This is a genomic window from Nocardioides massiliensis, from assembly GCF_030811215.1.
GTDB classification, from domain to species: Bacteria; Actinomycetota; Actinomycetes; order Propionibacteriales; family Nocardioidaceae; genus Nocardioides_A; species Nocardioides_A massiliensis.
The window spans coordinates 2,714,241-3,629,070 of sequence record NZ_JAUSQM010000001.1 but is presented as its reverse complement, the minus strand read 5'-3'; the positions used below and the strand labels follow the sequence as shown (position 1 = coordinate 3,629,070).

Annotated in this window: 862 protein-coding genes, 3 tRNA genes, 3 rRNA genes, 16 pseudogenes, 3 riboswitches and 1 other annotated feature (2 of these 888 only partly in view); of the genes and pseudogenes, 470 read left to right on the top strand and 414 right to left on the bottom strand. The window is 70.4% G+C overall.

The window, feature by feature from the left end; translation table 11 throughout:
• The 7 genes from gatA to J2S59_RS17860 form a co-directional block, all read left to right on the top strand.
• Positions 1–912 carry the 3' portion of an Asp-tRNA(Asn)/Glu-tRNA(Gln) amidotransferase subunit GatA gene (gene gatA / locus J2S59_RS17890; protein WP_306825357.1) on the top strand. 639 nt of this gene lie to the left of the window's left edge, so the window shows 912 of its 1,551 coding nt (coding positions 640–1,551); its start codon lies beyond the left edge, outside the window; it ends in the stop codon at positions 910–912.
• Positions 909–2,468, top strand: a complete 1,560-nt coding sequence (gene gatB / locus J2S59_RS17885; RefSeq protein WP_068120680.1) for an Asp-tRNA(Asn)/Glu-tRNA(Gln) amidotransferase subunit GatB — start codon at positions 909–911, stop codon at positions 2,466–2,468. Before gatA ends, gatB begins: the two co-directional genes overlap by 4 nt.
• 33 nt (positions 2,469–2,501) lie before the next feature.
• Positions 2,502–2,598: riboswitch (cobalamin riboswitch) on the top strand.
• 103 nt (positions 2,599–2,701) lie between these two features.
• The gene (locus tag J2S59_RS17880) at positions 2,702–4,360 is read left to right on the top strand and encodes a prenyltransferase/squalene oxidase repeat-containing protein (protein ID WP_068121901.1); all 1,659 of its coding nucleotides are present in this window, start codon (positions 2,702–2,704) and stop codon (positions 4,358–4,360) included.
• Between the two features lie 4 nt (positions 4,361–4,364).
• Positions 4,365–5,312 carry a hypothetical protein gene (locus J2S59_RS17875; RefSeq protein ID WP_068121897.1) on the top strand — a complete coding sequence of 316 codons (948 nt, stop codon included), beginning with the start codon at positions 4,365–4,367 and terminating at the stop codon, positions 5,310–5,312.
• Positions 5,309–6,400 carry a CbiQ family ECF transporter T component gene (locus tag J2S59_RS17870; protein WP_306825356.1) on the top strand — a complete coding sequence of 364 codons (1,092 nt, stop codon included), beginning with the start codon at positions 5,309–5,311 and terminating at the stop codon, positions 6,398–6,400. Before J2S59_RS17875 ends, J2S59_RS17870 begins: the two co-directional genes overlap by 4 nt.
• On the top strand, positions 6,400–7,998 hold the full coding sequence (locus tag J2S59_RS17865) for an ABC transporter ATP-binding protein (protein WP_306825355.1): 1,599 nt from the start codon (positions 6,400–6,402) through the stop codon (positions 7,996–7,998). The genes J2S59_RS17870 and J2S59_RS17865 overlap by 1 nt, the downstream gene beginning before the upstream one ends.
• Positions 7,999–8,068: 70 nt before the next feature.
• A complete protein-coding gene (locus J2S59_RS17860) occupies positions 8,069–8,797 on the top strand; it encodes an ECF transporter S component (protein ID WP_181641541.1) in 729 nt (242 codons plus the stop codon).
• Here the strand turns inward: J2S59_RS17860 and J2S59_RS17855 are convergent.
• Positions 8,784–9,932: a PQQ-dependent sugar dehydrogenase gene (locus J2S59_RS17855; RefSeq protein ID WP_220138294.1), complete on the bottom strand. Its 1,149-nt coding sequence runs from the start codon at positions 9,930–9,932 to the stop codon at positions 8,784–8,786. The genes J2S59_RS17860 and J2S59_RS17855 overlap by 14 nt on opposite strands.
• A gap of 43 nt (positions 9,933–9,975) precedes the next feature.
• On the bottom strand, positions 9,976–10,914 hold the full coding sequence (locus J2S59_RS17850) for an alpha/beta fold hydrolase (RefSeq protein WP_306825354.1): 939 nt from the start codon (positions 10,912–10,914) through the stop codon (positions 9,976–9,978).
• 116 nt (positions 10,915–11,030) lie between these two features.
• Between J2S59_RS17850 and J2S59_RS17845 the strand changes: the two genes are divergently transcribed.
• Complete coding sequence (locus J2S59_RS17845; protein WP_181641794.1) at positions 11,031–13,001, top strand: fatty acid desaturase; 1,971 nt, start codon at positions 11,031–11,033, stop codon at positions 12,999–13,001.
• Between the two features lie 73 nt (positions 13,002–13,074).
• Here J2S59_RS17845 and J2S59_RS17840 read toward each other — a convergent pair whose 3' ends face one another.
• Entirely contained in the window at positions 13,075–13,233 is a 159-nt protein-coding gene (locus J2S59_RS17840) for a hypothetical protein (RefSeq protein ID WP_181641793.1), read from the bottom strand.
• A gap of 104 nt (positions 13,234–13,337) precedes the next feature.
• Complete coding sequence (locus J2S59_RS17835) at positions 13,338–13,538, bottom strand: hypothetical protein (RefSeq protein ID WP_068119857.1); 201 nt, start codon at positions 13,536–13,538, stop codon at positions 13,338–13,340.
• Between the two features lie 78 nt (positions 13,539–13,616).
• Between J2S59_RS17835 and map (J2S59_RS17830) the strand changes: the two genes are divergently transcribed.
• Entirely contained in the window at positions 13,617–14,465 is an 849-nt protein-coding gene (gene map, locus J2S59_RS17830) for a type I methionyl aminopeptidase (RefSeq protein ID WP_181641792.1), read from the top strand.
• A 61-nt stretch (positions 14,466–14,526) separates the two neighbouring features.
• Here the strand turns inward: map (J2S59_RS17830) and J2S59_RS17825 are convergent, their stop codons facing one another.
• Complete coding sequence (locus tag J2S59_RS17825; protein WP_246360231.1) at positions 14,527–14,985, bottom strand: tetratricopeptide repeat protein; 459 nt, start codon at positions 14,983–14,985, stop codon at positions 14,527–14,529.
• A 79-nt stretch (positions 14,986–15,064) separates the two neighbouring features.
• Between J2S59_RS17825 and J2S59_RS17820 the strand changes: the two genes are divergently transcribed.
• Positions 15,065–15,580: a DUF5956 family protein gene (locus J2S59_RS17820; RefSeq protein ID WP_068119856.1), complete on the top strand. Its 516-nt coding sequence runs from the start codon at positions 15,065–15,067 to the stop codon at positions 15,578–15,580.
• 148 nt (positions 15,581–15,728) lie between these two features.
• Here J2S59_RS17820 and panB read toward each other — a convergent pair whose 3' ends face one another.
• Positions 15,729–16,610, bottom strand: a complete 882-nt coding sequence (gene panB, locus J2S59_RS17815; protein WP_068119854.1) for a 3-methyl-2-oxobutanoate hydroxymethyltransferase — start codon at positions 16,608–16,610, stop codon at positions 15,729–15,731.
• A 120-nt stretch (positions 16,611–16,730) separates the two neighbouring features.
• Entirely contained in the window at positions 16,731–18,491 is a 1,761-nt protein-coding gene (locus tag J2S59_RS17810) for an NAD+ synthase (RefSeq protein ID WP_306825353.1), read from the bottom strand.
• A 94-nt stretch (positions 18,492–18,585) separates the two neighbouring features.
• On the opposite strand from J2S59_RS17810, the gene J2S59_RS17805 reads away from it, so the two are divergent.
• Genes J2S59_RS17805 through J2S59_RS17795 form a run of 3 tightly spaced genes read left to right on the top strand, consistent with a single transcriptional unit; the run spans position 18,586 to position 23,342 of the window.
• Positions 18,586–19,929 carry a glutamine synthetase family protein gene (locus tag J2S59_RS17805; protein WP_068124064.1) on the top strand — a complete coding sequence of 448 codons (1,344 nt, stop codon included), beginning with the start codon at positions 18,586–18,588 and terminating at the stop codon, positions 19,927–19,929.
• A 21-nt stretch (positions 19,930–19,950) separates the two neighbouring features.
• Complete coding sequence (locus tag J2S59_RS17800; RefSeq protein ID WP_181642508.1) at positions 19,951–20,358, top strand: hypothetical protein; 408 nt, start codon at positions 19,951–19,953, stop codon at positions 20,356–20,358.
• Positions 20,355–23,342 carry a bifunctional [glutamine synthetase] adenylyltransferase/[glutamine synthetase]-adenylyl-L-tyrosine phosphorylase gene (locus J2S59_RS17795; protein ID WP_068124067.1) on the top strand — a complete coding sequence of 996 codons (2,988 nt, stop codon included), beginning with the start codon at positions 20,355–20,357 and terminating at the stop codon, positions 23,340–23,342. The genes J2S59_RS17800 and J2S59_RS17795 overlap by 4 nt, the downstream gene beginning before the upstream one ends.
• A gap of 19 nt (positions 23,343–23,361) precedes the next feature.
• Here the strand turns inward: J2S59_RS17795 and J2S59_RS17790 are convergent, their stop codons facing one another.
• The 5 genes from J2S59_RS17790 to J2S59_RS17770 all read right to left on the bottom strand — a co-directional run bounded on the left by J2S59_RS17790 (position 23,362) and on the right by J2S59_RS17770 (position 28,801).
• Positions 23,362–24,567 (bottom strand): ABC transporter permease, encoded by a 1,206-nt coding sequence (locus tag J2S59_RS17790; RefSeq protein ID WP_068124068.1) that lies wholly within the window; start codon positions 24,565–24,567, stop codon positions 23,362–23,364.
• Complete coding sequence (locus tag J2S59_RS17785; RefSeq protein WP_068124070.1) at positions 24,564–25,448, bottom strand: ABC transporter ATP-binding protein; 885 nt, start codon at positions 25,446–25,448, stop codon at positions 24,564–24,566. Before J2S59_RS17785 ends, J2S59_RS17790 begins: the two co-directional genes overlap by 4 nt.
• Positions 25,449–25,542: 94 nt before the next feature.
• A complete protein-coding gene (locus tag J2S59_RS17780) occupies positions 25,543–26,199 on the bottom strand; it encodes a response regulator transcription factor (RefSeq protein WP_181642510.1) in 657 nt (218 codons plus the stop codon).
• 5 nt (positions 26,200–26,204) lie between these two features.
• Entirely contained in the window at positions 26,205–27,512 is a 1,308-nt protein-coding gene (locus J2S59_RS17775; protein WP_068124075.1) for a sensor histidine kinase, read from the bottom strand.
• A 20-nt stretch (positions 27,513–27,532) separates the two neighbouring features.
• Positions 27,533–28,801: an NAD(P)/FAD-dependent oxidoreductase gene (locus J2S59_RS17770; protein ID WP_306825352.1), complete on the bottom strand. Its 1,269-nt coding sequence runs from the start codon at positions 28,799–28,801 to the stop codon at positions 27,533–27,535.
• A gap of 89 nt (positions 28,802–28,890) precedes the next feature.
• On the opposite strand from J2S59_RS17770, the gene J2S59_RS17765 reads away from it, so the two are divergent.
• From J2S59_RS17765 to J2S59_RS17755, 3 genes are all read left to right on the top strand, one after another.
• The gene (locus J2S59_RS17765; RefSeq protein WP_068124373.1) at positions 28,891–30,474 is read left to right on the top strand and encodes a PucR family transcriptional regulator; all 1,584 of its coding nucleotides are present in this window, start codon (positions 28,891–28,893) and stop codon (positions 30,472–30,474) included.
• Positions 30,475–30,484: 10 nt separating this feature from the next.
• Positions 30,485–31,267, top strand: coding sequence for an enoyl-CoA hydratase/isomerase family protein (locus J2S59_RS17760; protein WP_068124375.1), 783 nt, complete (start codon positions 30,485–30,487; stop codon positions 31,265–31,267).
• Between the two features lie 178 nt (positions 31,268–31,445).
• Positions 31,446–32,855 (top strand): DEAD/DEAH box helicase, encoded by a 1,410-nt coding sequence (locus J2S59_RS17755; protein WP_246360591.1) that lies wholly within the window; start codon positions 31,446–31,448, stop codon positions 32,853–32,855.
• Positions 32,856–32,891: 36 nt separating this feature from the next.
• Here the strand turns inward: J2S59_RS17755 and J2S59_RS17750 are convergent, their stop codons facing one another.
• Complete coding sequence (locus J2S59_RS17750) at positions 32,892–35,180, bottom strand: MMPL family transporter (RefSeq protein WP_306825351.1); 2,289 nt, start codon at positions 35,178–35,180, stop codon at positions 32,892–32,894.
• Positions 35,181–35,320: 140 nt separating this feature from the next.
• Here J2S59_RS17750 and J2S59_RS17745 point away from each other — a divergent pair, with 140 nt between their 5' ends.
• On the top strand, positions 35,321–35,920 hold the full coding sequence (locus J2S59_RS17745; protein WP_181642616.1) for a TetR/AcrR family transcriptional regulator: 600 nt from the start codon (positions 35,321–35,323) through the stop codon (positions 35,918–35,920).
• On the opposite strand, the gene J2S59_RS17740 is transcribed toward J2S59_RS17745, so the two are convergent.
• The 3 genes from J2S59_RS17740 to J2S59_RS17730 are packed head-to-tail and all read right to left on the bottom strand — an operon-like array spanning position 35,889 to position 38,623.
• Positions 35,889–36,299 carry a hypothetical protein gene (locus tag J2S59_RS17740; RefSeq protein ID WP_068124781.1) on the bottom strand — a complete coding sequence of 137 codons (411 nt, stop codon included), beginning with the start codon at positions 36,297–36,299 and terminating at the stop codon, positions 35,889–35,891. The two genes, J2S59_RS17745 and J2S59_RS17740, sit on opposite strands and share 32 nt — an antisense overlap.
• Before the next feature lie 35 nt (positions 36,300–36,334).
• Positions 36,335–36,772 (bottom strand): SRPBCC family protein, encoded by a 438-nt coding sequence (locus J2S59_RS17735; protein ID WP_068124783.1) that lies wholly within the window; start codon positions 36,770–36,772, stop codon positions 36,335–36,337.
• A gap of 42 nt (positions 36,773–36,814) precedes the next feature.
• Positions 36,815–38,623: a BCCT family transporter gene (locus J2S59_RS17730; RefSeq protein WP_068124786.1), complete on the bottom strand. Its 1,809-nt coding sequence runs from the start codon at positions 38,621–38,623 to the stop codon at positions 36,815–36,817.
• Between the two features lie 206 nt (positions 38,624–38,829).
• Here J2S59_RS17730 and J2S59_RS17725 point away from each other — a divergent pair, with 206 nt between their 5' ends.
• Complete coding sequence (locus J2S59_RS17725; protein ID WP_068124788.1) at positions 38,830–39,942, top strand: dihydrolipoyllysine-residue succinyltransferase component of 2-oxoglutarate dehydrogenase complex; 1,113 nt, start codon at positions 38,830–38,832, stop codon at positions 39,940–39,942.
• Here J2S59_RS17725 and J2S59_RS17720 read toward each other — a convergent pair.
• Together J2S59_RS17720 and J2S59_RS17715 are read right to left on the bottom strand one after the other, a co-directional pair.
• The gene (locus J2S59_RS17720) at positions 39,917–41,065 is read right to left on the bottom strand and encodes a cytochrome P450 (RefSeq protein WP_306825350.1); all 1,149 of its coding nucleotides are present in this window, start codon (positions 41,063–41,065) and stop codon (positions 39,917–39,919) included. The two genes, J2S59_RS17725 and J2S59_RS17720, sit on opposite strands and share 26 nt — an antisense overlap.
• A complete protein-coding gene (locus J2S59_RS17715) occupies positions 41,062–42,189 on the bottom strand; it encodes an NAD(P)-binding domain-containing protein (protein WP_068120341.1) in 1,128 nt (375 codons plus the stop codon). Before J2S59_RS17715 ends, J2S59_RS17720 begins: the two co-directional genes overlap by 4 nt.
• A 46-nt stretch (positions 42,190–42,235) precedes the next feature.
• Here J2S59_RS17715 and J2S59_RS17710 point away from each other — a divergent pair, with 46 nt between their 5' ends.
• Positions 42,236–42,544: a hypothetical protein gene (locus J2S59_RS17710; protein ID WP_068120333.1), complete on the top strand. Its 309-nt coding sequence runs from the start codon at positions 42,236–42,238 to the stop codon at positions 42,542–42,544.
• A 40-nt stretch (positions 42,545–42,584) separates the two neighbouring features.
• Here the strand turns inward: J2S59_RS17710 and J2S59_RS17705 are convergent, their stop codons facing one another.
• The 4 genes from J2S59_RS17705 to J2S59_RS17690 all read right to left on the bottom strand — a co-directional run bounded on the left by J2S59_RS17705 (position 42,585) and on the right by J2S59_RS17690 (position 47,145).
• Positions 42,585–43,265, bottom strand: coding sequence for an alpha/beta fold hydrolase (locus tag J2S59_RS17705; RefSeq protein WP_068120338.1), 681 nt, complete (start codon positions 43,263–43,265; stop codon positions 42,585–42,587).
• A 4-nt stretch (positions 43,266–43,269) separates the two neighbouring features.
• Positions 43,270–44,520 (bottom strand): cytochrome P450, encoded by a 1,251-nt coding sequence (locus tag J2S59_RS17700; RefSeq protein WP_220138422.1) that lies wholly within the window; start codon positions 44,518–44,520, stop codon positions 43,270–43,272.
• Between the two features lie 198 nt (positions 44,521–44,718).
• Positions 44,719–45,756, bottom strand: a complete 1,038-nt coding sequence (locus J2S59_RS17695; RefSeq protein ID WP_181641880.1) for a L,D-transpeptidase family protein — start codon at positions 45,754–45,756, stop codon at positions 44,719–44,721.
• 123 nt (positions 45,757–45,879) lie between these two features.
• On the bottom strand, positions 45,880–47,145 hold the full coding sequence (locus J2S59_RS17690; RefSeq protein ID WP_181641881.1) for an MFS transporter: 1,266 nt from the start codon (positions 47,143–47,145) through the stop codon (positions 45,880–45,882).
• Between the two features lie 193 nt (positions 47,146–47,338).
• Here J2S59_RS17690 and J2S59_RS17685 point away from each other — a divergent pair, with 193 nt between their 5' ends.
• The 4 genes from J2S59_RS17685 (at position 47,339) to J2S59_RS17670 (ending at position 51,047) form a co-directional block, all read left to right on the top strand.
• A complete protein-coding gene (locus J2S59_RS17685; RefSeq protein ID WP_306825349.1) occupies positions 47,339–48,679 on the top strand; it encodes an MFS transporter in 1,341 nt (446 codons plus the stop codon).
• Positions 48,680–48,849: 170 nt separating this feature from the next.
• A complete protein-coding gene (locus J2S59_RS17680; protein WP_068119269.1) occupies positions 48,850–49,725 on the top strand; it encodes an alpha/beta fold hydrolase in 876 nt (291 codons plus the stop codon).
• 15 nt (positions 49,726–49,740) lie between these two features.
• Positions 49,741–50,247, top strand: a complete 507-nt coding sequence (locus J2S59_RS17675) for an aromatic-ring-hydroxylating dioxygenase subunit beta (RefSeq protein ID WP_068119274.1) — start codon at positions 49,741–49,743, stop codon at positions 50,245–50,247.
• Positions 50,244–51,047, top strand: coding sequence for an SDR family NAD(P)-dependent oxidoreductase (locus J2S59_RS17670; protein ID WP_068119266.1), 804 nt, complete (start codon positions 50,244–50,246; stop codon positions 51,045–51,047). Before J2S59_RS17675 ends, J2S59_RS17670 begins: the two co-directional genes overlap by 4 nt.
• Before the next feature lie 79 nt (positions 51,048–51,126).
• Here the strand turns inward: J2S59_RS17670 and J2S59_RS17665 are convergent, their stop codons facing one another.
• Both J2S59_RS17665 and J2S59_RS17660 read right to left on the bottom strand, forming a co-directional pair.
• Complete coding sequence (locus J2S59_RS17665) at positions 51,127–52,323, bottom strand: NAD(P)/FAD-dependent oxidoreductase (RefSeq protein WP_068119264.1); 1,197 nt, start codon at positions 52,321–52,323, stop codon at positions 51,127–51,129.
• Between the two features lie 2 nt (positions 52,324–52,325).
• The gene (locus tag J2S59_RS17660) at positions 52,326–52,739 is read right to left on the bottom strand and encodes a non-heme iron oxygenase ferredoxin subunit (RefSeq protein WP_220138364.1); all 414 of its coding nucleotides are present in this window, start codon (positions 52,737–52,739) and stop codon (positions 52,326–52,328) included.
• Positions 52,740–52,895: 156 nt separating this feature from the next.
• On the opposite strand from J2S59_RS17660, the gene J2S59_RS17655 reads away from it, so the two are divergent.
• From J2S59_RS17655 to J2S59_RS17635, 5 genes are all read left to right on the top strand, one after another.
• The gene (locus J2S59_RS17655; protein WP_220138363.1) at positions 52,896–53,867 is read left to right on the top strand and encodes a zinc-binding dehydrogenase; all 972 of its coding nucleotides are present in this window, start codon (positions 52,896–52,898) and stop codon (positions 53,865–53,867) included.
• 125 nt (positions 53,868–53,992) lie between these two features.
• Positions 53,993–54,910, top strand: a complete 918-nt coding sequence (locus tag J2S59_RS17650) for an IclR family transcriptional regulator (RefSeq protein WP_068119260.1) — start codon at positions 53,993–53,995, stop codon at positions 54,908–54,910.
• A complete protein-coding gene (locus J2S59_RS17645) occupies positions 54,900–55,619 on the top strand; it encodes a dienelactone hydrolase family protein (RefSeq protein ID WP_068119258.1) in 720 nt (239 codons plus the stop codon). The genes J2S59_RS17650 and J2S59_RS17645 overlap by 11 nt, the downstream gene beginning before the upstream one ends.
• A 36-nt stretch (positions 55,620–55,655) precedes the next feature.
• The gene (locus J2S59_RS17640; protein WP_068119254.1) at positions 55,656–56,981 is read left to right on the top strand and encodes an aromatic ring-hydroxylating oxygenase subunit alpha; all 1,326 of its coding nucleotides are present in this window, start codon (positions 55,656–55,658) and stop codon (positions 56,979–56,981) included.
• Positions 56,982–57,005: 24 nt separating this feature from the next.
• Positions 57,006–58,070, top strand: a complete 1,065-nt coding sequence (locus J2S59_RS17635) for a DODA-type extradiol aromatic ring-opening family dioxygenase (RefSeq protein ID WP_068119251.1) — start codon at positions 57,006–57,008, stop codon at positions 58,068–58,070.
• Positions 58,071–58,076: 6 nt separating this feature from the next.
• Here J2S59_RS17635 and J2S59_RS17630 read toward each other — a convergent pair whose 3' ends face one another.
• Positions 58,077–58,922 (bottom strand): IclR family transcriptional regulator, encoded by an 846-nt coding sequence (locus tag J2S59_RS17630; RefSeq protein ID WP_068119249.1) that lies wholly within the window; start codon positions 58,920–58,922, stop codon positions 58,077–58,079.
• 103 nt (positions 58,923–59,025) lie between these two features.
• Here J2S59_RS17630 and J2S59_RS17625 point away from each other — a divergent pair, with 103 nt between their 5' ends.
• The gene (locus J2S59_RS17625) at positions 59,026–60,054 is read left to right on the top strand and encodes an amidohydrolase family protein (RefSeq protein WP_068119245.1); all 1,029 of its coding nucleotides are present in this window, start codon (positions 59,026–59,028) and stop codon (positions 60,052–60,054) included.
• The gene (locus J2S59_RS17620; RefSeq protein WP_068119242.1) at positions 60,051–61,805 is read left to right on the top strand and encodes an AMP-binding protein; all 1,755 of its coding nucleotides are present in this window, start codon (positions 60,051–60,053) and stop codon (positions 61,803–61,805) included. Before J2S59_RS17625 ends, J2S59_RS17620 begins: the two co-directional genes overlap by 4 nt.
• A 29-nt stretch (positions 61,806–61,834) precedes the next feature.
• On the opposite strand, the gene J2S59_RS17615 is transcribed toward J2S59_RS17620, so the two are convergent.
• Positions 61,835–62,311 (bottom strand): MaoC/PaaZ C-terminal domain-containing protein, encoded by a 477-nt coding sequence (locus J2S59_RS17615; protein ID WP_068119240.1) that lies wholly within the window; start codon positions 62,309–62,311, stop codon positions 61,835–61,837.
• A 143-nt stretch (positions 62,312–62,454) separates the two neighbouring features.
• On the opposite strand from J2S59_RS17615, the gene J2S59_RS17610 reads away from it, so the two are divergent.
• Positions 62,455–63,681 (top strand): FAD-dependent oxidoreductase, encoded by a 1,227-nt coding sequence (locus J2S59_RS17610; RefSeq protein WP_068119237.1) that lies wholly within the window; start codon positions 62,455–62,457, stop codon positions 63,679–63,681.
• Here the strand turns inward: J2S59_RS17610 and J2S59_RS17605 are convergent.
• Genes J2S59_RS17605 through J2S59_RS17595 form a run of 3 tightly spaced genes read right to left on the bottom strand, consistent with a single transcriptional unit; the run spans position 63,573 to position 69,417 of the window.
• Positions 63,573–65,603, bottom strand: coding sequence for an alpha-glucosidase (locus J2S59_RS17605; RefSeq protein ID WP_306825348.1), 2,031 nt, complete (start codon positions 65,601–65,603; stop codon positions 63,573–63,575). The two genes, J2S59_RS17610 and J2S59_RS17605, sit on opposite strands and share 109 nt — an antisense overlap.
• The gene (locus tag J2S59_RS17600) at positions 65,600–67,027 is read right to left on the bottom strand and encodes a glycoside-pentoside-hexuronide (GPH):cation symporter (RefSeq protein ID WP_246360147.1); all 1,428 of its coding nucleotides are present in this window, start codon (positions 67,025–67,027) and stop codon (positions 65,600–65,602) included. The genes J2S59_RS17605 and J2S59_RS17600 overlap by 4 nt, the downstream gene beginning before the upstream one ends.
• Entirely contained in the window at positions 67,024–69,417 is a 2,394-nt protein-coding gene (locus J2S59_RS17595) for an alpha-galactosidase (RefSeq protein ID WP_306825347.1), read from the bottom strand. Before J2S59_RS17595 ends, J2S59_RS17600 begins: the two co-directional genes overlap by 4 nt.
• 260 nt (positions 69,418–69,677) lie before the next feature.
• Between J2S59_RS17595 and J2S59_RS17590 the strand changes: the two genes are divergently transcribed.
• Positions 69,678–70,790: a Fic family protein gene (locus tag J2S59_RS17590; protein WP_220138322.1), complete on the top strand. Its 1,113-nt coding sequence runs from the start codon at positions 69,678–69,680 to the stop codon at positions 70,788–70,790.
• A 580-nt stretch (positions 70,791–71,370) separates the two neighbouring features.
• Here the strand turns inward: J2S59_RS17590 and J2S59_RS17585 are convergent.
• The 3 genes from J2S59_RS17585 to J2S59_RS17575 form a co-directional block, all read right to left on the bottom strand.
• Positions 71,371–71,829 carry a VOC family protein gene (locus J2S59_RS17585; RefSeq protein ID WP_107766946.1) on the bottom strand — a complete coding sequence of 153 codons (459 nt, stop codon included), beginning with the start codon at positions 71,827–71,829 and terminating at the stop codon, positions 71,371–71,373.
• A 113-nt stretch (positions 71,830–71,942) separates the two neighbouring features.
• Positions 71,943–72,434, bottom strand: a complete 492-nt coding sequence (locus tag J2S59_RS17580) for a luciferase domain-containing protein (RefSeq protein ID WP_068119904.1) — start codon at positions 72,432–72,434, stop codon at positions 71,943–71,945.
• Positions 72,431–72,847: a DoxX family protein gene (locus tag J2S59_RS17575; protein WP_068119906.1), complete on the bottom strand. Its 417-nt coding sequence runs from the start codon at positions 72,845–72,847 to the stop codon at positions 72,431–72,433. Before J2S59_RS17575 ends, J2S59_RS17580 begins: the two co-directional genes overlap by 4 nt.
• Positions 72,848–72,966: 119 nt before the next feature.
• Between J2S59_RS17575 and J2S59_RS17570 the strand changes: the two genes are divergently transcribed.
• On the top strand, positions 72,967–73,329 hold the full coding sequence (locus J2S59_RS17570) for a winged helix-turn-helix transcriptional regulator (protein ID WP_068119928.1): 363 nt from the start codon (positions 72,967–72,969) through the stop codon (positions 73,327–73,329).
• Positions 73,330–73,583: 254 nt separating this feature from the next.
• Here J2S59_RS17570 and J2S59_RS17565 read toward each other — a convergent pair whose 3' ends face one another.
• The 4 genes from J2S59_RS17565 to J2S59_RS17550 all read right to left on the bottom strand — a co-directional run bounded on the left by J2S59_RS17565 (position 73,584) and on the right by J2S59_RS17550 (position 76,082).
• Positions 73,584–74,222, bottom strand: a complete 639-nt coding sequence (locus J2S59_RS17565) for a maleylpyruvate isomerase family mycothiol-dependent enzyme (protein ID WP_181641808.1) — start codon at positions 74,220–74,222, stop codon at positions 73,584–73,586.
• A gap of 124 nt (positions 74,223–74,346) precedes the next feature.
• The gene (locus J2S59_RS17560) at positions 74,347–74,832 is read right to left on the bottom strand and encodes a PaaI family thioesterase (protein WP_068119911.1); all 486 of its coding nucleotides are present in this window, start codon (positions 74,830–74,832) and stop codon (positions 74,347–74,349) included.
• Complete coding sequence (locus tag J2S59_RS17555; RefSeq protein ID WP_306825346.1) at positions 74,825–75,445, bottom strand: TetR/AcrR family transcriptional regulator; 621 nt, start codon at positions 75,443–75,445, stop codon at positions 74,825–74,827. The genes J2S59_RS17560 and J2S59_RS17555 overlap by 8 nt, the downstream gene beginning before the upstream one ends.
• Before the next feature lie 265 nt (positions 75,446–75,710).
• The gene (locus J2S59_RS17550; protein ID WP_220138396.1) at positions 75,711–76,082 is read right to left on the bottom strand and encodes a winged helix-turn-helix transcriptional regulator; all 372 of its coding nucleotides are present in this window, start codon (positions 76,080–76,082) and stop codon (positions 75,711–75,713) included.
• A gap of 152 nt (positions 76,083–76,234) precedes the next feature.
• Between J2S59_RS17550 and J2S59_RS17545 the strand changes: the two genes are divergently transcribed.
• Positions 76,235–76,720 (top strand): DoxX family protein, encoded by a 486-nt coding sequence (locus J2S59_RS17545; RefSeq protein ID WP_246360244.1) that lies wholly within the window; start codon positions 76,235–76,237, stop codon positions 76,718–76,720.
• A gap of 55 nt (positions 76,721–76,775) precedes the next feature.
• Positions 76,776–77,267, top strand: a complete 492-nt coding sequence (locus tag J2S59_RS17540) for a peroxiredoxin (RefSeq protein WP_068119915.1) — start codon at positions 76,776–76,778, stop codon at positions 77,265–77,267.
• On the opposite strand, the gene J2S59_RS17535 is transcribed toward J2S59_RS17540, so the two are convergent.
• The 3 genes from J2S59_RS17535 to J2S59_RS17525 all read right to left on the bottom strand — a co-directional run bounded on the left by J2S59_RS17535 (position 77,264) and on the right by J2S59_RS17525 (position 80,257).
• Entirely contained in the window at positions 77,264–78,955 is a 1,692-nt protein-coding gene (locus J2S59_RS17535; RefSeq protein ID WP_068119917.1) for an MDR family MFS transporter, read from the bottom strand. The two genes, J2S59_RS17540 and J2S59_RS17535, sit on opposite strands and share 4 nt — an antisense overlap.
• Complete coding sequence (locus J2S59_RS17530) at positions 78,952–79,410, bottom strand: MarR family winged helix-turn-helix transcriptional regulator (protein ID WP_181641810.1); 459 nt, start codon at positions 79,408–79,410, stop codon at positions 78,952–78,954. Before J2S59_RS17530 ends, J2S59_RS17535 begins: the two co-directional genes overlap by 4 nt.
• A gap of 202 nt (positions 79,411–79,612) precedes the next feature.
• A complete protein-coding gene (locus tag J2S59_RS17525; RefSeq protein WP_181641811.1) occupies positions 79,613–80,257 on the bottom strand; it encodes a TetR/AcrR family transcriptional regulator in 645 nt (214 codons plus the stop codon).
• A gap of 1,277 nt (positions 80,258–81,534) precedes the next feature.
• On the opposite strand from J2S59_RS17525, the gene J2S59_RS17520 reads away from it, so the two are divergent.
• Entirely contained in the window at positions 81,535–81,975 is a 441-nt protein-coding gene (locus tag J2S59_RS17520; protein WP_306825345.1) for a GbsR/MarR family transcriptional regulator, read from the top strand.
• Between the two features lie 129 nt (positions 81,976–82,104).
• Here the strand turns inward: J2S59_RS17520 and J2S59_RS17515 are convergent, their stop codons facing one another.
• Together J2S59_RS17515 and J2S59_RS17510 are read right to left on the bottom strand one after the other, a co-directional pair.
• Positions 82,105–84,444: an MMPL family transporter gene (locus J2S59_RS17515; protein WP_068119924.1), complete on the bottom strand. Its 2,340-nt coding sequence runs from the start codon at positions 84,442–84,444 to the stop codon at positions 82,105–82,107.
• A 38-nt stretch (positions 84,445–84,482) separates the two neighbouring features.
• A complete protein-coding gene (locus tag J2S59_RS17510; RefSeq protein ID WP_068119926.1) occupies positions 84,483–85,085 on the bottom strand; it encodes a TetR/AcrR family transcriptional regulator in 603 nt (200 codons plus the stop codon).
• A 769-nt stretch (positions 85,086–85,854) separates the two neighbouring features.
• Here J2S59_RS17510 and J2S59_RS17505 point away from each other — a divergent pair.
• The gene (locus J2S59_RS17505) at positions 85,855–86,316 is read left to right on the top strand and encodes an enoyl-CoA hydratase/isomerase family protein (protein WP_306825344.1); all 462 of its coding nucleotides are present in this window, start codon (positions 85,855–85,857) and stop codon (positions 86,314–86,316) included.
• Here the strand turns inward: J2S59_RS17505 and J2S59_RS17500 are convergent.
• Entirely contained in the window at positions 86,287–87,288 is a 1,002-nt protein-coding gene (locus J2S59_RS17500) for an IS3 family transposase (protein ID WP_068124538.1), read from the bottom strand. The genes J2S59_RS17505 and J2S59_RS17500 overlap by 30 nt on opposite strands.
• Positions 87,285–87,692 carry a transposase gene (locus J2S59_RS17495; protein ID WP_292606269.1) on the bottom strand — a complete coding sequence of 136 codons (408 nt, stop codon included), beginning with the start codon at positions 87,690–87,692 and terminating at the stop codon, positions 87,285–87,287. The genes J2S59_RS17500 and J2S59_RS17495 overlap by 4 nt, the downstream gene beginning before the upstream one ends.
• A gap of 74 nt (positions 87,693–87,766) precedes the next feature.
• On the opposite strand from J2S59_RS17495, the pseudogene J2S59_RS20390 reads away from it, so the two are divergent.
• Positions 87,767–87,997, top strand: a pseudogene (locus tag J2S59_RS20390) (enoyl-CoA hydratase-related protein); the annotation flags it as partial.
• Here J2S59_RS20390 and J2S59_RS17490 read toward each other — a convergent pair.
• Positions 87,947–88,561 (bottom strand): integrase core domain-containing protein, encoded by a 615-nt coding sequence (locus J2S59_RS17490; RefSeq protein WP_181642272.1) that lies wholly within the window; start codon positions 88,559–88,561, stop codon positions 87,947–87,949. The pseudogene J2S59_RS20390 and the gene J2S59_RS17490 overlap by 51 nt on opposite strands.
• 1,056 nt (positions 88,562–89,617) lie before the next feature.
• Between J2S59_RS17490 and J2S59_RS17485 the strand changes: the two are divergent.
• Positions 89,618–89,914, top strand: a pseudogene (locus J2S59_RS17485) (IS3 family transposase); the annotation flags it as partial.
• On the opposite strand, the gene J2S59_RS17480 reads toward J2S59_RS17485, so the two are convergent.
• The 7 genes and pseudogenes from J2S59_RS17480 to J2S59_RS17450 form a co-directional block, all read right to left on the bottom strand.
• The gene (locus J2S59_RS17480; protein ID WP_306441362.1) at positions 89,864–90,829 is read right to left on the bottom strand and encodes an IS3 family transposase; all 966 of its coding nucleotides are present in this window, start codon (positions 90,827–90,829) and stop codon (positions 89,864–89,866) included. The pseudogene J2S59_RS17485 and the gene J2S59_RS17480 overlap by 51 nt on opposite strands.
• Positions 90,768–90,953 (bottom strand): annotated as a pseudogene (locus J2S59_RS17475) (hypothetical protein); the annotation flags it as partial. The gene J2S59_RS17480 and the pseudogene J2S59_RS17475, both read right to left, overlap by 62 nt.
• Before the next feature lie 35 nt (positions 90,954–90,988).
• Positions 90,989–91,303 carry a transposase gene (locus J2S59_RS17470; RefSeq protein ID WP_068122668.1) on the bottom strand — a complete coding sequence of 105 codons (315 nt, stop codon included), beginning with the start codon at positions 91,301–91,303 and terminating at the stop codon, positions 90,989–90,991.
• A 92-nt stretch (positions 91,304–91,395) separates the two neighbouring features.
• A pseudogene (locus J2S59_RS17465) lies at positions 91,396–92,462 on the bottom strand (IS256 family transposase).
• Between the two features lie 214 nt (positions 92,463–92,676).
• Positions 92,677–92,931: a putative antibiotic biosynthesis monooxygenase gene (locus tag J2S59_RS17460; RefSeq protein WP_068122666.1), complete on the bottom strand. Its 255-nt coding sequence runs from the start codon at positions 92,929–92,931 to the stop codon at positions 92,677–92,679.
• Between the two features lie 168 nt (positions 92,932–93,099).
• The gene (locus J2S59_RS17455; protein WP_068122664.1) at positions 93,100–94,317 is read right to left on the bottom strand and encodes an NAD(P)/FAD-dependent oxidoreductase; all 1,218 of its coding nucleotides are present in this window, start codon (positions 94,315–94,317) and stop codon (positions 93,100–93,102) included.
• On the bottom strand, positions 94,314–94,511 hold the full coding sequence (locus J2S59_RS17450) for a ferredoxin (RefSeq protein ID WP_068122660.1): 198 nt from the start codon (positions 94,509–94,511) through the stop codon (positions 94,314–94,316). The genes J2S59_RS17455 and J2S59_RS17450 overlap by 4 nt, the downstream gene beginning before the upstream one ends.
• Positions 94,512–94,900: 389 nt before the next feature.
• Between J2S59_RS17450 and J2S59_RS17445 the strand changes: the two genes are divergently transcribed.
• Genes J2S59_RS17445 through J2S59_RS17415 form a run of 7 tightly spaced genes read left to right on the top strand, consistent with a single transcriptional unit; the run spans position 94,901 to position 100,975 of the window.
• The gene (locus J2S59_RS17445; protein WP_068122657.1) at positions 94,901–95,836 is read left to right on the top strand and encodes an ABC transporter substrate-binding protein; all 936 of its coding nucleotides are present in this window, start codon (positions 94,901–94,903) and stop codon (positions 95,834–95,836) included.
• Between the two features lie 5 nt (positions 95,837–95,841).
• Positions 95,842–96,651 carry an ABC transporter ATP-binding protein gene (locus tag J2S59_RS17440; protein WP_068122654.1) on the top strand — a complete coding sequence of 270 codons (810 nt, stop codon included), beginning with the start codon at positions 95,842–95,844 and terminating at the stop codon, positions 96,649–96,651.
• Between the two features lie 47 nt (positions 96,652–96,698).
• Positions 96,699–97,418 carry an ABC transporter permease gene (locus J2S59_RS17435; protein ID WP_181642269.1) on the top strand — a complete coding sequence of 240 codons (720 nt, stop codon included), beginning with the start codon at positions 96,699–96,701 and terminating at the stop codon, positions 97,416–97,418.
• Positions 97,415–98,251 (top strand): ABC transporter permease, encoded by an 837-nt coding sequence (locus J2S59_RS17430; protein ID WP_181642267.1) that lies wholly within the window; start codon positions 97,415–97,417, stop codon positions 98,249–98,251. The genes J2S59_RS17435 and J2S59_RS17430 overlap by 4 nt, the downstream gene beginning before the upstream one ends.
• A gap of 55 nt (positions 98,252–98,306) precedes the next feature.
• Positions 98,307–99,296, top strand: coding sequence for an ABC transporter substrate-binding protein (locus tag J2S59_RS17425; protein WP_220138540.1), 990 nt, complete (start codon positions 98,307–98,309; stop codon positions 99,294–99,296).
• A 52-nt stretch (positions 99,297–99,348) separates the two neighbouring features.
• Complete coding sequence (locus J2S59_RS17420) at positions 99,349–100,611, top strand: cytochrome P450 (RefSeq protein WP_068122641.1); 1,263 nt, start codon at positions 99,349–99,351, stop codon at positions 100,609–100,611.
• 1 nt (position 100,612) lies between these two features.
• A complete protein-coding gene (locus J2S59_RS17415) occupies positions 100,613–100,975 on the top strand; it encodes a non-heme iron oxygenase ferredoxin subunit (protein WP_068122632.1) in 363 nt (120 codons plus the stop codon).
• A gap of 42 nt (positions 100,976–101,017) precedes the next feature.
• Here J2S59_RS17415 and J2S59_RS17410 read toward each other — a convergent pair whose 3' ends face one another.
• Positions 101,018–101,404, bottom strand: coding sequence for an acyl-CoA thioesterase (locus tag J2S59_RS17410; protein ID WP_181642261.1), 387 nt, complete (start codon positions 101,402–101,404; stop codon positions 101,018–101,020).
• A gap of 194 nt (positions 101,405–101,598) precedes the next feature.
• Here J2S59_RS17410 and J2S59_RS17405 point away from each other — a divergent pair, with 194 nt between their 5' ends.
• The 10 genes from J2S59_RS17405 (at position 101,599) to J2S59_RS17360 (ending at position 112,286) form a co-directional block, all read left to right on the top strand.
• Positions 101,599–102,741, top strand: coding sequence for an MFS transporter (locus J2S59_RS17405; RefSeq protein WP_306825343.1), 1,143 nt, complete (start codon positions 101,599–101,601; stop codon positions 102,739–102,741).
• Between the two features lie 119 nt (positions 102,742–102,860).
• Positions 102,861–103,679 (top strand): PaaX family transcriptional regulator, encoded by an 819-nt coding sequence (locus tag J2S59_RS17400; protein ID WP_181642259.1) that lies wholly within the window; start codon positions 102,861–102,863, stop codon positions 103,677–103,679.
• A gap of 101 nt (positions 103,680–103,780) precedes the next feature.
• On the top strand, positions 103,781–104,245 hold the full coding sequence (locus tag J2S59_RS17395; RefSeq protein ID WP_306825342.1) for a MaoC/PaaZ C-terminal domain-containing protein: 465 nt from the start codon (positions 103,781–103,783) through the stop codon (positions 104,243–104,245).
• The gene (gene fabG, locus J2S59_RS17390; protein WP_306825341.1) at positions 104,242–104,991 is read left to right on the top strand and encodes a 3-oxoacyl-ACP reductase FabG; all 750 of its coding nucleotides are present in this window, start codon (positions 104,242–104,244) and stop codon (positions 104,989–104,991) included. Before J2S59_RS17395 ends, fabG (J2S59_RS17390) begins: the two co-directional genes overlap by 4 nt.
• A 77-nt stretch (positions 104,992–105,068) precedes the next feature.
• Positions 105,069–105,785 carry an alpha/beta fold hydrolase gene (locus J2S59_RS17385; protein ID WP_306825340.1) on the top strand — a complete coding sequence of 239 codons (717 nt, stop codon included), beginning with the start codon at positions 105,069–105,071 and terminating at the stop codon, positions 105,783–105,785.
• Positions 105,782–106,969: a thiolase family protein gene (locus J2S59_RS17380; RefSeq protein WP_306825339.1), complete on the top strand. Its 1,188-nt coding sequence runs from the start codon at positions 105,782–105,784 to the stop codon at positions 106,967–106,969. The genes J2S59_RS17385 and J2S59_RS17380 overlap by 4 nt, the downstream gene beginning before the upstream one ends.
• Positions 106,962–108,566, top strand: coding sequence for a bifunctional 3-(3-hydroxy-phenyl)propionate/3-hydroxycinnamic acid hydroxylase (locus tag J2S59_RS17375; RefSeq protein WP_306825338.1), 1,605 nt, complete (start codon positions 106,962–106,964; stop codon positions 108,564–108,566). The genes J2S59_RS17380 and J2S59_RS17375 overlap by 8 nt, the downstream gene beginning before the upstream one ends.
• Positions 108,563–110,293: an acetate--CoA ligase gene (locus J2S59_RS17370; RefSeq protein WP_306825337.1), complete on the top strand. Its 1,731-nt coding sequence runs from the start codon at positions 108,563–108,565 to the stop codon at positions 110,291–110,293. The genes J2S59_RS17375 and J2S59_RS17370 overlap by 4 nt, the downstream gene beginning before the upstream one ends.
• Positions 110,290–111,111 (top strand): enoyl-CoA hydratase/isomerase family protein, encoded by an 822-nt coding sequence (locus J2S59_RS17365; RefSeq protein WP_068122044.1) that lies wholly within the window; start codon positions 110,290–110,292, stop codon positions 111,109–111,111. Before J2S59_RS17370 ends, J2S59_RS17365 begins: the two co-directional genes overlap by 4 nt.
• Positions 111,111–112,286 (top strand): acetyl-CoA C-acyltransferase, encoded by a 1,176-nt coding sequence (locus tag J2S59_RS17360; RefSeq protein WP_068122041.1) that lies wholly within the window; start codon positions 111,111–111,113, stop codon positions 112,284–112,286. Before J2S59_RS17365 ends, J2S59_RS17360 begins: the two co-directional genes overlap by 1 nt.
• Positions 112,287–112,640: 354 nt before the next feature.
• Here J2S59_RS17360 and J2S59_RS17355 read toward each other — a convergent pair.
• Positions 112,641–113,232: pseudogene (locus tag J2S59_RS17355) on the bottom strand (IS256 family transposase); the annotation flags it as partial.
• 33 nt (positions 113,233–113,265) lie between these two features.
• Between J2S59_RS17355 and J2S59_RS17350 the strand changes: the two are divergent.
• Together J2S59_RS17350 and J2S59_RS17345 are read left to right on the top strand one after the other, a co-directional pair.
• A complete protein-coding gene (locus J2S59_RS17350; protein WP_306825336.1) occupies positions 113,266–113,775 on the top strand; it encodes a transposase in 510 nt (169 codons plus the stop codon).
• Positions 113,658–114,311 (top strand): transposase, encoded by a 654-nt coding sequence (locus J2S59_RS17345; protein WP_306825467.1) that lies wholly within the window; start codon positions 113,658–113,660, stop codon positions 114,309–114,311. Before J2S59_RS17350 ends, J2S59_RS17345 begins: the two co-directional genes overlap by 118 nt.
• Positions 114,312–114,470: 159 nt before the next feature.
• On the opposite strand, the gene dmpG is transcribed toward J2S59_RS17345, so the two are convergent.
• The 3 genes from dmpG to J2S59_RS17330 are packed head-to-tail and all read right to left on the bottom strand — an operon-like array spanning position 114,471 to position 117,246.
• Positions 114,471–115,481, bottom strand: a complete 1,011-nt coding sequence (gene dmpG, locus J2S59_RS17340) for a 4-hydroxy-2-oxovalerate aldolase (protein ID WP_068118289.1) — start codon at positions 115,479–115,481, stop codon at positions 114,471–114,473.
• A complete protein-coding gene (locus J2S59_RS17335; protein WP_068118288.1) occupies positions 115,478–116,443 on the bottom strand; it encodes an acetaldehyde dehydrogenase (acetylating) in 966 nt (321 codons plus the stop codon). The genes dmpG and J2S59_RS17335 overlap by 4 nt, the downstream gene beginning before the upstream one ends.
• Positions 116,440–117,246, bottom strand: coding sequence for a 2-keto-4-pentenoate hydratase (locus J2S59_RS17330; RefSeq protein ID WP_068118286.1), 807 nt, complete (start codon positions 117,244–117,246; stop codon positions 116,440–116,442). The genes J2S59_RS17335 and J2S59_RS17330 overlap by 4 nt, the downstream gene beginning before the upstream one ends.
• Positions 117,247–117,366: 120 nt before the next feature.
• Between J2S59_RS17330 and J2S59_RS17325 the strand changes: the two genes are divergently transcribed.
• The 5 genes and pseudogenes from J2S59_RS17325 to J2S59_RS17305 form a co-directional block, all read left to right on the top strand.
• A complete protein-coding gene (locus J2S59_RS17325) occupies positions 117,367–118,167 on the top strand; it encodes an IclR family transcriptional regulator (protein WP_220138335.1) in 801 nt (266 codons plus the stop codon).
• A gap of 39 nt (positions 118,168–118,206) precedes the next feature.
• A complete protein-coding gene (locus tag J2S59_RS17320) occupies positions 118,207–118,590 on the top strand; it encodes a helix-turn-helix domain-containing protein (protein WP_306825335.1) in 384 nt (127 codons plus the stop codon).
• A 37-nt stretch (positions 118,591–118,627) separates the two neighbouring features.
• Entirely contained in the window at positions 118,628–119,035 is a 408-nt protein-coding gene (locus J2S59_RS17315; protein WP_292606269.1) for a transposase, read from the top strand.
• Entirely contained in the window at positions 119,032–120,033 is a 1,002-nt protein-coding gene (locus J2S59_RS17310) for an IS3 family transposase (RefSeq protein ID WP_068124538.1), read from the top strand. The genes J2S59_RS17315 and J2S59_RS17310 overlap by 4 nt, the downstream gene beginning before the upstream one ends.
• A gap of 37 nt (positions 120,034–120,070) precedes the next feature.
• Positions 120,071–120,484: pseudogene (locus J2S59_RS17305) on the top strand (IS630 family transposase); the annotation flags it as partial.
• A gap of 147 nt (positions 120,485–120,631) precedes the next feature.
• Here the strand turns inward: J2S59_RS17305 and J2S59_RS17300 are convergent.
• Positions 120,632–121,979: pseudogene (locus tag J2S59_RS17300) on the bottom strand (IS1380 family transposase).
• A gap of 172 nt (positions 121,980–122,151) precedes the next feature.
• Between J2S59_RS17300 and J2S59_RS20385 the strand changes: the two are divergent.
• The 7 genes from J2S59_RS20385 (at position 122,152) to J2S59_RS17270 (ending at position 127,800) form a co-directional block, all read left to right on the top strand.
• Positions 122,152–122,808: an IclR family transcriptional regulator gene (locus J2S59_RS20385; protein WP_368668667.1), complete on the top strand. Its 657-nt coding sequence runs from the start codon at positions 122,152–122,154 to the stop codon at positions 122,806–122,808.
• Positions 122,798–123,715 (top strand): LysR family transcriptional regulator, encoded by a 918-nt coding sequence (locus tag J2S59_RS17295; RefSeq protein WP_181641504.1) that lies wholly within the window; start codon positions 122,798–122,800, stop codon positions 123,713–123,715. Before J2S59_RS20385 ends, J2S59_RS17295 begins: the two co-directional genes overlap by 11 nt.
• A 567-nt stretch (positions 123,716–124,282) precedes the next feature.
• Complete coding sequence (locus tag J2S59_RS20380) at positions 124,283–124,711, top strand: transposase (protein ID WP_370871547.1); 429 nt, start codon at positions 124,283–124,285, stop codon at positions 124,709–124,711.
• A complete protein-coding gene (locus J2S59_RS17285) occupies positions 124,594–125,676 on the top strand; it encodes an IS30 family transposase (protein ID WP_442417834.1) in 1,083 nt (360 codons plus the stop codon). Before J2S59_RS20380 ends, J2S59_RS17285 begins: the two co-directional genes overlap by 118 nt.
• 25 nt (positions 125,677–125,701) lie before the next feature.
• Positions 125,702–125,851, top strand: a sequence feature (AL1L pseudoknot).
• Positions 125,747–125,887, top strand: a complete 141-nt coding sequence (locus J2S59_RS17280; protein WP_181642420.1) for a hypothetical protein — start codon at positions 125,747–125,749, stop codon at positions 125,885–125,887. Its footprint overlaps the feature before it by 105 nt.
• A 9-nt stretch (positions 125,888–125,896) precedes the next feature.
• Positions 125,897–126,718 carry an IS3 family transposase gene (locus J2S59_RS17275; RefSeq protein WP_181642421.1) on the top strand — a complete coding sequence of 274 codons (822 nt, stop codon included), beginning with the start codon at positions 125,897–125,899 and terminating at the stop codon, positions 126,716–126,718.
• Between the two features lie 326 nt (positions 126,719–127,044).
• Entirely contained in the window at positions 127,045–127,800 is a 756-nt protein-coding gene (locus J2S59_RS17270) for an SDR family NAD(P)-dependent oxidoreductase (protein WP_181642131.1), read from the top strand.
• 363 nt (positions 127,801–128,163) lie between these two features.
• On the opposite strand, the pseudogene J2S59_RS20375 reads toward J2S59_RS17270, so the two are convergent.
• The 4 genes and pseudogenes from J2S59_RS20375 to J2S59_RS17255 all read right to left on the bottom strand — a co-directional run.
• Positions 128,164–128,334: pseudogene (locus J2S59_RS20375) on the bottom strand (transposase); the annotation flags it as partial.
• Positions 128,335–128,353: 19 nt separating this feature from the next.
• Positions 128,354–128,665 carry an integrase core domain-containing protein gene (locus tag J2S59_RS17265; RefSeq protein ID WP_246360415.1) on the bottom strand — a complete coding sequence of 104 codons (312 nt, stop codon included), beginning with the start codon at positions 128,663–128,665 and terminating at the stop codon, positions 128,354–128,356.
• A 65-nt stretch (positions 128,666–128,730) separates the two neighbouring features.
• A pseudogene (locus J2S59_RS17260) lies at positions 128,731–130,018 on the bottom strand (IS256 family transposase).
• 56 nt (positions 130,019–130,074) lie between these two features.
• Positions 130,075–130,527: a helix-turn-helix domain-containing protein gene (locus J2S59_RS17255; protein ID WP_306825334.1), complete on the bottom strand. Its 453-nt coding sequence runs from the start codon at positions 130,525–130,527 to the stop codon at positions 130,075–130,077.
• 432 nt (positions 130,528–130,959) lie between these two features.
• Here J2S59_RS17255 and J2S59_RS17245 point away from each other — a divergent pair, with 432 nt between their 5' ends.
• From J2S59_RS17245 to J2S59_RS17205, 9 genes are all read left to right on the top strand, one after another.
• On the top strand, positions 130,960–132,042 hold the full coding sequence (locus J2S59_RS17245) for an SDR family NAD(P)-dependent oxidoreductase (protein WP_220138375.1): 1,083 nt from the start codon (positions 130,960–130,962) through the stop codon (positions 132,040–132,042).
• A 39-nt stretch (positions 132,043–132,081) separates the two neighbouring features.
• Positions 132,082–133,050, top strand: a complete 969-nt coding sequence (locus J2S59_RS17240; protein ID WP_181641745.1) for an alpha/beta fold hydrolase — start codon at positions 132,082–132,084, stop codon at positions 133,048–133,050.
• Positions 133,050–133,886, top strand: a complete 837-nt coding sequence (locus J2S59_RS17235; RefSeq protein ID WP_068119516.1) for a DODA-type extradiol aromatic ring-opening family dioxygenase — start codon at positions 133,050–133,052, stop codon at positions 133,884–133,886. The genes J2S59_RS17240 and J2S59_RS17235 overlap by 1 nt, the downstream gene beginning before the upstream one ends.
• A 311-nt stretch (positions 133,887–134,197) precedes the next feature.
• Positions 134,198–135,547 carry an aromatic ring-hydroxylating oxygenase subunit alpha gene (locus J2S59_RS17230; RefSeq protein ID WP_068119504.1) on the top strand — a complete coding sequence of 450 codons (1,350 nt, stop codon included), beginning with the start codon at positions 134,198–134,200 and terminating at the stop codon, positions 135,545–135,547.
• 2 nt (positions 135,548–135,549) lie between these two features.
• The gene (locus tag J2S59_RS17225) at positions 135,550–136,056 is read left to right on the top strand and encodes an aromatic-ring-hydroxylating dioxygenase subunit beta (protein ID WP_306825333.1); all 507 of its coding nucleotides are present in this window, start codon (positions 135,550–135,552) and stop codon (positions 136,054–136,056) included.
• 158 nt (positions 136,057–136,214) lie between these two features.
• Positions 136,215–137,147 carry an alpha/beta fold hydrolase gene (locus J2S59_RS17220; RefSeq protein WP_068119510.1) on the top strand — a complete coding sequence of 311 codons (933 nt, stop codon included), beginning with the start codon at positions 136,215–136,217 and terminating at the stop codon, positions 137,145–137,147.
• The gene (locus J2S59_RS17215; protein ID WP_306825332.1) at positions 137,135–138,088 is read left to right on the top strand and encodes a DODA-type extradiol aromatic ring-opening family dioxygenase; all 954 of its coding nucleotides are present in this window, start codon (positions 137,135–137,137) and stop codon (positions 138,086–138,088) included. The genes J2S59_RS17220 and J2S59_RS17215 overlap by 13 nt, the downstream gene beginning before the upstream one ends.
• A complete protein-coding gene (locus J2S59_RS17210) occupies positions 138,088–138,432 on the top strand; it encodes a bifunctional 3-phenylpropionate/cinnamic acid dioxygenase ferredoxin subunit (RefSeq protein ID WP_068116311.1) in 345 nt (114 codons plus the stop codon). The genes J2S59_RS17215 and J2S59_RS17210 overlap by 1 nt, the downstream gene beginning before the upstream one ends.
• A 184-nt stretch (positions 138,433–138,616) precedes the next feature.
• Positions 138,617–139,960: an MFS transporter gene (locus J2S59_RS17205; protein ID WP_068116310.1), complete on the top strand. Its 1,344-nt coding sequence runs from the start codon at positions 138,617–138,619 to the stop codon at positions 139,958–139,960.
• Positions 139,961–140,718: 758 nt separating this feature from the next.
• Here the strand turns inward: J2S59_RS17205 and J2S59_RS17200 are convergent.
• Both J2S59_RS17200 and J2S59_RS17195 read right to left on the bottom strand, forming a co-directional pair.
• Positions 140,719–141,720 (bottom strand): IS3 family transposase, encoded by a 1,002-nt coding sequence (locus J2S59_RS17200; protein ID WP_068124538.1) that lies wholly within the window; start codon positions 141,718–141,720, stop codon positions 140,719–140,721.
• Positions 141,717–142,124: a transposase gene (locus tag J2S59_RS17195; protein WP_292606269.1), complete on the bottom strand. Its 408-nt coding sequence runs from the start codon at positions 142,122–142,124 to the stop codon at positions 141,717–141,719. Before J2S59_RS17195 ends, J2S59_RS17200 begins: the two co-directional genes overlap by 4 nt.
• A gap of 103 nt (positions 142,125–142,227) precedes the next feature.
• On the opposite strand from J2S59_RS17195, the pseudogene J2S59_RS17190 reads away from it, so the two are divergent.
• Positions 142,228–142,398 (top strand): annotated as a pseudogene (locus J2S59_RS17190) (transposase); the annotation flags it as partial.
• 6 nt (positions 142,399–142,404) lie between these two features.
• On the opposite strand, the gene J2S59_RS17185 reads toward J2S59_RS17190, so the two are convergent.
• Positions 142,405–143,562, bottom strand: a complete 1,158-nt coding sequence (locus tag J2S59_RS17185) for an IS30 family transposase (RefSeq protein WP_306825331.1) — start codon at positions 143,560–143,562, stop codon at positions 142,405–142,407.
• 58 nt (positions 143,563–143,620) lie between these two features.
• On the opposite strand from J2S59_RS17185, the gene pglX reads away from it, so the two are divergent.
• The 4 genes from pglX (at position 143,621) to J2S59_RS17165 (ending at position 151,992) form a co-directional block, all read left to right on the top strand.
• A complete protein-coding gene (gene pglX, locus J2S59_RS17180) occupies positions 143,621–146,365 on the top strand; it encodes a BREX-1 system adenine-specific DNA-methyltransferase PglX (protein ID WP_281366692.1) in 2,745 nt (914 codons plus the stop codon).
• The gene (pglZ, locus tag J2S59_RS17175) at positions 146,362–148,860 is read left to right on the top strand and encodes a BREX-1 system phosphatase PglZ type A (RefSeq protein WP_068117770.1); all 2,499 of its coding nucleotides are present in this window, start codon (positions 146,362–146,364) and stop codon (positions 148,858–148,860) included. The genes pglX and pglZ overlap by 4 nt, the downstream gene beginning before the upstream one ends.
• An 11-nt stretch (positions 148,861–148,871) precedes the next feature.
• Positions 148,872–151,043, top strand: coding sequence for a BREX system Lon protease-like protein BrxL (gene brxL / locus J2S59_RS17170; RefSeq protein WP_306825330.1), 2,172 nt, complete (start codon positions 148,872–148,874; stop codon positions 151,041–151,043).
• Between the two features lie 145 nt (positions 151,044–151,188).
• The gene (locus tag J2S59_RS17165; RefSeq protein ID WP_220138485.1) at positions 151,189–151,992 is read left to right on the top strand and encodes a restriction endonuclease; all 804 of its coding nucleotides are present in this window, start codon (positions 151,189–151,191) and stop codon (positions 151,990–151,992) included.
• Between the two features lie 129 nt (positions 151,993–152,121).
• Here the strand turns inward: J2S59_RS17165 and J2S59_RS17160 are convergent, their stop codons facing one another.
• Positions 152,122–153,309, bottom strand: a complete 1,188-nt coding sequence (locus J2S59_RS17160; RefSeq protein ID WP_068121768.1) for a site-specific integrase — start codon at positions 153,307–153,309, stop codon at positions 152,122–152,124.
• Positions 153,310–153,414: 105 nt separating this feature from the next.
• Complete coding sequence (locus J2S59_RS17155; RefSeq protein ID WP_082807513.1) at positions 153,415–153,690, bottom strand: helix-turn-helix transcriptional regulator; 276 nt, start codon at positions 153,688–153,690, stop codon at positions 153,415–153,417.
• Between the two features lie 47 nt (positions 153,691–153,737).
• Here J2S59_RS17155 and J2S59_RS17150 point away from each other — a divergent pair, with 47 nt between their 5' ends.
• Complete coding sequence (locus J2S59_RS17150; RefSeq protein ID WP_155993199.1) at positions 153,738–154,052, top strand: hypothetical protein; 315 nt, start codon at positions 153,738–153,740, stop codon at positions 154,050–154,052.
• Positions 154,053–154,070: 18 nt separating this feature from the next.
• On the opposite strand, the gene glnA is transcribed toward J2S59_RS17150, so the two are convergent.
• On the bottom strand, positions 154,071–155,492 hold the full coding sequence (gene glnA, locus J2S59_RS17145; protein WP_068121771.1) for a type I glutamate--ammonia ligase: 1,422 nt from the start codon (positions 155,490–155,492) through the stop codon (positions 154,071–154,073).
• Positions 155,493–155,714: 222 nt separating this feature from the next.
• Between glnA and J2S59_RS17140 the strand changes: the two genes are divergently transcribed.
• Complete coding sequence (locus tag J2S59_RS17140) at positions 155,715–156,140, top strand: RDD family protein (RefSeq protein ID WP_306825329.1); 426 nt, start codon at positions 155,715–155,717, stop codon at positions 156,138–156,140.
• A gap of 25 nt (positions 156,141–156,165) precedes the next feature.
• Here the strand turns inward: J2S59_RS17140 and J2S59_RS17135 are convergent, their stop codons facing one another.
• Positions 156,166–156,888, bottom strand: coding sequence for a DUF4191 domain-containing protein (locus J2S59_RS17135; RefSeq protein ID WP_068125005.1), 723 nt, complete (start codon positions 156,886–156,888; stop codon positions 156,166–156,168).
• 533 nt (positions 156,889–157,421) lie between these two features.
• Between J2S59_RS17135 and J2S59_RS17130 the strand changes: the two genes are divergently transcribed.
• On the top strand, positions 157,422–158,138 hold the full coding sequence (locus J2S59_RS17130) for a putative endonuclease domain-containing protein (protein ID WP_181642653.1): 717 nt from the start codon (positions 157,422–157,424) through the stop codon (positions 158,136–158,138).
• On the opposite strand, the gene lipA is transcribed toward J2S59_RS17130, so the two are convergent.
• The 4 genes from lipA to lipB all read right to left on the bottom strand — a co-directional run bounded on the left by lipA (position 158,056) and on the right by lipB (position 161,780).
• Positions 158,056–158,985 carry a lipoyl synthase gene (gene lipA / locus J2S59_RS17125; protein WP_068125008.1) on the bottom strand — a complete coding sequence of 310 codons (930 nt, stop codon included), beginning with the start codon at positions 158,983–158,985 and terminating at the stop codon, positions 158,056–158,058. The two genes, J2S59_RS17130 and lipA, sit on opposite strands and share 83 nt — an antisense overlap.
• Before the next feature lie 33 nt (positions 158,986–159,018).
• Positions 159,019–159,984, bottom strand: a complete 966-nt coding sequence (locus J2S59_RS17120; protein WP_068125002.1) for a hypothetical protein — start codon at positions 159,982–159,984, stop codon at positions 159,019–159,021.
• Positions 159,981–160,931, bottom strand: coding sequence for an ABC transporter ATP-binding protein (locus tag J2S59_RS17115; RefSeq protein WP_068125000.1), 951 nt, complete (start codon positions 160,929–160,931; stop codon positions 159,981–159,983). Before J2S59_RS17115 ends, J2S59_RS17120 begins: the two co-directional genes overlap by 4 nt.
• A 117-nt stretch (positions 160,932–161,048) precedes the next feature.
• The gene (gene lipB / locus J2S59_RS17110) at positions 161,049–161,780 is read right to left on the bottom strand and encodes a lipoyl(octanoyl) transferase LipB (protein ID WP_068124999.1); all 732 of its coding nucleotides are present in this window, start codon (positions 161,778–161,780) and stop codon (positions 161,049–161,051) included.
• Positions 161,781–161,845: 65 nt separating this feature from the next.
• On the opposite strand from lipB, the gene J2S59_RS17105 reads away from it, so the two are divergent.
• Positions 161,846–162,553: a hypothetical protein gene (locus J2S59_RS17105; protein WP_068124997.1), complete on the top strand. Its 708-nt coding sequence runs from the start codon at positions 161,846–161,848 to the stop codon at positions 162,551–162,553.
• On the opposite strand, the gene J2S59_RS17100 is transcribed toward J2S59_RS17105, so the two are convergent.
• The 3 genes from J2S59_RS17100 to lpdA are packed head-to-tail and all read right to left on the bottom strand — an operon-like array spanning position 162,528 to position 166,800.
• On the bottom strand, positions 162,528–163,421 hold the full coding sequence (locus J2S59_RS17100) for a TIGR01777 family oxidoreductase (protein ID WP_068124996.1): 894 nt from the start codon (positions 163,419–163,421) through the stop codon (positions 162,528–162,530). The two genes, J2S59_RS17105 and J2S59_RS17100, sit on opposite strands and share 26 nt — an antisense overlap.
• A 45-nt stretch (positions 163,422–163,466) precedes the next feature.
• Positions 163,467–165,371 (bottom strand): 2-oxoglutarate dehydrogenase, E2 component, dihydrolipoamide succinyltransferase, encoded by a 1,905-nt coding sequence (gene sucB / locus J2S59_RS17095; protein ID WP_306825328.1) that lies wholly within the window; start codon positions 165,369–165,371, stop codon positions 163,467–163,469.
• Between the two features lie 46 nt (positions 165,372–165,417).
• Positions 165,418–166,800, bottom strand: a complete 1,383-nt coding sequence (gene lpdA, locus J2S59_RS17090; protein WP_181642651.1) for a dihydrolipoyl dehydrogenase — start codon at positions 166,798–166,800, stop codon at positions 165,418–165,420.
• A gap of 110 nt (positions 166,801–166,910) precedes the next feature.
• Here lpdA and J2S59_RS17085 point away from each other — a divergent pair, with 110 nt between their 5' ends.
• Positions 166,911–167,258 carry a hypothetical protein gene (locus tag J2S59_RS17085; RefSeq protein WP_068124992.1) on the top strand — a complete coding sequence of 116 codons (348 nt, stop codon included), beginning with the start codon at positions 166,911–166,913 and terminating at the stop codon, positions 167,256–167,258.
• Between the two features lie 11 nt (positions 167,259–167,269).
• Here J2S59_RS17085 and J2S59_RS17080 read toward each other — a convergent pair whose 3' ends face one another.
• Positions 167,270–168,760 (bottom strand): leucyl aminopeptidase, encoded by a 1,491-nt coding sequence (locus tag J2S59_RS17080; protein ID WP_306825327.1) that lies wholly within the window; start codon positions 168,758–168,760, stop codon positions 167,270–167,272.
• Positions 168,761–168,865: 105 nt separating this feature from the next.
• Between J2S59_RS17080 and gcvT the strand changes: the two genes are divergently transcribed.
• Positions 168,866–170,002 (top strand): glycine cleavage system aminomethyltransferase GcvT, encoded by a 1,137-nt coding sequence (gcvT, locus tag J2S59_RS17075; RefSeq protein WP_068123744.1) that lies wholly within the window; start codon positions 168,866–168,868, stop codon positions 170,000–170,002.
• 30 nt (positions 170,003–170,032) lie between these two features.
• Positions 170,033–170,284, top strand: coding sequence for a hypothetical protein (locus J2S59_RS17070; protein ID WP_068123740.1), 252 nt, complete (start codon positions 170,033–170,035; stop codon positions 170,282–170,284).
• 28 nt (positions 170,285–170,312) lie between these two features.
• Here J2S59_RS17070 and J2S59_RS17065 read toward each other — a convergent pair whose 3' ends face one another.
• A complete protein-coding gene (locus J2S59_RS17065; RefSeq protein WP_068123737.1) occupies positions 170,313–171,320 on the bottom strand; it encodes an aldo/keto reductase family protein in 1,008 nt (335 codons plus the stop codon).
• 45 nt (positions 171,321–171,365) lie between these two features.
• Entirely contained in the window at positions 171,366–171,980 is a 615-nt protein-coding gene (locus J2S59_RS17060) for a DUF3043 domain-containing protein (protein ID WP_181642470.1), read from the bottom strand.
• A 99-nt stretch (positions 171,981–172,079) separates the two neighbouring features.
• Between J2S59_RS17060 and J2S59_RS17055 the strand changes: the two genes are divergently transcribed.
• The 5 genes from J2S59_RS17055 to J2S59_RS17035 are packed head-to-tail and all read left to right on the top strand — an operon-like array spanning position 172,080 to position 175,858.
• Positions 172,080–172,853: a PspA/IM30 family protein gene (locus J2S59_RS17055; RefSeq protein ID WP_181642469.1), complete on the top strand. Its 774-nt coding sequence runs from the start codon at positions 172,080–172,082 to the stop codon at positions 172,851–172,853.
• Positions 172,850–173,128, top strand: a complete 279-nt coding sequence (gene pspAA, locus J2S59_RS17050; protein ID WP_068123731.1) for a PspA-associated protein PspAA — start codon at positions 172,850–172,852, stop codon at positions 173,126–173,128. Before J2S59_RS17055 ends, pspAA begins: the two co-directional genes overlap by 4 nt.
• Positions 173,128–174,099: a zinc metalloprotease HtpX gene (gene htpX, locus J2S59_RS17045; protein WP_068123728.1), complete on the top strand. Its 972-nt coding sequence runs from the start codon at positions 173,128–173,130 to the stop codon at positions 174,097–174,099. The genes pspAA and htpX overlap by 1 nt, the downstream gene beginning before the upstream one ends.
• Positions 174,096–174,662, top strand: coding sequence for a PspA-associated protein PspAB (gene pspAB / locus J2S59_RS17040; RefSeq protein WP_068123725.1), 567 nt, complete (start codon positions 174,096–174,098; stop codon positions 174,660–174,662). The genes htpX and pspAB overlap by 4 nt, the downstream gene beginning before the upstream one ends.
• Positions 174,641–175,858: a sensor histidine kinase gene (locus J2S59_RS17035; protein WP_068123722.1), complete on the top strand. Its 1,218-nt coding sequence runs from the start codon at positions 174,641–174,643 to the stop codon at positions 175,856–175,858. The genes pspAB and J2S59_RS17035 overlap by 22 nt, the downstream gene beginning before the upstream one ends.
• A 15-nt stretch (positions 175,859–175,873) precedes the next feature.
• Here J2S59_RS17035 and nadA read toward each other — a convergent pair whose 3' ends face one another.
• Positions 175,874–177,037 (bottom strand): quinolinate synthase NadA, encoded by a 1,164-nt coding sequence (gene nadA / locus J2S59_RS17030; protein ID WP_220138573.1) that lies wholly within the window; start codon positions 177,035–177,037, stop codon positions 175,874–175,876.
• Positions 177,038–177,101: 64 nt separating this feature from the next.
• Here nadA and J2S59_RS17025 point away from each other — a divergent pair, with 64 nt between their 5' ends.
• A complete protein-coding gene (locus tag J2S59_RS17025) occupies positions 177,102–178,199 on the top strand; it encodes a glycerate kinase family protein (protein ID WP_068123716.1) in 1,098 nt (365 codons plus the stop codon).
• 110 nt (positions 178,200–178,309) lie between these two features.
• Positions 178,310–178,669 carry a HesB/IscA family protein gene (locus J2S59_RS17020; protein WP_068123714.1) on the top strand — a complete coding sequence of 120 codons (360 nt, stop codon included), beginning with the start codon at positions 178,310–178,312 and terminating at the stop codon, positions 178,667–178,669.
• A 77-nt stretch (positions 178,670–178,746) separates the two neighbouring features.
• On the opposite strand, the gene J2S59_RS17015 is transcribed toward J2S59_RS17020, so the two are convergent.
• The gene (locus tag J2S59_RS17015; RefSeq protein ID WP_068123711.1) at positions 178,747–179,361 is read right to left on the bottom strand and encodes a hypothetical protein; all 615 of its coding nucleotides are present in this window, start codon (positions 179,359–179,361) and stop codon (positions 178,747–178,749) included.
• Positions 179,361–179,603, bottom strand: a complete 243-nt coding sequence (locus J2S59_RS17010; protein WP_068123707.1) for a hypothetical protein — start codon at positions 179,601–179,603, stop codon at positions 179,361–179,363. The genes J2S59_RS17015 and J2S59_RS17010 overlap by 1 nt, the downstream gene beginning before the upstream one ends.
• A 62-nt stretch (positions 179,604–179,665) precedes the next feature.
• On the opposite strand from J2S59_RS17010, the gene J2S59_RS17005 reads away from it, so the two are divergent.
• Positions 179,666–180,652 carry a carbohydrate kinase family protein gene (locus J2S59_RS17005; protein WP_246360537.1) on the top strand — a complete coding sequence of 329 codons (987 nt, stop codon included), beginning with the start codon at positions 179,666–179,668 and terminating at the stop codon, positions 180,650–180,652.
• Positions 180,653–180,758: 106 nt separating this feature from the next.
• Here J2S59_RS17005 and J2S59_RS17000 read toward each other — a convergent pair whose 3' ends face one another.
• Positions 180,759–181,010, bottom strand: a complete 252-nt coding sequence (locus J2S59_RS17000; protein WP_306825326.1) for a sulfurtransferase TusA family protein — start codon at positions 181,008–181,010, stop codon at positions 180,759–180,761.
• On the bottom strand, positions 181,007–182,140 hold the full coding sequence (locus tag J2S59_RS16995; RefSeq protein ID WP_306825325.1) for a cysteine desulfurase family protein: 1,134 nt from the start codon (positions 182,138–182,140) through the stop codon (positions 181,007–181,009). The genes J2S59_RS17000 and J2S59_RS16995 overlap by 4 nt, the downstream gene beginning before the upstream one ends.
• A gap of 91 nt (positions 182,141–182,231) precedes the next feature.
• Here J2S59_RS16995 and ctaC point away from each other — a divergent pair, with 91 nt between their 5' ends.
• The 3 genes from ctaC to J2S59_RS16980 all read left to right on the top strand — a co-directional run bounded on the left by ctaC (position 182,232) and on the right by J2S59_RS16980 (position 185,343).
• Positions 182,232–183,119 (top strand): aa3-type cytochrome oxidase subunit II, encoded by an 888-nt coding sequence (gene ctaC, locus J2S59_RS16990; protein ID WP_438361606.1) that lies wholly within the window; start codon positions 182,232–182,234, stop codon positions 183,117–183,119.
• Between the two features lie 68 nt (positions 183,120–183,187).
• Positions 183,188–184,948 (top strand): aa3-type cytochrome oxidase subunit I, encoded by a 1,761-nt coding sequence (ctaD, locus tag J2S59_RS16985; RefSeq protein ID WP_306441370.1) that lies wholly within the window; start codon positions 183,188–183,190, stop codon positions 184,946–184,948.
• Positions 184,945–185,343 (top strand): cytochrome c oxidase subunit 4, encoded by a 399-nt coding sequence (locus J2S59_RS16980; protein WP_068123877.1) that lies wholly within the window; start codon positions 184,945–184,947, stop codon positions 185,341–185,343. The genes ctaD and J2S59_RS16980 overlap by 4 nt, the downstream gene beginning before the upstream one ends.
• A 238-nt stretch (positions 185,344–185,581) precedes the next feature.
• On the opposite strand, the gene istB is transcribed toward J2S59_RS16980, so the two are convergent.
• Positions 185,582–186,427 (bottom strand): IS21-like element helper ATPase IstB, encoded by an 846-nt coding sequence (istB, locus tag J2S59_RS16975; protein ID WP_306825324.1) that lies wholly within the window; start codon positions 186,425–186,427, stop codon positions 185,582–185,584.
• The gene (gene istA, locus J2S59_RS16970; protein WP_306825323.1) at positions 186,424–187,776 is read right to left on the bottom strand and encodes an IS21 family transposase; all 1,353 of its coding nucleotides are present in this window, start codon (positions 187,774–187,776) and stop codon (positions 186,424–186,426) included. Before istA ends, istB begins: the two co-directional genes overlap by 4 nt.
• 102 nt (positions 187,777–187,878) lie before the next feature.
• On the opposite strand from istA, the gene J2S59_RS16965 reads away from it, so the two are divergent.
• Positions 187,879–188,265 (top strand): immunity protein CdiI family protein, encoded by a 387-nt coding sequence (locus J2S59_RS16965; protein ID WP_181642442.1) that lies wholly within the window; start codon positions 187,879–187,881, stop codon positions 188,263–188,265.
• Between the two features lie 201 nt (positions 188,266–188,466).
• Here J2S59_RS16965 and qcrB read toward each other — a convergent pair whose 3' ends face one another.
• The 5 genes from qcrB to J2S59_RS16940 form a co-directional block, all read right to left on the bottom strand.
• Positions 188,467–190,218 carry a cytochrome bc1 complex cytochrome b subunit gene (gene qcrB / locus J2S59_RS16960; protein ID WP_068123432.1) on the bottom strand — a complete coding sequence of 584 codons (1,752 nt, stop codon included), beginning with the start codon at positions 190,216–190,218 and terminating at the stop codon, positions 188,467–188,469.
• Between the two features lie 3 nt (positions 190,219–190,221).
• A complete protein-coding gene (gene qcrA, locus J2S59_RS16955) occupies positions 190,222–191,247 on the bottom strand; it encodes a cytochrome bc1 complex Rieske iron-sulfur subunit (protein ID WP_068123441.1) in 1,026 nt (341 codons plus the stop codon).
• Positions 191,248–191,294: 47 nt separating this feature from the next.
• Positions 191,295–192,134 carry a cytochrome bc1 complex diheme cytochrome c subunit gene (qcrC, locus tag J2S59_RS16950; protein WP_370871505.1) on the bottom strand — a complete coding sequence of 280 codons (840 nt, stop codon included), beginning with the start codon at positions 192,132–192,134 and terminating at the stop codon, positions 191,295–191,297.
• 135 nt (positions 192,135–192,269) lie between these two features.
• Positions 192,270–192,917: an aa3-type cytochrome oxidase subunit III gene (gene ctaE, locus J2S59_RS16945; RefSeq protein ID WP_068123438.1), complete on the bottom strand. Its 648-nt coding sequence runs from the start codon at positions 192,915–192,917 to the stop codon at positions 192,270–192,272.
• A 38-nt stretch (positions 192,918–192,955) separates the two neighbouring features.
• Positions 192,956–193,513 (bottom strand): Rv1443c family protein, encoded by a 558-nt coding sequence (locus J2S59_RS16940; protein ID WP_306825322.1) that lies wholly within the window; start codon positions 193,511–193,513, stop codon positions 192,956–192,958.
• Positions 193,514–193,562: 49 nt separating this feature from the next.
• On the opposite strand from J2S59_RS16940, the gene J2S59_RS16935 reads away from it, so the two are divergent.
• Together J2S59_RS16935 and trpD are read left to right on the top strand one after the other, a co-directional pair.
• A complete protein-coding gene (locus J2S59_RS16935; protein WP_306825321.1) occupies positions 193,563–193,979 on the top strand; it encodes an Rv3143 family two-component system response regulator in 417 nt (138 codons plus the stop codon).
• Positions 193,979–195,091, top strand: coding sequence for an anthranilate phosphoribosyltransferase (gene trpD, locus J2S59_RS16930; protein WP_306825320.1), 1,113 nt, complete (start codon positions 193,979–193,981; stop codon positions 195,089–195,091). The genes J2S59_RS16935 and trpD overlap by 1 nt, the downstream gene beginning before the upstream one ends.
• Here the strand turns inward: trpD and J2S59_RS16925 are convergent.
• From J2S59_RS16925 to J2S59_RS16915, 3 genes are all read right to left on the bottom strand, one after another.
• Positions 195,043–195,321 carry an Lrp/AsnC family transcriptional regulator gene (locus J2S59_RS16925; protein ID WP_306825319.1) on the bottom strand — a complete coding sequence of 93 codons (279 nt, stop codon included), beginning with the start codon at positions 195,319–195,321 and terminating at the stop codon, positions 195,043–195,045. The two genes, trpD and J2S59_RS16925, sit on opposite strands and share 49 nt — an antisense overlap.
• 14 nt (positions 195,322–195,335) lie before the next feature.
• The gene (locus J2S59_RS16920) at positions 195,336–196,385 is read right to left on the bottom strand and encodes an IS110 family RNA-guided transposase (RefSeq protein WP_306825318.1); all 1,050 of its coding nucleotides are present in this window, start codon (positions 196,383–196,385) and stop codon (positions 195,336–195,338) included.
• Positions 196,386–196,627: 242 nt separating this feature from the next.
• Positions 196,628–198,415, bottom strand: coding sequence for a DEDD exonuclease domain-containing protein (locus tag J2S59_RS16915; RefSeq protein ID WP_306825317.1), 1,788 nt, complete (start codon positions 198,413–198,415; stop codon positions 196,628–196,630).
• 136 nt (positions 198,416–198,551) lie between these two features.
• On the opposite strand from J2S59_RS16915, the gene J2S59_RS16910 reads away from it, so the two are divergent.
• The 6 genes from J2S59_RS16910 (at position 198,552) to J2S59_RS16885 (ending at position 205,257) form a co-directional block, all read left to right on the top strand.
• The gene (locus J2S59_RS16910; protein ID WP_306825316.1) at positions 198,552–199,895 is read left to right on the top strand and encodes an NYN domain-containing protein; all 1,344 of its coding nucleotides are present in this window, start codon (positions 198,552–198,554) and stop codon (positions 199,893–199,895) included.
• A gap of 114 nt (positions 199,896–200,009) precedes the next feature.
• Entirely contained in the window at positions 200,010–200,216 is a 207-nt protein-coding gene (locus tag J2S59_RS16905; protein ID WP_370871503.1) for a hypothetical protein, read from the top strand.
• 220 nt (positions 200,217–200,436) lie between these two features.
• On the top strand, positions 200,437–201,444 hold the full coding sequence (locus J2S59_RS16900; protein WP_181641857.1) for a C40 family peptidase: 1,008 nt from the start codon (positions 200,437–200,439) through the stop codon (positions 201,442–201,444).
• Between the two features lie 18 nt (positions 201,445–201,462).
• Complete coding sequence (locus J2S59_RS16895) at positions 201,463–202,782, top strand: basic secretory protein-like protein (RefSeq protein WP_306825315.1); 1,320 nt, start codon at positions 201,463–201,465, stop codon at positions 202,780–202,782.
• Positions 202,772–204,073 (top strand): M48 family metallopeptidase, encoded by a 1,302-nt coding sequence (locus J2S59_RS16890; protein ID WP_306825314.1) that lies wholly within the window; start codon positions 202,772–202,774, stop codon positions 204,071–204,073. The genes J2S59_RS16895 and J2S59_RS16890 overlap by 11 nt, the downstream gene beginning before the upstream one ends.
• 5 nt (positions 204,074–204,078) lie before the next feature.
• Positions 204,079–205,257, top strand: coding sequence for a glycosyltransferase family 4 protein (locus J2S59_RS16885; RefSeq protein ID WP_246360266.1), 1,179 nt, complete (start codon positions 204,079–204,081; stop codon positions 205,255–205,257).
• A 1-nt stretch (position 205,258) separates the two neighbouring features.
• On the opposite strand, the gene J2S59_RS16880 is transcribed toward J2S59_RS16885, so the two are convergent.
• The 8 genes from J2S59_RS16880 to cpaB form a co-directional block, all read right to left on the bottom strand.
• Positions 205,259–205,492: a Flp family type IVb pilin gene (locus J2S59_RS16880; RefSeq protein ID WP_068120196.1), complete on the bottom strand. Its 234-nt coding sequence runs from the start codon at positions 205,490–205,492 to the stop codon at positions 205,259–205,261.
• A 372-nt stretch (positions 205,493–205,864) separates the two neighbouring features.
• Complete coding sequence (locus J2S59_RS16875; protein ID WP_068120197.1) at positions 205,865–206,500, bottom strand: response regulator transcription factor; 636 nt, start codon at positions 206,498–206,500, stop codon at positions 205,865–205,867.
• Positions 206,497–208,089, bottom strand: a complete 1,593-nt coding sequence (locus J2S59_RS16870) for a sensor histidine kinase (protein ID WP_068120199.1) — start codon at positions 208,087–208,089, stop codon at positions 206,497–206,499. Before J2S59_RS16870 ends, J2S59_RS16875 begins: the two co-directional genes overlap by 4 nt.
• 48 nt (positions 208,090–208,137) lie before the next feature.
• Positions 208,138–209,076 carry a type II secretion system F family protein gene (locus tag J2S59_RS16865; RefSeq protein ID WP_068120201.1) on the bottom strand — a complete coding sequence of 313 codons (939 nt, stop codon included), beginning with the start codon at positions 209,074–209,076 and terminating at the stop codon, positions 208,138–208,140.
• Between the two features lies 1 nt (position 209,077).
• Entirely contained in the window at positions 209,078–211,030 is a 1,953-nt protein-coding gene (locus J2S59_RS16860; RefSeq protein WP_068120203.1) for a type II secretion system F family protein, read from the bottom strand.
• Positions 211,027–212,412 carry a TadA family conjugal transfer-associated ATPase gene (locus J2S59_RS16855; protein WP_068120205.1) on the bottom strand — a complete coding sequence of 462 codons (1,386 nt, stop codon included), beginning with the start codon at positions 212,410–212,412 and terminating at the stop codon, positions 211,027–211,029. The genes J2S59_RS16860 and J2S59_RS16855 overlap by 4 nt, the downstream gene beginning before the upstream one ends.
• Before the next feature lie 5 nt (positions 212,413–212,417).
• A complete protein-coding gene (locus J2S59_RS16850) occupies positions 212,418–213,599 on the bottom strand; it encodes a CpaE/TadZ family protein (RefSeq protein ID WP_306825313.1) in 1,182 nt (393 codons plus the stop codon).
• 21 nt (positions 213,600–213,620) lie between these two features.
• Entirely contained in the window at positions 213,621–214,346 is a 726-nt protein-coding gene (cpaB, locus tag J2S59_RS16845; RefSeq protein WP_068124525.1) for a Flp pilus assembly protein CpaB, read from the bottom strand.
• 183 nt (positions 214,347–214,529) lie between these two features.
• Between cpaB and J2S59_RS16840 the strand changes: the two genes are divergently transcribed.
• Positions 214,530–215,111 carry a TMEM165/GDT1 family protein gene (locus J2S59_RS16840; protein WP_068124528.1) on the top strand — a complete coding sequence of 194 codons (582 nt, stop codon included), beginning with the start codon at positions 214,530–214,532 and terminating at the stop codon, positions 215,109–215,111.
• A gap of 119 nt (positions 215,112–215,230) precedes the next feature.
• On the opposite strand, the gene J2S59_RS16835 is transcribed toward J2S59_RS16840, so the two are convergent.
• From J2S59_RS16835 to J2S59_RS16825, 3 genes are all read right to left on the bottom strand, one after another.
• On the bottom strand, positions 215,231–216,478 hold the full coding sequence (locus tag J2S59_RS16835) for an HNH endonuclease signature motif containing protein (RefSeq protein ID WP_306825312.1): 1,248 nt from the start codon (positions 216,476–216,478) through the stop codon (positions 215,231–215,233).
• A 594-nt stretch (positions 216,479–217,072) separates the two neighbouring features.
• Complete coding sequence (locus J2S59_RS16830) at positions 217,073–218,335, bottom strand: hypothetical protein (protein ID WP_068116535.1); 1,263 nt, start codon at positions 218,333–218,335, stop codon at positions 217,073–217,075.
• A gap of 192 nt (positions 218,336–218,527) precedes the next feature.
• Positions 218,528–220,345 (bottom strand): AMP-dependent synthetase/ligase, encoded by a 1,818-nt coding sequence (locus J2S59_RS16825; protein WP_068116533.1) that lies wholly within the window; start codon positions 220,343–220,345, stop codon positions 218,528–218,530.
• Positions 220,346–220,456: 111 nt separating this feature from the next.
• Here J2S59_RS16825 and J2S59_RS16820 point away from each other — a divergent pair, with 111 nt between their 5' ends.
• From J2S59_RS16820 to J2S59_RS16795, 6 genes are all read left to right on the top strand, one after another.
• Complete coding sequence (locus J2S59_RS16820; RefSeq protein WP_068116531.1) at positions 220,457–220,897, top strand: SRPBCC family protein; 441 nt, start codon at positions 220,457–220,459, stop codon at positions 220,895–220,897.
• Positions 220,898–220,914: 17 nt separating this feature from the next.
• Positions 220,915–222,135, top strand: a complete 1,221-nt coding sequence (locus tag J2S59_RS16815; protein WP_306825311.1) for an ArsA family ATPase — start codon at positions 220,915–220,917, stop codon at positions 222,133–222,135.
• Positions 222,132–222,560 carry a hypothetical protein gene (locus J2S59_RS16810; protein ID WP_068121678.1) on the top strand — a complete coding sequence of 143 codons (429 nt, stop codon included), beginning with the start codon at positions 222,132–222,134 and terminating at the stop codon, positions 222,558–222,560. The genes J2S59_RS16815 and J2S59_RS16810 overlap by 4 nt, the downstream gene beginning before the upstream one ends.
• Positions 222,557–223,507 (top strand): ROK family glucokinase, encoded by a 951-nt coding sequence (locus J2S59_RS16805; RefSeq protein WP_068121676.1) that lies wholly within the window; start codon positions 222,557–222,559, stop codon positions 223,505–223,507. Before J2S59_RS16810 ends, J2S59_RS16805 begins: the two co-directional genes overlap by 4 nt.
• A 7-nt stretch (positions 223,508–223,514) precedes the next feature.
• Positions 223,515–224,336 carry an ROK family protein gene (locus tag J2S59_RS16800; protein WP_181642072.1) on the top strand — a complete coding sequence of 274 codons (822 nt, stop codon included), beginning with the start codon at positions 223,515–223,517 and terminating at the stop codon, positions 224,334–224,336.
• 265 nt (positions 224,337–224,601) lie between these two features.
• Positions 224,602–225,111, top strand: coding sequence for a peptidylprolyl isomerase (locus tag J2S59_RS16795; protein WP_068121682.1), 510 nt, complete (start codon positions 224,602–224,604; stop codon positions 225,109–225,111).
• Here J2S59_RS16795 and J2S59_RS16790 read toward each other — a convergent pair whose 3' ends face one another.
• Positions 225,112–225,549: a hypothetical protein gene (locus tag J2S59_RS16790; RefSeq protein ID WP_306825310.1), complete on the bottom strand. Its 438-nt coding sequence runs from the start codon at positions 225,547–225,549 to the stop codon at positions 225,112–225,114.
• Positions 225,546–226,304 carry an alpha/beta hydrolase gene (locus J2S59_RS16785; protein WP_246360584.1) on the bottom strand — a complete coding sequence of 253 codons (759 nt, stop codon included), beginning with the start codon at positions 226,302–226,304 and terminating at the stop codon, positions 225,546–225,548. The genes J2S59_RS16790 and J2S59_RS16785 overlap by 4 nt, the downstream gene beginning before the upstream one ends.
• A gap of 83 nt (positions 226,305–226,387) precedes the next feature.
• On the opposite strand from J2S59_RS16785, the gene J2S59_RS16780 reads away from it, so the two are divergent.
• Genes J2S59_RS16780 through J2S59_RS16760 form a run of 5 tightly spaced genes read left to right on the top strand, consistent with a single transcriptional unit; the run spans position 226,388 to position 230,450 of the window.
• Positions 226,388–227,134 carry a lysophospholipid acyltransferase family protein gene (locus J2S59_RS16780; protein ID WP_068124274.1) on the top strand — a complete coding sequence of 249 codons (747 nt, stop codon included), beginning with the start codon at positions 226,388–226,390 and terminating at the stop codon, positions 227,132–227,134.
• 5 nt (positions 227,135–227,139) lie between these two features.
• Positions 227,140–228,312, top strand: a complete 1,173-nt coding sequence (gene macS / locus J2S59_RS16775; RefSeq protein ID WP_181642532.1) for a MacS family sensor histidine kinase — start codon at positions 227,140–227,142, stop codon at positions 228,310–228,312.
• Positions 228,309–228,857 carry a flavin reductase gene (locus J2S59_RS16770; protein ID WP_068124276.1) on the top strand — a complete coding sequence of 183 codons (549 nt, stop codon included), beginning with the start codon at positions 228,309–228,311 and terminating at the stop codon, positions 228,855–228,857. Before macS ends, J2S59_RS16770 begins: the two co-directional genes overlap by 4 nt.
• Complete coding sequence (locus J2S59_RS16765; RefSeq protein WP_068124278.1) at positions 228,854–229,555, top strand: response regulator; 702 nt, start codon at positions 228,854–228,856, stop codon at positions 229,553–229,555. Before J2S59_RS16770 ends, J2S59_RS16765 begins: the two co-directional genes overlap by 4 nt.
• A complete protein-coding gene (locus J2S59_RS16760; RefSeq protein ID WP_068124280.1) occupies positions 229,548–230,450 on the top strand; it encodes a hypothetical protein in 903 nt (300 codons plus the stop codon). The genes J2S59_RS16765 and J2S59_RS16760 overlap by 8 nt, the downstream gene beginning before the upstream one ends.
• Positions 230,451–230,480: 30 nt before the next feature.
• On the opposite strand, the gene glpK is transcribed toward J2S59_RS16760, so the two are convergent.
• Positions 230,481–231,962 (bottom strand): glycerol kinase GlpK, encoded by a 1,482-nt coding sequence (gene glpK / locus J2S59_RS16755; protein ID WP_068124282.1) that lies wholly within the window; start codon positions 231,960–231,962, stop codon positions 230,481–230,483.
• A gap of 106 nt (positions 231,963–232,068) precedes the next feature.
• Here glpK and J2S59_RS16750 point away from each other — a divergent pair, with 106 nt between their 5' ends.
• The 5 genes from J2S59_RS16750 (at position 232,069) to J2S59_RS16730 (ending at position 239,301) form a co-directional block, all read left to right on the top strand.
• Positions 232,069–233,097, top strand: coding sequence for a 6-phosphofructokinase (locus tag J2S59_RS16750; protein WP_306825309.1), 1,029 nt, complete (start codon positions 232,069–232,071; stop codon positions 233,095–233,097).
• Positions 233,098–233,184: 87 nt separating this feature from the next.
• Complete coding sequence (locus J2S59_RS16745) at positions 233,185–234,636, top strand: APC family permease (RefSeq protein WP_068120875.1); 1,452 nt, start codon at positions 233,185–233,187, stop codon at positions 234,634–234,636.
• 79 nt (positions 234,637–234,715) lie between these two features.
• The gene (locus J2S59_RS16740) at positions 234,716–236,836 is read left to right on the top strand and encodes a RecQ family ATP-dependent DNA helicase (RefSeq protein WP_068120881.1); all 2,121 of its coding nucleotides are present in this window, start codon (positions 234,716–234,718) and stop codon (positions 236,834–236,836) included.
• Positions 236,837–236,869: 33 nt separating this feature from the next.
• Positions 236,870–238,249, top strand: coding sequence for a class II 3-deoxy-7-phosphoheptulonate synthase (locus tag J2S59_RS16735; protein WP_370871502.1), 1,380 nt, complete (start codon positions 236,870–236,872; stop codon positions 238,247–238,249).
• A gap of 32 nt (positions 238,250–238,281) precedes the next feature.
• Positions 238,282–239,301: a threonine aldolase family protein gene (locus tag J2S59_RS16730; protein ID WP_068124860.1), complete on the top strand. Its 1,020-nt coding sequence runs from the start codon at positions 238,282–238,284 to the stop codon at positions 239,299–239,301.
• On the opposite strand, the gene aroF is transcribed toward J2S59_RS16730, so the two are convergent.
• The 5 genes and pseudogenes from aroF to J2S59_RS16710 all read right to left on the bottom strand — a co-directional run bounded on the left by aroF (position 239,229) and on the right by J2S59_RS16710 (position 244,158).
• Positions 239,229–240,293, bottom strand: coding sequence for a 3-deoxy-7-phosphoheptulonate synthase (gene aroF / locus J2S59_RS16725; protein WP_068124862.1), 1,065 nt, complete (start codon positions 240,291–240,293; stop codon positions 239,229–239,231). The two genes, J2S59_RS16730 and aroF, sit on opposite strands and share 73 nt — an antisense overlap.
• Positions 240,294–240,461: 168 nt before the next feature.
• Positions 240,462–241,331: a deoxyribonuclease IV gene (locus J2S59_RS16720; protein ID WP_068124864.1), complete on the bottom strand. Its 870-nt coding sequence runs from the start codon at positions 241,329–241,331 to the stop codon at positions 240,462–240,464.
• Between the two features lie 7 nt (positions 241,332–241,338).
• Positions 241,339–241,527: a PASTA domain-containing protein gene (locus J2S59_RS20440; protein ID WP_438361617.1), complete on the bottom strand. Its 189-nt coding sequence runs from the start codon at positions 241,525–241,527 to the stop codon at positions 241,339–241,341.
• Between the two features lie 24 nt (positions 241,528–241,551).
• Positions 241,552–243,294, bottom strand: a pseudogene (gene pknB / locus J2S59_RS16715) (Stk1 family PASTA domain-containing Ser/Thr kinase); the annotation flags it as partial.
• Between the two features lie 51 nt (positions 243,295–243,345).
• Positions 243,346–244,158, bottom strand: coding sequence for a transglycosylase SLT domain-containing protein (locus J2S59_RS16710; protein WP_181642629.1), 813 nt, complete (start codon positions 244,156–244,158; stop codon positions 243,346–243,348).
• 185 nt (positions 244,159–244,343) lie between these two features.
• On the opposite strand from J2S59_RS16710, the gene J2S59_RS16705 reads away from it, so the two are divergent.
• Entirely contained in the window at positions 244,344–244,721 is a 378-nt protein-coding gene (locus J2S59_RS16705) for an Rv2175c family DNA-binding protein (RefSeq protein WP_068124870.1), read from the top strand.
• Between the two features lie 42 nt (positions 244,722–244,763).
• Here the strand turns inward: J2S59_RS16705 and J2S59_RS16700 are convergent, their stop codons facing one another.
• Positions 244,764–245,828, bottom strand: coding sequence for a polyprenyl synthetase family protein (locus J2S59_RS16700; protein ID WP_068124872.1), 1,065 nt, complete (start codon positions 245,826–245,828; stop codon positions 244,764–244,766).
• A gap of 37 nt (positions 245,829–245,865) precedes the next feature.
• Here J2S59_RS16700 and metF point away from each other — a divergent pair, with 37 nt between their 5' ends.
• Positions 245,866–246,771 (top strand): methylenetetrahydrofolate reductase [NAD(P)H], encoded by a 906-nt coding sequence (metF, locus tag J2S59_RS16695; RefSeq protein ID WP_068124874.1) that lies wholly within the window; start codon positions 245,866–245,868, stop codon positions 246,769–246,771.
• Positions 246,772–246,900: 129 nt separating this feature from the next.
• On the opposite strand, the gene J2S59_RS16690 is transcribed toward metF, so the two are convergent.
• Genes J2S59_RS16690 through J2S59_RS16680 form a run of 3 tightly spaced genes read right to left on the bottom strand, consistent with a single transcriptional unit; the run spans position 246,901 to position 249,292 of the window.
• Positions 246,901–248,202 carry a phytoene desaturase family protein gene (locus J2S59_RS16690; protein ID WP_068125031.1) on the bottom strand — a complete coding sequence of 434 codons (1,302 nt, stop codon included), beginning with the start codon at positions 248,200–248,202 and terminating at the stop codon, positions 246,901–246,903.
• Between the two features lie 57 nt (positions 248,203–248,259).
• Positions 248,260–248,790 (bottom strand): GNAT family N-acetyltransferase, encoded by a 531-nt coding sequence (locus J2S59_RS16685; RefSeq protein ID WP_068125030.1) that lies wholly within the window; start codon positions 248,788–248,790, stop codon positions 248,260–248,262.
• A gap of 7 nt (positions 248,791–248,797) precedes the next feature.
• Complete coding sequence (locus J2S59_RS16680) at positions 248,798–249,292, bottom strand: YbaK/EbsC family protein (protein WP_068125027.1); 495 nt, start codon at positions 249,290–249,292, stop codon at positions 248,798–248,800.
• Between the two features lie 40 nt (positions 249,293–249,332).
• Positions 249,333–249,396: riboswitch (guanidine-III (ykkC-III) riboswitch) on the top strand.
• 13 nt (positions 249,397–249,409) lie between these two features.
• Between J2S59_RS16680 and J2S59_RS16675 the strand changes: the two genes are divergently transcribed.
• From J2S59_RS16675 to J2S59_RS16655, 5 genes are all read left to right on the top strand, one after another.
• On the top strand, positions 249,410–249,727 hold the full coding sequence (locus J2S59_RS16675; protein WP_068125024.1) for a DMT family transporter: 318 nt from the start codon (positions 249,410–249,412) through the stop codon (positions 249,725–249,727).
• A gap of 102 nt (positions 249,728–249,829) precedes the next feature.
• Complete coding sequence (locus J2S59_RS16670) at positions 249,830–250,294, top strand: SAV_6107 family HEPN domain-containing protein (RefSeq protein ID WP_181642660.1); 465 nt, start codon at positions 249,830–249,832, stop codon at positions 250,292–250,294.
• A 27-nt stretch (positions 250,295–250,321) separates the two neighbouring features.
• Positions 250,322–251,101 (top strand): methyltransferase, encoded by a 780-nt coding sequence (locus J2S59_RS16665; protein WP_181642659.1) that lies wholly within the window; start codon positions 250,322–250,324, stop codon positions 251,099–251,101.
• A 30-nt stretch (positions 251,102–251,131) separates the two neighbouring features.
• Entirely contained in the window at positions 251,132–252,403 is a 1,272-nt protein-coding gene (gene dinB, locus J2S59_RS16660) for a DNA polymerase IV (RefSeq protein WP_181642658.1), read from the top strand.
• Between the two features lie 21 nt (positions 252,404–252,424).
• Positions 252,425–252,931 carry an SCO2097 family morphological protein gene (locus J2S59_RS16655; protein ID WP_246360654.1) on the top strand — a complete coding sequence of 169 codons (507 nt, stop codon included), beginning with the start codon at positions 252,425–252,427 and terminating at the stop codon, positions 252,929–252,931.
• 26 nt (positions 252,932–252,957) lie between these two features.
• Here the strand turns inward: J2S59_RS16655 and J2S59_RS16650 are convergent, their stop codons facing one another.
• From J2S59_RS16650 to J2S59_RS16640, 3 genes are read right to left on the bottom strand one after another with little or no spacing between them, the layout of a single operon-like run.
• Complete coding sequence (locus tag J2S59_RS16650) at positions 252,958–255,360, bottom strand: transglutaminase TgpA family protein (RefSeq protein ID WP_306825308.1); 2,403 nt, start codon at positions 255,358–255,360, stop codon at positions 252,958–252,960.
• On the bottom strand, positions 255,357–256,619 hold the full coding sequence (locus tag J2S59_RS16645; protein ID WP_068120416.1) for a DUF58 domain-containing protein: 1,263 nt from the start codon (positions 256,617–256,619) through the stop codon (positions 255,357–255,359). Before J2S59_RS16645 ends, J2S59_RS16650 begins: the two co-directional genes overlap by 4 nt.
• Positions 256,612–257,622, bottom strand: a complete 1,011-nt coding sequence (locus tag J2S59_RS16640; RefSeq protein WP_181641896.1) for an AAA family ATPase — start codon at positions 257,620–257,622, stop codon at positions 256,612–256,614. Before J2S59_RS16640 ends, J2S59_RS16645 begins: the two co-directional genes overlap by 8 nt.
• A gap of 364 nt (positions 257,623–257,986) precedes the next feature.
• On the opposite strand from J2S59_RS16640, the gene mraZ reads away from it, so the two are divergent.
• From mraZ to J2S59_RS16510, 26 genes are all read left to right on the top strand, one after another.
• Complete coding sequence (mraZ, locus tag J2S59_RS16635; RefSeq protein WP_068116326.1) at positions 257,987–258,418, top strand: division/cell wall cluster transcriptional repressor MraZ; 432 nt, start codon at positions 257,987–257,989, stop codon at positions 258,416–258,418.
• Between the two features lie 276 nt (positions 258,419–258,694).
• Positions 258,695–259,660 (top strand): 16S rRNA (cytosine(1402)-N(4))-methyltransferase RsmH, encoded by a 966-nt coding sequence (gene rsmH, locus J2S59_RS16630; RefSeq protein WP_306825307.1) that lies wholly within the window; start codon positions 258,695–258,697, stop codon positions 259,658–259,660.
• The gene (gene ftsL / locus J2S59_RS16625) at positions 259,657–260,196 is read left to right on the top strand and encodes a cell division protein FtsL (RefSeq protein ID WP_068121412.1); all 540 of its coding nucleotides are present in this window, start codon (positions 259,657–259,659) and stop codon (positions 260,194–260,196) included. Before rsmH ends, ftsL begins: the two co-directional genes overlap by 4 nt.
• Entirely contained in the window at positions 260,193–261,950 is a 1,758-nt protein-coding gene (locus J2S59_RS16620) for a peptidoglycan D,D-transpeptidase FtsI family protein (protein ID WP_246360363.1), read from the top strand. The genes ftsL and J2S59_RS16620 overlap by 4 nt, the downstream gene beginning before the upstream one ends.
• 64 nt (positions 261,951–262,014) lie before the next feature.
• Complete coding sequence (locus J2S59_RS16615) at positions 262,015–263,553, top strand: UDP-N-acetylmuramoyl-L-alanyl-D-glutamate--2,6-diaminopimelate ligase (RefSeq protein WP_306825306.1); 1,539 nt, start codon at positions 262,015–262,017, stop codon at positions 263,551–263,553.
• Positions 263,550–265,022 carry a UDP-N-acetylmuramoyl-tripeptide--D-alanyl-D-alanine ligase gene (locus tag J2S59_RS16610; protein ID WP_306825305.1) on the top strand — a complete coding sequence of 491 codons (1,473 nt, stop codon included), beginning with the start codon at positions 263,550–263,552 and terminating at the stop codon, positions 265,020–265,022. The genes J2S59_RS16615 and J2S59_RS16610 overlap by 4 nt, the downstream gene beginning before the upstream one ends.
• Complete coding sequence (mraY, locus tag J2S59_RS16605) at positions 265,019–266,089, top strand: phospho-N-acetylmuramoyl-pentapeptide-transferase (protein WP_068121621.1); 1,071 nt, start codon at positions 265,019–265,021, stop codon at positions 266,087–266,089. The genes J2S59_RS16610 and mraY overlap by 4 nt, the downstream gene beginning before the upstream one ends.
• Positions 266,086–267,552 carry a UDP-N-acetylmuramoyl-L-alanine--D-glutamate ligase gene (gene murD, locus J2S59_RS16600; RefSeq protein WP_068121628.1) on the top strand — a complete coding sequence of 489 codons (1,467 nt, stop codon included), beginning with the start codon at positions 266,086–266,088 and terminating at the stop codon, positions 267,550–267,552. The genes mraY and murD overlap by 4 nt, the downstream gene beginning before the upstream one ends.
• A 42-nt stretch (positions 267,553–267,594) precedes the next feature.
• The gene (gene ftsW, locus J2S59_RS16595) at positions 267,595–268,836 is read left to right on the top strand and encodes a putative lipid II flippase FtsW (protein WP_246360378.1); all 1,242 of its coding nucleotides are present in this window, start codon (positions 267,595–267,597) and stop codon (positions 268,834–268,836) included.
• A gap of 4 nt (positions 268,837–268,840) precedes the next feature.
• Positions 268,841–269,929 (top strand): undecaprenyldiphospho-muramoylpentapeptide beta-N-acetylglucosaminyltransferase, encoded by a 1,089-nt coding sequence (gene murG, locus J2S59_RS16590; RefSeq protein WP_306825304.1) that lies wholly within the window; start codon positions 268,841–268,843, stop codon positions 269,927–269,929.
• A complete protein-coding gene (murC, locus tag J2S59_RS16585; RefSeq protein ID WP_068119399.1) occupies positions 269,926–271,344 on the top strand; it encodes a UDP-N-acetylmuramate--L-alanine ligase in 1,419 nt (472 codons plus the stop codon). Before murG ends, murC begins: the two co-directional genes overlap by 4 nt.
• Complete coding sequence (locus J2S59_RS16580; protein WP_068119401.1) at positions 271,341–272,096, top strand: cell division protein FtsQ/DivIB; 756 nt, start codon at positions 271,341–271,343, stop codon at positions 272,094–272,096. Before murC ends, J2S59_RS16580 begins: the two co-directional genes overlap by 4 nt.
• 280 nt (positions 272,097–272,376) lie before the next feature.
• A complete protein-coding gene (gene ftsZ, locus J2S59_RS16575) occupies positions 272,377–273,669 on the top strand; it encodes a cell division protein FtsZ (protein ID WP_068119404.1) in 1,293 nt (430 codons plus the stop codon).
• A complete protein-coding gene (locus J2S59_RS16570; RefSeq protein ID WP_246360202.1) occupies positions 273,666–274,409 on the top strand; it encodes a purine nucleoside phosphorylase YfiH/LACC1 family protein in 744 nt (247 codons plus the stop codon). Before ftsZ ends, J2S59_RS16570 begins: the two co-directional genes overlap by 4 nt.
• Entirely contained in the window at positions 274,406–275,134 is a 729-nt protein-coding gene (locus J2S59_RS16565) for a YggS family pyridoxal phosphate-dependent enzyme (RefSeq protein WP_068119407.1), read from the top strand. The genes J2S59_RS16570 and J2S59_RS16565 overlap by 4 nt, the downstream gene beginning before the upstream one ends.
• A gap of 55 nt (positions 275,135–275,189) precedes the next feature.
• Positions 275,190–275,690, top strand: a complete 501-nt coding sequence (locus J2S59_RS16560) for a cell division protein SepF (protein ID WP_068119410.1) — start codon at positions 275,190–275,192, stop codon at positions 275,688–275,690.
• 9 nt (positions 275,691–275,699) lie between these two features.
• Positions 275,700–275,999, top strand: a complete 300-nt coding sequence (locus J2S59_RS16555; protein ID WP_306825303.1) for a YggT family protein — start codon at positions 275,700–275,702, stop codon at positions 275,997–275,999.
• A gap of 191 nt (positions 276,000–276,190) precedes the next feature.
• The gene (locus tag J2S59_RS16550) at positions 276,191–276,955 is read left to right on the top strand and encodes a DivIVA domain-containing protein (RefSeq protein ID WP_068116321.1); all 765 of its coding nucleotides are present in this window, start codon (positions 276,191–276,193) and stop codon (positions 276,953–276,955) included.
• Positions 276,956–277,299: 344 nt separating this feature from the next.
• Positions 277,300–280,617 carry an isoleucine--tRNA ligase gene (gene ileS, locus J2S59_RS16545; RefSeq protein WP_306825302.1) on the top strand — a complete coding sequence of 1,106 codons (3,318 nt, stop codon included), beginning with the start codon at positions 277,300–277,302 and terminating at the stop codon, positions 280,615–280,617.
• A 110-nt stretch (positions 280,618–280,727) separates the two neighbouring features.
• On the top strand, positions 280,728–281,879 hold the full coding sequence (locus J2S59_RS16540; protein WP_306441368.1) for a TraR/DksA family transcriptional regulator: 1,152 nt from the start codon (positions 280,728–280,730) through the stop codon (positions 281,877–281,879).
• Positions 281,852–282,400: a signal peptidase II gene (lspA, locus tag J2S59_RS16535; RefSeq protein ID WP_068122976.1), complete on the top strand. Its 549-nt coding sequence runs from the start codon at positions 281,852–281,854 to the stop codon at positions 282,398–282,400. The genes J2S59_RS16540 and lspA overlap by 28 nt, the downstream gene beginning before the upstream one ends.
• Positions 282,397–283,335, top strand: coding sequence for an RluA family pseudouridine synthase (locus tag J2S59_RS16530; protein WP_068122979.1), 939 nt, complete (start codon positions 282,397–282,399; stop codon positions 283,333–283,335). The genes lspA and J2S59_RS16530 overlap by 4 nt, the downstream gene beginning before the upstream one ends.
• Complete coding sequence (locus J2S59_RS16525) at positions 283,304–283,867, top strand: GNAT family N-acetyltransferase (RefSeq protein ID WP_068122980.1); 564 nt, start codon at positions 283,304–283,306, stop codon at positions 283,865–283,867. The genes J2S59_RS16530 and J2S59_RS16525 overlap by 32 nt, the downstream gene beginning before the upstream one ends.
• Before the next feature lie 155 nt (positions 283,868–284,022).
• Positions 284,023–287,586: a DNA polymerase III subunit alpha gene (gene dnaE / locus J2S59_RS16520; protein WP_306825301.1), complete on the top strand. Its 3,564-nt coding sequence runs from the start codon at positions 284,023–284,025 to the stop codon at positions 287,584–287,586.
• Between the two features lie 51 nt (positions 287,587–287,637).
• Positions 287,638–288,246, top strand: a complete 609-nt coding sequence (locus tag J2S59_RS16515; RefSeq protein WP_068122514.1) for a hypothetical protein — start codon at positions 287,638–287,640, stop codon at positions 288,244–288,246.
• A gap of 45 nt (positions 288,247–288,291) precedes the next feature.
• On the top strand, positions 288,292–290,061 hold the full coding sequence (locus tag J2S59_RS16510) for a DUF3352 domain-containing protein (protein ID WP_068122515.1): 1,770 nt from the start codon (positions 288,292–288,294) through the stop codon (positions 290,059–290,061).
• 36 nt (positions 290,062–290,097) lie between these two features.
• On the opposite strand, the gene ybaK is transcribed toward J2S59_RS16510, so the two are convergent.
• Both ybaK and J2S59_RS16500 read right to left on the bottom strand, forming a co-directional pair.
• A complete protein-coding gene (ybaK, locus tag J2S59_RS16505; protein ID WP_306825300.1) occupies positions 290,098–290,589 on the bottom strand; it encodes a Cys-tRNA(Pro) deacylase in 492 nt (163 codons plus the stop codon).
• A 4-nt stretch (positions 290,590–290,593) separates the two neighbouring features.
• Positions 290,594–291,337 carry an LON peptidase substrate-binding domain-containing protein gene (locus J2S59_RS16500; protein ID WP_181642236.1) on the bottom strand — a complete coding sequence of 248 codons (744 nt, stop codon included), beginning with the start codon at positions 291,335–291,337 and terminating at the stop codon, positions 290,594–290,596.
• A gap of 75 nt (positions 291,338–291,412) precedes the next feature.
• Between J2S59_RS16500 and hisD the strand changes: the two genes are divergently transcribed.
• The 19 genes from hisD (at position 291,413) to pyk (ending at position 313,740) form a co-directional block, all read left to right on the top strand.
• On the top strand, positions 291,413–292,735 hold the full coding sequence (hisD, locus tag J2S59_RS16495) for a histidinol dehydrogenase (RefSeq protein WP_306825299.1): 1,323 nt from the start codon (positions 291,413–291,415) through the stop codon (positions 292,733–292,735).
• A gap of 5 nt (positions 292,736–292,740) precedes the next feature.
• Positions 292,741–293,871, top strand: coding sequence for a histidinol-phosphate transaminase (locus J2S59_RS16490; protein ID WP_068117528.1), 1,131 nt, complete (start codon positions 292,741–292,743; stop codon positions 293,869–293,871).
• A complete protein-coding gene (hisB, locus tag J2S59_RS16485) occupies positions 293,868–294,488 on the top strand; it encodes an imidazoleglycerol-phosphate dehydratase HisB (protein ID WP_068117525.1) in 621 nt (206 codons plus the stop codon). The genes J2S59_RS16490 and hisB overlap by 4 nt, the downstream gene beginning before the upstream one ends.
• Positions 294,485–295,135, top strand: a complete 651-nt coding sequence (gene hisH, locus J2S59_RS16480; protein ID WP_068117521.1) for an imidazole glycerol phosphate synthase subunit HisH — start codon at positions 294,485–294,487, stop codon at positions 295,133–295,135. The genes hisB and hisH overlap by 4 nt, the downstream gene beginning before the upstream one ends.
• Positions 295,132–295,434: a hypothetical protein gene (locus tag J2S59_RS16475; protein ID WP_068117517.1), complete on the top strand. Its 303-nt coding sequence runs from the start codon at positions 295,132–295,134 to the stop codon at positions 295,432–295,434. The genes hisH and J2S59_RS16475 overlap by 4 nt, the downstream gene beginning before the upstream one ends.
• Before the next feature lie 124 nt (positions 295,435–295,558).
• Positions 295,559–296,311, top strand: a complete 753-nt coding sequence (gene priA, locus J2S59_RS16470) for a bifunctional 1-(5-phosphoribosyl)-5-((5-phosphoribosylamino)methylideneamino)imidazole-4-carboxamide isomerase/phosphoribosylanthranilate isomerase PriA (protein WP_068117514.1) — start codon at positions 295,559–295,561, stop codon at positions 296,309–296,311.
• A gap of 116 nt (positions 296,312–296,427) precedes the next feature.
• Positions 296,428–297,207 (top strand): imidazole glycerol phosphate synthase subunit HisF, encoded by a 780-nt coding sequence (hisF, locus tag J2S59_RS16465; RefSeq protein WP_068117513.1) that lies wholly within the window; start codon positions 296,428–296,430, stop codon positions 297,205–297,207.
• Entirely contained in the window at positions 297,204–299,054 is a 1,851-nt protein-coding gene (locus J2S59_RS16460) for an ABC transporter ATP-binding protein (RefSeq protein WP_306825298.1), read from the top strand. The genes hisF and J2S59_RS16460 overlap by 4 nt, the downstream gene beginning before the upstream one ends.
• On the top strand, positions 299,051–300,859 hold the full coding sequence (locus J2S59_RS16455) for an ABC transporter ATP-binding protein (RefSeq protein ID WP_068123274.1): 1,809 nt from the start codon (positions 299,051–299,053) through the stop codon (positions 300,857–300,859). The genes J2S59_RS16460 and J2S59_RS16455 overlap by 4 nt, the downstream gene beginning before the upstream one ends.
• Positions 300,860–300,910: 51 nt before the next feature.
• On the top strand, positions 300,911–301,267 hold the full coding sequence (gene hisI, locus J2S59_RS16450) for a phosphoribosyl-AMP cyclohydrolase (RefSeq protein ID WP_068123276.1): 357 nt from the start codon (positions 300,911–300,913) through the stop codon (positions 301,265–301,267).
• Positions 301,264–301,929, top strand: a complete 666-nt coding sequence (locus tag J2S59_RS16445; protein WP_306825297.1) for a Trp biosynthesis-associated membrane protein — start codon at positions 301,264–301,266, stop codon at positions 301,927–301,929. The genes hisI and J2S59_RS16445 overlap by 4 nt, the downstream gene beginning before the upstream one ends.
• Before the next feature lie 67 nt (positions 301,930–301,996).
• Positions 301,997–302,194, top strand: a complete 198-nt coding sequence (locus J2S59_RS16440) for an HGxxPAAW family protein (RefSeq protein ID WP_068119349.1) — start codon at positions 301,997–301,999, stop codon at positions 302,192–302,194.
• 5 nt (positions 302,195–302,199) lie between these two features.
• Positions 302,200–302,988, top strand: coding sequence for an indole-3-glycerol phosphate synthase TrpC (gene trpC / locus J2S59_RS16435; RefSeq protein ID WP_068119346.1), 789 nt, complete (start codon positions 302,200–302,202; stop codon positions 302,986–302,988).
• Positions 302,985–304,238, top strand: coding sequence for a tryptophan synthase subunit beta (trpB, locus tag J2S59_RS16430; RefSeq protein ID WP_068119344.1), 1,254 nt, complete (start codon positions 302,985–302,987; stop codon positions 304,236–304,238). Before trpC ends, trpB begins: the two co-directional genes overlap by 4 nt.
• A complete protein-coding gene (gene trpA / locus J2S59_RS16425; RefSeq protein ID WP_181641728.1) occupies positions 304,235–305,056 on the top strand; it encodes a tryptophan synthase subunit alpha in 822 nt (273 codons plus the stop codon). Before trpB ends, trpA begins: the two co-directional genes overlap by 4 nt.
• Positions 305,043–305,999 (top strand): prolipoprotein diacylglyceryl transferase, encoded by a 957-nt coding sequence (gene lgt / locus J2S59_RS16420; RefSeq protein WP_246360201.1) that lies wholly within the window; start codon positions 305,043–305,045, stop codon positions 305,997–305,999. The genes trpA and lgt overlap by 14 nt, the downstream gene beginning before the upstream one ends.
• Positions 306,000–306,126: 127 nt before the next feature.
• Positions 306,127–310,659 carry a glutamate synthase large subunit gene (gltB, locus tag J2S59_RS16415; RefSeq protein WP_068119370.1) on the top strand — a complete coding sequence of 1,511 codons (4,533 nt, stop codon included), beginning with the start codon at positions 306,127–306,129 and terminating at the stop codon, positions 310,657–310,659.
• Entirely contained in the window at positions 310,652–312,115 is a 1,464-nt protein-coding gene (locus tag J2S59_RS16410; protein ID WP_068119340.1) for a glutamate synthase subunit beta, read from the top strand. The genes gltB and J2S59_RS16410 overlap by 8 nt, the downstream gene beginning before the upstream one ends.
• A gap of 161 nt (positions 312,116–312,276) precedes the next feature.
• Positions 312,277–313,740, top strand: a complete 1,464-nt coding sequence (gene pyk, locus J2S59_RS16405; protein WP_068119339.1) for a pyruvate kinase — start codon at positions 312,277–312,279, stop codon at positions 313,738–313,740.
• 23 nt (positions 313,741–313,763) lie between these two features.
• Here pyk and J2S59_RS16400 read toward each other — a convergent pair.
• Positions 313,764–313,837, bottom strand: a tRNA-Leu gene (locus J2S59_RS16400).
• A 43-nt stretch (positions 313,838–313,880) separates the two neighbouring features.
• Here J2S59_RS16400 and J2S59_RS16395 point away from each other — a divergent pair.
• From J2S59_RS16395 to J2S59_RS16375, 5 genes are all read left to right on the top strand, one after another.
• Positions 313,881–314,528, top strand: coding sequence for an ANTAR domain-containing response regulator (locus J2S59_RS16395; protein ID WP_181641727.1), 648 nt, complete (start codon positions 313,881–313,883; stop codon positions 314,526–314,528).
• A 176-nt stretch (positions 314,529–314,704) separates the two neighbouring features.
• The gene (locus tag J2S59_RS16390; protein WP_220138368.1) at positions 314,705–315,994 is read left to right on the top strand and encodes a branched-chain amino acid ABC transporter permease; all 1,290 of its coding nucleotides are present in this window, start codon (positions 314,705–314,707) and stop codon (positions 315,992–315,994) included.
• A gap of 8 nt (positions 315,995–316,002) precedes the next feature.
• Positions 316,003–317,154, top strand: coding sequence for a branched-chain amino acid ABC transporter permease (locus J2S59_RS16385; RefSeq protein WP_246360200.1), 1,152 nt, complete (start codon positions 316,003–316,005; stop codon positions 317,152–317,154).
• Entirely contained in the window at positions 317,147–318,163 is a 1,017-nt protein-coding gene (locus tag J2S59_RS16380) for an ABC transporter ATP-binding protein (protein WP_181641726.1), read from the top strand. Before J2S59_RS16385 ends, J2S59_RS16380 begins: the two co-directional genes overlap by 8 nt.
• Positions 318,160–318,948 (top strand): ABC transporter ATP-binding protein, encoded by a 789-nt coding sequence (locus J2S59_RS16375; RefSeq protein ID WP_068119331.1) that lies wholly within the window; start codon positions 318,160–318,162, stop codon positions 318,946–318,948. Before J2S59_RS16380 ends, J2S59_RS16375 begins: the two co-directional genes overlap by 4 nt.
• A gap of 623 nt (positions 318,949–319,571) precedes the next feature.
• Here J2S59_RS16375 and J2S59_RS16370 read toward each other — a convergent pair.
• Positions 319,572–320,921, bottom strand: a complete 1,350-nt coding sequence (locus tag J2S59_RS16370) for an ABC transporter substrate-binding protein (protein WP_220138367.1) — start codon at positions 320,919–320,921, stop codon at positions 319,572–319,574.
• Between the two features lie 314 nt (positions 320,922–321,235).
• Here J2S59_RS16370 and J2S59_RS16365 point away from each other — a divergent pair, with 314 nt between their 5' ends.
• Positions 321,236–321,829, top strand: coding sequence for a GNAT family N-acetyltransferase (locus J2S59_RS16365; protein WP_068120733.1), 594 nt, complete (start codon positions 321,236–321,238; stop codon positions 321,827–321,829).
• 7 nt (positions 321,830–321,836) lie between these two features.
• Here J2S59_RS16365 and J2S59_RS16360 read toward each other — a convergent pair whose 3' ends face one another.
• Positions 321,837–322,235, bottom strand: a complete 399-nt coding sequence (locus J2S59_RS16360; protein WP_181641950.1) for a PaaI family thioesterase — start codon at positions 322,233–322,235, stop codon at positions 321,837–321,839.
• Between the two features lie 70 nt (positions 322,236–322,305).
• Between J2S59_RS16360 and polA the strand changes: the two genes are divergently transcribed.
• The gene (gene polA / locus J2S59_RS16355) at positions 322,306–325,026 is read left to right on the top strand and encodes a DNA polymerase I (RefSeq protein ID WP_068120729.1); all 2,721 of its coding nucleotides are present in this window, start codon (positions 322,306–322,308) and stop codon (positions 325,024–325,026) included.
• A gap of 1 nt (position 325,027) precedes the next feature.
• Here the strand turns inward: polA and J2S59_RS16350 are convergent, their stop codons facing one another.
• Positions 325,028–326,290 carry a lipopolysaccharide biosynthesis protein gene (locus tag J2S59_RS16350; RefSeq protein WP_068120727.1) on the bottom strand — a complete coding sequence of 421 codons (1,263 nt, stop codon included), beginning with the start codon at positions 326,288–326,290 and terminating at the stop codon, positions 325,028–325,030.
• Between J2S59_RS16350 and J2S59_RS16345 the strand changes: the two genes are divergently transcribed.
• Genes J2S59_RS16345 through J2S59_RS16325 form a run of 5 tightly spaced genes read left to right on the top strand, consistent with a single transcriptional unit; the run spans position 326,256 to position 331,309 of the window.
• A complete protein-coding gene (locus tag J2S59_RS16345) occupies positions 326,256–327,248 on the top strand; it encodes a decaprenyl-phosphate phosphoribosyltransferase (RefSeq protein ID WP_181641949.1) in 993 nt (330 codons plus the stop codon). The two genes, J2S59_RS16350 and J2S59_RS16345, sit on opposite strands and share 35 nt — an antisense overlap.
• Complete coding sequence (dprE1, locus tag J2S59_RS16340; protein ID WP_306825296.1) at positions 327,241–328,581, top strand: FAD-binding oxidoreductase; 1,341 nt, start codon at positions 327,241–327,243, stop codon at positions 328,579–328,581. Before J2S59_RS16345 ends, dprE1 begins: the two co-directional genes overlap by 8 nt.
• 28 nt (positions 328,582–328,609) lie before the next feature.
• Entirely contained in the window at positions 328,610–329,368 is a 759-nt protein-coding gene (dprE2, locus tag J2S59_RS16335) for a decaprenylphospho-beta-D-erythro-pentofuranosid-2-ulose 2-reductase (RefSeq protein ID WP_068120802.1), read from the top strand.
• 37 nt (positions 329,369–329,405) lie between these two features.
• Positions 329,406–331,100 (top strand): MmpA family trehalose lipid delivery protein, encoded by a 1,695-nt coding sequence (locus J2S59_RS16330; RefSeq protein WP_068120800.1) that lies wholly within the window; start codon positions 329,406–329,408, stop codon positions 331,098–331,100.
• A gap of 50 nt (positions 331,101–331,150) precedes the next feature.
• The gene (locus J2S59_RS16325) at positions 331,151–331,309 is read left to right on the top strand and encodes a DUF2613 family protein (protein ID WP_181641960.1); all 159 of its coding nucleotides are present in this window, start codon (positions 331,151–331,153) and stop codon (positions 331,307–331,309) included.
• A 10-nt stretch (positions 331,310–331,319) separates the two neighbouring features.
• Here the strand turns inward: J2S59_RS16325 and J2S59_RS16320 are convergent, their stop codons facing one another.
• Complete coding sequence (locus tag J2S59_RS16320; RefSeq protein ID WP_068120798.1) at positions 331,320–332,471, bottom strand: glycosyltransferase family 4 protein; 1,152 nt, start codon at positions 332,469–332,471, stop codon at positions 331,320–331,322.
• A gap of 61 nt (positions 332,472–332,532) precedes the next feature.
• On the opposite strand from J2S59_RS16320, the gene J2S59_RS16315 reads away from it, so the two are divergent.
• Positions 332,533–333,285, top strand: coding sequence for a class I SAM-dependent methyltransferase (locus J2S59_RS16315; RefSeq protein ID WP_246360317.1), 753 nt, complete (start codon positions 332,533–332,535; stop codon positions 333,283–333,285).
• Entirely contained in the window at positions 333,282–337,412 is a 4,131-nt protein-coding gene (locus J2S59_RS16310) for an alpha-(1->3)-arabinofuranosyltransferase domain-containing protein (protein ID WP_068120794.1), read from the top strand. Before J2S59_RS16315 ends, J2S59_RS16310 begins: the two co-directional genes overlap by 4 nt.
• Here J2S59_RS16310 and J2S59_RS16305 read toward each other — a convergent pair.
• Positions 337,313–338,512 carry an acyltransferase family protein gene (locus J2S59_RS16305; RefSeq protein ID WP_306825295.1) on the bottom strand — a complete coding sequence of 400 codons (1,200 nt, stop codon included), beginning with the start codon at positions 338,510–338,512 and terminating at the stop codon, positions 337,313–337,315. The two genes, J2S59_RS16310 and J2S59_RS16305, sit on opposite strands and share 100 nt — an antisense overlap.
• Entirely contained in the window at positions 338,509–340,347 is a 1,839-nt protein-coding gene (locus J2S59_RS16300; RefSeq protein ID WP_181642197.1) for a hypothetical protein, read from the bottom strand. Before J2S59_RS16300 ends, J2S59_RS16305 begins: the two co-directional genes overlap by 4 nt.
• Before the next feature lie 150 nt (positions 340,348–340,497).
• Between J2S59_RS16300 and pgfA the strand changes: the two genes are divergently transcribed.
• The gene (gene pgfA, locus J2S59_RS16295; protein WP_068122302.1) at positions 340,498–341,400 is read left to right on the top strand and encodes a cell envelope lipid trafficking protein PgfA; all 903 of its coding nucleotides are present in this window, start codon (positions 340,498–340,500) and stop codon (positions 341,398–341,400) included.
• A gap of 29 nt (positions 341,401–341,429) precedes the next feature.
• On the opposite strand, the gene J2S59_RS16290 is transcribed toward pgfA, so the two are convergent.
• Positions 341,430–342,311: a class I SAM-dependent methyltransferase gene (locus J2S59_RS16290; protein ID WP_181642198.1), complete on the bottom strand. Its 882-nt coding sequence runs from the start codon at positions 342,309–342,311 to the stop codon at positions 341,430–341,432.
• Between the two features lie 258 nt (positions 342,312–342,569).
• Here J2S59_RS16290 and rpsA point away from each other — a divergent pair, with 258 nt between their 5' ends.
• On the top strand, positions 342,570–344,036 hold the full coding sequence (rpsA, locus tag J2S59_RS16285) for a 30S ribosomal protein S1 (RefSeq protein WP_306825294.1): 1,467 nt from the start codon (positions 342,570–342,572) through the stop codon (positions 344,034–344,036).
• A gap of 132 nt (positions 344,037–344,168) precedes the next feature.
• The gene (locus J2S59_RS16280; RefSeq protein ID WP_068120476.1) at positions 344,169–345,845 is read left to right on the top strand and encodes a fibronectin type III domain-containing protein; all 1,677 of its coding nucleotides are present in this window, start codon (positions 344,169–344,171) and stop codon (positions 345,843–345,845) included.
• A gap of 13 nt (positions 345,846–345,858) precedes the next feature.
• Here J2S59_RS16280 and J2S59_RS16275 read toward each other — a convergent pair whose 3' ends face one another.
• On the bottom strand, positions 345,859–346,014 hold the full coding sequence (locus J2S59_RS16275; RefSeq protein WP_181641913.1) for a hypothetical protein: 156 nt from the start codon (positions 346,012–346,014) through the stop codon (positions 345,859–345,861).
• Between the two features lie 112 nt (positions 346,015–346,126).
• Here J2S59_RS16275 and J2S59_RS16270 point away from each other — a divergent pair, with 112 nt between their 5' ends.
• A complete protein-coding gene (locus J2S59_RS16270; RefSeq protein ID WP_068120474.1) occupies positions 346,127–347,083 on the top strand; it encodes a GlxA family transcriptional regulator in 957 nt (318 codons plus the stop codon).
• A 38-nt stretch (positions 347,084–347,121) separates the two neighbouring features.
• Entirely contained in the window at positions 347,122–347,718 is a 597-nt protein-coding gene (gene coaE / locus J2S59_RS16265; protein WP_068120472.1) for a dephospho-CoA kinase, read from the top strand.
• A gap of 6 nt (positions 347,719–347,724) precedes the next feature.
• Here the strand turns inward: coaE and J2S59_RS16260 are convergent, their stop codons facing one another.
• The 3 genes from J2S59_RS16260 to J2S59_RS16250 all read right to left on the bottom strand — a co-directional run bounded on the left by J2S59_RS16260 (position 347,725) and on the right by J2S59_RS16250 (position 352,395).
• Positions 347,725–348,681 carry a sigma-70 family RNA polymerase sigma factor gene (locus tag J2S59_RS16260; RefSeq protein WP_246360296.1) on the bottom strand — a complete coding sequence of 319 codons (957 nt, stop codon included), beginning with the start codon at positions 348,679–348,681 and terminating at the stop codon, positions 347,725–347,727.
• Between the two features lie 176 nt (positions 348,682–348,857).
• Complete coding sequence (locus J2S59_RS16255) at positions 348,858–351,038, bottom strand: S9 family peptidase (protein WP_306825293.1); 2,181 nt, start codon at positions 351,036–351,038, stop codon at positions 348,858–348,860.
• Positions 351,039–351,048: 10 nt separating this feature from the next.
• Entirely contained in the window at positions 351,049–352,395 is a 1,347-nt protein-coding gene (locus J2S59_RS16250; protein WP_068123982.1) for a DNA polymerase IV, read from the bottom strand.
• Positions 352,396–352,536: 141 nt separating this feature from the next.
• Between J2S59_RS16250 and J2S59_RS16245 the strand changes: the two genes are divergently transcribed.
• Together J2S59_RS16245 and J2S59_RS16240 are read left to right on the top strand one after the other, a co-directional pair.
• Positions 352,537–353,601: a DUF4192 domain-containing protein gene (locus J2S59_RS16245; protein ID WP_181642494.1), complete on the top strand. Its 1,065-nt coding sequence runs from the start codon at positions 352,537–352,539 to the stop codon at positions 353,599–353,601.
• Positions 353,602–353,665: 64 nt separating this feature from the next.
• The gene (locus tag J2S59_RS16240; protein ID WP_068123969.1) at positions 353,666–355,135 is read left to right on the top strand and encodes a glutamate-cysteine ligase family protein; all 1,470 of its coding nucleotides are present in this window, start codon (positions 353,666–353,668) and stop codon (positions 355,133–355,135) included.
• On the opposite strand, the gene J2S59_RS16235 is transcribed toward J2S59_RS16240, so the two are convergent.
• Positions 355,087–355,656 (bottom strand): hypothetical protein, encoded by a 570-nt coding sequence (locus J2S59_RS16235; protein ID WP_181642495.1) that lies wholly within the window; start codon positions 355,654–355,656, stop codon positions 355,087–355,089. The two genes, J2S59_RS16240 and J2S59_RS16235, sit on opposite strands and share 49 nt — an antisense overlap.
• A gap of 133 nt (positions 355,657–355,789) precedes the next feature.
• On the opposite strand from J2S59_RS16235, the gene J2S59_RS16230 reads away from it, so the two are divergent.
• The 3 genes from J2S59_RS16230 (at position 355,790) to J2S59_RS16220 (ending at position 358,472) form a co-directional block, all read left to right on the top strand.
• A complete protein-coding gene (locus J2S59_RS16230) occupies positions 355,790–356,185 on the top strand; it encodes a universal stress protein (RefSeq protein WP_068123972.1) in 396 nt (131 codons plus the stop codon).
• Positions 356,186–356,226: 41 nt separating this feature from the next.
• Complete coding sequence (locus tag J2S59_RS16225) at positions 356,227–356,820, top strand: HhH-GPD-type base excision DNA repair protein (RefSeq protein ID WP_068123974.1); 594 nt, start codon at positions 356,227–356,229, stop codon at positions 356,818–356,820.
• Positions 356,821–357,023: 203 nt separating this feature from the next.
• Positions 357,024–358,472: an RNA polymerase sigma factor gene (locus tag J2S59_RS16220; RefSeq protein WP_370871545.1), complete on the top strand. Its 1,449-nt coding sequence runs from the start codon at positions 357,024–357,026 to the stop codon at positions 358,470–358,472.
• Between the two features lie 115 nt (positions 358,473–358,587).
• Here the strand turns inward: J2S59_RS16220 and J2S59_RS16215 are convergent, their stop codons facing one another.
• Together J2S59_RS16215 and J2S59_RS16210 are read right to left on the bottom strand one after the other, a co-directional pair.
• A complete protein-coding gene (locus tag J2S59_RS16215; protein WP_068123978.1) occupies positions 358,588–359,064 on the bottom strand; it encodes a DUF456 domain-containing protein in 477 nt (158 codons plus the stop codon).
• Positions 359,065–359,172: 108 nt separating this feature from the next.
• Positions 359,173–359,385, bottom strand: a complete 213-nt coding sequence (locus J2S59_RS16210; RefSeq protein WP_068123980.1) for a DUF7455 domain-containing protein — start codon at positions 359,383–359,385, stop codon at positions 359,173–359,175.
• A gap of 373 nt (positions 359,386–359,758) precedes the next feature.
• Here J2S59_RS16210 and J2S59_RS16205 point away from each other — a divergent pair, with 373 nt between their 5' ends.
• From J2S59_RS16205 to J2S59_RS16195, 3 genes are all read left to right on the top strand, one after another.
• On the top strand, positions 359,759–361,825 hold the full coding sequence (locus J2S59_RS16205) for a DNA gyrase/topoisomerase IV subunit B (protein ID WP_068120784.1): 2,067 nt from the start codon (positions 359,759–359,761) through the stop codon (positions 361,823–361,825).
• A 62-nt stretch (positions 361,826–361,887) separates the two neighbouring features.
• Entirely contained in the window at positions 361,888–364,059 is a 2,172-nt protein-coding gene (locus J2S59_RS16200) for an acyl-CoA dehydrogenase family protein (protein ID WP_068120786.1), read from the top strand.
• Between the two features lie 36 nt (positions 364,060–364,095).
• Positions 364,096–364,953 carry a phosphatase PAP2 family protein gene (locus tag J2S59_RS16195; protein ID WP_306825292.1) on the top strand — a complete coding sequence of 286 codons (858 nt, stop codon included), beginning with the start codon at positions 364,096–364,098 and terminating at the stop codon, positions 364,951–364,953.
• 27 nt (positions 364,954–364,980) lie between these two features.
• On the opposite strand, the gene J2S59_RS16190 is transcribed toward J2S59_RS16195, so the two are convergent.
• Genes J2S59_RS16190 through J2S59_RS16170 form a run of 5 tightly spaced genes read right to left on the bottom strand, consistent with a single transcriptional unit; the run spans position 364,981 to position 371,486 of the window.
• Positions 364,981–365,475: a beta-class carbonic anhydrase gene (locus tag J2S59_RS16190; RefSeq protein WP_068122785.1), complete on the bottom strand. Its 495-nt coding sequence runs from the start codon at positions 365,473–365,475 to the stop codon at positions 364,981–364,983.
• Between the two features lie 21 nt (positions 365,476–365,496).
• Complete coding sequence (locus J2S59_RS16185; protein WP_246360480.1) at positions 365,497–366,498, bottom strand: ferredoxin family protein; 1,002 nt, start codon at positions 366,496–366,498, stop codon at positions 365,497–365,499.
• On the bottom strand, positions 366,495–368,291 hold the full coding sequence (locus tag J2S59_RS16180; protein ID WP_246360478.1) for an MFS transporter: 1,797 nt from the start codon (positions 368,289–368,291) through the stop codon (positions 366,495–366,497). Before J2S59_RS16180 ends, J2S59_RS16185 begins: the two co-directional genes overlap by 4 nt.
• Entirely contained in the window at positions 368,288–369,004 is a 717-nt protein-coding gene (locus J2S59_RS16175) for an LppX_LprAFG lipoprotein (protein ID WP_068122782.1), read from the bottom strand. The genes J2S59_RS16180 and J2S59_RS16175 overlap by 4 nt, the downstream gene beginning before the upstream one ends.
• A 4-nt stretch (positions 369,005–369,008) precedes the next feature.
• Positions 369,009–371,486: a DNA gyrase/topoisomerase IV subunit A gene (locus J2S59_RS16170; protein ID WP_068122779.1), complete on the bottom strand. Its 2,478-nt coding sequence runs from the start codon at positions 371,484–371,486 to the stop codon at positions 369,009–369,011.
• An 81-nt stretch (positions 371,487–371,567) separates the two neighbouring features.
• On the opposite strand from J2S59_RS16170, the gene J2S59_RS16165 reads away from it, so the two are divergent.
• The 3 genes from J2S59_RS16165 to J2S59_RS16155 are packed head-to-tail and all read left to right on the top strand — an operon-like array spanning position 371,568 to position 376,234.
• On the top strand, positions 371,568–374,384 hold the full coding sequence (locus tag J2S59_RS16165; protein ID WP_181642299.1) for a bifunctional acetate--CoA ligase family protein/GNAT family N-acetyltransferase: 2,817 nt from the start codon (positions 371,568–371,570) through the stop codon (positions 374,382–374,384).
• A gap of 45 nt (positions 374,385–374,429) precedes the next feature.
• Positions 374,430–375,095 (top strand): DUF5998 family protein, encoded by a 666-nt coding sequence (locus J2S59_RS16160; protein WP_068122777.1) that lies wholly within the window; start codon positions 374,430–374,432, stop codon positions 375,093–375,095.
• On the top strand, positions 375,092–376,234 hold the full coding sequence (locus tag J2S59_RS16155) for an alkaline phosphatase family protein (protein ID WP_068122774.1): 1,143 nt from the start codon (positions 375,092–375,094) through the stop codon (positions 376,232–376,234). Before J2S59_RS16160 ends, J2S59_RS16155 begins: the two co-directional genes overlap by 4 nt.
• A gap of 124 nt (positions 376,235–376,358) precedes the next feature.
• Here J2S59_RS16155 and J2S59_RS16150 read toward each other — a convergent pair whose 3' ends face one another.
• Positions 376,359–377,012, bottom strand: a complete 654-nt coding sequence (locus tag J2S59_RS16150; RefSeq protein WP_068122770.1) for a thymidine kinase — start codon at positions 377,010–377,012, stop codon at positions 376,359–376,361.
• A gap of 58 nt (positions 377,013–377,070) precedes the next feature.
• Between J2S59_RS16150 and J2S59_RS16145 the strand changes: the two genes are divergently transcribed.
• Complete coding sequence (locus J2S59_RS16145) at positions 377,071–377,397, top strand: sulfurtransferase (RefSeq protein WP_306441367.1); 327 nt, start codon at positions 377,071–377,073, stop codon at positions 377,395–377,397.
• A gap of 60 nt (positions 377,398–377,457) precedes the next feature.
• Positions 377,458–377,904 carry a sulfurtransferase gene (locus J2S59_RS16140; protein ID WP_306441366.1) on the top strand — a complete coding sequence of 149 codons (447 nt, stop codon included), beginning with the start codon at positions 377,458–377,460 and terminating at the stop codon, positions 377,902–377,904.
• On the opposite strand, the gene J2S59_RS16135 is transcribed toward J2S59_RS16140, so the two are convergent.
• The 4 genes from J2S59_RS16135 to J2S59_RS16120 all read right to left on the bottom strand — a co-directional run bounded on the left by J2S59_RS16135 (position 377,796) and on the right by J2S59_RS16120 (position 381,035).
• Positions 377,796–378,296: a hypothetical protein gene (locus tag J2S59_RS16135; RefSeq protein ID WP_068122768.1), complete on the bottom strand. Its 501-nt coding sequence runs from the start codon at positions 378,294–378,296 to the stop codon at positions 377,796–377,798. The two genes, J2S59_RS16140 and J2S59_RS16135, sit on opposite strands and share 109 nt — an antisense overlap.
• Before the next feature lie 149 nt (positions 378,297–378,445).
• On the bottom strand, positions 378,446–379,504 hold the full coding sequence (gene sepH / locus J2S59_RS16130; protein WP_068122765.1) for a septation protein SepH: 1,059 nt from the start codon (positions 379,502–379,504) through the stop codon (positions 378,446–378,448).
• Positions 379,505–379,608: 104 nt separating this feature from the next.
• Positions 379,609–380,490 (bottom strand): hypothetical protein, encoded by an 882-nt coding sequence (locus tag J2S59_RS16125; RefSeq protein ID WP_306825291.1) that lies wholly within the window; start codon positions 380,488–380,490, stop codon positions 379,609–379,611.
• A complete protein-coding gene (locus J2S59_RS16120) occupies positions 380,457–381,035 on the bottom strand; it encodes a DUF6318 family protein (protein WP_068122758.1) in 579 nt (192 codons plus the stop codon). Before J2S59_RS16120 ends, J2S59_RS16125 begins: the two co-directional genes overlap by 34 nt.
• A 421-nt stretch (positions 381,036–381,456) precedes the next feature.
• Here J2S59_RS16120 and nrdR point away from each other — a divergent pair, with 421 nt between their 5' ends.
• Complete coding sequence (nrdR, locus tag J2S59_RS16115; RefSeq protein WP_068122755.1) at positions 381,457–381,978, top strand: transcriptional regulator NrdR; 522 nt, start codon at positions 381,457–381,459, stop codon at positions 381,976–381,978.
• 124 nt (positions 381,979–382,102) lie between these two features.
• On the top strand, positions 382,103–384,994 hold the full coding sequence (locus J2S59_RS16110) for a vitamin B12-dependent ribonucleotide reductase (RefSeq protein ID WP_306825290.1): 2,892 nt from the start codon (positions 382,103–382,105) through the stop codon (positions 384,992–384,994).
• 95 nt (positions 384,995–385,089) lie between these two features.
• Here the strand turns inward: J2S59_RS16110 and J2S59_RS16105 are convergent, their stop codons facing one another.
• From J2S59_RS16105 to J2S59_RS16055, 11 genes are all read right to left on the bottom strand, one after another.
• Complete coding sequence (locus J2S59_RS16105) at positions 385,090–385,296, bottom strand: hypothetical protein (protein ID WP_068120266.1); 207 nt, start codon at positions 385,294–385,296, stop codon at positions 385,090–385,092.
• Between the two features lie 47 nt (positions 385,297–385,343).
• Positions 385,344–386,645, bottom strand: coding sequence for an MFS transporter (locus J2S59_RS16100; protein ID WP_246360277.1), 1,302 nt, complete (start codon positions 386,643–386,645; stop codon positions 385,344–385,346).
• Between the two features lie 85 nt (positions 386,646–386,730).
• On the bottom strand, positions 386,731–386,946 hold the full coding sequence (locus J2S59_RS16095; RefSeq protein ID WP_068120264.1) for a hypothetical protein: 216 nt from the start codon (positions 386,944–386,946) through the stop codon (positions 386,731–386,733).
• 184 nt (positions 386,947–387,130) lie between these two features.
• A complete protein-coding gene (locus tag J2S59_RS16090) occupies positions 387,131–388,510 on the bottom strand; it encodes an IS1380 family transposase (protein WP_370871479.1) in 1,380 nt (459 codons plus the stop codon).
• Between the two features lie 120 nt (positions 388,511–388,630).
• The gene (locus J2S59_RS16085) at positions 388,631–390,247 is read right to left on the bottom strand and encodes an ABC transporter permease (protein WP_068116473.1); all 1,617 of its coding nucleotides are present in this window, start codon (positions 390,245–390,247) and stop codon (positions 388,631–388,633) included.
• The gene (locus J2S59_RS16080) at positions 390,244–391,167 is read right to left on the bottom strand and encodes an ABC transporter ATP-binding protein (protein ID WP_306825289.1); all 924 of its coding nucleotides are present in this window, start codon (positions 391,165–391,167) and stop codon (positions 390,244–390,246) included. The genes J2S59_RS16085 and J2S59_RS16080 overlap by 4 nt, the downstream gene beginning before the upstream one ends.
• Positions 391,164–391,826, bottom strand: coding sequence for a TetR/AcrR family transcriptional regulator (locus tag J2S59_RS16075; RefSeq protein WP_068121798.1), 663 nt, complete (start codon positions 391,824–391,826; stop codon positions 391,164–391,166). Before J2S59_RS16075 ends, J2S59_RS16080 begins: the two co-directional genes overlap by 4 nt.
• Positions 391,827–391,976: 150 nt before the next feature.
• On the bottom strand, positions 391,977–392,285 hold the full coding sequence (locus J2S59_RS16070) for a DUF202 domain-containing protein (RefSeq protein WP_068121802.1): 309 nt from the start codon (positions 392,283–392,285) through the stop codon (positions 391,977–391,979).
• Positions 392,282–392,653: a YidH family protein gene (locus tag J2S59_RS16065; protein WP_068121805.1), complete on the bottom strand. Its 372-nt coding sequence runs from the start codon at positions 392,651–392,653 to the stop codon at positions 392,282–392,284. The genes J2S59_RS16070 and J2S59_RS16065 overlap by 4 nt, the downstream gene beginning before the upstream one ends.
• Positions 392,654–392,694: 41 nt before the next feature.
• On the bottom strand, positions 392,695–394,017 hold the full coding sequence (mgtE, locus tag J2S59_RS16060) for a magnesium transporter (protein ID WP_306825288.1): 1,323 nt from the start codon (positions 394,015–394,017) through the stop codon (positions 392,695–392,697).
• 34 nt (positions 394,018–394,051) lie between these two features.
• Positions 394,052–395,737, bottom strand: coding sequence for a ribonuclease J (locus J2S59_RS16055; protein ID WP_068116906.1), 1,686 nt, complete (start codon positions 395,735–395,737; stop codon positions 394,052–394,054).
• Between the two features lie 95 nt (positions 395,738–395,832).
• Here J2S59_RS16055 and J2S59_RS16050 point away from each other — a divergent pair, with 95 nt between their 5' ends.
• Complete coding sequence (locus tag J2S59_RS16050) at positions 395,833–396,054, top strand: hypothetical protein (protein WP_068116908.1); 222 nt, start codon at positions 395,833–395,835, stop codon at positions 396,052–396,054.
• Between the two features lie 15 nt (positions 396,055–396,069).
• Here J2S59_RS16050 and J2S59_RS16045 read toward each other — a convergent pair whose 3' ends face one another.
• The 3 genes from J2S59_RS16045 to J2S59_RS16035 all read right to left on the bottom strand — a co-directional run bounded on the left by J2S59_RS16045 (position 396,070) and on the right by J2S59_RS16035 (position 397,534).
• A complete protein-coding gene (locus tag J2S59_RS16045; RefSeq protein WP_181641493.1) occupies positions 396,070–396,333 on the bottom strand; it encodes a hypothetical protein in 264 nt (87 codons plus the stop codon).
• Between the two features lie 71 nt (positions 396,334–396,404).
• Positions 396,405–396,914, bottom strand: coding sequence for a VOC family protein (locus tag J2S59_RS16040; RefSeq protein WP_068116915.1), 510 nt, complete (start codon positions 396,912–396,914; stop codon positions 396,405–396,407).
• A 44-nt stretch (positions 396,915–396,958) separates the two neighbouring features.
• A complete protein-coding gene (locus J2S59_RS16035; RefSeq protein WP_068116917.1) occupies positions 396,959–397,534 on the bottom strand; it encodes an NADPH-dependent F420 reductase in 576 nt (191 codons plus the stop codon).
• Between the two features lie 150 nt (positions 397,535–397,684).
• On the opposite strand from J2S59_RS16035, the gene J2S59_RS16030 reads away from it, so the two are divergent.
• A complete protein-coding gene (locus tag J2S59_RS16030) occupies positions 397,685–398,659 on the top strand; it encodes an ERCC4 domain-containing protein (protein ID WP_068116921.1) in 975 nt (324 codons plus the stop codon).
• 4 nt (positions 398,660–398,663) lie between these two features.
• Here J2S59_RS16030 and J2S59_RS16025 read toward each other — a convergent pair whose 3' ends face one another.
• The 3 genes from J2S59_RS16025 to J2S59_RS16015 form a co-directional block, all read right to left on the bottom strand.
• Positions 398,664–399,197 (bottom strand): hypothetical protein, encoded by a 534-nt coding sequence (locus J2S59_RS16025; protein ID WP_068116923.1) that lies wholly within the window; start codon positions 399,195–399,197, stop codon positions 398,664–398,666.
• Entirely contained in the window at positions 399,190–399,693 is a 504-nt protein-coding gene (locus tag J2S59_RS16020) for a hypothetical protein (protein WP_306825287.1), read from the bottom strand. Before J2S59_RS16020 ends, J2S59_RS16025 begins: the two co-directional genes overlap by 8 nt.
• 63 nt (positions 399,694–399,756) lie before the next feature.
• The gene (locus tag J2S59_RS16015) at positions 399,757–400,323 is read right to left on the bottom strand and encodes a hypothetical protein (RefSeq protein WP_068116926.1); all 567 of its coding nucleotides are present in this window, start codon (positions 400,321–400,323) and stop codon (positions 399,757–399,759) included.
• A gap of 271 nt (positions 400,324–400,594) precedes the next feature.
• On the opposite strand from J2S59_RS16015, the gene J2S59_RS16010 reads away from it, so the two are divergent.
• The 5 genes from J2S59_RS16010 to J2S59_RS15990 all read left to right on the top strand — a co-directional run bounded on the left by J2S59_RS16010 (position 400,595) and on the right by J2S59_RS15990 (position 405,858).
• A complete protein-coding gene (locus J2S59_RS16010; protein ID WP_181642040.1) occupies positions 400,595–400,975 on the top strand; it encodes a response regulator transcription factor in 381 nt (126 codons plus the stop codon).
• 30 nt (positions 400,976–401,005) lie between these two features.
• A complete protein-coding gene (locus tag J2S59_RS16005) occupies positions 401,006–403,861 on the top strand; it encodes a DEAD/DEAH box helicase family protein (protein ID WP_306825286.1) in 2,856 nt (951 codons plus the stop codon).
• A gap of 148 nt (positions 403,862–404,009) precedes the next feature.
• Positions 404,010–405,143 carry a hypothetical protein gene (locus J2S59_RS16000; RefSeq protein ID WP_068124463.1) on the top strand — a complete coding sequence of 378 codons (1,134 nt, stop codon included), beginning with the start codon at positions 404,010–404,012 and terminating at the stop codon, positions 405,141–405,143.
• Between the two features lie 54 nt (positions 405,144–405,197).
• Positions 405,198–405,431 (top strand): hypothetical protein, encoded by a 234-nt coding sequence (locus J2S59_RS15995; protein WP_068124464.1) that lies wholly within the window; start codon positions 405,198–405,200, stop codon positions 405,429–405,431.
• A gap of 46 nt (positions 405,432–405,477) precedes the next feature.
• Entirely contained in the window at positions 405,478–405,858 is a 381-nt protein-coding gene (locus J2S59_RS15990; RefSeq protein ID WP_068124466.1) for a PIN domain-containing protein, read from the top strand.
• A 14-nt stretch (positions 405,859–405,872) separates the two neighbouring features.
• Here the strand turns inward: J2S59_RS15990 and J2S59_RS15985 are convergent, their stop codons facing one another.
• From J2S59_RS15985 to J2S59_RS15975, 3 genes are read right to left on the bottom strand one after another with little or no spacing between them, the layout of a single operon-like run.
• Complete coding sequence (locus J2S59_RS15985; protein ID WP_068124468.1) at positions 405,873–406,139, bottom strand: hypothetical protein; 267 nt, start codon at positions 406,137–406,139, stop codon at positions 405,873–405,875.
• The gene (locus J2S59_RS15980) at positions 406,136–407,146 is read right to left on the bottom strand and encodes a hemolysin family protein (RefSeq protein ID WP_220138604.1); all 1,011 of its coding nucleotides are present in this window, start codon (positions 407,144–407,146) and stop codon (positions 406,136–406,138) included. Before J2S59_RS15980 ends, J2S59_RS15985 begins: the two co-directional genes overlap by 4 nt.
• Complete coding sequence (locus J2S59_RS15975) at positions 407,143–408,561, bottom strand: hemolysin family protein (RefSeq protein WP_068124470.1); 1,419 nt, start codon at positions 408,559–408,561, stop codon at positions 407,143–407,145. Before J2S59_RS15975 ends, J2S59_RS15980 begins: the two co-directional genes overlap by 4 nt.
• Before the next feature lie 185 nt (positions 408,562–408,746).
• Here J2S59_RS15975 and J2S59_RS15970 point away from each other — a divergent pair, with 185 nt between their 5' ends.
• The 5 genes from J2S59_RS15970 (at position 408,747) to rlmC (ending at position 414,305) form a co-directional block, all read left to right on the top strand.
• Positions 408,747–409,766: an LLM class flavin-dependent oxidoreductase gene (locus J2S59_RS15970; RefSeq protein WP_068124472.1), complete on the top strand. Its 1,020-nt coding sequence runs from the start codon at positions 408,747–408,749 to the stop codon at positions 409,764–409,766.
• A 121-nt stretch (positions 409,767–409,887) separates the two neighbouring features.
• A complete protein-coding gene (locus tag J2S59_RS15965; RefSeq protein WP_068124475.1) occupies positions 409,888–410,244 on the top strand; it encodes a DUF2695 domain-containing protein in 357 nt (118 codons plus the stop codon).
• 45 nt (positions 410,245–410,289) lie between these two features.
• On the top strand, positions 410,290–411,849 hold the full coding sequence (locus J2S59_RS15960; RefSeq protein ID WP_306825285.1) for an HNH endonuclease signature motif containing protein: 1,560 nt from the start codon (positions 410,290–410,292) through the stop codon (positions 411,847–411,849).
• Positions 411,850–411,861: 12 nt separating this feature from the next.
• Positions 411,862–413,142, top strand: a complete 1,281-nt coding sequence (locus J2S59_RS15955; protein WP_306825284.1) for an IS1096 element passenger TnpR family protein — start codon at positions 411,862–411,864, stop codon at positions 413,140–413,142.
• Complete coding sequence (rlmC, locus tag J2S59_RS15950; RefSeq protein ID WP_246360117.1) at positions 413,139–414,305, top strand: 23S rRNA (uracil(747)-C(5))-methyltransferase RlmC; 1,167 nt, start codon at positions 413,139–413,141, stop codon at positions 414,303–414,305. The genes J2S59_RS15955 and rlmC overlap by 4 nt, the downstream gene beginning before the upstream one ends.
• 9 nt (positions 414,306–414,314) lie before the next feature.
• Here rlmC and J2S59_RS15945 read toward each other — a convergent pair whose 3' ends face one another.
• The 4 genes from J2S59_RS15945 to J2S59_RS15930 are packed head-to-tail and all read right to left on the bottom strand — an operon-like array spanning position 414,315 to position 419,331.
• The gene (locus tag J2S59_RS15945; protein ID WP_068117345.1) at positions 414,315–414,620 is read right to left on the bottom strand and encodes a hypothetical protein; all 306 of its coding nucleotides are present in this window, start codon (positions 414,618–414,620) and stop codon (positions 414,315–414,317) included.
• A 59-nt stretch (positions 414,621–414,679) separates the two neighbouring features.
• Positions 414,680–417,028, bottom strand: a complete 2,349-nt coding sequence (locus tag J2S59_RS15940) for a DUF6351 family protein (protein ID WP_068117344.1) — start codon at positions 417,026–417,028, stop codon at positions 414,680–414,682.
• A 39-nt stretch (positions 417,029–417,067) separates the two neighbouring features.
• The gene (locus J2S59_RS15935) at positions 417,068–418,846 is read right to left on the bottom strand and encodes a DUF429 domain-containing protein (RefSeq protein WP_306825283.1); all 1,779 of its coding nucleotides are present in this window, start codon (positions 418,844–418,846) and stop codon (positions 417,068–417,070) included.
• A gap of 5 nt (positions 418,847–418,851) precedes the next feature.
• A complete protein-coding gene (locus J2S59_RS15930; RefSeq protein ID WP_181641800.1) occupies positions 418,852–419,331 on the bottom strand; it encodes a DedA family protein in 480 nt (159 codons plus the stop codon).
• 83 nt (positions 419,332–419,414) lie between these two features.
• Here J2S59_RS15930 and recC point away from each other — a divergent pair, with 83 nt between their 5' ends.
• From recC to recD, 3 genes are read left to right on the top strand one after another with little or no spacing between them, the layout of a single operon-like run.
• A complete protein-coding gene (recC, locus tag J2S59_RS15925; protein ID WP_068119887.1) occupies positions 419,415–422,837 on the top strand; it encodes an exodeoxyribonuclease V subunit gamma in 3,423 nt (1,140 codons plus the stop codon).
• A complete protein-coding gene (locus J2S59_RS15920) occupies positions 422,834–426,205 on the top strand; it encodes a UvrD-helicase domain-containing protein (protein ID WP_068119889.1) in 3,372 nt (1,123 codons plus the stop codon). Before recC ends, J2S59_RS15920 begins: the two co-directional genes overlap by 4 nt.
• The gene (gene recD / locus J2S59_RS15915; protein ID WP_181641802.1) at positions 426,198–427,967 is read left to right on the top strand and encodes an exodeoxyribonuclease V subunit alpha; all 1,770 of its coding nucleotides are present in this window, start codon (positions 426,198–426,200) and stop codon (positions 427,965–427,967) included. The genes J2S59_RS15920 and recD overlap by 8 nt, the downstream gene beginning before the upstream one ends.
• Here the strand turns inward: recD and J2S59_RS15910 are convergent.
• Positions 427,960–431,322: a phosphodiester glycosidase family protein gene (locus J2S59_RS15910; RefSeq protein WP_306825282.1), complete on the bottom strand. Its 3,363-nt coding sequence runs from the start codon at positions 431,320–431,322 to the stop codon at positions 427,960–427,962. The genes recD and J2S59_RS15910 overlap by 8 nt on opposite strands.
• A 188-nt stretch (positions 431,323–431,510) precedes the next feature.
• Here J2S59_RS15910 and J2S59_RS15905 point away from each other — a divergent pair, with 188 nt between their 5' ends.
• A complete protein-coding gene (locus J2S59_RS15905; RefSeq protein WP_068117116.1) occupies positions 431,511–431,885 on the top strand; it encodes a hypothetical protein in 375 nt (124 codons plus the stop codon).
• Positions 431,886–431,895: 10 nt separating this feature from the next.
• Positions 431,896–432,324, top strand: a complete 429-nt coding sequence (locus J2S59_RS15900; RefSeq protein ID WP_068117114.1) for an NUDIX domain-containing protein — start codon at positions 431,896–431,898, stop codon at positions 432,322–432,324.
• Here J2S59_RS15900 and J2S59_RS15895 read toward each other — a convergent pair.
• Positions 432,314–432,883 (bottom strand): mismatch-specific DNA-glycosylase, encoded by a 570-nt coding sequence (locus J2S59_RS15895; protein ID WP_068117110.1) that lies wholly within the window; start codon positions 432,881–432,883, stop codon positions 432,314–432,316. The genes J2S59_RS15900 and J2S59_RS15895 overlap by 11 nt on opposite strands.
• Positions 432,884–432,974: 91 nt before the next feature.
• On the opposite strand from J2S59_RS15895, the gene J2S59_RS15890 reads away from it, so the two are divergent.
• The 3 genes from J2S59_RS15890 to J2S59_RS15880 all read left to right on the top strand — a co-directional run bounded on the left by J2S59_RS15890 (position 432,975) and on the right by J2S59_RS15880 (position 434,785).
• Positions 432,975–433,313 carry a PadR family transcriptional regulator gene (locus J2S59_RS15890; RefSeq protein WP_068117107.1) on the top strand — a complete coding sequence of 113 codons (339 nt, stop codon included), beginning with the start codon at positions 432,975–432,977 and terminating at the stop codon, positions 433,311–433,313.
• Complete coding sequence (locus tag J2S59_RS15885; RefSeq protein WP_068117104.1) at positions 433,310–434,353, top strand: HAAS signaling domain-containing protein; 1,044 nt, start codon at positions 433,310–433,312, stop codon at positions 434,351–434,353. Before J2S59_RS15890 ends, J2S59_RS15885 begins: the two co-directional genes overlap by 4 nt.
• Before the next feature lie 105 nt (positions 434,354–434,458).
• Positions 434,459–434,785: a hypothetical protein gene (locus J2S59_RS15880; RefSeq protein WP_068117101.1), complete on the top strand. Its 327-nt coding sequence runs from the start codon at positions 434,459–434,461 to the stop codon at positions 434,783–434,785.
• On the opposite strand, the gene J2S59_RS15875 is transcribed toward J2S59_RS15880, so the two are convergent.
• The gene (locus J2S59_RS15875; RefSeq protein WP_181641515.1) at positions 434,775–436,175 is read right to left on the bottom strand and encodes a WS/DGAT/MGAT family O-acyltransferase; all 1,401 of its coding nucleotides are present in this window, start codon (positions 436,173–436,175) and stop codon (positions 434,775–434,777) included. The genes J2S59_RS15880 and J2S59_RS15875 overlap by 11 nt on opposite strands.
• Before the next feature lie 209 nt (positions 436,176–436,384).
• On the opposite strand from J2S59_RS15875, the gene J2S59_RS15870 reads away from it, so the two are divergent.
• Together J2S59_RS15870 and J2S59_RS15865 are read left to right on the top strand one after the other, a co-directional pair.
• Positions 436,385–437,773, top strand: a complete 1,389-nt coding sequence (locus J2S59_RS15870) for a hypothetical protein (RefSeq protein WP_306825281.1) — start codon at positions 436,385–436,387, stop codon at positions 437,771–437,773.
• Positions 437,774–437,869: 96 nt separating this feature from the next.
• Positions 437,870–439,234 carry a threonine/serine exporter family protein gene (locus J2S59_RS15865; RefSeq protein ID WP_306825280.1) on the top strand — a complete coding sequence of 455 codons (1,365 nt, stop codon included), beginning with the start codon at positions 437,870–437,872 and terminating at the stop codon, positions 439,232–439,234.
• Here J2S59_RS15865 and J2S59_RS15860 read toward each other — a convergent pair.
• Positions 439,201–439,791, bottom strand: coding sequence for a DinB family protein (locus tag J2S59_RS15860; protein WP_068121849.1), 591 nt, complete (start codon positions 439,789–439,791; stop codon positions 439,201–439,203). The genes J2S59_RS15865 and J2S59_RS15860 overlap by 34 nt on opposite strands.
• 62 nt (positions 439,792–439,853) lie before the next feature.
• On the opposite strand from J2S59_RS15860, the gene J2S59_RS15855 reads away from it, so the two are divergent.
• On the top strand, positions 439,854–440,885 hold the full coding sequence (locus J2S59_RS15855) for a helix-turn-helix transcriptional regulator (protein WP_306825279.1): 1,032 nt from the start codon (positions 439,854–439,856) through the stop codon (positions 440,883–440,885).
• On the opposite strand, the pseudogene J2S59_RS20460 reads toward J2S59_RS15855, so the two are convergent.
• From J2S59_RS20460 to J2S59_RS15830, 5 genes and pseudogenes are all read right to left on the bottom strand, one after another.
• Positions 440,873–441,112: pseudogene (locus J2S59_RS20460) on the bottom strand (DUF402 domain-containing protein); the annotation flags it as partial. The gene J2S59_RS15855 and the pseudogene J2S59_RS20460 sit on opposite strands and share 13 nt — an antisense overlap.
• A gap of 184 nt (positions 441,113–441,296) precedes the next feature.
• A complete protein-coding gene (locus tag J2S59_RS15845) occupies positions 441,297–442,136 on the bottom strand; it encodes an SDR family NAD(P)-dependent oxidoreductase (RefSeq protein WP_068122130.1) in 840 nt (279 codons plus the stop codon).
• Positions 442,133–443,698 (bottom strand): flavin-containing monooxygenase, encoded by a 1,566-nt coding sequence (locus tag J2S59_RS15840; protein WP_068122134.1) that lies wholly within the window; start codon positions 443,696–443,698, stop codon positions 442,133–442,135. The genes J2S59_RS15845 and J2S59_RS15840 overlap by 4 nt, the downstream gene beginning before the upstream one ends.
• 160 nt (positions 443,699–443,858) lie before the next feature.
• Positions 443,859–444,002 carry a GPGG-motif small membrane protein gene (locus J2S59_RS15835; RefSeq protein WP_181642148.1) on the bottom strand — a complete coding sequence of 48 codons (144 nt, stop codon included), beginning with the start codon at positions 444,000–444,002 and terminating at the stop codon, positions 443,859–443,861.
• Between the two features lie 106 nt (positions 444,003–444,108).
• The gene (locus tag J2S59_RS15830; RefSeq protein WP_068122138.1) at positions 444,109–444,393 is read right to left on the bottom strand and encodes an iron-sulfur cluster assembly accessory protein; all 285 of its coding nucleotides are present in this window, start codon (positions 444,391–444,393) and stop codon (positions 444,109–444,111) included.
• A 113-nt stretch (positions 444,394–444,506) separates the two neighbouring features.
• On the opposite strand from J2S59_RS15830, the gene hrpA reads away from it, so the two are divergent.
• A complete protein-coding gene (hrpA, locus tag J2S59_RS15825; RefSeq protein WP_306825278.1) occupies positions 444,507–448,400 on the top strand; it encodes an ATP-dependent RNA helicase HrpA in 3,894 nt (1,297 codons plus the stop codon).
• Between the two features lie 3 nt (positions 448,401–448,403).
• Here hrpA and J2S59_RS15820 read toward each other — a convergent pair whose 3' ends face one another.
• On the bottom strand, positions 448,404–448,853 hold the full coding sequence (locus J2S59_RS15820; RefSeq protein ID WP_306825277.1) for a type II toxin-antitoxin system PemK/MazF family toxin: 450 nt from the start codon (positions 448,851–448,853) through the stop codon (positions 448,404–448,406).
• Positions 448,854–448,914: 61 nt separating this feature from the next.
• Here J2S59_RS15820 and J2S59_RS15815 point away from each other — a divergent pair, with 61 nt between their 5' ends.
• Together J2S59_RS15815 and J2S59_RS15810 are read left to right on the top strand one after the other, a co-directional pair.
• Positions 448,915–449,532: a hypothetical protein gene (locus J2S59_RS15815; protein WP_068120943.1), complete on the top strand. Its 618-nt coding sequence runs from the start codon at positions 448,915–448,917 to the stop codon at positions 449,530–449,532.
• Positions 449,533–449,726: 194 nt separating this feature from the next.
• Positions 449,727–451,127, top strand: a complete 1,401-nt coding sequence (locus J2S59_RS15810; protein WP_181641978.1) for an extracellular solute-binding protein — start codon at positions 449,727–449,729, stop codon at positions 451,125–451,127.
• Here the strand turns inward: J2S59_RS15810 and J2S59_RS15805 are convergent.
• Both J2S59_RS15805 and J2S59_RS15800 read right to left on the bottom strand, forming a co-directional pair.
• Positions 451,124–452,425 carry an HRDC domain-containing protein gene (locus tag J2S59_RS15805; protein ID WP_068120938.1) on the bottom strand — a complete coding sequence of 434 codons (1,302 nt, stop codon included), beginning with the start codon at positions 452,423–452,425 and terminating at the stop codon, positions 451,124–451,126. The two genes, J2S59_RS15810 and J2S59_RS15805, sit on opposite strands and share 4 nt — an antisense overlap.
• Entirely contained in the window at positions 452,425–453,024 is a 600-nt protein-coding gene (locus J2S59_RS15800) for a DUF3000 domain-containing protein (RefSeq protein ID WP_068120936.1), read from the bottom strand. Before J2S59_RS15800 ends, J2S59_RS15805 begins: the two co-directional genes overlap by 1 nt.
• A 94-nt stretch (positions 453,025–453,118) precedes the next feature.
• Between J2S59_RS15800 and hemE the strand changes: the two genes are divergently transcribed.
• The gene (hemE, locus tag J2S59_RS15795) at positions 453,119–454,192 is read left to right on the top strand and encodes a uroporphyrinogen decarboxylase (protein ID WP_068120934.1); all 1,074 of its coding nucleotides are present in this window, start codon (positions 453,119–453,121) and stop codon (positions 454,190–454,192) included.
• Here hemE and J2S59_RS15790 read toward each other — a convergent pair whose 3' ends face one another.
• Entirely contained in the window at positions 454,193–455,116 is a 924-nt protein-coding gene (locus tag J2S59_RS15790; protein ID WP_068120931.1) for a DUF4349 domain-containing protein, read from the bottom strand.
• A gap of 73 nt (positions 455,117–455,189) precedes the next feature.
• Here J2S59_RS15790 and J2S59_RS15785 point away from each other — a divergent pair, with 73 nt between their 5' ends.
• From J2S59_RS15785 to J2S59_RS15770, 4 genes are read left to right on the top strand one after another with little or no spacing between them, the layout of a single operon-like run.
• Positions 455,190–456,575: a protoporphyrinogen/coproporphyrinogen oxidase gene (locus J2S59_RS15785; protein WP_246360331.1), complete on the top strand. Its 1,386-nt coding sequence runs from the start codon at positions 455,190–455,192 to the stop codon at positions 456,573–456,575.
• Between the two features lie 21 nt (positions 456,576–456,596).
• Positions 456,597–457,316 carry a hydrogen peroxide-dependent heme synthase gene (gene hemQ, locus J2S59_RS15780; protein ID WP_068120930.1) on the top strand — a complete coding sequence of 240 codons (720 nt, stop codon included), beginning with the start codon at positions 456,597–456,599 and terminating at the stop codon, positions 457,314–457,316.
• A gap of 25 nt (positions 457,317–457,341) precedes the next feature.
• Positions 457,342–458,058 carry a VOC family protein gene (locus J2S59_RS15775; RefSeq protein ID WP_306825276.1) on the top strand — a complete coding sequence of 239 codons (717 nt, stop codon included), beginning with the start codon at positions 457,342–457,344 and terminating at the stop codon, positions 458,056–458,058.
• Between the two features lie 57 nt (positions 458,059–458,115).
• On the top strand, positions 458,116–459,000 hold the full coding sequence (locus J2S59_RS15770) for a hypothetical protein (RefSeq protein ID WP_068121378.1): 885 nt from the start codon (positions 458,116–458,118) through the stop codon (positions 458,998–459,000).
• Here the strand turns inward: J2S59_RS15770 and msrB are convergent.
• A complete protein-coding gene (gene msrB, locus J2S59_RS15765; RefSeq protein WP_068121376.1) occupies positions 458,969–459,382 on the bottom strand; it encodes a peptide-methionine (R)-S-oxide reductase MsrB in 414 nt (137 codons plus the stop codon). The two genes, J2S59_RS15770 and msrB, sit on opposite strands and share 32 nt — an antisense overlap.
• 83 nt (positions 459,383–459,465) lie before the next feature.
• Between msrB and J2S59_RS15760 the strand changes: the two genes are divergently transcribed.
• From J2S59_RS15760 to J2S59_RS15740, 5 genes are all read left to right on the top strand, one after another.
• Positions 459,466–460,545, top strand: coding sequence for a ferredoxin reductase (locus tag J2S59_RS15760; protein WP_068121372.1), 1,080 nt, complete (start codon positions 459,466–459,468; stop codon positions 460,543–460,545).
• Positions 460,546–460,561: 16 nt separating this feature from the next.
• Positions 460,562–461,761, top strand: coding sequence for a fatty acid desaturase family protein (locus tag J2S59_RS15755; protein WP_068121369.1), 1,200 nt, complete (start codon positions 460,562–460,564; stop codon positions 461,759–461,761).
• Complete coding sequence (locus J2S59_RS15750; RefSeq protein WP_068121366.1) at positions 461,751–462,221, top strand: hypothetical protein; 471 nt, start codon at positions 461,751–461,753, stop codon at positions 462,219–462,221. The genes J2S59_RS15755 and J2S59_RS15750 overlap by 11 nt, the downstream gene beginning before the upstream one ends.
• An 11-nt stretch (positions 462,222–462,232) precedes the next feature.
• Positions 462,233–463,315, top strand: a complete 1,083-nt coding sequence (locus tag J2S59_RS15745) for a DNA polymerase domain-containing protein (RefSeq protein ID WP_068121363.1) — start codon at positions 462,233–462,235, stop codon at positions 463,313–463,315.
• 227 nt (positions 463,316–463,542) lie between these two features.
• Positions 463,543–463,833: a DUF4193 domain-containing protein gene (locus J2S59_RS15740; protein ID WP_068121361.1), complete on the top strand. Its 291-nt coding sequence runs from the start codon at positions 463,543–463,545 to the stop codon at positions 463,831–463,833.
• Positions 463,834–463,964: 131 nt separating this feature from the next.
• On the opposite strand, the gene J2S59_RS15735 is transcribed toward J2S59_RS15740, so the two are convergent.
• On the bottom strand, positions 463,965–464,264 hold the full coding sequence (locus J2S59_RS15735) for a DUF4235 domain-containing protein (protein WP_068121358.1): 300 nt from the start codon (positions 464,262–464,264) through the stop codon (positions 463,965–463,967).
• Between the two features lie 38 nt (positions 464,265–464,302).
• Complete coding sequence (locus J2S59_RS15730) at positions 464,303–464,776, bottom strand: DUF3093 domain-containing protein (protein ID WP_306825275.1); 474 nt, start codon at positions 464,774–464,776, stop codon at positions 464,303–464,305.
• Between the two features lie 51 nt (positions 464,777–464,827).
• Here J2S59_RS15730 and dut point away from each other — a divergent pair, with 51 nt between their 5' ends.
• From dut to J2S59_RS15710, 4 genes are read left to right on the top strand one after another with little or no spacing between them, the layout of a single operon-like run.
• The gene (gene dut / locus J2S59_RS15725; RefSeq protein ID WP_068122166.1) at positions 464,828–465,292 is read left to right on the top strand and encodes a dUTP diphosphatase; all 465 of its coding nucleotides are present in this window, start codon (positions 464,828–464,830) and stop codon (positions 465,290–465,292) included.
• The gene (locus J2S59_RS15720) at positions 465,289–465,993 is read left to right on the top strand and encodes a DUF3710 domain-containing protein (RefSeq protein WP_306825274.1); all 705 of its coding nucleotides are present in this window, start codon (positions 465,289–465,291) and stop codon (positions 465,991–465,993) included. Before dut ends, J2S59_RS15720 begins: the two co-directional genes overlap by 4 nt.
• A gap of 18 nt (positions 465,994–466,011) precedes the next feature.
• Positions 466,012–466,383 carry an OB-fold nucleic acid binding domain-containing protein gene (locus tag J2S59_RS15715; RefSeq protein ID WP_068119193.1) on the top strand — a complete coding sequence of 124 codons (372 nt, stop codon included), beginning with the start codon at positions 466,012–466,014 and terminating at the stop codon, positions 466,381–466,383.
• Complete coding sequence (locus J2S59_RS15710) at positions 466,380–467,117, top strand: DUF3159 domain-containing protein (protein WP_246360199.1); 738 nt, start codon at positions 466,380–466,382, stop codon at positions 467,115–467,117. The genes J2S59_RS15715 and J2S59_RS15710 overlap by 4 nt, the downstream gene beginning before the upstream one ends.
• On the opposite strand, the gene J2S59_RS15705 is transcribed toward J2S59_RS15710, so the two are convergent.
• Positions 467,095–467,763: a potassium channel family protein gene (locus J2S59_RS15705; RefSeq protein ID WP_068119190.1), complete on the bottom strand. Its 669-nt coding sequence runs from the start codon at positions 467,761–467,763 to the stop codon at positions 467,095–467,097. The genes J2S59_RS15710 and J2S59_RS15705 overlap by 23 nt on opposite strands.
• 1 nt (position 467,764) lies before the next feature.
• The gene (locus J2S59_RS15700; RefSeq protein ID WP_068119186.1) at positions 467,765–468,427 is read right to left on the bottom strand and encodes a potassium channel family protein; all 663 of its coding nucleotides are present in this window, start codon (positions 468,425–468,427) and stop codon (positions 467,765–467,767) included.
• A 60-nt stretch (positions 468,428–468,487) separates the two neighbouring features.
• Here J2S59_RS15700 and J2S59_RS15695 point away from each other — a divergent pair, with 60 nt between their 5' ends.
• Together J2S59_RS15695 and J2S59_RS15690 are read left to right on the top strand one after the other, a co-directional pair.
• A complete protein-coding gene (locus tag J2S59_RS15695) occupies positions 468,488–470,545 on the top strand; it encodes an APC family permease (protein ID WP_068119184.1) in 2,058 nt (685 codons plus the stop codon).
• 38 nt (positions 470,546–470,583) lie between these two features.
• Entirely contained in the window at positions 470,584–471,732 is a 1,149-nt protein-coding gene (locus J2S59_RS15690; protein WP_220138360.1) for a class I SAM-dependent RNA methyltransferase, read from the top strand.
• Between the two features lie 185 nt (positions 471,733–471,917).
• Here J2S59_RS15690 and J2S59_RS15685 read toward each other — a convergent pair whose 3' ends face one another.
• The 7 genes from J2S59_RS15685 to J2S59_RS15655 form a co-directional block, all read right to left on the bottom strand.
• Positions 471,918–473,162 carry a tyrosine-type recombinase/integrase gene (locus J2S59_RS15685; RefSeq protein WP_068119178.1) on the bottom strand — a complete coding sequence of 415 codons (1,245 nt, stop codon included), beginning with the start codon at positions 473,160–473,162 and terminating at the stop codon, positions 471,918–471,920.
• Between the two features lie 28 nt (positions 473,163–473,190).
• Entirely contained in the window at positions 473,191–473,628 is a 438-nt protein-coding gene (locus J2S59_RS15680) for a helix-turn-helix transcriptional regulator (protein ID WP_181641711.1), read from the bottom strand.
• Positions 473,612–474,847 carry a hypothetical protein gene (locus J2S59_RS15675; RefSeq protein ID WP_181641710.1) on the bottom strand — a complete coding sequence of 412 codons (1,236 nt, stop codon included), beginning with the start codon at positions 474,845–474,847 and terminating at the stop codon, positions 473,612–473,614. Before J2S59_RS15675 ends, J2S59_RS15680 begins: the two co-directional genes overlap by 17 nt.
• A gap of 47 nt (positions 474,848–474,894) precedes the next feature.
• Positions 474,895–475,215, bottom strand: coding sequence for a hypothetical protein (locus J2S59_RS15670; protein ID WP_068119172.1), 321 nt, complete (start codon positions 475,213–475,215; stop codon positions 474,895–474,897).
• Positions 475,216–475,340: 125 nt separating this feature from the next.
• Positions 475,341–475,970, bottom strand: a complete 630-nt coding sequence (locus J2S59_RS15665) for a hypothetical protein (protein WP_306825273.1) — start codon at positions 475,968–475,970, stop codon at positions 475,341–475,343.
• Between the two features lie 2 nt (positions 475,971–475,972).
• On the bottom strand, positions 475,973–476,410 hold the full coding sequence (locus J2S59_RS15660; RefSeq protein ID WP_068117132.1) for a single-stranded DNA-binding protein: 438 nt from the start codon (positions 476,408–476,410) through the stop codon (positions 475,973–475,975).
• Between the two features lie 261 nt (positions 476,411–476,671).
• Positions 476,672–480,325 carry a PIN domain-containing protein gene (locus J2S59_RS15655; protein ID WP_068117134.1) on the bottom strand — a complete coding sequence of 1,218 codons (3,654 nt, stop codon included), beginning with the start codon at positions 480,323–480,325 and terminating at the stop codon, positions 476,672–476,674.
• A 1,095-nt stretch (positions 480,326–481,420) separates the two neighbouring features.
• On the opposite strand from J2S59_RS15655, the gene J2S59_RS15650 reads away from it, so the two are divergent.
• Complete coding sequence (locus tag J2S59_RS15650) at positions 481,421–481,966, top strand: hypothetical protein (RefSeq protein WP_181641519.1); 546 nt, start codon at positions 481,421–481,423, stop codon at positions 481,964–481,966.
• Positions 481,967–482,102: 136 nt separating this feature from the next.
• On the top strand, positions 482,103–482,501 hold the full coding sequence (locus J2S59_RS15645) for a hypothetical protein (protein WP_181641520.1): 399 nt from the start codon (positions 482,103–482,105) through the stop codon (positions 482,499–482,501).
• 193 nt (positions 482,502–482,694) lie between these two features.
• Here the strand turns inward: J2S59_RS15645 and J2S59_RS15640 are convergent, their stop codons facing one another.
• The 9 genes from J2S59_RS15640 to J2S59_RS15600 are packed head-to-tail and all read right to left on the bottom strand — an operon-like array spanning position 482,695 to position 491,569.
• Positions 482,695–484,452 carry a type IV secretory system conjugative DNA transfer family protein gene (locus tag J2S59_RS15640; protein WP_068117140.1) on the bottom strand — a complete coding sequence of 586 codons (1,758 nt, stop codon included), beginning with the start codon at positions 484,450–484,452 and terminating at the stop codon, positions 482,695–482,697.
• Entirely contained in the window at positions 484,449–484,976 is a 528-nt protein-coding gene (locus tag J2S59_RS15635) for a hypothetical protein (RefSeq protein ID WP_068117143.1), read from the bottom strand. The genes J2S59_RS15640 and J2S59_RS15635 overlap by 4 nt, the downstream gene beginning before the upstream one ends.
• 56 nt (positions 484,977–485,032) lie before the next feature.
• Positions 485,033–486,109 (bottom strand): ArdC-like ssDNA-binding domain-containing protein, encoded by a 1,077-nt coding sequence (locus J2S59_RS15630; protein WP_068117146.1) that lies wholly within the window; start codon positions 486,107–486,109, stop codon positions 485,033–485,035.
• A gap of 6 nt (positions 486,110–486,115) precedes the next feature.
• The gene (locus J2S59_RS15625; RefSeq protein ID WP_181641521.1) at positions 486,116–487,651 is read right to left on the bottom strand and encodes a putative type IV secretion/conjugal transfer ATPase; all 1,536 of its coding nucleotides are present in this window, start codon (positions 487,649–487,651) and stop codon (positions 486,116–486,118) included.
• Complete coding sequence (locus J2S59_RS15620; RefSeq protein ID WP_068117149.1) at positions 487,648–488,040, bottom strand: hypothetical protein; 393 nt, start codon at positions 488,038–488,040, stop codon at positions 487,648–487,650. Before J2S59_RS15620 ends, J2S59_RS15625 begins: the two co-directional genes overlap by 4 nt.
• 52 nt (positions 488,041–488,092) lie before the next feature.
• Positions 488,093–489,562: an SCO6880 family protein gene (locus J2S59_RS15615; protein WP_068117152.1), complete on the bottom strand. Its 1,470-nt coding sequence runs from the start codon at positions 489,560–489,562 to the stop codon at positions 488,093–488,095.
• Entirely contained in the window at positions 489,559–490,827 is a 1,269-nt protein-coding gene (locus tag J2S59_RS15610; RefSeq protein WP_181641522.1) for a TrbL/VirB6 family protein, read from the bottom strand. Before J2S59_RS15610 ends, J2S59_RS15615 begins: the two co-directional genes overlap by 4 nt.
• A gap of 53 nt (positions 490,828–490,880) precedes the next feature.
• The gene (locus J2S59_RS15605) at positions 490,881–491,198 is read right to left on the bottom strand and encodes a DUF6112 family protein (protein ID WP_068117160.1); all 318 of its coding nucleotides are present in this window, start codon (positions 491,196–491,198) and stop codon (positions 490,881–490,883) included.
• A 59-nt stretch (positions 491,199–491,257) separates the two neighbouring features.
• Positions 491,258–491,569 carry a DUF6112 family protein gene (locus tag J2S59_RS15600; RefSeq protein WP_246360097.1) on the bottom strand — a complete coding sequence of 104 codons (312 nt, stop codon included), beginning with the start codon at positions 491,567–491,569 and terminating at the stop codon, positions 491,258–491,260.
• 205 nt (positions 491,570–491,774) lie between these two features.
• Between J2S59_RS15600 and cmtR (J2S59_RS15595) the strand changes: the two genes are divergently transcribed.
• The gene (gene cmtR / locus J2S59_RS15595; RefSeq protein ID WP_068117166.1) at positions 491,775–492,134 is read left to right on the top strand and encodes a Cd(II)/Pb(II)-sensing metalloregulatory transcriptional regulator CmtR; all 360 of its coding nucleotides are present in this window, start codon (positions 491,775–491,777) and stop codon (positions 492,132–492,134) included.
• Positions 492,131–492,730 (top strand): cadmium resistance transporter, encoded by a 600-nt coding sequence (locus tag J2S59_RS15590; RefSeq protein ID WP_068117169.1) that lies wholly within the window; start codon positions 492,131–492,133, stop codon positions 492,728–492,730. The genes cmtR (J2S59_RS15595) and J2S59_RS15590 overlap by 4 nt, the downstream gene beginning before the upstream one ends.
• Before the next feature lie 177 nt (positions 492,731–492,907).
• Here J2S59_RS15590 and J2S59_RS15585 read toward each other — a convergent pair whose 3' ends face one another.
• From J2S59_RS15585 to J2S59_RS15505, 17 genes are all read right to left on the bottom strand, one after another.
• The gene (locus tag J2S59_RS15585) at positions 492,908–493,999 is read right to left on the bottom strand and encodes a M23 family metallopeptidase (RefSeq protein ID WP_306825272.1); all 1,092 of its coding nucleotides are present in this window, start codon (positions 493,997–493,999) and stop codon (positions 492,908–492,910) included.
• Positions 494,000–494,010: 11 nt separating this feature from the next.
• On the bottom strand, positions 494,011–494,697 hold the full coding sequence (locus J2S59_RS15580; RefSeq protein ID WP_068124725.1) for a hypothetical protein: 687 nt from the start codon (positions 494,695–494,697) through the stop codon (positions 494,011–494,013).
• A 14-nt stretch (positions 494,698–494,711) separates the two neighbouring features.
• On the bottom strand, positions 494,712–495,731 hold the full coding sequence (locus J2S59_RS15575) for a ParB N-terminal domain-containing protein (protein ID WP_068124727.1): 1,020 nt from the start codon (positions 495,729–495,731) through the stop codon (positions 494,712–494,714).
• Positions 495,724–496,569, bottom strand: a complete 846-nt coding sequence (locus tag J2S59_RS15570; protein ID WP_068124729.1) for a hypothetical protein — start codon at positions 496,567–496,569, stop codon at positions 495,724–495,726. Before J2S59_RS15570 ends, J2S59_RS15575 begins: the two co-directional genes overlap by 8 nt.
• A 404-nt stretch (positions 496,570–496,973) precedes the next feature.
• Complete coding sequence (locus tag J2S59_RS15565; RefSeq protein ID WP_306825271.1) at positions 496,974–497,900, bottom strand: bifunctional DNA primase/polymerase; 927 nt, start codon at positions 497,898–497,900, stop codon at positions 496,974–496,976.
• A 154-nt stretch (positions 497,901–498,054) separates the two neighbouring features.
• The gene (locus tag J2S59_RS15560; RefSeq protein WP_068116674.1) at positions 498,055–500,973 is read right to left on the bottom strand and encodes an AfsR/SARP family transcriptional regulator; all 2,919 of its coding nucleotides are present in this window, start codon (positions 500,971–500,973) and stop codon (positions 498,055–498,057) included.
• A complete protein-coding gene (locus J2S59_RS15555) occupies positions 500,970–501,392 on the bottom strand; it encodes a pilus assembly protein TadG-related protein (RefSeq protein ID WP_068116670.1) in 423 nt (140 codons plus the stop codon). Before J2S59_RS15555 ends, J2S59_RS15560 begins: the two co-directional genes overlap by 4 nt.
• The gene (locus tag J2S59_RS15550; protein WP_068116668.1) at positions 501,389–501,817 is read right to left on the bottom strand and encodes a TadE family protein; all 429 of its coding nucleotides are present in this window, start codon (positions 501,815–501,817) and stop codon (positions 501,389–501,391) included. Before J2S59_RS15550 ends, J2S59_RS15555 begins: the two co-directional genes overlap by 4 nt.
• Positions 501,814–502,221, bottom strand: a complete 408-nt coding sequence (locus J2S59_RS15545; RefSeq protein ID WP_068116666.1) for a TadE/TadG family type IV pilus assembly protein — start codon at positions 502,219–502,221, stop codon at positions 501,814–501,816. Before J2S59_RS15545 ends, J2S59_RS15550 begins: the two co-directional genes overlap by 4 nt.
• Positions 502,190–502,375 carry a hypothetical protein gene (locus J2S59_RS15540; protein ID WP_068116664.1) on the bottom strand — a complete coding sequence of 62 codons (186 nt, stop codon included), beginning with the start codon at positions 502,373–502,375 and terminating at the stop codon, positions 502,190–502,192. The genes J2S59_RS15545 and J2S59_RS15540 overlap by 32 nt, the downstream gene beginning before the upstream one ends.
• 23 nt (positions 502,376–502,398) lie before the next feature.
• Entirely contained in the window at positions 502,399–503,304 is a 906-nt protein-coding gene (locus J2S59_RS15535) for a type II secretion system F family protein (RefSeq protein WP_068116662.1), read from the bottom strand.
• Positions 503,301–504,158, bottom strand: coding sequence for a type II secretion system F family protein (locus J2S59_RS15530; RefSeq protein WP_068116659.1), 858 nt, complete (start codon positions 504,156–504,158; stop codon positions 503,301–503,303). The genes J2S59_RS15535 and J2S59_RS15530 overlap by 4 nt, the downstream gene beginning before the upstream one ends.
• Positions 504,155–505,630 (bottom strand): TadA family conjugal transfer-associated ATPase, encoded by a 1,476-nt coding sequence (locus J2S59_RS15525; RefSeq protein ID WP_068116657.1) that lies wholly within the window; start codon positions 505,628–505,630, stop codon positions 504,155–504,157. Before J2S59_RS15525 ends, J2S59_RS15530 begins: the two co-directional genes overlap by 4 nt.
• Positions 505,620–506,309: a P-loop NTPase family protein gene (locus J2S59_RS15520; RefSeq protein WP_306825270.1), complete on the bottom strand. Its 690-nt coding sequence runs from the start codon at positions 506,307–506,309 to the stop codon at positions 505,620–505,622. Before J2S59_RS15520 ends, J2S59_RS15525 begins: the two co-directional genes overlap by 11 nt.
• A 91-nt stretch (positions 506,310–506,400) precedes the next feature.
• Complete coding sequence (locus J2S59_RS15515) at positions 506,401–507,075, bottom strand: SAF domain-containing protein (protein ID WP_220138267.1); 675 nt, start codon at positions 507,073–507,075, stop codon at positions 506,401–506,403.
• A gap of 27 nt (positions 507,076–507,102) precedes the next feature.
• Complete coding sequence (locus tag J2S59_RS15510; RefSeq protein ID WP_181641451.1) at positions 507,103–508,053, bottom strand: hypothetical protein; 951 nt, start codon at positions 508,051–508,053, stop codon at positions 507,103–507,105.
• Positions 508,050–508,757: a hypothetical protein gene (locus J2S59_RS15505; protein WP_181641450.1), complete on the bottom strand. Its 708-nt coding sequence runs from the start codon at positions 508,755–508,757 to the stop codon at positions 508,050–508,052. The genes J2S59_RS15510 and J2S59_RS15505 overlap by 4 nt, the downstream gene beginning before the upstream one ends.
• Before the next feature lie 210 nt (positions 508,758–508,967).
• Between J2S59_RS15505 and mobF the strand changes: the two genes are divergently transcribed.
• From mobF to J2S59_RS15485, 4 genes are all read left to right on the top strand, one after another.
• Entirely contained in the window at positions 508,968–512,390 is a 3,423-nt protein-coding gene (gene mobF, locus J2S59_RS15500; RefSeq protein ID WP_306825269.1) for a MobF family relaxase, read from the top strand.
• 128 nt (positions 512,391–512,518) lie between these two features.
• Entirely contained in the window at positions 512,519–512,830 is a 312-nt protein-coding gene (locus J2S59_RS15495) for a hypothetical protein (RefSeq protein WP_306825268.1), read from the top strand.
• Positions 512,831–513,039: 209 nt separating this feature from the next.
• Positions 513,040–513,528 carry a fluoride efflux transporter FluC gene (locus J2S59_RS15490; protein ID WP_181641797.1) on the top strand — a complete coding sequence of 163 codons (489 nt, stop codon included), beginning with the start codon at positions 513,040–513,042 and terminating at the stop codon, positions 513,526–513,528.
• Between the two features lie 13 nt (positions 513,529–513,541).
• Positions 513,542–513,916 carry a fluoride efflux transporter FluC gene (locus J2S59_RS15485; RefSeq protein WP_068119873.1) on the top strand — a complete coding sequence of 125 codons (375 nt, stop codon included), beginning with the start codon at positions 513,542–513,544 and terminating at the stop codon, positions 513,914–513,916.
• A 131-nt stretch (positions 513,917–514,047) separates the two neighbouring features.
• On the opposite strand, the gene J2S59_RS15480 is transcribed toward J2S59_RS15485, so the two are convergent.
• Entirely contained in the window at positions 514,048–514,452 is a 405-nt protein-coding gene (locus J2S59_RS15480; RefSeq protein WP_246360237.1) for a four-helix bundle copper-binding protein, read from the bottom strand.
• Between the two features lie 129 nt (positions 514,453–514,581).
• Between J2S59_RS15480 and J2S59_RS15475 the strand changes: the two genes are divergently transcribed.
• Both J2S59_RS15475 and J2S59_RS15470 read left to right on the top strand, forming a co-directional pair.
• Positions 514,582–515,019, top strand: a complete 438-nt coding sequence (locus J2S59_RS15475; protein WP_181641799.1) for an ArsR/SmtB family transcription factor — start codon at positions 514,582–514,584, stop codon at positions 515,017–515,019.
• 57 nt (positions 515,020–515,076) lie between these two features.
• Complete coding sequence (locus tag J2S59_RS15470; protein WP_246360235.1) at positions 515,077–515,757, top strand: DUF305 domain-containing protein; 681 nt, start codon at positions 515,077–515,079, stop codon at positions 515,755–515,757.
• Positions 515,758–515,945: 188 nt separating this feature from the next.
• On the opposite strand, the gene J2S59_RS15465 is transcribed toward J2S59_RS15470, so the two are convergent.
• From J2S59_RS15465 to merA, 4 genes are all read right to left on the bottom strand, one after another.
• Positions 515,946–516,485: a DinB family protein gene (locus J2S59_RS15465; protein WP_068119872.1), complete on the bottom strand. Its 540-nt coding sequence runs from the start codon at positions 516,483–516,485 to the stop codon at positions 515,946–515,948.
• Between the two features lie 215 nt (positions 516,486–516,700).
• Complete coding sequence (gene merB, locus J2S59_RS15460; protein WP_181641796.1) at positions 516,701–517,060, bottom strand: organomercurial lyase; 360 nt, start codon at positions 517,058–517,060, stop codon at positions 516,701–516,703.
• Positions 517,027–517,209 carry a hypothetical protein gene (locus J2S59_RS15455; RefSeq protein WP_068119868.1) on the bottom strand — a complete coding sequence of 61 codons (183 nt, stop codon included), beginning with the start codon at positions 517,207–517,209 and terminating at the stop codon, positions 517,027–517,029. The genes merB and J2S59_RS15455 overlap by 34 nt, the downstream gene beginning before the upstream one ends.
• A gap of 162 nt (positions 517,210–517,371) precedes the next feature.
• Positions 517,372–518,763: a mercury(II) reductase gene (gene merA / locus J2S59_RS15450; RefSeq protein ID WP_068119866.1), complete on the bottom strand. Its 1,392-nt coding sequence runs from the start codon at positions 518,761–518,763 to the stop codon at positions 517,372–517,374.
• A 95-nt stretch (positions 518,764–518,858) separates the two neighbouring features.
• On the opposite strand from merA, the gene J2S59_RS15445 reads away from it, so the two are divergent.
• Positions 518,859–519,248: a heavy metal-responsive transcriptional regulator gene (locus tag J2S59_RS15445; RefSeq protein WP_068119863.1), complete on the top strand. Its 390-nt coding sequence runs from the start codon at positions 518,859–518,861 to the stop codon at positions 519,246–519,248.
• 82 nt (positions 519,249–519,330) lie between these two features.
• Here the strand turns inward: J2S59_RS15445 and J2S59_RS15440 are convergent, their stop codons facing one another.
• A complete protein-coding gene (locus J2S59_RS15440) occupies positions 519,331–520,179 on the bottom strand; it encodes a hypothetical protein (RefSeq protein WP_306825470.1) in 849 nt (282 codons plus the stop codon).
• Here J2S59_RS15440 and J2S59_RS15435 point away from each other — a divergent pair.
• Positions 520,117–520,770, top strand: a complete 654-nt coding sequence (locus J2S59_RS15435) for a cation diffusion facilitator family transporter (RefSeq protein WP_306825464.1) — start codon at positions 520,117–520,119, stop codon at positions 520,768–520,770. The two genes, J2S59_RS15440 and J2S59_RS15435, sit on opposite strands and share 63 nt — an antisense overlap.
• Positions 520,771–520,814: 44 nt before the next feature.
• Here J2S59_RS15435 and ccsB read toward each other — a convergent pair whose 3' ends face one another.
• The 4 genes from ccsB to J2S59_RS15415 are packed head-to-tail and all read right to left on the bottom strand — an operon-like array spanning position 520,815 to position 524,707.
• Positions 520,815–521,840, bottom strand: a complete 1,026-nt coding sequence (ccsB, locus tag J2S59_RS15430; protein WP_068118902.1) for a c-type cytochrome biogenesis protein CcsB — start codon at positions 521,838–521,840, stop codon at positions 520,815–520,817.
• The gene (gene resB / locus J2S59_RS15425; RefSeq protein ID WP_068118905.1) at positions 521,837–523,489 is read right to left on the bottom strand and encodes a cytochrome c biogenesis protein ResB; all 1,653 of its coding nucleotides are present in this window, start codon (positions 523,487–523,489) and stop codon (positions 521,837–521,839) included. Before resB ends, ccsB begins: the two co-directional genes overlap by 4 nt.
• 8 nt (positions 523,490–523,497) lie before the next feature.
• Positions 523,498–524,256 (bottom strand): cytochrome c biogenesis CcdA family protein, encoded by a 759-nt coding sequence (locus J2S59_RS15420; RefSeq protein WP_068118908.1) that lies wholly within the window; start codon positions 524,254–524,256, stop codon positions 523,498–523,500.
• Entirely contained in the window at positions 524,249–524,707 is a 459-nt protein-coding gene (locus J2S59_RS15415) for a TlpA disulfide reductase family protein (protein ID WP_246360193.1), read from the bottom strand. Before J2S59_RS15415 ends, J2S59_RS15420 begins: the two co-directional genes overlap by 8 nt.
• A 478-nt stretch (positions 524,708–525,185) precedes the next feature.
• Between J2S59_RS15415 and J2S59_RS20370 the strand changes: the two genes are divergently transcribed.
• On the top strand, positions 525,186–525,866 hold the full coding sequence (locus J2S59_RS20370; RefSeq protein WP_370871544.1) for a M15 family metallopeptidase: 681 nt from the start codon (positions 525,186–525,188) through the stop codon (positions 525,864–525,866).
• Between the two features lie 5 nt (positions 525,867–525,871).
• On the opposite strand, the gene J2S59_RS15410 is transcribed toward J2S59_RS20370, so the two are convergent.
• The 3 genes from J2S59_RS15410 to J2S59_RS15400 all read right to left on the bottom strand — a co-directional run bounded on the left by J2S59_RS15410 (position 525,872) and on the right by J2S59_RS15400 (position 528,295).
• On the bottom strand, positions 525,872–526,897 hold the full coding sequence (locus J2S59_RS15410) for a M56 family metallopeptidase (RefSeq protein ID WP_068117796.1): 1,026 nt from the start codon (positions 526,895–526,897) through the stop codon (positions 525,872–525,874).
• Positions 526,894–527,250 carry a BlaI/MecI/CopY family transcriptional regulator gene (locus J2S59_RS15405; protein WP_438361587.1) on the bottom strand — a complete coding sequence of 119 codons (357 nt, stop codon included), beginning with the start codon at positions 527,248–527,250 and terminating at the stop codon, positions 526,894–526,896. Before J2S59_RS15405 ends, J2S59_RS15410 begins: the two co-directional genes overlap by 4 nt.
• A gap of 211 nt (positions 527,251–527,461) precedes the next feature.
• On the bottom strand, positions 527,462–528,295 hold the full coding sequence (locus J2S59_RS15400; protein WP_306825267.1) for a DUF3152 domain-containing protein: 834 nt from the start codon (positions 528,293–528,295) through the stop codon (positions 527,462–527,464).
• Between the two features lie 416 nt (positions 528,296–528,711).
• Here J2S59_RS15400 and J2S59_RS15395 point away from each other — a divergent pair, with 416 nt between their 5' ends.
• The gene (locus J2S59_RS15395) at positions 528,712–529,290 is read left to right on the top strand and encodes a DUF411 domain-containing protein (protein ID WP_181642530.1); all 579 of its coding nucleotides are present in this window, start codon (positions 528,712–528,714) and stop codon (positions 529,288–529,290) included.
• A 6-nt stretch (positions 529,291–529,296) separates the two neighbouring features.
• On the opposite strand, the gene J2S59_RS15390 is transcribed toward J2S59_RS15395, so the two are convergent.
• Together J2S59_RS15390 and J2S59_RS15385 are read right to left on the bottom strand one after the other, a co-directional pair.
• Complete coding sequence (locus tag J2S59_RS15390) at positions 529,297–530,409, bottom strand: sensor histidine kinase (RefSeq protein ID WP_068124252.1); 1,113 nt, start codon at positions 530,407–530,409, stop codon at positions 529,297–529,299.
• The gene (locus J2S59_RS15385) at positions 530,406–531,131 is read right to left on the bottom strand and encodes a response regulator (RefSeq protein ID WP_068124270.1); all 726 of its coding nucleotides are present in this window, start codon (positions 531,129–531,131) and stop codon (positions 530,406–530,408) included. Before J2S59_RS15385 ends, J2S59_RS15390 begins: the two co-directional genes overlap by 4 nt.
• Positions 531,132–531,271: 140 nt before the next feature.
• On the opposite strand from J2S59_RS15385, the gene J2S59_RS15380 reads away from it, so the two are divergent.
• The 3 genes from J2S59_RS15380 to J2S59_RS15370 all read left to right on the top strand — a co-directional run bounded on the left by J2S59_RS15380 (position 531,272) and on the right by J2S59_RS15370 (position 533,717).
• Positions 531,272–531,508 carry an SHOCT domain-containing protein gene (locus J2S59_RS15380; RefSeq protein WP_068124255.1) on the top strand — a complete coding sequence of 79 codons (237 nt, stop codon included), beginning with the start codon at positions 531,272–531,274 and terminating at the stop codon, positions 531,506–531,508.
• Positions 531,509–531,628: 120 nt separating this feature from the next.
• Positions 531,629–533,047 carry a multicopper oxidase family protein gene (locus J2S59_RS15375; protein WP_306825266.1) on the top strand — a complete coding sequence of 473 codons (1,419 nt, stop codon included), beginning with the start codon at positions 531,629–531,631 and terminating at the stop codon, positions 533,045–533,047.
• A 58-nt stretch (positions 533,048–533,105) separates the two neighbouring features.
• Complete coding sequence (locus J2S59_RS15370) at positions 533,106–533,717, top strand: DUF305 domain-containing protein (RefSeq protein ID WP_068124259.1); 612 nt, start codon at positions 533,106–533,108, stop codon at positions 533,715–533,717.
• Positions 533,718–533,816: 99 nt separating this feature from the next.
• On the opposite strand, the gene J2S59_RS15365 is transcribed toward J2S59_RS15370, so the two are convergent.
• Together J2S59_RS15365 and J2S59_RS15360 are read right to left on the bottom strand one after the other, a co-directional pair.
• Complete coding sequence (locus J2S59_RS15365; RefSeq protein WP_068124260.1) at positions 533,817–534,092, bottom strand: heavy-metal-associated domain-containing protein; 276 nt, start codon at positions 534,090–534,092, stop codon at positions 533,817–533,819.
• A gap of 32 nt (positions 534,093–534,124) precedes the next feature.
• Positions 534,125–536,101: a heavy metal translocating P-type ATPase gene (locus J2S59_RS15360; RefSeq protein WP_220138595.1), complete on the bottom strand. Its 1,977-nt coding sequence runs from the start codon at positions 536,099–536,101 to the stop codon at positions 534,125–534,127.
• Between the two features lie 6 nt (positions 536,102–536,107).
• Here J2S59_RS15360 and J2S59_RS15355 point away from each other — a divergent pair, with 6 nt between their 5' ends.
• Positions 536,108–536,350: a hypothetical protein gene (locus tag J2S59_RS15355; protein WP_220138596.1), complete on the top strand. Its 243-nt coding sequence runs from the start codon at positions 536,108–536,110 to the stop codon at positions 536,348–536,350.
• A 237-nt stretch (positions 536,351–536,587) separates the two neighbouring features.
• On the opposite strand, the gene J2S59_RS15350 is transcribed toward J2S59_RS15355, so the two are convergent.
• From J2S59_RS15350 to J2S59_RS15340, 3 genes are all read right to left on the bottom strand, one after another.
• Entirely contained in the window at positions 536,588–536,869 is a 282-nt protein-coding gene (locus tag J2S59_RS15350; RefSeq protein WP_068124262.1) for a cupin domain-containing protein, read from the bottom strand.
• A 25-nt stretch (positions 536,870–536,894) separates the two neighbouring features.
• Positions 536,895–537,155: a hypothetical protein gene (locus J2S59_RS15345; RefSeq protein ID WP_068124265.1), complete on the bottom strand. Its 261-nt coding sequence runs from the start codon at positions 537,153–537,155 to the stop codon at positions 536,895–536,897.
• A gap of 403 nt (positions 537,156–537,558) precedes the next feature.
• Entirely contained in the window at positions 537,559–537,837 is a 279-nt protein-coding gene (locus J2S59_RS15340; RefSeq protein ID WP_306825265.1) for a helix-turn-helix domain-containing protein, read from the bottom strand.
• A gap of 176 nt (positions 537,838–538,013) precedes the next feature.
• On the opposite strand from J2S59_RS15340, the gene J2S59_RS15335 reads away from it, so the two are divergent.
• The gene (locus J2S59_RS15335) at positions 538,014–539,465 is read left to right on the top strand and encodes an IS1380 family transposase (protein ID WP_306825463.1); all 1,452 of its coding nucleotides are present in this window, start codon (positions 538,014–538,016) and stop codon (positions 539,463–539,465) included.
• 89 nt (positions 539,466–539,554) lie between these two features.
• Here J2S59_RS15335 and J2S59_RS15330 read toward each other — a convergent pair whose 3' ends face one another.
• A complete protein-coding gene (locus J2S59_RS15330) occupies positions 539,555–540,004 on the bottom strand; it encodes a MarR family winged helix-turn-helix transcriptional regulator (RefSeq protein ID WP_181642505.1) in 450 nt (149 codons plus the stop codon).
• Positions 540,005–540,496: 492 nt separating this feature from the next.
• Positions 540,497–541,675, bottom strand: coding sequence for a cytochrome P450 (locus J2S59_RS15325; RefSeq protein WP_068124024.1), 1,179 nt, complete (start codon positions 541,673–541,675; stop codon positions 540,497–540,499).
• A gap of 683 nt (positions 541,676–542,358) precedes the next feature.
• On the opposite strand from J2S59_RS15325, the gene J2S59_RS15320 reads away from it, so the two are divergent.
• Entirely contained in the window at positions 542,359–542,958 is a 600-nt protein-coding gene (locus J2S59_RS15320) for a TetR/AcrR family transcriptional regulator (RefSeq protein WP_181642504.1), read from the top strand.
• 29 nt (positions 542,959–542,987) lie between these two features.
• Positions 542,988–545,306: an MMPL family transporter gene (locus J2S59_RS15315; protein ID WP_068124021.1), complete on the top strand. Its 2,319-nt coding sequence runs from the start codon at positions 542,988–542,990 to the stop codon at positions 545,304–545,306.
• Positions 545,307–545,887: 581 nt separating this feature from the next.
• On the opposite strand, the gene J2S59_RS15310 is transcribed toward J2S59_RS15315, so the two are convergent.
• From J2S59_RS15310 to J2S59_RS15295, 4 genes are all read right to left on the bottom strand, one after another.
• The gene (locus J2S59_RS15310; RefSeq protein ID WP_068124018.1) at positions 545,888–546,523 is read right to left on the bottom strand and encodes a hypothetical protein; all 636 of its coding nucleotides are present in this window, start codon (positions 546,521–546,523) and stop codon (positions 545,888–545,890) included.
• A 58-nt stretch (positions 546,524–546,581) separates the two neighbouring features.
• The gene (locus tag J2S59_RS15305) at positions 546,582–547,169 is read right to left on the bottom strand and encodes a TetR/AcrR family transcriptional regulator (protein WP_068124016.1); all 588 of its coding nucleotides are present in this window, start codon (positions 547,167–547,169) and stop codon (positions 546,582–546,584) included.
• Positions 547,170–547,393: 224 nt separating this feature from the next.
• The gene (locus J2S59_RS15300) at positions 547,394–547,888 is read right to left on the bottom strand and encodes a PaaI family thioesterase (protein WP_068124015.1); all 495 of its coding nucleotides are present in this window, start codon (positions 547,886–547,888) and stop codon (positions 547,394–547,396) included.
• A 1-nt stretch (position 547,889) separates the two neighbouring features.
• On the bottom strand, positions 547,890–548,501 hold the full coding sequence (locus J2S59_RS15295; RefSeq protein WP_179516878.1) for a TetR/AcrR family transcriptional regulator: 612 nt from the start codon (positions 548,499–548,501) through the stop codon (positions 547,890–547,892).
• A 100-nt stretch (positions 548,502–548,601) separates the two neighbouring features.
• Between J2S59_RS15295 and J2S59_RS15290 the strand changes: the two genes are divergently transcribed.
• The 3 genes and pseudogenes from J2S59_RS15290 to J2S59_RS15280 all read left to right on the top strand — a co-directional run bounded on the left by J2S59_RS15290 (position 548,602) and on the right by J2S59_RS15280 (position 551,241).
• Positions 548,602–549,699: a BtrH N-terminal domain-containing protein gene (locus tag J2S59_RS15290; protein ID WP_068124011.1), complete on the top strand. Its 1,098-nt coding sequence runs from the start codon at positions 548,602–548,604 to the stop codon at positions 549,697–549,699.
• A gap of 710 nt (positions 549,700–550,409) precedes the next feature.
• Positions 550,410–550,715: pseudogene (locus J2S59_RS15285) on the top strand (hypothetical protein); the annotation flags it as partial.
• 55 nt (positions 550,716–550,770) lie between these two features.
• A complete protein-coding gene (locus tag J2S59_RS15280; RefSeq protein ID WP_246360344.1) occupies positions 550,771–551,241 on the top strand; it encodes a transglutaminase-like domain-containing protein in 471 nt (156 codons plus the stop codon).
• An 11-nt stretch (positions 551,242–551,252) separates the two neighbouring features.
• Here the strand turns inward: J2S59_RS15280 and J2S59_RS15275 are convergent, their stop codons facing one another.
• Positions 551,253–552,263, bottom strand: coding sequence for an AraC family transcriptional regulator (locus J2S59_RS15275; protein WP_068121191.1), 1,011 nt, complete (start codon positions 552,261–552,263; stop codon positions 551,253–551,255).
• Positions 552,264–552,389: 126 nt separating this feature from the next.
• Here J2S59_RS15275 and J2S59_RS15270 point away from each other — a divergent pair, with 126 nt between their 5' ends.
• The 9 genes and pseudogenes from J2S59_RS15270 to J2S59_RS15230 all read left to right on the top strand — a co-directional run bounded on the left by J2S59_RS15270 (position 552,390) and on the right by J2S59_RS15230 (position 562,928).
• Positions 552,390–552,710 carry a 2Fe-2S iron-sulfur cluster-binding protein gene (locus tag J2S59_RS15270; protein WP_068121188.1) on the top strand — a complete coding sequence of 107 codons (321 nt, stop codon included), beginning with the start codon at positions 552,390–552,392 and terminating at the stop codon, positions 552,708–552,710.
• A 31-nt stretch (positions 552,711–552,741) separates the two neighbouring features.
• Positions 552,742–554,118: pseudogene (locus tag J2S59_RS15265) on the top strand (cytochrome P450); the annotation flags it as partial.
• 11 nt (positions 554,119–554,129) lie between these two features.
• Positions 554,130–555,332, top strand: a complete 1,203-nt coding sequence (locus J2S59_RS15260; protein WP_068121180.1) for an NAD(P)/FAD-dependent oxidoreductase — start codon at positions 554,130–554,132, stop codon at positions 555,330–555,332.
• Between the two features lie 119 nt (positions 555,333–555,451).
• Positions 555,452–556,159, top strand: a complete 708-nt coding sequence (locus J2S59_RS15255; RefSeq protein ID WP_246360343.1) for a lysophospholipid acyltransferase family protein — start codon at positions 555,452–555,454, stop codon at positions 556,157–556,159.
• Between the two features lie 66 nt (positions 556,160–556,225).
• Complete coding sequence (locus tag J2S59_RS15250; protein WP_246360341.1) at positions 556,226–556,837, top strand: TetR/AcrR family transcriptional regulator; 612 nt, start codon at positions 556,226–556,228, stop codon at positions 556,835–556,837.
• 132 nt (positions 556,838–556,969) lie between these two features.
• The gene (locus J2S59_RS15245) at positions 556,970–558,067 is read left to right on the top strand and encodes a BtrH N-terminal domain-containing protein (protein ID WP_306825264.1); all 1,098 of its coding nucleotides are present in this window, start codon (positions 556,970–556,972) and stop codon (positions 558,065–558,067) included.
• A 710-nt stretch (positions 558,068–558,777) separates the two neighbouring features.
• Positions 558,778–559,128 (top strand): annotated as a pseudogene (locus tag J2S59_RS15240) (transglutaminase domain-containing protein); the annotation flags it as partial.
• 437 nt (positions 559,129–559,565) lie between these two features.
• A complete protein-coding gene (locus J2S59_RS15235; RefSeq protein WP_306825456.1) occupies positions 559,566–561,023 on the top strand; it encodes an IS1380 family transposase in 1,458 nt (485 codons plus the stop codon).
• A gap of 552 nt (positions 561,024–561,575) precedes the next feature.
• The gene (locus J2S59_RS15230; RefSeq protein WP_220138607.1) at positions 561,576–562,928 is read left to right on the top strand and encodes an ISL3 family transposase; all 1,353 of its coding nucleotides are present in this window, start codon (positions 561,576–561,578) and stop codon (positions 562,926–562,928) included.
• 355 nt (positions 562,929–563,283) lie between these two features.
• On the opposite strand, the gene J2S59_RS15225 is transcribed toward J2S59_RS15230, so the two are convergent.
• The 3 genes from J2S59_RS15225 to J2S59_RS15215 all read right to left on the bottom strand — a co-directional run bounded on the left by J2S59_RS15225 (position 563,284) and on the right by J2S59_RS15215 (position 564,848).
• Positions 563,284–563,520 carry a toxin gene (locus J2S59_RS15225; RefSeq protein WP_068121151.1) on the bottom strand — a complete coding sequence of 79 codons (237 nt, stop codon included), beginning with the start codon at positions 563,518–563,520 and terminating at the stop codon, positions 563,284–563,286.
• A complete protein-coding gene (locus J2S59_RS15220) occupies positions 563,517–563,762 on the bottom strand; it encodes a ribbon-helix-helix domain-containing protein (RefSeq protein WP_068121148.1) in 246 nt (81 codons plus the stop codon). The genes J2S59_RS15225 and J2S59_RS15220 overlap by 4 nt, the downstream gene beginning before the upstream one ends.
• Before the next feature lie 165 nt (positions 563,763–563,927).
• On the bottom strand, positions 563,928–564,848 hold the full coding sequence (locus J2S59_RS15215; protein ID WP_306825263.1) for an MBL fold metallo-hydrolase: 921 nt from the start codon (positions 564,846–564,848) through the stop codon (positions 563,928–563,930).
• A gap of 221 nt (positions 564,849–565,069) precedes the next feature.
• Between J2S59_RS15215 and J2S59_RS15210 the strand changes: the two genes are divergently transcribed.
• The 5 genes from J2S59_RS15210 to dxs all read left to right on the top strand — a co-directional run bounded on the left by J2S59_RS15210 (position 565,070) and on the right by dxs (position 571,780).
• On the top strand, positions 565,070–567,892 hold the full coding sequence (locus J2S59_RS15210; RefSeq protein WP_068116935.1) for an aconitate hydratase: 2,823 nt from the start codon (positions 565,070–565,072) through the stop codon (positions 567,890–567,892).
• A 123-nt stretch (positions 567,893–568,015) separates the two neighbouring features.
• Positions 568,016–568,324, top strand: coding sequence for a thiamine-binding protein (locus J2S59_RS15205; RefSeq protein ID WP_068116936.1), 309 nt, complete (start codon positions 568,016–568,018; stop codon positions 568,322–568,324).
• Between the two features lies 1 nt (position 568,325).
• Positions 568,326–568,733 carry a secondary thiamine-phosphate synthase enzyme YjbQ gene (locus J2S59_RS15200; protein ID WP_068116938.1) on the top strand — a complete coding sequence of 136 codons (408 nt, stop codon included), beginning with the start codon at positions 568,326–568,328 and terminating at the stop codon, positions 568,731–568,733.
• A 121-nt stretch (positions 568,734–568,854) separates the two neighbouring features.
• Complete coding sequence (locus J2S59_RS15195) at positions 568,855–569,784, top strand: SMP-30/gluconolactonase/LRE family protein (RefSeq protein ID WP_068116940.1); 930 nt, start codon at positions 568,855–568,857, stop codon at positions 569,782–569,784.
• 55 nt (positions 569,785–569,839) lie between these two features.
• On the top strand, positions 569,840–571,780 hold the full coding sequence (gene dxs, locus J2S59_RS15190) for a 1-deoxy-D-xylulose-5-phosphate synthase (protein WP_306825262.1): 1,941 nt from the start codon (positions 569,840–569,842) through the stop codon (positions 571,778–571,780).
• 20 nt (positions 571,781–571,800) lie between these two features.
• On the opposite strand, the gene J2S59_RS15185 is transcribed toward dxs, so the two are convergent.
• Together J2S59_RS15185 and J2S59_RS15180 are read right to left on the bottom strand one after the other, a co-directional pair.
• Positions 571,801–572,997 carry a hypothetical protein gene (locus tag J2S59_RS15185; RefSeq protein WP_306825261.1) on the bottom strand — a complete coding sequence of 399 codons (1,197 nt, stop codon included), beginning with the start codon at positions 572,995–572,997 and terminating at the stop codon, positions 571,801–571,803.
• A complete protein-coding gene (locus J2S59_RS15180; RefSeq protein ID WP_068122501.1) occupies positions 572,994–573,527 on the bottom strand; it encodes a SigE family RNA polymerase sigma factor in 534 nt (177 codons plus the stop codon). Before J2S59_RS15180 ends, J2S59_RS15185 begins: the two co-directional genes overlap by 4 nt.
• A 153-nt stretch (positions 573,528–573,680) precedes the next feature.
• Between J2S59_RS15180 and J2S59_RS15175 the strand changes: the two genes are divergently transcribed.
• Together J2S59_RS15175 and J2S59_RS15170 are read left to right on the top strand one after the other, a co-directional pair.
• Positions 573,681–574,604, top strand: a complete 924-nt coding sequence (locus J2S59_RS15175; protein WP_068122504.1) for a proteasome assembly chaperone family protein — start codon at positions 573,681–573,683, stop codon at positions 574,602–574,604.
• 1 nt (position 574,605) lies between these two features.
• On the top strand, positions 574,606–575,466 hold the full coding sequence (locus J2S59_RS15170) for an acyl-CoA thioesterase (RefSeq protein ID WP_068122507.1): 861 nt from the start codon (positions 574,606–574,608) through the stop codon (positions 575,464–575,466).
• Positions 575,467–575,484: 18 nt separating this feature from the next.
• On the opposite strand, the gene J2S59_RS15165 is transcribed toward J2S59_RS15170, so the two are convergent.
• Both J2S59_RS15165 and J2S59_RS15160 read right to left on the bottom strand, forming a co-directional pair.
• Positions 575,485–576,384 carry a MaoC/PaaZ C-terminal domain-containing protein gene (locus J2S59_RS15165; protein ID WP_246360459.1) on the bottom strand — a complete coding sequence of 300 codons (900 nt, stop codon included), beginning with the start codon at positions 576,382–576,384 and terminating at the stop codon, positions 575,485–575,487.
• A 1-nt stretch (position 576,385) separates the two neighbouring features.
• A complete protein-coding gene (locus tag J2S59_RS15160) occupies positions 576,386–577,723 on the bottom strand; it encodes a 3-oxoacyl-ACP reductase (protein ID WP_068122509.1) in 1,338 nt (445 codons plus the stop codon).
• Between the two features lie 217 nt (positions 577,724–577,940).
• Between J2S59_RS15160 and J2S59_RS15155 the strand changes: the two genes are divergently transcribed.
• Positions 577,941–579,221 carry an acetyl-CoA C-acetyltransferase gene (locus J2S59_RS15155; RefSeq protein WP_068120685.1) on the top strand — a complete coding sequence of 427 codons (1,281 nt, stop codon included), beginning with the start codon at positions 577,941–577,943 and terminating at the stop codon, positions 579,219–579,221.
• Between the two features lie 4 nt (positions 579,222–579,225).
• Here J2S59_RS15155 and J2S59_RS15150 read toward each other — a convergent pair whose 3' ends face one another.
• Complete coding sequence (locus J2S59_RS15150; RefSeq protein ID WP_306825260.1) at positions 579,226–580,728, bottom strand: ATP-dependent DNA ligase; 1,503 nt, start codon at positions 580,726–580,728, stop codon at positions 579,226–579,228.
• A 44-nt stretch (positions 580,729–580,772) separates the two neighbouring features.
• Between J2S59_RS15150 and J2S59_RS15145 the strand changes: the two genes are divergently transcribed.
• The 10 genes from J2S59_RS15145 to J2S59_RS15100 all read left to right on the top strand — a co-directional run bounded on the left by J2S59_RS15145 (position 580,773) and on the right by J2S59_RS15100 (position 590,975).
• The gene (locus tag J2S59_RS15145) at positions 580,773–581,705 is read left to right on the top strand and encodes a DNA-3-methyladenine glycosylase family protein (RefSeq protein ID WP_306825259.1); all 933 of its coding nucleotides are present in this window, start codon (positions 580,773–580,775) and stop codon (positions 581,703–581,705) included.
• A gap of 71 nt (positions 581,706–581,776) precedes the next feature.
• Positions 581,777–582,712: an SCP2 sterol-binding domain-containing protein gene (locus J2S59_RS15140; protein ID WP_068117246.1), complete on the top strand. Its 936-nt coding sequence runs from the start codon at positions 581,777–581,779 to the stop codon at positions 582,710–582,712.
• Positions 582,709–583,524 carry an MlaE family ABC transporter permease gene (locus J2S59_RS15135; RefSeq protein ID WP_068117249.1) on the top strand — a complete coding sequence of 272 codons (816 nt, stop codon included), beginning with the start codon at positions 582,709–582,711 and terminating at the stop codon, positions 583,522–583,524. Before J2S59_RS15140 ends, J2S59_RS15135 begins: the two co-directional genes overlap by 4 nt.
• The gene (locus J2S59_RS15130) at positions 583,524–584,387 is read left to right on the top strand and encodes an MlaE family ABC transporter permease (RefSeq protein WP_068117253.1); all 864 of its coding nucleotides are present in this window, start codon (positions 583,524–583,526) and stop codon (positions 584,385–584,387) included. The genes J2S59_RS15135 and J2S59_RS15130 overlap by 1 nt, the downstream gene beginning before the upstream one ends.
• 5 nt (positions 584,388–584,392) lie before the next feature.
• Entirely contained in the window at positions 584,393–585,478 is a 1,086-nt protein-coding gene (locus tag J2S59_RS15125) for an MlaD family protein (RefSeq protein ID WP_181641530.1), read from the top strand.
• Entirely contained in the window at positions 585,478–586,497 is a 1,020-nt protein-coding gene (locus J2S59_RS15120; protein WP_306825258.1) for an MCE family protein, read from the top strand. Before J2S59_RS15125 ends, J2S59_RS15120 begins: the two co-directional genes overlap by 1 nt.
• Positions 586,494–587,474 (top strand): MCE family protein, encoded by a 981-nt coding sequence (locus J2S59_RS15115; protein ID WP_068119644.1) that lies wholly within the window; start codon positions 586,494–586,496, stop codon positions 587,472–587,474. The genes J2S59_RS15120 and J2S59_RS15115 overlap by 4 nt, the downstream gene beginning before the upstream one ends.
• Positions 587,471–588,559 (top strand): MCE family protein, encoded by a 1,089-nt coding sequence (locus J2S59_RS15110; protein WP_068119646.1) that lies wholly within the window; start codon positions 587,471–587,473, stop codon positions 588,557–588,559. Before J2S59_RS15115 ends, J2S59_RS15110 begins: the two co-directional genes overlap by 4 nt.
• Positions 588,556–589,893, top strand: coding sequence for an MCE family protein (locus J2S59_RS15105; protein ID WP_306825257.1), 1,338 nt, complete (start codon positions 588,556–588,558; stop codon positions 589,891–589,893). Before J2S59_RS15110 ends, J2S59_RS15105 begins: the two co-directional genes overlap by 4 nt.
• Positions 589,890–590,975 (top strand): MlaD family protein, encoded by a 1,086-nt coding sequence (locus tag J2S59_RS15100; protein WP_068119607.1) that lies wholly within the window; start codon positions 589,890–589,892, stop codon positions 590,973–590,975. The genes J2S59_RS15105 and J2S59_RS15100 overlap by 4 nt, the downstream gene beginning before the upstream one ends.
• 79 nt (positions 590,976–591,054) lie before the next feature.
• Here the strand turns inward: J2S59_RS15100 and J2S59_RS15095 are convergent, their stop codons facing one another.
• The 5 genes from J2S59_RS15095 to J2S59_RS15075 form a co-directional block, all read right to left on the bottom strand.
• Positions 591,055–591,732, bottom strand: a complete 678-nt coding sequence (locus tag J2S59_RS15095; protein ID WP_068119611.1) for a TetR/AcrR family transcriptional regulator — start codon at positions 591,730–591,732, stop codon at positions 591,055–591,057.
• Positions 591,729–592,280 carry a carboxymuconolactone decarboxylase family protein gene (locus J2S59_RS15090; RefSeq protein ID WP_068119613.1) on the bottom strand — a complete coding sequence of 184 codons (552 nt, stop codon included), beginning with the start codon at positions 592,278–592,280 and terminating at the stop codon, positions 591,729–591,731. The genes J2S59_RS15095 and J2S59_RS15090 overlap by 4 nt, the downstream gene beginning before the upstream one ends.
• Positions 592,277–593,182 carry an SDR family oxidoreductase gene (locus J2S59_RS15085; protein ID WP_068119615.1) on the bottom strand — a complete coding sequence of 302 codons (906 nt, stop codon included), beginning with the start codon at positions 593,180–593,182 and terminating at the stop codon, positions 592,277–592,279. The genes J2S59_RS15090 and J2S59_RS15085 overlap by 4 nt, the downstream gene beginning before the upstream one ends.
• Positions 593,183–593,256: 74 nt before the next feature.
• Entirely contained in the window at positions 593,257–594,468 is a 1,212-nt protein-coding gene (locus J2S59_RS15080) for a phospholipase D-like domain-containing protein (protein ID WP_370871543.1), read from the bottom strand.
• A 131-nt stretch (positions 594,469–594,599) separates the two neighbouring features.
• The gene (locus J2S59_RS15075; RefSeq protein ID WP_068120304.1) at positions 594,600–595,049 is read right to left on the bottom strand and encodes an META domain-containing protein; all 450 of its coding nucleotides are present in this window, start codon (positions 595,047–595,049) and stop codon (positions 594,600–594,602) included.
• A gap of 106 nt (positions 595,050–595,155) precedes the next feature.
• Between J2S59_RS15075 and uvrB the strand changes: the two genes are divergently transcribed.
• The 7 genes from uvrB (at position 595,156) to J2S59_RS15040 (ending at position 602,172) form a co-directional block, all read left to right on the top strand.
• The gene (gene uvrB, locus J2S59_RS15070) at positions 595,156–597,261 is read left to right on the top strand and encodes an excinuclease ABC subunit UvrB (RefSeq protein WP_068120325.1); all 2,106 of its coding nucleotides are present in this window, start codon (positions 595,156–595,158) and stop codon (positions 597,259–597,261) included.
• 196 nt (positions 597,262–597,457) lie between these two features.
• Complete coding sequence (locus J2S59_RS15065; protein WP_068120306.1) at positions 597,458–598,459, top strand: TerC family protein; 1,002 nt, start codon at positions 597,458–597,460, stop codon at positions 598,457–598,459.
• Between the two features lie 29 nt (positions 598,460–598,488).
• A complete protein-coding gene (locus J2S59_RS15060) occupies positions 598,489–599,049 on the top strand; it encodes a hemerythrin domain-containing protein (RefSeq protein ID WP_068120308.1) in 561 nt (186 codons plus the stop codon).
• A 130-nt stretch (positions 599,050–599,179) separates the two neighbouring features.
• Entirely contained in the window at positions 599,180–600,166 is a 987-nt protein-coding gene (locus tag J2S59_RS15055) for an NAD(P)/FAD-dependent oxidoreductase (protein WP_068120310.1), read from the top strand.
• Between the two features lies 1 nt (position 600,167).
• A complete protein-coding gene (locus J2S59_RS15050; protein ID WP_068120312.1) occupies positions 600,168–600,362 on the top strand; it encodes a ferredoxin in 195 nt (64 codons plus the stop codon).
• Between the two features lie 83 nt (positions 600,363–600,445).
• Positions 600,446–601,354, top strand: a complete 909-nt coding sequence (locus J2S59_RS15045; RefSeq protein WP_068120314.1) for a 3-oxoacyl-ACP reductase — start codon at positions 600,446–600,448, stop codon at positions 601,352–601,354.
• A gap of 62 nt (positions 601,355–601,416) precedes the next feature.
• Positions 601,417–602,172 (top strand): glucose 1-dehydrogenase, encoded by a 756-nt coding sequence (locus tag J2S59_RS15040; protein ID WP_068120315.1) that lies wholly within the window; start codon positions 601,417–601,419, stop codon positions 602,170–602,172.
• 32 nt (positions 602,173–602,204) lie between these two features.
• On the opposite strand, the gene kstR is transcribed toward J2S59_RS15040, so the two are convergent.
• Positions 602,205–602,804, bottom strand: coding sequence for a cholesterol catabolism transcriptional regulator KstR (gene kstR, locus J2S59_RS15035; RefSeq protein WP_181641876.1), 600 nt, complete (start codon positions 602,802–602,804; stop codon positions 602,205–602,207).
• A 148-nt stretch (positions 602,805–602,952) separates the two neighbouring features.
• Between kstR and J2S59_RS15030 the strand changes: the two genes are divergently transcribed.
• Genes J2S59_RS15030 through J2S59_RS15020 form a run of 3 tightly spaced genes read left to right on the top strand, consistent with a single transcriptional unit; the run spans position 602,953 to position 606,141 of the window.
• Positions 602,953–604,296, top strand: coding sequence for a glycosyltransferase family 4 protein (locus tag J2S59_RS15030; RefSeq protein WP_181641877.1), 1,344 nt, complete (start codon positions 602,953–602,955; stop codon positions 604,294–604,296).
• Positions 604,296–605,042, top strand: a complete 747-nt coding sequence (locus J2S59_RS15025; RefSeq protein WP_068120319.1) for a class I SAM-dependent methyltransferase — start codon at positions 604,296–604,298, stop codon at positions 605,040–605,042. Before J2S59_RS15030 ends, J2S59_RS15025 begins: the two co-directional genes overlap by 1 nt.
• A gap of 7 nt (positions 605,043–605,049) precedes the next feature.
• Entirely contained in the window at positions 605,050–606,141 is a 1,092-nt protein-coding gene (locus J2S59_RS15020; RefSeq protein ID WP_068120322.1) for a glycoside hydrolase family 15 protein, read from the top strand.
• Here the strand turns inward: J2S59_RS15020 and J2S59_RS15015 are convergent.
• A complete protein-coding gene (locus J2S59_RS15015; RefSeq protein ID WP_246360286.1) occupies positions 606,138–606,788 on the bottom strand; it encodes a class I SAM-dependent methyltransferase in 651 nt (216 codons plus the stop codon). The two genes, J2S59_RS15020 and J2S59_RS15015, sit on opposite strands and share 4 nt — an antisense overlap.
• A 55-nt stretch (positions 606,789–606,843) precedes the next feature.
• Between J2S59_RS15015 and J2S59_RS15010 the strand changes: the two genes are divergently transcribed.
• Complete coding sequence (locus J2S59_RS15010) at positions 606,844–608,952, top strand: acyl-CoA dehydrogenase family protein (protein ID WP_306825255.1); 2,109 nt, start codon at positions 606,844–606,846, stop codon at positions 608,950–608,952.
• A gap of 9 nt (positions 608,953–608,961) precedes the next feature.
• Positions 608,962–609,432, top strand: a complete 471-nt coding sequence (locus J2S59_RS15005) for a GNAT family N-acetyltransferase (protein ID WP_068125014.1) — start codon at positions 608,962–608,964, stop codon at positions 609,430–609,432.
• Positions 609,433–609,490: 58 nt separating this feature from the next.
• Here the strand turns inward: J2S59_RS15005 and J2S59_RS15000 are convergent, their stop codons facing one another.
• The gene (locus J2S59_RS15000) at positions 609,491–609,793 is read right to left on the bottom strand and encodes a helix-turn-helix domain-containing protein (protein ID WP_068125012.1); all 303 of its coding nucleotides are present in this window, start codon (positions 609,791–609,793) and stop codon (positions 609,491–609,493) included.
• Positions 609,794–609,858: 65 nt separating this feature from the next.
• Here J2S59_RS15000 and J2S59_RS14995 point away from each other — a divergent pair, with 65 nt between their 5' ends.
• The 4 genes from J2S59_RS14995 (at position 609,859) to J2S59_RS14980 (ending at position 618,823) form a co-directional block, all read left to right on the top strand.
• Positions 609,859–612,990, top strand: a complete 3,132-nt coding sequence (locus tag J2S59_RS14995) for a BPTD_3080 family restriction endonuclease (protein ID WP_306825254.1) — start codon at positions 609,859–609,861, stop codon at positions 612,988–612,990.
• A 182-nt stretch (positions 612,991–613,172) separates the two neighbouring features.
• Positions 613,173–614,525 (top strand): ISL3 family transposase, encoded by a 1,353-nt coding sequence (locus J2S59_RS14990; RefSeq protein WP_220138607.1) that lies wholly within the window; start codon positions 613,173–613,175, stop codon positions 614,523–614,525.
• A 108-nt stretch (positions 614,526–614,633) separates the two neighbouring features.
• The gene (locus tag J2S59_RS14985) at positions 614,634–617,201 is read left to right on the top strand and encodes a site-specific DNA-methyltransferase (protein ID WP_306825253.1); all 2,568 of its coding nucleotides are present in this window, start codon (positions 614,634–614,636) and stop codon (positions 617,199–617,201) included.
• A 68-nt stretch (positions 617,202–617,269) separates the two neighbouring features.
• Entirely contained in the window at positions 617,270–618,823 is a 1,554-nt protein-coding gene (locus tag J2S59_RS14980) for an HNH endonuclease signature motif containing protein (RefSeq protein WP_068120507.1), read from the top strand.
• A gap of 29 nt (positions 618,824–618,852) precedes the next feature.
• On the opposite strand, the gene J2S59_RS14975 is transcribed toward J2S59_RS14980, so the two are convergent.
• Genes J2S59_RS14975 through kstD form a run of 5 tightly spaced genes read right to left on the bottom strand, consistent with a single transcriptional unit; the run spans position 618,853 to position 623,346 of the window.
• A complete protein-coding gene (locus J2S59_RS14975) occupies positions 618,853–619,266 on the bottom strand; it encodes a mycothiol transferase (RefSeq protein WP_220138431.1) in 414 nt (137 codons plus the stop codon).
• The gene (locus J2S59_RS14970; RefSeq protein ID WP_220138432.1) at positions 619,263–619,424 is read right to left on the bottom strand and encodes a DinB family protein; all 162 of its coding nucleotides are present in this window, start codon (positions 619,422–619,424) and stop codon (positions 619,263–619,265) included. Before J2S59_RS14970 ends, J2S59_RS14975 begins: the two co-directional genes overlap by 4 nt.
• 58 nt (positions 619,425–619,482) lie before the next feature.
• Positions 619,483–620,736: an alpha/beta hydrolase gene (locus tag J2S59_RS14965; RefSeq protein WP_068120508.1), complete on the bottom strand. Its 1,254-nt coding sequence runs from the start codon at positions 620,734–620,736 to the stop codon at positions 619,483–619,485.
• 4 nt (positions 620,737–620,740) lie between these two features.
• Complete coding sequence (chsH3, locus tag J2S59_RS14960; RefSeq protein WP_068120511.1) at positions 620,741–621,619, bottom strand: enoyl-CoA hydratase ChsH3; 879 nt, start codon at positions 621,617–621,619, stop codon at positions 620,741–620,743.
• Entirely contained in the window at positions 621,619–623,346 is a 1,728-nt protein-coding gene (gene kstD / locus J2S59_RS14955) for a 3-oxosteroid 1-dehydrogenase (RefSeq protein WP_068120513.1), read from the bottom strand. Before kstD ends, chsH3 begins: the two co-directional genes overlap by 1 nt.
• A gap of 137 nt (positions 623,347–623,483) precedes the next feature.
• Here kstD and hsaA point away from each other — a divergent pair, with 137 nt between their 5' ends.
• Genes hsaA through J2S59_RS14935 form a run of 4 tightly spaced genes read left to right on the top strand, consistent with a single transcriptional unit; the run spans position 623,484 to position 627,197 of the window.
• Entirely contained in the window at positions 623,484–624,650 is a 1,167-nt protein-coding gene (gene hsaA / locus J2S59_RS14950; protein ID WP_068120515.1) for a 3-hydroxy-9,10-secoandrosta-1,3,5(10)-triene-9,17-dione monooxygenase oxygenase subunit, read from the top strand.
• Positions 624,651–625,604 (top strand): 4,5:9,10-diseco-3-hydroxy-5,9,17-trioxoandrosta-1(10),2-diene-4-oate hydrolase, encoded by a 954-nt coding sequence (gene hsaD, locus J2S59_RS14945; protein WP_068120519.1) that lies wholly within the window; start codon positions 624,651–624,653, stop codon positions 625,602–625,604.
• A complete protein-coding gene (hsaC, locus tag J2S59_RS14940) occupies positions 625,604–626,542 on the top strand; it encodes an iron-dependent extradiol dioxygenase HsaC (protein WP_068120520.1) in 939 nt (312 codons plus the stop codon). The genes hsaD and hsaC overlap by 1 nt, the downstream gene beginning before the upstream one ends.
• 13 nt (positions 626,543–626,555) lie before the next feature.
• A complete protein-coding gene (locus tag J2S59_RS14935) occupies positions 626,556–627,197 on the top strand; it encodes a flavin reductase family protein (protein WP_246360297.1) in 642 nt (213 codons plus the stop codon).
• A gap of 54 nt (positions 627,198–627,251) precedes the next feature.
• Here J2S59_RS14935 and J2S59_RS14930 read toward each other — a convergent pair whose 3' ends face one another.
• From J2S59_RS14930 to J2S59_RS14915, 4 genes are all read right to left on the bottom strand, one after another.
• Positions 627,252–628,304, bottom strand: coding sequence for an acyl-CoA dehydrogenase family protein (locus J2S59_RS14930; protein ID WP_068120521.1), 1,053 nt, complete (start codon positions 628,302–628,304; stop codon positions 627,252–627,254).
• Between the two features lie 13 nt (positions 628,305–628,317).
• A complete protein-coding gene (locus J2S59_RS14925; protein WP_068120523.1) occupies positions 628,318–629,274 on the bottom strand; it encodes an acyl-CoA dehydrogenase family protein in 957 nt (318 codons plus the stop codon).
• The gene (locus J2S59_RS14920) at positions 629,271–630,428 is read right to left on the bottom strand and encodes an acyl-CoA dehydrogenase family protein (protein WP_068120524.1); all 1,158 of its coding nucleotides are present in this window, start codon (positions 630,426–630,428) and stop codon (positions 629,271–629,273) included. The genes J2S59_RS14925 and J2S59_RS14920 overlap by 4 nt, the downstream gene beginning before the upstream one ends.
• An 88-nt stretch (positions 630,429–630,516) precedes the next feature.
• Positions 630,517–632,067: a FadD3 family acyl-CoA ligase gene (locus J2S59_RS14915; protein ID WP_306825252.1), complete on the bottom strand. Its 1,551-nt coding sequence runs from the start codon at positions 632,065–632,067 to the stop codon at positions 630,517–630,519.
• A gap of 56 nt (positions 632,068–632,123) precedes the next feature.
• On the opposite strand from J2S59_RS14915, the gene J2S59_RS14910 reads away from it, so the two are divergent.
• From J2S59_RS14910 to J2S59_RS14890, 5 genes are all read left to right on the top strand, one after another.
• Entirely contained in the window at positions 632,124–633,329 is a 1,206-nt protein-coding gene (locus tag J2S59_RS14910) for an acyl-CoA dehydrogenase family protein (protein WP_068122212.1), read from the top strand.
• Positions 633,326–634,186: an SDR family oxidoreductase gene (locus J2S59_RS14905; protein ID WP_181642172.1), complete on the top strand. Its 861-nt coding sequence runs from the start codon at positions 633,326–633,328 to the stop codon at positions 634,184–634,186. Before J2S59_RS14910 ends, J2S59_RS14905 begins: the two co-directional genes overlap by 4 nt.
• A 1-nt stretch (position 634,187) precedes the next feature.
• On the top strand, positions 634,188–634,778 hold the full coding sequence (locus J2S59_RS14900) for a TetR/AcrR family transcriptional regulator (RefSeq protein WP_306825251.1): 591 nt from the start codon (positions 634,188–634,190) through the stop codon (positions 634,776–634,778).
• A gap of 51 nt (positions 634,779–634,829) precedes the next feature.
• Entirely contained in the window at positions 634,830–635,981 is a 1,152-nt protein-coding gene (locus J2S59_RS14895) for an acetyl-CoA C-acetyltransferase (protein ID WP_068124690.1), read from the top strand.
• Between the two features lie 172 nt (positions 635,982–636,153).
• Positions 636,154–637,176, top strand: coding sequence for a GNAT family N-acetyltransferase (locus J2S59_RS14890; RefSeq protein WP_068124688.1), 1,023 nt, complete (start codon positions 636,154–636,156; stop codon positions 637,174–637,176).
• Here the strand turns inward: J2S59_RS14890 and J2S59_RS14885 are convergent.
• From J2S59_RS14885 to J2S59_RS14865, 5 genes are all read right to left on the bottom strand, one after another.
• Entirely contained in the window at positions 637,173–638,507 is a 1,335-nt protein-coding gene (locus J2S59_RS14885) for a CehA/McbA family metallohydrolase (protein WP_068124686.1), read from the bottom strand. The genes J2S59_RS14890 and J2S59_RS14885 overlap by 4 nt on opposite strands.
• Before the next feature lie 71 nt (positions 638,508–638,578).
• The gene (locus tag J2S59_RS14880) at positions 638,579–639,646 is read right to left on the bottom strand and encodes an NAD(P)H-dependent flavin oxidoreductase (protein ID WP_068124685.1); all 1,068 of its coding nucleotides are present in this window, start codon (positions 639,644–639,646) and stop codon (positions 638,579–638,581) included.
• Entirely contained in the window at positions 639,643–640,425 is a 783-nt protein-coding gene (locus tag J2S59_RS14875) for a CoA-transferase subunit beta (RefSeq protein ID WP_068124682.1), read from the bottom strand. Before J2S59_RS14875 ends, J2S59_RS14880 begins: the two co-directional genes overlap by 4 nt.
• Positions 640,422–641,318 (bottom strand): CoA transferase subunit A, encoded by an 897-nt coding sequence (locus tag J2S59_RS14870; RefSeq protein WP_220138623.1) that lies wholly within the window; start codon positions 641,316–641,318, stop codon positions 640,422–640,424. Before J2S59_RS14870 ends, J2S59_RS14875 begins: the two co-directional genes overlap by 4 nt.
• Entirely contained in the window at positions 641,315–642,091 is a 777-nt protein-coding gene (locus tag J2S59_RS14865; protein ID WP_068124681.1) for an enoyl-CoA hydratase family protein, read from the bottom strand. The genes J2S59_RS14870 and J2S59_RS14865 overlap by 4 nt, the downstream gene beginning before the upstream one ends.
• Before the next feature lie 101 nt (positions 642,092–642,192).
• Between J2S59_RS14865 and J2S59_RS14860 the strand changes: the two genes are divergently transcribed.
• The gene (locus J2S59_RS14860) at positions 642,193–642,999 is read left to right on the top strand and encodes an SDR family oxidoreductase (protein WP_068124679.1); all 807 of its coding nucleotides are present in this window, start codon (positions 642,193–642,195) and stop codon (positions 642,997–642,999) included.
• On the top strand, positions 642,996–643,877 hold the full coding sequence (locus tag J2S59_RS14855; protein WP_068124677.1) for an SDR family oxidoreductase: 882 nt from the start codon (positions 642,996–642,998) through the stop codon (positions 643,875–643,877). The genes J2S59_RS14860 and J2S59_RS14855 overlap by 4 nt, the downstream gene beginning before the upstream one ends.
• Before the next feature lie 131 nt (positions 643,878–644,008).
• On the opposite strand, the gene J2S59_RS14850 is transcribed toward J2S59_RS14855, so the two are convergent.
• Together J2S59_RS14850 and J2S59_RS14845 are read right to left on the bottom strand one after the other, a co-directional pair.
• Positions 644,009–644,953, bottom strand: a complete 945-nt coding sequence (locus J2S59_RS14850) for a type IV toxin-antitoxin system AbiEi family antitoxin domain-containing protein (protein WP_068124676.1) — start codon at positions 644,951–644,953, stop codon at positions 644,009–644,011.
• Positions 644,954–645,173: 220 nt separating this feature from the next.
• Positions 645,174–646,337 (bottom strand): steroid 3-ketoacyl-CoA thiolase, encoded by a 1,164-nt coding sequence (locus J2S59_RS14845; RefSeq protein ID WP_306825250.1) that lies wholly within the window; start codon positions 646,335–646,337, stop codon positions 645,174–645,176.
• A 239-nt stretch (positions 646,338–646,576) separates the two neighbouring features.
• On the opposite strand from J2S59_RS14845, the gene J2S59_RS14840 reads away from it, so the two are divergent.
• Positions 646,577–647,821, top strand: coding sequence for a cytochrome P450 (locus J2S59_RS14840; RefSeq protein ID WP_068123359.1), 1,245 nt, complete (start codon positions 646,577–646,579; stop codon positions 647,819–647,821).
• Between the two features lie 78 nt (positions 647,822–647,899).
• Here the strand turns inward: J2S59_RS14840 and map (J2S59_RS14835) are convergent, their stop codons facing one another.
• Positions 647,900–648,661: a type I methionyl aminopeptidase gene (map, locus tag J2S59_RS14835; RefSeq protein ID WP_068123365.1), complete on the bottom strand. Its 762-nt coding sequence runs from the start codon at positions 648,659–648,661 to the stop codon at positions 647,900–647,902.
• 136 nt (positions 648,662–648,797) lie between these two features.
• On the opposite strand from map (J2S59_RS14835), the gene J2S59_RS14830 reads away from it, so the two are divergent.
• The gene (locus J2S59_RS14830; protein ID WP_306825249.1) at positions 648,798–649,880 is read left to right on the top strand and encodes an IS110 family RNA-guided transposase; all 1,083 of its coding nucleotides are present in this window, start codon (positions 648,798–648,800) and stop codon (positions 649,878–649,880) included.
• A 285-nt stretch (positions 649,881–650,165) separates the two neighbouring features.
• Here the strand turns inward: J2S59_RS14830 and J2S59_RS14825 are convergent, their stop codons facing one another.
• Genes J2S59_RS14825 through J2S59_RS14815 form a run of 3 tightly spaced genes read right to left on the bottom strand, consistent with a single transcriptional unit; the run spans position 650,166 to position 653,465 of the window.
• On the bottom strand, positions 650,166–651,329 hold the full coding sequence (locus J2S59_RS14825; protein WP_068119535.1) for a thiolase family protein: 1,164 nt from the start codon (positions 651,327–651,329) through the stop codon (positions 650,166–650,168).
• Entirely contained in the window at positions 651,326–652,393 is a 1,068-nt protein-coding gene (locus tag J2S59_RS14820) for a thiolase family protein (protein WP_068119532.1), read from the bottom strand. Before J2S59_RS14820 ends, J2S59_RS14825 begins: the two co-directional genes overlap by 4 nt.
• Positions 652,394–652,424: 31 nt before the next feature.
• On the bottom strand, positions 652,425–653,465 hold the full coding sequence (locus J2S59_RS14815) for a Zn-ribbon domain-containing OB-fold protein (protein WP_068119529.1): 1,041 nt from the start codon (positions 653,463–653,465) through the stop codon (positions 652,425–652,427).
• A gap of 122 nt (positions 653,466–653,587) precedes the next feature.
• On the opposite strand from J2S59_RS14815, the gene J2S59_RS14810 reads away from it, so the two are divergent.
• Positions 653,588–654,634, top strand: a complete 1,047-nt coding sequence (locus tag J2S59_RS14810) for an LLM class F420-dependent oxidoreductase (RefSeq protein ID WP_068119525.1) — start codon at positions 653,588–653,590, stop codon at positions 654,632–654,634.
• A 12-nt stretch (positions 654,635–654,646) separates the two neighbouring features.
• On the opposite strand, the gene J2S59_RS14805 is transcribed toward J2S59_RS14810, so the two are convergent.
• Positions 654,647–655,216, bottom strand: a complete 570-nt coding sequence (locus J2S59_RS14805; RefSeq protein WP_068119521.1) for a LemA family protein — start codon at positions 655,214–655,216, stop codon at positions 654,647–654,649.
• Positions 655,216–655,530 (bottom strand): DUF3137 domain-containing protein, encoded by a 315-nt coding sequence (locus tag J2S59_RS14800; protein ID WP_181641746.1) that lies wholly within the window; start codon positions 655,528–655,530, stop codon positions 655,216–655,218. Before J2S59_RS14800 ends, J2S59_RS14805 begins: the two co-directional genes overlap by 1 nt.
• A gap of 219 nt (positions 655,531–655,749) precedes the next feature.
• On the opposite strand from J2S59_RS14800, the gene J2S59_RS14795 reads away from it, so the two are divergent.
• Positions 655,750–656,958: an IS110 family RNA-guided transposase gene (locus J2S59_RS14795; protein ID WP_306825248.1), complete on the top strand. Its 1,209-nt coding sequence runs from the start codon at positions 655,750–655,752 to the stop codon at positions 656,956–656,958.
• A 403-nt stretch (positions 656,959–657,361) separates the two neighbouring features.
• Here J2S59_RS14795 and J2S59_RS14790 read toward each other — a convergent pair whose 3' ends face one another.
• The gene (locus J2S59_RS14790; protein ID WP_068118355.1) at positions 657,362–658,150 is read right to left on the bottom strand and encodes a crotonase/enoyl-CoA hydratase family protein; all 789 of its coding nucleotides are present in this window, start codon (positions 658,148–658,150) and stop codon (positions 657,362–657,364) included.
• 113 nt (positions 658,151–658,263) lie between these two features.
• Here J2S59_RS14790 and J2S59_RS14785 point away from each other — a divergent pair, with 113 nt between their 5' ends.
• Complete coding sequence (locus tag J2S59_RS14785) at positions 658,264–659,904, top strand: acyl-CoA synthetase (protein WP_068118359.1); 1,641 nt, start codon at positions 658,264–658,266, stop codon at positions 659,902–659,904.
• Between the two features lie 3 nt (positions 659,905–659,907).
• Positions 659,908–661,008, top strand: coding sequence for an NAD(P)H-dependent flavin oxidoreductase (locus tag J2S59_RS14780; protein WP_068118372.1), 1,101 nt, complete (start codon positions 659,908–659,910; stop codon positions 661,006–661,008).
• Positions 661,009–661,078: 70 nt separating this feature from the next.
• Here the strand turns inward: J2S59_RS14780 and J2S59_RS14775 are convergent, their stop codons facing one another.
• Both J2S59_RS14775 and J2S59_RS14770 read right to left on the bottom strand, forming a co-directional pair.
• Entirely contained in the window at positions 661,079–662,194 is a 1,116-nt protein-coding gene (locus J2S59_RS14775; protein WP_068118374.1) for an acyl-CoA dehydrogenase family protein, read from the bottom strand.
• 35 nt (positions 662,195–662,229) lie between these two features.
• On the bottom strand, positions 662,230–663,411 hold the full coding sequence (locus J2S59_RS14770) for an acyl-CoA dehydrogenase family protein (protein WP_068118378.1): 1,182 nt from the start codon (positions 663,409–663,411) through the stop codon (positions 662,230–662,232).
• A gap of 150 nt (positions 663,412–663,561) precedes the next feature.
• Between J2S59_RS14770 and J2S59_RS14765 the strand changes: the two genes are divergently transcribed.
• From J2S59_RS14765 to J2S59_RS14755, 3 genes are read left to right on the top strand one after another with little or no spacing between them, the layout of a single operon-like run.
• Positions 663,562–664,737, top strand: coding sequence for a 3-ketosteroid-9-alpha-monooxygenase, oxygenase component (locus tag J2S59_RS14765; RefSeq protein WP_068118412.1), 1,176 nt, complete (start codon positions 663,562–663,564; stop codon positions 664,735–664,737).
• Positions 664,737–665,033, top strand: coding sequence for a hypothetical protein (locus J2S59_RS14760; protein WP_068118381.1), 297 nt, complete (start codon positions 664,737–664,739; stop codon positions 665,031–665,033). The genes J2S59_RS14765 and J2S59_RS14760 overlap by 1 nt, the downstream gene beginning before the upstream one ends.
• Positions 665,023–666,126 (top strand): ferredoxin--NADP reductase, encoded by a 1,104-nt coding sequence (locus tag J2S59_RS14755; protein WP_068118384.1) that lies wholly within the window; start codon positions 665,023–665,025, stop codon positions 666,124–666,126. The genes J2S59_RS14760 and J2S59_RS14755 overlap by 11 nt, the downstream gene beginning before the upstream one ends.
• Positions 666,127–666,198: 72 nt before the next feature.
• Here the strand turns inward: J2S59_RS14755 and J2S59_RS14750 are convergent, their stop codons facing one another.
• Positions 666,199–666,873 carry an MBL fold metallo-hydrolase gene (locus tag J2S59_RS14750; RefSeq protein WP_068118415.1) on the bottom strand — a complete coding sequence of 225 codons (675 nt, stop codon included), beginning with the start codon at positions 666,871–666,873 and terminating at the stop codon, positions 666,199–666,201.
• 175 nt (positions 666,874–667,048) lie between these two features.
• Here J2S59_RS14750 and uvrA point away from each other — a divergent pair, with 175 nt between their 5' ends.
• From uvrA to J2S59_RS14695, 11 genes are all read left to right on the top strand, one after another.
• Positions 667,049–670,066 (top strand): excinuclease ABC subunit UvrA, encoded by a 3,018-nt coding sequence (gene uvrA / locus J2S59_RS14745; protein ID WP_068118386.1) that lies wholly within the window; start codon positions 667,049–667,051, stop codon positions 670,064–670,066.
• 25 nt (positions 670,067–670,091) lie between these two features.
• Complete coding sequence (locus J2S59_RS14740; RefSeq protein ID WP_181641642.1) at positions 670,092–670,541, top strand: Rieske (2Fe-2S) protein; 450 nt, start codon at positions 670,092–670,094, stop codon at positions 670,539–670,541.
• 48 nt (positions 670,542–670,589) lie between these two features.
• Positions 670,590–672,596, top strand: coding sequence for an excinuclease ABC subunit UvrC (gene uvrC, locus J2S59_RS14735; protein ID WP_068118391.1), 2,007 nt, complete (start codon positions 670,590–670,592; stop codon positions 672,594–672,596).
• A 5-nt stretch (positions 672,597–672,601) separates the two neighbouring features.
• On the top strand, positions 672,602–673,480 hold the full coding sequence (rapZ, locus tag J2S59_RS14730; protein ID WP_181641643.1) for an RNase adapter RapZ: 879 nt from the start codon (positions 672,602–672,604) through the stop codon (positions 673,478–673,480).
• Complete coding sequence (locus J2S59_RS14725) at positions 673,477–674,460, top strand: gluconeogenesis factor YvcK family protein (protein WP_181641644.1); 984 nt, start codon at positions 673,477–673,479, stop codon at positions 674,458–674,460. Before rapZ ends, J2S59_RS14725 begins: the two co-directional genes overlap by 4 nt.
• 22 nt (positions 674,461–674,482) lie before the next feature.
• Complete coding sequence (gene whiA / locus J2S59_RS14720) at positions 674,483–675,463, top strand: DNA-binding protein WhiA (RefSeq protein ID WP_068118394.1); 981 nt, start codon at positions 674,483–674,485, stop codon at positions 675,461–675,463.
• Between the two features lie 102 nt (positions 675,464–675,565).
• A complete protein-coding gene (gene gap / locus J2S59_RS14715) occupies positions 675,566–676,570 on the top strand; it encodes a type I glyceraldehyde-3-phosphate dehydrogenase (RefSeq protein WP_068118395.1) in 1,005 nt (334 codons plus the stop codon).
• Between the two features lie 11 nt (positions 676,571–676,581).
• Entirely contained in the window at positions 676,582–677,775 is a 1,194-nt protein-coding gene (locus J2S59_RS14710) for a phosphoglycerate kinase (RefSeq protein WP_068118397.1), read from the top strand.
• Between the two features lie 46 nt (positions 677,776–677,821).
• Positions 677,822–678,619 (top strand): triose-phosphate isomerase, encoded by a 798-nt coding sequence (gene tpiA / locus J2S59_RS14705; protein WP_068118399.1) that lies wholly within the window; start codon positions 677,822–677,824, stop codon positions 678,617–678,619.
• Between the two features lie 37 nt (positions 678,620–678,656).
• Positions 678,657–678,893, top strand: coding sequence for a preprotein translocase subunit SecG (gene secG / locus J2S59_RS14700; protein ID WP_068118402.1), 237 nt, complete (start codon positions 678,657–678,659; stop codon positions 678,891–678,893).
• Between the two features lie 65 nt (positions 678,894–678,958).
• On the top strand, positions 678,959–679,318 hold the full coding sequence (locus J2S59_RS14695) for an RNA polymerase-binding protein RbpA (protein ID WP_181641645.1): 360 nt from the start codon (positions 678,959–678,961) through the stop codon (positions 679,316–679,318).
• On the opposite strand, the gene pgl is transcribed toward J2S59_RS14695, so the two are convergent.
• Genes pgl through tkt form a run of 4 tightly spaced genes read right to left on the bottom strand, consistent with a single transcriptional unit; the run spans position 679,315 to position 685,016 of the window.
• Positions 679,315–680,058: a 6-phosphogluconolactonase gene (pgl, locus tag J2S59_RS14690; protein ID WP_068118409.1), complete on the bottom strand. Its 744-nt coding sequence runs from the start codon at positions 680,056–680,058 to the stop codon at positions 679,315–679,317. The two genes, J2S59_RS14695 and pgl, sit on opposite strands and share 4 nt — an antisense overlap.
• Positions 680,055–681,737, bottom strand: a complete 1,683-nt coding sequence (locus J2S59_RS14685) for a phosphoglucose isomerase-related protein (protein WP_306825247.1) — start codon at positions 681,735–681,737, stop codon at positions 680,055–680,057. Before J2S59_RS14685 ends, pgl begins: the two co-directional genes overlap by 4 nt.
• Positions 681,734–682,843, bottom strand: a complete 1,110-nt coding sequence (gene tal, locus J2S59_RS14680) for a transaldolase (protein WP_068119618.1) — start codon at positions 682,841–682,843, stop codon at positions 681,734–681,736. The genes J2S59_RS14685 and tal overlap by 4 nt, the downstream gene beginning before the upstream one ends.
• 49 nt (positions 682,844–682,892) lie before the next feature.
• Complete coding sequence (gene tkt, locus J2S59_RS14675) at positions 682,893–685,016, bottom strand: transketolase (RefSeq protein WP_068119622.1); 2,124 nt, start codon at positions 685,014–685,016, stop codon at positions 682,893–682,895.
• Positions 685,017–685,213: 197 nt separating this feature from the next.
• Between tkt and J2S59_RS14670 the strand changes: the two genes are divergently transcribed.
• Positions 685,214–686,152, top strand: a complete 939-nt coding sequence (locus tag J2S59_RS14670) for a heme o synthase (protein WP_068119624.1) — start codon at positions 685,214–685,216, stop codon at positions 686,150–686,152.
• Positions 686,153–686,239: 87 nt separating this feature from the next.
• Here J2S59_RS14670 and J2S59_RS14665 read toward each other — a convergent pair whose 3' ends face one another.
• From J2S59_RS14665 to J2S59_RS14655, 3 genes are read right to left on the bottom strand one after another with little or no spacing between them, the layout of a single operon-like run.
• Positions 686,240–687,118, bottom strand: a complete 879-nt coding sequence (locus J2S59_RS14665) for a COX15/CtaA family protein (RefSeq protein ID WP_068119632.1) — start codon at positions 687,116–687,118, stop codon at positions 686,240–686,242.
• A gap of 8 nt (positions 687,119–687,126) precedes the next feature.
• A complete protein-coding gene (locus J2S59_RS14660; protein WP_068119627.1) occupies positions 687,127–687,903 on the bottom strand; it encodes an ABC transporter permease in 777 nt (258 codons plus the stop codon).
• Positions 687,900–688,844: an ABC transporter ATP-binding protein gene (locus J2S59_RS14655; RefSeq protein ID WP_246360218.1), complete on the bottom strand. Its 945-nt coding sequence runs from the start codon at positions 688,842–688,844 to the stop codon at positions 687,900–687,902. The genes J2S59_RS14660 and J2S59_RS14655 overlap by 4 nt, the downstream gene beginning before the upstream one ends.
• A 153-nt stretch (positions 688,845–688,997) precedes the next feature.
• Here J2S59_RS14655 and J2S59_RS14650 point away from each other — a divergent pair, with 153 nt between their 5' ends.
• From J2S59_RS14650 to J2S59_RS14610, 9 genes are all read left to right on the top strand, one after another.
• Positions 688,998–689,696, top strand: coding sequence for a helix-turn-helix transcriptional regulator (locus J2S59_RS14650; protein WP_246360219.1), 699 nt, complete (start codon positions 688,998–689,000; stop codon positions 689,694–689,696).
• Positions 689,693–691,150 carry a Fe-S cluster assembly protein SufB gene (gene sufB / locus J2S59_RS14645; protein WP_068119630.1) on the top strand — a complete coding sequence of 486 codons (1,458 nt, stop codon included), beginning with the start codon at positions 689,693–689,695 and terminating at the stop codon, positions 691,148–691,150. The genes J2S59_RS14650 and sufB overlap by 4 nt, the downstream gene beginning before the upstream one ends.
• 70 nt (positions 691,151–691,220) lie before the next feature.
• The gene (gene sufD, locus J2S59_RS14640; RefSeq protein ID WP_068121446.1) at positions 691,221–692,408 is read left to right on the top strand and encodes a Fe-S cluster assembly protein SufD; all 1,188 of its coding nucleotides are present in this window, start codon (positions 691,221–691,223) and stop codon (positions 692,406–692,408) included.
• Positions 692,409–692,481: 73 nt separating this feature from the next.
• Positions 692,482–693,240 (top strand): Fe-S cluster assembly ATPase SufC, encoded by a 759-nt coding sequence (sufC, locus tag J2S59_RS14635; RefSeq protein WP_068121448.1) that lies wholly within the window; start codon positions 692,482–692,484, stop codon positions 693,238–693,240.
• A gap of 109 nt (positions 693,241–693,349) precedes the next feature.
• Positions 693,350–694,651, top strand: coding sequence for a cysteine desulfurase (locus J2S59_RS14630; protein ID WP_306825246.1), 1,302 nt, complete (start codon positions 693,350–693,352; stop codon positions 694,649–694,651).
• Complete coding sequence (gene sufU / locus J2S59_RS14625) at positions 694,648–695,169, top strand: Fe-S cluster assembly sulfur transfer protein SufU (protein WP_068123629.1); 522 nt, start codon at positions 694,648–694,650, stop codon at positions 695,167–695,169. Before J2S59_RS14630 ends, sufU begins: the two co-directional genes overlap by 4 nt.
• Positions 695,166–695,525: a metal-sulfur cluster assembly factor gene (locus tag J2S59_RS14620; RefSeq protein ID WP_068123627.1), complete on the top strand. Its 360-nt coding sequence runs from the start codon at positions 695,166–695,168 to the stop codon at positions 695,523–695,525. The genes sufU and J2S59_RS14620 overlap by 4 nt, the downstream gene beginning before the upstream one ends.
• A gap of 2 nt (positions 695,526–695,527) precedes the next feature.
• On the top strand, positions 695,528–696,151 hold the full coding sequence (locus J2S59_RS14615; protein WP_068123622.1) for an acVLRF1 family peptidyl-tRNA hydrolase: 624 nt from the start codon (positions 695,528–695,530) through the stop codon (positions 696,149–696,151).
• A gap of 11 nt (positions 696,152–696,162) precedes the next feature.
• Positions 696,163–697,044, top strand: coding sequence for a phosphotransferase (locus J2S59_RS14610; RefSeq protein WP_068123621.1), 882 nt, complete (start codon positions 696,163–696,165; stop codon positions 697,042–697,044).
• A 5-nt stretch (positions 697,045–697,049) separates the two neighbouring features.
• Here the strand turns inward: J2S59_RS14610 and J2S59_RS14605 are convergent, their stop codons facing one another.
• Genes J2S59_RS14605 through J2S59_RS14585 form a run of 5 tightly spaced genes read right to left on the bottom strand, consistent with a single transcriptional unit; the run spans position 697,050 to position 701,052 of the window.
• Positions 697,050–697,658, bottom strand: a complete 609-nt coding sequence (locus J2S59_RS14605) for an energy-coupling factor transporter transmembrane component T family protein (protein WP_306825245.1) — start codon at positions 697,656–697,658, stop codon at positions 697,050–697,052.
• Positions 697,655–698,356: an energy-coupling factor ABC transporter ATP-binding protein gene (locus J2S59_RS14600; protein WP_068124351.1), complete on the bottom strand. Its 702-nt coding sequence runs from the start codon at positions 698,354–698,356 to the stop codon at positions 697,655–697,657. The genes J2S59_RS14605 and J2S59_RS14600 overlap by 4 nt, the downstream gene beginning before the upstream one ends.
• Positions 698,350–699,495, bottom strand: a complete 1,146-nt coding sequence (locus J2S59_RS14595; RefSeq protein WP_068124353.1) for a thiolase family protein — start codon at positions 699,493–699,495, stop codon at positions 698,350–698,352. The genes J2S59_RS14600 and J2S59_RS14595 overlap by 7 nt, the downstream gene beginning before the upstream one ends.
• A complete protein-coding gene (locus tag J2S59_RS14590; protein ID WP_068124354.1) occupies positions 699,492–700,448 on the bottom strand; it encodes an acyl-CoA synthetase family protein in 957 nt (318 codons plus the stop codon). The genes J2S59_RS14595 and J2S59_RS14590 overlap by 4 nt, the downstream gene beginning before the upstream one ends.
• Entirely contained in the window at positions 700,441–701,052 is a 612-nt protein-coding gene (locus J2S59_RS14585; RefSeq protein ID WP_068124356.1) for a biotin transporter BioY, read from the bottom strand. Before J2S59_RS14585 ends, J2S59_RS14590 begins: the two co-directional genes overlap by 8 nt.
• A gap of 65 nt (positions 701,053–701,117) precedes the next feature.
• Here J2S59_RS14585 and J2S59_RS14580 point away from each other — a divergent pair, with 65 nt between their 5' ends.
• Entirely contained in the window at positions 701,118–701,747 is a 630-nt protein-coding gene (locus J2S59_RS14580) for a TetR family transcriptional regulator (protein WP_068124358.1), read from the top strand.
• A 59-nt stretch (positions 701,748–701,806) separates the two neighbouring features.
• Positions 701,807–703,357, top strand: coding sequence for an ABC-F family ATP-binding cassette domain-containing protein (locus tag J2S59_RS14575; protein ID WP_281366795.1), 1,551 nt, complete (start codon positions 701,807–701,809; stop codon positions 703,355–703,357).
• A gap of 11 nt (positions 703,358–703,368) precedes the next feature.
• On the opposite strand, the gene J2S59_RS14570 is transcribed toward J2S59_RS14575, so the two are convergent.
• Positions 703,369–705,453, bottom strand: a complete 2,085-nt coding sequence (locus tag J2S59_RS14570) for an MMPL family transporter (protein ID WP_306825244.1) — start codon at positions 705,451–705,453, stop codon at positions 703,369–703,371.
• A gap of 84 nt (positions 705,454–705,537) precedes the next feature.
• Here J2S59_RS14570 and J2S59_RS14565 point away from each other — a divergent pair, with 84 nt between their 5' ends.
• Genes J2S59_RS14565 through J2S59_RS14550 form a run of 4 tightly spaced genes read left to right on the top strand, consistent with a single transcriptional unit; the run spans position 705,538 to position 709,620 of the window.
• On the top strand, positions 705,538–706,062 hold the full coding sequence (locus tag J2S59_RS14565) for a MarR family winged helix-turn-helix transcriptional regulator (protein WP_220138512.1): 525 nt from the start codon (positions 705,538–705,540) through the stop codon (positions 706,060–706,062).
• A 21-nt stretch (positions 706,063–706,083) separates the two neighbouring features.
• Positions 706,084–706,899 carry an enoyl-CoA hydratase/isomerase family protein gene (locus J2S59_RS14560; RefSeq protein ID WP_068121742.1) on the top strand — a complete coding sequence of 272 codons (816 nt, stop codon included), beginning with the start codon at positions 706,084–706,086 and terminating at the stop codon, positions 706,897–706,899.
• Between the two features lie 34 nt (positions 706,900–706,933).
• On the top strand, positions 706,934–708,826 hold the full coding sequence (locus J2S59_RS14555; protein WP_306825243.1) for an ABC transporter ATP-binding protein: 1,893 nt from the start codon (positions 706,934–706,936) through the stop codon (positions 708,824–708,826).
• A gap of 20 nt (positions 708,827–708,846) precedes the next feature.
• The gene (locus tag J2S59_RS14550) at positions 708,847–709,620 is read left to right on the top strand and encodes an SDR family oxidoreductase (RefSeq protein WP_068121965.1); all 774 of its coding nucleotides are present in this window, start codon (positions 708,847–708,849) and stop codon (positions 709,618–709,620) included.
• On the opposite strand, the gene J2S59_RS14545 is transcribed toward J2S59_RS14550, so the two are convergent.
• Positions 709,512–710,399 carry an SURF1 family cytochrome oxidase biogenesis protein gene (locus J2S59_RS14545; RefSeq protein ID WP_306825242.1) on the bottom strand — a complete coding sequence of 296 codons (888 nt, stop codon included), beginning with the start codon at positions 710,397–710,399 and terminating at the stop codon, positions 709,512–709,514. The two genes, J2S59_RS14550 and J2S59_RS14545, sit on opposite strands and share 109 nt — an antisense overlap.
• A gap of 46 nt (positions 710,400–710,445) precedes the next feature.
• Between J2S59_RS14545 and moaA the strand changes: the two genes are divergently transcribed.
• Positions 710,446–711,477 (top strand): GTP 3',8-cyclase MoaA, encoded by a 1,032-nt coding sequence (gene moaA, locus J2S59_RS14540; protein WP_181642415.1) that lies wholly within the window; start codon positions 710,446–710,448, stop codon positions 711,475–711,477.
• Between the two features lie 19 nt (positions 711,478–711,496).
• Here the strand turns inward: moaA and J2S59_RS14535 are convergent, their stop codons facing one another.
• Both J2S59_RS14535 and J2S59_RS14530 read right to left on the bottom strand, forming a co-directional pair.
• A complete protein-coding gene (locus J2S59_RS14535; protein ID WP_068123173.1) occupies positions 711,497–711,721 on the bottom strand; it encodes a hypothetical protein in 225 nt (74 codons plus the stop codon).
• Between the two features lie 176 nt (positions 711,722–711,897).
• A complete protein-coding gene (locus tag J2S59_RS14530) occupies positions 711,898–712,218 on the bottom strand; it encodes a DUF3099 domain-containing protein (protein WP_246360513.1) in 321 nt (106 codons plus the stop codon).
• A gap of 76 nt (positions 712,219–712,294) precedes the next feature.
• On the opposite strand from J2S59_RS14530, the gene J2S59_RS14525 reads away from it, so the two are divergent.
• The 4 genes from J2S59_RS14525 (at position 712,295) to J2S59_RS14510 (ending at position 714,637) form a co-directional block, all read left to right on the top strand.
• Positions 712,295–712,507, top strand: a complete 213-nt coding sequence (locus J2S59_RS14525) for a dodecin (RefSeq protein ID WP_068123178.1) — start codon at positions 712,295–712,297, stop codon at positions 712,505–712,507.
• 69 nt (positions 712,508–712,576) lie between these two features.
• A complete protein-coding gene (gene fabG / locus J2S59_RS14520; protein ID WP_068123182.1) occupies positions 712,577–713,302 on the top strand; it encodes a 3-oxoacyl-ACP reductase FabG in 726 nt (241 codons plus the stop codon).
• Positions 713,303–713,331: 29 nt separating this feature from the next.
• Positions 713,332–714,102: an enoyl-ACP reductase FabI gene (gene fabI, locus J2S59_RS14515; RefSeq protein ID WP_068123190.1), complete on the top strand. Its 771-nt coding sequence runs from the start codon at positions 713,332–713,334 to the stop codon at positions 714,100–714,102.
• A 19-nt stretch (positions 714,103–714,121) separates the two neighbouring features.
• Positions 714,122–714,637: a SixA phosphatase family protein gene (locus J2S59_RS14510; protein ID WP_068123191.1), complete on the top strand. Its 516-nt coding sequence runs from the start codon at positions 714,122–714,124 to the stop codon at positions 714,635–714,637.
• Positions 714,638–714,646: 9 nt separating this feature from the next.
• Here J2S59_RS14510 and serB read toward each other — a convergent pair whose 3' ends face one another.
• Complete coding sequence (gene serB / locus J2S59_RS14505) at positions 714,647–715,885, bottom strand: phosphoserine phosphatase SerB (RefSeq protein WP_068123193.1); 1,239 nt, start codon at positions 715,883–715,885, stop codon at positions 714,647–714,649.
• 12 nt (positions 715,886–715,897) lie between these two features.
• Positions 715,898–716,620, bottom strand: coding sequence for an Rv1486c family protein (locus tag J2S59_RS14500; protein WP_068123196.1), 723 nt, complete (start codon positions 716,618–716,620; stop codon positions 715,898–715,900).
• 118 nt (positions 716,621–716,738) lie between these two features.
• Here J2S59_RS14500 and J2S59_RS14495 point away from each other — a divergent pair, with 118 nt between their 5' ends.
• Both J2S59_RS14495 and J2S59_RS14490 read left to right on the top strand, forming a co-directional pair.
• Positions 716,739–717,539, top strand: coding sequence for an ABC transporter ATP-binding protein (locus tag J2S59_RS14495; RefSeq protein WP_068123199.1), 801 nt, complete (start codon positions 716,739–716,741; stop codon positions 717,537–717,539).
• A complete protein-coding gene (locus J2S59_RS14490; RefSeq protein ID WP_068123202.1) occupies positions 717,539–718,126 on the top strand; it encodes a TetR/AcrR family transcriptional regulator in 588 nt (195 codons plus the stop codon). Before J2S59_RS14495 ends, J2S59_RS14490 begins: the two co-directional genes overlap by 1 nt.
• Positions 718,127–718,155: 29 nt before the next feature.
• Here the strand turns inward: J2S59_RS14490 and J2S59_RS14485 are convergent, their stop codons facing one another.
• The 13 genes from J2S59_RS14485 to J2S59_RS14425 all read right to left on the bottom strand — a co-directional run bounded on the left by J2S59_RS14485 (position 718,156) and on the right by J2S59_RS14425 (position 733,945).
• Positions 718,156–719,556, bottom strand: coding sequence for an HNH endonuclease signature motif containing protein (locus J2S59_RS14485; protein WP_068123206.1), 1,401 nt, complete (start codon positions 719,554–719,556; stop codon positions 718,156–718,158).
• A 364-nt stretch (positions 719,557–719,920) separates the two neighbouring features.
• A complete protein-coding gene (locus J2S59_RS14480; RefSeq protein ID WP_068123220.1) occupies positions 719,921–720,520 on the bottom strand; it encodes a cadmium resistance transporter in 600 nt (199 codons plus the stop codon).
• Positions 720,517–720,876 (bottom strand): Cd(II)/Pb(II)-sensing metalloregulatory transcriptional regulator CmtR, encoded by a 360-nt coding sequence (gene cmtR, locus J2S59_RS14475; protein WP_068123217.1) that lies wholly within the window; start codon positions 720,874–720,876, stop codon positions 720,517–720,519. Before cmtR (J2S59_RS14475) ends, J2S59_RS14480 begins: the two co-directional genes overlap by 4 nt.
• A gap of 101 nt (positions 720,877–720,977) precedes the next feature.
• Positions 720,978–721,463 (bottom strand): hypothetical protein, encoded by a 486-nt coding sequence (locus J2S59_RS14470; protein ID WP_068123211.1) that lies wholly within the window; start codon positions 721,461–721,463, stop codon positions 720,978–720,980.
• Positions 721,460–722,626 carry a 3'-5' exonuclease gene (locus J2S59_RS14465; protein WP_068123214.1) on the bottom strand — a complete coding sequence of 389 codons (1,167 nt, stop codon included), beginning with the start codon at positions 722,624–722,626 and terminating at the stop codon, positions 721,460–721,462. Before J2S59_RS14465 ends, J2S59_RS14470 begins: the two co-directional genes overlap by 4 nt.
• Positions 722,623–724,644 (bottom strand): hypothetical protein, encoded by a 2,022-nt coding sequence (locus tag J2S59_RS14460; RefSeq protein WP_306825241.1) that lies wholly within the window; start codon positions 724,642–724,644, stop codon positions 722,623–722,625. The genes J2S59_RS14465 and J2S59_RS14460 overlap by 4 nt, the downstream gene beginning before the upstream one ends.
• A gap of 292 nt (positions 724,645–724,936) precedes the next feature.
• Positions 724,937–726,316, bottom strand: coding sequence for an IS1380 family transposase (locus J2S59_RS14455; RefSeq protein WP_370871479.1), 1,380 nt, complete (start codon positions 726,314–726,316; stop codon positions 724,937–724,939).
• Between the two features lie 120 nt (positions 726,317–726,436).
• Positions 726,437–727,582 carry an Ig-like domain-containing protein gene (locus J2S59_RS14450; protein WP_068124147.1) on the bottom strand — a complete coding sequence of 382 codons (1,146 nt, stop codon included), beginning with the start codon at positions 727,580–727,582 and terminating at the stop codon, positions 726,437–726,439.
• A 49-nt stretch (positions 727,583–727,631) separates the two neighbouring features.
• Positions 727,632–729,818 (bottom strand): hypothetical protein, encoded by a 2,187-nt coding sequence (locus tag J2S59_RS14445; protein ID WP_068124149.1) that lies wholly within the window; start codon positions 729,816–729,818, stop codon positions 727,632–727,634.
• Positions 729,815–730,927, bottom strand: coding sequence for a hypothetical protein (locus tag J2S59_RS14440; protein ID WP_068124151.1), 1,113 nt, complete (start codon positions 730,925–730,927; stop codon positions 729,815–729,817). Before J2S59_RS14440 ends, J2S59_RS14445 begins: the two co-directional genes overlap by 4 nt.
• Positions 730,924–731,733, bottom strand: coding sequence for a heme ABC transporter ATP-binding protein (locus J2S59_RS14435; RefSeq protein ID WP_068124152.1), 810 nt, complete (start codon positions 731,731–731,733; stop codon positions 730,924–730,926). Before J2S59_RS14435 ends, J2S59_RS14440 begins: the two co-directional genes overlap by 4 nt.
• Positions 731,730–732,851, bottom strand: a complete 1,122-nt coding sequence (locus J2S59_RS14430) for a FecCD family ABC transporter permease (protein ID WP_246360576.1) — start codon at positions 732,849–732,851, stop codon at positions 731,730–731,732. The genes J2S59_RS14435 and J2S59_RS14430 overlap by 4 nt, the downstream gene beginning before the upstream one ends.
• On the bottom strand, positions 732,848–733,945 hold the full coding sequence (locus tag J2S59_RS14425; RefSeq protein WP_181642517.1) for a heme/hemin ABC transporter substrate-binding protein: 1,098 nt from the start codon (positions 733,943–733,945) through the stop codon (positions 732,848–732,850). Before J2S59_RS14425 ends, J2S59_RS14430 begins: the two co-directional genes overlap by 4 nt.
• 174 nt (positions 733,946–734,119) lie before the next feature.
• On the opposite strand from J2S59_RS14425, the gene J2S59_RS14420 reads away from it, so the two are divergent.
• The 4 genes from J2S59_RS14420 (at position 734,120) to J2S59_RS14405 (ending at position 737,288) form a co-directional block, all read left to right on the top strand.
• Complete coding sequence (locus J2S59_RS14420) at positions 734,120–734,821, top strand: biliverdin-producing heme oxygenase (RefSeq protein WP_068124157.1); 702 nt, start codon at positions 734,120–734,122, stop codon at positions 734,819–734,821.
• Between the two features lie 29 nt (positions 734,822–734,850).
• The gene (locus J2S59_RS14415; RefSeq protein WP_068124159.1) at positions 734,851–735,309 is read left to right on the top strand and encodes an NfeD family protein; all 459 of its coding nucleotides are present in this window, start codon (positions 734,851–734,853) and stop codon (positions 735,307–735,309) included.
• A gap of 72 nt (positions 735,310–735,381) precedes the next feature.
• Positions 735,382–736,530 carry an SPFH domain-containing protein gene (locus tag J2S59_RS14410; RefSeq protein ID WP_068124162.1) on the top strand — a complete coding sequence of 383 codons (1,149 nt, stop codon included), beginning with the start codon at positions 735,382–735,384 and terminating at the stop codon, positions 736,528–736,530.
• Entirely contained in the window at positions 736,527–737,288 is a 762-nt protein-coding gene (locus J2S59_RS14405; RefSeq protein ID WP_068124164.1) for a sulfite exporter TauE/SafE family protein, read from the top strand. The genes J2S59_RS14410 and J2S59_RS14405 overlap by 4 nt, the downstream gene beginning before the upstream one ends.
• Here the strand turns inward: J2S59_RS14405 and J2S59_RS14400 are convergent.
• Positions 737,269–737,817, bottom strand: a complete 549-nt coding sequence (locus tag J2S59_RS14400; RefSeq protein WP_068124166.1) for an RDD family protein — start codon at positions 737,815–737,817, stop codon at positions 737,269–737,271. The two genes, J2S59_RS14405 and J2S59_RS14400, sit on opposite strands and share 20 nt — an antisense overlap.
• A 126-nt stretch (positions 737,818–737,943) precedes the next feature.
• On the opposite strand from J2S59_RS14400, the gene J2S59_RS14395 reads away from it, so the two are divergent.
• Positions 737,944–738,444, top strand: a complete 501-nt coding sequence (locus J2S59_RS14395) for an NUDIX domain-containing protein (RefSeq protein ID WP_068124168.1) — start codon at positions 737,944–737,946, stop codon at positions 738,442–738,444.
• A 17-nt stretch (positions 738,445–738,461) separates the two neighbouring features.
• On the opposite strand, the gene J2S59_RS14390 is transcribed toward J2S59_RS14395, so the two are convergent.
• The gene (locus J2S59_RS14390; protein WP_068124170.1) at positions 738,462–738,983 is read right to left on the bottom strand and encodes a YbhB/YbcL family Raf kinase inhibitor-like protein; all 522 of its coding nucleotides are present in this window, start codon (positions 738,981–738,983) and stop codon (positions 738,462–738,464) included.
• A gap of 608 nt (positions 738,984–739,591) precedes the next feature.
• Between J2S59_RS14390 and J2S59_RS14385 the strand changes: the two genes are divergently transcribed.
• From J2S59_RS14385 to J2S59_RS14370, 4 genes are read left to right on the top strand one after another with little or no spacing between them, the layout of a single operon-like run.
• The gene (locus J2S59_RS14385) at positions 739,592–740,287 is read left to right on the top strand and encodes a hypothetical protein (RefSeq protein WP_068124171.1); all 696 of its coding nucleotides are present in this window, start codon (positions 739,592–739,594) and stop codon (positions 740,285–740,287) included.
• 1 nt (position 740,288) lies between these two features.
• Positions 740,289–740,951, top strand: a complete 663-nt coding sequence (locus J2S59_RS14380) for a class F sortase (RefSeq protein ID WP_306825240.1) — start codon at positions 740,289–740,291, stop codon at positions 740,949–740,951.
• A 28-nt stretch (positions 740,952–740,979) separates the two neighbouring features.
• Entirely contained in the window at positions 740,980–742,239 is a 1,260-nt protein-coding gene (gene cobA, locus J2S59_RS14375; protein ID WP_068120004.1) for a uroporphyrinogen-III C-methyltransferase, read from the top strand.
• A 2-nt stretch (positions 742,240–742,241) separates the two neighbouring features.
• A complete protein-coding gene (locus J2S59_RS14370) occupies positions 742,242–743,048 on the top strand; it encodes a TrmH family RNA methyltransferase (protein WP_068120006.1) in 807 nt (268 codons plus the stop codon).
• Positions 743,049–743,096: 48 nt separating this feature from the next.
• Here J2S59_RS14370 and def read toward each other — a convergent pair whose 3' ends face one another.
• Positions 743,097–743,693, bottom strand: a complete 597-nt coding sequence (def, locus tag J2S59_RS14365) for a peptide deformylase (protein ID WP_068120008.1) — start codon at positions 743,691–743,693, stop codon at positions 743,097–743,099.
• Between the two features lie 97 nt (positions 743,694–743,790).
• Between def and J2S59_RS14360 the strand changes: the two genes are divergently transcribed.
• Both J2S59_RS14360 and J2S59_RS14355 read left to right on the top strand, forming a co-directional pair.
• The gene (locus J2S59_RS14360; RefSeq protein WP_181641823.1) at positions 743,791–745,167 is read left to right on the top strand and encodes an acyl-CoA dehydrogenase family protein; all 1,377 of its coding nucleotides are present in this window, start codon (positions 743,791–743,793) and stop codon (positions 745,165–745,167) included.
• 28 nt (positions 745,168–745,195) lie between these two features.
• On the top strand, positions 745,196–746,419 hold the full coding sequence (locus J2S59_RS14355; RefSeq protein ID WP_068120010.1) for an acyl-CoA dehydrogenase family protein: 1,224 nt from the start codon (positions 745,196–745,198) through the stop codon (positions 746,417–746,419).
• 30 nt (positions 746,420–746,449) lie between these two features.
• Here the strand turns inward: J2S59_RS14355 and J2S59_RS14350 are convergent, their stop codons facing one another.
• A complete protein-coding gene (locus tag J2S59_RS14350; RefSeq protein WP_068120011.1) occupies positions 746,450–746,740 on the bottom strand; it encodes a YiaA/YiaB family inner membrane protein in 291 nt (96 codons plus the stop codon).
• Between the two features lie 97 nt (positions 746,741–746,837).
• On the opposite strand from J2S59_RS14350, the gene J2S59_RS14345 reads away from it, so the two are divergent.
• The 3 genes from J2S59_RS14345 to J2S59_RS14335 all read left to right on the top strand — a co-directional run bounded on the left by J2S59_RS14345 (position 746,838) and on the right by J2S59_RS14335 (position 749,032).
• Entirely contained in the window at positions 746,838–748,271 is a 1,434-nt protein-coding gene (locus J2S59_RS14345; RefSeq protein ID WP_306825239.1) for a GuaB1 family IMP dehydrogenase-related protein, read from the top strand.
• A 17-nt stretch (positions 748,272–748,288) separates the two neighbouring features.
• Positions 748,289–748,864, top strand: a complete 576-nt coding sequence (locus J2S59_RS14340) for a nucleosidase (protein ID WP_181642061.1) — start codon at positions 748,289–748,291, stop codon at positions 748,862–748,864.
• Between the two features lie 80 nt (positions 748,865–748,944).
• Positions 748,945–749,032 (top strand) — tRNA-Leu (locus J2S59_RS14335).
• A gap of 56 nt (positions 749,033–749,088) precedes the next feature.
• On the opposite strand, the gene J2S59_RS14330 is transcribed toward J2S59_RS14335, so the two are convergent.
• Positions 749,089–749,352: a hypothetical protein gene (locus J2S59_RS14330; protein ID WP_068121645.1), complete on the bottom strand. Its 264-nt coding sequence runs from the start codon at positions 749,350–749,352 to the stop codon at positions 749,089–749,091.
• Between the two features lie 144 nt (positions 749,353–749,496).
• On the opposite strand from J2S59_RS14330, the gene J2S59_RS14325 reads away from it, so the two are divergent.
• The 10 genes from J2S59_RS14325 to J2S59_RS14280 all read left to right on the top strand — a co-directional run bounded on the left by J2S59_RS14325 (position 749,497) and on the right by J2S59_RS14280 (position 757,505).
• Positions 749,497–749,940, top strand: a complete 444-nt coding sequence (locus J2S59_RS14325) for an RpiB/LacA/LacB family sugar-phosphate isomerase (protein ID WP_306825238.1) — start codon at positions 749,497–749,499, stop codon at positions 749,938–749,940.
• Positions 749,941–750,010: 70 nt separating this feature from the next.
• The gene (focA, locus tag J2S59_RS14320; RefSeq protein ID WP_181641903.1) at positions 750,011–750,883 is read left to right on the top strand and encodes a formate transporter FocA; all 873 of its coding nucleotides are present in this window, start codon (positions 750,011–750,013) and stop codon (positions 750,881–750,883) included.
• Between the two features lie 58 nt (positions 750,884–750,941).
• Positions 750,942–752,477 carry a molybdopterin-dependent oxidoreductase gene (locus J2S59_RS14315; protein ID WP_068120452.1) on the top strand — a complete coding sequence of 512 codons (1,536 nt, stop codon included), beginning with the start codon at positions 750,942–750,944 and terminating at the stop codon, positions 752,475–752,477.
• A gap of 5 nt (positions 752,478–752,482) precedes the next feature.
• Positions 752,483–752,728: a hypothetical protein gene (locus J2S59_RS14310; RefSeq protein WP_306825237.1), complete on the top strand. Its 246-nt coding sequence runs from the start codon at positions 752,483–752,485 to the stop codon at positions 752,726–752,728.
• A 34-nt stretch (positions 752,729–752,762) separates the two neighbouring features.
• The gene (locus J2S59_RS14305) at positions 752,763–753,377 is read left to right on the top strand and encodes a class I SAM-dependent methyltransferase (protein ID WP_068118581.1); all 615 of its coding nucleotides are present in this window, start codon (positions 752,763–752,765) and stop codon (positions 753,375–753,377) included.
• Between the two features lie 82 nt (positions 753,378–753,459).
• Complete coding sequence (locus tag J2S59_RS14300; protein ID WP_181641657.1) at positions 753,460–754,383, top strand: phytoene/squalene synthase family protein; 924 nt, start codon at positions 753,460–753,462, stop codon at positions 754,381–754,383.
• Positions 754,380–756,002 carry a phytoene desaturase family protein gene (gene crtI, locus J2S59_RS14295; protein ID WP_068118574.1) on the top strand — a complete coding sequence of 541 codons (1,623 nt, stop codon included), beginning with the start codon at positions 754,380–754,382 and terminating at the stop codon, positions 756,000–756,002. Before J2S59_RS14300 ends, crtI begins: the two co-directional genes overlap by 4 nt.
• On the top strand, positions 756,002–756,328 hold the full coding sequence (locus J2S59_RS14290) for a lycopene cyclase domain-containing protein (RefSeq protein WP_068118571.1): 327 nt from the start codon (positions 756,002–756,004) through the stop codon (positions 756,326–756,328). Before crtI ends, J2S59_RS14290 begins: the two co-directional genes overlap by 1 nt.
• Positions 756,325–756,633 carry a lycopene cyclase domain-containing protein gene (locus tag J2S59_RS14285; RefSeq protein WP_068118562.1) on the top strand — a complete coding sequence of 103 codons (309 nt, stop codon included), beginning with the start codon at positions 756,325–756,327 and terminating at the stop codon, positions 756,631–756,633. The genes J2S59_RS14290 and J2S59_RS14285 overlap by 4 nt, the downstream gene beginning before the upstream one ends.
• Positions 756,630–757,505, top strand: coding sequence for a prenyltransferase (locus J2S59_RS14280; RefSeq protein ID WP_068118560.1), 876 nt, complete (start codon positions 756,630–756,632; stop codon positions 757,503–757,505). The genes J2S59_RS14285 and J2S59_RS14280 overlap by 4 nt, the downstream gene beginning before the upstream one ends.
• 21 nt (positions 757,506–757,526) lie before the next feature.
• Here J2S59_RS14280 and J2S59_RS14275 read toward each other — a convergent pair whose 3' ends face one another.
• Together J2S59_RS14275 and J2S59_RS14270 are read right to left on the bottom strand one after the other, a co-directional pair.
• The gene (locus tag J2S59_RS14275; RefSeq protein WP_068118558.1) at positions 757,527–758,255 is read right to left on the bottom strand and encodes a glycosyltransferase family A protein; all 729 of its coding nucleotides are present in this window, start codon (positions 758,253–758,255) and stop codon (positions 757,527–757,529) included.
• Positions 758,252–758,785, bottom strand: coding sequence for a DUF2238 domain-containing protein (locus J2S59_RS14270; protein ID WP_068118551.1), 534 nt, complete (start codon positions 758,783–758,785; stop codon positions 758,252–758,254). Before J2S59_RS14270 ends, J2S59_RS14275 begins: the two co-directional genes overlap by 4 nt.
• A 22-nt stretch (positions 758,786–758,807) precedes the next feature.
• On the opposite strand from J2S59_RS14270, the gene J2S59_RS14265 reads away from it, so the two are divergent.
• Positions 758,808–759,401, top strand: a complete 594-nt coding sequence (locus J2S59_RS14265; protein ID WP_181641656.1) for a LysR substrate-binding domain-containing protein — start codon at positions 758,808–758,810, stop codon at positions 759,399–759,401.
• A gap of 35 nt (positions 759,402–759,436) precedes the next feature.
• Positions 759,437–760,780 carry a M20/M25/M40 family metallo-hydrolase gene (locus tag J2S59_RS14260; protein ID WP_068118548.1) on the top strand — a complete coding sequence of 448 codons (1,344 nt, stop codon included), beginning with the start codon at positions 759,437–759,439 and terminating at the stop codon, positions 760,778–760,780.
• Here J2S59_RS14260 and J2S59_RS14255 read toward each other — a convergent pair.
• Positions 760,773–761,027: a DUF5703 family protein gene (locus tag J2S59_RS14255; protein ID WP_220138339.1), complete on the bottom strand. Its 255-nt coding sequence runs from the start codon at positions 761,025–761,027 to the stop codon at positions 760,773–760,775. The genes J2S59_RS14260 and J2S59_RS14255 overlap by 8 nt on opposite strands.
• Positions 761,024–761,974, bottom strand: a complete 951-nt coding sequence (locus J2S59_RS14250; RefSeq protein WP_068118546.1) for an aldo/keto reductase — start codon at positions 761,972–761,974, stop codon at positions 761,024–761,026. The genes J2S59_RS14255 and J2S59_RS14250 overlap by 4 nt, the downstream gene beginning before the upstream one ends.
• A 61-nt stretch (positions 761,975–762,035) precedes the next feature.
• On the opposite strand from J2S59_RS14250, the gene J2S59_RS14245 reads away from it, so the two are divergent.
• Genes J2S59_RS14245 through mshC form a run of 5 tightly spaced genes read left to right on the top strand, consistent with a single transcriptional unit; the run spans position 762,036 to position 766,228 of the window.
• Entirely contained in the window at positions 762,036–762,860 is an 825-nt protein-coding gene (locus J2S59_RS14245; RefSeq protein ID WP_306825236.1) for an undecaprenyl-diphosphate phosphatase, read from the top strand.
• Between the two features lie 18 nt (positions 762,861–762,878).
• Complete coding sequence (locus J2S59_RS14240) at positions 762,879–763,589, top strand: MSMEG_4193 family putative phosphomutase (protein WP_068117830.1); 711 nt, start codon at positions 762,879–762,881, stop codon at positions 763,587–763,589.
• Positions 763,590–763,621: 32 nt separating this feature from the next.
• Entirely contained in the window at positions 763,622–764,197 is a 576-nt protein-coding gene (locus J2S59_RS14235; RefSeq protein ID WP_068117828.1) for a DUF3090 domain-containing protein, read from the top strand.
• On the top strand, positions 764,190–764,981 hold the full coding sequence (locus J2S59_RS14230) for an SCO1664 family protein (protein ID WP_246360143.1): 792 nt from the start codon (positions 764,190–764,192) through the stop codon (positions 764,979–764,981). Before J2S59_RS14235 ends, J2S59_RS14230 begins: the two co-directional genes overlap by 8 nt.
• Positions 764,982–765,004: 23 nt before the next feature.
• On the top strand, positions 765,005–766,228 hold the full coding sequence (mshC, locus tag J2S59_RS14225) for a cysteine--1-D-myo-inosityl 2-amino-2-deoxy-alpha-D-glucopyranoside ligase (protein ID WP_068117825.1): 1,224 nt from the start codon (positions 765,005–765,007) through the stop codon (positions 766,226–766,228).
• A 16-nt stretch (positions 766,229–766,244) separates the two neighbouring features.
• On the opposite strand, the gene J2S59_RS14220 is transcribed toward mshC, so the two are convergent.
• A complete protein-coding gene (locus J2S59_RS14220; RefSeq protein WP_068117823.1) occupies positions 766,245–767,099 on the bottom strand; it encodes a PAC2 family protein in 855 nt (284 codons plus the stop codon).
• A 163-nt stretch (positions 767,100–767,262) separates the two neighbouring features.
• Here J2S59_RS14220 and metH point away from each other — a divergent pair, with 163 nt between their 5' ends.
• Together metH and J2S59_RS14210 are read left to right on the top strand one after the other, a co-directional pair.
• Entirely contained in the window at positions 767,263–770,904 is a 3,642-nt protein-coding gene (metH, locus tag J2S59_RS14215; RefSeq protein WP_246360144.1) for a methionine synthase, read from the top strand.
• 2 nt (positions 770,905–770,906) lie between these two features.
• Positions 770,907–771,581 carry an HAD family hydrolase gene (locus J2S59_RS14210; RefSeq protein WP_246360142.1) on the top strand — a complete coding sequence of 225 codons (675 nt, stop codon included), beginning with the start codon at positions 770,907–770,909 and terminating at the stop codon, positions 771,579–771,581.
• On the opposite strand, the gene J2S59_RS14205 is transcribed toward J2S59_RS14210, so the two are convergent.
• Both J2S59_RS14205 and J2S59_RS14200 read right to left on the bottom strand, forming a co-directional pair.
• Positions 771,575–772,162, bottom strand: coding sequence for a hypothetical protein (locus J2S59_RS14205; protein WP_306825235.1), 588 nt, complete (start codon positions 772,160–772,162; stop codon positions 771,575–771,577). The two genes, J2S59_RS14210 and J2S59_RS14205, sit on opposite strands and share 7 nt — an antisense overlap.
• 61 nt (positions 772,163–772,223) lie before the next feature.
• A complete protein-coding gene (locus tag J2S59_RS14200) occupies positions 772,224–773,048 on the bottom strand; it encodes a RecB family exonuclease (RefSeq protein ID WP_246360139.1) in 825 nt (274 codons plus the stop codon).
• Between the two features lie 51 nt (positions 773,049–773,099).
• On the opposite strand from J2S59_RS14200, the gene J2S59_RS14195 reads away from it, so the two are divergent.
• The 10 genes from J2S59_RS14195 (at position 773,100) to J2S59_RS14150 (ending at position 783,230) form a co-directional block, all read left to right on the top strand.
• Positions 773,100–774,041 carry a tRNA (adenine-N1)-methyltransferase gene (locus J2S59_RS14195; protein WP_068117810.1) on the top strand — a complete coding sequence of 314 codons (942 nt, stop codon included), beginning with the start codon at positions 773,100–773,102 and terminating at the stop codon, positions 774,039–774,041.
• A 121-nt stretch (positions 774,042–774,162) separates the two neighbouring features.
• On the top strand, positions 774,163–775,917 hold the full coding sequence (gene arc, locus J2S59_RS14190; RefSeq protein WP_370871542.1) for a proteasome ATPase: 1,755 nt from the start codon (positions 774,163–774,165) through the stop codon (positions 775,915–775,917).
• Positions 775,918–777,432: a depupylase/deamidase Dop gene (gene dop / locus J2S59_RS14185; RefSeq protein ID WP_068117804.1), complete on the top strand. Its 1,515-nt coding sequence runs from the start codon at positions 775,918–775,920 to the stop codon at positions 777,430–777,432. It begins immediately after the preceding gene.
• 45 nt (positions 777,433–777,477) lie between these two features.
• Positions 777,478–777,678 carry a ubiquitin-like protein Pup gene (locus tag J2S59_RS14180; protein WP_068117801.1) on the top strand — a complete coding sequence of 67 codons (201 nt, stop codon included), beginning with the start codon at positions 777,478–777,480 and terminating at the stop codon, positions 777,676–777,678.
• Entirely contained in the window at positions 777,675–778,502 is an 828-nt protein-coding gene (prcB, locus tag J2S59_RS14175) for a proteasome subunit beta (protein ID WP_306825234.1), read from the top strand. The genes J2S59_RS14180 and prcB overlap by 4 nt, the downstream gene beginning before the upstream one ends.
• 10 nt (positions 778,503–778,512) lie before the next feature.
• The gene (gene prcA, locus J2S59_RS14170; protein WP_068124975.1) at positions 778,513–779,214 is read left to right on the top strand and encodes a proteasome subunit alpha; all 702 of its coding nucleotides are present in this window, start codon (positions 778,513–778,515) and stop codon (positions 779,212–779,214) included.
• A complete protein-coding gene (locus J2S59_RS14165) occupies positions 779,211–779,762 on the top strand; it encodes an NUDIX hydrolase (RefSeq protein ID WP_068124973.1) in 552 nt (183 codons plus the stop codon). The genes prcA and J2S59_RS14165 overlap by 4 nt, the downstream gene beginning before the upstream one ends.
• A 33-nt stretch (positions 779,763–779,795) precedes the next feature.
• Entirely contained in the window at positions 779,796–781,157 is a 1,362-nt protein-coding gene (pafA, locus tag J2S59_RS14160) for a Pup--protein ligase (RefSeq protein WP_068124972.1), read from the top strand.
• Between the two features lie 75 nt (positions 781,158–781,232).
• Positions 781,233–782,198, top strand: coding sequence for an FKBP-type peptidyl-prolyl cis-trans isomerase (locus tag J2S59_RS14155; RefSeq protein WP_068124970.1), 966 nt, complete (start codon positions 781,233–781,235; stop codon positions 782,196–782,198).
• A gap of 51 nt (positions 782,199–782,249) precedes the next feature.
• Positions 782,250–783,230: a helix-turn-helix transcriptional regulator gene (locus J2S59_RS14150; RefSeq protein WP_068124969.1), complete on the top strand. Its 981-nt coding sequence runs from the start codon at positions 782,250–782,252 to the stop codon at positions 783,228–783,230.
• Between the two features lie 26 nt (positions 783,231–783,256).
• Here the strand turns inward: J2S59_RS14150 and J2S59_RS14145 are convergent, their stop codons facing one another.
• A complete protein-coding gene (locus J2S59_RS14145) occupies positions 783,257–784,498 on the bottom strand; it encodes an IS110 family RNA-guided transposase (RefSeq protein ID WP_068124533.1) in 1,242 nt (413 codons plus the stop codon).
• Positions 784,499–784,743: 245 nt separating this feature from the next.
• Here J2S59_RS14145 and J2S59_RS14140 point away from each other — a divergent pair, with 245 nt between their 5' ends.
• From J2S59_RS14140 to J2S59_RS14115, 6 genes are all read left to right on the top strand, one after another.
• Positions 784,744–785,715, top strand: coding sequence for a helix-turn-helix transcriptional regulator (locus tag J2S59_RS14140; protein WP_181642183.1), 972 nt, complete (start codon positions 784,744–784,746; stop codon positions 785,713–785,715).
• A gap of 111 nt (positions 785,716–785,826) precedes the next feature.
• Positions 785,827–786,102, top strand: a complete 276-nt coding sequence (gene tatA, locus J2S59_RS14135) for a Sec-independent protein translocase subunit TatA (protein ID WP_306825233.1) — start codon at positions 785,827–785,829, stop codon at positions 786,100–786,102.
• Positions 786,103–786,106: 4 nt separating this feature from the next.
• On the top strand, positions 786,107–786,982 hold the full coding sequence (gene tatC / locus J2S59_RS14130) for a twin-arginine translocase subunit TatC (protein ID WP_068120554.1): 876 nt from the start codon (positions 786,107–786,109) through the stop codon (positions 786,980–786,982).
• Positions 786,979–787,365 carry a hypothetical protein gene (locus J2S59_RS14125; RefSeq protein WP_068120556.1) on the top strand — a complete coding sequence of 129 codons (387 nt, stop codon included), beginning with the start codon at positions 786,979–786,981 and terminating at the stop codon, positions 787,363–787,365. Before tatC ends, J2S59_RS14125 begins: the two co-directional genes overlap by 4 nt.
• 27 nt (positions 787,366–787,392) lie before the next feature.
• Positions 787,393–788,289 (top strand): diacylglycerol/lipid kinase family protein, encoded by an 897-nt coding sequence (locus tag J2S59_RS14120; RefSeq protein ID WP_068120562.1) that lies wholly within the window; start codon positions 787,393–787,395, stop codon positions 788,287–788,289.
• Positions 788,289–791,174 carry a DEAD/DEAH box helicase gene (locus J2S59_RS14115; RefSeq protein ID WP_068120566.1) on the top strand — a complete coding sequence of 962 codons (2,886 nt, stop codon included), beginning with the start codon at positions 788,289–788,291 and terminating at the stop codon, positions 791,172–791,174. Before J2S59_RS14120 ends, J2S59_RS14115 begins: the two co-directional genes overlap by 1 nt.
• A gap of 24 nt (positions 791,175–791,198) precedes the next feature.
• Here J2S59_RS14115 and J2S59_RS14110 read toward each other — a convergent pair whose 3' ends face one another.
• On the bottom strand, positions 791,199–792,116 hold the full coding sequence (locus J2S59_RS14110; protein ID WP_068120568.1) for a 5'-3' exonuclease: 918 nt from the start codon (positions 792,114–792,116) through the stop codon (positions 791,199–791,201).
• Positions 792,117–792,179: 63 nt separating this feature from the next.
• On the opposite strand from J2S59_RS14110, the gene J2S59_RS14105 reads away from it, so the two are divergent.
• Positions 792,180–792,614: an Lrp/AsnC family transcriptional regulator gene (locus J2S59_RS14105; RefSeq protein ID WP_068120570.1), complete on the top strand. Its 435-nt coding sequence runs from the start codon at positions 792,180–792,182 to the stop codon at positions 792,612–792,614.
• A 17-nt stretch (positions 792,615–792,631) separates the two neighbouring features.
• Here J2S59_RS14105 and J2S59_RS14100 read toward each other — a convergent pair whose 3' ends face one another.
• Positions 792,632–794,029, bottom strand: a complete 1,398-nt coding sequence (locus J2S59_RS14100; protein WP_306825232.1) for a KamA family radical SAM protein — start codon at positions 794,027–794,029, stop codon at positions 792,632–792,634.
• 88 nt (positions 794,030–794,117) lie between these two features.
• Between J2S59_RS14100 and kdd the strand changes: the two genes are divergently transcribed.
• From kdd to J2S59_RS14060, 8 genes are all read left to right on the top strand, one after another.
• Complete coding sequence (gene kdd, locus J2S59_RS14095) at positions 794,118–795,161, top strand: L-erythro-3,5-diaminohexanoate dehydrogenase (RefSeq protein ID WP_246360074.1); 1,044 nt, start codon at positions 794,118–794,120, stop codon at positions 795,159–795,161.
• A complete protein-coding gene (locus tag J2S59_RS14090; protein WP_306825231.1) occupies positions 795,158–796,711 on the top strand; it encodes an amidohydrolase in 1,554 nt (517 codons plus the stop codon). Before kdd ends, J2S59_RS14090 begins: the two co-directional genes overlap by 4 nt.
• Entirely contained in the window at positions 796,708–798,297 is a 1,590-nt protein-coding gene (gene kamD, locus J2S59_RS14085; RefSeq protein WP_306825230.1) for a lysine 5,6-aminomutase subunit alpha, read from the top strand. Before J2S59_RS14090 ends, kamD begins: the two co-directional genes overlap by 4 nt.
• A complete protein-coding gene (gene kamE, locus J2S59_RS14080; protein ID WP_068125158.1) occupies positions 798,294–799,049 on the top strand; it encodes a lysine 5,6-aminomutase subunit beta in 756 nt (251 codons plus the stop codon). Before kamD ends, kamE begins: the two co-directional genes overlap by 4 nt.
• Complete coding sequence (gene kal, locus J2S59_RS14075; protein WP_068125157.1) at positions 799,046–799,477, top strand: 3-aminobutyryl-CoA ammonia lyase; 432 nt, start codon at positions 799,046–799,048, stop codon at positions 799,475–799,477. The genes kamE and kal overlap by 4 nt, the downstream gene beginning before the upstream one ends.
• A 354-nt stretch (positions 799,478–799,831) precedes the next feature.
• Entirely contained in the window at positions 799,832–801,364 is a 1,533-nt protein-coding gene (gene lnt / locus J2S59_RS14070) for an apolipoprotein N-acyltransferase (RefSeq protein WP_068118074.1), read from the top strand.
• On the top strand, positions 801,361–802,122 hold the full coding sequence (locus tag J2S59_RS14065; protein ID WP_246360154.1) for a polyprenol monophosphomannose synthase: 762 nt from the start codon (positions 801,361–801,363) through the stop codon (positions 802,120–802,122). Before lnt ends, J2S59_RS14065 begins: the two co-directional genes overlap by 4 nt.
• A gap of 25 nt (positions 802,123–802,147) precedes the next feature.
• Entirely contained in the window at positions 802,148–802,615 is a 468-nt protein-coding gene (locus J2S59_RS14060; RefSeq protein WP_068118077.1) for an FxsA family protein, read from the top strand.
• A 26-nt stretch (positions 802,616–802,641) separates the two neighbouring features.
• Here the strand turns inward: J2S59_RS14060 and J2S59_RS14055 are convergent, their stop codons facing one another.
• The 4 genes from J2S59_RS14055 to J2S59_RS14040 all read right to left on the bottom strand — a co-directional run bounded on the left by J2S59_RS14055 (position 802,642) and on the right by J2S59_RS14040 (position 807,029).
• Positions 802,642–803,022, bottom strand: a complete 381-nt coding sequence (locus J2S59_RS14055) for an RNA polymerase-binding protein RbpA (protein WP_068118079.1) — start codon at positions 803,020–803,022, stop codon at positions 802,642–802,644.
• Positions 803,023–803,133: 111 nt separating this feature from the next.
• Positions 803,134–804,528: an MFS transporter gene (locus J2S59_RS14050; protein ID WP_181641607.1), complete on the bottom strand. Its 1,395-nt coding sequence runs from the start codon at positions 804,526–804,528 to the stop codon at positions 803,134–803,136.
• Positions 804,528–805,346, bottom strand: coding sequence for a glycerophosphodiester phosphodiesterase family protein (locus J2S59_RS14045; protein ID WP_246360155.1), 819 nt, complete (start codon positions 805,344–805,346; stop codon positions 804,528–804,530). Before J2S59_RS14045 ends, J2S59_RS14050 begins: the two co-directional genes overlap by 1 nt.
• A 141-nt stretch (positions 805,347–805,487) precedes the next feature.
• A complete protein-coding gene (locus J2S59_RS14040) occupies positions 805,488–807,029 on the bottom strand; it encodes a helix-turn-helix domain-containing protein (RefSeq protein WP_068118086.1) in 1,542 nt (513 codons plus the stop codon).
• 64 nt (positions 807,030–807,093) lie between these two features.
• Between J2S59_RS14040 and J2S59_RS14035 the strand changes: the two genes are divergently transcribed.
• Positions 807,094–808,110, top strand: coding sequence for a zinc-dependent alcohol dehydrogenase family protein (locus tag J2S59_RS14035; protein WP_306825229.1), 1,017 nt, complete (start codon positions 807,094–807,096; stop codon positions 808,108–808,110).
• 9 nt (positions 808,111–808,119) lie between these two features.
• Here J2S59_RS14035 and J2S59_RS14030 read toward each other — a convergent pair whose 3' ends face one another.
• Positions 808,120–808,542 (bottom strand): DoxX family protein, encoded by a 423-nt coding sequence (locus J2S59_RS14030; RefSeq protein ID WP_068120950.1) that lies wholly within the window; start codon positions 808,540–808,542, stop codon positions 808,120–808,122.
• Positions 808,539–809,336, bottom strand: coding sequence for a N5-glutamine methyltransferase family protein (locus J2S59_RS14025; protein ID WP_306825228.1), 798 nt, complete (start codon positions 809,334–809,336; stop codon positions 808,539–808,541). Before J2S59_RS14025 ends, J2S59_RS14030 begins: the two co-directional genes overlap by 4 nt.
• 70 nt (positions 809,337–809,406) lie before the next feature.
• Here J2S59_RS14025 and J2S59_RS14020 point away from each other — a divergent pair, with 70 nt between their 5' ends.
• On the top strand, positions 809,407–810,273 hold the full coding sequence (locus J2S59_RS14020; protein WP_068124510.1) for an aldo/keto reductase: 867 nt from the start codon (positions 809,407–809,409) through the stop codon (positions 810,271–810,273).
• 25 nt (positions 810,274–810,298) lie between these two features.
• Here the strand turns inward: J2S59_RS14020 and J2S59_RS14015 are convergent, their stop codons facing one another.
• Positions 810,299–811,807, bottom strand: a complete 1,509-nt coding sequence (locus tag J2S59_RS14015) for an HNH endonuclease signature motif containing protein (RefSeq protein ID WP_306825227.1) — start codon at positions 811,805–811,807, stop codon at positions 810,299–810,301.
• 152 nt (positions 811,808–811,959) lie between these two features.
• On the opposite strand from J2S59_RS14015, the gene J2S59_RS14010 reads away from it, so the two are divergent.
• Genes J2S59_RS14010 through J2S59_RS13970 form a run of 9 tightly spaced genes read left to right on the top strand, consistent with a single transcriptional unit; the run spans position 811,960 to position 817,971 of the window.
• On the top strand, positions 811,960–812,379 hold the full coding sequence (locus J2S59_RS14010) for a YciI family protein (protein WP_068116320.1): 420 nt from the start codon (positions 811,960–811,962) through the stop codon (positions 812,377–812,379).
• A 10-nt stretch (positions 812,380–812,389) separates the two neighbouring features.
• A complete protein-coding gene (locus tag J2S59_RS14005) occupies positions 812,390–813,646 on the top strand; it encodes an RNA polymerase sigma factor (protein ID WP_306825226.1) in 1,257 nt (418 codons plus the stop codon).
• Positions 813,647–813,686: 40 nt separating this feature from the next.
• Positions 813,687–816,044 (top strand): ATP-binding cassette domain-containing protein, encoded by a 2,358-nt coding sequence (locus J2S59_RS14000; RefSeq protein WP_068124912.1) that lies wholly within the window; start codon positions 813,687–813,689, stop codon positions 816,042–816,044.
• Positions 816,041–816,403, top strand: a complete 363-nt coding sequence (locus tag J2S59_RS13995; RefSeq protein ID WP_068124911.1) for a DMT family transporter — start codon at positions 816,041–816,043, stop codon at positions 816,401–816,403. The genes J2S59_RS14000 and J2S59_RS13995 overlap by 4 nt, the downstream gene beginning before the upstream one ends.
• On the top strand, positions 816,403–816,723 hold the full coding sequence (locus J2S59_RS13990; RefSeq protein ID WP_068124909.1) for a DMT family transporter: 321 nt from the start codon (positions 816,403–816,405) through the stop codon (positions 816,721–816,723). The genes J2S59_RS13995 and J2S59_RS13990 overlap by 1 nt, the downstream gene beginning before the upstream one ends.
• A 17-nt stretch (positions 816,724–816,740) precedes the next feature.
• On the top strand, positions 816,741–817,040 hold the full coding sequence (locus J2S59_RS13985) for a type II toxin-antitoxin system Phd/YefM family antitoxin (RefSeq protein WP_246360637.1): 300 nt from the start codon (positions 816,741–816,743) through the stop codon (positions 817,038–817,040).
• Entirely contained in the window at positions 817,037–817,297 is a 261-nt protein-coding gene (locus tag J2S59_RS13980) for a Txe/YoeB family addiction module toxin (RefSeq protein WP_068124906.1), read from the top strand. Before J2S59_RS13985 ends, J2S59_RS13980 begins: the two co-directional genes overlap by 4 nt.
• A gap of 14 nt (positions 817,298–817,311) precedes the next feature.
• Positions 817,312–817,764: an HIT family protein gene (locus J2S59_RS13975; RefSeq protein WP_068124917.1), complete on the top strand. Its 453-nt coding sequence runs from the start codon at positions 817,312–817,314 to the stop codon at positions 817,762–817,764.
• Positions 817,765–817,803: 39 nt separating this feature from the next.
• Positions 817,804–817,971 (top strand): hypothetical protein, encoded by a 168-nt coding sequence (locus J2S59_RS13970; RefSeq protein ID WP_181642636.1) that lies wholly within the window; start codon positions 817,804–817,806, stop codon positions 817,969–817,971.
• A 452-nt stretch (positions 817,972–818,423) separates the two neighbouring features.
• Here the strand turns inward: J2S59_RS13970 and J2S59_RS13965 are convergent, their stop codons facing one another.
• From J2S59_RS13965 to J2S59_RS13935, 7 genes are all read right to left on the bottom strand, one after another.
• Positions 818,424–818,999, bottom strand: a complete 576-nt coding sequence (locus tag J2S59_RS13965) for an ATPase (protein ID WP_068124904.1) — start codon at positions 818,997–818,999, stop codon at positions 818,424–818,426.
• Positions 818,996–819,448 (bottom strand): TA system antitoxin ParD family protein, encoded by a 453-nt coding sequence (locus tag J2S59_RS13960; protein WP_068124902.1) that lies wholly within the window; start codon positions 819,446–819,448, stop codon positions 818,996–818,998. The genes J2S59_RS13965 and J2S59_RS13960 overlap by 4 nt, the downstream gene beginning before the upstream one ends.
• 176 nt (positions 819,449–819,624) lie before the next feature.
• Positions 819,625–820,131: an SRPBCC family protein gene (locus tag J2S59_RS13955; RefSeq protein WP_068124899.1), complete on the bottom strand. Its 507-nt coding sequence runs from the start codon at positions 820,129–820,131 to the stop codon at positions 819,625–819,627.
• On the bottom strand, positions 820,128–820,490 hold the full coding sequence (locus J2S59_RS13950; RefSeq protein ID WP_068124897.1) for an ArsR/SmtB family transcription factor: 363 nt from the start codon (positions 820,488–820,490) through the stop codon (positions 820,128–820,130). The genes J2S59_RS13955 and J2S59_RS13950 overlap by 4 nt, the downstream gene beginning before the upstream one ends.
• A gap of 208 nt (positions 820,491–820,698) precedes the next feature.
• The gene (locus J2S59_RS13945) at positions 820,699–821,088 is read right to left on the bottom strand and encodes a YchJ family protein (protein WP_246360635.1); all 390 of its coding nucleotides are present in this window, start codon (positions 821,086–821,088) and stop codon (positions 820,699–820,701) included.
• Positions 821,085–821,516, bottom strand: coding sequence for a type II toxin-antitoxin system VapC family toxin (locus J2S59_RS13940; RefSeq protein ID WP_068124896.1), 432 nt, complete (start codon positions 821,514–821,516; stop codon positions 821,085–821,087). Before J2S59_RS13940 ends, J2S59_RS13945 begins: the two co-directional genes overlap by 4 nt.
• A 1-nt stretch (position 821,517) precedes the next feature.
• Positions 821,518–821,772: an antitoxin gene (locus J2S59_RS13935; RefSeq protein ID WP_068124894.1), complete on the bottom strand. Its 255-nt coding sequence runs from the start codon at positions 821,770–821,772 to the stop codon at positions 821,518–821,520.
• A 198-nt stretch (positions 821,773–821,970) separates the two neighbouring features.
• Between J2S59_RS13935 and J2S59_RS20365 the strand changes: the two genes are divergently transcribed.
• Positions 821,971–822,246: a GNAT family N-acetyltransferase gene (locus tag J2S59_RS20365; protein WP_368668690.1), complete on the top strand. Its 276-nt coding sequence runs from the start codon at positions 821,971–821,973 to the stop codon at positions 822,244–822,246.
• On the opposite strand, the gene J2S59_RS13930 is transcribed toward J2S59_RS20365, so the two are convergent.
• From J2S59_RS13930 to J2S59_RS13920, 3 genes are read right to left on the bottom strand one after another with little or no spacing between them, the layout of a single operon-like run.
• The gene (locus J2S59_RS13930; RefSeq protein ID WP_181642635.1) at positions 822,173–822,754 is read right to left on the bottom strand and encodes a GNAT family N-acetyltransferase; all 582 of its coding nucleotides are present in this window, start codon (positions 822,752–822,754) and stop codon (positions 822,173–822,175) included. The genes J2S59_RS20365 and J2S59_RS13930 overlap by 74 nt on opposite strands.
• Positions 822,755–822,764: 10 nt before the next feature.
• On the bottom strand, positions 822,765–823,322 hold the full coding sequence (locus tag J2S59_RS13925; protein ID WP_181642634.1) for a YbaK/EbsC family protein: 558 nt from the start codon (positions 823,320–823,322) through the stop codon (positions 822,765–822,767).
• The gene (locus tag J2S59_RS13920; protein WP_068124890.1) at positions 823,319–823,609 is read right to left on the bottom strand and encodes a DUF1330 domain-containing protein; all 291 of its coding nucleotides are present in this window, start codon (positions 823,607–823,609) and stop codon (positions 823,319–823,321) included. Before J2S59_RS13920 ends, J2S59_RS13925 begins: the two co-directional genes overlap by 4 nt.
• 94 nt (positions 823,610–823,703) lie before the next feature.
• Between J2S59_RS13920 and J2S59_RS13915 the strand changes: the two genes are divergently transcribed.
• Both J2S59_RS13915 and J2S59_RS13910 read left to right on the top strand, forming a co-directional pair.
• Positions 823,704–823,889, top strand: coding sequence for a hypothetical protein (locus tag J2S59_RS13915; protein WP_068124888.1), 186 nt, complete (start codon positions 823,704–823,706; stop codon positions 823,887–823,889).
• Between the two features lie 166 nt (positions 823,890–824,055).
• Positions 824,056–825,573, top strand: coding sequence for a serine/threonine-protein kinase (locus tag J2S59_RS13910; RefSeq protein WP_068124886.1), 1,518 nt, complete (start codon positions 824,056–824,058; stop codon positions 825,571–825,573).
• Positions 825,574–825,583: 10 nt separating this feature from the next.
• Here the strand turns inward: J2S59_RS13910 and J2S59_RS13905 are convergent, their stop codons facing one another.
• On the bottom strand, positions 825,584–826,486 hold the full coding sequence (locus tag J2S59_RS13905) for an oxidoreductase (RefSeq protein WP_068124885.1): 903 nt from the start codon (positions 826,484–826,486) through the stop codon (positions 825,584–825,586).
• 103 nt (positions 826,487–826,589) lie between these two features.
• On the opposite strand from J2S59_RS13905, the gene J2S59_RS13900 reads away from it, so the two are divergent.
• Together J2S59_RS13900 and J2S59_RS13895 are read left to right on the top strand one after the other, a co-directional pair.
• Positions 826,590–827,207: a flavin reductase family protein gene (locus J2S59_RS13900; protein ID WP_068124883.1), complete on the top strand. Its 618-nt coding sequence runs from the start codon at positions 826,590–826,592 to the stop codon at positions 827,205–827,207.
• The gene (locus J2S59_RS13895; RefSeq protein ID WP_068124881.1) at positions 827,204–828,226 is read left to right on the top strand and encodes an NADP-dependent oxidoreductase; all 1,023 of its coding nucleotides are present in this window, start codon (positions 827,204–827,206) and stop codon (positions 828,224–828,226) included. Before J2S59_RS13900 ends, J2S59_RS13895 begins: the two co-directional genes overlap by 4 nt.
• 4 nt (positions 828,227–828,230) lie before the next feature.
• On the opposite strand, the gene J2S59_RS13890 is transcribed toward J2S59_RS13895, so the two are convergent.
• Positions 828,231–828,926 carry a phosphatase PAP2 family protein gene (locus tag J2S59_RS13890; protein ID WP_181642633.1) on the bottom strand — a complete coding sequence of 232 codons (696 nt, stop codon included), beginning with the start codon at positions 828,924–828,926 and terminating at the stop codon, positions 828,231–828,233.
• Positions 828,927–828,946: 20 nt separating this feature from the next.
• On the opposite strand from J2S59_RS13890, the gene J2S59_RS13885 reads away from it, so the two are divergent.
• The 5 genes from J2S59_RS13885 to J2S59_RS13865 are packed head-to-tail and all read left to right on the top strand — an operon-like array spanning position 828,947 to position 836,975.
• Positions 828,947–829,816: a formate dehydrogenase accessory sulfurtransferase FdhD gene (locus tag J2S59_RS13885; protein ID WP_068124878.1), complete on the top strand. Its 870-nt coding sequence runs from the start codon at positions 828,947–828,949 to the stop codon at positions 829,814–829,816.
• Between the two features lie 35 nt (positions 829,817–829,851).
• Positions 829,852–831,054 (top strand): exonuclease SbcCD subunit D, encoded by a 1,203-nt coding sequence (locus tag J2S59_RS13880; protein WP_068124876.1) that lies wholly within the window; start codon positions 829,852–829,854, stop codon positions 831,052–831,054.
• Positions 831,054–834,104, top strand: coding sequence for an AAA family ATPase (locus J2S59_RS13875; RefSeq protein ID WP_306825225.1), 3,051 nt, complete (start codon positions 831,054–831,056; stop codon positions 834,102–834,104). The genes J2S59_RS13880 and J2S59_RS13875 overlap by 1 nt, the downstream gene beginning before the upstream one ends.
• Positions 834,073–835,599: a TldD/PmbA family protein gene (locus J2S59_RS13870; RefSeq protein ID WP_068121559.1), complete on the top strand. Its 1,527-nt coding sequence runs from the start codon at positions 834,073–834,075 to the stop codon at positions 835,597–835,599. The genes J2S59_RS13875 and J2S59_RS13870 overlap by 32 nt, the downstream gene beginning before the upstream one ends.
• Positions 835,599–836,975: a TldD/PmbA family protein gene (locus J2S59_RS13865; protein ID WP_068121556.1), complete on the top strand. Its 1,377-nt coding sequence runs from the start codon at positions 835,599–835,601 to the stop codon at positions 836,973–836,975. Before J2S59_RS13870 ends, J2S59_RS13865 begins: the two co-directional genes overlap by 1 nt.
• Positions 836,976–837,000: 25 nt before the next feature.
• On the opposite strand, the gene J2S59_RS13860 is transcribed toward J2S59_RS13865, so the two are convergent.
• The 11 genes from J2S59_RS13860 to clsA all read right to left on the bottom strand — a co-directional run bounded on the left by J2S59_RS13860 (position 837,001) and on the right by clsA (position 847,121).
• Entirely contained in the window at positions 837,001–838,275 is a 1,275-nt protein-coding gene (locus J2S59_RS13860) for a serine hydrolase domain-containing protein (RefSeq protein WP_181642047.1), read from the bottom strand.
• Positions 838,272–841,172: an aminomethyl-transferring glycine dehydrogenase gene (gene gcvP / locus J2S59_RS13855; protein ID WP_306825224.1), complete on the bottom strand. Its 2,901-nt coding sequence runs from the start codon at positions 841,170–841,172 to the stop codon at positions 838,272–838,274. The genes J2S59_RS13860 and gcvP overlap by 4 nt, the downstream gene beginning before the upstream one ends.
• Positions 841,173–841,258: 86 nt before the next feature.
• Positions 841,259–841,352: riboswitch (glycine riboswitch) on the bottom strand.
• Between the two features lie 24 nt (positions 841,353–841,376).
• The gene (locus J2S59_RS13850; RefSeq protein WP_246360458.1) at positions 841,377–841,916 is read right to left on the bottom strand and encodes a MerR family transcriptional regulator; all 540 of its coding nucleotides are present in this window, start codon (positions 841,914–841,916) and stop codon (positions 841,377–841,379) included.
• 274 nt (positions 841,917–842,190) lie between these two features.
• Positions 842,191–842,658: a bifunctional nuclease family protein gene (locus J2S59_RS13845; protein ID WP_068122492.1), complete on the bottom strand. Its 468-nt coding sequence runs from the start codon at positions 842,656–842,658 to the stop codon at positions 842,191–842,193.
• Between the two features lie 31 nt (positions 842,659–842,689).
• Positions 842,690–843,391, bottom strand: a complete 702-nt coding sequence (ftsR, locus tag J2S59_RS13840; RefSeq protein ID WP_068122484.1) for a transcriptional regulator FtsR — start codon at positions 843,389–843,391, stop codon at positions 842,690–842,692.
• Positions 843,392–843,435: 44 nt separating this feature from the next.
• Complete coding sequence (locus tag J2S59_RS13835) at positions 843,436–843,978, bottom strand: double zinc ribbon and FHA domain-containing protein (protein WP_068122482.1); 543 nt, start codon at positions 843,976–843,978, stop codon at positions 843,436–843,438.
• Between the two features lie 108 nt (positions 843,979–844,086).
• Positions 844,087–844,461: a glycine cleavage system protein GcvH gene (gcvH, locus tag J2S59_RS13830; RefSeq protein ID WP_068122489.1), complete on the bottom strand. Its 375-nt coding sequence runs from the start codon at positions 844,459–844,461 to the stop codon at positions 844,087–844,089.
• A gap of 37 nt (positions 844,462–844,498) precedes the next feature.
• The gene (locus J2S59_RS13825) at positions 844,499–845,320 is read right to left on the bottom strand and encodes a DUF881 domain-containing protein (RefSeq protein WP_068122477.1); all 822 of its coding nucleotides are present in this window, start codon (positions 845,318–845,320) and stop codon (positions 844,499–844,501) included.
• Positions 845,313–845,645: a small basic family protein gene (locus tag J2S59_RS13820; RefSeq protein WP_068122470.1), complete on the bottom strand. Its 333-nt coding sequence runs from the start codon at positions 845,643–845,645 to the stop codon at positions 845,313–845,315. The genes J2S59_RS13825 and J2S59_RS13820 overlap by 8 nt, the downstream gene beginning before the upstream one ends.
• Entirely contained in the window at positions 845,642–846,469 is an 828-nt protein-coding gene (locus J2S59_RS13815) for a DUF881 domain-containing protein (RefSeq protein ID WP_181642242.1), read from the bottom strand. Before J2S59_RS13815 ends, J2S59_RS13820 begins: the two co-directional genes overlap by 4 nt.
• A 43-nt stretch (positions 846,470–846,512) precedes the next feature.
• The gene (gene clsA, locus J2S59_RS13810) at positions 846,513–847,121 is read right to left on the bottom strand and encodes a cardiolipin synthase ClsA (RefSeq protein WP_068122464.1); all 609 of its coding nucleotides are present in this window, start codon (positions 847,119–847,121) and stop codon (positions 846,513–846,515) included.
• A gap of 165 nt (positions 847,122–847,286) precedes the next feature.
• Here clsA and J2S59_RS13805 point away from each other — a divergent pair.
• The 3 genes from J2S59_RS13805 (at position 847,287) to J2S59_RS13795 (ending at position 849,945) form a co-directional block, all read left to right on the top strand.
• Positions 847,287–847,360 (top strand) — tRNA-Pro (locus J2S59_RS13805).
• Positions 847,361–847,552: 192 nt separating this feature from the next.
• The gene (locus J2S59_RS13800; protein WP_068122457.1) at positions 847,553–848,383 is read left to right on the top strand and encodes a hypothetical protein; all 831 of its coding nucleotides are present in this window, start codon (positions 847,553–847,555) and stop codon (positions 848,381–848,383) included.
• A 104-nt stretch (positions 848,384–848,487) separates the two neighbouring features.
• Positions 848,488–849,945, top strand: coding sequence for an IS1380 family transposase (locus J2S59_RS13795; protein WP_306825462.1), 1,458 nt, complete (start codon positions 848,488–848,490; stop codon positions 849,943–849,945).
• 594 nt (positions 849,946–850,539) lie between these two features.
• Here the strand turns inward: J2S59_RS13795 and J2S59_RS13790 are convergent.
• Both J2S59_RS13790 and J2S59_RS13785 read right to left on the bottom strand, forming a co-directional pair.
• Positions 850,540–852,789: a PKD domain-containing protein gene (locus J2S59_RS13790; RefSeq protein WP_068122439.1), complete on the bottom strand. Its 2,250-nt coding sequence runs from the start codon at positions 852,787–852,789 to the stop codon at positions 850,540–850,542.
• Positions 852,790–852,822: 33 nt separating this feature from the next.
• Positions 852,823–853,896 carry a calcium/sodium antiporter gene (locus tag J2S59_RS13785; protein ID WP_306825223.1) on the bottom strand — a complete coding sequence of 358 codons (1,074 nt, stop codon included), beginning with the start codon at positions 853,894–853,896 and terminating at the stop codon, positions 852,823–852,825.
• Positions 853,897–854,016: 120 nt separating this feature from the next.
• Between J2S59_RS13785 and J2S59_RS13780 the strand changes: the two genes are divergently transcribed.
• On the top strand, positions 854,017–854,487 hold the full coding sequence (locus J2S59_RS13780; protein WP_281366691.1) for a CueP family metal-binding protein: 471 nt from the start codon (positions 854,017–854,019) through the stop codon (positions 854,485–854,487).
• A 283-nt stretch (positions 854,488–854,770) separates the two neighbouring features.
• Here the strand turns inward: J2S59_RS13780 and J2S59_RS13775 are convergent, their stop codons facing one another.
• Positions 854,771–855,241, bottom strand: a complete 471-nt coding sequence (locus J2S59_RS13775; protein ID WP_068117507.1) for a nuclear transport factor 2 family protein — start codon at positions 855,239–855,241, stop codon at positions 854,771–854,773.
• Between the two features lie 195 nt (positions 855,242–855,436).
• Here J2S59_RS13775 and J2S59_RS13770 point away from each other — a divergent pair, with 195 nt between their 5' ends.
• From J2S59_RS13770 to J2S59_RS13750, 5 genes are all read left to right on the top strand, one after another.
• Positions 855,437–857,056 carry an AMP-binding protein gene (locus J2S59_RS13770; protein ID WP_306825222.1) on the top strand — a complete coding sequence of 540 codons (1,620 nt, stop codon included), beginning with the start codon at positions 855,437–855,439 and terminating at the stop codon, positions 857,054–857,056.
• A 108-nt stretch (positions 857,057–857,164) separates the two neighbouring features.
• On the top strand, positions 857,165–857,833 hold the full coding sequence (locus J2S59_RS13765; RefSeq protein WP_181641398.1) for a hypothetical protein: 669 nt from the start codon (positions 857,165–857,167) through the stop codon (positions 857,831–857,833).
• A gap of 134 nt (positions 857,834–857,967) precedes the next feature.
• Positions 857,968–859,119, top strand: a complete 1,152-nt coding sequence (locus J2S59_RS13760) for an LLM class flavin-dependent oxidoreductase (protein ID WP_068116340.1) — start codon at positions 857,968–857,970, stop codon at positions 859,117–859,119.
• A complete protein-coding gene (locus J2S59_RS13755; protein WP_068116338.1) occupies positions 859,116–859,736 on the top strand; it encodes an FMN reductase in 621 nt (206 codons plus the stop codon). The genes J2S59_RS13760 and J2S59_RS13755 overlap by 4 nt, the downstream gene beginning before the upstream one ends.
• A gap of 50 nt (positions 859,737–859,786) precedes the next feature.
• The gene (locus J2S59_RS13750) at positions 859,787–860,524 is read left to right on the top strand and encodes a glucose 1-dehydrogenase (protein WP_068116336.1); all 738 of its coding nucleotides are present in this window, start codon (positions 859,787–859,789) and stop codon (positions 860,522–860,524) included.
• Positions 860,525–860,526: 2 nt separating this feature from the next.
• Here the strand turns inward: J2S59_RS13750 and J2S59_RS13745 are convergent, their stop codons facing one another.
• The 3 genes from J2S59_RS13745 to J2S59_RS13735 are packed head-to-tail and all read right to left on the bottom strand — an operon-like array spanning position 860,527 to position 864,030.
• Positions 860,527–861,663, bottom strand: a complete 1,137-nt coding sequence (locus tag J2S59_RS13745; protein ID WP_068116334.1) for an FAD-dependent oxidoreductase — start codon at positions 861,661–861,663, stop codon at positions 860,527–860,529.
• Positions 861,660–862,568, bottom strand: coding sequence for a DUF1295 domain-containing protein (locus tag J2S59_RS13740; protein ID WP_181641397.1), 909 nt, complete (start codon positions 862,566–862,568; stop codon positions 861,660–861,662). Before J2S59_RS13740 ends, J2S59_RS13745 begins: the two co-directional genes overlap by 4 nt.
• Before the next feature lie 40 nt (positions 862,569–862,608).
• Positions 862,609–864,030, bottom strand: a complete 1,422-nt coding sequence (locus tag J2S59_RS13735) for an MFS transporter (RefSeq protein ID WP_306825221.1) — start codon at positions 864,028–864,030, stop codon at positions 862,609–862,611.
• A 62-nt stretch (positions 864,031–864,092) separates the two neighbouring features.
• Between J2S59_RS13735 and J2S59_RS13730 the strand changes: the two genes are divergently transcribed.
• Positions 864,093–864,668, top strand: a complete 576-nt coding sequence (locus tag J2S59_RS13730; RefSeq protein WP_068118890.1) for an isochorismatase family protein — start codon at positions 864,093–864,095, stop codon at positions 864,666–864,668.
• 23 nt (positions 864,669–864,691) lie between these two features.
• Here J2S59_RS13730 and J2S59_RS13725 read toward each other — a convergent pair whose 3' ends face one another.
• A complete protein-coding gene (locus J2S59_RS13725; protein ID WP_068118891.1) occupies positions 864,692–868,003 on the bottom strand; it encodes an error-prone DNA polymerase in 3,312 nt (1,103 codons plus the stop codon).
• A 271-nt stretch (positions 868,004–868,274) separates the two neighbouring features.
• On the opposite strand from J2S59_RS13725, the pseudogene J2S59_RS13720 reads away from it, so the two are divergent.
• Positions 868,275–868,696: pseudogene (locus tag J2S59_RS13720) on the top strand (ISL3 family transposase); the annotation flags it as partial.
• A gap of 42 nt (positions 868,697–868,738) precedes the next feature.
• Here J2S59_RS13720 and J2S59_RS13715 read toward each other — a convergent pair.
• The 4 genes from J2S59_RS13715 to imuA' form a co-directional block, all read right to left on the bottom strand.
• Positions 868,739–868,981 carry a hypothetical protein gene (locus tag J2S59_RS13715; protein ID WP_068118894.1) on the bottom strand — a complete coding sequence of 81 codons (243 nt, stop codon included), beginning with the start codon at positions 868,979–868,981 and terminating at the stop codon, positions 868,739–868,741.
• A complete protein-coding gene (locus tag J2S59_RS13710) occupies positions 868,978–869,436 on the bottom strand; it encodes a hypothetical protein (protein WP_068118897.1) in 459 nt (152 codons plus the stop codon). Before J2S59_RS13710 ends, J2S59_RS13715 begins: the two co-directional genes overlap by 4 nt.
• 312 nt (positions 869,437–869,748) lie before the next feature.
• Positions 869,749–871,338: a DNA polymerase Y family protein gene (locus J2S59_RS13705; RefSeq protein ID WP_306825220.1), complete on the bottom strand. Its 1,590-nt coding sequence runs from the start codon at positions 871,336–871,338 to the stop codon at positions 869,749–869,751.
• Positions 871,339–871,363: 25 nt separating this feature from the next.
• Entirely contained in the window at positions 871,364–871,981 is a 618-nt protein-coding gene (imuA', locus tag J2S59_RS13700) for a DnaE2-dependent mutagenesis accessory factor ImuA' (RefSeq protein ID WP_068120502.1), read from the bottom strand.
• Positions 871,982–872,041: 60 nt separating this feature from the next.
• Between imuA' and J2S59_RS13695 the strand changes: the two genes are divergently transcribed.
• Entirely contained in the window at positions 872,042–872,515 is a 474-nt protein-coding gene (locus J2S59_RS13695) for a GAF domain-containing protein (RefSeq protein WP_220138430.1), read from the top strand.
• On the opposite strand, the gene J2S59_RS13690 is transcribed toward J2S59_RS13695, so the two are convergent.
• The 26 genes from J2S59_RS13690 to tyrS form a co-directional block, all read right to left on the bottom strand.
• Positions 872,503–872,808, bottom strand: coding sequence for a hypothetical protein (locus J2S59_RS13690; protein WP_068120501.1), 306 nt, complete (start codon positions 872,806–872,808; stop codon positions 872,503–872,505). The genes J2S59_RS13695 and J2S59_RS13690 overlap by 13 nt on opposite strands.
• 113 nt (positions 872,809–872,921) lie before the next feature.
• Positions 872,922–874,304 carry a ribosome biogenesis GTPase Der gene (gene der / locus J2S59_RS13685; protein ID WP_281366731.1) on the bottom strand — a complete coding sequence of 461 codons (1,383 nt, stop codon included), beginning with the start codon at positions 874,302–874,304 and terminating at the stop codon, positions 872,922–872,924.
• A 25-nt stretch (positions 874,305–874,329) separates the two neighbouring features.
• Complete coding sequence (locus J2S59_RS13680) at positions 874,330–875,052, bottom strand: lysophospholipid acyltransferase family protein (RefSeq protein ID WP_181641916.1); 723 nt, start codon at positions 875,050–875,052, stop codon at positions 874,330–874,332.
• Complete coding sequence (cmk, locus tag J2S59_RS13675) at positions 875,049–875,750, bottom strand: (d)CMP kinase (protein ID WP_068120497.1); 702 nt, start codon at positions 875,748–875,750, stop codon at positions 875,049–875,051. Before cmk ends, J2S59_RS13680 begins: the two co-directional genes overlap by 4 nt.
• A gap of 34 nt (positions 875,751–875,784) precedes the next feature.
• Positions 875,785–876,852: a prephenate dehydrogenase gene (locus J2S59_RS13670; RefSeq protein WP_068120495.1), complete on the bottom strand. Its 1,068-nt coding sequence runs from the start codon at positions 876,850–876,852 to the stop codon at positions 875,785–875,787.
• Positions 876,849–877,244, bottom strand: coding sequence for a chorismate mutase (gene aroH, locus J2S59_RS13665; RefSeq protein WP_068120494.1), 396 nt, complete (start codon positions 877,242–877,244; stop codon positions 876,849–876,851). Before aroH ends, J2S59_RS13670 begins: the two co-directional genes overlap by 4 nt.
• A gap of 47 nt (positions 877,245–877,291) precedes the next feature.
• Complete coding sequence (locus J2S59_RS13660; protein ID WP_306825219.1) at positions 877,292–878,089, bottom strand: pseudouridine synthase; 798 nt, start codon at positions 878,087–878,089, stop codon at positions 877,292–877,294.
• Entirely contained in the window at positions 878,086–878,694 is a 609-nt protein-coding gene (gene scpB, locus J2S59_RS13655) for an SMC-Scp complex subunit ScpB (protein ID WP_068124543.1), read from the bottom strand. Before scpB ends, J2S59_RS13660 begins: the two co-directional genes overlap by 4 nt.
• Positions 878,691–879,545 (bottom strand): segregation and condensation protein A, encoded by an 855-nt coding sequence (locus J2S59_RS13650; protein WP_220138609.1) that lies wholly within the window; start codon positions 879,543–879,545, stop codon positions 878,691–878,693. The genes scpB and J2S59_RS13650 overlap by 4 nt, the downstream gene beginning before the upstream one ends.
• 80 nt (positions 879,546–879,625) lie before the next feature.
• Entirely contained in the window at positions 879,626–879,997 is a 372-nt protein-coding gene (locus J2S59_RS13645; protein ID WP_370871493.1) for a hypothetical protein, read from the bottom strand.
• Complete coding sequence (locus tag J2S59_RS13640) at positions 879,978–880,979, bottom strand: ParA family protein (protein ID WP_370871540.1); 1,002 nt, start codon at positions 880,977–880,979, stop codon at positions 879,978–879,980. The genes J2S59_RS13645 and J2S59_RS13640 overlap by 20 nt, the downstream gene beginning before the upstream one ends.
• 283 nt (positions 880,980–881,262) lie before the next feature.
• A complete protein-coding gene (gene xerD / locus J2S59_RS13635; RefSeq protein ID WP_503124980.1) occupies positions 881,263–882,204 on the bottom strand; it encodes a site-specific tyrosine recombinase XerD in 942 nt (313 codons plus the stop codon).
• Positions 882,201–883,313 (bottom strand): alanine dehydrogenase, encoded by a 1,113-nt coding sequence (gene ald, locus J2S59_RS13630; RefSeq protein WP_068119231.1) that lies wholly within the window; start codon positions 883,311–883,313, stop codon positions 882,201–882,203. The genes xerD and ald overlap by 4 nt, the downstream gene beginning before the upstream one ends.
• 4 nt (positions 883,314–883,317) lie before the next feature.
• A complete protein-coding gene (pyrG, locus tag J2S59_RS13625) occupies positions 883,318–885,006 on the bottom strand; it encodes a CTP synthase (protein ID WP_068119228.1) in 1,689 nt (562 codons plus the stop codon).
• Between the two features lie 72 nt (positions 885,007–885,078).
• Positions 885,079–886,008: a copper transporter gene (locus tag J2S59_RS13620; RefSeq protein ID WP_181641713.1), complete on the bottom strand. Its 930-nt coding sequence runs from the start codon at positions 886,006–886,008 to the stop codon at positions 885,079–885,081.
• Positions 886,005–887,204 (bottom strand): putative cytokinetic ring protein SteA, encoded by a 1,200-nt coding sequence (steA, locus tag J2S59_RS13615; RefSeq protein WP_068119221.1) that lies wholly within the window; start codon positions 887,202–887,204, stop codon positions 886,005–886,007. The genes J2S59_RS13620 and steA overlap by 4 nt, the downstream gene beginning before the upstream one ends.
• 27 nt (positions 887,205–887,231) lie before the next feature.
• Entirely contained in the window at positions 887,232–888,920 is a 1,689-nt protein-coding gene (recN, locus tag J2S59_RS13610; RefSeq protein WP_068119220.1) for a DNA repair protein RecN, read from the bottom strand.
• Positions 888,913–889,899, bottom strand: a complete 987-nt coding sequence (locus J2S59_RS13605; RefSeq protein ID WP_068119218.1) for an NAD kinase — start codon at positions 889,897–889,899, stop codon at positions 888,913–888,915. Before J2S59_RS13605 ends, recN begins: the two co-directional genes overlap by 8 nt.
• Positions 889,896–890,723, bottom strand: coding sequence for a TlyA family RNA methyltransferase (locus J2S59_RS13600; protein ID WP_068119215.1), 828 nt, complete (start codon positions 890,721–890,723; stop codon positions 889,896–889,898). Before J2S59_RS13600 ends, J2S59_RS13605 begins: the two co-directional genes overlap by 4 nt.
• Positions 890,724–890,730: 7 nt before the next feature.
• Positions 890,731–890,925, bottom strand: coding sequence for a hypothetical protein (locus tag J2S59_RS13595; protein ID WP_068119211.1), 195 nt, complete (start codon positions 890,923–890,925; stop codon positions 890,731–890,733).
• A 61-nt stretch (positions 890,926–890,986) separates the two neighbouring features.
• A complete protein-coding gene (locus J2S59_RS13590; RefSeq protein ID WP_306825217.1) occupies positions 890,987–892,000 on the bottom strand; it encodes an HAD-IIA family hydrolase in 1,014 nt (337 codons plus the stop codon).
• Between the two features lie 80 nt (positions 892,001–892,080).
• Positions 892,081–892,197 (bottom strand): 5S ribosomal RNA (gene rrf, locus J2S59_RS13585).
• A gap of 71 nt (positions 892,198–892,268) precedes the next feature.
• Positions 892,269–895,371 (bottom strand): 23S ribosomal RNA (locus J2S59_RS13580).
• Between the two features lie 374 nt (positions 895,372–895,745).
• A 16S ribosomal RNA gene (locus J2S59_RS13575) occupies positions 895,746–897,263 on the bottom strand.
• The 16S, 23S and 5S rRNA genes sit together here, the layout of an rRNA operon.
• 523 nt (positions 897,264–897,786) lie before the next feature.
• Positions 897,787–898,869: an alpha-hydroxy acid oxidase gene (locus tag J2S59_RS13570; RefSeq protein ID WP_306825216.1), complete on the bottom strand. Its 1,083-nt coding sequence runs from the start codon at positions 898,867–898,869 to the stop codon at positions 897,787–897,789.
• 13 nt (positions 898,870–898,882) lie between these two features.
• A complete protein-coding gene (tyrS, locus tag J2S59_RS13565) occupies positions 898,883–900,172 on the bottom strand; it encodes a tyrosine--tRNA ligase (protein WP_068117695.1) in 1,290 nt (429 codons plus the stop codon).
• A 56-nt stretch (positions 900,173–900,228) separates the two neighbouring features.
• On the opposite strand from tyrS, the gene J2S59_RS13560 reads away from it, so the two are divergent.
• Positions 900,229–901,194 carry a TIGR03557 family F420-dependent LLM class oxidoreductase gene (locus J2S59_RS13560; protein ID WP_068117698.1) on the top strand — a complete coding sequence of 322 codons (966 nt, stop codon included), beginning with the start codon at positions 900,229–900,231 and terminating at the stop codon, positions 901,192–901,194.
• A 16-nt stretch (positions 901,195–901,210) separates the two neighbouring features.
• Here J2S59_RS13560 and J2S59_RS13555 read toward each other — a convergent pair whose 3' ends face one another.
• The 6 genes from J2S59_RS13555 to J2S59_RS13530 all read right to left on the bottom strand — a co-directional run bounded on the left by J2S59_RS13555 (position 901,211) and on the right by J2S59_RS13530 (position 907,536).
• The gene (locus J2S59_RS13555; protein ID WP_306825215.1) at positions 901,211–901,822 is read right to left on the bottom strand and encodes a DNA-3-methyladenine glycosylase; all 612 of its coding nucleotides are present in this window, start codon (positions 901,820–901,822) and stop codon (positions 901,211–901,213) included.
• Positions 901,806–903,230, bottom strand: coding sequence for an argininosuccinate lyase (gene argH / locus J2S59_RS13550; protein ID WP_306825214.1), 1,425 nt, complete (start codon positions 903,228–903,230; stop codon positions 901,806–901,808). The genes J2S59_RS13555 and argH overlap by 17 nt, the downstream gene beginning before the upstream one ends.
• Positions 903,231–903,317: 87 nt before the next feature.
• Positions 903,318–904,754 (bottom strand): argininosuccinate synthase, encoded by a 1,437-nt coding sequence (argG, locus tag J2S59_RS13545; protein WP_068120835.1) that lies wholly within the window; start codon positions 904,752–904,754, stop codon positions 903,318–903,320.
• A gap of 66 nt (positions 904,755–904,820) precedes the next feature.
• Entirely contained in the window at positions 904,821–905,342 is a 522-nt protein-coding gene (locus tag J2S59_RS13540; protein WP_068120837.1) for an arginine repressor, read from the bottom strand.
• The gene (gene argF / locus J2S59_RS13535; RefSeq protein WP_068120839.1) at positions 905,339–906,307 is read right to left on the bottom strand and encodes an ornithine carbamoyltransferase; all 969 of its coding nucleotides are present in this window, start codon (positions 906,305–906,307) and stop codon (positions 905,339–905,341) included. Before argF ends, J2S59_RS13540 begins: the two co-directional genes overlap by 4 nt.
• On the bottom strand, positions 906,304–907,536 hold the full coding sequence (locus tag J2S59_RS13530; RefSeq protein ID WP_306825213.1) for an acetylornithine transaminase: 1,233 nt from the start codon (positions 907,534–907,536) through the stop codon (positions 906,304–906,306). The genes argF and J2S59_RS13530 overlap by 4 nt, the downstream gene beginning before the upstream one ends.
• 245 nt (positions 907,537–907,781) lie before the next feature.
• On the opposite strand from J2S59_RS13530, the gene J2S59_RS13525 reads away from it, so the two are divergent.
• A complete protein-coding gene (locus tag J2S59_RS13525) occupies positions 907,782–909,023 on the top strand; it encodes an IS110 family RNA-guided transposase (protein WP_068124533.1) in 1,242 nt (413 codons plus the stop codon).
• Positions 909,024–909,049: 26 nt separating this feature from the next.
• Here the strand turns inward: J2S59_RS13525 and argB are convergent, their stop codons facing one another.
• The 5 genes from argB to pheT all read right to left on the bottom strand — a co-directional run.
• Positions 909,050–910,006 carry an acetylglutamate kinase gene (gene argB, locus J2S59_RS13520; protein ID WP_068122187.1) on the bottom strand — a complete coding sequence of 319 codons (957 nt, stop codon included), beginning with the start codon at positions 910,004–910,006 and terminating at the stop codon, positions 909,050–909,052.
• Complete coding sequence (argJ, locus tag J2S59_RS13515; RefSeq protein ID WP_306825212.1) at positions 910,003–911,160, bottom strand: bifunctional glutamate N-acetyltransferase/amino-acid acetyltransferase ArgJ; 1,158 nt, start codon at positions 911,158–911,160, stop codon at positions 910,003–910,005. Before argJ ends, argB begins: the two co-directional genes overlap by 4 nt.
• Positions 911,157–911,594 carry an ACT domain-containing protein gene (locus tag J2S59_RS13510; protein WP_306825211.1) on the bottom strand — a complete coding sequence of 146 codons (438 nt, stop codon included), beginning with the start codon at positions 911,592–911,594 and terminating at the stop codon, positions 911,157–911,159. The genes argJ and J2S59_RS13510 overlap by 4 nt, the downstream gene beginning before the upstream one ends.
• Positions 911,591–912,622 carry an N-acetyl-gamma-glutamyl-phosphate reductase gene (gene argC / locus J2S59_RS13505; RefSeq protein ID WP_068121574.1) on the bottom strand — a complete coding sequence of 344 codons (1,032 nt, stop codon included), beginning with the start codon at positions 912,620–912,622 and terminating at the stop codon, positions 911,591–911,593. The genes J2S59_RS13510 and argC overlap by 4 nt, the downstream gene beginning before the upstream one ends.
• An 86-nt stretch (positions 912,623–912,708) precedes the next feature.
• A protein-coding gene (pheT, locus tag J2S59_RS13500; RefSeq protein WP_068121577.1) for a phenylalanine--tRNA ligase subunit beta crosses the window boundary here: on the bottom strand, positions 912,709–914,830 show its 3' portion. It continues 377 nt past the right edge of the window; the window shows 2,122 of its 2,499 coding nt (coding positions 378–2,499); the start codon falls outside the window, past its right edge; the stop codon is at positions 912,709–912,711.

Genomic DNA, 914,830 nt, shown 5'->3' with positions numbered 1-914,830 from the left:
GTCGCGATGGCCAACTCGCTCGACCAGGTCGGCCCCGTGACCCGGACGGTGCTCGACGCCGCGCTGCTGCACGAGCTCATCGGCGGCCACGACCCGCTCGACTCGACCTCGATCGACCAGCCGATGGGCGACCTCGTGGCTGCAGCACAGCAGGGTGCGGCCGGTGACGTCCGCGGCCTGCGGGTCGGTGTGGTCAAGGAGCTGACCGGCGAGGGCTACCAGGCAGGCGTCCAGGAGCGCTTCGACGAGGCCGTCGCGGTGCTGGTCGAGGCCGGTGCCGAGGTCGTCGAGGTGTCGTGCCCGAACTTCGTCCACGCGCTCGCGGCCTACTACCTGATCATGCCGAGCGAGGCGTCCTCCAACCTCGCCCGCTTCGACGCGATGCGCTACGGCATCCGGGTGCTGCCCGACGGCGTGGACGCGCCGAGCGCCGAGGAGGTCATGCGCGCGACCCGCGACGCCGGCTTCGGTGACGAGGTGAAGCGGCGCATCATCCTCGGCACCTACGCGCTGTCCAGCGGCTACTACGACGCCTACTACGGGCGTGCGCAGCAGATCCGCACGCTGATCAGCCAGGACTTCGCGGCCGCCTTCACCCAGGCCGACGTGTTGGTGTCGCCGACGGCGCCGACGACCGCCTTCAAGCTGGGGGAGAAGCTCGACGACCCGGTCGCGATGTATCTCAACGACCTGGCGACGATCCCGGCCAACCTCGCCGGTGTGCCCGGCATCTCGGTGCCCTCGGGACTGGCCGACGGCCTGCCCGCCGGGTTCCAGGTGCTGGCGCCCGCGCTCGCCGACGACCGCGTCTACCGCGTCGGAGCCGCGGTCGAGGCGGCGCTGACCGACCGCTGGGGTGGCCCGTTGCTCGGCCAGGCCCCGGCCCTGCCGACCACGGAGGTGGCGCGATGAGTCTCGACAAGCTCGACCAGCGAGGTCAGCACGGTCAGGTGGCGCTGATGGACTTCGACGAGGCCCTCGAGCAGTTCGACCCCGCCCTCGGGCTCGAGGTGCACGTCGAGCTCAACACCGCGACCAAGATGTTCTGCGGCTGCCCGGCGGCGTTCGGCGGCGAGCCCAACACGCATGTCTGCCCGACCTGTCTCGGCCTGCCTGGCTCGTTGCCGGTCGTCAACGGCAAGGCCGTGGAGTCGGCGATCCGGATCGGCCTGGCGCTCAACTGCTCGATCGCCGAGTGGTGCCGCTTCGCGCGGAAGAACTACTTCTACCCGGACATGCCGAAGAACTTCCAGACCTCGCAGTACGACGAGCCGATCGCCTTCGACGGCTACCTCGACGTCGACGTCGACGGTGAGACCTTCCGGGTCGAGATCGAGCGCGCGCACATGGAGGAGGACACCGGGAAGTCGACCCACGTCGGTGGTTCGACGGGCCGCATCCACGGCGCCGACTACTCGCTGGTCGACTACAACCGCGCCGGCATCCCCCTGATCGAGATCGTCACCCGACCGATCGTCGGGGCGGGGGAGAAGGCGCCGCTGGTGGCGCGCGCCTACGTCCAGCAGCTGCGCGACCTGATCCTCGCGCTCGGGGTCTCCGAGGCGCGGATGGACCAGGGCAACCTGCGCGCCGACGTCAACCTGTCACTGGCGCCCAAGCCCACGTCGGTCGAGCCTGTCGAGACCAAACTCGGCACCCGCTCGGAGACCAAGAACGTCAACTCCTTCCGCTCGGTCGAGCGCACGGTGCGCTACGAGATCTCGCGCCACGCCGCCCTGCTCGCCGGTGGTGGCTCGGTGGTGCAGGAGACTCGGCACTGGCACGAGGACACCGGCATCACGACCTCGGGTCGGGAGAAGTCCGACGCGGAGGACTACCGCTACTTCCCCGAGCCCGACCTGGTCCCGGTCGCGCCGTCGCGGGAGTGGGTCGAGGAGCTGCGCGCGACGCTGCCGGAGAACCCGACCGCCAAGCGTGCCCGGCTGCAGGCCGAGTGGGGCTTCTCGGACCTCGAGATGCGCGACACCGTCGGTGCCGGAGCGCTCGGTCTGGTCGAGGAGACCATCGCCGCCGGCGCGGCCCCGCAGGCGGCGCGCAAGTGGTGGCTCTCGGAGCTGGCGCGCCGCGCCAACGAGACCGGGGTGGAGATCCACGACCTCCCGATCACACCAGCGCAGGTCGCCCGGATCCAGGCGCTCGTCGACGAGGGCAAGATCAACGACAAGCTCGCGCGCCAGGTCTTCGACGGCGTCCTCGCCGGTGAGGGTGAGCCGGACGCCGTGGTCGAGTCGCGCGGCCTGGCCGTCGTCTCCGACGAGGGTGCGCTGTCGGAGGCCGTCGACGCCGCGATCGCGGCCAACGCGGATGTCGCCGACAAGATCCGCGACGGCAAGGTGGCAGCGGCCGGCGCGCTCATCGGTGCGGTCATGAAGCAGATGCGCGGACAGGCCGACGCCGGCCGCGTCCGGGAGCTGATCCTCGAGAAGCTGGGTGCCTCAGAAGGCTGATAGCCTGCCGCTGCTCGCCATCCGGCGGGCAGCCACATCCAGCACACGCCCGTGGCGGGGAAAGCCGGTCCAAGTCCGGCGCTGACCCGCAACCGTAGGTGGGGAGACCCCACGAGCCGGAACGCCTGTCACGGACGCGTCCTCACCCCACGCTGTCGCGGAACGCAGCGGAGGATCTCTGCGGCTTCTCGGCAGGGACACCCCCGCTGCACTTGCAGCGGGAAGGAATCCCCGTGTCACACCGTCCTCAGTCCCGACGGACCAGCGTCCGTCGCGCCGGGGTCGCGGCCGTCGCCGCCTCCGTCGCCCTCACCGGTGCCCTCGCCGGAGGCGTCGTCGCCCCCGCCTCGGCCGCACCCCTCACCGCGCCGGCCTCCGCGGACCCCCGGCCGGCGAATGCTGCCGCCGGCTGGCTCGCCAGCGAGCTCGGCGCCGACGGCCTGCTGACCTACGACTCCGGCTTCGGCGACTTCCGCGACGTCGGGTTGAGCATCGACGCCGGGCTCGCGCTGGCCGCGGCCGGCGGACGCACGGGCGCCGTCTCCTCGATCCTCGGCGGGCTCGAGGACGCGCTCGGCTCCTACATCGCCTACGAGGACACCCGCTATGCGGGCTCGACTGCGAAGGCCGCTGCGTTCGTCCTGGAGACCGGGAACGACCCGGCGACCTTCAGTGCCGACGTCGACCTGGTCGAGCGGCTGGAGAGCCATGTCCTCACCGACGAGCCGGTCGCTGGCCGCTTGGCCGATCACTTCGACCCGGACTCCGAGTTCGGTGCCGACTACGCCAACACGATCGGCCAGACCTTCGCGACGCGGGTCCTGACGACCGCGGGGTCCGATCTCGCCGACGAGGTCACGGGCTTCCTGCTCGACCAGCAGTGCGAGGCCGGCTACTTCCGGCTGTACTTCGCCGATCAGGACGCCGCCGGTCAGACCTGTGACGACGCGCCCCCGGCCGGGACCCCGACGGCCGACACCACCGCCCTGGCCGTGATCCAGCTCTCCGCCATCGAGCAGCCCTCGGACGAGGTCTCCGAGGCGATCGATGACGCCGTCGCCTGGATGCTCACCCAGCAGCAGACGGGTGGCGGGTTCCTCGACAACGACACCCTCAACGCCAACACCACCGGCCTGGCCGGGTGGGCGCTGGCTGTCGCGGGCGAGGACGCCGCAGCCGCCCGCGCAGCCGGCGTGCTGCGGGCGCTGCAGGGCGCGACGATCGCTCCGTGCATCGACGCGCTCGAGACCGATCGCGGTGCGGTCGCCCTCGACCCCGCGGCGCTCGCCGCTGGCCGCAAGGACGGCGTCACGACGGCAACCCGCGGGCAGTGGCTGCGCGCCACCGCGCAGGCGGTGCCTGCGCTCGCGTGGGCGCCCGCCGGTGGGACCGCTGCGGTGAAGGCGCCCGAGTGGGCCCGCGCCGGCAAGCAGGTCGCCGTGCGCGCCAGCGGGTTCGCCCCCGGCGAGACGGTGTGCGTCCAGGTCGGTGCCAACGAGCGCCAGGTGACCGCCACCGTCGGCGGCGTGGTCCGCGCGAGTGTCCCGGTGCAGGCCAAGCCCGCGCGCCGCGTCGTGCGCGTGGTCGGTGACTCCGGCGAGCAGGCCCAGACCCGGGTGAAGGCGATCAAGGCCAAGAAGCTGCGGGTTCAGGTCGCCAAGCGGCCGCTGCGGGCCGGTGCCGTGCAGCGCATTGTGGTCCGCGGACTCGCCGCCGGTGAGCCGGTCCGGATCTTCGTCCGGGGCAAGCGCATCGCGGCCGGCACGGCCGGCCCGAAGGGCGCGTTCCAGAAGCGGGTCCGGATCACGAAGGCCGGTCCCGCACGGGTCCGCGTGGTCGGGCAGTTCCCGCAGCTGCGCAAGGGCGCTGCCGCGTTCCGCGTGGTCCGCTGACGTCGTGCAGATCCCGATGCGCAGCATGCGTGCATTCGGCGCCGCCGCCGCGACCCTCCTGGTCGCGGCGGCGGTCGCCGTGCTGCCGGCGTCCCCAGCGCAGGCAGCGCTCTGCAGCGGGTCGGGGACCAACGTCGTCGTGAGCTTCGGTGCCATCGGCGGCGGGACGCAGACCGGCTGCGGGACCGGTGACACGGCCTCGCAGGTCTCCACCTCCGCCGGCTTCCCGCTCAGCTATGCGGCGCGACAGCCGGGGTTCGTCTGCCGGGTCAAGGGTGTGCCGACCAGCGACCCGTGCGTCAACACCTCGCCCGCAGACGCCTACTGGGGACTCTTCTGGTCCGACGGGAAGAGCGGCAGCTGGAACTACTCGACGTTGGGGGCGGGTGCGCTGAAGGTGCCCGACGGTGGCTCGGTCGGGTGGGCGTGGCAGGACGGTGGGGCGCGGGACCTCCCGGCGATGGCGCCGCCCGTCGTGGCGAAGGAGCCGGCACCGGCGCCGCAGAACAAGCCCAAGCCCCAACCGCCCGCGGCCCCGAAGCCCAGCAGGCCTGCCGAGCCGGACCCGTCGCCGGCACCTGCTCCGCGGTCCGACGGCGCCGGGCGCGCACCGACCGATGAGGCTGCGCCGACGGTCGCCGCGGGACAGGAGCAGGACAAGGCCGACCGGGCGCAGCAGCGAGCCCAGAAGCAGGCTCAGGGGCAGGCGCAGAAGGAGGCGGCCTCGGCCGCTCCGAGCGCGACGCCCACCGCGTCGACCGCACCCTTGGCGGAGGAGTCGACCGGGGCGACCCCGGACGTCGACGACGACACCGTCCCGACCGCGAGCTCCGGCGATGCCGACAGCCCTGGCGGCCTGCCGTGGTGGGTGCCGGTGGGCTTGGTCGTCGTACTCGGTGCAGGCGCGGCGGTCGCCGTACGCCGTCGACAGGTGGGGGCCGGCCCTCCGTGAGCGCGACGGTGAGGCTGCCGCGCGAGCTGCACCCCGTCGCCTGGTGGATCTGGGCGGTCGGGATCGCAGCGGCAGCCTCGTTCACGACGAACCCGTTCGCCCTGCTGCTCATGGTCGCAGCGGTGGCGTGGGTGGTCGCCGCCCGGCGCGGCGACCACCCGTGGGCGCGGTCGTTCCGGATCTACCTCTGGTTCGGGCTGGCGGTCGTGGCGCTGCGGGTGGTCTTCCGAGTCCTGCTCAGCGGCGGCATGGGCACCGTGGTGTGGTTCGAGCTGCCCGCGGTCCCGTTGCCGGACTGGGTCGCCGGGGTCACGCTGCTGGGTCCGGTGACGCGGGAGTCGGTGCTCGCAGGGTTGTACGAGGGCATGCGGCTGGCGACGATCATCATCTGCGTCGGTGCCGCGAACTCACTGGCCAACCCCAAACGGTTGCTGAAGTCGGTGCCACCGGCGCTCTACGAGGTCGGCACCGCGATCGTCGTGGCCGTCACCGTCGTGCCCCAGCTGGCCGACAGCGTCCGGCGGGTCCGGCGCGCGCGGTCGTTGCGGGGGAGCGACCGCGGGCGCGTGCGCGGGCTGCGGCGGATCGTCGTACCCGTGCTCGAGGACGCGTTGAGCCGTTCACTGCGGTTGGCGGCGGGGATGGACACCCGCGGCTACGGCCGGGCCGGACAGGCGAGCCCCGCTCAGCGCCGGTTGACCGGCACCCTCATGCTCGGTGGTCTCGTCGGGCTGTGCGTGGGGGTGTACGCCGTCCTCGACCAGACCGCGCCGCGCTATCTCGCGATGCCGATGGTGGTGCTCGGCAGCGTCGTGGCCCTCGCCGGGTTCGTCAGCGCCGGGCGCCGGGTGCGGCGTACGCGCTATCGACCCGACCGCTGGCGTCCTGCCGAGCTCGCGGTTGCGGCGTGCGGTGTCGCGTTGGCGACCGCGATGGTCTGGCTGGCGCGCAACGAGCCGATGGTCGCCTATCCCGACCTGCTCGGGACGCCGGTGGTCTCGGCCCTCATGCTGGCGGCGATCCTGCTCGCCGCCGTGCCCGGTGTGCTCGCCCCGCCGGCACCGACCGGGGCGGTGAAGCCGGCGTGATGGAGCTGCGGAGCTGCACCTTCGACTACGGCGAGGACACGCGGCCGATCCTCGACGCCGTCGACCTGACGGTCGAGGAGGGCGAGCTGGTGGTGCTCGCCGGCCGCACCGGCGTCGGGAAGTCCACGCTGCTAGGCCTGGTCAACGGACTGGTGCCGAAGTTCACCGGGGGCCGGTTCCGCGGTGACGTGCTCATCGACGGCGCGAGCGTGATGCACCTGCCACCGCGCGAGCGCGCCCACCTGGTCGGCTACGTCGGTCAGGACCCGGCTGCCGGCTTCGTGACCGACACGGTGGAGGAGGAGCTCGCCTACGGCATGGAGCAGCTGGGCTACGACCCGGCCACCATGCGGCGGCGGGTGGAGGAGACCCTCGACCTGCTCGGCATCCCGGAGCTGCGGGCGCGGGACCTGCGGACGCTGTCGGGCGGACAGCAGCAGCGCGTCGCGATCGGCTCGGTGCTCACCACCCACCCGCGCATGCTGGTCCTCGACGAGCCGACCTCGGCGCTCGACCCGACCGCCGCCGAGGACGTGCTGGCGACGCTCACCCGGCTCGTGCACGACCTCGGGGTGAGCGTGCTGCTCGCGGAGCACCGCCTCGAGCGCGTGGTGCCGTTCGCCGACCGGATGGCCGTCCTGCGCGGTGACGGCAGCCTCGAGGTCGGCGACCCGCGTGAGGTCCTCCTCGACTCGCCCGTCGCGCCTCCCCTCGTCGAGCTCGGTCGCGCCCTGGGGTGGTCGCCACTGCCGCTCTCGGTGCGGGAGGCGCGGCGGGCGGCTCGCGGCCTGACCGAGAGGTTGACGCCGCCGGTGGTCCCTGAGACTGCTGCCGGCAAGGTGAGCGTGCGGACGCGGCGGCTGACCGTGGCGTACGGCGACGTCGTCGCGGTGCGCGACGTCGACCTCGAGCTGCACGCCGGCAGCGTGACCTGCCTGATGGGCCGCAACGGCTCGGGCAAGTCCACGCTGCTGTGGACGCTGCAGGGGAGCACGCGGCGTACGGCGGGTTCGGTCACCGTCGCCGGGGACGACCCGGCCACGCTGTCGGCCGCCGAACGGCGCGCTCGCTTCGGGCTGGTCCCGCAGACCGCCGCCGACCTGCTCTACCTCGAGACGGTGGCCGAGGAGTGCGCAACCGCCGACCGGCACGCCGAGGCGAGCGCCGGCACCTGCCGGGCGCTGCTCGAGCGGCTGGTGCCGGGGATCGACCCCGAGGCGCATCCGCGCGACCTGTCCGAGGGACAGCGGCTCAGCCTGGTGCTGGCGATCGTGCTGACCTCGGCGCCCGGTGTGGTCGCCCTCGACGAGCCGACTCGCGGGCTCGACTACCCGGCGAAGTCAGTGTTGGCGACGGTGCTGCGCGAGCTCGCGGACGATGGACGCACCGTCGTCGTCGCCACCCACGACGTCGAGTTCGTCGCCGCGGTCGCCGACCGCACGGTGGTGCTCGCCGAGGGGCAGGTCGTCTCGGCCGGACCGACCGCGAAGGTCGCCGTCGAGTCACCCGCGTTCGCACCGCAGACCGTGAAGGTCCTCGGACCGGCATGGCTGACGGTCGACCAGGTGCGTACGGCCCTGGACACCGCCCGTGGTTGACGCATCGGTGGTCCCCATCGGGTGGCGCTCACGCGCCGTCCTGCTGGTCGCGTCGGTCGCCGGGGTCCTGATGTTCGCCTGGCCGCTGTTCTCCCGCGTGCCGCCTGAGCAGACCGTCCAGCCGCCGTTCCTGTTCCTCATCCTGCTGCCGGTCGTCCTCGTCGTCGCGCTCGCCGAGCTGACCGAGGGCGGCATGGACGCGCGCGTCCTGGCGATCCTCGGCGTGCTCACCGCGATCAACGCCGTGCTGCGGGGTGCCAGCGCGGGCACGGCCGGGATCGAGCTGGTCTTCTTCCTGCTGATCCTCGGCGGCCGGGTCTTCGGGCCCGGGTTCGGCTTCGTGCTGGGCTGCACGTCGCTGTTCGCCTCCGCGCTGATCACCGCAGGGGTGGGGCCGTGGCTGCCCTACCAGATGCTGGCCGCCGCCTGGGTCGGCACCGGTGCGGGACTGCTGCCGCGACGGGTCCGCGGTCGCGCGGAGATCGTGATGCTGATGGCGTACGGCGTGCTGGCGGCGTACGCCTATGGGCTGATCATGAACCTCTCGAGCTGGCCCTACGCGCTCGGGATCATGGTGCCCGGGCACGAGGGCGGGCTGTCGTTCGTGCCGGGTGCGCCGTTGCTGGAGAACCTGCACCGCTTCGGGGTCTACACGCTGCTGACCTCGACGGGCAGCTTCGACACCGGGCGCGCGATCACGAACGCCGTCGTGCTGGCGATCCTCGGCCCGGCGGTGCTGGTGGTGCTGCGACGCGCGACACGACGCGTGGTGGTGGAGCGCGTCGTCACTCCCGGGTGAGCTCGACGACGAGGATCTGGTCGTCGCGCTCGGTTGGGTCGCCGCGGCCGTCGCGGTTGGACGTCGTGAGCCACAGGGTTCCGTCCGGGGCGGCCTCGACGGTGCGCAGCCGGCCGTGGTCGCCGACGAAGTGGGCGCGCGGCCTGCCTGCCGAGCCGTCCTCGCGGATCGGGATCTGCCACAGGCGGCGTCCCCGCAACGCAGCCATCCACAGCGACCCCTCGGCGTAGGCGAGTCCGGACGGGGACGCCTCGTCCGTGGCCCACTGGTGCACGGGGTCGGTGAAGCGCGCCGGGCCACCGCGGCCCTCGACCTGCGGCCAGCCGTAGTTGTCGCCGGCCTCGATCCGGTTGAGCTCGTCGGCCTCGTCCTGGCCGAACTCGCTGGCCCACAGGTCGCCGTCCTCGGTGAACGCCAGGCCTTGGATGTTGCGGTGACCCAGCGTCCAGACGACCGAGTCGCCGGGGTTGTCCGGGGCGGGTTCGCCCTCCGGCGTCATCCGCAGCACCTTGCCGGCCGGTGAACCCGGGTCCTGCGCGAGGTCCGGCTGGGCGGCGTCGCCCGTGGCCACGTACAACATGCCGTCGGGGCCGAACCTGATGCGACCACCGTCGTGGATCGGTGCGAGGGGGATGCCGTCGTACACCGTCTGGGTGCGGCCCACCTGCTCCCCGTCGTACTTCGCGCGCACGACCCGGTTGTCGACGTCGGTGGTCAGGTAGAAGTAGATCCAGCCGTCGTCCTCGAAGTCGGGAGAGACCGCGGCACCGAGCAGCCCCGCCTCCGCGCGCGGTGCGGCGGCGTCGATGGTGCCGATCTCGCGCACCTGCGTGCCCTCGATGGCGAGCACGCGGGCCGAGTCGCGCTCGGTGACGATCGCCGTGCCGTCGGGGAGGAAGGCCAGCCCCCAGGGTGTCTCGAGGTCGCGGGCGACCGTGCCGGTGATCTCGGGCGTGACCGGGCCGCTCGGCTCGGTGCTCGCGGGTCCGCTCTCGCTCGGCTCGGCGCTGGCCGACGGCGTGGGACTCGCGCTGGTCTCGTCCGTCCCGGGTTCGGATTCCTCGGCGGAGCCGCAGGCGGCGAGCACCAGCGCCAGGACGGTGGTCGGGACGATGATCCGCGGGAGGGGCCTCACGGCGCCCAGTGTGCCCGCGCCGGCCAAGCGTCAGGCCGGTGAGTCAGGCGGGCGGCACGCGGGTGAGGAACCCCCGCAGCAGCGCGTGCAACCGATCGGGGTGCTCGAGGCTGATGAAGTGGCTGGCCGGCAGCTCGACGTACGTCGCGTCGGGGATGCGGTGCGAGGCCGTGCGCATGCTCTTGGCGGAGGCGAGGACGTCCCAGCGGCCGGCGACGAACGCCGCCGGGACCTTGACGTGCCGCAGGGAGACCCGCAGGTGTCGGGCACTGGCGTGGGCGAGGTGCATGTACCAGTCCACCGGGGTGGTCAGGAACTGCTGCACCGCGACGGCGGTGAAGTCCGGGTCCGCCGAGGGGAGCATGAACCCGCTGTGGCTGAGCGCTCCGACGACCTTCGGGCCGATCGGGAGCCGGGTGGTGAGCGGTGTCAGCGGACCGCCGACGCGCCCGAGCGCCCGGGTCACGCCGACGGCGATCGGCTTGCGGATCGGCGGAGGGAGCAGGAGCGGGGCACCGATGGTGGTGAAGGTGTCGCCCGGGACGCCGGCGACGGCGAAGAGACCGCTCACGCGCTCGGGGTGGGTGACTGCGAGCTCGTACATCGTGTTGACGCCGATCGACCACCCCATCGCGGGGGCGGAGTCGAGGCCGGCGTCGTCGAGCACGGCGATCGCGTCCGCGACGAACTGGTCCATCCCGACGAGCTCGGGGTCATGCGGTCGCGCTGAGCCGCCTGTGCCGCGATGGTTCCAGGAGATGACCCGCACGCCGCAGTCGGGCCGCAGCAGAGCCGGCCAGACGTAGGGGCTGGTGCCCATGCCGTTGCACAGCAGCACGGTCGGGCCGTCGGCGTCGTTGGTCCAGGCCCGCAGGCGTGTCCCGTCGCGGGACTCGATGTCGTAGTAGCGCAGGGACAGCGGCGCACCGCCCACATGGAGTGGCGGGGGCGGCGCGGTGGCGGGGAGGGAGGGGAGTCGCACCGGGAAAGTGTGGCGCACGGGTTCGGGCGTGCGCCGCTGCGTCCAGACCCTTGACCCCACGGACGGCGACCTTTACATTCGTGGGTCAGATGTAAACCGCGAGGCAAGGGGTGTCGATGTCGGTCACACCGTCAGTGGGCCAGCCCGTCGAGCTGCGCCAGCCGGTCCAGGGACTGCCCGATCCGGGCGAGAAGGTCCCGGGGCTGGCCTGGCCCACGGCCGTCCTGTACGCCGTCACGCTCGGCCTCTTCGGGATGCTCGTCCACGGCGTGGTGTTCGCGGGCTGGTCGCTGTGGGCGACGGTGCCGCTCGGGGCGACGGTGACGTTCTTGATGTTCAGCGTCATGCACGAGGCGACGCACCACGCGATCAGCACCCGCACGCGCCTCAACGACGCGTTCGGGCACGCCGCGACGCCGTTCGTGGCGCCGTACGCGACGTTCGGCATGATCAAGTTCATCCACATCGAGCACCACCGCAACACCAACGAGCCCAAGGACACCGACCCCGACGCGTGGACCAGCGAAGGGCCGTGGTGGCAGCTGCCGTTCCGCTGGGCGACGATCGACCTGTGGTACCTCGTCTTCTACGTCCGGCGGATGCCGGAGCGCCCGCGCCGTGAGGTCGTCACGGTCCTGACGGTCCTCCCGCTCGTGCTGCTGGCGTTCGGCGGTGTCGTCCTCGCCGGCCACGGCGCGATCCTCGGCACGTTCCTGCTCGGGCAGCGGCTGGGGCTGGTCGTGCTGGCGTGGTGGTTCGACTACCTGCCGCACCACGGCCTCACCGCGACCCAGCGCGAGGACAAGTTCCGCGCGACCCGGGTCCGGGTGGGCGGCGAGACCTGGTTGACACCGCTGTTCGTCTACCAGAACTACCACCTCGTGCATCACCTGCACCCGAGCATCCCGTTCTACCGCTACGTGCGTGCCTGGCGACGCAACGAGCAGGCCTACCTCGACCGCAACGCCGCCATCTCGACCTGGTTCGGTCGTTCGCTGACGCCGGCCGAGTACCGCACCTGGCGCCGGCTCACCGACAGCCTGGGCTCCTCCTCGCATGAGTCGTCGGAGGCGTCGTCGTCGTCCGCGCGCCGCGTCAGCTTCCACCCGCTGCGGGTGGCGGCCGTCGAGCCGCTGACCGACGCGAGCGTCCTGGTGACCTTCGACGTCCCGGCCGACCTCGCCGAGGACTACCGCTACGTCCAGGGACAGCACGTCACCCTGCGCGCGGTGATCGACGGTCAGGACGTACGCCGCAGCTACTCCGTGGTCGCGCCGGTCTCCGCGCAGCGACTGCAGGTCGCGGTCAAGCAGATCGAGGGCGGTGTCTTCTCGGCGTACGTCAACCAGCGTCTCGAGGCCGGCGACATCCTGGACGTGATGACCCCGACCGGGCGCTTCCACCTGGACCTCGACCCGGACGCGGCGCGGCACTACGTCGCGGTCGCCGCCGGCTCGGGCATCACGCCGCTGATGTCGATCATCGCCACGACGCTGGAGACCGAGCCGGACAGCAGGTTCACCCTCATCTATGGCAACCGCACGCCGGAGTCGACGATGTTCCGCGCCGAGCTCGACGCGCTGGCCGACGACCGGCTTGCGCTCCACCACGTGTGGTCGACCGAGGGCGGACGCATCACCAGCGACGTCGTCGACGCACTGGTGCCCGAGCGTGACGAGGTGGACGCGTGGTTCCTGTGCGGCCCGACCGAGCTGGTGGACACGCTCGAGCAGCACCTGACCGGGCAGCGCGTGCTGACGGAGGTCTTCCACACGCAGGCCACCGCCACCCGGGTCGACGTCGACGTCGACAGCCAGGTCACGGTCGTCCTGGACGGCGCCGAGAGCACGTTCGCGCTGCGGTCATCGGGGGAGACGATCCTCGACGCCGCTCTGCAGCAGGGCATCGACCCCCCGTACTCCTGTGCCGGCGGGGCCTGCGGCACCTGCCGGGCGAAGGTCCTACTCGGGCGCGCGGTGATGGACCAGAACCACGCCCTCGACGCCGACGAGGTCGAGGACGGCTACGTGCTCACCTGCCAGGCCCACCCGGTCAGCGAGGAGCTCAGGGTCGACTACGACGCCTGATGCCGTCGAACCTGCGACATCTGGCACCGGTGTGCGCCCGGCGTTGGTGCGCGATGTCGCAAAGCCGTCCGGCTCAGGCGCTCCATCCCAGCCAGGCGCCGCCGGCGAGCATCGCGGCGAACCAGATCAGCACCGCCGGGACCGGGAGCAGCAGGACGGCGTACGGCTTCGCGGAGAACCACCGCACGGCGAGGACGAAGTGGACGGTCCACACCGCCAGCAGCGCGAACACCGCCCAGAGCGGGGCAAGGATCCCGGAGACGACGTACAGGAAGAAGCAGGAGACGAGGCCGACCAGCCCGATCCAGGGGCCGGAACGCCTCAGCTGGAGGCGCCTCAGCGCTCGGCCTCGTCGTCGAGGTCCTCGTCGTCGTTCCACTTCGGGTCGTTGTCCCAGGACTCGTTGCGCTCCTCGACCTTGTCGAGCGCGCGGGCGGCCTCGGCCTCGGTGGGATAGGGACCCAGGCGGTCCTTGGCGCGACAGCCCTCCTGGGGCTCGACCTGCTTGTGCTTGAGGCAGTAGTAGAACTCGCTCATCGTCGTTCCTCTCCTCGCCGGCGGTGCCGGACACTCCTCGCGTCGGGGCCATCTTGCCCGCTTCTTAGACTCTCTACCGTGACTGAGCTCAAGCCCGGGACCATCTCGCCACGCCGACCCGTACCCGCCCACATCGTGCGCCCGGAGTACGTCGACAAGCCGGCCCCCGCCCGCTTCGAGGGCAGCGACGTCCAGGACGCCGAGACCATCGAGCGCATGCGGGTCGCGGGGCGCCTCGCGGCGCAGGCGCTGCAGGAGGTCGGGCGGCACGTCCAGCCCGGGACGACCAGCGACGAGCTCGACCGGATCGGTCACGAGTTCCTGTGCGACCACGGCGCCTACCCCTCGACGTTGGGCTACCGCGGCTTCCCGAAGTCGCTGTGCAGCAGCATCAACGAGGTCATCTGCCACGGCATCCCGGACTCGCGTCCGCTCGAGGACGGCGACATCGTCAACATCGACATCACCGCCTACCTCGACGGCGTGCATGGCGACACCAACGCCACCTTCCTGTGTGGCGACGTCGACGAGGAGAGCCGGCTGCTGGTGGAGCGGACGCAGGAGGCGCTCAACCGTGGGATCAAGGCGGTGAAGCCAGGTCGTCAGGTCAACGTCATCGGAAGGGTGATCGAGGCGTACGCCAAGCGGTTCGGGTACGGCGTCGTGCGCGACTTCACCGGCCACGGGATCAGCACGCACTTCCACTCCGGCCTGGTGATCCCGCACTACGACGAGCCGTACTACGACACGGTGATCGAGAAGGGCATGACCTTCACGATCGAGCCCATGCTCACCCTCGGCACACCCGAGCACGACATGTGGGACGACGGATGGACGGCGGTCACCAAGGACCGCCGTCGCACCGCGCAGTTCGAGCACACGCTGCTGGTCACCGACAGCGGCGCGGAGATCCTCACGCTGCCGTAGGTCTCGGCAAGCTCGACCAGCGGATGGGCGAGCTCGACCAGCGGATGGCGAGCTCGACCGACTACTGGAGCTCGTCGTACGGCTTCTCGCCGCGCTCGGCCATCCGGCGCTCGGCACGGAGCACGGCGGTCTCGTGCTCAGGGTCGCCCGACATGGCGGCGGCCAGCCGGAAGTGGGGGAGTGCGTCGGCGAACTTCGACTGCCGCTCCAGCACGCGCCCGAGGGCGTAGCGCACCCACACGTCGGTCGGGTCGTCCTCGACGAGTCCGACGAACTCCGTCTCCGCCCGCTGCAGCTGCGCGCTCTGGAAGTACGCCCAGCCGCGCAGGGACCGCAGGGCCACCGAGTGCGGCTCCGCGTCGATGGCGGGGTCGAGCACCTTGAGGGCCTCGCGCGGCGCCCGCTCCTCCAGGAGCCCGCGCGCGGTCCGGAACGCCTCGGCCGGGTGCAACGTCGCGTCGCGGTCGATCTCGACGAACGGGCCCACCGCCATGCTGAACGGCGGCATCGACTCGGTCATGGTCTGCTCCTCTCGCTGAGCGTCATCTGCTCAACGTCGGGTGCTGACGCGGCATTCCGCGCGCCGTATCGTTCGCGGAGTGGAGGACACCTGGGGGACACCGGCGGATCCCCATCCACTCGCGTCGGAGTTCGCCGCCCAGGGCGCCGTCACCGGCCACGGATCAGTGCCGCCCGAGGTCGCGCTGATGAAGGCGCAGGGCTGGCAGCTGCTTGAGTGTGAGACTGGCGGGGCCGCGGCCTTTGCCGCCGTCTGGGAACCGAGCCAGCGCACGTGGCTTCCTGACCGGCGCATTCCGACCTGGGAGGTCCACCACGGGGACGGACGTGTGGAACAGCATGAGGTGACCGCGGCAGAGATCGCGGAGGTCGCGCGTGATCTCACTGACGCGTTGGCGAGGAGATCCCTGCCCGCCCCGCCGAGGGGGCGGCTCTGGTTCGTGCGGGTCCCCGCGCCCTGGCGCGCACTCGACGACTACGTCGAGAACCTGTACGCCCGGGCAGACGCAGCTGGGCTCCACGAGATGGCCGGACCAGCGTGGCCAGAGTTCATCCGTGAGCAGATCAGGAGCGACTTCGCAGCCGCCGCGTCCTGAAAGTGGGGGTCTCGATGCGCCCCTCACTCCGTTCGGGGCACTCGACCAACGAACTGGGGCACTCCACAAACGAGGAGGGTCTCGATACGCCCCTCACTTCGTTCGGGGCACTCGACCACCCAGGGGGCACTCGATCATCCCGACGGCGTCAGAAGGTGTGCTCCTCGGCGGGGAAGGCGCCGGTCGCGACGTCGTCGGCGTAGGCCTGTGCGGCCTGGCTCATGACGCTGCGCAGGTCGGCGTACTGCTTGACGAAGCGCGGCAGCCGGCCGGTGCGCAGGCCCATCATGTCCTGCCACACGAGCACCTGGGCGTCACACTGGTTGCCGGCGCCGATGCCGATGGTGGGGATGGCGAGCTCCTTGGTCACCTGGGCGGCGACGTCGCCGGGCACCATCTCCATCACGACGGCGAACGCGCCGGCGTCCTGGACGGCGCGCGCGTCGGCGAGGATCCGCTCGGCGGTCTCGCCGCGGCCCTGAACGCGGTAGCCACCCAGCGCGTGCTCGGACTGCGGGGTGAAGCCGATGTGGGCCATCACCGGGATGCCGCCCTTGGCCATCAGCTCGATCTGCGGTGCCATCTCGGCGCCACCCTCGAGCTTGACCGCGTGCGCGCGGCCCTCCTTCATGAAGCGCGCAGCCGTCTCGTACCCCTGCTGCGGCGACGCCTGGTAGGAGCCGAACGGCAGGTCGGCGACGACGAGTGCCCGCTTGGTCGCGCGGGTGACGCCCCGGACCAGGAACAGCAGCTCGTCGACCGAGACCGGCAGCGAGGAGTCGTAGCCGTAGACGTTGTTGGCGGCCGAGTCACCGACGAGGAGCACCGGGATGCCGGCCTCGTCGAACACCTCGGCGGCATACATGTCGTACGCCGTGAGCATCGCCCAGCGCTCGCCGCGCTCCTTCATCTCCCGCAGGTGGTGGGTGCGGATCTTGCGCGGGGTGCGGGCCGCCGGCGCTGCGCTGTCTACGGGTGCGCTGTCTGCCGGTCCGGTCCCGCCGCCGTACGGCGCGGTCTCTTCGCTCATGGGTGCATCCTTTGTGGGTGATCTCGTGGCTCCGCGTGGGAGTCCCCGGACGCACCCAGGCTAGACCCGGACGGCGGCCCCGCGACCTGTGGCTCTGCTCACGCAGACCCCGACCGCGCCTCAGTCCTCCGGTGCCACCTCGCGCCACCGGCTGGTGACCGGCAGGCGCCGGTCGCGCCCGAAGTTGCGCGCCGAGATCTTGGGGCCCGGCGGGAACTGGCGGCGCTTGTATTCGGCCCGGTCGACCAGGCGCAGCACCTGCTCGACGACGTCGGGGTCGAAGCCGTCGTCCACCAGCGCGGCACTGCCGTGGTCGTGACCGATGTAGGCGTCGAGCAGCGGGTCCAGCACGGCGTACGGCGGCAGCGAGTCGGAGTCCTTCTGGCCCGGGCTCAGCTCGGCGCTGGGCTCCTTGGTGATGGTGTTCTCCGGGATCGGCGGGGTCTCGCCGCGCCGCTCAGCCTCCGCATTGCGCCAGCGGGCCAGCTCGTAGACCTGGGTCTTGAAGACGTCCTTGATAGGGGCGAACCCGCCCACGGCATCGCCGTAGATCGTCGAGTAGCCCACGGCGAGCTCGGACTTGTTGCCGCACGCGAGCACGAGGTGGCCGTGCTGGTTGGACAGTCCCATCCAGATGACGGCGCGGATGCGGGCCTGCAGATTCTCCAGGGCGAGCCCGTCGAGCTCCACCTCGGACGTGAACGCGTCCACCATCCCGGCGATCGGCACGGTGTCGAGGTGCAGGCCCGTGCGCTCCGCCTGGTCGGCGGCGTCGGTGCGGGAGTGCTCCGACGACCAGGCGCTGGGATTGGAGACGCCGTAGACGTTCTCCGCGCCGATCGCGTCACAGGCGATCGCGGCGACCAGCGTGGAGTCCATGCCACCGCTCATGCCGAACAGCACGCTGCGGAAGCCGTTCTTGCGCACGTAGTCGCGCAGACCCACCACGACCGCCTGGTAGATCTCGCCCAGGTCGTCGAGCGGTTCGGCGATCTCGCCGGGGAGCGCGTCGTACGCCGGGAGCGGGTCGTCGTGCAGCACGGTGCGCCGCACCTGCAGGCCGTGAAAGCGCTGGTCCTCGTCGGGCAGGTCGGTGGTCGCCGCGGGCAGGTCGAGGTCGGCGACGAGCAGGTGCTCGTCGAACTGCGGCGCCCGGGCGAGCACCTCGCCGCCGGCGTCGACGACGATCGAGTCGCCGTCGAAGACCAGCTCGTCCTGGCCGCCGACGAGGTTGACGTAGGCCAGCGCGCAGTCGCCCTCGCGGGCGCGGCGGGCGACGAGGTCGAGGCGGCTGTCGTCCTTGGCGGCCTCGAAGGGCGACCCGTTGAGCACGAGCAGCAGGCCGGCACCGGCGGCGTCGGCGGCGGCAGACGGCCCGTCCTGCCACAGGTCCTCGCAGATGCACAGCGCGACGTCGACGCCGTGGACCCGGACGACCTCGATCGTGTCGCCCGGGACGAAGTAGCGCGCCTCGTCGAAGACGCCGTAGTTGGGCAGGTGGTGCTTGGCGTAGCGCACGGCGACCCGGCCGTCGTGGATCACCGCCGCACAGTTCTGCGGGGAGCCCTTCGGGACGCCCAGCCGATCGGCGGAGTCGGTGGCCTTGCCGAGGTAGCCCACCGCGACGACGAGGTCGCCGAGTCCGTCGTCTGCGAGGTCGCTGGCGAGCTGGTCGAGGGCGGCGCGTGAGGCGTCGACGAAGGAGCTGCGGAAGGCCAGGTCCTCGACCGGGTAGCCCGCCAGCGCCATCTCGGGGAACGCGACCAGGTGCGCTCCGGCGTCGGCCGCCTTCCGACACCACGCGCGGACGAGAGCCGCGTTGCCGCTCACGTCGCCCACCACCGGGTTCACCTGGGCCAGGGCAATTCTCAGCTGAGCCATTCTCCGACTCTAGAAGGTGCGCGGTGGCGCGCGACGCAGGTGCACGTCGAGGCGCTACCGTTCCCCCCGTACGCCGACAAGCAGGAGGGGCTCGATGGGCAAGCAGGAGGGCTTCGTGCTCCGGGCGCTCGAGGAGCGCGACGTCAGGTTCGTCCGGTTGTGGTTCACCGACGTCCTGGGCTACCTCAAGTCGGTGGCGATCGCCCCGGCCGAGCTCGAGGGCGCCTTCTCCGAGGGCATCGGCTTCGACGGCTCGGCCATCGAGGGCTTCGCGCGGGTCTACGAGGCCGACATGCTGGCCAAGCCCGACCCCTCGACCTTCCAGATCCTGCCGTGGCGCGGTGGCGGCGACGGCCCCGCGACCGCGCGGATGTTCTGCGACATCGAGATGCCGGACGGCTCCCCGTCGTACGCCGACCCCCGGTTCGTGCTCAAGCGCAACCTGTCGAAGGCCGCCGACAAGGGATTCACCTTCTACACGCACCCCGAGATCGAGTTCTACCTCTTCAAGGACGTCCCCGAGCCGGGCGTCGAGCCGGTCCCGGTCGACCGCAGCGGGTTCTTCGACCACACGGCGCAGTCCTACGGCTCGGACTTCCGGCGCGAGGCGATCACCATGCTCGAGGCGATGGGCATCTCGGTGGAGTTCAGCCACCACGAGGGCGGCCCGGGCCAGCAGGAGATCGACCTGCGGTACGCCGACGCGCTGTCGACGGCCGACAACATCATGACCTTCCGCACCGTGGTGCGGGAGGTGGCGCTCAACCAGGGGATCTGGGCGACCTTCATGCCGAAGCCGTTCACCACCCACCCCGGCTCGGGCATGCACACCCACGTGTCGCTCTTCGAGGGCGACCGCAACGCCTTCTTCCAGGCCGGTGCGGAGTACCAGCTGTCCAAGACCGGGCGGCAGTTCCTGGCCGGGATCCTGCGGCACGCCGGCGAGATCACCGCGATCACCAACCAGTGGGTCAACTCCTACAAGCGGCTGATCGGCGGCGGCGAGGCCCCCTCCTACATCTGCTGGGGCCACAACAACCGCTCCGCGATGGTGCGGGTCCCGATGTACAAGCCCAACAAGGGCCAGTCCGCCCGCATCGAGCTGCGCACCATCGACTCCGCGACCAACCCCTACCTCGCCTTCGCCGTGATCCTGGCGGCCGGCATGAAGGGCATCGAGGAGGACTACGAGCTTCCCCGCGAGGCCGAGGACGACGTCTGGTCGCTCACCGAGCGCGAGCGCCGCGCCCTCGGCATCGACCCGCTGCCGATGAACCTGCGCGACGCGATCGCGATCGCGGAGAACTCCGAGCTTCTCGCGGAGACGCTCGGCGAGCACGTGTTCGACTTCTTCCTGCGCAACAAGCGCGCGGAGTGGGAGGAGTACCGCGGCCAGGTCTCCGCCTTCGAGCGCGACCGCATGCTGCCGGTGCTCTGAGACCCGGGTAGGCGCGAGGCGATGAGCGGCTGGCACGACAAGGCGCCCCCGGGGCCCATGAGTGCCGCCGTCCTGGTCGTCGCCGTGCTCGTCGGGATCGGGATGATCCTGCTCGGCATCCGCGTGCTCACCAGCACCGGCCTCCAGTCGCCCGTCAACGCGGCCGTCAGCGACCGGATCGGTCGCGTGTTCCTCGTCCCCGGAGCCGTGGACACGCTGGCGGCGCTCGGAGCCCTGCTGCTGCGTCGCCGGCGCCCGGTCGTCGCCCGAGGTCTGATGGTGACCGCCGCGATCGCCCTGCTCGTCGGTGGGCTGGTCGTCATCGTCGGCGTCGTCGCGATCCCGATGCTGTTGACCGGTGCGGGCCTGCTGGTGGCGGCGTTCACCGACGAGGAGCCCGGTCCGAAGATCAGGTGGGAGGGACGATGAGCCGCCCGGCCGCGTCGTTGACCAGCCGGCTCACCCGACTCGGGTTCGTCGACGCCGAGCGCGCCGCGGCTCACGTCGAGCGCCTCGGACCGCACGGTCCGGCGCTGCTCCCGCTGGTCGCCGCCTCGGCCGAGCCCGACCTGTGCGCGCGCTACCTCGCGGCCTTGGCCGAGCGCTGCGCCGAGGTCGGCGACCACGACCTGCTGCCGGCCCTGGAGGACGACGAGGGCTGCGCCATGCGCATCCTCACCGTGCTCGGCGCGAGCCCCGCGCTGGGCGACCACCTCCTGCGCCATCCCGACCACTGGCGCGACCTGTGCGACCCGGCGATCGGGTCCACCCGCATGACCGCGTGGTGGATGCGCGACTGCCTCGTGCGCGCCGTCGGAGCCGACCCCGACGATGCCGAGCCGGTCTCGACGCTGACCGACGCCGAGGCGTGCGACGCGCTGCGTGTGGCCTATCGCCGGCTGCTGCTGCTCATCGCAGCGCGCGACCTGGCGCACCACGTCCGCGTCGACGATGTCGCCGCGGAGCTCTCCGACCTCGCCGCGGCGACGCTGGAAGCCGCCTTGGCGGTCGCGCGCGCCGCCGTCGGCGAGAGCCGTGACCGGTGCCGACTGGCCGTCATCGCGATGGGCAAGTGTGGCGGCCGCGAGCTCAACTACGTCAGCGACGTCGACGTGATCTTCGTGGCGGAGCCGGTCGATGACGACGACGAGCCGGGCGCCTTGCGCGTCGCCACCCAGCTGGCGAGCAACCTCATCCGGGTGTGCTCGGACCACACGGCCGAAGGCACCATCTGGCCGGTCGACGCGGCGCTGCGCCCCGAGGGCAAGGCCGGTGCGCTGGTGCGGACGCTGAGCAGTCACCAGGGCTACTACGAGCGCTGGGCCAGCACCTGGGAGTTCCAGGCCCTGCTCAAGGCACGCCACGTCGCCGGCGACGCGGAGCTGGGTGCGGCGTACGTCGAGACCATCACCCCGATGGTGTGGTCGGCCGTCGAGCGGGACAACTTCGTCTCCGACGTGCAGGCCATGCGCCGCCGGGTGGTCGACAACCTGCGCAGCGACGAGGCCGACCGGCAGATCAAGCTGGGTCCCGGTGGGCTGCGTGACGTCGAGTTCGCCGTGCAGTTGCTGCAGCTGGTGCACGGACGCGCCGACGAACGGATCCGGCTGCCCACGACGCTGAGCGCCCTCACCGAGCTGACCCGGGGCGGGTACGTCGGACGCGAGGACGGCGCGGCGCTCGAGGCGGCGTACATGTTCCTGCGCACCCTCGAGCACCGTCTCCAGCTGCACCGCCTGCGCCGCACCCACACCGTGCCCGACGACGCGGAGGAGATGCGGCACCTCGGGCGGGCCATGGGGTTCCGGCGCCAGCCGGTCGAGCAGCTCGAGGCAGCGTGGCGCACCCACGCCCGCGAGGTGCGGCGCCTGCACGAGAAGCTCTTCTACCGCCCGCTACTGGGGGCGGTGGCGGCACTGCCGGGCGAGGGCGCCCGACTCGCTCCCGACGCGGCCAAGCAGCGCCTGGCCGCGCTCGGGTACGCCGATCCCGAGGCCGCGTTCCGCCACCTGGAGGCCATGACCGGCGGGGTGTCGCGCTCGGCGGCCATCCGGCGCCAGCTGCTGCCGGTGATGCTGGGGTGGTTCGCCGACGCGCCGGACCCCGACGCCGGTCTGGCGGGATTCCGGAAGGTCTCGGAGGCGCTGGGCTCGACGCACTGGTACCTGCGCCGGTTGCGCGACGAGGGCCAGACCGCCAGTCGGCTCGCCCAGCTGCTCGGGACCAGCCGTTATGCCACCGACCTGATGATGCGCGCGCCCGAGGCGGTGGCGATGCTCGGCGACGAGGGGGGTCTGCTCCCGCGGTCCCGCGAGCTGCTGGTCAAGGAGTCGGTCGACTCCGGTCGGCGCCAGGCGTCGGGGGAGGACGGGATCGCCGCTGTGCGTGCCGTACGCCGCCGCGAGCTGTTCCGCATCTCGGCCGCCGACCTCACCACCGGTCTGCCGGTCGAGCGGGTGGGGGAGGCGCTGACCGACGTCACCGTCGCCGCGCTCGAAGGGGCGTTGGCGGTCGCGCAGCGCGTCGTGGCCGAGAGCCGCGGACGGGAGTTGACCACCCGCATGGCGATCGTCGCGATGGGTCGCTTCGGGGGCGCCGAGCTCAGCTACGGGTCCGATGCGGACGTGATGTTCGTCCACGACCCGCTCGACGGTGCCGACGCGGAGACCGCCGCCGGCGACGCCAAGGCCGTCGCCAACGAGCTGCGTCGGCTGCTGGCCATCCCCGGCACCGACCCCGAGCTCGAGGTCGACGCCGACCTGCGTCCCGAGGGGCGCCAGGGTCCGCTGGTGCGCTCGCTGTCGGCGTACGCCGCCTACTACGCCAAGTGGTCGGCCGTCTGGGAGGCCCAGGCCCTGCTGCGGGCGGAGGCGATGATCGGCGATGCGGACCTGTGCGCGCGCTTCACCGCGCTCATCGACCCGCTGCGCTTCCCCGCCGGGGGGCTCACCGACGACGACATCCGCGAGGTGCGCCGGATCAAGGCCAGGGTCGACGACGAGCGGCTCCCGCGCGGCGCCGACCGGGCCACGCACCTCAAGCTCGGGCGCGGCGCCCTGGCCGACATCGAGTGGACCGTCCAGCTGCTCCAGATGCGGTACGCCGGGAGCGTGCCGGGCCTGCGCACGACGCGGACGCTCGCGGCCCTGGACGCCGCGGTCGAGGCGGAGCTGATCAGCGCGCCGGACGCGGCCGACCTGGCGGCCGCCTGGACGCTGGTGAGCCGGATGCGCAACGCGATCACGCAGGTCCGCGGCAAGCCGTCGGACCACCTGCCCCGCGACGGGCGGGAGCGGGCCGCGGTGTCCCTGGTGATCGGGTACGGGCCCGAGGAGTCGGACGTGATGGCCAACGACCATCTGCGTGCGACCCGTCGGGCCCGTGCCGTGGTGGAGCGGGTGTTCTGGGGCTGACTCGCCCCAGGACCGACCGTCAGTCGCGCATCGCGAGCGCCTGGCGGTAGCCCAGCTTGCCACCGGTGCGCAGCACCGTGCGCTCGAACATCCGCTCGCCGAGCCGGACGAAGACGACCGCTGCTACCACCGTGCTGGCGATCGCGACGGCGATCTGCCACAGCGGCACGTCGCCCTCGGCGATCCGGCCGGGCATCACCATGGTCGACACGATCGGCAGCATGGAGAAGACCGTCCGCACGCTCTCGCCGGCGAGCACCGAGACGAAGTACGGCACGAACAGCAGCATCTGTCCGGGCAGCGTCGTCGACTGCAGGTCCTCCTGCTTGCTGGCCAGCGAGCCGGCCACCGACCACAGTGCGGCCAGCGAGACGAACCCGAGGATGAAGAGCACGACGTACCACGCCATGGCACCGCTGAGACCGGTGAGCAGCTCGTCGTACCCCGTTAGCGCCAGCCCGGCGAGGCTCACCGCGACCAAGATGACCACCTGGCCCAGCGCGAGCACCGTGTTGCCGACGATCTTGCCCCACAGCAGGGCTCGGATCGGGACGGCGGCCGCGAGGATCTCGACGACCCGGCTCTCCTTCTCGCGGACGACGCTCTGCGAGATCGCCATGCCGAAGCTCATGGCGGTCAGCAGGAAGACGATGGCGAAGCCGAATGCCACGGCGCTGCGGGCACCCGCGTCGGAGGAGTCCGGGTCGAGGGCGCGGTGCTCGACCGCCGCGCCGGCCGCGAGGTCGGCGAGGTCGACCCCGGCCGCCTCGGCGTTGCTGGCGTAGGCGGTCTCCGCGATCGCCGCGCGCAGGGCGGAGGCGAGCTGGCTGTCGGTGCCGTCCTCGGAGGCGATCTCGTAGCCGTCGGCGGTGGGCAGCAGTGCCAGGTCGGCGTCGCCGTCGAGCACCGCGGCCTCGGCGTCCTCGACGCTGTCGACCTGCACGGTGTCGATCTCGGCCGGTTCGTCCTCGCCGATGCTCAGCGTCTGCACGGCCGCGTCGAGGACACCGGGCGGCTCCTCGATCACCGCGACGTCGTAGGACCGCGGGCCGCCGCTCACGATGGCGCTGACGACGAAGACGCCGATGATGAGGACGACGGAGAAGAGGGTCCCGCCGAGGAACGCCTTGTCACGGATGCGGGTGCTGATCTCGCGCTGGGCGATGAGGCGCCACAGGTTGTTGGGCCGGCTCGACGTGTGGTGGTCGGCGGAGGGGGTGCTCATGACGTTGCCTCCCGGAAGATCTGGCTGAGGGGACGGACGACGCGGGCGAACTCCGTCACCGGAGCGACCGCCTGCGCCGCGACGAGTGCCTGCTCGGGGCGCACGGAGTCGAGGGCCACGAGCGCGGTGCTGCCGTCGGCGTCGAGGACGCGCAGGCCCGGGAGGTCGCGCAGTGCGCCGGCGTCGGCGCCGTCGGCGTACCGGATCCGGTAGGTCTCGTCCTGCGAGCTCTGGAGCTCCTCCACGGAGCCGGCGGCGACGAGGCGTCCGCCGGAGAGGATGACCAGGTCGTCGCAGAGCCGCTCGACGAGGTCGAGCTGGTGGCTGGAGAACAACACCGGCATCTCCGGGGTGACCTCGTCACGCAGCAGCGCGACCATCGCGTCGACCGCGATCGGGTCGAGCCCGCTGAACGGCTCGTCGAGGATGAGGGCCGTGGGTCGGTGGATCAGGGAGGCGGCGATCTGCACCCGCTGCTGGTTGCCGAGCGAGAGCGTCTCGAGCAGGTCGTTCTCCCGCTCGGTCAGACCCAGGCGGGCGAGCAGGGACTGCGCGCGGTCGCGCGCCTCGTCGCGGGTCATCCCGTGCAGCTGCCCGAAGAAGATCAGCTGGTCGAGCACCTTCTGCCCGGGGTAGAGGCCGCGCTCCTCCGGCATGTAGCCGAAGCTGCGACGCTGTTCGGTCGACAACGGTGCGCCGTTCCAGCGCACGTCGCCCGCGGTCGGGGCGAGGACGCCCACGATCATCCGCATGGTGGTGGTCTTCCCGGCGCCGTTCGCCCCGACGAAGCCGGTCATCCGGCCGGGTCGGACCTCGAAGCTCACGGCGTCGAGCACGGTCTTGTCACCGTAGGCCCGAGTGAGTTGATGGATGCTGAGCATGCGACTCACGCTAGGGCGCCCGCCGCCGGCGGCGCGTCACCCGCAAGATGGACACTCCGCCTCAACCGCTGGGGGGACCCGGCGGGCTCGGGCGTCAGTCGGCGCTGACGAGACCGGCCTGGTAGGCGACCACGACCGCCTGGACGCGGTCGCGGAGCCCGAGCTTGGTGAGGACGCGCGAGACGTGGGTCTTCACGGTCGCGGTGCCGACCACAAGGTCCTCGGCGATCTCGGCGTTGCTGAGTCCCTGCGCCATCCGCACCAGCACCTCGCGCTCGCGGTCGGTCAGGTCGTCCAGCCCCGCGACCTGCGTACGCCGCGCGCGGACCGGTCCGCTGCTGGTGAAGCGCTCGATGACCCGGCGGGTGAGCTGCGGCGCCAGAAGCGCGTGGCCCTGCGCGACACTGCGTACGGCCGCGGTGAGCTCGTCGGCCGAGCAGCTCTTGAGCAGGAAGCCCGAGACACCCGCCTCGAGCGCCGCGAAGAGGTAGTCGTCGCGCTCGAAGGTCGTCAGGATGACGACCCGGGTCTGGGGGTCGTTGGCCAGCACCTCGCGGGTCGCGGCGATGCCGTCGAGCTCGGGCATCTGCACGTCCATGAGGACGACATCGGGCTTCGTGCGGCTCACCAGCTCGACGGCCTCGCGCCCGTTGGTCGCCTCGCCGACGATCTCGATGTCGTCCTCCACCGAGAGGATGAGTCCGAAGCCCGTGCGGACCAGGTCCTGGTCGTCGACGAGGGCGACGCGGATGGTGCTCACGGCGTATCTCCGGTGCTGCTCGGCGAGGCGGGGACGGGGATGCGGACCCGCACGCGCCAGCCTCCCTCGGGCCGGGGGCCGGCCTCGACCTCACCGCCGTGGGCGTCGGCGCGCTCGCGGATGCCCTGGAGTCCGAAGCCGCAGCTGGTCTTGCCCGGCACCTGTCGCCCGCTGGGGGCGCCGTCGTCGAGGACCTCGAGCTCGACAGCGGGCTGCGCCCCCGAGCGGACGTAGCGCAGGACCACGTCGGCGCGCCGGGCGGTGGAGTGCTGGCGGATGTTGGCGACCGCCTCCTGGGCGACGCGGTAGAGCGACGACTGCACGCTCTCGGGGACCGGCCAGGGCTCGCCGACGGTACGCCAGTGCAGCGCGGGCGGGCCCGGGTTGGAGCTCACCCAGCGCTCCAGCTCGACCAGGCCGAGCCGCCAGCTCTCGTCGTCGCCGTCGTCGTCGGAGACCGAGCGCAGCAGCCCGACCATCCGGTGCATCTCCGCGACGGCCTCCCGGCTGGAGGACTCGATCGCCGCGAGCGCACCGGCACTCTTCGCCGGGTCCCGGTCGAGCACGTGTCGCGCCGCGGCGGCCTGGATGCCGATAGCGGTGACGTGGTGGGCGACGACGTCATGCAGGTCGCGGGCGATGCCCAGGCGCATGTCGTCGAGGGCACGACTGGCCTCACGCTCCTGCTGCAGACGCAGCTGCGCGGTCTGCTCGTGCAGCAGCTCGCGGTTGCGGGCGCTGCGGTGCGAGACCTGGCCCCAGGCGATGGCGCCGAAGAAGAAGGCGACGTTGACCCCCAAACTGGTGATGGCTGCGCCGACGGACGCCGGCATCCAGGAGTCACCGGCATCCGGCACCTCGGTGAGCATCGCCTGGAGCAGCCAGCCGAACATCCCGAGCACCATGACCCCGGTCGCCACCAGCAGCCGCCGGCGGTGCCGTGCCCACGCCCAGGCGGTGTAGATCGCCATGAACAGCGCGATCTGGACGACGACCGAGTAGGCGACCGGGAAGAGGCGCTCGCCCATGACGTAGTAGGTGGCCGAGCAGACGATCATCACCGTGATCGGCATGAGCCGGCGCACGGCCAGCGGCACGGTCATCAGCAGGGTCCACAGGTAGCCCTCGACCACGCGGTCGTTGATGGCTGATCCCATCGCCACGGCGCGCAGCGCCTCGAGCGCGATGACGCCGAGCAGCACCAGACCCAGCCCCAGCCATGCGTCCTGCTCGATCTGCTGGCGCGTCGGGCGGGGCCGGCGCCACGGGTCGTCCCAGCCCAGGAACGCCCGCAGCCATCGCATGGCGGGTCAGCGTAATGGGGTCAGCGCAGCGGGTCGAACGCGACCAAGGGCTGCGGCGCCGTGCCGGTCGTGATCGTCTCCGCGAGCAAGCGCCCGGTCGCGGGACCGAGGGTCACGCCCCACATGCCGTGACCACCGGCGACATACACGCGCTCCGAACGGGTGCGGCCCACCAGCGGCAGCCCGTCGGCGGTGCACGGCCGCGAGCCCACCCATTCGTCCTGGCGGTCGTCGAGGTCGACCCCGCGCAGCAGAGGGCGGGCGGCAGCGACGATCGCGTCGATGCGCCGGGCGTCGAGCGGGGCGTCGGGGGAGCGGAACTCCATCATCCCCGCGACCCGGAGCCGGCCGTCCAGCGGCGTGCACGCGACGCGCTGGGTCGGCAGGTAGACGGGTCCGGGCAGCTCCCGGTCGGGCTGGTCGAGGGCGACGCTGAAGCTGTAGCCGCGCCCGGCCTGGACGAGCGCGCGTACGCCGAACTCACGGGCCAGCGCCCCGAGCCAGGTGCCGGTGGCGAGGACGACGGCGTCGAAGGAGTCGGTGTGCCCGGAGGTGGTCCGCAGCACCACACCGTCCAGACCGTCGTCGACGTCGTCGACTGCGTCGATCCGCAGTGTGCCGCCGCGGGACTCGACGGCGTCGCCCAGCGCCTCGGTGAAGGTGGCGGGGTTGATGTAGCGCTGCCCGCGCAGCCGGATGGCCGCCCCGATCTCGGGCGAGAGCAGGGGCTGGGCGAGGCGGGCCTCGTCGCCGTCGAGGACGTCGAACTCGATCGCCTGTCCGGCCTCGTGGATGTGCTCGAGCTCGGTGAGCAACGCCGTGCGCTCCGCAGCGGTGCGGTACGCCGCGAGGAACGCCTCCGTCTCGTGGGTCGGGGCGTCCACGCCGCCCTCAGCGAGCAGGTCGAAGCTCTCCAGCGCCAGCCGGTTGATCGGCACCAGGGCGTCCATGGCACGGCGCCAGCGCGGCATCGTGCTGTTGCGGGTGAAGCGGGCGAGAAAGCGCAGGAGCCGGTGGTCGAGGGTCGGCGGGACATAGACCGGCGAGGCGGGGCTGAGCGCGGCGCGGATGCCGTACTTCAGAACGGCCGGGTCCGGCAGCGGGGTCGAGATGCCCGGGGTCAGCCAGCCGGCGTTGCCCCACGAGGAGCCCGCGGCGACGCCTTGCCGGTCGAGGACGGTGACGTCCACGCCGCGCTCCTGCAGGAACCACGCGGTGCTCAGACCCACGATGCCGGCACCGACGACGGCGACGCGCGCCGGGCTCGAACCACTGCGGTGGGTGCTCATGACCCCACTGTGCGCCGTCAGGCACTCCAGGTCAGCGTCCTGACGGCACCGTCCTTGACCGGGAGAGTGTGCGCTCAGCACACTGACGCATGGTCATGATCGACGACGTCGTCGCCGGTGTCGGGCCTGCCGTGCTCACGGTCGTGATCGCGGGGGCCGCCGACGCCGTCGTCACCGACGTGGTCGTCGCCGACCCGGGTACCGACGACCTCGGGGGCCCGGACGATCTCGTGCTCGGTGCCGGCGTCGCCGCGCCCGACGCCGCAGCTGCGCTGGTGCGGGCGTGTGCCGGCCGCGGTGCTCCCGCGGTCGTCCTCGGGGCGCACGTCGCCGGTGATCGCGCGGTGCGGACCGCGGCCGAGGCGGCGGGGGTCTGGCTGGTGGGCGTGCGGCCGTCGGTGTCGTGGGTCCAGCTGGTGTGGCTGCTGCGCAGCGTCGTCGCGTCTGGCGAGGCCGACGGGCTGGTCGGCGGTGACGCCGGCGTCCTCGACGACCTGTTCGGGGTCGCCGACGCGGTCGCCGCGATCATCGACGCCCCGGTGACGATCGAGGACAGCCAGTCGCGCGTGCTCGCCTACTCCCGGGGTCAGGACTCCAGCGACCCCGTCCGGCACTCCACGATCGTCGGGCGGCGCGTGCCGGCCCCGGTGCTGGCGCACTTCCGCGGCCAGGGGGTCTTCCGGCGCCTGACCAGCTCCGACGAGCCGCTCTTCGTCCCGGCCGAGGGTGACGTCCGCGCGCGCTTCGTCTTCCCGGTCCGCGCCGGGGAGGAGTGGCTGGGGTCGGTGTGGGCCGTCGTCGACGAGCCGGTCGCGCCGCATCTCGTCGCGGAGGTACGGCGCATCACCGCCGCACTGGCCGTGCACCTGCTGCGGGTCCGCGCCCAGGCCGACCTCGTCCGGCGTACGGCGGAGGCCGAGCTCGCGCGGTTCCTGCAGGAGCCCTCCGCGACCGCGTCGCTCCCTGCGGCGTCGGGCGCGGCGCTGGGCGCGGCGCCGTGGCGGGTCGCGCTGCTGGCGACGCTGCAGCCCGACGCCGGCGACCCGCGCCGCGACCTCGAGCTCTGGCGCACCTCGCTGCGCCGGCACGGGTGGGCCGAGCCGCGGCTGTGCCTCGTGCACGACCGGGTACACGCGGTCGTGGGTGCCGACGAGGGAGCCCCCGAGGACGGGACGCGCGCCGGGACGTGGGCGTGGCTCGTGGCGCTGGTGGCGGACCTGCACCGCTCCGACCCGGTCCACCGCGCGGCAGCCGGGGGAGCGGTCTCAGCCGTCGCGGACCTGCCCCGTTCGCGGGAGGAGGCGGCTGAGGCGTACGCCGTCCTGGGCGAGCTGGCCTGCACCACGCACGAGGAGTCGTGGGCAGCGCGGGTGCTGGCCCGGGTCCGCGCGGCGGTGACCGATGCGGCTCCCACCGGCCCGGTCGCACGGCTGGTCGAGCACGACCGCACCCACGGGACGGCGTACGTCGTCACGCTGGGCGCACACCTGCGCTGGCCGGGACGCCCGCGCGCGGCGGCGGCCGAGCTGGACATCCACCCCAACACCCTGCGGCAGCGAATGGCGAGGATCGGTCCGCTGCTCGACGTCGACCTCGATGACCCTGAGGTCCGCCTCGCGCTGCAGGTGCAGATGACGGCCTTGTCACCACACGCCGACGAGAACTCGTTCTAGTATCGCCGGCATGACGCTTCGGATCGAGGACGGCAACCGCGTCCGCACCCTGACGCTGGACCGCCCCGAGGCCCTCAACGCCTTCAACGAGGCGCTCTACGACGCCGTCGCCGAGGCGGTGTACGCCGCGGCCGATGACCCGGCGGTCGCGGTGCTGCTGCTGACGGGGGAGGGGCGCGCGTTCAGCGCCGGCACCGACCTGGTGGAGATGCACCAGATCGCCACGGACCCGGACTTCGTGATGGGCAAGCACGGCTTCACCGGGATGATCGACGCGTTCGCCGAGTTCCCGAAGCCCGTCGTCTTCGCCGTCAACGGCCTCGGGCTGGGTGCCGGCGCGACGCTGCTGGGGTTCGCCGATCTCGTGTTCATGTCGACCGAGGCGCGCCTCAAGTGCCCGTTCTCGAGCCTCGCCGTCGCGCCCGAAGCCGCGTCGAGCGTCCTCTTCCCGCACCTCATCGGCCACCAGAACGCGGCGTGGGTGCTCATGTCGTCGGAGTGGATCGGGGCGGAGCAGGCACATGCGATGGGCCTCGCGTTCGGTCTGTGCGCTCCCGATGAGCTGATGGCTGAGGCGCGCCGGCACGCCGAGGTGCTCGCCGCGAAGCCCGTCAACAGCCTGGTCGCGATCAAGCGCACGATGGTCGAGCCGCGGCGGGCCGCGGTGCGCGAGGCGCGGGACCGGGAGAACGCGGCCTTCGGCGAGCTGCTGGGCGGCCCGGCGAACCTCGAGGCGCTGACGGCGTTCGCCGAGGGTCGACCGGCCGACTTCACCGCGGTTCCGGGGGCGTGAGGGCCGTCCGCTAGGATGGGTCCATCAGCTCGTCGAGATCTCACCGCGAGTTGGTCCGCACGTCGTAGCCTCACATCTGCTCCGTGCGTAGTCGCCTCGTCACCTTCGAGATTCGCGGCTGCTGGTGAGAAACCCGCACAGATAGCGATTCCACTTGTCTTCCTTCACCACCCTTGGCGTGCCCGCACGCCTCAGCACCATCCTCTCCGGCCTCGGCATCGAGACCCCCACGCCGATCCAGGCCGCGACGCTGCCGGATGCGCTGGCCGGTCGCGACGTCCTCGGCCGCGGCCGCACCGGCTCCGGCAAGACCTACGCGTTCGTGCTTCCCCTCGTCGCGCGGCTCAGCGACGGAGCCAAGCCCCGCACCAAGGCGCCGCGCGCGCTGATCCTCGCGCCGACGCGCGAGCTCGTGAGCCAGATCGACGCCGCTCTCGCACCGCTCGCAGCCGCCGCCGGGCTGACCACCCGCACCGTCTTCGGTGGTGTCGGCCAGGGGCCGCAGGTCAACGCCCTGCGCAAGGGCGTCGACATCGTCGTCGCCTGCCCCGGACGCCTCGAGGACCTGATCGGCCAGGGGCACTGCTCGCTCGGTGACGTCGAGGTCACCGTGCTCGACGAGGCCGACCACATGGCCGACCTCGGCTTCCTCCCGGTCGTCCGCCGGATCCTCGCGCAGACCCCGAAGCGCAGCCAGCGGCTGCTGTTCTCGGCCACGCTGGACCGTGGTGTCGACGCGATCGTCAAGCAGTTCCTCACCAACCCGGTCACCCACGAGGCCGACTCGGCGCAGTCGCCGGTCAGCACGATGACCCACCACGTGCTGCACATCGACCGCGAGCACCGTGTCCCGATCCTCGTCGACCTCACCAGCGCTCCCGGTCGCACGGTCGTCTTCACCCGCACCAAGCACGGTGCGAAGGCGCTCGCGCGTCAGCTCAACAGCCGCGGAGTGCCGACGGTCGAGCTGCACGGCAACCTCGGGCAGAACGCGCGCACGCGCAACCTCGAGGCGTTCGGCTCGGGCGCGGCCACGGCGCTCGTCGCCACCGACATCGCGGCGCGCGGCATCCACGTGGACGACGTCACCCTGGTCGTCCACGCCGACCCGCCCACCGAGCACAAGGCCTACCTGCACCGTTCCGGACGTACGGCGCGCGCCGGCAGCGCCGGCACGGTGGTGACGCTCATGACCTCGGAGCAGAAGCGCGACGTGCGCGACCTGACCCGCGCAGCCGGCATCACGCCGACCACGACGCGCGTCACGGGCACCAGCCACGCCGTCCTCACCGAGCTCGCTCCGGGTGAGCGGGCGCTCCCCGGCGCCTGGGTCCCGGCCGGCGCTCCGGCAGGTGGCGCGGGCTCCGGCTCACGCACCGGCGGCGGTGGCGGCGGGTCGCGCAACGGCGGCCGCAACCGCCGCCGCTCCGGTGGCGGTTCCGGTGCAGGGCGCTCGAGCCAGCCCACGTCGTCCGGTGCCAAGAGCGGTGGCGGCGCGGCGCGTTCCGGCGGCCGACGCCGACCGGCGTCCCCCTCGTCCGGTGGCGGCCGCTCCCACAGCGCCTCGACCTTCAGCGCTGGTCGCTGACCCCGGTCTACACCCTCGCGGCCCCAAGGCCCACGCTCACACCCGAGCGTGGGCCTTCGTCGTGTCCGCGTCCTGCATGGCGACGAGCGGGTGCTCGCGCTCGAGCGCGGACCCCTCGATGTCGACGTTGGGCAGCATGCGGTCGAGCCAGCGCGGGATCCACCACGCCTTGTCGCCCAGCAGGTGCATGAGGGCGGGCACCAGCAGCATCCGGACCACGAAGGCGTCGAGCAGTACGCCGACGGCGAGGCCGAAGCCCAGCGGCTTGATCGCGGCGAGGTGGGAGAAGACGAAGCCGCCGAAGACCGAGATCATGATGATCGCCGCGGCCGTCACGACCGTGCGGCCCTGGCGGAAGCCGGCCGTGACGGCCTCCCGGGCCGGGAGGCCGTGGACGTAGGCCTCGCGCATGCCCGACACCAGGAAGAGCTGGTAGTCCATCGCCAACCCGAAGAGCACGCCGACGATGATCAGCGGCGCGAAGTTCAACAGCGGACCGGGGTCGTGGACCCCGAAGAGGCTGCCCAGCCAGCCCCACTGGAACACCGCGGTCATCGCCCCGAGGGAGGCGAACAGCGAGAGCGCGAAGCCAAGGGTCGCGACCAGCGGGACGACGATCGAACGGAAGACCACGATGAGGATCAGCAACGACAGGCCCAGGACGACCGCGAGATAGACGGGCAGGGCCTCGGACAGCCGGTCGGAGATGTCGATGTTGCCCGACGCGGCCCCCGCGACGCCGACGGCGGTCCCGTCGTCCAGCGGCGTGAGGTCGCGCAGGTCGTGGACGAGCTCCTCGGTGGACACGCTCGAGGGACCGTCGACGGGGATGACCTGGAAGGCGAGGAAGTCGCGGGCCTCCGACTGACCGGCGGGAGCCACGGCCGCCACGTCGTCGTGGTCGGCGAGCAGCTCGGCCAGCTCGACCTGGCGCGGCAGCACCTCGGCCTCGCCGAGGGGCTCCGGCAGGTCCGCGGTCACCAGCAACGGCCCGTTCTGGCCGGCACCGAACTGCTCCGCAGTGACGGTGAAGGCGCGGTACTGCGTGCTGTCGCGGTTCTCCGAGGAGCCGTCGGGCAGTCCCAGCCGCATGGAGAGCGCGGGGATGGCGATGACGGCCAGGGCGATGACCGCGCCGACGACGCGCAGCACAGCTGCGCCGGTGCGCATCGGGGTGGGCTCGGCGGGTGCCGGGAGGCCCTCGTCGACCTTGGCGCGCGTACGGCGGTCGAGGATGCGGTGACCGAGGAGTCCCAGCAGGGCGGGGGTGAGGGTCGTGGCGACCAGCACGGCGATGAGCACGCAGAATGCGCCGACGGTGCCCATGAGGCCGAGGAAGCCGATGCCGGTGACGTTGAGTGCCGCCAGCGCGACGATCACCGTCGCTCCGGCGAAGACGACCGCGTTGCCGGCCGTGCCGTTGGCGACGCCGGCCGACTCGACCAGGTCCATGCCCCGGCGTACCTGATCGCGGTGGCGGTTGATGATGAACAGCGAGTAGTCGATGCCCACGGCCAGACCGAGCATGAGGCCGAGCACGGGTGTCACCGACGTCATCTCGACGACGTCGGACAGCGCGAGCGCAACGGTCACGCCCACGCCCACGCCGATCAGCGACGAGACGATGGGGAGCATGGCGGGGCGCAGCCCGCGCAGCATGACCAGCAGGACGACCGCCGCGACTGCGAGGCCGACGACCTCGGCCGGACCGACGAGACCGTCGGTCGAGCCGGCGATCTCGGAGGAGAACTCCACCTGGACGCCGGGGATCTCCGCGCCGTCGAGCGTCTCGATGACCGCATCCTTCACCGCCTGCGGGACCGCGAAGACATCACCCTCGAACATCACCACGCCGAGTGCGGCCGTGCCGTCCTCGGACACCACCCGGATCTCGGAGGCGAGCTCGGCCAACCGGGTGCCGAGCTGGACCTGCGGGCTCTGAGCCGGTGCGGCGCGCAGCTCCTCGGCCTGCGCGGCTTGCTGTGCCTGGGTCTCGAACGGGTCGACCACGCCGGGGATCTGCTCGATCTCCCCGACCTCGGCAAGCGCCTCGCTGATGCCCGCGCGCTGCTCGTCGGTGAGAGGGGAGCGGTCCTCGGTGACGAAGACGACGCTCGCGTTGGCACCGGTGGTCCCGAGCTCCTCGGCCAGCTGCGCGCTCACACGATCGGTCTCGGTGCCGGGGATCGAGAACGTCGCGGCCAGGTTGCCTCCGAAGAGGAGGAACCCACCGATGCCCAGCCCCAGCAGCACGAGCCAGGCGGTGACGACGGTCCAGGCGCGGCGCGCGGCAGCCGCGCCGATCCGGTAGAGCAGATGAGCCACGGGGAGCGGCCTCTCGAGTCGGGGAAGGTGCCCGGACAGGGCAGGGCGGTCGGACCCTTCTAAGCTACACGTGTCGGATAACCGACAAACGTTGTCTTCGTCACGCTCGGAACGGGCAGGATCGGGGGATGGAGTCAGCCATGGACGCTCGAGTGGATCCGCGGATCCTGCGCACCCGTGCCCACCTGCGCGAGGCGTTGTTCGACCTCGCCCGGGAGCGCCCGCTGGACCAGGTGACGGTCGGCGACATCGCCGATCGGGCCGGCGTCAACCGGACGACCTTCTACCAGCACTACTCCGACAAGGACAGCCTGCTCGTGGATGCCCTCAACGTGGCGGTCGAGGGGGTCGTGGCGAAGATCGACGCGGACACCGGTCCGCAGGACGGCCACGCGATCCTGCGGGCGTACCTCGAGCACATCGACACCAACGCCGCGCTCTACCAGCGCATCCTGGGAGGGCTCGGCTCGGCGGGCATCCAGGCGTGGCTGCGCGAACGCCTCGCCGACGCACTGCTGGCGAACATCGAGGAGCACGAGGGCCTCGTCGAGCTACCGCTGGACGTCCTCGGCGCGGCGATCTCCGGCGCCGGCCTCAGCATCATCCGCGCCTGGCTCGACCAGCCCGAGCGGGTCGGCGTCGACGAGGCTGCGTCGTGGATCTGGACCGTCCTCGAGGCCCACGGCGCCATTCAGGACCGCAGCCCGATCAGGACATCGGTCCGCCCGAGTAGCCGGTGACGCGACCCGTGGGCGCCTCGGAGGGCGCGTCGGGGTCGGTCGAGGAGGGAAGGGTCGGCGTGACCCCCGCACCCTCGGCGTCGGCGGAGCTGGCGGACCCGGCAGTCTCACCGGAGCCGCCCGCCGCACCGCCGTCGCTGCTCGCGCGGTCCTTCACGTCCTCGGCGAGGCCGGACGCCTTCTCCATGACCGCCTCCTGCGCCTGCTCGGCCTTGTCCTTGGCCACCTCCTGGACCTGGCCGACCTTCTCCTGCACGCGCGGGTCCTTCCACGCCTGCTGGGCCTTGTCGGCGATCCGGTCGTAGCTATCGCGACCGGCGCGCGCACCGACCACGTAGCCGGCGGCGAATCCTGCGAGGAACGTGAGCTTGCGCATCATGGGTTCTCCTTGGTCGAGGTGACGTCTGGGATGGTTCAGCGACGCTCGGCGACGAACGCCAGGCGGCGGAGGGTCTCGATGTTGCGCCAGGCGAGCATCGGCTTGCGCAGGACGCCGGGGCCCCACGCGCCGGGGCCGCTGACGGCGTCCTCGGTGATCGAGACGTGGGTGTCGGTGCCGCGCGGCTCGAGCTCGAAGATCACCTGCGCCTCCCCGATCGGCCACGCTCGCGCGCGCAGCACCAGTCGCTCCTGGGGCACGGACTCCATGACGATCGTCTTGTCGTCGATGAGGGCGGGCCAGCCACCGACGCTGTGGTGGATCGCGGATCCCTCGGCCGGCCAGGGGTCGTCGACCTCGCGCATCCGGGACGCGCCCACGACGAAGAGCGGGTAGAGCCAGCCGTCGGACAACACGCTCCAGACCTTCTCTGGCGTGGCGTGGATGGTGCGCTCGGTGGTGGGCTTGTTCATGGTCCACGACGTACCCGGGCGAGCCCGTCGATAACCAGTGGCTCAGGTCTCGGTGTCGGGGCGCGCCCGGCCCGGCTTGCTGGGACTGGGCGTGTATTTCATCGGTCGGCTCCCGGTGCGACGGGACAGGGTCCCTGCGCTGGCCGGGAACGACGTGGTGCCGCCCGCGGCGTGCGAGGGGTCGTGCGCCTCCGGCTCGGCTACGACGTCCTCGTCGGCGTCGTACTCCTCTGCGTAGGCGTCGTCGTCGGCGGCGCGTCGCTCGATCTCCTCGGGCGGGAGCACCTTCTTCCAACGCCGGGTGCGCAACGGCGGCAGCTCGCCGGCGTCCTCACGCAGAGCGCGGCTGAGGGCATAGATCTGGAAGTAGCCCATCACGAAGAACGGCAGCCCGACCAGGATGATCGTCGTCTCCAGTGCGCCCAGTCCGCCGGTGCCGGAGAAGACGAGGAGGGTCGCGGTGATGACGCCGATCGCCACGGCCCAGAAGATCCGCTGGGGGAGCGGGTTGAAGTCCTCGTGCCCGTTGGCCATGGTGTCGACCACCAACGCGGCGGAGTCGACCGAGGTGATGAAGAAGATCATCACGATCACGATCGCGACGACAGAGACGACGGAGGCGAGCGGGAAGTTCTCGAGGAAGGCGAACAGCGCACCGGGGACATCGCCGTCGTCCACGACCCGCTCGACCAGGCCACCGTCACCGTTGAGCTCGATGTCGAAGGCCGCGAACCCGAACATGCCGAACCAGATGATCGAGAACCCGGCCGGGATGGCCAGCACGCCGGTCACGAACTGCCGGATCGTCCGGCCCCGGGAGATGCGGGCGATGAAGATGCCCACGAAGGGCGACCAGGTGATCGTCCAGGCCCAGTAGAAGACGGTCCACCCGCTCTGCCATCCGGTGTCGGCGAAGGTGTCGTTCCACAGCGCGAGCTGGGGGAGGGCATAGACGTACTCGCCCAGCGACTCGATGGTGCCCTTGATCATGTAGAGCGTCGGTCCGCTGATCGCGACGAACACCAGCAGGCCGACGGCCGCCAGGATGTTGATGTTCGAAAGGACCTTGATGCCGCGGTCGAGCCCCAGCGCGACCGAGATCAGCGCGGCGACCGTGACGACGGAGATGATGAGCAGTTGCCACATCGCGTTCTCCGGGATGCCGGTCAGCTGCGCGAGGCCGCTGTTGATCTGCAGCGTGCCCAGGCCGATCGAGACGCCGACGCCGAAGACGGTGCCGACGATCGCCACGATGTCGATCACGCGCCCGATCGGACCGTGGATCCGCTCGCCCAGCAGCGGCTGGAAGATCGAGCTCACGCGCGGGGGCAGGTTCCGCTTGTGGATGAAGTACGCGAAGCACAGCGCGGGCATCGCGAAGATCGTCCAGGTGTGGAAGGTGAAGTGGTAGAGCGTGAAGCGCATTGCGTCGACCGCGGCCTCCTGCGTGCCGGCCTCCACGCCCTGGGAGGCGCGTGGCGGGTCGCCGAGGTGGCTGACCGGCTCGGCGACGCCCCAGAACATCAGGATCGTGCCGATCCCCGCGGCGAAGAGCATCGCGAACCAGGTCGCGCGGCTGTGCTCGGGCGGCTCGTCGTCGGGTCCGAGCTTGACGCGGCCCCATCGGCTGACGGCGATGTAGCCGAGGAACACGAGGAACACCGTGACGCCGAGGATGTAGAACCACCCCAGGTTCGTCAGGAGCCAGTCCGACGCGGCGGAGACGCCCGCGTCCAGGGGGTCGGTGAACGCGATGGTGCCGACGACGAACAGCACGATGATCAGCGCGGAACCGAAGAAGATCGCCGGAGTGGTCCGGAGCCGGAGTGCGTCGTGGAGCCGGGTGAGCATGCAGGGCCTTCTGCAGGAGGGTCGGTCAAGCGAGCCGTACCCAGGTCCTGTGCGAGGCAACCGACGGACGCGAGTGCAAGCCAGACGCAAGATTGGCGTCGAGCGTCGGCAGGCTTCCTGCAAGCGCGGCGATCTGGACGTCCGACGAGGTGATGCTGTTCTTCGCCGGACCCGCGATGGACGGAGGCGGCAGAGAAGGAGACCTCGTGAAGCGCCGTACCCCCGCCCTCGTGCTCGCCGGCCTGGTGGCCGCCGGGCTGCTCACCCCTGCCGCGGTCGCCGCGCCCGACCCTGGGAAGGTCTGTGCCGGACTGAACTCCGGCAAGATCGACACGAAGGGCGATCCCGCTTCGGTCCGGGTCACCGCGCCCGCAGGCAAGCTGATCAGCGGCTACTGCGTCAAGGCCGGCAGCGTCAACCAGGGCGACGGTCCTGTCTACGTCACCCTGGCGAACCCGGTCGCCACGTATGTCCTGGAGTACATCGGCTCGGATGGGAAGCGGAAGGACGTCTCGCACTACTCGCTGTCCTACGTGTCGGCCACCCCCGAGGACCCGAAGCCTGAGGACCCCAAGCCCGAGGACCCGAAGCCCGAGGACCCGAAGCCCGAGGACCCGAAGCCCGAGGACCCCAAGCCGGAGGCCCCGAAGCCGGGCAACCCCTTCGACTGGAACTGGACCTACCCCGCGCCGCGGTGTGACGCCCTGCTCGTCACCTACCCGGCCGACATCCCTGCGGGACAGTCGAACGATGTGAACATCCGCATCCGCTGGGCGGGTGGTGAGAAGACCTTGAACTTCCACAACGACCACGGCACCTGGTCGGGCACGAACGCGTTCGTCTACAGCCAGCACCCGCAGTGGCCGGCGGGTGTCACGGCGTACGAGGTCGTCTGGATCCAGGTCGCCGGCACCAACTACCACTATGGCGAGAGCTTCCACAACCAGCCGATCGCCGAGCCCATCCGCTGCCGCATCACCTCCGACGGCAACCCGGAGACCGTGGACGTGCCGCAGGCCGTCTCGCGGGTGGTGGGGTGGCGCACCGTGACCATGGGCGTACGGCGCGGTGCTGCTGCGCGAGCCACCGACGTGATCGTCGTCCAGGCGGGCGCCGACCGCGCGACGCTGCAGCGGCGCGTGGGCAAGAAGGCGTGGAAGCCGCTGCGTCAGGTCGCGGTGAGCAACGGCCGCGCCAAGGTCGCCTTCCCCAAGGAGCGCAAGGTCGGGACCTACCGGTACCGGTTGGTCATCCCGCGGACCACGCTGACGACGGGCACCACGACGGCCGCGTTCACCGTGAAGGTGCGCCGGCGCTGATCCCGCTTCCGGCCCCGGTCGTGCTGGCATCAGTCCGCAGCACGACCGGGGCCGAGGCGTATCCACCCAGGGGTGGGTCCTCGCGCACCACCTGACCGACGGAGTCGATGCGGGTTGTCGCGTCGAGCACCTCCTCGAGCACCACGCGCAGCTCCAGGGTCGCCAGTGACCGGCCGGGACAGACGTGGGGACCGGTGCCGTAGACGAGGTTGTGCGGTGCGTTCTCCTCGGGACGGTAGGCGTCGGGGTCGCCGAACCGCGCGGGGTCGCGGTTGGCAGCGGTCCACCGCAGCTGCAGTCGGTCCCCGCGGTCCAGTGCGACGCCACCGATCTCGGTCGGCTCCGCGACGACGCGGCGGTTCGCGACGAACGGGTCGTCGATCCGGAGCATCTCGTCGATGGCGCGTTCGAGGGCCCCGCGGTCGTGGCGGGAGCGGCGTACCTGCTCCTGCACGTCGGGATGATCGGCGAGGTAGCGCACGACGACACCGACGCACAGGGCGACCGACGCGATGTCGCCGGCGGTCCAGTTCCGCAAGATCGAGACGATCTCCGCGTCCTCCAACGGGCGTCCGTCCACCGTCGCCTGCGTGAGCTCCGTGGTGACGTCGCCGGGGGCCGCCTCGCCGGCGTCGCGGCGCACACGCGTGAGCTCGGTGATGATGGCGTCGAACCGCGCGGCGACCTCGGAGGTGCGGGTGTGGTCGGCCGAGCGGGTCGCGGCATGGTTGTCGCGCATCCAGTCCAGCAGCGTGGTCTCGAGGGAGTCGGGCCAGCCCAGCCACGTGCAGGTCGCGCGGACGGCGAACGGGCGTCCGAGATCGGCGACGGTCTCGACCGGGTGGTCACGGGGGAGCGAGCGCACCACCTCGGCGGCGATCGCGCGCAGGTCCGGCTCCAGGGCGTCCATCCGGTCCTCGGTGAAGAAGGACTCCACCAGCGGCCGGAAGCGCGCGTGCTCGGCACCGTCCAGGCCGTTGGGGATCTGCAGGTGGCGCGACACGGCGCTGGAGAAGGACCGGGCGTCCTGCGCCACCGCGACGACGTCGGCGTGCCGGGTGACGTGCCATGTCGGGGGACCGGAGCTCGCAGGGCAACGGGCGGGAGGGCCGGGATCGCTCATGGCCCCATCGTGCCCGCGAGGTAGGCGAGCAACCCGTTGACCGCCTCACGTCCCGCTCGGTTGGCCCCGACCGTCGACTGTGACGGTCCGAACCCGACGAGGTGGACCCGCGGCTCGTCCGCGACCTGGGTGCCCTCCATCCGGATGCCACCACCCGCGTTCCGCAGCCGAAGCGGGTCGAGGTGCTCCAGTGACGCCTTGAACCCGGTGGCCCAGACGATGGCGTCGATCGGGGTGAGGCTGCCGTCGGACTCGCGGACGCCGTCAGGCTCGATCGCGGTGAACATCGGGCGGCGCACGAGCACGCCGCGCTCGTGCGCCGCCTGCACGTAGGGCGTCCACCCGAGGCCGGTGTAGGACACGACGCTGCCGGTGGGGCGTCCGGCCGCGGTGTCGGCCGCTACCTGAGCGACGACCTCGCGGCCCACGTCGGGGTCGAACTCGCCCTCGCGGAACTCCGGCTCACGGCGGGTGTACCAGAAGGTGGTCGCGACCCGGGAGATCTCCTCGAGGTGCTGCAGCGCCGAGATGCCGCCCCCGACGATCGCCACCCGCAGGCCCGCGAGCTGGTCGGCGCACTCGTAGTCATGGGTGTGGAGCTGGAGGCCGGCGAACGTCTCCTGCCCCGGGTAGTGCGGTCGTACCGGGTTGTCCCAGGTGCCGGTCGCGTTCACGACCACCCGGGTGACCCAGGTGCCGGCGTCGGACTCGACGATCAAGGGACTGTCGGGGTCGTCGTCCTCCGCGCGCACCGTGTGCACCCGCACCGGCCGGACGATCGGCAGGTCCGCCCACTTTTCGTAGGCGGCGAAGTACGCCGGCACGGCCTCGCTGCTCGGGGCATCGGGGTCGACCGGGGGCCGCGGGAAGCCGGGCAGGTCGAAGATCCCGTTGACGGTCGCCATGGTGAGCGACTCCCAGCGGTGGCGCCAGGCACCGCCGGGTGCGGGCTCGGCGTCCAGCACGACGAAGGTGCGGTCCGCCTCGGGCTCCTCGAGGGCGCTGCGGAAGCCGCGGCGCGCGAGATGGTGGCCGGCGGAGAGCCCGGACTGTCCGCCGCCGACGACCACGACGGTGGCACGGCGTACGTCGGGCACGGCACTCCTCGGGTCGCGGTTGCTCATCATCTCGAACGCCGGCGGGGGAGCGGTTCTTCCATGAAGTTGAAAATTGCAGCAGTTCGACCCATCTGCCCTGGCCGGCTCCACCATGGCGGCCCCCGCGCAGGGTGTCGAGCAGGCGGCGAAGCAGGGCAACCGCAGTCTGGCGAAGGTGCTCGCGGCCGACAGCGCCGTCGGCGTGTTGGCCAAGGGCCGGACCCAGGCCACCGCGTTCGTCCCCACGGACGCGGCGTTCCGTCGGCTCGTCACGGACCTGACCGGCAAGCGACCCAAGAGCAGATCGCCCACGGCATCAACGGCGTGCTGCGCCCGATCGACCTCTGAGGCGACGGCTTCAACAACGATGGAGCCGGTGTGACCCCCCGAGGCGGTCACATCGGCTCCGTCGTCACCGCGCTTCACGGGAGATCGGGCACCTCGTCGGCGAACCGCCGGATCTCGTGCGCGACCAGCTCACCGTGTGTCATAGGGACCATGTGGGCGCCGCCCGCGACGGTCAGCGACGGGGCGAGAGACGCGCACCAGTCGGCAGGAGCGATGCGGTCGTGGGTGCCGCGCAGGACCCGCACCGGGCAGCGGAGCTTCGTGAGCGTAGCGGCGAGGGAGTCGTGCCGTGTCACCCCCATCACGCGGAGCATGTTCCGCAGTCCGGTGCGCCTGTACTGACGGGTCAACGAGGGCACCTGCCGGGGCGTCTCGCGCACGGCGGTCGCCAGCAAGCGGCGTGCCAACCGGGGCCAGGTCGCGGCGCGCGGGTCGGTGGTGGGCCCGACCAACACCAGCCCCACCACCTGCTCGGGCAACAGCGAGGCGGCGTGGGCGACGACCTGGCAGCTCGACGAGTGACCCAGGAGCCCGACCCGTCGACCGGGACGGATCCACGCCTCCACCAGCCGACCGGCGGCACCCCGCGGATCGACCGGATCATCGACCCGGACCGGCTCGCCGTACCCGGACAGCGTCGCCACCGTGAGGCGGTCCCGCCCCACGCCGGCACGCACGAGGGCGCCGATCGTCGGCTGCCAGTCCTCGGGCCCCAGGCCGAGGCCGGGCACCATCAGGAGCCGGAGCGGGCCCACTGCGTCAGCCCAACCGGAAGCGCAGGCCGAAGTGGTTGAGCAGGGAGGGGAGGCTCGCGGGGTCGAGCCTGTGGGAGTCGAGCGACAGCGTGGCGCGGCGCAGGATCGCGGCGAGGAAGCTCGACGTCAGCATCAACACCAGGTCGCGCCCGGGGCACAGGCCCGGCCCGGCACTGAAGGGCACCAGGGGCCAGTCCGCACGGGTGCGCGGACGGTCCCACAGCTCCGGCGCGAAGCGATGCGCGAAGTCCAGGTGGCGGTCGTCGCGGTGGAAGAACGGGGCGAAGATCAGCACGGACGTCCCGGCCGGCATCACACCGCGGTCGAACGCGACGTCGGTGGTGGTCTCGCGCAGGATCATCGGGGTGGTGGGCCACAGCCGCAACGACTCCAGGACTGCGGCGCGCAGCCGCGGGCGAGTCGGCGCGGGGTCCTGCTGGTCATCGGGGGTCCGCAGTTCGGTCGTGTCGAGGTGCTCGGGATGGGTCGTCAACAGCGCCAGCCCCCGGAAGGCGGCCATCCCGGCCGGATCGAAGGCGAAGAGCCACTGCGGGATCTGCTGCGCAGGCTCGGAGTCGGGTGCTGGGGCGAGCTGAGACATCACGGCGGCCAGGCTGCCCGGCTCCGCGCGGTCCAGCGCCGCTTGCATCTGGTCCAGGAGCTCGGCTCGGCCGCCCTTGTCGACCGGCTTGAGGAACGCCCAGTTGCCGTCTCCCCGCAGCTTCTGGGTCAGCTCGGTCAGCGCGGTGTCGTCGCGGGCGGAGTCCCCGAGGACCACGCGTCGTACGACCCGGAACCAAGCATCCAGGAACGCCTCGTAGGCCAGCACTCCTCCGCGGCCGCGGACCTCGGCCAGCAGGGCCTCGGTTTCCTCCTCCACGACCTGGGTGAACCTGGCCCCCAGGTGGTGGACCGGGGCGCCGAGCTCCAGCGCCTGCTCGTTGAGCCGACGCCGCGGGGAGCGCTCGGCGCCGTGGGAGATAAGCGCGCCCTTCGGCTGGAAGTGCTTGAGCGCGTGCACCTTCAGCGTCTCGGCGGTGGCGAACGGCTCCGGCGAACCCTCGAGCACCTCGTGCACGTCGTCGGGGTGCAGGATCATCGCCATCGGGCGTCCGGGTGTGCGCAACATCAGTGGGCCTCGGTCGTACTTCTGCGCCAGCGCCTGCATCCTGCGCACCCCGCGGCCGTCGAGGCCGAGACGTTCGGAGGAGGCGACGACCTTCGGGCGTCTGATGGTCGGACCCTTGGCGATCATCGGACCCTGCACATCTCGAAGCGCCTGAGCGGTCTCCCGCACGGTCGCCCTCGGAAGCGGGTTCTGAACGGGAGTGGCAGATCCGGCGGCGGTCATCGTGTCCCCTGCTGTCGGTGGCACTGGCCCCTTCCACCGTAGGGACGGCGCGGACCAGATCAAAGGCGGTACGCCGCCGGCCCAGCCGAGGAAGGTGCGGCCTCAGGACCAGTAGACGATGACCGGGGTTCCGATCGGGACCACGTCGAAGAGCTTCGCGATCGCGGCGTAGTCGCGGACGTTCACGCAACCGTGGGATGCACCCGAGTAGCCGACCCGGGCGAAGTCCGGGGAGTAGTGCACGGCCTGGCCGCCGGAGAAGAACAGCGCGAACGGCATCGGGGAGTTGTACAGCGAGCTGACGTGGTCGCGGGACTTGCGGTAGACGGTGAAGGCCCCGTCGCGGGTGGGGGTGCTCGAGGAGCCGAACCGGACGTCGAGGTCCTCGCGCACCTGGCCGTCGACGACCCAGCGCACGCTCCGGCTGGTCTTGTCGATGCACAGGGCCTGACCGGTCAGGCATCGGCTGTCCAGCGGCTGGCCGTCGGAGGGGACCGAGACCTGGTTGAGGCGCTCGGCCTTGGTCGGCTTGCGGGTCGAAGCGTGCAGCAGGTCGCGGGTGCGGGGGTCGACCCTGCCGGTGACAGCGAGTCGTCGCTTGGCCTGGAAGTTGCGTACGGCGATCGCCGTGGCCCGGTCGTAGGTCTTGTCGACGTTGCGGTCGAACCAACCGATCTGACGCATCCGCGCCTCGAGGTTGAGGACCCGTGGCCCGGTGCTGCCGCGTGCCATCAGCGTCTTGCCGGGGCCGGCCTGCTCGGCCTTCGAGGGGGTGCGGGTCACCGCTGCCAACCGATCACGCGTGCGCACGTCGAGCAGGCCGGTGGCCCGCCGACCGATCGTGATCTGGAAGTTGCGCACAGCGCGCGTGGTGCCCTTGTTGTAGACGCCCGTGGGGTGACGGCGGAAGAGTCCCGCCTCCTTCAGCCGCACCTGCAGCGCGCGCACCTTCCAACCGGTCGCGCCGGGCTCGAGGAGCACCTTGGCCTTCGCGGCGGTCGACACGGTCGGATGCACGGCCGCCTGACCGGGCTGTCCGGCCGCTGTGGCGGTGCCACCGAAGGTGCCGGTGAGGACCACGAGGGTGGTGGCGAGCGAGGCGGCGGCCAGGCCGGGGGAGAGCTTGCGAGCCCGAGTCATGGGTCGTTCCGTTCGTTGCGGGGAGGAAAGGTGCTGTTCTCCAGACGCAGAAGGTCGCTGCGCGGTTGCATCTTCGCACCTCCGCGCGGGCGCGCTCGGGATTGGCCGCCGCTCAGGGGCGGATCAGACGTCCCGCAGGTGGCGGTGGGCGCGCAGCAGGAGGAGTGAGCCCAGGATCCAGACGATGAACTGGGTGGCCATGGCGACCCGGAACTCGCTCGTGCCGTAGCCACCGCTGCCGGACACCAGGTCGAGGGTGGCGCCGATGAGGAGGATGGCGACGAGGGCGGCGAAGAATCCGCCGGAGTTGGTCATGCCGGTGGCGATGCCCAAGCGCTCTCGCGGGTTGTGGGACCGCGCGATGTCGATCCCGACCATGGAGGCGGGGACATTGCTCGCGAGGGCCAGGGCCAGGAGTCCCAGCAGCCAGCCCGGCGCGGTGCCCGGCCAGGCGATGACGGCCGTCCAGGTGGCAACGGTGGCGACGAGGCACGCAACCACGAGATGCATGCGCCGCTGCGGGTGGAGCGCCGAGAGTCGCCCGAGGGCGAAGCCCATGAGGATCCCGGCGGGGACCATCGAAGCGAGCAGGGCTCCGGCGCGGCCGGGGCTCAGCCCCTGGCCCTCGACGAGGAACGGGTAGCCCCAGATCAGGACGAACAGCATTCCGGAGAACTGCACCGTGAAGTGGCACCAGAACCCGAGCCGCGTGCCCGGTTGTCGCCACGCGAGCAGCAGCGACGTCCGGGTCTCCCCGAGCCCGGTGCGGTGCAGCCGATGGTCCGAGTCCGCCGGTGCGTCGCGCAGGAGAAGCGCGGCGAGCACGAACACCAGCAAGGTGACTGCCGCGGCGCTGAGGAACGTGGTGGTCCAGCCGAACCCCGCCAGCAGCGTGATCAACGGGTAGGTCGCGGCGAGCTGTCCGCACTGGCCGACGATGGCAGTGGCCTGGGTGACCAGCGGCAGGTGCGACGGGGGGAACCAGTTGACCGCGGCGCGGATCACGCTGATGAAGGTCATCGCGTCGCCGGCGCCCACGAGCATCCGGGCCACGACGCCGACCGGGACCGAGTCGGCCACCGCGAGCAGCCCCTGGCCGAGAGCCATGAGTAGCAAGCCGCAGCTGATCAGCACGCGCGGTCCGTGGCGGTCCAGCAGCACGCCGACCGGCACCTGCATCACGGCGTACACCCCCAGCTGGAGGACCGAGAACAGTGCCAGCTGCGCGGCAGACGCGTTCAGCCGCTCCTGCGCCTCGAGGGCGGCGACGCCGAGCGAGGACCGGTTGAGCACGGCCACGGCGTAGGCGAAGACGCCGAGACCGAGGATCGCCCAGGCGAGGGGAGGCGCGCGTCGGATCGCCGGCGCCTGGGTCACGGTCGGGGACATGCCCCAACCCTGAGTGGCGCGCAGTCCGCGCGGTGAGGCGGGGTTCCGGGGGCCGGAACTCGCTCCCTGTGCGCCAGATCACGCGGAGTTCCACACCGTAGAACGATTCGTCGCGGGCGCCTCCGCCGGTTTCTACGTTCCCCCCATCAATCAAGGGGCGAGAACTTCCGTCCCCAAGCACGAGAGGTGCGCGATGTCGCAGACGTCTGAACAGCCCCACGGCCTCGGCCGGGTGGTCGGCGCGGGGTTCATGGGGACCACGATCGAGTACTACGACTTCTTCATCTACGGGACCGCGGCCGCCCTGGTCTTCCCGCAGATCTTCTTCCCGGCTCTGGGAACCGCCGCCGGGACGGCCGCGTCGTTCGCGACGTTCGGTGTGGCCTTCCTGGCCCGACCCGTCGGCGGGCTGCTCTTCGGCCACATGGGCGACCGGATCGGCCGCAAGGCGACCCTGGTCACGACGATGATGATCATGGGTGTCGCCACCGTGCTGATCGGGCTCCTGCCCTCCGGTGACAGCATCGGCGTCCTCGCCCCGATCCTGTTGATCGTGCTGCGGTTCTGCCAGGGACTCGCGGTGGGCGGCGAGTGGAGCTCGGCGGCGCTGTTCGTCGTCGAGCACGCGCCCGAAGGCAAGCGCGGGTGGTACTCCCTGGCGCAGACCCTCGGGACCACCTTCGGTCTTCTGCTGGCAACGCTCACCTTCCTCATCACCGGTCTGGCGATGAGCGACGCGTCCTTCGTCTCCTGGGGCTGGCGCCTGCCCTTCGTGCTGAGCGCCGTCCTGGTCGCGGTCGGGATGTGGGTGCGGCTCGGCGTCGCCGACACGCCGGTCTTCAAGGAGGCCATGGCGCGGGCGGCCGACGCGAAGGCTGCGAAGGCCCCGATCCGCGAGCTCTTCACCCACCAGCGCCGTGAGGTCTTCCTGGCCGCCGGCTCGGTCCTGATGTGGCTCTCGTTCTTCTACATGGGCGCCGTCTACCTGACCAACTACGGCACCGGCGTGCTCGGGTTGCCGCGGGACACCATGCTCACGATCCAGTTCGTCGCGATCGGCGGGTGCATCATCGGCCAGGTCGTGGGTGCCCGGGTCTCGGACAAGGTCGGGCGCCGCAAGGTGCTCCTGATCGGCAACGGGCTCGCTGTCCCGTGGGCGTTCGTCCTCTTCCCGCTCGTCGACACCGGCACGGCCTGGATCGTCGGCGCGGCACTGACCGTGACGCTGTTCGTCGTCGGCCTCTCCAACGGTGCGACCACGGTGTTCCTTCCGGAGACCTTCCGCACCTCCTACCGCAGCACGGGGACCGGGGTCTCCTTCAACATCGGCAGCGTAGTGGCAGGGGCGATCCCGCCGGTCATCGCGGCTCCTCTCCTCGCGTCCTACGGGAGCATCGGTTTGTCCGTGATGCTCGGGCTGCTGGCCGTCGCTGCGTTCGTCGCGGTGATCGCGATGCGCGAGACCAGCAAGGACTCGTTGTACGACGCTCCGGCGGTCGTCCCCCCGGCGGTTCGACCCAACGTCCCCGCCTGATCGATGTTCGTCCGCAGGGTCCTTCCGGCGACGTGTCGTCGGGAGGACCCTGCTCGGTTGGCCCGGGCCTCGTCTCGCGGTTCCGGGCGCCGGAACTCCCTCTGGGAGTCCAGCGACGGCGTGCTTAGCGTCACGTCGACCCTGCGCCCACACTTTCTCAGGAGGCACCCATGAGCGCCCAGCTCATCGCGGAGACCGCACGTCCCGAGCTCACCGCCGCGGACACGAGCCGCTTCGTGCAGACGTCGCGCCACCGCATCCACTACCACGAGGCGGGTGCCGGGCACCCGGTGATCCTGCTGCATGGCAGCGGCCCGGGATCGACGGGCTGGAGCAACTTCCGCGCCAACGTCGCGGCGTTGGCGGAGTCGTTCCACGTCTATGCCATCGACATGCCGGGCTGGGGCGAGAGCGACACCCAGACTCCCGAGACCGGCTACGACCACGTCGCGGCCCTGATCGCCTTCATGGACGAGCTCGGCATCGAGCGCGCCGCCCTGGTCGGGAACTCGATGGGGGGGATCACGTCGATCTCCACGGCGATCCTGCACCCGGAGCGGGTCAGCCACCTGGTCTCCATGGGCGCACCCGTCCCGGGGCAGAACACCTGGGGCGCCGCCGGCCTCACCGAGGGTCTGAAGATCCTCTTCCAGACCTACCGTGAGCCGACGATCGAGAACATGCAGCGGGTCACCGAGATCATGGCGTTCGACCCTGCCGCGGTCGGCGATGACCTGGCGGCACTGCGGCTGGAGGCCGCGCTCGCGCACCCGGAGCACCTGGCGAGCTGGAACGACGCACCGGGCGGCAACCCGCTCAGCACCGAGTACTTCACCTACGGACCCAGGCTGCAGGAGATCACAGCACCGACGCTCGCGATCCACGGACGCGACGACCGGGTTGTGAGCTACGAGCACAGCCTGCGGCTCGTCAGCGCCGTACCGAACTCACGTCTGCTCCTGCTGAACCGGTGTGGCCACTGGGCGCAGATCGAGCACGCGCGCGAGTTCAACCGCGAAGTCAGCGAATTCATCCAGCACAACTGAGTGGGAGACACCGTCATGACCGTTACATCCCAGGCCCACACGGACGCGGGTCTCGTCCGCTCGGTCGAGGACTTCCTCTACTTCGAGGCCGACCTCCTCGACGAGTGGCGACTGCACGAGTGGTTGACCCTGTTCGCCGAGACCGGTCGCTACCTCATCCCGTCCACGGACCTGCCGGACGGAGATCCGACCAAGGACCTGTTCCTGGTGCAGGACGACCGGTTCCTCCTCGAGCAGCGCGTGAACTCCCTGCAGACGCGGGCCGCGCATGCTGAGTACCCGCATTCCCGCACCCGTCGGATGGTGACCAACGTGAAGGCGAGCGAGCGGGAGGACGGCACGGTCGAGGCGCGCGCCAACTTCGCCGTCTTCCGTGCGCGGAACGGGAAGGTGGACACCTACTTCGGTCGGTACGTGCACCTGCTGGAGCGCGACGGCGCCGGCTTCCGGTTCCTGGTGCGCAAGTCGGTGCTCGACCTGGATGCGCTGCGTCCGCACGGCAAGGTCAGCATCATCCTGTGAGCCGGCTTCAGGACCTGGTCGCCGTGGTGACCGGTGCGAGCCCGAACATCGGCGGCACGCTCGCCGCGGGACTCGCCCACCACGGTGCCCGGGTCGTCTGTACGGACATCTCCAGCACCGTCGCCGAGGCGGCGGCACAGCGGATCACCGCTGCCGGCGGGGAAGCCATCGCGGCCGTGGGTGACGTCACCGACCCGACCCACGCGGACGAGGTCATGGACCTCGCCCTCGACCGTTGGGGCCGGGTCGACGTGCTCGTCAACAACGCCGTCTACTTCGACCAACGCGGATTGCTGGACATGCCGGTCGAGGACTACCGACGCCAGGTCGACATCGTCCTGGGCGGCTCGTTCCTCTTCTCCCGGGCCGCCGCGCGGGCGATGATCGCCGGGTACCGCGGCGGCAGCATCATCAACGTGCTGTCCACTGCTGCCTGGCAGGGGCAACCCGGCAACATCGGGTACTCGACGGCGAAGAGCGGGATGATCAACTTCACCCGCTCCGCCGCCATGGAGCTCGCCGAGCACGGCATCCGCGTCAACGGCTTCACCCCGACCGCGACCCAGCCCGAGGACCCGGACCTGGTGGCCAAGGTCGGTCAGCTGGGCCGGGTCGAGGGACGCTTCCCGATGGACTTCGCCGGACAGCTGCCGATGCAGCGGCTCCCGACGCCGGACGACTACGTCGGTGCCGTGGTGTTCCTCGCCAGTCAGGAGTCGGCGATGATCACGGGCAGCAACATCACCGTCGACGGGGGCGCCACCGCCAAGTACTGGCCCTGGCAGCCCCAGCGCGACTGAACCCGCCGACGACGAAGGCCGCCACCCGCGAGCGTTGCTCACGGGTGGCGGCCCTTCGTGTGGGACCGGTTCGTGCCGATCAGGCAGGTGCCGGTGAGGTCTGCGGGAGATCGAGGTCGGCGAACGCAGTCCGCTTCGTGACCGCCTTGCGCAGCTTCATGAAGGTACGGGAGTCGTCGACCACGACGGCGCCCACGGTCGACCCCGCACGGTCGGCATAGACGGCGACGAGATCCGTGGGGCCGTCGCCGGTCACGTACGCCGGCGTACCGCGCGACGGAAGTCCGACGATCTGGATGCGGTGCCCATACTGGTCCGACCAGACATAGGGGACTTGAGCGCGCGGGGCGGGTCCACCGGCGATCGCGGAGGCCACGATGGCTCCGTGCTCGTTGGCGTTCGTCCAGTGCTCGATGCGGATCGGCTCGCCGTAGTGCGGATGCGGCCAGCGGGCCACGTCGCCTGCCGCGAAGATCTCCGGGTGGCCCACCACGCTCAGGTCCGACTCGCACGCGACCCCGTCGTCGACGGGGAGTCCTGAGCCACGGAGCCAGTCCGTCGCCGGGGTGGCGCCGATGCCGACGACGACGAGATCGGCAGGGACGACCTCCCCATCGGCGAGGACCACCCCCTCGACGTGGCCGTCGCCCACGAACCGCTCGAAGCGTGCCCCGGTCCGCAGGGCGACACCGTTGGCCTCGTGGAGCGCGGCGAGGCGAGCCCCGACCCGTTCCCCGAACAGGTGGGCCATGGGGGTCTGCTGCGCCTCGACGACGGTGACCTGGCATCCCCTCGCACGGGCTGCGGAGGCGAACTCCGCACCGATGAACCCAGCCCCGATGACGGTGACCCGCGGCGTCGTCGTGAGCTGGGACCGCAGGAAGGCAGCGTCGTCCGCAGTACGCACGGTGCGGACGCCGGCCAGACCCGAGCCCGGAAGGGTCCGCGGGACGACGCCGGTGGCGATGACGAGCTGGTCGTAGGTGTGCTCACCGGCGTCGGTGTGCAGGACGCGGGCGGCGGGGTCGAGACCGGTGGCGCGCACGCCCAGGTGCAGGTCGACCGCGAGCTGCTCGAGCTCCTCGGCGGACACCAGCGCAGGCGGGTCGTGCGGTGCGTCGGGTCGCAGGTGCTCCTTGGACAGCGGCGGCTTGTCGTACGGGTGGTGCGGTTCTTCGCCGATGAGCGTGATGGCACCGGCGAAGCCCTGCATGCGCAACGCCTGTGCCGTACGGACGCCTGCGACCGAGGCGCCGACGATGACGACGCGCGCCATGGTCAGGCTCCCACTGCGGTCTGCGCCGATGCCGCAGCCGACTGCTCGCGTGAGTCCGTCAGGACGACGTACACGTCGTCACCGTCGAGGACCACCTCGTGCATGCGCAGCGCGACCGTGGCGGGGAAGCACAGGGCCCGGCCGGTCTTCAGGTCGAAGCGCGCCATGTGCAGAGGGCACACGACCTCGTCGTCCTCGAGGTCGCTGTCCGTGCCCAGGGAGAACTGCTCGTGGGTGCAGGAGTCGTCGCTGGCGAACCACGTGCCGTCCTCGGTCCGGTAGACGGCGACCGGACTCTCCCCTTCGACGGTCATGGTGCTGCCCGGCTCGAGCTCGTCGGCCTTGCAGGCGAAGATGCGCTCCATCATGTGTCCTTCCTCGACGATGAACGGGGCGCGGACGACGTTGTGTCCCACGCACGTGTTCGGTCGAGTCTGCGACCGCTCGGGAGCCCCCTCCTAGGCAGGGTTTCAGCCACCGGAACGGCCCGTCCTGTCGTGGTGTGACTGCCGCCTATGGTCGCGGCCCGGTCCGGAGTCCGGGGACGGAGGAGTGTCGTGCAGGTTCCGATGATGAGCGCCGTGCGCTACGACGGCTCGCACGTCCGGGTCGAGGAGGTCCGTCGGCTACGGCCCGCCTCGGGCGAGGTGCTCGTCCGGGTCGCCGCCGTGTCCGTCGACCGCGCTGACGCAGAACCGGAGACGGGTCCGTGGCCCGTGCGGCTCGACGCCACACCGAGTCGGACGCTGGGACGTCACCTGAGTGGCACGGTCGCTGCACCGGGAGTCGGTGTCGAGGGTTGGCCGCTCGGCCGCACCGTCGTGGTGCAGCCGGAGTTCGGGTCGCGCGGGAGCTGGCTCCGGCTCGGGGTCGAACACGACGGCGCACTCGCCGACTACGTGAGTGTGCCGGCACGGGCACTCGTGCCGGTGCCGAAGGGACTGGAGCCGTCGTACGCCGCGCAGATCGTCGCTGCCGCTCGGGTGGACAGCATGCTCGAGCACGCCCGGCTCACGGCAGGGGAGTCGTTGGGGATCTGGGGCGGCGGCGCCCTGGGTGCCGCGGCCGTCGTCGTCGCGCGAGCGCGGGGCGCTGCGCCGATCGTCGTGGTCGACCCGGACGAGGACGCACGTGCACAGGGTCGGGACCTCGGTGCGGACGTGTGTCTGGACCCGCACGTCCCGGACTTCGCGGAGCATGTGCGCGAGTCAGTCGGCAATGACGGTCTCGACGTCGCGCTGCACCTCGCACCCGACGCGCGCGCCGCCGAGCAGGCCCTCGCCGCGCTCGGCCCGGTGGGACGAGGGGTGCTGGCCGGCCCGGCACGCTGGGTGGAGTCGCCGCGCTGGGACGCGCGGACGCTGTCGGGCGTCCCCCCGCTGGACCCCGCCGCGCTGCCACGTCTGCTCCGGCTCGCCGCCCTGGGCCGGTTGGTACTGCCGGTGCGCCCGCGGCTCGACGGTGGACTCGGCGAGGCGGCCCACCTGCTGGACACGGCCGCGCGGACAGGGAGCGGCGTACGTCCGTTCGTCGTGTGCCTCTGAGCGATCACCGGTCGTGCGGGGCGGTTCCGGCCGCTGGAACAGCCCCTACCTCCTGTGGTGGGCGTCACTCGAAGGTGTGACTCCCGACGCCGCACAGCGTCGGTCGATGTCGATCAGGAGGGTTCATGAGCGTTCAACCACTCAGTCGCGAGCCCAGCACGGGGCCGGAGCTGGACACGCCCTCGTCCTCGGCGTCCAAGGTGCTCGGACTGCTCACCGTGATGCTCCGGGGCGGGAGAGGCTCCGTGAGCCTGACCGAGGTGGCCGTCGCAGCCGGGCTGCCCAAGAGCACGACCCACCGCCTGCTGAAGGTGCTCGAGGACCACGGCTTCGTCGAGCGCGAGGGCAGCCTCTACCGACTCGGCAGCTCCTTCCTCGACCTCGGTGAGGAAGCACGGCTGTCCCGCTTCGCCGACCTGCGCGATGCGGCATACCCCCACCTGGCCTCGCTGTTCCGGCAGGCTCCGGCGATCGCCGTGCACCTCGGGGTGCTGCAGGGGCGAGCCGTTCACTACGTCGACAAGTTGATGCAACCCGACGGGGTGCGACTGCCCACCCGCGTAGGGGGCCGGTTCCCGGCGGCGTGCACAGGCCTGGGCAAGGCGATGCTCGCCGTCAGTCCGGCCTCCGTCGTCGAGCGGGTGCTGCTCGAGCCGCTGCCGCGGGTCACCCCGCACTCGGTGTCCCGCCACGGTCAGCTGCTGGCCCAGATGCAACGGACCCGGCAGGAGGGGTTCGTCGTCGAGAGCGAGGAGGCCTGCCACGGTGTCGTCTGCATCGCCGCCCCGGTCCTCGTCGACGACGAGCCTGTTGCCGCGGTCTCCCTCGCGGTGCCGAGCTCGACGTTCGGCAGGTCGCGGACCGCGCGGATCACGGAGCTCGGTCGGTTGGTGACGACCAGCGCCCGCCGCATCAGCGCCGGGCTGGAGCCAACGGGCCGGGGAGGCGTTCCGACGGCCGGGACGCTCCGTTCACTGCGCTCGGCGTCGCAGCTTGACTCGCCGGCACCGACGACGAGTGAGGAGCAGGCAGTTGTCCGTTGACGTACGCATCGATCCCGAGGTCACGACCGAGACCGTCGGCGGGGTGGAGGTGCGCATCTCCGCACTCCTGCTGGGAGGCATCCCGCGCGGCGCCGCCGTCGTCCTCGCGGGTCCCGGGGGAATGCGCCCGGTCGAGGCGGTGGACACGATGAACGCCCTGGCCCAGCACGGTTATGAGTCCGTGATGGCTGAGCCGGCGGCGGACGCCTGTGGTGACGCGCTCGGCACCGAGCTCGTCGCACGACTCGTGGAACGTGTCGCGGCGCGCGACTGGACGCTCGAGCAGACGGGCCTCATCGGCTACGGCGAGGGTGCGCGACTGGCCATGCTCGCGGCAGCACGTACGACGTTCGGGGCCGCGGTCAGCGTCCCGCGCGAGCGCGCCGACATCCTCGCGCCGGAGGCCGTCGCCCTGCGGACGCCCTGGCTGGGCATGACCGGCCTCGGCCCTGGTCGCCACGCAAGCGCCGAGCTGGTGGCCCACGAGCGGCGACTGTCCGACGCGTCGACCCAGCACGTGTCACTGGTCGGCTACCCCGGGGTCGAGCACTGTCTGCAGGACTCCGTCGACGGACTCGCGCACCAAGCGGTGTTCGACTCCTGGCAGCGCACCGTCGAGTGGCTGAACATCCACGTCGCCCCTCGACCGACCCCCCTCATCCAGGCCTGGGACGAGCGCGAGGCGCTCGACCGGACCCCCCGTCACTGAACGAACACTCCACCGAGAGAAACGAAGGTGCTTCCTGTGTCCCAGTACATCGACGACGACCGTGACATGCCGCGCTTCCGGGTCAACCGGAGGGTCATGACCGACCCGGAGGTGTTCGCCCTGGAGAAGGAGAAGATCTTCAACAAGACGTGGCTCTACCTGGGTCACGAGACGGAGCTCAAGAAGCCCAACGACTTCAAGACCCGCACGGTCGGCGGACGTCCGCTGATCTTCGCCCGTGACAAGTTGGGGCAGGTCAAGGTGTGGGTGAACTCGTGCCCTCACCGTGGCGCCATGCTCTGCCGGGAGGACTCGGGCAACGCCCGCTTCATGACCTGCGCCTACCACGGCTGGAGCTTCAGCACGAGCGGTGACCTCGTGTCGATGCCGGGAGACGCGGCCTACGGACCCAACTTCGAGCGGCCCCAGCTCGCTGCGCCCGCGAAGGTCGACAGCTACCGCGGGTTCGTCTTCGTGACCTTCGATCCCGAGATCGTCGACCTGAAGACCTACCTCGCCGGTGCCGCCGAGTACCTGGACCTCGTCTCCGACATGTCCGAGGTGGGCATGGAGGTGCTGGAGGGAACCCACCACTACTCGGTGCGCGCGAACTGGAAGCTGCTCGTGGAGAACAGCTTCGACGGCTACCACGCGATGTCCACCCACCAGCGGTACTTCGAGATGATCGTGGCCGCCCGGGGTGCGATCGACGCCGGCAGCTCGCTGCTCAACTCCCGGTCCATCAACCTCGGCAACGGGCACGCCGTGACCGTCGGCGGGTCCGGCAGTGGTGACATCTTCGGTCGTCCCCTCTCCGACGAGGCCAAGGCTGAGCGGGAGGCGCGCTACGAGCGGCTGCGGGCGAAGTACGGCGAGGGCTGGGTCGAGCGACTCAACGGGATCCGCAACATGGTCATCTTCCCGAACCTGGTCATCATCGACCTCGTCATGGGCGTGGTCATCCGCAAGATCGACCCGGTGTCGCCCGACTACATGGAGGTCACGGCCTGGGAGCTCGCGCCCCCGGAGGAGGGGGCGGAGCTCAAGCGGCAGCGGCTCGACAACTTCCTGACCTTCTGGGGCCCCGGTGGCCTGGCGTCGCCCGACGACGTCGAGATGCTGGAGAGCGCCCAGAGCGCCTACGCCTCGGTCAACGAGCTGGAGTGGTCGGACATCTCCCGCGGGATGCATGCCTCGGTGCCGGTGCAGTCCGACGAGTACCAGATGCGGACGTTCTGGCGTCGGTGGAACGAGATCGTCACCGGCGAGGTGCTCCCTCCCGAGGACTACGACGAGCTGCCGGACTACTGGACGGCTCCGCGCCTCGAGCTGGAGGCGGACTCGACCGCCGTGCGGTCGTGACGCGAGAGGACAGGAGGGAACACCATGGGTGACGTCATCGGGCTGGGCATGACCCACTACCCGTTGTTGCTCGGGCCTGACGAGACGATGGCTGCGCTGTTGCACTCGACGCTCAAGGACCCCGACATCCCGGAGGCCGAGAAGGACCCGGCGAACTGGTCGGCGATGGCCCGCGAGGAGTGGTCGGACGACGGCGGCACCGCGGCTGCGGCCAAGCATCGCGCCGAGCTCCTGGCGCACCTGCGCCGGGTCCGGGCGGAGCTCGACGCCTTCGAGCCGGACGTGGTCGTGGTCTGGGGTGACGACCAGTACGAGAACTTCCGTGAGGAGGTGATCCCGAGCTTCTGCGTGCTCGCCTACGAGGACACCGAGGTGGATCCCTTCGGTGTCATCACGAAGCTCGGGTTGCCGAACGCCTGGGGGCTGCCCAACTCGCAGTCCTTCACGATGCGGGGCGCGCCGGACTTCGGGAAGCAGCTCGCCACGTCGGTGCTGGATTCCGGCGTCGACATCGCCTACTCCTACATGCCGCGTCCGGGGACGAACTTCCCGCACGCGTTCGCCAACACCCAGATCTTCCTCGACTACGAGAACGTGGGGAAGGAGTTCCCGTACCCGATCGTGCCGATCGCGGTGAACTGCTACGGCGAGCACGTGATCGCGCGCCGCGGGGGTATCGCGCGGTTCGCCGAGATCCAGGCGGGGGAGGACCTGGACCCTCCCGGCCCCACCCCTGCTCGGTGCTACGAGCTCGGGCGGGCCGTCGGCCGGATGGCGAGGGACAGCGACCTGCGCGTCGCGCTCGTCGCCTCGTCCAGCTGGTCGCACGCGTTCCTCTACGACGAGGGCTGGCATCTTCGACCGGACACCGCCGCCGACCGGGCGCTCTACGAGGCGATGCTCGCAGGGGATCACGAGCCGTGGGTGCAGCGCACGAGCCAAGAGGTCGTCCACTCCGGGCAGCACGAGATCCTCAACTGGCACTGCCTGCTGGGTGCCACGACCGAGCTGGGCATGGAGCTCGAGTGGAGCGAGCTGGTGGAGACCGAGATCTTCAACTCCAACAAGGCCTTCGCGGTCTTCCGCTGAGTGGTGCTAGTCCTCCGTGTCCGGGTCGGGAAGTCCGACTTCCCGGCCCGGCATCCAGCGTTGGTCCTGACCGGATGCCTCCAGTGCCCGCCGGATCTCGACGCCGAGCCGCGCCGTCGCGTCGCGGAGGGCGTTCGTGGCCTGCGGTCGCAGCTCCACGGCAGCCGGATAGATGAGGCTGAGGGCGCCGACCGCCTTCCCGTGGACGATGATCGCCGAGGCGATGCCGGCGACCCCCTGGCGGGTCTCGTGCAGCTGAGTGGCGAGGTTGTCGGCACGGACGGTACGCAGCTCGTCGAGCAGGACCTCCGGGTCGGTGATCGACGCCGACGTCAGTGCCGGCAGGGGCCGGGGCAGCACGGTTTCCAGGACCTCACGGGGATCCCAGGCCAGCAGCACCTTCCCCATGGCCGCCGTCGTCGCCGGCAGACGAGCTCCCACCACGACACGCTGGGAGTGCCAGGGGAGGAAGCCGACCTGGTCGAGGACCACCACGTCGATCCCTCGCAACACTCCGAGGGCGACGGTCTGTCCCGACCAGTGGTGCAGGCGCGCCATGTGGGGCAGGGCGAGCTCGCGCATCAGGTTGGCGGGCGAGAAGGACGCCAGCTGCGCGAGGCTCACGCTCACGCGGTAGCCGTCCCCGACGTGCTCGACTGCGTCGAGCTCGACCAGCCTCGCCAGCAGTCGGTGCACGGTGGACTTGGGCAGGTCAGCCGCGCGCGAGAGCTCGGTCAGGGTCATCACGCGCCGGGAGGCGTCGAACGCCCGGAGGACGTCGAAGGCCTTGGCGAGGATCGAGGGCGACTCCTGCGAGGAGGGGCCGTTCTTGGGGATGGCGGACCTCCTCACATGCGTGCGCTGCCCGGCAATGAACGAAGAATAGCCCCGCCCCTGCACGTGCGGGCCCGGACACGACCCCCGTCGCGAGCCGCGGCGTGAAGAAGGAGTCTTGATGGAGCACACCGAGCTGCCGGGGATCGTTGACAGCCATGCGCATTTCTTCCCCGCCGCGTTGGTGCCGACGCCGACTGCGGACCCGCGGTGGCCGCTGTTGCGCCCGAGCACCGAGGACCAGACACGCGGTGGGATCTACCAGGGGGACCGGCTCTTCCGCGCCGTCGACCACAGCCTGTGGGACGTCGACGCGCGACTGAGGCTCATGGACGCGCACGGCATCGCCCAGCAGATCGTCTCGCCGGTGCCCGTGATGCTGACGACCTGGGCGGACCCGGCGCCGGCCGCCCGGTTCGCCCGTTCGGTCAACGAGGGGATCGCCACCGCCGTCGGCGCTTCCCGCGGGCGACTCGTCGGACTGGCCACGGTGCCTCTCCAGGACGTCCGTGCCGCGATCAGGGAGCTGGAGCACGCTGTGGACCACCTGGGCCTGGCCGGTGTCGAGATCGGGACCCGGGTCGAGGACAGGGAGCTCGACGACCCGGAGCTCGCCCCGTTCTTCGCGACCGCGGCAGATCTCGGCGCGGTCATCTTCGTCCACCCCATGGACGGCGGTACCGGAGCCGTACGCCGTGAGGGACAGCCCTATGACTTCGGTTTCGGCATGCTCAGCGACACCGCCCTCGCCGCGACCGCGCTGCTCACCGGTGGCGTGATCGAGCGGCATCCTGACCTGCGGATGGGTTTCGCGCACGGATGCGGCACGTTGGCGTGGGCCGCGCCCCGGCTGGGCCTGGCACTTTCGATCTGGGGTGAGGAGGGCCGCAGCGACGCCTTCGACGATCTGTTGCGGCAGCTGTGGGTCGACACGCTGGTCCTCGACCCGGCACACCTGCCCCTGCTCGTCCACCGCTTCGGCGCGGATCGCGTCATGGTCGGCACGGACGCGCCGTTCATCCCGTCCCAGCTCGCCGGCGTGAGGGACCTCCTCGCGGGTGCGCGCGAGCACGGGCTGAGCACCACCCAGACCGACGCCATCGCTCGGACCAATGGCCGAGCGTTCTTCACACGAGAGGATCCACGATGACCACGACGCAGAGTCCGGCCGCCGAGCAGGGGATCGCCACCGCCGCGTACCGCGAGGCGCGTGATCATCTCCTACGGCTCCGCGGCCGCTACGAGCAGGCGGTGGAGGAGTTCCGCTACCCGGACGTCGGCGAGCGCTTCTGCTGGGCGGTCGACTGGTTCGACGCGATCGCCCGCGGGAACGACCGGCCGGCCCTGGTGGTGGTGGCCGAGGACGGCGGATCCGAGACCGTGAGCTTCGACGAGATGGCTCGCCGGTCCGATCGTGTCGCGGCGTGGTTGTCAGGACTCGGCGTCACCCGCGGCCAGGCGGTCCTCGTGATGCTCGGGAACCAGGTCGAGATGTGGGAGGTCGTGCTCGGCATCATGAAGCTGGGCGCCGTCGTGATGCCCACGGCGACGGCTGTCGGGCCGGAGGAGCTCGCCGACCGGGTCCGCCGCGGGGGTGCGGTCGCGGTCGTCACCGGGGCCGCCGACATGTCCACCGTCGACCAGGTCCCGGGAGACTTCCTGCGGATCGCCGTGGGTGCCGCGGCACCGGCTGACGGATGGCTCGACCTGGCGGACGCAGCGGCGGTGGAGACCGGACCGGCACCGCATCCGGGCACCTCCCCGGACGACCCGCTGCTCTTCTACTTCACCTCGGGGACGACGTCACGGCCGAAGCTCGTGCAGCACACCCAGCTGTCCTACCCCGTCGGACACCTCTCGACGGCCTATTGGATCGGCCTGCAGCCCGGCGACGTACACCTCAACATCTCGAGCCCCGGGTGGGCCAAGCACGCATGGTCGTCGTTCTTCGCGCCGTGGATCGCCGAAGCCACGATCTTCGTGCTGAGCTACTCCCGGTTCGACGCCGCATCGCTCATGCGGGTGCTGCGCACCCACGAGGTCACGTCGCTGTGTGCTCCGCCGACGGTGTGGCGCATGCTCATCAACGGCGACCTCTCGGGCGGACCGGGAGCGCTCCGCGAGGTCGTCGGGGCGGGCGAGCCGCTCAACCCCGAGGTGATCGACCAGATCGAACGCGCGTGGGGACTGACAATCCGCGACGGGTTCGGCCAGACGGAGACGACTGCCTCCATCGGCAACGTGCCGGGCGCGAAGCTCCGACCGGGCTCCATGGGTCGCCCCCTGCCCGGCGTGCCGGTCGTCCTCCTCGACCCCGCCACCGACGAGCCGGTGACCGGCCCGGGGGAGGGCGAGATCTGTCTGGACCGGTGGTCCGACCCGGTCTCGCTGATGGCGGGCTATCGCACCGAGGACGGGTCGCTGATCGACGGCCGGGGCGCGGAAGGCCGGTGGTACCGCACCGGTGACGTCGCGTCGATCGACGAGGAGGGCTACATCACCTACATCGGTCGTACCGACGACGTCTTCAAGGCCAGCGACTACAAGATCTCGCCCTTCGAACTCGAGTCCGTCCTGATCGAGCACCCGGCAGTCGCGGAGGCCGCGGTCGTGCCGGCACCGGACCCCGTCCGGCTCGCCGTGCCGAAGGCCTACATCGCCCTGGCTCCCGGCTTCGAGCCCGGCCCTGAGGTTGCTCGCGACGTGCTCGCCCACGCGCGAGCGCGCCTGGCACCGTGGCAGCGGGTACGCCGGATCGAGTTCGCACCGCTGCCCAAGACCATCTCCGGCAAGATCCGCCGCGTGGAGTTGCGGGGGCGCGAGGACGGACGAGCGGGGGACGAGCAGGGACGTCCCGAGCTCGAGTGGCGCGAGGACGACTTCCCGGACCTCCGGTCCTGACGCCGACGCGGGCGCTGGGTGCTCGGGGCTCAGCGCCCGCCAGGTCGGAGGGAGACCATCAGGCCGATGTCTCCGCGCTGCACGACCTCACCGTGCTGGTTCACGAGCGCGAGCCGGCGTTCGAGGATGCCGGCGTCGCCCTTGCTGGTGGTCCGTACGCCCGTGACGTCGACGGTGCAGTGGAGCGTGTCACCCACGAGCACGGGGCGCTCGAAGCGCCACCCGTCGATGCCCAGCAGCGCCACCGAGCACTTCTCGAAGACCCCGAGACGCGAGACCAGGCCGAGCGCGACCGACAGGCCGAGGAGCCCGTGCGCGATGGGGCGCCCGAACCGGCCCTGCGCGCTGTGCTCGACGTCGGTGTGCACCGGGTTGGTGTCCCAGCTCCACCCGGCGAAGGTCACGAGGTCGGCCTCCGTGATCGTCCTGCCCTGGGTGCGGAAGGACTGGCCGACCGCGAAGTCCTCGTAGTACCAGTCAACGGGTGTCTCCCTGGGGCTTGTCATGCATCGAGCATGACAAGCGACGGGGCGTCGAGGAGGTCGCGTTCCACGGGCCGGAAACGTGGGCGGCGCGCGGGGTCGGACCGTGGCGAGGATCGGCGCACGTAGCCGATCGACCAGCCGCGCCGCGGCATCGGAGGGACAACATGACCGACAGCGACGTCATCATCGTCGGAGCCGGCCCCGTGGGCCTGATCGCCGCGCTCGGGCTGGCGCGCAGCGGGGTCTCCGTGACCGTGCTCGAGGCCGCCGCCGACATCCTCGACGAGCCGCGGGGCATGACGTACCACTGGGCGGCGCTCGCCGGGCTCGAGCGTCTCGGGGTGTTGGACGACGCAATCGCCGCCGGGTACCTCAAGGACGACTGGAGCGCTCAGGTGTTCCGCACCGGTGAGCGGCTGTCCATGGACATCGGCCTGCTCAAGGACGACGTGCGCCACCCCTACAGCCTGGTACTGGGGCAGGACGCACTCGGTGGCGTCGTCTTGAAGCACCTCGTGCAGCACGAATGCGCCGAGATCCGCTGGAGCACCGCGCTCACCGGCTTCGAACAGGACGGCAGTGGCGTCACGGTGCAGGTCGCGACCGAGACAGGCCCGCAGACCCTGCGCACCCGGTGGCTCGTCGGTGCCGACGGCGCGCGCAGCGTCGTACGCCGCGAGCTCGGTCTGGACTTCGAGGGGATGACCTGGGGGGAGCGCTTCGTCGCGACGAACTGCCGTGGTCGGTACGAGGACCACTTCGTGTCGGGATACCTCATCGATTCCGAGTACGGCGCGGTGGTCCACCAGATCACCACCGACGGTCTGTGGCGCCACACGTACGCCGAGTCGCTGGACCTCCCGGAGGAGGGGATCGAGGAGCGCATGGCGGCCTACTTCCGCGCCGTGCTTCCCGAGGGGGACTTCGGGCACGAGATCCTGCGGTGGCGGCACTACCGGATGCACCAGCGGTCGGCCGAGACCTACTGCGTGGGGCGGGTGCTGCTCGCGGGCGATGCTGCGCACGTCACCAACCCGACGCGCGGGTTCGGGCTCGTGGGCGGCATGTTCGACGCCTACACGCTCACCGAGGCCCTCGTCGCGATCGTGCTGGACGGGGGAGACGAGGCGTTGCTCGACGCGTACGCCGAAGCACGCAAGCGAGTCTTCTGGGACTACACGACCCCGATCTCCAGTGACAGCAAGCGCCTCGTCTTCGAACCGACCGAGGAACGCCTGCAGGGGTTCCGCGACGTCGCCGCTGACCCGGTCAAGACGCGGAGCTACCTGTTGAGCGGCGTCGCGCTGGCGACGCCGTCGCTGCTGGGGACGATGGACGTGTGGGAGACGGTGGGCGCCACCCCCGGACTGGAGGCGGCGCGCCGCACGTAGACCCGTGCCTCGTACGCCGCCAGGCGGGCGTCCGCGGTCCCGCCGCCGGGGACGCTGCGCAGAGCCAGGGCGTAATCGGGACCCGGCGGTCGGCACCGGCGGGGCCGATCGCTGAGGTTGCACACGACCAGCACCTCGCCGTCGTCGCCCGACCGGCGGTAGCGCCACAGGTGGCCGCGGGCGGAGCGGTCGAACTCGACGGTGCCGTAGACGAGGGCGGGGTGGGCGCGGCGCAGTGCGATCAGCGCGCGGTGCCAAGCCAGGACAGAACGCTCGTCGGCTCGGGAGTCGGCCACGTTGCACTGCGCGTGGTCCCCGTCGCCCTCGATCCACGGCACCCCGGTGGTGAACCCGCCGTGCGGGCCGGCGTCCCAGGCCATCGGGGTGCGGGCGTGGTCGCGACTGCCCGCGAGCACGCCGACGAGCGCCTCCTGTTCGGTGGAGCCGGCGCTGCGCAGCTCGGCGTACCGGTTGAGGCTCTCGACGTCGCGCAGTTGGTCGATCGAGGTGAAGGCCTGGTTGACCATCCCGATCTCCTGGCCCTGGTAGAGGAACGGCGTGCCGCGCAGGGTGAGCTGGATGGTCGCGAGCAGCTTCGCCACGGCCTCGCGGTGCGCGGGCCGCGGATCCACCTTGGAGACCATGCGGGGGTTGTCGTGGTTGTCGAGGAAGAGCGCCGACCACGAGCGGTTGCCGAACGCCCGTTGGTGGCGCTCGAGGACACGCCGCAGGTGGCGCAGGTCGTAGCGGTAGTCGTCGAAGCGGACCTTCCCGGGCGCCTCGAGGTGGTCGAAGCTGAAGACCAGGTCGAGCTCGCCGCGGTCCTCGCCGGTGAGCAGCTTGCCCAGCTCGATGCCCACGCCGGGCGTCTCCCCGATCGCGACGGCGTCGTACGGCGCGAACGCCTCGCGCCGCAGCTGGCGCAGGTGCTCGTGCAGCCGCGGACCGGCGAAGTAGTGCTCCACCCCGGTGAAGCGCATCAGCTCACCGATCATCGGGTTGCCGTTGGGCAGGCCGCGGCGCTTGGAGATGTAGTTGACGACGTCGAGTCGGAAGCCGTCGACGCCCTTGTCGAGCCACCACCGCACCATCGCGATGACATCGGCGCGCATGGGGGCGTGGTCCCAGTCGAGATCCATCTGCTTGGCCGAGAAAAGGTGCAGCGCCCACACGTCGTGCTCGGGGTAGTGCCGCCATGCCGATCCGGAGAAGAACGACGTCCAGTTGTTGGGCGGCTCGCTGCCGTCCTCGCCCGTGCCGGGCCGCAGGAAGTAGTAGGGGCGGTACGGCGAGGCCGGGTCGCGCAGCGCCTCGACGAACCACGGATGTTCGTCGGAGGTGTGGTTGACGACCAGGTCCATGACCAGCCGCATGCCGCGTCGGTGCACCTCGGCGAGCAGCCGGTCGAAGTCGGCCATCGTGCCGAACTCGGCGAGGATCGCCTGGTAGTCGCGGATGTCGTAGCCGTTGTCGTCGTTGGGGGAGTCGTAGACGGGACACAGCCAGATCGCGTCGACGCCGAGATCGACCAGGTGGTCGAGCCGCTCGATGATGCCGGGCAGGTCGCCGATGCCGTCCCCGTCGCTGTCGGCGAACGAGCGGGGGTAGATCTGGTAGAACACCGCCTCCTTCCACCACGCCGGCGTGACGGGCGTCGTGTCGTCGTCGACCGGGACGTCCGGGTGCTGGGCGAGCAGGTCGACCAGGGTGTCGAGGAAGGCCGCGTCGATGCGCCCGCCGGTCAGCCGGGGGAGTCGGTCGAGTCGGAGTGCCCCGACGGCGGGGTTGGTCACCCACCGGCTGGACCTGCCCAACTGCAGGAGCAACTTGTCGATGATGTCGCGGCCCAGCGGATGGGCGTAGAGGTCGCGGATCCGGCTCCGGGTGGTGACCGGGCGGATGCTGGTGCGGACGGTGTTCACGCCTGCACCTCGTCGCTGGGGGTGGGTGCACCGTCGCGCTCGCGGACCTGCGCGACGATGGCGGCGTACCGCGTCGCGTCGAGACGGTAGAACCGGCGGTGGACGATGTAGCTGAGGACGATGAGGGCCAGCGGGATCAGCAGCATCGCGGTCTTGACCAGGGTGATCCCGGCGGCGGTCATGTCCTCGTGGCTGTCGGCCGCGCTCATCCCCGACGCGATGACCGTCCAGCCGACGATCCCGGCTGCGGCTGCTGAGCCGAGCTTGTAGATGAAGGGCTGCAACGACAGCGTGATGCTCTCGTTGCGGCGCCCGAGCTTCCACTGGCCGTACTCCACCGTGTCGGCGATGAACATCAGCATCAGCAGCTGGATCGTGGCCTGACCGGCGAAGATCGCCAGGCCCGCGACCACGACGAGCGCCAGCTGTCCGGTCGGGGTGAGGAAGAACAGCACGTAGCCACCGGCGACCAGGCCTATCGCCGTACGGAAGAGCCCTTCGCGGCCGAACCGGGCGCTGAGCCACGGGTGGATGACGAGGGCGCCGATCTGCGCGACGCCGAGCACGGCGGCGAAGACGGCGTACATCGCCTCGTCTCCCCAGACGTACTTGAAGTAGTAGATGCCGAAGCTGACGGTCGTGGTGAAGGCGGTCATGAACAGCACCAGCGCGACGGTGATCGCGATCAGCTGGTCGTTGCGGAAGATCGTCGGGGCCAGGTCACGCCAGGGCGTGCGCTGCTCGCGCACCGGGATCTCCGGGTCCTCCTCGACGAGCAGGACCATGACCGCCTGGCACGCCAGCGTCAGCACCACCACGGCACCGGCGATGGTGAGGTACGCCGTCGCGAGATCCCCGACGACATCGGCCAGGGCGTTGCTGACGGGCACGATCGCCACGACCATCGTGAACGTGCCGATGTTGGCGCAGATCCGGGCGAAGGCGCCGATCCGCTCCCGCTCGGCCTGGTCCTGGGTCAGCGCCGGCAGCATCGACCAGTAGCCGATGTCGTTGGCGGTGAAGGTGATCTCCCAGGCGAGGTAGACCGCAGCGAAGGTCAGGATGAACGCGAGGTCGCCCATCCCCACACCGAGCCCGGCGAACATCAGCACCATGAAGACCGACGAGGTGAGGGCGCCGAGCACGATCCAGGGTTTGAACTTGCCGAACCGGCTGCGGGTGTTGTCGATCAGCACGCCCATGAACGGATCGTTGACGGCGTCGAAGATCCGTACGACGACCAGCACGACGGTGACGCCGCCGAGCACGGAGTCCGACACCTCGAGCACGTCGCTGAGGTAGAAGATCAGGTAGAGGCTGATCATCGTGTAGGCGGCGTCGCGGCCCAGCGTGCCGAGGCCGAAGCCGTAGCGGTTGCGCAGGATCCGCCGGTGCTCTGCGGCGCTGGGCGAGCTGGTGGTCACGGGCCCTCCTCGAGCCGCTCCACGACATAGAGCGTGGAGCCGTGGTCCCCGAGCATCCGGATGCCGGGGTGGTACTCGGTGCCCGAGAACTGGTGGTGCAGCCGGATCCCCTGCGCCAGCAGGGCTCCGGTCCCGACGTACTCCTCGGCGGCGTCGGTGAGGCTGGTGAACTTCGCCGCGGTGCTGAGCACGACGCCGCGGGGGTCGAGGCGGATCGGCGTGACGTGGTTGATCAGGTCGCCGAAGCGGTCGATCATCAGCCGCTGCGGCTTCGACCGCACGCGGTACGTCGTCTCGGGCTCGAGACCGGCGACGGGGAGGAGGTCCGGCGCGGGCGCTGCGACCACGCGGCGCTGGAAGTTGCCGAGGATGGTCCGGTCGCCGTCGTCGACCTGCCAGACGAACCGGTCGGGGTGCGGCTTCGTGTGCCGGCGGAACCGGCCGTGTTGGAAGAGGTCGCGATGGGTGCGATAGAAGGCGATCTGCTCACGCACCTCCTTGCGCTCCTCGCTGCTGAGCAGCTCGAGGTCGTACTCATAGCCCAGGACTCCGAAGCAGGCGACGTTGAACCGCGTCGACAGCGGGGTGTTGCGCAGCGTCTGCTGGTGGGGTGCGTTGGAGATGTGTGCGCTGATGGTGCTCAGCGGATAGAGGTACGACAGTCCCTGCTGGATCTCGAGCCGCTCGATCGGGTCGGTGTCGTCGGAGGCCCAGATCATCGCGCTGTGGGCGAGCATGGCGAGGTCGAAGCGGTTGCCGCCGCTGGAGCAGGTCTCGAGCAGCACGTGTGGCCGCGGCTCGAAGATCCGGCGTAGGACGTCGTGCAGGTTGGCGACGTACTGGTGGGCGGTCATGCCGGGCGCACGGACGTGCGGCGAGTGGGTGTCGGCGAGATGCCGGTTCATGTCCCACTTCACGTAGCGGAAGTCGTGGGCGTCGAGCAGGGCGCCGACCGAGGCGACCACGTAGTCGCACACGTCCGGGTTGCACAGGTCGAGCACGTGCTGCTGGCGACCCAGGCGCGCAGGCTTGCCGGGGATGCGCAGCGCCCACTCGGGGTGGGTGCGGTAGAGCTCGCTGTCCTCGTTGACCATCTCCGGCTCGACCCAGATGCCGGCCTGCAGGCCGAGCGCGGACAGCTTCGTGACCAGGGAGCCCAGTCCGCGGGGGAACTTCGCGTCGTCGACGGCGTAGTCGCCGAGGCCGGCGGTGTCGTCCTTGCGGCCGGCGAACCAGCCGTCGTCGACGACGAAGAGCTCCATGCCGAGGTCGGCGGCACGGCGTGCCTGCTTGAGTAGGCGGCGCTCGGAGACGTCGAAGGAGAGCGCCTCCCAGCTGTTGTAGGCGACCGGGCGCGGCGTACGCCGATAGCGCGCGGGCAGCACGTGGTCGACGACGAACCGGTGCATCCGCTCCGACAGCCCGTTGAACCCGGTGTCGGCGAACGCCAGGACCGCCTCGGGGGTCTCGAACTCCTCGCCTGGTGCGAGCGGCCAGGAGAAGCCTTGCGGGTTGATGCCGCCGGCGACGCGGAGCAGACCCGTGGCGCCGCGCTCGACGCTGCCGAGGTGGTTGCCGCTGTAGACGAGGTTGAAGCCGTGGACGCGTCCGTGGTCCTCGTCGGCGTCGGCGGCCGCGAGCAGGAACCCGGGGTTGTGCCGGTTGCTGCTGGAGCCGGTGCTGCTGGAGACCCCGCTGAAGCCGGGGCCGATCGGACGGTCGTGGGCGTGGGTCTCCGCGATCCACGCACCGTCGAAGGTGATCAGCCGCGGCGCCCCGCCCAGCGATGCCTCCGGCAGGTCGAGCTGGAAGCTCAGGAGCTTCTCGACCACCACCTCAGCGGGTCCGGTGTTGCGGACGACGACCCGGCGGGTGATGACGTCGGCCGCAGCGAAGACCGTGTAATGCAGCGCCACCTCGATGCCGGCGCGCTCGTCGGCCAGGTCGATGACCAGGGTCGTGGCCTCGGCCGGGGTCCCGTGGGCCGTCGGCAGGGTGCGTGCGGCGAGGCTGCCCGCGTGGACCTCGTGGCCGCGGTAGCCGAGGTCGAGGTCGTAGCCGACGTGCGCGGTGCGGATCTCACACGGGCTCGTGCGGTAGTCGCCCTGCCCGATCCCGCTGAACTCCAGGGGAAGGGTGTCGAGGCTGTAGCGGACGTCCTCGGGTGCGTAGGCCACGGTCGAACCCCCGCGCGCGACCCGGCTCCAGCGCAGCGCACTGGGATCCTGGATCGCCAGGCGCGGCCCGTAGTGGATGTGCTCGAGGTGTCCGTGCTCGGTGACGGCGAACCAGTACGACGTGTGCGCGGTCTGCAGGTAGAACGTGCCGTCGCGGTGCTCGATCACGTGTCCGTCCCGGTCGGCAGCAGGGGAGATCCGAACGTATCCCACGCGCCGCGGCCTCGCAGGGAGTCGTGGGACTCCGCCGCCGCGTATCGAAGGACTGGCGGTCGGGCTTCCCTGATAGTCGCCCGACCCGTACACCACTTTGCTTCTATAAAGTGGTCTAACGTAATGATGTGAGCCAAGACCGAGGCGAGTTGCACCCCGAGTTCGCTGTGGGCTGGGAGACCTACCCCTGGGGCCGCGAACCGGATCACTCTGCCTCACGCCGCCAGCAACTCGCGGCCCGAGGGCCCTACCAGGCGGCAGTGCCAGCCCGCATCGCGGAAGCCGAGGTCCGGATCAACGGCGCGCTTCAGGCCGAGGCCGAGGATGCTGTCCGCGAGATCGCCCGCTTCGATGCCGAGATCACCGCGATCTCCGAGCGCCGCGCGGCGCGTGAAGGCGATGATGCGGCCACCGAGCTGGCCCCGCTGGCCTCGGTGCTATTGCGCACCGAGGCGGCGTCGTCATCGGAGATCGAGGGCGTGACTGCCGGGGCCCGAGCGCTGGCGATGGCAGCGATTGAGGCCAAGGCCGGCCCCAACGCCCAACTGGTCACTGCGAACGTCACGGCCATGCAACGTGCGGTCGAGCTGGCCGACGAGATCAGCGTCTCCTCGATCCTCGCGGCTCACCAAGCACTGCTCGATCATCATCCGTACGCCGCCCCCGGCACACTGCGTGACCAGCAGGTGTGGATCGGCAACAACGCGCTGAGTCCGCACACGGCCTCGTTCGTCCCTCCTCACCACATCGGTGTCCCTGTGGCGCTCGATGACCTCATCACCTTCGTACAGCGAGTCGACCTGCCGGTGCTGGTGCACGTCGCGATCGCGCACGCGCAATTTGAGACCATCCACCCCTTCAACGACGGCAACGGGCGCATCGGGCGCACCCTCGTCCACGCGATGCTGCGCCACTCTGGTGTCACTCGTACTCTCACGGTTCCGGTCTCTGCCGGTCTGCTCACCGACACGTCCGCCTACTTTCGAGCGCTCACGGACTATCGGGAGGGATATCCCGAGACGATCATCCGGCAGTTCATCAACGCCTCCTTCCGTGCCATCGGCAACGGGCGTCAGCTCGTTGACGACCTGGAGACGGTCTTCGAGGACTGGAGCGGGCGGTTGACGTCACGGCGAGGATCAGCCGCGCGCCGGCTGCTGCCTCATCTGCTGAACCAGCCCGCCGTCAATGTCGCCTACGCGGAAGCCGCCACAGGCGTGGCGCTCTCGGCCGCCCAGCGCGCGGTGGAGCAGCTGGAGGAAGCCGGCATCCTCAAGCGGGCGGGCGGGGGACAGCGCAACCGCGCCTGGATCGCCCCAGACGTCATCGACGCGCTCGACGCCTTCGCCGAACGCGTGGGGAGTCGGAGATAGCGAGCCTTCTGCGAGCCGTCTAGTCAGCGCGTGCAGTCTTCTCGGACGGTTGCTGACAACGGCCCCTGATCCTGCCTTTCCGCAGGTCAGGGGCCGTTCTCGGTGACGCGCCGGATCAGATGTCGTAGTACTGACTGACTGACCCATGCTGACCTGCGCAAACGTCGGAGTTGAGGAACTATTTGTACCACGCTTGTAACGAGTCATGACCTGGACGCAGCCCCGCGGAGTGGGCATTGCTAGCCAACTCTGCCGCTCATTGGAGTCCCTGGGCGAATCGCCCCCTGTGACCTCGCCAGGCACAACGCCCTTCAACACCTCCGACGCCAAGCGGCTTGATACAGGGCCGCTGATGCCCGATAGCTTTCGCTCGGAGACGACAGGGTCTGCGAGGGGTCCCAAGGTCACGTGAGACAGCACAGCGACCGGCCGCGGACAATGAGCGACAAGGCCGCGCCGGGCGGGGAACTCACAGCGCTCAAGGCTGACCCGGCAAACGTGGCGACCCGGTCGCAGGCTGGGTGACGTGCGCTCGTGTGCGGCCGGTGCCGCCCGCGATGCTTCAGGCATTCAGGGAAGGTCAGAGGCGTAGCGGACGGATCGGGGCGAAGACCAACGAGGGGTCGGCGAGCCATTCCTCGGTCGGGATCACGTCGACGTAGAGCTCGATCTCGTGCCCATCGGGGTCGGCGATGTAGAGCGAGTGGGTGATCGTGTGGTCGCTGGCGCCCTTGATGTCTACTCCGTGCTCGGTGAGGTGGTGCACGACCTCGCGCAGCTCGTCGTCGCTGTCGCCGACTTTCAGGCCGAAGTGGTACAGGCCCAGCCGGGGTCCCGGGGGCATCGCCGCCGCGGCGGAGCCCACCTCGATGAGCAACAGCTCGTGGTGAGTACGGCCGGAGGAGAACGCCGCCGCGGGGACCGGCAGTGGCACCTCCCCGCGGACCTCATCCCAGCCGAGCACGTCTCGGTAGAACCGCCGTGAGCGCTCCAGGTCCCGGACGTAGAGCACCAGGTGGCCAAGCTCGTGGATGCGCATGATGGTCGACTCCGATCTTCGTTCGGGCTGGGCCTAAGCCAGCTTCGTTCGGCTGGGCGCGGGCCCGACCGGCCCGGATGCCGGGCACACCGGTCCTCTGTCACGATGACCGGTCAGGCCGGGGCGTCCCTCGCGTACTCAAAGGACGCGGTCACGATCTGGGAGACCACCTCTGCCTCCTCCTCGTCGCGGGGTGCGTAGACCATCACGGCACCGGAGGTGATCAGGCCGCGGCGGGCGACCGGGTGCAGCTCTGCCCAGCCTGCCTGGATCAGGCCGGAAGCAACATCGGGCGGTACTACCAGGTGCAGGGACTGGTCCGGTGCGGGGTGCAGGTGGGCGAACTCGGTGCCGATCATGAAGGCCTCGGGTGGCCCATGCGCGGCCTCCGGCGGCAGGGTCAGGGCGCGGGCTCCCGGCACCGAGATCATGCTGGGGCGCCAGACCACCCCCGGCAACTGAGCGAGCCGCTTCTCCAGCAGGCTGCGCGGCCGATCGTCGTGAGGCTGTTGGTCGAGCTGGGTGTGCGGATTGCTCGGCGTGGTGCGCGGCCTGACACCGCCTCGAGCGGGGAGGTCGGCCAGGTCTGCCAGCGAGCCGGTCACGGCGTGAGCACCGAGCCGGGCACCAGCGGGTCGAGCTCGTCGCCCGGGGAGGCGAAGAAGGCGAACAGGGCAAGCGCGGCGCCCGTGAGGGATAGCTCCTTGAGGGACTGGGTCTGCTCGTTCACCTTGCCCGCAGGGTCGGTCTCGCGCCAGAAGTCGTGCATCAGCAACGCTGTCGGCACCAGAAAGCCGACCAGCAGTAGGGCCCCCAGGTCGGGCCAGACACCGACGGCCACCATGAGGCCACCAAGAATGATGACCGCGCCGGAGATGTCCACCATCAGCCCGGCTGCCGGAACACACTTGCTGACCGCGTAGCCGGCCATCATCTCGCGCTGGCTGAAGTGAGCTATCCCGGCGCCCAGGAACAGCAGCGCGAAAAGGATCCGGACGATGAGAACCAGAACGTCCATGAGAGCTCCCAGGTGTCCATTCCTTACTTACTCTTTGTAAGTGACTCTAGGACTACCATTCCGGGAACGGCATGGCAAGGGTTCTGGGAGCCGGCGTCGACGAAAGGGGGTTGGAGAGCGTGGACGAGAGGGAGAACTACTGTCCGGTCTTTCACCGCGCGGTCGAGCTGATTGGGCGGCGCTGGAACGGCCCGATCATCCGCGCACTGCTCGACGGAGCAGAGCGCTTTGGTGAGATCCGCTCGAGAATTCCGGGGCTCACGGACCGGCTGCTCGCCCAACGGCTTCGCGAGCTGGAGCGCGAGGGTGTGGTGCAGCGTGTCACGGCGGCCGCTGGACCTGTGCCGCGCTACATGCTGACGCCCAAGGGCCAGTCGCTGACGCCGGTGATCGAGTCCATAGCCCAGTGGGCTGCCATGTGGGGTGGCCTCCCGGATCCGCACCACATGGCGATCAGCCTCGACAGTCAGAGGGAGAATTGATGGTCAACTTGTCTGGACCATGGGCGCGTTGACGGGACTTCGCGCTGGCACGGACGGTGAACAGCCCGCTGAAGGGAATGGGTTCGCTGGTCGTAAGTGCCCGTGAGTCGACGCGTTTCGCCAGTTCGCGAAGTGATGGAAGTACGGAAGACCGCGCTCTGGCAGATCCAGGCCCTTCTCCCGGCCTAATTTGCTACCCCACGGACCATTCAGTATGACCACGGCGTCACTGCGGTCGCGTCATCGTCTGGACCTCACCTTTGCGCTGACCACTCGGCGAAGGAGCGCATTGCGTCGGCTGAGCCCTGAATCCCGATGTCCGCAGCCTCGCGCCTTCCGAAAGCGTGCAGGACGAGCTCGAGGGGCGCCCCCGAGAGAACGACTCCGCTCGAGTGCTTACCGATCGCGGTGAGCGCGCTGTCGTCCGGTTCGAGCCGGACAGCGACGGGCGCCTTCCGGTAGGCCCTCGTGAGGATCGGCCTTGCACGGCGCCAGAGCTCCCGGACCTCCTCCTCGTGGAGCGTGCGATGCGGCACCGGACCGGATCCGCGGCGCAGGTCCTCGTGGTGGACGACGTACTCGAGGAGATTCAAGGTCTCATCGAACCGACCCATCAACGAGTGTCGGGATGGTCCTGCCTCCAACGTGTCGACCAGGACGGCATATCCGTGGGGGCTGCCGGCCTGGGTGACGAGCGACCGCATGAAGCGCTCCTCGCCCGGCGACTTGGTGGTCACCTGGTCCCAGATGTTGCGCAGGATCGCGTGCTCGCGCTGGACCACATGTGCGAGTAGGTGTCGCGTTGTCCACCCGTCACAGAGCGTCGGCGCATCGGGATCTGCATCGCGGAAACTAGCTGCGAAGGAGCGGCGTTCCTTCGCGACCCAGGTCATGTCACTTCCCACCCTTCACCATGGTGTCGATGTCTGCTGCCCAGCCAGACATTCCTAAGGCGCCGTCTTCCGTGGCCCGTTGTCGAGGGGGGCGAGCGCTTGGTTCGCCCTTCGACACTTGCGGTCATTGCCGTTCCCGGGTGAAGTGATCGATGCCCACCGCTACGAACACCGCCGTTGATGTTCCTAGTACGGACCCATCAGGCCCGGCGATGCTGGCGACGAGGAACAACTTGCGCCCCTCGTGGCGCTGCACTTGTGCCTGCAGTCGGTAGGAGACGCCGATCATCACTGGAGCTCGATACTCGACCGTCAACTGGCGCGTGACGGCTGGTGTCCCGACGAGGTAGAGCAGGAATCCGTAAAGGTCGTCGATGACCGTGGCGACTGCGCCGCCGTGGGCGATGCCGGGAGCGCCGACGTGCCGGTTGTCAAAGGTGTGGTCGGCCACGACGCCGTCGCCATGGCGGCGAACCTGGAGGTGATGGCCGTGCGGGTTGTCGGGTCCGCAGCCAAGGCACTGCTCGTGGTGGGGCGGCAGGTCGACTCCTTCCCGGTGCGGGCGGAACTTCTCAGCCCACGTGGCAAGCATCGATGGCAGGTCAGTCATGGGATGGACGGCCTCTCAGGACTTGGGCCCAGGCGGCGAGGACCTGTTCTTGGCGGTGGCCTGGGTGGGAGGTGAGCAGGCCGCTGACCCCCCTGCCGAGGAGGAGGTCGAGGGTGAGCCGGATCTTGACCGGGTCGTCGGTGAGGTAGGTGCGACAGATCTGCGCAAGCTCGTCGTTGACGCGCTCCTCGGCTGGGATCAACTGGGCTCGCAGATCGGGATGTGAGCGGGCGGCCACCCACAGTTCCAGGGTCGCGGCGTACAGCGGACCCGAAAGCGCCTCTGCCAGCAGCCCGAGCGCAGCCTCTTGCGGCTCGATCCGACTCCGAGGCCGCTTCGCCCCTTGAGTCGTGGCCGGGGACAGGTCCGCCAACGCCTCGCGCACCCGACGCAGGCGCTTCTGCGCCAGATGCTCAACCGCCGCGACCACCAGCTGGTCTCGGGTCCCGAAGTGGTGCAGCTGTGCGCCTCGTGACAAGCCGGCCTTCTCGGCCACCGCGGCACTGGTGGTGCCGGTGTAGCCCAGCTCGACCAGGCACGCCACGGTGGCCTCCAGCAGCACACGACGAGTGGCTGCGGAGCGTTCCTCCTGTCGCCTGGCTTGGGTGGGCACACTCAGACCTTACATGCATGCACGAATGTATGTAAGGCGGCTATCGATCGCCGCTGCACGGTGATAGCGCGTTGGCGAGGCAGGTGAAGCCATGGTGAGAGTTGTTCTGGACTATCCGCATCGGATGGCGGGCCACTGCGGCACGGGCAGGTTGCGTGACTCCTCATGGAGTGGGCCGGATTCTGCTGGGACGAGTCGTCCTAGCGGTCGCTAACGACGTGAGCGGCGCGGCCCCACCCTAGGTGCACCTAGGGCTGCACTGGATTCATCGGTCGTTGCCGGCGTCGGATTGGTGCCCGGTGCCATCCCTCCATCGCGTGGTCCAGTCAGAGATCGCGTGGAGCGCTGGCACGAGCGCCTGCGCCGCCTCGGTCGGGGCATAGCCGACCAGGCCCGATTCCGTGGTGGTGCGTCGCTCGAGGAGGCCCTCGGCCTCGAGCCGGCGCAGCCGGTCGCACAGCAGCCGATCCGAGACGCCAGGAACGGCGACGCGGATGTCGCTGAACCGCCGAGATCCCGAGAGCACTGCGAGCAGGATGCTGCCCGTCCATCTACCACCGATGAGCTCCAGTGCCTGCTGCAGGCCGAGGCAGTGGCCGGGCGGCCATTGTCCGGAAGTGCTGCTCTGCTGCGTCACTGGTCCATCATGACGTCTCGGTTCGTCGCGAGGAACCTTTGGGCCGGACACCACCGCCCGCCGGGGTCGCGTCGCCGCTGGGCACACCCCCTTCAACATTCACTTACGAAGGGTACTTACGATACGTAAGTTTCCGGCCTAGGATGAAGCCGTTGGAGCGGGCGGCCTCAGTCCTGCTCCGCACCTCGACGTGGAAGGTCTGGTGGCTGACCGTGGACGTACTTGTGTTGGTGGGGCGCATCCTGTTCGCCGCCTTGTTCTTGATGTCGGGATTCGGGCACCTGACCCAGACCAAGATGATGGCCCAGTACACCGCCTCACGCGGGGTTCCCCAGGCGCTCGCCCCGGCAGCGGTCTTCGGGACGGGGCTGCTGATCGTGGCCGGCGCACTGATGGTCCTGCTGGGCGTATGGGGCGACCTGGGCGCCCTGTTCCTGGTGGTCTTCCTGGTTCCCACGGCCGTGGTCATGCACGGCCCCTGGGGCGTCGAAGATCCTCAGCAGCGGATGATGGAACAGACCCAGTTCCTCAAGGACCTGGCGCTGGCCGGGGCGGCGCTGATGGTGCTGGTCCTGTTCGGCTGGGCCGGCCCGGACCTGGGCCTCACACTGACCGACCCGCTGTTCGACCTCGACTGAGCCCGCCGTTGCACCTCGACCCGAACCGAAGCGCCCGGACCGGAGGGAGTCGTCGATGACTGGGCTGCGAGTCGGTGACCTTGCCCCGGACTTCGAACTGCCCGACCAACATGAGACTCAGGTCCGGTTGAGTCGGTTGCTCTCGGGCGGGCCGGTGGTGCTGTTCTTCTACCCGTTGGCGATGAGTCGAGGCTGCACCGCGGAAAGCTGCCATTTCCGTGACCTGGCTGCGGAGTTCGAGGCGGCCGGTGCGACCAGGGTCGGGATCAGCCGCGACTCCGTGGCTCGTCAGCGTCAGTTCGACGCCGAGCATGACCTGGGGTACCGGTTGCTCTCCGACGCCGACGGGACCGTGGCCTGCGCCTACGGTGCGCAGCGGAATCTTCCCGGGTTGCCGCCGCGGCGGAGCACCTTCGTGATCGGCGCCGACCAGCGCGTGCGGGGAGTGGTTCGTAGTGAGCTGCGGATGGAGGCCCATGCGGACGAGGCGCTGCGCATCCTCGCGGCGGACGGGGGCACGGACGCCGGGGGGACCGGGCCTGCCTAGCGACGGTGGGGTGGTTTCCCCGGGGGCGGGGGGTTCTCGGGCCGCGGGCCGTCTTCCTCGTCGGTGAGATGTGCGTCGGGGTCGACCGAGGTCTCGAACGCGGCGGCGAGATCCTCGCCGGAGCTGTGTCCTCGGGTCTCTCGCAACGGGGTCTCGCGCAGGAACAGCAGGATGACGAACCCGAGGATCGCGAACGGTACGGCGGCGAGGAACGTGGTCTGCAGCGCCTCGGCGAACCCGGTGGTGACCGCGAGATGGATGGGCTCGGGCAGCGCCGCGATCTGCTCGGGGCTGCCCTGGGTGGCCGACCCGGCGGGCATCTGGTCGGCGCTCACCCCGGCCGCCGTCAACTGCGCGGGGATGGTGTCGCGGAGCCGGTGGGTGAGGAGTGCGCCGAAGACGGCGACTCCCATCGCGCCGCCCAGGGACCGGAAGAACGTGGCTCCGGAGGTGGCGACGCCGAGGTCGGCATGGGGCACCGCATTCTGGGTCGCCAGCACGAGGACCTGCATCACCATGCCGATGCCGGCGCCGGTGATGAACATGAAAACGCCGGCCAGCCACAGCGAGGTGTCCACTGACAGTCGGCTCATCAGCGTCAGGCCGACGGCGGCGACCAGCAGGCCGACGACGGGGAAGATCTTGTAGCGGCCGGTGCGGGTGATCAGCCGCCCCGATCCGATGGAGGTGGCCAGCAGGCCGACCATCAGCGGAAGGGTCAGCAGGCCGGAGGCGGTGGGGGACTCACCCTTGACGATCTGCAGGTATTGCGGCAAGAAGATGATGGCGCCGAACATGGCGACCCCGACGACGAAGCCGGCCAGACTGGTGATGACGAAGGTGTGGTTGGCGAACAGTCGCGGCGGCATGATCGGTTCGGCCGCCCGGCGCTCCTGCCAGACCGCGAGCGCCAGCATGACCAGCGCCACCGCGGTCAACCCGTAGGTCCAGGCCGAGTTCCAGGCGAACTCCTCGCCGCCGAGCGAGAGCATCAGCAGCAGCGCGCTGATCCCGGCGACGATGAAGAACGCCCCCAGCCAGTCGATGGCGTGCCGGCGGCGTGGGAACGGCAGCTTCAGCACCCGTTCGGTCACCACCAGGGCCACGATGCCGATGGGGATCCCGACCCAGAAGGTCCACCGCCACGAGAGGTGCTCGACCAGGAAGCCACCCAGCAGGGGCCCGGCGACGGTGGCCAGGCCGAAGACCGAGCCGATGTAGCCCTGATAGCGGCCGCGTTCGCGGGGACTGACGACGTCGCCGATGATCGCCTGGGACAGTGCCATCAGCCCGCCCACGCCGAGTCCCATCACGGCCCGGGACCCCACCAGCTGCCCCATGTTCTGGGCGAACCCGGCGGCGAGTGAGGAGACCAGGAAGATCCCGATCGCGGACTGGAACATGATCTTGCGGCCGTACAGGTCCGACAGCTTGCCCCAGATGGGAGTGGAGGCGGTCGAGGTCAACAGGGTGGCCGAGACGACCCAGGCCAGTTGGTCCTGACCGCCGAGCTCGCCGACGATGGTGGGCAGCGCGGTGGCCACGATCGTCTGGGACAGGGCGGCGACCAGCATGCCGAGCATGAGCCCGACCAGGACAGTGAGGATCTGCCGGTGCGTCAGCTCCGGCATCACCTGCTCGCCGGGTGCCCCGGGGGCACCGGCTCCGGGGGAGGATGCCGTACTCATCGCTGGCCCCTTTCCGCGGTGTGCGGATCCCCGGTCAGATGCTCGTCGAGGCCGGCGTTGAACGCGGCGAGCAGGGAGGCGAAGCGCGCCAGATCCTCGGGCGACCACGACCGCAGCAGCTCCCGGACGACGCCGCGTCGTTCCGCCCGCGTCGTCGTCAACACGCCTCGGCCGTGCTCGGTGAGCCGCAGCCGGAGAGCGCGCCGGTCATCGGCGTCCGGTTCGCGCGTGACAAGGCCAGCCTGCTCCAGGGCCGCGACCTGTCGGCTGATCGTCGAGGCGTCTAGGTGGAAGTGCGCTGCGAGCTCACTGGACCGCAGTGGGCCGGTGTCATGGAGCCACGCGAGGATCCCGTAGGCGGCCCTTTCCACGACCTGCTCTGTCGGGCCGCCGCGCAAGTGCACCTTCTGGGCACGACGCACCAACAGGGTCAGCTCTTGCTCGATGGACTCCACCGAGGTCAGGTCGGTCTCCGATCCAACTGATTGCATGTACCAACCATAACGCTCTGGCGACGGCGAGCGCACCCGTGATGTCTCGGGTGGCCAGAGCCGGAGCGGCGCCGGGATAAGCGCTACTGCTCCAGGTGTAGCGGCACAGCAGTTCCACCCGCCGCAGATCGCAAGTGGGCGATGTTTGGGGACAGCCGGACGCCAGTCAGGAGATGTCGCCGACCAAGTAGCGCTGCAACGTGGGAGCAAGCGCGGCCACCAGCTCGTCCTGGCTGGCCGAGGTCAGATCGTCGAGGCCGACGACGTGGCGAGCCAAGGCGAGGCCAAGGATCTGCGACATCACGAGCGCGGCGCGCAATGGCGCCTGCGCGACCCCGAGCTGGGACACGACCGGTTCCAGCAGCTCAGTGGTGAACTTCTCGCCAACCTTGCGAGCGGTGTCGGCTTCGACCGCTGCGGTGCGAATGGTTCCGAGGATGCGCTCTCGCCGGCCCGTATCATCCAGTGCCTCGATCACCAGTCTTGCCAAGCGCTCGCCGACGAGCCTCGGGTCCCCGTCCAGGAGTCGAGCGATGAGCGCGGACGAATCAGAAAAAGGGTTGACGACTTCGTCGAACAGCTCTCGTTTCGAGCCGAAGAAATACGCCACGAGGGCGGCATCCACGCCCGCCTGTGCTGCGACCGCCCTCAGCGTGACGCGATCGTAGCCTCCAGCGGCGAACTGCTCGCGGGCTGCCCGAGCTATCTCCTCGCGTGTCGAACTGTGCCCCGGCCGGCGCCCTGGTCGTGCTCGGACCGGGCTCACGGCCGCCGCTGCCACTGCCGCCGTTCCACCAGAAGGTTGCTCCATACCCCACCTGCCTAGTTTTTCCGACCAAAGGCCGCCGTCGAAGGGCTGGGGGCTCGGAGAGCGGACGCGACACGCCGGGGCGTGGCACTCCTCATGAAGTCCAGCCTAGGCGTCGCTGGCCAGCGACCGCGTCACCTTGTCGAGGCCGGTGCCGTCATCCTGACAGTGTCGGACGATGGTGCTCAAAGGGCAACGACGACTCAAAGCGGAGCGACCCGCTGGGTGCGCCGACTCTTGGTGGTCTGACGAACTCGCTCAGCCAGACGCGGCAACGCCCGGCGACCAACGCCATCGGTATCGGTGTCGGTATCCAACAGCATGCCATTGCATAGGAGGCGCAGCGCCGTGGGCGGCTGCAACCCTCCGCATCTACCCTTTTCCTCCTATGTATTTCGGCGTAGGCTGGCGCCGACCGCTACCTACGGGTGATCGCGATCCCCCGGGTTCGGCCGCCACGGCTGGAGGTGGGTGAGGTGAGCTACGGGAATCCGTACGGGCTGGCATGGCAACAGCTGGGGAACGCCGTGTGGGATGTCTTGGCAGTCGTGTGGTGGACGCTGGTAGCTGGCAGCGTCGCGTTCGGTGCATGCTGGTGCATGGGGCAGTTCATGTATACGGAGTGGGTTCGCGACCATCCTGCGCCCCGCCTCCGGTTCTTTGCCGAACGCAGGCTGCGTCGAGACATCGCCCGCGGGCTGGGCGACCTTGAGGAGTACCTCCGCGAACGCGATCCAGCGCAGCTCGACGACGGGCCTGCCCGTTCCGCCCGGTCCCGGACCTGGAGGCGCCGGGGCTGGCACCGACCTTGAAACAGACCCCGACAGCCCGAACGCCTCCAGGATCTGCGGTTTGCAGGCGGTTCTCTGACGGCTGCCCCAAGTCCGGGCCGTTCGATGGCTGGGACCTCGCGGGTCGGACGTGTCTGCGGCGGGACGCCGACGCCAGCACGCTGGATTGCGGCCAATCTGCTCGGGGTGGCTGGAGTGCCCGGGGAAACCGCACGGGGGGCGGGATTGGTCCGGTGGGGGAGTTGGACACGTAGCAGCTCAGGTGACGTGGAGGTCGCATGCTCCGGCCGCGTCCGGACGCCCGGCGTCGGCGACCGCGCCAGACACGGGCATTCCCGGGTGCGGGGACGATATCGACGGCCCGGCACAGGCCCCGGCGGGCCGCCATCGGTATCCCAACCGGGACAGCCGGATGGGCCTGGCGCGATGAGCGATGCTGAGCAGATGATGCCGAGCCGCTGGCAGGACGAGAGCGAGGGGCTGCTTCGCGTGGTCGAGCGCATTGCCCTGATCCTGAACGAGGCCGGGATCCCACGGATGCCCGCCAGGGTGTTGGCCTACATGCTCGCCGACGACGCTGACCGCTACTCCGCCGCCGCGCTCGCGGACGGGGTCCGGGTCAGTCCGGCCGCAATCTCGGGGGCCGTGCGGTATCTCACCGCGACACGGATGGTGGTCAAGGAGAGGGAACCCGGGAGGAGGGCCGAGTTCTACCGGGTCTGTGAGGGCGACGTGTGCGGCATGATCGTGGCCGCCTGGATCCCGGTTCTCAAGCAGTGGGAGTCCGTGGTGGAGTCCGCGGCCGTCGAGCTCGGCGCGAACGGCGGTGGCCACCGATTGGCCGAGGCGACGGAGTTCATCGCGTTCCTGCGCGGCGAGACGGAGGGCATGCTCGGGCGCTGGGTCGAGTACCGCCGAGATCCTGGATGAGCGATCCTCGGTGATCGAGGCGCCAAACGTTGGCGGTCGATCGCGTTCGGGCCCTGCCGGCGGTCCGGGTCGGTGTGGTGGGGCCTCCAGGACGTGCCCCCGGCGTTCGTCTCTGGACGCTTCGGTTCCTCAGTTGCGGACCTCGATGTTTTGTCGGTCGGTGGCCTCGGCCTGCTGGTTGAGCATGGTCAGAAGTTTGTCGCCCTCGATGTCGAGGTCGGGCAGGAGGCGGTCGAGCCAGCGGGGCAGCCACCATGCTCGCTCGTCGAAGACGGCCATGAGAGCCGGGACGAGCGTCAGCCGGACGATGAAGGCGTCGATGAGGATGCCGGCGGCGAGGGCGAAGCCGATCTGCTTGATCATGATGTCGTGGCTGAAGATGAAGCCGGAGAACACCGCGACCATGATGATCGCGGCTGCTACCACGACGCGGCTGGCCTGGTCGAAGCCATGCACGACGCTCTGGCGGGCTGGCTGGCCGTGGATGTGTGCCTCGCGCATGGAGGAGACCAGGAAGACCTCGTAGTCCATGGCGAGCCCGTAGAGGATGCCGGTCACGATGATCGGCATGAAGCTCATCAGCGGGCCGCCGGTGTCGAACCCGAAGAGGCTGCTGAGCCAGCCCCACTGGAAGACGGCGGTGGTGGCACCGAAGGTGGCCAGGATGCTGAGCAGGAAGCCGGCGGTGGCCTTGAGTGGGACGACGATCGAGCGGAAGACCAGCATCAGGATCAGGACGGAAAGGACGATGATGATGCCGAGGTAGAGCGGTAGGACGTCGGCGAGCTTGTCGGACATGTCGATGCCGATGGCGGTGAACCCGGTGACGCCGAGCTGCACATCATTGGTCTGGGCGATGGCGTTGTCGGGCTCGCGCAGCGACTTCACGAGGTCGCTGGTGGCCTCGTCGCTGGGGCCGGAGGTGGGGATGACGCTGAACACGGCCAGGTCGCCGGCCTCGTTGACGCCGACCGGGGCGGCCAGCACGATGTCGTCTCGGCCCTGGAACTCGGCGAGGAGCTTGGCGGTCAGCTCGGGTGTGACGCGGTCTGTGGAGCCGGTGGGCTCTGCGGTGACCAGGAGGGGGCCGTTGAATCCCTCACCGAAGCCCTGGGAGACGGCCTCGTAGCTCTGCCGTGCGGCGGTGTCCTGGTTCGCGGTCTCGCCGGTTGGAATGCCCAGGTTCATGCTGGCCGCGGGGATCGCCATCACGCCCAGGATCGCGACCACTCCTGCGATGACGGGCCACCTGAACCTGATCACGCCCTTGACCCAGTGGTCGGCGACGCTGTGGGACTCCGCCTCCACCTTGGCGCGGCGTTGGGCTCGGGCCTTGTCGGAGCAGATCCGCTCGCCGACCAGCCCGAGCAGGGCGGGCAGCAGAGTCAGGGCGATGAGCACGGCCAAGGCGACCGTGGACGCCGCGACCAGTGCCATCGTGGACAGCATGGCGATGCCGATCACCGTCAAAGCGGTCAGCGCGATGAGGACGGTCAGGCCGGCGAAGAACACAGCACTGCCCGCAGTGCCGACCGCTCTGCCCGCTGCCTCCTGCGCGCTGAGTCCCCGATCGAGAATCAACCGTCGCTGCCGGTTGACGACGAACAGCGCATAGTCGATGCCGACGGCGAGGCCGACCATGAGGCCGAGGACGGGGGTGGCGGAGTTCATCTCGACGACCGTGGAGAGCGCGTACGCGCCACCCACGCCGATGCCGACGCCGACCAGCGCGGTGATCAGGGGCAGACCGGCCGCGATCAGCGAACCCAGGGTGAGCACCAGCACGAGGGCGGCGACGGCGAGACCGATCACCTCGCCGATGCCGACGGGGATCTCGATGGCCTTGAGCGAGTCGCTCGGGAGCACGGTGATCCCGGTTCCCTGCTCGGCACGCTCCACCACCTCGACCACCGAGGTGACGTCGTCATCTGTCAACGAGGTCGAGGCGACCGTGAACTGGAACTGGAACAGCGCGACCTGCCCGTCCGAGGACACCAGCACGCCGGGCACCGGGGCCCCGTCCACCACCAGCGGCTGGTAGGGAGGCGCCTGCCCCTGCTCCGACCCGGCTGAGGGATCGGCCGGTGCACCTTCCTGATCAGTGCCCGGTCCGCCCTGCTCCCCGGCACCCAGAGCGGCGTCCAGGGGGTTCACGACCTTCTCGAGGTCATAGACGTCGCTGACGGTGCCGCTGATCACCGCAAGACGCTCCGGCGTGTCGAGGCGCTCACCGTCCGGCACAGTGAACACGACGCTGGCCTGGCCTCCCGACGCCGCGGGAAGCTCATCGGCCACGCGGTCGAGCACGGTCTGGGCCTCGGTGCCCTCGATCTTCATCTCGGAGCTGACGTTCACCCCGTTGATGGCCACGGCACCGACGACCGCGGCGAGGACCGCCACCCAACCGGCAATGAACAGCCACGGCCGGCCGAACGCCGTCCGTCCGAGCCGGTACAAGAATGTGGACATGGGTTCTGGGTCTCCTTGAGGGGGCGGGGCGGCGGTGGCTAGAGGCCGTGGCGCAGGTAGTCGAAGGTGAGATCGAGGAACGAGGCGTAGTCCATCGATGCGGGGGTGGCGTCGTTCTCGCCGTCCAGGTGCACGTCGAGAGTTCCCTCCAAGGCGGCCATCACGGCGCCATATACGGCGCCGAACAGCAGCGGCACGTAGATGGCGGGGTACCGGTTCCCGGCTACGGATCCCAAGAGCTCCTGGGCGGTGTGACGCATGCGTTGCTGAACGCTGAGGACGTAGGGCTCGAGGGTCGGGTACTGCCGTGCCATGGCCATCAGCTCGCGCATCCTCACCAGGGTGTCCGCGGTGAACTGATCCCTCATCACGGACAACAGGGCATCGAGCAGTGGCAGGTCTTCTGGCAGGTCGGCGAGGATCGCGCTGGCGTCGTCGACACCACCGAACGCGACCGAGGCGACTGCCTCCTCCTTGCAGGAGAAGTGGTTCGCGAAGGTGCGCCGTGAGTAGCCCGCCCGCTCCACGACGTCCGCAGTGACAAACCCGAACAGCCCGCGCTCACGGGTCAGCTCGAAGGCCGCCTCGGCCAGCGCCTGCGCCGTCGCCTCCCGCTTGAGGTCCCGCAACCCACGATCCACTCCCTCAGTATCACCGTCCCTGCCCAACGAGCAAAATTGCCCAGTAGGCAGAGAATGAAGACTCGCCCGAGTCGAGCGCAGCGTGGCGGGCACTAGGAGACTGGTGATCCGCGTCCCCCAAACCTGTATTGACAGTAACTGCGATCACCCGGGTAGTGTTTACTAGCGACGGCGACGAGGGAGTTAAGGCCGAAGTGAGTCAAGGCGCCACCGTCGGTCGACGCTGTCCCTATCCCTGCACCGCCTCCCAGTGACGACCCCCAGAACGTCGTGGGTGCCATCTTCGTGCGCTTGCGCGAATCTCTCCAAGGAGTCGTCCCCGTGACTAGTGCCGACACCGGTCTCGCTTCCGTCAGTGCTCTCGCCGCGGACTGTGCTACCCCATGAGAGGCAATAGACCAGCCGTTGTCCCCCTCCACGGATGGTGCTTGAGCGGCCAGACGTGGCGGTACCCGGAACAGGCGCTTGGGTCAGCGAGGACGGTGATTGGTCCTGACATCGCAGGGTCGGTGGTTTATCAGGCCTGCCGATTTGATCGACGCCGCGGACGCTCCGGTGGGTGCCGAGGAGCGCGGACTCATCGAACGGGTGCTGGACGAGGGGCCGCGAGTCACGACCAAGGCGCTTGTCGTTCGCGGGAGGCTGGGCGAGATCGTCCCAATAGAGGTTGCGTTAGCTCGCTCCAAATCAGTACCCGATGGGGTGCGGGAGGCGGGTCGACTATCGGCGCCGCCCACCCACTCACTCGACTCATCGCCGAGGGTTCTTCGTGACGAGCACACCGGACCTGGTCGTCAGCTATGTCCGTGGCCACGTCGGCTTTTTGACCCTCAACCGGACGGCCAAACGCAACGCGGTCAACCTGGACATGGCGCGCGCCATCGCTGACGTGATGACCGACTTCGAATCCGACGCCAACGTCTTGGTCATCGTCATCTCTGCGAACGGTCCCGCCTTCTGCGCTGGTCAGGATTTACAGGCCTTGGCGAATGGAGAGCCGGAAGCGTTCATCGTCGGGCAGGGTTGGGCGGGGTTGACGGCGCGAACGGCAGCCACACCAGTCATCGCTGCGATCGAAGGGCCAGCGTTCGGGGGTGGGTTTGAGATCGCTCTGGCGTGCGATATGGTCGTTGCCTCCATGGGTGCATCCTTCGCGCTGCCAGAGGTGCGGAAGATGTCAAGCAGTCTGAGACACGTCTCGTTACGCGGTCTGTATGAGGGCCTCCGGTGAGGGCTGGTTGATCCAGGCGGCCTTGGGCAGCTTCGGCGCCTGGGGTCGGCGGTTGCCGAATCGTTCGGGGTGAGCGGCATGCGCGGCGTCGAGGGTGGCCTGACGCTGGACGCGGATCTCGGCGGCGGTGCCGTGGTGGACCGACGCAGGGGTGTGCAGCCCGATCCCGGAATGGCGGTGCTCGTGGTTGTAGTAGGTGAAGAAGGCCTCACAGAACGCCCTCGCGTCGGCCAGCGACCCAAACGCGTCGGGGAAGACAGGCGCGTACTTCAGCGTCTTGAACGCCGACTCGCTGAACGGGTTGTCGTTCGACACTCTCGGTCGGGAATGAGACCGGTCGACACCCAGGTCGAGCAGCAACTGCGCGACGGGTTTGGAGGTCATCGAGGTGCCCCGGTCGGCATGGACCGCCTCAGGGATCCCGTGGTCGCCCATCGCCTCCTCGAGCATGGTCTTGGCGATCTCGGAGTCCTCAGCGTTCTGGACGGTCCAGGCCACGACGTAGCGGGAGAAGATGTCGAGCACGACGTAGAGCTGGAACCAGACCCCGCGGCCGGGACCGCGGAGCTTGGTGATGTCCCACGACCAGATCTGCCCGGGCCCGGTGGCGAGCAGCTCGGGCTTCTTCTTCGCCGGATGGACGGCTTGCCGGCGACGTTCACCGGCCGCGCCGCAGGCACGCAGCAGCCGGTGCATCGTGGACATCGAGCACCAGTAGGTGCCCTCGTCCAGCAGGGTGGCCCACGTCTGCGCCACCGACTTGTCGCAGAACCGCTCGCTGGTCAACGCCGCGAGCACCTGCTCCTGTTCGGCGACAGTGAGCGCGTTCGGTGGCGTGGGCCGCTTCGGTGCCGGGCCATGCACCCTGGGCCGCTGGGCGCGATAGTGGCTACCCCGCGCACGTCCCAACAGGTCGCACGCCTGCTTCACGCTCGTGTGGACGGCGAGCTCGTCGACGGCAGGGTTGATCACCGCTGCGGCGGCTTCGGCGTGCCCGTGCTCTCGGAGAGCGTCTCCAAGAGCGCGTGTGCTTTTCCCACCAGGTCCAACGCGGCCTGCGTCCGGGCCAGCTCGGCCTCGGCCTTCTCCGCACGCGCCCGCAGTTGCTCGATCTCCCGGTCCCGCCGGTCACGTGACTTGGGTCCAAGCGCGGAGCTTGCGCCCGCCCGGGCGGCCTTGCGCCAGTCGACCATATGGGAGGAGTACAGGCCCTCCCGGCGCAAGATCGCGCCCCGCTCGCCGTGGTCGGCGGCGTCGTACTCGGCCAGGATCCTCGCCTTGTACTCCGCGGTGAACGTGCGTCGCTTCGGACGGTCAGCTCTCGGGGTCACCACCCCATCATCGAACGCCGTCGTATCGGCCAACGTCATGGTCATCAGGTGTCTCGCTTCTCGCCCCGTGCAGGGAAGGAACTCAGAAGTGGTGTCTCACCTCAGCCTGACGCACAGGGGTGCGGCGTGGCCTGATTGCTGCGGCGGGAGGGGCTGTGCGCCTCTCACAACGCGTGCCGATCAACATAGCCCGCGAGTTGTTGTCGACGGGTCTAGCAGTCAGTGCCGAGCGCGCCTTTCAATTGGGGTTAATCAACCGACTGACGGAGCGCGGGGAAGCCGTCAATGGCGCGTTGGACCTAGCATCCGAAATGCTGGCGAATCCGCACAACGCAGTAGCCGCTTCGCTCGAGGTCGCCGACGCTACGGTTCGGATCTCCCCGACGCACGCGGAGAGCGTCGCCGCGAAGCGGCTCGAGACGTTGCTCGCTGCTGCCGAGACCACGCCGCAGGGCCAACGCTTCGGCTTGCGCTGACGCGTCCTCGCGCTCCACTCGTGCTTGCCTTCTGTCAGCGGCAATCATTGGGGGGCTGAGTTCGGCGTCTTCGCTCGGCGGTTCGGAAGATGTCAAGCAGTCTGAGACACGTCTCGTTACGCGGTCTGTATGAGGGCCTTCGGTGAGGGCTGGTTGATCCAGGCGCACTTGTGCAGCCTCGGTGCCTGGGGGCGGCGGTTGCGGGGTGTGCAGCCCGATCCCGGAATGGCGGTGCTCGTGGTCGAAGTAGCCGAAGAACGCCTCGCAGAACGCCCGGGCGTCGGCCAGGGACCCGAACGCCTCGGGGAACACAGGGGCGTACTTCACGGTCTTGAACGCCGCCTCGCTGAAGGGGTTGTCGTTCGACACCCTCGGCCGGGAATGACTGCGGTCGACGCCCAGGTCGCGCAGGAGCTGGGCGACGGGTTTGGAGGTCATCGAGTGCCCCGGTCGGCATGACCGCGACCGGGATGCCGTGGACGCCCATCGCTTCCTCAAGCATGGTCTTGGCGATCTCGGAATCCTCGACTCTCTGCACCGTCCAAGCCACGACGTAGCGGGAGAAGATGTCGAGCACGAGGTAGAGTTGGAACCAGATCCACGTCCGGGGCCGCGGAGCTTGGTGACATGCCAGACCAGACCTGCCCAGGCACAGTGTGGCCAGCAGCTCGGGCTTCTCTTTGGCGGATGGATGGCTTGGCGGCGTCGCTCACCCGCGGCACCGTGGGCGCGCAGCAGCCGGTGCATCGTAGACACCGAGCACAGGTAGGCGCCCTCGTCCAGCAGCGTGGCCCAGGTCTGGGCCCCCGAATTGTCGCAGAACCTCTCCGACGTCAACACGCCCAGCACGTGAGCCTGTTCAGCTTCGGCGAGCGCGTTCGGCGGCGCCGGGCGTGCCGGGTGCGGCCCGTACACGAGGGGCCTGCTGGGCGCGGTAGTGGCTGCCCCTTGGTCGGCCAGCCCTCGCACGCCCGCTTCACACCGACGGGCTCGGCGAGGTCGTCGACGGCCGGGGTTATCACCGTCGCGACCGCTTCGGCGTGGCCGTGCTCTCGGAGAGCGTCTCCAAGAGCGCGTGTGCTTTCCCACCAGGGCCAACGCCGCCTTCGTCTTGGCCAGCTCGGCCTCAGCCTTCTCGTCTCGTACCCGCAGCCGCTCGATCTCGCGATCGCGGCGGTCCCTGGCCTTGGGGCACAGCGCCGACGCCGCGCCGGCATCGGCGGCCTTGCGCCACTCCACGATGTGGGAGGAGCACAGGCCCTCGCATCGCGAGATCTCTCCCCGCTCGCCGCGGTCAGCGGCGTCGTACTCGGCCAGGATCTCCGCCTTGTACTCCGCGGTGAACGTGCGCCGCTAAGCGGCTTGGATCGACCTTTCGCCGTAGAGTTCCAGTGACCAGAACCGGAACGTTGGTGCCCAGGAGCTCAAGCGGCTCCGCGGCGAGGTTGCCGAGCTCCGGATGGAGCGTGATGTCCTCAAGCGATCCTTGGTCCTGTGGGTCAAGGAGGCGACGAAGTGAGCGTGGCACGCTTCATCGCCGACCAGAGGACCAAGTACCAAGTGCCGCACACGGTCGTCTGCGCCCTGCTCGGGGTATCCCTGGCGTGGTTCTACAAGTGGGCCGGGCGGGCCTGTTCACCAGGCGCGGTCAACGGGCTGCACACGCCCCGGGACCGGCGCCGCCACACCATCGACCGGGCCGTCGCCGTGGCCTTCAGGAAGGCGCGTGGCCTGCATGGCTCACCGCGCCTGGTCCACGATCTGCGCGACGGCGGCTGGACGGTGTCGGAGAAGACAGTGGCGGACTCGACGCGTCGCCAAGGCCTCGTAGCCCGGCGGATCAAGCGTCGCAACGGCCTCACCAAGCAGGACAAGACCGCCCCGAAGGTTCCCCGACCTGCTCAAGCGGGACTTCACCGCGAGCCGTCCCAACGCCCGCTGGGTAGGGGACATGACCGAGTGGCCCTGACCCCGGACGGTGGACACGGGGTTATGCGGCTTGAGGTGCTGCCGCGGTCTGGTTGGAGTGTTGCATCTCGAAGGTGAGCGGGCTGACCTGCCCGATGGAGGAGTGCCTTCGTCGCCGGTTATAGCGGTCCTCGTCCAGTCCCCGACGGCCAGCTTGGCGCCGGCCCGGGTGGGCCAGATCCGGCGGTAGTAGAACTCGGTCTTCAACGTGGCGAAGAACGACTTAGCCATCGCGTTGTCCCAGCAGATCCCGGTGTAGCCCATCGACCTGGCGATGCCGTTCTCGGCCGCAAACGTGGTGATCTGCTCCGATGCGTACTGGGCGCCCCTGTCGGTGTGGAACACGACCCGGGCAGGGAGTTCGCCGCGCAGGGTGATCGCCATCTTCAGGGCGTCCTCGACGAGGTCGGTGCGCATGTGATCAGCGATCGCCCACCCGATCGCCCGACGGGAGTGCGCATCGATCACGGTGGCCAGGTACAGCCACCCTTCCCAGGTCCTCAGGTAGCTGATGTCGCCGACCCAGACGGCGTTGAGGACCCCGGTGTCCCACTGCCGCTTGGTCACGTCGGGCGGGTAGGGTGTCGCCGTCCTCGCGCACGCTGGTGGTGCGCGACTGCCGCGGGCAGATCCCGCGCATGCCGAGCTTGCGCATCGTCTTCGCAACCGTCTTACGCGAGATGACCTCGCCGTCCTCACGCAGATCGGCCAGGATCCTGGGTGCCCCGGAGACCTCATCGGACTCACCGTGGAACCAGGCGATCTTGGCCTCGATCCTCTCGGCCCGGACCGCCCGCTTCGAGGGCAGCCGCTTGGACCAGGCGTAGAACCCCGAGCGCGAGACCTCGAGCAGACGTGCCATCCGCGAGACCGTGTGGTTGCTCTTCTCCGCGTGCATCAGCGCGAACGCTTCTCGTTCGTATCCGATGCTTCCTGGGCGAAGAAGAGCGACGCTTTTTTCAAGAACGCCCGATCCATCTTCAGCTCCGAGTTCTCCCTGCGGAGCCGCGCGAGCTCGGCCCGCTCGGTCTCGCTCAGAGCGCCGTCACCGGCGTCCTGACGTGACTTGAACAGGTTGACCCACCGGCCGAGCGTCTGCTCCTTGACGCCGAGCTCACGAGCCACCACGGCGACCGGACGGCCGGTGTTGATCACCAACTTCACGGCCTCGTCCTTGTACTCAGGAGTGAACTCCCGACGCTGTCTTCCCATGATGAAAATCCTCTCTTACGAGGTGTCCACCACACGGGGTCAAGGCCAGAGATCCGGGACTGTTTCAGTAACGGTGTTTCTGGCGGTTTCCATTAGTAGGTCTCTGCTGCCGGCCAGCGGTCGGCGAAGGTGATCGCGAACGCGTTGAGGGCTGGCTTCCACCTCATAGTCCATCGTGCCCGCCCTTGGCCGGTCGGGTCGAGGGATCTGGTGACCAGGTAGAGACACTTCAGCGCGGCCTGCTCGGTCGGGAAGTGGCCTCTGGCCTTGACCGCCCGGCGGTAGCGGGCGTTGAGCGACTCGATCGCGTTCGTGCTGCACAGCACGGTGCGGATCTCGACGTCGTAGTCCAGGAACGGGATGAACTCCTCCCAGGCGTTGTTGGGAGTCCCTTCAGCCCGTCACAGACGACGAAGAAGGTGTCCTTCACGCCGCGGTTGCGCAGATCGGTGAGCACGCTCATCCAGAACTTCGCGCCCTCACCACCGGTCCCGACCCACAGGCCCAGGACGTCCTTCTCTCCTGCCAGAGTGACCCCGATCGCCGCGTAGACAGGGCGGTTGGCGACCTGGCCGTCGCGGACCTTGACCATGATCGCGTCGATGAAGATCGCCGCGTAGACCTCGTTCAGGGGACGGGTAGTCCAGGTCTGCATCTCATCGAGGACCTTGTCGGTGATCCGACTGATCGTCTCCTTCGACACCGAGGCGCCGTAGATCTGGGCGAAGTGCGCCGAGATCTCTCCGGTCGTCAGGCCGCGGGCGTAGAGCGACAGCACGATCTCGTCGACCTCGGACAGCCGCCGTTGTCGCTTCTTGACGATCACCGGCTCGAAGGTCCCGTCGCGGTCGCGTGGGACCTCGAGCTCGACCTCGCCTGTGGCGTGGGTCAGCACCGTCTTGGGTCGGGTCCCGTTGCGGACGTTGCCCGACTCGCGATCAGCAGGGGCACGGTTCTTCTCGTGCCCCAGATGCTCGGTCATCTCCTCATTGAGCGCTGTCTCCAGGACGCTCTTGGTGAACTGCTTGAGCAGACCCTCAGGCCCGGTCAGGGACAGCCCCTTCTCCTTCGCGAACGCCACCAGTTCCTTGGCCGCCAGCTCCTCCGCAGAGGGCTGGGCCTTCTTCTTCGCGGGCACATCGCCCAGTGTCGTGGTCATCACGGCACCTTCCCCGCTGACACTCGTCAGCGCGTCAGGCCGAAAACACCATTTAATCCACAGTCCCACAGTCCCAGAGATCCCGACCGGGGTCGATGGGGAAGGGCACGAAGCTGTAGCTGGCGACCGTGATCGACCTCTACAGCCGTCGGCTGCTCGGGCCGCGACAGGCCTGCACCCGGACGCGGAGCTGTGTCGCGCCGGTCGATTGCGGTCAGCGTGCCGCCGTCCCGAGGAGGCGCGCACGCAGCGTGTGCAGTAGTGGCATGAGGCCATAGATCACGATCGGCACGGCCACGGTCGCCAGGATGAAGGTGCGCAGTACTGTCGGCAGGGTGGCCAGCCAGCCACCGAGTGCGAGGTTGATGACGGTGAGGGTTGGGAACACGGCCACCCAGATCATCAGGGCAAGCTCATGCTTGGTCGGCGGCCCGCCGACAGGGCGGGAAGCGACGGTGATGTCATGCATTGTGGTCCTTCGAGTCGATGGTGTTGTCATAGCAGAGACATCCAGCTCGGCTATGGGGTGTTGACAACCCACGAGGAGTTGACGTCGTCGGGCCTGTCGAGGCGGACGGTGCCGATGGATCCCTTCTGAATCCCTCGGAGTGTCTGGTTAAGGGCTAGCCGTCCCGCATCATCCCTTGGCGGCCGCCGCCGAGATGGACTCACACACTTCGTCAAGAGGCGTCCCGTCGCGCAGCCCCTTGCGGCATAGGACGAGGGCGCGCGGCCAGTTGACGACCGCAGCGCCAGACATCGTCGTCCCGTCGGGGGTGTAGAGAACAGCAAACCGGTTGTCAGTGGCCGGGTCGCCGATCATGACGTGCTCGGTGCTGCCGCCGGCCGTGCGGCCCACGACCTGGATCTTCCAGTCATGCTGGTCGCTCCATACGTACTCCAGGGGGGCGTACGAGCGGGCATCTTCCGGATGCACGATGTTGTGAGCCACGCACACTGCCTGATCGACGGCGTTCGTCCAGTGCTCCACGCGGACTTCGGTGCGGTATGTCGGGTGGAACCAACGGGCGACGTCGCCGACGCCGTACACATTGTGGACGTCGACTGCTCGGCAGTACTCATCGCAAACCAGCCCGTTGTCGACGACGAGTCCGGAAGATTTGAGCCAGGCATCGTTCGGCTCTGATCCGATACCGATGACGACCACCGCGGCGGAGACGGACGAGCCGTCGGTGAGGCGTACGGTGAAGTTCCCCCGCTCGCCGTCGATGACTTCCACCCCGACGTCGAAAAGGGCTCGCACGCCATGCCGCTCATGCAGCGCAGCGAACCATTTGCCGATTTCGGGGTTGAACACCCGGCTCATCGGCACCGGAAGCGGGTCGACCATGGTGACCTCGAGGCCGAGTATGCGGGCGCTCGACGCCACCTCGGCGCCGATGAACCCGCCGCCCACCACGACGACATGCCCACCGGCCACCAGGTCCTGCCTCAGCAGCTGGGCGTCTTGGAGCGTACGGATCACGTGGATACCGGGGCGCTCCCCCCATGGCGATGGCCGGGCCCGGGCTCCCGTGGCGATGACGACCTGATCGTAGGACAATGGGTCGAGTCCCTCGAGCTCGACGCGATGAGCGGCGACGTCGAGACGGGTGGCTCGGTGACCGAGGACCAACCGGATAGAGTCACGCTCAGCGGCCTCCTGCGTGAGCAGCCGGACCGACTCGGCGGTGGCGGTGCCCACAAGGACCCCCTTGGACAGCGGCGGCTTGTCGTACGGCAGCTCCTGTTCCTCGCCGACGAGGACAATCTCGCCCTCGTACCCTTCCGACCGCAGTGACTGTGCCGTGCGTACCCCACCGACGGAGGAACCCACGATAACGGTGCGACTCACTCTTCCTCCAGTATGAGTGCGGACACCGGGCAGCTGCGGACAGCTTCCTCCACGCGCGCTCGGTTGTTCTCGGGCACGTCAACCCGCAACAGGACCACGACACCGTCGTCGTCGACGTCGAAGTAGTCATCCGCGCCCACGACACAGTTCGCGTACCCGAGGCAGGTATCGAGGTCCGCTCTCACGATTGCCATAGTTCTCAGCTCCTCTCAGTTGACCGTCGCACAGCAGCGGAAGGTCGCAGGATGCAACGTGAACCTTCCACGACCCTGACGCGGCCAGTACGGTGAAAGTAAACAGCCCACCATAGTGGCATGTCAATAAATTGTGCCCTCCTGGCTGAACCGTTGACACAAAACTCAAGTGACTGTTGACACACAACTCAAGTGAAGTGTGTAATGGGTGAGCACCTCGCGGATGCGAGGTCCATCCACCCGGAGGTCATAAAATGCGACGTACACAAGGCCAAGACAGTCGGAACGGCCGGCGGCGTAGCGCAGCAGTCGCCGGGGTAGGCCTGCTGGCGTCGGTCGCTCTTGCTGCATGCTCGGATTCCAGTGCCTCCAACGAGGGGCTTGACGAGGTGAGCGTCACGGTGTCGCACTGGCCGACCAGTGGCTACTCGGCCACGTACATGGTCGGCCAGGAGAAGGGGTTCTTCGAGGAGGAGGGAATCGCCCTCGAGGGAATCGTGCCCGGAGCGGGCGGTGGAACCACAGTTCGGAGCATTACAAGCGGCGACCTCGACTTCGGCGAGGTGTCAACCACTGGGCTCGTTCAAGCCACTATGGCTGGTGCGCCGTTGGTCGGGATCGCGACGTCGGCGGGCAGCATCGCGGACCTGGTTTGGGTGGCCAAAGAGGACTCCTCCTTTGATTCATTCGAGGACTTCTGTGGAGACGGCGTCTGGGGTATCACAGCTCCCGGATCCAACTCCGAGGCCCTGACTGCGCTGATGGCGCAAGAGGCCGGCATGAGGCCCGACTGCGTGAACACGGTCGCCACCGGTGACCTGGCCGCCGGCCTCGTTCTCGTCCGGAGCGGGGAGGTCGACGCCTCGATCCTTACAGAGCCTCTGCTGACCACCGAGCTCGCTAAGGGTGACCTCAAGCCGGTCGCGGAAGCTGTCGAGTACCTGCCGAACTTCATTCAGGTCGTGACAGTCGCCAGCCAGAAGATCATCGACGAGGACCCAGAACTCGTGCAGCGCTTTGTCAACGCGCTCGGCGCGTCACAGGACTTCATCCGAGAGAACCCTGAAGAGGCGGGTGCCATCTTCGCCGAGGAGGCTGGCGTAGACGAGGAGACGGGTGTCGAAATCATGACCCGGCTGGCCGCTGACGAGAGATTCTTCACTCAGGAACTGACCGTCGAAGGACTGACCAGCACGATCAACGGAATGGAGGTGCTCGGCCACTACGACGGCGACCCGATCGCTTGGGATCAGCTGATCGACCAGCAGTTCCTGCCCGAGGAGTCGCGAATCGACCTGAGCGAGCTCCCAGGATACGAGGGGTAGGCATCATGACCAGAAGCGAACACATTCTTGACCTGCAAGCGGTCACGAAAGAATACCCGCTCAAAGACGGCAATCTCGTCGCACTGCGAGATATCGATCTAAAGGTCGACCGCGGACAGGTCGTCTCCGTACTCGGGCCCAGCGGCTGCGGCAAGACCACGCTGCTCGAAGTGGTGGCTGGACTCCTGCCGGTAACTCGCGGGCAGGTCCTCCTTCAGGGTGAGCCCATGACGAGCCCAAGCCCCAAGGTGGGCATCGTCTTCCAACAAGATTCGACCCTGCCATGGCGCAGCGTACTCAGCAACATCGCTTTCGGTATGGAGATGACGGGTGTCCCGCGCGCACAGGCCAACCGTCGAGCTCAGGACATGCTCGACCTGGTGGGCCTGTCTGAATTCGGGCACGTACACCCACACCAACTGTCTGGCGGTATGCGTCAGCGCGTCGCGGTTGCTCGCGTGCTGGCTCTCGAGCCAGAGCTAATCGTAATGGACGAACCCTTCGGGGCCCTTGACGAGCAGACTCGGTTGCACCTCGGTCTCGAGCTGCTCGACCTGGTCACCCGGGTGGGAACCACCATTCTGTTGGTGACACACAGCATCCAGGAAGCTGCCTTATTGTCGGACCGTGTCGTAGTGCTTAGCGCCCGACCGGGTGAGATCCAAGAGAGCTTCGACGTGCCGCTCTCGAAGCCACGAACGCTCGCCACGCTCGCCAGTGCCGACTACGCCCGCATCACGCACACGCTGTGGACATGCCTCATGAGCCTGGAAGGCGTGCGGGTGAGCGATGACGTTGCGTCTGCGTCGGGGTGACCATGAATAGACGACGCCTAATCCTCTTAACGAGGACGATTATGCTGGTGGCGATCTTCGTGGTCTATGAGGCGCTCGCGCGGACCGTACTTGATCCTTTTTCGTGGGTGCCTGCGACGACCACCCTGGTGCGGGCAGGGGAACTCGTGGCCGACCCGGTCTTTTTCCTCGACACGATCTGGAAGACCGTAAGCATCATACTCTTGAGCACCATTTTGGCGATCGTGTCGGGGCTTGTCATGGGGACGGTGCTTTGGCGCTTTCCTCGGGCCTATGCCACCGCAAACCCATACCTCACGCTCTACTACTCGATTCCGGCGTTCGCGTTCTATCCGGTGCTACTCAGTCTCGTCGGGGCGGGGCCCCTCTCGCTTATTCTGCTGGCGTCGCTGCTGGGCTTCGCCGCGATGACAGCGAACGTGGTGATCGGTTTGCGTAAGACGGCCCCGATTCATGTGCGGCTTGGGCGCTCGCTGCGCCTGGGTCAGTTCCGCATGCTGCGGCGGATCTACTTCCCCTCAGCGGTACCACAGATCCTCGTCGGGGTCAGGTTAGCGATCGCATACGCAATCATTGGGGTGGTAGGTGGAGAGTTCTTGACCGGGACAAGTGGCCTCGGCTACTACATCCAGTTTTCATACAACTCCTACCAGCTGGTCGAGACCTATGCGGGTATCACGATCGTCGTGGTCACGGCGCTGGTCCTCAACGGCCTTATGTATGCGTTATCGAAGGCGACTTTTGCGATGGAGACGGTGGGATCATGAGCCAGACACACTTGAGTCGGGCTGGTTCAGCTGGTCGGAGATTGCTGCCTCGTCGCAAGCGGCCGGCTTCTCTCGCGTGGGGCCATCTCGCGCTTGTCGCCGCACTGCTGATCGGCTGGCAGATCCTCTACGTCGTTGTGGGAGAGAATGTATTCGCGTCTCCGGCCGAGACAGGAACGGCGTTCGTCTCAAACCTGCCCGACTGGTATCCGGACCTTCGCAGCACCCTAACGGTGCTAGTCATCGCGATGATTGCGACCGCCGTGCTAGGGGTGCTCATCGGGTTTCTTGTCGGGCTCAGCGAGTTCTGGACCGAGGTACTGCGTCCGATCTTGCTCACGATCTATGCCATCCCAAAGATAGCCATCTACCCGATCTTCCTGTTGGTCTTCAAAATCGGGTTCTCGACGCTGGTTCTGTTTTCGATCTTCCATGGGATCATCCCCGTGATACTGCTGGTAATGGAGGGAACTCGAGGCATTCCGGCCATCCAGATTAAGCTGGCTCGTGTGTACAACTTGTCGTTCTTGCAGAAGTGTCGCTACATTCTTCTGCCGTCGCTCGCGCCTGTAGTCGCGGAGGCCGTAAGGATGGGTGCGAGCCTCACCTTCCTGGGCCTCGTAGTCGCTGAGATGTTCGGATCCAGCAGCGGCCTCGGGAACCGGCTGGTCGCTTACCTCAACCTCAACCAGACCGAGAACATCCTGTCGGTGTTCATCCTGATCTCGCTGGTGGGCATCGTTTTGTCGGTGCTGCTCCTGCATTGGGAACGCTCTGTGCAGCGTCGAAGCGGGCTCGTGCCCGATAGCGGGCTGGCGGGGCCCAAACCGTGACTTCCGCAGGGTCCGCGCATGTAAAGAGTCAACCTCGAACAAGGAGATGCTTCGTATGGGTCTGCCCATCGATCTGGCCTGCTGGAACTATGACCGTACTCGCGCGCTCGTCGACGGTCGCGTCGCTGTCGAGGGGGTGGATCTGAACTACATCGCTATGGAGATGCCGGAGAGCTTCCACCGAATGTTGCGGCACGCCGAGTTCCACGTGTCCGAGATGAGTTTCGCGTGGTACCTAGGTTCCGTCTTCGCCGAGCGCCGTCACATGGTGGCCATTCCGGTGTTTCCCTCGCGCATGTTCCGCCACTCGGGAATCTACGTGAATTCCAAGAGCGGCATAACTGATCCGGCCGATCTCGTGGGGAAGCGCATCGGTGTCCCGGAGTACCAGCAGACTGCGGGCGTGTGGATCCGTGGCATGCTGGCAGATGACTACGGGGTCCCGATCGACTCGGTGAGCTACCACCAGGGCGGGTTAACGGAGCCTGGTCGAGTCGAAAGCGCACTGAGGCGTCCTGAAGGCATCGAGCTAACGCCTATCGGGCCGCAGGACACGCTCTCGGACATGCTGGAACGCGGGGAGATCGACGCCCTCTACACCGCTCATGCGCCCGTCGGCTTCGAAGCCGGCTCGTCGCACGTCGAGCGGCTGTTTCCCGACTACCGGCGCGAGGAGCAGGCGTACTACCAGCGGACCGGAATCTTCCCGATCATGCACACCGTGGTGATCCGGATGGATGTACTCGAGGCACACCCGTGGTTGGCAAGGTCTCTTATGAAGGCTTTTGAGGAAGCTAAGGCGTACGCGTTGGCCGACCTGTTCGAGCCAGCGGCAGCCAAGTGCAGCCTGCCATGGCTGGTCGCGGAGGCGGAGGCGACTGAAGACGCGTTCGGGACCCGGGACTTCTGGCCGTACGGCGTGGAGCAGAACCGCCATGTGATCGAGACATTCGTTCGTTATACGCACGAGCAGGGGCTGGTCCCTGAGCGGCCCTCGGTCGAGGATCTGTTCCCGCGGTCGACCATGGACATCGCCCGCATCTGATTTTTCCAGCATCGCTGTCGTGAACGCAGAATACATCGAGGAGAGGCCCACCATGGATAACCAGAAGACGTGCCCTTACAGCGGCGCCGCCGTGTCTGACCCGGGGGAGATCCCGTCGTTGACCGGCTACCGGGAGGTCGAGGAGGTCTTCCGGTCGCCGAAGATGGCGCCGTTCCTCCACGACGGCACCGAGGAGTTCCGAGGGGGGACCGTTCGTCAGATCGACGGACCCGTGCATCGCACCAGGCGGCGGATGATGGGCCGTCTCCTGCGCGGCGAGGGCGACGTGCGTTTTCGCCGGGAGGTGTTGATGCCGACGATCGAGCGCAATCTCCAGCGGGTGCTGGAAGCGCCGACCGATGACCTGCCGTCCACCGACATGGTGCTGTTCACGCGAGTGGCCTTTTTCCAGCTGGTGTCGGCTCTGATAGGGCTCGACGGGGTGGACACCACCGAGGACGCCGAGGAACTGCGCCAGTTCGCTGAGCCGATCCAGGTGGCTATGCGCTCCTGGTACATGGGGGGTGACCGGACAGCGGTGATGGCCCGCGGCATCGAGGTCCGCGAGCAGTTCCGTGAGAAGTACTTCGAGCCTGCCCTTGAGCGGCGAGTGGCGCTGGTTCAGTCCGCGACGACGCCGGAGGACGAGGCGGCACTGCCAAACGACTTCCTCACCTTGGTCGCACGTGGCCTCGACCCGGACTGGACGGCCGACCAAGCGCTCGCGCTGAGGGAGGCCGTGACGGACTTCATCAACGCCGGCACCTTCTCCAGCTCCTTCACCCTGGTGCATGCGCTCGACGAGTGCCTCACCTGGGCTGAGGAGCACCCGGACGAGCGCGAACGCCTCCTCGACGAACAGTTCCTCGCTAAAGCGGTGGCCGAGGCGCTGCGGTTGCACCCGATCGTCCCGCTCTTCTACCGCACTGCGGTCGAGCCCGTGACCCTGGCCTCGGGTCGTGAGTTCCGGGCCGGTGAGCACGTGTGCATGGAGATCGGCCCGGCCAACCGCGATCCCGAGGTGTTCGGACCCGACGCCGACTCCTTCGTCCCGGGCCGGGAGGTCCCAACTGGCGTCTACCCCTACGGTGTCGCCTTCGGGATTGGCCGGCACATGTGCTTCGGCCAGCCCGTGATCCTCGGAAGCGATGGAGTCACTGGCAGCCACGTGCAGATCCTGAAGGCGTTGTTCTCGGCCGGCGTCCGCCGCGATCCCTCCCGCCCGCCGCGCATGAACGACCAGTTCGGACGCATGGACGCGCTCTGGGACGTCTACCCCATCCAGTTTGGATCCGGCAGCACCACGGGAGGCTGAGATGACGGCTCATCGCGTGCCGTCGGCCTCTGACCTGGCCCCCGGCCGACTACGTCGAGTCGAAGTCGCCGGACGGGCGATCTGCCTGGCGCGGACCCATGACGGTGGGCTGTTCGCCATCGACGACACCTGCACCCACGAGGAGGAGTCGCTTAGCGAGGGCGAGTTGATGGGGTGCGAACTGGAGTGCCCCTTTCACTTCGCGCGCTTCGACGTCAGGACCGGCGAGGTTGTGGCGTTGCCCGCCACGGAGCCGGTTCGAACATACCGAGTCGAGGTCGATGGTGACGATGTCCTGATCGAGGATTCCCACCTGCAGAGCACCGAGGGAGCAGCCGGGGAGACGGAGAGCGGTTCCTCGTGAGCAGGCCCGGGCCGCCCAGGTTCAGGCCCGGGCCGCCCAGGTTCAGGCCCGAACTCCCGCGCCAGTGCTGTGCGCCGCCGCCGCGATCCAGTCCGGGACCGGTTCCGACATCGCGCCGGAACCGTCCAGGACGGCCCAAACGTGGGTGACCTGGCCGGTGGCCACCGCCCGCCCCGCATGCTCAAAGTCGTGGCGAACGATATAGCTCGAACGACCGTGGCGCTCGACGCGGCTGCAGACATCAACGACGTCACCCAGGCCCACGGGCGAGAGGTAGGTGCACTGCGCATCCACAACCGGCGTACCTCGACCGTCCGCGAGAATCGCTGGCAACGGATGGCCCAAGTCGGCGAGGAGCCGCGAGTACGCCAAGTCCATCCACCGGAAGTAGCTGGCGAAGTGGATCTGAACGAGGTCCACGTCGATCATCCCGACCTCGAAGCGGGTCTTCGTAACATGGGCTTGGAGCAAGTTGACCTCCGGCAGTCGTGGCTATGGCCGGTTCGGGCCCGGCATCGCAGTTCAAATATAGTACATGTGACTCGACTGGCCAGTGAATCGTGAACGTCTCTACGGCCCCGGCTGGCTCGATCCGCAAGCGCGAGTTCCACATGCTGCTCCTGGTGGGGCTGGTGGCGATCAACCTGCGCAGCGTGATCGCAGCGCCCGCCCCGTTTCTCACTCAGATCCGCGGGGACCTCGGACTTTCTGAGGCCGCGATGGGGGCTCTGGTGTCCTTGCCTGTGCTGTGCTTCGCGCTCGCGGCGCCGTTGGCGGGCGTCTTGGTCAGGTTCGTCGGACCGAGGCGGGCCCTGCTGGCGGGGCTGATCCTGGTCGTGGCGGCGACGGCAGGTCGTCCGATGGGCTCGGTTGTGTTGTTCATGGTCGGCACGTTGCTCGTCGGGGTGGGCGTGACTGTGGGGAATGTCGTCATGCCGGCTCTGATCAAGCGCGACCTGCCGCACCGCGCGGCGGCCGGAACCTCCGTCTTCACCGCCGGGATGTGCGTCGGCGCCGCAGCGGCTGCGGGACTGACGCCGATGCTGGCGCAGGCCACGGGGTGGAGGGTGGCGCTGGCGTCGTGGGCATTGCCGGCTGCGCTTGCCGCGGCGGCCTCGATGCTGGTCCTGAGGTCGGCAGCGGGGGCGGAGCCGCCGGTGTCCGTGCCGCCACCGGCCCCGCACCGCCGACTCGCGACGCACCCGCTCGCTTGGGCGGTGGCAATCTTCCTCGGCGCGCAGTCGTGGTCGTACTTCTCGGTGACGACGTGGTTACCGACGTACCTCACCCAGCAGGCAGGGACCAGCGTGACCACGAGTGGTCTGGCGCTGTCGGTCTACCAGGTCCTCGGCATCGCGGGAAGCTTTGCGGTGGCGCCTCTCGTTCGTCGCTGGAGCAGTCAGATCCCGCTGACGGTAGGAGTGTCCCTGTGCTGGGCGGCGACCACGTTGGGGTTGGCTGCCGCCCCGGCGATGTGGCCGCTGTGGACGCTTCTCGGTGGGGTGACCCATGGCGCCGGAATCACCGTGGCGATGATCTTGGTCGTCCTGCGGGCCGAGTCGTCCCGATCCGTGGAGTCGCTGTCGAGCATGGCTCAGCTGATCGGCTATGGAATCGGGGCGGTCGGACCGTTCGCCGTGGGGGCTGTCCTTGGGATCACCGGCTCGTGGACGTGGTCTCTGTCACTTGTGATCGCGGCTGCCGTAGTGATGCTGCTGGCCGGGTTGGTCGCGGGGCGTGCTGTGACGGTAGAAGGTGCGCGTTAATTGAACATTTCAAGGCTGCTCAGGAGATCCTGGGACCCCCGTTTCTCTGTGGTGCCCCGTAAAGAAAAGGAAGCGTAACGATGGTCGCCGATCCGGATCCCATGCAAGGCGCAAACCAGATGCTCAAGCCCCAGGAGCTCATCGTGACGCTCGTCGGCGAGTACGTCGAGCCGGGTGCTGACGTGTGGTCGGGCGGCCTAGTTGGCGTGATGGAGGACCTGGGATTCTCCACGGCCGGTGCGCGGGTCGCGCTCAACCGGGTGGTGACACGGGGACTGTTCGGCACTGCCAGGCAGGGCCGGTACGTCTTCTACTCCGCCACCCCGCGCCTGAGTTCCCTGCTTGCCGAGGGACACCGGCAAACATTCTGGTTCCGCTACCCCGCCCGGGCTTGGGACGGTCAGTGGACGATGGTTTGGTACGCCATTCCCGAAGAGCATCTGCTGGCCCGGCGTCGACTCAGCCGCCGGCTCGGCTTCCTGGGGTTCGCTGCGCTGCACGACGGCACCTGGCTCGCGCCGTACGACCGGTCCGATGAGACGGGCGCGGTCGTCGACGAGCTCGGGGTCGGCGGCTACGTCGTGGTCTTCGTCGGCGACACGCCGGAGTGGCTGCCCAAGGCGGTGGTGCTAGCACACGCCTGGGACCTCGATGAGGTAGCCCGCCGCTACACCGCGGTGGTGGAGGAGTTCGGCCGCTACGCCACGGCACGTGGGCGGAACGGTCTGCCCCCCAGTGAGGCTTTCCGGATCCGCACCTTGCTCATCGAGGCTATGCGGCAGGTGGCGCCCCTCGATCCGAAGATCCCCGACTCAGAGCTCGACCGGACGTGTGGCCGCAGCCGGGCCATCGACCTCTTCGAGAAGGTCGATGCGGGCCTTCGCCCGGCGGCACAGGCGTACTTCACCAGCAAGGTAGATCCGCCCACCCGGAACTAATCGTGGGGGCTGCCGATCGGTGACAGGTCGTTTCGCGATCGTCGCGTCTCGTGATCGCCCAACAGTTGACTCATGAATTCAGTCGTATGTAATATGTGGGGGTGCCTCTCTACTACGACGATCTCGAGCCGGGACAGGTCTTCACGTTGCCGGCTAGGACGGTCACCGAGACAGATCTGGTCAACTTCGCGATGCTGTCTGGGGACTGGAACCCGATTCACACCGATCAGGAGTTCACCAAGGGGACCATTTACGGGCGCCCAGTCGTGTACGGCCTGTTCAGCGTCGTGATGATGACGGGCTTGCTCGACAGAAGCGGACTGTTCTCCGGGTCGGCGATGGCGATGCTCGACATCACCGACTGGCGGTTCGAGAAGCCGGTGTTTGTGGGGGACACGTTGCACGCGACGGTAGAGATCGCTGGTAAGAGGTTGACCAGCGGGGGGGACCGCGGGATCGTCGACCGGCTTTTCCGGATCATCAACCAGCGCGGCGAGGTGGTTCAGAGTGGCCACATCGGGTTGATGATCCGATGCGGACCTCAGTCGGCGGAGAACGTGTCATGAGCCTGCTGGCCGGCAAGGTCGCGCTCGTGACCGGCGCCGCGCAAGGGATCGGTCGGGCCACCGCCGAGTGCCTCGCAGACGCGGGCGCGAGGGTCCTGGTCGCGGACATCGACGGCGAGGAGGCCCAGGCCGCTGCCGACGTTATCAACGCGAAGCACGCAGCCGACACCGCCTTAGGGCTGGCCGTGGATGTCCGGTCCCAGGTCGATGCCGAAGCCGCTGTGGGTGCCGCCGTCGAGCAGTGGGGGAGCCTGGACGTCGTCGTCAATAACGCCGGCATTACCCGCGACGCCACCTTGCGCCACATGACCCTGGAGGCGTGGCAGGCTGTGTTCGAGGTCAATCTTCAAGGGATGATGTTGGTCACCCAGGCGGGTGCCGCTGTCATGCGCGAGCAGGGCAGCGGCTCGATTGTCAATATCTCGTCCATTTCCGGCAAGGTCGGCCTCGTCGGACAGACCAACTACTCGGCGGCCAAGGCCGGTGTCGTGGGGTTCACCAAGGCCGCCGCCAAGGAGCTCGCGCACCGTGGCGTTCGCGTCAATGCGGTCCAGCCCGGCCTTGTCGACACCCCAATGACGTCGGGGCTGCGCAATGACATTCTTCAGCAGAAGCTCGCCGAGGTTCCCCTCGGTCGCGCCGCTGACCCCCGCGAGGTCGCAACCGTCGTGCTGTTCCTCGCCAGCGATCTGTCCAGCTATATGACCGGTGCCGTACTCGAGGTCACCGGTGGGAGGTTCATGTGAGAGTCCCCAGTTCCGACATGACCCGTGCCGAGACGGCACGAGGCATGTCTTATGTCCGCCGGGGTTGTGGTCGACCGGTGTTGCTCCTGCACGGGTGGTGCCTCGACGGTTCGCTGTGGGCCTACGAGGAGGAGCTGCTCGTCAACGACCACGAGGTTGTGATCCCCGATCTGCCGGGCTTCGGTCGGTCAGATGCGGTGGCCGAGCCTTACGACATGGAGGCCCATGTCGGCGCGGTTGCCGCGCTGCTGGAAGAACTGGACCTGACTGACGTGCTGATTGTGGGCTTCGCCTTCGGGGCAGCCGTGGGGCTGAGTCTCGCGGCCCGGGAGGACTCTCGCATCGCCGGCATCGTGGCCGTCGGTGTCCCGAGCTCCACCGTGTTCCCGGCCGAGCGGATGGCAAGGTCCATGCGGCGCGACTGGCCGGACTTCGCTCGGCGGTCGGCGGCCGTGCTCTGTCGGCAGCCGCAGAGCGAGGCGACGTTGGCCTGGATTGAACGGACGTTTGGCGGCACGCCTTTGCGGTCGGCACTGCAGGGCGTCAGCGTGCTGGGAGAGTTCGCCCCCGAGCCGGTGTGTTCTGCAGTCGGCGTGCCGGTGCTGTTCGTGCACGGCGAGGATGACGATGTCATCGCTGTGGACGTCGCCCGTGCCTGCGCCAAGTCGGCCCCGCGAGGTGACCTCGAGGTGCTCCCTGACTGTGGTCATCTCGTCGTCCTGGACCAGCGGGGCCCGCTGCACGAGGCAGTGCTGCGCTTTGAGCGGAACCTCAACACGGCGGGTGCCCGATGAACGCGAGCGTGGCCGTTGTCGGCCTGGGCATGACCCGCTTCGGGCGGTTCCCTGACCGGTCGCTGAAGGATCTCGGGGGCGAGGCGGTGCGCGCGGCTCTGGCCGACGCGCACCTGGAGACTGAGGACATTGAGATGGCGTTCGTCGCCAACGCTATGGCCTCGATCATCACCGGTCAGGTCAGTGTCGTGGGCCAGACCGTGCTGCGGGCGAACGGGTTTTCCGGGATCCCTGTCTACAACATCGACAATGCCTGCGCAGGTTCGTCTAGCGCTCTCAACCTTGCGGTGCACGCCGTCCGTGCGGGCGCGGCGAAGACGGTGCTCGTGCTGGGCGTGGAGAAGCTGGTCGGCAGCAGCCGGGAGGCGACATACATGGCGCTGAACGGTGCTGCGGACATCGATTTCGTGGCCGGCGCTGGCATCGACGCCTCACGCGAGAGTGTGTTCGTATCGGCCGTCTATCCTCCGCGGCTACGAGCGTACGCCGACGCCCACGGGCTGTCGGGCGACGTGCTCGCCGCAATCGCGGTCAAGAACCGCCGGCACGCCAGCTTCAACCCGATGGCCCAGTACACCGACCCGGTGACCGTCGAGGACGTGCTGGCCTCCAAGGTCATCGCCGATCCGATCACCGCGTTCATGTGCGCTCCGATCAGCGACGGTGCCTCTGCCGTGGTTGTCACCTCGGCAGCTTCGGTGCGCCCGGAGCACAAGCCGGTGTGGATCCGCGGTTCCGTGGTGGGCATGGCCAGCGCGGAAGGACCGGGTGCGGCGATCCGCGAGGTGGCTACGCGGGCATATACGGAGGCGGGGATTACACCGGGAGAGGTCGATGTCGCCGAGGTTCATGACTCCGTCTCGTTCAACGAGCTCCTTGCCTATGAAGAGCTGGGGTTCTGCGAGCGGGGAACCGGTGATCGATTGGTCGCCGAGGAGGTCACGTCGCTCGGGGGCCGACTGCCGGTCAACACCAGCGGTGGCCTCGAGTCGCGAGGGCATCCCGTCGCCGCCACCGGGCTCGCGCAGGTGATCGAGCTGGGGCACCAGATTCGTGGCGAGGCAGGCGATCGACAGGTCCCAGATGTACGCATCGGCCTGGCGGAGAGTGCCGGCGGTTTCGCGGGCGGCGATACGGCCGCCGTCGCGGTGACCGTGCTCGGAAGCGACCCGAGCGATGACTGAACGCCCCCTTCTGGAGGAGACCGACATGAAATCAGAACAAAGTCCGGTCCTCGGACGGGGTCCTTCCGATCCAGGCCGTCTCTTCGACGTGGCCATCGTGGGGATGGGCCCGGTGGGCGCGATACTCGCCGGCCTACTGGGCCGCCGCGGGGTCGACGTGATCGTGCTGGAGCGCGACCTGGAGGTCTTTCCGCTTCCCCGCGCGGCGCACATCGATCACACCGGCCTGCGGGCGGTCCAGGAACTTGGATGCCTGGCAGAGTTGCTCCCTTCCACGATCCCCAACCCCGGGATCGAGTTCCTCGCCGCCGACGGTGACGTGTTGATGCGGCTCCCCGGCGACCAGCCGACATGGTCCGGAGTGCCGACGAGCGTGTACTTCCACCAACCCGGCTTCGACCGTGCGCTGCGAGCGGCCGTCACGGCGCTGCCCAACGTGGACGTCCACCTCGAGGCTGAGGTCGTGGACGTCGCGCAGCAGCTCGACTGGGTCACCCTTCGGGCAGCCAAGCGAGGGAACGGGTCCCCTGTCGAGGTCAACGCCCGTTACGTCGTCGGCTGCGACGGCGCCACCAGTCCCGTCCGCGAGATGCTCGACCTGGCACTCGAGGACCTGGGATTTCACGAGCAGTGGCTCGTCGTGGACCTCTTGCTGGGCGAGGACCACGCGGGCCTGCCTCCGCAGGCTGTGTACGTGTGTGACCCCGCGCGCCCGCACGTGATCATCCCGATGCCGGGTCGGCGGCACCGGATCGAGTTTATGCTCCTTCCCGGTGAGGAAGCGGCTACGATGCAGCGCCCCGAGCGTGTGGACGAGGTGCTGCGCAAGCTCATCGGTGACCAGCCGGTCACCGTCGAACGTGCGGCGGTGTACACCTTCCATGGCCTCATCGCACAGAGGTGGCGTTCTGGCCGGATCCTGCTCGCTGGGGACGCGGCGCACCAGATGCCGCCTTTTCTCGGGCAGGGCATGTGCTCGGGGTTCCGGGATGCCACCAACTTGGCATGGAAGCTACACCGAGTCCTCGAGGGCGCTCCCGAGGCGCTCCTCGACACCTATGAGACGGAGCGCAGCCCCCACGTACGAGAGGTTGTGAAGCGCGCCATCGACTACGGTGCCATCGTAGGCACGATCGACCCGCAGGCGGCGCAGGAGCGTGACGCCGCGATCCGATCGGATCACCGGTCACTGCTGTTCGGACTGCCCCCGCTGCTGCCGGGGCCACTGGTGCTGGAGGGCGGGGGCGGCCTGTTCGGTCAGCCTCCCGTTGCCGGCGTGCCCCTCGACGACGCGGTGGGCCAGCGGTTCCTCGTACTCGCCCGGGACGACACCGCTCTAGGCTCTACCGCGGCCTGGTGGAAGGAGGTCGTCGGCGCATGGGTTACAACGGTTGCAGACCTCCCGGACCCGGACCCCTCCCTGGTTGAATGGCTCGATGCCCAGGGAGCCGACGTGGCCATACTCCGGCCCGACCGCTACGTCCTCGGGGCGGCCCCGGGATCTCTCGACCAGTTCACCGCCCGGGTTCGCGATCTACTCGGAGGAGATGCGGAGCCAGACCAGGTGGCGACCACGAGCTCAAGGATGTCGCGATGAAAGACACCTACCCCGATTCCACCATCCCGGCACACTGCCTGGTGCCACCGGACGAACAGCCGGAGTACACCAGCTCGGACGATCCGCGCGTGGGCGATTGGTCCAGCACCGGATGGGCACTGAGCGATGCGCAGGTCGAGGCCGGTCATGGCGACGCGGTTGCGCTGGTCCACGCCGAGTCCGGACGCTCCTACAGTTATCGCGAGGTGGCCGACGTGAGCACCCGGCTCGCGGAGGGTCTTGTTCACCGCGGCGTGCAGACCGGCGACCGCATCGCCTTCCGGGGCCCGAACGTGCCCGAGCTCATCGTCGCCATGCTGGCCGCCTGGAAGGCCGGAGCGGTCGTCGTTCCGACGCCTGTGCAGTCGCGTCCAGACGAGCTGCGTTTCTTCGTCGAGGACACCGGCGCACGCCTGCTGGTGGTGGTCGGTGGTTCCGAGATCGCCGCTGGCGTCGCCGAGGCCGTCGCGGGGACCGATGTTGAGGAGGTCCTCGTGTTCGGCGAGACCCCGCTAAAGGACTCCTCCTACCGGGACCTGCGGTCGCTGAGTAAGGATGCGGACGCCGAGGGGGTGTCCCTGCCCCGGACCCCGAGCGACGGCGTTGCCGTCATCTGGCACACCGGAGGCACTACCGGTCAACCGAAGGGCTGTTACCACACTCACCGGCGGTTCCTGCTGGGCGGCTACGCTCTCGCGGAGGTCACCGGCGCCGGTCCCGGCCAGCGGTGGGCTGCTGCAGCACCAGCCGGCCACGCGCTCGGCTTCATCTACCACACCAACTTCACACTGCTGCACGGCGCAACCGCCGTGCTCATCGAAGAATTCCGAGACCCACGGCGAATCGTGGAGGCCATCAACGACTACGAGATCAACGTCTTCACCGCGATCACCGCCACGTGGGTCCGGATGGCAGACGTGCTCGACGAGAGGTCCATGGAGCTGCCCTCGTTGCACCGGGCATACGCGATGTGGCAGTCGGCGTCGGCAACGGACGTACGCCGCCGCTGGCTTGAACGTGGCCTTGAGCTGATCAACAACTACGGCAGCACCGCCTTCGCGACCTGGCCACTGACCCCACGACACGGTGAAGTCTTCCCGCCGGGTTCCCTCGGCCGCGCACTCCCCGGCTACGAGGTCAGAGTCGTGCGTCAGACCGAGGGCCGTGTCGAACCCATCGAGTCCGGGCCGGGGCAGATGGCGGTCCGGGGTCTCACCGGCCTGACCTACTGGAACCGCCCGGAGCTGCAACGCCGCGACGTCATCGACGGGTGGTCTCTGTGTGACGACCTGATCGAGTTCGACGACACCGGCAACGCGACATACCTGGGTCGCACCGACTACCTGATCAGCACCGCGGGCTACAAGGTCGCCCCGACGGAGGTAGAACTGACACTCGGAGACCATCCGGCCGTCCGTGAGGTCGCCGTCGTGGGTGCGCCAGACCCGCTACGGCAGGAGATCGTGGTGGCGTTCGTCTCGGTACAGGACGGGGTGACGGCCGACGACGCCCTCGCCTCAGAGCTGCAGTCCTTCGTCCGAGAGCGGCTGTCACCGTACAAGTACCCGCGACAGGTCCACTTCGTACCCGAGCTGCCACGTGACGCCGTTGGCAAGGTCCAAGGGAAGGTGCTCAAGACTTGGGCTTCCGGGACGGCCGACGCGGCGCCGATGCCGACCATGGAGGGCGCCACCTCCACCCCCAATCACCTGGGAGGAATTCGGTGAACACCGATACCACACCGCTGGAGGTCCACCGCGGGGATGGGTTCGAGCGGTGGACGCTGACGAACGCGCCGGTCAACGCACTGTCCCCGGACCTGCTGAACGCCCTTGATGCCCAGCTCAGTGCCACGCAAGCGGACGAGTCCGTGGCGGTCGTCGTGCTGAGCAGTGGGTTGTCGGTGTTCTCGGCCGGTGCCGACGCCACCTGGATGGCCGAACAGGCGCAACAGGTCGGGATCGATGGGCTCATTGAGGAGTTCGTCCGGACCATGGACCGGTTTCGGGCACTGTGTGAACGGATGCGGCGTAGCCAGGTGCTGTTCATCGCTGCCCTCAACGGACACACTCTGGCTGGTGGCTTGGAGCTGGCCGTGGCCTGCGATCTGCGGTACGCCGCCGACAACGACAGGATCAAGATCGGGGTGCCGGAGATGGATCTTTTCGGTGCCATGCCCAGCGGCGGCGGTGGTGTCCAGTTCCTCGCTCGGCTGCTGACGCCGAGCAGGGCGCTCCTTTTCGTGTTGGATGCGAAGCCGGTTTCTCCTCAAGAGGCGTACGCGATCGGGCTGGTGGACCGTATTGCGCATCCTGATGAGTTGCTTGCGGCCGCCGAGTCGTTCGCAGCGGCGGTGGCCGCCAAGGCGGGCCGAACGGGTGTGTCGGCGGCCAAGCGCGCGGTCCTGACCGGCGCTGAACTGCCGCTGTACGAAGCACTTGAGTTCGACCGGGCGCTGCACTGGGACGCCTTGCGCAGGGGCAACTTCGCTCGCGGGGTGCAGTCGTTTGTCGACCAGTTCGCCTCACGCGGAGACGGCCGCTGATGCACGCCCTACGCGACGCCGTAATCGTGGACGTTCTGCGTACTCCGGTGGGGCGTGCGCATAGGGGCGCCTTGAAGGACATGCGTCCCGACGACCTCGCCGCAGGAGTTTTGCGCGATCTACTCGACCGGCACCCGGAGGTGAATGACGCCGACGTCGCGGACGTCATCACAGGTTGCGGCTTTCCCTGGGGCGAGCAGGGATACAACGTCGGCCGGAACATCGCCCTTCTGGCCGGCCTGCCTCACAGTGTGCCGGGGCAGACTGTCACGAGGCTATGTGGCTCGTCCCTGCAGGCGTTGCGCGGTGCGGGCCATGCTGTTGCAGTAGGTGAAAGTGAGGTGATCGCAGTCGTGGGGGTTGAGTCCGTCTCCCGGGTGGGACACGGTCACCACCTCGCTCAGCGGCACCCGCTGCTCGATCCCGACGCCGACGGTGAGACGGTCGGTGCGGTCTTCACGCCGATGGGGGTCACGGCCGAGAACGTCGCCGATGACTACGCTGTCAGCCGGGAGGAGATGGACCGTTTCGCCCAGCGCTCCCAGGAGCGCGCGGTCGCGGCGCAGGCCGGAGGATTCACCGACCGCGAAATTACGCCAGTAACGACTCCCGACGGGAGCGTGGTCGGAGCGGACGAGGGCCCGCGATCCAACTCGAGCCTCGACTCCCTAGCCCAGCTCCAAGCGATCTTCCGTGAAGGCGGGCGGGTCACCGCAGGCAACTCATGCCCGCTCAATGACGGCGCTGCGGCCGCGCTGGTCATGGAAGCTGGGCGGGCCAGCGAACTCGGCTTAGCGCCCCGCGCCCGAATCCTTGGCTCGGCCGTTTCTGCCGTTGATCCGTCCCGCATGGGTATCGGTCCCATCGAGGCGATCCGTCAGTTGTTGAGAGACGCCGGGCTGACCATGGCCGACATCGACGTGTTTGAGATCAACGAGGCCTTCGCGGCACAAGTCATCCCGGTCTGCCGCGAGGTCGGGATCGACCCGTTCGACGACCGCGTGAATCCCTTCGGTGGCGCCATCGCCCTCGGCCACCCGTTCGGGATGACCGGCTTAAGGATCCTGTCGACGATGCTGAACGCGTTGGAGTCGGTCGACGGCACGCTCGCCATCGAGTCGATGTGCGTTGGCGGCGGACAAGGACAGGCGATGCTCCTCGAACGCCTCGGATGAGTCGCGAGCACGTCTCAGCCTACGGTTGACCGACGTTGGCTCCGGGCGTTCGGGGACAGAAAGAGGGGCTGTGGCACGGATGGACGTCCTGGCGATGGGAGGTGTGATGGCCGGCGCCGCCGGTTCCCCCGCCTGCAGAGACGCGATCGCCAATGTCGCTGCGGCGGCGTTGTTCTCCTTCGGCCTGGCGGTCGGGAGCGCCGTACCCCTGCGTGCCGTAGATGTCGGGTATGGCGTCGGCGAGGTTGGCCTCCTCCTCGCGGCCTCGGCGATCTCCCAGATGGTGGTGAGGTTGTTCACCAGCGGGCTGATGCGCAAGCTTTCCGAGAGAGTCCTCCTCGCTGGCGCAGTCCCGTTCTTGATGCCGTCCATGTCGACGCCGACGGCGATGTGCGCGGCCTTGTTGATGACGTGCGCGCCGTCGCGGACCTTGACGACCAGCGCGTCGAGGTAGATCACCGGGTACAGCGACTCCAGCGGCCTGCGTTGCCAGGCCAAGATCTCCTCGTCGATCTCGTCGGTGATCTTGCTGATCGTCTCGTGCGAGAGCTCGGTGCCGATCGTCGTGGCGAGGTGGTGCTGGATGTCGCGGAGCGTCATCCCGCCCGCGTAGAGGCTGATGATCATCTCGTCGAGTCCACCGAGGCGGCGTGAGCCCTTCGGGACCAGCCGCGGAATGAACGTCCGGTCCCGATCCCGCGGGACGTCCAACGGCACCTCGCCGACCTGGGAGGCCAGCGTCTTCGACGTGGCGCCGTTGCGGGAGTTGGCGAACAGCGACGCCTCGGCCGAGCCCTTCTCGTAGCCCAGATGGTCACTCAGCTCGGCTTGCAGACCACGTTCGAGAGCGGCCTTGATCAGACCGGGGATGAAGCCGCCGTCCCCGGTCAGTTCCAGATCGCCCGATCCGGGCGAAGATGTCGTCCAAGGCCCCGGAAGCCGCCATCTCGGCAGCGACGTCAGAGCCACGACGACCAGATTGTTCCTCGGTCACGAGATCCATCATGTTCCTTTCAGATGGACCGATCCCTCACACAGAAAATCTGACACCTCCTATCACAAGGGACACCGATATCTCACCGTGGTCGCCGACCACGACCGCGAGGGCGCGGTGATCTGGGCGGGTGAAGGCAAGAAGGCCGCCACCCTCGAGCAGTTCTACGACCAGCTCGGCGAGACCAGATTCGCTCAACTGCAGGCCGTGAGCATGGATCTGGGTGCGGCGTTCAAGAAGGCCACCGACACCAAGACACCCCAAGCCCGCCAGTGCGCGGACCCCTTCCACGTCGTCGCGCTCGCCAACGAGGCATCAACAAGGCCCGCCGCTGGGTTTGGAGCATCGAGCGGGACAAGGCCAGGCAGGACGCCATTCTGGCCAGTCCGAAACGCCGCGGCAGACCACCGGGGGGCAGTCCACCACCTGCCCGGAACCAGGCCCGGTGGGTCAAACACACCCGATGGGCGCTGCTCAAGGATCCCGACGCGCTGAAACCCAAGCAGCTCGACGTGCTCGATGAACTACGACGCAGCGGCTCGGTGCTCTACCGCTGCTGGCAACTCAAGGAAGGGCTGCGCGACCTCTACCGGCTCGCCGCCCCACCGACGCTCCCATGCATCTGGACTGGTGGCTGGCCTGAGCCTGCCTGCCGGTCCCGCATCCCAGCATTCGTGACCCTGTCCAAGACCGTGCGCGCCAACCGCGAACGGGTCCTGGCCGCGGTCGAACTGGGGCTATCGAACTCCAAGCTCGAGGGCCTGAACTCGAAGATCCGGTTGATCAACCACCGCGGCTACGGCCACCACAGCGCCGCCGCACTCATCGCGATGATCTACCTCTGCTTCGGCGAACTCACCATCCAGCTACCACGAAAAGGTGAGGAGGACCCCAACTGGTGCTGGTCATCGGCGCGTCGGGCGGTCTCGGAACCTACGCCGTACAGCTGGCCAAGCTTAGTTCGCGCCCTTCTCGATGAGGTGCTCGATGTAGACGAGGAGGCGACGGACGTTGACGCACTTCCATCCTGACGGGGCGCCTGGTGGGTGCGCCGTAGTGGCGGGATCCGGCGAGTTGCCTTGGCAGTTGTCACGCGGGACAAGCGCAAGCTCAGCTGTCATGTCGGCGGCGCCGCGTAGGTTCACGGCATGACCGAACGTGAGGACTAAGGCCTGTTCGGCGTCGTTGGATCAGCTCTGGCCGGCGAGGGTGAGAGCGATGTCGTAGATCATGTCCTCCTGCCCACCGACCAGGCTCCGCTTCCCGCACTCGACCAGCAGGTCGCGCACGTCTACGCCGTACCGCTGGGACGCGACCTCGGCGTGCCTGAGGAACGACGAGTACACGCCGGCGTAGCCGAGGGTGAGGGTCTCACGGTCGACGCGCACGGGCCGGTCCTGGAGCGGGCGGACGATGTCGTCGGCGGCGTCCTGGAGCTTGAACAGGTCGCAGCCGTGCTTGAAGTCCATCAGATCAGCGACGGCGATGAACGGCTCGATGGGGCAGTTCCCCGCCCCGGCACCGTGGCCGGCCAACGAGGCGTCGACGCGGTAGACCCCGTTCTCTACGGCCACGACGCTGTTGGCGACCGACAGTGAGAGGTTCTCGTGGGCGTGGATGCCGATCTCGGTCTCCGGGTCAAGGACGTCGCGGTAGGCCTTCACCCGGGCGACGACGTCGTTCATGCTCAGCCGGCCACCGGAGTCGGTCACGTAGACGGCGTGTGCGCCATAGGACTCCATGAGCTTGGCCTGCTGGGCAAGCTCGTCCGGGGGTGCCATGTGGGACAGCATCAGGAACCCGGAGACGTCCATGCCGAGCTCACGCGCGGCGGCGATGTGCTGAGCCGACACGTCGGCCTCGGTGCAGTGGGTGGCGATGCGGACGGAGCGGACGCCGAGGTCGTAGGCGTGCTCGAGCTCTTGGATGGTGCCGACGCCGGGCAGGAGCAGCGTGGTGAGGCGCGCCTTGGTCAGCACGGAGGCGGCGGCCTCGATCCACTCCCAATCGGTGTGGCTGCCCGGACCGTAGTTGACCGACGAGCCGGCGAGGCCGTCGCCGTGAGCGACCTCGATGGCGTCCACGCCGGCGTCGTCGAGTGCGATAACGATGCGCTGGACGTCGTCGGTGCTGATGCGGTGCCGGACGGCATGCATGCCGTCGCGGAGGGTGACGTCCTGGACGTAGATGGGGGTGCTCACGCGTGAGCCTCCTGGGCCATGGTGGTGTCAGTCGCGGAGGCCGCGATGCGCTCGGCCATCTGGAGGGCGGCCGAGGTCATGATGTCGAGGTTGCCGGCGTACGCGGGTAGATAGTGGGCGGCTCCCTCGACCTCGAGGAAGACCGAGACCTGGTGGGTGGGCCGCTCGGCGCCGGGTTCGAGAAGCGTGTGGACCGGCTGGTCGTCCGGGACGGGCATGACCTGGACCTTCTGCTTGAGGCGGTAGCCGGGCACGTAGGCCGCGACGTCGGCGACCATCTTCTCCACCGAGGCGACGATCTGCTCGTGGGTGTCGGGGTCACGCGCACTGACGAGCGCGAACACGGTGTCGCGCATCAGCAGCGGCGGGTCGGCGGGGTTGAGGATGATGATGGCCTTGCCGCGCTGCGCGCCACCGACCTGCGTGATGGCGGCCGAGGTGGTCTCGGTGAACTCGTCGATGTTCGCGCGCGTCCCCGGGCCGGCGCTGAGGCTTGCGATGCTGGCGACGATCTCCGCGTAGGCGACCGGGACGACCTGTGTGATGGCGGCGACGACCGGGATGGTGGCCTGGCCGCCGCAGGTGACCATGTTGACGTTGGGTGCGTCCAGGTGCTCGTCGAGGTTGACCGCAGGGATGACGTACGGGCCGACGGCGGCCGGAGTGAGGTCGATGAGGCGCTTCCCGAACGGCGCGAGTTTCGCTGCGTTGGCTTTGTGGGCCTTCGCGGAGGTCGCGTCGAAGACGATGTCGATGTCGTCGAAGTCCGACAGCGCGATGAGCCCGTCGACGCCCTCGTGGGTAGTCTGCACGCCCATCCGCTTCGCCCGGGCGAGGCCGTCGGAGTCGGGGTCGATGCCGACCATCGCGCCCATCTCCAGGTGCTTGGCACCGCGCAGGACCTTGATCATCAGGTCCGTGCCGATGTTGCCGGAGCCGATGACGGCGACCTTGGTCTTCATGCGAGTGTTCCTTCCTCGAACGTGACGGACACCGAGCCGAGCCCGGCGATGGTGGCCTCGAAGGTGTCGCCGCCGGTGACGGCGACCATCGGGCCGAGGGCGCCCGAGAGCACGACCTGCCCGGCGCGCAAGGGGTCGCCGAGGTCGCGGGCGGTGCGTGCCAGCCACACGAGCGCGTTGACCGGGTCACCGAGGCAGGCGGCGCCGTTGCCGGTCGAGACGACCGCCCCGTCACGAGTCATCGTCATCTCGACGTCAACGGGCTCGACTTCGGCGAGTGTCCGCGACCCCGCTCCGAGGACGTAGCGGGCACTTGACCCGTTGTCGGCGACCGTGTCGGCGAAGGTGATGTCCCAGTCGGCGATCCGGCTGTCGACGATCTCGAGCGCCGGGACGACCTGCGCGACGGCGGCCCGCACCTGGGCGTGGTCGAGGGCGCCCTCGGCGAGGTCCGCGCCGAGCACGAACGCGACCTCGGCCTCGATGCGGGGCTGCAGCAGGTCAGCGACCGGCACAGTGGCACCGTCCGCGTCGCCCATGTCGTCGAGCAGCACACCGAAGTCTGGTTGGTCGACGCCGAGCTGCGCCTGCACAGCCGGAGACGTCAGCCCCACCTTGCGACCGACGACGACGGCGCCGGAAGCAACGCGAGAAGCGATACCAGCGCGCTGCACGGCATACGCCGCCTTGGCGTCTGCCGCGATCAGGTCGCGCACCGGGGTGCAAGGTGTGCGGGTCTGCTGGGCGAGGCTCAGGCGCCTGGACGCCTCGGCTACTGAAGAACGCTCGTGAACGGTAGTCATGCCACCCACTCTGCCCAGCCGAGGGTCCGGGGCCGTACTAGCTGGTTCCGGTCACCGGAACGCACTTGTGGGGTCGTTTCGGCCGCGCACGGTGTTTCCACTCAGCGGTACGGTGGGGACGTGGCACGACCAGAAGGCGGGTCCGACGAACAGGCGGGAAGCGCCGCACCCGACGCCTTGGACACAGTGCTCGGTAAGGCGGTCGCGGTTCTCCGGGCGTTCCGGATCGACGACCGCTACCTGCCCCTCGCGGAGCTCGTGCGCCGCACTGGCCTGCCGAAGGGAACGATCCACCGGGTCGCGGGCGACCTAGTGGCGCACCGACTGCTCGACAAGACGCCATACGGCTACCGCCTCGCCGGCGGACTCTTCGAGCTCGGCATGCGCGCGGCGACCGAGCGCACCCTGATCGAGGTCGCGATGCCCTACCTCCAGGATCTCTATGAGCGCACCCACGAGACGGTGCACCTCGGGGTCCGGGAGGGCACCGAGGTCGTGTACGTCGCCAAGATCGGTGGCCACCGCCAGGCCCGGAGCCCCTCGCGCACGGGCGGACGGATGCCGATGCACTGCACGGCGATCGGCAAGGCACTGCTGGCACACGCCGACCCGGAGGTCCGGGCGGCGGTGCTCAACGGCCCGCTCGAGCGCCACACACCGCGCACCCTGGTCGCCCCAGGGCTGCTGGCCCGTCAGCTTGACCAGGTCCTGGAAGGCGGGGTCGCGTACGAGCGGGAGGAGTCGACCGCGGGCCTGCTGTGCGTCGCCGCGCCGGTCCTCGACACCGACGGGACCACCGCTCTCGCAGCGATCAGCGTGACGGGGCGGGTGGGCCGGTTCCGCCCCGAGTCCCACGAGAACGCGGTCCGTGCCAGCGCTGCCGCCCTGGGCAGGATGCTGACACGGCGCCACCGGACCTAGTGGTGTGTCGCGCAAATAGATATATAGTGAGGTTCTGCCATGGGGTATGACCTCTGCTGCAGCTCCGTGCCGGTGACGCCGGCCCAGCGTGAAGTCCTGGATCGAGTCGCCCGCTCTGCGACCGCGGCCCATCGCGAGGTGGTGCGGGCACGCGTCTTGCTCGATGCATCCGACGGTGTTGCGAACACGGTCATAGCGGATCGTCACGGTGTGACAGCGGTGACGGTCCGCGTCTGGCGCAAGGCGTTCGCTGCCGAGAGTCTGACGGGCTGGGGCAAGGTCAAGCCCGGTCGGGGCCGCAAGCCGACACTCTCCGAGGAGAAGGTCGCCGAGATCGTGGAGCTGACCACGAAGACCACGCCACCGGGCCACACCCACTGGTCGTGCCCTGTGCGTCAGGCTGAGGTGAGACACCACTTCTGAGTTCCTTCCCTGCACGGGGCGAGAAGCGAGACACCTGATGACCATGACGTTGGCCGATACGACGGCGTTCGATGATGGGGTGGTGACCCCGAGAGCTGACCGTCCGAAGCGACGCACGTTCACCGCGGAGTACAAGGCGAGGATCCTGGCCGAGTACGACGCCGCCGACCACGGCGAGCGGGGCGCGATCTTGCGCCGGGAGGGCCTGTACTCCTCCCATATGGTCGACTGGCGCAAGGCCGCCCGGGCGGGCGCAAGCTCCGCGCTTGGACCCAAGTCACGTGACCGGCGGGACCGGGAGATCGAGCAACTGCGGGCGCGTGCGGAGAAGGCCGAGGCCGAGCTGGCCCGGACGCAGGCCGCGTTGGACCTGGTGGGAAAAGCACACGCGCTCTTGGAGACGCTCTCCGAGAGCACGGGCACGCCGAAGCCGCCGCAGCGGTGATCAACCCTGCCGTCGACGAGCTCGCCGTCCACACGAGCGTGAAGCAGGCGTGCGACCTGTTGGGACGTGCGCGGGGTAGCCACTATCGCGCCCAGCGGCCCAGGGTGCATGGCCCGGCACCGAAGCGGCCCACGCCACCGAACGCGCTCACTGTCGCCGAACAGGAGCAGGTGCTCGCGGCGTTGACCAGCGAGCGGTTCTGCGACAAGTCGGTGGCGCAGACGTGGGCCACCCTGCTGGACGAGGGCACCTACTGGTGCTCGATGTCCACGATGCACCGGCTGCTGCGTGCCTGCGGCGCGGCCGGTGAACGTCGCCGGCAAGCCGTCCATCCGGCGAAGAAGAAGCCCGAGCTGCTCGCCACCGGGCCCGGGCAGATCTGGTCGTGGGACATCACCAAGCTCCGCGGTCCCGGCCGCGGGGTCTGGTTCCAGCTCTACGTCGTGCTCGACATCTTCTCCCGCTACGTCGTGGCCTGGACCGTCCAGAACGCTGAGGACTCCGAGATCGCCAAGACCATGCTCGAGGAGGCGATGGGCGACCACGGGATCCCTGAGGCGGTCCATGCCGACCGGGGCACCTCGATGACCTCCAAACCCGTCGCGCAGTTGCTGCTCGACCTGGGTGTCGACCGGTCTCATTCCCGACCGAGAGTGTCGAACGACAACCCGTTCAGCGAGTCGGCGTTCAAGACGCTGAAGTACGCGCCTGTCTTCCCCGACGCGTTTGGGTCGCTGGCCGACGCGAGGGCGTTCTGTGAGGCCTTCTTCACCTACTACAACCACGAGCACCGCCATTCCGGGATCGGGCTGCACACCCCTGCGTCGGTCCACCACGGCACCGCCGCCGAGATCCGCGTCCAGCGTCAGGCCACCCTCGACGCCGCGCATGCCGCTCACCCCGAACGATTCGGCAACCGCCGACCCCAGGCGCCGAAGCTGCCCAAGGCCGCCTGGATCAACCAGCCCTCACCGGAGGCCCTCATACAGACCGCGTAACGAGACGTGTCTCAGACTGCTTGACATCTTCCGGTGTCGCACGATGGCCGAGCGAGTCGGAGTCAGTAAGGACACCGTCCAACGGATCTGGTCCGAACTGGGTCTACAGCCATACCGGGTCGACACGTTCAAGGTCAGCAACGACCCGCAGTTCACCGAGAAGCTCATCGACGTGGTCGGGCTCTACTTGAACCCGCCGGAGCAGGCAGTGGTGCTCTGCATGAACGAGAAGTCCCAGATCCAGGCACTGGACCGCACCCAGGCGTCCTTGCCGATGACACCGGGCCCGGCCGGCACCATGACCCATGACTACAAGCGCAGCGGCACCACCACCTTGTTCGCCGCGCTCGATGTGCTCACCGCCAAGGTGATCGGCCAGTGCCTGCCCCGACACCGGCACGAGGAGTTCCTGAAGTTCCTCAAGACCATCGACCGCGAGGTTCCCCGCGGGCTTCAGCCCGGATCCACCATCGTTGATTCGTGAGTGGTTGATTCTGCGGATCGCGGCGGGACCCGGCTCGTGGGCGTGGCTGGCCTGCCGGTCGGTGCCGGCTCTTCCACTTCGAGGTCCTCGGTCGCGCCTGCTGGGGCTGGGTGGTCAGGTCGTCGCGGTGGGTGGTGGGCCGGCGGCGAGGGCGTGCAGGGTCTCCCAGCCGTGGGCCCAGGGCCAATGGATCGGCAGGTGCAAGTCGAGTCGGCGGGCGGTGGAAGCGAGCCGGCTGGGGACTCTGATGATCCTGCGGCGCAGGGTGGCCCATCTGGCCTTGGCCAGGTCGCGGCGACGGCGGCGGCGCGGGCCATGTTGAACGCGATCACTGCCAGGGAGACCCAGGCGGCGTTGGCTGCGTAAGACCCGGACGGAGGTGTGCCAGGGCGTTGCCTTTGAGTTCGGCGATGACCTGCTCGACGATTGCGTGGTCACGGTGCCGCTGATCGGCCTCGACCATGCCGAGTGTGCTGTTGGTGATGAACGCGTGGTGTCGGTAGGCCGCGAAGAGCTCGCCTTGGGCGGTGCCATCCGATGCCAGCCGCTGGAGCTTCTTGACCCGGCGCACGATCAGCCGGCAGGTCACCTGCTCGGCTTTGCGGCGTCCGGTGAAGGCAGTGAAGGGCACTTCGGCGACCTCGGCATCAGAGATCCAGCGTTGTTCGGCTTCCTCCCAGATCGCGTGGGGGTACTTGATCGGCACCCACTCGTCCTCGGTGATGCTGGCGATCGCCGCGGTGACGGTCTTGGTCATCCGGGCGGTAAACCAGGTATTGGCGCGGATTGCGGTGCCGACGAACGCCCACCCGTAGTAGGCCGAGTCAACCCGGCACAGGACCCGACCCTCCACGCCCGCGGCCCGGGCGGTGCTGATGGCCTGGGCCAGCATCCGGCCTGCGCCCTTGGCAGATGCCGTGCTGCCCTTGCGGAGCCGAGCCCGGGCGATGACCGGCGCGGCCAGCGGCGTAGAGACGACGGCGAGCTGGATGTTCAGCCCCCGCACCCCGGTGTAGCCGTAGGCAGCAGCCTGCTTGGCATAGCCGTGCACCTCGCGGATGGTGTCGTCGACATCGATGCACGCGAACCCCCCGACGTGATCGCCACCAGAAAGCAGAGCGGGTACCCGCCCGGTCAGGCCCGCGAGGAGATCACCGCCGATGGCGTGGGCTGCTGCACATGCCCGTGGGTGAACGAGCGCAGGAATGTGCCCAACGTCGAGGGCGCCCGCACCCCGGCGAACAGCCGCGGCATCCCGCCGTGCCGCAACAAGTCGAGGTCATCGATGCTGTCCGCGCCGGCGAGCATCCCCCACCGATCACGCTGGTCGCCTTGGCTGCCGCGTTGGGCGAGGCGACGCTCAGCCGCTCCTCGAGGAGGTCGTACAGTCCGGCCGACTCGGCACCACCAGCACCAGACCCGCGTCCGACACCACGTTCGGGTCATCGAAAACGGGCCGGATCGTGTGAGAGGCTTTTACTTACGAGATGTCCCTTGCTCGGCAGCAGATCGGTCCTTAAGCAAGCCCGATTCTCCCGCCCAGCAAGGGCATTCTCGTTCTACGCCACGCTCACACCGGCACCCTCATCGGTGGATCAGGGCTGAGCGAGGAGGTCATCCCGGCTGTCGGGAGAATGCGAAGCTGCGGCGCGCGAGCTTTGAGTGTCATTGACCGGATGGACGTTCGCGGTACATTAAGGCCGGTGCTCGAAGGATTGCACGCCGAATTCCAAGAGACAGTGCACTTGGGACGTTTGGGAGGGAGTACCGTGCATTTCATCGAGGGCACGAGGGCGGTACGGGTGGGGTCCCGGGCCGGATGGTCACTGCCAGCCCACGCCATGTCCACCGGCCAACGAATGCTCAGCAAGCTCGACCCCGATGCGCTTCGCAGTGTGTATCCGCACGAGGCCCTTGAGGCCGTCACTCAGCGGTCCCTAACCGGCAGGTCACAACTGAAGGAAGCGTTCGCGTCGGGGTGCAGGGACGCGTTTGCCACCAGCAATGGGGAGAGCGAAGAGGGCGTGATGTCTGTCGCGGTCGCCGCCTACGGGGTAGGTGGAGATCTACACGCAATCAACGTCTCGGTACCGAAGCACCGGATGACCAACGATCTGCGCACGCAGATCGTTGACAGCGCGTTGAGGGCAGGCCATGAGCTAGACGGACTCAAGATATGGGGCCACGGAGCCAGAGCGAGCAGTCAAGCCCTGTGCGTGAGAAAACAATGCTGCGTGGACCAGTTGGAACCGTCACCGCCGCAGTTCATGCGGAGTCTCGATGGAGCTTAGGCAGCTTCAATACTTCATCGCGGTGGCCCGCGAGGGCACATTCCTCGGTGCGGCAGCCAATGCTGGCGTGGCGCAGCCGACACTTTGGCGTCAGGTTCGAGCACTCGAGCGCGAACTCGGCGTGACGCTTTTCGAGCGGACGGGGCGCAGCGTGCGCATCACTAGCGCCGGGACGCAGCTTCTTCCTCATGCCAGCAAGCTGCTGGCCCAAGCAAGTTCGCTACATGCGTTGGGCTCGAGCCTGTCCAAGGGTCAGGCGGGCGTGGTGACGATGTCATGTGCCCACCCGCATGTGCAGCGGTTTCTCGCACCGCTCATCGGAAGTTTTCACAGCGAGGAACCGAATGTCCATGTCGCCCTCCACGAGTCCGCTGACCTACCTCAGATAGATCGGGTTCTGACCGGCGAATCCGACTTCGTCACCACCCTCCTCCGGACGGAAAATGGGCTCGATGGGTGCCTGCTAGGCGTAGTGAGACTCGTCCTAGTCGTTCCGGACGATCACCCGTGGCGCCACAAGAACTCCATCACAACGGCTGAGCTCCAGGGCCAGCCGATTCTCACAGGCCGGCCCGGAGGGTTGACGCGCCACCTCCTGGAGCCGGCGCTGGTGACGGGTGGGATCAAGGTCAACTATGTGCTCGAATCGGCCAATGCCACGTCAGTGGTGGCGATGGCGCGGGAAGGTCTTGGTATCGGCGTGCTGGCCGATGACAACCTCCAACCGCATCCCAATGCTCCGTGGCCAGTTCTTCTTGACGAAGCACACTCGATGGCAGCCCAAGTCTGGGTGTACTGGAGCAGTGAGCATGCGCTAACTGCGGCTGCGCGGGGCTTCGCACGACACCTCCAACAGTCCACCGGTGTGAACACCCGAGGCAGTGAGGAGTTTCTGAGTTCGCGATAGAGATCCGCGGTGAATCAACAACATCGCCGGGTCCTGCGGTGGTCGTATCTTCTCGTTGCGCTCGGTGCCTGGCAAGGCGCCGCAGCCGGGCTTGCTCGAGCCCTGCTTCGCGGACCTTGCGGATGGCTTCTCCCCGCCTTCGCGCTCGTCGTCGGGGGTGACGTAACCGATGCGGTTCCCTCCGGACCCTACAGGCATCGACAATAGGGATTGCAACGTCAGAAAAGCGGAAGAAGTACGACCGGGAGTTGCGCGAGGGAACTGTTCGGATCGTCTAAGAGACCGGGGGCAGTCCCAGGACGCTTCTATGTGCTGTCAAGCCGCCGAAGGCGGGCAGTTCGGCAGCAGCGGCGGCGTTGCGGGTTCGGTGTCGATAGATCTGGCGGGTGGTGTAGCGCTTGAGGCAGCGTCGGATCTCTCGGCCCGTGAATCGCCCGGGTCTGATGGAGGCTCTCAATCCAGTGAAGGATGAGAGTCATGGCAGCACCGAGGAAAGTACAGCGCTGAGCTCCAGCAGCGGTCGACGCGGATGGCGTTGGACGCCCGGAAGGACCTTCTCATGGCGCGATCAAGCGGGTCGCCGATCAGCTCGGGGTCCATCCCGAGGCGCTAAGGAACTGGGTCCGGCAGGCCGAGATCGACGGGGGCGTTCGGCCGGGCACGACGACTGATGACGCAACCAGGCTGGCTGAGCTTGAGCGCGAGGTCCGGGAGCTGCGTCGGGCCAACGAGATGGCGGATTCAAGCGGTCAGCGCAACGAGTCCTGTGAGATGAGGCAGTCACTGATCACAGGAGGATCCGGATGCAGGGCAAGCACGGTCATCTCAGCCGGGAGCAGAAGCAGCTCGCGCTCAGGCTTCACGCGAAGGGCTGGCGGCTGGTCGACATCGCCAAGGAGATCGGCTGCAGTGCGCCGATGGTCGGCATCATGGCCCGCACCGGCAGGCACGTCGATGCCAAGCCGTTCGGCTGGGAACCACGTCAGGGCTGCCTGACGATTGACGAGCGCGAGCAGATCCTGCTGGGGATCAATCGTGGCGACACCTTCACCGCGATCGCCGAGCAACTGGGCCGCGCGGTGTCGACCGTCAGCCGTGAGGTGAAGCGCGGCGGCGGTCGCTGCGGCTACTCGGCCTGGCATGCGCACGAACGCGCCCGCGAGCAAGCACGCCGCCCGAAGCCATTCAAGCTCGCGACGGGCCGGCTGCTTGAGGAGGTCACCAGTCGGCTCGAGCAACTGTGGTCGCCCGAGGAGATCGCGGCGCGCCTACGGTTGGATCACGCCGATGATCCGGAGATGCGCGTGAGCCACGAGACGATCTACCAGTCGCTGTTCGTGCAAGGCCGGGGCGAGCTGCGCCGCGAGCTGGCGCGGTGTCTGCGGTCCGGACGAGCTGCACGCAGGCCTCGCGGAACCACTGACGGCCGCGGCCGCATCCCCGGCATGGTGATGCTCAGCGAGCGCCCCGCAGAAGCCGACGACCGCGCTGTTCCTGGGCACTGGGAAGGCGATCTCATCCTCGGCCAGGGCAGCCGCAGCGCCGTCGGCACGCTCGTTGAGCGCTCGACGCGAATGACGCTGCTGCTGCACCTGCCCGACGGCAAAAGCGCCGAGCAGGTCGAGGCCGCGATGCGCGCCGCGATCAGCAAGCTGCCGTCCTCATTGGCCCGGACGATCACCTGGGACCAAGGCGCGGAGATGTCCAAGCACGCCGCGTTCACCACGGCCACGGGCATTCCGATCTACTTCTGCGATCCCCACTCGCCCTGGCAGCGCGGGAGCAACGAGAACACCAACGGTCTGCTGCGCCAGTACCTGCCCAAGGGCACCGACTTGAGCGTCGTCAGCCGCGAGAAGTTGGACGCGATCCAAGACAGCCTCAACGGACGCCCACGCAAGACGCTGGGCTATCTGACACCATCAGAGAAGCTCGCAGAGTTCCTTGCGCCCACCGCTTGAATCCGCCGATCTTGAAGACCAGTGCTGCTTTTTTCGCGGCCGCGGAGCTCGACCGCAAGATCAAGTAGAGGTGCCCACCGCGGTGCTGGTCGACTACATCGACCAGCAGCGCGCCCGGTTCGGGGTCGAGCCGATCTGCGCGGTCCTCAAGGACGCTGGCGTGCAGATCGCCCCGAGCACCTACTACGCCGCCAAGACAAGGTCACCGTGAGCACGAAGCGTGCGTGACGCCGAGCTGGTCGCCGACATCAAGGTCGCCCACCGGGCCCACCTCGGGGTCTACGGCGCCCGCAAGGTCCACGCCGAGCTCAACCGCGAAGGCGTCCGGGTCGCTCGCTGCACCGTCGAGCGATTGATGCGCGCCGAGGGTCTGCGCGGGATCCCGCGGGAGAGGACCCGCAAGACCACCATCGGCGACGGCGCGGAGCCCGAACGGCCCGAGGACCTGGTCAATCGCAAGCTCGTCGCCACCGCACCGAACCAGCTGTGGGTGGCCGACCTGACCTACGTCAGGACGCACGCCGGGTGGACCTACGTCGCGTTCGTCCTGGACGTCTTCTCTAAGATGGTGGGCTGGCAGGTGTCGACCTCGCTGCGCACCGATCTGGCCTTGGATGCACTCGACATGGGCTTGTGGGCACGACAGCGCGCCGGCCAGGACGTCACCGGCCTGACCCATCACAGCGACCGCGGAGTCCAGTATCGAGCGATTCGCTACACCGAGCGGCTCGCCGAAGCAGAGGCCGTGTTGTCCGTCGGATCGAAGGGCGACAGCTACGACAATGCGATGGCCGAGGCGCTGAACTCGCTGTTCAAGGCCGAGTTCATCCGCAACCCGGTCATGCGCCCCAAGGGTGGCTGGAAGTCCGTGATAGACGTCGAGATCGCCGTCGCCGAGTACGTCGACTGGTACAACCACAGGCGCCTGCACGGCGAGATCGGACTCGTCCCACCGGCTGAGTACGAGACCAACCACTGGGCGGCCCCAGCCATCAGCCCCTACCGTGAGAACCCGGTCCTCACCGAGGTCGGATCCAACTAACCGAGCCTCCACGAAACCCGGGGCGATTCACCTCAACAAGTCCAACCGCCCAACAACTTCAAATCCGCGCCACTCGGACCCGGCACGCGAGCACGGCACGGCCGGGCTCGAGCCGTTGGCCGCTGACTTCGAGCACCCCTACACCGACATCTGCGCAGAGTCCAAAACGTGATCTGAATAAATTCAATCCATTTCTGTCGATGGCCGAACTGGTGCATTTCAGGTATCTTCCTCCCCAGCCATTCGCCCGAATGGCGTAGGCGGTCAACGAGTTGCTGTCGCCGCCGATTGGTGCTCCGGGGGACTGGAGGAAAGTGAAGGAAAATATGAACAGGCTCGCTGACAAGGTCGCCGTTATCACAGGCTCGGCATCGGGACAGGGGAGGGCGGCTGCATTGCGGTTCGCTCGCGAGGGCGCAAACGTCATTGTCGCTGATTTCGACGAGGAGGGTGGGCGCCTCGTTGCCCAGGAAATTGTTGACGATGGCGGAAATGCATCTTTTCGCAGGGTCGACGTCACCTCAGAAGGCGACGTGGCAGAACTGATCCAGTATACCGTCGATGCTCATGCTCAAATCGACATCATGTACAACAATGCCGGCCTCGTCCGAATGGCCCCAATCGCTGACTTGCCAACCGCCGACTGGGACTTCACCGTATTGTTCGAGCTTACGCAGGTCTACTACGGCTGCAAGTATGCTCTACGCGAAATGAAGCGGCGCGGATCCGGAGTCATTGTCAACACAGCTTCTACATCGGGACTAGTTGGTATTCCGACACATGGACCGCATGCGGCCACCAAAGCGGGCGTAATCGGGCTCACTCGCTCAATCGCCGTCGATTATGGTGCGGACGGAATCCGCTGCAACGCTATAGCACCGGGGTTCGTTCCATTCACCAAACAAACCGCGTATCTGTCAAACGACTCTTCTTTTATCGACATGATGGTTGCAGTCCAGCCCCTAAAACGGCCAGGAACTCCCGACGATGTGGCCTCCGCCGCCCTCTTCCTTGCCTCAGACGAAGCCTCGTGGATAACCGGACAGGTTCTGGCCGTTGATGGCGGGCATACGGCAATGTAGTCATGAGCGATCTTCGATCTGCCGCGTGATGGTGGCCTGACGTTGCTGCTCCTGGCCCTGTAGAAGGCTGGGTCTTCGCAACGCATTCATCAGACAGGACTATCGGCGTGTCCCAAGCCTGCGGCTGGCTCGGCCCCAACGCCCGGGACGGTGGCGGTCAGCTGGCTCATCACAGATGAGCAGTTCGGCGCCGCCTTCGGGGCGCACCGTGGGTCCGCATAGATTGTGGTGTGGGCGGTTGCGGGCTGCGGATCTCGGTTGGCTGCTGATCGTGTCCGTCGTGTCCGTCGTGGTCGACCCCGGTCACCTCTGGCGTCTGTGAGTCTGTGGATGAGCATGGTGGTGAAGGAATCCACGGATGGATCATGGATTAGTGGCTCTTTCGTACTTCCGGTGGGGGTGGGCGAGTCCGCCGCCGATGAGGAGCATCCTGAGTCGGTAGTTGTCGTAGTTGCGGAAGCCGCGTCCGACGCGGCGGTAGAGCTCGATGAGGCCGTTGACGGCTTCGGTGCCGCCGTTGTTTGTGGTTCCCCCCGAATCGTGGAGGGCTTCCCTATGCCGCTTCCCGGTCGGGGGCCGCGGTGTTCTCGTAGCTGACCGGGCTCATCATGCCTGCCGAGCTGTGCCGGCGCTCGTGGTTGTAGAACCCATAGCACCAGTCCAGCACGACGGCCTGAGCCTGTCGGGTGTTGGCGAACTCGTTGCGTGAGAGGACCTCCCATTCCAGCGAGCTGAAGAACGCCTCGACCACGGCGTTGTCGAAGCAGGACCCGCCCCGGCCCATCGACTGCCGGACCCCGAGTTGATGGCACAGCTTGGTGAACGCGTTCGCCGTGTGGGTCGAGCCTCTGTCGGTGTGAAACACGACCCGCTTTGCTTCGTCGGCGCGCCACCCGGGGAGCCTGTCAAGATTTCTGTGTAAGGGGCCGGTCATTTCAGGTGGGGGTTGATCCGGTCGGGGTAGGCCAGAGCGAGCTGCTCGAGGGCTTGCTTCCAGTTGGTGACGACCTGGCCCTCGCCGAGTCGGGGCTTGGCCTTGCGTTCGGCGGCGGGTTTGCCGCGTTCCTTCTCGCGCTCGCGTGCTCGCTTGTCTTCGATGTTGCAGATCGATAGCCACAGCAGCTTGATCACGGCGGTGTCGTTGGGGAACTGGCCACGGTTCTTGATGATCATGCGCAGCTGGTAGTTCAGCGACTCGATCGAGTTCGTCGTGTAGATCACCCGGCGAAGCTCGGGCGGGAAGGCCAGGAAGGGGATGAACCGCTCCCACTCGGCTTCCCAGGTCGCGACCGCGTGGGGGTACTTCTGACCCAGCGGCGTGGCCTTGAAGGCGTCGAACTCGACCCGGGCGGCGTCGGCGTCCGCGGCGGTGTAGATCGGCTTGAAGGCCTTCGCGATGGCCTTGCGGTCCTTGTAGTTCACGAACCGCATCGCGGCCCGGATCAGGTGCACGGTGCAGGTCTGCACGGTCGCTTGGGTCCAGGTCGCCTCGATCGCCTCGGCGAAACCGGTGAGCCCGTCGCAGCACACGATCAGCACGTCGCGGATGCCGCGGTTGGCCAGGTCGGCGCACACCCCTGCCCAGAACTTCGCGCCCTCGGTGGCCTGGATCCAGATGCCCAGGACGTGCTTGATGCCGTCCATGTCGACGCCGACGGCGATGTGCGCGGCCTTGTTGATGACGTGCGCGCCGTCGCGGACCTTGACGACCAGCGCGTCGAGGTAGATCACCGGGTACAGCGACTCCAGCGGCCTGCGTTGCCAGGCCAAGATCTCCTCGTCGATCTCGTCGGTGATCTTGCTGATCGTCTCGTGCGAGAGCTCGGTGCCGATCGTCGTGGCGAGGTGGTGCTGGATGTCGCGGAGCGTCATCCCGCCCGCGTAGAGGCTGATGATCATCTCGTCGAGTCCACCGAGGCGGCGTGAGCCCTTCGGGACCAGCCGCGGAATGAACGTCCGGTCCCGATCCCGCGGGACGTCCAACGGCACCTCGCCGACCTGGGAGGCCAGCGTCTTCGACGTGGCGCCGTTGCGGGAGTTGGCGAACAGCGACGCCTCGGCCGAGCCCTTCTCGTAGCCCAGATGGTCACTCAGCTCGGCTTGCAGACCACGTTCGAGAGCGGCCTTGATCAGACCGGGGATGAAGCGGCCGTCCCCGGTCAGTTCCAGATCGCCCGATCCGGGCGAAGATGTCGTCCAAGGCCCCGGAAGCCGCCATCTCGGCAGCGACGTCAGAGCCACGACGACCAGATTGTTCCTCGGTCACGAGATCCATCATGTTCCTTTCAGATGGACCGATCCCTTACACAGAAAATCTGACACCCCCTTGCGATACGAGACCTCGTCGACCCCGATCCGGTAGACCTCGTCGAGGCGGGCATCGTCGAACTGGTCGGCCACGACCCGACCCACGATGTTGGCCACCGCCTCCCACGAGCAGCGCAACAGCCGGGTGATCGCGGTTTGGTCCATCCGCTGGGCCAGCCACACCACCACGTCTTCGAAGTCACGAGTGAACCGAGCACCCGGCCGTGCCCAGGGCACGTCCTCGGTCCGAACACGGCCGCAGCGTCGGCACGACAGGCGACGGATCTCGGCCCGCAGGATCAGTTTGGCCGCACCGAGATCGAGCCCCCGCCACGACCGGGTCGACCGGTCGTAGACGGCCCGGGTGGACCAGCCGCACGGGCACCGCAGCCGCTTGGCGCGACGGACCAGGTCGACCACGATCCGCCTCCGGCGTGAAGGTCACCGCGGCGACATGGGCGCCAGCGATCGCGAGCATCTTGTTGAATGCAGTAGTGGCGCCCGCAACGCGAATCAGCCGAGAACCGGCCCATCCGGACCCACAGGAACCTGAGGAGTCCCCCAATGGGCTTGTCATTCTCTGCCACCGCTGAGGAGCCACCCGACGCGGTCGCCGTCATGGATCCGTTCCACGGCGTCCGTCTGGCCGGCGACGCGCTGGACCATTGGCGACTCAGGGTCCCGCCGCTGTGCGGTACCAGGCTCAAACTATTCACTGAAGAATAAAACCTATCGAATTTTGGCCATAGACGGATTCGCCCTGGATACGTAACGTGCGTCACACGCAGAAGAGTGGCCGTTGCCGCTGTGGCGACGAACCCAGATCGCTGGTGCCATTTGAGAGAGCAGAGGATGACCAACGTGGTAATGCCGGACGAGGGAGCTTCCATCCCCGCAAAGGAAGAACAGACCAAGATGCTGGACAGGGCATTTCGCGAGTGGGGAAGCGAGTTGTCAGGCCGGGTGGCAGTAGTCACCGGCGGCGCTCGCGGACTTGGCCGAACGATCGCGGAATGTCTGATGCGCTCGGGCGCCAAGGTGGTTGCGGTTGACAAGTCGTGGGAGGGCGCCGACGCGTTCCGCCAGGAGCTCGAAGCGAAGAATGGGCTAGCGGTCACGGTGGATATCACCGATGATGCTGCGCTGGATACCGCCTACGAGTTGGTGATGGCCCAATTCGGGACCGTTGACATCCTTATCAACAACGCTGCGCTAGTTTCCGAGACGCTCTTCTACCCTACGGGGCACAGAAACACCCTCGACACGACGGATGAAGACTGGCAGAAGATGTTCGACGTCAATCTTTTCGGGGCTCTCAAGGTAATCCGCCGGTTCATCGCGCCAATGAGGGCAAATGGTCGTGGGAGCATTCTGAATGTGGTCAGCAGTGGCGTCCTCTCCGTCTCTAGCGGTGGTGCGTTCTACGGCCTTCGCCCATGGACCGTGGAAATGCCGTACCAAGCCACCAAGGCGGCACTGACTGCGCTGACATTCTATCTAGCGGAGGAGGTCCGCACTGAAGGTATCGCGGTCAACGCCCTCATGCCCGGACATACTCGAACTTCATGGTTCGACGACACGGCCCGCGCATTCAATGACATTGATGTCGTCTACTTCATGAGGCCGGCGGTAGCCGAACACGTTCTTCCCTGCACCCTCTTCCTCGCTTCCCAAAATGCAGCTGGAGCCACGGGTCGCCTTTATTACGTACCGGAATGGAACTACGACTACGGGTACGGTGACTACTCGGCGTGGCTCGACCACGAACTGCCCGCTGACATGGAGGAAGGCTATGCGCGGCTAGAGGCCGCCATGCCGACATACGAGAGGTCGGGCGTCCCTCACCTTCCTTTCGACGCCCAGGGCGCCCTGTATGCCGCGGCCATGGCGAACATGGGTAGTCGGGAAGGATGGGCCGGCGGAAGTGCCCAGTAACGTCGCGGACCCTCTGGTCGAGGACCTGGGGGGAAACGGATGACCTCCAACGGGCCGGGGCAGTTGGCCGGTAGCGTCCTACAACGCGGACTCGACCAGGGGTCAACCGCACCTTCGTTCTGGGTCGAAATGCTAGGAACCGAAGTACAGTTCCGAACTGCTGACGGCCGGCGAACGCGCAGCATCGAGTCCGGACAGGGGGAAACCGTCGTCCTCCTGCACGGGATCAGTGGGCACGCCGAGACATGGGCACGCAATGTCGCCTATCTCGGGCAGTCCTTCCGCGTCCACGCGCTCGACATGTTGGGACATGGCTTCACCGACAAACCGCCGATCGAATATTCGATCCAGGCGCTGGGAGAGCATGTTCTAGGGTTCCTGGACGCGATTGGCGCTCAGCGCGCGCATGTCGTCGGTCAGTCGCTAGGGGGTTGGGTTGCCGGTTGGCTAGCTATCCACCACCCAGACAGGATCGCCTCGCTGGTCAGCGTCACCGGGGCCGGACTGCAATTGAATGAGGCCGGTGCAGCAATCACAGCAAGGGTGGGTCAAAAGGTAGGAGAGGCAACCATGCGGGCGGTGACGTCCCCGACTCTTGCGAGCGTTCGGACTCGACTGGAATGGCTCGTGCATGATCCAACCATCATCACCGACGAACTCGTGCAGACGCGTCTTCAGATGTACACGAGGCCAGACTTCCTTGCAATTGCTGACCAGCTCGTTACTTCCTTTACAACAGGGCCAGATCCGTTGGAGCTCCTCACATCTGAGCGCCTCTCAAGAATCGCCTGCCCAACTTTGGTGCTGTGGACGAAGCAAAATCCGACCATGCCATGGAGCGTAGGGAAGCGGGCGAGCGAAGTAATCCCTGGCGCAGCCTGGTACCTCATGGATCGCGCTGGACATTGGCCGCAGTTTGAGAAGCCGGCTGAGTTCAACGCGGTCCTCGGAGACTTCCTCGAGTCGGTCGTTGATCGAACCGGTGCGTGGTCAACTGGGGGAGCATGATGGGCCGGCTCATCGCCGGCTACGGCGTCTCTCACACCGCAATGATGATTCGGAAGAATCGCCTTGACAATCACGTTCACCAGTCCGTGCACAGAGCCTTCGCTCAGGTGCGAGAGGAGGTGGAGAAGCTCTCGCCGGACCTTCTCGTGGTGGTCGGCAGCGAACATCTCAAGTCGTTTGGCTACGATGCCTTCCCACAGATCTGCATTGGAATCGGGGACACCTGCGAAGGATGGGCGGACGGCGGCCTCGCGGCAGCTCGTCTGGACCTGGCCGGTGACTATGCCGGACAGTTGCTTTCCGCAGGTATAGACGCTGGATTCGACCTGGCGTTCTCCGTCAATCCGCGATTGGACCATGGCTTCATGGCGCCACTGGTCCTCATTCGTCCAGAGATGGACATACCTGTCGTCCCCATTTTTCAGAACGCCAGCACGGAACCATTGCCACCGTTGCGGCGGTCGGCTGAACTCGGCCGGCTCATCCGTGCCGTCACGGAGCAACGCCCAGACGAAGAGCGGGTGGTGATCATTGGCACGGGGGGGCTCTCCCACTGGGTCGGCACACCTCAGATGGGGCAGGTCAACTCTGAGTTCGACGAACTCTTTCTGGCGCGCGTGCGTGACGGGGACCTTGAAGGTGTGGTGGATATGACTATGTCCGACGTTGTAGCGCAGGGCGGAAACGGTGCACCAGAGATCCGAAACTGGGTGACGGTTATGTCCGCTCGGCAAGGGAAGGGGACGGTCCTTGCCTACGAAGCGGTGCGTGAGTGGGCGACTGGAATTGCGCTGGCGCGACTATTCCCGGAGGGCGTCGATGAACCTGCCACTTGACGAGTTGATCCGTAGCTTCCTGAGGGGGGAGCAACTTGGCGACGGGAACGTGGCGGGCAGCAACACCGACGTTCACCTCAGACCCAGCGATTCCACCGATATCGCTGCGATTCTTGGTGGAGATCTTCGCTACCTTCACGACCGCGGGTCGCATCCATTGCTCATCATGCAGTTGGCGGGAGTCCTGGGAATTGACGCGGCGACCCGACTTAATGAGGCTGCATCAGCCAACTCGCCCATTGAAGATGGTACTTCAATCGTTTGTTGACGTGCCGCCCTTCATTCACTACTCCTAAAGAGAAGGAACTGTCATGAAGAACATCGACGAAGTGCTTTCTGGCGTCGACTGGGAACAGGGACTGGTCAGTCCTGAGATACATTTTGATGAAGATGTATACCGCGCGGAGAGCGACAAGGTATTCAACAAGGCTTGGCTCGTGGTGGGTCACGAAGACATGGTTCCCAAGATAAACGACTATGTAACGAACTACATGGGCGACGTTCCCGTCGTGGTGACGCGTGACGGCCGCGGTGACGTTCACGTCCTCGTGAACCGCTGCTCACATCGCGGGAATCAGGTGTGCTTGTTCGACCGCGGTAACGCAAAGGGATTTACTTGCTCATATCATGGATGGAGCTTTGGTCTGGACGGCCAGTTGAATGGCGTCCCGATGGAACAGGCTCTCTATCATGGCAAGTTGGACAAATCCGCGCTGGGGCTGGAGACCGTCCCGAAAGTGGCGAACTTCCACGGACTCCTTTTCGCTTCATTCGACCCCGACGCGCCTTCCTTGGAGTCGTGGCTGGGCGAGGACGTCAGTTGGTGGCTAAAGAACTTCGTCCTCGCTGCTCCCCTCGGCGGTCTAGAGATGCTCCCGGGCTGGCACAGATATCGGTCCCCGGGCAACTGGAAGCTTGTGTCGGAGAACTTCATCGGAGACGACTATCACGTCTTTTCCGCGACCCACATCTCGTGGCTCGCGGTTATGCAGGAATTTGTCAGCAAGGGTATGGACGCGCCAATGGCGACCTATCCCGCCAACGCACAGAGCGTGTACGAGGGCGCCATTGGGGGAGCTGAAAACGCTCCCTTCGGCATGGGCATGGTGACCGTTGGTAGCGATGACCTCTTTCAGAGGGATCTCAGCGAGGCCAAGACACTCGGAACTGACGCGGTCGAGTGGATCCACCACCGGAAGCAACGCCTCGACGAAATCTCCAAGGATCTCGAGGGAGCCCCCTACAGTTTCATGAATGGCGGCCTCTTTCCGAACCTCGGGCTGATGGGTTTCTTCTCGCCAATGATTGGCCGCCAGTTCCTGATGTTTCACCCGCGTGGAGCGATAGAGCATGAAGTATGGCAGTGGAACATGGTCGAGCGAGAGGCGCCTCAGGTGGTTAAGGATCTAGCGATTCAACGGGCGCACCAAGGACAGCACATGGCGGGCATCGTCGCGCCGGACGACGTTGAGAACTTTGAGCGGATGGTGGAGGCCGGCAAGCCTACGCGCAACTGGGAACGTCCCTTCCACTACGGACTGCAGATGGGCCAGGAGGACGAAGGTCCAGCCGGGCTTCACGGAACTATGGGGCCGAATCCGAGCGAGTTCAACCAACGGCGGTTTTACCGCTTCTGGCTCCAGATGATGGAGAGGAAATGATGATGCCAGCACATGACTTGTCAACGCGGTGGCAATTGAAACAGGAAATCGAGGATTTCCTGTTTCGTGAAGCGCACATCCTGGACGAACACCGCCTTCACGACTGGTTGGACCTCTTCACGGAGGATGCGGAGTACATTCTTCCCCTCCGCGAGTATGTGGAAGGAAAGGTTGAACCCGCTGGCCACCCGATCATCAAGGACGACAAGGACATGCTTAGGATCCGCGTCGCCAAGGATGACACCGGCTACTCGCACGTTGAGATACCAGTATCCATGACATGCCATCTGATCAGCAATGTCGTTGTTGATGCCAGCAGCGACCCAGACGAAGTGATCGCCTTGAGTGCTTTCACTGTTCGGCAGGCCAGGAAGTTGCGGGACGAAGCATGGTGGGCGGGGCGCCGCGAGGACGTCTTGCGCCGGGTCGACGGCGAGTGGAAAATCGCTCGCCGCTTGGTGCACTTGGACAACACGGTTTTGCCGCGGGGCATTGCCATCTTCTTCTGAGGGCGCCACTCATGTGACAGGCGCCTGCGATTGGATCCTGCCTTCCTTGGCAGGGACACGAGCGGCCCCCAATAATCCAGACAGTTGTACGCCCCTGCGTGGGTGCACATGGTCTTATTGACTTATTTGCACCTCGCACCAGAGCAAGGAAGCCTAACATGCATAATGACGAATACGCGTCGCGCAGTGTGGTCGTGCCGCACGTGCGAGCCATGCGCGAGAACGTGTATGGAGTCCACACCCACTATGTGGAGGCGGGTGAGGGAGAACCTGTCATCCTGGTCCACGGTGGCGGCCCAGGCGCATCGGGCGCTAGTGGTTGGGGAAGGCTCCTGCCGCTACTCTCTGGCGAGTTCCGCGTCCTGGCGATCGACCTGTTGGGGTCCGGATACAGCGACAAGCCACTGGTCGACTACTCGTTCCAGACACTTGTCGACCATGTCGCGGGATTCATCGATGTCCTCGGCCTCAGCAGGGTGCGTCTTGTCGGGAACTCGCAGGGCGCCTACGTGGCGATGAAGTACGCGCTGGACCATCCCGCTCGGGTGCGACAAGTCGGTGTGATCGCTACCGGAACTCTCGCGACGGCAGTTGGTCTGCGGGATGGCGGTCACGCTCTTCCGCTTCCCAGATTCGACGGTTCCCGTGCGTCACTGGAGGACTTTCTCCGTCTCATCGTCAACGACCCGAGGCATCTCAGCGATAGGCTAGTTGACGCAAGGTACGATGTGGCGTCACTGCCGGGGCATCGTGAGATGCTGGATTCGCTTTGGGACTACCGCCGGCTTCTGGTTCAGGATTCCGATCAACAGCAGGTCTTCTCGGTGCGTGAACGGCTAGCTCAACTTTCGGTGCCCTGGACCATGATCTGGGGAGCCGATGATCGGACGGCCCCTCTGGCATCGCTTGGAACCGGGATGCGCGAGCTGTACCCGGAAGTTCCGTTCCACGTGGTCGAGGGTGCTGGGCACCAGGCCCAGACCGACGCGCCGCAGGAAGTAGCAGATGTGCTCTTGGCATTCTTTCGCTCCGTCGGCGTGATGGAAGGGCAGGGTCAACGTCCGGAGGTGGCGGACACATGGGCGAAGTAGTCGCTGGCTTGGCCTCGTCACACGCCTTCACCTTCATGCCGATCGATGACTGGGACGAGTTCCGTGAACGGAATCGGCGCATGTTTCAAGAGCGCTATGGGTTCGTGCCGGAGGTTCCCGACGGCGTCCTTGCAGAGAGTATGGAGGAGAACCGCAAGAGGTTCGCGGCTATTCAGGAGGCACTCAACGCTATTCGGGCAAAACTGGCGTCCACGCTCCCGGATGTCCTCATCGTCGTTGGCGACGACCAGGACGAGAACTTCAGTACCGCGAATATCCCTCAACTGGCAGTTTATGCTGGTGGCGATTTCACTCTCGCGAATCCCCTTATTCGCGGCTCGACTGAATACACATGTCATCGTGAGTTTGCGCGTGACCTCCTCGAGCAAGGCGTTCTCGAAGGCTTCGACCTTGCCTCGGTCGGCCGGTTCGAAGGCGATGAACTGAGGTCTCACGCACATGCGCAGGTGCTAGCCAACATCATGCCGGGCGCGGAAATCCCCGTGGTTCTCGTGTTCATGAATGCCATCCACCATCCCTCGGTCGAGCCGTGGAGGTGCACGCAATTCGGCGAGTTGTTGTCGCGCGTGACTGCGAAGCGCCCCGCGAACGAACGGGTGGCCATCTACGCGTCAGGAGGCTGGTCCCATTTCACGGCCGGGTATCCCTGGCTAAATTATCGGGGACAGGCGGGACACGGCGACATCGATGAGGACTTCGACAAGCACCTCGTGGATACCCTCACAGGCGGTGATACTCGACAGCTGAGCAAACTGTCTGGCGCAGACCTGCTCGAGCACGGGCAGGTGGAGTTGCGGGCCTGGATCGCCCTTCTGGCCGCGTTGGGAGACGAACCTCATCTTGACTTCCTCACGTACGAACCGTTTTATCGCGGACTTATGGGTATGGCGGTCGGATCATGGACACCGAGGGACAGTTGATGGGCACGACAGAGGCGGCGACCCATCAACTGGTGTGCAATGTGACCGACGTCCCTGTGGGTGAGGGGGTCCGTTTTGTGTTGGCGGAACTTCCGGAGCCGGTGGCGATATTCAATGACGATGGCCGGTTCTATGCGCTTTCTGACACCTGTAGCCACGCTGACGCGTCTCTCGCGGATGGCGAGGTCGCGGACTGCCAGGTCGAGTGTCCTCTTCATTGGGCGCGATTTGATCTGGTGACGGGTAAGGCGCTATCGCTGCCAGCCCTATTGCCGGTCCAGGCTTACTCGGTCAGCGTGATCGATGGAGCAATTTATCTCGCGCTCCCAAAGGTTGCGAATTGATGACTCTCGGGGGCGCACGCCCCGTGGTCGATTATTCACGCGTCCCCGGGCGGGTATCCTGTTGGGCGTTCAAGTCCAGTTTGGCTAGCGGCGGCGTAGTTGACCAGTATCCACTGCGTTGTGTTTCCAAGGATTCGTGGTCGCGGCGAACCGCATTCAGACACGTCCACAATGATCGTACCGAATGAGTCGTCGCCTGACTTCCACCCTTTGCTTTGGAGCAGCGCTTAACCCGCTCAACTCGACCTTAATCGCGACCGCCCTCTCGCCCATCGGCGGTGAGTTCGGGGTCGGTACGGCAGGCGTTGCATGGCTGGTCTCCGTCATGTACCTCGCCAGCGCGGTCGCTCAACCGGTCGCCGGACGCTTGGCCGACGAGTTCGGTGGCCGACGCCTCTTCGTGGCAGGCTCTGCGTTGGTCGCGGTTGCGGGCGTGGTGGGAGCCCTCGGGACATCCCTCGCGTTGTTGATGGCGTCGCGCGTGACGATGGGCCTCGGCACCGCGCTGATATACCCGGCGGCCGTCTCGGTGGTCCGAGAGCAGGCCGAGCTGTCAGGACTGCCGAATCCGGCAGGTCCACTGCGTGCTCTCAACGTGGCGGCGCTGGTGGCATTTATGGTGGGCCCCCTGCTCGGTGGTGTCGTGGTGGACACGCTTGGATGGCAGGCGGTGTTCGCTCTGAACCTGCCCCTCGGTGCTATGGGTCTTGCGGCCGGCTTGCTCTGGCTGCCGAAGACTCAGTCTGCGGCGCGTGAATACCCTGTGTGGCGGCTGATCGACGTACCGGGGATAATGTTGTTCGCGGGAACGATCACCATCTTCCAGATTTTGGTGGCAACGCTGTCGAGCTCCGCATACCTGCTTGGCCCGGCCCTTGGTCTGGCGATCTTAGCCCTTGTGCGGTTTGAACTCGCGAAAGAGGATCCGTTCCTCGACTTCCGTCTGCTAGCCAGCAATCGCGCGCTGGTGAGTACCTACTTGCGAATTGCACTGACTTTCATTGTGGTGTACGCAGTCATATTCGGCGTTACCCCGTGGCTACAAGACGAACGGGGCTTCACCGCCAGTTCGGCCGGTCTACTCCTCTTAGGGATGTCGGGAGTCGGAGCCGTGACCTCATTCGTGGGCACTTGGGGACCGGGGCTGCTCTGGTCACTACTGGTCCCGGCCCTCGCGCTCCTCGCAGCTAGCACTGCAATGTTTGCGCTGGACGGCGCGAGTTCGATCCTCTATATAGGTTGCATGATGGCTCTGTTCGGAATCCCGAATGGCATGGCCCAGGTCGCGAACCAGGTTATGGTCTATCAGGCGTCGCCTCGCGCCAAAGTAGCTGCAAGTGCTGGCCTTTCCCGAACCGCACAGTATATCGGCGCCATGATCGCGACAGGAGTGATCACGCTCGCCTTTTCCGGGGGTGGGCACCAGTCAGGCATCGGACGGCTCGCCATATGTTTGATCTTGGTGTCGGGATTACTCGTGATCGTGACCGTCGTCGACCCGAGCCTTCGACGCCAAATGGACTCGTGATCCTGACGTACGGACCTGCCGCTCGTCCGCAAGGTTGCCGACGTCAGAAGAACCAATCCCGAGCGCCGCCCGGTCCTCGACGACCGCTTGTCAGCGCCGGGTGAAACGGCGCTTCACAATCCAGCAGTTCGGCGCCGCGTTCGGGGCGCACGATGGGGCGCGAAGATTCCGACGTCCGGCGGTAGCCGTGTCGGGAGTGTCGGGTGGATGCTTAGGGTCCGTCGTGGTTGACCCCGGTCACCCTGTGCCGCGCGCGAGCCTGTAATGCAGCATGGTGCCGGAGGACTCCACGGGAACCGTGGATTGGTGGCCCTTCCCAGATGAGCGTGGTTGAGGTGTCCGTCACGGGCGGCGTGTCAGAGGGCTGAGAAGGCGTCAGGGCCTTCACGATCGACGACGACCAAGCTGCTGAACGAAAGACCCTGACGATGGCTCATTCTACGTGCGCCTGTGGGCCCTCGCCGTCTTCTCGGTGGTGCCCGCGGGCTGATGAACTCTTTGGTGTCGAGGGGATGCACCTCCTCGACGTGACCAACCTCGACGACGGCACCGTGCGGATCGATGTCGAGTCCGACGCCGACCTGACCGGGTGCCCGGACTGCGGCGTGGTTGTGAATCGCCCCGGGTCTGATGGAGGCTCTCAATCCAGTGAAGGATGAGAGTCATGGCAGCACCGAGGAAAGTACAGCGCTGAGCTCCAGCAGCGGTCGACGCGGATGGCGTTGCGGAAGATGTCAAGCAGTCTGAGACACGTCTCGTTACGCGGTCTGTATGAGGGCCTCCGGTGAGGGCTGGTTGATCCAGGCGGCCTTGGGCAGCTTCGGCGCCTGGGGTCGGCGGTTGCCGAATCGTTCGGGGTGAGCGGCATGCGCGGCGTCGAGGGTGGCCTGACGCTGGACGCGGATCTCGGCGGCGGTGCCGTGGTGGACCGACGCAGGGGTGTGCAGCCCGATCCCGGAATGGCGGTGCTCGTGGTTGTAGTAGGTGAAGAAGGCCTCACAGAACGCCCTCGCGTCGGCCAGCGACCCAAACGCGTCGGGGAAGACAGGCGCGTACTTCAGCGTCTTGAACGCCGACTCGCTGAACGGGTTGTCGTTCGACACTCTCGGTCGGGAATGAGACCGGTCGACACCCAGGTCGAGCAGCAACTGCGCGACGGGTTTGGAGGTCATCGAGGTGCCCCGGTCGGCATGGACCGCCTCAGGGATCCCGTGGTCGCCCATCGCCTCCTCGAGCATGGTCTTGGCGATCTCGGAGTCCTCAGCGTTCTGGACGGTCCAGGCCACGACGTAGCGGGAGAAGATGTCGAGCACGACGTAGAGCTGGAACCAGACCCCGCGGCCGGGACCGCGGAGCTTGGTGATGTCCCACGACCAGATCTGCCCGGGCCCGGTGGCGAGCAGCTCGGGCTTCTTCTTCGCCGGATGGACGGCTTGCCGGCGACGTTCACCGGCCGCGCCGCAGGCACGCAGCAGCCGGTGCATCGTGGACATCGAGCACCAGTAGGTGCCCTCGTCCAGCAGGGTGGCCCACGTCTGCGCCACCGACTTGTCGCAGAACCGCTCGCTGGTCAACGCCGCGAGCACCTGCTCCTGTTCGGCGACAGTGAGCGCGTTCGGTGGCGTGGGCCGCTTCGGTGCCGGGCCATGCACCCTGGGCCGCTGGGCGCGATAGTGGCTACCCCGCGCACGTCCCAACAGGTCGCACGCCTGCTTCACGCTCGTGTGGACGGCGAGCTCGTCGACGGCAGGGTTGATCACCGCTGCGGCGGCTTCGGCGTGCCCGTGCTCTCGGAGAGCGTCTCCAAGAGCGCGTGTGCTTTTCCCACCAGGTCCAACGCGGCCTGCGTCCGGGCCAGCTCGGCCTCGGCCTTCTCCGCACGCGCCCGCAGTTGCTCGATCTCCCGGTCCCGCCGGTCACGTGACTTGGGTCCAAGCGCGGAGCTTGCGCCCGCCCGGGCGGCCTTGCGCCAGTCGACCATATGGGAGGAGTACAGGCCCTCCCGGCGCAAGATCGCGCCCCGCTCGCCGTGGTCGGCGGCGTCGTACTCGGCCAGGATCCTCGCCTTGTACTCCGCGGTGAACGTGCGTCGCTTCGGACGGTCAGCTCTCGGGGTCACCACCCCATCATCGAACGCCGTCGTATCGGCCAACGTCATGGTCATCAGGTGTCTCGCTTCTCGCCCCGTGCAGGGAAGGAACTCAGAAGTGGTGTCTCACCTCAGCCTGACGCACAGGGTTGGACGCCCGGAAGAACCTTCTCATGGCGCGATCAAGCGGGTCGCCGATCAGCTCGGGGTCCATCCCGAGGCGCTAAGGAACTGGGTCCGGCAGGCCGAGATCGACGGGGGCGTTCGGCCGGGCACGACGACTGATGACGCAACCAGGCTGGCTGAGCTTGAGCGCGAGGTCCGGGAGCTGCGTCGGGCCAACGAGATGGCGGATTCAAGCGGTGGGCGCAAGGAACTCTGCGAGCTTCTCTGATGGTGTCAGATAGCCCAGCGTCTTGCGTGGGCGTCCGTTGAGGCTGTCTTGGATCGCGTCCAACTTCTCGCGGCTGACGACGCTCAAGTCGGTGCCCTTGGGCAGGTACTGGCGCAGCAGACCGTTGGTGTTCTCGTTGCTCCCGCGCTGCCAGGGCGAGTGGGGATCGCAGAAGTAGATCGGAATGCCCGTGGCCGTGGTGAACGCGGCGTGCTTGGACATCTCCGCGCCTTGGTCCCAGGTGATCGTCCGGGCCAATGAGGACGGCAGCTTGCTGATCGCGGCGCGCATCGCGGCCTCGACCTGCTCGGCGCTTTTGCCGTCGGGCAGGTGCAGCAGCAGCGTCATTCGCGTCGAGCGCTCAACGAGCGTGCCGACGGCGCTGCGGCTGCCCTGGCCGAGGATGAGATCGCCTTCCCAGTGCCCAGGAACAGCGCGGTCGTCGGCTTCTGCGGGGCGCTCGCTGAGCATCACCATGCCGGGGATGCGGCCGCGGCCGTCAGTGGTTCCGCGAGGCCTGCGTGCAGCTCGTCCGGACCGCAGACACCGCGCCAGCTCGCGGCGCAGCTCGCCCCGGCCTTGCACGAACAGCGACTGGTAGATCGTCTCGTGGCTCACGCGCATCTCCGGATCATCGGCGTGATCCAACCGTAGGCGCGCCGCGATCTCCTCGGGCGACCACAGTTGCTCGAGCCGACTGGTGACCTCCTCAAGCAGCCGGCCCGTCGCGAGCTTGAATGGCTTCGGGCGGCGTGCTTGCTCGCGGGCGCGTTCGTGCGCATGCCAGGCCGAGTAGCCGCAGCGACCGCCGCCGCGCTTCACCTCACGGCTGACGGTCGACACCGCGCGGCCCAGTTGCTCGGCGATCGCGGTGAAGGTGTCGCCACGATTGATCCCCAGCAGGATCTGCTCGCGCTCGTCAATCGTCAGGCAGCCCTGACGTGGTTCCCAGCCGAACGGCTTGGCATCGACGTGCCTGCCGGTGCGGGCCATGATGCCGACCATCGGCGCACTGCAGCCGATCTCCTTGGCGATGTCGACCAGCCGCCAGCCCTTCGCGTGAAGCCTGAGCGCGAGCTGCTTCTGCTCCCGGCTGAGATGACCGTGCTTGCCCTGCATCCGGATCCTCCTGTGATCAGTGACTGCCTCATCTCACAGGACTCGTTGCGCTGACCGCTTGAATCCGCCGATCCCCGCCGCCACCCAGCTTTTCACCCCGCATTGGATCGTCCGCTACCTCGTGGAGAACTCCCTAGGCCGACTCTGGCTGCTCAACCGACCGTCGTCTGGCCTGGTTGACCAAATGGAGTACTACCTTGCACCTGTCGAGGAGGTGACAGACTTCCTCAGGATCGCCAAGCCCGAGGACCTCAAGGTCATCGACCCAGCCTGCGGCTCGGGCCACATGCTCACCTACGCGTTCGACCTCCTGTACTCGATCTACGAGGAGGAGGGATACGGCCCCGCCGAGATTCCTAGCCTCATCCTCACCAACAACCTCTACGGCACAGAGATCGACCCGCGCGCAGGGGCCCTCGCCGCGTTCGCGCTCACGATGAAGGCCCGCGCCAGACAGCGGACGTTCTTCACCAAGCAGGTCGAGCCGAACATCTGCGCGCTGGAGCCCATCTCGTTCAGTCCAGACGAACTCGACTTCCTCCGCACTAAGGATGGGGATCGCCACGCTGAAGAAGCCTTCTGGAATCAGCTTGCCGAGGCGGACACCTTCGGCTCATTGATCCAGCCTGACCCCGACATCACGTCGCAGTTGGCCGCCCATCTGGCGACCTTCGACCACGGGGATGAGTTGCTGAGGGCTGGCACCATCGAGCGGGCACACCGGCTGGTTTACCAAGCAGAGTTCCTCCTTCCTCGGTACGGCGTTGTCGTCGCGAACCCGCCTTACATGGGCAGCAGCAACATGGGTCCGCTCCTCGCGGGCTTCGCCAGGGAGAAGTATCCGGCCGCGAAATCGGACCTCATGACGATGTTCATCGAGCGCGCGGCGTCACTGGTGCCTGAAGGCGGCGTGTTCGCGATGATCACGCTCGCCAGCTGGATGTTCAATCAAGATGCGGCGAACTTTCGCAAGGACCTCCTGGGTCGTTCGACAATCTCGTCCCTCCTGCACCTAGGGCGAGGAATCTTCGGCGTCGACTATGGAACGGTCGCCTTTGCCGCCACCCGCGGTCACGACGACCGGTCCGTCGGCGTCTACCGCAAGCTGTACGACGTCTTCTCCAGTGTCAGGACGCCCGAGGAGATCAGGGACCTATTCCTGGATCACTCACATGCTTCATACCTTGTTGCGCAGCATGCGATCGAGTCCCTGCCAGGGAAGGCGTTCGCATACTGGGTCGACCGCGAGGTCGCCGACGCCTTCAGCCGCTGCGGTCCGATTGGAAAGCGCTTCTCCTCAGGGAATGGCATCACGACGTCCGACAACGGACGCTTTCTCCGGTACTGGTGGGAGGTCGGCGCCCGCGACGTTCGCACAGAGGATTCCAATGGGCCGTGGGTGCCGATCAACAAGGGAGGTCCGTACCGGAAGTGGTCGGGCAACAGAGAGTTCGTTCTTGACTGGCGCCACGACGGCAAAGAGCTTTTCGACCTGCGGCCTACAGCGACGATGCGGAACGTAGACAAGTTCTTTGCCCCATCCGTCAGTTGGTCGGATGTGTCTATCGGGTCCGTGGTTGGGCGAGCATACGGAGCCGAGTACGCGTTCGACGCCTCTGCAAATTCGGTGTTCCCCCAGAAGCTAGAGGACCGCCATGCGCTTCTCGCGTTCTTGAACACCCGGGCAGTTGCAGAGATCTCCCTACTCCTCAACCCGGGTACTCATTTCAAGATCGGCAACTTCGAGGCGCTCCCCGCCATGCTGCGTTCGGATCCAGATCTGGTCGGAGACGTCGAGGAACTGATAGGCATTTCAGACGAAGATCTCAGAACTACCGAACTTGATCGAACCTTCGAGCGGGATCAAGTAGCCCACTACGGGGGGAGTGTCGAGGCGTCAATCGAGAGGGTGCGTGGCGACTGGGAGAAGCGCATCTCACGCATGACCGAGCTAGAGGAACGAAACAACAGGCTCGTTGCTTCGGCAGAGTCGCTCCCGGCACGAATGGCTGAAGCACCTACGCCTGAAGATGTCACCCTACGGAACAACCCAGAGTTTGAGTTTCGCAAGTTTGAACGCGGGATCAGGATTGAACTCGATACGAGGGCCAAGATCGACGACCTCGTGTCGTACGCGGTCGGATGCATGTTTGGGCGCTACAGCCTGGACGAGCCCGGGCTGATCCTCGCTGACCAGGGCGCGACGTTGCAGGACTATCTCGCGAAGGTCCCGTCGCCCACGTTCATGCCCGATACCGACAACGTGATTCCGATCGTGGATGGCGAGTGGTTCGAGGACGACATCGTGGAGAGGTTCCGGACGTTTCTTCGCGCGGCGTTCGGCCAACAGCACTTCGAGGAGAACTTGCGGTTCGTCACTGAGTCTCTTGGCTCGAAGAACCTGCGCGACTACTTCGTAAAGTCCTTCTACAAGGATCACGTCCAGCGGTACAAGAAGCGGCCGATCTATTGGTTGTTCTCTAGTCCCAAGGGCTCGTTCAACGCGCTCATCTATATGCACCGCTACTCGCCATCGACTGTGTCGACGGTGCTCAATGAGTACCTACGAGAGTTGCAGGCCAAGCTGAAGGCGAGCCTGGAGCACGCCGACCGCTCCAGCAATGCGAAGGAGGCCGACCGGCTGCGCAAGGTCTTGCTGGAGCTCGATGAGTACGAGCACGACGTGCTCTACCCCCTCGCCTCGCGGAACGTCGCCATCGACCTCGACGAGGGAGTGAAGACGAACTACCCCAAGCTCGGAAGCGCATTGAAGAAGATCGCCGGCTTGGAGGCGAGCGAATGAGTGACGTCGCCAACATCAAGCCGCACCTGGAGCGCCGCTTCGTTGACCGCCGAGTCGTGTTCTGGCACGACCCGCAGGGTCAATACGCCTCCGTGGTCGACAGCCTTGGCCTGCCGGGTGTCACGACGCTACGGGTCGCAAACGACGAGTACGCCGTCAAGTACCGACTGCTGCACGAGCAGCCCGCTGACAAGTTCTTGATCTACCGATCGGGCCCGCTGCCAGCGGGCGTCGGGAACTGGCTCTTGGATCTCGAACTCGCGTACGGCGTCTTCACCGCAGACCGGAGCTCCTTGGTCTCGGAAGAGCTCGGTCTGACCGCCGAAGGCATCGACGCGGTCGTGGCGCGGCACGAGAAGTTCTTCAACGCGGGGAAGCGCGTCGAGACCCTCAAGGGTCTGCTCACGGCCGAAGATGACGTGGCCCGCCTTCGCGCCAAGATGTCCGCGGTGGTGCTCGGGCAGAAGGAGCACAGCCTCCTTGAGATCATGCGGACGCTCTTGGTTGAGAAATCCAAGGGCCAGCACTCCAAGTACAACGCCCTCGGCGATCTCGAGCTCGCGGACTTTCTCTGGCTCGGTGCGGCTTCGATCTACGGCTACGAGTCGACCGCACCGAGTGTCGATGACTTCGTCTTGTGGATGTTCCGCGCGGCTCTCGGAGGCTTCAAGTCCGACCGCCCTGGGGGGCTGCAGAACATTCAGCTCGACTTCGCCAGCTTCCGCAACGATCGCCGCAGCCAGGCCGCGATGTCGATCCTCGCCAAGCAGGCATCGGCAGACCTCAACTACACGGCGAGCATCGAGAACGCGACGTTCCGAGATCTCGTCGCGGATGACCTGTTCGAGGAGACCGACCGCAAGATCATTGCGGACCTTGCTCGAGCGGTCACGGAACAGACTGTCACCGCTCGTGAGGTGGCCGATGTCGTCCGGGCCCGCCAGAGCAGCGTGTGGATCGATGGTTACCGCCAGCTGTATGCGGCGATCGACGCGGCCGCCGACCTGCTGTCGCGGCTGAGCACGATCGATTTCACGATCTCGGCCTTCGACGAGGGACTTGAGCGCTACCGGAGCGACTGGTTCCGCATCGACCAGCTCTACCGCCAGTTCACCTACGCGCGCCGCTCCTTCGAGGGACCGAACCCACTCGACGCGTTGCGAGACCTCGTCGAGAAGACGTACACCAACAAGTTCGTCTACGAGCTCGGCAACGCCTGGCAGAAGCAGGTCGACGCAGCAACCAGCTGGCAGTCGGTCGTCCTGCGCTCCCAGCGGTTGTTCTACGGCGACTACGTCGAACAACTGCTCCGCGAGGACAAGAAGGCCGTGGTCATCGTCTCCGACGCCCTCCGATACGAGGTCGCCGACGAGCTACGCTCCCGCATCCGCCAGGAGGACCGGTTCAACGCCGACCTCGAGGCCGTCCTCGGCGTCCTGCCGAGCTACACCCAGCTCGGCATGGCCGCGCTCCTGCCGCACCGCACTCTGAAACACTCCGTTGACGGCAAGACGGTGCTCGCCGACGGCCTGCCCACCAACGGGGTGGGCCCTCGCTCGAAGGTGCTCGAGGCCGTGGGCGGCAGTGCCATCCAGGCTGAGACCTTCCGAGCCCTGACCGCCGACGAGCGGCGGGACATGTTCAAGAACAACCGGGTTCTGTACATCTTCCACGACGTCATCGACGCGATCGGCGACAAGCCGGGCACCGAGCGCCGGGTGTTCGAAGCCGCCGAGCTGGCGCTGGCCGAGCTGGTGGACCTGGTCAAGAAGACCGCCAACGCCAACGCCACCAACATCTTCGTAACTGCCGACCACGGCTTCCTCTTCCAAGACGAGGCACTGCCCGAGCAGTTCTTCCTCTCCGAGAAGGCACACGGCGACAAGATTCTCGTCGCCAACAAGCGCTATGTGCTCGGTCACGGGCTGAAGGTCGACGACGCCTTCGCCACGTTCACCGCTGAGCAACTCAATCTCGACGGCGACATCGAGGTCCAGATTGCCAAGTCGATCCACCGCCTCAAGCTCGCTGGCGGGGGAACACGATTCGTCCACGGCGGTGCGACTCTGCAGGAGATCGTCGTACCGGTGCTCGTGATCAACAAGAAGCGCAAGAGCGACACCCGCCTGGTCAACGTGAAGGTTCTCCCGGACACCGACAAGATCACCACCGGCCAGCTGGTCGTGAAGCTATTCCAGGCGGAGCCCGTCAGCGACAAGGTGCAGGCCCGCGTGCTGCGCGCGGGGCTGTACGTGGGGGAGACGCTGATCTCCAACGACCCGCCGCCGGTGCTGACCTTCGACTCCTCCTCTCCCGAGCAGCGGGACCGCTACCAGAGCGTCCAACTGCTGCTCAACCAGGACGCCAACGACTACAACAACCGCGCCGTCGAGCTCCGCCTCGAGGAGCTCATTCCCAACACGAACCAATGGCGTGTGTACGAGAAGGCGATGTTCACCCTCAAGCGCTCCTTCACCTCGGACTTCGACTTCTAAGGGCGGCCGACATGACTGAAGAGACCGATCTCGACGTGATCGCCGCCGACCTCCTCCTCGACGGCACCATCGAGGGGCAGACGGAAGATCAGACCCCCGAGCAGACGGCGCTCGACAAGAAGATCAACCAGCACTTTGCCGGCCTCGTGGTCCGCAAGGACCTCGTCAAGGCCGTCAAGGGCAACGCGATCGTGCCCTCCTACGTCCTGGAGTACCTCCTTGGCCAGTACGCAGCCTCGGACGACGAAGCCACCATCCAGGCTGGCATCGACTCGGTGCGCAAGATCCTCGCCGACCACTACGTCCAACGGAACCAGTCCGAGCTGGTGAAGTCGACGATCAAGGAACGCGGGCGCTACAAGATCATCGACAAGGTCTCTGTCTCTCTCAACGACAAGGACGATCGGTACGAGGCAGAGTTCTCGAACCTCGGCATCAAGGGAGTAGTCGTGGAGTCGGCCACGATCAACGCTCACCCCAAGCTCCTCGTCGGCGGCGTCTGGTGCATCTGCGACATCGACTACTTCCATTTCGACGACGCCCGCGTCGTGCCCTGGCAACTCGGCTCGCTGAAGCCGATTCAGCTCTCGAACTTCGACTTCGACAGCTACACCACCTCGCGCCGTGAGTTCACCACCGACGAGTGGATCGACCTGCTGATCCAGTCGATCGGTTTCAACCCTGCCCTGTTCGGACGTCGCGCCAAGCTCATCCAGCTCGTTCGCCTGATCCCGTTCGTCGAGCGCAACTACAACCTCGTCGAGCTCGGCCCCAAGGGCACCGGCAAGTCACACATCTTCTCGGAGTTCTCACCCCACGGCATGCTGATCTCCGGGGGAGAGGTAACCGTCCCCAAGCTCTTCGTGAACAACTCCAACGGTCGCATCGGCTTGGTCGGATACTGGGACGTCGTCGCATTCGACGAGTTCGCAGGCAGGAAGAAGCGCACCGACAAGGCGCTCGTCGACATCATGAAGAACTACATGGCGAACAAGTCGTTCTCGCGCGGTGTGGAGACGCTCGGCGCAGAAGCGTCGATGGTCTTCGTCGGCAACACGTCCCATAATGTGCCGTACATGCTGAAGCACTCCGACCTGTTCGACGAGTTGCCCGAGAGCTATCACGACGCGGCGTACCTCGACCGCCTCCACCACTTCATCCCGGGCTGGGAAGTCGACACCATCCGCGGAGAGATGTTCTCCGAGGGCTACGGCTTCGTCGTCGACTACATTGCCGAAGTCCTCAAGTCGATGCGCAACGCGGACTACTCCGACCGCTACCAGCAGCACTTCACGCTGGGTTCGGACATCTCGACCCGCGACCGGGACGGCATCCACAAGACCTTTTCCGGACTGATGAAGATCCTCTACCCCCACGGGGAAGCGACCCAGGAGGAGATCGAGGAGACCCTGCGGTTCGCCATCGAGGGCCGCAAGCGCGTCAAGGACCAGATCCTCCGAATCGACGCCACCATGGCCGAGGTCAAGTTCGGCTACCTCGACAACGACGGCGGCTGGCACCCTGTCACCACCCTCGAAGAAGACGAGTACCCCACGCACTATCACCGCACCCGCCACGCCGAGGGCGCCGACGCCACCGACTCAACCGGCGAGGAGGGGAGCGGCGCCACCGCCAGCGCGGCCGACGGGGTTGCGGGCACGCCCGTTAAGCCGGAGCTGTACGCCGGGCACCGCGAATACCAGGAGAACCAGCGCGGCGTCTCCTATGCCACCATGCTGATCCCGTATCTGCGGGGGGCTACCGAGATCACCCTCACCGACCCCTACATCCGCCAGTTCCACCAGGCGCGCAATCTGATGGAGTTCGTGGAAGCGCTAGCCGCGGTCAAGGACCCGGCCGACGAGGTCGAGCTCAAGCTCATAACCACCGAGTCCTCCGACGGCCCCGAGAAGGTCCAGAAGCAACTGGAGTTCCTGCTACGCGTCAAGCAGGCCGCAGCCGTCGCGGGCATCACCCTCGACGTCGAGCTCAGCGACACCATCCACGACCGGTCGATCCGCGCCAACTCCGGCTGGCGCATCAATCTCGGCCGCGGCCTCGATATCTTCCAATTCGTCTCTAACGACACCTTCGACATCGCCGCCAAGATTCAGCAGTACCGTCAAGTCAAGGCCTTCGGCATTACCTACATCAAGGAGCCGACGACCCAGCCGATCGACTAACTCCTCCTGGGTGCGCATGATCGGCTGGCTTCACGCGCACCAGTGTGGCCGCGGCGGCTCCCGTCTCATTCGATCTCACGCAACTGGCACGGACGGGAGTTGATGAGACGGGAGTAGCCGGCCGCTGGCGTCCTAGTGTGGGCGCATGACCGACGACGGGCTCTCCTCGGCTGACGACCTTCTCCCAGAGGACCCAGCTGAGATGCTTTTGGGCGCGGTCGGCTTCGACGCACTCAGCCCGACCGACTTCGAAGAGTTCTGCTTCGACCTGATGTCAGAGACGGGTTTCGTGAACGTCGACTGGCGGAAGGGGACGCCCAAGGAATCCTCGCCGGCCGATCGCGGGCGCGACATCGTGGCTCAGCTCGAACGCCGCGACGTTGACGGGCACCAGTATCACGAGACGTGGTTCGTCGACTGCAAGCACTACACACGTGGAGTGCCGCCCGAAGCGTTACAAGGGACGATCGCATGGGCCACGGCCGAGCGGCCGGACACGGTGCTGTTTGTTGCCTCAGGATTCTTCACCAACGGAGCGAAGGACTGGATCTCGAGCTTCAACCAGACGAGGCCGGCGTTCCGCGTGAGAACGTGGGAAATGCCGCAACTGCGGAGGCTGCTGGCTGACCGGATGGATCTCGCGTTCAGGCATCAGGTTGAGACGTCTGCGCTGCGTCGTGTCTCCGAAATCATGGCGGTCGAACACGAGCTGTTCGATCGGCTCTGGTACGGGCGCTCGGAGGCTTCGATTGGTGACGAGCGCCCCGAGGGCTATTCGGCGGAGATCTGGGCGACAGCACAGGCGGCCGCCCGCCGAATTGAGGAACAGTACGGAGTCGACCTGCTCCGCAAGGACACCGAGACTCAGTTCGACTGGGGGATGCTCTCCGGGAAGATCTCTGCGATCCGCTGGGTTCTCGGGGCCGAATGGGACTTCCTCGACAGCTAGTGACGGCGTTCGACCGTGCCAAGACCTCCTAGCGTTAGACATCGAGAGGGCCCATTCCCGCAGACCATGAGCGGGTCGACCTCGGTCGCTGCGGTAGTCAGTCAACTTGCGTTGCTGGACAGGCGCCCGCTAGCCCCGAGAGGGTTGCTCGAGTTCTGTGTCAGCCTCTTTGCCCGCGTGGCGCCCGGCTGCAAAGGCCGCATCCACTGCTGCACGGGTTCGCTCCGTGCTGCTGGGCATGAGATGGGTGTAGGTGCGCAAGGTGAACCCGGGGTCGCTGTGGCCGAGGTATTCGGACACGGCGCGAATCGATTCGCCGGCGTCTAGCAGCACGGAGGCGTACCAGTGGCGTAGAGCGTGCATGCCGTTGTCACGCGATTGCTCGATGCCCACATGGGCTTGGCCGGGCTTCCAGAGCCGTGTGTTGAAGTAGTTGCGGTTGAGGGCAGAACGCTCGCGTGTGGTGAGTATGAGCCCTGCGCTCGACTTCTTGTCCGCCTGGGGCGTTCCCCACGGAAGCGTGATGCTCCGTCGCGGGTAGGTAGCGAGGTGGTTGCTGAGTTCCGTCGCGACGCTCTCGGGCAAGGGGACGGTTCGGGTCTTGTCGCCCTTCGGCAGGCCAAAGACCAGGCGGTTGCCTCCGAACACCTTGACTTGCCGCCTGACCTCCACAACTCCGCGGAGGAAGTCGACATCCTCGACCGCGAGCCCAAATACCTCGCCTTGGCGTAGTCCCAACCCCGATCCCAACGTGACTGCGATCCTGTACTGCGGCGGAAGCGCGTCGTGCATGGAGGAGACCCACGCGGTCGGCCAAGGCACCACCTTGCGGCGCGACGTTGCGGGCCTTGTCACTGAACTCGCTTTGCACGGATTCTTGGCAATCATGTCGTCGTCGACCGCAGCCGAGAAGATGGCAGACACGTTAGAGAAGATGACGCGCCGGTAGGTCTCGGCCATCTCCATCGACCGTAGGAGCTTCTGGATGGTCGACGGCTTGATCTGTCGCAGCTCGAGGTGTCCTAGCGTCGGGAACACATGGAGCCTGAGTCGCAATTCGGTCGCCTCGTAGGTCAGCGGACTGAAGGTCCGACTGTCGAGCCACTCCTCGGCATAGGCGCGAAATGAGATCCTGCCTGCGTCGACATCAAGGTAGGTTCCACGAAGTTTGTCCGCCTCGACCGTGTTGCGGAACGCAACCGCCTCGGCCTTGCGTCGGAAGGTCTTACGACGCTGCCGCCCCTCGGGATCTCGGTAGTTGACGACATAGCGAGGGCTGCCGTCGTCGGATGGTCTCCCAGAGCTAATGCTTGCCATGGCAGCCCTCGGCAGCGTCGGACCGGGTGACCAAACATGCTGATGAGCATCTGCTCGCTGGTGGCGATGGAGTCGATTCCGGGTCAGGCTGATGGCCTATCGGGATCACTGATTCTCCTCGAGTCGCACCGTCCAATTGATCACGGTTGCTGCCCGCCAGCGCAGGTGCTTGCCGACACGGAAGCCGGCCGGGCCGTAACCTGTCGTCCGCCAGGAGTAGATGGTCTGCTTTGTCACGCCAAGGTAGGAAGCGACATCGTCGATGTCCCACAGTTCTTGGGCCTCGACCAGCCTGGGTGCCCGGCTTCCGCGGTCTCCCCGCCGCCGCGGCCCAAAGATTCCCGGTTCCATAGCCGGCACGTTCGAGTTCGTTGCCATCATCCAGCCCCTCCTCGCGGCGTTGACGGACAGTTGGTCTACGGGCACCTATGTCCGACGGCGGCATGGGAGCGATCACGTCGGCGGAAACGATGTGGCAGCAAGATGACTCGGGCATCGCGGCGGTGGTTGCCCAACTGTGCGATGCCAGGCTGGTGGCTCGGGCAACCGACCCGTGCCGCGACCTACCCGAAGAGTCCCCTGAGGACCGTGTGGCAGGAGATGGCGCTACCCAAATTTGTACCGGATTTGTAACAGACGAGCGGCTACCAACAGCAAACGCCGCCGAACGACCAAAAGGTCGCTCGGCGGCGTTTGTGCAGGTCAGCGGCTGTTCTTTGCGGTCGTTCGGCGTTGCTGAATGACCGCAGCCGGAGGCCCGGTTAGATGTCGTAGTACAGCTCGAACTCGTGCGGGTGGGGCCGCTGCTGCACCGGGAGGATCTCCGCGCTGCGCTTGTAGTCGATCCAGGTCTCGATCAGGTCGGAGGTGAAGACGTTCCCGGCCGTCAGGTAGTCCTGGTCGGCCTCGAGCGCGAGGAGGGCGGCGTCGAGCGAGGTGGGGACCTGCTCGATCTCGGCCATCTCGTCCGGCGGCAGCTCGTAGATGTCCTTGTCGATCGGGTCGGCCGGCTCGATCTGGTTCTGGATGCCGTCGAGGCCGGCGAGCATGAGTGCGGAGAACGCGAGGTACGGGTTGGCCGACGGGTCGGGGAACCGGGTCTCGATGCGCTTGGCCTTGGGGTTGGCGCCCGTGATCGGGATCCGCACCGAGGCCGAGCGGTTGCGCGAGGAGTAGACCAGCGAGATCGGCGCCTCGAAGCCCGGCACGAGCCGGTGGTAGGAGTTCACCGTCGGGTTGGTGAACGCCAGGAGCGAGGGCGCGTGGCGCAGCACGCCGCCGATGTACCAACGGGCCATGTCGGACAGCCCGGCGTACCCGGACTCGTCGTAGAACAGCGGGTCCCCGCCCTTCCAGAACGACTGGTGCACGTGCATGCCGGAACCGTTGTCGCCGAAGATCGGCTTAGGCATGAAGGTCACGGACTTGCCTGCCGCCCAGGCGGTGTTCTTGATGAGGTACTTGAACTTCATCATGTCGTCGGCGGCGCGCAGCAGCGTGTCGAACTTGTAGTTGATCTCCGCCTGGCCGGCCGTGCCGACCTCGTGGTGCGCCCGCTCCACGTGCAGGCCGACGCCCTCGAGGTTCTTCACCATGTCGGCGCGCAGGTCGCTGTAGTGGTCGTAGGGCTCGACGGGGAAGTAGCCGCCCTTGAGCCGGGTCTTGTAGCCGCGGTTGTCGCCGTCGTCCTTGCCGGAGTTCCACCAGCCCTCGACGGAGTCGATGTAGTAGTAGCCCTCGTTGACGCCGGTGGAGTAGCGGACGCTGTCGAAGATGTAGAACTCCGCCTCGGCACCGAAGTACGCCGTGTCAGCGACGCCCGTGCTCTCGAGGTAGGCCAGCGCCTTGCGCGCGATGTTGCGCGGGTCGCGCGAGTAGGCCTCACCGGTGATCGGGTCGTGGATGAAGAAGTTGACGTTCAGCGTCTTGGACTTGCGGAACGGGTCGAGGTACGCCGTCGTCGGGTCGGGGAACAGCGACATGTCGGACTCGTTGATCGCCTGGAACCCGCGGATCGACGAGCCGTCGAAGCCGAGACCGTCCTCGAAGACCGACTGGTCGAACGAGGACGCCGGCACCGTGAAGTGCTGCATCACGCCGGGCAGGTCACAGAAGCGGACATCGATCATCTCGACGCCCTCGTCCTTGATGTACTTCAACAGCTCGTCGGAGTTGGCGAACATTCATCCTCCTTGTCGCCAGCGGCGACGGGGTGGGCCGGACTCCACGGAGACCGACGTCAGGGGCTCGGGTCGAGAGAGTCGCGCTGCGCTGCGCCGACCCCCTCTCCACGCTCGGTCCGAAACGTAAGCGCCACGCGTTTCTCGACCGTATCCCCATTGTTTCCAGCGTGTTACACCTGTCCCGGTGACGGAACGGGTCACATCCGCCGCTAGCGTTGCGACGTGTCCGCCCACCAGCCATCCTCGCCGTACCCCGGAGCACGCCTGGGGTTCCCGCAGTCGGGACCCGGCAGCGTCGCGAGCTGGACCCGCCGGCTCGCGGCGCTCGTGATCGACTGGATCGCGAGCACCCTGGTCATCATCGCCGTGATCGGCGCCGACCGGTGGAGCGAGACCAACGCGAGCGGGTGGACCCTGCTCGTCTTCTGGCTGCAGGCCAGCATCTTCACCGCGACGATGGGCGGTTCGTTCGGCCAGGTCGTCTTGCGCATCCGGGTGATGCGCCTCGACGGCCGTCGACTCGACATCGCCCGCGCGCTGCTGCGCTCGCTGCTGATCTGTGTCGTGATTCCGCCACTGGTCTTCAACGCCGACCAGCGCGGGCTGCACGACCTCGCGGCGGACGCCGTACCGGTCAACCTGCGCTGACCGCGGATCCGGGGAGCAGCTCGGGTCAGCGACCGCGCATGTTCTGCTGGCGGGCGCCGCGCAGGTTGGTCGGGACCGGACCCTTCGGCAGGGGGATGTTGGACCGGTTGGCGTCGAGCGCGCGCAGCCGCCCGAGCACCTCGGTCATCTGCGGACCCTTGATGTTGCGGCCGAGCTTGCGCACGTGCTTGACGAGCTTGGGGAGCGGCACGGTGCCCTCGGGGCCGTCCTTGGGACCGACGATGACCTCGTGGATGGGGGTCTCGGAGACCACCCGCTCGTGCTTCTTGCGCTCGTTGGCGAGCAGCGCCCGGAGTCGGTTCTGGTTGCCCTCGCCGACCAGGACGATGCCGGGCGGGCCGACGACGCGGTGCACGACGTCCTGCTGACGGTTGAACGCCACGGCCGGGTCGGTCTTCCACCCACGGCGCAGCATCGTCAGCGCGGCTGCGGCTGCGCCGGGCTGACCCTCCATCTGGGCGAACACCGCCCGCTGGGCGCGGCGGCCGAAGACGATCGTGACGGCGAGCACGCCGGCCAACAGCGCCGACAGGACCACGAACGGCCACCACGCGCTGAGCAGCAGCATCGGCACGGCACCGACCGCGGCGCCGATGACCAGCCACATCAGCAGGATCAACCCGATCTTCGGGTCCGACCGCTTCGTGAGCTGGTAGGTCTCGCGCATCTGACCGAAGCGCTTCTTCTTCTGCTTCGGCGGCTTGGGTGCCTTCTCGGACTTCGCCATCGGGGTGCCGGGTTCCTCTCGTACGACGGACGACCCAGTCTCTCACGCCCCGGCCCGCCAGGTTCGGGGCAGTAGCTGCAGAGATCACCCGCGATCTCCTGCAGGAAGCGCCCCGAAGTCGCGGGGCTGCTCGTCGTCCCCAGCCCTGTGCCCGGATGGCTCCCTCCACAGCCAGCAAGCGGAGCGCCGCGCCCATCTGGAAGTCCACGGAGTGTCTGCGCATGGACGAGGTCAGGCTCGGCGCTTGCCGGGCGGTCGGGTGGGTTCGGGTGACCCGCGGCGCGTACCGCCGCGACATCGCTGTGCGCGGCGACCAACCCGAGGAGGAAGGGGTCCGCCGGGCGCGACTTCGCGCCGAACGAATCAGTGAGCTGCGGGCCTGGCAGGCGGTGCTTCCACCGGAGGCGTCGTTCACGCATCTCACCGCAGCGTGGCTTCACGGATGGTGGACACCTGCCACGGAGGGCATCCCGGTCTTCGCGGTGACGTCCCGCGGCCCACGGGTCCGCCGGAGCGGGATCAGGGTCTCCCGATTGGACGAGGCGCCGGCGTACGACGTCATCGACGGTCTGCGGGTGGCGGATCCGGGCGAAGTCGTGCTCGGTTGCGCTCGTGACCTCGGCCTTCTCGACCTGGTCCCGCTGCTCGACAGTGCCGCGCGGTCGGGCGTCGACCTGGACGCGCTTCGCACGACTGCCGGGAGTGGTCGGCACGGCGGCGCCGCGCTGCGCAGGGCCTTGACCCTGGCGGACCCGCGCGCGGAGTCACCGTGGGAGACCGTGCTGCGCCTGCAGCACCAGACGTTCGAGGTCGAGGTGGTCCCGCAACTCGTCGTCGAAGACGCGCGCGGCTTCGTCGCCCGCGGCGACCTGTGGATCGCCGGGACCCGCACGCTGCAGGAGTACGACGGCGCCGTGCACCGGACCCGAGCGCAGCAGCGTGAGGACCTGCGTCGTCAACGACGGTTGAACGAAGCGGGTTGGACGCGCAACGGCTACACGTCGGTGGATGTGGTGGCCCGTCCGCATCTGGTGTTGCGTGATGCCGACCGCGTGCTCGGGCGCCCGTACGAACGCACCAGGATCGATGCGTGGCGCGCGCTGTTGCGAGGCTCGAGTCTGACCGCTCCCGGTCAGGTACGGCTGCTGAAGCGCTGGCGAACCCGCCTCAGACTGTGGCGCGGGCCTCCATCGCCTGCTGGTAGAGCCGGCCGGCGCGGTAGGACGAGCGCACCAACGGCCCGCTCATGACCCCGGCGAAGCCGATCTCGTCGGCCTCCTCCTTGAGCTCGACGAACTCCTGCGGCTTCACCCAGCGCTCGACGGGGTGGTGGCGCAGCGAGGGGCGGAGGTACTGGGTGATCGTGATCAGCTCACACCCCGCGTCGTGCAGGTCCTGCAGCGCCTGCGAGATCTCCTCGCGGGTCTCGCCCATGCCCAGGATGAGGTTGGACTTCGTCACCAGCCCGAACGCCCGGGCCTGGGTGAGCACGTCGAGCGAGCGCTCGTAGCGGAAGGCCGGCCGGATCCGCTTGAAGATCCGCGGCACGGTCTCGACGTTGTGGGCGAGCACCTCGGGGCGGGACTCGAAGACCTCGCGCAGCAGGTCGGGGTCACCGTTGAAGTCGGGGATGAGGTTCTCGACGCCGGTGTCCGGGTTGAGCTCGTGGATGGCGCGGACCGTCTCGGCGTAGAGCCAGGCGCCACCGTCGGGGAGGTCGTCGCGGGCGACACCGGTGATCGTTGCGTAGCGCAGCTCCATCTTCTGCACGCTCTCGGCGACGCGGCGCGGCTCGTCGCGGTCGAGGGGCTGCGGCTTGCCGGTGTCGATCTGGCAGAAGTCGCAGCGACGGGTGCACTGGTCACCCCCGATGAGGAAGGTCGCCTCGCGGTCCTCCCAGCACTCGAAGATGTTGGGACAACCGGCCTCCTGGCAGACGGTGTGAAGTCCCTCGCCCTTCACCAGGTTCATGAGCTCGTTGTATTGCGGGCCCATCTTGGCGCGGGTCTTGATCCACTCCGGCTTGCGCTCGATCGGGGTCTCCGCGTTGCGCGCTTCGAGTCGGAGCAGCTTGCGTCCTTCAGGTGCGACGGTCACGAGCCCCACTGTACGTGCGACGTGGCTGGTCGCTCAGGGGACGTCGCGGTGGCGGAAGGACCACACGGACAGAAGCACGGCCAGGGCGAGGAAGCAGGCGAGGTACGTCGCTCCGTGCGCCGCGCCGACGGTCAGGAACCCGCAGTTGCCGCTGTCCGGGGCGCAGGGCAACGACTGGTCGTACACCTCGACGCCGTCCTGCAGCACGGCGAACACGTTGGACGAGGGGCTGAACCGCATGCGCCCCTCGATCGGGAGCAGGCTGGTGAGGATCTCGCCCGCCACGGCGACCACGAAGACGACCGCGACGGTGCCCGTGGTGCTGCGAAACAGCATGCTCAGCGCGTAGCCGCCCAGGCCTGCCGCGGCGGAGAGCGCGACCGCGCGCAGCACGTCGCCACGGATCAGCTCCGTCGTGCCGGGGGCGACCGTGACGTCGCGCGCGGAGGCCACGGCGAAGTAGAAGCCCCACAGAGCCGCCAGCGCCACCAGGGTCAGCAGGGCGACGCCGAGGACCACGGCCAGTGCCTTGGCGAGCCAGACGCGGACCCGACGAGACTCGAACAGCAGCTGGTTCGACATCGAACCCGACGACCAGTCGGCCCCGGCGAACGTCGCGCCGACCATGATCGCGATGCCGGCGAGCACGGTGGCCGCTCCGATCCCGGACCCCTGCCGTTCCTGGCCAAGGTCCAGCGGGGTGCGGTGCAGGAACCACTCCGGCTGGGGGACGACGACGCCCTCGCAGTCGTCTGCGGGGACACCCCAGTCGCCGGGGTTCTCCCGGCATGCCTCGAGCTCGTCTTGGACGTAGGGCTGCTCGGCCTCCGCCATGGCTGTCTGCTCGGCCTCGCGCAGCTCGCGGTCGGTGACGCCGCGCGTGTTCCAGGCGGTCGCGCCCGCGACGACGACAGTGATGACGAGGCCGGTGAGCAGCAGCAGCGCGATGGCGCGCCGGCTGCGGAACCGGGTGAGCTCGACGCCCAGGAGCCTGGTCATGCGTCCTCCCGAGGGTCGGCGCCCGGCCCGGTGCCGTGGGTGAGGTCGAGGAAGAACGACTCGAGATCAGCCGTCTGCCGGCTGAGCTCGTGGACCCACATCTCGTGGCCGGCGAGCAGTCGGGTGATCCTGGCGGGGTCGTCGGTGGGCGTCGCCAGCTCGACCAGCAGTCCCTCACCCTCCCGGCGTACGCCGAAGCCTGCCGCGGCCAGGACCTCGGCGGCCCGTGCCGGGTCGGTGACGCCGACGCGGACGCTCGCGGCGCTGCCGGCGAGGAGGTCGGCGACGCGGCCGGAGGCGAGCAACCGGCCACGGCCGATGATGGAGACCGAGTCGCAGACCTGCTGGACCTCGGCGAGGATATGGGAGCTGATGAGGACGGTGACGCCGTCGTTGCCGAGGTCGCGGATCATGTCCCGGATGTCGCGGATGCCGGCCGGGTCGAGCCCGTTGGTCGGCTCGTCGAGGATGAGCAGCTCGGGGTCGCGCAGGAGGGTCGCGGCGATGGCCAGTCGCTGCTTCATGCCCAGCGAGTAGCCGCCGAAGCGCTCGTGCTCGCGCCCGCGGAGCCCCACGCGCTCGATGGCCGCGTCCACCTGGCGCGAGGAGACACCGGCGGTGCGGGCGAGCAGCTGCAGGTTGCGCCGGCCGGTGAAGGTCGGCGTGAACTTCGGGTTCTCCACCACGGCGCCGACGCGCTGCAGCACCTGCGGCAGCCGGTCGGGGACGGTCTCGCCGAACAGCGCCATCTGGCCGCGCGTGGCCCGCGAGAGGCCGAGCAGCATCCGGATGGTCGTGGTCTTGCCCGACCCGTTGGGGCCGAGGAAGCCGTGGACACCGCCGCGAGGCACCGCCAGGTCGAGTGCGTCGACGGCGACCACGTGCCGTCCGCGCCGGGTGCGGAACTCCTTGCGCAGACCGCGGGTCTCGATGACCGTGCTCGCCACGGGCTCACCTCTCGTTCAGGACCCGGGTCGTCGACGTCCCGGTGAGGACGAGAGGAATCCTGCACCCACGCGGACCACCCGCCGCGGAGGTGGCGCGGCGCGTCGGCGGCGAGCGCCTCAGCTGCCGGGGGAGAGGACCGTGATCCGGGGACCCGCTGCGCGTGCCGGGTCCGGCCGTGGCTCGTAGTCGGGGGTCGCGTCGTACGCCTCCCACGCCAACAGCTCGCGCAGGTGCGGCACGACGGCCTCGATCGCCTCGGGGACGCCGACGGTGCGGCCGAGCTCGACGCTCAGCGACGTGACCCCGGCGTCGTCGATCCCGCAGGGGACGAAGGTGTCGTACCACGACAGGTCGACGTCGCAGTTGAGCGAGAACCCGTGCATCGTCACCCCGCGGCTGACCCGGATCCCGATCGCGGCGATCTTGCGCTCGGGGCGCGGCCCGTCGGCCCGCAGCCACACCCCGGAACGGCCGGGGACGCGGGCCGTCTCCACGCCGAGGTCGCGGCAGGCACGGATCAGTGCCTCCTCGACGCGGCGGACGTAGTCGACGACCAATACGTGGTGGGGCAGCCGCACGATCGGGTAGCCGACCAGCTGGCCAGGACCGTGGAAGGTGATCTTCCCGCCGCGGTCGACGTCGATGACCTCGGCGCCGGCCGGCCGCTCGTGCGGCTCGGTGCGCTTGCCGGCGGTGTAGACCGGCGGGTGCTCGAGCAGTAGCAGCCGCCCCGGCTCGTCGTCCGCGCCGGCGACCGTCGCGTGCACCGAGCGCTGCAGGTCCCAGGCCGCGCGGTAGTCGACCGCCTCGGGCCCGATGCCGACCGTGTCCACCTCGAGCGTGCTCACGCACGCGAGCCTACGCCTGTGGATGAGTGCCGACGCCCCGCGGGCTGCTGAGCCACAGTGGAGCGATGACCCGCACGCGTCACGCCCCGGGCCGGCACGCCGTCGTCCGTGGCACGCGCGTGGCCGGGTGGAATCGCACCGGTCTGACGCTGCTCGTGGTCGCGCTCGGCGCAGGTCTCGTGCTTGCCCTCTCCCGCCCCGGCGCGCCCGAACCCGCGGATCTCGCGCCGGCTCCGGCGGGGGCTCCCTCGGCGGCGCCGGTCACTGCGCCGGTCACTGCGCCGGTCACTGCGCCGGTGACGGCGCCGGTGACCGCGCCGCCCCCGCACGACCCGTTGACCGACCCCGCGGCACCCGCCCGTGCGGTCCTGCGGGCGTGGGACGCCGAGCGCGCCTTGGCCTACGCGACCGGCCGGCCCGGTGCTCTGCGCGGGTTGTATGTCCCCGGCTCGCCCGTGGGCGGCGCCGACCTGCGCATGCTGCGCGCCTACGCGGCGCGAGGACTGGCGGTGCGCGGCGCCCGGATGCAGCTGGGCGAGATCACCGAGCTGGCCCGGCGCGGGGACCGGCTGCGGGTCGCGGTGGTCGAGCGCCTCGGACCGGCGTACGCCGTGGGTGGTGACGGTCGTCGGATGGCACTCCCGCGCGACAGCTGGCGGTCCCGCGTGCTCGTCCTGCGCTTCGACGACCGCTGGCGGGTCGTGTCCGCGCGGTCCGCCAAGGACGAGGACGTGGACGAGCGGGGCGTCAGTCCTGCAGCGCCGCGCGGATGATCGCGTCGACCCCGGGGTGGTGGAAGGTGAACCCCTCGTCCTGCAGCTTCGCCGGCACCGTGCGCAGCGAGCCGAGCAGCTCGGGGGCCAGGGGACCGGCGGCGAGCCGGATCAGCGGCCCGGGCACGGGGATGACGGTCGGGCGACCGAGCGCCTTGCCGAGCGCGCGGGTGAACTCCGCGTTGGTCGGGGGCTCGGGCGCGACCATGTTGTAAGGGCCGCTGCTGGCGTCGTTGGTGGCGAGGAATACGGTCGCGCGAACCCAGTCCTCCAGGGAGGAGATGGGGAAGTACTGCTGGCCGCCGCCGAGCCGTCCTGCCAGGCCCGACTTGAACAACAGCAGCAGCGGTGCCATCGCGCCGCCGCTGCGGTGCAGGACCGGTCCGGTGCGCAGGATGCACACCCGTGCGCCGGCGTCGGAGGCCGGAAGTGTCGCGTCCTGCCACTCGCGGGTGACGTCGGTGAGGATGCTGCCGGGCGCCGTGGCGGCGTCCTCGGTGAGGATCTCGTCACCCCGGTCGCCGTAGTAGGCCGTGCCGTTCTGGGCCAGGAACGCCGGCTTGCGCCCGCTGGCGGCGATCGCCTCGGCGAGCACCGCCGTCGTCCGCACCCGGCTCTCGCGCAGATCGCGGCGGTAGGTGCCGGAGTGCGGGTTGCCCATCAGGGGACGACCCGCGAGGTTGACCACGACGTCGGCCTGCTCCACCTGGGCGGCGTCGAGCCGGCCGGCGTACGGGTCCCACGCGGACTCGCCCGGGCCCTTGGCCTCGCCGCGCACCAGGCGGACCACGTCGTGGCCGGCCCCGGTCAGGTGCTCGCGCAGCGCGGTGCCGAGAAAGCCGGAGGACCCTGCGATCAGGAAGCGCATGGCCTCACTGTCGCAGGGTCCTCCAAGTGGTCCTTCAGCCGTGGGTCAGATCTCGAACTGTCCCGACTCCAGGCGCTGCTTGACCTCGGTCAGGAACCGGCCGGCGTCCGCACCGTCGATGAGGCGGTGGTCGTAGGTCAGTGCCAGGTAGACCATGTGGCGCACCGCGATCGTCTCCCCGAGGTTGGGGTCGTCGATGACGACCGGGCGCTTCACGACGGCACCGGGGCCGAGGATCGCGACCTGCGGGGTGTTGATGATCGGGGTGTCCCACAGCGCGCCGACGCTGCCGAGGTTGGTGATCGTGAAGGTGCCGCCCGACAGCTCGTCAGGACCGATCTTGTTGGTCCGCGTGCGCGCCGCGATGTCGGCGATCTTCTTGGCCAGCCCGGAGATCGACAGGTCACCGGCGTCCTTGATCACCGGCGTGATCAGGCCCTTCTCGGTGTCGACGGCCAGCGAGAGGTGCTCGCGGTCGTAGAAGGTGACCTCGCCGGCCTCGGTGTCGATCGTCGCGTTGAGCGCCGGGTGCTGCTTGAGCGCGTCGATCGCGGCCTTGGCGAAGAACGGCAGGTAGCTGAGCTTCACGCCCTCGCGAGCGAGGAACTCCTCCTTCTGGGCCTCCCGCATCCGGGCGATGTTGGTGACGTCGACCTCGACCACCTGGGTGAGCTGCGCGGTGGTCTGGAGCGACTCGACCATGCGCGAGGCGATGATCTTGCGCAGCCGCGACAGCTTCTCGGTCTTGCCGCGCAGGGGCGACGGCGTGCTGCTGGGCGCCGACGCCGCGGGCGCGGAGCTCGCAGCCGGAGCCTGCTGCGCCGGGGCGCTGGCCTGCTCCTTCTTCTCGGCCGCCGCGTCGAGCACGTCCTGCTTGCGGATCCGGCCACCGACACCGGTGCCCTCGATGGTGCTGAGGTCGACGTCGTGCTCGGCCGCCATCTTGCGCACCAGCGGGGTGACGTACGCCGTCGCGTCGCTGCGGTCGCCGCTCTGCTCCTGCTTCGGCGCCTCTTGCTTGGGGGCCTCTTGCTTGGGGGCCTCTTGCTTGGGAGCCTCCTGCTTGGGAGCCTCCGACTTCTCCCGCTCCGGCGTCTCGTCGCCAGGGGGCAGCTCGCCGGACTCGTCCTCGATCTGCTCCTCCTGCTCCGCCTTCTTCTCGGACTGCTGCTCGTCGGCGGGCTGCGCCTCGGGGGTGGCCGCCTTCTCGGAGGAGTCGTCGGCCCCGCCGGAGCCACCCGAGCTTGCGGACTTGTCACCGATGATGGCCAGCTCGGCGCCGACCTCGACGGTCTCGTCCTCCTCGGCCTTGATCTCGAGCAGGGTGCCGGCGACCGGGGAGGGGATCTCGGTGTCGACCTTGTCGGTGGAGACCTCGAGCAACGGCTCGTCGACGGCGACCTCGTCACCGACCTGCTTGAGCCAGCGGGTGACGGTGCCCTCGGTGACGGACTCGCCGAGCGCGGGAAGCGTGACCGGCGTACCGGAGCCACCCCCACCGCTGCTGTCGCCGCCGGCGCTCTCGCCGCTGCCGTGGGCGCTCGGACCGGAGTCGTCGGACTCCGCGCCGGCGTCGGGGTCGGTCTCGGGCGCGGTGCCCTCGTCCTCGGACTGCTCGGGGGCGGTCTCGACGCTCTCGTCGGCGGCCTCGTCGTCGCCCCCGGACGAGTCCTCGGCGGACTCGTCTTCGCCGCCGTCGCCACCCCCTTCGCTGGAGTCGCCGATGATGGCGAGCTCGGCGCCGACCTCGACGGTCTCGTCCTCCTCGGCCTTGATCTCGAGCAGGGTGCCGGCGACCGGGGAGGGGATCTCGGTGTCGACCTTGTCGGTGGAGACCTCGAGCAACGGCTCGTCGACGGCGACCTCGTCACCGACCTGCTTGAGCCAGCGGGTGACGGTGCCTTCGGTGACGGACTCGCCGAGTGCGGGAAGCGTGACGGGGGTGGCCAATGCAGTTCCTTCGGTCGGTGCTGGCGGTTGTGTTGGTTCTACTCGGTCAGGCGTGGGCGTGCAACGGGCTGCCGGCCAGGGCGAGGTGGGCCTCGCCGAGTGCCTCGCCCTGGGTCGGGTGAGCGTGCAGGAGGGGAGCGACGTCGGCGGGATGAGCCTCCCACCCGACGATGAGCTGGGCCTCGGCGACCATCTCGCCGACGCGTGCGCCGACCAGGTGGATGCCGACGACCGGCCCGTCGGTCCGGCGGACGAGCTTCACGAATCCCTGCGTCTGCAGGATCTGGCTCTTGCCGTTGCCGCCGAGGTCGTACGTCAGGACCTCGACCGCGTCGCCGTACCGCTCGCGGGCAGTGGCCTCGGTGATCCCGACCGAGGCGACCTCGGGGTCGCAGTAGGTGACCCGCGGGACGGTCTCGTCGGCGATCGGGCGCGGCTCGAGACCGGCGATCTCCTCGGCGACGAAGATGCCCTGGGCGAACCCACGGTGGGCCAGCTGCAGCCCGGGCACGATGTCGCCCACGGCGAAGACGCCCTCGACCGACGTACGGCAGCGCTCGTCGGTGACGACGAAGCCGCGGTCGAGCTCGATGCCGTGCTCCGCGAACCCGAGACCTTCGGTGACCGGTCCGCGGCCGACGGCGACGAGCACGACCTCGGCCTCGAGGACCTGGTCGTCGTCGAGCGTGAGGCGTACGCCGGAGGCGGTGCGCTCGGCGGCGCTGAACCCGACACCGGTGCGCGCGGTGATGCCGCGCTTGCGGAACGCTCGCTCCAGCGCGCGGGAGGACGCCTCGTCCTCGCCGGGCACGAGCCGGGGGAGCGCCTCGACGATCGTGACCTCGGCGCCGAACGAGCGCCACACGGAGGCGAACTCGCAGCCGATGACGCCGCCGCCGACCACGACGACCGAGGCGGGCACGCGGTACAGCCGCAGGGCGTGGTCGGAGGTGAGGACCCGCTCGCCGTCGACGTCGAGACCGGGGAGCGTGCGGGGGGTCGAGCCCGTCGCGAGGACGAGGTGGCGCCCGGTGAGCCGGCGCCCGGCGACCTCGACGGTGCGCTGGTCGACCAGCCGCCCCTCGCCCTCGACGACGGTGATGCCGCGGCCTCGGACGAGCCCGGTGAGGCCCTTGTGGAGGCGGGTGACCACGCCGTCCTTGTAGGCGTGCAGGGCGGGGACGTCGATGCCGTCGAACGTCGCCGTCACGCCGACCTTGGCGCTGTCGCGCGCGGCGTCGGCGACCTCCGCGGCGTGGAGCAGGGCCTTGGTGGGGATGCAGCCGACGTGGAGGCACGTGCCGCCGAGCTTGTCCTTCTCGACGAGGGCGACGCTCAAGCCCAGCTGGGAGGCGCGCAGCGCGCAGGAGTAGCCACCACTCCCGGCCCCGAGGATCACGACGTCGAACGCGTCCGCGCTGTTGTCCACGTCACCCTCCTTCCCCACGCAGCCATCTTCGCACTCCCTCGACCGATGTTCTCATCGGGTCCGCAGGCGTGGGGGAGCCGCGCGTACCGCCGTACGGCACACTGGGAGCCATGGGACTTCTCGACCGGTTTCGCCGTCGCGAGGGCGCCGTACGCCGCACGGGTGACGGCCCGACGACGGTCCGCACCGCCGGCAGCGCCGACACCGAGCACCTGCGCGAGTGGGCGACCCAGCGGCGTGGCGTCGAGGGGTTCGTCGAGCCCCGCACGGCCGTCAGCGACGTGACGCTGCTGCTCGTCGCCCACGACGGCGAGTGGACCCGTCGCCGGGTCCCGTCGGTGCAGTGGGCGCACGAGTTCGCCAACAAGCTCGGCATCCCGTCGTACGACGCCGCCGTGGTCGGGATCCCGCAGCGCATGCGGGACTACAACCGACGACGCAAGGAGAGCGGCCTGTAGGCCGCCCATCCCTAGACGAGACTGCGCGCCAGCTCGACCAGCGTCGCGACGGAGTGGCCGGTGCCGCCCGTGGGGATGTGGCCGTAGGGCTTCTTCTCGTTGTACGCCGGACCCGCGATGTCGAGGTGGGCCCAGCGCTGGCCCGCGGCGAACTCCTGCAAGAACGCGGCCGCATAGAGCGTCCCGCCCCACCGCTCGGCGTTGTGCTGCGCGAGGTCGGCGACCAAGCTGTTGCCCCGCACCTTCTCGGTCATCTCCGCCGGGATCGGCAGTGGCCAGACCCGCTCGCCGGCCCGCTGGGCTGCGGCCTCGAGGTCGCTCAGGAGCTCCTCGTCGTTGCCCATCAGCCCGGCGATCCGGTCACCCAGCGCGACGATGCATGCGCCGGTCAGCGTCGCGACGTCCACGATCAGGTCCGGCTTGCTCTCCGCGACCTTGACGAGCGCATCGGCCAGGATCAGCCGGCCCTCCGCGTCGGTGTTGAGCACCTCGACGGTCTTGCCGCCATACATCTTCAGCACATCGCCGGGTCGCGTGGCGCGGCCGGAGATCATGTTCTCGGCCATCGGCGCCAGCGTGGTCACCTTGATGGGCAGGCCGAGCTCGGCGATCGCGATGGTCGCGGCGACGACCGAGGCCGCACCCGCCATGTCCATCTTCATCGTCGCCATCGACCCGCCGGGCTTGATCGACAGACCCCCCGAGTCGTACGTGATGCCCTTGCCGACCAGCGCCAGGTGGGCCTTCGCCCCGCGGGGGCTGTAGGTCAGCTCGACCAGCCGCGGCGGGCTGTCGGAGCCGCGTCCCACGCCGAGGATGCCGCCGTAGCCGCCGGCCTCGAGCGTCTTCTCGTCCAGGACGGTGAGCTTCAGCTTCGTTTTGGAGTCCTTGACCGCCGCACCGACCGCGTCGGCGAAGGCCGGGGGAGTCAGGTCACCGGGAGGCGTGTTGACCCAGTCGCGCACCAGCGAGACCGCCCGCAGGACCGGATCGACGGCCTCGACGGTCTCGGCGACGGCCTTGGTCTTCGCGGCGTCGCTGAGGACGATGACCTCGGACGCGGTCTCGGCGTCCGGCGCCGACTTGTAGCGCGTGTAGGCGTAGCTGCCCAGGCGGTAGCCCTCCAGCACCGCGCGCACGTGCTCGGCGTCGGCGGCTGGCAGCGCGAGCGCCACCGAGCTGACGTTGCTCATCACCCGCGCCGCTGCGCCCGCCGCGGCCCGGACCGTCGCGGTGTCGACGCGCTCGGCCGAGCCGAGGCCGACGAGGACGAGCAGGGGGCTCTTGAGGGTGCCGCCGGTGGACACCTTGAGGACCTCACCGGTCTTGCCCCGCGCGCCCAGCGTGGCCAGCAGCGGCCCGAACGACTTGCCGTACGCGCTGGCGACCGCCTCACCGCCGGGGGCGACCCGGGGGGTGCCGGCGTCGTCCACGAGACCGACGACGACCACGTCGGCGCGGATCTTCTCGGGGCTGGCCTTGCGAACGATGTAGCTGGTCACGGGGCTTCTCGACTCCTCGGGCGTCGGACGACGCGTCGGCGGGCGGGCACTGCTGAGCACTCTACGCACCGGTGTCCGGGGCCTCACGAGGACTACCGTTGCGCCATGGCCACCTCCTCCACGCCTGCTGGGCAGTCCGACCTGCACCGCTCCCCGCTGCACGAACGGCACGCTGCGCTGGGCGCGAAGACGGCTCCGTTCGGCGGGTGGGAGATGCCACTGGAGTACGCAGGCGGCATCGTGGCCGAGCACAAGGCGGTCCGGGCGGCGGCAGGGATCTTCGACGTCAGCCACCTCGGCAAGGTCGTCGTACGCGGTCCGGGCGCGGCGGCGTACGTCAACGCGACGCTGACCAACGACCTCGAGCGGATCGGCCCCGGCCAGGCGCAGTACACGTTGTGCTGCGACGACGCGACCGGCGGCGTGGTCGACGACCTGATCGTCTACCTCGTCTCCGACCAGGAACTGCTGCTGGTGCCCAACGCCGCCAATACCGCCGAGGTCGTACGCCGCCTGGCTGCCGCCGCACCCGACGGGGTCGAGGTGCTCGACCAGCACCACGACCACGCGGTGCTGGCCGTGCAGGGACCGGCCGCCGACGCCGTGCTCGTCGACGCCGGGATGCCGACCGGCCACGACTACATGAGCTTCACCCACACCCGCATCAGCGTCGGCGATGAGGACGTCGGCGTGGTCGTCTGCCGCACCGGCTACACCGGCGAGCGCGGCTACGAGCTGCTCGCACCAGCCGGCGCTGCGGTCGCGCTGTGGGACCTGCTGCTCGCCGCGGGCGAGGACCACGCGATGGTGCCGTGCGGGCTCGGTGCGCGCGACACGCTGCGCACCGAGATGGGCTACCCGCTCCACGGCCAGGACATCGGACCCGACGTCACCCCCGTCCAGGGCCGCATCGGCTGGGCGGTGGGCTGGCGCAAGCCGGCGTTCTGGGGTCGCGAGGTCCTGCTCGCGGAGAAGGAGCGCGGCCCCGAGCGGGTGCTGCGCGGGATCCGCGCCGTCGGCCGGGGCATCCCGCGCCCGGGCATGGCCGTGCGCGACGCCGAGGGCCGCGAGGCGGGCACGGTGACGTCGGGGACGTTCTCACCGAGCCTGCGTGCCGGGGTCGGGCTGGCCCTCCTGGCGGCGTCGGTCGCCGAGGGCGACGAGGTCAGCGTCGACGTCCGCGGTCGCGCGGAGGCGTTCTCGGTCCAGCGGCCGCCGTTCGTCGACGCCGCGCCGCGCTGACTGCGGACGCTGACCTCGTAGGCTCGGCCCATGACGAACCTCCCCGACCCCGGCCTGACCCCGCCCCCCAGCCGCGCCGCCGCCGACGCGTGGCACTGGCAGCTGGAGGACGCCCAGGGGGCGGTGGTCGAGGGTCCGGCGGGTGGCGCGTTCCCGTCGCAGGGCGACGCCGAGACCTGGCTGGGCGAGAGCTGGCGCGAGCTGCGCGAGAGCGGGGTCAGCGCCGTACGCCTCTTCGAGGGCGACCGGGAGGTCTACGGCCCGATGGCCCTCGACGCCTGATCCCGGCCGCCCGCCGCTGCTTCTCGGCTCAGCCGAAGTCGCGGCTCGCCGGCGAGACCGTCTTCGCCGGGTCGCGCTCGATGTGGCCCTCGAAGATCTCGTCGATGCGCCGCATCGCGTCCTCCGACAGCCGTACGCCGGCCGCGGCGACGTTCTCCGTGACCTGCTCGGGCCGTGACGCGCCGATGATGGCCGCGGAGACGTTGTCGTTCTGCAGCGTCCATGCCACCGCGAGCTGGGCGAGGGTCAGTCCGGCCTCGTCGGCGATCGGCTTCAGCTGCTGCACGCGCTCGAGGACGTCGTCCTGCAGGTAGCGCTTCACGAAGTTGGCGCCACCCTTCTCGTCGGTCGCGCGCGAGCCGGCGGGCGGGGCCTGGCCGGGGAGGTACTTGCCGGTGAGGACGCCCTGGGCGATGGGCGACCAGACGACCTGGCCGATGCCGAGCTCCTTGCAGGTGGGGACCACCTCGGACTCGATGACCCGCCAGAGCATGTTGTATTGCGGCTGGCTGGAGACGAACGGGATGCGCAGCTCACGGGCGAGCGCGTGCCCGGCGCGGATCTGCTCCGCGGTCCACTCCGAGACCCCGATGTAGAGCGCCTTGCCCTGGCGGACGACGTCGGCGAACGCCTCCATCGTCTCCTCGAGCGGCGTCTCGTGGTCGTAGCGGTGCGCCTGGTAGAGGTCGACGTAGTCGGTGCCGAGCCGGCGCAGCGAGCCGTCGATCGACTCCATGATGTGCTTGCGGGACAGACCGTGGTCGTTGTGCTTGCCCGGGCCCGTGGGCCAGTAGACCTTCGTGAAGATCTCCAGGCCCTCGCGCCGTTCGGAGGCGAGACCCTTGCCCATCACCGTCTCGGCGGCCGTGTTGGCGTAGGCGTCGGCCGTGTCGAACGTCGTGATGCCCTCGTCGAGCGCCTGGCGGATGCACGCGAGCGCGGCATCCTCCTCCACCTGCGATCCGTGCGTCAGCCAGTTGCCGTACGCGATCGCCGAGATCTTCAGTCCGCTCGTGCCCAGGTTGCGAATTTCCATGGGCTCGACCCTAAAGGTGGCGCCCAACGACTCCGCGCGCTGAGGTCAGTACTTCTCGGGCAGCCGCTGACCGAGCTTCACGCGCGGCTTCGGCATCCGCAGGAACCGGATCTGCAGCGCACGCAGCAGGGCGTAGAACGTCGTGCCCTTGAGCGGCTCCTCGGGGAAGCGGCGCTTGAGCTGGCGGCGCAGCTGGAAGCGCAGGAGCAACGAGTCGAGAAGAACCAAGATGATGGTGATCGACCACAGCGCGTTGCTGAAGCCCATCAGCTGCTCGGTGCCGGAGTACTGCATGAACATGATGATCAGCAGCAGCGGCAGCAGGAACTCGGCGAAGCTCACCCGGGCGTCGACGAAGTCGCGGATGAACTGACGCACCGGACCCTGGTCGCGCTTGGGGAGGTAGCGCGGGTCGCCGGCCTTCATGCCCTCGCGCATCTTGGCGTTCTCCGCCGCGCGGCGCTCCCGCAGCAGCTTGGCGGCCGCCTTCTTGTCCTTCGGCAGCCGCGCGCGCGCCCGGGCGGCGGCCTCGGCCTCCTTGCGCGTCGGGGTCGGTCGACCCTTGCCACCGGGCCGGGGGTCGGTGGGGCCCTCGGTCGCGACGGGGTCGACGGTGGAGTCGAGGGTGGCGGATGCGGAGTCGTCCTTGCGGCGGAACACGCCCTCAGCCTACTGGCGCAGGAACTAACTCGGCGGGCCACCCGTTGGACCCGTAGGCTGGCGCAGACGTCACGATCACCCGAAGGGGGCACCCCAGCGATGAGCCTCATGAAGCGCATGAGCCTGATCTTCCGAGCCAAGGCCGACAAGGCCCTCGACCGCGCCGAGGATCCGCGGGAGACCCTCGACTACAGCTACAAGCGCCAGCTCGAGCTGCTCGCCAAGGTGCGCAAGGGCGTCGCCGAGGTCGCGACCAGCCGCAAGCGCGTCGAGCTGCAGATCAACCAGCTCGAGTCGCAGGCACAGAAGCTGACCGACCAGGCGCAGAAGGCGCTGGGCATGGGCCGCGAGGACCTCGCCCGCGAGGCGTTGACCCGCAAGTCCGGTCTGCAGGGCCAGATCAGCGACCTGCAGGCCCAGCACGCCCAGCTGCAGGGCGAGGAGGAGAAGCTCACCCTCGCCTCCCAGCGACTGCAGGCCAAGGTCGAGGCGTTCCGCACGCGCAAGGAGACCGTCAAGGCGACCTACACCGCCGCCGAGGCGCAGACCCGGATCAACGAGGCGTTCTCCGGGATCTCCGAGGAGATGGGCGACGTGGGCATGGCGATCCAGCGCGCCGAGGACAAGACCCAGCAGATGCAGGCCCGCGCCGGTGCCATCGACGAGCTGATCGCCTCCGGCGCGCTCGACGACGCGAGCTCGCTCGGCCAGGGCGACGACATCGCCCGCGAGCTGGAGTCGATGAGCTCGCAGTCCGACGTCGAGGCCGAGCTGCAGGCGCTCAAGGCCGCCTCCGGTGGCCAGGCGATCGAGTCCGGCCAGTCGACCCACCAGCTCGAGGCGGGTCAGCCGGAGGGAGAGGAGCAGCGATGATCGTCCGGATCATGGGCGAGGGACAGCTCGAGGTCCCCGACGCGGCGCTCGAGGAGCTCAACGCCCTCGACGCTGCGGTGGAGCAGGCCGTGGAGACCGGCGACGAGGCGGCGTTCGCCACCGCGCTCGAGCAGCTGCTGGCCGGCGTACGCAAGGCGGGCTCGCCGGTGCCGGAGGACTTCCTCCACGACTCCGACCTGATCCTGCCTCCGGGCGACGCCACCATCGACGAGGTGCGCGCGATGCTGGCCGACGACGGGCTGGTCCCCGGCTGATGGCGAGCACCCGCTTCATCAAGGACCGCGGTCTGACCGCACGCATGACCCTGGTCATGTTCCTGCTCGGCGCGTTGTTCGTCGGCCTGATCGCGATCCTCATGGCTGCCGCGGGCAGCGCCGGCTACGGCGGTCTCATCCCGATCATCGGCATCGTGGGCCTCGGCATCGCCTGGTTCCAGTGGTACAACTCCGACACCGTCGCGTTGAAGGCGATGGGGGCGCGGGTTGTCACGCCCCAGCAGGCGCCGGAGCTGCACGCGATGATCGACCGGCTCTGTGCGATGGCCGACATGCCCAAACCGCGCGTCGCCGTCTCCGACACCGACCTGCCCAACGCGTTCGCGACCGGCCGCTCCCCGGAGCGCTCGGCGATCTGCGTGACCCGCGGGCTGATGCGCCGCCTGTCAACCGAGGAGCTCGAGGGCGTCCTCGCCCACGAGCTGTCGCACGTCGCCCACCGCGACGTACTCGTCATGACCCTGGCCTCCTCGGCGGGCATCGTGGCCAGCATGCTGACCAGCGGTGCGCGCTACGGCGTCATCTTCGGCGGCAACCGACGCGACAACAACAACGGTGCGCCGTTCTGGCTCGTCGTGCTGGTCGTGAGCCTGGTGACGTACGCCGTCAGCTTCTTCCTCACCCGCATGCTGTCGCGCTACCGCGAGCTGTGCGCTGACCGCTCGGCGGCGTTCCTGACGCAGAAGCCGTCGGCGCTGGCCTCGGCACTGACGAAGATCACCGGCGAGATCGCGACGATCCCCAACCGCGACCTGCGCGCCGCGCAGTCGATGAACGCCTTCTTCATCACCCCGGCCATCAGCGGGATGAGCTTCAAGACGCTCACCTCCACGCACCCGTCCCTCGAGCAGCGGCTCCAGCAGCTCGCCGAGGTCGCCACTGCGCTCGGCCGGCCGATGGACGGCGGGCCCGGTGCCCTGGGCGACGGCAGCGTGGGGCCGCTGCGGTGAGCTTCTGGAAGTCCCTGCTCGGCAAGTCCGAGCCCAAGCGCGCCAACCTGGACGCGTTGTTCTCCCTCCCGTCCGCCGGGATCACCCTGCAGGCGGCCCTCGGGTTCACCCCGACCGGCGTCGGCTCGGTGTGCTTCCGCGCCGCCGAGGGTGCGGCGTTCGCCTCGATCCGCGCCGACGTCACGGCGATGCTCGCTGCCGACGGCACGCACGTCACCGAGCACACCGACGAGTTCGGCTTCACCTGGCTCACCGACCGCCACGACCCGTCCGACCTGAGCGGCCTGGTCACCGAGCTGCACGGCGTGAACTCCACCCTGGAGGCCCAGGGGTTCGGCCCGGGCCTGCTCTGCTCCCTGGTCCATTTCCGGGGTCCCACCGACCAACGGCTCGCGATGGTGTACCTCTACAAGCAGGGGACGTTCTATCCATTCGCGCCCAACGGTCCCCAGCAGCGCGACAACATGGTGGAGATCCAGGTCCGCGACGCCGTCAGCGGGGATCTTCCGATCGAGGGGGACATGAGCCGATGGATGGCCGTGTGGGGCGCACCCGAGCTCTGACCGGGCCGCTGACGAGCGAGGGTGTGCTCGAGCAGCTGGGCTCGATGGAGACCGTGGATCGCCAGGACCTGCGCGCGATCGTCGAGCTCGCGACCCGGATCGCCGACGTGCCGGCCGGTGTGATCAACATCCTCACCGACACCGAGCAGCACCAGATCGCCGCCATCGGGTTCGAGCCCTCGGTGTGCGCCCGCGAGGACTCGATGTGCCGGCTCGCCGTCGACGCCCAGACCTCGGTCGTGCTGGCCGACGCCAGCCTCGATGCTCGGTACGCCGACAACCCGTTCGTCACCGGCGAGATCGCCGAGGTGCGGTTCTATGCCGCCCACCTGCTCCGCACGCGCGAGGGCGAGGTTATCGGGACGCTGTGCGTCTTCGACGACCAGCCGCGGGAGCTCGACGCCGTCCGGGCGGGTGCCCTGGACGCGCTTGCCCGCCGCGTCGTCGACATCCTCGAGTTGTCCCTGCGCAGCGGCGAGCTCGAGCGCTCGATCGCGGAGCTGACCGCCATGCAGACCGAGCTGGAGCGCTCCAACGCCCAGCTCGGACGCTTCGCCGGCCAGGTCTCCCACGACCTGCTCAACCCCCTGTCGGCCGTCTCGATGTCGCTGGACCTGATCGAGGAGACCGGCGTCGCGCAGCAGGACGCCGACGCCGGCTGGGCGCTCGAGCGGGCGCGGTCCGGACTCGTGCGGATGCAGCGGCTGATCGCCGACCTGCTCGCCTACGCCCGCCTGGGTGCCTCGCTGCGGCGCGAGCCCGTCGACCTGGGCGCGGTGGTCGACACCGTGCTCGAGGACCTGTCGACGGTGCTGCAGGGCGCCGTCGTCGACATCGGCGAGTTGCCCGTCGTCGCCGGTGACGAGGTCCAGCTGCGCTCGGTGCTGCAGAACCTCCTCGCCAACGCCGCGAAGTTCACCCGCCCGCTGCGCACGCCCCGCCTCGTCGTACGCGGTGGGGTGCGGGGGAAGTTCGGTCGCGTCGAGGTGATCGACAACGGCCCCGGGATCCCCGCCGAGCGGCGCGAAGGCGTCTTCGAGCTGCTCACCCGCGAGACCACCGACGTGCCGGGTAGCGGCATCGGGCTGGCCACGTGCCGCGCGATCGTCACCGGCCACGGCGGACGGATCGGGATCGAGGACGCCCCCGACGGCCCCGGCACGCTGGTGTGGTTCGAGCTGCCGGTGCCGGACTGAGAGGTCCGCGCGCGCTCAGATCCCCGGCAGGTCCAGCATCCGCTGCAGCGCGACCTCTGCCCACTTCTGGGTCTCGGCGTCGACCTCGATGACGTTGACGACGTTGCCGGCGACGAGGTTCTCCAGCGCCCAGACGAAGTGCGGCAGGTCGATGCGGTTCATCGTCGCGCAGTAGCAGACGGTCTTGTCGAGGAAGACGATGCGCTTGTCGGGGTGGGCGTTGGCGAGCCGCTGCACGAGGTTGAGCTCGGTGCCGATCGCCCAGGACGAGCCGGCCGGTGCGTTCTCGATGGTGCGGATGATGAACTCGGTCGAGCCGACCAGGTCGGCGCGCGTGACGACCTCGTGCTTGCACTCCGGGTGCACCAGGATCTGGATGTCCGGCACGGTGGCGCGCAGCTCGTCGACGACGTGCTCGGAGAAGCGCCCGTGGACCGAGCAGTGGCCGCGCCACAGGATCATCCGGGCGTCGGCGAGCTGCGCGGAGGTGAGGCCGCCGCTGGTCCGGAACGGATTCCACACGACACAGTCGTCGAGGGAGTGGCCGAGCTCGAGCACCGCGGTGTTGCGGCCCAGGTGCTGGTCGGGCAGGAAGAGCACCTTGGTGTCAGGACCGTGCTGTTCGAAGGCCCAGCGCAGGGCGACCTCGGCGTTGGAGGACGTGCAGACCGCGCCGCCGTGGCGACCGCAGAAGGCCTTGATGTCGGCCGAGGAGTTCATGTAGGTGATCGGCACGACCTGGTCGGCGACACCGGCCTCCACGAGCGCGTCCCAGGCGTCCTCGACCTGCGCGAGCCTGGCCATGTCGGCCATCGAGCAGCCAGCGGCGAGGTCGGGCAGGATCACGCGCTGGGTGTCGGCGGTGAGGATGTCGGCGGACTCGGCCATGAAGTGCACGCCGCAGAAGACGATGTATTCCGCCTCGGGGCGCGCGGCGGCCTCGCGCGCGAGCTTGAAGGAGTCACCGGTGACGTCGGCGAACGCGATCACCTCGTCGCGCTGGTAGTGGTGGCCCAGCACGAACACCTTCTCGCCCAGCGCCTCCTTCGCGGCGCGGGCGCGAGCGACGAGGTCGGGGTCGGAGGCCGGCGGCAGCGCGCCGGGACAGTCGACGCCTCGCTCGGCGTGCGGGTCGACGCCACGGCCGAGGGTCAGCAACGGGAGATCGGTCGTCGTCACAGCCCGCATTCTCACACGATGGGGGCGCGCGGGTCCGGCAGCACCGGCGCGTAGCCTCGGGTTCGTGCGAGTCCTGATCGCCCCCGACGAGTTCGCCGGCACCCTCAGCGCGGTGCAGGCCGCCGAGGCCATCGCGGAGGGATGGCGGCGCCAGGCACCCGACGACGTACTCGACCTGGCGCCGATGGCCGACGGGGGGCCTGGGTTCGTGGAGGTCCTCCACCGCGCACTCGGTGGCCACCTGCACGTCGTGACCGTCCGCGGCCCCGGTGGTGCCTCGGTGCCGGCGACCCTGCTGCTGGTGGAGCGTGGTGGCGTCCGGGCGGCGTACGTCGAGAGCGCCCAGGCGTGCGGCCGGCACCTGCTCGACGCCACCGACCCGGAGCTCGCGTCGTCGTACGGCGTGGGGGAGCTGCTGCTGTACGCGTGGGACGCGGGCGCGACCGAGGTGGTGGTGGGGCTCGGCGGCAGCGGAATCAGCGACGGCGGAGCCGGACTGCTCGCGGCGCTGGGGGCACAGGCCGACGTCGCCCTCGACCAGGGGGTCCGGGGGCTGGCCGGCGTCACCGAGGTCGACCTGACACCGGCGCGCGAGCGCCTGCGGGGCCTGACGCTGCACGCGGCGCTGGACGTCGACATCCCGCTCACCGGACTCTTCGGGACTCTCAAGGCGGCCGGGGAGCAGCGGGGGATCGCCGAGGAACGGCTGCCGGCGCTCGACGGGCACCTCGAGGCGTGGGCCAATGCCGTCGACCGGCGGCTCTCCCTGGACAAGGGGGCCGGTGCCGCGGGCGGCCTCGGCTACGCGCTGATGCTGCTCGGAGCGACCCAGGAGCCCGGCATCGACCTCGTCGCCGGAGCCGTCCGGTTGGCCGAGCGCTGCCGCAGGGCCGACCTCGTGCTGACCGGCGAGGGCGCGTTCGACTTCTCCAGCCGCTCGGGCAAGGTGCCCTACGGGGTCGCCGACGTCGCCGCGCACGCGCTGCGCCCCTGTGTCGCCCTCGCCGGACAGGTGCTCGTGGGGGCCCGGGAGATGCGGGTGCTCGGCATCGAGTCGGCGTACGCCGTGGTCGACCTGGTGGGGGAGGAGGCGGCCTTCGCCGACCCCGCCGGGTCGCTCGCGCAGCTCGCCCAGCGGGTGGCGCGGACCTGGTCGCGCTGATGGTCGCGCTGAGGGGCGGGAATAACCGCACGTGTGCGACGATTGAGGGAGCCGAAGGACCCCGCACCGGGACTGGGGACCGCGCGCAGTCGAACGAAGGGAACCGTGCCATGACCGAGCAGGTCGAGACCACCGAGATCCGCAAGGACGGCATCAACCTGAGCCCCGTGGCGGCGGCGAAGGTGAAGAGCCTGCTGGAGCAGGAGGGTCGCGACGACCTCTCCCTGCGCATCGCCGTGCAGCCGGGCGGTTGCTCGGGTCTGCGCTACCAGCTGTTCTTCGACGAGCGCTCCCTCGACGGGGACGTTGTGACCGACTTCGACGGCGTCGCCGTGGTCGTGGACCGCATGAGCGTGCCCTACCTCAACGGCGCGATGATCGACTTCGCCGACTCGATCGACAAGCAGGGGTTCACCATCGACAACCCCAACGCCACCGGCAGCTGCGCCTGCGGCGACTCCTTCCACTGAGCGCCCCGCGCGACCACTGACGACGCCGTCGGACCCGCATGGGTTTGACGGCGTCGTCGTTCCCGGTCCGGGGCCGGTCAGCGCCGCCGTTGCTCGTAGCCGCGGCCGATGCGCCGGGCGTGCACCCAGCCGGCGCGGAAGTCGGTGGCGAGCAGGCACCAGGTCGCCGTACCGAAGCCGACGACACCACTGGCTCCGAGCGGCACGATCACGAGGCCGTCCTCGAGCGTGCCGGTGAGGGGCAACACCACGAGGCACCCCGCGAAGACCGTCGCGAGCAACGCTGCTGCCGCCACCGCCTCCCGGACCAGCCACGGCCCCGCGAGGGCGCGGTCGATCAGGCCGGCGGGCGTCGTGGCGGCACCGGCGTCACCGCGCGTCCAGCGGGAGTGGGCCTCGACCACCGTGCGGCCGGCCCGGATGACATCGCGGGCGAGCCACGCCGCGACCGCGGCGAGCGCGACCGCCAGGACGCCGGCGGCAACCGCGACGCCAACCGCTTCGGCCTCGGCCTGCTCCGCCGCCAGGGCGGTGACGAATCCCGCCGCCAGCACCAGCACGAGCGCCGACGTGCCCCCGGCGAATCGGCGCGGTGCGTTCAGCTCGGTCTCGAGCACCCGCAGCGCCTGAGCGGGGGACACGTCGTCGGCCGCTGCGAGGAAGGGCTGCGCCTCGGGCCGGATCCAGCGCATCAGTCGCGGTCGAAGACCACCGCGAGTCGCTGGGCCGCCGCGGTGACGGTGATGACGGGCTTGGTCGTCTCCCGGCGGTCGGCGTAGTGCAGGCTCGGAGCCGGCCGCACGGCGAGCTCGGCCACCAGCTCGGCGCGGCTCGGGCGCGCCGGCAGGCGCAGGGCGGAGCCGGCTGCGGAGCAGTCGTCGTGCATCTCCTGGGTGGTCGACTGGTCGTCGTACGCGCGGCGCTGGTAGGTCATGGAATCGACGGTAGGGATTACCGACGGGTACTCCGAGCTGTACCGATCGGTAGTCTTCGCGCGTGTCCTCACTCCTCATCGCCGGGTCCATCGCCACCGACCACCTGATGTCCTTCGCCGGGAAGTTCTCCGACTCCCTCGTGGTCGACCAGCTCGACAAGCTGTCGGTGTCGTTCCTGGTCGACGACCTCGAGGTACGCCGCGGGGGGTGCGCGGCCAACATCTGCTTCGGGCTGGGCAGCCTCGGCCTGCGGCCGGTGCTCGTCGGGGCGGTGGGGGAGGACTTCGTCGACTACCGGGCCTGGTTGCAGCGCCACAACGTCGACTGCGACTCGGTCCACGTGTCGGAGACCAAGCACACGGCGCGCTTCGTGTGCACCACGGACTCGACGATGGCGCAGTTCGCCTCGTTCTACCCGGGCGCGATGAGCGAGGCGCGCGACATCGAGCTCGAGCCGATCGTGCAGCGCGTCGGGGGTGCCGACTACGTCCTCATCGGGCCCGACGACCCCGACGGCATGCTTCGCCACACCCAGGAGTGCCGCCAGCGCGGCTACCGCTTCATCTCCGACCCCTCGCAGCAGGTCGCGTTCGGCGACGGCGAGCTCATCCGCCAGCTCGTCGACGGCGCCCACCTGCTGTTCTCCAACGCCTACGAGGCCGCCCTCATCGAGCAGAAGACCGGCTGGAGCCACGACGAGGTGCTGGCGCGCGTCGGCACGTGGGTCATCACGCAGGGCGCCGACGGCGTACGCGTCGAGACCGCCGACGCCGAGCCGATCGTGGTCGGCGCCGTCCCCGATGTCGCCGCCGTCGAGCCCACCGGCGTCGGTGACGCCTTCCGCGCCGGCTACCTCGCCGCCCTCACCTGGGGCCTCGGCACCGAGCGGGCTGCCCAGCTCGGCTGCGTCCTCGCGGCGTATGTCGTCGAGCGCGTCGGCACCCAGGAGTACACCCTCTCCCGCGACGCCTTCGTCGCTCGCATCGAGGCCGCCTACGGCCCCGACGCCGCCGCCGAGATCGGGAAGTGCCTCCAGGTTGGGCGCTGAGCTGCGAATTCACTACACGTGTAGTGAAGTTGTCACTGTGCACACGTTCCAGTCGGCGTGTCGCGCAACTTCGCTACACGTGTAGCGATTCATGTGACTGGTGGGACTACCGCAGCCGGCGGACGAGGTATGTCGGGACGCCGTCGGGGGCGGGCCGCTCGCCGAGGTAGGCGTGGCCGCGCATGCGACACCACGCAGGGACGTCGGCGCGGGCGGCGACGTCGGTGGCGACCACCGCGATGACCTCGCCGACCTCGACGTCGGTGACGGCGTTGGCGAGCCGGATGATCGGCAGAGGGCAGCGCATGCCGCGGCAGTCGAGTTCGAGGCGGGGGCTCTCCGGGGCGAGGTCGCTCATGGGATCCCCGCCCGTCGCCGCAGGTCGGTGACGACCTCGGGGAGTACGGCGAGCAGCCCGTCGACGTCGGCGTCGGTGGTGTCGCGGCCGACGGAGACCCGCACGTTGCCGTGGGTGAGGGCGCCCATCGCGGCGAGGACGTGGCTCGGCTCGAGGCTGCTGGCCGTGCAGGCCGAGCCGCTGGCGACGGCGTACCCCCGCCGGTCGAGCTCGGTCACCAGCGCCTCGCCGTCGACGTAGAGGCAGGAGAACGTCACCAGGTGGGGCAGGCGGTCGTGCTCGGCGCCGACGACGTCCACGTCCGGCACGGATGCGCGTACGCCGTCCCGCAGCCGCGCGACCAGGGCGTGCTGGCGCGCCGCCGCGTCGCGGTCGGCGGCGACAGCCTGCAGTGCTGCCGCGGCGGCGAGGGCGCCGGGGACGTTCTCGAACCCGATCCCGCGCTCGTCGGCGCGCTCGTCCACCGGGAACGGCGGGCGCCAGCGGGCCCCCCGGCGTACCAACAACAGACCGACGCCGGCCGGACCACCCCACTTGTGGGCGCTCGCCGCGGCGACGGCCCAACCCGACGGCAGGGGACTGCGTCCGGCGGAGGCGCAGGCGTCCACGAACAACGGCACGTCGTACGCCGCCAGGGCCGCCGCCACCTCGCCGACGGGCTGCCGCGTCCCGACCTCGTGGTTGGCGCTCTGGAGGGCGACCACGGCGGCGCCGGGAGCGGCGGCCGCGACCACCGCGGCGGGGTCGACTCGCCCGGTGGCGTCGACGGGCACCTCCACGACCTCGCCACCCCGGTCGGCGTGCCACCGGGCCGCGTGCAGGACAGCGGAATGCTCCACCGCGCTGTGGACCAGCCGCTTCGAGACGCGTCGCCGGCCAGCTGCCAGGCCGAGCAGTCCCGCGTGGACGGCGTGCGTGCCGGAGGCGGTGAACGTGACCTCGTCCGCGCGGACGCCGAGCGCCTCGGCACACGCCTCCCGGGCGTTGTCGAGCAGCAGCCGGGCGTTGCGGGCGGGGCCGTGCAGCCGCCGCGGATCGGCGTACCCGTGCTCGTATGCCGCGATCAGCACCTCGCGCGCGGCGGGGTGTAGCGGCGCGCCCGACGCGAAGTCCAAGTAGGTCTTGGTCACGTCGGCAACGTACCGGGGACCTGGACCCCGCTCGGCGGAGTGGCTGGGGTAGCGTTTGCTCGACCGTCATTCTTGAGAGGAAGGCTCGTTCGTGGGTCTGGAACTCAGCGCGCGTACCCGGCGCCTCGCCACTGGCGCCTTCGTGGCCGTCAGCCTGGTGTTGCTGTCCGCGTGCTCCGCCGAAGACACAGCGCAGATCAAGCGTTTCGCCATGCCAGAGCCGGTGACGGAGGAGGCTCCGGCCATCTTCGAGCTCTGGAAGTGGTCCTGGGTCGCCGCGCTCATCGTCGGCGTGATCGTGTGGGGCCTCATCGGGTACGCCGCTCTGCGCTTCCGTCGTCGCAGCGACGACGAGGTGCCCGTGCAGATGCGCTACAACCTGCCGATCGAGACCTTCTACACGATCGCGCCTGTCGTCATGGTCATCGTGTTCTTCTTCTTCACGGTCCAGACGCAGAACAAGGTCCTGGCCAACCCGACGCCGGACCACACGATCACCGTGGTCGGCCAGCAGTGGTCGTGGACCTTCAACTACGAGGACGAGGACGCCGTCGACGGTCAGACCGTGCACGACGTCGGCACCCCCTCGGAGATGCCCACCCTGGTCCTTCCGGTGAACCAGACGGTGCGCTTCCACCTGCACTCTCCCGACGTCGTCCACTCGTTCTGGGTGCCGAACTTCCTCATGAAGCTCGACGTCGTGCCGGGGCGTGACAACTACTTCACCGCCACCCCCGACAAGATCGGGACCTACGTCGGTCGCTGCGCCGAGCTGTGCGGCACCTACCACTCCCGGATGCTGTTCAGCGTCGAGGTCGTGGAGCAGGCGGAGTACGAGGAGCACCTGCGTGCCCTCGAGGAAGCGGGCAACGTCGGCCGGCTCATGGGCGGCGAGGGCTCTGCGAGCGCGGAGGACCGCGCCAGCGAGCAGGAGCAGCAGGACCTCGACGACGACTACGACACAGGAGACGACGAGTGACGACCGCAGCACGTAGCAGCGGCTTCGGCGACGACGCGGCGGGACGCACTGTCGCTGCGCGAAAGCCCATCGGTCAGCAGGTCGTCCGGATGATGACCACGACCGATCACAAGCTGATCGGCAAGATGTACCTGATCACCTCGTTCCTCTGGTTCTGCTTCGGCGGACTGTTGGCGATGGTGATCCGCTCCGAGCTCGCCTTCCCCGGCACGCAGGTCGTGAGCGATGAGCTCTACAACCAGATGTTCACGATGCACGGCACGATCATGCTGCTGCTCTTCGCGACGCCGCTGTTCTTCGGCTTCGCCAACGTGATCATGCCGATCCAGATCGGCGCGCCAGATGTCGCGTTCCCGCGACTGAACATGTTCAGCTACTGGCTGTTCTTCTTCGGTGGTCTCATCGCTGCGTCCGGCTTCCTCACCCGCGACGGTGCCGCCAGCTTCGGCTGGACCGCGTACACCCCGCTGTCGAACGCGGTCCGCTCGCCCGGCATTGGTGGCGACCTGTGGATCATGGGTCTCTACATGGCCGGTATCGGCACGATCCTCGGTGCGGTCAACTTCATCACCACGATCATCTGCATGCGCGCACCCGGCATGACGATGTTCCGGATGCCGATCTTCGTCTGGAACACCCTCGTCACCTCGCTGCTCGTGCTGATCGCGTTCCCGATCCTCGGTGGCGCGCTGCTCATGCTCGAGGCCGATCGAATGCTCGGTGCCCAGGTCTTCGACGCCGCTCACGGCGGCGCGATCCTCTGGCAGCACCTCTTCTGGTTCTTCGGGCACCCCGAGGTCTACATCATCGCGCTGCCGTTCTTCGGCATCATCACCGAGATCCTGCCGGTGTTCAGTCGCAAGCCCGTCTTCGGGTACGTCGGCCTCGTCGGCGCGACGCTGGGCATCGCGATCCTCTCGGTCGCGGTCTGGGCCCACCACATGTTCGTCACGGGGGCGGTCGACCTGCCGTTCTTCGCCGGCATGACGTTCCTCATCGCCGTGCCGACCGGAGTGAAGTTCTTCAACTGGATAGGCACGATGTGGGGCGGGTCGGTCTCGTTCGACACGCCCATGCTGTGGAGCATCGGCTTCCTGACGACGTTCCTCTTCGGTGGTCTGACTGGTGTCATCCTGGCCTCGCCCCCGCTGGACTTCCACGTCTCCGACTCCTATTTCGTGGTGGCGCACTTCCACTACGTGGTCTTCGGCACCGTGGTGTTCGCAATGTTCGCCGGCTTCTACTTCTGGTGGCCGAAGTTCACCGGGCGGATGCTCGACGAGCGGCTCGGCAAGATCCACTTCTGGCTGCTGTTCATCGGCTTCCACACGACCTTCCTGGTGCAGCACTGGCTGGGCGTCGAGGGCATGCCGCGCCGCTACCCGGACTACCTGCCTGGTGACGGCTTCACGGTCCTCAACCAGGTCTCGACGGTCGGCGCGTTCCTGCTGGCGGCCTCGACGCTGCCGTTCCTGTGGAACGTCTACACCTCCCGCAACCGGCCCATGGTCGGCGTGGACGACCCGTGGGGCTGGGGCCGCTCGTTGGAGTGGGCGACCACCTCCCCGCCGCCGCGCCACAACTTCCACAGCCTCCCGCGCATCCGGTCGGAGTCCCCGGCCTTCGATCTCCACCACCCGGAGATCGCCGCGCTCGAGATGGTCGAGAACGACGCCCTCCAGGAGGAGGAGACGGTCGTGGACGCCCCTGACGTCAAGGGTCGCCGCGAGCACCTCGAGGAGCAACTCGGCACCTCCGTGGAGGAGGCCGCCGAGAAGGTCCACCCCGACGCCGACACTGACGCCGACAAGAAGGACGAGGACCGATGAAGGCCGAGACTTGGATCTTCCTCGCCTGCGCCATCTTCCTGGCGCTGGTGACGCCGGCGTACTGGCTGCTCACCGCCGACTGGGCGGGCTCCACCGCGCTGACCATGACCACACTGCTGACGCTGATGGTGGCGATCTACCTCGGCTCGCACGCCCGTCGCATGGAGCAGCCGCGTCCGGAGGACCGCAAGGACGCCGAGATCTCCGACGGGGCCGGTGAGCTGGGCTTCTACCCGCCGTACAGCTGGTGGCCGCTGTGGTGCGCGCTGTGCTTCTCCATCATTGTCCTCGGCATCGTCTTCGGCTGGTGGTTGTTCATCATCGGACTCGCGTTCGGTGCCGTTGCCCTGAGCGGGTGGCTCTTCGAGTACTACCGGGGTGAGCACGCGCACTGAGCGCAGCTCCTCCCACTACGAGGCCCCGGTCGTCCGCCTGGACGGCCGGGGCCCTGTCGTTGGCGGGGGACCGTCCGGCAGGAGCCGGCAGGGGTACGCCGGCCCGCGGCTGGGCTGCTTGTCGGCGTGGTGAGATGGCGGCGTGGACGATATTGCGCGCGGTCTCTTCTGGTCACCTGATGGCGCTCGCCGAAATTCCCCAGTGATGCTCATCGAAGTTCCCCACCCTGGGCGGTGGTCACTGTAGTGGTCGGGGTGTGCCGGTGGTGGCGTGGCGGAGGGTGTCGTTCTTGGCGTGGTGGTCGCGGAGGCGGTAGGACTCGCCGTCGAGGTTGAGCACGACGGAGCGGTGCAGGAGGCGGTCGAGCATGGCGGCGGCGACGGTGGTGTCGCCGAGGACCTCTCCCCAGGAGGCGACGCCGCGGTTGGTGGTCAAGATGATGCTGGTCTTGAGGTAGCGCTGGGAGACGACCTGGAACAGCGCGGAGGCTGCTTCGCCGGGCAGTGGGAGGTAGCCGAGTTCGTCGATGATGAGCAGGGTGGGGCCGGCGAAGAACCGCATGGTGGTCGACCAGCGGCCCTCGATCGCTGCGCGGTGGCAGCGGGCGGCGAGGTCGGCGGCGGTGGTGAAGTAGACGCGGTAGCCGGCCTCGGCCGCAGCCCTGCCGAGGCCGACGGCAAGGTGGGTCTTCCCGACACCTGGTGGGCCGATCATCAGCACGTTGGTGGCTGTCTCCAGGTAGCGGCAGGTCGCGAGCTCCTCGACGAGTTTGCGGTCGACACCGGAAGCGGCATCGAAGTCGAAGTCGGCCAACGTGGCTGGTGTTGGCAGCGAGGCGAACCGCAACCGGCCGGCGAGCTTGCGGGCCTCGGTGGCCTCGACCTCCCGGGCCAGCAGACGCTCCAAGGTGGCGGTGGTCGACCACTGCTCGGCTTCAGCTTGGGCCAGGACGCTGGGCAGGTGCTCAGCTGCTGCGGTGAGCTTCAACGCAGCGAGATGGCCGCGCAGCTGCTGATAGAGGCTGCTCTGCGGGCCCGTCATCGGCGCTGTCATCGGGACGGCCATCGGGTCGGTGGTGGTCATGTGAGGGTGTTCCTTCCTTGTGCTGCTCGGTCATAGGCACCGAGATCGATCACGACATCGCCGTCGTCACGGTCGTGGCTGTCGGGCTGGTTGCGGGCGCGTAGTTGTTCGGCGGCAGCGAGTGCTGCGGGGCCCGGTGGGATGCGTTCCTTCTTGCGGTGCGGTCGGGAGGTGTCGTGCCCGGCCAGGACGTGCTGCTCGAGGGCGATGACGTGACCGTGGTCGCGCACCATCACCCCGGCCCCGGCAGGGGCGAGCTCGTGGCGGGCGATGACGATCCCGCTGGCCGTGGCAATGTCGACATGCGGTTCGCCGAGCCGTTGGGAGACGGTGACCTGCGCGCGGGCCAGCTCGGGCGGCACAGAGTAGAAGTTGCCGCGCCAGGCGACCAACGCCTGAGCCGACACCGTCCGGTCTTCGGTGATCGTGGCCGGGAACGGCGTGGACGGCACCGGCGCCAAGGGCTCGCGTTGAGCGATCGTGAGCACGCTGGCCTTGCCCCCATGCCCGGCCGCCCGCAGCCGCGCATCGCCACGCAGTTCGCAGAACCGGTCCAGGGAGGCTTGGGCTTGTTCGACACTGACGTCATCGCTCAGGGTGCGCCACCAGCGTTGCGCCGCGGTGTGGTTGGACTTCTCCACCACGCCCTTGCGGTTCCCGCGTCGCGGTGGGCAGATCGCGACCTGGACGCCGTAGTGCTTGGCCACTGCGGCGAATGTCGCCGTCACGCGACCGGTCTCGGGGTGACAGACCGTGGCCATCCGATCGAAACGCCACTTGTGGGTCAGCCCGCCCAGCTTCCGGGTGGTCTTGTCGAGTCCGTCGACGAGCTGGGCCTGATCCTGCGCCGGCGCGAGGTGGCCGCGCCAGCGACCTGAATGAGCCAGCGCCCCCACGAGCAGGTGGGCGGTCTTGCCCCACCCCCACGACGCTGGCGGGTCGGGGAGTTCGACCCAGTCCCACTGGGTCTCCTCCCCGGCCGGGTGCTCGATCACCGCCGCCGGGCGGCCCTTCGTCGCTGAGCAGGGTTCGCAGTGCGGACGCAGGTTCCTGGTGCGGATCTGGCGGGTGAACGTCGGATACGACTGGGCATAGCCGAGCGCGACGACCTCGTCGAACAACGTCACCGCCCACAGGTGCGGATCCTCGGCCAGGCGTGCGCGGACGTAGTCGACGAACGGCTCGAACCTGTCCTCGCCAGCGGGCTTGCGCACCCCGGCGACGCGTTCGTTGTTCAGATAGGCGCGGATGGTCTTGCGGTCACGGCCCAGGTGCCGGGCGATCGCGGAGATCGTCCAACCCTGCCGCCGAAGCGCGTGCGCGTCGATGTCTTCCTCCCGTGTCAGCATGGGAAGCGAGGGCTCCTTCGTGAGATGGCGTGTGGTCAGAGACCGCCATCTTCGAAGGAGCCCCACCCGCTTCCGGTGGGTGCCACGGGGTGGGGAAATTCAGTGAGCAGAACTGGGGAGATTCACCTGAGCGCCATCACACCCGAGCCGCCGCCCGGTGCGGCGCAGGAGGACGTGCCGCCGACCCACGAGGTGGCGCCCGCCGTCATCCGCGTCATGTGGGACTACGGCGTGCGCGTCGGGCTGTGGGACGACGAGGGTCAGCTGCCGGAGGACCCGGCGTGGTTGCGGGACGTCCTCGGGCTGAGTGATGAGCTCGTTGCCGACCTCGAGCGCTGGGGTGCGCACATGAGCGCCATCGACGCGGCGCCCGACGAGCGCAGGGTCATCAGCGCGTGCGACGGGCTCAACACCCGCGGCCGTGAGCTCGCCGTACGCCTCCAGACGGAGCTGGGCGAGCAGTACCGCGTCGCCTACGTGCCCTGGTGACCGCCCGGCCCCTGGAGCAGCGGAGAATGGTCACTCCCGGCCGCCAGCGCGCCGACCCAGCGCCGGTTCGTGACCATTCTCGGGCGCACTCACCTGCGTGACCCGATACGCGTGTGGGGGAGGGCGGCGTGGGGAGGGCGGCGACGGAACGACGAAGGCCCGGGACCGCTTGGTCCCGGGCCTTCGTCGAGGTGCTGTGCGTCAGTGCTTGTCGCTGTGGCGCAGCTGCTCGTCGGTGGCGTCGTGGCGACCGTCGAACTGGTGGCCGTCGGCCGAGACCCCGATCTCGCCCTGTGCATCGAGCTCGTGGGCGGCGTGCTCGCGCGCCTCCTCGAGCTCCTCGCGGGTCGGCTTCTGGACGGCGTCGCCGTACCAGTAGGCCGAGATCCGCGCCCGGAATCGGTCCTTGCGGGCCGTGGGGGAGGCGACGCCGGTCTCGTTCTCGCCACTCTCCAGCTCGTAGACGCTGTCGCGCTCACGGGCGGTGAGGGTGTAGGCCTTGTGCTCGTCGATCGGCAGGTGCCGCTCCGAGTAGGCGCCGTCGGGCGAGCGCATGATGATGCCGGTCTCGTAGCCGTGGAGTAGCACCTCGTTGTCGTGACGCTGGAGGCTGATGCACCAGCGGCGGACGAGGATGAAGACCAGGACGGGGAGGACGAACACGGCCACGCGCAGGAAGTAGGTGATGTGGTTCAGGTTGAGCCCGAACACCACCGCCAGGATGTCGTTGCCGCCACCGGCCCACAGCAGGCCGTATAGCGTCACCATCGCCGCGAAGAAGCCGGTGCGGCTGGGGGCGTTGCGCGGACGCTGCAGGAGGTGGTGCTCCCGCTTGTCGCCGGTGATCCACTGCTCGATGAACGGGTAGCCGAGGAAGGCGACCAGCATGATCACCGGGAGGATCTGACCCGGGATCAGGACGTTCCAGCTGATCGTGAACCCGAAGATCTCGGTCTCCCAGCCCGGCATGATGCGCAGCGCCCCCTCGGCGAAGCCCATGTACCAGTCGGGTTGGGACCCGGCGGTGACTTCTGCGGGGTTGTACGGACCGTAGCCCCACACGCCGTTGATCTGGAGCAGGCCACCCATCACCGCGATGATGCCGAAGACGATGAAGAAGTAGCCGCCCGCCTTGGCCATGTAGACCGGGAGCATCGGGTAGCCGACCACGTTGTTGTTCGTACGGCCGGGGCCGGGCCACTGCGTGTGCTTGTGGTAGACGAGCAGCAGCATGTGCGCGGCGATCAGGGCCAGCAGCAGACCCGGGATCAGCAGCACGTGGGCGATGTAGAGCCGGGAGATGATGTCCTCGCCGGGGAACTCCCCGCCGAAGAGGAAGAACGACATGTAGGTGCCGACGACCGGCGTCGCCTTGATCAGACCGTCGGCGATCCGCAGACCGGTGCCGGACAGCAGGTCGTCAGGCAGCGAGTAGCCGGTGAAGCCGGCGAGGACGCCCAGGATCAGCAGCACGCCGCCGATGATCCAGTTCAGCTCACGCGGCTTGCGGAACGCACCGGTGAGGAAGACGCGCATCATGTGGATGAACATCGCGCCGATGAACAGGTGGGCGGCCCAGTGGTGCATCTGCCGCAGCAGCAGACCGCCGCGCACGTCGAACGAGATGTGCAGCGTCGAGGCGAAGGCCTCCGACATGTGCAGTCCGCGCAGGGCGTCGTACGAGCCGTCGTAGGTGACCTCGGCCATGCTCGGCTTGAACCACAGCGTCAGGAAGACGCCGGTCAGCAGCAGGACGACGAAGCTCCACAGCGCGATCTCGCCGAGCATGAAGGACCAGTGGTCCGGGAAGACCTTGCGCAGGTTCTTCTTGGCGGCGCGGCCGATGCCGAGGCGCTCGTCGGCCCAGCGCGCTGCGCCGGCGCCACGGGCACCCTTCTCGGGGGTCGCGGGGGAGGTGCCGTTGGTGGAGGCGCCCGCAGTGGTCGTGCTCATAGGTCAGCCACGCTCCCAGTAGCTCGGTCCGACGGGCTCGTCGAAGTCCTGCGTCGCGATCAGATAACCCTCGGAGTCCACCGCCAGCGGGAGCTGGGGGACTGCGCGAGCCGCGGGGCCGAAGATGACGCGACCGTTGTCGGCCAGGTCGAAGGTCGACTGGTGGCAGGGGCACAGCAGGTGGTGCGTCTGCTGCTCCCACAGGGCGATCGGGCACCCCACGTGGGTGCAGATCTTGGAGTAGCACAAGATGCCGTCGACGCCCCAGTTCTCCCGCCCGGGGGCCGGGGTGATCTCCGAGGGAGACATCCGGACGAGGATCACGGCTGCCTTGGTCTTGGCGATCAGCACGTCGTGGGCGCCCATGACCGGCTCGCCCTCGGCGTCCCGCTCGAAGAAGATGGCCGGCTCGGCGTTGACGAGCTGACCGATCTGGACCTCCTCGGGACGGATGGGCGTGCCGGAGATGTCGTTGACGACCCGCATGCCCTCCTCCCAGACGGTGTGCTCGAGGACGTCACCCGGCAGCGGACCGAGGTCGCGCAGCAGCACGACCAGCGGCACCGGGAAGATCGCCAGCGCACCGAGCAGGGTGTTGCGGATGAGGGGACGCCGGGCGATGCCGGAGTCCTCCAGACCCTGCTGCAGGGCGGAGATGGCCTCCTCGCGGTCCTCCTCGGTGGAGGCTGCGGTGTGGCGGTACTCGACGATCTCGACGTCGCTCATCAGCTTGCGGGCCCACTGGATGGCACCGATACCGATGCCGAGCAGGCTCAGGCCGAGGAACAGGCCGAGGAAGAAGTTCGAGGCACCGATCCCCATGAAGGTGTCGGGGTCCTCGCCGATGTCGAAGGTGAAGTACGCGACGCAGAACAACACCGCGGCGACCACCGAGATGCCGAACAGGGTCGCGACCTGGCGCTCGGCGCGCTTCTCGGCCTTCGGGTCGATGTCGGTCGGCCGGGGTTCGTGGGCCGGGAGACCCGGGTTGTCGATCGGCTCCGCCGGGATCGGCGCGTGCGGATCCATTGCGACGGCGTCCTCGTTGCCGGGGACCGCCGGGGACGACGGCTTGCTCACGCTTCCACCTTGCCCTTCTTCGAGCGCGTCGAGTGGGAGGCGATCCAGATCGCAAACCCGACGCAGCTGCCGATGCCGACCAACCAGGCGAACATGCCGTCACTGACCGGTCCGAGGCTGCCCATGCCGAAGCCGCCGACCGAACCCTGCGGGCTCTCCTCGACGTACTTGAGGAACGCGATGATGTCGCGCTTCTCCTCGGGCTTGAGGACCTCGTCGGAGAAGACCGGCATCTGCTGCGGGCCGGTCAGCATGGCCCCGTAGATGTGCCGCTCCTCGACGCCGGTGAGCGCGGGGGCGTAGCGGCCGCCCGGCAGCGCACCGCCCGCACCGGTGAAGTTGTGGCACGCGGTGCAGTTCGTGCGGAAGAACTCCGCGCCGCGGCGTACCTGCTCCTGGGTGCGGTCGGAGACGTCGGTATAGCGCTCGTCGGGGATCGCCGGGCCGGGGCCCAGGCTGGCGATGTACGCCGACAGGGCGCGGGTCTCCTCCTCGCTGTAGACCGGCGCCTTGCGCGGGGCCTGCGAGGTGGGGTTGGCCATCGGCATGCGCCCGGTGCCGACCTGGAAGTCGACCGAGGCGGCGCCGACGCCGACGAGGGAGGGGCCGTACTGGTTGCCGCTCTTGGTCGGGATGCCCTCGGCGTTCTTGCCGTGGCACGACGAGCAGCCGACCAGGAAGAGCTGGCGGCCCTCGGCGACCAGCGCGGCGTCATCGCTGAGGTCGTCGGACGCGCCTGCGGAGCCGGCCACGAGCGCAGCGGCACCGCCGGTGACCGTGAGACCGAGCAGCATCACCACGACGCCGGCGAACCGGCTGCGCCGACGTGCGGACACGCGGTGGGTGGTGCGCTGAAGGAGTCCGCGGGGAGATCGCGGGGTGAGACGTCGCACGAGCTTCTTCCTTGTCCTGGCTCTCGAGCCTGCTCTGGCGGTCGGGTGGGGACCGGTCCCGGAACTAGCGGGGGGCGGTTACTGGATGAGGTAGATCGCGGCGAACAGCGCGATCCAGACCACGTCAACGAAGTGCCAGTAGTAGGACACGACGATGGCGCTGACGGCTTGCTCGTGGGTGAACTTGCGGGTCATGTAGGTGCGCCCGAGGACGAACAGGAAGGCGAGCAGACCACCGATGACGTGGATGCCGTGGAACCCGGTCGTCAGGTAGAAGACCGAGCCGTAGGCGGTCGAGGAGATCGTCACCCCGTGGTGGACGAGCTCGACGTACTCCAGGGCCTGGCCGCCGATGAAGATCGAGCCCATGACGTAGGTGAGGATGAACCACTCGCGCAGACCCCAGCCCTTGACCTGCCACAGGGAGCCGGAGCGCTTCACCTGGCCGCGCTCGGCAGCGAAGACGCCGAACTGGCAGGCGAAGGAGGACAACACCAGGATGGTGGTGTTGGCGGTCGCGAAGGGCACGTTGAGCAGGTCGGTCTGCTGGGACCAGAGCTCCGGGCTCACGCTTCGGATGGAGAAGTACGCGGCGAACAGTGCCGCGAAGAACATCAGCTCCGAGGAGAGCCACACAATCGTCCCGACGCTGACCATCGAGGGTCGGTCGTGTTGCCCGTGCAGACGGGAGGCTGGGATCGCAGTTGCTGTCGCCACGGGCGCCATTATGTCTCGTGGTTCCGCATGTGGCACCCCGGCCCCCGTCAATGGCGCGTCGGGCCCCCGAAACGCCGCGACAAACGCCGATGGCGGTGCCGGAACAGGGCCGTCACGATGGTGCGTACGACGCCCGCCGCGCCCGGGATCCGAGCCAGGGGGGAACGCGCGGTCGCGGTCAGTCGATCGGTCACCACACACCCGCCGGCGGGGGCATCGGTGCACACCTGGCGAGGGGTGACGGAGCGCTCGTGCTCCCAGCCCGACAGCAGCAGCATCCGGGACCGCTCGTGGAAGGAGCGGCCCTCGACGTACCCGACCAGGCGCATGTCGTCGTAGTCGACGGGCAGGACGCCGAGCAGGAACAGCCAGGCCTTGCCGAGCGGGCGGTCGAGCAGGGCGGGGGCGTCCTGGAGGGTCCTGCCGCGCAGACCCGGCGGCATCGTCATCCGGACCCACGGCCGCAGCTCGTCCTGGATGCCCTCGGGCGTGGTGACGCGGGCCCAGACCGCCGGCGCCGAAGCGGTGAGGGTGGTCGCCAACTCGACGACGACGGGCCAGCGTGGCGAGCGGGCGGAGTGGCCCGGGGAGGGAGGGGTGCTCACGCGTCCAGCCTGGCAGAGTCCGGCGGTGCGCGGGGGGTACCATCGCGGCGTGAGCCAGCCCGCATCCTCGCCCGCGCGCCCGCTGAAGGTCCTCGTCTACAGCGACGACAGCAACATCCGTCGCCAGGTGATCCTCGCGCTGGGCAAGCGCCCGCATTCCGACCTGCCCGAGTTCACGTACGTCGAGGTCGCCACCGAGCCGGTGGTCGTCCAGCAGTTCGACGCCGGGCAGATCGACCTGGCGATCCTCGACGGCGAGGCCGTGCCCGCCGGTGGCATGGGCATCGCCAAGCAGATGAAGGACGAGATCTTCGCCTGCCCGCCGATCCTCGTGCTCGCCGGTCGTCCCCAGGACGCCTGGCTCGCCACGTGGTCGCGCGCCGAGGCGGTCGTGCTGCACCCGATCGACCCGATCCAGCTGGCCGAGAGCGTCGTCGACCTGATGCGGTCGCGCGTCCCGGCTTGATGAGCGAGCCGCTCGAGCTGACCTGGCCCGACCTCCTGACGGCGCTCGTGCAGCGCCGCGACCTCAGCACCGACGAGACCGCCTGGGCGATGAGCCAGATCGTCTCCGGCGAGGCCACGCCGACGCAGGTCGCGGGCTTCGCGGTCGGCCTGCGGGCGAAGGGCGAGACCGTGGCCGAGGTCACCGGACTGGTCGCAGCGATGTTCGAGCACGCACGGGTGATCGACGTGCCGGGCCGGGCGCTCGATGTCGTCGGGACCGGGGGAGATCGCTCGATGTCGGTCAACATCTCCACGATGGCGGCGATCGTCGCGGCCGGCGCCGGGGTGACGGTCGTCAAGCACGGCAACCGGTCGGCGTCGTCGAAGGCCGGCACCGCCGACGTGCTCGAGCAGCTCGGCATCCGCCTCGACCTGCCACTCGACCGCGTTGAGGAGCTCGCCACCGAGGTCGGCATCACGTTCTGCTTCGCCGCGGCCTTCCACCCGGGCCTGCGGCACACGGCGGTCCCGCGGCGCGAGCTCGGCATCGCCACCACCTTCAACTTCCTCGGCCCGCTGGCGAACCCGGCCCAGCCGGCCACCCAGGCGATCGGGTGCGCCGACCTGACGATGGCGCCGGTCATGGCGGGGGTGTTCGCCGACCGTGGCGTCGACGCGTGGGTGTTCCGCGGCGACGACGGGCTCGACGAGCTCACCACCACCACGACCTCGCAGGTGTGGGCGGTGGGTGACGGCGGCGTCGAGCATTTCGTGCTCGACCCGCGCGCGCTCGGGCTCGAGCCGGCCACGGCCGACGACCTGCGCGGCCAGGACGCGGTCTACAACGCGTCCGTGGTGCGCGACCTGCTCGCCGGCAAGCGCGGCAAGGTCCGCGACGCGGTCGTGCTCAACGCCGGCGCGGCTCTCGCGATCCACGCGGCCGAAGCTGGTGATCCCATGGCCCGGGTCGCCGCTGGCATGCGTCGGGCGGAGGAGTCGTTGGACTCCGGCGCCGCCGCTGCCGTGCTCGAGCGGTGGGTCGAGGCCTCGGGGACTGAGTCCCGCAGCGGCGTCGGTCGCGCTCAGTCCAGCCCGAGGGAGAACGCCGACTCCAGGTCGTGGCGGGAGTAGGCGCGGAAGGCGATGTGGGTCTCGGTCGAGAGGATGCCCGGGACCTTGTTGAGCCGGTCGGCGACGACCGCCGCGACCTGATCGTGCTCGCGCACGCGGATCAGCGCGATCAGATCGATCTGGCCGGTCACCGAGTAGACCTCGCTGACCCCGTCGAGCTCCGCGATCGCCTCGGCGACCTCGGGGATCCGGGCGACGTCGGCCTTCACGAACACGATGGCGGTGATCATGGGTTTCTCCTATGTCAAGCGGCTGTGGCGAGTCCAGCCGCCACGTCGCTCGAGGGGTTGTTCTTCAGGGTCTGGAAGACGACTCGGGCGAGTCGTCTCTTGAGGCAACGCAGTGCCTCGGTCTTGGAGTCTCCGGCGGCCAGCCGCTTGTCGTAGTAGGCGCGGCCGAGGCCACCGAGACGTATCTGGGTGACGGCGATGCGGTGGAGTGCCGCGTTGAGCTGTCGGTTGCCGGACTTGTTGTGGCGGACCCTGCCTCTGGTGCGTCCGGACCAGACAGGGATCGGGGCGACACCGGCGTGCATGGCGTACTTGGCGTCGCTGGCGAACCGGTCGATCCCGGCGGTCTCCCCGAGGATCTTGGCCGCGGTCAGCGCTGCACAGCCGGGCAGTTGGACCAGTTCGGGCGCCCGGGTCTTCACCAAGGCTGTGATCTCGCGTTCCAGGTCATCGATGACCGGGGTGACCCGGTCGATGTCGGCGAGAATGTCGCGGGCCAGCCGGGCGTCGATCCCCGCCTGGCCAGCCAGCCATGCGGCCAACTGCCGACGGGTCTTGGCCCGCTTCAGCGCCTTCGACGCAGGATTGCCGGGGGCGATGCGGTGCAGGTGCCAACGCAGCCGGTTCATCATCCGGGTCCGCTCACCGACCAGGTCCTCACGCCGATCCACCAGCAGCTTCAGCTCCCGCGACTCCTCGTCGTGGCTGGCGATCGGCAGGTCGGGCTCGCGCAGTGCGGCACGGGCGACCGCGAGCGCGTCGATCGGGTCCGACTTACCCCGGGTGCGGGCGGTGCGGCGCTGCTCGGCCATCAACTTCGCAGGCACCCGCACCACCTGCTCGCCGGCCTCCAACAAATCCAGCTCGAGTCGTGCCGAGAGGTGACGGCAGTCCTCGATCGCCCACGTCAACTCGTTCCCGAACCGCTCCCGGGCCCAGCAGATCGCCTTGTCGTGCCCTTTGCTCACGGCCTTGACGGTGAGCTCCCCGACCTTGCGGCCGCCCTCGTCGACCGCGACGAACGTGTGCGTCCGCTTGTGCACATCCGAACCAACAACAACCATGGTGGTTGCCTCCTTCTCACTGCGAGTGACAGGACGGTTGGGCCGGTCGGCGGACACATCTCAGTGGGGGCGATGCCACGCTCCTATCAAGTCACGCCGGCCGGCTCCTTCACACCCGGTGCCGGCAAAACCCATGCACGCCAGACACGACGTCGGCAGGCAACCTATGAGCCAGACACCGGATGCTCAGGATCCAACCAGCCGCAGGTAGCGGCGGCCATCACCCTGACACTGACCTCAACCTAGCGCGCAGGCTGGTGCACCGGCGCGAGGCTGCGGCGCTCGTCGAACGGCACGACCGACCGCTTCGAGGCGTCCACCGCGTCGTGCTGGGCGAGGTGGCGGGCGGCGCCGTCGAGCGGCCAGGTCCAGGCGCCGTCGAGGTGGACCAGGCGTACGCCGTCGGACTCCAGCCAGCGGGCGATCAGCGCGGTCTCCTCGGCGGTGGCCGCGGGCAGCGGGCCCGGCCCGGGCAGCACGGTCTCGGCGCTGGCCTGCAGTCCCTGCACCCAGTCGCCGGCGTGCGCACCGGCGGGGATGACCCCAGCGGCGGCGAGCCGGCCATGGCGGACGACGTGGACACCCCAGCGTCCGTCGCGCTCGCGGCGCGCGGCGACCAGCTCGGGGCACGCAGCGACCGCACGCAGTCGTTGGTAGCGCGCCACCGAGCGCACCACGGTCGCCAGTCGGTCGCGCTGCAGGGCCGCCTCCTCGTAGCGCTCGTCGGCCGCAAGCGCGCTCATGCGGGTCGTCAGGGTCGCGACCACGGGGTCGATGGACCCGGTCACGCACGTGCGCAGCTCGGTTACCAGCGCGGCGTAGGCATCGGCGTCGGCGGAGGAGTCGCAGGGGGAGAGGCAGCGGCCCATCTCGGCGAGCGCGCAGGCGCTGCCGCGACCGACGGCAGGGAGCCGGCCGCTGCACTGACGGATCGGGAAGGTCTCGTGGAGTGCGGTGCGCACCGTCTCCGCCGTACGCCGTGAGCGGAACGGTCCGAGGTAGGTGGCGTCGTCGTCGCGCACCGCGCGCACCAGGGAGAGCCGCGGCCAGGGCTCCTGGGTGACCTTGAGCCAGTGGACGCGGTGCGGACGGCGCGAGCGGCGGTTGTAGCGCGGGGTGTGCTCGGCGATCAGCCGCAGCTCCCGGATCTCGGCCTCGAGCGCGGTGGTGCATGTCACGTAGTCGACGCGCTCGGCCAGGCCCACCATCTCGCCCATCCGGGAGCGGGTCTCGGAGGCGGTGAAGTAGGAGCGCACGCGGGTGCGGAGGTCGCCGGAGGTGCCGACGTACAACACCTCCTCCTTGGGTCCCCGGAAGAGGTAGACGCCAGGGGCATGGGGGAGCGCCTCGGCCAGGTGGCGCTTGCGGCGCTGGGCGGTGCTGACCCGGGTCGAGAAGGACTGCAGCTCCTCGAGCGTGTGGACGCCGAGCCCGCCGAGGCGACCGATCAGCCCGTGGAGGACGTCCACGGTCGCGCGCGCGTCGGTCAGGGCACGGTGGTCAGGTGTCGTCGCCGACCCGAAGACCCGCGCGAGGGAGGACAGCTTGCAGTTGGGCGCGTCGTCGCGGGTGATGACACGGCGCGCGAGCAGCGCGGTGTCGACCACCTCGAACCGCGGCCACGCGTAGGCGTGCTGCTCGGCGAAGTGCCGCAGGAACCCGACGTCGAACGGCGCGTTGTGGGCCACGAGCACACACCCGCGCGCGAAGTCGAGGAAGTCGGGCAGGACCGCCTCGATCGAGGGCGCTCGCGCCACCATCGAGTCGGTGATGCCGGTGAGCACGGCGATGAACGGCGGAATCGCGGTGTGGGGGTTGACCAGGGTCTGGAACTCGCCGAGCACCTCGCCGCCTCGGACCTTCACCGCGCCGATCTCGGTGATCATCGACCCGCCCGCGGCCGATCCGCCGGTCGTCTCCAGGTCGACCACGCAGAAGGTCAGGTCGCGCAGCGGGCGCCCGAGCTCGTCGAAGCCCCGCTGGGTCTCCCAGCGTGTGGCGCGGACGTCCTCCCCGGTGGTTGCTGACATGGCGCAGACCGTAGGACGCGGCACCGACAGTCGGGCGGCGGCGCGCGCGTGACCCGCTAGATCGCGTCAAGCCCGGGTCGGATCTGCGGGGTGCCCACTACGCTGGAGGGCGGCGAAGACCTGGGGAGGTGAGCGCATGGAGGCCTCGGTCCCGAGTCCCGGCGAGGTAGCAGTGCTCACCGACGCCGTGCGTGCCCGCGCCGCGACGATCGCCGCGGAGGCGCTGGGCGACATGCCGGCCGCCCACGTGCCGGTCGCGCTGCGACGGGTGGCAGTCTTCGCGCCCTCGCGACGGGCCAAGCTGGCCGGGCTGCAGGTGCTCACCGTCGCGGCGAGCGACGAGGAGTTCCGCGAACGGCTCGCTGTGCAGGTGCGCGCGAGCCATCCCGACGAGCTCAACCTGCTGGAGAAGCCGCTGGCGGCCGGCGAGCCGGTCGACCTCACGGCGGTCGCTCCGGCGGACGCCGCCGCGCTCCTGTGGCTGGTGCGCCCGGAGGGTTGGCAGGACGCCATGGCACGTGCGCTGACGGCGCTGGGGGAGCAGCAGCAGGAGCTCGTGGTCACGCGCGCGGAGACCGAGGCTCAGCGCCTGCAGGCGCGGTGGGACGAGTCGGTCGCGGAGCTGCGCACAGCCCGCGAGGAGCATCGCGCCCGCACCGGAGAGCTGAAGCAGGAGAACGCCGACCTGCGCCGCAAGCTGGGAGAGGTGCGGCAGCGCGTTCGCCAGGCCGAGGAGGCCGCGACGTCGTACGCGCAGCAGGTCGAGACGGTCCGGGCCGAGGCGGCGGCAGGCGCTGCGGACGCAGCGGCGGAGATCCGCCGGCTGCGGGCGCGCGTCGCCGAGCTGGAGCAGGCGGTGGCCGCGTCGCGGCGTACCGAGCGGACGGAACGCCAGACCGAGTCCGCCCGGGCCCGGCTGCTGCTCGACTCCCTGATCGACGCCGCGCAGGGCCTGCGTCGCGAGCTCGCGCTGCCGGCCGTCGAGGCGACGCCCGGTGAGCGCTGGGAGGCCGAGGTCGTCGGCAGCGTGGATGAAGGGCGTACGACGGGGGTCAGCGCGGTCGAGCAGCCCGGGGACCTCGCGGCCCTGCTCGCGCTGCCGCGGGTGCGCCTCATCGTGGACGGCTACAACGTCTCGAAGACCGCGTGGCCGGTGCAGCCGCTGGCCGCGCAGCGCGACCTCCTGCTGTCCGGCATGGCCGGCGTGGTCGCGCGTCACGGTGCCGAGACCACGGTGGTCTTCGACGCCGCGGACTCGACCTCGCGGCCGACGTTGAACCCGCCCCGCGGGGTGCGCGTGCTGTTCAGCCCCGTGGGGGTGATCGCCGACGATGTCATCCGCGACCTCGTGGCCGTCGAGCCGCCCGGACGGGCCGTCCTCGTGGTCACCTCCGACCTCGCGCTGGCTGCCGACGTCCGCCGCTCGGGGGCGCGGGTCGTGGAGGCCGCCGCGCTGGTCGGGCTGCTCGCCCGAGGCTGAGTGCGGGCTGACTGCGGGCTGACTGGGGCTGACTGGGGCTGACTGTCGGTGCCACCTGCCAGGGTCTGGGACGTCAGCTCGACCGACTTCCCCCGACGCCCCCTGGAGGTGGCGATGAACGTGCGCATCGACTGTGACAGCTGTCTGGTCCGTGGACCGGCCTGCTCGGACTGCGTGGTGAGCGTGCTGCTCGGACCACCCCCGGCCGTGGGCTTCGACGACGACGAGCGCGCGGCGCTCGACGTGCTCGCCGGGTCGGGGCTGGTGCCGCCGCTGCGGCTGGTCACGGCGGTGGCGGGACCGGAGAGCGAGAGCGCCTGACCGGCGATGCTGGGACCAGTGGGGCTGATGGTGCAGATGTGACCAGAGGGACGCGATTTTTGCCCACTGACCGGGAGGGGCGCGTTTGCCGGGGGTGGGGGCCCGGCTTAGGGTAGGGCGCGGTTCACGAACCTTTCACGCTCCTGTTGTGCCACTTCCCCGGGCCCTCTGGTGCGTGCCCCCTGTTGCACCCCCCGAAACGTACGGAGATCCCCCCGACGTGTCCCCCGCACGGAAGCGCACGCGCGCGGCTGCTGTGATCGGTGGTGTCGCCATGACGGTGACGCTCGCCCTGGTCAACCCCCTGCCCGGCTTCGCCGAGCCCGACGTCGACGACGTCCGGGTCAAGGTCGAGACGCTCTACAAGCAGGCGTCGGAGGCCTCCGAGCGCTACAACGACGCCCGGGTCGCACGGACCAGCGCCCAGAAGCGGCTGCGCAGCCTGCGCGCCGACCTCGCGCGCCAGCAGGAGAAGGTCGACGGCCTGCGCGACGCGGTCGCCTCGTCCCTCGTGCGCGACTTCCAGGGCCAGGCGCTCTCCACCACCTCGCGGATGGTGCTCTCCGAGGACCCCGACGCGTTCCTCGAGGACCTTTCGGCCGTCTCGACCTTCAACGACCAGCGCAGCCAGATGATGGCCGAGTTCACGGTGCAGCTGCGCCAGCTCGACGTACGCCGCAAGGCCACGGAGGGCGAGCTCGCAGCGCTGAAGAAGCTGGAGAAGACGCTCGCGGCGGAGAAGGCTGCGGTCGACGAGAAGGCGGCCGAGGCCGAGGACCTGCTCGACACCCTCGAGGCCCGCGCCGCAGCGCTCACGATCGGACCGGCGAGCCGTTCCGCGGAGCGCGCCCCGATCACGATCAAGGACGTCCCGGTCTCGGGTCGCGCCAAGGCCGCGGTCCAGTTCGCGCTCGCGCAGGTCGGCAAGTCCTACGTCTACGGCGCTGCCGGCCCGAGCTCCTTCGACTGCTCCGGGCTGACGATGTCAGCCTGGGCTGCCGCGGGAGTCGCCCTTCCGCACTCCTCGAGCGCGCAGATGGGCGCGACGACGCCGATCTCCACCTCGCAGTTGCAGCCGGGCGACTTGGTCTTCTACTACAGCCCCGTCAGCCACGTCGCCATCTACATCGGCAACGGTCAGATCGTCGACGCGGCGAACCCCTCCACCGGCGTACGGATCGCGGGGGTCTCCTCCATGCCGATCGCCGGCGCCGGACGGCCGGGCTGACCCAGCCCGCGGTCGCCGATGACGTCGGACCCTGAGCTGCGCACGGCGCGGCTGCGTCGCGCTGCCATCGCGATCGCCGTGGTGCTCGCGCTCGTCGCCGTCCCGGTGGTGGTGTGGCGGCTCAGCGGCGACGACCCCGTCGTCGACCCCGCCACCCCCGCGTCACTCTCGACGGCGGCCACCGGCGGGCCGGACAAGACCGCGACGCGTTCGGCGCAGGGCACGGCGGTCGTGCAGGCGCTCGTCTCTGCGATCGGCACCGAGGGTGCCGACATCGACCGGCTCGCCGCGCCCGGTGACAACCGCGCCCGCGACCAGCTGCGGGGGATCGCCGAGGCCAGTCGCGCGCTGGGCATCCAAGGATGGAACGGCCGGTTCGTCACCGACGATCCGTCCCTCCGCACGCACGACGCCCGGACCTGGGTCGGGCACGCGGAGTTCTCCGCGGAGGTGCCGGGACGCGGGCCACTGCGCTTCGAGACCGCGCTGCGGATCGTCGAGACCGCCGACGGGCCGCGCTTCGCAGGCAGCGGTGCGACGGCCGTCGAGGGCGAGAAGGTCGGCGCCGCGCCCGCGTGGTGGAACGAACCGCTGCGGGTGCGCCGGGAAGGTCGGGTCACCGTCCTCGCTCCCGCGGCGGCTGCCGCGAAGAACCTCGTCGCGCAGAGCAAGCGTGCGCTCCGCCAGGTCGATGCGGTGCTGCCGGGGTGGAAGGGCCGACTCGTCGTCGAGCTGCCCGTCAACCAAGCCACGACCGAGAACGCGCTCGACGCGGCGCCGGGCAGCTACGCCGGCATCGCCGCCGTGACCACGCGGCCCGTCGGCGTGCAGGCGGAGTCCGAGGCGGCGTACGTCCTGCTCAACCCGCCGGTCTGGGGCGGACTCGGCCCGCGTGCCGCACAGGTCGTGCTCACGCATGAGGCCGTGCACGTGGCGCGAGGTGCGACGCGGACGCCGGCGCCGCTGTGGGTCGTCGAGGGGGTCGCCGACTACGTCGCGCTGCGTGACGGTGGGGTGCCCGCCCGGCGGTCTGCCGCCCGCTTCCTCGACAAGGTCCGCGACCAGGGCCTGCCGCGTCGGCTTCCGACGGAGGAGGACTTCGACGCCCGCCGCCAGGGGCTGGGTGCGACGTACGAGTCGGCCTGGCTCGCCTGCCGGCTGATCGCGCAGACCTACGGCGAGCGACGCCTGCTGCGCTTCGCCGACGCCCTCGACGACGGGATGTCGCTGGAGCGGGCGTTCCGCTCGGAGCTGCGCACGACCAAGCGGGCGTTCGTCCAGGACTGGCGAGCCCACCTGGCCCGGCTCGCAGGGATCGAACGAGGCCGTGTCTCCTGAGGACCGCTCCGCCCGGCGGATCGCCTGGGTGGTCACCGCGGTCGGGGGCCTCGCCTTCATCGTCGCGGCCTGGTGGTGGGTGCCGTGGGGCTGGGTGCCCGGCGTGCGCGTCGAGGCGGCTGACCCATCGGCGCTGTTCACCGCCGAGCAGGTCGCCCGCGCCGAGGAGTACGCCGGCGTGCGCCGCGTCCTCGGCTGGGTGGCGACTGCAGTGTCGCTGGCGGTCGCCGGCTGGCTCGCGCTGTCGCGGCGGGGGCAGTCGTTGGCGCGGCGCGGTGGGGGACCGTGGCCGGTGCGCGTGGTGCTGGGTACGGCGATCGTGCTGGCCATCGGCCGCCTCGTCGTGCTGCCGGTCTCCGCGGTGATCAGGCAGCGCAACCTCGACTACGGGCTCAGCACCCAGAGCTGGGGTGGGTGGGCGACGGACGTCGCGCGGGGGTACGGCGTCGACCTCGTCGCAACCACGCTGGCACTGCTCGCGCTCGTCGGGCTGGCGCGGGCGTTCCGTCGGCTGTGGCCGTTGCTGGTCGCGCTCGGGGCCGGTGTGCTCGTGCTGATCGGGTCGTTCCTCTATCCCGTGCTGATCGAGCCGGTCTTCAACGACTTCTCCACGATGCCCGACTCCCCGTTGCGCGCCTCGATCCTCGAGATCGCCGATCGCGAGGGTGTCGAGATCGACGACGTGCTGGTCGCGGACGCCTCGCGTCGCACGACCACGCTCAACGCCTACGTGTCCGGGTTCGGCGACACCCGGCGGGTGGTCGTCTATGACACGCTCCTCGACGGGCTCACCGAGGAGCAGGCCGAGGTGGTCATCGCGCACGAGCTCGCCCATGCGCTGCACGACGACGTGCTGCTCGGCACCTCGCTCGGGGCGCTCGGCGCGCTGGCGGCGAGTGGTCTGCTGGCGGCGGTGCTGCTGGCGCCGGGGGTACGGCGGCGGGCGCGGGTCGAGGGACCCGGGGACCCGGCCGTCGTGGCGTTGGTGCTGTTCGCGTTCGCGGTCGGGTCGTTCGCGGCGAGCCCGGTCGAGAACGGCATCAGCCGCGCGATCGAGGCTCGCGCCGACGTGACGTCGCTCGAGGTGACGGGGGCGACGGATGCGTTCGTGGCGATGCAGCACGAGCTCTCGACGAGGTCGTTGGCCGACCCGGAGCCGCCCGCCTGGAGCCGCTGGGCGTTCTCCAGCCACCCGACGGCGCTGCAGCGGATCGGGCTGCTCGAGGCGCTGGGGCTAGCGTGGGAGTTCGACCCGGCGACCGACGGGTCGGCGGCGTCTCAGAAGGAGTGAAGAGCGTGGGTCGAGTGCTGGTCGTGACCAACGACTTCCCGACCCGCCGCGGCGGCATCGAGACCTTCGTCCTGCAGCTGTGCCTGCAGATGGACCCCTCCGAGGTCGTGGTCTACACCGCGTCGATGCCGGGCGACCGGGAGTACGACGCGACCCTGCCCTTCCCGGTGCACCGCGACCCCACCAGCACGTTGCTGCCGACGCCGGCGGTCGCGCGACGGGTGAAGCGCGTGCTGCGGGAGGAGGGCTGCGACCGGGTCGTCTTCGGAGCGGCCGCGCCGCTCGGACTGCTCGGGGGAGCGCTGCGCAAGGCGGGCGCGGAGCGGATCGTCGCGATCACCCACGGGCACGAGGTGTGGTGGGCGCGGGTGCCGGGCGCGCGGCAGCTGCTGCGCCGCATCGGCGATCACGTCGACGTGATGACCTATGTCAGCGAGTGGTGCCGCGACCGCATCGCACCCGCGCTCTCACCAGCGGCGCGTGGGCGGATGGCACAGCTCTCGCCCGGGGTCGACCTCGACGCCTTCCAGCCGAACTGCGGCGGCCGCGAGATCCGCGAGCAGCTCGGGCTCGCACCCGACGTGCCCGTCCTTGTGTGCACCGCCCGGATGGTCCGCCGCAAGGGCCAGGACATGCTCATCCGTGCCTGGCCGCAGATCCGTGCCCAGGTCCCGGGAGCCGTCCTGCTGTTGGTCGGGGACGGTCCCGACCGCAACCGACTCGAGCGGCTGGCGTGGGAGTACGGCGTACGGGATGCGGTGGTGTTTGCCGGCTCCGTGCCGAGCGACCAGATGCCGGCCTGGACCGACGCGGGCGACGCCTTCGCGATGCCGTGTCGCACGCGGTTGTTCGGGCTCGAACCCGAGGCGTTCGGGATCGTGTTCCTCGAGGCGGCCGCCTGTGGGCTGCCGGTTGTCGGAGGTGACTCCGGCGGCGCGCCCGAGGCGATTCGGGCTGCCGGGGGTGTGGTGGTGGAGGGACGGTCGGTGGGTGCGGTTCGCCGTGCTGTCATCGACGCGCTGCACGGACGACGCGGTCGCGATGCTGCTGGCGAAGCAATTGCCCCGGAGACGACGCCGCCCCCCGCCCAAGATCTCTCCTGGACGAGGGTCGGCGTTATTGCGCAGCTGTTCCTAGCTCACACGAAGCGTGGAGTCTCCGGGTGTTCCGCCAGCAAGACGTGACTCAGGGCGTCTTGTCGCAGCCGCCGGTCCCCGCCGCGCCCTTGCCGCCAGCCACCTTGTTGCAGGTGTCGTCGAAAATCCCAGTGATGAAGTCCCCGAGGAAGAACACGGTGGCGACGATGACTGCAGCGATGCCCGCGATAAGGAGACCGTACTCGACGGCGGAGGCGCCGCGCTCGTCGTCCTTGCGAGCGCCGAAGGTGGAGATGAAGAAGGCTTCGATGAAGTTCAGCATGATCAGGGGTCCTCTCCCGGAGGTGTGGATGGCCGCCGACCTCCCGCGGCCGACACTTCACAATTCGGCGGATGACCTCCCGACCTGACCGGCGATCGCACGAAAGGCGCGTAGTCCATTCGGGCTATGCGCGGACGCCGATCGGTTGAGCGGCGTTGGTCGAGTGCCGGCGAGGGGCTACCCGAGCCGGTGTATCGAGACCGCGCGGGGTGGGTGGGGCGTGGTCTCGATACACCCCTCACTTCGCTCGGGGCACTCGACGAGCCCGGGGGGCTCGGATCTCGATACACCGGTCTCGGCTATCGCCTCGACCGGCACTCGATCAGCCAGGGGGGTCTCGGCTATCGCCTCAACCGGCACTCGATCAACGAGTCACTGCTGGAGCTCGGTCAGCATCCCCATGCGCATGGCAGTGACGAGGGCCTGGGCGCGGTTGGCGGCGCCGAGCTTGTCGTAGATCTTCGCGATGTGGGTCTTTGCCGTGGACTCGCTGATGAAGAGCTTGGTGGCGATGGCGGTGGTGTTGAGACCCTCGGCGAGCAGGTCGAGGACCTGGCGCTCGCGGTCCGACAGCTGCGGGGTGGGGGAGTTCATCCGGCGGATCATGGCGTCAGGGAGGCCGGCACAGGTGAACGAGGCGGGCGAGACTGCGGCGTGCCGAGCGGCGGAGACGACGTCGTGGGCGGGGGCGTCCTTGCCGACGAAGGCGGAGGCGCCGGCGTCGAGGGCGGCGAAGATCTGCTCGTCGCCGGAATACATGGTGAGGACGACCAGCCCGAGGTCCTTCCGCTTCCCGCGCAGCTCGCGGACGATGTCGAGGCCGCTTCCGTCGGGCAGGCGCAGGTCGGTGACGACCACGTCTGGCTTCGTGTCCTCGACCGCGCGCAGACCACCCTGCACGGTGCCGGCCTGGGCCACCACGGTGAGCCCGTCCGCCCGCTCGAAGGACCGGGCCAGACCCTGGCGGATCAGTTCGTGGTCATCGATGAGCACAACCTTCGTCGTCAAGAGACCTCCTCGTGCTCGGGGCGGAGAACCGTGACCGATCCGGCCGCTTGCGGCTGACTGTAGGGGTGGTCGTGCGATGCGTCGAGGCGGACACTCAACGTCGTACCCCGCATCTGGCCTCCGTCGCTGAGCTCGAGGTCGGCGCCGATGCGTGCGGCGCGCTCCTGCATGATCCGCAGGCCGTGGGAGTCGGCACGTCCCTCGCCGAGCCCGTGGCCGTCGTCGCGGACGACGATCTCGGCGTACGGCGGGTAGACCGTGCACCGCACCCAGAGGTTGTGACCGCCGGAGTGCTTGCGGGCGTTGTTCATCGCCTCCTGCGCGATGCGCAGCAGCTCCTGCTCCACGTCGGGGCGAAGGCGATGCGGCGCCTCGTCGAGGGTCAGGTGCACGGTGAGGTCCGAGCGCGAGCCGATCTGGCGGGCGAAGGCCGACAGCGCGGAGCCCAACCCCTCGGTCGACTCCACCCGGTTGCGCAGGTCGAAGACCGAGAGCCGCAGCTCTGCCACGACCCGGGTCAGCTCACCGCGCAGCTCGCGGATCCGTTCGATGCGCTCGTCCTCGTCCTCGGCGAAGAGCAGGTCGTCGACCAGGTAGCCGAGCGAGGCGACGTCCTGCGCGATCCCGTCGTGCACCTCGCGCGCGAGCCGCTGACGCTCCTCTGCGGTCGCCTCGCTGCGCACGCTGTCGAAGAGCAGCGCCGTGTCCAGCCGTAGCGCCTCGGGCGCGAGCTCTCGCACCACCGCGGCGACCGCGTGCCCGGCCGGTGGCTCCTCGCAGTCGACGACCAGCACCCCGACCACGCGGTCGTCGGCGCGCAGCGGCAGCGCCTGCCGGCGCCCGCGGTTGACCATGTTGCCGGTCTTGATGCACCGCCGCACGAGCGAGTCGATGTCGGTCAGGGCCTCCGAGGCCTCACGCGAGGAGAACGACAGCGGCAGGGGAGCGGAGTCGGCATCGCCGCGGATGATCACGGCGCAGTGCAACGCGTCGAGCCGGTCGGTCGCCTTGCCCATGATCCGGTCGGTGACCGAGATCGGGTCGAGGCCGTCGGTGAGGCGGGAGGACAGGTCGCGCAGCTGCGCGAGCAGGGCGCGGGCATCGCGGTACGACGCGTCGACCTGGCCGTGGACCTTGGCCTGAGCGCGCAGCTGGGCACCGACCACACCGAGCCCGGCCCCCACGGCGATCCAGGTGATGGCGGAGCGCCAGAACGCCGCCTCACCGACCGTGCCGGCGATCGAGGTCATGAGCAGCAGCGCGGCCGCCTCGCTGACCACGGTTGCGATCGACCAGCGCCAGCCGCCGTGCACGCCGGCGACGAACGCCATGGCCGCCAGGTAGGGCAGCATCGTGTCGGCGTTGACCATGGTCGAGCCCACCAGCAGCGCCGCGCCCGTGCCCTCGCCGAGCGCGACGATCCGCGAGCGCAGCTGCGGTGCGGCCTCGAGCATGAGCCCCGCCGCGGCCAGCGCCGTACCCAGGATCAGGGTCTGGAAGACCCCCGCCCCGGGGGTGAGCAGGGCGAGGCCCAGCATCAGGGCGAGGCCGAAGGCTCGCGCCGCGGCGGTGATGCGCTGCACGTTCATGACGTGCCCATCATCACCCGAACCACGCGCGCGTGGGTCACATCTCGGTCACATGCGTCCCGAGAAGCTGTCCATCACGCTGATCACGGCCGGCCCGAGCACGGCGATGAACAGGCACGGCAGGATGCAGAAGATCAGCGGCACGAGGATCTTCACCGGCACCTTCTGCGCCTGCTCCTCTGCCCACTGGCGTCGCTTCGTGCGGATCTCGGTCGACTGCACGCGCAAGACCTGGCCGATCGGGATGCCGAACGAGTCGGCCTGCACCATCGCCGAGACGAACGAGCGCAGCTCCGGCAGCGTCGTCCGGTCCGCCAGCGAGCGCAGTGCTTCCGTGCGTCCGCGGCCGATCTGCATCTCCTGCAGCACCCGGGCGAACTCCTCGCTCAGCGGACCCTCGGTGTTGCGGGCGACGTACGACAGGGCCGCGTCGAAGCCGAGCCCGGACTCCACCGAGATCGTGAGCAGGTCGATGGAGTCGGCCAGGCCCTTGCGCAGCTCGGCATCGCGGTCGTAGGCGCGCTGGTAGAGATAGAGGTTCGGCGCGTTGAAGCCGGCCAGGGACGCGATGACCACGAACCCGAGCGTCGGACCGAAGCCGAGACCGAGCATCAGTGAGAGCAGCAGGCTGATCACCAGCGCGGCAACGAACCCGATGACCTTCAAGGCCACGACCCGGTCGATCGTCCAGCCACCCGGGTTGCCGGCGCGCTCGAGCTTCTCGCGGAGCTTGATGTTGTAGTCCGCGGGCGTCAGGCGCCGCCCGGCCGTGAGCGCGCGACCAAGCAGGGGGTCGACGACCCGCTGACGGAAGGGCTGGTCGAGCTCCTGCTCGCGCATGGCCTCGGGCGCGGAGGTGAGGGCCTCCATCACGGCGAGCGAGCGGTTGACGCCGGGCGTCTCGCGGGTGAGCGCACCGGCCGCGATCAGGCCGAGCAGCAGGGCAGTGAAGACGCAGGCGACGCCTGCGACGAGCAGCAGTGTCATCTCACACCTCCACCTTGATCACGCGCGACATCCAGAAGGTCCCCACGCCCAGCAGGACGGCGGCGAGCCCGAGCATCACCCAGCCGCGCGGGTCGGTGAAGAGCGGCCTGACGTAGTCACCGCGCACGGCGACGAGGTAGACCAGGAAGCCGGGCGGCAGGCCGCCGAGGATCCATGCCGACAGCCGGCCCTCCGCGGACAGTGCGGAGACGTGGCGGCGCAGGTACTCCCGCTCCCGCAGCGTCGCCGCGACCGTCAGCAGCAGCTCGGCCAGGTTGCCGCCGACCTCGCGCTGGATTCGCACGGCCATGACGACCCACGCGAAGTCCTTGCTCTCCATGCGTACGGCGACCTCGTCGAGCGCGTCCTCGAGGTTCACGCCGAGGCGGTTCTCCACCAGCACCCGCCGGAACTCGCCGGCGATCGGCTCCGCACCTTCCTTGACGATGGTGTCGACCGACTGCGTCAGCGAGAGGCCGGCCTGGAGGCTTCCCGCCATCAGCTGCAGGGTGTCGGCGAGACCCGCCTCGAACGCCTTGCGGCGCCGCGAGCGGCGGATGCCGAGGTAGGTCCAGGGCAGGATCACCCCGAGCACGCCGAAGAGCACGAGCAGCACCGGGCTGCCGGAGCCGAGCAGCAACCCGAGCATCGCCGCCCCCACGGCGATGCCGCCGTGCAGGAGCACCCATTCGGCGGGCTTCAGCCCGATAGCCGCGCCCTCGAGCCGGTCGGCGATCCGCGCCTCGAGGGTGCGGTTGCCGGCCAGTGCCTGGGCCGTGGCGTCCTTGGCATGGGAGAAGACGTTCGCCGGGGCCAGTGACGCTGCGGCGGACCGCGCGGGGGTGCGGTCGGCCCCCGTGGCAGCCGTCCCCTCCGCGCCGTACGCCGCGATCTGGTCGTCGAGGTCCTCGCGCCGCCTGCCCTCCGTGCCCCCGGCGACGGCGGCATAGATGAGGAAGGCGAGCGCGACGCCCACCGCGACGAGCGCACCGAGCATCAGCGGCTGCGGGATCTGCCCACCGCTCGCCGCAGGGGCGGGTGCCGCCGGGGCAGGTGCCGGAGCGGCCTCGGCTTCCGCGGTCTCGGTACGCACCTGGGCGAACGCACGCGCGCTCAGCTCGCCGTCCGGACCGTCGAGGGTGACGCTGAGGTCGCCCTCGCGGCTGGCGTCCGCGGGCAGGGTCGCGCGCACCTCGACCTGGCGGGCCAGGTCGCGCGAGGCCGCGGCGAAGAACGTGGTCAGGCTGGCCGGCGTCGGTGCCTCCAGCACCTCGCCGTTGCCGGCCTCCGCCAACGAGCGCAGGACGGCGACGGCTCCGGGGCGTTGCTGCAGCGCGATCACGTCGACCGTGGCGTCCGTGGCGCCGATGCTCGCCACGGCGTCCTCGACCGTGGTCGCGGAGGTGTCGCGGCCGTCGGAAAGGACGAGCACAGTGCGCTGTCCCTCCGTGCCAGCGGCCTCGAGCGCTGCGGTGATGCCGTCGTAGAGCAACGTGCCCTGGCTCAGCGTCAGGCCGTCCAGCACCGCCTGTGTAGCGTCCCGGTCGAGCGTGGGCTCCTGCGCGACGACGACCTCGCCGGCGTACGACACAACCCCGACGCGCACGTCGTCGGGCACGGTCGACAGGAACGCGGACGCGGCCTGCTTGGCGGCGGCGAAGCGTGCGCCGCGCATGCTGTTGCTGGTGTCGATGGCCAGCACCGTGGTGCGCTCGACGCTGACGCCGGTGTCGGTCTGCTCCGCGGTGGCGGCGAGCTCCTGGCCGTCGAGGCTGACCGTCACCGTCGCGGGGTCGACCTCGACCCCAGCAGGCACGGACACGAGCACGCGCACGGTGTCGTCGCCGGGCTCGACGTGGTCGATCGCCAGCCCCGGTGTGGGTACGGCGTACGCCGCTCCCGCGCCGAGCAGGGCGAGGAGCAGGAGGAGGGAGGCGAGGTGGCGCAGCATCATCGTGGGTCCGTCGCGAAGATCATCGGGTCGACGGTGACGTTGTATTGCGCCAGCTTGTCGAGGAACTTCGGCCGCAGGCCGGTGCCGCGCAGACGGCCGAGGGAGCGTCCCTCGGCGTCGAAGCCCGCGCCGTGGTCATAGACGAAGACGTCCTGCAGCGTGATGATGTCGCCCTCCATCCGCTCCACCTCGGTGATGTGGGTGATGTGGCGGCTGCCGTCGCGGAAGCGGGTCTGGTGGACGATTAGGTCCACGGCCGAGGCGACCTGCTCGCGGATCGCGCGGATGGGCAGGTCCATGCCGGCCATCAGCACCATCGTCTCCAGCCGCGACAGGGTGTCGCGCGGACCGTTGGAGTGCAGCGTCGCGAGCGACCCGTCGTGACCGGTGTTCATGGCCTGCAGCAGGTCGAGCGCGGAAGCGTCGCGGACCTCACCGATGACGATGCGGTCGGGCCGCATGCGCAGTGAGTTGCGGACCAGGTCGCGGATGGTGACCGCGCCCTTGCCCTCGATGTTGGCCGGGCGCGACTCCAGGCGCACCACGTGCTCCTGGTGCAACTGCAGCTCGGCGGCGTCCTCGATCGTCACGATGCGCTCGTCGTGGGGAATGAACGACGACAAGACGTTGAGCGTCGTCGTCTTTCCGGCACCGGTGCTGCCGGAGACGATGACGTTGAGCCGTCCCCGCACGCAGGCCTCCAGGAAGTCGGCCGTGCGCTGCGAGAGCGACCCGAAGGAGATCAGGTCGTCCGCGGTCAGCGGGTCGGCGGAGAACTTCCGGATCGTCAGCGCCGAGCCGTCGATGGCCAGCGGCGGCACGACCGCGTTGACGCGGCTGCCGTCGGGCAGACGTGCGTCAACCATGGGGCTCGACTCGTCGACGCGGCGTCCGATGCGGGAGACGATCTTGTCGATCGTGCGGCGCAGGTGTGCCTCGTCGTTGAAGCGCGCATCGACCCGCTCCAGCCGGCCAGCGCGCTCGATCCAGATGTCGGCGTGGCCGTTGACCATGACCTCGGTGAGGTCCGGGTCGCGCAGGAAGGGCTCGATCGGGCCGTAGCCCAGGATGTCGTCGATGATCTCCTGGGTGATGCGCCCACGGTCGGCGGCGGTCAGCGGCTGGTTGGACCGGCCCATCACGTCGCTGAGCGCGTTGCGCACCCGGTCGTCGAGCTCCGACTGCGGCATGTCGGCGTCGTACAGCTGCGGTCCGAGCTGCTGGAGCAGCTCCTTGTGTACGCCGCTCTTGAGCTCCTCGAACCGGTCGCTGTCCGGGGGCACGGGCGCGCGGCGCTTGCCGGCTGTGGTGGAGAGCGCGGGCTCGGGGTCCGGGGCTTGGGGGCGCTGCGCGGCCGCGAGGCGCTCGCTGAGGGTGCTCACGGTGACTACCTCCGGGAACGGGCGAATCGACGGGGCTTGGTGTCGGCAGCCGCTGCAGGCGCGTCAGCGTCGACGGTGGGCGCGCCGACGAGGCGGTCGGCGAACGTCTTCAGCTCCTTGCTCACCGGGTGGCCGGGGTGGGAGAGCAGGATCGGTCGCCCGGAGTTGGTGGCGCTGGCGACCTCCACCGCGGTCGGCAGGCTGACCGTGACTGGCAGGCCGAGGATGGACTCGACCTTGTCGACGCTCAGGCCCACCTCGGCATCGGCCCGGTTGAGCACGAGCCAGCGATGACCCGGCGCAACCTGCAGCAGGTCGAGGGTCTCCATCGCGATCTTGACGTTCTTCAGCGTCGGAACATCGAGCGTGGCGACCAGGACGCACTCGTCGGTCTCGTCGAAGGCCTGCAGCACGTGCTCCTCGAAGCTCGGCGCGGTATCGACGACGACGTAGTCGAAGTTGTCCTTCAGCGTCCGCAGCACCCGGCCCACGAGGCTCGCGCGGATCCGGTCCTTGGCGTCGGGCTGGGTCGGCGCCGCCAACACCATGAGGGAGTCCTCGTGGCGGGTCAGCAGGTTCTCCAGCATCTCGAAGTCGAGGTGGTCCTCGACCGGGACCGCCTCGTAGATCGTGTGGTGGGGGAACAGCTGCAGGGTGATGGCGACGTCGCCGAAGGCGAGGTCGAGGTCGACCAGGCAGACGCGGCGACGGCCGCCGTCGGACAGCGCGAGCGCCAGGTTGACCGCGGTCGTGGTCTTGCCGACGCCGCCTTTGGGGGAGAAGACCGTGACCTGCTGACCGCGCTGCGGGGAGGTCGACGCCTCCACGCCGTGGATCGCGGACCAGACCTGCTGGGCGCGGTCGACGGCCGCGGCGAGCCGTTCGGGCTTCGCGGTGTCCACCACGTCGCGTACGCCGGCGTCCATGCACGCACTCAGCACGTCGGGGTCGACGCCCTCGCGCACGACGATCACGGAGATATCGGGTCGGCGGATCCGGATGCTGTCGGCGAAGTCGGTCGCCTCGTCGAGGGGTACGGCGGGCCCGAACACCACGGCGTGCACGTTGCTGTGGGTGTCCATGTGGGCGGACAGCTCCGCGGCGGTGGCGAGGGTGGGGGTGCGCGGGGGGAGGGCCGCGGCCACCCCCGGCGGCAGCGGGGTGTCGGCGTTGACGACGACAGGCATCAGATCACGTCCTCGGGAGGGTCAGAAGAGGTTGCGCACGTCGACGCCCGGGCCGGGGGTGACCTCGGAGTCCTCGGTCAGCAGACCGAAGGCGAGCTCGCCGGATGTGGAGCCGAAGAGCACCTTCTCGGCCTGCTTCTGCGTCAGCGCGAGGGTCAGCAGGGTGCGGGGGAGCTGCTCGGTGGTCTGGCCGCCGGACCCATCGGTGGTCGTAGTCGGGACGACCGAGGTGGTGCCGACACCGATGACGGTGACCCGCGGCAGGAGCATCCGCGTGTAGGCGCCCTGGGGTCCGTTCTGCGCGGTGAGGAAGATCGAGACCTCCGCGCCAGGGTTGACGAAGCCGGCGACGCGGGCGGGGTCGGACAGGTTGACCGAGATCGCCATCATCCCCTCGGGGATGGTGAGGACCTCGGTGGCGGCGGCGGTGCCGAACCGGCTGTCGAGGATCTGCTCGCCCGGGTAGATCGTGGTGAGCGCCACCGAGCCGGTCATCCCGTCGGTGTTGGTCCGGGCACCGTCGAGGACCGCGTTGCGGCTCACGGTCCCCATCTCGAGCTTGCCGGCCGCTTGCGCCGCTTCGATCGACTCGCCGGCGGCGATCACGTCCACGGCCCGCAGGACCGAGACGGCGTCGAACTGCTCGTTGGCGCGTTCGTCGACGCTGCGGACGTAGAGGAACACCAGCAGGGTCCCGACCGCGGCGATGGCTGCGGCGACGATGAGGAGGACTCGTCGACGATCCATGGAGAGAACTTCCCTTGCGTCCAGCGGCGTGCGCGCACAGACCAGTCGGGTTCATCTCCCGAGAGGACCGGTGAGCACAGACCGGATCTCGTGTGACAGCACCCCCATCGGCGGGGCTACCACGGATCCGAGGAATTCGCCCGCCTCGTCTCGGCGCCGGCGCCCGGCGTAGAGTCGCGGCTCGTGCTCTCAGCTCTTCTGCTCAGCACCGTGGTGATCTTCATCGCGGAGCTCGGCGACAAGTCCCAGCTGATGGCGATGACCTTCGCCACCCGCTACCGGACCCGCGACGTACTCATCGGCATCACCGCCGCGACGGCGGTGGTCCACCTCGCCTCGGTCGGCATCGGCTTCTGGATCGGCGAGGCGTTCTCCGACTACCAGGGCTGGATCTCGATCGGCGCCGGCATCGCGTTCATCGGCTTCGCCCTGTGGACGCTGCGCGGCGACGAGCTCACCGAGGACGAGGCCGAGAAGGCCAAGCGCAGCACCGGCAAGGCGCTCCTCGCCGTGGGCGTGGCGTTCTTCCTCGCCGAGCTCGGCGACAAGACCATGCTCGCGACGATCACCTTGGCCACCACCGAGAACTGGTTCGGCGTCTGGATCGGCAGCACCGTCGGCATGGTCGCCGCCGATGCCCTGGCGATCGTGGCCGGCGCCGTGCTGGGCAAGCGGCTGCCTGAGAACGTCATCAAGTACGGCGCCGCGGCGGCCTTCGCCGTCTTCGCCGTGCTGCTGATCGTCGAGGGTGCCGGGCAGGTCTGATCCCTGCCGCCCCCGCCGATGTGAATGTTCGAGCACGCGCTCGTTGGTCGAGCTCTGCCCGTAGGTCGAGCTCCTGCTCGTAGGTCGAGCTCCTGCTCGTTGGTCGAGCTTGTCGAGACCTATCTGCGTCGATAGAACCTGAAGCTGCCGTCGGGATGTCGCTCGTGGTCGAACGCGGGGTCGTGAACGATGTGGTGGTGGTGGCTGCAGAGCGCGACGCCGTCCTTGACCGACGTCTTGCCGCCCTCGCTCCACGGGATGAGGTGGTGGATTTCGCACCAGGTGGCGGGGATGTCGCAGCCGTCGGCGCGGCAGGTTTTGTCGCGGAGCCGGATGGCTTTGCGCATTGCGGGGGTGTGGAGGCGGCTGGCGCGGCCGAGGTCGAGGATCTCGCCGGCTTCGCCGAGGACCGCGGGGATGATCTGTGCCTGGCAGGCCAGGCGGCGGGCGTGCTCGGGGGTGATGTGGGTGTCGTCGCCGTCGGGGTCGAACCCGAGCCCGGCTTTGCCGAGTCCTTCACGCAGCTCGTGGAGGGTGATGGTGACGATGACGGTGGTGGCGTCTCCGCCGTGGTCGGGGATGCGGGTGGGGTCGAGGCGTTCGAGGAGGTCGCGGAACGCGAGTGCCATGAGCCGGGGGCGGGGGATCAGCTTGCCGTCGGCGGCGGCTGCTTGTTTGCGGGGTTGGGCGAAGGCGTTGAGGATGGTTTCGAGGCGGTGGGCGACGTCGTCACCGATCACCCCGGTGAGGCGGGTGGTGCCGTCACCGAGCGATCGCCAGGACAGGCGTTGGGTCTTGTTGGCGTGCGCTTCGGCGTCGCGTAGGCGGCGTTCGTCGCGGGCCTGGGTGCCATGGGGGTCGAGGTGTTCGAGGATCCGGCGCCCGAGGATGCGCAGCTCGTACGGTCCGAACTTCGCCGCATGGTCGACCAGGGTGCGTTCGGCGCGCTGCACCAGTTCGGGGTCGAGGTCGTCGTCGCCCTCGACGAGCTCGTCGAGTGCGCGGGCGATGACCCGGACCTGGTCGAGATTCACGACGCCGGCGGTAAAGGCGTCGGTGAGGTGGTGCCAGCGGGTGTCGAGGGCGCTGGCGAGTTTGTCGTCGAGGCGGGCGTTGCGGCGTTCGAGGCGTTGGTCGCGGGCCAGCCAGGATCCGGCGTCCTTGTCGCCGGATTCCTCGGCCAGGTCGGCGGAGAGGGCGAGGACCTGCAGCTTCATCGCGGTCACGCGGGCTTCGGCGCGGGCGAGGTCGCGCAGGACCTGCTTCTTGGCCTCGGGCGGTAGTGCCCAGGCTTGGGCGACCCCGACCTGGTCGAGTGCGGCGTGCAGCACGGCGAGGCTGTCGGTGATGGGGTGTTGACTGTTCATCACGGGGGCCTCCCTTCGCGCAGCGTGATGATCGATGAACTGATCTACGCGGCGACGCCGGGGGCCCATCCACGCTCTCGGGTGGGGCAATTACTAACCGTGGTGCGTCTGTCCGTCCGGTTTCGACCAGCGCTGGATGCGAGGCCTCGTCGCCGGTACGGCGTACCACTAACCGTACACCAGTTCGATCCGGTTGGCAACACGGCGAGATGGGTGTTCGGCCCTCCGGTTTCAGTCCGGCCTCCGCGCACGCGCCGCGGCGCGTTGTCAGCGGGCCGGCCCTTCCGGGGGAGGTCACGTTCTTCGCAGGCGTCGCCCCATTCGTCGCTGTTGGTCATCGAGCGTCGTTCCGCTGTCCCGCCAGGGGCCGGCGGCGTCTAGCGGTCTGCCGGCCACTTCGCGGAGCTTCGCGAGACCATCGCGGTCCGGAAGTCGGCATGCGAATCTTGTGCGTGCGAATGCTGGTCGTGGGGTCTATGTATGCAGCGACAGTCGGAGCCTCGTCTAGACCAGCGATCGTGAACCTCCAGCATCCTCCAGTGGGCTGTAGGCACTCCCGGCATCGGTACGTCCGGCGCCGCCGATTGAGGCGGGTTACGCTGCCCCGCCACCGTCCTGGTCAGAGCCACCCCGACGTCGCGCTCGTTCGACGAACCTGCTGGCAACCTTCTCTGTTGCCGAGGTGGCGCGCTGGCGAGTTTCGGTGCTGAGACGCTTGCCAGCGCCCAACGCGCTCGCTCCCCTTGTGCGTGCGGAGTCGCGTACCTCGGCCGCGGCAGCGGCCCAACGTCGCGTCTCGAGGTCGTATCGGGAAGCCCCCACCCCGAGTCGCTCGTGGAATTCAACGATGGACATGGTGACGTTCGTGCTCGCCTGAACGACGGCGGGCGATTGGATCGGATTGAACAGGACCCGCGAGTTGGCCGTCGCCGCGGCCGACTCCATCCGCGCGACCAGCCGCTCGGTGCTTTGGGAGACAGCATTGAGCCGCTCCTGACGAGCAGCCTTTAGTCCCAGGCGATGGCCGTCCAAGTCATCCGGCGCAGTCTCGAGAACCCGGTCGAGCTCAAGGATGGCGATGCCTTCTTGGAGCTGGAAGCAACGAGCGAGCACCGCGAGCCAATCTCGGACTCTTGCTTCCGTGTCCTTGGCCGTCTTCATCAGGTCCGCAATCGTCGACTTCCGCTCGAGCTTCTCCGCGAGCGCGTCCAGCTGGAGCAATGCGTACGCCTGAGTGTCGGCAATCGTGCCTGCAGCGTCTTGGATCTTGGACCAAGTAACCTCGTTGACGCGGCCGACGTGCTCGCGGATCGTCATAGCCTCCTCGATTTGGAGCCCCACTCCGATCATCCGCGCGAGGACAGAGTCCTTCTGAGCGCGAAGCACCTCGTCGAGCTTTGCGTCGATGGCGGCCAGATAATCAGTGATCTCGTCCATCGCCTGCTGCATGGCGAGTTGAGCCATAAGCGCGGGTGCCCCTGCGAACAACCGCGGGTTGGTCGGCAGTTGGCCGGGACCCCTGTCCAGCTGAATCCAGGACTTGATGTCGCCGGGCGTACCGATCATCGCGTGGCTGACGCCGGACGTCTTGGTGGGTGTCAGCCCCAACTGATTGACCTTGCGCGCGGAATCCTCGGTCAATCGCACCCAGCGCGCAGAGTCAACCACTTGCGAGGCTGCGTGGGCCGAAGCTGCATGTGAGCCAACCGCTCCAAGGTTCAGGACCTTGCTGAGGCGCGCTAACCCGAGATCTTTCGATGGCAAGCCCAAGGTGTCGAGGAACCGTTCGACGGCTGACGCCTCACCGATGACGGCGAGGCCGTCGCCGTCACTCATCAACTCGATTTCGTTCTCCACGCGAACTCCTTGCTACATGCCGGTTGGCACGCGCTCCGGACAGTCGGTCGATCCGTGTGCCTCAGAACCGTGACTTTACGCGCGAGGTGCGATGAATCGAACAGAACGTTCAACGCACGGGGGAATCAGCGACGAGGTGGCATGATCCATATCAGCCCCTGCGATCGATCTGTGGCGACCCCGAGGCATCGGTCAGTTGTAGAGCGCCTCGACCTCATCGGTGAAGTCGCGCATGACCGCGGTCCGCTTGAGCTTCAGGCTCGGGGTGACGTAGCCGGCCTCCTCCGTCCAGTCGGCCTCGAGGATGCGGTGCTTGCGGATCGACTCCGCCTTGGAGACGGCCTTGTTGGCCTCGGCGACCGCGGCGTCGATCTCGGTGCGCAGGTCGGGGTCGTTGGCAAGTGCCCCCACGTCACCCTTGCGTCCGTGCTGCTCCGCCCAGGCGGTCACGCCCTCCTCGTCGAGGGTGATCAGGGCGCCGATGAACGGGCGGCCGTCGCCGACGACCAGACACTGACTGACGAGCGGGTGGGCGCGCACGCGGTCCTCGAGCACGGCCGGGGCGACGTTCTTGCCGCCGGCGGTCACGATGATCTCCTTCTTGCGCCCGGTAATCCGGACGAAGCCGTCGGAGTCGACCTCGCCGACGTCGCCGGTGCGGAACCAGCCGTCGGAGTCGAGGGCCTCGCGGGTCGCGGCCTCGTTGTTCCAGTAGCCGGAGAACACCTGGCCACCGCGGAAGAGCAGCTCCCCGTCCTCGGCCACACGTACGGCGGTGCCGGGCAGCGGCCGGCCGACGGACCCGATCTTCAGCGCCCCGGGCAGGTTGACCGTCAGCGCCGCGGTGGTCTCGCTGAGGCCGTAGCCCTCGAGGACAGTGAGCCCGATGCCGCGGAAGAAGTGGCCCAGGCGCTCACCGAGCGGCGCGCCACCGGAGATGGCGTAGTCGCAGCGACCGCCCAGCGCCTGGCGCAGCTTGCCGTAGACGAGCTTGTCGAAGAGCGCGTGCTTGGCGCGCAGCCGCAGCCCGACCTTGCCGGCCTCGTCGGCGCGCGACCAGGCGATGGCGGTCTCGGCGGCCCGGTCGAAGATCGCCCCGCGACCGTCGGCGGTCGCGCGCTGCGAGGCGCCGTTGAAGACCTTCTCGAACACCCGCGGCACCGCCAGCAGGAACGACGGGCGGAAGCTCGCCAGCGCAGGCAGCAGCTGGCTCACGTCGGCCGAGTGGCCCATCCGCACGCGCGCCTTCATGCAGCCGATCTGGATGATCCGAGCGAAGACGTGAGCCAGCGGCAGAAAGAGCAACGTCGACTGCTGCTCACCGTCGGGCGCATCGCCGTTGCCGAACAGCTCCTGCAGCTCGTGGACCGCCACCCCGAGCTCGAAGGCGAAGTTGCCGTGCGTGAGCATGCAGCCCTTGGGGTCGCCGGTCGTGCCGGAGGTGTAGATCAGCGTCGCGACCGACAGCGGCGTCACAGCGGCGCGGCGTGCGTCGAGGACGTCGTCGTCGACGTCGGTCCCGAGCGCGGTCAGCACCTCCACGGCCCGGTCGTCGATCGTCCAGACGTGCGAGAGGTCCTCGAGGTCGGCGCGCACCTCGCCGACCCGGCCGCGGTGGTCGGCGTTCTCCGTGATCACCGCGACCGCACCGGAGTCCGACAGGATCCACCGGATCTGGTGCGCCGAAGAGGTCTCGTAGATCGGCACGGTCACCGCGCCGGCGTACCAGATCGCGTAGTCGAGCAGGGTCCACTCGTAGCGGGTCTTGGAGATCAACCCGACCCGGTCGCCCTCCTCGACACCCGCCGCGAGGAGGCCCTTCGCGACCGCCCGCACCTGCTCGTGGAACTCGGCCGCGGTGACGTCGCTCCACCCGTCCGCGGCGGGCCGGGCATAGAGCACGGCGTCCGGATGCTGCTGCGCGTTGGTCACCAGGTCGTCGGTGAGGCTCCCGGTCGACGGGATCGCCGCCGTGTGGACGGGGGACAGGGGGGTGGCGTACTCGCGCACTGTTTGCGTTCTCCTGAAGGGGGTGGACCGACACGAGCACGTTACTCCTGGGTCGGATAGTGTCGCCGATGCCCGTCCCGCGCGTGTGCGCCCGGCAGCGAAGGACTCCTCGTGCCCGACCAGACCTCCTCGAGCATCGTCGTCGCCGCCAGCCCCGCGGCCGTGATGGCCGTGATCGCCGACTTCGACGCCTACCCCGACTGGGCCCAGGGGGTGAAGACCGCCGACGTCGTGGCCGAGGGCACCGGTGGCCGCGCCGAGAAGGTCTACTTCGAGCTCGACGCCGCCCCCATCAAGGACTCCTACACGCTGGCCTACGTCTGGGACGGCGACCGTTCCGTCACCTGGACCCTCGCCGAGGGCAAGATGGTGCGCGCGATGGACGGCGCCTACGAGCTCGAGGACCTCGGCGACGGGCGCACCGAGGTCACCTACCGGCTCGCCGTCGACGTGGCGATCCCGATGATCGGCATGCTCAAGCGCAAGGCCGAGAAGGTCATCATCGACACCGCGCTGAAGGGCCTCAAGAAGCGCGTCGAGTCCCTCTCCTGAGCGCGGCGGAGCCGCGCGTGCGCATCCTCCTGTTCACCGGCAAGGGCGGCGTCGGCAAGACCACCGCAGCCGCGGGTACGGCGACGATGGCCGCGCGCCGCGGGGAGCGGACCCTCGTGCTCTCCACGGACGCGGCGCACTCGCTGGCCGACGCCTTCGGCCCCGAGGCCGGCGCGGCGATCGGGCACGAGCCGACCGAGGTCGAGGACCGGCTCTTCGTCCAGCAGGTCGACGCCCAGCGGCGGTTCGAGGCGTCCTGGCGCGACGTCCAGCACTACCTGCTCAGCGTCCTGGACGCCGCCGGGGTCGACCGGATCACCGCCGAGGAGCTCACCGTCCTCCCGGGGGCCGAGGAGGTGCTCGCCCTGCTCGAGGTGCGGGCCCAGGTCCAGTCGGGCCGCTGGGACGTGGTCGTCGTCGACTGTGCCCCGACCGCGGAGACGCTTCGGCTGCTGGCGCTGCCGGAGGCGCTGGGGTGGTACATGGAGCGTGTCTTCCCCATGGAGCGCCGGGTGGTCAAGGCGCTGCGCCCGGTCCTCGCCCGCGCTGCGGGCGTTCCCATGCCGCAGGACGTCGTCTTCGACGCCCTGGAGCGGCTGCACGCCGACCTGCACGAGGTCCACGAGCTGCTCACCGGTGACGACGCCAGCGTGCGGCTCGTCCTCACCCCCGAGACCGTCGTCGTGGCCGAGGCCCGCCGGTCGCTGACCAACCTCAGTCTCTTCGGCTACCGCGTCGACGGTGTCGTCGCCAATCGCGTCTTCCCGGCCGACGGTGCCGACGCGTGGCGCGGCTCGTGGGTCGAGGCGCAGACCCGCGTGCTCGAGGAGGTGGAGCAGTCCTTCGCCGGCCTACCCGTGTGGCGCTCGGCCTACCACGCACGCGAGCCGGTCGGCACCGACGAGCTCGCGGCGTTCGCTGCAGCGGCGTACGGCGAGACGGACCCGCTGGCCGTGCCGACCGGCGAGGGGCCGATGACCGTGCGCCGCACCGACGCCGGCGCGACCCTGCGCATCGCGCTGCCGTTCGCGGCCAGGCAGGATGTGCACCTCGCCCGGCACGGCGACGACCTGGTCGTGACCGTCGGGTCCTACCGTCGGCTGCTGACGTTGCCGAGCGCGCTGGGTCGCATGCGGGTCGCCGGCGCGGGAGTGGAGGAAGGTGCGTTGCAGGTGCGGTTCGTGACCCAGACATCCGAGACAGAGGCACAGGATTCCACGGGGGAGGAGCAGTCATGAGTGACGCGGGGCGTGAGGACGTCGGCTCGGTCGGCGAGGAGGCCGCGAAGCTCTTCGGCGTGCTCTCGGACTGGGCGCGCACCCAGGACGCGGGCCACGTCGCCGACGACCTCGGCGAGCGCCTCACCGCGGCCGCGCGGTCGGTCAACGACCACGTCGCCACCGGGGGCGCGGACTGCCGCTACTGCCCGGTGTGCCAGGCGATCGGCGTCGTGCGCTCGACCAGCCCGGAGGTGCGCGCTCATCTGACCAGCGCGGCCGGGTCGCTCGTCCAGGCGGTGGCGGGCCTGCTCGCGACCCACGTGCCCACGGACGCACAGACCGGCCAGTCCCGGCAGGCAGGCCAGTCCAGCCAGCCCGACCGGGACCGCGGACCGGTCGAGCACATTCATCTTGACGGGGACCTCGACGGGGACGACGCATGACGCTGACCATCGGCGTCGACGTCGGCGGCACCAAGATCGCCGCCGGGGTGGTCGACGAGACCGGCCGGCTGCTGGCCCGAGGCCGCCGTGAGTCCCCGGCCAGCGACCCCGAGGCGATCGAGGCCTCGATCGTCGAGCTCGTCGTCGAGCTGCGCGCCGAGGTCGGGCGTCCCATCGGCGGTGTCGGGGTCGGTGCGGCCGGCTTCATCGACGCGTCCCGGTCGACCATCTTGTTCTCCCCGAACCTCGCCTGGCGCGACGAGCCGCTGCGCGCCGACCTCGAGCGCCTGCTCGACCTGCCGGTCGTGATCGAGAACGACGGCAACGCCGCTGCCTGGGGCGAGTTCGCGTACGGCGCGGGTCGCGACGTCGACGACCTGCTGCTGATCACGGTCGGCACCGGCGTCGGGGGTGGCATCGTGCTCGACGGCGAGCTGCGCCGCGGTGCCTTCGGCATCGGTGGCGAGGTCGGCCACCTCCGGGTGGTCCCCGGCGGACGCCTGTGCGGGTGTGGCAACCACGGCTGCTGGGAGCAATACGCCTCCGGCTCCGCGCTGGTGGCCGACGCCCGGATCGCCGCCGTGGCCGACCCGGAGGCCGCGGCCGACCTGATCACCGCCGCGGGCGGGGACGTCGCCGGGATCACCGGGCCGCTCGTCACCACCCTCGCCGCGGGTGGTGACGCCTTTGCGCGCTCGCGGCTCGCGGAGCTCGGCCGCTGGCTCGGGGAGGGCATCGCCTCGGTCAGCGCGGTCCTCGACCCCGCGCGCATCGTCGTCGGCGGCGGCGTGGCGGCAGCCGGCGACCTCCTGCTCGGCCCCCTCGCGGAGGCTTTCGGGCAGCACCTCATCGGCCGCGGTCACCGCCCGGCCCCCGAGATCCGTCCGGCGGTGCTGGGCAACGACGCCGGGATGCTCGGTGCCGCCGACCTCGCGCGCCGCCCCTGAGCCGCCGATGACGTCCGCGCTCACCCTCGGTGTCGACGTCGGTGGCACCAAGATCCTCGGGCTGCTGGTCGACGCCGACGGCGCGGTCCTCGCCGAGCACCGCGCCCCGACGCCCGCCGGTGACGCACGAGCCATCGAGGACGCGCTGGTCGAGGTGGTCGACGAGCTGCGCCCGGACGACGGTCCGGTGACGGCGCTCGGGATCGGCGCAGCAGGCCTGGTTGACGGCCGTCGCGGGGTCGTCCTGCACTCCGCCCACGTGCCATGGCGCGACGAGCCGCTGCGCGACCGGCTCGCGGAGCGCACCGGCCTGCCCGTCACCCTCGACAACGACGCCACCGCCGCCGCGTGGGCCGAGCAACGGTACGGCGCCGGTGCGGGCTCGCCCGACATGGTCTTCGTCGCCCTGGGCACAGGGATCGGTGGTGCGATCTTCTCCGACGGCCGTCTGGTCCGCGGCCGCAACGGGCTCGCCGGCGAGTTCGGCCACGTCCAGGTCGTGCCCGACGGCCGCCCGTGCCCCTGCGGCCTGCGCGGCTGCTGGGAGCGCTACTGCTCGGGCACGGCGCTCGAGGTGAGCACCCTGGACGAGGTCGGGCACTGGTTGGCCGTCGGTCTCGCCGGACTCGTGGCCGCTTTCGACCCCGACGTGGTCGTCCTCGGCGGCGGGCTCGGCGTGCCGGACACCGGGCTGCTCGCGATGGCCGAGGCGCGTCTGCCCGACCACCTCACCGGCGCCGCGCACCGCCCCCTGCCCCGACTCGCGTACGCCGCCCTCGGCCCGCGCGCGGGAGCGCTGGGCGCGGCCGGGTTGGCACGCCAGGGCTGAGCCCTCGGACACCCTCGGACAACTGTCTCGAGGTCTGGCGGGCGAACCACCGCGTTGTGCGATCATTCTGCGCGCCAGCACCGCCGTCAGGGAGAGACCCATGTTCCGCAACCGCCGATGTGCCGTCCTCTGCGCTCTTGTCGCCGTGTTGTCTCTCGGGCTGCTGGCGGCCTGCGGCGGCGATGACGCCGGCGCGGATGGCCCGCCCAACGGCACGAGTTCTCCGCAAAGCCGCCTCACGCCGGGCGAGAGCGACTCCGCCGAGTTGCGCACGGCGACAGCGGCCACGCTGTCCACGAGCTTGGGCGAGATCACCGTCACGCTGTTCGGGGAGCAGGCGCCGATCACGGTCGACAACTTCCTCGGCCTGGCCGATGGATCGAAGGCATGGGCGGGGCAGCAGGACGACGAGCCGCTCTACCAGGACGTGATCTTCCATCGGGTGATCGACGGTTTCATGATCCAGGGCGGCGACCCCGAGGGCACCGGTCGTGGGGGGCCGGGCTACCAGTTCGAGGACGAGATCGACCCGTCACTGACCTTCGATCGGCCCTATCTGCTCGCCATGGCCAACGCGGGGCCAGGAACGAACGGTTCGCAGTTCTTCATCACCGTCACTCCGACCCCGCACCTCAACGGGCTGCACACGATCTTCGGCGAGGTGGCCGACGCCGACAGCCAGGCTGTGGTCGACGCGATCGCCGCCGTCGAGACCGACCAGATGGACAAGCCGCTCGAGGACGTCGTCATCACCTCGATCTCGGCCGACGATTAGCTAGACGACCGCGCCGCTGTCCCAGCCGTCGTCGTCGTTGCGGCGCATCTTGGTGAACAGATAGCCGGCGCCGCCGAGGAACCACGCGGCGAGACAGCCGAGGACGAACATCGGCGGGCGCATGCCGAGCATCAGCACGACCAGCAGCAGCGCGGGCACCCCCAGCAGGCCGAACCATGCCGCGCGCTGGAGCCGCGTGCCGTGGGGGACCGGCGGGGCCTCCGGCGGGACGAAGGTGTCCTCGTCGTCCCACTCCGGCTCGGCCCTCGCAGGCTCCGCCGGCGGCGGGCTGGCCGGGCGGAGCGGATCGCGGAACAACCGCCGCAACCGCTCCGGGTCGTCGGCCGGTGGGTCGTCCTCAGGGTCCAGCCGGGCCCGTTCGCCGTACCCCTCGATGATGCGGCGGAACTCCTCGTCGGTCCTGTCGGGATCGTTCACGGCGCGGTGACACGCTCCACGAACCGGGCCGACTCGTCGAAGATCGTCGCGGCATCGTTGTCGAGGGTGGCCACGTGATAGCTGTCGGGCAGCAGGATCTCGCGAGCGTCGCGCGAGGAGACGCGCTGCAGGATCATCCGCGCCGACGACGGGTCGACGACGTGGTCCTCGGCGGAGCGGAACACCAGCAGCGGTGCGGTGATCGCCGGCAGCTCGGGGCGCAGCGCCTTCCACGCGTCGACCAGCGACGCGAGCGCCCGCAGCGGGGTGCGGTCGTAGCCGTGCTCGACCACCCCGGACTTCTTGATGTCACCTGCCAGGCCCGGCATCGACGGCACGACGTGCTTGAGCACCGGCAGCAGCAGCAGCTGCTTGTTGGTGCTGGTGACGGCCGGGTTCACCACCGTCACGCCGGCGATCTCGGGGTGCCGGGATGCCAGCCATAGCGCGAGCGTCCCGCCCATCGACAGCCCGCCGACGACGACCCGGTCGCACTGCGCGGCCAGGTCGGCGTACGCCGTCTCGATCGCCTCCGACCAGTCCTTCCACCCGGTCCGGTTCATCTCCTGCCAGGTCGTGCCGTGACCCGGCAGAAGCGGCACCCGGACGGCGTACCCCCGGGCCGCGAGGTGCTCGGCCCACGGCCGGATCGAGGCAGGCGACCCGGTGAACCCGTGGCTCAGCAGGACGCCGACCCGGCGGCCGTCGGGGCCGGGGGTGCCTTCACTGGCGAAGGGGGCGATGGGATCGCTCACGCGCTCCTCCTCGAGGGTGTTGAATGTCCCGAGACTAGCGACCGCCGGACCGGGCCGGCGGCCGGAGACGAAAGGTGCACGCGGTGTTCTACTGGCTGCTGAAGTTCGTGCTGCTCGGTCCGCTGCTGCGCATGATCTTCCGGCCGCGCGCCGAGGGCACCGAGAACGTCCCCCTGGAGGGTCCGGCGATCCTCGCCTCCAACCACCTCTCGTACGCCGACTGGCTGTTCATGCCGCTGGTGATCCCGCGGCGGGTCACGTTCGTGGCCAAGGCGGAGTACTTCGAGACCCCCGGCATCAAGGGCCGGTTGCAGCGGTTGTTCTTCTCCGGCAGCGGCCAGGTGCCGATCGACCGGTCCGGCGCCACCGCGGCCGCCGGCGCGCTGAAGACCCAGCTGCGGCTGCTGCGCGCCGGCGAGGTCTGCGGCATCTACCCCGAGGGCACCCGCTCCCACGACGGTCGGCTCTACCGCGGCCGCACCGGCGTCGCCCGGCTGGCGCTGGAGTCGGGCGTGCCGGTCATCCCCGTCGCCGTCGTCGGCACCGACCGGATCGCCCCGCCCGGCAAGAAGTTCGGCACGTTCACCCGTCCGCTGGTGCGCTTCGGCACGCCGCTGGACTTCTCCCGCTACGAGGGCATGAGCGAGGACCGTTACATCCTGCGCTCGATCACCGACGAGATCATGTACGAGATCATGCGGCTCTCCGACCAGGAGTACGTCGACATGTACGCCACCCAGGCCAAGGAGCTGGCGAAGGAGCAGGCCAAGGAGCAGGCGCGCGCGAAGGCCGACGCGGGCGAGGTCGACGCCGAGCGCAAGGCGTCCTGACGGCGGTGAGCACGCCGCGCGACGAGCGCGAACCGGCGACCTGGGCGGTCGAGACCACCCTGTTCCGGGGCCTCGCCGTGCTGCGCGTGGTCATGCTCGGCTTCGCGGTGGCGGTGAGCGCCGCCAAGTGGGACCGGATCGACGAGCACGCGCTCGTCGTCGGTGCCTGGATCGTGATGGCGGCGTGGACCGGCTTCGCGGCCTGGTGGTACGACCGCCCCCAGCGGCGCACGACCCTGCCGTACGTCGTGGAGCTGGCGCTGGCCGTGGGGCTCATGCTGCTGACGCCGGTGATCCACGTCCCGAGCCACGACCTGGCGGCCTCGGCGACCCTACCGAGCTTCTGGGTCGCGGCCGTCGTGCTCGGCTGGGGGATCCGGTGGGGCTGGCTCGGTGGTCTGGTCGCCGCGGTGCTGGTCTCGCTGGCGGACCTGGCGATCCGCACCGAGGTCACGCAGTACGCCATGGGCAACGTCTTCCTGCTGCTCCTCGGCGGCCCGCTGGTGGGCTGGTGCACCCTCGAGCTCAAGCGGATGGCAGAGGCTCGCGACCGCGCCGAGCGTCTCGCTGCGGCGGCGGCCGAGCGGCAACGTCTCGCCCGGGTCGTCCACGACGGCGTCCTGCAGGTGCTCGCGCTCGTGCAGCGCCGGGGTGCGGAGATCGGCGGCGACGCCGCGGGTCTGGCCAGGCTCGCCGGTGAGCAGGAGGTCGCGCTGCGGGCCTTCGTCCAGTCGTACGACGGCGACGCGGCCCCGCGCCAGCAGCTCGACCTCGCGGCGCGGCTGGCGACGCTCGCCTCGGCGCAGGTGACGGTCTCGGTCCCGCCGGGTGCCGTCGAGGTGCCTGGTGCGGTCGGCCAGGAGATCGTCGCGGTCGTGCGGGCCTGCCTGGACAACGTGCGGGTCCACGTCGGCGAGGACGCGCCGGCGTGGGTCCTGCTGGAGGAGCTCGACGACTCCTGGGTGGTGACCGTGCGCGACGCCGGTCCCGGCATCGCGGCGGGCCGGCTCGAGCAGGCCGCGGCCGAGGGGCGCCTCGGTGTCTCAGCGTCGATCCAGGGCCGGATGCGCGACCTCGGCGGACTCGCTCGACTGACCACCGGACCCGACGGCACCGAGTGGGAGCTCATCGTCCCCCGTCGCTCGCCGGTCATCGCGGGGCAGGATGGGCGGCGATGACCATTCACACCACCCACCCCTTCGCCGACCCGTCGGGCGACCGTGACCCCGCCCGCCGGCTGCGCGGTCGGCTCGGCGGCGTCGTGATGCTGTGGACCCACGGCGAGCTGGCGGCGCGGACGGCCGTCGGGCTCACCGTCTCCTCCCTCATGGTCGCCGGCGGGGAGCCCGCGACCGTCCTGGGACTCGTCGACCCGGACTCCGACCTTGCTGCCGAGCTGGAGGTGGGGACGCCGTACGCCGTGAGCCTGCTGGAGTGGCGCCACCGCGACCTGGCGGAGGTCTTCGCCGGGCTGGCGCCCTCCCCGGGTGGTCCGTTCGCGACCGGCACGTGGGAGCAGACAGCGGCCGGCCCGGTGCCACGCGGCGTCCGCGACCATGCCGTCGCGCGCGTGAGCAGCCTGCGGGAGGTCGGCTGGTCGATGCTGGTCGAGGCCGACCTGGAGGAGGTCGTGGTGGCCGACGGTGAGCCGGAGAGCGCCGACACCGCGCCGCTGGTGCACCGCCGCGGGCGCTACCAACGTCCGCCGGAGGAGACGCGATGACGACCGGCGTGCGGGTGATGGTCGTCGACGACCACCCGATGTGGCGCGAGGCCGTCGAGCGCGACCTGGCTGCGGCCGGGTTCGAGGTCGTGGCGACGGCCGCCGACGGTCGGGAGGCGCTGGCGCGGTTCCCCGCCGCGAGGCCGCAGCTGGTCGTGCTCGACCTGCAGATCCCCGAGCCCAACGGGGTCGCGGTGACCGCCGAGGTCGTGGCCCAGGACCCGTCGGTGCGGGTGCTCATCCTGTCGGCCTCGGGCGAGCAGGCCGACGTACTCGCCGCCGTGAAGGCCGGCGCGACCGGCTACCTGGTCAAGTCGGCGTCGCGCGAGGAGCTGCTCGAGGCCTGCGAGCGGGTCGCGCGCGGTGACACGGTCTTCACCCCGGGCCTCGCCGGCCTGGTGCTGGGGGAGTACCGCCGGCTCTCCGGCGAGCCGGGTGAGCCGGACCGCGAGACACCGCGGTTGACCGAGCGCGAGACCGAGGTGCTGCGGCTGGTGGCGAAGGGCTTGACCGCACGTCAGATCGCCGAGCGCCTGGTCCTGTCGCACCGCACCGTGCAGAACCACGTCCAGAACACCCTGCGCAAGCTGCAGCTGCACAACCGCGTCCAGCTCGTGCGCTACGCGATCGAGCAGGGTCTCGACGAGGATCCTGACGACGCCGACGAGGAGCTCGACGGGAGGCCCGTCGGTGGCTGAGGACCCCTGGCACGAGATCGTCGACGCGTTGTATGCCGTCACGCTCGGCGACTTCACTCCCGAGCGGGACCGCCGCGCGAAGGAGCTGAAGGGCCAGGACGCCGGGCTCGCCGCGCGCGTGAAGACGCTGAAGAAGCCGTCGACGGCCGCTTGGGTGGTCAACCTCCTGGTGCGCCGCGAGACCGAGCAGGTCGACCAGGTGCTGGAGCTGGGTGCCTCCCTGCGGGCGGCTGCCGAGGACCTCGACGCCGAGCAGCTGCGGGCCCTGACCAAGCAGCGCCGTCAGCTGACCGCGGCCGTCACGACCCAGGCCCGGGGCCTGGCGCGGGGTGAAGGGATCAAGGTCTCCGCCTCGGTGGCCGACCAGATCGAGGGGACCCTGCACGCGGCGATGCTCAGTGAGCAGGCGAGCGAGGCGATCCGCACCGGCGCGCTGGTGCGCGCGATCGAGCCGTCCGAGGTCGGCGGGCTCGGCGACGACGCTGACCTCGCCGACGCGGTGGCGCACGCCGACCTGCTCGGCACCCAGCCGACTCCGACCGAGGCGCCCGAGCCCACCCGGCCGAACCTGCGGGTGGTGCCTGACGACGGTGCCGCGCGCAGGGCGGCAGAAGAGGAGCTCGAGGCCGCCCAGGAGGTGCTGGAGCAGGCCGCGGAGGAGGCCGACGACGCCGAGGAGGCCGTCAGTGGCCTGCGCGCGCGCTCGCTGCAGCTGGAGCAGGAGCTGGAGGAGCTGCGCCGGCGGATGGCCGACCTCGACACCGAGCTGGAGAGCGTCGTCGACCGGCTCGAGGAGTCCGAGGCGATGCTCGAGGAGGCCACGGCCGCCCGCGCCGACGCGCAGGCCGCGGTCGCCGCGGCGGAGGCCGAGCTGGCCCGCCTCACTGACTCCTAGACCCGCATGTCGTGGCGCGTAGCGCGCCGCTCAGACCTCGGCCCAGCCCCGCGAGCGGCGTACGGCCTCGTTCCACCGGGCGTACGCCGCATCGGCGTCCGCCCGCTCGGCGCTGGGCTCGAAGCGCCGGTCCAGCTGCCAGGTCTCGCGCAGCGCGTCGGTCGAGTCCCACACGCCGGTGCCGAGCCCGGCGAGGAACGCCGCACCCAGCGCGGTCGTCTCCACCACCTTGGGTCGCTCCACCGGCACCCCGAGCTGGTCGGCCTGCACGCTGCACAGCAGGTCGTTGGCGCTCGCGCCGCCGTCGACGGCGAGCGAGGTGAGGCCCGGCATCGTCTCGATGACGTCGCGCACCTCGAAGGTGATCGCCTCCAGCGTCGCGCGGACGAGGTGGGCGCGGGTCGTGCCGCGGGTGATGCCGAGGATCGTGCCGCGGGCGTGCGGGTCCCAGTGCGGCGCGCCGAGGCCGGTGAGCGCCGGCACGAAGACCACGCCCTCGGAGGAGTCGACGGTCGACGCGATCGCTGCCGTCTCGGCGGCCGAGCCGACGATCTGCAGGCCGTCGCGCAGCCACTGCACGGCCGCGCCGGTCACGAAGATCGCCCCCTCCAACGCGTACGTCGTGGTGCCGTCGGGTGCGCGCCACGCAGCCGTGGACAGCAGCCCGGCGTCGGAGCGGACGACCTCGGTCCCGGTGTTGGTGAGGATGAAGGAGCCGGTGCCGTAGGTGCACTTCACCTCGCCCGGCTCGAAGCAGGTCTGGCCGAACAGCGCCGACTGCTGGTCGCCGGCGATGCCGGCGATGGGGAGGTCGAGGCCGAGGAACGTGCGCGGGTCGGTGCGGGCGAGCTCGCCCCACGACGGCACGATCTCGGGCAGCGCGTCGCGGGGGACCCCGAAGAGCCCGCACAGCTCGTCGGACCAGTCCCCGGTCGTGAGGTCGAACAGCAGCGTGCGCGAGGCGTTCGAGACGTCGGTGAGGTGGTGCAGCCCCCGGGTCATCCGCGCGACGAGGTAGGAGTCGACCGTGCCGACGGCGTACCTCCCCGACTCCACCAACGCCCACGTGTGCGGCTCGTGCTCGGCCAGCCAGCGCAGCTTGGTGCCGGAGAAGTACGGGTCCAGGCGCAGGCCGGTCAGCTCGGCGACCCGGTCCTCGTGGCCCTCGGTGCGCATCGTCTGGCAGATCGCGGCGGTGCGCCGGTCCTGCCACACGATCGCCCGACGGGGTGAGCCGAGCGTCTCGCGGTCCCACAGCACGACCGTCTCGCGCTGGTTGGTGATGCCGATGCCCTGCAGGGGCGGGCCGTCGGTGCGCTCGTACGCCGCGATCGCCATGCGGGTCGACTCCAATGTCGCCTGCCAGATCTCCTCCGGCGTGTGCTCGACCCAGCCCGGCCGGGGGAAGTGCTGGGCGAACTCCTGGTAGCCCTTCGCGGCGATCGTCCCGTCCGTGGTGACCACGACGGCGGTCACGCCGGTGGTGCCGGCGTCGATGGCGAGCACGCTCATGGGGGTGACCCTGCCACATCGTGGATAGGGTCCCCGTGAAGGTTGCAGTGGAGCTTCCAGTGAAGTCTCCAGCGACTCCCCACACCCACGTCATCCAGGAGGGACCATGCGCGTCGGCGTACTCACCGGCGGGGGCGACTGCCCCGGCCTGAACGCTGTCATCCGGGCCGTCGTCCGCAAGGGCACGAGCGTCCACGGCTTCGAGTTCGTGGGCTACCGCGAGGGCTGGCGCGGTCCGCTCGAAGGGATCAAGGCACCGCTCACGGTCGACGACGTCCGCGGCGTGCTGCCCCGCGGCGGCACGATCCTGCGCTCGTCGCGCACCAACCCCTTCGCCGTCGAGGGCGGCGTCGAGCAGATCAAGTCCAACCTCGCCTCCGACGGCGTCGACGCGCTGATCGCGATCGGCGGGGAGGACACGCTCGGCGTGGCCACCAAGCTCGCCGACCTCGGCGTCAACGTCGTCGGGGTGCCGAAGACGATCGACAACGACCTCTCCGGCACCGACTTCACCTTCGGCTTCGACACGGCCGTCAACATCGCGATGGAGGCGATCGACCGGCTGCACACCACCGCCGAGTCCCACCACCGCGCCGTGGTCGTCGAGGTCATGGGCCGCCACGCCGGCTGGATCGCCCTGCACGCCGGGCTGGCCGCGGGCGCCAACGTCATCCTCATCCCCGAGCAGCCCTTCGACATCGACGAGGTCGTGCGTCACGTCCAGAGCCGCTTCGAGATCGACTACTCGCCGATCCTCGTCGTCTCCGAGGGGGCCGTCCCGCGCGAGGGCGGGGAGATGACGCTGATGTCGGGGGAGAAGGACGCCTTCGGCCACGTGCGCCTGGGCGGCATCGGCGAGCGGATCGCTGCCGAGATCGAGCACCGCACCGGCAAGGAGGCCCGTGCCGTCGTGCTCGGCCACGTGCAGCGCGGCGGCACCCCGACCGCGCGCGACCGGTGGATGGCGACGCGGTTCGGCCTGTACGCCGTCGACGCCGTCGCGGAGGCCGACTTCGGCACGATGGTCGCCCTGCGCGGCAAGGACATCGTCCGCGTGCCGCTCATCGAGGGCACCGGCGAGCTCAAGGTCGTCTCGCCCGAGGAGTACGCCGAGGCGCAGGTGTTCTTCGGGTAGGGCCTGCTCGCAGGTCTCGTCCGGGCCCCGGCGGGGTAGGTTCCGCGCACTCGCCCCGATCGGGGCCGCACGAGGGGGCCATCGCACGTGAGCGACGCACCGACCAGCACCACCGGGCACCCGGGCAGCAACACCGACGACGCCCCGGAGCTCAAGCGGGTCCTCGGACCCAAGCTGCTGCTGCTGTTCATCGTCGGCGACATCCTCGGCTCCGGGATCTATGCGATCACGGGCGACGTCGCCGGCGAGGTCGGCGGTGCGGCCTGGCTGCCGTTCCTCGTGGCGTTCGGGATCGCGACGCTCACGGCGTTCGCCTACCTCGAGCTCGTCACGAAGTACCCCCAGGCAGCGGGCGCCGCGCTCTACGTCCACAAGGCGTTCGGGATCCACTTCGTCACGTTCCTCGTTGCGTTCGCCGTGATCAGCTCGGGCATCACCAGCGCCTCGACGAGCGCCAACGTGCTGGCCAGCAACCTCCTCGCCGGCCTGGAGGGTGCGGGCTGGGCGGTCGGCACCGGTAGCGGCCAGGTGCTGTTCGTCGCGATGGCGTTCATGGTGCTGCTCGCGTTGATCAACCTGCGCGGTGTCGGCGAGAGCGTGAAGTTCAACGTGGTCCTGACGGCGATCGAGATCGGCGCGCTGCTGATCGTCATCGGCGTCGGCTTCTTCGCGATGTCGCAGGGCAATGCGGACTTCTCGCGCGTGGTGGTCTTCGAGTCGGCCGAGGGGAAGAGCCTCTTCGTCGCGGTCACGGCGGCCACGTCGCTGGCGTTCTTCGCGATGGTGGGCTTCGAGGACTCCGTCAACATGGTCGAGGAGACCAAGGACCCGCTGCGGATCTTCCCGAAGGTGATGTTCACCGGCCTCGGGATCGCGGTCTTCTTCTACGTGCTGGTCTCGATCACCGCGGTGGCGTTGATCCCGGTCGGGGACCTCGCCGAGAGCGACACGGCCCTGCTCGACGTCGTGGCCGTCGGCGCGCCGGACTTCCCGATCGACAAGGTCTTCCCGTTCATGACCGTGTTCGCGGTCGCCAACACCGCGCTCATCAACATGCTGATGGCCAGCCGGCTGCTCTACGGCATGGGGCGCCAGGACGTACTGCCGCGGGTGCTCAGCAAGGTCCTGCCGGGTCGTCGTACGCCGTGGGTGGCCATCGTGTTCTCCACTCTGCTCGCACTCGGACTCATCGCGGTCGTGGCGCTGGTCCTCGACCAGACCGGGGTCGACGCGCTGTCCGGCACCACCGCGCTGCTGCTGCTCGGGGTGTTCGCGGTCGTCAACGTCGCGTGCCTCCTGCTGCGCCGCGACCCGGTCGACTCCGCGCACTTCGTCGCCCCGACGGTGATCCCCGTGCTCGGTGCGCTCGCGTGCGCGTTCTTCCTCGGTCCGTGGACCGGGCGCGACACGATCCAGTACACGATCGCCGCCGGCATGCTCGCGGTCGGCGTCGTGCTCTGGGCGCTGACGTGGCTGTGGAACCGCAGCGTCCGGGCCAAGCCGACCGGCTTCCGCGACCCCTCGGACCTCGCCGGCTGAGCTGCAAGTCGGGCGGGTGAGCGCCGGGCCTGTGGACGACCGGTGAGGTGTGTCGGACGCACCGCCTAGCGTGGCCGTCATGACGACACCGACGCTCGCCCTGGACGCCGACCGTGCCGCTGTGGCGGGTCGTGTCATCGCGGCCATGGCCGGGCCCGAGGCCCGCCTGCGCCCCGACCAGGAGACCGCGGTGGCGGCGCTGTGCGAGGACGCCGCACGCGTGCTGGTGGTGCAGGCGACCGGATGGGGCAAGTCGGCGGTCTACTGGGCCGCCACCGCCGTACGCCGCTCCGAGGGCGCCGGCCCCACGCTCGTCGTCTCGCCGTTGCTGTCGCTCATGCGCGACCAGGTCGCCGCTGCCGCCCGCGCCGGCCTGCGCGCGGCGACGGTCAACTCCGCCAACATCGACGACTGGTCCGGCATCGAGCGCGACCTGGTCTCCGGCGCCCTCGACGTCCTGCTGGTCTCGCCGGAGCGCCTGGCCAACCCGGGCTTCGGCCGGCGCGTGCTCGACGCGCTGACCGGTCGTCTCGGCCTGGTCGTGATCGACGAGGCCCACGCGGTCTCCGACTGGGGCCACGACTTCCGCCCCGACTACCGCCGCGTCTCCGACGTCCTGCAGCGGCTGCTGCCGACCACCCCGGTCCTGGCGACGACGGCGACCGCCAACGCGCGCGTGACCGACGACGTCGCCGCGCAGCTGGGCGAGACGACGCTGGTGCTGCGGGGCCCGCTTGCCCGCGCGAGCCTGCAGCTGGCTGTCGTCGACCCCGGCCGCGGTGACGGCTACGACCGGCTCAGCCCGCTCGACCGCTACGCCTGGGTCGTCGACCACCTGCCGCGGCTGCCGGGCAGCGGCATCATCTACACGCTCACCGTGGCCGACGCCCACCGGTTGGCTGAGGCGATCGCGTCGGTCCACCCGGATCTGCCCGTGGCTGCCTACACCGGTCAGCTCGACGGTGCGCAGCGCGAGAAGCTCGAGGACGCGCTCCTGGCCAACGAGGTCAAGGCGCTGGTGGCGACCTCGGCGCTCGGCATGGGCTACGACAAGCCCGACCTCGGCTTCGTCGTCCACGTCGGTGCGCCGCCCTCGCCGGTGTCCTACTACCAGCAGGTCGGCCGTGCCGGGCGTGCCCTCGACCACGCGCTCGCCGTGCTGCTCCCGTCGGAGGCCGACGACCGGGTCTGGGAGTACTTCGCCACCGCGACCATCCCCGTGCCCGCCCAGGTCGAGGCGGTCCTGGCCGTCCTGGCTGCTGCGGGGGAGTCGATGTCGGTGCCCGCGCTGGAGGCCGAGACCGGCGTACGCCGCACCCGGGTCGAGCTGCTGCTCAAGCAGCTCGCCGTCGAGGGGGTGGTCGAGCGCGGCGAGGCCGGGTGGTCGACCACCGGCAAGGAGTGGACGTTCGACGCCGAGCACTACGACGGCGTCATCGCGGTCCGCCGGCGCGAGGCGGACATCATGCGGTCCTACACGCGCTCGGAGAGCTGCCTCATGCAGCTGCTGCAGCGCTCCCTGGACGACCCGACGGCCGAGCCGTGCGGTCGGTGCTCGGCCTGCCTCGGCGCGCTGCCGACCGGCCTCGAGCAGCGCCCGAGCGTGGAGACCCGGCGTGCCGTCGCGGCGGTGCTGCGCACCCAGCGCCACGCGGTGGAGCCGCGCAAGATGTGGCCCGGTGGCGCGTTCGGGTCGCGCGGTCGGATCGCGGCCGGCGAGATCGCCGATCCGGGCCGCGCACTCGTGCACGCCGACGCTCCCGAGTGGAGCGAGCTGGTCGCCCAGGTCTTCGCGCGCGACGCCGAGGCGCCCGAGGAGCTGCGCGACGCGGTGGTCGGCGTGCTCGCCGACTGGCGCGGCAGCTGGGCCGAGCGGCCCGAGACCGTCGTGGGGCTTGCGGCGTCCGGGTTCCCGCGGCTGGTCGGGTCGCTGGTCGACCACGTCGCCGAGCGCGGTCGGCTGCAGCCGGCCGGGGTGCTCGACCTGCCGGCGCCGTCGGGTGACCTGAGCTCGGCGGAGGAGGCGGCGTGGTGGCGCGACCAGCTGCTGGCGGCGACCGCGCCGCCGGTCGAGGGCCAGGTGGTGCTGCTCGTGGTGGACGCGTCGTCGTCGCTGTGGCCCGTGACAGTGGTCACCTCGTGGCTGCGCCGGGCGGGGGCGCGCCGCGTGCTGCCGCTTCTCGTCCACCGGCGCGCGTGAGGAGCGGCCAGGGGAGCGACGTAGGCTGGACAGGTGGTACCCGACGATGCTCCTGGCCTGATCCCCGACCTGGCGACCCTGCACGCGCGCGGCGCGGCGCAGCAGCCGACCTACCCCGACCCCGCCGCCGTGCAGGCGGCCGTGCAGAAGCTGCGCGGCATGCCACCGCTGGTCTTCGCCGGTGAGTGCGACGACCTGAAGACCAAGCTCGCGGCGGTCTCCCGGGGGGAGGCGTTCCTGCTCCAGGGCGGTGACTGCGCCGAGACCTTCGACGGCGTCACCGCCGACAACGTGCGCAACAAGCTGCGCGTGCTGCTGCAGATGGCCGTCGTGCTGACCTACGCGGCGTCCGTGCCGGTGGTGAAGCTCGGCCGGCTGGCGGGGCAGTACGCCAAGCCGCGCTCCTCCGACACCGAGACCCGTGGCGACGTGACGCTGCCGGCCTACCGCGGTGATGCGGTCAACGGCTTCGCGTTCACCCCGGAGTCGCGCGTGCCCGACCCGCAGCGGCTCGTCGACGTCTACAACTCCTCCGCCGCGACGCTCAACCTCGTGCGTGCGTTCGTGACGGGCGGGTACGCCGACCTGCGCCAGGTCCACGCCTGGAACACCTCCTTCGTGAAGTCGAGCGGGGTGGGGGCGCGCTACGAGCAGGTCGCCGACGAGATCGAGCGCGCGCTGACGTTCATGAAGGCCATCGGTGCCGACCCGGAGGAGTTCCACCGGGTCGACTTCCACTCCAGCCACGAGGCGCTGGTGTTGGAGTACGAGCACGCGATGACCCGCATCGACTCGCGCACCCAGGCGCCGTACGACGTCTCCGCGCACTTCCTGTGGATCGGCGAGCGCACCCGTCAGCTCGACGGCGCCCACGTCGAGCTGCTGTCGCGGGTGCAGAACCCGATCGGCGTGAAGCTCGGCCCGACGACGACCGCCGATGACGCGATCGCGCTGGCCGAGCGGCTCGACCCGCACCGCGAGGCCGGCCGCCTGACCTTCATCACCCGCATGGGTGCCGGCAAGATCCGCGACCTGCTTCCCCCGCTGGTGGAGAAGGTCCGCGCGGCCGGCGTCGAGGTGGCGTGGGTCTGCGACCCCATGCACGGCAACACCTTCGAGGCGTCCTCGGGCTACAAGACCCGCCGCTTCGACGACGTGATCGACGAGGTGCAGGGCTTCTTCGACGTCCACCACGGTCTCGGCACCTGGCCCGGTGGCATCCACGTCGAGCTCACGGGTGACGACGTCACCGAGTGCGTCGGCGGCGGCGAGGCCCTGGCGGAGGCCGACCTCGGCAACCGCTACGAGTCGGTCTGCGACCCGCGCCTCAACCGCGTGCAGTCGCTGGAGCTGGCGTTCCTCGTGGCTGACATGTTGCGCCGTCGCGACGAGACCCCGGTGGACGCACGCTGAGCGGGCACGCCGACCCGAGGACCGAGCACCCCGTGATCGACCTCCGCAGCGACACCGTCACCCGCCCCACCCCGGCGATGCGGGAGGCGATGGCGCGCGCGGAGGTCGGCGACGACGTCTATGGCGAGGACCCGACCGTCCGGCTGCTCGAGGAGCGGGTGGCCGAGCTGCTGGGCCAGGAGGCCGCGCTGTTCACCGCCACCGGCTCGCTGGCCAATGTCCTGGCCCTGCAGGGCCTGGTGACCGCGGGCCAGGAGGTGCTCTGCGCGGCCGACGCCCACATCGCGCGCGCCGAGCTCGGGGTGCACGCCGCGGTCAACGGGCTGACGACGCGCACCTGGACCGACGGTCCGCTCGCGCTCGACCAGATCCGCGAGCTCTTCGCGCCCGACCTCGGACCGTTCTTCGTGCCGACGGCGGCCGTGTCGGTCGAGAACACCCACAACTTCTCCGGTGGCGCGGTCCTCGCGCTCGAGGACCTCAAGGCGCTGCGCGCCTGGGCCGACGAGCACGGCACGCGCCTGCACCTCGACGGCGCACGGTTGTGGAACGCGGTTGCCGCGACCGGCGTCGACGCTGCGACGTACGGCGGGTTGTTCGACGCGGTCGCGGTCTGTCTGTCCAAGGGCCTCGGCGCGCCGATCGGCTCGCTGGTCGCCGGGTCGGCGGACCACATCGCCGAGGCCCGCGTGTGGCGCAAGCGGCTGGGTGGCGGGATGCGCCAGGTCGGCGTACTGGCCGCAGCCGGGCTCCACGCCCTCGACCACCACCGCGAGCGACTGGCAGACGACCACGAGCACGCCCGGCTGCTGGCCGAGTCATGCGAGATCGATCCCGACTCGGTCGCGACCAACATGGTCGTCGTACCCGACGTCGACGTGGAGACCTTCGTCGCCGTCTGCGCGGCCGAGGGCGTGCGGGTCGGCGCGGTCGGGCCGCGCACGGTGCGTCTGGTGACGCACCTCGACGTCACGCGCGATCAGGTCGAGCTGGCGCGCCCGGTCCTGGTGCGTGCGCTGGCGTCGAGCCGGCCGACCGCTGCGGGCAGCTGACGCACGGCGGTCGCCAGCGCCCGCAGGTCGTTGCCCAGCAGGGCCTGCGGGCCGTCGCACAACGCCGTCTCCGGCTCGGGGTGCACGTCGACGATGATGCCGTCGGCCCCCACGGCGATCGCGGCGCGCGACAGCGGGACGACGAGGTCCTTGCGCCCCGCCGCGTGCGACGGGTCGACGATGACCGGCAGGTGCGAGGTCGCCTGGATCACCGGCACGGCGGAGATGTCGAGGGTGTTGCGGGTGGCGGGCTCGAAGGTGCGGATGCCGCGCTCGCACATGACGACGTCGAGGTTGCCGCGCTGGGCGATGTATTCGGCCGCCATCAGCCACTCCTCGATGGTCGCGGTCATGCCGCGCTTGAGCAGCACCGGCTTGCCGGACTCGCCGACCGCCTGCAGCAGCCCGAAGTTGGCCGCGTTGCGGGTGCCGATCTGCAGCATGTCGGCGTGCTCGGCGACTACCGCCACGTCGCGGGCGTCGACGACCTCGGTCACGACCGGCAGGCCGGTGACCTCGCGGACGTCCGCGAGGATCTCCAGGCCGCGCACGCCGAGCCCCTGGAAGGCGTACGGCGAGGTGCGCGGCTTGAACGCCCCGCCGCGCAGCAGGGTCGCGCCCGCGGCCTTGGCCATCTCGGCAGCCTCGAGCGTCTGCTGCGGCGTCTCCACCGCGCACGGGCCGGCGATGAAGGTGAACGTCTCCGGACCGATCGGCACCTGCTTCTCGGCCGGCCCCACCCAGACCGTGGAGCGCTCGGGATGGTGCTGGCGGCTGACCAGCTTGTAGGGGTCGGAGATCCGGTGCACGTCCGCGACGCCCGGCAGGCTGCGCAGGTTGAGGTGGTGGAAGGACTCGATGTCACCGACCAGACCGATGATCGTGCGCACGACGCCCTTGCTGACGAACGCCTCACCCCCGACGCCCTCGACGCGCTCGACGACCCGACCGATCTCTTCGTCCGTTGCACCCGGAGCCATCACCACGACCATGCTGCTCAGGCTAGGGCAGCACCGCCGCTCGCCCCGGTGGGATACCGCAGGGCGGACCCGCGGGTGCGGCGAGAAATTCACTACACGTGTAGCGAATTTGCGCGACACGCCGACTGGAACGTGTTCACAGTGGTGAGTTCACTACACGAGTAGCGAATTGGCGGGCGCTCACGTGGCCGCGCGGAGCTCCTTGAGCAGGGGCAGGCAGCGGGAGTCCGGCGTACCGGAGTCCGGGGTCTCGAGGACGAACGGCACGCCCTCGGTGGCGGGGTGGGCGAACAGCTCGGTGAACGCGGCGGTGCCGATGTGGCCCTGGCCGATGCGCTCGTGGCGGTCCTTGAAGGCGCCGCGCACGTCCATCGAGTCGTTGGCGTGGATGAGCCGCAGGCGCCCGGGTCCGCCGATCTCGACGATCCGGTCCAGCGTCGTGGTGGTGCCGCCCGGCTCATCCAACGGTGCACCGGCGGCGAAGACGTGGCAGGTGTCGAGGCAGATCCCGGCACGCGGGTGGTGGTCGAGGACGTCGAGGTAGGCCGCGAGGTCCTCGACGCCGGCACACAGCGACTGGCCCTGGCCGGCGGTGGGCTCGAGCAGGAGGTACGGCGCGTCGGGACCGGCGGCGTCGAGGCCGTCGAGCAGCGGCATCAGCGCCTCGCGCACCTGGCCCATCGCGCGCTCGACCGAGCCGGTGGCGACGCACGACCCGGTGTGGACTACCACGCCCTCGGCGCCGATCTCCGCGGCGCGCAGGAGGTTGTGGGCCACGCTGGCGACCGACTTCTCGAAGGTCGCCTCGGTGGGGCTGCCGAGGTTGACGAGGTACGGCGCGTGGATGAAGGCGCGCATGCCGGTCGCCTCGCACAGCCGGCGGAACTCCTTGTCCTGCCCGGGGTCCCCGGCGCTCAGCGCCCATCCGCGGGGGTTGCCGACGAAGACCTGGAGCGTCTCGGCGCCGAGCTCCTGGGCGCGGGCGAAGGCACCGGCAGCGAGGCCCTTGCCGACGGGCAGATGGGAGCCGAGTGGGTTGCGCAGCGTCACCTGGCCATCACACCAGGGTGAGCGTCACCGTCGAGCCGCGGGGGGCCATCGAGCCCTGGCCGGGGTTGCTGGAGACGACGTACTCCAGACCCACGTAGAGATCGCTGCGCTCGGTGCGGACGACGAACCCGGCCGCTTCGAGACGCTCCGTCGCCTCGGCGACCCCGACGCCGCGCACGCGCGGCACCTGCACCATCTCCGGTCCACGGGACACCACGAGGCGCACGGTGTCGCCGCGGTAGAGCGTGCCGGTGTTGGGGTTCTGGGAGATGACGCGTCCCTCGGGGACGTCGTCACTGAACTCCGCGGTGCGCTCGACGTCGAGCCCGGCGTCGGTGAGGGCGGTCTCGGCGCGGTCGGCCGACCTCCCGGTGAAGTCGCGCACCTCGATCGGCTTGCGGCCCTTGCTCACCACCAGCGACACAGCGGCGTCGCGGCGCAGCTCGGTGCCGGCGGCCGGGTCGGCGCGGATCACCACACCTTCGGCGATCCGCTCGTGGAAGCGCTCGGTGACGTCGCCGACGTCCAGGTTGGCCTCCTCGAGCAGCTCCCTCGCGCGCTCCTCGGACTCGCCGCGCAGCGCGGGCACCTCGTAGCGCTCGGGTCCGAGCGAGAGCGTGACCTCCACGGTGCCGTCGTCGAGGATCCGGGACCCGGCACGGGGGTCGGTGCTGATGACCGAGCCGGCCGTCACGGTCTCGCTGTAGGCCCGGTCGGCGACGGTCAGCGACAGCCCGGCGGCCTGCACCTTCTCCCGCGCGGCGGTCTCGGAGAGGTTGATGAGGCTCGGCGTGGTCGTGTAGCGGGCGACGCCGAACCAGTACGCCGCACCGCCGCCGGCGACCGCCAGCAGCAGGACGAGCAGGACCACGAGCGGACCGCGACGCCGGGTGCGCCCCGGTGGTGGGGGAGTCGGCTGCATGGCCTCGGGCCGGGACGGCGTACGCGCGGCGGGACGCGCGGCAGGGGAGCGTGGCGGCTCCGCCTGGACCGAGGGCGGCACCGCCAGCACCTCGGCCAGGTCCTCGCGCGTGTGCTCGCGGGTGTGCTCGACCGACGGCGGCGGCTGCAGGTCGGCGACGAGCTCGGGGTCGGTGCGCATCCCGGCGTCGAGGGCGGAGCGCACCCGGTGGACGTGGTGGAGCAGGACCCGTGCGTCGGCGGGGCGGTGGTCGCAGTCGCGGGCCGTGGCGCGGGCCACCAGCGCGTCGACGTAGTCGGGGATGCTCGGCACGACCGCGGACGGCGCGGGAATGTCCTCGTGGACGTGCTTGTAGGCCACCTGGATCGGCGACTCGCCCTCGTGCGGCTTGCGCCCGGCCAGCATCTCGTAGAGCAGGATCCCGGCGGCGTACACGTCCGCGCGCGCGTCGGCGACGCTGTCGACGACCAGCTCGGGGGCGAGGTAGGAGACCGTGCCGATGAGCACGCCACTGGTCGCGGTGTGCTGGGTGTCGGAGCTGATCGCGCGGGCCAGGCCGAAGTCGGCGACCTTGATCCGCCCGTCATCGGCGATGAGGACGTTCTCCGGCTTGATGTCACGGTGCACCAGCCCAGCGGCGTGCGCGGCGGCGAGCGCCGAGAGCACCGGCTCGAGCAGCGCGAGCGCGCGGGCCGGCGCCAGGGGGGCCTCGTCGCGCAGGAGGTCGCGCAGTGTGCGCCCCTCGACGTACTCCATGGCCAAGAAGAGCGTGCCGTGGTCGTCACCCTGGTCGAAGACGTTGACGACGTTGGGGTGCGACAGCCGCGCCGCGGAGCGGGCCTCGCGCACGAACCGGGTCGCGAAGTCCTGGTCGTCGCCGAGGCCGGCGTGCATCACCTTCACTGCGACCGGCCGGTCCAGGCGCAGGTCGACTGCCTCGTAGACCGTGGCCATCCCGCCGCGGGCGATGCGGTCCCCGACCTCGTACCGTCCGTCGAGCACCCGCCCGACGATCGGGTCCGAGGCTGTCCGGTCGACCACGCATCCTCCTGGACTCGGCCAGGGGCGAGGAGTTCTGCGGCCCCTGCTGGCTCAGCGGTCGATTTTACGGTCGAACCGCTCCTTGAGAGCCATCACGTTGCGGACATAGGACCGCGTGTCGTCGTACGGTCCGTGCTCACGCAGGCCCGCCAGCCCCTGATAGTACGCCGCCAGCGCCCGTCGTTCGGGCTCCAGCGACGTCAGCAGGTCGAGGAGCGCGACGCCGGCGGTGACGTTGTCCTGCAGGTCGCGCGGGTCGAGGGTGCGGCCGGCGCGCGGCGACATCCACTCCGCGGTGCCGGGCAGGACCTGCATCGCGCCGATCGCGTCGGCTGAGGAGACGACGTGTTGTTGCCAGCCCGACTCCTGCCACGACAGCGCCAGTGCGAGGGCCGGGTCGACGCCCCAGCTGCGCGCGGTGCGCTCGATCGTGCGGCGTACGTCGTCGCGGGAGTGGCGCGGCGGAGTCCGCACGGCAGGCTTCTGCGGCGCCGCACGCCGCGGCTCGGCCTCGTCGCCGGCGGTCTCCGGCCGGCCCGGCACCTCGCCGGGGTCGAGCGCCGAGAGCACCACCGGCACCGTGATGGTCTCGCCCACGCGCAGGGTCGCGCTGGGCCCGAGGTCGTTGACGGAGATCAGCTCCGCGGTCCAGGCGTGCAGCCGGGTGGCGATCCCGGTCGCGGTGTCGCCCGGCTTGACGGTGTAGTCGACATGCTCGCGGTCGCTGTCGGCCGCCGCCGGTGGCGCCATGGCCAGTCCAGCCAGTGACAAGCCGGCGGCGAGGGCGAGCGTGCTGGTCAGCAGACCGCGGCCGCGGCGCCACCGCCGCGGCACAGTGGTGGAGGGGTTCCCGAGAGAGATCATCGACCCTGCCTACCCGCTGTGGCGAGAGTTACACAAGGGACAGAAGGGGCAAAAGGTGCAGTCAGTTTCACTACATGTGTAGTGAAACTGGCACCTCGTAGACGTTCCAGTCGGCGTGTCGCGCAGGAACGTATACACAGTCCCGGGCGTACGGCGCGGAGGGCGCAGCAGGCACAATGAGCGTCATGAGCTCGTCCTCCCTGCCGTCCGGCGACACCGACCTCGGCGCACTGATCCCCGACTGGATCGACTTCCACGAAGCCGGCGAGCAGCTCGGCGTGAGCCCCAGCCGCGTACGCCGCCTGGTCGCGGAGCACCAGCTGGCCGCCGCCGTGCCGTCGCCGGGGGCCGGGCAGCGGCTGCCGGCCGAGCAGCTCCAGGACGGCCAGATCGTCAAGGGGCTCTCCGGGCTGCTGATCCTGCTGCACGACATCGGCTTCGACGACCGCGAGGCGCTCGCCTGGCTGTTCACCGCCGACGACACCCTGCCCGGACGCCCGATCGACGCGCTGCGCGAGAACCGCGGCTCGGAGGTCAAGCGACGCGCGCAGGCGATGCTGTGACCCTGGCCTGACCCGCGCCCGATCTGCAGCCGACGACCGGTCTCAGACCTCGCGGCGCACGGCGGCCAGCGCGAGCTCGCGCAGTCCCTCGCGCGAGGCGTCGTGGATCGGCGCCTGGTCGAGCGCGGTGAACGCGTCCTCGGTGAGCTGGTCGATGAGCTTCTCGACCCGCTCGACCGCACCCGAGCGGCGCAGCAGCTCCTGCAGCTCGGCCACCTCCGCGGCGTCGAGCGGTGTGCCCAGGCCCGCATCGAGGCGCTGCGCGTCGTCGTCCGCCAGGCCGGTGAGCGCGTGGGCGATGAGCACCGTGCGCTTGCCCTCGCGCAGGTCGTCGCCGGCGGGCTTCCCGGTCACAGCGGAGTCGCCGAGCGCACCGAGCAGGTCGTCGCGCAGCTGGAACGCCTCGCCGATGGGCAGGCCGAACCCGGTCAGCGCCTCGATCTGGGCGGGCTCCGCACCCGCGAGCGCGGCGCCGATGTGGAGCGGGCGCTCGACGGAGTACTTCGCCGACTTGTAGCGCAGCATCCGGGTCGCCTCCTCGACGGTGACCCGGGCGCGGGTCTGCACGGACACGTCGAGGAACTGGCCGGCGATGACCTCGGAGCGGGTGAGGTCGAGCAGGCGCATCGCCGCAGTCACCCGCTCGGCCGGCAGCCCGCACTCGCGCAGCAGCTCGTCGGCCCAGGTCAGCAGCAGGTCGCCGAGCAGGATCGCCGCCGCAGCGCCGTACGCCGTCGGGTCGCCGGGCCACCCGGCCTGCTGGTGCTGGGACTCGAAGGCGCGGTGGGCGGCGGGCCGGCCGCGGCGGGTGTCGGAGGCGTCCATGAAGTCGTCGTGGACCAGTGCGCTGGCGTGCAGGATCTCCAGCGCGGCGCAGGCGCGCAGCAGGGCGGCGTACGTCGTCTGGTCGTCCTCGACCCCCGGGCCGTGGACGGCGACGAACCCGGCCCGGCAGAACGCCGCCCGCAGCCGCTTCCCGCCGCGCAGGCTGGTGCGCGCCTCCTCGACGAGGAGAGCGGCGTCCTCACCGAGCGGCTCGAGCCGGCGCGCGTGCTCGTCGAGCACGGTGTCGAGGGTCGCCTGAACCTGGTCGGCAAACGAGATCACGCGGTCAGCGTACGGTCATCGCCGTACCCTGACCGGTATGGCCCTCGGTCTCCCTTCCCGCATGCCCTGTGGGCACGCGATCGTCGATCTGCTCGCCGCGGGCGAGCGGTCGTTCTCCTTCGAGTTCTTCCCGCCGAAGGACGCCGACGGGGAGCGGGCGCTGTGGCGGGCGATCCGCGAGCTGGAGCCGCTGCGCCCCACCTTCGTCTCGGTGACCGAGGGCGCCGGCGGCTCGACCCGCGACGGCACCGTCGGGATCACCGAGCGGATCGCGGCCGAGACGACCCTGACGCCGATGGCGCACCTGACCTGCGTGGGCCAGACCGTCGAGGAGCTGCGCCATGTCATCGGGAGGTACGCCGACGCGGGGGTGCGCAACGTGCTCGCGCTGCGCGGCGACCCGCCCACCGGTCCGGGCACCGCGTGGGTCCCGACCGAGGGCGGCCTCAACTACGCCAGCGAGCTCGTCGCGCTCGCGCGCTCGCTGGGTGACTTCAGCGTCGGCGTGGCGGTGTTCCCCCTCGGGCACCGCGACTGCGCCACGCTCGAGGCCGACGTCGACGCGATGCGTGCCAAGGCCGACGCCGGGGCGCAGTTCGGCATCACCGAGATGTTCTTCCGCGCCGAGGACTACTTCGGGCTGCGCGAGCGCTGCGACCGCGCCGGCATCGACATCCCGCTCCTGCCCGGCATCATGCCGATCCTCAGCGCCCGCTCGATCGTGCGCATGGCGGAGCTGTCCGGACGCGAGGTGCCGGCCGAGGTGGTGCAGCGCTTCGACGGCGTCGACGACCCCGCCGACGTGCGCCGCATCGGTGTCGAGATCGCCACCGAGCTGTGCGACGAACTGCTCGCCGGTGGTGCTCCCGGGCTGCACTTCTTCACCCTCAACCGCTCCCGCGCCACCCGCGAGATCTACGAGGGTCTGGGCGTCCACGCCTGACGCGGCGCGCCCGTCGGGCGCCGTACCGGGTGGCAGTTTCACCGCCCGTCTATCGAAACCGGGCGTTTGGGGCGCCAGTTTCGTACGACGAGCGGGCGTGTCGTGGCTCGGGCGGTGAAACTGCCCGCCTCAGGCCGGACCGACCTCCTGGGCGATCAGGGCGGAGCTGAGGGCGACGAAGGGGACGCCGGCCCCGGGAGCGGCGTGCGCGCCGGCAGCGAACACGCCGGGGATCGGCGTGCGCGTCGACAGCCGGTCGGTGAGGGTACGCCGACCCTGCCAGGCCACGCCGTACGGCGACCCGTGCAGCCGCTCGACCAGCTGGCGCGGGTTCTCGTCGACGCGGGTGACGATGTGGGGGCGCAGGTCGAGGCCGTAGCGGGCCAGCGCGACCACGATGTCCTCCGACACCCGGCCACGACCCAGCAGCGTGACGCCGAGGGTCCCGTCGGGCCCCACCCCCGATCGCCGTACGACGATGGTGGGCTCGCGGTGGAAGACGGTCTCCGTGGCCAGGTCGGGGGCGGAGCTGCCAAGGCCCAGGTGGCTCACGACCGGTGGCAGTGCGGGCATCGTCCGCGCGACGTGGCGCGCGAGGGTCGGGAGCCGGCGCGGGTCGACGGCGCAGACCACGAGGTCGGCGGCGAGCTCGCCCTCGCGGGTGGCGACGGCGACGGCGGCGCCGTTGCGCACGACGACGTCGGTCGCCGGCGTGCCCAGCTGCACCGTGACGCGGCGCTCGCCGAGGCGCTTGGTGAGCACCTGGGTGAGCTGGCCGAGGCCGCCCGGCACGGTCCAGACGCCGAACTTCTGCTCGACGTAGTCGAGCACGCCCCACCACGCCGGCACGTTGCGCGGGTCGTGTCCGGCGAGCTCGGCGTGGTGCAGGGCGATGGCGCGCAGCCGGACGTCTTTGAACGACTTCCGCACCCGCTTGTGCAGCGTCTCGCGGCTGAAGAGCAGGTCGCGGGTGCTGCGGTCGACCAGGTCGAGGGCCCAGGGGCGCTCGAGATACTCACGGCGCACGGTCTCCCACGGCGTGTGGAACGACTCGGTCCAGGCCATCCATGCCGCGGCCGCCTTCTCGCCGAGGGCGGCGGTGAGGGCCTCCTGCTGGGGGACGCGTCCGGCGGCGAACGTCACGCGGGTGTCGTCCTCGAAGCGGTGCTCGCGGAACTGCGGCACCGCGACGAGCTCGACCTCCCGCTCGAGCGGTCGCCCGGACTTGCGGAACAGGTCGCGGATCGCGCCGGGCAGGGGAGTGGCGCTCGGGCCGGCGTCCCAGGTGTAGCCGTCGTGCGCGAGCAGGCCGAGGGCCCCGCCGAGCTCCTCGCGGGCCTCGAGCAGCGTCACCTCGTGCCCGATCTTGGCCAGGCGCACGGCCGAGGCCATGCCGCCGAGCCCACCGCCGATCACCACCACGCGTGCCATGGGCTAGACCCTAGGCTGCGCCGACGCGCTGAACGGCAGCCGGCAGCGGATGGACGATCAACGGTCGCTCAGCGAGCGCCAGTAACGCAGCTCCGGGACGAGCCGCCCGTGCAGGTCTTCGGTGCGCTCACCGCCGTCGGGCACCCATCCGCGCCGCTCGTAGAACGTCCGCGCACGGTCGTTGTCGGCGAGCACCCACAACGTCGCGTCGGTGAAGCCGTGACCGACCAGTGCCTCCTCCGCCGCAGTGATGAGCTGCGCCCCGATGCCGCGGTCCCACCACGGGCGCAGCAGGTAGATCGCCGCGACCTCGCCGGTGGTGTCGGGGTCGAGGTCCTCGTCGCGGGTGGGGCAGACGCCGACGAAGCCCACGACGCGGCCGTCGACCACGGCGACCAGCACGGTGTTGCGCGCCGGAACGTCGGCGAGGAACTCCGCCCACCAGTGCGTGCGCTGCTCCACCGACAGGTTGTCGAGCAGCGTCGCCGGGAGCAGGCCGTCATAGGCCTGCTGCCAGGTGGTGACGTGCACGTGCGCCACGTCGGCCGCGTCGGCTTCCGTCGCGGGCCGGACCTCGATCGTGCTCACGGGGTCCTCACTCGACGTCGAGCGGTGTCGCACCGGTGAGGGCGATGAGCTCGTCGTAGGTGGAGCTGAACACCGCCGCGGGGTGTCCGGCCGCCGCCCACACGACGGGGTGGCGCGCCAGCCACGGGTCGATCCACGTCGGCACCGGAGCCGGGTGGGCGAAGGGGGAGACGCCGCCGATGACCTGTCCGGTGTGGGTGCGGACGAAGTCCGGCTTGGCGCGCCGCAGCTCACCACGGCCCAGCGCCGCCGACACGAGGGGTACGTCGACGCGGTGCGCACCGGAGGTGAGGATCAGCACCGGCTCGCCGTCCGCGTCGAAGAGCAGACTGTTGGCGATGGCGCCGACCTCGCAGCCCAACGCATCGGCGGCGAGTGCAGCAGTGTGGACCGCGTCGGGCAGGACCCGGATCTCACCGGTCCCGCCGCGCGCCGCCAGCTCCGCACGGAACGCCGCGATCGAGGGGTGCTCCGCCGGCTGGTCGGTCGTGACGTCGCTCATGGCGCCCGACTCTAGGAACTCAGCCTTGTTTGAGACACTGGGGGTGCCTGCAAGCGGCACCGGACGAGGTGCGCCGTACCCGGCCAGCGACAAGACGGCGCAGAGGAGTGGTCTGTCGTGCTCGCATGGATCGTGCTGGTCGTGTCCGGGGTGTTCGAGGCGGTGTGGGCCACCGCGCTCGGGCGCTCTGCCGGCCTCACCAAGCTGGGGCCCACCACCGTCTTCGGGGTCGCCGTCGTGATCAGCATGGCCGGCCTGGCCTGGGCGATGCGCACCCTGCCCACGGGCACGGCGTACGCCGTGTGGGTCGGGATCGGTGCCGGTCTGACCGTCGCCTACGAGCTGGCCACCGGTGCCCAGCCGTTCTCCGTCGCCCGGGTGCTGCTCGTCGCCGGCATCGTCGGCTGCGTCATCGGTCTCAAGCTCGTCTCCTGAGCCTTCGCTCCCCGCGCAACGGTCGGTCTTGACCGACTGTCGGTGCCGGGGTCTACCCTTCGATCAGGGTCGAACACGTGTTCGATGAGAAGGGGAGGCCCGATGTCACACCACCTGGTCCCGGAGACCGCACTGACCGCACTCGAGCGCTCGGCGCGCTCGCTGCAGGACGCGGTCGCCGCCACCGAGCCCGGACGCAGGTACGCCGCCGCCCACGTCGCCGCGCTGCAGGCGACGGCCGCGGTGCTGGCCGCGCGGGCCCGGCCCGCCACGCCCCGGGCGCGGCGCCAGCGCAACGCCTGGGTGCTGCTGTCCACGGTTGCGCCGGAGTTCGAGGAGTGGGCGAGCTTCTTCGCCGCCGGTGCGGCGAAGCGCGCTGCTGCCGAGGCCGGGTCCCGCCACGCCGTCACCGAACGGGAGGCCGACGACCTCGTCCGCGAGGCCGACCACTTCCTCGCGCTCGTGGAGCGGTCGCTGGGGCTGGCGCAGGGGAGCGTCGTGGTCACGACCGTGCCGAGCGCGCTCCCGGCGACCCGCCCCGCGGGCCGTGTCGGACGCGCCGGCTGAGCAGCCTCGGATGAGAGAGTGGGGCGCATGGCGAGCGCACCTCCTCCTCCCGGCGCCGGCGACCCCGGCTCCGCCACCGTCAGCCAGCGCCGCGGTCTCGCCCGGACCGCGGTGGTGTGGGCCGCCCTCGAGACTGCCCTGGGGTCCGTGCTGCGCGAGCGCCGGGCGGAGCGGTTGCGCGTGCTCGACGTCGGTGGCGGCACCGGCGACTTCGCCGTCCGGGTGGCGGGCCTCGGCGCCGATGTCCTCGTCGTCGACCCCAGCCCCGACGCCCTCGCTGCGCTCGATCGGCGCGCCCGCGAGCGCGACGTCGCCGACCGGGTCCGCGGACTGCAGGGCGACGTCGAGTCGCTGTCGTCCCTGGTCGAGCCGGGCTCGGTCGACGCCGTGCTCTGCCACGGCGTGCTCGACGTCCTGCCCGACCCCGCGCCGGCCTGGGAGGCGTTCGCGCGCGTGCTCCCCGCCGGCGGCCTGCTCAGCGTCGTCGTCGGTCAGCTGCACGCGGCGGTCCTCGCCCGGGCGATGGCCGGCCACCTCCACCAGGCCCGTGAGCTGCTCGAGACCCCGCCGACCAGCGGGCCGCGCCGGTTCACCGTCGACGACGTCCGGGCCAGCGCCACCGGTGCGGGCTTCGGCATCGACACGGTCCACGCTGTCCGGGTCTTCTCCGACCTGGTGCCCAGCGCTCTGCTCGATCTCGAGCCAGGCGCGGCCGAGGCGCTCCTCGCCCTCGAGTCCGCGGTCGCGGAGCGCCCCGAGTACCTCCCCCTCGCCCAGCAGCTCCACGTGCTCGCCACCCGCGTCTGACGCCGATCACGTCGCCGGCGCGGGTGCGCCGTGAGCGACCCGTCCCTGGCGTGCCGGCTGCTGCACGTCGACATGGACTGCTTCTACGCCTCGGTGATGCTGCGTGAGCGTCCCGAGCTCCACGACGTCCCGGTGATCGTCGGGGGCGCCGACCGGGGGGTGGTGCTGTCAGCCAACTACCCCGCCCGCGCGGCCGGCGTCCGCTCCGGTGTCCCCACCCGTCAGGCGCTGCGCGCGTGTCCGACAGCCGTCGTGGTGCCGCCCGACTTCGCCGCCTTCACCGAGGTCTCCCACGCGGTGCTCGAGGTCTTCACGGAGTTCACCCCGTCCGTGCAGGTGCTCTCGCTCGACGAGGCCTACCTCGACGTCGCCGGGGCGGTCCGCCTGCTCGGACCGCCGGCCGACATCGCCGAGCAGGTCCGTGCCCGCGTGTGGGAGACCCAGCAGATCCGGTGCAGCGTGGGCGTGGCCGCGACGCCGACGGTGGCGAAGATGGCGACCAACCGCGCCAAGCCCGACGGGGTCTGCGTCGTGGCGCCGGAGGAGACCATCGCGTTCCTGCGCAGCCACCGCGTCGGCGAGGTGTACGGCGTCGGTCCCCGCACCGCCGCGGTGCTCCACCGGCTCGAGCTGCACACCGTCGCCGACGTCGCGGCGGTGCCGATCGAGATCGTCGAGGCCGCCCTCGGACGGCACGCCGGCCGGTGGCTGTGGGACCTGGCTCACGGGCGCGACCACCGGGGCATGGAGGCCGGCCGGTCCCAGCAGCGCGCCGAGCGCTCGATGAGCAACGAGTCGACCTTCGGGTCCGACGTCAGCGATCCGGAGGAGCTGAGCCGACAGCTGCTCCGGCTCGCCACGAAGCTGGCAGGCCGGCTGCGCGCCGCGGGCATGGCAGCCCGCACCCTCGGGCTGCGCGTGCGCTACAGCGACTTCGAGACCCTCGACCGGTCCCGCTCGGTCGGAGAGCCGACCGACGTGTCCCACGAGATCTTCGCGACCACACGCGAGCTCCTGCGCGCCCTCGGCGCTCCCGGACAACCCGGCCAGGGACGCCGGCCCGTGCGCCTGCTGGGGGTGAAGGCGACCGGGCTGGTCGCGCGCTCGCGCTGGCAGCCCCAGCTGGAGCTCGGCGCCCGCGCCGAGGGTTGGGCCGACCTGGACCGGGCGGTCGACCAGGCGTCCGCACGGTTCGGACGAGCCGTCGTCCGGCCCGCCACCCTCGTGGATCGTCGCGCCCCGGGCGATGCGGACGAATGGATTTCCACCGGGCGGCTACCACCGCTTCAAGGACCTGCCTAGACTTGGAGGCACGGCGGTCACGTGACCGCCGTCGCACCGGCGACGACCACCGCGACGACCGGACCCTGGGAGGAAGACGTGCCGCTCTCGGAGGAGGAGCTCCGCCTGCTCGAGCAGATGGAGCGTGCCCTGGTGGCCGAGGACCCGAAGCTCGCCTCGACGCTGCGCGGCACCGCCGCCCGTCGGGATGCACGTCGGCGCACCATCGTGGCCGGCGGTGTCTTCCTCGTGGGCGTCGCGGTCCTCATGACGGGCGCGATCGCCGCCCAGACGATCGTCGGGATCATCGGGTTCGTCGTCATGCTGGTCTCGGCCTACGTCGCGCTCACCGCGTGGCGCGGCCAGTACGCCCCCGGCGCGGAGATGGGTGAGCCGGTCGCCGGCGGGGACCCCACGCGCGGTTTCTCGGTCATCGAGGGCGGGCGTGCCAACAAGCCGCGCAAGTCGAAGGCGAAGGGTTCCGGTTCCTTCACCCAGCGGATGGAGGAGCGGTGGCGCCGCCGCCGCGAGGAGGGCAACGGCTTCTAGCCGTTGTTCGTCGCTGCCCGTTGCTGCTAGGCGTTCGCGCCGGTCCGCTCCAGCCGGTCGTCGTCCTCGACACCTTCGTCCTCGCCGTCCAGGTCCGCAGTGCGGACCTCGGCGCGCCACAGTGACCGCGGCAGCCAGACGGCCCGGCGCGCGCGTCGCGGCCCGGCCTCGGCCAGCAGCGCGACCCGGACCCGGTCCACGTCACCGGTGAGCCCCGAGCCGTCGACCGGGGCGGGTGAGTAGCGCGCCCGCTCCACCGCGTGCACGATCCGCCCGATGGCAGCAGCCGCCGCGGCGGCACCTGCTGCCCCGTCCGGGTGGGGGCACGCGCGCGGGTCCGCCTCGGGGTCGTGGAGCCGTGCCGCCAACCGGCGTCCCGTGACACGCGGGCTCTCTCCGGCGTACCACGGCTGCCCGGTGTCGACCGCGAGGTCCCGGACCTCCGCCCACGCGGCCTCGGCCCGCCGTCGGTCCTCGTCGCCGGCTTCCCGCCAGCGACGGCTCGCACGCGCACGACGCAGGACGCGCGGGGTGGACGCCGCGCCGGCGAGGACGAGGACGAGCAACGCCGTCCACCCGATCCACCCGGCCCCCGAGTCGTTGCTCGTCGTGCCGGTGGGGTCGGGGACGTCGGAGGCCTGGGGTACGTCGGGAGCCGCGGTCGGCGCGGTGGGCTGGGACGGCGCGGCGCTCGGCTGGGGCTCCGGCACGTCGGGCGCGGGCGAGTCGGCGGAGCGGGTGTAGGCGGGTACGGCGCTGGTGTGGCTGGTCGGCGTCGGCTCGAAGCGCACCCAGCCATGGCCCTCGAGGAAGATCTCCGGCCAGGCGTGCATGTCGTGGGCGCTGTAGGTCCACGACCGCTCACCGGTCGACTCCGGCCGCAGGAAGCCCACGGCGACCCGTGACGGGATCCCGAGCGTGCGCGCCATCAGCGCCATCGAGGCGGCGAACTGCTCGCAATAGCCGACCCGGCCGTCGGGACCCGGACGCAGGAACTGCTCCAGGTCCTCGCCCTCGGCGCTGGCCGGCGCCCGCTCCAGGCTGTAGGTGAAGCGCTGGGGGTCCTGGAACCAGTTCTGCAGCCGCACTGCCTGCTGCCAGTGGGACTCCGCGTCACCGACGGCCTCCTCGGCGTACGCCGCGACCACGTCGGGCAGGTCGTCGGGCAGCTGCAGGTAGCGGTCGGTGACCGCCCGCCGGGGCGCTGCCGCATCGTCCATCGCGACCGGGTCGTAGTCGACCTCGAGACTGCGGGCGGTGTATTGCAAGGCCCGCGTCGTCTGGTCCTCCTGCGCCGAGACGACGTCGAGGGTCGCGCGGTCGTAGCGCCAGTCGCCGTCGATGCTGGCTGCGGCCGCCGGGTAGGGGAGCGGGAGCCAGACCGAGTCGAAGGACGGCGACGTCGTGATCGACATCTGCCGCTCGCGCGTCTCCACCGACCGGGCGAGGCCGCTGGGCCGCGGCAGCGCTCCTGCGACCCGCTGCTCCGACGGGATCTGGCGCTCCACCGGGCGCCAGGCGTCGCCGTCGTACTCGTCGAGGACCGCGAGCCGCAGGTAGCTCGGGTCGGGGTCGTCGGTCGTGAACCGGACGAGGTCCAGGTCCTGCCCGCGGTTGAGGTCGCGGCGCAGGTCGATCATCGGGTTGGAGATCTCGACGGTGTTTCCTCCACCACCGCCGACGACCCCGCTCGGCAGACCGCCCGCGACGACGGGCACGACCGACGGGGCGAGCAACGCAGCGCTGACAGTGAGGACTCCGATGACCGGGGCAGCGAGACCCGGACGGGTCCGCTCACTGGTGCGGGCGGCGTGGCCCCACTGGCGCACCCGCCGCGCATGGTCGCGGGCGATGAGGAACAAGAAGCCCACCGCGGAGAGTGCGAACACCCACCACGGGACGGCTGCCCCGATGAGTCCCGCCGGCACCGTGTAGACCAGCAGCAACGGCAACCCGGCCAGCGGGACGACGCGCCAGGTGCAGGCGAACAGGTCGACCAGGAGAGCGCAGGCCGCGGCCGCGAGCGTCAGGAGCACGGCCAGCTCGGTGACGTCCGCCGCAACCGGGGCGGAGTACTGCTGCGCGGCGGTGACGCCGGCGCGCACCTCGTCGACCAGTGCCGTGACGGACTCGACCGTCGGGACCCAGCCGCCCAGCGCGGACTCGGGCACCCACCGGCCGGTCGCCCAGACCAGCAGCGCGGCGAGCTGACCGCACGGCACCACGATCCAGGGGGTGCCGAGGGCGCGCAGGCCCCACCCGGACAGCCCGACCACGGCGAGCACACCGGCGACCTGCAGCATCAGTCCGTCCCGGTCCTCGACGAACGGCGTCCACGCGAGCAGCGCCACCCCGATCGTCAGGGCCGCCACGACGGTGGAGGCGAGGTCGTCGACCCGGCCGACGCGCCCGCTGCGGCCGGGCCTCATCGCCGGGCTCCCGCGGTGGCGCCCAGCTCGCGCCAGACCTCGGGCAGGCGATCGCGAGGACCGGCGACCACGGCGCGCCAGCCCTGCGTGCCCAACCAGGTCGCGACCCCGTCACCATCGGGGGCCTGGGCGCGCGCGGTCCCTGCCCACGCGGGGGTGTCGAGCACGATCGCCAGCGCGGTGCCGGCGTGCTGGCGCAGCCGGGCCAGGGCGCGGCGGTCCGGCTCGTGCACGCTGCCGAGGACGGCGACGACGATGCCGCCGGGGCGCAGCTCCTCGGCGGCGGCGGCCTCCCAGCGGGCGGTGTCGTGGGTCGCGATGACCGCAAGCGAGTCCAGCAGCTGGCGGGTGTCGCCGGCGCGCCCGCGGTCGTGGGCGGGGTGCGGCAGACCCGCGTGCAACCGGCCGGCGGAGGTGACGAGGTCGACCTGGTGGCCGAGCGCGGCCAGGTGGGACCCGACCGAGGCGGCGGCACGCACGGCCGTCTCGAATGACGACAGGGCTCCGGTGCCGGCGTGCGCTCCGGCCCGGTTGTCGAGCAGGACCGTGGCGCGGGACTCCCAGGGCTGCTCCTCGCGACGGACCATCAGCTCGCCGACGCGGGCGCTGCTGCGCCAGTGGACCCGGCGCAGGTCGTCGCCGCGGCGGTAGTCGCGCACCGTCACGTCCTCGGCACTGCCGACGGCGAAGGCGCGGGTCCGGTGGTCGCCGGAGCCCGACGCGCCGCCACCCAGTCCGATCGCGGGCAGCGCCTCGACCGGGGGCAGGACCGTCACGTGCTCGGTGCGGTGGAACGTGCGGGAGAGCTCGAGCATCCCGAAGGGATCGTCGACCCGGACCCGCAGCGGACCCAACGGGTAGCGGCCACGCAGCTCGGGGCGGACGCGGTAGACCAGGTCGATCGCGTGGTTGCCCTCGATGCGCGGGACGAGGAATCGGGGACGGCTGCCGAGCGTGAAGGGCACCTGCTCCTCCAGGAGCAGCGAGCCGACGGCGCCCGCGCCGCCGTTGACGACCGTGAGGGTGACCGCCGCCTCCTGTCCGACGGTGATCCGGTCGGGCGCGACGTGGCGTCGCAACGACAACCGGTCGCGGCGGCGCGCCGTCAACCACGCCGCGACCACCGGCAGGACGGCGAGAAGCGCGGCGACGCGCAGCAGATCGTCCTGGCCGAGCAGCACGGCACAGATCCCGGCCGTCAGCCCGGCGGCCAGGAAGGCCCGACCGCGGGTCGTCAGTGAGCGGAACGCCTCACGCACGGTGAGCGCCGGCGGGGACAGGGGTCTGCGCCGCGATCTCCTCCAGGACTGCCTCGGGGTCGCGTCCTCGCAGCGACGCCTCGACGGTCGGCAGGAGCCGGTGGGACAGGACGGTGCGCACCAGGCCGGCGACGTCGTCGGGCAGCACGTAGGAACGCCCGTCGAGGGCGGCGGCCGCCTTGGCTGCACGCACGAGGTGCAGCGTCGCGCGCGGTGAGGCGCCGAGCAGGAGGTCGGGGGAGGTGCGGGTGCCGCCGACGATCGCGACGGCGTACTGCTGGACGGCGGGGGAGACGTGGACCCGGCGCACGGTGCCGATCAGCGTGCGCACCTCCGTCGCGTCCGTCACGGCGGTGAGCCCGTCGAGCGGGTCGGAGCCGCCGGCGTGGTTGGCGAGCATCGCGACCTCGGCGCGGGCGACGGGGTAGCCTATCGAGACGCGAGCGAGGAACCGGTCGCGCTGGGCCTCGGGCAGGGCGTAGGTGCCCTCCATCTCCACGGGGTTCTGGGTGGCGATCACGATGAACGGCGTCTCGAGCCGGTAGGTCGTCCCGTCCACGGAGACCTGGCGCTCCTCCATGCACTCCAGCAGCGCCGACTGCGTCTTGGGGGAGGCGCGGTTGATCTCGTCGCCGACCACGATGTTGGCGAAGATCCCGCCGGGCCGGAACTCGAACTCGCGGGTCTGCTGGTTGAAGACCGACACGCCGGTGATGTCGGAGGGCAGCAGGTCCGGGGTGAACTGGATGCGCCGCACCGTGGCGTCGATCGAGCGCGCCAGCGACTTGCTCAACATCGTCTTGCCGACGCCGGGCACGTCCTCCAGGAGCAGGTGTCCTTCGGCGAGCAGCGCGACCAGGGCGATCCGCACGACCTCGGGCTTGCCCTCGATGACCCGACCGACGTTGGCGGCGACCCGGGCGCACACCTGCCGCAGGTGGTCGAGCTCGTGGGCGAGGTCGTCGCGGGCGTCACCCGCAGGACCGTCGGTCCGCTGGTCGATTGCGGTCACGCGCACTCCCTCGTGCTGATCGGGCACGACCGGGATACAGGGGGACCGGCCGTCGGCTCAGGGCCTAGTCAACCGCATGGCAGCAAGCGCCGCGGCCGGTCCGGCCCGCCGGATTCCCCACCTTCCCCCACCTTCTGCACCACTTCGCTCCCCGCCGCACCCCCCGGGTGCCGCACGAACGCCGACGCGGTGCTGCCACACCGTCGGCACGGGCGGGCCGGCGTACGGACGAACGCGCAGGTCAGCGCGGAAGTCCGCGGAACTTTGCTGCCGAAAATGGTTGACGGTGGAGCGAAGTGGAGTATGGTGGTGCGTAGTGGAGGACATGGCGCGTCCTCGGACCCGGGAGGTGCAGATGTTCTTCGGCACCTACACCCCGCGGCTCGATGACAAGGGCCGGCTGTTCCTCCCGGCGAAGTTCCGCGACGAGCTGACGGAGGGTCTGGTGGTCACACGAGGGCAGGAGCGCTGCCTCTACGTGTGGTCGATGGAGGAGTTCGGCAAGCTCACCGAGCGGCTGCGGGAGGCGCCGGTGACCAACCGGGGCGCCCGGGACTACGTCCGGATGTTCTTCGCCGGCGCGTCCGACGAGAAGCCCGACAAGCAGGGCCGCATCACGATCCCGCCGATGCTGCGGGAGTACGCCTCGCTCAGTCGCGAGTGCGTCGTGATCGGCGCGATGAACCGCGTCGAGATCTGGGACGCCGACTCCTGGCAGAGCTACAGCAACGAGCAGGAGCAGGCCTTCGCGGACCTCTCCGAAGAGGTCTTCCCCGGCGTCATCTGATCCGCGAGCAGCACCAGCACCACCAGCACCACCGGCAGGACCAGCACCAACTGAACAGACGGACTCGCAGGACGAGGCTCGCGCCCGCTCCTCTCGTCATCTGACGCACCTTCCCCGGCGGCAGAGGACGCTTCCCAAGAGTGAGCGGGCGGGGACCTGGTCAGGCGATTCCGAGCAGGACACGAGCAGCACACGTCAACGAGGCACTGGGGTCGGGTCGATGAACGCAGCACTCATGCGCAGCTCTGCGCACGGCGTGGGAGTAGGACGCTCCTGATGGGCGGGCCGGTCCACGTCCCCGTCCTGCTCGAGCGCATCGTCGCGCTGCTCACCCCGCCGTTGGAGCGCCCCGGCGCCGTCCTCGTCGACGCCACCCTCGGCCTGGGCGGCCACAGCGAGGCCGTCTTGTCCCGCATCCCCGGCGTGCACCTGGTCGGCATCGACCGCGACCCCGACGCCCTGGACCTGGCCCGCACCCGGCTCGCGCCGTACGCCGACCGGATCTCCCTGGTGCACGCGGTCTACGACCAGATCCCCGAGGTGCTCGCGGACCTCGGCATCCCCCACGTCGACGGCGTGCTGTTCGACCTCGGCGTCTCCTCGATGCAGCTCGACGTCCGCGAGCGCGGCTTCGCCTACGCCGAGGACGCGCCGCTCGACATGCGGATGAACGGCCGGGACGGCATCACCGCCGCGGAGGTCCTCAACACCTACGCCCCCGAGGACCTCGTGCGGATCCTGCGGGCGTACGGCGAGGAGCGGTTCGCCTCCCGCATTGTGTCGCGCATCGTGGCCGCCCGGGAGAAGGAGCCCTTCACCCGCTCGGCCCGGCTCGTCGAGCTGGTCCGCGACGCGATCCCCGCCGCGACCCGGCGCACCGGCGGCCACCCCGCCAAGCGCACCTTCCAGGCGCTGCGCATCGAGGTCAACGACGAGCTCCAGGTGCTGGAGCGGGCACTGCCGGCCGCGATCGACGCCGTCGGGCTCGGCGGCCGCGTGGTCGTCATGTCCTACCACTCCCTCGAGGACCGGCTCACCAAGCAGGCCTTCGCCCGTCGTACCCGCGTCGACGCTCCGCCCGACATGCCGGTCGTGCCGGAGGAGTACCAACCCGAGCTGCGGCTGGTCACGCGCGGCTCCGAGCAGGCCTCGGAGACCGAGGTCGCCGACAACCCACGCGCACGGTCCGTCCGGGTGCGCGCCGCCGAGCGCGTACGCCGACCGAGGGGAGCAGCAGCATGAGCACCACGTCACCCACCGCACGGGTACGCGTCCCTCGCATCGCCGGGTCGGCGTTCGAGCAGGCCCGGCTCAGCGTCGTCCCCCGGCTGCGCCGCCCGACGCCGCGGGTCCCGTTCGTGTCTCTCGTGGTGACGCTGCTGGTCCTCGGCGTCGCCGGGCTCTTGATGTTCAACACCTCCCTGCAGCAGGCCAGCTTCACGGCGGCCGCGCTGGAGACGCAGGCGATGAAGGTGACAGCCGAGCGACAGGCGCTCGAGCGCGAGCTGCAGCTGCTGCGCAACCCGCAGCGCGTCGCCGAACGTGCGCAGAAACTCGGCATGGTCCCGGCCGCGGCTCCCGCGTTCCTGCGCCTCGATGACGGTACGGTGCTCGGCAATCCGGTCCCCGCCCGAGCCGAGGACCGCATGGCCATCCAGGAGCGCGACGTGAGCAAGCCCCGCTTCCTCGACCCCGAGCCGGTCGTCGTCCGCGTCCCGGCCCGCACGGCGCCCGATCCCGTCCGCCCGCGGGCAGGCCGGCGAGGCGCTGACCAGTGAGGGAGGAGCTGGTCCGCCGGCACCGACGGGTCTCCGTGGTCCGGCTGCGCATCGGCATCGTGCTCGTCGCCGTGGTGATGTCGTTCTTCGGCGCGCGCCTGTTCCAGCTCCAGGGCATCGACCCGGGCTCCTACGCCTCGATGTCGCGTGAGCGCGGGCTGGAGACGGAGATCCTGCCTGCGCGGCGCGGCGCGATCCTCGACCGCAACGGTGCGCCGTTGGCCGAGTCGGTCGACGGGCTGATGGTGGTCGCCGACCCGCTGGAGACCAAGCCGCACGCGCCCACGATCGCCCGGATGGTCGCCTCCTCCCTCGACGTCGACTACTTCGAGGTGCTGGGCCGTCTGCAGCGCGAGGACACGCGCTTCCAGTACATCGCCCGCCGTGTCCCCGCCGCCATCGCCGAGCGTGTGGTGGAGGAGGTCGCCGAGGCCGGCTACAAGGGTCTGAGCACCCGTCGCGACCCCGTGCGGACCTACCCGGCCAAGGACGTGGCGGCCAACCTGCTGGGCTTCACCGGGGCCGAGGGCCAGGCGATGGGTGGCCTCGAGCTCGCCTTCGACACCCACCTCGACGGCGTCGACGGCAAGGCGACGTACGAGGTCGGCTCCGGCGGAGCGCGCCTGCCGCTGGGCGACAACAGCATCGAGCAGCCGCGCGACGGCAAGGACCTCGAGCTGACCATCGACAGCGATGTGCAGTGGTACGTCCAGCGCGTCCTGCGCCAGACCGTCGAGCAGTCCGGCGGCGAGTCGGGCGCCGCCGTCGCGCTCGACGTCCGCACCGGCCAGGTGCTCGCCCTCGCCGACCACCCGACCTTCGACGCCAACGCCCCGCTGCTGAGCCCCGAGGCCGACCTCGGTTCACGCGCGCTGAGCGACGTCTACGAGCCGGGGTCGGTGCAGAAGGTGCTCACCGCCGCCGCACTCCTCGACGCGGGCAAGGTCACCCCGCAGACCAAGATCACGGTGCCCGGCGAGCTGCCGCGCGCCGACCGCGTCATCAACGACTACTGGCAGCACGACCGGCTGCGGCTGACGTTCGCCGGCGTCCTCGCGAAGTCCTCCAACATCGGCACGGTGCTCGCCGCCGACGAGCTCAGCAGCGCGGAGCTGCGCGACTACCTGGCCCGCTTCGGCCTCGGCTCCCGCACCGGCGTGGGCGTCGGTGGTGAGGCTCGCGGCCTGCTCCCGAAGGCCGAGCGCTGGCGCCCGATCAACCACGACACGATCTCCTTCGGCCAGGGCGTGTCGGTCAACGTCTTGCAGATGGCCGCCGCGGTCAACACGATCGCCAACGACGGCGTCTACATCAGCCCCAGCGTGATCCGGGGGAGCGCGGTCGACGAGAACGGCAACCACGTCGGCACCGACAACGCCCGCAGCACCCGCGTCATCAGCGAGGAGGCGGCGCGCGCGACCGCAGAGATGATGGAGACGGTCACCCGCGCCGAGGGCGGCACCGCGCCGCAGGCCGCCATCGAGGGCTACCGCGTGGCCGGCAAGACCGGTACGGCGCAGCGGGTCGACGCCGAGTGTGCCTGCTACCGCGGGTTCACGGTGTCGTTCGCCGGCTTCGCACCGGCCGACGATCCGCGCTTCGTCGTCTACGTCGTCGTCCAGGACCCCTCGAACGGTGGCGGTGGCGGGTCGGTCGGTGGCCCGGCGTTCCGCCAGATCACCAGCTTCCTGCTGCGCAAGTACGCCGTCCCGCCCACGGGCGCCCGGCCGAGCCGGCTTCCGCTCGAGTGGTGACGCGCGTGGTGACCGGAGTGGTGATCCGCCGGTGCCTCGCGGCGACGGCCTAGGGTGCTCTGCGATGACTGCGCCCCGTCCCCGCACCCCTGTCGCTCGTTCCCTGCCCGCCGTGCTGGCCACGGCCGGCGTACCGACCTCCGAGGTGCCCGCGGTGGACGTCACCGGGATCAGCCTGGCGAGCGGGCGGGTGCAGCCCGGTGACCTGTACGCCGCCCTGCCCGGCGCCCGCGTGCACGGCGCGACCTTCGCCGCGGAGGCCGTCGCGGGCGGCGCGGTGGCGGTCCTCACCGACCCTGCCGGTGGGCGCGCGCTGAGTGAGGGCGGCGTCTCGGGAGTGCCGGTCGTCGTCGTCGACGAGCCGCGTCGGGTGCTGGGAGCCGTCGCGGCGGCGGTGTACGGCGACCCGGCGCGCGCGCTGCGGCTGATCGGGATCACCGGCACCCAGGGCAAGACGACCACGACGCGGCTGCTGGAGAGCGCGCTGCAGGCGGCGGGCAGCCCGGCCGCGGTCGTCGGCACCGTCGGCACCCGGGTGGCCGGACGCGAGGTGGCCAGCGCGCTGACGACGCCCGAGGCGCCGGACCTGCACGCGCTGTTCGCCGTCATGCGCGAGGCGCAGGTGGAGACGTGCGCGATGGAGGTCTCCAGCCACGCGCTGGTGATGGGCCGGGTCGACGGGGTCGTCTTCGACGTCGCCGGCTTCACCAACCTGGGCCGCGACCACCTCGACTTCCACGCAGGCGTCGAGGACTACTTCGAGGCCAAGGCGACGCTGTTCACCCCCGAGCGGTCCCGGCGGGCCGTCGTCAGCATCGACGACGCCCACGGCCGCGTGCTCGCCGAGCGCGCGCTGGTGCCGACCGTGACGATGTCGGCGTCCGGCGCCGACGCGGACTGGCGGGCCCACGACCTGCGTCTGGGCTCCGACGCATCGACGTTCACCGCGACGGGACCGTCCGGGTCGTGGGAGGTCCGCGTGCCGCTGGCCGGTGACTTCAACGTCGCCAACGCCCTGCTGGCGCTGGCCAGCGCGGCCGAGGCCGGGCTCGAGCCGGGTCTCGTCGTCGCCGGTCTGGCGCGCAGCCCCGGGGTCCCGGGTCGGTTGGAGCGGGTCGACGCCGGCCAGCCGTGGACGGCGATCGTCGACTACGCCCACAAGCCCGATGCCGTCCAGGCCGTGCTCGACGCGTTGCGTCCGGTCACGAGCGGCCGACTCATCATCGTGCTGGGTGCAGGTGGCGACCGGGACGCCGGGAAGCGTCCCGTGATGGCGCAGATCGCCGCGGAGCTCGCCGACGTCCTGGTCGTCACCGACGACAACCCGCGCACGGAGGACCCGGCCGCCATCCGGGCCGCGCTGCTCGACGGCGCCCGGCACGGCCGCGCACGCGTGCTCGACGTCGCGGGCCGCCGGGCAGCGATCGCCGAGGCGGTCCGGCTCGCTGCGCCCGGCGACACCGTGCTCGTCGCCGGCAAGGGACACGAGACCGGCCAGGAGATCGCGGGCGTGGTCGAGCCGTTCGACGACCGCGACGTGCTGCGCGCGGAGATCGCCGCAGTGCTCGGACCGACCGCACCCACCGACGGAGGTGCCGCGTGATCCCGCTGAGCCTGGCCGAGGTCGCCGCCGCCGTCGACGGATCGCTCGCCGACGCCGACCCCGACGCCCGCGTGACCGGCGCGGCCTCCCTCGACAGCCGTGCCGTCCCCGACGGTGGTCTCTTCGTGGCGATGGCGGGGGAGCGCGTCGACGGCCACGGCTACGCCGCCCAGGCCGTGGAGGCCGGCGCAGCCGCCGTGCTCGGCACCCGGGCCACGGGCGTGCCCACCGTCGTCGTCGACGACGTGCCGACCGCGCTCGGTCGACTCGCGCGCCACCTGCTCGACAAGCTGCCCGGCCTCACGGTGCTGGCGCTGACCGGGTCCCAGGGCAAGACCTCGACGAAGGACCTGCTCGCCCAGGTGCTGGCGACCCACGGCCCCACCGTCGCCACCGTCGGCAACCACAACAACGAGCTCGGGGTCCCCCTGACCGTCCTGCGTGCGGAGGCCGAGACGGCGTACCTCGTGCTGGAGATGGGTGCCCGCGGCATCGGTCACCTCGCCTACCTGTGCACCTTCGCCCGCCCGCGGGTCGCCGCGGTGCTCAACGTCGGCACCGCCCACCTCGGTGAGTTCGGCACCCGCAACGACATCGCCCGTGCCAAGGGCGAGCTCGTCGAGGCACTGCCGGCCGACGGCGTCGCCGTGCTCAACGCCGACGACCCGCTCGTGGCGGCGATGGCGACCAGGACCCGCGCCGCCGTACGCCGGTTCGGCACGGGCGCCGACGCGGACCTGCAGCTGCGGGCGGTCGAGACCGACGACCTCGGGCGCGCCCGCTTCGAGCTCGTCGAGCGCGACGAGGCCCGGGAGACCGTGACTCCGGTCGCGCTGCGCACGCTGGGCGCCCACCAGGCCGTCAACGCAGCCGCCGCGGCCACCCTCGCCCGCGCCGTCGGGATGCCGCTGCCGGCGATCGGCGCGGCGCTGTCACAGGCGGGTGCGGCGTCGCGGTGGCGGATGGAGCTCACCGAGGTCGCCGGCGTCGCCGTCCTCAACGACGCCTACAACGCCAACCCCGAGTCCATGCGGGCGGCGCTCGCCACCCTCGTCGGCATCGGCGCGCGCACGGGGCGGCGTACGGTCGCGGTGCTCGGGATGATGGGCGAGCTCGGACGCGGGTCGGAGGCGGCGCACGAGGCACTCGGCCGGCACGCCATCGAGTCCGGGGTGGAGCGTCTCGTCGTGGTCGGCGACGTCGCCGCCGGCATCGGCCGGGGCGCTGCTGCCGTGCCGGGCGGGCGCGAGCGGACGGTGCTGGTCGGGGACCGCGAGCAGGCCCTGAGCTGGATGCGGGAGAATGTCGCGGCTCCCGACGTCGTGCTGGTGAAGGCGTCGCGCGGAGCCGCGCTCGAGGTGGTCGCCGACGGCCTCGTCGAGCACCTGTCCGCACCGCCCCAGTCCGCACCGCACCTGTCTGCCATGGCGCGCTCGTCCGAGTGCGTCGTCCCCGAGGAGAACCGATGAGAGCGATCCTGCTCGCCGGCGGGTTGTCGCTGGTCTTCACCCTGCTCGGCACGCGGCTCGCCATCGGCATGCTCGTCAAGCGCGGCTACGGCCAGTTCATCCGCGACGACGGACCGACCACCCACCAGGTGAAGCGCGGCACCCCGACCATGGGCGGGCTCGTGGTGATGCTCGCCTCGGTGGCGGCGTACTTCCTGGCCAAGCTGATCACCGGCACCACGCCCTCGGCGTCGGTCCTGCTGCTGATCTTCCTCTTCGTCGGGCTCGGCACGGTCGGCTTCCTCGACGACTACATCAAGATCACCAAGCAGCGCAGCCTCGGGCTGCGCAGCGGCGCCAAGATGATCGGCCAGGTGGGCGTCGGCATCGTCTTCGCCATCCTGGCGCTCAGCCCTTGGCTGGAGGACGACCGGGGTCAGGCGCCCGCCTCGCACGCCGTGTCGTTCATCCGCGACCTGCCCGGGTGGGAGCTGCCCGGGTTCCTCGCGGTGGTGCTGATCCTGCTGATCATCGCCGGCGCCAGCAACGGCGTGAACCTCACCGACGGGCTCGACGGGCTCGCGACCGGCGCGGCGATGATGGTCTTCGGCGCCTACACGATCATCAACATCTGGCAGAACAACCAGTCGTGCGCCATCCAGACCGGGCCCACCTGCTACGAGGTCCGCGATCCGCTCGACCTGGCGGTGATGGCGGCGGCGATCACCGGCGCCTGCTTCGGCTTCCTGTGGTGGAACGCCTCACCGGCGAAGATCTACATGGGTGACACCGGCTCGCTGGCCCTCGGCGGCGCGGTCGCCGGGCTGGCGATCCTCACCCGCACCGAGTTCCTGCTCGTGCTGGTCGGCGGGCTGTTCGTCCTCGAGACACTCTCGGTCATGCTGCAGGTCGGGTGGTTCAAGGCCTCCGGCGGCAAGCGGCTGTTCCGCATGGCGCCGCTGCACCACCACTTCGAGCTCAAGGGCTGGGCCGAGATCACCGTGGTGATCCGGTTCTGGATCATCGCCGGGCTGTTCGTCGTCGCCGGGCTGGGCGTCTTCTACGCCGAGTGGGTGTCGGGCGCATGAGCCGCTCGGTCGACCTCGACGCCTTCGGTCGCGCGGACGACTGGTCGCCCGTGCGGGCGGTCGTGGCCGGCTTCGGCGTCTCCGGCTTCGCCGCCGCCGACAACCTCGTGCACGTCGGTGCGCAGGTCACGGTGCTCGACGAGTCCGACGCCGGCGACCGCGCCGAGAAGGGCACGCTGCTCGAGGTGCTGGGTGCCGACGTACGTCTGGCGCCCGGCGCCACCGCCGAGCTCCCCGACGACGTCGACGTGCTGGTCACGTCGCCGGGGTGGTCCCCGTCCGCACCGCTGCTCGCCCAGGCTCGCGCCCGCGGCATCCCGATCTGGGGCGAGGTCGAGCTCGCCTGGCGGTTGCGCGACCTCGAGCGACCGGCGCCGTGGATCGCCGTCACCGGCACCAACGGCAAGACCAGCACCGTGCAGATGCTCGAGGCGATGCTGCGCGCGGCCGGTCTGCGCGCGGTCGCCTGCGGCAACATCGGTCTGCCCATCGTGCAGGCGGTCATGGACCCCGAGCCCTACGACGTGCTGGCGGTGGAGCTCTCGAGCTTCCAGCTGCACTACACCTCGTCGATGTCGGCAGAGTCCGCGGCGGTGCTCAACGTCGCCGACGACCACCTGGACTGGTACGCCGACATGGCCGCCTACGTCGCCGACAAGGGGCGCATCTACTCCCAGGTGCAGCGGGCGTGCGTCTACAACGTCGCCGACCCGGTGACCGAGCAGCTGGTGCGCGACGCCGACGTGGTCGAGGGCGCGCGGGCCATCGGGTTCACGCTCGGCATGCCGCAGGTGGGCATGGTCGGACTCGTCGACGAGGTACTCGCCGACCGCGCGTTCGTCGAGGACCGCGCCAACACCGCGGCCGAGCTCGGCACCCTCGACGACCTGGCCGACCCGGACTCCGGAGCACCGCCTGCTCCGCACGTCGTGGCGAACGCGCTGGCCGCCGCGGCGCTCGCGCGTGCCCACGGCGTCGCGCCGGCTGCGGTCCGCGAGGGGCTGCGCAGCTGGCGTCCCGACGCCCACCGCATCGCGGTGGTCGCCCGCCAGGGAGGCGTCACCTGGGTCGACGACTCGAAGGCGACGAACCCGCACGCCGCGGCGTCGTCGCTGGCGGCGTACGAGTCCGTGGTCTGGATCGCCGGGGGACTGGCCAAGGGCGCCGACTTCGAGGAGCTGGTCCGCACCCGGCGCGACCGGATGCGTGCGGTGGTGCTGCTCGGCCGTGACCGCCATGTGATCGCGGCCGCGCTCGGGCGACACGCGCCCGATGTGCCCGTCATCGAGGTGGGTGACGGGGAGACTGAGCCCATGGACCGTGCGGTCGAGGCCGCAGCAGGGATCGCCGGCGACGGCGACACCGTGCTGCTGGCCCCGGGGTGCGCGTCCTTCGACCAGTTCACCGACTATGCCGCGCGCGGAGACGCCTTCGCCGCCGCGGTACGCCGCCGCACCGGCTAGCCCCAGCCAGCCGGTCAGCGACAGGAAGCGAGGACGGGCAGCGTGAGTGCAGTGGGCGAGACGCCGCGTCCCGCAGGACGCCTGGCCGCCCTGCGCCGCTCGCTCGACCAGCCGCTCGCGCCGTACTACCTGCTGCTGGGCGCCTCGGCGCTGCTGCTCACCATCGGCCTGATGATGGTGCTCAGCGCCTCGAGCGTCCGGTCCTACCGGACCTTCGACAACTCCTACGCGATCTTCCTGCGCCAGCTGACCTGGGTCGCGATCGGCCTGCCCGCGGCGTTCGTGGCGTCCCGGCTGCCGCGGCGCTTCCTGCGGTTCCTGGCCTGGCCCGCGGTTCTGATTGCGCTGGTGCTGATGGCGCTCGTGCTCTCGCCGCTGGGCTACGAGGTCGCCGGCAACCGGAACTGGATCGGCGTCGGACCCCTCCGCATCCAGCCCTCGGAGTTCGCCAAGCTCTCGATGGTGTTGTGGGCGGCCAGCGTCTATGCCCGCAAGGAGCACCTGCTCTCCGACTGGCGGCACGCCGTCGTGCCGGTCGTGCCCGTGCTCGGGCTCGCGACCGGGCTGGTCGTCCTGCAGGGCGACCTCGGCACGGCGCTGGTGCTGTTCGCCATCGTCCTGGGGATGCTGTGGGTGGTCGGCGCGCCGGGCAAGCTCTTCGCACTCGCCGCGTTGGTGGCCGGCACCGCTGCGCTGTACCTCGCAGCGACCAGCCCCGAGCGGCGCAACCGCCTGCTCAACTTCGCCGACCCGTTCAAGGACTTCGAGGGCGCCGGGTGGCAGTCGGCCCACGGCCTGTTCGCGATGAGCTCGGGCGGCATCTTCGGCAAGGGCATCTCCGGCAGTCAGCAGAAGTGGGGCTCGCTGCCGGAGGCCCACACCGACTTCATCTTCGCCGTGCTCGGCGAGGAGCTCGGTCTGGTCGGCACCCTGCTCGTGCTGGTGCTCTTCCTCACCATCGCCTACGCCGGTGTCCGGTTGGCGATGGCGACGGACGACGCGTTCGTGCGGTTCATGACGGCCGGCGTGGTGGTGTGGCTGATGGCCCAGATGATGATCAACATCGGCATGGTGCTCGCGCTGCTGCCGGTGATCGGCATCCCGCTGCCGCTGGTCTCCTACGGCGGCTCGTCGTTGCTGCCGACGCTGGTCGCACTCGGCATCCTCATCGGTTTCGCGCGCTCCGAGCCGGCCGCGCGCGCGGCGCTGAAGGACCGGCGTCGCCGCGGACCAGGCCGTGGGGTGTCCGCCCCGGCGGTGCGCAGCAGCCGGGTGGGAGGCTGAGCACGTGCGCGTCCTCCTCGCCGGCGGCGGTACCGCCGGCCACACCTCGCCCCTGCTCGCGACCGCCGACGCCCTCGTGCGCCGTGACCCGTCGGTGGAGATCACCTGCGTCGGGACCGCGCGCGGACTCGAGACCCGCGTCGTGCCCGCGGCGGGCTACCCCCTCGAGCTGATCCCGCCGGTGCCGCTGCCGCGCCGCCTGGGAGGCGAGCTACTGCGCACCCCCGGCCGGCTGCGCGCGGCGGTCAAGGAGGCCGGCGCCGTCCTCGACCGGGTCGGACCCGACGTCGTCGTGGGCTACGGCGGCTACGTCTCCATCCCCGTCTACCTCGCAGCGCGCCGCCGCAGGCTGCCGATCGTGCTGCACGAGCAGAACGCCGTGCCGGGCCTGGCCAACCGGGTCGGCGCGCGGTTCGCCCGCACCGTCGCGGTGAGCTTCCCCGGCACGCCCTTGAAGCGCGCGCAGTACGTCGGGCTCCCGATCCGGCGGATGATCTCGACCCTCGACCGCCCGGCGATGCGGGCCGAGGCCCGCCGCCACTTCGGTCTCGACCCCGATGTGCCGACGCTGCTGGTCACCGGCGGCTCGCAGGGCGCGCGACGGCTCAACCAAGCCGTCTCCGGCGCCGCGTCCGCCCTGCGCGAGGCCGGCGTCCAGGTCCTGCACGTCACCGGCCCCCAGGGTGGGGTGGAGGTGACGGTGGGGACCCCGCCGTACGTCGTGGTGGACTTCGTCGAGCGCATGGACCTCGCCTACGCCGCCGCCGACCTGGTGATCTGCCGGGCCGGCGCGAGCAGCGTGACCGAGGCCGCCGCGGTGGGCCTGCCGGCGATCTTCGTGCCGCTGCCCATCGGCAACGGTGAGCAGGAGCACAACGCCCGCCCCGTCGTCGATGCCGGCGGTGGCGTCCTCGTCGCCGACGCCGAGATGACCCCGGCGCTGGTGGCCGAACGGGTCCCGGCCCTGCTCGGGGATGCCGAGGCGCTTGCGACGATGGGCCGGGCTGCGTCGGCGCTCATCGGACGCGACGCCGACGAGCAGCTCGCCGTCCTCGTCGAGCAGGCCGCCGGCGCACAGGAGGAGAAGCGATGATCGTCCCCGTCCCCGACGAGCTGCTCGGCGCCGACCAGCTGGGCCGGGTGCACTTCGTCGGCATCGGTGGAGCCGGCCTGTCGGGCATCGCCCGGATCATGCTCGCCCGCGGCATCCCCGTGAGCGGCAGCGACGCGAAGGCGTCCCCGACGCTCGAGGCGCTCTCGGCCCTCGGAGCGCGCTGCCACGTCGGTCACGATGCCGACCACGTCGGCGACGCCGACACCCTCGTCGTCTCGACCGCCGTGCGCGAGGACAACCCCGAGGTGCAGGCGGCGTACTCCCGCGGGCTGCGCGTGCTGCCGCGCTCGGCGGCGTTGGAGTCGGTGATGCAGGGGCGGCGCGTGCTCGCGGTCGCCGGCACCCACGGCAAGACCACCACCACCTCGCTGCTCACCGTCGCGCTCCAGCACTGCGGTGCCGACCCGTCGTTCGCCATCGGCGGCGACCTCAACGAGTCCGGCTCCAACGCCCACCAGGGTTCCGGCGACCTGTTCGTCGCCGAGGCCGACGAGAGCGACGGCGCCTTCCTCGTCTACCGGCCGTACGCCGCGATCGTGACCAACGTCGAGGCCGACCACCTCGACAACTACGGCACGCCCGAGGCCTACCACGCGGCGTTCGAGCAGTTCCTCGACCGCATCGACCCGGCCGGCTACGTCGTCTGCGTCGTCGACGACCCCGGTGCCGCGGCGTTGGCGCAGACCGCACGCGAGCGTGGCCTGCGGGTCGTGACTGTGGGGGAGTCCGAGGAGGCCGAGCTGCGTGCGGTCGATGTGACCTTCGCCGGCACGCGCTCGCGGTTCACCGTCGTCGACGCCGGACGCCGCCTCGGCCAGGTCGAGCTGCGGATCCCCGGTCGCCACTACGTCCTCGACGCGCTCGCCGCGCTCGCTGCAGGACTGCGGCTCGGCTTCGCCTTCGCCGACCTGCGCCGCGGGCTGGAGTCCTTCTCCGGCACCCGGCGCCGGATGGAGCTCAAAGGCGAGGCCGCCGGCGTCCGCGTCTACGACAGCTATGCCCACCACCCCAACGAGATCGTCGGTGACCTCCAGGCCGCGCGGTCGGTGGCCGGCGAGGGCCGGCTGATCGTGGCGTTCCAGCCCCACATGGTCTCGCGCACGCGGATCTTCGGTACGGCGATGGGCGCCGCGCTTGGCGCTGCGGACGAGGTCGTGGTGATGGAGGTCTACGTCGCCCGCGAGGACCCGGACCCCGCCGTCACCGGGGCGCTGGTGGCCGACGCCGTACCCCTTCCGCGCGAGCGGGTGCGCTTCGAGCCGTCGTGGTCGGCGGTGCCGCAGCTGCTCGTCGACCGCGCTCGTCCGGGCGATCTGGTGCTCACCCTCGGCGCCGGTGACGTCACGCTGCTGGGGCCGGAGGTCCTCGCGCTCCTACGGGAGCTGGAGTCGTGAGGGCGGGTCCCCGGTCGCGTCCGCGCAGCGCCGCGGCGATCGACTTCGCCAAGCGGCAGCGGGCGCGTCGCTGGTTGCGGTGGCGGCCGCTCGTGCTCGCCGCCGGCGTGCTGGTGGTCGTCGGCGCCGCCGTCTGGGGCGTGCTCTTCTCCAGCCTGCTCGGCGTCGACCGGGTCGAGGTCGAGGGCACCGACCTGCTCAGCGCGGCCACCGTCCGCTCCGCCGCCGCTGTGCCGGCCGGCGAGCCGCTCGCGCGGGTGGACCTCGCCGCCGCGGAGGCGCGCGTGGAGGAGCTGGTCGAGGTAGCCGACGCCACCGTGCGCCGTGGCTGGCCCGACGCGGTCGTCGTCGAGGTCACCGAGCGCGAGGCCGTAGCCGTGGTCGTGGTCGAGGACCGCTTCCGTGGCATGGACGAGACCGGCGTGCTCTTCCGCGACTTCGCCCGCCAGCCCCCGCGGCTCCCGGTCGTCCGGATCTCGGCCGGCACCCGCACCGAGGCGCTCGCGGAGGCCGCGGCCGTCCTGCGCCACCTCCCGCCCGTCCTCGACGGCGCCGTCGACCACGTCATCGTCCGCACGGTCGACGACATCACCGTCGTCCTGCGCGACGGCCGGCGCGTCGTGTGGGGGAGCGCGGAGGACTCCGGCAACAAGGGCGACGTCCTCGCGATCCTGCTCGAGCAGGAGACCGGCGACGCTCCCGTCCGGGAGTACGACGTCAGCGTCCCCGGCCAGCCCACCACCCGGTCCTGAGGACCGCGGCAGTTTCACCGCCCGTCGAACGACACGCCCGCTCGTCGTACGAAACTGCCGCCCTCGGCGCCCGGTTTTGTTAGTCGGGCGGTGAAACTGCCGCCTGCGCGGCGTGTTGGCACCAATCCGTACGGCGGGCCGCCTAGCGTGTTCCACCAGCACGAGGTTGACATAACTATAACCCTCTACTTGAGGGTGAGACTTCCCCACCTGTACGACCCGAGCACCCGTCCGCCCTGCGCACCGGCAGGACGGCCCGATCGACGAGAGGCAACCCGCCGTGGCAGCACCGCAGAACTACCTGGCCGTGATCAAGGTCGTGGGTATCGGTGGTGGTGGAGTCAACGCCGTCAACCGGATGATCGAAGTCGGTCTTAAGGGCGTTGAGTTCATCGCGATCAACACCGACGCACAAGCGCTCCTGATGAGCGACGCCGACGTGAAGCTCGACATCGGTCGGGAGCTCACGCGCGGCCTCGGCGCCGGCGCCAACCCCGACGTGGGGGCGCAGGCAGCGGAGGACCACGCCGACGAGATCGAAGAGGTCATCAAGGGCGCCGACATGGTCTTCGTGACCGCGGGCGAGGGCGGCGGCACCGGCACCGGTGGCGCGCCGGTGGTGGCGCGGATCGCGCGCTCGCTGGGCGCGCTGACCATCGGCGTCGTGACCCGGCCGTTCGCCTTCGAGGGCCGTCGGCGCGCCAACTCCGCCGAGGAGGGCATCGCGGCCCTGCGCGAGGAGGTCGACACCCTCATCGTCATCCCCAACGACCGGCTGCTGTCCATCAGCGACCGCAACGTCAGCGTCCTCGACGCCTTCAAGCAGGCCGACCAGGTGCTGCTCCAGGGTGTCTCCGGCATCACCGACCTGATCACGACGCCGGGCCTGATCAACCTCGACTTCGCCGACGTGAAGTCCGTGATGTCCAACGCCGGCTCCGCCCTCATGGGCATCGGCTCCGCCCGCGGTGAGGACCGATCGGTCGCGGCGGCCGAGATGGCCGTCTCCAGCCCGCTGCTCGAGGCCTCGATCGACGGTGCGCACGGCGTCCTGCTCTCGATCGCGGGCGGCTCCGACCTCGGCCTCTTCGAGATCAACGAGGCGGCCGCGCTCGTGGCCCAGTCGGCGCACGACGAGGCCAACATCATCTTCGGCGCGACCATCGACGACGCCCTCGGCGACGAGGTGCGCGTGACCGTGATCGCCGCCGGCTTCGACGGCGGTGTCCCCAAGAAGCGCGAGGAGGGCGGGACCCTGCGGCGTACGGCGGAGGGGCAGGGCGCCGGCGGTGGCGCCGAGCGCCCGACCACTACGCCGCAGCGCGACCCGGCGCCCGCCCAGCAGTCGCGCCCGGCGCAGCCCGCCGGCCAGCAGCAGTCGCCCCAGGGGCAGCAGGGCCAGCAGTCGAACCAGCCCGGTCAGCAGGGCCCGGGCGGGCAGCAGGGACAGCCCGGTCAGCAGGGCCAGGCGCCCGCACGCCCGGCGCAGCCGGGTGGGCAGTCGACCCCGCCGCGCCCGCGTCCGGTCCAGTTCGACGACGACGATCTCGACATCCCCGACTTCCTGAAGTGACCCCGGCGACCCCCCGCCCGCGGGGGATGGCGCACCTCGCGCACCTGGGCGACGTCGCGGTCGGCTTCAGCGACGCCGCCCTCGACGTCGCCGAGGACGCCGGCACCCGCGGCGCGGATCTCCCTGCCGCGGTGGAGGCGGTGGCACCGGGCGCGGTCGCGGTCCGGATGCGCCAGGTCCACGGTGCCGACGTGGCCGTCGTCCGACGCGCAGAGCTGCCCGCCGGCGGTCTGGTCGACGGTGTCGACGCGTTGGTGACGGCCGAGCCCGGCATCGCGCTGGTCGTCCGGTCGGCCGACTGCGTACCCGTCGTCCTCGCCGATCCCGACGCCGGTGTCGTCGGGGTCGCCCACGCCGGCCGCGCAGGCCTGGTCGAGGGCGTGGTGGCGGCGACGCTGGCCACGATGACTGACCTCGGCGCGCGGTCCGTGCGCGCGTGGATCGGCCCGGCGGTGTGCGGGGGCTGCTACGAGGTGCCGCAGGCCATGCGCGAGGAGGTCGCTGCGCTGGTGCCGCAGGCGCACGCCGAGACCACCTGGGGTACGCCGGCCCTCGACATCGTCGCCGGCGTCCGCGCCCAGCTCGCAGCCGGCGGGGTCGCGGAGGTCGAGCTCGTCGACCGGTGCACCCGCGAGGACCCCGCGCTGCACTCCCACCGTCGCGACGCCGCCGCCGCGGGACGCCTGGCCGGCATCGTCGCCCGCGTCAGTCCAGCCGGCAGGAAGACGGAGGCCTCGTGACCACGCCCCCCACCGACGTACGCCGTGCCCAGCTCACCGAGGGGCTCGGGGCCGTGCGCGCCCGCATCGCCGAGGCCTGCCGGAGCGCCGGACGCGACCCCGCCGAGGTCGGGCTCACCGTGGTGACGAAGTACTTCCCGGCCTCCGACGTCGCCCTGCTCGCCGAGCTCGGCGTACGCGACGTGGGCGAGAACAAGCACCAGGAGGCGGCCGACAAGCGCCCCGCGGTGGCCCAGCTGCGCGGCGCGGACGACCTGCGCTGGCACTTCATCGGTGGCCTGCAGTCCAACAAGACCGCGGCGGTCGCCCGGTGGGCCGACGTCGTGGAGTCGGTCGACCGCACCAAGCTGGTCTCCCGCCTGGCCACGGGCGCGGCCGAGCGCGACGCCCCGCTCGACGTCCTCGTCCAGGTCAGCCTGGACGCACCCGGTGCCCAGGGGCGCGCGGGTGCCGACCCCGATGACGTGCCGGCGCTGACCGCCGCGATCGCCGGGGCGGAGTCGCTGCGGCTGCGCGGGGTGATGGGCGTGGCGCCACTGGGGGAGGACCCCGCGGGGGCGTTCACCCGGCTCGCCGAGGTGGCCGAGGCCGTACGCCGCGACCACCCCGGTGCGACGTGGGTCTCGGCCGGCATGAGCGGTGACCTGGAGCAGGCCGTCGCCGCCGGCGCGACACACGTGCGTGTCGGCAGCGCGGTTCTCGGTCCGAGGCCCGTGATCAAGTAATGTCCCCAACAGCGCGCCCCGGGCGGGGGCGCCGACGTACCGGAGGTCAGAAGCCATGAGCGGCGCGATGCGCAAGATGGGTGTCTACCTGGGCCTGCTCGAGGACACCGAGCGCTACGACGACTACGCCGAGGACCACACGGACCGTCGTGAGGAGCAGCGTGAGCCCCACCGTGGCCAGGTGCGCGACGAGCGGTACGACGAACCGCGGCCCGCGCCGGTCGCCCGTCTCGACGAGCGTCGTCGACCGACCAGCGAGGTGAACCACGTGGCAGAGCTGTCCCGGATCACGACCCTGCACCCCCGTACCTACAACGAGGCCCGCACCATCGGGGAGAACTTCCGCTCCGGTGTGCCGGTGATCATGAACCTGTCCGAGATGGACGACAACGACGCCAAGCGCCTGGTGGACTTCGCCGCCGGCCTGGTGTTCGCGGTCCGGGGCACCATCGAGCGGGTGACGAGCAAGGTGTTCCTGCTCTCGCCCCCCAACGTCTCGGTGGCCGCGGAGGACAAGCAGCGGATCGCCGAGGGCGGCTTCTTCAACCAGAGCTGATTCCCCAACGTGCATCCCGTCGGTCAATTCATCCAGGGCATCCTCTGGATGTTCATGGTCCTGCTCATCATCCGGCTCGTCGTGGACTGGATCCAGGTGTTCGCCCGCTCCTGGCAGCCCACCGGACCGATCCTGGTGGTGCTGGAGGTCGTCTTCTCCATCACCGACCCGCCGATCAAGGCGATCCGCAAGGTCATTCCGCCGCTGCGGCTCGGCAGCATCGCGCTCGACGTCAGCTTCATCCTGGTCTTCATCGTCGTCATCTTGTTGATGCGCGTGAACCAGGCCATCTTCTTGGGTCTCGGGTGACCCGGCCCCGCGCCATGCGGGGCTGTCGGTGCGCCGGTGTCCCTGCACGTGCCCGATGCACGCTCGACGCTGCATTCGGAGTAACGTGACCCGCTGTACTCATGCTCGCCGGCCGGCGAGCGCTGTACCCCTAGTGATGCTGTGTTCCAGTGAGACTCCATTGAGACAACGACGAGGACAAGGGTGTGGTCATGCCGTTGACGCCTGAGGACGTGAGTAACAAGCGCTTCACTCCTGTGCGGCTCCGCGAGGGCTACGACATGAACGAGGTCGACCAGTTCCTCGATGAGGTCGAGGCCGAGCTCGCGCGGCTGACGAAGGAGAACGAGGACCTTCGCTCCAAGCTGTCGGCGGCTCAGCAGAGCGGCGGAGCGCCCGCCGAGGCGAAGCCGGAGCCGGTCGCGGCACCCGAGCCGACCCCGGAGCCCACGCCCGAGCCCACCCCGGCGCCGACCCCGGCACCCGTGCCGGTGGCGTCCGGTGGCGTGGAGACCATCCGCGTGGAGACCGTCGCCGACGCCTCCAGCGCCGCTGCGCGCCTGCTCGAGATCGCCGGCCGCAACGCCGACGAGCTCGTCGACGGCGCCAAGGACGAGGCCGACAAGATCGTCGGCGAGGCCCGCACCAAGGCCGAGCGGCTGGAGTCGGAGAGCAAGGCGAAGGCCGAGCGCCTGGAGTCCGACGCGCGGACGCGTGCCCAGATGCTCGACGCCGAGACGGCCGAGCGTCGTGCGCAGCTCTTCGGCGACCTGGAGAAGGAGCGCGACAAGCTCAGCGGCGAGGTCGAGACCCTGCGGGCCTTCGAGCGCGAGTACCGCAGCCGCCTGCGCTCGTACTTCACCCAGCAGCTCGAGGCGCTGGAGAGCTCGAGCGAGGGTGCAGGGCTGGAGCCGTCCGGCGGCGACCACGCGCCCAAGCGCTTGAAGTCGCTGCTCGGCGAGGACAACGAGAACTGATCCACGCGCCCTGTCGCGACAGGGACGAACACACCGCGGCCGGTCCACCTGCGAAGGTGGACCGGCCGCGGTCGTGCGTGGGGGACCGGCGTCGTACGATGTCCCCACAGGCGTTCGAGCCGTCATCAGCGGCGAGCCTCCGGAAGAACGGCCCCGTCTCGCACGCTGATTCACCAGGGGCTCAGTAGAACCGGACGGGTGGGCCCGTCACAGCCTGCAACGAGTGGTTCTGCCCCGGTCATGACCCGCGGGCAGGGCAAGCGGGGTGGTACCGCGGGACCTGCAGGTCTCGTCCTCGTCAGCAGCACCGAGGAGACCGCACCCACCGCCAGGAGCCCCGCACCGTGACCTACCCCAAGGCGACCCACCGCGACGAGCAGGACGCCCACCGCGATCGTGGGGGCGTACCCGCCAGCCCGCGCTTCCCGGCCATCGAGGAGCGGGTGCTGGACTACTGGGAGTCCGACGGCACCTTCGCCGCCAGCGTCGAGCGGCGCGACCCCGGCCCGGACGGGTCGGCGGAGTTCGTGTTCTACGACGGCCCGCCCTTCGCCAACGGCCTGCCGCACTACGGTCACCTGCTCACCGGCTACGTCAAGGACGTCGTGCCGCGCTTCCAGACCATGCGCGGCAACCGGGTGGAGCGACGCTTCGGCTGGGACACCCACGGCCTGCCGGCCGAGCTCGAGGCGATGCGACTCAACGGCATCAAGACCACCGACGAGATCGTCGAGATGGGCATCGCGGAGTTCAACGCCGCCTGTCGCGACTCGGTGATGAAGTACACCGGCGAGTGGCGCGAGTACGTCACCCGGCAGGCGCGTTGGGTCGACTTCGACAACGACTACCGCACCATGAACCCCGACTACATGGAGTCGGTGATGTGGGCCTTCAAGCAGCTCTTCGACAAGGGGCTGATCTACGAGGGCTTCCGGGTCCTGCCCTACTGCTGGAACGACGAGACGCCGCTGTCCAACCACGAGCTGCGCATGGACGACGACGTCTACCAGAACCGCCAGGACCCCGCGGTCACCGTCGGCTTCCGGCTCGACGACGTCGGCACCGACCCGGTCCTGGACGGTGCCCTCGTGCTGGTGTGGACCACCACGCCGTGGACGCTGCCGTCCAACCTCGCCGCGATGGTCGGCTCGGAGATCGACTACGTCGTCGTCGAGGCGCCGGTGCCCGGCACGGAGCGCACCGCGCGCTACGTGCTCGCCGAGGCCCGGCTGGCGGCGTACGCCCGCGAGCTCGGGGACGAGCCCGTCGTCCTCGGTCGCTACACCGGCGCCGAGCTGGTGGGACGCACCTACACCCCGCCGTTCTCCTACTTCGCCGGTCACGAGCGCGCCTTCCGCATCGTCGCCGCCGATGACGCCGTGACCACGACCGACGGCTCGGGGATCGTCCACACCGCCGGCGCCTTCGGTGAGGTCGACAAGGAGGTCACCGACCGCGAGGGCATCGAGGCCGTCATGCCGGTCGGCAAGGACGGCCGGTTCACCGCACCGGTCGACGACTACGTCGGCCTGCAGGTGTTCGACGCCAACCTCCTGATCATCGACCACCTCAAGGCCGCGACGCGGGGCGAGGGCGAGACCGGGTCCGTGACCGACGGGACCGTCCTGCTGCGGCGCGAGACCTACGACCACTCCTACCCGCACTGCTGGCGTTGCCGCGAGCCCCTGATCTACAAGGGTGTCTCGTCGTGGTTCGTCGAGGTCACCGCGATCAAGCAGCGGATGCTCGAGCTCAACCAGGAGATCAACTGGGTCCCCGACCACATCCGGGACGGCCAGTTCGGCAAGTGGCTGGAGAACGCCCGCGACTGGTCCATCACCCGCAACCGGTTCTGGGGGAGCCCGGTGCCGGTGTGGAAGTCCGACGACCCGGCCTATCCGCGCATCGACGTCTACGGCAGCTTCGCGGAGATCGAGCGCGACTTCGGCACGCTGCCGCGCAACGCCGACGGCGAGCCCGACCTGCACCGGCCGTTCATCGACGAGCTGACCCGGCCCAACCCCGACGACCCGCGCCCCGAGGGCGAGCGGTCGACGATGCGTCGCGTCGCCGACGTGCTCGACGTGTGGTTCGACTCCGGGTCGATGAGCTTCGCCCAGGTGCACTACCCGTTCGAGAACGCCGACTGGTTCGACGGCACCGGGGAGCGCAAGGGGCACTTCCCGGGTGACTTCATCGTCGAGTACATCGGCCAGACCCGCGGGTGGTTCTACACGCTGCACATCCTGGCGACGGCGCTCTTCGACCGACCCGCGTTCCAGAACTGCATCAGCCACGGCATCGTGCTCGGCTCCGACGGCAACAAGATGTCGAAGTCGCTGCGCAACTACCCCGACGTCCGCGAGGTCTTCGACCGCGACGGGGCGGACGCGATGCGGTGGTTCCTCATGGCGAGCCCGATCCTGCGCGGGGGCAACCTCGTCGTCACCGAGCAGGGCATCCGGGACTCGGTGCGGCAGGTGCTGATGCCGCTGTGGAACAGCTGGTACTTCTTCGCGCTCTACGCCAACACCGCCGGTCCGGAGGGTTACACGGCGCAGCGGCGTACCGACTCCACCGACCCGCTCGACCGCTACCTGCTGGCGAAGTGCCGCGACTTCGTGGAGGAGACCACCAGGGCGCTGGACTCCTACGCGATCGCCGACGCCTGCGACGCCACGCGCACGTTCCTCGACGTGCTGACGAACTGGTACATCCGTCGCTCCCGTGAGCGCTTCTGGGCCGTCGACGGTGAGGCGGACACCCAGGCGTTCGACACGCTCTACACCGTGCTCGAGACCGCGTGCCGCGTGGCCGCACCGCTGCTGCCGCTGGTGACCGAGGAGGTCTGGCGCGGACTGACCGGCGAGCGGTCGGTGCACCTGACCGACTGGCCGCAGGCCGACGAGCTGCCGACGGACCACGCGTTGGTGTCGGCGATGGACCAGGTGCGAGCGGCCTGCTCGGCCGCGTCCGCGCTGCGCAAGGCGCGGCAGCTGCGCACCCGGTTGCCGCTCGCGTCGCTGACCGTCGTCGTCGAGGACCCCGAGGCGCTGCGCGGCTTCGAGGCGATCATCGCCGAGGAGATCAACGTCAAGTCCGTGCGGCTGGTCGACCTGGCGAGCCCGGAGGGGGCGGCGTACGGCGTCTCGCAGCGGCTCTCGGTCAACGCGCGGGTGGCGGGGCCGCGTCTGGGCAAGGACGTGCAGGTTGCCATCCGTGCAGCCAAGGCCGGGGACTGGAGCGTCGACGAGACCGGTGCGGTCACGGCCGGCGGGCTGGCGTTGCAGGAGGGTGAGTACACCCTCGAGACCGTCGCTGCGGCGACGGACGACAACAGCGCGCTCGGCGTGCTTCCCGCGGGCGGGTTCGTCGTCCTGGACACGTTGGTCACCCCCGAGCTGGCGGCCGAAGGGGTCGCGCGCGACCTGGTGCGCGCGGTGCAGCAGGCACGCCGTGACGCCGGCCTGGAGGTCAGCGATCGGATCGTGCTGCGGATCGGTGGCGACGAGCAGGTGCAGGCAGCCGCCGATGCGCACGCCGAGCTGATCGCCGGGGAGACGCTGGCGACATCGTTCGAGGCGGGGGAGACCAGCGACGAGGCGGTCGCGGTGACCGTGGGTGACGCCGGCAACGCCACCATCGAGCTGCGCAAGGCCTGACGTCGGGCCCGCGCGCCGCGTTGGCCGCGGCGCGCGGGGCCGTTATCCTCGCCGCAACTTGTGGCCCGGCACACATCGCCGGCACACCCATGCGCGAAGGAGCGTCCGCCATGGCACGTTCGACCACCCGGAAGCTTGCGAGCCGTACGGCCGCGGCTGCGAAGAAGGTCGTCGGGCGGAGGTCGAGCGCCACGAAGTCCGCGGAGTCAACCTCGAAGACCACGACGGCGAAGAAGGCGACCGCGAAGAAGGCCGGTGCGAAGAAGGCTGCGCCCGCCAAGAAGTCGAGCGCCGGGACGCGCGAGCCTGCGAGCGCGGGCCGGAAGAAGCGAGAGGTTGAGGAGGCCTCGGCGCGGACGGGAGCGAAGCGACCGTCGGCGCGAGCCGTCTCGAAACCCGCGCCGGCCAAGAAGGCTGCGCCGGCCAAGAAGGCTGCGCCGGCCAAGAAGTCGAGCGCCGGGACGCGCGAGCCTGCGAGCGCGGGCCGGAAGAAGCGAGAGGTTGAGGAGGCCTCGGCGCGGACGGGAGCGAAGCGACCGTCGGCGCGAGCCGTCTCGAAACCCGCGCCGGCCAAGAAGGCTGCGCCGGCCAAGAAGGCTGCGCCGGCCAAGAAGGCTGCGGCGGCGAAGAAGTCGGCGCCCGCCAAGAAGGCTGCGCCCGCCAAGAAGTCGAGCGCCGGGACGCGCGAGCCTGCGAGCGCGAGCCGGAAGAAGCGAGAGGTTGAGGAGGCCTCGGCGCGGACGGGAGCGAAGCGACCGTCGGCGCGAGCCGTCTCGAAACCCGCGCCCGCGAAGAAGGCCGGTGCCAAGAAGTCGGCACCCAAGAAGGCCGCACCCAAGAAGGCCGCACCCAAGAAGGCCGCACCGCAGAAGAAGCTCGCCGTCAAGGCCGACGAGCGGCCGTGGACCAAGGCCGAGCTCGCCGAGGTCGAGACCGAGCTCACCCAGGACCGCGACCGGTTGCGCAGTGAGCTCAACCTGGTCGAGGAGGAGCTGTCCGCGCTCATGCGGGACGCCGGCGACGGGGCGGGCCAGGACCAGGCCGACCTCGGGTCGGCGACCTTCGAGCGCGACCACGAGATCAGCATCGCCAACAACGCGCGCGACATGCTGCTGCAGACCGAACGAGCCCTCGGCCGGATCGCCGACGGGACCTATGGGATCTGCGAGAGCTGCGGCGGACCGATCGGCAAGATGCGGCTCATGGCGTTCCCCCGTGCCACACTGTGCATGCCATGCAAGCAGCGCGAGGAACGCCGCTGACACCCAGCGGAGACATCAGCCCAGACCGACCACGACGGACCCGTAGCCTGCTGATCTTCGCCGGCCTCGCCCTTCCGCTCTACCTGCTCGACCTCGGCACCAAGGTGCTGGCCACCGAGCACCTCGTCGACCGTCCGCCGGTCGAGATCATCGGGACGTTCTTCACGTTGCAGTACGCCCTGAACCCCGGAGCGGCGTTCAGCATGGGCACGGAATACACCGTCGTCCTGACCTTCGTCGCGATGGGCGCGGCGCTCGTCGTGCTGTGGTTGCTGCGCCGGCTCGCGAGCCCGGGCTGGGCGGTGGCGCTGGGGTTCCTGCTGGCCGGCGTGCTCGGCAACCTCACCGACCGTCTCTTCCGTGACCCGGCACCGCTGCGGGGCCACGTCGTCGACTTCCTCGCGTTCCCGAACTTCCCGATCTTCAACGTCGCCGACATCTGCATCAACGTCGCGGCCGGCGTGATCATCCTCCAGGCGTTCCGGGGCATTCGCGTCGACGGCACGCGGGACTCGTCGTGAGCGCGGCCCGGGAGCAGCGCACCGTCCTCGTCCCGGAGGGGCTGGCGGGGGAGCGGGTCGACGCCGCACTCGCGCGGATGTTCGGCCTCAGCCGCACCCGCGCCGCCGAGCTCGTCGCCGACGGCTTGGTGCTGGTCGACGGTGTGGCCGTCAGCAAGTCCGAACGCGTCCATGAGGGCGCCATGCTCGATGTGACGATCCCGCAGACCGGCAACCCGGTCGAGGTCGTGCCCGAGGTCGTCGAGGGGATCAACATCGTCCACGACGACGAGGCGATCGTGGTGATCGACAAGCCCGTGGGCGTCGCGGTCCACCCGAGCCCGGGCTGGACGGGCCCCACCGTCGTCGGTCACCTCGCCGGCGCTGGGTTCCGGATCTCCACCAGCGGGGCGTCGGAGCGCCAGGGCATCGTGCAGCGCCTCGACGTCGGCACCTCCGGCGTGATGGTGATCGCGAAGTCCGAGCAGGCCTACTCCGTGCTCAAGAACGCCTTCCGCCGGCGCGCGGTCGACAAGATCTACCACGCGCTCGTCCAAGGGCACCCCGACCCGTTGCGCGGCACGATCGACGCCCCGATCGCGCGCCACCCCAAGTCGGACTGGAAGTTCACCGTGCGGGCCGACGGCAAGGCGAGCATCACCCATTACGACACCCTCGAGGCCCACCGCTTCGCGAGCCTGCTCGAGGTGAAGCTCGAGACGGGGCGCACCCACCAGATCCGCGTCCACATGGCGGCGCTGAAGCACCCGTGCGTGGGTGACCCGTTGTACGGCGCCGACCCGGTGCTCGCCCGTCGGGTGGGGTTGGACCGGCAGTGGCTGCACGCGACCCGGCTCGGCTTCGAGCACCCGGCGAGCGGGGACTACGTCGAGTTCGCCTCGCCGTACCCCGACGACCTCCAGCGTGCTCTCGACGTCATCCGCGACGCGCACTGACCCGGTGATGGTCCGCGACCCGGATCCCGCCCTCGACCTGCGGCCGGCCGAGGCGGTGGACGCACCGGCGCTCGCGGGGCTGCACGTGGCGGCCCGCGCGGCGGGCGGGATCCCCACGCCGTACGCCGACCACGAGGTGCTGGCCTGGGTGCGGGGCTGGCTCGCCGACGCAGAGGCCGGCACGGACGTCAGCAGCCAGGCCGCGTGGGTCGCCGAGGACGACGACGGGATCGTCGGCTACGCCCGGTGGACGCCGACCTGGCTTGACGACCTCTACGTACGCCCCGACCGGTGGCGCCACGGGGTGGGGACGGCGCTGCTCGGATTGGTCCAGGCCCACCTGCGCGACGGCTTCGGCCTCTACGTGTTCGCCGCCAACGCCCGGGCCCGCGCGTTCTACGCCCGGCACGGGCTGGCCGAGGTCGCGCGACATCCTGCGGAGGTGAACCCCGAGCGGCTCGAGCAGGTCGAGCTGGCGTGGCCGCCGACCGCGCCGGACGGTGTCCGAGGGCCGGCTGTCGGCGGCACCTGACACCCTTCAGGGGTGCGGTCGGAGGGACTCGGCGAGAGGTAGGCTGAGGCCCTTCCCCGGACGGTTGGCCTGAGATTCCGCAGGCCGGTCCTGCACTGCCCACATCACCGCCGTGAGGCGGTCCGGAGACGATCTCGAGAGGGTGGCTGGCTCGCATGGCGCCTGCAGCGGACGACTCCTTCGTGCACCTGCACGTCCACACGGAGTACTCCATGCTGGACGGTGCCTCGCTGCTCGACGGGCTCTTCACCCGGGTCAACGACCTGGGCATGAAGTCCATCGCGATGACCGACCACGGCAACCTGCACGGCGCGTTCGACTTCTGGTCGAAGGCGCGGTCCTACGGCGTCCGCCCGATCATCGGCATCGAGGCCTACCTCACCCCGCAGACCCACCGCACCGACCGCCGCCGGGTCCGGTGGGGCAAGGGCGACATCGCCGAGGAGGGTGGCAACGACGTCGCCGGCGGCGGTGCCTACACCCATATGACGATGTGGGCCTCCTCCACCGAGGGGATGCACAACCTGTTCCGGCTGTCGTCGCGCTCCAGCCTCGAGGGCTACTACTACAAGCCGCGCGCCGACCGGGAGCTGCTGCAGACCTATGCCAAGGGCCTGATCGCGACCACCGGCTGTCCGTCGGGGGAGATCCAGACCCGGCTGCGCCTCGGTCAGTACGACGAGGCGCGCGCCTCGGCGGCGGAGTTCCAGGACATCTTCGGGCGGGAGAACTTCTTCCTGGAGCTGATGGACCACGGGATCGACATCGAGAAGCGGGTCCGCGACGACCTGCTCCGCCTCGGCAAGGACCTCGGGCTGCCGCCGGTCGCCACCAACGACTCCCACTACAACAACCCCGAGGACGCCGACGCCCACGACGCCCTCATCTGCGTGGCCTCCGGGCGTCGGCTCAGCGACCCCAACCGACTGAAGTTCGACGGTGGCGGCTACTACATCAAGTCCGCGGCCGAGATGCGCGAGCTGTGGGCCGACAAGTTCGGCATGCCCGAGGCCTGCGACAACACGCTGCTCATCGCCGAGCGCTGCGACGTGGAGTTCACCGAGTCCACCGGCGGCTACATGGCGCGCGCCGACGTGCCGGCCGGCGAGACCGAGGAGAGCTGGTTCGTCAAGGAGGTCTGGCGCGGGATCGAGGCGCGCTACCCGGGCGAGGCGCTGACCGACGAGGTCCGCGACCGGGTGGCCATGGAGCTCGACGTCATCCGCACCAAGGGCTACTGCGGCTACTACCTCGTGGTCGCCGACTTCATCAACTGGGCCAAGGAGAACGGCATCAGGGTCGGACCGGGTCGTGGTTCCGGTGCCGGATCGATCGCGGCGTACGCCCTGCGGATCACCGACCTCTGCCCGCTGCGCCACGGGCTGATCTTCGAGCGGTTCCTCAACCCCGAGCGCCCCTCGATGCCCGACTTCGACATCGACTTCGACGAGCGCCGGCGCACCGAGGTCATCCAGTACGTCGTCCAGAAGTACGGCAGCGACCACGTCGCCTACATCGCGACCTTCGGGCGGATCAAGGCCAAGCAGGCGATCAAGGACGCCGCGCGCGTGCTGGACCACGGGTTCGCGATCTCGGACCGCATCACCAAGGCGCTGCCGGCCGACGTCATGGGCAAGGGCGTGCCCCTGGGGGAGCTGTTCAACTCCGAGCACAGCCGCTACTCCGACGGCGGGGAGTTCCGCAGCCTCTACGAGTCCGACGCCGACGTCCGCACGATCTACCAGACCGCGATCGGTCTCGAGGGGCAGATCCGGCAGTGGGGCGTGCACGCCGCCGGCGTGATCATGTCCAGCGCCCCGCTGATCGACATCGTGCCGATCATGCGCCGCGAGCAGGACGGCGCGATCATCACCCAGTTCGACTACCCGATGTGCGAGTCGCTCGGGCTGGTCAAGATGGACTTCCTGGGTCTGCGCAACCTCACCGTCCTCGACGACGCGGTGCGCAACGTCAGGGCCAACCGCGACATCGACCTCGTGCTCGAGGACCTGTCCTTCGACGACCCGGCGACCTACGAGCTGCTCGGCAAGGGCGACACGCTCGGCGTCTTCCAGCTCGACGGCGGGCCGATGCGTCAGCTGCTGCGCCAGATGCAGCCCGACAACTTCGAGGACATCTCGGCCGTCATCGCGCTCTACCGGCCCGGCCCGATGGGTGCCGACAGCCACACCAACTACGCGCTGCGCAAGAACGGCCGCCAGCCGATCGACTACATCCACCCCGAGCTGACCGAGGCGCTCAAGCCGATCCTCGGCACGACCTACGGCCTGATCGTCTATCAGGAGCAGGTCATGACGATCGCGCAGGAGCTGGCCGGCTACACGCTCGGTCAGGCAGACAACCTGCGTCGCGCGATGGGCAAGAAGAAGCGCGAGGTCCTGCAGAAGGAGTTCGTCGGCTTCGAGGCCGGCATGATGGAGCGCGGGTTCTCGAAGGCCGCGATCACGAAGCTGTGGGACATCCTCGTCCCGTTCGCCGACTACGCCTTCAACAAGGCCCACTCCGCGGCGTACGGCGTGATCTCCTACTGGACCGCCTACATGAAGGCGCACTACCCGGCCGAATACATGGCTGCGCTGCTCACCAGCACCAAGGGCGACAAGGACAAGATGGCGCTCTACCTCAACGAGTGCCGGCACATGAAGATCCAGGTGCTCCCACCCGACGTCAACGAGTCGGCCTCCGACTTCACCCCCGTCGGCCGCGACATCCGCTTCGGCCTGACCGCCATCCGCAACGTCGGCGCCAACGTCGTCGACGGCATCGTCGCCGCGCGCGAGGAGCAGGGACGCTTCGTCGACTTCAACGACTTCCTGTCCAAGGTGCCGGCCCAGGTCTGCAACAAGCGGGTCGTCGACTCGCTGATCAAGGCCGGCTCCTTCGACGACATGAAGCACCGCCGCCGCGCGCTCGTCGCGGTGCACGAGCGTGCGGTCGACCAGTACGTCGACATCAAGCGCAACGAGGCGATCGGCCAGGACTCGCTCTTCGCAGGACTCGGCGAGGCCGACGAGGCCGGCGGGTTCGGCGTGAGTGTGACGATCCCCGACCTCGACGAGTGGGACAAGCAGACGCTGCTGGCCCACGAGCGGGAGATGCTCGGACTCTACGTCTCCGACCACCCGCTGCTGGGTCTCGAGCACGTCCTCGCCAACGCGGCCGACTGCACGATCGGCCAGCTGCTGCTCGACGAGGACCGGCCCGACGGCAGCACGATCACGGTCGCCGGTCTGGTCACCTCGGTGCAGCGCAAGATCACCAAGCGGGGCGACACCTGGGCGATGGTCACCCTGGAGGACCTCGAGGGCGCGATCGACGTGCTGCTGTTTCCCAGCGCCTACCAGCTGGCGAGCACGTTGCTCATCGAGGACTCCGTCATCACCGTCAAGGGCCGCATCTCGCGCAGCAAGGAGACCCCGGAGCTGCACGGCCAGGAGGTCACGGCCCCCGACGTCACCGAGGGACCGTCGGGCCCGGTCATGATCAGCCTGCCGTCGACCCGCTGCACGGCGCCGGTCGTCGACCAGCTCAAGGAGGTGCTGGCCACCCACCCCGGGATGACGGAGGTCCGGCTGCGCCTGATGAGCCGCGCGAGCACCACGGTGCTCAAGCTCGGCGACGGGCACCGGGTCACCCCGACGCCGGCACTGTTCGCCGACCTCAAGCAGCTGCTCGGTCCCAGCTGCCTGGCGGGCTGACGGTGGGCGGGTCAGCCGCCGCGCTGGGACCGGTCGTTAGGGTCGCTGTTCGTGGAGACTGACAACGCCCTCCGGCCCGGGGCCGGGACGCGCGTCGCGGCCGTGGTCGTCGGGCTCGCGGTGGCCGGAGTGCTCGCCGGGCTCGCCTGGTGGTGGCTGTGGGAGCCGAGCTACTACGTCGTCTCCGAGGGGCAGGGCGCGATGGGCGAGCCCGATCTCGCCCGCCGCTTCGCCGCCGACGGCTGGTTCGGCGTGGTCGGCGCGGTCGGCGGCCTGGTCTCCGGACTGCTGGTGACCTGGCGCTTCCGCAGCCATCGGATCCTCAGCCTGGTGGCGCTCGTCGCCGGGTCCTTCGTCGCCACGGCGACCATGAGCCTGACCGGCATGCTTCTCGGCCCCGGTGACACCGACAGCGCCCTCGCCGCGGCCGCCGAGGGCGCCAGGGTCCCGGTCGAGCTCGCCGTGACCGTCCCCGCCTTCTACCTCGCCTGGCCGGTCGCGGCGCTGTTCGCGGCGTGCGCCGTGCTGTGGGGTGGCAGTGACCCGCCGCCGGTCGTGCACCGCACCCCCACGGAGCCCGCCGACCGCCTCGCGCCGTGGGGCCCTCCGGGCTATCCACCGCACGACGGCGCTGCCCCGCTGCGCCACGAGAGCCGGTAGCGTTCGGGACTCAGTCCACGCACCACGCTCAACGGGGGTTTCACCATGTCCGAGTCCCATCCGCCCGTCGCGCCCGCCGGGGAGCCGCTCGGTGGCGGGCCCGCGCCCGCCCAGCGCTCGTCGCGCCGTGGCCTCGCCGTCGTCGGGGCCGCTGTCGCGGTCGCTGTCGCTGGCGGAGGCGCGTACGCCGCCTGGAGCTTCCTGTCCACCGGCGCCCAGCCCGCGGAGGTGCTTCCGGCGAGCACCCTGGGCTATGTCGCGGTCGACGTCGACCCCGGGGGTGCGCAGAAGATCGAGGCGTTCCGCACGCTGCGCAAGTTCCCCGCGCTGCAGGAGGAGCTCGGTCTCGACACCGACGACGACCTGCGCGAGCTGATCGTCGACGAGTTCCTCTCCGGCTCCGACTGCGACCTCAGCTTCGAGAACGACTTCGCGCCGTGGGTGGGCAAGAAGCTCGCGATGGCCGCGGTGCCGGGCGCGGGCGACGACGAGGTCACGCCGGTGATCGTCGTCGAGGTCAGCGACGAGGAGGCCGCCACCACGGGGCTGACCGCTGTCCGTGAGTGCAGCGACGACCTCGGCTGGGCCTTCCAGGACGGGTTCGTGCTGGTGAGCCCGACCGAGGCGCAGGCCGCCGCCGTGGCCGACGAGGTCGCCGACGGCAGCACGCTCGCCGACGACGAGGGTTTCTCCACCTGGGTCGACGAGGCCGGCGGTGGCGGGTTCGTCACCGGCTACGTCGCGCCGACCGCGACGCCGTACCTCCTCGACGCCTTCGACGGGCTGTCCGACCTCGCCTCGCTCCCGGGTGCGGCGCTGCCCGGGCTCGGCGGACCGGCCACCCCCGGGATCACGCCGGAGAACCCCTTCGCCGACATGAGCGACGCCGAGCTCGAGGCGATGGGGATCGACCCCGACCTGGTCGAGGAGCTCTACGGCTCCGACGACGGTGACGCTGGCGGACTCGGCTCGGGTGGTCTGGGTGGCCTGCCCGGTGCGGAGGAGCTCGAGGAGCGGATCGGCGAGGAGCGCGAGCAGCTGGAGGAGGCACTCGCCGACTTCGAGGGTGCTGGCATGTCGCTGCGGTTCGACGACGGTGCGGCGCGCCTGGAGGCCGTGGCCGGCGGCCTCGGCAACGCCACCGACGAGACCCCGGCCGTGAGTGACCTCGTCGGCTCCCTGCCGGCCGCCACCGGTGTGCTGATCGCCATGAGCGTCAACGGCGAGTGGGCCGAGTCGGTGACCTCGACCCTGACCGACCTCCTGGGCGAGGGGCTCGTCGGTGACATCGAGCGCGCCACCGGCCTCGACCTGCCCGGCGACGCGCAGACCCTCCTGGGCGATGCGGTCGCGCTGGTGATCGACGGGCGCTTCGACGCGCGCGAGTTCACCAACTCCTTCGACCCGTCGACACTGCCCGTGGGCCTGCGGATCCTCGGTGACCCCGACGAGATCGGCGACGTCGTCGAGAAGCTGCTGTCCAGCCTCGGCGCCGACGCGCAGCTGGTGACGGTCGAGAAGGGTGAGGACGGCGTGGCCGTCGGTCTCGACCCCGCCTGGGTGGCCTCGCTCGCCGAGGACGGCGACATCGGCGACAACGACCGTTATGACGACGTGGTCTCCGGCGACGGAGATCCCGCCTCGGTCTTCTTCATCGACTTCGATGCCCCGTGGTTCACCTCGCTGAGCGAGGCGCTGACCGGTGGGGACCTGCCCGAGGTCGACGAGAACCTCGAGCCGCTGAAGGCGCTCGGCATCAGCTCGTGGGTCGACGAGGACCAGTCCCGCCTCGTGCTCGAGCTCGCCACCGACTGACGCCCGGGCGCTGGGGAGTAGTCCGAGTCCGCGGGCTCACCCGCGACCGATGGCCGCCCGCTGGCCCCCGCTGACCTGCAGGAGGTCGTCGGGGGCCAGCTCCAGGTCGAGGCCACGGCGGCCCGCGGAGACGAAGATCGTGGGCCAGCTCCACGCGCCGTCGTCGATCAGCACCGGGAGCGGACGGCGCTGCCCCACCGGGGCGATGCCCCCGCGCACGTAGCCGGTCGTCCGCTCGGCCAGCGCGGGGTCGGCCATCTGCGCGCGCTTGCCACCCACTGCAGCGGCCAGCGCCTTCAGGTCGAGCTGGCCGCTGACCGGGACCACGGCGACGACGAGTCGGCCGTCGACCTCCGCGCACAGCGTCTTGTGGACGCGTGCCGGGTCGACCCCCAGCACGGCCGCCGCCTCCTCGCCGTACGACGTCGTGGCGGGGTCGTGCTCGTAGGGGTGCAGCGTGTAGGCCACGCCAGCGCGGTCGAGGGCGGTGGTGGCGGGGGTGGCGCTGCCGCGGGTCCTCTTCGCCATCTGCTCAGTTGGGGGACCAGCGGGTCCGGGCGACGTCGGTGGCGGGCACCGAGGGGATCGCCCGCATCGCCCGGAGCTCCTCGCGCAGCGCGTGGTGGAGCAGGTGCAACCGCGTGGTGGTGTCGTCGGCCTCGAGCAGCTCCTGGCGCTCGCTCAGTGGCAGGGGACAGGCCGCGGCCAGGGCGTAGGAGTACCACAGCGCCTCCTGCGGCAGCGTGCCGTCGATCACGACGGCGCCCCCGAGCTCGCCGAGCGCGGTGCGGTAGTCGTCGAAGCGTGCCTCGGCGCCCGCACGGGCCGCCGTCTCGGCCGCCGCCCGCTCCGAGGCCGGCGCGGGGACGTGGTCCTCGAGCAGCGTGGCGATCGCGACGGGGTACGGCGCAGGGTCGTCGACCAACCCATGGACGCGGATGCGCTGGCGGGCGACAGCCAGGACGTCGTACGTGCCGTCCGGGTGCTCCTCCACCTCGGTGAGCTGCAGCAGGGAGCCGATGACGTGCAGCGACTGCGTGCCGTGGTCACCCACCTCGTAGCCCTCGCGGATGGCCACGGTGCCGAAGACCCGCTCGGGGCCCGGCAGCGCCGCGAGGTCGGTGACCAGGGCGCGGTAGCGCTCCTCGAACACGTGCAGGGGCGCGGTCGTGCCCGGGAACACCACGGTGCCGAGGGGGAACAGCGGCAGCCTGCGGACGGCGTCCGCGTCGGGCTCGTCAGGCTCCGGCCGGGCCGGGTCGTGCGCGTCGTCCATGCAGCCTCCTCGTCACCGCCAACCTATAGCGGACACCACACGGGTCGGCCGCGCCCGGCCGCCTAGACTGAAGGCATGTTGCGCCGGATCGATCTGCGAGGACGTGCCCTCACCGCTCCCGGCGCGGACCACGACCTACGCAGCGCCGTACCCCGCGCCGACTTCGACGTGGACGCCGCGCTGGACGTCGTGCGACCCATCTGCGACGCCGTCCGCGACCGCGGTGAGGAAGCGGTTGCGGAGTTCTCCCAGCGCTTCGATCGCGTCACCCCGCCGAGCCTGCGGGTGCCGGCCGAGGTCCTCGCGCGCTCGCTCGCGGAGCTCGACGCGGGTGTCCGGGCGGCGCTCGAGGAGTCCGTACGCCGCCTGCGCGCGACCTGCGAGGCCGAGATCGAGTCCGACGTCACGACCGAGGTCGCGCCGGGCGGCACGATCACCCAGCGCATGGTGCCCGTGCGCCGGGTGGGGCTCTACGTCCCCGGCGGCGTCGCGCCGCTGGTGTCGAGCGTGGTCATGAACGTCGTGCCCGCGCAGGTCGCCGGCGTGCGCTCGCTCGCGCTGGCCAGCTCGCCGCAGGCCGGCCACGACGGCTACCCGCACCCGACGATCCTCGCGGCGTGCGCGCTGCTCGGGGTCGAGGAGGTCTACGCCGTCGGCGGTGCGCAGGCGATCGCGATGTTCGCCCACGGCGCGGGGGAGTGCCGTCCCGTCGACCTGGTGACCGGCCCCGGCAACATCTACACCGTCGCCGCGAAGCGGCTGCTGCGCGGTCTCGTCGGCATCGACTCCGAGGCCGGCCCGACCGAGATCGCCGTGCTCGCCGACTCCTCCGCCGACCCGGCGTACGTCGCCGCCGACCTGATCAGCCAGGCCGAGCACGACGTGCTGGCCGGCTCGGTGCTCGTCACCGACTCGCCCGCGCTGGCCGAGGCGGTGGACGCGGAGCTCGAGCGGCAGGTGCCGACGGCGAAGCACGAGGACCGCATCCGCACCGCGCTGACGGCGCAGCAGTCCGGCACGGTGCTGGTCGACGACCTCGACTCCGGCGTGGCCGTCGTCGACGCCTATGCCGCCGAGCACCTGTCGATCCAGACCCGCGACGCCGCCGAGGTGGCCGCCCGGATCACCAACGCCGGTGCGATCTTCGTCGGTCCCTACGCCCCGGTGTCGCTGGGCGACTACTGCGCCGGCTCCAACCACGTGCTGCCCACCGGCGGGTGCGCGTGCCACTCCTCGGGGCTGTCCGTGCGCGCGTTCCTCAAGGCCGTGCACGTCATCGACTACTCCCGCGCGGCGCTGGCCGACGTCGGCGACCACGTCGTCACTCTCGCTGAAGCCGAGGACCTGCCGAGCCACGGCGCTGCCGTGCGCGTGCGGTTCGCCGGCGAGCAGGGTTGAGCGCCGTGGAGTGGCCTCCGCTGCGTGCGGAGCTGCGTGGTGCCGAGCCCTACGGCGCCCCGCAGCTCGACGTACCCGTGCAGCTCAACGTCAACGAGAACCCCTACGCGCCCAGCGACGAGGTCGTCGCCTCGATCGCCGCGGCGGTGGCTGACGCTGCGCGCACGCTCAACCGCTACCCCGACCGGGAGCTGGTCGCACTGCGCGCGGCGCTGGCCGACTACCTCGGCCACGGCGTGCGCCCGGAGCAGGTGTGGGCGGCCAACGGCTCCAACGAGGTGATGCTGCAGATCCTGCAGGCCTTCGGCGGACCCGGGCGCACGGCGGTCTCGTTCGCACCGACGTACTCGATGTATCCCGAGTACGCCCGCAACGCGCTCACCGACTGGGTCGTCGGACACCGCGAGGACGACTTCACCCTCGATCTCGACCACGCACGTGCGGTCATCGACGAGCACCAGCCCTCCGTCGTGCTGCTGCCCTCGCCCAACAACCCCACCGGCACCGCGCTGCCGCTCGAGGTCGTCGCGGCGGTGTGCGAGCAGGCGCCGGGCGTCGTCGTGATCGACGAGGCGTACGGCGAGTTCCGCCGCGCCGGCACGCCCAGCGCGCTGGAGCTGCTGGGTGAGCACCGCAACCTGATGGTCAGCCGCACCATGAGCAAGGCGTTCGCGTTGGCCGGTGCCCGCCTGGGCTACCTCGCCGCCGACCCGGTGCTGTGCGACGCGCTGCGGATCGTGCGTCTGCCCTACCACCTGTCCGCGGTCAGCCAGGCGACCGCCGTCGCCGCGCTCGGGCACGCCGAGGAGCTGCTCGGCCGGGTCGACGACCTGCGTCGCGAGCGCGACGCGTGCGTGGAGTGGCTGCGCGGGCGCGGGTTCGAGGTCGCGGACTCCGATGCGAACTTCGTCCTCTTCGGTCGGTTCGCCGACCGGCACGCGGTCTGGCAGGGTTTGTTGGACGCAGGTGTGCTGATCCGCGAGACCGGGCCCGCGGGCTGGCTGCGCGTCTCTGTCGGCACCCCTGCGGAGATGGCTGCCTTCCGCGACGCCCTCGACCAGATCACAGGACACGACAGCCCCGCAGGGGCAGAACTCAACGGCCCCGCCGGGGCAGAGCTGCAGGAGACGACATGAGTGGTACGCCGGCACGCACCGGCCGGGTCGAGCGCACGACCAAGGAGTCGAAGGTCCTCGTCGAGGTCGACCTCGACGGCACGGGCCGCGCGGAGATCTCGACCGGTGTCGGGTTCTACGACCACATGCTGGATGCGTTCTCGCGGCACTCGCTGATCGACGTGCGGGTGCAGACGCAAGGTGACGTGCACATCGACGCCCACCACACGGTCGAGGACACCGCGATCGCACTCGGCGACGCCCTGCGCCAGGCGCTCGGCGACAAGCGCGGCATCCGGCGCTTCGGCGACGCGACCGTGCCGCTCGACGAGGCGCTCGTGCAGGCGGTCGTCGACGTGTCGGGACGGCCCTACTGCGTGCACACGGGCGAGCCCGAGGGCCAGCAGTACGTCGCCCTCGGCGGCTCCGGTGTGAGCTACCTCGGCTCGCTCACCCAGCACGTCTTCGAGACCCTGGCCTTCCACGCCCACATCGCGCTGCACGTGCGGGTGCTGGCCGGCCGCGAGCCGCACCACCTGGTCGAGACGCAGTTCAAGGCCGTCGCCCGTGCGATGCGCGACGCGATCGCCTTCGACCCGCGCGAGACCGGCGTGCCGAGCACGAAGGGCGCCCTGTGACGGCTGCATCCGTCGTCGTCCTCGACTACGGGTCGGGCAACACCCGCTCGGCCGTCCGCGCCCTCGAGCGGGCCGGCGCGACCGTGACGCTCACCGCCGACCGGTCCGCGGCGATGGACGCCGACGGGCTCGTCGTGCCGGGCGTCGGCGCGTTCGCCGCATGCATGGAGGGCCTGCGCGCCGTGCGCGGGCACGAGACCATCGGGCGTCGCCTGGCAGGCGGCCGGCCGGTGCTGGGCATCTGTGTCGGGATGCAGGTGCTCTTCGAGCACGGCGTCGAGCACGGTGTCGACACCCGCGGGTGCGGCGAGTGGCCCGGCGTCGTCGAGCGCCTGCAGGCGCCGGTCGTGCCGCATATGGGCTGGAACACCGTCGACGTCCCGGAAGGCTCGGTGCTGTTCGACGGTGTGCGCGACGAGCGCTTCTACTTCGTGCACTCCTACGGCGTACGGCGCTGGGAGCTGGTGACCAACGACCGGACCCGCGCGCCGTTGGTCACCTGGGCCGAGCACGGCGGCGACCGGTTCGTGGCCGCGGTGGAGAACGGGCCGTTGACCGCTACGCAGTTCCACCCGGAGAAGTCGGGCGACGCTGGCTCGCGGTTGTTGGCCAACTGGGTGACGTCGCTGAAGGGGAGTGCGGCATGAGCAAGCAGCGTGCGCAGCAGCGCGCCCAGCAGCAGGCAGCCCGCGAGCGGCGCAAGCGCGAGCGGGCGGCGACGCCGAGCAAGCCGCGCACCCCAGCCCGCAAGGGGCCTGCGGGTCGCCCGACCGGTGAGCTCGCGCGCCGGAGTCGTCAGCGCACCTCGCTCGCGGTCGCGATCGTCCTGCTGCTCCAGCTCGGCGCCGGGCTGCTGTGGCGCGACTGGGCGGCCAACCTGGCGGTCTTCATCGTCTCTGCCGCCATCGCCGTGATCGTCCTGGGCTCGCTGCGCCGGCGGCGCTGAGCCAGGTCGCCCACGCGCACCACTGTGTAGCCGATACCTGCGTCTGACCCTGTTAGTTCGTGTACGAAGTGCCAGTTTTCACTGCCTGGGTAGTGAAAACTGGCGTCACCCCGAAGGAGCCCGCATGACCGCGTCCGACACCCCCCGCTACCTCGAGCTGCTGCCGGCGGTGGACGTCGCCGGGGGCCAGGCGGTCCAGCTGGTGCAGGGCGTGGCGGGCTCGGAGAAGCACTTCGGCGACCCGATCCAGGCGGCGCTGCGCTGGCAGGAGGCGGGCGCGGAGTGGCTGCACCTGGTCGACCTGGACGCGGCGTTCGGCCGGGGTCACAACCGTGAGCTGCTCGCCGAGATCGTCGGGACTCTCGACATCAGGGTGGAGATGAGCGGCGGCATCCGGGACGACGAGTCGCTGACCGCGGCGCTGGCGACGGGGTGTCGCCGGGTCAACATCGGTACGGCGGCGCTCGAGCAGCCGGAGTGGTGCGCGTCGGTCATCGCCGGTCACGGCGACCGGATCGCGATCGGGCTCGACGTCCGCGGCCGCACGCTGGCGGCGCGCGGATGGACGCGCGACGGGGGCGACCTCTACGAGACTCTCGCCCGCCTCGACGCCGAGGGCTGCGAGCGCTACGTCGTCACCGACGTCAACAAGGACGGGATGCTGCAGGGCCCGAACCTCGACCTGCTGCGCGACGTGTGCGCGGCGACCGACGCCCCGGTCGTGGCCTCCGGCGGCGTCACCGAGCTGGCTGACATCGAGGCGCTCGCCGGACTGGCCGACGACGGTGTCGAGGGTGCGATCATCGGCAGCGCGCTCTACGAGGGGCGGTTCACCCTCGAGGAGGCGCTCGCCCTCACGCTTCCGCCCGGGCGCTGAGCCGCGGGCGGGCCGGGATGTTCCGACAGGAGTTTGACGTTCTGGCCCGTCAAGACGTGTCGTCAGTGCCGAAGTCACCACAGATGTGGCGAATTGTGTGACAGGAGAGAACCCAGGTGTCGCTCGCCGTACGCGTCATCCCGTGCCTCGACGTCGATGGCGGGCGGGTGGTGAAGGGCGTCAACTTCGTCGACCTGCGCGATGCGGGCGATCCGGTGGAGCTGGCGCGGACCTACGACGCCGAGGGTGCCGACGAGCTGACGTTCCTCGACATCTCCGCCTCCCACGAGGCCCGGGCGACGACGATGGAGATCGTCTCGCGCACGGCCGAGCAGGTGTTCATCCCGCTGACCGTCGGCGGCGGCGTGAGCAGCACCGACGACGTCGACCGGCTGTTGCGGGCCGGTGCGGACAAGGTGGCGATGAACACCGCGGCGCTGCGCCGTCCCGAGCTCGTGGCCGACGTTGCCGACCGGTTCGGCAACCAGGTGCTCGTGCTCTCGGTCGACGCCCGCCGGGTCCCGGACGGCTCCGACTTCCGGCCCGACTCGGGCTTCGAGGTGACCACCCACGGCGGCCGCACCAGCGCCGGTCGGGATGCGGTCGCCTGGGCGGTCGAGGCCGCCCGGCTGGGTGCGGGGGAGATCCTGCTCAACTCGATGGACGCCGACGGCACGCGTGACGGCTTCGACCTCGACCTGCTGCGGCTGGTCCGGGCAGCCGTCGACATCCCCGTCATCGCCAGCGGGGGAGCGGGCACCCTGGACCACTTCGCGCCCGCGGTCGAGGCAGGAGCCGACGCCGTCCTCGCCGCCAGCGTCTTCCACTTCGGCACGCTGCGCATCGGGGAGGTCAAGGACACCCTGGCCGCGGCCGGACATCCGGTACGCCGGTGAGTGCCCCGGCGCAGCCGCGGGTCGGGCCGGCGACCCTGCGCGACGGGTTCGGCGTCCTCGGCGTCGCCATCCGGCGTGAACCGTGGGTGTTCACCTGGTCGACGCTCGGCAGCGTGCTGTTCGGTGCGCTCACGGTCGCCGACGCGTGGGTGCTGGGCTGGTCGACCGAGCGGTTCGTGATCCCGTCGTTCCAGGACGGTGAGCTCAAGCCCGGCGCGGCGATCGCGGTGGTCGCGCTCTTCCTCGGTGTCGCGCTGCTGCGCGCCGTCGGCATCGTCGCGCGCCGTCTCGGCGCCGGCATCATGCAGTACCGCATGCAGGCGCACTACCGCCGTGCCGTCACCCGCAAGTACCTCGAGCTCCCGCTCTCCTGGCACCAGCGCCACCCGACCGGCCAGCTGCTCTCCAACGCCAACTCCGACGTCGAAGCCGCGTGGATGCCGATCGCGCCGCTGCCGATGGCGGTCGGCACAGTGGCGATGATGGTCGTCGCGATCGCCCAGATGCTGCTCGCCGACCTCGTGCTCGCGATCGCCGGGTTGATCACGTTCCCCATCGTGATCGTCGCCAACGTCGTCTACCAGCGCTTCCAGTCCCCGCTGATGACCCGCGCGCAGGCACTGCGTGCGGAGCTGAGCGAGATCGCGCACGAGTCCTTCGACGGCGCGATGGTCGTCAAGACCCTCGGCCGCGAGACCGAGGAGACCGAGCGGTTCGCCGCCAAGGCCGACGCGCTGCGCGACATCAACATCCGCTCCGGCCGCATGCGCGCGATGTTCGACCCGGTGATGGAGTCGCTGCCCAACCTCGCGGTCCTCGTGGTCCTCGCGATCGGGGTGCAGCGCTTCCTCGCCGGTGACTCCGACGCCGGTGACGTCGTCACGGTCGCCTACCTGCTCACGATCGTCGCCTTCCCGATCCGCTCGCTCGGCTGGCTGGTCGCCGACATGCCGCGCTCGGTGGTCGGCTTCCGGCGCGTCTCCGCGGTCCTCGACGAGACCGGCCAGATGACGTACGGCGACGCCTCCGCAGCCGGTCACGGGGCCGGACCGGCCCGACTGGAGGTGGCCGACGTCGCCTTCGCGTACGGCGCCGACGACGCCGGCGCCGAGCCGCTCCTGCGCGGCATCGACTTCACCGTCGAGCCGGGCCGCTCGGTCGCGCTCGTGGGGCCGACCGCCTCGGGCAAGTCCACGTTGACCTCGTTGCTGGTGCGCGCCGTCGACCCCGATGCTGGCGCGGTCCGGCTCGACGGCACCGACCTGCGCCAGCTGGCCCACGGCGAGCTGGCCGACGCCGTCGCCCTGGTGCCGCAGAGCACCTTCGTCTTCGACGACACCGTGCGCGGCAACATCGCGCTCGACCGCGACCTCGACGACGCCACGATCTGGGAGGCACTGCGCGCCGCCCAGGCCGAGGAGTTCGTGCGCGCGCTCCCCGACGGTCTCGACGCCCGGCTGGGGGAGCGCGGCACGTCGCTGTCCGGCGGGCAGCGTCAACGGATCGCCCTGGCGCGCGCCCTCGTACGCCGACCGCGGCTGCTGATCCTCGACGACGCCACCTCCGCGGTCGACCCGGAGGTGGAGGGCCGCATCCTCGCCGCGCTGCGCGACCAGGCGCGTGCCGCCGGCCACGAGCCGCCCACCCTGCTGACGGTCGCCTACCGCAAGGCGACCATCGCCCTGGCCGACGAGGTGATCTACCTCGCCGACGGCCGGGTCGCCGACCGCGGGACCCACGCGGAGCTGCTCGCCCGCAACCCCGACTACGCCCGGCTGGTCAACGCCTACGAGGCCGAGCTCGAGCCCCGTCCCGTGACCGGCGTCGACGAGGAGGGGGACCGATGACAGCGACCACCGACCGTGCGCCCGAGGCGGCCGTCGACAGCGGTGAGGAGATCGGCGCCTGGGAGACCATCCGGGCGGGGATCCGGCACTCCCCGGAGCTCAAGGAGGGCATCGGCGTCACGATCGCGTTCGCGGTCGTCGCGACCCTGGGCCGCGTCGTGGTCCCGATCGCCGTGCAGCAGACCCTCGACCGCGGTCTCGGCGCCGACGGCCGTGAGGGCGACCTCGGGTTCACCATCACCATGCTGGTGGTCGCCACCGCCGCGCTGGTGCTGACCGGCGTGGCGTCGTACTTCATGACCGCCCGGCTCTACCGCACCGCCGAGCGCGGCCTGGCGACCTTGCGCGTGAAGGCGTTCCGCCACGTCCACGACCTGCCGCTGCTCACGCAGAACTCCGAGCGCCGCGGCGCCCTGGTCTCCCGCGTCACCAGCGACGTCGACCAGGTCTCGCAGTTCCTCATCTTCGGCGGCATCATCGCGATCATCAGCATCGGCCAGATCGCCATCGCGACCGTCGTGATGGTCGTCTACTCCTGGCAGCTCGCGCTGGTGGTCTGGATCTGCTTCGCGCCGCTCTTCTTGTCGCTGCGGTTCTTCCAGCGCAAGCTCTCGGCGGCGTACGGCGTGGTCCGCCGCCAGGTCGGTGCGATGCTCTCGGCCGTCGCCGAGCCGGTGGTGGGTGCCGCGGTCGTGCGGGCGTACGCCGTCGAGGCGCGCACCCAGCAGCGCATCGACGAGGCGATCGAGGCCAACCGCGCCGCCGCCACCCGCGCCCAGGGCCTGACCGCGTTCTCGTTCTCCCTCGGCGGGGTCTCCGGTGGTCTGGCCAACGCCGGCGTGCTGGTCATCGGCGTGTGGGTGGGCGTCGCCGGCGACGTCACCCTCGGCGTCGTGCTCGCCTTCGCGTTCCTGGTGACGCTCTTCGTCGGTCCGGTGCAGATGGGCACGCAGGTGCTCACCGACGCCCAGAACGCCATCGCCGGCTGGCGCCGGGTCATCGGCATCCTGCAGACCCCGGCCGACGTCACCGACCCGGGTGTCGACGGCGAGCCGCTGCCGCACCGACCGGTCGACATCGCCTTCGACCACGTCGGCTTCGCCTACCCCGGTGGCGAGCCGGTGCTGCACGACATCGACCAGCACGTCGCGGCCGGCACCCGCGTCGCCGTGGTGGGGGAGACCGGGTCGGGCAAGTCCACGCTCGCCAAGCTCCTCACCCGCCTGATGGACCCGACCACCGGTCGGGTCCTGCTCGACGGCATCGACCTGCGCCGGGTCCCGTTCGACTCGCTGCGCCGCCGCGTCGTCCTGGTCCCGCAGGAGGGATTCCTCTTCGACGCGGACCTGCGCGAGAACCTGCGCTACGGCAAGCTCGACGCCACCGACGCCGAGCTGCTGGAGGCGGCGCAGGCACTGGACCTCGGCGACTGGCTGGCCGGTCTGCCCCGCGGGCTCGACACTCGGGTCGGTCAGCGCGGTGAGTCGCTCTCGGCCGGGGAGCGGCAGCTGGTCGCGCTCATCCGGGCCCGGCTCGCCGACCCCGACCTGCTCGTGCTCGACGAGGCGACCAGCGCGGTCGACCCGGAGCTGGAGATGCGCATCGGGCGCGCGCTCGAACGTCTGATGCAGGGACGCACGTCGGTCTCGATCGCCCACCGCCTCACCACGGCGGAGAACGCCGACGAGGTGCTCGTCTTCGACAAGGGGCGCATCGTCCAGCGCGGTCCGCACGCCACGCTCGTCGCCGAGGGCGGCGTCTATGGCCGACTGCACGCGTCCTGGGTCGCCCAGCAGGGTCGCTGAGCGAGCCGCCTCGGGGTCGTCGCACCCCTCGACGCCTGGGAGGATGGGGCCATGTCCTTGGACCCCGCGATCGCCGACCGCCTCAAGCGCACCGCCGACGGGCTCGTCCCGGTCATCGCCCAGCAGTACGACACCGGCGAGGTGCTGATGCTGGCGTGGATGAACGACGAGGCGCTGGCGCGCACGCTCAGCACGGGGCGCGCCACCTACTGGTCGCGCTCGCGCCAGGAGATGTGGGCCAAGGGCGACACCTCCGGACACGTCCAGTGGGTGAAGGACGCCCGCCTCGACTGCGACGGCGACACGATCCTGCTCCAGGTCGACCAGGTCGGTGCCGCCTGCCACACCGGCGACCGCACCTGCTTCGACGCGGCGGTCCTGCCCCTGGCCGGCGGGACCTCCGCGTGAGCGCCCCGGCCACCCCCGCCGTACCCGACCGGCGCAGCTTCGGCCCTGCGCTCCTCGCAGGTCTCGGCGGCGGAACGCTCGCGACCCTGGCGGCCACCCGCACCTGGGTGACGGCCACCGGTGAGGCCGGCGGCGTCGATGTCGCCGCGGAGGTGAGCGGCACGTCCGCGGCCCCGCTGCCGTGGGCGCTCGCCCTCGTCGCCCTCGCCTCGTGGGGCGCCATCCTCGCGCTGCGCGGACGGGCGCGCGTGGTGGTCGCCGCCCTGGGTGCGCTCGCCGCGGTCGGCGGACTGGTGGCCGCCGGCCTGGCGCTCGGGGAGACCGACGAGCGGGCGGTCGACGCCGTCATCGACCGCGGAGCTCTCGCCGAGACCGCTGAGACCTCCCTGACAGCCTGGCCCTGGGTCACGATCGTCGCGCTCGTCGTCACCGCCGCGGCGGGTGTGGTCGCGGTGCGGCGGTCTCCGCAGTGGCCGGCGATGGGCGCGCGGTACGACGCCCCGGCGGACGCCGCAGGCGCGGCGACCACCGCCGAGCTCGCCGACGACGCCGGCGCGCGCGAGCTCTGGGACGCCCTCGACCGCGGCCTCGACCCGACCGACCCGCCCGACCCGACCCGTGACACCCCGACCGAGGGACACCCCCGCAGCCCCCTAGACTGAGCGCCGAAGACCGGCTGCAACTGCCGGACCGACGTGACGTGCTGGATCGATGAGGAGTGACCAAGCGATGGCTGACAACCACGGCAACACCCCGGCCGCGTGGACCGCGGTGGTGATCGGTCTTGCCGCGTTCGTCGTCGGCGGCGTCGGCCTCATGGCCGGCAGCATGCTCACCTTCTGGATCGGCGTCGCGCTGCTCCCCGTCGCGATCATCGTCATGAAGGTGATGGACGCGATGGGCCTGGGCGACCCCGCGTCCCACTGATCGAAGTGACCGTACTCGACGGGATCATCGCCGGGGTCCGTGAGGACCTCGCCGCGCGCGAGGCCATCACCCCGCTGTCCGCGCTCGAGGCGCGCGTGGCCGAGGTCCCGCCCGCGCGGGACCCCATGCCCGCGTTCCGCGCCCCCGGGCTCAGCGTGATCGCCGAGGTCAAGCGCGCCAGCCCCAGCAAGGGCCACCTGGGCGACATCCCCGACCCCGCGGCGCTGGCGACCGCCTACACCGCAGGCGGGGCCGACGCCATCAGCGTCCTCACCGAGCAGCGCCGCTTCAACGGCAGCCTCGACGACCTCGACGCCGTGCGCGCCGCGGTCGAGACCCCGCTGCTGCGCAAGGACTTCATCGTCACGCCCTACCAGCTGTGGGAGGCCCGCGCGCACGGCGCCGACCTCGCGCTGCTGATCGTCGCCGGACTCGACCAGGCGACGCTGGCGTCGCTGCACGCACTCGCCCTCGAGCTCGGACTCACTGCGCTCGTGGAGGTCCACGAGGCCGAGGAGGTACGCCGCGCCCTCGACGTCGGCGCCACCCTGATCGGTGTCAACAACCGCAACCTCAAGACCCTCGAGGTCGACCCCGACACCTTCGCCGCGCTCGCCGCCGACATCCCCGACGACGTCGTCAAGGTCGCCGAGTCCGGCCTGCGCGGACCCGACGACGCGGCACGGCATGCCGCCGAGGGCGCCGACGTCGTGCTCGTCGGCGAGGCACTGGTCATCGGCGGCGACCCGGCAGCCGGCGTCGCGGCGATGCGCGCGGCAGGCACGACGCGATGAGCGAGCAGACCCAGGCCGGAGTCTTCGGCGACTTCGGCGGGCGGTTCATGCCCGAGGCGTTGATCGCCGCCCTCGACGGGCTCGACGTCGCGTGGCAGGAGGCGATGGGCGACGCGGCGTTCGTCGACGAGTTCGAGACCATCCTGCGCGACTACGCCGGGATGCCGAGCCCGCTCTACGAGGCCACGCGCCTCTCCGAGCAGGTCGGTGCGCGCATCCTGCTCAAGCGCGAGGACCTCAACCACACCGGCGCGCACAAGATCCGCAACGTGATGGGCCAGGCGCTGCTCACCAAGCGGATGGGCAAGAAGCGCGTCATCGCCGAGACCGGTGCCGGCCAGCACGGCGTGGCCTCGGCCACCGCGGCGGCGTACTTCGGGCTCGACTGCACCGTCTACATGGGCGCGGTCGACACCCGGCGCCAGGCGCTCAACGTGGCGCGCATGCACCTGCTCGGCGCGACCGTCGTCCCGGTCGAGTCCGGCAGCGCCACGCTGAAGGACGCCATCAACGAGGCGCTGCGCGACTGGGTCGCCACGGTCGACCACACCGCCTACCTCTTCGGCACCGCCGCGGGCCCGCACCCGTTCCCGAGCATGGTTCGCGACTTCTGCCGCGGCATCGGTGACGAGGCCCGAGCTCAGTGCCTCGAGCGCTACGGCGTCCTGCCCGACGCGATCGCGGCGTGCGTCGGCGGCGGGTCCAACGCCATCGGCCTGTTCACCGCCTTCCTCGAGGACCCCGACGTCGCCGTCTGGGGCTTCGAGGCCGGGGGAGACGGGGTCGAGACGGGTCGCCACGCCGCCACCATCGGCGCCGGGCGCCCCGGTGTGCTGCACGGCGCGCGCACCTACGTCCTGCAGGACGACGACGGGCAGACCATCGAGTCGCACTCCATCTCCGCGGGCCTGGACTACCCAGGCGTCGGTCCGGAGCACGCCCACCTCGCGGCCAGCGGACGGGCGATCTACGAGTCGGTGACCGACACCGAGGCGATGGACGCCCTCGCCCTGCTGGCGCGCAGCGAGGGCATCATCCCGGCCATCGAGTCCGCCCACGCGATCGCCGGCGCGCTGCGCAAGGCGCGGGAGCTCGCGGCGGAGAAGGGTCCGGAGGCCACGGTGCTGATCAACCTCAGCGGCCGCGGCGACAAGGACATGGGCACCGCCATCGAGTGGTTCGGCCTCGGCGATCCCGACCGGGTGACCGCCGAGCCCGTGGGGGAGCCGCCCGAGGAGAGCGCCCCGTGAGCGGCCCCAGCACCCGGACGGCGTTCGACCGCGCCGCCAGCGAGGGTCGCGCCGCGCTGATGGGCTACTACCCGGCGGGGTTCCCGGACGTCGAGACCGGCATCGCCGCGATCAAGGTGATGGTCGAGTCCGGGGTCGACGTCGTCGAGATCGGGCTGCCCTACAGCGACCCTGTCATGGACGGGCCCACCATCCAGGCCGCCGCGCAGCAGGCACTCGAGGGTGGTGTCCGGATCGCCGACGTCCTGCGCACCGTCGAGGCGGTCGCCGCGACCGGCGTACCCACCGTCGTGATGACCTACTGGAACCCGATCGACCGCTACGGCGTCGCGCGCTTCGCCGCCGACCTGGCCTCGGCCGGCGGATCGGGCCTGATCACGCCCGACCTCACCCCCGACAGCGCCCCGGGCGGCGGGCAGGCGTGGATCGCGGCCGCCGAGGAGCACGACCTCGACCGGATCTTCCTGGTCTCGCCGTCCTCGACCGACGAGCGCATCGCGATGACCACCGCAGCGAGCCGCGGCTTCGTCTACGCCACCGCCGTGATGGGCGTGACCGGGGCCCGCGACCAGACCAGCGACCTGGCCGAGCCACTCGTACGCCGCACCAAGGCGGTCACCGACCTGCCCGTCGGCGTCGGCCTCGGCGTCTCCAACGGCGACCAGGCCGCGGAGATCGGGCGCTTCGCCGACGGGGTGATCGTCGGGTCGGCCTTCGTGCGCACCATGCTCGAGGGTGCCGACACGACCGCCGGGCTCCGCGCGTTGGGGACGCTCACCGCCGACCTCGCCGACGGAGTACGTCGTGCGCGTCGCTGAGCTGCTGACGGGGGCGGTCGCGACCTCGATCCCCAGCCCCTCCACCGGGGTCTGGGAGATCGGCCCGTTCCCCCTGCGCGGCTATGCCGTGTGCATCATCCTCGGTGTCTTCGTCGCCATCTGGGTCGGCGACCGGCGCTGGGTCGCCCGCGGCGGGCAGAAGGGTTTCGTCGGCGACCTCGCGATCTGGGCGGTCCCGTTCGGCCTGGTCGGCGGCCGGCTCTACCACGTCATCACCGACTACGAGCGCTACTTCGGTGAGGGCAAGAACCCCATCACCGCGCTCTACCTGTGGAACGGCGGGCTCGGCATCTGGGGTGCCATCGCACTGGGCGCGGTCGGCGCCTGGATCGCCGCGCGCCGCCACGGCGTGCGCTTCCTGCCCGTCGCCGATGCGCTCGCGCCGGGCATCGTGCTCGCTCAGGCGCTCGGACGCTGGGGCAACTGGTTCAACCAGGAGCTCTTCGGCAAGCCGACCGACCTGCCGTGGGGCCTCGAGATCGACCCCGACCACCGACCGCTCGGCTTCGCCGAATACTCCACCTTCCACCCGACCTTCCTCTACGAGTCGCTGTGGTGCGTGGCCGTCGCCGTCCTGGTGGTCTGGGCAGACCGGCGCTTCCGGCTCGGCCACGGTCGCGCGTTTGCGCTCTACGTCGCCGCCTACACCGTGGGCCGCGGCTGGACAGAGACGCTGCGCATCGACGCGGTGCAGCTCGACGACGTCGGCGGCTTCCGCGTGAACTTCTGGGTCTCGCTCGTGCTGTTCCTCGCCGCGGCGGCGTACGTCGTCGTCATGGGCATCCGCCGACCCGGCCGGGAGGAGAGCGTCTGGCTGCCCGGGCGCGAGCCCCGCCCCGACGCCAACGCCGACTCGGACGTGGCGCAGACCACCGAACCAGGGGACCATCGAGTGGGGCGCGAGGGTCCCGACGTCCTGTAGTCTTCCACCTCCGCCTGGGCCAACGTCGTCCCGCGCTCGCAGGCGAGAGCAGCCACCACGGTGCTCCCGCCCGCACTGAAACTGCCGCAGCCGCGGCAGCACCGCACGACGACGGGAGTCAGTGGCCATGCAAGCGTTCCCGCCACCTCAGGGCCTGTACGACGGTCAGCACGAGCACGACGCCTGCGGCGTCGCCTTCGTCGCGACCCTGACCGGTGAGGCCAGCCACGACATCGTGGCCAAGGCGCTCACCGCCCTGCGCAACCTCGAGCACCGCGGCGCCTCGGGCGCCGAGCCCGACTCCGGCGACGGCGCCGGCATCCTCCTGCAGGTCCCCGACGCGTTCTTCCGCGCCGTGGTCGACTTCGAGCTCCCGGCTCCCCGCGGGTACGCCGTGGGCACCGCCTTCATCCCCGGTGACGCCGAGGAGGTGGCCAAGATCCGGACCCGCATCGAGGAGCTTGCCGCCGAGGAGGGTCTGCGGGTGCTCGGCTGGCGCTCGGTGCCGGTCGACCCGTCGATGCTCGGCGCGACCGCGGTGTCGGTCATGCCGGCCTTCGAGCAGCTCTTCGTCGCCGCCGACGGCGCTCGCGTGGTCGGCATGGCGCTGGAGCGTCAGGCGTTCTGCCTGCGCAAGCGCGCCGAGCACGAGACCGGCGCCTACTTCCCGTCTCTGTCGTCGCGGACCATCGCCTACAAGGGCATGCTGACCACCGACCAGCTGGACCGGTTCTTCCCCGACCTCGTCGACGAGCGCGTCACCTCCGCCGTCGCGGTGGTCCACTCGCGGTTCTCGACCAACACCTTCCCGAGCTGGCCGCTGTCGCACCCGTTCCGCTTCATCGCCCACAACGGCGAGATCAACACGGTCATGGGCAACCGCAACTGGATGCGGGCCCGCGAGGCGCTGCTCGAGAGCGACCTGATCCCCGGCGACCTGCAGCGGCTCTACCCGATCTGCACCCCGGGCGCCTCCGACTCCGCGTCCTTCGACGAGGTCCTCGAGCTGCTGCACATGGGTGGTCGCTCCCTGCCGCACGCGGTGCTGATGATGATCCCCGAGGCGTGGGAGAACCACGAGGAGATGGACGCCGAGCGGCGCGCGTTCTATGAGTTCCACAGCTCGTTGATGGAGCCCTGGGACGGGCCGGCGTGCGTGGTCTTCACCGACGGCACCCAGGTCGGCGCCGTCCTCGACCGCAACGGCCTGCGCCCCTCCCGCTACTGGGTCACCGACGACGGGCTCGTCGTCCTGGCCTCCGAGGTCGGCGTGCTCGACCTCGACCCGGCGACCGTCGTGCGCAAGGGCCGGCTCAAGCCGGGCCGGATGTTCCTCGTCGACACCGAGGAGCACCGCATCGTCGAGGACGACGAGATCAAGAGCGAGCTGGCTGCCGAGCACCCCTATGAGGAGTGGCTGCACGCCGGACTGGTGCGCTTCGAGGACCTCCCCGAGCGCGAGCACGTCGTCCACACCCACGCCTCGGTCACGCGACGCCAGCAGATCTTCGGCTACACCGAGGAGGAGCTGCGGATCCTGCTCACGCCGATGGCCAACACCGGGGCCGAGCCGATCGGGTCGATGGGCACCGACACCCCGATCGCGGTGCTGTCGGACCGGCCGCGGCTGCTGTTCGACTACTTCGCGCAGCTGTTCGCCCAGGTCACCAACCCCCCGCTGGACGCCATCCGCGAGGAGCTCGTCACCTCGCTCTACGGCACCATCGGCCCCGAGGCCAACCTGCTCGAGCCGACCCCGGCATCGTGCCGTCAGCTGGTGCTGCCGTTCCCGGTGATCACCAACGACGAGCTCACCAAGCTGCGGCTGATGAACCGCGACGGCGACATGCCGGGCTTCGCGGCCCACGTCTCGCGCGGTCTGTACGACGTCGAGGGCGGGGGAGACGCGCTGCGCAAGCGCATCGACGAGATCTGCGCCGAGGTCTCGGCCGCGATCGCCGAGGGTGCCCGCGTCATCGTGCTCTCCGACCGGCACTCCACCGCCGAGCTCGCGCCGATCCCGTCGCTGCTGCTCACCAGCGCGGTCCACCACCACCTGGTGCGGGAGAAGACCCGCACCCAGGTCGGCCTGGTCATCGAGGCCGGCGACGTCCGCGAGGTGCACCACGTCGCCTTGCTGATCGGGTACGGCGCCGCGGCCGTCAACCCCTACCTCGCGCTGGAGTCCGTCGAGGACCTGGCCCGTGACGGCTTCTACGTGAAGGCCGAGCCCGAGGTCGCCGTACGCAACCTGGCGCGCGCGCTGGGCAAGGGCGTGCTCAAGGTGATGAGCAAGATGGGCGTCTCGACGGTCGCGTCCTACACCGGCGCGCAGATCTTCGAGGTCGTCGGCTTGGCGCAGACCGTGGTCGACCAGTACTTCACCGGCACCACCTCCAAGCTCGGCGGCGTCGAGCTGGACGTGATCGCCGAGGAGGTCGCTCGGCGGCACCGCACGGCGTACCCCCGTGGCGGGATCGCGCCCGCGCACCGGCGCCTGCCGGTCGGTGGCGAGTACCAGTGGCGTCGCGAGGGCGAGCCGCACCTGTTCGACCCCGAGTCGGTCTTCCGGCTGCAGCACTCGACGCGGTCGGGGCGCTACGACATCTTCAAGCAGTACACCCAGCGCGTCGACGACCAGTCGCAGCGGCTGATGACGCTGCGCGGTCTGTTCCGGCTCAAGGGTGCCGCCGAGAGCGGCCGCCAGCCGGTGCCGATCGAGGAGGTCGAGCCGGTCTCGGAGATCGTCAAGCGCTTCTCCACCGGCGCGATGTCCTACGGCTCCATCAGCCAGGAGGCCCACGAGACCCTGGCGATCGCGATGAACCGGCTGGGCGGCAAGTCCAACACCGGGGAGGGCGGCGAGGACCCCGAGCGGTTGTACGACGCCACCCGGCGCTCGTCGATCAAGCAGGTCGCGTCGGGTCGCTTCGGCGTCACCGCGGAGTACCTCACGAACTCCGACGACATCCAGATCAAGATGGCGCAGGGCGCCAAGCCCGGTGAGGGCGGGCAGCTGCCCGGCCACAAGGTCTACCCGTGGGTGGCCAAGACCCGGCACTCCACGCCGGGCGTAGGCCTGATCAGCCCGCCGCCGCACCACGACATCTACTCGATCGAGGACCTGGCGCAGCTGATCCACGACCTCAAGAACGCCAACCCGGCCGCGCGTGTGCACGTCAAGCTCGTCGCCGAGGTGGGCGTCGGGACCGTGGCCGCCGGGGTCTCGAAGGCCCACGCCGACGTGGTGCTGATCTCCGGCCACGACGGCGGCACGGGTGCCTCCCCGCTGACCTCGCTGAAGCACGCGGGTGGCCCCTGGGAGCTCGGCCTGGCCGAGACCCAGCAGACGCTGCTGCTCAACGGCCTGCGTGACCGGATCGTGGTGCAGGCGGACGGCCAGCTCAAGACCGGCCGCGACGTGGTGATCGCCGCGCTGCTCGGCGCCGAGGAGTTCGGCTTCGCGACCGCCCCGCTGGTGGTCTCGGGCTGCATCATGATGCGCGTCTGCCACCTCGACACCTGCCCGGTGGGCGTCGCGACGCAGAACCCGGTCCTGCGGGAGCGCTACTCCGGCAAGGCCGAGTACGTCGTGAACTTCTTCGAGTACATCGCCGAGGAGGTGCGCGAGTATCTCGCCGAGCTCGGCTTCCGCTCGATCGACGAGGCGATCGGCCATGTCGACGCCATCGACACCCAGGACGCCGTGGACCACTGGAAGGCGGCGGGGCTCGACCTGACGCCGATCCTGCACCAGCCCGAGCTGCCCGAGGGCGCCGCGCTGCGCAACACCACCAGCCAGGACCACGGCCTCGACAAGGCGCTCGACAACGAGCTCATCCGGCTCTGCGCCGACGCGCTGGACAAGGGGGAGCCGGTCCGGGCGCAGGTCGAGGTGCGCAATGTCAACCGCACGGTCGGCACGATGCTCGGCCACGAGGTGACCAAGCGCTACCGCGGCGAGGGTCTGCCCGACGGCACGATCGACATCACCTTCACGGGCTCGGCCGGCCAGTCGTTCGGCGCGTTCGTGCCCCGCGGGATCACGCTGCGGCTCGAGGGTGACGCCAACGACTACGTCGGCAAGGGGCTGTCGGGGGGACGGATCGTCGTACGCCCCGACCGGTCGGCGACGTTCGAGGCCGGCAAGCAGATCATCGCCGGCAACACCATCGGCTACGGCGCCACCTCCGGCGAGATCTTCCTGCGCGGCCAGGTGGGGGAGCGGTTCTGCGTCCGCAACTCCGGCGTGACCGCCGTCGTCGAGGGTGTGGGCGACCACGGCTGTGAGTACATGACCGGCGGCACCGTCGTCGTTCTCGGCCCGACGGGGCGCAACTTCGCCGCCGGCATGTCGGGCGGTCGGGCGTTCCTGCTCGACTTCGACGCGCGCCGGCTCAACGCCGAGCTGGTCGAGACCGGCCCGCTCGGCGACGAGACCGCCGCCGAGGTGCACGAGCTCGTCCGCCGCCACGCCGAGGAGACCGGGTCGGAGGTGGCAGCGGCCCTGCTGGCCGACTGGGACGCCGCCCGCGCCCGCTTCACCGAGGTCATCCCGACCGACTACCGCAAGGTGCTCGAGGCCAAGGCCGCGGCCGAGGCCGCCGGCCTCGACGAGGCAGCGACCGCCACCAAGATGATGGAGGCTCTCCATGGCTGATCCGCGAGGATTCCTGAAGGCCGGCCGCCAGGTCGCCGAACGCCGTCCCGTCGAGGAGCGGTTGGGGGACTGGAACGAGGTCTACCCCGGCAGCGCCGGCCGCGCGCTGCTGCCGATCATCACCGAGCAGGCCAGCCGGTGCATGGACTGCGGCATCCCCTTCTGCCACAAGGGCTGCCCGCTCGGGAACCTCATCCCCGAGTGGAACGACCTCGTCTACCGCGACGACTGGGACGGCGCGATCGAGCGGCTGCACGCCACCAACAACTTCCCGGAGTTCACCGGGCGGCTGTGCCCGGCGCCGTGCGAGCCGGCCTGTGTCCTGGGGATCAACCAGGACCCGGTGACGATCAAGAACGTCGAGGTCTCGATCATCGACCGCGCGTGGGAGTCCAACAACGTGCGGCCCCAACCGCCGGAGTGGCTCAGCGGCAAGACGGTCGCGGTCGTGGGGTCCGGCCCGGCGGGCCTGGCCGCTGCCCAGCAGCTGACCCGCGCGGGTCACACGGTCGCGGTCTACGAGCGTGCCGACAAGATCGGCGGCCTGCTGCGCTACGGCATCCCCGAGTTCAAGATGGAGAAGCAGCACGTCGACCGGCGGCTCAACCAGATGCGCCGCGAGGGCACGGTCTTCCGTGCCGGCGTCGACGTCGGCGGCACGCTGACCGGTGAGGAGCTGCGCAAGCGGTACGACGCGGTCGTCCTCGCCATCGGTGCCACGGTCGCCCGCGACCTCCCGGTCCCAGGACGTGAGCTCGCCGGCATCCACCAGGCGATGGAGTTCCTGCCACAGGCCAACCGCGTCGCCGTCGGCGAAGCGGTCGAGGACCAGATCCGGGCCGACGGCAAGCACGTCGTGATCATCGGCGGCGGTGACACCGGCGCCGACTGTCTGGGCACCTCGCTGCGCCAGGGTGCGGCGTCGGTGACCCAGCTCGAGATCATGCCGCGCGCGACCGAGGAGCGGCCGGAGGGCCAGCCCTGGCCGACGTACCCCATGGTCTACCGCGTCTCCTCCGCCCATGAGGAGGGCGGCGAGCGGGTCTACGCCGTGTCGACCAAGGAGTTCGTCGGCGCCGACGGCCGCGTCAGCGGCCTGCGGCTGGTCGAGGTGGAGATGGGCGCGGGCGGGTTCGCCGAGATCGAGGGCACCGAGCGGGTCATCCCGGCCGACCTCGTGCTGCTCGCGATGGGCTTCACCGGCCCGCAGCGCGAGGGCCTGGTCGAGCAGCTCGGCGTCGACCTCGACGAGCGCGGCAACATCGTCCGCGACGACACCTACGCCTCCACCGTCCCGGGCGTGTTCGTCGCCGGTGACGCCGGGCGCGGTCAGTCGCTGATCGTGTGGGCGATCGCCGAGGGCCGCGCCTGCGCCGCCGCCGTCGACACCTTCCTCACCGGCTCCACCGCCCTGCCCGCCCCCATCCCGCCCACCGAGCGCCCCCTCGTCGTGTGAGGGCCGCGACCAATTCACTACACGTGTAGCGAAGTTGCGCGACACGCCGACTGGAACGTGTACACAGCGGTGACTTCGCTACACGTGTAGCGATTCCTGTGACAGGAGTGACGAGCGGGCGCAGCAGGTTGGAGCGATCCAACCTGGGCTAGGGTGGGGGCGTGCGGAGAGCCAAGATCGTGTGCACGCTGGGTCCGGCAACGTCGACGGCGACGGGGGTACGGGCACTCGTCAACGCCGGGATGGACGTGGCGCGGCTGAACCTCAGCCACGGCACCCACGAGGAGCACGAGCGGGTCTACCGCCTGGTGCGGGAGGCGTCGGACGCCAGCGGGCGCGGGGTCGGCATCTTCGCCGACCTGCAGGGACCGAAGATCCGGCTCGGGCTCTTCGCCGACGGGCCGGTGCAGGTCGAGCGCGGTGACCGGTTCACGATCACCACGCGGGACGTGCCGGGGGACCAGACCATCTGCTCCACGACGTACGCCGGTCTCCCCGGCGACGTCGCTCCCGGCGACCCGGTCCTCATCGACGACGGCCGCGTGCGGTTGCGGGTGGTCGAGGTCAACGACACCGACGTCCTCACCGAGGTCGTCGTGCCCGGCCGGCTGAGCAACAACAAGGGCATCAACCTGCCCGGCGTCGCCGTGTCCGTCCCGGCGCTGTCGGAGAAGGACATCGAGGACCTGCGCTGGGCGCTGCACCTCACCGTCGACTTCATCGCGCTGTCCTTCGTCCGCAGTGCCGCTGACGCCGACGACGTGCGCCGCGTCATGGAGGAGGAGGGCGTGCGGATCCCGGTCATCGCCAAGATCGAGAAGCCGCAGGCCATCGACAACCTCGACGAGATCATCGACGCCTTCGACGGGTTCATGGTCGCCCGTGGCGACCTCGGCGTGGAGTGCCCGCTCGAGGACGTGCCGTTCCTGCAGAAGCGGGTCATCGAGCACGCCCGCCGCAACGCGAAGCCGGTGATCGTCGCGACCCAGATGCTGGAGTCGATGATCACCAACCCGGCACCCACACGCGCCGAGGCCGCAGATGTGGCCAACGCCGTCCTCGACGGTGCCGACGCGGTGATGCTGTCGGGGGAGACCAGCGTCGGCGCCTACCCGATCGCCACCGTCGAGACGATGGCGCGCATCATCGAGTCGACCGAGGACCACGCGTTGGCGCGCATGGCCGAGATCGAGTGGGACCCCCGCACCCGCGGTGGCGTGATCGCCAAGGCGGCGGCCGAGGTGGCCGACCGCGTCGGGGCGCGCTACCTGGTCGCGTTCACCCAGAGCGGCGACTCCGCCCGCCGACTCGCCCGTCTGCGGACGGCGATCCCGGTGCTGGCGTTCACTCCCGAGGACGTCGTGCGCTCGCAGCTGGCGCTGTCGTGGGGCGTGGAGACCTTCCGCACCGACGCGGTGGAGCACACCGACGAGATGGTGCGCCAGGTCGACGAGTCGCTGCTGCGCATCGGCCGCGTCAAGCTGGGTGAGCTCGTGGTGATCATCGCCGGCAGCCCGCCCGGCATCCCCGGCTCGACCAACGCCTTGCGCATCCACCGGATGGGCGACGCCATCAACCAGGTCGCGCCGGCCTATCGCCGGCCCACCGAGCCGCGCACGCCGTAGCGGTTGAGACTGCTCGCACCGGGTGCCCCGGGTGGGACTCGAACCCACACTGGACGGTGTTTGAGACCGCGGCCTCTGCCGATTGGGCTACCGGGGCCCGATGCGGAGGACACCTTACCGACGCCCGGTGGAGCGTCCGCATGGGCGGCACCGTTTACGCTTCTGCCGTGACCGAGCAGAGCGTGTACCCCGAGCAGGGTCCTGTCCGCCGCGTGGTCGTCGCCGAGGACGAGGCGCTGATCCGGCTCGACCTCGTGGAGATGCTGGCCGAGCAGGGCTACGAGGTCGTGGGGAAGGCGGCCGACGGCGAGCGGGCGGTCGAGCTGGCCGAGGAGCTGCGCCCCGACCTGGTCCTGATGGACGTGAAGATGCCCAAGCTCGACGGGATCGCGGCGGCGGAGCGGATCGCCCGGGCCCGGATCGCACCGGTCGTCATGCTCACTGCGTTCTCCCAGCGCGAGCTCGTGGAGCGCGCTCGCGACGCGGGTGCGATGGCCTACCTGGTCAAGCCGTTCTCGGAGTCCGACCTGCAGCCGGCCATCGAGATGGCGGTCAGCCGCTTCGCCGAGCTCCAGCTGCTCGAGGCCGAGGTCGCCGAGCTCACCGACCGGCTCGAGACCCGCAAGGCGCTCGACCGGGCCAAGGGCGTGCTGCAGGCCCAGCTCGGACTCAGCGAGCCGGAGGCGTTCCGCTGGATCCAGAAGACAGCGATGGACCTGCGGCTCTCGATGCGCCAGGTCGCGGACGGCGTCGTGGAGCACGGACCGGCGGTCGCCGACGGGGCCTGAGGGCCCTAGGTCACCGTTCCGCATCGATCAATGCCGACCTTGGTGATTGTGCGTGACCTGGGCCACGACGCGCCTAGACTGCCTCGGGCGTCCAGCCGGGCGATGGAGGAGGACCTGTCTTGAACGACCGTTGCGCACCTCGTGCGGCAACCGCATGGATAGCTCGGATCCTTGTGGTGGCGCTGCTCGCTCCACTGCTCACGGTGATCGCCTCGGCGATGTCCGTGACCGCTTCGGCGACGGAGGATCCCGCTCAACCGGGAGCCACCTGCGAACGCACCGAGACCACGGCCTGCCTCCAGGCCCGGCTCCCCACCGGCGTCGAGGTGCCGGGGATCGCGATCACCGTGACGCTGCCGTCGGGTGGCGAGACGGTCATCGAGACCGATGAGTCCGGTGTGGCGGTCCTCGAGGTCACCGAGGAGGGTCAGTACTCCCTCACCATCGACACGGACTCCTTCCCCGACGGGGTCGAGCTCCAGCCCAACGCCACCGAGACCATCACTCCCACCATCAGCCTCGGCGGACAGGCCAACATCACGTTCAACGTGCGCGCCGACGACTACACCGGCGCGGAGAGCTGGGTCGACCAGTTCGCACAGGCCTCCGCGAGCGGGCTGCGGCTGGGACTGCTGCTGGCGCTCGCCGCGGTCGGCCTCTCGCTGATCTACGGCACGACCGGGCTGTCGAGCTTCTCCCACGCCGAGCAGGTCACGCTCGGCGGCATGGTCTGCTACATGCTCGTCAGCTGGGCCGGCATGCCGTTCCTGCTCGCCGCGGTGCTGACGGTGGTGCTGTGCGGGGCGACGGGCCTGGCACAGGACATGGCGATCTGGCGACCACTGCGGCGCCGCGGCCTTGGCCTGATCCAGATGATGATCGTGACCATCGGTCTCTCGCTGGCGATGCAGTACGCCTTCCAGGTCTTCGTCGGCGCCGGCAGCGTCCGGATCCTCACCCAGGCGCCGCAGGTCACGACGTTCGGCCCGATCACGCTGACCCAGCAGTCGTTCTGGGCCATGGGCATCTCGATCGTGGTGTTGGTGGCGGTCGGGTTCGCCCTCCAGCGCACCCGGCTCGGCCGGGCGACCCGCGCGGTCTCCGACAACCCCGCGCTGGCTGCGGCGAGCGGCATCGACGTCGACCGCGTCGTCCGCATCGTGTGGGTCGTTGCGACGGCCCTGGCCGGCCTCGCCGGCATCATGCTCGCCCTCATCCTCAACGGCGTGAAGTGGGACTCCGGCATGCAGATCCTGCTGCTGCTCTTCGCCGCCGTCACCCTGGGCGGGCTCGGCACCGCATTCGGCGCACTCATCGGCGCGATCGTGATCGGCTTCGTCGTGGAGCTCACCCCGGTCTTCGGGCTCCCCGGTGACCTCAAGTACGCCACCGCACTTCTCATTCTGATCCTGCTGCTGATGGTCCGGCCGCAGGGAATCCTCGGCAAGGCCGAGCGGGTCGGGTAGGAGCTCAGATGACCAACACACCCCACGACCAGGTCGTGCAGACCGACGCGGCGCCGACCGCCGTCACGCCCGACGACAAGCCCCAGCGCGGCATGGACCGCCGCAAGACGGCGCTGCTGACCGGCAGCGGCGTCGCGATCGTGGCGCTGCTGTGGATCCTCGCCGACTTCACCGGCGGTCCGCTGTCGACGATCTCCTCCAACGTCCTGCGCGAAGCGATCTCGCCGCAGACCGCCGCCGTGGCCATCGCGGTGATCGGGCTCAACATCCACTTCGGCTTCACGGGTCTGCTCAACATCGGCCAGGCCGGGTTCATGCTGCTGGGCGCCTACGGCTTCGCGATCGCGCTCGACCAGGGCCTGAACCTGATCCTGGCGATTTTCGTGGGCCTGGCATCGGCGACGGTCTTCGCGCTGCTGTTGGGCATCCCGACGCTGAAGCTGCGCGGCGACTACCTCGCAATCGTCACCATCTCGGCCGCGGAGATCATCCGCTACGTCGGACGTCTGTCCTCGCTCACCGAATACACCGGTGGTTCGCAGGGGCTGCCCGGCAGCCGCTACCGCGACGACTTCACCAGCCTCTCGGTCTTCGGTGAGGGGCGTACGACGATCGGGCCGTTCACCTACCAGAACACCGGCGTCGACGGATGGTGGGTGCGCGCCGTCGCCTGGCTGATCGTGCTGCTGGTCGCCATCGTCGTCTGGCTGCTCGTCCGCAGCCCCTGGGGCCGGTTGCTGCGCGGCGTACGCGAGGACGAGGACGCCATCCGCAGCCTCGGCAAGAACGTGTATGCCATCAAGATGCAGGCCCTGATCATCGGCGGCACGCTCGGCGCACTGGGCGGCATGATCTACGTGCTCCCCACCTCGGTGCAGGCCGATGCCATGGGCCGAAACCTCACCTTCTTCATCTGGACGGCGCTGCTCCTGGGCGGGGCTGCCACCATCTTCGGTCCAGTGCTGGGCGCGATCCTGTTCTTCTCGATCCGCATCCTGATCCGCGGCCTCACCAACGCCTTCGTCCCCGACAGCATCCTCAACACCCAGCAGGCCAACCAGTTCTCCTGGGTCGTCGTCGGTGTGATCCTGATGTTGTTGGTGATCTTCAGACCACAAGGAATCCTCGGCGACAAGAGGGAGCTGCAGTTTAATGGCTGAGCAAGCGGCACAGGCGCCGGCACGGACCGGTGGCAGCAACCCGCTCGCGGACCCGGCCGCGCGCAAGCAGCTCGTCGCCGGCATCGAGGCGGTGCCCGGCAGCAAGAAGCCCGACCCGATCATGTCGGTCGACAACATCGTGCGGAACTTCGGCGGCATCACGGCGGTCGACGTCGACCACCTCGAGGTGCAGCGCGGGATCATCACTGCGCTCATCGGCCCCAACGGTGCCGGCAAGACCACCTTCTTCAACCTCATCACCGGCTTCGACCGGCCGACGTCGGCAGCATCGCGCTTCGGACGCAACGAGAAGTCGGCACGGTGGAGCTTCGAGGGCAAGTCGCTGGCCAACACCTCCGCCTCGAAGGTGTCGCGCGCAGGCATGGTGCGCACCTTCCAGCTCACCAAGGCCCTGAGCCGCATGACGGTGATGGACAACATGATGCTCGGCGCCCGCGACCAGACGGGGGAGAACCTCTTCCTGTCGTGGCTGAAGCCCTCGTGGGCGGCGCAGGAGAGGGAGATCGAGGAGAAGGCGAAGGCCCTCCTCGACCGGTTCCGGCTCCTGGAGAAGAAGGACGACTACGCCGGCAGCCTGTCCGGTGGGCAGCGCAAGCTGCTCGAGATGGCACGCGCGCTGATGACCGACCCGACGATGATCATGCTCGACGAGCCCATGGCCGGGGTGAACCCCGCGCTGACGCAGTCGCTGCTCGGGCACATCCAGGCGCTGCGCGACGAGGGCATGACCGTGCTCTTCGTCGAGCACGACATGCACATGGTCCGCCACATCTCCGACTGGGTCGTCGTGATGGCCGAGGGCAAGGTGGTCGCCGAGGGCGACGCAAACACCGTGATGGCCGACCCGGCCGTCATCGACGCCTACCTCGGTGCCCACCACGACACCGACCTCGGGGACGACGCCCTGCTGTCCGACGAGACGATGGCCGGCCTCGCGCGCGAAGCGGAAGCGGAAGCAGCCCGGGAGTCCGGGGAGGAGAAGCGATGAGCACCACGCAGTCCGCCGGAGCCACCACGCCGACGCCCACGGGGCAGCCCGTCATCGAGGCCCAGTCGCTGGTCGCCGGCTACCTGCCCGGCGTCAACATCCTCAACGGCTGCAGCCTGACCGCCTACCCGGGCGAGATGATCGGCATCATCGGCCCCAACGGTGCCGGCAAGTCGACGCTGCTCAAGGCGATGTTCGGCCTCGTGAAGGTCCACGAGGGCGAGGTGCTGCTCCACGGTGAGGACATCACCAACGCGCGCACCAACCGGCTGGTGGAGATGGGTGTCGGGTTCGTCCCGCAGACCAACAACGTCTTCCCCAGCCTCACCATCGAGGAGAACCTCCGGATGGGGCTCTTCCTGCGCCCCAAGAAGCTCTCCAAGCGGCTCACCGCCATGTGGGACCTCTTCCCGGTCCTGCACCAGCGCCGCAACCAGCGCGCCGGTGGTCTCTCCGGTGGTGAGCGCCAGTCGCTGGCGATGGCCCGCGCACTGATGATGGAGCCGTCGGTGCTGCTCCTCGACGAGCCCTCCGCCGGCCTCTCGCCCGTCCGCCAGGACGAGACCTTCCTGCGCACCCGGATGATCAACCAGACCGGCGTCTGCATCGTCATGGTCGAGCAGAACGCCCGCCGCTGCCTGCAGATCTGCCACCGCGGCTACGTCCTCGACCAGGGCCGCGACGCCTACACCGGCACCGGCCGCGAGCTGGCCAACGACCCCAAGGTCATCGAGCTCTACCTCGGCACCCTGGCCGCCGATGTCGAGGGCGACAAGGACGCCTGAGGCTCGGTCGGCCTCCGCTTTGCGGTGGCCCGCTGCGCGGGCGGCCTTCGGCGGCCGACCTCCGGTCAAGGGGGCGGAGGCAACCACCCCTTCGCTCCTTCGTCGCTCCGGGGGGCCAGGCCCATCCACGCCTCCGCCCCCTTGCCCTCCGGCCGTCCACCTCCAGCCGCCCGCTCCGCCGTCCACCTCCGACCGGAGTCCACTGCCGGCCCAGGCGCCAGCGTGCCCTCGCCGTACGCCAGCCAGCGCGGCCTCGTGGGACGGCCTGGGACGCTTCGCGTCCGGAGGTCGGCTCGGCGTAGCGGTCTGCGTCACAGCCCGCGAGCCCGCTGCCGACCGTGACCAACTCCAGCCTCTCGGCCGAGGCCGTTCACCGAGCCGAGGGCTGCACGCTGGCGCGGGCCCCCGTGGCGAGCGGGAGCCGGGTGCAGACATGAGGGGGCGCCCGGAGGAGGAGGGGCGAGGCGTGGATGGGCCTGGCCCCCCTGGAGCGAGGAACGAGCGGAAGGGGTGGTTGCCTCGCCCCTCCTCCGCAGGGCGGACCCGCCCACAGCGACCCGGAAGCAGGCAACGCAAAGGGCCCCACACCCGAAGGTGTGGGGCCCTCGCGAAAGGACTACTACTTACTTGGCGCCCTCTTCGGTGGTGACCAGGCTGTAGTTGTTCTCGGCGTCGTACTCGTAGATGCCGACGAACGCGCTGGACGGGTCGTTCTCGTCGTCGAAGGGACCGATGCCGGACGGGCCGGCGTAGCGGATCTCCTGGCCGTCCTCGAGCAGGGCGACACAGTCGGCGTAGGTGGCGCACTCCTCGCCGTCGGTGGCACCGGAGACAGCGGCCAGGTTCTCCTGGATCGTCTCCGGGGTGGTGTCGCCGCCCTTGACCGCGGCGAGCGCGGCGAGGATGACGCCGTCGTAGGACTCCGCGGCGTAGGAGTAGTCGCCCAGCGACTCACCCTCGGCGAACTCGTACCACGCGTTGAGGCGCTCCTTGAACGACGACTCGGGGTCGTTGCCGGGGATCGTGCCCTTGGCGCCCTCGAGCAGACCGGCGTCGAACTCGTCGCCGTAGTTCGAGGTGTTGCCGTCGGTCATGTAGATCTTCGACATGTCGAAGCCGGCGTTGGCCAGCTCGGGGATGATCGCCTTGGTCTCGTCGAAGGCCAGGACGACGATGGCGTCGGGGTTGGCCGACGTCGCGCCGTTGACCTCGGCGGAGAAGCTGGTCTGCGCGGGCGGGAACTCCTGGTTCATGCCCTTGCCGCCGTAGACGACCTCGCCACCGTTGTTCTCGATGGTCTCCTGGACGACGTCGCGCAGGCCGACGCCGTAGGAGTCGTTGAACACGATGAACGCGACGCGCTGGTTGCCGTCACCGGAGATCAGGTTGCCCAGCGCGTTGCCCTGGATGCCGTCCGGCGGTGCGGTCCGGAAGTAGAACGGGTGGCGACCGCTGAGCGCGACCGAGGTGTTGGCCGGGGAGATCTGGACGATCGGCGCGGCGGTGATCGCGTCGATGATCTGCTCGGTGACCGACGAGGAGGCGGCACCGAGGACCATCGAGGCGTTGCCCGAGATCGCCTGCTGCGCGGAGGCGTTGGCCACGGACGCGTCGGTGGCGTCACCGGAGTCGAGGAACACCTGGCAGGCCGCAGCCTCGCCTACGCCGCCGGCGGCGTTGATGTCGGAGACGGCCAGGCCGACGCCCGCGACCTCCGGCGGGCCCAGGAAGGCGAGGTTGCCGGTCAGCGGCAGGATGCCCGCGACCTTGAAGGTGTCGGCGCTGCTGGTGTTGCCGGCGCACTCGTCGTTGGTGAAGTCGTCTGCAGCCTGCGAGGTGGTCTCGTCGGCGGTGGGCTCGTCGGCAGCGTCGTCGGTGTCGTCGCTGTCGGAACCGCAGGCGGCCAGGGTGAGCGCGAGCACGGCGGAGCCGGCCATCACCTTCACCCAGGAGGCGGGTCGGGATCGATTCACGGTGTGAACCTTTCTGACGTTCGGTCGGGTGGGTACCTCAGGTCCGCGCCCACCCCCGAAGGCAGGGCGGCGTGTTGTCGACACGGTAGGTCCGTGCGTGCCGTCGGCAGGGGAGGCCGGAAGGGTCGTTAGCGAACCGTTACCGGGTCGGGGATCAAGGCGTACGGCGGTGCTGGCGCGGTCGTGGCGACAGGGTCGCTCGGTCGCGGCAGAAGGGGGCTGTGGGGCTTCTGGCGCCCGGACCTGACCGGAGGCGTAATCTTGGTCCGTTCGTCCCCCCGCCGCTCCCTCCCCAGACCGATCCGAGGACCCTGATGGCTCGTCAGCTCGCGAAGGTGCGCGACGCCGGCCCCGACGACGCGCCGGCCCTGCTGGTGCTCTGGCACGACCTCGTCCGCCGCACCAACGTCGACCCGGTCGAGCAGGCGCGCGCCGCCATCGCGCGGGTCGCGGCGGACCCCGACGAGCGGATCATCGTCGTCGAGTGGGACTGCGAGGTCATCGGGGCCCTGCAGCTGCGCCGGGTCGCGCTCGGGCCGCTCACCGACGAGATGACCGTCCTGGCCTCGCACCTGCAGGTGCTCACCGGCCACCGCCGCCAGGGCGTCGGCCACCTGCTGATGGAGGCCGCGGTCGCCTGGGCCGAGGAGAAGGACGTCAGCTACCTCACCGGGATGGCCACGGGGGCTCGCGACACCAACCGCTTCCTCGCCCGGTTGGGGCTGGCACAGGCAGGCGTCATGCGGGGTGCGCCCGTCGCCACGGTCCGCACCCGGCTCGGCTCGAGCGGGCGTGGGGCGTCGGGCACCGTCTCAGCCGTGCGACCCTCGGGCAGCCGCCACCTGGGTCAGGTCCTGGCGTCGCGGCGCACCCAGCGCCGGCGCAGCTCCGAACGCGACCCGGACTGAGCCCTGCTCAGACCCGGTCGGCGTCGATCAGCGCGCAGGTGATGCGCGCGGTGCACAGCCGCTTGTCGTCCTCGTTGGTCACCACGACCTCGTAGCTCGCACTGGTGCGGCCGCGGTGGATCGCCGTCGCGACCCCGGTCACGAGCCCGCTGCGGGCGGAACGGTGGTGCGTGGCGTTGATGTCGACGCCGACGGCGATCTTGCCGAGCGGGTGGGCGTGCAGCGCGGATCCGATCGATCCGAGACTCTCGGCGAGAGCGATGGAGGCTCCGCCGTGCAGCAGGCCGTAGGGCTGCTCGTTGCCCTCCACGGGCATCGTGCCGACGATCCGCTCCGCGCTGGCCTCGACGATCTGCACGCCGAGCTTCTCGTTCAGGCCGCCGGGGGGAAGGTCATGGGGATCCATGGGCTCATCGTGGCACGGACGGGTCAGCGCACCCCGCGATGGTGTCGGTCCCGTGTCCTAGAGTCGTGCCGTGCCGACCGACGACCTGAATGCCCCCGCGGGTCAGACCCGTCCCCGCCTGCTCCTGCTCGACGGTCACTCGCTCGCCTACCGCGCGTTCTACGCGCTGCCGGCGGAGAACTTCTCCACCACGACCGGCCAGACGACCAACGCGGTCTACGGCTTCACGTCGATGCTGATCAACGTGCTGCGCGACGAGGAACCGACCCACATCGCGGTCGCCTTCGACAAGTCCCGCCAGACCTTCCGGCTCGAGGAGTACGCCGACTACAAGGCCAAGCGCGCCAAGACCCCCGACGAGTTCGCCGGTCAGGTCCCGCTCATCCAGGAGGTCCTCGACGCGCTGCGCATCCCGCACCTCGAGCTGGCCGGCTATGAGGCCGACGACATCATCGCCACCCTCACCACCCGCGCGGTCGTGGAGGGGTTCGAGGTGCTGATCCTCACCGGCGACCGGGACTCGCTGCAGCTGGTCTCCGACACCTCGACGGTCCTCTACCCGATGCGGGGGGTCTCGGAGCTGGCGCGCATGACGCCGGCGGCGGTCGAGGAGAAGTACGGCGTACCCCCCACGCGCTACCCCGAGCTCGCCGCGCTGGTGGGGGAGGACTCCGACAACCTGCCCGGTGTGCCCGGGGTCGGGCCGAAGACCGCGGCGAAGTGGATCACGACCTACGACGGCCTCGACAACGTCATCACCCGCGCCGACGAGATCAAGGGGAAGGCCGGTGAGAGTCTGCGTGCTCACCTCGATGGGGTGATCCGCAACCGTCGGCTCAACGCTCTCGTCACCGATCTCGAGCTGCCGGTCACGACGACCGACCTGGTCAAGCAGCCGTGGGACCGCCACGAGGTCCACCAGCTCTTCGACGGCCTGGAGTTCCGGGTCCTGCGCGACCGGCTCTTCGCGACGCTCGAGTCCGAGGAGGACGTCGACGAGGGCGGCTTCGCGCTCGAGGTGACGCGGCCCGCCGCAGGTGAGCTGGGAGCGTGGCTCGACGCGCATGCGCGCGACGGCGCCCGGGTCGGCCTCCAGGTGCAGGGCAGCTGGCGCGCCGGCACCGGCGAGGTCTACTCCCTGGCGCTCGCGGCGGGCGACGGCCATGCCGCCTGGGTCGACGCCTCGACGCTCGACCCGGCCGACGACACCGCGCTCGGCGACTGGCTCGCCGATCCGGGCGTCCCGAAGGTGCTCCACGACGCCAAGGGTCCGATCCTCGCGCTGGGCGCGCGGGGCTGGACGTTGCAGGGGCTGGTCCGTGACACCGCACTCTCGGCCTACCTCGCGCGTCCCGACCAGCGCTCCTACGACCTGGCCGACCTCACCGTGCGCTACCTGCGCCGCGAGCTGCGCGCCGAGTCCGGCACCGACCCCGACCAGCTCTCGCTCGACGTCGCGCTCGACGGCGGCGAGGCCGACGGCGGTGGCGAGACCGTGCTCGTCCAGGCCGGGGCCGTGCTCGAGCTGGCCGCCGCCCTCGACGACGAGCTCGACGGCCGCGGCGGCACCCGGCTGCTCGAGGACGTCGAGCTCCCGCTCGTCAGCGTCCTGGCCGACCTCGAGCAGCGCGGCGTGGCCGTCGACGTCGAGCGCTTGGAGAGCCTGGAGGCGGAGTTCGCCGCCGGCGTGAAGGACGCGGCCGAGGAGGCCTTCGCCGTCATCGGCAAGGAGATCAACCTCGGCTCGCCCAAGCAGCTGCAGGTCGTGCTCTTCGACGAGCTCGGGATGCCGAAGACCAAGCGCACCAAGACCGGCTACACCACCGACGCCGACGCGCTGGCGACGTTGTTCGAGAAGACCGAGCACCCCTTCCTCCAGCACCTCCTGCGCCACCGCGACGTCAGCCGCCTGCGGCAGACGGTGGAGGGTCTGCTCAAGACCGTCCAGCCCGACGGTCGGATCCACACGACGTTCAACCAGATGATCGCCGCGACCGGCCGCCTCTCGAGCACCGACCCCAACCTGCAGAACATCCCCGTCCGCACCGAGGAGGGCCGGCGCATCCGCGAGGCGTTCGTGGTCGGTCCGGGTGGCGAGTGCCTGATGACGGCCGACTACAGCCAGGTCGAGATGCGGATCATGGCCCACCTCTCGGAGGACCAGGGGCTGATCGAGGCGTTCCGCAGCGGACGCGACTTCCACTCCGTCACCGCCGCCCGCGTCTTCGACGTCGAACCGACGGCGGTCGACAGCGAGATGCGCGCCAAGATCAAGGCGATGAACTACGGCCTGGCCTACGGCCTATCGGCCTACGGTCTCGGTCAGCAGCTGCGCATCGACCCGGGTGAGGCCCGGGGGTTGATGGACGAGTACTTCGAGACCTTCGGCGGGGTGCGCGACTACCTCGGCGGCGTCGTCGACGAGGCCCGTCGCACCGGCTTCACCGAGACGATCATGGGCCGGCGCCGCTATCTGCCCGACCTCACGAGCGACAACCGGCAGCGCCGGGAGATGGCGGAGCGGATGGCGCTCAACGCGCCCATCCAGGGTTCGGCCGCCGACCTGGTCAAGGTCGCGATGCTCGGGGTCGACCGCGCCCTCCACGCGCAGGGGTTGGCCTCGCGGATGCTGCTGCAGGTGCACGACGAGCTCGTGCTCGAGGTCGCGCCGGGGGAGAGGGACCGGCTCGAGGAGCTCGTGCGCGCGGAGATGGCGGCCGCGGCCGACCTGCTCGTGCCGCTCGACGTCTCGGTCGGCACCGGGCCGAGCTGGCACGCCGCAGCGCACTGAGTCAGGGTCCGGGTGACCCGGCGGCCGAGGGCAGCTCGAGGGGGCGGGCCGGACGGCGTACGGCGACGGCCAGCAGGACCAGCAGCACCGACGCGTGGGCCACGGCCACCGCACGCACCAGCTCACCGGCGTCGTGCGCCATCTGGGTCGCGACCACCACGGCCAGCAGGCCCGCCCACAGGACATAGACCGACGACCCGTGCTGGCGGGCGACCACCTCGTAGACCATCACCTGCAGCATCGCCATGAGCGAGCCCAGGACGGCGAAGGCCCACAGGTCCCGCTCGACGCCGACGTACTCGGCGCCGCCGACGAACGTCAGCGCGAGGCCGCTGAGGAAGGTCGCGCCCAGCACGGCTGCGAGACCGACGCCGCCGACGGTCGCCAACCCCTTGAGATAGGTGCGTCCGCCGCGCCCCTGCGAGGCCATCGACGGGAACGCGAGGACGACGACGAAGCCGGGGAGGAACAGCACGGCCTTCGCGAGGATCAGGCCACCCGCGTAGAGGCCGGCCTCGTGCCCGTCGAAGGTCGCCCGGGCGAGCACGATGTCGAGGTTGGTGAGCGCGAAGAACGCCAGCAGCGCGTGGGAGTTGCTCGCCACCTCCTGCAGCACCCGGACGCCGCCGGCGGTCGCCGCGCGCCGGTCCGCGCGCGAGCCGACATGACCCAGGGCCAGCGCGCCCACGAGCGGGGGCAGCCAGGCGCCGACCGCCACCGCGAGCATCGCGGAGAGGGCGCTCGGGTCGATCGCCATGAAGACGACGCCGATGCCGAGCCGCCCGACGCCCATGGACAGGTAGACCAGGCCCAGCGCGGCCCAGCGCTCCTCGCCCTGCAGGATCCCCGCCTGCCCGCCCATGAGGGTGATGGGTACGGCGACCAGCCCGAGCGTGGCGGCCGCGAGCCAGTCCTCGAGTCCCAGGCCCCACGAGAGCACCGGCGCAGCGAGCAGGCAGAGCAGCCCCAGCGCGAGAGCCGAGCGGTAGGTCGCGGCCATCACGCCCGCCTCGATCTCCGGACGGCGCTCCGGCGTCGCGGCCACGCGGCGAGCACCCGTGGCCTGCAGCCCGAGCGACAACACATTGACGATCAGCAGCAGGCCCATCAGGCTGGCGACGACGCTGTATTCCGCCGGTCCGAGCAGCCGTGCGGCCAGAATCGTGAAGGCGTAGTTGCCGACGTTCATCACCGCCATCGCCACGGCGATCCCCGCTCCGCTGCGGATCATGCTGCGCACACCGCGGGTGGAGTCGTCCGTCACGCCGCGCAGCCTAACCGCGCGATCGGCCCTGACTCGGCAGAGTCGCCGAACTGCGTCGGCGGCCCGACCCGCGCCCCTAGACTCCACCGTCGTGACCGTCCTGGCCTCGCTGCTGCGCACTGCCCGGCCGAAGCAGTGGACGAAGAACCTCCTCGTGGTCGCCGCACCCCTGGCGGCCGGCAGCCTCTGGGAGCCTGCCGTCCTCGGCCCGACGATCCTGGCCTTCGTCGCGTTCTGCCTGCTCTCCTCGGCGGTCTACGCCGTCAACGACGTCGCCGACCGGGTCGCCGACCGCGCCCACCCGACGAAGCGCATGCGGCCGATCGCCAGCGGAACGCTGTCGGTCCGGGCGGCGCTGGTCGGTGCGCTGGCGCTGGCCGCGGTCGGGCTGGGCCTGGCCGCGCTCGCGTCGTGGTCGCTGGCGGTGCTGCTGGCGGCGTACGTCGTGCTGATGCTGGCCTATGCCTTCCGACTCAAGCACGAGCCGGTCATCGACATCTCGATCGTCACCGCCGGCTTCCTGATGCGCGCGGTGGCCGGGGGACTCGCGGCCGACCTGCGGATCTCCCAGTGGTTCCTGTTGGTGGCCGGGTTCGGCGCACTGTTCATCGTCAGCGGCAAGAGGTACTCCGAGCTGCACACCCTCGGCAACGAGGTCGGCACCCGGCGCGCGCTCATCCGCTACACCGCGACCTACCTGCGCTTCGTGTGGGGCGTGGCCGCTGGTGCGACGGTGATGTCCTACAGCCTGTGGGCCTTCGAGGTCGCGCCGGCCGAGGGCATCCCGTGGCACACCATCTCCATCGCACCGTTCGTCGTCGGCGTGCTGCGCTATGCCGTCGACATCGACGACGGCACGGCCGCCGAGCCCGAGGACATCGTGCTCGAGGACCGTGTGCTGCAGGGCCTCGGCGTGCTGTGGATCGGTGCGCTCGTGCTGGGAGTCCTCGATGTCTGATGCCCAGCAGCTCTTCACCGGTTGGGGGCGCACCGCGCCGACCCTCGCGCGCCCGGTGTCGACCTGCGTGCACGACGTCGCGGCGGCGGTCGCTGCTGCGGGACCGCGCGGGATCATCGCGCGCGGGCTGGGACGGTCATACGGCGACCCCGCCCAGAACGCCGGCGGCGACGTGCTGACCCCGCTCCCGTCGTCGATCGACCTCGACGAGGCCACCGGTCTGGCGCGGGTCTCGGCCGGGACGAGCCTGCACGACCTCATCCGCGCCGCGCTCCCACGCGGGTGGTTCGTGCCGGTGACCCCGGGGACGCGATACGTCACCGTCGGAGGGGCGATCGCCACCGACGTCCACGGCAAGAACCACCACCGTGACGGTGGCTTCGGCAGCCACGTCCGCGAGCTCCGTCTGGTCACGGCCGACGGCGGCGAGTGGACGGTGTCGCCACAGCAGGACGGTGAGCTCTTCTGGGCGACGGTCGGCGGGATGGGCCTCACCGGCGTGATCACCGAGGCGACGGTGGCGATGACGCCGGTGGAGTCGCCACTGCTGCGGGTGCACACCCGACGCGTCGACGATCTGGCCACGCTGATGGCGCTCATGCAGGAGGCCGACCGCGACGCGACGTACTCCGTGGCCTGGATCGACACGCTCGCCCGGGGACGCCACCTCGGCCGGTCGGTGCTGACAACCGGGGAGCACGCGAGCGCCGACGAGGCACGCGCTCGCGGCGGGACGGGTGCCGGCGTGCCTGGCGACCCGCTGCGTGTCGTCCCTCCCGTCGTGCCTTCCGGTCTGGTGAGCCGCACCTCCATCCGCGCCTTCAACGAGCTGTGGTTCCGCAAGGCCCCGCGCGACCGTCGCGACGAGCTGCAGGGGGTCGGGCAGTTCTTCCACCCTCTCGACGGCATCGCCGACTGGAACCGGCTCTACGGACCGGCCGGGTTCGTGCAGTACCAGCTCGTCGTGCCGGACCGCGCGGCCGAGGTGCTGTCCGTCGTGCTCGAACGGATCGCGGAGCGGGGGCACCCGTCGTTCCTCTCCGTGCTCAAACGGCTGGGCGACGAGGGACCCGGGCTGCTGTCCTTCCCGCTGCGCGGCTGGACGTTGGCGATGGACCTGCCGGCGGCCCGGGACCTCGAGCCCCTGTTGCGCGAGCTCGACGCGCTGGTCCTCGGCGCCGGCGGACGGCACTACCTGGCCAAGGACGCCCGCATGTCGCCCGAGACCCTCGCCGCCGGCTACCCCCGCCTGGCGGAGTTCCGCCGGATCCGCGACCGCGTCGACCCGAATCGTGTGTTCTGCTCGGACCTCGCCCGCCGGCTCGACCTGTGACCGCCTCGCCCACCCCCGGAGGACAACCGTGATCAACGCCCTGGGTCGCCCCCAGCACGTCCTGCTGCTCGGCGGCACCAGCGACATCGCGCTGGCGACCGCCCGTGCCTGGGCGCGTGGCTCCGCCGAGCTCTGGGTCACGCTCGCGGCTCGCCCGGGTGCCCCTCGCGACGCCGCGGTCGCGGAGCTGGCGGCACTCGGCGTGCGGACGACGGCCCTCGACTTCGACGCCGAGGACACCGACTCCCACGCCGCGGTGGTCCGTCGGGCGGCCGAGGTGCGCGACGTCGACGTCGCCGTCGTCGCCTTCGGGGTCCTCGGCGACGAGGAGACCGCGTGGCAGGACCACGCGTCCGCGGTGCTGCACGCCCGGGTCAACTACCTCGGTGCGGTGAGCGTCGGCGTACCTCTGGCAGATCTCGTACGCCGCCAGGGGCACGGCGTGATCGTGGCGCTCTCGTCGGTCGCGGGGGAGCGCGCGCGGCGCTCCAACTTCGTCTACGGCTCCACCAAGGCCGGCATGGACGCGTTCTACGTCGGACTCGGACTGGCGTTGCGCGGCTCCGGCGGTCACGTCGTGGTGGTGCGGCCCGGCCACGTCCGCACCAAGATGACGGCCGGGCGGGCCGATGCGCCCCTCGCGACCGACCCCGAGGTGGTGGCGGAGGCGATCGTCGACGGTGTCGCCCGCCGGCGCGACATCGTCTGGGTCCCCGGTGCGATGCGGGGCGTGATGTCGGCGATCCGGCACCTCCCGCGGCCGCTGTTCCGCCGGCTGCCCCTGTGAGCTCGGGCTGTGAGGCCGGCCCTGTGAGGGAGACGGCGTGAGGCTCGCTGCGGCCTGGGCGACCTGCCTCTCGGTCCTGCTGTTGTGGCCTGCGCTGGGGCCGGGCTACGTCCTCACCTACGACATGGTCTGGGTGCCCGACCTCCGGGTGGGCGCCGACGCGCTCGGGCTGGGCACGGCGCTGCCGCGCGCCGTGCCGTCGGACGCCGTGGTCGGGGTGCTCGACGAGGTCGTCCCGGGCACGGTGCTACAGAAGCTGGTCCTGCTCGGCGCCTTGGTCGGTGGCGCGGTCGGGGCCGCCCGGCTGGTCGACCGGCTGGGTACAGCGGGTCGGTTGGTGGCGGTGACGTTCTGGATCTGGAACCCGTTCGTGGTCGAGCGCCTGGCCATGGGCCACTGGCCCGTGCTGGTGGGCTACGCGGTGCTGCCGTGGCTGGTGGTCCACGCCGGGCGCGTGACCACCGCGGTGTCCGGCGACCACGCCTCGCGGCGTTCGCTGCTCGCCCTCGGCGTCCTGTTGCCGGTGGGGAGCCTGAGCGCGAGCGCCGGCATCGCCTCGGCGGTCGTGGTGCTCGCCGCCGGTGCCGGTCGGTCCGCTCGCCGCACGCTGGTCCTGCTCGGGCTGGTCGCGTGCGCCAACGCCCCGTGGGTCGTCTCCGGCCTGGCGCACCACGCGGACGCGACGAGCGGGACGAGCAACGCCGACCTGTTCGCGCTCGCGGGCGAGGGAGGGCTCCCGGCCCCGTTGACCGCACTGGGACTCGGGGGCGTGTGGAACAGCGAGGTGGTCCCCGCCTCCCGCGAGAGCGTGCTGGCCTGGGTCGCGCTGGTGGTCTTGCTCGCACTCGCCGCGCTCGGGGCACGGTCCTGGTGGCGCCAGGAGGAGGGGCGTCGCCGGTGGGCGCTGGTCGCGGTCTGGGCCGTCGGGTGGTCGCTCGCGGTGCTGACCTGGGCTGCCCCCGACCTCCTCGGGCACCTCGCCGCGAGCGTCCCCGGTGTCGGGCTCCTGCGCGACGGCTCCCGGTTGCTCGGTCTGTGCGTGCCCCTCGCCACCGTGCTCGTCGCCCACGGGGTGACCCGGTTGCTGAGCCCGGAGCTCGCGCCGGTCCCGCGCGTCGTCCTCGCGGCGGGACTCGTGGTCCACCCCGTTGCGCTCCTCCCGGACGCCGCCCTCGGGCTGTCCGGTCGCCTGGACGCCGTGTCCTACCCCCCGGAGTACGCCGATCTGCGGCGTGCCGTCGGCGACGCGCGAGGGACCGACGTGGTGCTGCTGCCGTTCAGCGCCTTCCGTGCGCCGGACTGGAACGACGGCCGCACCGTCCTCGACCCGTTGCCCCGCTACCTCCACCCGGACGCGGTCACCAACGACGAGCTGATCGTCGCGGGCACGACGATCCCCGGTGAGGATCCCCGTGCCCGGGAGGTCGCGGCTGCCCTGGCCGCCCCGACGCCGGCCGAGCGCAGCGCGGGGCTGGCGGAGGCGGGAGTGGGTGTGGCCGTGGTCGACCGGACCGCCCCGGGGCCGGTGCCGGAGCTGGCCGGCGAGGTGGTCCACGACGGGCGCTGGGCCGCCGCCATCCGACTGCCGGGACCGGTCACGGAGCCTCCGCGCGGCGACGGTGGGGCGGCGGTCGTCGTCGCGTGGGCGGCGTACGTCGGTCTGCTCGCGGTCGGCGCCACCGGATGGGTCGTCGGGACGGTGCGACGCCGGATGCGCGATTCTGCTCGCTGAGGGCACCGGGGTTGCTACAGTCCGCTCGGAACCTTTGAGGGAGGGTCAGCGTGATCAACAGCATTGTGGGTGCCGTTGCGGCACTCGTCGTCGGTGGCGGCATCGCCGGTGCGACGGTCTTCGGTTTGGTCAGCTCGCAGACGAGCGCACCCGCCGACTCGCCCGGCAACGCCGAGAAGCCGTTCATCCAGTACGGCGACCGGGACTGATCCCGGCGTCCTAGCCCTGGTCGCGAGTCTCGACGAGCTCGCCGGCCAGGGCACTTTTGAGTACCCGCCCGAAGGCCGCTTGGGCGTGCTCCCACGAGAAGATCCGGCTCCGGTCCTCGGCGCCCGCCCCGAGCCGCTCACGCAGCCGCGTGTCGCGCAGCAGCCGGCCGAGCGCGGCTGTGAACTCCTCCTCGTCGTCGACGAGGATCCCGGAGTAGTCGTGCTGCACGGACTCCTGTGTGCCGCCCGCCGCGTGGTAGGCGACGGTCGGGGTCCGGTGCGTGCCGGCCTCGCCGATGACCAGGCCCCACCCCTCCTTCAACGAGGGGAGGGCCAGGACCCAGGCGCGGCCGTAGAGCTCGTGCTTGCGCTGCTCACTGACGTGCCCTTCGAAGCGGACGACGTCGTGCGCCCCGCGCTCGGCGACGTACTCCCGCAGGTTCGCGTCCCACCATCCGTCGCCCACGACGTGCAGGACGAGGTCGGGGAACTCAGGACGGAGCGCGAGAACCGCGTCCACGGCGTGCTCGACCTGCTTGTGGGGGACGAGCCGGCCCACGACCGCCACCGTCGGGGTCGGCGCCTTGCCCACCGATGCTGCGAGCAACGGCTCGGTGCCGTTGTGCACGACGGCGACGCGCTCCGGCGCGACGCCGAGTTCGGCCAGCTCCGCCTTCGTCGCGTGGGAGACCGCGACGTACTGGCACCTGCGGTACACCCGCGGTGCCAGCCACCGCTCGATCCACCAGCCGACCTGGCCGGCTCGGCCGGGATAGACGACCGGCCACTGCTCGCGGTGGACGTGGTGGACGAGGACGACGACGGGTGCCCGCGTGACGAGGCGGCTGAAGAACGGCAAGCCGTTCTGGACGTCCACAACCACGTCGACCGGGCCGAAGCGCCCCCGCAGCAGACGCATGATGCCGGCGAGATAGACCGTCGTCTTCGACCCGGCGCGCACGAACCGGATGCCGTCGCGCTCCTCCTCGGGCGGCGCGGCAGCGTGCGCGGCGGCGAAGATCGTGACGCGGGCACCGCGCGCGACCAGGCCGGCGGCGATCTGCTCGAGGTAGCGCTCGGCTCCTCCGCCCTCGGGATTGCGCGTGTCGCGCCAGCTGAGGAAGAGGACGTGACGACCTGTCAATGATGGCGATTCGAGCACCGGCGCACCCTAGCCCGCACGATTCACCGTGCGCGCCGGTTTGCTCGGGTAGGGTCCTCGCGTGCCTGGCTCCGTGACGTCCCCCGCCACACGCTGGGCAGCCACTCTCGGCCGGTCAGTACGACTGTTCCGCGACTTCCGCGTCGAGCAGTCCGACCCCGGGCGGTTCTACGGTGCACTGGCCCGTGACTCGGTGGGCCAGGTGACGCGCTACACCCGGCTCGACGGTGCGGTGATGCTCGACGTCGGTGGGGGGCCGGGCTACTTCCACGAGGCGTTCCAGCGCGCCGGGGCGACGTACTTCTCCTTGGATGCCGACGTCGGCGAACTGTCGGGTCTGGGAGAGATCCTCCCCGGCACCGTGGTGGGCAGCGGGATGCAGCTGCCGTTCGCGGACGACTCCTTCGACCTGTGCTATTCCTCCAACGTGCTCGAGCACGTGGCCGAACCGTGGCGCATGGCGGAGGAGATGCTGCGGGTCACCCGTCCCGGCGGACTGGTGTTCATCAGCTACACGGTGTGGTTCGGACCCTGGGGTGGGCACGAGACATCTCCCTGGCACTACCTGGGGGGCGCGCGCGCCCGCGCGCGATACCGCCGCCGTCACGGCCACGACCCGAAGAACAAGTACGGCGAGTCGTTGTTCGCCGTGACGACCGCCGAGGGCCTGCGGTGGGCGCGCACGCAACAAGCAGCGGAGGTCGTGGCCACCGTGCCCCGCTATCACCCCGCCTGGGCGACCTGGGTGCTACGCGTCCCGGTCCTGCGTGAGGTGGTGACGTGGAACCTCGCACTCGTGCTGCGGAAGCGGTGAGCGCGACGGTATCGGCCGACACCGACCGCGGCCTCGGGATCAGGCTCTGGGCGGGTTGTGCGCTGTTGATCGGGCTGGCGTTCATCCAGGCGCCCGGCTACCTCATCGCCGACACGAAGTTCGATCTCGTCGAGAACCCGCTCGGCTTCCTCGAGCGCGCCTTCCACCTGTGGGACCCCTTCGGTGCGTTCGGCCAGCTCCAGAACCAAGCCTACGGCTACCTGTGGCCGATGGGACCGTTCTTCGTGCTGGGGGACCTGCTGGACCTCTCCGGCTGGGTCACCCAACGGCTGTGGCTCGCGACCGTCCTCTGTGTCGCCTTCGTCGGCGTGGCCCGCCTGGCTCGCGAGCTGGGCGTCCGCTCGGACCTCGCGTGCCTGGTCGCGGCCGTCGCCTACGCGCTGTCGCCACGGATGTTGAGCACCCTGGGGCCGATCTCGATCGAGGCCTGGCCGGGAGCGCTGGCTCCCTGGGTGTTGCTACCACTCGTCGTCGGCTCGAGGCGAGGTTCGGCGCGTCGGGCCGCTGCCGGGTCGGCGCTGGCGATCGCGATGGTCGGCGGTGTCAATGCCGCCGCGACCGCCGCGGTCCTTCCCCTGGGCGCGATCTGGGTCCTCACCCGCACGAGCGGGGCCCGCAAGCGGGCGCTCCTGCTCTGGTGGCCGATCTTCACCTTCCTGGGGACGTGCTGGTGGCTGGTCCCGCTCTTCGTCATGGGGGCGTACAGCCCCCCGTTCCTCGACTTCATCGAGGCCGCCTCGATCACGACGTTCCCGACGACGGTCTTCGACGCTCTGCGTGGCACCTCTGCGTGGACTCCCTACATCGACCCCGGCCTGCAGGGCGGCCACCTGTTGCTGCGCGAGGGCTATCTCGCCCTCAACGGTGGGCTGCTGTTGGCGCTGGGCATCGCGGGCATCGCGTCGCGCCGCAACCCGCACCGCCAGTTCCTCCTCCTGTCGCTGCTCGCGGGTCTGCTGCTGGTCACCATGGGGCACGAGGGCGTGGTGCAGGGTTGGTTCGCGCCCTCGCTCAACGGCCTGCTCGACGGAGCGCTCGCGGCACTGCGCAACGTCCACAAGTTCGATCCGATCATTCGACTCCCGATGGCGCTGGGGATCGCGTGGCTGCTCCAGCCAGGTGGGGATCGCGCGGTGTTGCCGCTGGAGGTCGGTCGCCGGAAGCTGCGCGTCCCAGCCCGCACGGTGGTGGCGGCTCTCGCCATGGTCGGTCTTGCCGGCAGCACCCTGCCCGCGACGACCGGCTCATTGGCACCGGCGCGTCCGGTGTACGAGACCCCGCCGTACTGGAAGTCGGCGGCCGATTGGCTGGCGGATCACGCGGACGGTTCGGTAGCACTGCTGGCCCCCGGGTCCGCATTCGCGAACTACCGATGGGGGAGCCCCGATGATGAGCCGTTGCAGTATCTTGCGCGCACGCCGTGGGCGGTGCGCAACGTCATTCCGCTCGCGCCACCGGGCAACATCCGGATGCTCGACGCGATCGAGCAGCGATTCGCCGAGGGCCGCGCGTCCTCAGGGCTCGCGCGCTTCCTACGGCGCGCCGGGGTAGGGCACATCGTCGTCCGCAACGATCTCGCCGCATCCGACGACATTCCGGACCCGGCACTGGTCCGCAGCGTCCTGCGGCAGTCGCCGGGCGTCAGCCTTGCTGCGGAGTTCGGTCCCGAGCTGGGCGGTGAGGTCCGCGTGGAGGACGCCGCGGACCGCACCATCCGCAATGGGGGATGGGAGATCCGTCGACGCGCGATCGAGGTCTACGAGGTCGCTGGCCGGCCCGACGACGCGGTGAGTGCGTCGCGCCTCCCGGTCGTCGTCGGCGGCCCCGAGGACCTCCTCGACCTCGAGGATGCGGGCATCCTCACGGGAGCGCCCACCGTGCTCGCGGTCGACGTCGGCGGGCAGGAGCGGCCGGCAGCGAACACCGACCTGATCCTCACCGACGGACTCGTCGAGCGAGAGCGATTCTTCGGCCGCATCCACGACGGCGCCGGACCGGCGTTCACCCCCGGCGACGTGATCAGGTCGGGGAACCCGACCACCGACTACACGTTGCGCGACCAGGAGGACTGGCAGACCACGGTGCGGTTGCGGGGCGCCGCCGCCATCCGCTCGTCGTCCTCGACCGCAGACCCGAACGCGCCCGGGGGATCGCGACCCGGCGAGCTGTCCTACGCCGCCGTGGACGGCGATGCCGACACCTGGTGGGCGTCCAATCCGGCAGAGGCAGAGGTCCCGTGGTGGCAGGTCGATCTCGACCGGACGAGGGTGCTCGACGCGGTGACCGTGACGCTGGGTCCCGACGGGATGAGCCCCGCTCGGATCCAGGTGCGTACCGATGCCGGCGCGAGCGAGCCGACGGAGGTCGTGGCAGGCCAGCCCCGGACGATCAAAGTCCCTCGCGGCCAGACACGGATGGTGCGCGTCGAGAGCCTGGTGCGCACACCGCATCAGCTGTCGCTGCGAGAGGTGGCGTGGGACCGCGCCGACGTACGACGCGAGCTGGTTCTCCCCGAGGTCCCGGCTGCGTGGGGGACTCCGTCGCACATCCTGCTGCGAGCCCGAAGCGACGCGCGCAGCGGCTGCGTGACGATCGAGAGCCGGGTTGCCTGCCGTCCAGGTCGTGCGGTGCCGCCGGAGGAGCCTGGCGGTTTCGTCCGGGTGGTCGAGTTGCCGCAGTCCCAGACCTACCAGGTCGAGCTGACTGCACGAAGCGTGGCCGGTCCGGCACTGCTGGAGTACCTGCAGGAAGGGATGTTGCTCAACGTCGCTGCGTCGTCGACGGCCGTGCCGGACCCGCGAGCCTCGCCGCTGGCTGCCGTCGACGGGGACGACGGGACCAGCTGGATGGCGAAGCCGACCGACACGCAACCCCAGCTCAATCTCCGTTGGGTCGGTCGACACGTGATCAAGGGCCTGGAGCTCCGCGTGCCCGACGATGCCGCGGTCCGCCGCCCGACGAGGGTGCGGCTCACATCCCCCGACGGCACGCGAGAGTCGCGTCTCGACAGTCGCGGGCGCGCGCGCTTCGCGCCGTTGCGCACAGACCGGCTCGACATCGAGGTGCTCGATTCCGAGGACGGAGTCTCGCTCCCCTCCGAAGGCGAGTGGGAGCAGCTTCCCGTAGGGGTCAGCGAGCTCCGTCTCGACGGACTCCCGTACTCCGCGATCCCCCCGTCGACCCGGGTCGTGGAGCATCCCTGCGGATCCGGACCGGTCGTGTCGGTCAACGGCAGAGCGCGTCGCACCTCGCTGGTGGCCAGCATGCGAGAGCTCTACGACCTCGTCCCGGTGTCGGCGGTGACCTGCGGCGAACCGTCGGAGCTGGTCCTCACCCGTGGTGAGAACGTCATCGAGGCGCTCGGCAACAGCGTCGTAGCTCCGCACGCCTTGGCGTTCACCGCGACGGCCGCCACTCCCACCGCCGCGTCCGACGTGGTCCTCGGCCGCGGTGAGGTGACGCGAAAGTCGCCGGTGGCCTCCGTCATCCGCCCGGCGCCGGGGGCCCGGGCCGTGGCGGTCGCTCACAACGCCAACGAGGGCTGGAAGGGGGTCCAGGGCGGACGCGAGCTCGACAGCATCGCGATCGACGGCTGGAAGCAGGGCTGGCTCCCCGACGGCTCTGCGCACCCGATCCGGGCCGAGTTCACTCCCGACGTCACCTACCGAGCGGGCCTGCTCGCGGGGATCGTCCTGCTGATGGTGCTCGTGGCGTCGACGTTGTTCGGCAGGTGGCGTCGCGGGACCGACGACCCTCCGGTCGCCGCCGCGCAGCTCCCGCCTCTGGTGATGGTCGCGCTGACGTTGGCGGCGTGCGGCCTCCTCGGCGCGGGTCCGGGTCTGCTCGCCGGTGCCGTCGGGTGCGCCGTGAGCTGGATGGTGCGCGTCCGTTCCCGCGACGAGGCCGGGTGGTTGGCTGGTATCGGTCTGGTGATCGCCGGTCTCGGCTACTACGTCCGCCCGTGGGGGAGCCCGGACGGCTGGGCCGGGTCGTGGGCGTGGCCCCACTACCTCGTGCTGTTCTCGCTGGGTGTGGCTGTCGGCCTCGCGGCGGCGCGGCCACCACGTCCGCCGATGCGCATCGCTGGTCGTTCGACGAACCGGTAGAGCACCTCTGCAGCGGCGGTCGAGGCGACCAGCGTCAGTGCCAGCAGTCCGAGCATGTTGCCGCTGAACAGCTCGTAGCCGGTCAGGTGCACGATGAGGTGGAGCACCGACAGGTGGATGCAGAAGATGCCGTAGGACACGTGCCCGAGATGGCGTCCCGCACGGGCCGTCATCACCCGGCGGAAGCCGGTGGTCTCGGTGAACACGCCGGTGAACACGACAAGGCCACCGATGACGGCATACAACAGGTTCTTCGTCACCGCCTCCGTCGCGGTCGGTACGACGAGCATGATCGGGCCGGCCACGGGGGTCGACGCCACCAGCAGCAACCCGAGGACGACGACCCAGCACGCTCCCGGGCGGGCGGCGAGCGCCTCCAAACGCTGCGCGACCCTCGGGGTGAGGACGCCGGCTCCGCGGCGTACCTCGAGGACGGCCAGGCCGATCCCGACGGCGAACCAGCTCAGGTACGCCGGGAGCCACTGGCCGACGGCGCGGCCGGACGCACCGGGCACCAGGTCCTCCACCCCGACTGCCCACAGGACCGAGAGCGCCACCATCGCGAGCAGGACCAGGCACGTTCGCGCCACGCCGGCGGGACGGCCGCGAGGCACCATGACCAGCATGATCAATGGCAGCACCGCGTAGAACGCGACCTCGGTCGCCAAGCTCCACATCTGGGTCAACCCGTCCGGGAGCGTATCCGTGACGTAGATGTCGGCGAGCAGCAGCGCGACGACCCAGTCCCGGGGCCCGCGGTGCTGGTTCGCCTCGATGAAGGTCAGGGCGAGGATCACCGTGACGGCGTAGAGCGGCCAGATGCGCAAGGCCCGCTTGCGGAAGTACGCGGCCGCGGCGGGCGGTCCCGCGCCATGCTGGCTGCGCACGATCCACTGGCGGGAGAGCAGGAAGCCCGACAGGACGAAGAAGAGCGCGACGCCGACATCCAACCGCGCCAACAGCCCACCGACGGGTGCCGGCTCGCCGTGCGCCCCCGCCCAGAAGGCGACATGGGTGACGACGACCGCGATCGCGCCCACCGCGCGCAGGGTGTCGAGCGCCGGGAACTGCCGCGTCAGCTCGGTGTTCTCGATCGTCATGGCGCCGTCCTCGGAGCAGGGATCAACTCACCGACGTCGAGGGTGTCGATGCACATCGCCGCGGTGGGCGAGGTCACGCTGAGATCCACGGTCTCGAATCCCGCCTCCACCTCCACGAAGAGGCTGTTCAGTCCGGCAACGACCTGTGCGTCGACGGTCTCAGTGCCGGTCTCCACGCGCAACGTGGTGTCCTCCGAGGCGAGGTAGCTCATCTTGATCCACCAGGTCCACTCGAAGGCGCGGCCGTCCAGCGGGATCGAGGTCTCGCCCTCCTCGCCATCCACCACCCAACCGCAGTTCTCGTTCGGGCCCGGGAGCGCGGAGATGCGGGGGTTGACCGTCGCCGGTCGGACGGCGCCGTCCTCGTCCACCATCGAGATCCGTTCGGCAACCGGAGCGAATGTCACGTTGGTGTCAAGCAGCTCGACGAAGTTGGACAGACGGTTGTCCGGTTCGGCGTACTCCGGGACCGCGACGCTGGGAAGCACGGCGTCCGCCAGGACGCCCGGGGACGCGGCCGCCAGGGTCGCGCGCAGGTTCTTCACGTACTGCGCGCCGGCGTGGTGGTGGTGCCACTGGTACACGTAGCTCGCGGTGGACCAGGCTCCGCCGACACACACGACGGCCAGCGCGCCGGCCATGGCGTGGGGCGGCAGGGTCGGCAGGAGCAGCGGCTGGGCGCGCAGGCGGTTGCGGACCCGGGCTCCCGGCATGTCGAGTGTGGCCAGCCCGAGGCACAGGATCCACACGGCGGCGGTATCGGTGAGGTAGCGGTACTCGAGACCGGCCAGCGTGCCGTACAGCTGGCCGCGGCTGGTCGCCACGAGGGCGACCGCCAGCGCGACGTATCCGGCGAAGAGCGCCCACGCCCGTCCGCTGCGCTCCTTCTTCGTCCACGTGCCGAACACCAACGCGACGACGACCACCCATGCCAGGCGGGTGGCGGACTCGGGCGGTGCGGCCAGCACGAGGGGCTGGTTGGTCTCCCACCACTGCCAGGGGCCACCGAGGGCGCCGGTGACGAGACTCGTTCCGACGAGCGCCTGGGCGGCGTCCCACCCCGCGGTCCAGGATCCCTCCTCCCGGAAGGGGGACGGGACCCACGCGAGATAGGCGACCGTGTAGCCGACTCCTAGTGCGGTGCCGACCACGAGTCCCGGTCGGTAGGTGGTCCACAGGTAGCGAAGTCGACCCGTGAACGACCCGTCGCTGTAGTAGGCGACGGCGAGGAAGGCGAGCACTGCGAGGATCAGCAGGGACTTCTCGTAGAACGTGAGGCCGCCGACGACGGCGAACGCGGTCAGCGCGAGCCAGCGGAGGTCACAGGACTGCAGGTACCGCGACCAAGCGCCCACGGCCAGGAAGAAGGCGATCTGCATCGGGATCTGATTGATCGCGGCGGCCCACCATACGAGCGCTGGTGCCGTGATCGCGGAGGTGGCGAAGACGGTCAACAACGCGACCACGGCCCAACGACGCCCGAACAGCTGCAGCAGCATCCACAGGCACGCCGCCAGTGCAGCGGCCGCGAGCGCCGCGACGATGGCAGCGGCCGTCGTCCACGTCAGGGGCCCAGCCTCGGCGACGAGCCAGGCGACCAGACGAGCAGCGGGCATGAGGTGACCGTCGAACGGTTCGAGGAGGTAGTCCGGGTCCGGCTGGCGGCCGTTGGCGTCGAGCAGCAACCGGTAGTCGTCGGCGAAGAACCAGCTGCCGCTCACCATCCACGCCCGTGCGGCCGCGGTGACGGCGACGATGCCCGCGCCCACAGCGATCACGGGGTCCTGAAGCAGGGCGCGGTGCGTACCCCGCCGTTCGTCCCGCTGCTGTCGCACGCCCCGGACTATCGCACATGCCTGGAGACGCCGAGACCCGATCGCGGCGGTGATCTGCAGGGTTTGCACAAATCCCGTGCCACCCGCCGCCTGGCTGCTACTGTGCGGCGAATTTACATCGCTGCAACATCGTTGCCCTGGGGAGGGATCGTGGTCCGCAAGATTGTCAGCTGGGTCCTCATCGGACTCGGCGCGTTCCTGCTCGTCGCTGCCGTGCTGGCCGCGACCTGGGCCCCCGGGCAGCTCGAGAGGACGCCGCTCGACACCGACAGCACCACGCGTCTCGAGGGTGGCGGCCAGAAGCTGAACCCGGCGACCGGTGAGGTCGAGGACATCACCGTCAAGGCGACCAGCATCTCCCAGGTCGACAGCGAGGCCTCCGACGACGACGTCGTGATCTTCGCGAGCAGCACCTGCGCGGTGCTCGATGAGGGCGACGTCCCCGACTGCGTCGCCGGCACCGACGAGCGCCTGGTCTCCGCCTCCACCGAGGTCTTCGCCACCGACCGCCACACCGGCATGTCGGTCGACGGCTCCGACTACGTCGAGGGTGAGTACGAGCAGCGCGAGGGCTTGGTCAACAAGTGGCCCTTCAACGCCGAGAAGAAGGACTACCCGTACTGGGACGGCATGCTGAAGCAGGCGGTCAGCGCGGCGTACGTCGGCACCGAGACGATCGAGGGTCTCGAGACCTACGAGTACCACGTGCTGATCGAGCACGAGACGACCGAGGTCGTCGAAGGCGTCGAGGGTCGCTACAGCATGGACAAGCGGCTGTGGATCGACCCGCGCACCGGCGCGATCGTCCGCCAGACCCAGGACGAGCTGCGGACCACCTACGACGGTGACATCCTGCTCGACCTGCAGCTCGCCTTCACCGACGAGCAGGTCACGAGCAACGCCGCCGATGCCAAGGACAACGGGTCGATGCTCGACCTCGTGACCGGCACTGTGCCGCTGGTCGGGTTCATCCTCGGCCCGATCCTGCTGATCGTGGGCATTGGTCTGCAGGTCCTGGGTCGCCGCGAGCGCGAAGGCACCCACACCGCCTGACGCGCCGCCTGGCGAGCAGGCTCCGAGGCTCAGCCGGGCAGGTCCGCCACGAAGATGGCCGTCCCGGGGGTGAGCAGCCCCCGGGCCCGGCTCCATCCTCCCCACGTGCGGTCGTGGTCGTCGGGCCAGGTCGGCTCGGCCAGCGCCCGAAGGACGAACCCGGCGCCGACGAGGACACCGACCCAGTCGCCGAGGGTCCGGTGGTGCTCGACGTAGCGGGTCGACCCGTCGGCGTCGTCCACCTCGACGTAGGGCGTGCGGTCGAAGTAGGACTGCACGACCTTGAGGCCGTCCTCGCCGGGGTCGTCGTGGAACATCCACCGCGTCGGGTGGGTGATCGAGAAGGCGAAGCGCCCCCCAGGGCGCAGCACCCGCGCGACGTCGGCGGCAAGTGCTGCAGCGTCGGCGACGAACTGCAGCGCACCGAACGCGGAGAACACGACGTCGAAGCTGCGGGCGGCGAACGGCAGCCCGGCGCCGGAGCCACACACGACGGGGACCTGGGTGCCGTGCTCCTCGTCGATGCGCCGCGAGTGCTGCAGCTGTCGCCACGACACGTCCAGGCCGACGGCGCGCGCGCCGCGCTCGGTCAACCACCGTGAGCACTGGCCGGCGCCGCTGCCGATCTCGAGCACGGTGCGGCCGCGGACGGCCCCGAGGAAGCGGTGGTCGTCCTCCCGCACCCCCTCGGGGGACCAGAGGAACCCGGCGTCGCCGAGGAACGGGCCGTGTGTGGCCTGGTATTCGTCGGCGTACGCGTCCCAGTCGGCGCGGTTGGCCCGGACCGTCTCCTGCTCGGTGACGGTCCGCCGCTCGGGATGGACTCCCGCGGCCGGACCGCTCACCCGTGCGGCGTCCTCGGCGCTGAGCGCGAACGGGTCGGGGTGCGGTTCGGGCAGGACCGAGGACATGGTGTCAGGGTAGGACGCGGGTCGCCTGCTCGAACGCGGCCGGTGCCGCTTTTGACCCCGTCCCCGGCGACCGATAGCCTTCATGATTGCGCCAGGAGTCTGCCTGCGTCTCAGACCTAGCAGACACTCGCTCGCCAGTTCCGATCCCGTCCCGTCGGCCGTCTCGCACGTGCCCGAGTCGACGCGGTTCCCCACCGGTGAAAACGGCTCCTGACGTGCCGCACGACTTCCATCCACCTTCGAGGACCCATTCACAAGATGACGAGCACTCCTACTCTCCCGGACGCCCCGCAGGTCGCGGTCAACGACATCGGCTCCGAGGAGGACTTCCTCGCCGCTATCGATGCGACGATCAAGTACTTCAACGACGGCGACATCGTCGCCGGCACGATCGTCAAGGTCGACCGCGACGAGGTCCTGCTCGACATCGGCTACAAGACCGAGGGTGTGATCCCGTCGCGGGAGCTCTCGATCAAGCACGATGTCGACCCCAACGAGGTCGTCGAGGTCGGTGACGAGGTCGAGGCCCTGGTCCTCCAGAAGGAGGACAAGGAAGGCCGCCTGATCCTGTCCAAGAAGCGCGCCCAGTACGAGCGCGCCTGGGGCACGATCGAGAAGGTCAAGGAGGAGGACGGCGTCGTCACCGGCACCGTCATCGAGGTCGTCAAGGGCGGCCTCATCCTCGACATCGGCCTGCGCGGCTTCCTGCCCGCCTCGCTGGTGGAGATGCGTCGCGTCCGCGACCTCCAGCCCTACGTGGGCCAGGAGCTCGAGGCGAAGATCATCGAGCTCGACAAGAACCGCAACAACGTCGTCCTCTCGCGCCGTGCGTGGCTCGAGCAGACCCAGTCCGAGGTTCGCCAGGGCTTCCTGACCCAGCTGCAGAAGGGTCAGATCCGCAAGGGCGTCGTGTCCTCCATCGTGAACTTCGGTGCGTTCGTCGACCTCGGTGGCGTCGACGGTCTGGTCCACGTCTCCGAGCTGTCCTGGAAGCACATCGACCACCCGAGCGAGGTCGTCAACGTCGGTGACGAGGTCACTGTCGAGGTGCTCGACGTCGACATGGACCGCGAGCGGGTCTCGCTGTCGCTCAAGGCGACGCAGGAGGACCCCTGGCAGCACTTCGCCCGCACCCATCAGATCGGTCAGATCGTGCCGGGCAAGGTCACCAAGCTGGTGCCGTTCGGTTCGTTCGTCCGCGTCGAGGAGGGCATCGAGGGCCTGGTGCACATCTCCGAGCTGGCCGAGCGCCACGTGGAGATCCCCGAGCAGGTCGTGCAGGTCAACGACGACGTCATGGTCAAGATCATCGACATCGACCTCGAGCGGCGCCGGATCTCGCTCTCGCTCAAGCAGGCCAACGACACCGCCGTGGCGACCGACGTCGACGACTTCGACCCGACGCTCTACGGCATGACGGCGACCTACGACGAGCAGGGCAACTACGTCTACCCCGAGGGCTTCGACCCGGAGACCGGCGAGTGGCGCGAGGGCTTCGAGGAGCAGCGCGCCACCTGGGAAGAGGAGTACGCCAAGGCGCACGCCCGCTGGGAGGCGCACGTCAAGCAGCAGGCCGAGGCCCGCAAGGCCGAGGCCGAGGCCGGCGAGGCGACGTCGTACTCCAGTGGCGGCGAGGCCCCGGAGCAGGGCGAGGAGACCGGCGGTTCGCTGGCTTCCGACGAGGCGCTGCAGGCGCTGCGCGAGAAGCTCACCGGCGGCAACTGAGTCACCGCGCAGGCGGCTGACGCCTGATCCCGTCCACGAAGGCCCACCCCGCGATGGGGTGGGCCTTCGTGCGTTCTGTCAGAAGCAGCAGCGGCGCGGTGGCCGGGCACCTAGGCTTCCGGGGGAGGCGTGATGGGATCGATCGATGGGCGCCGGTGGGGGATCTCGCCGCGGATGTCGCGCGCGCTGCGGCGCGGCGTGCTGCTCCTCGTACCGCTGCTGGCCCTCGCAGGCGTCTCGCCGAGTGCGCAGCCCGACGAAGGGCCGGGCGGCGGTCTGCGGGTGCTGCTGGTCGGGGACTCGTTGACCCACGGCTCGAGTGGCGACTGGACCTGGCGCTATCGCCTGTGGCAGCACCTGCAGCGGACCTCGGTCGAGGAGATCGATCTCGTGGGCACCCGCGACGACCTCTGGGACTCGGCGGGGCACGTCCCGGGGAGCCAGGACTACGCCGACCCTCACTTCGATCGGGACCATGCTGCCGCGTGGGGGCAGCAGCTCAAGGACTACCCGATCGGCCCGGTCGTGGCCGAGACTCGTCCCGACGTGGTCGTCGTGGTGCTCGGCACCAACGACCTGACCTGGGGGAGAATCACGCCCGCGCAGCTGTGGGAGGAGTGGACCGAGCTCCTGGCCGACGCGCGGGCAGCCGCACCCGGCGTCGACGTCGTCGTGAGCACCGTGCCGCTCGAGACGATCCCGGGTGCCACGGACTGGAACGCGATGCTGCGCCGCGACGCCGACGGCCTCACCGCGGGCGACGAACGGGTCGCGCTCGCCGACGCCGCCGGCTTCGTGGCGGCCGACCACACCTGGGACGGCGTACACCTCAACGCGGGGGGCGAGCTGCATCTCGCCGCGGCGGTGGCCGACGCGCTGCACGCGCTCGGCGTGGGCGGACCGGCGCTCCGGCCGCTCCCGGAGGTGCCGTTGGGGCCTGCGCCGCCCGTCCTCTCCGTCGAGGTCGAGCCGACAGACCCCACCGAGGCACTGCTCGAGTGGGAGGCTGCACCCGGTGCGACGTCCCATACCGTCTGGGTGCGTCCGTCGGGAGAGCCGTGGACCGAGGTGGGCACCACGAGCGACACCAGGTGGACCTTCACCGGCCTGCGGATCGGTCGGTCGTACGTCTTCCGGGTGCAGTCGGCGAAGGGCACGGCGCTGTCGCCGAAGTTCTCCGTCCCCCTGCGCCTGGTGCCCCGTCCCCCTCCGCCCGGCACGGTCGACGACGTCCGGGCAGACCCTGCCGGCAACGCGATCACCGTCACCTGGTCCGCCGTACCCACGGCGACGGCGTACGTCGTGGAGGCTCGCGCGCCGGGTGTCAGGCACGATCCCGGGGCCCGACGGGTGGTGCGCGTGGGAGAGCCGGAGGAGGCCGCACCCGCGCAGGCGCGCCGCACCACCGAGCTGGCCGGTCTGGCCGCCGGACGTGACTACGACGTCACTGTGCAGGCCGTGGCGACGGGCGTCGGTGGACCGGCCTCCGAGCCGCTCAGTGTGACCGCGCCGGGCGAGCGGCCGGGCCCGGCGGTGGCGAGACTCCGGGTGCGCCGCGACGGCACCTGGGTCGCGCGCTGGCAGGGAGTTGCCGGGGCGTCGGCGTACGACGTGCGGCTCGGCCTGCGCGGGGGAGCGGCCCGGGAGGTGCGCGACCTGCACGGTCGACGCTGGGTCTCGACGCGAGCACTCCGGCCTCACGAGCGGCTGCGCGTGCGGGTCCGCGCGCGCAACGGGGACCTGGCCGGGGCCTGGGGGCCGGTGATGCGCGGGCGACGTCCGCCCCTCGCTGGCCCGGTGGCGCCGTAGTCGTCGTCCTCGGTCAGCGGGTGCGCGCGCGGGGGTCGAACAGCTCGGGCGGGTGGCTACGCGGGGGTTCGCGCCGCCCCAGCCCGGCCGGGTCGTCGAGAGAGGCGTCGAGGGCGACGAGTGCACTCGTCACGACGAGCGCGACGAGGGCGAGCAGCAGGACGGTCATCAGGGCTCCTTCGCGGTATGGCAGGAATTCTGCTACCCGCGACTTCCCGCCACCAGTGGCATGAATGCCTACCCCCAGCGATTTCCTGCCAGACAGGTGGCACAGTGGTCCGGTGCTGAACAACGTCGCTGTCATCGCCCTCGACGGGGTCGCCCCGTTCGAGCTGGGCGTGCTCTACGAGGCGTTCGGTGTCGACCGGTCCGGGTCCGGGGTGCCGGCCATCGACTTCGCCGTGTGCGCAGTCGAGCCCGGACAGGTGCCGACCCAGGGCGGGTTCACGCTCGGGGTCGAGCACGGGCTGGACCGGGTGCGCTCGGCCGACCTCGTCGGCATCCCTGCCGTCGCCGTCGGCAAGCCGACCGACCCGCGTGTCCTCGAGGCGCTCGTGGAGGCGCACGACCGCGGTGCCCGCTTGCTCTCGGTCTGCTCGGGGGCGTTCGTGCTCGGTGAGGCCGGCCTGCTCGACGACCGCGAGTGCACGACCCACTGGATGCACACCGACGAGCTGGCGCAGCGCTTCCCGCGCGCCCGCGTCGTCCCGGAGGTGTTGTACGTCGACGCGGGCCAGGTCGTCACGAGCGCCGGCACGGCCGCCGGTCTCGACGCCTGCCTCCACCTGTGGCGCCAGACCCACGGGGCCGCGGTGGCCTCCACCATCGCGCGCCGGATGGTGGTGCCGCCGCAGCGCGACGGGGGACAGGCGCAGTTCATCGCCCGCCCCGTGGCCGACCACGGAGCCGACACGTTGGCGCCCCTGCTGGCGTGGGTCGCCGACAACCTCACCGAGGACCTCGGCGTCGAGGCGCTCGCCCGGCGCGCCCACCTGTCGGCCCGCACGTTCGCCCGGCGGTTCCGTGACGAGACGGGTACGACGCCGCACGCGTGGGTGACCGCACAGCGGTTGCGCGCGGCCGAGGAGCTGCTGGAGAGCAGCACGCTGTCCGTCGAGCAGGTAGCGCGCGAGGTCGGGATGGCCAACGTCGCGACTCTGCGTCACCAGTTCCAGCGTTCCCGGGGGGTCAGCCCGCAGCAGTACCGACGGGCCTTCCGCCGCGAGATCGCGGGGTAGGCCCGCGGCGCTCGCTGTCCGGCCGCTAGGTTCTGCGCATGCGCGTGGGACTGACGGGTGGAGTGGCATCGGGCAAGAGCACGGTCGCGGCCCTGCTCGCCGAGCTCGGGGCGGTCGTGATCGACGCCGACGTCCTGGCCCGGGAGGTCGTCGCTCGCGGGACTCCGGGCCTGGCCCGGGTCGTCGAGGTCTTCGGGCCCGGCGTCCTCACCCCGGAGGGTGACCTGGACCGGCCGAAGATGGGATCACTGGTCTTCGGTGACGAGGCGAAGCGCCGAGAGCTCGAGGGGATCGTCCACCCGCTGGTCTTCGAGCGCTACGCCGAGGTCGAGGCGGCGGCACCTGCGGACGCCATCGTCGTGCACGACATCCCGCTGCTGGTCGAGGCCGGCCGAGCGGACGACTTCGACGCAGTCATCGTGGTCGACGTGCCGACCGAGGTCCAGGTCGAGCGGATGCTGCGCGATCGCGGCTGGACCCGTGAGGATGCGGAGGGTCGGATCGCCGCCCAGGCGACACGGGAGCAGCGGCGGGCAGTCGCCACGCACCTCATCGACAACACCGGGACACGCGAAGACCTCCGCCAGCGGGTGACGGAGGTCTTCGAGGAGCTGCGGGCGACCGCTGGTCGCTGAGATGGGTCAGGCAGCGAGGTCCGGGTCGGCGAGCTCGCGCAGCTTCTGCAGCGCCTCCCGCTCGAGCTGACGCACGCGCTCGGCCGAGATGCCGTGCTTGACGCCGATGTCGGCGAGCTTGTGCTGGCGTCCGTCCACCAGGCCGTAGCGGGCCCGGATGATGTCGGCCGCCCGCTCGTCGAGCCGGTCGACCAAGGTGGACAGCCGGTCGCGGGACTCGGTGTCGAGGACGGTGAGGTCCGGACCGGGGGAGGTCTCCTGGGCGATCAGGTCACCGAGCGAGGTGTCGCCGTCCTCGTCGACGGGGGTGTCGAGGCTGACGTGCTCGCGACCCCACGAGATCAGGTCGAGCACGCGGTCGATGTCCATGCCGAGCTCCTCGGCGATCTCCTCGGGCTCCGGGGCGCGGCCGAGCTGGCGCTCCAGCGTCCGACGGGCGCTGCCCACCTGGTTGAGCTCCTCGACGACATGGACGGGGAGCCGGACGACACGGGCCTGCTGGGCGATGCCGCGGGTGATGGCCTGACGCACCCACCAGGTGGCGTACGTCGAGAACTTGAAGCCCTTGGCGTAGTCGAACTTCTCGACCGCGCGGATGAGGCCGGTGTTGCCCTCCTGCACGAGGTCGAGCATCGGCATCTGGCTGCGGCCGTACTTGCGCGCGATCGACACGACCAGGCGCAGGTTGGCACTGATGAACTGCTGGACGGCACGGCGGCCCTCCTCGGCGAGCCACTCGAGCTCCTCCTGCGTGGCCTGCTTCGGCGCGCCGCCCTTGCGGCGTCCGACGCGACCCTCGGCGAGCAGGTGCTCGGCGAAGAGACCGGCCTCGATGGTCTTGGCCAGCTCCACCTCGGTGATGGCGTCGAGCAGGGGCGTGCGCGCGATCTCATCGAGGTACAGACCGACGCTGTCTCGCCCCTCGATGCCCTGGTCCCGGGCCTGTGTGCGACTACTGGACACGTGCGCTCCCTTCGTTGCCGGGGGTCGTACCCGACGGTTGACTCCCGTACTCATCACAACCCGACGCAAGCTCGGAGGATTCCCGTGGCAACGGGATCCTCGTCACTGGTCGTTCGTCAGTACCGACGACCCGGATGGGCGAGAAGTTGCAGAAGGCGCCGAATCTCAGCCGAATATCAGGAAGGTGCGACCTCGGCGAGGCCCATCCGGTCCAGGGCCCAGGCGTAGGAGAACGCCCGGTCGTGCCACGCCTGGTAGCGCCCGCTCACTCCGCCGTGCCCGGCCGACATCTCGGTCTTCAGCAGGATGTCGTGGTGCTCGGGCGTCACGGCGCGCAGCCGTGCGACCCACTTGGCGGCCTCGACGTAGAAGACCCGGGTGTCGTGCAGCGAGGTCTCGGCGAGGATCGGCGGGTAGCGCCGGGCGGCGATGTTCTCGTACGGCGTGTAGCTCTTCATGTAGGCGTACGTCTCCGGGTCCGCGACCGGGTTGCCCCACTCCTCCCACTCGATCACGGTGAGGGGCAGCGACGGGTCGAGGATCGTGGTGAGCGCATCGACGAAGGGCACGGCCGCGATGATCCCGGCGAACAGGTCGGGTGCGAGGTTGGCGACCGCGCCCATCAGCAGGCCGCCGGCGCTGCCGCCCTCGGCGACGAGCCGGTCGGGTGCGGTCCACCCGGACGCGACGAGGTGCTCGGCGCACGCGACGAAGTCGGTGAACGTGTTCTTCTTCTTCAGCAGCTTGCCGTCCTCGTACCACTGCCGCCCCATCTCACCGCCGCCGCGCACGTGGGCGATGGCGAAGACCGCGCCGCGGTCGAGCAGCGACAGTCGGGCGATCGAGAACCACGGGTCCATCGACGCCTCGTAGGAGCCGTAGCCATAGAGCAACAACGGCGCCGTGCCGTCGCGGGGGACGTCCCGCTTGCAGACGATCGAGATCGGCACCCGGGTGCCGTCGGCCGCCGTGGCCCACTCGCGGTGCTGCTCGTACGCCGCCGGGTCGAAGTCGCCGAGCACGGGCGTCTGCTTGCGCACCTCGGTCGTGCGGTCGGCGACGTGGTAGTCGGCCACGGTCGGCGGGGTCACCAGCGAGGTGTAGCCGATCCGGACGCTCGGCTGGGAGAACTCGGGGTTCGCACCGACACCGACCGTGAAGACGGCCTCGTCGAACTCCATCAGGTAGTCGTCGGTGATGCCGTCGGGCCCGAGCGGCAGCACGCGCACGCGGGTCAGCCCGTCGCTGCGCTGGGAGACCATCAGATGCCCCGCGAACGCGTCCACGTCCTCCAGGCGTACGCCGGGGGTGTGCGGGATCAGCGGGGTCCACGCCTCATGGTCGGTGCCGGTGACCGGCATGACGGCGAGCTCGAAGTCCAGCGCGCCGTCGTTGTGCAGGATGCAGAAGACGTCCTCGCCGCCGATGACGGCGTGCTCGAGGCCGTACTCCACGCCTTGCCGACGTGGGGTGACGACCCGGAACTCGCCGGTGGGGTCGTCGGCCTCCAGCACGCGGAACTCCGTGGTGGTCTTCGAACCCGACGAGATCACGAGGTACTTGTCGGACCGGGTGCGCCCGACCCCGGTCCAGAACCGCTCGTCGGTCTCGTGGTGCACGACCACGTCGTCCTCGACGGGACTGCCGAGCCGGTGGCGCCAGATCTTGTCGGGGCGCCACGACTCGTCGACGGTGGCGTAGAAGAGAGTCGTGCCCTCGGCGTCCCAGGTGCCGCCGCCGAGGACACCGGTGATCTCGTCGCCAAGCACCTCGCCGGTGCGCAGGTCCTTGACCCGCACGGTGTAGCGCTCGTCGCCGACCACGTCGACGGCGTACGCCAGCAGGGTGCCGTCGGGGCTCACGCTCGCTCCACCGAGCGAGAAGAACTCGTGGCCCTCCGCGAGCTCGTTGGAGTCGAGCAGGATCTCCTCGCCGGGGATCTCAGCCCCGACCTCGGTGGTCGCGTCCAGCTGCGGCGGCGTCCAGTCGTCGGGGGAGTCGACGGGGCAGCGGCAGCTGATGCCGTACTCCTTCCCCTCGATCGAGCGGCCGTAGTACCAGTAGTCACCCACGCGCGTGGGCACGCTGAGGTCGGTCTCCTGGGTGTGGGCCTTGATCTCGTCGAAGAGCTGCTGGCGCAGCTCGGCGAGGTGGGCCGTGCGGACCTGGGTCCAGGCGTTCTCGGCGTCGAGGTAGGCCAGCGTCTCAGGGTCCTCCTTGTCGCGCAGCCACTCGTACTCGTCGTTGACGACGTCGCCGTGGAAGACCCGCTCGTGCGGTCGCGTCGCGGCCACCGGCGGAGCGGTCGGGGCGGCGGCGTCGGGGGTCGGGTGCGCAGGCGGCATCGCGGAGGACATGCTGCGCAGGCTAGTCGGCCCCGTGGTGGCCCTGATGGTCCTGGTGGCCCCGGACCAGCGCCGGGTCGTCGGCGGCGAAGGTGCGCACCGGCCCCGGCGGGGTGTGGCGGGTCTCGAAGCGGACGGTGACCCGGCCCAGACCCGCCCCCCACACCCACCCGTCGCCGTGGTCGGGGTGATGGACGTCGGCACCGGGCGGCCACGGCCGCCCGGCGGTGAGCGCGTCGATGTCGGGCGCCGGCAGCGGTGCCTCGGTCTCCGTCGGCTGCTCGGGTGTCTCGTCGGCGAAGAGGTCCTCCTGGATCCAGTCGGCCAGGCCCGACATGCCGACGCCGAGCAGGCGTACGCCGCCAGCGGTGTCGACCTCGCGGACGAGCGTCTTGGCGAGGGCGACGACGGTCCGCACGTCGTCGGTCGGTGCGGGCAGGGTGCTGGAGCGGCTCAGCGTGCTGAAGTCGTGGAGGCGGACCTTGACGGTCACGGTGCGCCCGGACAGGCCGGCCTCGCGGAGCCGGCCCACGACCTTGGTCGCCTGCCGCTCGACCAGGGCGTCGATCACCCGCTGCTCGGCGAGGTCGGTGTCGTAGGTGTCCTCGACGCTGATCGACTTCGCCTCGCGCTCGGCGACCACCGGCCGGTCGTCGTCGGCGCGGACGAGGTGGTGCAGGCCCTCGCCGTGCGCCCTGCCGAGCACGCGCACCAGCTCCTCGAGGTCGAGGCGCTCGGCGTCGGCGACGGTGTGGACGCCCAGGCGGCGCAGGCGCTCGGCGGTGGCGGGACCGACGCCGGGGATGACCGTGATGCTCATCGGACGCAGGAGGTCGCGCTCGGTGCCCGGCGGCACGACCAGCAGGCCGTCGGGCTTGCGCAGGTCGCTGGCGATCTTGGCGACGAGCTTCGAGGAGGCGGCACCGACCGAGGCGGTGAGCCCGTCGGTGACGGCGTGCACCTCCTCTTTGAGCCGGACGGCGAGGGCGGTGACCTCATCGACGCCGGCACCCATGGGCAGCGCGTCGCCGGCCGCGAGGTCGACGAAGGCCTCGTCCAGCGAGAGCGGCTCGACCAAGGGGGAGAGTGCGCGCAGGGCACCCATCACCTGGGCGCTCGCGGCACGGTAGGCATCGAAGCGCCCGGAGAGGTACGCCGCATGGGGGCAGCGGGCGCGTGCCTCCCGCGTCGACATCGCCGAGCGGACCCCGAAGACGCGGGCCTCGTAGGAGGCCGTGGCCACGACGCCACGTCCGCCGACGCCCCCAACGACGACCGGCTTCCCGCGCAGAGAGGGCTTGTCGCGCTGCTCGACCGCAGCGAAGAACGCATCCAGGTCCAGGTGGAGGATGGTCGGCTCGGCGCGCACCGGCACATGGTGACACTGCATCGTGGCGCGGGGCGGGCCACCCGGGCCGGACTGCGTCCCCAACGGGAGACCCGGCGGATCCGTCCACAGCCGGCGGGCGACCCCCAGCGCCGTACGCCCTCGGGGGTGAGCGTGGTCGCCATGAGCATCCGACCACTCCCTGACCCGCCCACCTCCCACCCCGGCCCGCCCGCAGCACCGCGCGAGGTGCGGACCCTGCGCAACCCCGACGACCTGCTGGCCCTGGTGCCGACGCTGTTCGGCTTCCATCCGCACGACTCGCTGGTCCTCGTCGGCGTCGGCGCGGCACCCGGGATGCACGCCCGCGTGGACCTGCCGACGGGTCCCGACGCCGCGCGCGAGGTCGCCGGCGTCCTCGCCCACGCGGCGGGGCGGGCCGACTGCGAGGCCGCCTGCCTCCTCGGCTACAGCGAGGACCGGACCTCGGTCGTCGCAGCGGTCGAGGCGACCGCGGCCGCCCTCGACCATGTCGGCATCCCGGTGGCCCTCGCCGTGCACGCCGATGGCGGGACCTACGTCCTCCTGCATGCCGACGGCGACCCCGGGCCCGCCACGCCGTACGACGTGTCGGGCCACCCGCTGATGGCGGAGGCCGTCGTCGCCGGCCGTGTCGTGCACGCCGATCGCGGCTCGCTGGTCGAGTCGCTGCGCCCGGTGCCCCGGCTCGTGGCCGACGTCCAACGCCACGCGGACACCTGCCTCGACGTGCTCGGGTCTCCGGAGGAGGGCCGGGCTGCGCCGACCAGGGCGACCCTCCTCGAACGGCTCCAGGAGGAGGCGCGCTGGGTCAACCGGCTGACGCGCACGCTGCTGGCCGCCGACGCCCTGCCCACGACCGCGCAGGCAGCGCGCATGCTCGTGGCGATGCGGGTCAGCCTGACAGCCCGCGATGCCTTGTGGGCGGAGATCTCGCCGGGGCACGCCGACCGCGCCGTGCGGCTGTGCCGGCACCTGGTCCAGGTCGCGCCGCGCGATCTGCGTGCCGCCCCGGCTGCGCTCCTCGGCTTCGCGGCGTGGCTCAGCGGCGACGGTGCCCTGGCGTGGTGCGGGGTGGAGGCGAGCCAGGCGGCGGAGTCCGGCTACAGCATGGCCGCGCTCGTCGGCGAGCTGTTGGAGCGGGCCGTGCCGCCGACCTCGTGGACGCCGTGGGCCCGCTCCGAGCTCGGGGTGCCCGGACTGGACTGACTCCCTCGAAGGTGTTGTCCACACCTCGGATTGTGCGCGGCTCGGCGTGGACACACTCCCGCGCATGGGAGAAGAGGTCTCACAGCAGGAGTTCACCCGGGCCGACCGCACCCGGCACCGGGAGAAGGTACGCCGCAACCTGGACGTGTTCGCGCGCATGCTGCGCGAGTCGCGCTTCGAGGCGGCCGACCCCATGACCGGTCTCGAGGTCGAGCTGAACCTCATCGACAACGCCGGTGACCCGGCGCTGCGCAACGACGAGGTGCTGTCGGCGATCGCCGATCCGGACTTCCAGACCGAGCTCGGACAGTTCAACCTCGAGATCAACGTCCCGCCCCGCCGGCTGGCCGACCGCGGCCTGACGCGCTTCGAGGAGGGCCTGCGCGAGAGCCTCAACCGGGCCGAGGCGAAGGCCGCCGAGCTCGACACGCGCCTGGTGATGGTCGGCATCCTGCCGACGCTCGCCGAGGGACACATGGGCCCCGACGCGCTCAGCAACAACCCGCGCTACCACCTGCTCAGCGACCAGATCCTCGCTGCTCGTGGCGAGGACATCGTTATCGACATCAGCGGTGTCGAGCGGCTGGTGACCTCGGCCGACTCCATCGTCCCCGAGGCCGCCTGCACCAGCACCCAGTTGCACATCCAGGTCAGCCCCGAGGACTTCGCGCCCTACTGGAACGCCTCGCAGGCGATCGCCGGCATCCAGCTGGCCGTGGGGGCGAACTCGGCATTCCTGCTGGGACGGGAGCTGTGGCGCGAGACCCGGATCCCGCTGTTCGAGCAGGCGACCGACACCCGCAGCGAGGAGCTCAAGGTGCAGGGGGTGCGCCCGCGCGTGTGGTTCGGCGAGCGCTGGGCGACCTCGATCTTCGACCTGTTCGAGGAGAACGTCCGCTACTTCCCGGCGCTGTTGCCGGTGACCGAGGACGACGACCCGTTGGCCGAGCTCGAGGCAGGGCGTACGCCGTCCCTGTCCGAGCTCCGGTTGCACAACGGGACCATCTACAGGTGGAACCGGCCGGTCTACGACGTGGTCGACGACCGTCCCCACCTGCGGGTGGAGAACCGCGTCCTGGCCGCAGGTCCCACGGTGGTCGACACGATGGCCAACGCCGCGTTCTACTTCGGGCTCACCCGCGCGCTCGCCGAGGACGAACGGCCGCTGTGGTCGCGGATGTCCTTCAGCGCGGCGGAGGAGAACTTCCACGCTGCCGCGAAGCTCGGCATCGACGCGCAGGTCTACTGGCCCGGTGTCGGTCAGGTCGAGGCCACCGAGCTCGTGCTGCGGCGGCTGCTTCCGCTCGCGCGCGAGGGGCTGACCGCCTGGGGCGTCGATCCGCAGGAGAGCGACCGTTACCTCGGGATCATCGAGCAGCGCTGCCTGACCGGCGTCACCGGTGCGTCCTGGTACGTCGACCGCGTGCGCCGGTCCCAGGACCAGGGCGCGACCCGGGCCGACGCGCTGCGCGGTGTGTTGCTCGACTACGCGGAGCGGATGCAGACCAACGATCCCGTGCACACCTGGGACTGAGCCGCGTCCCGCAGCGCGTCGGCCAGCCGCTCGACGTGGGCGCCGGTGTGGCGTCCTCGCACGCGCAGTCGGGTCCACTGCTGCTCGTCCCCGGTCGCCGGCTCCCGCCAACCGTGGCGGGTGACGACGTGGAAGGTCGCCACCTCCAGCCCGGCCTCGGCCGCCGCCGCACGCAGGGCGGCGTCCCAGGCGAGGTCGGAGTCGTGCAGGTCGACCTCGCCGTCCCGGGCGAGCCAGGCGTGGCGGGCGACGCCGGCAGCGACCGCTGCCTCCAGCAGTCGCGCGGCAGCGTCCCGGCGCAGCGCGGGGTCGTCGGCGTACGGGTCGTGGTGGGGGACCCGGCTGTGACTGGGGCGGGTGGGAAGCGCCAACGAGACCCGCGGACCGGCGGGGCGGCCGACCTGCAACGAGCGGGTGATCCGGGATCCGTGCAGGTGCAGGCGGCCGAGGGCGGCGACCTCCAGGCGCAGGTCGGCCGCCAGTCGCTCCGGGTCGCGCCCCGGCCGGCGTGGCGTCGGCACCTGCCGCACGGTAGTCGCGTCGCCCGGTCCGTGGGTGCGGTGTACGGCGGCCTGGGGACGGGTAGCGTCGGAGCGGACCGGCCCACAACGACCAGAGCCGGCGCTCGGACGGACGATCGGATGGAGCACGCGGATGGGGAGCATCGTCGTCGGCTACGTGCCGAAGCCGGAGGGACGTGCCGCGCTCGACCAGGGGGTCGTGGAGGCGCGCCTGCGCGACGCGACGGTCGTCGTGGTGCTCTCGCGCCGCTCGGCCGATGACGCGTCCGCTGCGGACGAGGAGAAGGCCGAGGTCGAGACGCTCCTCGCCGACACCGGCGTCGACTTCGAGGTCCGGCGGCTGGCGTCGGCGTTCGACCCCGCGGAGGACCTCATCACCGTGGCCGCCGAGAAGCACGCCGAGCTCATCGTCATCGGTCTGCGGCGCCGCTCGCCGGTCGGCAAGCTGGTGCTCGGCAGCAACTCCCAGCGCGTGCTGTTGGACGCGCCCTGCCCGGTGCTCGCGGTGAAGCCCGAGCACCAGGTCTGACCCGGCTGGGGGACCCGTCCCCGTCGGGCATGATGGGACGCATGGCCATCTGTATCGCTCAGGACCCCGCGGCGGACAAGGTGCTCGCCGACGACCCGTTCGCTCTGCTCGCCGGGATGATGCTCGACCAGCAGTACCCCATGGAGCACGCGTTCCGCGGACCGGCGAAGGTGCTCGAACGCTTCGGCAGCCTCGACCCCGCCGCCATCGCCGAGGCCGACCCCGAGGAGTTCGCGGCGCTGTGCTCGACCACGCCGGCCATCCACCGCTTCCCGGGGTCGATGGCCGGGCGGATGCAGGAGCTCGCGCGCGTCGTCGTGGAGAACTACGACGGTGACACCGCCCGGCTGTGGACCGAGGCCACCTCCGGCAAGGACCTGCTCAAGCGGGTCATGGCGCTGCCCGGCTTCGGCAAGCAGAAGGCCCAGATCTTCGTGGCGCTGCTCGCCAAGCAGCTCGGCGTACGCCCTGAGGGGTGGGAGACCGTGGTCGGCGACTACGGCCAGGACGGCTACCGCTCCGTCGCCGACGTCGTCGACGCCGACTCGCTCGGGAAGGTGCGCGAGTTCAAGCAGCAGCAGAAGGCCGCCGCGAAGGCCGGCGCGAAGGCCACCTCCACGCCTGCCGCCGAGTGACCCGCCGGCGGCGCAGCCTCCGTCGTACGGCCCTGTGGTCGTCCCCCTTGGGACCCGTGCCACAATGATCGACGCGGCTCTTGACGTGAACGGGCTTTGCCGCGCCCACCATTCGTTACCGAGAGGTTGTGCTGTTGTCCTCCAGCGCGTCCCGGAAGCTCACCGCTGAGGCTTTGAGCCATCCCGACATCGTGGATCTCGTCGTGCGTGGCCGACAGGCCGGATCGGTGACGGCAGAGGAGGTACGCCGGGCGAGTGAGTCCGCGTCGATCCCTGCCCCTCAGCTGCGCGGTCTGTTGACCCACCTCGCGCAGGAGGGCATCTCGGTCGAGGTCGGCGAGGAGTCCGCGCGCCGGGCCGTCGCCGCCGCTGCCGGCCGCTCGACGGTCAAGGCCAGCGCCGCCAAGAAGACTGCTGCCAAGAAGGCGCCGGCGAAGAAGGCTGCCGCGAAGACGGCGGAGCCGGCCGAGGCCACGTCCGCCGCCAAGAAGGCGCCTGCCAAGAAGACCGCGGCGAAGAAGGCCGCGAAGGGCACCCTCGACGAGGTCGAGGTGGAGGTCCCCGCCGCGGCACCCGTGATCGGCCCCGACGGCAAGAAGGTCCTGCCCGACCTGCCCGATGAGCAGTTCGAGAAGGACGTCGCCGCCGACCCGACGATCAAGGAGGACGAGAAGCAGGCGTCCTTCGTCGTCTCGGCCGCCGACGAGACCGACGAGCCCGAGCAGCAGGTCATGGTCGCCGGTGCGACCGCCGACCCGGTCAAGGACTACCTCAAGCAGATCGGCAAGGTCCCGCTGCTCAACGCGGAGATGGAGGTCGAGCTCGCCAAGCGGATCGAGGCCGGCCTCTTCGCCGAGGAGAAGCTCGCCAAGGGCGGCAAGATCTCGCCGAAGATCCTCGAGGAGCTCGAGTGGATCATCGACGACGGTCGCCGGGCCAAGAACCACCTGCTCGAGGCCAACCTGCGCCTCGTCGTCTCGCTGGCCAAGCGCTACACCGGCCGCGGCATGCTCTTCCTCGACCTGATCCAGGAGGGCAACCTCGGTCTGATCCGCGCGGTCGAGAAGTTCGACTACACCAAGGGCTACAAGTTCTCGACGTACGCCACCTGGTGGATCCGGCAGGCGATCACTCGCGCGATGGCCGACCAGGCCCGCACCATCCGCATCCCGGTGCACATGGTCGAGGTCATCAACAAGCTCGCCCGCGTCCAGCGCCAGATGCTGCAGGACCTGGGCCGCGAGCCCACCCCGGAGGAGCTCGCCAAGGAGCTCGACATGACCCCGGAGAAGGTCGTCGAGGTCCAGAAGTACGGCCGCGAGCCGATCTCCCTGCACACCCCCCTCGGCGAGGACGGTGACTCCGAGTTCGGTGACCTCATCGAGGACTCCGAGGCGATCGTCCCCGCCGACGCGGTCAGCTTCACGCTCCTGCAGGAGCAGCTGCACGCCGTCCTCGACACCCTTTCGGAGCGCGAGGCCGGCGTGGTCTCCATGCGCTTCGGCCTCACCGACGGCCAGCCCAAGACGCTGGACGAGATCGGCAAGGTCTACGGCGTCACCCGCGAGCGCATCCGCCAGATCGAGTCCAAGACGATGTCGAAGCTGCGCCACCCGTCGCGCTCGCAGGTCCTGCGCGACTACCTGGACTGAGCAAAACCCCGGCCTGAGCAACTGGTCACTTGCCGCAGGGAATCGGCCGATTCCCTGCGGGAAGTGACCAGTTCTCGTTGAGGAACCGGTCGTCCTGACCGCGGGCGTACGCCGCTCACGTGAGGACGACGCCGACGACCCAGGTGACGGTGGCGAGCATCGCGGCGATGAGCTCGATGAGCATCGACAGCCCGGCGGCGAGCAGGGCCTGCTTGGTGGAGGGCCAGGCCTGACCTGGGCCGAGACGGGCGGACTCGGCGGCGTACACCCCGAGGACGAAGCCGACGAGCAGGCCAATGACGGGGATGACGAAGAAGCCGACGACGCCGGCGATGCCGCCGACGACCAGTGTGCGACCGGGGACGCCGTGGACGCGCAGCCGGCGGCCGGGGACGGCGTACATCGTGATGGTGCCGACGGCGAGGAGACCCAGAGCGATGCCGGTGACCGTCCACGCGGTGGATCCGCCGACGACGAACGCCCAGACCACGACGGCGGCAGCGATCAGCAGGGTGCCGGGCAGGACCGGTACGACGATGCCGACGAGCCCGACGGCGATGGCCAGGGCGACGAGGACGTCGGTGAGCGTCATGGCCGCAGCCTAGGGCTCAGCCCGGAATCGGCCGGGGGAGCACCCGAGAATGCGACAAGGCCCCGGACACCAGGTCCGGGGCCTTGCGCAAGCTCTGCGTCGGTCGACTCACTCCGCCGCGGGGCGCTCGTGGAGCCGATCGGTCTCGTCGTGCACGTGGATGGCCACCTCACGAATCTTGTCTTCATGGGCACGGCCGTGGTGGGCGCAGAAGAGGAGCTCTCCGCCGCCGGCCAGCTCGACGCGGAGGTACGCCTGAGCGCCGCATCGGTCGCAGCGGTCCGTCGCGTCCAGCGCGCGGGGGGCAACAGCTGTAGTCACGTGAGGGCCTCTTTCCTTCCTGGTGTGTCAGTCCAACGTAGCGGGAGACGCAAAGGTCACGGACGGCGGATCGCCGGTTGTGGACCCCGGTGTCACCCGGTGGCTGTACTGCTCACAACATCCCAACACGACCAATGCTTCCCCGGTGGTGACGTCCCGTGCCTGAGACGAGCGTGACGTCCGCCACCCGGTCGGCCACACCGGTTGCGGCGGTGCTGGTCGTCCTGGTCCGCGGCGGGTGCCGCGTGCCCACATACTGCCCCGCACCACCGACGATCAAGCGCAGCGTGGCGCCACCGATCGATGGGCGTGTCGCAGGTAGATTCGCCTGGCAGCGACAGCGCACGCCCCTGCGTGGCACCCGAAGGAAGGCATGACGATCGACACCGCGTACAACGCCCAGCACCTCCTGGTCCTCGAGGGTCTCGAGGCGGTGCGCAAGCGCCCCGGGATGTACATCGGCTCGACCGACACCCGCGGGCTCATGCACTGCCTGTGGGAGATCATCGACAACGGCGTGGACGAGGCCCTGGCGGGCGCCGCGGACCGGATCGAGGTCGTCCTGCACCCCGACGGCTCGGCGGAGGTCCACGACAACGGTCGCGGCATCCCGACCGACAAGGAGCCGCGCACGGGGCTCCCGGGCGTCGAGGTGGTGTTCACGAAGCTGCACGCCGGCGGCAAGTTCGGTGGCGGTTCGTACGTCGCGACCGGTGGCCTGCACGGGGTCGGTGCCTCCGTGGTCAACGCGCTGTCCTCGCGCCTCGACGTCGACGTCGAGCGGTCGCCGGCCGAGCAGGGCATGTCGTTCCAGCGTGGGGTCCCCGGCGTCTTCGCAGCGGACGGACCTGGCGCCGACTTCGAGGTGAGGTCCGGGCTCACCCGCAAGGGCAAGCGGGTCGGCAAGGGCCGCAGCGGCACGCGCGTCCGGTTCTGGCCCGACCGGCAGATCTTCACCAAGGACGCGACGTTCATCTACGACGAGCTCGTCACCCGGGCGCGCCAGACGTCGTTCATCGTCCCGGGCCTCGAGCTGGTCATCCGTGATCTGCGGTGCGAGGAGGTCGTCGAGGAGTCGTTCCGCCACGACGGCGGCATCGCCGAGTTCTGCGAGTTCCTCGCCCGCGACGAGGCCGTCACCGACGTGCTCCGCCTGCAGGGCAGCGGCACCTTCACCGAGACCGTCCCGCTGCTCGACGAGAAGGGGCACATGACCCCGCAGGACGTCGAGCGCGACCTCGGCGTGGACGTCGCGTTGCGCTGGGGCACCGGCTACGACACCGAGACGCGCTCGTTCGTCAACGTCATCGCCACCCCCAAGGGCGGCACCCACCTCTCCGGCTTCGAGCAGGCCGTCACCAAGACGTTCAACGACGTCATGCGCGCCTCGAAGGTGCTCAAGAACAGCGACGACGACGTCATCAAGGACGACGCGCTCGAGGGCATGACCGCGGTGGTCACCGTGCGGCTGGCCGAGCCGCAGTTCGAGGGTCAGACCAAGGAGATCCTCGGTACGCCGGCCGCGCGCAGCATCGTGCGCAAAGTCGTCGCCGCGGAGCTGAAGAAGTTCCTCACCTCGACCAAGCGCGCCGAGAAGGCCCAGGCCAAGCTGGTGATGGAGAAGGTCGCCGGCGCGGCCAAGACCCGCATCGCCGCCCGCCAGCACCGCGAGACCCAGCGCCGCAAGAACGCCTTGGAGTCCAGCTCGCTGCCGCCGAAGCTGGCCGACTGCCGCTCCAGCGACGTCGAGCGCTCGGAGCTGTTCATCGTCGAGGGTGACTCTGCGCTCGGTACGGCGAAGCTGGCCCGCAACTCGGAGTTCCAGGCGCTGCTGCCGATCCGGGGCAAGATCCTCAACGTGCAGAAGGCGTCGGTCGCCGACATGCTCAAGAACGCCGAGTGCGCCTCGATCATCCAGGTCGTCGGCGCCGGCTCGGGCCGCACCTTCGACCTCGATGCCGCGCGCTACGGCCGGATCATCTTCATGGCCGACGCCGACTCCGACGGCGCCCACATCCGCTGCCTGCTCGCGACGCTGTTCTTCAAGTACATGCCCGACCTGATCAAGGCCGGGCGCGTCTACAGCGCCGTGCCGCCGCTGCACCGCATCGAGCTGACCAACCCCAAGAAGGGGATGGACAAGTACATCTACACCTACAGCGACGACGAGCTGCAGCGGAAGCTGGCCGAACTGACGAAGAAGAACGTCCGCTGGAAGGACCCGATCCAGCGCTACAAGGGCCTCGGTGAGATGGACGCCGACCAGCTGGCCGAGACGACGATGGACCCGCGCCGGCGTACCCTGCGCCGGATCACCGTCGACGACGCCGATGCCGCGGCCAACGTCTTCGAGCTGCTGATGGGCGCGGAGGTCGCGCCGCGCAAGGACTTCATCGTCCAGGGCGCCTACGAGGTCGACGCCGACACGATCGACGCCTGAGGCGGCTTGACCGAGTCGGGAGTTCGTCTGTTCGTCTGATCAGATTCCCCTACGGTCGGTCCATGACCTTCGCGCTCACCGACGTCCAGCACGACCTGGCCGCCACCGTCCGCTCGCTCGCCGCCAAGGCGGGGCGCGGACGGGACCTGGTCCCCGACGACCGGGGTGCCGTGGTCGGGCCATGGGACGCGGTCGTCGAGCTGGGGTTGCACGTCATCCACCTGCCCGACGAGGTCGGCGGACAGGGCGGGTCCCTGCTGGACCTGGGGGTCGTGCTGCACGAGAGCGGCTACGGACTGCTGCCCGGGTCCCTCGCGCCGACGGCGATCGCTGCCGCGGTGCTCAACGGGGCCGAGGAGCCTGGGAGCACGCCCTGGTTGCGGCGCATCGTCGCCGGTGAGCGCGCGGCCCTCGTCCGCGCAGAGGGACTCAGCGTCGTCGACGGCACGGTGTCGGGTACGGCGCCGCTGGTGCTGGGCGGCGCGGCAGCAGACCTCCTCGTGGTCGTGTCGCAGTCTGGTTGCGTGGTCGTCGAGGCCGGCGCGCCCGGCGTCGCGGTGACCCCAGAACCCGGCGTCGACCGCGGACGCGACCTCGCAGCGATCACCTTCAGCGGCGTCACGGGTGAGGTCGTCGCCGGCATCACGGTCGACGCCGCGCGGGAGGTCGAGGCCGCGTGCCTCGCGGCGGAGGCGGCCGGCGTCATCGCCTGGTGCGCTCAGGAAGCCCTGGACTACGCGCTCGTTCGGGAGCAGTTCGGCCGCCCGATCGGCTCGTTCCAGGCGGTGCAGCACCGGGTCGCGCGGCTCAAGATCACCAGTGCGCTGGCCACCGCGGCCGCGTGGGACGCGGTCCGCAGTCTCGAGCAGGCACCGGAGCAGCGCACCGTCGCGGTCGCCGCCGGCGCGCTCGTCGCCGTCGGCAAGGGCGTGCACGCCGCCGTCGAGTGCCTCGGCGTCCACGGCGCGATCGGGTTCACTGCCGAGCACGACCTGCATCTCTTCTGGCGCCGGGCGATCTCCCTGGCGGCGCTCGTCGGCGGAGCGGAGACCTGGGAGTCACGGCTCGGCGCGGTGATCGCCGCGGGCAAAGAGCGCGACTTCGCCGTCGAGGTCGGCGAGGCCGAGGAGACGTTCCGCGCGGAGGTGCGCGCCGTGATCGAGGAAGCCGCGCAGCTCGACAACGACCCGCCGCCCCTGCCGGGTCGGGAGGCCATGGCGACCGGTGCCCGGCGCGACGCGCTCGCGGCCGCAGGTCTCGTGGCGAGCCCGCTGGCCCCGCCGTACGGACGCAACGCGACACCCGCCCAGCAGTTCGTGCTCGCCGAGGAGTTCCGTCGCGCCGGGATCCCGCAGCCCACGATGGCCATCGCCGCCTGGATCCTGCCGCTGGTCATCAACCGGGGGAGTGCCGCGCAGGTGGAGCGGCTCGCCCCGGCCACGCTGCAGGGCCGGGTGCGGTGGTGCCAGCTGTTCAGCGAGCCGGGTGCGGGCTCCGACATGGCCGCGATCAGCCTGCGGGCGACGCCCACGGGCGACGGGTGGCTGCTCAATGGTCAGAAGGTCTGGACGACCGAGTCGATGCGCGCCGACTACGGCCTGCTGCTCGCGCGCACCTCGACCGAGGGCCCGAGGCGAGCCGGGCTGAGCATGTTCTTCGTCGACCTGACCACACCGGGTGTCGAGGTGCGACCGATCCGGCAGGCCAACGGCGACGCCGACTTCGCCGAGGTCTACTTCACCGACGTCGTCGTCCCGGCCGACGCGATCGTGGGCGAGCCCGGCGACGGTTGGAACCTCATGCTGGAGACCCTCGGATACGAGCGGCTCTTCATCGGCACCTTCAGCGGTTCCGTGGATCTGGGACCGATGACCGCCGCCGTGCGCGAGGGCAGGTACGGCGTCTCGGATGTGGAGGCGCGCCGCATCCTCGGCCGCACGGCCGCGACGACGTACGCCCTGCAGGCGCTGGCGCTGCGCGACAACCTGCGCCGCCTCGACGGCCAGGACCTCGGCGCGGAGGTCAGCATCGGCAAGGCGGCGGTCTCGGTCAACGTCGCCGACGCGGCCGCCGCCGCGCTCGAGCTGGCCGGGCCGCTCGCGGCGCTCGACGAGACACGCACTCCTGCGGTCTACCAGGAGCTCGACCTTCCCACCTGGGTGATCGGGGGCGGCACGATCGAGATCCAGCTCAATGCGATCGCGTCGTTCGTCCTGGGCATGCCGCGCGGCTGACGTGGCTCAGCGGGCGTCGTTTGGCAGGCTGGGGGAGTGACCACGACCCGCTCGGCTGCGCTGCGCCCGGTGCGTCCGCCCACCGGCGGCACCTGGGCGCTGGCGGTCCTGCCGGCCCTCGTCGTGGCCATCGCGTCGGTCGTCGGACTGGTCCGGCTCGCGGCCTGGGCGCTGCAGACGCGCGCTGGGCAGGCGTGGGACGAGTCGGGGATGGACGCGGTGTACGGCGGGTCCCGGGCGCTGCGTCGGGTGCTGGGGCTGCTGGGGGAGATCTCCATCGGCTCGGCCGGCATCGTGCTTGCGGTCTGCGTGGGCCTGGCGCTGCTGCGCCACCGCTACGCCGCCGCGATCGGTGCCGTCGTGCTCGTCGGCGGGGCCAACGTCACCACCCAGCTGCTCAAGCGGGTCGTGCTCGAGCGCGCCGACTACGGCAACTTGACCATCGTGAGCCTGCCGAGTGGCCACACCACCGTCGTGGTCTCGCTGGCGCTCGCGGCGTTGCTGGTCGTGCCGCGTGGTCTGCGGCTGCTTACGGTGCTCGGCGGCACGACGCTGGCCGTGGTCACCGGTGCCGGCACCGTGGTCGCCCAGTGGCACCGCCCTGCCGACGTCTTGGCGGCGCTGCTCGTGTGCCTTGCCTGGACCGGCGCCGTCGTCACCGTCCTCGCCGTACGCCGGCCCCTGCCGCCGCGTTGGGTGGGTGGCATCGGCGACCTGGTGGCGGCGCTGCTCGGCGCGGCGATCGCCGGAGCCGTGCTCCTCGCCGTGGGCGTCCGGCCGGCGGGCGGCTGGTCGGGCTTCGGCGAGGCGGCGCTCATGCTCGGCGTGCTCGGTCTGGCCACCGCGGCGACCGTCGCCCTGGCCGCGCGGCTGGCGCAGCCGCACGGCCACTGAGCGGGTCTCGACCCGCTCGAGCGACGGTCAGAACTGCTGCTCGAGCAGTCCTGAGTCGACGTCGTAGAGGAACCCCCCGACCTTCACGGTCTCGGGGATCAGCGGGTGGCTGGTGACGCGGTGCACGTCGTCCTTGAGCGCGGCGCGCTGGTCGGGCACGACCCCGAAGGACTGCCACCACGCGTCACACCCGGCGGAGGCGCCGACCTTCTCGCGCAGCTCGTTCTCCGACGCGCTGGCCATGGCGCAGCGGGTGTGGGGGACGATCAGGATCCGCTCGACCGAGAGCAGGTGCGCGCCCAGCACGAGCGCCTCCAGCGCGGCATCGGTGACGCGGCCACCCGGGTTGCGGAAGATCTTGGCGTCGCCGGGCTTGAGGCCGACCATGCCGAGCGGGTCGATGCGCGAGTCCATGCAGGTCACGATCGCCACGCCCGCATGGGCCTTGCCGTCGAAGCCGCCGAGGTCGAAGTGGGCCGAGAAGTCGCGGTTGGCCGCCAACAGGTCGTCGAAGTCGCTCACGCTCAGCAACCTACGCCGTTGTCACGCCGGCGAAACCACCTCGCCCGAGAGGTGGACGAGGTCGACGGTCTCCTTGCCGCAGGACTGCGCGCGCAGGCGGCCGGTCTCGACGGTCCGCACCCGCACGGTCCAGCGGCGCCCGTCGGTGTGGCCCACGGTCACGTCGGTCGCCCCGTCGTCGCCCGCGGACTCGCCCAGCACGAGCAGGACGTCCATGTCCTCCTCGCCGGTCGCGCGGCGTACCTCCACCTCGGCGACCTGTCCCGCCGGCGACCAGGTCGACCGACCGCGGACGCCGCCCTGGCTCCCGACGTCGGGGACGACGAGCCCGACGTCGGCGTCGGCGAGCACCTGCAGCGCTGTCTCGGTGTCGAGGCGGCCGTGGACGTAGCCGCTCGGCAGCACCACGGTGGTCGCGGCGAACCGGTGCCCGGAGATGTGGGTCGTCTCCCAGACCCGGCGCGGTGCGGCGGACCAGGCGTCGCGCGCGACCGGACGACCGAGCACGGCACAGCACGTGTCGCGCTTGGCGTTGGTGCAGACCATCAGGTGGGCCTCATCCGTGGCCTCGAGCTCGGGCAGCGAGTCGCGGACGGCCGCCCGATCACCAGCGGCCAGGGCGGCCAGGTCCAGGTCGAGCACGCGCGCCGGGTCCTCGATCGCGGCCTCGAGCAGCCACGAGCTGCCCGGCGCGGTGTGGGCGACCAGCAGGGTGCGATGTCCCTCCGTCCGGCCGTTGGAGTGCCGACCCGGCGGCCGGATCAGCTGCGGGCGTATGCCGTGAGCGGCGCAGGCCGCCTCGAGGCTGCGCCCCAGGTCCGGGTCCAGGAGGCTGTCGGTGAGGGCCTTCGCGCCCCACGGCCCGTCCTGCTCGAGCGCCACCCAGGCGACGGCGTGGGGGGCGCTGCCGGCGAGCGGCTCCTGGGCGGTGAGCGACCCCGCGGAGCAACCGGTCCCGTCGGGCACCTCCTCGCGGGCGACGAAGCCGCCGGACGAGCTGGACGGGACGGACGGGGCGGTCACAGGACACCTCCGAGGAGACGGGGAGCATCGGACGCCCGCGTCGGTGCGCCACGCAGGAGCACCAGCGCGAGCACCCCGGCGATGGCCGCACAGGCCGCGGCACCGAGGAAGATGGCCTCGAGCTGCGCGATGCCCGCACCGCGCAGGGCGTCGGTGTAGGCCTGGCATCTCGATGCCCCGTCACACAGCTCGCGTGGCGAGGCCAGCCCGTCCTCCACGGCGTAGTAGCGCCGCAGTCCGATCGTGGTCAGAGCCGAGATGCCTACCAGCATGCCCACCATCCGTGCCACGACCAAGAGGGCCGACGCCACGCCGTGCACCGCCGCTGGTGTCACGGCGAGCAGCGCCGCGTTGACAGGCGCCAGAGCGAGGCCGAACCCGAGCCCCGTCAGGACCAACGGCACGGTGGCGACCGCCTCCTCCAACGACGTCGGGCCCCAGGTCGACATCCAGAGGAAGCCGCCGCAGGTGAGCGCCATGCCGGCCGCGGTGACGGCGCCCGCGGGGATGACGCGGCAGGCGTACCCGCCCAGCACCGCACCGACCGGCAGCGCGACCAGCAGTCGCAGCAGGACGAGCGCGGCATCGAGCTGGGAGTCGGGGGCGACGGTGACCCGGGCGAAGACGGGGATGTCGACCAGGGCGGCGATCAGCGCCGAGCCGACGAAGAAGCTGACCACCATGGCACCCCAGGCGGGCCGCGCGACCAGGCTGGCGCGGGGGACCAGGGGCTCGGTGGAGCGGCGCTGCTGGGCGAGGAAGGCGATGAGTGCAACGGCGGAGGCGGCGAGGTACCACAGGCCGGCGTCGGAGAAGACCTGCACCTCCGGGTCGGCGGTCGCGAACGCCAAGATGATGCCGCCGAGCACCAGGGCGAGCAGCAGGGCCCCGACGAGGTCGGCCCGGCCGGCGGTGCGGCCCCAGGCGCGCAGGTCGACCAGGGGCCGGCGGGCCGTCAGACAGCGCATGACCAGCAGCACGGTCACCACGAGCAGCGCCACCCCGAGGGGGCTCAGCCACCGGTTGTCGCCGGCGAACGGCACGAACGGCAGCCCGAGCGTGACCTCCCGAGTGAGTGCCGGCGGCTGAGCCATCACCAGCCACAGCAAGGCGAGCCCCACGGCGAGGAGGAGCAGGCCGATCAGGTCCGGTCGGCCGCGTGCCCGCGAGCTGAGAGGGGCCGCAGCGGGGTCGGCCGGGTCCGCCGTACGCCGACGCCCGGCGACCAGCGCCGCGGCCAGGACGAGCCCGACGGCCAGGTTGAGCCAGAAGATCGCCTGCCAGTCGGCGACCGCGAGCACGGCTGCTCCCAGCAGCGGCCCGAGGACCGAGCCGATCTCCTGGACGGCGCCGACGATGCCGAGCGGGACGGCGCGCCGGTGTGGTGGGTAGAGGTCGGCGACGAGCGCGAGCGTGGCCGGGACGAGCCCGCCACCGCCGACGCCCTGGAAGAACCGACCGACGACCATCGAGGGCAGGTCGTAGGCGGCAGCGGTGATGAGCGAGCCGAACGCGAAGATCAGCAGCGAGGCGACCAGCACCGGCAGCCGCCCGCGCAGGTCCGCGATCCGCCCGATCAGGGGGAGCATCGCGACGTACCCGAGCAGGAACCCCGACACGATCGGAGCCGCGCGCTGCAGCTCGTCGATGCTGAGTCCCGCGCCGCGCATCATGTCGGGCAGCGCGAGCACCACGACGTAGGTGTCGGCCGCGGCGAAGGCGACCGCGATGGCTGCGACGGAGAGCAGCCAGCGCTCCGCCACCCCGGGGGCCACGCCGGGGCCGGGCGTCACGGGGCGGTGATCTCCTGCTCCACGTCGTACTCGACGAACCGCACGCTGTAGGTCACCTCATCGGTGGCCGGGTAGAACGGCCCGGTCATCGTGGCCTCGACCAGCCGACCGTCGTCGTCGATGGTGAACTCCGCGGCGAAGCTCGCATCCTGCTGGGCACTCGGGATGATCGTGGAGACGACCGAGCCGGGGACCGAGCCGGTGTAGGAGGTCAGGACCGCCGAGCCGTCGCGGACCTGGTCGCCCTCCTCGACGCCGGTGGCCTTGCCGAGCAGGTCGGACAGGCCGTTGGTCGTGCTCATCAGCGCGGCCGGGTCGGGCGCCTGGTAGGCGCTCGGGTCGATCTCGTCGTAGTCACGCGTGAACGGCAGGATCGCGTAGACCTTGTTGTCCACCGCGATCACCGGCACATCGGCGTTGACACCCGCCATCGAGACGGTGATGTCACCCTCGAAGGCCGGCTGGTGGGTGCCGACGCCCTCGGCCTTGAGCAGCCCGGAGACACCGCTGGGCAGGCCTGGCGTCGACAGCTCGATCTGCACCCCGCTGGTCTCGTCGAGCTCGGTCTTGGCCGCGGCCAGGACGTCGTCCGGGGTCTCGCCGTCGGGTCCGCCGTCGTCGCTGGTGCACGCGGTGAGCACCGTCGCCAGGGCGGCGGTGGCGGCGAGCAGCAGGACGCGGGAGGTACGGCGGGGCCGGGGAGCGGGGGTCATGGGTTCAGCCTGCCAGGTCGGGGACGGGGACGAGTCGCGCTGCGGGCGAGGAGATGCCGGCGATGGGCTGGCTGCCCGGCACCCCGGATCCGTCGCGGCGACCCTCGGGCGCGGGGAGCTCGATCGGGGCACCGCTGCTCGCGGCGGCGCGCGCGGGGCCGGGGCCGGCCCACGCGGCGACGAGGACGTCCTCGCCCTTGAGGAACCGGTGACAGCGCACGCCGCCCGTGGCGCGGCCCTTGGCGGGGTACTCCGAGAACGGTGTGACCTTCACGCTGCCCGCCTCGGTGCCGGGCAGGGCCGAGGACGCACCGGAGGCGGTGACCACGACCGCGTCGTCGTCCGGCGTGAAAGCGCCGAACCACACGACGCGCTGCTTGGGCGCGAGCCGGATGCCGGCGACCCCGCCGCCCGAGCGACCCTGGGGCCGCACCGCGTCGGCGGAGAAGTGCAGCAGCTGGGCGTCACTGGTGATGAAGCACAGCTCCTCCTCACCGGTGAGCAGGTCGACGGCGCCGACGACCTCGTCGCCGTCGGCGAGCCGGACGACCTCCCACGAGTCGCGGTTGAGCACCTCGGGGTTGACCCGCTTCACCACGCCCTGGGCGGTGCCGAGGGCGATGCCCGGGATGCCGTCCTCGGCGACGCGCACCAGCGTCAGCGCGCGCTCGCCGGGCTCGAGCGCGACGAACTCGCTCATCGGAGCACCACCCTGCAGGTGGGGGTCGTGTGCGGTCGGCGGCAGCGTCGGGAGGTCGAGGACGTCGAGCTTCACCAGCCGGCCGGCGCTGGTGAGCACGCCGACCTGGCCGCGCGCGGTGGTCGGCACCGCGGCGACGACGACGTCGTGCTTGCTCCGGGAGTCACCGACGCCGGGCTGCTCGTGACCCGCGGTGCGGGCGAGCAGGCCGGTCGACGACATCAGCACCAGGCACGGGTCGTCGGCCACCTCCAACGGGGTGGCGGCGCTGACCGTCTGCCCGGCCGACTCCAGCAGCACCGTGCGGCGCGGGGTGCCGTAGGTCTTGGCGACCTCGGCGAGCTCGTCGGAGACGACCTGGCGCAGCAGCGACTCGTCGGCCAGGATCGCGTCGAGCTCCTCGATCGTGCGGCGCAGCCCGGCCTGCTCCTTCTCCAGCTCGATGCGGGAGAACTTCGTCAGCCGGCGCAGCGGCATCTCGAGGATGTAGTCGGCCTGGACCTCCGACAGGTCGAAGATCTGGATCAGCCGCTCCTTCGCCGCCGCGGCGTTGTCGCTGGAGCGGATGACCGCGATGACCTCGTCGATGTCGAGGATCGCGACGAGCAGCCCGTCGACCAGGTGCAGCCGGTCGGCGGCCTTGCCGCGGCGGAAGACCGAGCGGCGGCGTACGACGTCGAGGCGGTGGGCCAGGAAGACCTGCAGGAGCTCGCGCAGCCCGAGGGTGCGCGGCTGGCCGTCGACCAGCGCGACCGCGTTGATGCCGAAGGAGTCCTCCATCGGGGTGAGCTTGTAGAGCTGCTCGAGGATCGCCTCGGGGTGGAAGCCGTTCTTGACCTCGATGACCAGGTGCAGACCCTTGGTCATGTCGGTCAGGTCCTTGAGGTCACTGATGCCCTGCAGCTTCTTGGCCTGGACCAGGTCCTTGATGCGGGCGACGACCTTCTCGACGCCCACGCCGTACGGGAGCTCGGTGACGATGATGCCCTTGCGGCGCGGGGTGACGTTCTCGATCCGCGCGGTCGCGCGCATGCGGAACGAGCCGCGACCGGTCTCGTAGGCGTCGCGCACCCCGTCGAGCCCGACGATCTTGCCGCCGGTGGGCAGGTCGGGCCCGGGGATGAAGCGCATGAGGTCGTCGAGCGTGGCGTCGGGCTTCTTGATCAGGTGCCGCAGCGCCTGCACGACCTCGACCAGGTTGTGGGGGGCCATGTTGGTGGCCATGCCGACCGCGATGCCGGTGGCGCCGTTGACGACGAGGTGGGGGATCGCGGCGGGCAGGACGACCGGCTCGAGCTCGCGTGAGTCGTAGTTGGCCCGGAAGTCGACGGTCTCCTCGTCGAGCGAGGCGGTCATCGCCACCGCGGCCGGCGCCATGCGGCACTCGGTGTAGCGCATGGCGGCGGGGCCGTTGTCGAGGGAGCCGAAGTTGCCGTGGCCGTCGACGGTCGGGACCCGCATCGCCCACGGCTGCACCATGCGCACGAGCGCGTCGTAGATCGCACCGTCGCCGTGGGGGTGGAGGCGACCCATGACCTCGCCGACGACGCGGGCGCTCTTGACGTGTCCGCGGTCGGGGCGCAGGCCCATGCGGTCCATCGTGTAGAGGATCCGGCGCTGCACGGGCTTCAGCCCGTCGCGGGCGTCGGGCAGCGCGCGGGAGTAGATGACCGAGTAGGCGTACTCCAAGAAGCTGCCCCGCATCTCGTCGCCGACGTCGATGTCGACGATGTGCTCCTCGAAGTCGTCTTCGGGGGGTGCGGGAGGTGTACGGCGGGCCATGGCGCCCATTCTCGCCCGCCAGGTCCCGTTGCGGCCCGCTGGGCACGCCGACGTGATCAGGGTGACGGTAGATTCGCCCCTGTGAGCGCTGCTGCCGGGACGCCCCCGCCCACCGAGGCCGCTGCCGAGAACGCCTCGGGGACCACCGGGACGCCGGAGTCGGCCGACGCCGCTCCGGGCTACCCCGCCCACTGGGAGGCCGACGTGCTGCTGCGCGACGGTCGCACGGCCCACCTGCGCCCGATCCTCCCCGGCGACCGCGAGCTGCTGGTCTCCTTCTACGAGAAGGTCTCCGCCGAGTCGAAGTACCTGCGCTTCTTCGCCCCCATGCCGCGGCTGTCGGAGCGCGACCTGGTGCGCTTCACGCACGTCGACCACGACCAGCGGGTGGCGTTCGTGATGACGGTCGGTGAGGAGATGATCGCCGTCGGCCGCTACGACGTGGTCGAGAAGGGCGAGGCGGAGGTCGCGTTCCTGGTCCAGGACGCCCACCAGGGCCGCGGGATCGCCCAGCTGCTGCTCGAGCACCTCGCCCAGGCCGGGCGCGAGCGCGGCGTGCACCAGTTCGTCGCCGAGGTGCTGCCGGAGAACCAGCGGATGATCCAGATCTTCCGCGAGGCCGGCTACCAGGTGGCGGGCGGCTTCGAGGACGGCGTCATGCGCTTCGCCTTCGACATCGACCCCACCGACACGGCCATCGGCGTGATGCAGGACCGCGAGCACCGCGCCGAGGCGGCCTCCATCCAGGCGTTCTTCGCCGCGCGCAGCATCGCCGTCATCGGCGCCTCGCGCCGCCAGGACACCATCGGCCAGACCATCGTGCGCAACCTGGTCCTCGGTGACTACCAGGGGCGGGTGTACGTCGTGAACCCCGCGGCCCGCTCCGTGGCGGGCCTGCCGGCGTACCCCTCGGTGGCCGACGTCCCCGACGACATCGACGTCGCGATCGTCGTCGTCCCGGCCGACAAGGTGCAAGACGTCGTCCTCGACTGCGCGGCCAAGGGCGTCAGCGGCCTGGTCGTGATCTCGTCGGGCTTCGCCGAGACCGGCGACGAGGGCCGCCAGCGCCAGCGTCAGCTCGTCGGGCTGTCGCGCTCCTACGGCCTGCGGCTGATCGGGCCCAACTGCCTGGGCATCATCAACACCCACCCGGAGTTCTCGCTCAACGCCTCGCTGTCGCGGGTCATGCCGCCGCGTGGCCGGGCCGGGTTCTTCTGCCAGTCCGGTGCGCTGGGCTCGGCGATCCTCGAGCGCGTCAAGAGTCGCGGGCTGGGCCTGTCGACGTTCGTCAGCGCCGGCAACCGCGCCGACGTGTCCGGCAACGACCTGCTGCAGTACTGGGAGGAGGACACCAGCACCGAGGTGGTCCTGCTCTACCTGGAGTCGATCGGAAACCCGCGCAAGTTCTCGCGGATCGCGCGCCGGGTCTCGCGCCGCAAGCCGATCATCGCGGTCCGGTCCGGTCGGGCGACCCAGGGTGTGCCGATGGGCCACGCGGTGCGCTCGATCGCCGCTCCGCAGGCAGCGGTGGATGCGATGTTCCGGCAGGCCGGCGTCATCCAGGTCAACACGCTCGACGAGATGTTCGACGTCGCGCAGCTGGTCGCCCACCAGCCGCTGCCGCGCGGGGGCCGGGTCGCGATCGTCGGCAACTCCGACGCCCTGGGCCTGCTCGCCGCCGACGCCGCGGCGTCCGAGGGGTTGCGCGTCACGCAGGCCGTGGCGATGGGTGCCGACGCGACCGCCGACGACTTCGAGGACGCCCTGGACGCCGCCATCGACGACCCCGAGGTCGACGCGGTGGTGGCGGTCTACATCCCGCCGATGAACGTCAGCGGCGCGGAGGTCGCCGACGTCCTGGCCGCCGTGGGGGAGCAGTCCGACAAGCCGCTGGTCTCGACGTTCCTCGCGGCCGAGGGCATCCCCGAGCTGCTGCGCGTGCCCGACCTCGCCGGTGCCACCGCCGGCCGCGGGTCCGTGCCGTCGTACTCCGCGGTGGAGGCGGCCGTGCGCGCGCTGAGCCGGGTCGTGGAGTACTCGCGCTGGCTCGCCGACAGCGCCACCGGCGACGCCGGGATCAGCCCGGTCGCTCCGGCCGACTCCGAGGACGAGGGGATCGACGAGAGCGCAGCCAAGCGGCTCGTGGCCCAGGTCCTGATGGACTCGCCGTCGGGCCGGTCGCTCACCCGCGAGGAGCTGACGCAGCTGCTGGCGGCGTACGGCGTGGACCTGTGGCCGGCCATCCGGGTCGACAGCGAGGAAGCTGCCGTCGAGGCGGCGGCGCGCCTGGCCACCCCCGAGCGGCCCGACGTGGTGCTCAAGGCGACCGCGACCCGGCTGCGGGCGCGACCCGACCAGGCACACGTGTGGCGCAACATCACCGGCGAGGGCGAGATGCGCGCGACCTGGCGCTCGATGCTGCGGGTGATCGACGACCCCGACAGCGCCGGACTGGTCGTGCAGCAGGTCGCCCCGCCCGGCACGCCGGTCGCGCTCGGTGCGGTCGAGGACCCGCTGTTCGGTCCGGTCGTGTCCTTCGGCATCGCCGGTCCGATGACCGACCTGGTCGCGGATCGGTCCTACCGGATCCCGCCGATGAGCAAGCGCGAGGCCGGGGCGATGGTGCGTGAGATCAAGTCCGCGCCGCTGCTGTTCGGCTACAACGGCGCCGAGCTCGCCAACGTCAGCGCGCTGGAGGACCTGCTGCTGCGCTTGGCACGCCTCAAGAACGACCTGCCGCAGGTGCAGTCGATCCAGTTCCCGCTCGTGCTCGCCGGGCCCGACGGCGCTGCCGTGCTGAGCGCGGAGGGCGAGGTCGCGCAGGTCGCCGATGCGCGGTCGGACTGGTTCACCCGGCGGCTCGCGACGCCGATGGCGGACACCCTGCCGGGGGTCTGAGGACGGCCCGGCGCACAGCCGGGCCGTGCGTGACACACTGCACGTATGCGCAGCAGGACCAACGAAGACCGCGGACCCTCGGCTGACCTCCAGGCCGCGATCGAGAAGACCGGCTACTACCCCGACGTCGTGGCCGGCGGCGTGGCCGCGGCCGTCGCCGGGGAGCGGATCGAGTCGTTCCTCGTCCATCACGAGCCGACGATCGACCGCGACGAGGTGCGCCGCCACATGAGCGTCCTCGTGCTCACCGGGAGCCGGCTCATCGTGGTCCACACCGACGAGCACGCGCCCGACGACCTGTTGCCCGAGCCCTACACGTCGACCTCCACCGAGGCGGTCGCGCTGTCCGCGGTCCGCTCCGTGGTGGTCAACCGGATGGTGGCCAACCCGGCGTCGTACGCCGGCACGACCGTGCCCTACCCGGGCGCCAACGAGGCCGTGCTGACGATCGGGTGGGGCGGGGTCAGCCGCATCGACCTCGAGCCGGCCGGCTGCTCGGACCCGCAGTGCGAAGCCGACCACGGCTACACCGGCGTGCTCGCCTCCGACGACTTCTCCATCCGCATGAGCGCCGCGGCCGACGGGCCCGAGGCGGTCGCCCGGCTGCTGGAGTTCGCCGAGACGCTGTCGGGCCTGACCCACGCGAGCGCCGGCGGCGCACCGGTGATCCGCACCGGCGCGCGACACGACCACGGCCCGGCTGCGCGGTGACCTCCGGGCCGGCCGAGTTCGTCGCGCCGGCGTACGGCGAGCGCACGCTGGGTGACGTCCTCCCCGCGGTGGCGCACGCGCTGGGCGCCGGATCCGGCTTCGCGCGTCCGGGGATCGACCTGCCCGAGGCGCAGCAGTACGTCGTCTTCCTCGTCGACGGACTGGGCGCCGACCTCCTGGCCGCGCATCCGGAGGAGGCGCCGTACCTCCACGCGCTGCTCGCCGAGCAGGGCGGCCCGGCGCGCGAGCTGACCGCCGGCGTCCCGTCCACCACCGCCACGAGCCTGACCTCGCTCGGCACAGCGCTGGCGCCGGGGGAGCACGGGATGATCGGCTTCAGTAGCCGCATCCCCGGCACTGAGGACCTGTTGTTCTCACTTCTGTGGGACGACCGGGTCGACCCCGAGCAGTGGCAGCCGCACCCCACCGCCTTCACGCGCCTCGAGCGCGCCGGAGTCCACACCACCGTGGTCAACAAGTCGGCCTTCGCCAGCTCGGGCCTGACCAGGATCGGGTTCCGCGGGGTGCCGTTCGTCGGCGCCGACGACGCGACCGCGCAGGTGGAGGGGGCACTCGGCGCGCTGCGGCACACGCCGTCGGTGGTCTACCTCTACGACTCCGACCTCGACGCGACCGGCCACACCCACGGCTGTGGCTCCTGGCAGTGGCGCGACCAGCTCGCCGCGATCGACCTGCAGCTCGAGCAGCTGCGCGAGGCGCTGCCCGCGTCGGTGCGCATCCTCGTCGTCGCCGACCACGGCATGGTCGACTCCCCGGCCGAGTCCCGCCTCGACATCGTCGCGCGCCCCGACCTCATGGACGGCGTCGCGCTCTTCGGCGGCGAGGCCCGCTTCCGCCAGCTCTACTGCCGCGGCGGCGCCACCGACGACGTCCTCGCCGCCTGGCGCGAGGCGGTCGGCGACCGGGCCGAGGTCCTCACCCGCGCCGACGCCGTCGCCCGCGGCTGGTTCGGCCCCCTCGACGCGGGCGTCCTCGCCCGGGTCGGCGACGTCCTCGTCGCCGCTCGCGACGACTTCACCGTCGTCGACACCGACCGGTGGTCCTTCGAGGCCCAGCTCGTCGGCTTCCACGGCTCCCTCACCCCTGCCGAGATGCGGATTCCGCTGCTGGTGGGGTAGGGCGCCAATTCGCTACACGTGTAGCGAATCCGCCACTTTGTAGACGTTCCAGTCGGCGTGTCGCGCAACTTCGGATACGCAGTGTGACTCCTGGGACGTCGTACGCCGACCCCTGCCGGACGCCTCAGCCGAACGGCAGCGGCTCGGACACCAGGCTGGCGGCCTGGGCCCGCGCCGCGGTGAGTCCTCGCCGGTGGTGCTGGCGACACAGCACCTCGTAGGCGACGTCGGCCGGGGGCTGGTCGGCCGCCTCGACGTCGCCGACGACGACCTGCGCACCTTTGGTGACCAGGACGCCGTTTTCGACCCGGGCGTTGTGGGTGGCGCGCTTGCCGCACCAGCACAGCGCCTCGACCTGCAGCAGCTCGGTGCGGTCGGCGAGCTCGACGAGCCGGGCGGAGCCGGGGAAGAGTCGGGTGCGGAAGTCGGTGAGGATGCCGAAGCAGAACACGTCGATCTGCAGCTCGTCCACGACCTTGGCCAGCTGCTCGATCTGCTGCGGGGAGTAGAACTGCGCCTCGTCGCACACGAGAAAGTCGATCCGGCCGCCGTGGGTGAGGTCGCTGACGACGTACTTCCAGAAGTCGAAGTCCGGCGCCACCTCGAGCGCCTCGTGCTCGAGTCCCAGCCGCGAGGAGATCCGCGACGTGCCGGCCCGGTCCTGGCAGGTGAAGATCCGGCCGACCCGGCCGCGGGCGGCGTGGTTGTGGTTGGTCTGGAGGGCAAGGGTCGACTTGCCCGCATCCATCGTCCCGGTCCAGAAGATCAGCTCCGCCACGGGCGCTGATGGTGCCATGCCCCTCGAGGTGGTGCGACGGCAGTGGTTGGATCGGGGTGTGAGCTCCCCGTTCGTCGACGTCGCGACCCTGCTCAGCGAGCTGACCGGTGCCCAACCGCCCACCCTCCTCGATGTCCGGTGGAGCCTCGGCGGGCCGCCGGGGGAGCAGGTCTTCGTCGAGGGTCACCTGCCCGGGGCGGCGTACGTCGACCTCGGGACCGCCCTCGCGGATCCGGCCTCAGACCCGGTCGACAGCCGCGGGCGGCACCCGCTGCCGGACCCCGAGCGGTTCGGTGCAGCGATGCGCGCGGCAGGCGTGCGCACCGGCCAGCCGGTCGTCGTCTATGACGGCGCGAACGGCGTGGCCGCGGCGCGTTGCTGGTGACTGCTGCGTCACCACGGCCACGACGACGTCCGCGTCCTCGACGGTGGGTACGCCGCCTGGTTGCGCGCCGACGCCCCCGCGGTCGTGGGGGAGAGCCCGGTCGAGCCAGGCGACTTCGTCGCACGCCCAGGCCGGCTACCGGTGCTGGCGCAGGACGATGTCGGGTCGTTCGCCGGGGTGCTGCTCGACGCCCGCACTCCGGAGCGCTTCCGCGGCGAGACTGAGCCGGTCGACCCCGTCGCCGGCCACGTGCCGGGCGCCCGCAACCTGCCCACCTCGGCGCTCGTGCGCGAGGACGGGACGGTCCGGCCCGCAGCCGAGCTGCGCGCGGCGGTCGGCGCGGTGGGCGCCGACGACGGGCCTGTCGCGGCGTACTGCGGCTCGGGGGTGACGGCCGCTCACACCGCCCTGGTGCTGGCCTCGCTCGGGATCGAGGTCGCGCTCCAGCCGGAGTCGTGGAGCGGCTGGGTCGCCGACCCGGCGCGCCCGGTGGCCACCGGCGACTGAGCGATCCGCTCGAGCAGCTCCTCGAGGTACGGCGCCACCTGGTCCGGCCCGAGCAGAGCAGCCTCGATGCCGCGCCAGCCGAAGCGGCGCGCCCCGTCGATCTCGACCGCGGCGTCGGGGACCGCGTCCGGAGCGAGCACGGTGCGGTGGGCAGCGCCGGCGACCCGGTGCTCCTCGCAGTCGCACTCGGCGCGCAGCAGGGCGACGGTCAGTGCGCTGGCGGCGTACTCCTCCAAGCGGATCGTGGTGCCGCGCGCAGTGAGGCGCAGGACGGTGCCATCGTCAGCGAAGGGCCGCAGCAGCAGGGTCACCGGCACGCGCTGGGACGCCGGTAGGAGTGCCAGTCCGGCGGTGCGCAGAGTGCGGGACAGCAGGGGAGAAGCAGCGAGCATGAGGGTTCCGTTCCGAGGGTCGCAGTCGGTCGAGGCAGGGGATGCCGACCGATGCGGTCGGCGTCAGGCGCAGCGACAGCAGCGACAACAGGAGCGGAAAGGCGCGTTCATGATGGGCAGACGCTAGCAGGTCGATCCCGGGGCGGGGATCAGTCTCGGCGGCCGCCGCCCCCGCCGAACATGATCTCGTCCCAGCTCGGCACCGACGAGCGGCGCTTGCGCGAGCCCTTCGGCTTCGCGGGCTCCGGCTCGGCGGGCTTCTCCGGCTCCGGAGCAGCCTTGGGCTCGTCCGTCGCTGCGGGCTCGGCGTCCTGCTCGACGGCCGTCTCGTCGGTGGCCGGGGCGTCCCGGCGTACGGCGTCCGCGGCCTCGGTCAGGTCGACGGTCTGCTCGCGGTCCGGGTCGCCGGTGGCGTCGGCATCGGTGGCCTCGGTCTGGTCGGCGTTGGCACCGGACTCGTCCTCCTGGGCTGCCCGCAGCCGGGTGATCTCCTCGACCTCGGCCTCGAGGTCGTGGACCAGGGCGATCGCGTCGTCGCCGAGCGGCAGCTCGTTGTCGGCGACGGCGGCGAGCCGGCGCGGACCGGTGGGGGTGGACTGCTTCGGGGTGGAGGGCGTGGCGCTGCGGGGCTGCTTCTCGCCGATGAGGATGCGCGCGGCGTCGTCCTCGGGGACGACGTACTGGCCCGGGACGTCGTAGCTGAAGGTCGCGCGGACCGCCTTGCCCTCGAACTGGTAGTCGGCGACCAGGCGCCAGCGGCCGTCCTCGCGGCGCCAGGCGTCCCACTCGACGGAGCCGGCCGAGACCTTGAGGGCGAGCAGCGCCTCGGCGACGGCGTCACCGAGGGTGCGGGGTCCGCCGGGTGCGGCGTCGGGGCCGCGGCGGACCGAGGAGCGTTGGGCGCGGTCGGCCATGTGGGCGCGCTCGGCAAGCACGGGCGCGGCGAAGGCCATGATCTTGTCGACGGTGGTCTGCGCGGCCTGGGCGACGGCCTCGGCCGACTCGCCGGCACGGATCCGAGCCTGGATGTCGCGGGGCCGTAGGGCGCTTTCCATGGAGATCTCCAACTGGCCGAGCCGGGTCTGGTCACCGCGAAGTGCAGCGCGAAGGCGGGAGTCTACGGCGACGGCGAACTCCTCGCCCGCGTCGTTGATCAACATCAAGCGGTTGCCGTCCGAGCTGAGACCGACCACCGAGAGCTGTTGCATCGCCGGCCGGCTCCCTTCTCGTGACTGCTCTCCCTCGTCGGGCGAGCCTACGTCAGGGCGACGGCGTGGCTGTGGCGGCGCGCGGGGCGGCGGTCGGTTGGGCCCTATCGCGTCAGCACCGGTGTCGCCTCGGTGACCTCGAGCGACCCGGTCGGACCCTCGATGGTGACGGTTTCGGAGATCGGCCGCCACGGCCCGCCCTCCACCTGGAACCGCGCCCGGTAGGTCACATCCACCCGCGGCGCGAGCGGCTCGTCGCTGGCCGAGGCGTAGCGATGGGTGATGTCACGGGCGGGGTACGGCGCACCCGGCTCCGTCGTCGTGCGGCTCGTGCCGTCGCCGTGGTGCCAGGTGAACTCGACCGGCTCCGCCTCGATGGTCACCGCCCGCCCGAGCAGCGTGACGTCACGGGTCTGGATCTCGGCGTCGGCGAAGAAGATGGTGTCGAAGTTGACCAGCGTCGTGCCCTCGGGCTGGGTCTGAGCGTGCGCCTCCGGCAGGCCGAGGCGGCGCAGTGCGCGCAGGACGATCGCGGGGGTGATCTCGGCGGGGGTGGCTTCGGGGAGGGTGGGTTCCTCGCCTGTGGGCGTGCACTGGCCGCCGATGGTTACCCAGCGGCCGGTGGCTGTTTCCCGACCGAGTATGTGCCAGTACATCTGGCCCGGCGGACAGAACCACTGCTGCTCGCATTCGGGGATGCGTACACCGAGCCTGGAGCCACACGCAGGCTCTGACCGGTATCCGTCATATCGAGGTTCGCCGTCGCCGTCGCCGCGCACGGGCGTCGCGTCACCTGGTGTCGAGCCGGGCGGCTGATTACGTTCCACATCGACGAAGAAGACGTCATCGTCCGCGCCGCCGCCGATCTGATCCTGGGCTAGTGCCGCCGCGTCGAACTGGAAGGCCGCAAGAAACAGAGCGAGGTAGAACGCCGCGAGACGCTTGAGTGTCCTCATGAAGGCGTCCGGATTTCGAGGACGATCCACCTGTCCTGCCAGTCGAGGACAAACGAAATGCTCTTCGTCGAGCTTTGTGTTGGGCTAGGGCTCTGACCATCCCTGGTCACCGATCCCTGGTTAATCTCCATGCGGGTGACCACGATCAAGTCGCCCTCGGGCGGGTCGTACGGGTTGATTGTGGACGTGGCAACGTGCCAGTCGCCGCCGTCGACTACCAGCGACCCCGCCCGTATTTCGTCGGCGGTCTCTGAAATTGCTCGGCACTGAATGCACCCGTCCGCACTGTGTCGTCGGATTGCTTGCCCGCCGACGCCGGAACGGGTGCTGTTCAGCACCTCCACCCAGTGCCTGACAAACGCCTCCGCCCCCTCCGGCGTGTTCTCCCGCGCAGCAGCGGGCAGCTCAGGCGCGGCGGGGGAGTCGCTGGCCGTAGCCGTCGGCGAGGGCGAGGCGGAGGGAGTCGTCGCGGCGGACGGCTCGGGGTTGTCGCTACACCCGGCGACGAGCAGCAGCGGCAGCGCGACGGCGAGCGCGGCGCGTCGTGCGCGGGCGGCGGTGGAGGGGGTGGGCATCAGCTGCTCCTGTGGGTCCCGAGAGTGGAGCTCGCGTCCGAACCTAGACGGCCCGAGCCGCGGCTGACCAGACCCCATCGGCGGGCTGTGGACAGCGCCGACCCGACCCCACCGTCGCCGTACGGACCCGCGACACGCCCGCCGAGCACTGTCGGTGGCATGGCGTAGAACGGAATTCCTCGGGCTGACCTGCGGTTTTACCTACAGCGGCTGAAGCAGCCCGAGGAAGTTGTCGAAGCGTGTTGCACACGTGGTGCCGAGGGCCTACGGTTACCACTACATCTAGTAGTTACAACGATGTGGTTTTCCACATCTAGCGGGTCGTTCCCCACAGGGGAAGCCGCTTCATCCCCACCTCATCCACAGGATGAACGGGGCGAAAAGCCTCATCGAGACTCGGTTCGGAAGGGAGCGCAGCACGATGCACTGTCCGTTCTGCCGCCACCCGGACACCCGCGTGCTCGACAGTCGCACCGCCGACGACGGCAGCGCCATCCGCCGTCGTCGCGTGTGCCAGAACGACAGCGGCGGCTGCGGGAAGCGGTTCACCACCGTCGAGCAGATGCAGCTCGTCGTCGTGAAGCGCTCCGGAGCCACCGAGCCGTTCGAGCGCGCCAAGGCGATCGCCGGCGCCCGCAAGGCGTGCAAGGGCCGTCCCGTCACAGAGGACGACCTCGCGTGCCTGGGCCAGGCGGTGGAGGACGCGCTGCGCGCCTCCGGCTCCGCCGAGATCCCGGCCCACGAGGTCGGCCTCGCCATCCTCGGTCCGCTGAAGGCCCTCGACGAGGTCGCCTACCTGCGGTTCGCGAGCGTCTATCGCGCCTTCGAGTCCGCCGACGACTTCGTCGCCGAGGTCGCGGCGCTGCGCGCGGAGCGTTCGCTCACGCAGGAGTCCTTGGCCGAGCTGGTCGAGGGCGAGACCGCCTCAGCCGATTCGGGCTGACCCACAGACCGCCCCGGCACATGGAGGGGAAGCCGTGTGCCGGGGCGCCAACCACCCCGACAACTCCCCACACCACCACCAGCACGAGCAGCCACACATCCAGCCGGGACCAGAAGGGGAACACATGACCGAGACGGTGAGCGGAGCAGCGAGCACCCGCCGCAAGGGCAAGAACAACGGGCTGACGATCGACCGGGTCTTCAGCACCGCGGGCGTCCACCCGTACGACGAGATCACCTGGGAGCGTCGCGACGTCGTCCAGACGAACTGGAAGACCGGTGAGTCGGTCTTCGAGCAGCGCGGCGTGGAGTTCCCCGACTTCTGGTCGGTCAACGCCTCGACCATCGTCACCACGAAGTACTTCCGCGGCGCCGTCGGCACCGACGCCCGCGAGTGGAGCCTCAAGCAGCTCATCGACCGCGTCGTGAAGACCTACCGCAAGGCGGGCGAGGACCACGGCTACTTCGCGTCCCCGGCCGACGCGGAGACCTTCGAGCACGAGCTGACCTGGCTGCTGGTCCACCAGTACTTCTCGTTCAACTCCCCGGTCTGGTTCAACGTCGGCACCGAGTCGCCCCAGCAGGTCAGCGCCTGCTTCATCCTCTCGGTCGACGACTCCATGGACTCGATCCTGAACTGGTACAAGGAAGAGGGCTTCATCTTCAAGGGCGGCTCCGGCGCCGGCCTGAACCTCTCCCGTATCCGTTCCTCCAAGGAGCTGCTCTCCTCCGGTGGTACGGCGTCCGGCCCCGTCTCCTTCATGCGCGGCGCCGACGCGTCGGCAGGCACCATCAAGTCCGGTGGCGCCACGCGCCGTGCGGCCAAGATGGTCGTGCTCGATGTCGACCACCCCGACATCGAGGAGTTCGTGATGACCAAGGCGCGCGAGGAGGACAAGATCCGCGCGCTGCGCGACGCCGGGTTCGACATGGACCTCGGCGGCGAGGACATCACCTCCGTGCAGTACCAGAACGCCAACAACTCGGTGCGCGTCAGCGACGAGTTCATGCGCGCGGTCGAGGACGGCACCGAGTTCGGCCTGCGTGCCCGCAAGACCGGCGAGGTCATCGAGACCGTCGACGCTCGCGACCTGTTCCGCAAGATCGCCCAGGCCGCGTGGGAGTGCGCCGACCCGGGTCTGCAGTACGACGACACGATCAACGACTGGCACACCAACCCCGAGACCGGCCGGATCACCGCGTCCAACCCGTGCTCGGAGTACATGTCGCTCGACAACTCCTCGTGCAACCTCGCCAGCCTCAACCTGCTGAAGTTCCTCAAGGACGACGACACCTTCGACGCCGACCTGTTCGCCAAGGCCGTCGAACTGATCATCACCGCGATGGACATCTCCATCTGCTTCGCCGACTTCCCGACCGAGCCGATCGGTGACACCACGCGTGACTACCGCCAGCTCGGCATCGGCTACGCCAACCTCGGCGCGCTGCTGATGGCGATGGGTCTTGGCTACGACTCCGAGGGTGGCCGCACCATGGCCGCCACCATCACCTCGCTGATGACGGGTCAGTCCTACAAGCGCTCCGCCGAGCTCGCCGCGGTCGTCGGTCCCTACAACGGCTACGCCCGCAACGCCGAGGCCCACAAGCGGGTCATGCGCAAGCACCAGGCCGCCAACGACGCCGTACGCCCGCTCACCATCATCGACTCCGCCGTCCACAAGGCCGCCACCAAGGCCTGGGACGCGGTCGTGAAGCTGGGGGAGAAGAACGGCTACCGCAACGCGCAGGCCTCCGTGCTCGCGCCCACCGGCACCATCGGCTTCATGATGGACTGCGACACGACCGGCATCGAGCCGGACTTCTCGCTGGTCAAGTTCAAGAAGCTCGTCGGCGGCGGCTCCATGCAGATCGTCAACCAGACGGTGCCGCGGGCGCTGAAGAAGCTCGGGTACGCCGAGGAGACCATCGAGGCGATCGTGGAATACATCGCCGAGCACGGTCACGTCATTGACGCCCCGGGCCTGAAGACCGAGCACTACGAGGTCTTCGACACCGCCATGGGTGCGCGCGCCCTCAAGCCGATGGGCCACGTGCGGATGATGGCGGCGGCGCAGCCGTTCCTGTCTGGCGCGATCTCGAAGACCGTCAACCTCCCCGAGGACGCGACGGTCGAGGAGATCGAGGAGGTCTTCCTCCAGTCGTGGAAGCTCGGTCTGAAGGCGACCGCGATCTACCGCGACTCGTGCAAGGTCGGCCAGCCGCTGGCGACCGGCAAGGGCGAGAACAAGGGCGCAGCCGCGGAGGCTCCTGCGGCCGCCGAGCCGGAGACCAAGACGGTCGTCGAGTACCGCCCGACCCGCAAGCGGCTCCCCAAGAGCCGGCAGTCGCTGACCACGTCCTTCACCGTCGGTGGCGCCGAGGGTTACATGACCTCGGGTGCACACGAGGACGGCGAGCTGGGCGAGATCTTCCTCAAGCTCGGCAAGCAGGGCTCGACCCTGGCCGGCGTGATGGACGCCTTCTCGATCGCGGTCAGCATCGGCCTGCAGTACGGCGTCCCGCTGGAGACCTACGTTTCGAAGTTCACCAACCTGCGCTTCGAGCCGGCCGGTCTCACCGACGACGCTGACGTGCGGATGGCGCAGTCGATCATGGACTACATCTTCCGCCGCCTGGCCCTGGACTACCTGCCCTTCGAGGAGCGGGCGGCCCTGGGGATCTACTCCGCGGAGGAGCGTCAGCGCCACCTCGAGACCGGCTCCTACGAGCCGATCGTCTCCGAGGCGGAGTCGCTGAAGTCCACGCCGGCTGAGCCGCAGCAGGCGGTCGAGGCGCAGTCCTCATCGGTCGAGGCGACCTCTCCGTCGGTCGAGCCTGTCGAGACCAAGGCTGCCAAGCCCGCCCCGGCCGAGGCTCACACCTCCGCCGAGCTGCTCGAGCAGATCACCGGTACGGCGGTCGACTCGCCGCTGTGCTTCACCTGCGGCACGAAGATGCGCCCTGCCGGCTCCTGCTACGTCTGTGAGGGCTGCGGTAGCACCAGCGGTTGCAGCTGATGTGAGCCGATAACCACCGGCAACGACTTCCGGCTCGGTCCCCCCTCGTGGGGAGACCGAGCCGGAGTCGTTTCCCGCCTCGTCTCGGTCCGGTGTCATCGCCCCCGTTGCTCGGGACTGCTGGTCTGGGTCGAGTCCGCGCCGGTCTCTTCCACGGACTCGGTGCGCTCGTCCGACTCCTCGAGAATCTGCTGAGCCTGGGCGTGCGGGTCGTCGCTGCCAACCGCCTCCTCTTCGGGGAGCAGGGCGGTGCGGTTCTCGACACGCTCGGCGTCTTGGTCGTCATCGGGTGTGTGGGTCATAGCCTTCGCTTACCCGAACTGACCACCGGTCGATCAGCGTCGCCGGCTCAAGGGTCGGTGGGGACGATCCCGTCGCGGTCGCTCAGGACTCGCGCCCGGGTTCGCCGGCGGAAGCGCCAGATCTGGGTGATGCCGAGTGCCCAGAGGACGTACTGGGCGCTCATCGCCCAGGTGAACGCATCGGCGGGATAGTCACCACCGCCGGGAGTGCGCCAGTCCAGGATCACCCCGATGGCGACGACGAGCACCAAGCTCGCGATGAAGCCACCTTGATTGATGATTCCGGTGGCGCTGCCCAGGCGCTCTGCACGGTTGGAGGTGCGCCCGATGTCGAAGCCGATCATCGAGGCCGGCCCGCCGATGCCGACCACGATGATCAAGATGACCAGGACAGGCAGGGGCGCGGGACCTGGCCAAGCCAGGACGGCCGTCCACATCACCACGATCGCCGCCAGGATCACCAGCACCAGGCTGGAACGGTGCCACGGGTGGCGGGTGATCAGCCATGCCAGCACCGGGCCTGCGCCCATGACCGCGACCACAAGGAGCGTGAGGAGCAGTCCCGCGGTCGTCGAGGAGAGCCCCTGGCCACGTACCAGGAACGGATAACCCCACAGAAGGCTCAGCGTCGTGGAGCTGAACTGAGTGGTGAAGTGGGTCCAGAACCCCAACCGGGTGCCGGGGTGGGACCAGGCCTCGGTGAGGCTGCCGCGCATGCCGGCGAAACTGAGCGGCTCTCCCGAAAGCGAACGATGCTCGGGGCTGTCACGGACGACCAACAGCAGAGCTAGTGCCAGCACCACGCCGATACCTGCCGCGAGCAGGTAGCTGGTCGTCCACCCCAGCTGGCGCAGACCCCACGTCATGGGCACCGCTGCGAAGATCGCCCCGCTCTGCCCGAGCACCCCGGTCAGTTGGGTCACCAACGGGATGCGGCGCGCTGGGAACCAGGTGGTCACCAGCCGCAGCACACAGATGAAGACCATCGCGTCCCCGAGCCCGACGCCGACCCGCGCGACCACCGCGACCGGGTAACTGGTGGCGAACGCGAAACCGACCTGTGCCGTGGTCAGCGTCGCGATTCCCGCGAGCAGCATCCGGCGCGAGCCGAAACGATCGAGCAGCAGCCCCACGGGGATCTGCATGCCGGCATACACGAGGAGCTGGAGCATGGTGAAGGTCGCCAACTCCGCGGCGGAGATGTCGAAGCGGTCACTTGCCTGGAGGCCCGCCACCGCCAGCGAGGAGCGGTGGAAGACTGCCAGCACGTAGACGGCCAGTGCCACCACCCAGATGGTGAGTGCCCCGCCTGGGCCTCCGGTGCGGGGCGGGCGGAAGCGGAGTGGCACCGTTGCATCGTAGAGACCGGAACCTAGGCGATCCCACGCCGACCCACGACGGGGTCAGACCCATGTCCCTCGTGGTGCGCGGCGCTCAGGCAGTGCCGCCGCGTTCGTCGGGACTGCTGGTCTGGGTCGACTCCGCGCCGGTCTCCTCAGGGTCCTCGGTGCGCTCGTCTGACTCCTTGAGGATCTGCTCCGCCTGGGCCTGTGGATCGTCGCTGCCATCGCCGACCTGCTCTTCGGGGAGCAGGGCGGTACGGCGCTCGACGCGGTCGTCGTCACTGTCCTCATGGGGTGCGTGCGTCATGGTGTCCTCTTACCCGTCCGCGCGCGCTCGACGCGCACTCAGCCCTGATCCACCGACGTTGTTTCTGTAGTGGTCGTTCTCGGCGCTGGCGGGTATCGCGGCGTCGTGGGCGTGCGGGACCTGCCGGTCTACGCCGGTTCTTCCACTTCAGGGTCCTCGGTTGCGCCCGTGCTGGGCTGGATGGTCACGTCGTGGCGGGTGTTGGTGGTCCGGTCGCGAGCGCGTGGAGGGTGTCCCACTGCTCTGCCCAGGGCCATCGGATCGGGAGGTGCAGGATGAGTCGGCGGCCGGTGGCCGCGATCCGGGCGGGGATGTTGATGATCCGCTTGCGCAGGGTCGCCCATCGGACCTTGGCCATGTTGGCGGCGACGGCGGTGGCACGGGCGATGTTGAACGCGATCACTGCGAGCGCGACCCACGCGGCGTTCGCCGCGTACTTCCCCGACGGCAGGTGCGCCAGGGCGCCGTCCTTGAGTTCGGCGATGACCTGCTCGACGATCGCGTGGTCACGGTGAGCCTGGTCTGCCTCAACGATGTCGAGGGTGGAGTTGGTGATGAACGCGTGGTGCCGGTAGCTGGCGAACAGCTCACCTTGTTCGGTGCCGTCGCCGGCGAGGGCCTGGAGCCGCTTGACCCGGCGCACAACCAGCCGGCAGGCCACGTGCTCGGCCTTGCGGCGGCCGGTGAACGCCACGAAGGCCACCTCGGCGACCTCCGCGTCGGAGATCCAGCGCTGCTCTGTCTCCTCCCAGATCGCGTTCGGATACTTGATCGGTGTCCATGCTTCTTGGTCGATGCCGGTGATTGCGGCGCTCACGCTGGGGGTCATCCGGGCGGTCACGGAGAACCAGGTCTTCGCGCGGATCGCGGTCCCGACGAAGGCCCATCCGTAGTAGGCCGAGTCGGCCCGGCACAGGATCGGGCCCTTCACGCCCGATGCACGGGCGGTGCCGATGGCCTGGGCCAGCAGCCGGCCGGCACCCGCTGCGGACGCGGTGTTGCCCTTGCGTAGCCGTGCCCGAGCGATCACGGGCGCGCTCAACGGCGTGGAGACCGTGGCGAGCTGGATGTTCAGCCCCCGCACCCGGGAGTAGCCGTAGGCGGCGCCTTGCTTGGCATAGCCGTGGACCTCGCGGATCGTGTCATCGACATCGATGAACGCGGTCTCCTCAGCGGCATCGCCGCCAGCGACCAGTCCTGGAACCCGGTCGGCGAGGCCGGCCAGGAGCCGGCCACCGACCGCGTCGAGCTGCTGCACGTGCCCGTGGGTGAAGGAACGTAGGAACGTGCCCAGCGTGGAGGGTGCCCGCACCCCGCCGAACAGCCGACCCATCCCGCCGTGCCGGAGTAGGTCCAGGTCATCGATGCTGTCTGCGCCCGCGAGCATCCCGCCCACCACGCTGGTCGCCTTCGTCGCCGCATTCGGCGAAGGCACCGTCAGTCGCTGCGCGAGGAGATCGTGCAGGCCGGCCGACTCGGCCAACCGAAGCGCCGGAACCAGACCTGCGGCCGACACCAAGTTCGGATCATCGAAGACGGGCCTGATCGTGTGAGAGGCTTTCACTTACGAGGTGTCCCTTGCTCGGCCCGGAATCGTGTGTGTGGTAACTCCGATTCTCTCGCCCAGCAAGGGCATTCTCGTTCTACGCCACGCTCAACTCTCCACCCATCGGTGGATCAGGGCTTAGACGACGTTCACCCCACGTCGTCGGAATCCGACCATGCCGAGCACAACCGTGAGCACCGCCGACGCCACGATGACGACGAAGGGGGTCAGAGCGAAGCTCTCGACCGGGTAGCGCGCCAGGTGGTCCATGGGGGAGAGCTGGCGCAGCTGCGCGGGGAGGTCCAGGAGATCGGCGAAGAACGCCACGATGCCGATCAGGACCACCAGCGTCCACCCCAAGGGCGCCATCAACCGTGGCGCCCAGCCGAACGCCGCGCCGCAGATGCCCAGGACGAGCAGGACCGCTGGCGCCGCGTTGAGGTGCGCGGCCACGACGGGGCCGATCAATGTCCAGTCGCCGGTCACGGCGGCGGCGGCGAGCCCCGTGCCGATCCCGGTCACGACCAGGACCAGGGCAGCACCGATCGCGACCACGAGCACGTGGGACCCCGCCCACCGCAGGCGGCTGACGGGCGTGGCCAGGACGGCGTCGGCGCGACCGCGGGCTTCCTCGGTTCGCAGCGTCTGCATCGCGAACACGACGTACCCAGCAGTGATGACGCCGACGAACCACCCGAGGAACGCGACCCAGCCGTCGAGCAGCCCCTGGGTGCCGAACATCTCCTGAAGCGCTGCCGGCATGTCGTCGCCGGCGTCGAGCATCGCCTGCGTGAACGCCCCGTCCACCGCACCCAGGACGAGGATGGCGGCACCCCAACCGAGAAACGCCCCACGCTGCAGTCGCGCTGCCAGGCCCACGGGGCGCCCGAGCCAGGGCTTGGCCCATGCCGCCCCGGGGCGGGCGGGGAGGAGGCTCGCGCCGAAGTCCCGCCGCCCCTGCAGTGCGTACGCCGCAGCCGTCGCGACCACCGCGAGCGCGACCGGCAGCAACAACGGTGCCCAGCGATCGTGGACGTACGGCGCGGCCTGTGCGGGCCACCCGAGCGGCGAGACCCAGGACAGCGCGCTGCCGCCGACCGCCGCCATGTCGCCGAGCGCGCGCAAGACGAATGCGGTGCCGAGCGTGGCGCCGGCCATCCCGGCGGCGGCGCGGGAGTACTCGCTGAGCTGCACGGTGACGGCCGCGATGCCGGCGAACGCCATCCCGGTCAGGCCGGTGCCGATCCCGACCAGGACCGAACCCGTCGGAGCGAACCCGTTGGCGATCGCTAGGGCTGCCACGATGCCCGCGGCCAGGATGTTGGTGATCACGGCGACCACCAGCGCGGCCGTGAGCGCGGCGTGCCGTCCGGTGACGTTGGCGCGGACCAGCTCGGCCCGACCGCTTTGCTCCTCGAGCCTGGTGTGTCGGGTGATCAGCAAGATGTTCATGACGGCGGCGAGCAAGTACAGGTACGGCGCGTAGCCGGCGCCGAAGAACCGTTCGTACGTCGGCGCGTCCATGCCGAAGGCGGGCCCGGTGAACATGCGCCCGACGGGTTGGGTGAACAGCGGGACGACCGAGGCGAGGTCGTCCTCGGTGGGGGCGAGCTGGGGGAGTGCTGCCCCGATGTAGACGACGAACAGGCCCAGGCCGCCCACCCAGGCGGGCAGCTTGATCCGGTCCCGGCGCAGCAGGAAGCGCACCAGCGTCCCGGTGCCCGCGAGGGAGCTGGTCAGCCGACCTCGCCTCACGGCGCCGGCTCCGTCGGCGCGCCGTGGGGAAGGACGTCGCCGTAGTGACGCATCAGCAACGACTCCAGCGTCGGTGGATGAGCGACCAGGGAGCGGACGCGTAGGGGTGCGAGAGCACGCACCACCTCGTCGATCCGGTCGCCGTCGACCTGGAGCCGCATCTGACCGTCCTCGACGGTGAGGTCGTGCACCCCGGGCAACCCAGCCAAGCCGGAGGCCGGCTCAGCCGTCTCGGCGACGACCGTCGTGCGGGTCATGTGCCGCAGGTCCGACAGGCTGCCGGTCTCGACGACGCGTCCCTGGCGCACGATCGAGATGCGATCGGCCAGGACCTCGACCTGGGCCAGGATGTGGCTCGACAGCAGCACGGTGCGGCCGGCGCCCTTGGCCTCGCGGATGGTCTGCTGGAAGACGACCTCCATCAGCGGGTCCAGGCCGGCCGTCGGCTCGTCCAGCAACAGGAGCTCCACGTCGGAGATGAGAGCCGAGATCAAGGCGACCTTCTGCCGGTTGCCCTTGGAGTAGGTGCGCGCCTTCTTCGTGGGGTCCAGACGGAAACGCTCACACAGCTCATCGCGACGGCGTCGATCGAGCCGGCCCCGGAGCCGGGCGAGCAGGTCGATCGCCTCCCCGCCACTCAGGTTGGGCCACAGCTCGACGTCACCGGGCACGTAGGCCAAGCGCCGGTGCAGTTCGACCGCATCGCTCCAGGGGTCACCCCCCAGCATTCGCACAGTCCCACCGTCGGCGCGCAGCAAGCCAAGCAGCACCCGCATCGTCGTCGACTTCCCGGCGCCATTCGGACCGAGGAAGCCGTGGACCTCGCCTTCACCGACCTCGAGATCGAGGCCGTCCAGCGCTCGGGTGCTCCCGAACGACTTGACCAAGCCCTGGGTGGAGATCACCGGCGTACCGCTCATGCCCCGTCGCCCCCTGTCCCTTCCGCTCCGCTGTCGAACACCTGGTTCAGCTCGTCGAACGCACCGTTCTCGGTCAGTCCTTGGGTGTAGAGCTCGATGATCGGTCGCATGTAGGGCGCCAGGCTCTGCGGTTGCGCGGCCGCGTCGAGGAAATCGACACCGAGCAGCCGGTGGACGTGCTCGTGCAGGGCAAGCGCACTCAGCGACCAGATGACCAGCACGATGACCCGCTCGCGCGGCGTGGCACTCGGCTTGATGAAGCCGGCCTCCTCGGCCGCGGCCATGTAGTCCTCCGCGTCGGCGATCATCTCGTCGATGAGCTCGGCGACGTGGCTGCCTCCTTCGGTCAGCGTCCGAGCGAGGTAGCGCAGGACCGGGCGGCTGCGCTCCATCTGCCCCAACGCGACGAAGGGGTCCAGCTGCGGGCCCTGAGCGATGGTCGCGCGCTTGTTCTCGCGGATCACCCGCAGAACGTGGTCGTCGCACGCCCGCTGAAGGCCGTCCTTCGACCCGAAGTGGTGCACGATCAAGGCGGGGGAGACGCCGGCCTCGGTGGCGACGGCCTTCAGGCTGGTGCCCTTCGCTCCGTGCTTGCCGAACAACTGGATCGCGGCCTCGACCAGTCTCTGCGCGCCGCTCTGGCTGTCTGCCTGCGTCATGACACCCTTCTTCGACCTCACTGACTGAATGTTCAGTCAGGCGTCTTCACGGTAGGCAGGACCGGAGGAGACGTCAACCGCGGTGCGGAACGATCTGTTGCGCGCGCGCTCACGCCCCAGCACCAGCACCAGCACCAGCGAGGCTGGGGCTCACCTCAGTGCCAGTGCCGTCGCTTCGGTGACGGCAATGAGGCAGGTAGCGATGGTGAGGAACAACGGCGCCCGTCCTCCCCGCTGACGCCGACGCAGGCGCTCCCCGGTGTGCTGGGCGTAGCGCCAGCGGGACTCGACGAAGACCCAGGCGCAGAGCAGCACGGAGACGGCGAGCACGGCGACCGCGACCACGCCGAGCCGGTCGAAGGTGAACCGAGCGACGATCGCTGCGCCCGCAGCGATCGAGAGCGCCGTACGTTGCCAGGCGAGTCCGGTGCGCTCGTTGGCGAGACCGGTATCGGTCACGGCTGCAGGCCGACGATCAGCACCACGATGCCGATGAGCACGAGACCGAAGGCGAGCAGCAGCGCGAAGCCGAACGAGGGCAGGTGCTCCTGACGGCGGATGGCCCGCTCCGCCCGTGCCCAGCGCAGCCACGCCGCGATCGCACACAGCAGACCCATCCCGACGAGGACGGCCGCCAGCGTCCGCTGCAGGCCACGACTCATGTCGAGGGACACGACGTCGATGGCCACCGCGCCGGCGAGCAGCGCCAGGGAGGTGCGGATCCAGGCGAGGAAGGTGCGCTCGTTGGCGAAGCTGAACCGGTAGTCGGGCTCGCTGCCGGTGCCATAGACCGACTTCGGCCAGCGTCGATCAGGGGTTCGGCTCATCGGACCTCCACCACGCTCGTCGTCGCCATCCTGTCGCCCTCCTACAAGCCCAGCACGGCCTGGGCGATCAGGAAATACATGATCAGCCCGGTCGCGTCGACGAACGTCGTGATGAACGGCGCGCTCACGACCGCCGGGTCGAGGCCGAGGCGGCGCGCGAGCATCGGGGTAAGCGCACCCGCCGTGGTGGCGAGCGTGCACACCACGAGCAGGGCGAGGGCCAGCACGATCGCCACGTCGCGCCCGGCGACGAGGCTGGCCGGCAGAAAGCCGACGATCGACAGGGACAGTCCGAGGAAGAGACCTGCGACCGCCTCCCGACCGACGACGCGGGGGAGGTCGCCGAACCGCACGTCGCCGACGGCCATGGCCCTGACCACGGTGGTGGCGGTCTGGGCGCCGGTGTTGCCGGCCGTGCCGATGAGCAGCGGCACGAAGAGCGCGAGCGCGACCACCTCGGCGAGGGTGTCCTCGAAGTAGTCGAGCACGTTGACCGTGAGCGTGGCCGCCGCGATCAGCACCAGCAGCCACAGGATGCGACTGCGCACCAGCTCGAGGATCGTCGTGCTGAGGTACGGCCGACGCAGGGGATTGGTCGCCACCGAGCGGGCGACGTCCTCGTCCTCCTCCGCTTGCAGGACCCGGATGGCGTCATCGACGGTGAACACACCCAGCAGGCGGCGCTCGTCGTCGACCACGGGCGCGGCGACCAGGCCGTGGTCGGCCACGACGCGCGCGGCCGCCTCCTGACGCTGCGAGGCGCGCACCGTGACCGGCTCGGACATGACCTCAGCGACCGGCGTGGTGGGCTCGGTGACCAGCAACCGGCGCAGGGAGACCACGCCCTCGACGTGGCGACCCGCGCCGACGACCGCGACGGTGTAGATCGTCTCCGCGTGCCGCTCCTGGTCGAGCACCTGCGTCAAGGCCTCGCCGACGGTGGCATCGACCGCCACGGCGATCACTTCCGGCGTCATCCGTCGGCCGACGGAGCGCGGGGGATAGCCGAGCAGCGCGGTGGTCATCGCCTGCTCGCGCGGGTCGAGGCCGGAGAGGACCCGCGCGGCGACGCCGGCCGGGAGCTCCTCGAGAAGGCCGGCGCGGTCGTCGGGGTCGAGGTCGGCGATCAGCTCGGTGACGGCCTCGTCCCGCAGCTCCTCGACCAGCTCGCGCTGCAGCGGCGGGTCGAGGTCCTCGAACGTCGCCAGGGCGAGGTCCTTCGGCAGCGCCCGGAACGCGACGGCGCGCGCGAAGGAGTCCAGTCGCTCGAGCTCGTCGACGATCCCCGGGACGTCGTACTCACACAAGACCTCGCGGATCTCGCGCAGGTCGCCGTTGCGTGCCAGTCGTGCCAGGTTCGCCACGGCGTACGTCCCTCAGGGTCGGGTCAACGCGCGCTCAGGCGTCGACGACGATGGTGATGATCATCGGGCTGCGGCGGAACTTCTTGTAGGCCCAGCGTCCGAGCTCGCGCGTGATCATCTGCTCGAGCTGGTGGACCTCGCCGATGCTCTCGGCGGCTGCGCGCGCCAGCGTCTTCTCGATCACCGGTACGGCGCCCTGGAACGTCGAGGCGTCGTGGACGAACCCGCGGACCATGAAGTCGGGCTCCTCGGCCAGCTTGCCGGTGTCGGCGTCGACGAGCGCGAGCACGGTGACGACGCCCTCCTCGGCGAGCGTGCGCCGGTCCTTCAGCGTCGTCTCGGTCGCACCGCCGACGGTCTGCGCGTCGACGTACACGTTGCCGGCGGGGACCTTGCCGGTGATCTTGGCGCGGCCCTTGACCAGGTCGACGACGACGCCGTCCTCGGCGAGCACGACGCGGTCGGCCTCGACGCCCGTGCGGATCGCGAGGTCGGCGTTGGCCTGCAGGTGGCGCCACTCGCCGTGGATCGGCATGACGTTGGAGGGGCGGACGATGTTGTAGCAGTAGACGAGCTCGCCGGCGCTGGCGTGGCCGGAGACGTGGACCTGGGCGTTGCCCTTGTGGACGACCTTGGCGCCCCAGCGGGTGAGCCCGTTGATCACGTTGGAGATGGCGTTCTCGTTGCCGGGGATGACCGAGCTCGCCATGAGCACGGTGTCGCCTTCGCCGATGCGGATCTTGTGCTCGCGGTTGGCCATCCGCGACAGCGCCGCCAGCGGCTCACCCTGCGAGCCGGTGCAGACGATCGCCACCTTCTTGGGCGACATCTTCTCGAGCTGGTCGAACGGGACGACGAGACCCTCGGGGTACTTCAGATAGCCCAGGTCGCGGGCGACGCCCATGTTGCGCACCATCGAGCGACCGACGAAGGAGACCTTGCGCCCGTGCGCCTGCGCGGCGTCCAGGACCTGCTGGATGCGGTGCACGTGGCTGGCGAAGCTGGAGACGATGACGCGGCGTGGCGCCGTACGGAAGACGGTCTCGATCGCGGGCACGAGGTCGCGCTCGGACATGGTGAAGCCCGGGACCTCGGCGTTCGTCGAGTCCGTCATGAACAGGTCGACGCCCTCCTCACCGAGCCGGGCGAAGCCGCGAAGGTCGGTGATGCGTTCGTCGAGGGGGAACTGGTCCATCTTGAAGTCGCCGGTGTGGAGCACCAGGCCGGCCTTCGTGCGGATCGCCACCGCGAGACCGTCGGGGATCGAGTGGTTGACCGCGAGGAACTCGAGGTCGAACGGCCCGAAGGACGCGCGGTCGCCCTCCTTGACGTGGTTGAGCACCGGCTTGATGCGGTGCTCCTTGAGCTTGGCCTCGATGAGGGCCAGCGTCAGCTGGGAGCCGATCACGGGGATGTCGGCGCGCTCGCGCAGCAGGTAGGGAACCCCGCCGATGTGGTCCTCGTGACCGTGGGTCAGGACGACGCCGACGATCGAGTCGAGGCGGTCCCGGATCCAGGTGAAGTCGGGGAGGATCACGTCGATGCCGGGCTGGTGCTCCTCGGGGAAGAGGACGCCGCAGTCGACGATCAGCAGCTTGCCGTTGTGCTCGAAGACGGTCATGTTGCGCCCGATCTCGCCGAGTCCGCCGAGCCCGACGATCCGGAGCCCGTCGTTCGGGAGCTTCGGGGGCGACTTCAACTCGGGATGGGGATGGGTCACGGATGCCACGCTATCCGAGCCCCGGCCCACGCCGCGCCGCGGGACTTCGTCACAGAACTCCCCGTCGCGACCGGTGGGGGCGCATACTTGAAGTGATGACCACTTCACGCAGGACCCCGCGCCGTACATTTGCCAGCAGCCCGTTCCGTCCCGAGCCGGAGCGGGTCGTCGAGCAGTACGCCCCCGGCGACATGGTCTCGCACGACATCCACGGCATGGGCACGGTCGTCGCCGTCGACGCGCACGCCGCCACGGTGAACTTCGGAGCCCAGACGCTGCGGGTCAACAGCCCGTTCGCGAAGATGGAGAAGCTCTGACGCAGTGACCACCGCTCATGAGTAGCGGTGGCTCTTGCTCGCGTGGCCGCTCTCCCGGGTGCACGTACGCCCGTTGATGGACCGGTGGCCGCACAGCCCGGTCTCCCGGCCGTCGGGAACGAGGCCCGCAGGCGGGGCAGGCGCGGCCGGCGCGGTCTCAGCGGGTCGGGACGCCCGCGGCTTCGCTGGGGGAGTGCTCTTCGGCGACGTACGCGATCGAGCCGCGGCTGCCTCGTAGCGGGCTTCGCGCATCGCGCGCTGGGCGTCCAACTTGCTCATCGTCGCTTCACCGGCCCGATGCTAGGGCCCGGTCCGCGCGCCCACCGACAGGCGCGCCGGACCGCCCCGGGTCAGGGCGCCGGGACCGGGACGAGCTCGGCCGCGGTGCCGACGCCCGCCCACCGCCGCACTTCGCCGGGCAGGTCGAGGCGATCGATGGGAGCGGCGTTCTCGTAGGCGCCCCACTCCTCCTTCGGCAGCATCCACATCACCTCGAACTCGTTGCCGTCCGGGTCCTTGGCGTAGACGCTCTTGGTGGCGCCGTGGCTGGACTCGCCGGTGTAGGCGTCGAGGTTGGCCAGCGTAGTGCGCGCCTGTTCGAGCTCCTCGATCGTGTCGACCTGCCAGGCCAGGTGATACAGGCCGATCGCGCCGCGGGGACGCGGGGGCTGGGCGCCGACCCCGAACAGTCCCAGGTCGTGGTGATTCCCGGAGCGCGGCAGCCGCAGGAAGGCGGCGTTGGCCCGCGGCTCCTGCGCGACGACCTCCATGCCGAAGGCGTCCTGGTAGAAGGCGAGACTGCGTTCCAGGTCGGCCACGAACAGCACGGCGTGGTTGAGGCGTACGGCGTTGACGGTCATGACGGTGTCCTCCTTCGAGGTACGGGTGGGTGGGGGAGCGTCGGTCAGACGACGACCGCGAAGCCGCCGGTCCAGGAGACCTTCTCGCTGGCGCCCAAGGTGAGCTGCAGGAAGCCGATGGCTTCAAGCTCGCGAGCGCGCTTGAGCGAGCCGGCGTCGATCGCCCGGAGGCCACCACCGGTGACGATGTCGGCGAGCGTCGCCTTGGCGTTGGCGTCGTCGCCTGCGATCAGGACGGTCGTGGTGTTGTCGCCGACCGCGCCGGAGGCGAGGGTGGCGGCGAAGGTGGTGTTGAACGCCTTGAGCACCTTCGAGTCAGGCAGCGCAGACGCGACCTCGGCGGCGGCGGAGCCGTCCGCGGGGACGAGGAGGGAGTCGAAGGTCTCGAAGTCGAGCGGGTTGCTGATGTCGACGACGACCTTGCCCTTGAGCTCGTCGCCGCGCTCGGCGATGACCGAACGGATCGCACCGTAGGGGATCGCCAGGACGACGACGTCCCCGGTCACCGCGGTGCCCTTGTCGTCCTCGCCGATGAGCTGAACGGTGTGGGGGCCCTTGCCAGCGATACCGGCGATCGCCTGGCCCATGTTGCCGGTGCCGATGATGGAGACGTGTGCCATGAGAATCACTCCTGCAGCTCAATAGTTGATGCGCCAAGTAACAGCATGGCCCGTTAAGGTTGTTCCGTCAACTATCGTCAAGGTCGTGTGACAGGCGGCACGCAGTGCGCGGGCCGATCCCCGTACCTGCGCCATCGCTACGGTGAACCCGTGCCTGCGGACTTCGTGATCGCCCGCAACCCGGATGCGGACTCGACGCTGCCCTACCTGCTCCGGATCCCGCTGGGGGAGCAGGGCGTGCTGCTGAAGGCCAAGGAGATGTGGCCGCGTACGGCGAAGGTGTACTGCCACCGCGTCGAGGAGTGGCCCGACGACGCCGAGATCGTGCAACGCGTGCGGACCCGCAGCTGTGTGCGGCGAGGCGCAGCGATCGACCTCGTCCTCGAACGCGGGCGGGAGAACCGCTCGCAGTTCGTGATGACCTTCGTGCGCGGCCGCCAGGTGATCTTCTGGCAGAGCGCGCGCACCACCAAGCAGGCGCGCCCGCGCGTGAAGCCGCCCACGGCACGGGCCTCTGGTGTCGCCGACCTCGAGATCGTCATCGACTCCCGCGAGCGGTACGGCTACTCGTTCGCCGACCGGCAGGTCACCACGGTGCGGGACCGGCTCGACGCCGGTGACTACGCCGTACGCCGACACGGGACGGTGCTCGCCGCCGTCGAGCGCAAGAGTCTGGCGGACCTGGTCTCGTCGCTGACGACGGGCACGCTGAAGTACCAGCTCACCGAGCTCGCCAGCATCGCGCGCGCAGCAGTGGTGGTGGAGGACCGTTACTCCGCTGTCTTCAAGCTCGACCATGTGCGGCCGGCGGTCGTCGCCGACGGGATCGCGGAGTGCCAGGTTGCGTTCCCCGGCGTGCCGATCGTGTTCTGCGAGACCCGCAAGCTCGCGCAGGAGTGGACCTACCGGTTCCTCGCTGCGGCCCATGCGGCGGCCGACGTCGAGGGCGGCGCTACTCGGCTCGTCGCGGACTTGGCGACTCCGCCGCCGCTGGCTCCCGCGCCACCGAGTCCGGCCGAGGTCCGAGCCTGGGCATTGGTGAACGGGTACGACGTCTCCGACCGCGGCCGCGTCCCGGCTCGACTCGTCGAGGCGTTCGTCGCGGCGCGGGAAGGGACGCGATGAGGAATCAGGGCTGACTCTGCTTGCGCTGTCGCTTCTCGTCCCTCTCCTGCTTGTGCTCGACCATCGCCTGAACGAGCTCCCGGGAGACCATTCGTGCGGCCTCGCGCTGCTCCTCCTCGGTCGGTTGCGGGCCGAGGCTGTCGTAGAGCATGAGGAGCACGGCGAAAGCCAGCCCGGCCGTGGTGCCGAGGAGCGTGGCGTGGAGGTCGAGGCCGGACGTGATGGCCCATGCCCCGGCGGAACCGAGGACCGGTGGCACGACGCCACCGAGATGACGACGGAGACGGGCGTGAGGATCCTGCGCGCGCCGGGCGATCAAGAATCCCACCAGGGCCTCGCCGATCCAATAGAACGCGAGCATGGCGAGAAGCTCCCACGGAGCGAGCGAGTCCCGACCGTCTAGCCACCAGGTAGGGACAGCGATCGCCGCGTAGAACGGCAGGTAGACGGCGCCGATCATCAGCCGCACGATGATGGAGAGGTAGGCAACCAAGCCTTGGACCTGGGTCCGGCAGACCTGGGGCTGCTCGTCAGCCATCCCCGTTCCGCTTCGCGTCGGGCATCATCAGGGTCCTGATCGCCTTCTCGTTCTCCGCTTCTCTCTCGGCGGGATCTGACGGACGGTGCCGGGCCCCAATCAGGCGATGGATCCACGAGGAGCAGGCATAGACAACGCCAGCGACGATGCCTGCCAGCGCGGCACGAGCGGTGAACCCACCGACCAACCACCAGGCGAGCATCGACCCCCCGACCTGGCCTGCAACCGTTGCGAAGCGGCGAAACGAAGGGGAGCTGCGACGGTGTTCCCGGCTCCACAAGATCGGCATGGTGATCAGGGGCTCGAGTGCCCAGAACACAATCACCAACCCGATGAACTGTGCTCCGTCGACCACATCTCGAGCTACGAGAAGCCATACGGCCGCGGCCCCGAGGGCGTAAATCGGGAGCGTGACGAGCCCGAGTCCGAGCATCGCGATCATTTCGAGATAGCGGACTGATGGGTTTGATTTCGACGTTGAAGGTGTTCTTCCCATGACACGTGCCTTCCCGAGAGGTGTCGTGTGGCAGCAGCCTATGACTTTGGGACCGCCAGGGATCTAAAGAATGCACTCGTTGAGGAAGTCGCCGGCGCCCAGCACTGCCCCCATCACTTCGGCCGCATCCGGGCCCAGCATCTTGGCGAATGTGCCTGATCTGATCGCCTCAACGATTTCTGCGACGGTGCGGAATATCCTGAAGGCCTGGCGAGCGACGCTGGCGACCTTGGCGATCGGGACCGCGTACTCCGCGACAAACCGCGCAAGCGCGATCGCACAGAACCAAAAGCTGGCGACAGCGTGATAGCCGTCCTTCGGTGCGATACGCCGGTGGAGCGACGCGTTGATCGCGCGTGCCGCACGCTTCTTCCACCGCTTGGTCTGCTTCGGCTTCTGGCGCCGCAGCTTGGACTTCTGCACACCGGCGAGTGCCTTGACGGCGACGCGCACGGCGCGCGGTTTCGTCGGCGTCGACGACGTGCTGACGAGGGTTACTGCCGAGGTCGATGACGGCACCGCGGGCGATGACGGCGTGACGGTGACCGACGGTGCGGGCGCGGGCGCGAGCGTGGCGACGAGGGCGCCGGTCGCGAAGGCGACGGTGGCGAGCTTGAGGCGGAGGTGCATGGGACGTCCTTCCCGAGACTGCGCTGGAATGCGCGAGGAAGGCGCCATGCTGTTGCGCTCGGACGGCGAGGCGGGGGTGGCGACGTACCCCTGGGGACGAGATGGGTGGATCACGGGTCTGGGGACGAAGAGTGGTCACGGCGTTCCGCGGAACCTTTACCTCCACCTTCTGGCGCGCGTTCGCCTGGTCGGGGCGCACGGTGGGGCCTGAGCCCTACAGCTCGGGGTCGGCGGACCGGCCGTCGACGCGGGCACGGAGGAGGCCGCGGCCATGGGAAGAATCTGGAACGGGCTGGCACGGGACACGCGGACGGTGATCTTGTCTGTCGTCGCCAGCTCACTGGTGGTGGGTGTGCCGACGACGGCAGTGGTCGTCGCCACCAACTCCGACAAGGTCGACGGCAAGCACGCAGTGGGCGCCAAGGCCGGCCTCGCGAAGCGTGCGCGCAAGCTCGTGGCGACGAACGCCAGGGGCCCGTTGACTGCCAACATCGTCGCCGAGGGCCGTGCCAACGGCGACGTCGCGGCGGAACTGTTCGTCAGCGAGGCGACGGTGAAGACGCACCTGCGCCACGTGTACGACAAGCTCGGCGTGTCCGACCGCGCGGGAGCCGTCTCGGCGGCGTACCGCAAGGGCCTGCTGGGCCGGTAGCGGCCGCCCTACTGCTGGCACGATGTGCCCATGTCCGCGCCCGAGCCGCCTCCGCTGCGCCGTCATCAGCGCGAGGCACGCGAAGCGCTCGCCCGATTGTGGGATGCCGGGGGCGACCGCGCGTGGGTGGTGCTCCCACCTGGGGCTGGCAAGACCCTCGTCGGACTGCTCGAGGCGCGCGACCACCTGCGCACGCACGCCCACGGCCACGTCGTGGTGCTCGGGCCCAACACCGCGATCGTCAACCAGTGGCTGGGCAGCGCCGGCGAGCTGGGGTTGGAGGCCGGGCGCGAGCGCGACCTGTCCGCACCGTTCACGGCGACCACCTACCAGTCGTTGGCGGTCTTCGACCCCGACGCGGAGGTCGACGAGGACGGTGAGGAAGGAGCGGAGTCCGGGCGGGAGCGAGGCCAGCTCATCGACCGGTTGCACCCCAACGGGCGCGCGCTCATCGACGCACTGGCCAGCACCGAGGAGCTCCTCGTGGTGCTCGACGAGTGCCACCACCTGCTCGAGGTGTGGGGGCGGCTGCTCGCGGACGTCCTTGCGCTGCTCCCGCACGCGCGGGTCCTGGGCCTGACCGCCACCCCGCCGGAGGCATTGAGCCAGGACCAGGCGGCGCTCGTGCGCGAGCTGTTCGGCGAGGTCGCCTACGCCACGACGATCCCGGCGGTGGTGCGCGAGGGCGACCTGGCTCCGTTCGCCGAGCTCGCCTATCTCGTCGAGCCGACCCCGATCGAGGACGAGTGGCTCGGCCAGGAGTCCCTGCGGTTCCGCGAGCTCACGACCCGGCTGCTGGACCCGGCGTACGGCTCGATCAGCTTCCAGGCATGGCTGCACGCGCGGTTCGTCGCACCGGTGCCGCAGGTGCGCACCTGGGCCTCGATGCTGCGTGAGGAGCCGGATCTCGCCGCGGCGGCGCTGCGCATGCACCACGACGGCATGCTCGAGCTGCCGACCGGCGCGCGCCCGGCGGAGGAGCACCGACGCCCGCCCGAGGCCGAGGACTGGGTGCTGCTGATCTCCGACTGGGTGACCCAGCACCTGGTCGCCTCCGAGGACCCGGTCGACGCCGCGATCGTGGAGGACGTACGCCGTGCCCTGCCGGCGGTGGGCTACCAGCTCACCAAGCGCGGCATCCGGCGCGGGCGGACGCCGACCGACCGGGTGCTGGCGCGGTCGGAGGCCAAGACCCACGCGGCTGCCGACATCATCGCCGCGGAGGGGGTGGCGCTGGGTGACCGGCTGCGGCAGCTGGTGCTGTGTGACCACGAGCGGGCGTCGGCGACCCTGCCGGTCTCGCTCGACGGGGTCCTCGCACCGCAGGCCGGATCGGCGGTGGCCGTGCTCGACACGCTCCTGCGCGACCCGCGGACCGACTGGCTCGCGCCGGTCCTCGTCACGGGGCGGACCATCGCCGGCAGCCCGCTGACGATGGAGGCCCTGCGCACCGACGTCGCCCGCACCGCCCCCGATCTCGCCGCCGAGCTGAGCATCGAGGCACTGCCCGGCGCGACGGGTGCGGTCCAGCTCGTCGGACCCCGGTGGCGGGCACGGCACTGGGTGGGTCCAGTGACACGGTTCTTCGAGGACGGCGGTTCGCGCATCCTCATCGGCACCCGCGCCCTGCTCGGCGAGGGATGGAACGCGCGCCGCATCACCGGTCTGGTCGACCTCACCTCGGCCACGTCCACCACCGCGGTCGTGCAGACCCGCGGACGGGCGCTGCGCATCGACCCGGCCTGGCCCGACAAGGTCGCGATCACCTGGTCGGTGGTGTGCGTGAGCGCCGCGCACCCGCGTGGCGACCAGGACTGGAAGCGGCTGGTCCGCAAGCACCACGGGTTCTTCGGCGTCGACGAGGAGGGGGTGATCGCCGACGGAGTGGCGCACCTCGATGCCACGTTCTCGCCGTACTTCCCCCCAGCCGTCTCCGCGATCCCCGACATCAACGCGCGGATGACGGCGCGTGCCGCCGACCGCGACGCGATCCGCGCCGCGTGGCGGGTGGGGGAGCCCTACGAGGGGCGCACGGCGGTCGCGGTGCGGGTGCGGCGGCGTACCTCCGGCGCACTCATGCCGCTCACCGCCACGTCCCTCGTGCCGCAGGTGGTGGTCCACCAGGACCACGTCGAGCTCTCTGCTGAGGCGACGCCGCCCGTGACGAAGGCGCGGCGCCGTGTCGGGACGGCGGGTGCCGTCGGCACCATCGCGGCGATGGTCCTGGCCTCCTCCGGCGCCCTGAGTGACCCTGTGGCCGCGACAGTGCTCGGCGTGGTGGTGCTGGTGAGCATCCTGGGTTTCCTGACGGCGTGGGTGCGCGAAGGCCGGGCCCGTTCGGCGTACCTGCGTGAGCTCGCGTCCGCCGTCGCGGACCCGCCGAGCCTGGAGGCCATCGCCCGGGCCGTGGCGGGTGCGCTTCGGATCACCGGCCAGGTGAGCAAGGGCGGCGAGGCGGTCGACGTGCAGGTCGACGCCGGCGGCGACCACCGCGTCGTGCTGAGCGGGGTCAGCGAGGAGGAGTCCGCACTCTTCGCCACCAGTCTCGACGAGGCCCTCGCGCCGATCCAGATCCCGCGCTACGTCGTCGCGCGCCACCGGGTCTCGGGTGTCGTGCGGGTGCCCGCGGTCGTCTGGAGGGCCGACCTCGAACCACGCGTGCAACGCATGCTGCGGCCCGACCACACCACGTGGTTCGCCGTACCGACCGCGCTCGGGACCAACATCGAGCGAGCACGGGTGTACGGCGTGACCTGGCAGCGCTACGTCGGGGGTGACCCGGACCCGGTGTTCACGGGCTCGCCCGAGGGGGCGGGGGTGCTCGCCGCGCAGGCGGGGGCGGACCCCCTGGACGTCACGACGGTGATGCGGCGCCAATGGGAGTGAAGCGGAGCAAGGCGGGTCGACGTTGTCCACAGGTCGACGGCGCCCGGTAGCGGGAATGCGTTCATCGCATCGACGCTGAGGCATGGCCAAGTCTCGGAAAAACCGCCGTCCCCGCCGCCCCTCGTGCGCGAGCCGCGTCCCGCGACCCATGCTCACCGACACCGACCGCGCGGCACTGGTCGCGGTCGCCGATGCCGAAGCGCGCGGCGACATCGACGAGGCGGCCGCACTGGCATCCTCGGTCCTACTGCTTGCGGGTTCGCTGCATGCGGACCGGCTCCGGCAGCTTGCCTGGCTGGGCGACGAGGCTCCGGGTTGGATGTGGTCGCGCTGGATGACCTTGCAAGTGCGTCGCCCGCTGTGGAGTGACGTCCCCGAGAGATCCTTGGGGACGCCCGAGTTCGAGCGCACCATCGAGGTCGCCTACCCCGACGGCGTACCGGTCGATCGGATGAACGGGTGGCCACCAGAGATCTTCGTGCCGATGATGTTCGAGCGCGACTGGGTACTGCGCCAGCTCACGGTCTATGACAGTGGGGCGCTCGCTGACTTCGTCGCCCACCGTGCCGGCGAGCGGTTGCTCAGGCGCGCCGATGCACCGGCCGAGTGGGCCGTCGCGCCGATGGGCGGGTACCGCCTCGACGCGCGGTGGAAGGACACCCTCCGGGTGACGGATCTCGCGACCGGCGAGCGGCACGACGTCCTGGACCTGGGTGCGGCGTACGAACAGCCGCCGGGCCAGCACGTCCTCAGCCGGCTCGTCCCGACGTCGGCCGGTCCGGGGACGATGTTCGAGTGGCGCCCGCTTCCCGTCGACGTCCGCACCGCGCAGCGGGTCGCGGATGCGCCGGATGCGTGGACCGATGTCGTCGGTGAGCACGCGCGCGACGGGTTGTTGCCCGACATGTTCTCCCTCATGGACGACGACACCGAGCTCCTCGCGGACCTGCCGCTGCATACCTGGCTGGCTGGCGTTGACTCCGCGGACATCGAAGGCCTTCCGCAGAGCGAAGATGGTGAGATCGCCTGGACGGACGTCGCCGCCGTGGCCCTCGAACGAGTGCTGTTTGCAAGTCCGCACGTCGTGACCATGCTGACCGACATCCGTCCAGCCCTGTGGGCGCTGGTCCTGCGCCCCGATCTCGAACCCCATATCCGCACCCACTTGTCGGGCCCGGCGTTCGACCCCGGCTGGCGCGCGCTCGCCAGCCTTTTGCCCGAGCCGGCCCGGACCGTCTGCTTGCGGTACGCCGAGCCGTTCCCCACGCAGTGCGCAGGCTGACCAGCCGTGTCGCGCGACAGGGGGAGCGCTTCGCGCCGGCGGTATGATTATGGTATGACCGTGAAGATCGCCGTGAGCCTGCCGGATGCGGTCGTCGCGCAGGCCCGCGCAGCTGTCGCGGAGGGGCGGGCCGCCTCGTTCTCGGCGTACGTCGCAAAAGCACTCGAGCAGTACGGCCGAACGCAGGCGCTCGCTGACCTCCTCGATGAGTGGGACCGCGAGCTCGGCGCACCGGGTGCGGACGAGGTCGCTTGGGCCGACGAGGTGCTGGCGAGCACCGAGGCATGAGCACGTGCCATGAGCACGGAGCCATGAGGGCCATGAGAACCGGGCCATGAGCGCCGGGCTGACGCTCGATGCCGGTGCGCTGATCGCGGTCGAGCGCGGCAACGGTCGGATCCGGGCTCTTCTCCGGGCAGCCGCCGAGAGGAGCCTCCCGGTGGTGGTCCCGGCGGGTGTCGTCGCGCAGGTATGGCGCGGCGGGCCGCGGCAAGCAAGGCTGGCGACGCTTCTCGCGTCCGCCGACGTATCCGTCGTGGAGCTCGACGGACCTGCTGCTCGCGCAGTCGGAGTCTTGTGCGGACGCGTCGGTCAGTCCGACGTAGTCGACGGGCACGTCGCCCTGGTCGCCCGGCAGCGACGACACATCGTCGTCACGTCGGATCCCGCCGACATCGCCGCCTTCGACCCGAGCCTGCCGATCGCGGTCGTGTGAGGCTGAATAGTCCGTCAGCCCATCCGCGTCGCGGCCATGACGATCGCGGTGACCGCCAGCCCACCGACCCCGAGCAGCAGGCCCGTGATGGCCTCACCACCGTTGGTGGCGACGAAGCGGTCGGCGCGTTGCATGCCGACCCAGCCGGCCACGATCGCGACGAGCGCGGTCGGGACCGACACGAACTCCCCCACGAACGGGAAGAACGCGAACGCCAGGGCGAGGAGACCGGTCGACAGCGCCAACGCTCCTGCGCCGTTGCGTGGCCGGTCGTCGCTCACCGCACGGCTGCGGTCGGCAGCAGTCGCTCGAGCACGTCGGTGAGCGTGACCACGCCGTGTCCCTCGGGGGAGGTGACGAGGACCAGGTGGTTGCGGGTCTCCCGCATCGTCGCCAGTGCGGCGTACACCGGGGTGTCGGCCGCGATCTCCAGCACCGGCCGGGCGAACGCGCGGGCCGCGGTGCCGGGCTCTTGGTCGAGCGTGTCGCGCACGTGGACGACGTCGGTGACAGCTCCACCGTCGGCGAGCAGGATCCGCAGGTGGCCGGTGGTGCGGGCGGAGTCCTGGACGGCCTCGATCGGCGCGTCCGACGGCACCGCCGCCAAGGGCTGGTCGAGACGCACCAGGTCGGCGAGGGTCAGCTCGGCCAGGTCGATCGCCTCGGTCATCTGCGTGGAGAAGCTCGCGTCGAGCGCGCCGACGTTGGCGGAGTGCTCCACCAGCTGGCGCAGGTCGGCCGCCGTCTGGCTGGTCATCACGCTGTCCTGCGGCTCGACGCCGACACGGCGCAGGCACCAGTTGGCCGCTTCGTTGAGGAAGCGGAGCAGGGGACGCGTGAGCCACATGAAGGCGCGCATAGGGAGGGCGAGGACTGTCGCGGCGGTCTCGGGGTGCGCGATCGCCCAGGACTTCGGCGCCATCTCACCGATCACGAGGTGCAGGAACGCCACCACGATCAGCGCCAGCATGAAGCCGCCGGCGTCAGCGACCCATGCCGGCCCGCCGAGATCGGCGATGAGCGGCGTGAGGGCGTGCTTGACCGCAGGCTTGGTGATCGCGCCCAGCGCGAGGGCGCAGGCGGTGATGCCGAGCTGGCAGCCAGCCAGCAAGACGGTGAGCTCGTTGTAGGAGCGCAGCGCTGCACGCGCCGAACGGCTGTCGCCGGCACGCTCCTCGAGCCGGTGCCGACGTACGGCGAGGAGGGCGAACTCGGCGGCCACGAAGAACGCGCTGAGGACGATGAGGAGCGTGGTCACGACCATGACCGCGAGCGGGTTGCCGGTCACGACTGTGCCTCCTCGGCGTGGGTGGCGTCGGCCGCGGTGGTGTCCCTGGTCGAGGTGTTGGCCGCGGACCCGAGGCGCACCCGGACGAGCGCGGGCACGTGCCGCTCGATCTCGAGCACCTCGAGCAGGAGCGCCTCGGGCTCGGGGCCTTCGTCCTCGGCCAGGAGTGCGGGATCGAGCGGGAGCTCGAGCACCACCTCGGTGCCGATGTCGGGCAGGGCGCCGTACAGCTCGGTGACCAGTCCGCCGAGGGTCTCGCTCTCGCTGTCGGGGAGCTCGCGGTCGATGCTGCGACCGACCTCGTCGAGGTGGACGTCGCCGGGCATCTCCCACACGGTCGCGTCAGAAGTGAGGACCACCGGCTCGAAGTCTTCCTCGGGGTCGTGCTCGTCGGTGATCTCGCCGACGAGCTCCTCCGCCAGGTCCTCTACGGTCAGGACGCCGGCCAGGCCGCCGTACTCATCGAGCACGCACGCCAGCTGGCTGCTGGCCGAGGTCAGCAGGTCGAGCGCGTCCGGGAGGCTCATCGTGGTGGGCACGAGGACCGGTGGGCGCATGAGGGTGGAGACCGGGGCGTCGTCGGTGTGGGTGCCGCCGAGGACGTCCTGCAGGTGGACGACACCGAGGATCTCCTCGTCGTCGTCGAGGACGGGGTAGCGCGAGTGCCCGGTGCTCATGAGAGCGCGCACGGACCCGATCGATACCTCTGGACGGACCACGTCGACGCGCGAGCGCGGGATCATCGCGTGCTCGACGTCCTCGTCGGGGAAGTCGATGAGCCGGTCGAGGAGCAAGGACAGCTCTGCCGGGAGCTCGCCGCTGTCGCGGGAGCCGGCGACGATGTGCTCCAGGTCCCGGCGCGTGGCCGAGTGCTCGACATCGTGGACGGGCTCCATGCCGAACGCCCTCAGCAGCAGGTTGGAGGCCTGGTCGAAGATCTTGATCAGCCAGCCGAAGACCGCCAGATAGATCGTGGTGGAGGCCGCCAGGCTGACGGCCACCGGCTCGGGGCGGGCGATGGCCAGGTTCTTGGGGAACAGCTCGCCGAACAGCATCTGCACGAAGGTCGACAGCAGCAGCGCGGCGACGGTGCCGATGGCCACGCCGACCCCGCTCGGGACGCCGACGCCACCCAGCGCGGTGCTGAGCGACTGCCCGATAAGCGGCTCGGCGACGAAGCCCACCAGGAGCGCGGTGACGGTGATGCCGAGCTGCGCGCCGGACAGCATGAACGACGTACGCCGGGTGACGGCCAGAGCACGGGCCGCGGCGGTGTCACCCGCGGAGGCCCGGGCCTTCAGCCGCGACCGGTCGACCGCCATGTAGGCGAACTCCTGGGCGACGAAGTAGCCCGTGGCGACGGTGATCGCCAGCACGACGAGCAGTCCGAGGAGGAGCGTGAGCGCCCACATCATCGGGCTCCGAGGCGACTCAGGCGTTGGTGATCAGGCGCAGTGGAACGACAACTGTCGCTTTCCATTCGGGGGTGGGTCTCCTCAGGGCGGGCCGCCCGGGTGGCGACTCGATGCGCATATCTTGCCAGCACACCCGAAAACCCGTGAACCGGAACATCCCCCGCCCGATCTTGGTTGAAGGTTGCATGAAGAAGATCGGGTTCCTGTCCTTCGGCCATTGGTCGGCGTCGCCGCACTCGAAGACGCGGTCGGCGTCGGACGTGCTGCTGCAGTCCATCGACCTGGCGGTCGCTGCCGAGGAGGTCGGGGCCGACGGTGCGTACTTCCGCGTGCACCACTTCGCCCAGCAGCTGGCCTCGCCGTTCCCGCTGCTCGCCGCGGTGGGTGCGCGCACAAGCCGGATCGACATCGGTACGGGCGTCATCGACATGAGGTACGAGAACCCCCTCTACATGGCCGAGGACGCCGGCGCCGCCGACCTGATCGCCGGCGGTCGTCTGCAGCTCGGCATCAGCCGCGGATCACCGGAGCAGGTCGTCGACGGGTTCCGCTACTTCGGCTACGCCCCGCCCGAGGGTCAGGACTCCGCCGACATGGCGCGCGAACACACACGGATCTTCCGCCAGGTGATCGAGGGCAAGGGGTTCGCCGAGCCCAGCCCGACCCCGATGTTCCCCAACCCGCCCGGCCTGCTGCGCGTCGAGCCGCATTCCGAGGGGCTGCAGCGGCGCATCTGGTGGGGCGCCGGCTCACGGGCGACCGCGCAATGGGCGGCGGAGGAGGGCATGCACCTCATGAGCTCCACCCTGCTCACCGAGGACACCGGCGTGCCGTTCCACCAGCTCCAGGCCGAGCAGATCCAGCTCTTCCGCGACACCTGGAAGGCCGCGGGTCACGACTTCGAGCCGCAGGTCTCGGTCAGCCGCAGCATCTTCCCGATCGTCAGCGACGCCGACCGGGCGTACTTCGGCCACGAGTCCACCGGCAGCGACCAGGTCGGCATGCTCGAGGGTGGTCGCGCCCGCTTCGGCAAGACGTACGCCGGCGAGCCCGAGCAGCTGGTCAAGGACCTCGCCGAGGACGAGGCCATCGCCGCTGCCGACACCCTGCTCCTCACGGTCCCGAACCAGCTGGGCGTCGACTACAACGCCCACGTCCTCGAGTCCGTGCTCACCCACCTCGCGCCGGAGCTCGGCTGGCGCTGAGAGAGGCACGGGATACGCCACGCACCCTGACCAGCCGGATCGGGGTGCGTGGCGTATCACGACGTTGACTGTCGGTGCCGAGGTGTGGAGTTGTTCCACGGACAACTCTCGGGGAGGCACCATGAGCGACAAGTCGATCGCGGCCGCAGCGGAGGAGGAGCTTCGCCAGCTCGCCCAGGACTGGACGGAGCCGAGGCAGGGGGAGTGCGTGCTCTGCTTCGTCGCGCGCATGCTCGATGCCTGGGGATGCGACGAGACGTTGCGGTTCGCCGAGCGCTACCGCGTCCGTCGAGCACCCCGCGCGAGTGCGCTGCTGCGACGGTTCGAGGACGTCGGGGGCTTCTGCGACTGCGAGATCTTTCTCAACGGCTACGTTGTGGTCGATCCCTTCGGTGTCGGCCTTCCCGCGTGCCTGGGCGTGAGCCGTGGATCGACTCAACCATGCGGCTCCTGGACGCGCCGCGTGCGTGGTCGTTGACCTGCGTCGAGCCGGACTGTCGGTAGGCCCTGGGAGACTTTGAGCATGCTCGATCGAGGCGATCTGGAGAACTTCGGCAAGGCCGAAGTGTGGGAAGCCATGCGCGCTTCCCGGGCCCGGGTCCAGCGCGAGCAGACCGATGAGCTCCTCCTCGCCGCGCACCTCGCTGGCCTGTACGAGGGCCACCAGATCATGGCCGATCACGCCGCGTTCAAGCACGAGCCGGAGCGGATGGTGGCGCTCGCGGGCGAGGGCGCGCCGATCGTGAGTGAGTACGCCGCCAGCGAGCTCTCCGGTCACCTACGGATGCCGCTGCAGTCCGCACGGCAACTCCTGGGCGATGCGATCGAGATCGCCCACCGCCTCCCGCGGCTGTGGGCGCGGATGGTGGAGGGCAAGACCGAGGCGTGGCGGGTGCGGGCCGTGGCCAAGGAGACCCGCAAGCTGTCCTTCGAGGCCGCGTCGTGGGTGGATGCGCAGCTGACGCATCGGTTGCAGAAGCGCAAGCCCAACAACGCCGCCCCCGAACTGGTCGACGAGGCGATCCGCCGGTTCGACGCCGAGCTCTTCGCCCGACGCGAGGAACGTCGCCAGGACGGCCGCGGCGTGTGGCTCGACCCCGACACCTGCCAAGGCCTGTTGCGTGGGGTGCACATGAACCTCGACGCCCCCGACGCCGAACTGCTCGACCAGACCCTCGACACCATCGCCGCAGGGCTGAAGGCCGCCGGCGACACCGACGACCACCAAGCCCGTCGCGCCAAAGCGGTCGGGACCCTGCTCGACCCGCAACTGGCGATGGACTTCCTCAACGGCACCCTGCCCGACACCAGTTCGGGCGGGACCACGAAGACGAAGTCGCCAGGCACAACGACCCGAGTCGCGAACATCTACATCCACTGCACCCTCGCCGACCTCGCGATCATGACCAGCCGTGGCATCGACCACGGCGCGAGCATCGAGAAGCTGGGACCCATCACCCTCGCGCGGCTCAGCGAATGGTTGACCCGCCCCGGCGGCGTCGGCTCCGGACGCATCAACGTCCGGCCGGTGATCGACACCAACACCGACCAGGCCGTGGATCAGCACGACCCGCCGGCGTGGATGCGCGAGGCGATGATCCTGCGCGACGAGGTCTGCGTGTTCCCCGGCTGCACCACCACCGCCAGAGCCTGCGATGCCGACCACATCGAGCCCTACGTCCCGCTCGAGGACGGCGGCCCACCCGGCCAGACGTCACTGGCGAACCTGGCTCCGCTCTGCCGTTCGCATCACCGGCTCAAGACCCACATGGGGTGGACCTACCAACGCCGCCGCGACGGGACCTATGCGTGGCGTGACCGGTGGGGGCGGTCCGTCAGGGACGGTGACGCATCGGATCTCGACTCCGCTCGATCAACAAAGACGTTCGCTCGATCGACAAAGACCTCAGTCATCGAGATGTATCTGCACGACTTCCTCATCGAGTACGTCGGCGGCACCGACCCGCCGACCTCGCGATCCCGCCCCGTCGCCTGCGCGGGTCTCGACAGGCTCGACCAACGAGGACCCGCGCGGGCGTACTGCCCTGTCCACAGGGCGAAAACGCGGATCCGCACGGTCTGATTCGATGCCGCCATGGACGAGATCGATCGCGTTCGAGACGCAGAGGTCATCAGTCTCTTCGCACGCGCACCGGCCCGCAGATCCCGCCGGCGACCCACGCCGACGGCCGACGCGTGGGCCGACCGATCCCAGTCGAACCGGCACCCGTCGGAGGTGCACGGCTTCCGGCTCCGCGTCGATGTCGGCCTCGACGACGAGCCCCCGGTGTGGCGGGAACTGGTCGTGCGCGGGGATGTCCCGTGCGACCGGCTGCACCGGGCCATCGGAGCAGCGTTCGGTCGTAAGGGAGGGCATCGCTACCGACTGCACCTCGGAGCGGACCCCAGGGCTCCTCGGTTGCTACGGCCGTCGGAGGAGCAGTTCATCGGACTGGCCGGAAGGATTCAGTCGGACGTTCGGCTCGACGAGCTTGTGGCGCGGCCGGGTGACGAGCTGTGCCACGTGGAGGAGGGCTACGACGACCTCGTCGACGTGTGTTCGATCAGCGTGGTCGCCGTGCTCGATGTCCCGACGGTCCCGGTGGAACTGGTGGGCGGGGCAAGGCTCGAGTACCGGCGCTGGGGGGAACCCGACTCACTCGAGGCATTCGATCTCGGTGCGGCGCGCGTGCGGGTGCGGGCCATCGATCGGCTGGGGTCTCTCGCGTGGCGGTGCCAGGAGTACCTCAGGTGGGCGACCCGGGAGTGCCCGACCGCGCAGCGATTGATCGCTGACCTCGACCGCGTCCCGGCCCAGCCCAGCGCAGCCGATATCGCGTCGGCGGGTGTTCCTTGGGTGAGGGTGCTGGGCGGTCTGACGGAAGGCGCCGAGATCGATGAGCACAAGCGACTGTCGCCGACGATGGTCGGCCGGGTCGCGGAGGGTGCTGGCCTTCCACCGGCGCGGGTTGAAGGTCTGATCCGTACCGTGGTCGCCGCCGGTCTGATGAAGATCCAACGTCGTCGCCTCGAGCTGACCCGTGCCGGGCAGGCCGTCGTCGAGAACCCGCCAGCCCTCCTCCCGCACCTCTGTGAGCGCCTCGCTCTCGGTCGTTCGCGACGCGATCGTTCGACCGGGTGGGCCACGGTCCTGGTGGTCGCCTCCGGCGGCGCGCCCGAGCAGTGGGAGCAGCGCGTGGGTGACCTGTTGCTCGAGCGCTGGCCGCCGTCGCGGTTCCGTCGATCGCAGCCGGACCCCGACCCGCGTTCGCCGACCTTGGACGCCTTCGAGATCCTCGGAGGCATGTGGTTCCCCGGTCACGGCACACCTGGTGTCGCCCAGCACATCGCGCGCAGGGCGCTCGGACTCCTGTGAGCACTCCCGCGTTGAGCGCTGCCGAGCTCGCCCTGCCCTGTCACCACTACGCCGCGGGGCGCTGCCGGTCGTGCACGTGGCTGGAGACGCCGTACGCCGCCCAGCTCCGGACGAAGCAGGAGCACGCCGAAGGCGTCCTGCTGCAGTGGCGGGAGATCGACTGGCTCCCGCCCCAGGTCAGCCCGGCCGGTGGGTTCCGCAACAAGGCGAAGCTCGTCGTCACCGGGACGAGCGAGCAGCCGGTGCTGGGGATCTGGAACCCCGTCACCGGTGGGGTCGACCTGCGCGACTGCCCGCTGCACGACGCCGGCATCACCGCAGCGTTGCCGACCCTGGCCGAGCTCGTCGCGCGGGCGCGGCTCACGCCGTACGACATCGAGGCGCGTCGCGGGGAGCTCAAGCACCTGCTGGTGACCATCTCGCCCGACGGCGAGCTCATGGTGCGGTTCGTGCTGCGCAGCACCGAGGCAGTGCCGCGGCTGCGCAAGCACCTGGCCTGGCTCACCGAGCAGCTCCCGCAGGTGCGCGTCGTGTCGGTGAACCTCCAACCGGAGCCGAAGGCCGTGATCGAGGGTCCCGAGGAGGACGTGCTCACCGACCAGGCGACGCTGCCGATGCGGCTGGGCGCGGTGACGCTGCACCTGCGCCCGCAGAGCTTCTTCCAGACCAACACGGCGGTGGCGCAGGCGCTCTATGCGCGAGCCCGGAGCTGGGTCGACGAGCTCGCGCCGAGCAGCCTGTGGGACCTCTACTGCGGGGTGGGCGGGTTCGCGCTGCACCTCGCCGGCGAGGGGCGCGAGGCGGTGGGTGTCGAGATCAGCGCCGAGGCGGTGCGCAGTGCCGCCCACAGCGCAGCCGAGGCCGGGGTGACGGCGGAGTTCATCGCCGCCGACGCGACCGCGCACGTCCTCGCCCAGGACCCCGCCGCGGCCCCCGACCTGGTCGTGGTCAACCCACCCCGCAGGGGGATCGGCACCGACCTGGCCGGGTGGCTCGAGCGAGCGCGGACGCCGTACGTCGTCTACTCCAGCTGCAACGTCGACACGCTGCGTCGCGACCTGGAGACGATGCCGTCACTGGCGCCGGTGCGTGCGCAGGTGCTCGACATGTTTCCCCACACCGCGCACACCGAGGTGCTGACGCTGCTCGTGCGCCGCACCTGAGAATCGGTCCTAGCTGGTGGACTCGACCTCTTCCCACTCGGTGTCCTGCAGGAACTGCGCGGCGGCGAGCAACAGCTGCGCGGCGGTCTCGGGGTCGAGGTTGGAGATCGACAGCTTCAGGCCGAAGTCGGTGTCGTTGTCGAGGCCCCACTCGTCGTCGACCGCTGGGGTCTCGCTGTGGTCGACGAACTCGAGGTTGATGCCGGCGTGGTCGTCGCCGCCGAAGGGCATGACCTGCAGGTTCTCCACGAAGCGGACGGCGATGCCGACGCTGACGTCCTCGGAGTCCTCGGATTGGCCGTTGTTCTGCGTCATCGCGTGTGCTCCCGAAGGTTGTGGTCAGGTACCAGCCCGACGCTACCGGGCGCGCACACTCACCGACGCAGGGCCTCGGCGAAGTTCACGCTGGACCAACCGCGCGCATCCCAGCTGCGTGCCCGCGGCAGCTTCCGTCCGCCGTACGCCGCCCCGCCACGCTTGCCGGCGTAGGTCAGCCACGTCGTGGTCGGCCCCTGGCCGACCCCCGGTTTGCCCCAGTCGCACACCCCGCCCGCGAAGACCGCACCCAACCGGTCCCACTGGCCGCTGGTGAGCCCCAACCCCAGGAAGGTCGCGTCCCCACGACGCAGCGGCCGCTTGCGACAGGCGACGTTGTCGTTGGCGACCGGTCCGCCGGCCTCCTGACGCGGCGTGCTCAGGTTGGTCTGGACCAGGTTCATCAACGGCAGTGTGCACAGCGCGGCCGCGCCGGTCGGCAGCACGCACCGGTCGCGCAGTCCCCGCGGCTTGTTGGTCACGATCTTGCGGGCGAGCGGGATCGTGTTGGGGTCGGCCTCGACCTCCTCGAGCCACTCGTCCATCTTCACGAACGCCTCGCGCGCCCAGGTCAGGTCGCCGATCAACGGCACCGCCCCGAACCACATCACCCGGTTGCCGGTGTGGCCCTGCGCACGCTTGAGGCGCTCGTGCGCCCAGAACGCGTGCGCATAGTCGTGCGCCAGCCCCGGGTCCGGCCCCCCGTGGTTGATGATCGCGACCTCGGACATGTTGGTCATCTCGTTGATCAGCCCGGTCCGGTAGGCCCGCCGGATCGCCGCCCGGTTGCCGCGCGTGCGCCGGTCCGTGCGCTGGGAGTCGACGTCGAGCCCACCGATCTTGGCGTTGAGGTCGAGGAAGTGCTCCGGGGTGATGAGACCCGACCGCAGGGCGTTCAAGCCGTACATGATCCCGGTGTTGCTGAACGGAATGCCGCCGAAGCCGCGCCCTGCCCGCTTCTCCGCCGGCGTCCACGTGGCCTTCGGACGCGGCCCCAGCTGGTTGATCATCAGGTCCAGCACGGAGCAGCGGACGCCGCCCGGGTTGCGCGTCGGGTGGTAGCGCGTCGACGGGTCGCCCGTGACGGTCGCGACGGTGCCGGGACAGTCGTCCTGCGGGTTGAGCGCCGACTTGAACAGACCCTCGTCCGCCACGATCGCGTTGAGGTGGGTCAGGTGCCCCTCGACTGCGGCCATCTGGTGCGGCAGCCAGACCACGCCGGGACGCCACCGGGCCGGGCTCTCGAAGTACTGGCGCAGCAGGTGGTAGTCGGCGAACTGCGCGCCGGCCGTCAGCACGTCGGGGTAGGAGCAGGTGGTGATGAGGCCCTGGTAGATCCCCGGGTAGGCGTTGGCGGTGGTCTGCTGCGCGATCGAGCCGCCGGAGCAGCCCGTGCCGATCGTGTAGCGCAGTTCGCCGTACCGCTCGACGACGCGCTCCTTGGCCATCATCACGGCCTCCGCGTTGAGCACGGCGTTGCAGTTGTGTCCGGTGTTGGCCAGCGCCGCCGACATGACGGCGAAGCCGCGACCCAGCGCGGTGACATAGCTGTTCTCCACCGGCGAGACCGGGATCGCGTCGAAGGTGCCGGCGTAGTCGGCCAGCGGCGGCTCGTCCGGGCCGTGCGAGGCTCCACACCCGCCGCCGTGGGTCACCAGCAGCTTGCGGTTCCACTGCTTCTGCGGCGCCCACGGCCGCCACTTCTTGCCGGGCTGCCACAACGTGAGGATCGTGTAGCGGTCGCGGTTCTGGAAGCCCTCCTCCTGACGGACGATGAAGGGCACCCGCACGCCGCGGTCGGTGGTCGTGGTGGCGACGTCGCGCGGGGGGCGCTTGCGGTCGTAGGGGTGCAGCCCGAGCCGCAGCGGGTTGCTCGACTTGTAGAGCAGCTTGTAGGTCGCTGGCTGGTGGCAGCGGGCGGTGCGGGCGCCCTCCTGACACCGGTAGTGGCGCGTCTGCGGTCCGCTGAAGACCGGCCCCCCGCTGCGGTGGTTGACAACCACCTGGCGCGCGGCGTGCCCGGGAGCCCGCGCGGTGAGGACGGTCCGCCCCAGCCGCAGCCCCCGGACCAGGCCGACGTAGCGACCGTCGCGGCGTACGGCGAAGCGCTGCGTGACGTTGCGCTTGCCGGCCCGGACCCGGACCTGGCGCGGGCGCACGCCGCGGGGGAGCTCCACCTCGACCAGCGCGTCGCCGCCGGAGATCAGGTCCGGACGGTTGGACAGCACCCGGATGCGCATCGGCCCCTCCGTGCGCACGACCCCGCCACCCCGGGGCACCTCACCCGTCACGGACCCGTAGACCGGGCGGGCGGTCGCCGAGGAGGCGCCGAGGGGGACGAGCAGCGCGGCCACGAGCACGACAGCGAGCGCGACGGCGGACGGGGCGAGCGAGCGGGAGCCAGGCACGTCAGGCCCAACGACGGACCACCCGGGCGGTGACGGCGGTCACGTGATCCGGGCGTGCCGCTCCCGCAGAAGGTCGCGGCGGTCCCCGTTGCCGCTGAGCCCGACGTACTGCTCCCCGAACAACGCCAGCAGCGCGTCGTCGAGCCGGCGTACGGCGCGCGAGGGGTGCTTGTAGCCCAGGCGTACGTCGAGCGCTGCGTGGTCGACCGTCTCGAGCAGCACGGCGAGCTCGTCGAGGGACGTCACCCCGAGCTCCAGCAGCAGCCGGGCCATCCAGTCGTAGTGGTCCGAGCGGGACCAGCCGGCGTCGGGGTAGCGGCTCGTGAGGAAGGTCGCCAGCTCCTGCCCGCTGATCCGCGGGTCGTTGGGGTCGGTGTCGGTGTCGCTGTCGCCGACGCTCGACTGGATCCGTTCACGGATCGCGGAGAACTCCTTGTCGGCGAGCTCGATGAGGCCGGCGGCGAGCGTGAAGCGCCGGTCCAGGTCGGGCGCGTCCGCCTCGGGCACCGTGCCCTTGTAGCGGATGTCGTGCTCGAACTCCGCCCACGCGTGCTGCAGCACCGTGCGCACCTGCACCGACGCGGCGCCGCACGGCACGTCGGTATAGGGAGCGACATCGGGGAGCGCCAGCAGCAGGTGCCGTGACGAGTATCCGAACCGCCCCTCGCTGGCAGTCTCGAGCCCGAGGTCCCGGTCGTCGAGGATCCGGTGGTGCTCGGCGAGCAGGTCGACCACCGCGTCCACGTCGTCGGTGACGTAAGTGACGACCCGGACCCCGAGCTGGTCGGTGATCTCGGTGAGCGGGTCGGCGTAGAGCGGCACCCCGTCGACGGTGCGCGAGGCCTTGGCGGCGAAGGACGTCAGCGACTTCGCGCGTCCGCTCACGGTCAGGTAGTTGACGCCTGCGTCGTCGAGCAGCCCGGTGATGGCCGCAGCCATCGCGTCGGTCGCCTCCCGGATGCGGGGGAGCGCGTCGACGAAGCCGCGCAGTGCCGCGGACACGGGTGCGACCGGGTCGGGCGCGCTCTCCCGCGCCGACCGCGAGGCCGGGAGGAGATCGACGGGGAGCGTCGGGGTCACGATCGCGCCGGTGGTCGCGTCGCCGTACGTCGTCACGGCGTCCGGCCGTCGGGTGGCGAACAGCGCGACGTAGGCACACAGGACAGCGTCGACCTGGTCCTCGATGCGGCGCAGCTCGCTCTTGCGTCCGGCGTCCTCCACTGCCGCACGCAGGTCGTCCCAGCCGCTGTCGTCGCCACCCCTGTCGTCGAGGACCAGCGGCGGGTCGGCGGTCGCGAGCCCCTCCATCAGACCGATCAGTCGCAGCAGCTCCGCCTGCAGGAGCGTGAAGGAGCGCCCGGTCTTGTGCTTGTACTTGATCGTGCGGTCGAGCCGGAACAGCGCGACCGTCGCGGGGTGCGGGTAGACCTCGATCGCCCGGCGCGGCGCTGCGGATGCCGGGTCGATGTCGAGCCCGAGCCGCGCGGCGAGCGTCCCGCCGCGGGGCGGGTCGAACTCCGGACGGCCGCGGTTGACCGGGTGGGCGCCGGCGTCGAAGGCGCGGAAGTCGCGGTTGAGCGCCGCCTCCGCGGGCCGGTTGCCGTCGGGGTTCGTGACGACCAGAGGCGCGTCGACCGCGACCACGCACGGGCCCTCGACGTACGGCGCGAGCGCGGCCGTGATCGCGTCGTCGCCGACTGCCGCCGAGACGTGGACGAGCCGGCCGCTCTCGTCGAGCACGGCGATGCCGGTGGGGCGGGTGGTGCCCCAGGCCAGGTCGAGGCCGATGAAGTACGGCGGGGGAGTCGGGTGGCTCACGCGCCTCAGTCTGCCCGTCCGGCGAGCCGGTCGCGGCGGCGCCGCAGCACGAGGTTGACGACGACCACCACGACCACGGCCGCCACAGCGCTCACGAGGACCCAGCGGTCCACCCGACCCCAGACGGTGTGCAGCACCGCCAGGCCGACGGTGGTGTAGAGCGTGGCCCAGATGAGCGCACCCACCGCGAGCGCAGGGACGTAGTAGCGGCCCGGCATCCGCAGCGCCCCGGCGGTCAGGTGGATCGCCGTCTGCAGCCCGACCGTCAGGAAGCTCAGCGGCACCGCGACCGGTCCCAGCCGGCGCACGAGGCGTTCGGCGTACTGCAGGGTCGGAGAGGGCGTGCGCGACTGCTCGCTGCTCGCCCGACGCCGTGAACCCCAGTGCCGGACACCGCGCCCGATGAGGTACGTCGCCCCGGCGCGGCAGAATCCGAGGACGGTCAGGAAGGCGAACGCGAGCGCCACCGGCCATCCGTCGGTCATGCACCCATTCTTCCGGGTTGTCGCGGGTGCTGTGTCGCGGGTGCTGTGTCGCGGGTGTCGGCGCCACGTGCGAGGCTGCCGCCGTGACGCTGATCCTCCACCGCGCCGACCGGGTCGACGACCTCGCCTCCGGTCTCGGCGCGCTGCTCGCGCAGCCCCTGGAGGACCCGTTCGTCCAGGAGCTGGTGGTGGTCCCGGCGCGCGGTGTCGAGCGCTGGTTGGCGCAGACCCTGGCCCACCGACTCGGTGCCGGCACGCGCCCCGGCGCAGACGACGGCGTGTGCGCCGGCGTGCGGATGCTGTCGCCGGGGTCGCTGATCTCGCTGCTGCTCGACCGCGACCGTGACGACCCGTGGTCGCCCGACCGGTTGGTCTGGCAGGTCCTCGACGTGCTCGAGGAGTGCGCCGGCCAGGACTGGTGCGCCACGATCGCCGCCCATCTCGGTCTCACCGGCGGTCCCGAGGAGTCGGCGGCGATGGCGCTGCGCCGTCAGCGTCGCTACGCCGTCGCCCGCCGGGTCGCCGGGCTCTTCGCTGCGTACGCCGCCCAGCGCCCCGAGCTGGTCACGGCGTGGGACGCCGGCCGTGCCGAGGACGGTCTCGGCTCCGCGCTCGACCCCGACCTGGCCTGGCAGGCGGAGCTGTGGCGGCGGGTGGCGGCACGGGTGCGCGCCGAGTCCGGTCTGCCGACCCCGCCGGAACGGGTCGCGGGGGCCGTGGAGGCGCTGCGCGCGGGCACCCTCGAGCTCGACCTGCCACCGCGGCTGTCGCTGTTCGGCCACACCCGCATCACCCGCACCGACGCCGCGCTGCTCGCGGCGCTGGGGGAGCAGCGCGACGTCCATCTCTGGCTCCCGCAGGCCTCCGGCCCGCTCTGGGAGCGGCTCGCCGCCGACGCGACGCGCGGACCCGTGCCCCGGGCGGACGTCCCGTCCCCGAGCGCCGAGCACCCCCTGCTGGAGGCGCTCGGCCGCGACGCCCGCGAGCTCCAGCGCACCCTCGGTGCCCTGGGAGCCGAGGACCGCACTCCGCCGGCTGCCGCCGACTCGACCGGGGCGGGCGACTCCCTCCTCGGGTGGCTCCACGACGATCTGCGCGGAGACCGGGTCCCGAGCGCCGCCAAGCGCGCCGCCCGGCGCGTGCGCCCCGACGACCGCAGCATCCAGGTGCACGCCTGTCACGGTCTGGCCCGTCAGGTCGAGGTGCTGCGCGAGGTGCTGCTCGGCCTGCTCGCCGACGACCCGGAGCTCGAGCCGCGCGACGTGATCGTGCTGTGCCCCGACGTCGAGCAGGTCGCGCCGCTGATCCACGCGGCGTTCGGGTTGGCGGGGGCCACCGACGTCCCGGAGCCCGACCTGCACCCCGCCCACGGTCTGCGCGTCCGGCTGGCCGATCGGGCGCTGCTCAGCACCAACCCGCTGCTGTCGCTCGCCGTCGCGCTGGTCGACCTGGCCGGCGCACGCGTGACCGCGGCGCAGGTGCTCGACCTGGTCGCACGCGAGCCCGTGCGCCGTCGCTTCGGCTTCGACGAGGACGACCTCGCACAGCTCGCCTCCTGGGTGCGGCAGGCGTCGATCCGGTGGGGTCTCGACGCCGAGCACCGCCACGGCTACGGGCTCGACCTGCGGGAGAACTCCTGGCGCGCGGGTCTCGACCGGATCCTGCTCGGTGTCGCGATGGCCGACGAGGGCGGGCGCCATCTCGGGCCGGCGCTGCCGCTCGACGACGTCGAGGGCACCCGCATCGACCTGGCCGGCCGGCTCGCCGAGGTCGTGGACCGGCTCGCCGGGTTCGTGCGCCGCGTCGCCGACGGGGCGTCGGTCGACGACTGGATCGACGCGCTCGGCTCGACCGTGCACGCGCTCGCCGACGTCGCCCGCGACGACGCCTGGCAGCGCTCCCAGCTCGACCGCGAGCTCGCTCGGGTCGCCGCAGCCGGTGGGGAGCAGCGGCTGCTCGTCGCCGACGTGCGCAGCCTTCTGCGTCGGTTGCTCGCCGGCCGGCCCACCCGGTCGAGCTTCCGCACCGGCACTCTGACCGTCTGCTCGATGGTGCCGATGCGCTCGGTCCCGCACCGCGTCGTCTGCCTGCTCGGGCTCGACGACGGCGTGTTCCCGCGCCTGGAGACGGTCGACGGCGACGACGTGCTCGCCCGTACCCCCGTCACCGGGGAGCGCGACATCCGCAGCGAGGACCGCCAGCTCCTGCTCGACGCGGTGCTCGCCGCCCGCGAGCACCTGGTCATCACCTACACCGGCGCCAACGAGCACACCGGCACGGCCCGGCCCCCCGCGGTGCCCCTGGGCGAGGTCCTCGACGCGCTCGATCTCACGGCCACCGCGCCCGACCCGGCGACCCGGCTGCGTGACCACGTCGTACGCCGCCACCCCCTGCAGCCCTTCGACGAGCGCAACTTCGCTCCCGAGCCGTTCTCGTTCGACCCGACCGCTCTCGCCGGTGCACAGGCAGCCCGCCACGCGCGGGTGACGCGGCCCGCGATCCTCGTCCGCACGCCCCTGCTCCCCGAGCCGCTGCCGCCGTTGCCCCCTGCCGACGTCTCCCTCGCCGAGCTGCGTGAGTTCGTCGGCAACCCGGTGCGGTGGTTCCTGCGGCGCCGGCTCGACGTCGCCGCGCCGCTCGAGGCCGAGGAGCTGCCGGTCGGCATCCCGCTCGCGCTCAACGCTCTCCAGAAGTGGGACGTGGGCGAACGCCTCATGCGCACTGTCTTCAGTGGGGGTACCCCGCACGAGGCCATGCTCGCCGAGCAGCTGCGCGGCGTGCTGCCACCGGGACCGGCCGGGGTGCGAGCGCTCGAGGAGGTGCTCAAGAACGTGCGCCCGCTCCACACCGCGGTCGCTCCGCTGCTCGACGTCCCGCCTCGCAGCGTCGACGTCGACATCGACCTCGGGGGCGGTCGTCGGCTGCGCGGCACGGTCGAGGGCCTGCGCGGGCATCGCCGCGCGACCGTCACCTACTCCCGCCTGGGTCCGCGCCCACGCGTGCAGTCCTGGGTCGACCTGCTGGCGCTGACCGTCGGGCTACCCGACCAGCACTGGACGGCGGCGGCCATCGGTCGCGGTCCCCGCAGCCAGGTGAGCCAGACCCTCCTCGGTCCGCTCGACCACCAGGCCGAGCTCTGGCTGCACGAGCTCGTCGACCTCTTCGACCGCGGCACGTGCGAGCCGCTCCCGCTGCCGCTGAAGACCGCGGCGGCCTACGCCGAGGAGCGCGACGCGGAGATGCGCGGCGTGCCGACCAAGGACGTGTGGGAGAAGGCGCGCAGTGCGTGGGAGACCCCGCGGTTCGCCGAGGACGGCTTCGTGCAGGAGGACCGCGACGTCCACCACCAGCGGGCCTTCGGCGGCCAGCTGACGCTCGATGAGCTGCGTGCGATCGCGCCGCGCGACGACGAGTGGTGGTTCCCTGGTGAGGACTCCCGCCTGGGCCAGCTCGCGCTGCGCCTGTGGACCCCCTTGCTCGCGGCCGCACGAACGGGGGCACTGTGACGACTCCTGCTCCCGAGGTGACACCGTTCGCTGTCACCGGACCCCTGCCGCCCGAGGGCGGCACCACCCTGCTCGAGGCCAGTGCCGGCACCGGCAAGACCTGGACCATCGGCGCGCTGGTCGCCCGCTACGTCGCGGAGGGCGTCGCCACACTCGACGAGATGCTGGTCGTCACCTTCGGCCGGGCCGCCAGCCAGGAGCTACGCGACCGCGTCCGTGAGCAGCTGGTCGAGCTCGACCGGGCGCTCGCCGGTGAGCTGCCCGACGAGCCGAGCGACCTGCTGCGCCTGCTCGTCGACGTCGACCAACCGGAGCGCGCGCGCCGACGTGCTCGCGTGCGTGCCGCCCTGGGCGGCTTCGACGCCGCGACGATCGTCACCACCCACCAGTTCTGCCAGCTCGTGCTGCGCGGTCTCGGGATCGCCGGCGACACCGACCCTGAGGCGCGCCTGGTCGAGGACCTCAGCGAGCTGCGTGGCGAGGTCGTCGACGACCTCTACCTGCGTCTGCACGCCGGCCAGGACGTCCCGCAGCTGACGTACGACGAGGCGGTGGTCCTCGGTCGCGAGGCGACCGAGGACCCCCAGGCGGTGCTGGAGCCGACCGACGCCCCGGCGGAGTCGCCCGCCGGGGTCCGCGTCGCCTTCGCGGAGGCCGTCCGCGCCGAGCTCGAGCGGCGCAAGCGCCGCCTCGGTGTCCTGAGCTACGACGACCTGCTCTCCCAGTTGGCGGACGCGCTCGACGCTGCCGACTCGCCCGCACGGGTCCGGATGCGCCAGCGCTGGTCGATCGTCCTGGTCGACGAGTTCCAAGACACCGACCCGGTGCAGTGGCAGGTCCTCGACCGGGCGTTCACCGGTCACGCCACCATGGTCCTGATCGGCGACCCCAAGCAGGCGATCTACGCGTTCCGTGGCGGCGACGTCACCACCTACCTCCAAGCGACCACCACCGTGGCGCGCCACCAGACCCTCGCCACCAACTGGCGCAGTGACCCCGACCTGGTGCGCGGCCTCGACGTCGTGCTCCGCGGTGCCGCCCTGGGCGACGAGCGCATCACCGTCCGCGAGGTGTCGTCGGCCCGCGGCCACGCCCGCATCAGCGGCGCCGGGGCGCCGCTGCGGCTACGCGCGGTGCGGCCCGGTGCGGTCCGCCGCGGCAAGGGAGAGGCCGACCGGGTCCGGGCTCACGTCGTCGACGACCTGGTCCGCGACGTGGCCGCGCTGCTCGCCTCCGATGCCCGGGTCGACGACCGCCCGGTCCGTCCGGCCGACATCGCCGTCCTCGCCCGCACCAACGCCGCGCTGCAGGCGATCCACGAGGCGCTCGCCGTCCGCGGCATCCCCGCGGTGGTCGCCGGTGGCGGCAGTGTCTTCGCCACGCCGGCCGGCGCCGAGTGGCTCAGCCTGCTCGAGGCGCTCGAGCAGCCCCACCGGTCCGTGCGCGTGCGTGCGGCGGCGCCGACCGCTTTCGTCGGCGCGACGCCGGCCGAGATCGATGCCGGGGGAGACGAGCTGACCGACCGGATCGCCGGGCGGCTGCGCGGGTGGGCCGACCTGCTCGCCGGTCGCGGCGTCGCCGCGGTGATGGAGGCAGCCGCTGCGGACGGGCTGACCCAGCGGGTCCTCGCGCGCCCGGGCGGCGAGCGCCACCTGACCGACCTGCGCCACCTCGCCGAGGTGCTCCACGGCGTCGGCGTCGAGGAGGGGCTCGGCCTCGTTGCCCTCCTCGGCTGGCTGCGCGAGCAGCGGGCCGACGACCGGCTCGAGGTGGCCGCGGAGCGCACCCGCCGACTCGACAGCGACTCCGCCGCGGTGCAGCTCGCCACGATCCACGGCAGCAAGGGGCTCGAGTACCCCATCGTCTACCTCCCGCAGCTGTGGGACCGCTGGGTCGGCACTCCGCCCGTGCCGCGGTTCCACACCGCCGACGGGCGGCGTGCTCGCGACGTCGGGGGCAAGGTCGCGGGCAACGCCCGCCGGGCTGACCACGAGGCCGCTCATGCGCGCGAGGAGTCGGCCGAGTCGTTGCGCCTGCTCTACGTCGCGCTCACGCGCGCCCGGTCCCAGGTCGTGGCGTGGTGGGCGCCGACGTGGGGCAACACCGCCGCCTCGCCCCTGCACCGGATGCTGTTCGGCCGGCTGCCCGGATGGGCGCAGGTGCCCGACGAGCAGCCGCTCGGCGACGAGCACGCGATCGCACGCGCCCTCGACGGTTGGCAGGCTGCCGGTGGCTTCGCCTGGGAGTGGGCCGACCCCGTCGACCCGCCGCCCCTGGTCCCCGAGCAGAGCGTGCCCACCCTCGCCGTACGCCGGTTCGACAGGGGGGTCGACGTCCGCTGGCGCCGCACGTCCTACAGCGCGCTCAGCGCAGTGGTCGACCACACGACCCCGGGTGTCGGCAGCGAGCCCGAGACGACCCCCCGCACGGACGAGCCCGACGAGCCGCAGCCGGCTCCGACCGAGGCCGAGGCCGACGCCCCGCGGGCGACGCGCTCACCCATGGCCGACCTGCCGGTCGGTGCGACCTTCGGCTCGCTGGTGCATGCGGTCCTCGAGGTGGCCGACCCCGACGCTGCCGACCTCGAGACCGAGCTGCACACCCACCTCGATGAGCAGCTCGTCCAATGGCCGGTCGACGTCGACCGGCAGCTGATGGTCGCGGCGCTGCTGGCGGTGATGACCAGCCCGTTGGGACCGCTGGCACCGGGCCTCACCCTGCGCGACATCGGTCTGCGCGACCGGTTGCGTGAGCTCGACTTCGAGCTCCCCCTCGCCGGCGGCGACGGCCCCCGCGGGCGGGTGACGACCAGCCCGGTCCGGCTGGGCGACCTCGCGCCCCTGCTGCGCGCCCACCTGCCCGCCGACGATCCCGTGCTGCCCTACGCCGAGCAGCTGGCCGACCCGCTGCTCGCCGAGCAGGAGCTGCGTGGCTACCTCACCGGATCCGTCGACGTCGTGATGCGCGTGCCGGGTCCCGACGATGCTCCGCGGTTCCTCGTCGTCGACTACAAGACCAACTGGCTCGGTGGACGTCCCGCCGAGCCGGGCCGTCCGGCGCAGCTGCACGCCGAGGACTACCGCCCGAGCGCGCTGGCGGCGGCGATGGGCGGCTCGGACTACCCGCTCCAGGCACTGCTGTATGCCGTGGTGCTCCACCGCTACCTGCGGTGGCGGCTCCGGGGCTATGACCCGCAGACCCACCTCGGCGGCGTCCTCTACCTCTACCTGCGCGGGATGTGTGGTCCCGAGACCCCGGTCCTCGACGGCGGACCCTGCGGCGTCTTCTCCTGGCAGCCGCCGGTCGCGCTCGTCCGGGCCGTCTCCGACCTCCTCGACGGCCACGCCCCGGAGGCACTCCATGAGTGAGCTGTTCGAACCCCTCGACGGCTACGACCGGCGACTTCTCGGGGTGCCCGACGGCACACCCGATGAGCTCGTCGCGTTCAACGTCGCCGGGGTGCTCACCGCGGCCGACATCCACGTCGCCACGACCGTCGGCCGGCTGGGCGGCGAGTCCTCGCCGGAGGTGCTGCTGGCCGTCGCGCTGACGGTGCGCGCGGTGCGGTTCGGCTCGGTCGGGCTCGACCTCGCAACGGTGGCCGACAGCCTCGAGGGCGCCCTGTCCGTCGACCAGCGCGGCACGCTGCCGTGGCCCGATCCCGACCGGTGGCGCTCGGTCGTCGCCGCGAGTCCGCTGCTGCGCGCCGGCGTCGTGCACCTCGACACCGAGCTGCTCCACCTCGATCGCTACCACGCGCTCGAGGTGCAGGTCTGCGACGACCTGCTGGTCCGGCTGGACGCAGAGGTGCCCGCCCCCGACGAGACACTCCTGCAGGCCGGTGCCCACCGCGTCTTCCCGGGCGAGGGGTACGCCGAGCAGCGCGCCGCAGCCGCGGCGGCTGTCCGGCAGCCGACGACCGTGCTCACCGGTGGTCCCGGGACCGGCAAGACGACCACGGTCGCCGGTCTCCTGGTCCTGCTGCGCGAGCAGGCCGAGCGTCGCGGCGAGGAGCTGCGCGTCGGCCTGGCCGCCCCGACCGCCAAGGCGGCGGCGCGGCTGCGCGAGGCGATCGAGGAGGCGGCCGACCAGCTTCCGGTCGCCGACCGCGACCGCGTGCGCGGGCTCGAGGCGACCACCCTCCACCGCCTGCTGGGCTTCCGTCCCGACAACGCCACCCGGTTCCGCCATCACCGCGGCAACCGCCTCCCGCACGACGTGGTGCTCGTCGACGAGACGTCGATGATGTCGCTGACGATGACCGCCCGGCTGCTCGAGGCGGTGCGGCCCGACGCCCGGCTGATCCTCGTCGGTGACCCCGACCAGCTGGCCTCGGTCGAGGCAGGCGTGGTCCTCGGCGACCTGGTGGCCGGCCTGGCCGAGCACCCCCACACGCCCGTCGTCGGTCTGCGCACCGTGCATCGCTACGGCGAGGGCATCGGCGCGCTCGCCCGTGCCCTCCGCGCAGGCGACGCCGACGAGGTGCTCGGGGTGCTGCGCGCCGGCGCCCCCGGGGTCACGTTCGCCGAGACCGACGACCCGGTCCCCGCTCTGCGGGAGGCGTGCACGTCCGCTGCGCTCCGCATGCACGCGGCCGCGGAGGCCGGCGATGCGCCGGGTGCCCTCGCCGTGCTCGAGCAGCACCGGTTGCTGTGTGCCCACCGGGACGGTCCCGCCGGCGTACGCCACTGGAACGCGCTGGTCGAGCAGTGGCTGGCCGAGGCGACGGGCCACCACGGGCGTTCGGGCATCGGCAGACCGCTGCTGGTGACCGCCAACGACTACGCGCTCGGCGTCCTCAACGGCGACGCCGGCGTCGTGGTCGCGACCCCCGACGGGCCACGGGCGTTCTTCACCGGCGGCGACGCCTTCGCACCCGCGCGCCTCGGCGACGTCGACACGATGTATGCGATGACCATCCACAAGGCGCAGGGCAGCCAGGCCGCCGAGGTCAGCGTGCTGCTCCCGCCCGAGGACTCGTTGCTGCTGACCCGCGAGCTCTTCTACACCGCGGTGACGCGCGCCCGCGAGCACGTCCGGGTCGTCGGCACCGAGGCGGCGGTGCGTGCCGCGGTCGAGCGCCGGGTGCAGCGTGCCAGCGGCCTGCGCCGCCGGCTGCAGGTCAGCTGACGCTCACCCGCGCCGACGCTGTCACGCCGCCGACCACGACGCTCACCTCCGTGGCGCCGCGCCGCAGACCGGTGATGGCCCCCGTGCGTGGGTTGACGGCGACGTACGCCGTCCGCGGCGCCTGGGCCGCGGCGCCGACGTGCACCCGGGACGAGGACCGCCAGGTGGCCGCCATCGGGTACGTCCACCGGACCGCGCGGCCGTCCTGGCGGACGGTGACCCGGGAGGCGCTCGTCGCACCCCGGGCGAGCGACGCCGGCGCCGTGAGCTGCACGCTGTCGACGGTGGGGACGAACGACGTCTGGAGCCGGCCGCCGGCGAGCTCGAGCAGGGTCCACCCGACGAACGACCCGGAGGACGGTCCTGCCGGAGCGCCCGCGACCGGTCCGCTGCCCACCGCCAGCACGCCGTCGTAGTGCGTCGCCTGGAACCGTCGGCCGTGGCCGGTCACCATCGCGATCGGCGTGGTGCCGCGGTCGGCGGCGTTGCCCATGACGTCCTCGACCAGGTCGGCCTCGCGCGAGTCGCCGAGCCGACGACCGGCGCCCGGCACCAGCGAGCGGGGGGAGTGGTGCATCACCACGACCGCTGCCCGCACCTGCCTGTTGGCCGTCGAGTTCGCGAGCGCCTGACGCAGCCGCACGAGCTGGTCGAACCCACCGGCACGCACCGTGCCACCGGCGGTGTTGAGGCTGATGAACCGGACGCCCGCCCGATCGAAGACCTTCGTCGGTGCTCCGAGCACCCGGCGGTAGTTCGCCAGGTCGCCGGCGCGGTCGCGGTCACCCGGCGCCCAGGACCAGGGGATGCGACCGAGCTCGGCCTCGAGCAGGCTACGGGCGAAGGCGAGGTTGGCGCTCGTGCCGTGGGTGACGACGTCGCCGGTGAGCAGCACCTGGTCGACGCCGGCGGCGCGCGCCGCTCGCAGCGCGGCCCGGAAGCGACGTACGGCGACGCTGGTCGGCGCCGCAGCGGAGACACCGGTGTCACCGAGCACGGCGATCCGCGGGTTGCTGCTCGTGGCACTCGGCGCGTCGACGACAGCCGCGTCGCGGGGGAGCGTCGGCAGCGGCGCGAGCACCCAGGGGACCGCGCTGCCGAGGTCGTCGAAGGCGAGGCGGTCGGCATGCGCGCGTGGCCTGGTTGGCACGACCCGGATCCGGTCCACCGATGCCGGCGTCGCGCCCGCGCGGCGCAGCGCGGCGGGGAGGGTGACGCGCACCTGGCGCCAGCCCGTCCAGGTGACCTGCGGCGCGATCGTGACCCAGCGTGCCGCGCCCTGCGCAGGCCGCAGCCCCAGCCGGACCCGCGCACCGGACCCGTCGCCACGCACCCACAGCCGCAGCTGGTGGGAGGCGGGGCGCAGCGCGATCGGTGCGTGCCGGAGCGTGATGTGGCGGGCGCGGCGGTCCGCCTTGGCGGCGCGGTAGGTGACCTGCAGCGCGCGGCCAGCACGCCCGGCACGGTTGGACGTCGCCGCGAGCGACGCCGACGCCCGGGCAGTCGCGGTGCTCCACCCGCCGGCGCCGTCGAGGCGATGGGCCCGCACGCCCCGGTCGCCGCTCGTCACGCCGATCCGGCTGGAGACGCCACCAGCGGTGAAGGTGAGCGGGGAGCGGGCGTCGCCGCGCTTGGCGCGGACGAGGAATCCGCGACCGCTGGGCGTGACGCTGAGGACGTTGCGGTTGTAGGCCAGCTGGACGTCCCGCGGCTCGACCCAGGTGCCGTGGCCGGCGGCGTCGTAGCCGCGCAGCTCGACGTACTGACCGGAGCCGGCGCCCGCGAGGACGATGCGGCCCTGGGTCGGCTCGAGACGCTGGACCGGGCCGAGCACCCGCAGTGCCAGGGTGCCGCGCGCTGCTCCGTTGCGCGCGGCCACGGTCACCGGGCCGGTGGCGCGCCCGACCACGACCTTGCGCAGTGAGCGGCCCGCACGGACCTGCGCGCCGGCGCCGGCGCGCCACGTCGGGCGGGCCGACGACGGACCGTAGCGACCGGTGTGGCCGCGGGCGGCGAGCGTGCGTCCCAGTCCACGCAGCACCCGGTCGTCGTCGGGGTGGGTGCCGGCGGTGCGCACGTGGAAGCCGGCCAGCTTCGTGCTGCCGCTGACCACGCGGAAGCCCAGCCCGTTGGGCACCGCGCGCTGACGACCGTCGGAGGTGTGGTTCATCGTGGCGATCGAAGTGCCGGCGTGACGCGCCATCATCGTCGAGGAGCCACCCCCGTCGAGATTGAGCGCGTCGACGGCGCCCCACTCCTTGAGGATGCGCGCGGTCTCGGCCAGCGTGACGCCCGTGCTGTGGGAGGCGCGGCCGTCGACGGTCAGGACGAAGACGCGCTGGCCGGTCGCGTCGATGCCGATCGCGGTGCGCGGGTGGCGCACCGGGTCGCCACCGAGGACCGTGCCCTTGCGGAGGATGACGGTGTTGCCGCTGATGGCGACCCGCGAGGAGGTGTCGAGGGCGTACTTCACGGCTACGCGATTGCCACGGCGCCAGCCCGAGAGGCGCTGGGCGCCCTTGCCGACACCGATCAGCACGGTGGCGCCCTGCGGCACCTCGCCGGTGCCCAGCTGCAAGCTGTTGCTGCGGACCCGGCCGTCGCGGATGACGACCTGGCGGGCGCGCTGCCCCGGCACGACGCGGCTGCGGGCATCGGAGCCCCACGCCGGGGTGTAGATGCCGATGCCGTCGCGCGCGATCGTGGGGGAGTTGAGGTTGGTGACGCGCAGCAGTTGGCCGCCCGCGCGGCGGACCGAGGCGTCGAGGAACGTGGTCGCGATGCGCGCCTGCTGCTTGCCCGACAGCAGGAAGGTGTTGTTCCAGCCGCTGGCCGGGGCGTGCAGGAGTCCGCGCCCCCGCTGCTGGCCGACGCCGAGCGCGGCACCGGTGTCCCCGATGTCGAAGAAGTCGCCGTTGACCCCGGCGACCGCGCCGTGGCGGCGCAGCATCGTCGCGAGCGGTTCGGTCGAGGAGACGCGAGGCGCACCGACGTAGTTGAGCCGCAGACCGGGCGTGCCGAGGTCGGCGGTGAGGAGGTTGGCCCGGATCCAGCCAGTCGGGAGCAGCCGGTCGAAGCGCGTGTGGGTCAGGCCGCGCGCGACCGGTGTCGTCACCTCGTCGACATCGAAGTGGGCCGCACCCGGCCGGGTGTCGGGCTTGACCCCAGCCGTCCCGAACCGACCGGACGCGGGCTCGCCGGACTCGTAGCGGTAGGGCGCGTCCCGCGGCGCGTCGCGACGGCCCTGCTGGTCGTCGGCACTCGCGGCCGGGGCGAGGCCCGGTGTGAGGACCAACGCGGCCGAGCACACGAGCGCGAGCAGGGGACGGCGCAACGGGCGACGCGAGGAGGGCATGGGGACGAGGGTAGGCAACGGCCCGGACAGTTGGTGGCAATTGGTGCAAGATGCCGCATGTCGTCCCCAGGCTGCACCGGGCGTCGGTCCTCCACAGGAGCTTGTCAGCGGCGACGCCGGGACGCCGGGCGCTCCTACGGTCGCGCTCCGCGGCGCACCCCGCGCCGCCCGACCCAGGGGAGACCCGCATGCATCGTTCGGTCCTGGCACTCGTCGGCGTACTCGCCGCTACTCTCGCCGCCACCCTCACCGGCACCCTCGCCGCCGCCCAGACCGCCACCCTGGTGGGCACCGACCTCCCACCCGGGTGGGAGCCGCGACCGCGCACGATCGTGGCGATCACCGGTGACCCGGCCAACGGCTTCAGCATCACCCGCTACGACGGCAGCGAGGAGCACACCACCACCTGGAGCGAGACGGTGGCCGAGTGCGCGGAGTACGACCGGCGCGTCGCGCGTGTGCGGTGCCGGGCGGAGAACCGCGGGCGCTACCAGGCACTGCGGGGCACGGTCAGCGCCTTGCGCCACTACCAGTGGCACGCCGCGGGCGGTGCCGACCGCTAGCCTCCGTCGCGTGGTCTACACCAGCGACTACCCGATCTTCTCCGTCACCGTCGACGCCGTCGTGCTGGCTCCTGGGAGGCGGGTCCTGCTGGTCGAGCGGGCGCGTGCGCCGTACGCCGGCCGGCTCGCGTTCCCCGGCGGGTTCGTCGACATCGAGGAGGACCTGGTCGATGCCGCGGTGCGGGAGCTGCGCGAGGAGACCGGGGTGCAGGTGGAGCCCGGACAGCTGTGCCAGCTCGGCGCCTACGGACGGCCCGACCGGGACCCGCGGGGACGGACGGTGAGCGTGGTGTTCGTCGCGGACGTGGACTCCGAGGCGCCCGCGGTCGGCGCGGACGACGCGGCGCACGCCGGTTGGTACGACACCGACCGGGTCCTCGCCGAGGACCGGTTGGCGTTCGACCACGCGGAGATCCTGCGCGACGCCCTCAGTCGTTGAGCACTCCTGCAGCACGCGCCGGCTCGGCGTACGCCTCGGCGAGGGTGGCGACCGTCGCGTGCGCATTGAGCCCGCTGGGATTCGGCACCACCCAGAGCCGGCTGCCGCCGAAGGTGCCGGGCTGCTCGCCGCTGACCGCCTTCGGGACGCCGAACGCGGTCCGGTAGGCGGTGATGCCTGCGATCGCGACGACCGCCGGGCGGTGCTCCTGCACGAACTCCAGCAGGGCTCGTCCGCCGGCGCGCAGCTCCTCGCGCGACAGCTCGTCGGCGCGTGCGGTCGCGCGCGCCACGATGTTGGTCAGGCCGATGCCGCGCGAGTGGAGGTGGGCACGGTCGTCGTCGGTCATCCCCGCGCCCGGGTCGATCGGGCGGGTGATGATGCCGGCGCGCAGCAGGGCCGGGTAGAAGCGATTGCCGGGATGGGCGAAGTGGGTCTGTGTCGCGGCGGTCCACAGCCCCGGGTTGATGCCCACGAAGAGCAGCCGCAGGCCGGGGCCGACGACGTCCGGCACGGTCGCGTCGCGAAAGGTCTCGAGCTCGGTCCTGGTGAATCCCACGCGCGGCAGCGTAGGGGGCGCTCGCCCTGGACGCCGTGTACCTGGCACGGAGCTGTTGTAATAGTGTGTCTGACACACTAATGTCCGACGCATGGATGAAGAGCTGCTCGCGGGTCATGTCGGCGAGCTGCGCCGCGGGACGGTCGTGCTGGCGTGCCTGAGCGTCCTCGACGAGGCGCGCTACGGCTACGCGCTGCTGACCACGCTCGAGCACGCGGGGTTCGACGTCGACGCCAACACGCTCTACCCGCTGCTGCGCCGCCTCGAGAAGCAGGGCGTGCTCACCAGCGAGTGGAACACCGAGGAGTCGCGCCCGCGCAAGTTCTACGTCCTCACCGACGCCGGCCGCGCCCTGCGGTCCGCCCTGGCCCAGGAGTGGGCCGCCCTCGACCACCGTGTCCGTACCGCTCTCGAAGGGACCCCCTCATGACCGTCCACCGCACCGCGACGTCGGCGGACGCCGCAGCCCGGCTCGTCGACCGCTACGTCCACGCCGTCGCCCGCCACCTCCCCGCTGCGCAGCGCGCCGACGTGGCCGACGAGCTTCGCGCCGGCATCTGGGACTCGGTCGACGACCGGACCGGCGAGACCGCCGACGACGTACGCCGTGAGCTCGCCGTACGCGAGGTGCTGACCGAGATGGGGGAGCCGACCCAGCTCTCGCACGCGTACGCAGCCGGGCCCCGTCACCTGATCGGGCCGCGCTACTTCGACGACTGGTGGACCACGCTGCGCGCGCTGGTCGTCACCGTCGTGCCGATCATCGTGGTGGTTGTGCTGGCGGTCAACGTCGGCTTCGACCGGGTCGCCGCGGGTGCGGCGATCGGGGACGCGGTCTGGACCGGGTTCACCGCGGCGATCCACATCGCCTTCTGGGTGACCGGGGTCTTCTGGGTCCTCGAACGGACCGGGTCACCCAGCGCGCTGGAGGAGTCGCGCAAGGACTGGAGTCCCGACGACCTGCCCGAGCTTCCCCGGTCCCGCCAGATCGGGGTGCCGGAGCTGGTCTGGGGAGCGGGAGTCACGGGCCTCGCCCTGGCCTGGCTGCCGTGGCAGCACTTCCGCTCACCCCTCGACGGGCCCGACGGCGTGCGCGCCCCGATGCTCGACCCCGAGCTGTGGTCGAACGGCTGGGCATGGGGGTTCGTCGCACTGCTCGTGGTCACCCTGGTGGTCGAGGTGGTGAAGTTCGTCGTCGGCAACTGGACCCGGGTCGTGACGGTCACGAGCATCGTGCTCGACGTGGTCTTCGCGGCGTTCCTCGTCGCTCTCATCCGCACCCAGGACGTCGTCAACCCCGCGGTCCTCGCGGGCCTCGACGACCCCGGCACGCCGCGGCGCGCGGTGGACGGCATCGTCGTGGCGGTCGCAGTGGTGACGGCGGTCCTCGGCATCGTCGACGCGGTCCGCAAGCACGTGCAGTACCGCACCTCGCGCACACGAGGTGAGCGAACGCGCGCGAGTGGGTAGGCGCCCCCTCGGTCCCGCCGCGTCCTGGCCTACTCTGCGCCGCACCGGGTCGAGGAGCACCTGGACCAGGTCGTCCGGCCGGCGCTCGAGGAGGTCGCCGCCGAGGTGGGGAAGCAGGGGATCGCCGTCACGGTGCGCGAGGACGTCGACCCCGAGGGGAGCCGGATGGTCGAGCTCTGCCTCGAGCCCGACTCACCGAACCGGTTCTGCTACCAGGTGCACCTGCAGAAGCTGCCCGTCCCGTCGTACGCCGGGCGCATGAGCCGCGGCGACGACTACTACGGCCGCCTCGAGGTCTACCTCAGCAGTGGCGGTCAGGACTACGACGTCATGGGCTACACGGCGCCGCAGCTGATCGACGACGTGCTCGACCAGTACGAGCGCCACCTGGAGTTCCTGCGGCTGCACGAGCCGCCCACCCTCACGAGCTGAGACATGCCGCCTCCAGCGCCTGCAGCTCGTCATCGAGGTAGGTCAGCAGGTGCTGGAGGCTGGGCGCCGTCCGCCGGCACCCGGTCAGACCGAATCCGATCGAGCCGGCGTACGTCGTGCAGGTGATGTTGAGCGCCATGCCGTCGATCGGGATCGACAGCGGATACATCCCGACGAGCTCGGCCCCGTTGAAGTACAACGGGTCGCGGGGCCCGGGCACGTTGGAGATGATCAGGTTGAAGGGCGGCGGCAGGATCCCGTTCAGCCGCAGTGCGGGCAGGACGACCGCCGGGGCCAGTCCGAGGCCGGACATCGCGACGATCTGCAGCGGGCTCATCGCACCGAGGCCCTCCTTGCCGTCGAGCATCGAGCGGTGGATGGCCTGCAGGCGGTCGGACGGGTCGTCGAGGTCGGTGGCGAGGCGGACCATGACCGCGCCCACGGCGTTGCCTCCGGACGTCGAGGCCGAGTTCACCTCATCGGACTTCAGCCCCACCGGCACCATCGCGATCAGCGGCTCGACGGGCAGGCCCCCGTTGTCGCGGAGATAGGTGCGCAGAGCGCCGCTGCACATCGCCAGCACGACGTCGTTGATCGTGGTGCCGGTGGCCGTGCCGATCGCGTGCAACCGGTCGAGCTCCCAGTCCTGGGCGGCGAAGCGGCGGGCCGCGGTGATGCGCTGGTTGAGGATGCTGCGGGGGGCGCTCAGCGAGAGTGACGACGGCTCGCCACGGACGCTGCGCCTGATCGTGCGCACCAGGGCCCCCGGGAGGCCGGCGGCGTCGGCGCTGATCGCAAGTGCCTGGCGCACGGCCGTCACGGGCACCTCCCACGGCGCGACGGCTCCACCGCCGCGACGCCCCGCGGCCGGTGGGTGCGCGGCCCACGGGGGCTGCATCCCGCGCTCGTCGGGATCGGTGCTGAGCACCCCCTGCAGCAGGCGCATCGCGGAGACACCGTCGACCAGGGCGTGATGGACCTTCGTGTAGACGGCGACCCGTCCGTCGGCGAGGCCCTCGATCACATGCGCCTCCCAGAGCGGACGTTCGCGCGCGAGCCGGGTGCCGTGCAGGCGCGAGCAGAGCGCCAGCAGCTCCAGGATGCGTCCCGGAGCGGGCAGGGCGCTGTGACGGACGTGGTAGTCGATGTCGAAGTGTCGGTCCGGGCGCCAGACGTAGGCCCCGCCGGTGGCTGCCGACCGGTGCGGGTGGCGCAGGAACAGCGGCGCGATCTCCTCGGCCCCGCGCATGGCCTCGTAGAGCTCACGAGGGAAGTCCGGCCCGGCGTCCGCGGGCGGACGGAAGAGCTCGAGCCCGCCGACGTGCAGCGGCATGCGCCGGCTCTCGGCGAGGAGGAACGCGGTCGCGGTCGGGTCAGCGGGGATGGCCAAGGGGGGCTCCGGATGTCGGTCGACGCCACGGTCGGGCGTGCGGGCGATCCTGCCCCCTCGGCCTGGCCGACAACACCGACGCGCCGAGAAAAATGTGGGCCGGGTCACGCGGATCGCTCAGGTCGTGCCTGCGCGTGCCGACAAGGGGCTCACGGCACCGCGTCACAGGAGTGGTGCCGACCACTGGACAGGAGATCACCTTGCACGCGATGCGACATGCAGCACGGGCCGTGCTGACGGCCGCGCTCAGCCTCGGGCTGGTCGTCGGCCTCTCCGCGCTGACCCCCGCCACGGCGGCGGAGTCGACCTCGACGACGTCCTTCAGCACCGCCGCGGACGCCTCCTGTGTCGCGGCGCAGGGCCGTGCCACCAGCACCCGTACGGCGTACACGAAGGCCGTCACGAAGCAGAACCGGATCAAGAAGCGGGTCAACCAGGCGAAGAAGGCGCGCGCCAAGGCCAAGCGCCAGGCGACGCGGGTCATCAAGCGCCACCGCGCGGGCAAGGTCACGCTCAAGAAGCGCAAGGCCGCCGTCGCGAAGTTCCGCAAGGCCAAGCGGGTCGTCAAGACCCGGACCCGCAACTACAAGGCGCAGACCCGGATCGTCTCGGTGCGCCGCGCGGCTCGCGACAACGCGCAGCGCAGCATGCGTGACCTGTGCGCCAACCGCCCGGCCACCAAGCCCGAGGCCGAGAAGCAGGTCAAGGACCAGATTGCCGGACTCGAGCTCCTGCTCAACAACCCCCTGTTCGACCTCCTCCCGGCGGAGCTCAGCGCCCCGCTGAGGAGCGCGGTCGAGGGCCTGCTCGACCAGCTGCTCGACATCGAGTCCGCCCTCCCAAGCGCCGAGGGCGCCGGGCTGGACGCGATCCTCGCCCAGCTCTCCGACCTCGACCCCAGTGGCGTTGTCGACCGACTGCGCTCCTTGGGTGACCTGCTCGGCGGCGCGGCCGGTGGGGGCGCGGGTGCGGCGCAGCTGCAGAACCTGCTCAGCGCCCTCCTGGCACAGGTCGCCGGGGGCGGAGGCGGTCTCCCGCAGGGTGCGGACATCACGCACCTGACCGCTCTCCTGGCGACGCTCACGGCCGTCGAGCCGACGGGGCTGGCCTCGGCCCTCACCCCGATTATCGCCCAGCTGGGCAACCTGGGTGGTGGCGGCGGCGCCGACCAGCTCGGCTCGCTGCTGCAGATCCTCAACGGTGGCGGCCTGAGCACCCTGTCCACGGGCGACCTGAGTGGCCTGCTCAGCGGGCTCACCGGGATGCTCACCAGCGGCGCGTTCCCCGGACTCGAGGCCTTCCCTGCCCTCGGCGGGCACGACCCGCGGGCCGCTGCGGCGGTGCTGAGCAGCCTCACTGAGGTCTTCGGCCGCGGGCTCGGCCTCACGCTCCTGACCGACCTCATCAACGACCTGCTCGCTGCGTTGCTCGGTGGTGCCGGCGGCGGCGGGACCGGTGGCGGGACCAGTGGCGGGGGTCTGGACCCGATCCTGGGCCCGATCCTCGACCCGCTCGACCCGATCCTCGGCCCGATCCTGGATCCGCTCGACCCGATCTTCAACCCGATCCTGTGCGGGCTGCTGCGGATCTGCCGCTGATCGACTGAGGACCCTCCTCCAGCTGCTGCCGGCCACCCGCACGGGTGGCCGGCAGCGGCACGTCTGCGGGCTTTTCGCGCATGCCATGATGCGCCCATGCCCGAGGCTCGTGATCGCTACCTGACCTTGGACCTGGCGCTGCGGGTGGGGGAGATCCTGCTGTCCTCCGGGGCCGGCGCCGCCGACGTCACGGCGACGATGCTGTCGCTGACCCACCACCTGGGACTGCGCAACTGCGACGTGGACGTGACGTTCACCTCCCTGCGCGTCTCCTACCAGTCCGACCCCGACGAGCCGGCCCTGCTCCAGGTGCGCCAGGTCCGGCATCGCGACATCGACTACGACGACCTGACCCGGGTCGACGCCCTCGTCAACGCGCTCCTGGCGGACGCGATCGATCGCGACGAGGCGCGGGCCCGGATCGCGCGGATCGTCTCCACCGGTCACGCCCTGCCCCGCTGGGCGTCGACGCTGGCGGTGGGGGTCTCCGGTGCGGCGATCGGCGTCCTCCTCGGTGGCGACCTCCCCATGCTCGCGATCGCCTTCCTTGCAGCGATGGGGATCGACGTCCTCAAGTGGCGCATGTCGCGGCGTCGGCTGCCGGACTTCTACCAGCAGGTCGCCGGCGGGCTGCTCGCCACGCTGGTCGCCGCCGTCACGACGGCCGCCTTCCCGTCCGTGTTCCCGCAACCGTCGTTGGTGATCACCGCGAGCGTGATCATGCTGCTGGCCGGCGTCAGCTTCATGGGAGCGATCCAGGACGCGCTCACGGGCTTCTACATCACCGGCAGCGCGCGCATCCTCGAGGCGCTGCTGGCAACAGCCGGCATCATCGCCGGGGTGAGCGGCGGGTTGACCGTCGCCCGCATGCTCGGCCTCGACATGGGCTTCGTGCAGCCCGGCGCCGCCGGCGGGTTCGAGTACGTGCCCTTCATGATGTTCGGCGGGGGTCTGGCAGCTGCCGCTTTCGCCCTGTCCTGCTATGCACCATGGCGGTCGCTGCTTCCGATCGGCTTCATCGCGGCTACCGCGGTCGGCGTCTACCAGACCGTCCTGATCCAGGAGATCGGACGCACGTGGGCAGCCTCCGCGGCGGCGCTGCTCGTCGGCCTGGTCGCTTACGCCGCCAGCGGCCGGTTCCGGGTACCGCCGCTGGTCATCGTCGTGCCGGCGATCCTCCCGATGCTGCCCGGGCTCTCGATCTATCGCGGTCTATCGCTCATCGGCGCGGAGCAGGGTGACTCCGCGGAAGGCATCGTCGCGATGGTCACAGCCGCCTCGATCGCGATCGCCCTGGCCTCCGGCGTGATCCTGGGCGAGTACGCCGCCCAGCCGTTGCGGCGGGAGGCGCGGCGACTCGAGCGCCGACTGTCCGGCCCGCGCCTGGTCGGGCCGTTGCGCGCCCGGGCACCGCGCCCCGCGCGGATTCAGGACGCCGAGGCCCCGCCGCCCAACACCTGAGCCCCGGCGCCGGCCCGGTAGAGGTCGCGCAGTAGGCAGAGCTCGCTGCCGTGGTGGATCATCTCGCGGTGGATGTGCAGGACGAGCGCCCCCATCGGTGCATCCGCCCACGGCCCCTCCGCGGGACCGCAGGGTCGCGCGAGTCCGTCCTCACCCAGGCCACGCACCCCCTCGACCCAGCGCCCGTAGTGCTCGTCGAGCTGCGCCAGTGCCTCGTCCGCCGTACCCGCGTAGGCGTGGTCGGGGTAGGAGATCGGCGGACCGCCGAAGTGAGAGTGGTTGCGCTCGCCGAGCACCGCGACGACGAGGTGGCCGATGCGCCAGGCGATCGTCGTGACGGGTGCAGGCTCGGGCTCGGGCATCGCGAAGTCGATGCGGAACGGTCCCGTGCCGCCGGCGATCGGTGCGGCCGCCGGATCGCCCTCGGGACGGGCGTTCCAGCAGCCGGCGACCGGCTCCCGGCGGTACTCGTCGTCGCTGAGACCGGCCAGGCGCGGCCGGAGGTGGTGGTCCCAGTGCCAGGACAGCTGGTCGAGGAGCAGTGCGTTCCAGTTCATAGGCGGCACGCTAGGAGTCTTCGCGGACCGAATCAGTCCGCATCTGCGGCAGGATGGGCGACATGGAGACCCTGGCCCGGGTGCTGCGCCTGCTCGGTCGCCTGCAGTCCGGCGCGGTGCTGTCGGGACCGGCGCTCGCCGAGGAGCTGGGGGTGACCACCCGGTGCGTACGCCGTGACGTCGAGCGGTTGCGCGAGCTCGGCTACCCGGTCGAGGCGTCCCCGGGCCTGGGCGGCGGCTACCGGCTTGCGGCCGGGCGCGCCCTGCCGCCCCTGCTGCTCGACGACGCCGAGGCGGTGGCGGTGGCCGTGGCACTGCAGGTGGCGACCGGCAGCGCGGTCGACGGTGTGGAGGAGCCGGCGGTGCGGGCCCTCGCCAAGCTCGACCAGGTGCTCCCGAAGCGGCTGGCCCGCGAGGTGGCCGCCGTCGCCGAGACGACCAGCGTCGTGCCCGGTGGGGGGCCGCGCGTCGACGTGCGGGTGCTGCTCGTCGTGGTGCGCAGCATCCGCGACCGCGAACGCCTTGCCTTCACCTACACCGACGGGCAGGACCGACGCGTCGAGCCGGCACGGCTGGTCGTCAGCGGAGGCCGCTGGTACCTCCTGGCGTGGGACCTCGGGCGCACCGACTGGCGGACCTTCCGCCTCGACCGCCTGAGCGAGCCGCGCTCCCTGGGCGTGCGGTTCGCGGCGCGCCCCGTCCCGGACGCGGTGGCGCGGGTGCGCGAGGGCGTGACCCAGCGCGCGTACGCCGAGGTGGCCCGCTTCCGGATCGAGGCGCCCGCGGCCGCGGTGGTGGCGCAGGTCCCGCCCAACACCGCCGTCGTCGAGCCTGTCGGGCCGGAGGCCTGCGACCTCGTCGCCGGGGCGGACGACCTTCGGTGGGTGCTGGCGCGGGTGCTGGAGGTCGGCCTGCCGTTCCGGGTGCTCGAGCCGGCGTGGCTCGCCGAGGAGGCAGGGGTGTGGGCTCAGCGCCTGCTGCGCGCCAGCCAGTCGCCGGCGGTGGCGCCGTCGAAGGGCGCCTCGCCGTCCTCGAGAGCCGCCATGACGGCGGCGCAGTCGGCGAGCGCTGCCGCGACCACCTCCTCGGGATAGCCGTACGCCGCGCGGTGCGCCGCGAACTCGTCCTCGTCGTCGACCCAGGTGCGGCCGTGCAGGCCACGGATCACGTCCAGGTCCAGGTCGATGGCGCGCACGGCGTCCCCGTCGACCTCGGGCGGGGTGGTGATGTCGACGTACACCGCGCACGGGGGCTCGGGGTCACTCGGTCCGTGGGCGTAGAAGGTCGCGACGAACCCGGCGTCGTACGGCGCCAGGATCACCTGGTCCTGACGGGTGACGATGCGCGCGCCGGGGCGGGTGATGAGCGTGCCGGTGGGGACGGCGAACCAGGCGCCGTGGGCGTCGTGACCGAGCGCGAGCGCGTCGTACTCCCAGTGGGGGCGGTCGCCCCACTTGGTGAACGCGATGTGGACCGTCCTCGGCGCGGGCCTCGACACCGGGGCCTCAGACCACCTTCTTGCCGGGCATGGCCACCTTGCTCACCCGCGCCACGATGTCCTGGTAGCGCGACCCCGTCAGCTTGCCGAAGTGGTGGACGGCGTGTGCGTCGACGCCGACGAGGACGCGTGCCTGGTTGCGGCGGACTCCGCGCCAGATGGTCTCGGCCGCCTTGTCGGGGGTCATCCGCGCGAGCTTCTTGTCGAAGAACTCCGCGGTCGCCGACTGGTCCTCGCGAGCGCTCACCCGCGCGTTGCGGGCGATCCCGGTCTTGATGCCACCGGGATGCACGCAGGTGACCCCGACCGGATGGCCGGCGATCAGCATCTCCTCGCGCAGCGCTTCGGTGAAGCCGCGGACGGCGTACTTCGTGGCGTTGTAGGCGCTCTGCCCCGGCATGCTGATCAGGCCGAACAAGCTGGACAGGTTGACGACGTGCCCGTCGCCGGAGGCGATCAGGTGGGGAAGGAACGCGCGGGTGCCGTGCCAGACCCCCCAGAAGTTGATGTCGAAGATCCAGTCGACGTCGTCGGGGTCGAGGTCGGCGAAGTCGCCGGCCAGCGCGACGCCGGCGTTGTTGACGACGACGTTGACGCGGCCGAACTGCTCGGCCACATCGGCGGCGTAGGCCTCGATGGCGGCGCGGTCGGCGACGTCGAGCCGGTCGCTGCGCAGCTCGCGCGCGCCAGCTGCCTTGACGAGGTCGACGGTCTCGGCCAGGCCGGCGTCGTTGACGTCGGAGATCGCGAGCAGCGCACCGTGCTGCGCGGCCTGGACCGCCAGTGAACGCCCTATGCCGGAGCCGGCTCCGGTGATGACGGTGACCTTGTCGTGAAGGGTCTTCATGCGTGCAGCTCCTGCAGCTCGGCGGGGATGTCGGTGCGGCCGGTGCGCCCCGCGTGGGTCGCAGCGGCGTCGTTCTCGGAGACGAGGTGGTAGGCGGCCGGGTCGAACGCCTGGGTCAGCCGACGGAAGGCGAAGGTGGAGCGCGGCCACAGTGTCACGTTGCGTCCGTGCTCGTCGAGGTACCAGCTCGAGCAGCCGCCGGTGTTCCACACCGTGCGCTTCATGCGGCGCTGGAGGTCGGCGTTCCACGCGTCCTGCTCGCCGCGCTTCGGCTCCACGGTCACCAGGTCGCGGGCCCGCATGGTCGCCAGGGCGTCGACGACGTAGGCGACCTGCGACTCGATCATGAACACCATCGAGGAGTGACCGAGGCCGGTGTTGGGGCCGACGAGGAAGAACAGGTTCGGGAAGCCGTGCACGGTCGCGCCCTTGTAGGCGGCGACACCGTCCTCGGCCCACTCCTCGGCCAGGGTCCGACCGGCCCGCCCGACGACCTGGTGGGCGATCGGCATGTCGGTGGTGTGGAACCCGGTGGCGACGACGAGCACGTCGACCTCGCGCTCGGTGCCGTCGGCGGTGACGATCCCGGTCGGCGTGACCTTGCTGATCGGGTCCGTGACCAGGTCGACGTGGTCCTGCACGAGCGCGGGGTAGTAGGTGTTGGAGATCAGGATCCGTTTGCACCCGATCCGGAAGTTCGGCGTCACCTTGCGGCGCAGCTCGGGGTCGGGGATGTGCTTGGCGATGTTGCTCGTGGCGAGCAGCTTGGCCGGAAGGGTCAGGGGCGGCCAGAACGCGAAGGCCGGCACGTAGCACTCCCGACCCCAGTAGATCGCCGTGCGGTAGAGCCGCTGCACGCCGGGGAGGTGCCGGAAGGCGAGGCGCTCGGCGCGGGTGTAGGCGCGGTCGTGGCGCGGGATCACCCAGGGGGCCGTGCGCTGGTAGACGTCGAGGTGGCCGGCGGTCTTCGCGATCTCCGGGACGATCTGGATGGCCGAGGCGCCGGTGCCGATGACGGCCACCCGCTTGCCCTTGAGGTCAGCGTCGTGGTCCCACTGCGCGGAGTGGAAGATCTCCCCGCCGAAGGAGTCGATGCCGTCGATGTCCGGCAGCCGGGGCTCGCTCAGGGCGCCCGACGCCGACACGACGACGTCCGCGGTGAGCTCACCGGCCGACGTCCGGATGCGCCAGCGCAGGCTCTCGTCGTCCCACCGTGCCTCCTCGACCTCCACCCCGAAGCGGAACCGGTCGAGCACGCCCGCGTCCTGCGCGACGCGCTGGATGTAGGCCTGGATCTCCGGCTGCGGGGAGAACGACCGCGACCAGGTCGGGTTCAGCGCGAAGGAGTAGGAGTACAGCTGGCTCGGTACGTCGCACGCTGCACCCGGGTAGGTGTTGTCGCGCCAGGTGCCGCCGACGTCGTCTCCACGCTCGGCGACCAGGTAGTTGCGCTCGCCGGCCTCGTCGAGCTTGATCGCCAGCGCGACTCCGGCGAAGCCGGCACCGACGACGAAGGTGTTGACGTGCTGGGGGAGCGGGCGGGAGGGCGCCGGTGCGTTCATGGTCGATGACGGTACGGGCGGTATTGAACCGAGGTCAATAGTGGCGCGCCGCACATGCCCCCCACCCGCCCGCACATGCCACTGGGGCCGGTATGTCGACGTGATCGACGTACCGGCCCCAGTGTCCTGTGCAGTGGAATGCTGCGGAGGGAGGCGGTGGTCAGGTGAAGATGCTCACGCCTCCGGGACCGACGAGCAGGCCCACGATGATCAAGACGATGCCCCAGAGCAACTGGGATCGCAGGATCGCGAAGATTCCAGAGACGACCAGGATGACGGCGAGAATCCAGAGCAAGACAGCCACGGACTGCTCCCTTCGAGTCAGCGGCCCGGTTCTCGGGCCGTTGGGAGTGGCATACCCCGGGCCCGCCGCGGTCGAAACAGCGTCGAAGGACGCCGACCTGCGTGCGTCAGGCCTGCACGCCGATGCTGAACTGGACCGCGCCGTTGTCGTTGACCGCGGCGTCGAGCACCTTGTCGTCCAGGGTCTGCGCCGCGGTCTCCTCGAGGAAGACCCGCGCACCACCCTCCTCGAGGACGGCGTCGCCCGGCTCGGGAGCGCTCGTGGTGATGACGTTCAGGGCGGGGGAGTCGGGCGCGTCCTGGGTGATCCGCAGGCCGGCGCTGGGCGCCTCCTCGGTGGAGTCGACAAGCGCCTTCACGGCTGCGGTGGCGTCGGGTGTCAGGGTGAGCACGGGTACCTCCCGGCTGATCGAGTTGGGCGAATCGCCCCGGTTCGTCCCCACCGTGCCCGGTACGGTCCACGCGATCAAGGTCGGTCGAGCGCGGCCGTAGACTCGCGTCCGTCATGTCCACTCCCGACCGTGCCCGCTCCCGCCGCAAGCGGTCCGGGCGGCCCGGGCGTCCGCGCCGGCAGTTCTCGCCCGAGCAGGTCGCCCAGCGCGCCGCCGCGGTCCCGGAGCTGCGCTACCCCGACGAGCTGCCGGTCAGCCAGCAGCGCGAGGTCATCGCCGAGGCGATCCGCGACCACCAGGTGGTGATCGTGGCGGGGGAGACCGGCTCCGGCAAGACGACGCAGCTGCCCAAGATCTGTCTCGAGCTCGGCCGTGGGGTGACCGGCATGATCGGTCACACCCAGCCCCGGCGCATCGCCGCGCGCAGCGTGGCCGAGCGCATCTGCGAGGAGCTCGACGTCGAGCTGGGCACGCAGGTCGGCTACCAGGTGCGGTTCACCGACAACGCCGGCCCGCAGACGCTGGTGAAGCTGATGACCGACGGGATCCTGCTCGCCGAGCTGCAGCACGACCGGCTGCTGTCGGCCTACGACACGATCATCGTCGACGAGGCCCACGAGCGGAGCCTCAACATCGACTTCATCCTCGGCTACCTCAAGCAGCTGTTGCCGAGGCGCCCCGACCTCAAGGTCGTCATCACCTCCGCGACGATCGACCCGGAGCGCTTCGCCGAGCACTTCGCAGCGGCCGACGGCACCCCGGCGCCGATCATCGAGGTCTCCGGCCGCACCTACCCCGTCGAGGTCCGCTACCGGCCGCTGAGTGACCTCGACCAGCCCGACGACGCCGACGAGGAGGGCGAGCTGGTCGTGCGCGACCAGACCGAGGCGATCGTCGACGCGGTCGCCGAGCTGGTGAAGGAGGGGCCGGGCGACATCCTCGTGTTCCTCCCGGGGGAGCGCGAGATCCGCGACACCGCCGAGGTGCTCGAGGGGTGGTCGGCCAAGGCGCGGGCCGTCGACCGCTTCAGCGTGCTGCCGTTGTTCGCCCGGCTCTCGGCCGCCGAGCAGCACAAGGTGTTCGCCCGCTCCTCGGGCCGGCGCGTCGTGCTCGCGACCAACGTCGCGGAGACGTCGTTGACCGTGCCCGGGATCAGGTACGTCGTCGACACCGGCGTCGCCCGGATCTCGCGCTACTCCTCGCGCACCAAGGTGCAGCGGCTGCCGATCGAGGCGATCAGCCAGGCCTCGGCCAACCAGCGCGCCGGCCGGTGCGGCCGGGTCGAGGCGGGCATCTGCATCCGGCTCTACAGCGAGGAGGACTACCTCGCGCGCCCGGAGTTCACCGAGGCCGAGATCCTGCGGACCAACCTCGCCTCGGTCATCTTGCAGATGACCGCACTCGGGCTCGGCGACGTCGGCCGGTTCCCGTTCGTCGACGCCCCCGACCAGCGCAACGTGCGCGCCGGCGTGCAGCTGTTGGAGGAGCTCGGCGCGATCCAGCCCGACGCGACCGCCGGCGGACGCCGACTCACCCCGGTCGGCCGGCAGCTCGCCACGCTTCCCCTGGACCCGCGACTCGCCCGGATGATCGTCGAGGCCGACCGGCGCGGATGCCTGCGTGAGGTCCTCGTCGTCGCGGCTGCACTGTCGGTGCAGGACCCGCGCGAGCGTCCGCTGGAGACCCGCGCCCAGGCCGACCAGCAGCACGCACGGTTCAACGACGCGACGTCCGACTTCCTCACCTGGCTCAACCTGTGGCGCTACCTGCGCACCCAGCAGAAGGCGATGGGCTCGAGCGCGTTCCGGCGCACCTGCCGCGCCGAGCACCTCAACTACGTGCGCATCCGCGAGTGGCAGGACCTGGAGTCGCAGCTGCGCCAGGTCGCCAAGCAGCTCGGGATGACGGTCGGCCCGCCCGCCGACGAGCCCGACGCCGACGGGATCCACCAGTCGCTGTTGTCCGGCCTGCTCTCCCAGATCGGGCTCAAGGACACCGAGCCCGACAAGCAGGACCGCCGCGCGCGCCGCGACTACCTGGGCGCCCGCGGGACGCGGTTCGCGATCTTCCCGGGCTCGGCGCTGTTCAAGAAGCAGCCCGCTCTCGTCATGGCCGCCGAGCTCGTGGAGACCTCACGCCTGTGGGCCCGCCAGAACGCCGCGATCAAGCCCGAGTGGGCCGAGGAGATCGGCGCCCACCTGGTCAAGCGCACCTATGCAGAGCCGCACTGGTCGAAGAAGCGCGCAGCCGTCGTCGCCCGCGAACGGGTCACGTTGTACGGCGTACCGCTCGTCGCCGACCGGCTCGTGAACTACGGCCGCATCGATCCGCCGGTGGCGCGCGAGCTCTTCATCCGACACGCGCTGGTGTATGGCGAGTGGCACACCCGAGCCCGCTTCTGGGAGGCCAACCGTGCCCTGCTCGAGGAGGTGGCCGAGCTCGAGAGCCGAGCGCGGCGCCGCGACCTCCTCGTCGACGAGCACACGTTGTTCGACTTCTACGACGAGCGCATTCCCGACACCGTTGTCTCCGGGGCGCACTTCGACAGCTGGTGGCGCAAGGAGCGCCAGCGGCACCCGGAGCTGCTCACGTTCGACCCCGAGATGCTGCGCAACGAGGCCGCCCAGGACGTGCGCGAGGAGGACTTCCCGACGAGCTGGTCCGACGGCGACCTCGCGCTGCCCATCGGCTACCACTTCGAGCCGGGCGCCGAGGACGACGGGCTGACCATCGACGTGCCGGTCGCCACCCTCAACCGGCTCGGCCAGGAGTCGTTCTCGTGGCTCGTGCCGGGTCTGCGCGATGAGCTGGTCACCGCGCTGCTGCGCTCGCTGCCCAAGGCGCTGCGGGTGAGCTTCGTACCCGCGCCCGACCACGCGCGCGGGTTCCTGGCCGCGGTGGCCCCTGGAGAGGAACCCCTGCTGACCGCGCTCGAGCGCCACCTGCGGGCGACGACCGGGGTCGTCGTACCCCGCGCGGCCTGGGACTGGTCGAAGGTGCCCGAGCACCTGCGACCGCGCTTCCGCGTGGTCGACGAGGACGGTTCGGTGCTGGGGGCCGGCAAGGACCTCGAGGAGTTGAAGGCGCCGCTGCGCCCGCGGTTCGCCGAGGCCGTCGCCGACCTGGCCCAGGACGTCGGCGTGCAGGTCACGGGGGAGACCGCGTGGACCTTCGGCACCATCGAGCGGTCCTTCACCCACGCGCGCGCCGGGCACGAGGTCCGCGGCTACCCGGCGCTGGTCGACGAGTTGCCGCTCACCGGCACCAGGACCGTGGGGCTCCAGGTGCTCGGCACCGAGCCCGAGCAGGAGGCCTCCCACCGCCACGGCGTACGCCGACTGCTTGCGCTCACCGTGCCCGACGGCACCCGGCGTCTCACCGACGCGCTCGACAACGCCACCAAGCTCGCGCTGGCCGCGTCGCCGTACCCCACCGTCGGCGAGCTGCTCGAGGACTGCCGGCTCGCGGCCATCGACGAGTTGATGGAGCGACACGGCTGGTCGGTGTGGGACGAGGGCGAGTTCGCGGCGCTGCGCGACGCCGTCGCCGCGCAGCTCGAGCCGGCCACCGGCGAGGTGGTGCGGGAGGTCGTCCGGGTGCTCCAGCGGTGGCGGGAGGTCGACCGGCTGCTGAGCGGCTCGGTCGACATGATGCTGCTGCCCGCCCTGTCGGACATGAAGGCCCAGGTGGCGCGGTTGGTGCGGCGGGGGTTCGTGGCCGACGCCGGCGGGGCCCGCGTGCGGGAGATCGCCCGCTACCTGGCGGCGGTTGCCCACCGACGCCACCAGCTCGACGTCGGGCGCGACCGGGTGCTGATGGACCAGGTCAGTGGTCTGCAGGAGGCGGTGCTGCACCGCTACGCCGCGCTGCCCGAGGGACGCCCGGCGCCGCTGGCGCTCGAGCGGGCGCGCTGGCTGCTGGAGGAGCTGCGGGTGAGCCTGTGGGCCCAGCAGCTCGGCACGCGGGAGAAGGTCTCGGTCGAGCGCGTGCGGCGCGCCCTGGACTAGGCGCTAACCCAGGTCGTGGTGTCGGGCTGCGGCGGCGAGGACGGCGTCGAACACCGGCCGCGGCAGAGCTGCACCCTCACGGCGTACGGCGGTGGGGGCGAGGTGGAGCAGCCGGTCCAACCGGATCTCGCTGGGACGACCCTGGCGATCCCACCCGCCGGTGCCGACGTCCATCCAGTGCCGACCGCGCCGCGCCTCCTCGGCCAGCTCCGCCGGGTCGCGGGTGCGGTCCCTGCTGGTGAGCGGCAGGGCGAGCAGGTCGCTGCCCGCCGTGCCGATGAGCAGCACGGGGCGATCCTTGCCCTGGCTGGGGTCCTCCTCGTAGGGCACCCAGGCCCACACAACCTCGCCGGGGTCGGGCAGTCCGTTGCTCGCGGGTGCGTAGCGGATCAGCGACCGCACGCGGTCGCGGAGCCGACGGACGCTGCGCAGACGGGAGGGGAGTACGGCCACGCCCGAAGCGTAGGTGATCTGCTGTGGCACGCTGGGGATCAGACGAGGTGAGGGGGGAGCGATGGAGCGTCGACACCACAAGCCGGCACTCCCGGGCGCCCGGCACTTCGAGAAGACCGACGGAGGCGTCGACCCGGCGGAGGTCCGCGCGGCAGCCGACCGGGTGGCCACCCTGCTCGTGCGGGGACCGCACGACCCGACGGACCGTTCGGTGGTCGAGCGGGTCGTCGCGCTGGCCGACACCGAGGGCCTGGAGGAGATCGCCGACCTCTGGGCGCGCGCGCCGGCCGACTCGCTGGCCGGTGCCCTGTGGCGGCTGTACCTGCTGCGCCAATGGGTGCACGCCGACCCGCGCGGTGCGGCCGAGGAGTTCGAGCGCGGTCGCTGGCGTCGACCGGTCGCCGAGGTGGTGGCGGGTGTCGCCGAGCCGCCGGGGCCCGATGCCGTGCGTGCGGCCGTGGACGCGGTGCTGCGCGGCGTGGTCGAGGGGGACTTCGCCGACACGCTGTTCCGGGCAGCCGCCTTCGCGCAGGTGACGGCGTCCGGTCGGGTGGCGCGCGCGCCGAGCGACGCAGGCCCCGCCGACCCCGCCGCCGACCACTCGGCAGCCGGGCTGCGCACGCTGGCCGACCAGCTCGCCCACTGCGGCCGGTTGGAGCTGGCGGGCGAGTTGCACTGAGCCGGGGGGTGTCAGCACGACGCGGGGAATGCGGGTCCTGGGAATGAACGGGCGGGACGATATGCTGCACCTTCGGTGCGCCGGGTCGCGGCAGCCCCGGGTCCCACAAAAAGCCGCTACGAGCGGCCATGCGCCGTGAGGCGCTCCCGGCTCGGCGCACCGCACAGACTGCCGCCCACAGAACAGGCTGATGCATGCCCCTGAAGAACCGCCGAGGCGCAGCAGGGGTGTTCGCCGCCACGCTGGCGCTCGTCCTCACCGCCTGCACCTCGGGTGCCGAGGAGCCGGACGCCGCGCCGACCCCGACCGCCACGACCAGCGCGGCGTCGCCGGCCACCGATCCGGTGGTCCTGCGGCTGGGGGTCTATGGGCCCGACGGGCTGCTCACCGCCTACCAGGAGCTCGCCGACGCGTTCGTCGACGAGAACCCGGACGTCGAGGTGGAGCTCGTGACGTTCCCCGACCACGACACCGCGATGGCGGCGTACGACAAGCGCCGCGGCGACGGCAAGCCGACGCCCGACGTGTTCCTCATCGAGCACGCCGACCTGCCGGTGCTGCTGGAGCGTGAGTGGATCCAGCCGGTCGACGCCCTGCTGGGCGAGCGCGGCGTCGACTTCGGTGACGGCTACCAGCGCGAGGGCATGACCGCCTTCAGCGCCGACCTCGGACTGCAGTGCATGCCGCACGACGTCTCGCCGATGGTCGTCTACTACAACACCGACCTCGTCGACCTCTCCACCATCGGCGAGGACCCCGACTCTGCGCCCACCCCGGCCGACGGCTGGACCTTCGAGCAGTTCGCCGAGGCGGCCAGGTCCGTCTCGACGCGGCGCGTCAAGGGCGTCCACGTCGACCCCGACCTCGAGCAGCTCGCGCCCTTCCTGTGGTCCGGGGGTGGGGGCCTGCTCGACGACGCCTCGGAGCCGACCCGCCTCGACCTCTCCAGCGACGACAACCGCGAGACGCTCGAGGAGGTGCTGACGCTGCTGCGCGAGGAGCGGGTGACGCCCTCGCCGCAGCTGTTGGAGCGGCGTGACCCGCTGCAGCTGTTCGCCGCCGGCCGCCTCGGGATGCTCTTGGGCTACCGCGACCTGGTGCCGGAGCTGCGCGCGATGGCGGACGTCCGCTTCGACGTGATGCCGTTGCCCCGTGTGGGCTCCTACCGCACGGTGAGCTCGCTGTCGGGCTACTGCCTCGCCTCCGACACCGACCACGTGCAGGAGGCGGCCGACCTGCTGACCTTCGTCGTGGGCGACGCCGGGGAGACGATCGTGACCCGGGCGGGCTACACGCTGCCGGCCAACCTCGAGGTCGCCTACTCGCCCGCCTTCCGCGACGGTGCGAAGGACCCGCAGAGCAGCTTCGTCTTCAACGAGGGCGTCCGTCGCTCCGAGCAGCTCCCGACGGGGCCGCAGTGGGAGAGCGCGATGGCCATCACGACGCCGCTGATCCGCAGGATGCTCTACGCGCCGGTGGTCAACCTCGAGCGGCTCACCGAGCGCATCGACGACGTCTCCAAGGTGGCGTTCACCCTCCCGCAGGAGGAGTCCGACGCCGACGGGGACGACGAGAGCGTCGAGGACGACGGCTAGACCGTCTCGCCACCCTCCATCGCCGCGCGCAGCACGGGGAGGGTGAGCTCCACCTGCCATGGCCGCGCCCCGAGGTCCGCCAGCTGGGCTGCCAGCTCGTCGGGAGCCGGTGGCTCCCACAGGACCCGACGGACCGTGTCGGGGGTGAGGAGGTTCTCGACCGGCAGCACGAGCTTGTCGGCGAGGGCGGCGAGGTCGGCCCGCGCACGCGTCAGCCGGGCCGCGGCCACGGGGTCCTTGTCGGCCCACACGCGCGGCGGCGGCGGTCCGTCGTAGCGCGCAGCGACGGGAGGGAGCTCGCTGTCGGGGAGCGCCCGCGCCTCGGCCAGCGCCGCGAGCCAGCGGTCGGAGTAGCGCTCGGCGCCGCGGCCCCGGAACCCGGGTGTGCTCAGCAGGCTGCGACGGTCGCGCGGCAGGGCGTTGGCGGCCGCGACGATCGCGGAGTCGGGCAGGATCCGGCCCGGGGTCACGTCGCGCTGGGCGGCGATCTCGTCGCGCGCCGTCCACAGCGCACGCACGGCTGCGAGGGCCCGACGCCCACGGGCCTTGTGCATCCCCGACGTACGCCGCCAGGGGTCACGCCGCGTCGCCGGCTTGTGGGAGAGCAGCGCCGTGAACTCCTGGCGGGCCCACTCGTCCTTGCCGGCCCGCACGAGCTCGTCCTCGAGCGCGTCGCGCAGCTCGGGCAGGACCTCGACGTCGAGGGCGGCGTACTCCAGCCAGGGCTCCGGCAGGGGACGCGTCGACCAGTCGACCGCCGAGTGCTCCTTGCGCATGCCGTAGCCCAGGATCGACTCCACCAGCGTGGCCAGGCCGACGCGTGGATAGCCGAGCAGGCGACCGGCGAGCTCGGTGTCGAACAGCGCCGGCGGCTGCAGGCCGAGCTCGGTCAAGCACGGCAGGTCCTGCGTGGCGGCGTGCAGGATCCACTCGTCGGACTCCAGCACCGCGGCGAGCGGGGAGAGGTCGTCGATGTCGATCGGGTCGACCAGCACGCTCCCGGCGCCCTCACGGCGCAGCTGGACGAGGTAGGCGCGCGCGGAGTAGCGGTAGCCCGAGGCGCGCTCGGCGTCGACCGCGATCGGACCGGTGCCGCCGGCCAGGCGGCGCGACACGTCGGTCAGCACGGAGGTGTCGTCGACGACCGGCGGCAGGCCCTCACGCAGCGTCAACAGCGGGACCGCGGGCTTCTCGGGCTCGACCTGCTGGGTCTGCTCGCTCTGCTCGACATCATCGGCCGGATCGGCGTCGGCCGGACCGGCGTCGGCCGGACCGGCGAGGGGTGGATCGGTCTGCATCAGTCGCGCCCGCGCTGTCCTCGTCGACTCGGCATCGCGGTCACGCCCTCGGGGACGGGCGGCAGGCCTGCGGCGGTGCACATGAGCTCACCCCAGGCCTCGGTGTGGGCGGCGAGGTCGCCGATCGGGGTCCAGGAGGCGCGGATCTCCACCTGTGCCGAGCCCGGCTCGTCGGCCATCGAGCCGAAGCTCTGCGAGGCGACCGTGGTCACCGTGCCGGACGGGGCGCCGTACGCCGCACCGTGCGCGTCGAGCGCCTCGAGCAGCCATGTCCAGGCGACCTCGGCCAGGAGCGGGTCGGCAGCGAGGTCGGGGTCGATGTCGGCGCGGGCGTAGGCAACGCAGCGGAAGGTGCCGTCCCAGGCGTCGTTGCCGGCGGGGTCGTGCAGGAGCACCAGGCGGCCCGTAGCGACGTCCTCGTCCGCGACGGTGACGTCGCCGGACAGTGCGGAGGCGTACGGCGCGATGCGCTGCGGAGCCGGCATCTCCTCACACAGGATCTCCGGGCGCAGCCGCGCGGCACGCAGCTGCTCGACGGCGACCCGGAACTCCTCGGGGTGGGGCGCACCGTCCACGCGGCTCTCCTGACGTGCGGGCATACGGGCAGCGTATGCCGCGCGACGCACTCGGCGCGGTTGCGCCACGCCGCACCGCCCGCCCGGGGCCGCTGGCACGACCTGCGAGGATCGAGGCGTGTCCGACGATGCCGCCACCCAGCCCAACCTCGCCGAGCCTCACGACGCGCTCGCCGACTCGCCGTTCCTGCGCGCCGCGCGGGGACTGGAGCCCGCCCACACACCCGTGTGGTTCATGCGCCAGGCCGGCCGGTCGCTGCCGGAGTACCGCGCGCTGCGCGAGGGCATCGGCATGCTCGAGTCCTGCATGCGCGCTGACCTGGTCACCGAGATCACGCTGCAGCCCGTGCGCCGGTACGGCGTCGACGCGGCGATCTTCTTCTCCGACATCGTCCTGCCGCTCAAGGCGGTCGGGGTCGACCTCGACATCGTCGCGGGCGTCGGACCGGTCGTCGCCCGCCCCGTCCGCACGCTGGCCGACGTGGAGGCGATCGAGGACCTGACGCCCGACCACGTGCCCTTCATCACGCAGGCCGTGCGCGAGCTCGTCAGCGAGCTGGGCGCGACGCCGCTGATCGGGTTCGCGGGTGCGCCGTTCACCGTGGCGTCGTACCTCGTCGAGGGTGGTCCCTCGAAGGAGCACGCCAAGACCAAGGCGATGATGTTCGGCGCGCCCGACGTGTGGGACGCGCTGATGCGCAAGATCGCCGGCATCGCGGCCGCCTACCTGGAGGTCCAGGTCGCCGCCGGAGCCTCGGCGGTCCAGCTGTTCGACTCCTGGGCCGGGGCGCTGTCGCCGGCGGACTACGAGAAGTACGTCATGCCGCACTCGGCCGGTGTGCTCGCGCGGGCCGGTGAGCTCGGCGTGCCACGGATCCACTTCGGCGTCGGCACCGGTGAGCTGCTCGGACACATGGCGCGCGCGGGCGCGGACGTCGTCGGTGTCGACTGGCGGGTGCCGCTGTCCGACGGCATCGCCCGTGCCGAGGGCCGGGTCGTGCAGGGCAACCTCGACCCGACGCTGGTCTTCGCGCCGACCGAGGTGATGACGGCACGCGCCGCGGAGATCCTGGACGCCGGCCGCGCCGCGCCCGGTCACATCTTCAACCTCGGGCACGGGGTCATCCCGTCCACCGACCCCGACCAGCTCCACCGGCTCACCGACTTCGTCCACGAGCACTCCGCGCGCTGATCAGGCCTCCGCGGGCACGGTGGCGCGTCGACGCCGGGCGGCGCGCAGGGCCGCCCAGAGCGGGAGACCGAGGAGCATGGCCAGGGCGAGCCAGGGGAGGAGTACGCCGACCAGGGTCGCGGCGCCACCGAGGAAGCCGACGAGGCTGTCCCAGCCGGTGAGGACGCCGGCGACGAAGGCGGGCGGCTCGTCCTCCTCCTCGACCTCGGCGATGCGCTCCTGCGCGCGCAGGGTCAGGGCGATGGTGGCCAGCGACGACTGCTCGCTCAGCCAGGCCTGCTGGGCCAGGAGCGAGTCGAGGTCGGCCTGACGGCGCGAGAGCTCGGACTCGATCCGCACGACCTGTCCGAGCGTCTCCGCCCGGTCGAGGAGGGTCTCGATCCGCTTGATGCTGCGCTGCTGCGCACGGACCCGGGTCTGGGTGTCGATGACCTTGGTGGTCACGTCCTCGCTCGTGCGGCTCTCGTCCTCGACCTCCCCCAGCTCCGCCAGGTCGACGAGGGCGGTGTCGAAGGCCTCGCTCGGCACCCGCAGCACCATCCGCGCCCGTGAGAGCCGTCCCTTGTCGTCGGCCTGGGTCTCCTCCTCGGCCACCAGCCCCTGCACCCGGTCGAGCAGGCTGCGCACCTGCGCGCGGGACTCCGCGACGTCGGGAGTCGTGACCGACATCGAGGCCGAGGAGATGACCGCGCGCTCGCGCACTTCTGCTGCACCGACAGAAGAGGCGTTCTCGCCGGCGCTGCGCGCAGCGCCGCCGGTGTCGAACGCGCTCCTGCTCGCCGGCTCGGCGGCGGCCGGCGCCGCACCAGCGACGTCCGACGACGCGGTGTCGGCGTCACCCTGGCAGCCGGCGAGTCCCCCGAGCAGCAGGAGGGCGACAGCGCCGCCGGCGAGGGGGAGGGTGATGCGCCTGCCGTTCCTCATCGATGTGGTCATGCGGTTGGGACGCGGGCGGGGAGCGGTGGGTTCCCTGGAGCCGGGTGAGACGATCGGTGGCGTGTCGACACCCCCCTCATCGCCGTACGACGTGGTCGTGGTCGGGGCCGGACTGGCCGGTCTGGCGGCCGCCCGGGAGATCGCCGACGCCGGACGCTCGGTGCTCGTGCTGGAGTCCTCGCCCCGGGTCGGCGGCAAGCTGCACCTGGCCGAGGTCGGCGCGGTGACGGTGGACGTCGGGGCCGAGGCGATGCTCGCGCGCCGCCCGGAGGGCCTCGCGCTCGCCGCGGCCGCGGAGCTGCCGGTCGAGGACGTCGCCCTCGCGTCCTCCGCGGTGTGGAGCCGAGGAGCACTGCGTCCGCTGCCACGCGGGGTGATGGGTGCGCCGGTCGATCTCGAGCAGCTGCGGGCGTCCGGCGTGCTGAGCGAGACCGGGCTCGCGCGCGCTGCGGCCGAGGGCGACCTCGGCACGTGGCAGCTCGACCCCGAGGAGGATCGCAGCGTCGGCGAACTCGTCGACCAGCGCTTCGGGCCCGAGGTCACCGACCGGCTCGTCGAGCCGCTGCTCGGTGGCGTCTATGCAGGCCATGCTCGTGAGCTCTCCGTGCGTGCCTGCACTCCACAGCTGCTCGACCTGCTCGCGACCGGCCCCCTGCTCGGGCGTGCGCTCCCGTCGGCGCCGGGCCCCGTCTTCGCCGGCATCGTGGGCGGGATGGGACGGTTGCCGGTGGCGATCGCCGCCGACGAGCGGGTCGAGGTCCGCACCGAGGCCACCGTGCGCGCGCTGCGGCGTACGCCCGAGGGGTTCGTCCTCACGGTCGGCCCCACCCGGGCGCCGGAGCAGGTCTCCGCCGCCCGCGTCGTGCTCGCCACCCCGGCGTCCCCGACTGCGCGCCTGCTCAGCGACGTCGCCCCCGGCGCGAGCACAGCGCTGCAGGAGATCGAGTACGCCTCCATGGCGGTCGTGACGTTCGCCTTCAGGGTCGGTGACCTGCCGGACCTGAGCGGATCGGGCTTCCTCGTGCCGCCCGTCGAGGGGCGGCGGATCAAGGCGGCGACGTTCTCCTTCGCCAAGTGGGACTGGGTGCGCCGGGCAGGGGAGTCCGCGGACCAGCCGGTCCGCCTGCTGCGCGCGTCGATCGGACGCCACCGTGAGGAACGCGTGCTGCAGGTCGCCGACGACGACCTGGCCGCGGCCGCACTCGCCGACCTCGGCGAGGCGACCGGCCTGACGTCGCGGCCCGTCGACACCCATGTCCAGCGATGGGGCGGTGGCCTGCCGCAGTACGCCGTCGGCCACCGCGACCGCGTCGCGCGGATCCGGGCAGCCGTGGCCGAGGTCCCCGGGCTCGCCGTCTGCGGAGCGGCGTACGACGGGGTGGGCATCCCCGCGGTGATCGCATCGGCGCAGGCCGCGGTCGCGCGGGTGCTGACGCCCGACGACTGAGGCCCCGGCACAATGGGGGCCATGGCTACTCCCACCGACGCACCCGCCTCCAAGTCCGCCCAGCTGCGCGCGATCAATGAGGGCATCCGCTACACGATGTGGTCGGTCTTCAAGCTGGCCACGCCGATCGGCGACGGTGACCGCGACGCAGAGGCGGCCGAGCTCGAGCAGCTGTACGCCGAGCTCGCCGCCGACGACGTCGTCCTGCGCGGGTTGTACGACGTGAGCGGCCTGCGCGCGGACGCGGACATCCTCGTCTGGACCCACGCCACGACCTCCGAGCAGCTGCAGGAGGGCTACCACCGCCTGCTGCGCACGGCCTTCGGCTCGCGGCTCGCGCCGGTGTGGTCGCAGATGGCGCTGCACCGCCCGGCCGAGTTCAACAAGTCGCACGTGCCTGCGTTCCTCGCCGATGAGGAGGCGCGCGACCACGTCTGCGTCTACCCCTTCGTGCGGTCCTACGAGTGGTACCTGCTCGACGACTCCGAGCGCCGCGAGCTGCTCGCCGAGCACGGCAAGATGGGCCGCGACTACGCCGATGTGCGCGCCAACACCGTCGCGAGCTTCGCCCTGGGCGACTACGAGTGGATCCTGGCCTTCGAGTGCGACGAGCTGCACCGGATCGTCGACCTCATGCGCCACCTGCGCGCCTCCCGTGCGCGGCTGCACGTGCGCGAGGAGATCCCGTTCTACACCGGCCGGCGTCGAAGCGCCGTGGAGATCGTCAACGCGCTGCCCTGAGCACCCCCGGCCCTACGGTGGGCCCATGCACCTGGAGAACCTGGTCCTCGACGCGGTCGAGCCCCAACGTCTCGGTCGGTTCTGGGAGGCCGTCGTGGGCGGCACGCCGCTGACCGACGAGCCGGATGCCTACGAGACCCGGCTGGAGATCGCGGACGGGCCGGTGCTCGACCTGTGCTTCCAGCGGGTGCCCGAGCCGCCGGCCGAGCCGCTGCGGCTGCATCTCGACCTCCTGGGCGGCTCCCGCCAGCCCGAGGAGGTCGAGCGGATCCTCGCCCTCGGAGCCACGCACCTCGACATCGGCCAGGGCGACGTGCCCTGGGTGGTCCTCGCCGACCCGGAGGGCAACCCGTTCTGCGTGATGGAGGAACGCACCGTCTACGCCGACACCGGTCCGATCGCTGCGCTGCCGCTCGACTCCAGCGATCCGGCACGGGACGCGGAGTTCTGGGGCTGGCTGACCGGCTGGACGCCGGCGCCCGGTGTCGCGCCGTACTCCCTGCGGCACCCGTCGCGTCGCGGGCCGCTGCTGGAGCTGTGCCCGGAGCCCGCGGCGAAGCGAGGCGGGAAGAACCGGCTCCACCTCGACGTGCGTCTCGACCCCGGAGACGACGGCAACGCGGTCGCTGCGGGAATCCTGTCGCGCGGTGGCAGGGAGCTGCACCCGGCCTGGGGCGACCTGCCGTGGCGGGTCTTCCAGGACCCGTCCGGCAACGAGCTGTGCGTGCTGCCTGCCCGCTGATCGATCGGCACGAGCGCGGAGCGGGAACCGTCGACAGCCGTGGTGCGTCGCAGGTGCATGCGCACCGTCACCGTCGTCCCTGTCCTCGCCGTGCTGGCACTCGCCGCAGGCTGCGGTGAGCAGACAGGCGCTCGCGTCGCTGCTCCCGACCCGACCCCGCGGGCCACGCCGGAGGTCGTCGCCACCACGACGGTCCTCGACGCGGGATCGGGGCCGCAGCTGTGCCTCGGCGGCGTCCAGCAGTCTCATCCGCCCCAGTGCGGCGGGCCGGCGGTGACAGGGTGGGACTGGGACGAGGTCGAGCACGACGCTGTCGGCGGCGTGCGGTGGGGGTCGTACGACGTCCGCGGCACCTGGGATGGTGAGCGGCTGACCCTCACCGCGCCACCGTCCGCGCCTTCGGCGCCGGAGGACTTCGACAGCGCGGCGTTCTTCGCGAGCCCCTGTCCGGAGCCGGAGGGCGGCTGGCGGCCGATCGATCCGTCGACGACTTCCGAGGCCGCCCTGCAGCGCGCGCTCCGCCGCGCCAACCGTCTGGAGCGCGTGGGGGAGGTCTGGCTCGACCAGACACCCAACCCGGCGTTCGGGCGGGACGACGTGGAAGCCCACGAGCGGCTCAACGATCCGACCCTGCTCGTCCTCAACGTCCAGGTCGTCGGCGACGCGGCCGAGCGCGCGGACGCCGAGCGGCAGCTGCGCGAAGTGTGGGGAGGGGCGCTGTGCGTCTCCGAGACCCAGCGCACCCGGCGCGAGTTGCGGCGGATCCAGAACGAGGTCCAGAAGCTGGTCAGCACTGACGACCTGTTGATGGCCTCTGCGGGCCGCGACCGCGTCGAGATCACGGTCGTGTACGACGATGGCTCGCTGCAGGCGGAGCTGGACGAGACCTACGGCGCCGGGGTCGTGCAGGTCAGCTCTGCGCTTCGTCCGGCTCCAGAGTGAGCGAGATCGAGTTGATGCAGTAGCGCTGGTCGGTCGGGGTGCCGAAGCCCTCGCCCTCGAAGACGTGCCCGAGGTGCGACCCGCAGGTCGCACAGCGCACCTCGACGCGACGCATGCCCATCGAGGTGTCCTCGATGTATTCCACGCGGTCCTCGGCCAGGGGGGCGTAGAACGACGGCCACCCGCAGTGGGAGTCGAACTTCGTGTCGGAGCGGAACAGCTCGGCCGAGCACGCCCGGCACCGGTAGACACCGGTGGTCTTGGCGTCGGTGTACTCACCCGTGTAGGGCCGCTCCGTGCCGGCGCGCCGCAGCACGTCGTACTCCGCGGGGGTGAGCAGCTCGCGCCACTCCTCGTCGGACTTCTGCACCTCGTACGCCATGACGCCGAGCCTAGTCCGGGCCTGGGCAGAACTTCGTGGCGTGCACAGGTGTTCACCGTGGCGCGGCGGGGTAGACGCGACGCATGAGCACGTGGACCCGCTTGCGCACGGCGGCGTCCGGGCTGACGACGCCGCTGCAGCCCGACGACTACCTGCGCCTCATCAACCCGCTGTGGACGGCGCGGGAGCTGCGCGGACGCGTCGACAAGGTGATCCGGGAGACCGAGGACGCGGCGACGATCGTCATCCGCCCGGGGTGGGGCTGGCGTTGGCCGCACCAGCCGGGGCAATACATCGGCATCGGCGTCGACGTCGACGGTCGTTACCACTGGCGCTCGTACTCCCTCAGCTCCCCGCCGCGCCGCCGCGGTCGGCACGTCGCCGTGACGGTGCGCGCGATGCCGGAGGGCTTCATCTCCGACCACCTCGTCAACGGCCTGGCGCCCGGCACGATCGTGCGTCTCGCCGCGCCGCAGGGTGACTTCGTCCTGCCCGACCCGCCGCCGCCTCGGATCCTCTTCCTCGTCGCCGGCAGCGGGGTCACCCCTGTCATGGCGATGCTGCGCACGCTGGCCCGTCGTGGGCACCTCAGCGACGAGGAGGGCCCCGACATCGTGGTGCACTACTCATCACCCACGCCGGAGCGGATGATCTTCCGTGACGAGCTGAGGGAACTCGCCGACGCCGGCCCGCGCATGACGCTGCACGAGCTGCACACCGACTCCGACGGGATGCTCGCCGGTGAGCATCTCGATGAGATCTGCCCCGACTGGCGCGAGCGCGAGACCTGGGCGTGCGGGCCGGGGCCGATGCTCGACATGCTGTGTGAGCACTACGAGGCCGCCGGCGTGCTCGACAAGCTGCACATCGAGCGGTTCTCGCTCGAGCTCGGCGGCGAGGGTGGCGAGGGCGGGACGATCCGCTTCCGCAACACCGGCAAGACCATCGACGTCGACGGCGCCACCACGCTGCTGGAGGCCGGCGAGGACGCCGGCGTCGGGATGCCCTACGGCTGCCGCATGGGCATCTGCCACACCTGCACGGTGACCCTGGTGCAGGGCCGCGTCCGCGACCTGCGCAACGGCCAGGAGTTCGCCGACACCAACGACCGCATCCAGACCTGCGTCACCGCCGCCGCGGGTGACTGCGAGCTCGACATCTAGGGATCCGGAGGATCACATGGCCATCGCCGATGTGAAGGAGTACGCCCACCTCACCACCGAGGAGGTCGAGGAGCTGGGCCGCCGTCTCGACGAGCTGCGCGCGGAGATCGAAGAGTCGCGCGGCGCCGCGGACGCGGCCTACATCCGACGACTGATCAAGATCCAGCGCGGGCTCGCAGCGGCCGGCCGCGTGACGCTCTTCGCCAGTCGCTGGAAGCCCGCGTGGGCGGCCGGCACCGCCATGCTCGCGATCGCCAAGATCCTCGAGAACATGGAGATCGGCCACAACGTCATGCACGGCCAGTGGGACTGGATGAACGACCCGGAGATCCACTCCAGCACCTGGGAGTGGGACACCGCACAGCCGGCCGAGCAGTGGAAGCACTCCCACAACTACATCCACCACCAGTTCACCAACGTCCTCGGCTACGACAACGACATCGGCTACGGCATCCTGCGGATGGCGCGCGAGCAGAAGTGGCACCCGGCCAACCTCGGCCAGCCCGTCTACAACGCGCTGTTGGCCACGCTCTTCCAGTGGGGCGTCGCGCTGCACGACCTCGACATCGAGGCCATCCGCAAGCGGGAGAAGGACCCGAAGGTGATGGCCAAGCAGCTGCGCCAGATCGGGCACAAGGTACGCCGCCAGGTGGGCAAGGACTACGTGCTCTACCCGCTGCTGGCCGGCCCGGGGTGGCGGCACACGATGACGGCCAACGCGACCGCGAACCTGATCCGCAACCTGTGGGCCTACGTGATCATCTTCTGCGGGCACTTCCCCGACGGGGCCGAGCACTTCACCGAGGACGAGATCGAGGACGAGACCCGCGCGGAGTGGTACCTGCGCCAGATCCTCGGCGCCGCGAACTTCAAGGGCGGCCCGCTGCTGCACATCATGAGCGGCAACCTCGGGTTCCAGATCGAGCACCACCTCTACCCGGACCTGCCGAGCAACCGCTACGCGGAGATCTCCGAGACCGTGCAGGAGCTGTGCAAGGAGTACGGCCTGCCCTACACGACCGGCCCGCTGCACCGGCAGTACGGCCAGGCCCTCCGCACGATCATGGTGCTCTCGCTGCCCAACAGGTTCAGCGGCCGGATCCCCAAGAACCCGACCCCGACCGGGCCGGTGCGCAACCGGCGCCGCCGCACCGACGACGAGCGTCCGGCCCGCCGCACCGAGACCGGCCAGTGGGTGTCGCGCCGTGCTGGCTGAGCTCCGTCGCCTGGTCGCCGGCCGGCCGGCCCCGGCCGGCACGGAGCAGCGCATCGCAGCACTGCCGACGACCGAGCACGGCCTGCCGCTGCCGTTCGTGTGCCAGCGATCCGACGGCAGCGGCACCGTCCACGACGTACGCCGGGCGCGCGTCACCCAGTGCGCGTTGAGCCGGATCTGCGCGCTGTGCGGGGACAGCCTGGACGAACCACCGCTGGTGCTGGTCGGGCCGGCTGCCGAGGCGGCGAGCGGGGCGTTCTCGCTGCCGCCGTTCCACGCGGGGTGTGCGGCGTGGGTGCAGGACCTGCGGGCGCAGGTCCACGGCACGTTGCTCGGGCACCACGAGCAGGCAGGGGCGTGGGAGCGGGTCGAGACCGGCGGGTTCTCGCTGCTGCGTCCGTCGACGCGGGAGCCGGAGGAGCGCACGTGGTTCCTCCCGACGGGGGCCGAGGCGCACTAGTCTCTCGATCCATGGCGAAGACACCGGCGGCCGTGCTCGAGGTCGGCGAGCGCGAGGTCCGGGTGTCCAGCCCCGACCGGGTCATCTACGAGCCCACCGACCGGACGCCGGCGATCACCAAGCTCGAGGTCTGCGGCTACGTCGCCGAGGTGGGCGATGCCCTGATGCGGGTCGTGGGGGAGCGGCCCACCGCGATGGAGCGGTGGCCCGACGGCTGGCGCGAGGGCATGCGGCTGGCCACCGGACCGCAGGACCGGGGCGCCGACGGCTTCTACCAGAAGCGGCTGCCGAAGGGGGCTCCCGACTACGTCGAGACGGTGCAGATCGCCTTCCCCAGCGGCCGCACCGCCGACGAGCTCTGCCCTACCGAGCCCGCTGCACTGGTGTGGGCGGCCCAGATGGGGGCGCTGACCTTCCACCCGTGGCCCGTGCGCCGACCCGACGTCGACCACCCCGACGAGCTGCGGCTGGACCTCGACCCCCAGCCGGGCACCGACTTCGCCGATGCCCGCCGGGTCGCCGACGTCGCCCGCGAGCTCCTCGAGGAGCTCGGTCTGCGTGGCTACGCGAAGACCAGCGGCAACCGCGGCGTCCACATCTTCGTCCGCATCCAGCCGCGGTGGACCTTCGACGAGGTCCGGCACGCCGCGATCGGATTCGGCCGTGAGCTCGAGCGCCGCGACGACCGGGTCACGACGGCGTGGTGGAAGGAGCAGCGCGGCGAGCGGCTCTTCATCGACTACAACCAGAACCTCCGCGACCGCACCATCGCCAGCGCTTGGAGCCTGCGCGCCCGGCCGGGCGCACCGGTGAGCACCCCGCTCACATGGTCGGCGCTCGCCGACCTCGACGACCCGCGCGAGCTCAACCTCACCACGGTCCCCGACCTGCTGGCCGACGGCGACCCGTGGGCCGACATGGACGCCGAGGCCTACTCCCTCGAGCCGCTGCTGGAGCTGTGGGAGACCCTGCCCGGCGGAGAGCTCAACTGGCCCCCGGACTACCCGAAGCAGCCGGGCGAGCCGCCGCGTGTGCAGCCGTCGAAGAAGGTTGCCGAGCACTGGGACGAGCACGGGAACCGGATCGAGACCTGACCCACACCCCGACCCGCAGCCCGCACGGAATGAAGCGGGCGACGCCCGGGTTGGAGGCGGTGGTTACCGTACGCCCTTCCGGGGCAGATGTGACGGCCGAGACAAAGCCTGGGCCGCGGATGCGCCCGTAGCTGCCATGGTGCACAATCTGGCGCCGGACGATGGGTGGGGACGGTGAGCCGGGCCAGGAGGGTCCGCCGCCAACGAGGGGGTCAGGAGACAAGAAGATGGCAACCGACTACGACGCACCGCGCAAGACCGAAGAGGACCAGAGCGAAGAGAGCATCGAGGAGCTCAAGGCGCGGCGTCACGACAAGAACTCCGGCAAGGTCGACGAGGACGAGGCGGAGGCCGCCGAGTCGTTCGAGCTGCCTGGTGCGGACCTCTCGCACGAGGAGCTCGCCGTCGAGGTGAAGCCGCGGCAGGAGGACGAGTTCACCTGCATGTCGTGCTTCCTGGTGCACCACCGCAGCCAGCTGGCTGACGCGAAGAAGATGATCTGCCGCGACTGCGAGTGAGTGACTGAGTCCCGCCATCGCTCAGCACAGGTCACCGCATCTCGGTACGCCGGTGGACACTTCGCGGGCTCAGTGTCCGCCGGCTACTCGATGACCATCACCAGACCCGCTTCGCAGGCTCGCGTGTCTGCTCAGGCGTCGTCGCGTTCCATGCCCCTGGGCAGGTGGCCGTAGGACCGGCGGTAGTAGTCCGCAGCGCCGCGCGAGGCGAGCATCCGTGCGACCCCGATCGCCGTACCGGACAGGACGGCCCAGGCGACCGCCTCGCGCATCGCCACGTCGGGGTGCGCGGGGTTCGCCGGCGGGCGCTTGCCGGTGGAGGCGCGCCAGAGCGCGGTCAGCACCTGCTTGGCCAGGGCGGCCCCGGCGATCGCGCTGATGGTGTTGGCCGCCGACCAGCCCCGTGAGTTCTTGCCCTTGCCCTTGGCCACTGCAGCCCCCTCGTCGATCGCGTCTGGTCCGGACCGCGTCAGTCCGTGTGGTCCACCGTATCGGGGGCCGCCGCAGCACCGTGGGCGACCAGGGCCGCGACCAGCTTGCGCGGGCGACGGGTGGAGATCAGCCAGTACGGCGTGGGGTCGCGCGGGTCGCGGACCTGCACCCGTACCGAGCGGCCGATCCACGGCCGCACGTGCAGGAACGCCCGGACGTCGGCGTCGACGCCGTGGACCCGACGGGTCTGCTCCTTGTCGAGCGGCTCGGGGTGCGCCAGGTGCGTGACGTCGATCCGGGCCCGGCCCGCCTGCAGCACGCCGTCGGCGACGGTGACCGAGGTGGCGCCGTACGTCGCGAAGAACGAGAGGATCCCGGCGGCGATCGCCCCGGTCAGTCCCCAGGCGACGAGCGGACCGAGGGCGACCACGAAGGCGTACCACAGCGCCACGCACAGCATGACGGCCTGCACCCACCAGCGCAGCGGGACGTGGAGTCGCTCCTTGTACACAGCACAAGCCTCCCACCCGCCCCGCGCCGCCGGAGAGTAGGGTCGCCGGTCGTGGTGGAGATCCTGTTGCAGCGCCTCGACCCCGACCTGCCGCCCCCGTCGTACGCGCACCCCGGGGACGCCGGGGCGGACCTGCGCACGACGGTCGACCTGAGGCTCGCCCCGGGCGAGCGGATGCTGGTGCCGACCGGGGTCGGCATCGCGCTGCCCGAGGGGTACGTCGCCCTGGTGCACCCGCGCTCGGGTCTCGCGGCGCGTCACGGGCTGTCGATCGTCAACACCCCGGGGACCGTCGACGCGGGCTACCGCGGAGAGATCAAGGTGCTGCTGGTCAACACCGACGCTCACGAGCCGGTGACGCTGCGGCGCGGCGACCGGATCGCCCAGCTGGTGGTCCAACGGGTCGAGACCGCGACCTTCGTCGAGGTCGACGCCCTGCCGGAGTCCGTGCGTGGCAGCGGCGGCTACGGTTCCACAGGTGGATTCACCTATCCCGACCGTGAGGAGACAGTGTGAGGTTCCGGCGCAAGGCCACCGCGCAGCCGCAGCAGGACGTGGCTCCCGAGCCCGACGTGGCCGGGGACGCCGAGACGCCTGCACCCGCGCAGGATGCACCGGTCGACGTACGCCGTGACGGTCCGCGCGACATCGCGGAGACCGACGTCACCGCCGAGACCGAGGGCTGGGTCGACCTGACCAGCCTGCTGGTCACGGGTCAGCCCGGACTCGAGCTGCGGATGCAGGTCGACGAGCGCAGCGGCGAGGTCGCCGCGGTGCTCTTCGTCGGCCAGGACGGCGCAGTAGAGGTGCGGCCCTTTGCCGCCCCCCGCACCACCTCCATGTGGGAGGACGTCCGGCGCCAGATCGCCTCCGAGACCTCCCGGCGCGGAGGTACGGCGACGGAGGGTCCCGGTCCGTTCGGGACCGAGCTGCGGGTCCTCATGCCCGTCACCACCGAGGACGGTCGGACCGGCCAGCAGCCCTCGCGCGTCCTCGGCATCGACGGGCCGCGGTGGTTCCTGCGCGCCACGCTGATGGGGCGTCCGGCGGTCGAGGTTGAGGCGGCCGAGCCCTACCTCGCCGCGGTCCGGTCCCTGGTCGTCGTGCGCGGCAACGTCGCGATGGCGCCCGGCGATGCGCTGCCGATCACCGTCCCGCCGCAGGCCCGCCGCGTGTCCCCGGACCCTGCGGCCCAGCCGCAGCCCGGCGACGGCTGACAGCGGTGGGTGACCTCCATGGGTGACATCGCGACCCGGGTGCGCCAGGGACTGAGCCGCTGGGCCGACGGGACCGCTGACGAGGCGAAGCAGCTGCAGACCGAGGCGGTCCGCGCCGGGTGCACGTCGATCGCCGACGCCCCGGCCCGTGAGCGCGTCGTCCTCCAGGGCTCCCTGCGCACCCTCACGCTGCGCCCGCGCGGCGGCGTACCCGCGCTCGAGGCGGAGCTCTACGACGGCACCGGCACGATCACGGTCGTCTGGCTGGGGCGTCGCCGCATCGCCGGCATCTCCCCGGGACGTCAGGTCCGGGTCGAGGGCCGGGTGGCGCTCCACGAGGGCCAGCGAGTCATCTTCAACCCCCGCTACGAGCTGCGGTGCACCGCGTGACGACCCCTGCGGGTCCGGCACGCCCGGTGGCCACCGTCGAGGAGGCGGTGCGCGCCGAGCTCTCCAAGGCGCTCGGCGGGATGCGCGGGATCATCGAGGCGGCGATCCCGACGCTCGTCTTCACGATCACCTTCCTCACTGCGCGCGACCTGCAGCTGGCGCTGATCTGCTCGGTGTCGGTCACCGCGGTCCTGCTGGTGGTCCGCGTGGTCCAGCGGCAGACGATCCAGTTCGTCTTCAACAGCCTCGTCGGCATCGGCATCGGAGCGCTGTTCGCCTGGCGGTCCCTGCGCGGGGGCGGGAGCGAGACCGACGCCGCGCTCGCCTACTTCCTGCCCGGTCTGCTCTACAACGCGGCGTACGCCGTGGGCCTCACCCTGTCGATCGTCGTCCGCTGGCCGATCGTCGGATTCATGGTCGGCAGCGTCACCGGGGACCCGACGGCGTGGCGCAGCGACCCGCGCGTCGTGCAGCTGTGCTCGCGGCTGACCTGGCTGCTGGTGCTGCCGTGCGTCGTGCGCGTGGTCGTGCAGACGCCGTTCTATCTCGCCGGTCGCAGCGGCTTCGCCGACCCCGACCAGATGATCGCGCTGCTCGGCGTCTCGAGGATCGTGATGGGCTGGCCGCTGCAGGTGGCCGCGCTCAGCGCGATGGTCTGGCTGCTGGCGCGCAACGCGACCCCGCTGGAGGAGGGGGAGTCGCTGGCCGGGCTCAGTCCTCCTGATCGGGACTGAGCAGCCGCTCCAGCTCGCGCTCGGTCTCGGCGGCCGAGACGAACAACAGCTCGTCGCCCGCCTCGATCGCCTGCTCGTCGTCGGGCGGGTAGACCTGTCCGTCCCGCAGCACCGTCACGAGCGCAGTGTTCTCGGGCCAGGGGATGAGCCCCACCGGCGTGCCGACGTACGGCGAGTCCGAGGCGAGCGTGATCTCGACGAGGTTCGCCCCGCCCTGGCGGAAGGTGAACAGACGCACCAGCTCGCCGACGCTGACCGCCTCCTCGACAAGCGCCGACATGATGCGCGGGGTCGACACGTTCACGTCGACGCCCCAGGCCTCGGTGAAGAGCCACTCGTTGTCGGGGTGGTTGACCCGCCCCACCGTGCGGGGGACGCCGAACTCGGTCTTCGCCAGCAGCGAGGTGACGAGGTTGGCCTTGTCGTCGCCGGTCGCCGCGATCGCGACGTCGAAGCGCTCCATCTGTGCCTCCTCGAGCGAGGACAGCTCGCAGGCATCGGCCAGCAGCCACTCGGCCTCGGGGACCAGCTCGGGACGGATCGAGCGCGGGTCCTTGTCGATGAGCAGCACCTCGTGACCGTTGACCAGCAGCTCAGTGGCGATGGAGCGGCCGACGGCGCCGGCTCCGGCGATGGCGACCCGCACGTCAGTCCTCCTCCGGTCCGGCGTGGAGCGCGGCGTAGACGCTGTCGGCGGACTCCTCGCGCATGACGACGTGCAGGATGTCGCCCTCCTGGATCACCGACTCGCGGTGGGGCAGCATGCCCTCGCCCAGTCGGTCGATCCAGGCGATCCGGCTGCCGGTCTGCTGCTGGAAGTGCACCGTGCGCGCGCCGACCCACGACTCCGGCATCGGGACCTGGTCGAGGCGGATCGTGCCCGACGGGTCGCGGAAGAAGGGCTCCGCGCCCGCGGGCAGCAGTCGGCGCATCACCTGGTCGGCGGTCCACTTGACCGTGGCGACGGTGGTGATGCCCAGGCGCTGGAAGACCTCGGCGCGGCCGGGGTCGTAGATCCGGGCCACCACCTGCTGCAGGCCGAACGTCTCCCGCGCCACCCGGGCGGCGATGATGTTGGAGTTGTCGCCGCTGGAGACGGCAGCGAACGCTTCGGCCCGCTCAATGCCGGCCTTGGCCAGCACGGCGCGGTCGAAGCCCATCCCGGTGACCTGTTGGCCGTTGAAGTCGGGGCCGAGGCGGCGGAAGGCGGAGGGGTCGGAGTCGATGACGGCGACGGTGTGGTGGCGGTCCTCGAGGCCCCGCGCCAGTGTGGAACCGACCCGGCCGCAACCCATGATCACGACGTGCACGGGGGTGACGCTACTCCTGCGTGCGCGGATCGGTCGCGACCATGGCCTAGCCTGAGCGCCGTGGGTGTCACCGACGTCTCCAAGCGGATCCTGCTGGGCCGCAAATTGCGCAGCACCCAGGCCGGGGAGACGTTGCTGCCCAAGAAGGTCGCGTTCCCGGTCTTCGCGAGCGACGCGCTGTCGTCGGTGGCCTACGCGCCCGACGAGATCTTCTTGATGCTGTCGCTGGCCGGCATCTCGGCGTACGCCCTGAGCTGGCAGGTCGGTCTGGCCGTGGCCGTGGTGCTGCTCGCCGTGGTCGCGTCGTACCGGCAGACCGTCCACGCCTACCCCAGTGGCGGCGGCGACTACGAGGTCGCCACCGTCAACCTCGGGCCGCGGGCCGGCACGACCGTCGCCAGCGCACTGCTGGTCGACTACGTGCTCACCGTGGCCGTGTCGGTCTCCGCCGCGGTCCAGAACGCCGGCTCGGCGCTCGGCTGGGTCAGCGGCAACGAGGTTCTCGTGGCCGTCGTGCTGGTGGCGCTCGTCGCCGCCCTCAACCTGCGGGGCATCCGCGAGTCGGGGCCGCTCTTCGCGATCCCGACGTACGCCTTCATCGTCGGCATCGTGGGGATGTGCGCCTGGGGGATCGGGCGCGACCTGCTCGGCACCCTCCCGGACGCGGAGAGCGCCTCGCTGCGGATCATCGAGGCGGACGGGTACGCCGAGGGGACCCTGACGACCGTCGCGCTCGTGTTCCTCGTCGCCCGGGCGTTCTCGTCCGGCTGCGTGGCGCTGACCGGGGTCGAGGGGATCAGCAACGGGGTCCCGGCCTTCCGCAAGCCCAAGAGCCGCAACGCGGCGTCCACGCTCCTGCTGCTGGGAGTCGCCGCCATCGTGATGATGATGAGCGTCATCGCGCTGGCCAACCGGATGGACGTCCGCTACGTCGACCCGCTCGACCTCGACCGTCTCGTCCAGGCAGACGGAGCCCCCCTCCCGGGCGACTACGACCAGCCGACGCTGCTCGCGCAGATCGCCGGCGGCATCTTCGACAACTTCGCGCCCGGCTTCTACCTCGTCATCGGCGTGACTGCGCTCATCCTCGTGCTCGCGGCCAACACCGCGTTCAACGGCTTCCCGGTCCTCGGCTCGATCCTGGCGCGCGACGGCCTGGCGCCGCGCCAGCTCGGGGCACGGGGCGACCGGCTGGCCTACAGCAACGGGATCGTCTTCCTCGCCGCACTCGCGATCGTCCTGATCGTGGCGTTCGACGCCGAGACCACGCAGCTGATCCAGCTCTACATCGTCGGCGTCTTCGTGTCCTTCAACCTCAGCCAGCTCGGGATGCTGCGGCACTGGACCCGCGCCCTGCGCGACGAGCGCGACCCCGCCGAGCGCCGGCGGATGCACCGGTCGCGGGCCATCAACGCCTTCGGGCTGACGATGACCGCGATCGTGCTCGTCGTCGTCCTCGTCACGAAGTTTCTCGAGGGCGCCTGGATCACCGTGCTGGCGATGGGCACGTTCTACCTCGTGATGCGCACCATCCGCGGCCACTACGACAAGGTCGGCCACGAGCTGGAGATCGCTGATGACGATCAGCTGCTGCCGACCCGGGTGCACGCGATCGTGCTGGTCTCCAAGCTGCACAAGCCGACCATGCGGGCGCTGGCCTATGCCAAGGCTGCGCGGCCCAATCTGCTCGAGGCGGTCTACGTCGACACTGACTCCCGGACCACCGACCAACTGCTGGAGGAGTGGGACGAGCGCGGCATCGACGTCCCGCTCAAGGTGCTCTACTCGCCCTACCGCGAGATCACCCGCCCGATCCTGGAGTACGCCCGCTCGATCCGCGCGGCCGCGCCGCGCGGGGTCGTGGCCGTCTACATCCCGGAGTACGTCGTGGGTCGCTGGTGGGAGCAGCTGCTGCACAACCAGACCGCGCTCAGGTTGAAGGGGCGGTTGCTGTTCACCCCCGGCGTGATGGTGACCTCGGTCCCGTACCAGCTGCGTTCCTCGGCGATCGCCAAGGAACGCACCGAGCGCGAGTTCGCCCGCACCCGGCCCGGCGACGTCCGGCAGGGCCGCGTCCACGACGTGCACTCCGGCGGCCGCCGCAGGGATCTCTCGTGAGCCCGGCCGCACCCCGCGGGCGGCGTACTCGGGAGCGGGTGGCGCGTGGCGCCTCCCTGGTCGGCCAGGAGTACGACGTCGAGGTCGGGCCGGTCGCACACGGTGGGCACTGCGTCGCGCGGCACGAGGGGCGAGTGATCTTCGTCCGGCACGCCCTCCCCGGAGAGCTCGTCCGGGTCCGGGTCACCGAGGGGGAGGAGGGGTCGTCGTACCTGCGTGCGGATGCCGTGCGCATCGACCGCGCCTCGGTCCACCGCGTGCAGCCGCCGTGCCCCGTCGCCGTACCCCTCGGGTGTGGTGGGTGCGACTTCCAGCACGCGACGCTTGCGCACCAGCGTGAGCTGAAGGCCGCCGTGCTGCAGGAGCAGCTCAGCCGGCTCGCCGGGCTCGAGCTCGAGGTCACCGTGCAGCCTGTCGCCGGGGACCTGCCGGTGCAGGACGAGGGTCTGCGCTGGCGCACGCGGATGCAGTATGAGCGCGCCGCCGATGGTGGGCGTGGCCTGCGCCGGCACCGCTCGCACGACGTCGTCCCGATCGAGGACTGCCCGATCGCCCACCCCGACGCCCGCGAGCCCGGACAGGGCAGCGGAGCAGTGACCGAGGTCGTGGCCGCCGCCGGGCAGGAGCGCGCCTTCGAGGTGGCGGCGGACGGGTTCTGGCAAGTGCACCCGGGAGCACCGCGGGTGCTCGTGGAGACGGTGCTCGAGCTGCTCGCGCCGCAGCCGGGGGAGTCCGTGCTCGACCTCTACGCCGGCGTCGGGCTGTTCGCCGGCTTCCTCGCGCCCCGCGTCGCGCCGGGGCGGGTCGAGGTCGTCGAGGGCGACCGCACCGCGACGTCGTACGCCGAGCGCAACCTCGCCGGCACGGGGGCGCGCGTGCACACCGACCGGGTGGACCGGTGGCTGGCGCGTCGACGCCGGGACGACCCGGACGGACATGTCGACCTCGTGGTCCTGGATCCGCCGCGTGCGGGCGCGAAGCGCGCGGTGGTGGCGCCGGTGGCGGGGCTGCGGCCGCGGGCGATCGCCTACGTCGCCTGCGACCCGGCCGCATTGGCCCGCGACGTCGGGACGTTCGCCGCCGAGGGCTTCGAGCTCGCGGGGCTGCGCGCCTTCGACCTGTTCCCGATGACACACCACGTCGAATGCGTCGCTCTGTTGACGAAAACTGACTCTGACCTGCGGTGATGCGAATCTGCGTTCTGGCGTCGAGACCGTAAATCAGGCCTTAGGGCGCACTTTGGGCGCACTTTGAGTTCAGGACCGCCGCCGACGCAGCGCGTGAGACGCCGCGAGAGCCCGCAGAACGGCCCGTGGGCCGCCGCGCAGTGCGAGGGCGGGCTCTCGGGCCGCTCGGAGTGGCCTGGGGGCTCTCAGGGCCCGAGCGGTTGACCGTCACTGGGATCGGAACGGGGTGCAAGCCGCTCGGTGGCTGCGCGGTAGTCCGGCACCACGAGCCGGCGGTTGATGTAGTGCCGCTCGGTGACCGTCTTGGAGGTGTGTCCGAGCTGATCCTTGGCGGCTTCGGCGTCGTAGACCTCGTCGATCGCCGTGGCCACCGTCCGGCGAAACGAATGGGGCGAGACGTCGTGGAGCGCGGCGATGTCGGCGTACTCGTCGAGTTGGCGGATATGCCATAACCGGCTCTGGACGTTGCCTGGGTAGTGCCAGGTCCCATTGCGGCTGACGAAGACTGCGTCGAGATCGTTGGGCGGTTGAGCGACCTTGCGTCGTCGCAGGAGCGCGACGGCCCAGTCGGGAAGTGCGATGGGACGGATCGCTGCGTGGGTCTTGCCGTAATCGACCCGCTTGCCCTTGGAGGTGATCTGGCCATTCACCATCAGCCACGGGAACCAGGTCTCGTCGTCCCGGCGCTCGGGCGGGGCCGTCAGTTCGATGTCGGACCATCGCAGGGCGAGCAATTCTCCGATCCGCATACCGGTGGCGATGAGCATGTCGACGATGTCGGGCAGATCCACGCTCTTGGGACCGTTGCGCCGCTCGGCGTTCGCCCACTCACGGATGGCCGTACGCACTGCGTCGAGCTCCTCCACGGCCACCGGCTTCTTCTTGACCTTCGGAACCGGAACCGATGGGACGGCCGTGGCGGGGTTGCCGTTGAGTGCCTCATGAAAGATCGCCAGGTTGAACGCACGCACGAGGACGCTGCGTATCCGCTTGCGCATGTCTGCCGAGACTCCGGCGCTGTCCAGGGCCGCCTGAATGATCACTGGCCGGACGTGTCGCAGTTGGTAGGCACCGAGTGGGTGCTCGGTCTTGTCGCTGTCGAGCACCCAGCGCATGTGGTAGCGGTAGTGCTCCAGGGTTTCTGAACTGGGCCCGCCGTCGGACTTCTCCATCTTGGCGAACCAGAGGTCGAGCAATTGCTGCACCGTGTCGTCAGGAGCGATGGCGCCATCGCCGAAGGTGCCCGTGTGGTCGACGAAGAACGCTTTGAGGTTGGCTCTCGCCTTGTTCTTCGTTTCGCCACTCTTGCGGTACTCGCGGACGACTCCGTCCACGTCGCAGTACCGGGCACGCGCCAACCAAGTACCGTTCGCACGTTTCGTGCAGTTGATATCGCCGTAGGTGCCAACCATCAGCTTCTGTCGGGCCACCTTCTCGCTCCTTTTCCGTATGACCCTGTCAGGACCGCGCCGCCCTCAGGGCTCCAGCGCCCACCCGGCTGGCGCGGTTGCGGGTACGGACCGGACTTGCCCTGTCTGGGACGGGAATGGACGCGTCGGCAGATTCGTCTTCCGCGAACGACTCCTCATGGGCCTGAAGCCACCGATCGAGTTCAGACAGCCGATACTTCAGCCGCCCGCCCGCCTTCACCGCACGCGGGCCGTATCCAGGTCGGCGAGCGCGCCAGGTCAGCAGAGTGGCTTTGGGAATGCCGAGGTAGTTGCCCGCATCTGCAGTGTTGAAGAACGGATCATCAACGGCCGTCAGAGGACGTGCGCTTGCCGCAGACTTGGTGCTGTTCGGGTCGGATTTTTCCCGGCTTTGCTGGCCCGCCGCGTCGCCCACTGCGGCGAGCCGGTGCACCGCCGCGTGATGGTTGTCAGAGGCTTCGCTCATGGTGAATCGATCCTTCCTGCGGGCGTCCGTTGATCGAGCGCACGAAGGCCGCCCGCTCAGTGGCTGAGGTCGGGGAGACAGGTCTGCGTGATGTCGGTGCGCGGAGTCGCTGGTCGATGGTCACCAGGAGCCGAGCCTTGGTGGGTACGTCGAGAGGGACGTGTCGCGCTCGCAGTTCCTTGACCGCAACTGGGGTGGCCAGGTCGATGCGCGGGATGGAGACGCGCAGCAGGTAACTGCGATCGCTCGCGCCGGCGCGGATGATTACGGCGATCCGTCGGTCGATATGGTCGAACAGCGCATCAAGGTGGCGAAGTTGTCTGTCGCTGACGCCGTTGGCAGGGGAGAGTTCGTCCATGCGGGCAGCGGCGAGCGCGCCGTCGGCTGCTGCGAGGCTGGTGCCGACAAGGCCGCGGAGGTTGCGGGACTGATCGATCAGCTGGCGGTAGGTCTCGTGCCGGCGGTCCCACTTCGTTGCCATCTGGCCGCGGTTCGGGCTCGGGGTGCCGAGTGCCAAGGCGCCGCAGCTGACGATCCGTTGGGAGTCGAAGATGAGGCGCAGGCTGTAGGCGTCGGGTTGTTGGCGCAGGTGGACGAGCAAGTTGTTCTGCGCCTGCAGCACACCGTCGAGTCCGGGGAGTGCTGGTCCGTCAAGGAGTTGGACCGGGGGACGCCAGCCCCGGTGGTCGACGCTGTAGTCGGGGTCGCTGTAGCCGGCGTGGGCGGCGCAGACGACGGCGGCACGGCCGAGCAGGTCCGCGTCAGTGATGGGTTCCCAGCCAGGGACGGCCGCGGCGTAATGCCGGTCGAGACCAGTGAGGCCGCGGGCGACTTCGGCGGCGTCCTTCAGGACCGTCATGGCCTGGAGTTCGGTGAGGTTGCCGTAGTCCAGACCGGCGGGGAAGTCGTGTTCGCCGAGTGCTGCTGCTTTTGCTGCACGCCGCCACACGTCAACAACATCGTTTGGATGAGGGGTGGCGAGCTGATTCGAATCTGGCAGGGGACCGGCGTAGGTCGTGCGGGCTTGGTCGAGCCGGTACCGGAGTTCCTCCGCCGGGCCGCGGCTGCGTGGCGTCCGCCCACCAAGGTCTCCGACAGGGTTCGATGCCCGGACGGCTTGTTGGCACCAGACGGTCAGGCTCGTGCGGAACGACGCGATCAGGGCGACCTCGTCAGTCCCGAGGGTGTCGAGACCCGGCGTGTTGCGGGTGATCTGCATGAGCGTGGCAAGCTCACCGCGCAGCGCTGCCGTGTTCTCCCCGTACATCAGAACCGACTGGATGCGCTGCTCGGGTTGCCGCGATCACGGGCGACGTCGAGCATGTCGAGGAGCAGTTCGACCTGGAGCGTGTCGACCCCGTGGCCGACAAGCTCCTTGACGGCACTGACGGCGATGGCATGCAGGATGGTTCGATCGTCGGTGAGCCCGTGGGTGTCGAGCGCCGGGACGTCCTGGCCGTGGATCAGGTCGAGATAGAGCAACGCGTGCTCGTACTCAACCGAGGCATCGAAGGTCGCGGCCTCGTCAGCGAGTGCTGCGATGTAGGAGCGGGCTTCGGCCAGGGTGACCGCGTGGGCGAGAAGCATGAGGGTTCCCTTCATTGGTAATCAGGTGCGCGCAGCGCCACCGTCCATCCCGAAACGGGTTCCGGGGTGTGCCGATCAATTGGGCTGTGGACACGACGGGTTCTCCACAGGTCACCGGACCGGAGTCAGGAGACGCGGCGTTCGATCTCGGCTTCGACCTGGCGGCGTGCGGTGACGTCTTCCATCACGAACTGCACGAAGTCGTTATCGCGATCGGTGACCGAGGCCTCAGTCGCGGGGAGAGCGGCCGGTTCGCCGGGCCAGGCGGTCTGGCGGGTGGGGCGGTCGCGGTCCAGGCGGGTGCCGCAGGCGGCGACCCAGTCCCGCAGCCGGTGGCGGGCCTCGGCGAAGTCGCGATGCCACGCCAAGGGCGAAGAGGGGGAGGCGTCGGGGCTGTAGGAGTTCAGCCAGTGCAGGTGCAGGGCGGACAGCTCCCAGACGAGTTCGTCGTGGCGGTGCCACATTGGCGGCACTTCGTTCGGTGCGAGTCCGTAGGTGCCGCGCAGCCAGTTCACCCACGCGTTCAGGTCGAGCCACTCGGCCTCGGCGTCATCAGCGGTGAGGGTGTTCCAGTTGATCGGCCCCAACGGTTCAGCCAACGACGCTGCCTCGAAGGAACTCGGCCACTCCGCGTAGTCGTCTTCGGCGCCGGCGAGATCGCTCGTGGTGAAGCTTTGCCAAGTATCGAAGACCGGATGCCGCTCGACATCGAGCATCGACGCCTCCGCGCCCGCGCTGTCGTCGGCCTCGGTCATGGTCAGATTCCGACAGCGGTCGAGGACGGCTCGACCGTGCGCTGGGCATCGTGGCCGGTCTCTGTGCCGGCGTCGCGGTCGGGCGAGGGGCGTTCGACGCTGTAGCGAGTACGCGCCGTGTCGTGTCCGATCCGGCGAGCCACGAACTCCTCGCGCCGGATCGTTTCGCCGTCGCGGTCGAACTCGTATTCGTGGACGTAGCCGGAAGCGACGAACTGATCACCGACACGGAACCGGGCGTAGGCCCGCTCGGCGGCGGATTTGAACATCACCATCTCGCAAAACTGCGGGTCGAGCTTGGTGAAGGATCCATCGGGCTCCTTGCGCCACTGCTCGATGCCGACCCGAGCACGGAACCTCGCGACGTCACTCTTGCCGTATGTCAACTCGGGTGCGGTGACGATGAAGCCGTGCAGACTCATCTGGGTGGGGATCGTCATCATCGACTCCTGACCTCATGCGACGCCGCGGTCGGCGATCGCTCTCTAGAGTCAGGTGGGCGTGCCGCTCCGGCACGGACACAAGCGCAGGGTTGGAGCGGTCGAGGTCCACTGCCTTCCGCCCACTATGACGCGGGCCCCTGGCGATCCTCAGAGGTATGCGCTGAGAGAACCGTGCGCAAGCCCGCGGCCCGGCGAAGATGGACGCCGACCCTGAGGGGAAGCCCTGGTGGAGGGACGCTGAGGGCGTCTGAAGCCACATCAGCCGCGACGGGCGGCGATCATCGTCGCGTCGTGCTTGTCAGTCTGCTCGAGGTGCTCGGCCCAGTGCAGCAGCACGTGGCTTCCGGCGGACTCGTTGAACTCCTGGGCAGCCAAGCGGTACATCATCACGAGCATCCCGTGCAGTGGGTCGTCGACGTCCGGACGCTGCCTGAGTGCCTGTCTTACCGCTTCGACAACGACCGGCAGCAGGCGCGGGGTCATCCATGGTCGCGCCAGGAAGCTGCCCAGCAGGGCCGACAGGTTCTGGGATGCGCCGTTCGCGTCGGCGCCGATCTTGGCTAGTCCGGTCGCGGCCGCGGCGACCCAACCGCGCAGTTCGTCATGGGCCGCCTGTGCGTTCTCACCCGCCGCCTGATGGACGAACTTCATGACTTCGACAGGTGTGCTCCAGGTTTCGGGCAATGTCAGCGCTGCGGCGACGCCTCGTGCCCGCCAATCGTCCAGTTGCGCAGCTTCAACAAACAGGTCGTGGTCGAACTCCAGCAGTGCATGGAACTCCACGAGGAGCGTGGCTTGGGCGGTTCGTGCTGCTGATGCATCAAGGTCGCCGGTCGCTTCGAGCGCTTGGATGAGGTCGATCGTGCCGAAGGTCGTGCATCCCTCTTGGCGGGCCAGGCCGCGCAGCACTATGTCGTCACACCAGAATGGGAGCGAGTTGCTGACGGCGTAGTCGACAAGGTTGACCCAGGCTCCTTCCATGGTCAGCTCGGTGAATCGGCGTAACTGCCAGTCTTGTCTACGTGTGGTGGTCAGGAGGGCGACGAGCTGGTCTGCCCGCTCGGCGAGTGTGTCCGCCTCCTCCACGGTGAGCTCGGTCAGTCGGAGCCGGTCCTGCTCAGCGTCCCAGTGCATGCTCATCGTTGACTTAAGACTGAGGGACCGCTGCGACGCGCGCGCGTCACGGAATGCCATGCCTGTGCTCTCAAGTCGCGTGAACTGGCCGACCAGCTGCTCGCGGAGAGTCCCGCCCAACGCAAGAATGGACACCGCGGCAGTGGTGTCGAGGACCGCAGGGCCTTTGCGGAGAAGGGCCAGTAGCTCTCCATGCGTGAGGCCGTTCGCCCCTGGGACGTTGCTGTAGACGAAGCCGGCTGCCCGCTTGAGCGAGGCCTCCGCGTAGGAAACCCCGTGCACTTCCGCTGCCAGCCCAACCGGAAGCTCGGCGGAGGCCACCTTAGCCTGAAGCTCTTGCAGCGCGGGGTCGGTGTGGCGCTTCTTCAAGACTGCCGCGAGGTCGCCCAGTGGGTCGTCCTCGGAGATCGTGAACCTGCGGAAGACCGGGCTCTCGGGGAACTTGTCGACGTAGTCGTCTGTGGAAGTGTGCAGCCGGCCAAGTTCGGTCGGATCCGGTGTGCCCTCACGCTTGGTCAGTCCGAAGGTGATGTTGGTGAGGAACACGCCGGCGGTCTCTTCGTCGTCGCTCCATCGGTCCAGCTCGTCCAGGGCGCGCGAGAGGTAGTAGGGGCTCCGGTCGCAAGCGGTGAGGAGGATGATCCAGTTCCGGGCCTCCTCTCGGTTGCGGGGCCGGATGGGCACGCCCTTGTGGCGCAGCGCTGCGAAGGCTGCGTCGAGGTTGCCGCGTCGACCCAGGCTGTTCACTAGGGCCCATCGTGCGTCTTCGCTCTCGGGGGCAAGGTTTGTCATCTGTCGGACAACGGCAAGGGCCTCGTCTTCGCGTCCGAGAGCCTCGAGCGCATTGAACTCGATCCCCAGGCACTCGACCTCGCCCGGCCACGATGCTCCCGCCATCGTTCGCGCTTGCTGAGCAGCATGGACAGCACGTTTGTACTCGCCGCCATGGAAGAACCGGTCGGCGGCCATCTTCCGCAGCAGAGGTAGGTCCCACCTGGTCGCCGCCTGGTCCAGAACCTCGCCTGCCTCGAGAAGGTCACCTTGTGCCGAGAGTTCTTGCGCGAGCAAGACGGCGATCTGCTCGTACTCCGGCGCGTGCGCACGCAGTTTGGTGAGGCGTTGCCCGGTCCCTGTGGCCATGACGTCGTGGATCGCGCGGGTCTCAGCGACCAGGTCGGGGTGGTCGGCTGCGAGGTCGTCGAGGTCAGGCAGACGTAGTCCGAGTGGCGCCAGGGAGCGGGCGACCTGGAGCCGGCTGAAGTCGTCGGGCGCGACATCCCAAGCCTGGAGCCAGTGGATCTCGGCCGCGCCGAGGTCATCGTTGTTGAGTGCGTGGTATCCGGCAACCAGCTCGGTCGTGTAGGAATCCGCGAGACTAGCTGCGAGCTGGTCCGCCTCATCGGTTCGCCCGGTCATCGCCGCGAGAACGGCTGCTTCTCGGCGGATCCGCGGATCGGTCGCCTCGCCGGAGGTGGCGTTGCCACCGGGCTCTGTCTGCGTGAGCTGCCAGGTCCGGTTCAGATCACTGGCCACCGCGGAAGCCTTGATGGCGACCAGCGCTGCTTTGACACTGTCTCCGCCCCACAGGCGTCGGGCGTCTCGCGCCTGAATCGCCAGTGCCTGGGCCTGGGCGAAGTCCTTGGTCCGGCTGACCGTGTGACCTCGATACCCACGGGAGAGAAGCAGCTCCGCCAGGTGGACCTTGAGACCGCTGGCATCGGGCTCCGCGAGGCTGGCCTCCTCAAGGAGGCCGATGGCGAAGTCGAGCTCGCCCCGGGCGCGGAAGGACTCGGACGCGAGGATGGCCTTGATCGAGGCGTCTCCTCGAGTCGCCGGTTCCCATGCGGCGAGTGCTTCATCGACCTGGTTCCAGTCGCTGTCCAGAAAGGCGAGCTGGGCCCGACCAAGCGGGTGCGGGTTGTGCGCATGTTGAAGCAAGTCGCGGCGAGACCGCTCGAAGCCTTCATCTTCCGGGTCTGTCGCCAACGCGGCTCTCGCCCACCAGTAGTCCGGGTCGGGTACCCCGCGTTCGATGCCACGAGTGATGAACTGTGCGGCGCAGTCACAGCCGTAGTCCCTGGCCAGCTCACCCATCCAGCACCACACGCCGCCCGGTGCGTCAGCCAGGACAATTGGTGTAGTGACCGCCCAGGTCGCCAGCAGGGCGCGGCGGTCGCGCGAGCGCGCAATTAGGTCCACAACTTCGTGGATGGACGACCACGACTCGGCGAGCTGTCGAGCGCTCTCGGCACGCCAGGGGTGTAACCGGGTCAGGTTCTCCTCGAAGACCGCTGGCGCGTCAAGCCTGTTGATGACCTCGGCGAACCCCTCCGCGGTGGCTTCCCGCGTCGTCTGGTGCTCGGCACTGACGAGAGCCTGCGTCTGCACTGCGGAAACGGCCGTGGCTTCTTGGGGGCTTTGCACCAGCAGGTACTGCTGGCACGTGATCTCGACCAGCCGGACCGCGTGCTCGGCCCGTTCCTGGTCGGTACCTTCCAGTGCCCAGGCCAGTCGCGTGATCGCAGTTTCCACCGACTCGTGGGTCCCCAGAACCAGCTGTTGTTGGACATCGGACCGGCGAAGCCACTCCCGCAGCACGGCGGGCTTGACGTGGATCCCTTCCTTCGCCGCGACGTTGGCGGTCGCCTTGGCGATCCGCCGGCGGCGAGACCTGTTCGCCAGAAGGTGCTTCAGCTGCGCAGTCACCTCGTCCGCGGCGACGCCCGCGCCAAGGTCGGCAAGGTAGACGAGCACCATCGCCGTCGTGACTGGCTCCATGTGGTCCCCCGTTCTGTGGCAATGGCTCAACGACCATTCTGCGGTTTCGCGCCGACAGCCACCGGGAAGGTCGCCTATCGATAGGCAGAGCCGGTCATGTCACCAAGCGGGCCGCCCGCGGCAACAGCGGCGATACGGCTCCCGAAGCCGCGTCTTTCCGCCGCTTCAGTGCGCGCAATCGAGCGCCCCGCCCAAGCGCAATCTCGTGAGTCGGCAAGTCCTGTCGGAGGGCTGTGGTGGGATCCGTCCCAGGAGGTGCCCATGGCAACCGTCGAACCGCAACAGCTGGGCCGTCTTCGCCTTGACCCGGTCGAGGCCATGCGGACCATGCGGCGGGCGGGATTGGAGCCGCTCGTCCCGTATCCGGGTGCGCACAAGCCCTGGCCATCTCTACATCTTCGGTGCGGTCGCGAAATTTCACCGCTCCTGAGCAATGTCCGACGACGCGGAACTGCATGCAGACAGTGCGCGGCCTGGGCGCGCGGGGCGGCTCGTCGCGCGCGGCACGCCGAAGACGCGGTGAGGACCATGGTCGAGTGCGGTTTCGAGCCACTGATCGACTATCCGGGCGCCGGAAAGCCCTGGCTCTCAAGGCACACGACATGCGGAATGAAAGTCAGCCCATCACTCAATTCGGTCCGACGGGCTGGGAAGGGATGTGCGAAGTGCAGCCTCGCGGCTCGCGGCTGGCGAACATGGAACGATGACGAGGCGACCGCCTACTTCTACTCGGTCGGCCTAGAACCGCTGGAGCCCTACCCCGGCTCCTCTACGACGCCTTGGAAGTCGCGCCACAAACAGTGTGGCCGAACGGTCTCGCCCCGACTCGGGAACATCGCGCAAGGGCAAGGCCCGTGTCGAGAATGCGGACTCGAAGCAACTCACCGGGCCCTACGTCTCGACGACACCCTCGCGAAATTGCTGATGCAGGAAGCCGGACTGGACCCGACTACGCCATTCCCAGGTGTCGACAAGCCGTGGCCCTGTCGACACCTGGCCTGCGGCGCCGAAGTGTCCCCGTCCTACTCCAACGTTAAGCGAGGACAAGGAGGATGCATTCAGTGCGCCTCCCGGGCTGCTTCAATTCGGCTTCGTATGCCCGAGAACCTGGCGGTTGCGACCTTCGTCGAAGCCGGGCTTCAACCGCTCGAGGAGTATCCGGGGAGCATGCGCCCGTGGAGAGCAGCCCACACCTGCGGCGGTGTGGTCTCACCGACCTTGTCGAACGTCCGCGTCGGCCGAGGCATCTGTCGCTACTGCAACAGTTCGTTCCCGTTTGCCAGCGACGCCGACCTCTACATGGTCGAGAACGGAACAGCAATCAAGATCGGCATCTCTGCGCCCGAGTCCGACCGATTGTCAGCCCATCGACGTCAAGGATGGCGCCATCTCTGGTCAATCCGGCTGCCCACCGGAGATGACGCCTACAACCTCGAGCAAGCCGTACTCAGATGGTGGCGTGACGAACTCCTCTTCCCGCCGGCTTACCCGACCTCCGCCATGCCACAAGAAGGAGCAACCGAGACCGTCCTGGCAGAAGAAGTGTCACCGAGCGAAGTCTTAACGTTTGTTCTACAACGACTCGAAGAGCAGGGAGTTTCCAATCCATCAATAAGGATGGCAGTGCCAGTGCTCGACTAGGCAACTGCCTGAATCTTTGATGTGACGAGCCCGAGCGCCCAGGATTGGACTGCGTCATACCGCCGCTTGCGGGTCCAGCCTATCCAGTCGAGCGATTCCGAAGCAGGCAAATCGTCGGCCGTGTTCTCATTGCGTCATGAAGCAATCTGCGCCGGCGCCGAGAGACGTGTACGAGTCCATCATGTCGGGGGAACAGGGCTTCGAGACGCTTCGGCGGTGCGACACGAGTCGGGCTGGCCACCAGGAGAGCACGCTGCTGATTCGCCATCCAACCGGCTACATGGTTGTCGTCAGTGACCCGCAGAAGGGATTCGTGCAGGGAACGTCGCACACGTCGTACTCCGGGGCTCACTCGGAGTACGTGCTGACCCTTCGGCACGCTGTTAGCGCGGCTTACTACTCGAAGCAGATGTACCTTGCGGGCAACCTGCCACCCGACAACTGGACTGATGAGATCGACCGCCGTATCGAGGAAATGGTGGCCGGGCAACGGTACGTATCTGAGGCGAAGGCCGAAGAGCAGGCGTACTCCTGATCAGTGACGGCCTAGGTGCCTCGGCACCTCACCCTGCCACACCTGTGCGCTGCCCGGCTGGGGCATGCACAAGGCCTTCACCGGCCATCCGGGTGCGTCCTTCCGCCGCGAACGACGCTGCTCCTCACAACTGTGGTCGTCCTGCTTGTCCGCTGGTCAGGTCGGGTTCGTGTACTCGTGCTTCCGGATGAGCTCACTGTTGCAGGGCGTCTTCGCTGGTCGAGCGATCGGCTCGTATCTGCGCGGCATCGCTGCGAGCGGTCCAGGGCCGTAGGTCAGTGACCAGCGGTGGTGAGCTACGTAGGAGGACGAGCGCGGTTCCGAACGGGAGGGTGCGGATCGTTTCGGGCGGAAGGATCGGCGCGCGTCGGGTGGAGCGTTGGAGGGAGCGTGAGCCGTAGTCGCCGACGGAGATGGTGTCGGTCTTCTCGTCGCGTTCGCCGATGAGCGCGGAGAGGTCTTGGAGGTCGCGGGCGGAGGATGTGCCGCCGAGGATGATTTTGGCGATGGAGGCGTCCCAGATGGCTCCGGCGGCGTGGTCGCCCCATTTGTCGCGGGCTTGGGACAGCGACTGGAGGACGGGCATGGTGGTGATGCCTGTGCCGCCGCCTTCGGCCATGAGTACTGGCAGGGACGGCAGGGGGGAGAGGTTGCCGATCTCGTCGAGAGCCAGTAGCAGCGGTGGGTCGAGTCGGGCTCCGGGTGAGGCGGCTGCGAGTCGTCGGGCGGTTTCGATGAGGTCTTCGATGAAGGCAGCGACCAGGGCCCAGGAGGCGCCGGCGCCTGCGCCGGTGGCGAGCAGGTAGACGGTTCCGTTGCCGGTGAGGAATTCGGTTGGGTCGAAGTGTTCACCGGGCCGTGGCGTGACGGCATCGAGGACGCGGGGGTCGGCGAGGCAGGACAACGCGAGGGAGACGCCCATCCAGATGGAGTCGCGGGTGCGAGCGTCCGCGTGGATCATCGAGTCCAGCGACTCGCCCCAGCCGGCGGCTGCGTTGGGGTGAGAGGCGAGAATCGCGACGGCGTCGCTCGCTGATGACGGCGACAGGGTCCAGGCGAATAGTTCGGCGGGGCTGCGGTGATCGAGTGCTGCTGCGTGCAGCAGCGCTTGGAGGGCGGTTCGGGTCTTGCCTTCCCAGAAGCCTCCGGACTCGACGCCACCGGCTGAGAGTCCGGTGGCGGACGCCAGTCCGGTGGCCCGGATCATCGCGGTCAGCGGGTCTTCGCATCCACGGACGGGGGACCACCGCAGACCCGACGGGAGTCCTTGGGCGAGCCGTTGCGGGTCGAACACCGCCACCGGGCCGAGCTTCTGGCGCGCGGTGATGGTGGCGGCGATGTTGTCGGGTCGGGTTGCGGTGGTCACGACCGCTCCGGGTGCATCCAGGATCGCGTTGATGACGACGTGCAGGCCCTTGCCGGACCGCGGTGGCCCGAGGAGCAGGATCGAGTCCTCGACCGAGGCCCAGACGTCCATGCCACGGGACCGGCCGAGCAGGTACCCGACATCGCTGGCCGCCGCAGCGGTCAGGCTGGGACGCAAGGTGGCGCTACGCGACAGGAGTGCCTTCTTCGAGGCCACGGTGGCAACGTCGGTGCGGGTCGCGACGCCGTCGAGTCGTCGCGGGTCGTGCTGAGTGCTGTGGCGCAGCGCATCGACCCGCCGCCAGGTCAGAAATCCAGCGGCCAGGAGCAGAAGAACGAGCATGGTGAGGACGGGCCAGTAGACCCACGGCGAGATCTCGGTTCCGAAGACGCGGCCGGGGTCGGTCGGGTCGGTGAGCACGCCGATGCCGGCGGTCCATTCGGCGGTGGGCTGCTCGGTTCTGCTCACCCAGGCGGTGAGGATTGCGGCGCCACGGAGGAGTGCGGCACCGGCACCGGCGACCCCGATGGCGATGAGTGCGAGGTTCACGAGGGTGTCGTCGACCGGGCGACCTGCGCTTTTCACGACGCCTTACGCCCCGATACGGCCGTGTTGTCCGAGGACGGCTGGGTGGCACCGGACTGCTGACCGACGAGCACGACATTACCTGCCGTCCGATCGAGCAGCGCGACCGGCAAATTGAGATCGAGCGTCCCATCGGAGTTAGTCGAGGCGCGGTGCACCACGATCGCAACGACGACCACTTCGTCTGGCTGGAAACCTTCACCACGCACGGACCCCGCCTGCACTCTCACGGTCGGCCGGCCGTCACGTCCGCTGCGCTCGAGCGCGGCAGATGCGGGGGTGGGGCCGACAGGGTGGGCGGGGTCGGGTGCTGCGGGTGTGTGGAAGTCGGTGAAGACCTTGCCGTCGGGTTCGTGGATCTCGACGCGCAGAGCCGAGCCCCGTTCCGCAGAGATGCGATCCAGCAGCGGCCGTAGCTCGCTGCGGTCCAGTCCTGGTGCTTCCTGGGCCAGCGGCTCGCCGTCGATCGTCACACACAACAGTCCTGCGTTGTCGACGGTGCCACGGACCAGCGGCAGGACCACGGGGATCCGTGGCCGTGATGCGGAGCGGCGGTAAGCAGTGGCTGGATTCAAGGGACTCATAGGGCGACCACCTGCGGCTCGACGGTCGGTCGCGCCCCGCGCTCCGGTGCGGTGCGGGTGGGGGTGGTGCGGTCGAGGCCTGGCGGGTCGCCGTCGCCGACTTGGGTGGTGTCGAGCTGATCGAGGACGCGGACTGCGGTGTTGCGGACTCGTTCGGCGGTGGCCTGGATGACCCCGACTGGGTCGCTGCCGGCGACGCTGCTGGCCCAGCTCGACACGTACGGGATGGTGTAGGCGCTGGTGTCGAGGCCGTGGGCTGCGCCGATCATCAGCGCCACGGACTCGGCTTCGACTTCGGCGATGCCCCGGTGCAGCGCTGCGTCGCGGGCAGCTGCGTTGTCGCCGGTGCGGGCTTCGGGGGAGTGGAGCATGACGTGGCCGAGCTCGTGGGCGAGTGTCTTGACCTGGGCTGCCTCGTCCATATCGCGACGTACGCAGACCTCGTGGGTGGAGAAATTGGTGATGCCGTTGGCGCCGCCGATGGCCGCCGCATCGGGAACCTGTTTGAGGGTGAACCCGTGGGTCTCAACCTGGGCGGCGAGTCCCTCCCAGAGCCCGAGGGGTGCTTGGCCCGACAGCAGGGTCGGAGCTGGGGGCTCCGGGATCGGGTCGCCGTCGGTCTGCGCCACGTCCCACACGTACGCCGCCCGGAGGCCTACCAGCTTGGTACGGATGGTCTCGCAGGGTTGGGCGCGTTCACCGCGGCCCAGGCGCCGCCACGACTCCGCGTTGTTGGGGGTGCGGGAAGCGAACCGGGCGGTGACTGGCGCGAGGATCCCGTACCCCGACTGCCCCTTCATCACTTGCCGGCCCAGGGTCTGCCACTGCCTGAAGCCAGCGACGTACGTGGGGGTCGCAGAAGGGACGCGACCGGCTTGGAAAGCTTCGTAGTGCTGCAGGTAGATCAGCATCGTGTTGTTGAACGACCGGCTGCGAAATTTTGCGGAGAACTCGAGCGCACGTCGCCAGTCGTCGCCGCTGACCAGCGTGCCGACCGATTCGGTCAACTTGGCGTGCAGCGCGTCGAGCTTGGCCTCTCTTGCCTGCTGGGCTTCCCGTGTCTGATGCCGCATCCCGGCTCACCTCCTGGAGGACGTTCCGTCCATCAGGTGCGCCGGGGGCGCCGGGGCGACCCCGGTCATGCGCCCTGCGGTGTCGAACAACTCCAACTCAGCGGGGTGGAGCTGATGCTGCACGACAAAGGAGCGGTGCTTGATCCGCCACAAGCCTTGCCCGGTACCCAGCGTCGGTAGCAGGGATTGCTCTGTGCCGGTCAGCCCGAGGGCGGAGGCGGTGCTGCCGAGCTGGTCGGACTCTTGTCGGTAGACGACACGGGTTTCGGCGTTCGCCAGCAGGGAGGCGGCGAGGGCGCGCATGGCGGATCCGGAGTCGCCAACGTTGTCGAGGTCGGAGAGTTTGTGGAAGACGAGCATGTTGGCGATGCCGTAGTGCCGGGCGAGGCGCCAATGGGCGTCCATGCGCCGTAGAAGGGCGGGGTGGGACATGAGCCGCCAGGCTTCGTCGTACACGACCCAGCGTTGTCCGCCGTTGGGGTCGAGGAGCGCGGACTCCATCCATGCCGAGGCACACGTCATCAGCACCGAGACCAGGGTCGCGTTCTCGGTGACGCGGGACAGGTCGAGGGAGACCATCGGCAGGGTCGGGTCGAACCGCACGGTCGAGGGGCCGTCGAACAGCCCGGCGAGATCGCCTGCGACGAGGCGGCGTAGCGCATGGCCGGGAAGGCGGCCGTCCTCAGTGAGGCGCCCGTCTGGATCGACGGACGGGTCGGGCTCCAGAAGTCGGTCGACCACCAGCGGAAGGACCGGTACGTCGGCGGTGCGGACGACCTCTGCCAGGGCGATGTCGATGGCGGTGTGCTCCAGCGGGGAGAGTTGGCGGTCGAGGACCGTTTCGGCGAGTGCGCCGAGCAGGTCGCGGCGGCGTGCGCTGACTTGGGCGGCCCATTGGGCGTCGTCGAGGCCGCTCGGGCGGTGGCCCTCTTCGAGGGGGTTGAGTCGGGCGGACATGCCGTGGCCGAGGGCGATGGCCTTGCCGCCGACCGCTTCGGCGACGGCGGTGTGTTCGCCCTTTGGGTCGCCGGGGATGTAGACGCGTCGCCCGAACGGGATGGATCGGGTGTAGAGGCTCTTGGCCAGCGATGACTTGCCGGAGCCGACGATGCCGGCGAGCACGAGGTTCGGGGCGGTGATCAGACCCTGGGTGTAGAGCACCCACGGGTCGTAGACGAATGAGCTGCCGGAGTAGAGGTCTTGGCCGACGAACACTCCGTCGCTGCCGAGCCCACCTTCGGCCAGGAACGGGTAGGCCCCAGCCAGGGTGGCTGAGGTGTCTTGGTGGCGGGGGAGCCGCAACCTTCCCGGGGTCCGCAACGCCGCGAGACCGGCTTCGCCGGCTTTCGGCAGCACCACGGTGGCTTTGCGTTCTGCGGTGAGTGCATCGGCTCTGGCCCGTGCTGCCGTCTTCTGTTCAGCACGATCGCGCGCGAGGAGTTCCCGCGCGGCGAGCTTGCGGGCCTTCCGGTCGCGGCGGCGCTCGCGCTTGGGCGAGACCAGCACTGCACTGTGCAGGCGGGACGTGTCGTGTTCCTTCACAGCGACAACCCGTCGTGGGCGCGGCTGGTGCGCGCTGCAGGGGCTGGGGGTTGGTAGACGATCGTGGCTTCTGACTGATGTGCGCTGTCGATCGCCTTCTGGATGCTGGCCAGCATCTCCCCGGCACGGTGCAGGTCCCACGACACTCGGTACGCCGCGCCGCTTTGGCGCGGGTCGACGATCGTCGCGTCCGCGCGTGCCCCGTGTCTGTCGTGATACGACCCCAACTGATGCAGCGCTTGGCTCAGCGAAGCGGTCGCTTGGGAGAGCGACCCGAGCACGCCATAGATCTGGGACGGATCCTCGATTCTGCGTGTGGCATGAGCAAGGCCGCGCAGAGCTTGCTCTGCTTCGGCGGCATCGGCGGCGGGGTTGTCGAAGGTCGGCATTCTTCCTCCCAGAGGACAGTGGGTCGGGTTGCTATCGAGGTGCGCGCCTGGGTCAGACGTGACGACACAGGGGGAGCGCAGCAGCGGTGAACGCCTGAGCCTGCTGGCCCCACAGGCGCCTGGTCTCGCACGAGGCTTGGATCGCGGCTTGCTCGATGTCGGCCACGGCCCGTTCGAGTTCATCGGGGTCGCCGGCGCTGACGGCGATCAGCCCGGTGACGCGGAGGATGCCGTGGCCGGCGGTCAGGTCGGCCTCCTGCTGGAGGACGTCCTGGTACTCGGCGCTGTGCTGGGCGTCCTCGATCTGGCCGATGCGTTGCCGTTGCGCGGCATCTGAGACGTACTCGGTCTTCTTCTTGCGGATGTCGCGGGCGGCCTGGTCGGTGCGCAGCGGCGTATAGAGCAGCGTGAAGGTTCGCCGGATGCCCGAGGACAGCAGGACGGGTGCGAGGAAGCCAGGGAAGACGAGGGATCGGGGCCATTCGCTGATCCACAGCACGCAGTGGTGGGCGGAGTCCGAGCGCAACATTGCCCAGCTCTCGGTGACCGCGACCGGGCCGGCAGTGGCGAGGTCGCGCCCGATGTCGCCGTGGCGTTCGAGAGCGGCGCCGACGTCGGGGTCGTACGCCCCGCGCAGGATGATGGCGAGCTCGCCAGGGGCGAGCCAGTCGGAGGGGGCGAGGTCGGCCGAGCGGAGCGCGGCGATGATCGTCGACATCTCTTGGCGCAGTACGGCGGTGGCGCCACGGTTGCCTCCGCCGGCGGCGCGGATGGCTCGGTTGGCGGTCTTGAGGTTCAGCGACAGGGAGATGGTCGACGCGTGACGTTCGCCGGCCGGTCCGGCGCGGTCGATGAGTTCGCCGTAGGTGGTGGCGGTGAAGGTGTCGTCACCGGAGCCGTGCTGGTGCCACCATTCAGTGAGCCCTTTGCCGGAGTCGGGCAGGGTGCGCTCCATGACTTGCAGTGAGGCGATCCGTCCCGAGCGGCAGGCGGTGGCGAGGACCCGGCTCCAACCGGTGACGCGTCGTTCTTGTTCGAGCGGGTCGAGCAGGATGAACGCCGGGTGGGAGACCGCAACGATCGCGGTCAGCGTGGAGCGGTGCGGGTCGTGGACCATCACCGCACCGGTTTCGGCGTCGAGCCACTGACGCAGCCGGGCCGCATCGCCGGGCAGTGCGAGCGTGCCGACCGGTCGTGGGGCGACGACGCGGCACCGGTAGATCAGCTGGCCGGCGGTCGAGCGCCACAGCCAGACGCCGACGATGGGTAGCCACTGGATGAGTTTTCGACCCTCCATGCCGACCCAAGCCAGCGCGCTGCAGCACAGGATGACGGGGAGAGCGACGACCAGGCTGGCCCCGCCGCCGACGTAGAGGGAGAACACCAGCGTCACCGCGCCGAGGCCGACCACGATCAGTTGAGAGACGGTCAGACCGAACAGGATCCCGCGGCGTGCGAGGCGGGAGAACTTCACCGGCTGCAGGTCGTAGTCGCCCGACCGGGCAGCGTTCGTGGTGCTCATCGTCCGGCTCCCGGGTCACCCGAGCGGCGTCCCGTCATTGTCGGGGTCGGATCGGCAGTGTGGGCGGGAACGGTCCCGGTGGCACCGGAGGGTGCGGTCGCTTGTTCGGCATGGCCGGACGACTGGGCGGCTACGTAGTTGCCCATCTTCGGCCCGGCTGTCGCAGCCTCCTTGGCTGCTACCGCACCGGCGGCCACGACTCCGCCAGTTGCGGCCCCACTCGAAGACGCACCTCCTGCGCCACGGCCTCCGCTTCCGCTGGGTGCGGCAGCAGGCGTGGGTCCGCGGCCCGAACTTCCGGAGCCTCCGCTGTCGCCGCCGAGGATCTTCGGGACCATCCCGCCAGCGCCGCCGCCGGTTCGGATCGGCATGGGCCTGTTCATCGACGACTTGGTCTCCTGCTCGGCTGACATGGCGTGGTACATGTCGAAGCCCATGAAGCTGATCGCTTTGTAGGTCATGTACGGCGCGAAGCCGGCCATCAGCATGAGTACGACCCCGGCGATGGGTTCGCTGACCGATTGCAGGTCGGCGTCGATCGGTGCTGAAACCTGGGCGGTGGCGAGCAGGAAGATCACCACGAGTACGAGCTTGGACAAGATCAGCGCGATGACGAAGGTGGCCCATTTGCCGATCCAGCCGCGGGTCTGGTCCCACGAAGCTCCAGCCAGGGCGATGGGTGCGAACACGATCGCGACCAGCAGCAGGGCCTTGCGGACCAGCAGGCTGACCCACACGATCACCGCGGCGCCGATGGCGAGCCCGGCGAGGAAGATTGTCAGGATCGCCGCGGCCCCGGGCGCCCTGAGGCTGAGTCCGCCGATGCCGACGGCGAGCAGGGCGACCCGGTCTCCCATCTCGTCCATATTGGTGCCGGCGGCGTTGACGATGCCGATGGTGAGCTGGTCGGTGATCTCAAGCGCGAGGGCGAGCAGCGTGATCGCGACGAAGGACCCGAGGATGGATTTCGCCAGACCGGTGAGTGCTCGGGTCAGGGCTGCGGGTTCTCGTCTCACCATGCCGCCGATGACCTGAAGAAGGAAGAAGCCGAGCATCACGAACACCGCGACGCCAAAAAGGATGTTGTAGACCTGCAAATATTCGTCGCTGGTGATGTCCACCGATGTGGTGCTATCGAAGATCTTCCACACGGATTCGAACATCCACTCCGCAGCGTTGCCCATTCCCTCGGCCAGCCAGTTGAAGGGTGCGGTGACCAAGCTCGCGGCGGCGTCGCCGGCCACGTCGCAGACCTTGGAGACCACGGGGACGTTGCATACGTCGACCATCGTTCTGCTCCTGTCGTTCGGGGTGCGGGTCAGACCGCTTGGCCGACGTTCCAGAAGAAGTTGACCAACGCGACCGAGGCGCCGGTGACGATGGCTGCGCCGAGCGCGATCACGACACCCAACTTCCCGCGACCAGCGAGGTGGGGGTTGGACGAGTTGGCGCCCATCGCCCATACGACGGCAGACATGATGAGCGCCAGGACGGCCAGGATCAGGCCGACGGTCATGGACGCCCCGACGATCTTGTTGAGCTGCCCAATGCCGGGCAAACCGTTGGAGTTCGGGTCGATGCTGATGTTCATCGGCAGCAGTTGCGTCAGGGTGGACTGCAGGTCGGGGTGAGGCATGATTCCTCCTCGGAGAATCACAGGACGGTCTGTACGACAGGTGTGCCGACGGAGGCGGCTCAGAGTGCGGCGCCGACGTCGAGCAGCCAGTTCGCCCACGTCAGGGCTCCACCGGTCAGAGCGGCCCCGCCGACGGCGACGAACACGCCGGTCTTCGCCTTTGCGGCGGACTGCCAGCTGCCGCTGGACGACAAGAGCGCCCACGCGGCAGCGGAGATGATGAGCATCAGGCAGGCGAGCATCAGCCCGTAGGTCAGTAGAGCACCGATGACAGCACGCATGTCCGCGGAACCGCCGACAGCCCCGAAGTCAGGACCGGCGGCACGTTGGGCGAGTTCGATGGTGGCCATGGTGGTCAGGTGCGCGAACACGGCCCAGGGGGGACAGCGGCGTGCCGACGATTGGCGAATCTGCAATGGTCCGATCCGATCTGCAAAGATTGCAGATCGGCTGTGACTGCGGGTTGCACGAAAGGCCGGATCTGCCGATGAGCGGACTCCAATGCGCTCTTGCAACTCCCTTGATACGACGCCCCCGCGACCTTGACGGTTCAGTCCTCGATGTACTGTTCAGCACGTGCTGACCGTTGCCTCGCAGTTGGACGTTATGAATCGGTTGGGTCGGTCGATGGCCGACCCAACCCGATCACGACTACTTATGACCCTCTTGGAGCGGCCCGCCTACCCGGCCGAACTTGCTCGCGATCTTGGCCTGACCCGCTCGAACGTGTCGAACCACCTGTCGTGCCTTCGCGATTGCGGGATCGTTGTCGCTGAGCCGGAGGGCCGTCAGACGCGCTATGCGATGGCTGATCCGCACTTGGCTCAGGCGCTCACCGCACTGATCGAGGTCACGCTCGCGATCGACGAGAGTGCACCCTGCATCGACCAGGCATGCACGGTGCCCGAGTGCGCACACGAAGGGACGGACGCGTGATCCTGTCCTCCGCGCTACAGGCGATCGGCCTTTTCATCGCCACCAACATCGACGACATCATCGTGCTCTCGCTGTTCTTCGCGCGCGGGTCAGGACGAAGCGGCACGACAGCCCGAATCCTCGCCGGGCAATACCTAGGGTTTGCAGGCATCCTGGCCGCGGCGGTGCTCGTTTCCCTGGGAGCAGGAGTCTTCCTGCCTGAAGAGGCGATTCCCTACTTCGGCCTCATCCCACTGGCCCTTGGTCTCTGGGCAGGATGGCAAGCATGGCGTGAAGGCGACGACGATGACGATGAAGCGAAAGTCGCGGGCAAGTCAGTGGCAGTCTGGACCGTGGCCGCAGTCACCTTCGCCAACGGCGGCGACAACATCGGGGTCTACGTTCCCGTCTTCCTCACCGTGGGTGCCGCCGCGACAGCCGCGTACTGCGCCGTCTTCCTCATCCTCGTGGCGGTGCTGGTCCAACTTGCCAGGTTCGTTGCCACTCGCCCCGGCATCAAGGAGGTCCTCGAACGCTGGGAGCATGTGCTGTTCCCGAGCGTCCTTATCGGACTCGGCATCGTCATTCTCTACAGCGGTGGAGCCTTCGGCATCTGAAGAGACTCAGTGAGTACACCCCCTCACGCTGCGCTGCAAGACGTGGATGTCGGTTCGGAGAGTCCGGACGTGCCGCGATCCGCGCGGTCTAGTTGCAGATTCGCTGCGGTCGACGTTGCACATGCATTCTCGCGGAGTGTCACGTTGTTGTGCTCTCGCCGATCATCGGCACTGTGATCAGGGGGTGGCGGTGAAGTGGAGGTGGTCGTAGTGGCCGCCGGTGATGCCGGCGGGGTCGTGCATGCCGCCGCCGTTGTACGGGCGCCAGCCTTCGGCTGTTCGGGTGACCGACCAGATCTTGCCCTGCCAGATCAGGTACTCGACGCCGAGTGTCTCGGCGTTGGCCTTCATCCAGTTCGCGACTTTCCAGCCCAGATCGAGTGCTGGTCCTCGGGCGGCGACGCCGATGGAGTTGCCGAAGGTGCCGTCGCAGGCGCGGCCCAGGGAGTGCTCGGAGGGCTGCCCGGGGCGGGGGGAGAAGCACGACCACCCCGAGGTCGGGAACTGCTTGCGGACTTGGGCCAGGATGTGCGCGGTCCGTTGGGTGATCTGTCCAGTGGTGGTGGGGTCGTCGACCATCCCGGTGGGGTTGTCGCCGGCGTACGTGGCGGCGTCGCCGTCGGGGCCGCATTCGCCGGTGGCGCTCGGAGTGCCAGTTGCCAGATCGTCCGCTGCTTGCGCGTCGAGCCACGGCACCGGATCTGCGGTGGCGGCGTTCGCGCCACCTGGACGAAGCTCGAAGTGCAGGTGAGGCCCGGTCGCGTATCCCGTCGACCCGACCGATGCGATCTGCTGACCGGCGGTCACGCGGTCACCGGCGCGGACCATGATGGTGGCCTCGGTCATGTGGGCGTATCCGGTGGCCACGTGTTGTCCGGCAACAATGTGCTCGATCAGGATCAAGTAGCCGTTGCCTGCCGACGCGCCTGCCGAGGCCACGCGGCCGTCTGCCGCTGCGAAGATCGGAGTGCCTGCCGGAGCGGCGAGGTCAACGCCGGAGTGGAGCTTGTCGATGCCGGTGATCGAGTGGCGGCGCGTTCCGTAGTTGCTGGTCTTGACCCATGTGCCGGTCGGCAGTGGGAACACCACCCGGGACGACTCGCCCACCGGTGCTGGCTCCGGTTCGTCGTTGTTGTCGAAGAAGCCAACGGATGTGAGCTGGAGGCATGATGCCTCGGCCGACGGATTCAGGATCACGGTGAGCGACAGCAGAACCGACGCCGGCCCGAGCATGAGGGTGACGAGACCAGCGACGAATGCCTTCTGCATGGGGACCTCGCCTAATCCAGCGGTTCGTCGAGCAGCGAGAGTCGCAACAGCCGGCACTGCTCGTACGTCGGCGCGCAGGTCATGAAAACGGTGAAGGCCACCTCGTGCTGACTGGCGACAGGTTCGCCTTCCCAAACGCCGTCGCGGTGACGCACTCCGGTGATCGTGTAGGCGGTGGTTCCGGGCGCGAGCGCCCCGCTGGCCTGGTCCAAGGCCGTGTCCCACTCGGTGGGGACCTCGACGGTCTCGACCTCGATCCACTGGCGGGTCTCGTACTCGCGAAGATCGATCCAGGTCTTCTCCGGCGGCAGGTAGGCGTCTACGTCACTGATCAGCCCCGGCGAAGACTCCCCGGTCGGGTCGGCGACCGTGGCGATGCGCTGCAGGTACGCCGCCCGTGGCGCCAGGGAGGTGGTGTCCCAGTCGAAGATCGCGTGAGCCATGAGCTCGGCGAACTGCTCCGGATCGGCAACAGGCAGCAACTCCGGCAGGGTGCCGTCGTCCGGCGGGGACATCGGCCCCGTCGACTGTTCGGGCGCGGTGGTGGGAGGGGGAGTACTGGATTGTGCAGTGTGCGTCTTGTCGCGAGTCAGCAGCGCGTAGCTGATGGCCGAGATGAGAAGCAGGACCGTGACGATGATCAGGACGATGAGGCGACGTCGTCGAAGGCCGGGGTTGTGAACGGCGGAGCGCAGCATGGTCTGGTTCCTCCTCACGCGTCTACGAGTGCGTCGCTCGGCTGGTTTTCGCGCGCCTCACAGGCGGCTTCGGCGAAGGCCACCGATTCAGCGATCGTCCGCTGGAAGGAGGTCCACTGTTCGTCGGTCAGTTCGCGGCCGACCTCGATCGGGTCGTACCGGTTGACCCATCCGGCTAGGTCGTCCCACATCAAGGTGAAGGAGTGCACCGAACGGCGGGCAGCCTCGGCGGCAGCCTCCCGCTTGAGCCGGTTATCTCGGATGCGCCGCGCCCGGTCTGTTTTGGCTCGCGCCAAGGCCCGGGCTGCCAGCTCTTCCAGGTCGTCGACCTCCTCGGCGGCATCCTCGTCGTCCGCCTCGGATGCCTGTTCAGCCGCAGCAACAGCGGCCCGCACCCGCAGATGGCTGGGGTCGACGGCGCCGCCTTCGCGGATCCGCTCGAGTTCTTCCTCCGCGACCTTGCGGATGGTGTCGGCCCTCGACTCGTCGGCGGCGATGCTCTCGATCTGGCAGATCTGCTCGAGCCGCGTGTGCGATGCAGAGTTCGTGATCGAATGTGCTGCCTGCCGGGAAGCCCTTCCCGGCCCCATCTGCGGTGGTCCCGAATCGGGACCACCGTCGCCTTCGTCCCCGCCGTCGACACCGAACCGGGAGGCCCGCTGCCTGCGGGCAGCGTCTTCGGCCAGCAGTGCCTTCAGCTCCCGATACAGCGCGGCTGCGTCGAGCGGTGAGAGCGGCCGGTGCATCAGATTTTCGTCCTGCTCCGCCAACAGTTGCGTCAGATGGTCCGAGACCCCTGTGCGCACCCACACGCGCAGTGTTGTCCAGCCCAATTGTTTGACGGCCTCCAACCGGCGATGGCCGCACACCAGCACTCCGTCGGGAGTGATCGTGACGGGCTGCAGTAGTCCGAGGCGTTCGATCGACCGCATCAGCGGCGCGAGATCTCGTTCGGGGTCGGAGCGGTGCCGCACGCCGACCCTGATGGAGTCGACGCGTCGCTCCAACTCGATGTGTCCGTGCGCGTCAGACATGGGATACCCCCTCGTGGCTGGGGGCGGTTGCTTCGAAGACGTCAGCGAAGCACGGCACGGCACTGAGTTCGGCCGGGAGATATCCGAGCGCAAGCAACTGAAGCAGACCGCGGCCCTCGCGAGTGCGTTCGTGCGTGGGGAGCTGGTTGCCCAGGAGCGCCTGCAGGACGGAGATCCAGTGCGCGTGCGATAGGTCGAGCAGCGCTTCTGCGTGGTGGTCGCGGACCAGGCGGCTGTACGCGGTGGCGCGATTGACCGAGCGGATCAATTGGCCGCAGACGTACTCGACGCAGCCGGTGGCGGTCGGTCGCGGCCACCCGTTGTCGACCATGATCGCGACCGCGTGCTCTGCTGCGACCCAAGCGTTGGTCGGCTCGTCGCTGTCCGGCGCGTCAAGTGAGCAGGCGCCGTATCCGTCATTGAGTTGGTCGGTGACGTGGAACGCCGGGTGATAGTCGGTCAGGTCATTCTCACGTTCGCAGAACCGTTCGGCGTCGTGGTGGGCTGCTACCTCGGGGCGACGTGCCTGGTGGTTCGAGCACAGCAGCCCTTGGGCACGGGCCTCGTAGATCAAGGTGACCTGGACGGCCCGGGTGACCACCGCCCATGGGTCGATCGCGGTCCGTACGGCGCGGGTCCGCATCGCCTCGAAGGCGGCATAGGCGGCGTCCTCGGGGGCAAGGTCGTGCTTGCGTGCGAGGGCGGCGTACTTCTGGGTCGCGAACTGCATCAACGCGTGCGCGTCCAGGTCGTGCTGCCAGGCACCGGTCGGGGAGTAGTGCAGTCGGACCAGCAGGAGCCGCAAGCCTTGCGCAGTGGTGAACGGGGGCGTCTTCACATTTCCATCCCTTCGTGCGAGACGGTGGTGGTCGGCCGGGCGATTGCCGACCGGGTTGTACGGCGGCCGGCACCGGCGCGGGAGGCCGGAGCGCGGCGAGCTCGAGCTGCCAACGCCGTTTGTAGGTCGATTCCACGGCCGGCGGCGGGCGATCCGACACGCATGGCAAGTTCGGTGGGGCGCACCCATGCGATGCCATTGGCGGTCTGCTGACTTGTCGCAATCGACGGCTGGGACGGGTCGCGTCGCGCCGCGAGCGCAGGAGCCTCAGCCGCCCCGGTTGCGGCGGGGCTGGGTGCGGCTTGCTCTGACATCCGGTTGAGTCGGCGGTCGTAGGGGTCAGGTCCATTCATGGAAGTTCCTCGTGAAATCAGGTGACGGCTCGGCAGGTGGCGGGGGTGGCGTCAAAGGCGAACCCCCTCAGTCGCCCGGGAAGGGCCCAGGCGTCCACCCCGCGCCGGAGCAGGTTCCAGGCAGGTGGCGATGCGGTAGGCCGAGCGGATCGTGGTCATCGCCTCGCGCTCGGTGAGACCAGCCGACTGCGCCGCGTTGCCCAGCGCGGCCGCGGTGACGTCGAAACGTTCGCCGGTCTCAGCCATGCGGCACGAGGCCCAGAAGAGCCCCCGGTTTCGCTCTCCCTCGCTGAGGGTGGCCACCCAGGCAGCGAGTCGGTCCGGCCGTGCCCCGGCCCTCGGCAGCTCAGCCGGGGGCCGGGTCGGGCGAGGTGGCTCCAAGAAGTGACGGAGCGCGGTCGCGTCGACCGAGTCGGGCTGTCGAGTCGCGACGTTGACGACCTGGTAGGGGCGAGCCTCGCCATCGGGCTGGAGGACAGTCGACGGCGGTAGCACCACGTACCCGCCGTCGCCTCGGAAGTCGACGTGCCGCCCGGGGACCTGCCACGAACGCTGCTCATCCGAACCCGCCCGCAGGAAGCACGCGTGCAGCCCGCCCGCCGGAGTCGAGACCACCCACGCAGGCGTGCCCAAGAGGCCAACCGACCGGGCCTGCTCCAGCGCGTCGAAACCACTGCCCGATGCATGTACGTCGATGTCCACGACGTCGACACCCGAGGCGAACCCGGTCGGCATGGCCACGTTCGCGTCCGGCCATCGGTGCCACCACTCCGCGACGGTGGTCGGCTCGGCCGAGCCGTCGTGGAACCCATGCTCGGTGAGCGGATTCTTCTGCAGCGGAACGCACGGAAACACCGGCACGCCCGCCGACGCAAGCAACGCCGCGGCGCTCGCGGGCGACGCCGCCTGCTCCAGGTCAGCGACCAGCGCCGGCGACCAGCGAGGGGTCCTGGTGGCGTGGAGTGTCGAGTGGGCCATGGGCTGGACGATCCTCAGATCCCGTATCCGACTTCGTACCCCTTACCGCCCGGTAGCGGTGGGGGTACACCCCTCTCAGAGCGCGTTTGTGCAGGTCAGAGGCCGTACCTCCAGTCGTGCCGGAAGTCGAGCACTCGGGGGTTGCAGCGCAGAATCAGCGGCCGCGCCGACCCGGGTTTGGGATACGGGCCGCTGTGCTGCGAGGCACTTCGATAGGTGCCATGTGGTCGTCGCTTCGGTTGTGCACAGCCGACGCAAGGAACTTCCGGGCCGCGTCCTCGTGTCCCTGCGCAACGAGCACGGCGGCGCGGTCTACGCGCGCGATCTCGTCGTAGGGAGAGGCCAGCGTCGCTGTCTTGACAGCTTCGGCTGCTCGATCCAGGTCTTCTTCCCGGAGTGCGTCCGTGACGACGTCGTGCGCGACGTCGACGATCGCGCAGGCCAGGATCTCGTCGTCGCGGGACTCGGCGTCGAGCAGCCAACTCCAACCGGTTTCGCGAAGGTCGGAGAACGGGGGACCCTCGACCAGCCGAAGGGCGGTGTCGAAGTCCTCTTGGCTCTCGTCGCCGCGGGCCTGGCCGCGTGCTCGGAGGCGCCGAAAGAGGTCGGCGTCGACGAGCACATCATCGACTTGGTACGTCCACACGCCCGCTTCGCCAGCGGCGCGAGTCTGTGCCGCGGGCGGCAGGTACGGACGGCCGGTGCGCGGATTGTCACCGAGCCACTTGCGCACCACGCCGATGTCGATGCGGACCCTGTCCTTGCTCATCGAGAATGCTTCCGCGACCTGTCGGGACGACACGCCTTCGGGGTGCAGCGCCAAGTAGGCGAGCAACTCGACGTAGTGCGGCTTGCGTCGTGCCACCGCCGACGGGTTGCCGTGCGCGGTCGCCCGCACCGGCCCCAGCAGATGCAGTTTGGGCACTCGGCTGTCGGAGTCGAACCAAGCAGCGACGTCGTCATCGAGCGTGGGATCGGAAGAATCTGCAGTCTCCTGCAGCGGGGAGATGTCGGTTTCGGGCGGCTTGTTGGTGTGATGCACCGGAGGGGGTGCCGGCGCGGCGTCGCGAGCGACGGCGACGATGGCTGCGGTCGCGGCTGCTTCTTCGGATGTGAGGCCAGCGGCGGTGAGGTCGAGGCCGAGATCGGCGATGTGCAGTCGACCGTGACCAGTCATGCGGAAGGTCACCGCCTCGGTCTCGGGCGGGTCGCCCGCGGTCACGACTGTGGCGCCGAGTCGTGAGGTGGCGTCTGCGATGACCCGGATGACGGGTTCCGCAGCATCGGCGTCGGTCGTGATGACGGCATGGAACATTTCGGGTTCGTTGTCGCCTCGGCTGGCGAGATCGGTCGCGAGCCGATCGAGGAAGCCACGGTCGTCGGGTTCGTGGTGGTGGTGCCGCACCGGGTCGAGGTCGGCGAGTTCGCGGGCGACCCCAACGGTGTCGATGTCGGCGAGCACGCCCCACGGACTGAGGGCGAGTTCGGCTGCCATCGATCGCGCGAGCGCCGCTGATGCTTCCGGGTCCCCGGTGAGGGCAATGGTGCCGAGTTCCTCCAGGTTGACCAGCACCAGATGCCCGACGTCGGTGCTGCCGATGGTGCACAGCAGCGGCCAGGGTGCGGGGCTCGCGGGGTCGGGGAGTGTTTCATCGAACTGGAAGGCCCAGGTGTCCGTGCCGGTCCATCCGGGTGGGGCCGGGGCGTGCTCGGCGAGATGGAGGGTGACGGACCGGTCGGCAAGTTCGATGCTCTGGAGACGGGGCAGAGGTTGGCGAGTCAGTTCCAGTCCGTCGGCGAGGCATCGGAGCAGTCGGTCGAGGTCCTGGAGGCGCGGGACCGTGCTGGCGGAAAGGCGTGCGCTCTTCTCTACGTTGATCAATTCCTGAGGAGGCGCCTCGAGCACTTCGCCGGGGTTTCGGTAACGCAGTTGGGTGCGGCGATGAGCGCGGAGGACGAGGAAGAGCGACCCGGCGAGCAGGGTTCCGGCGCCGGTGAGTCCGGGCAGCAGCCAGGCAGGGGAGCCGGAGTCTTGGTCGACATCGACGGACTGTTCCTCCGCCGAGAGGTCGGCGGATACTTCGAGGTCGATGGCCGGGGGAGTGGGTGTGGCTGACCGGGGTGTTGCGGGAGCGGTCTCGTGCGGAGTCTCTGGGCTCGGGTGCTCGGGAACTGGCTCCTCTGGATCCACGGCGACTGGTGGTGCTTCGTCGGGGATCTCGAGTTCCCAGCCTGGGTAGATCAGGTCTGGATCGGTCAGGGTGCGGCCATCGGGTTGGACGATGTCGTTGGATGCTTCGAAGATCTCGTCGTAGCGAGTGGAGTCGCCGAGCTCCTCGTCGGCGATGTCCCACAACGTGTCACCGGGTGCTACCACGTAGGGAGCGTCGTCGGGTTCGCCGGCCGCGGCAGGTTCGTTCGCTGGGAGTTGGAGCACTGTGCCGGCGGTGAGGAACTTCGGCCCGCTGGGAAATAGGTCGGGGTTGAGTTCGACGATCTCGGTGAACCGGGTGCCATCGCCGAGTTGGGTTTCGGCGATCTTCCAGAGGCTGTCGTGGGCGCGGGTGGTGTACGACTCGGTCGCAAGAACCGCCTCGACGGGGAGACGTGGCTCGGGAACCCCTTCAGCAACGAGTTCATCATGGGCGGCCGGCGCAGCAGCAAGCTGAACGTCGGTGACTTCGTGAGCCTGGGCGGGTGGGGTGGTCAGGGTGATGCTGAGCGGCTGGGCGACGGCAAACAGCATCGCTGCCGAGGCGACCAGCTGGGAGGCCAGCTGCTGTCCTGCTCCGAGGCCGCGCAGTTGTGGTGCTCGCACGCCGCGGGCGGCAGCGACGATCTCGGTGACCAAGCAGAAGGCCATCACGGCCCACGCGATCCAGGCTGTGGCGCCGACGATGAGCAGGGCGACGCTGCCGTCGTCGGGGCTCAGGAGGCTGAGTTGCAGCTCGGACAGGTCGACGGTCCACGGTGTCGCGGCGAGGGTGATCAGGAGGACCGGAACGCCGGCGAGCACCGCGGCGATCAACACGGCCGCAACAAGGCCTCGGGCACGGGCGTGGGTGCGGTTCATCGCTCGACTCCTCCAGTCGTTCTGATCAAACGCGCTGACGCATCGCCGGTCACCGTCAGATCCCCGATGCCGACCATGGACAGGAAGGTCGGTTTGTGGGTGTCGGTGACGCGAACCGTAAGGGTCGTGCCGCCAGTCACGGTGACGGTGCCATCGACCCCAGCGGCGGCTAGATACTGCTGGGCAGCGTGGCGCGCGGCGGTCGTGTCGAGCGCGACGTAGCGGCCTTCCACCGCGGGAGCTGCCTGCACCTGCTGTCCACCGGCGCGGGCGGCCTGAGCGGCAATATTGTGTGCGCGCTGCTGGGCGTGGACCTGACCGCCGAGGTCGACAGCCAAGCCGACCAAGGTCACCATCACGATGGTCGCGGTGGCGACCCAGATGCTGATCGAGCCGCGTTCGTTGTGCAGTCGCGTCATGGAGACCGCTCCCGCCAACTGTCGATCGGACTGGTCATCGTGGCCGAGATGGTCCGGGTGCCCGGCACTCCGGGTGCGGAGAGATCTGAGAGGTCGAGCCGGCACGACACGGTCACGTCGACCTGCGCTGGCGTGCCGACAGCGTGGGAGAACTGCTGAGTGTCGATGTCGACGTCGACGCGGAGGCAGTTGATGCCCTGACTGGCAAGGTTGGTGATGGCTGCATCCTTCGCAGCGTTCTTCGCGTCCTTCTCGACCCGCAAGATGGAGGCGGCACGGGCTGCGTCGGCGGCGGCCGACTCCACGGAGTGGCGTACAACGGCAGTGCGCCCGCCGAAGATGATGAGCCCCACGAAGAGGGCGAAGGCCGGCACGGCGATGGCGGCCTCGACCGAGGCGGATCCTCGAGAGTTTCCGTGGCTCATGGTGCGGTCACTCGCTCGACGGGGACGGTGGCGCTCTGGCGGATTACGGGGTTCCAGCCCGGGATGACGCTGAGGCTGCGCGCTTCAATCACCACGGTGGCCGTCGTCGCCGTACGTTCGGCCTGGGCGACGGCGTGCCGCAGTACGTCGTTGCCGATGTCGTCGATGAAGGCATGGGCGGCGTCGATGCCACGCGATTCGCTGCCGGTGTCTGATCCTGCCGCTCGCGCGCCCTCCTGTGCAGCGGCGATCGCGACCGTTCGGGCGTGGTAGTGGAGCGCGGCCTGCATCCCCAGGAAGAGGACCGCGAACAGAGCCGGCAGCAGGATCACGAGTTCGACCGAGACCGACCCTCGCTGATCCCGTCGTCGCTCAGTTGATCTTGCCGGCTTGAATCTCGACAAAGGTCTTCACCGCCGCGACCACGAGCCCGACGATGGCGATCACCGCCACCGCCCACAAGACGTGCTCGGTGGTCACTGAGCCCCGCTGGTCACGTTTGACGTGGTCGTCCCAGACGAGCATCAGCGTCGTGACCGCCGCCATCAATCCCTTCATGGTGTGGTTCCTTCCTCTTCACATCAGGTGCCGTTGAACATCCGCAACAGGGAGGGCGCCACGAGCAGCGCCATGAAGATGACTCCGAGCAGCGAGCCGGGAATCGTCATCCGTTCGCCCACCGCATTGGCCTGGGCGACTTCGGCGTTGAGCATCGCCGTCCGCATCGCGGCCGATCGGGCGCGCAGGTTGCCGTAGACCGCTGCGCCCTCCTCGCCGGAGAGCCGCATGATGTCGGCGAAGTCCTCCAGCTCGGGCAGGCCGAGTTCTTCGGCCAGCGCATGCAACGCATCCCACGGGGGAAGGCCCGACCATCGCGACCGGCCGAGTTCCTCGCTGAGCCGCCGAAAGACCCACGAGTCCGCCACCTCGGCGGCCGACTCCATCGCCTGGCGGACGCCGGAGCCGTTGTGGCGCTCCAAAGCGACCAGATCGATGTAGGCCCCGAGCGCCCGCGCGAACTCCACCCGCGCCCGCTTGGCGTCGTCGATGGCGTTGTAGTTCGGCATGAGGAACATCACCGCCGCCAGCACGACCGAAGCGAACGCAGGCACTATGACCGGCAGCCCGATGCCCAGGACGTCGAAGAAGAGACCGAGCAGCGGCGGTGCCACCAATCCGATAGCGGCGAACGTCAGCTTGTCGCCGTAGAACTTCGCCAGCGAGATCCGTAGCAGCGCGAGTTCTCGAGTCGGCGTGCGCACCCAGATCCCGGGAGGAAGCACCCGGATCGCCCAGACCCCGAGGCGTTCCTTGCCCGACGTTGCTGCCTCGGCGGTGGCGGCCAAGTCGGTGCGCTGCGAGGGCGTGAGCCGCCCGAGTGCCTCGGCGAGATCCACCTGAGCCGGCAACAGACGCGCGACCAGTAGGACACCGCCGAGCATCAGCAGCGCACCGGCGGCTATCGCCAAAGGCAGTCCCGCGATCATGATGCCGGCCCCACAGGTCCCGGCGTACCGACGAGGAATCGCGCCAACGGCTTGCCGATCGCCATTCGCTTCATCCACACCAACGTGGCGACGTACGCGGCCAACAACGTCACCAGGATGACCTGACCGAGCGGGCTCCGGTACGGCTCCACGTACGTCCCGGAGACCGCGAGCACGGCCAGCACGCTGACGCTGATGATCGTGACCCACCGGGCGGTGGCGCGGGGCTTGGCTCGGTCAGCCTCGATCTGGCGTCGAGCCCGGACGTCGGCAGAGACCGACTCAGCGAGGCTTTCCAGCACCTGCGCGAGGCCGGCGCCTCGGCGTCGAGCCGCGAGGATCAGATTGGCGGCCACCAAGTCGCCGGTCGCGTCGTCGAGTTCGTCGGCGAACGCACGGATGGCGTCCTCGGTGTTCCACCGCGAACGTAGCCGCGCGACCAGGCGTTGCACTTCCGGTCGAATCGCGCCCGGGGTGGAGCGTTCAGTGGCCACCAGCGCCTGCTCCAGACCGATGCCGACGGTGAGCACGCCGGACAGCGAACGAGTCCATTCCTCCATCGCTTCGAGTCGGTTGATGCGCGCCGCGGTGCCGGAGTTGGACAGCAGGATCGGCACACCGACGCACGCCAGCGGTACGGCGACCAGGGCGAGTGCCCAGCCCGTCACCAGCCACGCCACACACCCGCCGACCACACCCACCAGCATCAGGCGCTTCGTGCGAGCGCTGATGGGCTTGCGCGGAACCGGCCGCGACCGTGGCGGACGGACCGGAGCTGGTTTCAAGCCGACCACCAATCCGATGAGCCCGGCGACGACCAGCGCGCCTGCGACGGCTGGGACCAGGGCGATCACGAGAGCACCTGCTGTTCGCTGAGGAAGGAGTTGAGGTCGAATCCGTAGGAGTCCAGCGAGCGGTACTCCTCGGGAAGGATCGTGGCCCGCGCGGTCCCGAACGCATCAGGTGAGAACAGATGGGTGGTCGCGTAGCCGGTCTCGCGTTCGCCTGGGGCAACCGCGATCACCTCGTGCACGCGACGGCGCCGTTGGAACCCGTCCGCTGCGCGCTCCGTGGTGAGGTCCAACTGCACGATCAGGTCGATGGTCGATGCCAGCTTGCTCGTGGCGAGTTCATGGGTGACGTGGGGACCGGCCTCCATCGCGCAGGTCACGAGTTTGCGAATGGCCGCGACGGCGTCGGAGGCGTGGGTGGTCGAGATGGAGCCGGTGCCGGACTCCATCGCCTTGATCATCGCCCAGATCTCGCGACCGCGGACCTCACCGACGATCTGACGGGACAGGTTGAACCGGAACGAGTCGATCAGCGCTTCGTCGAGATTGAACTCGCCAGCCAGTCGGCCGTCGGCGCCGCGTTCGCCGGAGCCGGGCCGGGACTCCCAGGCGTGCACGATCCTGTGACGACCCAACTCGTTGAGGTGGAGCTCGTACTCGGTCTCGAACGTGCCGATCGCCTCGTGTTCATCGATCTCGCTGCACAGGGCGCGCACCAGCGTCGTCTTGCCGGCTCCTTGGCAACCCGACACGACGATGCTCTTGCGGGCGCGAACGGCGGCCCGCAGAAACGAGGCCAGCAGGGGCGAGAGCATGCCGCGCTCTACGAGGTCGGCGAGGGTGACTTGCATCAGCCGGTGCCGCCTGATCACCACTGAGGGCCGAGGCGTCACCCAGGCCGCTGCAGCCAACCGCGAGCCGCCGTCGAGACGCAGGTGCAGTCGGGGTTGTGCCTCGGAGAACCCGCGGGCGTTCACCTCGCTGCGCGAGGCGAGGAAGACCAAGAAGTCAATCAGCTCGGCATCGGAGTCCGCGACGGGCGGCCCCTCGACGAGTGATCCGTCGACGAGTTCGAGCATGACGTTGTCGTGCCCGGCGATGATGATGTTCTCGACTCGGTCGTCGTCAACCAGAGGCTGAAGGCGACCGAGACGGAACAGCGAGTCGAACACTGCCTGGGCCAGCACCGCCTGGTCCACCGGACTCCACGCACGACGTCCGCCATTGACCCGATCCGCCATCGTCGACTCGATCAGATCCAGCACGATGGCCCGGCCCAACTCGGTCTGCGCCGTCTTGTCCAGACGTGACGACTCCGCGCTCACTGCCTGGCTCAACTGCTTCGAGGCCAAGGCGCGCAGCGAGGCGACAACGCCCCAGTCGACGTCAGTTTCGTCGTACGTCGGCGCGCGCGGTGGTTCGGGTGGCGTCAGTGGACCCGGCACGGAACCGCCGGGCAGCGGTTGGCCGAAGATCGGCAGGTCGATGAGTCGCGGGTCGGCATTCGTCGGACGGACGAGATGATCACTGGACATCGGAGAGCACCTCCGTCCCGAGCCGGTCGCGCCGGACGTTCACTGCGGCGTGGATTGCGGAGATCGCTGCCTGCAGGCTGCGCACCAACGGGCTGCGATCGAACCGGTCGGGGATCGTCACGCCGCGGTGCAAGACCGCTGCAGACTGCGGATCGTCAGCGACCGTGGCATGGATCGGCAGCCCCAGGACGCTGCTGACCTCTTTGGCCGAGTAGGGCTGCCGCTCGCCCACGAGCATCGCGCCGGGATGTGCCCACGCCGGATGGCCGCGCTGGACGGCCTTCGCCCACGATCGTGCGGCCGAGATGGCGGGCAGGTGCGTTCGACACAGGATCAGCGAAAGGTCAGCCTCGGCGAGCACCGGCTCGGGCCAGCCCACCAAGCCGAGTCGCCCACAGTCGACGATGACGTCCTGGCCGGTGGTTTCTAGGTTCTGCAGGGCCGTCATCAGTGGCGCCCACAGGCTGGCGAGCGCTGGCGCTTGGGTGTGGGCACGTGGGCCGGGGATGAACGCAGCCGACGAGGACCCAATCGGTTGAGCAGCGCTGGGCAGCAGGTCGGCCACGTCGTCAGCCGAGAGGGCCAGCTCGACCAGACCCTGGTCATAGGACTTGATGCCGCGGAAGTAGCCCGCCAAGATGCCGGACCCTCCGGTGGCGTCGGCTTCGACCAGCAGCACCGGTCGGGGCCAGAGCAACGCCAGTCCGAGAGCGGACGTCGTGACTCCTGGGGAGCCAGACGCAGAGCAGAGCGCAACGACAGCCATGATCTCACCGCGCCCTGGAATCCAGAACGATCGCCACGTTCCCGGTCGCGATCTGGGCAGCCAGCGCGGCGGCTCCGGCATGGGGGACGAGGAGATCCACGACCAGCTGGCCGGTGTCATCGGAGACGCGGACATTGACCACTTCGGCATCACTGAACGAGGGCGTTTCGGCCGAAACCTCGCTGCCTTCGGCCGGCGTTGCGACCACGCGCACCCGGTCACCGGTCTGCAGGTCCATCCCGGGCGCCTGCGACGAGGTCAACGCGACACCGACGACCGACATGTTCACGGCCGGAACCACTGAGTCGGCGTACGACGAGGGCGTCAGGAGCGAACCGGACGCGATGTCGATCGCGGCTCGCTGGCCGACCACCGACTCCAATGAACCGGCGCCGACTGGGCTCAAAGCGGGGTCGCTGTTGACTCGGACTCGCGCCAGGTCGCCGGCCTCAATGATGGACCCGCGCTCGATGTCGGCACGCGCGGCGAGCACTTCCTGGGTGTTCGTTGTGGCGGTCCACGCCCAGCCGCCGAGGAGTGCGCCCAGGCAGACCGCCACGATGGCCGCCGCGATCAGGGCCGGACGTCGTCGCAACTTCGGAGGCGGAGGCAACGATGGCTCGGCAGAGGGCGGATGAGTGACGTGTGATCGCTCATTCCGTGTCGCGGTGTTGCTCATCTTTTGTTCGCCTCTCGCCGCTGCTCGTTACTCCACGAGCACCTGTGCCTCTCCGACGGTGATCTCGACGGACCTCTGCAGACCGTCGAGACGGATGGTTCCGGTCTGGCCAGCGCCCTCCCACGTGATCACCCACGACGACGTCGCCGTCACCGTGTAGGCGCCACCCGGCTCTCCGGCGCTCGACTTCTTGTAGACATGGCCGCAGTCCGGTGACGGCTTCTTCTCGTACGAGGCCCTGTACGGCGTACCCGGGGCCCGGCACTCGACCGTGGTGCCGTCGCCCATCTGCCACGTCACCTTCTGCACGTTCGCCGTCGCGGTGATCGTGATGCCACCGGCGCTGGCGGTTGCGGTGATCGGTCCGTAGGTGTGGCTGTCGGGATTGGCTGCCCACATCCACACCGGCATCCCGACCAGCCCGATCCGGTTCGCCCCGGGCTGCGGGGTGATGCCGACGTCGATGGCTCGCAGCGCCATATCGTCGATGGCGAACTGTGCGACCTCACGCGGGTTTGGACCGGCGCCGGAGTTCTCCGGCGGGTTGTCCGCCCAGATGTAGCCCATCAGATCGACTTGCGGTTGGTAGCAGTCGTAGACCGCGCCGTCGCCAGGTTCGTGTCCTCGCCACACCGGGTCACCGGCCGGCGGTTGTGGATCAGCCAGTCGGATGTAGCAGCGGTAGGTGTTCGACCAGTAGCCGTACTCCGACGAGCAGGCCACTGGCCCCGGTGGCGGGTTGCTGATGCCCTGGTTTGTGCCGTCCCAGTAGCAGCTTTCACCGGATCCGGTGTCTTCTGGGCCGTCGTCGACGTTCTCGTTGCCAGGCACCTCGATGACCACCCACACCAGGCACTTGCCTGTGGTCGGATGCGTCTGCTGACAGACCGTCTTGGAGTCGGCAGCGACCGGCGGAGCAGCGAAGGTGATCAGGCACCCGACGAGGAGGGGCAATAGCGCGGCAATCCGCGTACTCACCCGGTGCACGGGGTCTTCTCCAGGTCTTGACCGCCCGCGACTCGCCAGCCAGCCTCCGGGTCGGTGTCCCAGGCGTAGTTCGCAACCGTCAACCGGGTCCACCCGCGGTCAGGCCGATCAGAGGCGACCATCGACGTGCCGGAGGCGTCGAGAACGTCCACCTCACTGACGTCCCAGCAGACGTCGATCGTCACCGACGGGACGCGGCCGGTCTTCGGGTCGGAGTTGTCCAAGCTGACCGATTGCACCTTTGTCTCCACGATGACCGTGTCGCCGCGCTGCTGGGTGCCGGCGGCACGTTCGCCCGTCAGGAAGTTCTCTTGGGCCGAGAGTTGGGTGCTGATCGCGACCTCATCCAGACGATCAAGAGAGACGGTGTCGTCTTGGAGCAGGAGGTCCGTGAGCGCGTAGTAGTCACCGACGGCACCCTCGGCTGCCGAGGTCGCGGCATCCTCCGGCGTCCCCGTGGCCGGTGCAGCGGTAGACGGAGACGACGCGTTGGCCGCCGCTGTCGGTGTGGGGTCGGGGTCGGAGTCCGAGCCGCAGGCGGTCGCTGCGGCGAGCAGAAACACTGCCGTCGCGACCGAGAAAGTTCCCGAGAATTTCGTCATGGCCGAGTCCATCCACCTCCCCGGAGATGGTCCCGAGAGAGGAGTCAGCGGCGCCCCGATAGCGGTCCCACCGAGATCACCGCCTTCGACCATTGAGCCAGTCAAATGTGATCTACGCAACATTTTCCCTCCTGTTCGCACCTCAACGACCAGGTGCACCGTCGTCCCCGACCGCCCGTTCCCGCTCGAAATCGACCGCTCCGCAGCCTGACCGCTCAATCCGGTCACACCTCTGGCACAGCGAGGCGGCACCGGCGCACCTTGTGGTCGAGGAGGTGCACGGTGACGGTTTCGCTGCGGAAGATGAGCCCCGGACACGGGTGCGACTACCTGCTGAAGAGCGTGGCCGTGGGTGACGGGAACCGGTCTCTGCGCACACCGATGACGCGGTACTACACCGAGGCGGGCACCCCGCCCGGCGTCTGGTTGGGGTCCGGCGTGCGGGAGTTCGGCGCGGGCCAGTTGGCTGCTGGTGCGGAGGTCACGCCAGCGCAGCTCGAACTGCTTCTGGTCCACGGCCGCGACCCGGTCACGGGTGAGCAGCTGGGGCGGGCCTACCCGACGTATCCATCGAGTGATGAGCGCGGGCCGAAGTCCGCGGTGTCGGGATTCGACCTGACCTTCAGCGTGCCCAAGTCGGTGTCGGTGCTGTGGGGGCTTGCGGACGCCGATATCCAGGCGCAGTTGGTGCGAGCGCATCACGACGCGGTCGCGGAGGTGCTGGGGTTCTTCGAGCGCGAGGTCGCGGTGACCCGGGCGGGGGCGAATGCCCGCAATGGTGCGGTCGCGCAGCATGAGGTGGCCGGGGTGGCGGCGACGGCGTACGACCACTGGGATTCGCGTTGCGGTGACCCGCAACTGCACACCCACGTGGTGGTGTCTAACAAGGTCCGCACGGTCTATGACCAGAAGTGGCGCAGCCTGGATTCGGTCCCGATCCACCGCAGCGTGGTCGCGATCTCGGAGCACTACAACGCGGTGCTGGCCGACCTGCTGACCCGACGTCTCGGCGTCAGTTGGGATTGCCGCGACCGTGGCGCGGACCGCAACAACGCCTTGGAGATCACCGGCGTCGGTGAACAACTTGTCAAGGAGTTCTCGAACCGCTCGCGCGATGTCGACGTCGCGACCGACCGGCTGATCGAGGAGTACGTCGCAGCGTATGGCCGGCGGCCGTCGACGAAGACGATCATCGAACTCCGGGCCACGGCGACGATCTCCACCCGTCCTGAGAAGGAACTGCACTCCCTGGCCGAGTTGACCGCCGGTTGGCGCGACCGCGCCCAGAGCCTGCTGAGTGCGGACCCTGCCACCTGGGCCCGCGACGTCGTCGCCCACACCGACCCGGTAGCGCTTTGTGCCGAGGACGTGCCGCACGACGTGGTAGCCGAGGCCGGCCGGCGGGTCGTAGCGGTGGTGGGGGAGAAGCGGTCGACCTGGCGGCACTGGAACCTGTGGGCCGAAGCAACGCGTCAGACGAATGAGTGGCGTTTCGCCACACCCCGCGACAGGGAAGCCGTCGTCGCGCTGATCGTCGACGCCGCCACCGGAGCATCCATCCGCCTCACCCCACCGGAACTCGCGGTGAGCCCGGAAGCGTTCCGGTGGGAGGACGGTTCGAGCCGCTTCCGGCCCCGGCAGTCCGCGGTCTTCAGCTCAGCCGACCTGCTCGCCGCCGAAGACCGTCTGTTGGTTCGGGCGAACACGGGGATCGCACCGTCGGTCGACCTGTCTACGGTCAAGAACGCCACCAACTGCGAGGTTCTCGGACATCACCTGTCCGATGGGCAGGCGAGCGCGTTGGCCCAGATCGCCACCTCGGGCCGGCAGATCGATCTCCTCGTCGGGCCGGCAGGCGCGGGGAAGACCACCGCGATGCGGGCGCTGCACGCCGCATGGACCACAACCCATGGGACGGGCTCAGTGGTGGGGTTGGCACCTTCGGCTGCAGCAGCGCAGGTGTTGGCCGACGACCTGGGGATCGTGTGTGACAACACCGCGAAGTGGCTCCACGAGCACGACCACGGCCGCGCCGCATTCACGCGTGGTCAGCTGGTGATCATCGACGAAGCCACGCTGGGCGGCACCGGCACGCTGGACCGGATCACCGGGCTGGCCGCCGACGCCGGGGCGAAGGTGTTGCTGGTGGGGGACGGAGCGCAACTGCAGTCCGTCGACGCCGGTGGCGCGTTCTCGATGCTCGCCGACGCCCGTGACGACACCCCCGAATTGGTGGACATCCTCCGCTTCGACCACCACTGGGAAACCACGGCCACCGCGGCGCTGCGCGCGGGGGACACCGACGTGATCGGCACCTACCTTCACAACGATCGCATCCACAGTGGCACCACCGACGAGATGACCGACGCCGCATACTCCGCATGGCGCACCGACCTCCGGGCCGGGTTGGCGAGCGTGCTGGTCACCGAAGCCACCGCCACCGTCACCACGCTCAACCAGCGGGCCCGGGCCGAACGAATCCTCAACGGCGAGACCGAGGCCGGCCGGGAGGTCGAGCTCGCCGACGGGAACCGCGCTTCGACCGGGGACGTGATCATCACCCGGCGTAACCAACGCCAACTCCGCTCCCTGCGTGGCGGGTGGGTCCGCAACGGCGACCGCTGGCGCGTCACCGACGTCCTACGCGACGGGTCCGTCCTGGCGGCCCGCCTCGGCCAGAAGACGGCTGGTGCGGTGGTGTTGCCCGCGCCATACGTCCGCGAGAGCGTCGATCTCGGCTACGCCATCACCGCTCACCGAGCCCAAGGGATGACGGTCGAGACCGCCCACGTCGTCGCCTCCGGGCGAACCAACCGGGAGAACCTGTACGTCTCGATGACCCGCGGCCGGCGGTCGAACACCGTGTACATCGCGCTCGACGACCCCGACGACGCTCACACCCCGCCGCAGGATGGTGAGGTCACCGCCCGAACCGTCCTGTACGGCATCCTGAAGCGCTCCGGCGCGGAGCTGTCGGCGCACCAGATGATCGAGGCCGAGCACGAACACTGGTCCTCCATCGCCCAACTGGCCGCGGAGTACGAAACCATCGCAGCCGACGCCCAACGCGACCGCTGGGCCAAGTTGATCGAGGAGATCGGGCTGGACGACGCGGATGTCGAGTGCCTCCTTGCCTCCGAGTCCTACGCCCCGCTGACCGTGGAGTTCCGCAGCGCCGAAGCCAACGGCTACGACCTGGAGACTCTCCTACCGCGGCTGGTTGCCAGCCGCGGACTTGCTGATGTCCACGACCTCGGCGCCGTGCTGATCAGCCGACTCCACCACGCCACCGCACAACCCAAGCGAACCGGACGGCGCAGGACCCAACCGAACCTGATCGTCGGCTTCATTCCCGCCGCAACTGGCGCCATGACCGCCGATCACCGTCAAGCGCTCGACGAGCGACGCGCGCTGATCGAGGCCCGCGCGACCGCCCTGGCGGAGCGCGCCATCCAAGCCCGCGACCCGTGGATCGCAGCAGTAGGCCCTCCGCCCCAGGACGCCGATCGTTCGCGGGCCTGGCACGACGCGGTCCGGGTCGTCGCGGCTTACCGCGACCGCTACGACATCGCCGGAGCCCACCCGTTCGGGACGGTGCCCGAGAGCGCCACCCAGCGCGCCGACCGGGCGCACGCCGCAGGGGCTCTACGCCGGGCGCAGGAGTTGGCTCGCGAAACCGCGGGGTCCCGGGTGCCTGAGATCCGGTCGATCGCAATCGCGCGCTGATCGGTTTGCACAGGCACCCGCCCATCCAGGTTCTCCACAGAACGCGAGCGCGCTGCGCGCGTTGTGCATCAACGGCGCTACCCCAGAGAGACGACCTCGTCGCAATGTCGTCAGGAAGGGACGCCGCCATGATTGTGATGCTTTCGGTCCGCCTCGCCGCGAATGTCCACGCATACCTCGGCGCGTACGCGCCGAGCAACATCCTCATCCGTCACCTACGTACCCCGAATGGTCGGTGGTGGGCGCTCCCCGTCTCCATTGCGCTGACGTCTGCATATATGGCAGCCACAGCGGGGCTGAACTCAGCGGTCGAGGCGGGTGCGCCCGGATGGCTCAACGCAGCGACTGCGCTGTGCGCGTGGAACGCGATCAAGTTCGGTTTCTTCACGTTTGCAGCATCGGCCGCGTTGATCGGGCGTGCGCTGGGCCGTCCTGCCTGAGGTGCTCGGCCCATCCCGAGCGTCGCCTGGGATTCGACAGGTCATCAAAACGCCAGCCGTTTGGTGGCCTCTCGACCTCGGCCGGAGTTCCTCTGGTCGGCGGCGGTGGGGCTCGCCGTACCCGAACCGCGGCATCGGCCGCCAACGGTCCCTGCTTGTGAGACCTGCGCCCGCTTGCCGCGAGCGCTCGACACGAGTAGGAGCCTCCGATGCCGTCGCCGCCTGCCTCGCCGTGCAGTGATGGTGACGCAGCGCCCTCGCGCACCTCACGTCGTCATCGTGCACGCACTGCTCGGGAACAGGCACCGGTCTTCGCCGCTGTCGCGGTGGGAGGGGGGATCGGTGCGGTCGCGCGGTATGCCGCGGGCGTCACCTGGCCGACGTACGCCGGAGCGTTCCCCTGGACAACGTTGGCCATCAATGGCGTTGGGTGCGCGGTGATCGGGGTGTTTATGGTCCTGATCACCGACGTATGGACGCCGCACCGGCTCGTCCGGCCATTCTTCGGCACTGGCGTGCTCGGGGGATTCACCACGTTCTCGACGTACGCCATAAAAGTACAGCGATCCGTCGACGAAGGCCACGCGCTACTCGGGCTCACCTACATGATGACGACTCCACTCGTGGCCTTGGCCGCTGTGTGGAGCAGCGCAGCGGTGACGCGCCGCCTGCTGATGACGAGGAGAAGCAGCCCATGACCGAGACCGCCGAATGACCTGGCTCCTCGTGCTCGCCGGCGGCATGGTCGGCGCCCCCATGCGGTACCTGACCGACCGGGCGGTGCAAGCACGCCACGACACCATCTTCCCCTGGGGCACCCTCACGGTAAACGTTGTCGACTGCCTGATCCTCGGCGTGGTTGCCGGAGCCACCATTCACGGCGCAGCCCCGGCGTCGGGGCAGGCACTGGTCGGGACGGACTTCTGCGGAGCGCTAACGACGTACTCGACTTTCTCCTACGAGACGCTGCGGCTTGCCGAGACCGGCTCTCGATTCCTCGCTGCAGCAAACGTGATCGCCTCAGTCGTCGCCAGCCTTGGCGCGGGGTTCATCGGCGCCGCTGTCGTCGGGGCAGTCTGGGCTTGAGCGACCAACAGCGCGACTGTGGACCGATTCTTTAAAGCGCTTGCCGCGGGCACGGGTGGCGAGCATCGCCGCGCGCTGCTGCCTCGCACAGGGTGGCAAAACGATGCACGCGGCAATGCCCAGGTCGGATCTCAACCGAGGCTGGCGAGGAGGTCGCGGCAGGCATGCTCGCACCGCCGGCAGGCCTCGGCGCAGATCCGGCAGTGATCGTGCATGTCGGCATGGCTCTCGCATTCGTCGCCGCATGCCTTGCAGGCGGTCGCGCATGCCTCCAAGAAGGCGCGGGCCACGTTCGCGTCGTACCCGGTCTGCCGAGACAGTGCGTTGCCGGTGGCTGCGCAGATGTCGGCGCAGTCCAGATTGGTTCGAATGCACTTGGTCAGCTCGGCCACCATGTCCTCCGACAGGCACGCGTCGGCACACGCTGTGCAGGCCTGGGCGCACTCGAAACACGCCGCGATGCACTCTGCCAATTTCTGCTTGTCGACGTGTCCAAGGTCCTTCGGGTAGGCGTCCAGCATCTTGGTGTGAGCCACGATTCCTCCTCAGGTCTGGCGGCGGGAGACCGGTTGGTGCACCCTGGATCCGCCGTTCCTGCTGCCTGTACCCACTGGATGCAGCATCATCCGCATAGCCGCACGGGTATCGGGTATTTCTGTGGAGTGATGGACAAGGACAAGGACTCGGTACGCACTCAGGACGACAACCCCGAACCGGTGACTAGTGCCGGCGACCGGCATCAACACCCGGTCGATCCGACGCGAGTGGCGATGGCCCGCGAGCGGCTGCCATCGGCGGAGGAGGGGGACCGGCTCACCAGCGTGCTGTCGCTGATGGCCGATCCCACTCGTGCGCGACTGCTGTACGCCCTCGACGTGGTCGAGGAGCTCTGTGTAGGCGACCTTGCCCTTGCGTTGTCGGTGAGCGAGGACGCGGTGTCCTATGGACTGCGGGTGTTGCGCACCGCCGGGCTGGTGGCACGCCGCAAGGAGGGCCGGATCGTCTATTACCGGCTCGCTGAGGGCTTTCCCGAGCCGCTTCGGCAGCACTGCCTTCGTCAGCTCATCGAGATGTCGCGGGCCGCGGTCGACGACGACGGCTGACGCCACCTCGATCGGTATCGACCCGCGACCCGCCTGGAACTTCGAAAGGACAACCCCATGTCATCGCACCACATGCAGCAGTCGTCAGACGCCGACGAGCCGAACGGTGAAGAGAAGCAGCACAAGGCCCACGAGCGACGGATGTACGTGCGCTTCGGGCTGATGATCGCCACCTCGACCGTGGTGATGTTCGTCTTGATGTACTCCAACGTCTTCGCTCTCGACCATGTGCGGTGGAGTGAGGAGCGCTTCTACATGGCGCTGTTGATGGGCGGCGCCATGGCGCTGGTGATGTTCGCGTTCATGCGCAGCATGATGTACAAGAACCGCACCTACAACGTTGTGCTCGTGGCGGTGGCGGTGCTACTCGGCGCGGGTGGACTGTATCTGTCGCGATCCCAGGCGCTAGTCGACGATCAGGCCTACATGAAGGGCATGATCCCGCACCACTCGATCGCCATCTTGACTAGCGAGCGGGCCGATATCGATGACGTGCGCGTCCGTGAGCTCGCTGACGGGATCATCGAGTCCCAGCGCAAGGAAATCAAGGAGATGGACTGGCTGGTTGAGGACATCGAGAAGAACGGCCCGACCACGACCCAGGAGGAAGCCGCCCAGCGCCCCGTCCCGAACTTCGAGGGGAACGCCGCCGGCGACCTCGAAGACCTCAAAGAGGTGTTGCGCGCACTCGCTTTGTTCGCTATCGAGCCGCAGCATTCGGCTGGGAGTGTTGATTGAGGTTGATCTTGGCCCTCGAGGCCCTCGTGGGGCGGAATTATCCGTGTCGCCTTCGTGCTCCGGTACGGCCCTCTCTCCAAGAGGATGCCGCAGATACACCTGCGTATGTGGGATGTCCGGCTCGATGTGTCAGTGTCGCCAGTACGCGCCCGGCGGTGGGCAGCGCACCGGCCTCGGGGTCACAGTTGTCAGGACTGGTCGATCGTGAGCTGGGCTCGGTGGAAGTCGTAGTGCTGGGCGCCGTAGGTGTACACCTGTTCGAGCGTCATGGTGTCGCGGAAGAACGGGTCCCAGCCGACCGGGAAGTGCATCCGGCGGTCGAGCGCCGCTTGTGACTCACCGTCGAGGCGGCGGTGCAGCAGGTCGATGGTGCGGTCGAACTGCCGGGTCAGCCGCGGACCGTGAAACACCAGCGCGCCGCCGACGGAGCCCAGGTAGTTGATGACGTGGAAGGGCCTCGTGGCAGCGTTCAGCGCAGCGGCGAAGGTGCGGCTGAACGGGGCGGGTAGCCGGCCGAAGAGGCGTACCAGCGGCAGCAGTCGGCGCACGATGAGGAAACCGAACGCCACGTGCCACAGCATCTGACCGTTGGTCCACCGAGTCCCGTTGGTGAGGCGACGGAGGTCCGCCGGAGTGGCGCGTGCGACGAGGTGGTGGAGGTCGCCGCGCACACGTTCCAGCTCATGGTGGATTCTCTGCCGGTCCGTCTGGTGCCCGTCGATGGCCATGAACCAGTGTCACCCCCGCTGGCCTTGGCCGAAACACCGTCTTCCACGCCGGTTGTGGATGTCTAGGCTCGCCATGCCTGCATCCGACGCGAACTCCGGCGGAGGACGGCGGCTCGCCCGAGCTGCCGGGATTTCCCCTCCTTTGGTGCGGCGGCGGGGTCGGCCAACCACCGCTACCTGCTGCGCTGACCGGTGCGGCAGCGGCGGCTGCGTGGTCAGGTGAGCTTGGTCCACACCTGCCGGCCGGTGTGAGCGAGCTCGGTCAGCGACGCCGTTGTGCCTGGCGGGTCACCGGCGCCTTTGCGCCAGGCTGCCAGGTGCGCGTGGTTGCAGAACAGGTTCGCCTCGGGGCAGAAGTCGGCCTGAACGTTGCGGCACGGTCCGCCGGGCAGCCGGCCGACAACCGGGCTCTCCTTGGGCGGCTGCCCGGTTTCGATGGTGACCCGAAGGGGGTGGTCGCAGTGCGCGCAGTGGGTGTCCAGGACGGCGTCGAGGTCGAGCACGGCGGGGACGCCGATGACGTCGAAGGCGCACCAGGTCCTCAACTGCAGGCCGCCCAACCGGAGCCGGTGCACGGTGGGGGTGTGACGCTGAGGCCGCCGGCAGCGACGACCGCGCCGGTCGAGTCACGGGTGATGGCGCCGGTAGCGGGCAGCTCGGCGAGGGCGGACTCGACCTGGTCCGGGGTCAGGCCGGTGGCTGTGGCCAGGGTGGCGACGTTCACGGGTTCTGCGGTGGCCAGCAGCCGCCCGAACGTTGCGCAGGCGAACCCGTGCGGCGTCTCCGTCGAGCAGTTCCAGCAGCCCGGCGACAGGGTCCAGGAACGGTTCGCGGTGCTGCGGGTCGGGACGGGTGTCGTCGGGGCTGGTGGGCATCGGTTGTCTCCTCAGGCGCAGCAGGAGGTGGGCATCTCGTCGCGGAACAGGCCGGCGGTCAGGCGCAGGCTCTCGGCCATCGTCAGGTACGGCGCCCAGGTGTCGGCCAGGTCGTCGACGGTCATGCCCGCCTTGATGGCGTAGGTGGCGGCCAGCATCATCTCGCCGGCGCCGTCGGCGACCGCGTGCACGCCGAGCACCTTGCCGGTTTCCGCGTCCGCGACCAGCTTCACCGCGCCTCGGGTGTCGTGGTTCACCAGCGCCCGGGGCACGTCGCCGAGGCCGAGGACCCGGCAGGTGCAGGCATGTCCGTCGGCGATCGCCTGCTCCTCGGTCAGCCCCGCCGAGGCAAGCTGGGGTCGGGTGAACATGACCGCCGGCAGGCCGGTGTAGTCGACCGATGCGGGCCGGCTCCCCTCGGGTGCCAGGGCGTTGGTGGCGGCGACCCGGCCGGCCGCGGCGGCGACGTAGACGTACTGCGGGGTCCCGGCCACGTCCCCGGCGGCGTAGACCTTCGGGTTGGTGGTGCGTTGGTGCTCGTCCACGGTGACGAAGCCACGGGGGTCGGTACCCACACCGGCGAACGCAAGGTCGAGTGCGGTGGTATCGGGCCGACGCCCGGTGGCGACCAGCAGCCGCTGCCCGGCCGCTTCCCGCCCGGAGCTGGTGGACACGGTGACGCCCCCGTCGCCGGCGCTCTGCACCACGGCGGCGTGCTCCTCGATGACGGTGATGCCGTCCTCGGCGAACACCGCGGCCATCACCTCGCGCAGCTCGGGCTCGGCCTGCGGGGCTAGGCGGCCGACCACGGTGACCCGGGCGCCGAGGTGCGCGAACAGCTGGGCCTGCTCCATGCCGACGTACCCGCCCCCGACGACTACCAGCGACTCGGGGACCTCGGTGAGCTCCATCGCGGTGGTCGAGGTCAGGTAGTCCACGGCGTCGATACCGTCGATGTCGACGGTGTGCGGCTGGGACCCGGTGGCCAGGACATAGCCGTCGGCCCGCAGCGGCTTCCCGTCCACCTCGAGGGTGTCCCTGTCCACGAACCGTGCCTCGCCGGTGAGGACGGGGAATCCCCAGGCGTCGGCGACGTCGGCGTACTTGTGCTGACGCAGCCACCCGACCAGCTCGGACTTCTGGCCGACCAGCGCGGCCAGGTCCACGCCGTCGGCGCTGGTCGGGGCCCCGCCGAACGGGTTCGTCAGTGCTCCGTGCCGGGCACCGGCGGCCGCCAGCAGCATCTTCGACGGCACACAGCCGACATTCACGCAGGTGCCACCGAGCACGCCGCGCTCGACCAGCACCACGGACGCGCCGGCCTTCCGGGCCGCGATGCCGGCGGCCATCGCGGCACCACCGGAACCGATGACGGCGAGATCTACCTCAAGGTCCTGCGTCACGGGGTGCTCCTCCTGCTTGCGCTGGGTGTGTTGACTGGACCCAGTCTCAACCTTCCACCGTGCTGGAAGGTCAAGCCCGGACAGCAGGAGCACCCATGCGCATCGGCGAACTCGCCAAGGTCACCGGCACCACCCCGAAGACGTTGCGGTTCTACGAGGGAGCCGGTCTGGTCACTCCCGCCGGGCGCACCGCCAGCGGCTATCGCGAGTTCGGGCCTGACGCCGTGGACCGGCTGGCGTTCATCCGCCGCGGCCGCGCCGCCGGCCTCACGCTGGCTCAGATCCGCGAGGTCATCGACCTCCGCGACGCCGGCGCCACCCCATGCCGACACGTGAAGGACCTGCTCACCTACCGGCTCGCCGACCTGGACCGGCAGATCACCGAGCTGCAGGCGCTCCGCGAGACCGTCGCCCAGCTACATGACGCCGCCATGCACGCCGACCCCGACGACTGCCGTCCCCAGGACGTCTGCCGCTACCTATAGCCCAACCGAGCGCAGCCTCTTGACCGGTGCCGACGCGCGCCGGGACCACCTTGCGTCGCTAGGCACTTGCTTCAGCGCGAGCTCACGGTCGGGCGACAGCGGGCGGCGCGGCGCCGAGCTTGGTCGATGCGGGCGGCCGGGTGTTGCGGATGCCGCGTGCTCGTGGGCGGACCGGGCTGTTCAGGCGTGCGGTGAGCCAGTTGCGTCGGTGGTGGAGTCGGTGGCCGTAGCGGCCGAGCACGGCCGGGTTCTCCAGGAGCGCGGCGTCGAGGACCGCGATGGCCTGGTGCAGGTGTTGGCGGTTGCGGCGCTGGTGCGGGGTGGCGTCGTTGACGGTCATCGAGGCGAGCAGTTCGGCGAGGCGTGGGGTTCGGCAGCCGTCGTCCCATACCTTTCGCAGGATGGCCAGGGCCCACTCGCGGTGGCCGTAGTCGCGTCGGTGCGCGGCGACCAGGGCGGCGCCGTGTCCGGCGGCGTCCAAGTAGCCGGCGCGACGCAACCGCTGGTAGAGACCCTCGGGTGGGCGGCCGCGTCGGCCGTGTCCTGGCTCGAAGCCGGGGAGGAACCGGTCTGCTCCGGCCGTCCGGACTTGCCGGGTCGGGCCGCTGGTGTCGAAGAGGAACGCTTCGACGGCGTGCCGGGCGACTTCGACGAACCGGCAGGTGCCGGCGTTGTGGATGCAGCGGCCGCACCGGCGGGTGGTGTAGCGCCGGTCGGTGGCGCAGGGTCCCCACTCCTCGAGCAGCGGCAGCAGCTCGGTGGTGAGGACTTGCTCGGCGAGGACCGGGTCTTCGCAGCGGCGCAGGGCGACGCCGAGACCGCCCAGGACGCGTCCGGTGATGCGACGGTCCAGGTCGCCGCTGGTGAGCTGCTCGAGCGCCCAGGACACCACCCAGCGTGCTCGGCGGGTGTCGATGATGCCGTCCTCCATCCGCCAGCCGAGCTGTTCGCAGCCGCGGTCGAGGCAGACCGCGAGCGCCCGCTGACGGCCAACCTGGTTGCACTCGCCATTCTGTCTTCCGGTCGCGCCGCGAACTTCAACATGCGCGCGGCGTTCCTGGAGGTGCTCAACGATGCCCTCGGCTCGGTCGGCGTGATGGTCGCCGCTGTCGTCATCGCCACGACCGGCTGCCAGCGCGCCGACACCATCGCCGGGCTGTTCATCGCGGCTCTGATCCTTCCCCGTGCCTTGAGGTTGTTCGGCGAAACCGTCCGGGTTCTCATGGAGTTCACGCCCAAGGACGTCGATCTCGACGAGGTACGCCGACACATCATGGAGCTGGACCATGTCCGCGACGTGCACGACCTGCATGCCTCGATGATCGGAACAGGATTGCCGGTGATCTCCGCGCATGTGGTCATCGACGACGGGTGCTTCGAGTCCGGTCATGCCCCACAGATCCTGGAGCAGATCCGCGACTGCGTGAAGGAACACTTCCCGGTCTCCTTCGACCACGCCACCATTCAGCTGGAGACCGCCGCCCTGCGCGATCAGGAGGCCGCCGCCGCGGGACACGCCTGACCGTCTGGCGGGTCGAGTTGGGTCGTCAGCCGTGTCGTTCGGTCTCAGGCGGTGACACCGGACGACACCGCTGTCGCCACCACGTCGAGGGCGTAGGCGTGCTGGCTGGTGTCGCCGAAGAAGTAGTTGATGCCAATGAAGTTGAACCACAGCGTCACCAGGCCGACCAGGCACAGGATCGCGGCGTGCCGGCCCTTCCAGCCGCGGGTGGCGCGGGCGTGGAGGTAGGCGGCGAAGACGACCCAGGTGATGAAGGACCAGACCTCTTTGGGGTCCCAGCCCCAGTAGCGGCCCCAGGCGTTCTCGGCCCAGATTGGTCCGGCGATGAGGACGCCGAAGGTCCACACGGGGAAGGCGAAGGCGGTGACGCGGTAGGCGAGCCGGTCGAGCGCGGGCAGCGACGGGACGCGGTCGAGGTAGCCGCCGGGGCGGACCTTGCCCTTGCGGCTGCGGCTCTCCTTGATCAGGTAGATGATCGAGGCCATGCCGGCGACGGTGAACGCGCCGGTGGCGAGGATGGCGGCGAAGACGTGGATGATCAGCCACGGCGACTGCAGCGAGGGCATCACTGGTGCGGCCGGGATGTAGAGGATGCGTACGGCGGCGAGCAGCACGACCCAGGTGAAGCCGACCATCACCGGGCCGAGCCAGGCGAGCTGAAACTTCCTGTGCAGGGCGAGATAGATGACGACCGCGACGAGGGTGGCCGTGATCGTGAACTCGTACATGTTGCTCCACGGCACGCGCACCGGGTCGGCACCGAGCCCGCGGGTGACGACCCCTACGAGATGGACGACGGCGGCGAACGCCGTGAGCGCGACGCCGAGCCGCGCCCAGAACGCGACCTTCGGGTGCTCGTCAGCGTGGCCGGTGGCGTCGGTGGGGTTCGGGCCGCCGGTGCGCACCAGCACGTCACCCTCGGCCGCCGTGCCCTCTGCTGCTGCCTCGGCCGGGACGACGGCGCGCAAGCGCGACCACTCGACCAGGTGCGCCAGCAGCGCGGCGAAGTAGATGACCCCGGCGACGGTGATCGCCTGATTGCTCAACACTGCGAAGTCGGCGTTGTTCATTGCTTCTCCTCGGTCTGGGTCCCGGCAAGCTGGCGTGCCAAGTCGTCGACGGCTTCGGCGAGCCGTCCGGGGTCATCACTGCTGCCCGAGCGATCGAGGCCGGCCACCTCGACCAGCGTGCGGGGTCCCGCGTCGCCGTCCCCCTGGTGGTCTCCGCGCCTTTCGCTGGTGACCTCTCGGAGGCGTACCCAGACGCGGCGCGGACGGATGAACAGCGACAGCATCAGCCCCAGCAGCGCCAGGACGACGCCGCCGAGCGCCACGAAGGTTCCTGGGGTGTGGGCGGTCTGCAGCTTGACCCATCGGCTCAGGCCGGCGAATTCCACCGTGCCGAGCCCGTCAGGGAGGTCGGCGACCTGGCCAGGCGAGAGGTCGATCCGGGTCGGCTTGCCGTCGTCGCCCGTGACCTGCTCCAGTGCGTCCTTGCGGAGCGTGTAGACCGACTGCGAGCCCTCGGAGAGACCGAGGTCGCCGGCGTAGACGAGCATCGAGATCAGCGGGTTCGCGGCGTCCGGGTAGACGGTCATCGGGTCTCCGTCGACCATCGCGAACGTCGGGTAGAAGAACCCCTCGAGTCCAATCTGCTCGGGCTCAGCCGACGGCACCTTGACGACGCCGAACGATCGGAAGCTCGGGTCTTCAGGGAGAAAGACGGTGGGTCCGGAGTAGGCGACCTCGCCCTCACCGTCGCGCACGGTGATGTGCGGTGCGTAGCCGTGCCCGACGAGGTAGACGTCGCCACCGTCGAGGCGCAGCGGATGGTTGACCGCAAGGGCGTAATCGGTCGGCTCGTCGCCGGGTGAGTTTCGGTAGGTCACGCGGGCGGTGAAGTCCTGCGGGAGACCGCGCTGCTCGCCCTCGATGATGAAGTCGACGTCGAAGTCGTTGACGGTGAAGGAGTACGGCGCGAGTTCTTCGGGGTCGAAGAAGGCGCCGGGGATGAAGTCGTCGTACTGCGTGAGGACGTTGGAGAACCCGTTGCCGGTCACGATGATCATGCCGCCCTTGTAGCCGAAGAGCGAGCCCGCGGCGACGCCGACCAGCACGACGAGCACGGCCAGGTGGAAGACCAGGTTGCCGGCCTCACGCAGGTAACCGCGCTCGGCGCTGACGAACTGATCGCCATCCTCGCCTGGGAAGTGCTCGACGCGGTAGCGGCGGGCTTTCAAGGTCGCGGCGGCACGCGCCAGCACCTCCTCGGCGGAGGCTTCGTCAGCGAGGGCGTGCGAGGCCGAGATCGGCATCCGCGAGAGATTGCGCGGAGCCTTGGGCGGGCGGGCTTTGAGCGCGCGCCAGTAGACCTTCGTACGCGGCAGGATGCAGCCGACCAGGGAGGTCATCAGCAGGAGGTAGATGGCGCTGAACCACGGTGAGCTGTAGACGTTGAAGAGGCCGAGGGCGTCGAAGACCGGGGCGAGCTGCGGGTGATCGTCGCGGTACTGCAGTGCCTTGAACGAGTCGACGTCGTCCTGCGGGATCAGGCTGCCGGGCACGGCGGCGACGGCAAGCAGCAGAAGCAGCAGCAGCGCCGTGCGCATCGAGGTGAGTTGGCGCCAGGCCCAACGTGCGAGTTCGCGCGGACCCAGGCCCGGTGGAGGGGGCGCCGGGGCATCGGGGTCATAGGTGCGCTCGCGCGCCACGTTGCTCATCGTGGTCCTCAGATCGCTACCGAGAACCCGGAGTACCAGGTGGTGAGCTGGTAGACCCACCGGTCCCACAGGCCGCTGACCAGCAGCAGCCCGACGATCACCAACATCGCCCCACCCGCACGGGTGAGCCACACCTGGTGGCGCCGAACCCACCGGACGGTGCCGAGCATCCGCCGGAACGCCAGTGCAGCGACGATGAACGGCAAGCCGAGGCCGACGGCGTACACCAGGCTGAGGATGGCGCCGCGCAGTGCGCTGGCCTCGTTCATTGCGAGCGCGTTGACCGCGGCGAGGGTGGGGCCGATGCAGGGGGTCCAGCCCAGGCCGAACAACACGCCAAGCATGGGCGCGGCGGCCACGCCGACCGCCGGCACCCGGTGAATCCGCATGTCGCGTTGGAGGAAGGGGATCGCTCCGGCGAAGGCGAGGCCGACCAGGATCGTGAGTCCGCCGAGGACGATCGAGATCTGGCGGCGGTATTCGAACAGCCACGCCCCGAACGCTCCCGAGATCGCACCGAAGGCGACGAAGACCGCGGCGAACCCGAGCACGAACAGCAGGCTGCCAGCGAGCATCCGGCCCCGCCTGCCCCCGTCGTACGCCTTCTCGAGGTCGGCGCCGGTGAGGCCGGTGGTGTAGGAGAGATAGCCCGGCAGCAGGGGCACGACGCACGGGCTGAAGAAGGAGACGAGTCCGGCGAGCAAAGCGATGGGCAGCGCCAGCAGTAGCGAGCCGGAGAAGACCGTCTCGGAGAACACCTCACCCATCGGCTAGGACGTCCTCGACCAGACCGACCAGAGTGGAGGCGGTCACCTCGCCGAGCACCCGGGCGGCGATCCGCCCCTCACGGTCGATCACCAGCGTGCTCGGGATCGCGCTCGGCGGAATCGCGCCGCGAAAGGCCAGCAGTACCTCGCCAGCAGGGTCGTAGATGCTGTCGTAGGGAATCTCGTGCTTGCGCTCGAAGGCCAGCGCCGGGTCCTGCGACAGGTCGCGGGTGTTGATGCCGAGGAAGGTGACGTCCTCTCCCTCCAACTCGGCGGCAGCCTCCACCAGGTGGGGCGCCTCGCGGATGCAAGGCCCGCACCACGAGCCCCAGACGTTGAGCACGACCACCTGCCCGGCGAAGTCGCCGAGCGCGACCTGCTCCCCGTCGAGGGTCTCGCCGGCGACGTCCCCGCGGGGAGCGATCCGGTCGTCGACCGCCGCGCGGCTCACCGCGCCGTTCGCGGAAACGAATCCCTGCTCGCCAGACTGGAACTCGGCTCCTCCGGAACAACCGGAAAGCCACAGGACGGCGATCAGAGCGCCACTGATGAAGGTCAAGCTTCTCCAGGCTCTCATCGCGCTGGACCACCGACCATGCAGCTGTCGGCCCGGGCAGCAAGAGTGCGCAAGGGTTCTCCTGTTCAAGGGGACTACTATGCGACATAGTAGGACACGGCCCAGCGGGCCGCGCGTGAGCCACGATTCCGGTTGTGTAGACGTGTTGGCCGACCGCGGAGATGGCAGAGTCGTTCCCAGAGCGGCGGTGAGGAGCTGGTAGTTGCGAGGCGCGCCGAAGCATCGTGCGGCCGTGAGTGCGCGCCGCAGCCCTGACGATCAACAGGCCCGTCACCGTGCGCAGAAAGTGAGTAGGCGTCAATCCATACCCAATGCGCTGAGCGCGGCCTCCGTGAGTGCCGGCTTGGTGGTCATGGGCATCGCAGTGTCGTTCGCGAGCCCTCAGGGCCTAGCAGATTCTTCGCCCACCGCCGCACCCGCCGAGTCGCCGCCAACCCCCGGAGCCCCCAAAGCGATCCTGGAAGCGGCAGAGCCGACTCCGTCGCAGCCGCTCGCTGGTGACGCTGCGCTCGATCGACGTCGTGAACGGGTCAGCCGCGGCGGGGGGCGTTCGCAGATCTCGAAGAGTGAGCCGGCGCAGCCAGCTCCCGATGCAGATCCGGACTGGTTGCGGACATGCCGTTCGGCGCCTGCGGACGGTGGCAGCGCTAACGGTCGAATCCCCGACGAAAACCTGTGTGAGGTGGACGCCGGCCCTCTCCACTTGCGCAGTGACGCTGCAGCGGCGTTCTGGCGCCTCGCTGAGGCTTATGAGACGCGATTCGGCAGTGAGCTGTGTGTCACTGACGGGTATCGGAGTTTGGTGGATCAGGAACGTCTGTATGCGGCGAAGCCAGGGCTGGCGGCACGTCCGGGAACGAGCAACCACGGGTGGGGGATCGCGGTCGACCTCTGCGGGGGAGTCGAGTCATTCGACACGGAACAGCACATTTGGCTGGCGGAGACCGCGCGAGATTTCGGCTGGTCGAATCCGGAGTGGGCGCAGGCGACTGGCTCGAAACCCGAGCCGTGGCACTGGGAGTACGGCGACTGACAGCATTAGGTGGCCAGCAGAGCGCTATGAGCGGGGGCTTCGGATCCGTGGGCGGTGAGGGGTGCCTGTCCTGGCCGTTCGCAGCAATGATGCGAGAACGCACCCGTTGGGAAGATCGCTAGCGCAGCCGGAGCCACGCCGATGGCGGCGATGGCAGCCATGACCAGGGCGGCACCACTGCGTCGCAGCGGAACCTGCGGCCGCACCAGTCTCCCTACACGGATCGAGGCAGCGGGGCGGGCGGCACTCAGCGAAGCCGCTGGCTCGATGCGCGTTCCACCTCCTGCCAAGCGGTAGATGGCGCCCGCGAGTTCCGGCCGGTCTTGCGGAGCTATGGCGTCATCGGCATGCAATTCCACCAGTTCCGCAATCTGCTCACGGACTGCCCTGAAGAAGGGAAACCAAGGCAGGGCGTCGGCCAGGGAACGTGACCGAAGGACCAAGCGATCATGTCGCGATCTGAGGTGCGCGCGCTCATGTCGCAACACGAGGCGCAGTTGCTTGCTCGTGAGTGCTTCGCGAGCTCCCGTCGTCACGACGATCGCGTCCGCTCCGCTACCGAGTCGGGATTTCGGTAGGCAGTAGACCGCTGTCGCCTGGTGATCGATCGAATACACGCCGCCGGCGTCGGGCCGGGCGACAAGTGCCAGCCTGGCCAGGTGGTCCCGACGTGAGCGGCGCGCGCTGCGATGGTTGCTCCACAGTGCAGCCTGCAGGCGTAGGACCAGGAACAGGAAGAGGCCGACGCCGGCGGTGCTCAACGCTGCGCCTTCTGGCGAGGAGTAGCGCTGCTTCAAGCCCACCGCACACGCGTGAAGAACCTCGCTCATGGTCGCAGCCGCTGACATGCCCGGCAGGATCAAAGAGAGGCACGCAAGCATCAGGCAGGCGACGACAGCGCCCGACAGGGCCTGCCAAAGAGCGATGCCGAGTCGCGGTGCGCGGCGTGGCCACGAGGCAGTGCGCAGATAGGCGTGTCCGATGAGCATGAACATGCCCGCCAGCCCGACGAACGCGAGGGTAGCGATCATGACCGAGAGCCGTCTTCGCGAGGCGTGTCATCTAATACTTGCCGCAGCGATGCCAGCGCATCTTCATCGAGGCGGTCGACGAAGTGCATCAACACCCCGCGCCGGTCGCCACCATCGGCGAGCACGTCGCCAAGGATGGAAGCCGTGTATTCCTCGCGGGTCTGCTTGGGGCTGTAAAGGTATGCCCGCCCGTTGCGGACACGTGCCAACAAGCCCTTGCTGTGAAGGTTGTCCATCACGGTCATCACGGTGGTGTAGGCGAACGAGCGCTCGGTACTGATCTGCGCCTGGACCTGGCGGACCGATTGCGGCTCGGGGGTAGCCCAGACGCACTGCATCACGGCAGCTTCCAACGGACCCATTGTCTGTTCTCCAGTTCTACGAACCCGCATCGTACCTATTGGCAGCTCTCTCATTGGCGACGGTGGGCTCGCCCTACCGCATAGGGCACGTCGAGGAGGTCGACCGCGCAGGACCTGGGCCGAGTTGACCCCTTCAGAGACCTCGCGGAGCTCCTGGCGCCTACCGGTCGTGGCAGTCCGAGAGCTGCGCCAAGGGGACGGCTCAGTGGCCGACAAGGTCGACACGAGCTGGCCAAGGGTTCGCGACGCAGCCGCCCAACCCCTTCGTTTGTTGCAGCATCACTGGAGCCAATTCACCTCGGGCGGGACAGCCCACATGCCCGTACCCGAGGGCATGGCCGGTCTCGTGATTGACCACGTACCGCCGGTAGGACTCCAACTGGCCTCCGTAACTGTCGGCACCGTACTGCCACCGCCATCCGTTGATGACGACGTCGCTGCCGTTGCGACACGAAAGGCGCCCACCAGTGTCCAAGGGCGCACACAGGGAGTCAGCGGTCGCGGGGCTGGCAATAACGATGCGCAGGTCGGATTCGCCATCGACGCGAGAAAGGGCATGCTTGGCCGCCCAACTGCGGTCGTCGGCCAGCGTCGCCTCGACGAATGAGCCCACCTCGTCGACGTCGAAGGGCAGTCCGCGCTCAACCTCGACCCGGTAGGTTGTCTTGCCTGCCGTGGGTCTCTCGGCTGCCCGTGCCGTGCGGAAGGTGCCTGGGCCCCGCTCAGGGACCACCGGGGGCGTGGTCGCCGGGACGCTCGGTGCCGGGCTGAGCCTCGGGCGTCTTGCGATCTCCCCTTGAGGGGCAGCGGTCTCGGGGACGACAGAGGCTGAAGCCTCTGATGAACCAATGCTCGCCGTATCTGGGGTCGGAGCCGAAGTCGGTCGGGGATCGCGGTCGGCGACAATCACCGTGCCGGCGATCGACAACGACGCTGCCACAGCTGCGATGAGCCACGCTTTGCGACCCGTTCGCGCCGGCACGGCGGCTCGGTGAGTGCCAGATCGCTGCCGTCGGGCGGTCCTAGGTTTGCTCATGTCGCTACCCGTACACGAGTCTTGTTCTCGCTGTTCACGTCGCCGAGTGCAAGCTTCCCGCCCTTGACGGTGGGCCGTCCCTGAGAGTTGGGCGTGCCGGCGGCTGCCCGGGGGAAGTCTGCGCCGACGGCACGCCCGCTTTTGGGGCGAATTCGACTCAGTTGCCGAACGCCTTGATGAACAGCCGCGTCGTGGCAGTCAGGGCGACGCAGCCCGCCACTGGTAGGAGGTCATGTGAGCCGGTAGCGCTTCGGGCGCTGATAACACCGCTCTTGTGTGCGTCGCGTGGGCTCATATTCGAAGTGTTGCCCGTGCTCATGAAGCGTTCGGCCAGGTTCGATGAAGGTCTGATCAAGGTCGTTAGCGGTGAGGGCTCCCCGTGCGGCGGTGGCTGCGAAGCTGCCTACGCTCAGTTCATGAGCCACTCCGTGAGTCGTCGCGCGTTAATGGGCCTGTTCGGGGTGGGAGCAATCGCCCTCGTGACGGGGTGTGGCCGGGAGCCTGACTCCTCAACCCTCGGTGCCGACGCGACGTCGCCAACGCCGCCCACCGCTGTGCCGGAGAACGTTGAGAAGTACGGCGTGGATCCGGCTCTCCTGGCGTTCACCGTGTTCAAGGACCCCTCGTGTGGGTGCTGCGGGGGATGGGTGGAGCATGCGGAACAGAACGGCTTCTCGATTGCGATCGAGCATCCTGAGGTCTTAGGCAACGTGTTTTCCGAGCACGACATCGCGGTGGATCTTCAGTCGTGTCATCTGGCGTTGAATGCAGCCGGCACCGTGTTCGTCGGGCACGTCCCGGTGAGGTTCATCTTGGAGTACCTGAAGAATCCGCCTGCCGGCTCCCGTGGGCTGACGGTTCCGGCGATGCCGGTGGGCACGCCCGGGATGGAGATGGGGAAGGAGTTCGAGCCCTACGAGGTTCTCATCCTCACCTCGAGCGGTCCCCCCGAGGTCTTTGCGAGGGTGACCAGCGCATCGCAACAGAACGTGTAACCGAGCTCAGATCTGCGGCAACGCAAAGGTGACCTTGGCCCCCTCGCCGGCACCGGCGCTCTCGACCCGGATCCGTCCTTGATGGGCCTCGACGATTGCCTTGCTGATGGTGAGTCCGATCCCTGACCGGTGCCCGGTGTGGTGACGTGCGCTGTCTCCGCGGTAGAACCGTTCGAAGACGTGGTTCAGCTGCTCGGCCGGGATGCCGTCGCCGTGGTCGGACACGGAGATTTCGACCGTCGGGCCGGTGACCTGCGCCGACAGGGTGACGCTCTGGCCCGAATGGCTGTGCCGCAGGGCGTTGTCAAGGAGGTTGGTGAGGACCTGCCCAAGTCGACGGTCATCCGCACGGACTGAGCAGGTGCTTGACGGTCCGGTCACCACCAGGTCGACGCCGGCCTTTTCGTACGAGCTGTGGCTGGCGCTGACTGCGGATTCCAGCAGTGCGCCTACGTCGACTTCTTCGCAGTCGAGGGCGATGCGGCCTTCCTCGGCTGCGGACACATCGGCAACGTCGGTAGCGAGCATGCTTAGCCGGGCCACTTGGTCGTGGAGGACTTCGCGGGTCTCCTCGTCCCATTGGCGGACGCCGTCATCGACGGACTCCAGGTACGCACGCACGGTGCTGAGGGGCGTCCTCATCTCATGGCCCAGGTCACTGAGCAGTCGACGCCGGGTGTCCTCGGTGTGCTCGAGTTGTTCAGCCATGGTGTTGAAGGCGGTGACCACGGCGTCGAGTTCCGGCCCCGCGGCTGTCGCGGGTAGGCGTACGTCGTAGTGGCCTCCGGCCATGTCGCCGGCGGCCTCGGCCAGATCGCTGAGCGGGTCCTGAATGCGTCGGGCGAGGTACAAGCTCACGGCCAACGAACACGCGATGGCGACGACGACGGCGAAACCAAACGCAACCAGGTTGGCCTCTCGGTAGGCCATCTCGATGTGGATCATCTCGGGTGAGTTCTCGACATGCCCACTCTCGAGGAGGTGGGCGTGGAACAGCGGCGGCCCGACGACAGCCGCTACAGCCGCCGCCGTGCCGATGCTCGCAATCAACACGAGCGCTTGGGCGGACAGGAGACGCGTGCCGATGGTGCGCCCCGCCGCCCGAGCCTGCCGACTCATCCTCTGCCCAATCGGTAGCCCACACCGCGAACGGTCTCGATGAACCGAGGCGTGGTGGGGTCATCATCCAGCTTCCGGCGGATGTGTCCGACGTGGACATCGATGACATGTTCGTCGCCTATCCAGGATGCGCCCCACACCGACTGCAGGATCTGCAGGCGCCGAAACGCAACGCGGGGTTGCGCGGCCAGTGCAGCAAGAACGTCGAACTCGGTGCGGGTGAGGTCGATGACCACCCCATCGAGCAACACCTCCCGGATGTGGAGGTCAATGCTCAGAGGGCCAACTCGTACCGGGTCAGGAAGATCCGGTGTCGAAGCTGGGACAGCGGCACGCGGGCGCCGCATCAGCACCTGGACCCGGGCGACGAGTTCACGTGGGCTGAAGGGCTTGGTCATGTAGTCGTCAGCGCCGACCGAGAGTCCGATGAGCTTGTCCACCTCGTCGCTGCGAGCGGTCAGCATGAGGACGTAGCAGTCCGACCGGGTGCGGATCTGACGGCAGACCTCGACACCGTCCAGACCCGGCAACCCCAGATCCAGGATGACCACGGCGGGATCCTGCGCAGCCATGGCGACGGCATCGGGCCCGGTGTGCGCCAGCCGGACCGAAAAGCCCGCGGCCTCGATGTACGACGCCACGACCCGCGCAAGGGCCTCCTCATCGTCGACGATCAAGACGTCCCCAGCAGTGGTCGCAGTAGCTGCAGGCGGGTGGGTCATGAGGCCAGTCTCCCGTATGAGCCGAAGCAAGCCACGACGCAGGTCAGCAACCTTGATCGGATCTTCGTCAAACGGTGACCACTGCATCAGACACCAGGGAGACAGTGGAGTCAGGCGCGTGGGAAAGAAAGGAACCCAGGATGTGGAGCGATAGCTACGGGATGGGCTGGCTGATGTGGCTGGTGATGATCCTGGGACTTGCCGGCGTGTGGACGCTGGTAGCCCTGGTGGTGCGGCACTCCTTCAGCGGAAGGCGCCCTGACGCATTCCCGCCACGGCCCAGTGCCTTGGCTGAACTGGACACACGCCTGGCGCGCGGTGACATCAACACGGAGGACTACGCGACCGCACGCCGCCTCATCAGCGATGGGCACTGACGTCCGTCTGGCCCAGATCCTCCCAGGAGACGTTCATCTGTGAATGCCCGACCCAGCCTCCCGCAGCCCATGGCGTCCCGGAGGTCATTGCTGCTCGGCGGACTCGCCACCGTCGGCACGATGGCCCTCTCGGCGTGCTCGAAGAGCCCGAGTCCGGCGTCGAGTCCGATCGGACCGGCGCCCACCCTGAATCCTGCGCCGGGACAGAACGTGGTCACCAAGTCGCTCGTCGCCAAGCCCACGACGCTTGACCTGGGTGGGGTCATGGTGGACACGTGGGCCTACGGGGACGCAGCTCCCGGGCCCCTGCTGCGTGCCACGGCAGGCGACATGCTGCGCATCACCTTGGACAACCAGCTGCCCGAAGACACCACGATTCACTGGCATGGCATCCGGCTGCGTAACGTTGCCGACGGCGTCCCCGGACAGACACAAGACCCGGTCAGACCGGGTGCTGCCTACACCTACGAGTTCACCGCGCCTGACCCAGGCACCTACTTCTTCCACCCTCACGTTGGCGTGCAACTCGATCGCGGTCTCTACGCCCCGCTGATCATCGACGACCCGTCCGAACCCGGTCGCTACGACGCCGAATGGGTCGTGGTGCTCGATGACTGGATCGACGGCACCGGCACCACTCCCGACGAGGTGTTCACCGACCTCACCGGCGGTCAAGGCGCCGGCATGCATCACGGGAACATGGGCGGCATGGATCACGGCTCGGGTGGCATGGCCATGAGTGGCAAGCTGCCGTTCGGCGATGCTGGCGACGTCGTCTACCCCCACTATCTGATCAACGGCCGTACCCCGGCTGATCCCGACGTGTTGCGGGCCAAGCCTGGTCAACGTGTCCGGATCAGGATGATCAATGCCGGCGCAGACACCATCTTCGCCGTGGCTCTCGGTGGTCACCGGATGACCGTGACTGCCACGGACGGGTGGGCTGTGGAGCCGGTGACGACAGATGCCCTCTACATCGGGATGGGGGAGCGGTACGACGTCGAGGTCACCCTGGGTGACGGAGTCTTTCCGCTTGTGGCGGCACCTTTCGGGAAGGCGGGTCGAGCGCGCGCGCTCATCCGCACCGGCCCGGGCCAGGCACCCGCAGTAGATGCGAGCCTGGCCGAGCTCGACGGGCGGGTGCTGTTCGGCACCGAGCTCCGGCCCACGGAATCCTCACGCCTGGATCCCAAGGACCCTGACGACCACCAGATGCTCCACCTCGCCGGCCAGATGCAGCCCTACGTCTGGACCATCAACGGCAAGCCATTCGGGAAGAACAGCCCGCTGTCCCTCACCCGAGGCACCCGAACCCGGCTACAGATGATGAACATGACCATGATGACCCACCCCATGCACCTGCACGGCCACACATTCGCCCTGCCCAACGGCCTGCGCGAGGACACCGTTCTCATCCCACCAATGCGCACCATCGATGTCGACTTCGACGCAGATAACCCCGGTGACTGGATGGCGCACTGCCACAACATCTACCACGCCGAGGCAGGAATGATGATCGCCCTCAATTACGCGACATAGCCGGCCGCACCTCAACCGCGTGCACCGCCCATCGGCCAGATCCAATGAGGAGAAACCCATGATCAAGAAGCTCATTGCGCTGCTCATCGCGCTCACCACCGCGTTCGGACTCGCGGCATGCGGCAACGGCACCGACAACGACAGTTCCAGCGGCTCCTCTTCGGAGATCGCCGAGGACGAAGACTTCAACCAGGCCGACGTCGACTTCGCCACCGAGATGATTCAGCACCACGCCCAGGCGCTGAGCATGGTCGACCTCATCGAAGGCAAGGACGTGTCGCCCGAACTGGCAACTCTCGCCGAGCAGATCCGCATGGCCCAAGGTCCCGAGATCGAAACTCTCGCCGGCTGGCTCCGAGACTGGTCCCAACCGATTCCCGAGACGACGCGCGACCACGCGAACGCACACGGCGACGGTGGCATGGAGATGGACTCCGACATGCCCGGGATGATGAGTGCCGAGGACATGGACTCCCTTGAGTCCGCCGAGGGTGCGGAGTTCGAGCGGATGTGGCTGGAGATGATGATCGAGCACCACGAGGGCGCGGTCGAGATGGCCGAAACCGAGAAGGAGGACGGCAAGTTCCCGGACGCCGTCGAACTGGCCGACACGATCATCACCGGCCAAGCCGCCGAGATCGACGAGATGAAGTCGATGCTCGGTTCCTGACACTGCTCCGTCAAACGAACGCTGGCGATCGGACCGTTGAGGTCCGATCGCCAGCGTTTCGTTGACACGGCGGTGCCATGCTCGGGACGGGTGGCCGGCTCAGCCCATCCCGTAGCCGGCGGCGCTGACAGCGGCGGCGATAGCCTCGCGCGGGACCGCGCTGGGGGCGTGGACAGTGAGCGTTGATCTGGCCACATCGACCTCGGCGCGGTCGACTCCCTCAACGTTCGTGACCGCATCGGTGACGTTGCCGGCGCACCCGCCGCAGGTCACGCCGGTGAGGGTGAACTCCTCGGACCAGGTCTGAGCGGCCTCAGGCGTGCTGATGTCGATGGTCTGCGTTCCGGCGGTGGAGCAGTTGCAGGAGGTGCACATGGTGCGTCCTTTCGGTGGGTTCGACCCGAGGGTCAGGCGTTGCTGGGCTGGTTGGTCGGCGCGAGACGTGCGGGGGCAAGGTCCAGTCGTCGCAGGAGTTGTGCGTTGAGCGCGACGACCACGGTGGAGGCGGACATCAGGATCGCTCCTACCGACATCGGCAGCACGAACCCGATCGGCGCCAGGACCCCGGCCGCGAGCGGGACCGCGGCGAGGTTGTAGCCCGCGCCCCACGCCAGGTTCTGGATGCTCTTGCGGTAGGTCGCCTTGGACAGCTCGATGATCGACAGGACCGCGCGGGGGTCGTCGGAAGCCAGGATGATCCCGGCGGACCCGATCGCGACGTCGGTGCCTGCCCCGATCGCGATGCCGACGTCCGCCTGGGCGAGAGCCGGTGCATCGTTGACGCCGTCGCCGACCATCGCGACCGCACGTCCTTCCTGCTGGAGCTGGGCGACCTTGGATGCCTTGTCCTCGGGACGCACGCCGGCGTACACCCGGTCGATGCCGAGCTCGGCGGCGACGGTGTTGGCCACCGCCTCGGCGTCGCCCGTGATCATGACGACCTCGATGCCACGCTCGTGTAGGGCGTTGATCGCGGCGCGCGACTCTTCGCGGATCTCGTCGGCGAGACTCAGGCCGCCAACGACGGCGCCGTCCACCACCACGTGGAGGATGATCGCGCCGTGCTCGCGCCAGGTATCTGCGATGGGTAGCTCGGCGACACCCTCGCGGGCCAGGAGTGCAGGACCGCCGACGTGCACGGTCTTCCCGTCCACGACCGCAGTGACGCCCTCAGCGGGGTGCGAGGAGAAGTCGCTGGACGGAGGCAGCGCCAGCCCCTTCTTCTCGGCCGCGCGGACGATGGCTTGGGCCAACGGGTGCTCGGAGTCTGCTTCGGCGGCTGCGGCCAGGCGCAGCACCTCATCGGCGTCCAGGGTGGTGTCGGTGGACAATTCGATGGCGGTGACGGTCGGCTGACCCTTGGTCAGCGTGCCGGTCTTGTCGAACAGGACGCTGTCGACGGTGCGCATGGATTCCATCGCGAGGCGGTCCTTGACCAGTACGCCGGCCCGAGCCGCGCGCTCGGTCGAGATCGAGATGACCAGAGGGATCGCCAGGCCGAGTGCGTGGGGGCAGGCGATGACCAGCACGGTGATGGTGCGGACGAGGCCGTCCTCGGGCAGCCCAATGAGCGACCAGACGGCGAAGGTGACCACGGCGGAGCCCAGTGCGTACCAGAACAGCCACCCTGCCGCCTGGTCGGCTAAACGCTGGGCACGCGAGGAAGATGCCTGTGCGTCCGCGACGAGTTTTTGAATTCCGGCCAGCGCGGTCTGGTCACCCACGGCGGTGACTTCGACCCGCAGACCCGAGTCGGTGGCGATGGTGCCGGCCACGACGGTGGCGCCGGTCTCTCGGCGTACGGGCAGGGACTCGCCGGTGATCATCGACTCGTCCATCGAGGCCGAGCCGCTGACCACGCGCCCGTCGGCTGCCACGCTGCCGCCCGGGCGGACCACGATGACGTCGCCGACGCGCAGATCGGTGGGGGAGACCACGACGATCTCCTCGCCCTCGACCCTCTCGGCCTCGTCGGGCAACAGTGTTGCCAGGGAGTCGAGGGCGGACGTCGTACGCACCAACGAGCGCATCTCGATCCAGTGGCCCAAGAGCATGATCACCACGAGCAGTGCCAGTTCCCACCAGAACTCGAGGTCGTGGGGGAGCAGGCCGAGTCGCGCGCCCCAGGAGGCCACGGAGGCGACCGTGATGGCGAGGGCGACCAGCAGCATCATGCCGGGCTGGCGCGAGCGGATCTCGGAGACCGCGCCGGTCAGGAAGGGGCGCCCGAACCAGGCGTAGAGGATGGTGCCGAGGATGGCCGGCACCCACGCCAGGCCGGGGATGTCTGGCAGTTCGTAGCCGATCAGGTGGGCGAACATCTGCGACAGCACGACCGTCGGGATGGCCAGGACCAGTGAGCCCCAGAACAGGCGACGGAACATCCCGACGTGGTCGCCGTGCCCTCCGTGCCCGCCATGGCTGTCGTGCCCGCCGTGGCTCGCGTGATCACCATGCCCGTCGTGATTCACGGGGGCCCCGTGATCCGCGTGCTCATCGTGCGCAGTGTCGCCGTGGCCGTGGTGATCGTGATGGTGGGGGGTGGTCATCGTCATGGCCTTCCGTTGACCCGCTTGGTTTTGACCACCGCAACCATACCCCCTGGGGGTATATTCCCGGAGCTGGGGATCTGACGAATGCAGCGGTGGGTCAGGAGTCTGCCGCGACGGGGGAGGTGCCGCCAGCGCCTGCCGTCGGCGCCGGCCGCCCTAGGAAGGCGGAACACGTCGGTGCTCGCCGACTAGGACCCTTTGGAAAGTTCTGTACGGACCTGCACATGGCGATCGCCGATGCCCTGAGTTCCGCCGTGATGGTGATCGGGGCGGGCCGGGCGAAGCCAAGGTCGGCCTCGGGGAAGGATGCGCTCGAGCTCACGCGGAGAACGTGAAGCGGATGTCCCTCGGCATGACGTGGACGGCCGAGAAGTCCGTGTCTGCCTCGACCTGGTGCCAGTCGCCGGCAGGGATGACAGCCGTCTCTCCAGCACTCAGCTCCTGAAGACGGTCGGCGAAGCGGATGGTGCATCGCCCCGCGGTCACCACCAGGGCGGACTCGGCGGACGCCCGGTGCCGCGGGAACGACTGGCCCGAGGAGGCCTGCATGCGCTTGGCGACGAGGGCCGAGCCTTCGGCGAGTGGGGTCGTTGTGGTCATCGTGCTCGTCTTTCGCTCGCTGGCCTCACGCAGCCTGTTGGGCGTCGGCCGCCGCCAGGGACTGGTACGTCGCCTCGAATGCTTCGCAGACGTCACCGGGGACTTCGTAGTTGTCCGTCACCGCGCGCAGCTCTGCGAAGAGAGCCGCGGTCCTGGTCGGATCGACGGTGGCCATCAGCTGCTCGGTGAGCTGGCGCACGCGGGTCATCTCCGGGTGGTTCTTGCCGTGGACGCGCTCGACGACGGGTGCCAGTCGTGCTGCTTGGGCGAGGGCCTGGTGGGTCATGGCTGCCGTCCTTTCGTGGGTCAACTCGAAAGATACGGCCGGGGGAGGGGGAAGTCCTTGACCCGGGTCAAGCCTGCCCAGTCCCTCGGTCAAGGAGAACGATGGCCTGCCGAGCGCGCACGGGAGCGAGGGTGGATCGTCACCCGGCCAGGCGTCGCAGCTGTCTTTAGGTTGCCCACGGCGGTAGCCGTGGTGGTTCCCCCGGACGTCGACCAGCTCGTACTGTCGGTCGAAAGTGGGTGGGCCAGGCTCGCCTCGACTCCCTACGTAGGGCGCAGCGATGACAAGTGTTCGTGTGACAGGGAAGTCGAGGGTGTTCGCGTCCAGGAACAGGGCTGTGGACTCACTCAACCGTTCAACTCGGCCTCGATGTCGGCGGCGCTGGCCTCCGCCATCCGCCGCATCAGTTGTGGCTGTAACGCTCGAACTCGGCCAAGGGGATTCGGTGATGCGAGCCAACCTTCGTTGCTTTCGGGTCGCCGTCGGCGGTCCGGCGCAGCACGGTCGTCCGCGACATGCCCAGACGGTTGGCGACCTCGGCCGGGGACAGCAGTTCGACCCGGGGGGGGGGGGGGGGGGGGGGGGAGACGTCGACGACCTCGCCGCGCGCCTTGGCCGACTCCAGAAACGCGCGAAGCGTCGCCCCGTCGTCGTCGGATAGGTGCGCCGGGTTGATTGTCATCGACGCGCTCATAAACACCGCTGTGATCGCTCGTGGTCACTTGCGAATGGATAAGCCCGGATCCACCGATGAACTTGGGTGGGTGAGCGTGGCGTAGAACGAGAATGCCCTTGCTGGGCGGGAGAATCGGAGTTCTTGAGGCAACGATTCACACCAACAGCAAGGGCATCTCTGAGGTGAAACTCTCTCACACGCTTCGATCGACCTCGGCGGTCTTCGATGACCCGAATCTCGTGTCGGCCGCAGGCCTGGTTCCGGCGCTCGCATTGGCCGAGTCCGCCGGCCTGCGGGACCTGGCAAATGAGCACCTGAGCGTCCCGACGGACAAGGGCGCGAACGCCGGGTTGAAGGTCGCATCGCGGGTCGGCGGGATGGTCGCCGGCGCCGACAGCATCGATGACATGGCGCTGCTGCGTCATGGCGGAATGGGTCGGCTGTTCACCCGGGCCTACGCCCCGTCGACGTTGGGTTCGTTCCTGCGGACCTTCACCTTCGGGCACGTGCGCCAGCTCGACGCGGTCGCCTCGCGGTTCCTGATCGCACTGGCCGGCCTCACCGGCTTGCTCGGCGCACCGGCCGCCACCGCAGCCGACGATGACACCGACACCGACACCGAGGTGGATCGCGGGTATGCGTTGGTCGATGTCGATGACACGATCATCGAGGTCCACGGCTATGCCAAGCAGGGCGCCGGGTTCGGCTACTCCGGGGTCCGCGGTCTCAACGCACTGCTCGCCACACTCACCGTCGCCGGTGGGGCCCCGGTGGTCGTGGCCCAGCGGCTGCGCAAGGGCTCGACCGGGTCGCCGCGCGGCGCGAAGCGTCTGGTCGGCGACGCGGTGAGGACCGCCCGACGGCTGCTGGGCAAGCCTCACCCGGTCCTGGTGCGGATGGACTCGGCGTTCTACGGTCGCGGACCAGTCCACGCCGCGATCGCTGGTGGGGCCGCGGTGTCGGTGACCGTGCGGATGGACAAACGCATCAAGGCCGCGATCGCAGCGATCAGCGAGGACGCGTGGACCACGATCGAGTACACCGACGCTGTCTTCGACGAAGCCAGCCAGCGGTGGATCTCCCGGGCCGAGGTCGCCGAGATCGACTTCACCGCGTTCGCTGCGCAGAAGAAGTCCGACCACGTCCCGGGCCGGCTCGTGGTTCGCAGGATCCCGGACTTCAACGCCGAGAAGAACAAGGCAGCCGGCCAGGACACCCTGTTCGACACCTGGCGCTTCCACGCCTTCTTCACCACCACCGACGCCGACGTGCTGGACACCGTCGCCGCCGACAAGATTCACCGCCAGCACGCGGTCATCGAACAAGTCCACGCCGACCTCAAAGGTGCCGCGCTGGCACACCTGCCGTCCGGGGTGTTCACCGCGAACGCCGCCTGGCTGGTGCTCGCCGTCATCGCGTTCAACCTCACCCGAGCCGCCGCGAGCCTGACCGACCAACAGTTGGCAAAGGCGACCACCGCGACCCTGCGTCGCAAACTGATCATCGTGCCGGCACGGGTCGCGACCTCAGCACGCCGCATCGCCCTGCACCTGCCCCATGCCTGGCCCTGGGAGAGCGCCTGGACGGCGCTGTTCGACCGGGTCAACGACCCGCCACCGGTCCTCGCGGCCTGACCACCCAGCAGCCCGCCGCTGCGCGAACCGAGGACCAAGTGGACGACACCGGACAAGGAGGCCCGGCACATCGACATGCCCGCGGCTCCTCATGACCAGACGAACCGGATCAAGCGCTCAGCGCCATGGCCATCGGTGGATCCGGGCTTAGTGAGCAAGTGAGCGAAGCTCGCCAGATCCTCCGGCGACCACGACCGCAGCAGCTTTCGGACGACGCCGCGTCGCTCCGCCCGCGTCGTTGTCAACACGCCCCGGCCGTGCTCCGTGAGCCGCAGCCGGAAAGCGCGCCGGTCCTCGGCGTCCGGTTCCCGCGTGACCAGACCAGCCTGCTCCAAGGAAGCGACCTGTCGGCTGATAGTCGAGGCGTCCAGGTGGAAGTGCGCTGCCAGGTCACTGGACCGCAGCGGGCCGGCGTCATGCAGCCACGCGAGGATCCCGTAGGCAGCCCTCTCTACAACTGGCACGCTCGGGCCCCCGCGCAAGTGCACCTTCTGGGCACGCCGCATCAGCAAGGTCAGCTCCTGCTCGATGGACTCCACCGAGACGAGGTCCGCGTCCGAACCTAGTGATTGCATGTACCAACCATGGCGGAGGCTTGCAAGGTGCACCAATCGCCAATGTCCCGTGGAGACCTGCGGGCATGGTCGGTCACCGGGCGGGTACATGCTGGACACGGACATCGACACCGACACCGACACCGACAAACGCAAGGCCTCCGGGCAGATGCCTTCCAAGGCCCTGGGTCTGCTCTATGGTCTTGGACTCGGCGGCATCTTCCATGCCGCGACGTGGGTCTTGGTGCCGGCTGGGTCCATCGCCGCAATCAAGGCTTGGCTCAAAGGCCGTTTCGCTCCGAGTTGGTCCTCCTGTCGGGTGTGCACCACGTGCGCGACGACATCGGCGCCCCACTGTCGTTGAACCTCGGGTTCTTAGCGTTCGGCCTGCTACTGATCATCAGTGGGCGGCTGCTGCACAAGCGCGGCTCGGCGGTGATGGAGCGACGGGCACGAGCAGTGGCACGCCGAGCTGCGCTACTCCAGGGGCAGGGACAGGTAGCCGCGGATGGGGCCAGAACGGAGTCGAACGGCCGAATCCAGGTCGACTTCCCAGTCCGGCTGGCGGGCGAGGAGTGCCTGTAGCGCGATGCGCGCTTCGAGCCGCGCCAGCGCGGCGCCGAGACAGAAGTGGATCCCACGTCCGAACGCGACCTGCCGTTCGGGAGCGCGATGGAGGTCGAAGTGGTCGGCGTCTGGGAATGCCTGGTCGTCTCGGTTGGCGGAGCCGAAGAGAAGCAGCACGGTGTCGCCAGTCGCCATGCGTTGTCCGTGCACGTCGACCGGCCGGGTAAGGGTGCGCGACAGGCCCTGGACGGGGGAGTCGTAGCGGAGCAGCTCTTCGACGGCGCCGGGAACGAGTTCTGGGCGGTCCGCCAGTTGCCGGCGGCTATCGGGCTGCTGAGCGAGCACGACCGCGCTGTTGGAGAGCAGGTTCGTGGTGGTCTCGTGTCCGGCCACGAGCAGCAGCAGACAGAAGCCGAGGAGCTCATCCTCGCTGAGGCGTTCGCCGTCGGCGTCGGCCTGGACCAGCGCGCTCATGAGGTCGTCCTGAGGGCGCGCGCGTCGTTCAGCAAGAAACTCTGAGAAGTAGTCGTAGAGGGATGTGGCGGCCTCCAGACCGGGGCCGAACTCGCCACGGGCGGGGTTGGACTGTATGAGAGTGGTGGACCACGTGCGGAAACGGTCACGGTCTGCCCGCGGCACGCCCAGCATGTCGGCGATCACGATGGCCGGCAGCGGTCCGGAGAACCCAGAGACAAAGTCCCACCCATCCGACTTCGGTGAATCATCGAGCAGGTCGTCCACGATGGAGTGGATGTGGGGTTCGAGTGCGGCGATTCGCCGGGGGGTGAACGCCTTGCTGACGACCTTGCGCAGCGCGGTGTGTCGCGGTGGGTCGGTCATGATGAGCATGGGCAGGAACAACTGGGTCATGTCCACCCCGGGAGGGGTCGGGAAGATCCCGGACGCCGAGGAGTAGGTCGCCGGGTCGGCGAGGGCCGCGCAGACGTCGACGTATCGGCTGAGCACCCAGGTGTTTGCCTGCTCCGACCAGTAGGCGGGGACTTCACTGCGCAGCTGCCGGTAGACCGGGTAAGGGTCAGCGATGATGTCGGGATCGAACGGGCTGTAGGTCAGCTGCTGGTTGCTCATCGGTATCTCCAGGTGGCTTCATCGTCTGCTTCGTTCCCAGGCGCCCTCGACGCCGCTCCACCTTCGAACGGCCGGATCTGGTGTGGCGTGTGGTTCGCCTGTGCAGTGCCGCGAGGGGCGCAACGGCAGGAGGCGGCGATCGGCCTGGGGCCGTGGACTATCAGACAACCCTCTCAGTTTCAACAATGAGTTTGTACTCTGAGTACAGCACACCCCGTCACTCAAGTCGAGACTCCTGGCGGCGCCAAAGTGTCGTCCGGTGCCGACTCAGCGCACCCCAGACGGAGGACTCACCCACGCCGCGCAGCCGGCACCCCGGGATCCGCTGGGCCATGTCGTGCTGGTCGTAGGGCGAGGTGCCGGGTATGAACGGCTCAGCCGGAACGACACCAGCGGGCTCGGACCCCGGTTGGCGTCTGTCCCGGCCGGCGCCCCACGGAAGCGTGGCCGAGGCGACGACTCATATCGATACTCGGCCGGGCCCCGGAGCTGCGCCGACGCCGGTCCCCTGTCGTGCGGCTGACAGTGCCCCAGGGAAGCGTCCTCCTCGGGCCTCCGTCGAGGGTGCCGCCCGTCGTTCGGTACCTCTCTTGCTGATGAGCGCCGCCGCCGATCCCGTAGAGCAGAAGATGTGCAGGTCAGGCAATTTTGCCTGTTGGGCAAGCGCCTGGGAGGCTATGGCCGTGACCCAAGGCCTGAGGGAGAGGAAGCGTGCGGCGACGGCACAGGCGCTTGCCGAGGCTGCCTTTGGTCTGGCGAAGGAGCGCGGCCTGGACGGGTTCGTGATCGACGAGGTCGCAGAGTTGGCCGGCTACTCGCGTCGTACGTTCGCGAACCACTACCCCTGCAAGGAAGCGGCGGTGGCATCGGTCGCCTACGCCGGTATTGAGGCTGCCGCCGACGCACTCGAGGACGTGTCGGATGGGCGCCCGTTACTGGACGCGGTCGAGGTCGTGCTGCGGCTGCAGTTGACGACAGCGGGGCTTTCCCGGATGCGGGAGGTCCTGGCGTTGGCGCGCGCGCATCCATCGTTGGAGCCTCACGTCTATCACGTCCAGCACCGGATGCGGTTGGAGGTCGAGGAGCGGGTGGCCGCCGTGGCGGCCGGACGCTATCCGGCTTCCTACCTCACCCTGTTGGTCGGCGCCGTCTACGGCATGGTCTCCACCGCGCTGGAGGGGCTCGTCGACGTCCGCCTTCCTGGCGATCCGCCGAGTCGCGACGCCGTGGAGTTCGACGAGTTCCTGACTGAGGTCTTCAATCACCTCCGTACCGGGTTCTGACCCGCACATCACTCGCTGAGGAGCAGCTCATGTCCACGTTCTTGTACCGCCTCGGGCGCGGTTGCTTCGGCAAGCCCTGGCCCATCATCGTCGGGTGGGTGTTGGTGCTGGCTGCCGTCGTGGCTGCACTGGTGGTCAACGGGGTGAAGGTGACCTCGGAGATGAAGATCGACAACACCGAGGCCCAGCAGGTTCTCGATCGGGTCTCTCGGGAGCTGCCGGAGGCATCGGGAGGCCAGGCCAGTGTGGTGTTCACCGTTCCAGACGGCGACCGGCTGGATACCCCCGCGCGGATGGCCGCGATCGCTGAGACGGTCCAGGACGTCTACGAGCTGGACCAGGTCATCAACCCGGCTGACTTGAGCCAGGGTCAGGGGCAGCCGCCGGGAGGGCCTGGGGCTGACCAGCCGGAAAGCGGGCCGGGGACGGCGCCGCCGTACCAGCCGCTGGTCCTCGACGGGACCCCGGCGCCGGGGGTGCTGGTCTCGACTCAGGCGCCAGTGGCGCTGTTCCAGTTCCAGTTCACCGTGCCGTCCACGTCGCTGACCGACGAGCAGGTCTCCGCGGTCTTGTCGGTCGTCGAGGATGCGGAGCGGGGCACCGGTCTGCGGGTCCTGCCGAGTGACTCGCTGAAGGCGATCGAGATCCCGGTCGGCGCCGCCGAGGTGGTCGGTCTCGCGGTCGCGGCCGTGGTCCTCGTTCTTACGCTTGGCTCGCTCGTCGCCGCTGGCCTTCCATTGATCACCGCCCTCGTCGGGGTCGGGGTGGGCGTGGGAACGGCGTTTGCCCTGTCGACGACGGTGGAGATGAACACCGCAACCCCTGTCCTGGCGTTGATGATCGGCCTCGCGGTGGGAATCGACTACGCGTTGTTCGTGGTCAACCGGCAGCGGCGACTGATCATCGATCGCGACCTCGACGCCCGCGAGGCGGCTGGCCGGGCGGTTGGAACGGCAGGCAGCGCCGTGCTCTTCGCCGGTCTCACCGTGATCGTGGCCTTGGTCGCGCTCACCGTCATTGGCATCTCGATGCTCACCACCATGGCTTTGGTCGCCGCGGCCACGGTGCTGCTCGCTGTCCTCATCGCGCTGACCCTGCTGCCGGCTCTGCTCGGACTGATCGGGGAGCGGATCGTGTCGGCCAAAGCCCGCAAGAAGGGGCATACCCGCCGGGAGGAGGACAGCCACAGCGTGGCCGACCACTGGGTCAAGGCGGTGGTACGGTTCCGTTGGCCGGTGATCCTCGGTGTAGTGGCGGTCTTGGGGGTGGGTGCTGTTCCCGCGGCGAGCATGGACCTTGGCTTGCCGACGGGTGCCAGCGCAAACACCGACACCGCCGCGCGGCAGAGCTACGAGGCGGTCACCCGCGGGTTCGGTGAGGGGTACAACGGTCCGTTGCTGGTGACCGTGGAGTCCGCCGATGGCGCCGCCGTCACGCCTCGGACCCTCGGCGCGGTGACCCAACAGCTCCAGCAGCGCAAGGAGATCGTCGCTGCGGTGCCAGTGGGCACCAGTCAGGACGGGGAGATGGCAGTCCTCAGTGTCATCCCCAACTCGGGCCCAGACGACGATGCCACGGCCGACCTCGTTCAGGCGCTCCGTTCACCCAGCTCGGCTGTCGCCCAGGATCATGACGTCGTGATCGGCGTCACTGGCTTCACCGCTATCGGCATCGACATGTCCGACCGGCTCGCCGAGATCGTCCCGCTGTACCTGATCATCATTGTGGGGCTGTCGCTCCTGATTCTGCTGGTGGTGTTCCGGTCACTCGTCGTACCGATCCAGGCCACGCTCGGGTTCCTGCTCAGCATCTTGGCGACCTTCGGGGTGACCACTGCGGTGTTCTCTTGGGGATGGCTTGGCTGGATGGTGGGGGTCGACACCGGCGGGCCATTGTTCAGCTTCATCCCGGTCATCGTCACCGGAATCCTCTATGGGCTAGCGATGGACTACCAGGTCTTCCTGGTCTCCTCGATGCGCGAGTCCCACGTCCACGGCCACCACGGCGAGGCCGGCGTGGTTCACGGTTTCGATCAGGCCAGCCGTGTCGTGGTCGCCGCCGCGGTGATCATGGTCTCGGTGTTCGCCGGCTTCATCTTCAGCCATGACGTGATGATCAAGCAGATCGGCTTCGCGCTTGCGATCGGCATCCTCATCGACGCCTTCTTGGTCCGCATGACCTTGACTCCGGCGCTGATGGCGCTGTTCGGCGACAAGGCCTGGTGGTTGCCGCGTTGGCTGGACCGGATGCTGCCCGACCTCGATGTCGAGGGCGACAGGCTCCTGCGCATGCTCACGGAACGTCAGGACACGGAGGTGGCGCGTTGTCCTGAGGTCATCGGCAAGTAGTGGCCCGCCCTCACGGCCGCGTGCGAAGGAGGGGGCGGTGTGGCCGGGGCGCGTGCTGGTCTGCGTCACCGGCACATGTAGCGAGCCTGGCTCGGCCCGTACGGGATGAAGGGATCCGCCCGCTCGCGCGACTATCGAAGCGGCCTCGGTCGGCCGTGGCCGCGGTGTACCCTTGGCCGCGTCCCGCCGTGAGGCTCATTCACCGGCGGGGAGCACCGAAGCCGGAGGAATTCCTCGATCTCGCGCAGGCCGCGCGCGATGTCTCTGTCGATACGGCTCCTTCGTCGCTGCTCGCGCCGCTCAAGCCAGTCACGCTCCCATTGCTGCCACTCGCGGTAGCCGCCACATCCGAACCACCAGCAACTCCCGAAGGCCACCATTCCGCCATAGAGCCACCACGCCGCATGCCACACCACGTCGGAGAGCAGGTCCGCCATTGGCTGCCAGACAGGCCCGCGGTTCATTGGGTCACCCCCAACGGACGCGACCGGGAAGAGAGAAGCGTCCGGATGGGAGCACGCTACATGCCGTCGCGCATGCACGTAAGTCCGTCACGAGTGGGTAGCGCTCGGCCACCCGGATCACCAGAGGTTCGGGCCTGTCTTCTCATCGAGATTTTGCACATGCCGCGCGACACGTATGAGGATTCGCTGCAGTCGGTCGAAGTACCCGGGTAGCTGCTCGAGCACGGCGGTGCTCCGGTTGAGACGTTCCAGGCTCTCGGGGAGTGGCCCCGCGGTGTCTGCGAGCCTCCGCATCGGCCTCCTCATCTCCGTCAGTGGCTCGACGAGGTCGCGATCGAGCCGACGTAGCGAGGTCTGGAGGCCCTCGAGCTGCCCGGAGAGGGCCGCGATCTTGGGGGCGGCCTCGCCGAGCGGCTTGGAGGTCCGCTGCAGGGCCGCCAGGTCATCCAAGAGTTGGTTGATCTGGCCGGCGAGGGTTTCGATGTGCGGCGCGACCGCGGAGAGGTCCTCGGTCGCGGTGGCCACAGGGGGAGTGAGGCTCTCGACATTGCGGTCGATCCTCTCTACCTGGTCCAGGGTGTCCGGCGCTCGGTCAACCACTTCTAGGGCCGCCGGCATGTCCGAGGCCGCCCGCACCAGCCGGGGGATGTGCGGCAGCAGCAGGGCGACCGCAACGGTGAGGACGAACAGTGCCAGTGCGAGGACAGCGGCCAGTACGCGGACTGCCCAGATCGGCAGGGCTTGGTTGAGCACGTCGTAAGATCCTCGTCTGTCGGGACCGGCACCGTCGCTTGCGGCCGCGCGGTCGGGGTCAGCGCTGACGCAGCCGCAGGCCGTCGAGGACCAGGGTCGTCACGGCGCTCGCGATGCGCTCCTGGTCCAGGGCCTGGTCGGTGACAAGGTAGGACAGGGCGCTGATGGTGACCGCACCGAAGACCGCCATGGCACCCGACTCCGGATCGGGCACCTGCCGCAGCGAGCCCTCAGTCACGCCGTCCTCGATCAGCGACTGTACGGGCTGGTAGTAGGCCGCATGAATCATCGCTGCGATCTCAGGGATACGGCCCGCACGTCCTAGCTCACCCACCAAAGCCCGGCAGATCGCCGGCTGCTCCGCCATCACCCGCAACTGCGCTCGAATCACCTCGGCGAGCCGGGCCGCTGCCGACCCTTCCGACTCGACGGCGATGGCCACCTCATCCGCAACGCGGTTCAAGGTGTCGCGGAACAGAAAGGCAAGGATCTCCTCCTTGCCGGCGAAGTAGTAGTACAACGTCGCCTTGGGAATCCCAGTGGCAGCAGCGATGTCCTCGATCTTGGTCTGCTCGACACCGTGATCGGCGAACAGCTCCGCTGCGACGCTGAGTTTGACCGCCGTGTGAGCCGGGACAGTACGCACCGACGTGGATCCCTTCGCTGTGCTGGACTTGTACCGAGAGTACAAACATGGCGTCCATCTGCACAACTGACCGCGTCAGCCGACGGCCCGGGGTCGGGGCCGGATTGGCGAGCCGCTCGAGTGGTCCCGATCCCGGGTGTGAGCGTCAGCGGATGCCCGGATTGGAGGCGCAGGCCGCAGGCCGCGAGCGATGGCCCGAGGCGGCCCTGCAAGGACGGGCGCGGTCAATCCGCAGGCACGCCAGGTGGACTGCCCTGAGCGAAGTGCTCGACAGACACTTTCACGAACACGGCCGTAGAAGTGATGACCGCGCGACCGTCTGGCTCGGTTGCACGGGCAGCGACGAACAGCTTGCGCCCTTCGCGCCGGACGACATCGGCCTGGAGTCGGTACTCCGCTCCGATGAGTACCGGTGCCAAATACTCGATCGTCAGTTGGCGGGTGACGGCAGGGCCTCCTTCGAGGAAAAGCAGGCAACCGTAAAGGTCATCGACAACGGTGGCGACTGCGCCGCCATGGACAATGCCCGGTGCGCCTACGTGACGATTGTCGAACGTGTGCCAAGCCTGCACACCATCCCCGTGCCGCAGGGCCCGGAGGTGGTGCCCATGGGGATTGTTCGGGCCGCACCCCAGGCAGTGGTCGTGGTGAGTCGGGAGTTCAGCCCCGTCCGGGTAGACGGCGAACTTCTCCGCCCACATGGCCAGCAGCGCTTGCATGTCAGCCACGAGGACCGCCCTGGAGGCGCTGCGCCCAGGCAGCCAAGACTTCGGACTGCCGTTCATGGGAATGAGGAGCGAGCAGACCGCTAACCCCTCGACCGAGAAGGAGATCCAGGGTGAGTCGGATTTCGATGGGGTCCTGTGTGACGTAGGTGCGGCACATCTCGGCGAGCTCCGCGTTCACGCGGTCTTCGGTGGGGACCAACTCTGCCCGCAGCTCTTCGTGAGCGCGGGCGGCCACCCACAGTTCGAGGCTCGCCGCATACAAGGGCCCCGACAGCGCATCTGATAGCAGGCGGAGCGCCGTCCCTCGCCTCCTGTGGTCGGTCGCCCCCCCGTCCTCGGCGTCACGGAGCTCGAGCTGGGCCATCTGCTCTCGGACGCGGCGCAGGCGCTGCTGCGCCAAGTGCTCAACCGCCGCCACGACCAACTGGTCGCGTGTCCCGAAGTGGTGCAGCTGCGCGCCGCGAGAAAGGCCCGCTCGAGCCGCGACCGCGGCGCTGGTTGTCCCCGTATAGCCGAGCTCGGCAAGGCATGTGACCGTCGCGTCCAGCAATGCCCGACGGGTAGCAGCCGAGCGGTCTTCTTGTCGTCCTAGCTTCAGCGGCACAGCCTGAGTCTACATGCGTGCATGAATGCATGTAGATTCGCGCCCACCGTTTGACGGGCACACGCTCGCGCAGAGTGCTCCGACTACTCCAGGAGTTCCCATGTCAGTTGAGGTCGCTGCGCTTCGGCCGGAGCCGCGTCGAGTGCTGCTGGACTATCCCCACCGTCAGGCAGGTCATTGCGGGTCCGGAGCGCTGAGAGACCTCTTGGAGTGGGCCGGCCTGGGCTGGGAGGAGGTGCCGAGCGAAGGTCTGGTCTTCGGAATGGGCGGTGGGCTCGGCTTCACCTATCTGCGGGTGCCTGGTCTCACCCCGCCCATCTACGTCGTCGGGCGTAGCAGTGACCTTGAGGTGGATCTTCTTGCCAGGCTGGGTGCAGAGGTCGACGTCCGGCACACCGACGACCCCGCCACCGGTTGGGGTTGGGTCCGTGGGGAACTACGACAAGGTCGTCCCGTGCTGATGTGGGCAGACATCGCTGAGTTGCCCTACCTGAATGTCCGCCTCCAGATGAGTCGGCACGACATCGTCGTGATCGGTTACGACGACGAGACCCAGACCGCTTTCGTGGTTGACAACGACCGAGCCGAGGTGCAGGAGGTCCCCTACGATGCGCTTGCGCGGGCGCGCGCGTCACGATCCTTCCCCGTGCCCACCAGGCACACGACCTACTTCGTGAACTGGCCCCAGGTCCTGCCGGATCTCCGCCCGACCGCGGCTTCGGCCCTCGTCGCCTCCGTCGAGAACATGCAAGCGGCGGCGACCGCGATCATCCCGGACACCTCGGTGCTGCCGCCGGATGCCGTTGCTGGTGCCGGCATCGATGGAATCGGGGTCTTCGCGGAAGATGTCGGCCGGTGGCCGGAACTCATGCCCGAACCTGAGTTGGACGTCGCGCTGCGCTCTCTCCACGCCTTCGTGGAGAAGGCAGGGACCGGCGGCGGCCTGTTCCGCCGGTTGCAGGCGCAGTTCTGTGCCGACGTGGCGCGGCGAACGCGGTCCGCTGAGATGGCGAAGGCTGAAACTGCGCTCCTGCGCTGCGCGGCCACATGGTCGGCTCTAGCTGCCGCCGGCCGTAGCGACGGATCGACGCTCGCTCGCTGGCGACACGTCAATGAACTCGCCGCGACTCTCACCAGCGACGAGCACCATGCCATCTCCCAGATGCGCACTGCTGCGGGCGAACTCCGGGGTGGGTGACCGATCGTGGCCGGTCGGCGAACGCAATACGCGAACACCACCGCCGACGATCCCCGCTCCACAGCTTAAGCATTCCAAGCCGATCGCCGAGTCATCTCGACTCGTCTCCCATCGAGGTCCGCGGCGCGAACAGCTAGTGGCGGCGGCTGACGCGATCGAGGATCACGGCGCCGGGGTCGGCACCGCTCAGATCGCCGAACGCGCAGGCATGCGCGGCCCCACGTCTACCGCCACTTCGCAGCAAGGAAGATCTCGTCGGCGAGGTGCTGCGGTGCGCGGCGGACCAGGTCATCGACCACCCTTCGGCCCGCGATGCAGGTCAGTGGCACCGGCCCTGCCATCATCCGGGTGCCATCGGGGCTGCACTCGGTTGGGCGGCCGAGCATCCGACCCTCGATCGCTTCATGGCAGTGCGCCAGCAGAACAGGGAGATGCGTCGGGCCAGGCTGGGGCGCACGCGGTTCCTGGGGGAGGTGGTGGCCGCCGCGTCGGGCGTACCTGCGCAACCCCGAGGTCGACCTTCCGGGACGGCGTCATGGCGGGGCTGATGGGCACCCGGTCGATGCTGGGACCATCTGTTGGCTCGACTACCACGACGAGTCGCACGACGAGGTCGTCGCCCGGATCGCGCACCAGGTGTGGTTGATCCTGCGCGATCTCGCTGACAGCGTCGGGCTCGGCTTCGACGACGACAGCTACTTGAGCGTCCGATGAGGACCGCTCCAGCGTGTGGACGGCGCGCACTGTGCGCAGCCGCGTTGGGAAGAGGAGGCCGACGCATGGTCGTCGAGGTCGGGAAGGCCGACGACCACCTGGCGGTGGCGATGACGCCGACGGCGGGACCGCACCTGGAGTCGGCCTTCTTCCTCGATCACGACAGCGCTGCGGTGCGCGACTTCACGCAGCAGGTGGTCGCCGGCGCATCGACGCCGCGTGAGCGGGCGAGCCTGCTCTTCGCAGCGGTCCGGGACAGGGTCTGGTACGACCCCTACTCGGTGTCCCGAGACCCTGAGCACTACCGGGCCAGCTACGTGCTCGAGGCGGGCCGCGCCTACTGCGTTCCCAAGGCCGGTGCTGCTGGCCGCGGTGCTGCGGGCCGTGGGCATCCCTGCCCGGGTGGGCTTCGCCGACGTCCGCAACCACCTGCGGACCGACAACTTGCGGGCCGTCATGGGTGGCGCGGACCTGTTCGTGTACCACGGGTACTGCAGCGTCCACCTCGACGGGCGATGGTTGAAGGCGACGCCGGCCTTCAATGTCGAGCTGTGCGAGCGCTTCGACGTGCGCCCGGTAGACTTCGACGGACAGAGCGACGCGCTCATGCACGCCTTCACCTCCGACGGCACCCGGCACATGGAGTACGTGCGGGACCACGGCAGCTTCGACGACCTCCCGCTGGACCGGATCCTGACGGCCCTCGACCAGACCTACGGCCGCATGGCCCCCCGCGCCGGAGTTGCCGACGACGCCTTCGCTGCTCCTGCCGACACCGGGGAGGCCACCGAGCATGCAGCCGTGGACCCGTCGGTGAGCTCGGACTGAGCACTCTCGCCTCATCGGTGCTCGTGCTCACCTCGGAAGTGGCTCGGTGAGCTGCCGGTCCATCTCTTGAAGGCGTGCGAGAAGTTGGTGAGATCGCTGTAGCCGAGCTCGTTGGCGACCTCGCTGACCGACGTGGAGGGGTCGAGAAGCCGCTTCCTGGCGCGGTCGACCATCGACTGCTGCAGCACCACGCGGAAACTGGTCCCCTCAGCGGCGAGGCGCCGTTTCAGGGTGCTCGAGGACATCGAGAACTCGTTCGCGACGGACTGGATCGTCCTCGCCCCGGACCCGTCGTCGAGCAACGCCCGGACTCTGCGGGTGAACTCCGGGGTGTCGGCTCGGCGCGCGAGCGCCTGCTGGAGCTCGGTGACGGCGAGTCCGTAGGTGATCGGGTCGGGGAAGCGGCAGGGAGCCCGAAGCGTCCTTGCGGGCATGTGCAGGTAGGAGAAGGGGGCGTCGAACTCGAGCCGGGACCGGCTCTCGGCCTCTCGGGGTAGCACGCTCGGCTCCGGCCAGTGGGTGCGCATGGTTGCCTCCGACGGCTCGCCGACCAGCAGGTCGATCAACCGCATGAGTGCCAGTCCGCAGTAAGTGACGACCAGACAGTCGAGATCGGGGTCGCCTGCGTTCCCCGACAGCCTGATCGTCAGGTCGTCCTGCTGCGGATGGAACTGCGTGGTGACCGCTTTGGTGATCAAGGGCAGGTAGGTCAGCAGCTCCACGACCTCTGCGACTGTGCACGCGCTGACCAACGGGACACTCAACGGTCCGAAGGACGTGAGCTGTGCGTGTTCTGCGCAGGCGATCCCGAGCCGGGTGGCCTGCTCGACGTCGAGGTCGGGATAGACCTCGCGGAACCACCGCAGCGGTGCCTCGCCCTGGGTCTGGATGAGAGCCAGCTCACCGGTTCCCTCGCGCGCCATGATGACGCGAAAACGCTCGACGGCGTCCTCGTCGATCGCCGGACTGCTCAGGAGTTGCACGAAGGCCAGCGACGGGACGCCTGGCTCGTCTGTCCACACAGGCAACCCTCACGTGATCCGAATTCACAACATACTGACACGATACGACATGGCTTTGCCAGCGGTCCGTCGACAACAATCATCACCGAAACGTCCATCCGGTAGGCAAAGGCAGGAGAATTGTCGATGGCAGTGGTCACCTTCATGTCGCACGACGGGGAGCAGCACGAGGCCCCGCTTGAGGAGGGCAGCTCGCTGATGCAGGTGGCGACGAACAACGCCATCCCGGGCATCGATGCCGACTGCGGCGGCGAGGCCGCATGCGGCACCTGTCACGTGATCGTTGATCCCGCCTGGGCCGACAAGGTCGGCCGGTCCGGTCCCGAGGAGGAGGAGATGCTCTCGATGAACCCCGAGCGACAGCCGACGTCTCGCCTGTCGTGCCAAGTCAAGGTCTGCGAATCGTGGGACGGCTTGACCGTGCAGTTGCCCGAGTTCCAGATGTAGCAGGAGGTCAAGCCAGATGAAGTTCCCAGAAGTGAAGATCCCAGAAACAGTGAAGACGAAGGTCGAGTCCGCCATCCCCCTGGAGCGACAGATCCAGGGCGCGCGCCTCTACGACAAGGGCCGGCGGTGGCTCACCGGCGCGAACGGGCCGATGTTCGTCGAGGCCCCGATCCCGCCGGTCGAAGAGGTCCCCCTCGCCGACATCGACCTCAGCAACCCGTTCCTCTACCGACAGGGGCGGTGGGCGTCCTACTTCGAACGTCTGCGCAACGAGGCTCCGGTCCACTACCAGCCCCACAGTCCCTTCGGCCCGTTCTGGTCGGTGACGCGTCACGCCGACATCATGGCGGTGGACAAGAACCACGAGGTCTTCTCCGCCGAGCCTCTCATCGTCATCGGAACACCCCCGCGGTTCATGGACGTCGCGATGTTCATCGCCATGGACCCGCCCAAACACGACATACAGCGTCGCGCCGTCCAAGGTGTCGTCGCGCCGAAGAACCTCCATGAGATGGAGGACCTCATTCGCGAGCGCGTCAGGGACGTCCTGGACAACCTGCCCGTCAACGAACCGTTCGACTGGGTGAGCACGGTGTCGATCGAGCTGACCGCCCGCATGCTGGCCACGCTGCTTGACTTCCCCTTCGAGGAGCGGCACAAGCTCGTCGAGTGGTCGGACCTGGCAACCTCGATGGAGCAGACCAACGGCGGCCCCGCCACTACCGACAACGACGAGCTGTTCCGCGGCATGCTCGAGATGGCGCGAGGACTCACTGAACTCTGGCACGACAAGGCCGCCCGGCTCGCGGCCGGCGAAGAGCCCGGGTTCGACCTGGTCACGATGCTGCAGAGCGATGAGGGCACCAAGGACCTGATCAAGCGTCCGATGGAGTTCATCGGCAACTTCGTTCTGCTGATCGTGGGCGGCAACGACACCACACGCAACTCGATGAGCGGCGGAGTTCTCGCGCTGAACCAGTACCCCGACCAGTTCGAGAAGCTCAAGGCCAACCCGGACCTGATCCCGAACATGGTCTCTGAGATCATCCGCTGGCAGACCCCCCTTGCGTACATGCGGCGGATCGCCAAGACCGACACCATGCTGAACGGCCAGTTCATCCGCAAGGGCGACAAGGTGGTCATGTGGTACGCGTCGGGCAACCGCGACGAGACGGTGTTCGAGCGACCGGACGAGCTCATCATCGACCGGCCCAACGCCCGCAACCACATTGCTTTCGGCTTCGGCGTGCATCGGTGCATGGGCAACCGGCTGGCCGAGCTGCAGCTGCGGATCCTCTGGGAGGAGCTGCTCCCGCGCTTCGAGAGGATCGATGTGGTCGGGGAGCCGCAGTACGTGCAGTCCAACTTCGTTCGCGGCATCAGCAAGCTGATGGTCGAGCTCACTCCCAAGGACCCCGGATGAGCACGGAACGCGCGGTGGTGGTCGGCGCCAGCCATGCCGGGGTACAGCTGGTCACCAGCCTCCGCCAGGAGGGTTGGTCGGGTGACATCGTGCTGGTCGGTGACGAGTCGGCGCTGCCGTACCAAAGGCCTCCGTTGTCGAAGGCATATCTGGCCGGGAAGTGCTCGCTGAAGGAGCTGGCCATCCGGTCGGAGGACTTCTACGTCAAGCAGGACGTCGAGCGCGTGACTGCCAGCGTGCAGGAGATCGACCGGTCGGCGGGCGAGCTCGTGCTCGGCACCGGGGACCGCCTGTCCTATGACGCTCTTGCTCTTTGCACGGGAGCGCACCCGCGACGTCTCCGCGCCGAGGGTGCCGACCTCGACGGGGTGCACTACCTGCGTCGGTCGTCGGACGTGGAGCGGATCCGCGAGGACGCGATCCCCGGACGCAACGCCGTCATCGTGGGTGGTGGGTACATCGGGCTGGAGACCGCCGCCTCGCTGCGCTCGTCGGGCCTCCACGTCACGGTCCTCGAGGCCGCAGACCGGGTCCTCGAGCGGGTCACCGCCCCTGAGGTGTCGGCCTTCTTCACGCGGATCCACCAAGAAGAGGGCGTCGACGTGAGGACGAACGCCTCGGTCGAGGCCCTGGTCGGCGACACCCGCCTGCGAGAGGTGGTCCTGGCCAGCGGCGAATCGGTCCGAGCCGATTTTGTGATCGTCGGGATCGGTATCGAGCCGACCACCGAGCTCGCCGAGGCAGCCGGCCTGGTCGTGGACGACGGGATCCTCATCGACGCCCACGCCCGCACCAGTGACCCTGACATCGTGGCGGCCGGGGACTGTACGTCGCAGGACATCCCCCGCTACGGCCGACGAATCAGGCTGGAGTCGGTCCCGAGCGCAGTGGAGCAGGCCAAGGTGGCAGCAGCGACCATCTGTGGAAAGGACAAGGAGGTGGCGGCGCTCCCGTGGTTCTGGTCGGACCAGTATGACCTCAAGCTCCAGATCGCGGGACTCAACACCGGCTATGACGACATCGTCGTGAGCGGTGCCCCGACCCGTGACCGCGACTTCACCTGCTACTACCTCCGGAAGGGCGAGCCGATAGCCGCTGACTGTGTCAACCGTCCCCGAGACTTCATGACCACCAAACGCATGCTCACCCAACGGGCCGCGGTCGACATGGCCGCACTGACAGCGGAGGTGGCGGTGTGAGAAGCCGCAGTAACCGCTGGTCGTGGTCACCACCGAGCCATCGCCCGCCGAGGTGAGCAAGGATGGCTTGGAGGTCGACGGTCTGGACGGCGATGAGAGTCCTGCCTATCGTTCCGGACTTGCGTGACTCGCGTCGGTCCGCGGGCGTGAGACGCGTCCCCGGAGACGCCCGCGGGCCTGCGTGGTGGCTGGCGTTGCTCGTCTGCAAACCGCTGCTGCTGCTGGGCAGGAGAGCGGACTGGCGCCGCACCGAACGCCTGCCCGGGTCGGGAGGCGCGGTGCTGGCCGCCAACCATGTCTCCCAGGCCGACCCGCTCTTCTTGGGGGAGATGATCCTCGCCCAGGGCCGGACCCCCCGGTTCATGGCCAAGGCGAGCCTGTTTCACAGTAGAGCAGTCGGCTGGTGGTTCCGGTCGGCCGGCCACGTCGAGGTCGATCGGTCCGACGGCCGGTCTGGGATCCGTGCCGCGGTCAAAGCCGTGGAGCGTGGTGCTCTTGTCGTCGTGTATCCGGAAGGATCGATCACGAAGCGACCGGATGGGCGTCTGATGTCGCTCAGGTCGGGTGCTGTTCGCATCGCGCTGGAGACGTCAGCTCCACTGATTCCCGTCGCTCAATGGGGCGTGCAGGCGATCGTGCCAGCCTACGAAGGGAGGGTGGTGCTGGGCTGCCGCCGTCGTCGGGTCACCCTGCTGGTCGGGGACCCGGTGCCACTCGAGGACCTCCGAGAGTTGCCGAGGGCGACGGCAGTGACTGTAGGGGTGCAGAGGCTTCAGGACACCCTCGCCGCCATGGTCGACCAACTGGCCGACGAGCACGCTAGGTAGCGTGCGGGCGTGTCCAGGTCAGTAACGCGAGTCGGTCGCGAGATAGAGATCGCTAACCTCTCTGTCATGCGGGCACCGTCCATGCGCGAACGGTTCAGGGAGCACATGCGTGCCGCTGTCCTCGAGGCTGCCCACGACCTGATCGTCGACCGCGGCTGGGACCGGGTGCGCATGGGGGAGGTCGCGGATCGTGCCGGGGTGTCCCGGGCGGCGCTCTACAAGGAGTTCGGTGACAAGGCCGGCCTCGGAGAAGCCGTCGTACTCCGCGAGGCCTCGCGCTTCCTGGAGGGCATCCAGAAGGCGCTGGAGGCACACATCGGCGATGCGAAAGGCGGCATCGCAGCAGCCGTCGACTACACCTTGAACGAGGCCGAACGCAGCCCCCTGCTCAAGGCAGTGCTCATCTCCAACCGCGACCTGGATGCGGGCAGTCAGGCGTCCACGGGGATGCTCCCGCTGCTCACGACATCCGCGCGGCTTCTCGACCTCGCCTCCGACACCCTAGCCGGATGGGTGGCGGAGAGTTACCCGAGCCTTCCCCCAGACGACGTCGTCGACGCGGCCGACACCATGGTGCGCCTGACGGTCAGTCATCTGGCGCTGCCCAAGTGGGACCGGACCGCGACGGCGAGCAAGATTTCCGAAGTCGCCGTCCGGTTCCTTTCCCTCGAATCGTGACCTGCACCAGCCGTCACGACCGCCGTCGACCGCGAGCTCCTGCGTGGCTCAGGGAATGTAGAGTCGCGGAACCCGTCGCGCCCGACCCACCGGCGTACGCACAGAGCGCTGCGAGCCGATCCAGGAGTTGCCATGTCAGTTGAGTCCCTACCCCGACAGCCGGAGCCGCGGCGGATCCTGCTGGACTATCCCCACCGTGAGGCCGGTCATTGCGGTTCCGGAGCGCTGAGAGACCTCTTGGAGTGGGCCGGTCTCGGCTGGGAGGAGGTGCCGAGCGAAGGTCTGGTCTTCGGGATGGGCGGTGGTCTGGGTTTCACCTACCTCCGGGTACCTGGGCTTGCCCCGCCGATCTATCTTGTGGGGCGTAGCAGTGACCTTGAGGTGGACCTTCTTTCGAGGCTGGGTGCAGAGGTCGACGTCCGTGGCACCGACGACCCCGTGACCGGTTGGGGCTGGGTCCGTGGGGAACTACGACAAGGTCGTCCCGTGCTGATGTGGGCAGACATCGCTGAGTTGCCCTACCTGAATGTCCGCCTCCAGATGAGTCGGCACGACATCGTCGTGATCGGTTACGACGACGAGACCCAGACCGCTTTCGTGGTTGACAACGACCGAGCCGAGGTGCAGGAGGTCCCCTACGATGCGCTTGCGCGGGCGCGCGCGTCACGATCCTTCCCCGTGCCCACCAGGCACACGACCTACTTCGTGAACTGGCCCCAGGTCCTGCCGGATCTCCGCCCGACCGCGGCTTCGGCCCTCGTCGCCTCCGTCGAGAACATGCAAGCGGCGGCGACCGCGATCATCCCGGACACCTCGGTGCTGCCGCCGGATGCCGTTGCTGGTGCCGGCATCGATGGAATCGGGGTCTTCGCGGAAGATGTCGGCCGGTGGCCGGAACTCATGCCCGAACCTGAGTTGGACGTCGCGCTGCGCTCTCTCCACGCCTTCGTGGAGAAGGCAGGGACCGGCGGCGGCCTGTTCCGCCGGTTGCAGGCGCAGTTCTGTGCCGACGTGGCGCGGCGAACGCGGTCCGCTGAGATGGCGAAGGCTGAAACTGCGCTCCTGCGCTGCGCGGCCACATGGTCGGCTCTAGCTGCCGCCGGCCGTAGCGACGGATCGACGCTCGCTCGCTGGCGACACGTCAATGAACTCGCCGCGACTCTCACCAGCGACGAGCACCATGCCATCTCCCAGATGCGCACTGCTGCGGGCGAACTCCGGGGTGGGTGACCGATCGTGGCCGGTCGGCGAACGCAATACGCGAACACCACCGCCGACGATCCCCGCTCCACAGCTTAAGCATTCCAAGCCGATCGCCGAGTCATCTCGACTCGTCTCCCATCGAGGTCCGCGGCGCGAACAGCTAGTGGCGGCGGCTGACGCGATCGAGGATCACGGCGCCGGGGTCGGCACCGCTCAGATCGCCGAACGCGCAGGCATGCGCGGCCCCACGTCTACCGCCACTTCGCAGCAAGGAAGATCTCGTCGGCGAGGTGCTGCGGTGCGCGGCGGACCAGGTCATCGACCACCCTTCGGCCCGCGATGCAGGTCAGTGGCACCGGCCCTGCCATCATCCGGGTGCCATCGGGGCTGCACTCGGTTGGGCGGCCGAGCATCCGACCCTCGATCGCTTCATGGCAGTGCGCCAGCAGAACAGGGAGATGCGTCGGGCCAGGCTGGGGCGCACGCGGTTCCTGGGGGAGGTGGTGGCCGCCGCGTCGGGCGTACCTGCGCAACCCCGAGGTCGACCTTCCGGGACGGCGTCATGGCGGGGCTGATGGGCACCCGGTCGATGCTGGGACCATCTGTTGGCTCGACTACCACGACGAGTCGCACGACGAGGTCGTCGCCCGGATCGCGCACCAGGTGTGGTTGATCCTGCGCGATCTCGCTGACAGCGTCGGGCTCGGCTTCGACGACGACAGCTACTTGAGCGTCCGATGAGGACCGCTCCAGCGTGTGGACGGCGCGCACTGTGCGCAGCCGCGTTGGGAAGAGGAGGCCGACGCATGGTCGTCGAGGTCGGGAAGGCCGACGACCACCTGGCGGTGGCGATGACGCCGACGGCGGGACCGCACCTTGAGTCGGCCTTCTTCCTCGATCACGACAGCGCTGCGGTGCGCGACTTCACGCAGCAGGTGGTCGCCGGCGCATCGACGCCGCGTGAGCGGGCGAGCCTGCTCTTCGCAGCGGTCCGGGACAGAGTCTGGTACGACCCCCATTCGGTGTCCCGAGACCCTGAGCACTACCGGGCCAGCTACGTGCTCGAGGCAGGCCGCGCCTACAGCGTTCCCAAGGCCGGTGCTGCTGACCGCAGCGCTGCGGGCCGTGGGCATCCCTGCCCGGGTGGGCTTCGCCGACTTCCTCAACCACCTGCGGACCGACAACTTGCGGGCCCTCATGGGTGGCGCGGACCTGTTCGTGTACCACGGGTACTGCAGCGTCCACCTCGACGACCGATGGTTGAAGGCGACGCCGGCCTTCAATGGCGAGCTGTGCGAGAGCTTCGACGTGCCCCGATGGACTTCGACAGCTTCGACGACCTCTCGCTGGACCGGACCCTGACGGCCCTCGACCAGGCCTACGGCCGCATGACCCCCGGCTTAGCCCGGATCCACCGATGAACTTGGGTGGGTGAGCGTGGCGTAGAACGAGAATGCCCTTGCTGGGCGGGAGAATCGGAGTTCTTGAGGCAACGATTCACACCAACAGCAAGGGCATCTCTGAGGTGAAACTCTCTCACACGCTTCGATCGACCTCGGCGGTCTTCGATGACCCGAATCTCGTGTCGGCCGCAGGCCTGGTTCCGGCGCTCGCATTGGCCGAGTCCGCCGGCCTGCGGGACCTGGCAAATGAGCACCTGAGCGTCCCGACGGACAAAGGCGCGAACGCCGGGTTGAAGGTCGCATCGCTGGTCGGCGGGATGGTCGCCGGCGCCGACAGCATCGATGACATGGCGCTGCTGCGTCATGGCGGAATGGGTCGGCTGTTCACCCGGGCCTACGCCCCGTCGACGTTGGGTTCGTTCCTGCGGACCTTCACCTTCGGGCACGTGCGCCAGCTCGACGCGGTCGCCTCGCGGTTCCTGATCGCACTGGCCGGCCTCACCGGCTTGCTCGGCGCACCCGCTGCCACCGGCGCCGACGATGACACCGACACCGACACCGACACCGAGGTGGATCGCGGGTATGCGTTGGTCGATGTCGATGACACGATCATCGAGGTCCACGGCTATGCCAAGCAGGGCGCCGGGTTCGGCTACTCCGGGGTCCGCGGTCTCAACGCACTGCTCGCCACACTCACCGTCGCCGGTGGGGCCCCGGTGGTCGTGGCCCAGCGGCTGCGCAAGGGCTCGACCGGGTCGCCGCGCGGCGCGAAGCGTCTGGTCGGCGACGCGGTGAGGACCGCCCGACGGCTGCTGGGCAAGCCTCACCCGGTCCTGGTGCGGATGGACTCGGCGTTCTACGGTCGCGGACCAGTCCACGCCGCGATCGCTGGTGGGGCCGCGGTGTCGGTGACCGTGCGGATGGACAAACGCATCAAGGCCGCGATCGCAGCGATCAGCGAGGACGCGTGGACCACGATCGAGTACACCGACGCTGTCTTCGACGAAGCCAGCCAGCGGTGGATCTCCCGGGCCGAGGTCGCCGAGATCGACTTCACCGCGTTCGCTGCGCAGAAGAAGTCCGACCACGTCCCGGGCCGGCTCGTGGTTCGCAGGATCCCGGACTTCAACGCCGAGAAGAACAAGGCAGCCGGCCAGGACACCCTGTTCGACACCTGGCGCTTCCACGCCTTCTTCACCACCACCGACCCAGGCGTGCTGGACACCGTCGCCGCCGACAAGATTCACCGCCAGCACGCGGTCATCGAACAAGTCCACGCCGACCTCAAAGGTGCCGCGCTGGCACACCTGCCGTCCGGGGTGTTCACCGCGAACGCCGCCTGGCTGGTGCTCGCCGTCATCGCGTTCAACCTCACCCGAGCCGCCGCGAGCCTGACCGACCAACAGTTGGCAAAGGCGACCACCGCCAAGATCCGTCGCAAGCTGATCATCGTGCCGGCAAGGGTCGCGACCTCAGCACGCCGCATCGCCCTGCACCTGCCCCATGCCTGGCCCTGGGAGAGCGCCTGGACGGCGCTGTTTGACCGGGTCAACGACCCGCCACCGGTCCTCGCGGCCTGACCACCCAGCAGCCCGCCGCTGCGCGACCGAGGACCAAGTGGACGACACCGGACAACGAGGCCCGGCACATCGTCGCGTCCCGAGACGGTTCAAGACGCCACGGCCGTCGTCAGCTCACCGAACCTGACCCATCGGTGGATCCGGGATAAGTGACCGATGCTGCGGTGGTCTGCGGGCGTTTGCGCGTGCGTGAACAGGTGCCGTGGCTGGGCGCGGTTTGGGCGCACTTTGACTCGCAAAGCCCTTCAAGCGCTCGCTGTCCCCAGCGCTGGAACGCATAGACCCCCGGCCCGGCCGAAACCGGCATCGGCGCAGGTCAGCGGCACTCTCAGCTCCCATTCGCGGTCGCGCGCAAAGGTGCGCAATCCCGCGGAATTTCGCCGATCTCTTCCCGATGACGCATCATGTCGAATGCGTCGCGTTGCTAGAGAAAACCGGCTCTTCGTACCTGCGGTGGGTGTGAGCGACTCGCGGCGGTGAGCTGAGGGCAGAAGGGGTCGAGGCCTTCCAAGATCGGGAGCGACCAAGCTGCCCAACCGGAAGGCCTCGACGGTGTCCGAGCCTACGGCGTGTTCCCGCGCGCGTTCATGTCCTGATCCCTCCTACTGCCAGCGCTGTGATCTGCTCGTCGGGCTCGAGGGCTTCCACGTCCTCGAGGTCGCCGAGCGCGGTGAGCGGCTGCGTGTCGTGGTGGAGTCCGCACCCTCGCCGATGGGCTGCCGGGTCTGCGGAGTCATCACCCACAGCCGCGGTCGCCGCGACGTGGTCCTGGTCGACGTGCCCTGCTTCGGCCGCCCGGTCCAGCTGATCTGGCGCAAGCGCACCTGGCGCTGCGCCGAGCCCACCTGCGAGGTCGGGGGGTTCACCGAGCAGCACGCACAGCTCGCCGCTCCGCGTGCGCTGCTGACCACGCGGGCGTGTTGGTGGGCCATCGCCCAGCTGCGTCGTGAGCACGCGTCCGTGGCCGGTCTGGCTCGCCAGCTCGGCACGACGTGGCGCACCGTGTGGCGCTCGATCAAGCCGCTGCTCGAACAGATGGCCGCCGATGAGGATCGCTTCGCCGACGTCGCCACCCTCGGGGTCGATGAGCACATCTGGCACCACGTCTCCACCAAGCCCATCACCGACGGCGGCCGGGGACCGAAAGAGCTGACCGGGATGGTCGATCTGACCCGTGACCAGCAAGGACGCGTCCGCGCCAGGCTGCTGGACCTGGTCCCGGGCCGGTCGGGGAAGGCCTACGCCGACTGGCTCGACGAACGTGGCGAGGGCTTCCGGGCGGGCGTGAAGGTCGCCGCCTTGGACCCGTTCCAGGGCTACAAGACGGCGATCGACGACAAGCTCCAAGACGCCGTCGCGGTCCTCGACGCCTTCCACATCGTCAAGCTCGGCACCAACGCGGTCGATGAGTGCCGGCGCCGGGTCCAGCAAGAGACCCTGGGCCACCGTGGTCGCAAGGGCGACCCGCTCTACGGCATCTCGAAGCTTCTTCGCGCCGGGGCCGAGAAGCTCACCGACAAGCAGTGGACCCGCTTCGAGAACGCGATCGCCGCCAACGAGGCCCACCTGCAGGTCTACCTCGCCTGGTCCTGCGCCCAACAGTTGCGCTCGGCCTACCGCCACCGCGACACCGCCGAGGGCAAGAAGATCGCCACCAAGATCATCGAGACGTTCCCGACCTGCCCCGTCCCGGAGATCGCCCGGCTGGGCCGCACCCTGAAGCGCTGGCGCACCGCGTTCCTGGCCTACTTCGACACTGGCCGCTCGAACAACGGCGGCACCGAAGCGGTCAACGGACTGATCGAGCTGCACCGCCGCGTCGCCCGCGGGTTCCGCAACCGCGACAACTACCGACTACGCATGCTGCTCATCGGCGGCGGACTCACCAGCCCCCACCTCAAGTAAGAAGAGCCCGAAAACCGGCTCTGACCTGCGGCGGTGATGTGATTCCCTCGCAGCATTAGGTTGCGCCGTATCTGCCGCGTGGCAGTGCGGCCGTGGGCGTTCCCTTCCCGTGGAAGGCCGCTCGGGCGGCGACTTCGCTCGGGAGAATGACGCGGTGCTCGCGGTGGGTCGTCTCGAAACCAAGGATGGAGCCGTTCCTGCGCCGTCGCGCTCCCCGGCCGGCCTGTTTCGGAATGCGGCAGCGGTTGGAAGACACCTCGGGTCACGGTCGCGACCGACCTCAATTCGTCGGACGTGGTTCCGGTGATGGTCGGGCAACCTTCACGCTTCTGGCGCCGGACGACTGAATGCGACGTCAGTCGAGCAGGGCGAGGTACTGCTCGCGTGCCTTCATGGCGTGGATGAGCATTTGATCCCCGCCGTCCGCCGTCAGCACGATCACCTCCAGGATGCGACCGTGCCTGTCGAACCCGAGGCGGAGTTGGCGATGAGGGTCGTCACCGAGGTCACGCAGGAAGACCGGATGCTCGGCGGCGTGAATGGAGTCCGCGGGATCGATGCCGTGTTTCAGGGCCGAGTCACGGACCTTCACGCCATATAGGCACGGATCGCGGCGCGGATGATCTCCGAACGCGACTGGTGGTCGTGTTCGGCCCGGCCGTCGAGTTGTGCCAGCAGCGTTGCGTCGAGACGGACAGGGACGACCCGGCCTGGCCCGTCGCCGACCGGCTTGCGGCCACCTTTGCGCAGCATCTCAACGTCGTAGCCGACCTCAGCCTCCGCCACCCACTCGTCGATCTGGTCCTCAGAGACCTCAGCGCCGTTGATCTTCATGTCGCAACTGTAATACGAATGGCCACGCTACAAGGCCCCGGTCGCTCATGGCCGTCTGCGTCCTCCCGATGACGCATCATGTCGACTGCGTCGCGTTGCTGACGAGAACCGGCTCTGCCGCGGCGCAGCGGAGGGTCGCCAAATCCGTGACGGGCAGACGTGAGATCAGTGCAGCGAGGCCCAGGGGTCCTCGCGTCGCCAAACGGTGGGGAGATGCAGTTCGACTGCCTGGTCGGCGGCAAGCTCGGCTAAGACACGCATCGTCTCGTCCAGGTCGTCGCCGGCGTAGGGCAGGGCCCGCAGCGGCACGTCGAGCGGTCGAAAGAAGTCGTCCCAGTGAATGAGCACCACGCTCTTCGCTCCAACTGCTTGCACGGTCTCGGCCCAATAGGCACGGATGTAGTCCTCGTCCTGTAGCCCGAGCTGACCAACGCCGAGGTAGGCCACGTCAGCTCGTTGGCCGGCGAGTGCCCCTGGGACGTACCCGGCGCTGCCTTGGATCAGCGCGGTCCGACCGCTCGTGTGCTTGAACAACAGAGACCATGCTTCGCCGCACCGATAATCCTTCGCCTTGGCCGGTGGAACGACCGGCTCAGTGATGGGACCGGGGAAGCGGTCGGGCGGGCAGTGGTCGGACTCGACCCAGGTGAGTTCGAACCCGCCCAAACTCAGCGACTCACCGGAGGCCACGACCCGGAGTCGCTCCTCGGGCAGCCCCCCGCCGCGCCCGATGTTGGCGGTGGACTCCCCGCCGATCAGCACTGCGCCGGTCCTCTCGGCGACAACGGCAGCGTCGAGGGCATGGTCGAAGTGCGTGTGGACCGGCAGCACGCCCTGGAGCCGGTCGACCGAGGTGCGCGCCAGAGCGGCCGTGATGCGGTCGTGGTCCGGGGCGATCCTGCCGAGCCCGACTTTCGCCAGGGACGGCCGGGAGAAGAAGCCGTCGGTCATCACCGCTGATTCGCCGTCGTCGAGCAGCAACGTGGACACGCCGAGGAAGGTCACGGCGAAGGGACCGTTCGCAGCAGGTACGCCGAACCGGTGGGCGTATCGAGCGAGGTCGGGGCGACCGAGTCGTAGGCGCATGGCGGCACGCTAACCGGCACGGTCGGCGACGGCGTGTTCGACTGCGCGGGCCGCACCCTTGGTCCCTCGACGTCGTGTATCTTGATATCAAGATAAGTTGTGGCTCGAGCCGCGTGCGTGGGTTAGGTCCGCCTGACTACTGCGCAGCGCCGGCACGTGGGCAAGATGGACAAGACGAGCGCGACCAGATTCGACAGACCGAATCGGCAGAGGAGACAGCTGTGGCGAGCAAGGACAGTTTCGGTGCACACGGCACCTTGGACGTGGGCGACAAGTCCTACGAGATCTACCGCCTCTCCGCCGTCAGCGGCGACGGCGTACCCCATGGCTCGGTGGAGAACCTCCCGTTCTCGCTGAAGGTGCTGCTGGAGAACCTCCTGCGCACGGAGGACGGCGCCAACATCACCGCCGACCACATCAAGGCCATCGCCGCCTGGGACGAGAACGCCCAGCCCGACAAGGAGATCCAGTTCACGCCGGCCCGCGTGATCATGCAGGACTTCACCGGCGTGCCGTGCGTCGTCGACCTCGCCACCATGCGTGAGGCGATGGCCGAGCTGGGTGGCGACCCGGCCAAGATCAACCCGCTCGCGCCCGCCGAGATGGTCATCGACCACTCCGTGATCGCCGATGTCTTCGGCTCGCCCGAGGCCTTCGAGCGCAACGTCGAGATCGAGTACGAGCGCAACGGCGAGCGCTACCAGTTCCTGCGCTGGGGCCAGGGTGCCTTCGAGGACTTCAAGGTCGTCCCGCCCGGGACGGGCATCGTCCACCAGGTCAACATCGAGCACCTGGCGCGCACCGTCATGGTCCGCGACGGCGTCGCCTATCCCGACACCTGCGTCGGCACCGACTCCCACACCACGATGGTCAACGGCATCGGCGTGGTCGGCTGGGGTGTCGGCGGCATCGAGGCCGAGGCCGCGATGCTCGGCCAGCCCGTGTCGATGCTCATCCCGCGGGTCGTCGGTTTCAAGCTGTCGGGCGACCTGCCCGAGGGCTCGACCGCGACCGACCTCGTGCTGACGATCACCGAGATGCTCCGCGAGCACGGCGTGGTCGGCAAGTTCGTCGAGTTCTACGGCCCCGGCGTCTCCGCGCTGCCGCTGGCCAACCGCGCGACGATCGGCAACATGAGCCCGGAGTTCGGCTCCACGATCGCGGTCTTCCCGATCGACGAGGAGACCGTCCGCTACCTCAAGCTCACCGGCCGCTCCGAGGAGCAGCTCGCGCTGGTCGAGGCCTACGCCAAGGAGCAGGGTCTCTGGCACGACCCGCAGGCCGAGCCGCGCTTCTCTGAGAAGCTCGAGCTCGACCTCGCCACAGTCGTCCCGTCGCTGGCGGGCCCGAAGCGCCCGCAGGACCGGGTCGCGGTCAGCGAGGCCAAGGGTTCCTTCCGCCTCGCGCTGCGCGACTACGCCAACGGCGACTTCACCATCGACAAGGGCCGGGTCGACGAATCGTCGAAGGAGTCGTTCCCCGCGAGCGACTCGCCGACGGTCTACAACGGCTCCTCCACGGAGGACCGTCCGCTCGACCACGACCACGACCACGCGGCGGCCGCCAACGGGGGCCGACCGAGCAACCCGGTGCCGGTGACGCTCGCCGACGGCACGTCGTTCGAGCTCGACCACGGTGCAGTCACCATCGCGGCGATCACGTCGTGCACCAACACGTCCAACCCGTCGGTGATGATCGGTGCCGCGCTGCTCGCGAAGAAGGCGGTCGAGAAGGGCCTGCAGCGCAAGCCGTGGGTCAAGACGACGCTCGCGCCCGGCTCGCAGGTGGTCTCCGACTACTACGAGAAGTCCGGCCTCACGCCGTACCTCGACAAGCTCGGGTTCAACCTCGTCGGCTACGGCTGCACGACCTGCATCGGCAACTCCGGCCCGCTCATCCCCGAGGTCAGCCAGGCCGTCAACGACGCCGACCTCGCCGTCGTCTCGGTGCTCTCGGGCAACCGGAACTACGAGGGTCGCATCAACCCCGACGTCAAGATGAACTACCTGGCCTCGCCGCCGCTGGTGGTCGCCTACGCGCTCGCGGGTTCGATGGACGTCGACCTGTTCAACGACCCGCTGGGTCAGGACACCGACGGCAACGACGTGTTCCTCAAGGACATCTGGCCGTCGCCGTCCGAGGTCGAGCAGGTCATCGCCGAGTCGATCAGCGCCGACATGTTCACCAAGAGCTACGCCGACGTCTTCGCCGGTGACGAGCGCTGGCAGAACCTCGAGACCCCCGAGGGCGACACCTTCGCGTGGGACGAGGACTCGACCTACGTGCGGCGTCCTCCCTACTTCGAGGGCATGCCGAAGGAGCCGACCCCGGTCGAGGACATCTCCGGCGCGCGCGTGCTGCTCAAGCTCGGTGACTCGGTCACGACCGACCACATCTCGCCCGCCGGTGCGATCAAGAAGGACAGCCCGGCCGGCAAGTACCTCTCCGAGCACGGCGTCGGCCCGCGGGACTTCAACTCCTACGGCTCGCGCCGTGGCAACCACGAGGTGATGATCCGCGGCACGTTCGCCAACATCCGCCTGCGCAACCAGATCGCGCCGGGCACCGAGGGCGGCTTCACGCGCGACTTCACCCAGCCCGACGCGCCGGTCACCACGGTGTACGACGCCTCGGTGAACTACATTGAGCAGGGCATTCCGCTCGTTGTCCTCGCAGGCAAGGAGTACGGCTCCGGCTCGTCGCGCGACTGGGCCGCCAAGGGCACCTCGCTGCTCGGCGTCAAGGCGGTCATCGCCGAGTCCTACGAGCGGATCCACCGCTCGAACCTCATCGGCATGGGCGTCATCCCGCTGCAGTTCCCCGAGGGCGAGAGCGCCGAGTCGCTGGGCCTGACGGGTGAGGAGGAGTTTTCCTTCACCGGGATCACGGCTCTCAACGACGGCGAGATCCCGCGCACGGTGAAGGTGCAGGCCGGCGACGTCGAGTTCGACGCGGTCGTCCGCATCGACACCCCCGGCGAGGCGTCGTACTACCGCAACGGCGGCATCATGCAGTACGTCCTGCGCAACCTGCTGAAGGGCTGAGCAAGGACGCAGGGAGAAGCACTCAGGTCGGGTCCCGCCCGGCCGAAGCAGGACAGCGAAGGGCGTCGGTTGAGCACAGCCGGCGCCCTTCGCCGTACGCACCGCGCGACGTACGGTGAGGCCATGATCGTCGCCTTCAGCATCAGTCCGATGACCACCGACGAGACCGGCGGAGTCGCCGAAGCGGTGGCGCAAGCCGTCCGCGTCGTACGCGAGTCCGGTCTGCCGTGTGAGACCAACGCGATGTTCACCAACATCGAGGGGGAGTGGGACGAGGTGATGGCGGTCGTCAAGCAGGCCGTCGACGTCGTCGCAGCCACCTCCCCGCGCGTCGGACTGGTGCTGAAGGCCGACATCCGTCCGGGCTACACCGGACAGCTCACCGCGAAGGTCGAGCGCGTTGAGCAGGCGTTGTCGGGGCACCAGTCCTGACATGGACTCAGAGGTTCTCTCCTTCACCACCGGCGACCGGCCCCGGGTGCTCGATCTGACCGACGACGTACGCCGTTGGGTCCGTGACCGCGGTGACGGGCTGCTGCACGTGTTCGTCCCCCACGCGACGGCAGGCGTCGCGATCATCGAGACCGGGTCCGGCTCCGACGACGACCTGGTCACCGCGCTCGACACGCTGTTGCCGACCGATGACCGATGGCAGCACCGCCACGGCACGCCGGGGCACGGGCGTGACCACGTGCTGCCGGCGTTCGTCGCGCCGTACGCGACGGTGCCGGTGCTCGACGGCCGCCTGCAGCTCGGCACCTGGCAGAGCATCTGCCTGGTCGACACCAACGGCGACAACCCTGACCGCGAGGTGCGGCTGTCGTTCCTCCGCTCCGCCTGACCCTCGGCCGCCTGCGTCCTGCACGAGGATCGCAGTCACCAGATGACGGGGATCTTCGCGTGGGAAGCAGTGCGGTGGCGCGGGTGCTCGATCTTCGATCGGTCTGATGCAAGGTTGAGGCATGGCCTCGCCCGCACCTACCCATGCGCTCACCGTCATCCGTGTCCCCGGCCACGGCGCCGAGGACGTGCTGGTCGCCGACGACGGCACCGTCTACACCGCGACGGAGGACGGTGGTGTGCACGCCGTGGACCCGGCGGGCGGCGTACGCACGGTCGGACGCACGCCCGGGCGACCCCTGGGTCTCGAGCTGCTGCCCGACGGCAGGCTGCTGGTGTGCGCGGCCGACGCCGGGCTCCTGGCGATGGACCTCACGAACGGGCGGGTGGAGACGCTCGCCGCCGAGGTGGGCGGCGTCCCGATGCGGGTGTGCAACAACGCCGCCGTCGCGAGCGACGGGACGATCTGGTTCTCCGACTCCTCCCAGGCCTACCCGCTGTCGCACTGGAAGTCCGACTTCGTCGAGGGCACACGCACCGGCCGGCTGATCCGACGCGACCCCGACGGGGCGCTCACGGTGCTGGTGGAGGGTCTGGCGTTCGCGAACGGCGTCGCGCTGGCGGCCGACGAGTCATTCGTGGCGGTCGCCGAGTCGGGCGGGCGCACGGTCGTGCGGCTGTGGCTGAAGGGCGCGCGGGCGGGCGAGCGCGACCTGCTCGCCTCCGACCTGCCGGGCTACCCCGACAACATCGCGCTCGGCTCCGACGGCCTGATCTGGGTGACGATCGCCTCGCCGTACGACGCCGTGGTCGACCGGCTCCAGCGCGCCCCGATGGCCGTACGCCGCCTGGTCACCCGGCTGCCGCAGGCGATCCAGCCCAAGCCGCAGCGCACGGCGCGTGCCCAGGCCTTCGATGCCGACGGACGGCTGGTGCACGACGTCATCGCCGACGCGTCGCACTTCCACATGGCTACGGGTGTGCGCGAGCGCGACGGCCGGGTGTGGTTCGGGTCGCTCGTCGAGCCGGCGATCGCGGTGACCGATCTGTAGGAGCCGCTCGTTAGACTCGCCAGACCCCGTCATCTATCCCACCGGAGGGACGCACATGGGCCACCTGGAGTCGCTGCGCGAGCCGCGCGACCTGCGTGACCTCGACGACGCGCAGCTCGACGAGCTCGCCGCGGAGCTTCGCGACCTCATGGTGCGCACGGTCTCCCGCACGGGCGGTCACCTCGGCCCCAACCTGGGCGTCGTCGAGCTGACCATGGCCATCCACCGGGTCTTCGACTCCCCGCGCGACAAGGTCGTCTTCGACACGGGCCACCAGTCCTACGTCCACAAGCTGCTGACGGGCCGCGCGGGCCAGTTCGACACCCTGCGCCAGGAGGGTGGGCTGTCGGGCTACCCGAGCCGCGCCGAGTCCGAGCACGACCTGGTCGAGAACTCCCACGCGTCCACCGCGCTGTCGTATGCCGACGGCCTGTCGAAGGCCTACGCGATCCGCGGCGAGGACCGCCACGTGGTCGCCGTCATCGGTGACGGTGCGCTGACCGGGGGCATGGCCTGGGAGGCGCTCAACAACATCGCCGCCTGCGAGACGCCCACGGGTGACCGCCGGATCGTGATGGTCGTCAACGACAACGGCCGCTCCTACACCCCGACCGTCGGGGGTCTCGCCCACCACCTGGCCGCGCTGCGCACCAACCCGCGCTACGAGCAGGTGCTCGACCTGGTCAAGCGCCGCCTCAACGGCGTGCGCGGGGTCGGCCCGGCCGTCTACGACGCACTGCACGCGGTCAAGAAGGGCATGAAGGACGCCCTCGCGCCGCAGGGGCTCTTCGAGGACCTCGGCCTGAAGTACGTCGGCCCGGTCGACGGCCACGACCGCGCCGCCGTCGAGGCTGCGCTCACCCAGGCCAAGCGCTTCAACGGCCCCGTCATCGTGCACGTGATGACCCGCAAGGGCTTCGGCTACGACGCCGCGGAGCGGCACGAGGCCGACCAGTTCCACTCGCCCGGCCCCTTCGACGTCGCGACCGGTGAGGAGAAGCCCAAGGGCCGGATCTGGACCGACGTCTTCGGCGACGAGATGGTCGCGATCGGCGCGGAGCGCAAGGACGTCGTGGCGATGACGGCCGCGATGCTGCACCCCGTCGGGCTACACCACTTCGCCGCCGCCTACCCCGAGCGGGTCTTCGACGTCGGCATCGCCGAGCAGCACGCCGCGACCTCGGCCGCCGGGCTCGCCATGGGCGGCCTCCACCCGGTCGTCGCGATCTATGCGACGTTCCTCAACCGCGCCTTCGACCAGGTGCTGATGGACGTGGCGCTGCACAAGTGCGGCGTCACCTTCGTGCTCGACCGCTCCGGCGTGACCGGCGACGACGGCGCGAGCCACAACGGCATGTGGGACATGTCCATCCTGCAGGTCGTCCCGGGCCTGCGGCTCGCCGCGCCCCGCGACGCATCGCGGCTGCGGGAGCTGTTGCGCGAGGCCGTGGCGGTCGACGACGCCCCGACCGTCGTGCGCTTCCCCAAGGGCCCGCCGCCCGAGGACATCGAGGCGGTCTCCACCGTCGGCGGCTGCGACGTGCTCGTGCGCTCCGGCGCCAAGGACGTGCTCATCGTCGGGATCGGCTCGATGGCCCACACCGCCGTCGACGTCGCCCAGCGCCTGCAGGACCAGGGCATCGGCGTGACGGTCGTCGACCCGCGCTGGGTCAAGCCGTACGACGACGCGATCATCGAGCTCGCCCGCGAGCATGGCCGGGTCGTGTGCCTCGAGGACAACGGCATCGTCGGCGGTTGCGGCTCGGCGCTGCTCCAGCAGCTCAACGCCGCCGGAGTGACGACCCCTGTACGCCTGCACGGGATCCCGCAGGAGTTCCTCGACCACGCCAAGCGTGCCGTGATCCTCGAGCGCATCGGCCTCGACGCCCAGGCGCTGGCCCGCGGGATCGTCGAGGACGTCACCGCCGCCCAGGACGCGACTCACGACGCGGGAGCCGCGCCGCGGACCGACGGGGTCGGTCCGCGACGCGGCTGAGGTCCCACGACGGCCGGCGGTCAGCCCAGCGCTTCGCCCACCGGCAGGGCGAGCCCGCCGGCACCGTCGGTGTCCATCCGCGCCACCCCGGAGGCCACCGGCGTGCACACCGACTCCGGCACGGAACAGGTGAGGATGTCGATGCTGGACTCCTCGGCGTCCTCGCTGAAGTCGGGCAGCGCCATCACCACGGTGGTGCGCGGGTCGAGCCAGTCGTAGCCCACCGCCCACGCCGGACCGTTCAGCGCTCCGGCGACCTGGGCGCCGTCGTCGGTGGAGAACACCGCGTAGGCGTCGTCGTGCTCGAAGGCCACGAGGTGGCCGCCCGGGTTGAGGAACCCGTAGCTGGCGGTGGTGACCATGCGGGTCGGCGTACGGACGCGGGCATAGTCGCCGCTCGGGAGCTCCGACAGCTTGCTGACGTAGTGGCCGTCCGGGCCGTTGCCTTCCCCGCGCCCCGGCAGGATCCCCAACCCGTCGTGCACGACCACGCCGTCGCGCGCGGCGATGATCGTGAAGTGGTCGGCCGTCTCGTCCAGCACGGTCGTGTCGCCGCTCCGCACGTCCAGCGCCTGCGCGCCCCGCGCGTCCATCCAGAGCACCGTGTGCCCGTCGACCGCATAGACGTACGGCGTCCCGAACTCGGTGTCCTTGGCCGGCTCCCGCACGCCCTCGCCATGCACCACCTCGCCGGTCGCGGTGTCGAGCACGACGAGGCCCGGCGTCGGCAGCGACGTGTCGATCCATGCCGCGTGCCGTCCCTGGCGGTCCGCGCGCAGGTAGCCGCGGCCTGCGTCGACCCGTCCCACGACGGTGCTGCCGGAGCCGTCGTCGAAGCGAACGGTGCCCTCGGCATCGGCGTACACGACACCGTGGGCGGTCAGCACATAGGAGTGGACCGCGGCGGCCACGCCGAGGGTCGCGTCGCCGTAGTGGACGACGTCGCCGACCGCCCAGCTGGGCTGCAGCTCGGCGAAGTCGATCGTCGGGGCGCCGGCGACAGGCAGGCGGGTGTCGCCGCTGCCGGCACCGTGACCGAGCCACGACGTCGACAGGGCGATGCCGGCCGCGCACACGCACGCGGCGATCACGACCGCCCCGCCACGCCGGCGGCGTACGCGTGCCCGTCCGGAGCGGATGACGGCATCCAGGTCGACGGGGGCGGGACCGAGCTGGTGGGCCTCGTCCCGGAGGGTCTCGCGAAGCAGGTCGTTCATCGGGCACTCACCTCTCGGTCCCACGCGGTGCGGGCGTCTGGCCCCAGCGCTGCGCGGAGCTTGTTCAATGCGTCGTGCACCTGGCTCTTGACGGTCCCCTCGGAGCAGTTGAGGACGGCAGCGACCTCGGCCACGGAGAGGTCGTCGTAGAAGCGCAGGACCACCGCCGCTCGCTGGCGGGGCGGCAGCTTCGCGAGCTCGGCCCACATCCATGCGCGGGTATCGGCGCGCTCGGTGGCGGTGCCGTCGACGGCGACGCCGTTCTCGACGAGCTCGTCGGTCGGTCGCTCCGACCACGACCTGCGGCGCCACCACGAGATCGCCGTGGTCACGATTGCTTTGCGGCAGTAGGCCTCCGCCGCGCCCTGGTCGCGGAGCCGGGGCCAGGCGACGTACGTCTTGACCAGGGCCTCCTGGAGCAGGTCGTCGGCGAGGCCGCGATCGCCCACGAGGAGGTACGCCGTACGCCGCAGCGCCGGCGATCGGCCGTGGACGAGCTCCTCGAAGCCCGCCCGGGTCCTGCCTGCCATGCCCTGGCTCCTCTCACCGGGTGCAGGGAGCGGGTGCTCCCACCGACCAGGACGCGGGTGGCGCGGCTCACGGTTGGGTCGTGCGGGAACATTCTGACCCAGCCCTGACGCTAGATTGGGCGAGTCCGCGTCCCCGCCCTGAGGAGTCATGAGTTGAGCACCCCCGCCCGCTTCGTGCACGTCGTGGACGACGTCCCCGAGCTCGACGGGCAGTCGCCGGTCCTCCTCCACGCTCTCGAGGGCTTCCTCGACGCCGGTCACGCCGGCGCCCTGGCCGTCACGCACCTCCTCGGCGACGACCCCGGCCGGGTCGTCGCGAGCTTCGAGGTCGACGAGTTCTTCGACTACCGCGCGCGTCGCCCACCCCTCACCTTCGCCGAGGACCACTACGAGGGCTACGAGGCCCCGCGCCTGGTGGTCCGGCTGCAGGAGGACGCCGCCGGCACGCCGTACCTCCTCCTGCACGGCCCCGAGCCCGACACCCACTGGGAGGCGTTCAGCCGCGCGGTGGCCAGCGTCGTCGAGCGGTTCTCCGTGCGCCTGGTGGTCGGCATCGGCTCGGTGCCGATGGCCGTGCCGCACACCCGCCCGGTCACGCTGACCAACCACGCCAACAACCGCGAGCTGCTCGTGCAGTCCAACCCCTGGGGCGGCGAGATCCGCGTCCCGAGCAGCGCCCAGTCGCTGCTGGAGATCCGCCTCGGCGAGGCCGGCCACGACGCCTGCGGCTTCGTGGCCCACATCCCGCACTACGTCGCCCAGCTCGACTACCCGCATGCCTCCGCGGCGCTGCTGGAGTCCGTCGGCGGTGTGACCGACCTGGTCTGGGACCTCGAGCCGCTGCGGGTGGCGGGGGAGAAGCGCCTGGGCGAGATCGTCCAGCAGATCGAGGACTCCACCGAGGTCCTCGAGGTCGTCACCGGCCTCGAGCAGCAGTACGACGCCTACCACCGCGCTGCCGCCGACCCGGGCGCCAACCTGCTGGCGGAGTCGCGCGACCTGCCGAGCGGGGAGGAGCTGGGCGCGGAGTTCGAGCGCTTCCTGGCCGGCCTCGACAACCCCGACCGGGAGGACTGAGGTGCCACGGTCCGTCGGTGAGCTCGTCGAGCTGCTCGACCTGGAGCAGATCGAGGACAACCTCTTCCGCGGCGGCCAGCCCGACACCGCGGTCCAGCGGGTCTTCGGCGGCCAGGTGGCGGCGCATGCGCTGATCGCCGCCCACCGCACCGTCGATGCGTCGTACGCCGTGCACTCCCTGCACTCGTACTTCCTGCGCCCCGGCGACCCGCGGGTGCCGATCATCTACGACGTCGAGGACATCCGCGAGGGTCGCAGCTTCGCGACGCGGAGGGTGATGGCGCGCCAGCACGGCAAGCCGATCTACTACCAGACCCTCAACTTCCAGGTCGCCGAGGACGGGTTCGAGCACCAGGACGCGATGCCGACCGTCCCCGCGCCAGACGACTGTCCGTCGCTCGCGGAGGCGCTCGGCGCACCCGGCGGCCGCTCGGAGGAGTGGGAGCGCGAGTGGGCGGCACTCGACGCGCGCATGGTCGGTGACTCCACCGGACGGGTGTCGGTCGTCGAGGACGCGGGTCGGCCCGCACGCTCGCAGCTGTGGATCCGGATCTCCGGCACGCTGCCCGACGACCCGCTGGTCCACCTGGCGTCGTTCACCTACGCCAGCGACCTCACGCTGCTCGCCTCGACGCTGGTGCCGCACGGCGTGCCGCTGATGGGCCCGCAGGTGCAGGCGGCCTCCCTGGACCACACGATCTGGTTCCACCGGCCGTTCCGCGCGGACGAGTGGTGGCTCTACGACCAGCACGCGCCGTTCGCCGGCGGTGGTCGAGGGCTCGCCCTGGGCCGGATCTTCACCCAGGACGGCACCCTCGTCGCGACCGTGGCCCAGGAGGGCCTGATCCGGCGCGTCGGCTGACCGCCGGCTGAAGTCCGCCTACAGCGCGCGGGTGCGTCCCACGAGGTGGGGCGCGCCGTTCTTCGCCGAGGTGAGGGCGAAGTCGTAGTCCGGTCGCTTCGCGCCGTGCTCGACCGCGCGGGAGCCGAACGCGAGGGTGCTGGGGAGGAACACCGGCTTCTTGAACGCCACGTCGACCCGGACGGCGTCGGGCAGCCGTCCCTCGAGCGCCGCGAGGCTGCGGGCCTTGGTCCACATGCCATGCGCGATCTGACGCTTGAAGCCCAGCGCCTTGGCGGTGAGCGGGTAGAGGTGGATCGGGTTGTGATCACCCGACACCGCGGCGTACGAGCGGCCCAGGTCGGCGGGCAGCCGCCAGGTGGTGCCGGTGCCCGGGACCGTCTCGAGATCCGCCAGCGGCGAGGGCGCGGCGTCGTCGTGGGACCTGCCGCGGCGGAGCAGGGTCGTGGTCTCCTCCCACACCAGCTCGCCGTTGGCATGCACGTCGGTGACGATGTCGAAGAGCATGCCCTTCGGGTGCGGCCGCAGGTCAGTGGGGCGAGCGCTCACGTCGAGGGTCTCGCCGGCACCGATGGCGCGGTGCTGGGTGATGGTGTTCTCCAGATGGACCATTCCCATGGCCGGGAACGGGAAGTCGCCGTCGGTCATGATCGCCATGTGCAGCGCGAAGGCGAGCATGTGTGGGTAGGTCAGCGGGACGGTCTCCTTGAGGCCGAACCCGCAGACCTCGGCGTACGCCGCCACGTGGTCGCGGTCGAGGGGGACTCCCTTGCGGACCAGGGTCAGGTCGGGCAGCGCGTCACCTGCCCGGCGTACGCCGGGCAGGGATCCGACACCCGGGACGACCGGAAGCGCAGCCTTGAGCATCATCGGGAGCGTGGCCGGGGCCCCGGAGAGCTGACGGGTCGTGCCGGCCACGTCAGGCGCCCAGCATCATCTGGCCGCAGACGCGGACCACGTTGCCGTTGACCGCAGTGGAGCCGGGGTTGGCGTACCACGCGATCGCCTCGGCGACGTCGACCGGCAGACCGCCCTGCGACATCGCGTTGAGCCGGCGTCCGACCTCGCGGGTCATCAGCGGGACGGCGGCGGTCATCTTGGTCTCGATGAACCCGGGCGCGACCGCGTTGACGGTGATGCCGTCGGTCAGCTGAGGCGCGAGCGCCTGGACGAGGCCGATGACGCCGGCCTTGGAGGCGGCGTAGTTGGTCTGGCCGAGGTTGCCCGCGATGCCGGCGATCGAGGAGACGCCGATGATGCGGCCGTTGGCGTTGATCAGCTTCTGCTGGAGCAGCTCCTCGGTGATCCGCTGCGGCGCCACCAGGTTGACCGCGATCGTCGAGGTCCAGCGGTCCTCGCCCATGTTGGCGAGCTTCTTGTCGCGGGTGATGCCGGCGTTGTGGACGACGATGTCGACCCCGCCGTGCTTCTCCTTGACGTGGCGGGCGATCCGCTGGGGTGCGTCCTTGGCGGTGATGTCGAGGGCAAGGTGGTCGCCGTCGATCTCGCCCATCACCGTCTGCAGGTCGCTGGCGGCCTGGGGGACGTCGATGCCGAGGACCGTGGCACCGTCGCGGTGCAGGACGCGGGCGATCTGCTCGCCGATGCCGCGGCTGGCGCCGGTGACGATGGCGACCCGGCCGGTCAGCGGCTTGTCGATGTCCTGGATCGGGTGCGCCTCGAGGGAGCCGGTGACGCCGAGGCGGACGACCTGGCCCGAGACGTAGGCCGACTTCGGCGAGCAGAAGAAGGCGAGCGTCGAGGGCAGCGAGGCCTCGGCACCCGGGGCGACGTACACGAGCTGCACGGTGGAGCCGCGACCGATCTCCTTGCCCAGCGAGCGGGTGAAGCCCTCGAGCGCGCGCTGGGCGATCCGCTCGTCGTCGCTCTCGGCCAGCTCCGGGGGAGTGCCGAGCACCAGCACCCGGGCGGAGGACTGCAGGCTGCGCATGAGCGGGGTGAAGAACTGCTGGAGCTCGACCAACGCCTCGGGGGTCGTGAGCCCGGTGGCGTCGAAGATCAGCGCCTTGTATTTCTCGCCCTCGGTCGGGGTGTCGGTGTGGGCGATGCCGAGGTCGTCGAGCTGGGCGGTCAAGGTCTGGTCGAGGCGGCCCTGGCCGCCCACCACGACGGTGCCGTCGACAAGGGGCGAGCCGGGCTTCCACCGGTCGAGGACGACCGGGTCGGGAAGGCCGAGGTTCTTCACGAGGAGCCGGCCCACGGGGGTCTGGGTGAAGAACTGGTAGCGGTCGCTCATCTGGTGCCTCCTGGCAGGTGCAGCGCTGTGCTGGTCGCGTACGGATCTCGGCGGGAGGGAATGTAACTAGGTGTGTAACTTAGCGTCCAGATTTCGTGATGTGGCCCTCATGGCGTTCCCTTCGCCACGCGGATCACGCACCATGTGACTGGTGGGTAACCTCGAGGGTAACCCGCCACTCGTCCCCGTACCCCAGGCATCTGTTCGAGGAGCCCGCATGCAGCAGAACACCCGGCGCGTCGCGATCATCGGCGGCAACCGCATCCCGTTCGCCCGGTCCAACACCGCCTACGCGAACGCCTCGAACCAGGACATGCTCACCGCGGCCCTCGATGGTCTCGTGGCCCGCTTCGGGCTCGAGGGCGAGCGCGTCGGCGAGGTCGTCGCCGGCGGCGTGCTCAAGCACAGCCGCGACTTCAACCTCACCCGCGAGTGCGTCCTCGGCTCCAAGCTGGCTCCCGAGACCCCGGCCTACGACATCCAGCAGGCTTGTGGCACCGGGCTGCAGGCGACCGCGCTGGTTGCCAACAAGATCGCCCTCGGCCTGATCGACGTCGGCATCGCCGGCGGCACCGACACCACCTCCGACGCCCCCATCGCGCTCAACGAGAAGCTGCGCAAGATCCTGCTCGAGGCCAACCGCGCGAAGACCACGCAGGGCCGGCTCGCGGCGCTGGCGAAGGTGCGGCCCGGCTACCTCGTGCCGGCCATCCCGCAGAACTCCGAGCCGCGCACCCGGCTGTCGATGGGCGAGCACGCCGCGCTGACCGCGATCGAGTGGCAGGTCGGCCGCGAGGAGCAGGACGAGCTCGCCGCGACGTCCCACCAGAACCTGGCGAAGTCGTACGACGCCGGCTGGCAGGACGACCTGATCACGCCGTTCGGCGGGCTCGAGCGCGACCAGAACCTGCGCCCGGACTCCACCGCCGAGAAGCTGGGCAAGCTCAAGCCGGTCTTCGGCAAGGGCGAGGCCGCCACCATGACGGCCGGCAACTCCACGCCGCTGACCGACGGCGCCTCGACCGTGCTGCTGGCCTCGGAGGAGTGGGCCGCCGAGCGCGGGCTGCCGGTGCTGGCCTACCTGCGCACCTATGAGACCGCGGCCGTCGACTACGTCCACGGTGGCGAGGGCCTGCTGATGGCTCCGGCGTACGCGATGGCGCGCATGCTCCAGCGCGAGGGCCTCACGCTGCAGGACTTCGACTTCTACGAGATCCACGAGGCGTTCGCCTCGCAGGTGCTCGCCACCCTCAAGGCGTGGGAGGACCCGATCTTCTGCGAGGAGCGCCTCGGCCTCGACGCCCCGCTGGGTGCGATCGACCGCAGCAAGCTGAACGTGCACGGCTCCTCGCTCGCCGCGGGCCACCCGTTCGCCGCCACGGGCGGTCGGATCGTGGCGAACCTCGCGAAGCTGCTCGCCGAGAAGGGCTCCGGTCGCGGCGTCATCTCCGTCTGCGCCGCTGGCGGTCAGGGCGTCACGGCGATCCTGGAGCGCTGATCCGCTAGCCGAGTCCCTCGCGGAGGCTGTCGATCGTGTCGGCCTCCGCGGGGGACTTGTCGTCGCGGTAGCCGACGACGCGGGCGAAGCGCAGCGCGATGCCCCCGGGGTAGCGGGTCGAGCGCTGGACGCCGTCGTAGGCGATCTCGACGACCTGCTCGGGCCGGACGTGGACGACGTGGCCGTCGGTGCGGGTCTGCAGGGCGAGGTAGCGCTCGGTCTGCCAGGCGAGGATCGCGTCGGTCATGCCCTTGAAGGTCTTGCCGATCATCACGAAGTCGCCCGACTGCGGATCGCGGGCGCCGAGGTGGATGTTGGAGAGCTTGCCCTCGCGGCGCCCGCTGCCCCACTCGACGGCGAGCACGACGAGGTCGGCCGTGAGGCGGGGCTTGACCTTGATCCACCCGGCGCCGCGGCGGCCGGCGGCGTACGGCGTGTGGCTGCCCTTGAGGACGACGCCCTCGTGGCCGGCGGTGAGCGCGCGCGCAGCGAACGCCGTGGCGTCGCCGGCGGAGTCGGTCACGAGCCGCTCCACCCGCAGGTCGGCCGGGACGAGCGCGTCGAGTGCCTCCCAGCGGACGTGGGCGGGCTCGTCGATGAGGTCCACGCCGTCGTAGTGGAGCAGGTCGAAGAACCGCGGGACCAGCGCCGCGCCCTTGGTGGTCGACTCCTGGAACGGCCGTGCGCGTCCGCTCTCGTCAAGCACCAGTGCCTCACCGTCGAGCACGACCACGTCGACGGACAGGGCGCGTACGGCGTCGACTACGGCCGGCACGCGCTCGGTCAGGTCGTCGAGCGAGCGGGAGTAGACCCGGACGTCCTCGCCGACGCGGTGGGCCTGGATCCGAAGCCCGTCGAGCTTCACCTCGACGCCGTGCGCGCCGTCCGCCTGCTCGCGCAGCCGCAACAGAGCCGCCTCGACGTCCGGCTCGCTGCCGGCCAGCATCGGTCGGATCGGGCGTCCCGGCGCGAGCCCGATGGCGGCGAGACCGTCCTCGCCCTGGGTGGTGGCGACCTCGGCGACGACCGCCGACGAACCGGCCAGCATCGCCGCACGGCGTACGGCGGCCAGCGGGACACCGGTGGCCTTGGCGACCGCGTCGAGCAGCAGCGAGTCCAGCGCGCCCTGGCGCACCTCGCCGGTGACGACGGCGCGCAGCCAGTCCTGCTCGTCGCCGGTCGCGCGGGCGAGCAGGTCGGCCCAGGTGTCGCGGCGACGGGTCGCCGACGACGGACCGGAGATCTGCGCCATCGTCGCGAAGGCCGTGTCGACCTCGGTCACCGTGAGCGTGGCCTCCTCGGCAGGGGGGACGCGCACCTCGCCGACCGTGCGCCAGCCCAGACCGGTGCGGCGCTGCCGCAGGGCACCGGCCAGGTAGGTCGCGACCAGCCCGACCTCGTCGGCGCCGGCCGCGCGCAACCCGGCGGCGAGCAGGTCGACCTTGGCGGTGCGCGACCGGGTGGACCGGACTGCGACGGAGGTCTCGACGAGGGCGGCGAGCAGCATGCGCCGATCCTGCCCCGACGGTTCGGCGGCCTACCCTGACGGACGTGACCGAGCCGACCGAGCAGCGCCGCACCTGGCGTCCCGGACGCCCGGTGCCGATCGCCGCCATCTGGGGCACCCACCGCCGGGGGCCTAGCGATCCGACGTACCGGCGCGTCGACGATCTGCACGTGCGCGGACTGCGGACGCCGGAGGGGGTGGCGACCCTGGCGGTCGAGCAGGTCCGTGACGGCGTCGAGGCGCGTGCCTGGGGTCCCGGAGCTGCATGGGCGCTGGACCGCGTGCCCCGGATGCTCGGTGACGACGACGACCCGAGCGGCTTCGCGCCCCACCACCCGTTCGTCGCCGAGGCGCTGCGATGCCACGAGCACTGGCGGGTCGGGGCGTCGGACGCGGTCATGGAGTCGCTCGTCCCGGCGATCATCGAGCAGAAGGTGACCGGGCAGGAGGCCTTCCGAGGCTTCCGCAACCTGGTACGCCGCTTCGGCGAACGCGCGCCGGGACCCGCCGCCGCGACGTACGACGTCTGGGTGCAGCCGGACCCCGCGACGATCCGACTCGTGCCGTCGTGGGAGTGGCTGCGGCTGCCGGTCGACCCCGCGCGCTCGCGCACGACCCTGCGTGCGTGCCAGGTGGCACCGGCTCTCGAGCGCACCCTGGGGCTCGCGGAGGACGAGGCGGACGCGCGCTTGCGGTCGCTCCCGGGCATCGGCGTGTGGACCTCGGCCGAGACGCGGTTCCGTGCCCACGGCCACGCCGACGCCCTGAGCGTGGGCGACTACCACGTCGCCGCCAACGTCGGCTGGGCGCTGACCGGCGAGCTGTGGACCGATGAGCAGATGGTCGCGGAGCTGGAGGTCTACCGCCCGCACCGCTACCGGGTGCAGCGGCTCGTCGAGCTCGCCGGGGCACACCGTCCCCGGCGCGGGCCGCGGATGGCGCCGAGGCGTCACCTTCCGGGCTCAAGTCGGGCGTGACGAACACCAACGTTCTTCGTTGAGGGTGTGTGCGCGGTCACTGTGCGCCGCACCACCGACGAAGGGGAGCCATGTCCGACCTCATCAGTCGCGTCGCCGGACGCGACGAGCAGGCCGTCGCCGGCCTGGTGGCGACCCTGCCGGCGGAGGAGGTCGTCGAGCTGCTCGCGGCGACCTCCGACGACGACGTACGCCGCCTCACCGAGGACGCCGCCGTCCGCCGCGGCGCGGTGACCGCCCTGCTGGGCCGTCTGCACGAGTTCGCCGACCCCGTCCGGCTCGCCGAGATCGAGGGCGTCGTCGACTTCGACCTACGGTTGCGCACCGGGTCGGAGTGCTACCGGCTGCGGTTCGCCGACGGCGCGATCGACACGGACGTCGAGCTCGACGGTCCCGCCGACGTCGTCGTACGCCTGAGCGCCCTACGGTTCCTGCGGCTGGTGACCGGCCAGGCCAACGCCGGGCTGCTCCTCCTCGGCGGCCGTCTCAGCGTCGAGGGAGACGCCATGCTGGCGCTGGCGGTCGGCGGTGTCTTCCGCGTGCCCGGCACCGACGCGCCCGCCGTCGACCCGGCGGCGCTCGATCCTGTCGACGTGGCCAGGGCCATCGCCAAGGTCCGCACCGAGCACCTGCGCGACGTCATGGCCGGGGGCTTCCGCCCGGTCGTGCTGGGCGAGATCTTCCGCCGGATGCCGGAGTACGTCGACCCCGCGAAGGCCGCCGGCCTGCGCTGCACCGTCGCATTCCGCGTCGGCGGTCGCCCCGACGGCGGGCACGACCGCTACCTCGTGCAGGTCGCCGACGGTGTCTGCGAGGTGGTCGAGGACACCGGGGAGGGGATCCCGCGCGACGTCACGCTGTCGCTCTCGGGGGTCGACTTCCTCCGCCTCGCCACCGGGCACCTCAACCCCGTCCTCGGGGTGCTGAAGGGCAGCCTCAAGGTCAAGGGTGACCGCACCAAGGCACTGGCGTTCAGCAGCTCGCTCGACCTCCCGGTGGCGTCGTGAGCGCCCCCGTCGCGGCCGTGCGGGGCCTGCAGACCCGGTGGGACAAGGGCGTGGCGACCACCGGCGCGATGATCATCCTCGCGATCGAGTCGATCGTCGCGGGCGTGAGCGACATCGTCCGGCGCCGCTTCCCCTGGGGGGAGTACTTCTTCCAGGCGTGGTTCATGACCCGCGTCTCGCTGGTCCCGACGATCCTGGTGGCGATCCCGTTCGGCGTCATCGTGTCGGTCCAGATCGGTGGCGTCGCCGAGCAGATCGGTGCAGCCTCCTTCAGCGGCGCGGTCAACGGCGTCGGCGTGCTGCGGCAGGGAGCGCCGCTGGTGACCTCGCTGATGATCGCCGGGGCGGTGGGCTCCGCGATCTGCTCGGACCTCGGTGCCCGCACCATCCGCGAGGAGGTCGACGCGCTCAAGGTCATGGGCATCTCGCCGGTCAACCGACTGGTCGCGCCCCGGGTCTTCGCCGCCGTGACCGTCGCGCTCCTGCTCAACGTGATCGTGGCGGCCACGGCGATCCTCACCGGGTTCATGCTCAACGTCGGCACCGGGTCCGTGAGCAGCGGCACCTACCTCGGCTCCTTCGTCGGGTTCGCCCAGATCAGCGACCTGTTCCTCGCCGAGTTCAAGGCCGCGGTCTTCGGGCTCATCGCCACGATCGTCGCCGCCCACAAGGGTCTGAGCGCCACCGGTGGCCCGAAGGGCGTGGCCGACGCGGTGAACCAGACCGTGGTGCTCGCCTTCATCCTGCTGGCGCTGGTGAACGTCGCGCTCACGCAGGCCTACGTGATGCTCGTCCCGCAAAGGATCGCCTGATGGCTGAGCCGATGATCAAACCCGCGACCCGCACGCGCATCGTCGGGCAGAAGGCCGGCCGCAGCGTCGGCGACGTCCTGAGCCAAGCCGGCGACCTGCTGACGTTCGTCGCCCGCACGCTCGGCTCCATCCTCTACACCCTGCGCCACTACCGCGCCGAGGTGATGCGTCAGCTCAACGACATCAGCTGGGGCAGCGGCGCGCTGATCGTCGGCGGCGGCACCATCGGCGTGATGGTGCTGCTCTCGTTGTCGGCTGGCACCTCGCTGGGCATCGAGGGCTTCAACGGCCTCGAGCTCGTCGGGCTCGCGCCGCTGACCGGGTTCGTCTCCGCAAGCGTCAACACCCGCGAGCTCGCACCGCTGATCGCCGCGCTCGCGCTCGCGGCCCAGGTCGGGTGCCGCTTCACCGCGCAGCTCGGGTCGATGCGCACCCACGAGGAGATCGACGCGCTCGGCGTCATGGGCGTCAACCCGCTGCGCTACCTGGTCACCACCCGAGTGATCGCCTCCATGGTGGCGATCCTGCCGCTCTACCTGATCGGCCTCATCGGCTCCTATGTCGCCTCGGAGATCTCGGTCGTCGTGTTCTTCGGTCAGTCCTCGGGGCTCTACGACCACTATTTCCAGACGTTCATCGACCCGCGCGACATCGCGTTCTCGGTCGTGAAGATCCTGGTGTTCGCCCTGCTCGTGGCCCTGCTGCACTGCTGGTACGGCTTCAACGCCGCGGGTGGTCCGCAAGGCGTCGGCGAGGCCACGGGCCGGGCGATCCGCGCCAGCATCGTGGTCGTCGTCCTCGTCGACATGTTGCTCACCCTGGTCTTCTGGGGCGGCGACTCCGGCTTCCGGGTCTCGGGGTGATCGCGGTGCGCAGCCTCTTCCACTTCAGCCAGCGGGACCCGTCGCGCGCGACGATGATGGCCCGCGGGACCGTGCTCATCGTCGTGGTCGCCGCGGTGGTCGCGGTGCTCACCGCCTTCGGCCGCGGCGCCTTCGAGGACCGGTTCGCCGTCACCGTCGTCTTCGACGACATCGGGGGAGCCCTCATCGCCGGTGACGACGTGAAGGTCAACGGCGTGATCGTGGGCGAGATCAAGGAGATCCGCTCCGCCCCGGGGAGCCGGCGCGGGGCCGAGGTCGAGGTGGCCCTCGACCCACGGCACGCCAAGCAGGTGCCGGCCGCCGTCACCGCACGCATCCTCCCGGCCACGGTCTTCGGCACGACCTTCGTCGACCTCGTGCCCGCCGAGGGTGCGGCCGGTGGCAGCGACCGCGCCGTGATCCAGGCCGGTCAGCGCATCGAGCAGGACACCTCGGCCGAGACGCTCGAGCTGCAGAAGATCCTCGACGGCCTCGACCGCGTCGTGACCGCGCTCGGACCCGCGCAGCTGGCCACCGCGCTGGAGAACCTCGCCGGTGCGCTCGACGGCAACGGCGAGCAGCTCGGTCGCACGATCGACACCGTCGCGACCTACTTCACCCGCCTGAACCCACGGATGCCGCTCGTGCGCGAGAACCTCGACCTGCTCGCCACCAACCTCGAGCTGCTGCAGGGGTACGGCGACGACCTGTTCGACGCCGTCGACGACGCGGCGGTCGCGGCGACGACGCTGGTCGAGCAGGAGGGCGAGCTCACCGAGGTCCTCACCGGCGGCACGAAGCTCTTCAACGCGCTCGGCCGCCTGCTCGACGAGAACGAGCAGGGTCTGGTCGACGCGCTGTTCTCCACGGCCGTCGCGGTCGACACGCTCTACGAGGGCCGGCAGAAGCTGCCCCAGGGGCTGGTGAGCACCTTCGACTTCGTGAAGTCGTTCTCCACCGCGATGGACGAGGGTCCGTACCTCAAGATCCGCTCGCTGATCCAGCTGCCGGCGCGTCCGACCTACACCAAGGCCGACTGCCCGTGGTACGGCGACGTGCCCGGTCGCGGCTGCACGAACGGAGCGCGCTGATGAAGGGAATGCGCATCACCGCGGCCAAGTTCGCCGTCTTCGCGCTGGTCTCGGCACTGCTGTTCGTCCTGCTGTTCAACACCATGCGCAACTCCGTCGCCGGGGGCACCCACGAGTACTCCGCGACGTTCTCGAGCGTGAGCGGGCTGCGGCAGGGTGACGACGTACGCGTGGCGGGCGTGAAGGTGGGGCGGGTCGAGCGGATCGTGGCGGTCGGGGAGGACCCGGTCCGCGCGAAGGTCACCTTCACCCTCGGCGCCGACCAGGACCTGCGCGACAACTCCCGGGTCGTCGTGCGCTACCAGAACCTCCTCGGCCAGCGCTACCTGGCGCTGGTCGCCGGTGAGGGCGAGGGCCGCACGATCGAGCCGGGCGGGGAGATCCCGCTCGCTAACACCGACCCGGGCTTCGACCTCACCGCGCTGCTCAACGGGTTCGAGCCGCTCTTCGCCGTCATCGAGCCCTCCGAGGTCAACGAGCTCGCCGGCAACCTGATCGCCGTCCTGCAGGGCGAGTCGGGCACGGTCGAGAACCTGCTCGCCCAGACAGCCGACGTGACCCGCTTCCTCAACGACCGCGACGAGGTCTTCACCCAGGTGCTCGACAACCTCACGCCCGTGCTGCAGAACCTCTCCGCGCGCAACGCCGACATCGACACCACGGTGCTCGAGCTGCGCGGGCTCATGACCGGCTTGGCCGAGCAGCGCCAGACGATCGGCTCGTCCCTCGACGGCATCTCGGCGATGGTGGGGACGACCAAGGAGCTGCTCGAGGACACCCGGGAGCCGTTCACCAAGGACATCAACCGGCTTCGCAAGGCCACCGGTGTCCTGTCCGACGAGCGGGCCTCGCTCGCCGACGCGATCAAGGTGCTGCCGATCGGCGTCGAGGCATTCGCCCGCAGCCAGAGCTACGGCGCGAAGCTCAACGTCTACGTGTGCAACCTCGCTGTCGAGGTGGCCGGCGTGAAGGCGCATGTCGGGCCCACCGGTGGCCCCTACTCGGAGGTGTGCCGATGACCGCGCTCGCAGACCGCTCCCACCGCACGGTCGGGATGATCGGGATCGCGGTGGTGGTCGCGCTCGCCGTGGTGGTCACGGCGCTCGCGGCGATGTCGCCGGGCAAGCGCACCTACACCGTGCTCCTCGAGCACACCGCAGGCCTGCGCATCGGCGAGGAGGTCCAGGTCGCCGGCGTCGAGGCCGGCGAGATCACGGCGATCGAGCTGCAGCCGCGCAGCGTCTCCGTGCGGTTCACGCTCGACGACCACTTCCGCCTCGGCGCCGACACGCGTGCCGAGGTCAAGGTCGCGACGCTGCTCGGGACGCACTTCCTGCTCATCACCCCGCAAGGCGAGGGTGAGCTCGACGACGCGACCATCCCGATGGCGCAGACGCGCGTGGCCTACAACCTCCAAGACGTGCTCGACGACATCGAACCCGAGCTCGCCGAGCTCGACACCGCTCTGCTCGCCGAGTCCTTCGACGTGCTCGCCGACACCCTCGAGCCGAGCAAGGAGGAGCTGCTCCCCGCGCTCGAGGGGATCCGCGACCTGTCGATCACGATCGACCAGCGCTCGAACCAGTTCGGACAGCTGTTGGGTGCGGCGGAGGACGTCACGCGCCAGCTGGCCGACAGCAGCGGCGACATCGTCGCGCTGATGCGCCAGTCCGACCTGATCCTCGACGAGCTGCGCAAGCGCCGTGACGTGATCTCGGCGCTCCTGCGCGACACCACCACGCTCGCCCGGACGCTGGAGGGCACGCTGGCTGACACCCGGGCCGACACCGGGCCGCTGCTGCGGGACCTGCGCCGGGTCATCCGGGTGCTGCGCACGCACGACAAGTCACTGACCCGGGGTGTGCGCAGCCTGGCCGTGGCGACGCGTTATTTCGCGAACGCCTCCGGCAACGGCCCCTGGCTCGACCAGCACCTGCCGACCGGTATCCCGGACAACCTCTACTGCGGTCTGCCCGATGGGAATGAGTGCCGATGACCACCCGACGTACGACCTCGAGCTGGCCGCGACGTGCGGGCGTCCTGGTGAGTGTGCTCGCCTTCGTCGCCTCCGTCTCGGGCTGCTTCGCCCAGAGCTCGCCGATGCAGGTGACGGCGTGGTTCGACGACGTCGCCGGCCTGTTCGTCGACAACGACGTCGCCGTGCGCGGGGTCCCCGTGGGCCGGGTCAGCGAGATCACGCCGCGGGGCGACCTCGTGGAGGTGACGCTCGAGCTCGACCCGGAGACCTCGGTGCCCGCGGACGCCGCAGCGGTGATCGCCAACCGCTCGGTCGCCACCGACCGCTACGTCGAGCTCACCCCGGCCGACCCGGAGGGCCCACGCCTCGAGGACGGCGACGTCATCGACATCGACCGCACCCGCAACCCGGTCGAGTTCGATGACCTGCTCGCCACGCTCGAGGAGGTGGCCAGCGGCCTGTCGGGCAAGAAGCCCGCCCAGGCGATCCGCCGGTTCCTCTCGACCAGCGCCGACACGCTCGAGGGCACCGGCACCACCTTCAACGAGACGATCCGCACCCTGGCCGGTGCGATGGACGGGCTGTCGGGCAACCGCGACGCCCTCACGGGCACGGTCTCGGAGCTGGACCGCCTGACCGCCGCGCTCGCCAGCAACGACGAGACCGTGCGCGAGTTCATGACCAGCGTCTCCGACGCCGCCGACCTGCTCGCGGACGAGCGGGACAACATCGGCGAGTCGCTGCGGGCGCTGTCGGCGGCGCTCGGCGAGCTCAACACGTTCGTGCGTGACAACCGCACGGAGCTGCGGTCCTCGCTCACGGGGCTGACGAAGGTCACCAACAGCCTGCTGAAGCACCAGAGCGCGCTGCACGAGATCGTCGAGGTCCTGCCTCTCACCATGCGCAACGTGGGCGACGCCATCGGCAAGGAAGGACCCTACGAGGACCGCCTCAACGTCCGCCTCCCACCGACGTACCTCGTGCCGGAGAACCACCTCGTCCGCGAGATCTGCGACGCGCTGCCGGTGCGCCTGTGCCCGCTGCTCGGCACGTCGCCGTCGCTGCAGCAGCTCCTGGAGATCCTCGGAGGTATCGGCCGATGACACGCGACAGGACCCGCCGAGGATGGTTGCGACGCGGCGCGCTCGCCGTGGCCGCCGCGGTCGTGATCAGCGGTTGTGGCACGACCGCCTCCGACCTCCCGCTGCCGGGCACCCGGGCGGCCGAGGGCTCCTACGAGATCTCCGCGATCTTCGACGACGCCCTCAACCTCGAGGTCGGCGCCCAGGTCCGCATCGACGGGCTGCCGGTCGGCCGGGTCACCCGGCTGGGCACGCGGGACTTCCGAGCCGAGGTCGTCATGGCCATCGACCCCGACGTCGAGCTGACCTCGGAGGCGACGGCGCGCTTGCGCTCGACCACCGCGCTCGGCGAGCTGTTCGTGCAGGTGGACCCCGCCGACGGCGGTGAGGTGCTGGGCGACGGTGACGAGCTCACCCCGGCGCGTACGTCGGTGGCCGCGACGGTCGAGGACACGCTCGCTGCCGCGTCGATGCTCATCAACGGCGGCAGCCTCGGGCAGGTGCAGACGATCGTCGAGGAGCTCAACACCGCGGTCGGCGGCCGGCGCGCGAGCGCCAAGCAGCTGCTGACCGAGACGGAGACGTTCCTGACCGAGGCGAACCGCAGCACGGCCGCGATCGACCGCACGCTCACCACACTGCGCGACGCCGGTGCGCTGCTCGACCGGCGCGAGCAGTCGATCAACACGGCGCTCACCGAGATCGCGCCGGCGGCGCGCGTGCTGCGCCGCAACACCGACGACCTGGTGGGCCTGCTCGAGACCTCGGACGAGCTCGCCCGCACCGGGGACCAGGTGGTGCGGGCGATCCGCGACGACTTCACCCAGGTCGTGGAGCAGCTGCACCCCGTCCTCGACGAGCTGCTGACTATCTCCGACCAGGTCGGTCCCGGGCTCGAGGCCACCGCGCGCTTCTCGCGGCTCTTCGACGCGGCGGTGCCCAGTGACTTCCTCAACCTGCACTTCATCCTCGGCACCCGGATCACCGTCGGCAACCCGAGTCTGCCGATCCCCGAGATCGAGGTCCCCGACCTGCCGCTGCTCCCGGGCCTCCCCGACATCGGGATCCCGGGCGGCATCATCGACCTGCTCCCGGGCCTCGCGGACCTGCTGCGTCCCGGTGGTGGCAAGACCACGGCGCCGCAGTCGGAGCTGCCCGGCCTGGGGAGCATCCTCGGGAACCTCGGCAAGCTCGGCATCACCTCCGAGCTCGGCGCCGGTGCCGAGGGCGCGGACCCGGGCAAGCCGGGTGGTGCGCAGGGCACGAAGCCCGAGCCCGCACCCGCCGGTGGTCTGGCCGGCATCGTCGACTCGCTCGTGGGTGGCCTGCAGGACCTGATCGGAGGACGACGATGAAGCACAAGAACGTCGCCAGCATCGTCGGGCTGGTGCTCACGCTGGTCGGGTGCCTGGTCTACCTCAGCACGGAGATCCTCGCGACGCCGATCTCCTCCAGGCCACAGACCATCACGGTCGAGCTCGAGCGCACGGGGGGTCTCTACGAGGGCTCCGCCGTCGCCTACCGCGGGCTGCGGGTCGGACGGGTCAGCAGCATCAGCCTCACGCCGACCGGTGCAGAGGCGACCCTGCGGATCACCAGCCCGGTCGACGTACCGGCCGACACCGCGGCGGAGGTGCGCAGCCTCTCCCCGGTCGGTGAGCAGTTCCTCGACCTCCAGCCGGCCTCCGAGGGTGGACCGTTCCTCGCGAGCGGGGACCGGATCTCCGGCGACGCGGTCGACGTGCCGGTGTCCCTGGCCTCGGCCACGGGCTCGCTCGACCGGCTCCTGCAGCAGGTGGACGCCGACGACGTGCAGACCGTGCTCACCGAGCTGGCCGCCGCGACCGAGGGCTCCCAGGCCTCCCTGGAGTCGTTGCTCGACTCCACTGACGAGCTGGTCACCGCGCTCGACGACGTGTGGCCCGAGACCCGCCGCCTGCTCACCAACGGCCGCACCACCCTGCGGACCCTCGCCGGCTCCGGGCCCGAGCTGCGCAAGCTGAGCCGCTCGGCGAAGCTGTTCGCGGCGTTCCTGCGCAACTTCGACCCGGAGTTCCGCGACATCCTCGAGGCGTCGCCACAACAGCTCGCGACCACCCAGCTGCTCGTGCGCGACCTGCGCCGGGTGCTGCCGGACTTCACCACCAGCCTGCACGGCCTGACCGACATCCTGGCCGCGCGTACGCCGCACGTGCGCGAGCTGCTCGACATGCTCACCTACGGCACCTCACGGTTCGGCTCGGCGTTCCGTGACGGCTACCTGCACATCAACCTCAACATCCACGGCGTCGAGCAGTGCTCCTACCACACCAAGGAGCTGGACCCGAAGACCACGAAGCGCCGCCCCCTGCAGCGCGACGGCCACTGCCCGATGGACAGCCTGGTCGCCAAGCGTGGCGCCCAGCATGCCCCCGGCCCGGTGGACTACAAGGACTGAGGGACGCGGCAGTTTCACCGCCAGTCGAACGACACGCCCGTCCGTCGTACGAAACTGCCCGGCGTGTCGGGCAGTTTCGTTACTCGGGCGGTGAAACTGCCGGCTCGCCGAAGGCGCGAGCAGCGTGGCGGATGAAGGGGGCGTGCAGGTCGCGGATGGCCTGGCCGAGGTCGTCGTCGGGGACGGTCCCGGCGGTGAGCAGGCCGGTGAGCCGGGCGGCGACCGCGGCGACGAGCGCCTCGGCGGCGAAGATGTCGTCGGGGTCGCTCAGGTCGAGGACGTCGACGAGCGCGGTCGCGAAGTCGTCCTGGATGCGGGCCCGGCGGCGCGCGGCCTCGGGGCCGGCGGCGTAGACCTCCACGAGGAAGACGCGGGCCAGGGACGGCTCGCTCGCCAGGCCCTCGAGGTAGGGGCCGAGCACCGCCGCGAAGCCGGCGCTGCGTGAGGTGCGTGCGGCCTCGCGGGCCTTCTCCACGCCTTCGCCGAGCACCACCAGCAGGAGACCCGCAGCAGCGTCGAGGGCGGCGAGGAAGCAGTCGGCGCGGGAGTCGAAGAGCCGGTAGAACGTCTCGCGGGACACGCCAGCGGTCTTGATGATCGCCGCGACGGGGGTCTCGGCGTATCCCCGCTCGGCGACCTCCTCCACGCACGCGAGCAGGATGCGCTCGCGTTGCTGCGCGGCGACCTCCTCCGGGCTGAGGCCGTGGCGACCACGAGGCAGGCGCTGACCGTTCTTGGACCTGGCCTGAGCGCTCATCGCCGCGGTGCTCCCCGCGGGGCGTCGGGGACGACCCCTAGCGTCATCAGGGTCGTGGCAAGCATGTCGTAGTGGCCCACCAGAAGCAGGAACTCGATGCACGAGCGCTCGCTCAGGTGGGCGCGCAGGGCGGTCCAGGTCGCGTCGCTCAGCGCGCGGCGCTCGAGCAGCTCCTCGGCCGCCTCGAGCAGGACCTGCTGGCGCTCGCTCCACCCGGGCGCCTGCGAGCCCTCGGCCACGCGGCTGATCTCCGCGTCGGTCAGTCCGACCCGCCGGCCGAGTCCCTCGTGGTGGGTGCGCTCGTAGTCGCAGTCACGCACGTGGGCGACGCGGAGGATGACGAGCTCGGTGTCCCGACGCGGCAGGGTGCCGCCCGGCATGAGGCCGCCGGCGAACAGCAGCCAGCCCCAGAAGAGCCGCCGGGTGCGGCCGAGCGTGGTGAAGATCCCCGGGGGACCGGTGCCGGTGACCCGCCCCGCCGCCTTGGCGAAGAGCCAGGCGGGGATGCCGATCTGGCGACGGTCCCCGGGGGTGATCCGGGGGGTCATGACGCGGCCGTCGTGCGATCGAGCTCGGGCCGGCGTGCGCGACCGACCTCGGGCAGGGCGCGGTTGGCGCCTGCGTTGAAGGCGCGCATCGCCAGGACGTACGCCGGCGGCACCATCCGCTGGGCCCAGTGGGCCAGCCGGATGTCGAAGGAGGTGTAGACCCAGTAGGTGTTCTTCGCGACGCCGCGCAGGATGGCCACGGCCGCCTCGTCGGGGCTCGCCGCCCGCTTGACGAAGTGCGCGCGCGCCTTGGCGAAACGCGGGGCGGTGGTGTCGATGCCGGCGACGTCGATGGTCTCGGTGAGACCTGTCGCCACGGCGCCGGGGCACACGAGGCTGACCCCGATGCCGTGTCGGTGCAGGTCGAAGCGCAGCACCTCCGAGACCCCGCGCAGGCCGAACTTGCTGGCGCTGTAGGCGGCGTGCCAGGGCATGCCGATGAGCCCGGCGGCCGAGGAGACGTTGACGAGGTGACCACCGCGACCGGCGTCGATCATCGGTGGGAGGAAGGTCTCGATGACGTGGATCGGACCCATGAGGTTGACCTCGACCATGGCGCGCCACCGCGCGTGGTCGAGGGACTGGACCGTGCCCCACGACGAGATGCCGGCGATGTTCATGACCACGTCCATCGCGCCGTGGGCGGCAGTGATCTCCTCACCCATCGCGCGCACGGTCTCGTAGTCGCTGATGTCACCGGCACGGAAGTAGTCGACCTGGCCGCCGCTCGCGCGGATCTCGGCGACCGTCTGCTCGAGGTCGCCGGCTCGCAGGTCGGTGAGGTAGAGGCGCGCGCCGTCCGCGGCGGCACGCAGGGCAGTGGCACGACCGATGCCGCTGGCGGCACCGGTGATGAAGACCGCGCGGTTGCGGAGGGAGCGCAGGTCGGGTCGTCGTGTCATGGCGGGAATCTACCAGTCCGAAGAACATCAGTGTTCGCAATTGTCTCGGGATGCGGCGCCCAGGGACGACGGGATCAGAGCAGGGGGCGCAGGGGAGCGAGCACGGCCTCGGTGAAGCGGCGGTGGATCCCGCGCGCGGTCCACTCGTCGGCGCGCAGCTCGGTGCAGTTGCCGAGGTCGGTGCGGAAGATGGTCTCCATCTTCGCGGCCATGGCGGGGTCGATGAACTCGACGTTGACCTCGTAGTTGCCGGTCATGCTGAGCCGGTCGATGTTGGCCGTGCCGATCGTCGACCAGCTGCCGTCGATGGTCGCGGTCTTCGCGTGGACCATCGCGCCGGTGTAGCGGAAGATCCGGATCCCGGCGGCGAGCAGCTGGGAGTAGTAGCCGCGCGAGAGCCAGTCGGCCACCACGTGGTTGGACTTGGCCGGCACCAGCAGGCGTACGTCGACCCCGCGCTGCGCAGCGGCGACGAGACTGTCGACGAAGTCCTCGTCGGGGATGAAGTAGGCGTGGGTCATCCAGATGTGGTGCTGGGCGCGGTTGATCGCCTCGAGATACATCGACCGGATCGGGAACATCCACATCCGCGGCACGTTGCGGTGCACCCGGATGTGCGGCGCCCAGTCCGCCACGGTCTCGAGCAGCAGCGGCCGATCGACGTGGCGCCCCATGCGGCCGCGGCTGCGGCGGTGCAGGTTCCAGAAGTCGGCGAACGCCCGACTGAGGTCGAACACGCCGGGACCGGTGATGCGGCAGTGCGTGTCGCGCCACTCGGTGGCGTACGCCGTACCGACGTTGTAGCCGCCGACGAAGCCGACCTGGTCGTCGACGACGAGGATCTTGCGGTGATCGCGACCGTAGCGACGCAGGTCGAAGGGCCGCAGCCCGGCGTTGTAGACGGGGAACTCCAGCACCCGGAGGGCGGGGGAGAAGCGTTTGAAGCGCCGCGGCACCACGAGGTTGGCGAAGCCGTCGTAGATGACGTAGACGTCCACCCCGCGCTCGGCCGCCTCGGTGAGCGCCCGCTTGAAGCGCTCCCCGACCGCGTCGCCCTTCCAGATGTAGGTCTCGAAGAGGATGCGCGACCGGGCGCCCGCGATCGCCTCGAGCATGTCGTCGTACAGGTCCTGCCCGAAGGTGTACGTCGTGACGGTCCCGCCCTCGACCTCCACCGCCGTCGGGGGCGTGACCGGGAACTTCGCCGGTCGCTTCCCGCGCCGGCGGTAGGAGTCCACCAGGGTCAGCGAGATCGCGAGGAGCAGCTGCAGGCCGAAGACGGTCATCAGCACGCGACGCACGACGGGCCACACGGGCAGGGCGGCCCGCAACGCCGTCACCAGCGCGGGTTCGGGAGCAGAGGTACGCCGGGCCACGACGTCATCTTGTCAGGTGCTCCACCGCGCGGCGCGCAGCGTCAGTCCCCGGTGGCGGGTGCGGGGGCGGGCTCGAAGGTCAGCCGGACCGCGTCGCCGGTCAGGACGAGGGCATTCCCGGGACGCTCGACACCGGTGACGGCGCCGAGTGCGGCGAGGTAGCGGCTCTCGAGCTCCATCACCGACGCGGGCAGGCACCCCATCTCGGTCGCTCCCAGCCCGGTGAGCAGCGGACCGTCCCCGGATGCGCCCGCCGTCGCGAAGTAGGTGTTGCAGACCTGGCCGCGCACCTCGGTGTCGGCCACTTCCAGGGTCACGGGTCGGGCGTCGACGAGCGCGAGCGCACCAGCAGCGTCACGCGCCTCGATGAGGGTCCAGGAGCCGTCGGGCAGCCGGTCGTCCTCCTGCCCGGCGCGGGCGGAGGTGTCGGAGCCGCAGCCGGTGAGGACCAGGAGGCCGAGGAGGAGCAGGAGCGGGATCGGGAGGCGCACGGAGGTACGACGCCTGGCTGCGGCGCGCGGTTCCCGGCCCGGTCGACCCGTGCTGGCGAGCGCGCTGTCAGGCGCGTTGTCGGTGGTCGCTCGTACGCTGGCTGACATGAGACCCGTCACCGACCTCGAGCGCAAGGTCGCCCCCTTCGATGTCGTCTCGGACTACTCGCCGTCGGGTGACCAGCCGGCTGCGATCGCCGAGATCGAGCGCCGCATCAAGGCCGGCGAGCAGGACGTCGTCCTGCTCGGTGCCACCGGCACGGGCAAGACCGCCACCGTCGCGTGGGTCGCCGAGCGGCTGCAGCGGCCGGTCCTGGTGATGCAGCCCAACAAGACCCTGGCGGCGCAGTTCGCCAACGAGCTGCGCCAGCTGTTCCCCCACAACGCGGTCGAGTACTTCGTCTCCTACTACGACTACTACCAGCCCGAGGCCTACGTCCCCCAGACCGACACCTACATCGAGAAGGACTCCTCCATCAACGAGGAGGTCGAGCGGCTGCGGCACTCGGCGACCAACTCGCTGCTGACCCGGCGCGACGTCATCGTGGTCTCGACGGTGTCGTGCATCTATGGCCTCGGCACGCCCCAGGAGTACGTCGACCGGATGGTCCGGCTGCGCGTCGGTGACGACTCGCTCGAGCGCGACGCGCTGCTGCGCCGACTGGTGGAGATCCAGTACTCCCGCAACGACCTCAACTTCGCTCGCGGCACCTTCCGCGTGCGCGGTGACACCCTCGAGATCTTCCCGGTCTACGAGGAGCTGGCGATCCGGGTCGAGTTCTTCGGCGACGAGATCGAGCGGCTGATGACGCTGCACCCGGTCACCTGTGAGGTGCTCACCGAGGACACCGAGCTCTACGTCTTCCCGGCGTCGCACTACGTCGCCGGCCCCGAGCGCATGGAGCGGGCGATCGCCGGCATCGAGGCCGAGCTGGCCGAGCAGCTCGAGGTCTTCGAGCGCCAGGGCAAGATGCTCGAGGCGCAGCGGCTGCGCATGCGCACGACCTACGACATCGAGATGATGCGTCAGGTCGGGTCCTGCTCCGGGATCGAGAACTACTCGATGCACATGGACGGCCGCAGCCGCGGCAGCGCGCCCAATACCCTGCTCGACTACTTCCCCGAGGACTTCCTGCTCGTCATCGACGAGTCCCACGTCGCCGTCCCACAGATCGGCGGGATGTACGAAGGCGACATGTCCCGCAAGCGCAACCTCGTCGAGCACGGCTTCCGCCTCCCCAGCGCGATGGACAACCGACCGCTGCGCTGGGAGGAGTTCCTCGAGCGGATCGGGCAGACGATCTACCTCTCCGCGACGCCGGGCGACTACGAGCTCGCCAAGACCGGTGGGCCTGCGAACGCCGTCGAGCAGATCATCCGCCCGACCGGCCTGGTCGACCCCGAGGTCATCATCAAGCCCACCAAGGGCCAGATCGACGACCTGATCTCCGAGATCCGCGAGCGCGCCGACCGCAACGAGCGGGTCCTCGTCACGACCCTGACCAAGAAGATGTCCGAGGACCTCACCGACTACCTCCTCGAGGCCGGCATCCGCACCCGCTACCTCCACAGCGAGGTCGACACGCTGCGCCGGATCGAGCTGCTGCGCGAGCTGAGGCTGGGGGAGTACGACGTTCTCGTCGGCATCAACCTGCTGCGCGAGGGTCTCGACCTGCCCGAGGTCTCGCTGGTGGCGATCCTCGACGCCGACAAGGAGGGCTTCCTGCGCTCCGACAAGTCGCTGATCCAGACGATCGGGCGCGCGGCACGCAACGTGTCGGGCCAGGTGCACATGTATGCCGACAAGATCACCCCGTCCATGGAGTCGGCGATCGAGGAGACCAACCGCCGGCGTGAGAAGCAGGTCGCCTACAACAAGCTGCACGGCGTCGACCCGCAGCCACTGCGCAAGAAGATCGCCGACATCACCGAGATGCTCGCCCGCGAGGAGGAGAGCACCGCGGAGCTGCTGGCCGGCTGGACCAAGGGTGACCCGGCGAAGCCCGGCTCGCCGGTCCCGGTCCTGGGCCGGGCGGCCGACACCTCGCAGGGCGCGATGCCCGCGACCGAGCTGGCGGCCCTGGTCCAGACCCTCACCGACCAGATGAAGGCGGCGGCCGCCGAGCTGCAGTTCGAGGTCGCGGCCCGCCTGCGCGACGAGATCAGCGACCTCAAGAAGGAGCTGCGGCAGATGATGGAGGCGACCCGCTGACCCTGCCGGTCGGGAGCGCTGGCTCGGCCTGTCACAATGACTATCGACTTGGAGGGGAGTATTCCCCCGCGGCGACGTCGTCATCACGAGTCCCTCAGGGGGTTCCGGTGTCGCCGGCTCGGGCACACCGAGCGGAAGAGACCTCCGGCGAGACTGTGGCGACCGGCGGTCGCCTGCACACCGGAGAGGACCCCTCGTGGCTGAAAGCTCGTCCCTGACATGGTGGGCAGTGACGATCGGCATCGTCGTCGTCCTGCTGACCCTCGACTTCATCATCGCTGCGCGCAAGCCGCACCACGTCGGCATGCGTGAGGCGACGATCTGGTCGGTGTTCTACATCGTCGTCGCGTTGGTCTTCGGGCTGTTCGTGATCTGGTTCCACGGCGGCCAAGCCGGTACGGAGTACTACGCCGGCTACATCGTCGAGAAGAGCCTGTCGGTCGACAACCTCTTCGTCTTCCTCATCATCATGACGAAGTTCTCGGTGCCCGACGTGCTCCAGCAACGCGTGCTGCTCTTCGGCATCGCTGCGGCGCTCGTCCTCCGCGCGATCTTCATCCTCATCGGGGCGGCGGCGCTGAGCCTGTTCTCCTTCATGTTCTTGGTCTTCGGGCTGTTCCTCATCTACACCGCGGTCCAGCTGGCGCGCCATCGCAACGAGGAGCCAGACGCCGACAACGCGCTGGTGCGATGGGTGCAGAAGGTCCTGCCGACGACGGACGAGTACCACGGCACCGCGCTGACCATCAAGGAGAACGGCAAGCGGGTCGTGACCCCGCTGCTGATCGTCTTCGTGGCGATCGCCGGCACCGACGTGCTGTTCGCCCTCGACTCGATCCCCGCCGTCTTCGGGATCACGCGCGACCCGTTCATCGTCTTCGCCACGAACGCCTTCGCGCTGCTGGGACTGCGCGCGCTCTACTTCCTCATCCACGGCCTGCTCGACAAGCTGGTCTTCTTGTCGATCGGCCTGTCGATCATCCTCGGGTTCATCGGCGTGAAGCTGATCATCACGTGGATCCACGAGGACATCAACGCGGCCGTCCCGCACGTGCCGACCGGCATCTCGCTGAGCGTGATCCTCGGCATCCTCGTCATCACCACCGTGGCGAGCCTGGTCTACGCCAAGCGGCACCCGGAGGCGACGCCCGACGTGGAGCTCTCCCAGGTCGAGGGCGAGGCTCTGCGCGAGGACTGACGGTCCGGGGGGCGGGGTAGGACGCGCCCATGACCGATGCGAACCCCACCTCCCTCGACCTCGGACGCCCCACCGAGGGCGACGTCGTCGACCTGATCCTCGCCGACCACCGGCTCTTCGAGGACCTGCTGCGCCAGCTGCGCGACGCCTCCGCCGACCGCGACGCCGTACGCCGTGCCTTCTCGGCCCTGCACGTGGCACATGCCGTCGCCGAGGAGGAGGAGGTCTACCCGACGCTGCGGCGCAAGGACGCCATCTCCGAGCACGAGGCCGAGCACGGTGAGGAGGAGCACGCCGAGGGCCACGAGGCGCTGCTCGCGGTCATGGAGCTCGAGAAGTGTGAGGGTGAGGAGTTCGACGACGCCGTCGAGGAGCTCGCCGGCGCGGTGAACCATCACCTGACCGAGGAGGAGCTCACCATCCTCAACCCGGCGCGCGAGGAGATCGACGAGGACGTCCGACTCCGGCTCGGAGAGGCGTTCTGCCGGCTGCGCAACGAGGCCATCGAGGCCGGGCGCGGATCGGTCGAGGACCTGCGCGAGATCGTCGCCCAGGCCGAGAAGGAGGGCCTGCTCGACGACGAGGACTGACCCTCCGCGGTCAGCGGATGGGACGAGCTGCTGCGGGCGCGCCCGGTTGCTGGGATGCTGGCGCCGGGGTCGCCTGGGCCCCTAAAGTAGAACACGTTCCACATCGCGGTGGGGCGGAGAGGGGCGCGCAGTGCCAGAGGTCGTCGAGGCTGATCTCCTGATCGTCGGGGCCGGGCCCGCGGGTCTGTTCGGTGCCTACTACGCCGGGTTCCGCGAGCTGCGGGTCGTGGTAGTGGACTCCCTGCCGGAGCTCGGGGGGCAGGTCACGGCGATGTATCCGGAGAAGGCGATCCTCGACGTCGCCGGCTTCCCGAGCATCAAGGGCCGCGACCTCGTGGCCAACCTCGTCGAGCAGGCGGCGACCGCCAAGCCGACCTTTCTTCTCGGCCGCACCGCTAACGGCGTGGCGCACGACGGCGACCGGGTCCGGGTCACGCTGGACGATGAGACGATCGTCGACGTCGGGGCGGTCATCCTCACCGCCGGCATCGGCCGCTTCCAGCCGCGTCCGCTGCCCGCGGGTGAGGGGTGGGAGGGTCGCGGTCTGGCGTTCTTCGTGCCGCACCTCGACGTGTATGCCGGCAAGGACGTCGTCGTCGTCGGAGGCGGCGACTCGGCCTTCGACTGGGCCCACCACCTCGAGCCCATCGCCCGCTCCGTCACCCTGGTCCACCGCCGGACCGCCTTCCGCGCGCACGCCTCGACCGTGACCGCGGTCCAGGCCTCGTCCACCGAGATCGTGGTGCCCGCGACCGTCACCGAGCTGGTCGCGGGTCCCGACGGGTCCGTGGCGGAGGTCGAGATCACCGACGCCGACAGTGGCGAGACCCACCGTCGCCCCGCCCAGGGCGTGATCGCCGCCCTCGGGTTCATCGCCGACCTGGGCCCGCTCAAGGAGTGGGGCCTGACCCTCGACAAACGCCACATCGTCGTCGACACCGCGATGCGCACCAACCTGCCGCGCGTCTATGCCGCGGGCGATGTGACGGAGTACCCCGGCAAGGTCCGGCTGATCGCGGTCGGGTTCGGCGAGGTCGCCACGGCCGTCAACAATGCTGCGGTCGACATCGACCCCACTGCCCACGTGTTCCCCGGCCACTCCTCGGAAGGAAGCTGACATGACCAAGATCAAGGTCGACTTCGACCTGTGCGAGGCCAACGCCCTGTGCGAGGCGTTCGCCCCCGACGTCTTCGAGGTCGACGACGACGACATGCTCCAGGTCCACACCGACGACGTCACCGACGACAACCGCGACCGGGTCGAGAAGGCCGCGGCGGCCTGCCCGCGCGCCGCCATCCGGCTCGAGGGCTGAAGCTCCCGTCGTCCAACCGTCCCACCCGCTCCGCCGTACCCCTGCCAGCATCCTGGCGCCCTCGATGAAAGGTTCGTGTTCGCATGCCCGCAGTTGCCCCTGAGCTCTCCCTGGACGGTCGCGTCGCCGTCGTCACCGGTGCCGGTGCCGGTCTCGGCCGCGCCGAGGCCGAGGCGCTCGCCGCCGCCGGTGCCCACGTCGTCCTCAACGACCTGCCGGGTGCCGCCGACGAGGCCGCCGAGGCGATCCGGGCAGCCGGTGGCTCCGCGTCGATCGTCGCCGGTGACATCGGCGAGCGCTCGACCGCGGACGCGCTGATGGCCGCGGCCGTCGAGGAGCAGGGCCGTCTCGACATCGTCGTCAACAACGCCGGCGTGCTGCGCGACCGGATGCTGTTCAACATGAGCGACGAGGAATGGGACCTCGTGCTCCGCGTGCACCTGCGCGGCCACTTCATGCTGTCGCGCAACGCCGCCTCCTACTGGCGCGGGCTGCACAAGGAGACCGGCGAGCAGGTCTACGGCCGCGTCATCAACACCTCCTCCGAGGCGGGTCTGCTGGGCTCCCCGGGCCAGCCGAACTACGCCGCAGCCAAGGCCGGCATCACCGCGCTGACGCTGTCGACCGCGCGTGGGCTCGGCAAGATGGGCGTGCGCGCCAACAGCATCTGCCCGCGTGCCCGCACCGCGATGACCGACCACGTCTTCACCCCCGACGAGTCGGGCAAGACGATCGACCCGATGTCGGTCGAGCACGTGGCCCCGCTGGTCGCCTACCTCGCCTCGCCCGCGGCCGACCGGATCACCGGCCAGGTGTTCGTCGTGTATGCCGGCATGGTCGCCCTCCTCGCGGCCCCGGTCGTGGAGCAGCGCTTCGACGCCGCCGGTGACACCTGGGACACCACCGACCTGCAGACGCAGCTGGGCGGCTACTTCGCCGACCGCGACCCCTCGGTCGGCTTCGCCGCCGACTCCGTGGCCAAGCTCGCCTGAGCCTCAACGAACGAACGCACGCACGCCCCGCTCGCCCCTCCAGCACGAGAACGGACCCCCTCATGGCACGACTGAACGGCAAGATCGCGATCGTCACCGGCGGCGCCCAAGGACAGGGAGCCGCGATCTGCGCGGGCTTCGTCGCCGAGGGGGCGAGGGTCGTGATCGCCGACGTCGCCGACGAGCCGGGGGAGAAGCTGGCCGCCGAGCTCGGTGACGCCGCGGTCTTCGCCCACCACGACGTCAGCAGCGAGGAGTCCTGGGAGCGCGTGGTCGCGCTGACGGCGGAGACGTTCGGGCCGGTCGACGTGCTGGTCAACAACGCCGGCATCCTGACCTTCGGCGCGATCGACGAGATGGCGCTGGCCGACTACGAGCGGTTGATCGGCATCAACCAGACCGGGACGTGGCTGGGCATGCGGGCCGTGGTGCCGACCATGCGCAGCAACGGTGGCGGCAGCATCGTCAACGCCTCGTCGGTCGAGGGTCTCGGCGGGATGCCCACGCTCTCGGCGTACGTCGCCTCCAAGTGGGCGATCCGCGGCATGACGAAGGCCGTCGCGATGGAGTGGGGCCACCAGGGCATCCGCGTCAACTCCGTGCACCCAGGGATGATCGACACCGGGATGACCCGGGTGCACGGCGGCGATGCGGCGATGGAGTACGGCGCCACGAAGGTCGCCCTCAAGCGCGTGGGCCAGCCCGCCGACATGGTCGGGGTCTACGTCTTCCTCGCCAGCGACGAGTCCAGCTTCGTCACCGGCGCGGAGATCGCCGTCGACGGCGGAGCGACCGCGACCCACGCGTTCGGCGGGTAGCGGCGCGCCTCAGCGCAGACTGAGGGCCAGGCTCAGCGCAGGATCAGCCGGACCGCGACGTCCATCGACCGGGAGACGTCGGCGGCCGACGCGCGTCCGGTGACCCAGGCGACCAGGTTGGCCATCCACACGTCGCCGATGACGCGCGCGATCGCCACGTCGTCCGCGGTCGGGTCGACGTCGTCTCCCTTCATCGCCCGGGTGAGCATGCTGGTGAGATACATGCCCGCGACCTCGATCTCGCTCAGCACCGAGGAGTCGGCGAACATGAACGCGCGGGTGAGCGCCTCGGTGAGGTGCGGGTCGCGCTGCATGCCGCGGGTGTTGCGCTCGAGCAGGTTCACCACGCGGTCGGCGGGGGTGTCGCCCTCCAGGGGACGCCGCTCGAGCGCGCCCTGGGTGCGCTCGAACTCCCGGCCGAGCGCGGAGACCAGCAGGTGGATCTTGGAGGGGAAGTAGCGGTAGAGCGTGCCGAGGGCGACGTCGGCCTCCTCCGCGACCGCCCGCATCTGCACCGCGTCGAACCCGCCCTTGGAGGCCAACGTGATCGTGGCGTCGAGGATCCGCCGCCTCCGGTCCCGTTGGGCCGCAGATCCGAGATCCTCCTGGGTGAGTGAGTTCGCGGAGGGCACTGCAGTACTCCTGGGGTCGAGGGGCGGGTGAGGGGTGCAGTCACGCCGACACGTCACATGACAGAATCGGTGTCACAGTAGCAGCGCCGCAGACCACTCTTCGGGGCATAATGGAACACGTTGCAGTTTTCTACCGGGAGGTGAGTCAGTGCGGATCGCACTGCTGTCGTACCGCTCCAAGCCGCACTGCGGCGGGCAGGGGGTCTACCTACGACACCTCAGTCGCGAGCTCGTCGCCCTCGGTCACGAGGTCGAGGTGTTCTCCGGCCAGCCCTACCCGGAGCTCGACGAGGGGGTCCGCCTCACCAAGGTCCCGAGCCTCGACCTCTACCGCGAGCCGGACCCGTTCCGCATGGTCTGGCCGTGGGAGTTCCGCGACCTGATCGACATCGAGGAGTTCCTCACGATGTGCACGGCCGGGTTCCCCGAGCCGAAGACGTTCTCCAAGCGGATCGTGCGTGTCCTGGCCGACCGGATCGGTGACTTCGACATCGCTCACGACAACCAGGTGCTGGGCTACGGGATGCTCGAGCTGGAGAAGGCCGGCCTGCCGCTCATCACGACGATCCACCACCCGATCACCTTCGACCGGCGCGTCGACCTTGCCGCCACGCGCGAGCTGGGCTGGTTCCGCCGCGCGCGCCGACAGTTCTCCGTACGCCGCTGGTACGGCTTCCTGCGCATGCAGGGCAAGGTCGCGCGCCAGCTGCGCAAGATCCTCACGGTGTCGGACTCCTCGAAGCGCGACATCGCCGCAGACTTCGGCGTCGACCCCGACCGCCTGCAGGTCATCCCGCTGGGCGTCGACGACGTCTTCGTGCCGCCCTCGAAGCCGCGCGTGCCGGGCCGCCTGGTGGCGATGGCCAGTGCCGACAGCCCCATGAAGGGCATCGCCACGCTCCTCGAGGCGTTCGCCAAGCTCCGCACCGAGCGTGACGTCGAGCTGCTGCTGGTGAGCAAGCCGACCGCGGGCGGGCGCACCGAGCAGCTGATCGACAAGCTCGGCATCGCCGACTCCGTCAGCTTCGTCCACGGCGTCTCCGATGCCGAGCTGGTCGAGATCATGGGCTCGGCCGAGCTCGCCTGCGTGCCGTCGCTCTACGAGGGCTTCTCGCTGCCGACGGCAGAGCTGATGGCGTGCGAGACCCCGCTCGTGGTCAGCCGCGCCGGCGCCATCCCGGAGGTCGTCGGACCCGACGGCGAGTGCGCCGACCTCGTCACCCCCGGTGACGTCGGTGAGCTCACGCACGCGATCGCCGCGCTCCTCGACGACCCAGAGCGCCGGGCCCGCATGGGCGCTGCGGGCCGCCGCCGCGTCCTGGAGCGGTTCAGCTGGCGCGCCGTCGCCGTCGCGACCGCCGCCGCCTACGAGGAGGTGCTCGCCGCCCACGGTCGCACCCCCGCATCTGCCTCCGCACCCTCCACCCCCTCCAGCCCAGCCCCCTCCAGCCCAGCCCCCTCCAGCCCGTTCGCAGAGAAGGACCCCGCCTGATGCTGACCGTCGACTTCGACCGACTCGGCCTGCGCGCCGGCGACCGCGTGCTCGACATGGGCTGCGGCGGCGGCCGACACGCTTTCGAGATGTACCGCCGCGGTGCCGACGTCATCGCCTTCGACCAGGACGCCGACGAGCTGGCCGGCGTACGTGAGATCTTCGCCGGCATGCGCGACAACGGTGAGGTGCCGGCCGGCGCGGAGGCCGACGTCAAGGAGGGCGACGCCCTCAACCTGCCGTTCGCCGACGGCGAGTTCGACCGGATCGTCGCCGCCGAGGTGCTCGAGCACATCTGGGACGACGTCGACGCGATCAAGGAGCTCGTGCGGGTCCTGCGCCCCGGCGGCACCCTGGCGATCTCCGTGCCGCGGTGGCTTCCGGAGGTCGTGAACTGGAAGCTCTCGGACGAGTACCACAACGCCCCCGGCGGCCACATCCGGATCTACACCGACCACGAGCTGATCGACAAGGTCACCAAGGCGGGGCGGCCCAACGACGGCCAGCCCGGCGACGCGATGATCTTCGAGGGCAAGGACTACGCCCACGGTCTGCACGCGCCGTACTGGTGGATCAAGTGCGCCGTCGGCGTCAACAACGACGAGCACCCGCTGGCCAAGGCCTACCACAAGCTCCTGGTCTGGGAGATCATGAAGCAGCCCAAGGCGCTTCAGGTCGCGAGCAAGGTCCTCGACCCGATCATCGGCAAGAGCCTGGTGCTCTACTTCCGCAAGCCGGAGGCCTGAGCCGCCCGTGAGCTCCCCGATCCCTTTCCTCGACGGTGTCCTGACCGCTGACGAGGTGGCGACGACCGCCGCCACGATCGTCGGCATGCAGGAGGCCGACGGCGCCATCCCGTGGACCGTCGGCGACAAGGTCGACGTCTGGAACCACGTCGAGGCGGCGATGGCGCTGCAGGTCGCCGGCGAGGTCGAGGCGTCGCACCGCGCCTACGACTGGTGCCTGGCGATGCAGCGACCCGACGGGACCTGGCCGATCAAGGTCGTGGAGGGGGTCGTCGCCGACGACGGCGCCGAGACCAACATGTCGGCGTACCTCGCGGTCGGGGTCTGGCACCACTGGCTCATCCGCGAGGACCTCGGCTTCGTACGCCGCATGTGGCCGGCCGTGCTGAGCTCGCTCGACTGGGTGGTCTCGATGCAGCTGCCGTGGGGTGGCATCGCCTGGCGGCGCCGGGAGGACGGTGTCGTCGATGCCGAAGCGCTGCTCACCGGCAGTTCCAGCACCTATCACGCACTGAAGGCAGGCCTCGCGGTCGCGGAGCTGATGGAGTCGCCGCAGCCGGAGTGGGAGATCGCCGCGTCCCGGCTGCGCCACGCCATCCGTCGGCACCGAGACCTCTTCCTCGACAAGAGCACGTTCTCGATGGACTGGTACTACCCGGTCCTGGGCGGCGCGGTCCGCGGCGCGGAGGCCGAGGAGATGATCGCGGCCAAGTGGGACAACTTCGTGCGTCCCGGTCTCGGCATCGTGTGCGTCGACACCAACCCCTGGGTCACCGGCGCGGAGACGTGCGAGCTCGCGATGGCACTCGACGCGATGGGTGACCACGCGCGGGCGCGTGCGCTGGTGCAGGACATGCAGCACCTGCGCCACGAGAACGGCTCGTACTGGACCGGCTGGGTCTACGACAACGAGGTCTACTGGCCGCACGAGCAGACGACCTACACCGCTGCGGCCGTGATCCTCGCCGTCGATGCGCTCGGCCGCGTCACCCCGGGCTCGGACATCATGCGTGGCGCGACGCTGCCCGCAGACTTCGCGCCGATGGCGCTGCGGTGCGGTTGCGAGCCAGCCGCGGAGCGGCTCGGTCAGCCGGTCTAGCCGACGGCGTCGCCGGCCTGGCCGCTGACCCGCTCGAGCACCCGCATCGAGCCGACGGTCTCGACCTCGCGGAACGCTCCGCTCTCCATGGCCCGCAGGAAGACGTGGTACGGCGCCTGCCCGCCGTCGGCGGGGTCGGGGAAGACGTCGTGGATGACCAGCTCGCCCCCGGGCATGAGCCAGCGCGCCCACCCGGTGTAGTCGGCCTGCGCCGGCTCCTCCGCGTGTCCGCCGTCGATGAAGAGCAGCGACAGGGGAGTGCGCCAGTGAGCGCTCACCGTCGTGGACGCGCCCACGATGGCGACGACCCACTGCTCGAGGTCGGCGTGCGCGACGGTGCGCCGGAAGAACGGCAGCGTGTCCATGAGGCCGAGCTCGGGATCGACCACGGTCGGGTCGTGGTGCTCCCAGCCGGCCTGGTTCTCCTCGGACCCGCGGTGGTGGTCGACGGTGAAGACCACCGCATCAGGTCCCGTCAGGCGGGCTGCGGCCCCCAGATAGACGGCCGACTTGCCACAGTAGGTCCCGACCTCGAGAGCAGGTCCGTGGGGGAGTCGCGCCAATGCGCGGCGGTGGAGCAGGTCGCCTTCGTCCTCCGGCATGAAGCCTTTGGCCTGGCGCGCGTGGGACTTCCAATCGTCGGACACGCGGCCAGACTATAGAGTGAAACACGTTCTAGTTGTGCGGGTGGAAGGGTCTGGCATGTCGATCGGCATCACCGACGAGCACGTCGAGCTGGGGGCGAGCCTGCGCAAGTGGGCGGCCGGGGCGCGCGGCATCGACGCCGCCCGGGCGGCCGAAGGTGAGGCCGGCGCGACGTTCGAGGACCACTGGCGTGCGGCGACCGAGATGGGCGTCGCGTCGATCGCGCTCGACGAGTCCCTCGGTGGCGGGGGTGGCTCGGCGCTCGATGCCGCGGTCGCCCTCGAGGCGTGCGCGCACGCGCTCGTGCCGGGCGCACTGCTGTCGACGACCGCCGCCGGGCTGGTGCTCGCCGGAGCGGGCGAGGCCGGTGCTGCTGGCGTGCGGTCCGTCGTCGACGGCGAGGCGGTCGGGATCGTGCTCGACGGCTACGTGTGGGACGCCCCGTCGGCCACGCGGTTCCTGGCTCCCGCCGGCGACCAGTGGGCGCTCGTCGCCCGCGATGACCTGCGCTGCACCCCTGCGGTCGGCCTCGACCTCACCCGCCGCTTCGGCCGGCTCGACGCCGAGGTGGCTGAAGGGACGGGCACCGTACTGCCGGGCGTCGACACCGACGCCGTCTGTCGTGCGGTGACCACCTTCGCCGCCGCCGAGGCCGCGGGCGTGGCGCGCTGGTGCCTGGAGACCGCGGTCGAGTACGCCAAGACCCGCGAACAGTTCGGCCAGAAGATCGGCGCGTTCCAAGCGATCAAGCACCTGTGTGCGGAGATGCTGGAGACCGCCGAGGCGGTCACCGCCGCGGCCTGGGACGTCGCCGCGGCCGTCGACGACGAGCCCGAGCAGTGGGCCTTCGCCGCCGACGTCGCGTCCGTGACCTGCTTCGACGGCGCGGTCGAGGTCGCGAAGTCCTGCATCCAGGTCCTCGGCGGCATCGGCTTCACGTTCGAGCACGAGGCGCACTTCTACTACCGGCGCGCCATGAGCCTGCGCGCTCTGATCGGCGACACCTCGCGTGCAGCCGAGCGGCTCGCGGCGCGGGCCGCCCACGGCGTACGGCGGGCGGTGGCGGTGGACCTGGAGGGTCGCGACGAGGCCATCCGTCCGGATGTGCGCGCCGAGGCCGAGCGGATCGCGGGACTGCCGGAGTCCGAGCGGCGCGCGGCGCTGGTCGACACGGGCCTGCTGACGCCGCACTGGCCCGCGCCGTACGGACGCAACGCCGACGCCGTCGAGCAGGTCGTCATCGACCAGGAGCTGGCCCAGGCCGGAGTCACTCGCCCCGATCTCGTCATCGGCGCGTGGGCGCTGCCGACGATCATCGACCACGGCAACGACGAGCAGCGCGAGCGGTTCGTGCGCCCGACGCTGCTCGGCGAGCTCGAGTGGTGTCAGCTGTTCTCCGAGCCGGGTGCCGGCTCCGACCTCGCCTCGCTGCGCACCAAGGCCGTGCGGGTCGAGGGCGGATGGCGCCTGACCGGTCAGAAGGTCTGGAACTCCGTGGCGCAGCGCGCCGACTGGGGGATCTGCCTCGCGCGGACGAACCCGGACGTGCCGCAGCACAAGGGGATCAGCTACTTCCTCGTCGACATGAAGAACAGCCCCGGCCTCGACGTACGCCCCCTGCGGGAGATGACGGGGGAAGAGCTGTTCAACGAGGTCTTCCTCGACGACGTCTTCGTGCCGGACGAGTGCATGGTCGGCGAGGAGGGCGATGGTTGGCGGCTGGCACGCACCACTCTCGCGAATGAGCGGGTCGCGATGGCCACGATCCGCCTCTCCACCAGCACCGAGCGCGCGGTCGAGCTCGCGGGTGAGCTCGAGCTGAGCGGCACCCAGCTAGCCGAGGTCGGCCGCTCGGTCGCGCTCTCGACCGTGTGCACGCTGCTCGGTCTGCGCACGACGCTGCGCTCGCTCGCGGGACAGGGGCCGGGCGCGGAGTCGAGCGTCGCCAAGCTGCTGGGCGTCCGCAACCGCCAGGAGGGCTCGGAGCTCGTCGTGACGCTGCAAGGTCCGCGGGTCGTGGACTGGGACCCGACCGCGCGCCGTGAGGACGCCTTCGGCTTCGACGTGTGGGAGATGCTCAACACCCGCTGCCTGTCGATCGCGGGCGGCACCACCCAGGTGCTGCGCAATGTGGTCGGCGAGCGGATTCTCGGGCTCCCGCGCTAGCGTCGAGGAATGATCGCCCTGCGGCCCATCCCGGCTGAGCGCCTGGGGGACTGGCAGCGGCGCAGTCTTGCTGCGTACGCCGATGGGCTCCGGTCGAGCGGACTGGGTGCGGGGGAGATCGGGCAGCACGTTGTCGACAGCGCCCAGTTGTTGTTTCCGAATGGCCGCTTGAGGGCGGGCCACGAGGTGTTCGACGTGCTCGTCGACGATGAGGTCTGCGGCTACCTCTGGGTCGGACCGTCCCTGTGGGGCGACGACTTCTATGTGTACGACGTCGCGGTCGACGAGCATGCGCGGGGGCGGGGCGTCGGGCGTGCGGTGATGGAGACGGTAGAGGAAATGGCCCGCGAACGGGGGCACCGGTCGGTTGGGCTCACCGTGACCGATGCGAACGTCGCGGCGCGGGGGATGTACGAGTTGCTGGGGTATGTCGAGGTGGAGGCCGTGCAGGGGCGGGGGTTCCTGCGGAAAGTGCTCTGAGCCGGCACGGCGCGCCGTCAGTCGTCCGACCGACTGTTCGGGGTGGCCCAAGCGGCGCTCAATCCCGCCGCTGCGTGACCACCGGTCGGTCTGGGTCGACGAGGTACCCCATGTCGACCTCGAGTGCGATCGCTAAGAGGTAGATCGTGTCGAGCTTGGGATTGGCAGGTTGCGGCCGGCCCGGTGCGTCTCTCAGGTTGTTGGCGTTGCTCTCGATGAGTTGAATCTGCCTGAAGCTCACGCCGGATTCCTGCGCGAGTGTGAGCTGGCTCCATCCCCTCTCATGGCGCGCTGCTCGCACCTTCTCCGACAGCGACGCCACGTAGGTCGCGAAGTCGTCGGATCGCGGGCGAGAAGGCACGCCTGACACCTCAGTCGTCTCAACTCCGCACCGCGACGCAATGCATTGCGTATCGTGTGTGACATATGAGTGACGGGAGCAGGACGGAGGCTGTCGGGGATCCGGCAACGCTGGCGAACCCGATCCTGAACGGGCCGTACGACGTGCCGTCTCGGTACTTCGAGATCGGACTCCACGGTCCGACGGGGAAAGCGCTCGAGGGCAGGCGACCCAGTGAGTCGTTCATCCCGGTCGCTCCGGTCCGCAAGGGCGGGCGGGGGCGTGACTCCTCGGTGCAGGAGGCGCTCGCGCTCACACATGAGCAGGTCGAACGAAACAGCCTGATCAACGAGCTGCGGCAAGAAATCGCACTCTGGCGAGCCCGCGGCTACGACGGCGTCACCGCAACGAGCCGGAAGTTGTTGCTCCATTGGGCCGACGAGCACCGGGACAACCGCGTCCTCTTCGCGCAGCGTGAGGCGGCCGAGACGGCGATCTTCCTCGCCGAGGTGAGTGGACGCAGACACGGCTACCGCGACTGGCGTGGACAGTTGGCCGAGATCAACACCGAGCACAACGCGGGCCTGCCGCGGGTCGCCCTCAAGATGGCCACCGGGTCCGGCAAGACGGTGGTGATGGCGATGCTGATCGCCTGGCACACCCTCAACAAGGTGGTGCATCCGCGGGACGCGCGGTTCGTTCGCCGGTTCCTGGTGATCGCCCCTGGCATCACGATCCGCGACCGGCTGCGCGTCCTGCAACCGAACGATCCCGACAACTACTACGACGCCCGAGACCTGATTCCACCCGACCTGCGGCCGTTGCTCGGCAAGGCGCAGGTGCTGGTCGTGAACTATCACCAGTTCCTGCTGCGGGACGCGAAGGAGATCAAGGGGGTCTCCTCCACAACGCGGAGGATCCTCACCGCGGGCAAGCCTGATCCGTTCCGGGAGACCGAGGACGCCATGGTGTCGCGGGTGCTGCGCGGGTGGGGCGTCGGCAGCGGACGTCAGCAGAGCGACATCGTGGTGATCAGCGACGAAGCGCATCACTGCTATCAGGACAAGCCCATCACCATCGAGGGCGAGGATCCCGATGCCGAGGACCGCGACCGCAACGCCGACGCGCGCGTGTGGTTCAAAGGCATCCAGGCGATCGCACGCAAGGTCGGCGTGAAGACGGTCTACGACCTCAGTGCCACGCCGTTCTACCTCAAGGGGTCCGGCCACAAGGAAGGCTTCATCTTCCCTTGGGTCGTCAGTGACTTCTCGCTGATGGATGCGATCGAGGCCGGCATCGTCAAGGTGCCGCGCACGCCGGTCGACGACAACGCAGCGCATGACGTCGTGACCTATCTCGATCTCTGGGAGCGGATCGGCAAGTCGCTGCCGCGGCGCAACCGCAAAGACATCGATGCGAGCAACTGGACCTACCCCGACGAGCTCGTCGGCGCCCTGCGCAGCCTGTACCGCTCCTACGAGCAGTCGTTCCGCCACTGGCAGGAGTCGCTCGAACCCCTCGGGCACACCCCGCCGGTGTTCATCGTGGTGTGTCCCAACACCGCGGTCTCGAAGCTGGTCTACGACTGGATCGCCGGTCACGAGGTCGGGGAGGAGGGCCACCGGACCTGGCGGTCCGGTCAGCTGCCGTTGTTCAGCAATGTCGAGGACGGCAGTCCGCTCGCACGCCCCCGCACCATCCTCGTCGACAGCGCCCAACTCGAGTCCGGCGAGGCGATGAAGAAGGACTTCAAGGACGCGGCCGCGGCGGAGATCGAGGCCTTCAAGGCCGAGTTGCGCGTGCGCAACCCCGGTGCGAACACCGACGACATCACCGACGAGGACCTCCTGCGCGAGGTGATGAACACCGTCGGGAAGAAGGACCGCCTGGGCGAGCAGGTCCGGTGCGTGGTGTCGGTTGCCATGCTCACCGAGGGATGGGACGCCAACACAGTCAGCCACATCCTGGGCATCCGCGCGTTCCGCAGCCAACTGTTGTGCGAGCAGGTCGTCGGGCGGGGACTGCGGCGGCGGTCCTACGACGTCAACGAGGATGGGTTCTTCGAGCCCGAGTACGCCAACGTCTACGGCGTGCCGTTCGCGTTCATCCCCACGGACAAGCCGGTCGGGCCGGAGCGGCCACCGAAGCCCAGCACGCTGGTGCACACCGTCCCAGGGCGCGAGCGCAGCCGCATCACCTTCCCGCGTGTGGTCGGCTACCGGCTCGAGCTGCCGGAGCAGGGGCAGCTCTACCTGCCCGACGATGTCGAACCGTTCGTCATCGGGCCGGAGACGATCCCCAGCTGGACCGAGATCTCCGGCGTCGTGGGGTCAGCTGAGCGCATCGAGGACGCGCCCGCTGCCGCCCGACCGCAGACGGTCGCCTTCCACCTCGCGAAGCGGCTGCTGACGACCCACTTCCGCACCGAGCGCGGGGAGGGTGACGTACGCCCGTGGCTCTTCCCTGAGCTCGTCCGGCTGTGCCGGGAGTGGATCGACCGCGCGGTGGTCGTCGAGGAGGGCTACGCACTCGCCCATCTCACGGAGTTCGTCCAGTGGCAGGCGAAAGCCGCGGATGCGATCGACGGCGCGCTGGTGCGCCACGCGGCCGTCCGCCCACGGCTGCGACCGATCCTGCACGCCTTCGAGCCGGAAGGGTCTACGGCCCGCGTCAGCTTCCACACGCGCAAACCGTGCGTCGTGACCGAACCGGATCGGTGCGAGGTGAGCCACGTGGTGCTCGACGGACCGGACGGCAACACCTGGGAACAGCTGTTGGCGACGTACGCCGAGCAGCATCCTGACGTCGCTGCCTACGTCAAGAACGATCACCTCGGGTTCGAGATCCCCTACGTCCACGAGGGCAAGCGCCACGACTACGTGCCGGACTTCCTGCTTCGGCTCAAGCAGCGGGAGGGCGACGTCGCGCGCAACCTCGTGGTCGAGGTCTCGGGCGGGCAGAAGCGCATCGCCACGCCGGGTCAGATCGATCGCAAGGTCGTCGCCGCACGTGACACCTGGTGCGTGGCCGTCAACAACCACGGCGGGTTCGGCCGCTGGGGATATCTCGAGGTCACCGACCCAGTGACCGCGAAGGACCGGCTGAACGACGCGATCCAACGACTGTACGACGACGACGGCGCCGTGGTCGGCGACCCGGACCGCGCCGACTTCGATCGGCACGCAGCGAGCAGGAGAGGACAGAATGCCGCCTCGTAAGCGCACGTCCGGCAGCCCGACGCCGGTCGAGTCGATCACCCACGGGCACAAGCGCACGAATATCCGGCTCTTCGTACCTGCGGTGGGTGTGAGCGACTCGCGGCGGTGAGCTGAGGGCGAGAAGGGGTCGAGGCCTTCCAAGATCGGGAGCGACCAAGCTGCCCAACCGGAAGGCCTCGACGGTGTCCGAGCCTACGGCGTGTTCCCGCGCGCGTTCATGTCCTGATCCCTCCTACTGCCAGCGCTGTGATCTGCTCGTCGGGCTCGAGGGCTTCCACGTCCTCGAGGTCGCCGAGCGCGGTGAGCGGCTGCGTGTCGTGGTGGAGTCCGCACCCTCGCCGATGGGCTGCCGGGTCTGCGGAGTCATCACCCACAGCCGCGGTCGCCGCGACGTGGTCCTGGTCGACGTGCCCTGCTTCGGCCGCCCGGTCCAGCTGATCTGGCGCAAGCGCACCTGGCGCTGCGCCGAGCCCACCTGCGAGGTCGGGGGGTTCACCGAGCAGCACGCACAGCTCGCCGCTCCGCGTGCGCTGCTGACCACGCGGGCGTGTTGGTGGGCCATCGCCCAGCTGCGTCGTGAGCACGCGTCCGTGGCCGGTCTGGCTCGCCAGCTCGGCACGACGTGGCGCACCGTGTGGCGCTCGATCAAGCCGCTGCTCGAACAGATGGCCGCCGATGAGGATCGCTTCGCCGACGTCGCCACCCTCGGGGTCGATGAGCACATCTGGCACCACGTCTCCACCAAGCCCATCACCGACGGCGGCCGGGGACCGAAAGAGCTGACCGGGATGGTCGATCTGACCCGTGACCAGCAAGGACGCGTCCGCGCCAGGCTGCTGGACCTGGTCCCGGGCCGGTCGGGGAAGGCCTACGCCGACTGGCTCGACGAACGTGGCGAGGGCTTCCGGGCGGGCGTGAAGGTCGCCGCCTTGGACCCGTTCCAGGGCTACAAGACGGCGATCGACGACAAGCTCCAAGACGCCGTCGCGGTCCTCGACGCCTTCCACATCGTCAAGCTCGGCACCAACGCGGTCGATGAGTGCCGGCGCCGGGTCCAGCAAGAGACCCTGGGCCACCGTGGTCGCAAGGGCGACCCGCTCTACGGCATCTCGAAGCTTCTTCGCGCCGGGGCCGAGAAGCTCACCGACAAGCAGTGGACCCGCTTCGAGAACGCGATCGCCGCCAACGAGGCCCACCTGCAGGTCTACCTCGCCTGGTCCTGCGCCCAACAGTTGCGCTCGGCCTACCGCCACCGCGACACCGCCGAGGGCAAGAAGATCGCCACCAAGATCATCGAGACGTTCCCGACCTGCCCCGTCCCGGAGATCGCCCGGCTGGGCCGCACCCTGAAGCGCTGGCGCACCGCGTTCCTGGCCTACTTCGACACTGGCCGCTCGAACAACGGCGGCACCGAAGCGGTCAACGGACTGATCGAGCTGCACCGCCGCGTCGCCCGCGGGTTCCGCAACCGCGACAACTACCGACTACGCATGCTGCTCATCGGCGGCGGACTCACCAGCCCCCACCTCAAGTAAGAAGAGCCGAATATCCCGACGGCCGACGCCCAGGACTTCGTCACGCCCGAGGTCGAGGAGCGGCGGCAGCTGCTCCTCGAGCGAGACATCGCGCTCGACCCACAACTGGTGTGGAAGGGCAAGTACGGTGACGAGTCCGCCACCGCCGTCGCCGACGCGGCGAAACTCGCGGTCGACGCCCCGCCGATCTACATCCAGGAGAAGATCGATCCGCGGGTGCTGGTCGAGAACCTCCGGCGCACAGCAGCGCGTCCGGAGGAGGAGCCCGAGCTCGCGCTCTTCGACACCTTCGACGGTCTCGACGAGCTTGACCTCGTCGACTTCTATCGACACTCCACCAACTGGTCGAACCGGATGATCCTCGGGGACTCCCTGCAGGTGATGTCGTCGCTGGCCGAGCGCGAAGAGCTCCGCGGTCAGGTGCAGATGATCTACATCGACCCGCCCTACGGCATCAAGTTCGGCTCCAACTGGCAGGCGTCGGTGCGCAAGCGCGACGTCAAGGACGGCAAGGTCGAGGACGCCGCCCGCGAAGCCGAGCAGATCAAGGCGTTCCGCGACACCTGGGAGCTGGGCATCCACTCGTATCTCAGCTACCTGCGCGACCGGTTGCTGGTTGCGCGGGAGTTGCTTACCGAGTCGGGCTCGTGCTTCGTGCAGATCGGCGACGAGAACGTGCATCTCGTGCGGAGCCTGATGGACGAGGTATTTGGGAGCGAGAACTTCGTCAGTCTCATCTCCTTCGCGACAACGAGCGGATTCACCCAGGCCACGGCATTGGGACGCAACGGTGATTACATCCTGTGGTTCGCTCGAAACAAGGACGCACTCAAGTCACGGCCGCTATGGGCACCGGCCGTTGATCGATCGGCGTACCGCTGGGTGCACTTGCCAGATGGCAGTAGTCGTTCACTGCGCAAGGCTGACCAGGGGACGGTCCCTGCCGGTGGCCGGCTGTATGCGCCCGGCGATCTGCAGTCCCAGGGGGCGGCGGACGAGCCGCAACCGTTCGACTTCCGCGGACGTACCTATGTTCCGGGAGCGAACTCGCACTGGAAGGCGAGTTTTCCTGCCGGAATGCAAAGACTGGCTTGGGCCGACCGGATCCACGTCGCAAAGACGAGCATTCGATATCGGCGATATGCCGACGACTTCCCGTGGCAGGCGCGTACGAACTTCTGGCCGGACACAGGCACTGGCAACTTCACCGACGATAAGTTCTACGTCGTTCAAACGAACACGAAAGTCATCGAGCGCTGTGTTCTGCTAGCTACCGACCCCGGCGACCTCGTGCTCGACCCTACCTGCGGCAGCGGCACCACCGCATACGTAGCCGAGCAGTGGGGACGTCGGTGGATCACCATCGACACCTCGCGTGTGGCGCTGGCTCTGGCTCGCCAGCGGCTGATGGGCGCGCGCTACCCGATGTATCTCCTCGCCGACTCCGAGGCCGGACGCGCGGCGGAGGCGAAGGCCACGGGCAAGCCGCTCCCACCCGCGCCGGTCGGCAACGACATCCGGCATGGCTTCGTCTACGAGCGCGTCCAGCACATCACGCTGAAGTCGATCGCCAACAACCCCGACATCCGTGAGGGAATGACGAGGGAGGAGATCGACGAGGCGATCAAGCGGCACGCCGACTTCGAGCTGCTCTACGACAAGCCCTACGAGGACATGAACGTCGTGCGGGTGACCGGGCCGTTCACCGTCGAGAGCCTGAGCCCGCACCGGAGCCTGGCTTTCGCCGGCGGACCGGACGACCAGGAGTCGCAGACGGAGAAGGACGGTGCCGAGCAGCCGGACGCGCCGAACTTCGAGCAGTCAATCCTGGAGAACCTGCAGCGCGCAGGGGTGCAGAACGGGCGGAAGTCCGAGCGGATCGAGTTCGACAGCGTCGATCCCTACCCCGGTCTCTACATCCAGGCCGTCGGGGTCTCGACAGGCTCGACCAACGGTGGCGGTTCGACCAACGGTGGCGGCTCGACCGGCGAGCAGACCCGGGTCGGCATCGCGATCGGGCCGCAGTACGGCACCGTGAGCCAGAAGTTCGCCAAGGACGCCGTACGGGAAGCGATCAAGGCCGGCGACATCGACCTGCTGTGCCTTCTCGGCTTCGCCTTCGACGCCCAGACAGCGGACGTTACTGAGGCGGACGGCGTCACCGTCGACACCTCGAGCGAGGGCTTCGCCGAGGTCGCCGGCGAGCGCTCGTTCGGGCGCATCAAGTTGTTGTTCGTCCGGATGAACGTCGACCTGCTGATGGGGGAGAACCTCAAGAAGACGGGAGCCGGGAACCTCTTCACCGTCTTCGGGGAGCCGGACATCGACGTGCGCGAGGACGGCGACGACCTTGTCGTCGAGCTCAACGGTGTGGACGTCTACGACCCCACCACCGGCGAGGTGCGCAGCAACGACACCGGTCAGATCGCGCTGTGGATGATCGACACCGACTACAACGGTGACAGCTTCTTCGTCCGGCACTGCTACTTCACGGGTGGAGGCGACCCCTACAAGCGCCTCAAGACCGCGCTCAAGGCGGACATCGACCCTGACGCGTGGGCGTCGCTCTATGGAACGACCTCCCGGCCGTTCGCCCGCCCCGCGAGTGGGCGGATCGCGGTCAAGGTGATCAACGACTACGGCGACGAGGTCATGAAGGTCTTCGACCTGGAGTAGGCCCGTGGCCCCGACGGAATGAGCGTCCGAGCATCATCAGTGTCGGTGGCGTGGTCCACGATGGATTCATGGATCGGAGAGGCGAGTTCGACGAGGCGCACGAGGCCGCCGACGCGCGCGAGCCGCGCCCGATGGTGTCGGCCGAGCGCCCCACGCCGGCGTTCGAGCGACGTCGAGACCCGGGGACTGTCGGTGGCGTGGTCCACGATGGATCCATGGATCAGATCGGGGAGTTCGACGAGGCGCGAGAGCCGGTCGACGAGGGTGGGCAGCTGCCGCCGGCGTGTCCGGAATGGCTGTTGGCGGACCTCGCCGCGGAGGCCCGCGGCGAGCGCCCAGAGGTGGTGCCGCCACATGTCGAGGAAGAGCTCACCTTCACCGCACGCAACGAGCTCGGTGCGCTGCGTGCGGTCGAGGTGCTGGCCGTGGTCGAGCAACGCCGATTGTTGATGCGACGCTGGGAGAGCGACCAGGTCCTGCTTGCCGTCCGTCTTGCAGAGTCCTACGAGACGATGCCGGGCGTCCGGACGGCTGACAACACCGACCGGGACCGTCCCAACCGGATCGTCGTGGCCGGCGAGGGTGCGCCGTCGGTGCACGAGCACGCCCCTTTGGAGCTAGCGGCGGCGTTGGGAATGAGCCCGGACAGCGGGATCGTGCTCATGTCGCATTCGCTCGAGTTGCGCTACCGCCTGCCGAAGCTGTGGGAACGCCTGGAAGCCGGTGAGGTGGAGGCGTGGCGTGCCCGGCAGGTCGCCGGGCAGACGTTGAAGCTCGACCTCGCGATCGTCACCAAGGTCGACGAATTGCTCGCATCCACGAGACGGGCGATCAACAAGGCCACCGCGCTGGAGCTGATCACCGAGGCACTCCTTGCTCTCGACCCTGAGGAAGCCGCTCGGTTGGAGGCGGAGAAGTCCGACGGCCGGGGGATGTTCGTCCTCCCGCCGCTTCCTGGGGACTCACCGGCGTTCACCGAGGTCCACGCTCGTTTGGACACTCCCGATGCCGAGGCGCTGGAGGCGATGGTCGAGAAGGTCGCCGGGATCCTGGCCGCTCAGCTGACTGCCGAGGGGCGGGATCCGGAGCCGTGGCAGCACCACCGCGCGACCGCGCTCGGGATGTTGGCCGACCCCCACGCCGCAGCCGAGCTGCTCGACACCGCGACCACGACACCGACCAGAGCCGGACGGCTCTACGTGCATATCGAGTTCGGCGACCTCGCCAAGCGCGTCAACACCGAAACAAGCACCGATCACGGGGCGCGTGCCGAGCGCTACGGCGCGATGACCCTGGATCTGGTGGAGCAGTGGCTGCGCCGACGCGACATCAAGGTCACGCCGGTGATCAACATGGACGCCGAGGATGCCGTCGACGGCCATGACCCACCGCCACGGATGCGCGAGCAGGTGATCCTGCGCGATGCGCACTGCCAAGCACCCCATTGCACCAGGCCCGCGCGGGCCTGCGACCTCGATCATGTGGAGCCCTACGTCCCGCCCGACGAGGGCGGGCCACCGGGGCAGACCTCACCGGCCAACTTGCAGGTCCTGTGCCGACGACACCACCGGATGAAGACGCACGCCGAAGGCCGATTCCGTGCACTGGCCCGCGCCGGCTGAAACGGGCCCGAAGGCGACGGCGATCGACACTACTGCGGCGGCCAGGTCTCCGGATCCTCACCCACGCGTCCGTCGACCGCCTCGCGGATCAGATCCGCGTGGCCGACGTGGCGGGCGTACTCCTCGAGCGTGTCGAGCACGACGCGGCGCAGGTTGGCGTTCTGCCCATCCGGCCAGGGGCCGAGCGCACTCGGTTGCGAGAGATCGCCACGGGTGAGCTCGTCGGCCAGCACGTCGCGCGCCCGTGCGACCGAGCGTGTCCACAGATCGTGGAGCTCCTCGGCGGAGTCGTCGTGCGCCGTACGCCAGGTCCACTCCCAGGCGTCGGGCGACCAGTGCTGGCGCTGCGCCAACCACGGCTCCGCGGCCTGCTGCGCGCCAACCACGCACGCCAGCTTGTCCTCGACCTGCGCGAGGTGCTTGAGCAGGCGAGCCCGGGTCACTCCGACGGAGGGTGCGGGGTTCGGAGCTGGTCGGTGTCGAGCCCGCTGACCTTCCACCAGAAGGTGGCGCGCTGGCGCTCGAGTGCCCCGAGGACCGCCTCGGCCTCGTTGCCGGCACTGTGGGGCGGGTCCGGCCACTGCTCGAAGAGTGTCGTCATGGAGGGACGGTAGTACCGCACGAGGACCGGAGCGGTCCGCGTGCGAACTCAGCCCGGCTCAGTCCGGCGCGTCAGCCGGCCGCGGCCCGTCGGCGTCGTTGAGGACGACGTGCAGGAACCGGTCCACGGCCCGCACGACGTGGGCCGACCGGATCGACGGGAAGACGTCGAACGCATGCTGGGTGCCGGGGAGCTCGGCGTACACCACCGGCTTCTTCGACGCCTCGCGCAGCCGTTCGACGAACTTCCGGGCCTGGCGGACCGAGACGAGGGTGTCGTGCGCGCCGTGGATGACCAGGAACGGTGGCACGTCCGGGGTGATGCGCAGGATGGGGGAGGCCTGCTCGAAGACATCCTGGGCGTCGGCGTAGGTCTGCTGCACGATCCGCGGCGCGAGGAACTTGTCGCGCATGTCGCGCGCGTTGCGCCCGGTGACGCCCGCGAAGTCGTAGACGCCGTAGAACGGCACGCATGCGTCGACGCTGGTGTCGGCGTCCTCGAACCCCGGCTGGTACGCCGGATCGTTGGGCGTCGTCGCGGCGAGCGCGGCGAGCTGCCCGCCGGCGGAGCCACCGGTGATCGCGAGGAACGACGGGTCGCCGCCGTACTCCTCGATGTGCTCACGGATCCACGCGATGGCCCGCTTCACGTCGATGATGTGCGCCGGGAACGCGTCGCGCGGGCTCAGGCGGTAGTTGATCGAGACGCACACCCAGCCGCGCGCGGCCATGTGCTGCATGAGCGGAATGCCCTGCTGGTCCTTGTTGCCGATCGCCCAGCCGCCGCCGTGCACCTGCAGTAGCACCGGCGCCCCCTCGACGGGGCGGTCGGCCGGACGGTAGACGTCCAGCAGGCCCCGGCGTCCGGCGTCGCTGTAGGCGATATTGCGCGCGACCCGCACGGCGTCGTCACGCATCCGGAACGGCATCAGCACCTGGCGCCATGGTGTCGCGAGGTCGAGGTCGGTCGGCTCCCGATCGAGACGGGTGCGGTAGTCCGCGCCCAGGCCCTCACGCAGCGCGGCGTCGACCTCCTCGCGCGCGTCCTGCGACTGCTTGATGATCATCGCGAACCCGGCCGCGGCGCCGAGGCCGAGCGCCGTGCCAAGCCCGTCGACCGGTCGACCGGCCCGCTTTGCGGCGGTGACGTGCCCGACGGTGTCGAGCGCGGTCAGCGCCAGCAGGTGAGGCGCGAGCTCCGCAGCGATCCACCCGACGAACATCGACGGGATTCCGGGGCGCAGTCCGTAGGCCGGCCGGAACGTGTTGGCCACGGCCGCGGCGGTGAGGAGCCGACGGCGGCGGAACCCCACGGCGTCAGGCCTTCGTCACGACGCAGTCGGCCAAAACCGGCGATCCGTCGCGCTCCCCGCCTGCGATGCTGGCCGCGACGACCAGCTCGTCGCCCTGGTCCCAGGCCTGCACCCGGATGGTCTCGCCCGGGAAGACGACGCCGGCGAACCGACCGGTGAAGGAGCCCACCCGGCTGGTGTCGCCGTCGAGCAGCGCGTCGGTGACCAGGCGGAGCACCACGCCGTACGAGCAGAGTCCGTGCAGGATCGGGGCCGGGAAGCCGGCGCCCTTCGCGAACTCGGGGTCGGCGTGCAGCGGGTTGCGGTCGCCGCACAGGCGGTAGAGCAGTGCCTGGTTGGGCGTCGTGGCGTAGGAGACGTCGGCGTCGGCCGCGCGGTCCGGGACCTCGACAGCGGTGCTCTCGCCGCGGTCGCCACCCCAGCCGCCCTCACCCCGGACGAAGATCGAGGAGCGGACCGTCCACAGCTCTTGGCCCTCGGGGGACACGGCGGTGCCCTCCTGCCAGATCACCGCGGCCTTGCCCTTGTCCCAGATATCGGTGATCCGGGTGCGCAGGGTCGCCTCGCCGGAGGTCGGGACCGGACCGTGGACGGTGATCGTCTGCGCGCCGTGGACGACCTGGGACAGGTTGATGTCGCAGCCGGGCAGGTCGAGGGGCGGCGGGTCGGTCTCGTGGAAAGTGGGGGCCACGACGGCGAAGGAGGGCAGCACCTGCAGGTTGTCGTCGTCGAGGGTGTAGCGCAGGGAGTCGGGGGAGACGAAGCTCCCGGGCTCGGATCCGGCACCCACGGCCAGGTGGTAGAGCAGCACGTCGCTCTCGTCCCACCGGAACGTCTTCTCACCGGTCGACGCGCCGATCGCGACACTGGGGTCGATGGGCATCAGGCACTCATCCCTTCGCTGGCAGCGGCTGCGTCCTCCTGGGCGGCGCAGTCCTCCGCGGCAAGGTAGCCGAAGACGATGGCCGGTCCGATGGTCGCTCCCGGTCCCGCGTAGGTGTGCCCCATCACGGCCGCCGAGACGTTGCCGGCGGCATACAGCCCCTCGATCACCGAGCCGTCCGGACGCAGGACCCGAGCGCGCTCGTCGGTGACGAGCCCGCCCTTGGTCCCGAGGTCACCGGGCACGATCTTGACGGCGTAGTACGGCGCCTGGTCGATGCTGTGCAGCGACGGGTTCGGCTTCACGGTCGGGTCGGAGTAGTAGCGGTCGTAGCCGGACTCCCCGCGGCCGAAGTCCTCGTCGACACCGGTGCGCGCGAAGCCGTTGAACCGCTCGACCGTCGCGCGCAGCGCGTCCGCCGGCACCTCGATCTGGCCGGCGAGCTCCTCCAGCGTCGCAGCCTTCTTGATCGTGCCGTTCTTGTACCACCGCCCCGGGAACGGCTGACGCGGCGCGAGACCGGCGAAGAGGTAGCGGTTGCGGTAGCGCTGGTCGATGATCATCCAGGCCGGGACATGCTGCACGCCCGTCGCCTCGCCCTTGTAGATCTCGTGGACCGCCTCGACGTAGGGCAGTGCTTCGTTCATGAAGCGCTCGCCCGCGCCGTTGACGATGATCGAGCCCGGCAGGTTGCGCTCGGCCAGGCAGAACCACGGTCCGCTCGGAAGCGGGATCGTCGGACCCCACCAGGAGTCGTCCATGAGCGCCACGTCGGCGCCCAGTGCCATGCCGGCGAGGTGTCCACCGCCGTCGTTGTACTGCGAACCGGTGGTCCACTCGACCGAGGTCGGCTTCGGTTGGTACTTCTCCCGCAGCTCGAGGTTCCGCTCGAAGCCGCCCGTGCCGAGGATGACCCCCTTGCGGGCCCGGACCTCCCGGCGTACGCCCTGGTGCTCGACGACGACCCCGACGACTCGCCCGTCCTCGAGCAGCAGCTCGGTCAACGGCGCCTCGTAGACGACCGGTACGCCGGCGTCGGACACCCCCTTGCGCAGCCCGATCGCGATCGCGTTGCCCATGGCATACATCCGGCGCCGCAGCAGCAGGCTGACCATGCGGCGTGCCATCACCTTGGCCATCGTCAACGGCCCGCGCAGTGTGCGCATGCCGAGGCTGATCTTCCGGAAGTCGGCCTGGGTGATGATCATGTTGGCCGGGGCCTTGGTGTATTGCGGGTGCAGGCGCTCGAGCTCGTCGCCGAGGAAGCGCGCGTCCAGCGGCACGGGCTCCACCGAGCGTCCGGCGAGCCGGCCTCCGGGCGCCTCGGGGTGGTAGTCGGCGTAGTTGGGCACCCACCGGAAGCGCAGCGGGGTGCGGGACTTCAGGAAGTCCATCACCTCGGGTCCGCGGTCGAGGTAGGTGTCGCGGCGTACGGCGGGGACCTCGTCGCCGACGATGGCCTGGAGGTACTCGCGTGCCCGGTCGATGTCGCCCGGGTCGGCCTGGCCGGCCTCGCGCAGGGCGTAGTTGCCCGGGATCCAGACACCGCCGCCGCTGCGGGCGGTGCTGCCGCCGAAGTGGGCGCCCTTCTCCACCAGCACGGTGCGCAGGCCGCGCGTCGCCGCGCTCAGCGCCGCACTCATCCCAGCGGCTCCGGCGCCTACGACGATGACGTCGACCTCGGTTCCGACCTCGGCGGGCCAAGCGCCCGCAGCAACTGCCGTCATGGCGGAAAATGTAACAGGTTCTAGTCCGGACGGACGGGGGATCCGCGTCGCCTCGCGCGCCGATCAACGCGTGTTGTCGACCGAAACGAGAACGTGTTCTAGTATTGCCCGGTAACCCTCCAGACAGGAGCTGTGCGATGTCCCAGGCCGTACTCGACGCCGTCCGTGATCTGCTGCCGAACTTCCGGGAGCGGGCCGAGGACGCGGAGCGTCTGCGCGTTGTCCCCGAAGCCAGCGTGAAGGAGCTCGAGGAGGCCGGGTTCTTCCGCCTGCTGCAGCCGCGCCGCTTCGACGGCCTGGAGGCCGACCCGGTCGACTTCTACACGGCCGTGAAGATGATCGCCGGGGCGTGCGGCTCCACCGGCTGGATCTCCTCGGTCGTCGGCGTCCACCCGTGGCAGATCGCCCTCTTCCCCGACGAGGCGCAGCAGGCCGTGTGGGGGAGCGACACCGCCACGCGCGCGAGCTCGTCGTACGCCCCGACCGGCAAGGCCACCAAGATCGACGGCGGCTACCAGCTCTCGGGCAAGTGGAGCTTCTCCTCCGGCTGTGACCACTGCTCCTGGGTCCTCCTGGGCGGTCTGGTCTTCGACGGCGACGGCAACGTCATCGACTTCAAGACCTTCCTCGTGCCGCGGGAGAACTACACGATCGTCGACGTCTGGAACGTCGTCGGACTGCGCGGCACCGGCTCCAACGACATCGTGGTCGAGGACGTGTTCGTGCCCGAGGCGTTCACGCTCTCCATGAGCGACACCGGCCGCTGCTACGGCCCGGGTCAGGAACAGAACCCCTCCGACCTTTACAAGCTGCCCTTCCACTCGGTCTTCACGGGCACCATCACCACGCCGATCATCGGCATGGCCGACGGGGTGTACGCCGAGCACGTCGAGATGCAGCAGAAGCGGGTCCGCGCGGCGTACCTCGGGGAGAAGGCCTCGCTCGACCCGTTCGCCGCCGTGCGCATCGCGCGTGCCTCCTCCGAGATCGACGCCGCCTGGGCGCTGCTCGTGGCCAACATCCGCGAGGAGCAGGCCTACGTCGCCAAGGGCGAGCCCATCCCGCTGCGGGTGCGCCTCAAGGTCCGTCGCGACCAGGTGCTGGGCACCCAGCGCGCCATCGACGCGATCGACGCGCTGTTCGAGGCCTCCGGGGGACGCGCACTGGCCGAGGGCACCTACCTGCAGCGCGCCTGGCGCGACGCGCACGCCGGGCGGGTGCACGCGGCCAACGACCCGGAGCGTGCGCTGCAGATGTTCGGCGCGCACGAGTTCGGCCACAAGATCGACCCGGGGATGTACTGAGTGACCGACCACACCACCGACTTCTCCAAGGACGGCACGCGCCGCACGGCGCAGGTCAAGGGCATCACGCTCAACTACTACGAGGCGGGGGTCTCGACTCCGCTCGACCGCCCAGGGGAGGTGCTCGACCAGCAGGAGGGGGCCTTCGCAGGCGGACTGCCGCTGGTGATGCTGCACGGCGGCGGCCCGGGCGCCTCGGCGTGGTCGAACTTCGGCCCGGCGCTGCCGCACTTCGCCGCCCACCTGCGGACCCTGCTGGTCGACCAGCCGGGGTTCGGCGCGTCCGACAAGCCGCCGGTGGAGGGCAACTTCTACCGGCATGCTGCCGACCACGTGGTCGCGCTCCTCGACGAGCTCGGCATTGCCAAGGTGCACCTGCTCGGCAACAGTCTCGGTGGCGGTACGGCGATGCGGCTGGCGTTGTCCCATCCCGACCGCGTCGGCCGGCTGATCCTGATGGGTCCCGGTGGCCTGAGCCTCAACCTGTTCCACGCCGACCCCACCGAGGGCGTCAAGCGGCTGATGGAGTTCAGCGCCAACCCGACGCGCGAGGCGCTGCGCGCCTTCATCTCCACCATGGTGGTCGACCAGAGCCTCGTGACCGACGAGCTGGTCGAGGAGCGGTTCGCCGACGCCACCGCGCCCGGCTCGCTCGAGGCGATGAAGTCGATGGGGTGGTCGTTCTTCAACCCGGAGACCGCCGAGGACGGCATGCTCTGGCGCGAGGCGCACCGGCTGCGCAAGCACACCCTGTTGACCTGGGGCCGCGAGGACCGGGTCAACCCGCTCGACGGCGCGCTCGCCGCGCTCAAGCTGATCCCGAAGGCGTCCCTGCACGTGTTCCCCAACTGCGGACACTGGGCACAGATCGAAGCAGCGGAGGAGTTCGCCGAGATCTCCCTGTCCTTCCTGGCCCGCCACCGCGAGCGCACCCCACGACCCCAGGAGGCGTGATGACCCAGCAGACGGCCACCCACAATGTCGGGGCCGGCATCGACATCCGATCGATGGGCTACGTCCGTGTCGAGAGCACCGACCTCGACGCGTGGCGCACCTTCGCGGGCAAGGTCCTCGGGCTCGTCGAGGTCAAGGGCCCCAACCCCGACAACCTCTACTTGCGTATGGACGACGTCTCCGCCCGGATCGTCGTCGAGCCCTCCGAGCACGACCGGCTCGGCTGCGCCGGCTGGGAGGTCGCCGACCGGCGTGCCCTGCTCGCCGCGGTCGACCACCTCAAGCACCACGGCGTCGACGTCGTCGAGGGCTCGGCCGAGGAGTGCGCCGAGCGCCGCGTGGAGGGCTTCATCCGCTTCAGCGACCCCTTCGACAACGTGTGGGAGCTGTTCTGCGGCATCACCTACGAGTCGCGCCCGCTGGTCACGCCGTACGCCCAGACCTTCGTCACCGGTGAGCAGGGGCTGGGCCACATCGTGCTGCCTGTGACCGACGACGAGGCGGCGCTTGCGTTCTACACCGACGTCCTCGGGTTCCGCCTGCGCGACTCGATGCGGATGCCCGGCGAGTTCGTCGGCAAGGAGCCCGGCTCCACCGCGTGGTTGCGCTTCCTCGGCTGCAACCCGCGCCACCACTCGCTCGCGTTCCTGCCGATGCCGAACCCGGCACGCTGCGTGCACATCATGATGGAGGTCGCCAAGCTCGACGACGTCGGCCGCGCGCTCGAGCGTGTACGCCGCTACAAGGCGCCGCTGAGCGCCACCCTCGGGCGGCACATGAACGACCAGATGGTCTCGTTCTATGTGAAGTCACCGGGCGGGTTCGACGTCGAGTACGGCACCGAGGGCCTGACCGTCGAGGACGAGAAGTGGGTCGCTCGCGAGAGCACCGCCGTCAGCTACTGGGGACACGACTTCAGCGTGGGACACCAGGCGTGATGAGGTGGGCACCGTGCACACCGATCACACCGATCACGACATCCCCGAGGGCATGCGCCCCGACGCGGCGGCGTCCTGGCCACCGCGGGAGCTGATCGACTCCTTCCTCGGCAACTTCGACTTCGAGCTGCGCCCTGGTGAGGGCACGGGACTCGGTGTCGACGACGAGGAGGCGCAGGCCGCGGCACGCAAGTTCCGCGACGTGCTGGGCCGCTACTGCAGCGGCGTGACGGTCGTGACCGCGATCTCCGGCGGTGAGCCGGTCGGGATGACCTGCCAGTCGTTCGCGAGCGTCTCGCTGTCGCCGCCGCTGGTGACGTTCCTGCCGTCGAAGACCTCGCGCGCCTGGCCGATGATCCAGCGTGCCGGGAGCTTCTGCGTCAACTTCCTCGCCGCCAACCAGGCCGCGGTATCGAACCAGTTCGCCTCCCGCGGCGCCGACAAGTACGCCGGGGTCGACTGGTCGCCGGCGCCCGGCACCGGATCGCCGCTGCTAGCGGGCACGGTCGGCTACGTCGACTGCACCATCCACGCCGTCCATCCGGCCGGCGACCACTACATCGTGGTCGGCAAGGTCGTCGATCTCGGTTTCGACGAGGGGGGCGCGACGGACCCGCTGCTCTACTACCAGGGGCAGTACCGCACCGCGACCTGACCGGTGGGTCGAGCGGAGCGGTGTCTTGAGCGGAGCCGAAGGGTCGAGACCGCGTCAGCGCGCCAGCGCCGCCCGGTGCGCGAGAGGGGTGCCGAAGAGCTGGCCGAGGGCGTGCGCGCGCTTGAACACCAGGTGGGCGTCGTGCTCCCAGGTGATCGCGATGCCGCCGTGCAGCTGCACGGTCTCGGCGGCCACGTGCTCGAGCGCCTCGCCGCAGTACGACTTCGCCACGTGCGCCAGGCGGTCCGCCTCGCTCGTGTGGTGGGCCACGGCGTACGACGCCGCCCACGACGCCGAGCGCGACATCTCGACCTGCACGAGCATGTCGGCCATGCGGTGCTTGAGGGCCTGGAACGAGCCGATCGGACGACCGAACTGCTCGCGCTCCTTCGCGTAGGCGACCGTCATCTCCAGCGCGCGCGAGGCGACGCCGACCTGGAGGGCAGCGGTCGCTGCGGCGCCGACCTGGTTGATGCGGGCTGCGACCGCGGTCGCGTCCGCTGCGAGCGGCCGCGCGGGCGTGGCGGAGTAGGCGATGTCGCCGATCCGCAGCGCCTGGTCCATGCTCGGGACCCAGGTGGGCTGCGCTTCGGCCGGGTCGACGACGAACAGCGTCGGACCGGCGTCGGTGCCGGCCACGACGAGCAGCACCTCGGCCTGGTCTGCCTCCAGGACGTTGGTAGCGGTGCCTTCGAGGACCCACCCGTCGCCGTCCTGACGCGCGGTGACCGTGTCACCGGCCAACGCGACGGTGCCGAGCGTGCCAGCGGCCAAGGGCTCGAGCAGCGCGGAGTCCGGGTTGCTCGTGGCGAGCAGTGCCTCGGAGGTGAGCACCGAGGCGAGCAGCGGCGACGGGGCGAGCGAGCGGCCCACCTCCTCGAGGATCAGCAGGGTCTCGAAGAGCGTGAAGCCGGCGCCGCCGTGCGCCTCGGGGACCGCGAGAGCCGCGGCACCGATCTGCTCGACCAATAGCTGCCACAGGGCGGGGTCGTGACCGGACTCCGAGGTGCTGGCGGCGCGGACCGCGGCGCTGTCGGCGCGCTTGGTCAGCAGGGAGCGGACGGTCGAGACCAGCTCCTCCTGCTCCTCGGTGAGGGCGAACTCCATGGCGTGCTCCTGGTCAGCGGGTAGCGGCGGGCAGGACGGCGGCGAGCACTCGGCGGCGGTGGAAGGCCGGCGTGCCCCAGGCCGACACGAGCGCGCGGATGCGCGTGATCCACAGGCTCAGGTCGAACTCCTGCGTGTAGCCGATGGCGCCGTGGCACTGCAGGCCGACGCGGGAGGCGAGGTACGCCGCGTCCGCGGCCGCGGACTTCGCGGCCGACACGTCACGGGCTCGGTCGCCCGGCTCGGCGAGCGCCGCGCCGCGGATCAGCGGACGCGCGAAGTCGAGCGCGATGCGCACGTCGGCGAGCTGGTGCTTGATCGCCTGGTAGGAGCCGATCTCGCGGCCGAACTGACGCCGCTGCTTCACGTAGTCGACGGTGTCGGCCAGCACGCGCTCACCGGCACCGAGCAGGTGGGCTGCGGTCGCCAGCACCGCCGTGTCGAACGCACGCTCGAGGTCACCGGTCGGCACGGCGTCGCCGGCGGTGACCGTGGCCAGCTTGCGGGAGCGGTCGACGGACTCCGCGGCGGCCGCGACGCTCGCGCGGTGCAGGGTGCCCTCCTGGGCCACGTAGACCACCGCGGCGCTCGCCCCGTCGACGGCGTACGGCGTGTGGGGTGGGGCGGCGACGGTGGCGAGCTCGCCCTCGGCCAGGGCGGCGAGGGCCTCGTCGTCGGCGAGGGCGTGGGAGAGGTAGGCGACCTCGGCCCAGGGACCCGGGACGGCGTACCGCCCGAGCAGCTCGTGGGCGAGCACCAACTCGACGTCGCTGGCGCCCATGCCGCCCGCGTCCTCGGCCACGACCAGGGCGTGGACGCCCTGCTCGGCCAGGCGCTGCCACAGCGTCGTACCCGCTCCCGCGTCACCCTCGGACCAGGCACGGTTGGCCGCGACCGTGTCGCTGCTGGCCAGCAGCCGGTCGAGGGAGGCGACGAAGTCGCGCTGCTCGCTGGTCGGCTCGAACCTCACTTGGCACCTCCACGGGGCTCACGGGGCAGGCCGAGGATCCGCTCGGCGACGATGTTGCGCTGGATCTCGTTGGTCCCGGCGTAGATCGGGCCGGACAGCGAGAAGGTGTAGCCGTCGAGCCAGGGCGAGGCGACCTCCGCCTCGGGGCCGCGCAGGTCGAGTCCGGCCTCGTGCAGGGCCACGTCGAGCTCGGACCAGAAGACCTTGTTGACCGAGCCGGCGGCACCCATCTCGCCGCCGTCGCGCAGCCGGGTCACGGTGCCCCACGTGTAGAAGCGGTAGGCCTGGGCGCGGATCCACGCCTCGGCGACCGCATCGGTCACGGGGGCGCGCAGCTCCTCGTCGGTGTCGGCGTAGGTCTGCAGGAGCCGGTCGGCCGCGGCGCAGAACCGGCCGGGGGAGCGCAGCGAGAGGCCGCGCTCGTTGCCCGCCGTGCTCATCGCGACCCGCCAACCGTCGCCCGGTGCGCCCAGCACGTCCTCGTCGGGCACGAAGACCTCGTCGAAGAACAGCTCCGCGAAGCCCGGCTCGCCGTCGAGCTGGGGGATCGGCCGGACGGTGATGCCCTCGGTGTCGAGGGGGAAGCAGAAGTACGTCAGGCCCGCGTGCCGCTGGGCCTCGGGGTCGGAGCGGAAGAGCCCGAACCCCCAGTGCGCGTAGGCCGCCCGCGACGACCACGTCTTCTGGCCGTTGAGGATCCACCCGCCGCGCTCCTCGTCACGGCGCGCGGTGGACCGCAGGGAGGCGAGGTCGGAGCCGGCCTCCGGCTCGGACCACGCCTGAGCCCAGACCTTCTCGCCCGTCGCCATCGACGGCAGGTAGCGCGCCTGCTGCTCGGGGGTGGCGTGGTCGAAGATGATCGGCGCCAGCAGGAAGATGCCGTTCTGGGAGACCCGGCCGGGAGCGCCGGCGCGGTAGTACTCCTCCTCGAAGATCACCCACTCGACCAGCGAGGCCTCCCGGCCGTGGAACTCCCGCGGCCAGGAGACGACCGACCAGCGGGCCTCGGCGAGCCGTGCCTCCCACTCCTGGTGGGCGCGGAACCCCTCCGGGGTGTCCATGGAGGGCAGGGGCTCGCTCGGCACGTTGGCCGCCAGCCACTCCCGCGCCTCGGCCTGGAAGGCCAGCTCGGAATCCGACAGGGACAGGTCCACGCGGTGCTCCTCGTCAGGGTGTCTTGGATGTCGTACGGGTCAGGACTGCTCGCGCAGCGCTGGGTTCACATCTCGCGGAGCTCGGTGCTCACTGCTCGCGGAGCTCGGTCTTCAGGACCTTGCCGCCCAGGTTGCGGGGCAGGACGTCGAGGAACGCGACCTCGCGCGGCACCTTGAAGTTGGCCAGGCGCTCGCGGGCATAGGCGACCACGCCCTCGGCGGTGAGGGCTGCTCCGGCGTCGTCGGCGGTGCGGACCACGAAGGCCTTGCCGACCTCGCCCATCCGCTCGTCGGGAACGCCGACGACGGCGACGTCGGCGACGCCCTCGAGGCGCATGAGCGTCTGCTCCACCTCGGCCGGATAGACGTTGAACCCGCCGTTGATGTACATGTCCTTGAGCCGGTCGGTGATGCGGATGTTGCCCTGGGCGTCCATCGTGGCGACGTCGCCGGTGTGCAGCCAGCCGTCCTCGTCGATCGCTGCGGCCGTCGCCTCCGGGTCGTCGAGGTAGCCCAGCATCACCCACGGGCCGCGCATCAGCAGCTCACCTGCCTCGCCCTCGGGCGCATCGACACGGACCTCCATCCCGGGGACCGCGCGACCGCAGGTCGTCGCCACCAGCTCGGCGGGGTCCTCGGCGCGCGCCATCGTCGCGACGACGCACTCGGTCATGCCGAAGGCGGTCACGACGTGGTCGATGCCGAGGTCGGAGCGCATGCGCTCGATCAGCACGACCGGGACCACCGAGGCGCCGGTGACGACCAGGCGCAGCGAGGAGAGGTCGTAGTCGCCTCGGTCAGGGGCGTTCAGCAGCGACTGGTGGATGGTGGGAGCACCCGGGATCATCGTGATCCGCTCGGTCTCGATCAGCCGCATCACGGCGGTCACGTCGAAGGTCGGCACCGGGTAGAGCGTCGCGCCGGTCGTCAGGCCGGTGATGATGCCGACCTTGTAGCCGAAGGAGTGGAAGAAGGGGCTGATCACCAGGTAGCGGTCGTCGGCGTTCACCCCGCCGAGCTCGCCCCAGACCCGGCCGACGCCGACCGTCTGGTGATGCGCCGACAGCGCGCCCTTGGAGCGGCCCGTCGTACCCGAGGTGAAGAGGATGTCGGCGACGTCGTCGGGCGACACGGCGTCGGCGCGCGCCTCGACCTGCTCGAGGGTGACCTCGCCGGCGGGGAGCTCGTGCAGGCGGGCGACGTCGACGACCTGGCTCTCCCGCGGGATGCCGGCTGCCGTGAGGTCCGCGATCTGGTTCTTGCCCAGGAAGCCGTCGGCGACGACCACCAGCCGTGCGCGGGTGCGCTCGACGAGGTCGGCCACCTCGTGGGCGGTGTAGCGGGTGTTGGCGGGGACCATCGCGGCGCCGACATACATGGCGGCCAGGGCGGCCTCGACCCAGGCGACGCTGTTGGGCGCCCAGACCAGGACCCGGTCGCCGGGCTCGAGCCCGGCGGCGACGTAGCGCTGGGCGACGGCGCGCGTGCGCTCGTGCAGCTCGCGGAAGCTCGTGGTCACCCCGTCGGCGACGTACGCCGGCTTGTCCCCGAACGTCGCCGCCGCGGCCCGGACCAGCGCGGGAATCGTGTGGGCGTCCTCGGTGGAGCTCGTCGCGACCACGTTCACCTCCGTGTCCACCCCGGTCCTGTCCGTGCGGGGTACCAACCAAACAGTTGCTTGGTAGGGTAGCACCCGTGGACCTTTCTTACGCGCCCGAGGACGAGGAGTTCCGGGCCGACGTACGCACCTGGCTCGCCGAGCAGCTCGACGGCGAGTGGTCGCATCTGCGCGGGCTCGGTGGACCCGGGCGTGACCACGAGGCCTTCGACGAGCGGCTGGCCTGGAACCGGCACCTCGCCGCCTCCGGCTGGACCTGCTTGGGGTGGCCGACCGAGCACGGCGGCCGCGGCCTGAGCCTGCTGCAGCAGGTGATCTTCCACGAGGAGTACGCCCGCGCCGACGCGCCCGGGCGGGTCAACCACCTCGGCGAGGAGCTCCTCGGCCCGACCCTGATCGCGTTCGGCACGCCCGAGCAGCAGGCCCGCTTCCTGCCGAAGATCGCCGCCGTCGAGGAGCTGTGGGCCCAGGGCTACTCCGAGCCCGGCGCCGGCTCGGACCTCGCGGCCGTGCAGACCCGGGCACGCCTCGAGGGCGAGGGAGACCAGGCCGAGTGGGTCATCGACGGTCAGAAGGTCTGGACCTCGAACGCGCACCTGTCGGACTGGCTCTTCGTCGTCGCCCGCACCGAACCCGGCTCCCAGCGCCACCGCGGCCTGTCGTTCCTCCTGGTCCCGATCGACCAGGAGGGCGTCGAGGTCCGGCCCATCGAGCAGCTGACCGGCGGCTCGGAGTTCAACGAGGTGTTCTTCACCGGCGCCCGCACCGCCGCCGACCTGGTCGTCGGCGAGGTCGGTGCCGGCTGGGGCGTCGCGATGGGGCTGCTCGGCTTCGAGCGCGGCGTCTCCGTCCTCGGCCAGGTCGTCGGCTTCGCCCGCGAGCTCGAGGGGGTCGTGGAGCTGGCCAAGGCCAACGGCAGCTACGACGACCCGCTCGTGCGCGACCGGCTCGCGCGCCTGGACGTCGAGCTGGAGGTCATGCGCGCCCAGGCCCTGCGCGGGCTCTCCACGGTCAGCGGAGGTGACGACTCGGCTGCCGGTGGCGGCGCGGGCTCGATCTTCAAGCTGGTCTGGGCCAACTGGCACCGCGCCCTCGGCGAGGCGGCCATGGCCGTCGCCGGCGCCGACGGTCTGCGCGCGGCCGGCGCGCCGTACGAGCTGACCGGCTGGCAGCGCATCTTCCTCTTCTCGCGCGCCGACACGATCTATGGCGGATCCGACGAGATCCAACGCAACATCCTCGCCGAGCGCGTGCTCGGCCTACCCCGGGAGGCCCGCGGATGACCGCACCCACCAACCCCCAGTCCGGCGCGCACACGGTGGCCGGCGAGGACCCGGCCCTGCGCCGTCGGCCCCAGCAGCCGGTGCCCGACTACGTCGCGCCCCATGGCCTGCTCGCCGACAAGGTCGTCGTCGTCACCGCCGCGGCCGGCGCCGGCATCGGTGCCGCCGTGACCCGGCGCGTGCTCGAGGAGGGCGCTCGGGCGGTCGTCCTCAGCGACACCCACGAGCGCCGCGTCGCCGAGGCGCACGAGACGCTGGCCGCCGAGTTCGGCGCCGACCGGGTGGCCAGCACGCTGTGTGACGTCACCGACGAGGCCCAGGTGCAGGCCCTGCTCGACGCGGCCGAGCCGTTCGGCGGGCTCGACGTGATGATCAACAACGCCGGTCTCGGCGGCACCGCGCCCATCACCGAGATGACCGACGAGCAGTGGACCCGCGTCCTCGACATCACGCTCACCGGCACGTTCCGGTGCGTGCGCGCGGCCAGCAACCGGATGATCGCGGCCGGCACCCGCGGCACCATCGTCAACAACGCCTCGGTCATCGGCTGGCGTGCGCAGGAGGGCCAGGCGCACTACGCCGCAGCGAAGGCCGGTGTCATGGCGCTGACGCGGTGTGCGGCGCTCGACGTCGCCGAGCACGGCATCCGCGTCAACGCCGTCTCGCCGAGCCTGGCGATGCACCCCTTCCTCGCGAAGGTGACCTCCGACGAGCTGCTCGACGTCCTGACGCAGCGCGAGGCGTTCGGTCGCGCCGCAGAGCCGTGGGAGATCGCCAACGTCATGGTTTTCCTCGCCAGCGACTACGCGTCGTACCTCACCGGTGAGGTCATCTCAGCGAGCAGCCAGCGAGCCTGACGTGACCACCAACGGAGCCTCCACCCGCCGCGCCGAGCTGCTCGGCATCGCCGCCGAGCTGTTCGCCGCGCGGGGCTTCCGGGCGACCACGGTGCGCGACATCGCCGACGCGGCCGGCATCCTCTCCGGCAGCCTCTACCACCACTTCGACTCCAAGGAGTCGATGGTCGACGAGATCCTCTCGACGTTCCAGACGCAGCTCTTCGCCGAGTACGACGCCGTGCTGGCCTCCGACGACGACGCACGCACCAAGCTGGAGCGGCTCGTGCGGATCTCCTTCGACGCCATCGACCGCAACCGCCCAGCGGTCGCGATCTTCCAGAACGACGCCGCGGTGCTCGCCGAGGACGACCGCTTCGACTACCTGCGCGCGCACAACGAGCGGTTCCGCACGATGTGGACCGAGCTCATCGACGAGGGCACCCGCAGCGGTGCCCTGCGTGACGACCTCGACCCGGTGCTGACCTACCGCTTCATCCGCGACACCGTCTGGGTGGCGGTGGCGTGGTACCGCCCCGGCGGTCAGTTCTCGGCTTCCGAGGTCGCCGACCAATACCTCTCCATCCTGCTCGACGGTCTCGGCGCCCGCTGATCCCGTCTCCTGCTCCACACCGTCTGCTGACAACGAACCCTGGAGGAACCCATGGCTGAGGCCTACATCGTCGACGCGGTCCGCACCCCGGTCGGCAAGCGCGGCGGCTCCCTGGCGTCCATGCACTCCGCCGACCTCGGCGCCCACGTGCTCAAGGCGCTGGTCGAGCGCACCGGCATCGACGCGGGCGCGGTCGACGACGTCGTCATGGGCTGCTGCGACACGATCGGCTCGCAGGCCGGCGACGTGGCCCGCACCGCGTGGCTGGTGGCCGGTCTGCCCGACGAGGTGCCGGGCGTGACCATCGACCGCCAGTGCGGCTCGTCCCAGCAGGCCGTGCACTTCGCCGCGCAGGGGGTCATGTCCGGCACCCAGGACCTCGTGGTCGCCGGCGGCCTGCAGAACATGTCGGCCATCCCGATCTCCTCGGCGATGCTCGTGGCGCAGCAGTACGGCTTCTCGACGCCGTTCGCGGAGTCGCCCGGCTGGGTGGCGCGCTACGGCGACCAGGAGGTCTCGCAGTTCCGCAGCGCCCAGATGATCGCCGAGAAGTGGGACATCTCCCGTGAGGAGATGGAGGAGTTCGCGCTGAGCTCCCACGAGCGCGCGCTGCGCGCCATCGACGAGGGCCGCTTCGACCGCGAGATCGTCCCGGTCGGCGACTTCACCACCGACGAGGGACCGCGCCGCGGCACGTCGCTGGAGAAGATGGCCGGCCTGCAGCCGCTGGAGGAGGGCGGGCGGATCACCGCTGCGGTCGCCTCGCAGATCTCCGACGCCTCCTCGGCCATGCTCATCGCCTCCGAGCAGGCCGTGAAGGACCACGGCCTGACTCCCCGCGCCCGCATCCACCACCTCTCGGTGCGCGGCGACGACCCCGTGTGGATGCTCACCGGCCCGATCCGCGCCACCCGCCATGCTCTCGACAAGGCCGGCATGAGCGTCGACGACATCGACCTGTTCGAGTGCAACGAGGCGTTCGCCTCCGTCGTCCTCGCCTGGTCGCGCGAGCTCGACGTGCCGCTGGAGAAGGTCAACGTCAACGGTGGTGGCATCGCGCTGGGCCACCCCATCGGCGCCACCGGCACCCGCCTCATGACCACCCTGCTCAACGAGCTCGAGCGCACCGGCGGCCGCTACGGCCTGCAGACGATGTGCGAGGGCGGCGGCCAGGCCAACGTCACCATCATCGAGCGCCTCTGAGACTTCGGGCAGTTTCACCGCCCGACTAACGACACGCCCGCTCGTCGAACGAAACTGGCGCGCTTGACGCCCGGTTTCGTTCGACGAGTGGTGCGTGCGGGACGCAGGTGATGCTTCGAGGCCGGCAGAAAACCAGTGGCGTACGGCGCCAAGCCGGGCGCACGCTGAGCACATGACCGCACTGCAGACCCAGCTCGACGTACGCCGTTATGGCCCTGACGACACCGCGGCCGTCGCCGCGGTGGCCGACCTCGTCACCGCCGCGCGCGAGGTCGACTCGCCCCGCGCCCACCCGGTGACCGCGGCGTTCTGGGAGGGGCGGCTGCGCCACGGTTGGGACGGCGAGACGCCGTTGACCTACCTGGCGACCCTGCCCGGCACCGATGAGGTCGTCGTCGCCGGTGAGCTCGAGGTGGGGGAGTGGGACAACCGGCACCTCGCGTGGATCGACGTGCAGGTCCATCCGACACACCGCCGGCGCGGGTACGGCACCGCGATGCTCCACCACCTCGAGGCCGAGGCCCGGCGCCTCGGCCGGACGACGCTCGGCGTGGGCGGGTGGGAGGGCGCCCCGGTCGGGGAGTTCGCCCTGCGCCACGGCTACGCCCCGTCGTACGTCGAGGCGGTCCGGCGCCAGCGGCTCACCGCCGTCGACCTCACCGACCTCGAGGTGCGCTACGTCGCGGCACAGGCTGCGGCTGCGGACTACGAGCTGCTGCGCATGCCCGGCCGGACCCCGGCCGCGATGCTCCCGCAGCTGGCCACGATGGTCGCCGCGATCAACGACGCGCCCACCGACGACCTCGACATGGAGGACGAGCAGTACCCGCCCGAGCGCGTCGCCGCCTACGAGGAGGCGCAGGAGGCGCGCGGTCACCGGCTCTACCGGGTCGTCGCACGTCACCGGGAGACCGGTGATCTCGCCGGACACACCGTCGTCGTGGTCGAGACGGCGCGTCCCGGCCTCGGCGCCCAGCACGACACCAGCGTCGTACGCGCCCACCGCGGGCACCGGCTCGGCTACCTGCTCAAGGCGGAGATGGTCCGTTGGCTGCGCGAGGTCGAGCCCGACCTGGTCGAGGTCGACACCGGCAACGCCGCGTCCAACGACCACATGGTCGCGATCAACGAGGAGCTGGGCTACGAGCTGATCGGGCGCCAGCTCTGCTTCCAGCGGAAGCTGGCGGAGGGCTAACCCGCCCGCAGCCACCACGGGCTCGTGTAGGCCACCCCGAGCAGGTTGCCGGGGTGGCCGGGCGGGCCTGGCGTCGCGTTGGCCTCGTCCGGGTCGGCGATGCGCAGCAGCACCCATGGGCCGTCGTCGAGGTCGAGCGTGCAGCGGAAGTCCAGGACCGGCCCGACCGGGAAGTCCACCGTCTTCACCACCTGCGGGTAGTCGCCGCCGGGCCGCAGCACCTGCACCTGCAGTCGCCGGTCGCGCCACTCGGCGTCGCGCGCCAGGTCGAGACGGAACCGGACGACCCCGCGCGTCATCTCGAGGAACGCGCCCATCGGCCGGGGACGCCGTCCTGGGGCCTGCGCGGTGGCGTCGAGGCGCAGACCCGAGGTGCGGGTGGCGAAGAACCGACGCGCCAGCATCGCCTGCTTCACACCGGCGCGGGTGTGCTCGCGCACCCACAGGCCTGTGCGGCCTTTGCCCTCGGGGAAGCCCCAATCGGTGCCGTGCTCGTCGGTGACACCGGTGATGCCGGTGCGCCACCCGGCGTCCAGGCACGCCGACAACGGGGACGAGCGACCCTTGTCGTAGCCCTCGAAGAGGTAGTCGTCACGGCGGTTGAACATCTCCAGCGACACCATCTGGCGCCGTACCCGCGGGTCGTAGCGGAACTCGGCGAAGCGCAGCGGCTCGCGGCCGGGGTGGTTGAACCCGGCGATGCCGTCGGCACCGCCGGTGAGCACGAGGCCGGACTCACGGCGCAACCAGCTGAGGAACGGCTGCATGAGCCCTGCCTGCAGGACGTCGACGTAGTGCTCGGTGAACCACACGTTCACGTGACCGATCAGCGGCTCGGACCACTCGAAGCCGCGGATCGCGGTGAACGCACCGTCGGTGTTGGCGGCGTCGGCGTACTTCTTGGTCTGCTTCCACCCGTTCGGCGTCAGCCCGGCGAGCTCGCGGTACTCGTCCGGCAGGATGCCGGTCAGCAGGTCGCCGAGCAGGTGGTTGGACAGCGTCGCGTGGTCGGTGAGCGCAGCGACGTCGAGCCCGGCTGCGCGCATCGAGGCGAAGGCGAGCGCCGGGTCGCCGTCCCCGTCGGACAGGTGCGAGTGGTTGTGCAGGTCGGCGTGGACCAACTGTGTCCCGCGCGTGATCCGCGACAGTCGCCGTGCGCCCGGCCGTCGCCGTCCCGCAGGTGCCGCTGATGCGGTGTGCCGGCCCAGCGTCCCGGCGATCAGCAGCGAGGCTCCCGCCGCGCCGGCTCCTGCGAGCGCGGCGCGGCGGTCGAGCTCCGGCGTACGCCGGGGTGGGTGGGGGTGGTCATGGCTCGCGTCGGGACCGCACATGCCTGGTCCAACGCACCCCGTCGGCCCGGGTTAGGGAACGGCGGGTGAACGCCCGGTGTCGGTCGGCGCGGTCAGACCAGTGCGGAGTGCGTACGCCGCAGGGCTGCGGCCGCCTCGGTGACGACGCGGTCGATCAGCTCCTCGCAGCTGGGCAGGTCGTCGAGCACACCCACGACCTGGCCCGAGGCGAGCACACCGGCGGAGGTGTCACCCTCGACGAGCCCGGCCTTGAGCATCATCGGGGTGTTGGCGGCGAGCATCATCTGCGACCACGAACGGTCGCTCTCACGCTTCATCGCCCGGCCGTCCTTGAGCAACTGGGGCCAGCTGAGTCCGCTCATCTTCTTGAACTCGAGCGTGCGGCGCACCGTCGGGCCCAGGCGGCGTACGGCGGCGGTCTCCTCGAGCTCCTCAACCAGCTTGGTGCGCAGCATGCGGTGCGGCATGCCGTCCACCTTGGCCGTGACGACCGTGCCGTTGACGTCGTGGGAGAGGTAGAGCTTCTTGACCTCGTCGGGCACGGCGCTGTCGCGGGTGAGGAGGAAGCGGGTGCCCATCCCGATGCCGGCGGCACCGTAGGCCAGCGCCGCGGCAAGGCCGCGCCCGTCGAAGAACCCACCGGCCGCGACGACCGGGATGTCGACCGCGTCGAGGACGGTCGGCAGCAGCAGCGACGTCGGCACCGAGCCGGTGTGGCCGCCACCCTCGCCGCCCTGGATCATGACCGCGTCCGCGCCCCAGCCGGCGACCTTCTCGGCGTGGCGCGGCGCGCCGACCGAGGGCATCACGACGATGCCGTGGTCCTTGAGCTTGGCGATGAGCTCCTTCTTGGGAGCCAACGCGAAGGACGCGACCTTGACGCCGTGCTTGATGAGCAGGTCGACGCGCTGCGGGGCATCACCCGCGTCGGCGCGCAGGTTGACGCCGAAGGGCGCGGTGGTGCGGCCCTTGACCTCGAGGATCGCCTTCTCCAGCTCCTCGTAGGTCATCGTCGCCGACGCGAGGATGCCCAGGCCCCCGGCGTTGGCGGTGCCGGAGACCAGCCGCGGGCCGGCCACCCAGCCCATGCCGGTCTGCACGACCGGGTGCTTGATGCCGACGAGCTCCGTGAGGGCCGTGGACAGCTGCTGCTCGATCATGCGGCCGGGACCTCCTTGAACCGCAGGCCCTTCGGGTCGAGCACCTCGCGGATCAGGACGAGCTCCTCCATGGTCGGCGTACGGGTCTCGGGGACCGCGGCCGGGTCGCTCACGCCCAGGTCGAAGCCGGTGGCCTCCTGGACCTCGGCGACCGTGACGCCGGGGTGCACGGACAGCAGCCGGACGGTGTCACCGGGGCCCTTGACGTCGAAGACGGCGAGGTTGGTGACGATGCGGTGGATGTCGTTGTATTTGCTGGCACCCACGCCGGCCTCCTTGGCGCGCTTCGGGCCCACGCCCGAGACGACGTCCACGGCGTCGACGAAGACGCGGGTGGAGTGCTTCGGCACCCAGTACGACGTGCGGTTGCTGACGGTGTTGCCCGGCGCCCCACGGGACCCGAGGAGCTGGCGCTTCGGCCGGTCGAACGGGCCGATCGCGGAGATGTTCTGGTTGCCGTCCTTGTCGACCTGGGTGGCGCCCATCATCACGTGCCGCTTGCCGTAGGCGACCACGTCGAAGACGCGGCGGAAGGGGATCCAGCCCTCGACGACGTCGGCCTTCGCGCCCACCGGCGGGACGCCGCCGAGGAAGAGGGACTCGCCGTCGGAGAGGACGAGGTCGGGGTTGCTGGTGAGCTTCGCCAGCCGGACGCCGAGCATCGGCATGAGGCCCATGGGGCTGCCGAAGATCTCGCCGTCCTCGGAGAAGGCGTCGGCGACCGCGGCGGCGCAGACGTCGGCGCGGGTGATGTCGGTGGTGCTCGCTGAACTGGTCACTTGGCTGCCTCCTCGGCGAACGCACGGACTGCGGCTTGGTAGGACGCCTCGTCGCCGGACAGGAAGCGCTCGTGGAACGCCGCCCAGTCCTCGTCGGAGCCGCGAGCGGCCTCGGCGTACGCCCGCTGGAAGCGCTCGTCGCGCTCGTAGTCGGGCGTGCAGGTGGTGAAGTGCGCGCCGTTGGGCGTCTCGACGACGCCGTCGACCATCATCCGGTTGAGCAGCACGCGCTGCACCGGGGTGTCGACGGTCAGGCCGGCGGTGTCGACGATCTGCTCGCACGAGGCGAACGCCTTGTCGGCGGCCATGCAGAACAGGTCGTCGAAGTACGGGTCCGGACCGAGGTACGTCGCGTTGCCGTGCTTGTCGGCGCGGTTCATGTGGACCAGGGCGACGTCGAGGTTGAGCGCGGGAGCGGCGACCAGGTCCTCGTGGACGCCGTCGGCGTCGGCGTACGGGCTGGTGACGGTCTTGATCTGCGGGTTGTGGACCATGACATCGGAGCCCAAGCCGGCCCGGATCGGGAGGAACGGCAGCCGCTGGGCCGCGGCCTGGAGGCCGGCGTTGAACATGCCCTCGTCGATCTCGACGATCTCGGAGATCGTGCCCTCCTGGCGAGCCTTCTGGAAGTTGGGCTCCAGCGGGACCGAGTCGAGGGAGACGAAGGCGTAGACGAGCTTGCGGATCTTGCCTGCGCGCGCCAGCAGGCCGACGTCGGCGCCGCCCCACGCGACCAGGGTGAGGTCGGTCAGCTCGGAGTTGGCGATGGCGCGGATCAGGGCCATCGGCTTGCGCCGCGGCCCCCAGCCGCCGACCCCGATCGTCATGCCGCTCTCGAGCTGGCCGACGACGTCGTCGATCGTCATGGTCTTGTCACGCGGAGTGCCGTTCACGCGGACGCTCCCTTCTGGCCACTGCGGGCCTTGTCAGTGCCGGCGAAGTCGTCGCGCAGCTCGTCGGAGACACCGGCGAGGTTGAGCTCCATCGTGAAGCCCTGCTCGAACCGGTAGCTCTTGTTCACGTCGATCGGGTCGATGCCGTTCAGCGCCTCCTTGGCGGCACGGATGACCCGGGTGTCCTTCTCGGCGATGTCCGCGGCGAGCGAGAGTGCGAGGTCGTCGAGCTCGGCGCGGGGGACCACGGCGTACACCGAACCGTGCTGGACCAGGTCCTGTGCGGCGATGCTGCGGGCGGTGAAGTAGAGGGTGCGCATGAGGTGCTGCGGCACGAGCCGCGCCATGTGGGTGGCGGCACCGAGCGCACCCTGCTTGACCTCGGGCACGCCGAAGTAGGCATCGTCGCTGGCGACCACGACATCGGCGTTGCCGACCAGCCCCACCCCGCCGCCGACGCAGAACCCCTGCACCGCGGCGATGACGGGGACGCTGCACTCATAGACGGCCTTGAAGGCGGCGAAGCAGCCCTTGTTGGCGCCGATCAGCGCGTCGAAGCCGGTGGTGTTCTGCATCTCCTTGATGTCGACCCCGGCGTTGTAGCCCTTGCCCTCGGCGCGCAGCACCACCACGTGGGTCTGCGGGTCGGCCGAGGCCTCGTCGAGCGCGTCGGCCACGTCGAACCAGCCCTGGACCGGGAGTGCGTTCACCGGCGGGAAGTCCATCGTGATCACCCGGACGTGGTCCGGTCGCAGTGTGGAGGAGATGCCCATGGATGTGTGCCTTCCGGGTCGAGCCACCAAACCAAATGTTTGCTTGGTACCCTAACACTTGCTTGGTTCGTCCGGACCTCGCCTCGACCGAAGGGAGCCCGATGTCGATCACCATCGACCTCACCGGCCGCGTCGTCCTCGTCACCGGGGGCTCGCAGGGCATCGGTGCGGGGATCGCGCAGCGGTTCGTCGACGCCGGAGCCACGGTGATCACCTGCGCTCGCCGCCCGGTCGCCGAGCCCGCACCCGGCACCGAGCACCGCACCTGCGACGTGCGCGACCCGGACGACGTCACCGCACTCGTCGAGGGGGTCGTGCGCGATCACGGCAGGCTCGACGTGGCGGTCAACAACGCCGGGGGAGCGCCGTATGCGATGGCGGCCGACGCCTCCGACCGGTTCCACGAGAAGATCATCGGGCTCAACCTCATGGGGCCGCTGGCCATCGCCCGGGCGGCGTACGCCGTGATGCGCACCCAGCCCGACGGCGGTTCGATCGTCAACGTCTCCTCGATCTCAGCCTCGCGTCCCTCGCCCGGCACGGCGTCGTACGGCGCAGCCAAGGCGGGCATCAACTCGCTGACCACGAGCCTCGCCCAGGAGTGGGGTCCGCACGTGCGCGTCAACACCATCGACGTCGGGCTGTGCCGCACGGAGAACACCGCAGACCACTACGGCGGTGACGAGCAGGTGCGCCGCATCGAGCGCACGATCCCGCTGGGCCGGATGGCACGCCCGACCGAGATCGGGGATGTCGCTGTCTTCCTGGCCTCGCCGATGGCGTCGTACGTCAGTGGCGCGCACGTCGCGTGCCACGGCGGGGGAGAGCCGCCGATCTTCCACTTCGCCGACCAGATCACCACCCACCCGTTCGCCCCCGACACCTCCACCGAAGGAGCCCCCTCGTGAGCACCCTGCTTGCCGGCCGCGTCGCCATCGTCACCGGAGCGGGCCGCGGCATCGGCCGCGCGCACGCCCTCGAGCTCGCCCGCCACGGCGCGGCCGTCGTCGTCAACGACTACGGCGTCTCCCTCGCCGGAGAGGGCACGGGGGAGACCCCCGCGCAGGAGGTCGTCGCCGAGATCGAGGCGATGGGAGGCAAGGCCGTGGCCAACGGCGCCGACGTCGCCGACTTCGCTGAGGCTCAGGCGATGGTGCAGCAGGCCATCGACACCTTCGGCGCGCTCGACATCCTGGTCAACAACGCCGGGTTCGTGCGCGACCGGATGCTCGTGAACACCTCGGAGGAGGAGTGGGACTCGGTCATCCGGGTGCACCTCAAGGGCCACTTTGCGCCGCTGCGCCACGCCGGTGCCTACTGGCGTGCCGAGGCCAAGGAGGGTCGCCAGCGCGCAGCCCGGGTCATCAACACCTCTTCCGGCGCGGGCCTGCAGGGCTCGGTCGGGCAGGCGACGTACTCCGCCGCCAAGGCCGGCATCGCCGGCCTGACGCTGGTCGCGGCGCAGGAGATGAGCCGCTACGGCGTCACCGTCAACGCGATCGCCCCGGTCGCCAAGACCCGCATGACCGAGGGTGCCTTCGACACCAGCGCCATGGCGCTGCCCGAGGACAACTCGCCGATCGTCGCCTGGCTCGCCTCCGAGGAGGCCGCCGACGTCACCGGTCGCGTCATCGAGATCGACGGCAGCACCATCACCGTCGAGGACGGCTGGCGCCACGGCCCGTCCCGTGACGCCGGCCGCCGCTGGGACGCCGCCGAGGTCGGCCCCGCCCTCCGCGAGCTCCTCGCCGAGGCCCCCACCCCCGAGCCGGTGTACGGCGCCTGAGCGCCGGGGCAGTTTCACCGCCCGACTAACGACACGCCCGCTCGTCGAACGAAACTGGTGCCTCGAACGCCCGGTTTCGTTCGACGGGTGGTGCAGGTGTGGTGCTTGAGGCCGCAGCCGAGCGACGCGGGTCAGGCAGCGCGGCGGCTGAGAGCCTGCCTGATCCGCTGCATCACCGGCCCGGGCGTGGCGAGGTCGTCCCACTCGATCCGGATGACTGTCCAGCCGAGTGCGGCCAGGTCGCGGTCGCGGCGCTTCTCGGCTCGAATGACGTCGAGAATGGTCTGCCCGGGCTTCAACATGTCGTCGTACTTCACCCGGCCGTCGAACTCGACGATGACCTTCAGCTCCGGCCAGGCGAAGTCGACGCGCGCCAGGAACCTGCCGCGTGCGTCGCGGATCTCGAGCTGCGGCACCGGGTCGGGCAGGCCGGCGGCGCGGAACTCGTACCTGCTGCGCGTCTCTCCGACCGACTCCGCCAACGGATCGGCATGCGCGATCACGGCGCGGATCCGCAAGGTGTACGGCGCCTCACCCTGGCGGTCGAGCGCGTCCCAGAGCTGGTCCTTGGTCGCGAGGCCCTTGTGCAGGATCCAGTCGGCGACGACGAGAGCCACGGCGGTCGGGAGAGACTTCGCGACGTCGACGAACGTGCGCGCCGGGGTCGTGATCCAACCGTGCTCGTCTACGGTCAGGTCGTCGACGTAGCAGCTGCCGCGGTGATGGACCGTGCGTGCTTGGCGCCGGCCCGCGAACCCATTCAGGTGGGTGACGTGCACGGAGTCGTAACCCAGCTGCCAGTCGGGTGCGCCGTATGCGAGAGCGGCGCTCACGTGCGACAGCGCGACGGTGTCGCCGTACAACCGCCGCACTCCGGTCGCCAGGAGGAGGTGTCTGGTCCGGGAGTCGGCCTTCCCCCACACGCGCGCGTCGGCGTATATCCCGTGCCGCAGGCGGACCAGGTCACCCGCGCCGACCATGCGGGCGAGGCGCTTGTCGTCGACTCCGAGCTCGAGTGCCTCCCGCCGCAGCAGGACGTTGTCGAGTCGGGGCAGTTCAGCAAGGAGGTCGATCATCACCCCACCTTCGGCGTACGGCGGGGGTGGTCGCGGTCGTCACGGCGCGGCTGTGCACAACGCCGCGTGGGCCGAGGCTGAGGACGGCAGACGGCCCAGGCGGCCGGATGCTCAGCTGCCCCATGCGCACCACTCGTCGAACGAAACCGGGCGTGCGGGACGCCAGTTTCGTTCGACCAGCGGGCGTGTCGTTAGTCGGGCGGTGAAACTGCCCCGCCGCTCAGATCCGCTCGAGGATCGTGCCGGTGGCCATGGCGCCACCGGCGCACATGGAGATGAGGGCGGAGGTGCCGTCGCGGTGCTCGAGCTCGTGGAGGGCGGTGGTGATGAGGCGGGTGCCGGTGGAGCCGACGGGGTGACCGAGGGCGATGGCGCCGCCGTTGACGTTGACCTTGTCCATGTCGGCGCCGTGGACCTGCGCCCAGGAGAGGACGACGGCGGCGAACGCCTCGTTGACCTCGAACAGGTCGAAGTCGCTCATCGACCGCCCGGACTGCGCGAGCAGCCGCTCGGTCGCCTGGACCGGGCCGTCGAGGTGGTAGTAGGGGTCGGAGCCGACGAGCACCTGGTGGACGATCCGGGCGCGCGGGGTGAGGCCGAGGGCGCGGGCCTTGTCCTCGTCCATGATGAGGACGGCCGAGGCGCCGTCGGAGATCTGCGACGACGTGCCGGCGGTGTGCATGCCGTCGGGCAGCACGGTGCGCAGACCACCGAGGCCCTCGAGTGTCGTGTCGCGCAGCCCCTGGTCGGCGTCGACGACCTGGGTCGGGCCGGTGGGCTTGCCCTCGACGTCGAGCTCGGGCGCCTCGACCGGGAGGATCTCGCGCTTGAACCGGCCCTCATCGACGGCGACGCGTGCCTTCTGCTGCGAGGCGAGACCGAAGGCGTCGAGGTCGGCGCGCGTGATGCCGCGGTTGCGGGCGATCCGGTCGGCGGCCTCGAACTGGTTGGGCATGTCGATCGTCCAGCTCTCCGGACGCGGGTCGCCGGTCTCGGGCGTGATGTTGGCGCCCAGGCCGATCCGGCTCATCGACTCGATGCCACACGCGACGCCCGCCTCGATCGCCCCGGCGCTGATGAGCGCGGAGATGAGGTGTGCGGAGTGCTGGGCGGAGCCGCACTGGGCGTCGACCGTCATGCCGCCGGTGTGCTGGGGGAGGCCGGCATGCAGCCACGCGCGCCGGACGATGTCGCCGGACTGCTCACCGGCCTGCGTCACGCAGCCGCCGATGGCCTGCTCGACCAGGGCCGCGTCGATGCCCGCGCGCTCCACCACCCCGCATTGCGCGGCCCCGAGGAGCTCTGCGGCGTGCAGCCCCGACAACCAGCCACGGCGCTTGCCCATCGGGGTGCGGACGGCTTCGACGATGACGGGGTTGCCCATTGCTGCTCCTTCAGTCGGCTGCCGCGGACAGCGGCGTACCCAAAATAGAACACGTTCTCATCTGCTGCCACCGATCTGCCCGTCCTCCGGCACCACGTGCCGCACACTGGTGCCTGACCAGTGATCCAGGTCACATAGGAACTCTCCATACACTTTTGTCTCGAAACGCTTCCGTATCGAGCTGTCGCGTGCGACGATCCACGAGAACGCGTTCCACTTTCCTTTCGGAGGTAGCAGCTGTGACGATCAGCCCCCCCGTGCCGGTTGGGTTCGACCCCACCGACCCGGACATCAACGGGAAGGCCTTCCCGCACGAGGAGTTCCGCGCGCTGCGTCAGAACGCGCCGATCCACTGGATCGACCAGACCGACAACCCGGAGGCGCGCGCCGGCCAGGCCGGCCCTCCCGGCTACTGGGCGCTGAGCCGCCACCAGGAGGTCCGCGACGTCTCCAAGAACAACGACGACTGGACGACCAACGAGAACGGCGTGATCATCCGGTTCGCCCCGGACATGACCCGTGACCAGGTCGAGGTCCAGCGCGCGATGCTGATCAACAACGACCCGCCGGACCACACCAAGATGCGCGGCATCGTCTCCCGGGGCTTCACCCCGCGTGCGATCAACGGCATGCACGACCTGCTGCGCGAGCGCGCCTACGGCATCGTCGAGGCCGCCAAGGCCGAGGGCGCCGGCGACTTCGTCGAGAAGGTCGCCGCCGAGCTGCCGCTCCAGGCGATCGCCGACCTGCTGGGCGTGCCCCAGGAGGACCGCAAGAAGCTCTTCGACTGGTCGAACCAGATGATGGCCTACGACGACCCGGAGTACGACATCGACCCGGCCGTCGCCTCGATGGAGATCCTGGCCTACTTCGACGCGATCGCGAACGACCGGCGGGAGAACCCCCAGGACGACATCGTCACCAAGCTGATCAACGTCGGTGCCGACGACAGCCACGGCGCGCTGACCAACGACGAGTTCGGCTTCTTCGTCATCCTGCTCTCGGTCGCGGGCAACGAGACCACGCGCAACGCGATCACCCAGGGGATGCACGCGTTCTTCCAGCACCCCGACCAGTGGGAGCTGTGGAAGCGTGAGCGTCCCGAGACGATGGTCGACGAGGTCATCCGCTGGGCCACGCCGGTGACGGTGTTCCAGCGCACGGCCAAGCGCGACTGCGAGGTGGCGGGCCAGACGGTGAAGAAGGGCGAGCGCGTCGGGCTGTTCTACGCCTCGGCGAACTTCGACGAGGAGGTCTTCGAGGACCCCTTCACCTTCGACATCACCCGCAGCCCGAACCCGCACGTCGCGTTCGGCGGGCACGGTGCGCACTACTGCATCGGCGCCAACCTGGCCCGGATGGAGGTGAAGCTCATCTTCGATGCGCTCGCCGACGTCGCGCCCGACATCCAGCAGGCGGGCGAGCCGCGCCGGCTGCGCTCGGCCTGGCTCAACGCGGTCAAGGAGCTGCAGGTCCGCTACTGACCCGCACTCCGCCCCATGCCGTACGCCGGCCCGTTCCCCCTCGGGGAGCGGGCCGATCGGCGTTCAGGCAGCTGCGGTTCAGGCGGTCAGGACGAGCGGGCCGTCCTCGGTGATGGCGACCGTGTGCTCGCTGTGCGCGCCGCGGGAGCCGTCCGCGCTGCGCAGCGTCCAGCCGTCGGGGTCCATGACCAGCTCGTCGGTGGTGTGCAGGAACCACGGCTCGAGGGCGAGCACCAGGCCGGGACGTAGCTTCAGACCGCGTCCGGCGCGCCCGTCGTTGGGCACGTGCGGGTCCTCGTGCATGGTGCGCCCGACGCCGTGCCCGCCGAACTGCAGGTTCACCTTCAGCCCCGCCTCGCGCGCGACGCCGCCGATGGCCGCGGAGATGTCGCCCATGCGGTTGCCGGGACGGGCCTGCTCGATCGCCGCGTCGAGCGCGCGGCGCGACGTCTCGATCAGCTCGAGGTCCTCGGGACGCGCCGTACCGACCACCAGGCTGGTGGCGGCGTCCGCCACCCACCCGTCGACACTGCACGCGAAGTCGAGGGTGAGCAGGTCACCGTCCTGCAACCGGTAGGCATGCGGCAGCCCGTGCAGGACCGCGTCGTTGACCGAGGTGCAGATGACCTTGCCGAACGGCATCGCCCCGAACGACGGGTGGTAGTCGATGTAGCACGACGTCGCACCCCGCTCCTTGATCATCTTGTGCGCGAGCGCGTCGAGGTCGAGCAGGTCGACCCCGACCTCCGCGCTCGCCGCAACGGTGTCGAGGACCTCGCGCACGAAGGCTCCCGCCGCCCGCATCTCCTCGATCTGGGCAGGGGTTCGCAGCTCGACCATGCCGCGAGCCTAGACGGTATGTAGCGACCCCGGTCGCAGGTGACGGGGTTGCGGGCCGGGGCCTCGCTCACGACATTCGTGGGTTACCGAGCAGGGGCCGCCTGCTCGGCCTATCCGACATCCGTGGGAGGCCCCGGTGTTCACCGAGCGTACGAGCGTGGGGCTCGACGTGCACGCACGATCGGTCGTCGCAGCAGCGATCGATGGCGTCACGGGCGAGCTCGTCCAGACCAAACTGACTCCGTCACACGAGCACATCCGTTCCTGGCTCAGCGCGCTTCCCGGCCCGGTCGCGGTGGCCTATGAAGCAGGCCCGACCGGGTTCGGACTGTCGCGGTCGCTGACCGCGGCCGGGATCAGGTGCGAGGTTGTGGCTCCGAGCAAGCTGCAGCGTCCCAGCGGGGACCGCGTCAAGACCGACGCGAAAGACGCGGTGCACTTGGCGCGGTTGCTGAGACTCGATGAGTACACCTCGGTGTCGATCCCGAGCATCGACCAAGAACACGCCCGCGATCTAGTCCGCGCACGCGAGGACGCCCGCGGTGACCTGATGCGCGCACGTCACCGACTGTCCAAGCTCTTGTTGCGTCAGGGCATCGTCTACTCCGGCGGGAATGCCTGGACCGATGCCCACGACGCGTGGTTGCGCCGTCAACGCTTCGACTCACCGGCGCTGCAGATGACCTTCGAATCCGACTACGACGCCGTGCTGACGGTGAAAGCCCGCCGCGACCGACTGGACGAGGCGATCGCCGTGATGGCTGCGAACAGCGAGTTCACCCCGCTCGTGCGGCGGCTGGGCTGTCTGCGCGGGATCAGCAATCTGACCGCTTTGGCACTGGCGGTGGAGATCGGCGACTGGCACCGGTTTACCGGCAACACCATCGGCGCGTTCGTCGGGCTCGTTCCGTCCGAGTACTCCTCGGGCCAGTCACGGGTGCAAGGCTCGATCACCAAGACCGGCAACACCCACGTCCGCCGGCTGCTGGTCGAGGCTGCCTGGCACCACCGCGCCCGCTACGTCGTCGGCAAGACCATGCGTGACCGGTGGGAACTCGCCACGCCTGCTGCTCGAGCCCGCGGCGACGCCGGCAACCGCCGACTCCATGCTCGTTGGAACACCTTCCGTGAGCGCCGAAAGCGTCACGTCGTAGCGAACGTCGCGATCGCTCGCGAGCTGGCCGGCTGGTGCTGGTCCCTGGCCGTGCTCGAGGAATAACCACCCCAGACCGCTTCGCCGACAAGGTGGGTGGAAGCAGCGCGTGGAGCGACCCGCGAAGCAACTATGAGCAGCCCGACTACACCGGGCGACGCTCGACCCTAGACACGCGGTCCGCTCCTGCCGAACACCCCGTCCTGCGGTAACCAACCCGCGCATATCAGTCTGACCGCGCGTCGCCAACGACACGCTCCCCACCGACCACGTCGACGAAGCCAGAGGCGCCCGCCCCCACCAACGGGGACGGGCGCCTCACCCTGCCTCTTGACAGGAAGCCGCTACATATCAGTTGCTGGGCTTGTCCGCCCCGACCACCCACATCGAGAAGAACTGCGACCCACCGCCGTACGCGTGGCCCAGGGCCTTGCGGGCACCGTCGATCTGGTGCTCCCCGGCCTGACCGCGCACCTGCATGGCCGCCTCGCCGAAGCGGAGCATGCCCGAGGCGCCGATCGGGTTCGACGACAGCACGCCACCGGAGCTGTTGACCGGGATGTCGCCATCCATCGCCGTCGCGCCGGACTCGGTGAGCTTCCAGCCCTCGTTGATCTCGGCGAACCCCAGCGACTCCAGCCACATCGGCTCGAACCACGAGAACGGCACGTAGATCTCGGCGGCGTCGATCTCCTTGCGCGGGTCGGTGATCCCCGCCTGCTTCCAGAGGTACGCCGCAGCGTCGCGGGAGGCCTGCGGGTTCACCTGGTCACGCTCGGCGGCGGTCGTGGCCTCCGAGCGCATCACGGTGCCGTGGATCCACGCCGGGTTGGGCGAGGAGGCGGCGATGTCCTCGGCGACGATCACCATCGCGCACGCACCGTCCGACGACGGGCACGTCTCGTCGTAGCGAATCGGGTCCCACAGGATCTGCGAGGCCATCACGGACTCGACCGTCGTGCCCTCGTTGCGCAGGTGGGCGTAGGGGTTCTTGAGCGCGTTGGTGCGGTCCTTCGCCGCGACGATCGCGCCGATGTGCTCCGGCGCACCGGAGCGGCGGATGTAGGAGCGCACGTGCGGTGCGAAGTAGCCGCCCGCGCCGGCGTGCACCGGCATGCTGAACGGCACCGGCACCGACAGGGCCCACATCGCGTTGGACTCCGACTGCTTCTCGTAGGCGACGGTGAGCACCTTGCGGTGCACGCCGGCCTGGACGAGCGAGGCCGCGACGATCGAGGTCGAGCCCCCCACGGAGCCGGCGGTGTGCACGCGCAGCAGCGGCTTGCCGGCGGCGCCGAGGGCCTCGGCGAGGAAGAGCTCGGGCATCATGACGCCCTCGAAGAGGTCGGGGGCCTTGCCCACGACGATCGCGTCGATCTCCTCCAGCGTCATGCCGGCGTCCTCGAGCGCACGGTCGATCGCCTCGCGGCACAGCCCGGCCATCGACACGTCCTCCCGCTTCGAGCGGTGATGCGTCTGACCGATGCCGACGACGGCTGCGGGCTGCTTGCTCATCGAGCACCTCCGGTGGTCGAGGCGTCCAGGACGCACACGAGGTTCTGCTGCAGGGCGGGGCCGCTGGTCGCGTGCCCGAGGGTCCGGGAGGCCGAGCCGTCCCAGATGCGCCGGGCGGCCTCACCGACCCGGATCCCGCCGGCGGAGAACATCGGGTTGCCGGCGAGCGCGCCACCGGACGGGTTGACCTGCACGTCGTCGCCCAGGCCGAGCTCGCGCCGCAGCACGATCTCCTGGTGGCTGAAGGGAGCGTGCAGCTCGGCGACCTCGACCCCGTCGACGCCCGCTGCGGCAGCAGCGCGCTGCGCGGAGGGGGAGCGGGTCAGGTCGCGGGTGCCCATGCTCATCGCGTCGATCGAGTGCCCGATGCCGGTGATCCACGCCGGGTTGTCGCGGACCTCGCGGGCCTTGTCGCCCGCGGCGAGCACGATGGCGGCCGCCCCGTCGGTGACCGGGGCGCAGTCGTGCTTGCGCAACGGGTCGGCATACATCGGCCGGGCCAGGAGCTCGTCGACCGACGACCCTCCCTTGCGTACGGCGTGCTCGTTGCCCTCGGCGGCGGTCAGCGAGCGCTGCACGACCTCGGCCATCGCGCGCTCGTCCCACGCACCGGCGTCGATGCCGGCGCGCGCCTGCAGGCCGGCCAGCGACACCGTGTCGGGCCAGAGCGGGTTCATCGTGTAGGGCTCGAGCTGCAGCGCCAGGGTCCGTCGCAGCAGGCCGGCCGAGCTCTTGCCGAAGGCGTAGACCAGCGCGGTCTCGACCTCGCCGGTCTGGATCTTCAGCCACGCCTCATACATCGCCCAGGCGAGGTCCATCTCGACGTGCGACTCGTTGACGGGCGGGATGACCCCGATCGCGTCGACGGCCTGGACGAACGAGAAGGACCGTCCGGCGAGGTAGTCCGAGGAGCCCGAGCACCAGAACCCGATGTCACGGCGGGTCCAGCCGGTCTGCTCGTAGCACTCCGCGAACAACGGGACGAGCAGCTCCACGCAGGTGGGCGACCCGTCGAACTCTTCCATCTGTCGCTGGGCGAACCCGACGACGGCAACGTCTCTCACTGCAACTCCTGGGGATCGAGCCTGTCGAGATTCAGAGGTGGTGCTTGTAGGTGTCGTAGTCCGCATCCGGCTCGCCGGTCGGCGCGAAGTGGCTGATGTTCTCGATCGTGGTGCCCCACTCCTCGCGGGGCTTCCAGACGGCCTTGACCCGCATGCCCATCCGGACCTCCTCGGCCGGGATGTCGAGGATCAGGTGCAAGAACGCGATGTCGGCACCGTCGAGGAGCACGTAGGCCGAGACGTACGGCGGGGTGATCTTCTGCCCGAGGAACGGGACGTTGACGACGCAGAAGGTGGTCACGGTCCCGGTATCGGAGAGCTCGACCTCGTCGGTGGTCGGGGTGCCGTCGGCGGGGCAGGCGCTGCGCGGCGGCACGTAGACCTTGCCGCACTCGGGGCAGCGCTGACCGATGAGGCGCCCCTCCTCGAGTGCGAGGTAGAACGCGGACTCCTCCGGCGAGGCGGCGTACACGTAGTCCAACGACACCGGCGTGACGATCCCGGTGACGGGGTCGGGGAGTACCAAACCGTTCCCGTCAGGTGCAGGGTGTCTCGACTGCTCGGACGCTGCCTCCTCCGTCGGCAGCGCTCGCGCTCGACCTGAACCAGCGACGGCGTCAGCTCCTTCGTCGCTGTCACCTGCCGGTTCAAAGCAGATGATGTCGTTGATGTGACCGACGCGCTCGGCCGCCCAGCGCACCCGGACCCGCATGCCCGTGCGGACCTCTTCGGGGGAGGACACGTCCAGGGCGTGCAGCAGGGGAGCGGTGGCACCGTCGAGCTGGACCAGCGCGAAGGCGAAGGGCCGGTCAAAGGGCTGACGGTCGACGGGCTCGGGCACCCAGGTCCACGACGTCACGGTGCCGACGGGCGACACCTCGACGAAGTCGGTGACGGGCGCGTGGGTGACCGGGTCGAACTCCGGCGGAGGGATCACGACGGACTCGTCGGAGAGCTTCGCGGCCAGCAGACGACCGTCGCGCAGACCGCCGAAGAACCGGCCGAGAACTGGACCTGTGGACCGGGTGTAGTCGAAGGCGACCGTGACCGGCGCGGAGAGGGTGCGGGACATGGTTCGGAAGTGAAACACGTTCTAGACTCACGCACAAGAACCGGTCCCACTGACCTGTACTTCCTCTAGGGTCGGGGCGAACCGGTCGACGACGGGTCGGCCCCGACGAGGCGAGGAGACCCATGAAGCTGGGCCTGCAGCTGGGATACTGGGGCGCGCAGCCCCCCGCCAACGCCGGCGAGCTGGTCGCCGCGGCCGAGGAGTCCGGCTTCGACGCGGTCTTCACCGCGGAGGCCTGGGGCTCGGACGCCTTCACCCCGCTGGCCTGGTGGGGCCGCGAGACCAGCCGGCTGCGCCTCGGCACGAGCATCGTGCAGATGTCGGGTCGCTCGCCGACGTCGATCGCGATGCACGCACTCACCCTCGACCACCTCAGCAACGGCCGCGTGATCCTCGGGATGGGCGTGTCCGGACCGCAGGTCGTCGAGGGGTGGTACGGCCAGCCGTTCGCCAAGCCGCTGGCCCGCACCCGCGAGGTGGTCGCGATCATCCGCAAGGTCCTCGCGCGCGAGGCGCCGGTGACCAACGACGGGCCGCACTATCCCTTGCCGTACGCCGGGGAGGGCAGCGTCGGGCTCGGCAAGCCGCTCAAGCCCATCGTCCACCCGCTGCGCGCCGACCTCCCGATCTGGCTGGGAGCCGAGGGGCCGAAGAACGTCGCCCAGACCGCCGAGATCGCCGACGGCTGGATCCCGATCTTCTACACGCCCAAGTCCGCCGGGATGTACCAGCCCTGGCTCGACGAGGGCTTCGCGCGTCCGGGTGCCCGCCGGACGCGTGCGGACTTCGAGATCGCCGCGACCTGCCACCTCGAGATCACCGCCGACGACGGACCGGCGAAGCAGGCGGTCATCGACGGGCTCAAGCCGGTGATCGCGCTCTACATGGGCGGGATGGGCGCCAAGGACCAGAACTTCCACAAGCAGGTCTTCGAGCGGATGGGGTACGCCGACCTGGCGCACCAGGTGCAGGAGCTCTACCTGGCCGGCGAGAAGGACAGGGCGACGGCGCTCATCCCCGACGAGCTCGTCGACGACATGCACATCGTCGGCAGCGTGGGGGCGGTCAAGGAGCGCGTCGCGCAGTGGGCCGACACCGGCGTGACGACGCTCCTGCTCAGCTTCCGCTCCGCCGACGAGCTCCGGCGGGTCGCCGAGATCCTCGCCTGACCAGCGCGCGCGCTACAGGTCCGGCCCCACTCGTGGGACGCCGGCGAGCGAGGGGTCGCGGAGCTCGAAGAAGTCGCGCACCGCGAAGCCGAAGGCGTTGGCCACGAGCTGCGAGGGGAACGTCCGCACCCGGGTGTTGTAGGCGCGGACGTTGCCGTTGTAGAAGCGTCGGCTGGCTGCGATGCGGTCCTCGGTGTGGGCCAGCTCGTCCTGCAGGGCGAGGAAGCTCGTGCTGGCGCGCAGCTCGGGGTAGGCCTCGGTGCGTACGAGGACCTGCGCCAGGGCCGCCGTCACCCGGTCCTCGTAGGCCTGGCGCGCAGCGGGTGCATCGGCGCGGTGCTCGGTCGCAGCCTCGCGCGCTGCCACCAGTCCCGCTAGCACCTCGCGCTCGTGGGCGGCGTGCGCCTGCACCGTCCGGACGAGGTTGGGGACGAGGTCGTGGCGGCGGGTGAGCTCGACGTCGATCCCGCTCCAGGCCTCGTCGATGAGGACCCGCTGCCGGACGAACCGGTTGTAGCTGACCATCAGGGCGAGCAGGGCAGCGACGACGGCACCGACGAGCACCAGGATCGCGGGCTCCATCAGCCACGCACCTCGCGCCAGACGAACTCTGGGATGCCGTCGAGGACCGCGTCGAGGACGCCCAGGACGCGCGTCACCTCCGCCGGTGAGTGCTTTCCGGAGCTGACTGCGAGCAGCGTGTCGCCCTCGAAGCGCCACGCGAGGTCCCGGCTGCGGAGCAGCAGCTCCATCGTGCGCGGGTGGAGCACGTCGTAGGCGAACTTCGGATCGGGGCAGGTGACGGTGAACGCGCGGTTGAAGTCCTCGGACTCCAGCTCGATGTCGCGGTTGGTGATCCGGCCGACGAACCGTCCGAAGAAGTTCTCGGGCGTCACCGACATTGATGATGGACACGGACCTGATCGCCGTGCCTCTGCCACCGACTGTCGCCCTGCTGGGTTGACCATCAATTGGTCTGGCCGGTGGTCAGGTCTCCCGCTCGCCGGCCGGGCGGACATGACCTAATAAGAGCCTGGCAAGCGCCTCATCAATGTCCTGTCTGCTCGCCCGACCGGCGTCGACCCATCCGATTCGACACGGAAGGCATTGCCATCATGACAGCGACCGCCCTGCATCCCAGAGTCATCGCCGGCGTGGACACCCACGCTGACACCATCCACGTCGCCGCCATCGACCCGCTCGGTCGCGACCTGGGCGATGCCGAGTTCGCCACCACCCCGGACGGCTACCGCGACGCGATCGCATTCCTGAGGTCCTTCGGGGAGCCGGAGGTGATCGGGATCGAGGGAACCAGTTCCTACGGCGCCGGGATCACCAGAGCCACCGCTGCTACCGGGATAGAGGTCGTCGAGGTAATCCGCCCCGAACGCTCGGTGCGACGGCTGCAGGGCAAGTCTGACCCCATCGACGCCTACCAAGCCGCCCGAGCCGCACTGTCGGGACGGGCCCAAGCGGCACCCAAGAGCGAGGACACCGAGGCGTTGCGCGCGGTCCACAACGCCCGCCGCTCGGCAGTCAAAGCGCGCACCGCGGCGATGAACCAGATCCACCACATGCTCATCACCGCACCCACCGCAGTGCGTGAGAAATACCGCCCGCTGAAAGAGAAAGCGCTGGTCACCGCGCTCGCGACTTGCCGACCCACCGCCTCGAAGGACCCCACTACAAGCGCAGTGCTCAGTGCGTTGCGGATGCTGGCCAAACGCCACCAGTTCCTCACCGCCCAGGCCGACGACCTCGAAGACCAGCTCCGCGAACTGGTCACAGCAGCCAACCCACACCTGCTATCGCTGCACGGTGTTGGAGCGAACAGCGCTGCACAGCTGCTCATCACCGCCGGCGGCAACCCCGAACGTCTTCGTAGCGAAGCCGCCTTCGCCGCGCTCTGCGGCACCGCCCCGGTCCCGGCCTCCTCGGGCAAAACCACCCGTCACCGCCTCTCCCGCGGCGGCGACCGCGCCGCCAACTGCGCGCTGCATACCATCGCGCTGGTCCGGATGTCCTCCGATCCCCGCACCCGCGCCTACGTCACCGCGCAACGCAACAAGAGCCGACCCGACGCCGAGATCTTGCGCATGCTCAAACGCGCCATCGCCCGCGAGGTCTTCAAGTCCCTCACCCGCGGCCTGACCGCACCCGATCTCGCCGACCTCCGTTCCGCTCGACAGGCCAAGAACATCACCCTCACCGCCGCAGCCAAGGCAATGGACACCTACATCACCAAGATCGTCCGCACCGAGCTCGGCACCTACCCCGACTACCAACTCGCCGGCCGCTACCGCGAATGGCTCAAAGCCGCTTGACACAGATAGGAGCATCAACGCCGGCAGCCGTGCGCCCGTGCCCAGGCCGATCACCGAGTGGTGGTAGGTCGTCGTGCTGCGGTTCTCGCCGCTGCCGGTGTTGATCTTGTAGCTGTAGTCGAACGCCACCACCGGACGGCCGTCGTGCTGTCCCTGCAGGATGTTCGTCGCCTGCCGGCTGTGGCCGCGGCCGAACGGCGGGCCGTCATACCGCTGGGTCCAGCGGTTGTCCCGCGCGGTGTGGGTCCACCCGTGGGTGGCCGCGAACGCAGCCATCTCCTCGCGGCGCTTGTGCGCCTGGTGGAGCCCGAAGCCCGCCACCGCGACGACGGCGACGAGCGCCAGGACGAACAGAGGGGCCAGGTCCGAGCTCACGTCCGGAGGATAGTGCCCAGGAGCACGATCAGCGGCCGGTGAACTGCGGGGCGCGCTTCTCGGCGAACGCGCGTGGGCCCTCCTTGGCGTCGTCGGAGGAGAAGACCGCAGCGCCGACCCGGGCGTCGTCGGCCCAGCAGTCGTTCTCGTGCTTGCCCTCCGAGTCGCGGATCGTCTTGAGGATGGCCTGCACGGCGAGCGGGCCGTTGTTCTCGATCATCGCGGCGAGCTCGAGCGCCTTCTCCAGCGCCTGGCCGTCGGGCACGACATGGCCGATGAGGCCGAGCTCCTTCGCCTCGGGGGCGAGGATGTGCCGGCCGGTGAGGAGCAGGTCGGCGGCGACGGTGTAGGGGATCTGGCGGGGGAGGCGCACGGCCGAGCCACCCATCGGGTAGAGGCTCCAGCGGGCCTCGGAGATGCCGAACTTCGCCGACTCCCCGGCGACCCTGATGTCGGTGCCCTGCAGGATCTCGGTGCCCCCGGCGATGGCCGGACCCTCGACGGCTGCGATCAGCGGCTTGGTGAGCCGGAACCCCTTCAGCAGACCCTTGATGACCGTCGGGTCGTACTCCCCGGACTCGAACGCCTCCGCTGCCGGCTTCTTGTTCATCGACTTCAGGTCCGCGCCGGCGCAGAAGTAGCCGCCCGCCCCGGTCAGGACGCAGACGCGGATGTCGTCGTCGGAGTTCACCCGGTCCCACGCCTGGGTCATGATGTCGAGCATCTCGCCCGAGAGCGCGTTGCGCGACTCCGGACGGTTCATCGTGACGATGAGCGTGTGGCTGCGCTGCTCGACCAGGGCGTGGGGCTCGGACACGGGGCGTCTCCTCGGTTGCACGGGCTGGGTGCCGGTGGGCTGGTGCTGGTGGCTGGTGCCGGCCAGTGGTCGGAACTCTAGTCACAAACGAGAACGTGTTCTAGTCTGCGCGGGTGACCCTCAACATCGCCGACCTCTTCGAACACGCCGTCGACGCCGTGCCCGAGAAACCTGCCGTCAAGGTGGGGGACCGGGTCGTCACCTTCGCCGAGCTGGAGGCGGACTCCAACCGCCTCGGGCACTACCTGCAGGCGCAGGGAGTCCAGACCGGACAGCACGTCGCGATCTACGCCAAGAACAGCATCGAGCACGTCGTCGCGCTGCTGGCCATCCTCAAGATCCGGGCCGTGCCGATCAACGTCAACTACCGCTACGTCGAGGGGGAGCTCAACTACCTGTTCGACAACGCCGACGTGGTGGCGGTCCTGCACGAGCGCACCTACGCCCCGCTCGTGGCCGCCTGCTTCCCCAAGCACGACCAGCTCCGCCTCGCGATCGCCATGCCCGACGCACTCGCTCCGGACGACGCCTCCGACATCTCGTCGTTCGACGGCGTCTGGTGGGACGACGCGCTGGCCGGCCAGAGCGCCGAGCGCGACTTCGGACCGCGCAGCCCCGATGACCTGCACATCATCTACACCGGCGGCACCACCGGGTTCCCCAAGGGCGTCATGTGGCGTCACGAGGACTTCTGGCGCACGCTCGGTGGCGGCATCGACTTCATGTCCGGCACGGTGCTCGATGAGTACGACCAGTCCAAGCAGGCGGTCGAGCCGCGGATGGTCACCTTCCCGCTCAGCCCCCTCATGCACGGTGGGGCGCAGGCCGGCCTCCTCATGCACCTTTTTGCCGGCCACCTCACCGTCCTCGAGCCGAAGTTCGACCCGGTCCGCACCTGGGAGATCATCGAGGGCGAGGGCGTGCAGCTGATCTTCATGACCGGCGACGCGATGGCACGTCCACTGATCGAGGAGTATGAGCGCAAGGCCGCTACCGGTACGCCGTACCAGGCCTCCCAGCTCATGGCTGTCTCCTCCAGCGCCGCGATCTTCAGCCCTCCGGTGAAGCAGCGGTGGATGGCGGCGTTCCCCCACGCCTTCTTCACCGACTCGATCGGGTCCTCCGAGACCGGGTTCCAGGGCTCCGGCCTCCAGGACGCGGCGCACATCGCCACCGACGGACCGGTCGTGACTCCCGGCCCCCACGTCGTCCTGCTCGACGACGACAACGCGCTCATCCCGATCGACGACGACCACGTCGGCAAGGTCGGACGCACGGCGCGCGGCGGGCACGTGCCCGTGGGCTACTACAAGGACGAGAAGAAGTCCGCGCAGACCTTCCTCACCATCGACGGGCAGCGCTACGCCGTCCCCGGCGACTTCGCCCGGGTCGAGCAGGGCGGACGCATCACGCTGCTGGGTCGCGGTTCGAACTGCGTCAACACCGGCGGCGAGAAGGTCTACCCGGAGGAGGTCGAGATGGCCGTCAAGGGCCACCCGGCCGTCTACGACGTCCTCGTCGTCGGGATCCCCGACGAGCGCTTCGGGCAGGCGGTCGCCGCCGTCGTCGAGCTGCGGGAGGGCGCCACGCTGAAGCTCGAGGAGCTCCGCACCTACCTGCGCGACCATCTCTCCGGCTACAAGCTTCCGCGCAGCCTCACCATCGTGCCCGAGATCCCGCGCAACGCGACGGGCAAGGCGCAGTACCCCCGGGCCAAGGAACTGGCCCTCGAGTCCATCACGGCAGGAGCCTGACGCATGCGTACCCCCCTCTGCGATGAGTTCGGGATCGAGTACCCGATCTTCGCCTTCACCCCGTCCGAGCACGTGGCCGCGGCCGTCTCGCGCGCCGGCGGCCTCGGCGTCCTCGGCTGCGTCCGGTTCAACGACCCCGACGAGCTCGAGCAGACGCTCACCTGGATGGACGAGAACACCGACGGCAAGCCGTACGGCGTCGACGTCGTCATGCCGATGAAGATCCCCACCGAGGGCACCTCGATGGACCTCGGCGCGATGATCCCCGAGGAACACAAGAAATTCGTCGACGAGACGCTGCTCAAGCTCGGCGTGCCACCGCTGCCCGAAGGTGAGGGCCGCGAGGGCGTCCTGGGGTGGCTGCACTCCGTGGCCCGCTCGCACGTCGACATCGCCCTCAAGCACCGTCCGGTGCTCATCGCCAACGCGCTCGGCTCGCCGCCGGTCGACGTGATCGAGCAGGCGCACGCTGCGGGCGTCAAGGTCGCTGCCCTCGCCGGTGCGGCGAAGCACGCGCTCAGCCACGTGCGCAACGGCGTCGACATCATCGTCGCGCAGGGCTACGAGGCCGGCGGCCACACGGGCGAGATCGCCGGCATGGTGCTGACCCCCGACATCGTCGACGCGGTCGGCGACGTGCCTGTGCTGGGCGCCGGCGGCATCGGCTCCGGTCGCCAGGTCGCGGCGTCGCTCGCGCTGGGCGCGCAGGGCGTGTGGACCGGCTCGATCTGGCTCGGCACCGAGGAGTACCAGAACCTGCAGTCCAACGCCGGTTGGACCACGGCCTTCACGCGCGCGACGTCGTCCGACACCGTGCGCACCCGGATCTACACCGGCAAGCCGGCGCGCCTGCTCAAGACCAAGTGGACCGAGGCCTGGGCCGAGGAGGGCGCTCCGTCGCCGCTGCCGATGCCGCTGCAGAACCTCCTGGTGGCCGACGCCCACAACCGCATCAACGCCTCCGGCGACCCCGACGTGATCTCGATGCCGATCGGGCAGATCGTCGGCCGCATGAACGAGGTCCGCCCCGTCGCCGACGTGATGGCCGACCTGGTCTCGGAGTTCGAGGAGACCGTCACCCGCCTGGACAAGCTCCGGGGCTGACGCACAGGCGTACGACGAAGGCCCGCTCCCGGCGAACCGGGAGCGGGCCATTCGGTTGGCGCAGCGAGACTCAGGCGACGGGCTCGGTCGCCAGCGCGCGGCCGACGGTCAGCGCCTGCTCGGTGCCGGCGCCGAGCGTGAACTCCAGGCGCTTGGCGGTGGTGAAGAAGCGGTGCGCCTCGCCGTCGAGGTCGATGCCGACACCGCCGTGCACGTGGACGGTGGTGTGGGCGAGCCGGTGGCCGGCGTCCGCGGCCCACAGCTTCGCGACGGCGACCTCGGTCGCGGCCGGGAGTCCCTCGGCCAAGCGCCAGGCCGCCTGCCACAGCGTGAGGCGCGCACCGAGGACGTCGATGAAGCCGTCGGCGAGCCGCTGGGCGACCGCCTGGAAGCTCCCGATCGGGCGGCCGAACTGCTCGCGGGTGCGGGCGTAGCCGCTCGTGAGGGACAGCGCCCCCTCGACGACACCGAGGTGGACCGCGCAGGTGGCCACGGTGAGCCGGTCGTGCAACCAGCGCACGGTGCTGCCATCGGTCGCGCCGACGAGCCGGTCGTCGTCGAGCGCGACGTCGGTGAGGACCAGCTGCGCGACCCGCTCGTTGTCGGTGGCGTTCTGGGGCGTCACCGTGACGCCGGTGTCGTCGCTGCGCACGAGGAACACCGCGCTGGCCTCGTCGGTCCGAGCCGTCACGAGGTAGGCGTCGGCATCAGCGCCGGCGGAGACGACCGTCTTCGTGCCGTCGAGGCGCCAACCGGCCTCGCCGGGCGTGGCCGACGTCCCGGGGTGCTCCGGCAGCGCCTCGCGCTCCTCGCCGGCCGCGACCGTGAGCAGCGTCGAACCGTCGGCTGCACCTGGGAGGAGTGCCTGGCGTACGGCGTCAGCGCCGTGCTCGGCCACCGTGAGCCCGGCAACGGTGTGGACCACGATGGGCACCGGGGCGACCACGCGGCCACACTCCACGAGGACGCGAGTCAGCTCGAGCAGGCCCATCCCGCCGCCGCCGTGCTCGTCGGGCAGTGCGATCCCGAGCAGTCCGGCGTCGGCCAGCGCCTTCCACAGCGTGCGGTCGAAGCGGTGGCCCTCGGCCTCGACGGCCTTCTGGCGCTCGTTGGTGCAGTGGTCCTTGAGGATCGTCGCCGCGAGCTCGGCGGCCTCGTCCTGCTCGGTGGTGAAGGTGAAGTCCATGGGGTGTCCTCAGCTGGAGACGGGCGGTCGGGGCGTCAGCGGCGCGTGGCCGGCGGCAGGCCGAGCCCGACCATGCCGATGATGTCGCGCTGGATCTCGTTGGTGCCGCCCCCGAAGGTCATGACCAGCGAGGAGCGGTAGTAGCGCTCGAGCCGGCCCTGGAGGACGGCGCCCTCGGAGCCGGCCTTGAGCACTGCGTGCGGGCCGACGATCTCCATCAGCGAGCGGTAGACCTCCGTGGCGAGCTCGCTGCCGTAGACCTTGGTCGCCGACGCCTCGGCCGGCGAGAGGTGGGTCGTGTCGGAGGCGAGCTTCCAGTTCAGCAGCGCGAGCATCTCGGCGCGCGCGTGGGCTCGGCCGAGGGCGATCTGCACCCACTCGGTGTCGATGACCCGGGAACCATCGGGGTTCTTGGTCTGCTGGGCCCACTCCCGCACGAGGCGCAGCGAGTGCGTCAGGGGAGCGGCCGAGGTGAGCGCGACCCGCTCGTGGTTGAGCTGGTTGGTCATGAGCGCCCAGCCGCCGTTGAGCTCGCCGACGAGGTTGCCCTTCGGCACGCGCACGTCCTCGTAGTACGTCGCGCTCGTGCCGACGCCGGCGACGGTGTGGACGGGCGTGTAGGAGAAGCCCGGGGCGTCGGCCGGCACGAGGATCATCGACAGGCCCTTGTGTCGCGGCAGCTCGGGGTCGGTGCGGCACGCGAGCCAGATGTAGTCGGCGTACTGGATGAGGCTGGTCCACATCTTCTGGCCGTTGATGACCCACTCGTCGCCCTCGAGCCGCGCGCGGGTCTGGAGACTGGCCAGGTCGGTGCCGGAGCCGGGCTCGGAGTAGCCGATCGAGAAGTGCATCTCGCCCTTGAGGATCGCGGGGAGGAACTTCTCCTTCTGCTCGTCGGTGCCGAAGCGCATGATCGTCGGACCGACGGTGTTGAGCGTCAGGTAGGGGATCGGCACGCCCGCGATCGCGGCCTCGTCGGTGAAGATCAGCTGCTCGACCATCGAGCGCGCCTGGCCGCCGAACTCCTCGGGCCAGCCGATCCCGAGCCAGCCGTCGGTGCCGAGCTGGCGGATGACCTCCTTGTAGACCGCGGCGTCACCGAACTCCCCGGACGCGGCGGCGAGCGCCGCGCGGCGCTCCGGGGTGACCAGCTCGGCGAAGTAGCCCCGCAGCTCGCGGCGGAGCGCCTCTTGGTCGGGGGTCAGGGCGATGTGCATGGCGACTCCTCGCCGGCGGCGGCCGGAAGACTGGTCATCGGGTCGGCAAAACTATAACCTGTTCTCGTTTTCCCGGGCAGGACGCAGCCGCGCCCGATCCGCGCAACACTGGTGGTGGACCATCCGGGTCCATTCGACGAGGAGGTCGCCATGAACGCCGTCCAGGCACCTGAGCAGGTCCGTCACCTCGACCGGGGTGTCGCGCCGATCCGCTACGCCCGCGGCTGGCACTGCCTGGGGGTGGAGCGTCAGTTCGCCGACGGCAAGCCGCACGGCATCGAGGCCTTCGGCACCAAGCTCGTGGTCTGGGCGGACAGCAAGGGTGACATCAACGTCATCGACGGCTACTGCCGGCACATGGGCGGTGACCTCACCCAGGGCTCGGTCAAGGGCGACGAGGTCGCCTGCCCGTTCCACGACTGGCGCTGGGGTGGCGACGGCAAGTGCAAGGCGATCCCCTACGCGCGCCGCGTGCCGCTGCGTGCCCGCACCCAGAAGTACCCCGTCGTGATCCGCAACGGGCAGGTGCTGATCTGGCATGACCCCGAGGGCTCCGAGCCCGACCTGGACATCCTCCCGCCCGAGCTTCCCGGCATCGGGACCGACGCCTGGACCGACTGGTTCTGGGAGGTCAACCCCATCGAGGGCTCGCACTGTCGCGAGCTGATCGACAACGTCGTCGACATGGCGCACTTCTACTACGTGCACCTGTCGTTCCCGACCAGCTTCCGCAACGTCTTCGAGGGCACCCAGGCGACCCAGTTCATGGAGTCCAAGGGCCGCCCCGACGTGAGCGGCGGCTACGGCGCGACCGACATGTTCCTCAAGTCCGAGGCGACCTACTACGGCCCGGCATACATGATCAACTGGCTCTGGGTCGACTACAAGGGCTTCGAGACCGAGGTCGTGCTGATCAACTGCCACCTGCCCACCGGGCCCGACTCGTTCACGCTGCAGTACGGCATCGCCGTCCGCAAGCCCGAGGGTCTGGACGAGGCGTCGGCGCAGTACGTCGCCAAGAAGTACGCCGACATGTTCGGCGAGGGCTTCCTCCAGGACGTGCACATCTGGAAGAACAAGGTGCCGGTCCAGAACCCGCTCCTGTGCGAGGAGGACGGCCCGGTCTACCAGCTGCGCCGCTGGTACGAGCAGTTCTACGTCGACGTCGCCGACATCGAGCCGGAGATGGTCGAGCGCTTCGAGTTCGAGGTCGACACCACGATGGCCAACGTGAACTGGGAGGCGGAGGTCGCCGAGAACCTGCGCCGTCGCGCCGAGGAGGAAGAGGCGGCGAAGCAGGGCGCCGACGCCGGGGCAGGCGCCTGATGGTCTCCTTCGCTCCGACGAGCGACGGGACCCGGGAGGACCAGCGCCTCTACACGGAGGCCAGAATGGTGGAGGTCGCCTGCCAGGACTGCCTGGCGGTCGTCCGGGTCAAGAAGAACAGCGACCACCACACCTCCGTGCAGTGGAGCACGAAGGCCCAGCAGGACTGTCAGGAGTTCAACCGCAGCGGCGCGGGCGAGCGGGCAGTGCACCAGCCGTGCAGCCGGCTGCGCAGGAGCATCGCGCAGGCGGTCGAGGACGGCACGATCCAGATCGGAGCCGAGGATGGCTACTGAGTCCTTCGAACTGAAGGTGCTCGACGTCATCGAGGAGACCGCCGACGCCCGCTCGGTCGTCTTCGAGATCCCCGCCGACGCCCGCGAGGCGTTCGACTACCAGCCGGGGCAGTTCCTCACCCTCGCGATCCCGAGCGACCAGACGGGGGTCGCCGCCCGCTGCTACTCCCTGTCCAGCACGCCCGGCGACGACGCGCTGAAGGTCACCGTCAAGCGGACCTCCGACGGCTACGCGTCCAACTGGATCTGCGACAACGTCCGCGCGGGCGACACCCTGCGGGTGCTGCCGCCGAGCGGGATCTTCACCCCCGCCTCACTCGACGCCGACCTGCTGCTCTTCGCGGGCGGCAGCGGCATCACGCCGATCATGTCGATCACCAAGGCGGCGCTGGCGCGCGGCACCGGCCGGGTCGTGCTGGTCTACGCCAACCGCGACGAGCAGTCGGTGATCTTCGCCGCCGAGCTGCGCGCGCTCGCCGAGCAGTACGGCGAGCGACTCGTCGTCATCCACTGGCTGGAGTCCGTCCAGGGTCTCCCGGCGCCCGACCAGATGCGCGGCATCGCGGCGCACTTCCCGACGTACGACGCGTTCGTCTGCGGTCCGCCGGCCTTCATGAAGTGCGTCGTCGGCGTCCTCAAGGGGCTCGAGTTCCCGCGCGAGCGCCGCCACCAGGAGAAGTTCGTCTCCCTCGCCGGCAACCCGTTCGGTGACGTCGAGGAGGCGGCCGTCGCCGAGGCCGAGGTCTTCGAGGCCGAGCACGAGCCCGAGGACGCGGCCCAGGAGCCCGCCGCGGCCGGCGACCCCACGCCCCAGGGCGCGGTCCGCGTCGAGATCGAGCTCGACGGGACCACCTACGAGTACGACGACTGGCCCGCGACGAAGCCGCTGCTCGACCACCTGCTGAAGAAGGGGGTCCCGGCGCCGTTCTCCTGCCGCGAGGGCAACTGCAGCGCCTGCGCCTTCCGGCTCCTCGAGGGCGAGGTCAAGATGGAGCACAACGACATCCTCGACGAGGACGACCTCGCCGACGGCATCCGGCTCGGCTGCCAGGCCTACCCGGTCACCGACGTCGTCAAGGGCACCTACAGCTGATTCCGCGAGCGGCGTGCGCCCCACTCGAGGATCCCTGTCACCAGGTGACTGCGATCCTCGAGTAGGAGCCACTCACCAGCCGCGCTCGCGCCACGCAGCGAGGTGCGGCCGCTCAGCGCCGAGCGTCGAGTCAGCGCCGTGGCCGGGGTAGAACCACGTGTCGTCGTCGTACACCCCGAAGATCTTCTCCTCGACGTCGTCGATGAGCGTGGCGAAGGCGTCCGCGTCGCCGAAGGTGTTGCCGACGCCGCCGGGGAAGAGGCTGTCACCGGTCCACAGATGCGTGTGACCCGCGGGGTCGTCGTAGGCGAGGACGATCGAGCCAGGGGTGTGACCGGTGACCCGCACGACGCGCAGCGTGCACGCCCCCACCCGGACCTCGTCACCGTCGGAGACCGTCCGGTCGACGGCCACCCCGGTCTGCTCCATCACCGCGGCCGCGTCGGGCTCGCCGACGACGACCTGGGCGCCGGTGGCGGCGACGACGTCGGCGAGAGCCCGGTGGTGGTCCCAGTGCTGGTGGGTGGTCACCACCGTCGCGAGACCGCCGTCGCCGACCAGCTCGAGGATCCGCGGCGCGTCGTCGGCTGCGTCGATGAGCAGCTGCTCGCCGGTCTCGGTGCACCGCAGGAGGTAGGCGTTGTTGGCCATCTTCTCGTCGACGGCCAGCTTGGTGATCCGCAGTCGCTCGAGCTCGCGGACCGCTGCCGGACCGCCGGGCGTCACCGCACCGTCGTACGAAGTCATGGTCGTCACATCTCCTCGCTTCGGGAAGAACCGGGCGCTGGGTACGTTATCCAAGGGTGGTGGAACAGACCGCCCCGCGGCGCTGGCGCGTCGTCTTGCAACCCTCCGCCTGATGGCGAACACTTGTTCGAGTGACCACTGCGCACACCGGCCGGTCACGCGACGAAGGAGACCCGTGGCCGACCAGCTGATCATCCGTGGAGCCCGCGAGCACAACCTCAAGGACGTCTCGCTCGACCTGCCGCGCGATGCCCTCATCGTCTTCACCGGCCTGTCCGGCTCCGGCAAGTCGAGCCTGGCCTTCGACACGATCTTCGCCGAGGGCCAGCGCCGCTACGTCGAGTCGTTGTCGGCGTACGCGCGCCAGTTCCTCGGGCAGATGGACAAGCCCGACGTCGACTTCATCGAGGGTCTCTCCCCGGCGGTGTCGATCGACCAGAAGTCGACCTCGCGCAACCCCCGGTCGACCGTCGGCACGATCACCGAGGTCTACGACTACCTCCGGCTTCTCTACGCCCGCGCCGGGCGGCCGCACTGCCCGAAGTGCGGCAAGCCGATCTCGCGCCAGACCCCGCAGCAGATCGTCGACCGGGTCCTCGAGCTCGAGGAGGGCAGCCGGTTCCAGGTGCTCGCACCGCTGATCCGTGGCCGCAAGGGTGAGTACGTCGACCTGTTCGAGCAGCTGCAGACGCAGGGCTACTCCCGCGTGCGCGTCGACGGCGAGGTCCACTCGTTGACCGAGCCGCCCACGCTGGCGAAGCAGAAGAAGCACACCATCGAGGTCGTCGTCGACCGGCTCGCCGTGAAGGCGTCGTCGAAGCGCCGGCTGACCGACTCGATCGAGACGGCGCTCGGCCTGGGCGGTGGTCTGGTCGTCCTCGACTTCGTCGACCTGCCCGACGACGACCCCCACCGCGAGCGGACGTTCTCCGAGCACCTCGCCTGCCTCGACGACGACCTGTCGTTCGAGGAGCTCGAGCCGCGCTCGTTCTCGTTCAACTCGCCGTTCGGCGCCTGCCCGGAGTGCCACGGCATCGGCACCCGCATGGAGGTCGACCCCGAGCTCGTCGTCACCGACCCCGACGCGACGCTGGGTGAGGGCGCGGTGACGGTCTGGACCGGCGCGCACGTCCGCGACTACTTCCTGCGCCTGCTCGGCGCGCTCGGCGACGAGCTCGGCTTCGACCTCAACACCCGCTGGGGCGACCTGCCGGAGAAGGCCCGCCGCGCGATCCTCGACGGTCACGCGACCAAGGTCCACGTCCGGCACCGCAACCGCTACGGCCGCGAGCGCTCCTACTACACGAGCTTCGAGGGCGTGCGGCCCTACATCGAGCGGCGCCACCGCGAGGCCGAGTCCGACACCAGCCGCGAGCGCATGGAGGGCTACATGCGCGAGGTCGCGTGCCCGGCCTGTGCCGGCACCCGCCTCAAGCCGGTCTCGGTCGCGGTCACCGTCGGTGGTCGCAGCATCGCCGAGGTCGCGCGGATGCCGATCGACGAGGCCGCGCAGTTCCTCGCCGACCTGCAGCTCAGCGAGCGCGAGCACCAGATCGCCGACCGCGTGCTCAAGGAGATCAACGAGCGCCTGCGGTTCCTCCTCGACGTCGGTCTCGACTACCTCTCGCTCGACCGGCCCGCGGGCTCGCTGTCGGGCGGCGAGGCGCAGCGCATCCGGCTCGCGACCCAGATCGGTGCCGGCCTGGTCGGCGTCCTCTACGTGCTCGATGAGCCCTCCATCGGCCTGCACCAGCGCGACAACCACCGGTTGATCGAGACGCTGGTGCGGCTGAAGAACCTCGGCAACACCTTGATCGTCGTCGAGCACGACGAGGACACGATCCGCACCGCCGACTGGGTCGTCGACATCGGTCCCGGTGCCGGTGAGCACGGTGGCCAGGTGGTCGTCTCCGGCTCGGTCGACGACCTGCTCAACCACCCCGACTCGCCGACGGGGCTCTACCTCTCCGGTCGCAAGGAGATCCCGGTCCCCGACGTACGTCGTCCGCGCACGCCCGGCCGCGAGCTGGTGGTGCGCGGCGCGAAGGAGAACAACCTCCGCAACGTCGACGTGACGTTCCCGCTGGGGCAGCTCGTCGCGGTCACCGGTGTCTCCGGCTCGGGCAAGTCCACCCTGGTCAACGACATCCTCTACACGTCGCTGGCCAAGTCGATCTACAACGCCCGGACGGTCCCGGGACGCCACACCCGCATCGAGGGCGTCGAGCACGTCGACAAGGTGATCCACGTCGACCAGTCGCCGATCGGCCGTACGCCGCGGTCCAATCCGGCCACCTACACCGGCGTCTTCGACCACGTGCGCAAGCTGTTCGCCTCCACCCCCGAGGCGAAGGTCCGGGGCTACCAGCAGGGACGCTTCTCGTTCAACGTCAAGGGCGGACGCTGCGAGGCGTGCTCCGGCGACGGCACGATCAAGATCGAGATGAACTTCCTGCCCGACGTCTACGTCCCGTGCGAGGTCTGCCACGGCGCTCGCTACAACCGCGAGACGCTCGAGGTGCACTACAAGGGCAAGACGATCGCCGAGGTCCTCGACATGCCGATCGAGGAGGCGGTGGAGTTCTTCGCTGCCATCCCGGCGATCGCGCGCCACCTCAAGACGCTGGTCGAGGTCGGCCTCGGCTACGTCCGGCTCGGTCAGCCCGCGACGACGCTGTCGGGTGGTGAGGCGCAGCGGGTCAAGCTGGCCTCGGAGCTGCAGAAGCGCTCGACCGGGCGCACGCTCTACGTCCTCGACGAGCCGACCACCGGGCTGCACTTCGAGGACATCCGCAAGCTGCTGCTGGTCCTCGGTCGCCTGGTCGACGCGGGCAACTCGGTGCTGGTGATCGAGCACAACCTCGACGTGATCAAGACCGCCGACTGGCTCGTCGACATGGGTCCCGAGGGCGGCAACAAGGGCGGCATCGTCGTCGCGACCGGCACCCCGGAGGAGGTCGCAGCCAACCCGGACAGCCACACCGGTCGGTTCCTGGCCCCGTTGCTGGAGGGTGGGCGTGCGGCTCAGGTCGCCCCGAAGAAGACCGGTGCGAAGAAGGCCCCCGCGAACAAGAGCGCCGCCAAGCAGCCCGCCAAGAAGGCTGCCAAGAAGGCGTCGCCCCCGAAGGCCGTCGCGAGCAAGCCTGCGAAGAAGAGCCCGGCCCGCAAGACCGCCACCGCCAAGGCCGGCTGACCGGCACCAGGAGAGGATGCTCGCCATGAGCCAGCCCGCACGTCCCGCGTTGTGCCTGTCGCGTCGCCGCGCCCTCGGCGGCGCGGCTCTGGCCGGGGTCGGCCTGCCCGTCCTCGCCGCCTGTGGGGGCGACGACGGCTCGGACGGCGCAGGGGAGCGGGAGCCGGGTGCCGACGCGCCCCCGCCGGGGGAGCCGATCGTGGGCACCGCCGAGGTGCCGGTCGGGGGTGCCTGGATCGACAGCGAGCAGCGGCTGGTGGTGACGCAGCCGACCGCCGGCGAGTTCAAGGCGTTCGACGGCACCTGCTCCCACGCCCGGTGTGCGGTGAGCGCCCAGGCGCAGGGCCAGGTCATCTGCACGTGCCACGGGAGCCGGTTCGCGATCGAGGACGGGTCGGTGCTCGACGGCCCGGCGCCGGAGGGCTTGACCGAGATCGCGGTCCGGGTCGAGGGCGACCAGGTCGTGCGATCCTGATCGTCGCCGAGTCCCGCAGCAGCACGGGTGCGCTCGTAGGGTTGCCTCGTGGCTGATCCGTCGACGTACCGTCCTGCGCCGGGGTCCATCCCGACACAGCCCGGCGTCTACCGCTTCCGCGACGCCCGGCAGCGGGTGATCTACGTCGGCAAGGCCAAGAACCTCCGGGCCCGGCTGTCGTCGTACTTCCAGCACCTCTCCGCACTGCACCCGCGCACGGCGACCATGGTCACGACCGCGGCGAGCGTCGAGTGGACGGTCGTCGAGACCGAGGTCGAGGCGCTGCAGCTGGAGTACTCCTGGATCAAGGAGTACGACCCCCGCTTCAACGTGAAGTACCGCGACGACAAGTCCTACCCGTGGCTCGCCGTCACGGTCGGCGAGGAGTTCCCGCGGGTGATGGTCGGCCGCGGCGCCAAGCGCAAGGGCACGCGCTACTTCGGCCCGTACTCCCACGCATGGGCGATCCGCGAGACCGTCGACCAGCTGCTGCGGGTCTTCCCGATGCGCTCGTGCAGCAACGGCGTCTTCAAGCGCTCCCAGCAGATCGGGCGCCCGTGCCTGCTCGGCTACATCGACAAGTGCGCCGCGCCCTGCGTCGGCAATGTCGACGCCGCGGAGCACCGCCGGATCGTCGACGACTTCTGCAACTTCATGGGCGGTCAGACCAACGCCTTCGTGAAGCGGGTCGAGCGGGAGATGTACGCCGCCAGCGAGGCGCTCGACTTCGAGCGCGCCGCGCGGCTGCGCGACGACCTCGGCGCGCTCAACCGCGCGCTGGAGAAGCAGGCGGTCGTGCTCGGCGACGGCACGGACGGCGACGTCATCGCGCTCGCCGAGGACCCGCTCGAGGTCGCGGTGCAGATCTTCCACGTCCGGGGCGGCCGGATCCGTGGCCAGCGCGGCTGGGTCGCGGACCGCACCGACGACTCCGACACCGCCGGGCTCGTGGAGGTCTTCCTGCAGCAGCTGTACGCCGGCGAGAGCGGCGACGGCGTGCCTCGCGAGGTCCTGGTGCCGGCCGTGTCGTCGGACCCGGCGCACGTCGAGGCGCTGGAGGTCTGGTTGAGCCGATTGCGTGGCTCACGCGTCAGCATCCGCGTGCCCCAACGGGGCGACAAGCGCTCCCTGCAGGAGACCGTCGAGCGCAACGCGAAGCAGGCGCTGGCGCTCCACAAGACCAAGCGCGCCTCCGACCTGACCACAAGGAGCAAGGCGCTGGAGGAGATCCAGTCCGCCCTCGAGCTGCCCGAGGCGCCGCTGCGCATCGAGTGCTTCGACATCTCCAACCTGCAGGGCACCGAGGTCGTCGGCTCGATGGTCGTCTTCGAGGACGGGTTGCCACGCAAGGGGGAGTATCGCCGCTTCGTGATCCGTGGGGTCGAGGGTCAGAACGACGTGGCCTCGATGCACGAGGTCGTCACCCGCCGCTTCCGCCGTCTGCTCGACGAGCGCTCCGATCTGCCGGAGATCGGTGCGACCTCGGCGGAGGGGCCGGTGCTCGTCGACCCCGACACCGGTCAGCCGCGCAAGTTCGCCTACGCCCCCGGCCTGGTCGTGGTGGACGGCGGCGCTCCCCAGGTCGCGGCCGCCCAGCGCGCACTCGACGAGCTCGGGATCGACGACATCGCCGTGTGCGGGTTGGCGAAGAAGCTCGAGGAGGTCTGGCTGCCCGGGCAGGAGGACCCGGTGATCCTGCCGCGGTCCAGCGAGGCGCTTTACCTGCTGCAGCGGGTGCGCGACGAGGCACACCGGTTCGCCATCGCCCATCACCGCGGCCGGCGCTCCAAGACGATGGTGGAGAGCGTGCTGGACGACGTACCCGGCCTGGGAGAGGTTCGCCGCAAGACCCTGCTGCGACACTTCGGGTCCCTGCGCAAGCTGCGGGCTGCCACGCCCGAGGACATCGCCGCGGTGCCCGGGATCGGCCCCCGCACGGCCCAGGCGATTGCGGACGCGGTGGCCGAGGCCCCCGCACGCGGCCAGACTGTGCGCGTCAACACCGCCACCGGCGAGATCATCTCGACTGGGCTCGATACAAGCGAGGAGAGCTGACGACGATGACCGACACTGCCGCAGTGGCCGAGGGCGAGCTCGTCGTGGTCAGCGGGATGACCGGGGCCGGCCGCAGCACGGTCGCCAAGGAGCTGGAGGACCTGGGCTTCTACGTCGTCGACAACCTGCCGCCCGAGCTGGTCCCCGAGGTGGTCCGCCTCGTCGACGAGCGGCACGGGCGTCAGCGTCCTGTCGCCGTGGTCGTCGACGTCCGCTCGGGGGTCTTCTTCGACCGGCTCGAGGAGATCCTCGCCACCAACGCCACGGGGCGTCCCACCAGCCTCGTGTTCGTCGAGGCCGACGACGACGTGCTGGTCCGGCGCCAGGAGGCCGCGCGCCGGCCGCACCCGCTGCAGGGCAACGGCCGGCTGCTCGACGGCCTGGTCCGTGAGCGGGCCGTCCTGGCGCGCCTGCGCGGTGACGCGGACCTGCTCATCGACACCACCGACCTCAACGTCCACCAGCTCACCGACCGGGTGGCGGCCGCCTTCGGCACCGAGGAGACGACCGCGCTCAAGGTCACGGTCATCAGCTTCGGCTTCAAGTACGGCATCCCCGTCGATGCCGACCTGGTCGCCGACATGCGCTTCATCCCCAACCCGCACTGGGTGCCGGAGCTGCGTCCCCAGACCGGTCGCGACGCGCCCGTGTCGGCGTACGTCCTCGCCCGGCCCGAGGCGCAGCGGTTCCTCGAGCAGTATGTCCCGGTCGTCGGCACCCTCGCCGAGGGCTACCTGCGGGAGGGCAAGCGGTTCATGACGATCGCCATCGGCTGCACCGGTGGCAAGCACCGGTCCGTCGCGATGACCGAGGAGGTGGCCCGCCGCCTCGGCGAGACCGGTCTCGACGTCCGTGCCACGCACCGCGACCTGGGGCGCGAGTGAGCGCCGACCGGGCGCAGGCGGTCGTGGCCCTTGGGGGCGGTCACGGTCTGCACGTCTCGTTGCGCGCGCTGCGTCGTCTGATGGAGGACGTCGTGCTCGACGAGCTCGTCGCCATCGTCACGGTCGCGGACAACGGCGGTTCGTCCGGCCGGCTGCGCGGGGAGTTCGACGTGCTCCCGCCGGGCGACCTGCGGATGGCGCTGGCCGCGCTGTGCGGGGACGACGAGTGGGGCCAGACCTGGGCGCAGGTGCTGCAGCACCGCTTCGCCGGGGACGGCGAGATGAAGGGCCACGTGGTCGGCAACCTGCTGATCGTGGCGCTGTGGGAGCAGCTCGGTGACGACGTCGCTGCGCTCGAGTGGGTCGGCCGGCTGTTGGGGGCGCGTGGACGGGTCCTGCCGATGGCCCTGCAGCCGCTCGACATCGTCGCCGAGGTCTCCGGTCTCGACCCGGCGCGCCCCGCGCAGCGCCAGGAGGTGCGTGGTCAGGTCGAGGTCGCCACCACCGCAGGCACCATCGAGGAGATCCGGTTGGAGCCGCCCGGGGCGTCGGCGAGCCCGGCGGCGCTCGATGCGATCGCGGCCGCCGACTGGGTCGTGCTCGGACCCGGATCCTGGTTCACCTCGGTGCTCCCGCACCTGCTGGTGCCGGAGCTGCGCGCTGCGCTCATCAACACGTCCGCGCGCGTGCTGGTCGTGCTCAACCTCACCGAGCAGGAGGGGGAGACCAACGGGTTCGGCCCGGTCGACCACCTCGCGGTGCTGCGGTCCTACGCACCCGAGCTCCGCATCGACACCGTCCTCGCCGATCGCGTCAGCGTGGGTGACGGCGTCGACGCGCTCACCGAGGCGGTTGCCGCCTGCGGGGCTCGGTTGGTGCTCGACGACGTGGCGGTGGCTCCCGGCGACGGGCACCACGATCCCGTGGCGCTGGCAGCGGCGTACGACGCGATCATGACCGCTCCTGACCCACGCGATTGACCGCCGTGGCAGGATTCGACGCATGGCGATGACGGCACAGGTGAAGGCCGAGCTCGCGAGCACGCCGGTCACGAAGACCTGCTGCCGCAAGTCCGAGGTCTCCTCGCTCCTCCGCTTCGCCGGGGGACTGCACATCGTCAGCGGACGGATCGTCGTCGAGGCCGAGCTCGACACGGGTGCCGCCGCCCGCCGGGTACGCAAGGACATCGCCGAGGTCTACGGCCACCACTCCGACGTCGTGATGGTGTCCGGCAACGGCATCCGCAAGGGCAGCCGCTACCTCGTGCGCGTGGTCCGCGACGGGGAGGCACTCGCCCGCCAGACCGGTCTGCTCGACAACCGTGGCCGCCCCGTGCGCGGCCTGCCGACCCACGTCGTGAGTGGTGGCACCTGCGACGCCGTCGCCGCCTGGCGGGGGGCGTTCCTGGCCCACGGGTCGCTCACCGAACCGGGTCGCTCGTCGTCGCTGGAGGTCACCTGTCCCGGGCCGGAGGCGGCGCTCGCCCTCGTCGGTGCGGCCCGCCGGCTCGACATCAGCGCCAAGGCCCGCGAGGTCCGCGGCGTCGACCGGGTCGTGATCCGCGACGGCGACGCGATCGGTGCCCTGCTGACCCGCCTCGGTGCCCACGAGAGCCTCATGGCGTGGGAGGAGCGGCGCATGCGGCGCGAGGTCCGCGCAACCGCCAACCGGCTCGCGAACTTCGACGACGCCAACCTCCGCCGCTCGGCGCGGGCCGCGGTCGCCGCCGGCGCTCGGGTCCAGCGTGCGCTGGAGATCCTCGGCGAGGAGGTGCCCGACCATCTCCAGATGGCAGGCCGGCTGCGCCTCGAGCACAAGCAGGCCTCGCTCGAGGAGCTCGGGCAGCTGCACGAGCCGCAGCTGACGAAGGACGCCATCGCCGGACGCATCCGTCGGTTGCTGGCCATGGCTGACAAGCGCGCGGAGGATCTCGGGATCCCCGACACCGAGGCGTCGCTGACCGCGGACATGCTGGCTGAGTGATCCTCCGGTCCCGCGGGGTGGACGCCCCGGGGACCGGGCTCATGCGCGCGGTTGCGACGGGTAAGGTTTCGACGAACCGTCGACCAGCTGAGGAGCGCATTCGTGACTGTCCGCGTGGGAATCAACGGCTTCGGCCGCATCGGCCGCAACTTCTTCCGGGCCGTGCAGGCCTCCGGCGCCGACATCGAGATCGTCGGCGTCAACGACCTCACGGACAACAAGTCCCTGGCGCACCTGCTCAAGTACGACTCGATCCTGGGCCGGCTCGACGCCGAGGTCGAGGCAGGCGGTGACGCGATCACCGTCGGCGGCAAGAAGATCGCCGCGCTCGAGGAGCGCGACCCGAGCAACCTGCCCTGGGGCGACCTGGGCGCCGACGTCGTCATCGAGTCCACCGGCTTCTTCACCGACGCGACCAAGGCGAAGGCCCACGTCGACGCCGGCGCGAAGAAGGTCATCATCTCCGCACCGGCCTCCAACGAGGACGTCACCGTCGTGATGGGCGTCAACCACGGCGATTACGACCCGGCCCAGCACACGATCATCTCCAACGCGTCGTGCACGACGAACTGCCTCGGCCCGATGGCCAAGGTCCTCAACGACGAGTTCGGCATCGTCAAGGGCCTGATGACCACCATCCACGCCTACACGCAGGACCAGAACCTCCAGGACGGTCCCCACAAGGACCTGCGCCGCGCCCGCGCCGCCGCCCTCAACATCGTCCCGACCTCCACCGGTGCGGCGAAGGCCATCGGTCTGGTGCTGCCGGAGCTGAAGGGCAAGCTCGACGGCTTCGCGCTGCGCGTGCCGATCCCGACCGGCTCGGCCACCGACCTCACCGTCGAGCTGGGGCGCGACACCACCGCCGAGGAGGTCAACGCGGCGATGAAGGCCGCCGCCGAGGGCGACCTCAAGGGGATCCTGAAGTACACCGAGGACCCGATCGTCTCCTCCGACATCGTCACCGACCCGCACTCGTGCATCTACGACGCGCCGCTGACCAAGGTGTTCGGCAACCAGGTCAAGATCATCGGGTGGTACGACAACGAGTGGGGCTACAGCAACCGCCTCGTCGACCTCACCAACCTCGTCGGCTCCTCCCTCTGAGGCACTCGGCGTTGGACACCTACGCAGGTCTTGCCGTCGCGGGCAAGCGGGTCCTGGTCCGCTCGGACCTGAACGTCCCCCTCGACGGGGGCACGATCACCGACGACGGCCGGATCCGTGCCAGCCTGCCCACGCTGCAGGCGTTGTCACGGGCCGGTGCCCGGGTGGTCGTGACCGCCCACCTGGGCCGGCCCAAGGGCGCGCCCGACCCGGCGTACTCCCTCGCCCCGGTGGCCGCCCGGCTGTCGGAGCTGCTCGAGAAGCCGGTGGCCTTCGCCACCGACACCGTCGGCCCGAGCGCGCAGGAGGTCGTCGCCGGGCTCGGTGACGGCGACGTCGCACTGCTGGAGAACGTCCGGTTCAACGCCGGCGAGACCAGCAAGGACGACGCCGAGCGTGGCGCCTTCGCCGACGAGCTGGCCGCGCTGGCCGACGCGTTCGTCAGCGACGGCTTCGGCGTCGTGCACCGCAAGCAGGCCTCGGTGTACGACGTCGCGCAGCGGCTCCCGCACGCCATGGGTGGTCTGGTCTCGACCGAGATCGACGTGCTGCGTCGGTTGACCGAGACCCCGGAGCGGCCCTACGTGGTCGTGCTGGGCGGCTCGAAGGTGTCCGACAAGCTGGGCGTCATCGACAATCTTCTCGACAAGGCCGACTCACTGCTCATCGGCGGCGGGATGGTCTTCACGTTCCTCGCTGCCCTCGGGCACGAGGTCGGCACCAGCCTGCTGGAGGCCGACCAGCTCGACACCTGCCGCGACTACCTGCGACGCGCGGAGGAGAGCGGCGTGCGGCTCGTGCTCCCGACCGACATCGTCGTCAGCCCCACGTTCCCGTCCGGCCCCGGTCCGCACGACGCCACGGTCGTCGCAGCCGACCAGATGCCGGCCGACCAGATGGGGCTCGACATCGGCCCGGAGTCGGCCGCGGCGTTCGCCGCGGCGCTGGCGCCTGCTCGGACCGTGTTCTGGAACGGCCCCATGGGGGTCTTCGAGGTGCCGGAGTTCGCCGCGGGCACGCGCGCGGTGGCCCAGGCCCTGACCGAGATCGACGGCCTCTCCGTCGTCGGCGGGGGAGACTCCGCGGCCGCGGTGCGCCAGCTCGGCTTCGCCGAGGACGCGTTCGGCCACATCAGCACCGGGGGCGGCGCCAGCCTGGAGTACCTCGAGGGCAAGCAGCTGCCCGGGATCGACGTCCTGTCCTGACCCGTCCGACCTTCTGCAGCCTCACCGACCGACGAAGAGAGCACCGATGGCCACGAGCACGCGCACGCCACTGATGGCGGGCAACTGGAAGATGAACCTCAACCACCAGGAGGCGGTCGTCCTGGTGCAGAAGCTGTCGTGGGGGCTGTCGGACAAGAAGCACGACTACGACCAGGTCGAGGTCGTCGTCCTCCCGCCGTTCACCGACCTGCGCAGCGTGCAGACGCTGATCGACGGTGACCGGATGCGGGTGCGCTACGGCGCCCAGGACGTCTCGGTCCACGACTCCGGTGCCTACACCGGCGAGATCTCCGCCGGCATGCTCGCCAAGCTCGGGTGCTCCTACGTCGTCGTGGGTCACTCCGAGCGGCGCGAGCACCACCACGAGTCCGACGAGGTCGTCAACGCCAAGACCCGCAAGGTCCTCGAGCACGAGATGACCCCGATCGTCTGCGTCGGCGAGGGACTCGAGGTGCGCAAGGCGGGCGAGCATGTGGCCCACACCCTCGCCCAGGTCGACGGTGCGCTCGCCGGGCTCACCGCCGAGCAGGTCGCCGGACTCGTCCTGGCCTACGAGCCGGTCTGGGCGATCGGGACCGGCGAGGTCGCGACTCCCGAGGACGCGCAGGAGGTCTGCGGGGCGATCCGCACCCGGATCGCCGAGACGTTCTCCGACGAGGCGGCCCACGGTGTCCGCATCCTGTACGGCGGGTCGGTCAAGACCACCAACGTCGCCGGGATCATGGAGAAGCCGGACGTCGACGGCGCACTCGTCGGGGGCGCGAGCCTCCAGGCCGACGAGTTCGGCGGCATCTGCCGCTTCTACGCCATGCCGGTCCTGTGACCGGCTCCGTCCGCGACGTGAGTTAGGCTTCCCAACCGTGGTTACCACCTTCACCATCCTGCTCATGATCACGAGCCTCCTGATGATCGTGCTGATCCTCCTCCACAAGGGGCGGGGCGGCGGTCTGTCCGACATGTTCGGTGGCGGAAGCAGCACGGGCCTCGGTGGCTCGTCCGTGGCGGAGCGCAACCTCGACCGCATCACGGTCGGCACGGGCGTGCTCTGGTTCACCTGCATCATCGCGCTCGGTCTGCTGCTGAAGGCCGGCGCCTGACGTCACCACCCCTGCCGGGTCGGCGTCGTCGACCCGGACCTTGAGCGACGAGGAGCACGACGAGCGTGGCAGGTGCAGGGAACGCGATCAGAGGAAGCCGCATCGGCTCGGGTCCCATGGGCGAGGCCGAGCGAGGTGAGGCGGCTCCCCGGCAGACGGTGACGTACTTCTGCTCCCAGGGTCACCGCGCCGTGATGACCTTCTCGCTCGAGGCGGACGCGCCGGGCGAGTGGGACTGCCCCCGGTGCGGCCTGCCGGCGAGCCTCGACTGCGACAACCCGCCGCCGCCCCCGAAGGTGGAGCCCTACAAGACCCACCTGGCCTACGTGAAGGAGCGGCGCAGCGACGCGGAGGCGGCGAGCATCCTCGACGAGGCGATCCAGACCCTGCGCGCGAAGCGCAAGGCCGGCGAGATCATCTTCTAGGCCCGTGCGCTCGGCGGCGCCGCGGCCTCGTCGACGTAGTAGATCGTCTCCTGCAGTCCCCGCACACCTCTGGCGGGGATCTCCGCCACCGGGCCGGGCTCGAGCGAGCGGCGTACGGCATCGGCCTTGCCCTCGCCCGCGGCGAGGAACCACACCGCGTCGGACCGGTTGAGCACCGGCAGGCTCAGACTGATCCGAGCCGGCGGGGGCTTGGGTGAGTTCGGTACGGCGACGGTGAGCTGGTCCTCGACACCGACGCCCGCGTGACCCGGGAACAACGACGCGACGTGCCCGTCCGGACCGATGCCCAGCAGCATGACGGTGAACGTCGACGCGCCGTGCTCGCGCAGGGCCGCTGCGTAGTCCTGCGCCGCGACCGCGAGCGTCGCATCGGGGTCGGCACCCGGCGTCAGTGCCGGGGCCTCGTGGACGTTGGCCGGGTCGACAGGCAGCGCGTCGAGCAGCGCGCGCCGGGCCTGCAGCGCGTTGCGCTCGTCGTCGTCGGCCTCGACGAAGCGCTCGTCGCCCCACCAGAAGACGACCCGCGACCAGTCCACCTCGCCGGGCGACGCCGCCACGGCACGGTGGAAGGTCTCGGCGATGCCGCCGCCGGTCAGCGCGACCTGGGGGATCATCCCGGCGGCCTGCGCGGAGGCGAGCCGGTGGACGAACGCCGCGGCCGCCGCCTCGGCGACCGCGTCGGCGTCGGGGTGGACAAGGACCTGTGGCTCGAGCGTCATGGCGTCACTCCCAGCGCGGCGAGCAGCCGCTGGTAGGCGGGACCGTCGGGACTCGGATCCCGGAGGTGCAGACGCAGCACCGGCCGGTCGTGGTCGGCCAGCACCCGGGCGTCGCCGGCGGCCTGTGCGGCCACCAGCTGGGCGAACCCGAAGGGCCGGCCGGGGATCGGCAGGTCGGCGCGCGGTGCGACCGTGACCTGGAGGAAGACGCCGACCGGCGGACCGCCCTTGTGCAGCTGACCAGTGGAGTGCAGGAAGCGTGGGCCCCACCCGAAGGTGACCGGGCGAGCGGTGCGATCGGCGAGTGTCCGACGCGACGCGGCCAGCTCGGGGTACGCCGCGCGCTCGGCGTACGCCATCACGGCGAGGTAGCCGCGGTCGTCCTCGGCGGCGAGCCGGTCCAGCAGCGCCGCGATCGCCGTCTCCGGGTCGCCGGCAGAGGTCAGCTCCTCGGTCAGGCCGGCACCGAGGGCGCGCACCTCGAGACCGTCGACGGCGAGCAGCGCAGGCTCCTCCTCGGGCGTCTCGTCGAGCAGTGCCCGGGCAGCCTGCTTGGCACTCTCCACGTCGGGCTGGTCGAACGGGTTGATGCCGAGCACCCGCCCGGCGACCGCGGTGGCGACCTCCCAGGTCAGCATCTGCGCCCCCAGGAGACCGTCGACCACGGCGCCCCAGCCGGAGGCGGGGGAGATGCTGTCGAAGACGAACTCCGGCCCGTAGGTCACGAGGACCGCGTCGGTCGTGGACGGCTGGATGCCAGGGGCGTCGACGCCCTCGACCACGACCGGCAGGATCCCGCGGCCGTTCTTGCCGGTGGACTCCGCCACCAGCTGCTCGATCCAGTCGCCGAGCCCGGCGTACGTCGCGCCCCCCGACGCGAGGACCAGCTTGTCGACGCCCGCCAGCGCGGCGTGGCCGAGCAGGGCGCCCAGGCGCAGCGCCGGGTTGTCGGGGGAGTCGGTGATGAGGGCGTCGTGCACGTCGGCGGCACCGTCGAGCAGTGCGCCGATGTCGGCACCGGCGAGGCCGCTCGGCACGAGACCGAAGGCGGTGAGTGCGGAGTAGCGGCCGCCGACCTCGGGGTCGGCGAGGAAGGTGCGGTAGCCGGCGTCGGCCGACGCCTCAGCGAGCGGGGAGCCGGGGTCGGTGACGACGACGATGCGCTCGGCGGGGTCGATGCCGGCGTCGGTGAAGGCCTGCTCGAAGGCCCGCCGCTGGCTGTCGGTCTCGACCGTGCCGCCGGACTTCGAGGAGACGACGACCACGGTGCGCTCGAGCGCGTCGCCGGCAGCAGCGCGCACCGAGTCGGGGTCGGAGGCATCAAGCACCACCAGCGGCAACCCCTCGGCACCGCAGATGACCTCCGGGGCGAGGGAGGAGCCACCCATGCCGCAGAGCACGACCCGGTCGAGGCCCGCACCGCGCAGCTCGTCGCGGAGCGCCAGGATCGGCTCCACCAGCTTGCGCGAAGCCCGCGGCAGGTCGATCCACGCCAGTCGCTTCGCGGCCTCCTCCTCGGCCTCGGGGCCCCACAGCGTGGCGTCGCGCCGCGCGATGCCCGAGGCGACGCCGGAGGTCACGAGGGTGTCGAGGGTCTCGCGGAGACCGGCCTCGTCGGCGTAGCCGAGGACCAGGCTGAGCCCGGGAGCCTCGACGCGGGCGAGGTCGGTCGCCGTCACCGCTGCGCCGCCTTGTCCAGCTGGTCGCGGACGGTGGCTTGCAGTTCCTTCCACGAGTCGACGAACTTCTGGACGCCCTCCTCCTCGAGGACCGCGATCACGTCGTCGTAGTCGACGCCGGCGTCGCGCAGCGCATCCATCGTCCGCTGGGCGTCGTCGTAGTGCGGGCGTACGGCGTCCCCGGTGACCTCGCCGTGATCGGCGAAGGCCTCCAGCGTCTTCTCGGGCATGGTGTTGACCGTGCCCTCGACGACGAGGTCGCTGACGTAGAGGGTGTCGGGGTAGTCGGGGTTCTTCACGCCGGTGGAGGCCCACAACGGACGCTGGGGCCGCGCCCCGGCGGCAGCGAGTGCCGCGAACCGGTCACCGCCGAAGACCTCCTCGTAGGCCTGGTAGGCGAGGCGGGCGTTCGCCACGGCTGCTTTGCCCTTCAGCCCGGTCGCATCGCCGCCGATCTCGTCGAGCCGCTTGTCGATCTCGGAGTCGACGCGCGAGACGAAGAACGAGGCGACCGAGTGGATCTGGGCGAGGTCGTGACCCGCGTCCTTCGCCTTCTCCATGCCGGCGAGGTAGGCGTCCATGACCTGGCGGTAGCGGTCGAGACCGAAGATCAGCGTGACGTTGACGCTGATGCCACGTCCGAGCACCTCGGTGATGGCCGGGATCCCGCCCTCGGTCGCCGGGATCTTGATCATCACGTTGTGCCGGTCGACGGTGTCCCACAGGAGCTGGGCCTCGGCGATCGTCGCGTCGCTGTCGTGGGCCATCTCGGGCGAGACCTCGATGGAGACCTTGCCGTCGCTGGCGTCGGTGCGCGCCGCGACGTCGGCGAGCAGGTCGCAGGCGTCGCGGACGTCGGTGGTGGTCAGCTCGAAGACGGCGCGGTCGACGTCGGCGCCGTCGGCGGCGAGCCGGGCCACCTGCTCGGCGTAGCGCTCACCTTCGGCCAGGGCGGAGGCGAAGATCGCCGGGTTGGTCGTCACCCCCACCACCGAGCGGTCCTTGACCAGGTCGGTCAGGTTGCCGGTCTCGATCCGCTCCCGGGAGAGGTCGTCGAGCCAGATGCTCACTCCGGCGTCGGAGAGGGCCTGCAGTCGGTCGCTCATCGTGCCTCCGTTCGGTGGTGGGGAGAAGGTGCGTGCGCGGCGCTACTTCCTAGGCCGACGTACCCGACGCCGCGCGGATCGAGTCCTCGGCGGCCTGGACGACCGCGGTCGAGGTGAGTCCGAAGCGCTCGAAGAGGGTCGCGAAGTCGGCCGAGGCGCCGAAGTGCTCGATCGACACGCAGCGGCCCGCGTCGCCGACCAGCTCGCGCCACCCCATCGCGATGCCGGCCTCGACGCTGACCCGCGCCTTGACCGTCGGCGGGATGACCTCGTCGCGGTAGGCCTGCCCCTGGGCGTCGAACCACTCGCGGCACGGCAGCGAGACGACCCGCGCCTGGACACCCTTCTCCGCGAGCAGGGTGCGCGCCTCGACGGCCATCTGCACCTCGGAGCCGGTGGCGATCAGCACCACGTCGGGCGCACCGCCCTCGGCGTCGACCAGCACGTAGCCGCCGCGCGCGACGCCGGTCATCGTGGTGTCGGCGTCGGCGAAGCCGTCCTCGCCGCGCGGGAACGTCGGGACGTTCTGCCGCGTCAGCGCGAGCGCGACCGGTCCATCGGTGCGCTCCAGGCGTGCCTTCCACGCCGCCACGGTCTCGTTGGCGTCGGCCGGACGGACGACGGCCAGGCCCGGGATGGCGCGCAGTGCGGCCAGGTGCTCGACGGGCTGGTGGGTCGGGCCGTCCTCGCCGAGGCCGATCGAGTCATGGGTCCAGACGTAGGTGGTCGGCAGGCCCATCAGGGCGGCGAGGCGCACGGCCGGGCGCATGTAGTCGGAGAACACGAGGAACGTGCCGCCGTACACCCGCGTCAGGCCCTGCAGCGCGATGCCGTTCATGATCGAGCCCATGGCGTGCTCGCGGATGCCGAAGTGCAGGACGCGCCCGTAGCGGTCGCCGCTGAAGTCGTCCGTCGAGCGGTGGTGGGGCACGAAGGACGGCTCGCCCTTGGGCGTGGTGTTGTTGGAGTCCGCCAGGTCGGCCGATCCGCCCCACAGCTCGGGCAGCCGCGGTGCGATCGCGGTGAGCACCTCGCCGGAGGCCTTGCGGGTCGCGACGCCCTTGGGGTCCGCGTCGTACGACGGGAGGTCGGCGGCCCAGCCGTCGGGGAGCTCCTGGCGCTTGAGCCGGTGCAGCAGGGTCTCCGCCTCGGGGTTGGCCTTGGCCCACGCCTGGTACTTCTCGTCCCAGGCGGCGCCGGCGGCCTTGCCCCGCTCGATCAGGCTGCGGGTGTGCTCGAGGACCTCCGCCGGGACCGCGAAGTGCTCCTCCGGGTCGAGCCCGAGGATCTCCTTCGTGGCCGCGACCTCCTCGGCGCCGAGGGCGGAGCCGTGGGAGGCGCCGGTGCCCTGGGCGCTGGGTGCCGGCCACGCGATGATGGTCCGCAGCACGATCATGCTGGGTCGCGTGGTCTCGGCGCGGGCCGCGTGCAGCGCGGTCCACAGCGACTCGACGTCCTCGACGTAGTCCTTGCCGTCCTGGGTCCAGTCGACCGTCTGGACGTGCCAGCCGTAGGCCTCGTAGCGCTTCGCGACGTCCTCGGTGAAGGCGATGTCGGTGTCGCCCTCGATCGAGATCCGGTTGTCGTCGTAGATGACGGTGAGGTTGCCGAGCTCCTGGTGGCCGGCGAGCGACGACGCCTCGGCGCTGACGCCCTCCTGGAGGTCGCCGTCACTGGCGATCACGTAGACGTCGTGGTCGAAGGGGCTCTCGCCCTCGGCGGCGTCGGGGTCGAGGAGGCCGCGCACGCGGCGGGCCGACATCGCCATGCCCACGGCGTTGGCGATGCCCTGGCCGAGCGGACCGGTGGTGGTCTCCACGCCGGCGGTGTGCCCGTGCTCGGGGTGGCCCGGGGTCTTGCTGTCCCACGTGCGGAGCGCCTGGAGGTCGGAGAGCTCGAGGCCGAATCCGCCGAGGAAGAGCTGGGTGTAGAGGGTGATGCTGCTGTGGCCGGCCGACAGCACGAAGCGGTCGCGGGCGATCCAGTCCGGGTGCGCCGGGTCGTGGCGCATGAGCTTCTGGAAGAGCGTGTAGGCGACCGGCGCGAGCGCCATGGCGGTGCCGGGGTGACCATTGCCGACCTTCTGGACCGCGTCCATGGCCAGGGCGCGGCTCACGGCCACCGCGCGGTCGTCGATCTCGGACCAGTTCAGGGCGGGGGTGCTCACGAGCATTCCTCTCAGGACGCGGGTGCGTGCGCGGGCGCGACTGCGCCCACGGTCGAGCCTACTCACGCGACCTGTGTCACAGCAGTCCGGTGGCCGCGCCCGGCCGGTTCGTCCCGCGCGGTGGCACGCCGCTAGACTCGAGTGGTTCATTGCGTTCCCTTCTTGCCCCCGGCGCCCCCGGCGCCGCGACTCCCGAGGTGTCTGTGACGGAGGTCCACGCTCGCGTGCCCGCCGAGAGGCGTGAGGCAGAGCGAGCGACGGTGAAAGACGTCGTCGCGGCGTACGTCGGCCTGACCAAGCCGCGCGTCATCGAGCTGCTGCTGTTGACGACCGTGCCGGTGATGTTCTTCGCCGCCCGGGGCGTCCCGCCCCTGGGCCTGGTCGTGGCCACCGTCATCGGCGGCGCGCTCTCGGCCGGCTCGGCGTCCGCCTACAACTGCGTGTACGACCGCGACATCGACGAGCAGATGCGGCGCACCCGCCGCCGTGCACTCCCGCGCCACATCGTCACCCCGCGCGCGGCGCTCGTGTTCGCCACGGTCCTGGCGGTCCTGTCGACGGTGATCCTCTACGTCTGGGTCAACCCGCTCTCGGCAGCGCTCTCGCTGGGCGCCAACGCCTTCTACGTGCTGATCTACACGATCGTCCTGAAGCGCCGTACGACGCAGAACATCGTCTGGGGCGGCCTCGCCGGGTGCTTCCCGGCGCTGATCGGCTGGACCGCCGTGACCGGCGAGCTCGCCTGGACGCCGGTCGTGCTGTTCCTCGTGGTCTTCTTCTGGACCCCGCCCCACACCTGGGCGCTGGCGATGCGCTACCGCGACGACTACGCGGCGGTCGACGTCCCGATGCTGCCGGTGGTCGCCTCCGGGCACGCGGTCTCGAAGCAGATCATCTTCTACTCCTACGCGATGGTGGCGACCTCGCTGGCGCTGTGGCCCGTGGCCGGCACCGGGTGGTTCTTCCCGACCGCCGCCGTGGTCCTCGGCGCGCTGTTCCTCGTCGAGGCCCACCTCATGGAGCGCCGCGCCGCACGCAGCGACTCACTGACCGAGATCAGGCCGATGCGGCTGTTCCACTGGTCGAACCTCTACCTGTCGCTGCTGTTCGTCGCGGTCGCCCTCGACCCGCTCTTCGCGTGACCCGAGCAGCTGTCGCGCGTCCCGGTCGAGGATCGCAGTCACCACGTGACTGCGATCCTCGAGTGGGAGGCCCGCGCGTGGTCAGCGTCAGGGCACGGGGGTGGCCGGGGCCCGGGTCGAGGTCACCAGCCACGCGATCGCGGCGGCGGTGAGCGCCGCGCCCAGCAGGTGCACGGCGACCAGGGCGATCGGCAGCCCGAGGTAGTACTGCGTGAAGCCGACGACCCCCTGGGCGAGCTCGACGCCGAGCAGGGCGTACGCAGGTCGGCGCACCCGCGCCGGTGCGTCGACGACGTGCAGCAGGATGACCGCCGCGATGGTCAGCCCGACCATGAGGAAGACCGCGTCGGCGTGGAACTGGCTCCACGCCCGCGGGTCCAGCCCGTTGCGCGGAGAGTCGGCGTCGCCGGCGTGCGGCCCGCTGCCGGTGACGATGGTGCCGAGGTAGAGCACTACCCACCCGGCCGCGGCGATCGCCCAGGTGAGGGTCCGGAACCCGGGGTGGACGACGGGCGCCCGCTCGCCCGGGCCGTCGAGGATCCGACGGAGCAGCACGACGGCGAGCGCGATGATCCCGAGGGACACCAGCAGGTGCAGTGCCACGATCCACGGGTTGAGGTCGGTGAGCACGGTGATCCCGCCGATGACCGCCTGCGCCGGGATGCCGAGAGCGAGGACGGTGGCGATGGTGATCAGCCGGCGTCGGCCGTGGCGCCAGGCGGCGACGAAGGTGAGGATCGCGATCGCGACGAGGACGAAGGTGAGCAACCGGTTGCCGAACTCGATCGCGCCGTGGATGCCCAGACTGCCGTGCGGGACGAAGGACTCGTCGGTGCACCGTGGCCACGTCGGGCAGCCCAGGCCGGAGCCGGTGAGCCGCACGACCCCGCCCGTGAGGACGATGCCGATGTTGGCCACCAGCGTGGCCCAGGCCAGGACGAGCAGGGCGCGGGGACGGTCGGACACGAGGCGAGTCACTCCCAGGAGAACGTGCGAGCCGTGAGCACGGTGCCCACGGCGGCCCAGACGAGCAGGACCAGGACGGCGGGCCACGGGAACGCACCGTCGAGGAGGGCGGCGCGCAGGCCCTCGCCGAGCGCGCCGGAGGGCAGCCACGTGGCGACGGCGCCGAACCCGCCGTAAGTCGACGCGGGGACGACCACGGCGCCGCCGGTCATCAGCAGCAGGTAGATCAGGTTGGCCGCGGCCAGGGTGGCCTCGGCGCGCAGGGTGCCGGCGATGAGCAGGCCCAGCGAGGCGAAGGCGGCGGTGCCGGCGGCCGCGACCACGACCGCACCCAGCACGCCGAGACCCCCGACCTCGAGACGCCAACCCATCACGGTGGCCGCGGCGAGCACGACGACCACCTGCAGCACCTGCACGAGCAGCAGCGCGCCGATCTTGCCGGTCAACAGCCCGGAGCGGGGGAGCGGTGCGGTGCCGAGGCGCTTGAGGACGCCGTAGCGCCGCTCGAAGCCGGTGGCGATCGCCAGCGACGTGAAGCTGGTCGACATGATCGCCAACGCCAGCACGCCGGGGGTGAGGACCTCCAGCGGCGTGCCCTCGGCCAGGTCGAGGTCGAGGCGCTCGGCGGCCAGCACGCCGCCCACGAGCACCAGCAGCGGGATGACCACGGCGAGCAGCAGCTGCTCACCGTTGCGCAGCAGCAGCCGCGCCTCCATCAGGGTCTGGGCGCGCACCTGGCGCAGCAGCGGCGCGGCACCGGGCCGCGGGGTGAAGGTGCCGCTCACTGCAGCTCCCGTCCGGTCAGCTGGAGGAAGACGTCCTCGAGGGTGTGGCGCCCCAGCGACAGTGACTCGGGCAGCACGCCGTGCTGCTCGCACCACGCGCTCACCGTCGCGAGCGTCGTCGAGTCGGCCGGGCCGGTGATCAGCAGGCTCTGCGGGTTGAGGGTGGTCACCTCGGAGCCGTCGCCGAGCGCTGCGCGCAGGGACTCGGGGGCGGACGCCGGGAACGGCTCGGTGACGACGAGACGGATCGAGGTCGCGCCGCCCGCGCGGGTCAGCTCGAAGGGGGAGCCGGAGGCGATGAGACGCCCGCGGTCGATGATGTGGACGTGGTCGGCGAGACGCTCGGCCTCCTCGAGGTAGTGCGTCGTCAGCACCACGGTCACCCCGTCGGCGCGCAGCTCCTCGAGCAGCTCCCAGGTGGTCCGGCGCGCCGCCGGGTCCATGCCGGCGGTCGGCTCGTCGACGAAGACGAGCTCAGGACGCCCCACGACGGCCAGCGCCAGGGCGAGGCGCTGCTGCTGACCACCGGAGAGCCGGCGGTACGGCGTACGCCCGCAGTCGGCGAGACCGAGCCGCTCCACGAGCAGCGGGACAGGGAGCGGGTGCGCGTGCAGCGAGGCGACGTGGCGCAGCATCTCCTCGGCGCGCACACCGGACCACGCGCCACCGGACTGCAGCATCACGCCGATGCGGGGGAGCAGCGCCTGGCGGTCACGCCGTGGGTCGAGGCCGAGGACGCGTACCTGGCCGCCCTGCGGCGTCCGGTAGCCCTCGCAGGTCTCGAGCGTCGTGGTCTTGCCCGCGCCGTTGGGACCGAGGACCGCCGTGATCGAGCCGCGCTCGACGGTGAGGGAGAGACCGTCGACGGCCCGCACACCGTCGTAGGTCATGACGAGATCGTCGATGACGACGGCCGGCGCGAAGGCGGCGACGCTGGACACAACGAGAGAGTTTAGGCTCGCAACTGCTGCTCGTTCCGCGTGGGTCGCGTGCTTAGGGTCACCTTGGTTGAACGGTCCGCTGAATATGGCGACACTGGTGTTGTGGAAATCCGAGCGACTGACCGCATGCCGCGGCGCGCACGCTCGGGACCGGTGACTCTCGACGTCCCTGCTGAACCCCCCAAGGACACCACCCGCGAGCGCGTGGCGCGCTCCATCCTGGAGAACGGTCCGTCGACGGCTGCCGCCCTGGCTGCGCGCCTGGAGCTGACCCCTGCCGCCGTACGCCGCCACCTCGATCAGCTGCTCGAGGAGGGCCAGGTGGAGCCGCGGGAGCCGCGTGCGCACGGTGCGCGCGGCCGCGGACGACCCGCCAAGCTCTTCGCCCTGACCCCGGCCGGACGCGACGCCTTCGACCAGCACTACGACGACCTCGCGGTCGACGCGCTGCGCTTCCTGGCCGAGACCGGGGGCGAGGAGGCCGTCATGGCCTTCGCGCGCCGCCGGGTCGCGACGTTCGAGGCGGAGTTCGCCGAGGTCAGCGCCTCCCACCCCGACCTGAGCCCCGCCGAGGTGCTCGCGGTCATCTTCAGCCGGCACGGCTACGCCGCGTCGGTGCGGCAGGCCCCGGTCGGTGAGCAGCTGTGTCAGCAGCACTGCCCGGTCGCCCACGTCGCCCACGAGTTCCCCCAGCTGTGCGAGGCCGAGACGGAGGTCATCTCCCGCATCCTCGGCCGCCACGTGCAGCGCCTCGCCACCATCGCCCACGGCGACGGCGTCTGCACCACCTGCATTCCCGACACCACACGCCTGTCCGGCTCCATCCCCGACAAGAACGGAGCGTCCTCATGACCACCTCCCCCACGACTGGTGCAACCACCGGTGCGCAGCCCACGATCGAGGAGCTCAACCCGGGCCTCGAGGGGATCGGCCGCTACGAGTTCGGCTGGGCCGACGCCGACGTCGCCGGCGCTGCCGCGCAGCGCGGCCTGAGCGAGGCCGTCGTCCGCGACATCTCCTCCAAGAAGGACGAGCCCGACTGGATGCTCGACTTCCGGCTCAAGGGCCTGAAGCTCTTCGACCGCAAGCCGATGCCCCGCTGGGGCGCCGAGCTCGACGGCATCGACTTCGACAACATCAAGTACTTCGTCCGCTCCACCGAGAAGCAGGCCCAGACCTGGGACGACCTGCCGGAGGAGATCAAGAACACCTACGACCGGCTCGGCATCCCCGAGGCCGAGAAGCAGCGGCTGGTCTCCGGCGTCGCCGCGCAGTACGAGTCCGAGGTGGTCTACCACAAGATCAACGAGGAGCTCGAGGCGCAGGGCGTTCTCTTCCTCGACACCGACACCGCGCTGCGCGAGCACCCGGAGATCTTCCAGGAGTATTTCGGCACGGTCATCCCGATCGGTGACAACAAGTTCTCCGCGCTCAACAGCGCCGTGTGGTCGGGCGGTTCGTTCATCTACGTCCCGCCGGGTGTCCACGTCGACATCCCGCTGCAGGCCTACTTCCGGATCAACACCGAGAACATGGGCCAGTTCGAGCGCACGCTGATCATCGTCGACGAGGGTGCCTACGTTCACTACGTCGAGGGCTGCACCGCGCCGATCTACAGCTCCGACTCGCTGCACTCCGCCGTCGTGGAGATCGTCGTGAAGAAGGGCGGCCGCTGCCGCTACACGACCATCCAGAACTGGTCCAACAACGTCTACAACCTGGTGACCAAGCGCGCGACCTGCGAGGCCGGCGCCACCATGGAGTGGGTCGACGGCAACATCGGCTCCAAGGTGACGATGAAGTACCCGGCCGTGTTCCTCATGGGTGAGCACGCCAAGGGCGAGACCCTCTCCATCGCCTTCGCGGGCGAGGGCCAGCACCAGGACGCCGGCGCCAAGATGGTGCACGCCGCTCCCCACACCTCCAGCTCGATCCTGAGCAAGTCGGTGGCGCGCGGCGGCGGCCGGACGTCGTACCGCGGTCTCGTGCAGGTCAACGAGGGCGCCTACGGCTCGAAGTCCAACGTCCTGTGCGATGCGCTGCTGGTCGACCAGATCAGCCGCTCCGACACCTACCCGTACGTCGACATCCGCGAGGACGACGTGTCGATGGGCCACGAGGCGAGCGTCTCCAAGGTCTCTGAGGACCAGCTCTTCTACCTCATGAGCCGCGGGATGGAGGAGGACGAGGCGATGGCGATGATCGTGCGTGGCTTCGTCGAGCCCATCGCCAAGGAGCTGCCCATGGAGTACGCCCTCGAGCTCAACCGGCTCATCGAGTTGCAGATGGAGGGCGCGGTCGGCTGACCAGCAGCTGCTGATCACCCACCCGCCACACCCCATCCGCGACCGACCAGACGAGGAACGAAGGACAGACGTGACTGTGACGCAAGAGCCCGCGGCCGCACGCGCAGCGGAGGCAGGAGACAAGGTGCTCTCGCACCTGCACCCCGAGGGGTCGTGGGACGTCGAGGCGCACCCCGTCCCGGGGCGCAAGGACGAGATCTGGCGGTTCACCCCGCTCAACCGGCTCAAGGAGCTGCACGCCGACGCGCCGTTCGGCACCGGTGGCACCGCGCGCACCTGGACGGCCCCGGACGGGGTCCGGGTCGAGGAGGTCTCCGGTGAGGAGGCCGCCGCCCTCAAGGGGATCAGCGGTCTCGTGCCCAACAGCCGGTTCACCGCCCGGATCCTGGCCGAGGTCGACACGGCGCTGCTGGTCGACGTGCCGGCCGACGCCGAGATCGCCGAGCCGGTGATGATCGACCTGACCGGCGCCGACGCCGGCGTCAACGAGGCTGGACGGGTCGTCCTCCGGTTCGGTGCCCACGCGCGAGCCGTCGTGGTGCTCAACCACACCGGTTCGGCCGCGCTGGCCCAGGTCGTGGAGGTCGCCGTCGGCGACGGCGCGCAGGTCACGGTCGTCTCGCTGCAGGACTGGGCCGACGACGCCGTGCATCTCTCGCACCACCAGGCGCAGGTCGGCCGCGACGCGAGCTACAAGCACGTCGCGATCAGCTTCGGCGGCGACCTGGTCCGGATGGACTCCAACGTCACCTACGACGGCCCCGGGGGCGAGGCCGAGCTGCTCGGTCTCTACTTCGCCGACGCCGGTCAGCACCTCGAGCACCGCATCTTCGCCGACCACACCGCGCCCCGCACCAAGAGCAACGCGATCTACAAGGGTGCGCTGCAGGGCGAGGGCGCGCACACCGTGTGGATCGGCAACGTGCTGATCCGCAAGGTCGCCGAGGGGATCGAGACCTACGAGGAGAACCGCAACCTCGTGCTCACCGAGGGCTGCCGCGCCGACTCGGTGCCCAACCTGGAGATCGAGACCGGCGAGATCGCCGGTGCCGGGCATGCCTCGGCGACGGCCCGGTTCGATGACCAGCAGCTGTTCTACCTGCGCTCGCGCGGCATCAGCGAGGAGGAGTCCCGCCGACTGGTGGTCCACGGCTTCTTCGCCGACCTCATCCGCAAGATCGGCGTCCCCGCCCTCGAGGAGCGCCTGCAGTCCACCGTCGAGTCCGAGCTCGAGCGGCACCTGCTCGAGATCCGCTGACCCCATTCCACCGGTCGAGCCGCCCACCTTGCTGGTCGAGCTCGTCGAGACCCCGCACAAGGAGCACCCTGCAATGAGCACCCTGGAGATCAAGGACCTGCACGTCTCCGTGGAGACCGAGGACGGTCCCAAGGAGATCCTCAAGGGCGTCACGCTGACCATCAACGGCGGCGAGACCCACGCGATCATGGGCCCCAACGGGTCCGGCAAGTCCACGCTGGCCTACTCGATCGCGGGCCACCCGAAATACACGGTCACCTCCGGCACGGTCACCCTCGACGGTGACGACGTGCTGGAGATGAGCGTCGACGAGCGCGCCCGCGCCGGTCTCTTCCTCGCGATGCAGTACCCCGTCGAGGTGCCCGGCGTCTCGGTGTCGAACTTCCTGCGCACCGCCAAGACCGCCATCGATGGCGAGGCCCCCAAGCTGCGCACCTGGGTCAAGGACGTCAACGAGACGATGAGCCGGGTCCAGATGGACCCCGCGTTCGCCCAGCGCAACGTCAACGAGGGCTTCTCCGGTGGTGAGAAGAAGCGTCACGAGATCGTCCAGCTCGAGCTGCTGAACCCCAAGGTCGCCGTCCTCGACGAGACCGACTCCGGCCTCGACATCGACGCGCTGCGGATCGTCTCCGAGGGCGTGAACCGCTTCCGTGAGCAGGAGGGCAAGGGCGTCCTGCTGATCACGCACTACACGCGGATCCTGCGCTACATCAAGCCCGACCAGGTCCACGTCTTCGTCGACGGCCGGATCGCCGAGCAGGGTGGTCCCGAGCTCGCCGACGAGCTCGAGGCGAACGGCTACGAGAAGTACACCGCTGCGTCGGTCTGAGCGGCACTGGGCGGCGTGGTCGTCGCTCGGCGGCCCGCTTCGCCCGACGGCCGCCTTCGCTCCTCCGCCTGGCCCAGCACCACTCAGCACGACGCAGGAAGGACACGCGATGGAGGGACTCCTCCCCGAGCTGGAGATGATCCGGCAGGACTTCCCGATCCTCGAGCGCACGCTCGCGGGCGGGCACCCGCTGGTCTACCTCGACAGCGCGAACACCTCGCAGAAGCCGCAGGTGGTCATCGACGCGATGGTCGACCACCTCGAGCACCACAACGCCAACGTGGCCCGGGCGATGCATCAGCTCGGCGTCGAGGCGTCGGAGGCGTTCGAGGGCGGCCGGGACAGGGTCGCGGCGTTCCTCAACGCGCCCTCGCGCGACGAGGTCATCTTCACCAAGAACGCCTCCGAGGCGCTCAACCTCGTCGCGCGCAGCCTGGGTGACGCGCGGGGGATCGACACCGGTGCGGCGCAATGGGACCGGCTCGGTGAGGGCGACGAGATCGTCATCACCGAGATGGAGCACCACTCCAACATCGTGCCGTGGCAGATGCTGGCCGAGCGCACCGGCGCGAAGCTGCGCTGGTTCGGGCTCACCGACGACGGCCTGCTCGACCTGAGCGACATCGACTCGCTGATCACCGAGCGCACCCGCGTGGTGTCGTTGACATGGGTGTCCAACATGCTCGGCACGATCAACCCGGTCGCCGACATCGCGCGGCGGGCCCACGAGGTCGGGGCGATCGTGGTCGTCGACGCCTCGCAGGCCGCGCCGCAGATGCCGGTCGACGTGGTCGCCTCCGGCGCCGACCTGCTGGTCTTCACCAGCCACAAGGTCGTCGGTCCGACCGGCATCGGCGTGCTGTGGGGCCGGCGCGCGATCCTCGAGCAGCTGCCGCCGTTCCTTGGTGGCGGCGAGATGATCGCGACGGTCGCGATGGAGCGCTCGACGTACGCCGCCATCCCGCACAAGTTCGAGGCGGGCACCCCGCCGATCGCCGAGGCGGTCGGGCTCGGCGTCGCGGTCGACTACCTCCAGAGTGTCGGGTTGGACGCCATCCGCCGCCACGAGGAGACCATCACGGCCTACGCCCTCGAGGGTCTGGCGACGCTGCCCGGGATCACGATCCTCGGGCCGCGCACGGCGCGCGAGCGCGGTGGCGCGATCTCCTTCGAGGTCGAGGGCATCCACCCGCACGACATCGCCCAGGTGCTCGACTCCCGGGGCATTGCCGTGCGCGCGGGCCACCACTGCGCCAAGCCCGCACACGCGCGCTTCGGCGTGCAGAGCTCGGCGCGGATGTCGTCGTACCTCTACACGACACCGGCCGAGATCGACGCGTTCATCGAGGGCCTGGCCCACACGCAGCGCTACTTCGGCACGGTCCCGACGGTGGCGGGAGCGGGCGCATGAGCTCGTTCGCCCCCGGTCAGGACCTGGATGCGCTCTACCAGGAGATCATCCTCGACCACTACAAGAACCCGCTCAACGCGGGGCTGCGCGACCCGCACGAGGCGGAGGTGCACCACGTCAACCCCAGCTGCGGGGACGAGGTGACCCTGCGCGTCCACCTGGAGGGTGAGGGGGAGGACGCGGTCGTCGCCGACGTCTCCTACGCCGCCGAGGGGTGCTCGATCAGCCAGGCGTCGACATCGGTGCTGACCGAGCTGCTCATCGGCAAGCCGGTGCGCGAGGCCGCGGTGATCCACGCCGACTTCCTCGCGCTCATGCAGGGCCGCGGCCAGGTCGAGCCCGACGAGGACGTCCTCGGCGATGGCATCGCCTTCGCCGGCGTCGCGAAGTTCCCCGCGCGCGTGAAGTGCGCACTGCTCGCCTGGATGGCCTGGAAGGACGCCACCAACCAGGCTGGAGGTGGCGCCGCGCTCGCGGCCGCCGCCAGTGACCCGACTGCACAGGAGGACCCGTCATGAGCGACCACTCAGACCTGCCCGAGGTGGACCTCGGCGGCGGCACGACCACGCTGACGAAGGACGAGGTCACCGAGGCGATGAAGGACGTCGTCGACCCCGAGCTCGGCATCAACGTCGTCGACCTCGGTCTCGTCTACGACGTGCACCTCGACCCCGAGCACAACGTCGTCCTCGACATGACGCTGACGTCCGCGGCCTGCCCGCTGACCGACGTGATCGAGGACCAGACCCACAGTGCCCTGGAGGGCATGGTCAACGACGTCACGATCAACTGGGTCTGGATGCCACCGTGGGGCCCGGACAAGATCACCGACGACGGCCGCGAGCAGCTGCGCGCCCTCGGCTTCAACGTCTGAGCGTGCGGCACCTGGTGGTGCCACCGGAGCGCTGGGATCGCTGGTACGCCGGCTTCGACGCACGCCACCACCCGGTGGAGGTGCACGTCGCGGCCGGCGTCCTGCATCTCACGGGTGCCGACGGTGCGTACGCCGAGGTGCGGGCGCCGTACGGCCGGGCCATCGAGGAACTTGGTGCACTGCCGGGCCTGCTCGCGCCGCCCGACGACTGGGGCGTCCTCCTCGCCCGGAAGGCCGGGCACGCAGTGGCGCGCCTGCACGGCACGACGCCCGTGGCGACCAAGGTGTCGCGCCGCCACGTCCAGGGGCGCAGCAAGGCGGGCGGGCAGAGCCAGCAGCGCTTCGCGCGTCGGCGCGACAACCAGGCGAAGGCGTCGTACGCCGCTGCCGCCGATCGCGCGGCGCTGCTCCTGCTCGACCCGGCGCCCGTGCCACTGCTGCTGGTCGGTGGTGACCGAGCCGCGCTCGCCGCGGTGCTCGACGACCACGACCTGCGGGCGCTGCCGGATCCCGTCCCCGACGTCGCGCTCACCTTCCCCATACCGTCGCAGGATGCGCTGCTCGCCGCGATCCGGGAGGCGCAGGGTGTGCGCGTCGCGATCCACGATCCGGAGCGCGACCAGTAGGTTCGCATGCCATGTGGCGCCCCGACCCTGCGTGGCAGCAGCTCGCGCCACCGCGCAGCAGCACCGCCGGGGTCTTCCTCGTGCCGGGCGAGCGGCCGTGGGTCGTCAAGAGGCTCGTCCGCCCGGGCGAGGACGATGCAGCGGCCCACGACCCGGCGCATTGGACCTACTGGCGCCGCGAGGTCGAGGTGGCGCGCGAGGAGGCGTTCCGGGAGACCCCCGGCCTCTGCGCGCCGCCGGTGGAGGTCCATGAGGACGACGCCGGCGCGACTCTGGTCTCGCCGTGGGTCCCCGACGACGAGCTGAGCGGCGAGGAGCGTGCCTGGGCGCTGGGCCGTTTCGCGGCCTGCGCCGTGCCGGCTGCTGCGTGGTGGAGCCGGCCGAGCCTGCCCGACCGGTTGCGGTCCCTCGAGCACGGTGGCGGCTGGCACGGGCTCGAGACCACCCCGCTCGCCGGGGTCGCGGAGGTGCTGTGGCGTCGCCGCGACGAGCTGGGGGAGACCTTCGTCTCCCTGCCGCTGGTCCTCAGCCACGGGGACGCGATCGGGGCGAACCTGCGCGCGCGTGTGCCCGGCGGGGTCCGCGCGATCGACTGGTCGGCCGTCGGGCTGCAGCCCCTCGGTGCCGACCTCGGGATCGTGCTGCTGTCGGTGCGTGACCCGCTGGGGCCGTTGCTCACGGCGTACCGGGCCGGGTTGGATCCTTCGACCAGCTCAGGACGGCGCGGCGGAGCGGCGTACGCCGAACGCGACGTGGTGCACGGCGCGGCGATCATGGCGGCCTACACCCTGCTGACCCGGCTCGCCCACGCCCTCGGCGGACCCGACGAGGACGCGGCGATCCACGAGGCGCTGCGCTTCGCCGACATGCTCGAGGCGGTCGTCGAGTTCTGAGCGTCTCAGTCGTCGACGCCGCGCGCCGCCAACGCCTCACCGACCCGGTCGGCGTGCCGCAGCGAGCGGACGATGAGGGGAACGGCGAACGCACGCGGACTCGCACCCAGCCCCCGCGCGCGCTGGGCGTCGCGGACCTCCAGCGCCAGGCCGATCACGACCGGGATGGCGCGCAACCCGAGGGCGAGCAGCAGGCCGAGTCGTTCGGGATCGACACCGACCCGGCGCAGCGGCCCTGCCACGCGGACGACGACGTCGACCAGTGCCGACGTCGGCGTGGTCATCGTCAGCGCCGTCGCGAGGAGCACGAGAGCGAGCAGCATCCCGACGACGACGTACGCACGCTCCGGGCTGGACACGAGGGCGTGGAAGCCCGCCAGCACCACGACGAACACCAGCAAGGGCCGGAGTTGGCGCACCAGCGCCCGGCCCGGCACCCGCGCGACGAGCGGGACCAGCACCGCCACGGCGAGGTACGCCGTCACCCCCAGCACCGACGCTGCGAACACCGATCCGACACCCGCCGCGCACAGCGCCAGCAGCTTCGCGCCCGCCGGCAGCCGGTGCACGACCGAGGTGCCGGGGTGGTAGAGCCCGAAGGTCGCTGCGCTCACGTGCCGTCCCGCGCCATCAGCTCGCGGTAGGCCGCGATCGCCTCACCCGGCGCGCCGTCGAAGGTGATCCGTCCGTCGTCGAAGACGAGCACCCGGTCGAAGTCGGCGAGCAGGTCGAGGTGATGCGTCAGCAGCACGACCGGCATCGGCAACTCGGCCACCACGCGTGCGACGCGCTGGGCGTTGCGCAGGTCGAGCAACGTGGTCGGCTCGTCCATGACCAACAGGTCCGGCTCGGTGAGGAGGACGGACGCCAGCGCGAGCAGCTGCTTCTGGCCACCGGAGAGCAGGTGGGCCGGATGGTCGGCGTGACCCGCGAGCCCGTACGCCGCCAACGCCGCCCCGACCCGCGACGCGACCTCCTGCTTGCTCCAGCCCCGCCGCCGGAGCCCGAAGGCGACGTCCTCCTGCACCGTGGGCATCACGATCTGCGCGTCCGGGTCGGTGAAGCAGAAGCCCACACGTCGGCGTACGGCCCGACCGTCCTTGCGGGTGTCGTGACCGTCGACCCGGACGCTGCCGGTCGTGGGGAGCACCAACCCGTTGAGCATCCGCGCGAAGGTGGACTTGCCGGAGCCGTTGGCTCCGATGATCCCGATGCGGCGCTCGCCGAGCCGCACGGACACCTCGCGCAGCACGGTGCGGGCCAGCGGGCCGTCGCCGTAGGTGTGGCTGACGCCGTCGACCTCAATCAGCATCGCTCCACCACCATCGCGACCCCCTGACCGCCGCCGACGGCGATCGCGGCGAGACCGGTCCGGCCGCGCTCCTCACGCACGAGCTGGCTGAACAGCCGCACCAGCAGCACCGCACCGCTGGCGCCCCACGGGTGGCCGAGGGCGAGCGCCCCGCCCTGCGGGCACACGCGCTCCTCACCCAACCCGAGCGCATCGCAGCACGCCAACACCTGTCCGGCGAAGGCCTCGTTGAGCTCGACGACGTCGACCTGGTCGAGGGTCAGTCCGGCCCGGCGGAGCGCGGCGTCGGCCGCCGGCACGATCCCGATCCCCGGGCGCCGCGGGTCCACCCCGGCACTCGCATGAGCCACCACCCGCAACCCCGGTACGCCGACCTGTGCGTGCAGCGCCCCAGGCAGCAGCGCGACCGCGGCGGCACCGTCGTTGACGCCGCAGGAGTTGCCGGCCGTCACCGTGCCCTCGGGGCGGAACGCCGGGCGCAACCGGCCGAGCCGCTCGGCACTCATCCCGGCCCGCACCCGCTCGTCGTGCTCGATGCCACCGACCGGGACGACCTCCGCGGCGAAGCCACCGGTCTGCCGATGCTGCCAGGCGCGCTCGTGCGAGCGTGCGGCATAGGCGTCCTGTCGAGCGCGATCGATGCCGGCCTCCTCGGCCAGCAGGTCCGCGGCCACCCCCATGTCGGGGTCGTCCTCGGCCGCCGGCGCGAACGGTGCGCGCTCGTAGCGACGGGGTTCACCCCCGTCGACCGGCGGCCAGGAGCGCCAGGGCGCCGTCGAGGCGGACTCCGTGCCGCCGGCGAGCACGATGCCAGCGCCCGCCTGCACCTGGGCGGCTGCGACCGTGACCGCTGCGAGCCCACTGCCGCACTGCCGGTCGACGGTCAGCCCCGGGACGGCGTGGCCCAGCCCGGCCGCCAGCGCAGCGACGCGCGCGACGTCGCCGCCGGGGCCCATGCAGTTGCCGAGCACGACGTCGTCGGCGGGCATCGGGTCGCCGAGCGTCGTGGTGAGCTCGTCGGCGAGCGCTCGCAGCACCGGTGCCGCCAACGAGGCGGCGTCGACCGACGCCAGGGCGCGTCCCGCCGTCCCGATCGGGGTGCGCAGGGCACCGACGATGACCGGGCGGTCGTCGGTCATGGCAGCTCCTGCGGGTCGGCGGCGAGGGCGCGGGCGAGCGCCTCGCGGTCGATCTTCCCGTGGCGGGTCAGCGGCAGCGTCTCCCGGTGCACCCACCGGCGCGGCCGGTGGCTCGACGGAAGCCGGTCCCGGGCGGCGCGGCGGGCCGCGGCGATGCCGACGGATCCCGGGAGCACCGCCGCCAGGACGGCACCCAGCCGTGGGTGGGGGATACCGACGACCACCACCCCCAGGTCGGCGAGCGCGGCCTCGACCGCCGACACGACGACGGTCGCGCCGGCCGTCGTGACGGTGCCTGGCCGGCCGTGCACGATGACGCGGGTACCCACCACGTGTCCGCGATCGCCGACGCCGGCCCAGCCGTCGGCGTCCGCGACGCCCTCGGCGACGTACGGCGAGCGCACGAACAGCTCGCCGTCCCGGGCGACGGCCTCGACGCCGGGGAAGACGCTCAGCTGCTCGGCGTGTGGGCCCCAGGCGACGAACGACAGCTCCGCTGCTCCGTAGTAGTGGTGCACGACGAGACCCGCTGCCCGCGCTCGTGCCGCCAGGGCCGGCGCCAGGCGGTCGCCGGCGACGACCGCGACCGTGCCGGGGCGCGCGGCATCGGCGTCCAGCACCGCGTGCAGCTGCGCGGGCGTCAGCACGACATGGGTCGCGTCCTCCGGGTCGTGGGTGTGCCGCGCCCCGGCCCACCGCGCCTGCGCGACGGCGAACAGGTTCATCGTCGCGGTCATCGGACCCGGCACCCCGACGACGGTGTCCGGGCCGATGCCGGCGAGCTCGGCGTAGGTGGGGAAGGAGTCGACCCACGACGCCGCGGTCCGGACGACGACGCGGGGTGCGCCCGTCGTCCCTCCGGTCCGCAGCAGCAGCCGGTCTCCGTCGCGGTAGGCGGCGAGCACCGCCGCGACCGGGTCGGACCCGGCGAGGACGTCGACCGGGTCAGACACCGGCGTCGGCGTGGAGCGGGGGACGACGCGCCGGCCCCAGGCCCGGGTAGGCGGCGTAGACGCCACGGGCGACCAGGGCCGCGACGACGGCCTTGAGGATGTCACCGGGGACGAAGGCGAGGGCAGCGACGGCCGCGGTGTCGAGCGGGAGGTCCGCACGCCAGGCGGTGCCGGGCACGCCGAGCAGGTAGAGCAGGACCGCTCCGCCGACCACGTTGGCGCAGATCCCCACCCACAGCACGTAGCGACCGCCGGGGCGCACGGCGAAGCGGTGCGTGAGCAGGCCGACCACGAACGCCCCGGCCACGAAGCCGACGAGGTAGCCGATGCTCGGGCCGGCGAAGACCCCCAGCCCGCCGCGCCCGCCGGAGAGCAGCGGCAGCCCCAGCGCCACCAGCCCGAGGAAGAGCGCCATGGACGCCGCACCCAAGCGCGGGCCGAGCAGGGCACCGGCGAGCATCGCGCCCATCGACTGGGCGGTGATGGGGACCGAACCGCCGAACGGCGCGATAGCTGGGACGAGTCCCAGGGCGGCCATGAGACCGGCCATCGTCGCCACCAGGGCGAGATCGCGAGCGGGACGGGCGGGGGGGAAGCGGGTCATGACAACTCCGGGACACGAGACCTGAACACCGTCCAGGTGAACGGTGTTCAGGTAGGGTACGGCAGGTGACGGAGCAGCGGACCGCCCGGTCGGGATCTAGCAGGGGTGACGTCCGCCACGGGCGGGCCGACGTGGTGCGGCACGCGCTGCGCGTGCTGGACTCCTACGGCCTGGAGTCGCTGACGATGCGGCGCCTCGCCGCCGAGCTGGCGGTCCAGCCGAGCGCGCTCTACCACCACTTCCCGCACAAGCAGGCCCTGCTCGCCGCGGTGGCCGAGGCGATCCTCGCCGACCGCGAGCCGCCGGCATCCGGAGGTTGGGACGACGAGGTCCGCGCGATCTGCGCGGACCTCCGGGCGGCGCTGCTGACCTATCGCGACGGCGCCGAGGTCGTCGCGACCACCTGGTCGTTCGGGCTCGGTGCCCGCGGTCCGTACGACGCGCTGGTCGCGCGGCTCGCCCGCAGCCACCGCGACGCCGCGCTGGTCGACGCTGCGGCGCGCACCCTGCTGCACTTCGTCTTCGGCCACGTCGTGGCGGAGCAGACCCACGTGCAGGCGGCGGCGGCCGGGGCCGTCGACACCGACGCCGAGACCCTTCTGCGCGGCACCGGTGCGGCGTACGACCTCGGGGTCACCCTGATCATCGACGGACTGCACGCCCGTGCTGACAGCGGCTCGGCCATCCGGCGGTAGACTCGTCCCACGTGATCACCGCTCATCAGCTCCAGGTGCGTGCTGGTGCGCGACTCCTGATGGAGGACGTGTCGTTCCGGGTCGCCGCGGGCGACAAGGTCGGGCTTGTCGGGCGCAACGGCGCCGGCAAGACGACCATGACCAAGGTGTTGGCCGGCGAGGCACTGCCCGCCGCCGGCAGGGTCGACGTGGTGGGGGAGGTCGGCTATTTGCCGCAGGACCCCCGCTCGGGGGATCCCGACCAGATCGCCCGCGACCGGATCCTGTCGGCGCGCGGTCTGGACGACGTCGTACGCCGCCTGCGTGAGTCCGAGGTCGAGATGGGCAGCGACGACCCCGCGGTCGCCGAGCGCGCGATGCGCCGCTACTCCCGCGCGGACGCGGAGATGCATGCCGGCGGGGGGTACGCCGCGGAGTCCGAGGCCGCGACGATCGCGTCCTCGCTCGGCATCGCGCACCGGATCCTCGACCAGCCCCTCCGCACGCTCTCGGGTGGGCAGCGGCGGCGCGTCGAGCTGGCACGCATCCTCTTCTCGGGCGCCGAGACGCTCATCCTCGACGAGCCCACCAACCACCTCGACGCCGACTCCATCACCTGGCTGCGCGGGTTCCTCAAGGCCCACAAGGGTGGGCTGATCGTGATCAGCCACGACACCGACCTGCTCGCCGACACCGTCACCAAGGTGCTGCACCTCGACGCCAACCGGCAGACCATCGATGTCTACAACATGGGCTGGCACGCCTACCTCAAGCAGCGCGAGACCGACGAGAAGCGGCGTCGCCGGGAGCGGATGAACGCCGAAAACAAGGCGAAGACGCTCACCGACCAGGCCAACAAGATGCGTGCCAAGGCCACGAAGGCCCAGGCCGCGCAGTCGATGCTCAAGCGCGCCGAGCGCCTCATGGAGGGCGTCGAGGGCGAGCGCAAGGCCGACAAGGTCGCGCGCATCGCCTTCCCGGCGCCGGCTCCCTGCGGCAAGACCCCGCTCACCGCAGAGGACCTCTCCAAGGCCTACGGGTCGTTGGAGGTCTTCACCGGCGTCGACCTCGCCATCGACAAGGGTTCACGCGTCGTCATCCTCGGGCTCAACGGTGCGGGCAAGACGACGATGCTGCGGATCCTCGCCGGCGTCGACGAGCCCGACACCGGCAAGGTCATCGCCGGCCACGGCCTCAAGGTCGGCTACTACGCCCAGGAGCACGAGACCCTCGACACCAGCCGCACCGTGCTGGAGAACATGCAGAGCGCCGCTCCCCAGCTCACCGACACCGAGGCACGCAGCGTGCTCGGGTCGTTCCTCTTCAGCGGCGACGACGCCCACAAGCCCGCCGGTGTGCTCTCCGGTGGGGAGAAGACCCGGCTCGCGCTGGCCAGCCTCGTCGTCTCGAGCGCCAACGTGCTCCTGCTCGACGAGCCCACCAACAACCTCGACCCCGCAAGCCGGGAGGAGGTGCTGGCGGCGATCCGCAGCTACGCCGGCGCGATCATCCTCGTGACCCACGACGAGGGCGCCGTCCGTGCCCTCGAGCCCGACCGGGTGCTGATCCTCCCGGACGGGGTCGAGGACCTGTGGAACGAGGAGTACGCCGAGCTGGTCAGCCTGGCCTGACGGCGCCGAGGTCAGGCGTCCGCACGCGCGGCGTGCTTGCCGGTCTCGTGGACCCGTCGCGGCCACCAGAAGGTCTCGCCGAGCAGGCGGGCGACCGCCGGCACCAGGATCGTCCGCACGATCAGGGTGTCGAGCAGGACACCGATGCAGATGATCGTGCCGACCTGGGCCAGCACGACCAACGGGAGCACGCCGAGCACCGCGAAGACCGCGGCCAGCAGGATGCCGGCGCTGGTGATCACGCCACCGGTCGCGGCGAGCGCCCGCAGGATCCCCTCGCGGGTGCCGAAACCGGCGGCCTCCTCCCGCGCTCGGGTGACGAGGAAGATGCTGTAGTCGACCCCCAGTGCGACCAGGAACAGGAACGACAGGAGTGGCACGCTCGAGTCGAGGGCAGTGAAGCCCAGGGGACCGGTGAAGACCCACCAGCCGACGCCCATCGCCGCGGCATACGACAGCACCACGGCGAGCGCGAGGACGACCGGCGCGACCAGTGACCGCAGCAGGATGATCAGGGCGACGAAGACCAGACCGAGGATCAGCGGCATGACGACGAGCCGATCGCGACCGGTGGCGTCCCGCTCGTCGATCGCCTCGGCCTCGGCGCCCCCGACGTGGGTGTCCTCGAAGTCGGCGAGCGCCTCGCGGAGGTCGACGACGGCCTGCTCGGCCTCCGGGCTCGACGGCTCGGCGGACAGCACCACGTCGAGCTGGGTGATGCCCTCTGCCTGCGCGGAGGGGCGGACCGAGCCCACCCCCTCGACCTGTTCTGCGGCCGCAACCACGTCGCGGGCGTCGGCGCGCGTGACGATGCTCGACGGGTCGGACGTGCCGGCGGGGAACGAGTCCGCGAGCCGCTCCGCGGCGGTGATCGCCTCGGGCTCGTCGAGGAACTGCTCGGACCGATCGAGGCCGGTGCTGATGCTCAGCGTGCCGCTGGCAAGCGCGCCCAGGACCACGATGGTGCCGAGGAGCGCGACGGAGGGACGACGGGCGACGGTGTCGCCGATGCGCCGCCACGCCCCACGACCGTCGGCGAGGGCGGGCTGGCCCTCGCGGGGCACGCGCGGCCAGAAGACCCAGCGTCCGGTGCACGAGAGCACGGCCGGCAGCACGACCAGGATGGCGAAGGCGGCGATGATGATCCCGACCGCACACGCGATGCCGAGCCCGCGGGTGGCGGGGATGAGTGAGAGCACGAGGGCGAGCACGCCGAGGACGACCGTGGTGGCGCTGGCGAGGACAGGTTCGAGCGTACGGCGCAGCGCAGACGCCATCGCTTCGCGGACATGCTCGTGGCTGCCGAGCTCGTCACGGAAGCGGGAGATGAGCAGCAGCGCGTAGTTGGTGCCGGCACCGAAGACCAGCACCGACAAGATGCCGATGGTCGACTCGTCCCACGCGACGGTGAGACCGAGGTCCTCGAGCCCCTTCAGCACGTGGGTCGCAGCGATCGCCGCCGTGCGGTCGGCGACGCCGACCACCAGCAGGGGGAAGAACCACAGGATCGGACTGCGGTAGGTGACCACGAGCAGCACCGTCACCACCGAGGCGGTCACGAGCAGCAGCCGGAGGTTGGCGCCGTCGAAGACCCCGGCGAGGTCGGCCTGGATCGCAGCCGGTCCGGTCACCCGGACCTCGACGCCGTCCGGTGCGCCGTCGCGCAACGTCTCGCGCATCTCGGCGATCCGGTCGGCGTTGTCGTTGTTGTCGACGAACTCGACCGGCACGATCGCGATCGCGGCGGTGCCGTCCTCGGCGGGCACGACGGGGACCTCATCGCCGCCGTCCGCGAGCTCCTGGGCCTGCTCGGTCAGGACCGGGAGCTGGTCGCGACCCAGCTCGCCGTCCTCGACGGTCCACAAGATGATGGCGGCACTCGCGTCGTCGGGGAGCTGGTCGCGCAGCGCCGCGGCGGCGGTGCTGTCGTAGCCGGTGGGCAGCGAGTCGGTGGGAAGCCGTTCACGCTCGGCCTCACCCACCAGACCGAGGACGACGCCCGCCATGAGGAGGGGCAGCAGTGCGACGACCCACGCGGTGGATCGGCCCGTGACGACCCGGGCGAAGGGACCGGGGCGGGCGGGTGCAGACGGCATGGCGGGGGACCTTCCGAAGAGCCGAGACGACGACGTAGATTGCTAACCAACTTAACTATCCAGCGACGGGACGGGTGAAACCAGGTGGAGCCGCACGGTCCGGCCGACCACGGGACAGATGACGAGACCGACGACGTCCGGACCCGGGCCCGGTCGATGGTGCGCTCGCCGGCACTGCAGGCGGTGCGGGTGCTGGTGCGGGCTGAGGCGGAGCTGAGCCGGACCATCGCGCGGCGGGCCGGGCTCAGCCCGTCGGAGATCACCGCGCTGGAGGCGCTGTCGCGCGGACCGCTGGGTCCCGCGGAGATGGCCCGCCTGCTCAACGTGACCACCGCGGCGGCGACGGGGATCGTCGATCGGATGACCTCGCACGGGCACGCCGAGCGCCGCCCGCACCCCAGCGACGGCCGGCGTACGGAGGTGCACCTCACGGAGTCGGGGCGCGCGGAGCTGCTGGCCCACCTGATCCCGGTCTTCGGGCGGCTCGCGGCCCACGATGCGGCTTTCACCGACGACGAGCGCGCGGTCGTGACCCGCTACCTCGAGGGCGCGGCGGCGGTGATGCGGGCCGAGGCGCTGCGCGAGGACGGACCGGAACCGGTGTCGTAGCCACCACCTACGATTCCCGCCATGACCCTCGACGTCGATCCCGACCTGCTTCGCCGCGGCCACGTCCGCGTCGCGCTCGAGCCCACACCGGCCGGCGCCGACACCCGCGCCACCGTCACGCTGGCCCGCCCCGAGCAGCGCAACGCGCAGACCCCGTCGATGTGGGCCGCGCTCGCTGCCGTCGGCCGGGCGTTGCCGGCCAGCGTCCGGGTAGTCGTCCTGCAGGGCGACGGCGCCGCTTTCTCTGCGGGGCTCGACCGCGGGATGCTGTCGCCCGACGGGATCCCGGGCGAGCAGTCGGTGCTCGACCTGCTCCAGCACTCCGACGCCGACATCGTCGACACCATCGGGGTCTACCAGGAGGGCTTCACCTGGCTGCGGGACCCGCGGTTCGTCTCGATCGCCGCGGTCCGCGGCTATGCCATCGGTGCCGGCTTCCAGCTCGCACTCGCCTGTGACCTGCGCGTGATCGCCGAGGACACCCGGTTCTGCATGAAGGAGCCTGCGCTGGGGCTCGTGCCGGACCTCACGGGAACAAAACCGCTGGTGGAGCTGGTTGGGTACGCGAGAGCGTTGGAGATCTGTGCGACCGCCCGCTACGTGGAGGCGCCGGAGGCCCTCGCGATCGGACTGGCCGCCCGGGTGGTCCCGGGTGACGAGCTCGACGCCGCGGTCGCCCAGCTCACCGAGGCCCTCACCGCCACGTCGGTCGGCGCGGTCCGCGGCACCAAGGCGCTCCTGCAGGGAGCTGCCGGCCGCGACCTCGCCGCCCAGTCGCTGGCAGAACGCACCGAGCAGGTCGCCCGGATGCGCGAGCTCGCCGAGCTGCTCGGCTGACGAGGACGCCCGCGAGGGTGGAAGGAGGACGCCGATGTCCGTCAGTGGCATGGGTCCCGCGTTCCGCCACATGCGCACCGACCGCAGCGTCGCGGATGCGCGGGTCGCGCCCGGCACGGTGCGCCGTGTGCTCGGCTACGCACGGCACCAGCGCAGCCTGATCGCCACCTTCGTCGCGATCATCGTGCTCGACGCGTCGCTGGTCGTGGTGACGCCGTTGCTCATCAAGCGCATCGTCGACGACGGCATCGTGCCCGGTGACGGTGACCTGGTGACGACGCTGGCGCTCGCGATCGCCGGGGTGGCCCTGGTGAGCGCCGTGGTCGCCGTGCTGGTCGGGTGGTTCTCCTCCCGCATCGGCGAGAACCTCATCTACCGCCTGCGGGTCGAGCTCTTCGCGCACGTGCAGCGGATGTCGCTGGCCTTCTTCACCCGCACCCAGACCGGTGCGCTGGTCTCGCGGCTCAACAACGACGTCGTCGGGGCGCAACGCGCCTTCACCTCCACGCTGTCCGGCACCGTCGCCAACAGCATCAGCGTGGTCGTCGTCGGCATCACGATGCTCGCGTTGAGCTGGCAGGTCACCCTGCTCTGCCTGCTCCTCTTCCCGATCCTGCTCACAGCGTCGCGCTGGGTGGGCACCAAGCTCTCCGCGCTGACTCGGGAGCAGATGGACGGCAACGCCGACCTCGGCAACACCATGACCGAGCGGTTCAACGTCGGTGGTGCGCTGCTGCTGAAGCTGTTCGGTCGCCGCGACGAGGAGGACGCACTCTTCTCGGGCAAGGCTGCGCGCGTGCGCGACCTCGGCGTGCGGATCTCGCTGATCACCCGCATCTTCACCGCCACTCTCATGCTCGTCCCGGCGCTCGCCACCGCGCTGGTGTACGGCGTCGGTGGCCACCTCGTCATCGACGACACGCTCACGCTCGGCACCCTGCTCGCCCTGGCGACCTTGCTGCTCCGGCTCCTGGGTCCGCTGCAGGGCCTGGCCAACGTCCGCATCGACGTGATGACGGCGCTTGTCAGCTTCGACCGCATCTTCGAGGTGCTGGACCTGCCGTCACAGGTGCAGGAGAAGCCTGGCGCGACCGCCCTCCCGCGGTCCGCCTCCCGCCTGGAGTTCGACGGGGTCGGCTTCGCCTACCCCCGGGCCGAGGACATCTCGCTGGCGAGCCTCGAGGTCGTCACCCGCACGACCTCCGGCCCCAGCGCACGCGTCCTCGACGACATCAGCTTCGTCGCGGAGCCGGGCCAGATGGTCGCGCTCGTCGGGCCGTCCGGAGCGGGCAAGACGACGATCACCCACCTCGTGGCACGGCTCTACGACGTCGACGCCGGGGCGGTGCGCGTGGGTGGCCAGGACGTCCGCGACGTGACCTTGGAGTCGCTGGAGGAGGTGGTCGGCTACGTCACCCAGGACGCCCACATGTTCCACGACACCATCCGCGGCAACCTCGGCTACGCGCGTCCGGGCGCCACCGACGCCGAGATGCTCGCTGCCCTGGAGCAGGCCCACGTCGGCGATCTTGTCCGCCGCCTCCCCGAGGGGCTCGACACCGTCGTGGGCGACCGTGGCTACCGGCTGTCGGGTGGCGAGCGCCAGCGACTGGCGATCGCCAGGCTGCTGCTGAAGGCACCGCCGATCGTGGTCCTCGACGAGGCCACGGCCCACCTCGACTCCGAGTCCGAGCGCGCCGTCCAGCAGGCGCTCGACACGGCACTGGCCGGCCGCACGAGCCTCGTCATCGCCCACCGGCTGTCGACGGTCCGGCACGCTGACCAGATCCTCGTGGTCGAGGCCGGCCGCATCCGCGAGCGCGGCACCCACGCCGAGCTGATGGCGCGTGAGGGCCTCTACGCCGACCTCGCGCGCACCCAGCTCATCGATGACCTGAGGGACGACCTGACCGATCGCGTCCACTGAGGCGATGCGAGGATGGGCTCATGGAGCTCGGACTCGAAGGACGTTCCTATGTCGTGACCGGCGGCAGCCGCGGTCTGGGGCTGGCGACGGCGCGGGTCCTGGTCTCCGAGGGCGCGCGGGTGGTGCTGAGCAGCCGCAGCGCCGAGCGCCTCGACGAGGCGGCCCGGTCGCTGGCGGAGGTCTACGGCGCGGCCGACCAGGTCGCCACCGTCGCGATCGACAACGCCGATCCCGAGGCGCCCGCGCGGCTGCGTACGGTGGCGATGGAGCAGTTCGGACGTCTCGACGGTGCGCTGGTCTCGGTCGGTGGACCGCCCGCAGGTGCCCTGCTCGACATCACCGACGAGCAGTGGAGCGACGCCTTCTCCTCCGTGTTCCTGGGTGGCCTGCGGATCGCGCGTGACCTCGGTGCCGGGCTCGACGACGGGGGAGCGCTCGCGGTCGTGCTGTCGTCGTCGGTGCGTCAGCCGATCACCGGACTCGCCGTGTCCAACGGACTGCGACCCGGACTGGCGATGGCCACCAAGACCCTGGCCGACGAGCTCGGCCCCCGCGGCGTACGCGTGAACGGTCTGCTGCCGGGGCGCATCGACACCGAGCGGGTGCGCGAGCTCGACGAGATCGGCGGCGACCCCGACGCGGCCCGGGCTGCGATCGAGCAGCAGATCCCCCTGCGTCGCTACGGTCAGCCCGACGAGTTCGGCCGGGTGGCGGCCTTCGTGCTCTCGCCGGCGGCGTCGTTCGTGTCCGGCGCGATGCTCCCGGTCGACGGCGGGATGCTGCGCGCCCTCTGAGCGCCGGTGTTCTGCCCGCGCTTCTGGGAGCGCTGGCCGCGGCGGGGGTCCTCACCCCGGCGCCGGGCGCGGATCTCGTCGAAGGCGAGGTAGCCGAAGCCGAAGATGGCCATCGCTGCGAAGAACCACCACTGCAGGCCGTAGAAGAAGTGCGGCCCCTCACCGAGGTCGGGCCCAGGGGCGAGCTCGAGCGGGTCGGCTGCCGCGGGTGACTCCTCCACCAGGTCGGCGAACCCGCCGTAGACCGGATAGTCGAGCGTCGGGGCGATCTCCTCGCTGGATATGGCTCGGGCCGACGCGTCCTCGACCTCCGCCGAGCGGCCGGTCGCATCGACCCGGACCCACGCGCGGACAGTGACCTCGCCCGCCGGTGGCTGGGGGAGGATGGAGCGATCCTCGATGGGGCGGCTGTCGGTCTCCAGCCACCCCCGGTCGACCAGGAGGGCGGGACCCTCGGTCGTGACCAGCGGCGTCACGAGGTCGACGCCTGCGGCGCCGTTGCGGGTGCGGTAGCGGATGACGATCGTGTCGTCGGCCGCGTACGTGCCTCGCGCTTCGACGACGCGCCACTCGTCCTCAGGGTCGACGGGCTGCCCGGGCGCGAGCACCTCACCGACCGGCACGGGGTCGGCGGCGAGGTTGATGCGGGTGATCTCGTTGCGCGACTCGCGTTGCGTCTGGCGGTCGAACTGCCACTGACCCAGCAGATAGGCGACCCAGACCGCGAGGGCGACGACGAGAGCGAACACCACCCAGCGCCGGCTCAACAGGACTCGCACGACTCGAGCCTACGACCGGCTGGACCCGGCTCCTATCCTGGGTGGCATGCCTTCCGTCACGCCAGTCACAGCGGCCCCAGCCTCGAGCACCGGCCTGGCCGACCGACATGGGCGGGTGGCGACCGACCTGCGGGTCTCGTTGACCGATCGGTGCAACCTGCGGTGCTCCTACTGCATGCCGGCCGAGGGCCTCGACTGGATGCCCACCGACGAGGTCCTCACCGATGAGGAGGTCGTGCGGCTGGTCCGGATCGGCGTCGAGCAGCTCGGCATCACCGAGGTGCGTTTCACCGGTGGTGAGCCGCTGCTGCGCCGCGGCCTGCCCGACATCGTCGCGCAGGTCACCGCGCTGGACCCGCGTCCCGAGGTCTCCCTGACCACCAACGCCCTCGGACTCGCCCGCACCGCCACGGCGCTGGCCGCAGCCGGGCTCGACCGGGTCAACGTCAGCCTCGACTCCGTCCGGCCGGAGACGTTCGCGACGATCACCCGTCGCGACCGCCTTCACGACGTGCTCGCCGGGATGGCCGCGGCCCAGGCTGCCGGCATCACCCCGGTGAAGGTCAATGCGGTGCTGTTACGCGGCGTGAACGATGCCGAGGCGGCCGAGCTGCTGGCGTTCTGCCTCGAGCACGACTACCAGCTGCGCTTCATCGAGCAGATGCCGCTCGACGCCCAGCACGACTGGCACCGCGGCGAGATGGTGACGGCCGAGGAGATCTTCGCCCTCCTCGAGCGCGAGGTCGTGCTGACCCCGGCTGACGAGTCGCGCGGCAGTGCGCCCGCGGAGCGCTTCCTGGTCGACGGGGGTCCGGCGACCGTCGGTGTCATCGCGTCCGTCACCCGGCCGTTCTGCGGTTCCTGCGACCGGGTCCGGCTGACGGCCGACGGCCAGGTCCGCAACTGCCTGTTCGCCCGCGAGGAGTCCGACCTGCGCGCGGCGCTCCGCGGAGGCGCCGACGACGAGACCATCGCCGAGCGGTGGCGCGCGGCGATGATGACCAAGCTCCCCGGGCACGGGATCAACGACCCGAGCTTCCTGCAGCCCAGCCGGCCGATGTCCGCGATCGGCGGCTGAGCGCCGATCACCTGGCGCTTCAGACGGCGAGGCCCTCGGTCTGGTCGGGGTCGAACGGCACCGTCTCGCGCAGGAACCCGCGCGCGGTCAGGAAGTCGCCGAGGCTCGCGCGGTGGTCGTCGCACGCCAACCACACCTTGCGGCGCTCGGGGGTGTGCAGCTTCGGGTTGTTCCACCGGTGCGCCCAGGTCGCCGGCTGCTGGCAGCCCTTGGCCGAGCACAGGGGGTCGAGTTCGTCGCTCATCCCGGCCAGCCTAGGCCTTGCTGACAGGACCCGGAGACAGGCGATGCCGGACGGCCACGGGGGAAGCTGTCCGGCATCGCGGAACCCAGACGGGGGAGGCTGGATTCATTGTTGATTCTTGCACGACCGACGGACGAATCCAACGGCCACCCGCGGTCTGGTGGCGACCCGGCGCGTCAGTGCGTGGGGCCGGGCGGGAGCTGTGTCCCGGGGGTCGCGGGGCCCGGGTTCCGGGGCTTCCCGGGGGCGAGCGAGGAGCGGGTGTTGGCGAGCACCACGGCGACGTACGGCAAGAAGACCGCGCCCGCGATGAGCACCCAGCGCAGGATGCCCGGACCGACCGCGACCGCCCCCACGAAGCACAAGGTGCGCAGCGTCATCGAGATGGCGTAGCGCTTCTGCCGGCCGGCGAGCTCCTGTGCGCGCGTCATCGGCGCCGAGGTGATCTCCACGGCTGCGGGCTGGTGGCTCCGCGACGACGGACGGGGGAAGGGCACTGCTCCAGCGTACGTCGGTGGTGGCAGACTGCCAGCGAGCCGGAATCCCGGCCGATCCGACCCGTGGAGGACAGCCATGACCAACCGCACCTACCGCGTCACCGAGATCGTCGGCACCTCGCCCGACGGGATCGACGCTGCCATCCGCAACGGCATCTCGCGCACCGCCCAGACGCTGCGCCACATCGACTGGTTCGAGGTCACCCAGGTCCGCGGCCAGATCAAGGACGGCGAGGTGGAGCACTTCCAGGTGGGACTCAAGGTCGGCTTCCGGCTCGAGGACGACTGAACCCCGAACGACACCCACTCACGCGCGCCGATTCGGGGTACCCAGCGGTAATCACTAGCGTCGGCGTACGTGACATCGACGCCTGCTCCCGAACCCCGCTCGGTGCTCGTCACCGGCGGCAACCGCGGCATCGGCCGCGCCATCGCCGAGGCCTTCCTCGCCCAGGGTGACCGTGTCGCGGTGACCTCCCGCTCCGGCGAGGCACCCGAGGGCGCCCTGGCCGTCGCCTGTGACGTGACCGACCAGGCGCAGGTCGACGCCGCCTTCGCGACGATCGAGGAGGCGCACGGGCCCGTCGAGGTGCTCGTCGCGAACGCGGGCATCACCCGCGACACCCTCGTACTGCGGATGAGCGACGACGACTGGGCGTCGGTGCTCGACACCAACCTGACCGGGTCGTTCCGGGTCGCGCGGCGCGCGTCCAAGAGCATGCTGCGGCTGCGCCGGGGACGGCTGATCTTCGTCTCCTCGGTCGTGGGGCTGCTCGGCTCCGCCGGCCAGGTCAACTACGCCGCGAGCAAGTCCGGGCTGGTCGGGATGGCCCGCTCGCTCGCCCGCGAGCTCGGCAGCCGGTCGATCACCGCCAACGTGGTCGCACCCGGCTTCGTCGAGACCGACATGACCGCCGAGCTGCCGGAGGAGAAGCGCGCCGAGTACCGCGCCGCCATCCCGCTGCAGCGCTACGCCAGCACCGAGGAGGTCGCCGCCGCGGTGACGTGGCTGGCGTCGCCGGGTGCGGCGTACGTGACCGGGGCCGTGATCCCGGTCGACGGCGGCCTCGGCATGGGCCACTGACGGACCGCATCGGTCGAGGAGAGGGAGACATGGGCATTCTCGAGGGCAAGCGCATCCTGGTCGCCGGCGTCACGATGGACACCTCCATCGGGTTCGAGGTCGCGAAGGTCGCACAGGAGCAGGGCGCACAAGTCGTGGTGTCGAACTTCGGCCGCGCGCTGGGCATCACCCGGCGCATCGTGAACCGGCTGCCCGAGCCGGTGCCGGTGCTGGAGCTGGACGTGAGCGACGAGGCTCACCTCGAAGCGCTGCCCGCGGCGCTCGGGGAGCACTTCGACGGACTCGACGGGGTGGTGCACTCGATCGCCTACGGCAATCCTGAGACGCTGCTGGGCGGCAAGTTCCTCGAGGGTCCGTGGCCCGACGTCGCGCAGGCCGTGCAGGTCTCTGCCTACAGCCTGATGTCGCTCACCCGGGCCTGCCTGCCGATGTTGAGCGAGGACGCGTCCGTGGTCGGACTGACCTTCGACGCCACGGTGGCCTGGCCGGCGTACGACTGGATGGGCGTGGCGAAGGCCGGCCTGGAGTCCTGCTCGCGCTACCTGGCGCGCGACCTCGGCCCGCGCGGCGTCCGGGTCAACCTCGTCTCGGCCGGCCCCCTGAAGACCCTCGCCGCCAAGGCGATCCCGGGGTTCGAGGAGCTGGAGTCCACGTGGGCCGACCGGGCGCCGCTCGGCTGGGACCACGGCGACCGCAACCCGACGGCCCGCGCCGTCGTCGCGCTGCTGTCGGACTTCTTCCCGGCGACGACCGGTGAGATCGTCCATGTCGACGGTGGCTTCCACGCCATGGGCACCTGACACGTGGGATCCTGATGGCATGACCGCACCGGCGCAGCGCACGCTCGTCGTCGTCCGGCACGCGACGGCCGAGCCGTACGCCGCCAGCGACCACGAGCGCGCTCTCACCGCGCGCGGCCATGCCCAGGCCCGCGCACTCGGCGCGTGGCTCGCGGCCGAGGGTCTTGCCCCCGACGTGGCGATCGTGTCGACCGCCGTGCGCACCCAGCAGACCTGGGCCGGTGTCGTGGCCGGCGGCGGCTTCACCGTCGAACCGATCGTCGACGGCGCGATCTATGCCGGCGACACCGACTCCGTCCTCGAAGCGGTGCACGTGGCGGACGCCGAGGCGCGCACGGTCCTGGTGCTCGGGCACAACCCGACCGTGGCGACCCTCGCGCTCGAGCTCGACGACGGAGGCGGCGACCCCGGCCTGCTCGTGGAGGTCAGCGGTGGGTTCCCGCCGGCGAGCGCCGCGGTCCTCACGACCACGCGGGACTGGGCGGACCTCGCCACCGGCGGCGCGACGCTGTCTGCGCTCTCCATCCGGCACTGACGCACGGGCTCAGCCCAGGGGCGGGGCGGGGGTGACGATGCCCGCGGCCGCGTCGGCGGCCTCGACCTCCTCGCGGCTGATGCCGAGGAGATAGATGATCGTGTCGAGGTAGGGGACGTTCACGGTCGTGTCGGCCGCCTGTTGCACGACCGGCTTGGCGTTGAAGGCGATGCCGAGCCCGGCCGCGGAGAGCATGTCGAGGTCGTTGGCGCCGTCGCCGATGGCGATCGTGGCGGCCTGCGGGATGCCGGCCTCCTGCGCGAAGCGGCGCAGCGCCTCCGCCTTGCCGGCCCGGTCGACGACGTCGCCGATGATGCGCCCGGTGAGGTGGCCGTCGACGATCTCAAGCTCGTTGGCCGCGGCGAAGTCGATGCCGAGGTCCTCGGCGAGCCGGTCCGTGAGCTGGGTGAAGCCGCCGGAGACGATGGCGAACTGGTAGCCGAGACGCTTCAGCGTGCGCACCATGGTGCGGGCGCCAGGGGAGAGCAGGAGCCGCTCCCACACCGCGTCCAGCGCGGTAGCGGGAAGGCCCGCGAGCAGGGAGACGCGCTCGCGCAGCGACTGCTCGAAGTCGAGCTCGCCGCGCATCGCCGCCTCGGTGACCCGGGCGACCTCCGGGAGACACCCGGCCTCCTCGGCGAGCATCTCGATCACCTCGCCCTGCACGAGCGTCGAGTCGACGTCCATCACGATGAGCCGGCGCCCGTGGCGCCAGATCTCCGCCGGCTGCACGGCGACATCGACCTGCTGGTGCGCCGCCTCGCGGGCGAGGATCGCGCGCAGGGCCACGGGGTCGGTGCCGGAGACGTGCAGGTCGATCGCGGTCACGGGGTAGCGCGCCATGCGCTCGATCCGGTCGATGTTGGCACCGGTGTCGGCGATGCGGCCGACAATGGCAGCGAAGGCGCGCGAGCGCAGCGGCATCCCGAGCACGGTGACGTGGCTGCGGCCCTCGCGGCGGCTGCGGTTGTCACCGATGCCTCGCTCGACCTCGACCTGCATGCCCAGGTCGTCTGCGACCTGGTGGACGGCGTCGCGCAGCGGGGTGAGGTCGCGCGGCGCGGTGACGAGCACGCCGAGCACCAGTCGGCGCCGCAGCACGATCTGCTCGATGTCGACCACCTCGACGCCGTACGGCGCCAAGGTGGAGAAGATCGCGGAGGTGACTCCCGGTCGGTCCTTGCCCGTGAAGGTGATGAGGACCGTCTTGGGCGCGGAGTCGTCGGGGAGCGGCAGTGGCGAGACCATGGCGAGGTGAGGCTATCGCTGGGCGTCTGCGGAGCAGGCAGCGACCAGGGCATGTCTCGCTGCCTGGTCGAGGCTGCGGAGCACCGTTCGCCGCTGTTCCATGGTCGCGACGTCCACGGCTGCACCCTCGTCGTCCAGCGCGAGCTCGATGACCCCACGACTCAGCAGTGCCTGGGCGATGACGGGGCCGATCTCCGGCGCGATGCCGGGCACCGCCAGGTCGACGCGCGGGCGGCGCAGGTCGACCAGCTCGTCGGCGATCTCCGGGCGCCACCGGGCGACGTCGAGTGCGGCCAGCGCCTGCGCGGCCTCGACCAGCGCGACCCGCAGCGCACGGGCGGCGTCCGGCAGCATCGGGACGGGCCGGGGGAGCGTGATCGGGTGGAGGGTCCAGGTCACCTCGTCACCCGCCCAGTCCGGCACCAACCCCAGACCCGATCCGAGGAGCACCACCCCCTCGCCGACCTCCATCACCGCGTCCGCGAACTTCCGCGGGCCGGCGATGCCGGCCGGGTCCCCGGGGGTGGCTAGCGCGATGCCGGCGCCCGTCGTCTGGCGCCGCAACCGGCCCAGGGCGAGCGCGAGAGGCTCCGCCGTACCGTCCTCGGTCACGATCGTGTGGACGCTGCCGTCCTCACCGAGTGCGTCGAGCAGGTCGTCGGTGGCGGCGGCCCCACGGACCCAGGCATCGAGCCACAGGGCGAGGAGCGCGGAGTCCGGCAGGTCGGCGGGCACGCCGTGCAGGCTATCGGGGCTCCGCAGGCGCCCGTCGGTGGCGTAAGTTGGCGGTGTTCATCTGCGGCGGTGTCCGTGCCCCGCCCTCCACTCCATCCCTGAACGCCCTGAGGAGACCATGGAAGCCGTGCTCGAGCTCGCCGACGTGACCGTTCGACGAGGTACGGCGACCCTGCTCGACGGCGTCGAGTGGCGAGTCGGTGCGGACGAGCGGTGGGTCGTCCTCGGCCCCAACGGCGCGGGCAAGACGACGCTGCTGCAGCTGTGCTCGGCGCAGATCCACCCCACCAGCGGCGTCGTCGGTGTGCTGGGTGAGGTCATGGGCACGGTCGACGTGTTCGAGCTGCGGCCCCGCATCGGCCTGACCAGCGCGGCGATCGCCGACCGGATCCCGCGGGGGGAGCGGGTCGCCGACGTGGTCGTGTCCGCGTCGTACGGCGTCGTCGGGCGCTGGCGCGAGCATTACGACGACCTCGACCACGAGCGTGCTGCGCAGCTCCTGACCGAGGTGGGTGTCGCCCACCTGGCCGACCGGACCTTCGGCACCCTCAGCGAGGGCGAGCGCAAGCGGGTGCAGATCGCCCGGGCGCTCATGACCGACCCCGAGCTGCTGCTGCTCGACGAGCCGGCGGCCGGCCTCGACCTGGGCGGGCGCGAGGACCTCGTCTCCACCCTCGCCGTGCTCGCGGCGGACCCCGCTTCGCCCACGACGGTCCTCGTCTCCCACCACGTCGAGGAGATCCCCCCGGGCTTCACCCACGCGCTGCTGCTGCGCAAGGGTGCCGTCGTGGCCGCCGGCCCGCTGGAGGAGACCCTCACCGAGCCGCTGCTCTCCGAGACCTTCGGGATGCAGCTGCAGGTCAGCCACAGCGACGGCCGCTGGGCCGCCCGCCGGCGCACCCGCGCAACGAGCTCCTGATGCCCAAGATCCTGGGCGACAGCCTCGAGGAGCACCGCGCCGAGACCACACGCCGCGTGTTCGCGGCCTTCGTCCGACTGGTGTCGGAGCACGGGTACGCCGGGGTCTCGATGTCCGACATCGCGCGCGAGGCGGGGGTGGGGCGCACGTCGCTCTACAACCACTTCCGCGACAAGGAGGACATCCTCCTCGAGTACGCCATGGACGAGACGTCGCGCTACGTCGCCGACCTCGAGCGGGCGATGTCGCAGGCTGCCAGCCCGATCGAGCGACTGCGGATCTACGTGCGGGAGTACCTGCACCTCGCCGAGTCGTTCCACTTCGGCCTCGGGCCGGAGGTGTACGCCGTGCTCTCGCCGGAGGCGGGCCGGCAGATCCACGAGCACATCCGGGTCGTCGAGGACGTGCTGCGTCGTACGCTGCGGGAGGCCTCAGCAGCCGGCGAGATCCCGCCCCAGGACCCCGAGATCGTGGTCCCGCTCGTGCACGCCGCTCTGCAGGGCCGTCGCCTCCCCACCGGCCCCGGCGCCGAGGAGGCCCTGCGCACGGTCGAGTCGTTCGTGCTGCGTGCGCTCGGCGCGGACTGACGGGGCGCGCACTCGCGCACTCGTCTCGCTCAGGCGGCGAGTGCGTAGCGGTGCGCTCGCGTCAGCAGCGCGCGGAAGCGGGGCGCGGCGAAGGTCTTCATCCGGTGGTGGCTGCGGCACAGTGAGTCGAGTGCCGATGGTCGGGTCTGACCCGGTGGCCCACCCTCGTCGGGTGGGACGTAGGGGTCTCGATGGTCCTTGTCTGCCGCCCGGGCTGATCGGGTGCAGCCGGGGACGATGCAGGTGCCGTCACGCAGCGCGACCTGCTCGGCCATCCAGGTCGGTGGGTCGTGTTGGTCGACGCTGGCGTCGTTGCTCATGTTGATCACCGGGGTGAGCTTCACGTCGCGTCGCTGCAGCCATTGCTGCACCAGGTGCAGGGTGGCGGGGCCGTAGCGTTCCATCCGCGCGCCATGATCGGCGCCGGTGTGTTCGCCGGTGCCTTCCCCCGTGGTGGCGAGGAAGGCGGCCAGGTCGTCGGCCTCGAGGTGCACGTAGACCGTGGCGGGCTTGGTGGCGCGCAGCTGCTCGGTGTCGAGCAGCTCGGCGGCAGCGTGGGGGTCGGCGAGGATCCCGAGCGCGGTCGCGCGCAGCGCCTGATGCGGCACCGGTTCGGCATCCTCGGGGGTGAGGCGCCGCAGGATCTGCGCGACCCTCTCCAGCGTGGCGTCGAGTGCTTCGGCGTCGGGTGCGTCGAGGCGGGCGAACACGTCTTTGAGGGTCGCAGAACCGGTGATGTTGTCCTTGTTGAGCCAGACGCCGCGCTTCTCCTGAGCGGCTGCTTCGCGGCGGGCTGCTTCGTCGGGATCGCACAGCAGCAGGGCGTCGGTGACGATCTCCTCGGTGGCGGCCTTGGTCAGGCGCCGTGTCGACTTCGCGATCAGCTCGTCGACCTTGGTGGCGACCTCGAGCGACAGGCTCATGGTCTCGTTGGCGATCTGCCGGGCCTGGAACGCGGGGATCTGCTCGGCCACGACGCGCTCCCACAGGCGCGGCAGCCGGTGGGCCAGCTCGACGGCTTGGCCCATGATCATCCGGCCGGTGTCAGGGCCGGCGCCCAACGCGACCGCGAACTCCAACGGCGCGTGCTCGTGGACCAGTGGTGCTCCGGGGCCGGCCAGCGCGACCATCCGGGGACGCTCGGGGTCGGTCCCCTCCACGACAGCGACGTCATGCATCGTTGGGTAGCGCTGGGCGATCCGGGATGCGGCGAGGAGTTTGTCGGTGGCGAACTTCGCTGCGTAGGCGCGTTGGCGTTCCATCAGCTCCAACAGCTCGTCGGCGTCCCAGGAGTCGATGTCGGAGGGGTCGAGCACGATGGAGTCGTCGGCTTTGGACGGCGCAGCATCGGGTGGGGGCGGGCCGTCGTCCCAGAGCTCCCAGAAGTCCTCGCGGAGGTCCTCCTCGAAGACGCCGTCACCGTGATCCATCTCACCATTCTAGAACACTTGTTCGATCCAGGCAAGGACTGCACCGCACCTGGGGACAAGACGAACGGCCCCGCACCACCACGGGCCTGTTCGGCTTTTAGTGTGGGTTCACGGCGCGCCTGTGGCGCATCGAAGCGCCCCCCGGTCCGATCGGACCGGGGGGCGCTTTCGCGTCTGCGCCTCCGAGCCGATGGCTCCAGCCTGCACGCGATGGGCGGAGCTCGGGGGCAGGTAGCGGTCGGGCGGCGTGTCGGCGAGCGCTACTCGAGCGTGACCGGCGCGCGGAGGAGCGTTCTCCTGTCGAGGGTGACGGCGACTAGGCCCGCGCTACCTGCACGTGCTCGACCGCTGGCCAGGCGAAGCATCAGAGCCCGAAGGCTCCGCCGCTGTAGAGGATGACCAGGCCCAGGCCGATGAGGACGACCGGGAACAGGATGTGCTCCCAGCGTTCGAGGACTTCGTCGATTCCTGGTCGGGTGGCGACGAACCTGGCTGCGACCACCAAGGCGGCGACGAGGACGAGGAAGACGACGCAGTAGGCGGCTGTCGCGGCGGGGCCCACGTTCAAGAAGACGGGGACGTAGACGCCGATGTTGTCGCCGCCGTTGGCGAAGGTGACGGCGGCGACGGTCCACACTGCGACGGCCTTGCCGGCGACTTTGGCGTCGTCGTCATCATCATCATCATCGCGCCATGCCTGCCATGCAGCCCAGAGGCCGAGGACGAGCGGGATGAGGCCGAAGTAGGGGATCGCGGCCTCGGGCAGGAAGGCTCCGGCGCCGAGCGACACGAGCACTGCCGCGGCGAGGATGCCGGCGAACCCCAGGTACTGCCCAGCCAGGATGCGCGACGTGGTTCCGGGCCGTCCAGCTCCTCGGGCGAAGAACAGCGACAGCACGATGATGTCGTCGATGTTGGTGGCGATGAACAGGCCGATGGCCTGCGCTGCGGAGGTCAGCATCAGGCGCCGGCCCCTTGGGTGCCACACCCGGGCAGGACACATTGCTGGTCGATGCAGGGTGCGCTCTCGTCGACGGCGAGGGTGACGTCGATGAGCGCAGTGAGAGCCCGGGTGAGGTGCGGGTCAGCGACGGCGTAGCGCGTGTGTCGGCCTTCGGGTTCGGCTACGACGATGCCGCAGTCGCGCAGGCACGCGAGGTGGTTCGACACGTTGGACCGGGTCAGGTCTAGGTCGCGGGCGAGGTCGCCGGGGTAGGCGGGGCCCTCCAGAAGGGCCATGAGTAGGCGGGAGCGCGTGGGGTCGGCCATCGCCCGACCCAACCTGTTCATCACGTCAAGACGGCTAGCAGTGGTCAGCATGTGCTGAATAGTACAGTGTGCGCTGAACATTTCTTTCATCGCGGTGGGAGAACGGGGGCGCGCGCTTCAACGCCGGCTGGGATGTCCGACTGGTTCGTCCATCAGCGCGGCAGGTAGGGGTTCGGGTTCACGCGCCCTTCGGGGCGGGCGAGGCGCCGGTGGGTGATGGTGCGCGGCTGCTGGGCCCGGGCGGTGGCGACCGCGGCCTGCTCGTGCCAGGTCATCCACAGTTCGAGCTCATCGTAGGCCGGGTCGGTCGTGCGGCCGGCGAGCACCGTCCCCGCGGCCTCCTTCGCTGCGGTCAGCCCGCGGGTCTCCGCGATCGACTGGCACGCGATCCGGGCCAGCCGCGGCTCGTGCAGGTGGAGGTCCTTGCTCATCGCGGCGGCGAGGTAGTCGTTCGCGGCGAGGACCCGGTCCTCCTCGACGGTGAAGGTGAACACCATCCAAGCCATGTACGCGGTCTCGCGCGGGTGGGTCGGTGACCAGCGGTTGATGCGACGGTCCTCGCGCTTGCCGAAGAGGCGGTCTCGGATGCCGGTCTTGGTGAGCCTGCCCTGCTCGCCGAGCACCGCGATCCGGGTCACCGGCTGGTACAGCGTGTCGCGGGGGCAACCGTGACCTTCCCAGCAGTCGGGGCAGGAGGGAGACCCGGACGGCTCGCACGGGGTGGAGGCTTCGACCTGGGCCGCTGCTTGGCCCACCAGCGCAGCGCCCGGGTGTGCGCGAGCGCGGGCGCGGCCGCGGGCGGGTCGGCACCAGGGCTGGAGGCGGTGATGAGCGCGGCGACGGCGCCGAGCAGGGTGCCTGCCTGGCCGGGCTCGGTGACGGTGGCCAGCAGCGCGACGAGTGGGTCGAACAGCGCGGCGCCGTTCTCCTGGGCGGCGAGGGTGGCTTCGGTGCGCAGGTGCGGGCAGCGCAGCCGCACGCACTCCACGGCCAGCTCCAACCACGCCTGCTGCTCGGCCGGAGTGCCCGCGTGGGTGAGAGGGGAGTCGTGGCGGACCAGGTGCTCGGTCGGGACGACGGGCGCTTCGCGGCGGCTGCGGATGTAGCCAGGAAGCTTCGGGTCGTGGGTAGTGCCCCGGGCGTGATCTTCGAGCAGCGCCTCGAGGCTGGCGTAGGCGAACGCCCCGGCGGCGTGAAGGAGCAGCTTGACCAGGGCGTCGGCGGTGGCGCGGGCGTCCGCGCGGGCGTGGTGCGCCTCGGCGTTGGCGACCCCGACGAGCTGGCACAAGGTGGCGAGGCTGACGACGCCGCGCTGACCGACGCCGGGCAGCCGGAGCAGTCGCGGCAGGGGGCTGGTGTCGATGATGGGCAGCTCGGGCAGCTGCTCGAGGCCGACGGTCACCGTCGCGTCCCCGGTTGCCCTCGCCTCGTCGAGCCGCTCCAACTCGCGGCGCAGCACCCGGATGTCGCTGCCGGTGTGGCAGACCAGCACCGCGTCGGGGACGGTGAGGGCGTCGAGCACCGCGGGCGCGTAGTAGCCGAAGCGGCGCTTGCGGGCCACGGCCTCGGTGGTGAAGCCGTGCACCGCGGTGGAGCGGGGGTCGACGGGCACGCCGGGGTTCATCTCGACGTACAGCTCGCCGTCGCGAACCCGTTTCCCGCCGACAACCGGGGTGATGGCCAGGGAGATGATGCGGTCGCCATCCCCGTCGGGGTCGCGGGTGTACTCGGTGTCGAGCACGAGGAAGGTGCGGGCGGTGAGGTGCTGGAACAGCTCGAAGCCGGCGTCGGTGAGCGTCACGGTCGCCCTCCGCTCTGCTGCCCGCCCTGCTGCCGAACGGGTGGTTGGGTGAGCCGCTGCTCGGCGAGCGCGGCGACCAGCAGCGGGTTCAACAGCGAGGAGTACACCGGTGGCGGCTCACCCTCGGCGCGCGGTGGCGGTTGAGCGTCGGCGAGGGTGCGCGGGGCGGGTGCCCACCCGCCGGCGGCCTCGTTGTCTTCGCGCAGCAGCCGGGTGACCTCGTCGAGGTCGGTGAACGCGCCCTGGGCCCGGGCGACCGCGAGATCGAGCAGGAAGTTCGTCCGGGCGAGGTTGCGGTACAGCTGCTTGCGGTTGTCCAGGAACGGCTCAAGCGCGTGCCGGATCCGGTTCTCGACCGCGGCGTTGGACGCCGGCAGCTGCGGCTGTCGGGCCAGGATGGGCAGCGCGGCCGCGACCCGGGGTTCGTAGATGCGGCGCTGCTCCAGCACTCCGGTCACGGGCGCCGGCAGCGTGGCGACGGCTCCGATGAGGTCGTCCCACCACCGTGTCCAGTCGGCGGGGCCGAGGTTGAGCAGCTCGTCGCGAGCGAGCACGTCGAGGTGCTTGGCCAGTTCGGGGACCAGCACGGTGCGCCCCTCGAGCTTGGTGGTCGCCCCTGGCAGCTTCCTCAGTGCGTCGCGGAGGTTGCGCTGGATGTGGAACAGGCTCGGGACCAGTCCGACGACCCCTGCGCCGTACTGCTTCGTCACCGCGTTGCTGATGGCTTCGGCGTTGTCGGCGACGATGAAGTCCGGGCGTTCGCCGAGCTCGTCCAGCACCAGCCGCCACGCCTGTTCGTTCGCGCGCGGGTAGGCGCGCGCCAGCCGGAGCCGGTACTCCCGACGCGGGTAGCTCATCGGGTCCTCGGCCGGGTGCCAGCGGACCTCGACGACCACCAGCAAGCTCCACTGGTTCCGCTCCAGGCGCCGCTGCTGGCCGCGCCGGCGACGGCCGGACAAAATGACCGGCTGCTCGTCGAGCAGCCAGGTGATGGGGGTGGCGAGCGCGGCGTTCGGTGCAGCGGCGAGCTGCTGGTCGTTCGCGGCGCGCTGCTGCCGGTCGCGGTCGCGCATCTGCTGCTCGACGGGGCGCCACAGCAGCGGTGCGTACTGCTCCACCAGGTCGGCGGCGAGGTGCCAGGCGGACTTGCCCTGCGCGGCGGTGTACGACTGCGCGGCCCCGGTCGCCTGCCCGTCGAGCAGCGCGCCGCCGCCATGGTGCTCGAGCAGGTGGCGGCTGGCTCGGTCGCGGTACTCGCGCATCATCAGCGACACCGCCGCGTAGCTGGCGCCCATCGAGAGCTCGTTCAGCGCCCGGGCGTACAACGCGAGCGTCCACGGGGTGTGCCGGGCGCCGGTGAGCGCGCCGCGGTGCGGGGAGAGCAGTTCGTCGCAAGTCGTGCAGCTCTCGACACCGACCTCGACGGCCTCCCGTGCCAGTGGCGGGGTGAAGGTGTGTGGCGCCGTGCCGTCGGCGGGGACACAGCGGTAGCGCTGCCGCTTCGTGGCGCCGCGGCCGTACACGCCCTGCCGGGTCACCTTCGAGACCGCGTGCTCGGGGCACCCCGGCGGGCGGTCGAGCGAGGTGAGCTGGGTGCCGGCCGCCGAGGCGAGCACCTGGAAGAAGTGCGAGCTGCCGTCGGGCCGGGTGCACCGGAACCGCCGCCAGGTGCCCGCCTTCGTCGTGCGCGTGCCTCGTCCCTGGACCCGGGCGTCGGCGTGCCGCGGGTCAGGGCACCGCTGCCTCGGTGAGCGTCCAGCCTCGACCGCTCCGGCGGCCGGGGTGGTGAAGAAGTGCCGCTTTCCGGTCTCGGGCAGGCACTCGAACCGCTGCCGCGTGCCGGCCGCGGAGGCCCTGAGCCCACGGCGGCGCACCCGGCTCCCCGCGTGTGACGGGTCCGGGCACTGCGGTGCTGCTGCGTCGGTCAGTTGTCCTCCTGGCGGGACGTCTCCGCCAGACAGCGTGCCGGCGCCGGTCCCACCGGCAGTGCCGTCCTCGAGGTCGCGGGCGGCAACCACCAGCGACCCCCTCCGAACGCGAACCGGCCCTCCCGGGCCCTGACCGAAGGGTCAAGGCTACCGGGAGGGCCGGACAAGGCGCGCCCAAAACCACACTAAAAGCCGAACAGGCCACCACGGGTGCGGGGCCGCTCGATGGGTTCGACTCAGCCCTGATCCACCGACGTTGTTTCTGTAGTGGTCGTTCTCGGCGCTGGCGGGTATCGCGGCGTCGTGGGCGTGCGGGACCTGCCGGTCTACGCCGGTTCTTCCACTTCAGGGTCCTCGGTTGCGCCCGTGCTGGGCTGGATGGTCACGTCGTGGCGGGTGTTGGTGGTCCGGTCGCGAGCGCGTGGAGGGTGTCCCACTGCTCTGCCCAGGGCCATCGGATCGGGAGGTGCAGGATGAGTCGGCGGCCGGTGGCCGCGATCCGGGCGGGGATGTTGATGATCCGCTTGCGCAGGGTCGCCCATCGGACCTTGGCCATGTTGGCGGCGACGGCGGTGGCACGGGCGATGTTGAACGCGATCACTGCGAGCGCGACCCACGCGGCGTTCGCCGCGTACTTCCCCGACGGCAGGTGCGCCAGGGCGCCGTCCTTGAGTTCGGCGATGACCTGCTCGACGATCGCGTGGTCACGGTGAGCCTGGTCTGCCTCAACGATGTCGAGGGTGGAGTTGGTGATGAACGCGTGGTGCCGGTAGCTGGCGAACAGCTCACCTTGTTCGGTGCCGTCGCCGGCGAGGGCCTGGAGCCGCTTGACCCGGCGCACAACCAGCCGGCAGGCCACGTGCTCGGCCTTGCGGCGGCCGGTGAACGCCACGAAGGCCACCTCGGCGACCTCCGCGTCGGAGATCCAGCGCTGCTCTGTCTCCTCCCAGATCGCGTTCGGATACTTGATCGGTGTCCATGCTTCTTGGTCGATGCCGGTGATTGCGGCGCTCACGCTGGGGGTCATCCGGGCGGTCACGGAGAACCAGGTCTTCGCGCGGATCGCGGTCCCGACGAAGGCCCATCCGTAGTAGGCCGAGTCGGCCCGGCACAGGATCGGGCCCTTCACGCCCGATGCACGGGCGGTGCCGATGGCCTGGGCCAGCAGCCGGCCGGCACCCGCTGCGGACGCGGTGTTGCCCTTGCGTAGCCGTGCCCGAGCGATCACGGGCGCGCTCAACGGCGTGGAGACCGTGGCGAGCTGGATGTTCAGCCCCCGCACCCGGGAGTAGCCGTAGGCGGCGCCTTGCTTGGCATAGCCGTGGACCTCGCGGATCGTGTCATCGACATCGATGAACGCGGTCTCCTCAGCGGCATCGCCGCCAGCGACCAGTCCTGGAACCCGGTCGGCGAGGCCGGCCAGGAGCCGGCCACCGACCGCGTCGAGCTGCTGCACGTGCCCGTGGGTGAAGGAACGTAGGAACGTGCCCAGCGTGGAGGGTGCCCGCACCCCGCCGAACAGCCGACCCATCCCGCCGTGCCGGAGTAGGTCCAGGTCATCGATGCTGTCTGCGCCCGCGAGCATCCCGCCCACCACGCTGGTCGCCTTCGTCGCCGCATTCGGCGAAGGCACCGTCAGTCGCTGCGCGAGGAGATCGTGCAGGCCGGCCGACTCGGCCAACCGAAGCGCCGGAACCAGACCTGCGGCCGACACCAAGTTCGGATCATCGAAGACGGGCCTGATCGTGTGAGAGGCTTTCACTTACGAGGTGTCCCTTGCTCGGCCCGGAATCGTGTGTGTGGTAACTCCGATTCTCTCGCCCAGCAAGGGCATTCTCGTTCTACGCCACGCTCAACTCTCCACCCATCGGTGGATCAGGGCTCAGCGCGCGACGCGCTGAACGGCGGTGGTGCGGGCGGCCTTGAAGTTCGCCGCACCCCGGTAGGTGACGACGACCTTGAAGTTGCCGGCCTTCTTGCGCGCCGGGAGGACGACGCGCGCCTTGCCGGCCTTGTTGATCTTGACGACCTTGGCGAACCCGCGCATCTGCACCCGAACCGTGCCGGCGGTGGGACGCACGCCCTTGACCGGCGAGCCGACCTGGATGTTCAGACGCACGCGCTTGCCGACCTTGACGCGCTTCTTCGCGACCTTGGCGACGACCCGCGATGCGGCCTTGGCGACGCGCAGGGTCGCGGTGGTCGAGCTCGGCGCAACACCGGTGTCACCGGCATAACGCGCCGTCAGCTGGTGCGTGCCGGCGCGCAGGCGCGCCGGGAGCTTCACCACCGCCGTGCCGTTGTCGAGGGTGGCGGTTCCGAGGACCTTGGCGCCCTGGAGCACCTCGACCTCGCCGCTCGGGGTGGCGCCGCCCTCGGCCGTCACCGTCGCGGTGGCAGTAGCAGCTCGACCGTAGGCCGCCGGTCCAGCGGCCAGGGTGATGGTGGAAGCAGCAGGCTCGGCCGTGGTGCCGAAGGTGATCGGGGTGTAGGTCTCGTACAGCGGCTGGGTTGCGCCTCCTCCGGGGTAGGTGTAGATGCCATAGTTGCCGCCCGCAAGGTCCTTCGCAGCTGCATCAGCCGAGTCCTTCGAGACCGTGAGAGTCGCCTCGAATCCTCCCTCGGGGGTCAGAACGATCCCGCCGTTGGCGGCGCCGCCGATCAGGAACAGGTTCTCGGCCAGTACGGCCCAGTTCACATCCGCCGCTGGCCTGCTGCTCCTCGGACTCCCGGATGACGGCGCCCAGTCGTCGGAGAAGCGGCCGAAAGCGATGTAGACGCCGCTTGGCCGACCGGCCAACGGGGGATGGGCGCCCTTAGCCAGCTCCGGGTCGAAGCCGGTGCCGGTGACCGTGATCGCGGCGGTCTCGTCAGGCAGGAATGCGGTCTTCGAGACCGACACCGTCGGAACGGCGGTCTCCTCCGCGACGGCGGGCGACACGGCCAGGGCCGGACCGGCCAACAGGCCGGCCACGAGCGCGACCAGCGTGCCGCCGACACGAACGCGGCGACTGCGGGTGCTGTTCATCGTTCTCCTTCTAGGTGGTGGCTCCCGGGGGAGCGCAGGGATCCGGGCGTCATCGACGCGCCGAAGTTCGAGGTGTCGTGAGCGCCAGGGCGACGGCGAGCGCCAGGAAGGCGGTGCCGAGGGCCCAGGGGAGGGCGGCGGAGGACGGAGCGGCGGCACTGCGCAGCGCCATCGGGCGCGCCGTGACGGACTCGGCCTGGCCGCCGTAGAAGGGCGTGGCCAGGGCCGGTAGGCCAGCGGCCAGGGGCGCGAGCGCGGGACCGGTGGCCGTGGCGGGCTCCGGTGCGCCGCTCGTCGTGGGCACACCCGTGTTGCCGCCGCTCGGGAGAGGATCGGGCGTGGGGACGGGCTCAGGGGTCGGGGTCTGCTCGGGCTTCGGCTGGGCGACCGGCGCGGACGCGCGGTAGCTGACGCTGACCGGCAGCGCGGCCTTCAGCCGGTCGGTGCTGCCACCGGTGGAATACCAGAACCCCGAGACGCCGGCGGGCTCGAGCCAGTCGATGAACCCGGCGGGGAACGAGCCCCACGGGCCGGTGCGGACCTGCGCGGCGTTGGCACCGCTGGCGTCGTAGCGCACCCGGTCGTAGCGCGGGGTGACCACGAACCCGCGTGCCCGGTCGACCCGGACCGCACCCAGGTCCGCAAGCACGACGCGCTTGCTGGGGATCGGCGTGAGGACGGACTCCTCGCCACTCACGGCGTCCTCGCGGCTCCCGGCGTACCCGCTCAGCGTGCCCCACAGCCGACCGCGGCCGTTGCGCACCCGCAGCTCGGGGTCGGCCACCGTGAACCGGGTGAGGCCGGAGTAGAACGCCACCGACCAGCGGCCCGACCAGCGGATCGTCGCGCTCTTGCGCGCGGGGTCGACGCGACCGGACCCGTGGTCGATGACGACCTGGTGGTCGCTGAACGCGTCGCTGCTCGCCGGCGCGACGCTTGCGCCCGTCGCAGTGGTGGACAGCCCACCCCAGGTCGCGAGTCGGTAGTCGCCGGCGGCACTGCGCTTCTCGATGCGTACGGCGCCTGCTCGCGCGCGCCATTCGCGCTGCGCCAACGGGCTCGAGCCCTTGGGGAGCTCTCCGGCGCTGAACAGGTTGACGGTGCCGGGCAGGTGCGCGGCGTTGCCCGCCTCGCGACTCATGCCCCACCGCAGCTGGGCGTTCTTCACCGTGAAGGGCTGCTTGCCCGCCTTCGGTCCGCCACCCGGGGGCGCCGGAGTCGGGTCGGTGGGTTCGGAGGGGGTGCCCGGCTTGCCCGGCCCGGGGTCCACCGGGTCGGGGTCGACAGGCACTGGCTCACTCGGCCCGGGCACGGTCGTCTCGTCGCCTACGGTGAACGTGACGGCCAGCGGCTGTGCGACCTTCAGCCGATCGGTCGCCGCACCGGTCGAGTACCAGTACTCCGCCGTGCCGAGCCGCTCCTGGAAGCGCACGAAGGAGCGGGGCCACGCCCCCCACGTCCCGGTGCGTACCTGCTTGGCCGCGGCGCCACCGGGCTCGAAGGTGACTCCGGTGTACGCCGGGGTCGCGCGCAGCGAGCCGCTCGACCCCTCTGCGCCGGTGGCCGACAGCTCGACCTTCGGCAGCTCGGCCAGCACGACGGACGTGGGTGGGATCGGGTTCCACACGTCGGCGTCGCTGGGCGAGCCCTCGTAGCCGGCCAGCGACGCGGTCACGACACCGCTGCCGTCGGCCCGCACCTCGAGGCGGATGCCGGAGACGTTGAAGAACGACAAGCCGGAGTAGGACACCACGCCGAACGTGGCATCCCAGCCGAGCGATGCACGACCGGTCGTGGGGTCGTACCACCCGGTGCCCTCGTCGATGCGCACCCGGATCTTGGAGACGCCTCCGTCGAACGGCATCAGCACCGGCTCGCCCTGGGGGGTTGTCGCGAGTCCCTCCCAGGTGGCCTCGCGGTAGGTTCCGCCCGCGTCCGGCTTCTCGATGGTCACGTTGCCGTGGGCGGAGCGCCAGGCGCTCTTCGGCATCTGCCAGCCGCCGCGACCGGGGTTCGGCACCTCTCCGGCGTGCAGGAAGTTGCGCGTGCCCGGCGCGAAGCCGGCGTTGCCGATCTCGTCGTTGAGGGCCCAGGTCAGGGTCGCGCCCGTGATGCTGACGCCGGCGGACTCCTCCTCGGCCGCGGCCCACGGGGGTACGACGACGGTCAGCGCGACCAGTGCGAGGACGGCGGCCCCGGCGAGCGCCGCCCATCGACGCGGGAGCGCGGTGGTCACGCGGCCACCCCCGTCGTACGCGTGCGCCGCATCGCGAGCAGGCGCCAGACCAGCACCGCGAGCAGGACGGTGCCGCTGGCGCCCAGGAAGATCCAGCCGGCGATGTCGCCGCCGTCGCTCGACCCCGACGCGACCGGTGCGACCTCCGCGTCGCCGGCGGTGTCGCCGGCCCGGACCGCGAAGTTCGTCGTCGTCGCGCGACCGCTCGCCGCAGCGGTCAGGTGGAGCTCGTGGGTGCCGGCTGCGAGATCGCCCGGCAGCTCGATCATGCCGGCGACGTCACCGCTGGTCCCGGCGGTGAACGGACCGGCAGCCGCGACACCGTCGTCGAGACGGACGAGCACCTGCTCACCCGGGCGCAGTCCGACGGCGGTGAAGGTCATGACCCGCCCGGCCATCGACGTGGCGGCGTCGATGCTGAGACGGATGTCGCCGTCCGGAACGGTGGTCACCGGCTGTGCACCCGGTGGCTGAGGGGTTGTGGCGGCGCTGGGTTGGGGTGCGTCGGCCTCGTCGGTCGTCGATGACGGGGAAGTACCGGACGCGGGAGCGTTGAACCGCACCGGGGTGAAGGTCTCGTTGTCGGCGTTGGCCACCCCGTGGGCGCCGAAGGTGATCACGCCGCACTGGACCTCGGTGCAGTCGACCGCGACATTCGCGCCGCTGCGGTCGGTGGACGTGAACCGCGCGCCGGGGATCGTGAGCTGGACCCGGAAGTCCCCGGCCTCGCTGAGAGCGCCGCCGTTGGCCTCGGCCGCCGTGGAGCTGCCGGGGAAGGCGACGTAGCGCAACCGCCCGGCGTTCTCGCGGTCCTCGGTGTCGGGCACGTAGCGGTAGTCCTCGCCGGTGATGCCACCGCGGCTCGGACGCCAGGTGCCACGGGAGGGGTCCGCGACCCACCCGAAGGCGACGTAGATGCCACCGAAGCCGGCCTTGATGGCGGTGAAGCCGCGCCCGCTCACCGTGACGGTGGTGGCGGTGTCGGGTGCGGCGGACGCCGAACCGTCGGGACCGGACACGCTCACCGACGCGGCTGCGTGCGCGGGGGCCGTCGTGCCGAGCACGACGCCGGCGACCAGCAGCAGCGCCGCAAGGATCCTGCGGCTCACTTGAGCACCTCCGAGTAGGCGGGCGCGCGCTGGGGGATGACCAGCAGCGCACCGGTGGTGGGGTGGGTGATGACCTCGAGCGGGTGGCGGTAGACCGAGCTGAGGAGGTCGGCCTCCAACGCCACGGCGGGCGGGCCGTCCGCGCGGACCCGGCCCTCGTCGAGCACGACGACCCGGTCGGCGTACGCCGCGGCGAGGCTCAGGTCGTGGAGGACGACGACCACGGCGCTGCCGTCGGCCGCCTCCTGGCGGACCTGGCCCATGATCTCTTCCTGGTGGCCGATGTCGAGGGCGGCGGTCGGCTCGTCGAGCAGCATGATCCGCGTCGACTGCGCGCGGGTGCGGGCCAGTGCCGTGCGCGCCTTCTCGCCACCCGACAGCGTGGGGAACGACCGCTCCGCCAGGTGGGACACGTCGGTGCTGGCCATCGCGGCCAGCACGACCTCCTCGTCGTGGTCCTCCTCCGGCAGTCCGCGCCACGGCGAGCGACCGAGCGCGACGACCTCCGCGACCCGGAACCCGAAGGCGACCTGGTGCTCCTGCGGGAGCATCGCCCGCGTGCGGGCCAGGTCCCGGGGACGCCACTTCGCCAGCGGGGTGCCGTCGACGAGGACCGCGCCTTCATCGGGCTCGACGTCACCGGCGATCACCGACAGCAGCGTGGACTTGCCGGCCCCGTTGGGGCCGACCAGAGCGGTGACGGTCGCGGGAAGGATGTCGAGGTCGACGCGGTCGACCACAGGACGGCCGCCGCGGCGTACGACGACCCCGCGCGCTTCGACCACGGCGCGCTGCGGGCCGGTCATGCCCAGGCTCCCGAGGTCGCCCTGGCGCGGCGCAACAGCCAGAAGAAGACCGGTCCACCGACGAGGGCGGTGAGCATCCCGATCGGGAGGTCGGCGTAGGTCACGGCGGTGCGCGCGACGAGGTCGGCCAGCACGAGGAGGACCGCCCCGCCCAGTGCGCTCGCGATCACGAGGACGCGGTGGGACGGACCCACGAGCATGCGCACGAGGTGGGGGACGATCAGACCGACGAAACCGATGATCCCAGCGAACGCCACGGCCGCCGCGGTGAGCAGCGCGACCAGCACGATGATGACGATCCGGGTGCGCTCGGTGTTGATGCCGAGATGGCGCGCCGACCGGTCGCCGAGCGCCAGCAGGTCGAGCCGGCGCGACATGGCGACCGCGCCGGCCAGGCCGATGAGCGCGGCGGGCGCGGCCGCGGCGACGTAGACCCAGCGCGTGCCGTTGAGCGAACCCAGCTGCCAGAAGACGATCTGCTCGCGGGACTGGGTGTCGCCGAGGAACATCAAGAGGGCGAGGAGTCCCGAGCAGACGGCGTTGACCGCGATGCCGGTGAGCAGGAGTGTGACGACCTCCGTGCGGCCGTCGGCACGGCTCAGCGCATAGACGAGCAGCGTGGTGACGAGCCCGCCGAGGAAGGCGGCGACGGCGACGGTCCAGGCGCCGAACGCCTCGGCCCCGGTCACGATCGCAGCGGCGGCGGCCACGGCTGCACCGGCGCTGACGCCGACCACGCTCGGCTCGGCCAGCGGGTTGCCGAAGACGCCCTGCATGAGCGCACCAGCAGCAGCCAGGCAGGCACCCACGAGCGCCCCCATCACGACGCGCGGGAACCGGATCGACCACAGCGCGACCTCGCCGCTCGGGTGGCTGGGCGTGGCGGGCAGCCCGCCGAGACCGCCCAGCCCGATGCGGTCGAGCACGGAGCCCAGCACCTCACCGGGACTGATCGCGAGCTGTCCACGGCCTGCGGCGACCAGCGCGATCACCACGAGCGCGACACCGAGGACCATCAGCAGCGCGCCAACCCCGCGCCGGCGGGGGAGCCCACCGTCAGGACGTGGGTGCACCCGCTTCGGGTCGGGCCGGCGTACGGCGGTCGGAGACACCGTCACTGGGCGTCCGCCGGGGCGTAGATCGCGAGGGCGAGGGCCTCGAGGACGTCGGCCGTGCGCGGACCGAAGCCCAGGATGTCGGCGTCGTTCATCGCCACGATGCGCCGGTTGCGTCCGGCCGGGGTGTCGGCGAGCGCGGGGTAGCGGTCGAGCAGCCCGTCGACCCCGCCGACCGACTCGAGACCCTTGGCCATGGTGAGGACGACGTCGGGCTGTGCGGCGAGCAGGCCCTCGTCGTTGAGCGGCCGCGCGCCGGACCAGCCGATCTCCGCGCTGATGTCGTAGAGACCGAGTGCCTCGATGAGGCTGTCGGCACCGGTGCCGGCGCCGAGCATCTGGTAGACGCCCGCCTGGCCCCGGACGTAGAGGAAGACCGCGCGGAGCTTGTCGGTCAGCTCGCGGGGTGCGATCGCGGCGATCTGCGTGCGGATGTCCTCGACCTCGGTGGTGAGGCGCGCCCCGAGCGTCTTGCCCTCCTCGGGAACGCCCAGCGCAGCACCGACCTGCTCGGCGAGCTCGGCGACGTTCTCGGTGGAGCGCGCGGAGTCGACGACGACGACGGGGATGCCGGCCTCACGCATCTGCAGGAGCACGTTCCACGGGCCGAGGCTCGTGTCGGTGATGATCAGCGTGGGCTGCACCTCCAAGATGGCCTCGGCGCTGAGGTCATGACCCGCGCGGGTCACCAACGGCAGGTCCCGGGCCTCGGAGAAGGTGGTGGACGTGTCGCGGCCGGCGAGCGAGTCGAGCATGCCCAGCTCGGCGACGAGCCGACCGAGGGTGCCGTTCAGGTCGAGCGCGAGCACCCGGCTCGTGTCGGTGATGGTCACCTCGGTGCCCTGGTTGTCGACGACGGTGGCCGGCAGCTGCGGCTCGACCGGCTCAGCCGGGGGTGCGATCGGCCGGTCCGCGAGGACCGCGACCTCGGCGCCCACATGCTCCTTGGGCGTCTCGAGGACAGTGGCCTCGGCCAGCGACTCGGTGCGGACCTCGCCGGTCGTGCTCGCTGTCGTCGGTGTGCCTGGGCCTCCGCAGGCCGTGAGGACCAACGCCAGAGCCAGCAGCAGCGTGGCGACGGCGGGACGTGGGAGCACGGACGACCTTCGGGACAGGGAGGGGGCGGCTGCGCCAGGTTAGCCTGGGCTCACTAAGGCTTGCCTAAGATCTCGCTCCATGTCAACATGACACATCGTCACCTCGATATGACACACTGTCATCATCAGGCTCACCGCCGGCCCGTGGCCGCGGTCCCACCAGAGAGGCCCCTCGTGACGATCGACACCGCCAGCCCCCTCGCCGCCACGGACGTTCCGTTGTCGCGCCTGCTGCGCGAGGGCTCCCAGAGCGAGCACACCGAGGCCGAGACCTCCGACTTCATGTCCTTCCTCCTCGAGGGCAAGGTGTCGCGCGACGGGTACGCCGCCTACCTCCTGGCGATGGCACCGGTGTACGACGCCCTCGAGGCCGCCGGCCGTGCGCTCGTCGGCGACGCCGCGCGGCCCGACCCGCTCGCGGCCGCGGTCTGGGACCCGCTCCTCGAGCGCGCCGCCGCTCTGGCCGAGGACCTCACCTTCTTCGCCGGACCGGACTGGCGCGCCCGGGTCTCGACGGACCCCGCCGTCACGGCGTACGTCGAGCGGCTGGAGCACTCCCGGTCGTGGGGCGGGCTCTTCATCGCCCACCACTACACCCGCTACCTGGGCGACCTGTCGGGCGGTCAGGCGATCGGGCGGATCATCGCCCGCACCTACGACCTGGCCGACGGCGAGGGCACCGCGTTCTACCGCTTCGCGGGCATCGAGAAGCCCAAGCCCTACAAGGACGGCTACCGCGCTCGTCTCGACTCCCTCGACCTGGGTCCCGCGCAGCGGGCCGACGCTCTTGCCGAGGTGAAGCTGGCCTTCCGGCTCAACCACGGCATCTTCACCGCGCTGAGCGCCGACCTCGACCGCTATCTGGTCACCGACTGACGCGCCCACCTCGCCGGTAGGGTGGCGTCATGGAGTGGTTTCGCGAACATGCCTGGGAGAGCTGGCTCGTGCTGGCCGTCCTGCTCGGCGTCGCGGAGCTGTTCAGCCTCGAGTTCGTCCTCCTCATGCTGGCGGTCGGCGCGCTCGGCGGGAGTCTGACGGCAGCGTTCGGCGGACCCGTCGTCCTGCAGGCGCTGCTCGCGGTCGTGACCGCGGTGGCGATGCTGTGGCTGGTGCGCCCGAGCATGGCGCGTCGCCTGCACGCCGGACCGTCGCTGACGCTCGGCCACGAGGCCCTGGTCGGCCAGCAGGGGATCGCGCTGGCCCCGATCACCGCGCACGACGGACAGATCCGCATCCGGGGCGAGGTCTGGACCGCTCGGCCCTACGACGAGACCCTGGTCATCGCCGAGGGGGCGACCGTCGACATCTTGGAGATCCGCGGCGCGACCGCACTCGTCCACCCGGTGCCGGAGCTCGACGCGTAGCGCCACCGGGCGCGACGCAGCACGTCAGCCAAACCGTGGGGCCACACCGGTCCCGCTGAGAAGGGGAGCCTGATGCCCACAGTGTTGATCATCCTCTTGGTGATCGCGTTCTTCGCCGTCGTGGCGCTGGCCCGGACGGTACGGATCATCCCGCAGGCCCGCTCGGGGATCGTCGAGCGGTTCGGCAAGTACCGCACCACGCTGACCCCGGGCCTCAACATCGTCGTGCCGTTCGTCGACAAGGTGCGCTACGTCATCGACATGCGCGAGCAGGTGGTGTCGTTCCCACCGCAGCCGGTGATCACCGAGGACAACCTGGTCGTCTCGATCGACACCGTCATCTACTTCCAGGTCACGGACCCGGTCTCGGCGACGTACGAGATCGCCAACTACATCCAGGCCATCGAGCAGCTGACGATGACCACGCTGCGCAACATCGTCGGCGGGATGGACCTGGAGGACACGCTCACCAGCCGCGACTCGATCAACTCCGGGCTGCGCGGCGTGCTCGACGACGCCACCGGCAAGTGGGGTATCCGGGTCAACCGGGTCGAGCTCAAGGGCATCGACCCGCCGCCGTCGATCAAGGACTCGATGGAGAAGCAGATGCGCGCCGACCGCGACAAGCGCGCGGCGATCCTCACCGCCGAGGGCGAGCGGCAGTCGGCGATCCTCACCGCGGAGGGCAACAAGCAGTCGGCCATCCTCAACGCGGAGGGTGACCGCCAGGCGCTCATCCTGCGCGCCCAGGCCGACCGCGAGGCCGCCATCCTGCGCTCGCAGGGTGAGGGTCAGGCCATCCAGACGGTCTTCCAGGCCATCCACGACGGCCGGCCGGACCAGTCGCTGCTGGCCTACCAGTACCTGCAGATGATGCCGAAGATCGCCGAGGGCGACGCCAACAAGGTCTGGATCGTCCCGAGCGAGATCGGCAAGGCCCTCGAGGGTCTGGGCTCCACGATGAACAGTCTCAAGGGCATCCCCGACGAGGTCGACGGCCCGGCCAAGCGGGTCGACATGGGTGCCAACGCGCCCAGCGTCGAGGAGATCGGCGACACCAGCGACACCCAGGACGAGGTCGCCGCCGCGATCGCGGCCGCGGAGCAGGCGAGCAACACGAGATCCGGTGCCGGGGCCGCAGCCCGGGCCGCCGCGGCCTCCGAGCCCGCCGCCCCCGAGCTCGAGATCGAACCCGAGACCGGGAGCGCACCACCGGAGTGAGTCTGCTCGAGATGGCGGCGATCCTGCTCGCAGGGCTCGCCGCCGGCACCATCAACACCGTGGTGGGGTCGGGAACGCTCGTGACGTTCCCGACCCTGCTGGCGTTCGGGGTCCCGCCCGTCGTGGCCAACGTGTCCAACACCATCGGCCTCGCCCCGGGCTCGGTCTCCGGGGCCATCGGCTACCGGCGCGAGCTGCGCGGACAGCGCAGCAGGCTGATCCGACTCGGGAGCGCGTCCCTGATCGGCGGCGTGATCGGCGCGCTGCTGCTCCTCGTGCTCCCCGAGGAGGCCTTTCGCGCGATCGTGCCCGTCCTCATCGGACTGGGCGTCCTCCTCGTGGCCTTCCAACCAGGGGTCAGGGCCTGGGTCGACCGCGTCGGCGGCGGCAGGACGACTCCGGAGAACGGGTCCTGGTGGGTGTGGGTGCTGGTCCTGCTGACCGGCGTGTACGGCGGGTACTTCGGCGCCGCGCAGGGCGTCCTGCTCGTCGCGATACTGGGCATCGGCCTCAACGAGACGATCCAGCGCAACAACGCCACCAAGAACGTCCTCGCCGGGCTCGTCAACGGCGTCGCCGCCCTGCTCTTCATCATCATCGCCGAGGTCGACTGGGCGATCGCCGGTCTGATCGCCGTCGGCGCCGTCATCGGTGGGCAGGTGGGCGCCTCCGTCGGCCGCCGGCTCCCGCCGTGGTTGCTGCGCTGCGTGATCGTCGTCGTCGGATGCGTCGCGCTCGTCAGCTTTGCGCTGGGCTGACCGCTTCCTTCAGCACCTGGGTCCCGCCCGCGAACCGGTCGTGCCAGCCCTGGCGGCCCGTCTCGTCCTCGTTGATCGTGTAGGCGATGTAGAGGACCAGCGCGAGAGCCCCGAGTCCGGCGATCAGGGAGACCAGCCCACCCAGGAAGCCGCCGATGACGGGGACGATGCCGAGGATGTTGGAGGCCACGGTGCCCACCACGCCCGCCGCCAGGAAGGCGTTGCGGCGCAGGGACTGCTCGACGGTCGGCAGGGCGCCGTCAGGGCCCTGGACGCGCAGCTTCATGACCATCTTCCCGACGGTCTGACCGGTGCGTGTCTCCAGGACGGCGTAGTAGCCCAGGTTGATGACGAGTCCGAGGACCGCCAGCGTGATGCCGAGGACGAAGTAGGCGCTGCTGCGGTAGCCGAGCGCGCCGCCGATGATGACCGCGCTCAGCACCGAGGAGACCACGCCCCAGACGACGACGGCGAGGATGACGCCGTCGATGAGGCGTGCGAGAAGACGGTCGACCAGCGTGCCGGGCATGCAGACCTCCAGGGGAGTGACAGGTTCTGCTTGGCACCGTAGTGGCGCGGCAGCGCCGTGCCCTCCTCCTCGAGGACGAGATCTCGTCCCGGCTCGTCGTCGACGCGGCGCCCTAGTCTCGTCGTCATGAACTCCTCCGAGGCCGGCGTGAGCGCTGCCCAGTGCGCGCGGACGCAGTGCCGGCTGGCCACCGCGGTGCTCGTCGATGCGCGTGGCTACCTGCTGCTGCAGGAGCGCGACGAGCACGCACCCGTCGCGCCGCTGCAGTGGGGCCTCGTGGGTGGGCACGTGGATCCCGGCGAGGACTGGACCGAAGCCGTATGGCGCGAGCTGCGCGAGGAGACCGGGCTGGACGCGGACGTCGTACCCGATCTGCGGCTGTGGCGCGAGGTCGAGCTCGTGCACGCCCCGAAGGGGGACCCCGCGCTCACCGACCGGTGGCAGGTGTGGGTCGGCACGACGACCGCGACCGACGTCGACGTCGTCCTCGGGGAGGGACGGCAGATCGTGTTCGTCGACCCCGACTCCGTGCGTGCGGGCCGCCTCGACCTGGCCCCCGGCGCAGCGACGATCCTGCGCGAGCTCCTGGAGTCGCAGGAGTACGCCGTCCTGGCCGGGGGACGGTGAGCCGTCGCCAGCTCAGGTCAGTGCTGGTAGGTGCCGTGGATGATCGCGCGGCCGAGGGTCTTGAACGCCAGGTTGAACGACACGACGGCGGGCGAGGCAGCGGCATCGACCCCGAGGGTGGGCTCCTTCACCGCGTGCACGACGAAGTAGTAGCGGTGGACCTGGTCGCCCTCCGGCGGGGCAGCGCCCATGAAGCCGGCCTCACCACCGTCGTTGCGGACGTGGAAGGCCCCGCGGGGCAGCCCACCGGCGGCAGCACCGGTCGCCAGTGAGGTGACGTCGGCCGGCACGTCGACGAGGACCCAGTGCCAGAAGCCCGACGGGGTGGGGGCGTCGGGGTCGAAGCACGTGACGACGAAGCTCTGCGTCCCCTCCGGCGCACCGCTCCAGCTCAGCTGCGGGGAGATGTTGCCGCCCGCGGCGACCTGGTCCTGCTTCAGCGGCTGGCCATCGGTGACGTCCTCGCTGGTGAGCGTGAAGCTCGGGACAGCGGGCAGCAGCTCGTAAGGGTTGGGCGCGACGGGACGCTCGATGCTCATCGTTCCTCCTTGGTTCGGTAGCGCTGCCACCCTGCCCGGAATCCGGGCCGCGCACGCGTGTTTGGGATGCGGGCACAGGGGAATCACCCTCGTGCGCCGGGAGGGGCGCGCGTTCGGGACGGGGGGAGGACCGTGCCGGACAACCGAGGATCGCGGACCTCACGTCCCACCAGTCCGCGCCGCACCGACGTGCGGCCATCCCCGGGAGCCCCCATGCACCTGTCCAGTGCCCCTTCACGCCGACCTCTCGTCCGGCCTTTCGTCGCTACGTTCGCCGCAGTCGTGCTGAGCGCGGGGTCCGTCGGTGCCGCCGTCGCTGCGCCGCCGACCGACGTCCCCCGGCCACCGCACGCCGACGGCGCGCAGCCGGGTGCCCAGGGCAACAAGCCCGCCGACCCGGGCAAGCCGGCCGAAGCCGGCAAGCCGGCCAGCCCCGGCAACAGCGCCAACACGCCCGCCAACCCCGGCAAGCCCGCCGACGCGGGCAAGCCCGCTAGCCTAGCCCGGGCAACAGCGCCAACACGCCCGCCGCAGGTGCGAGCGCAGACCGGACGGGCAGCGTCAACGGGACCGGACGCGCCGGATCGCCTCCCGGCAACAACGGGACGGTGAAGATCGCGCCGCTGGGGGAGATGGACCAGATCCCCAACAACACGCCGCATCCCGGGTGCTCCTTCCAGGTCGAGTGGTACGGGTTCGACGAGGGCGCGGACGTGATCTCCACGGTGTCCTTCGCGATGCACGCGCCCACGCGCGACGTGGGTCTCAGCGTCGACGGACCCCGCCAGGTCTTCGTCGGTGGCTCGCCCGGTCGTGGCGCCGGCAACGACGGCCTCGACGCCGTGGCGACCTACCGTCTCTCCTTCGACGGAGCTCCCCACCCGAAGCAGGGCTACCACGTCAAGCTGACCGTCTCCACCCCGCGCTCCAACGGCAACGACACCAAGACGAAGGTGTTCTGGGTGGCCCCGTGCACCGACCCGGTCCCGACGCCCGTCGACGAGGACGCCCCGGTCGAGCGCCCCACGCCCGGCCCCCTCGCGGTCGGCGGCGGCGGCGTGCAGGACTGGTCGTCCGACCCGCAGCTCAACGGCGGGGTCGAGGGCGAGATCCGCGAGGCCGCCGGCAGCGGCGATGCGCCGGTGGAGACGTCCGCATCCATTCCTTCCCGCATCGCCGCGGGCATCGGCGGCGTCTGGACGAACGCTCCCTGGGCCCCCCTGCGAACGATGATCCTCGGCGCCGGACTGGTCGCCGCGGCCGTCCTCCTGCGTCGCCGAGCACGCGGCCCCGTCGGGGACTGAGGTGCCTCGCTCGCCGCGGGGCGCACGCGTCGCGACAGCCCTGGTGGGGTTGGTCGGCGTCGTGCTCCTCGCGGCGGGGCTGCGGGCGTGGACCACCGGCGCCGATCTCGCGCCGTCGGGGCTCCTCCCGGCCGCACCGGCAGCCGGGACGCAGACCCAGGCTGTCGCCCCCGCGCCACCGAGAGGCACGTGGACCCCGCGTGCGCCGCGGATCGTGTCCGCGCCCGCCGCAGACATCCGGGCACGGGTCGTTCCTGTCCGCGCCAGGGGATCCACGCTGCTGCCGCCGGTCGACCCCGCCCGGCTCGGCTGGTGGAGCGACGGCGCCCCGGCCGGGGCCCTCCGTGGCACTGCGCTCCTCACCGGTCATGCGGTCAGTGGCGGCGGGGGAGCTCTCGACCGGATGGACGTCCTCCGCCCCGGTGACGTGCTCACCGTGCAGACCGCCCGCGAAGAACTCACCTACGCCGTGACCGAGGTGATGACCCTCAGCAAGGACGTCCTCGCCTCGCGGTCCGCGCGGCTGTTCCGCCAGACCGGTCCGCACCGCCTGGCGGTGGTGACCTGTGCGGACTGGGACGGCAGCGCGTTCCGGTCGAACACCGTGGTCCTGGCCCGACCCGTGTCGAGCCGGTCACACCCTGCGGCGGACACCGACCGGTGACCGTGCGCCGAGCCGCGAGAATGGCGGCATGGAGACACGCGAAGGAGTCGGCACCCGCCGCCGTACCGACGACGAGCCTGCCATCTATCCGGTGGGGCTTCGCTTGGGCGGACGTCGCGTCGTCGTGGTCGGAGGCGGCCACGTCGCCCAGCGACGCGTCCCGACGCTGCTGACCGCCGGCGCCCTGGTCACCGTCGTCTCCCCGGAGGTCACCCCGGCGTTGGAGGGGCTCGCGGGCGGTGGCGAGATCACCTGGACCCCGCGCGGGTTCGAGGCCGGCGACCTCGATGACGCGTGGTATGTCATCGCCGCGACCGACGACGCCGAGGTCAACCGCGCGGTCAGCGCGGCGGCCGAGGAGCGGCGGGTCTTCTGCGTGCGCAGTGACGACGGGCTCGCAGCCAGCGCGTGGACACCGGCGACGGGGAGGTACGCCGGCATGACGGTCGCCGTCCTCGGCAACCGCGAGCCCCGGCGCTCGGCAGCGATCCGCGACCAGCTGCTCGGCGCCCTGCGCGACGGCTTGGTCGACGTCCGCGCGGAGCCGCGGGCCGCGTGCGTCACGCTCGTCGGTGGCGGACCCGGTGACCCGGAGCTCGTGACCCTGGCTGCCCGGCGGGCGGTCGCGGAGGCCGACGTCGTCGTCGCCGACCGGCTCGCGCCGCGCGAGCTGCTCAGCGAGCTGGCACCGGATGTCGAGCTCGTCGACGTCACCAAGCTGCCGCGTGGCAGGTCCGCGCTGCAGGAGGAGATCAACCGCGTGCTGGTCGAACGGGCGCTCGCGGGCAAGCGCGTGGTCCGGCTCAAGGGCGGTGACAACTTCGTCTTCGGGCGTGGCTTCGAGGAGATCGAAGCCTGCGCCGCAGCCGGGGTCCCGGTCGAGGTGATCCCCGGCCTCTCGAGCGCGATCGCCGTGCCCGGCCGTGCCGGGATCCCGCTCACCCACCGCGGGATGACCCACGAGTTCACGGTCGTCAGCGGGCACCTGCCCCCGGGACACCCCGACAGCCTGGTGGCGTGGGAGGCACTCGCCCGCACCCGCGGCACCCTGGTGCTGCTCATGGCCGTTCAGAACGCCGGGACGATCGCCGAGGCGCTCGTGGAGCACGGGCGCGCGGGTACGACGCCGGTCGCGGTGATCTCCGACGGGACGATGGCCGTCGAGCGTGAGGTCATCACCACCCTGGACGGGCTCGGAGCGGCGATCGAGGCCGAGCAGGTCAAGCCACCGGCGATCATCGTGATCGGCGACGTCGTCGGTCTCGCCCGTCCGGGCGGGACGGGGTAGTCATGGCGCGACTGGTCGAGATCCACGACGCCGCCGACGAACGCCTGGCCGACTACCGCGACCTGCGCGACGTCACCCTGCGCCGCAGCATCGAGGCCGAGCACGGCCTCTTCCTCGCCGAGGGCGAGAAGGTCGTCCGTCGTGCGGTGCAGGCCGGTCACCCCGTGCGCTCGTTCCTCATGGCGCCGCGCTGGCTCGATTCGCTGGCCGACGTCCTCGAGGCCACGGACGCCCCGTGCTTCGTCGTCGACGAGCGGCTCGCCGAGGCGGTCACCGGCTTCCATGTCCACCGTGGCGCGCTCGCCTCGATGCACCGCACGCCACTGCCCGACGTCGACGAGGTGCTCGACGGTGCCCGCACGGTCGTGGTGCTCGAGGACATCGTCGACCACACCAACGTCGGCGCGGTCCTGCGCACCTGTGCTGCCCTCGGCGTGGATGCCGTCCTGCTGTCACCGCGCTGCGCGGACCCGCTCTATCGCCGCGCGGTCAAGGTGGCGATGGGCGCGGTGTTCTCCGTGCCGTGGACGCGGGTGCCGGAGTGGTACGACGCCCTGCTCGACCTCGAGCAGCGCGGCTTCACCACCGTCGCGCTGACCCTGGCCGACGACGCCGTACCCCTCGAGGACGTTGTGGCCGGCCTGGACCGGGTCGCCCTGGTGCTCGGCACGGAGGGCCACGGGATCTCGCCGCGGTGGCAGGCCACGGCGGCGCACCGCGCCGTGATCCCGATGCAGCCGGGCGTGGACTCGCTCAACGTCGGCGCCGCAGCGGCGATCGCCTGCTACGTCGTCACCCAGCGCGGCTGACCGGGCGCCGGCTGACGGCACCGGCTGACGGCACTGGACTGCACGGGCTCACTCGGCGGGCCAGGACGGGGCGAAGGACTCCGCCGCGTCGGCGTGCTGCTTGTCGAGCCGCTTGCGGTCACGCCGGTTGAGGCGGTCACCGAAGACCATGCCCCGGGTGTGGTCGGTCTCGTGCTGTAGGCAGCGTGCGAGCAGGCCGTCGCCGCTGAACCGCACCGGGGAGCCGTCGATCCCCTGGCCCTCCACGATCGCGAAGTCGGGCCGGGCACACGGTGCGTACGCCCCGGGGTACGACAGACAGCCCTCGTCCTCGTCAGCAAGGCGACGCTCGCGGCCCTCGGGCAGCTCCAGAACCGGGTTCGCGACGACGCCGACATGGCGCCGACCGTCCTCATCGGGGCAGTCGAAGACGAACAGCGCGAGGTCCACACCGATCTGGCACGCGGCGAGCCCGACGCCGTCGGCGGCATACATCGTGGCGACCATGTCGGCGACCAGCGCATGCAGCTCGTCGTCGAAGCGCGTGACCGGCAGGTTGGGCCGGTGCATGACCTCGGTGCCCCACCGGGTGATGGGCCGGACGCTGCCGCCCTCGGGCAGCGGACCGTAGGGAGCGTGAGCGTCGCGAGGGGGAGTGCGGGACATGGCTCCTGAGCCTAGAGCCCGGCGCCGGACGCGTCGTGACCTGACCCACGCGGACGAATGCGTGACAGTGGGTGTAACTCGCAGTTACATTTGCGTCATGTCGTTGACCAAGAGCCTCCGGCCCGGCGGCAAGCACGGGCTGTCCTCCAAGGAGTCGCGCGATCCGATCGGCTTCGCCGTCGCCGCGCTGAACGTCGTCGCGCAGAGCCCGTTGATCGACCGGCTGGGGTTGCGCAAGCAGACCGAGCAAGCGGTCTTCACGACCACCCGCGGGGGCTTCAAGGCGCTGGGTGCGGCGAGCCGCAGCTTCGCGCGGAGGGGAGCGGCGGGCAAGGGCGGCGTACGCGTGCCGGCGGCGAACCCGCAGCACGTCTTCGACCTGACCCCGACCGAGGACGAGCAGATGCTCGTCGACGTGGTCACCGAGCTCGCGACCGAGCTCATCCGCCCGGCCGCGGCCAAGGCCGACGAGGCGTGCGCCGCGCCCGCTGAGGTGCTCGAGGCGAGCCTCGAGGTCGGTATCCCGACGCTCGGCGTCCCCGAGTCGCTGGGCGGCATCTTCGAGGAGCGCTCGGCGATGGCCGGCGTCCTCGTCGCCGAGGCGCTGGCCAAGGGTGACCTCGGGATCGGCGTCGCGACCCTCGCGCCCGGCGCGGTCGCCACCGCGCTGTCGCTGTGGGGCGACGAACAGCAGCAACAGACCTACCTGCCCGCCTTCACCGGCGAGGCTGCGCAGCAGTCGGTGCCGGCCGCCGCTCTCGCGCTGGCCGAACCCACCGTCCTCTTCGACGCGCTGGCGCCGGCCACGACCGCGCGCCGCGAGGGCGAGGAGCTGGTCCTCGACGGCGTGAAGTCGCTGGTCCCGCGCGGGGCGGAGGCGGAGCTCTTCGTGGTCGGCGCCCAGCTGGACGGCAAGCCCGTCCTGGTGATCGTGGAGTCGGCCACCGAGGGCGTCCGCGTCGAGGCGGACCCGTCGATGGGCGTGCGCGCCGGCGCGCTGACCAAGCTGCACCTCGACGGCGTCCGGGTGCCCGCGGCCAACGTCCTGGGCGCCACCGACGGCTCGACCTACACCGAGTGCGTGCGGTTGTCCCGCCTGGCGTGGTGCGGCCTGGCGGTCGGTACGGCGCAGGCGGTGCTGGACTACGTGACGCCGTACGTCAAGGAGCGGGAGGCGTTCGGCGAACCCGTCGCCCACCGCCAGTCGGTGGCCTTCATGGTCGCCAACATCGCGATCGAGCTGCAGGCGATGCGGCTGCTGACCTACCGCGCCGCGGCCCGCGCCGCCCAGGGCAAGGACTTCTCCCGCGAGGTGGCCCTGGCACGCAAGGCGTGCGCCGACCACGGGATGCGGATCGGCCTCGACGGCGTCCAGCTGCTGGGTGGCCACGGGTTCGTGAAGGAGCACCCGGTGGAGCGGTGGTACCGCGACCTGCGGGCGATCGGACTGGCGGAAGGAGCGGTGCTGGTCTGAGGCGCGCCCTCACCAGCCAGGAGACACCATGATCAATCTCGAAGACCCCAAGAAGTTCCGGGCCCTCACCGAGCAGGCCCACCAGGTCGCGATGAACATGCTGCGGCCGATCTCGCGCCACTACGACCGCGCCGAGCACGAGTACCCCAAGGAACTCGACATGCTCGCGGCGATGATCGACGGGCTCTCCGAGTCCGGCGCGTCGGAGGGCGCGGGTGCCGCCGGCGTACGCCGCGACGAGGCGGAGGCGGCGAAGGAGGCCGCCCAGGGTGTCAAGAACGGCTCCAACCTCGCCTCGGTGATGTCGATCGCCGAGATGTGCTGGGGCGACGTCGGCCTGCTGCTCTCCATGCCCCGCCAGGGCCTGGGCAACTCGGCGATCGCCTCGGTCGCGGACGCCGAGCAGCAGGAGCGGTTCAAGGGCGTGTGGGCGGCGATGGCCATCACCGAGCCCGGCACCGGGTCGGACTCGGCCAACATCAAGACGACCGCGGTCAAGGACGGCGACCACTACGTCCTCAACGGCGAGAAGATCTTCGTGACCTCCGGCGAGCGTGCCGACGCCGTGGTCGTCTGGGCGACGCTCGACAAGACGCTCGGTCGCGCAGCGATCAAGTCCTTCGTGGTCGAGAAGGGCACGCCGGGCATGCGGGTCGAGAGGCTCGAGCACAAGCTCGGCATCCGCGCGTCCGACACCGCGGTGATCATCTTCGACGACTGCCGGGTCCCGGCCGAGAACCTGCTCGGCTCGCCGGAGATCGACGTCAAGCAGGGCTTCGCCGGCGCGATGGCGACCTTCGACAACACCCGCCCGCTGGTCGCGTCGATGGCCATCGGGTGCGCCCGCGCGGCGCTGGACCTGACCAAGGACCTGCTCGAGCAGGCCGGCGTCGCCGTAGACTACGACCGCCCCGCCCACCTGCAGCACGCCGCCGCGGCCAAGCTGCTCCAGCTGGAGTCGGACTGGGAGGGCGCGCGGCTGCTGATGATGCAGGCGGCGTGGATGGCCGACAACCGCGAGCCCAACTCGCTCGAGGCGTCGATGGCCAAGGCGAAGGCCGGCCGGGTCGGATCCGACGTCACGCTCAGCTGCGTCGAGCTGTGCGGCACGGTCGGCTACAGCGAGGCCGAGCTGCTGGAGAAATGGAGCCGCGACTCCAAGATCCTCGACATCTTCGAGGGCACCCAGCAGATCCAGCAGCTCATCGTGGCCCGCCGCGTGCTCGGACTGTCGTCAGCCGAGCTCAAGTAGCCGCAGTCAGGCAGTCAGGCAGTCAGGCAGTCAGGCGGCCATCGGGCCGAACGGGTCGTGCTCGGCCAGGAGCTTCTCCACCCGCGCCTGGTCGAGCCGGGAGACCACGAGCTGGGTCTCCTGGGCGTCCCGCACGCACTTGGCGAGGGTGAAGGTCGAGGTCGTGAGGAACACCGCGCCGAGGGCGAGGAACGCGCGCATCCAGCCGTCGACGGGCAGATAGGCGATCCCGATGATCACCGAGCCGAGGGCGATCGCGAAGGACAGTCCGGCCTGGACGAAGAAGGCCTGCGTGGTCTTGGTGGGAGGTGTGTGCGTCATGGCTCCAGCGTGGCGTCGGCCAGGCACCCCCGAATCCGTACGACGCCCCGACCTGCGCTGAGTAGGGATACTCACCCCCGCCCGTAGGCTGACGGCCGTGGAGTTCCTGGACGGCAAGCCGCCGCACGACCTGACCTACGACGACGTCTTCATGGTGCCGCGACGCTCCGACGTCGCCTCGCGCTACGACGTCGACCTCACCACGACCGACGGCAGCGGGGCCACCATCCCGCTGGTCGTCGCGAACATGACGGCGGTATCGGGTCGGCGCATGGCCGAGACCGTCGCGCGCCGTGGGGGCCTCGCCGTGCTTCCGCAGGACATCCCCCTCGAGGTGGTGGCCGACGTGGTCGCGTGGGTCAAGGCCAGGCACACCGTCGTCGAGACCCCGATCGTCCTCGACCCGCACGCCACTGTCGGCGACGCCCTGGCGCTGCTGCCCAAGCGCTCCCACCGCGCGGCGGTCGTCGTTGCCGACGGTCGCCCGGTCGGGATCGTCGCCGAGGACGACTGCACCGGCGTCGACCGGTTCACCCAGGTCAGCGCCGTGATGACGCCGGACCCCGTGACGATCTCCGCCGATCTCGACCCCCGTGCAGCGTTCGACGCCCTGCACGAGGCCCGCCGTCGGCTCGCGCCGGCGGTCGACGCCGGGGGGCGGCTCGTCGGCGTGGTCACACGCACCGGTGCGCTGCGCTCGACGATCTACCGTCCCGCCCTCGACGCGTCCGGACGCCTGCGCGTGGCGGCAGCGGTCGGCGTCAACGGCGACGTGGGGGAGAAGGCCGCGGCGCTGGCGTCCATCGGTGTCGACGCCCTCGTCGTCGACACCGCCCACGGTCACCAGGACCGGATGATCCAGGCCCTGAAGACGGTCCGCGACGCCGCCCCGGGCGCGGTGGTCGCTGCGGGCAACGTGGTCTCGGCCGACGGGGTCCGCGACCTGGTCGAGGCGGGTGCGTCCATCGTCAAGGTGGGTGTCGGCCCGGGCGCGATGTGCACGACCCGGATGATGACCGGCGTCGGCCGACCGCAGTTCAGCGCTGTCCTCGAGTGCGCCGCCGCCGCGCGCGAGCTCGGTGCCCACGTCTGGGCCGACGGGGGAGTCCGCCACCCGCGCGACGTCGCCCTCGCCCTCGCCGCCGGCGCAAGCGCCGTCATGGTCGGGTCGTGGTTCGCCGGCACCCACGAGTCTCCGGGCGACCTCAACCGGGACGCCGACGGCCGTGCCTACAAGGAGAGCTTCGGCATGGCCTCGGCCCGCGCGGTCGCCAACCGCACCTCTGGCGACTCCGCGTTCGACCGGGCCCGCAAGGCGCTCTACGAGGAGGGGATCTCCTCGTCGCGGATGTTCCTCGACCCGCGGCGTCCCGGCGTGGAGGACCTGATCGACGAGATCTGCTCGGGCGTGCGCTCGGCCTGCACGTACGCCGGCGCCCGCACGCTCGCCGAGCTCCACGAGCGTGCGCTCGTCGGGGTCCAGTCGGCGGCCGGGTTCCACGAGGGTCGCCCGCTCCCCGCAGGGTGGTGACACGCGTGGTGACCCGGATGGACATCGTCCTCGTCGTCGCAGCGAGGGCCGAGGCGGCGTACCTCCCCGACGAGCTGCCGCTGGTGCTCACCGGTCTCGGCAAGACCGCCGCCGCGGTGGCGCTGACGCGGGCTCTGGCGTCGCGCCCGGACCCTCGTAACACCCACGTCGTCAACCTCGGCACCGCGGGTGCGCTGCGCGACGGCCTGACCGGCATCTTCCGGCCGGGACTCGTCCACAACCACGACCTGAACGCGGAGGCGATCCGGACGCTCGGCTACGACCCCCGTGAGTCCTTCGCCCTCTCCGGCGGCGACCCGGCCGTCGCGCTGGCCAGCGGCGACACGTTCGTGACCGACGCCGACGTCCGCGCCCGGCTCGCGGCCGAGGCGCACCTCGTCGACATGGAGGGGTACGCCGTGGCGTTCGCCGCCGCTGCTTTCGGTTCGCGCTGCACCCTGGTCAAGCACGTCTCCGACGCCGCCGACGACAGCGCCTGGGAGTGGCCGGAACGTGTCGACGCGAGCGCCCGCGAGCTGGCCGCGTGGTTCGCCGAGCACCGCGGCAAGCTGGAGTCGCCGGACCCGGCATGAGCACCTGCACCCGGATGCGACTGTCGGGGCGGTGCTTTGCTACAGTTGCGCGGCGCGCTCGCGAGAGCGCCAACACCCTTGTCCGGGTGGCGGAATAGGCAGACGCGCTAGCTTGAGGTGCTAGTCCCCGTATAGGGGGTGGGGGTTCAAGTCCCCCCTCGGACACCATCGCGAACGGCGCCGGATCTCCGGCGCCGTTCGGCGTTTCCGGGGCGTGCCCGCCGTCATCTCCGGTCGCAGGCCGCGATCGTCGCGTCGAGCTGCTCGCCCCAGTCCTCGAGCTCACCCAGCGTCGTCCAGTCGATGTCGACGAACGGGTCATACTCCTCGGCATCCGGCCGGATCTGGCCCGCTCCGAGCGGCGTGCGGATCACCGACATCTCGACGTACCCCGGATCCTCATTGACCGCGAGCCGCGCCGGTCCCCGCCTCTTGCGCGGCGCGCCGAATCCGATGGTGTCCGACTCGACGAACTGCTCCTCCGCCATCGGTCCGCTCCTCGCTGTAGGAACACCTCGTGCCGCACCAACCTAGTCCGTCGCCCGACCCGTCGTCGGGCCACAGAGACTGGCCACACAGACTGGCCACACAGAAGGAACGGATCCTCGACGCCACCCCGTACGGTGAGCCAGATGCGAATCGTGATCGGTGCACCCGGCAACGGCGAAGTTCTCAAGGAAGCGATCAAGGACCTCCTCGAGCGTGACCCGCGAGTCAGCGAGGTCGTCGACCTGTCGACACCCGACGTGACCTATCCGGCGGTCTCCTTCAACGCGGCGCAGGCGGTCGTCGATGGCAAGGCCGACCGAGCCATCCTCGTCTGCGGTACCGGCGTGGGCACGGCGATCGCGGCGGGCAAGGTTCCCGGCGTGCGCGCCGCGACCGCCCATGACCTGATCACGGTGCGTGGGGCCGTCGAGAACTACGACGCCCAGATCCTCTGTCTGGGACAGAACGTGATCGCACCGGCACATGCGTGTGCCCTGGTGGACCTTTGGCTCGATCTGCGCCACGATCCCCTGGGACCGTACGGCCCGAAGGTGCACGAAATCGACGACTACGAAGCGCGCGACTGAGATCCTGACGTCGCGCTCGAGAACGGGGCGCCCCATCACCGATGACAGGTGGATCCTCACGCCCGCCGAGATGGCGAGGGCAGCTGAGGACGCAGCGTTCGGCAAGGCAACCAGTCATCAGTTGAAGTCGTTCCTGCTCGCGTTGACGGCGGGCGGCTACATCGCTCTCGGGTTCGTCTTCTTCGTGACGAGTCAGGTCGGTGCGGAGCAGTTGCCGTACGGGGTCGCCAAGGTGCTCGGCGGCATCGTCTTCGCCACGGGACTCGCTCTGGTCGTGCTGACCGGCGCAGAGCTCTTCACCTCCTCCACGCTCACCCTCACTGCACGTGCGAGTGGGCGCCTCACCACGTGGCAGCTGTTGCGCAACTGGGGAGTGGTCTTCGTCGGGAACTTCATCGGGGCACTGACCATCGTCGGACTCATCTTTCTCGGGCGGACGTGGGAGCAGGCAGGTGGCAGCTGGGGAGCTGTCGTCCTCGACGTGTCCTTGAAGAAGGTGCACCACGACTTCCTCACTGCGTTCGTGCTCGGCATCCTGTGCAACCTCATGGTGTGCCTGGCGATCTGGGCGGCCTACAGCGGTCGGACCACCGTCGACAAGGTCGTGGCCGTCACGATGCCGATCGCTCTCTTCGTCGCCTCCGGATTCGAGCACTCCGTCGCGAACATGTTCATGGTGCCGCTCGGCATCCTCATCAGTGACTTCGCCGGTGCCGACTTCTGGGCCGCGTCCGGCTTGGAGGCCTCGGCGTACGCCGACCTCACCTGGACGAGTTTCCTGAGCGACAACCTGCTGCCCGTCACCCTCGGCAACATCGTCGGCGGGGGCGTGATGATCGGCGTCCTCTACTGGACGATCTTCCACTTCCTCGACAAGCCGGGGAAGCCGATCCCTCGGGCGACGGTCGGCGACGCCGACGAGCCCGCCGCTCGCCAAGACTGATTCACCCCACCCTCTGAACAACCGCTGGCGCGGACACCCCTCACGAAGGAGACAGCTGATGGAAGCCGTCAACGACTTCCCGTTCTGGCTGCGGGCCCAACACCTGCTGAACTTCGTCCTGATCGGCATGCTGATCCGCTCGGGCATCGAGATCCTCTCCTCGCTGCCACGACTGTGGTGGCGTCAGGACTGCGCCCCCGGCACCGAATGGCTGAAGTTCACCAAGCGCGAACTGCCGAAGGAGGAGGGGGTCTACACCTCCTTGATGGACGAGAAGGCTGTCCACCCCCTGCTGTCGCTCCCCGGCCGCGAGAACATCGGCCTGGGCCGTCACTGGCACGGGCTGTCGGTGATGCTGTGGGTGCTCAACGGCGTGATCTATGTGATCCTGCTGTTCGCCACTGGGCTCTGGCGGCGCATCATCCCGACCTCGTGGGACGTCTTCCCGGAAGCTTGGGACTCGCTCAAGACCTACCTCAGCTTCGACGTCCCGGACATCAGCCACTTCCAGCCCTACGACGCGCTGCAGATGCTGGGCTACACCTTCGTCATCTTCATTCTGGCGCCCTTCATGATGCTCACGGGGGTGGCCATGGCACCGGCGGTGCGCGGGCGCTTCCCGCGGTTCGTGAAGATGCTGGGTGGTCACCAGGGTGCCCGCTCGCTGCACTTCATCGGCATGATCATGATGGCCGGATTCATCGTGATGCACGTGTCGCTGGTCTTCTTGGTGCACCGGGACCGCAACCTCGTCAACATGGTTTTCGGCGGCGCCCAGATCGAGGTCTCGAACGCGCGTGCCGCCCAGGCGATGGTCATCATGGTCGCCGTGATCGTGGCGGTCGCTGTGTTCTGGATCGCGTTGTCCTACTGGTCGCTCGCCGACCGCGTGCGGGCCCAGCGGTTCACCGCCGGCTTCACCGAGATCGGGCGCAAGATCTTCCTCAACTGGCTGCGCCCGCAGGGTGCGAAGAAGACCGCCTACACCGACGACGACATCTCTGAGTTCCACTGGACCAACGGTCTTCCGCCCACCGAGGAGGAGTCCGAGCTGTGGGTGCAAGCGCGCGAGCGCAACTGGGCCGGTCTGACGATCACGGTGCGCGACGACATCAACGACGTCGAGAAGCAGTTGACGATCGACGACCTCAAGGCATTGCCGCGACACTCCTACATCGCGACCCATACCTGTATGCAGGGCTGGTCGGCGACGTCGCGCTGGACCGGCGTACGCCTCACCGATCTGATGTCGGTGCTCGGGCCGCGACCGGAGGGCGCCCGCTACCTGCTCGCCGAGTCCTACGGCCTGGCGCAGAAGATGTACGACAACCGCCCCCGGGAGCCCTTCTACGCGGCGATCGACCTCGACACGATGGAGGAGGAGGAGTCGATCATGGCCTACGAGCGCAACGGTCACGAGATCGAGGACTACCTCGGAGCACCTGCCCGGCTGCGGGTCGAGTCCAACCACGGCTACAAGCACGTCAAGTGGGTCTCGCGCGTCATGTGGGTCCACGACTATGCCGACTATGGCGACGGCCGCGGTGGCACGCGGGAGGACTCCGCCCTGCAGGCGTTCAACGGAAGGATCTGACTGCCGTGACGAGGATCGAGTCCACACGCTTCCTCGTCGAGGGCGTCGACGATGACTCGGACACGAAGAACGCGATGCAGTCGCTCTTCGACATCTTCACCGCCCACGGCCTGGGCCAGGCGACGTTCGAGATCGTGCCCGGTGAGCCCACCCGCCTCTGGATCAAGCACAAGGAGGGTCGGGCACCGAGCCGCCAGCTCATCGCAGAAGCCCTGGCGAAGGCGGGCGACTACCGCGTCGTTGATGGGTAGCCACGTTCCTGGCATCGTCGGCAAGGATGGGGCCATGACTGCCACGCCGCGCTGGTTCGACCACCACTCCTCGGCCGCCGCACCCGGCCAGAGCCACTCCGAGTGGTACGTCGAGCGCTTCCGCAACCTCGCCGCCGAGGGCGCCGATCTCGAGGGGGAGGCGCGGCTCGTCGACGCGATGGCGCCGCGCGAGGCGCGCATCCTCGACGCCGGGTGTGGGCCGGGACGGCTCGCCGGGGCGCTGCACCGGCGCGGGCACGACGTCGTCGGCGTGGACGTCGACCCGGTGCTCATCGAGGCGGCAGCCGTCGACCACCCGGGTCCGGCGTACCACGTCATGGACCTGGCGGACCTGGACCTGCAGGGGGAGCCGTTCGACCTGATCGTCAGCGCGGGCAACGTGATGGTCTTCCTCGCCCCGGGCACCGAGCGCACCGTGGTCCAGCGGCTCCGGAACCATGTGCGACCCGGCGGGCGCGTCGTGCTCGGCTTCCGCCGCGAGCCCGACACCTACTCCTACACCGACCTCGACGCCGACGCGCAGGCCGCGGGCCTCATGCTCGAGCACCGGTTCGGCACCTGGGACCTCGACCCGTTCACCGACGCCTCCGACTTCGCGATCAGCGTGTTCCGCAGCCCGGCCCCGTAGGGTGACGTGCGTCACCCCATCCGGACGCCCGTCTGCTGCGAACGAGGGACTGACCACCGGTTGGCCTGGGGAGAGGACCACCATGACGCATCACGCTGCTGACCCGCCGGACGCGCCCCCGGCCTGTCCCGGGCCCCGCCCGGTCGCCGCGGTGCCGCCGTACGAGCTCTACGACGAGGTGGCCGACGCGTCCGCAGCGCTGGTGATCAAGCGCTACTCCACCTCCTTCGGGGTCGCCTCGCGCCTGCTGGGCGAGCCGATCCGCACCCACGTCCGCAACACCTACGCCCTCGTGCGGGTGGCCGACGAGATCGTCGACGCTCCCCGCCCGGGCTCCAGCCGCGCCCACCAGGCGCGACTGCTCGACGAGTTGCACGACTGCGTCCACGAGGCGCTGCTCACCGGACACAGCGCCAACCTCGTCGTGCACGCGTTCGCACGCACCGCACGCACCTGCGGCATCGGTGCCGATCTGATCGACCCGTTCTTCGCCTCGATGCGCACCGACCTGTTCCGCCACCAGCAGGACGAGGAGAGCTTCGCCGCCTACGTCCACGGCTCCGCCGAGGTCGTCGGGCTCATGTGCCTGCGCGCGTTCCTGCTCGGACGCCCGCACGCCGCACAGGAGTACGCCGAGCTGCGGGAAGGCGCTCAACGGCTGGGTGCGGCGTTCCAGAAGGTCAACTTCCTGCGCGACCTGGCCGCGGACGCCGACGAGCTCGGGCGCTCCTACTTCCCCGGACTCACCGCGGCCGACTTCGACGTCGCGACGCGCGACCGGCTGCTCGACGACATCGACGCCGACCTCGCGGCCGCGGCGCTGGCCATCGCGAAGCTGCCGCCGAGCAGCCGCCGCGCCGTCTGCGCCGCGCACGCCCTGTTCGCGGAGCTGTCGCGCCGGCTGCGTCGTACGTCGCCGGCCCGCATCCGCGCCGAGCGCGTTCGCGTGCCCGGCCCGCGCAAGGCCCAGGTCATCGCTCGCGCGCTGGCACGGGGAGTCGCATGAGCCGGTACGGCGATCGGGTCGTTGTCGTGGGGGGAGGGATCGCCGGGCTCGCCACGGCTGCCCTGCTCGCCGCGGACGGGCGGTCGGTCGACCTGCTGGAGCAGCGCGACGAGCTCGGTGGGCGCGCCGGGAGCTGGTCCCAGGACGGCTTCCGCTTCGACACGGGGCCGTCGTGGTACCTCATGCCCGAGGTCTTCGAGCACTTCTTCAGCCTGCTCGGCTCGAGCGCGAAGGAGCAACTCGACCTGCAGCGTCTCGACCCGGGCTACCGCGTGTTCTTCGAGGACCACGACGAGCCGCTCGACGTGCGCAGCGACCGCGCGGCGAGCGTCGCGCTCTTCGACCGGGTCGAGCTCGGGGCCGGTGTCGCGCTCGAGGACTACCTCGACTCCGCCGAGCGCACCTATCAGGCGGCGGTCGCGAACTTCCTCTACACCAGCTTCGAGCACCCGCGGGCATTGCTGAACTCCGCGGTGCTCCGCAGCGGCCCGCAGCTGCTGCCGTTGCTCGCGCGCTCGTTGGAGTCTCATGTCGCAGCTCGCTTCGCAGACCCGCGGCTGCGCCAGGTGCTCGGCTATCCGGCCGTGTTCCTGGGGTCATCACCCTCGCGGACACCGGCGATGTATCACCTCATGAGCTGGATGGATCTCGCCGACGGCGTGCTCTACCCGCAGGGTGGGTTCACACGCCTCATCGAAGCGATCGCCGACCTCGCGCGGGCGCACGGCGTCCGGATCCACACCGGCGCCCGGGTGACCGCGATCGACACGGCACCGCGGGTCGGCTCGTCCGGCCTGCGCCGTCGTCGCGCCCAAGTCCGTGGTGTCACCTACCGCGGCAGCGACGGAGCCGAGCAGACCATCGCGGCCGACGTCGTGGTCGGGGCCGCCGACCTGCACCACCTGGAGACCGAACTGCTGCCGCCCGCGCTGCAGACCTACCCGGAGTCCTGGTGGCGCCGCCGTGACCCCGGGCCCGGCGCCGTCCTGGTCTACCTCGGCGTCGAGGGGGAGCTGCCGGAGCTGCAGCACCACTCGCTGTTCTTCACCAGCGACTGGGACGCGAACTTCACCGACGTGCTCGGACGGCCCGGTCGCGTGCCGGACCCGGCCTCGGCGTACGTCTGCAAGCCGTCGGCGACCGACCCTTCGGTCGCGCCGGCCGGGCACGAGAACGTGTTCGTGCTGGTGCCGGTGCCCGCCGACGTCGGGCTCGGGAGAGGCGGCGTCGACGGCGCGGGCGACCCGGCGGTCGAGGCCACCGCCGACGCCGCGATCGCCCAGATCGCGGCCTGGGCGCAGATCCCCGACCTCGCCGCGCGGGTGTGCGTGCGGCGTACCGTCGGTCCCGGTGACTTCGCCGCCGACCTCAACGCCTGGTCCGGCGGCATGCTCGGGCCCGGCCACACCCTGCGCCAGAGCGCCTTCCTGCGGGGACGCAACGCCTCGGCCAAGGTCGACGGGTTGTTGTACGCCGGGTCCAGCACCATCCCCGGCATCGGCCTGCCGATGTGCCTGATCAGTGCCGAGCTCGTGCTCAAGCGGCTGCGTGGCGACCGCTCCACGGGCCCGACGACGCACGCCCTCGCCCGGGTCGCCGCTGGCGGCGTGGGGGTGTGATGAGCCTGCTGTACCTCGGCTTCATCGTCGTCTCCACGGTGTGCATGGGTCTGGTGGACCGACGCTGGCGGCTCTTCCTGTTCGACCGACCCCGCGTGGCCCTGTTGGCCGTGGCGGCCGGCTTCGCCTTCTTCCTCGTCTGGGACCTGGTCGCGCTGGAGCTGGAGCTCTACAGCAAGGGCGAGTCGCCGGCGATGACCGGTATCGACGTCGCGCCGCACCTGCCGATCGAGGAGCTGTTCTTCATCACCTTCCTCAGCTATCTCACCGGCGTCCTCCACGGGCTGTGGCAGCGCATCCTCGCGAGTCGGGAGGCGACGCGATGACCTACCTCGGTCTGGCCGGGGTCTTCGTCGCGGTCACGCTCCCGGTCCTGCTGCTGACGGTCGTCGTACGCCGACCCACGCGCCGCTGGTGGGCGGCGACCGCGCTCACCGCGTTGTGTCTCGTGGTCCTCACGGCGGTGTTCGACTCGCTGATGATCGCCGCCGACCTGTTCCGCTTCGACGAGGACGCCCTAGCCGGGATTCACGTCGGGCTCGCCCCGATCGAGGACTTCGCCTGGCCGATCGCCGCCGCTGTCCTCGTCCCGTCGCTGGTGCTGCTGCTCGCCGGGAGGCGCGGGCGATGAGGCGCGCCGGCCAGGTCGTGGCCTCCTCGCGACCGCTGTCGTGGGTCAACACCGCCTTCCCGTTCGGGGCGGCGTACCTCCTGGCGGGGGGTGGCCTCGACGTCGCCTTCTGGGTCGGGTGCGTGTGGTTCCTCGTGCCCTACAACCTGTTGATGTATGGCGTGAACGACGTCTTCGACTACGAGTCCGACCTGCGCAACCCCCGCAAGGGCGGGGTCGAGGGCGTCGTGCTCGACCGGGGCCTGCACCGCGCGACCCTGTGGTCGGCGGCGTTGTCCAACCTCCCGTTCATCGTGGCACTGCTGGCGCTGGGGTCGGCGCAGGCGGCCGCCGTGCTCGCCGTCAGCGTCTTCGCGGTCGTGGCCTACTCGGCACCGCGTCTGCGATTCAAGGAGCGCCCGTTCCTCGACTCGGTGACCTCGAGCACCCACTTCGTCAGCCCCGCGGCCTATGGGCTCGCGCTGGCGGCGGCCCGCGGGGGAGACGTCGACCTCGACCTCACGGTGGTGGCCGCGCTGGGGGGCTTCTTCCTCTGGGGCATCGGCTCCCACGCCTTCGGTGCCGTGCAGGACGTGACGGCCGACCGCGAGGCCGGCATCGGGTCGATCGGGACCGTCCTCGGCGCGCGGCCGACCACGTGGTTCGCACTGGCCGCCTATGTGCTCGCCGGCGTCCTGCTGCTCGTGCTCCCGTGGCCGGCGACGCTGGCGAGCGTGCTCGTGCTGCCGTACGTCGCCAACGTCGCGCCGTTCCTCACCATCACCGACGGCGACTGCGAGCGCGCCAACGCCGGGTGGCGCCGGTTCCTGTGGCTGAACTTCGTCACCGGCTTCCTCGTGACGCAGCTGCTGATCTGGATCACCCTGCGGTGAGCTGGATCAGCATGCGTCGAGTCAGCGCACGCTGAGCCGGGTCCACCACCGCTGCCACGGCGGCACGATTGCCCAGTTGAGGCGCAACGTCGTCACGGCACGCCCCATCCGACGCCGCAGCTGCGGTCCTCCGCGCAGCGAGCGCGCGGAGACACCCACGCCCAGGCGACGGTCGAAGCGGATCCGCGCCCGCGGCCCGAGGACGAACGTCAGATCCATGTCGTCGTGCACGTCGGCGTCGCGATGGACCTGGTCGCGCACGCGGTCCCAGCTCGTCCGGCGCAGCGCCATGCTGGATCCCCACAGCGGCACCTTCGCGATCGCCAGCGTGCCGAGCACGAAGTAGGCGCCGAGATACAGCGCCGTGGCGACCTGGCGGAGCACCGGTGGGAGGTCGTGGAAGTGGCCCGGGCCTGTGACCGCGTCGACGCCGGGGACCGCCAGCGCCAGTCCTACCTGGGCGACCCAGTCGGGTCCGGGCCGCGAGTCGGCGTCGAGCCGCGCGATCACCGCACCGGCGGCGGCGTCGTACCCCGTCGCCGCCGCGTACGGGATCCCCACCCGCGGCTCGGCGACCACGCGTGCTCCGTGCGCCAGCGCCACCGCGGCGGAGTCGTCGCTGGAGCCGTTGTCGACGACGACGACCTCGTACGGAGCCACCCGCTGGCGGGCCAGGTGCTCCAGGCAGACGGCGAGCTCAGTGGCGTCGTCGCGCACCGGGATGACCACGGAGACCGGGGGGCGCGTCACCGGTCGACCCGTTCGCGCCGGCGCGCGAGACTGATGACCACCCCGGCGACCACGGCGCCTGCGACGCCGGCTGCCAGGTCGCCGACGGTGTCGTCGTAGCCGACCTGGATGCGCGAGTCGATCCAGCGGTTGCCGGCCCACTCGAGGATCTCCCACACCGCTGCGAGCGCGGTGGCCATCGAGGCGGTGACGATCACGGTGACGGAGGTGGGAGCGTCGCCGACGCCCCCGAGGACCTCGAGCAACCGCCACGCGACCGCGGCGATGAGGCCCGTGGCCGCTGCGTGCACGGCGATGTCGAGCCACTCCACGGCGAGGTACCAGTCCAGCTGCGCCGCCCACGCGCCGAAGATCAAGGTCGCGCAGTAGAGCGCGTCCAGCCACTGCCGGGCGCCGACCGCGCGGGGCACGAAGGTCCCGCCCAGCACGAGGAAGAACAGCGCCGCACCGACCCATCCGTAGACCACCGTGCCCACGACGAGGCTGACCACCGCTGCGGCGCGCACGAGGTCCGAGGCGATCAGCACCATGGCGGGAGCCTACGATCCAGCAGTGCCCGATCCAGCAGTGCCCTCGCCGACGTTCCCCCTCGGTCTCGTCCCCGGTGTCGTCGCCCGCCGGTGGACCAAGGTGTGGGCCGAGCGCGTCCGGCGGCCAGCTCTCGAGGTGGTCCCCGTCGAGGAGCACGAGCAGGTCGCGGCACTGGCCGAGGGCCGCATCCGCATGTGTGTCGCCAGGCTCCCGCTGCTCGCCGCGGGCGGGCTCGGGCCCGAGGGCCTCCACGTGGTCCGGATGTACGACGAGCGCCAGGTCGTCCTCGCCCCACGTGACCACGTCCTGGCTGCGCTGGACGACCACGAGGCGGTCGCGCTCGACGACGTGCGCGAGGAACTGCTCACCGAAGACGACCTCGCGCCGACACTCCCGTCCCGGGACCGCGCCGCGCTCGTCGCCGGAGGACAGGGCCTGCTGGTCGTGCCGCAGTCCGTCGCACGGGCACACCAGCGCAAGGACCTCATCTGGCGCCCGGTCGACGAGGTCGACCCGACCACCGTCGCGCTGGTGTGGCCGCGCGCCGACGACGACGCGCTGTGCCAGGAGATGGTGGGCATCGTGAAGGGCCGCACGGCACGCAGCAGCCGCTGAGGCGGATCTTGTGGGCATGGGCCACCATGGGCCCCATGGAGCAGCAGCACTCGGGTGAGACGAGCAACCAGGCCTACGACCCCGCTGCCGAGGTGGTCGAGATCTGTCGCGACCTGATCCGCATCGACACCACCAACTACGGTGACGACTCCGGGCCCGGGGAGCGCAAGGCGGCCGAGCATGTCGCCGCCCTGCTCGACGAGGTCGGGATCGAGGCGACGATCGTCGAGGGCGAGCCCGGCCGCGCCAACGTCCTCGCCCGCTGGGGCAGCGGGTCGGGCGATCCGCTGCTGCTGCACGGACACCTCGACGTCGTGCCGGCGGATGCCTCCGACTGGCAGGTCCACCCGTTCTCCGGCGAGATCCACGACGGCGCGGTCTGGGGGAGGGGCGCGGTCGACATGAAGGACTTCGACGCGATGCTGCTCTCCACCGTCCGCGCCCGTGCGCGCGCCGGCGCCGTGCCCGACCGGCCCCTCGTGCTCTGCTTCACCGCCGACGAGGAGGCCGGTGGCCACCGTGGCGCGGAGATCCTCGTCGACCAGCACCGCGAGTGGCTCGCCGACTGCACCGAGGCGGTCGGGGAGGTCGGCGGCTTCAGCGCCACCGTCCGCGGGCGCCGGGTCTACCTCGTGGAGGCCGCCGAGAAGGGGATGGCCTGGATGCGCCTGACCTCCCGGGGCCGGGCCGGCCACGGGTCCATGATCAACCGCGAGAACGCCGTCACGGCGCTGTCGGCGGCGGTCGCGCGGATCGGCACGCACCCCTGGCCTGTGCGGCTCACGCCGACGATGAAGGTGCTGCTCGCCAGCATCGGCGAGCTGGCCGGGACCGAGGCCACGCCCGAGAACGCCGAGTCCCTGATCGAGGAGTTCGGCAGCGCCGCGCGGATGCTCGGCGCCGTCATCCGCAACACGGCGAACCCGACCATGCTCGACGCCGGCTACAAGGTCAACGTGATCCCGACCGAGGCCAGCGCCCACGTCGACGGCCGTTTCCTGCCCGGGTTCGAGGACGAGTTCTTCGCGACGCTCGCCGAGCTCTGCGGCCCGGACGTCGACATCGACTTCGTCAGCCACCAGCAGCCGTGGGAGTCGCCGTACGAGGGTGACCTGGTCGACACCATGCACCGCTCGCTGCTCGCCGAGGACCCCGACGCGCTCGTCGCACCGTTCCTCATGAGCGGCGGCACCGACGCCAAGCACTTCCGCAAGCTGGGGATGCAGTCCTACGGCTTCACGCCGCTGCGGTTGCCGGCCGACCTGGACTTCACCGCGCTGTTCCACGGCGTCGACGAGCGGGTGCCGGTGGACTCGCTGGAGTTCGGCGCTCGGGTCTTCGACCGCTTCCTCGGCGATCTCGGACGTCCGGTCAGCTGAGGAGCAGCTGCTGCTGGCGCTGCCGGATGATCCGGCGGCGCAGGACGACCCGACGCGTGCCGTCGTGGTCGATGCGCACGCGCACCAGCTCCCAGCCGCCGTGCTCGGCGCGGTCGACGAGCAGCCGGGTCACAAACGACCGCGAGTGCTCGCGCGACAGCACGAGCCGCTCGAACTCGTACTCCACGCCCGGGCCCAGGGCCCGGCGGGCCTGCGCCTTGGCGGCCTTGTCGAGACGATGGCTCATGAACCCTCCCCGCTCGACACGTCGTCGAGCGCCTCGATGATCTCCGCGGGCAGGACGCAGTCCTCCACCGTCAGGGACCCGCGCAGCTGGTCTGCCGTGCGCGCCCCCAGGATCGGTGCGGTCACGCCCGGACGGTCGCGTACCCACGCGAGCGCGACCTCCATCAGGGACCAACCGAGCCCGTCGGCGGCGGCGGCCACCGCCTCGACCACACGTTGGGCCGACGGGTTGAGGTAGGCGCCGACGAACCCGGAGAAGTGCGGGGAAGCGGCGCGGGAGTCGGCCGGCGTACCGGTGCGGTACTTGCCCGTCAGCACGCCCCGGCCCAGTGGGGACCACGGCAGCAGACCGATGCCCAGCGCCTGGGCGCACGGGACGACCTCGGCCTCGACGGCCCGGTTGAGCAGGGAGTACTCACCCTGGTGCACGACCACCGGCGCGACCCCGCCCGCGCTGAGGGTGGCGGCGCGAGCGAGCTGCCAGCCGGCGTAGTTGGACACCCCGACGTACGCCGCCCGACCGCTGGTGACGGCGGTCTCGAGCGCCCCGAGGGTCTCCTCGAGCGGGACGTCGTCGGACCAGGTGTGCACCTGCCAGAGGTCCACGTGGTCGACACCGAGCCGCTGCAGCGACGCGTCGAGCGTGCGCAGCATGCGGCCGCGGGACAGGTCGGTGACCCGCTCGCCGCGGACCCGGCCGATGCCCGCCTTGGTCGCAATCACGAGGTCGTCGCGGGCGACGACGTCACCCACCAACGACCCCAGGAGCTCTTCGCTGGCACCGTCGCCGTAGCCCGCGGCGGTGTCGACGAGGGTGCCGCCGGCGTCGACGAAGGCCCGGAGCTGGTCCCGGGCCTCGTGCTCGTCGGTGTCCCGGCCCCAGGTCAGGGTGCCCAGCCCCAGCCGGGAGACCCGCAGGCCGGATCGGCCGAGCGCGCGCTGCTGCATGCCTGGAAACCTAGCGGGCACCCGTTCGCGCGCGCTGCTCGGCTCGCCGTAGCCTTGCGCGGTGCTCGACTACCTCCAGGCTGCCGTGCTCGGCCTGCTGCAGGGCCTCACGGAGTTCCTGCCGATCTCCAGCAGCGCCCACCTGCGCATCTTCCCGGAGCTGTTCGGCTGGGAGGACCCCGGTGCGGCCTTCACCGCGGTCTCGCAGATCGGCACCGAGGTCGCCGTGCTGCTCTACTTCCGCCACGACATCTGGCGCATCGGCAACGCCTGGGTCCGGTCCCTCTTCCGACCCGAGCTGCGCGGCCACCTCGACTCACGGATGGGGTGGTACGTGATCATCGGCTCGATCCCGGTCGTGATCCTCGGGCTGACCCTGGAGGACCTCATCGACCGGGAGTTCCGCAGCCTCTGGGTGGTCGCGGTGATGCTCATCGCCATGGGCCTCGTCCTCGGTGCAGCCGACCGCTGGGGCTCCATGAGGCGCACCACCGACGACCTGCGCCTGCGCGACGCCGTCCTCATGGGCCTGGCGCAGTCCGCGGCGCTGGTGCCCGGCGTCTCCCGGTCCGGGGCGACGATCTCGATGGGACGCGTCCTGGGCCTCGACCGTGCGGCGGCCACCCGCTTCGCCTTCCTGCTCGCTGTCCCCGCGGTCGTGGGCGCCGGGGTCTACAAGCTCAAGGACGTCTCCGGCTCGACCAACCCCTACGGCTGGGGACCGACCATCTTCGCGACCGCGATCGCGTTCGTGGTCGGGTACGCCGCCATCGCCTGGCTGCTGCGCTACGTCTCCACCCGTTCCTACACGCCGTTCGTCGTCTACCGCGTCGTCCTCGGCGTGGCGGTCCTGGGCCTTCTCACCGGCGGGGTCCTGACCGCCTGAGGTCTAGGCTCGGCCACCATGGCGACCGTCATCCTGGCCCGGCACGGGCGGAGCTCGGCCAATACCGCAGGTGTCCTCGCGGGGCGCTCACGCGGCGTGCACCTCGACGACCACGGCGTACGCCAGGCACGAGAGGCGGGGGAGCGGCTCGTCGGCCTGCGTCCGACCGCCGTGGTGACGAGCCCCCTCGAGCGGTGTCGCGAGACGGCCAAGGGCCTGCTCGCCGGGCTGGACCTCGACGTGCCGGTGACCCGCGAGAAGGGCCTCACCGAGTGCGACTACGGGACGTGGACGAACCAGCCGATCCGGGCCCTCACCAAGGAGCCGATGTGGCGCACGGTGCAGGCGCACCCCTCGGCCGCGCACTTCCCGGGCGGGGAGTCCCTGGCGGCGATGTCCGCCCGGGGGGTGGAGGCCGTACGCCGCTGGGACCGCGTGGCCGAGGAGGAGCACGGCGCGGACGCGATCTGGGTCGCGGTCAGCCACGGTGACGTGATCAAGGCGATCCTCGCCGACGCCCTCGGCCTGCACCTCGACGAGTTCCAGCGCATCGTCGTGGACCCCGGGTCGCTGTCGGTGGTGCGCTACACCCCCCAACGGGCCTTCGTGCTCGCGACCAACACCCAAGCCGGCTCCCTGGCCCACCTGGCCCCGCCGCCACGCAAGCGCAAGCGGCGCGCGACAGCCGCCGACGGCGACGCCGTGGTCGGTGGCACGACCGGGGTCTGAGCCCGCTGGACCAGTGCCCCTAGAGTCGAACCATGCCGGTCATCCACCGCTTCGACCCTCCCGAGCGCTTCGTCGCCGGGACCGTGGGCGAGCCAGGACAACGCACCTTCTTCCTGCAGGCCCGCGCCGGCACTCGGATCACCACGGTCGCGCTCGAGAAGCAGCAGGTCGCAGCGCTGGCCCACCGCATCGACGAGCTCCTCGACGAGGTGATGCGGGCGGCCGGTGAGGACGTCGTCGTGCCGGCCGTGACCCCGAAGGACCTCGCCGACGACCTGCCGCTGGAGCAGCCGATCGTCGAGGAGTTCCGCGCCGGCACCATGACGCTGGCCTGGGACGACAGCGACGACAGCGTGGTGGTCGAAGTCTTCCCCTTCACCGAGGAGTCGGTCATCGCGCCCGACCAGCCGGAGGAGGAGATCAGCGAACCCGAGCCCGCGGAGATCCTGCTCGTCCGGCTGCGACCCGGTCAGGCGCGCGCCTTCTGCGAGCGCGCCGAGCGGGTGGTCGCCGCCGGCCGGGCGCCGTGCCCGTTCTGCGGGGGACCGGTCGACCCGGAGGGTCACCTGTGTCCGCGCGCCAACGGCTTCAAGCGGTCCGGTGCGTGAGCCCCTCGCGACCACGGCACCGCTGCTGGCGGACGCGGAGCTGACGGTCGTCGGGCGGATCCTGCCCGCCTCGAACGCCACGCTGCTGGTGGAGATCGACGGCGTGCGTGCCGTCTACAAGCCCGTCGCGGGGGAGCGCCCGCTGTGGGACTTCCCCGACGGGACCCTCGCCGGCCGCGAGGTGGCGGCGTACCTCGTGAGTGAGGCCCTCGGCTGGGAGGTCGTGCCCCCGACCGTGCTGCGCGACGGTCCGGCGGGACCGGGGATGGTCCAGCTCTACGTCGAGCCGGACCCGAGCGCGCAGCCGGTGGACCTGGTGCCCGAGGGCACCCCGGCCCCGGGGTTCCGGCACGTGCTCTCGGCGATCGACGGGGACGGCCACCCGGTCGACCTCGTCCACGAGGACTGCGCCGCGCTGCGCCGCATGGCGGTCTTCGACGCGGTCATCAACAACGGCGACCGCAAGGGCGGGCACGTGATCGCCGTCGACGGCGGCCACCGCTACGGCGTCGACCACGGCGTGTCGATGAGCGTCGACCCCAAGCTGCGCACCGTGCTGTGGGGCTGGGCGGGCGAGGCGCTGCTGCCCGACGAGCGGGCCGCGGTCACGGCTCTCGTGGACGAGCTCGGCGACCAGGAGAGCCCGCTGGCGATGGCTCTGGATGCGCACGTGACCTCGGCGGAGGTCCGTGCCTGCCGGCGGCGCTGCCAGGACCTGCTACGCACCGGGGCACTGCCCTTCCCCAGTGGTGAGTGGCCGGCCATCCCATGGCCCGCCTTCTGAGACCCCCTCCCTAGACTGACCCCATGCACGCCTGGCCGAGTATCGACCCGCCCGACGTCAGCGACCTGGCATCGGCCGTCGCCGACGTGGCCGTGCGTGTGCACGACACCGCCTCCGACTCCCTGATGGAGCTGACCCCCGCCGACGGCACGGCGCGGCTCTACGTCTGTGGCATCACGCCGTACGACGCCACGCACCTCGGCCACGCCGCGACGTATGTCGCCTTCGACCTGCTCAACCGGGCGTGGCGCACCGCCGGCCACCGGGTGCAGTACGTCCAGAACGTCACCGACGTCGACGACCCGTTGCTCGAGCGCGCCACCCGTGACGGCGAGGACTGGCGCGAGCTCGCGCAGCGCCAGACCGACCTGTTCCGCACCGACATGGAGGCGCTCAACGTCCTCGCTCCGGCTGCCTACATCGGCGTCGTCGAGTCCATCCCGCTCGTCGTGGAGATGATCGAGGAGCTCCGCGCCGCGGGATCGGTCTACGCGGTCGAGGACGACCTCTACTTCTCCGTCTCCGCCGACCCGACCTTCGGAGAGGTCTCCGGCTGGACCCGTGAGCAGATGGCGGCGATCTTCGCCGAGCGCGGCGGCGACCCCGACCGTCCCGGCAAGAAGGACCCGCTCGACTGCCTGCTGTGGCGCGCCGAGCGTCCGGACGAGCCTGCCTGGGACTCCTCGCTGGGTCGCGGGCGCCCCGGGTGGCACACGGAGTGCTCGGCGATCGCCCGTGCCCACGCCGGGGGGCCCCTCGACGTCCAGGGCGGGGGGAGCGACCTGGTCTTCCCGCACCACGAGATGTCGGCCGCGCAGACCCAGGTGGTCGCGAACGGCGAGCGGTTCGCCCGTGCCTACGTCCACACCGGGATGGTGGCGCTCGACGGCGAGAAGATGTCGAAGTCCCTCGGCAACCTCGAGTTCGTCTCCCGGCTCCGGACGGCAGGTGTCGAGCCCGTCGCCATCCGACTCGCCCTGCTCTCCCAGCACTACCGCAGCGACTGGGAGTGGAGCAGCGACCTGCTGCGCGCTGCCGAGACGCGGCTGGCGACCTGGCGTGAGGCGGCCGCGTCGCGCCCCGACGGCGACGCCGGGCCCGTGTGCGGCGAGGTGCTCACCGCACTGCGTGCCGACCTCGACGCCCCGCGTGCGCTCGCGGCGCTGGACGCCTGGGCGGTCAGCGGGTCCGGCGGGGGAGACGCCGTACGCCGCCTCGTCGACGCCGCCCTCGGCGTCCGCCTCTGACGCCGCTCGGGTCCGCTCAGTCGGTCTGCGAGTCGTCGCGCCGCTTGAGGTAGCGCTCGAACTCGCGGGCGATCGCCTCGCCGCTGGCCTCGGGGAGCTCGGCGGTGTCGCGGCTCTCCTCGAGTGCCCGCACGTAGTCGGCGATCTCCTCGTCGTCCTCCGCCAGCTCGTCCACCCCGCGCTCCCACGCCCGGGCGTCCTCGGGCAGGGTGCCGAGCGGGATGCTGATCTCCAGCAGGTCCTCGAGCTGGCCGAGCAGCGCCAGGGTCGCCTTGGGGCACGGCGGCTGGGCGACGTAGTGGGGGACCGCCGCCCAGAACGACACGGCCGGGAAGTCCAACCGGGTGCAGGCATCCTCGAAGACCCCGACGATGCCCGTCGGTCCCTCGTAGCGCGACTGGTCGAGCTTCAGCCGGTCGGCGAGCTCGGGCTCGGAGGCCGTCCCGGTCACGGGGATGGGTCGCGTGTGCGGCGTGTCGGCGAGCAACGCGCCCAGCGTGACCACCATCTCGACCCCGAGCTCGTCGGCGCCGGCGAGCAGCTCGGCGCAGAACTGGCGCCAGCGCATGCTCGGCTCGATGCCGCGCAGCAGGACGATGTCGCGGCTCGCCCCGGGCGGGCGCGCGACCGAGAGCTGGGTCGACGGCCAGGTGATGCGCCGCATGCCCGCATCGTCGGTGCCGACGACGGGGCGGTTCATCTGGAAGTCGTAGAAGTCCTCGGGGTCGATGGCCGCGACGACCTGGGCGTCCCAGACGTCGATGAGGTGGTCGATCACCGCGGACGCAGCGTCGGCGGCGTCGTTCCATCCTTCGAACGCGGCGATCAGCACCGGCGCGGTCAGCGGGTCGACTTCCTCGATCTCGATCACACCTCCAGGTTAGGACGTCGGCCCATGTCAGCATGCGGAGAACCGCCGTCCGGTAGGCGGGCTCACCTACGCTGGCCGGGTGTCCGCGTCCCTCCACCGTCCCGATGTCACCGCCGAGCTGCGCGCTGCGCTGGAGCGCCGGATCCTGGTGATCGACGGGGCGATGGGCACCGCCATCCAGCGCGACCGGCCCAGCGAGGAGGGCTACCGCGGTGAGCGGTTCGCGCAGTGGCACAAGGACGTCCAGGGCAACAACGACCTGCTGACCATCACCCAGCCCGAGATCATCGCCGCGATCCACCGCGAGTACCTCGAGGCCGGCGCCGACATCATCGAGACCAACACCTTCAGCGCCAACTCCGTCGCCCTGGGCGACTACGGCATGGACGACCTCGCCTACGAGATCAACGTCGAGGCGGCGAAGCTGGCCCGCGCCGCGGCCGACGCGTTCAGCACACCGCAGCGACCGCGTTATGTCGCCGGTGCGATCGGTCCCACGACGCGCACGGCGTCGATCTCGCCCGACGTCAACGACCCCGCCGCGCGCAACGTCACCTGGGACGTGCTCGTCGAGGCCTACTCCACGGCTGCCCGTGGTCTCGTCGACGGTGGCGCCGACATCCTCCTGATCGAGACGATCTTCGACACCCTCAACGCCAAGGCCGCGATCTTCGCGATCCGCTCCCTGTTCGACGAGCTCGGCCGGCAGTGGCCGGTCATCGTCTCGGGCACCATCACCGACGCCTCGGGGCGCACCCTGTCGGGGCAGACGACCGAGGCGTTCTGGAACTCGGTGCGGCACGTCGAACCCCTCGCCGTCGGTCTCAACTGTGCGCTGGGCGCGAAGGAGATGCGGCCGTTCCTCGCCGAGCTCGCTCGGGTGGCCGACACCTATGTCTCCTGCTATCCCAACGCCGGGTTGCCGAACGCCTTCGGTGAGTACGACGAGGCCGCCGCCGAGACCGCAGCGATCCTCGAGGGCTTCGTGGCCGACGGGCTGGTCAATCTCGTCGGCGGGTGCTGCGGCACCACCCCCGAGCACATCGCTGCGATCGCGCCCGTGGCCGCGCAGGGCACCCCGCGGGTCGTCCCCAGTGTCGACCCGGCACTGCGCCTGGCCGGTCTCGAACCGATGACCGTGACCGCCGACTCGCTCTTCGTCAACGTGGGGGAGCGCACCAATATCACCGGGTCGGCCCGGTTCCGCCGGTTGATCAAGGACGGCGACTACGACGCTGCCCTGTCGGTCGCCGCGCAGCAGGTCGAGTCCGGTGCGCAGGTCATCGACGTCAACATGGACGAGGGGATGATCGACGGCGTCGCCGCCATGGAGCGGTTCCTGCGGCTGGTCGCCTCCGAGCCCGACATCTCCCGCGTGCCGATCATGGTCGACTCCTCGAAGTGGGAGGTCATCGAGGCCGGCCTGAAGTGCGTGCAGGGCAAGCCGATCGTCAACTCCATCTCCCTCAAGGAGGGGGAGGAGGCGTTCGTCGAGCACGCCCGTCTGTGCCGCAGCTACGGCGCCGCGGTCGTGGTCATGGCCTTCGACGAGGACGGCCAGGCCGACAACCTCGAGCGGCGCAAGGAGATCTGTGGGCGTGCCTACCGGATCCTGACCGAGGAGGTCGGCTTCCCGCGCGAGGACATCATCTTCGACCCCAACGTCTTCGCCGTCGCGACCGGCATCGAGGAGCACGCCTCCTACGGACTCGACTTCATCGAAGCCACGAGCTGGATCAAGGAGAACCTCCCCGGCGCGCTCGTGTCGGGCGGCATCTCCAACGTCTCCTTCTCCTTCCGGGGCAACAACCCGGTCCGGGAGGCGATCCACGCGGTCTTTCTCTTCCACGCCATCCGCGCCGGTCTCGACATGGGCATCGTGAACGCCGGCGCGCTGGTCGTCTTCGACCAGGTCGACCCGGAGCTGCGCGAGCGCATCGAGGACGTCGTCCTCAACCGCCGCCCCGACGCGGCCGAGCGGCTGCTGGAGATCGCCGAGAAGCACAACCGCGCCGCCGACGAGGTCGAGCCGGAGGCAGAGGAGTGGCGCAGCCTGCCGCCCGCGGAGCGCATCACGCACGCGCTGGTCAAGGGCATCGACGCCCACGTCGAGGCCGACACCGAGGAGCTGCGCGCTGAGGTCGAGGCCCGTGGTGGCGCGCCGATCGAAGTCATCGAGGGTCCCCTGATGGACGGCATGGGCGTCGTCGGCGACCTGTTCGGCGCCGGCAAGATGTTCCTGCCCCAGGTCGTGAAGTCCGCCCGCGTGATGAAGAAGGCCGTGGCCTACCTGATCCCCTTCATCGAGGCGCGCAAGGCGGCTACCGGCGTCGAGGACCGCGGCAGCAACGGCACGATCGTGATGGCCACCGTCAAGGGCGACGTCCACGACATCGGCAAGAACATCGTCGGCGTCGTGCTGCAGTGCAACAACTACGAGGTGATCGACCTCGGCGTGATGGTGCCGGCGCAGCAGATCCTCGACACCGCGCGGGAGAAGAACGCCGACATCATCGGTGTGTCCGGCCTGATCACCCCCTCACTCGACGAGATGGTCAACCTCGCCACCGAGATGGAGCGCCAAGGGCTCTCGATCCCGTTGCTCATCGGTGGCGCCACGACGTCGCGCGCCCACACGGCCGTGAAGATCGACCCCAAGTACTCCCAGCCGGTCGTCTGGGTCAAGGACGCCTCGCGCTCGGTCCCGGTCGCCTCCGCGCTGCTGTCGGAGGGTCGCCGCGAGGGATTGCTCGCCGACCTGGCCGCCGACTACGACTCGCTCCGTGAGCGGCACGCGGCCCGCAACCAGCAGCGTCCTCTCGTGCGGCTGGAGGATGCGCGTGCCGACCGAACGCCGATCGACTGGGCGGACTACGTGCCGCCGCAGCCCCGGGCGCCGGGCATCACCGTGTTCGAGGACGAGAACCTCGCTGAGCTGCGGGACTACATCGACTGGCAGCCGTTCTTCAACTCGTGGGAGATGAAGGGGTCGTTCCCCGACATCCTCAACAACCCCGCCACCGGGGAGGCCGCGCGCCGGCTCTACGACGACGCCCAGGAGATGCTCGACCGGCTCATTGCCGAGAGGTGGCTGCGCGCCAGCGCAGTCGTCGGGTTGTTCCCGGCCGCGTCGGTCGGTGACGACATCGAGGTCTACGCCGACGACACCCGCACCGAGGTGCGCACCGTGCTGCATCAGCTGCGCCAGCAGGGCCAGCACCGCGCCGGCGTACCCCACAAGTGTCTGGCCGACTTCGTGGCGCCCCGCGAGACCGGGCTGTCCGACTGGGTGGGTGCGTTCGCGGTGACCGCGGGCATCGGGTCGCAGCAGAAGGTGCTGGAGTTCAAGGAGCAGCTCGACGACTACTCCGCGATCCTCCTCGAGTCCCTGGCCGACCGGCTGGCCGAGGCGTTCGCCGAGCGCATGCACGAGCGCGTACGCCGCGAGCTGTGGGGCTACGCCGCCGACGAGGAGTGGACCAACGCCGACCTGATCAAGGAGCGCTACCAGGGTATTCGCCCTGCGCCCGGATACCCGGCGTGCCCGGAGCACACCGAGAAGCAGACCCTGTGGGAGCTGCTCGACGTCGAGGAGCGTGCCGGCATCCAGCTCACCGAGAGCATGGCGATGTGGCCGGGCGCCTCGGTCAGCGGCTGGTACTTCTCCCACCCCGACTCGCAGTACTTCGTCGTGGGCCGGATCTCCCAGGAGCAGGTCGAGGACTACGCCCGGCGCAAGGGGTGGACCAAGCAGGAGGCTGAGCGGTGGCTGGCCCCCAACCTCGCCTACGAGCCCGAGGACTGAGCGTGGCGGCAACGGACGTCCGGACGCCGGCGGCCGTGCTGTGGGACATGGACGGCACGATCGTCGACACCGAGCCGTACTGGATTGCGGCCGAGTTCGAGCTCGCCGAGCAGTACGGGGGGTCGTGGAGCGAGGAGCACGCGCTGCAGCTCGTCGGCAACGACCTCCTGACCTCCGGTCGCTACATCGCCGAGCACGCGGGCGTGCCGCTCGAGCCGGCCCAGATCGTCGAGGAACTCCTCGACCGGGTGACCGCGCGGATGCGCACCGAGGTGCCGTGGTGTCCGGGTGCGCGCGAGCTGTTGGCTGAGCTCGGGGAGCGCGGCGTGCCGTGTGCGCTGGTGACGATGTCCTACACGCGCTTCGTCCAGCCGATGCTGGACGCCCTCCCTGCGGGAACCTTCGCCGCCATCGTGACCGGTGACACCGTGACCCACGGCAAGCCGCATCCCGAGCCGTACCTGAAGGCAGCACGCCTGCTCGACGTGCCCGCCGAGGACTGCCTGGCCATCGAGGACAGCAACACCGGCGCCCGGTCCGCGGAGGCCGCCGGTTGTCGCGTGCTCGCGGTGCCCAACCACGTCCCGGTCCTCCCGGGACCGGGACGCGTCGTGCGTTCCTCGGGGCTGGCCGGGATCCGGGTGGCCGACCTGTGGGAAGCGTACGTCGGTCAGTAGCGCGGCTTGTTGCGGTTCTTGAACTTCTCGATCGCGATCAGTCGGTTCGCCTGGGTGTCCCTCCTCAGAGGGACCCGGACCACCCACGTGCGGGACACCGAGGGGCAGTTCACATAGAAGATGTACCTCGTCGCCCGGAACTCCCGACCGCGCTGGTACCACCGGATGCGGTGCTTGCCCTTCTTCGGGATGGTCCAGGTGCGGTTGACCGTGGTCGTCCGCCGGGTCGTGGTGGTGGTGTTCTTGTTCCACTGGTGGTTGTAGGTCGCTGACGCCTCGCCGAGTGGGAGCTTCAACTTCCCCTCGCCACCGACCGCTCTGCTGGAACCGCGGGCCTGGGAGTAGTCCTTGCCCTCCGTCCAGCTGATGGACACCGAGCCCTCGCCGGCGGTCCACGGACCGGCGAGGCTGCTGGGGATCCAGACGCCCCTGCCCTTGCCGGTGATCACCGACTCCTCGCGCTTGGTGCATCCCTGCGACGCCGAGGCAGAAGGGCTCCCAAGAGCGACGACGCCCACCGTGCTGACGATCGTGCCGGCGGCGAAGATCGCCACCGTCGACCGAAGGCGAGTCCTGACCATTGCTTCCCCCTGATGATCCGAGACGGCCGCAGATGATCGGCGTGTCCCCCGAGTGTTCCGGTCAGGATAGGACGTCGGCCGCTCGAGGAGTAGGGGTCGCAGGCAACGGGGGAGGGGTGCCGCCCCACGCCGGGCACAGCGCCTGGTAGGCGCACCAGGAGCATGGCGGTCGCTCCCCGGGCAACCACTCACCGGACGCCTCGGCAGACCGGATCGCCCGCCAGACGGCGAGCGCGCGCTGCTCGGTGCGTCGCAGGTCGTCGGCGTCCGGGGCGATGCTCAGCACCGTGCCGTCGGCGACGTAGAGCAGCTGCAAGACGGTCGGTAGGACGCCACGGGTGCGCCACAGCAACAGCGCATAGAAGCGCAGCTGGAACAACGCCGCCGCCTCGTAGCGCTCGCCGGGCGGACGGCCGGTCTTGTAGTCGACGATCCGCAGTGCTCCATCGGGAGCGGCGTCGACCCGGTCGATGATCCCGCGCAGGACGACCCCGGACTCGTGCAGGTGCTCGAGGAAGAGCTCGCGCTCCGCGGGCTCGATGCTGCGCGGATCCTCCAGCACGAAGTAGCGCTCGACGATCGCTGCCGCCGTCTCCAGCCAGCGGTCGCGCTCCTCGTCGTCAGCGTGCAGATCGAGGCACTCCGGCTCGAGGGCCACCAGGTCCTGCCAGGCCGGCGCGAGCAGCTGGACCGCCGCCGCAGGCGTGCGCTCCGCAGCGGGCAGGTCGAAGAGGCGTTCCAGGACGAGGTGCACCAGGGTGCCGCGGACGGCCTCGGCCGAGGGCGGCTCGGGCAGCCGGTCGATCGCGCGGAAGCGGTAGCGCAACGGACACATGACGAACTCCGCAGCCCGCGAGGGAGAGAGCGAGGGTGCCTCGGACGTCATGAGGCCGACCTTAAGGCGCTGGACCGACATCGACCTCGTAGGCTCCCGCGGGTGAGCAACGAGCAGCCGTCCGCGCCCTCCGGCGTCCGCCGAGGTCCCCTCGAGTCCGGGGAATGGGTGCGGCTGACCGACGCCAAGGGCCGGCGGCGCAACCTGCGCCTGGAGGCGGGCAAGCAGTACTTCACCAACCGGGGCGCCATCGACCACGACGCCCTGATCGGGCGCGAGGAGGGCTTCACCGTCACGAGCACGCTCGGGGCGGACTACCTGGTGTTCCGTCCGCTCCTCAACGAGTACGTCGTGTCGATGCCCCGCGGGGCCGCCGTGGTCTACCCGAAGGACGCCGCCCAGATCGTCGCGATGGCCGACATCTACCCCGGTGCGGTCGTGGTGGAAGCGGGCGCAGGCTCCGGCGCCCTCACCTGCAGCCTGCTGCGCGCCGTCGGCGCCGAGGGTCGGGTGTCGTCCTTCGAGCGCCGTGACGACTTCGCCGCGATCGCCGAGAAGAACGTCGACCAGTTCTTCGGCGACGTCCCCGCCACCTGGACCCTCACCGTGGGCGACCTCGCCGAGGCGCTGCCCCAGGTCGAGGCGCCCGGCTCGGTCGACCGCGTCATCCTCGACATGCTCGCACCGTGGGACTGCATCGATGCCGTCGCGACCGCGCTCCGGGCCGGTGGGATCGTCTGCTGCTACGTCGCCACGACCACGCAGCTGAGTCGGGTCGTGGAGACCCTGCGCGCCCACGGGGAGTTCACCGAGCCGCAGCCGTGGGAGACGCTGGTCCGGGAGTGGCACGTCGAGGGTCTCGCGGTGCGCCCGGCCCACTCCATGAACGGACACACCGGCTTCCTCGTGACCGCGCGGCGGATGAGCCCGGGAGAGCGCGCACCGGTCAAGAAGCGGCGTCCGGCGCCGGGTGCCTACGGGACCGACTACACGGGCCCGCGGCCCACCGGCGTCCCAGCACCCGAGACGACGCCGGATCCGTGACCAATCGGTGACCCACCCGGGGCGGATATCCCGGGTGAGGTGGGGACGGCGCGGGTAGTGTCGTCGCCACGAGCCTGCGGAGGTGAACGCCATGCCGACATCGGGGATGCCGACATCAGGGATGGGTCCGGACCGGCACTCGAGCCGGAGCACCGACGACCTGCTGCGCCAGGTCGCCGACCTGGAGGCGGAGGTGGGCGCGCTGCGCCGACGGCTCTCCGACCGCGGGGGCGCCGACGGCCTCGACCTGCGCCTGGCCGATGCCCAGCGCTCGCTCTCGGCGCTCACGGCGCAGAACGAGAAGCTCGCCCAGACGCTGCGCGACGCCCGTGACCAGATCACCACCCTCAAGGAGGAGGTCGACCGGCTCGCCCAGCCGCCCGCGGGGTTCGGCACCTTCCTCGAGGCGCACGAGGACGGCACGATCGACGTCTTCACCGGCGGCCGCAAGCTCCGGGTCAACGTCAGCCCTGCAGTCGACCGTGACGCGCTGACGCCCGGGCAGGAGGTCATGCTCAACGAGTCGCTCAACGTGGTCTCGGCCCTGGCGTTCGAGAAGGTCGGGGAGATCGTCACCTTCAAGGAGCTGCTCGCCGACGGCGAACGCGTCCTCGTGCTCGGCAACGCCGACGAAGAGCGGGTCGTGCGACTGGCCGAGCCGCTGCGTGACATCACGCTGCGCGCCGGTGACTCCCTGCTCCTCGACGGCCGGTCGGGCTACGTCTACGAGCGCGTGCCCAAGTCCGAGGTCGAGGAGCTGGTGCTCGAGGAGGTGCCCGACATCGACTACGAGTCGATCGGTGGCCTGCGCAACCAGATCGACCAGATCCGTGACGCCGTCGAGCTGCCGTACCTCCACCCCGACCTCTTCGTCGACCACGAGCTCAAGCCGCCCAAGGGCGTGCTCCTCTACGGCCCGCCCGGCTGCGGCAAGACGCTGATCGCGAAGGCCGTCGCGAACTCGTTGGCGAAGAAGGTGGCCGCGCGCACGGGCGCCGAGGGCCTCGGCAACGAGGTCCGGGCGTACTTCCTCAACATCAAGGGCCCCGAGCTGCTCAACAAGTACGTCGGCGAGACCGAGCGCCACATCCGGCTGGTGTTCCAGCGCGCCCGTGAGAAGGCGAGCATGGGTACGCCGGTCATCGTGTTCTTCGATGAGATGGACTCGTTGTTCCGCACCCGCGGCTCGGGGGTGTCCTCCGACGTCGAGAACACCATCGTCCCGCAGCTGCTCAGCGAGATCGACGGCGTGGAGACCCTGGAGAACGTCCTCGTCATCGGTGCCTCCAACCGCGAGGACATGATCGACCCGGCGATCCTGCGCCCGGGCCGGCTCGACGTGAAGATCAAGATCGAGCGGCCGGATGCGGAGTCGGCGCGCGACATCTTCTCCAAGTACCTCACCTCGCGCCTGCCGCTGCACGCCGAGGACCTCGCCGAGTTCGGCGGCGACCGCGAGGCCTGCGTCGCCGCGATGATCCGGGCGACGGTCGAGCGGATGTACGCCGAGAGCGACGAGAACCGCTTCTTGGAGGTCACCTACGCCAACGGCGACAAGGAGGTCCTGTACTTCAAGGACTTCAACTCCGGCGCGATGATCCAGAACATCGTCGACCGAGCCAAGAAGATGGCGATCAAGGACTTCCTCGACCACGACCAGCGCGGCCTGCGGGTGTCCCACCTGCTCCAGGCGTGCGTGGACGAGTTCAAGGAGAACGAGGACCTGCCCAACACGACCAACCCCGACGACTGGGCGCGGATCTCGGGCAAGAAGGGCGAGCGGATCGTGTTCATCCGCACGCTCGTCACCGGCAAGCAGGGCACCGAGCCCGGCCGCTCGATCGACACGGTCTCCAACACGGGTCAGTACCTCTAGATGACCGTACGCCGCGTCATGGGCACCGAGGTCGAGTACGGCATCTCGGTGCAGAACCAGCCCCAGGCCAACCCGATGGTCGCCTCGTCGCAGATCGTCAACGCCTACGCGAGCGCCACCGCGCAGGCCCGGCGGGCGCGCTGGGACTTCGAGGAGGAGTCGCCGCTGCGCGACGCGCGGGGGTTCGACCTGTCCCGCGACGCCGCCGACCCCTCGCAGCTCACCGACGAGGACCTCGGGCTGGCCAACGTCATCTTGGGCAACGGGGCGCGGTTGTACGTCGACCACGCCCACCCGGAGTACTCCACACCGGAGGTCACCACGCCGCGCGACGTCGTGCTGTGGGACAAGGCCGGCGAGCACGTCATGCGGCGGGCCGCGGAGCTGGCGGCAGCGACGCCGGGGGCCACCCCGATCGCGCTCTACAAGAACAACGTCGACAACAAGGGCGCCAGCTACGGCGCTCACGAGAACTACCTCATGCGGCGGTCGACGCCGTTCGCCGACATCGTCACCCACCTCACGCCGTTCTTCGTCAGCCGGCAGGTGGTGTGTGGTGCGGGCCGGGTCGGGATCGGCCAGGACGGCAAGGGGCAGGGCTTCCAGGTCAGCCAGCGCGCCGACTACTTCGAGGTCGAGGTCGGACTCGAGACCACGCTCAAGCGCCCGATCATCAACACACGCGACGAGCCGCACGCCGACCCCGAGCGCTACCGCCGGCTGCACGTGATCATCGGCGACGCCAACCTCGCGGAGGTGTCGACGTACCTCAAGGTCGGCACGACCTCGCTCGTCCTGGCGATGATCGAGGACCAGTTCATCACCCGCGACCTGACGATCGACGGCCCGGTCGCGGCGCTCCGTGCGGTCTCCCACGACCCCACGCTGAAGACCCTCGTCCGACTCCGCGACGGCCGGAAGCTCACCGCCGTCCAGCTGCAGATGGAGTACCTCGACCTCGCCCGCAAGTACGTCGAGGACCGCTACGGCACCGACGCCGACGCGCAGACCCGCGACGTGTTGACGCGCTGGGAGTCGGTGCTGACCCGGCTCGAGACCGACGTCCACTCCTGCGCCTCCGAGCTCGACTGGGTCGCGAAGCTGCGCCTGCTGGAGTCCTACCGCGAGCGCGACGGACTGGACTGGGACGATGCGAAGCTGCACCTGATCGACCTGCAGTACGCCGACAACCGGCTCGAGAAGGGTCTCTATCACCGCCTCGTGCGGCTGGGGCGCATCGAGCGACTGCTCGGCGACGCCGAGGTCGACCGCGCGGTGGGCGAGCCCCCGGAGGACACCCGGGCCTACTTCCGCGGTCGCTGCCTGGAGAAGTACGCCGACCGCATCGCGGCGGCCTCGTGGGACTCAGTGATCTTCGACCTGCCCGGACGCCCGTCGCTGCAGCGGGTCCCGACCATCGACCCCCTGCGCGGGACCCGGGCGCACGTCGGCGACCTGATCGACCGCTGCGCCACGGCCGAGGACCTCGTCCACGCGCTGACCTCCGACCAGTAGGGTCGGAACTGCAGCGGGGGAGAGGCACTGACGAAGGAGATCGCGATGGCCCAGGAGCACAAGCAGCCGCGCCGGTCCACCGAGGCCGAGGAGGTCACGGAGGACACCGCCCCGTCCGAGTCGGTCGCGGAGCGCAAGGACCAGCTCGACGAGGACATCGACGCGATCCTCGACGAGATCGACGACGTCCTCGAGACCAACGCCGAGGACTTCGTGAAGTCCTTCATCCAGAAGGGCGGCCAGTGACCGCACCCCGCCTCGACCCTGCCTACCTGACGCCGGGGTCGTCGTCGTTCGCCGAGTTCCTCGACCGCGCCGCACCCGACCTGCTGCCCGCGCGCCGGCTGCCCGCCGGCGACGCGGCGTCCCTGTCGCCGCACGCCACGACCATCGTCGCCGCCACCTTCACCGGTGGTGTCGTGATGGCCGGTGATCGCCGGGCGACGATGGGCAACGTCATCGCCCAGCGGGACATCGAGAAGGTCTTCCCCGCCGACGAGTTCAGCGTGGTCGGCATCGCCGGGAGCGCCGGGCTCGCCGTCGAGCTGGTGCGGCTGTTCCAGACCGAGCTCGAGCACTACGAGAAGATCGAGGGCACGACGCTGTCCCTCGACGGCAAGGCCAACCGGCTCGCGGCCCTGATCCGGGGCAACCTGCCGATGGCGATGCAGGGCCTGGCCGTCGTGCCCCTCTTCGCCGGCTACGACATCCGCGCCCAGCACGGGCGGATCTTCTCCTACGACGTGACCGGCGGGCGCTACGAGGAGACGGCCTTCCACGCCGTCGGCTCGGGCTCGCTGTTCGCCCGCGGTGCGCTGAAGAAGCTCTACCGCGAGGACCTGAGCGAGGCCGACGCCGTGATCGCGGCCGTGCAGGCGCTCTACGACGCCGCGGACGACGACTCCGCCACGGGCGGTCCCGACATCGCGCGGCGGATCTTCCCCGTGGTCAGCGTGGTCAGCGCCGACGGCCATCGCCGGGTCCCCGACGCCGAGGTCGCCGACGTCGCCGACCGGGTCATCGCGGCCCGGATGACCCGCCCCGACGGCCCCGCCGCCGGGCTGCTGTGAGGAGCCTGCGATGAGCATGCCGTTCTACGTCTCGCCCGAGCAGCTGATGAAGGACCGGGCCGACTTCGCCCGCAAGGGCATCGCCCGCGGCCGGTCGGTCGTCGCCGTGCAGTACGCCGACGGCGTGGTGTTCGTGTCCGAGAACCCCTCTCAGGCCCTGCACAAGATCAGCGAGATCTACGACCGTCTCGCCTTCGCCGCGGTCGGTCGCTACAACGAGTTCGAGAACCTCCGCATCGCGGGCGTGCGGCTGGCTGACATGCGCGGCTACGCCTACGACCGGCGCGACGTCACCGGGCGCAGCCTGGCCAACGCCTACGCCCAGACGCTCGGCACCATCTTCTCCAGCGGTGGGGAGAAGCCCTACGAGGTGGAGATCTTCGTCGCCGAGATCGGCGAGAGCGCGGCGGAGGACCAGATCTACCGGCTCACCTACGACGGTCAGGTCTACGACGAGCACCGTTTCGCGGTCATGGGCGGCACCCACGACAAGGTCGACAGCTACCTCACCGAGCACTACCGCGAGCAGATGAGTCTCGCGGACGCCGTCCGACTCGGTGTCGACGCGCTCGGCCACGACGACGAGGCGCCGCGCACGATCCCGCTGACCGACCTCGAGGTCGCGGTGCTCGACCGCAGCCGCACCCAGAAGCGCAAGTTCAAGCGGATGCTGCCCTCGACCCTGGAGTCGCTGCTCGGCGATCGGGCGTGACGAGCCGCTGGGGGAGCGACGCCGAGCGTCGCTGGACCGCCGTCGGTCCGGACCGACCGTTGCATGTCGGCTTCCAGAGCGTCTATGCGCGCGACTACCGGCTGCCCGACGGCACCGAGGTCATGTGGGAGATGGACGGGCTCGCTGCCGTCGTCGGCGTCCTCGCGCTCACCGACGACGAGCAGCTGGTGATGGTGCGCCAGTTCCGCCCCGGTCCCGACCGCGTGGCCATGTGCCTGCCCGGTGGACTGGTCGACCCCGGCGAGGATCCCGTCGTCGCCGCCGAGCGCGAGCTGCGGGAGGAGACCGGCTACACCGTCGCGTCGTGCGACATCGTCGCGTCGGTGCGCGGGCCGGTGGACCTCAACCCGTCGTACGTCGCGATCGCTCGCGGCGCCCGGCTCACCCACCCCCAGGAGCTCGACCCCTACGAGGACTGCGAGGTCGTGCTGTGCACGCCCGCGCAGGTCAGGGCCGAGGCTCGCGCCGGGCTGATGACGGGCACCGAGCTCGTCTATCTTGCGCTGGACCACGCCGGCTTGTTGTGAGCCAGGTTGCACCCGCTCCACTAGGCTCGATCCATGGACCGGCGGATCTTCGGGATCGAGAACGAGTACGGCGTCACGTGCACGTTCCGCGGTCAGCGCCGGCTCAGCCCGGACGAGGTCGCGCGCTACCTGTTCCGCAAGGTCGTCTCGTGGGGACGCAGCAGCAACGTCTTCCTGCGCAACGGTGCGCGGCTCTATCTCGACGTCGGCAGTCACCCGGAGTACGCCACCCCCGAGTGTGACGATGTCGTCGAGCTCATCACGCACGACAAGGCGGGGGAGCGGGTCCTCGAGGGTCTGCTGGTCGACGCCGAGGAGCGGCTGCACGACGAGGGCATCGCGGGCGACATCTACCTGTTCAAGAACAACACCGACTCGGCCGGCAACTCCTACGGCTGCCATGAGAACTACCTCGTCGGGCGCCAGGGGGAGTTCTCCAAGCTCGCCGACGTCCTCATCCCGTTCCTGGTCACCCGCCAGATCATGGTGGGCGCGGGCAAGGTCAACCAGACCCCGCGCGGAGCGTCGTACTCCGTCAGCCAGCGCGCCGAGCACATCTGGGAGGGCGTCTCCAGCGCCACCACCCGCTCCCGGCCGATCATCAACACGCGCGACGAGCCGCACGCGGACGCCGAGCGCTACCGCCGACTCCACGTGATCGTCGGCGACTCCAACATGAGCGAGACCACCGCGCTGTTGAAGGTGGCCTCCTGCGACCTCGTGCTCCGGATGATCGAGGAGGGCGTGGTGATGCGCGACCTCACGATGGAGAACCCGATCCGCGCGATCCGCGAGATCTCCAACGACCTCACCGGTCGCCGCAAGGTGCGCCTGGCCAACGGCCGCGAGGCCTCAGCGCTCGACATCCAGCACGAGTACTTCAGCCGCGCCCACGACTTCGTCCAGCGTCGCGAGCTCCACACCCCGGTCATCGAGCGAACGCTCGACCTGTGGGAGCGGACGCTGAAGGCCGTGGAGTCCGACGACCTGTCGCTGGTCGAGCGGGAGATCGACTGGGTGATCAAGCTGCGGCTGCTCGACCGTTATCGCGCCCAGCACGGCCTGCCGCTGGGGCACCCCCGGATCGCCCAGCTCGACCTCGCCTACCACGACATCCGCCGCGACCGCGGCCTCTACTACCTGCTCGAGCGGCGCGGTGCGGTCGCGCGGGTGACCGACGACCTGCGGGTCTTCGAGGCCAAGTCCGTGCCGCCGCAGACCACCCGCGCCCGGCTACGGGGCGAGTTCATCAAGCGTGCCCAGGAGCGGCGGCGCGACTTCACCGTCGACTGGGTCCACCTCAAGCTCAACGACCAGGCCCAACGCACGGTGCTGTGCAAGGACCCGTTCCGCTCCCACGACGAACGGGTCCACAAGCTCATCGAGGGAATGTGAACCGGTTCGAGCGCGGCTGGGACCGGCCGGTAGCCTGACCGGCGGTCCGCAGTATTCCAACGAGGGAGCCCCTCTGTGTCGCGCTTGCGCCGTTTCACCGCCCTGACCGCAGCCGCCGCCCTGGTGCTCGTCACCGCCGCGTGCGGCAGCGACGACGAGAACGGGGTCGAGTCGGCCGCGCTGTCGGACGTCGAGGTCACCGGCGAGGTCGGGCAGAAGCCCGATGTCACGGTGCCCGAGGACTTCGCCCTCGAGGAGACCGTCGGCACCGAGCACACCGAGGGTGACGGCGTCCCCCTCGTCGCCGGCAAGCCCGCGTTGATCCACATCACGATGGTCAACGTGCGCACGGGTGACGTGGCGATCAGCACCTACGACCAGGAGCAGCCGCTCTACCTCCAGGCCTTCGACGAGGCCAACCTGTTCAAGACCATCGTCGAGACGATGGAGGGCGCGGCGTCCGGCAGCCGCTACGTCTTCGGGATGCAGCCCGGCGACCTGTACGGCGAGCAGGGCAACACGCAGTTCGGGATCGAGCCCGACGACGACGTGATCGCCGTGGTCGACGCGATCTCCGGCCCGCCCGAGGAGGTCCTCGACGGACCCGACGGCGAGGCTGTGGACCCGCCCGCCGACACACCGACGGTCGTCGAGGACGGCGACGGCCAGGTCACCGGCATCGACTTCAGTGGTCTGCCCAAGGCCGCGCCCGAGGAGTTCCAGGTCATCACTCTCATCGAGGGGGAGGGGCCCGAGGCCCGCGACGACTCGGTGGTGTCGTTCAACTACCTGGGCCAGGTCTGGGGCCGGGAGCAGGTCTTCGACGAGAGCTACTCGCGCGGTGAGCCGACCCCGTTCGGTCTCGGCGTCAGCGGCCTGATCCGGGCCTGGGACGAGGGCCTGGTCGGCACCAAGCGGGGCAGCCGCGTCATGATCATCGCCCCGCCGGAGATGGCGTACGGCGACCAGGAGCGCCCGGGCTCGGGCATTCCGCCCAACTCCACCCTGGTCTTCGTCATCGACGTCCTCGGCGTGAGCTGACCTCCGCCCACGCGGAGCCGGGGACGGGAAGAGTGCGGCAGACTCACCCTCATGGCCAGTGACGAGAAGACCGAGCGCCTGCTCAACCTGCTCATCACCCTGCTCGTCTCCCGGACCTACGTCACCAAGGACCGTCTGCGGTCGGTGATCGAGGGTTACCGCGGCCTCGACGATGCCGCGTTCGAGAAGAAGTTCGAGCGCGACAAGGACGAGCTGCGGGCACTCGGCGTACCGATCGAGATCGGCTCCCACGAGGCGTATTTCGACGACGCTGCCGGCTACCGGGTGCGCCCGGACGCCTTCGCGCTGCCCGACATCGAGCTCACCGCGCAGGAGGCTGCCGTCGTGGGCCTGGCCGCGCGCGTCTGGCAGCACGCCGGGCTCGCCTCGCGCACCACCGATGCGCTGCGCAAGCTCACGGCCGCCGGGGTGAGCGTGGACCGTGCAGCGCTCGACATCGCCCAGCCGCGGCTGGACGCCGCCGAGCCGTCGTTCACCGACCTGTGGGACGCGACCCAACGCCGTACGCCGGTGCGTTTCGGCTACCGCCGCCCGGGGGCCACCGAGGCCACTGAGCGCACGGTCCAGCCCTGGGGGCTGGTGTCGTCGCAGGGGCGGTGGTACGCCGTCGGGCACGACGTCGACCGCGACGACACCCGCGTCTTCCGGCTGTCGCGGATCGAGGGCGCGGTCCGCCCCGCCGGACCTGCTGACAGCTACACCGTGCCGGCCGACCTGGACCTGCGCGCACTGACGCGCTCGCTGGCGCCCGCCGAGCCGGTGGGCGAGGCGGTGGTGCTGGTGCGGCCCGGCGCTGGTCTCGGGCTCCGCGCCCGCGCCACCGCGGCTGCACCCGCCACCACGCCCACCCCGCCCGGCGACTGGGACGAGCTGCGGGTCCCGTTCGCCCGCGAGGACGCCCTGGTCGACGAGGTGCTGTCCTACGGCACCGCGGCGGTACTCCGCTCGCCCGAGCCCTTGCGCGCGCGCGTGGTGGCACGTCTGGGCGCCGCCGTGGGGGAGGACGCGTGAGTTGCCCTGTGTCAACCTCCGCGCCGTCAGGCGGCGATTTGGTGGTGTTCGTTGAGGACGCGTTGGAAGGCTCGGTGCTGGCTAGGGTCGTAGGTGGCCCGGTCTTGCCAGCAGCGCCAGATGATGTCGACCCAGGCGCGGGCGAGGATCCGGACGGCGTGGGGGTGGTCGTGGTTGCGTGCCCTGGCGCGGTTGTAGAGGTCGGCGGCCCACGGGTTGGCGTGTCGGGAGTCAGCGGCGAAGTCACACAGGGCGTCGCGGAGTTCTTTGTCGCATCCCCACCGGAAGGTGACGGCTTTGACCTTGCCGGACTGCCGCGTCGAGGGCGCGACGCCGGCCAGACAGGCCAGGGAGTCGGCGGTGGGGAACCTGCCGCGGGCGTCCCCGATCTCGGCGAGCAGTCGCGCGGCGCGCACGGTCCCGGAGCGAGGCAGCGAGGTCACGACGTGCGCGTCGGGGTGGACGTCGAGTTGCTCAGCGATCGAGTCCGCGAGCGTGGCGATCTGGGTGTTCAAGCTCCGCAGGACCGCGACGAACGCGAGCGTGGTTGCGGCATGGGGGCCGGTTTCAGCACCGGTGGTGCCGCGGGGCGCAGCGAGCAGCCGTTGGTGCAACACGGCAGGGTCGGTGCGCCCGGAGTAGGCGAGCTTCTTCAGCCATGCTGCGAGCCGGTCGGCGGTGAGCCAGTCGGCTTTGGTCTGGGTGGGGAACCGTTCCAGGAAGGACAGGCTGATCGCGGAGTCCAGGTGGGCGAACAGGTCCACGATGCCGGGGAACACGACCTGCAGGTGCGCGCGGAGCTGGTTGGCTGCCGCGACGCGGTGCGCGACCAGGTCCCGACGAGCACGCACGCTGGAGCGCAGCGCTTGGGTGGCCGGGGTCGATCTGGTCAGCGGGGTCAGGCGACGGCGGTCGGTGCGGACCACATCTGCCAGGACGTAGGCGTCGAACCGGTCGTCCTTGTTGCCGGCCGAGCCGTAGCGCGAGCGGAGGTTCTTGACCTGGTTGGGGCTGATCACCAGCACGGTCAGCTCGGTGGCAAGCAAGGCATCGATGACGGGCCCGTCGCCGCGTTCGATGCCGATCTCGACGACCTCAGCTGCCAACAGACGTCGTACGAGTCGTTTGAGGCCGGCAGCGGTGTGCTCGACGGTGAACCGGTCAAGCACCTCGCCGTCGGGGTCCAGGATGCACACGACGTGGTCGTCCTTGGCCCAGTCCAGACCGGCGCACACTCGTGGTCGGGTCGCTTCAGGGGTCACACTCATGGTCAGTTCCTCGCTGTTGGAGCAGTGAGAGAACACCCGGTGGTCCCGGGACCCTGCAGCCGGTCGCTCACTGATCGGCGCTCATCGGCGCATAGCCCTGTAGCCGGTCGGCGGGTCCTGGGCCACCGGACCTCGCAGAACTCACGCTGGACCTCGAAGGTCGAGCGACCGTGGCGATGGTCCGGTGGGGACCAGGGGTGTACCGGCAACCCATCTGAAGCCACCGACCTGAGGAAGGTAATCCAGTGAGCACCGCCCGCGACCAGCTGGCACGGATGCTCGCGCTCGTGCCCTACCTCCAGCACCGCGAGGCCGTCCCCCTCGACCAGGTCGCCCGGGACCTGGGCGTCCCCGCCGAGCAGGTCGTACGCGACCTCAACGTGCTGTGGTTCTGCGGGCTGCCCGGTCTCGGCATGGGCGACCTGATCGAGGTCGACATGGACGCGCTGGACGGAGAGGGGGTCGTCCGGATCTCCAACGCCGACTACCTCAGCCGACCGCTGCGCCTGCGCGCCGACGAGGCCAGTGCGCTTCTCGTGGCGCTGCAGACCCTGCGCGCCACGGCGCCCGCCGACCAGCGCGAGACCGTCGACAGCGTGATCGCCAAGTTGGCCGCGGCCGCCGAGGACGGAGCCGCCCACGCGAGCCAGGTCGCCGTGCAGGTCGCCGACGGTGGCGCCGAGGAGCGCCTGCGCGACCAGCTCGAGCACGCGGTCGCGGCCCGGCGGCAGGTCCGCATCGCCTACCTCGTCCCGTCGCGCGACGAGGTCACCGACCGGGTCGTCGACCCCTTCGCCGTCGTGCGCCACGACGGACAGCACTACCTCCGGGCGTGGTGCCACCTCGCCGGGGGAGAGCGCCGGTTCCGTCTCGACCGGATCCAGAAGGCCACGGTCCTCGACACCCCGGTCAACGTGCCTACCGACACAGCGCCGGTCGCTCTCGACGAGCAGATCTTCTCGCCCGGTCCCGACGCCGTCCCGGCACGGTTGCGACTCGCTACGCCCGCCCGGTGGGTCGTCGACTACGTCCCCCACGACGAGGTCGTGGAGGTCGGCGACGACCTGGAGGTCGCGCTGCGGGTCGCCGACGTCCGCTGGCTCGAGCGGCTGGTCCTGCGGTGCGCCCCCCATGCGACCGTCCTCGAGCCGGCCGAGGTGGGGGTCCGGGTGCGGGCGACCGCGGCGGCGACCCTGGAGCTCTACGCGACGGGCTGACCCGCCCGTCGACCCGCCGACCGACCCGCCCGGCTGGCCCGCCGGTCGGCGCTCGCAGCGTACGATGGCGGCAGGTCACCGCACGCACGTCGTCGACACCCAGAGGACATCATGTTCATCCCCCAGGTCATGGGCCTCGGCCCGGGCGAGATCGCCATCATCGTCGGTGTACTCGTCCTGCTCTTCGGTGCCAAGAAGCTGCCCGAGCTGGCCCGCGGCTCCGGTCGCGCGCTGCGCATCTTCAAGGCCGAGACCAAGGGCCTGATGACCGACGACGACGACGAGCCCAAGGACACGCGCAACCGCACCCTGGACGCGCCCGAGGCGCCGGAGGCCGACGCCCACCCGTCGGCGACGTCCGAGCGGAACCCCGACCGAGACCGCTGAGCCGGTGGCGGTCGCTGCCGGCCTGGTCCGGCTCTTCCGCGGCGCACCCCAGCAGCCCGTCGGCCCGGACGGCAAGATGCCCCTGGCCGACCACCTGCGGGAGCTGCGCGCGCGCATCCTGCGCTCGGTCAGCGTGCTGGTCGTGGCGATCATCGTCGCGCTGTTCTTCTACGACGAGCTCTCCGACCTCGTCAGCGGCCCCTACGAACAGGCCGTGGGCAACATCGACGTCGACAGCGAGCTCATCATCTCCGGCGTCGGCGGCCCCCTGCTGCTGCAGCTGAAGCTGTCGGCCATCGCCGCGGTCATCGCCACCAGCCCCTACTGGCTCTACCAGATCTGGGCGTTCGTGATGCCCGGGCTGCACCAGCACGAACGCCGCTGGACCCGCGTCTTCAGCGCCGTGGCCGGACCGCTGTTCATCGGCGGCGTCGCGGTCGGCTACTACGTGCTCCCCAAGGGCCTGCAGGTCCTCATCGACTTCACCCCTCTCGGAGTGACCAACCTCGTCGACTTCGACACCTACCTGTCGTTCTTCATCCGGCTGCTGCTCGTCTTCGGCATCGCCTTCGAGATCCCGCTGTTCATCGTCATGCTCAGCCTCGCCCGCGTGCTGTCGGCCCGCACACTGGCCGAGTACCGCGCCTGGATCATCGTCGGCACCTTCGTCTTCGCCGCCGTCGCGACCCCCTCCACCGACCCGTTCACCATGCTGTTCCTCGCCATCCCCATGGTCGTGCTGATCTTCGTCAGCGAGGGCATCGTGCGCCTCATCGAGCGCCGTCGCCGCGCGAACGACGACACCACCGACTGGGACGACGACGAGGCATCCCCCCTCGACGAGACCCCGTCACGCATCGACGACGAGGCCGACTGGTGACCCGACCCGTCATCGGCGAGGCCGACCCGTTCGAGCTGCCCGAGTGGCTGGGACTCGGCGAGGTCGAGTGGACCACGACCGCGCCGGTGGCCGGCGCCGGCACCGTCACCGGGCGGCTGAGCCAGGGCACGCAGAGCCTGCCGGCCGACCTGCTCGCTGCCGACCGCGCCTACCCGGTGATCAGCCTCGGCGAGGAGTGGCGCACGCCGGCCCACCAGGCCTGGACCCACGGCGAGGTCCTGCTGCTCGAGGTCGACGGCCGGCTCACCCTCGCCGTACCCGGGCACGCGCTCACCGTGGACCTGACCTTGGAGGCCCTGCGCCGGCTGGCCCGTGCGGTGGGCGTGCCGCCACACCGGTTCGTCGTGGCCCTGCGGCTCTGAGCACGGCCACGCCCTAGAGTCGGCTGCGTGAGCAGTCCACCGCGCGAGGTCGCCCTGGTGACCAACCCGCTCGCCGGCCGCGGACGCGGTGCCCGCGCCGCCGCGGCGGCCCTGCCAACACTGCGCGCCGCCGGCGTACGCGTGCGCAGCCTCACCGGGGGTGATGCCGACGAGACGCTGCAGCTCGCACGCGCGGCGGTGGCCGAGGGGGTCGACGCCCTGGTGGTCTGCGGGGGCGACGGGCTGGTCCACCTGGGTGCCCAGGTGGTCGCGGGCACCGACACGCCCCTGGGCGTCATCCCGGCCGGCACCGGCAACGACGCAGCCCGCTCCCTCGGCCTCGACCAGCGCGACGACGCCGCAGCGGCGGTCGCCGCCGCCCGGGTGGTGGCCGCCGGTCGGACGCGGCGCATCGACGTGGCCGAGACCGCCGGGCGGCGGTTCGTCACCGTCCTCGCGGCCGGGTTCGACGCACGCGTCAACGAGCGCGCCAACCAGATGCGCTGGCCGCGCGGGCAGATGCGCTACAACCTGGCCACCCTCACCGAGCTGCGCGTCTTCCGGCCGCTGCCCTACGTCCTCGAGCTCGACGGCACCGTCCTGCGCACCGACGCGATGCTCGTCGCCGTCGGCAACGGGCCGGCATTCGGCGGGGGGCTGCGCATCACCGAAGGGGCCCGGATCGACGACGGTTTGCTCGACGTCGTCATCATCGAGCCCATCACCAAGACCGACCTCGTCCGGACGTACCCGAAGCTGTTCAGGGGGACCCACGTGCACCACCCGGCCTACCGGCACCACCGCGTGCGTCAGGTCACCGTCGCCGCGCCCGGCATCGTCGCCTACGCCGACGGCGAGCGGATCGCCCCGCTGCCGCTGACGATCACGGTCGAGCCGTCCGCGCTGACCGTGCTGGTGCCGTGATGGGCGCCGATCCCCGCCGCGACCCCGACGAGGCGCTGAGCCCCGCCGACCGGTACGCCGCGTTCCGGTCCCGCCGCGAGCACCCCGTGCTGGCGGAGTTCGTGGACCTGCAGGCCTTCGGACTCGACGACTTCCAGCTGCGCGCGTGCCGCGAGGTCGAGGACGGGCGCGGTGTCCTCGTCGCCGCACCGACCGGGTCGGGCAAGACGATCGTGGGCGAGTTCGCCGTGCACCTGGCCCTGAGCCAGGGGCGCAAGGCGTTCTACACCACGCCGATCAAGGCGCTGTCGAACCAGAAGTACGCCGACCTCGTGCGCCGCTACGGGCCCGAGCGTGTGGGGCTCCTGACCGGAGACCGCACGATCAACGGTGAGGCGCCGGTCGTCGTCATGACGACCGAGGTGCTGCGCAACATGCTCTACGCGGGGTCCCGGACCCTCGCTGGTCTCGGGTTCGTCGTCATGGACGAGGTGCACTACCTCGCCGACCGCGCCCGCGGAGCGGTCTGGGAGGAGGTGATCATCCACCTGCCGGAGTCGGTGGCGGTCATCTCGCTGTCGGCGACCGTGTCCAACGCCGAGGAGTTCGGCGACTGGCTGGCCACCGTGCGCGGCGAGGTCACCACCATCGTCGAGGAGCGGCGCCCCGTGCCGCTCTACCAGCACGTCATGGTGGGACGGAAGCTCGTCGACCTGTTCGCCGACAGCGACGACTACGACCCCGGCTTCCCGCGCGAGGGCGCGCAGGTCAACCCCGAGCTCGTGCGGATCGCCCGCGACGACTGGGCCAGCACCCGGATCCGCGACCGCCGCAGCCCGCGCGGCCAGAAGGGCGGACAACGGGGAGGACAGGGCGGCGGACACGGTCGTGACCGCGGCCGCAACGTCGGCAACGGGCGCCGGGTCTGGGTGCCCAGCCGGCCCGCGGTCGTCGACCGGCTCGACCGGGCCGACCTGCTCCCGGCCATCGTCTTCGTCTTCAGCCGCGCAGGCTGTGACGCCGCGGTGAAGCAGTGTCTCGACGGCAACCTGTGGCTCAACTCCCCGGAGGAGCGCGAGGAGGCGATCGCCTACGTCGAGGCGCAGTGCGCCTCGATCCCGCGCGACGACAAGGTGGTCCTGGGCTACCACGACTTCCTCGAGGGACTCGCGCGCGGCGTGGCCGCGCACCACGCGGGACTGCTACCGGCGTTCAAGGAGATCGTCGAGCAGCTCTTCCTGCGCGGACTGTGCAAGGTGGTCTTCGCGACCGAGACGCTCGCGCTGGGCATCAACATGCCGGCGCGGTCCGTCGTGATCGAGCGACTGTCGAAGTGGAACGGCGAGACGCACGCCGACATCACGCCGGGGGAGTACACCCAGCTCACCGGGCGCGCCGGTCGCCGCGGCATCGACGTCGAGGGCCACGGAATCGTGCTGTGGCAACAGGGCCTGGACCCCAAGCGCCTCGCCGGGCTCGCCTCGACCCGCACGTACCCCCTCAACTCGTCGTTCCGCCCCTCCTACAACATGGCTGTCAACCTGGTGCACCAGCTCGGACGACACACCGCACGCGAGGTGCTGGAGTCGTCGTTCGCGCAGTTCCAGGCCGACCGCGCGGTGGTCGGCCTGTCGCGCCAGCTGCGCAAGGCCGAGAACGCCCTCGAGGGGTACGCCGAGGCGGCGCAGTGCCACCTCGGGGACTTCATGGAGTACGCCGCCATGCGGCGCAAGCTCTCCGACGTCGAGTCCCGCCAGGTCAAGGCCCGCCGGCACGACCGGCGCAACGACGTCATCACGTCGCTGATGGCGCTGCGGCCCGGTGACATCATCGACGTCCCGGCCGGCAAGTTCGCCGGGATCGCGGTCGTCGTGGACCCGGGCAACACTCGGCGCGGCGAGGAGCCGCGACCGATGGTCCTCACGCTGGACCGGCAGGCACGTCGGCTCAACCTGATGGACTTCCCGACCCCGGTCGAGGCGTTCGCCCGCCTGCGGGTGCCGAAGGGCTTCGAGGCGCGCAACCCGCAGGACCGCCGCGACCTCGCCTCGGCGCTGCGCAGCCGCACGAAGGGGGTGGCGCCGCCGCCACGACCGTTCCAGACCGAGGATCGGCGCACGACGCCGGCGGCGAAGGACGAGATCGACCGCCTCCGCGCGCAGCTGCGCGCGCACCCCTGCCACGCGTGTCCGGACCGCGAGGACCACGCCCGCTGGGCCGAGCGGCACTTCAAGCTGCACCGTGATGCGCAGACACTGGCGCGCCGGATCGAGCAGCGCACCAACACCATCGCCCGCCAGTTCGACCGCGTGTGCGAGGTGCTCACGGACCTCGGCTACCTCGAGGAGACCTCGGAGCCCGAGGAGGGCGTCGGCGCCGAGGCCGGCCCGCGCACGGTGGTGACACCCCGCGGGGCGCGGCTCATGCGCCTCTACAGCGACCTCGACCTGGTCGCCGCCGAGGCGCTGCGCGAGGGGTTGTGGGACGACCTCGCGCCGAGCGAGCTGGCGGCAGTGCTGTCCACGCTGGCCTACGAGGCCCGTCGCCCGGAGGACGCGAACGCCCCGCGCCTGCCGGGTGGGCGCGTCCAGCCGGCGATCGAGGACACCGTCGCCCTGTGGCGCGAACTGGAGATGCTCGAGCGCGAGCACAAGCTCGACTTCCTGCGCGAGCCCGACCCCGGGTTCGCCTGGGCCGCCTACCGGTGGGCCGAAGGTGACGAGCTCGACGACGTCCTGCGCGTCATCGACCTGCCGGCCGGCGACTTCGTGCGCTGGATGAAGCAGCTGCTGGACCTGCTCGGCCAGGTCGCCAACGCGGCGGGGGAGTCCCCGGTGCGGCGTACGGCGCGGGAGGCCGTGACGCTGCTGCGACGCGGCATCGTGGACTACGACGCCGAGGCCTGAGCGGCCTCCAGCCTGGAGCCGGACTCAGGCGCTGAGCACCTCGGTGAGCCGCTCGGCCGAGGTCCCCAACCCCCAGCGCTCGGTCAGCGACGCCGCGGCGTCGGCGTCTGCCAGGCCGCGCAGCCGCAGGTCGGGGGCGCCGAGGTCGAGGTCGCGCACCACCGCGACGACCCGCGGCGCGACGTCGAGGTAGGGCGCGGCCTCCTTGAGCTTGCGCCGGACGCCGGGAGCGATCTCCGAGGCCGGGTCCTCGGCGGCTGCGCGGATCCCCTCGAGGTCGCCGAAGCGCAGCAGCAGGGTGGCCGCGGTCTTCTCGCCCACACCGGGCACGCCGGGCAGCCCGTCGGAGGTGTCGCCCCGCAAGGTGGCGAAGTCGGCGTACTGCTGGGGGAGGACGCCGTACTTCCCGACCACCCACGCGGTGTCGACCCGCTCGTGTCGACCGACGCCGCGGGCGGTGTAGAGCACCCGCACCTCGGCAGCGTCGTCGACGAGCTGGAAGAGGTCGCGGTCGCCGGTCACGATGTCGACCGGCATCCCGGCGCCGGTGGCCAGCGTGCCGATGACGTCGTCGGCCTCGTGCTCGGCGGCGCCGACGATCGGCAGCCCCCAGGCAGTCAGCACGTCGCGGATGATCGGGACCTGCACCTCCAGCGGGTCCGGCACCTCCTCGACGTCGGTCGCACCGGGCACGACCTCGACCACGCGGTGCGCCTTGTAGGACGGCAGCAGGTCGACGCGCCACTGCGGACGCCAGTCGTCGTCCCAGCAGCAGGCGAGATGGGTGGGCTCGTAGTCGGCGACCAGCCGGCTGATGAAGTCCATGAGCCCGCGCACCGCGTTGACCGGCGTGCCGTCGTCGGCCCGCAGCGAGTCCGGCATCCCGAAGAAGGCCCGGAAGTAGAGGGAGGCGGTGTCCAGGAGCAGCATCCGGTTGGTCACGGGCCGAGTGTGTCATCCCCGGGACCGCACACGCGCGACGCTGCCGCCCCTATCCTGTGCCGCGTGGAAGACACCGACCAGCAGATCCTGCGCCTGCTCGCCGAGGACGGCCGCATGTCGTTCACCGACCTCGCCAAGGCCACCGGGCTCTCGACGTCGGCGGTCCACCAGCGGGTCAAGCGGCTCGAGTCGCGTGGCGTGATCAAGGGGTACGGCGCGACGATCGACTACGAGCAGCTCGGCAAGCCGCTGACGGCGTTCATCTCGATCACCCCGATCGACGTGTCGGAGCCCGACGACTATCCCGAGCGACTGCGGTCGGTCACCGAGATCGAGAGCTGCTGGTCCGTCGCCGGGACCGAGTCCTACATCCTCAAGGTCCGGGTAGCGACCCCCGGTGACCTGGAGAACCTGCTGTCGCGGATCCGCTCGGTCGCCAACGTCGCCACCCGCACGACGATCGTGCTGTCCACGGCCTACGAGAACCGCCCGGTCTGAGACCGGGACCTGGGCGACTACGCAGGTGCGGTCGTCTGCGCCCGCTCACGCCAGTAGGCCTGGCCCTCGAGCGGGAGGGTGTGGATCGGGTCATAGTAGGGATAGGTCTGCTCCCCGAGGTCGACGTCGTCGCCCTCCAGCGAGGTGCGGTAGTTCTTGGTCCACGACGAGATCCCGCGGACCCGGTCGTAGGCCGCGACCTGGTGGACCCAGCGCTTGCCGACGAACGGGACGTCGCAGACGATCCGCGGCGTCGCGAAGCCGGGCAGGTAGCCCATGATGTGGTGCTGCAGCCGTTGGGCGTCGGCGACCGAGACCCGCCAGTGCTCCGCGGCCGGGATCATGTCGCACATGTAGAAGTAGTAGGGCATCACGCCGGCCCCGTCGAGCAGTGCGAAGCAGAGGTCGAGCAGCGCGTGCGGGTCGGCGTTGACGCCGTCGAGCAGGACGCCCTGGTTGCGCACGTCGCGCACCCCCGCCTCGAGCATCGCCTGCGTGGCCTCGGCGACCAGCGGTGTCACCGAGTTCGCGTGGTTGGCGTGGGTGTGGATGGCCAGCGCGACCCCGCGGCGGCGGGCCACGCCGGCGACCCGCTCCATGCCTTCGCGTACGTCGTCCGACAGCCAGTGCTGGGGGAGACCGACCAACGCCTTGGAGGCCAACCGGATGTCACGGACGTTCTCGATCTCCAGCAACCGGGTGAGGAACTCCTCGAGCCGGCGCCAGGGCAGGTTCGCGACGTCACCGCCGGAGACGACCACGTCGCGCACCGTCGGCGTGCGCCGCAGGTAGTCGAGCATCGCGTCGTGCCGGTCGACCGGGCGCAGGTCGAACTTGAGCTTGTCGACCGTCGGGGTCGAGTTGCCGACCAGGTCCATCCGCGTGCAGTGGCCGCAGTACTGCGGGCACGTCGGCAGCAGCTCGGCCAGGACCTTGGTGGGGTAGCGGTGCGTCAGGCCCTCGGCCACCCACATGTCGTGCTCGTGCAGCGAGTCGCGCTGCGCATAGGGGTGGGAGGCGAAGTCCGTCCGCCGGTCGGACAGCACGGGGATCATGTAGCGCCGGACGGGGTCGGCGTACACCGCGTCGGTCCACGACCCTGGCTCGGTGCCCGTGGCGTGCGGCGCGATGGTGTTCATCATCTGCGGCGGCACCAGCATCGACATCGTCGCGCGCTCGCGCTGGTCGCGTTCGAGGTCGGCGTAGAACTCCTCGCCGACCAGGTCCCCCCATAGTGCCCGCAGCTGCGCGAGGTTCTTCACGCAGTGCGCGCGCTGCCACTGCACCGAGCGCCACTGCTCGTCGGTGACGTCACGCCACCCCGGCAGCCGCCGCCAGTCCGGCTCGACGAGCTCGCGACGGTGATAGGTGTAGGGCTGACCGGTGCCGAGCCCGATCGAAGTCTCGATAGTCATGATGATCGGAGGCTACGATGCGATCCTTCGGTCGGTCCACCCATCTGCCGGAAGATTTCCGGCCTGACGTTCACTAGGCAGGCTTTCCGTGACCATCGCGGTCTCCGACCCCACCGGCGTCCACCGGGTGCTCGCGCCTGTGGGCGCGCTCCCGCAGGCGGCCGAGCGCCTCGACACGCGCGCCGCGCTCTGGCCCGACGAGGTGCGGGTGCGGGTCAGCCGCCTGAACCTGGACGCCGCGTCGTTCCGTCAGCTGCGTGAGGCACACCCGGACCCGGTCGAGCGCCGGCGCGCGGTCTGCGCGATCGTCGCCGCCCGCGGCAAGATGCAGAACCCGGTCACGGGGTCGGGCGGGATGCTGATCGGCACCGTCGAGGAGGTCGGCCACGCCTCGACCCTGGGGCTGTCCGTGGGCGATCGGGTCGCCACCCTCGTCTCGCTGACCCTCACCCCATTGGTGATCGACGACGAGCTGGCGTCATGGGACGCCGACTCCGAGCAGGTGCCCTGCTCCGGTCACGCCATCCTCTTCGGCCGCTCCATCGCCGCCCGCCTGCCCGACGACCTGCCGGAGCCGCTCGCCCTCGCCGCCCTCGACGTCTGCGGCGCGCCGGCGCTCACGAGCCGCGTCACCCGGACGTACGCCGACCCGGTGGTCGTCGTCATCGGGGGAGGGGGCAAGTCCGGCTCGCTGGCGCTCGCCGCTGCGCGGGCGGCGGGCGCGGCGCGCACCATCGGGGTCGTCCCGCACGACGCCGAGGCACGGGCGCTGCGTGACGCCGACCTGGCCGATGCCGTCGTGGTCTGCGACGCCCGTGATCCGTTGGCACTGCGCGACGCCGTCACCTGCGCGGGCGGACCCGCCGACGTGACGGTCGTCTGCGTCGACGTCCCGGGGTGCGAGGGCGGCGCCGTGCTCGCGACCAACGACCGGGGCACGGTCGTCTTCTTCTCGATGGCCACCTCGTTCAGTGCCGCCGCGCTCGGCGCCGAAGGGGTGGCGGCCGACGTGACCATGCTCGTCGGCAACGGCTACGTCCCGGGGCACGCCGACCTGGCGCTCGACCTGGTCCGCAGCACGCCCGGGGTCCGAGCGCTCTTCGAGCAGCGACTGGCGCAGGAGGCGCGATGAGGATGCTGTTGCGCGGTGGGCAGGTGCTCAGCCCGGCGCACCCGCGCGCCACCGCCCTCGGTGTGGAGGAGGGGCAGGTCGCCTTCGTCGGCGACGAGACCGAGGCCGAGGGGTGGGCGACGTACGCCGACCTCGTGGTCGACCTCGCGGGGCGCCTCGTGACCCCGGCTTTCGTCGACGCCCACGTCCACCTCGCGCAGACCGGGCTCAGTGCCGCGAGCGTCGACCTCGGCACCCCGACCCTGGTCGCGGCACTCGACGCGCTGGCCGCGCACGCGCGTCAGGACCACCACGCCGTGCTGCTCGGCCACGGGTGGGACGAGAGCCAGTGGCCCGAGCGGCGTCCGTTCACCCGCGCCGAGGTCGACCGCGCCACCGGCGGCAAGCCCGCCTACCTCGCCCGCATCGACGCCCACTCCGCGGTGGTCTCCAGCGCGTTCCTCGACGCCGTACCCCGCCTGGCCGGCATCCAGGGCTACGCCGAGGAGGGCTGGCTGACCCGGACCGCCCACGACACCGCGCGGCAGGCCCTCTTCGAGCTGCTCCCGGGCTCGACCCGCGCCGATGCCCTGCTGCGCGCCCTGCGTGAGGCGGCGGCGCAGGGGATCGGCCAGGTCCACGAGATGGGCGCGCCCCACCTCTCCCCGGCCGACGACTTCACCCGCCTCGACGCGCTCGCGCTCGCCCACGACGGGGCGCTGCCGCAGGTCGTGCGCTACTGGGGCTCGGCCGCCACCGACGAGACGTTCAGCATCGCCCGCGAGCACGGCTGCATCGGGCTGGCCGGGGACCTGTGCGCCGACGGGGCGATCGGCTCGCGCACCTCCGCGCTACGGGCGCCCTACACCGACGAGCCGGACACCTCCGGGGCGCTCTACCTCGACCACGACACCGTCCGCGACCACGTCGTCGCCTGCACCCGCGCAGGGGTCCAGGGCGGCTTCCACGTGATCGGTGACCGGGCAGCCGACACGGTGGTGGCCGGGATCGCCGCCGCTGTCGAGCAGCTCGGGGTCGACGCGGTGCGCGCCGCGCGGCACCGGCTCGAGCACGTCGAGATGCTCGACCACGGTGACGCCGGGCGCCTCGCCGCGTGGGGTGTCACCGCGAGCATGCAGCCGGCCTTCGACGCGCTCTGGGGCGGCGACGCCGCGCTCTACGCCCAGCGTCTCGGTCGCGAGCGGGCCGGGCGCATGAACGCCGTCGGCACCCTCCTGGGCGCCGGGGTCCGCGTGGCGTTCGGCTCCGACACCCCGGTCACGCCGTTCGCGCCGTGGGCCGCGGTGCGCGCCGCGGTGCACCACCAGACCCCGGCCCAGCGCATCGATCCGGCCGCAGCGTTCGCGGCCCACACCTGCGGTGGGTGGGAGGCGGCCGGGCTGTCCGGCGGCGACCTGCGCCCGGGGGCGCCGGCCAGCCTCGTCGTCTGGGACGTCACGCCACAGTCCCCCGAGGCGCCGGCCCTCGACCTCGGTTCGCCGCTGCCGACGGCACACCTGACCCTCGTCCACGGACGCATCGCGCACGAAGAGACCGGAGCACTGCGTTGACCGCCGCGACCACCGCCGCACGGATCCCCCTGGACCCCGCCACGGTCCGCACCGCGCGCCGGTTGGCGCGCAAGGCCGGGCGGCCGATCGTCCGCATGGCCCAGCAGCACACGACAGTGTCGGTCGAGCGCGCGACGCTGCGCCTGGCCGGACTCGGCGGCGCCGACGCCGAGGGCACACCCTGGGTCAACCGGCTCCTCGACGCGGTCCGCGGCGACGTCGGGATCGAACACGGCGTCTGCCTGCCGGTGTACGACGCCCTGCGCCGCGGCGAGGCGGCGGACCTGACCGAGCTCGCGCAGAAGGCAGCCGTGGGGTCGGTGCGGTTCCGCCTGCCCGAGGGCACCGAGCGCACCCGGGCGGCCTCCCTGGCGCGCAAGCAGGTCGGTGCCGGGATCCGGCGCATCGACACCCGCCGGCGCGAGCGCGACCGGCTCATCGCCCGCCACGGGGACGCCCCGCGCACACCGTGGATCTATCTCATCGTCGCGACCGGCGACATCTACGAGGACATCCCGCAGGCGCAGGCAGCAGCCCGCGCGGGGGCCGACGTGGTGGCGGTGATCCGCTCGACGGGGCAGTCCCTGCTCGACTTCGTGCCCGAGGGCGCCACCCGCGAGGGCTACGCCGGCACCTACGCGACGCAGGAGAACTTCCGGTTGATGCGGGCGGCGCTCGACGAGACCAGCAAGGAGCTCGGGCGCTACATCCGCCTGACCAACTACGCCTCTGGCCTGTGCATGCCCGAGATCGCCGCGCTCGCCGGCCTCGAGCGGCTCGACATGATGCTCAACGACTCGATGTACGGGATCCTCTTCCGCGACATCAACCCGGTGCGCACGTTCGTCGACCAGCGCTTCAGCCGCCAGGTCCACGCCCGCGCCGGCATCATCATCAACACCGGCGAGGACAACTACCTCACCACCGCCGACGCGGTCGAGGCCGCCCACACGGTGACCGTCTCCCAGCTGCTCAACGAGTACTTCGCCAAGGAGGCAGGGCTCGAGGACTGGCAGCTCGGGCTGGGCCACGCCTTCGAGATCGACCCCGAGGTGACCGACTCCTTCCGGCTCGAGCTCGCCCACGCCCTGCTGGCCCGGCAGCTGTTCCCGAGGGCCCCGCTGAAGTGGATGCCACCAACGCGTCACATGAGCGGCGACATCTTCCGCGGCTACCTGCTCGACGCGTTCTTCAACCTCGCCGGCGCACTGACCGGGCAGGGGATCCTGCTCGTCGGGATGATGACCGAGGCGGTGGTCACGCCGTGGCTCTCCGACCGCGACCTCGCGCTGCAGAACGTCCGCTACGTCCTCGACGCCGCCGGCGGGCTCGCCGAGGACTTCCGCCCGGCCCCCGACGGGTTCATCGCCCAGCGCGCCCAGCAGGTGCTGGGCGAGGCGGTCGACCTGCTCGAGCGGATCACTGACACCGAGCAGCACCGCGACGGACTGCTCGACGCGATCGCCGATGGCACCTTCGGTCTGATGCGCCGCCCGGCCGACGGCGGCCGCGGCCTCGACGGCGTCGCCCGCAAGGCCGACGGCTACCTCAACCCGGCCATCGACCTGCTGGAGGAGACGTCATGAGCACACTCGTCCGCCCCTACGGCGACACCACGGGCGACGGGATGGTGCAGATGTCCTTCACCCTCCCGGTGCCGCACTCCAAGGTCGCCGAGGGCGCCGCCGCCCAGCTCGCGCAGAAGATGGGCATGGACCCCGCCCTCGTCGTCCACGCCAAGCCGATGGGCCCGGACTTCACCTTCTTCGTCGTCTACGGCCGGGTCAGCCACCTCGTCGACCTCGACGCCGTGCGGGTGGTCGAGCGCGACTACCCGCTCCTGACGCCCAAAGAGGCCAACCTCGCGCTGCGCAAGGGCCTGCGCCGTCGGCTCGTCGTGGTCGGCGCGTGCATCGGCACCGACGCCCACACCGTCGGCATCGACGCCATCCTCAACGTCAAGGGCTGGGCGGGGGAGAAGGGGCTGGAGTACTACCGCGAGATCAAGGTGGTCAACCTCGGGGCCCAGGTCGCCGTACCCGACCTTGTCGCCCGAGCCGAGGCCGAGCGCGCCGACGCCGTCCTCGTCTCCCAGGTGGTGACGCAGCGCGACGCCCACCTGCACAACACCCGCGAGCTGTCCGCCGCGTTCCGCGAGGCCTTCCCGCCGGCTCGGCGGCCGCTGCTGGTGGTCGGCGGCCCCCGCTTCGACGAGGGCGGTGCCGAGACCCTCGGCGTCGATCGGGTCTTCGGCCGCGGCACCACGCCCGCCGAGGTGGCCAGCTACCTCGTCCACCGCACCGTCACCCGTCACTCGTCCCCGGAGGTACGCCGATGATCGGCCAGCGCGTCACGCATCGCCGCTACGTGCCCTACGCCCATGCCCACTACGCCGGCGGCCTCGTCGACGGTGCCTACGGTCTCGGGCTCTTCGGCGACGTCGCGACCGAGCTGTGCATCCGCACCGACGGCGACGAGGGGCTGTTCGCCTCCTACGAAGACGTGCAGTTCCGCGCGCCGGTGCAGGCCGGCGACCTGGTGGAGGCGGCCGTCGAGCTGGTCGCCATGGGCCGGCGGAGCCGACGGATGACGTTCACGCTGCACGTCGTCGGGCGCGGTGCGGCACAGGGCGGTCGGGCGAGCAGCGCACGACTGCTCGCAGAGCCGATCCTGGCCACCACCGCCGTCGGCACCGTCGTCGTCCCGGCCGCCCCGGACGAGCCGGGCCGATCGCCGGGCGTGTCGGCGCCGGACACGCCGCACTGAGGAAAGTTTTCGGGTCGAATGTGGTGCACGACACACGTCGCTGACCTGCGGGTTTGCTCGAAACCGCAGGTCAGGGGCCGGTTGACAGCGTGGCGCGCGTTGACCAATCTCTCCCACGATCCTCTCGAGCAGAACGCCACGCCAGCGGGCTCTGGCTCCGGGACGGACAGCCGGGTCGGGTACCACGACCGCGGTCGACCGTCTCGTCCAGACCGGGTCGACGTGGCGGGGGAGGACACGGAAAGGGTCCGGCGCCCAGTAGACAACGGGCTCGCGCGTCGCGGCCAGCGGCGACGAGCTCGGTCCGAAGGGCCTGGACCCTTTCCGTTGTCCTGCAGCGGGTAGGTTGTGCCGGTGCTGGTGCGACTCGTCCTTGCCGGCCTGGCCGGCGGCGTCGCCGCGCTGGCCTTCGAACCCTTCGCGTACGCCGTCGCGCTTCCGGTGGCCATCGCCCTCCTCGCGGGCATGCTGGCCTCGCTGCCCGAGCACCACGCCGGCCGCCGTGGCTACCTGCTCGCCACGGTCTTCGGCGCCGTGTTCATGCTGACGCTGCTGCCCTGGCTGCACGTCGTCACCCCGCTGTGGCCGTTGATCGCTCTTGCCGAGGCACCCCTGATCGGCCTCACCGGCCTCGCAGCGGCATACGCGCGGCGGCCCTGGTGGCCGCTGGTCGTGGCGGCGATCTGGACGACCGCGGAGGTCGTGCGCAGCACGTGGCCACTCGGTGGCTTCCCGTGGGGCCGCGTCGGCTTCGGCGTCGCGGACTCACCCTTCGCGGGGCTGCTTCCGTGGGTGGGCGTCACGGGGACGACGTTCGTGGTCGCGCTCCTGGGAGCCGCCCTCGGCTGGGCGGTCGTGACCGTGCGGGTCCGCCCGGTCCCCGCGGTCGCGACCACCCTCGGTGCGCTCGCGCTCGCCACCGCCGGGGCCTGGCTGCCCCTCGACCCGGCCGGCGGAGTGCGGGACGAGTCGGCGCTGCGCGTGGCGGCGGTGCAGGGCAACACCCCCGGCGTCGGTCTCTCGGCCATGGCCGAGCGCCGCCAGGTCCTCGACAACCACGTGCGCGCCACCCAGGACCTCGCCGCCGCCGTACGCCGCGGCGCGGAGCCGGCCCCGGACCTCGTGCTGTGGCCGGAGAACTCCTCCGACATCGACCCCTTCACCGACGCGGCCGCCTACGCCGACGTCGCGGGCGCGGCCGTCGCCGTCGACGCACCGCTGGTCATGGGGACCGCGGTCTCCGATGGCGTGGGGTGGCGCAACCGCTTCCAGCTCTGGGAGGCCGACGGTCGCCCGACGGCGTACTACGACAAGCGCAAGGCGGTGCCGTTCGGCGAGTACGTGCCGTTCCGTGCCGTGCTCGACCCGATCGTGCCGGCGCTGGAGCAGATCCCGCGCGACATGCTGCCGGGGGACCGGCCCGGGGTCATGGAGCTCGCGGACGTACCCGTGGGGGTGATCACCTGTTACGAGGTCGCCTACGCGCCGCTCGTGACCGACCTGGTCGACTCCGGCGCCCGGCTGCTCGCCGTCCCGACCAACAACGCGACCTACATGGGCACCGCCCAGGTCGAGCAGCAGTTCGCGATGGCGCGTCTCACGGCGCTCGCGACCTCGCGCTCGGTCGTGGTCGTCTCGACCAACGGCGTCTCGGGCCTGGTCGCGCCCGACGGCAGCGTGGTGGAGCGCGCGCCTGTGCGCACGACCCACGTGCTGACCGCCGACGTGTCGCCCCGCGTCGGGCTGACCCCGGCCGTACGGTGGGCCACCGTGTGGACCGTCCTCTTCACCGTGCCCGGTGCCGTGTTGGCACTGGCCGCCCTCCTCGTGCTGCGCCGCGGACGGCGTACGCCGGCTCCCCTCGAGCGCGTCGAGGCCACCGCGTGAGCGTCCAGCGACGCCCCGGGTCGGCCGGGGTGATCGTGATGCCCACCTACAACGAGCGCGCCAACCTCGAGCGGATCGTCCCGCGAGTCCGCGCCGCGGCGCCCGACCTCGACCTCCTCGTGGTGGACGACGGGTCGCCCGACGGGACGGGGGCCTACGCCGACGAGCTGCGCGCGGCCGACCCGGCGATCCACGTGCTGCACCGCACCAGCAAGGAGGGGCTGGGGGCGGCGTACGTCGCCGGCTTCCGCCTCGCGCTGGCTGCCGGCTACCCGGTCATCGGGGAGATGGACGCCGACGGGTCCCACCTGCCCGAGGAGCTCCCGCGGCTGCGCGCGGCGCTGACGGATGCCGACCTGGTCGTCGGCGCCCGATGGATCCCGGGCGGCGAGGTCCGCAACTGGTCCCGGCGCCGGATCTGGCTGTCCCGCGGTGGCAACACCTACGCGCGCCTGCTGCTGGCGATGCCGGTGCGCGACGCGACGTCGGGCTACCGGCTCTTCCGGGCCTCCGCCCTCACCACGATCGACCTCGACACCGTGCACTCCACCGGGTACGTGTTCCAGACCGACCTGGTGCACCGTGCCCTGGCGGCGGGCCTGCGGGTCCGCGAGGTGCCGATCACCTTCGTCGACCGGGTCGAGGGGGAGTCCAAGATGAGCACGGCCGTGGCGGTGGAGTCACTGGCGCGTATCACCGCCTGGGGGGTGCGCGACCGTTGGGACCGGCGGCGCGGACGTGCCGGCCCAGCCGGCTGACGGGGACGCTCCGTACGCTGGACCCATGACCCGCGGTCCCCGTCTCGTCCTCGCCGGCCTGCTCGGCCTCCTGCTGCTCGAGCTGGTCGTCGTGGTGGTCCTCGTCCAGCAGATCGGTGTCGGCTGGACCCTGCTGGGCCTGGTCGCCACGAGCATCATCGGTGTCATCGTCGTCCGCCGAGCCGGGACGCGGGCCCTCGGCGAGCTGGGCGCCGCCGTGCGCAGCGGTCAGCCGCCCGGCACGGACCTGGCCGACGCCGGCGGCGTCGTGCTCGCGGGGATGCTCCTCGTGCTGCCGGGCTTCGTCGGTGACGTGCTCGGCGCGGCACTGCTGCTGCGCCCGGTGCGCGTCGCCGCCCGGCGGCTGCTCGGTCGCGTGGCCGCGAGCCTCACCCTCGGGCGCCCCTCATCTGCGCATGGCGCCCCGACACGACGACGCCCCGGCCACGAGGACGTGGTCCGGGGCGAGGTCGTGGACCCTCCCGTGGAGTGAGGCCGGGAGGGCCGTGACACATCAGATCAGGCGTTGGCCTTCTTCTTGCGGGGGCGGTGCAGGTGGGCGGGACCGATCTCGCCGCCGCGCAGGAGCTCCAGGCGCTCGGTGAGGATCTCCTCGAGCTCCGGGATCGACCGCCGCTCCAGCAGCATGTCCCAGTGGGTGCGCGCCGGCTTCTCGGCCTTGAGCTCGGGCTCGATGCCCTGGGTGCTGCGGGCCTCGGCACCGCACTTCGGGCACTCCCAGATCGCCGGCACGTCGGCCTCCAGGGCCATGGTGACCTCGAACTCGTGGCCGTTGGTGCAGGCGTAGGCCGACTGCTGCCGTGCTGCGAACTCGATGCCTCGCTCGTCCTCGAAGCTCTGGCCGCCCAGCCGGGCGCCGCGTAGTGTCCGCTCTGCCACGAGTGGCCTCCTATCGGGTCGTTCGTGGGTGCTGGTGTGCTGCTGTGTGCAGCCTTCCACGGTACTTCGTCGTCGCGATGTTGCCCAAACCTCGTCGGTCGGACACCCCGCTCAACGTCCGGGCGGGTCCGAAGATTCCGGCGCGGCGAGCGCTGAGTCCGGGCTCACGTACTGCCGCACCGGCACCAGCAGTGCCAGCCCAACGGCCAGCACGAGCACGATGCCGAGGATGCCCCAGTGTTGCACCTCCCGCAGCGGGTCGCCGGTCACCCGCTGGCCGAGCCACAGCGCGGTGGCGAACGCGGCCGGGGCCAGGAAGCTGACAGCGCGACCGGTGGTGGCGTACAGACCGAAGATCTGTCCCTCCTGCCCGGCCGGGATGATCCGTGCGAGGAAGGTACGCGACGCGGACTGGACGGGGCCGACGAAGATGCACAGCGCGAGGCCGCAGATCCAGAAGATGACCTTGCCCTGGTCGTGGAGAGCGAAGATCAGCAACCCGAGCAGACACATCGAGACCAGCGAGAACACGATGATCCGCTTGGGTCCGATGGCGTCATCGACCCGGCCGGCCACGATCGTCGCCACACCGGCGACCACGTTGGCCGCGATCGCGAACACGATGACGAGGCTGTCGCTGAAGTCGAACGCGCGCGCGGCGATGACCGCCCCGAAGGTGAAGACCCCCGCGAGCCCATCGCGGAAGACGGCCGAGGCGGCAAGGAAGTACACCGCCGCGCGGTCGGCACGCCAGAGCCGACCGATGCTGGCGAACAGCAGCCGGTACGCACCGACGACCCCGGGCTTGGGCTCGCTCGAACCCCGCCGTCCCGCCGGGTCGTCGCGCAGGGTGAGGATCACGGGCAGCGAGAACGCCAACGTCCACCCGGCGCACAGCAGCATCGCCAGCCGCACGCCGAGCGCGTCGTCGTTCTCGATGCCGAACCAGGAGTCGGGGTTCACGAAGCCGACGACCACGATCGTCAGCAGCACGATCCCGCCGAGGTAGCCCAGGCCCCAGCCCAGACCCGAGATGCGGCCGACGTTCTGCGGGGTCGAGATCGTGTTGAGCATCGCGTTGTAGTTCACCGAGGCGAACTCGAAGAAGACGTTGCCGACCGCCAGCAGCACCAGCCCCAGCCAGAGGTACGACGCCTCGGGCCGGACGAAGAACAGCCCGGCGCTGACCAGCACCACGAGGTAGGTGTTGATGGCGAGCCAGAACGTACGTCGCCCCGAGCGGTCGGCACCTTGTCCGAGCACGGGGGCGAAGAGCGCGATCAACACGCCGGCACCGGCCAGCGCCCACCCCAGCTGGGAGGACGCGCCGTCGCCGAAGACGTCGGGGTCGGTGATGTAGACCGAGAAGACGAAGGTCGTGATCACCGCGTTGAAGGCGGCCGAGCCCCAGTCCCACAACGCCCAGGACCACACCGGCCAGCCGATCCGCTGCCGGGGCCCCGGTGTCCCGTCGGCTGCCACCTCGTCCGTCCCCGCTGTGCTCATCATGGCTCCTCCCATCGGCCCAGGCGTTGGAGCACCGCACGAAGCGTGTCGGTGCGGTCGGTCATCAAGCCGTCGACGCCGGCGGCGACGAGTCGCTCGATGTCGGCCGGCTCATCGACGGTCCACACGTGGACCTGCAGCCCGGCGCGGTGGGCGCGAGCAAGCAGCCGCGGGCTCAGCACCTGCAGTCGCCCGCGGCGCTCGGGCACCTGCAGGGCGCACACGGTCGGGTCGAGGCGGAGCACCGCGAGCCGTGCCGGCAGGGCGAGGAACCGCGCCACCTCCGGCGGCGAGGCCGCCGTGGCCACGCGGCCACCGGTCGCCGTACGAAACTGGCGGATCCGGGCGGGGCTGAAGGAGCTCACGAGCACGCGGTCGTGAGCACCCGTCCGGTCGATCAGCTCGGCCAGCGGACGCGCACCACCGGGCGACTTGAGGTCGATGTTGAAGCGGGCGTCGTGGAACTCCTCGAGGAGCTCCTCGAGTCGCGGGATCGGCTCGGTGCCGCCGATGCGCAGCCGATCGATCTCGGCCATCGTCATCGACTCGACCATGCCGTTGCCGTCGGTGACCCGCTCGAGGACAGGGTCGTGGAACGCGACCAGGCAGCCGTCGCGGGAGACGTGGACGTCGGTCTCGAGCCACCGGAAGCCCAGCGCGTAGGCGTGCGCGAACGCACGGCGCGTGTTCTCCAGCCCGAGCAGATCGGGATGACGAGCTCCGCCGCGGTGGGCGAAGGCCAGCACCGGAGCAGTCCCGTCGGCACCCGCCGGACCTCGGCGGGCGAGCACGGGGAAGCCGTCGCGGCGGGCGGTCACCGCTGCAGTATCGCCCGCGACGCTGTCCGTGTCTCCCACGCCACGCCTCGCGGCGGCGTACCGTGTCGGGAGGGAGGACATGACCTGCCCCGCACGCCAGAAGCGAGCCTCTCTCGCGTCGCTGTCCGGCTGAGCCTTCGCTCAGATGTCGCGGAAGGTCTGGATGTCCGCACCCAGCGCGTTGAGTCGCTCGGCGAGGTCCTCGTAGCCGCGGTTGATGACGTAGACCGAGCGCAGCACCGAGGTGCCCTTGCTCGCCAGCATCGCCAGCAGGACGACGACCGCCGGACGCAGCGCCGGCGGGCAGACGACCTCGGTGCCGGACCAGTGGGTGGGGCCCTCGATCATCACGCGGTGGGGGTCGAGGAGCTTGACCCGGGCACCGAGCCGGTTGAGCTCGGTGAGATAGATCGCGCGGTTCTCGTAGACCCAGTCGTGCAGGAGGGTCTGACCGTGGGCCACCGCCGCGATGACGGCGAAGAACGGCAGGTTGTCGATGTTGAGGCCGGGGAACGGCATCGGGTGGATCTTGTCGCTGGGCGCGTGCAGCACCGAGGGGTACGTCGTGAGGTCCACCAGCCGCGTGCGGTCGTTCTCGGCGAGGTACTCCGGGCCGCGGTCGTAGCGGAAACCCATCTCCTCGAGCAGCGCGAGCTCGATCTCGAGGAACTCGATCGGCGCTCGGCGGATGGTGATCTGCGAGTCGGTGACGATCGCGGCGGCGACCAGCGACATCGCCTCGATCGGGTCCTCGCTCGGCGCGTAGTCGACGTCGACGTCGATGCGCTCCTTGCCGGTCACCCGCAGCGTCGTGGTGCCGATGCCCTCGATCTGCACACCGAGACGCTCCAGGTAGAAGCACAGGTCCTGGACCATGTAGTTGGGGCTGGCGTTGCGGATCACCGTCGTCGCGGGGGAGAGGGCCGCCGCCATCAGGGCGTTCTCGGTGACGGTGTCGCCGCGCTCGGTGAGGACGATGGGACGCTCCGGGCTCGTCCCGACGTCCACGCGGGCGTGGTAGCTGCCCTCGGTGGCCTTGACGGCGAGCCCGAAGGACTTCAGTGCGCTCAGGTGCGGCTCGACGGTGCGGGTGCCGAGGTCGCAGCCCCCGGCGTACGGGAGCTGGAAGTCGGCTGAGCGGTGCAGAAGGGGGCCGAGGAACATGATGATCGAGCGGGTGCGCCGGGCGGCGTCGACGTCGATGCGTGACAGGTCCAGCACCGCCGGCGGCTGAATCTCCAGGTCGCCGTCCTCGTTGAGCCACCGGGTGCGGACCCCGATGCTGGTCAGGACCTCGAGCAGCCGGTTGACCTCCTCGATGCGCGCGACCTTGCGCAGGACGGTCGTGCCGCGGTTGAGCAACGAGGCGCACAGCAGGGCCACCCCGGCGTTCTTGGACGACTTCACCGCGATGCTGCCCGAGAGGGTCGTGGGCCCGGTGACCCGCAGGTGGGTGGGGCCGGGGGCCTCCGGCTTGCTCCCGAGCGCCACGATCTCTGCGTCCAGGGCCTCGCCGATGCGGGCGAGCATGTCGAGGCTGAGGTTCTGCAGTCCGCGTTCGATGCGGGTCACCGCGCCCTGGCTGGTGCCGAGCCGCTCGGCCAGCTGGGCCTGGGTCAGCGATCGCTGGATCCGGGTCTCGCGAATGCGCAGCCCGATCTTGCGCAGGTAGTCCTCAGTCACCGCCTCACGGTACCTCGCCGTACGTCACATATGAGTTGCCGGGCTGTCTGGTTTGATCACACTCATGCGCGTCACGACGATCCACGCCCCCGGAGACATCCGACTGGAGGAGCAGCCCCGCCCCCAGCTCGAGCTGCCGACCGACGCGGTCATCAAGGTGGTGGCGGCGTGCGTCTGCGGCTCGGACCTGTGGCCGTACCGCAACGCCGACGAGGTGCCCGAGCCGCGCCCCATCGGCCACGAGGTGGTCGGCGTCGTCGAGGAGGTGGGCTCGGCGGTGCGCTCGTTCGCGCCCGGGGACTTCGTCGTCGTTCCGTTCTGCCACAGCGACAACTCCTGCCCGCACTGCCGGGCGGGGATCCACTCGGCCTGCGTCAACGGGGGCATGACCGCCGGTGGCCAGGCGGAGTACGCCCGCGTCACCCAGGCCGAGGGGACGCTCGTCAAGACCGACGGGATGCCGGATCCGGAGCAGGTGCCGTCGTTGCTGGCGCTCAGCGACGTCATGCCGACGGGCTGGCACGCGGCGGTCTCGGCGCGGGTGCGTCCCGGCGCGACCGTGGCGGTCGTGGGCGACGGAGCGGTCGGCCTGTGCGGGGTGCTCGCGGCCCGCGAGCTCGGCGCCGAGCGGATCATCGCGCTGTCCCGGCACGCACCGCGCCAGGCACTGGCCCGGGAGTACGGCGCCACGGACGTGGTCGCCGAGCGCGGCAAGGAGGCGACCGCCGCGGTGCGCGAGCTCACCGACGGGGTCGGCGCCGACGCCGTGCTCGAGTGCGTCGGCAACGGACCGGCGATGCGCACGGCCTTCTCCATCGCCCGTCCGGGCGCGATGGTCGGGTTCGTCGGCGTGCCGCACGACGTCGCCCCGCCGATGGGAAAGATGTTCGGCCACAACGTCGGGCTGGCCGGGGGCATGGCCCCGGTGCGGCGCTACCTGCCCGATCTGTTGGAGCGGGTGCTCACCGGCGCCATCGACCCCGGCCGGGTCTTCGACCTCGAGCTGCCGCTCGACGATGTCGCCGAGGCCTACCGGGCGATGGATGAGCGACGCGCGATCAAGGTGCTGCTGCGTCCGTGAGCTGAGCGCTCAGCCGCGAGCGGGGCGCACCCGTGTCGACCACCAGGCCCAGAGCACGAGCACGGGCTGGAAGAACAGCCGGCCGAGGCGCTTCTGGTCCGTGTCGAGGCCGAAGCCGTCCTTGGCCTCGACGTACTGCGCGATGTTGCCCGGGAAGATCGCGACGAAGAAGATCGCGACCACCCAGCCGACCTTCGGACGCAGCGACGCCGGCGTGAGCAGCAGCGCGAGGCCGAGCACGATCTCGACGATGCCGGAGACCACCACGACCGCATCCGTGTCGACAGGCATCCATCCGGGGACCTGGGCTTCGAACTCCTTCCTCGCGAAGGTCAGGTGCGAGACCCCGGCGAAACCCAGGAAGCTGCCGAGGGTGATCCGGCCGAGGTGCCGGGCCAGGCCGGCGGTCGATGCGCTCGTGGGTCGACTCATGAGTCGATGGTGCCCGAGCGGTCCACACGCACGATGGCGTCGTCGTCGACCATCGTGACGTGCAGGTCCAGGGTGGGGGCGCTGTCCTGCGTACGCCGATCCAGGTGCCGACGCGCGGCCGGCACCTGCTCCGGCGCCAGCAGGGTGAGGAAGACCCCGGCATGCGACCACCACACCGGGAGCTGGTCGAGCACCTCCCGGAAGCCGTCAAGGCCGTCGGCACCGCCGGCGACCGCGAGATCAGGCTCGTGGCGGCGCAGGTCGGGATGGATCGACTCCAGCGCCGTGTCCGGCACGTGGGGGAGGTAGCCGACGACAGCGTCGACGCGTCCGGCCAGCTCACTCGGGAGACCCGCCAACCAGGAGCCCTCGTGCACCCCGAAGCCGTAGGTCTCGCCGTTGCGTCGGGCGCAGGAGAGGGCGGCCGGGTCGATCTCGGTGGCCTCGACCCGCCAGTCGGGGAGGGCGTGTCGCAGCGCGGCGGCGATCGCACCGCTCCCGCACCCGACGTCGACCACGATCCCGGGCGGGCGCTCGCGCAGGTGCGCGACCGTGAGCTCGACCAGCGCCTCGGCGCGGCGCCGGGGGACGAACACCAGGGGGTCGAGCTCGACGTCGTGGCCGGCGAAGCGAGCCACGCCCAGGAGGTGCTCAAGGGGGATGCCCGCGGCACGACCCGCGACGACCTCGGCGACGCGGGAGGCGTCGGAGCCGACGTGGCGCGCCACCTCGGCCGCCTCCGCCTCGGCGAAGACGCAGCCGGCACGGCGCAGGGCATCGGCGAGTGCACTCACCGCACCACCGTAGGCACTGGCGTCAGCGGCCTGCGCCGCAGGTCAGGCACGGTGCGGTAGGACTGTGAGCATGCACACGCGAACTCTCGGCACCCACCAGGTCGGCGCGATCGGCCTGGGGCTCATGACCTTCTCCCAAACCGGCGAGCAGCCCCGCGACCAGCTGCTCGACACGATCCGCACCGCCCTCGATGCCGGCGTGACGCTCTTCGACACCGCCGATGCCTACGGTCGCGCGGAGAGCGGCACCGCCGCCAACGGCGAGAACGAGACCCTCGTCGCCGGCATGCTCGACGAGCTGGGGGTGCGCGACCGCGTGCTGCTGGCCACGAAGGGCGGACACGTCCGCACCGATGACGGCGGTTGGGCCGTCGACAGCACCCGGGAGCACCTGCTCTCCGCGGTCGACGCCAGCCTGTCGCGACTGGGCGTCGAGCAGATCGCGCTCTGGCAGCACCACCGGCCCGACCCGGACGTCACCTGGGAGGAGACGGTGGCGACGCTGCGTGAGATCGCCGACTCCGGCAAGGTCGCCGCGATCGGACTCTCCAATGCCGATCCCGCACAGATCCGGCATGCTCACGAAGCCCTGGGGGAGGCGCTCGTGAGCGTCCAGAACCAGTACTCGCCGGCGTTCCGCAGCAGCCAGCCCGAGATCGACGTGTGCGCGGAGCTGGGACTGGCGTTCTTGCCGTGGAGCCCGCTGGGCGGACTGACCAACGCCAAGGAGCTGGCCGACAAGCACCCGGCCTTCGCCGAGATCGCCACCGAACGCGGCGTGAGCGCGCAGCAGGTCGCGCTGGCCTGGGAGCTCGCGCAGTCGCCGGTGGTCATCCCGATCCCGGGCGCGAAGCGACCCCAGAGCATCCGCGACTCCGCGGAGGCCGCCGACCTCGTCCTGACGCCGGAGGAGATCGCTCGGCTCGACGCCTCGTGAGCTGACCGGTCGTGCGTCAGCCTGGTCACTCCCGCCGGGGGTAGGGCGGGGGTGTCGTGTGGTGGACGGTGAGGAGAACGGAGCCGGCGCGGCGGCGGACGGGCTCGCCACGCTGGGTGGTGAACCGGTAGGTGCGGCCAGGCTTCACATGCGGCCGCTCATGGGGTCGTTCGTGGCTGCGTCGCGGAGGAGCCGGTGGGCGCAGCGGGCGCAAAAACTCCTGCAGGCGCCGCTCGAGGCGGGACGCGGAGTCCGGTGCCGGCTCAGGAGCGGGTGCGAGGTCGGGCTCGGGAGTCGCTCCAGTGGTGCCGTGCGTGGGGACGGTGATGACGAGCTTGCCGTGATGGACCAGCCGGTGGCACGGCCCACAGAGCCCGATGAGGTTGTCCAGGTCGGTCGCCCCGCCGGCCGACCACCAGGTGAGGTGGTGGATCTCCTCCACCGGCAGCCCACATGCCGGGGTGGCGCACCGGTGGGCTTGGTGGGCCTCGACGGCTTTGCGTTGCCGCAGCGTCGCGACCCGACGGGTGCGTCCGACATTCAGCACCCCGGAGTCGGGTGCGGCACCGGCGGTGGTCACGACCGTGACCTGTCCCAGGCACGCGAGGTAGCCGACCAGTGCGGGACCGATGGGTCCGAACCCCTCCAACCGTGCGACCGGCGCGAACGGGTCCGCCGCACCGCCGTCCGGTGCCGCACCGCCGGGGCTCGCACCGTGCTGGGCTGCGGCTGCGGCTGCACCGAAGACGTCGGCAGGCACGGTGACGGTCATATGCGGTCGTACGCCTTTGTCGGCGGGCAGGACACCGCCGTCGAGGATCCCGGTCAGCAGCGCGGACAGCCCGGCGCAGCGACGTGCGGAGGCGGTGCGTTCATCGCCTGCGTCGCTGGGTTTGGTCAGTGAGTCGAGGACGGCTTTGAGCTGGGCGCCGGTGGTGGCGCCGAGGAACCCGGTGACGTTGAACCCGTCGCCACACCGCACCAAGCGGAGGTCTTCTTTGTCCATGCCCTCAAGCCAGGCCCGGTCGAGCTCGTCGGGATGGAGCCGGGCGCGCATCTCGCGCACCACGCTCATCAACGCACCCGGCTCGTGAGTCACGGCGTAGTCGACCAACGTCTCCTCGGCCGCCAGCATCTTGTCCACACCGATGTGCTTGATACCGAAGGCGAACACGTTGAGGTGCTCGGTGCGCAACCGGCCTGCTGAGGCCGCAGCCCCGACCTTCGCCATGACTCCGGTGACCCGACTGGTGCGCCGCAACCGGGCGGTCTCGTGGGCATCGAGGCGCAGCTCGCGCCGCGCCCAGGTGGTGATCGTGGAGGCGCCCTCGTCCTCGAAGCCCTTGGTCTCCACCAGCTCCGTGATCCCCGCGACCCGCAGCACATCACACACATCACGCCCGGTCTGCGCCGCCCGCAACATGTCGGTGGCCGGAGCTAGCGTGTCCACCAGGTCAGCGACCTCCCGCAGCACCCTCGCGACAGCAGCGCGGTCGACCACGCCGGTGGTGTCGGTGATGGAGGAGGGGTCCATGACCCGACGATACTCGAACATATGTTCGACCACAAGGCGCGTGAGAACTTCCCTCAGAAATGTTCTCGGTCGTGTCGATTGCCGTGGGTCGCCGTTCGACGTCAGGGTGAGAGGCGCCCGACGGCGGGTGCCGACACGGCAGGAGACCCGAGATGAAGTTCATGCTGATCATGCGAGCCACGCCCGAGGCCGAGGCGGCGTACGCCGAGACCGACTTCGAGGAGATCATCAACGCGATGGGGGCCTACAACGAGGCGCTCATGAAGTCCGGTGTCCTGCTCGGTGGTGACGGCTTGGCGCCCGAGCCGGGTTTCGTCGTCGACTTCTCCGGCGAGGAGCCGATCGTCACCGACGGGCCCTACGGCGAGGTCCACGAGCTGTTCAACGGCTTCTGGATCCTCCAGGTCTCCTCGCCCGAGGAGGCGCTGGAGTGGGCGCGCCGGTGTCCGCTCGGACCGGGGTCCAAGCTCGAGGTACGACGCGTCACCGACGAGACGGACTTCGCCGACTACGCCGACAACGAGTACGTCCAGAAGGAAGCCGAGTGGCGTCGCGAACTCGGGACCGAGTGACCGGTTACCGGTGACCAGCGAGCAGACCCGGACGGTCGAAGCGGTCTGGCGGGTCGAGGGTGCGCGCGTCGTCGCTACCCTCGCCCGCCTCACCGGCGACCTCGCCCTGGCCGAGGACCTCGCGCAGGAAGCGCTGGCCGAGGCGCTCGAGTCCTGGCCGCGCTCCGGCGTACCCCGCAGTCCGGGTGCCTGGCTGACGACGGTGGGGCGGCGCCGGGCGATCGACCTGTTCCGGCACAACGCACGCCTCGGCGCCCGGTACGCCGCGTTGGCCCGGGACCTGGACTCGGAGGTGGTCACGGAGTCACCGGACGGGTCCGACGACGACGTCCTGGGGCTGATGTTCACCGCCTGCCACCCGGTGCTACCCCGGGAGTCCCGGGTCGCACTCACCCTGAAGGTGGTCAGCGGGCTGGGGACCGAGGAGATCGCGCGGTTGCTGCTGGTGTCCGTGCCGACCGTGCAGCAGCGCATCGTGCGTGCCAAACGGGTGCTCGGCGACGCGGACGTGCGGTTCGATGTCCCGTCGCCGGAGGAGTGGGGGAGCAGGCTCGAGACGGCGCTCTCCGTCGTCTACCTGGTCTTCACGGAGGGCTATGCGGCCACGAGCGGCGACTCCTGGATGCGACCGGACCTGGCGGAGGAGGCGCTGCGCCTGAGCCGGATGCTGACGGTGCTCATGCCGACCGAACCCGAGGTCCATGGACTGCACGCCCTGTTGGAGCTGCAGGCGTCGCGGTTCCCCGCCCGGGTCGACGCAGCTGGTGAGCCGGTCCTGCTGGAGGACCAGGCCCGCACGCGTTGGGACCACGCGCAGATCGCTCGCGGCCTCCACGCACTGCGGCGCAGCGACCGGCTGGGGCGGGGGAGAGGTCCCTACGCGCTGCAGGCGGCGATCGCAGCGTGCCATGCGCGGGCAGCGGCGGCCGCCGACACCGACTGGCGCCAGATCGTGGCGCTCTACCGCGCCCTGGCCGCGCGCACCGGCAACCCCGTGGTGCGGCTCAACCTCGCGGTGGCCGTCGCCATGGCCGAGGGCCCCGAGGCCGGACTCGCGCTCACCGACGAGCTCGCGGCGAGCGGTGTCCTGCGCGACTCCCACCTGCTGCCCAGCGTCCGCGGCGAGCTGCTGGCGCGGCTCGGTCGCAGCGACGAGGCCGAGGCCGCGCTGAGGGCAGCAGCGGCGCTGACCCGCAACGCCCGCCAGCGGGCCGTGCTCATGGCCAAGGCGGCGCTCGCCGCCGGGGCGGGCAGCAGCGCGCAATGACCGTGACGGAGTCGGCACGGCACCCCTACGATCGACGCTTGTGACGACGAACGCAGCCGCCGGAGTGATCCGGGTCCAGGGGGCACGGGAGAACAACCTCAAGGACATCAGTGTCGAGATCCCCAAGCGACAGCTGACCGTCTTCACGGGTGTCTCCGGGTCGGGCAAGAGCTCACTCGTCTTCGGCACCATCGCCGCGGAGTCGCAGCGGTTGATCAACGAGACCTACAGCGCGTTCGTCCAGGGGTTCATGCCGTCCATGGCCCGACCGGACGTCGACGTCCTCGAGGGTCTGACCACAGCCATCCTGGTCGACCAGGAGCGCATGGGCGGCAACCCGCGCTCCACGGTCGGCACCGTGACCGACGCCAACGCCATGCTGCGCATCCTGTTCAGCCGCATGGGGACGCCGTACGTCGGCCCGCCCGGCGCTTTCTCCTTCAACGTCGCCTCCGTCAGCGCCAGCGGCGCGATCAAGGTCGACAAGGGCAACAAGCGCGCCGAGAAGGTGACCTTCAACCGCGTCGGTGGCATGTGCCCGCGCTGCGAGGGGATGGGGTCGGTCAGCGACTTCGACCTCAGTGCGTTGTATGACGAGACGAAGTCGCTCAACGAGGGCGCGATCACCATCCCGGGCTACAGCATGGAGGGCTGGTACGGCCGAATCTTCCGTGGCTGCGGGTTCTTCGATCCCGACAAGCCGATCCGGAAGTTCACGAAGAAGGAGCAGCACGACCTGCTCCACCGCGAGGCGACGAAGATCAAGGTCGACGGGATCAACCTGACCTACCTCGGCCTGATCCCGCAGATCCAGAAGTCGTTCCTGTCCAAGGACCGCGACTCGATGCAGCCGCACATCCGCGCCTTCGTCGACCGTGCGATCACGTTCACCACGTGCCCCGACTGCGACGGGTCACGGCTCAACGACGCGGCGCGCTCGGCGAAGATCAAGGCCAAGAGCATCGCCGACGTCTGTGCGATGCAGATCGACGAGCTGGCCGGGTGGGTGCGTGAGCTCGGCGGTGAGGCATCGATCCGCCCGTTGCTCACGGTGCTGGGGGAGACCCTCGACTCGTTCGTCGACATCGGGCTGGGCTACCTCTCGCTGGACCGGCCCTCCGGGACGCTGTCGGGCGGGGAGTCCCAGCGCACCAAGATGATCCGGCACCTCGGCTCCGCGCTGACCGACGTGACCTACGTCTTCGACGAGCCGACCATCGGCCTGCACCCGCACGACATCGCCCGGATGAACGACCTGCTGCTGCAGCTGCGCGACAAGGGCAACACCGTGCTCGTCGTCGAGCACAAGCCCGAGACGATCGTGATCGGCGACCACGTGGTCGACCTCGGCCCGGGCGCGGGCAGCGACGGTGGGGAAGTGGTCTACGAGGGCCGGGTCGACGGACTTCGCACCAGCGGCACGCTGACCGGGCGCCACCTCGACTTCCGGGTCGCGGTGAAGCCGGAGGTGCGTACGCCGAACGGTGCCCTCGAGGTCCGTGGCGCCGCCACCCACAATCTGCGCGACGTCGACGTCGACATCCCGCTCGGCGTGCTGTGCGTCATCACCGGGGTCGCCGGGTCCGGCAAGAGCTCGCTCATCCACGGCTCGGTCGCCAAGCGCGAGGAGGTCGTCGCGATCGACCAGTCGGCGATCCGCGGATCCCGCCGTAGCAACCCCGCGACGTACACCGGTCTGCTCGAGCCGATCCGCAAGGCGTTCGCGAAGGCCAACGGGGTGAAGCCCGCGCTGTTCAGCGCGAACTCCGAGGGCGCGTGCCCGCACTGCAACGGTGCCGGGGTCATCTACACCGACCTGGCGGTGATGGCCGGCGTCGCGACGCCGTGCGAGGTCTGCGAGGGCCGTCGGTTCAGCGCCGAGGTGCTGGAGTACTCCTTCGGTGGGCGCAACATCAGCGAGGTGCTCGAGATGTCGGTGGCAGACGCGGAGGCGTTCTTCGCCGACGGCGCGGCCGCGCTGCCGGCGGCGCACAAGATCCTGGCGCGCATGACCGACGTGGGTCTGGGCTACCTCACCCTGGGCCAGCCGCTGCCGACGTTGTCGGGCGGTGAGCGGCAACGACTGAAGCTGGCCGCGCGGATGGCCGAGAAGGGGGAGGTCTACGTGCTCGACGAGCCCACGACCGGCCTGCACCTCGCCGATGTCGAGCAGCTGCTCGGACTGCTGGATCGACTCGTCGACAGCGGCAAGTCGGTGATCGTCATCGAGCACCACCAGGCCGTCATGGCCCACGCCGACTGGATCATCGACCTCGGGCCGGGCGCCGGGCACGACGGGGGACAGGTGGTCTTCACCGGCACTCCGGCGGCCCTCGTGGCCGACCGATCCACGCTCACCGGCCAGCACCTCGCGGAGTACGTCGGCGGCGCCGGGTGAGGAAGTGGCTCCTGCTGGCGGTCGCGATCGCCAGCGAGGTCAGCGCGTCGCTGTCGCTCAAGGCCGCGCTGGACGACTCGAGGTTCTACGTGGTCGTCGCGATCGGTTATGTGACCTCGTTCTCGCTCCTGGCGGTCGTCCTGCGCCTCGGCATGCCGCTGGGGGTGGCGTACGGCATCTGGTCCGCGCTCGGGGTCGCGTTCACCGCGGTCCTGTCGTCGGCCATCTTCGGCGAGCCGTTCACCGGCCTCATGGGGGTCGGTGTGGCCGTGATCATCGCCGGCGTCCTGCTTGTCGAGCTCGGCTCGCACCGGGCGCAGCACGCGCCGCCCAGCCAGCACGCCGCGGACGCCGCCTGATGGCGTGGCTCTTCATGGCCGGTGCCGTCGGCTTCGAGGTCTCCGGCACGCTCGCCCTGCGCGTCGCGTCCCAGGGCCGCCGGCCCTGGATCGCCGTCACCCTGCTCAGCTATCTGTGTGCCTTCGCCCTGCTCACGCTGGCGCTGGACGCCGGCATGGCGCTCGGGGTGGCGTACGGCGTCTGGGCCGCCTGCGGCGTCGCCCTGACCGCGGTCGCCTCCCGCGTCCTCTTCAAGGAGCCACTCACGCCGACCATGCTTTTCGGCATCGGGTTGATCATCATCGGCGTGCTGCTGGTGGAGCTCGGCGCCCACCACTGAGCGGTCGCTGCGATGGATTGCGCCACGACATCGGCGCGCGTACAGTTTCCTGTACGGAGGTGTCTATGAGGACCATGAGCTACACGGAGTCACGTGCGCGGTATGCGGAGGTCCTGGACGCGGTGGTCGACGATCGCGAGGAGGTCGTGATCACCCGCTCTGGCCGCGAGCCTGCGGTGATCGTCTCCCTGGAGGACTACGAGGCCCTGAAGGAGACGGCGTACTTGTTGAGGAGCCCCGCGAACGCTCGCCGGCTGCTCGCGTCCATCGACGAACTCGAGAGCGATCGAGGCACCGAACGGGACCTCGTGGAGTGAGGATCGTCTTCAGCACAGCGGCCTGGGAGGACTACCAGTGGTGGCAGCAGCAGGACCGCAGGCTGTCGAAGCGAATCAACCGGCTCATCGAGGACGTCGTGCGCAACGGCAACGAGGGCATCGGGAAGCCGGAGCCGCTCAAGCATGGGTTCCAGGGTTACTGGTCGCGACGCATCAGCGACGAGCACCGACTTGTCTACAAGGTCGTGGATGGCGAGGTGCGCATCGCGGCCTGTCGTTACCACTACGAACGCTAGAGAAGGCGATGTACATGAGCGGAGCGAAGGGCGCATGCGTGTTCTGCGAGATCGTCGCCGGGAGGCTGCCGTGCGCGAAGGTCGCCGAGGACGCCACGACGTTCGCGTTCATGGACATCGACCCGGGCGCCGACGGCCACCTGCTGGTCATCCCGAAGCGCCACAGCGTCGACCTGATGGAGATCTCCGCCGACGACCTCACGGCGACGACACTGGCCGCCCAGCGGATCGCCAGGGCGGCGATGTCGGCGTTGGGCGCCGGGGGAGTCAACCTGCTGAACTGCTGCGGTCCGGCGGCGTGGCAGACGGTCTTCCACTTCCACCTGCACGTCATCCCGCGGTACGCCGATCGCGCCCGCGACCGGCTCGAGCTGCCGTTCGAGCCGGGCCGACCGAGCGACCCGGACGTCCTCGCGGAGCACGCGCGGCGCGTGGCCGCCGCGCTCGATGCCGGACCTACGCCATGAGCACGACCACGGACGACGCTGCGATCCCCGGCCCGCGCCGTGGCTGATCTGTTCGGGCAGGGCGAGTTCGGCGTGCGGCTCGACTGGGGACCGACCGGCGCGCAGGCAACCCGCGCCGACGTCGCGGTGGTGGTCGACGTACTGAGCTTCTCGACGCCGGTGACGGTAGCGGTCGAACGGGGGATGCGGGTGTTTCCGTACCGGTGAAAGGGCACGCGGGCCGCGGAGTTCGCGGCGACGCACGATGCCGTACTGGCCGTCGGCCGTTCCGAAGCCACCAGGCAGGGTGCACCGCCGGCGCCGTCCCTCTCGCCAGCCGACCTTCTCGCCTGCGATGCCGCACCGCGGCTGGTGTTGCCGTCGCCGAACGGCTCCACGATCGCGACGGCACTGGTCGAGGGCGGGTCGACAGTGGCGGCTGGATGCCTACGCAATGCGAGGCCGGTGGCGAACTGGCTCATCCCAGCTGTCCAAGCCGGACGCTCGATCGCGGTGATCGCCGCTGGCGAGCGTTGGAGCTGCGACGACTCCTTGAACTGCGCAGTCTGGGCTCCGCGAACGATATCGACGTAGCTGCCGCTCTCAATGCTTCAGACGTCGTTCCCGTCGTTATCGGCGGTGCGTTCGAGCGCGCATCGTGAGTTCCGACCCTGCCCGCCTCATTTCGGGACGAGTGGCGCCAAGCCAGGGGGCGTCCACGACGGCCAGTCCACCCGCCCGTGGGCGATGCCCCCGCTGAACCGAGCGACCAGCACCGGCCGGTTGCAGGTGTTGTCATAGAAGTCAGCGGTGTCACACAGGCGCACGGCGTCGACCACGTTGGCCCACAGCCGCTGGTAGCGAGTACGGATCTTCCCCTCCGGGACCGCGTGACCGCCCTGCCGGACGCGCTTCGCCACGCGTTCAACGGCGTCGTCCTCCGGCAGCATCATCACGTGCAGGTGCACCCGATAACCGGCACCGACGGCGTCCCGGACGAGGTCCACCTTCGAGGGGTGCGAGAAGACCGTCTCAGCGATGAAGGGCTCAGCGAGGGTGATGAACCCGTCGCGCAGGACTTCTGCCAGACGGGCCGCGACCCGCGACTTCGCGACCTCGTTGCCGGGCCAGTAGAGCTTCGCGATCTCGTCGGCGTTGACGAACGCCTGGTGCGGCAGGACGGGAAGTAGGACTCGGTCGACGAAGGTCGACTTGCCTGCGCCGTTGGGCCCGACGACGAGGTCGAGTCGCGTCACCGACCAGCCTCGACCGAGGCCGGCTCGTCGAGAACGTCAGCCAGATCGGCGACGGCAGCACGCAGTCGCTGGCGCGCGTCTGCGCCGAGCTGCTCGCGGGCGGCGAGATCCGCAAGCACGCGCTGGGGGTCGGGCGTGACCGCCGAGAAATCCGGCAGGGGAGCAGCGGCGAAGTCGGCCTCGGCGACGGCAGCATCGATGCCTGCGGTGATCACGGCGTCGAACTGGCGCGCCTCGTCCCGGGTCAGGTCACGCTGGGCGATCCGGCCCTCCACCGCGAGCCGCACCCGGTTCAGCGGCGCGTCGAACTGCGCCGACAGCGCGGCGCCGAGTCGTGCCCAGTGCTCGAGCTGCTGACGTGCCGAGCGGGATTGCCGCGGCCCTTCAGCTGCGGCCGCCGCGAAGAGATCCTCGTCGAACCGCGTGACTCGTTCGGCCCTGGCACCCATGACTCACCTCCGCCGCGTCGAACCCTTCTCTCGAGCGTAGCAAATTGCTACAGCGCTGGCCCGCGCACGTCGTGAGCCGGATGCAACACCTCTCAGGTGCGCGCGGAACCGCGACTCCCGGCGTTCCGCCGATAAGCCACATTATGTCAACTAACGGTGGTGGACGGCGAGAGATGTCAAGCGAACAGTCCCCGGTAGTGGTCCCCCTGCGCCGGGTAGTAGTCATCGAAGCGAATCGCCGCGACCTCTGCGTCGGCCTCGGCGGCGACAAGGCGGTCGAGGTAGTACTCCCAACCGGGACCGACGTTGGCGGCGAGCTCGGGGTCGGCCAGCGCCTGACTGAACGTCAACGTGGCCGTGCCGGCGTCCTCGCTCAGCTCGAGCCGCAGGTCGAACGGTTCGCCGTCGCCATCGGTCCCTGACGAGACGGCCAGCAATCGCGGTGGCTCGCAGGCACGGATGATGAAGACCTCGGCCGGGACGTCCTCACCCTCCGCGGTCATGCGGAACACCACCGACCCGCTCGACGGGTCACCGGTCCACGTGCCGATCCACCGCGCGAGCCGGTCGCTCTCCGTGATCGCCGCCCAGACCGCGGTGATCGGGGCGCGGAACGTGCGCTCGAAGACGATGCTGTCGCGTCCGTCGCGGGTCTCGCGACGCCCGGTCGCCTGCGGCTTCATGCGGACTCCCCCGCAACCGTCACCGGCGCGGCGCTGCGATGATCCCTGGCTGTCCGCCGCACCTCGAGGTCGAGGGCGTCGAGGACAGAGTTGTCGAAGCGCGCCGGCGCGGGCACGAGGTCCTTCAGCAGTGCGCCGACGTCGGCGAGCCCCTCCGGGACGAGGACGTAGTGGCGCTCGCGTCCACGGTCCTCGCCGACCACGAGACCCGCATCGACCAGCACCTTCAGGTGCCGGCTCACCGCGGGTCGGCTGATCGGGTGATCGGCCGCGAGGTCAGCGACCCTGGCCGGGCCCTCGCTGAGTCGGCGCAGCAGTGCGCGGCGTACCGGATCGGCGAGAGCGGCGAACGCGTCCATACCTATTGGTAACGCGTTGGTTACCTATCTGTCAACGACCTGCGCCGTCTCCAGCCGCGCGGTCGTCCATGCGGCGACCCAGGCGAGCGTCACCACGCGCTGCTCGCTCTCGTGTTGCATCGAGACTCCTCCACCGAACTGGTTGTCCTCGCGTCCCCGGGTCCGGGAGCGTGGAGGTACCCATTCATTGGAGGGCTCTCACCTGCAGTCAGGAACGCACGTCGCCCTCGACGTACACCCAGCGGCCGGCCCGCCGGGTGAACCTGCTCGTCTCGTGCAACGCACCGCGCCCACCCGGGGCGTCGTACGACGCGCGGAACTCGACGACCCCGTCCTGGTCGTCCTGCTCGCCGCCGGACGTCGCGAGCACCTCGAGCCCGGTCCAGCGGACGGCCGGGTCGGCTGCGACTTCGTCGGGACGGGTGCGCGGGTGCCAAGTGCGGAAGACGTAGTTCGACTCCTCCAGCGCGTACGCCGCGTACCGCGCCCGCATCAGGTCCTCAGGTGTCGCAGCGTCGCGCTCGCCACGGTGCAGCGGACCGCAGCAGCGGTCGTAGCGGTCACGTCCGCATGGGCACGAATCCGGACGCAGGATCACAGGAGGTCCTCGGGGCGGCGCCAGGCGACCTCGTCGAACCGCGCGAAGTCGGTGTCGTAGCTGACGACGTCGGCGCGGTGCTCGACGGCGAGCGCAGCTAAGTGGGCGTCATTGACGAGGTTGCCCCCGCCCCCGTGTCTCAACAAGCGCGACAGGATGGCTGCATGAGCCCGTCCGGGCTGCACCAGGTGCGCCCCTGGTTGGTCGAGCCACTCCCCGACCTGCGCCATGGCGTCCTCGACCGTGAGTGGGTGCGGAAACAGTCCGCCCTTGGTGGCGATCCGCACGAACGCGAGCAGCGCCATCCAGCTGAGGCCCACGCTGTCGCCGCCGCCGAGCGCCCGGTCCAACCACGTACGCGAAGCCTCGTGGTGCCGGGCGTCGGAGTTGACGGCGTACAGCAGCACGTTGGCGTCGACGACCCGCACGTCAGCGACCGTCGGTCAGGTCGCGGGTGATCTCGGCGTCCTCCAGGTCGCCGGCGACCTGCAGCGCCCGGTCGAGATCGACCGTAGGGCGGCCGAGTGATCGGACCCGAGTCGGTTTGCCGCTCGGCGCGGCGTCCCCACCGGCACCTGCGCGGATGGCGTCGTTGAGCGCCTGTTTGAAGCCGATCCCCCGCTCCGCCATCAACCGGCGCACCAGCGACTCCGTGTCGGGATCGAGGGTCACCGTCGTACGCATGATGACAGCATAACATCACTTTTATTGATGCTCGGGCATCATCCTCGTGGGGCATGAGAGTCTGGTCGTGTGTACGTCGTTGCGATCGACCCTGCCCAAGACCCTGACCTTGCTGAGGCTCCTCGCATCCAGCACGCCGCCTACAGGGTGGAGGCGTCTTTGATCGGTGACAGAGCCGTATCCCGCCGCTTCACGAAGATGTCCAGGACCTTGAGTCAAGCGGGCTTGAGCTGGCTCGGCGCCGTGGACGGTGGGCCCACCCGCCTGGTCGGGGCGTTGGCCTGGGACGAGAACGCCGACGAAGTGGACATCGATCGGCTGGTGGTCGATTCCGCGGTCCACCGACGCGGTGCTGGCAGCGCGCTCGTGCGGGCAGCGCTGTCTCACAGCACCCAGCCGTTCACGACCGCGTCAGCGGTCCCCCGGTCGACGCCCAAGTGCCCAGCGGCGCGTCGGGCACGTCCTCGTCGGTGACCTGTTCGTCGTAGACGACGAAGCCGCGGGCACGGTAGTTGTCCAGCGCTGCCGGCCCGTCCAGGGAGCAGGTGTGCAGCCAGACCCGACGGACGGGCGCGAGGTCGTGGCGGTCCGGCAGGGTCCAGGCCGCCTCGACTCCGCGCTCGAGCAAGGCCCGGCCGAGACCGCGACCGATCGCACCTTCGACGAGGCCGAAGTAGCGGATCTCCACCTGACTGCCCTCGACATGGGGTTGGGCCCGCAGGTGCACGAAGCCCTGTGGTTGAGCGTCTTCGTAGGCGATCAGGAACTCCGTGCCGGCCACCGCGAGCTCGTCCGCCCACTGCTCGCGGGTCCACCCGAGACGGTCGATCCAACGCCACGGACCGCCGACCAGCCCGTTGAGGAAACGCGCGTACTCGGGCGACATCGCCGCCGTACGGTCGACGCGGACCCCGGGCGGAAGCGCCGAGACACCCGCCGGCGGAGGCGAGATCAACTCGAGGTACCAGGTCGTCACCCTCACGGCCGCACCCTCACGACGCCGGGACCATCGCGGCGTACTCCCCCACCTCTGCGCCCGGCAGCTGCGCCACCGACGCGCCCGGAAGGATGAGCTTCGAACGCCGCAGCCCGCTGCCGAGGATCACCCAATCCTGCTCAACCACGCGGGAATCGACCAGCACCGGCCAGGAGGACGGCACGCCGACCGGAGTGATCCCGCCGTACTCCATGCCGGTCTCCCCCACCGCTCGCTCCTGCGGCGCGAACGACACCTTGCGTACGTCGAGCCGCTTGCGCACGGCCTTGTTGACGTCGACGCGACGGTCGGCCAGCGCAACACAGGCCGCCAGCCGCTCGTCCTCACCGCGGCGACCGAGCACGACGACGCAGTTGGCCGAGGCGGTCTCGGGCAGGGCGTGGGCGGCCGTCAGCGCCGCGGTGTCGGCGAGGTCGGGATCGATCGCGCAGACGTACGCCGATGCGGCAAGCGCGTCGTGGACGGACAGCAGGTCACGCACGGGTGGCGCGAGCAGCTCGGGTTGCTCGCGGAACGGCTGGAGGTCCAGCGTCCCGAGTGTCGGTGCGGTCACTCGACGCCCTCGCTGATGCGCAGGTCGCGGACAGCTCCGTCGCCCAGGGCCACCATCGCGGCCTGGTACTGCTCGCTCTCGTAGCAGCCCACCGCCGCCTCGACCGACGGGAAGACGATGATCACCTGGCGCTCGAGCAGCCCGGACTCGTAGACCTTCGCCGGGGTGCCGCGGACCAGGAAGCGGCCACCGGCGGCCGCGATCGCGGGCGTCGCCAGCTCGGCGTACGCCGCCACCTTGGCGGGGTCGCGCATTTCCATGACGGTGTTGACCCAGTAGGCACTCATGGGCACAGCCTGCCGCACGGTGCATTCGGCGGTGACCCGCCGGGTATCCCTCGGACACAGGGCGTCCGGACCCGCCGGACCTGGGAGGAGCGTCATGATCACCAACATCGTGAACCGCGTGCTGGGCAAGGGCGGCCGCCGCGGCGCGGGCATGGGCATGGGCATGGGCAAGACTGCTGGCACGGGCGGCTCCGGGGCCACCGGCGCAGGCACGGGTGGCAGCACGCGCGATGCCGCGATCGGCAGGGGCGTCCGCTCCCTGCTGCGCCGCGTGCGCTGAGCCTCGACGACAGGCGACCGCCCCGCCGGTGCTCCTGGCGAGGGCGGTCGCCGCTGCCGCGCCCCGCCCGCCGCAGGGTCGTGCGTGGTTGCTCCCCCGCGCCAACGGGTAGCCAGGACCGAGGACCTCTCACCCCACCCGACCCCCCAGCCCTGGAGGAGAACGCATGGCGCCGGAGCGCATCGCGGGCCGCTACGACGTCGTCCGCGAGGTCGGTCGCGGCGCCTCCGGTGCGGTCTACCTGTGCGAGGACACCACCCTCGGCCGACAGGTCGCGATCAAACGGGTCGGCGGCCTGCCCGGTGAGTCGACCCCTCACCTGGCACGGGCACTGCGCGAGGCGCGCTCATCCGCCGCGCTGCACCACCCGAACGTGGTCGCGATCTACGACGCCATCGAGGAGGGCGGCCACGTCTGGCTCGTGATGGAGTACGTGCCGTCGCGCACCCTGCACCAGCTCGCGAGCAACGGTCCCCTCGAGCCGACCCGCGTCGCGGCGATCGGCGCCCAGGTCGCCGAAGCGCTCGCCGCCGCTCACGATCGCGGGACCATCCACCGCGACGTTAAGCCCGGCAACATCCTCGTCACCGACGACGACACCGCCAAGATCTCCGACTTCGGCATCGCCCGCACCGCCGGCGACGACCAGCTCACCCAGACCGGCATGGTCTCCGGCACGCCGCTGTATTTCTCCCCCGCTCTCGCCCGCGGCGCCGAGCCTGCGCCCGCCGACGACGTGTGGGCACTCGGCGCCTCGCTCTTCGCGGCGGTCGAGGGCCGGGCTCCCTGGCCGAGCATGGCGAACTCGCTCGCCATGCTCGTGCACATCGCCGACAACCCACCGCCGACCCCGCAACGTGCCGGCCCGCTCGGTCCGGTCATCAGCCGGATGATGGACGTCGACCCGCAAACGCGGCCCACCATGGCCGAAGCCGCCCAGGCGCTGCGCGCGGTGGCGGACGACCGGGGCGACGACGCACCGACGGCGGTGCTGGCGGCTCCGGGCGCCACGGCTGCGACCGCTCCGGTGACGCCTGTTCCCCCGACGGCGCCCCCCACTCCGCTTGCCGACGAGCCGGCGACGACCACCCCGCCCCCGGAGGATCCCGGGCGTCGCCGACGCCTCATCGCACTCCTCGTCGCGGCCGCGGTGCTCGCCATCGCCTTGACCACCGCCGTCCTGATCGGGCTCGGCGACGACGACGGCACCGACACCGCGCGCACCCCTGACGAGGACCGCTCCGCTCCCCCGTCCGCCGAGCCGACGGGGGGCTCCGACCGGACACCCGACGACGGTGCCGCCGAACCCGATCCCGAGGAGCCGCCCGCGGATGCCACCGACGACGCGGTCGAGGAGCCGAGCCCCGACTCCTCGACCCCGACCGACCCCGAGGCGGGCGGCAACGCCGGCCAGGTGGTCCAGGACTACTACGCCCTGCTGCCCGGCGACACCCGCGCCGCGTGGGACGTCCTCGGCGAGGCGATGCGCAGCTCGGTGGGCAGCTACGAGGACTACGCGGCGTTCTGGGCCACCATCGACGCGGTGCGCGTCGACGGCGTCGAGGAGACCGGCGACGGGACGGTTCGTGTCGACCTGACCTACACGAGCGGTGGCGGCACCGAGAGCGAGACCCGCGAGATCACCGTCGACGACGGCCTCATCGTCGCCGACGGCGTGGTCTGAGCGACGGCCCTCAGGGCAGGTCGACCCCGGTGAGCTCGGCCGAGAGCTCCCACAGACGGCGAGCGGTCTCGGTGTCCTGTGCGGCCGCCGAGCGCCCGACGAGCGTCGGGCTCCCCCGCACCTCACCGATCCCCTGGGGTCCGACGTAAGAGTCGCCGGGCACGTCCATCGTGGCGGCGTACAGCGTCGGCAGCGCGCCGTCGCTGGACGACTGGGCCACCACGGCGTTGCTGATCGACGACAGCACGTTCATCACCGGGTTGCCCGTCTGCGTCTGCAGCGCGGTGTTGCTGTAGCCGGGGTGGGCCGCCACGGCGCGCACCGGTGAGCCACGCTCGGCGAGGCGGCGCTGCAGCTCGCTGGTGAAGAGCAGGTTGGCGAGCTTCGACTGTCCGTACGCCGGCCACGCCTGGTAGCGACGGCGCTCCCAGTTGAGGTCGTCCAGCGCGATGCTTCCCTGCCGGTGCAGCGTGGAGGAGACGGTCACGACCCGCTCGGTGATCCGCGGCATCAGCAGGCAGGTCAGCGCGAAGTGGCCCAGGTGGTTGGTGCCGATCTGCATCTCGAAGCCGTCCGCGGTGCGGCCCTCGGGCACCGCCATGATGCCGGCGTTGTTGACCAGGACGTCGACCTCGCCGTCGAGGTCGTCCACGAAAGCGCGGACCGACGACAGGTCCGACAGGTCGAGGCGGCGTACGTCGGTCTCCCCCGGCATCGTCGCGGCGGCACGCGCTCCCTTGTCGGTGTCGCGGACGGCGAGTACCACCTTGGCGCCCGCTCCGGCGAGGGCCCGCGCGGTCGCGATGCCGAGACCACTGGAGGCGCCGGTGACGACGAACCGGCGGCCGGCCTGGGAGGGCAGGTCGGTGAGGGACCAGCCACCGGTCCCGAGCAGCTTCTTGGCGAGGTTCATGTCCCCATCCTGCCCGCGGGAGCCCGCACCCATGAGGACCCCGCCCGGTTGTGGCTACGCGCCCGGCTCCTGCAGGCCTCGTCCGGCACGTAGGTTGAGCAGCATGCCGACCGACAGCTGGAGCACCCTCGACCCCGACGACGAGGGCGTCAACGGCTACCGCTGGTTGAACTCCGTCGTCGTGCCCCGGCCGATCGCCTGGATCTCGACGCTGTCGGCCGACGGCGTGCCGAACCTGGCACCGCACTCGTTCTTCACCGTCGCGTGCGCGAACCCGGCGATGATCGCGTTCGCCTCCGTCACCCGCAAGGACACGCTGAGCAACATCGAGGCGACCGGCGAGCTGGTGGTCAACCTCGCCTCCGAGCCCGACCTCGCGGCGATCAACGCGACCTCGGCGCGCTTCCCCGCCGACGTCGACGAGGCGGCGGCGCTCGACATCGCCATGACCCCCAGCGTCCGCGTCGCACCCCAGCGGGTCGCCTCCGCACCGGTGGCACTCGAGTGCCGGTTGCACTCGACCCAGGAGCTGGGCGACACCACGCTCGTCGTCGCCCGGGTCGTCCTCATCGGCGCCCGCGACGACACCCTCGGCCCCCACGGCTATCCCCTGATCGAACGCCTGCGTCCCCTCAGCCGACTCGGTGGCGACGAGTGGGGCCTGCCCCCCTCGGTCGTCGCCATCACCCGCCCCCAACGCCCGGAGGACATCACCCGATGAGCACGTCCACGCCCACGTCCACCCGCGAGATCCACCTGGCCTCCCGCCCCCAGGGAGTGCCGACCCCCGACAACTTCCGGATGGTGGAGGCACCGCTGCCCGCGGAGCTCGGCGAGGGCGAGGTCCTCGTCCGCAACGTCGTGATGTCGGTCGACCCCTACATGCGCGGCCGCATGAACGACGCCCGCTCCTATGTCGAGCCCTACGCCCTCGACGCGCCGCTGGAGGGCGGGGCTGTCGGTGAGGTCCTCGCCAGCGCCGACCCGCGCGTCTCACCCGGCGATCACGTCGTGCACGGCCTGGGCTGGCGCGAGCACGCCGTGCTCGCGCCGCGGTCGTTCCGGCCGGTCGGCACCGAGCGCGCGCCGGCCTCGGCGTACCTCGGGGTCCTGGGCATGCCGGGCCTCACGGCGTACGTCGGCCTCACCCGTATCGCCCGTCTGCAGGAGGGCGAGCGGGTCTATGTCTCGGGCGCCGCCGGCGCGGTGGGCAGCCTCGTCGGCCAGATCGCGCGTAACCTCGGCGCGGCGCAGGTCGTCGGGTCGGCCGGGTCCGAGGAGAAGGTCGCGCTGCTCACCGACCAGCTCGGGTTCGACCACGGCTTCAACTACAAGGACGGCTCGCTCAGCCACCAGCTGCGCGACGCCTTCGGCGACGGCATCGACGTCTACTTCGACAACGTCGGCGGCTCCCACCTCGAGGCCGCGCTGACCCACATGCGCGACTTCGGCCGCCTGGCGCTGTGCGGAGCGATCTCGCAGTACGACCTGACCTCGCCGGAGCCCGGCCCGCGCAACCTCTTCCTCGCGGTGCAGCGCCGCCTCGAGCTGCGCGGGTTCATCGTCACCGACCACCCCGACGCCAACAAGGAGTACCTCGAGCGTGCCACCGCGTGGCTTGCCGAGGGGCGCCTGCACACGCCGGAGACCTTCGTCGACGGCCTCGACAACGCGATCGACGCCTTCCTCGGGCTGGGCCGCGGCGACAACATCGGGAAGATGCTCGTCCGCTTGGGCTGAGGGGCTATATCGGCGCGGTGGACCGGTCGACCGCCTCGACCAGCTGGAGCACGATCGCACCGACGAGGAGACCGGCCACGAGGTCGGCGAACCAGTGCCAGTTGAGGGTCAGCGAGACCACCACCATGACCGTCGACAGCACGGCGACGCCGGCCCACAGCAGCGCGTCGCGCCCGCGCCGCGGGCCGAGGTAGCGCGCGAGCAGGTAGGGCACCAGGCCGTAGACGAAGAGCACGTTGGCGCCGTGACCGGACGGGTAGGCCATGCCCCCGGTGAAGAACGACGGGTCCGCGGTGAGCGGGAAGGACCGGCCGAAGGCCAGCTTGAGCACGAGCACGACCAGGTTGAGCGCCACCACGCCCCCGGCCGCGACCAGCACGGGCCGCCACGTCCCGGCCCGGCGCGCGACGTACACCGCGACCACCGCGAGGATCGGCAGGCAGACGGCCCGCTGGCCGATGCGGTCCAGGACCGTGAGCAGGGGGCGCCACCGGCCGGGGGCGGGGTCGAGGTTGAAGTAGACGTCGATCCGGGTCATCGGTCCCATGGCGAGGAGCGTGAACGCCACCAGCACCAGCGTGAGGAACCCGGCCAACGCGTAGCCGGAGCTGACCTCGGTGCTCCACTCGTCGCTCGCCACCCGTTGGCCCCAGCGTTGGCCCCGGCGTGGGCGCAGCGCGGTACGCCCGCTCGTTCGCACGGTCCTCCTAGACTGAGTCGATGCTGCCACGTCGTCCCGGTCCCTCGGTGAGGGTGCGCGTGGTGGAGATCCAGACTGCCACCTCGCCCACGCGACGACGTACCCGCGAGGACCGGGTGGTCACCGAGGAGCCCCTGGAGATCCGGCTCACGTGGCCCGGAGCACCGGCGCGCCGCGTCGGCGTCACGATGCGGACCCCCGGGCACGACTTCGAGCTCGCCGTGGGCTTCCTGTACGCCGAGGGCGTCCTCACCCCCGAGCACCTGGCGTCGGTCGCCTACTGCACCGACGCCGACCTGTCGCCGGAGGAGGAGTTCAACGTCGTCACCGTCGCGTTGAACGCCCCACCGCTGCGCGAGCCCGCGCCCCGGTACGCCGGCCCGACCGCCGGGGCGGCGGCCTGCGGGGTGTGCGGCAAGGACTCCGTCAGCGACGCGCTCGGCGTGCACTTGCGCGCGGAGCCCACCCACCCGTCGTTGCGCATCGACGCGACACTGCTCGGTAGCCTGCCCGACCGGCTCCGCGACGGGCAGCGCGTGTTCGGTCGCACAGGCGGCCTCCACGGCGCCGGGCTGTTCACCGCCGAGGGCGAGCCGGCGGTGATCCGCGAGGACGTCGGGCGTCACAACGCCGTCGACAAGGTCGTGGGCGCCCGCCTGCTGGGAGCTGCGGAGACCGGCCTTCCCGTGCTGGTCGTGAGCGGGCGGATCGGGTTCGAGCTCGCCCAGAAGGCGGCCGCCGCCGGGGTCGGCGTCCTCGCCGGGGTGGGGGCGCCCAGCAGCCTCGCGCTCGAGCTCGCCGAGCGTGCCGGGCTGACCGTCGTGGGATTCCTGCGCGAGCAGCGTGGCGTGGTCTACACCGTCCCGGAGCGGGTCACCAGCGCGTCCTGACCGGTCTTGTCGGTACCGGCTCCTAGGGTCGCAGCATGCGGTTGCTCCACACCTCCGACTGGCACCTCGGCCGGTCGTTCCATCAGCAGGGCCTGCTCGACGCGCAGGCCGCCTTCGTCGACCACCTGGTCGCGACGGTGCGCGAGGAGCAGATCGACGCCGTGCTCGTCGCCGGTGACATCTTCGATCGCGCGCTTCCGCCCGTCGACGCCGTCGAGCTCGCCAGCGAGGCGTTCGCCCGGCTCGCCGCGACCGGTGCCCGCCTGGTGGTCACCAGCGGCAACCACGACTCCCCCGCACGCCTGGGCGCCAACGCCGCGCTCGCCGATGCCGCCGGCGTCCACTTCCGCACCCGCTGGCAGGACGTCGGCGCCCCCGTCCTGCTCGAGGACGCCCACGGCCCGGTCGCGGTCCACGGTCTGCCCTACCTCGAGCCCGATGCCGTCCGGGCGGCGTGGGACCTCCCCGCCCGGAGTCATGAAGCGGCGCTGGGTGCGGCGATGCAGCGCGTGCGCAGTGACCTCGCCGCGCGCTCCGGCACCCGCAGCATCGTCCTCGCCCACGCCTTCGTCGCACGCGTCGAAGATCGGCCCGAGGAGCTGTCTAGCGACAGCGAGCGCGACCTGTCGGTCGGTGGGGTCCAGGTGGCGCCCGCGGCGCTGTTCGACGACATCGACTACGTCGCCCTCGGCCACCTGCACTCCCCCCACGTGCTCGGCGACCACCTGCGCTACTCCGGCGCCCCGCTGGCCTACTCGTTCTCCGAGACCAGCCAGGTGAAGGGGTCCTGGATCGTCGACCTCGGCGCGCCGGGCACGCCTGCGCGGACCGCGTTCCTCCCGGCGCCCGTGCCGCGTGCCCTGGTCACGCTGCGCGGACGACTCGAGGAGCTCCTCACCGACGCGACCCTGACCGTCCACGAGGATTCCTGGGTCCAGGCGATCCTCACCGACCCGCTGCGTCCCGACCACGCCATGCAGCGGCTGCGGGCCCGCTTCCCGCACGCGGTCGTCCTCGACTTCCAGCCCGAGGGGCGTCGGCCCCGTGCTGGGCTCGTGACCCCACGCGTGACCGGCCGCAGCGACCTCGACATCGCCCTCGGGTTCGTGCAGGAGGTCCGCGACCTCGAGGCCACCACCGAGGAGGAGCTGTTGCTCCAGCTCGCCTGCGACTCCTGCCGCATCGCCGACGACGCCGACCCGATCCCCGGCGCCGGCGCCGACCGGGTGGCCGGCTGATGCGACTGCACCATCTCGGCGTCCAGGCGTTCGGTCCGTTCGGTGGCCACGAGGAGGTCGACTTCGACGCGCTCCACGACGCCGGACTGTTCCTGCTCTCCGGCCCCACGGGTGCAGGCAAGACCAGCCTGCTCGACGCGGTGTGCTTCGCCCTCTACGGCCAGGTGCCCGGGGTGCGCGATGAGCGCACGCTGCGCTCACAGCACGCCAAGCCCGGCCTCGCCCCGGTCGTCGAGCTCGAGCTGACCGTCCGGGGGCGCCGCCTACGGTTGCGGCGTACGGCGGAGTGGGAGCGGCCGAAGCGCCGGGGCGAGGGGACGACCGTCGAGCGCGCCTCGGTCTCCCTGACCGAGCTGCGCGGCAGCGAGGAGCATCATGTGTCCTCGCGCGCCCAGGAGGTCGGTCACGAGATCGGGCTGCTGCTCGGGATGACCGCGAGCCAGTTCCAGCAGGTGGCGATGCTCCCGCAGGGTCGGTTCCAGCAGTTCCTCCTCGCCGACAGCGAGGAGCGTCAGACCGTGCTGACCAAGCTCTTCGGCACCCAGCGCTTCGGCGCGATCGAGGAGTGGATCGCCGACCACAGTCGCGTCGTCGCGCGCCGGGCTGCACAGCTGCGGGCCGAGGCCGAGGTGCGGCTGCACAGCCTCGCCGACCGCGCCGGCGTCGCCCCACCCGCGACCCCCACGTCAGCGCTGACGGCGGAGACGGCGCAGACGTGGCGGGACTGGGCGAGCGACGTGTGTGCAGGGCTGCGCGACGGACACACCCGTTCGACCGCCGACGTCGACCAGGCACGCGCGCGTCTCGCAGACACCCGCCGTGGGCGCGAGGAGGCTGACACGTGGGCCTCGTGGTGGTCGCGACGCGAGGCCGCCGCCACCCGTGCGCGGGAGGCCGCTGCCGGCCAGGACGCGCTCGAGGAAGCACACCGGCAGCTGGCCGCCCACGCCGCTGCTCGGGCGCTGCGTCCCCTGCTGGATGACCACGCCCTCACGTCCACCGAGCTCGTCGCTGCGCTCACCGCGGCCCAGACGCCGGCCTCGGAGCTGGCGTCGCAGCTGGCCGCAGCCGAGGCGGAGTGCGAGGCCCTCACCTCGCGCCTCTCGGTGCTCGACGCAGCCGTGCCCGTCGCGGCCGAGATCGAGTCCACGGAGGAGCAGGCAGCTGAGGCCGCCAGCGTCCTGATCGACCTGCGCGCAGAGCTCGCCGACGTCGAGGAGCAGTGTGCGGAGCTCCCGGCGCTGATCGCCGACGCCGAGCGCGCGGTGCGCGAGGCCGAGGGGGCCGTGGCCGAGGCGCCCCGGTTGGCCGAGGGGGTCGCCGCCGCGGAGCGAGCCGCGGCCGCGGCCCGCGCCGTGCCCGAGCTGCACGCCGCCCACGAGGCTGCGGGCGAGCGCGTACGCCGCGCGCAGGAAACCGACCTGGCCGCGCTGGACCACCTGCGGGCCGTCGTCGAGGCCCGCCTGCGCGGCATGGCCGCAGAGCTCGCCTCCGCGCTCACCGACGACGCTCCCTGCGCTGTGTGCGGGAGCACCACCCACCCCGAGCCGGCGCAACCGGCCCCCGACGGACACGTGGGCGCAGACGACCACGAGGCTGCCGAGGAGGCCCGCGAGCGCACCAGTGCCGCGCTGGGCCACGCTCGCGAGGCGTACGACGAGACCGCGGCCGCTCTCACCGCTGCCCGTCTCGCTGCGGGGGGCATCTCGCCCGAGGGCGCTGACGAGGCGCTGGAGGGCCTACGCCGCGAGCTCGCGTCCGTCGAGGCGATCCGGGCGTCGCTGCCGCAGCTGCGGGCCGAGGCGGAGCGCATCACGACCCGACTCACGACGACCCGCACCCGCCGCAGCGAGCTCATCGCGCAGGTCGAGCAACACCGCGCCGTCGCCGCACGCGCCGCCGCCGAGGCCGCCGAGGCGCGCTCCCGGCTCGGCAGCCTGCTGCAGGGCGATACGGGCAGGGACCCGGACGGCAGCCTTCTCGACCTGGCCGGCGCGCTGCGTGCCGAGCAGCAGCGGGTCGGCGGCGTGCTCGGTCGCACCCGCACGCGCATCGATGCCCTGCGCTCGGCACAGGCGGCGGTCACGGCCCACGAGCGCACGGCCGCGCTCCTCGCCGATCCGCTCGCCGAGGCCGGCTTCGCCGATGCGGATGCGGCGCGAGCGGCGCTGCTGACGGATGACCAGGCCCGCGACCTCCGGGCACGGGTGCAGGCGGTCGAGGACATGGCCGCCGAGGCCGCGGCCGTCCTGCGCGAGCCACCCCCCGACGAGCTCACGTCGCCCGACCCCGGTGACGCGGCGACGGCGGCCCTCCGGCTCGCCGAGGCACGCAGCACCGTCCTCGCGGCGGAGGAGGCCGCCCAGCAGGCGGAGCGCGTCCACGCGACCGCCGCCGACCGGTGGCAGGCCGCCCAGCAGCTGGCCGCACGGCTCGACGACGCGATCACCGACTGGCTGCCCGCCGCGGCTGAGCACCAGCACGCAGATGGGCTCACCCGTCTCGTGCGTGGCACGAGCGCCGACAACCGCCTCCAGATGCGCCTGTCGGCCTACGTGCTTGCCACCCGCCTCGACCAGGTCGTCGACGCGGCCAACGTCCGGCTGGCGCGGATGCGTGATCGGCGGTTCCTGCTTCGTCGCACCGACCGTGCCGCATCGCGTCGTACGCGCGCCGGCCTGGATCTGGAGGTCCTCGACCAGTGGACCGGCGTCGCCCGGGCGCCCTCGTCGCTGTCGGGTGGGGAGACCTTCGTCGTCTCCCTCACCTTGGCGCTCGGCCTGGCCGACGTCATCGCCCAGGAGACCGGCGGGGTCGAGCTGGAGACGCTCTTCATCGACGAGGGCTTCGGCATGCTCGACGCCGACACCCTCGACGATGTCCTCGACCGCCTCGACGAGCTGCGCGCGGGTGGCCGCAGCGTCGGCGTGGTCAGCCACGTCAGCGAGATGCGGGCCCGGATCCCCGTCCAGGTCCGGGTCGAGAAGACCCGCTCCGGCTCCCGGGTAATGTCGCCGCATGACCTCGACCGGTCCCGAACGCCCTCTTGATCCCACGTTCACCGCGCTCCCCTACCGGCGCCTGGCCGATGCCGCGCTCAACCGGGCCCGCGACTTCGGTGCGACCCACGCGGACTTCCGCTTCGAGCGCCTGCGCTACCAGGACCTCACCGTCCGCGACGGTGCCCTCGAGGGCGCCAGCGACCGCGAGGTGCTGGGCTACGCGGTGCGCGTCATCCACCAGGGTGCCTGGGGGTTCGCCTCCGGTGTGACGCTGACCGAGGGGGGTGCGGTCGCGGTCGCCGAGACCGCGTTGGCGGTCGCCCAGGTCGCCACCGCGATGACGCGCGAGCCGGTGCAGCTGGCGCACGAGCCCGTCTACGACGACGTTACGTGGGTCTCGGCGTACGAGGTGAACCCGCTCGATGTCCCCCTGGCAGACAAGGTCGCGCTGCTGACCGAGTGGACCGGTGACCTGCTCGGCCGCGGACCCGTCCAGCACTCCACCGGCCTGCTCCACCAGGTGCAGGAGAACAAGTTCTATGCCGACCTCCACGGCACCATCACGACCCAGCAGCGCGTGCGGATCGAGCCGGAGTTCGAGGTCCACGGCACCGGCCCGGCCGGCTTCGACGCGATGCGTACGATCGCTCCACCCGTCGGTCGCGGCTGGGAGTACCTCACCGGCGACCTGCGCGACTGGCGCGCCGAGCTCGAGGAGCTGCCCACCCTCCTCGAGGAGAAGCTCGCCGCCCCCAGTGTCGAGGCCGGTCGCTACGACCTCGTCATCCACCCGTCCAACCTGTGGCTGACCATCCACGAGTCGATCGGGCACGCCACCGAGCTCGACCGCGCGCTCGGCTACGAGGCCAACTACGCCGGCACCTCCTTCGCGACGCCCGACCAGCTCGGCACGCTGCAGTACGGCACGCCGGTCATGAACGTCACCGGTGACCGCACCGTGCCCCACGGCCTGTCCACGGTCGGCTTCGACGACGAGGGCGTTGCGGGGCAGCAGTGGGACATCGTCAAGGACGGTGTCCTGGTCGGCTACCAGCTCGACCGGTCGATGGCGGCGGCCAACGGCATCGAGCGTTCCAACGGGTGCGCCTACGCCGACTCCCCCGGCCACATCCCGATCCAGCGGATGGCCAACGTCAGCCTGCAGCCCGCACCCGACGGCCCCGACACCGAGGGACTGATCTCCCAGGTGGAGCGCGGCATCTATGTCGTCGGCGACAAGTCGTGGTCGATCGACATGCAGCGCTACAACTTCCAGTTCACCGGCCAGCGGTTCTACGCGATCAAGGACGGCAAGCTCGCAGGCATGCTGCGCGACGTCGCCTACCAGGCGACCACGACCGAGTTCTGGGGGTCGATGGAGGCCGTCGGTGGTCCGCAGACCTGGGAGCTCGGCGGTGCGTTCAACTGCGGCAAGGCCCAGCCCGGCCAGGTGGCCTCGGTGAGTCACGGCTGCCCGTCGGCGCTCTTCCGCGACGTCAACATCCTCAACACGACCGCCGAAGCCGGCAGCCAGGAGCAGTGATGGCGACCCTGACGCCCCAGACCCTCGTCGAGCAGGCGCTTGCGGCGACCCGCTCCGACGACGCCGTCGTGATCGTCTCCGACACCACGAGCGCCAACCTGCGGTGGGCCAACAACACGCTCACCACCAACGGCGTCATGCACGACGTCGAGGTCACGGTCATCGCCTTCCAGGGTGCGCGCTCCGCGTCGGTGAGCGGGAACGTGTCGACGCTCGACCAGCTCGAGCAGCTGGTGTCGTCCGCCGACGCGGCGGCCGCTGCGGCGACCCCGGCCAGCGACGCGGCCGAGCTGGCCGGTGACCGCGCCAGCGCCGACTGGGACGACGCACCCGAGCCCACCTCCATCGGCGTGTACGACGCCTTCGCTCCCGCTCTCGGCGACGCGTTCGGCCGGGCCCACTCCGAGGGCCGGATTCTCTACGGCTTCGTCGACCACGAGGTCACGACGACCTACCTCGGGTCCTCCACCGGCCTCCGCCTGCGCCACGTCCAGCCGACCGGCCACTACGGCTGCACCGGCAAGGACGCGGCACTGACCCAGAGCGCGTGGGTGGGCGGGGCGACGCGCGACTTCGCCGACGTCGACGCGCACGCACTCGACGCCGAGCTCGCCCGGCGTCTTGCCTGGTCGCAACGCTCGGTCGACCTCCCGGCCGGCCGCTACGACACGATCCTGCCGCCCACCGCGGTCGCGGACCTGATGATCTACGCCTACTGGCAGTCGTCGGCCCGCCTCGCGCACGACGGGCAGAGCGTCTACTCCAAGCCCGGCGGCGGCACCCGCATCGGGGAGCGCATCGCGAAGGAGTCGGTGCGGCTGCACTCCGACCCGGCGTACGCCGGGCTGGAGGCCGCGCCGTTCGTCATCGCGCCATCCTCGTCGCCGGCGAGCTCGGTCTTCGACAACGGGCTCGCGGTCGAGGCCACCGACTGGATCCGCGACGGCCGGCTGTCGTCGCTGCTGCAGACCCGGGCTTCCGCTGCGCTCACGGGCGCCCCAGCGACCTTCGCCGTCGACAACCTCGTCCTCGACGTCGACGGTGGCGCCGGGACCACCGAGGAGCTCGTCGCCGCCGTCGAGCGCGGACTGCTGCTGACCTGCTTGTGGTACATCCGCGAGGTCGACCCGCAGACGCTGCTGCTCACCGGGCTGACCCGTGACGGCGTCTACCTGGTCGAGAACGGCGAGATCACCGGTGCGGTCAACAACTTCCGGTTCAACGAGTCCCCGATCAGCCTGCTCGACAGGTTCGCGCAGGCATCGGCGACCGAGCTGAGCTTCTCGCGGGAGTGGGGCGACTACTTCTCGCGGACCGCGACCCCGGCGCTGCGCGTGCCCGACTTCAACATGTCCAGCGTCTCGCAGGCCCGCTGAGCCCGGCCAACCTCAGCAAGCCGGGTCAGCGACCGTACGGCGTACGCGTGTAGCGGAAGGTCGCGCACTCGAGGTGCTCGACCCGGCCGGTCGGGTCGCGGTGGGCCTGGAGCACCTCCCCGCGGTGGTAGCCCTCCACCCCGCGGACCGCTCCGTCCTCGGCGAGGACGAACGTGTCGGAGTGCACGCCGTTGGCCAGGGTCCGCAGCTCGAGGCGGTCGTTGCTCCAGCGCAGCTCGACGGCGGTCGTCCCCCAGAACCACAAGCCGGCCAGCTCCGCGACGAGCGGCGGCACGACGGTCGTGGGACGCCAGGGCTCACACGACCCGGCGGCCGGGTCCTCGCACAGCAGCCGCGGCAGGTCCGCGGTCGGCAGCCCGATCGTGGCGTTGGCCAGTGCCACCACCCCGTCACCGTTCGTCCGGTCGACGAAGCAGGAGGCGAGGAAGCCCGGCATCGACCCGGTGTGGCCGACCCAGGTCCGTCCGTCGACGTCGAGCAGCCGCACCCCCAGCCCGTACGCCGGCGCCGGCGGCTGGCGACGCGCCATCTCGGCGAGCGTCGTCTCGGCCAGCACGTCAGGATGCCCGAGGGACAGGAACCGCGCCCAGCGGGCGAGGTCGGCGATGGTGCTCCAGGCCTGGCCGGCCGGTGCCATCGCCCCGGTGGCGTGATGGGGCTCCTCGAGCGTCGTACCGAGGAAGTGGTCGACGCTGTAACCCTGGGCGTGCGGGGCGCACGCGTCATAGCTGGTGGTGTCCATCCCCAGCGGCGCGAGGACCTCGGCGGCGACGACCTCCCACCATCCGCGACCACGCACCTCCTCCAGCACCGCGCCGAGCAGGGCGTGGCCGAGGTTGGAGTAGTGGAACCACGAGCCGGGTGCGGTGACGGCGCCGGAGCCGTCGTTGGCGGCGAGCAGCCGGTCACGGTCGACGCCTGGCGAGCGCTCCCACCACGGCCCCACGGGCTCGCTCTGCAGCCCGCCGGTGTGGGCCAGGAGCTGACGCACCGTGACCTCGCCGTACGCCGCCGCGTCCAGGTGTCGGCGCAGCGGGTCGTCGAGGTCGAGCAGGCCCGCGTCGCGAAGGCGCAGGATCGCCACCGCCACCAGCGTCTTGGTGATCGAGCCGATCCGGTAGCGCGTCTGCTCGACCGGACCGACCAGGTCGCCGGCCCCACCGGACCACGCGAGCTCACCGTCGCGCAGCACCCCGAGGACGAGCGACGGCAGCCGGCCACCGGCCTGGAGCCGGTCGACCAGCGCCTGGGCGCGCTCACCCACCGCCGGGCGCGTCACTCGGCGAAGGCCTCGATCGGCGGGCACGAGCACTGGAGGTTGCGATCGCCGTAGGCCTGGTCGACCCGGCCGACCGGCGGCCAGTACTTGTCGGAGTCGGTCCCCAGCGGCAGTCCGCCACTCTGGCGCGCGTAGCCACGGTCCCACTCGCCGGTGACGACGGCAGAGGTGTGGGGCGCATGGCGCAGCGGGGACTCCTCGGCCGGCCACTCCCCCGCCTCGACCACGGCGATCTCCTGGCGGATCGCGATCATCGCCTCGCAGAACCGGTCGATCTCGGCGAGGTCCTCGGACTCCGTCGGCTCGACCATGAGCGTGCCGGAGACCGGGAAGCTCATCGTGGGTGCGTGGAAGCCGTAGTCGATCAGGCGCTTCGCCACGTCCTCCACGGTGACGCCGCTGCTCTTCGTCAGCGCCCGCAGGTCGAGGATGCACTCGTGGGCGACGAGTCCGCCGTGACCGCGGTAGAGCACCGGGTAGTGCTCCTCGAGCCGGTGGGCGATGTAGTTGGCCGCGAGCACGGCGACGGCGGTGGCGCGCGTCAGGCCCTCGCCGCCCATCATGCGGACGTAGGCCCACGAGATCGGCAGGATCCCCGCCGAGCCGTAGGGCGCCGCGCTGATCGGGCCGATCCCGACGCGTCGCTGCGGGTCGGGGTGCATGCCGTGGGTCGGGAGGTACGGCGCGAGGTGCGCTGCCACCGCGACCGGCCCGACCCCCGGTCCACCTCCCCCGTGGGGGACGCAGAAGGTCTTGTGCAGGTTGAGGTGGGAGACGTCGCCACCGAAGACCCCCGGCTGCGCGTGCCCGACCAGGGCGTTGAGGTTCGCCCCGTCGACGTACACCTGGCCGCCGTGGGCGTGCACGAGCTCGCACAGCTCGGAGATGCCGTCCTCGAAGGCACCGTGGGTGGAGGGGTAGGTGACCATGATCGCCGCGAGCCGGTCGGCGTGCTGCTCGCACTTGGCGCGCAGGTCGTCGAGGTCGACCGAGCCGTCGTCGGCCGCCCCGACGACGACCACCCGCATGCCCGCCATGACCGCGGACGCGGCGTTGGTGCCGTGGGCCGAGGACGGGATCAGGCACACGTCGCGCTCGGTGTCGCCGCGGTCGTGGTGGTAGGCGCGGATCGCCAGCAGGCCGGCGAGCTCGCCCTGCGATCCCGCGTTCGGCTGGATCGAGACGGCGGCGTAGCCCGTGACCTCGGCCAGCCATGACTCGAGCTGGCCGATCATCTCGTGGTAGCCGGCGGCGTCCTCGGCCGGCGCGAACGGGTGCAGGTCGGCAAAGCCGGGCAACCCGATCGGCTCCATCTCGGTCGTCGCGTTGAGCTTCATCGTGCACGACCCGAGCGGGATCATGCCGCGGTCGAGGGCGTAGTCGCGCCGGGCCAGCCGGGAGATGTAGCGCAGCATCGCGGTCTCGGAGTGGTGGCTACCGAAGACCGGGTGCTCGAGGAACCCCGACTCGCGCACCAGCGCGGCGGGCAGCGCGTCGCCGACCGTTCCGGACAGCGCGTCCCAGTCCGCCGCCGCGATCCCGAACGCCTCGCCGAGCCGGTCGAGGACGTCGACCGTCGTGGTCTCCGAGGTCGAGATCCCGACCCGGTCGGCGTCGACGAGCAGCAGGTGGATCCCCCGCTCACGGGCAGCGGCCACGACATCGGCGGCGCGACCGGGGGTGCGCACGACCAAGGTGTCGAAGAACGCGTCGTGCTCGAGCTCGAGTCCGGCGTCGCGGAGCCCGGCGGCGAGGGTGACCGCGAACCGGTGGGTGCGGCGCCCGATCCGGCGCAGACCGGCCGGGCCGTGGTAGACGGCGTACATCGAGGCGACGACGGCGAGCAGGACCTGGGCGGTGCAGATGTTGCTCGTGGCCTTGTCGCGACGGATGTGCTGCTCGCGGGTCTGGAGGGCGAGGCGGTACGCCGGGCGGCCCGTGCTGTCGACCGAGACCCCGACGAGACGTCCCGGCAGGTGCCGCTCGAGGCCTGCGGCCACGGCCATGAAGGCGGCGTGCGGCCCGCCGTAGAACAAGGGGACGCCGAAGCGCTGGGTCGAGCCGACGACGACGTCGGCGCCCCACGTGCCGGGCGCCTCCAGCACCGTCAGCGCGAGCAGGTCGGCAGCGACGACGGCGAGGCCGCCGCGCGCGTGCACCGCCTCGATTGCCGGTCGCGGGTCGAGCACGTGCCCGGAGGCACCGGGGTACTGCACGAGCACGCCACAGACGTCCTCGGGCAGGTCCTCGGCGACCAGTCCGTCGAGGTCCCGGACCTGGACCTCGATGCCCATCGCGGCGGCGCGGGTGCGGACGACCTCGATCGTCTGCGGCAGGGCGTCGGCGTCGACCACGAACGGTCCGGACTGCGCGCGCTTGGCGCGACGGACGAGCGTCATCGCCTCCGCCGCGGCAGTGCCCTCGTCGAGCAACGAGGCGTTGGCCGTCGGCAGGCCGACGAGGTCGCCGACCATCGTCTGGAAGTTCAGCAGCGCCTCGAGCCGCCCCTGGGAGATCTCCGGCTGGTACGGCGTATAGGCGGTGTACCAGGCCGGGTCCTCCAGCACGTTGCGCCGGATGACCGCCGGGGTGATCGTGCCGTGGTAGCCGAGTCCGATCATCGGCTCGGCGGGGCGGTTGCGGGCCGCGAGCGCGGCGAGCTCGGCCGCCGCCTGGCGCTCGGTCGCTGCCGCCGGCAGGCCGAGGGGGTCGGTCGAGCGGATCCGCGGCGGGACCGCGGCATCCATCAGCTCGGCGAGACCGGCGTACCCCAGCGCCTCGAGCATCGACGCGACCTGCGTCGCGTCAGGGCCGAGGTGCCGGTCGACGAAGGCGTCGGCGGCCGTCAGGTGGGTGAGCTGGGCGAGCGCGGACGGGTCGGACACGCGGTCGGACATGGGACTCCCGGGGAGCAGCGGCGGATGCGGACTGCCCTCCCCCTCTGTCGTCCGCCGCCCGTGCGGGCGTCAATCTCCAGAGTCGCCTCGACCACGCAGTCCTGGGCACCTGAGAGGTTCCGGGGAGGAATTGCCCCTTCGGTGCTCCGCACGCAGCGGAGTCTCTCCCGCGCGGGCTCGTCGGCACCGTCTACGGTAGCAGCGTCAGCCGGCCTGCTTGGCGCGGCGACGCGCGGCGAGCTCGTCGGCCGCCGATCCGCTCGACGGCTCCTCGGCGCGCTCGCTCGGCAGCTCGGCGAGAGTTCCCTCGATCTCGCGCCACACGCCGCCGATGGCGATGCCGAACACGCCCTGCCCACCCTGGAGCAGGTCGATGACCTCGTGGTCGCTGGTGCACTCATAGACCGTCGCGCCGTCGCTCATCAAGGTGACCTGGGTGAGGTCGTCGGTGCCGCGCTCGCGCAGGTGCTGGATCGCGGTGCGGATCTGCTGCAGGGAGATCCCCGCGTCCAGCAGGCGCTTGATGACCTTCAGCAGCAAGATGTCGCGGAAGGAGTAGAGCCGCTGGCTGCCGGAGCCGGCGGCACCGCGGATGGTGGGCTCGACGAGGCCGGTGCGGGCCCAGTAGTCGAGCTGGCGGTAGGTGATGCCGGCGGCGTTGCACGCCGTCGGACCGCGGTAGCCGCTGTCGCTCGGCAGCGGGGAGACGTCCTCGGTGAACAGCAGCCCCTGCTCCTCGGCCACGGCCGCCGCCTCGAGTTGCGCGTCGGTCTGCGAGTCGTGCTCGCGGCCGCCTGCATCGTTCACAGTGCCCACCTGGTCCTCCAGCTTTCGTTCGCTCAGCGTGACTCCGAGGGGGAAGTCGCCGGCCCTGGGTCAGAGCACAACGATGGAGTTACAGCGAAGACATCACTCACCGTAAGCCGCGCATGGACCGTGGTCAACGACCCGCACCCTCGCCACGCCGACGTGTCGCACCCTCAAGTTGAGGTTGAGAGTTGCTCGTCGTACCGCTTCGTCAGCCCTGCTCGAAGTCCTCGGGCGTCACGTGGTCGAGGAACTCGCGGAACTTCTCGACCTCGTCCTCCTGCTCGTCCGGCACTTCGAGGCCGGCCTCCTCGAGCACGTCGTCGGCGCAGACGATCCGCGCACCGGTGCGCAGCGCCAGCGCGATCGAGTCCGAGGGACGGGCGCTCACCTCGACTCCGGAGGCGAGCGCCAGCATGGCGTAGAAGACCCCGTCGCGCATCTCGGTGATCCGCACCTCGGTGAGCGCGTTGCCGGTCGCCTCGAGCAGGTCGCGCAGCAGGTCGTGGGTCAGCGGCCGCGGGGGGACGACGCCCTGCTGGGCGAACGCGATCGCCGTCGCCTCGACCGCACCGATCCAGATCGGCAGGTACCGGTCCCCCGCACTCTCGCGCAACAGCACGATCGGGTTGTTCGACGGCATCTCGACCCGGACTCCGATCACCTCTACCTCGCGCACGTCGTCCACCCTACTCGGGGACTCCGCACGGTCAGCGGGCGCGCAGGCCGGCGCGCACCAGCGCCGCGTGCAGCCGGACGGACAACGACGCCATCTGGCTGATCGTCTCCTCGGCGCGACCATGCGCCCCGGCGTCGCGGCTGCGCCGCAGCGGCTCGACCACCTGCTCGACGAGCCCGATCTCGCGGTCGGCCGCGGTGCGGAACGCGCGCAGGTGCCGGGGCTCCACGCCGTACGCCGCGAGCTCACCGGCCGTGCGCGCGATCAGCACCGCGTCGGCGTCGTACGGCGCACTGCTGCTGGACCGGGGGCGCACCAGGCCGAAGTTCTCCAGGTCACCGAGGATCGCCTCATCGATCCCGGCCGCCTCGAGCAGCTCGGCGCGGGTGAGGCGCAGGTCGCTGGGCTCGGCGGCGAAGCTCGCCGGGTCGGGGCCGTCGCCCTGGAGGACCATCCGCGGCACGCGCGGCGCGGCGCCGGGGACCTCCGGCGGCTCCAGGCCCCGGTCGATCGCGTCGAGGTGCTCCTTGATGACCTTCAGTGGCAGGTAATGCTCACGCTGGCACTGCAGGACGTAGCGCAGGCGCTCGACGTCGGCATGCGAGAACTTGCGGTAGCCCGCCTGCGTGCGCTCGGGCTCGACCAGTCCCTCGGCCTCGAGGAACCGGATCTTGGAGATGCTCACATCGGGGAAGTCGGCGCGCAGGGCACCGAGCACCTCGCCGATGCTCATCCGCGCCCGCGCAGTCTCTGCGCGGGAGGCCGGAGCCACGGGCCTCAGCCCTGGCTGCTGGCGAAGAAGACCAGGCGGAACTTGCCGATCTGGACCTCGTCGCCGTTCTGCAGCAGGACGGCACCGTCGATGCGGTCGCGGTTGACGTAGGTGCCGTTGAGGCTCCCGACGTCGCTGACCGAGAAACCGTCGTCGCTACGACGGAACTCCGCGTGCCGCCGCGAGACGGTGACGTCGTCGAGGAAGATCTCGCTCTCGGGGTGTCGACCCGCGTTGACCTGGTCGACGTCGAGCAGGAAGCGGCTGCCTGCGCCCGGGCCGCGCTGCACGACCAGCAGTGCGCTCCCCGCGGGCAGCGCGTCGACCGCGGCAGCGTCGGCGTCGTTGAGGCCGCCATCGTCAGCGTCGGCCTTCGGCGGGACGCCGAAGGTGATCGTCGCGGTGGTCTCGCTCGGCGAGTCCGTCGACCCGGCCGCCGATCCCGGCGTGGCGTCCGTCGCGGCTGCGGTCTGGAGCCGCGTGCCGCACTGGGCGCAGAACCGAGCATCGTCCGGATTCTGGTGTCCGCACTGGGTGCAGAACGGCATGTGTCCTCCCGCGACCGACCGTCGCAACCCTCAAGCGACAGTCGAGGTTGATGGTGGGAAAAACCTATCAGGCGTACGCGAGCCGCACGCCGGGGCGGAACGTCCGGCTCAGGTGTCCAGACCGGCCTGGTAGCCGGCCGCGTCGAGCAGGCCGTCGACCTGCGTCGGGTCGCTGGGCGTGATCTCGAACAGCCAGCCCTCGCCGTACGGGTCCGAGTTCACCAGCTCGGGTGCCGCGTCCAAGGCGTCGTTGCGCGCGGTGACCTCGCCCGACACGGGGGCGTAGAGGTCGCTCACCGACTTGGTGGACTCGAGCTCGCCGATCCCCGCGCCCGCCTCGACGGTGTCGCCGACGGCCGGCAGCGACACGAAGACGATGTCGCCCAGCGCGTCCTGCGCGTAGGAGGTGATGCCGACGCGCACCACGTCGCCGGGCCGCACCCACTCGTGCTCGCTGGTGTACTTCAGGTCCTCGGGATACATCGGTGCTCCGATCACTCGTGGGCTCGGGCGGCCGAGGCTACTCGTCCTCGACCGGTGTGGCGTACTCCGCAGTGGCGATCTCGCGGACGCTGGCGATCTCGACGTCCTCGAGCCGCTCGACCACGGCGCGGGCACTGACCTGCTCGACCTGCTCGAGGAACCCGCCGAAGATGCCGAGCGCGGTCGCCAGCGTCTCGGGGTTGCCGATCGCCTCGATGACATAGGGCTGGGCGAGCTCCTGACCGTCGACGATGATCCGCCCCGGTGTCTCCCCCGCCGCGCTTCCGTCGTCGAGCGCCGTCTGCGCGACCACGCGGACCGCGTCATTGAGCTCGATCGCCTCGGCCCCCGCGTCGCGCAGTTCCTGCAGCGCGTTGAGCAGCTGGTCGATCTTCATCTGTCCGGACTCGTCGGTCACGGTCACCCGGATGCCGGGCCCGCTGGCTGGCACCGTGCCGGCCAGGATCGCCAGGGCGTCGGCCTGCTCACGCGCGCGAGCGATCGCCGCCGAGCGGCTGTCACGGTTGCTCAGCAGCGACTGCTGGGCCTGCTCCAGCTGGTTGATGTCGTTCTCCGCCCGCTGTGCCGCGGCCGAGAGGTTGTTGAGGACCTGGACCAGGTCCTCCTGCCGCATGCCCGGGTAGCTGGTCGCGGCCTCGGTCGACCGCAGCTGCACCGCTGCCGAGAAGCCGAGCACTGCCAGGATCACCGCCACGCCGAGCTGACGACGGGTGGGCTTGCGGATCGCCTGGGCGAGCCGGTCGCGTCCGGTCTCGGCCGGCACGTGCGTCGCATCCACCGCGCCGGTCGCGCGTGCGCCGTCGCCCTCGGGCGTGCGGTCGGGGACGCGCTCAGGCATGGAACAGGTGGCGGCGGATCGCCGCGACGTTGGAGAAGATCCGGATCCCGAGCACGACGATGACGCCGGTGGAGAGCTGTCCCCCGACGCCGAGCTTGTCGCCGAGGTAGACGATGAGCGCCGCGATCAACACGTTGCTGGTGAAGGAGACGACGAAGACCTTGTCGTCGAAGATGCCGTCGAGGAAGGCCCGTAGGGCGCCGAAGACCGCGTCGAGTGCCGCGACGACGGCGATCGGGAGGTACGGCTCGAGCCACAGCGGAACCTCGGGCTGCAGGATGAGGCCCGCCAGCAGCCCGATGAGCAGGCCGAGCGCGGCGATCATCGGGCGCCCACCGGCTCACTGGTGGCGTAGCGGAGCCTGAAGTCCTCCGCGCCTGGCAGAGTCAGGTTCTCTTCCCTGTTCATCGTGAAGCGCAAGCCCACCGCCCGTTGCAGGTCGAACCAGTCGGCACCATGCCGATTGTCGACGAATCGTGCAGGGATCGTATCCGGATCCCCGATCGCTTCCACGACATACGGCCGTCGGATCGCCTGATAGTTCACTGTGATCGCCGCTCCCGCCTGCCGGATAGCCGTGGTGGCCGTGACGCGCTTGCCGTTGATCGCCATCGCCTCGGCCCCGGCAGCCCACAGCGCATTGGCCAGCTTCTGCAGGTCGACGTCCATCACCCGCTCGAGGTCGCTACCGGCACCCTCCGCGTCGTCCACGACGACCTTGACCCCCGGACCCCTCACCGGCACCAGACCGGTCGCGAGGCTCAGCCGGGCGACGCGCGTCGACAAAGCGCGGCCCGCGGCGGTCTCCTCGATCAGCGAGGTCTCCAGCTCCTCGTTCTCCTGCCGCAGCGTCTCGACCCGCTCCCGGCGCGCCTCGACGACCTCGCGACGCTCGGCGATCTGGTTGATCAGCTCGTCGCGGCCCGATGCCCGGTCGTCGGCCAGCCGCGACGTCTCCAGGCCGGCGGTGACCATCAGCGCACCGAACACCGCCACCACGACGAGGCCGACGGTGCCGATGCCGCGTCGCTCCGCCGCGCTCGGCTCGGCCGGGGCCTCCTCGGAGTCGGCCGCCTGGCGGCGGCGTTCGGCGACGGCGACGTAGTCCTGGTCGAGCGACTGCGAGGTGACCAGGTCGAGCAGACCCATGGTCACCCGGTCCGGCAGCGGGCGCTCACTCACGGCACGGCCATCAGCCGCCGCCGAGCACCGGCGCGCGGCGATCGTGGTCGGCGAGCAGCTTGCGCACCTGCCAGGCGTACAGCAGGCCGGCCCACCAGTACAGCGACGTGCCCCAGATCGCGAAGGCCCACCCGAAGACCTGGGCCAGCGTCGCGACCACACCGGTGCCGTCACCGAGCAGCAGCAGCGGGAACGCGTAGAGCAGGTTGAAGGTCGCGGCCTTTCCGAGGAAGTGGACCGGAAGGGCGCTGTAGCCGCGCGTGCGCAGGAACGGCACCAGGCACCACAGGAACACGTCGCGTGCGGGCAGCAGCAGCGCCAGCCACCACGGGATGATGTCGCGCCACGCCAGCCCGAAGACGACGGCCAGGATGTAGAGCCGGTCCGCGATCGGGTCGAGGAGCTGCCCGAGCTGCGACATCTGGTTCAGCCGGCGCGCGAGGTAGCCGTCGAGGTAGTCGGTCACGCCCGAGGCCATGAGGACCAGCAGCGCCCACCCGTCGGCCTCCGGCCCCAGCACCAGCCACAGGAACAACGGGACCCCGAGCAGCCGCAGGCCGCTCAAGAGGTTCGGAACGGTCCACACACGTGCCGTCGCCTGCGCGTCGGGCGTGCTCACACCGCCTCCTGGTCACCGCTGTCCCCTGGCCGTCGCTCGCCGACGACATCCCCGATCGTGGTGCCGGTCAGCCTACGCCTGAGGAGGCCTGCCCCAGATTCGGCCCGCCCAGAGGTCTGCGGTAATGTTCCGCTCGCTTCGCTCGGCGATCCCGCGCGAGGCGTTCGGGCTGTGGCGCAGCTTGGTAGCGCACTTGACTGGGGGTCAAGGGGTCGCAGGTTCAAATCCTGTCAGCCCGACACACAAAAATGCAGCTCAGGGGCGGTTTTCGGTATCCTCCGGGACCGCCCCTGACTGCTTCCCGGACCAGTTTGCAATCAAGGCGCTAATCGGAGCCCCCGGCCGCGTGCCTACCGCTTATCTGATTCGCCCCCGCGGAGCGCCCGCGCGCCCCTAAGATCGCCGCTCAACGGCGGATGTAGGGATAGCGAATGGCGAGTTGGATCGACCGGTTCGAACGGCACGCGCTGTGGAAGACAGCGGAGGAGCTTCGAGCGGTGCTTGATGAGACTCCGCTGCCAGATGAAGATAACGACCGCGACACCGTTGAGCTAGTGCGGGTAGTCGTCGAGCGGCTCGCCGCCTATCGAACAGGCAGCGATCCGGCAGCGTTCACCCGGGCCATCCTCAGTACCGCTGATGGCGCTGTCCGTTTACTCGTGGATGCGTTCCAGGCGTGGCGCGATGGAGGTACGGACTACAAGCCTGTCGACGCTGCAGTTGACGGGGTGATCGAGGCGCTGGCGGCCTGGCCGAGCCTGACGCCGGATCAGCTTGGAGCAGCCAGCGCGTCCGCTATCGAGGGCATCACAACCAGCGCCGACGAGGCGCTCACTGCGCTCGTCACCCGCCGGGACGAACTGAAGGAAGCACTCGCAGAGGTCAAGACACAGCACAAGCAGCTGGAAGGAGTGCAGCATGAGCTCCTACAGGAACTCAAGACTGCCCGAAGCGAGCTAGAGCAGCAGTGGGTCGAAGCGCTCTCGACGGAGAAGGCGCGAGCTGACGCGGCGATCGACGACCTGAAGGGACTCCGAGACGAAGCTGCCAAGCTCGTGCACGAGTCGACGGCTCTCGTAGTCGGCCAGGAATACGAGGCTTACGCCAAGAACAAGGACTCTGCTGCACTGAAGTATGACGTTGGGGCAGTCGTCTTCGGTTTCGCGGGCCTCGCGTCTCTGGCTCTCTACCTCGCGAACGGATCTGACACCGAAAACACGGTTGCGTTCGTCGTCGCACGCTTAGCCCGGATCCACCGATGAACTTGGGTGGGTGAGCGTGGCGTAGAACGAGAATGCCCTTGCAGCACGGGAGAATCGGAGTTCTTCAGGCAACGATTCACACCAAGAGCAAGGGCATCTCTGAGGTGAAACTCTCTCACACGCTGCGATCGACGTCGGCGGTCTTCGACGATCCGAATCTCGTGTCGGCTGGCGGTCTGGTTCCGGTGCTCGCGTTGGCCGAGTCCGCCGGTCTGCGTGACCTGGCAGGTGAGCACCTGAGCGTCCCGACTGACAAGGGCGCGAACGCTGGGTTGAAGGTCGCCTCGCTGGTCGGCGGGATGGTGGCCGGCGCGGACAGCATCGATGACATGGCGCTGCTGCGGCATGGCGGGATGGGTCGGCTGTTCGCCCGGGCGTATGCGCCCTCGACGTTGGGTTCGTTCCTGCGGGCCTTCACTTTCGGGCACGTGCGCCAGCTCGACGCGGTCGCCTCGCGCTTCCTGATCGCACTGGCCGGCCTCACCGGCTTGCTCGGTGCACCGGCCGCACCCGCAGCCGACGATGCCGGCGACACCGACACCGACACCGAGGTGGATCGCGGGTATGCGTTGGTCGATGTCGATGACACGATCATCGAGGTTCACGGCTATGCCAAGCAGGGCGCCGGGTTCGGCTACTCCGGGGTCCGCGGCCTCAACGCACTGCTCGCTACCCTCACCACCGCCACGAGCGCGCCGGTGATCGTGGCCCAGCGGCTGCGCAAGGGCTCGACCGGGTCACCGCGCGGTGCGAAGCGTCTGGTCGGCGATGCAGTGAGGACCGCCCGAAGGTTGCTCGGCAAGCCTCACCCGGTCCTGGTGCGGATGGACTCGGCGTTTTATGGCCGTGGGCCAGTCCATGCCGCGATTGCTCGTGGGGCCGCGGTGTCGGTGACCGTGCGGATGGACAAGCGCGTCAAGGCCGCGATCGCTGCGATCGGCGACGACGCGTGGACCACGATCGAGTACACCGATGCCGTCTTCGACGAAGCCAGCCAGCGGTGGATCTCCCGGGCCGAGGTCGCCGAAATCGACTTCACCGCGTTCGCTGCGCAGAAGAAGACCGACCACGTGCCGGGCCGGCTCGTGGTCCGCAGGATCCCGGACTTCAACGCCGAGAAGAACAAGGCCGCCGGCCAAGACACCCTGTTCGACACTTGGCGCTTCCACGCCTTCTTCACCACCACCGACGCCGACGTGCTGGACACCGTCGCCGCCGACAAGATTCACCGCCATCACGCGGTCATCGAACAAGTCCACGCCGACCTCAAAAGCTCCGCGCTGGCCCACCTGCCGTCCGGGGTGTTCACCGCCAACGCCGCCTGGCTGGTGCTCGCAGTCATCGCGTTCAACCTGACCCGAGCCGCCGCGAGCCTGACCGACCCGCAGTTGGCAAAGGCGACCACCGCGACGCTGCGTCGCAAACTGATCATCGTGCCTGCACGGGTCGCGACCTCAGCACGCCGGATCACCCTGCACCTCCCACGGGCCTGGCCATGGGAAGCCGCCTGGACAGCACTGCTCGACCGAGTCAACGACCCGCCACCGGTCCTCGCGGCCTGATCATCCAGCAGCCAGTGCTGCGCGACCCGAGGACCAAGTGGACAACACCGGACAGCGAGGTCCGGCACATCATCGCGTCCAGATCTGGTTCAAGTCGCCACGACCGCCATCAACTCATCCGACCCGGCCGATCGGTGGATCCGGGCTTAGGGCTCACCCTCGGTGCTTTAGTCATCGGCGGTTTCCTCGCGGCGCGAGGGGCTGAGCAACACCGAGAAGCAAAGGAGGCGCACCGCACGGCGCTCGCGTTGAGCCGACTGGCACCGTTCATCGCAAATCTTGACCATGACGCCCGAGAGGTCCTCACAGTCGAGACTGCGGATCGCATCTTTTACGCGGGGTGAGTTGGGCCACACCGCGATCGAACGTGAGTCGTCGCTCAGCCGTCTAACCCGGCGACGCGAGCAGCACGCAGCAGCGACCGCGGCGACGGCGGATGAAGCTTCGGCGTAGCCGGAGAGTTGTGACCTCACTACTTGTGACCACGGAGCTTGTTAGCGGGTGCGACAGCACAGCTGCCGAGCCTTGCTCGTGCCGCGCGAGCTAGCCACGCCTGCGGCGGCAGAACTCCTTGACGCGCTCACAAGGAAGCGGTCAGAACAGCGGTTGGGTGTCGTCGCTCGGGTGGCGCTTCTCTGCCTGGAAGTACGGGATCAGTGCTGGGGGCAGGTTAGGGCGCTCGCCAGCTAGTAGCGCCTCCACCGTCATGATCTGCACGAGCGGGTAGCGCTGCCCATTCGCCGGGTGGGTCCACGCCCCACTCTGGTTCGCCGCTTCGATCATCCCCCGTGTGGGCGGGTTCATCGTTACCAGGATCCCGAGCTCGGCACGTTGCGACTGCACGGTCCCTATCAGGTCGCGCACGTGACCGGGGTTCGTCGCGCCACCCTTGACCGAGACGAGCGTGCGTCCGGTGTTGCCCTTGCCGCCGAGCGGGAATCGGATGACACCGTCAACGCCCCTGTCGCCAATCTGCTTCTCATTGGGCTGACCTTCGACCAACATCACGCACCAGCGTTCGAACTCGAAGGGCGACCGCTTGAACAGCGCTGCAGCTCCGAGGAGGTCACGCGGGATCCCGAGCATCTCGTAGGTGTCGCGGATGCCTTCGCCGTAGGTGGCTCGTAGTCGCGCGTCGATCAGGTCGATTGACAGCGTCGTGACGTCGATTCCGATCCACCTACGTTCAAGCCTCTGCGCAGCGTCGACCGTCGTCCCGCACCCGCAGGACGGATCCAGCACCACGTCGCCGGGATTCGACGAGACCGCGATTATCCGCTCAAGCAACGCCACAGGCTTCTGCGTCGGGTGGGTCTGGGTGCCGGCAGTCACCGAGTCGGGATCCTCCGGTGTCGGTGTCGGTGTGGGGGTCGGTGTGGGGGTCGGGCTCGGGGACGGCGTGGGGGGAGGTGTCGTGGACTCGCCCATCACCTGGGCGACGGTCTGGACCTGGGTCGTGGACGGTCGCTCGGAGAGCCAGGCGACGAACGCTGTGAAGGTGGCGATGTCGATCGAGTTCGTCGCACAGCCGGCACAGGTCCGGTGGAACACCAGGGGCACCCAGCCGCCATGGTCCTGCTCGGCCTGCTCGACGTACGTCTGGAGCATCTCGAGCGTGGTGTCGGACTTGACCGAGCTGTTCGTCTTGATCTGCCACCGGTCGACGGGCGGGATCGTGTCGGCGGTCGCGCACAGGTAGCACCCGTAGGCCGGAGAGCGAAGGTCGCCGACACCGCGGGCGCTGGTGTAACCGCACTCGGCGACGGCCTCCTTCGCCGTGGGGCCCGTCGAGCCGAACGGGTACGCGAAGCTGCTGACGCGGTAGCCCATCGCGACGAGGTTCGCGCGGTCGTCGCAGATCTGGCGCTTCGCCTCCACGGTGGAGACGTCGGCGAGGTCGACATGGCCCAGCGTGTGCCCACCGATCTCGTGGCCTGTCGCGACGAGGGCGTCGGCCTGGGCGCGGGTCATGTAGAGCGAGGTGGTGCCCAGACGGGGGCTGTTGACGTAGAAGGTGCCGCCCATGCCGTACTCGCTGAGCACCGTCGCCGCACCGACCTGGTCGGCGAAGCCGTCGTCGAAGGTGAAGGACACCGTCGTCGGCTCGCTGGCGAGCGCCAGTGGTTCCGGCTCCTCGTCGACGCTGACCGTCGTGGTCGCGGTGTCCTGCAGGCCGGATTCGTCGAACGCCGTCATCGCGATGGTGTAGGTGCCGGGCTCGGAGTAGTGGTGCTCGACGGACGAGGCCGGCTGGGCCTTGGTGCTCGACCCGTCGCCGAAGTCGAAGGAGTAGCGGGTCACCCCTCCGTCGTCGCGTGAGCCGCTGGCGTCGACCGACACCGCGAGCGGGGCCAGGGGACCCTTCGGCGTGGCCGTCACCCGGGCGGTCGGTGCCGCGTTGGGCGGACGGGCCGGGTCGCGAGGCACGACCCGCACCACGGTGGAGGCCGCCGCAGATCCGCCGTCCCCGTCGGTGACGGTCAAGGTCACGACGTACCGGCCGGGTCTCGGGTAGGCGTGTCGCGCAGTCGCCTCGACGGTCGGGCCTGTCGAGGCGCCGTCACCCCAGTCGAAGGTGTACGACGTGACCTCGACGTCGTCGGTCGACCCGGAGCCGTCCGCCACGATGGTCTGCGACGCCATGGCGGACGGAGAGCTCACGACCAGGTCGGCCACCGGCGTCGCGCCGGTGAGGGACGGTGCGGCGCTCGCCGGGGTGCGGGGTGACGTGCCCGCGACCACTGCGACGACGAGCACCAGCACCGCTGCCACGGTCGTCGCGAGCGCCAGCGGTCGCGTCGGGCGCACGGAGGGGCAGACGCGGGGCGCACCGCAGTTGGTCACGGCTCATTCGAGCCCCGAAGCGCAACGGAGACGTCAACCGCGGCGTCGGAGCAGCCGGATCTCCTGGACCACCAGGACCGCGATCGTCAGCGCGGTGAGGGGGACGACGAAGCCCAGCATCACCGTGCTGAACGCGGGGAGCGCATCGTGCTGGGCGGCCGCCAGCAGCAGGTAGGCCACGTAGCCGGCGTACATCGCCAGGAAGACGCCACCCTCCCAGCGCGCGATGACCATGCCGGTGAAGAGGATCGGGAGCAGGGCCAGTGCGACCGCGATCATCACGGGTACGTCGAAGCGGATCGCGGCGGCCTCGACCGGCACGCCGTCCGGCGCGATCACGGCGGTGAGTCCCAGGACCGCCGTGAGGTTGAAGACGTTGCTGCCGACCACGTTGCCGACGGCCATCTCGGTCTCGCCGCGGATCGCCGCGATGACCGAGGTCGCCACCTCCGGCAGGGAGGTGCCGACCGCGACGACGGTCAGCCCGATCACCAGGTCGCTGACGCCGAAGGCGGTGGCGATGCTGGTGGCGGCCGAGACCAGGAGGCGGGCACCGAGCACGAGCAGGGCGATGCCGACGACGACGAGCACGACGTCGACGAGGGGCCGCGAGAGGGCCGGTACGGCGGCTCCGGGTGGCGGGTCGTCGGTGCCGGCACGACGCCCGAGCAGGACGGTCCAGACGACGTACGCCGCCAGCAGCGCGACCAGCAGCACTCCGTCGACGCGCCCGATCGAGCCGTCGAGCATGAGCAGCAGCGCCAGGACCGACACCACGATCACGAAGGGCACGTCGAAGCGCACGAGCTGCCGCTGCGCTGCGAGCGGCAGGATCACGGCGGCAAGACCGAGGACGAGGAGGACGTTGGTGATGTTGCTGCCGACGACGTTGCCGACCGCGAGTCCGGGCGACCCCGACAGCGTGGCGTCGAGGGAGACGGCGAGCTCGGGAGCAGAGGTCGCGAACGCCACGATGGTGAGGCCGACCACCAGCGGGGACATGCCCAGTGTCCGGCCGAGCCCACCGCCCCCGCGCACGAGGAGCTCACCGCCGCCGATGAGCAGCACCAGACCGACGACGAGGGATACCGCCACCACGAGGCTCACGAGACGAAGTCTACGGAGACGTACCGTGGAGCACCCGTCGAGAAGGAGTCCCATGAGGAAGACACCGCCCAGCCGTGCGGTCGCCGGGGTCGTCGTGGCGCTGGCCGTGGCCCTGACCGGCTGCTCGGCGCAGGACGGCCAGGAGGCGGACGCACCGAGCAGCGCAGCGTCCGAGCCCGTGCCGGCACCGGCCGAGGTCGAGGACCTGCTGGCTGGACACGCCCTGGACGGGATGAGCGCCGTGCAGATCATCGACCATCTCGACAGGCTGGCGCCGGCCGAGCGGCCGAGGGACCTGATGGCGTCGGTGCGGCCCGGGGAGCTGATGCTCACCTCGGACGCCGGGAGGTCAGCCTCGACGTGCCCGAGGACCGCTTCTACCTCGCGGTCGCGCCGTACGTCGACCAGACCCACGAGTGCTTCTACCACTCGCTGACCACGTGCCTCGGCGAGCTCGACTCCGCCGACGTCCGGGTGAAGATCGTCGACGAGGCCAACGACGAGGTCCTCGTCGACGAGGTGCGCACCACCTTCGACAACGGCTTCCTCGGCTTCTGGCTGCCCCGCGACATCGAGCGCGGGTGTCCGTGAGCGTCCGCCCTCCCCGCGCGCGTGGTCCGGTGTCACACCCGATGTCACGGACTTCCCGGGACCGGCCCGGACGGAGGATCACGGATAGCCGGTCAGGACGTGGCCCACGACCACCACGGACCAGCATCCCGGACCAGGGATCACGGTCTGTCTGCTCTGGGGGTCAAGGGGTCGCAGGTTCAAATCCTGTCAGCCCGACCGTGTGATGTCCCAGGACATCGAGGACAACGGACCTACGAAATCGTAGGTCCGTTCGTCGTTTCCAGGCGTGGGGCGTGTGCCGTCAGAGACCCAGCTCGGTGAGCCCGGGGTGGTCGGCCGGCCGCGGCCCGGAACGGTCCCAGTGAAACAGTCGATCCGCATCGTCGATCGGAATGTCATTGATGCTGGCGTGCCGCTGGCGCATCAGGCCGTGCTCGTCGAACTCCCAGTTCTCGTTGCCGTGCGAGCGGAACCACTGACCGCGCGGGTCGTGGGACTCATAGACGAAGCGCACCGCGATCCGGTTGTCGCCGTGGGTCCAGACCTCCTTGATCAGTCGGTACTCGAGCTCGCGCTCCCACTTCTGCTGAAGGAACGCGACGATCTCGGCGCGGCCCGTGACGAACGTGTCCCGGTTGCGCCACCTGCTGTCCGGTGTGTAGGCGAGCGAGACCCGTTCCGGGTCGCAGCTGTTCCAGGCGTCCTCGGCAGCGCGAGCCTTCTGGGCCGCGGTCTCTGGGGTGAAGGGCGGAAGGGGTGGGCGTGCGTCCATCTGTCGAACCTAGTAGATCGACGCCACCGTCCGAGGTCTCCCGCCACGCTCACCGTCGCGAAGAGGGCTGGGGCCCTCTGTCCCGGCCAGTGGTGATTCGAGTCACACCCAGGGCCCGACCCTCCTAGGCTCAGCGCCACCACCCGCCGCCGCGGGACCCGACCTGCCGGATCCCACCCCTCACAGGAGGCCTCCGTGAAGTTCAACCTCGCCACCGTCTTCGAGACCGTCACCGACGCGGTCCCGGACCGGGTCGCCCTCACCTACCAAGGTCGCAACCTCACGTACGCCGAGTTCGACCGTGAGGCCACCCAGGTCGCGCACCTGCTCTCAGCGTCGGGGATCCAGGCCGGCGAGCACGTCGCGATCTTCCTGAAGAACTGCGTCGAGCACGTGACCACGATGGTCGGGCTGCTGAAGATCCGCGCCGTGCCGATCAACGTGAACTACCGCTACACCGACGCCGAGCTCGACTACCTGTTCACGAACTCCGACTCCGTCGCGGTCGTCGTCGAGGAGCCCGAGCACCAGGAGTCCCTGGCGCGGATCCTGGACCGCCTCCCCCTGGTCCGCACCGTCTTCGTCGTCGGCACGGCCGAGCAGGCGCTGACCGCAGCCGCCGAGGCGCGCGGCGTCGCGGTGGTCGACCACGCCGACTGGCAGCAGCAGTCGACCGAGCGTGACTTCGCACCGCGCACGGGCGACGAGCACTACATCCTCTACACCGGTGGCACGACGGGCTACCCCAAGGGCGTCGTCTGGACCCACGACGACCTGTTCCACAAGCCGCTGTCGGGCGGCAACCCGTACGGCGACCCGCACCCCGACCTCGAGGCGATCGCCACCGCCGCAGTGGCCATGCCGCCGATCTCGTTCCTGATCGCGGCACCGCTCATGCACGGCGCGGCGTCGTACGCGATGTTCTTCTACTTCATCTTCGGCGGCCGGTTGGTCATGCTGCGTGACTTCGACCCCGCCAAGATCGTCGACGGCATCGCCCACGACGGCCTGCAGAGCCTGCTCATCGTGGGCGACGCGATGGGCATGCCGCTGGCCGACGAGATGGAGCGCCGCAAGGACGAGGTCGACTACTCCGGGTTGTTCATGTTCACCTCCGGCGGAGCGATCTGGTCGCAGGCGTGCCGCGACCGGTTCCGCGCGCTCGCTCCCAACGCGATGCAGCGCGACAACTTCGGCGCCTCGGAGTCCGGCAACGACGGTGAGATCAGCCTCGACGAGAACGGCAACCTGCGGGTGCCGGCGACCGACACCATGCTCGTCGTCGACGACAAGCTCAACGAGCTGCCGCCCGGGCCCGACAACGTCGGCCTGATCGCGCGGACAGGCCGAGTGCCGCAGGGCTACTACAAGGACGAGGAGAAGACCGCGCGCACGTTCCGCACGCTGCCCGACGGGCGCCGCTGCTCGGTGCTCGGCGACATGGGCTACCGCGACCACGACGGCTCGATCGTGTTCCTCGGCCGCGGCTCGCAGTGCATCAACACCGGCGGCGAGAAGGTCTACGTGGAGGAGGTCGAGAACGTCCTGCACGGCCACCCCGACGTCGCCGACGTCCTGGTGGTCGGCGTGCCCGACAGCCGGCTCGGCGAGCGGGTGACGGCCGTGGTCTCGGCGCGCGAGGGCCGCAACCCCACGCTCGAGGACATCCAGACCTTCGCCCGCCAGTCGCTGGCCGGCTACAAGGTCCCGCGCGACCTGATCGTCGTACCGGCCATGAAGCGCACCCCCGCGGGCAAGGCCGACTACAAGTGGGCGAAGTCGGTCGCGAGCGAGCAGGAGGTCGCGCCGGCCTAGGACGCGGTCCCCTCAGCATCTCGAGAATGGTCACCCGTGACGCATCCGGCACCTCCGGATCGGCCGCGGGTGACCATTCTTCGTCTCCGGACTGGGTACACCTCCGTCATGAGCACCCCCCGACCGGTGAACCAGCTCGCCCGCGCCGGTGGCGCGATCCTCGCTGCCGCCACCGCGGCCGTCGACGCCGTACGCACCGCGGAGAAGCCGCTGCACCCGCGCGGCGAGGTGTGGGAGGCCACGCTCGAACGCACCGGTCACCCCGGCCCTCCCACGGGGGTGGACTGGATCGACGAGCCCGGCACCGACCCGGCGCTGGCCCGGGTCTCCACCGCCATCGGGCTGCCGACGGGGTGGCCGGACTTCCAGGGCCTCGCGCTCCGCGTCGACGTCGAGCACGGGTGGTCCGACCTGCTGCTGGCGAGCACCGGCAGCGGCGCGCTCACGCGGTTCCTGCTCCGCCCGGCCCGCTCGCCGCACTCCCCCGCACTCACCACGCTGATGCCGTACCGCGGGCCGCACGGACCGCTCGTGCTCGGAGCCCGCTCGACCGGGCCCGACACGTACGCCGTCGCCTGGGCGAGCGCGCGGGGGCCGTGGCGCACGTTCGCCGCTCTGCGGCTGCTGCGACCGGCGCCGCAGGAGATCTCCTTCGACCCGCTGCGGTTCCCGCCTCCGGGCCTGGACAACTACCGCTGGACCGCCCGGCTGCGGGAGCCGGCGTACCGCTCCGCCCAGGACGGACGCCGCGCACCGGACGCCGGCGCGCCCGACTGAGCCTGCCGCCCCGACTCGCCGTGGGCGATGTGACGCGTCAGGCTCCGCGGGAATGGTGACACGTCACCTTTTGTTTGACAGGATGTAAGTGACGCATCACCAAGTGATCAGCCGCACACAGCCGGGAGGCCACCATGCAGATCGGGATCTTCACCGTCGGGGACGTCACCACCGACCCGACCACCGGGCGTACGCCGACCGAGCACGAGCGGATCAAGGCGACCGTCGCCATCGCGAAGAAGGCGGAGGAGGTCGGCCTCGACGTCTTCGCCACGGGTGAGCACCACAACCCGCCGTTCATCGCCTCCGCACCGACCACCACGCTGGCCTACATCGGCGCCCAGACCGAGCGGATCATCCTGTCGACGGCCACCACCCTGATCACGACCACCGACCCGGTGCTGATCGCGGAGAACTACGCGAAGCTGCAGCACCTCACCGACGGCCGCGTCGACCTGATGATGGGGCGGGGCAACACCGGGCCGGTCTACCCGTGGTTCGGCAAGGACATCCGCGAGGGGATCAACCTCGCCATCGAGAACTACGCCCTGCTGCACCGCCTCTGGCGCGAGGACGTGGTGAACTGGGAGGGCCGGTTCCGTACCCCGCTGCAGGGCTTCACCTCGACGCCGCGTCCGCTGGACGGTGTCGCGCCGTTCGTCTGGCACGGCTCGATTCGCAGCCCCGAGATCGCCGAGCAGGCGGCGTACTACGGCGACGGCTTCTTCCACAACCACATCTTCTGGCCCGCCAGCCACACCCGGCAGATGGTCGCGCTCTACCGCCGCCGCTTCGAGCACTACGGCCACGGACCGGCCGACACCGCTATCGTCGGCCTGGGCGGGCAGTTCTTCATGCGCAAGAACTCCCAGGACGCCTGGAACGAGTTCCGTCCCTACTTCGACAACGCTCCGGTCTATGGGCACGGTCCGTCGCTGGAGGACTTCACGCAGGCCACCCCCCTGACGGTCGGCTCGCCCCAGCAGGTGCTCGAGCGCACGTTGTCGTTCCGCGACTACGTCGGGCACTACCAGCGCCAGCTGTTCCTCGTCGACCACGCCGGCCTGCCCCTGAAGACGGTGCTCGAGCAGCTCGACCTGCTCGGCGAGATCCTGCCCGCCCTGCGCGAGGGCTTCGCCGAGGGGCGTCCCGCGCACATCCCCGACGCGCCCACCCACCGCTCGCTGGTCGCCCAGGCCGGCGGCGCGGTCGACGCCACGGTCTATGCCGCCCCCGACGCGGCCACCGGTCGCCGCGCGGAGGACACGCAGGAGGCGTCCGCATGACCCGCATCGTCGTCGTCTCGGCAGGCCTGTCGAACCCCTCCAGCACCCGGCTCCTGGCCGACCGCCTCGGCGCGGCCGCCGCCGAGGCACTGGAGGAGGCCGACGTCGCCCACGTCGAGCTGCGCGAGCTCGCCCACGAGCTCACCGACCACCTGCTGACCGGATTCCCGGGTCCCGCGCTCGCGGACGCGATCGAGCAGGTGCGCTCCGCCGATGGGCTGATCGCGGTCACGCCGGTGTTCTCGGCGAGCTACTCCGGACTGTTCAAGACGTTCTTCGACGTGCTCGAGCAGGGACTGTTGGAGGGCACCCCGGTGCTCATCGCAGCGACCGCCGGCACCGCGCGGCACTCGCTCGTGCTCGACCACGCCCTGCGACCGCTGTTCGGCTACCTCCGGGCCGTGGTCGTGCCCACCGGTGTGTTCGCCGCGACCGACGACTTCGCCGGCCGGGACCTCGACCGCCGCATCCACCGCGCGGCCGGCGAGCTGGCACTGCTGGCAGGCAAGACAACACCCGGCGACAGCGCCACCCCGCAGCGCCGTACGCCGCAGGACGAGCTCGCCGAGCCGACACCCTTCGAGGAACTCCTGCGACGTGCCAGCGGAGCGGAATAGAACGTGTTTCACTAAGCCACGTCGCACCCCTCCGACGAACGGACGCTGACATGGCACGCGTGCAGGACAAGGTCGCTCTGATCAGTGGCGGTGCCCAGGGCATGGGCGCCGCCGACGCCCGCATGCTGGTCGCGGAGGGCGCGCGCGTGGTCATCGGCGACATCTCCGATGAGCAGGGCAAGGCGCTGGCCGACGAGCTCGGCGACGCGGCGCACTACGTCCACCTCGACGTGCGCGAGCCCGACCAGTGGGAGGCGGCCGTGGCGGCTGCCACCGCGCAGTTCGGGAAGCTCGACGTGCTGGTCAACAACGCTGGCATCGCCAACGGCGGGCCGATCGGGAAGTTCGACCTCGAGGCGTGGCAGCAGGCGCTGGACATCAACCTCACCGGGACCTTCCTGGGGATCCGCGCCGCGACCAAGGCGCTGATCGCCTCCGGTCGCGGCTCGATCATCAACATCTCCTCGATCGAGGGTCTCCGCGGCACCCCGTGGACGCACGCCTACTCCGCCACGAAGTGGGCCGTGCGGGGGTTGACGAAGTCCGTCGCACTCGAGCTGGCCGCCCACAACGTGCGCTGCAACTCCGTGCACCCGGGGATGATCCGCACGCCCATGACCGCCGGCATCCCCGACGACATGCTGACGATCCCGATGGGACGGCCCGGCGAGCCCGACGAGGTCGCGGCGTTCATCGTGTTCCTCGCCAGCGACGAGTCGTCGTACGCCACCGGCGCGGAGTTCGTCGTTGACGGCGGCACGATCCAGGGCGTCCCGCACAAGTCCTGAACTCAGGTGCCCTCGTCGACGGCGGCGCCCCTACGGCGGATCCCGCGGTAGATCCCCCACCGCACGATCACCGGTTGCAGGACGCCGCGCACGACGGGGCGCGGGATGCGGAACCCCCGCCCGTCGGGGGCGAACACGACCAGTCCGTCAGGTTGAGGACCGAGGACCGAGCCCCACCGACGGCGCGGCGCCTGGTAGGTGCGCAGGGTGCGGCCGGCGAGCTCGGCCCGCACGTTGTGAGCGACGACCTGGTGGCCCTTGTTGCGCGCCGAGGTGCGCAGCGGGTCGGTGGCGGCGACGTCGCCCACGGCATACACCCCCGGCGCGTCCGGCACGCGCAGGTCCGGGCCGACCCGCACGAAGCCCGCATCGTCGAGGAGTGCCGGCGGGAGCCAGTCCGTGTTGGGCCGCACCGCACCCACTGCCCAGATCACCGCATCTGCTCTCACCGGCTCCTGCCCGGTGGACCACCGGACCGGGCCCGAGGTGATCTCCGTGGGCGCGCCACCGGCCGGCAGCTCGGCACGGTGCCCCGGATGGATGCCGACCCCGAGTCGCTCCAGCCGCGCACGCACGGCGCTCCACACCCGGCCGTGGTGGTGCGGCAGCGCACGCTCCCCGGGGAAGTACAGGTCGACGCGGGTGTCGGGCCACCGGGCGGCGAGGTTGCCTGCCGCGCTGACCGCGGCGGCTCCGCCCCCGACCACGACGATCGAGCCCGACTCGGCGAGCCGGCGGTGGGCCGCCAGCAGGTCGGCCTCGACCTCGGCGACGGTCTGCAGGTCCGGCCGGCGCCAGAAGCCGTTGCGCACCCCGGTCGCCACCACCAGTGCGTCGTACGTCAGGTGCTCGGACGCGCCGTCGGGCAGCGTTACCGTGACGCGCCGTCCCGCGACGTCGAGTCCGCTCAGCGTCCCGTGGACGGTGCGGACGGACCGCGCCGCGCGGAACCGGTCGAACCCGATGCGGTAGTCACGCGCCCACTCGTCGGGGCGGGCCAACCGCAGCCCGAGCTCCTGCCCGCTGACGAGTCCGGGCTTGGTCGACACCCCGACGACGTCGGCGTGCCGCGCGAGGTGGATCGCCGTCAGCAGGCCGGAGTCGCCCAGACCCGCGACGACGACGCGGGGGCGGGTCATCGGGCGGCGGCCTCGCGGGCGCGGGTGCGTCCGGGAGGGCGCGGGAAGAGCCGGGGCACCCGGTCGACGACGTCCTGGTAGGCCGGACGCCGCTCGAGGCTGCGTCGCTCCATCATCGGGATGCTCGCGCCGTAGAACATCGCCAGCATCCCGGCGACGCCCACGAGTGCCCACCACGCCGACGGGTCGGCGGCCAGGCCGAACAACGCGACGCCCGCCCAGAACCCGAGCTCGCCGAGGTAGTTCGGGTGTCGCGACCATGCCCACAGGCCGCGCTCCATGACCTCGCCCGGCCGGCGGTCGCGCACGAAGCGGTGCATCTGCGCATCAGCCACGGTCTCCAGCAGGATGGCGCCGAGACCGACGACGACGGCCAGCACGTCCAGCCAGCCGACCGCCCGGTCGCCCCGCGTCGCCACGACGTACGCCGGCAGCAGCGCCAGGAAGACCTGCAGGGTCGGGACCAGGTGGATCGCGAAGAGGTCGGCCAGGAAGCCGAACCTGCCCGCGCGCTCCCGCAGCAACGCGTAGCGCCAGTCCTCGTGGTGCAGGCCGGGGAACGCGTAGATCCAGTTGGCGGTCAGGCGGACGGCCCACAGACCGACGACGCCGAGCAGCAGGCCCAGACGCAACGGGTCTCCTGCGACATCCGCGCGGTCCGCCTCGACCCACCACGCCGCGACCAGCAACGGCGGCAGCACGCTCCAGTAGGCGTCGTAGAAGCTGGAGTTCCGGTGCAGCCGGCTGGCCGCGAAGATCACCAGGGTCGCCAAGACGTCGGCGATCAGGCCGTCCAGCCACAGCCAGCGGGTGTCGGGGCCGGCGAAGAACCAGGCCGCACCCACGGTGATCGCGACGACGTAGACGAGGGCGACGCGCAGCAGGGAGGAGGGCTTGTTCGCCATCGCGGCAGCGTAGTGGCGCCGCTGCCAGCTGGAACAGGTTTCAGTTCATCTGGTCCAGCGGCACCTCGTGCCGCCACGACCACAGGGCCGCGGCCCAGGCGGCGCTCAGCAGCACCAGCGCCGCACCGATCGCCCACTGCAGCGCCCGGCCCGGGTCGTCGTACGCCGACAGCGCGATCTGATAGGTGGTCATCACCAGTGCGGCACCGATCGCGGTGCCGATGCGCTGACCGGTCTGCAGGGCTCCCCCGGCGGCGCCGCCCATGCGGGTCGGGACGTCGGCGAGCGTGAGGGTGAAGTTCGGGGAGATCACCGCGCCACCACCGAGTCCGGCGACCAGCAGCGGCAGGGCGAAGACCAGCCACAGCGCACCGCTCTCGCCCCAGGGCACGACCAGGGCGAGCACGCCCACCGCGAGCATCATCACGCCGAGCGCGACCACGGTGAGCACCCGCCCGACCTTGGAGACCAAGCGTCCCGCAATGAGCGACGAGATCGCCGAGCCGATCGCGAACGGCACGAGGACGAGGCCCGTCTGGAGCGCGCTGATGCCGAGCCCGTCCTGCAGATAGACGCTGAGCACGAGGAAGATCCCGGTGAACCCGGTGAAGTAGAGCGAGCCCACGGCCAGCCCGCTGGCGTAGCCCGGCACCTTGCGCAGCAGGCCGACGTCGAGCAGCGGCGCGTGACCGCGGCCGACCACGCGCCGCTCCCAGCGCACGAACGCATAGCCCAGGACGGGGGCCAGGAGGAGCAGCAGGAGCGGGAGCCGGCTCCCGCCCTCGGCGCTGACGACCGGGTAGAGCACGCACAGCACCGTCGCCCCGAGCAGCACCGCGCCCAGCAGGTCGAGGCGCGGATCCGGTCCGGCGTCCGGGTCCCGGCCGGGGACCATCCGGGCGATCGCCACCAGCAGCACCAGCCCGATCGGGACGTTGACCAGGAAGATCCACCGCCACCCGTCGGCGGACCCGCCGAGCGCGATGATCAGTCCGCCGAGGACGGGGCCGATCGCGGACGAGATCGAGACGGTCAGGCCGAAGATGCCGAAGGCGGTGCCGCGCTCGGCCCCGCGGAAGAGCGTCTGGATCAGCCCGGAGTTCTGGGGGGTCAGGAGTCCGGCGGCGAAGCCCTGCACGAGCCTGGCGGCGATCAGGGTGCCGATGGTCGGCGCCAGCCCCGCGGCAGCGCTCGCCAGCACGAAGCCGGTCAGTCCGATGAGCATCATCCGGCGCCGGCCCCAGGCGTCGCCGAGTCGCCCGCCGATCACGAGCGTGAGGCCGAACGCCAGCGCGTAGCCGGAGATCACCCACTGGATGTGGGCGGCCGTCGTCTCGAGGGAGGCGCGCATCGAGGGGATCGCGACGTTCACGATCGTCACGTCGAGCAGCACCATGAAGCCGACGCTGACCGTCACTCCCAGGATGCGCCAACGGGCGGGATCCGGGGGCTGTTGGTGCACGTGGACGAGAATGCCCCAGGGGCGCAAGGGCCACGCGCCTGGCATGGGGCACGATGGGTGACATGAGTCGCGCCCTGCTTGTCATCGACGTCCAGAACGACTTCGTCGAGGGTGGCTCCCTGGGCGTCGCCGGTGGCGCCGAGGTCGCCCGCCGGATCAGCACCCACCTTGCCGAGCACCACCGGGACTACGCCGCGGTCGTCGCCTCCCGCGACTGGCACCACGCCCATGACACCAACGGCGGGCACTTCCCGGAGCCGGGGCAGGAGCCGGACTTCCGTACGTCGTGGCCCGTGCACTGCGTCGAGGGCTCGACCGGGTCCGACTACGCCCCCGACCTCGACCTGACCCACGTCACCCACCACGTCCGCAAGGGCCAGGGCGTGCCGGCGTACTCCGCCTTCGAGGGTGCGACCGACGACGGCCGCCCGCTGGCCGACGTCCTGCGCGACCTGGGGGTCGAGACGGTCGAGCTCACCGGGATCGCCACCGACCACTGCGTGCGCGCCACGGCACTCGACGCGGTGCAGGAGGGCTTCGCGGTCGTGCTCCTCGACGGCATGCACGCCGGCGTCGCTCCGGACACCAGCGAGGCCGCGCTCGCCGAGCTCGCCGCGGCAGGCGTCACGCGGGGCTGAGTCAGGCTCAGCCGTTCGCTGTCTCAGCGGAAGTCCCGCGAGGACTGCCGCGCCTGGAGCACCGCACCGGCTCCCGGCACGACCACGTCGATGCCCTCGACCTGCTCGGCGACGAGGTTGGTGACCCCCTCGCTGCGCTCGAGGATGCCGCGGACGACCACGGCGACCTTCGAGCGGGCGGCAGTGCGGTGGGTGGCGAAGACCTTCGGGGTGCAGATGACGTTGAGCATCCCGGTCTCGTCCTCGAGGTTGAGGAACGTGACGCCTTGCGCGGTGCCCGGACGCTGTCGGTGGGTCACCAGCCCGGCGACCAGCACCCGGCGGTTCGGGGTGGTGGTCGCCAGGTCCGCGATGGAGCGGATGCCGGCGGCCTGCAGCTGGGAGCGCAGGTGCTCGACCGGGTGGTGCTCCGGGGAGATCCGCGTGGCCCACAGGTCGGCCAGCGTCTCCTCCACCTCGCTCATCCCCGGAAGCATGGGGGCCGGGGGCGCAGGGGTGGACCCGGGCAGCTGGTCGGGCCGCTCGGCGTACCCCGCCTGCCACAGCGCCGCGCGCCGGTCCAGGCCCAGCGAGTCGAAGGCGCCGGCGGTCGCCAGCGCTTCGAGCTGCGCGGTGCTGAGGTCCGCCCGGCGCGACAGGTCGGTGACACCGGTGAACGGCGCATCTGCGCGCGCGTCGACGATGCGCTGGGCGACCTCGAGCCCGATGCCCTTGACCGCGTCCAGCCCCAGGCGTACGGCGTACGCCCCGTCGTCGCGGTGCTCGATCGGGGCGGGGGCGTCGGGGTAGGGCTCGAGATCGGCCTGCGCGCGGGAGTGCACGACGTCGGGGCGGCGTACGTCCACCCCGTGCCGGCGCGCGTCGCCGACCAGCGACTGCGGGGAGTAGAACCCCATCGGCTGGTTGCGCAGCAGCCCGGCGAGGAACGCCGCCGGATAGTGCAGCTTGAACCACGACGAGGCATAGACCAACAGGGCGAAGCTCAGCGCGTGCGACTCCGCGAAGCCGAAGTTCGCGAACGACAGGATCTTGAGATAGATCGCGTCGGCGCGCTCCCCGGTGATGCCGCGCCGAGCCATGCCGGCGTACAGCTTCTCCTTGACCGACTCGATCCGCTCGATGCCGCGTTTGGAGCCCATCGCCCGGCGCAGCAGGTCGGCGTCGTCCTGCGTGCAGTCGCCGATCGCGACGGCCATCGCCATCAGCTGCTCCTGGAACAACGGCACCCCCAGCGTGCGCTCGAGCACCGGCTCGAGGTCGGGGTGGTCGTAGGTGACCTCCTCCTTGCCGGTGGCACGCCGGACGTAGGGGTGCACCGCGCCACCCTGGATCGGACCCGGGCGGATCAGCGCGATCTCGATCGCCAGGTCGTAGAACCGGCGCGGCCGCAGCCGCGGCAGCGTGCCGATCTGGGCGCGGCTCTCGACCTGGAAGACGCCGATCGAGTCGGCGCGGCAGAGCATGTCGTAGACGGCCGGCTCCTCGCGCGGGATCGTCTCCAGCTCCCAGCGGACCCCGAGGTGCTCATCGATGATCCGCATCATGTGGTCGAGGGCGCCGAGCATGCCCAGGCCGAGCAGGTCGAACTTGACCAGCCCCATCGACGCAGCAGCGTCCTTGTCCCACTGCAGGACGGTGCGCTTGTCCATGCGGCCGCGCTCGATCGGCACCACCTCCCCGATGGGACGCTCGGTGAGCACCATCCCGCCGGAGTGGATGCCCAGGTGGCGCGGAGCGCCGATGAGCTGCTCGGCGAGGTCGACGACCGGCTCGGGGATGCCGAGGTCGCGCGAGACCTCCTTGCCCCAGCCGTCGATCTGCTTGCTCCAGGCGTCCTGCTGGCCCGTCGAGTGCCCCAGCGCCTTGGCCGCGTCGCGCACCGCCATGCGCGGGCGGTAGCTGATCACGTTGGCGACCTGGGCGGCGTTGTGGCGACCGTAGGTGTCGTAGACCCACTGGATCACCTCCTCGCGCCGGTCGGAGTCGAAGTCGACGTCGATGTCGGGCTCCTCGTCGCGGTGCTCGGAGATGAACCGCTCGAACGGCAGCCGGTAGTAGACCGCGTCGATCGCGGTGATCCCCAGGGCGTAGCAGACCGCCGAGCTGGCCGCGCTCCCCCGGCCCTGGCAGAGGATCTGCTGGCTGCGGGCGAAGGCGACGATGTCGTGGACGATGACGAAGTAGCCGGCGAAGTCCTTGCGCTCGATGACCTCCAGCTCCTTGGCGACGCGCTCGCGCGCCTGCTCCTCGAGCGGCGTGCCGGCGTACCGCTCGGCGAAGCCCCGCTCCACCAGCACCCGCAGCCACGACGCCGGGGTGTGCCCGTCGGGGATGCCGCGCTTGGGCAGCCGGGGCGAGGCCTTGTGCAGGTCGAAGGCGAGCTCGTCGGCGAGGACGACGCTGCGCGGCACCGCGTCGGGGTACGCCGCGAACCGGGCGGCCATCTCGGCCCCGCCGCGCAGGTACGCCGCCGGGCCGGGAGGCAGCCAGCCGTCCATCTCGCTCAGGCTGCGGCGGGCCCGGACCGCGGCCATCGTGGCGGCCAGCCGGAACTCGTCCGGACGCGCGTGGTGGACGTTGTTGGTGGCCACGACAGGCAGCCGCAGGTCGGCCGCGATGCCGGCCAGCACGGCGTTGGTCTCATCATCTCCGGGCAGGTCGTGGTCGATCAGCTCGACCACGACGCCCTCGGGCCCGAACCGCTCGACGAGCGCGGCGACCTCGGCCGCGGCTGCCGCGGGGCCGCCGGCCGCCAGCGCTGCGCGCACGGTGCCCTTGCGGCAGCCGGTCAGCACCACCCAGTGGTCGCGGCCGCGGTCGGTGAGCTCGTCGAGGTCGTAGACCGGGCGGCCCTTCTCGTCGCCGCGCAGCTGGGCCTCGGTGATCGCCGCGGCCAGGCGGTGGTAGCCCTCGACCCCGCGGGCCAGCACCAGCAGGTGGGATCCCTCGGGATCGGGGACGCCGTTCTGCGGTGCGCGCAGCCCGAGGGAGAGCTCCGCGCCGTAGACCGTGCGCAGCGCCGGATGCTCCTCGGCGGCCTCGGCGAACATCGGCGCGCCGTAGAACCCGTCGTGGTCGGTCAGCGCCAACCCGTGCAGTCCCAGCCGCAGCGCCTGTGCGACCAGGTCCTCCGGCGCGCTCGCCCCGTCGAGGAAGCTGTAGTGGCTGTGGCAGTGCAGCTCGGCGTACGCCGGACCCTCGGGCACCTCGACGTCGGGCGCCGGCACGGTCGGGCGGGACCCCCTGCGGGAGATCGGCGCGTCCTCGGCGCCCGGCCTCCCCGACAGCCGCCGCTCCAGCTCGCGCCACGGGACGGCGGGGTTGCTCCAGCCCATCAGCGCGCTCGTCTTGTCAGCACCGGACGTCGGCCAATGCCGAGCGGAGCATCTCTCGCGCCGCGGCGTACCGTCCTCGGGCGGTCGACGGATTCATCCCCAGCAGCTCGGCTGCGTCGACGAGCGTGAATCCATCCCAACGGGGTCAACATAACCGGCTATCCGCAGTTGAGGGTATGGGACGCGGTGCCGTTCCCAGCGCGTCGGTGAGCAGGGGTCGAGGTCTTTCGAGGATGGAGGTTCCTACGCCTTCCACCTGAAAGACCTCGACGTGCACGACGCTACCGCCGCGGCGTGCCCTGATCCTGGGTTCGACACCGCCGATCTGACCACCTTCTGCCGTCTCGATGACCTCGGCCCCCTCGTCACCGGCCAACAGCTCAAACCCGACCGGCCGTGCTCGCTTATCGCGTCGTCGAACCGCCGATTCCGACGAGCGTTGGTGTCGCCGCTGTGGCTGTGAGGGTGTCACTCGCGACACCGTGACCCGGCGCCTGGCCGTGAGCCGTTCGGTTGGCGACCCACCAGGTTGGTGATCACGATCCGCCGCTACTCCTGCACCGGCTGCACTCGTGTGTGGCGCCAGGACACCACCGCAGCGGCCGAACCGCGAGCGAAGCTCTCGCGTCGCAGCTGCGCTGGGCTCTGGAAGCCATCGTGGTCCAACACCTCACCCGTCGCCCGGTCGCCGACGCGTGTCCGGGTCACGGTCGTTGTTGCGATCCGCGTGTGCGTTCAGCTTTTCACGCGCGGATCGCTCTTGGCGCCGACACCGTGTGCAGTGCCGCCTGAACTCGCGCCAGTCTGGCTGCTGCCAGCGATGCGGCGGGTCACCAAGACACCGACCGCGATGGCGATCAGAGCAAGGATGCCGAACTCCAACGGCCCGACCCCCAGACCCGAAAGGCCCGCGACAAGAAACAACCCGACTATGACGGCGAGGTAAGCCAGAATCAGACGCAGCGCTTTGCTTTTCATTTGTTTGATCCCTCGTGGCGGTAGGTGCCATTAGCGTTGATGAAGCTGCGATTCCACGGGTAACTCGACGCGGTGCAACCGTACTTGATCACGCACGACTCAAGGTGCCGCTGCATGTAGGCTCGAGCCTGGCCCGTGCCCCCGCCGGACTTCGCCTTCGACACGACCTCGCGCACCTGAATCATGAAGTCAGCATCCCGGACCCCGTCATTGTGGCTCTTGACGCGCACCTTCCCGCCACCGCGACAGTAGTTGGTGCGATGGAACCACCGGTAGCGCACGTTGCCTAGGTAGCTCTTGAACGTCCATGTCACGGTGTAGTGGCCATCAATGGTGCAGTAGGCGGCGTTCGGAACCATCGCATTACTTGACAGCGCGGCGCCATCCTCCGCGTGCGTGACTTCAACTTCCGCGCTGTTTGGGTCGACCACCTGATCGGCCAGCCCCTCGTCCACAAGCAGGGCAATCTGTTCAGGTGTCGCAACCCCGTCGCCGGCTGCGATGACTGCGTGCGTACTTCCGCATCGGAACTCGAGGCTCCGGCCGGAGCCACATTAACGGTGAGTACAAAAAAGAGCGCCGCTGAATAGGCGGCAAGGACCCTTTGTCTTTTCATGAATTCCCCCAAGAGATTCCGTGAGTGAGTAGGGTCACAGAACGCTATCCTGAGTCGACTCGGGTTGCAATGCCGCGCCCTCGTTCGGAGACTAGGCGTGTCCCGCACATCGGTTTGGACCTCGGGTTCGCGTAACCAGATCAGCACCGAATCAGTCATATGCAGCCTCCAGCTCCCAGGTCGCGTCCCGACAACGCAGCAGCCACGCCCGCCCGTCGATGCCCACGACCTGGAACCGGGCAGCAGGAGATGCGGCAGGAGATGCCGCGGCACCGGCCTCCCACCACGACTCGTCCACCGGCCACGGCCCCGCCCAGGCCTCGACCGGCTGCCAGCCGACGTCGGGCAGCAGGACCGTGGCCGGCTCACCGGTGACCGCGCCGCGCCCGTCGAGACACACCGTGCCCCCACGCCGGTCGCGGACCTCCGCGGCCAGCGGCACGGCGAAGACCCGCGCCGGAGCCGGACCCGGCAGGCTGCCGGGCCAGGGCCGGTCGAGGGGCCGCAACCCGGTGGGTCGCTCCCCCCACGGCACCGTCGCCTGCCGCGCCGCCGGTGACCGACCGCCCTGCAGCACCGGGACCACCACCGCGTCGTAGCCGAGCATCGCCTGCACGCGCGCCATCCCGCGGGCGACCAACTCACTGGCACCGCCGCCCCACAGCGGCTCGGCGTGGTCGGCGGCGGGCTCGGCGACCTCGGGCACGAAGCGGACACGGGTGATCGGCTCGCTGATCGCCGCCACCGATCGGCGACTGCGCACAGACCCCTGCGTCTGTCCCTGGATCTGCCAGTGGACCCGGTCGACCAGGTCGCGGGCGCTGAAGTGCCGCGGGTGCAACCAGGAACGGGCCGAGACCAGCACGCTCTCCCCACGCTCGCCCTCACACTCCACCTCCACCCGCACCGCGGTCGCGACCTGCTGGCGCGCGGCCAGCCCGGCGACGAACCGCTCGGCGGTGGTGCGCACGCTGAAGGTCACCGCCTCGGCGGAGTCCAGCGGCGGCTCGAAGCCCACCTCACACGCCAGCTCCGGCGGCGGGGTGCGAGTGGCGAGCAGGCCGGCCGCCTCTCCCCGGGCACGGCGCCAGACTTCCAGACCGTAGGCACCGAACCGATGACTGACGTCGGGACCCGGCAGCTGGGCGAGCTCGCCCAGCGTGCGCAGCCCGAGTCGCTGCAGCAGCGAGACCATCTCGGTCGCCTCGGGGTCGGCCAGCAGCGCCTCGACCGGAAGCGTCCGCAGATAGGGCGCCGATCCCCCCGGCGGCACCACCACGTGGTCCTGCGGCTCGGCCCGCCGGGCGGCCTGCTCGGCGGTGAAGACGTCGTCGGCGATCCCGATGCGGACGTCGACGACCCCCGCCTCGACCAGCGTCTGGGCCAGCAGCGCCGCGGCATGCGGCTCTCCGCCGTAGTAGCGTCCGGGCGCCCGCAGGGCCAACAGACCCGGGCGCAGCGGCGCGATCCCGGGACGGACCGCCTCGACCGCGGCCAGCACCGGCTCGAAGGTGCGTGCGTCGCGTTCGGGATTGACGTGGAGCAGCACCAGCTCCGGGCACCGCGCCTGGGCGTCACGGCGGCGCATCCCCCGGCGCACCCCGGCCGCTCGTGCAGGCAGGTTGCAGACCTCGACCAGGTTGCGCGCCAGCACCGCCGCCGGCAGTTGTGGCGACAGCTCCGCGTCGGCCAACCCGGCCACCACGGACCAGTCCGGACACCAGACGACCAGCACCCTCACGGCCGGCCCCTCATGAGACGGCCCCTCATGAGACGACCCCTCCTGAGACGACCCAGCCACCCCGCGCCGGCGGCGCCCCACCCCGGCGTACGGCGATCTCGGCGCGGCGTTGTGCGAGCCTGCCGCTCCCCCGGCCCGGACCGGTCCACGAGACCCGCTCCAGACTCAACCGCGCCTCACACCGGGGCCACTCCCCCCACACCACGAGGGCCGCGGAGCGCTTGCGCAACCGGGCATCCAGCACCGCGACCGACTTCGGATCCACCGGTCCGGCGGGACGCAGCACGACCAACCGGACCACGTCGATCAGGGCGGCGGCCGCCTCCAGCCACAGTCCACCGGGATCAGGCACCAGCACCACCCGCGACAGGTCGGCCCCCAGGTCGTGAGCCGCCTCGGCTCCCAGGTCGGGCCAGCCGAGCACCCCGACCCACTCCCCGCCCGCGCTCGCACCGGCGACCAGCGCCAGCGCCACCGACGCCGCGTCGACGACATAGGTGCCACCCGCCCGCAGCTGGATCAGCGGGGCGAAGGCGTCGTAGGTCGGCAGCGGGGTCCGCGCCGGTGCTCCCTCGAGCGCACCGATCCGCTCGCGCAGCTGAGCCACCAGCGCGGGCGCAGTGAGGTCGGGAGCGGCGGACACCCGACCATGATCGAACACCTGTTCGAGAGGGTCAAGTCGTGCAACGGGTAGGAACCAGGCGTGTCCGCCCCCTCCCCCTCACCCGTGTTCCGCGCCCCGATGCGCTCGCGCGACGACACCGTCGACCACGCCGCCGCCCTCGCCTGGGCCTTCGAGCACGACCTCTGCGGCGTGGGTGAGCGCGGCGACGGCGGTGACACCACCGACGCCCGTGTCCAGGCTCGCGCCGAGCGCTTCGCCGCCGCGCCGGCCGGTGCCTTCGTCTGGACCCAGGACGCCGCCGGCGTCTACCGGCTCGGCCGGATCACGGGCGAGGCGACGTACGACGAGTCCCCCGTCGCCCGGCGCCACGATCTGCCCCACCAGCGTCCGTGCGCCTGGCTACCCGGTCCCGTCCCCGAGCCCGAGCTCCCCGCTGCCGTCCGACAGACCTTCGCCCGGGGCGGTCGCAACTTCCAACGGATCAACCCCGCCACCACTCCCGGCGACGTGGAGGCCGAGACCGCGGTGCTGTGGGAGCGCTACGCCGACTGATCCGCCCTCACCGCGCGCGGGCGGACGGGGCGTCCGACGACCAGCGTGACGAGCACGGCGTTGAGCACTGCCAGGCCCGAGAGCACGAAGGCCTCGCTAACCGTACCGGTGACCGCCCAGTCGAACGCCGCGAAGTAGCCGATGCTCCACGGCAGCCCCAGGAACGCCACTGCAAGCAGCAGGAGCACTCCCCCGATGCTCGCGTCGTTGGCGGAACGGGTGGCCAGAGCAGCGACGTGGGCGGCACCCAGGACGATGACCGCGTACGCGCAGAGGAACCAGCGGGGGCGCATGTGCCATTACTGCCCACGGGACGCTCGGCGTCAAGGACCGTCCGTGCTCCCTGCACGAGGATCGCAGTCACCACGTCACTGCGATCCTCGTCTGGGGCGCATGCCCCGCTTCGTCAGCGCTTGCGCTTCTCCCGCACCCGCTGCTGCAGCAGGATCGGCGTGCCGACGAATCCGAACTCCTCGCGCAGCCGCCGCTCGATGTAGCGCTCGTACGACGCCTCGAGCTTGCCGCTGGTGAACAGGATGAACGTCGGGGGCGCCGTGGAGGCCTGGGTTCCGAAGAGGATCTTGGGCTGCTTGCCGCCCCGGACCGGGTGCGGGTGCTCGGCGACCAGCCGGCCGAGGAAGGAGTTGAGCGCACCGGTGCCGATGCGCGTCTCCCACCCGGCGAGCGCCTTGTCGAGCGCGGGCACCAGCCGGTCGATGTGCCAGCCGGTGCGCGCGGTGACGTTGATCCTCGGCGCCCACTGCACCTGCACGAGCTCACGCTCGATCTCGCGGTCGAGGTAGTAGCGCCGCTCCTCGTCGACCAGGTCCCACTTGTTGAACGCGATCACCAGGGCGCGGCCGGCCTCCCGGACCGCCTGGATGATCCGCAGGTCCTGCTCGGAGATCGACTGCCCGCCGTCGATGACCAGCACGACGACCTCGGCACGGTCGATCGCCGACGACGTGCGCAACGAGGCGTAGTACTCGTGCCCCGAGGCCTCCTTCACGCGCTTGCGGATGCCCGCGGTGTCGATGAAGCGCCAGGTGCGGCCCCCCAGCTCGATCAGCTCGTCGACCGGGTCGACCGTGGTGCCGGCGACGTTGTCGACGACGACCCGCTCCTCGCCGGCGAGCTTGTTGAGCAGGGAGGACTTGCCGACGTTGGGCTTGCCGACGATCGCGATGCGGCGCGGACCGCCGACCTCCGCCTCGCCCTGCTCCGGGGTCTCCGGCAGCGCGGCGAGGATGGCGTCGAGCAGGTCGCCGGAGCCGCGGCCGTGCAGCGCGGACACCGGGTAGGGCTCGCCCAGCCCGAGGTTCCACAGGCCGTACGCCTCGGCCTCGGTGCGCTGGTCATCGACCTTGTTGGCCGCCAGGACCACCGGCTTGCCGGAGCGGCGCAGGATCTTCACGACCGCCTCGTCGGCATCGGTGATGCCGACGGTCGCGTCGACAACGAACATCACCGCGTCGCAGGCGCTGACGGCGACCTCGGCCTGGGCCGCGATCCGCTCGGCGAGCCCGCGCGCGTCGGGGTCCCAGCCTCCGGTGTCGACGACCGTGAAGGCTCGGCCGTTCCAGGTGGCGTCGTAGGAGACCCGGTCGCGGGTCACCCCGGGGACGTCCTCGACCACGGCCTCGCGGCGCCCGATGATGCGGTTGACCAGGGTGGACTTGCCGACGTTCGGACGTCCCACCACCGCCAACGTCGGGGTCACCACGGGCCGGTCCGCCGTCTCGACCGACTCGGCCTCGTGCTCACTCATTGCTACTTCCTCTGCTTCGATTCTCTCGGTCCGGCCGGCGGCCGGTTCAGTCGTCGACCAGCGCCGTCGGCGGGTCGGCGTCGAGCTCGGCGGTGTCGACCGGTCCGGGCAACGTCCGCCCCGTGAGCTCCAGTGCCCGCGCCAGCTCGACCTGCATGTGGGCGCGCAGCTCGAGCGACAGCTCGCGCACGTGCGCCTGCGTACGAGGCCACGGTACGGCGTCCACGGTGAACGGCCGACCGTAGACCAGGTCGACGACCGCGCCACGGGCCGGCCAGGACTCCGCGCTGCCGCCGGGCTCACGGGTGCCGAGCACCGTCAGGGGCACGACCGGGGCCCCGGCGACCATCGCGAGATAGCCCGCACCGCGGTGGAACCGCCCCAGATCACCGGTGCCGCGGCGTCCCTCCGGGAACACCCCGACGACCCCGCCGTCGGCGAGCACCCGAAGGCACGACCGGATCGCTGCCGGGTCCGGCGCGAACCGGTCGAGCGGCACCTGTCCGGCTGCGGCCAGCAGCAGACCGAGCTTGCCGGTGAACGCCTCCTGCTTGGTGAGCGCGTGCACCGGGCGCGGCCCGAAGGCCACCATCAGGGGGCCGTCGGCCAGACCGATGTGGTTCGAGGCGACCACGACGGGCCCGCTGGTCGGGTGGTGCTCCGCTCCGTGCACCCGGACGGCGAACCGCCGGCGCACGAGCACCCGGGCCGGCGGCCGGGCGATGCGCATGAACCACCGCCGCGGGTGCGCAACGGTGCGCGGCGTCACGCGGGAGCCTCCACCGCCCCCACGAGCGCCACGACCTGGTCGATCACCTCGTCGAGCGTGAAGTCGGTCGTGTCGATGTGGACGGCTCCGTCGGGCATGGTCAGCGGGGCCGTCGCCCGCCCGGAGTCGATCGTGTCGCGCGAGAGCAGCGAGGCCCGCGTCGCCTCCACGTCGCTGCCACCCTCCTCCGCGGCGCGCCGCACGGCGCGGGCCGCGGGGTCGGCGGTCAGGTAGACCTTCACCTGCGCGTCGGGCGCCACCACGCTGCCGATGTCGCGGCCCTCGACGACGATGCCGCCCTCGCCGATCAGCGCACGCTGGTCGGCGAGCAGTCGCGCCCGCACCTCGGGTACGGCGCTGACCGGGCTGACCGCCCCGGTGACGTCCGCCTGCCGGATGGCGGTGGCGACGTCGGTGCCGTCGACGGTGATCGTCGGAGCCTGCGGGTCCGTGCCGGAGGCGAGCACCGCCTCGTCGGCGCGTGCGGCGACCGCTGCGGCGTCGTGGACGTCGACCTCGTGCTGCAGCATCCACCAGGTGATCGCCCGGAACTGGGCGCCGGTGTCGAGGTAGCGCAGGCCCAGCCGCGAGGCGACCCCGCGGGCGGTGGAGGACTTGCCGGACCCGGACGGTCCGTCGAGGGCGACCACCACCGTGGCGAGCACGGTCGGGTCGATGGCAGGAGACGACGTGGACACCCGCGGATCGTACCGTCGCACCCCGGTGGTCGGCCTACGAGCGCGCGGTCCACCCACGGTGCACGAGCCCGTCGACGAGCTCGCCTGCCCGGTCCTCGGCGACGACCAGGTGCACGAGTCCGACGGGGCGGCCCGGGTCGTGGTCGATGTGCACGTCCTCGATGTTGACCCCGACGGTGCCGGCGTCGGCGAACAACCGCGCCAGCTCGCCCGGGTTGTCCGGCACGGACACGTAGACCGTGGCCATGGGCCGGTCCGGCACGCCGTGCTTGCCGGGAATCGCCCGGGTGCCGGCCGCTCCCTGCGCGAGCAGGGACTGCAGCGCGCTGCGGTCGGACTGCTCGACCGCGTCGATGACCGCGTCGAGCTGACCGCGCAGCTCGCCGAGGAGCTCGAGCACAGCGGTCGCGTTGGCGTCGACGATCTGGCCGTACAACGCCGGGTCACCGGCGGCGACGCGGGTGACGTCGCGCACGCCCTGCCCCGAGAGCAGCAGGTGGTCGGCCGGCGCGTCAGCCAGTCGTCCGGCGACCAGGGCGGCGAGCAGGTGCGGGACATGGGAGACCCGGGCGACGGCCTTGTCGTGCTCCTCCGGCGTCAGCCGGATCGGCACCCCGCCACACAGGCGCACCAGCGTCTCCACGGTGGCGACCGCCTGCGGGTCGCTGGCCGCGTGCGGGGTGACGGCCCAGGGGCGTCCTTCGAACAGCGACGCCGATCCGGCCAACGGACCGGACCGCTCGCTGCCGGCCATCGGGTGGCTGCCGACGTAGCGCGCCAGTGCCGGGTGGTCGGCGATGGCGGCGACCGGGCCCGACTTCACGCTGCCGACGTCGGTCACCACCGCGTCGGTCGCGTCGAGGGCCGCGGCGATGGTCGTCGCCAGGTGGTCCGGCGGCACCGCCACGACCACGACGCGAGGCCGGTCGTCGGGTGTGCGCGCGCGTCCGGCACCCAGGCCCGAGGCGGTGCGCACGTTCTCCGGTGCCAGGTCGGTCAGCAGCACCTCGATCCCCGCGGCCTGCAGGGCGAGCCCAAGCGAGGTGCCCAGCAGTCCGGCACCGATCACCTCGACCGGACCGGGTACGCCGGACTCAGTCACCGGCGGTGAGCGTCGTCGGGGACCGACCGGACCCGTGAGAGGTCCGTGCGCAGCGCTGCCGCCCCGTGCAGGTAGACGTGGGTGATCTCGGCGCGCGGCAGGTCGGTCTCGACGTGCGCGAGCATCCGCACGACCCGCGGCATGGAGCCGGAGATCTCCAGCTCGCGCGCGCAGATCAACGGGATCTCGCCGAAGCCGAGCTGGCGGGCGACGTACGCCGGGAACTCGGCGTGCAGGTCGGAGGTCGCCGTGAAGATCACCGAGATGAAGTCGTCGACGGCGAGGCCGTTGCACTCCATGACGTCGGTGACCATCTCGGCGACCCGCTCGAGCATCTGCTCGCGGGTGTCCGCCTCGAGCTGGGTCGCGCCCCGGACCGCTCGCACCGCCACGTCGTGTCTCCTCACCAGGTTGTCTGCCGGACGCCAGGCTAGCGGGCCTACATCCCCGCGCCGTCGAGCAGGGCGCCGAGCTCGTCGTTGGTCAGCTCGCGCAGCTCCCCGCTCGCCAGGCCGCGCAGCACGACGGGTCCGATGCTGGTGCGCGTCAGGCGCCGGACGGGGTGTCCGACGTGGTCGAGCAGGCGTCGCACGATGCGGTTGCGGCCCTCGTGCAGCGTGACCTCGACGATCGAGCGCCCCTTGGCGCCGCCGGCACCGCGCTCGACCAGGCGCGCCCGCGTGACCTGCACGGGTCCATCGTCGAGCACCACGCCCTCGCGCAGCCGGCGCAGCGTGGCGGGCCGCACCTCGCCCTCGACCTCGGCGACGTAGACCTTGTCGATCTCGTACGACGGGTGCGCCAGGCGCTGGGCGAAGTCACCGTCGTTGGTCAGCAGGATCAGGCCCGACGTGTCGGTATCGAGGCGTCCCACGTGGAAGAGCCGCTCGGGGCGGTCGGCCACCACGTCACCGAGGCTGCGGCGCCCTTCGGGGTCCGACATCGTCGACACGACACCGCGCGGCTTGTTGAGGGCGAGGTAGACGTGCGGGCTGCGCGGCGGCAAACGCTTGCCGCTCACCCGGATCACGGCGGTCGTCGGGTCGACCTTGGTGCCGAGGCGGGTGACGACCTCCCCGTCGACCTCCACCTCGCCGGCGAGCATCAGCTCCTCACACCGGCGCCGGCTCGCGACCCCGGACTGTGCCAGCAGCTTCTGCAGCCGCACCAGCCGGTCGTCGCCGGTCTCGTCCGGGCTGGGCGTCTCGTCGCTGCCGCCTGCATGGTGCTCGCTCATGGCGCCTCGTCCACCGCGGCGACCGACCCCATCGTCGCGTCGAGGTCGAAGTCGATGTCGCTCATCTCGGGCAGGAACGGCGCCAGGTCGGGCAGCTCGTCGAGGGAGGTGATCCCGATGCGTTCGAGGAAGTACGTCGTCGTGCGGTAGAGGTGCGCCCCATGCTCGCCGTCGGTGCCGGCCTCCTCGACCAGCCCGCGGGTGAGCAGCGTGCGCATCACGCCGTCGACGTTGACCCCCCGCACGGCCGAGACCCGGGCCCGACTCACGGGCTGCATGTAGGCGACGACGGCGAGCGTCTCCAGCGCGGCCTGCGTCAACCGGGCCTGCTGGCCCTCGAGCACGAACTTCTCGACCACCGCGGCGTACTCCTCGCGGGTGGAGTAGCGCCACCCGCCCGCGACGTGACGCAGCTCGAAGCCACGCTGCTGCTCGTCGTACTCCGCCGCCAGCTCCTCCAGCACCCGGGTGACCTCCTCGACCGGGTAGCCGGCCGCGGTCGCGAGGCTGGTGGCGTCCAACGGCTGGTCGGCGACCATCAGCACGGCCTCCACCGCCGGTCGCAACGCGACCAGCGGGACCTCCAGGGTCGTCTCCTCGGTCACGCGTCCTCCTCCACAGCAGTCAGGTCGGGCAGGGGCGAGTCCTCGTCGGGCGGAGCCCCGTCGAACTCGTCGGTGATCGTCACCTCGGCGTCGTCGGCGCCGGTCCAGCGCACCGTCAGCTCACCCAGCGGGGTCACCTGGTCGAACGACACGACGCTCTCGCGGAACAGCTCCAGCAGCGCGAGGAACCGCGCCACCTTGGTCAGGGTGTCGGGGGCGTCACCGGCAAGGGCGCGGAAGGTCATCGACCCGCGCGCTCGCAGGCGCTCGACGACGACCTCGGCCTGCTCGCGGACGCTCACGGTCGGGGCGTGGATGTGCTGCAGCGAGAGCTCGAGCTCCGGTTTGGGCTGCATCGCGCGCGCGGCGAGCGCGGCGAACTCCTCCAGTCCGAGGCCGATCAGCACCTCCGGCAGGAGCGAGGCGAAGCGTTCGTCGAGCCCCACCGCGCGCGGGAACCGCTTGCCCTCCGCGGCCAGGCGGGTCTCGAGGACTGTCGCGACCTGCTTGAAGGCGCGGTACTGCAACAACCGTGCGAAGAGCAGGTCACGCGCTTCGAGCAGCGCGAGGTCCTCCTCGTCCTCGACGTCGCCCTGGGGCAACAGCCGGGCCGCCTTGAGGTCGAGCAGGGTGGAGGCGACCAGGAGGAACGACGTCGTCTGCTCGAGGTCCCAGACCTCACCGGCGGCCTTGATGTGGGCGATGAACTCGTCGGTGACCTTCGCCAACGAGACCTCGGTGATGTCGAGCTTGTGCTTCGCGATCAGGCTCAGCAGCAGGTCGAACGGGCCCTCGAAGTTGGCCAGATGGACCTGGAAGGCCGGCGTGCCCTCCGCGCTGTCGGGCGCCACCTCGGTGGCCGTCTCCCCAGCGGCCGTGGGAGCCTCGGCCAGCTCGGCGAGCGGCGTCTCCGCCGCCGGCGTGGGTCCGCTCACGCGCCGGTCTCGCGCAGCCGTCGCATCAGCTGGCTGTCCTCGCCGTGCTCGTCGAGGTCGGCCAACGCGATCGCGATCGCCGCGCGCACGAGCCGGCCACGGTCGACGGCCAGGCTGTGCTCGGCCCGCAGCCGCAACCGGGTCTGCTCGAGCTCGACCAGCTCCGCGGCGGTCATGTAGACCGTCATCTTCTCGTCGTGGCGGACCCGGCCCGACGGCCGGCGGCGTGCCTGCTCGGCCGGCTCGGCCGGAGCAGGCTCCACCGGAGCCGGCGCGGGCTCGGCGGCCGGGCGCGCAGCCTCGGCGGGCGGGGGTTGCGGGGGCTCGGCGGTCGGCCGGAACAGGTCGTCAGCCGCGGGCAGGCTCACCCGTCGAGACACGCGCCAGCACCTCCTTGGCGAGATCGCGGTAGGCCGCGGCACCCGGTGAGGACGAGGCGTACGACGTGATCGGCTCGCCCGCGACCGTGGAGTCGGAGAACTTCACCGTGCGGCGGATCACCGTATGGAAGACCTTGTCACCCCAGGCCTCGACCAGTCGCTCCATCACCTCGCGGCCGTGCAGGGTGCGCCCGTCGAACATCGTCCCGAGGACGCCGTCGATCTCCAGCTTCGGGTTGAGCCGCTCGCTGACCTTGTCGATGGTCGTCTTGAGCAGCGCGACGCCGCGCAGGGCGAAGTACTCGCACTCGAGCGGCACGATGACACCGTCGGAGGCCGTCAGCGCATTGACCGTCAGCAGGCCGAGGGAGGGCTGGCAGTCGATGAGGATGACGTCGTAGTCGGCGATGGCGGGCTGGAGGACGCGCTGCAGGGTCTGCTCGCGCGCCACCTCGTGGACCAGCTGCACCTCGGCGGCGGACAGGTCGATGTTGGACGGGAGCAGGTCCATGCCGGGCACACCACTGGGGACCACCACGTCGGAGAGCTCGACGTCGCGCTCCATCAGCAGGTTGTAGACGGTCAGCTCGATCTCGTGGGGGTTGAGACCCAGCCCGACCGACAGCGAGCCCTGCGGGTCGAAGTCGACCAGCAGGACCTTGCGCCCGAACTCGGCGAGCGCGGCGCCCAGGTTGATGGTGGTCGTGGTCTTGCCGACGCCGCCCTTCTGGTTGCACAGCGAGATCACGCGCGCCGGACCGTGGCTGGTCACCGGCGCGGGCTCCGGGAGGACCGGCAGGGGGCGTCCGGTGGGGCCGAGGACGGGCTGCTCGTTGCTCACGGGTCCAGTCTCGGGGGTGCCGCCGACAGTCGGTGCGGCGGGTGGCCGGAAGGGCAGTGGCTCCGGGCCAGCGACGTCGTCGCGCGTCGAGGCAGCGACATCGTGCGGCGGACGGAACCGCGGTGGCATCGACGGGGCGCTCGCCCCGTGTGCGCCGGGACCTGCGGGAGCTCCCCCATCGACCATGTGTCCACCTCTCGATCGGCTCGGTGACCGGCGCTACCCGGGCGGAGATTTGTCGACTCGGCGACTGCGAGTCGCGGGCGACCCTAGACCCGCGGGTCAGGTCCCCACAACACGAACGCCGGTTAACCCCAGACCGCCTGGCGATCTGTGCACGAGCCCCGGTCGGGGTGCACAGGCGACGGTGCCCCTGTGCACATCTCTGTGGACGACCGAGGCGCGGGCGGTGTCACTGCTGGTGGGCGCGTGGGTGCGCCGCGGCGTACACCTCGCGCAGGCTGTCGACCGTCACCAGCGTGTAGATCTGGGTGGTCGTCACCGATGCGTGCCCCAGCAGCTCCTGCACGACTCGCACGTCCGCGCCGCCGTCGAGCAGGTGTGTGGCGAAGGAGTGTCGCAAGGTGTGCGGGGACACCTCGGCCGTGATGCCGGCGCGGTCAGCGGCCTTCGTCAGGACCGTCCAGGCGCTCTGCCGCGACAGCCGGCCCCCACGGCTGTTGAGGAACACCGCCGGCGTACCCGTCCCGACCGCCTGCAGGTCCGGCCGTGCGCGCACCAGGTAGGCCTCGAGCGCCTCGCACGCGTAGCGTCCGACCGGCACCCGCCGCTCCTTGCCGCCCTTGCCGCGCAACAGGACGGTCTGCTCGGTCAGGTCGATGTCGTCGACGTCGAGCCCGACCGCCTCCGAGATGCGCGCACCCGTGCCGTAGAGCGTCTCGAGCAGCGCTCGATCCCGCATCGCCAGCGTGCTCTCCGGCTCCCCCGCTGCGGCCAGCAGCGCCTCGACGTCGCCCATGCTCAGGGCCTTCGGCAGTCGCTTCGGCGGAGGCGGCGGCCGGACGTCGGCGGCAGGGTCGTGCGTGGTCAGACCGTCGCGCAGCGCGAACCTGTGCAGCCCGCGTACGGCGACGACGGCGCGGCCGGCCGAGGTCGCCGACAGCGGCGGGTGATCGGTGTCGCCCTCGCGCAGCGCAGCGAGGAAGCCGACGACCAGCGCCTCGGTCACCGCCTCCAGGTCGCTCACCCCCTGGCGGGCGAGGTGGGCCACGTAGCGACGCAGGTCCCGCCGGTAGGACGCCACCGAGTTCGGGGCGAGGCCGCGCTCGACCACCAGGTGGTCGAGGTAGGTCCGGACCGCCTGGTGCAGCGCGTCGGGGCGGGTCTGGCTCAGCCGAGGACCTCCGCGAGCGGGGCCGCATCGAGGCCGTGCGCCGCGGCCACGGGAGCGTTGGTCAGCAGTCCGGCGTGGGTGTTGAGACCCAGCGCCAGCGCGGGGTCGGCGGCGAGCGCCGGTCGCCAGCCCTTGTCCGCGATCGCCAGGACGTAGCGCAGCGTGGCGTTGGTCAGTGCGTAGGTCGAGGTCGTCGGCACGGCCGCGGGCATGTTGCCCACGCAGTAGAAGGTCGACCCGTGCACCTGGTAGGTGGGCGCGTCGTGGGTCGTGGGTCGGGTGTCCTCGAAGCAACCGCCCTGGTCGACGGCGATGTCGACGAGGACCGAACCGGGACGCATCCGCGCCACCAGCTCGTTGTCGACCAGCTCCGGAGCGCGGGCGCCCGGCACGAGCACCGCACCGATCACCAGGTCGGCCTCGAGCACGGCCTCACGGATCGCCAGTGCGCTGGAGGCCATCGCGCGCACGCGCGTGCCGTGGCGCCAGGTCATGGAGCGCAGCTTGTCGACGTCGGTGTCGAGCACCGTCACCTCGGCCCCCATGCCGATCGCGACGTCGGCCGCGTGCTGGCCGGCGACCCCGGCGCCGATGACGACCACCCGGGCCCCGGCGACGCCGCCCACCCCACCCATGAGCACGCCGCGGCCGCCTTCGGGACGCAGCAGCGACTGCGCTCCGACCTGCGGGGCGAGGCGTCCGGCGACCTCCGACATCGGGAGCAGCAGCGGAAGCGTGCCCGAAGCCAGCTGCACGGTCTCGTAGGCGATGGCCGTGACCTCGCGCGCCACCAGCTCCTCGGTGAGCGTCCGGTCGGCGGCGAGGTGCAGATAGGTGAACAGCACCCCGCCGGGCCGAAGCCGTGCGTACTCCTCGGCCACCGGTTCCTTGACCTTGAGCACGAGGTCGGTCTCGGCCCAGGCCTCGTCGGCGGTGCCGATCCGGGCGCCGGCGGCGCGGTAGTCCGCGTCGCTGATCAGCGAGCCCGCTCCCGCCCCGGTCTCCACCACGACGCTGTGCCCACGGCGGACGAGCTCGTCGACCCCGGCGGGTGTCAGCGCGACGCGGTCCTCGTGGTTCTTGACCTCGCGCGGCACCCCGATCCGCACGTTCTCAGTCCTCCACCGGGCGCCGCAGTGACGCGTCGTCCAGCGGGATCAGCAGCTCGCGCTGGCGCTTGATGGCGGCGCCGACCAGCCCGGCGAAGAGCGGGTGCGGGCGGGTCGGACGGGAGCGGAGCTCCGGGTGTGCCTGGGTCGACACGTAGTAGGGGTGGACGTCGGCCGGGAGCTCGGCGTACTCCACAAGGGTGTCGTCGGGCGAGGTGCCGCTGAAGACCAGGCCGGCTGCCTCCAGCTGCGGGCGGTAGGCGTTGTTGACCTCGTAGCGGTGCCGGTGGCGCTCCTCGACCTTCGCCGCGCCGCCGTAGGTCTCGCGTACCACCGAGCCTGACTTCAGCGCAGCCGGATAGAGCCCCAGACGCATCGTGCCGCCGAGGTCACCAGCACCGTCGACATAGGCCTTCTGCTCCGCCATGGTCGCGATCACGGGGACCTCGCAGGTCGGGTCGAACTCGGTGGAGTCCGCGCCCTCGAGTCCGGCGACGTTGCGGGCGTACTCGATCACCATGCACTGCAGACCCAGGCACAGCCCGAGCGTGGGGATCTTGTGGGTGCGCGCGAACGTCAGCGCGCCGATCTTGCCCTCGAGACCGCGTACGCCGAACCCTCCCGGCACGCAGATGGCGTCGACCTCACCGAGCCGGCGAGCCGCACCCTCGGGAGTCGCACACTCGTCGGAGGGGATCCACTCGATGTTGACCTTGGCCTCGCGGGCGAAGCCGCCGGCCCGCAGCGCCTCCACGACCGAGAGGTAGGCGTCCGGCAGGTCGACGTACTTGCCGACGAGCCCGACGGTGACCTCCTCGGCCGGGTGGTGCACCCGGCGCAGCAGGTCGTCCCACACCGTCCAGTCGACGTCGCGGAACGGCAGGTCCAGGCGGCGTACGACGTAGGCGTCCAGGCCCTCGGAGTGCAGCACCTTGGGGATGTCGTAGATCGAGGGTGCGTCGGCGGCCGTGACGACGGCCTCGTCCTCGACGTCGCACATCAGCGAGATCTTGCGCTTGACCGACTCGGGGATCTGCCGGTCCGCGCGGCACACGATCGCGTCAGGCTGGATGCCGATGGAACGCAGCGCCGACACCGAGTGCTGGGTCGGCTTGGTCTTCAGCTCCCCCGACGGGCCGAGGTACGGGACGAGCGAGACGTGCAGGAAGAAGCAGTTGCCGCGACCGACATCGTGGCGCACCTGGCGGGCTGCCTCGAGGAACGGCAGGGACTCGATGTCGCCGACGGTGCCACCGATCTCCGTGATCACCACGTCGACGTCGGGTCCGCTCATCGCGCGGATCCGGTCCTTGATCTCGTTGGTGATGTGCGGGATGACCTGCACGGTGTCACCGAGGTAGTCGCCGCGACGCTCCTTGGCGATCACGCTGGAGTAGACCTGGCCGGTCGTGACGTTGGCCGAGCCCACGAGGTCGACGTCGAGGAAGCGCTCGTAGTGGCCGATGTCGAGGTCGGTCTCGGCCCCGTCGTTGGTGACGAACACCTCGCCGTGCTGGAACGGGTTCATCGTCCCGGGGTCGACATTGAGGTAGGGGTCGAGCTTCTGCATCGTCACCCGCAGGCCACGCGCCTTGAGCAGACTGCCCAAGCTGCTGGCCGTCAGGCCTTTGCCCAGCGAGGAAGCGACCCCGCCGGTGACGAAGACGTGCTTGGTGACATGCGTTGCGGCCAACGATGCTCCCGTGGTCGGCGTGGTGTGGCGCGAGTGCGTCCACGGGGTTTCACCCTACCAACCGCCGCACGGTCACGATCCCGGCGCCGCGCCGTCCGCCGCGTCGACGGCCCCGTGATGACCCACCTCGCCGGCAAGCGCCCGCTCCAGGGTGAGCACCGTCACGATCTGGCCGAGCACGAGCTGCGCGGAGTCCACGGTCGAGACCCGGCCGGCAGTGCGCAGGTCGTCGCGCAGGAGGGCGAGCACACCGCCCGGGCGCGCTGCCCGGGTCGGTCCCGCGAGCACCACGCCGGCGGCGCCCTCGGCCAGCGCTCCGACGAGAGGGCTCAGTGCCGCCGCCGCGCCGCCAGGCAGCTGACTCTCCGGCGCCGGGCCCGCGGCCAGGAGGACCAGGTCGGCGCGTTGCTCAGGAGCCTCCTCGGCCATCACCAGGCCGGCGGTGCTCAGTCCGGCGAGCACCGCGCTGGTGACCTGGTCGGCGTCCTGCGGCGCGTCCTCGCTGGTCGCGATCGCGCGCGCGAGCAGGGCGCCGGTGAGCGCGTAGCCGTCGGTGTCGGCGGCCAGGTCGGGCACCTCGGTGGCCAACTGCGCGGACAGGTCGTCGACGAGCTGACGCTGTTCCTCGTCGAGCAGTGCCGCGGCCACCCGGTAGCTCCCTGCCAGCGTGCCTCCGGCCGACACCACGGTGTCACCGAGGGCCGCGACGGTCGCCGGGTCGGCGCCGGGCAGCGCGACGACCGCCACCGCGTGGCCGGCCAGCCGGTCGCCCAGGACCAACGGCGCCACGGCGCCGGCCGCGGCCGCGTTGAAGTCGGCCGTGGTCTTCGCCGCACTGAGCTGGGACTCCAGGGTGGCGATGGTGCGCCGGTCGGTCTCGACCTGCGTGACCAAGGAGTTGTCGACCTCGCCCTTGAGCGGGCCGCCACCGATGGCGATCCCCACCGCGAGGGCGAGGAACACGGAGACGACGGTGACGATGTGGTAGCGGAAGGTCATCATGGTGCGTCCCCGAACCAGCTGTCGTAGGTGTCGCCGAACCAGTCGCCGAGGGCATGCGCGGCGTCGGAGAACCACGCGTTGCCGACGGGCGTGGTGGCCACCGCGATGGCCAGGGCGAGGATCCCCACCACCATCACCAGCGCGAGCTGCCACCCGCGGGTCCGTCCGCCGTACAGCGTCGGCACCGCGTCCGCGTCGACGAGGCGCGGCCCCAGCCGCAGGCGGGTCAGGAACGTGCTCGCGAGCCCGGAACGCTGGCGATCCAGGAACTCGTCGAGCGTGGCGTGGGTCCCGAGGCAGATGACCACCGACGCCTCTCCCAGGTCGGCGAGCAGCAGCGCGAGATCCTCCGTGGTGGCCTCGGAAGCGAAGCGCGACGGCCGGATCCCCAGCGACTCGAGACGTTCACCGCCGGTGACCCGGTCGGTGCGGTCGGTGTGGAGCACGACCTCGGGCGCCCAGCGCAGTCCCTCGTCGCTGACCTCGGCCAACCCCGTCTTCCCGACCACGGCCGCGTGCGTCTTGACCCGCGCCGCGACCAGGGCGTCGAGCCCGGTGTCGACGCCGACGACGACCGGGCGCTGCTCGGCGACGAACCGGCGCAGCCCGCGCAGCTCGCGGTCGGTGTCGGGCCCCCCGGCCACGACGAGGACGGGGCGCCCCGCCATCGGGATGCGCAGCGTCGGCGCGCCGAGACCGTGCAGCAGGACGTCCTGCTCGCGGCGGAGGAACTCCGTCGCGTTGTGGGTGAAGCTCTGCAGCTGGGAGACCAGTCCGGTGCGGGCGAGCTCCATCTCCTCGGCGACCAGCTCGGAGGTCAGGACGCGACCCGTCGCCACGAGCTCCTCCTCGACCAGGAACCGGTCCTCGTGGACGCGTGCGCTCCGACCGTCGCGCAGGGTGGCGACCAGGGACTCGTCGTCCAGCTCGATCAGGACCACCCCGGCGTCGGTCAGCACCTGCGGACCGAGGTTGGGGTAGCGCCCGGAGATGAACGGGCGCGTGTTGACCACCGCCGCCACCTCCCGAGCGAGGATGGCGTACGCCGTCTCCCGGTCCAGGTCGCGGTGGGCGAGCACCAGGATGTCGCCCGGGCGCGCGCGCAACAGGGCAGCCGAGGTGCGGCGGTCGACCCGGATCGTGCCGAGCGTCCCGGGCAGCTCGGGTGCCGGCGGCTTGCGGGTCCAGAACTTCATGGCGCGGCAATCCTGCCACGCACCTGGTCAGGCTCCGGACCGCTCCGCCCGGGCCGTGGCGAGCAGCTCCTCCGCGTGGGCCAGCGCCGTCGCGGAGTCCTCGAGACCGGCCAGCATCCGCGACAGCTCACGGACCCGTTCGGTGTCGTCGAGGTGCTGCAGGCTGGAGGTCGTGATGGTGCCGTCGTGGCTCTTGGCGACGACGACGTGACGGTCGGCGAAGGCCGCGACCTGGGGCAGATGGGTGACCACCAACACCTGGGCCTGGGTCGCCAGGCGGGCCAGCCGGCGACCGATCTCCACCGCCGCCTTCCCACCCACGCCGGCGTCGACCTCGTCGAAGACGAAGGTGGGCACCGGGCGGGTGTCGGCGAGGGCGACCTCGATGCCGAGCATGACCCGGGAGAGCTCACCACCGGAGGCGCCCTTGCCGAGCGGACGCGGCTCGCTGCCGCGGTTGGCCGCGAGCAGGATCTCGATCTCGTCGATGCCGTGGGGCCCGGGCTCGTCGCGCTGGGTCAGCCGGACCTCGACCTGCGCGTGTGGCATCGCCAGCTGCACGAGCTCCGCCGTCACCGCCTTCGCGAGCGCCGTGGCCGCCTTGCGGCGCAGGGTGCTGAGCTGCTGCGCCCCCGTCGCCACCCGCTCGCGCAGCTGCGCGACCTCCGACTCCAGCGCGGTCACGCGGTCCTCGCTCCCGTCGAGCGCCAGCAGTCGTTGCGACGCCTGCTCCGACCACGCGAGGACCTCGTCGACCGTGTCGCCGTACTTGCGCTGCAGTGCGGTCAGGGCCGCCCGGCGCTCGGAGACCGCAGCCATGCGCGCCGGGTCGATCTCGACCCCGGTGGCGTAGGAGGCCACATCCGCAGCGAGGTCGGAGAGCAGATAGCTGACCTCGGCCAGGCGGTCGGCCAGGGCGCCCGCCTCGGCGTCGTGCTCGCGCACGCCCTCCAGCTCCCGGCGGGCCGTGGCCACCAGGCCGAGCACGTCGGCGGTGTCACCGTCGCCGCTCAGCGCCGTGCGGGCCGACTCGGCGGCCGTGCGCAGGGTGTCTGCATGGCCCAGGCGCGCCTCCTCGGCGGCCAGCGTGACGTCCTCTCCCGGCACCGGCTCGACGGCGGCGATCTCCTCGAGGCCGAAGCGCAGCACGTCGGCCTCGCGCGCGCGTTCGCGCAGGCCGGCCTTCGTCGTGCTCAGCTCCTGCTCGGCGGCGCACAGCCGCGCGTAGAGCGTGGAGTAGTCGGCCAACAACGCCGCGGCCTTCGGCCCGGCGTAGGAGTCGAGCGCGGTGCGCTGGGCGTCGGGTTGCAGCAGCCGGTGCTGGTCGGACTGTCCGTGGACCGCCACCCGCGGCGCGCTGATGCCGGCCAGCGTCCCGACCGGGACCGCCGCTCCCCCGACGTAGGCGCGCGAGCGTCCTTGGGCCGAGACCTGGCGTGCCACCAGCACGCGACCGTCCTCGACCTCGCCGCCGACCTCGTCGACCGCGGTCGTGGCGTCGGGGTCCAGGGCGAGGAGCCCCTCGACACGCGCGGCCGCCGCTCCGGCGCGCACCGCGCCGGCGTCGGCCCGCCCACCGAGCAGCAGGCCGAGGGCGGTCACCACCATCGTCTTGCCGGCGCCGGTCTCACCCGTGATCACGGTGAGACCGGGACCGACCTCGAGCACCGACTCCTCGATCACGCCGAGCTGGGTGATCCGCAGCTCCTCAAGCATCCGCGCCCTCGCGGCCGGTCGGGTCCTCGCGGCGGGACTCCTCGAGAATGGACTCAGCGAGACGTCGCTGCATCCGCTGCTCGGCGGCCCCGCGCCAGCCCCCGACGGGCAGGGCGAACTTGGCGACCAGCCGGTCGGTGAAGGGCGCCTCGTGCAGCCGCGCCAGGCGGACGGGGTGCTGCCCGCGGCGTACCTCGATGCGAGCGCCCGGCGGCAGCGGCACCGTGCGGCGCCCGTCGGCCCACAACACCCCGGAGCCCTTGTTGTTGGCGAGCACCTCGATCGCCAGCACCGACGACGGTCCGACGACCAGGGGGCGGGCGAACAACGCGTGCGCGCTCAGCGGCACCAGCAGCATCGCCTCGACGTCGGGCCAGACGATCGGGCCGCCGGCGGAGAAGTTGTAGGCGGTGGAACCGGTGGGGGTGGCGCACACGACGCCGTCGCAGCCCCACCGCGACAGCGGACGGCCGTCGACCTCGACGACCACCTCGAGCATCCGTTCGGGCGTGCCCTTCTCCACGCTGGCCTCGTTGAGCGCCCAGGTCTGCGCGACGAGCTCCTTGTCCTGGTAGACCGCGACGTCGATGGTCAGCCGCTCGTCGTAGGTGTAGCGGCGATGGACGACCGCGTCGAGAGTGACCTCGAGGTCGTCGGACTCCGCCTCCGCGAGGAAGCCGACGTGGCCGAGGTTGACACCGAGCAGCGGGGTGTCGGTGCCGCGGGTGAGCTCGGCGGCGCGCAGGATCGTGCCGTCGCCGCCGATCACCACGGCCAGCTCACAGTCCCGCATGGCCGCCGGACCGGGCTCGATGCCCTCGATGCGAGAGTCGGACAGCTCGAGGTCGGCCAGCTCGGTCGGTGACATCCGGACGACGAGCCCGGAGTCGAGCAGCCGCGAGCAGAACTCGCGCGCGACGGCACACGCCTCCTCCCGGCCCGTGTGGGCCAGCAGGAACACCCGGCGTACGTCGCTCATGGCGCCACTCTCTCACCCGGCACCGACACGTCCTCGGTGACGCGCGCGATGTCCTCGTCGCTCACGCTGCCAGGACCGCGCCGCAACCAGACGAAGAACTCGACGTTCCCCGACGGACCGGGCAGCGGGCTCGTCGCGACCGCGCGAGCGCCCCAGCCCTGCTCACGGGCCACGGCGACGACGTCGGCGACGGCCTCCGCGCGCAACGCCGGGTCCCGGACCACGCCGCCCTTGCCGACCCGGTCCTTGCCGACCTCGAACTGTGGCTTGACCATGAGGACCAGGTCCGCGTCCGGCGCGGTCACCGCCGCGAGCGGCGCGAGCACGAGCCGCAGCGAGATGAAGGACAGATCGGCCACGACCAGGTCGACCGGGCCGCCGAGCAGCTCGAGCGTCAGGTCGCGGATGTTGGTCCGGTCGTGGACCACGACCCGCGGGTCCTGGCGCAGGCTCCACGCGAGCTGTCCGTAGCCGACGTCGACCGCCAGCACCTCGCGCGCGTCGGCGCGCAGGAGCACGTCCGTGAACCCACCCGTGGACGCTCCCGCGTCCAGGCAGCGGCGGGCGGCCACCACGAGACCCTGCGGGACGAACGCCGCGAGCGCACCCGCGAGCTTGTGTCCCCCGCGGGAGACGTAGTCGGGCCGGTCGGGGTCGTCGCGGACGACGATCGCGACGTCGGTCGTCACTGCGGTCGCCGGCTTGGTGGCGACGGCACCGGCCACCGTCACCCGCCCGGCGGCGATGAGCTCGCCGGCCTGGTCGCGCGAACGCGCGAGCCCCCGGCGGACCAGCTCGGCGTCGAGCCGCAGACGTCGGGGCATGGCCCGCTCAGCCCTCCTGGGCCTGTCCGGCGCCGGCGAGGGTACGCCGCAGCGTCTCGTGGGCGTTCTCGAACACGGCGACGTGCTCGGCGACGGGGCGCTCGGGCAGGTCGATCATCGTGTCGAGCACGGCGTCGACCTCCGGGTGGCCGGTCGGTGTCAGCCGCGCGGGCTCACGCTCGTCGTCGATCTCGAGGTCCACCGCACCGCTCCTGTCTGGTCCTGGGCTCACCGTGGCCCGCTGCGCCTCTTCGGGCAGCACGCTACCGGGACGGGGGGGTCAGTCCAGCAACCCCCGCCACCGCCCCGTGCGCGTCGAGGTGTGCCCATGCCGCGACTGCGACGGCGCGCCACCAGTCCTGCACGTCACCTCGGCCATCCACCCGGACCGACCCGTCGACGACGCAGACCGTCCAGCCCTCGTGGCGTACGGCCCCGTCGGCGTCCGGGGCCACCGCCGGCTGGTCCTCGAGCAGCCCGCGGAGGTCGAGAGCGAGGTGGTCGGGACGTTCGGCCGGCACCGCCGCCACGAGGGTGGGCAGATCCATCACGCCGGTCAGCACCAGCATCCCGGCCACCTGTGCGGCGCGCGCACCCGCCATGTCGGTGTCGAGCCGGTCCCCGACCATGAGCGGACGCACGCCGCCCACGCGACGTACGGTCTCGTCGAGCAGCGGGCGCGCCGGCTTCCCGGCGACGACCGGTGTCACACCGGAAAAGCGCGCGATCATGTCGACGAGCACGCCGTGACCGGGACCGATGCCGTCCGGCGTCGGGACCGATGAGTCGGTATTGGCGGCGATCCACGGAACCCCGTCGCGCACGAGCATCGCGCCCCGCATGATGGTGCGCCAGCGGATCTCCGGCGCGAACCCCGAGACCACGAGCACCGGGTCGGCGCCGGGATCCTCCACCGGCTCCAGGCCCTCTGCCCACAGCGCCACCTCGAGACCGTCGCCGCCGAGCAGGAACACCGGTGCCCCGGTCGGAGCCTGGTCGGCCGCCAACCGCGCCGCTGCCTGCGCGGAGGTGACCACCTCCCCGGCGCCGGTCTCGACACCCAGCGCCACCAGGTGCTCGGCGACGACGGCGGGCGGACGGGCCGCGTTGTTGGTCACGAACGCCAGGTGCGCTCCCTGGGCACGCGCCGCCGCGAGGTGCTCGGCAGCTCCCGGCACCGGGTCGGGGCCGATGTAGACCACGCCGTCGAGGTCGAGCATCACCAGGTCGTACGCCGTCGCGGGTGCCGCGCTCGCGCGCAATCGTGCCGTGGACACCGAGTACCTCCGCTGAGCCGAAAAGGGGTGCACAAAAGCGTAGAGGCCACCCCAAAAGGGGTGGCCTCTACCAAAGAATTGTCCGGCGACGTCCTACTCTCCCACGACCTCCCGGTCGCAGTACCATCGGCGCTGAAGGGCTTGACTTCCGGGTTCGGAATGGAGCCGGGTATTTCCCCATCGCTATGGCCGCCGAAACTCTATGGAATTGTCGATCGGTTCACCGACCGCAACTCGGGAACCACACAGTGGACGCGCAACATCTTTGAGAGACAAGCCCTCGGCCTATTAGTACCGGTCGGCTAGGCATTACTGCTGTACACCTCCGGCCTATCAACCCAGTCGTCTACTGGGGGCCTTACCCGGTTAACCCGGTGGGAGTCCTCATCTTGAAACGTGCTTCCCGCTTAGATGCTTTCAGCGGTTATCACTTCCGAACGTAGCTAACCAGCCGTGCTCTTGGCAGAACAACTGGCACACCAGAGGTTCGTCCACCCCGGTCCTCTCGTACTAGGGGCAGCCTTTCTCAAGACTCCTGCGCGCGCGGCGGATAGGGACCGAACTGTCTCACGACGTTCTAAACCCAGCTCGCGTGCCGCTTTAATGGGCGAACAGCCCAACCCTTGGGACCTACTCCAGCCCCAGGATGCGACGAGCCGACATCGAGGTGCCAAACCATCCCGTCGATATGGACTCTTGGGGAAGATCAGCCTGTTATCCCCGGGGTACCTTTTATCCGTTGAGCGACGCCGCTTCCACATGCCAGCGCCGGATCACTAGTTCCGACTTTCGTCCCTGCTCGAGCTGTCACTCTCACAGTCAAGCTCCCTTGTGCACTTACACTCGAAACCTGATTGCCAACCAGGCTGAGGGAACCTTTGAGCGCCTCCGTTACATTTTAGGAGGCAACCGCCCCAGTTAAACTACCCATCAGGCACTGTCCCTGATCCGGATAACGGACCTAGGTTAGACATCTAGTACGACCAGAGTGGTATTTCAACGATGGCTCCACGACAACTGGCGTCGCCGCTTCACAGCCTCCCACCTATCCTACACAAGCCGAACCAAACACCAATACCAAATTGTAGTAAAGGTCCCGGGGTCTTTCCGTCCTGCCGCGCGTAACGAGCATCTTTACTCGTAATGCAATTTCGCCGAGTCCATGGTTGAGACAGCGCCCAAGTCGTTACTCCATTCGTGCAGGTCGGAACTTACCCGACAAGGAATTTCGCTACCTTAGGATGGTTATAGTTACCACCGCCGTTTACTGGGGCTTAAGTTCTGCGCTTCGCACAAAGTGCTAACACGTCCCCTTAACCTTCCAGCACCGGGCAGGAGTCAGTCCGTATACATCGTCTTACGACTTCGCACGGACCTGTGTTTTTAGTAAACAGTCGCTTGGGCCTGGTCTCTGCGGCCATCACCGCTTCCCCACGCAAGGTGGTTCACGGATCCGGCCCCCCTTCTCCCGAAGTTACGGGGGCATTTTGCCGAGTTCCTTAACCATGGTTCACTCGATCGCCTTAGTATTCTCTACCTGATCACCTGAGTCGGTTTGGGGTACGGGCGGCGCATAGCTCGCTAGAGGTTTTTCTCGACAGCATAGGATCATCCACTTCGTCCAAAAGGACTCCCCATCGAGTCTCAGGCACATGATGAGCGGATTTGCCTACTCATCGCCCTACACTCTTAGCCGTGGACTACCATCGCCACGGTTGGACTACCTTCCTGCGTCACCCCATCGCTTGGCTACTACTAGTTCGGGTCATGCGCTCCGCCACCATCGTCCCGAAGGATCAATGATGGTTTCGGGCACTTAGCATCACTAGGTTCGCCATGGGCGCTATTTTGCCGGTACGGGAATATCAACCCGTTGTCCATCGACTACGCCTGTCGGCCTCGCCTTAGGTCCCGACTTACCCAGGGCAGATTAGCTTGACCCTGGAACCCTTGATCATTCGGCGGAAGAGTTTCTCACTCTTCTTTCGCTACTCATGCCTGCATTCTCACTCGTGTAGCGTCCACGACTGGTTCACACCGCCGCTTCACCCGCCACACGACGCTCGCCTACCCATCCACACACCTGGACCACAAAGGCCTAGCTTAATATGTGAATGCCATAGCTTCGGTGGATAACTTGAGCCCCGCTACATTGTCGGCGCGGAATCACTTGACCAGTGAGCTATTACGCACTCTTTCAAGGGTGGCTGCTTCTAAGCCAACCTCCTGGTTGTCTTTGCGACTCCACATCCTTTTCCACTTAGTTATCGCTTAGGGACCTTAGCTGATGGTCTGGGCTGTTTCCCTCTCGACTACGGAGCTTATCCCCCGCAGTCTCACTGCCGCGCTCTCACTTACCGGCATTCGGAGTTTGGTTGATTTCGGTAAGCTTGTGGGCCCCCTAGACCATCCAGTGCTCTACCTCCGGTAAGAAACACGCGACGCTGCACCTAAATGCATTTCGGCGAGAACCAGCTATCACGGAGTTTGATTGGCCTTTCACCCCTATCCACAGGTCATCCCCTCAGTTTTCAACCTAAGTGGGTTCGGTCCTCCACGCGGTCTTACCCGCGCTTCAACCTGCCCATGGATAGATCACTCCGCTTCGGGTCTAGGTCGCGCTACTCAAACGCCCTATTCGGACTCGCTTTCGCTACGGCTTCCCCACACGGGTTAACCTCGCAACACAACGCTAACTCGCAGGCTCATTCTTCAAAAGGCACGCTGTCACAAGATCCAAAGATCTCGCTCCAACGGATTGTAAGCACATGGTTTCAGGTACTATTTCACTCCCCGCCAGGGGTACTTTTCACCTTTCCCTCACGGTACTTGTCCGCTATCGGTCACCAAGGAGTATTTAGGCTTAACGGGTGGTCCCGCCAGATTCACACGGAATTTCAGGGGTTCCGTGTTACTTGGGGTGACGTCTCAGAGCCATCGTCTTACGTGTACGGGGGTATCACCCTCTACGCCGGGACTTTCCAATCCACTTCAACTTCAACGATGGTTTCTTACTCTGCGTTGGTTCGGCAGAACCAACAAGACGGCCCCACAACCCCAGTCACGCAACGCCTGCCGGCTATCACACGCAACTGGTTTGGCCTGTTCCGATTTCGCTCGCCACTACTCTCGGAATCACTCTTGTTTTCTCTTCCTGTGGGTACTGAGATGTTTCACTTCCCCACGTTCCCTCCAACTGCCCTATGTGTTCAGGCAGAGGTAACTGGACATGACTCCAGCTGGGTTTCCCCATTCGGAAATCCCCGGATCACAGCTCGGTTGCCAACTCCCCGGGGCTTATCGCAGGCTCCTACGTCCTTCATCGGCTCTTGGTGCCAAGGCATCCACCATGTGCTCTTAGTAGCTTGTCGTTCTACAAAGATGCTCGCGTCCACTGTGTAGTTCTCAAGATACGGGCGGCACCACCAGCCAACTCCACGCTTACCACCCCCCACAGGGAGCAACAGTTCATGGCGCTGATGGCCCGACGAGGCGATCGAAGAATCTCGATCCCTCAGGACCCAACAGTGTGCTAGACCGAACTGCTCGAAGCTTCGAGGTTCCACTCCACCCCACTCCCCAAAGGAAGCGAGGCGGCTGTACTGACGAAGCGCCTCACAGCGCGACCAAATAATCGACGTTCCACTAGTGAGCAATGCCAGCCGAGGAACATTCGCCCTCGAAACCAACATGTCTGGAGAGACCACCGGCTAACCGGTAAGCCTCCCATACAAATGCTCCTTAGAAAGGAGGTGATCCAGCCGCACCTTCCGGTACGGCTACCTTGTTACGACTTCGTCCCAATCGCCAGCCCCACCTTCGACGGCTCCCTCCACAAGGGTTGGGCCACCGGCTTCGGGTGTTGCCGACTTTCGTGACGTGACGGGCGGTGTGTACAAGGCCCGGGAACGTATTCACCGCAGCGTTGCTGATCTGCGATTACTAGCGACTCCGACTTCATGGGGTCGAGTTGCAGACCCCAATCCGAACTGAGACCGGCTTTTTGGGATTCGCTCCACCTTACGGTATCGCAGCCCTTTGTACCGGCCATTGTAGCATGCGTGAAGCCCTGGACATAAGGGGCATGATGACTTGACGTCATCCCCACCTTCCTCCGAGTTGACCCCGGCAGTCTCTTATGAGTCCCCACCATAACGTGCTGGCAACATAAGACGAGGGTTGCGCTCGTTGCGGGACTTAACCCAACATCTCACGACACGAGCTGACGACAGCCATGCACCACCTGTATACCGACTAAAAGGGGCCGTATCTCTACGGCTTTCCGGCATATGTCAAACCCAGGTAAGGTTCTTCGCGTTGCATCGAATTAATCCGCATGCTCCGCCGCTTGTGCGGGCCCCCGTCAATTCCTTTGAGTTTTAGCCTTGCGGCCGTACTCCCCAGGCGGGGCGCTTAATGCGTTAGCTGCGGCACGGAACTCGTGGAATGAGCCCCACACCTAGCGCCCAACGTTTACGGTGTGGACTACCAGGGTATCTAATCCTGTTCGCTCCCCACACTTTCGCTCCTCAGCGTCAGGTAATGCCCAGAGAACCGCCTTCGCCACCGGTGTTCCTCCTGATATCTGCGCATTTCACCGCTACACCAGGAATTCCGTTCTCCCCTGCATACCTCTAGTCTGCCCGTATCGGAAGCAGGCTCAGGGTTAAGCCCTGAGTTTTCACTCCCGACGCGACAAACCGCCTACGAGCCCTTTACGCCCAATAATTCCGGACAACGCTCGCACCCTACGTATTACCGCGGCTGCTGGCACGTAGTTGGCCGGTGCTTCTTCTGTAGGTACCGTCACTTGCGCTTCGTCCCTACTGAAAGAGGTTTACAACCCGAAGGCAGTCATCCCTCACGCGGCGTTGCTGGATCAGGCTTTCGCCCATTGTCCAATATTCCCCACTGCTGCCTCCCGTAGGAGTCTGGGCCGTGTCTCAGTCCCAGTGTGGCCGGTCACCCTCTCAGGCCGGCTACCCGTCGTTGCCTTGGTAGGCCATTACCCCACCAACAAGCTGATAGGCCGCGAGCTCATCCTCCACCGCCAGAACTTTCCACCACCATCAGATGCCTGAAGTGGTCATATCCGGTATTAGCCACCGTTTCCGGTGGTTATCCCGAAGTGAAGGGCAGATTGCTCACGTGTTACTCACCCGTTCGCCGCTCGTGTACTCCCGAAGGAGCCTTACCGCTCGACTTGCATGTGTTAAGCACGCCGCCAGCGTTCGTCCTGAGCCAGGATCAAACTCTCCATAGAAAAATGCTGATGCCCACCCGCCGAAACGAGCAGTCCATCGACCATTTAGGAGTATCCCGGCAAGAAAAACCCGACACAAACCAAAAGGCCCATGCCAAGCGTCTTACCAAAGGAACCGTCAACACCTATCAACAACCACCCCCAAAAGAGAGCAGCCACCGGAAGATGCCGACGGGGCGTTACAAATTAATTCGTCGACTTTTAGCACACTGTTGAGTTCTCAAGGATCAAGCGCGCCCACGTCCCAGCCTCTCGGCCTTCGTCGCGGGGCAACCCGATCAAACTTACCGGCCTCGCAGTCTGGCGTCAAACCCAGACCCGCACCGGCTACCCCCGACATCCTCCACCTGATCGGCGGAAGGAGGGGGGTCTGATCGCCCGGGGCCGGCCGCCCGGCCTCTCGGCCTTGCGTCCCGCCGCTCCTGGCGACAGAGAGAACATTAGGTGAACGCCCTACCCGCAGCAAATCGGCCCTGCACCTGGTCGTCTGCGGACACACGATCCCCGCAGGTCACACGGGGTTTTACCGATCCAAACCGCACGAATCACCGCGGTGGTGTTCGCTCTTCACCACCGTCCCAGCCAGGTCGGCCGGCGTGGTGGCACCCAGCAGGCGGCACGCCTCGACGAGCTCCTCGGCCAACCCCAGCAGGAGGTCCCGGACGCCGGCGGCGCCTCCCAGCGCGAGGGCCGCGAGGACCGGGCGGGCGAGGAAGACCTGCGCGGCGCCCAGCCCCCAGGCCCCGCACAGGTGGCGAGGCTCACGCAGACCCCCGTCGACGTACACCGGGACCTGGCCTGCGGCGGACGCGACGACGCCGGGCAAGGCCCGGGCCGTCGGAAGCGCGCCGTCGAACTGGCGCCCGCCGTGGTTCGACACCCACACGGCCGCGGCACCCGCGTCGATGCACCGCTGAGCGTCGTCGGCACGCAGAACGCCCTTGACCACGACCGGCAACCCGGTCACGGCGGCCAGCCACCCGATGTCATGGGGGCCGAGGTCGGTGGCCTTCTCGCGATACCGGTCGGTCCCCTCCCCGCGCTCGGGGACCTCCAGCGGCGTACGCGGATGCTCGGCGCCTACGAACGCTGGGTCGATCTCTCCCCACACCCGGGCGGCGACGGCGTCCCGCTTGCGCGCGACGACCGGGGTGTCGGCGGTGAGGACGACTGCGGCCGCGCCGGCCTCGACCGCTCGCTGCAGGAGCGGTTCGGCGCTGGGGCGGTCGGGCGGGAGGTAGGTCTGCAGCCACCAGGTCACGCCGGTCTCGGCGATCGCGCGGAACGGCGTGCCGGTGTTGCTCGAGACGACCATGCGCGCACCGGCCTCGGCCGCTCCGCGAGCGGTGGCCAGCTCGCCGTCGGGGTGCACTGCCCGCTGGAGCGTGGCGGGCGCGATCCCGAAGGGAAGCAATCCGTCTGCATCGCGCAGCTCGACGTCGGTGACCGAGCGCAGCACGCGCGGCGCGAACCGGAGCGCGTCCCACGCGGGCGTGGCCTCCGCCGCGGCGATGCCGGCACCGGAGCCCATGGCCAGGTAGGCGGCCACCGGCGCGGGCAGGTGGGCAGCGGCGCGCTCCATCAGGTCCTCGACCGATCCGGGCACGCCGCCGCTCACCTCAGCGGACCTCGACGCCCGCGAACCGCTTCTTGCCGCGTCGCACGACCAGCCACGACCCGCCGAGCAGGTCGGCGCGGGCCGGCCGGTGGTCGGGGTCGGTGACGCGTTCGTTGTTGATGGAGGCGCCGCCCTCCCCCACGGTGCGGCGCGCCTCGCTCTTGCTGGTGGCCAGCCCGCTCGCGACCAGCAGGTCGACGACGGTGGGCAGCTCGTCCCCGGCCTCGAGCTCGGTGGCGCCCGCCTCGCGGAGCGCGGCCGCCAGCGTGGGGACCGCGAGGTCGCGCAGGTCTCCCCCGCCGAAGAGCGCCGCGGAGGCGGCCTCGATCCGGGCCGTCTCGTCGGCTCCGTGGACCAGCGTGGTCACCTCGCGGGCGAGGGTGCGTTGGCCGTGGCGGCGGTGCGGCTCGGCGACCGAGAGCTGCTCGAGCTCCTCGATCTGCTCGCGGGACAGGAACGTGAAGACGCGGAGCAGCTCGCCGATCTTCTCGTCCTCGACGTTGAGCCAGAACTGGAAGAAGGCGTACGGCGAGAGCAGCTCCGGGTCGAGCCACAATGCGCCGCCCTCGGACTTGCCGTACTTCGTCCCGTCGGCGCGGGTGAGCAGCGGCGTGGCGAAGGCATGCACGTGAGCGCCCTCCGCGCGGCGGACGAGGTCGACGCCCGCGCTCAGGTTCCCCCACTGGTCGCTGCCGCCGAACTGCAGCGCGACGTCGTGGCGGCGGTGCAGCTCGAGGAAGTCCATCGACTGCAGCAGGACGTAGCTGAACTCCGTGTAGCTGATGCCGTCCTCGAGCCGACGCTTCACGACGTCGCGCGCGAGCATCCGGTTGACCGGGAAGTGCTTGCCGATGTCGCGCAGGAAGTCGATCGCCGACAGCTCGGCGGTCCAGTCGAGGTTGTTGACCATCGTCGCAGCGCACGGTCCGTCGAAGTCGAGGAACGGCTCGATCTGGCCGCGGATGCGCTGCACCCACTCCGCGACGACGTCGGCCGAGTTCAGCGTCCGCTCGCCGGAGTCACGGGGATCGCCGATCATGCCGGTCGCCCCGCCGACCAGGGCGTACGGCGTGTGCCCTGCGACCTGCAGCCGCCGGGCGGTGAGGATCTGGACGAGGTGCCCCATGTGCAGCGAGGGGGCGGTGGGGTCGAAGCCGACGTAGAAGCGCACGCTCCCGGCACGCAGGGCCTCGCCCAGCGCGTCGAGGTCGGTGCTGTGCGCGATCAACCCACGCCAGCGCAGGTCGTCGAGGAGGCCGGGGTCGGTGCCGGCCGCAGACGTCGTACTCACAGGTCACAGCCTGCCGTATCCGTGCAATCGACCCGACCGTGGGTACCGCAGGTGACATGACCCGCTACGGATACACCCTGATGAGTGAGCAGTCCCCGCCCCGACACCTGGTGGCGTACGCCGCCCGCGCCGAGCAGGCCGGCTTCGACTTCGAGGTGATGAGCGACCACTACTTCCCCTGGCTCGACGAGCAGGGGCACTCCGGCTATGCGTGGAGCATGCTCGGCGCGGTCAGCCAGGTGACCTCGCAGGTGGAGCTCATGACCTTCGTGACCTGCCCGATCATCCGCTACCACCCCGCCGTCGTCGCCCAGAAGGCCGCGACGATCGGCGAGCTCAGCGAGGGCCGGTTCACCCTCGGGCTGGGTGCCGGCGAGAGCCTCAACGAGCACGTCGTCGGTCGCGGATGGCCGCCGGCCAACGTCCGCCACGAGATGTTCGCCGAGGCGCTCGAGATCATCCGTCGGCTCCTCGACGGTGGGTACGTCGACTTCGCCGGCCAGCACTTCCGCGTCGACTCCGCGAAGATCTGGGACCTCCCCGAGGAGCGTGTGCAGATCGGTGCCGCGGTCTCCGGGCCGCAGTCGATCCGCACCGCAGCGCCGTACGCCGACCACCTCATCGCGGTGGAGCCGAACCCCGACCTGATCACGACCTGGGAGGAGGAGAAGTCCGGCGGCGCCAGCCGCAAGGTCGGGCAGATCCCCGTCTGCTGGGGTCCCGACAAGGACGCGGCCGTCCGCACGGCGCATGAGCAGTTCCGTTGGTTCGCCGGCGGCTGGAAGGTCAACGCCGAGCTGCCGGGCACGGCCGCCTTCGACGCGGCCACCCAGTTCGTCACCGAGGCCGACGTCGCCGACAACATCCCGTGCGGGCCCAACACCGACGCGATCGTCGCGGCCGTCCGGGAGTTCGAGGAGGCCGGCTTCACCGACGTCGCACTCATCCAGATCGGTGACTCCTCCCAGGAGGACTTCCTCGCCTACGCCGAGGCGGAGCTGCTGCCTGCGCTGCGCGGCTGACCGGGGGCTACGCGGCTCAGCGGCGGCGCTTCGGCGCCGCCGGACGGTACGGCGACACGGTGGGGTCACCGTCGACCCAGAACCGCCACGGGAAGTCGGCGGCGAGGCGCAGCCCGACGCGGGGCCCGGTGCGGACCGGTCCCGCGGGCTCGGCAGCCAGGTGCAACGTCACCGGACCGACGCGCAGGTCGGCGCCGCCGTGGCTGCGGTCGAGGCCGAGTGCTCGGGCCAGGCGCGCCGGACCGCGCGCGAGGTCGCGGTCGCTGGCGCCGGGGCGCCGCGACCGCGCCAGCTCGAGGCCCTCGACCACCTCACCGGCGCGCAGCAACACTCCGGCCCCGACCCCCTCGGGGGAGCACACGATGTTGGCGCAGTCGTGCATGCCGTAGATCCGGTAGACGTAGAGGTGTCCGGACGGGCCGAACATCACCTGGTTGCGGTCGGTGCGGCCGCGGTGCGCGTGCGAGCCCGGGTCCTCCGGACCCTGGTAGGCCTCGACCTCGGTCAGCCGGATCCCGACCCGCCCCTCGGTGGGGTGCTCGTGCACGACCAGCGAGCCGAGCAGCCGCGGCGCGGCCTCGGCGGCGTGGCCGTCGAGGACGGCCCAGTCGTCAGTCGAGCCAGCCACGGTGGTCGGCCAGAACGACCCGCAGCTCGGCCAGCTGCTCGCTCACCCGGGCAGGGGCGGTGCCGCCACGAGCGTCGCGCGAGGCCACCGAGCCCTCGACGGTGAGTACCGAGCGGACGCCCGGCGTGAGCTGCGGCGAGATCTCCGCGAGCTGGTCATCGGTGAGCTCGTCGAGCTCGACGCCGAGCTGCTCGCAGCGGCGTACGCACTCGCCGGCGACCTCGTGGGCGACCCGGAACGGCACCCCCTCCCGCACGAGCCACTCGGCGACGTCAGTGGCCAGCGAGAAGCCCTGCGGGGCCAGCTCGGCCATGCGGGCGGTGTCGAACTCGAGGGTGGCGACCATCCCGGTGAAGGCGGGCAGCAGCACCTCCAGGGTGTCGACGGAGTCGAAGACCGGCTCCTTGTCCTCCTGCAGGTCGCGGTTGTAGGCCAGCGGCAACGCCTTCAGCGTCGCCATGAGGCCCGTCAGGTTGCCGATCACCCGGCCGGCCTTGCCCCGGGCCAGCTCGGCGATGTCGGGGTTCTTCTTCTGCGGCATGATGCTCGACCCGGTCGACCACGAGTCATGGAGCCGGACGAAGCCGAACTCCTTCGTCGCCCAGAGGATGACCTCCTCGGCCATCCGGCTCACGTCCACCCCGATCTGCGCCGCGACGAAGGCGAACTCCGCGGCGAAGTCGCGCGCCGCGGTGCCGTCGATCGAGTTGGCCGCCGACCCGGTGAAGCCGAGCTCGGCCGCCACCGCCTCGGGGTCCAGGCCCAGGCTCGAGCCGGCCAGTGCACCCGAGCCGTACGGCGAGTCCGCCGCGACCCGGGCGTCCCAGTCGCGCAGGCGTGCGACGTCGCGCGCCAACGGCCAGGCGTGTGCGAGGAGGTGGTGTGACAGCAGGACCGGCTGGGCGTGCTGCAGGTGGGTGCGCCCCGGCATCACCGCGCCGAGGTGGTGGTCGGCCTGGGTCGCGAGCACCTCGGCGAGGTCGAGCACCGCCGCCGCGATGGTGCGCGCGTGCTCGCGCAGGAAGACCCGCAGCTGCGTGGCGATCTGGTCGTTGCGCGAGCGGCCCGCGCGCAGGCGGCCTCCGAGCTCGGCGCCGACCTCGGCGAGCAGCAGGCGCTCGAGCGCACCGTGGACGTCCTCGTCACCGGGATCGGCGGACACCTCGCCGGCGGCGACCTTCGCACGAAGCCGGTCGAGGCCGGCGACCAGCGCGTCGCGGTCGGCGTCGCTGAGCAGGCCGGCCGCGTGCAGGACGCCGGCGTGGGCTCGGGACGCCTGCAGGTCGTACGGCGCGAGCCGCCAGTCGAAGTGCGTCGAGCGCGACAGCGCCTCGAGCTGCGGCGACGGTCCGCTGGCGAACCGCCCGCCCCACAGGGAGCCGGTGTTGGTGGCTTCGGACTTGGTCATGTCATCCGTTCGGTTGGTGGGGTCTCGACTTCGCTCGACCGACCAGAGTGCGATTCTTCGGGGGTCTGGGGGCGGAGCCCCCGAGCGTTAGTCGGATCCGAACTCCATGGCGGCGTGGTCGAGAGCCTCCTCGGTCTCGGCCTCGACCTCCGCCCGCGGGTTCGCCTCGATCGCGGCGGCGCCGCCGGCACGGATCTCGCCGATGAGCGGGCCCTGGTTGACCAGGACCGTGCCCTCGTCGAGCGGCTGGCCGGCGTACTGCTCGAGCTTGTCGCGCGAGTCGGCGATGTCGAGGTTGCGCATCGTGAGCTGGCCGATGCGGTCGGTCGGGCCGAAGGCGGCGTTCTCGGTGCGCTCCATCGACAGCTTGTCGGGGTGGTAGGAGAACGAGGGGCCGGCGGTGTTGAGGATCGTGTAGTCCTCACCGCGGCGCAGCCGCAGCGTCACCTCGCCGGTCACGAGCGAGGCGATCCAGCGCTGGATCGACTCGCGCAGCATCAAGGCCTGCGGGTCGAGCCAGCGGCCCTCGTAGAGCAGGCGGCCGAGCCGGCGGCCCTCGGCGTGGTAGTTGGCGATCGTGTCCTCGTTGTGGATGGCGTTGAGCAGCCGCTCGTAGGCGATCCACAGCAGACCCATGGCCGGCGCCTCGTAGATGCCGCGCGACTTGGCCTCGATGATCCGGTTCTCGATCTGGTCGGACATGCCGAGACCGTGGCGACCGCCGATCTGGTTGGCCTCGTGGACCAGCGCGACCGGGTCCTCGTAGCTCACGCCGTTGATGGACACCGGGCGACCGGCACGGAACCCGATGGTCACGTCCTCGGTCTCGATCGTCACCGACGGGTCCCAGAACTTCACGCCCATGATCGGCTCGACGGTCTCCAAGGAGACGTCGAGGTGCTCGAGCGTCTTGGCCTCGTGGGTCGCGCCCCAGATGTTGGCGTCGGTGGAGTACGCCTTCTCCTGCGAGTCGCGGTAGGGCAGGTCGCGCTCGGTGAGCCACTGGCTCATCTCGGCGCGGCCGCCGAGCTCGTGGACGAACTCGGCGTCCAGCCACGGCTTGTAGATGCGCAGCTCCGGGTTGGCCAGCAGGCCGTAGCGGTAGAACCGCTCGATGTCGTTGCCCTTGAACGTCGAGCCGTCACCCCAGATGTCGACGCCGTCCTCGTGCATCGCGCGCACGAGCAGCGAGCCGGTCACGGCACGACCGAGCGGGGTGGTGTTGAAGTACGCGCGGCCGCCCGAGCGGATGTGGAACGCCCCGCAGGCGAGCGCGGCCAGGCCCTCCTCCACCAGCTCGACCTTGCAGTCGACCAGGCGCGACAGCTCCGCGCCGTACTGCAGCGCACGCCCGGGGACGCCCTCGATGTCGGGCTCGTCGTACTGCCCGATGTCAGCGGTGTAGGTGCAGGGCACGGCGCCCTTCTCCCGCATCCAGGCGACCGCCACCGAGGTGTCGAGACCTCCGGAGAAGGCGATGCCGACGCGCTCGCCGACGGGCAGGGAGGTCAGGACCTTGCTCACTGGGTGTTCCTTCGAGGTTCGGGCCCGCAGGCCGATGGTGGGGTTGTCGGAGGACGCGCAGGCGCGTCAGTGGTGGCTCTGGCCGTCGGCCAGGGAGGTGAAGCGACGAGCGAGTGCCTCGCCCCCGGCGGGGTCGCGGCCGATCACCAGCACGGTGTCGTCACCGGCGATGGTGCCCAGCACGTCGCCGAGGTCGGCGTGGTCGAAGGCTGAAGCGAGGTACTGCGCCGCACCCGGCGGCGTACGCAGGACGACGAGGTTGGCCGAGGCCTCCGCCGAGACCAGCAGCTCACCGCACAGGCGGGCGAGCCGGTTCTCGGCCGCCCGGCTGCCGCCGGCGACGACCGGGGTGCGGTCGCCGCCCTCGGCGGGCACGGCGTAGACCAGTGCCCCGGACGGCACGCGGACCTTCACGGCGTCGAGCTCGACCAGGTCACGCGACAGCGTCGCCTGGGTGACCTGGACGCCGTGGCGCGACAGCAGCGCGGCCAGCTCGGCCTGCGAGCGCACCGGGTGGGTCGAGAGCAGCTCGACGATGCGCTGCTGCCGGGCGCTCTTGGTCAGGGGCGTGATCGCGGTCTCGCTCACGGCCCCTCCCCCGGTTGCGCCGCGGCGTCGGCGGCGTGGGCGAGCAGCCAGGCCAACACGGCCTTCTGCACGTGGCGCCGGTTCTCGGCCTGGTCCCAGATGACGCTGCGCGGACCGTCGAGCACCTCCGCGGTGATCTCCTTCCCGCGGTAGGCGGGCAGGCAGTGCAGCACGATGACCTGGTCGGAGGCCCGGTCGAGCAGCTCCTGGTCGACCTGGTAGGACGCGAAGACCTGCTCACGCTCGGCGGCCTGGTCCTCCGAACCCATCGAGACCCAGGTGTCGGTCGCGACGACATCGGCCCCCGCGACCGCCGCAGCAGGATCGGTGTGCACCTCGACCGAGCCGCCGGTCTCCCGGCCGATCTCGGCCGCCCGCGCGACGATCGCCGGGTCAGGGGCGTAGCCGTCAGGTGCCGCTACCCGCACGTGCATCCCGGCGAGCGTGCCGGCCAGGACGTAGGAGTGGCCCATGTTGCACGCGGCGTCGCCGACGAAGGCGAGCGTGCGGCCGGCCACCGGTCCGAGGTGCTCGGTGATCGTCAGCAGGTCGGCCAGGGTCTGGCACGGGTGGAACTGGTCGGTCAGGGAGTTGACCACCGGCACACCCGCGTGGGCGGCCATCGCGGCGATGCGCGACTGGTCACCGGTGCGCCACACGATCGCTGCCGCCTGACGGCCGAGCACGCGGGCGGTGTCCTCGACGGACTCGCGGGTGCCGATCTGGGCGAGCTTGCCGTCGACCATCATCGGGTAGCCGCCGAGCTCGGCGATGCCGGCGGCGAACGACGCCTGCGTGCGCAGGGTCGGCTTGTCGGAGATGACCGCGACCGTGCGGGGACCCTCCAGCGGGCGTACGGCGAACGGGTGCGCCTTCATCTTCGCGGCCAGCGCCAGGACGTCGGCCTGCTCGGTGGGTGACAGGTCGTCGTCGCGCAGGAAGTGCCGCAGGACCGGGGTGCTCATGCGGCGCTCCCCCCGTCGTGAGCCGCCCCAGCGGCGTCGAGGATGCCCGGCCACGCGGCCGCCAGGTCGTCGACGTCGGCGTCGGTGAGCACCAACGGCGGGACGAACCGCATCCGGTCCGGGCCGGTGGCGTTGAGGATGAACCCGGCGTCCTGACCGGCGGTCACGGCCTCGGCCGCGACCTCGGCGGCCAGCGTGATCCCGACCATCAGGCCGGTGCCCCGCACCTCGGTGACGCGGTCATCCGCAGCGAGCGCTGCCCGCAGCCGTTCGCCGGTGGCGGAGCTGCGCGCGAGCAGGTCGTCGGCCTCGATGGTGTCGAGCACCGCGAGGGCAGCGGCCGCGGCGAGCGGGTTGCCACCGAAGGTGGTGCCGTGGTTGCCGGGATCGAAGAGCTTGCCGGCGCCACCGGTGGCGATGCACGCCCCGATGGGCACACCGCCGGCAAGCCCCTTGGCGAGGGTCACGATGTCGGGCACGACGGTGCCGGAGACCAGGGCGGGGTTCTGGTGGGCGAACCACGTGCCCGTCCGCCCGATCCCGGTCTGCACCTCGTCGAGCCAGAGCAGCGCGCCGGCCTCGTGGGTGATGGCGCGGGCACGGGTGAGGTAGTCCGCCGGGGGCGCGACGACCCCGGCCTCACCCTGCACGGGCTCGAGCAGCACGGCGGCCACCGTCTCGTCGACGGCCGCGGCGAGTGCGTGGGCGTCGCCGTACGGGACGAAGGTGACGTCACCGGGCAGCGGCTCGAACGGCGAGCGGTAGGCCTCCTTGGACGTCAGCGCGAGCGCCCCCATGGTGCGGCCGTGGAACCCGCCCTCGGCCACGACGACCCGGGTGCGGCCCGTACGCCGCGTGAGCTTGAAGGCGGCCTCGTTGGCCTCGGCGCCGGAGTTGGCGAAGAAGACCCGGCCCTCGGTGCCGAGCAGCGCCAGCAGCCGCTCGGCGAGCGCGACCTGGGGCGGGGTCGCGAAGAAGTTCGAGACGTGGACGAGCCGGCCGGCCTGCTCGCTCACCGCGCGCACCAGCGCCGGGTGGGCGTGGCCGAGGGTGTTGACGGCGATGCCGCCGAGCAGATCGACGTACTCCTTGCCGTCGGCGTCGACGACGCGTGCACCGTGGCCGCTGACGAGGGCGGTCTTCGGCGGGCCGAAGGTGTTCATCAGGGCGTCGGCGTAGCGCGCCCCCCATGCTTGGGTGCCGGGGGTCGTGGTGTCGGGGGCGCTCACTGGATTACCTTCCTCAGGTCGGTGGCTTCAGATGGGTTGCCGGTACACCCCTGGTCCCCACCGGACCATCGCCACGGTCGCTCGACCTTCGAGGTCCAGCGTGAGTTCTGCGAGGTCCGGTGGCCCAGGACCCGCCGACCGGCTACAGGGCTATGCGCCGATGAGCGCCGATCAGTGAGCGACCGGCTGCAGGGTCCCGGGACCACCGGGTGTTCTCTCACTGCTCCAACAGCGAGGAACTGACCATGAGTGTGACCCCTGAAGCGACCCGACCACGAGTGTGCGCCGGTCTGGACTGGGCCAAGGACGACCACGTCGTGTGCATCCTGGACCCCGACGGCGAGGTGCTTGACCGGTTCACCGTCGAGCACACCGCTGCCGGCCTCAAACGACTCGTACGACGTCTGTTGGCAGCTGAGGTCGTCGAGATCGGCATCGAACGCGGCGACGGGCCCGTCATCGATGCCTTGCTTGCCACCGAGCTGACCGTGCTGGTGATCAGCCCCAACCAGGTCAAGAACCTCCGCTCGCGCTACGGCTCGGCCGGCAACAAGGACGACCGGTTCGACGCCTACGTCCTGGCAGATGTGGTCCGCACCGACCGCCGTCGCCTGACCCCGCTGACCAGATCGACCCCGGCCACCCAAGCGCTGCGCTCCAGCGTGCGTGCTCGTCGGGACCTGGTCGCGCACCGCGTCGCGGCAGCCAACCAGCTCCGCGCGCACCTGCAGGTCGTGTTCCCCGGCATCGTGGACCTGTTCGCCCACCTGGACTCCGCGATCAGCCTGTCCTTCCTGGAACGGTTCCCCACCCAGACCAAAGCCGACTGGCTCACCGCCGACCGGCTCGCAGCATGGCTGAAGAAGCTCGCCTACTCCGGGCGCACCGACCCTGCCGTGTTGCACCAACGGCTGCTCGCTGCGCCCCGCGGCACCACCGGTGCTGAAACCGGCCCCCATGCCGCAACCACGCTCGCGTTCGTCGCGGTCCTGCGGAGCTTGAACACCCAGATCGCCACGCTCGCGGACTCGATCGCTGAGCAACTCGACGTCCACCCCGACGCGCACGTCGTGACCTCGCTGCCTCGCTCCGGGACCGTGCGCGCCGCGCGACTGCTCGCCGAGATCGGGGACGCCCGCGGCAGGTTCCCCACCGCCGACTCCCTGGCCTGTCTGGCCGGCGTCGCGCCCTCGACGCGGCAGTCCGGCAAGGTCAAAGCCGTCACCTTCCGGTGGGGATGCGACAAAGAACTCCGCGACGCCCTGTGTGACTTCGCCGCTGACTCCCGACACGCCAACCCGTGGGCCGCCGACCTCTACAACCGCGCCAGGGCACGCAACCACGACCACCCCCACGCCGTCCGGATCCTCGCCCGCGCCTGGGTCGACATCATCTGGCGCTGCTGGCAAGACCGGGCCACCTACGACCCTAGCCAGCACCGAGCCTTCCAACGCGTCCTCAACGAACACCACCAAATCGCCGCCTGACGGCGCGGAGGTTGACACAGGGCAACTCACGCGTCCTCCTTCGGCTTCGGGGGCACCTTGGCGGTGCGGATCTTGGTGGGCACGCCGGGCAGGACCTGGGTGCCGATGCCCTCGTCGGTGAAGATCTCCAGCAGCACGGCGTGCGGCTCGCGGCCGTCGACGACGGTCGCCTTGGGGACGCCCCCCTCGACCGCGGCCAGGCAGGCACCCATCTTGGGGACCATGCCACTGGCCAGGCCGGGCATGAGCTCGCGCAGCGCCTCCGGGCTGATCTCGCCGATCAGGTCCGGGCTGTGCGGCCAGTCGCGGTAGAGCCCCTCGACGTCGGTGAGCACGAGCAGCTTCGCCGCGTGCAGTGCCACCGCGAGCGCCGCGGCTGCGGTGTCGGCGTTGACGTTGTGGACCTGGCCGTCCTGGTCGGGCGCGACGCTGGAGATCACCGGCACGCGACCGGCGTCGAGCAGGTCGAGCACCGCCTCGGGCCGGACCTGGTCGACCTCGCCGACGAGTCCGAGGTCGACCTCCTCGCCGTCGACGACCGTGGTCGCGGGGACGGCGGTGAACAGCCCGGCGTCCTCACCGGAGAGGCCGACCGCGATCGGGCCGTGGGAGTTGACCAGGCCGACGAGCTCGCGCTGGACCTGACCGACGAGCACCATGCGGACGACGTCCATCGCCTCCGGCGTCGTGACCCGCAGCCCGCCGCGGAACTCGGAGCGGATGTCGAGCCGGTCGAGCATCTGCGAGATCTGCGGCCCTCCGCCGTGGACGACGACCGGCTTGAACCCGGCGTAGCGCAGGAACGCGATGTCCTCGGCGAACGCGGTCTTGAGCGCGTCGTCGGTCATGGCGTTGCCGCCGTACTTGATGACGATGATCTTGCCGTGGTACTCCATCAGCCACGGCAGCGCCGCCGCCAGGGTCGCCGCCTTGGCCGGGTCGGGAGCCGGCTTCGGGGTCGCGTTCACTGCTTCCTCGCTCATGAGCTGTAGGCGCTGTTCTCGTGGACGTAGGCGTGCGTCAGGTCGTTGGTCCACACGGTCGCCCGGGCGTCGCCGGCCTTGAGGTCGACCGTCACGGTCACCTCGCGACCGGAGAAGACGACCTTGTCGGGGGGTTCGTGGGGGGTCGAGTTGCGGCAGACCCACACGCCGTTCATCGCCACGTCGAGGTCCGCGGGGTCGAAGGCCGCCTGCGTCGTGCCGAGCGACGCCAGCACCCGGCCCCAGTTGGGGTCCTTGCCGAAGATGGCGGCCTTGAAGAGGTTGCTGCGCGCGATCGACCGTGCGGCCTCGACCGCGTCCTCCTCGGACGCGGCGTTGAGAACGGTGATCGCGATCTCGTGGTCGGCGCCCTCGGCGTCTGCCAGCAGCTGCATCGCCAGGTCGACGCACGCGCGCTGCAGCGCCTCGGTGAAGTCGTCCAGCGACGGGGTGATGCCGGAGGCACCACTGGCCATCAGCGTGACGGTGTCGTTGGTGGACATGCAGCCGTCGCTGTCGAGGCGGTCGAAGCTGACCCGGGTCGCGGCCCGCAGCGCGGTGTCGCAGTCCTCGGCGGAGACGACGGCGTCCGTGGTCAGCACGACGAGCATCGTGGCGAGCTGCGGCGCCAGCATGCCTGCGCCCTTGGCCATCCCGCCGATGCTCCATCCGGGGCCCTCAACGAGGACCTGCTTGCTGACGGAGTCGGTGGTCATGATCGCCTCGGCCGCAGCGGCGCCGGCCTCGGGACCGGCGGCGAGGGCGGCGCTCACGACGTCGACACCGTCCAGCAGCTGCTGGCGGTCGTTGGTGAGACCGATGAGCCCGGTCGAGCACACGACGACGTCGATCGCACCGACACCGATCCGCTCGGCGACGCGCTCGGCCACCGCGTGCGTGGTCTGGAAGCCCTCGGGGCCCGTGTAGCAGTTGGCGCCACCGGAGTTGAGGACGACGGCACGCACGGTGCCGTCCTTGACGACCTCCTCGCTCCACAGCACGGGGTTGGCCTTGCAGCGGTTGGTGGTGAAGACCGAGGCCGAGGCGTAGGACGGTCCGTCGTTGACGACGAGGGCGAGATCGGGTGCGCCGGTGCTCTTGAGGCCGGCCGCGGTGGCGGCGGCCCGGAAGCCGGCGGGGGACGTGATGCTCATCGGGTGCTCTTCTCAGGACGACCGGCGGGCTTCGGGGAGCTGCCGGGGGTGACGGGGACGGCGGGGGCGACCTCGTGCCCCGATCGTCGCCAGGCCTCGCCGGCACGCTCGGCGTCGTCGACCGCCACGAGGATCCAGAGTGTGTCGTGGGTCGGCACCGGGAACGCGCTGATCCCCTCCTCCGCGAGCGGAGTCAGCAGCTCGACCAGGACACCGCTGGTGGTGACCTCGGGCGCGCCTTCGACGGCGAACGCGGTCAACGGCTTGAGCGCGCGCGCCTTGCCGGGCACGCTGCGCGCCGCGCACACGACCGAGGTCTCCGTCGCGGTCGCCGTGACGGAGAAGACCGACGACGACTCGGCCCAGGACGGCACCTCGGCCCCGGGACCGAGGCGTACGACGGCGAGGGTCTCGGGGTAGACCGCGAGCCTCACGGGGCCAGTCCGACCGTCGTGAGGCCGGTGGCCTCCGGCAGTCCGAGCGCGATGTTCATGCACTGCACCGCTGCGCCCGCCGTGCCCTTCGCCAGGTTGTCGACGACCGCGACGGCCACGAGACGTCCGGAGTCGGGGTCGACGGTGACCTGGAGGTGGACGGCGTTGGAGCCGACCACGGCCTTGGTCGTGGGCCACTGGCCCTCGGGCAGCAGGTGCACGAACGGCTCGTCGGCGTACGCCGCGGCGTAGACCTCCCGGGCGCGGGCGGCGTCGGTCGAGGCGTCGACGAGCGGCGCGGAGGCGGTGGCCAGGATGCCGCGCGGCATCGGCACCAGCATCGGCGTGAAGGAGACGCGGATGGTCTCGTCGGTGAGCAGGGAGAGGTTCTGCACGATCTCCGGGGAGTGCCGGTGGACGCCGCCGACGCCGTAGGCGCTGGCGTTGCCCATGGTCTCGGAGCCGAGCAGGTGCGGCTTGGCTGCCTTCCCGGCACCCGACGTGCCGGACGCGGCGACCACGACCAGGGCGGCCGGGTCGACGAGGCCCGCGGCCACCGCCGGCGCGAGGGCCAGGGTGGAGACGGTCGGGTAGCACCCCGGGACAGCGACCCGCTTCGCCCCCGTGAGGGCAGCGCGCTGGTCGGCGAGCTCGGGCAGGCCGTAGGGCCAGGAGCCCGCGTGGTCGCCGCCGTAGAACCGCTCCCACGTCGAGGCATCGGTGAGCCGGAAGTCGGCACCGCAGTCGATCACCAGCACGTCGTCCCCGAGCTGCTGGGCGATCGGGCCCGACTGGCCATGCGGAAGGCCGAGGAACACCACGTCGTGACCCGCGAGGGTTTCGGCGGTGGTGGGCTCGAGCACCCTGTCGGCGAGCGGGACCAGGTGCGGCTGCAGCTCACCGAGCGGGGTGCCGGCGTTCGACCCCCCGGTCAGTGCACCGATGCGCACCTCGGGGTGACCCAGCAGCAACCGGAGCACCTCTCCCCCGGCATAGCCACTGGCTCCGGCGACGGCGACTGAGATCATGACGCATGACTATACATGCACTCACATAGGTGTGCACATCGGGGTCCCGCGGTGCGCTGCGCCGCCGACGGCTTCGGGACGACGGGCTAGCCGCGCTGCTGCGCCCCGCACACCGCGACCGCACGGGCGACCGCCCCGTCACGCGCCGCTGCCGCCTCCTCGTCGGTGAGCGTCCGGTCAGGTGCCCGGAGCCGGAGCGCAAACGCCAGGCTGCGGTGACCGTCGGGGACCTGCTCGCCCACGTAGACGTCGAAGAGCCGCACCGACTCCAGCAGCGCACCGGCGCCGTCGCGCAACGCCTGCTCCACGGTGCCTGCCGGCACGTCGGCCGGGACCACCAGCGCGACGTCCTCCTTGGCCACCGGGAACGACGACAGGACGGGGCCGGTCACGACCTCCGGGGCCGCGGCGAGCAGGGCGTCGAGGTCGATCTCCACCGCGGACGTATGACGGGGCAGGTCGAGCGCCGCGCAGACCCGCGGGTGCAGCTCGCCTGCGTGCCCCAGCACGACCGGCTCGGGGCCGGTCAGGCGGATCTCGGCGCAGCGGCCCGGGTGCCACGGCGCGACCTGCGCCGCGCCCACCTCGAGCTCGACGTGGAGGTCCTCGGCCAGGCGGTGGACGACGTCGAGGGCATCGGCCCAGTCGGCGTCGCGTCCCGGGCCGTACCACCCGGCCAGCTCGCGCGGACCGGCCAGCACGACGGCGAGGTGCTGCGGCTGGCGCGGGAGCGCAGCGTCGAGCGTCGCGAACTCCGCCTCGCTCGGGCGGGCGTCCACGCCATAGATCGGCGCCTCGGCACCGGGCCCCTCGGTAGCGAAGGCGACCGTGGCGGTCTCGTAGATCGCGACCCCCTCGGCACCCCGACCGACGTTGCGGGCGGCCGCGCGCAGGATGCCGGGCAGCAGCGTGGCCGTGTAGCCGGGCTGCTCGGCCGAGAGCGGGTTCGCCAGGGGCACGCTGCGGCGCCGGTCGTCGTCCTTCGGCAGCTCGAGCGCGTCGAGGTCGGCCTCGCCGACGAACGGCATGCTGACGACCTCGGTCAGACCCGCACCCGCGAGCAGGCGTCCGGCGCGACGGCGCAGCTGCTGCTGACGGGTCAGGCCGCGGCCACCGAGCGGGCGCGGGAGCACGGCCGGCACCTGGTCGTAGCCGACGATCCGGGCGACCTCCTCGACAAGATCGAACGGGTCGCTGAGATCAGGGCGCCACAGCGGGACGGTGGCGAGGACGTCGTCGCCGTCGCGCTCGACGGTGCAGCCGACCGCCTCGAGGTGCGCCACCGTGGTGGCGGCGTCGACGGTCAGCCCCGTCACGCGTGCCGGGAGATCGGCGGCCATCCGTACGGTGCGGCGCGCCGGCAGCGAGCCGACGACCGTGACGCCCTCGGCGGCGGCGCCCCCGCCGTACGTCGTCAGCAGCTCGACGACCCGGTCGGCGGCAGCCTCGCAGGTGGCGGGGTCGGCACCGCGCTCGTTGCGCTTGCCGGCCTCCGAGGTGATCTTGTGGCGACGTCCGGTGCGGAACATCGCGACCGGGTCCCAGTGGGCCGCCTCGACGAGGACGCGCGACGTGGTGTCAGACATCTCGGTGGCCTCGCCACCCATGACGCCGCCCAGGCCGATCGCGCCGGTGTCGTCGGTGACGACGAGGTCCTCAGCCGACAGCACCCGCTGCGTGCCGTCGAGCGTGGTGAGCCGCTCCCCCTCGCTCGCGCGCCGGATGCGCAGCGCCCCGGCCACCTTGTCGGCGTCGTAGCCGTGGATGGGCCGACCGGTCTCGAGCATCACGTAGTTGGTGACGTCGACGGCGAGCGAGATCGGGCGCATGCCCGCCTGGACGATGCGCCGGGCCATCCAGTCGGGGGTCGCGGCCGTCGGGTCGAAGCCCTCGACGACGCGCGCGACGAAGACCGGGCAGCCCTCGGGGTCGTCGACGACGACGGGGTGGCCCTCGTCGTTCGCCGCAGGCACAGCGCGGTCGACCGGGTCGGTGAACCCGACGCCGAAGGCCATCGCCGCCTCCCGGGCCACGCCGCGCAGCGAGAGCGCGTAGGCACGGTCGGGGTTGATCTCCATCTCGATGACGTCCTCGCGCAGACCGAGGACCTCGAACGCGTCGTCACCGGGCTCTCCGGCGTCGGCCGGCAGCACGATGATCCCGTCATGATCCTCGCCGAGGCCCAGCTCGCGGGCGGAGCAGATCATC

Excerpts from the sequence above, each read along its gene's own strand:
- J2S59_RS13935 (WP_068124894.1), bottom strand. The coding sequence starts at position 821,772 with ATGCGTACGACGGTGACCCTCGATCCCGACACGGAGTCGCTGGTGCGC.
- J2S59_RS15655 (WP_068117134.1), bottom strand. The coding sequence starts at position 480,325 with ATGGAGCCAGTCACGACGGCGATGGTGCTCGTCTACCTTGCCGACCTT.
- J2S59_RS14305 (WP_068118581.1), top strand. The coding sequence starts at position 752,763 with ATGACTGCCACGCCGCGCTGGTTCGACCACCACTCCTCGGCCGCCGCA.
- hisI (WP_068123276.1), top strand. The coding sequence starts at position 300,911 with ATGTCCTTGGACCCCGCGATCGCCGACCGCCTCAAGCGCACCGCCGAC.
- J2S59_RS17165 (WP_220138485.1), top strand. The coding sequence starts at position 151,189 with ATGACCGACGACGGGCTCTCCTCGGCTGACGACCTTCTCCCAGAGGAC.
- J2S59_RS13905 (WP_068124885.1), bottom strand. The coding sequence starts at position 826,486 with ATGAACCTCGCCAAGAAGCTGCTCGGGACCGGTGGCTGGTCCCTCACC.
- pglZ (WP_068117770.1), top strand. The coding sequence starts at position 146,362 with ATGAGTGACGTCGCCAACATCAAGCCGCACCTGGAGCGCCGCTTCGTT.
- qcrA (WP_068123441.1), bottom strand. The coding sequence starts at position 191,247 with ATGGATCCGCACGCGCCGATCCCGGCGGAGCCGATCGACAACCCGGGT.
- ccsB (WP_068118902.1), bottom strand. The coding sequence starts at position 521,840 with ATGAACAACGCCGACTTCGCAGTGTTGAGCAATCAGGCGATCACCGTC.
- J2S59_RS14260 (WP_068118548.1), top strand. The coding sequence starts at position 759,437 with ATGGAGCAGCAGCACTCGGGTGAGACGAGCAACCAGGCCTACGACCCC.
- J2S59_RS17055 (WP_181642469.1), top strand. The coding sequence starts at position 172,080 with ATGAGCCTCATGAAGCGCATGAGCCTGATCTTCCGAGCCAAGGCCGAC.
- recN (WP_068119220.1), bottom strand. The coding sequence starts at position 888,920 with ATGCTTGAGGAGCTGCGGATCACCCAGCTCGGCGTGATCGAGGAGTCG.
- J2S59_RS16380 (WP_181641726.1), top strand. The coding sequence starts at position 317,147 with ATGGCTGAGCAAGCGGCACAGGCGCCGGCACGGACCGGTGGCAGCAAC.
- J2S59_RS15970 (WP_068124472.1), top strand. The coding sequence starts at position 408,747 with ATGAAGAAGATCGGGTTCCTGTCCTTCGGCCATTGGTCGGCGTCGCCG.
- J2S59_RS16080 (WP_306825289.1), bottom strand. The coding sequence starts at position 391,167 with ATGAGCGGTACGCCGGTGATCTCCACCCAGGGCTTGGTCAAGTCGTTC.
- J2S59_RS13660 (WP_306825219.1), bottom strand. The coding sequence starts at position 878,089 with ATGAGCGAGCACCATGCAGGCGGCAGCGACGAGACGCCCAGCCCGGAC.
- J2S59_RS15105 (WP_306825257.1), top strand. The coding sequence starts at position 588,556 with ATGACACGCGACAGGACCCGCCGAGGATGGTTGCGACGCGGCGCGCTC.
- J2S59_RS15995 (WP_068124464.1), top strand. The coding sequence starts at position 405,198 with ATGACCGTGAAGATCGCCGTGAGCCTGCCGGATGCGGTCGTCGCGCAG.
- J2S59_RS15550 (WP_068116668.1), bottom strand. The coding sequence starts at position 501,817 with ATGAGCCACGGAAACTCTCGAGGATCCGCCTCGGTCGAGGCCGCCATC.
- J2S59_RS14825 (WP_068119535.1), bottom strand. The coding sequence starts at position 651,329 with ATGAGCAAGCAGCCCGCAGCCGTCGTCGGCATCGGTCAGACGCATCAC.
- J2S59_RS16280 (WP_068120476.1), top strand. The coding sequence starts at position 344,169 with ATGGGATCGATCGATGGGCGCCGGTGGGGGATCTCGCCGCGGATGTCG.
- J2S59_RS16095 (WP_068120264.1), bottom strand. The coding sequence starts at position 386,946 with ATGACGCACGCACCCCATGAGGACAGTGACGACGACCGCGTCGAGCGC.
- J2S59_RS14035 (WP_306825229.1), top strand. The coding sequence starts at position 807,094 with ATGCGCGTCACGACGATCCACGCCCCCGGAGACATCCGACTGGAGGAG.
- J2S59_RS16510 (WP_068122515.1), top strand. The coding sequence starts at position 288,292 with ATGTCCGAGTCCCATCCGCCCGTCGCGCCCGCCGGGGAGCCGCTCGGT.
- J2S59_RS14865 (WP_068124681.1), bottom strand. The coding sequence starts at position 642,091 with ATGGGCATCTCCTCCACACTGCGACCGGACCACGTCCGGGTGATCACG.
- J2S59_RS14750 (WP_068118415.1), bottom strand. The coding sequence starts at position 666,873 with ATGACTTCGTACGACGGTGCGGTGACGCCCGGCGGTCCGGCAGCGGTC.
- J2S59_RS13865 (WP_068121556.1), top strand. The coding sequence starts at position 835,599 with ATGGCGACCCTGACGCCCCAGACCCTCGTCGAGCAGGCGCTTGCGGCG.
- J2S59_RS17470 (WP_068122668.1), bottom strand. The coding sequence starts at position 91,303 with ATGGGAAGACAGCGTCGGGAGTTCACTCCTGAGTACAAGGACGAGGCC.
- J2S59_RS17320 (WP_306825335.1), top strand. The coding sequence starts at position 118,207 with ATGGGGTATGACCTCTGCTGCAGCTCCGTGCCGGTGACGCCGGCCCAG.
- sepH (WP_068122765.1), bottom strand. The coding sequence starts at position 379,504 with ATGCAACAGCTCTCGGTGGTCGGTCTCAGCTCGGACGGCAACCGCTTG.
- J2S59_RS16110 (WP_306825290.1), top strand. The coding sequence starts at position 382,103 with ATGACCGAGACGGTGAGCGGAGCAGCGAGCACCCGCCGCAAGGGCAAG.
- J2S59_RS16765 (WP_068124278.1), top strand. The coding sequence starts at position 228,854 with ATGACGACCGGCGTGCGGGTGATGGTCGTCGACGACCACCCGATGTGG.
- J2S59_RS15440 (WP_306825470.1), bottom strand. The coding sequence starts at position 520,179 with ATGGAGGACGGCATCATCGACACCCGCCGAGCACGCTGGGTGGTGTCC.
- J2S59_RS16810 (WP_068121678.1), top strand. The coding sequence starts at position 222,132 with ATGAGTGACGCGGGGCGTGAGGACGTCGGCTCGGTCGGCGAGGAGGCC.
- J2S59_RS20365 (WP_368668690.1), top strand. The coding sequence starts at position 821,971 with ATGTCCAGGACCTTGAGTCAAGCGGGCTTGAGCTGGCTCGGCGCCGTG.
- uvrB (WP_068120325.1), top strand. The coding sequence starts at position 595,156 with ATGAGACCCGTCACCGACCTCGAGCGCAAGGTCGCCCCCTTCGATGTC.
- J2S59_RS15155 (WP_068120685.1), top strand. The coding sequence starts at position 577,941 with ATGCAGCAGAACACCCGGCGCGTCGCGATCATCGGCGGCAACCGCATC.
- J2S59_RS15365 (WP_068124260.1), bottom strand. The coding sequence starts at position 534,092 with ATGTGCACCTCCTGCAACTGCTCCACCGCCGGAACGCAGACCATCGAC.
- J2S59_RS16015 (WP_068116926.1), bottom strand. The coding sequence starts at position 400,323 with ATGCACCTCCGCCTCAAGCTCGCCACCGTCGCCTTCGCGACCGGCGCC.
- J2S59_RS17515 (WP_068119924.1), bottom strand. The coding sequence starts at position 84,444 with ATGTCCACATTCTTGTACCGGCTCGGACGGACGGCGTTCGGCCGGCCG.
- J2S59_RS14525 (WP_068123178.1), top strand. The coding sequence starts at position 712,295 with ATGACCAACCGCACCTACCGCGTCACCGAGATCGTCGGCACCTCGCCC.
- J2S59_RS15315 (WP_068124021.1), top strand. The coding sequence starts at position 542,988 with ATGTCCACGTTCTTGTACCGCCTCGGGCGCGGTTGCTTCGGCAAGCCC.
- J2S59_RS16500 (WP_181642236.1), bottom strand. The coding sequence starts at position 291,337 with ATGGACGACGCGCACGACCCGGCCCGGCCGGAGCCTGACGAGCCCGAC.
- J2S59_RS16710 (WP_181642629.1), bottom strand. The coding sequence starts at position 244,158 with ATGATCTCTCTCGGGAACCCCTCCACCACTGTGCCGCGGCGGTGGCGC.
- J2S59_RS17225 (WP_306825333.1), top strand. The coding sequence starts at position 135,550 with ATGCCAGCACATGACTTGTCAACGCGGTGGCAATTGAAACAGGAAATC.
- J2S59_RS15955 (WP_306825284.1), top strand. The coding sequence starts at position 411,862 with ATGGACGAGATCGATCGCGTTCGAGACGCAGAGGTCATCAGTCTCTTC.
- J2S59_RS15945 (WP_068117345.1), bottom strand. The coding sequence starts at position 414,620 with ATGACGCAGAACAACGGCCAATCCGAGGACTCCGAGGACGTCAGCGTC.
- J2S59_RS16925 (WP_306825319.1), bottom strand. The coding sequence starts at position 195,321 with ATGATCACCGCCATCGTGTTCGTGAAGGCCGACGTCGCCCGGATCCCC.
- glnA (WP_068121771.1), bottom strand. The coding sequence starts at position 155,492 with ATGTTCGCCAACTCCGACGAGCTGTTGAAGTACATCAAGGACGAGGGC.
- J2S59_RS14850 (WP_068124676.1), bottom strand. The coding sequence starts at position 644,953 with ATGATCGACCTCCTTGCTGAACTGCCCCGACTCGACAACGTCCTGCTG.
- J2S59_RS14395 (WP_068124168.1), top strand. The coding sequence starts at position 737,944 with ATGAACTCCTCCGAGGCCGGCGTGAGCGCTGCCCAGTGCGCGCGGACG.
- ctaE (WP_068123438.1), bottom strand. The coding sequence starts at position 192,917 with ATGGCGCCCGTGGCGACAGCAACTGCGATCCCAGCCTCCCGTCTGCAC.
- fabI (WP_068123190.1), top strand. The coding sequence starts at position 713,332 with ATGGGCATTCTCGAGGGCAAGCGCATCCTGGTCGCCGGCGTCACGATG.
- rsmH (WP_306825307.1), top strand. The coding sequence starts at position 258,695 with ATGGGCGGGCCGGTCCACGTCCCCGTCCTGCTCGAGCGCATCGTCGCG.
- J2S59_RS17240 (WP_181641745.1), top strand. The coding sequence starts at position 132,082 with ATGACCTCCAACGGGCCGGGGCAGTTGGCCGGTAGCGTCCTACAACGC.
- J2S59_RS15005 (WP_068125014.1), top strand. The coding sequence starts at position 608,962 with ATGATCGCCCTGCGGCCCATCCCGGCTGAGCGCCTGGGGGACTGGCAG.
- J2S59_RS15040 (WP_068120315.1), top strand. The coding sequence starts at position 601,417 with ATGGCACGACTGAACGGCAAGATCGCGATCGTCACCGGCGGCGCCCAA.
- J2S59_RS13690 (WP_068120501.1), bottom strand. The coding sequence starts at position 872,808 with ATGCGCCCCCGCTGGTTCCTCTGCGCGTACGCGGTCATCGTCCTGGGT.
- J2S59_RS17650 (WP_068119260.1), top strand. The coding sequence starts at position 53,993 with ATGAGCGTTCAACCACTCAGTCGCGAGCCCAGCACGGGGCCGGAGCTG.
- J2S59_RS15050 (WP_068120312.1), top strand. The coding sequence starts at position 600,168 with ATGACCAAGATCAAGGTCGACTTCGACCTGTGCGAGGCCAACGCCCTG.
- J2S59_RS15370 (WP_068124259.1), top strand. The coding sequence starts at position 533,106 with ATGATCAAGAAGCTCATTGCGCTGCTCATCGCGCTCACCACCGCGTTC.
- J2S59_RS16135 (WP_068122768.1), bottom strand. The coding sequence starts at position 378,296 with ATGCTCGCTGCTTCTCCCCTGCTGTCCCGCACTCTGCGCACCGCCGGA.
- J2S59_RS14205 (WP_306825235.1), bottom strand. The coding sequence starts at position 772,162 with ATGGTCAGGACTCGCCTTCGGTCGACGGTGGCGATCTTCGCCGCCGGC.
- J2S59_RS16020 (WP_306825287.1), bottom strand. The coding sequence starts at position 399,693 with ATGGGAAGAACACCTTCAACGTCGAAATCAAACCCATCAGTCCGCTAT.
- J2S59_RS16615 (WP_306825306.1), top strand. The coding sequence starts at position 262,015 with ATGACTGCGCCCCGTCCCCGCACCCCTGTCGCTCGTTCCCTGCCCGCC.
- J2S59_RS17735 (WP_068124783.1), bottom strand. The coding sequence starts at position 36,772 with ATGAACAAGCCCACCACCGAGCGCACCATCCACGCCACGCCAGAGAAG.
- argJ (WP_306825212.1), bottom strand. The coding sequence starts at position 911,160 with ATGAGCATCACGTCCCCCGCCGGCTTCCGGGCCGCCGCCACCGCGGCC.
- J2S59_RS17335 (WP_068118288.1), bottom strand. The coding sequence starts at position 116,443 with ATGAAGACCAAGGTCGCCGTCATCGGCTCCGGCAACATCGGCACGGAC.
- J2S59_RS16395 (WP_181641727.1), top strand. The coding sequence starts at position 313,881 with ATGGGCGGCACCGTTTACGCTTCTGCCGTGACCGAGCAGAGCGTGTAC.
- J2S59_RS16050 (WP_068116908.1), top strand. The coding sequence starts at position 395,833 with ATGACCACTTCACGCAGGACCCCGCGCCGTACATTTGCCAGCAGCCCG.
- J2S59_RS14575 (WP_281366795.1), top strand. The coding sequence starts at position 701,807 with ATGGAGGACGTGTCGTTCCGGGTCGCCGCGGGCGACAAGGTCGGGCTT.
- J2S59_RS13900 (WP_068124883.1), top strand. The coding sequence starts at position 826,590 with ATGCCGACCGACAGCTGGAGCACCCTCGACCCCGACGACGAGGGCGTC.
- J2S59_RS16805 (WP_068121676.1), top strand. The coding sequence starts at position 222,557 with ATGACGCTGACCATCGGCGTCGACGTCGGCGGCACCAAGATCGCCGCC.
- J2S59_RS14280 (WP_068118560.1), top strand. The coding sequence starts at position 756,630 with ATGAGGCGCGCCGGCCAGGTCGTGGCCTCCTCGCGACCGCTGTCGTGG.
- J2S59_RS16365 (WP_068120733.1), top strand. The coding sequence starts at position 321,236 with ATGGCTCGTCAGCTCGCGAAGGTGCGCGACGCCGGCCCCGACGACGCG.
- J2S59_RS15665 (WP_306825273.1), bottom strand. The coding sequence starts at position 475,970 with ATGACCGAGGCCGACGACAGCGCGGGCGCGGAGGCGTCGATGCTCGAT.
- J2S59_RS13920 (WP_068124890.1), bottom strand. The coding sequence starts at position 823,609 with ATGAGTGCCTACTGGGTCAACACCGTCATGGAAATGCGCGACCCCGCC.
- J2S59_RS15645 (WP_181641520.1), top strand. The coding sequence starts at position 482,103 with ATGAAGCAATCTGCGCCGGCGCCGAGAGACGTGTACGAGTCCATCATG.
- metH (WP_246360144.1), top strand. The coding sequence starts at position 767,263 with ATGGGCACCGCCATCCAGCGCGACCGGCCCAGCGAGGAGGGCTACCGC.
- J2S59_RS14010 (WP_068116320.1), top strand. The coding sequence starts at position 811,960 with ATGAAGTTCATGCTGATCATGCGAGCCACGCCCGAGGCCGAGGCGGCG.
- J2S59_RS14770 (WP_068118378.1), bottom strand. The coding sequence starts at position 663,411 with ATGCACATCGCCCTGACCCCCGACCAAGAGGCGCTCCGCCGCGAGCTG.
- J2S59_RS17805 (WP_068124064.1), top strand. The coding sequence starts at position 18,586 with ATGGGCAAGCAGGAGGGCTTCGTGCTCCGGGCGCTCGAGGAGCGCGAC.
- J2S59_RS15375 (WP_306825266.1), top strand. The coding sequence starts at position 531,629 with ATGGCCCTCTCGGCGTGCTCGAAGAGCCCGAGTCCGGCGTCGAGTCCG.
- J2S59_RS15010 (WP_306825255.1), top strand. The coding sequence starts at position 606,844 with ATGTCGATCGGCATCACCGACGAGCACGTCGAGCTGGGGGCGAGCCTG.
- J2S59_RS13715 (WP_068118894.1), bottom strand. The coding sequence starts at position 868,981 with ATGAAAAGCAAAGCGCTGCGTCTGATTCTGGCTTACCTCGCCGTCATA.
- J2S59_RS16075 (WP_068121798.1), bottom strand. The coding sequence starts at position 391,826 with ATGACGCAGGCAGACAGCCAGAGCGGCGCGCAGAGACTGGTCGAGGCC.
- J2S59_RS15860 (WP_068121849.1), bottom strand. The coding sequence starts at position 439,791 with ATGAACTGGAACGCACTGCTCCTCGACCAGCTGTCCTGGCACTGGGAC.
- J2S59_RS17525 (WP_181641811.1), bottom strand. The coding sequence starts at position 80,257 with ATGGAGCAACCTTCTGGTGGAACGGCGGCAGTGGCAGCGGCGGCCGTG.
- J2S59_RS16035 (WP_068116917.1), bottom strand. The coding sequence starts at position 397,534 with ATGGCACACGTCTCCATCATCGGCACCGGCAACATGGGCCAGGCGATC.
- moaA (WP_181642415.1), top strand. The coding sequence starts at position 710,446 with ATGCCTTCCGTCACGCCAGTCACAGCGGCCCCAGCCTCGAGCACCGGC.
- J2S59_RS15890 (WP_068117107.1), top strand. The coding sequence starts at position 432,975 with ATGGATGAAGAGCTGCTCGCGGGTCATGTCGGCGAGCTGCGCCGCGGG.
- J2S59_RS14610 (WP_068123621.1), top strand. The coding sequence starts at position 696,163 with ATGTGGCGCCCCGACCCTGCGTGGCAGCAGCTCGCGCCACCGCGCAGC.
- J2S59_RS15535 (WP_068116662.1), bottom strand. The coding sequence starts at position 503,304 with ATGATCGCGGGACTGCCTTTGGCGATAGCCGCCGGTGCGCTGCTGATG.
- J2S59_RS16225 (WP_068123974.1), top strand. The coding sequence starts at position 356,227 with ATGGCCATCTGTATCGCTCAGGACCCCGCGGCGGACAAGGTGCTCGCC.
- J2S59_RS16455 (WP_068123274.1), top strand. The coding sequence starts at position 299,051 with ATGACAGCGACCACCGACCGTGCGCCCGAGGCGGCCGTCGACAGCGGT.
- argB (WP_068122187.1), bottom strand. The coding sequence starts at position 910,006 with ATGAGCGAGGAAGCAGTGAACGCGACCCCGAAGCCGGCTCCCGACCCG.
- J2S59_RS15770 (WP_068121378.1), top strand. The coding sequence starts at position 458,116 with ATGCGCACCGTCACCGTCGTCCCTGTCCTCGCCGTGCTGGCACTCGCC.
- J2S59_RS14290 (WP_068118571.1), top strand. The coding sequence starts at position 756,002 with ATGAGCCTGCTGTACCTCGGCTTCATCGTCGTCTCCACGGTGTGCATG.
- J2S59_RS17360 (WP_068122041.1), top strand. The coding sequence starts at position 111,111 with ATGCACGCCCTACGCGACGCCGTAATCGTGGACGTTCTGCGTACTCCG.
- J2S59_RS14780 (WP_068118372.1), top strand. The coding sequence starts at position 659,908 with ATGCGTACCCCCCTCTGCGATGAGTTCGGGATCGAGTACCCGATCTTC.
- recD (WP_181641802.1), top strand. The coding sequence starts at position 426,198 with ATGAGTGAGCTGTTCGAACCCCTCGACGGCTACGACCGGCGACTTCTC.
- J2S59_RS14235 (WP_068117828.1), top strand. The coding sequence starts at position 763,622 with ATGCCGGTCATCCACCGCTTCGACCCTCCCGAGCGCTTCGTCGCCGGG.
- J2S59_RS15345 (WP_068124265.1), bottom strand. The coding sequence starts at position 537,155 with ATGACCCACCAGGCCCTCGCCCAAGCAGCACGACTGGCACCCGTCGTC.
- sufU (WP_068123629.1), top strand. The coding sequence starts at position 694,648 with ATGAGCTCGTTCGCCCCCGGTCAGGACCTGGATGCGCTCTACCAGGAG.
- J2S59_RS14890 (WP_068124688.1), top strand. The coding sequence starts at position 636,154 with ATGACCGCACTGCAGACCCAGCTCGACGTACGCCGTTATGGCCCTGAC.
- J2S59_RS16255 (WP_306825293.1), bottom strand. The coding sequence starts at position 351,038 with ATGTCCTCCGCGATGCCGCCTGCGCACCCGACCCCCGACGCCGCCGCC.
- J2S59_RS17430 (WP_181642267.1), top strand. The coding sequence starts at position 97,415 with ATGAGCCAGACACACTTGAGTCGGGCTGGTTCAGCTGGTCGGAGATTG.
- J2S59_RS15290 (WP_068124011.1), top strand. The coding sequence starts at position 548,602 with ATGTCAGTTGAGGTCGCTGCGCTTCGGCCGGAGCCGCGTCGAGTGCTG.
- J2S59_RS15200 (WP_068116938.1), top strand. The coding sequence starts at position 568,326 with ATGGACTCAGAGGTTCTCTCCTTCACCACCGGCGACCGGCCCCGGGTG.
- argC (WP_068121574.1), bottom strand. The coding sequence starts at position 912,622 with ATGATCTCAGTCGCCGTCGCCGGAGCCAGTGGCTATGCCGGGGGAGAG.
- J2S59_RS15025 (WP_068120319.1), top strand. The coding sequence starts at position 604,296 with ATGCTGACCGTCGACTTCGACCGACTCGGCCTGCGCGCCGGCGACCGC.
- J2S59_RS15965 (WP_068124475.1), top strand. The coding sequence starts at position 409,888 with ATGAGCGACAAGTCGATCGCGGCCGCAGCGGAGGAGGAGCTTCGCCAG.
- cobA (WP_068120004.1), top strand. The coding sequence starts at position 740,980 with ATGGAGACACGCGAAGGAGTCGGCACCCGCCGCCGTACCGACGACGAG.
- J2S59_RS16230 (WP_068123972.1), top strand. The coding sequence starts at position 355,790 with ATGGGGAGCATCGTCGTCGGCTACGTGCCGAAGCCGGAGGGACGTGCC.
- J2S59_RS17785 (WP_068124070.1), bottom strand. The coding sequence starts at position 25,448 with ATGCTCAGCATCCATCAACTCACTCGGGCCTACGGTGACAAGACCGTG.
- J2S59_RS14050 (WP_181641607.1), bottom strand. The coding sequence starts at position 804,528 with ATGAGCACAGCGGGGACGGACGAGGTGGCAGCCGACGGGACACCGGGG.
- J2S59_RS17685 (WP_306825349.1), top strand. The coding sequence starts at position 47,339 with ATGTCGCAGACGTCTGAACAGCCCCACGGCCTCGGCCGGGTGGTCGGC.
- J2S59_RS13600 (WP_068119215.1), bottom strand. The coding sequence starts at position 890,723 with ATGCCCCGACGTCTGCGGCTCGACGCCGAGCTGGTCCGCCGGGGGCTC.
- J2S59_RS15410 (WP_068117796.1), bottom strand. The coding sequence starts at position 526,897 with ATGATCGCTACCCTCGCGTTCGTCGGGCTGGCGGGCATGTTCATGCTC.
- J2S59_RS17220 (WP_068119510.1), top strand. The coding sequence starts at position 136,215 with ATGCATAATGACGAATACGCGTCGCGCAGTGTGGTCGTGCCGCACGTG.
- J2S59_RS15675 (WP_181641710.1), bottom strand. The coding sequence starts at position 474,847 with ATGCAGATCACCCGCAACACGCCGGGTCTCGACACCCTCGGGACTGAC.
- J2S59_RS17015 (WP_068123711.1), bottom strand. The coding sequence starts at position 179,361 with ATGCGCTGGATCCGGCCCGAGGCGCAGCCCTTCCTCGCAGCGGCCGAC.
- J2S59_RS17625 (WP_068119245.1), top strand. The coding sequence starts at position 59,026 with ATGGAGCACACCGAGCTGCCGGGGATCGTTGACAGCCATGCGCATTTC.
- J2S59_RS14410 (WP_068124162.1), top strand. The coding sequence starts at position 735,382 with ATGCCCACAGTGTTGATCATCCTCTTGGTGATCGCGTTCTTCGCCGTC.
- J2S59_RS16980 (WP_068123877.1), top strand. The coding sequence starts at position 184,945 with ATGAAGGCCGAGACTTGGATCTTCCTCGCCTGCGCCATCTTCCTGGCG.
- J2S59_RS13885 (WP_068124878.1), top strand. The coding sequence starts at position 828,947 with ATGCTGCCACGTCGTCCCGGTCCCTCGGTGAGGGTGCGCGTGGTGGAG.
- J2S59_RS13835 (WP_068122482.1), bottom strand. The coding sequence starts at position 843,978 with ATGCCGTTCTGCACCCAGTGCGGACACCAGAATCCGGACGATGCTCGG.
- J2S59_RS15390 (WP_068124252.1), bottom strand. The coding sequence starts at position 530,409 with ATGAGTCGGCAGGCTCGGGCGGCGGGGCGCACCATCGGCACGCGTCTC.
- J2S59_RS20440 (WP_438361617.1), bottom strand. The coding sequence starts at position 241,527 with ATGGTGCAGGTGCCGCGCGTGCGCGGCGTCGGGGTCGCCGAGGCGACG.
- fabG (WP_306825341.1), top strand. The coding sequence starts at position 104,242 with ATGAGCCTGCTGGCCGGCAAGGTCGCGCTCGTGACCGGCGCCGCGCAA.
- J2S59_RS15080 (WP_370871543.1), bottom strand. The coding sequence starts at position 594,468 with ATGACCGTCTTCGGCCTGCAGCTGCTCCTCGCGATCTCGCTGACCCTG.
- J2S59_RS15885 (WP_068117104.1), top strand. The coding sequence starts at position 433,310 with ATGACCGTCCACCGCACCGCGACGTCGGCGGACGCCGCAGCCCGGCTC.
- map (WP_068123365.1), bottom strand. The coding sequence starts at position 648,661 with ATGGTCGAGCTGCGAACCCCTGCCCAGATCGAGGAGATGCGGGCGGCG.
- J2S59_RS17770 (WP_306825352.1), bottom strand. The coding sequence starts at position 28,801 with ATGAGCACCCACCGCAGTGGTTCGAGCCCGGCGCGCGTCGCCGTCGTC.
- J2S59_RS15110 (WP_068119646.1), top strand. The coding sequence starts at position 587,471 with ATGACCACCCGACGTACGACCTCGAGCTGGCCGCGACGTGCGGGCGTC.
- panB (WP_068119854.1), bottom strand. The coding sequence starts at position 16,610 with ATGAGCGAAGAGACCGCGCCGTACGGCGGCGGGACCGGACCGGCAGAC.
- J2S59_RS15445 (WP_068119863.1), top strand. The coding sequence starts at position 518,859 with ATGCGCATCGGCGAACTCGCCAAGGTCACCGGCACCACCCCGAAGACG.
- J2S59_RS15140 (WP_068117246.1), top strand. The coding sequence starts at position 581,777 with ATGTCCGACCTCATCAGTCGCGTCGCCGGACGCGACGAGCAGGCCGTC.
- J2S59_RS17185 (WP_306825331.1), bottom strand. The coding sequence starts at position 143,562 with ATGCAGGGCAAGCACGGTCATCTCAGCCGGGAGCAGAAGCAGCTCGCG.
- J2S59_RS14180 (WP_068117801.1), top strand. The coding sequence starts at position 777,478 with ATGGCCCAGGAGCACAAGCAGCCGCGCCGGTCCACCGAGGCCGAGGAG.
- J2S59_RS15605 (WP_068117160.1), bottom strand. The coding sequence starts at position 491,198 with ATGCCTCACCCCGACCTGCAGTCCACCCTGACGCAACTGCTGCCGATG.
- J2S59_RS13800 (WP_068122457.1), top strand. The coding sequence starts at position 847,553 with ATGGCGAGTTGGATCGACCGGTTCGAACGGCACGCGCTGTGGAAGACA.
- tal (WP_068119618.1), bottom strand. The coding sequence starts at position 682,843 with ATGAGCGACCGACTGCAGGCCCTCTCCGACGCCGGAGTGAGCATCTGG.
- focA (WP_181641903.1), top strand. The coding sequence starts at position 750,011 with ATGGCGAGGGCAGCTGAGGACGCAGCGTTCGGCAAGGCAACCAGTCAT.
- J2S59_RS15650 (WP_181641519.1), top strand. The coding sequence starts at position 481,421 with ATGCCCGAGAACCTGGCGGTTGCGACCTTCGTCGAAGCCGGGCTTCAA.
- J2S59_RS17195 (WP_292606269.1), bottom strand. The coding sequence starts at position 142,124 with ATGACCATGACGTTGGCCGATACGACGGCGTTCGATGATGGGGTGGTG.
- J2S59_RS16865 (WP_068120201.1), bottom strand. The coding sequence starts at position 209,076 with ATGACACTGCTGCTCGTCGCAGGCGTCGCCTGCGTCTTCACTGCCCTG.
- J2S59_RS17100 (WP_068124996.1), bottom strand. The coding sequence starts at position 163,421 with ATGCGCTTCCTGATCGCAGGGTCCTCCGGCTTTCTCGGCACCGCGCTG.
- cmtR (WP_068123217.1), bottom strand. The coding sequence starts at position 720,876 with ATGCTGACCACTGCTAGCCGTCTTGACGTGATGAACAGGTTGGGTCGG.
- J2S59_RS13765 (WP_181641398.1), top strand. The coding sequence starts at position 857,165 with ATGAGCACCCCCCGACCGGTGAACCAGCTCGCCCGCGCCGGTGGCGCG.
- J2S59_RS17790 (WP_068124068.1), bottom strand. The coding sequence starts at position 24,567 with ATGAGCACCCCCTCCGCCGACCACCACACGTCGAGCCGGCCCAACAAC.
- J2S59_RS17400 (WP_181642259.1), top strand. The coding sequence starts at position 102,861 with ATGCTCAAGCCCCAGGAGCTCATCGTGACGCTCGTCGGCGAGTACGTC.
- nrdR (WP_068122755.1), top strand. The coding sequence starts at position 381,457 with ATGCACTGTCCGTTCTGCCGCCACCCGGACACCCGCGTGCTCGACAGT.
- J2S59_RS15085 (WP_068119615.1), bottom strand. The coding sequence starts at position 593,182 with ATGACACGACGACCCGACCTGCGCTCCCTCCGCAACCGCGCGGTCTTC.
- J2S59_RS14620 (WP_068123627.1), top strand. The coding sequence starts at position 695,166 with ATGAGCGACCACTCAGACCTGCCCGAGGTGGACCTCGGCGGCGGCACG.
- J2S59_RS17695 (WP_181641880.1), bottom strand. The coding sequence starts at position 45,756 with ATGACTCGGGCTCGCAAGCTCTCCCCCGGCCTGGCCGCCGCCTCGCTC.
- J2S59_RS16305 (WP_306825295.1), bottom strand. The coding sequence starts at position 338,512 with ATGACGATCGAGAACACCGAGCTGACGCGGCAGTTCCCGGCGCTCGAC.
- J2S59_RS16800 (WP_181642072.1), top strand. The coding sequence starts at position 223,515 with ATGACGTCCGCGCTCACCCTCGGTGTCGACGTCGGTGGCACCAAGATC.
- J2S59_RS15220 (WP_068121148.1), bottom strand. The coding sequence starts at position 563,762 with ATGAAGATCAACGGCGCTGAGGTCTCTGAGGACCAGATCGACGAGTGG.
- kamE (WP_068125158.1), top strand. The coding sequence starts at position 798,294 with ATGAGCACACTCGTCCGCCCCTACGGCGACACCACGGGCGACGGGATG.
- J2S59_RS15855 (WP_306825279.1), top strand. The coding sequence starts at position 439,854 with ATGGAGACCCTGGCCCGGGTGCTGCGCCTGCTCGGTCGCCTGCAGTCC.
- priA (WP_068117514.1), top strand. The coding sequence starts at position 295,559 with ATGACCGCGTCCGACACCCCCCGCTACCTCGAGCTGCTGCCGGCGGTG.
- J2S59_RS17745 (WP_181642616.1), top strand. The coding sequence starts at position 35,321 with ATGGACGCTCGAGTGGATCCGCGGATCCTGCGCACCCGTGCCCACCTG.
- J2S59_RS15715 (WP_068119193.1), top strand. The coding sequence starts at position 466,012 with ATGGGTGACATCGCGACCCGGGTGCGCCAGGGACTGAGCCGCTGGGCC.
- J2S59_RS13915 (WP_068124888.1), top strand. The coding sequence starts at position 823,704 with ATGATCACCAACATCGTGAACCGCGTGCTGGGCAAGGGCGGCCGCCGC.
- J2S59_RS15045 (WP_068120314.1), top strand. The coding sequence starts at position 600,446 with ATGCCCGCAGTTGCCCCTGAGCTCTCCCTGGACGGTCGCGTCGCCGTC.
- J2S59_RS14115 (WP_068120566.1), top strand. The coding sequence starts at position 788,289 with ATGGGCGCCGATCCCCGCCGCGACCCCGACGAGGCGCTGAGCCCCGCC.
- J2S59_RS16290 (WP_181642198.1), bottom strand. The coding sequence starts at position 342,311 with ATGTCCTCGGTCCTGCCCGAACCGCACCCCGACCCGTTCGCGCTCAGC.
- J2S59_RS14060 (WP_068118077.1), top strand. The coding sequence starts at position 802,148 with ATGACCCGCGGTCCCCGTCTCGTCCTCGCCGGCCTGCTCGGCCTCCTG.
- J2S59_RS17495 (WP_292606269.1), bottom strand. The coding sequence starts at position 87,692 with ATGACCATGACGTTGGCCGATACGACGGCGTTCGATGATGGGGTGGTG.
- J2S59_RS15815 (WP_068120943.1), top strand. The coding sequence starts at position 448,915 with ATGGAGCGTCGACACCACAAGCCGGCACTCCCGGGCGCCCGGCACTTC.
- J2S59_RS15515 (WP_220138267.1), bottom strand. The coding sequence starts at position 507,075 with ATGAGCAACACCGCGACACGGAATGAGCGATCACACGTCACTCATCCG.
- J2S59_RS15525 (WP_068116657.1), bottom strand. The coding sequence starts at position 505,630 with ATGTCCAGTGATCATCTCGTCCGTCCGACGAATGCCGACCCGCGACTC.
- J2S59_RS15380 (WP_068124255.1), top strand. The coding sequence starts at position 531,272 with ATGTGGAGCGATAGCTACGGGATGGGCTGGCTGATGTGGCTGGTGATG.
- J2S59_RS14415 (WP_068124159.1), top strand. The coding sequence starts at position 734,851 with ATGGAGTGGTTTCGCGAACATGCCTGGGAGAGCTGGCTCGTGCTGGCC.
- J2S59_RS14535 (WP_068123173.1), bottom strand. The coding sequence starts at position 711,721 with ATGAGCGACGAACTCGACCCCCTGTGCTCGGCCAAGGGCTGCCAGCAG.
- whiA (WP_068118394.1), top strand. The coding sequence starts at position 674,483 with ATGGCGATGACGGCACAGGTGAAGGCCGAGCTCGCGAGCACGCCGGTC.
- J2S59_RS14450 (WP_068124147.1), bottom strand. The coding sequence starts at position 727,582 with ATGAACAGCACCCGCAGTCGCCGCGTTCGTGTCGGCGGCACGCTGGTC.
- J2S59_RS14805 (WP_068119521.1), bottom strand. The coding sequence starts at position 655,216 with ATGGAGCCCGCGATCCTGGTGCTCGTCGGTGCCGTCGTCGCTGCCCTG.
- rapZ (WP_181641643.1), top strand. The coding sequence starts at position 672,602 with ATGACCGACACTGCCGCAGTGGCCGAGGGCGAGCTCGTCGTGGTCAGC.
- J2S59_RS15215 (WP_306825263.1), bottom strand. The coding sequence starts at position 564,848 with ATGCGCCTACGACTCGGTCGCCCCGACCTCGCTCGATACGCCCACCGG.
- J2S59_RS14600 (WP_068124351.1), bottom strand. The coding sequence starts at position 698,356 with ATGCTGATTGAGGTCGACGGCGTCAGCCACACCTACGGCGACGGCCCG.
- J2S59_RS15095 (WP_068119611.1), bottom strand. The coding sequence starts at position 591,732 with ATGAGCGCTCAGGCCAGGTCCAAGAACGGTCAGCGCCTGCCTCGTGGT.
- J2S59_RS15775 (WP_306825276.1), top strand. The coding sequence starts at position 457,342 with ATGCACCTGGAGAACCTGGTCCTCGACGCGGTCGAGCCCCAACGTCTC.
- msrB (WP_068121376.1), bottom strand. The coding sequence starts at position 459,382 with ATGGCGTACGAGGTGCAGAAGTCCGACGAGGAGTGGCGCGAGCTGCTC.
- J2S59_RS15395 (WP_181642530.1), top strand. The coding sequence starts at position 528,712 with ATGAGCCACTCCGTGAGTCGTCGCGCGTTAATGGGCCTGTTCGGGGTG.
- J2S59_RS17375 (WP_306825338.1), top strand. The coding sequence starts at position 106,962 with ATGACTGAACGCCCCCTTCTGGAGGAGACCGACATGAAATCAGAACAA.
- J2S59_RS16835 (WP_306825312.1), bottom strand. The coding sequence starts at position 216,478 with ATGAACAGTCAACACCCCATCACCGACAGCCTCGCCGTGCTGCACGCC.
- J2S59_RS14860 (WP_068124679.1), top strand. The coding sequence starts at position 642,193 with ATGTCGATCACCATCGACCTCACCGGCCGCGTCGTCCTCGTCACCGGG.
- J2S59_RS16905 (WP_370871503.1), top strand. The coding sequence starts at position 200,010 with ATGAACGTGCGCATCGACTGTGACAGCTGTCTGGTCCGTGGACCGGCC.
- J2S59_RS17440 (WP_068122654.1), top strand. The coding sequence starts at position 95,842 with ATGACCAGAAGCGAACACATTCTTGACCTGCAAGCGGTCACGAAAGAA.
- J2S59_RS14020 (WP_068124510.1), top strand. The coding sequence starts at position 809,407 with ATGCACACGCGAACTCTCGGCACCCACCAGGTCGGCGCGATCGGCCTG.
- J2S59_RS16750 (WP_306825309.1), top strand. The coding sequence starts at position 232,069 with ATGCGCGTCGGCGTACTCACCGGCGGGGGCGACTGCCCCGGCCTGAAC.
- J2S59_RS14595 (WP_068124353.1), bottom strand. The coding sequence starts at position 699,495 with ATGACCGACGACCGCCCGGTCATCGTCGGTGCCCTGCGCACCCCGATC.
- J2S59_RS17295 (WP_181641504.1), top strand. The coding sequence starts at position 122,798 with ATGGAGCTTAGGCAGCTTCAATACTTCATCGCGGTGGCCCGCGAGGGC.
- J2S59_RS17760 (WP_068124375.1), top strand. The coding sequence starts at position 30,485 with ATGACGCTTCGGATCGAGGACGGCAACCGCGTCCGCACCCTGACGCTG.
- J2S59_RS14370 (WP_068120006.1), top strand. The coding sequence starts at position 742,242 with ATGGCGCGACTGGTCGAGATCCACGACGCCGCCGACGAACGCCTGGCC.
- J2S59_RS17245 (WP_220138375.1), top strand. The coding sequence starts at position 130,960 with ATGACCAACGTGGTAATGCCGGACGAGGGAGCTTCCATCCCCGCAAAG.
- J2S59_RS14980 (WP_068120507.1), top strand. The coding sequence starts at position 617,270 with ATGGATCGGAGAGGCGAGTTCGACGAGGCGCACGAGGCCGCCGACGCG.
- J2S59_RS14360 (WP_181641823.1), top strand. The coding sequence starts at position 743,791 with ATGTCGTTGACCAAGAGCCTCCGGCCCGGCGGCAAGCACGGGCTGTCC.
- mshC (WP_068117825.1), top strand. The coding sequence starts at position 765,005 with ATGCACGCCTGGCCGAGTATCGACCCGCCCGACGTCAGCGACCTGGCA.
- J2S59_RS15120 (WP_306825258.1), top strand. The coding sequence starts at position 585,478 with ATGAAGGGAATGCGCATCACCGCGGCCAAGTTCGCCGTCTTCGCGCTG.
- sufB (WP_068119630.1), top strand. The coding sequence starts at position 689,693 with ATGACCACCTCCCCCACGACTGGTGCAACCACCGGTGCGCAGCCCACG.
- J2S59_RS14995 (WP_306825254.1), top strand. The coding sequence starts at position 609,859 with ATGAGTGACGGGAGCAGGACGGAGGCTGTCGGGGATCCGGCAACGCTG.
- J2S59_RS16240 (WP_068123969.1), top strand. The coding sequence starts at position 353,666 with ATGGGAGAAGAGGTCTCACAGCAGGAGTTCACCCGGGCCGACCGCACC.
- J2S59_RS16650 (WP_306825308.1), bottom strand. The coding sequence starts at position 255,360 with ATGAGGCCCGGCCGCAGCGGGCGCGTCGGCCGGGTCGACGACCTCGCC.
- J2S59_RS20370 (WP_370871544.1), top strand. The coding sequence starts at position 525,186 with ATGGGCATCGCAGTGTCGTTCGCGAGCCCTCAGGGCCTAGCAGATTCT.
- J2S59_RS17415 (WP_068122632.1), top strand. The coding sequence starts at position 100,613 with ATGACGGCTCATCGCGTGCCGTCGGCCTCTGACCTGGCCCCCGGCCGA.
- J2S59_RS14760 (WP_068118381.1), top strand. The coding sequence starts at position 664,737 with ATGGTCTCCTTCGCTCCGACGAGCGACGGGACCCGGGAGGACCAGCGC.
- J2S59_RS13605 (WP_068119218.1), bottom strand. The coding sequence starts at position 889,899 with ATGAGCGACGTACGCCGGGTGTTCCTGCTGGCCCACACGGGCCGGGAG.
- J2S59_RS14845 (WP_306825250.1), bottom strand. The coding sequence starts at position 646,337 with ATGGGCAACCCCGTCATCGTCGAAGCCGTCCGCACCCCGATGGGCAAG.
- ftsL (WP_068121412.1), top strand. The coding sequence starts at position 259,657 with ATGAGCACCACGTCACCCACCGCACGGGTACGCGTCCCTCGCATCGCC.
- J2S59_RS15260 (WP_068121180.1), top strand. The coding sequence starts at position 554,130 with ATGAGCACGGAACGCGCGGTGGTGGTCGGCGCCAGCCATGCCGGGGTA.
- J2S59_RS13730 (WP_068118890.1), top strand. The coding sequence starts at position 864,093 with ATGAGTCGCGCCCTGCTTGTCATCGACGTCCAGAACGACTTCGTCGAG.
- J2S59_RS15420 (WP_068118908.1), bottom strand. The coding sequence starts at position 524,256 with ATGGGTGAGGTGTTCTCCGAGACGGTCTTCTCCGGCTCGCTACTGCTG.
- J2S59_RS13755 (WP_068116338.1), top strand. The coding sequence starts at position 859,116 with ATGACCCGCATCGTCGTCGTCTCGGCAGGCCTGTCGAACCCCTCCAGC.
- hisD (WP_306825299.1), top strand. The coding sequence starts at position 291,413 with ATGTTGCGCCGGATCGATCTGCGAGGACGTGCCCTCACCGCTCCCGGC.
- J2S59_RS15585 (WP_306825272.1), bottom strand. The coding sequence starts at position 493,999 with ATGCAGAAGGCATTCGTCGCTGGTCTCGTCACCCTCATGCTCGGGCCG.
- metF (WP_068124874.1), top strand. The coding sequence starts at position 245,866 with ATGGCCCTCGGTCTCCCTTCCCGCATGCCCTGTGGGCACGCGATCGTC.
- ftsR (WP_068122484.1), bottom strand. The coding sequence starts at position 843,391 with ATGAGCATCGGCGAGGTGCTCGGTGCCCTGCGCGCCGACTTCCCCGAT.
- J2S59_RS13815 (WP_181642242.1), bottom strand. The coding sequence starts at position 846,469 with ATGGGTCTGCTCGACCTGGTCACCTCGCAGTCGCTCGACCAGGACTAC.
- J2S59_RS17700 (WP_220138422.1), bottom strand. The coding sequence starts at position 44,520 with ATGATCGCCAAGGGTCCGACCATCAGACGCCCGAAGGTCGTCGCCTCC.
- J2S59_RS16915 (WP_306825317.1), bottom strand. The coding sequence starts at position 198,415 with ATGTCAGCAACCACCGGGGAGGACGTCCGCGCCACACGCTGGGAGACC.
- J2S59_RS15740 (WP_068121361.1), top strand. The coding sequence starts at position 463,543 with ATGGCAACCGACTACGACGCACCGCGCAAGACCGAAGAGGACCAGAGC.
- J2S59_RS17420 (WP_068122641.1), top strand. The coding sequence starts at position 99,349 with ATGGATAACCAGAAGACGTGCCCTTACAGCGGCGCCGCCGTGTCTGAC.
- J2S59_RS15360 (WP_220138595.1), bottom strand. The coding sequence starts at position 536,101 with ATGTTCCGTCGCCTGTTCTGGGGCTCACTGGTCCTGGCCATCCCGACG.
- J2S59_RS14885 (WP_068124686.1), bottom strand. The coding sequence starts at position 638,507 with ATGTGCGGTCCCGACGCGAGCCATGACCACCCCCACCCACCCCGGCGT.
- J2S59_RS14340 (WP_181642061.1), top strand. The coding sequence starts at position 748,289 with ATGGACATCGTCCTCGTCGTCGCAGCGAGGGCCGAGGCGGCGTACCTC.
- J2S59_RS16410 (WP_068119340.1), top strand. The coding sequence starts at position 310,652 with ATGGCTGATCCGCGAGGATTCCTGAAGGCCGGCCGCCAGGTCGCCGAA.
- J2S59_RS17810 (WP_306825353.1), bottom strand. The coding sequence starts at position 18,491 with ATGGCTCAGCTGAGAATTGCCCTGGCCCAGGTGAACCCGGTGGTGGGC.
- J2S59_RS17765 (WP_068124373.1), top strand. The coding sequence starts at position 28,891 with ATGGTCATGATCGACGACGTCGTCGCCGGTGTCGGGCCTGCCGTGCTC.
- J2S59_RS16200 (WP_068120786.1), top strand. The coding sequence starts at position 361,888 with ATGACCTTCGCGCTCACCGACGTCCAGCACGACCTGGCCGCCACCGTC.
- J2S59_RS15670 (WP_068119172.1), bottom strand. The coding sequence starts at position 475,215 with ATGCTTCTCGCCCACGCGGTCACCCTGGCCGAAGCCCGCTCCTACATC.
- dprE1 (WP_306825296.1), top strand. The coding sequence starts at position 327,241 with ATGTCTGATGCCCAGCAGCTCTTCACCGGTTGGGGGCGCACCGCGCCG.
- J2S59_RS16005 (WP_306825286.1), top strand. The coding sequence starts at position 401,006 with ATGTCCGCGCCCGAGCCGCCTCCGCTGCGCCGTCATCAGCGCGAGGCA.
- J2S59_RS15470 (WP_246360235.1), top strand. The coding sequence starts at position 515,077 with ATGTCATCGCACCACATGCAGCAGTCGTCAGACGCCGACGAGCCGAAC.
- istB (WP_306825324.1), bottom strand. The coding sequence starts at position 186,427 with ATGACCACCACCGACCCGATGGCCGTCCCGATGACAGCGCCGATGACG.
- prcA (WP_068124975.1), top strand. The coding sequence starts at position 778,513 with ATGAGCATGCCGTTCTACGTCTCGCCCGAGCAGCTGATGAAGGACCGG.
- J2S59_RS15805 (WP_068120938.1), bottom strand. The coding sequence starts at position 452,425 with ATGCAGACCGATCCACCCCTCGCCGGTCCGGCCGACGCCGGTCCGGCC.
- mraY (WP_068121621.1), top strand. The coding sequence starts at position 265,019 with ATGAGAGCGATCCTGCTCGCCGGCGGGTTGTCGCTGGTCTTCACCCTG.
- J2S59_RS15680 (WP_181641711.1), bottom strand. The coding sequence starts at position 473,628 with ATGAGCGAAGCCTCTGACAACCATCACGCGGCGGTGCACCGGCTCGCC.
- J2S59_RS17690 (WP_181641881.1), bottom strand. The coding sequence starts at position 47,145 with ATGTCCCCGACCGTGACCCAGGCGCCGGCGATCCGACGCGCGCCTCCC.
- J2S59_RS15090 (WP_068119613.1), bottom strand. The coding sequence starts at position 592,280 with ATGACCCCCCGGATCACCCCCGGGGACCGTCGCCAGATCGGCATCCCC.
- J2S59_RS15865 (WP_306825280.1), top strand. The coding sequence starts at position 437,870 with ATGCCCGAGGCTCGTGATCGCTACCTGACCTTGGACCTGGCGCTGCGG.
- J2S59_RS13525 (WP_068124533.1), top strand. The coding sequence starts at position 907,782 with ATGAGTGTGACCCCTGAAGCGACCCGACCACGAGTGTGCGCCGGTCTG.
- J2S59_RS14030 (WP_068120950.1), bottom strand. The coding sequence starts at position 808,542 with ATGAGTCGACCCACGAGCGCATCGACCGCCGGCCTGGCCCGGCACCTC.
- dnaE (WP_306825301.1), top strand. The coding sequence starts at position 284,023 with ATGGCGCCTGCAGCGGACGACTCCTTCGTGCACCTGCACGTCCACACG.
- J2S59_RS14255 (WP_220138339.1), bottom strand. The coding sequence starts at position 761,027 with ATGAGCCATCGTCTCGACAAGGCCGCCAAGGCGCAGGCCCGCCGGGCC.
- J2S59_RS17085 (WP_068124992.1), top strand. The coding sequence starts at position 166,911 with ATGGGACTTCTCGACCGGTTTCGCCGTCGCGAGGGCGCCGTACGCCGC.
- J2S59_RS16215 (WP_068123978.1), bottom strand. The coding sequence starts at position 359,064 with ATGACGCTCACCGACGTCCTCGTCGCCCTGGCCATCGCCGTCGGGCTC.
- J2S59_RS15840 (WP_068122134.1), bottom strand. The coding sequence starts at position 443,698 with ATGAACGCACCGGCGCCCTCCCGCCCGCTCCCCCAGCACGTCAACACC.
- def (WP_068120008.1), bottom strand. The coding sequence starts at position 743,693 with ATGTCCCGCACTCCCCCTCGCGACGCTCACGCTCCCTACGGTCCGCTG.
- J2S59_RS15250 (WP_246360341.1), top strand. The coding sequence starts at position 556,226 with ATGCGGGCACCGTCCATGCGCGAACGGTTCAGGGAGCACATGCGTGCC.
- J2S59_RS13750 (WP_068116336.1), top strand. The coding sequence starts at position 859,787 with ATGGCACGCGTGCAGGACAAGGTCGCTCTGATCAGTGGCGGTGCCCAG.
- J2S59_RS17740 (WP_068124781.1), bottom strand. The coding sequence starts at position 36,299 with ATGATGCGCAAGCTCACGTTCCTCGCAGGATTCGCCGCCGGCTACGTG.
- J2S59_RS15760 (WP_068121372.1), top strand. The coding sequence starts at position 459,466 with ATGAGCACGTGGACCCGCTTGCGCACGGCGGCGTCCGGGCTGACGACG.
- tpiA (WP_068118399.1), top strand. The coding sequence starts at position 677,822 with ATGGCCACGAGCACGCGCACGCCACTGATGGCGGGCAACTGGAAGATG.
- J2S59_RS14390 (WP_068124170.1), bottom strand. The coding sequence starts at position 738,983 with ATGAGCATCGAGCGTCCCGTCGCGCCCAACCCTTACGAGCTGCTGCCC.
- J2S59_RS16920 (WP_306825318.1), bottom strand. The coding sequence starts at position 196,385 with ATGGTTGTTGTTGGTTCGGATGTGCACAAGCGGACGCACACGTTCGTC.
- J2S59_RS17860 (WP_181641541.1), top strand. The coding sequence starts at position 8,069 with ATGTTCGCCTGGCCGCTGTTCTCCCGCGTGCCGCCTGAGCAGACCGTC.
- J2S59_RS15810 (WP_181641978.1), top strand. The coding sequence starts at position 449,727 with ATGCCCCTGAAGAACCGCCGAGGCGCAGCAGGGGTGTTCGCCGCCACG.
- J2S59_RS17330 (WP_068118286.1), bottom strand. The coding sequence starts at position 117,246 with ATGACTACCGTTCACGAGCGTTCTTCAGTAGCCGAGGCGTCCAGGCGC.
- J2S59_RS14555 (WP_306825243.1), top strand. The coding sequence starts at position 706,934 with ATGTCCGTCAGTGGCATGGGTCCCGCGTTCCGCCACATGCGCACCGAC.
- J2S59_RS17210 (WP_068116311.1), top strand. The coding sequence starts at position 138,088 with ATGGGCACGACAGAGGCGGCGACCCATCAACTGGTGTGCAATGTGACC.
- J2S59_RS14435 (WP_068124152.1), bottom strand. The coding sequence starts at position 731,733 with ATGACCGGCCCGCAGCGCGCCGTGGTCGAAGCGCGCGGGGTCGTCGTA.
- J2S59_RS16440 (WP_068119349.1), top strand. The coding sequence starts at position 301,997 with ATGGCTGACAACCACGGCAACACCCCGGCCGCGTGGACCGCGGTGGTG.
- J2S59_RS17120 (WP_068125002.1), bottom strand. The coding sequence starts at position 159,984 with ATGACCAGGCTCCTGGGCGTCGAGCTCACCCGGTTCCGCAGCCGGCGC.
- J2S59_RS17105 (WP_068124997.1), top strand. The coding sequence starts at position 161,846 with ATGACCCGCACGCGTCACGCCCCGGGCCGGCACGCCGTCGTCCGTGGC.
- J2S59_RS14325 (WP_306825238.1), top strand. The coding sequence starts at position 749,497 with ATGCGAATCGTGATCGGTGCACCCGGCAACGGCGAAGTTCTCAAGGAA.
- J2S59_RS15325 (WP_068124024.1), bottom strand. The coding sequence starts at position 541,675 with ATGAGCAACCAGCAGCTGACCTACAGCCCGTTCGATCCCGACATCATC.
- J2S59_RS17730 (WP_068124786.1), bottom strand. The coding sequence starts at position 38,623 with ATGCTCACCCGGCTCCACGACGCACTCCGGCTCCGGACCACTCCGGCG.
- J2S59_RS14810 (WP_068119525.1), top strand. The coding sequence starts at position 653,588 with ATGAAGCTGGGCCTGCAGCTGGGATACTGGGGCGCGCAGCCCCCCGCC.
- J2S59_RS16385 (WP_246360200.1), top strand. The coding sequence starts at position 316,003 with ATGACCAACACACCCCACGACCAGGTCGTGCAGACCGACGCGGCGCCG.
- J2S59_RS15800 (WP_068120936.1), bottom strand. The coding sequence starts at position 453,024 with ATGCCCGCACGTCAGGAGAGCCGCGTGGACGGTGCGCCCCACCCCGAG.
- rpsA (WP_306825294.1), top strand. The coding sequence starts at position 342,570 with ATGACGAGCACTCCTACTCTCCCGGACGCCCCGCAGGTCGCGGTCAAC.
- J2S59_RS14315 (WP_068120452.1), top strand. The coding sequence starts at position 750,942 with ATGGAAGCCGTCAACGACTTCCCGTTCTGGCTGCGGGCCCAACACCTG.
- J2S59_RS16870 (WP_068120199.1), bottom strand. The coding sequence starts at position 208,089 with ATGAACGTGCAGCGCATCACCGCCGCGGCGCGAGCCTTCGGCCTCGCC.
- ybaK (WP_306825300.1), bottom strand. The coding sequence starts at position 290,589 with ATGGCGAAGAGGACCCGCGGCAGCGCCACCCCCGCCACCACCGCCCTC.
- J2S59_RS15555 (WP_068116670.1), bottom strand. The coding sequence starts at position 501,392 with ATGACGCGACTGCACAACGAACGCGGCTCGATCAGCATCTGGGTCGCC.
- J2S59_RS17230 (WP_068119504.1), top strand. The coding sequence starts at position 134,198 with ATGAAGAACATCGACGAAGTGCTTTCTGGCGTCGACTGGGAACAGGGA.
- trpB (WP_068119344.1), top strand. The coding sequence starts at position 302,985 with ATGAGCGAGCAGACCCAGGCCGGAGTCTTCGGCGACTTCGGCGGGCGG.
- J2S59_RS14585 (WP_068124356.1), bottom strand. The coding sequence starts at position 701,052 with ATGACCCGCTTCCCCCCCGCCCGTCCCGCTCGCGATCTCGCCCTGGTG.
- J2S59_RS16860 (WP_068120203.1), bottom strand. The coding sequence starts at position 211,030 with ATGATGCTGCGCCACCTCGCCTCCCTCCTCCTGCTCCTCGCCCTGCTC.
- J2S59_RS17535 (WP_068119917.1), bottom strand. The coding sequence starts at position 78,955 with ATGAGTACGGCATCCTCCCCCGGAGCCGGTGCCCCCGGGGCACCCGGC.
- J2S59_RS14740 (WP_181641642.1), top strand. The coding sequence starts at position 670,092 with ATGAGCCAGCCCGCACGTCCCGCGTTGTGCCTGTCGCGTCGCCGCGCC.
- J2S59_RS15400 (WP_306825267.1), bottom strand. The coding sequence starts at position 528,295 with ATGAGCAAACCTAGGACCGCCCGACGGCAGCGATCTGGCACTCACCGA.
- J2S59_RS13560 (WP_068117698.1), top strand. The coding sequence starts at position 900,229 with ATGACCCGCTACGGATACACCCTGATGAGTGAGCAGTCCCCGCCCCGA.
- J2S59_RS17680 (WP_068119269.1), top strand. The coding sequence starts at position 48,850 with ATGAGCGCCCAGCTCATCGCGGAGACCGCACGTCCCGAGCTCACCGCC.
- J2S59_RS14905 (WP_181642172.1), top strand. The coding sequence starts at position 633,326 with ATGACCGCACCCACCAACCCCCAGTCCGGCGCGCACACGGTGGCCGGC.
- J2S59_RS17715 (WP_068120341.1), bottom strand. The coding sequence starts at position 42,189 with ATGAGCAACCGCGACCCGAGGAGTGCCGTGCCCGACGTACGCCGTGCC.
- J2S59_RS17825 (WP_246360231.1), bottom strand. The coding sequence starts at position 14,985 with ATGACCGAGTCGATGCCGCCGTTCAGCATGGCGGTGGGCCCGTTCGTC.
- J2S59_RS20385 (WP_368668667.1), top strand. The coding sequence starts at position 122,152 with ATGCGAAGCTGCGGCGCGCGAGCTTTGAGTGTCATTGACCGGATGGAC.
- trpD (WP_306825320.1), top strand. The coding sequence starts at position 193,979 with ATGAGCGAGCCGCTCGAGCTGACCTGGCCCGACCTCCTGACGGCGCTC.
- dop (WP_068117804.1), top strand. The coding sequence starts at position 775,918 with ATGACCGTACGCCGCGTCATGGGCACCGAGGTCGAGTACGGCATCTCG.
- J2S59_RS15565 (WP_306825271.1), bottom strand. The coding sequence starts at position 497,900 with ATGGCCCACTCGACACTCCACGCCACCAGGACCCCTCGCTGGTCGCCG.
- lspA (WP_068122976.1), top strand. The coding sequence starts at position 281,852 with ATGCAAGCAGCGCGAGGAACGCCGCTGACACCCAGCGGAGACATCAGC.
- J2S59_RS13895 (WP_068124881.1), top strand. The coding sequence starts at position 827,204 with ATGAGCACGTCCACGCCCACGTCCACCCGCGAGATCCACCTGGCCTCC.
- J2S59_RS14300 (WP_181641657.1), top strand. The coding sequence starts at position 753,460 with ATGACGCATCACGCTGCTGACCCGCCGGACGCGCCCCCGGCCTGTCCC.
- J2S59_RS14490 (WP_068123202.1), top strand. The coding sequence starts at position 717,539 with ATGCCCAAGATCCTGGGCGACAGCCTCGAGGAGCACCGCGCCGAGACC.
- J2S59_RS14570 (WP_306825244.1), bottom strand. The coding sequence starts at position 705,453 with ATGCCGTCTGCACCCGCCCGCCCCGGTCCCTTCGCCCGGGTCGTCACG.
- J2S59_RS14090 (WP_306825231.1), top strand. The coding sequence starts at position 795,158 with ATGAGGATGCTGTTGCGCGGTGGGCAGGTGCTCAGCCCGGCGCACCCG.
- J2S59_RS17610 (WP_068119237.1), top strand. The coding sequence starts at position 62,455 with ATGACCGACAGCGACGTCATCATCGTCGGAGCCGGCCCCGTGGGCCTG.
- J2S59_RS17425 (WP_220138540.1), top strand. The coding sequence starts at position 98,307 with ATGGGTCTGCCCATCGATCTGGCCTGCTGGAACTATGACCGTACTCGC.
- J2S59_RS15755 (WP_068121369.1), top strand. The coding sequence starts at position 460,562 with ATGGCCATCGCCGATGTGAAGGAGTACGCCCACCTCACCACCGAGGAG.
- J2S59_RS14930 (WP_068120521.1), bottom strand. The coding sequence starts at position 628,304 with ATGGAGTTCGCCCTCACCGAGGAGCAGGAGGAGCTGGTCTCGACCGTC.
- J2S59_RS14560 (WP_068121742.1), top strand. The coding sequence starts at position 706,084 with ATGACCCTCGACGTCGATCCCGACCTGCTTCGCCGCGGCCACGTCCGC.
- J2S59_RS14250 (WP_068118546.1), bottom strand. The coding sequence starts at position 761,974 with ATGCAGCAGCGCGCGCTCGGCCGATCCGGCCTGCGGGTCTCCCGGCTG.
- mobF (WP_306825269.1), top strand. The coding sequence starts at position 508,968 with ATGAGCCCCGGACACGGGTGCGACTACCTGCTGAAGAGCGTGGCCGTG.
- J2S59_RS14015 (WP_306825227.1), bottom strand. The coding sequence starts at position 811,807 with ATGGACCCCTCCTCCATCACCGACACCACCGGCGTGGTCGACCGCGCT.
- sufC (WP_068121448.1), top strand. The coding sequence starts at position 692,482 with ATGAGCACCCTGGAGATCAAGGACCTGCACGTCTCCGTGGAGACCGAG.
- J2S59_RS16910 (WP_306825316.1), top strand. The coding sequence starts at position 198,552 with ATGGAGGCCTCGGTCCCGAGTCCCGGCGAGGTAGCAGTGCTCACCGAC.
- J2S59_RS15870 (WP_306825281.1), top strand. The coding sequence starts at position 436,385 with ATGCGACATGCAGCACGGGCCGTGCTGACGGCCGCGCTCAGCCTCGGG.
- J2S59_RS15490 (WP_181641797.1), top strand. The coding sequence starts at position 513,040 with ATGCCGTCGCCGCCTGCCTCGCCGTGCAGTGATGGTGACGCAGCGCCC.
- J2S59_RS15150 (WP_306825260.1), bottom strand. The coding sequence starts at position 580,728 with ATGCTGCTCGCCGCCCTCGTCGAGACCTCCGTCGCAGTCCGGTCCACC.
- J2S59_RS15060 (WP_068120308.1), top strand. The coding sequence starts at position 598,489 with ATGACCGATGCGAACCCCACCTCCCTCGACCTCGGACGCCCCACCGAG.
- aroF (WP_068124862.1), bottom strand. The coding sequence starts at position 240,293 with ATGGTCGTGGTGATGGCTCCGGGTGCAACGGACGAAGAGATCGGTCGG.
- hemQ (WP_068120930.1), top strand. The coding sequence starts at position 456,597 with ATGGCTACTCCCACCGACGCACCCGCCTCCAAGTCCGCCCAGCTGCGC.
- J2S59_RS14355 (WP_068120010.1), top strand. The coding sequence starts at position 745,196 with ATGATCAATCTCGAAGACCCCAAGAAGTTCCGGGCCCTCACCGAGCAG.
- J2S59_RS13875 (WP_306825225.1), top strand. The coding sequence starts at position 831,054 with ATGCGACTGCACCATCTCGGCGTCCAGGCGTTCGGTCCGTTCGGTGGC.
- pafA (WP_068124972.1), top strand. The coding sequence starts at position 779,796 with ATGGACCGGCGGATCTTCGGGATCGAGAACGAGTACGGCGTCACGTGC.
- J2S59_RS15930 (WP_181641800.1), bottom strand. The coding sequence starts at position 419,331 with ATGACCGACGGATGGCCGGTGGCGCTCGCGTTCGCCTTCCTGACCGTC.
- J2S59_RS17585 (WP_107766946.1), bottom strand. The coding sequence starts at position 71,829 with ATGCGCATCCACGAGCTTGGCCACCTGGTGCTCTACGTCCGGGACCTG.
- J2S59_RS15975 (WP_068124470.1), bottom strand. The coding sequence starts at position 408,561 with ATGATGTGGGCGCTCACGCTCCTCCTCGGACTGCTCGTCGTGCTGGCG.
- J2S59_RS17835 (WP_068119857.1), bottom strand. The coding sequence starts at position 13,538 with ATGAGCGAGTTCTACTACTGCCTCAAGCACAAGCAGGTCGAGCCCCAG.
- J2S59_RS17720 (WP_306825350.1), bottom strand. The coding sequence starts at position 41,065 with ATGAGCGATCCCGGCCCTCCCGCCCGTTGCCCTGCGAGCTCCGGTCCC.
- J2S59_RS16740 (WP_068120881.1), top strand. The coding sequence starts at position 234,716 with ATGACGACACCGACGCTCGCCCTGGACGCCGACCGTGCCGCTGTGGCG.
- dxs (WP_306825262.1), top strand. The coding sequence starts at position 569,840 with ATGGGCCACCTGGAGTCGCTGCGCGAGCCGCGCGACCTGCGTGACCTC.
- J2S59_RS16010 (WP_181642040.1), top strand. The coding sequence starts at position 400,595 with ATGGGAAGAATCTGGAACGGGCTGGCACGGGACACGCGGACGGTGATC.
- gcvH (WP_068122489.1), bottom strand. The coding sequence starts at position 844,461 with ATGTATCCCGAGGACCTGAAGTACACCAGCGAGCACGAGTGGGTGCGG.
- J2S59_RS16550 (WP_068116321.1), top strand. The coding sequence starts at position 276,191 with ATGCCGTTGACGCCTGAGGACGTGAGTAACAAGCGCTTCACTCCTGTG.
- J2S59_RS17575 (WP_068119906.1), bottom strand. The coding sequence starts at position 72,847 with ATGGACGTTCTGGTTCTCATCGTCCGGATCCTTTTCGCGCTGCTGTTC.
- J2S59_RS17800 (WP_181642508.1), top strand. The coding sequence starts at position 19,951 with ATGAGCGGCTGGCACGACAAGGCGCCCCCGGGGCCCATGAGTGCCGCC.
- J2S59_RS17480 (WP_306441362.1), bottom strand. The coding sequence starts at position 90,829 with ATGAGGTCTCCGGGGCACCCAGGATCCTGGCCGATCTGCGTGAGGACG.
- J2S59_RS15185 (WP_306825261.1), bottom strand. The coding sequence starts at position 572,997 with ATGAACGACCTGCTTCGCGAGACCCTCCGGGACGAGGCCCACCAGCTC.
- J2S59_RS17235 (WP_068119516.1), top strand. The coding sequence starts at position 133,050 with ATGGGCCGGCTCATCGCCGGCTACGGCGTCTCTCACACCGCAATGATG.
- J2S59_RS14755 (WP_068118384.1), top strand. The coding sequence starts at position 665,023 with ATGGCTACTGAGTCCTTCGAACTGAAGGTGCTCGACGTCATCGAGGAG.
- J2S59_RS16680 (WP_068125027.1), bottom strand. The coding sequence starts at position 249,292 with ATGAGCGACGTCACGACCGACCAGCCGGCGGAGCACCCCTCGATCGCG.
- J2S59_RS15790 (WP_068120931.1), bottom strand. The coding sequence starts at position 455,116 with ATGAGGAACGGCAGGCGCATCACCCTCCCCCTCGCCGGCGGCGCTGTC.
- hsaA (WP_068120515.1), top strand. The coding sequence starts at position 623,484 with ATGTCCCAGGCCGTACTCGACGCCGTCCGTGATCTGCTGCCGAACTTC.
- J2S59_RS17655 (WP_220138363.1), top strand. The coding sequence starts at position 52,896 with ATGAGCGCCGTGCGCTACGACGGCTCGCACGTCCGGGTCGAGGAGGTC.
- brxL (WP_306825330.1), top strand. The coding sequence starts at position 148,872 with ATGACTGAAGAGACCGATCTCGACGTGATCGCCGCCGACCTCCTCCTC.
- J2S59_RS17410 (WP_181642261.1), bottom strand. The coding sequence starts at position 101,404 with ATGATCGACGTGGACCTCGTTCAGATCCACTTCGCCAGCTACTTCCGG.
- J2S59_RS16025 (WP_068116923.1), bottom strand. The coding sequence starts at position 399,197 with ATGGCTGACGAGCAGCCCCAGGTCTGCCGGACCCAGGTCCAAGGCTTG.
- J2S59_RS17615 (WP_068119240.1), bottom strand. The coding sequence starts at position 62,311 with ATGACAAGCCCCAGGGAGACACCCGTTGACTGGTACTACGAGGACTTC.
- J2S59_RS17540 (WP_068119915.1), top strand. The coding sequence starts at position 76,776 with ATGACTGGGCTGCGAGTCGGTGACCTTGCCCCGGACTTCGAACTGCCC.
- J2S59_RS15475 (WP_181641799.1), top strand. The coding sequence starts at position 514,582 with ATGGACAAGGACAAGGACTCGGTACGCACTCAGGACGACAACCCCGAA.
- J2S59_RS15485 (WP_068119873.1), top strand. The coding sequence starts at position 513,542 with ATGACCTGGCTCCTCGTGCTCGCCGGCGGCATGGTCGGCGCCCCCATG.
- coaE (WP_068120472.1), top strand. The coding sequence starts at position 347,122 with ATGCGCGTGGGACTGACGGGTGGAGTGGCATCGGGCAAGAGCACGGTC.
- gatB (WP_068120680.1), top strand. The coding sequence starts at position 909 with ATGAGTCTCGACAAGCTCGACCAGCGAGGTCAGCACGGTCAGGTGGCG.
- J2S59_RS15100 (WP_068119607.1), top strand. The coding sequence starts at position 589,890 with ATGAAGCACAAGAACGTCGCCAGCATCGTCGGGCTGGTGCTCACGCTG.
- cpaB (WP_068124525.1), bottom strand. The coding sequence starts at position 214,346 with ATGGATCGTCGACGAGTCCTCCTCATCGTCGCCGCAGCCATCGCCGCG.
- J2S59_RS16670 (WP_181642660.1), top strand. The coding sequence starts at position 249,830 with ATGTCACACCACCTGGTCCCGGAGACCGCACTGACCGCACTCGAGCGC.
- J2S59_RS17775 (WP_068124075.1), bottom strand. The coding sequence starts at position 27,512 with ATGCGATGGCTGCGGGCGTTCCTGGGCTGGGACGACCCGTGGCGCCGG.
- J2S59_RS17215 (WP_306825332.1), top strand. The coding sequence starts at position 137,135 with ATGGGCGAAGTAGTCGCTGGCTTGGCCTCGTCACACGCCTTCACCTTC.
- J2S59_RS15745 (WP_068121363.1), top strand. The coding sequence starts at position 462,233 with ATGGCGAAGACACCGGCGGCCGTGCTCGAGGTCGGCGAGCGCGAGGTC.
- J2S59_RS14970 (WP_220138432.1), bottom strand. The coding sequence starts at position 619,424 with ATGACGACACTCTTCGAGCAGTGGCCGGACCCGCCCCACAGTGCCGGC.
- J2S59_RS17315 (WP_292606269.1), top strand. The coding sequence starts at position 118,628 with ATGACCATGACGTTGGCCGATACGACGGCGTTCGATGATGGGGTGGTG.
- J2S59_RS13745 (WP_068116334.1), bottom strand. The coding sequence starts at position 861,663 with ATGACCCGCCCCCGCGTCGTCGTCGCGGGTCTGGGCGACTCCGGCCTG.
- J2S59_RS16000 (WP_068124463.1), top strand. The coding sequence starts at position 404,010 with ATGCTCACCGACACCGACCGCGCGGCACTGGTCGCGGTCGCCGATGCC.
- J2S59_RS16475 (WP_068117517.1), top strand. The coding sequence starts at position 295,132 with ATGAGCAAGCAGCGTGCGCAGCAGCGCGCCCAGCAGCAGGCAGCCCGC.
- J2S59_RS16245 (WP_181642494.1), top strand. The coding sequence starts at position 352,537 with ATGAGCATCCGACCACTCCCTGACCCGCCCACCTCCCACCCCGGCCCG.
- J2S59_RS15960 (WP_306825285.1), top strand. The coding sequence starts at position 410,290 with ATGCTCGATCGAGGCGATCTGGAGAACTTCGGCAAGGCCGAAGTGTGG.
- J2S59_RS13760 (WP_068116340.1), top strand. The coding sequence starts at position 857,968 with ATGCAGATCGGGATCTTCACCGTCGGGGACGTCACCACCGACCCGACC.
- J2S59_RS14285 (WP_068118562.1), top strand. The coding sequence starts at position 756,325 with ATGACCTACCTCGGTCTGGCCGGGGTCTTCGTCGCGGTCACGCTCCCG.
- J2S59_RS13960 (WP_068124902.1), bottom strand. The coding sequence starts at position 819,448 with ATGGGTGCCAGGGCCGAACGAGTCACGCGGTTCGACGAGGATCTCTTC.
- J2S59_RS17665 (WP_068119264.1), bottom strand. The coding sequence starts at position 52,323 with ATGGCGCGCGTCGTCATCGTCGGCGCCTCGGTCGCAGGCGTCCGTACG.
- J2S59_RS17795 (WP_068124067.1), top strand. The coding sequence starts at position 20,355 with ATGAGCCGCCCGGCCGCGTCGTTGACCAGCCGGCTCACCCGACTCGGG.
- J2S59_RS15160 (WP_068122509.1), bottom strand. The coding sequence starts at position 577,723 with ATGAGCGACCGCTACCAGTTCTTCACCCAGACCCCCGTGGGCCGGCTC.
- J2S59_RS14150 (WP_068124969.1), top strand. The coding sequence starts at position 782,250 with ATGGCCAGTGACGAGAAGACCGAGCGCCTGCTCAACCTGCTCATCACC.
- J2S59_RS16770 (WP_068124276.1), top strand. The coding sequence starts at position 228,309 with ATGACCATTCACACCACCCACCCCTTCGCCGACCCGTCGGGCGACCGT.
- J2S59_RS14775 (WP_068118374.1), bottom strand. The coding sequence starts at position 662,194 with ATGGACTTCACCTTCACCACCGAGCAGGACGAGGCCGCCGAGCTCGCG.
- J2S59_RS16360 (WP_181641950.1), bottom strand. The coding sequence starts at position 322,235 with ATGGATCCCCATGACCTTCCCCCCGGCGGCCTGAACGAGAAGCTCGGC.
- J2S59_RS15195 (WP_068116940.1), top strand. The coding sequence starts at position 568,855 with ATGGCCTCGCCCGCACCTACCCATGCGCTCACCGTCATCCGTGTCCCC.
- J2S59_RS16895 (WP_306825315.1), top strand. The coding sequence starts at position 201,463 with ATGACGTCGGACCCTGAGCTGCGCACGGCGCGGCTGCGTCGCGCTGCC.
- J2S59_RS13775 (WP_068117507.1), bottom strand. The coding sequence starts at position 855,241 with ATGGACGCACGCCCACCCCTTCCGCCCTTCACCCCAGAGACCGCGGCC.
- J2S59_RS13990 (WP_068124909.1), top strand. The coding sequence starts at position 816,403 with ATGGCGTGGCTCTTCATGGCCGGTGCCGTCGGCTTCGAGGTCTCCGGC.
- J2S59_RS16065 (WP_068121805.1), bottom strand. The coding sequence starts at position 392,653 with ATGAGCCGAACCCCTGATCGACGCTGGCCGAAGTCGGTCTATGGCACC.
- J2S59_RS16275 (WP_181641913.1), bottom strand. The coding sequence starts at position 346,014 with ATGACCGTCCTGCTGCTCGCCCTCGTCGCGCTCGTCGTGACGAGTGCA.
- htpX (WP_068123728.1), top strand. The coding sequence starts at position 173,128 with ATGGCGAGCACCCGCTTCATCAAGGACCGCGGTCTGACCGCACGCATG.
- J2S59_RS14100 (WP_306825232.1), bottom strand. The coding sequence starts at position 794,029 with ATGACTATCGAGACTTCGATCGGGCTCGGCACCGGTCAGCCCTACACC.
- J2S59_RS16560 (WP_068119410.1), top strand. The coding sequence starts at position 275,190 with ATGAGCGGCGCGATGCGCAAGATGGGTGTCTACCTGGGCCTGCTCGAG.
- J2S59_RS14485 (WP_068123206.1), bottom strand. The coding sequence starts at position 719,556 with ATGGATCACGGTGACGGCGTCTTCGAGGAGGACCTCCGCGAGGACTTC.
- J2S59_RS15350 (WP_068124262.1), bottom strand. The coding sequence starts at position 536,869 with ATGACCACAACGACCCCACTCGCCGAAGGCTCGGCCCTCGTCGCCAAG.
- J2S59_RS17560 (WP_068119911.1), bottom strand. The coding sequence starts at position 74,832 with ATGACTGACCTGCCATCGATGCTTGCCACGTGGGCTGAGAAGTTCCGC.
- J2S59_RS15560 (WP_068116674.1), bottom strand. The coding sequence starts at position 500,973 with ATGAACCGCACCCACGCCCGTGCCCGAGGCCTTGTTGCGGCCGTGTTG.
- J2S59_RS15270 (WP_068121188.1), top strand. The coding sequence starts at position 552,390 with ATGGCAGTGGTCACCTTCATGTCGCACGACGGGGAGCAGCACGAGGCC.
- J2S59_RS17620 (WP_068119242.1), top strand. The coding sequence starts at position 60,051 with ATGACCACGACGCAGAGTCCGGCCGCCGAGCAGGGGATCGCCACCGCC.
- J2S59_RS15465 (WP_068119872.1), bottom strand. The coding sequence starts at position 516,485 with ATGGCCATCGACGGGCACCAGACGGACCGGCAGAGAATCCACCATGAG.
- gcvT (WP_068123744.1), top strand. The coding sequence starts at position 168,866 with ATGGCCACCTCCTCCACGCCTGCTGGGCAGTCCGACCTGCACCGCTCC.
- J2S59_RS15580 (WP_068124725.1), bottom strand. The coding sequence starts at position 494,697 with ATGCTGCGCTCCGCCGTTCACAACCCCGGCCTTCGACGACGTCGCCTC.
- J2S59_RS16175 (WP_068122782.1), bottom strand. The coding sequence starts at position 369,004 with ATGACCCCCGCTCCCCGGCCCCGCCGTACCTCCCGCGTCCTGCTGCTC.
- J2S59_RS15205 (WP_068116936.1), top strand. The coding sequence starts at position 568,016 with ATGATCGTCGCCTTCAGCATCAGTCCGATGACCACCGACGAGACCGGC.
- J2S59_RS14765 (WP_068118412.1), top strand. The coding sequence starts at position 663,562 with ATGAACGCCGTCCAGGCACCTGAGCAGGTCCGTCACCTCGACCGGGGT.
- J2S59_RS15180 (WP_068122501.1), bottom strand. The coding sequence starts at position 573,527 with ATGGCAGGCAGGACCCGGGCGGGCTTCGAGGAGCTCGTCCACGGCCGA.
- J2S59_RS17675 (WP_068119274.1), top strand. The coding sequence starts at position 49,741 with ATGACCGTTACATCCCAGGCCCACACGGACGCGGGTCTCGTCCGCTCG.
- J2S59_RS15130 (WP_068117253.1), top strand. The coding sequence starts at position 583,524 with ATGGCTGAGCCGATGATCAAACCCGCGACCCGCACGCGCATCGTCGGG.
- J2S59_RS17155 (WP_082807513.1), bottom strand. The coding sequence starts at position 153,690 with ATGATGGCAACGAACTCGAACGTGCCGGCTATGGAACCGGGAATCTTT.
- J2S59_RS17065 (WP_068123737.1), bottom strand. The coding sequence starts at position 171,320 with ATGGAAATTCGCAACCTGGGCACGAGCGGACTGAAGATCTCGGCGATC.
- J2S59_RS13870 (WP_068121559.1), top strand. The coding sequence starts at position 834,073 with ATGACCTCGACCGGTCCCGAACGCCCTCTTGATCCCACGTTCACCGCG.
- steA (WP_068119221.1), bottom strand. The coding sequence starts at position 887,204 with ATGAAGTTCTGGACCCGCAAGCCGCCGGCACCCGAGCTGCCCGGGACG.
- J2S59_RS14270 (WP_068118551.1), bottom strand. The coding sequence starts at position 758,785 with ATGGTGCTGATCGCCTCGGACCTCGTGCGCGCCGCAGCGGTGGTCAGC.
- J2S59_RS14895 (WP_068124690.1), top strand. The coding sequence starts at position 634,830 with ATGGCTGAGGCCTACATCGTCGACGCGGTCCGCACCCCGGTCGGCAAG.
- J2S59_RS16045 (WP_181641493.1), bottom strand. The coding sequence starts at position 396,333 with ATGAGCAAGTTGGACGCCCAGCGCGCGATGCGCGAAGCCCGCTACGAG.
- J2S59_RS16040 (WP_068116915.1), bottom strand. The coding sequence starts at position 396,914 with ATGACCGTCAACGCCGTACGCCTCAACCACGCCGTGCTGTTCGTGGCC.
- J2S59_RS13910 (WP_068124886.1), top strand. The coding sequence starts at position 824,056 with ATGGCGCCGGAGCGCATCGCGGGCCGCTACGACGTCGTCCGCGAGGTC.
- J2S59_RS13950 (WP_068124897.1), bottom strand. The coding sequence starts at position 820,490 with ATGGACGCGTTCGCCGCTCTCGCCGATCCGGTACGCCGCGCACTGCTG.
- J2S59_RS16105 (WP_068120266.1), bottom strand. The coding sequence starts at position 385,296 with ATGACCCACACACCCGATGACGACCAAGACGCCGAGCGTGTCGAGAAC.
- serB (WP_068123193.1), bottom strand. The coding sequence starts at position 715,885 with ATGGTCTCGCCACTGCCGCTCCCCGACGACTCCGCGCCCAAGACGGTC.
- J2S59_RS14550 (WP_068121965.1), top strand. The coding sequence starts at position 708,847 with ATGGAGCTCGGACTCGAAGGACGTTCCTATGTCGTGACCGGCGGCAGC.
- J2S59_RS14240 (WP_068117830.1), top strand. The coding sequence starts at position 762,879 with ATGGCGACCGTCATCCTGGCCCGGCACGGGCGGAGCTCGGCCAATACC.
- J2S59_RS16665 (WP_181642659.1), top strand. The coding sequence starts at position 250,322 with ATGGCGAGCGCACCTCCTCCTCCCGGCGCCGGCGACCCCGGCTCCGCC.
- J2S59_RS15620 (WP_068117149.1), bottom strand. The coding sequence starts at position 488,040 with ATGCCGACCTTCGACAACCCCGCCGCCGATGCCGCCGAAGCAGAGCAA.
- J2S59_RS17150 (WP_155993199.1), top strand. The coding sequence starts at position 153,738 with ATGTCCGACGGCGGCATGGGAGCGATCACGTCGGCGGAAACGATGTGG.
- J2S59_RS15245 (WP_306825264.1), top strand. The coding sequence starts at position 556,970 with ATGTCAGTTGAGTCCCTACCCCGACAGCCGGAGCCGCGGCGGATCCTG.
- J2S59_RS15300 (WP_068124015.1), bottom strand. The coding sequence starts at position 547,888 with ATGCAAGCGCTGCTGGCCATGTGGGCGGAGAAGTTCGCCGTCTACCCG.
- J2S59_RS15630 (WP_068117146.1), bottom strand. The coding sequence starts at position 486,109 with ATGCGGCATCAGACACGGGAAGCCCAGCAGGCAAGAGAGGCCAAGCTC.
- J2S59_RS17460 (WP_068122666.1), bottom strand. The coding sequence starts at position 92,931 with ATGCATGACATCACCGTCGCTTCCCGCCCTGTCGGCGGGCCGCCGACC.
- J2S59_RS15115 (WP_068119644.1), top strand. The coding sequence starts at position 586,494 with ATGACCGCGCTCGCAGACCGCTCCCACCGCACGGTCGGGATGATCGGG.
- J2S59_RS14795 (WP_306825248.1), top strand. The coding sequence starts at position 655,750 with ATGACAGCGACCGCCCTGCATCCCAGAGTCATCGCCGGCGTGGACACC.
- J2S59_RS15340 (WP_306825265.1), bottom strand. The coding sequence starts at position 537,837 with ATGACAATCAACCCGGCGCACCTATCCGACGACGACGGGGCGACGCTT.
- J2S59_RS17010 (WP_068123707.1), bottom strand. The coding sequence starts at position 179,603 with ATGACCTACCAGCGCCGCGCGTACGACGACCAGTCGACCACCCAGGAG.
- J2S59_RS15495 (WP_306825268.1), top strand. The coding sequence starts at position 512,519 with ATGATTGTGATGCTTTCGGTCCGCCTCGCCGCGAATGTCCACGCATAC.
- J2S59_RS17635 (WP_068119251.1), top strand. The coding sequence starts at position 57,006 with ATGGGTGACGTCATCGGGCTGGGCATGACCCACTACCCGTTGTTGCTC.
- J2S59_RS13740 (WP_181641397.1), bottom strand. The coding sequence starts at position 862,568 with ATGGCGAACAAGCCCTCCTCCCTGCTGCGCGTCGCCCTCGTCTACGTC.
- J2S59_RS15905 (WP_068117116.1), top strand. The coding sequence starts at position 431,511 with ATGCATCGTTCGGTCCTGGCACTCGTCGGCGTACTCGCCGCTACTCTC.
- J2S59_RS13975 (WP_068124917.1), top strand. The coding sequence starts at position 817,312 with ATGAGCGGAGCGAAGGGCGCATGCGTGTTCTGCGAGATCGTCGCCGGG.
- gcvP (WP_306825224.1), bottom strand. The coding sequence starts at position 841,172 with ATGTCCGACCGCGTGTCCGACCCGTCCGCGCTCGCCCAGCTCACCCAC.
- kstD (WP_068120513.1), bottom strand. The coding sequence starts at position 623,346 with ATGACGGCAGTTGCTGCGGGCGCTTGGCCCGCCGAGGTCGGAACCGAG.
- J2S59_RS16850 (WP_306825313.1), bottom strand. The coding sequence starts at position 213,599 with ATGCCTGTCGTCGTCAACGCCGACACCCCGCTGCCGCCGGGGGTGGCC.
- J2S59_RS16205 (WP_068120784.1), top strand. The coding sequence starts at position 359,759 with ATGACGATCGACACCGCGTACAACGCCCAGCACCTCCTGGTCCTCGAG.
- J2S59_RS17370 (WP_306825337.1), top strand. The coding sequence starts at position 108,563 with ATGAAAGACACCTACCCCGATTCCACCATCCCGGCACACTGCCTGGTG.
- chsH3 (WP_068120511.1), bottom strand. The coding sequence starts at position 621,619 with ATGCCCATCGACCCCAGTGTCGCGATCGGCGCGTCGACCGGTGAGAAG.
- hsaC (WP_068120520.1), top strand. The coding sequence starts at position 625,604 with ATGACCCAGCAGACGGCCACCCACAATGTCGGGGCCGGCATCGACATC.
- J2S59_RS13955 (WP_068124899.1), bottom strand. The coding sequence starts at position 820,131 with ATGAAGCCGCAGGCGACCGGGCGTCGCGAGACCCGCGACGGACGCGAC.
- J2S59_RS16880 (WP_068120196.1), bottom strand. The coding sequence starts at position 205,492 with ATGCTGAACTTCATCGAAGCCTTCTTCATCTCCACCTTCGGCGCTCGC.
- hrpA (WP_306825278.1), top strand. The coding sequence starts at position 444,507 with ATGTCCACTCCCGACCGTGCCCGCTCCCGCCGCAAGCGGTCCGGGCGG.
- mraZ (WP_068116326.1), top strand. The coding sequence starts at position 257,987 with ATGTTCTTCGGCACCTACACCCCGCGGCTCGATGACAAGGGCCGGCTG.
- J2S59_RS14495 (WP_068123199.1), top strand. The coding sequence starts at position 716,739 with ATGGAAGCCGTGCTCGAGCTCGCCGACGTGACCGTTCGACGAGGTACG.
- pspAA (WP_068123731.1), top strand. The coding sequence starts at position 172,850 with ATGATCGTCCGGATCATGGGCGAGGGACAGCTCGAGGTCCCCGACGCG.
- J2S59_RS13880 (WP_068124876.1), top strand. The coding sequence starts at position 829,852 with ATGCGGTTGCTCCACACCTCCGACTGGCACCTCGGCCGGTCGTTCCAT.
- J2S59_RS15540 (WP_068116664.1), bottom strand. The coding sequence starts at position 502,375 with ATGAAGGGATTGATGGCGGCGGTCACGACGCTGATGCTCGTCTGGGAC.
- J2S59_RS13820 (WP_068122470.1), bottom strand. The coding sequence starts at position 845,645 with ATGATCGCCGCGCTCGGCCTGCTCATCGGGCTGCTGGCGGGCCTCATC.
- murD (WP_068121628.1), top strand. The coding sequence starts at position 266,086 with ATGAGCCGCTCGGTCGACCTCGACGCCTTCGGTCGCGCGGACGACTGG.
- J2S59_RS14880 (WP_068124685.1), bottom strand. The coding sequence starts at position 639,646 with ATGATCGAGCAGCAGCTGTCCACGGCCCTCACGGAGCTCGTCGGCATC.
- argF (WP_068120839.1), bottom strand. The coding sequence starts at position 906,307 with ATGAGCACCCCGGTCCTGCGGCACTTCCTGCGCGACGACGACCTGTCA.
- J2S59_RS13825 (WP_068122477.1), bottom strand. The coding sequence starts at position 845,320 with ATGCCTGAGCGCGTCCCCGACCGCACGCCCGAGGGCGACGGCGCACGC.
- J2S59_RS17845 (WP_181641794.1), top strand. The coding sequence starts at position 11,031 with ATGTCGGTCACACCGTCAGTGGGCCAGCCCGTCGAGCTGCGCCAGCCG.
- J2S59_RS17000 (WP_306825326.1), bottom strand. The coding sequence starts at position 181,010 with ATGAGCGACCTCGCCCCGGAGAGCCCCCGCCTCGAACTCGACTGCCGC.
- arc (WP_370871542.1), top strand. The coding sequence starts at position 774,163 with ATGGGTCCGGACCGGCACTCGAGCCGGAGCACCGACGACCTGCTGCGC.
- J2S59_RS16345 (WP_181641949.1), top strand. The coding sequence starts at position 326,256 with ATGCTGCGCACACCGCGGGTGGAGTCGTCCGTCACGCCGCGCAGCCTA.
- J2S59_RS14200 (WP_246360139.1), bottom strand. The coding sequence starts at position 773,048 with ATGACGTCCGAGGCACCCTCGCTCTCTCCCTCGCGGGCTGCGGAGTTC.
- J2S59_RS15910 (WP_306825282.1), bottom strand. The coding sequence starts at position 431,322 with ATGCCCTCCTCGCGTCGCCCGTTGCGCCGTCCCCTGCTCGCGCTCGTG.
- J2S59_RS17565 (WP_181641808.1), bottom strand. The coding sequence starts at position 74,222 with ATGACCTGGGTCGCGAAGGAACGCCGCTCCTTCGCAGCTAGTTTCCGC.
- J2S59_RS14510 (WP_068123191.1), top strand. The coding sequence starts at position 714,122 with ATGACCGCACCGGCGCAGCGCACGCTCGTCGTCGTCCGGCACGCGACG.
- J2S59_RS14815 (WP_068119529.1), bottom strand. The coding sequence starts at position 653,465 with ATGTCCCGCACCCTCTCCGCGCCGGTCACGGTCGCCTTCGACTACACC.
- crtI (WP_068118574.1), top strand. The coding sequence starts at position 754,380 with ATGAGCCGGTACGGCGATCGGGTCGTTGTCGTGGGGGGAGGGATCGCC.
- J2S59_RS16160 (WP_068122777.1), top strand. The coding sequence starts at position 374,430 with ATGCGCAGCAGGACCAACGAAGACCGCGGACCCTCGGCTGACCTCCAG.
- tatA (WP_306825233.1), top strand. The coding sequence starts at position 785,827 with ATGTTCATCCCCCAGGTCATGGGCCTCGGCCCGGGCGAGATCGCCATC.
- J2S59_RS14630 (WP_306825246.1), top strand. The coding sequence starts at position 693,350 with ATGGAGGGACTCCTCCCCGAGCTGGAGATGATCCGGCAGGACTTCCCG.
- resB (WP_068118905.1), bottom strand. The coding sequence starts at position 523,489 with ATGAGCAACGTGGCGCGCGAGCGCACCTATGACCCCGATGCCCCGGCG.
- J2S59_RS17160 (WP_068121768.1), bottom strand. The coding sequence starts at position 153,309 with ATGGCAAGCATTAGCTCTGGGAGACCATCCGACGACGGCAGCCCTCGC.
- istA (WP_306825323.1), bottom strand. The coding sequence starts at position 187,776 with ATGCTGACACGGGAGGAAGACATCGACGCGCACGCGCTTCGGCGGCAG.
- J2S59_RS15505 (WP_181641450.1), bottom strand. The coding sequence starts at position 508,757 with ATGGTCGAAGGCGGTGATCTCGGTGGGACCGCTATCGGGGCGCCGCTG.
- J2S59_RS16705 (WP_068124870.1), top strand. The coding sequence starts at position 244,344 with ATGAGCTCGTCCTCCCTGCCGTCCGGCGACACCGACCTCGGCGCACTG.
- J2S59_RS17020 (WP_068123714.1), top strand. The coding sequence starts at position 178,310 with ATGACCGAGCAGGTCGAGACCACCGAGATCCGCAAGGACGGCATCAAC.
- pgl (WP_068118409.1), bottom strand. The coding sequence starts at position 680,058 with ATGACGCTCGAGCCACAGGTCCTTGTCCACCCCGACGCCGACGCGGTC.
- J2S59_RS17450 (WP_068122660.1), bottom strand. The coding sequence starts at position 94,511 with ATGGCAATCGTGAGAGCGGACCTCGATACCTGCCTCGGGTACGCGAAC.
- J2S59_RS14145 (WP_068124533.1), bottom strand. The coding sequence starts at position 784,498 with ATGAGTGTGACCCCTGAAGCGACCCGACCACGAGTGTGCGCCGGTCTG.
- J2S59_RS17490 (WP_181642272.1), bottom strand. The coding sequence starts at position 88,561 with ATGACCTCCAAACCCGTCGCCCAGCTCCTGCGCGACCTGGGCGTCGAC.
- J2S59_RS13640 (WP_370871540.1), bottom strand. The coding sequence starts at position 880,979 with ATGCCACCGCGGTTCCGTCCGCCGCACGATGTCGCTGCCTCGACGCGC.
- qcrB (WP_068123432.1), bottom strand. The coding sequence starts at position 190,218 with ATGAGCACGACCACTGCGGGCGCCTCCACCAACGGCACCTCCCCCGCG.
- argH (WP_306825214.1), bottom strand. The coding sequence starts at position 903,230 with ATGACCAAGTCCGAAGCCACCAACACCGGCTCCCTGTGGGGCGGGCGG.
- tkt (WP_068119622.1), bottom strand. The coding sequence starts at position 685,016 with ATGCTCGTGAGCACCCCCGCCCTGAACTGGTCCGAGATCGACGACCGC.
- J2S59_RS16170 (WP_068122779.1), bottom strand. The coding sequence starts at position 371,486 with ATGGCCCGCCGTACACCTCCCGCACCCCCCGAAGACGACTTCGAGGAG.
- J2S59_RS14330 (WP_068121645.1), bottom strand. The coding sequence starts at position 749,352 with ATGGCGGAGGAGCAGTTCGTCGAGTCGGACACCATCGGATTCGGCGCG.
- J2S59_RS16690 (WP_068125031.1), bottom strand. The coding sequence starts at position 248,202 with ATGGCACGCGTGGTGGTGATCGGCGGTGGGCTCGGCGGCATGGCCTCG.
- J2S59_RS17070 (WP_068123740.1), top strand. The coding sequence starts at position 170,033 with ATGACGAACCTCCCCGACCCCGGCCTGACCCCGCCCCCCAGCCGCGCC.
- murC (WP_068119399.1), top strand. The coding sequence starts at position 269,926 with ATGATCGTCCCCGTCCCCGACGAGCTGCTCGGCGCCGACCAGCTGGGC.
- J2S59_RS16375 (WP_068119331.1), top strand. The coding sequence starts at position 318,160 with ATGAGCACCACGCAGTCCGCCGGAGCCACCACGCCGACGCCCACGGGG.
- J2S59_RS17270 (WP_181642131.1), top strand. The coding sequence starts at position 127,045 with ATGAACAGGCTCGCTGACAAGGTCGCCGTTATCACAGGCTCGGCATCG.
- J2S59_RS17380 (WP_306825339.1), top strand. The coding sequence starts at position 105,782 with ATGAACGCGAGCGTGGCCGTTGTCGGCCTGGGCATGACCCGCTTCGGG.
- J2S59_RS17865 (WP_306825355.1), top strand. The coding sequence starts at position 6,400 with ATGGAGCTGCGGAGCTGCACCTTCGACTACGGCGAGGACACGCGGCCG.
- J2S59_RS17205 (WP_068116310.1), top strand. The coding sequence starts at position 138,617 with ATGAGTCGTCGCCTGACTTCCACCCTTTGCTTTGGAGCAGCGCTTAAC.
- J2S59_RS14400 (WP_068124166.1), bottom strand. The coding sequence starts at position 737,817 with ATGCCCGGCACGCTGGTCGACCGTCTTCTCGCACGCCTCATCGACGGC.
- J2S59_RS15845 (WP_068122130.1), bottom strand. The coding sequence starts at position 442,136 with ATGAAGACCCTTCACGACAAGGTCACCGTCATCACCGGAGCCGGCTCC.
- kal (WP_068125157.1), top strand. The coding sequence starts at position 799,046 with ATGATCGGCCAGCGCGTCACGCATCGCCGCTACGTGCCCTACGCCCAT.
- J2S59_RS13620 (WP_181641713.1), bottom strand. The coding sequence starts at position 886,008 with ATGATGACCTTCCGCTACCACATCGTCACCGTCGTCTCCGTGTTCCTC.
- J2S59_RS16540 (WP_306441368.1), top strand. The coding sequence starts at position 280,728 with ATGGCACGTTCGACCACCCGGAAGCTTGCGAGCCGTACGGCCGCGGCT.
- hisB (WP_068117525.1), top strand. The coding sequence starts at position 293,868 with ATGAGTGGTACGCCGGCACGCACCGGCCGGGTCGAGCGCACGACCAAG.
- J2S59_RS17135 (WP_068125005.1), bottom strand. The coding sequence starts at position 156,888 with ATGGCGAAGTCCGAGAAGGCACCCAAGCCGCCGAAGCAGAAGAAGAAG.
- J2S59_RS15575 (WP_068124727.1), bottom strand. The coding sequence starts at position 495,731 with ATGTCTGACGCGCACGGACACATCGAGTTGGAGCGACGCGTCGACTCC.
- J2S59_RS15990 (WP_068124466.1), top strand. The coding sequence starts at position 405,478 with ATGAGCGCCGGGCTGACGCTCGATGCCGGTGCGCTGATCGCGGTCGAG.
- J2S59_RS15615 (WP_068117152.1), bottom strand. The coding sequence starts at position 489,562 with ATGAGCACCACGAACGCTGCCCGGTCGGGCGACTACGACCTGCAGCCG.
- J2S59_RS16120 (WP_068122758.1), bottom strand. The coding sequence starts at position 381,035 with ATGCCCACCCCCTCCACCGCCGCCCGCGCACGACGCGCCGCGCTCGCC.
- gltB (WP_068119370.1), top strand. The coding sequence starts at position 306,127 with ATGCAAGCGTTCCCGCCACCTCAGGGCCTGTACGACGGTCAGCACGAG.
- J2S59_RS13725 (WP_068118891.1), bottom strand. The coding sequence starts at position 868,003 with ATGGGCTGGAGCAACCCCGCCGTCCCGTGGCGCGAGCTGGAGCGGCGG.
- J2S59_RS14350 (WP_068120011.1), bottom strand. The coding sequence starts at position 746,740 with ATGACGCACACACCTCCCACCAAGACCACGCAGGCCTTCTTCGTCCAG.
- J2S59_RS15385 (WP_068124270.1), bottom strand. The coding sequence starts at position 531,131 with ATGACCCACCCGCCTGCAGCTACTGCGACCACTGCTGGGGACGTCTTG.
- glpK (WP_068124282.1), bottom strand. The coding sequence starts at position 231,962 with ATGAGCGTGCTCGCCATCGACGCCGGCACCACCGGCGTGACCGCCGTC.
- J2S59_RS15660 (WP_068117132.1), bottom strand. The coding sequence starts at position 476,410 with ATGACGATCCCCACCCAGATGAGTCTGCACGGCTTCATCGTCACCGCA.